Source organism: Clostridium cochlearium (assembly GCF_900187165.1).
GTDB lineage: Bacteria > Bacillota > Clostridia > Clostridiales > Clostridiaceae > Clostridium_G > Clostridium_G cochlearium.
The window spans coordinates 692,056-1,614,801 of sequence record NZ_LT906477.1 but is presented as its reverse complement, the minus strand read 5'-3'; the positions used below and the strand labels follow the sequence as shown (position 1 = coordinate 1,614,801).

The 922,746-nt window shown below is 28.3% G+C and carries 902 protein-coding genes, 1 tRNA gene, 27 pseudogenes, 4 CRISPR repeat arrays, 6 riboswitches and 3 other annotated features (2 of these 943 cut by a window edge); of the genes and pseudogenes, 519 read left to right on the top strand and 411 right to left on the bottom strand.

The features are described from left to right. From CKV72_RS07935 to CKV72_RS07930, 3 genes are all read left to right on the top strand, one after another. Positions 1–164, top strand: partial view of a carbohydrate-binding protein gene (locus tag CKV72_RS07935; RefSeq protein WP_095177965.1) — the 3' end only. It extends 301 nt beyond the left edge of the window; only the last 164 of its 465 coding nucleotides appear in the window; its start codon lies beyond the left edge, outside the window; it ends in the stop codon at positions 162–164. A 227-nt stretch (positions 165–391) separates the two neighbouring features. Further along, positions 392–559, top strand: a complete 168-nt coding sequence (locus tag CKV72_RS12150; RefSeq protein WP_157726559.1) for a hypothetical protein — start codon at positions 392–394, stop codon at positions 557–559. A gap of 189 nt (positions 560–748) precedes the next feature. Further along, positions 749–1,873, top strand: coding sequence for a radical SAM protein (locus CKV72_RS07930; RefSeq protein WP_095177964.1), 1,125 nt, complete (start codon positions 749–751; stop codon positions 1,871–1,873). Positions 1,874–2,052: 179 nt separating this feature from the next. Here CKV72_RS07930 and tnpC (CKV72_RS07925) read toward each other — a convergent pair whose 3' ends face one another. The 3 genes from tnpC (CKV72_RS07925) to tnpA (CKV72_RS07915) form a co-directional block, all read right to left on the bottom strand. Further along, positions 2,053–3,627 (bottom strand): IS66 family transposase, encoded by a 1,575-nt coding sequence (gene tnpC / locus CKV72_RS07925; protein WP_478280065.1) that lies wholly within the window; start codon positions 3,625–3,627, stop codon positions 2,053–2,055. 149 nt (positions 3,628–3,776) lie between these two features. Next, positions 3,777–4,127 carry an IS66 family insertion sequence element accessory protein TnpB gene (gene tnpB, locus CKV72_RS07920; RefSeq protein WP_095177365.1) on the bottom strand — a complete coding sequence of 117 codons (351 nt, stop codon included), beginning with the start codon at positions 4,125–4,127 and terminating at the stop codon, positions 3,777–3,779. Continuing rightward, complete coding sequence (tnpA, locus tag CKV72_RS07915) at positions 4,121–4,453, bottom strand: IS66 family insertion sequence element accessory protein TnpA (protein ID WP_095177364.1); 333 nt, start codon at positions 4,451–4,453, stop codon at positions 4,121–4,123. The genes tnpB (CKV72_RS07920) and tnpA (CKV72_RS07915) overlap by 7 nt, the downstream gene beginning before the upstream one ends. Positions 4,454–4,790: 337 nt before the next feature. Here tnpA (CKV72_RS07915) and CKV72_RS07910 point away from each other — a divergent pair, with 337 nt between their 5' ends. Further along, entirely contained in the window at positions 4,791–7,730 is a 2,940-nt protein-coding gene (locus CKV72_RS07910) for a collagenase (protein ID WP_095177963.1), read from the top strand. 65 nt (positions 7,731–7,795) lie between these two features. Here the strand turns inward: CKV72_RS07910 and CKV72_RS07905 are convergent, their stop codons facing one another. The 5 genes from CKV72_RS07905 to CKV72_RS07885 all read right to left on the bottom strand — a co-directional run bounded on the left by CKV72_RS07905 (position 7,796) and on the right by CKV72_RS07885 (position 13,218). Further along, complete coding sequence (locus CKV72_RS07905) at positions 7,796–9,529, bottom strand: CotH kinase family protein (RefSeq protein ID WP_095177962.1); 1,734 nt, start codon at positions 9,527–9,529, stop codon at positions 7,796–7,798. A 30-nt stretch (positions 9,530–9,559) separates the two neighbouring features. Beyond that, positions 9,560–10,237: a DUF4956 domain-containing protein gene (locus tag CKV72_RS07900; protein ID WP_238056731.1), complete on the bottom strand. Its 678-nt coding sequence runs from the start codon at positions 10,235–10,237 to the stop codon at positions 9,560–9,562. Between the two features lie 24 nt (positions 10,238–10,261). After that, the gene (locus CKV72_RS07895) at positions 10,262–10,948 is read right to left on the bottom strand and encodes a polyphosphate polymerase domain-containing protein (protein ID WP_095177961.1); all 687 of its coding nucleotides are present in this window, start codon (positions 10,946–10,948) and stop codon (positions 10,262–10,264) included. 150 nt (positions 10,949–11,098) lie between these two features. Then, a complete protein-coding gene (locus tag CKV72_RS07890; protein ID WP_095177960.1) occupies positions 11,099–12,520 on the bottom strand; it encodes a sensor histidine kinase in 1,422 nt (473 codons plus the stop codon). Positions 12,521–12,540: 20 nt separating this feature from the next. Then, the gene (locus CKV72_RS07885; RefSeq protein ID WP_095177959.1) at positions 12,541–13,218 is read right to left on the bottom strand and encodes a response regulator transcription factor; all 678 of its coding nucleotides are present in this window, start codon (positions 13,216–13,218) and stop codon (positions 12,541–12,543) included. 144 nt (positions 13,219–13,362) lie between these two features. Here CKV72_RS07885 and CKV72_RS07880 point away from each other — a divergent pair, with 144 nt between their 5' ends. The 8 genes from CKV72_RS07880 to hcp all read left to right on the top strand — a co-directional run bounded on the left by CKV72_RS07880 (position 13,363) and on the right by hcp (position 24,134). Continuing rightward, positions 13,363–13,932, top strand: coding sequence for a TetR/AcrR family transcriptional regulator (locus tag CKV72_RS07880; RefSeq protein ID WP_095177958.1), 570 nt, complete (start codon positions 13,363–13,365; stop codon positions 13,930–13,932). A gap of 257 nt (positions 13,933–14,189) precedes the next feature. Next, the gene (locus CKV72_RS07875; protein ID WP_095177957.1) at positions 14,190–15,983 is read left to right on the top strand and encodes an oleate hydratase; all 1,794 of its coding nucleotides are present in this window, start codon (positions 14,190–14,192) and stop codon (positions 15,981–15,983) included. 142 nt (positions 15,984–16,125) lie between these two features. After that, positions 16,126–18,183, top strand: coding sequence for a hypothetical protein (locus tag CKV72_RS07870; protein WP_416335572.1), 2,058 nt, complete (start codon positions 16,126–16,128; stop codon positions 18,181–18,183). Then, a complete protein-coding gene (locus CKV72_RS07865) occupies positions 18,180–19,418 on the top strand; it encodes a hypothetical protein (protein WP_095177955.1) in 1,239 nt (412 codons plus the stop codon). Before CKV72_RS07870 ends, CKV72_RS07865 begins: the two co-directional genes overlap by 4 nt. 11 nt (positions 19,419–19,429) lie before the next feature. Then, entirely contained in the window at positions 19,430–20,449 is a 1,020-nt protein-coding gene (locus CKV72_RS12450; RefSeq protein WP_242955719.1) for a hypothetical protein, read from the top strand. A gap of 56 nt (positions 20,450–20,505) precedes the next feature. After that, positions 20,506–21,372: a vWA domain-containing protein gene (locus CKV72_RS12445; protein WP_242955718.1), complete on the top strand. Its 867-nt coding sequence runs from the start codon at positions 20,506–20,508 to the stop codon at positions 21,370–21,372. Positions 21,373–21,416: 44 nt separating this feature from the next. Then, positions 21,417–22,193, top strand: coding sequence for an arginase family protein (locus CKV72_RS07855; RefSeq protein WP_095177954.1), 777 nt, complete (start codon positions 21,417–21,419; stop codon positions 22,191–22,193). 291 nt (positions 22,194–22,484) lie between these two features. Beyond that, positions 22,485–24,134, top strand: coding sequence for a hydroxylamine reductase (gene hcp, locus CKV72_RS07850; protein ID WP_089867795.1), 1,650 nt, complete (start codon positions 22,485–22,487; stop codon positions 24,132–24,134). A 170-nt stretch (positions 24,135–24,304) separates the two neighbouring features. Here the strand turns inward: hcp and CKV72_RS07845 are convergent, their stop codons facing one another. Both CKV72_RS07845 and CKV72_RS07840 read right to left on the bottom strand, forming a co-directional pair. Further along, positions 24,305–25,525, bottom strand: coding sequence for a Zn-dependent hydrolase (locus CKV72_RS07845; protein WP_089867797.1), 1,221 nt, complete (start codon positions 25,523–25,525; stop codon positions 24,305–24,307). Positions 25,526–25,620: 95 nt separating this feature from the next. Beyond that, positions 25,621–26,526, bottom strand: a complete 906-nt coding sequence (locus CKV72_RS07840) for a DMT family transporter (protein WP_173797299.1) — start codon at positions 26,524–26,526, stop codon at positions 25,621–25,623. Positions 26,527–26,798: 272 nt separating this feature from the next. On the opposite strand from CKV72_RS07840, the gene phnD reads away from it, so the two are divergent. The 6 genes from phnD to CKV72_RS07810 all read left to right on the top strand — a co-directional run bounded on the left by phnD (position 26,799) and on the right by CKV72_RS07810 (position 34,955). Next, positions 26,799–28,544, top strand: coding sequence for a phosphate/phosphite/phosphonate ABC transporter substrate-binding protein (gene phnD, locus CKV72_RS07835; protein WP_169712359.1), 1,746 nt, complete (start codon positions 26,799–26,801; stop codon positions 28,542–28,544). Positions 28,545–28,817: 273 nt separating this feature from the next. Beyond that, on the top strand, positions 28,818–29,516 hold the full coding sequence (locus CKV72_RS07830; RefSeq protein WP_095177953.1) for a beta/alpha barrel domain-containing protein: 699 nt from the start codon (positions 28,818–28,820) through the stop codon (positions 29,514–29,516). 104 nt (positions 29,517–29,620) lie between these two features. Beyond that, on the top strand, positions 29,621–30,886 hold the full coding sequence (locus tag CKV72_RS07825; protein WP_095177952.1) for a cell wall-binding repeat-containing protein: 1,266 nt from the start codon (positions 29,621–29,623) through the stop codon (positions 30,884–30,886). A 119-nt stretch (positions 30,887–31,005) separates the two neighbouring features. After that, positions 31,006–32,028, top strand: a complete 1,023-nt coding sequence (locus CKV72_RS07820; RefSeq protein ID WP_095177951.1) for an asparaginase — start codon at positions 31,006–31,008, stop codon at positions 32,026–32,028. A gap of 152 nt (positions 32,029–32,180) precedes the next feature. Beyond that, positions 32,181–32,445 (top strand) — a binding site (T-box leader). Positions 32,446–32,570: 125 nt separating this feature from the next. Next, the gene (brnQ, locus tag CKV72_RS07815) at positions 32,571–33,908 is read left to right on the top strand and encodes a branched-chain amino acid transport system II carrier protein (RefSeq protein WP_095177950.1); all 1,338 of its coding nucleotides are present in this window, start codon (positions 32,571–32,573) and stop codon (positions 33,906–33,908) included. Between the two features lie 102 nt (positions 33,909–34,010). Beyond that, the gene (locus CKV72_RS07810; RefSeq protein WP_095177949.1) at positions 34,011–34,955 is read left to right on the top strand and encodes a transposase; all 945 of its coding nucleotides are present in this window, start codon (positions 34,011–34,013) and stop codon (positions 34,953–34,955) included. Positions 34,956–35,178: 223 nt separating this feature from the next. Here CKV72_RS07810 and CKV72_RS07805 read toward each other — a convergent pair whose 3' ends face one another. Next, on the bottom strand, positions 35,179–36,333 hold the full coding sequence (locus CKV72_RS07805; RefSeq protein ID WP_089865953.1) for a DEAD/DEAH box helicase: 1,155 nt from the start codon (positions 36,331–36,333) through the stop codon (positions 35,179–35,181). Between the two features lie 238 nt (positions 36,334–36,571). Between CKV72_RS07805 and CKV72_RS07800 the strand changes: the two genes are divergently transcribed. Then, positions 36,572–36,985, top strand: coding sequence for a hypothetical protein (locus CKV72_RS07800; protein ID WP_089865951.1), 414 nt, complete (start codon positions 36,572–36,574; stop codon positions 36,983–36,985). A 64-nt stretch (positions 36,986–37,049) separates the two neighbouring features. Here CKV72_RS07800 and truA read toward each other — a convergent pair whose 3' ends face one another. Further along, the gene (truA, locus tag CKV72_RS07795) at positions 37,050–37,787 is read right to left on the bottom strand and encodes a tRNA pseudouridine(38-40) synthase TruA (RefSeq protein ID WP_174209101.1); all 738 of its coding nucleotides are present in this window, start codon (positions 37,785–37,787) and stop codon (positions 37,050–37,052) included. Between the two features lie 227 nt (positions 37,788–38,014). Between truA and CKV72_RS07790 the strand changes: the two genes are divergently transcribed. After that, positions 38,015–40,024 carry a methyl-accepting chemotaxis protein gene (locus CKV72_RS07790; protein WP_095177948.1) on the top strand — a complete coding sequence of 670 codons (2,010 nt, stop codon included), beginning with the start codon at positions 38,015–38,017 and terminating at the stop codon, positions 40,022–40,024. Positions 40,025–40,137: 113 nt separating this feature from the next. Here CKV72_RS07790 and CKV72_RS07785 read toward each other — a convergent pair whose 3' ends face one another. Continuing rightward, positions 40,138–40,710: a flavin reductase family protein gene (locus CKV72_RS07785; protein WP_095177947.1), complete on the bottom strand. Its 573-nt coding sequence runs from the start codon at positions 40,708–40,710 to the stop codon at positions 40,138–40,140. Positions 40,711–40,855: 145 nt separating this feature from the next. Here CKV72_RS07785 and CKV72_RS07780 point away from each other — a divergent pair, with 145 nt between their 5' ends. From CKV72_RS07780 to CKV72_RS07770, 3 genes are read left to right on the top strand one after another with little or no spacing between them, the layout of a single operon-like run. After that, a complete protein-coding gene (locus tag CKV72_RS07780; protein ID WP_095177946.1) occupies positions 40,856–41,206 on the top strand; it encodes a winged helix-turn-helix transcriptional regulator in 351 nt (116 codons plus the stop codon). Between the two features lie 59 nt (positions 41,207–41,265). After that, a complete protein-coding gene (locus tag CKV72_RS07775; RefSeq protein WP_242955717.1) occupies positions 41,266–41,892 on the top strand; it encodes a YczE/YyaS/YitT family protein in 627 nt (208 codons plus the stop codon). A gap of 25 nt (positions 41,893–41,917) precedes the next feature. After that, on the top strand, positions 41,918–45,169 hold the full coding sequence (locus CKV72_RS07770) for an SNF2 helicase associated domain-containing protein (protein ID WP_095177945.1): 3,252 nt from the start codon (positions 41,918–41,920) through the stop codon (positions 45,167–45,169). Between the two features lie 20 nt (positions 45,170–45,189). Here CKV72_RS07770 and CKV72_RS07765 read toward each other — a convergent pair whose 3' ends face one another. After that, positions 45,190–45,969: a response regulator transcription factor gene (locus CKV72_RS07765; protein WP_089865940.1), complete on the bottom strand. Its 780-nt coding sequence runs from the start codon at positions 45,967–45,969 to the stop codon at positions 45,190–45,192. Further along, positions 45,957–47,669, bottom strand: a complete 1,713-nt coding sequence (locus CKV72_RS07760) for a cache domain-containing sensor histidine kinase (RefSeq protein ID WP_095177944.1) — start codon at positions 47,667–47,669, stop codon at positions 45,957–45,959. The genes CKV72_RS07765 and CKV72_RS07760 overlap by 13 nt, the downstream gene beginning before the upstream one ends. A gap of 211 nt (positions 47,670–47,880) precedes the next feature. On the opposite strand from CKV72_RS07760, the gene CKV72_RS07755 reads away from it, so the two are divergent. Continuing rightward, positions 47,881–49,641 (top strand): flavocytochrome c, encoded by a 1,761-nt coding sequence (locus CKV72_RS07755; protein WP_197696939.1) that lies wholly within the window; start codon positions 47,881–47,883, stop codon positions 49,639–49,641. A gap of 41 nt (positions 49,642–49,682) precedes the next feature. Here the strand turns inward: CKV72_RS07755 and CKV72_RS07750 are convergent, their stop codons facing one another. Then, positions 49,683–49,946 carry a TIGR04076 family protein gene (locus CKV72_RS07750; RefSeq protein WP_095177943.1) on the bottom strand — a complete coding sequence of 88 codons (264 nt, stop codon included), beginning with the start codon at positions 49,944–49,946 and terminating at the stop codon, positions 49,683–49,685. 197 nt (positions 49,947–50,143) lie between these two features. On the opposite strand from CKV72_RS07750, the gene CKV72_RS07745 reads away from it, so the two are divergent. The 11 genes from CKV72_RS07745 to CKV72_RS12430 all read left to right on the top strand — a co-directional run bounded on the left by CKV72_RS07745 (position 50,144) and on the right by CKV72_RS12430 (position 61,653). Next, positions 50,144–50,929 carry a DUF3298 and DUF4163 domain-containing protein gene (locus CKV72_RS07745; protein WP_095177942.1) on the top strand — a complete coding sequence of 262 codons (786 nt, stop codon included), beginning with the start codon at positions 50,144–50,146 and terminating at the stop codon, positions 50,927–50,929. Positions 50,930–50,969: 40 nt separating this feature from the next. Beyond that, positions 50,970–51,530 carry a ferritin-like domain-containing protein gene (locus tag CKV72_RS07740; RefSeq protein WP_095177941.1) on the top strand — a complete coding sequence of 187 codons (561 nt, stop codon included), beginning with the start codon at positions 50,970–50,972 and terminating at the stop codon, positions 51,528–51,530. A 141-nt stretch (positions 51,531–51,671) separates the two neighbouring features. Further along, positions 51,672–53,858 carry a type IA DNA topoisomerase gene (locus tag CKV72_RS07735; RefSeq protein WP_095177940.1) on the top strand — a complete coding sequence of 729 codons (2,187 nt, stop codon included), beginning with the start codon at positions 51,672–51,674 and terminating at the stop codon, positions 53,856–53,858. Beyond that, on the top strand, positions 53,845–54,477 hold the full coding sequence (locus CKV72_RS07730) for a cyclase family protein (RefSeq protein WP_095177939.1): 633 nt from the start codon (positions 53,845–53,847) through the stop codon (positions 54,475–54,477). The genes CKV72_RS07735 and CKV72_RS07730 overlap by 14 nt, the downstream gene beginning before the upstream one ends. 323 nt (positions 54,478–54,800) lie before the next feature. Then, complete coding sequence (locus tag CKV72_RS07725) at positions 54,801–55,862, top strand: NAD(P)-dependent alcohol dehydrogenase (RefSeq protein ID WP_089865926.1); 1,062 nt, start codon at positions 54,801–54,803, stop codon at positions 55,860–55,862. Positions 55,863–56,020: 158 nt separating this feature from the next. Further along, positions 56,021–56,227 (top strand): hypothetical protein, encoded by a 207-nt coding sequence (locus CKV72_RS07720; protein WP_207652116.1) that lies wholly within the window; start codon positions 56,021–56,023, stop codon positions 56,225–56,227. A 144-nt stretch (positions 56,228–56,371) separates the two neighbouring features. Further along, positions 56,372–57,958, top strand: a complete 1,587-nt coding sequence (locus CKV72_RS12545) for an ATP-binding response regulator (protein ID WP_095177938.1) — start codon at positions 56,372–56,374, stop codon at positions 57,956–57,958. Positions 57,959–58,067: 109 nt separating this feature from the next. Beyond that, the gene (locus tag CKV72_RS07710) at positions 58,068–59,177 is read left to right on the top strand and encodes a hypothetical protein (protein ID WP_242955716.1); all 1,110 of its coding nucleotides are present in this window, start codon (positions 58,068–58,070) and stop codon (positions 59,175–59,177) included. Between the two features lie 69 nt (positions 59,178–59,246). Continuing rightward, the gene (locus CKV72_RS07705; RefSeq protein ID WP_095177936.1) at positions 59,247–60,344 is read left to right on the top strand and encodes an FAD:protein FMN transferase; all 1,098 of its coding nucleotides are present in this window, start codon (positions 59,247–59,249) and stop codon (positions 60,342–60,344) included. A gap of 120 nt (positions 60,345–60,464) precedes the next feature. Next, positions 60,465–61,286, top strand: a complete 822-nt coding sequence (locus tag CKV72_RS07700; protein ID WP_242868121.1) for a pyridoxal-dependent decarboxylase — start codon at positions 60,465–60,467, stop codon at positions 61,284–61,286. Between the two features lie 178 nt (positions 61,287–61,464). Further along, the gene (locus tag CKV72_RS12430) at positions 61,465–61,653 is read left to right on the top strand and encodes a hypothetical protein (RefSeq protein ID WP_242955715.1); all 189 of its coding nucleotides are present in this window, start codon (positions 61,465–61,467) and stop codon (positions 61,651–61,653) included. A gap of 49 nt (positions 61,654–61,702) precedes the next feature. Here the strand turns inward: CKV72_RS12430 and CKV72_RS07695 are convergent, their stop codons facing one another. The 3 genes from CKV72_RS07695 to CKV72_RS07685 form a co-directional block, all read right to left on the bottom strand. Beyond that, positions 61,703–62,392 carry an LrgB family protein gene (locus tag CKV72_RS07695; protein ID WP_095177935.1) on the bottom strand — a complete coding sequence of 230 codons (690 nt, stop codon included), beginning with the start codon at positions 62,390–62,392 and terminating at the stop codon, positions 61,703–61,705. Further along, positions 62,389–62,742, bottom strand: coding sequence for a CidA/LrgA family protein (locus tag CKV72_RS07690; RefSeq protein WP_095177934.1), 354 nt, complete (start codon positions 62,740–62,742; stop codon positions 62,389–62,391). The genes CKV72_RS07695 and CKV72_RS07690 overlap by 4 nt, the downstream gene beginning before the upstream one ends. Before the next feature lie 141 nt (positions 62,743–62,883). Continuing rightward, positions 62,884–63,585 carry a tetratricopeptide repeat protein gene (locus tag CKV72_RS07685; RefSeq protein WP_089865906.1) on the bottom strand — a complete coding sequence of 234 codons (702 nt, stop codon included), beginning with the start codon at positions 63,583–63,585 and terminating at the stop codon, positions 62,884–62,886. Positions 63,586–63,728: 143 nt separating this feature from the next. Between CKV72_RS07685 and CKV72_RS07680 the strand changes: the two genes are divergently transcribed. Together CKV72_RS07680 and CKV72_RS07675 are read left to right on the top strand one after the other, a co-directional pair. Beyond that, the gene (locus CKV72_RS07680; RefSeq protein ID WP_157726558.1) at positions 63,729–64,328 is read left to right on the top strand and encodes a GNAT family N-acetyltransferase; all 600 of its coding nucleotides are present in this window, start codon (positions 63,729–63,731) and stop codon (positions 64,326–64,328) included. 66 nt (positions 64,329–64,394) lie between these two features. Next, on the top strand, positions 64,395–65,324 hold the full coding sequence (locus CKV72_RS07675) for a DUF6414 family protein (protein ID WP_095177933.1): 930 nt from the start codon (positions 64,395–64,397) through the stop codon (positions 65,322–65,324). Positions 65,325–65,466: 142 nt separating this feature from the next. Here CKV72_RS07675 and yfcE read toward each other — a convergent pair whose 3' ends face one another. Continuing rightward, a complete protein-coding gene (gene yfcE / locus CKV72_RS07670; protein ID WP_089865898.1) occupies positions 65,467–66,012 on the bottom strand; it encodes a phosphodiesterase in 546 nt (181 codons plus the stop codon). 172 nt (positions 66,013–66,184) lie between these two features. Here yfcE and CKV72_RS07665 point away from each other — a divergent pair, with 172 nt between their 5' ends. Further along, positions 66,185–66,832, top strand: a complete 648-nt coding sequence (locus tag CKV72_RS07665; protein ID WP_089865895.1) for an SIMPL domain-containing protein — start codon at positions 66,185–66,187, stop codon at positions 66,830–66,832. Positions 66,833–66,924: 92 nt separating this feature from the next. Next, positions 66,925–67,335 carry a universal stress protein gene (locus CKV72_RS07660; RefSeq protein ID WP_095177932.1) on the top strand — a complete coding sequence of 137 codons (411 nt, stop codon included), beginning with the start codon at positions 66,925–66,927 and terminating at the stop codon, positions 67,333–67,335. A 66-nt stretch (positions 67,336–67,401) separates the two neighbouring features. Here CKV72_RS07660 and CKV72_RS07655 read toward each other — a convergent pair whose 3' ends face one another. Together CKV72_RS07655 and hutG are read right to left on the bottom strand one after the other, a co-directional pair. Further along, on the bottom strand, positions 67,402–68,403 hold the full coding sequence (locus tag CKV72_RS07655; protein WP_089865887.1) for a DMT family transporter: 1,002 nt from the start codon (positions 68,401–68,403) through the stop codon (positions 67,402–67,404). Positions 68,404–68,540: 137 nt separating this feature from the next. Next, positions 68,541–68,647: riboswitch (glycine riboswitch) on the bottom strand. A gap of 99 nt (positions 68,648–68,746) precedes the next feature. After that, entirely contained in the window at positions 68,747–69,763 is a 1,017-nt protein-coding gene (gene hutG / locus CKV72_RS07650; RefSeq protein WP_089865884.1) for a formimidoylglutamase, read from the bottom strand. A gap of 141 nt (positions 69,764–69,904) precedes the next feature. Here hutG and CKV72_RS07645 point away from each other — a divergent pair, with 141 nt between their 5' ends. Then, entirely contained in the window at positions 69,905–71,644 is a 1,740-nt protein-coding gene (locus tag CKV72_RS07645; protein ID WP_095177931.1) for an ABC transporter ATP-binding protein, read from the top strand. 54 nt (positions 71,645–71,698) lie between these two features. Here CKV72_RS07645 and CKV72_RS07640 read toward each other — a convergent pair whose 3' ends face one another. Further along, positions 71,699–72,058 (bottom strand): phage holin family protein, encoded by a 360-nt coding sequence (locus CKV72_RS07640; protein ID WP_095177930.1) that lies wholly within the window; start codon positions 72,056–72,058, stop codon positions 71,699–71,701. 16 nt (positions 72,059–72,074) lie between these two features. Next, entirely contained in the window at positions 72,075–72,305 is a 231-nt protein-coding gene (locus tag CKV72_RS07635; RefSeq protein WP_089865876.1) for a DUF1292 domain-containing protein, read from the bottom strand. A gap of 151 nt (positions 72,306–72,456) precedes the next feature. On the opposite strand from CKV72_RS07635, the gene CKV72_RS07630 reads away from it, so the two are divergent. From CKV72_RS07630 to CKV72_RS07595, 8 genes are all read left to right on the top strand, one after another. After that, positions 72,457–73,899: an NAD(P)/FAD-dependent oxidoreductase gene (locus tag CKV72_RS07630; protein ID WP_089865873.1), complete on the top strand. Its 1,443-nt coding sequence runs from the start codon at positions 72,457–72,459 to the stop codon at positions 73,897–73,899. Between the two features lie 20 nt (positions 73,900–73,919). Next, positions 73,920–74,600, top strand: coding sequence for a vitamin B12 dependent-methionine synthase activation domain-containing protein (locus tag CKV72_RS07625; protein ID WP_095177929.1), 681 nt, complete (start codon positions 73,920–73,922; stop codon positions 74,598–74,600). Next, a complete protein-coding gene (locus CKV72_RS07620; protein ID WP_095177928.1) occupies positions 74,590–76,956 on the top strand; it encodes a homocysteine S-methyltransferase family protein in 2,367 nt (788 codons plus the stop codon). The genes CKV72_RS07625 and CKV72_RS07620 overlap by 11 nt, the downstream gene beginning before the upstream one ends. A gap of 776 nt (positions 76,957–77,732) precedes the next feature. After that, entirely contained in the window at positions 77,733–78,899 is a 1,167-nt protein-coding gene (locus CKV72_RS07615) for an ABC transporter substrate-binding protein (RefSeq protein WP_095177927.1), read from the top strand. A 52-nt stretch (positions 78,900–78,951) separates the two neighbouring features. After that, on the top strand, positions 78,952–79,836 hold the full coding sequence (locus CKV72_RS07610) for a branched-chain amino acid ABC transporter permease (RefSeq protein WP_095177926.1): 885 nt from the start codon (positions 78,952–78,954) through the stop codon (positions 79,834–79,836). A gap of 10 nt (positions 79,837–79,846) precedes the next feature. Beyond that, positions 79,847–80,815, top strand: a complete 969-nt coding sequence (locus CKV72_RS07605) for a branched-chain amino acid ABC transporter permease (RefSeq protein ID WP_095177925.1) — start codon at positions 79,847–79,849, stop codon at positions 80,813–80,815. Continuing rightward, a complete protein-coding gene (locus CKV72_RS07600) occupies positions 80,793–81,563 on the top strand; it encodes an ABC transporter ATP-binding protein (RefSeq protein ID WP_095177924.1) in 771 nt (256 codons plus the stop codon). The genes CKV72_RS07605 and CKV72_RS07600 overlap by 23 nt, the downstream gene beginning before the upstream one ends. After that, positions 81,557–82,261, top strand: coding sequence for an ABC transporter ATP-binding protein (locus CKV72_RS07595; RefSeq protein ID WP_095177923.1), 705 nt, complete (start codon positions 81,557–81,559; stop codon positions 82,259–82,261). The genes CKV72_RS07600 and CKV72_RS07595 overlap by 7 nt, the downstream gene beginning before the upstream one ends. Positions 82,262–82,299: 38 nt before the next feature. On the opposite strand, the gene CKV72_RS07590 is transcribed toward CKV72_RS07595, so the two are convergent. Beyond that, complete coding sequence (locus tag CKV72_RS07590) at positions 82,300–83,667, bottom strand: MATE family efflux transporter (protein ID WP_089865853.1); 1,368 nt, start codon at positions 83,665–83,667, stop codon at positions 82,300–82,302. Between the two features lie 363 nt (positions 83,668–84,030). On the opposite strand from CKV72_RS07590, the gene CKV72_RS07585 reads away from it, so the two are divergent. From CKV72_RS07585 to CKV72_RS07565, 5 genes are all read left to right on the top strand, one after another. Continuing rightward, a complete protein-coding gene (locus CKV72_RS07585; protein WP_095177922.1) occupies positions 84,031–84,456 on the top strand; it encodes an MORN repeat-containing protein in 426 nt (141 codons plus the stop codon). A gap of 141 nt (positions 84,457–84,597) precedes the next feature. Beyond that, complete coding sequence (locus CKV72_RS12300; protein ID WP_095177921.1) at positions 84,598–85,404, top strand: DUF5643 domain-containing protein; 807 nt, start codon at positions 84,598–84,600, stop codon at positions 85,402–85,404. 146 nt (positions 85,405–85,550) lie between these two features. Continuing rightward, complete coding sequence (locus CKV72_RS07575) at positions 85,551–87,209, top strand: putative bifunctional diguanylate cyclase/phosphodiesterase (RefSeq protein WP_095177920.1); 1,659 nt, start codon at positions 85,551–85,553, stop codon at positions 87,207–87,209. Positions 87,210–87,301: 92 nt separating this feature from the next. Beyond that, positions 87,302–88,687: a dihydropyrimidinase gene (hydA, locus tag CKV72_RS07570; protein WP_089865840.1), complete on the top strand. Its 1,386-nt coding sequence runs from the start codon at positions 87,302–87,304 to the stop codon at positions 88,685–88,687. A gap of 1 nt (position 88,688) precedes the next feature. Further along, entirely contained in the window at positions 88,689–89,141 is a 453-nt protein-coding gene (locus CKV72_RS07565) for a DUF1097 domain-containing protein (protein WP_095177919.1), read from the top strand. A 43-nt stretch (positions 89,142–89,184) separates the two neighbouring features. Here the strand turns inward: CKV72_RS07565 and CKV72_RS07560 are convergent, their stop codons facing one another. From CKV72_RS07560 to CKV72_RS07545, 3 genes are all read right to left on the bottom strand, one after another. After that, positions 89,185–90,267 carry a GerAB/ArcD/ProY family transporter gene (locus CKV72_RS07560; protein WP_157726557.1) on the bottom strand — a complete coding sequence of 361 codons (1,083 nt, stop codon included), beginning with the start codon at positions 90,265–90,267 and terminating at the stop codon, positions 89,185–89,187. A 215-nt stretch (positions 90,268–90,482) separates the two neighbouring features. Continuing rightward, positions 90,483–91,658, bottom strand: a complete 1,176-nt coding sequence (locus CKV72_RS07550) for a Ger(x)C family spore germination protein (RefSeq protein WP_095177917.1) — start codon at positions 91,656–91,658, stop codon at positions 90,483–90,485. Positions 91,659–91,675: 17 nt separating this feature from the next. Next, positions 91,676–92,419 carry a spore germination protein gene (locus CKV72_RS07545; protein ID WP_242955714.1) on the bottom strand — a complete coding sequence of 248 codons (744 nt, stop codon included), beginning with the start codon at positions 92,417–92,419 and terminating at the stop codon, positions 91,676–91,678. Between the two features lie 112 nt (positions 92,420–92,531). Between CKV72_RS07545 and CKV72_RS07540 the strand changes: the two genes are divergently transcribed. Both CKV72_RS07540 and CKV72_RS07535 read left to right on the top strand, forming a co-directional pair. After that, on the top strand, positions 92,532–93,659 hold the full coding sequence (locus CKV72_RS07540) for an AI-2E family transporter (protein WP_169712358.1): 1,128 nt from the start codon (positions 92,532–92,534) through the stop codon (positions 93,657–93,659). Between the two features lie 5 nt (positions 93,660–93,664). Continuing rightward, positions 93,665–93,889 (top strand): (2Fe-2S)-binding protein, encoded by a 225-nt coding sequence (locus CKV72_RS07535; protein ID WP_095177916.1) that lies wholly within the window; start codon positions 93,665–93,667, stop codon positions 93,887–93,889. Positions 93,890–94,125: 236 nt separating this feature from the next. On the opposite strand, the gene CKV72_RS07530 is transcribed toward CKV72_RS07535, so the two are convergent. After that, complete coding sequence (locus tag CKV72_RS07530) at positions 94,126–95,472, bottom strand: VanW family protein (RefSeq protein WP_095177915.1); 1,347 nt, start codon at positions 95,470–95,472, stop codon at positions 94,126–94,128. A 114-nt stretch (positions 95,473–95,586) separates the two neighbouring features. Between CKV72_RS07530 and CKV72_RS07525 the strand changes: the two genes are divergently transcribed. The 9 genes from CKV72_RS07525 to CKV72_RS07495 all read left to right on the top strand — a co-directional run bounded on the left by CKV72_RS07525 (position 95,587) and on the right by CKV72_RS07495 (position 106,122). Beyond that, positions 95,587–96,306, top strand: coding sequence for a hypothetical protein (locus CKV72_RS07525; RefSeq protein ID WP_089865818.1), 720 nt, complete (start codon positions 95,587–95,589; stop codon positions 96,304–96,306). Between the two features lie 136 nt (positions 96,307–96,442). Beyond that, positions 96,443–98,155 carry a phosphoenolpyruvate--protein phosphotransferase gene (gene ptsP / locus CKV72_RS07520; protein WP_095177914.1) on the top strand — a complete coding sequence of 571 codons (1,713 nt, stop codon included), beginning with the start codon at positions 96,443–96,445 and terminating at the stop codon, positions 98,153–98,155. A 370-nt stretch (positions 98,156–98,525) separates the two neighbouring features. Then, the gene (locus tag CKV72_RS12425; RefSeq protein WP_238021634.1) at positions 98,526–98,873 is read left to right on the top strand and encodes a tetratricopeptide repeat protein; all 348 of its coding nucleotides are present in this window, start codon (positions 98,526–98,528) and stop codon (positions 98,871–98,873) included. 50 nt (positions 98,874–98,923) lie between these two features. Next, entirely contained in the window at positions 98,924–99,205 is a 282-nt protein-coding gene (locus tag CKV72_RS12420) for a tetratricopeptide repeat protein (RefSeq protein WP_238021633.1), read from the top strand. Between the two features lie 120 nt (positions 99,206–99,325). Beyond that, positions 99,326–99,973, top strand: a complete 648-nt coding sequence (locus CKV72_RS07510) for a TVP38/TMEM64 family protein (RefSeq protein WP_238021632.1) — start codon at positions 99,326–99,328, stop codon at positions 99,971–99,973. 150 nt (positions 99,974–100,123) lie between these two features. Beyond that, the gene (locus tag CKV72_RS07505) at positions 100,124–102,079 is read left to right on the top strand and encodes a DNA gyrase/topoisomerase IV subunit B (RefSeq protein WP_095177912.1); all 1,956 of its coding nucleotides are present in this window, start codon (positions 100,124–100,126) and stop codon (positions 102,077–102,079) included. A 12-nt stretch (positions 102,080–102,091) separates the two neighbouring features. Further along, positions 102,092–104,971 carry a DNA topoisomerase IV subunit A gene (locus CKV72_RS07500; protein ID WP_095177911.1) on the top strand — a complete coding sequence of 960 codons (2,880 nt, stop codon included), beginning with the start codon at positions 102,092–102,094 and terminating at the stop codon, positions 104,969–104,971. Positions 104,972–105,094: 123 nt separating this feature from the next. Beyond that, a complete protein-coding gene (locus CKV72_RS12140) occupies positions 105,095–105,250 on the top strand; it encodes a hypothetical protein (RefSeq protein WP_157726556.1) in 156 nt (51 codons plus the stop codon). Between the two features lie 11 nt (positions 105,251–105,261). After that, positions 105,262–106,122: a GGDEF domain-containing protein gene (locus CKV72_RS07495; protein WP_095177910.1), complete on the top strand. Its 861-nt coding sequence runs from the start codon at positions 105,262–105,264 to the stop codon at positions 106,120–106,122. A gap of 34 nt (positions 106,123–106,156) precedes the next feature. Here CKV72_RS07495 and rocF read toward each other — a convergent pair whose 3' ends face one another. Beyond that, the gene (rocF, locus tag CKV72_RS07490; RefSeq protein ID WP_089865802.1) at positions 106,157–107,053 is read right to left on the bottom strand and encodes an arginase; all 897 of its coding nucleotides are present in this window, start codon (positions 107,051–107,053) and stop codon (positions 106,157–106,159) included. A gap of 358 nt (positions 107,054–107,411) precedes the next feature. Here rocF and dhaK point away from each other — a divergent pair, with 358 nt between their 5' ends. From dhaK to glpK, 5 genes are all read left to right on the top strand, one after another. Then, a complete protein-coding gene (gene dhaK, locus CKV72_RS07485; RefSeq protein WP_089865799.1) occupies positions 107,412–108,410 on the top strand; it encodes a dihydroxyacetone kinase subunit DhaK in 999 nt (332 codons plus the stop codon). A 38-nt stretch (positions 108,411–108,448) separates the two neighbouring features. Then, complete coding sequence (gene dhaL, locus CKV72_RS07480; protein WP_089865796.1) at positions 108,449–109,084, top strand: dihydroxyacetone kinase subunit DhaL; 636 nt, start codon at positions 108,449–108,451, stop codon at positions 109,082–109,084. A 27-nt stretch (positions 109,085–109,111) separates the two neighbouring features. Further along, positions 109,112–109,501 (top strand): dihydroxyacetone kinase phosphoryl donor subunit DhaM, encoded by a 390-nt coding sequence (gene dhaM / locus CKV72_RS07475; RefSeq protein WP_089865793.1) that lies wholly within the window; start codon positions 109,112–109,114, stop codon positions 109,499–109,501. A 10-nt stretch (positions 109,502–109,511) separates the two neighbouring features. Beyond that, a complete protein-coding gene (locus tag CKV72_RS07470; protein WP_095177909.1) occupies positions 109,512–110,084 on the top strand; it encodes a glycerol-3-phosphate responsive antiterminator in 573 nt (190 codons plus the stop codon). Positions 110,085–110,301: 217 nt separating this feature from the next. Then, the gene (glpK, locus tag CKV72_RS07465; RefSeq protein ID WP_089865788.1) at positions 110,302–111,798 is read left to right on the top strand and encodes a glycerol kinase GlpK; all 1,497 of its coding nucleotides are present in this window, start codon (positions 110,302–110,304) and stop codon (positions 111,796–111,798) included. A 53-nt stretch (positions 111,799–111,851) separates the two neighbouring features. Here the strand turns inward: glpK and CKV72_RS07460 are convergent, their stop codons facing one another. Next, positions 111,852–112,286 (bottom strand): SoxR reducing system RseC family protein, encoded by a 435-nt coding sequence (locus CKV72_RS07460; RefSeq protein WP_089865786.1) that lies wholly within the window; start codon positions 112,284–112,286, stop codon positions 111,852–111,854. Positions 112,287–113,302: 1,016 nt separating this feature from the next. Between CKV72_RS07460 and CKV72_RS07455 the strand changes: the two genes are divergently transcribed. Both CKV72_RS07455 and CKV72_RS07450 read left to right on the top strand, forming a co-directional pair. Further along, positions 113,303–113,851 (top strand): DJ-1 family glyoxalase III, encoded by a 549-nt coding sequence (locus CKV72_RS07455; RefSeq protein WP_168943997.1) that lies wholly within the window; start codon positions 113,303–113,305, stop codon positions 113,849–113,851. A gap of 36 nt (positions 113,852–113,887) precedes the next feature. Continuing rightward, entirely contained in the window at positions 113,888–114,130 is a 243-nt protein-coding gene (locus tag CKV72_RS07450) for a Fic family protein (RefSeq protein WP_089868031.1), read from the top strand. A gap of 34 nt (positions 114,131–114,164) precedes the next feature. Here the strand turns inward: CKV72_RS07450 and CKV72_RS07445 are convergent, their stop codons facing one another. Next, on the bottom strand, positions 114,165–114,575 hold the full coding sequence (locus CKV72_RS07445; RefSeq protein WP_095177908.1) for a GtrA family protein: 411 nt from the start codon (positions 114,573–114,575) through the stop codon (positions 114,165–114,167). Between the two features lie 89 nt (positions 114,576–114,664). Here CKV72_RS07445 and CKV72_RS07440 point away from each other — a divergent pair, with 89 nt between their 5' ends. From CKV72_RS07440 to thiE, 5 genes are all read left to right on the top strand, one after another. Beyond that, positions 114,665–115,888 (top strand): M16 family metallopeptidase, encoded by a 1,224-nt coding sequence (locus tag CKV72_RS07440; protein ID WP_095177907.1) that lies wholly within the window; start codon positions 114,665–114,667, stop codon positions 115,886–115,888. Positions 115,889–115,938: 50 nt separating this feature from the next. Continuing rightward, a riboswitch (TPP riboswitch) is annotated at positions 115,939–116,047 on the top strand. A 94-nt stretch (positions 116,048–116,141) separates the two neighbouring features. Continuing rightward, positions 116,142–116,642: an energy coupling factor transporter S component ThiW gene (thiW, locus tag CKV72_RS07435; protein WP_095177906.1), complete on the top strand. Its 501-nt coding sequence runs from the start codon at positions 116,142–116,144 to the stop codon at positions 116,640–116,642. Positions 116,643–116,644: 2 nt separating this feature from the next. Further along, complete coding sequence (gene thiD, locus CKV72_RS07430; protein WP_095177905.1) at positions 116,645–117,505, top strand: bifunctional hydroxymethylpyrimidine kinase/phosphomethylpyrimidine kinase; 861 nt, start codon at positions 116,645–116,647, stop codon at positions 117,503–117,505. A gap of 398 nt (positions 117,506–117,903) precedes the next feature. Next, the gene (gene thiM, locus CKV72_RS07425) at positions 117,904–118,728 is read left to right on the top strand and encodes a hydroxyethylthiazole kinase (protein ID WP_095177904.1); all 825 of its coding nucleotides are present in this window, start codon (positions 117,904–117,906) and stop codon (positions 118,726–118,728) included. Beyond that, positions 118,721–119,359 carry a thiamine phosphate synthase gene (gene thiE / locus CKV72_RS07420; RefSeq protein ID WP_095177903.1) on the top strand — a complete coding sequence of 213 codons (639 nt, stop codon included), beginning with the start codon at positions 118,721–118,723 and terminating at the stop codon, positions 119,357–119,359. The genes thiM and thiE overlap by 8 nt, the downstream gene beginning before the upstream one ends. Positions 119,360–119,676: 317 nt before the next feature. Here thiE and CKV72_RS07415 read toward each other — a convergent pair whose 3' ends face one another. Beyond that, positions 119,677–120,495: a TIM barrel protein gene (locus tag CKV72_RS07415; RefSeq protein WP_089867994.1), complete on the bottom strand. Its 819-nt coding sequence runs from the start codon at positions 120,493–120,495 to the stop codon at positions 119,677–119,679. A gap of 485 nt (positions 120,496–120,980) precedes the next feature. Here CKV72_RS07415 and recJ point away from each other — a divergent pair, with 485 nt between their 5' ends. After that, entirely contained in the window at positions 120,981–122,747 is a 1,767-nt protein-coding gene (gene recJ, locus CKV72_RS07410) for a single-stranded-DNA-specific exonuclease RecJ (protein ID WP_169712357.1), read from the top strand. Between the two features lie 58 nt (positions 122,748–122,805). Here the strand turns inward: recJ and CKV72_RS07405 are convergent, their stop codons facing one another. Next, positions 122,806–123,006 (bottom strand): alpha/beta-type small acid-soluble spore protein, encoded by a 201-nt coding sequence (locus CKV72_RS07405; protein ID WP_089866865.1) that lies wholly within the window; start codon positions 123,004–123,006, stop codon positions 122,806–122,808. 147 nt (positions 123,007–123,153) lie between these two features. Between CKV72_RS07405 and CKV72_RS07400 the strand changes: the two genes are divergently transcribed. The 60 genes and pseudogenes from CKV72_RS07400 (at position 123,154) to CKV72_RS07105 (ending at position 181,437) form a co-directional block, all read left to right on the top strand. After that, on the top strand, positions 123,154–124,230 hold the full coding sequence (locus CKV72_RS07400) for an undecaprenyldiphospho-muramoylpentapeptide beta-N-acetylglucosaminyltransferase (RefSeq protein WP_089866868.1): 1,077 nt from the start codon (positions 123,154–123,156) through the stop codon (positions 124,228–124,230). 862 nt (positions 124,231–125,092) lie between these two features. After that, positions 125,093–125,518, top strand: coding sequence for a flavodoxin (locus CKV72_RS07395; RefSeq protein ID WP_089866871.1), 426 nt, complete (start codon positions 125,093–125,095; stop codon positions 125,516–125,518). 425 nt (positions 125,519–125,943) lie between these two features. Continuing rightward, on the top strand, positions 125,944–129,465 hold the full coding sequence (gene nifJ / locus CKV72_RS07390) for a pyruvate:ferredoxin (flavodoxin) oxidoreductase (RefSeq protein WP_095177901.1): 3,522 nt from the start codon (positions 125,944–125,946) through the stop codon (positions 129,463–129,465). Positions 129,466–129,608: 143 nt separating this feature from the next. Beyond that, complete coding sequence (locus CKV72_RS07385) at positions 129,609–129,935, top strand: DUF1292 domain-containing protein (protein WP_089866876.1); 327 nt, start codon at positions 129,609–129,611, stop codon at positions 129,933–129,935. Positions 129,936–130,014: 79 nt separating this feature from the next. Continuing rightward, positions 130,015–130,668, top strand: a complete 654-nt coding sequence (locus CKV72_RS07380; RefSeq protein WP_089866879.1) for an HAD-IB family hydrolase — start codon at positions 130,015–130,017, stop codon at positions 130,666–130,668. Between the two features lie 368 nt (positions 130,669–131,036). After that, positions 131,037–131,846, top strand: a complete 810-nt coding sequence (locus CKV72_RS07375) for an aminotransferase class IV (protein ID WP_207713309.1) — start codon at positions 131,037–131,039, stop codon at positions 131,844–131,846. Between the two features lie 33 nt (positions 131,847–131,879). Further along, positions 131,880–133,889: a flagellar assembly protein A gene (locus CKV72_RS07370; RefSeq protein WP_114648769.1), complete on the top strand. Its 2,010-nt coding sequence runs from the start codon at positions 131,880–131,882 to the stop codon at positions 133,887–133,889. Between the two features lie 11 nt (positions 133,890–133,900). Continuing rightward, on the top strand, positions 133,901–134,362 hold the full coding sequence (locus CKV72_RS07365; protein ID WP_095177899.1) for a chemotaxis protein CheW: 462 nt from the start codon (positions 133,901–133,903) through the stop codon (positions 134,360–134,362). Positions 134,363–134,388: 26 nt separating this feature from the next. Continuing rightward, complete coding sequence (locus CKV72_RS07360) at positions 134,389–134,877, top strand: chemotaxis protein CheD (protein WP_089866890.1); 489 nt, start codon at positions 134,389–134,391, stop codon at positions 134,875–134,877. A 15-nt stretch (positions 134,878–134,892) separates the two neighbouring features. Then, the gene (locus CKV72_RS07355) at positions 134,893–136,005 is read left to right on the top strand and encodes a protein-glutamate methylesterase/protein-glutamine glutaminase (protein ID WP_095177898.1); all 1,113 of its coding nucleotides are present in this window, start codon (positions 134,893–134,895) and stop codon (positions 136,003–136,005) included. Continuing rightward, a complete protein-coding gene (locus CKV72_RS07350) occupies positions 135,986–136,753 on the top strand; it encodes a CheR family methyltransferase (protein WP_095177897.1) in 768 nt (255 codons plus the stop codon). Before CKV72_RS07355 ends, CKV72_RS07350 begins: the two co-directional genes overlap by 20 nt. 12 nt (positions 136,754–136,765) lie before the next feature. Continuing rightward, complete coding sequence (locus CKV72_RS07345) at positions 136,766–139,168, top strand: chemotaxis protein CheA (RefSeq protein WP_095177896.1); 2,403 nt, start codon at positions 136,766–136,768, stop codon at positions 139,166–139,168. A 6-nt stretch (positions 139,169–139,174) separates the two neighbouring features. Next, positions 139,175–139,783: a chemotaxis protein CheC gene (locus CKV72_RS07340; protein WP_168944008.1), complete on the top strand. Its 609-nt coding sequence runs from the start codon at positions 139,175–139,177 to the stop codon at positions 139,781–139,783. 15 nt (positions 139,784–139,798) lie between these two features. Next, positions 139,799–140,158 carry a response regulator gene (locus CKV72_RS07335; protein WP_089866904.1) on the top strand — a complete coding sequence of 120 codons (360 nt, stop codon included), beginning with the start codon at positions 139,799–139,801 and terminating at the stop codon, positions 140,156–140,158. A gap of 68 nt (positions 140,159–140,226) precedes the next feature. After that, entirely contained in the window at positions 140,227–140,631 is a 405-nt protein-coding gene (locus tag CKV72_RS07330; protein ID WP_095177895.1) for a chemotaxis protein CheW, read from the top strand. 16 nt (positions 140,632–140,647) lie between these two features. Then, entirely contained in the window at positions 140,648–141,646 is a 999-nt protein-coding gene (gene fliM, locus CKV72_RS07325) for a flagellar motor switch protein FliM (RefSeq protein WP_089866909.1), read from the top strand. Beyond that, a complete protein-coding gene (gene fliY, locus CKV72_RS07320) occupies positions 141,639–142,871 on the top strand; it encodes a flagellar motor switch phosphatase FliY (RefSeq protein WP_095177894.1) in 1,233 nt (410 codons plus the stop codon). The genes fliM and fliY overlap by 8 nt, the downstream gene beginning before the upstream one ends. 65 nt (positions 142,872–142,936) lie before the next feature. Then, positions 142,937–143,113: a hypothetical protein gene (locus CKV72_RS12135; protein ID WP_157726555.1), complete on the top strand. Its 177-nt coding sequence runs from the start codon at positions 142,937–142,939 to the stop codon at positions 143,111–143,113. A 586-nt stretch (positions 143,114–143,699) separates the two neighbouring features. Further along, on the top strand, positions 143,700–143,978 hold the full coding sequence (flgM, locus tag CKV72_RS07310; RefSeq protein WP_157726554.1) for a flagellar biosynthesis anti-sigma factor FlgM: 279 nt from the start codon (positions 143,700–143,702) through the stop codon (positions 143,976–143,978). Positions 143,979–143,996: 18 nt separating this feature from the next. Then, positions 143,997–144,404 carry a flagellar protein FlgN gene (locus CKV72_RS07305; protein ID WP_095177892.1) on the top strand — a complete coding sequence of 136 codons (408 nt, stop codon included), beginning with the start codon at positions 143,997–143,999 and terminating at the stop codon, positions 144,402–144,404. Between the two features lie 30 nt (positions 144,405–144,434). Further along, on the top strand, positions 144,435–146,234 hold the full coding sequence (flgK, locus tag CKV72_RS07300; RefSeq protein ID WP_095177891.1) for a flagellar hook-associated protein FlgK: 1,800 nt from the start codon (positions 144,435–144,437) through the stop codon (positions 146,232–146,234). A gap of 12 nt (positions 146,235–146,246) precedes the next feature. Beyond that, entirely contained in the window at positions 146,247–147,563 is a 1,317-nt protein-coding gene (gene flgL, locus CKV72_RS07295; protein ID WP_095177890.1) for a flagellar hook-associated protein FlgL, read from the top strand. 417 nt (positions 147,564–147,980) lie between these two features. Next, positions 147,981–148,418, top strand: coding sequence for a flagellar assembly protein FliW (fliW, locus tag CKV72_RS07290; protein WP_095177889.1), 438 nt, complete (start codon positions 147,981–147,983; stop codon positions 148,416–148,418). Continuing rightward, positions 148,412–148,624 carry a carbon storage regulator CsrA gene (gene csrA, locus CKV72_RS07285; protein WP_095177888.1) on the top strand — a complete coding sequence of 71 codons (213 nt, stop codon included), beginning with the start codon at positions 148,412–148,414 and terminating at the stop codon, positions 148,622–148,624. The genes fliW and csrA overlap by 7 nt, the downstream gene beginning before the upstream one ends. Before the next feature lie 25 nt (positions 148,625–148,649). Then, positions 148,650–149,030: a flagellar protein FlaG gene (locus CKV72_RS07280; RefSeq protein ID WP_095177887.1), complete on the top strand. Its 381-nt coding sequence runs from the start codon at positions 148,650–148,652 to the stop codon at positions 149,028–149,030. Positions 149,031–149,048: 18 nt separating this feature from the next. Continuing rightward, the gene (locus CKV72_RS07275) at positions 149,049–149,333 is read left to right on the top strand and encodes a hypothetical protein (protein ID WP_095177886.1); all 285 of its coding nucleotides are present in this window, start codon (positions 149,049–149,051) and stop codon (positions 149,331–149,333) included. A gap of 12 nt (positions 149,334–149,345) precedes the next feature. Then, positions 149,346–149,732, top strand: a complete 387-nt coding sequence (gene fliS, locus CKV72_RS07270; RefSeq protein ID WP_095177885.1) for a flagellar export chaperone FliS — start codon at positions 149,346–149,348, stop codon at positions 149,730–149,732. 421 nt (positions 149,733–150,153) lie between these two features. Then, positions 150,154–151,809, top strand: a complete 1,656-nt coding sequence (fliD, locus tag CKV72_RS07265) for a flagellar filament capping protein FliD (RefSeq protein ID WP_095177884.1) — start codon at positions 150,154–150,156, stop codon at positions 151,807–151,809. Between the two features lie 19 nt (positions 151,810–151,828). After that, entirely contained in the window at positions 151,829–152,161 is a 333-nt protein-coding gene (gene fliT / locus CKV72_RS07260) for a flagellar protein FliT (RefSeq protein WP_095177883.1), read from the top strand. A gap of 77 nt (positions 152,162–152,238) precedes the next feature. Then, on the top strand, positions 152,239–152,559 hold the full coding sequence (locus CKV72_RS07255; RefSeq protein WP_095177882.1) for a hypothetical protein: 321 nt from the start codon (positions 152,239–152,241) through the stop codon (positions 152,557–152,559). A 656-nt stretch (positions 152,560–153,215) separates the two neighbouring features. After that, positions 153,216–153,584 (top strand): four helix bundle protein, encoded by a 369-nt coding sequence (locus CKV72_RS07250; protein WP_095177881.1) that lies wholly within the window; start codon positions 153,216–153,218, stop codon positions 153,582–153,584. Between the two features lie 224 nt (positions 153,585–153,808). After that, positions 153,809–154,636, top strand: a complete 828-nt coding sequence (locus CKV72_RS07245; protein ID WP_095177880.1) for a flagellin N-terminal helical domain-containing protein — start codon at positions 153,809–153,811, stop codon at positions 154,634–154,636. A gap of 701 nt (positions 154,637–155,337) precedes the next feature. Next, entirely contained in the window at positions 155,338–157,140 is a 1,803-nt protein-coding gene (locus CKV72_RS07240) for a motility associated factor glycosyltransferase family protein (protein WP_095177879.1), read from the top strand. Then, entirely contained in the window at positions 157,140–157,469 is a 330-nt protein-coding gene (locus CKV72_RS07235; protein ID WP_095177878.1) for a DUF8042 domain-containing protein, read from the top strand. Before CKV72_RS07240 ends, CKV72_RS07235 begins: the two co-directional genes overlap by 1 nt. 19 nt (positions 157,470–157,488) lie before the next feature. Next, complete coding sequence (gene pseB / locus CKV72_RS07230) at positions 157,489–158,550, top strand: UDP-N-acetylglucosamine 4,6-dehydratase (inverting) (protein ID WP_095178379.1); 1,062 nt, start codon at positions 157,489–157,491, stop codon at positions 158,548–158,550. 1 nt (position 158,551) lies between these two features. Beyond that, positions 158,552–159,736 (top strand): GNAT family N-acetyltransferase, encoded by a 1,185-nt coding sequence (locus tag CKV72_RS12630; protein ID WP_095177877.1) that lies wholly within the window; start codon positions 158,552–158,554, stop codon positions 159,734–159,736. A 5-nt stretch (positions 159,737–159,741) separates the two neighbouring features. Then, positions 159,742–160,737 (top strand): UDP-2,4-diacetamido-2,4,6-trideoxy-beta-L-altropyranose hydrolase, encoded by a 996-nt coding sequence (gene pseG / locus CKV72_RS07220; RefSeq protein WP_095177876.1) that lies wholly within the window; start codon positions 159,742–159,744, stop codon positions 160,735–160,737. Between the two features lie 13 nt (positions 160,738–160,750). Next, entirely contained in the window at positions 160,751–161,803 is a 1,053-nt protein-coding gene (gene pseI / locus CKV72_RS07215; protein ID WP_095177875.1) for a pseudaminic acid synthase, read from the top strand. A gap of 52 nt (positions 161,804–161,855) precedes the next feature. After that, positions 161,856–162,200: pseudogene (locus CKV72_RS12600) on the top strand (UDP-2,4-diacetamido-2,4,6-trideoxy-beta-L-altropyranose hydrolase); the annotation flags it as partial. 111 nt (positions 162,201–162,311) lie between these two features. Further along, positions 162,312–163,442, top strand: coding sequence for a DUF2920 family protein (locus tag CKV72_RS07205; protein WP_095178378.1), 1,131 nt, complete (start codon positions 162,312–162,314; stop codon positions 163,440–163,442). Between the two features lie 128 nt (positions 163,443–163,570). Beyond that, entirely contained in the window at positions 163,571–164,794 is a 1,224-nt protein-coding gene (locus tag CKV72_RS07200; RefSeq protein ID WP_095177874.1) for a motility associated factor glycosyltransferase family protein, read from the top strand. A gap of 57 nt (positions 164,795–164,851) precedes the next feature. Next, positions 164,852–165,334 carry a hypothetical protein gene (locus CKV72_RS07195; protein ID WP_095177873.1) on the top strand — a complete coding sequence of 161 codons (483 nt, stop codon included), beginning with the start codon at positions 164,852–164,854 and terminating at the stop codon, positions 165,332–165,334. 184 nt (positions 165,335–165,518) lie between these two features. After that, on the top strand, positions 165,519–165,920 hold the full coding sequence (locus tag CKV72_RS07190; protein WP_095177872.1) for a nucleotidyltransferase substrate binding protein: 402 nt from the start codon (positions 165,519–165,521) through the stop codon (positions 165,918–165,920). Next, positions 165,917–166,225, top strand: a complete 309-nt coding sequence (locus CKV72_RS07185) for a nucleotidyltransferase domain-containing protein (protein WP_095177871.1) — start codon at positions 165,917–165,919, stop codon at positions 166,223–166,225. The genes CKV72_RS07190 and CKV72_RS07185 overlap by 4 nt, the downstream gene beginning before the upstream one ends. Positions 166,226–166,393: 168 nt before the next feature. Continuing rightward, on the top strand, positions 166,394–166,804 hold the full coding sequence (locus tag CKV72_RS07180) for a hypothetical protein (RefSeq protein ID WP_089866973.1): 411 nt from the start codon (positions 166,394–166,396) through the stop codon (positions 166,802–166,804). Positions 166,805–167,143: 339 nt separating this feature from the next. Next, positions 167,144–167,476 carry an IS66 family insertion sequence element accessory protein TnpA gene (gene tnpA / locus CKV72_RS07175; RefSeq protein ID WP_095177870.1) on the top strand — a complete coding sequence of 111 codons (333 nt, stop codon included), beginning with the start codon at positions 167,144–167,146 and terminating at the stop codon, positions 167,474–167,476. After that, positions 167,470–167,820, top strand: coding sequence for an IS66 family insertion sequence element accessory protein TnpB (gene tnpB, locus CKV72_RS07170; RefSeq protein WP_095177365.1), 351 nt, complete (start codon positions 167,470–167,472; stop codon positions 167,818–167,820). Before tnpA (CKV72_RS07175) ends, tnpB (CKV72_RS07170) begins: the two co-directional genes overlap by 7 nt. A gap of 89 nt (positions 167,821–167,909) precedes the next feature. Next, positions 167,910–169,418 carry an IS66 family transposase gene (locus CKV72_RS07165; protein WP_095177869.1) on the top strand — a complete coding sequence of 503 codons (1,509 nt, stop codon included), beginning with the start codon at positions 167,910–167,912 and terminating at the stop codon, positions 169,416–169,418. 101 nt (positions 169,419–169,519) lie between these two features. Continuing rightward, positions 169,520–169,766 (top strand): annotated as a pseudogene (locus CKV72_RS07160) (flagellin N-terminal helical domain-containing protein); the annotation flags it as partial. Positions 169,767–170,042: 276 nt separating this feature from the next. Continuing rightward, positions 170,043–170,351, top strand: coding sequence for a hypothetical protein (locus CKV72_RS07155; RefSeq protein WP_095177868.1), 309 nt, complete (start codon positions 170,043–170,045; stop codon positions 170,349–170,351). After that, complete coding sequence (locus CKV72_RS12535; RefSeq protein WP_095177867.1) at positions 170,344–171,021, top strand: flagellin; 678 nt, start codon at positions 170,344–170,346, stop codon at positions 171,019–171,021. Before CKV72_RS07155 ends, CKV72_RS12535 begins: the two co-directional genes overlap by 8 nt. A 308-nt stretch (positions 171,022–171,329) precedes the next feature. Then, positions 171,330–172,526: a methionine gamma-lyase gene (gene megL, locus CKV72_RS07145; protein WP_089867058.1), complete on the top strand. Its 1,197-nt coding sequence runs from the start codon at positions 171,330–171,332 to the stop codon at positions 172,524–172,526. A gap of 128 nt (positions 172,527–172,654) precedes the next feature. Then, positions 172,655–173,863 carry a M20 family metallopeptidase gene (locus CKV72_RS07140; RefSeq protein WP_095177866.1) on the top strand — a complete coding sequence of 403 codons (1,209 nt, stop codon included), beginning with the start codon at positions 172,655–172,657 and terminating at the stop codon, positions 173,861–173,863. Next, positions 173,864–175,273, top strand: coding sequence for a YfcC family protein (locus CKV72_RS07135; RefSeq protein ID WP_095177865.1), 1,410 nt, complete (start codon positions 173,864–173,866; stop codon positions 175,271–175,273). It abuts the gene before it with no gap. A gap of 222 nt (positions 175,274–175,495) precedes the next feature. Continuing rightward, positions 175,496–177,265 carry a flagellin gene (locus tag CKV72_RS07130; protein WP_095177864.1) on the top strand — a complete coding sequence of 590 codons (1,770 nt, stop codon included), beginning with the start codon at positions 175,496–175,498 and terminating at the stop codon, positions 177,263–177,265. A 337-nt stretch (positions 177,266–177,602) separates the two neighbouring features. Further along, positions 177,603–177,881: an HI0074 family nucleotidyltransferase substrate-binding subunit gene (locus CKV72_RS12285; RefSeq protein WP_197696937.1), complete on the top strand. Its 279-nt coding sequence runs from the start codon at positions 177,603–177,605 to the stop codon at positions 177,879–177,881. Positions 177,882–177,893: 12 nt separating this feature from the next. Next, positions 177,894–178,100, top strand: coding sequence for a hypothetical protein (locus tag CKV72_RS12280; RefSeq protein ID WP_173798087.1), 207 nt, complete (start codon positions 177,894–177,896; stop codon positions 178,098–178,100). A 71-nt stretch (positions 178,101–178,171) separates the two neighbouring features. After that, positions 178,172–178,582, top strand: coding sequence for a type VII toxin-antitoxin system MntA family adenylyltransferase antitoxin (gene mntA / locus CKV72_RS07120; RefSeq protein ID WP_095177863.1), 411 nt, complete (start codon positions 178,172–178,174; stop codon positions 178,580–178,582). Beyond that, positions 178,572–178,979 (top strand): type VII toxin-antitoxin system HepT family RNase toxin, encoded by a 408-nt coding sequence (gene hepT / locus CKV72_RS07115; protein ID WP_095177862.1) that lies wholly within the window; start codon positions 178,572–178,574, stop codon positions 178,977–178,979. Before mntA ends, hepT begins: the two co-directional genes overlap by 11 nt. 442 nt (positions 178,980–179,421) lie before the next feature. Beyond that, on the top strand, positions 179,422–181,437 hold the full coding sequence (locus tag CKV72_RS07105; protein WP_095177861.1) for a methyl-accepting chemotaxis protein: 2,016 nt from the start codon (positions 179,422–179,424) through the stop codon (positions 181,435–181,437). 138 nt (positions 181,438–181,575) lie between these two features. Here CKV72_RS07105 and CKV72_RS07100 read toward each other — a convergent pair whose 3' ends face one another. Together CKV72_RS07100 and CKV72_RS07095 are read right to left on the bottom strand one after the other, a co-directional pair. Continuing rightward, the gene (locus tag CKV72_RS07100; protein WP_089867836.1) at positions 181,576–181,683 is read right to left on the bottom strand and encodes a MetS family NSS transporter small subunit; all 108 of its coding nucleotides are present in this window, start codon (positions 181,681–181,683) and stop codon (positions 181,576–181,578) included. Then, entirely contained in the window at positions 181,684–183,186 is a 1,503-nt protein-coding gene (locus tag CKV72_RS07095) for a sodium-dependent transporter (RefSeq protein WP_095177860.1), read from the bottom strand. It abuts the gene before it with no gap. 577 nt (positions 183,187–183,763) lie between these two features. On the opposite strand from CKV72_RS07095, the gene CKV72_RS07090 reads away from it, so the two are divergent. Then, positions 183,764–184,594: a flagellin N-terminal helical domain-containing protein gene (locus CKV72_RS07090; protein ID WP_095177859.1), complete on the top strand. Its 831-nt coding sequence runs from the start codon at positions 183,764–183,766 to the stop codon at positions 184,592–184,594. A gap of 63 nt (positions 184,595–184,657) precedes the next feature. Beyond that, positions 184,658–185,437, top strand: a complete 780-nt coding sequence (locus tag CKV72_RS07085) for a response regulator (protein ID WP_095177858.1) — start codon at positions 184,658–184,660, stop codon at positions 185,435–185,437. A gap of 70 nt (positions 185,438–185,507) precedes the next feature. Here CKV72_RS07085 and CKV72_RS07080 read toward each other — a convergent pair whose 3' ends face one another. Together CKV72_RS07080 and CKV72_RS07075 are read right to left on the bottom strand one after the other, a co-directional pair. After that, positions 185,508–185,855 carry a hypothetical protein gene (locus CKV72_RS07080; protein ID WP_089867824.1) on the bottom strand — a complete coding sequence of 116 codons (348 nt, stop codon included), beginning with the start codon at positions 185,853–185,855 and terminating at the stop codon, positions 185,508–185,510. Position 185,856: 1 nt separating this feature from the next. Then, positions 185,857–187,095 carry a DUF1576 domain-containing protein gene (locus tag CKV72_RS07075; protein ID WP_095177857.1) on the bottom strand — a complete coding sequence of 413 codons (1,239 nt, stop codon included), beginning with the start codon at positions 187,093–187,095 and terminating at the stop codon, positions 185,857–185,859. Positions 187,096–187,374: 279 nt separating this feature from the next. On the opposite strand from CKV72_RS07075, the gene CKV72_RS07070 reads away from it, so the two are divergent. Continuing rightward, positions 187,375–188,319, top strand: coding sequence for a transposase (locus tag CKV72_RS07070; RefSeq protein WP_095177856.1), 945 nt, complete (start codon positions 187,375–187,377; stop codon positions 188,317–188,319). Between the two features lie 270 nt (positions 188,320–188,589). On the opposite strand, the gene CKV72_RS07065 is transcribed toward CKV72_RS07070, so the two are convergent. Next, entirely contained in the window at positions 188,590–189,444 is an 855-nt protein-coding gene (locus tag CKV72_RS07065; RefSeq protein WP_089868145.1) for an HDOD domain-containing protein, read from the bottom strand. A 165-nt stretch (positions 189,445–189,609) separates the two neighbouring features. On the opposite strand from CKV72_RS07065, the gene CKV72_RS07060 reads away from it, so the two are divergent. The 12 genes from CKV72_RS07060 (at position 189,610) to CKV72_RS07005 (ending at position 197,537) form a co-directional block, all read left to right on the top strand. Continuing rightward, positions 189,610–189,990, top strand: a complete 381-nt coding sequence (locus CKV72_RS07060; protein ID WP_089868142.1) for a DUF8042 domain-containing protein — start codon at positions 189,610–189,612, stop codon at positions 189,988–189,990. A gap of 37 nt (positions 189,991–190,027) precedes the next feature. After that, positions 190,028–190,204 carry a YjfB family protein gene (locus CKV72_RS07055; protein ID WP_089868139.1) on the top strand — a complete coding sequence of 59 codons (177 nt, stop codon included), beginning with the start codon at positions 190,028–190,030 and terminating at the stop codon, positions 190,202–190,204. Positions 190,205–190,282: 78 nt separating this feature from the next. After that, entirely contained in the window at positions 190,283–191,089 is an 807-nt protein-coding gene (locus CKV72_RS07050; RefSeq protein WP_157726552.1) for a flagellin, read from the top strand. A 290-nt stretch (positions 191,090–191,379) separates the two neighbouring features. Next, positions 191,380–192,405 carry a GDP-mannose 4,6-dehydratase gene (locus CKV72_RS07045; protein WP_089868133.1) on the top strand — a complete coding sequence of 342 codons (1,026 nt, stop codon included), beginning with the start codon at positions 191,380–191,382 and terminating at the stop codon, positions 192,403–192,405. Positions 192,406–192,665: 260 nt separating this feature from the next. Beyond that, on the top strand, positions 192,666–192,854 hold the full coding sequence (locus CKV72_RS07040; protein WP_089868130.1) for a DUF896 domain-containing protein: 189 nt from the start codon (positions 192,666–192,668) through the stop codon (positions 192,852–192,854). Positions 192,855–192,922: 68 nt separating this feature from the next. Continuing rightward, complete coding sequence (locus CKV72_RS07035; RefSeq protein WP_095177854.1) at positions 192,923–193,258, top strand: hypothetical protein; 336 nt, start codon at positions 192,923–192,925, stop codon at positions 193,256–193,258. A 179-nt stretch (positions 193,259–193,437) separates the two neighbouring features. After that, positions 193,438–193,539, top strand: a riboswitch (THF riboswitch). A gap of 55 nt (positions 193,540–193,594) precedes the next feature. Beyond that, entirely contained in the window at positions 193,595–194,110 is a 516-nt protein-coding gene (locus CKV72_RS07030) for a folate family ECF transporter S component (RefSeq protein ID WP_089868124.1), read from the top strand. Positions 194,111–194,233: 123 nt separating this feature from the next. Beyond that, the gene (locus tag CKV72_RS07025; protein ID WP_095177853.1) at positions 194,234–194,938 is read left to right on the top strand and encodes a hypothetical protein; all 705 of its coding nucleotides are present in this window, start codon (positions 194,234–194,236) and stop codon (positions 194,936–194,938) included. 13 nt (positions 194,939–194,951) lie between these two features. After that, entirely contained in the window at positions 194,952–195,317 is a 366-nt protein-coding gene (locus CKV72_RS07020) for a GntR family transcriptional regulator (RefSeq protein ID WP_095177852.1), read from the top strand. 4 nt (positions 195,318–195,321) lie between these two features. Next, the gene (locus CKV72_RS07015) at positions 195,322–195,945 is read left to right on the top strand and encodes a hypothetical protein (protein ID WP_089864712.1); all 624 of its coding nucleotides are present in this window, start codon (positions 195,322–195,324) and stop codon (positions 195,943–195,945) included. Positions 195,946–195,958: 13 nt separating this feature from the next. Then, complete coding sequence (locus tag CKV72_RS07010) at positions 195,959–196,840, top strand: ABC transporter ATP-binding protein (RefSeq protein ID WP_089864715.1); 882 nt, start codon at positions 195,959–195,961, stop codon at positions 196,838–196,840. A gap of 4 nt (positions 196,841–196,844) precedes the next feature. Continuing rightward, the gene (locus CKV72_RS07005; RefSeq protein ID WP_089864718.1) at positions 196,845–197,537 is read left to right on the top strand and encodes a hypothetical protein; all 693 of its coding nucleotides are present in this window, start codon (positions 196,845–196,847) and stop codon (positions 197,535–197,537) included. A gap of 51 nt (positions 197,538–197,588) precedes the next feature. Here the strand turns inward: CKV72_RS07005 and CKV72_RS07000 are convergent, their stop codons facing one another. Further along, positions 197,589–198,086 carry a gamma carbonic anhydrase family protein gene (locus CKV72_RS07000; protein ID WP_095177851.1) on the bottom strand — a complete coding sequence of 166 codons (498 nt, stop codon included), beginning with the start codon at positions 198,084–198,086 and terminating at the stop codon, positions 197,589–197,591. A 459-nt stretch (positions 198,087–198,545) separates the two neighbouring features. Here CKV72_RS07000 and CKV72_RS06995 point away from each other — a divergent pair, with 459 nt between their 5' ends. Further along, positions 198,546–198,908: a single-stranded DNA-binding protein gene (locus CKV72_RS06995; RefSeq protein WP_238021762.1), complete on the top strand. Its 363-nt coding sequence runs from the start codon at positions 198,546–198,548 to the stop codon at positions 198,906–198,908. 45 nt (positions 198,909–198,953) lie between these two features. Here the strand turns inward: CKV72_RS06995 and CKV72_RS06990 are convergent, their stop codons facing one another. Beyond that, positions 198,954–199,826 (bottom strand): DegV family protein, encoded by an 873-nt coding sequence (locus CKV72_RS06990; protein WP_095177850.1) that lies wholly within the window; start codon positions 199,824–199,826, stop codon positions 198,954–198,956. A 750-nt stretch (positions 199,827–200,576) separates the two neighbouring features. Between CKV72_RS06990 and CKV72_RS06985 the strand changes: the two genes are divergently transcribed. From CKV72_RS06985 to CKV72_RS06840, 30 genes are all read left to right on the top strand, one after another. Further along, positions 200,577–201,410 carry a flagellin gene (locus CKV72_RS06985; RefSeq protein WP_095177849.1) on the top strand — a complete coding sequence of 278 codons (834 nt, stop codon included), beginning with the start codon at positions 200,577–200,579 and terminating at the stop codon, positions 201,408–201,410. A gap of 322 nt (positions 201,411–201,732) precedes the next feature. Continuing rightward, positions 201,733–202,146, top strand: a complete 414-nt coding sequence (gene flgB, locus CKV72_RS06980) for a flagellar basal body rod protein FlgB (protein WP_276327136.1) — start codon at positions 201,733–201,735, stop codon at positions 202,144–202,146. Between the two features lie 36 nt (positions 202,147–202,182). Continuing rightward, entirely contained in the window at positions 202,183–202,614 is a 432-nt protein-coding gene (gene flgC / locus CKV72_RS06975; RefSeq protein WP_095177847.1) for a flagellar basal body rod protein FlgC, read from the top strand. A gap of 10 nt (positions 202,615–202,624) precedes the next feature. Continuing rightward, entirely contained in the window at positions 202,625–202,930 is a 306-nt protein-coding gene (fliE, locus tag CKV72_RS06970) for a flagellar hook-basal body complex protein FliE (RefSeq protein WP_089864739.1), read from the top strand. Between the two features lie 16 nt (positions 202,931–202,946). Next, positions 202,947–204,506: a flagellar basal-body MS-ring/collar protein FliF gene (fliF, locus tag CKV72_RS06965; protein ID WP_089864741.1), complete on the top strand. Its 1,560-nt coding sequence runs from the start codon at positions 202,947–202,949 to the stop codon at positions 204,504–204,506. Between the two features lie 6 nt (positions 204,507–204,512). Next, the gene (gene fliG / locus CKV72_RS06960) at positions 204,513–205,535 is read left to right on the top strand and encodes a flagellar motor switch protein FliG (RefSeq protein WP_089864744.1); all 1,023 of its coding nucleotides are present in this window, start codon (positions 204,513–204,515) and stop codon (positions 205,533–205,535) included. After that, positions 205,519–206,319 carry a FliH/SctL family protein gene (locus tag CKV72_RS06955; RefSeq protein ID WP_095177846.1) on the top strand — a complete coding sequence of 267 codons (801 nt, stop codon included), beginning with the start codon at positions 205,519–205,521 and terminating at the stop codon, positions 206,317–206,319. The genes fliG and CKV72_RS06955 overlap by 17 nt, the downstream gene beginning before the upstream one ends. Positions 206,320–206,341: 22 nt before the next feature. Continuing rightward, positions 206,342–207,661 carry a flagellar protein export ATPase FliI gene (fliI, locus tag CKV72_RS06950; RefSeq protein WP_089864750.1) on the top strand — a complete coding sequence of 440 codons (1,320 nt, stop codon included), beginning with the start codon at positions 206,342–206,344 and terminating at the stop codon, positions 207,659–207,661. Between the two features lie 26 nt (positions 207,662–207,687). After that, positions 207,688–208,125, top strand: coding sequence for a flagellar export protein FliJ (gene fliJ / locus CKV72_RS06945; protein WP_089864753.1), 438 nt, complete (start codon positions 207,688–207,690; stop codon positions 208,123–208,125). 5 nt (positions 208,126–208,130) lie between these two features. Continuing rightward, a complete protein-coding gene (locus CKV72_RS06940) occupies positions 208,131–209,456 on the top strand; it encodes a flagellar hook-length control protein FliK (protein WP_095177845.1) in 1,326 nt (441 codons plus the stop codon). Positions 209,457–209,467: 11 nt separating this feature from the next. Then, complete coding sequence (locus CKV72_RS06935; RefSeq protein ID WP_095177844.1) at positions 209,468–210,025, top strand: flagellar hook assembly protein FlgD; 558 nt, start codon at positions 209,468–209,470, stop codon at positions 210,023–210,025. Positions 210,026–210,028: 3 nt separating this feature from the next. Beyond that, positions 210,029–210,424, top strand: coding sequence for a TIGR02530 family flagellar biosynthesis protein (locus CKV72_RS06930; protein ID WP_095177843.1), 396 nt, complete (start codon positions 210,029–210,031; stop codon positions 210,422–210,424). A 99-nt stretch (positions 210,425–210,523) separates the two neighbouring features. Next, positions 210,524–211,513, top strand: a complete 990-nt coding sequence (locus CKV72_RS06925; protein WP_095177842.1) for a flagellar hook-basal body complex protein — start codon at positions 210,524–210,526, stop codon at positions 211,511–211,513. Between the two features lie 332 nt (positions 211,514–211,845). Beyond that, entirely contained in the window at positions 211,846–212,043 is a 198-nt protein-coding gene (locus tag CKV72_RS06920; protein WP_089864766.1) for a flagellar FlbD family protein, read from the top strand. A gap of 19 nt (positions 212,044–212,062) precedes the next feature. Continuing rightward, positions 212,063–212,893, top strand: coding sequence for a motility protein A (locus tag CKV72_RS06915; protein ID WP_089864769.1), 831 nt, complete (start codon positions 212,063–212,065; stop codon positions 212,891–212,893). Then, complete coding sequence (locus tag CKV72_RS06910; protein WP_095177841.1) at positions 212,886–213,623, top strand: flagellar motor protein MotB; 738 nt, start codon at positions 212,886–212,888, stop codon at positions 213,621–213,623. The genes CKV72_RS06915 and CKV72_RS06910 overlap by 8 nt, the downstream gene beginning before the upstream one ends. Next, positions 213,620–214,129: a flagellar basal body-associated FliL family protein gene (locus tag CKV72_RS06905; RefSeq protein WP_095177840.1), complete on the top strand. Its 510-nt coding sequence runs from the start codon at positions 213,620–213,622 to the stop codon at positions 214,127–214,129. Before CKV72_RS06910 ends, CKV72_RS06905 begins: the two co-directional genes overlap by 4 nt. A gap of 25 nt (positions 214,130–214,154) precedes the next feature. Then, positions 214,155–214,517, top strand: a complete 363-nt coding sequence (gene fliO / locus CKV72_RS06900) for a flagellar biosynthetic protein FliO (protein ID WP_089864778.1) — start codon at positions 214,155–214,157, stop codon at positions 214,515–214,517. Positions 214,518–214,520: 3 nt separating this feature from the next. Further along, positions 214,521–215,306, top strand: a complete 786-nt coding sequence (fliP, locus tag CKV72_RS06895) for a flagellar type III secretion system pore protein FliP (RefSeq protein ID WP_095177839.1) — start codon at positions 214,521–214,523, stop codon at positions 215,304–215,306. A gap of 12 nt (positions 215,307–215,318) precedes the next feature. Then, the gene (gene fliQ, locus CKV72_RS06890) at positions 215,319–215,588 is read left to right on the top strand and encodes a flagellar biosynthesis protein FliQ (RefSeq protein WP_089864785.1); all 270 of its coding nucleotides are present in this window, start codon (positions 215,319–215,321) and stop codon (positions 215,586–215,588) included. Between the two features lie 20 nt (positions 215,589–215,608). Beyond that, on the top strand, positions 215,609–217,438 hold the full coding sequence (locus CKV72_RS06885; protein ID WP_169712356.1) for a fused FliR family export protein/FlhB family type III secretion system protein: 1,830 nt from the start codon (positions 215,609–215,611) through the stop codon (positions 217,436–217,438). Positions 217,439–217,468: 30 nt separating this feature from the next. After that, positions 217,469–219,535: a flagellar biosynthesis protein FlhA gene (gene flhA, locus CKV72_RS06880; RefSeq protein WP_089864790.1), complete on the top strand. Its 2,067-nt coding sequence runs from the start codon at positions 217,469–217,471 to the stop codon at positions 219,533–219,535. Position 219,536: 1 nt separating this feature from the next. Continuing rightward, complete coding sequence (gene flhF / locus CKV72_RS06875) at positions 219,537–220,670, top strand: flagellar biosynthesis GTPase FlhF (protein ID WP_089864794.1); 1,134 nt, start codon at positions 219,537–219,539, stop codon at positions 220,668–220,670. Further along, positions 220,664–221,554: a MinD/ParA family protein gene (locus tag CKV72_RS06870; RefSeq protein ID WP_089864797.1), complete on the top strand. Its 891-nt coding sequence runs from the start codon at positions 220,664–220,666 to the stop codon at positions 221,552–221,554. Before flhF ends, CKV72_RS06870 begins: the two co-directional genes overlap by 7 nt. Before the next feature lie 30 nt (positions 221,555–221,584). Continuing rightward, positions 221,585–222,253 carry a flagellar brake protein gene (locus tag CKV72_RS06865; protein ID WP_095177837.1) on the top strand — a complete coding sequence of 223 codons (669 nt, stop codon included), beginning with the start codon at positions 221,585–221,587 and terminating at the stop codon, positions 222,251–222,253. A gap of 3 nt (positions 222,254–222,256) precedes the next feature. Beyond that, a complete protein-coding gene (locus tag CKV72_RS06860; RefSeq protein ID WP_089864801.1) occupies positions 222,257–222,988 on the top strand; it encodes a FliA/WhiG family RNA polymerase sigma factor in 732 nt (243 codons plus the stop codon). Positions 222,989–223,000: 12 nt separating this feature from the next. Continuing rightward, positions 223,001–223,474, top strand: a complete 474-nt coding sequence (locus tag CKV72_RS06855; RefSeq protein ID WP_095177836.1) for a DUF6115 domain-containing protein — start codon at positions 223,001–223,003, stop codon at positions 223,472–223,474. Then, a complete protein-coding gene (locus CKV72_RS12130; RefSeq protein ID WP_111921698.1) occupies positions 223,411–223,677 on the top strand; it encodes a hypothetical protein in 267 nt (88 codons plus the stop codon). The genes CKV72_RS06855 and CKV72_RS12130 overlap by 64 nt, the downstream gene beginning before the upstream one ends. Further along, positions 223,674–224,456, top strand: a complete 783-nt coding sequence (locus tag CKV72_RS06845; protein ID WP_089864807.1) for a flagellar basal-body rod protein FlgG — start codon at positions 223,674–223,676, stop codon at positions 224,454–224,456. The genes CKV72_RS12130 and CKV72_RS06845 overlap by 4 nt, the downstream gene beginning before the upstream one ends. Before the next feature lie 29 nt (positions 224,457–224,485). Further along, the gene (locus CKV72_RS06840; protein WP_095177835.1) at positions 224,486–225,361 is read left to right on the top strand and encodes a flagellar basal-body rod protein FlgG; all 876 of its coding nucleotides are present in this window, start codon (positions 224,486–224,488) and stop codon (positions 225,359–225,361) included. 553 nt (positions 225,362–225,914) lie between these two features. Here CKV72_RS06840 and CKV72_RS06835 read toward each other — a convergent pair. Both CKV72_RS06835 and CKV72_RS06830 read right to left on the bottom strand, forming a co-directional pair. Next, positions 225,915–226,133: a hypothetical protein gene (locus tag CKV72_RS06835; RefSeq protein ID WP_095177834.1), complete on the bottom strand. Its 219-nt coding sequence runs from the start codon at positions 226,131–226,133 to the stop codon at positions 225,915–225,917. 92 nt (positions 226,134–226,225) lie between these two features. Continuing rightward, a complete protein-coding gene (locus CKV72_RS06830; RefSeq protein WP_095177833.1) occupies positions 226,226–227,866 on the bottom strand; it encodes a putative manganese-dependent inorganic diphosphatase in 1,641 nt (546 codons plus the stop codon). A 653-nt stretch (positions 227,867–228,519) separates the two neighbouring features. On the opposite strand from CKV72_RS06830, the gene CKV72_RS06825 reads away from it, so the two are divergent. Continuing rightward, complete coding sequence (locus tag CKV72_RS06825) at positions 228,520–231,081, top strand: calcium-translocating P-type ATPase, PMCA-type (RefSeq protein WP_095177832.1); 2,562 nt, start codon at positions 228,520–228,522, stop codon at positions 231,079–231,081. A 53-nt stretch (positions 231,082–231,134) separates the two neighbouring features. Here CKV72_RS06825 and CKV72_RS06820 read toward each other — a convergent pair whose 3' ends face one another. Then, positions 231,135–231,539: a hypothetical protein gene (locus tag CKV72_RS06820; RefSeq protein WP_095177831.1), complete on the bottom strand. Its 405-nt coding sequence runs from the start codon at positions 231,537–231,539 to the stop codon at positions 231,135–231,137. Positions 231,540–232,519: 980 nt separating this feature from the next. Between CKV72_RS06820 and CKV72_RS06815 the strand changes: the two genes are divergently transcribed. From CKV72_RS06815 to CKV72_RS06650, 34 genes are all read left to right on the top strand, one after another. Then, the gene (locus tag CKV72_RS06815) at positions 232,520–234,832 is read left to right on the top strand and encodes an AAA family ATPase (RefSeq protein WP_089864823.1); all 2,313 of its coding nucleotides are present in this window, start codon (positions 232,520–232,522) and stop codon (positions 234,830–234,832) included. A 422-nt stretch (positions 234,833–235,254) separates the two neighbouring features. After that, the gene (gene ychF, locus CKV72_RS06810) at positions 235,255–236,352 is read left to right on the top strand and encodes a redox-regulated ATPase YchF (protein WP_089865102.1); all 1,098 of its coding nucleotides are present in this window, start codon (positions 235,255–235,257) and stop codon (positions 236,350–236,352) included. A gap of 210 nt (positions 236,353–236,562) precedes the next feature. Then, positions 236,563–236,736, top strand: a complete 174-nt coding sequence (locus tag CKV72_RS06805) for a hypothetical protein (RefSeq protein ID WP_089864827.1) — start codon at positions 236,563–236,565, stop codon at positions 236,734–236,736. Continuing rightward, the gene (locus CKV72_RS06800) at positions 236,736–237,305 is read left to right on the top strand and encodes an ATPase (RefSeq protein WP_089864830.1); all 570 of its coding nucleotides are present in this window, start codon (positions 236,736–236,738) and stop codon (positions 237,303–237,305) included. Before CKV72_RS06805 ends, CKV72_RS06800 begins: the two co-directional genes overlap by 1 nt. A 211-nt stretch (positions 237,306–237,516) precedes the next feature. After that, positions 237,517–238,728 (top strand): MerR family transcriptional regulator, encoded by a 1,212-nt coding sequence (locus tag CKV72_RS06795; protein WP_169712355.1) that lies wholly within the window; start codon positions 237,517–237,519, stop codon positions 238,726–238,728. Positions 238,729–238,730: 2 nt separating this feature from the next. Beyond that, complete coding sequence (locus tag CKV72_RS06790) at positions 238,731–239,906, top strand: DegT/DnrJ/EryC1/StrS family aminotransferase (RefSeq protein WP_095177829.1); 1,176 nt, start codon at positions 238,731–238,733, stop codon at positions 239,904–239,906. A 29-nt stretch (positions 239,907–239,935) separates the two neighbouring features. After that, complete coding sequence (locus CKV72_RS06785; RefSeq protein ID WP_089864839.1) at positions 239,936–241,057, top strand: DegT/DnrJ/EryC1/StrS family aminotransferase; 1,122 nt, start codon at positions 239,936–239,938, stop codon at positions 241,055–241,057. Between the two features lie 198 nt (positions 241,058–241,255). Then, entirely contained in the window at positions 241,256–241,684 is a 429-nt protein-coding gene (mraZ, locus tag CKV72_RS06780) for a division/cell wall cluster transcriptional repressor MraZ (RefSeq protein WP_089864842.1), read from the top strand. A gap of 35 nt (positions 241,685–241,719) precedes the next feature. Further along, positions 241,720–242,652, top strand: a complete 933-nt coding sequence (gene rsmH / locus CKV72_RS06775) for a 16S rRNA (cytosine(1402)-N(4))-methyltransferase RsmH (protein WP_089864845.1) — start codon at positions 241,720–241,722, stop codon at positions 242,650–242,652. A gap of 33 nt (positions 242,653–242,685) precedes the next feature. Then, positions 242,686–243,171 carry a cell division protein FtsL gene (gene ftsL, locus CKV72_RS06770; RefSeq protein WP_089864848.1) on the top strand — a complete coding sequence of 162 codons (486 nt, stop codon included), beginning with the start codon at positions 242,686–242,688 and terminating at the stop codon, positions 243,169–243,171. Between the two features lie 14 nt (positions 243,172–243,185). Next, a complete protein-coding gene (locus CKV72_RS06765; protein WP_089864851.1) occupies positions 243,186–245,372 on the top strand; it encodes a stage V sporulation protein D in 2,187 nt (728 codons plus the stop codon). Between the two features lie 76 nt (positions 245,373–245,448). Then, a complete protein-coding gene (locus tag CKV72_RS06760; RefSeq protein ID WP_089864854.1) occupies positions 245,449–246,906 on the top strand; it encodes a UDP-N-acetylmuramoyl-L-alanyl-D-glutamate--2,6-diaminopimelate ligase in 1,458 nt (485 codons plus the stop codon). Positions 246,907–246,917: 11 nt separating this feature from the next. After that, complete coding sequence (locus CKV72_RS06755; protein ID WP_089864857.1) at positions 246,918–248,303, top strand: UDP-N-acetylmuramoyl-tripeptide--D-alanyl-D-alanine ligase; 1,386 nt, start codon at positions 246,918–246,920, stop codon at positions 248,301–248,303. A 30-nt stretch (positions 248,304–248,333) separates the two neighbouring features. Then, the gene (gene mraY, locus CKV72_RS06750) at positions 248,334–249,293 is read left to right on the top strand and encodes a phospho-N-acetylmuramoyl-pentapeptide-transferase (RefSeq protein WP_095177828.1); all 960 of its coding nucleotides are present in this window, start codon (positions 248,334–248,336) and stop codon (positions 249,291–249,293) included. 19 nt (positions 249,294–249,312) lie between these two features. Then, complete coding sequence (gene spoVE, locus CKV72_RS06745) at positions 249,313–250,419, top strand: stage V sporulation protein E (protein WP_089864862.1); 1,107 nt, start codon at positions 249,313–249,315, stop codon at positions 250,417–250,419. A gap of 68 nt (positions 250,420–250,487) precedes the next feature. Further along, a complete protein-coding gene (locus CKV72_RS06740; RefSeq protein ID WP_169712354.1) occupies positions 250,488–251,267 on the top strand; it encodes a cell division protein FtsQ/DivIB in 780 nt (259 codons plus the stop codon). 49 nt (positions 251,268–251,316) lie between these two features. After that, entirely contained in the window at positions 251,317–252,036 is a 720-nt protein-coding gene (locus CKV72_RS06735) for a DUF881 domain-containing protein (protein ID WP_089864868.1), read from the top strand. 18 nt (positions 252,037–252,054) lie between these two features. Further along, positions 252,055–252,393: a small basic family protein gene (locus CKV72_RS06730; RefSeq protein ID WP_089864871.1), complete on the top strand. Its 339-nt coding sequence runs from the start codon at positions 252,055–252,057 to the stop codon at positions 252,391–252,393. Between the two features lie 14 nt (positions 252,394–252,407). Beyond that, positions 252,408–253,139: a DUF881 domain-containing protein gene (locus tag CKV72_RS06725; RefSeq protein ID WP_095177826.1), complete on the top strand. Its 732-nt coding sequence runs from the start codon at positions 252,408–252,410 to the stop codon at positions 253,137–253,139. A 72-nt stretch (positions 253,140–253,211) separates the two neighbouring features. Next, on the top strand, positions 253,212–253,880 hold the full coding sequence (locus CKV72_RS06720; RefSeq protein ID WP_095177825.1) for a YggS family pyridoxal phosphate-dependent enzyme: 669 nt from the start codon (positions 253,212–253,214) through the stop codon (positions 253,878–253,880). Between the two features lie 14 nt (positions 253,881–253,894). Further along, complete coding sequence (locus CKV72_RS06715) at positions 253,895–254,356, top strand: cell division protein SepF (RefSeq protein ID WP_089864880.1); 462 nt, start codon at positions 253,895–253,897, stop codon at positions 254,354–254,356. 19 nt (positions 254,357–254,375) lie between these two features. Further along, positions 254,376–254,645 carry a YggT family protein gene (locus CKV72_RS06710; protein WP_089864882.1) on the top strand — a complete coding sequence of 90 codons (270 nt, stop codon included), beginning with the start codon at positions 254,376–254,378 and terminating at the stop codon, positions 254,643–254,645. Next, positions 254,639–255,415 carry a YlmH family RNA-binding protein gene (locus CKV72_RS06705; RefSeq protein ID WP_095177824.1) on the top strand — a complete coding sequence of 259 codons (777 nt, stop codon included), beginning with the start codon at positions 254,639–254,641 and terminating at the stop codon, positions 255,413–255,415. The genes CKV72_RS06710 and CKV72_RS06705 overlap by 7 nt, the downstream gene beginning before the upstream one ends. 16 nt (positions 255,416–255,431) lie before the next feature. Beyond that, positions 255,432–256,052, top strand: a complete 621-nt coding sequence (locus tag CKV72_RS06700) for a DivIVA domain-containing protein (RefSeq protein WP_089864885.1) — start codon at positions 255,432–255,434, stop codon at positions 256,050–256,052. A 64-nt stretch (positions 256,053–256,116) separates the two neighbouring features. Further along, positions 256,117–257,190, top strand: coding sequence for a 3-dehydroquinate synthase (aroB, locus tag CKV72_RS06695; RefSeq protein WP_089864888.1), 1,074 nt, complete (start codon positions 256,117–256,119; stop codon positions 257,188–257,190). A gap of 14 nt (positions 257,191–257,204) precedes the next feature. Beyond that, entirely contained in the window at positions 257,205–257,897 is a 693-nt protein-coding gene (locus tag CKV72_RS06690; RefSeq protein ID WP_089864891.1) for a 5'-methylthioadenosine/adenosylhomocysteine nucleosidase, read from the top strand. Positions 257,898–257,908: 11 nt separating this feature from the next. Then, positions 257,909–258,706 (top strand): 3-deoxy-7-phosphoheptulonate synthase, encoded by a 798-nt coding sequence (aroF, locus tag CKV72_RS06685; RefSeq protein WP_089864894.1) that lies wholly within the window; start codon positions 257,909–257,911, stop codon positions 258,704–258,706. Positions 258,707–258,891: 185 nt separating this feature from the next. Next, positions 258,892–259,524, top strand: coding sequence for a TraR/DksA C4-type zinc finger protein (locus CKV72_RS06680; protein WP_089864897.1), 633 nt, complete (start codon positions 258,892–258,894; stop codon positions 259,522–259,524). 23 nt (positions 259,525–259,547) lie between these two features. After that, the gene (lspA, locus tag CKV72_RS06675; protein ID WP_089864900.1) at positions 259,548–260,018 is read left to right on the top strand and encodes a signal peptidase II; all 471 of its coding nucleotides are present in this window, start codon (positions 259,548–259,550) and stop codon (positions 260,016–260,018) included. After that, a complete protein-coding gene (locus CKV72_RS06670; protein WP_169712353.1) occupies positions 259,993–260,910 on the top strand; it encodes an RluA family pseudouridine synthase in 918 nt (305 codons plus the stop codon). Before lspA ends, CKV72_RS06670 begins: the two co-directional genes overlap by 26 nt. A 163-nt stretch (positions 260,911–261,073) precedes the next feature. After that, entirely contained in the window at positions 261,074–261,607 is a 534-nt protein-coding gene (gene pyrR, locus CKV72_RS06665; RefSeq protein ID WP_095177822.1) for a bifunctional pyr operon transcriptional regulator/uracil phosphoribosyltransferase PyrR, read from the top strand. Positions 261,608–261,686: 79 nt separating this feature from the next. After that, positions 261,687–263,015, top strand: a complete 1,329-nt coding sequence (uraA, locus tag CKV72_RS06660; RefSeq protein ID WP_089864909.1) for a uracil permease — start codon at positions 261,687–261,689, stop codon at positions 263,013–263,015. Positions 263,016–263,523: 508 nt separating this feature from the next. After that, positions 263,524–264,171 carry a hypothetical protein gene (locus tag CKV72_RS06655; protein ID WP_095177821.1) on the top strand — a complete coding sequence of 216 codons (648 nt, stop codon included), beginning with the start codon at positions 263,524–263,526 and terminating at the stop codon, positions 264,169–264,171. Next, positions 264,172–264,717, top strand: coding sequence for a hemerythrin domain-containing protein (locus CKV72_RS06650; protein ID WP_089864918.1), 546 nt, complete (start codon positions 264,172–264,174; stop codon positions 264,715–264,717). It abuts the gene before it with no gap. A 98-nt stretch (positions 264,718–264,815) separates the two neighbouring features. On the opposite strand, the pseudogene CKV72_RS06645 reads toward CKV72_RS06650, so the two are convergent. Further along, positions 264,816–266,539 (bottom strand): annotated as a pseudogene (locus CKV72_RS06645) (Rqc2 family fibronectin-binding protein). Between the two features lie 165 nt (positions 266,540–266,704). On the opposite strand from CKV72_RS06645, the gene CKV72_RS06640 reads away from it, so the two are divergent. The 39 genes and pseudogenes from CKV72_RS06640 to CKV72_RS06445 all read left to right on the top strand — a co-directional run bounded on the left by CKV72_RS06640 (position 266,705) and on the right by CKV72_RS06445 (position 298,968). Further along, positions 266,705–267,760: a hypothetical protein gene (locus CKV72_RS06640; protein WP_095177820.1), complete on the top strand. Its 1,056-nt coding sequence runs from the start codon at positions 266,705–266,707 to the stop codon at positions 267,758–267,760. A gap of 113 nt (positions 267,761–267,873) precedes the next feature. Then, the gene (locus CKV72_RS06635; protein WP_095177819.1) at positions 267,874–269,322 is read left to right on the top strand and encodes a GspE/PulE family protein; all 1,449 of its coding nucleotides are present in this window, start codon (positions 267,874–267,876) and stop codon (positions 269,320–269,322) included. 14 nt (positions 269,323–269,336) lie between these two features. Next, positions 269,337–270,536, top strand: coding sequence for a type II secretion system F family protein (locus CKV72_RS06630; protein WP_089864931.1), 1,200 nt, complete (start codon positions 269,337–269,339; stop codon positions 270,534–270,536). A 20-nt stretch (positions 270,537–270,556) separates the two neighbouring features. Beyond that, the gene (locus tag CKV72_RS06625) at positions 270,557–270,934 is read left to right on the top strand and encodes a type II secretion system protein (protein WP_157726551.1); all 378 of its coding nucleotides are present in this window, start codon (positions 270,557–270,559) and stop codon (positions 270,932–270,934) included. Between the two features lie 6 nt (positions 270,935–270,940). Further along, positions 270,941–271,384 (top strand): type II secretion system protein, encoded by a 444-nt coding sequence (locus CKV72_RS06620; protein ID WP_089864937.1) that lies wholly within the window; start codon positions 270,941–270,943, stop codon positions 271,382–271,384. After that, on the top strand, positions 271,368–271,799 hold the full coding sequence (locus CKV72_RS06615; RefSeq protein ID WP_089864939.1) for a type II secretion system protein: 432 nt from the start codon (positions 271,368–271,370) through the stop codon (positions 271,797–271,799). The genes CKV72_RS06620 and CKV72_RS06615 overlap by 17 nt, the downstream gene beginning before the upstream one ends. Further along, positions 271,796–272,248 (top strand): hypothetical protein, encoded by a 453-nt coding sequence (locus CKV72_RS06610; protein ID WP_095177818.1) that lies wholly within the window; start codon positions 271,796–271,798, stop codon positions 272,246–272,248. Before CKV72_RS06615 ends, CKV72_RS06610 begins: the two co-directional genes overlap by 4 nt. A 131-nt stretch (positions 272,249–272,379) precedes the next feature. Continuing rightward, entirely contained in the window at positions 272,380–273,141 is a 762-nt protein-coding gene (locus tag CKV72_RS06605) for a hypothetical protein (protein WP_095177817.1), read from the top strand. A gap of 11 nt (positions 273,142–273,152) precedes the next feature. Then, complete coding sequence (locus CKV72_RS06600; protein WP_095177816.1) at positions 273,153–273,608, top strand: hypothetical protein; 456 nt, start codon at positions 273,153–273,155, stop codon at positions 273,606–273,608. Continuing rightward, on the top strand, positions 273,598–273,996 hold the full coding sequence (locus tag CKV72_RS06595) for a hypothetical protein (protein ID WP_095177815.1): 399 nt from the start codon (positions 273,598–273,600) through the stop codon (positions 273,994–273,996). The genes CKV72_RS06600 and CKV72_RS06595 overlap by 11 nt, the downstream gene beginning before the upstream one ends. A gap of 71 nt (positions 273,997–274,067) precedes the next feature. Beyond that, positions 274,068–274,550, top strand: a complete 483-nt coding sequence (locus tag CKV72_RS06590) for a shikimate kinase (protein WP_089864953.1) — start codon at positions 274,068–274,070, stop codon at positions 274,548–274,550. A 132-nt stretch (positions 274,551–274,682) separates the two neighbouring features. Next, complete coding sequence (gene aroQ / locus CKV72_RS06585; protein WP_095177814.1) at positions 274,683–275,123, top strand: type II 3-dehydroquinate dehydratase; 441 nt, start codon at positions 274,683–274,685, stop codon at positions 275,121–275,123. A gap of 12 nt (positions 275,124–275,135) precedes the next feature. After that, entirely contained in the window at positions 275,136–276,203 is a 1,068-nt protein-coding gene (locus CKV72_RS06580) for a M24 family metallopeptidase (protein WP_095177813.1), read from the top strand. A gap of 78 nt (positions 276,204–276,281) precedes the next feature. Beyond that, positions 276,282–276,839: an elongation factor P gene (efp, locus tag CKV72_RS06575; protein ID WP_089864962.1), complete on the top strand. Its 558-nt coding sequence runs from the start codon at positions 276,282–276,284 to the stop codon at positions 276,837–276,839. 92 nt (positions 276,840–276,931) lie between these two features. Continuing rightward, entirely contained in the window at positions 276,932–277,336 is a 405-nt protein-coding gene (locus tag CKV72_RS06570) for a CD1247 N-terminal domain-containing protein (RefSeq protein WP_089864965.1), read from the top strand. Between the two features lie 142 nt (positions 277,337–277,478). Further along, positions 277,479–278,396 carry a stage III sporulation protein AA gene (gene spoIIIAA, locus CKV72_RS06565; protein WP_089864968.1) on the top strand — a complete coding sequence of 306 codons (918 nt, stop codon included), beginning with the start codon at positions 277,479–277,481 and terminating at the stop codon, positions 278,394–278,396. A gap of 1 nt (position 278,397) precedes the next feature. Next, on the top strand, positions 278,398–278,877 hold the full coding sequence (gene spoIIIAB, locus CKV72_RS06560) for a stage III sporulation protein SpoIIIAB (protein WP_242955713.1): 480 nt from the start codon (positions 278,398–278,400) through the stop codon (positions 278,875–278,877). A 52-nt stretch (positions 278,878–278,929) separates the two neighbouring features. Further along, positions 278,930–279,127 carry a stage III sporulation protein AC gene (gene spoIIIAC, locus CKV72_RS06555; protein WP_023438505.1) on the top strand — a complete coding sequence of 66 codons (198 nt, stop codon included), beginning with the start codon at positions 278,930–278,932 and terminating at the stop codon, positions 279,125–279,127. Between the two features lie 9 nt (positions 279,128–279,136). Further along, positions 279,137–279,523: a stage III sporulation protein AD gene (spoIIIAD, locus tag CKV72_RS06550; RefSeq protein ID WP_089864976.1), complete on the top strand. Its 387-nt coding sequence runs from the start codon at positions 279,137–279,139 to the stop codon at positions 279,521–279,523. A gap of 10 nt (positions 279,524–279,533) precedes the next feature. Further along, on the top strand, positions 279,534–280,694 hold the full coding sequence (gene spoIIIAE / locus CKV72_RS06545; RefSeq protein WP_089864979.1) for a stage III sporulation protein AE: 1,161 nt from the start codon (positions 279,534–279,536) through the stop codon (positions 280,692–280,694). A gap of 4 nt (positions 280,695–280,698) precedes the next feature. Next, complete coding sequence (gene spoIIIAF, locus CKV72_RS06540; RefSeq protein ID WP_089864982.1) at positions 280,699–281,280, top strand: stage III sporulation protein AF; 582 nt, start codon at positions 280,699–280,701, stop codon at positions 281,278–281,280. 11 nt (positions 281,281–281,291) lie between these two features. Then, on the top strand, positions 281,292–281,909 hold the full coding sequence (gene spoIIIAG / locus CKV72_RS06535; protein WP_095177812.1) for a stage III sporulation protein AG: 618 nt from the start codon (positions 281,292–281,294) through the stop codon (positions 281,907–281,909). Positions 281,910–281,967: 58 nt separating this feature from the next. Beyond that, on the top strand, positions 281,968–282,477 hold the full coding sequence (locus CKV72_RS06530) for a SpoIIIAH-like family protein (RefSeq protein ID WP_089864989.1): 510 nt from the start codon (positions 281,968–281,970) through the stop codon (positions 282,475–282,477). A 97-nt stretch (positions 282,478–282,574) separates the two neighbouring features. Beyond that, complete coding sequence (locus CKV72_RS06525) at positions 282,575–282,970, top strand: Asp23/Gls24 family envelope stress response protein (protein WP_095177811.1); 396 nt, start codon at positions 282,575–282,577, stop codon at positions 282,968–282,970. Positions 282,971–283,072: 102 nt separating this feature from the next. Continuing rightward, positions 283,073–283,534, top strand: a complete 462-nt coding sequence (nusB, locus tag CKV72_RS06520; RefSeq protein ID WP_095177810.1) for a transcription antitermination factor NusB — start codon at positions 283,073–283,075, stop codon at positions 283,532–283,534. Positions 283,535–283,554: 20 nt separating this feature from the next. After that, the gene (locus tag CKV72_RS06515) at positions 283,555–284,391 is read left to right on the top strand and encodes a tetrahydrofolate dehydrogenase/cyclohydrolase catalytic domain-containing protein (RefSeq protein WP_095177809.1); all 837 of its coding nucleotides are present in this window, start codon (positions 283,555–283,557) and stop codon (positions 284,389–284,391) included. Further along, complete coding sequence (gene xseA / locus CKV72_RS06510) at positions 284,391–285,581, top strand: exodeoxyribonuclease VII large subunit (protein WP_089865000.1); 1,191 nt, start codon at positions 284,391–284,393, stop codon at positions 285,579–285,581. Before CKV72_RS06515 ends, xseA begins: the two co-directional genes overlap by 1 nt. Before the next feature lie 77 nt (positions 285,582–285,658). Then, on the top strand, positions 285,659–285,886 hold the full coding sequence (locus tag CKV72_RS06505; RefSeq protein ID WP_089865003.1) for an exodeoxyribonuclease VII small subunit: 228 nt from the start codon (positions 285,659–285,661) through the stop codon (positions 285,884–285,886). Between the two features lie 21 nt (positions 285,887–285,907). Further along, positions 285,908–286,780: a polyprenyl synthetase family protein gene (locus CKV72_RS06500; protein WP_089865007.1), complete on the top strand. Its 873-nt coding sequence runs from the start codon at positions 285,908–285,910 to the stop codon at positions 286,778–286,780. Between the two features lie 712 nt (positions 286,781–287,492). Then, a complete protein-coding gene (locus CKV72_RS06490) occupies positions 287,493–288,068 on the top strand; it encodes a hypothetical protein (RefSeq protein WP_089865009.1) in 576 nt (191 codons plus the stop codon). Positions 288,069–288,070: 2 nt separating this feature from the next. Continuing rightward, positions 288,071–289,927 carry a 1-deoxy-D-xylulose-5-phosphate synthase gene (gene dxs / locus CKV72_RS06485; protein WP_169712352.1) on the top strand — a complete coding sequence of 619 codons (1,857 nt, stop codon included), beginning with the start codon at positions 288,071–288,073 and terminating at the stop codon, positions 289,925–289,927. Positions 289,928–289,948: 21 nt separating this feature from the next. Continuing rightward, positions 289,949–290,767, top strand: coding sequence for a TlyA family RNA methyltransferase (locus CKV72_RS06480; protein WP_095177807.1), 819 nt, complete (start codon positions 289,949–289,951; stop codon positions 290,765–290,767). An 8-nt stretch (positions 290,768–290,775) separates the two neighbouring features. Beyond that, a complete protein-coding gene (locus tag CKV72_RS06475; protein ID WP_095177806.1) occupies positions 290,776–291,600 on the top strand; it encodes an NAD(+)/NADH kinase in 825 nt (274 codons plus the stop codon). Between the two features lie 18 nt (positions 291,601–291,618). After that, a complete protein-coding gene (locus CKV72_RS06470; protein WP_089865022.1) occupies positions 291,619–292,080 on the top strand; it encodes an arginine repressor in 462 nt (153 codons plus the stop codon). Positions 292,081–292,084: 4 nt separating this feature from the next. Further along, a pseudogene (recN, locus tag CKV72_RS06465) lies at positions 292,085–293,781 on the top strand (DNA repair protein RecN). A 197-nt stretch (positions 293,782–293,978) separates the two neighbouring features. After that, entirely contained in the window at positions 293,979–295,184 is a 1,206-nt protein-coding gene (gene spoIVB, locus CKV72_RS06460) for a SpoIVB peptidase (RefSeq protein ID WP_089865028.1), read from the top strand. A gap of 176 nt (positions 295,185–295,360) precedes the next feature. After that, the gene (gene spo0A / locus CKV72_RS06455) at positions 295,361–296,179 is read left to right on the top strand and encodes a sporulation transcription factor Spo0A (protein WP_095177805.1); all 819 of its coding nucleotides are present in this window, start codon (positions 295,361–295,363) and stop codon (positions 296,177–296,179) included. A 203-nt stretch (positions 296,180–296,382) separates the two neighbouring features. Then, positions 296,383–298,374, top strand: coding sequence for a methyl-accepting chemotaxis protein (locus CKV72_RS06450; protein ID WP_095177804.1), 1,992 nt, complete (start codon positions 296,383–296,385; stop codon positions 298,372–298,374). 117 nt (positions 298,375–298,491) lie between these two features. Then, a complete protein-coding gene (locus CKV72_RS06445; protein WP_089865036.1) occupies positions 298,492–298,968 on the top strand; it encodes a hypothetical protein in 477 nt (158 codons plus the stop codon). A gap of 89 nt (positions 298,969–299,057) precedes the next feature. On the opposite strand, the gene CKV72_RS06440 is transcribed toward CKV72_RS06445, so the two are convergent. Continuing rightward, positions 299,058–299,591, bottom strand: coding sequence for a YhcN/YlaJ family sporulation lipoprotein (locus CKV72_RS06440; protein ID WP_095177803.1), 534 nt, complete (start codon positions 299,589–299,591; stop codon positions 299,058–299,060). A gap of 136 nt (positions 299,592–299,727) precedes the next feature. Between CKV72_RS06440 and spoIIM the strand changes: the two genes are divergently transcribed. From spoIIM to scpB, 6 genes are all read left to right on the top strand, one after another. Then, the gene (gene spoIIM / locus CKV72_RS06435) at positions 299,728–300,354 is read left to right on the top strand and encodes a stage II sporulation protein M (RefSeq protein WP_095177802.1); all 627 of its coding nucleotides are present in this window, start codon (positions 299,728–299,730) and stop codon (positions 300,352–300,354) included. Between the two features lie 385 nt (positions 300,355–300,739). Then, entirely contained in the window at positions 300,740–301,582 is an 843-nt protein-coding gene (xerD, locus tag CKV72_RS06425; protein ID WP_202192219.1) for a site-specific tyrosine recombinase XerD, read from the top strand. A gap of 31 nt (positions 301,583–301,613) precedes the next feature. Beyond that, entirely contained in the window at positions 301,614–302,429 is an 816-nt protein-coding gene (locus CKV72_RS06420; RefSeq protein ID WP_095177799.1) for a purine-nucleoside phosphorylase, read from the top strand. A 254-nt stretch (positions 302,430–302,683) separates the two neighbouring features. After that, on the top strand, positions 302,684–303,871 hold the full coding sequence (locus CKV72_RS06415) for a D-alanyl-D-alanine carboxypeptidase family protein (protein WP_095177798.1): 1,188 nt from the start codon (positions 302,684–302,686) through the stop codon (positions 303,869–303,871). Between the two features lie 77 nt (positions 303,872–303,948). Beyond that, complete coding sequence (locus CKV72_RS06410; RefSeq protein WP_095177797.1) at positions 303,949–304,713, top strand: segregation/condensation protein A; 765 nt, start codon at positions 303,949–303,951, stop codon at positions 304,711–304,713. Then, positions 304,688–305,257, top strand: a complete 570-nt coding sequence (scpB, locus tag CKV72_RS06405; RefSeq protein WP_174209066.1) for an SMC-Scp complex subunit ScpB — start codon at positions 304,688–304,690, stop codon at positions 305,255–305,257. Before CKV72_RS06410 ends, scpB begins: the two co-directional genes overlap by 26 nt. A gap of 214 nt (positions 305,258–305,471) precedes the next feature. Here the strand turns inward: scpB and ytfJ are convergent, their stop codons facing one another. Beyond that, positions 305,472–305,906, bottom strand: coding sequence for a GerW family sporulation protein (ytfJ, locus tag CKV72_RS06400; protein WP_089865059.1), 435 nt, complete (start codon positions 305,904–305,906; stop codon positions 305,472–305,474). A 25-nt stretch (positions 305,907–305,931) separates the two neighbouring features. Continuing rightward, the gene (locus tag CKV72_RS06395; RefSeq protein WP_157726549.1) at positions 305,932–306,438 is read right to left on the bottom strand and encodes a DUF2953 domain-containing protein; all 507 of its coding nucleotides are present in this window, start codon (positions 306,436–306,438) and stop codon (positions 305,932–305,934) included. A gap of 129 nt (positions 306,439–306,567) precedes the next feature. Here CKV72_RS06395 and CKV72_RS06390 point away from each other — a divergent pair, with 129 nt between their 5' ends. The 5 genes from CKV72_RS06390 (at position 306,568) to CKV72_RS12400 (ending at position 312,100) form a co-directional block, all read left to right on the top strand. Beyond that, a complete protein-coding gene (locus tag CKV72_RS06390) occupies positions 306,568–307,692 on the top strand; it encodes a D-alanyl-D-alanine carboxypeptidase family protein (protein ID WP_089865065.1) in 1,125 nt (374 codons plus the stop codon). A gap of 174 nt (positions 307,693–307,866) precedes the next feature. Next, on the top strand, positions 307,867–309,483 hold the full coding sequence (locus CKV72_RS06385; protein ID WP_089865070.1) for an ATP-binding protein: 1,617 nt from the start codon (positions 307,867–307,869) through the stop codon (positions 309,481–309,483). Further along, positions 309,461–310,159: a response regulator gene (locus CKV72_RS06380; RefSeq protein ID WP_089865074.1), complete on the top strand. Its 699-nt coding sequence runs from the start codon at positions 309,461–309,463 to the stop codon at positions 310,157–310,159. The genes CKV72_RS06385 and CKV72_RS06380 overlap by 23 nt, the downstream gene beginning before the upstream one ends. Before the next feature lie 117 nt (positions 310,160–310,276). Continuing rightward, the gene (locus CKV72_RS06375) at positions 310,277–311,725 is read left to right on the top strand and encodes a flavocytochrome c (protein WP_095177796.1); all 1,449 of its coding nucleotides are present in this window, start codon (positions 310,277–310,279) and stop codon (positions 311,723–311,725) included. Between the two features lie 6 nt (positions 311,726–311,731). Further along, a complete protein-coding gene (locus tag CKV72_RS12400) occupies positions 311,732–312,100 on the top strand; it encodes an FMN-binding protein (protein WP_242955712.1) in 369 nt (122 codons plus the stop codon). A 51-nt stretch (positions 312,101–312,151) separates the two neighbouring features. On the opposite strand, the gene CKV72_RS06365 is transcribed toward CKV72_RS12400, so the two are convergent. Beyond that, positions 312,152–312,496, bottom strand: coding sequence for a spore germination protein GerW family protein (locus CKV72_RS06365; protein WP_095177795.1), 345 nt, complete (start codon positions 312,494–312,496; stop codon positions 312,152–312,154). A gap of 164 nt (positions 312,497–312,660) precedes the next feature. Here CKV72_RS06365 and rpsA point away from each other — a divergent pair, with 164 nt between their 5' ends. Then, on the top strand, positions 312,661–313,824 hold the full coding sequence (gene rpsA, locus CKV72_RS06360) for a 30S ribosomal protein S1 (RefSeq protein WP_095177794.1): 1,164 nt from the start codon (positions 312,661–312,663) through the stop codon (positions 313,822–313,824). 67 nt (positions 313,825–313,891) lie between these two features. Next, a complete protein-coding gene (locus CKV72_RS06355) occupies positions 313,892–314,314 on the top strand; it encodes a hypothetical protein (protein WP_095177793.1) in 423 nt (140 codons plus the stop codon). 48 nt (positions 314,315–314,362) lie between these two features. Here the strand turns inward: CKV72_RS06355 and CKV72_RS06350 are convergent, their stop codons facing one another. Both CKV72_RS06350 and CKV72_RS06345 read right to left on the bottom strand, forming a co-directional pair. Then, the gene (locus CKV72_RS06350; protein ID WP_095177792.1) at positions 314,363–315,760 is read right to left on the bottom strand and encodes a hypothetical protein; all 1,398 of its coding nucleotides are present in this window, start codon (positions 315,758–315,760) and stop codon (positions 314,363–314,365) included. A gap of 137 nt (positions 315,761–315,897) precedes the next feature. Further along, the gene (locus tag CKV72_RS06345) at positions 315,898–317,067 is read right to left on the bottom strand and encodes a dicarboxylate/amino acid:cation symporter (RefSeq protein WP_095177791.1); all 1,170 of its coding nucleotides are present in this window, start codon (positions 317,065–317,067) and stop codon (positions 315,898–315,900) included. A 316-nt stretch (positions 317,068–317,383) separates the two neighbouring features. Between CKV72_RS06345 and CKV72_RS12395 the strand changes: the two genes are divergently transcribed. After that, on the top strand, positions 317,384–317,617 hold the full coding sequence (locus CKV72_RS12395; RefSeq protein WP_238056357.1) for a hypothetical protein: 234 nt from the start codon (positions 317,384–317,386) through the stop codon (positions 317,615–317,617). Between the two features lie 153 nt (positions 317,618–317,770). Here the strand turns inward: CKV72_RS12395 and CKV72_RS06335 are convergent, their stop codons facing one another. Then, on the bottom strand, positions 317,771–318,754 hold the full coding sequence (locus CKV72_RS06335) for an alpha/beta hydrolase (protein WP_095177790.1): 984 nt from the start codon (positions 318,752–318,754) through the stop codon (positions 317,771–317,773). 166 nt (positions 318,755–318,920) lie between these two features. Here CKV72_RS06335 and CKV72_RS06330 point away from each other — a divergent pair, with 166 nt between their 5' ends. The 8 genes from CKV72_RS06330 to CKV72_RS06295 all read left to right on the top strand — a co-directional run bounded on the left by CKV72_RS06330 (position 318,921) and on the right by CKV72_RS06295 (position 329,500). Next, complete coding sequence (locus CKV72_RS06330; protein WP_095177789.1) at positions 318,921–320,642, top strand: UvrD-helicase domain-containing protein; 1,722 nt, start codon at positions 318,921–318,923, stop codon at positions 320,640–320,642. A 140-nt stretch (positions 320,643–320,782) separates the two neighbouring features. Next, a complete protein-coding gene (locus tag CKV72_RS06325; protein ID WP_095177788.1) occupies positions 320,783–321,361 on the top strand; it encodes a 3'-5' exonuclease in 579 nt (192 codons plus the stop codon). Continuing rightward, complete coding sequence (locus CKV72_RS06320) at positions 321,354–323,963, top strand: hypothetical protein (protein ID WP_089866646.1); 2,610 nt, start codon at positions 321,354–321,356, stop codon at positions 323,961–323,963. The genes CKV72_RS06325 and CKV72_RS06320 overlap by 8 nt, the downstream gene beginning before the upstream one ends. Next, positions 323,950–325,635, top strand: a complete 1,686-nt coding sequence (locus tag CKV72_RS06315) for a UvrD-helicase domain-containing protein (RefSeq protein WP_089866643.1) — start codon at positions 323,950–323,952, stop codon at positions 325,633–325,635. The genes CKV72_RS06320 and CKV72_RS06315 overlap by 14 nt, the downstream gene beginning before the upstream one ends. Before the next feature lie 25 nt (positions 325,636–325,660). Beyond that, positions 325,661–326,350, top strand: a complete 690-nt coding sequence (locus CKV72_RS06310; protein WP_089866641.1) for a hypothetical protein — start codon at positions 325,661–325,663, stop codon at positions 326,348–326,350. A 7-nt stretch (positions 326,351–326,357) separates the two neighbouring features. Continuing rightward, entirely contained in the window at positions 326,358–327,644 is a 1,287-nt protein-coding gene (locus CKV72_RS06305; protein WP_089866638.1) for a BREX system ATP-binding domain-containing protein, read from the top strand. Positions 327,645–327,699: 55 nt separating this feature from the next. Beyond that, complete coding sequence (locus tag CKV72_RS06300) at positions 327,700–328,410, top strand: M48 family metallopeptidase (protein WP_095177787.1); 711 nt, start codon at positions 327,700–327,702, stop codon at positions 328,408–328,410. A gap of 145 nt (positions 328,411–328,555) precedes the next feature. Continuing rightward, positions 328,556–329,500 carry an SGNH/GDSL hydrolase family protein gene (locus CKV72_RS06295; RefSeq protein ID WP_089866633.1) on the top strand — a complete coding sequence of 315 codons (945 nt, stop codon included), beginning with the start codon at positions 328,556–328,558 and terminating at the stop codon, positions 329,498–329,500. Positions 329,501–329,530: 30 nt separating this feature from the next. Here the strand turns inward: CKV72_RS06295 and CKV72_RS06290 are convergent, their stop codons facing one another. Next, positions 329,531–330,475 (bottom strand): DMT family transporter, encoded by a 945-nt coding sequence (locus tag CKV72_RS06290; protein WP_095177786.1) that lies wholly within the window; start codon positions 330,473–330,475, stop codon positions 329,531–329,533. Positions 330,476–330,637: 162 nt separating this feature from the next. Between CKV72_RS06290 and CKV72_RS06285 the strand changes: the two genes are divergently transcribed. The 4 genes from CKV72_RS06285 to CKV72_RS06275 all read left to right on the top strand — a co-directional run bounded on the left by CKV72_RS06285 (position 330,638) and on the right by CKV72_RS06275 (position 336,444). Beyond that, positions 330,638–331,513 (top strand): DUF1002 domain-containing protein, encoded by an 876-nt coding sequence (locus tag CKV72_RS06285; RefSeq protein ID WP_089866628.1) that lies wholly within the window; start codon positions 330,638–330,640, stop codon positions 331,511–331,513. 302 nt (positions 331,514–331,815) lie between these two features. Beyond that, on the top strand, positions 331,816–333,261 hold the full coding sequence (locus tag CKV72_RS06280) for a DEAD/DEAH box helicase (RefSeq protein WP_095177785.1): 1,446 nt from the start codon (positions 331,816–331,818) through the stop codon (positions 333,259–333,261). Between the two features lie 66 nt (positions 333,262–333,327). After that, positions 333,328–333,456, top strand: a complete 129-nt coding sequence (locus tag CKV72_RS12530; RefSeq protein WP_257449794.1) for a hypothetical protein — start codon at positions 333,328–333,330, stop codon at positions 333,454–333,456. A gap of 87 nt (positions 333,457–333,543) precedes the next feature. After that, positions 333,544–336,444 (top strand): DEAD/DEAH box helicase, encoded by a 2,901-nt coding sequence (locus tag CKV72_RS06275; protein ID WP_095177784.1) that lies wholly within the window; start codon positions 333,544–333,546, stop codon positions 336,442–336,444. Positions 336,445–336,455: 11 nt separating this feature from the next. Here the strand turns inward: CKV72_RS06275 and CKV72_RS06270 are convergent, their stop codons facing one another. Further along, a complete protein-coding gene (locus CKV72_RS06270; RefSeq protein ID WP_089866576.1) occupies positions 336,456–336,854 on the bottom strand; it encodes a (deoxy)nucleoside triphosphate pyrophosphohydrolase in 399 nt (132 codons plus the stop codon). 244 nt (positions 336,855–337,098) lie between these two features. On the opposite strand from CKV72_RS06270, the gene CKV72_RS06265 reads away from it, so the two are divergent. From CKV72_RS06265 to htpG, 14 genes are all read left to right on the top strand, one after another. Next, entirely contained in the window at positions 337,099–338,121 is a 1,023-nt protein-coding gene (locus CKV72_RS06265; RefSeq protein WP_095178376.1) for an alpha/beta fold hydrolase, read from the top strand. Positions 338,122–338,215: 94 nt separating this feature from the next. Then, complete coding sequence (locus tag CKV72_RS06260) at positions 338,216–338,884, top strand: SanA/YdcF family protein (protein ID WP_095177783.1); 669 nt, start codon at positions 338,216–338,218, stop codon at positions 338,882–338,884. Positions 338,885–339,021: 137 nt separating this feature from the next. Next, positions 339,022–339,237 carry a DUF3791 domain-containing protein gene (locus tag CKV72_RS06255; protein ID WP_095177782.1) on the top strand — a complete coding sequence of 72 codons (216 nt, stop codon included), beginning with the start codon at positions 339,022–339,024 and terminating at the stop codon, positions 339,235–339,237. Beyond that, positions 339,234–339,425: a DUF3990 domain-containing protein gene (locus CKV72_RS06250; RefSeq protein WP_095177781.1), complete on the top strand. Its 192-nt coding sequence runs from the start codon at positions 339,234–339,236 to the stop codon at positions 339,423–339,425. The genes CKV72_RS06255 and CKV72_RS06250 overlap by 4 nt, the downstream gene beginning before the upstream one ends. Before the next feature lie 761 nt (positions 339,426–340,186). After that, positions 340,187–340,870 carry an early set domain-containing protein gene (locus CKV72_RS06245; RefSeq protein WP_095177780.1) on the top strand — a complete coding sequence of 228 codons (684 nt, stop codon included), beginning with the start codon at positions 340,187–340,189 and terminating at the stop codon, positions 340,868–340,870. A gap of 62 nt (positions 340,871–340,932) precedes the next feature. Continuing rightward, positions 340,933–341,973 (top strand): phage tail family protein, encoded by a 1,041-nt coding sequence (locus CKV72_RS06240; RefSeq protein WP_095177779.1) that lies wholly within the window; start codon positions 340,933–340,935, stop codon positions 341,971–341,973. Between the two features lie 207 nt (positions 341,974–342,180). Further along, positions 342,181–343,422, top strand: coding sequence for a hypothetical protein (locus CKV72_RS06235; protein ID WP_095177778.1), 1,242 nt, complete (start codon positions 342,181–342,183; stop codon positions 343,420–343,422). 95 nt (positions 343,423–343,517) lie between these two features. Then, a complete protein-coding gene (locus CKV72_RS06230) occupies positions 343,518–344,243 on the top strand; it encodes an ABC transporter ATP-binding protein (protein ID WP_089866567.1) in 726 nt (241 codons plus the stop codon). Beyond that, a complete protein-coding gene (locus CKV72_RS06225) occupies positions 344,230–344,982 on the top strand; it encodes an ABC transporter permease (RefSeq protein WP_089866564.1) in 753 nt (250 codons plus the stop codon). The genes CKV72_RS06230 and CKV72_RS06225 overlap by 14 nt, the downstream gene beginning before the upstream one ends. Before the next feature lie 9 nt (positions 344,983–344,991). Continuing rightward, positions 344,992–346,437, top strand: a complete 1,446-nt coding sequence (locus tag CKV72_RS06220; protein ID WP_095177777.1) for a sensor histidine kinase — start codon at positions 344,992–344,994, stop codon at positions 346,435–346,437. Positions 346,438–346,473: 36 nt separating this feature from the next. After that, a complete protein-coding gene (locus CKV72_RS06215; RefSeq protein ID WP_089866558.1) occupies positions 346,474–347,172 on the top strand; it encodes a response regulator transcription factor in 699 nt (232 codons plus the stop codon). A gap of 324 nt (positions 347,173–347,496) precedes the next feature. Beyond that, positions 347,497–347,730 carry a phage holin family protein gene (locus tag CKV72_RS06210; RefSeq protein WP_242955711.1) on the top strand — a complete coding sequence of 78 codons (234 nt, stop codon included), beginning with the start codon at positions 347,497–347,499 and terminating at the stop codon, positions 347,728–347,730. Between the two features lie 151 nt (positions 347,731–347,881). Next, on the top strand, positions 347,882–349,210 hold the full coding sequence (locus CKV72_RS06205) for a chloride channel protein (protein ID WP_095177776.1): 1,329 nt from the start codon (positions 347,882–347,884) through the stop codon (positions 349,208–349,210). 167 nt (positions 349,211–349,377) lie between these two features. Beyond that, on the top strand, positions 349,378–351,252 hold the full coding sequence (gene htpG / locus CKV72_RS06200; protein ID WP_095177775.1) for a molecular chaperone HtpG: 1,875 nt from the start codon (positions 349,378–349,380) through the stop codon (positions 351,250–351,252). Positions 351,253–351,271: 19 nt separating this feature from the next. On the opposite strand, the gene CKV72_RS06195 is transcribed toward htpG, so the two are convergent. Beyond that, the gene (locus tag CKV72_RS06195) at positions 351,272–351,490 is read right to left on the bottom strand and encodes a hypothetical protein (RefSeq protein ID WP_095177774.1); all 219 of its coding nucleotides are present in this window, start codon (positions 351,488–351,490) and stop codon (positions 351,272–351,274) included. 142 nt (positions 351,491–351,632) lie between these two features. Here CKV72_RS06195 and CKV72_RS06190 point away from each other — a divergent pair, with 142 nt between their 5' ends. The 5 genes from CKV72_RS06190 to tnpC (CKV72_RS06170) all read left to right on the top strand — a co-directional run bounded on the left by CKV72_RS06190 (position 351,633) and on the right by tnpC (CKV72_RS06170) (position 356,750). Continuing rightward, positions 351,633–352,121 (top strand): TspO/MBR family protein, encoded by a 489-nt coding sequence (locus tag CKV72_RS06190; RefSeq protein WP_095177773.1) that lies wholly within the window; start codon positions 351,633–351,635, stop codon positions 352,119–352,121. A gap of 179 nt (positions 352,122–352,300) precedes the next feature. Next, positions 352,301–354,094: a flavocytochrome c gene (locus CKV72_RS06185; RefSeq protein ID WP_095177772.1), complete on the top strand. Its 1,794-nt coding sequence runs from the start codon at positions 352,301–352,303 to the stop codon at positions 354,092–354,094. A 255-nt stretch (positions 354,095–354,349) separates the two neighbouring features. After that, positions 354,350–354,682, top strand: a complete 333-nt coding sequence (gene tnpA / locus CKV72_RS06180) for an IS66 family insertion sequence element accessory protein TnpA (RefSeq protein WP_095177364.1) — start codon at positions 354,350–354,352, stop codon at positions 354,680–354,682. Continuing rightward, complete coding sequence (gene tnpB / locus CKV72_RS06175) at positions 354,676–355,026, top strand: IS66 family insertion sequence element accessory protein TnpB (RefSeq protein WP_095177365.1); 351 nt, start codon at positions 354,676–354,678, stop codon at positions 355,024–355,026. Before tnpA (CKV72_RS06180) ends, tnpB (CKV72_RS06175) begins: the two co-directional genes overlap by 7 nt. An 89-nt stretch (positions 355,027–355,115) precedes the next feature. Then, positions 355,116–356,750 (top strand): IS66 family transposase, encoded by a 1,635-nt coding sequence (gene tnpC / locus CKV72_RS06170; RefSeq protein WP_095177771.1) that lies wholly within the window; start codon positions 355,116–355,118, stop codon positions 356,748–356,750. 31 nt (positions 356,751–356,781) lie between these two features. On the opposite strand, the gene CKV72_RS12525 is transcribed toward tnpC (CKV72_RS06170), so the two are convergent. Beyond that, a complete protein-coding gene (locus tag CKV72_RS12525; RefSeq protein ID WP_095177770.1) occupies positions 356,782–357,615 on the bottom strand; it encodes a methyl-accepting chemotaxis protein in 834 nt (277 codons plus the stop codon). Positions 357,616–358,015: 400 nt separating this feature from the next. On the opposite strand from CKV72_RS12525, the gene CKV72_RS06160 reads away from it, so the two are divergent. From CKV72_RS06160 to CKV72_RS06145, 4 genes are all read left to right on the top strand, one after another. Continuing rightward, complete coding sequence (locus tag CKV72_RS06160) at positions 358,016–359,029, top strand: ABC transporter substrate-binding protein (protein ID WP_089866541.1); 1,014 nt, start codon at positions 358,016–358,018, stop codon at positions 359,027–359,029. Continuing rightward, positions 359,030–359,932 (top strand): ABC transporter permease, encoded by a 903-nt coding sequence (locus tag CKV72_RS06155; protein WP_095177769.1) that lies wholly within the window; start codon positions 359,030–359,032, stop codon positions 359,930–359,932. It begins immediately after the preceding gene. Then, entirely contained in the window at positions 359,898–360,692 is a 795-nt protein-coding gene (locus CKV72_RS06150; protein WP_095177768.1) for an ABC transporter ATP-binding protein, read from the top strand. The genes CKV72_RS06155 and CKV72_RS06150 overlap by 35 nt, the downstream gene beginning before the upstream one ends. 207 nt (positions 360,693–360,899) lie before the next feature. Next, on the top strand, positions 360,900–361,106 hold the full coding sequence (locus CKV72_RS06145) for a hypothetical protein (protein WP_089866533.1): 207 nt from the start codon (positions 360,900–360,902) through the stop codon (positions 361,104–361,106). 138 nt (positions 361,107–361,244) lie between these two features. Here the strand turns inward: CKV72_RS06145 and CKV72_RS12385 are convergent, their stop codons facing one another. Both CKV72_RS12385 and CKV72_RS06135 read right to left on the bottom strand, forming a co-directional pair. Then, the gene (locus CKV72_RS12385; protein ID WP_238056389.1) at positions 361,245–361,676 is read right to left on the bottom strand and encodes a DUF6143 family protein; all 432 of its coding nucleotides are present in this window, start codon (positions 361,674–361,676) and stop codon (positions 361,245–361,247) included. 624 nt (positions 361,677–362,300) lie between these two features. After that, complete coding sequence (locus CKV72_RS06135; RefSeq protein WP_095177767.1) at positions 362,301–362,864, bottom strand: HD domain-containing protein; 564 nt, start codon at positions 362,862–362,864, stop codon at positions 362,301–362,303. Between the two features lie 265 nt (positions 362,865–363,129). Here CKV72_RS06135 and CKV72_RS06130 point away from each other — a divergent pair. The 3 genes and pseudogenes from CKV72_RS06130 to CKV72_RS06120 form a co-directional block, all read left to right on the top strand. Beyond that, positions 363,130–363,704, top strand: a pseudogene (locus CKV72_RS06130) (AAA family ATPase); the annotation flags it as partial. A gap of 28 nt (positions 363,705–363,732) precedes the next feature. Next, positions 363,733–364,152 (top strand): sensor histidine kinase, encoded by a 420-nt coding sequence (locus CKV72_RS06125; RefSeq protein ID WP_169712351.1) that lies wholly within the window; start codon positions 363,733–363,735, stop codon positions 364,150–364,152. A 119-nt stretch (positions 364,153–364,271) separates the two neighbouring features. Continuing rightward, a pseudogene (locus CKV72_RS06120) lies at positions 364,272–364,565 on the top strand (ATP-binding cassette domain-containing protein); the annotation flags it as partial. Here the strand turns inward: CKV72_RS06120 and CKV72_RS06115 are convergent. The 3 genes from CKV72_RS06115 to CKV72_RS06105 all read right to left on the bottom strand — a co-directional run bounded on the left by CKV72_RS06115 (position 364,517) and on the right by CKV72_RS06105 (position 365,430). After that, positions 364,517–364,735, bottom strand: coding sequence for an HI0074 family nucleotidyltransferase substrate-binding subunit (locus CKV72_RS06115; protein WP_089866527.1), 219 nt, complete (start codon positions 364,733–364,735; stop codon positions 364,517–364,519). The pseudogene CKV72_RS06120 and the gene CKV72_RS06115 overlap by 49 nt on opposite strands. Beyond that, positions 364,716–365,021 carry a nucleotidyltransferase family protein gene (locus CKV72_RS06110; RefSeq protein ID WP_089866524.1) on the bottom strand — a complete coding sequence of 102 codons (306 nt, stop codon included), beginning with the start codon at positions 365,019–365,021 and terminating at the stop codon, positions 364,716–364,718. Before CKV72_RS06110 ends, CKV72_RS06115 begins: the two co-directional genes overlap by 20 nt. 307 nt (positions 365,022–365,328) lie before the next feature. After that, positions 365,329–365,430: a putative holin-like toxin gene (locus CKV72_RS06105; protein WP_035109768.1), complete on the bottom strand. Its 102-nt coding sequence runs from the start codon at positions 365,428–365,430 to the stop codon at positions 365,329–365,331. 251 nt (positions 365,431–365,681) lie between these two features. Between CKV72_RS06105 and tlp the strand changes: the two are divergent. Beyond that, positions 365,682–365,904 (top strand): annotated as a pseudogene (tlp, locus tag CKV72_RS06100) (small acid-soluble spore protein Tlp). A gap of 126 nt (positions 365,905–366,030) precedes the next feature. Here tlp and CKV72_RS06095 read toward each other — a convergent pair. Then, complete coding sequence (locus CKV72_RS06095) at positions 366,031–366,492, bottom strand: methylated-DNA--[protein]-cysteine S-methyltransferase (RefSeq protein WP_089866518.1); 462 nt, start codon at positions 366,490–366,492, stop codon at positions 366,031–366,033. A gap of 292 nt (positions 366,493–366,784) precedes the next feature. Between CKV72_RS06095 and CKV72_RS06090 the strand changes: the two genes are divergently transcribed. From CKV72_RS06090 to CKV72_RS06055, 8 genes are all read left to right on the top strand, one after another. Continuing rightward, positions 366,785–367,315 (top strand): ADP-ribose-binding protein, encoded by a 531-nt coding sequence (locus CKV72_RS06090; protein WP_095177766.1) that lies wholly within the window; start codon positions 366,785–366,787, stop codon positions 367,313–367,315. 129 nt (positions 367,316–367,444) lie between these two features. Beyond that, positions 367,445–367,681, top strand: coding sequence for a hypothetical protein (locus CKV72_RS06085; protein ID WP_095177765.1), 237 nt, complete (start codon positions 367,445–367,447; stop codon positions 367,679–367,681). A gap of 332 nt (positions 367,682–368,013) precedes the next feature. Next, on the top strand, positions 368,014–368,733 hold the full coding sequence (locus CKV72_RS06080) for a TRM11 family SAM-dependent methyltransferase (RefSeq protein ID WP_089867267.1): 720 nt from the start codon (positions 368,014–368,016) through the stop codon (positions 368,731–368,733). A 149-nt stretch (positions 368,734–368,882) separates the two neighbouring features. Beyond that, entirely contained in the window at positions 368,883–369,722 is an 840-nt protein-coding gene (locus tag CKV72_RS06075; RefSeq protein ID WP_089867265.1) for a DNA adenine methylase, read from the top strand. Beyond that, a complete protein-coding gene (locus CKV72_RS06070) occupies positions 369,697–370,998 on the top strand; it encodes a type II restriction enzyme (protein WP_202192293.1) in 1,302 nt (433 codons plus the stop codon). Before CKV72_RS06075 ends, CKV72_RS06070 begins: the two co-directional genes overlap by 26 nt. A 156-nt stretch (positions 370,999–371,154) precedes the next feature. Continuing rightward, complete coding sequence (locus CKV72_RS06065; RefSeq protein WP_242955710.1) at positions 371,155–371,832, top strand: CPBP family intramembrane glutamic endopeptidase; 678 nt, start codon at positions 371,155–371,157, stop codon at positions 371,830–371,832. 36 nt (positions 371,833–371,868) lie between these two features. After that, entirely contained in the window at positions 371,869–372,156 is a 288-nt protein-coding gene (locus tag CKV72_RS06060) for a ribosomal protein L7/L12 (protein WP_089867259.1), read from the top strand. Between the two features lie 128 nt (positions 372,157–372,284). Then, on the top strand, positions 372,285–373,022 hold the full coding sequence (locus CKV72_RS06055; protein WP_095177764.1) for a hypothetical protein: 738 nt from the start codon (positions 372,285–372,287) through the stop codon (positions 373,020–373,022). 271 nt (positions 373,023–373,293) lie between these two features. Here the strand turns inward: CKV72_RS06055 and CKV72_RS06050 are convergent, their stop codons facing one another. From CKV72_RS06050 to CKV72_RS06040, 3 genes are read right to left on the bottom strand one after another with little or no spacing between them, the layout of a single operon-like run. After that, positions 373,294–374,097, bottom strand: coding sequence for an ABC transporter ATP-binding protein (locus CKV72_RS06050; RefSeq protein WP_089867254.1), 804 nt, complete (start codon positions 374,095–374,097; stop codon positions 373,294–373,296). 47 nt (positions 374,098–374,144) lie between these two features. Beyond that, on the bottom strand, positions 374,145–375,185 hold the full coding sequence (locus tag CKV72_RS06045; protein ID WP_095177763.1) for a taurine ABC transporter substrate-binding protein: 1,041 nt from the start codon (positions 375,183–375,185) through the stop codon (positions 374,145–374,147). Between the two features lie 43 nt (positions 375,186–375,228). After that, positions 375,229–376,005, bottom strand: coding sequence for an ABC transporter permease (locus CKV72_RS06040; protein WP_095177762.1), 777 nt, complete (start codon positions 376,003–376,005; stop codon positions 375,229–375,231). 354 nt (positions 376,006–376,359) lie between these two features. Here CKV72_RS06040 and CKV72_RS06035 point away from each other — a divergent pair, with 354 nt between their 5' ends. Next, on the top strand, positions 376,360–376,941 hold the full coding sequence (locus CKV72_RS06035) for an HDIG domain-containing metalloprotein (protein WP_089867246.1): 582 nt from the start codon (positions 376,360–376,362) through the stop codon (positions 376,939–376,941). 124 nt (positions 376,942–377,065) lie between these two features. On the opposite strand, the gene CKV72_RS06030 is transcribed toward CKV72_RS06035, so the two are convergent. Beyond that, complete coding sequence (locus tag CKV72_RS06030) at positions 377,066–377,539, bottom strand: 4Fe-4S binding protein (RefSeq protein WP_095177761.1); 474 nt, start codon at positions 377,537–377,539, stop codon at positions 377,066–377,068. Positions 377,540–377,676: 137 nt separating this feature from the next. Continuing rightward, positions 377,677–378,411, bottom strand: a complete 735-nt coding sequence (locus CKV72_RS06025; protein WP_095177760.1) for a GntR family transcriptional regulator — start codon at positions 378,409–378,411, stop codon at positions 377,677–377,679. A 141-nt stretch (positions 378,412–378,552) separates the two neighbouring features. Here CKV72_RS06025 and CKV72_RS12275 point away from each other — a divergent pair, with 141 nt between their 5' ends. The 13 genes and pseudogenes from CKV72_RS12275 to CKV72_RS05965 all read left to right on the top strand — a co-directional run bounded on the left by CKV72_RS12275 (position 378,553) and on the right by CKV72_RS05965 (position 389,276). Further along, the gene (locus tag CKV72_RS12275) at positions 378,553–378,705 is read left to right on the top strand and encodes a hypothetical protein (RefSeq protein WP_181814545.1); all 153 of its coding nucleotides are present in this window, start codon (positions 378,553–378,555) and stop codon (positions 378,703–378,705) included. Positions 378,706–378,760: 55 nt separating this feature from the next. Next, positions 378,761–379,957 (top strand): phosphopentomutase, encoded by a 1,197-nt coding sequence (locus CKV72_RS06020; RefSeq protein ID WP_095177759.1) that lies wholly within the window; start codon positions 378,761–378,763, stop codon positions 379,955–379,957. A 33-nt stretch (positions 379,958–379,990) separates the two neighbouring features. After that, complete coding sequence (deoD, locus tag CKV72_RS06015; protein WP_089867235.1) at positions 379,991–380,698, top strand: purine-nucleoside phosphorylase; 708 nt, start codon at positions 379,991–379,993, stop codon at positions 380,696–380,698. Between the two features lie 214 nt (positions 380,699–380,912). Beyond that, positions 380,913–382,820 (top strand): acyl-CoA dehydrogenase family protein, encoded by a 1,908-nt coding sequence (locus CKV72_RS06010; RefSeq protein WP_089867232.1) that lies wholly within the window; start codon positions 380,913–380,915, stop codon positions 382,818–382,820. A 15-nt stretch (positions 382,821–382,835) separates the two neighbouring features. Next, on the top strand, positions 382,836–384,035 hold the full coding sequence (locus CKV72_RS06005) for an FprA family A-type flavoprotein (protein ID WP_095177758.1): 1,200 nt from the start codon (positions 382,836–382,838) through the stop codon (positions 384,033–384,035). A 141-nt stretch (positions 384,036–384,176) separates the two neighbouring features. Beyond that, a pseudogene (locus CKV72_RS06000) lies at positions 384,177–384,804 on the top strand (DUF1847 domain-containing protein). A gap of 55 nt (positions 384,805–384,859) precedes the next feature. Further along, on the top strand, positions 384,860–385,585 hold the full coding sequence (locus CKV72_RS05995) for a polysaccharide deacetylase family protein (RefSeq protein ID WP_095177757.1): 726 nt from the start codon (positions 384,860–384,862) through the stop codon (positions 385,583–385,585). A gap of 61 nt (positions 385,586–385,646) precedes the next feature. Beyond that, positions 385,647–386,936, top strand: coding sequence for a 3-phosphoshikimate 1-carboxyvinyltransferase (gene aroA, locus CKV72_RS05990; RefSeq protein WP_095177756.1), 1,290 nt, complete (start codon positions 385,647–385,649; stop codon positions 386,934–386,936). An 83-nt stretch (positions 386,937–387,019) separates the two neighbouring features. Next, positions 387,020–387,172 (top strand): annotated as a pseudogene (locus CKV72_RS05985) (DUF1259 domain-containing protein); the annotation flags it as partial. A gap of 129 nt (positions 387,173–387,301) precedes the next feature. Then, entirely contained in the window at positions 387,302–387,463 is a 162-nt protein-coding gene (locus CKV72_RS05980; RefSeq protein ID WP_420896632.1) for a hypothetical protein, read from the top strand. Between the two features lie 79 nt (positions 387,464–387,542). After that, positions 387,543–388,244, top strand: coding sequence for a cyclic nucleotide-binding domain-containing protein (locus CKV72_RS05975; RefSeq protein WP_169712350.1), 702 nt, complete (start codon positions 387,543–387,545; stop codon positions 388,242–388,244). Between the two features lie 23 nt (positions 388,245–388,267). Continuing rightward, positions 388,268–388,699, top strand: a complete 432-nt coding sequence (locus tag CKV72_RS05970; protein WP_095177754.1) for a DMT family transporter — start codon at positions 388,268–388,270, stop codon at positions 388,697–388,699. 250 nt (positions 388,700–388,949) lie between these two features. Continuing rightward, the gene (locus CKV72_RS05965; RefSeq protein WP_095177753.1) at positions 388,950–389,276 is read left to right on the top strand and encodes a hypothetical protein; all 327 of its coding nucleotides are present in this window, start codon (positions 388,950–388,952) and stop codon (positions 389,274–389,276) included. 296 nt (positions 389,277–389,572) lie between these two features. Here the strand turns inward: CKV72_RS05965 and CKV72_RS05960 are convergent, their stop codons facing one another. Beyond that, positions 389,573–390,016, bottom strand: a complete 444-nt coding sequence (locus CKV72_RS05960; RefSeq protein ID WP_242955709.1) for a hypothetical protein — start codon at positions 390,014–390,016, stop codon at positions 389,573–389,575. Between the two features lie 229 nt (positions 390,017–390,245). Between CKV72_RS05960 and CKV72_RS05955 the strand changes: the two genes are divergently transcribed. Next, complete coding sequence (locus CKV72_RS05955) at positions 390,246–390,710, top strand: helix-turn-helix domain-containing protein (RefSeq protein ID WP_095177752.1); 465 nt, start codon at positions 390,246–390,248, stop codon at positions 390,708–390,710. Between the two features lie 284 nt (positions 390,711–390,994). Here CKV72_RS05955 and CKV72_RS05950 read toward each other — a convergent pair whose 3' ends face one another. Beyond that, positions 390,995–391,666: an RpnC/YadD family protein gene (locus CKV72_RS05950; RefSeq protein WP_147269567.1), complete on the bottom strand. Its 672-nt coding sequence runs from the start codon at positions 391,664–391,666 to the stop codon at positions 390,995–390,997. A gap of 30 nt (positions 391,667–391,696) precedes the next feature. On the opposite strand from CKV72_RS05950, the gene CKV72_RS05945 reads away from it, so the two are divergent. From CKV72_RS05945 to CKV72_RS05930, 5 genes are all read left to right on the top strand, one after another. Further along, positions 391,697–392,152, top strand: coding sequence for a helix-hairpin-helix domain-containing protein (locus tag CKV72_RS05945; RefSeq protein ID WP_095177750.1), 456 nt, complete (start codon positions 391,697–391,699; stop codon positions 392,150–392,152). Between the two features lie 34 nt (positions 392,153–392,186). After that, the gene (locus CKV72_RS12520) at positions 392,187–392,315 is read left to right on the top strand and encodes a hypothetical protein (RefSeq protein ID WP_276327135.1); all 129 of its coding nucleotides are present in this window, start codon (positions 392,187–392,189) and stop codon (positions 392,313–392,315) included. Between the two features lie 60 nt (positions 392,316–392,375). After that, on the top strand, positions 392,376–392,579 hold the full coding sequence (locus CKV72_RS05940) for a hypothetical protein (RefSeq protein ID WP_095177749.1): 204 nt from the start codon (positions 392,376–392,378) through the stop codon (positions 392,577–392,579). Between the two features lie 62 nt (positions 392,580–392,641). Next, positions 392,642–393,046: a hypothetical protein gene (locus tag CKV72_RS05935; protein ID WP_095177748.1), complete on the top strand. Its 405-nt coding sequence runs from the start codon at positions 392,642–392,644 to the stop codon at positions 393,044–393,046. Between the two features lie 149 nt (positions 393,047–393,195). Next, positions 393,196–394,890 (top strand): ATP-binding protein, encoded by a 1,695-nt coding sequence (locus tag CKV72_RS05930; protein ID WP_095177747.1) that lies wholly within the window; start codon positions 393,196–393,198, stop codon positions 394,888–394,890. Between the two features lie 276 nt (positions 394,891–395,166). Here CKV72_RS05930 and CKV72_RS12380 read toward each other — a convergent pair whose 3' ends face one another. After that, positions 395,167–396,282 (bottom strand): hypothetical protein, encoded by a 1,116-nt coding sequence (locus tag CKV72_RS12380; protein ID WP_242955708.1) that lies wholly within the window; start codon positions 396,280–396,282, stop codon positions 395,167–395,169. 143 nt (positions 396,283–396,425) lie between these two features. Here CKV72_RS12380 and CKV72_RS05920 point away from each other — a divergent pair, with 143 nt between their 5' ends. The 4 genes from CKV72_RS05920 (at position 396,426) to CKV72_RS05905 (ending at position 398,074) form a co-directional block, all read left to right on the top strand. After that, positions 396,426–396,857 (top strand): YkvA family protein, encoded by a 432-nt coding sequence (locus CKV72_RS05920; RefSeq protein ID WP_089866149.1) that lies wholly within the window; start codon positions 396,426–396,428, stop codon positions 396,855–396,857. 323 nt (positions 396,858–397,180) lie between these two features. Continuing rightward, positions 397,181–397,399, top strand: coding sequence for a hypothetical protein (locus CKV72_RS05915; RefSeq protein WP_089866152.1), 219 nt, complete (start codon positions 397,181–397,183; stop codon positions 397,397–397,399). Next, a complete protein-coding gene (locus CKV72_RS05910; RefSeq protein WP_089866153.1) occupies positions 397,389–397,583 on the top strand; it encodes a helix-turn-helix transcriptional regulator in 195 nt (64 codons plus the stop codon). The genes CKV72_RS05915 and CKV72_RS05910 overlap by 11 nt, the downstream gene beginning before the upstream one ends. Positions 397,584–397,696: 113 nt before the next feature. Continuing rightward, on the top strand, positions 397,697–398,074 hold the full coding sequence (locus tag CKV72_RS05905; protein WP_095177746.1) for a hypothetical protein: 378 nt from the start codon (positions 397,697–397,699) through the stop codon (positions 398,072–398,074). A 633-nt stretch (positions 398,075–398,707) separates the two neighbouring features. Here CKV72_RS05905 and CKV72_RS05900 read toward each other — a convergent pair. Beyond that, positions 398,708–398,986: a DUF7010 family protein gene (locus CKV72_RS05900; protein ID WP_242955749.1), complete on the bottom strand. Its 279-nt coding sequence runs from the start codon at positions 398,984–398,986 to the stop codon at positions 398,708–398,710. A gap of 176 nt (positions 398,987–399,162) precedes the next feature. On the opposite strand from CKV72_RS05900, the pseudogene CKV72_RS05895 reads away from it, so the two are divergent. The 11 genes and pseudogenes from CKV72_RS05895 to CKV72_RS05845 all read left to right on the top strand — a co-directional run. After that, positions 399,163–399,267, top strand: a pseudogene (locus CKV72_RS05895) (AAA family ATPase); the annotation flags it as partial. 48 nt (positions 399,268–399,315) lie between these two features. Continuing rightward, positions 399,316–399,780: a hypothetical protein gene (locus CKV72_RS05890; protein ID WP_095177745.1), complete on the top strand. Its 465-nt coding sequence runs from the start codon at positions 399,316–399,318 to the stop codon at positions 399,778–399,780. A 98-nt stretch (positions 399,781–399,878) separates the two neighbouring features. Next, positions 399,879–401,096, top strand: coding sequence for an ABC transporter substrate-binding protein (locus tag CKV72_RS05885; protein WP_089866160.1), 1,218 nt, complete (start codon positions 399,879–399,881; stop codon positions 401,094–401,096). Further along, entirely contained in the window at positions 401,093–401,794 is a 702-nt protein-coding gene (locus CKV72_RS05880; RefSeq protein ID WP_089866162.1) for a GTP-binding protein, read from the top strand. Before CKV72_RS05885 ends, CKV72_RS05880 begins: the two co-directional genes overlap by 4 nt. Next, a complete protein-coding gene (locus CKV72_RS05875; RefSeq protein ID WP_095177744.1) occupies positions 401,787–402,821 on the top strand; it encodes an ATP-binding cassette domain-containing protein in 1,035 nt (344 codons plus the stop codon). Before CKV72_RS05880 ends, CKV72_RS05875 begins: the two co-directional genes overlap by 8 nt. A gap of 138 nt (positions 402,822–402,959) precedes the next feature. Beyond that, positions 402,960–403,124, top strand: a riboswitch (cobalamin riboswitch). A 108-nt stretch (positions 403,125–403,232) separates the two neighbouring features. Continuing rightward, the gene (locus tag CKV72_RS05870; protein WP_089866168.1) at positions 403,233–404,069 is read left to right on the top strand and encodes a nucleotide-binding protein; all 837 of its coding nucleotides are present in this window, start codon (positions 403,233–403,235) and stop codon (positions 404,067–404,069) included. A 21-nt stretch (positions 404,070–404,090) separates the two neighbouring features. Continuing rightward, positions 404,091–404,543, top strand: coding sequence for a hypothetical protein (locus CKV72_RS05865; protein ID WP_089866170.1), 453 nt, complete (start codon positions 404,091–404,093; stop codon positions 404,541–404,543). Between the two features lie 28 nt (positions 404,544–404,571). Then, positions 404,572–405,756 (top strand): nitrogenase component 1, encoded by a 1,185-nt coding sequence (locus CKV72_RS05860; protein ID WP_089866173.1) that lies wholly within the window; start codon positions 404,572–404,574, stop codon positions 405,754–405,756. Positions 405,757–405,792: 36 nt separating this feature from the next. After that, positions 405,793–406,863 (top strand): ABC transporter substrate-binding protein, encoded by a 1,071-nt coding sequence (locus CKV72_RS05855; RefSeq protein ID WP_157726545.1) that lies wholly within the window; start codon positions 405,793–405,795, stop codon positions 406,861–406,863. Positions 406,864–406,880: 17 nt separating this feature from the next. Then, the gene (locus tag CKV72_RS05850) at positions 406,881–407,900 is read left to right on the top strand and encodes a FecCD family ABC transporter permease (protein ID WP_089866176.1); all 1,020 of its coding nucleotides are present in this window, start codon (positions 406,881–406,883) and stop codon (positions 407,898–407,900) included. After that, the gene (locus CKV72_RS05845; protein ID WP_089866178.1) at positions 407,897–408,673 is read left to right on the top strand and encodes an ABC transporter ATP-binding protein; all 777 of its coding nucleotides are present in this window, start codon (positions 407,897–407,899) and stop codon (positions 408,671–408,673) included. Before CKV72_RS05850 ends, CKV72_RS05845 begins: the two co-directional genes overlap by 4 nt. 159 nt (positions 408,674–408,832) lie before the next feature. On the opposite strand, the gene CKV72_RS05840 is transcribed toward CKV72_RS05845, so the two are convergent. After that, positions 408,833–409,210 (bottom strand): DUF1284 domain-containing protein, encoded by a 378-nt coding sequence (locus tag CKV72_RS05840; protein WP_095177743.1) that lies wholly within the window; start codon positions 409,208–409,210, stop codon positions 408,833–408,835. Positions 409,211–409,276: 66 nt separating this feature from the next. Here CKV72_RS05840 and CKV72_RS05835 point away from each other — a divergent pair, with 66 nt between their 5' ends. The 4 genes and pseudogenes from CKV72_RS05835 (at position 409,277) to CKV72_RS05825 (ending at position 410,709) form a co-directional block, all read left to right on the top strand. Then, a complete protein-coding gene (locus CKV72_RS05835; protein ID WP_338031834.1) occupies positions 409,277–409,654 on the top strand; it encodes a CPBP family glutamic-type intramembrane protease in 378 nt (125 codons plus the stop codon). 19 nt (positions 409,655–409,673) lie between these two features. Further along, positions 409,674–409,739 (top strand): annotated as a pseudogene (locus CKV72_RS12595) (hypothetical protein); the annotation flags it as partial. 57 nt (positions 409,740–409,796) lie between these two features. Further along, entirely contained in the window at positions 409,797–410,177 is a 381-nt protein-coding gene (locus CKV72_RS05830; protein WP_095177742.1) for an RpnC/YadD family protein, read from the top strand. 64 nt (positions 410,178–410,241) lie between these two features. Further along, positions 410,242–410,709, top strand: a complete 468-nt coding sequence (locus tag CKV72_RS05825; RefSeq protein WP_095177741.1) for a hypothetical protein — start codon at positions 410,242–410,244, stop codon at positions 410,707–410,709. Positions 410,710–410,712: 3 nt separating this feature from the next. Here the strand turns inward: CKV72_RS05825 and CKV72_RS05820 are convergent, their stop codons facing one another. After that, on the bottom strand, positions 410,713–410,895 hold the full coding sequence (locus CKV72_RS05820) for a hypothetical protein (RefSeq protein ID WP_181814544.1): 183 nt from the start codon (positions 410,893–410,895) through the stop codon (positions 410,713–410,715). A 67-nt stretch (positions 410,896–410,962) separates the two neighbouring features. On the opposite strand from CKV72_RS05820, the gene CKV72_RS05815 reads away from it, so the two are divergent. Further along, a complete protein-coding gene (locus CKV72_RS05815; RefSeq protein WP_095177740.1) occupies positions 410,963–411,979 on the top strand; it encodes an Rpn family recombination-promoting nuclease/putative transposase in 1,017 nt (338 codons plus the stop codon). A 132-nt stretch (positions 411,980–412,111) separates the two neighbouring features. Here CKV72_RS05815 and CKV72_RS05810 read toward each other — a convergent pair. Continuing rightward, positions 412,112–412,396, bottom strand: a pseudogene (locus CKV72_RS05810) (FAD-dependent oxidoreductase); the annotation flags it as partial. Between the two features lie 48 nt (positions 412,397–412,444). On the opposite strand from CKV72_RS05810, the gene CKV72_RS05805 reads away from it, so the two are divergent. The 10 genes from CKV72_RS05805 (at position 412,445) to cas6 (CKV72_RS05760) (ending at position 422,118) form a co-directional block, all read left to right on the top strand. Further along, the gene (locus CKV72_RS05805; protein WP_095177739.1) at positions 412,445–412,855 is read left to right on the top strand and encodes a helix-turn-helix transcriptional regulator; all 411 of its coding nucleotides are present in this window, start codon (positions 412,445–412,447) and stop codon (positions 412,853–412,855) included. A gap of 63 nt (positions 412,856–412,918) precedes the next feature. After that, the gene (locus CKV72_RS05800; RefSeq protein ID WP_095177738.1) at positions 412,919–413,923 is read left to right on the top strand and encodes an Rpn family recombination-promoting nuclease/putative transposase; all 1,005 of its coding nucleotides are present in this window, start codon (positions 412,919–412,921) and stop codon (positions 413,921–413,923) included. Between the two features lie 169 nt (positions 413,924–414,092). Continuing rightward, positions 414,093–414,368: a DUF4351 domain-containing protein gene (locus tag CKV72_RS05795; RefSeq protein WP_095177737.1), complete on the top strand. Its 276-nt coding sequence runs from the start codon at positions 414,093–414,095 to the stop codon at positions 414,366–414,368. 340 nt (positions 414,369–414,708) lie between these two features. After that, positions 414,709–415,338: a hypothetical protein gene (locus CKV72_RS05790; RefSeq protein WP_095177736.1), complete on the top strand. Its 630-nt coding sequence runs from the start codon at positions 414,709–414,711 to the stop codon at positions 415,336–415,338. A 56-nt stretch (positions 415,339–415,394) separates the two neighbouring features. Further along, on the top strand, positions 415,395–417,950 hold the full coding sequence (gene cas10, locus CKV72_RS05785; RefSeq protein WP_157726543.1) for a type III-A CRISPR-associated protein Cas10/Csm1: 2,556 nt from the start codon (positions 415,395–415,397) through the stop codon (positions 417,948–417,950). Continuing rightward, a complete protein-coding gene (locus CKV72_RS05780; protein ID WP_095177734.1) occupies positions 417,943–418,509 on the top strand; it encodes a hypothetical protein in 567 nt (188 codons plus the stop codon). Before cas10 ends, CKV72_RS05780 begins: the two co-directional genes overlap by 8 nt. Next, positions 418,509–419,222 carry a type III-A CRISPR-associated RAMP protein Csm3 gene (gene csm3, locus CKV72_RS05775; protein ID WP_095177733.1) on the top strand — a complete coding sequence of 238 codons (714 nt, stop codon included), beginning with the start codon at positions 418,509–418,511 and terminating at the stop codon, positions 419,220–419,222. Before CKV72_RS05780 ends, csm3 begins: the two co-directional genes overlap by 1 nt. Then, entirely contained in the window at positions 419,219–420,145 is a 927-nt protein-coding gene (locus CKV72_RS05770) for a hypothetical protein (RefSeq protein ID WP_095177732.1), read from the top strand. Before csm3 ends, CKV72_RS05770 begins: the two co-directional genes overlap by 4 nt. Position 420,146: 1 nt before the next feature. After that, positions 420,147–421,370, top strand: a complete 1,224-nt coding sequence (locus CKV72_RS05765; protein ID WP_095177731.1) for a hypothetical protein — start codon at positions 420,147–420,149, stop codon at positions 421,368–421,370. Continuing rightward, positions 421,360–422,118 (top strand): CRISPR-associated endoribonuclease Cas6, encoded by a 759-nt coding sequence (gene cas6 / locus CKV72_RS05760; RefSeq protein WP_095177730.1) that lies wholly within the window; start codon positions 421,360–421,362, stop codon positions 422,116–422,118. The genes CKV72_RS05765 and cas6 (CKV72_RS05760) overlap by 11 nt, the downstream gene beginning before the upstream one ends. A 204-nt stretch (positions 422,119–422,322) precedes the next feature. Next, a CRISPR array of direct repeats spans positions 422,323–422,746; the repeat unit is 29 nt; unit sequence GTTTTATAGTTCCTATGAGGAAGTGAAAT. 440 nt (positions 422,747–423,186) lie between these two features. On the opposite strand, the gene CKV72_RS12120 is transcribed toward cas6 (CKV72_RS05760), so the two are convergent. Next, positions 423,187–423,345, bottom strand: coding sequence for a hypothetical protein (locus CKV72_RS12120; RefSeq protein ID WP_157726542.1), 159 nt, complete (start codon positions 423,343–423,345; stop codon positions 423,187–423,189). Between the two features lie 280 nt (positions 423,346–423,625). Between CKV72_RS12120 and CKV72_RS05755 the strand changes: the two genes are divergently transcribed. The 8 genes and pseudogenes from CKV72_RS05755 to CKV72_RS05720 form a co-directional block, all read left to right on the top strand. After that, positions 423,626–424,360: a CBS domain-containing protein gene (locus tag CKV72_RS05755; protein ID WP_095177729.1), complete on the top strand. Its 735-nt coding sequence runs from the start codon at positions 423,626–423,628 to the stop codon at positions 424,358–424,360. 594 nt (positions 424,361–424,954) lie between these two features. After that, positions 424,955–425,389, top strand: coding sequence for a hypothetical protein (locus tag CKV72_RS05750; protein ID WP_095177728.1), 435 nt, complete (start codon positions 424,955–424,957; stop codon positions 425,387–425,389). A gap of 117 nt (positions 425,390–425,506) precedes the next feature. Continuing rightward, positions 425,507–425,752: a hypothetical protein gene (locus CKV72_RS05745; protein ID WP_095177727.1), complete on the top strand. Its 246-nt coding sequence runs from the start codon at positions 425,507–425,509 to the stop codon at positions 425,750–425,752. A 1,099-nt stretch (positions 425,753–426,851) separates the two neighbouring features. Then, entirely contained in the window at positions 426,852–428,840 is a 1,989-nt protein-coding gene (locus tag CKV72_RS05735; RefSeq protein WP_095177726.1) for an ATP-dependent nuclease, read from the top strand. Positions 428,841–428,858: 18 nt separating this feature from the next. Beyond that, positions 428,859–430,649: a UvrD-helicase domain-containing protein gene (locus CKV72_RS05730; protein ID WP_095177725.1), complete on the top strand. Its 1,791-nt coding sequence runs from the start codon at positions 428,859–428,861 to the stop codon at positions 430,647–430,649. Positions 430,650–430,735: 86 nt separating this feature from the next. Beyond that, positions 430,736–431,698, top strand: coding sequence for a DUF7662 domain-containing protein (locus CKV72_RS05725; protein ID WP_242955748.1), 963 nt, complete (start codon positions 430,736–430,738; stop codon positions 431,696–431,698). 110 nt (positions 431,699–431,808) lie between these two features. Further along, positions 431,809–431,976, top strand: a complete 168-nt coding sequence (locus tag CKV72_RS12115) for a hypothetical protein (protein ID WP_157726541.1) — start codon at positions 431,809–431,811, stop codon at positions 431,974–431,976. Between the two features lie 215 nt (positions 431,977–432,191). Further along, a pseudogene (locus CKV72_RS05720) lies at positions 432,192–432,446 on the top strand (DUF134 domain-containing protein); the annotation flags it as partial. Positions 432,447–432,501: 55 nt separating this feature from the next. On the opposite strand, the pseudogene CKV72_RS05715 reads toward CKV72_RS05720, so the two are convergent. Beyond that, positions 432,502–432,663, bottom strand: a pseudogene (locus tag CKV72_RS05715) (SDR family oxidoreductase); the annotation flags it as partial. Between the two features lie 160 nt (positions 432,664–432,823). Here CKV72_RS05715 and CKV72_RS05710 point away from each other — a divergent pair. From CKV72_RS05710 to CKV72_RS05705, 3 genes and pseudogenes are all read left to right on the top strand, one after another. After that, positions 432,824–433,705, top strand: a pseudogene (locus CKV72_RS05710) (DEAD/DEAH box helicase); the annotation flags it as partial. Beyond that, entirely contained in the window at positions 433,701–433,817 is a 117-nt protein-coding gene (locus CKV72_RS12110) for an SUV3 domain-containing protein (protein ID WP_114648759.1), read from the top strand. The pseudogene CKV72_RS05710 and the gene CKV72_RS12110, both read left to right, overlap by 5 nt. 74 nt (positions 433,818–433,891) lie before the next feature. Further along, entirely contained in the window at positions 433,892–436,366 is a 2,475-nt protein-coding gene (locus CKV72_RS05705) for a WG repeat-containing protein (protein ID WP_169712386.1), read from the top strand. A gap of 40 nt (positions 436,367–436,406) precedes the next feature. Here the strand turns inward: CKV72_RS05705 and CKV72_RS05700 are convergent, their stop codons facing one another. Beyond that, positions 436,407–437,786 carry an MATE family efflux transporter gene (locus CKV72_RS05700; RefSeq protein WP_095177723.1) on the bottom strand — a complete coding sequence of 460 codons (1,380 nt, stop codon included), beginning with the start codon at positions 437,784–437,786 and terminating at the stop codon, positions 436,407–436,409. 161 nt (positions 437,787–437,947) lie between these two features. Further along, the gene (locus tag CKV72_RS05695) at positions 437,948–440,026 is read right to left on the bottom strand and encodes a helix-turn-helix domain-containing protein (RefSeq protein WP_169712349.1); all 2,079 of its coding nucleotides are present in this window, start codon (positions 440,024–440,026) and stop codon (positions 437,948–437,950) included. A gap of 457 nt (positions 440,027–440,483) precedes the next feature. Between CKV72_RS05695 and CKV72_RS05685 the strand changes: the two genes are divergently transcribed. The 3 genes and pseudogenes from CKV72_RS05685 to CKV72_RS05675 all read left to right on the top strand — a co-directional run bounded on the left by CKV72_RS05685 (position 440,484) and on the right by CKV72_RS05675 (position 442,867). Beyond that, positions 440,484–440,684, top strand: coding sequence for an alpha/beta-type small acid-soluble spore protein (locus CKV72_RS05685; RefSeq protein ID WP_089866218.1), 201 nt, complete (start codon positions 440,484–440,486; stop codon positions 440,682–440,684). 140 nt (positions 440,685–440,824) lie between these two features. Further along, positions 440,825–441,480 (top strand): annotated as a pseudogene (locus CKV72_RS05680) (undecaprenyl diphosphate synthase family protein). A gap of 61 nt (positions 441,481–441,541) precedes the next feature. Then, positions 441,542–442,867 (top strand): aminotransferase class V-fold PLP-dependent enzyme, encoded by a 1,326-nt coding sequence (locus tag CKV72_RS05675; RefSeq protein ID WP_095177720.1) that lies wholly within the window; start codon positions 441,542–441,544, stop codon positions 442,865–442,867. An 88-nt stretch (positions 442,868–442,955) separates the two neighbouring features. Here CKV72_RS05675 and CKV72_RS05670 read toward each other — a convergent pair whose 3' ends face one another. Together CKV72_RS05670 and CKV72_RS05665 are read right to left on the bottom strand one after the other, a co-directional pair. Continuing rightward, entirely contained in the window at positions 442,956–444,152 is a 1,197-nt protein-coding gene (locus tag CKV72_RS05670) for an ABC transporter permease subunit (RefSeq protein ID WP_095177719.1), read from the bottom strand. Continuing rightward, positions 444,153–445,064 (bottom strand): ABC transporter ATP-binding protein, encoded by a 912-nt coding sequence (locus tag CKV72_RS05665; RefSeq protein WP_089866225.1) that lies wholly within the window; start codon positions 445,062–445,064, stop codon positions 444,153–444,155. 257 nt (positions 445,065–445,321) lie between these two features. Here CKV72_RS05665 and pssA point away from each other — a divergent pair, with 257 nt between their 5' ends. The 6 genes from pssA (at position 445,322) to mgtE (ending at position 450,703) form a co-directional block, all read left to right on the top strand. Next, positions 445,322–445,840: a CDP-diacylglycerol--serine O-phosphatidyltransferase gene (gene pssA, locus CKV72_RS05660; RefSeq protein WP_095177718.1), complete on the top strand. Its 519-nt coding sequence runs from the start codon at positions 445,322–445,324 to the stop codon at positions 445,838–445,840. A gap of 65 nt (positions 445,841–445,905) precedes the next feature. Next, a riboswitch (SAM riboswitch) is annotated at positions 445,906–446,015 on the top strand. Between the two features lie 70 nt (positions 446,016–446,085). Next, positions 446,086–447,045, top strand: a complete 960-nt coding sequence (locus CKV72_RS05655; RefSeq protein ID WP_089866230.1) for a methionine ABC transporter ATP-binding protein — start codon at positions 446,086–446,088, stop codon at positions 447,043–447,045. Further along, positions 447,042–447,683: a methionine ABC transporter permease gene (locus tag CKV72_RS05650; protein WP_089866233.1), complete on the top strand. Its 642-nt coding sequence runs from the start codon at positions 447,042–447,044 to the stop codon at positions 447,681–447,683. The genes CKV72_RS05655 and CKV72_RS05650 overlap by 4 nt, the downstream gene beginning before the upstream one ends. 13 nt (positions 447,684–447,696) lie before the next feature. Continuing rightward, complete coding sequence (locus CKV72_RS05645; protein ID WP_089866235.1) at positions 447,697–448,509, top strand: MetQ/NlpA family ABC transporter substrate-binding protein; 813 nt, start codon at positions 447,697–447,699, stop codon at positions 448,507–448,509. Positions 448,510–448,600: 91 nt separating this feature from the next. After that, complete coding sequence (locus CKV72_RS05640) at positions 448,601–449,140, top strand: pyruvate kinase alpha/beta domain-containing protein (protein WP_095177717.1); 540 nt, start codon at positions 448,601–448,603, stop codon at positions 449,138–449,140. A gap of 219 nt (positions 449,141–449,359) precedes the next feature. Beyond that, positions 449,360–450,703 (top strand): magnesium transporter, encoded by a 1,344-nt coding sequence (mgtE, locus tag CKV72_RS05635; protein ID WP_095177716.1) that lies wholly within the window; start codon positions 449,360–449,362, stop codon positions 450,701–450,703. A gap of 39 nt (positions 450,704–450,742) precedes the next feature. On the opposite strand, the gene CKV72_RS05630 is transcribed toward mgtE, so the two are convergent. After that, entirely contained in the window at positions 450,743–451,039 is a 297-nt protein-coding gene (locus tag CKV72_RS05630; RefSeq protein WP_089866242.1) for a P-II family nitrogen regulator, read from the bottom strand. A gap of 13 nt (positions 451,040–451,052) precedes the next feature. Further along, positions 451,053–451,751 (bottom strand): DUF1538 domain-containing protein, encoded by a 699-nt coding sequence (locus tag CKV72_RS05625; protein WP_169712348.1) that lies wholly within the window; start codon positions 451,749–451,751, stop codon positions 451,053–451,055. A gap of 777 nt (positions 451,752–452,528) precedes the next feature. On the opposite strand from CKV72_RS05625, the gene CKV72_RS12270 reads away from it, so the two are divergent. Continuing rightward, a complete protein-coding gene (locus CKV72_RS12270) occupies positions 452,529–453,428 on the top strand; it encodes a ferritin-like domain-containing protein (RefSeq protein ID WP_181814542.1) in 900 nt (299 codons plus the stop codon). Between the two features lie 454 nt (positions 453,429–453,882). Here CKV72_RS12270 and ytaF read toward each other — a convergent pair whose 3' ends face one another. Next, positions 453,883–454,482, bottom strand: a complete 600-nt coding sequence (gene ytaF, locus CKV72_RS05615) for a sporulation membrane protein YtaF (protein ID WP_095177714.1) — start codon at positions 454,480–454,482, stop codon at positions 453,883–453,885. A 147-nt stretch (positions 454,483–454,629) separates the two neighbouring features. On the opposite strand from ytaF, the gene CKV72_RS05610 reads away from it, so the two are divergent. From CKV72_RS05610 to tkt, 17 genes are all read left to right on the top strand, one after another. Then, entirely contained in the window at positions 454,630–455,067 is a 438-nt protein-coding gene (locus CKV72_RS05610) for an RrF2 family transcriptional regulator (RefSeq protein WP_169712347.1), read from the top strand. A gap of 63 nt (positions 455,068–455,130) precedes the next feature. Then, entirely contained in the window at positions 455,131–456,051 is a 921-nt protein-coding gene (cysK, locus tag CKV72_RS05605; protein ID WP_095177713.1) for a cysteine synthase A, read from the top strand. 345 nt (positions 456,052–456,396) lie between these two features. Further along, positions 456,397–456,876 (top strand): Na+/H+ antiporter subunit E, encoded by a 480-nt coding sequence (locus tag CKV72_RS05600; protein ID WP_157726540.1) that lies wholly within the window; start codon positions 456,397–456,399, stop codon positions 456,874–456,876. Next, the gene (locus CKV72_RS05595; protein ID WP_157726539.1) at positions 456,866–457,138 is read left to right on the top strand and encodes an MrpF/PhaF family protein; all 273 of its coding nucleotides are present in this window, start codon (positions 456,866–456,868) and stop codon (positions 457,136–457,138) included. Before CKV72_RS05600 ends, CKV72_RS05595 begins: the two co-directional genes overlap by 11 nt. Next, complete coding sequence (gene mnhG, locus CKV72_RS05590) at positions 457,135–457,458, top strand: monovalent cation/H(+) antiporter subunit G (RefSeq protein ID WP_206152106.1); 324 nt, start codon at positions 457,135–457,137, stop codon at positions 457,456–457,458. The genes CKV72_RS05595 and mnhG overlap by 4 nt, the downstream gene beginning before the upstream one ends. Continuing rightward, positions 457,445–457,684: a hydrogenase subunit MbhD domain-containing protein gene (locus CKV72_RS05585; RefSeq protein ID WP_089866258.1), complete on the top strand. Its 240-nt coding sequence runs from the start codon at positions 457,445–457,447 to the stop codon at positions 457,682–457,684. The genes mnhG and CKV72_RS05585 overlap by 14 nt, the downstream gene beginning before the upstream one ends. Further along, positions 457,681–457,959 carry a hydrogen gas-evolving membrane-bound hydrogenase subunit E gene (mbhE, locus tag CKV72_RS05580; RefSeq protein WP_089866260.1) on the top strand — a complete coding sequence of 93 codons (279 nt, stop codon included), beginning with the start codon at positions 457,681–457,683 and terminating at the stop codon, positions 457,957–457,959. The genes CKV72_RS05585 and mbhE overlap by 4 nt, the downstream gene beginning before the upstream one ends. Continuing rightward, on the top strand, positions 457,960–458,388 hold the full coding sequence (locus CKV72_RS05575) for an MnhB domain-containing protein (protein WP_089866262.1): 429 nt from the start codon (positions 457,960–457,962) through the stop codon (positions 458,386–458,388). Between the two features lies 1 nt (position 458,389). Continuing rightward, the gene (locus CKV72_RS05570; RefSeq protein WP_089866265.1) at positions 458,390–458,755 is read left to right on the top strand and encodes a sodium:proton antiporter; all 366 of its coding nucleotides are present in this window, start codon (positions 458,390–458,392) and stop codon (positions 458,753–458,755) included. Continuing rightward, positions 458,752–460,224 (top strand): complex I subunit 5 family protein, encoded by a 1,473-nt coding sequence (locus CKV72_RS05565; RefSeq protein WP_089866269.1) that lies wholly within the window; start codon positions 458,752–458,754, stop codon positions 460,222–460,224. The genes CKV72_RS05570 and CKV72_RS05565 overlap by 4 nt, the downstream gene beginning before the upstream one ends. Positions 460,225–460,235: 11 nt before the next feature. Next, complete coding sequence (locus tag CKV72_RS05560; RefSeq protein WP_089866272.1) at positions 460,236–461,696, top strand: complex I subunit 5 family protein; 1,461 nt, start codon at positions 460,236–460,238, stop codon at positions 461,694–461,696. 15 nt (positions 461,697–461,711) lie between these two features. Then, the gene (locus CKV72_RS05555) at positions 461,712–463,661 is read left to right on the top strand and encodes a complex I subunit 5 family protein (RefSeq protein WP_095177712.1); all 1,950 of its coding nucleotides are present in this window, start codon (positions 461,712–461,714) and stop codon (positions 463,659–463,661) included. Between the two features lie 128 nt (positions 463,662–463,789). Beyond that, entirely contained in the window at positions 463,790–464,566 is a 777-nt protein-coding gene (locus CKV72_RS05550; RefSeq protein WP_089866278.1) for a hypothetical protein, read from the top strand. Positions 464,567–464,578: 12 nt separating this feature from the next. Next, on the top strand, positions 464,579–465,697 hold the full coding sequence (locus CKV72_RS05545; protein ID WP_089866281.1) for an ATP-binding protein: 1,119 nt from the start codon (positions 464,579–464,581) through the stop codon (positions 465,695–465,697). A gap of 37 nt (positions 465,698–465,734) precedes the next feature. Beyond that, positions 465,735–467,111 carry a vWA domain-containing protein gene (locus CKV72_RS05540; RefSeq protein ID WP_242955747.1) on the top strand — a complete coding sequence of 459 codons (1,377 nt, stop codon included), beginning with the start codon at positions 465,735–465,737 and terminating at the stop codon, positions 467,109–467,111. Between the two features lie 557 nt (positions 467,112–467,668). Beyond that, positions 467,669–468,538 carry a YitT family protein gene (locus CKV72_RS05535; RefSeq protein ID WP_095177710.1) on the top strand — a complete coding sequence of 290 codons (870 nt, stop codon included), beginning with the start codon at positions 467,669–467,671 and terminating at the stop codon, positions 468,536–468,538. Positions 468,539–468,837: 299 nt separating this feature from the next. Then, positions 468,838–470,826, top strand: coding sequence for a transketolase (gene tkt / locus CKV72_RS05530; RefSeq protein ID WP_095177709.1), 1,989 nt, complete (start codon positions 468,838–468,840; stop codon positions 470,824–470,826). A gap of 51 nt (positions 470,827–470,877) precedes the next feature. Here the strand turns inward: tkt and CKV72_RS05525 are convergent, their stop codons facing one another. After that, complete coding sequence (locus CKV72_RS05525; protein ID WP_095177708.1) at positions 470,878–472,089, bottom strand: amidase domain-containing protein; 1,212 nt, start codon at positions 472,087–472,089, stop codon at positions 470,878–470,880. Positions 472,090–472,205: 116 nt separating this feature from the next. Between CKV72_RS05525 and CKV72_RS05520 the strand changes: the two genes are divergently transcribed. The 21 genes from CKV72_RS05520 to CKV72_RS05420 all read left to right on the top strand — a co-directional run bounded on the left by CKV72_RS05520 (position 472,206) and on the right by CKV72_RS05420 (position 492,679). After that, positions 472,206–472,622, top strand: coding sequence for a HutP family protein (locus CKV72_RS05520; RefSeq protein ID WP_089866296.1), 417 nt, complete (start codon positions 472,206–472,208; stop codon positions 472,620–472,622). Positions 472,623–473,009: 387 nt separating this feature from the next. Continuing rightward, positions 473,010–473,255 carry a TM1266 family iron-only hydrogenase system putative regulator gene (locus CKV72_RS05515; RefSeq protein WP_089868093.1) on the top strand — a complete coding sequence of 82 codons (246 nt, stop codon included), beginning with the start codon at positions 473,010–473,012 and terminating at the stop codon, positions 473,253–473,255. A gap of 15 nt (positions 473,256–473,270) precedes the next feature. Then, positions 473,271–474,320, top strand: a complete 1,050-nt coding sequence (gene hydE, locus CKV72_RS05510; RefSeq protein ID WP_089868090.1) for a [FeFe] hydrogenase H-cluster radical SAM maturase HydE — start codon at positions 473,271–473,273, stop codon at positions 474,318–474,320. Between the two features lies 1 nt (position 474,321). Beyond that, positions 474,322–475,737, top strand: coding sequence for a [FeFe] hydrogenase H-cluster radical SAM maturase HydG (gene hydG, locus CKV72_RS05505; protein WP_089868087.1), 1,416 nt, complete (start codon positions 474,322–474,324; stop codon positions 475,735–475,737). 12 nt (positions 475,738–475,749) lie between these two features. Beyond that, entirely contained in the window at positions 475,750–476,943 is a 1,194-nt protein-coding gene (gene hydF / locus CKV72_RS05500; protein ID WP_095177707.1) for a [FeFe] hydrogenase H-cluster maturation GTPase HydF, read from the top strand. Between the two features lie 29 nt (positions 476,944–476,972). Continuing rightward, the gene (locus CKV72_RS05495) at positions 476,973–477,503 is read left to right on the top strand and encodes an ECF transporter S component (RefSeq protein ID WP_095177706.1); all 531 of its coding nucleotides are present in this window, start codon (positions 476,973–476,975) and stop codon (positions 477,501–477,503) included. Positions 477,504–477,744: 241 nt separating this feature from the next. Further along, a complete protein-coding gene (locus CKV72_RS05490; protein WP_095177705.1) occupies positions 477,745–479,319 on the top strand; it encodes an AbgT family transporter in 1,575 nt (524 codons plus the stop codon). A 310-nt stretch (positions 479,320–479,629) separates the two neighbouring features. Then, on the top strand, positions 479,630–480,085 hold the full coding sequence (locus CKV72_RS05485; RefSeq protein WP_089868075.1) for an S-ribosylhomocysteine lyase: 456 nt from the start codon (positions 479,630–479,632) through the stop codon (positions 480,083–480,085). A gap of 27 nt (positions 480,086–480,112) precedes the next feature. Beyond that, positions 480,113–480,679 (top strand): nitroreductase family protein, encoded by a 567-nt coding sequence (locus tag CKV72_RS05480; RefSeq protein ID WP_089868072.1) that lies wholly within the window; start codon positions 480,113–480,115, stop codon positions 480,677–480,679. A 149-nt stretch (positions 480,680–480,828) separates the two neighbouring features. Beyond that, positions 480,829–482,229, top strand: a complete 1,401-nt coding sequence (locus CKV72_RS05475; protein ID WP_089868070.1) for a glycosyltransferase family 2 protein — start codon at positions 480,829–480,831, stop codon at positions 482,227–482,229. 77 nt (positions 482,230–482,306) lie between these two features. Beyond that, a complete protein-coding gene (locus CKV72_RS05470; RefSeq protein ID WP_089868068.1) occupies positions 482,307–483,074 on the top strand; it encodes a ZIP family metal transporter in 768 nt (255 codons plus the stop codon). Between the two features lie 47 nt (positions 483,075–483,121). Beyond that, entirely contained in the window at positions 483,122–483,805 is a 684-nt protein-coding gene (locus tag CKV72_RS05465) for a pseudouridine synthase (RefSeq protein WP_238021423.1), read from the top strand. 26 nt (positions 483,806–483,831) lie between these two features. Continuing rightward, a complete protein-coding gene (locus CKV72_RS05460; protein ID WP_089868063.1) occupies positions 483,832–484,002 on the top strand; it encodes a DUF4264 family protein in 171 nt (56 codons plus the stop codon). A 691-nt stretch (positions 484,003–484,693) separates the two neighbouring features. Then, on the top strand, positions 484,694–485,572 hold the full coding sequence (locus CKV72_RS05455; protein WP_089864327.1) for a MurR/RpiR family transcriptional regulator: 879 nt from the start codon (positions 484,694–484,696) through the stop codon (positions 485,570–485,572). A gap of 52 nt (positions 485,573–485,624) precedes the next feature. Next, positions 485,625–486,851, top strand: coding sequence for a BaiN/RdsA family NAD(P)/FAD-dependent oxidoreductase (locus CKV72_RS05450; protein WP_089864342.1), 1,227 nt, complete (start codon positions 485,625–485,627; stop codon positions 486,849–486,851). Beyond that, positions 486,851–487,207, top strand: coding sequence for a chorismate mutase (aroH, locus tag CKV72_RS05445; RefSeq protein WP_089864324.1), 357 nt, complete (start codon positions 486,851–486,853; stop codon positions 487,205–487,207). The genes CKV72_RS05450 and aroH overlap by 1 nt, the downstream gene beginning before the upstream one ends. 62 nt (positions 487,208–487,269) lie before the next feature. Further along, positions 487,270–487,944, top strand: a complete 675-nt coding sequence (gene cmk, locus CKV72_RS05440) for a (d)CMP kinase (RefSeq protein ID WP_089864321.1) — start codon at positions 487,270–487,272, stop codon at positions 487,942–487,944. 1 nt (position 487,945) lies between these two features. Further along, positions 487,946–489,853 carry a bifunctional 4-hydroxy-3-methylbut-2-enyl diphosphate reductase/30S ribosomal protein S1 gene (locus CKV72_RS05435; protein ID WP_089864319.1) on the top strand — a complete coding sequence of 636 codons (1,908 nt, stop codon included), beginning with the start codon at positions 487,946–487,948 and terminating at the stop codon, positions 489,851–489,853. A 243-nt stretch (positions 489,854–490,096) separates the two neighbouring features. Then, positions 490,097–490,477: an adenosylmethionine decarboxylase gene (speD, locus tag CKV72_RS05430; protein WP_089864316.1), complete on the top strand. Its 381-nt coding sequence runs from the start codon at positions 490,097–490,099 to the stop codon at positions 490,475–490,477. 97 nt (positions 490,478–490,574) lie between these two features. After that, positions 490,575–491,624 (top strand): CotS family spore coat protein, encoded by a 1,050-nt coding sequence (locus CKV72_RS05425; RefSeq protein ID WP_169712346.1) that lies wholly within the window; start codon positions 490,575–490,577, stop codon positions 491,622–491,624. Between the two features lie 176 nt (positions 491,625–491,800). After that, entirely contained in the window at positions 491,801–492,679 is an 879-nt protein-coding gene (locus CKV72_RS05420) for a GNAT family N-acetyltransferase (RefSeq protein ID WP_157726538.1), read from the top strand. 29 nt (positions 492,680–492,708) lie between these two features. Here the strand turns inward: CKV72_RS05420 and CKV72_RS05415 are convergent, their stop codons facing one another. Next, a complete protein-coding gene (locus CKV72_RS05415; protein WP_095177702.1) occupies positions 492,709–493,899 on the bottom strand; it encodes a pyridoxal phosphate-dependent aminotransferase in 1,191 nt (396 codons plus the stop codon). Positions 493,900–494,209: 310 nt separating this feature from the next. On the opposite strand from CKV72_RS05415, the gene CKV72_RS05410 reads away from it, so the two are divergent. The 8 genes from CKV72_RS05410 (at position 494,210) to CKV72_RS05375 (ending at position 504,278) form a co-directional block, all read left to right on the top strand. Continuing rightward, positions 494,210–494,983 carry a cache domain-containing protein gene (locus CKV72_RS05410; protein WP_095177701.1) on the top strand — a complete coding sequence of 258 codons (774 nt, stop codon included), beginning with the start codon at positions 494,210–494,212 and terminating at the stop codon, positions 494,981–494,983. A 35-nt stretch (positions 494,984–495,018) separates the two neighbouring features. Then, positions 495,019–495,567 (top strand): methyl-accepting chemotaxis protein, encoded by a 549-nt coding sequence (locus CKV72_RS05405; RefSeq protein ID WP_242955746.1) that lies wholly within the window; start codon positions 495,019–495,021, stop codon positions 495,565–495,567. Between the two features lie 168 nt (positions 495,568–495,735). Beyond that, complete coding sequence (gene miaB, locus CKV72_RS05400) at positions 495,736–497,061, top strand: tRNA (N6-isopentenyl adenosine(37)-C2)-methylthiotransferase MiaB (RefSeq protein ID WP_095177699.1); 1,326 nt, start codon at positions 495,736–495,738, stop codon at positions 497,059–497,061. A gap of 65 nt (positions 497,062–497,126) precedes the next feature. Further along, positions 497,127–499,772, top strand: coding sequence for a DNA mismatch repair protein MutS (gene mutS, locus CKV72_RS05395; RefSeq protein WP_095177698.1), 2,646 nt, complete (start codon positions 497,127–497,129; stop codon positions 499,770–499,772). An 11-nt stretch (positions 499,773–499,783) separates the two neighbouring features. Next, a complete protein-coding gene (gene mutL / locus CKV72_RS05390; protein WP_095177697.1) occupies positions 499,784–501,646 on the top strand; it encodes a DNA mismatch repair endonuclease MutL in 1,863 nt (620 codons plus the stop codon). Between the two features lie 16 nt (positions 501,647–501,662). Beyond that, on the top strand, positions 501,663–502,607 hold the full coding sequence (gene miaA, locus CKV72_RS05385; protein WP_095177696.1) for a tRNA (adenosine(37)-N6)-dimethylallyltransferase MiaA: 945 nt from the start codon (positions 501,663–501,665) through the stop codon (positions 502,605–502,607). Positions 502,608–502,657: 50 nt separating this feature from the next. Beyond that, positions 502,658–502,897, top strand: coding sequence for an RNA chaperone Hfq (gene hfq / locus CKV72_RS05380; RefSeq protein ID WP_089864291.1), 240 nt, complete (start codon positions 502,658–502,660; stop codon positions 502,895–502,897). 97 nt (positions 502,898–502,994) lie between these two features. Further along, positions 502,995–504,278, top strand: coding sequence for a methionine gamma-lyase family protein (locus CKV72_RS05375; protein WP_089864288.1), 1,284 nt, complete (start codon positions 502,995–502,997; stop codon positions 504,276–504,278). A 33-nt stretch (positions 504,279–504,311) separates the two neighbouring features. Here the strand turns inward: CKV72_RS05375 and lexA are convergent, their stop codons facing one another. Then, positions 504,312–504,914 (bottom strand): transcriptional repressor LexA, encoded by a 603-nt coding sequence (gene lexA, locus CKV72_RS05370; RefSeq protein WP_089864285.1) that lies wholly within the window; start codon positions 504,912–504,914, stop codon positions 504,312–504,314. Between the two features lie 151 nt (positions 504,915–505,065). Here lexA and CKV72_RS05365 point away from each other — a divergent pair, with 151 nt between their 5' ends. Next, on the top strand, positions 505,066–505,428 hold the full coding sequence (locus tag CKV72_RS05365) for a hypothetical protein (protein ID WP_095177695.1): 363 nt from the start codon (positions 505,066–505,068) through the stop codon (positions 505,426–505,428). A 17-nt stretch (positions 505,429–505,445) separates the two neighbouring features. Here the strand turns inward: CKV72_RS05365 and CKV72_RS05360 are convergent, their stop codons facing one another. After that, positions 505,446–506,432: a tyrosine recombinase XerC gene (locus CKV72_RS05360; RefSeq protein WP_089864279.1), complete on the bottom strand. Its 987-nt coding sequence runs from the start codon at positions 506,430–506,432 to the stop codon at positions 505,446–505,448. Positions 506,433–506,742: 310 nt separating this feature from the next. Further along, on the bottom strand, positions 506,743–508,008 hold the full coding sequence (locus CKV72_RS05355; RefSeq protein ID WP_089864277.1) for a Glu/Leu/Phe/Val family dehydrogenase: 1,266 nt from the start codon (positions 508,006–508,008) through the stop codon (positions 506,743–506,745). A 184-nt stretch (positions 508,009–508,192) separates the two neighbouring features. Here CKV72_RS05355 and CKV72_RS05350 point away from each other — a divergent pair, with 184 nt between their 5' ends. Beyond that, positions 508,193–508,411 carry a DUF378 domain-containing protein gene (locus CKV72_RS05350; RefSeq protein WP_089864274.1) on the top strand — a complete coding sequence of 73 codons (219 nt, stop codon included), beginning with the start codon at positions 508,193–508,195 and terminating at the stop codon, positions 508,409–508,411. A 35-nt stretch (positions 508,412–508,446) separates the two neighbouring features. Here CKV72_RS05350 and CKV72_RS05345 read toward each other — a convergent pair whose 3' ends face one another. From CKV72_RS05345 to CKV72_RS05145, 41 genes and pseudogenes are all read right to left on the bottom strand, one after another. Next, a complete protein-coding gene (locus tag CKV72_RS05345; RefSeq protein ID WP_089864271.1) occupies positions 508,447–508,704 on the bottom strand; it encodes an HPr family phosphocarrier protein in 258 nt (85 codons plus the stop codon). An 81-nt stretch (positions 508,705–508,785) separates the two neighbouring features. Continuing rightward, the gene (locus CKV72_RS05340) at positions 508,786–509,979 is read right to left on the bottom strand and encodes a pyridoxal phosphate-dependent aminotransferase (RefSeq protein WP_095177694.1); all 1,194 of its coding nucleotides are present in this window, start codon (positions 509,977–509,979) and stop codon (positions 508,786–508,788) included. A gap of 170 nt (positions 509,980–510,149) precedes the next feature. Then, positions 510,150–510,506, bottom strand: a complete 357-nt coding sequence (locus tag CKV72_RS05335) for an SMR family transporter (RefSeq protein ID WP_089864266.1) — start codon at positions 510,504–510,506, stop codon at positions 510,150–510,152. Between the two features lie 4 nt (positions 510,507–510,510). Further along, on the bottom strand, positions 510,511–511,776 hold the full coding sequence (locus CKV72_RS05330) for a hypothetical protein (RefSeq protein WP_095177693.1): 1,266 nt from the start codon (positions 511,774–511,776) through the stop codon (positions 510,511–510,513). A gap of 21 nt (positions 511,777–511,797) precedes the next feature. After that, positions 511,798–512,655 carry a decaprenyl-phosphate phosphoribosyltransferase gene (locus tag CKV72_RS05325; protein ID WP_095177692.1) on the bottom strand — a complete coding sequence of 286 codons (858 nt, stop codon included), beginning with the start codon at positions 512,653–512,655 and terminating at the stop codon, positions 511,798–511,800. Between the two features lie 115 nt (positions 512,656–512,770). Then, positions 512,771–513,031, bottom strand: a complete 261-nt coding sequence (locus CKV72_RS05320; protein ID WP_089864259.1) for a stage V sporulation protein S — start codon at positions 513,029–513,031, stop codon at positions 512,771–512,773. 147 nt (positions 513,032–513,178) lie between these two features. After that, positions 513,179–514,702 (bottom strand): ribonuclease Y, encoded by a 1,524-nt coding sequence (rny, locus tag CKV72_RS05315; RefSeq protein ID WP_413814371.1) that lies wholly within the window; start codon positions 514,700–514,702, stop codon positions 513,179–513,181. 427 nt (positions 514,703–515,129) lie between these two features. Beyond that, the gene (gene recA, locus CKV72_RS05310) at positions 515,130–516,185 is read right to left on the bottom strand and encodes a recombinase RecA (protein WP_168943609.1); all 1,056 of its coding nucleotides are present in this window, start codon (positions 516,183–516,185) and stop codon (positions 515,130–515,132) included. Positions 516,186–516,616: 431 nt separating this feature from the next. Next, complete coding sequence (gene pgsA / locus CKV72_RS05305; protein WP_089864250.1) at positions 516,617–517,180, bottom strand: CDP-diacylglycerol--glycerol-3-phosphate 3-phosphatidyltransferase; 564 nt, start codon at positions 517,178–517,180, stop codon at positions 516,617–516,619. Beyond that, positions 517,164–518,498 carry a 30S ribosomal protein S12 methylthiotransferase RimO gene (rimO, locus tag CKV72_RS05300; protein ID WP_089864247.1) on the bottom strand — a complete coding sequence of 445 codons (1,335 nt, stop codon included), beginning with the start codon at positions 518,496–518,498 and terminating at the stop codon, positions 517,164–517,166. Before rimO ends, pgsA begins: the two co-directional genes overlap by 17 nt. 11 nt (positions 518,499–518,509) lie before the next feature. Continuing rightward, complete coding sequence (locus tag CKV72_RS05295) at positions 518,510–520,756, bottom strand: DNA translocase FtsK (RefSeq protein WP_089864244.1); 2,247 nt, start codon at positions 520,754–520,756, stop codon at positions 518,510–518,512. Positions 520,757–521,054: 298 nt separating this feature from the next. Continuing rightward, positions 521,055–521,732 carry a ClpP family protease gene (locus CKV72_RS05290; protein ID WP_089864241.1) on the bottom strand — a complete coding sequence of 226 codons (678 nt, stop codon included), beginning with the start codon at positions 521,730–521,732 and terminating at the stop codon, positions 521,055–521,057. Positions 521,733–521,794: 62 nt separating this feature from the next. After that, complete coding sequence (dapG, locus tag CKV72_RS05285; protein WP_095177690.1) at positions 521,795–523,000, bottom strand: aspartate kinase; 1,206 nt, start codon at positions 522,998–523,000, stop codon at positions 521,795–521,797. 16 nt (positions 523,001–523,016) lie between these two features. Beyond that, on the bottom strand, positions 523,017–523,292 hold the full coding sequence (locus tag CKV72_RS05280) for a YlmC/YmxH family sporulation protein (protein WP_095177689.1): 276 nt from the start codon (positions 523,290–523,292) through the stop codon (positions 523,017–523,019). A gap of 62 nt (positions 523,293–523,354) precedes the next feature. Next, positions 523,355–524,617: a M16 family metallopeptidase gene (locus CKV72_RS05275; protein WP_095177688.1), complete on the bottom strand. Its 1,263-nt coding sequence runs from the start codon at positions 524,615–524,617 to the stop codon at positions 523,355–523,357. 63 nt (positions 524,618–524,680) lie between these two features. Next, positions 524,681–526,798 (bottom strand): polyribonucleotide nucleotidyltransferase, encoded by a 2,118-nt coding sequence (locus tag CKV72_RS05270; protein ID WP_095177687.1) that lies wholly within the window; start codon positions 526,796–526,798, stop codon positions 524,681–524,683. A gap of 113 nt (positions 526,799–526,911) precedes the next feature. Then, a complete protein-coding gene (gene rpsO / locus CKV72_RS05265) occupies positions 526,912–527,175 on the bottom strand; it encodes a 30S ribosomal protein S15 (protein WP_089864225.1) in 264 nt (87 codons plus the stop codon). A 126-nt stretch (positions 527,176–527,301) separates the two neighbouring features. Continuing rightward, positions 527,302–528,228 (bottom strand): bifunctional riboflavin kinase/FAD synthetase, encoded by a 927-nt coding sequence (locus CKV72_RS05260; RefSeq protein WP_095177686.1) that lies wholly within the window; start codon positions 528,226–528,228, stop codon positions 527,302–527,304. An 11-nt stretch (positions 528,229–528,239) separates the two neighbouring features. Further along, positions 528,240–529,109, bottom strand: a complete 870-nt coding sequence (gene truB, locus CKV72_RS05255) for a tRNA pseudouridine(55) synthase TruB (protein ID WP_095177685.1) — start codon at positions 529,107–529,109, stop codon at positions 528,240–528,242. After that, positions 529,106–530,071, bottom strand: a complete 966-nt coding sequence (locus tag CKV72_RS05250; RefSeq protein WP_169712345.1) for a DHH family phosphoesterase — start codon at positions 530,069–530,071, stop codon at positions 529,106–529,108. Before CKV72_RS05250 ends, truB begins: the two co-directional genes overlap by 4 nt. After that, the gene (gene rbfA / locus CKV72_RS05245) at positions 530,058–530,423 is read right to left on the bottom strand and encodes a 30S ribosome-binding factor RbfA (RefSeq protein ID WP_089864213.1); all 366 of its coding nucleotides are present in this window, start codon (positions 530,421–530,423) and stop codon (positions 530,058–530,060) included. Before rbfA ends, CKV72_RS05250 begins: the two co-directional genes overlap by 14 nt. Before the next feature lie 15 nt (positions 530,424–530,438). Continuing rightward, a complete protein-coding gene (gene infB, locus CKV72_RS05240) occupies positions 530,439–532,514 on the bottom strand; it encodes a translation initiation factor IF-2 (protein WP_095177683.1) in 2,076 nt (691 codons plus the stop codon). 21 nt (positions 532,515–532,535) lie between these two features. Further along, positions 532,536–532,841 carry a ribosomal L7Ae/L30e/S12e/Gadd45 family protein gene (locus CKV72_RS05235; protein ID WP_089864207.1) on the bottom strand — a complete coding sequence of 102 codons (306 nt, stop codon included), beginning with the start codon at positions 532,839–532,841 and terminating at the stop codon, positions 532,536–532,538. Continuing rightward, positions 532,831–533,100: an RNase P modulator RnpM gene (gene rnpM / locus CKV72_RS05230; RefSeq protein WP_089864203.1), complete on the bottom strand. Its 270-nt coding sequence runs from the start codon at positions 533,098–533,100 to the stop codon at positions 532,831–532,833. The genes CKV72_RS05235 and rnpM overlap by 11 nt, the downstream gene beginning before the upstream one ends. Positions 533,101–533,120: 20 nt before the next feature. Further along, positions 533,121–534,248: a transcription termination factor NusA gene (gene nusA / locus CKV72_RS05225; RefSeq protein ID WP_095177682.1), complete on the bottom strand. Its 1,128-nt coding sequence runs from the start codon at positions 534,246–534,248 to the stop codon at positions 533,121–533,123. A gap of 14 nt (positions 534,249–534,262) precedes the next feature. Beyond that, complete coding sequence (gene rimP / locus CKV72_RS05220; protein ID WP_095178367.1) at positions 534,263–534,709, bottom strand: ribosome maturation factor RimP; 447 nt, start codon at positions 534,707–534,709, stop codon at positions 534,263–534,265. Positions 534,710–534,964: 255 nt separating this feature from the next. Next, positions 534,965–539,241, bottom strand: a pseudogene (locus CKV72_RS05215) (PolC-type DNA polymerase III). A gap of 22 nt (positions 539,242–539,263) precedes the next feature. Next, complete coding sequence (gene ispG / locus CKV72_RS05210; RefSeq protein ID WP_089864194.1) at positions 539,264–540,313, bottom strand: flavodoxin-dependent (E)-4-hydroxy-3-methylbut-2-enyl-diphosphate synthase; 1,050 nt, start codon at positions 540,311–540,313, stop codon at positions 539,264–539,266. Positions 540,314–540,325: 12 nt separating this feature from the next. Continuing rightward, positions 540,326–541,339: an RIP metalloprotease RseP gene (rseP, locus tag CKV72_RS05205; protein WP_169712385.1), complete on the bottom strand. Its 1,014-nt coding sequence runs from the start codon at positions 541,337–541,339 to the stop codon at positions 540,326–540,328. A gap of 44 nt (positions 541,340–541,383) precedes the next feature. Further along, on the bottom strand, positions 541,384–542,538 hold the full coding sequence (locus CKV72_RS05200) for a 1-deoxy-D-xylulose-5-phosphate reductoisomerase (RefSeq protein WP_089864188.1): 1,155 nt from the start codon (positions 542,536–542,538) through the stop codon (positions 541,384–541,386). 25 nt (positions 542,539–542,563) lie between these two features. Then, a complete protein-coding gene (locus CKV72_RS05195; RefSeq protein ID WP_096635714.1) occupies positions 542,564–543,559 on the bottom strand; it encodes an AI-2E family transporter in 996 nt (331 codons plus the stop codon). Between the two features lie 78 nt (positions 543,560–543,637). After that, complete coding sequence (locus CKV72_RS05190; RefSeq protein WP_089864183.1) at positions 543,638–544,435, bottom strand: phosphatidate cytidylyltransferase; 798 nt, start codon at positions 544,433–544,435, stop codon at positions 543,638–543,640. 49 nt (positions 544,436–544,484) lie between these two features. After that, on the bottom strand, positions 544,485–545,252 hold the full coding sequence (locus CKV72_RS05185) for an isoprenyl transferase (protein WP_089864180.1): 768 nt from the start codon (positions 545,250–545,252) through the stop codon (positions 544,485–544,487). Positions 545,253–545,313: 61 nt separating this feature from the next. Next, positions 545,314–545,865 carry a ribosome recycling factor gene (gene frr / locus CKV72_RS05180; protein ID WP_089864177.1) on the bottom strand — a complete coding sequence of 184 codons (552 nt, stop codon included), beginning with the start codon at positions 545,863–545,865 and terminating at the stop codon, positions 545,314–545,316. Between the two features lie 15 nt (positions 545,866–545,880). Next, on the bottom strand, positions 545,881–546,594 hold the full coding sequence (gene pyrH, locus CKV72_RS05175) for a UMP kinase (protein ID WP_095177679.1): 714 nt from the start codon (positions 546,592–546,594) through the stop codon (positions 545,881–545,883). A gap of 148 nt (positions 546,595–546,742) precedes the next feature. Beyond that, entirely contained in the window at positions 546,743–547,657 is a 915-nt protein-coding gene (gene tsf, locus CKV72_RS05170) for a translation elongation factor Ts (RefSeq protein WP_095177678.1), read from the bottom strand. An 81-nt stretch (positions 547,658–547,738) separates the two neighbouring features. Continuing rightward, a complete protein-coding gene (gene rpsB / locus CKV72_RS05165) occupies positions 547,739–548,440 on the bottom strand; it encodes a 30S ribosomal protein S2 (RefSeq protein WP_095177677.1) in 702 nt (233 codons plus the stop codon). Positions 548,441–548,653: 213 nt separating this feature from the next. Further along, on the bottom strand, positions 548,654–549,430 hold the full coding sequence (codY, locus tag CKV72_RS05160) for a GTP-sensing pleiotropic transcriptional regulator CodY (protein WP_095177676.1): 777 nt from the start codon (positions 549,428–549,430) through the stop codon (positions 548,654–548,656). Positions 549,431–549,707: 277 nt separating this feature from the next. Next, a complete protein-coding gene (gene topA, locus CKV72_RS05155) occupies positions 549,708–551,795 on the bottom strand; it encodes a type I DNA topoisomerase (protein WP_095177675.1) in 2,088 nt (695 codons plus the stop codon). A 55-nt stretch (positions 551,796–551,850) separates the two neighbouring features. Continuing rightward, positions 551,851–552,936, bottom strand: a complete 1,086-nt coding sequence (gene dprA, locus CKV72_RS05150) for a DNA-processing protein DprA (RefSeq protein WP_095177674.1) — start codon at positions 552,934–552,936, stop codon at positions 551,851–551,853. A 13-nt stretch (positions 552,937–552,949) separates the two neighbouring features. Further along, positions 552,950–554,455 (bottom strand): YifB family Mg chelatase-like AAA ATPase, encoded by a 1,506-nt coding sequence (locus CKV72_RS05145; protein WP_147269565.1) that lies wholly within the window; start codon positions 554,453–554,455, stop codon positions 552,950–552,952. Between the two features lie 216 nt (positions 554,456–554,671). Here CKV72_RS05145 and CKV72_RS05140 point away from each other — a divergent pair, with 216 nt between their 5' ends. Next, positions 554,672–555,040, top strand: coding sequence for a YraN family protein (locus tag CKV72_RS05140; protein ID WP_095177672.1), 369 nt, complete (start codon positions 554,672–554,674; stop codon positions 555,038–555,040). 19 nt (positions 555,041–555,059) lie between these two features. Here the strand turns inward: CKV72_RS05140 and CKV72_RS05135 are convergent, their stop codons facing one another. The 21 genes from CKV72_RS05135 to pta form a co-directional block, all read right to left on the bottom strand. Then, complete coding sequence (locus CKV72_RS05135; protein WP_169712384.1) at positions 555,060–555,839, bottom strand: ribonuclease HII; 780 nt, start codon at positions 555,837–555,839, stop codon at positions 555,060–555,062. Between the two features lie 52 nt (positions 555,840–555,891). Next, entirely contained in the window at positions 555,892–556,737 is an 846-nt protein-coding gene (gene ylqF, locus CKV72_RS05130; RefSeq protein ID WP_089864142.1) for a ribosome biogenesis GTPase YlqF, read from the bottom strand. Positions 556,738–556,757: 20 nt separating this feature from the next. Continuing rightward, positions 556,758–557,282 (bottom strand): signal peptidase I, encoded by a 525-nt coding sequence (lepB, locus tag CKV72_RS05125; protein WP_095177670.1) that lies wholly within the window; start codon positions 557,280–557,282, stop codon positions 556,758–556,760. 53 nt (positions 557,283–557,335) lie between these two features. Further along, a complete protein-coding gene (gene rplS, locus CKV72_RS05120) occupies positions 557,336–557,683 on the bottom strand; it encodes a 50S ribosomal protein L19 (RefSeq protein WP_095177669.1) in 348 nt (115 codons plus the stop codon). 124 nt (positions 557,684–557,807) lie between these two features. Continuing rightward, positions 557,808–558,524 carry a tRNA (guanosine(37)-N1)-methyltransferase TrmD gene (gene trmD / locus CKV72_RS05115; protein ID WP_089864137.1) on the bottom strand — a complete coding sequence of 239 codons (717 nt, stop codon included), beginning with the start codon at positions 558,522–558,524 and terminating at the stop codon, positions 557,808–557,810. Continuing rightward, positions 558,509–559,003 (bottom strand): ribosome maturation factor RimM, encoded by a 495-nt coding sequence (gene rimM, locus CKV72_RS05110; protein WP_089864135.1) that lies wholly within the window; start codon positions 559,001–559,003, stop codon positions 558,509–558,511. Before rimM ends, trmD begins: the two co-directional genes overlap by 16 nt. Positions 559,004–559,060: 57 nt before the next feature. Further along, the gene (locus tag CKV72_RS05105) at positions 559,061–559,288 is read right to left on the bottom strand and encodes a KH domain-containing protein (protein ID WP_023438136.1); all 228 of its coding nucleotides are present in this window, start codon (positions 559,286–559,288) and stop codon (positions 559,061–559,063) included. A gap of 16 nt (positions 559,289–559,304) precedes the next feature. After that, complete coding sequence (gene rpsP, locus CKV72_RS05100; protein WP_089864133.1) at positions 559,305–559,562, bottom strand: 30S ribosomal protein S16; 258 nt, start codon at positions 559,560–559,562, stop codon at positions 559,305–559,307. Between the two features lie 39 nt (positions 559,563–559,601). Then, positions 559,602–560,957 (bottom strand): signal recognition particle protein, encoded by a 1,356-nt coding sequence (gene ffh, locus CKV72_RS05095; protein WP_089864132.1) that lies wholly within the window; start codon positions 560,955–560,957, stop codon positions 559,602–559,604. Positions 560,958–560,959: 2 nt separating this feature from the next. Then, on the bottom strand, positions 560,960–561,313 hold the full coding sequence (locus CKV72_RS05090) for a putative DNA-binding protein (protein ID WP_095177668.1): 354 nt from the start codon (positions 561,311–561,313) through the stop codon (positions 560,960–560,962). A 292-nt stretch (positions 561,314–561,605) separates the two neighbouring features. Then, positions 561,606–562,517: a signal recognition particle-docking protein FtsY gene (gene ftsY / locus CKV72_RS05085; protein WP_095177667.1), complete on the bottom strand. Its 912-nt coding sequence runs from the start codon at positions 562,515–562,517 to the stop codon at positions 561,606–561,608. A 24-nt stretch (positions 562,518–562,541) separates the two neighbouring features. Then, positions 562,542–566,102: a chromosome segregation protein SMC gene (gene smc, locus CKV72_RS05080; protein ID WP_095177666.1), complete on the bottom strand. Its 3,561-nt coding sequence runs from the start codon at positions 566,100–566,102 to the stop codon at positions 562,542–562,544. A 281-nt stretch (positions 566,103–566,383) separates the two neighbouring features. Continuing rightward, positions 566,384–566,644 (bottom strand): stage V sporulation protein S, encoded by a 261-nt coding sequence (locus CKV72_RS05075; RefSeq protein ID WP_089864123.1) that lies wholly within the window; start codon positions 566,642–566,644, stop codon positions 566,384–566,386. A 117-nt stretch (positions 566,645–566,761) separates the two neighbouring features. Next, on the bottom strand, positions 566,762–567,817 hold the full coding sequence (locus CKV72_RS05070; protein ID WP_089864121.1) for an elongator complex protein 3: 1,056 nt from the start codon (positions 567,815–567,817) through the stop codon (positions 566,762–566,764). Continuing rightward, on the bottom strand, positions 567,810–568,517 hold the full coding sequence (rnc, locus tag CKV72_RS05065) for a ribonuclease III (protein WP_089864119.1): 708 nt from the start codon (positions 568,515–568,517) through the stop codon (positions 567,810–567,812). Before rnc ends, CKV72_RS05070 begins: the two co-directional genes overlap by 8 nt. Positions 568,518–568,639: 122 nt before the next feature. Next, positions 568,640–568,873 (bottom strand): acyl carrier protein, encoded by a 234-nt coding sequence (gene acpP, locus CKV72_RS05060; RefSeq protein ID WP_089864116.1) that lies wholly within the window; start codon positions 568,871–568,873, stop codon positions 568,640–568,642. Positions 568,874–568,956: 83 nt separating this feature from the next. Continuing rightward, a complete protein-coding gene (gene plsX, locus CKV72_RS05055; protein ID WP_095177665.1) occupies positions 568,957–569,952 on the bottom strand; it encodes a phosphate acyltransferase PlsX in 996 nt (331 codons plus the stop codon). Between the two features lie 251 nt (positions 569,953–570,203). Beyond that, entirely contained in the window at positions 570,204–570,386 is a 183-nt protein-coding gene (rpmF, locus tag CKV72_RS05050; RefSeq protein ID WP_089864111.1) for a 50S ribosomal protein L32, read from the bottom strand. 13 nt (positions 570,387–570,399) lie between these two features. Then, positions 570,400–570,903 carry a YceD family protein gene (locus tag CKV72_RS05045; protein ID WP_095177664.1) on the bottom strand — a complete coding sequence of 168 codons (504 nt, stop codon included), beginning with the start codon at positions 570,901–570,903 and terminating at the stop codon, positions 570,400–570,402. A gap of 76 nt (positions 570,904–570,979) precedes the next feature. After that, entirely contained in the window at positions 570,980–572,182 is a 1,203-nt protein-coding gene (locus CKV72_RS05040) for an acetate kinase (protein ID WP_095177663.1), read from the bottom strand. A gap of 55 nt (positions 572,183–572,237) precedes the next feature. Continuing rightward, complete coding sequence (pta, locus tag CKV72_RS05035; RefSeq protein WP_095177662.1) at positions 572,238–573,236, bottom strand: phosphate acetyltransferase; 999 nt, start codon at positions 573,234–573,236, stop codon at positions 572,238–572,240. 295 nt (positions 573,237–573,531) lie between these two features. Between pta and CKV72_RS05030 the strand changes: the two genes are divergently transcribed. The 3 genes and pseudogenes from CKV72_RS05030 (at position 573,532) to ylbJ (ending at position 576,340) form a co-directional block, all read left to right on the top strand. Continuing rightward, positions 573,532–574,746, top strand: coding sequence for a nucleotidyltransferase (locus tag CKV72_RS05030; RefSeq protein WP_089864102.1), 1,215 nt, complete (start codon positions 573,532–573,534; stop codon positions 574,744–574,746). A 124-nt stretch (positions 574,747–574,870) separates the two neighbouring features. Further along, a pseudogene (locus CKV72_RS12575) lies at positions 574,871–575,041 on the top strand (DUF2238 domain-containing protein); the annotation flags it as partial. 150 nt (positions 575,042–575,191) lie between these two features. Further along, on the top strand, positions 575,192–576,340 hold the full coding sequence (ylbJ, locus tag CKV72_RS05020) for a sporulation integral membrane protein YlbJ (RefSeq protein WP_095177661.1): 1,149 nt from the start codon (positions 575,192–575,194) through the stop codon (positions 576,338–576,340). On the opposite strand, the gene CKV72_RS05015 is transcribed toward ylbJ, so the two are convergent. The 6 genes from CKV72_RS05015 to CKV72_RS04990 form a co-directional block, all read right to left on the bottom strand. Next, complete coding sequence (locus CKV72_RS05015; RefSeq protein WP_089864098.1) at positions 576,341–576,868, bottom strand: ATPase; 528 nt, start codon at positions 576,866–576,868, stop codon at positions 576,341–576,343. Positions 576,869–576,879: 11 nt separating this feature from the next. Beyond that, positions 576,880–577,362, bottom strand: a complete 483-nt coding sequence (coaD, locus tag CKV72_RS05010) for a pantetheine-phosphate adenylyltransferase (protein ID WP_089864096.1) — start codon at positions 577,360–577,362, stop codon at positions 576,880–576,882. Position 577,363: 1 nt separating this feature from the next. Beyond that, on the bottom strand, positions 577,364–577,921 hold the full coding sequence (gene rsmD, locus CKV72_RS05005) for a 16S rRNA (guanine(966)-N(2))-methyltransferase RsmD (protein ID WP_089864094.1): 558 nt from the start codon (positions 577,919–577,921) through the stop codon (positions 577,364–577,366). Positions 577,922–578,010: 89 nt separating this feature from the next. Beyond that, entirely contained in the window at positions 578,011–580,062 is a 2,052-nt protein-coding gene (recG, locus tag CKV72_RS05000; protein WP_095177660.1) for an ATP-dependent DNA helicase RecG, read from the bottom strand. A gap of 56 nt (positions 580,063–580,118) precedes the next feature. Continuing rightward, entirely contained in the window at positions 580,119–581,759 is a 1,641-nt protein-coding gene (locus CKV72_RS04995; RefSeq protein ID WP_089864090.1) for a DAK2 domain-containing protein, read from the bottom strand. 14 nt (positions 581,760–581,773) lie between these two features. Beyond that, a complete protein-coding gene (locus tag CKV72_RS04990; RefSeq protein ID WP_089864088.1) occupies positions 581,774–582,124 on the bottom strand; it encodes an Asp23/Gls24 family envelope stress response protein in 351 nt (116 codons plus the stop codon). A gap of 233 nt (positions 582,125–582,357) precedes the next feature. On the opposite strand from CKV72_RS04990, the gene rpmB reads away from it, so the two are divergent. Then, positions 582,358–582,549: a 50S ribosomal protein L28 gene (rpmB, locus tag CKV72_RS04985; RefSeq protein ID WP_089864086.1), complete on the top strand. Its 192-nt coding sequence runs from the start codon at positions 582,358–582,360 to the stop codon at positions 582,547–582,549. A 119-nt stretch (positions 582,550–582,668) separates the two neighbouring features. On the opposite strand, the gene CKV72_RS04980 is transcribed toward rpmB, so the two are convergent. The 22 genes from CKV72_RS04980 to CKV72_RS04875 all read right to left on the bottom strand — a co-directional run bounded on the left by CKV72_RS04980 (position 582,669) and on the right by CKV72_RS04875 (position 602,574). Next, complete coding sequence (locus CKV72_RS04980; protein ID WP_157726537.1) at positions 582,669–582,830, bottom strand: hypothetical protein; 162 nt, start codon at positions 582,828–582,830, stop codon at positions 582,669–582,671. 62 nt (positions 582,831–582,892) lie between these two features. Next, positions 582,893–583,528 carry a thiamine diphosphokinase gene (locus CKV72_RS04975; protein ID WP_095177659.1) on the bottom strand — a complete coding sequence of 212 codons (636 nt, stop codon included), beginning with the start codon at positions 583,526–583,528 and terminating at the stop codon, positions 582,893–582,895. Continuing rightward, positions 583,525–584,178: a ribulose-phosphate 3-epimerase gene (gene rpe / locus CKV72_RS04970; RefSeq protein ID WP_095177658.1), complete on the bottom strand. Its 654-nt coding sequence runs from the start codon at positions 584,176–584,178 to the stop codon at positions 583,525–583,527. Before rpe ends, CKV72_RS04975 begins: the two co-directional genes overlap by 4 nt. Next, positions 584,172–585,044: a ribosome small subunit-dependent GTPase A gene (gene rsgA, locus CKV72_RS04965; RefSeq protein ID WP_095177657.1), complete on the bottom strand. Its 873-nt coding sequence runs from the start codon at positions 585,042–585,044 to the stop codon at positions 584,172–584,174. Before rsgA ends, rpe begins: the two co-directional genes overlap by 7 nt. An 18-nt stretch (positions 585,045–585,062) precedes the next feature. Then, on the bottom strand, positions 585,063–586,877 hold the full coding sequence (gene pknB / locus CKV72_RS04960) for a Stk1 family PASTA domain-containing Ser/Thr kinase (RefSeq protein ID WP_168943640.1): 1,815 nt from the start codon (positions 586,875–586,877) through the stop codon (positions 585,063–585,065). Then, positions 586,852–587,598, bottom strand: a complete 747-nt coding sequence (locus CKV72_RS04955; protein WP_168943649.1) for a Stp1/IreP family PP2C-type Ser/Thr phosphatase — start codon at positions 587,596–587,598, stop codon at positions 586,852–586,854. The genes pknB and CKV72_RS04955 overlap by 26 nt, the downstream gene beginning before the upstream one ends. A gap of 4 nt (positions 587,599–587,602) precedes the next feature. Beyond that, entirely contained in the window at positions 587,603–588,643 is a 1,041-nt protein-coding gene (gene rlmN, locus CKV72_RS04950; RefSeq protein ID WP_095177656.1) for a dual-specificity RNA methyltransferase RlmN, read from the bottom strand. Positions 588,644–588,652: 9 nt separating this feature from the next. After that, positions 588,653–589,981: a 16S rRNA (cytosine(967)-C(5))-methyltransferase RsmB gene (gene rsmB, locus CKV72_RS04945; RefSeq protein WP_095177655.1), complete on the bottom strand. Its 1,329-nt coding sequence runs from the start codon at positions 589,979–589,981 to the stop codon at positions 588,653–588,655. Positions 589,982–590,058: 77 nt separating this feature from the next. Then, complete coding sequence (locus CKV72_RS04940; RefSeq protein WP_095177654.1) at positions 590,059–590,739, bottom strand: zinc metallopeptidase; 681 nt, start codon at positions 590,737–590,739, stop codon at positions 590,059–590,061. Between the two features lie 16 nt (positions 590,740–590,755). Next, complete coding sequence (gene fmt / locus CKV72_RS04935) at positions 590,756–591,685, bottom strand: methionyl-tRNA formyltransferase (RefSeq protein ID WP_095177653.1); 930 nt, start codon at positions 591,683–591,685, stop codon at positions 590,756–590,758. Between the two features lie 4 nt (positions 591,686–591,689). Then, entirely contained in the window at positions 591,690–592,142 is a 453-nt protein-coding gene (gene def / locus CKV72_RS04930) for a peptide deformylase (RefSeq protein ID WP_095177652.1), read from the bottom strand. 21 nt (positions 592,143–592,163) lie between these two features. Then, complete coding sequence (priA, locus tag CKV72_RS04925; protein ID WP_095178365.1) at positions 592,164–594,371, bottom strand: primosomal protein N'; 2,208 nt, start codon at positions 594,369–594,371, stop codon at positions 592,164–592,166. An 84-nt stretch (positions 594,372–594,455) separates the two neighbouring features. Then, a complete protein-coding gene (gene coaBC, locus CKV72_RS04920) occupies positions 594,456–595,649 on the bottom strand; it encodes a bifunctional phosphopantothenoylcysteine decarboxylase/phosphopantothenate--cysteine ligase CoaBC (protein WP_089864069.1) in 1,194 nt (397 codons plus the stop codon). Position 595,650: 1 nt separating this feature from the next. Next, positions 595,651–595,869, bottom strand: coding sequence for a DNA-directed RNA polymerase subunit omega (gene rpoZ / locus CKV72_RS04915; RefSeq protein WP_089864068.1), 219 nt, complete (start codon positions 595,867–595,869; stop codon positions 595,651–595,653). Further along, complete coding sequence (gene gmk / locus CKV72_RS04910; protein ID WP_095177651.1) at positions 595,850–596,476, bottom strand: guanylate kinase; 627 nt, start codon at positions 596,474–596,476, stop codon at positions 595,850–595,852. The genes rpoZ and gmk overlap by 20 nt, the downstream gene beginning before the upstream one ends. Then, positions 596,476–596,745, bottom strand: a complete 270-nt coding sequence (gene remA, locus CKV72_RS04905) for an extracellular matrix/biofilm regulator RemA (RefSeq protein ID WP_023438094.1) — start codon at positions 596,743–596,745, stop codon at positions 596,476–596,478. Before remA ends, gmk begins: the two co-directional genes overlap by 1 nt. Before the next feature lie 22 nt (positions 596,746–596,767). Then, a complete protein-coding gene (locus CKV72_RS04900) occupies positions 596,768–597,646 on the bottom strand; it encodes a YicC/YloC family endoribonuclease (protein WP_089864065.1) in 879 nt (292 codons plus the stop codon). Between the two features lie 314 nt (positions 597,647–597,960). Beyond that, a complete protein-coding gene (locus CKV72_RS04895) occupies positions 597,961–598,833 on the bottom strand; it encodes a (4Fe-4S)-binding protein (RefSeq protein WP_089864063.1) in 873 nt (290 codons plus the stop codon). 121 nt (positions 598,834–598,954) lie between these two features. Further along, complete coding sequence (locus tag CKV72_RS04890; protein WP_095177650.1) at positions 598,955–599,836, bottom strand: LysR family transcriptional regulator; 882 nt, start codon at positions 599,834–599,836, stop codon at positions 598,955–598,957. A 122-nt stretch (positions 599,837–599,958) separates the two neighbouring features. After that, complete coding sequence (locus CKV72_RS04885) at positions 599,959–601,671, bottom strand: HAMP domain-containing methyl-accepting chemotaxis protein (RefSeq protein WP_095177649.1); 1,713 nt, start codon at positions 601,669–601,671, stop codon at positions 599,959–599,961. Between the two features lie 21 nt (positions 601,672–601,692). Continuing rightward, positions 601,693–602,130, bottom strand: coding sequence for a dUTP diphosphatase (dut, locus tag CKV72_RS04880; protein WP_089864058.1), 438 nt, complete (start codon positions 602,128–602,130; stop codon positions 601,693–601,695). Positions 602,131–602,154: 24 nt separating this feature from the next. Next, entirely contained in the window at positions 602,155–602,574 is a 420-nt protein-coding gene (locus CKV72_RS04875) for a PPC domain-containing DNA-binding protein (protein ID WP_095177648.1), read from the bottom strand. A gap of 391 nt (positions 602,575–602,965) precedes the next feature. On the opposite strand from CKV72_RS04875, the gene CKV72_RS04870 reads away from it, so the two are divergent. Genes CKV72_RS04870 through feoB (CKV72_RS04860) form a run of 3 tightly spaced genes read left to right on the top strand, consistent with a single transcriptional unit; the run spans position 602,966 to position 605,449 of the window. Continuing rightward, positions 602,966–603,187, top strand: coding sequence for a FeoA family protein (locus CKV72_RS04870; protein WP_095177647.1), 222 nt, complete (start codon positions 602,966–602,968; stop codon positions 603,185–603,187). 15 nt (positions 603,188–603,202) lie between these two features. Further along, on the top strand, positions 603,203–603,430 hold the full coding sequence (locus CKV72_RS04865; protein WP_089864053.1) for a FeoA family protein: 228 nt from the start codon (positions 603,203–603,205) through the stop codon (positions 603,428–603,430). A gap of 12 nt (positions 603,431–603,442) precedes the next feature. Beyond that, a complete protein-coding gene (gene feoB, locus CKV72_RS04860; protein ID WP_095177646.1) occupies positions 603,443–605,449 on the top strand; it encodes a ferrous iron transport protein B in 2,007 nt (668 codons plus the stop codon). Positions 605,450–605,529: 80 nt separating this feature from the next. Here the strand turns inward: feoB (CKV72_RS04860) and CKV72_RS04855 are convergent, their stop codons facing one another. After that, positions 605,530–606,315: an N-acetylmuramoyl-L-alanine amidase gene (locus CKV72_RS04855; RefSeq protein WP_157726536.1), complete on the bottom strand. Its 786-nt coding sequence runs from the start codon at positions 606,313–606,315 to the stop codon at positions 605,530–605,532. 371 nt (positions 606,316–606,686) lie between these two features. Beyond that, complete coding sequence (locus tag CKV72_RS04850; protein WP_095177644.1) at positions 606,687–607,631, bottom strand: transposase; 945 nt, start codon at positions 607,629–607,631, stop codon at positions 606,687–606,689. Between the two features lie 168 nt (positions 607,632–607,799). Here CKV72_RS04850 and CKV72_RS04845 point away from each other — a divergent pair, with 168 nt between their 5' ends. Beyond that, a complete protein-coding gene (locus CKV72_RS04845; protein WP_089864047.1) occupies positions 607,800–608,072 on the top strand; it encodes a GIY-YIG nuclease family protein in 273 nt (90 codons plus the stop codon). A 6-nt stretch (positions 608,073–608,078) separates the two neighbouring features. Here the strand turns inward: CKV72_RS04845 and CKV72_RS04840 are convergent, their stop codons facing one another. The 3 genes from CKV72_RS04840 to CKV72_RS04830 all read right to left on the bottom strand — a co-directional run bounded on the left by CKV72_RS04840 (position 608,079) and on the right by CKV72_RS04830 (position 611,788). Then, the gene (locus CKV72_RS04840; RefSeq protein ID WP_095177643.1) at positions 608,079–609,464 is read right to left on the bottom strand and encodes a CCA tRNA nucleotidyltransferase; all 1,386 of its coding nucleotides are present in this window, start codon (positions 609,462–609,464) and stop codon (positions 608,079–608,081) included. Between the two features lie 64 nt (positions 609,465–609,528). Then, the gene (locus CKV72_RS04835; protein ID WP_420896639.1) at positions 609,529–610,698 is read right to left on the bottom strand and encodes a nitrogenase component 1; all 1,170 of its coding nucleotides are present in this window, start codon (positions 610,696–610,698) and stop codon (positions 609,529–609,531) included. Between the two features lie 343 nt (positions 610,699–611,041). Continuing rightward, the gene (locus CKV72_RS04830) at positions 611,042–611,788 is read right to left on the bottom strand and encodes an ATP-binding protein (RefSeq protein ID WP_078024870.1); all 747 of its coding nucleotides are present in this window, start codon (positions 611,786–611,788) and stop codon (positions 611,042–611,044) included. A 104-nt stretch (positions 611,789–611,892) separates the two neighbouring features. Between CKV72_RS04830 and CKV72_RS04825 the strand changes: the two genes are divergently transcribed. The 3 genes from CKV72_RS04825 to CKV72_RS04815 all read left to right on the top strand — a co-directional run bounded on the left by CKV72_RS04825 (position 611,893) and on the right by CKV72_RS04815 (position 613,684). After that, positions 611,893–612,573 (top strand): Crp/Fnr family transcriptional regulator, encoded by a 681-nt coding sequence (locus CKV72_RS04825; RefSeq protein WP_078024871.1) that lies wholly within the window; start codon positions 611,893–611,895, stop codon positions 612,571–612,573. A 175-nt stretch (positions 612,574–612,748) separates the two neighbouring features. Next, a complete protein-coding gene (locus CKV72_RS04820; protein WP_078024872.1) occupies positions 612,749–613,192 on the top strand; it encodes a cell wall hydrolase in 444 nt (147 codons plus the stop codon). 21 nt (positions 613,193–613,213) lie between these two features. Beyond that, complete coding sequence (locus CKV72_RS04815) at positions 613,214–613,684, top strand: alginate lyase (protein ID WP_078024873.1); 471 nt, start codon at positions 613,214–613,216, stop codon at positions 613,682–613,684. Positions 613,685–613,904: 220 nt separating this feature from the next. On the opposite strand, the gene CKV72_RS04810 is transcribed toward CKV72_RS04815, so the two are convergent. From CKV72_RS04810 to CKV72_RS04795, 4 genes are all read right to left on the bottom strand, one after another. Then, complete coding sequence (locus CKV72_RS04810) at positions 613,905–614,252, bottom strand: cupin domain-containing protein (RefSeq protein WP_078024874.1); 348 nt, start codon at positions 614,250–614,252, stop codon at positions 613,905–613,907. 119 nt (positions 614,253–614,371) lie between these two features. Further along, positions 614,372–616,534 (bottom strand): YhgE/Pip domain-containing protein, encoded by a 2,163-nt coding sequence (locus tag CKV72_RS04805; protein ID WP_078024875.1) that lies wholly within the window; start codon positions 616,532–616,534, stop codon positions 614,372–614,374. A gap of 315 nt (positions 616,535–616,849) precedes the next feature. Next, positions 616,850–617,527 (bottom strand): glycerophosphodiester phosphodiesterase, encoded by a 678-nt coding sequence (locus tag CKV72_RS04800; protein ID WP_095178364.1) that lies wholly within the window; start codon positions 617,525–617,527, stop codon positions 616,850–616,852. Between the two features lie 132 nt (positions 617,528–617,659). Next, positions 617,660–617,869, bottom strand: a complete 210-nt coding sequence (locus CKV72_RS04795; protein WP_078024877.1) for a helix-turn-helix transcriptional regulator — start codon at positions 617,867–617,869, stop codon at positions 617,660–617,662. Between the two features lie 209 nt (positions 617,870–618,078). Here CKV72_RS04795 and CKV72_RS12265 point away from each other — a divergent pair, with 209 nt between their 5' ends. From CKV72_RS12265 to tnpC (CKV72_RS04760), 6 genes are all read left to right on the top strand, one after another. After that, positions 618,079–618,717 (top strand): helix-turn-helix domain-containing protein, encoded by a 639-nt coding sequence (locus tag CKV72_RS12265; RefSeq protein ID WP_197696952.1) that lies wholly within the window; start codon positions 618,079–618,081, stop codon positions 618,715–618,717. A 27-nt stretch (positions 618,718–618,744) separates the two neighbouring features. Continuing rightward, positions 618,745–618,936, top strand: coding sequence for a hypothetical protein (locus CKV72_RS04780; RefSeq protein WP_242955745.1), 192 nt, complete (start codon positions 618,745–618,747; stop codon positions 618,934–618,936). An 80-nt stretch (positions 618,937–619,016) separates the two neighbouring features. After that, positions 619,017–619,349, top strand: a complete 333-nt coding sequence (gene tnpA, locus CKV72_RS04775; protein WP_095177364.1) for an IS66 family insertion sequence element accessory protein TnpA — start codon at positions 619,017–619,019, stop codon at positions 619,347–619,349. Further along, positions 619,343–619,693 carry an IS66 family insertion sequence element accessory protein TnpB gene (tnpB, locus tag CKV72_RS04770; protein WP_095177365.1) on the top strand — a complete coding sequence of 117 codons (351 nt, stop codon included), beginning with the start codon at positions 619,343–619,345 and terminating at the stop codon, positions 619,691–619,693. The genes tnpA (CKV72_RS04775) and tnpB (CKV72_RS04770) overlap by 7 nt, the downstream gene beginning before the upstream one ends. A gap of 89 nt (positions 619,694–619,782) precedes the next feature. After that, a complete protein-coding gene (locus CKV72_RS04765) occupies positions 619,783–620,316 on the top strand; it encodes an IS66 family transposase zinc-finger binding domain-containing protein (protein WP_095177641.1) in 534 nt (177 codons plus the stop codon). 4 nt (positions 620,317–620,320) lie between these two features. Beyond that, the gene (gene tnpC, locus CKV72_RS04760; protein ID WP_157726535.1) at positions 620,321–621,202 is read left to right on the top strand and encodes an IS66 family transposase; all 882 of its coding nucleotides are present in this window, start codon (positions 620,321–620,323) and stop codon (positions 621,200–621,202) included. Between the two features lie 246 nt (positions 621,203–621,448). Continuing rightward, positions 621,449–621,942: a CRISPR direct-repeat array (repeat unit 30 nt; unit sequence GTTTCAATCCCTCATAGTTATTCTAAAAAC). A 229-nt stretch (positions 621,943–622,171) separates the two neighbouring features. Here tnpC (CKV72_RS04760) and cas2 (CKV72_RS04755) read toward each other — a convergent pair. The 19 genes from cas2 (CKV72_RS04755) to CKV72_RS12375 all read right to left on the bottom strand — a co-directional run bounded on the left by cas2 (CKV72_RS04755) (position 622,172) and on the right by CKV72_RS12375 (position 643,052). After that, a complete protein-coding gene (gene cas2 / locus CKV72_RS04755) occupies positions 622,172–622,435 on the bottom strand; it encodes a CRISPR-associated endonuclease Cas2 (RefSeq protein ID WP_095177639.1) in 264 nt (87 codons plus the stop codon). A gap of 49 nt (positions 622,436–622,484) precedes the next feature. Beyond that, positions 622,485–623,477 (bottom strand): type I-B CRISPR-associated endonuclease Cas1b, encoded by a 993-nt coding sequence (gene cas1b / locus CKV72_RS04750; RefSeq protein WP_095177638.1) that lies wholly within the window; start codon positions 623,475–623,477, stop codon positions 622,485–622,487. Positions 623,478–623,492: 15 nt separating this feature from the next. Continuing rightward, positions 623,493–623,993 (bottom strand): CRISPR-associated protein Cas4, encoded by a 501-nt coding sequence (gene cas4 / locus CKV72_RS04745; RefSeq protein ID WP_197696951.1) that lies wholly within the window; start codon positions 623,991–623,993, stop codon positions 623,493–623,495. A 74-nt stretch (positions 623,994–624,067) separates the two neighbouring features. Then, the gene (locus CKV72_RS04740; protein ID WP_095177637.1) at positions 624,068–626,401 is read right to left on the bottom strand and encodes a CRISPR-associated helicase/endonuclease Cas3; all 2,334 of its coding nucleotides are present in this window, start codon (positions 626,399–626,401) and stop codon (positions 624,068–624,070) included. Positions 626,402–626,492: 91 nt separating this feature from the next. Further along, positions 626,493–627,227 carry a type I-B CRISPR-associated protein Cas5b gene (gene cas5b, locus CKV72_RS04735; protein ID WP_095177636.1) on the bottom strand — a complete coding sequence of 245 codons (735 nt, stop codon included), beginning with the start codon at positions 627,225–627,227 and terminating at the stop codon, positions 626,493–626,495. 52 nt (positions 627,228–627,279) lie between these two features. Then, positions 627,280–628,152: a type I-B CRISPR-associated protein Cas7/Csh2 gene (gene cas7b / locus CKV72_RS04730; protein WP_095177635.1), complete on the bottom strand. Its 873-nt coding sequence runs from the start codon at positions 628,150–628,152 to the stop codon at positions 627,280–627,282. Continuing rightward, positions 628,142–630,139, bottom strand: a complete 1,998-nt coding sequence (locus tag CKV72_RS04725; RefSeq protein WP_157726534.1) for a TIGR02556 family CRISPR-associated protein — start codon at positions 630,137–630,139, stop codon at positions 628,142–628,144. Before CKV72_RS04725 ends, cas7b begins: the two co-directional genes overlap by 11 nt. Before the next feature lie 23 nt (positions 630,140–630,162). Further along, positions 630,163–630,900: a CRISPR-associated endoribonuclease Cas6 gene (gene cas6 / locus CKV72_RS04720; protein WP_095177633.1), complete on the bottom strand. Its 738-nt coding sequence runs from the start codon at positions 630,898–630,900 to the stop codon at positions 630,163–630,165. 251 nt (positions 630,901–631,151) lie between these two features. After that, a complete protein-coding gene (gene tnpC / locus CKV72_RS04715) occupies positions 631,152–632,786 on the bottom strand; it encodes an IS66 family transposase (RefSeq protein WP_095177632.1) in 1,635 nt (544 codons plus the stop codon). A gap of 89 nt (positions 632,787–632,875) precedes the next feature. After that, positions 632,876–633,226 carry an IS66 family insertion sequence element accessory protein TnpB gene (gene tnpB / locus CKV72_RS04710; protein ID WP_095177631.1) on the bottom strand — a complete coding sequence of 117 codons (351 nt, stop codon included), beginning with the start codon at positions 633,224–633,226 and terminating at the stop codon, positions 632,876–632,878. Then, a complete protein-coding gene (gene tnpA / locus CKV72_RS04705; protein ID WP_095177364.1) occupies positions 633,220–633,552 on the bottom strand; it encodes an IS66 family insertion sequence element accessory protein TnpA in 333 nt (110 codons plus the stop codon). Before tnpA (CKV72_RS04705) ends, tnpB (CKV72_RS04710) begins: the two co-directional genes overlap by 7 nt. A 137-nt stretch (positions 633,553–633,689) precedes the next feature. Next, a CRISPR array of direct repeats spans positions 633,690–635,735; the repeat unit is 30 nt; unit sequence GTTTCAATCCCTCATAGTTATTCTAAAAAC. A 222-nt stretch (positions 635,736–635,957) separates the two neighbouring features. Beyond that, a complete protein-coding gene (locus tag CKV72_RS04700; protein ID WP_095177630.1) occupies positions 635,958–637,643 on the bottom strand; it encodes a cobaltochelatase subunit CobN in 1,686 nt (561 codons plus the stop codon). A gap of 51 nt (positions 637,644–637,694) precedes the next feature. Further along, a complete protein-coding gene (locus CKV72_RS04695) occupies positions 637,695–637,934 on the bottom strand; it encodes a cobaltochelatase subunit CobN (RefSeq protein WP_095177629.1) in 240 nt (79 codons plus the stop codon). A gap of 417 nt (positions 637,935–638,351) precedes the next feature. Next, complete coding sequence (locus CKV72_RS04690; RefSeq protein WP_096635641.1) at positions 638,352–638,657, bottom strand: hypothetical protein; 306 nt, start codon at positions 638,655–638,657, stop codon at positions 638,352–638,354. Next, a complete protein-coding gene (locus CKV72_RS12515; protein WP_276327143.1) occupies positions 638,644–638,772 on the bottom strand; it encodes a hypothetical protein in 129 nt (42 codons plus the stop codon). The genes CKV72_RS04690 and CKV72_RS12515 overlap by 14 nt, the downstream gene beginning before the upstream one ends. Before the next feature lie 7 nt (positions 638,773–638,779). After that, a complete protein-coding gene (locus CKV72_RS12105) occupies positions 638,780–638,956 on the bottom strand; it encodes a hypothetical protein (protein ID WP_157726533.1) in 177 nt (58 codons plus the stop codon). 229 nt (positions 638,957–639,185) lie between these two features. Continuing rightward, positions 639,186–639,314, bottom strand: coding sequence for a hypothetical protein (locus CKV72_RS12510; protein WP_276327142.1), 129 nt, complete (start codon positions 639,312–639,314; stop codon positions 639,186–639,188). Positions 639,315–639,443: 129 nt separating this feature from the next. Further along, entirely contained in the window at positions 639,444–640,853 is a 1,410-nt protein-coding gene (gene ltrA / locus CKV72_RS04680; RefSeq protein ID WP_095177626.1) for a group II intron reverse transcriptase/maturase, read from the bottom strand. A gap of 513 nt (positions 640,854–641,366) precedes the next feature. Continuing rightward, a riboswitch (cobalamin riboswitch) is annotated at positions 641,367–641,561 on the bottom strand. Between the two features lie 237 nt (positions 641,562–641,798). Beyond that, a complete protein-coding gene (locus CKV72_RS12375; protein ID WP_095177625.1) occupies positions 641,799–643,052 on the bottom strand; it encodes a transposase in 1,254 nt (417 codons plus the stop codon). Positions 643,053–643,639: 587 nt separating this feature from the next. On the opposite strand from CKV72_RS12375, the pseudogene CKV72_RS04670 reads away from it, so the two are divergent. Further along, a pseudogene (locus CKV72_RS04670) lies at positions 643,640–645,051 on the top strand (alanine/glycine:cation symporter family protein). A gap of 23 nt (positions 645,052–645,074) precedes the next feature. On the opposite strand, the gene CKV72_RS04665 reads toward CKV72_RS04670, so the two are convergent. Together CKV72_RS04665 and CKV72_RS04660 are read right to left on the bottom strand one after the other, a co-directional pair. Continuing rightward, positions 645,075–647,417 (bottom strand): putative bifunctional diguanylate cyclase/phosphodiesterase, encoded by a 2,343-nt coding sequence (locus CKV72_RS04665; RefSeq protein ID WP_095177624.1) that lies wholly within the window; start codon positions 647,415–647,417, stop codon positions 645,075–645,077. A gap of 152 nt (positions 647,418–647,569) precedes the next feature. Next, positions 647,570–648,322 (bottom strand): polysaccharide deacetylase family protein, encoded by a 753-nt coding sequence (locus tag CKV72_RS04660; protein ID WP_089868116.1) that lies wholly within the window; start codon positions 648,320–648,322, stop codon positions 647,570–647,572. A gap of 973 nt (positions 648,323–649,295) precedes the next feature. On the opposite strand from CKV72_RS04660, the gene CKV72_RS04655 reads away from it, so the two are divergent. Beyond that, positions 649,296–650,318 (top strand): 3D domain-containing protein, encoded by a 1,023-nt coding sequence (locus CKV72_RS04655; protein ID WP_160110524.1) that lies wholly within the window; start codon positions 649,296–649,298, stop codon positions 650,316–650,318. A gap of 57 nt (positions 650,319–650,375) precedes the next feature. On the opposite strand, the gene CKV72_RS04650 is transcribed toward CKV72_RS04655, so the two are convergent. Both CKV72_RS04650 and CKV72_RS04645 read right to left on the bottom strand, forming a co-directional pair. Next, complete coding sequence (locus CKV72_RS04650; RefSeq protein WP_089867660.1) at positions 650,376–650,942, bottom strand: rubrerythrin family protein; 567 nt, start codon at positions 650,940–650,942, stop codon at positions 650,376–650,378. Between the two features lie 81 nt (positions 650,943–651,023). After that, the gene (locus CKV72_RS04645) at positions 651,024–651,380 is read right to left on the bottom strand and encodes an arsenate reductase family protein (protein WP_089867657.1); all 357 of its coding nucleotides are present in this window, start codon (positions 651,378–651,380) and stop codon (positions 651,024–651,026) included. Positions 651,381–651,544: 164 nt separating this feature from the next. Between CKV72_RS04645 and CKV72_RS04640 the strand changes: the two genes are divergently transcribed. After that, positions 651,545–652,822 carry a glycoside hydrolase family 18 protein gene (locus tag CKV72_RS04640; RefSeq protein ID WP_095177623.1) on the top strand — a complete coding sequence of 426 codons (1,278 nt, stop codon included), beginning with the start codon at positions 651,545–651,547 and terminating at the stop codon, positions 652,820–652,822. Positions 652,823–652,950: 128 nt separating this feature from the next. On the opposite strand, the gene CKV72_RS04635 is transcribed toward CKV72_RS04640, so the two are convergent. Continuing rightward, entirely contained in the window at positions 652,951–654,174 is a 1,224-nt protein-coding gene (locus CKV72_RS04635; protein WP_089867652.1) for a YeeE/YedE family protein, read from the bottom strand. Positions 654,175–654,259: 85 nt separating this feature from the next. Further along, positions 654,260–655,960, bottom strand: coding sequence for an FAD-dependent oxidoreductase (locus tag CKV72_RS04630; RefSeq protein ID WP_089867649.1), 1,701 nt, complete (start codon positions 655,958–655,960; stop codon positions 654,260–654,262). 652 nt (positions 655,961–656,612) lie between these two features. On the opposite strand from CKV72_RS04630, the gene CKV72_RS04625 reads away from it, so the two are divergent. After that, positions 656,613–657,503, top strand: coding sequence for a LysR family transcriptional regulator (locus CKV72_RS04625; protein ID WP_095177622.1), 891 nt, complete (start codon positions 656,613–656,615; stop codon positions 657,501–657,503). Between the two features lie 29 nt (positions 657,504–657,532). Here the strand turns inward: CKV72_RS04625 and CKV72_RS04620 are convergent, their stop codons facing one another. From CKV72_RS04620 to CKV72_RS04600, 5 genes and pseudogenes are all read right to left on the bottom strand, one after another. Further along, on the bottom strand, positions 657,533–658,060 hold the full coding sequence (locus CKV72_RS04620; protein ID WP_095177621.1) for a YeeE/YedE thiosulfate transporter family protein: 528 nt from the start codon (positions 658,058–658,060) through the stop codon (positions 657,533–657,535). A 14-nt stretch (positions 658,061–658,074) separates the two neighbouring features. Then, positions 658,075–658,302, bottom strand: coding sequence for a sulfurtransferase TusA family protein (locus tag CKV72_RS04615; RefSeq protein WP_095177620.1), 228 nt, complete (start codon positions 658,300–658,302; stop codon positions 658,075–658,077). 21 nt (positions 658,303–658,323) lie between these two features. Then, entirely contained in the window at positions 658,324–659,007 is a 684-nt protein-coding gene (locus CKV72_RS04610) for a YeeE/YedE thiosulfate transporter family protein (protein ID WP_095177619.1), read from the bottom strand. 174 nt (positions 659,008–659,181) lie between these two features. Next, entirely contained in the window at positions 659,182–659,865 is a 684-nt protein-coding gene (locus CKV72_RS04605; protein WP_095177618.1) for a phosphoribosylaminoimidazolesuccinocarboxamide synthase, read from the bottom strand. A 462-nt stretch (positions 659,866–660,327) separates the two neighbouring features. Next, positions 660,328–660,534: pseudogene (locus tag CKV72_RS04600) on the bottom strand (GNAT family N-acetyltransferase); the annotation flags it as partial. 192 nt (positions 660,535–660,726) lie between these two features. Between CKV72_RS04600 and CKV72_RS04595 the strand changes: the two are divergent. Continuing rightward, positions 660,727–662,238, top strand: coding sequence for a transposase (locus CKV72_RS04595; protein WP_095177509.1), 1,512 nt, complete (start codon positions 660,727–660,729; stop codon positions 662,236–662,238). A 170-nt stretch (positions 662,239–662,408) separates the two neighbouring features. Here CKV72_RS04595 and CKV72_RS04590 read toward each other — a convergent pair. Then, positions 662,409–662,651, bottom strand: a pseudogene (locus CKV72_RS04590) (GNAT family N-acetyltransferase); the annotation flags it as partial. Between the two features lie 64 nt (positions 662,652–662,715). After that, complete coding sequence (locus CKV72_RS04585; RefSeq protein WP_095177617.1) at positions 662,716–663,033, bottom strand: hypothetical protein; 318 nt, start codon at positions 663,031–663,033, stop codon at positions 662,716–662,718. A gap of 157 nt (positions 663,034–663,190) precedes the next feature. Between CKV72_RS04585 and CKV72_RS04580 the strand changes: the two genes are divergently transcribed. Beyond that, complete coding sequence (locus CKV72_RS04580) at positions 663,191–664,084, top strand: radical SAM protein (protein WP_095177616.1); 894 nt, start codon at positions 663,191–663,193, stop codon at positions 664,082–664,084. 239 nt (positions 664,085–664,323) lie between these two features. Here the strand turns inward: CKV72_RS04580 and CKV72_RS04575 are convergent, their stop codons facing one another. Both CKV72_RS04575 and CKV72_RS04570 read right to left on the bottom strand, forming a co-directional pair. After that, positions 664,324–664,854 (bottom strand): YcxB family protein, encoded by a 531-nt coding sequence (locus tag CKV72_RS04575; protein WP_095177615.1) that lies wholly within the window; start codon positions 664,852–664,854, stop codon positions 664,324–664,326. Between the two features lie 60 nt (positions 664,855–664,914). Next, positions 664,915–666,450, bottom strand: a complete 1,536-nt coding sequence (locus CKV72_RS04570; RefSeq protein ID WP_095177614.1) for a zinc metalloprotease HtpX — start codon at positions 666,448–666,450, stop codon at positions 664,915–664,917. Positions 666,451–666,678: 228 nt separating this feature from the next. Here CKV72_RS04570 and CKV72_RS04565 point away from each other — a divergent pair, with 228 nt between their 5' ends. The 3 genes from CKV72_RS04565 (at position 666,679) to CKV72_RS04555 (ending at position 670,681) form a co-directional block, all read left to right on the top strand. Beyond that, complete coding sequence (locus tag CKV72_RS04565; RefSeq protein WP_095177613.1) at positions 666,679–668,622, top strand: ABC-F family ATP-binding cassette domain-containing protein; 1,944 nt, start codon at positions 666,679–666,681, stop codon at positions 668,620–668,622. Positions 668,623–668,776: 154 nt separating this feature from the next. After that, positions 668,777–670,414, top strand: a complete 1,638-nt coding sequence (locus CKV72_RS04560) for a M20/M25/M40 family metallo-hydrolase (protein WP_095177612.1) — start codon at positions 668,777–668,779, stop codon at positions 670,412–670,414. Positions 670,415–670,513: 99 nt separating this feature from the next. Beyond that, positions 670,514–670,681, top strand: coding sequence for a CDIF630_02480 family spore surface protein (locus tag CKV72_RS04555; RefSeq protein WP_089867610.1), 168 nt, complete (start codon positions 670,514–670,516; stop codon positions 670,679–670,681). A gap of 164 nt (positions 670,682–670,845) precedes the next feature. Here the strand turns inward: CKV72_RS04555 and nifJ (CKV72_RS04550) are convergent, their stop codons facing one another. The 4 genes and pseudogenes from nifJ (CKV72_RS04550) to CKV72_RS04535 all read right to left on the bottom strand — a co-directional run. Then, a complete protein-coding gene (nifJ, locus tag CKV72_RS04550; protein ID WP_095177611.1) occupies positions 670,846–674,373 on the bottom strand; it encodes a pyruvate:ferredoxin (flavodoxin) oxidoreductase in 3,528 nt (1,175 codons plus the stop codon). A gap of 303 nt (positions 674,374–674,676) precedes the next feature. Beyond that, positions 674,677–675,621 carry a transposase gene (locus CKV72_RS04545; protein ID WP_095177610.1) on the bottom strand — a complete coding sequence of 315 codons (945 nt, stop codon included), beginning with the start codon at positions 675,619–675,621 and terminating at the stop codon, positions 674,677–674,679. Between the two features lie 50 nt (positions 675,622–675,671). Continuing rightward, the gene (locus CKV72_RS04540) at positions 675,672–675,953 is read right to left on the bottom strand and encodes a hypothetical protein (protein ID WP_095177609.1); all 282 of its coding nucleotides are present in this window, start codon (positions 675,951–675,953) and stop codon (positions 675,672–675,674) included. A gap of 304 nt (positions 675,954–676,257) precedes the next feature. Continuing rightward, positions 676,258–676,509: pseudogene (locus CKV72_RS04535) on the bottom strand (DUF1294 domain-containing protein); the annotation flags it as partial. Between the two features lie 226 nt (positions 676,510–676,735). Between CKV72_RS04535 and cooS the strand changes: the two are divergent. Together cooS and CKV72_RS04525 are read left to right on the top strand one after the other, a co-directional pair. Further along, positions 676,736–678,880: pseudogene (gene cooS / locus CKV72_RS04530) on the top strand (anaerobic carbon-monoxide dehydrogenase catalytic subunit). Between the two features lie 355 nt (positions 678,881–679,235). Continuing rightward, on the top strand, positions 679,236–679,844 hold the full coding sequence (locus CKV72_RS04525) for a YjgB family protein (protein WP_089867528.1): 609 nt from the start codon (positions 679,236–679,238) through the stop codon (positions 679,842–679,844). Positions 679,845–679,983: 139 nt separating this feature from the next. Here CKV72_RS04525 and trhA read toward each other — a convergent pair whose 3' ends face one another. Then, complete coding sequence (trhA, locus tag CKV72_RS04520; RefSeq protein ID WP_089867524.1) at positions 679,984–680,640, bottom strand: PAQR family membrane homeostasis protein TrhA; 657 nt, start codon at positions 680,638–680,640, stop codon at positions 679,984–679,986. Between the two features lie 257 nt (positions 680,641–680,897). On the opposite strand from trhA, the gene CKV72_RS04515 reads away from it, so the two are divergent. Continuing rightward, positions 680,898–681,479, top strand: a complete 582-nt coding sequence (locus CKV72_RS04515; RefSeq protein WP_095177607.1) for a DUF1836 domain-containing protein — start codon at positions 680,898–680,900, stop codon at positions 681,477–681,479. 112 nt (positions 681,480–681,591) lie between these two features. On the opposite strand, the gene CKV72_RS04510 is transcribed toward CKV72_RS04515, so the two are convergent. Beyond that, positions 681,592–683,013 (bottom strand): methyl-accepting chemotaxis protein, encoded by a 1,422-nt coding sequence (locus CKV72_RS04510; protein ID WP_242955743.1) that lies wholly within the window; start codon positions 683,011–683,013, stop codon positions 681,592–681,594. Positions 683,014–683,286: 273 nt separating this feature from the next. Here CKV72_RS04510 and CKV72_RS04505 point away from each other — a divergent pair. After that, positions 683,287–683,490 (top strand): annotated as a pseudogene (locus CKV72_RS04505) (PLP-dependent transferase); the annotation flags it as partial. A gap of 72 nt (positions 683,491–683,562) precedes the next feature. Here the strand turns inward: CKV72_RS04505 and CKV72_RS04500 are convergent. Further along, entirely contained in the window at positions 683,563–685,503 is a 1,941-nt protein-coding gene (locus CKV72_RS04500; RefSeq protein WP_089867519.1) for an NAD(P)/FAD-dependent oxidoreductase, read from the bottom strand. Between the two features lie 131 nt (positions 685,504–685,634). On the opposite strand from CKV72_RS04500, the gene CKV72_RS04495 reads away from it, so the two are divergent. Beyond that, complete coding sequence (locus CKV72_RS04495; protein ID WP_095177606.1) at positions 685,635–687,074, top strand: PucR family transcriptional regulator; 1,440 nt, start codon at positions 685,635–685,637, stop codon at positions 687,072–687,074. 103 nt (positions 687,075–687,177) lie between these two features. Here CKV72_RS04495 and CKV72_RS04490 read toward each other — a convergent pair whose 3' ends face one another. The 8 genes from CKV72_RS04490 to tnpA (CKV72_RS04455) form a co-directional block, all read right to left on the bottom strand. Next, positions 687,178–687,369 (bottom strand): hypothetical protein, encoded by a 192-nt coding sequence (locus tag CKV72_RS04490; protein ID WP_095177604.1) that lies wholly within the window; start codon positions 687,367–687,369, stop codon positions 687,178–687,180. Positions 687,370–687,452: 83 nt separating this feature from the next. Continuing rightward, positions 687,453–690,740, bottom strand: a complete 3,288-nt coding sequence (locus tag CKV72_RS04485) for a type I restriction endonuclease subunit R (protein WP_181814539.1) — start codon at positions 690,738–690,740, stop codon at positions 687,453–687,455. A 21-nt stretch (positions 690,741–690,761) separates the two neighbouring features. Beyond that, a complete protein-coding gene (gene rhuM, locus CKV72_RS04480) occupies positions 690,762–691,481 on the bottom strand; it encodes a RhuM family protein (RefSeq protein WP_095177602.1) in 720 nt (239 codons plus the stop codon). A gap of 75 nt (positions 691,482–691,556) precedes the next feature. Beyond that, positions 691,557–691,760, bottom strand: coding sequence for a hypothetical protein (locus CKV72_RS04475; protein WP_095177600.1), 204 nt, complete (start codon positions 691,758–691,760; stop codon positions 691,557–691,559). Positions 691,761–691,882: 122 nt separating this feature from the next. Further along, positions 691,883–692,305 carry a restriction endonuclease subunit S gene (locus CKV72_RS04470; protein WP_242955742.1) on the bottom strand — a complete coding sequence of 141 codons (423 nt, stop codon included), beginning with the start codon at positions 692,303–692,305 and terminating at the stop codon, positions 691,883–691,885. Positions 692,306–692,433: 128 nt separating this feature from the next. Beyond that, on the bottom strand, positions 692,434–694,068 hold the full coding sequence (gene tnpC, locus CKV72_RS04465; protein ID WP_095177366.1) for an IS66 family transposase: 1,635 nt from the start codon (positions 694,066–694,068) through the stop codon (positions 692,434–692,436). A gap of 89 nt (positions 694,069–694,157) precedes the next feature. Beyond that, complete coding sequence (gene tnpB / locus CKV72_RS04460) at positions 694,158–694,508, bottom strand: IS66 family insertion sequence element accessory protein TnpB (protein WP_095177365.1); 351 nt, start codon at positions 694,506–694,508, stop codon at positions 694,158–694,160. Continuing rightward, entirely contained in the window at positions 694,502–694,834 is a 333-nt protein-coding gene (tnpA, locus tag CKV72_RS04455; protein WP_095177364.1) for an IS66 family insertion sequence element accessory protein TnpA, read from the bottom strand. The genes tnpB (CKV72_RS04460) and tnpA (CKV72_RS04455) overlap by 7 nt, the downstream gene beginning before the upstream one ends. Positions 694,835–694,931: 97 nt before the next feature. On the opposite strand from tnpA (CKV72_RS04455), the gene istB reads away from it, so the two are divergent. Next, positions 694,932–695,627 (top strand): IS21-like element ISCbo2 family helper ATPase IstB, encoded by a 696-nt coding sequence (gene istB / locus CKV72_RS04450; RefSeq protein ID WP_095178360.1) that lies wholly within the window; start codon positions 694,932–694,934, stop codon positions 695,625–695,627. A gap of 63 nt (positions 695,628–695,690) precedes the next feature. Then, positions 695,691–698,618: a CRISPR direct-repeat array (repeat unit 29 nt; unit sequence ATTTACATATCACATAGTTAATATAAAAC). Between the two features lie 208 nt (positions 698,619–698,826). Here istB and cas2 (CKV72_RS04445) read toward each other — a convergent pair. The 22 genes and pseudogenes from cas2 (CKV72_RS04445) to CKV72_RS04340 all read right to left on the bottom strand — a co-directional run bounded on the left by cas2 (CKV72_RS04445) (position 698,827) and on the right by CKV72_RS04340 (position 721,245). Continuing rightward, positions 698,827–699,090: a CRISPR-associated endonuclease Cas2 gene (gene cas2 / locus CKV72_RS04445; protein WP_095177598.1), complete on the bottom strand. Its 264-nt coding sequence runs from the start codon at positions 699,088–699,090 to the stop codon at positions 698,827–698,829. Positions 699,091–699,094: 4 nt separating this feature from the next. Then, positions 699,095–700,081: a type I-B CRISPR-associated endonuclease Cas1b gene (gene cas1b / locus CKV72_RS04440; RefSeq protein ID WP_095177596.1), complete on the bottom strand. Its 987-nt coding sequence runs from the start codon at positions 700,079–700,081 to the stop codon at positions 699,095–699,097. After that, the gene (gene cas4 / locus CKV72_RS04435; RefSeq protein WP_095177594.1) at positions 700,081–700,602 is read right to left on the bottom strand and encodes a CRISPR-associated protein Cas4; all 522 of its coding nucleotides are present in this window, start codon (positions 700,600–700,602) and stop codon (positions 700,081–700,083) included. The genes cas1b (CKV72_RS04440) and cas4 (CKV72_RS04435) overlap by 1 nt, the downstream gene beginning before the upstream one ends. A 15-nt stretch (positions 700,603–700,617) precedes the next feature. Beyond that, positions 700,618–702,927, bottom strand: a complete 2,310-nt coding sequence (locus CKV72_RS04430) for a CRISPR-associated helicase/endonuclease Cas3 (RefSeq protein WP_095177592.1) — start codon at positions 702,925–702,927, stop codon at positions 700,618–700,620. Positions 702,928–702,988: 61 nt separating this feature from the next. Continuing rightward, positions 702,989–703,720 (bottom strand): type I-B CRISPR-associated protein Cas5b, encoded by a 732-nt coding sequence (cas5b, locus tag CKV72_RS04425; RefSeq protein ID WP_095177591.1) that lies wholly within the window; start codon positions 703,718–703,720, stop codon positions 702,989–702,991. An 8-nt stretch (positions 703,721–703,728) separates the two neighbouring features. Then, positions 703,729–704,631 (bottom strand): type I-B CRISPR-associated protein Cas7/Cst2/DevR, encoded by a 903-nt coding sequence (cas7i, locus tag CKV72_RS04420; protein WP_095177590.1) that lies wholly within the window; start codon positions 704,629–704,631, stop codon positions 703,729–703,731. Next, the gene (cas8a1, locus tag CKV72_RS04415) at positions 704,621–706,321 is read right to left on the bottom strand and encodes a type I-B CRISPR-associated protein Cas8b1/Cst1 (protein ID WP_242955741.1); all 1,701 of its coding nucleotides are present in this window, start codon (positions 706,319–706,321) and stop codon (positions 704,621–704,623) included. Before cas8a1 ends, cas7i begins: the two co-directional genes overlap by 11 nt. Before the next feature lie 4 nt (positions 706,322–706,325). After that, positions 706,326–707,063, bottom strand: coding sequence for a CRISPR-associated endoribonuclease Cas6 (cas6, locus tag CKV72_RS04410; RefSeq protein ID WP_095177588.1), 738 nt, complete (start codon positions 707,061–707,063; stop codon positions 706,326–706,328). Between the two features lie 62 nt (positions 707,064–707,125). After that, positions 707,126–708,076: a helix-turn-helix transcriptional regulator gene (locus CKV72_RS04405; protein WP_095177587.1), complete on the bottom strand. Its 951-nt coding sequence runs from the start codon at positions 708,074–708,076 to the stop codon at positions 707,126–707,128. A 214-nt stretch (positions 708,077–708,290) separates the two neighbouring features. After that, positions 708,291–708,366: transfer RNA gene (locus CKV72_RS04400), tRNA-Pro, on the bottom strand. 144 nt (positions 708,367–708,510) lie between these two features. After that, positions 708,511–709,989 carry a stage IV sporulation protein A gene (spoIVA, locus tag CKV72_RS04395; protein ID WP_089867498.1) on the bottom strand — a complete coding sequence of 493 codons (1,479 nt, stop codon included), beginning with the start codon at positions 709,987–709,989 and terminating at the stop codon, positions 708,511–708,513. 132 nt (positions 709,990–710,121) lie between these two features. Continuing rightward, positions 710,122–711,117, bottom strand: coding sequence for an NAD(P)H-dependent glycerol-3-phosphate dehydrogenase (locus CKV72_RS04390; RefSeq protein ID WP_095177585.1), 996 nt, complete (start codon positions 711,115–711,117; stop codon positions 710,122–710,124). A gap of 1 nt (position 711,118) precedes the next feature. After that, on the bottom strand, positions 711,119–712,435 hold the full coding sequence (gene der / locus CKV72_RS04385) for a ribosome biogenesis GTPase Der (protein WP_089867496.1): 1,317 nt from the start codon (positions 712,433–712,435) through the stop codon (positions 711,119–711,121). Beyond that, positions 712,436–713,751, bottom strand: a pseudogene (locus CKV72_RS04380) (DUF512 domain-containing protein). 130 nt (positions 713,752–713,881) lie between these two features. Beyond that, positions 713,882–714,631, bottom strand: a complete 750-nt coding sequence (pstB, locus tag CKV72_RS04375) for a phosphate ABC transporter ATP-binding protein PstB (protein ID WP_095177584.1) — start codon at positions 714,629–714,631, stop codon at positions 713,882–713,884. Positions 714,632–714,641: 10 nt separating this feature from the next. After that, complete coding sequence (gene pstA / locus CKV72_RS04370) at positions 714,642–715,529, bottom strand: phosphate ABC transporter permease PstA (RefSeq protein ID WP_095177583.1); 888 nt, start codon at positions 715,527–715,529, stop codon at positions 714,642–714,644. Next, a complete protein-coding gene (pstC, locus tag CKV72_RS04365; protein ID WP_095177581.1) occupies positions 715,529–716,455 on the bottom strand; it encodes a phosphate ABC transporter permease subunit PstC in 927 nt (308 codons plus the stop codon). The genes pstA and pstC overlap by 1 nt, the downstream gene beginning before the upstream one ends. Positions 716,456–716,474: 19 nt before the next feature. Next, positions 716,475–717,359: a phosphate ABC transporter substrate-binding protein gene (locus CKV72_RS04360; RefSeq protein WP_089867487.1), complete on the bottom strand. Its 885-nt coding sequence runs from the start codon at positions 717,357–717,359 to the stop codon at positions 716,475–716,477. Positions 717,360–717,567: 208 nt separating this feature from the next. Beyond that, positions 717,568–718,865 (bottom strand): annotated as a pseudogene (locus CKV72_RS04355) (DUF4368 domain-containing protein). 57 nt (positions 718,866–718,922) lie between these two features. Next, positions 718,923–719,126 (bottom strand): transposon-encoded TnpW family protein, encoded by a 204-nt coding sequence (locus tag CKV72_RS04350; protein WP_095177580.1) that lies wholly within the window; start codon positions 719,124–719,126, stop codon positions 718,923–718,925. 75 nt (positions 719,127–719,201) lie between these two features. Then, positions 719,202–719,717, bottom strand: a complete 516-nt coding sequence (locus tag CKV72_RS04345; protein ID WP_089862884.1) for a phage major capsid protein — start codon at positions 719,715–719,717, stop codon at positions 719,202–719,204. Between the two features lie 271 nt (positions 719,718–719,988). Beyond that, a complete protein-coding gene (locus CKV72_RS04340; protein WP_242955740.1) occupies positions 719,989–721,245 on the bottom strand; it encodes a phage/plasmid primase, P4 family in 1,257 nt (418 codons plus the stop codon). Between the two features lie 656 nt (positions 721,246–721,901). On the opposite strand from CKV72_RS04340, the gene CKV72_RS04335 reads away from it, so the two are divergent. Genes CKV72_RS04335 through CKV72_RS04320 form a run of 4 tightly spaced genes read left to right on the top strand, consistent with a single transcriptional unit; the run spans position 721,902 to position 728,044 of the window. Further along, complete coding sequence (locus CKV72_RS04335; RefSeq protein ID WP_024822623.1) at positions 721,902–722,123, top strand: helix-turn-helix domain-containing protein; 222 nt, start codon at positions 721,902–721,904, stop codon at positions 722,121–722,123. 4 nt (positions 722,124–722,127) lie between these two features. Then, positions 722,128–723,696 carry a type I restriction-modification system subunit M gene (locus tag CKV72_RS04330; protein ID WP_095177578.1) on the top strand — a complete coding sequence of 523 codons (1,569 nt, stop codon included), beginning with the start codon at positions 722,128–722,130 and terminating at the stop codon, positions 723,694–723,696. Further along, on the top strand, positions 723,693–724,946 hold the full coding sequence (locus CKV72_RS04325) for a restriction endonuclease subunit S (RefSeq protein ID WP_095177577.1): 1,254 nt from the start codon (positions 723,693–723,695) through the stop codon (positions 724,944–724,946). The genes CKV72_RS04330 and CKV72_RS04325 overlap by 4 nt, the downstream gene beginning before the upstream one ends. Beyond that, positions 724,943–728,044: a type I restriction endonuclease subunit R gene (locus CKV72_RS04320; protein WP_095177576.1), complete on the top strand. Its 3,102-nt coding sequence runs from the start codon at positions 724,943–724,945 to the stop codon at positions 728,042–728,044. Before CKV72_RS04325 ends, CKV72_RS04320 begins: the two co-directional genes overlap by 4 nt. A 184-nt stretch (positions 728,045–728,228) precedes the next feature. On the opposite strand, the gene pnpS is transcribed toward CKV72_RS04320, so the two are convergent. The 35 genes from pnpS to CKV72_RS04145 all read right to left on the bottom strand — a co-directional run bounded on the left by pnpS (position 728,229) and on the right by CKV72_RS04145 (position 763,408). Then, positions 728,229–729,932: a two-component system histidine kinase PnpS gene (gene pnpS, locus CKV72_RS04315; protein ID WP_089862890.1), complete on the bottom strand. Its 1,704-nt coding sequence runs from the start codon at positions 729,930–729,932 to the stop codon at positions 728,229–728,231. A gap of 10 nt (positions 729,933–729,942) precedes the next feature. Further along, positions 729,943–730,641 carry a response regulator gene (locus tag CKV72_RS04310; protein ID WP_089862891.1) on the bottom strand — a complete coding sequence of 233 codons (699 nt, stop codon included), beginning with the start codon at positions 730,639–730,641 and terminating at the stop codon, positions 729,943–729,945. 182 nt (positions 730,642–730,823) lie between these two features. After that, the gene (gene nrdR, locus CKV72_RS04305) at positions 730,824–731,276 is read right to left on the bottom strand and encodes a transcriptional regulator NrdR (RefSeq protein ID WP_089862892.1); all 453 of its coding nucleotides are present in this window, start codon (positions 731,274–731,276) and stop codon (positions 730,824–730,826) included. Positions 731,277–731,342: 66 nt separating this feature from the next. Further along, positions 731,343–731,567, bottom strand: a complete 225-nt coding sequence (locus tag CKV72_RS04300) for a YlmC/YmxH family sporulation protein (protein WP_202192279.1) — start codon at positions 731,565–731,567, stop codon at positions 731,343–731,345. A 204-nt stretch (positions 731,568–731,771) separates the two neighbouring features. Then, the gene (sigG, locus tag CKV72_RS04295) at positions 731,772–732,545 is read right to left on the bottom strand and encodes an RNA polymerase sporulation sigma factor SigG (protein WP_095177575.1); all 774 of its coding nucleotides are present in this window, start codon (positions 732,543–732,545) and stop codon (positions 731,772–731,774) included. Positions 732,546–732,619: 74 nt separating this feature from the next. Then, positions 732,620–733,327 (bottom strand): RNA polymerase sporulation sigma factor SigE, encoded by a 708-nt coding sequence (gene sigE, locus CKV72_RS04290; RefSeq protein ID WP_089862895.1) that lies wholly within the window; start codon positions 733,325–733,327, stop codon positions 732,620–732,622. 63 nt (positions 733,328–733,390) lie between these two features. After that, positions 733,391–734,194, bottom strand: coding sequence for a sigma-E processing peptidase SpoIIGA (gene spoIIGA / locus CKV72_RS04285; RefSeq protein WP_089862896.1), 804 nt, complete (start codon positions 734,192–734,194; stop codon positions 733,391–733,393). Between the two features lie 150 nt (positions 734,195–734,344). Next, positions 734,345–735,454, bottom strand: a complete 1,110-nt coding sequence (gene ftsZ / locus CKV72_RS04280; RefSeq protein WP_089862897.1) for a cell division protein FtsZ — start codon at positions 735,452–735,454, stop codon at positions 734,345–734,347. A 15-nt stretch (positions 735,455–735,469) separates the two neighbouring features. Then, entirely contained in the window at positions 735,470–736,732 is a 1,263-nt protein-coding gene (gene ftsA, locus CKV72_RS04275; protein WP_095177574.1) for a cell division protein FtsA, read from the bottom strand. Between the two features lie 119 nt (positions 736,733–736,851). Next, positions 736,852–738,132: a glycosyltransferase family 2 protein gene (locus tag CKV72_RS04270; RefSeq protein WP_095177573.1), complete on the bottom strand. Its 1,281-nt coding sequence runs from the start codon at positions 738,130–738,132 to the stop codon at positions 736,852–736,854. A 221-nt stretch (positions 738,133–738,353) separates the two neighbouring features. Beyond that, a complete protein-coding gene (locus CKV72_RS04265; protein WP_089862900.1) occupies positions 738,354–739,409 on the bottom strand; it encodes a type IV pilus twitching motility protein PilT in 1,056 nt (351 codons plus the stop codon). Beyond that, a complete protein-coding gene (gene aroE, locus CKV72_RS04260; protein ID WP_089862901.1) occupies positions 739,393–740,196 on the bottom strand; it encodes a shikimate dehydrogenase in 804 nt (267 codons plus the stop codon). Before aroE ends, CKV72_RS04265 begins: the two co-directional genes overlap by 17 nt. A 73-nt stretch (positions 740,197–740,269) precedes the next feature. Beyond that, positions 740,270–740,959: an RNA polymerase sporulation sigma factor SigK gene (gene sigK / locus CKV72_RS04255; RefSeq protein ID WP_171303677.1), complete on the bottom strand. Its 690-nt coding sequence runs from the start codon at positions 740,957–740,959 to the stop codon at positions 740,270–740,272. 101 nt (positions 740,960–741,060) lie between these two features. Continuing rightward, entirely contained in the window at positions 741,061–742,593 is a 1,533-nt protein-coding gene (locus tag CKV72_RS04250; RefSeq protein WP_143012616.1) for a penicillin-binding transpeptidase domain-containing protein, read from the bottom strand. Between the two features lie 165 nt (positions 742,594–742,758). Continuing rightward, a complete protein-coding gene (gene udk / locus CKV72_RS04245) occupies positions 742,759–743,391 on the bottom strand; it encodes a uridine kinase (RefSeq protein ID WP_089862904.1) in 633 nt (210 codons plus the stop codon). Positions 743,392–743,418: 27 nt separating this feature from the next. Then, positions 743,419–744,636, bottom strand: coding sequence for a peptidase U32 family protein (locus tag CKV72_RS04240; RefSeq protein ID WP_089862905.1), 1,218 nt, complete (start codon positions 744,634–744,636; stop codon positions 743,419–743,421). A 2-nt stretch (positions 744,637–744,638) separates the two neighbouring features. Beyond that, positions 744,639–745,286 (bottom strand): O-methyltransferase, encoded by a 648-nt coding sequence (locus tag CKV72_RS04235; protein ID WP_089862906.1) that lies wholly within the window; start codon positions 745,284–745,286, stop codon positions 744,639–744,641. A 17-nt stretch (positions 745,287–745,303) separates the two neighbouring features. After that, a complete protein-coding gene (gene mltG / locus CKV72_RS04230; protein WP_089862907.1) occupies positions 745,304–746,323 on the bottom strand; it encodes an endolytic transglycosylase MltG in 1,020 nt (339 codons plus the stop codon). An 11-nt stretch (positions 746,324–746,334) separates the two neighbouring features. Then, a complete protein-coding gene (typA, locus tag CKV72_RS04225; RefSeq protein ID WP_095177572.1) occupies positions 746,335–748,167 on the bottom strand; it encodes a translational GTPase TypA in 1,833 nt (610 codons plus the stop codon). Positions 748,168–748,330: 163 nt separating this feature from the next. Beyond that, positions 748,331–749,998 (bottom strand): ribonuclease J, encoded by a 1,668-nt coding sequence (locus tag CKV72_RS04220; RefSeq protein WP_089862909.1) that lies wholly within the window; start codon positions 749,996–749,998, stop codon positions 748,331–748,333. 45 nt (positions 749,999–750,043) lie between these two features. After that, positions 750,044–750,508, bottom strand: coding sequence for a Fur family transcriptional regulator (locus tag CKV72_RS04215; protein WP_089862910.1), 465 nt, complete (start codon positions 750,506–750,508; stop codon positions 750,044–750,046). 86 nt (positions 750,509–750,594) lie between these two features. Next, the gene (locus CKV72_RS04210; protein ID WP_089862911.1) at positions 750,595–750,864 is read right to left on the bottom strand and encodes a DUF1292 domain-containing protein; all 270 of its coding nucleotides are present in this window, start codon (positions 750,862–750,864) and stop codon (positions 750,595–750,597) included. Positions 750,865–750,883: 19 nt separating this feature from the next. Then, positions 750,884–751,300, bottom strand: a complete 417-nt coding sequence (ruvX, locus tag CKV72_RS04205; protein WP_095177571.1) for a Holliday junction resolvase RuvX — start codon at positions 751,298–751,300, stop codon at positions 750,884–750,886. A 56-nt stretch (positions 751,301–751,356) separates the two neighbouring features. Next, entirely contained in the window at positions 751,357–751,608 is a 252-nt protein-coding gene (locus CKV72_RS04200) for an IreB family regulatory phosphoprotein (protein WP_089862913.1), read from the bottom strand. A gap of 85 nt (positions 751,609–751,693) precedes the next feature. Next, entirely contained in the window at positions 751,694–754,333 is a 2,640-nt protein-coding gene (gene alaS, locus CKV72_RS04195) for an alanine--tRNA ligase (protein WP_095178358.1), read from the bottom strand. A 73-nt stretch (positions 754,334–754,406) separates the two neighbouring features. Continuing rightward, positions 754,407–754,583 (bottom strand) — a binding site (T-box leader). Between the two features lie 93 nt (positions 754,584–754,676). Beyond that, positions 754,677–755,690, bottom strand: a complete 1,014-nt coding sequence (locus CKV72_RS04190; RefSeq protein ID WP_095177570.1) for an AI-2E family transporter — start codon at positions 755,688–755,690, stop codon at positions 754,677–754,679. Beyond that, complete coding sequence (locus CKV72_RS04185; protein WP_168944134.1) at positions 755,683–756,153, bottom strand: PRC-barrel domain-containing protein; 471 nt, start codon at positions 756,151–756,153, stop codon at positions 755,683–755,685. The genes CKV72_RS04190 and CKV72_RS04185 overlap by 8 nt, the downstream gene beginning before the upstream one ends. Positions 756,154–756,397: 244 nt before the next feature. Further along, positions 756,398–757,456 carry a tRNA 2-thiouridine(34) synthase MnmA gene (mnmA, locus tag CKV72_RS04180; RefSeq protein WP_089862916.1) on the bottom strand — a complete coding sequence of 353 codons (1,059 nt, stop codon included), beginning with the start codon at positions 757,454–757,456 and terminating at the stop codon, positions 756,398–756,400. Positions 757,457–757,523: 67 nt separating this feature from the next. Next, a complete protein-coding gene (gene nifU, locus CKV72_RS04175) occupies positions 757,524–757,955 on the bottom strand; it encodes a Fe-S cluster assembly scaffold protein NifU (RefSeq protein ID WP_089863267.1) in 432 nt (143 codons plus the stop codon). 5 nt (positions 757,956–757,960) lie between these two features. Continuing rightward, positions 757,961–759,163, bottom strand: a complete 1,203-nt coding sequence (gene nifS / locus CKV72_RS04170) for a cysteine desulfurase NifS (protein WP_089862917.1) — start codon at positions 759,161–759,163, stop codon at positions 757,961–757,963. A 2-nt stretch (positions 759,164–759,165) separates the two neighbouring features. Further along, positions 759,166–759,600, bottom strand: a complete 435-nt coding sequence (locus tag CKV72_RS04165) for an RrF2 family transcriptional regulator (RefSeq protein ID WP_089862918.1) — start codon at positions 759,598–759,600, stop codon at positions 759,166–759,168. A gap of 97 nt (positions 759,601–759,697) precedes the next feature. Then, positions 759,698–760,978, bottom strand: coding sequence for a replication-associated recombination protein A (locus CKV72_RS04160; RefSeq protein WP_095177569.1), 1,281 nt, complete (start codon positions 760,976–760,978; stop codon positions 759,698–759,700). A gap of 24 nt (positions 760,979–761,002) precedes the next feature. Then, complete coding sequence (locus CKV72_RS04155; RefSeq protein WP_095177568.1) at positions 761,003–761,497, bottom strand: flavin reductase family protein; 495 nt, start codon at positions 761,495–761,497, stop codon at positions 761,003–761,005. A gap of 48 nt (positions 761,498–761,545) precedes the next feature. Next, positions 761,546–762,322, bottom strand: a complete 777-nt coding sequence (locus CKV72_RS04150) for a histidinol phosphate phosphatase (protein WP_089862921.1) — start codon at positions 762,320–762,322, stop codon at positions 761,546–761,548. Positions 762,323–762,382: 60 nt separating this feature from the next. Further along, a complete protein-coding gene (locus tag CKV72_RS04145; protein WP_095177567.1) occupies positions 762,383–763,408 on the bottom strand; it encodes a C45 family peptidase in 1,026 nt (341 codons plus the stop codon). A 393-nt stretch (positions 763,409–763,801) separates the two neighbouring features. On the opposite strand from CKV72_RS04145, the gene proB reads away from it, so the two are divergent. Next, positions 763,802–764,614: a glutamate 5-kinase gene (gene proB / locus CKV72_RS04140; RefSeq protein ID WP_095177566.1), complete on the top strand. Its 813-nt coding sequence runs from the start codon at positions 763,802–763,804 to the stop codon at positions 764,612–764,614. Between the two features lie 21 nt (positions 764,615–764,635). Then, complete coding sequence (locus CKV72_RS04135; protein WP_095177565.1) at positions 764,636–765,925, top strand: glutamate-5-semialdehyde dehydrogenase; 1,290 nt, start codon at positions 764,636–764,638, stop codon at positions 765,923–765,925. 35 nt (positions 765,926–765,960) lie between these two features. Here CKV72_RS04135 and CKV72_RS04130 read toward each other — a convergent pair whose 3' ends face one another. From CKV72_RS04130 to CKV72_RS04120, 3 genes are read right to left on the bottom strand one after another with little or no spacing between them, the layout of a single operon-like run. Next, positions 765,961–767,166 (bottom strand): SpoVR family protein, encoded by a 1,206-nt coding sequence (locus tag CKV72_RS04130; RefSeq protein ID WP_089862925.1) that lies wholly within the window; start codon positions 767,164–767,166, stop codon positions 765,961–765,963. After that, positions 767,156–768,322, bottom strand: a complete 1,167-nt coding sequence (yhbH, locus tag CKV72_RS04125) for a sporulation protein YhbH (protein WP_095177564.1) — start codon at positions 768,320–768,322, stop codon at positions 767,156–767,158. Before yhbH ends, CKV72_RS04130 begins: the two co-directional genes overlap by 11 nt. Before the next feature lie 3 nt (positions 768,323–768,325). Continuing rightward, positions 768,326–770,215, bottom strand: coding sequence for a serine protein kinase (locus CKV72_RS04120; protein WP_095177563.1), 1,890 nt, complete (start codon positions 770,213–770,215; stop codon positions 768,326–768,328). Positions 770,216–770,383: 168 nt separating this feature from the next. Between CKV72_RS04120 and ltaE the strand changes: the two genes are divergently transcribed. Next, on the top strand, positions 770,384–771,406 hold the full coding sequence (ltaE, locus tag CKV72_RS04115) for a low-specificity L-threonine aldolase (protein WP_095177562.1): 1,023 nt from the start codon (positions 770,384–770,386) through the stop codon (positions 771,404–771,406). 120 nt (positions 771,407–771,526) lie between these two features. After that, positions 771,527–772,597, top strand: coding sequence for a GerMN domain-containing protein (locus CKV72_RS04110; RefSeq protein WP_095177561.1), 1,071 nt, complete (start codon positions 771,527–771,529; stop codon positions 772,595–772,597). Positions 772,598–772,647: 50 nt separating this feature from the next. Here the strand turns inward: CKV72_RS04110 and CKV72_RS04105 are convergent, their stop codons facing one another. From CKV72_RS04105 to CKV72_RS04075, 7 genes are all read right to left on the bottom strand, one after another. Further along, a complete protein-coding gene (locus CKV72_RS04105) occupies positions 772,648–773,163 on the bottom strand; it encodes an NUDIX hydrolase (protein ID WP_095177560.1) in 516 nt (171 codons plus the stop codon). Positions 773,164–773,166: 3 nt separating this feature from the next. Then, positions 773,167–774,489, bottom strand: a complete 1,323-nt coding sequence (locus CKV72_RS04100; RefSeq protein WP_420896638.1) for a PFL family protein — start codon at positions 774,487–774,489, stop codon at positions 773,167–773,169. 52 nt (positions 774,490–774,541) lie between these two features. Beyond that, positions 774,542–774,811, bottom strand: coding sequence for an ACT domain-containing protein (locus CKV72_RS04095; RefSeq protein ID WP_089862931.1), 270 nt, complete (start codon positions 774,809–774,811; stop codon positions 774,542–774,544). Between the two features lie 21 nt (positions 774,812–774,832). Next, positions 774,833–775,516 carry a hypothetical protein gene (locus CKV72_RS04090; RefSeq protein ID WP_089862932.1) on the bottom strand — a complete coding sequence of 228 codons (684 nt, stop codon included), beginning with the start codon at positions 775,514–775,516 and terminating at the stop codon, positions 774,833–774,835. 1 nt (position 775,517) lies between these two features. Continuing rightward, on the bottom strand, positions 775,518–776,144 hold the full coding sequence (locus tag CKV72_RS04085; RefSeq protein ID WP_089862933.1) for a tetratricopeptide repeat protein: 627 nt from the start codon (positions 776,142–776,144) through the stop codon (positions 775,518–775,520). Positions 776,145–776,594: 450 nt separating this feature from the next. Continuing rightward, entirely contained in the window at positions 776,595–777,209 is a 615-nt protein-coding gene (locus tag CKV72_RS04080; protein ID WP_095177559.1) for a DNA-3-methyladenine glycosylase, read from the bottom strand. Between the two features lie 79 nt (positions 777,210–777,288). Next, positions 777,289–781,062 (bottom strand): phosphoribosylformylglycinamidine synthase, encoded by a 3,774-nt coding sequence (locus CKV72_RS04075; protein WP_089862935.1) that lies wholly within the window; start codon positions 781,060–781,062, stop codon positions 777,289–777,291. A 183-nt stretch (positions 781,063–781,245) separates the two neighbouring features. Here CKV72_RS04075 and CKV72_RS04070 point away from each other — a divergent pair, with 183 nt between their 5' ends. The 4 genes from CKV72_RS04070 (at position 781,246) to CKV72_RS04055 (ending at position 785,152) form a co-directional block, all read left to right on the top strand. Beyond that, complete coding sequence (locus tag CKV72_RS04070) at positions 781,246–783,117, top strand: LTA synthase family protein (protein WP_157726532.1); 1,872 nt, start codon at positions 781,246–781,248, stop codon at positions 783,115–783,117. A gap of 78 nt (positions 783,118–783,195) precedes the next feature. Further along, on the top strand, positions 783,196–784,221 hold the full coding sequence (locus tag CKV72_RS04065) for an FAD:protein FMN transferase (RefSeq protein ID WP_095177557.1): 1,026 nt from the start codon (positions 783,196–783,198) through the stop codon (positions 784,219–784,221). Then, positions 784,208–784,606: a NusG domain II-containing protein gene (locus CKV72_RS04060; protein WP_089862938.1), complete on the top strand. Its 399-nt coding sequence runs from the start codon at positions 784,208–784,210 to the stop codon at positions 784,604–784,606. The genes CKV72_RS04065 and CKV72_RS04060 overlap by 14 nt, the downstream gene beginning before the upstream one ends. A 15-nt stretch (positions 784,607–784,621) precedes the next feature. After that, positions 784,622–785,152, top strand: coding sequence for a Gx transporter family protein (locus CKV72_RS04055; RefSeq protein ID WP_089862939.1), 531 nt, complete (start codon positions 784,622–784,624; stop codon positions 785,150–785,152). 33 nt (positions 785,153–785,185) lie between these two features. On the opposite strand, the gene rnfB is transcribed toward CKV72_RS04055, so the two are convergent. Genes rnfB through rsxC form a run of 6 tightly spaced genes read right to left on the bottom strand, consistent with a single transcriptional unit; the run spans position 785,186 to position 790,198 of the window. After that, positions 785,186–786,115 (bottom strand): RnfABCDGE type electron transport complex subunit B, encoded by a 930-nt coding sequence (gene rnfB, locus CKV72_RS04050; RefSeq protein ID WP_089862940.1) that lies wholly within the window; start codon positions 786,113–786,115, stop codon positions 785,186–785,188. A gap of 24 nt (positions 786,116–786,139) precedes the next feature. Beyond that, positions 786,140–786,715: an electron transport complex subunit RsxA gene (gene rsxA / locus CKV72_RS04045; RefSeq protein ID WP_089862941.1), complete on the bottom strand. Its 576-nt coding sequence runs from the start codon at positions 786,713–786,715 to the stop codon at positions 786,140–786,142. 46 nt (positions 786,716–786,761) lie between these two features. Beyond that, on the bottom strand, positions 786,762–787,364 hold the full coding sequence (gene rsxE, locus CKV72_RS04040) for an electron transport complex subunit RsxE (protein ID WP_089862942.1): 603 nt from the start codon (positions 787,362–787,364) through the stop codon (positions 786,762–786,764). Positions 787,365–787,366: 2 nt separating this feature from the next. Further along, positions 787,367–787,936: an RnfABCDGE type electron transport complex subunit G gene (locus CKV72_RS04035; RefSeq protein WP_089862943.1), complete on the bottom strand. Its 570-nt coding sequence runs from the start codon at positions 787,934–787,936 to the stop codon at positions 787,367–787,369. Position 787,937: 1 nt separating this feature from the next. After that, entirely contained in the window at positions 787,938–788,870 is a 933-nt protein-coding gene (locus CKV72_RS04030) for an RnfABCDGE type electron transport complex subunit D (RefSeq protein ID WP_089862944.1), read from the bottom strand. A 20-nt stretch (positions 788,871–788,890) separates the two neighbouring features. After that, complete coding sequence (gene rsxC, locus CKV72_RS04025) at positions 788,891–790,198, bottom strand: electron transport complex subunit RsxC (RefSeq protein WP_089862945.1); 1,308 nt, start codon at positions 790,196–790,198, stop codon at positions 788,891–788,893. Positions 790,199–790,560: 362 nt separating this feature from the next. On the opposite strand from rsxC, the gene CKV72_RS04020 reads away from it, so the two are divergent. Together CKV72_RS04020 and CKV72_RS04015 are read left to right on the top strand one after the other, a co-directional pair. Further along, complete coding sequence (locus tag CKV72_RS04020; RefSeq protein WP_168944174.1) at positions 790,561–791,331, top strand: threonine/serine exporter family protein; 771 nt, start codon at positions 790,561–790,563, stop codon at positions 791,329–791,331. After that, positions 791,328–791,774, top strand: coding sequence for a threonine/serine exporter family protein (locus CKV72_RS04015; protein ID WP_089862947.1), 447 nt, complete (start codon positions 791,328–791,330; stop codon positions 791,772–791,774). Before CKV72_RS04020 ends, CKV72_RS04015 begins: the two co-directional genes overlap by 4 nt. Before the next feature lie 55 nt (positions 791,775–791,829). On the opposite strand, the gene CKV72_RS04010 is transcribed toward CKV72_RS04015, so the two are convergent. Next, entirely contained in the window at positions 791,830–792,099 is a 270-nt protein-coding gene (locus CKV72_RS04010) for a metal-sensitive transcriptional regulator (RefSeq protein WP_089862948.1), read from the bottom strand. Positions 792,100–792,581: 482 nt separating this feature from the next. Further along, positions 792,582–793,037, bottom strand: a complete 456-nt coding sequence (gene tnpA, locus CKV72_RS04005; RefSeq protein WP_095177556.1) for an IS200/IS605 family transposase — start codon at positions 793,035–793,037, stop codon at positions 792,582–792,584. Positions 793,038–793,459: 422 nt separating this feature from the next. On the opposite strand from tnpA (CKV72_RS04005), the gene CKV72_RS04000 reads away from it, so the two are divergent. Beyond that, entirely contained in the window at positions 793,460–793,936 is a 477-nt protein-coding gene (locus tag CKV72_RS04000; protein WP_089862949.1) for a DUF4883 family protein, read from the top strand. Positions 793,937–794,044: 108 nt separating this feature from the next. Here CKV72_RS04000 and CKV72_RS03995 read toward each other — a convergent pair whose 3' ends face one another. Together CKV72_RS03995 and CKV72_RS12205 are read right to left on the bottom strand one after the other, a co-directional pair. Continuing rightward, entirely contained in the window at positions 794,045–794,368 is a 324-nt protein-coding gene (locus tag CKV72_RS03995; RefSeq protein ID WP_089862950.1) for a hypothetical protein, read from the bottom strand. 93 nt (positions 794,369–794,461) lie between these two features. Next, positions 794,462–794,956, bottom strand: coding sequence for a hypothetical protein (locus tag CKV72_RS12205; protein ID WP_095177555.1), 495 nt, complete (start codon positions 794,954–794,956; stop codon positions 794,462–794,464). A gap of 170 nt (positions 794,957–795,126) precedes the next feature. Here CKV72_RS12205 and CKV72_RS03985 point away from each other — a divergent pair, with 170 nt between their 5' ends. Then, positions 795,127–795,996, top strand: a complete 870-nt coding sequence (locus CKV72_RS03985) for a cation diffusion facilitator family transporter (protein ID WP_095177554.1) — start codon at positions 795,127–795,129, stop codon at positions 795,994–795,996. A 184-nt stretch (positions 795,997–796,180) separates the two neighbouring features. Here CKV72_RS03985 and CKV72_RS03980 read toward each other — a convergent pair whose 3' ends face one another. The 23 genes from CKV72_RS03980 to CKV72_RS03870 all read right to left on the bottom strand — a co-directional run bounded on the left by CKV72_RS03980 (position 796,181) and on the right by CKV72_RS03870 (position 818,474). Continuing rightward, positions 796,181–797,578 (bottom strand): aminopeptidase, encoded by a 1,398-nt coding sequence (locus tag CKV72_RS03980; protein ID WP_089863271.1) that lies wholly within the window; start codon positions 797,576–797,578, stop codon positions 796,181–796,183. Positions 797,579–797,640: 62 nt separating this feature from the next. Next, positions 797,641–798,192, bottom strand: a complete 552-nt coding sequence (locus CKV72_RS03975; protein ID WP_089862953.1) for a 5-formyltetrahydrofolate cyclo-ligase — start codon at positions 798,190–798,192, stop codon at positions 797,641–797,643. Between the two features lie 20 nt (positions 798,193–798,212). Beyond that, a complete protein-coding gene (gene hprK / locus CKV72_RS03970) occupies positions 798,213–799,130 on the bottom strand; it encodes an HPr(Ser) kinase/phosphatase (RefSeq protein ID WP_089862954.1) in 918 nt (305 codons plus the stop codon). A gap of 38 nt (positions 799,131–799,168) precedes the next feature. Then, positions 799,169–800,953, bottom strand: coding sequence for an N-acetylmuramoyl-L-alanine amidase (locus tag CKV72_RS03965; RefSeq protein WP_238021181.1), 1,785 nt, complete (start codon positions 800,951–800,953; stop codon positions 799,169–799,171). Positions 800,954–801,183: 230 nt separating this feature from the next. Further along, a complete protein-coding gene (glpX, locus tag CKV72_RS03960) occupies positions 801,184–802,155 on the bottom strand; it encodes a class II fructose-bisphosphatase (protein ID WP_089862956.1) in 972 nt (323 codons plus the stop codon). Positions 802,156–802,346: 191 nt separating this feature from the next. Beyond that, a complete protein-coding gene (locus tag CKV72_RS03955; RefSeq protein WP_095177552.1) occupies positions 802,347–802,925 on the bottom strand; it encodes a flavodoxin family protein in 579 nt (192 codons plus the stop codon). Between the two features lie 89 nt (positions 802,926–803,014). Beyond that, positions 803,015–803,305, bottom strand: a complete 291-nt coding sequence (locus tag CKV72_RS03950) for a hypothetical protein (protein ID WP_095177551.1) — start codon at positions 803,303–803,305, stop codon at positions 803,015–803,017. Between the two features lie 55 nt (positions 803,306–803,360). After that, positions 803,361–804,545, bottom strand: coding sequence for an FprA family A-type flavoprotein (locus CKV72_RS03945; protein ID WP_095177550.1), 1,185 nt, complete (start codon positions 804,543–804,545; stop codon positions 803,361–803,363). A gap of 289 nt (positions 804,546–804,834) precedes the next feature. Next, positions 804,835–805,335, bottom strand: a complete 501-nt coding sequence (locus CKV72_RS03940; protein WP_089862960.1) for an ECF transporter S component — start codon at positions 805,333–805,335, stop codon at positions 804,835–804,837. A gap of 139 nt (positions 805,336–805,474) precedes the next feature. Continuing rightward, on the bottom strand, positions 805,475–805,879 hold the full coding sequence (locus tag CKV72_RS03935) for a hypothetical protein (RefSeq protein WP_089862961.1): 405 nt from the start codon (positions 805,877–805,879) through the stop codon (positions 805,475–805,477). Between the two features lie 159 nt (positions 805,880–806,038). Then, a complete protein-coding gene (locus tag CKV72_RS03930) occupies positions 806,039–806,683 on the bottom strand; it encodes a V-type ATP synthase subunit D (RefSeq protein WP_089862962.1) in 645 nt (214 codons plus the stop codon). A 14-nt stretch (positions 806,684–806,697) separates the two neighbouring features. Further along, positions 806,698–808,083: a V-type ATP synthase subunit B gene (locus tag CKV72_RS03925; RefSeq protein WP_089862963.1), complete on the bottom strand. Its 1,386-nt coding sequence runs from the start codon at positions 808,081–808,083 to the stop codon at positions 806,698–806,700. Further along, positions 808,076–809,848, bottom strand: a complete 1,773-nt coding sequence (locus CKV72_RS03920; protein WP_168944170.1) for an ATP synthase subunit A — start codon at positions 809,846–809,848, stop codon at positions 808,076–808,078. Before CKV72_RS03920 ends, CKV72_RS03925 begins: the two co-directional genes overlap by 8 nt. Positions 809,849–809,866: 18 nt before the next feature. After that, on the bottom strand, positions 809,867–810,175 hold the full coding sequence (locus tag CKV72_RS03915; protein WP_089863273.1) for a V-type ATP synthase subunit F: 309 nt from the start codon (positions 810,173–810,175) through the stop codon (positions 809,867–809,869). Then, a complete protein-coding gene (locus tag CKV72_RS03910; protein ID WP_089862965.1) occupies positions 810,168–811,169 on the bottom strand; it encodes a V-type ATP synthase subunit C in 1,002 nt (333 codons plus the stop codon). Before CKV72_RS03910 ends, CKV72_RS03915 begins: the two co-directional genes overlap by 8 nt. 13 nt (positions 811,170–811,182) lie before the next feature. Further along, on the bottom strand, positions 811,183–811,779 hold the full coding sequence (locus CKV72_RS03905; protein ID WP_089862966.1) for a V-type ATP synthase subunit E: 597 nt from the start codon (positions 811,777–811,779) through the stop codon (positions 811,183–811,185). Between the two features lie 36 nt (positions 811,780–811,815). Continuing rightward, a complete protein-coding gene (locus tag CKV72_RS03900) occupies positions 811,816–812,289 on the bottom strand; it encodes a V-type ATP synthase subunit K (RefSeq protein WP_089862967.1) in 474 nt (157 codons plus the stop codon). A 14-nt stretch (positions 812,290–812,303) separates the two neighbouring features. After that, complete coding sequence (locus CKV72_RS03895) at positions 812,304–814,274, bottom strand: V-type ATP synthase subunit I (protein WP_095177549.1); 1,971 nt, start codon at positions 814,272–814,274, stop codon at positions 812,304–812,306. After that, complete coding sequence (locus tag CKV72_RS03890) at positions 814,261–814,587, bottom strand: ATPase (protein WP_095177548.1); 327 nt, start codon at positions 814,585–814,587, stop codon at positions 814,261–814,263. Before CKV72_RS03890 ends, CKV72_RS03895 begins: the two co-directional genes overlap by 14 nt. Before the next feature lie 136 nt (positions 814,588–814,723). Then, complete coding sequence (locus tag CKV72_RS03885) at positions 814,724–816,454, bottom strand: B12-binding domain-containing radical SAM protein (RefSeq protein WP_095177547.1); 1,731 nt, start codon at positions 816,452–816,454, stop codon at positions 814,724–814,726. A gap of 16 nt (positions 816,455–816,470) precedes the next feature. Beyond that, positions 816,471–816,989 carry a class I SAM-dependent methyltransferase gene (locus CKV72_RS03880; protein ID WP_202192232.1) on the bottom strand — a complete coding sequence of 173 codons (519 nt, stop codon included), beginning with the start codon at positions 816,987–816,989 and terminating at the stop codon, positions 816,471–816,473. Between the two features lie 101 nt (positions 816,990–817,090). Beyond that, a complete protein-coding gene (locus CKV72_RS03875) occupies positions 817,091–817,819 on the bottom strand; it encodes a phospholipase C (protein ID WP_095177546.1) in 729 nt (242 codons plus the stop codon). Between the two features lie 94 nt (positions 817,820–817,913). Beyond that, positions 817,914–818,474, bottom strand: a complete 561-nt coding sequence (locus CKV72_RS03870; RefSeq protein WP_089862973.1) for a ferritin family protein — start codon at positions 818,472–818,474, stop codon at positions 817,914–817,916. A gap of 847 nt (positions 818,475–819,321) precedes the next feature. Here CKV72_RS03870 and spoVB point away from each other — a divergent pair. Beyond that, positions 819,322–820,839, top strand: a complete 1,518-nt coding sequence (gene spoVB / locus CKV72_RS03865; protein ID WP_095177545.1) for a stage V sporulation protein B — start codon at positions 819,322–819,324, stop codon at positions 820,837–820,839. Between the two features lie 32 nt (positions 820,840–820,871). On the opposite strand, the gene CKV72_RS03860 is transcribed toward spoVB, so the two are convergent. From CKV72_RS03860 to CKV72_RS03845, 4 genes are all read right to left on the bottom strand, one after another. Then, entirely contained in the window at positions 820,872–822,479 is a 1,608-nt protein-coding gene (locus CKV72_RS03860; protein WP_089862975.1) for a putative polysaccharide biosynthesis protein, read from the bottom strand. 17 nt (positions 822,480–822,496) lie between these two features. Then, positions 822,497–823,459, bottom strand: a complete 963-nt coding sequence (locus tag CKV72_RS03855; RefSeq protein ID WP_089862976.1) for an RluA family pseudouridine synthase — start codon at positions 823,457–823,459, stop codon at positions 822,497–822,499. A 37-nt stretch (positions 823,460–823,496) separates the two neighbouring features. Next, positions 823,497–825,527, bottom strand: a complete 2,031-nt coding sequence (locus CKV72_RS03850) for a cell division protein FtsA (protein WP_089862977.1) — start codon at positions 825,525–825,527, stop codon at positions 823,497–823,499. Positions 825,528–825,631: 104 nt separating this feature from the next. After that, positions 825,632–827,638, bottom strand: coding sequence for an ATP-dependent helicase (locus CKV72_RS03845; protein WP_089862978.1), 2,007 nt, complete (start codon positions 827,636–827,638; stop codon positions 825,632–825,634). A 136-nt stretch (positions 827,639–827,774) separates the two neighbouring features. Here CKV72_RS03845 and CKV72_RS03840 point away from each other — a divergent pair, with 136 nt between their 5' ends. Next, positions 827,775–829,256 (top strand): nicotinate phosphoribosyltransferase, encoded by a 1,482-nt coding sequence (locus tag CKV72_RS03840; RefSeq protein ID WP_095177544.1) that lies wholly within the window; start codon positions 827,775–827,777, stop codon positions 829,254–829,256. A 37-nt stretch (positions 829,257–829,293) separates the two neighbouring features. Here the strand turns inward: CKV72_RS03840 and CKV72_RS03835 are convergent, their stop codons facing one another. Both CKV72_RS03835 and CKV72_RS03830 read right to left on the bottom strand, forming a co-directional pair. Continuing rightward, the gene (locus CKV72_RS03835) at positions 829,294–829,515 is read right to left on the bottom strand and encodes a hypothetical protein (RefSeq protein ID WP_089862980.1); all 222 of its coding nucleotides are present in this window, start codon (positions 829,513–829,515) and stop codon (positions 829,294–829,296) included. 120 nt (positions 829,516–829,635) lie between these two features. Beyond that, on the bottom strand, positions 829,636–830,256 hold the full coding sequence (locus tag CKV72_RS03830) for an NUDIX hydrolase (RefSeq protein ID WP_089862981.1): 621 nt from the start codon (positions 830,254–830,256) through the stop codon (positions 829,636–829,638). Between the two features lie 138 nt (positions 830,257–830,394). Between CKV72_RS03830 and CKV72_RS03825 the strand changes: the two genes are divergently transcribed. Then, positions 830,395–831,654, top strand: coding sequence for a D-alanyl-D-alanine carboxypeptidase family protein (locus tag CKV72_RS03825; RefSeq protein WP_089862982.1), 1,260 nt, complete (start codon positions 830,395–830,397; stop codon positions 831,652–831,654). Between the two features lie 34 nt (positions 831,655–831,688). Here the strand turns inward: CKV72_RS03825 and CKV72_RS03820 are convergent, their stop codons facing one another. The 16 genes from CKV72_RS03820 to eutM all read right to left on the bottom strand — a co-directional run bounded on the left by CKV72_RS03820 (position 831,689) and on the right by eutM (position 845,738). After that, a complete protein-coding gene (locus CKV72_RS03820) occupies positions 831,689–832,591 on the bottom strand; it encodes a DMT family transporter (RefSeq protein WP_089862983.1) in 903 nt (300 codons plus the stop codon). A 151-nt stretch (positions 832,592–832,742) separates the two neighbouring features. Next, complete coding sequence (locus CKV72_RS03815; RefSeq protein ID WP_095177543.1) at positions 832,743–833,870, bottom strand: 1-propanol dehydrogenase PduQ; 1,128 nt, start codon at positions 833,868–833,870, stop codon at positions 832,743–832,745. A gap of 16 nt (positions 833,871–833,886) precedes the next feature. Then, positions 833,887–835,302 (bottom strand): aldehyde dehydrogenase family protein, encoded by a 1,416-nt coding sequence (locus CKV72_RS03810; protein WP_095177542.1) that lies wholly within the window; start codon positions 835,300–835,302, stop codon positions 833,887–833,889. Continuing rightward, complete coding sequence (locus CKV72_RS03805; protein ID WP_095177541.1) at positions 835,289–836,260, bottom strand: cob(I)yrinic acid a,c-diamide adenosyltransferase; 972 nt, start codon at positions 836,258–836,260, stop codon at positions 835,289–835,291. The genes CKV72_RS03810 and CKV72_RS03805 overlap by 14 nt, the downstream gene beginning before the upstream one ends. A 26-nt stretch (positions 836,261–836,286) precedes the next feature. Then, positions 836,287–836,559 (bottom strand): EutN/CcmL family microcompartment protein, encoded by a 273-nt coding sequence (locus CKV72_RS03800; RefSeq protein ID WP_095177540.1) that lies wholly within the window; start codon positions 836,557–836,559, stop codon positions 836,287–836,289. A gap of 13 nt (positions 836,560–836,572) precedes the next feature. Next, positions 836,573–837,364 (bottom strand): flavoprotein, encoded by a 792-nt coding sequence (locus CKV72_RS03795; protein ID WP_095177539.1) that lies wholly within the window; start codon positions 837,362–837,364, stop codon positions 836,573–836,575. A gap of 5 nt (positions 837,365–837,369) precedes the next feature. Further along, positions 837,370–838,197, bottom strand: coding sequence for an ethanolamine utilization protein EutJ (gene eutJ / locus CKV72_RS03790; RefSeq protein ID WP_095177538.1), 828 nt, complete (start codon positions 838,195–838,197; stop codon positions 837,370–837,372). A gap of 4 nt (positions 838,198–838,201) precedes the next feature. Further along, the gene (pduL, locus tag CKV72_RS03785; protein ID WP_095177537.1) at positions 838,202–838,855 is read right to left on the bottom strand and encodes a phosphate propanoyltransferase; all 654 of its coding nucleotides are present in this window, start codon (positions 838,853–838,855) and stop codon (positions 838,202–838,204) included. Then, positions 838,852–839,376 carry a BMC domain-containing protein gene (locus CKV72_RS12505; RefSeq protein ID WP_095177536.1) on the bottom strand — a complete coding sequence of 175 codons (525 nt, stop codon included), beginning with the start codon at positions 839,374–839,376 and terminating at the stop codon, positions 838,852–838,854. The genes pduL and CKV72_RS12505 overlap by 4 nt, the downstream gene beginning before the upstream one ends. Beyond that, on the bottom strand, positions 839,373–839,813 hold the full coding sequence (locus CKV72_RS03775; protein WP_095177535.1) for a glycerol dehydratase reactivase beta/small subunit family protein: 441 nt from the start codon (positions 839,811–839,813) through the stop codon (positions 839,373–839,375). The genes CKV72_RS12505 and CKV72_RS03775 overlap by 4 nt, the downstream gene beginning before the upstream one ends. Next, on the bottom strand, positions 839,806–841,635 hold the full coding sequence (locus tag CKV72_RS03770) for a diol dehydratase reactivase subunit alpha (protein ID WP_095177534.1): 1,830 nt from the start codon (positions 841,633–841,635) through the stop codon (positions 839,806–839,808). Before CKV72_RS03770 ends, CKV72_RS03775 begins: the two co-directional genes overlap by 8 nt. Before the next feature lie 22 nt (positions 841,636–841,657). Next, positions 841,658–842,188 (bottom strand): diol dehydratase small subunit, encoded by a 531-nt coding sequence (locus CKV72_RS03765; protein WP_095177533.1) that lies wholly within the window; start codon positions 842,186–842,188, stop codon positions 841,658–841,660. Positions 842,189–842,198: 10 nt separating this feature from the next. Then, positions 842,199–842,876: a propanediol/glycerol family dehydratase medium subunit gene (locus CKV72_RS03760; RefSeq protein ID WP_095177532.1), complete on the bottom strand. Its 678-nt coding sequence runs from the start codon at positions 842,874–842,876 to the stop codon at positions 842,199–842,201. A 14-nt stretch (positions 842,877–842,890) separates the two neighbouring features. Then, on the bottom strand, positions 842,891–844,555 hold the full coding sequence (locus CKV72_RS03755; RefSeq protein WP_095177531.1) for a propanediol/glycerol family dehydratase large subunit: 1,665 nt from the start codon (positions 844,553–844,555) through the stop codon (positions 842,891–842,893). A gap of 21 nt (positions 844,556–844,576) precedes the next feature. After that, positions 844,577–845,437 carry a propanediol utilization microcompartment protein PduB gene (gene pduB / locus CKV72_RS03750; protein WP_095177530.1) on the bottom strand — a complete coding sequence of 287 codons (861 nt, stop codon included), beginning with the start codon at positions 845,435–845,437 and terminating at the stop codon, positions 844,577–844,579. A 16-nt stretch (positions 845,438–845,453) separates the two neighbouring features. After that, positions 845,454–845,738, bottom strand: a complete 285-nt coding sequence (gene eutM / locus CKV72_RS03745) for an ethanolamine utilization microcompartment protein EutM (RefSeq protein WP_095177529.1) — start codon at positions 845,736–845,738, stop codon at positions 845,454–845,456. Between the two features lie 230 nt (positions 845,739–845,968). On the opposite strand from eutM, the gene CKV72_RS12365 reads away from it, so the two are divergent. The 6 genes from CKV72_RS12365 to gltX all read left to right on the top strand — a co-directional run bounded on the left by CKV72_RS12365 (position 845,969) and on the right by gltX (position 851,316). Beyond that, positions 845,969–846,313, top strand: a complete 345-nt coding sequence (locus tag CKV72_RS12365) for a PocR ligand-binding domain-containing protein (protein ID WP_242955739.1) — start codon at positions 845,969–845,971, stop codon at positions 846,311–846,313. After that, positions 846,298–846,957: a sensor histidine kinase gene (locus tag CKV72_RS12360; protein ID WP_242955738.1), complete on the top strand. Its 660-nt coding sequence runs from the start codon at positions 846,298–846,300 to the stop codon at positions 846,955–846,957. The genes CKV72_RS12365 and CKV72_RS12360 overlap by 16 nt, the downstream gene beginning before the upstream one ends. Before the next feature lie 3 nt (positions 846,958–846,960). Continuing rightward, positions 846,961–847,176, top strand: a complete 216-nt coding sequence (locus tag CKV72_RS12570) for a hypothetical protein (protein ID WP_338031833.1) — start codon at positions 846,961–846,963, stop codon at positions 847,174–847,176. A 38-nt stretch (positions 847,177–847,214) separates the two neighbouring features. After that, entirely contained in the window at positions 847,215–847,967 is a 753-nt protein-coding gene (locus tag CKV72_RS03735; RefSeq protein WP_095177528.1) for a response regulator transcription factor, read from the top strand. A gap of 34 nt (positions 847,968–848,001) precedes the next feature. Continuing rightward, positions 848,002–849,522, top strand: coding sequence for an MBL fold metallo-hydrolase RNA specificity domain-containing protein (locus tag CKV72_RS03730; RefSeq protein WP_089862984.1), 1,521 nt, complete (start codon positions 848,002–848,004; stop codon positions 849,520–849,522). 330 nt (positions 849,523–849,852) lie between these two features. Continuing rightward, positions 849,853–851,316, top strand: coding sequence for a glutamate--tRNA ligase (gene gltX / locus CKV72_RS03725; RefSeq protein WP_089862985.1), 1,464 nt, complete (start codon positions 849,853–849,855; stop codon positions 851,314–851,316). 48 nt (positions 851,317–851,364) lie between these two features. On the opposite strand, the gene CKV72_RS03720 is transcribed toward gltX, so the two are convergent. The 9 genes from CKV72_RS03720 to CKV72_RS03680 form a co-directional block, all read right to left on the bottom strand. Beyond that, complete coding sequence (locus CKV72_RS03720; protein WP_089862986.1) at positions 851,365–852,774, bottom strand: FAD-binding oxidoreductase; 1,410 nt, start codon at positions 852,772–852,774, stop codon at positions 851,365–851,367. Positions 852,775–852,792: 18 nt separating this feature from the next. Then, a complete protein-coding gene (locus tag CKV72_RS03715; protein ID WP_095177527.1) occupies positions 852,793–853,992 on the bottom strand; it encodes an electron transfer flavoprotein subunit alpha in 1,200 nt (399 codons plus the stop codon). A gap of 24 nt (positions 853,993–854,016) precedes the next feature. Then, positions 854,017–854,805: an electron transfer flavoprotein subunit beta/FixA family protein gene (locus CKV72_RS03710; protein ID WP_089862988.1), complete on the bottom strand. Its 789-nt coding sequence runs from the start codon at positions 854,803–854,805 to the stop codon at positions 854,017–854,019. Positions 854,806–854,852: 47 nt separating this feature from the next. Continuing rightward, positions 854,853–855,542, bottom strand: a complete 690-nt coding sequence (locus CKV72_RS03705; RefSeq protein WP_089862989.1) for an LrgB family protein — start codon at positions 855,540–855,542, stop codon at positions 854,853–854,855. Beyond that, positions 855,539–855,892 (bottom strand): CidA/LrgA family protein, encoded by a 354-nt coding sequence (locus CKV72_RS03700; protein WP_089862990.1) that lies wholly within the window; start codon positions 855,890–855,892, stop codon positions 855,539–855,541. The genes CKV72_RS03705 and CKV72_RS03700 overlap by 4 nt, the downstream gene beginning before the upstream one ends. A gap of 138 nt (positions 855,893–856,030) precedes the next feature. Continuing rightward, complete coding sequence (locus tag CKV72_RS03695) at positions 856,031–856,726, bottom strand: FadR/GntR family transcriptional regulator (protein WP_089862991.1); 696 nt, start codon at positions 856,724–856,726, stop codon at positions 856,031–856,033. 112 nt (positions 856,727–856,838) lie between these two features. After that, positions 856,839–857,486 carry a ribonuclease H-like domain-containing protein gene (locus CKV72_RS03690; RefSeq protein WP_238056866.1) on the bottom strand — a complete coding sequence of 216 codons (648 nt, stop codon included), beginning with the start codon at positions 857,484–857,486 and terminating at the stop codon, positions 856,839–856,841. Between the two features lie 23 nt (positions 857,487–857,509). Then, positions 857,510–858,244: an HAD-IB family hydrolase gene (locus tag CKV72_RS03685; RefSeq protein ID WP_089862993.1), complete on the bottom strand. Its 735-nt coding sequence runs from the start codon at positions 858,242–858,244 to the stop codon at positions 857,510–857,512. 332 nt (positions 858,245–858,576) lie between these two features. After that, positions 858,577–859,521: a transposase gene (locus tag CKV72_RS03680; RefSeq protein WP_089862994.1), complete on the bottom strand. Its 945-nt coding sequence runs from the start codon at positions 859,519–859,521 to the stop codon at positions 858,577–858,579. A gap of 230 nt (positions 859,522–859,751) precedes the next feature. Between CKV72_RS03680 and CKV72_RS03675 the strand changes: the two genes are divergently transcribed. From CKV72_RS03675 to CKV72_RS03665, 3 genes are read left to right on the top strand one after another with little or no spacing between them, the layout of a single operon-like run. Beyond that, entirely contained in the window at positions 859,752–860,033 is a 282-nt protein-coding gene (locus CKV72_RS03675; protein ID WP_089862995.1) for a FeoA family protein, read from the top strand. Continuing rightward, the gene (gene feoB / locus CKV72_RS03670) at positions 860,008–861,771 is read left to right on the top strand and encodes a ferrous iron transport protein B (RefSeq protein WP_089862996.1); all 1,764 of its coding nucleotides are present in this window, start codon (positions 860,008–860,010) and stop codon (positions 861,769–861,771) included. Before CKV72_RS03675 ends, feoB (CKV72_RS03670) begins: the two co-directional genes overlap by 26 nt. Positions 861,772–861,785: 14 nt before the next feature. After that, on the top strand, positions 861,786–861,938 hold the full coding sequence (locus CKV72_RS03665; protein WP_089862997.1) for a FeoB-associated Cys-rich membrane protein: 153 nt from the start codon (positions 861,786–861,788) through the stop codon (positions 861,936–861,938). Positions 861,939–861,972: 34 nt separating this feature from the next. Here the strand turns inward: CKV72_RS03665 and CKV72_RS03660 are convergent, their stop codons facing one another. From CKV72_RS03660 to CKV72_RS03635, 6 genes and pseudogenes are all read right to left on the bottom strand, one after another. Continuing rightward, on the bottom strand, positions 861,973–862,770 hold the full coding sequence (locus CKV72_RS03660) for a ribonuclease H-like domain-containing protein (protein ID WP_168943925.1): 798 nt from the start codon (positions 862,768–862,770) through the stop codon (positions 861,973–861,975). 105 nt (positions 862,771–862,875) lie between these two features. Next, positions 862,876–864,567: an arginine--tRNA ligase gene (gene argS / locus CKV72_RS03655; protein WP_095177525.1), complete on the bottom strand. Its 1,692-nt coding sequence runs from the start codon at positions 864,565–864,567 to the stop codon at positions 862,876–862,878. Positions 864,568–864,623: 56 nt separating this feature from the next. Then, positions 864,624–864,826: a binding site (T-box leader), on the bottom strand. Between the two features lie 52 nt (positions 864,827–864,878). Continuing rightward, a pseudogene (locus CKV72_RS03650) lies at positions 864,879–866,929 on the bottom strand (thioredoxin domain-containing protein). Between the two features lie 180 nt (positions 866,930–867,109). After that, the gene (locus CKV72_RS03645) at positions 867,110–867,793 is read right to left on the bottom strand and encodes a GntR family transcriptional regulator (protein ID WP_089863000.1); all 684 of its coding nucleotides are present in this window, start codon (positions 867,791–867,793) and stop codon (positions 867,110–867,112) included. A 191-nt stretch (positions 867,794–867,984) separates the two neighbouring features. Continuing rightward, entirely contained in the window at positions 867,985–869,325 is a 1,341-nt protein-coding gene (locus tag CKV72_RS03640; protein WP_089863001.1) for a sodium-dependent transporter, read from the bottom strand. Between the two features lie 147 nt (positions 869,326–869,472). Then, positions 869,473–870,864, bottom strand: a complete 1,392-nt coding sequence (locus CKV72_RS03635) for a tyrosine phenol-lyase (protein WP_338031814.1) — start codon at positions 870,862–870,864, stop codon at positions 869,473–869,475. Between the two features lie 214 nt (positions 870,865–871,078). On the opposite strand from CKV72_RS03635, the gene CKV72_RS03630 reads away from it, so the two are divergent. Continuing rightward, positions 871,079–871,816 (top strand): CPBP family glutamic-type intramembrane protease, encoded by a 738-nt coding sequence (locus CKV72_RS03630; protein WP_157726530.1) that lies wholly within the window; start codon positions 871,079–871,081, stop codon positions 871,814–871,816. A 172-nt stretch (positions 871,817–871,988) separates the two neighbouring features. Here the strand turns inward: CKV72_RS03630 and CKV72_RS03625 are convergent, their stop codons facing one another. The 7 genes from CKV72_RS03625 to CKV72_RS03595 form a co-directional block, all read right to left on the bottom strand. After that, a complete protein-coding gene (locus CKV72_RS03625; RefSeq protein WP_095177523.1) occupies positions 871,989–873,230 on the bottom strand; it encodes a metal-dependent hydrolase family protein in 1,242 nt (413 codons plus the stop codon). Between the two features lie 110 nt (positions 873,231–873,340). Continuing rightward, a complete protein-coding gene (locus tag CKV72_RS03620; RefSeq protein WP_089863004.1) occupies positions 873,341–874,225 on the bottom strand; it encodes a formate/nitrite transporter family protein in 885 nt (294 codons plus the stop codon). A 122-nt stretch (positions 874,226–874,347) separates the two neighbouring features. Next, entirely contained in the window at positions 874,348–874,488 is a 141-nt protein-coding gene (locus tag CKV72_RS03615) for an FtsW/RodA/SpoVE family cell cycle protein (RefSeq protein WP_095177522.1), read from the bottom strand. Continuing rightward, positions 874,478–874,735, bottom strand: a complete 258-nt coding sequence (locus CKV72_RS03610; RefSeq protein ID WP_095177521.1) for a hypothetical protein — start codon at positions 874,733–874,735, stop codon at positions 874,478–874,480. Before CKV72_RS03610 ends, CKV72_RS03615 begins: the two co-directional genes overlap by 11 nt. A gap of 3 nt (positions 874,736–874,738) precedes the next feature. Next, positions 874,739–875,200, bottom strand: a complete 462-nt coding sequence (locus CKV72_RS03605; protein WP_095177520.1) for a permease prefix domain 1-containing protein — start codon at positions 875,198–875,200, stop codon at positions 874,739–874,741. Beyond that, entirely contained in the window at positions 875,191–875,460 is a 270-nt protein-coding gene (locus CKV72_RS03600) for a PadR family transcriptional regulator (protein WP_089863006.1), read from the bottom strand. The genes CKV72_RS03605 and CKV72_RS03600 overlap by 10 nt, the downstream gene beginning before the upstream one ends. A 175-nt stretch (positions 875,461–875,635) precedes the next feature. Further along, the gene (locus CKV72_RS03595) at positions 875,636–876,301 is read right to left on the bottom strand and encodes an HD domain-containing protein (protein ID WP_089863007.1); all 666 of its coding nucleotides are present in this window, start codon (positions 876,299–876,301) and stop codon (positions 875,636–875,638) included. Positions 876,302–876,882: 581 nt separating this feature from the next. Between CKV72_RS03595 and CKV72_RS03590 the strand changes: the two genes are divergently transcribed. The 5 genes from CKV72_RS03590 (at position 876,883) to CKV72_RS12500 (ending at position 879,197) form a co-directional block, all read left to right on the top strand. After that, positions 876,883–877,539 carry a DUF4179 domain-containing protein gene (locus CKV72_RS03590; RefSeq protein WP_095177519.1) on the top strand — a complete coding sequence of 219 codons (657 nt, stop codon included), beginning with the start codon at positions 876,883–876,885 and terminating at the stop codon, positions 877,537–877,539. An 89-nt stretch (positions 877,540–877,628) separates the two neighbouring features. Then, positions 877,629–877,871: a hypothetical protein gene (locus CKV72_RS03585; protein WP_095177518.1), complete on the top strand. Its 243-nt coding sequence runs from the start codon at positions 877,629–877,631 to the stop codon at positions 877,869–877,871. A 136-nt stretch (positions 877,872–878,007) separates the two neighbouring features. Beyond that, positions 878,008–878,196: a hypothetical protein gene (locus CKV72_RS12250; protein WP_197696948.1), complete on the top strand. Its 189-nt coding sequence runs from the start codon at positions 878,008–878,010 to the stop codon at positions 878,194–878,196. Further along, positions 878,163–878,891 carry a pyridoxal-phosphate dependent enzyme gene (locus tag CKV72_RS03580; RefSeq protein WP_197696958.1) on the top strand — a complete coding sequence of 243 codons (729 nt, stop codon included), beginning with the start codon at positions 878,163–878,165 and terminating at the stop codon, positions 878,889–878,891. The genes CKV72_RS12250 and CKV72_RS03580 overlap by 34 nt, the downstream gene beginning before the upstream one ends. Before the next feature lie 180 nt (positions 878,892–879,071). Further along, on the top strand, positions 879,072–879,197 hold the full coding sequence (locus tag CKV72_RS12500; protein ID WP_257451480.1) for a hypothetical protein: 126 nt from the start codon (positions 879,072–879,074) through the stop codon (positions 879,195–879,197). Between the two features lie 154 nt (positions 879,198–879,351). On the opposite strand, the gene CKV72_RS03575 is transcribed toward CKV72_RS12500, so the two are convergent. The 3 genes from CKV72_RS03575 to CKV72_RS03565 form a co-directional block, all read right to left on the bottom strand. Further along, positions 879,352–880,050 (bottom strand): phosphatase PAP2 family protein, encoded by a 699-nt coding sequence (locus CKV72_RS03575; RefSeq protein ID WP_095177517.1) that lies wholly within the window; start codon positions 880,048–880,050, stop codon positions 879,352–879,354. A gap of 162 nt (positions 880,051–880,212) precedes the next feature. Further along, positions 880,213–880,845 carry a GntR family transcriptional regulator gene (locus tag CKV72_RS03570; protein ID WP_095177516.1) on the bottom strand — a complete coding sequence of 211 codons (633 nt, stop codon included), beginning with the start codon at positions 880,843–880,845 and terminating at the stop codon, positions 880,213–880,215. A gap of 78 nt (positions 880,846–880,923) precedes the next feature. Beyond that, a complete protein-coding gene (locus CKV72_RS03565; protein WP_095177515.1) occupies positions 880,924–882,045 on the bottom strand; it encodes an alanine dehydrogenase in 1,122 nt (373 codons plus the stop codon). 190 nt (positions 882,046–882,235) lie between these two features. Between CKV72_RS03565 and CKV72_RS03560 the strand changes: the two genes are divergently transcribed. Beyond that, entirely contained in the window at positions 882,236–883,015 is a 780-nt protein-coding gene (locus CKV72_RS03560) for a polysaccharide deacetylase family protein (RefSeq protein WP_095177514.1), read from the top strand. Between the two features lie 15 nt (positions 883,016–883,030). Continuing rightward, complete coding sequence (kamA, locus tag CKV72_RS03555) at positions 883,031–884,302, top strand: lysine 2,3-aminomutase (RefSeq protein WP_089863013.1); 1,272 nt, start codon at positions 883,031–883,033, stop codon at positions 884,300–884,302. A 28-nt stretch (positions 884,303–884,330) separates the two neighbouring features. On the opposite strand, the gene CKV72_RS03550 is transcribed toward kamA, so the two are convergent. The 7 genes from CKV72_RS03550 to CKV72_RS03520 form a co-directional block, all read right to left on the bottom strand. Then, positions 884,331–886,388 carry a methyl-accepting chemotaxis protein gene (locus tag CKV72_RS03550; protein ID WP_095177513.1) on the bottom strand — a complete coding sequence of 686 codons (2,058 nt, stop codon included), beginning with the start codon at positions 886,386–886,388 and terminating at the stop codon, positions 884,331–884,333. A gap of 128 nt (positions 886,389–886,516) precedes the next feature. After that, positions 886,517–887,539, bottom strand: a complete 1,023-nt coding sequence (locus CKV72_RS03545; RefSeq protein WP_095177512.1) for a homoserine dehydrogenase — start codon at positions 887,537–887,539, stop codon at positions 886,517–886,519. Between the two features lie 109 nt (positions 887,540–887,648). Then, complete coding sequence (locus CKV72_RS03540) at positions 887,649–888,083, bottom strand: PadR family transcriptional regulator (RefSeq protein WP_089863016.1); 435 nt, start codon at positions 888,081–888,083, stop codon at positions 887,649–887,651. Positions 888,084–888,088: 5 nt separating this feature from the next. Beyond that, positions 888,089–888,940, bottom strand: a complete 852-nt coding sequence (locus tag CKV72_RS03535; RefSeq protein WP_095177511.1) for a DegV family protein — start codon at positions 888,938–888,940, stop codon at positions 888,089–888,091. A gap of 137 nt (positions 888,941–889,077) precedes the next feature. Then, positions 889,078–889,404, bottom strand: coding sequence for a thioredoxin family protein (locus CKV72_RS03530; RefSeq protein ID WP_089863018.1), 327 nt, complete (start codon positions 889,402–889,404; stop codon positions 889,078–889,080). Between the two features lie 26 nt (positions 889,405–889,430). Continuing rightward, complete coding sequence (locus CKV72_RS03525; protein ID WP_089863019.1) at positions 889,431–889,658, bottom strand: hypothetical protein; 228 nt, start codon at positions 889,656–889,658, stop codon at positions 889,431–889,433. A gap of 113 nt (positions 889,659–889,771) precedes the next feature. Further along, positions 889,772–890,908, bottom strand: coding sequence for a S41 family peptidase (locus CKV72_RS03520; RefSeq protein WP_157726528.1), 1,137 nt, complete (start codon positions 890,906–890,908; stop codon positions 889,772–889,774). 228 nt (positions 890,909–891,136) lie between these two features. On the opposite strand from CKV72_RS03520, the gene CKV72_RS03515 reads away from it, so the two are divergent. Beyond that, a complete protein-coding gene (locus CKV72_RS03515; protein WP_095177509.1) occupies positions 891,137–892,648 on the top strand; it encodes a transposase in 1,512 nt (503 codons plus the stop codon). Between the two features lie 167 nt (positions 892,649–892,815). On the opposite strand, the gene CKV72_RS03510 is transcribed toward CKV72_RS03515, so the two are convergent. After that, positions 892,816–893,337, bottom strand: a complete 522-nt coding sequence (locus CKV72_RS03510) for a S41 family peptidase (RefSeq protein WP_095177508.1) — start codon at positions 893,335–893,337, stop codon at positions 892,816–892,818. Positions 893,338–893,471: 134 nt separating this feature from the next. Between CKV72_RS03510 and CKV72_RS03505 the strand changes: the two genes are divergently transcribed. From CKV72_RS03505 to CKV72_RS03495, 3 genes are all read left to right on the top strand, one after another. Continuing rightward, a complete protein-coding gene (locus tag CKV72_RS03505; RefSeq protein WP_095177507.1) occupies positions 893,472–894,038 on the top strand; it encodes a GDSL-type esterase/lipase family protein in 567 nt (188 codons plus the stop codon). 170 nt (positions 894,039–894,208) lie between these two features. Beyond that, positions 894,209–894,796, top strand: coding sequence for an ECF transporter S component (locus CKV72_RS03500; protein WP_168943916.1), 588 nt, complete (start codon positions 894,209–894,211; stop codon positions 894,794–894,796). Positions 894,797–894,877: 81 nt separating this feature from the next. Next, entirely contained in the window at positions 894,878–895,837 is a 960-nt protein-coding gene (locus CKV72_RS03495; RefSeq protein WP_089863023.1) for a P1 family peptidase, read from the top strand. 65 nt (positions 895,838–895,902) lie between these two features. Here CKV72_RS03495 and CKV72_RS03490 read toward each other — a convergent pair whose 3' ends face one another. After that, positions 895,903–896,496 (bottom strand): 50S ribosomal protein L25, encoded by a 594-nt coding sequence (locus CKV72_RS03490; protein WP_089863024.1) that lies wholly within the window; start codon positions 896,494–896,496, stop codon positions 895,903–895,905. A gap of 392 nt (positions 896,497–896,888) precedes the next feature. Here CKV72_RS03490 and CKV72_RS03485 point away from each other — a divergent pair, with 392 nt between their 5' ends. After that, entirely contained in the window at positions 896,889–897,131 is a 243-nt protein-coding gene (locus CKV72_RS03485; protein ID WP_089863025.1) for a hypothetical protein, read from the top strand. A 20-nt stretch (positions 897,132–897,151) separates the two neighbouring features. Here CKV72_RS03485 and CKV72_RS03480 read toward each other — a convergent pair whose 3' ends face one another. The 6 genes from CKV72_RS03480 to CKV72_RS03455 form a co-directional block, all read right to left on the bottom strand. Continuing rightward, the gene (locus CKV72_RS03480; protein ID WP_095177505.1) at positions 897,152–898,795 is read right to left on the bottom strand and encodes a Na/Pi cotransporter family protein; all 1,644 of its coding nucleotides are present in this window, start codon (positions 898,793–898,795) and stop codon (positions 897,152–897,154) included. A gap of 229 nt (positions 898,796–899,024) precedes the next feature. Further along, the gene (locus tag CKV72_RS03475; protein ID WP_089863027.1) at positions 899,025–899,231 is read right to left on the bottom strand and encodes a heavy-metal-associated domain-containing protein; all 207 of its coding nucleotides are present in this window, start codon (positions 899,229–899,231) and stop codon (positions 899,025–899,027) included. Between the two features lie 30 nt (positions 899,232–899,261). After that, the gene (locus tag CKV72_RS03470; protein ID WP_095177504.1) at positions 899,262–901,706 is read right to left on the bottom strand and encodes a heavy metal translocating P-type ATPase; all 2,445 of its coding nucleotides are present in this window, start codon (positions 901,704–901,706) and stop codon (positions 899,262–899,264) included. A 21-nt stretch (positions 901,707–901,727) separates the two neighbouring features. Continuing rightward, positions 901,728–901,994: a metal-sensing transcriptional repressor gene (locus CKV72_RS03465; RefSeq protein WP_089863029.1), complete on the bottom strand. Its 267-nt coding sequence runs from the start codon at positions 901,992–901,994 to the stop codon at positions 901,728–901,730. Positions 901,995–902,087: 93 nt separating this feature from the next. Continuing rightward, on the bottom strand, positions 902,088–903,458 hold the full coding sequence (locus CKV72_RS03460; RefSeq protein ID WP_095177503.1) for a sensor histidine kinase: 1,371 nt from the start codon (positions 903,456–903,458) through the stop codon (positions 902,088–902,090). Continuing rightward, complete coding sequence (locus CKV72_RS03455; protein WP_089863031.1) at positions 903,458–904,144, bottom strand: response regulator transcription factor; 687 nt, start codon at positions 904,142–904,144, stop codon at positions 903,458–903,460. The genes CKV72_RS03460 and CKV72_RS03455 overlap by 1 nt, the downstream gene beginning before the upstream one ends. A gap of 163 nt (positions 904,145–904,307) precedes the next feature. Between CKV72_RS03455 and CKV72_RS03450 the strand changes: the two genes are divergently transcribed. The 4 genes from CKV72_RS03450 to CKV72_RS03435 all read left to right on the top strand — a co-directional run bounded on the left by CKV72_RS03450 (position 904,308) and on the right by CKV72_RS03435 (position 905,786). Next, a complete protein-coding gene (locus CKV72_RS03450) occupies positions 904,308–904,586 on the top strand; it encodes an SHOCT domain-containing protein (protein WP_089863032.1) in 279 nt (92 codons plus the stop codon). Positions 904,587–904,707: 121 nt separating this feature from the next. Further along, positions 904,708–904,878, top strand: a complete 171-nt coding sequence (locus tag CKV72_RS03445) for a spore coat associated protein CotJA (RefSeq protein WP_089863277.1) — start codon at positions 904,708–904,710, stop codon at positions 904,876–904,878. A gap of 23 nt (positions 904,879–904,901) precedes the next feature. Beyond that, a complete protein-coding gene (locus tag CKV72_RS03440) occupies positions 904,902–905,171 on the top strand; it encodes a spore coat protein CotJB (protein ID WP_095177502.1) in 270 nt (89 codons plus the stop codon). Positions 905,172–905,192: 21 nt separating this feature from the next. Then, complete coding sequence (locus CKV72_RS03435; protein WP_089863034.1) at positions 905,193–905,786, top strand: manganese catalase family protein; 594 nt, start codon at positions 905,193–905,195, stop codon at positions 905,784–905,786. A gap of 68 nt (positions 905,787–905,854) precedes the next feature. Here the strand turns inward: CKV72_RS03435 and CKV72_RS03430 are convergent, their stop codons facing one another. Together CKV72_RS03430 and CKV72_RS12090 are read right to left on the bottom strand one after the other, a co-directional pair. Continuing rightward, positions 905,855–906,415 carry a GNAT family N-acetyltransferase gene (locus tag CKV72_RS03430; protein WP_089863035.1) on the bottom strand — a complete coding sequence of 187 codons (561 nt, stop codon included), beginning with the start codon at positions 906,413–906,415 and terminating at the stop codon, positions 905,855–905,857. 73 nt (positions 906,416–906,488) lie between these two features. Continuing rightward, positions 906,489–906,632 (bottom strand): hypothetical protein, encoded by a 144-nt coding sequence (locus tag CKV72_RS12090; protein ID WP_157726527.1) that lies wholly within the window; start codon positions 906,630–906,632, stop codon positions 906,489–906,491. Positions 906,633–907,056: 424 nt separating this feature from the next. Here CKV72_RS12090 and CKV72_RS03425 point away from each other — a divergent pair, with 424 nt between their 5' ends. Beyond that, on the top strand, positions 907,057–907,788 hold the full coding sequence (locus tag CKV72_RS03425) for a tRNA threonylcarbamoyladenosine dehydratase (protein WP_089863036.1): 732 nt from the start codon (positions 907,057–907,059) through the stop codon (positions 907,786–907,788). Between the two features lie 36 nt (positions 907,789–907,824). Here the strand turns inward: CKV72_RS03425 and rpoD are convergent, their stop codons facing one another. The 11 genes from rpoD to CKV72_RS03370 all read right to left on the bottom strand — a co-directional run bounded on the left by rpoD (position 907,825) and on the right by CKV72_RS03370 (position 919,902). Then, complete coding sequence (gene rpoD / locus CKV72_RS03420) at positions 907,825–908,673, bottom strand: RNA polymerase sigma factor RpoD (RefSeq protein WP_089863037.1); 849 nt, start codon at positions 908,671–908,673, stop codon at positions 907,825–907,827. Between the two features lie 210 nt (positions 908,674–908,883). Next, positions 908,884–909,867, bottom strand: coding sequence for a UDP-glucose 4-epimerase GalE (gene galE / locus CKV72_RS03415; RefSeq protein WP_089863038.1), 984 nt, complete (start codon positions 909,865–909,867; stop codon positions 908,884–908,886). Positions 909,868–909,891: 24 nt separating this feature from the next. Further along, complete coding sequence (locus CKV72_RS03410) at positions 909,892–910,851, bottom strand: DUF5107 domain-containing protein (protein WP_089863039.1); 960 nt, start codon at positions 910,849–910,851, stop codon at positions 909,892–909,894. After that, on the bottom strand, positions 910,841–911,998 hold the full coding sequence (locus CKV72_RS03405) for a galactokinase (protein WP_095177501.1): 1,158 nt from the start codon (positions 911,996–911,998) through the stop codon (positions 910,841–910,843). Before CKV72_RS03405 ends, CKV72_RS03410 begins: the two co-directional genes overlap by 11 nt. Before the next feature lie 24 nt (positions 911,999–912,022). Beyond that, on the bottom strand, positions 912,023–913,576 hold the full coding sequence (locus tag CKV72_RS03400) for a UDP-glucose--hexose-1-phosphate uridylyltransferase (RefSeq protein WP_089863041.1): 1,554 nt from the start codon (positions 913,574–913,576) through the stop codon (positions 912,023–912,025). Between the two features lie 81 nt (positions 913,577–913,657). Further along, positions 913,658–914,659, bottom strand: a complete 1,002-nt coding sequence (locus CKV72_RS03395) for a LacI family DNA-binding transcriptional regulator (protein WP_331253402.1) — start codon at positions 914,657–914,659, stop codon at positions 913,658–913,660. A gap of 98 nt (positions 914,660–914,757) precedes the next feature. Continuing rightward, positions 914,758–915,768 (bottom strand): galactose/methyl galactoside ABC transporter permease MglC, encoded by a 1,011-nt coding sequence (mglC, locus tag CKV72_RS03390; RefSeq protein ID WP_095177500.1) that lies wholly within the window; start codon positions 915,766–915,768, stop codon positions 914,758–914,760. A 20-nt stretch (positions 915,769–915,788) separates the two neighbouring features. Further along, positions 915,789–917,303, bottom strand: a complete 1,515-nt coding sequence (locus CKV72_RS03385) for a sugar ABC transporter ATP-binding protein (protein ID WP_089863044.1) — start codon at positions 917,301–917,303, stop codon at positions 915,789–915,791. 83 nt (positions 917,304–917,386) lie between these two features. Beyond that, positions 917,387–918,433: a galactose ABC transporter substrate-binding protein gene (locus tag CKV72_RS03380; RefSeq protein WP_089863045.1), complete on the bottom strand. Its 1,047-nt coding sequence runs from the start codon at positions 918,431–918,433 to the stop codon at positions 917,387–917,389. Positions 918,434–918,725: 292 nt separating this feature from the next. Beyond that, positions 918,726–919,595, bottom strand: coding sequence for a radical SAM protein (locus CKV72_RS03375; RefSeq protein ID WP_095177499.1), 870 nt, complete (start codon positions 919,593–919,595; stop codon positions 918,726–918,728). Between the two features lie 31 nt (positions 919,596–919,626). Beyond that, positions 919,627–919,902 carry a hypothetical protein gene (locus CKV72_RS03370; RefSeq protein ID WP_095177498.1) on the bottom strand — a complete coding sequence of 92 codons (276 nt, stop codon included), beginning with the start codon at positions 919,900–919,902 and terminating at the stop codon, positions 919,627–919,629. A 224-nt stretch (positions 919,903–920,126) separates the two neighbouring features. Here CKV72_RS03370 and CKV72_RS03365 point away from each other — a divergent pair, with 224 nt between their 5' ends. The 3 genes in view from CKV72_RS03365 to CKV72_RS03355 are tightly spaced (at most 14 nt apart) and all read left to right on the top strand, a layout consistent with a single transcriptional unit that may run on beyond the window. Next, entirely contained in the window at positions 920,127–921,110 is a 984-nt protein-coding gene (locus tag CKV72_RS03365) for a biotin--[acetyl-CoA-carboxylase] ligase (protein ID WP_095177497.1), read from the top strand. A gap of 14 nt (positions 921,111–921,124) precedes the next feature. Next, positions 921,125–922,309, top strand: coding sequence for an FxLYD domain-containing protein (locus CKV72_RS03360; protein WP_095177496.1), 1,185 nt, complete (start codon positions 921,125–921,127; stop codon positions 922,307–922,309). Positions 922,310–922,322: 13 nt separating this feature from the next. After that, positions 922,323–922,746: the beginning of a S1C family serine protease gene (locus CKV72_RS03355; RefSeq protein WP_089863053.1), read on the top strand. The gene runs 707 nt beyond the window's last position; only the first 424 of its 1,131 coding nucleotides appear in the window; its start codon is at positions 922,323–922,325; the stop codon falls past the right edge of the window.

Sequence of the window (922,746 nt, the reverse complement as noted above, 5' to 3'; positions counted from 1 at the left end):
ATTGGAGTGTAGATGATAAATTAACTCAAGAGAATAAAGCACCTTATGAAAAAGGTGATTTAGTTATATATGATTCTAAATTGTATAAATGCAAGAGATTTCACTATGCTCAGTCAGGCTGGAATCCTTGTGATGCGCCAATGTTTTGGAAATTAGTTAAGTAACATAACTAAAATTCAAATGTGTGATAGCTCCCTCAGACTTATAGTATGAGGGAGCTATTATAGATAGTGTGTAAGGGTCAAAAATTAAGTACATAGAAAACACATCCTCCTATTGATAAAGCACTATTTGTTTTTTAACCAAGCAGAAAAGTTTAGTGATTCAAAGGTGGAAGAACCTACTTTAGAGGAAATTACATATAAAAGATAGCGGAAGTCTAGAGAACATCATGACTTGGTCTGATAAGATCCCTGAAAATATAAAACCAAAAGTGCAAGAAAAAAGCTTGAAAGAATGGTTAAAATCATGTATTATCAAATGGTTGGAGGATAAAAGTAACGAAGAAAATCAAGAGTTTCTTTTAAATTGTACAGAAACACATATAATTAAAAGTTAGTGATATCAATGCTTTAAAGCCCTCGATATATTTATCTACACTCGAGGGCTTTTGTATGTGGGAATATATAAATAGAACAAGGTGTTGTAGGTGATATATTCCAAAAGAAACGCGTAGAGTATATTTGTTTTTTAGAAGAAGAATATGTTAAAAAGCACAGTAAGAAGATTAATTAAAGGAGGATACATTATGAAAATTTCAAAGAAAGATGCGTTGAAGTGGTTTGAGTTTTTTGCCATATTACCAGAAGATGAGGAAGTTATGATAAAGCAACAAGAAATCATTTATGCTACCTTTGCACAAATTGAAGAAGCGATTGATCATAGAAATAATACGTTAATGTCGGAAATTAAAGGCTTGAAAACTTTGGAGAATAGAACTTTTTTTGTAGGAAATGAAAACAAATTTGCAAAAGGGTGTCGTTCTTGCCTGTTGGGAACTGGTTTAAGTGCAATTAGGAAAACAAACAAATGTAATATAGAGTGTAAGTTCTGTTATAACTATGGAGAACTAGATGATATTCCTCCAATTGGAGAAGGTATGTGGGAAATTGGAGGTACAAAATTTTATGAGAAGGATATAGATCTACTTCTTTCTATCCACAAGAAACCTACTGGTATTTCCTATGTTTATTTAGAGCCTTTTATGGAAATTGAAAAATACTATTCTATTATAAAGAAATTTAGAGATGCCAAAATTCATCAACATTTATATACAAATGGTATTTTAGCTACAGAAGAGACATTGAAAGCATTAGGTGAAGCCGGTCTTGATGAAATACGTTTTAACCTAGGTGCTTCTAATTGTTCAGACAAAGTTATTGAAAATATTGGGATAGCTAAAAAATACATTAAAAATGTAGGTATTGAAACTCCAATGACTCCTGAGTTTTTTGAAGCATTTTTTAAGAAAAAGCAAGTAATCTTAGATACAAAGCTTGATTTTATAAATTGTGCAGAATTACATTTAAATGAGAATAACATAGATAATTATTATGGGGAAAACATGTATATTTCTAGACATGGCTATATTTCTCCAATTTGGAGCAGGGAATTAACTCTGAAATTCATGAAAATAGCCCATGAAGAAAACTGGGATTTAGCAGTTCATGATTGCTCAAATCATACAAAGTTTGCTAGAGACTTGAATTTGAGTAGCAAAGAGGGTAAGTGGTTTGGAGCAAGTAATTATGCCTGTGAGTTTACTAGAATACCATATGAAGCATTCTTACCAATACTACGTGATGATAATTTTAAATTTTTAACTGAAGAAGAATTGCCAAAAGGCTATAAACCAGGAGAGTTGATTTTCTAGAAAGTTTTTAATATTAAATATTCAATTTAAAAGAGTCAATTGAAGTGAGGTTAAATTATTTTGATTGGCTCTTTTTGTTGCAAATAATTGTAAGCGTCAAAGTTTTAGCACCTTTAATAATTCCAAGAATAGTATTAAAATATCCTAGTAAGGCAAGAATATGCTTTACTAGGATTAATTTATTTTTTATCTTTAATTTTCATATTTTCAGGAATCTTATCATTCCAAGGCATAAGATTCTCTAAGCTTTCGCTATCGTATATATCTATCTTTGATAGATTATCAAATAGATAGACTAAGTACCTTTCTACAACTAAATTATTAGCCTTGGCAGTTTCAACAATACTATAAATATTGCTACTTGCAGTTGCACCCTTAGCAGTGTTAGCAAATAAGAAATTTTTTCTTCCTATAACGAAAGGCTTAATTGCTCTTTCCGCAGCATTATTATCAACTTCTAGAGAACCATCTAATAATACATTTTTTAATCCTGGTAAATGCTTTTTAGCATACTCAAGTGCCTTACCTAACGGACTTCTTGGAAGAGCATCTTTTATTTCTCTTTCAACATAATCAATAAAGTTATCTATAATTGGAGCTAGTTTCTCAGTTCTTATTTTAAATCTAATATCATAATAATTTTCATCATTTGAATAAGATTCTCTAAGTTCTTTTTCAAGTTTATAAATTTGCTCACAATAATTAAACCCTATTATTGCTCTAGAATTTTTTAGGGCTTCTTCATCTAAATCTACTATTATATTATGAAAATATCTTCTTATGTGAGCCAAGCAATATACTCTTGTAGCTCCGCTAACGGAATTGTATCCATTATATCCATCCGTTTGGAGAAAACCTTTAAAATCTCCTAAGAAATTTTTAGGGCAAGAGCTTGATCTAGTGCTTTGGTAATCATATAAGATCACAGGCTTAGAGTTAGTATTACTCATATATAACCACATGTACTTTTTAGATTTAGAATCTTTGCCATTATCATTAATTACTTTAAGAGTAGTTTCATCAGCATGAATGTAATTACGGCTAAGCAATTCTTTTTTCATATGGTTATATATCGGCTCTAAAGCATCTGCTGCAGACATAGTCCAATTGCATAGAGTTTGCCTTGAAAGAGTAGCTCCCATCATATCAAAGTAAGTTTCTTGCCTATATAGTGGCATTGCATGTTGATATTTAAGTATTAGAGTATGTGCAATTAACTCATTTGAGGCCATGCTATTATAAAAAATTGTTTTAGGGGCTTCTGGTGAAATTATTTTACTTTCACCAGTGGCTCTTTCGCATGTTTTACAAGCGTAGCTATAAATAACATGATCCTCAATTATTAATTTAGCAGGAATGTATTTAACAATCTCTTTTCTAGATTTAACTCCGATAGGAGTAAGCTTTTTACCACATTCTCTGCAGTTAAGATCCTCACCTTCTAATTTATGTTCAACAACAACTCTTTCCAAATTAGCTAAATTATCTTTCTTTCCAGTATAATTGCTTTTCTTAGCTCTTTTATATGTAATTTCCTCTAAAGTAGGTTCTTCTACCTTTGAATCACTATGTTTTTCAGCCTCGTTAAAAAAAGATAATTGATTAACATCTACTTGTTCACTGGATGCTCCAAATATCTTTCTATTTCTATTAGATATAACACCTTTTAAGAATTCTAATTCATTTTTAAGTTTTCTTATTTCTTCATCTTTTGAGCTTAATTCTTTATCTTTTTCATTAATTTCATTTTCCATTTTTTCAATTAATGCTTTTGTATTTTCATCAAGCTCATTAGTTAAAAATTCGTGACTCATAGTTACCCCTTTAGCTTTATTTGATATTTCTATTATACCACAAAACCCTTGAAATTACTATACTTCAAGGGTTCAAAGTTGATATTTTTTTAATAATAGTTACTTGCTTTTACAGGTTTAAATTTAGATTTTGTTCTTACTTCATAGCCTTTTAAAAGCCAACGTAATTCATCAATATTAATCTTTAATGCATCGGCAGCTGTCGCTGGCCATTTGAAGCGATTAGCTTCTAAACGGTGATAATATAGCCAAAAACCTTCGTCAAAGTGAAGAATTTTTAATTTATCCATTTTCTTGTTGCAAAAAACAAATAGTGCTTTATCAAAAGGATCTAACTTAAATTGGTTTTGCACTATCATAACTAAACCATCAATACTTTTTCTTAAATCCGTATAACCGCAGGCAAGATAGACTTTTTCTACCTTATCTATATTTAACATTTTAGAATTAACTCCTTAATTATTGCTGTTATTAAAGTAGCTTCGCTAACAGGAATAAGGATATTAGCATTGCCTACATTAATTTTTACTTCTTTTAATGTAGATTTATTTTCTTTAGTATTATCAACTTTACTATTCAAAGAAATAGGCTGAAAAACAGGTTCTTTACTTTCAATTGCCTTTTCTACTCTTTTTTTATGGTAATAAAATTGACTCTTATTAAGGTTATTCTCAGCACAGAAATCTTTCACTGTTATTGTATCTTTAACAGAGTTAAATTTATTTAAATATTCCTCCCAAGCATCATTATCTAATTTTTTATACATAAGTAAACCTCCCATTGATAATCTTTTACTTAAGTTTATCAATGAGAGGGTATGTTTTCTAGATACTTAATTTTTGACGCTTACAAATAATTGCATATATAGCAATATTAGATTAAATATAGCTAATAATAAGTATAATTTTTTTGTTCCTTTAATATTGAAGTACTATTGGTTGTACTATGTAAGGACGATAATAATATTATTTGTTAATTGATTTTTCTATTTTTTGGGGGAGGAGGTAATACGTTTATTGGAAATCTATTATATTTTAATAGGTTCAGAAAATCAATTTTCATATAATTTAACAGAATTGAAATAATTTTTAGGAGGAACAATTATGAAAAAAAGTTTTTTGAAAGCTTTATGTTGTTTAGCTATAGTCTGTAGTACAGTTATTAATACTTCAGCGGCAGTGTTAGCCAAGGATAATGGTAATACTAATATTAAGTTAGAAAGAACAGTAAATAGCAAATATACTTTAGGACAATTAAGTAAATTGTCTTATGATGATCTTGTAGATACATTGTCAAGTATAAGATGGAATGATATAACAGATCTTATGCAATATAATGAGGGATCAAAAGAGTTTTATTCTGATAATGATAGAATTCAAACATTAATTGATGCTTTAATTGAAAGAGGAAGAGAATATACATCTAATGATGATAAAGGAATACCAACAATAATTGAGGTGTTAAGAGGAGGATATTATTTATCATTTTATAATAAAGAATTAAAGCAATTAAATGAAATAGAGTATAAGGAAAAGTGTATTCCTGCTATACTTTCAATAGAAAATAATCCAAACTTTTCATTAGGGTCCTATGCTCAAAACCAGATTATAAAAGAATTAGGGTTATTAATAGGTAATACAACTTCAAATGATGTTATAGTTAACAAGTTAATTCCTATTCTAAAAAAATATAATGATAACATTGAGGAGAGTTTAAAAAGTAATTCAGAAGGACAAGCTGTATATAATATTTTAAGTGGAGTTAATTATTCTATTGAGTCCTATTTATTTAAATCTAAAAAGGATGTTAAAAGTACATCTTGGTTTGGTAATATAGATGGATTTATAAATGAAGTTGAAAGATTAGCTTTATTAGGCAATGTTAATTCACAAAATGCTTGGATTATAAATAATGGAATTTACTATACAGGAAAATTGGCTAAGCTTCATAGTGATAAAAAAATTCCTCAAGGTGTTATTGAAAAGACATTAAAATTATATCCATACCTTGGAGAACAATATTTTAAAGCAATTGAAAGTATTAAATATGATTTTAATGGTACATATTTAAATGGAAATAAAGTTGATATAAAAGAGTTAAGAGAACAAGGTAAAAATCATTATCTTAAAAAAACATACACTTTTGATAATGGAAAAATGATAATAAGAACTGGCGATAAGGTTTCACAAGAAAAGGTAAAAAGACTTTATTGGGCATCAAAAGAAGTAAAAGCACAATTTCATAGGGTTATTGGAAATGATGAGCCCTTAGAAAAAGGAAATGCTGATGATGTGTTAAATATAGTAATTTATAATAATCCTGAAGAATATAAATTGAATTCTACATTATATGGATATAGTACAGATAATGGTGGAATATATATTGAAAAAATAGGTACATTTTTTACCTATGAGAGAACTCAAAGAGAAAGTATTTTTAGTTTAGAAGAATTATTTAGACATGAATTTACGCATTACTTACAGGGTAGATATTTAGTTCCTGGAATATGGGGAAAATCAGATTTTTATAGGGGTAATAATTGTAGATTAACATGGTTTGAAGAAGGTTCAGCAGAGTTTTTTGCAGGTTCAACACGTGAAAATAATATATTACCAAGAAAATCTGAAGTAAGAGGAATTTCAAGTGATGTTTCACGAAGATTTTCCTTAAATAAATTATTACATTCAAAATATGATTCTTTTGAGTTTTACAATTATGGTTTTGCTTTTTCAGACTATATTTATAACAACAACATAGATGTTTTGAACAATATAACTAATTATGTAAAAAATAATGATGTAAAAGGATATGAGAATTATATAGAAATTTTAAGTGGTAATAATAATATGAATGATAAATATCAGTATCATATGCAAAAGTTATTGGATAACTATGGTACGTTAACAACACCACTTGTATCTGATGATTATATAAAAGAGCATCCACGTAAAAGTGCTAAAGATATTTATTCTGATATAGAAAAAGTTACAGGATTAAAGAATATAAAAACTGTAGAAGAAAAAGGACAATTTTTCAATACATTTACACTAAAAGGAACATATATAGGTGATATAAGTAAAGGTAGATTAGAAGATTGGAAAAATATGAATTCAAAATCTAATGAATTCTTAAAAGTATTAGATCAATATAATTGGTCTGGATATAAAACATTAACATGCTATTTTGTAAATTATAGAGTAAATAAGCAAGGACAAGTAGAATATGATGTTGTATTTCATGGGATATTAAATGATGATGTACATGAAGATGTGAAAAAGGATATTGAAATAAATAACAAAGATTCAAAAGTTGAAGATAGTAAGGAAGTTATACTAGATAAGAAAAAAGATAGTGCTAATAAAGATTCTTTTGAAAATGCGTATGGACCATTAATTTCAGATAATAAAATTAATGGAGAATTTAAAGATAATGATAAGGATATATATTATTTTAATGTAAAGACACCAGGAAATATAGAAATATCAATAGAGAATAAAGATAATATGAAAATTTCGTGGCAAGTGGTTTCAGAGGAAGATAATAATAAGTGTATAGCATATCCAGTTACTAGAGGAGAATTTCTAAATGGAACACTTAATGCTACAAAGCCTGGAAAGTATTATGTTATAGTATACAGATATTCTAAAGAAAAAGGAAAATATAGTTTAAATATTAAGGGGAATTTAGAAGAAATACAAACTAGAGAAATAGAAGATAACAATTCATTTGAAAAAGCTAATAAAATTAGTTTAAACTCTGATATATTTGGTGAAACTAGTAAAAATGATTATGCAGATATGTATACTTTTAATGTTTCAGAGGAAAGGGAAGTAAATATTGAATTAACAAAACTAGATAATGGAAAATTAAATTGGATAGTTTATAATGAGGATAATTTAAAACAATATATAGCATATGCTAAAGAACATAAAGATACTATGAGTAATAAATTTATAGCTAAACCAGGAAAATATTATTTATATGTTTATAGAATTAATGAAAATGGCGGTAAATATAAAGTAAGTATAAAATTATTTAAATGACTATAACAAATAAAAATAAGATTTAAGGGGTCTAGTCCCCTTAAATCGCTAGGATTAAACTAATATTATTTATATTTTCTTCTATTGAAATTAACTACAAACATTAATCCCATAAACAAAAGTAAGCAACATATAGCTATAATAATTAAGGTTTGTTTTTTTATACTGTTTTGTTCAAATCCATTCCTTGGTTTCCTATTAGGTATAATGTTTTCAGGTTTAGATTCTTTTTCCATTGTTTCAGGGTTAAGCATATTTTTATTGTTAGTTAATTGATCTTTCATGGGGGATTTATTCTCAGAATGTATATTTTCTTTATCTTGTGGTCCTTTACCTCCTTGACCACCCATGGTTCCAAGAAGGGATAGATTCACATTTGTTTCAATAGTTCCATAGCTGGTAGAGGGCTGCTCTCCATTGAGTTGGGCAATAATACTTTTAGCCCTATCTTTTCCAAACTGTGTAAGTATTGGTAATGAGTTTTTGTATTCTTCGTAGGTATAAAAGGCAGTAGGATCATTTTTTACATACTGAGCTATTAGGTTATGGATTCTATTTATATCAGCTTCATATTTACCAGATTCTATATATTTAGTTACTATAGTATTGAGATATTTATGATATATTTCCTTGTATTCTTCAACTTCTAATAGTTTAGATATTAAAGGACTATTTTCCATAGTATCGCTTACAGGTCTATCTATTGGGAAGTTAATGGCAGATTGTCCAGACCTTATTTCATATCCTCCAAATGATAGATTAAGATCCCAAGGCAATATTTGAAATATACCATTTTGTTCATATAGATAGTAATTGTGCTTTAGATTACCAGCATAACTATCAAGATTTACAAGAAAGGTATTTACAGCAAAGTATCTTAATATCTCGTCTACATCTAGATATTCTTCAAGATTAGTACCTTCATTAAGATTTTTTATCATCTCTACAACCTTTTGATTATCTTTTTTGTTTGTAGTATTAAACGTTGCGTTATCGAAGATCCCATAGTAGTTAGATAAATCGTCCCCATTATATACTAAATTTGTACCACCTTTTCCACTATTAGGTTTTGGTTTATTATCTATATTATTTTCTTGAGGGTTTTTATTCATCTGATTTTTTATTTCATCTTTGTTTTTAGTCATAGGTTGAGGATTTCCACCAGCTTCTGTACTCTCTGGTTTGTATAGATTTCCTGAGACACTACCGAAATATCTTTCTACAAAGCTTTCTTCCATTACTTCTACAGCTAAATATAATCCCCATTCTTGACCATTTATCTTTATGTGAGCATAAGAACAAGCTGGTGTTGCTATATTCATTTCTTTAAACATTTTATAGGATAAGTATTCTTTCATATAGGTAGCATCAGATATACAGTTGTTAAGAGCCAATTTTTCAAGGCCATAATAAGTTTGATTTTTAATATATTCATGGAAGTCGATTTTAAGACTATAGCGGTCAGTGGTGTCGTCGCTTGCTACCATTTTTAAACTGGAATTGCCTTTTGCTCTAATACCAACACTAGAGAACTTTTCTCCATTTATTTTTATATCACCCATTATATAATCCTCATCCATAGCGTTTTTAAGAAGATTTTCCCAATCCTTTTCATTGACGATAATATCTATTTCGTTTACCTCATCCTTAGTAAATAACTTATCTATATATTTTGGTTGAGATATATCCAATGCATTTTTTTCATTTGATGGATTGAATAATAGACAACCTGCTATTATACATACGCATAGCACTATGGAAATAATGGATATATGAGTTATATATTTTTCTTTTATCATTTTTCAGCACCACTCTTCCTAGGAATCGTATTATCCCATATAATTGCCATTATAGCTTACCATTACCACATTGGAGACTCCCTTTACTTTATATAGATCGTTTATAAAATTAGTTTTCATTTCTTTAAGCCTTATTTCAACAGTAAGTTCAACACCATTTTCCATTGAAGCGGTTTTGGATTTAATTATATATTTTTCTACTTTGCCAGATATTATTGATAAAACACCATTTTCACATTCATCGTCATCACAATTGATTACTACAATATAAGGGGTTTCATTTGACTTTCTGTTTACAAATAGTATCATGGTTATACCAATAAATAAAGAACCTAAAATTGCTATTGGTATCAAACCAGCGCCTAAAATTACTCCTATGGAAATGGCCCAGAACAAAAATGCTGTATCTATGGGCTCTTTTATAGCCGTTCTAAAACGTATTACTGATAGTGCTCCTACCATTTTTAAAGATAATATAATTTTGGATGTTGTAGCTAAAATAATAAGTGTTGATATCAAAGTTAAGACCATAAGGGCTACTCCAAAACTTTCAGAGTACATAACACCTTTAAAATTTTTTTTATATATAGTTTTAATAAAAAGGCCTAAAACAAAAGCAAAGCTCAAAGCTATTATCATATCTAAAATAGATACTTGATTTATATTGTCAAATAGATTTAATTGAAAAATATCGTTTAAGCTGTTCACAATTTCATCTCCTTATACTTATTTTTATCCAAAAGTTCTACTAAGAGCATATTTTGATACGGATTTAGCTTGTCTTTCTCCAGTTTGGATAATATCAGCTATTATATCTGGAATAAATTCATCAAATTTCACTTCTAAAATTAATGTATTTGGATCTAGTACCTCTACAGTAGGTAGATTTTCATTAAATATATGTGTTGAAAATAAACCACTTCGTATGGAACTATCAAAAGTGATTCGTACATTACCTACAGAGTATGTATAGGCTTCGCGCATATAGTCAACTATAGTTTTAGGTCTATAAAGTCTATTTTTCATCTTAACATATAGTTCATTTAATAAGATTTCATCTCTACAATTTAACCAATCTATATTTCCTCTTAGTATTTGGATGCATTCATTTTTAGTTAAAATTGTGTTTTGTTTTGCAGTAAGTCCATTATCCTTAGTCTTCTTTTCTAAAAGTATAAAAGATGAATCTCCATTATAAAACCTGATTCTAAACTTTTCCCTATGGTTTATTCCAGATATTTTCTCAAATAATGCAGTATCATTTAGATTGTCAAAGTATACACTCCTTATGGTGTATTTACCATTTTCTTTTGCATGCTTATCTAATTTCATTATTTGTTTTACTCTATTACGGATTATGTAATAATCTCCTATATTGATATGAATTTTATATTCATGTCTATATTTAATTGTCCTCACCTCCTAGCTTTATTTTATAGTCTAATACTACTATCCTTTTGTGATAGTTTCATGATATCTATTGGAAGGATAGGTGAAAAAAAGGAGCTGTTGCAATAAGAAATTTACATACAATATATTGTAGTATTTATTCTTAATGCAATAGCTCCATTAATTATATTTTTTAGTATTAAGTTGAAACCAAAACCTACTTCCTATACCGAGAGTACTTTCTATACCATATTTCACATTGTGAGCATCTAATATGCTTTTTACTATAGAAAGGCCAAGACCAGTGCCAACTGTAGAGCGACTGTGGGTTTTTCCTAATTTATAATATCTGTCCCATACATGTTCTATTTCTTCTTTAGGTATACCGTTACCTGTATCAACTACTTCAAATTGGATATATTCTCCTAAATTTTTTATATTAATAGATACAAGCTTATCTTCACCAGTATAATATATGGCGTTGCTTATTAAATTAAATATTACCTGCTCCATCTTCTTTTCATCGCCTACTACTAATGCATCTTCATTATAGTTAAAATTAAAAATATAACCATCTGTTTCTATAAGAATTTCAAATTTTTTTAGTATATTTTCAGTGGTTTTTCTTATATCAAAGGTACTAAAATCTATAAGGGTTATACCGGATTGAAGTTTAGATAAATTTAGTATATCATTTACTAAATCTGCCAATCTATCTGATTCATCTATAATAACTTTTATGTGGGAGTTTCGTTTTTCAGGTATATTACCAGAAATATCACGTATTAATTCTGCATAGGATTTTATTAAGGTCAATGGAGTTTTTAAATCATGGGAAACATTTGCAATAAAGTCTCTTCGCAATTCTTCTGTTTTTGAAAGTTCTTTAGTAGCGTAGTTTAATGTATCTGCCAATTGATTTATTTCGGTATAATCGCCACTTTCAAATACAATATTATAATCACCTTTAGCAAGGTCTGAGGCAGCATTTGTTATTTTGCTTATAGGTTTTGATACTTTTGAGGCTATGATAAAGGATACAACAATGGCTAATAAAAAAGATAATATTGTAACTATGATAAGTTGGTTTTTTAAAACGGAGGTTGTAGAATCTATAGGATCTAGGAGTCCATTTATATACAGATATAGATTTTTATTATGTTCTCTACCTAATATAGCACCGTATACTACAGTAGGGGATCTGAGCCTTGGATTATCAACAGTATATAAAACTTTACCATTCTCACTATCTTGTATTTTTTGTATAAACATAACAACTTCCATAGGGTCTACCTTAGGGGGTTTAGGGTCTTGAAATCCCAATGATGGTAGTATTAGTTGACCCTTGTCATCTATAATTTGAATGATTATTCCTCTCTTAAAGGAAGTGCTGTATATTATATCTTCAAAATTGTCATTCCCATATTTTGAAACTAGGGTATTTCCAATTTTATTAATTTCATTGGTTTTCATAGATTTATAATAGGTTTTTAGAAATACTATTTGTAAAAGCCATAATATGCCCATTATTATTGCTGTAAATACTATAAAGTAAATCCAAAGCTTAAATTTTAGGCTTTTAGTATCCAATGATTTTTTCATTTTATTCACCACTCTTAAGGTTATTTATTATATTCAAATTTGTATCCAAATCCTCGTAAAGTTACAATAAAATTTCTATAGATTCCAATACTATTTCTAATCATTTTTATATGGGTATCTACAGTTCTATCATCACCAAAAAAGTCAAAACCCCATACCGAATTTAAAATTTTATTTCTTGAAAGGGCAATGTTTTTATTTTTTACCAGATAAAATAAAAGATCATATTCTTTAGGAGTCATCTCAATCTTTGTTCCATCTACATATACACTTCTACCTACAATATCAATTTCTAGACCATCAAATTTTAGTTTTTCATTATCTTTTTTGTTAGCCTTAGTGTTTCTGCTAACTATTACATTTAGTCTAGCCATGACTTCTTTAGGAGAAAAGGGTTTAACCACGTAATCATCGATTCCTATTTCAAATCCAAAGAGCTTATCATATTCTTCACCGCGAGCAGAAAGCATAAGTACTGGTATATCCTTGATCTTGCGTATTTCCTTATAAGCAGAAAAACCGTCCAGTTTTGGCATCATAATATCCATTATGATTACATCAAAATCTTCTTCTTTGCATATGTTTATTGCTTCTATACCATTATTTGCTTCAATTACAATATGTCCTTGAAATTCAGCATATTCTCTAATGACTTCACGAATTTTTTCTTCATCATCTACAACTAAAATTTTAAACATAAAACTTTCCTCCTTATCTAACAACTATGATTATATCATAGTTGAACTATGTGTTAGTTATGTGTTAAAGATGATGGAATGTTTTCAAACAATTTATCATGTGCTATAATTTGAATACATATTAAGCATTAGGGAGGTGGCAAATTGGCGCAGCATTATACCAGAAAAATGATTCGAGAAGTATTCATAAATCTGCTAAATGAGCGTCCACTTAATAAAATTACAGTTAAGGATATTGCTACGGTATGTGAGATCAACAGAAATACTTTTTATTATCACTATACAGATATATATGCACTTTTGTCAGAGATCTTCCAAATAGAACTTCAGACAGTTATTGATGAATATAATGATACACTTTCCTGGGAAGAGAGCTTTATTGTAGCTACTAAATTTGCTTTAGAAAATAAAACAGCCATTTATCATGTATATAATTCTATGCAGAGAGAAGAATTAGTGAACTATATATACAATGTATCAGGAAATATTATGACTCGATATATTGAAAAAATAAGCAATGGTATTTCAGCTTCTTCAGGAGATAAAAAACTCATTGCCTCTTTTTATCAGTGTGCTCTTACTGAAATGGTATTACGTTGGATTTCTTCTGGAATGAAGGAAGAGCCAGAGACTATTATCAGACGAATTGGGAAGCTCTTTAATGGAAATATTGAATTATCTCTTAAGAGAAGTGCTAATTTAGATGATGCCTAGTAAAAACTATACAAACAAACTGCGGTGTTCGAATTTTGAACACCGCAGTTTGTTTGTATAATGTAAAAAGCATAAAAAAGTTATATTATAGATTTAAACAAATCTTACAGATAAGAAATATTCACAAAGTTAAAGAAAAAATTATTGTATACTATGCTCCAAAATAGGGAATATTAATATAACGAACATAAACGAACTAAAAATATATAATAGTAGGATTTGAAAGGCTATTAAAAGTTAAGAAAGAAGGGAATAGAATGAAATTAAAAACACACGATGATAGACTTATGCTTACAAATGGAACTTATCATTCTTTAGTAAATGCAAGAAAACCTAAGGGAATTGATGACAAAAAAGCTTACCTAATCGGTACAGGAATTGGAGCATTGGCAGCTGGTTGTTTTTTGATTCGTGATGCTCACATGGATGGTAGCAAAATTACTTTTTTGGAGCAACTAGATATTCCTGGTGGGTCTTTGGATGCTGAAATTCGTCAAAATGCGGGTTATGTAGCACGTGGAGGACGTGAAATGGGGCATCATTTTGAGGTCTTATGGAATTTGTTTAGTTCATTACCATCTACAGAAGATCCTAATATGACTGTGTTAGATCACTTTTACTATACAAACTATGATGATCCGAATTTTAGTAATTGTCGTGTTACTGAAAATAGAGGTCAGCGCTATGACAATGGAAAATTTAATTTGGGCCAAGATCTGGCTAAAGAATTAGCTGCTTTTGTAAGTATACCAGATACAGAACTTCAAAATAAATCTATAGAAGATATTTTTTCTGATGAGCTTTTAAATTCTGATTTTTGGACTTATTGGAGAACTATGTTTGCATTTGAGAACTGGCATAGTGCTTTAGAGATGAAATTATATATGAATCGTTTTATTCATCACGTTGGAGGACTACCAGATCTTTCAGCTTTACAATTTTCACGACATGATCAATATACTTCATTTGTAAAACCTATGATTAAATATTTGGAGGATCATGGTGCTAAATTTCAATATGGAGTTACTGTTGATAATGTTGAGTTTTCAATTTCAGATGATAAAAAGGTTGCAAAAAGAATAGTTGCAACAGATAAAAGTGGAAATGATATTTCAATTGATTTAACAGAAAATGACTTAGTATTTATAACTAATGGCTCCATGACCGAAGGTTCAGGATATGGTGATGACAATACTCCTGCTTCATTTAATAAAGAACCAAAAGGATGCTGGAAGTTATGGAGAAATATAGCATCACAATGTGATGAATTTGGAAATCCAGATAAATTCTGTACAGATCCAGAAAAGTCTAATTGGGAATCTTGTACAGTAACTTGTCATGATGAACGAGTTCCTAAATATATTGAAAAGATTACAAAGCGTTCTCCATATGGTGGGCGTACTGTAACAGGTGGTATAGTTACAGCTATTGATTCTTCATGGTTAATGAGTTGGACAATAAATCGCCAGGAGCAATACTATGGGCAGCCTGAAAAAGATGTCGTTGTTTGGGTATATGGTTTATTTTCTGATGTTCCTGGAGACTATATTAAAAAACCTATGAGAGATTGTACTGGTAAGGAGATAACAAAAGAATGGCTATATCATATAGGTGTTCCTACAGATGAAATTGAGGAACTAGCAAAATCATGTACTGCAGTTCCTGTTATGATGCCATTTATTACATCTCAATTTATGCCACGTGAATTTGGAGACCGTCCTTATGTTGTACCAAAGAATGCAGTAAATTTTGCTTTTCTTGGACAATTTGCTGAAACATTGGATGTGCCAGGCCGTGACACTGTATTTACCATCGAATATTCAGGACGTACAGCTATGGAAGCAGTGTATGTATTAACTGGGGTTGAAAAAGGAGTTCCTGAGGTATTTGCTTCAAGATACGATATTCGATATTTATTAAATGCAGGTATAAGTTTATTAGATGGAGAGAAACCAAAGCTTGATTTACCACCATTAATTAGGCGTAAAATTTTAAAACAAATAGCAGGAACAGAAATTGAAGAGTTATTGAAAGAATATGGAATTATTTAACCATATCTAGCATTAGATAATTTAATTAAAATCCCGAATTTCAAAAAAATCGGGATTTTAATTTATGTGTATTTATCATTTAAAGGAGGAAACTTTCGTGAAAGAACAATTAAAACAAGATTATATTCCTACTATAGAAGAAATGCAAAGTTGGTATGAAGATGATTTGCGCAAGGAAGCTTTAAAATCATTAGAATACGAGAACGATAAAAACATAGAAGAAGGATTATTTTTTAAAACTTTTAGAAGATTTGAAGAAAGAGATGATACAATACTTATTGATTCAAAAGAGAATAATGCTTATTATGAAAAATATAAAGCTTATATAGAGGAAGAAACAGCAAATAAGGGTAAAAAGATAGAGGAAATTGAAAATTTAATTGAGTATGAAAAGTTTTTTCTTCGTTGGGAAAGAAGGGTGAGCAGTAAATATAATAATTATGGTCATTACGGCAGCAATTCAGCTACAAGATATCGGGTTGATTGTATAGAAAAATTACAAAAAGAGTTAGAGAAAATTTTGACAAACTCTCCAGAAGCATGGGTATTTTATTACAAACGTCAATTAATAAGTGATATAGAAGCCCAACAGCAACAGCGTTTGATAACTGTTCCTTATGTAGTTAAGGCAAAACAAAGAATAATAGATTCGTTGAATTTAGGTGTTCCTGTATATATTGTAGGGCATTTAGGAAGCGGAAAAACACAATTAGCAACTGAAGCTGCTTTAGATTTTACTATTCAGAATAAAATACAAAGTGAATTAGAAGAAAAAATGGAGGAGTGGTTTTCTACAAATCCACATGCTACAGAAAAAGATGCTATTGAAAAGTTTAAAGAATTTAATGAAGAAAGAATGTTCTATTACAAAAATATATTAACTAATGGAAGTAAAGAAGAGATAGAATGTTTACAGCCGTTATTTATATCTGGTTCTCATAATTTAACTTATGAAGATATGTTTGTAGAGAAAACCTTGTCTCTTGGACAGAGTTTCTCCAAGGGTTCTTTTGCAGAGTATTTAAATATGATTATAGGAGATTTTTATGAATGGATGGATGAGCACAAAGTAAGGTTAGAGCAGATGACTGATGAAGAGCAGTTGCAACTTAAGATTCAAATATGGAAAAGTCTTTCAGATTTATTGGTTGCAAGTAATAGTGCTTTTGGAACCGAAATAAAAAAAATAGAAAGAGAAGTTTTAATTGCAGTAAAAGAAGGTCGTCCTGTAATTGTAGACGAATTAAACACAATTGCTATGCAAAATTTAATCGCATTGAATGATATTTTACAGCGTCACGCAGGACAAACAGCCTATATTACTGGTGTTGGACCTGTTTTAATTAAGCATGGATTTGGATTTATTGGCACAGGGAACCTATCAACACAAATGGTCAACTATGAAGGAACAAATGAACTAAACCCAGCCTTTAAATCACGTTTTGTAACCATTGAATACAATTATGTACCTCAAAGGGTAACAGGTTCGTTAGAAGATCAAGATTTTCCAGAAGAAAACCAACTTTTTAGAATAATAATAACAAGATTAACTGATAAAAATGGAAACATGCATATTCCTAATCCTAGAAGGACATTAGAAGAATTATTTCGCTTTTCTCAGTTGTGTAGTGTTACTCAGAATGTTTTTATGGGGAAATGGAAAGAAAATGGTGTTCAAGAGGATTTTCAAAGGGATGAACTAGAGCTCAGAGAATCTGTATTATCAATTCGTAATATTTTACATGTTTTAGATAATTGGAATCAGGGTGAAGAAAAAGACTTAAGCAAAGCTTTATGGGACGGTTTTATTAGTTCAATCACTTATCCTGATGATCAGAGTTATATTCTTTCTCAAGCTGTGCGTTTTGGTTTTTTTTCTGTAGGAGAAGGATGGAAGATTGAGACAAAGGGCATTGGAGAAGCAACTACAACATATGACGAAATTCGTACTCGTCCATATCAATATTCACCACCATCGGTAGAAACTTTAAGCTACTTAGATGTAATTCATTTGATATTTGGAAAAGGAATTTGCAGAAAGACTTTGCCCAAAGAACTAAAAGAGATTTTTCAAACTGGTATTACTAATTTATCTCGAATTGATGTAAAAAAGTATCAAAAGCTAGATCAACAATTATCTCATCTAGAGCATTCAAAAGCTCTGCTTGAATACCTAGAGGATAATGGAGGCGAGAAATGAAACTGGATTTGTCAGTAGATGGAAAATATTTTAAAAAACAAATTAAAGACTTAAGAAAAAAGTTGAATGAATGTTTGACAAAAGGAATTTTAGATAAAGATTTCGAAGAACAATTAAACAAACTATTACAAATGGAAGAAGAGTTATTGTATGAATTAATTCCATATTATCGGGTTTATGGAAATAATATCAAAAAGACTTCAATGCAAATAAATCCAATAAGAGAATTAGGAGCTTTTAGCTTTGATAGTTTTTTACAAACTATAATGAGGATTAATGATAAGCTTTTTATTACAAGTAGTATAGATGGAAAAGTTCAATTTTTTCATATAGATATTGCAGATAATTTTTCTGACTACAATCAAATTGAAGTAGAGTGGAGTCCTCCTATTAAAGAGATAAAAGAAAGAATTTCGTATATATATAAATTAAATAATAAAGAAATTTTGCTTTTTGGAGTTAGAGGTGGATGTTATCTCATTTCAAGTGATAATTTTGATGAAATATCTAATGGTAAGGAGCAGATTGAAGTTAAAAGAATTCAAATAGATGGCAATCTTAATGGCTTTGGAAGGTGTTTATCAATTAATGATGATTTATTTGTAGTAGAAGGTGGAGATGAAAAGTTAAACTTATTTAAAATAATAAAAGAAAAAGATAAATATCGATTAGTTTTTTATAGAGATATATATTGTACTATTCCAAATTGGACTGCATTAAAAAAAATAAGCGAAGATTATTTTGCAGTTGGAACAAAGTCGGGGAATTTGTATTTTGTCAAATATGAGAAGGAACAACTTACTATTACGGATAAAATTGATTGTTTAAGTGAGGAAGTAAGGGAAATTAGATGTCTAGAAAATGGAGATGACAATAAGGATTCACTTATAGTAATAGGAAATAAAGGGCAGCTTAGGATATTTTCTTTATGTAAAGATACAAAAACTATAAAAATAGAGATAAATGATTTAGATGGAAATTTGTTTGATGTTCAATCTAAAAAAGGTACAGCTGTAGTTTTAAGTGAAGATGGGGTTATATATTTATTTGAAGAGAATTTTGGAAAGTGGTATTTAAATGAGGAGGCCACCATCAAAGATGTGTTTTTTACAAATGTAGTGAAATTAGATATTTCAAAATACTTAATTATGGATATAGAAGGTAAGTTAAATTTTTTATACATTGATCGGATTGATACACCAAAAGATTTGTGGGATTTGCCACTATATCGTTAGGAGGAACAAGTATGTTTATTTATGATGAAGAAACTCTAATTGAACAATCTAAAAAACATTGTGAAGAATTTTTGGAAAAAGAACAACGCTCGTTAGCTACATTTACAGGAGATTCCAGTTTGATTTATATTCCTGATCCAAAATTAAAAAGATTTCAACTAAATTATTCCAAGGGAGTTTTGTATTTACCCTTAGAAAGCTTTTTGGATAGGAAATTAGATGATAATCAAATTATGTGGCATATTTATTATGAGTTAGCTCTGTATCCTGACTGGAAAAAGCAAACTAAAAAATATCTATATAGAGAAAAAGATTGGAAGAAAGAAATTGAGCGTATGACAAGATATATTCTAGCTAGAATAAAAAAAGAAGGAATGGAAGAAGATCAAGCCTATCAACCAAGAAATATTTATAATTATGCAAGAAAAGAAATTTTTAATTTTCTACATCTATTGGATAAACAAACAGCATTTCTAAGAGTTTTGCAGTTGTGCCCCATATATAGAGATGAAGAAAATTTTAGTAATATTACGCTATATATGAAACAAATAGGTAAGAATATTGAGTCTATTTATCAAATGCCTAAACATAGAGCATTTGCACATAGTTTTTTAATTATTGAATTATATAAAGTAATCCCTAAAATAGAAGGATGCATTGAAGATCCATTTAATAGAAAAATTTTCAATCAGCCTTTTTTTAATTTTATCCATAATCAGTTAGTTAGACAGATAAATAATGACCAAGGAATCATAGAAAGAGATCCATTCATTCGTTCCTTTATCTTTCCAATTTTTGAAAAACTGTGGAAGGAAGAAATTGATGAAATTGTATTCTATAAATCAAAAGGACAGAAAGTACAGAAGGATGGAGAAAGTGAAAATCCTTTTGAACAATCTAATGAAGAAGAACTATCAGATTTATTAGAATCTACTCAAGAAGAAGTAGAAAAAGTTCTAGAAGAAATGGAGGAACAACAAGATTCAATAATTGAAAGTGTACAAAATACAATGCTAGGTATAAAAATCTAGAGAAATATGACATTAGCCAAGCAGAACAACAATTATTTGAATTTTATTCAAATAAAATGAAATTAGAAAGAGAACAAATGCGACAATTTTGGAAAAGGTTGATAGGAGATGCAAAAAGAGAAGTAAGTGTAAAAAGGGGTGAACAAATAAAGGGAAAATTAGATGTGGATAGTTTTATTAATTCTTATCCAGATTTTATAGAAGCTGAAAAAAAAGGAAACTATAAAAATATCAGAATCTTTAATAAATATTTACTAGAGACTCAAACAGATGTATTGCCTAAAAGAATAGAAATTTCCTTTGTCATAGACAATTCAGGATCAATGAACGCATCAAAAATTGAAGCAGCAAGAAAAGCTTTGGCAGTGACCTTGTTATCAATTGATGATTTTAATAGATATTTGAAAAGCAACCTAGAACAATTAAATCAAAAAGTTGAAGTTTTAAGTGAAACTTGGTTTTTTGGAAATAAGTATTATAATGTTAAAGAATTTAACGATAAAGATGTAAAAGAAAAAGAAAAAAGCGATATAATTCGTTCAATTGTAAAGCTAGATGCAACAGATGGAGCAACTGACGATGCAAGTTGTCTTAGGGAAATATCCAATAGAATTACGTCCATACAGGAAAGAGAACTTAAAAAAGGAGAACTAGTAAAGATAGTTTTTGAAATTACAGACGGTGCATCTAGTTTTCCAGGATCAGCAAAAGAAGCTGTACAAGAATTATTATCTAAACATGTTGAAATATATGCATTTCAAATAGGAAAAAATAGAAAAACAAATGAAAAAATTTTTAATTTCGTATGGAATGAAGGATATAAGCAACCACACGGAGTAATAATTGGTGAACAAGTAGAAAAATTGCCAAAAGAATTGCTAAAAGCAGTAGGAAAAAATATGCAGTCTATTTTTAATAATTAGTTTTTAATAATTTTTTAATAAGAACATAAGGAGATGGATGGGAAATGGGGAATAAAATAAGTATATTAGACTTTGACAACACATATAGTATCCAAACATTTTATCAGCATACTGATTATGAATGGGTTAATCTTTTAGATATTAAAAGTGCAAGCAGGTATTGTGAAAAAAAGTCATTAATTAATATTAATAGAAGATTAAAAAAAAGAAAAAATAGAGGAATAACGTTTATCGGAAATGGTAACTATCATTATGTAACATATCTACTTATGAGAGAGATAAAATCTCCATTTACATTAGTATTATTTGATAACCATACAGATATGTTAAAAACATTTTTTGATACATTAATAAGTTGTGGTTCTTGGGTATTAAAGGGTTTAGATGAATTACCTATGTTAAAAAAAGTTGTGATTTTGGGGGCACGGCAGGATTTAGTTAATGTCATTCCTACTTGTTATAATAATATTGTTTCAGCCTTTTCAAAAGAGAAAATAGGACAAGGTATTGAATTTAATAAATATATAAAATCAGAAATTTTAACTGAAAATGTTTATATAAGTATAGACAAAGATGTCCTTAGTGAATCTGAAGCAGTAACAAATTGGGATCAAGGGAATATGAAACTTTCACAATTATATAATTTCATAAAATGTATTTTTATTAATAAAAATATTTGTGGTATAGATGCTTGTGGAGAATATCATTATAGTCCAACAGAAAGTTTTTGTCGTGAAAGTGTAAAAGCAATGGAAAAAAACAATAAGGCTAATTTAGCAATTTTAAATATGATAAGCAAGTTTAATATTTCTATATTGTAAAATGCATCTCTGGTTGAAAACCTTTGGTATAAGAAATTTAAATCTTCAATCAAATTTCGAATGATTTCGCTGCTTATTATAATTTTTTGAATATATTTTTGTTCTCCCTCTTTTAATGTAGGACTTTTAAAGAATAAAAAAATATTTATTGAGAAAAATAGAATTATAGGTATAGCTGTAGTTAAAGTATATGTACTTATAAATAGTCAAATAATACAGTCATGTGCATAAAAATAATTATTTGAAAAATAAAAAGTATTATATAAAACAGAGAAGGGGAGAGAAATTTTAATGGAAAATTCTATGTTTTGTTATCAATGCGAACAAACAATAGGAGGAAAAGGTTGTACAAAGGCAGGAAATTGTGGAAAGAGTAGTGAAGTTGCAGCATTACAAGATTTACTCATATACGAATTAAAGGGAATAGGATTTTATGGAGAAAAATTATTAGAAAAAGGCATTAAAATAGATGATGAAACTGATAAATTTGTTATGGATGCTACATTTGCAACTCTTACAAATGTAAACTTTGATCCTGATAGATTTGTTGATTATTTAAAAAAGGCACAGGAAATAAAGGATTGCTTTAAAAAACAGTTAGGTGATTGTAAATGCGAGGTGCCAGAAATAGTTAAATATAAGATTCCAAGCACCAAGGATGAGATGCTTAAAGATGCAGAAAAAGCAGGTATAATGTATGATGAAACTTTAGATGCAGATATTCGTTCATTAAGAGAAATGCTTATATATGGAATGAAAGGTATGGGGGCCTATGCTCATCATGCTCATGTTTTAGGATATAAAGATGAAGTTGTAAGTAAATTTTTTTATAAAGGCTTTGCAGCAGTAGTAGATGATAATTTATCTGTAGAAGATTTATTTAATTTAAATATGGAATTTGGTCAAGTAAATTTAAAATGTATGGAACTTCTCGATAAGGCAAACACGGAATCTTATGGAAACCCAGTACCTACGGAAGTATGTATAACAAATAAAAAAGGACCATTTATAATTGTTTCAGGACATGATTTAAAGGATTTAAAAGAACTCCTTGAACAAACAGAAGGTAAAGGGATAAATATATATACTCATGGTGAAATGCTTCCTGCTCATGGTTATCCAGAATTAAAAAAGTATTCTCATTTAGTAGGTAACTTTGGTGGAGCATGGCAAGACCAGCAAAAAGAATTTGACGGCATACCAGGCTGTATACTTATGACTACAAATTGTTTACAAAAACCAAGAGATTCTTATAAAGATAGAATATTTACTACAAGTATAGTTGGATGGCCAGATATTTCTCATATTAGAGAAGTAAATGGTAAAAAAGATTTTAGTTTAATAATAAATAAGGCTTTACAACTTGGGGGATTTAAAGAAGATGAACCTGAAAAGAAAATAACAGTAGGATTTGGTCATAATGCAGTATTAAGTAATGCTGATAAAATTATAGAAGCAGTAAAGAATGGAGATATAAAGCATTTCTTTTTAATTGGAGGATGCGATGGTGCAAGGCCAGGTAGAAATTACTATACTGAAATTGCAGAAAGAACTCCAAAAGATACAATAATACTTACACTTGCATGTGGTAAGTACAGATTTAATAAACTAGAATTAGGTAATATAGGAGATTTTCCAAGGGTTCTTGATGTAGGGCAGTGTAATGACTCATATAGTGCAATAAAAATTGCTCTTGCCCTTGCAGATGCTTTTAAATGTGAAGTTAATGATTTGCCACTTTCAATGATTTTATCATGGTATGAGCAAAAGGCTGTATGTATTCTTATTACATTGTTATCACTTGGAATAAAGGATATTCGTCTTGGGCCAACACTACCAGCATTCATAACACCAAATATTTTACAAGTATTAATTGATAAGTTTGGTATTAAACCAATATCAACTCCAGATGAAGATTTAAAGATAATACTGGGAGAATAAAAAAATAAGAAACTCAACTAGAATGTGCCGGGTAGGGTGAAAATCATAACATAATAGATAAAAAATTTATGGTTTATCTTATGCACATATACATCAATTCAGGTTAAAATGTAAAAACTATAGCACCCAAGGGGAAGCCCTAAAGGGTGCTATAGTTTTATAATAGTATATTATTTTTTATCTATATCCAAGATGGTTTGTAGTAATACATTAGCGCCTTTTAAGCAGTTCTCAAGAGGTGTTTTTTCTATTTCACAATGACTATGTCCTCCAATACTTGGAACAAATATCATAGTTGTAGGTAATATATCAGCTGCAAACTGAGCATCATGTCCAGGACCGCTATATATTCTCATATTAGAGTATCCATAGCTGTTAGCATTTTTTTCAACTAAGTTAACTAATTCATCATTGAAGCTAACAGTCTTACGAGACCATAATTCTTTATAATTAACTTTACACTTTGCCAGTTCTTTAGGGATATTTTTTATAACTTCAACAACCTGTTGTACTACTGCCGGATCTTGATGTCTTGCATCTAAAGTAAATTTAACATTATCCGGTATAATTGTATGTACATTAGGTGAACAAATAATTCTACCAGTAGTGTACACCAATTTACTATCAAGTTTATCAAGTTCTCTATGAAGATATTGAATAGCTTCGGAAGCTGCTAAAAGAGCATCTTGTCTCATTTTTTGAGGAACTGTTCCGGCATGACCAGCTTGACCTATAAATTCAAATTCGTAATTAACCATTCCAACAACGCCTTCTACAACGCCTATATCCATTTTTTTAGATTCTAATACTGGACCTTGTTCAATGTGAAGTTCTACAAGAGCCATATAATCTTTAGGATTAAGTCTATTTTTTTCATCACCTTTGTATCCACTTGCATCTAGAGCTTCACCAAATGTTACTCCTTTATTATCCTTGGAAGCTAACATTTTGGATTTATTAAATTTACCAGTAATAACGCCTGATGACATCATAGCAGGGTCGAAACGAGCTCCTTCTTCATTAGTCCAAATCATAACTGTAATTGGATGACGATGTGGAATTTTTTCTGTAACAATGGTTTCAGCTGCTTCCATGGCAGTAAGTACACCTAAAATACCATCATAATTTCCACCTTGTACTACTGAATCACAATGTGATCCCATTGCAATATGAGGAAGATTTTCTGTTCCCTCAATAGTTGCATATATATTTCCCATATCATCTGTTACAATAGTTGCACCTAGTGCCTCCATTCTTTTACAGAATTCTTTTCTTGCTTGGAGAGCTGGTTCTGATAAGGATAATCTTGTTATTCCACCATTCCCAGTAGCACCAAATTTGCTGAAAGTAAGAATCTTATTTTCTAATCTTTCCTTATTACAGCTTAACATATATCTACACTTCCTTTACAAATAATAGTTTTTTATTCTCAATTTTATCTTATGCAAATATACCATATTTTAGTACTAATGTTATTAATTTAATTTTATTTTATATTATCTAAGAAATTTGTTCCTATAACACCACCAACTATAAGTATAGAGCCTATAATGTGATAGTAGAATATTTCTTCTTTAAGAAATATGACACCTGCTACAATAGATATAACAGTTCCTAAATTAGAAAATACACTCATTTTTGATGCTTCTATTTTAGATAAAATGTAGTTTGTAAGTAGTGATGTAACTAAAGATGACAATACTCCTAAATATATTATTGCTATAACAAATTTAAAATTGAATATAGGTGTTATAAAGGTGTGTAGAGTTCCATTAATTAAATGTTTAGATATAGCTATGGTGTTAAAACATATAAAACTAATTATTATCATCATAAAACTAAGTTCTGTACTAGTAAAGTCTTTAGTTAAAATTTTTGCCATAACGCTGTATCCAGAAAAAGATAATGCTGACAAAATAAGAAGAATTATTCCTTTTATATTATTAAATTCAAAAGAAGAACTCTTCATCAATGTAATATAGATTACTCCTAATACGGATATTATTATGGATATTTTTTGTAATAGATTTGTTTTTTCATTTAGAAAAAATCTAGCTAAAATTAAAGTAAATACTGGTGAAGAAGCTAATAATATACCTGCTTCTGAAGAAGAGGCATATTGTAATCCAAAAGTTTGAAAAGCAAAAAACATTAAAGGGTAAAGTAAAGCTAATGGAATAATCTTTTTAATTCTTTCCATGTTATAATTTATTTTAACTAATTTAAACAGTATTAGTATTAATACTACTATAAATGATGATGTAAAACGATGTGCTAATATATCAAAAGGATTGGAAATTGATAATGCTATTTTAGTGAATAAAAAAGAAAGACCAGTAATTAAAGCATAGGATATAGCTGCTATATAAACCAATTTATTATTTTTTTTCATAGTCACTCCTCCAGTTATTTAATAATATAGAATATAATGTATATTAATTCAAGTATATATTTTTTATAGTGTATAATCAAGTAATAAAAATTTAGAGTTTAATAATAATAATATATGCTATTTTAATTTAGTTGACTAAATATTTACAGGATTATATAATTTAATTATATATCAATATATGGAAAATGGGCAGAGACAGGAGAGCCGTGATTTTTAATCCAATATCTATTGGATTAAAAATCACGGTTATTTTAGTATGAGGGGGAATGGAGTTGTTAGGAAGAAAGATATTAAATACTAAAAAGAAAACATATAATACTCAAGAGAAAAAATACAACGAGGATATTAATGGAAGGTTATTCGAATTAACAGAAACTATGGGGTTTGATATTCAACAATTAATATGGATTTCCCAAAATAATATCAGTATGTTTAATAAATTAGTTGAAGTATTTAATGATATAGAAAAGAATAGTCAAATGAATTTAGCTAGTGTAGAGGAGATAACTGCAACTATAGATGGATTTACATCTAATTCTGAAAAATTAAATAATAATATTTATGATATTAAAAGTGATTCAGAGCAATCAATTGCAATGTTAAATCAAAATATAGATACAATGAATAATGTATCTATATATATGATTGAATTATCTAAATTGATTTTTCAAGCTTTTGGAAATAATACTAGGTTAAAAGATTCGTCAGGTGAAATTGATAAAATAATAGATTATATAAAAAATATTTCTAAACAAACTAAGTTATTATCACTTAATGCTTCAATAGAAGCTGCAAGAGCTGGAGAAGCTGGAAAAGGTTTTTCAGTTGTTGCAAAAGAAATTAGAAAATTGTCCCAAGAAACGGATAAATCAATATTAGGAATAGAACAAATTATAAATAATGTAACACAAAATATAGATAATTCAAATACATCTATAAGTACCTGTATTGAAAAAATAAAGGATATAGAAAATGTTGCAAAAGAATCTAATGATGTAGTAGAAGAAATTCAAGAGATAATAAAAGGTATAACTAATTCTATAAATAAATTACAGAGAATTTCAAATGAAGAAGTAACAGCTTCCAAGGAAATAGAAAAGGCAACACATTCTGTTTCTATGGCTGTTGAAAATACCTATGAAATGACTATTAACCTTATGAAATCAGTGGAAGTACAACAATACAAAAATGATGAAATAATAGAATCAGGTAAGAAATTAACAGAAATATCAGAAGAGTTGCAAAAAATAGCTGTAAAACTTAAAAACGAAAAAGAACTTATTTTTGGAGTGAACCCCTTTACTTCACCTGAAAAAATAAAAAATATTTATATACCAATAATTAATGAAGTATGCAAAAAAATAGGATATAAGGCAAGAAGTATAATAGTAAAAGATTATGATGCTTTAAGTAGAGCTATTAAGGATAAAATAATTGATATTGGTTGGTTTTCACCCTTTGCATATGTAAATGCAAAAAGCCAAAGTAACATAAAACCTATAGTAACACCCATAGTTAATGGAAAGGATTCCTACAATGGATATATTATAACAAGGAAAAATTCAGGAATACAAAGTATTAAAGACTTAAGATTTAAACATTTTGGTTATGTAGATATTAATAGTGCATCAGGTTATCTATATGCAAATCATATACTAAAATCCAAAGGAATAAATCCAGATAACTATTTTGAAAAAATATCCTTTATGGGAAATCATAATAATGTTATTAAATCTGTTTTATCAGGAGAAATAGATGCAGGAGCAACATATAATGAGGCATTAGATGCTGTAAAGCAGTCTGGTGTAGATATTAGTGAGTTAATAATATTAGAAAAAACTGAAGACATTCCTAAAGATGCATTGGCGGCAAATGAAAATGTATCAGATGAATTGATAATTAAACTAAAACAAGAATTTATAAACTATAAAGGAATTGAAGGAATAGAAAGCCCAGTGGAAGGTTTTGTTGAAAGTAATGATGAAAAATATAATGTGATTAGGAAAGTTTGGAATTGATGTTATTTGTGTTTAAATATTAGAATTGTAGTATTTATTCTTAATGTGGCAGCTCCATTTGTTTAATTATGTAAAAAAATTATAGCTAATATAAATTATAATAGAAATATTACATATTTTTATATAATATAGTATAATGAGGTACGATGTTATATAAAAACAAGATGGATTTAGAATAAAAATATATTTGTTTAATATTTATAATATTGATAAAATATTAGTAGAGATATAAAATTATGTTAAATATAATAGTAAAAAGAAGGAAGGATAAGTATGGAGAAAAATTTAACTAAAAAAGTGCCTCAAATAAAAGGTACTCTAAGAAGTCATATAATAGAATTACCAGATGCAATAAGAGACGCTTCTGGTATTAGAATATTTGGTAAAAGATTAAAATCTTTTGTATTTACAACTGATGTAGCAATTATAAGAAATACAAATGCGGATGCAGTCATTGCAGTATATCCATTTACACCTCAACCTATAATAACGGAAGCATTAGTATTAGCTTCAGATGTACCAGTATTTTGTGGTGTTGGAGGTGGAATAACTACTGGAAAAAGGGTAATAAATTTAGCTTTAGATGCTGAATTTAAAGGAGCTATGGGAGTAGTGGTAAATAATCCAATACCTAATGAAGTGATAAAAGATATGAGAGAAACCATAGATATTCCAATAATAGTTACAGTAGTTTCAGAGTTCGAGGATATTGAAGCTAGAATAAAGGCAGGAGCTACTATATTAAATGTATCAGGAGCTAAAAGAACAGCTTGTATAGTTAGAAAAATAAGAGAAAAATATCCTGATTTTCCTATAATAGCCACAGGAGGGCCTAATGAAGATACAATAAGAGAAACAATAAAAGCTGGTGCCAATGCTATTACTTATACACCTCCAATAATAGGAGATATATTAAATGAAATTATGCTTGGATATAGGAAAAAGTATAAAATAGAAAATGAAGAAGAATAGAAATATAACTTTCAAATTATAAAATGCAGAAGAGGAGGGAAGCTTATCAAAACTATTATAATTGAATTTTAAATATTAATAATAGTTTTGAAGGCGATGGCATTATGAGTAAATTTGATATAAAGAATAATAAAATAATTAGTGGATTTTTATTAAGTACTATAATGTTAGCTAATATCACATTGAATAGTTTTGCAGGTAGAGTAAAGGCAGCAGAAACTATTAGAATTCAGGAACTAAAAGTAACTGGCAGTAATATTTATGTAGTAGTAAATCATAGTGAAGGTAAAAAAATAGACATTTCCATAGTAGATAAGAATGAAGAGCTTATGGAAGTAAAAAGAAGAGGAAATAGATTTGACATAGCATTAGATGGAAATGCATGGGATAAATTAGAAAAAGGTGACAATAAATTAGAGATTAGACTAAATAGAGATGGTAAATATGCTAGTGAAGAATTTAATGTGCATAAAGGAGAAAAAATTCCTAGATTAGGTAGAGTAGATTCCTACAATTCATATTCAAATAAAGAAATTGAGGCTAGAGATGTTGAGTATGATATAGCCAATGCAATAAAGGGAAAAAGAGATAAATTTACTACTATAATATTGGCAAGTGATAAATATTATGCGGATTCTTTATCTGCAACCCCATTAGCAGGAAGATTATCAGCACCTTTATTATATATTAGTGATGATGAAGATAAGACAATAAAAACATTAGATTATATAAAAGATAATTTAAAAAAAGATGGGAAAATTATTATAATAGGCGGAAATGGAGTCATACCAGAAGATATAGAAGACAGATTAAGAAATATAGATGTTAATAATATAGAAAGAATATATGGGGAAGATAGATATAAAACTAATGAAGCTATATTAAATAAAATGGAAATAGATTATAATACAACACCATTTATTGTGTCAGGGGATGATTTTGCAGATGCATCAACAGCAGCACCACAAGCAATAAGGGAAGGTGGAGTTATAATATTAAGTAAAAAGGATAAAATAGAGGATTCATTATTAGATATAATAAAAGTATGTGAGAAAGATGCTAATATAATAGGTGGAAAAGGTGTAATAGATGAGGCTGTAGAGAAACAGCTAAATAAGATAGTATATACAAAAAGATTTGAAGGACAAACTAGATATGAAACAGCGATAGCAGTAGCAGAAAATAATAGAAATAATCAATTTATTATAACAACAGGAAAAACTTTTCAAGAACCTATTGTAGCAAGTATATTAGCAGGGTTGGATGGAAGTAATTTATTATATATGGATGATGAAAATGGTGAAGCAAAAGACTACATTGAAAAGGTAAATGGAAAGTATATTAAAATATGCAAAGAGAAAGAAAACTAAAATTTAAATTTTGCACTAATGATTTAAAATAGATCCCTATTGAGTAGATACAACTAAAGATATGTTGTATCTACTCAATAGGGTGGTTTTATTTTATGTAAATAAAGGAGGAAATTCATATGAAAAAAATATTGCTATTATCAACAGGGGGAACTATTGCTTGTTCTCAAGGAGATAATGGACTTGCCCCTTCACTTACTCCAGAAAGTCTTTTAAATTATGCTAAGGAAATACAAGACATATGCCATATTGATACTATGCAAATATTAAATATTGATAGTACTAATATGCATCCAGAGTATTGGATACATATTACTGAGTACATTGAATCAAACTATCATAATTATGATGGATTTGTTATAACTCATGGTACAGACACCATGGCATATACCGCCGCAGCTCTTTTTTATATGGTGCAAAATTCTTCTAAGCCAATAGTTATTACTGGTGCTCAAAGACCAATTACATTTAAGGAAACAGATGCAAAGAGAAACTTGGTAGATTCCATTATGTTTGCTTGTAATGGAATAGGTGGGGTTTTTATTGTATTTGATGGTAAAGTAATTTGTGGATCCCGTGCGGAAAAATTAAGAACAAGAAGTTATAATGCCTTTGAAAGTATTAATTTTCCTCATTTAGCTAACATTGAAGGAAATCAAATTAAATACAATAATGAAATTTCAATTTGTAAAAAGAAGAAAGAACTTGTTTTTTATAAATCTTTATGCACTAATATTTTTTTATTAAAACTTACTCCAGCAACAGATCCAGATATACTTAATTATTTAAGTGATAAATACTTAGGTATAATTATAGAAAGTTATGGTAGTGGAGGAATTCCATTTAAAGATAAAAAAGATTTTTTATCAAAATTAAAAATGTTAGATGAAAAAGGAAGAATTGTAGTTATAAAAAGCCAAGTTTTACTTGAGGGAACTGACTTAAGTAAATACGAAGTTGGACAAAAAGCTCTAAAATATCCAATAATACCTGCATATGACATGTCAACAGAAGCAATAGTTACAAAGCTAATGTGGGTACTTGGACAAACATCTGACAAAGAAAAAGCAAGAAAAATGTTTTTAACTCCTGTAAAGAATGATTTAATTATTGAAAATATTCAACAAGAAATAGCTAAATAATGGGGACGGTTAATTCATTTTTAGATGATTTACTAGATAATAGATGAAAAGAAGATGTTATGAAATAGATTACTGTGATTTTACTTTTAAAAACCAAAATTATCTTGACATTTAATTTAAAAAGATGTATCATATAAAAAACGAAATTCTTAACAAATTCTGTGAAGAGAAAAAGTAAAGTATATTATTGTTCTAAAGAGAGTTGGTGTTTTGCTGAAAGCCAATGTTCAAAATATATTTGAAAATCATCTCTGAGAAGTAAAACCGAATTTTTTAGTAAGTTTTACCGGAAGTTTTCGCCGTTAAAAGAAAAGCGTATTATTTAGTACGTAACTGAGAGCTATGAAAATATAGTTTATATTTCTTATATATTTTTATAGAATTAGGGTGGTAACGCGATTAAACCTCGTCCCTTTTATTGGGATTGAGGTTTTTTTATATATTTTTTAAAAGAAAATAAGTATTAAGGGGGTTTTTAAATGGATATTGAAGGAGACATTGACATTAAACCAAAAGATTAAAAAATAATAGGGGGCTTTAAAATGAATAATTTATCAAAAAAAGACTTATTACTTATAGGATTAATGCTATTTTCATTATTTTTTGGGGCAGGTAATTTAATATTTCCACCTTTTTTAGGTCAAGCAGCTGGAGGCAATACTTGGATAGCCATGGGGGGCTTTTTTGTTACAGCAGTTGGATTTCCTATACTTGGAGTAATATCAGTATCAAAATCAGGTGGACTTCATGAATTGTCAAAAAAAGTAAATAGAACTTTTGCAATGGTATTTACTGTTTTAATTTATCTTTCAATAGGACCATGTCTTGGAATACCAAGAGCAGGAAGTTTACCTTTTGAAATGGCAGTGGCACCATTTTTACCAAAAGGATTTGTATCAAATACCTTGGCATTATTTTTATATACACTTTTATTTTTCACGGTAGCATATTGGTTATGTTTAACACCATCAAAACTTGTAAATCGTATGGGGAAAGTTTTGACACCGACATTATTAACATTAATAGCAGGTATATTTTTAGCAAGTTTGTTAAAACCATTAGGAGGATATGGAGAAGTGACAGCAGAGTATTCATCTTCACCTCTTGTTAAAGGATTTTTAGATGGATATTTAACAATGGATACAATAGCGGCTTTAAATTTTGGAATAGTAATATCGTTAGCTATAAAGGCAAAAGGAGTTGAAGGTAAAAAGGCTATAGTTTCAAATTCTATAAAGGCAGGATTTATAGCTGGAACTTTATTAGTAGTTATTTATTCCATGCTTGCACATCTAGGGGCAACAAGTGGTGGAAGATTTGGACAAACAGAAAATGGTGCACAAACTTTAGCTAACATAATGTTATATATATTTGGAAGGCCAGGAGTAATATTATTAGCAGTAACATTTACTCTTGCATGTCTAACAACTTGTGTAGGACTTATAACTTCTTGTAGTCAATATTTTACAACTATAATGCCAAAAGTTAAATATATAACTTTTGTAAGAGGACTTACACTTTCAAGTATGCTTCTTGCAAATATGGGACTTACTAAAATACTTACAATATCTGTACCAGTATTAAATGCAATTTATCCAATAGCTATAGTTCTTATACTACTTTCCATGGTGGAAACATTTTTTCATGAAAATTCAATTGTATATATTTCTACAATAGCATTTACAGGTGTTATAAGTATATTACATGCATTAAGTGGAGCTGGAGTAAAATTAGGTTTTATAGAACAACTATTAAGTAATTTACCTCTTTATTCACAAGGGCTGGGTTGGGTTACACCTTCAGCTATAGGATTTCTCTTAGGAATAGTTTTAAAATTAGTTAAAGATAATACTCATAGCAAAGCAGTAGAAGCTAATTAAGGTAAGGGGACGGTTAAGCAGAATTAGTTAAATTAAACTAACAGAAAATTGAATAGAAACCTCATTTCATGTTAATAATTAAAATACAAAATATGAAATGAGGTGTTTTTATTGCCAAGAACAAGAAGACAAAAATCAGAGGATGCTATATATCATGTAATGATAAGAAGTATAACGGAGGTACCCCTATTTGAGAAACATGAAGATAAAATTAGATATTTAAATAAAATGAGAGAATATCAAAAACAATATGGTTTTAAAGTTTATGCATATTGCTTAATGACAAATCATGGACATTTTATAATAGATTCTAATGGTGCAGATATATCAAAAATAATGCATGGACTAAATTTTAGTTATGCAATAAATTTTAATAAAATTAATAAAAGAAGGGGACCTTTATTTCAAGACAGATTCAAAAGTAAAATAGTGGATACACAAAGATATCTTATTACATTGTCTGCCTACATTCATAACAATGTGTTAGACATAACAGGATATGAAAAATGTCCAGAAAAGTATAAATACTCAAGTTTGAAAGTATATTTAGGACTTGAAAAAGATGCTACAGGTCTTTTAGACGAAGCATTTATAATGCAGTATTTTAGTAATAATGTAAAAGAAGCCAGAGAAAACTATGCTAAATTAGTTTACATATGTGATGATGAAAAAATAAAAAATGAACTAGAATTTCAAGATGAGGAAACGGAATACAGGAGTGATAGAACGATAATAGTAAGAGATTTTGAGCCTGATGAAATACTAAAATTTATTGAAAAAGAAACAGGAATAGACAAAATAATGTGTCATGTAAAAAACAATAAAAATTCAAAAATTGTAAAAGCGCTAGCTTCGCTATTAATGAGAAGTCTTTGCAATTATAGATGTAAGGATATATGTAAAGTCTTAGGAAACATTGCTCAATCAACAGTATCAAGACTTTGTTCTATTGGAGTTGAACTTATATCGACAGAAGAGAAATATAAAAACATAATAAATAAGTTTATTTCGGAACATAGACATTCAAAAGCACTAGCTTGTATATAATATTTTCACAATTTAACTAAACTTGAGTTAAAAACTTAAAAAATAATTTATATATATTTAAGCCTTTTATTTTATCTACAATATAAGGTTTTATTAGTATGTTTATGATTAATATGGACAAGCTTGCTCGAAGTTAAAGTGCACCTTGAAAATGATAAAAAGGCTACTTTATAATCTATATCTAAATAAAATGTGATGATAAATAAAAGTTAAACGTCCCCAATTATATAGAGCTTTTTTTAGAATCTAATATTTTACCCTTATATATGGTTTTCAAATTAATTTCTATTTTAAAATCTTTTTCATATTTTTTTATTAATGATAAATCTTTATCTGTAACTATAGAAATTGCAGTGCCAGCTTCTCCTGTTCTACTAGTTCTTCCGACTCTGTGAAGATATTCTTTAGTATCAGATGGTAAATCTAAATTAAATATATGTGAAACATTTTTAATATCTAATCCTCTAGCGGCAATATCAGAAGCCACTAAAAGTTGAAGTTTACCACTTCTAAATCCTTCTAGAGCCTTTTGTCTATCCTCTTTTGAAGAACTTCCATGTATTCCTTCAGCTTTAATTTTATGATATTTAAGTTTAGATGTAATGATTTCAGTTTCATCACTTTTATTTATAAATACTATAGCTTTTTCTGGGTTTATAGATGCAACTAATTTTCTTAAAATTTCAATTTTATCTCTTTGCTCTGATATGAAGTACATATGAGTAATATTTGGATTTACTGCATTTTCAGATTTAGCTTTTATAAACTCAGCATCCTTCATTAAACTTTTGGCTATACTTAACGTTTTTTCATTTATAGTTGCAGAAAAAATCATTAATTGTCTATCTTTCATAGTGGTTTTAATGACATCTTTTACACTAGATAAATTACTGTGATCAAGCAATTTATCACCTTCATCTACTACAATGGTTTTAATGGTGTGTGCACTTATTTTTTTCTTTTTTATAAGTTCTAAAATTCTCCCACTAGATCCTACAATTATATGAGGTTTTTCTTTAAGTTTTTCAATTTGTCTTTTTATATTTGCATTCCCTATTATAGGTGTAGAAGTCACAGGAACTTTGGAGTTTTCAGATAAAAGTTTTATTTCTCTATTTATTTGCATAGCAAGCTCATGAGTTGGTGCTAATATTATTGCCTGCATCTCACGTTTTGAAGTATCTATTTTTTGAAATATAGGAAGTAAATATGCAAGTGTCTTTCCACTTCCAGTTGGTGATTGACCTATTATGTCTTTATTTTCAAGAGATAAAGGTATTGCCTTTATTTGAATATCTGTTGGTTTATTTATTCCTTCTTGTTTAAGTCCTTCTATTAGGTTTTGATTTAATCCTAACTTATCAAATGATTCTATCATTTTCTATCTCCTTATTATGAAAATTATTGAATAAAACTACATTTTTTAGCACTTTACTAAACTTATATAAGTTTATAATGTAGTATAGTATTTTGTCAAACAAATTATGTATATAAAATTAATTTACAAAGGATGTGCAATATGAAATAGAAATTGTAATATATAATAAATAAATATGATATAATAAAATTATTGTCATTAAATAATGTCTAAATAAAAAGCAAAGTGAGAGTATTAAATGAGAAATGAAAAATTAGAAAAATTAATAAAAAAAATGGATAGAGATATTGCAGCTATGAACATTGCTAAAAAATACTTATCCAATGTAAATGAAATTAATGATGTAAGAGATGATTTAAATAATAAAAGACAATTGTTGGCTGATGAATTGTACTCAGAGGATCATTTTTCTTATAGAGAATGTCGTGAAATTATGGAAGGAATGATAGACGAGAAATTAGAAAAGAAAGAACAAATAAAGTTACTTGAAACCATAAAAGATAAATTTGGAAGACAATCTCCAAACCCAAGTAAGAATAGCAGTGGTCTTAATGCTTGGTTAAAGGAGCTTAAGATCGAATATAATTGGATTAACAATGAAGAAAGTGACTGGGATACATTAGTCATAACTGGTTTTGGACTATATGAATAAATAGAATCTTTTTGAATTTAAAAAATAAACTGTAAACACCTTTGTTTACAGTTTATTTTTACTATTAATATTGAACATCCTTTAAGCATAATCCCCTTGCTGGAAGGATTAGACTAGCATTTGCTCTTTTCTTTTCATTTAACATTTTCTCAATATCTATTGGTTTGATGTTTCCCTTACCTACTTCTAAAAGAGCCCCTGCAATAATTCTTACCATATTTAACAAAAAACCATTTCCGTTAATTTCTATATCTATCATACCTTGATTTTCTGTTATATTTATGTATTTAATAGTTCTAATAGTTGATTTAGAGTTAGATTTTAATCGAGTAAAGCTTTGAAAGTCATGAGTTCCAATTAAAAATTCTGTAGCTTCTTTCATTGTACTTACATTAAGTTTTTCATTATTGTGGTAAGAATACTTTTTATTAAATACACTTCTAAATTTATTATTATTTATTCTATAAACATAGGTTTTTGATTTTACATTATATCTTGCATGGAATCTTTCACTGGTATCCTTCATAGTTTTTACTACTATATCTTCAGGTAAAAATTCATATAGATAATCTAACATATAATCCACAGTGAAATCACAATTAGTATGGAAGTTTGCTACATAATTTTCGGCATGAACACCTGAGTCAGTTCTTCCGCAACCTATTACTTGAATATCTTCTCCAGTCATTTTAGACAATACAGTTTCTATTTTATCTTGTATGGTTAAAACATCTTTCTTTTGTTTTTGCCATCCTTTATATCTAGTTCCATCGTATTCTAATATCATTTTTAAATTTCTCATTTAGACCCACCTTTAATGTTTTTTAATGATTCTTTAATTATATACTATAAAGTCTATTATTTATAGATATTTTATTTATATAAAATCCAATGTAAATTCAGAAAATCTTTTCAATTGTGCTATTTTATACTACTAATTAAAGATTAAACAATATTTAACGAAAATATGTAAGTGGAATAATATACAATAGAATATTATTTTAATATTAAAAAGGAAAGGAAGATTTTATGAAATCAATAAAAACAAGGTTGATTGCTATATTCACAGGAGTGGTATTAGTGATTACATTGGGATTAGGAGTTTTATCTACTAATATTGCTAATAAAAAGTTACTAAATAAAGCTAATAAGGATTTGGAAATAATGGCTATGGCAGAGGCTAAATACATAAAATCTATATGTGATGCTGAAACTTCTTATATTGACGCCATTGCTCAAAGCAATATACTATTTGATGAAAAAGTGACTTTGGATGAAAAAGTAAATTATTTTCAAAAAGAAGCTAAAAGAACAGGATACATAGAATTTGCTCTTGCTGACAAAAATGGTAATGTAATTAGCTTCAATAAACAAAAATCAGTTTTAAATATTAAAGATAGAGATTATTATAAAAAAGCAATATCAGGTAAGAGAGCTGTATCTGATGTAATTATAAGCAAAACTGATGGACAACCTGTAATTATGTTTGCAGCACCTGTTATGAGAAATGGTAAAATTGAAGGAGTTTTTTATGGCTTAAAAGCAGGAATATTTTTAAGCACTATTGCAAGTAACTTTAAATATGGGGAAACAGGATATGCATATATTATTAATAATAAAGGGGTATCAGTAGGTGATAAAAACAAAGATCTAGTTTTAAAACGATATAATTTTATAGAAGCTGCAAAAGAAAATCCAGATATCAAACAATTATCAGATGTTATAGAAAATAAAATGATAAAAAGAGAAGTAGGTATTGGAGAATACTCTTATGAAGGTAAGGGTATAATGGTGGGATTTTCACCAATAGAAGATAGTAATTGGATTATATCAGTAGGTATGGAAACTAAAGAAGTTTTAAAAGATGTATACCAATTAAGGAATATATTAATTATATTTTCATTAATAGCTATTGTAATAGGTATAGTTATTATTTATATGGTAAGTGCAAGTATAGCAAAACCAATAAAATTGTTAACTGGAAATATTGAAAGAATTGCTAATTATGATTTAACTTTTACAAAAGATGAAACAGAAAAATATCTAAATAGAAAAGATGAAATTGGGAAAATTGGAAATGCTATTTTAGCTATGCAAGAAAATTTTAAATCTCTTATAAAAGATGTAGAAGATGCATCAAATCAGGTATCTGCATCCTCTGAAGAATTTTTAGCAACTAGTGAGCAATCGGCTACTACTTCTGAAGAAGTAGCAAATACAATAGAAGAAATAGCAAGAGGTGCATCAAATCAAGCACAAGATGCAGAAAAAGGAGCTCATTCTATGGAAGAGCTAGGATATCTTTTAGAAGTAGAACAAAAATATTTAGAAGAATTAAATATTTTTGCAGATAAAGTTGTAGATCTTAAAAATGAAGGAATCAGTACAGTAAAATATTTAGTGCAAAATTCAAAAGAAAATAATGAAATAGCAAATGAAGTTAATGAAGTAATTATAAGTAGTAATGAAAGTGCAAAGCATATACAAGAAGCTAGTGAAATGATTCAATCTATAGCAGAGCAGACTAATTTATTAGCTTTAAATGCAGCTATAGAGTCAGCTAGAGCAGGAGAAGCAGGAAAGGGATTTGCAGTAGTGGCAGACGAAATCAGAAAGCTTGCTGAGGATTCTAATAAATTTACAGCAGAAATTAAAGAAATTGTAACTGTTCTTACATCTAAAACTGAAAATGCCGTTCTAAATATGAAAAAAGCAGAAGAAATTGTAAATAACCAGGATAAATTAGTAGAAAAAACTGAGGGACAATTTAATGGTATAGCAGATTCAATAGAAAAAGCAAAAGAAACAATAGAAAACTTAAATGTATTCAGTAAAAAAATGGAGGATAAGAAAAATCAAATGTTAGAACTAGTTCAAAACTTATCAGCTATAGCAGAAGAAAATGCAGCGGGTACTGAACAAGCATCTGCATCAGTACAAGAGCAAGCAGCATCTGTAGAAGAAATAGCTGGTTCAAGTCAAAACTTAGCAGAACTAGCTCAGAAATTAAATGAATTGATAATGAAATTTCAAATATAGAAATTAAAAAATGGAGATGTTGCATTAAGAATAAACCAATATGTTATGCTAACTTATGAATGCGACATCTCCTTTTCTAAAATAATATAAAAATAGTATAATAAAAATTTATTTTATTTATTGTATTTATTACCTTCGTTCCAACACTTACCAATTATGTTTCCAGGTTCTAGGTACGATTTTGTAGGCATTTCAAATAATAGTGGTTTAACCTTTGAATAATCTATAGTACCATTAGCATTTAATACATTATCATCTACATAAGTATTAATCACTTTTAATATAAAGTTATCTTCTTCTTCAGTTTCATAAATGTCTACAAGTTCACATTCCATAGATATAACAGCACTTTTAATTAGTGGAGCAGCCTTTAATTTTCCATAGAAGTATTCAAATACTTTTGATTTATCTACTTTATGACCAGAAACCATTCCAACATAGTCAGCTTCAATAATCATGTCTTTAGTAACTAAATTTACAGAGGCAGTTTTATTTTCCCTTATGCCTTGATTAGAATAGTGAGATTTATGCATACTTAACATTATCTTATCCATTCCAACTACGCCTAGGTGAGCTATATTAATCCAATTTACTTTACCATTTACTTCAGTTCCTATTATTCCAATAGGTGTTGGATATAAAGCAAATACGCCACCAATATTCTTTTTTTTAATGTCTTTTTCCATACTAAAACACCCTCCTGCTTATTTTATATATTTAATTTACAATTATATTGTTTTTATTTATACTTTAATTATATATTATATAATTTTTTTTATAAGTACGGACTTTAAAGTAATATACTAACTAAATAGAAAGAAAGGTGAAAATATGATAATAGAAAATGATACTAATAAAAAGTATAGATGTCCTGTAGAATACACATTAGAAATTATAGGAGGAAAATGGAAACCTCTTATATTGTGGAGTTTAGCCTGTGATAAGGTAAAAAGATATGGAGAAATAAAAAAAACTATTAATGGAATAACTCATAAAATGTTAAGCCAACAACTTAAGGATTTAGAAGAAAATGGATTGGTTCATAGGAAACAATATAATCAAGTTCCACCTAAAGTTGAGTACTCTTTAACCAAAAAAGGAATGACTATTATACCTATTTTAGATGCTATGTGTCATTGGGGAGAAAATAATATGAGAGACCAAGGAAAACATGTAAAATAATAATTGGTTGTATGATATAATTATTTTAATGTATTGAGTAATTTTATGGGGGTGTTTATGTGAAGAAAATCGCTCTTAATATTATAAAATTAATGATAGGATTTTTTCTATTTGCTGTTGGAATTGTTATGACTATAAATTCTGATCTAGGATTATCTCCTTGGGATGCTTTTCATAATGGTTTATCTAAGTCTATTAATATTACTATGGGACAAGCAAGTATAGGAGTTGGAATAATTGTTGTAACAGTTAATAGTATATTCGGAGAAAAAGTTGGTTGGGGAACACTATTAAATGTACTAACAATTGGAGCATTTATGGATGTTATAATGTTTAACAATATAATACCTTCATTTCAAGGAATATATTTAAGAATTATAATGATGATAATAGGGCTATTTATAATAGGAATTGCAACCTATCTTTATCTTAGCGTGGGATGGGGAGCGGGTCCTAGAGATGGATTAATGGTTGCACTCTCAAAGAAAATTAAAAAGCCAGTAGGATTAATAAGAAGTTCTATAGAATTAATGGCATTAATTCTAGGATATATATTAGGTGGTAGTGTGGGAATAGGCACATTTATTACAGTTTTGTGTATAGGACCAATTGTACAAATTGTTTTTAAGATTTTTAAATTTGACGTAAATAAAGTAGAACACAAGTTTATAGGTCAGCATCTTTAATTTATAAAATAAACAAGGAGAAAATATGTTAAAGGAAGAAAATTTATTACAAATGTTTAACGAAAGTACTAGTGGTAACAATCATTTAAAAGGTCAAAGGATTCTTAAAAATGATTTGATATCCTCTTTAAATATTAATGCTGAAGATGATTTTATTTATATAGAATCCAATGTGATTTCAGAAAGTCTTTTTAATGAATACAATACAAAAATAGAGATTGATACAAGGCAAAAAAGTATTTCTTCTACATTTTGTACTTGTCCGGATTACGAGAGAAATGAGTTTAACAAAAGAAATTATTGTTGTAAACATTTAGTTGCAACTTTTTATAAAGCATTAAAAGATTTAGAAAATCATCCCCTTTTAAATGAAGAAAAATTAGTGCAGAAAAGCATATTTAAAAACAAAAATAAAAATAATATTTTATCTATGCTTTTAGGTGATGAAAAAGATAAGGAAGAAATAAAAATAGAGGTTTATATAAATAAAAATGAATGGAAACAAAACATTACAGCAGAATTTAAAATAGGATTAAAGGATATTAGCACAAGTAAGCTTTATATTTTAAAGGATATTAATGAATTTTTATCAGCCTATTACAATGAATTCCCTATAAAATACAGTAAATACTTTACTTTTAATATAAAAAATCAAAGATTAAGTACTAAAGATAAAAAACTTATTGAATTTATAGAGATGATAAAAAATATAGAAGGAAATTATAAATATATTACTAAAAATGCAGAAAGAAATATACAAGGCAAGTATATAAATATTCCTAAATATTTAGTAAGAGATTTTTTTGAGGTTATAAAAGATCATAAAGTATATTTAAATGAAGGATTTTTTTACAGAACTGTAGAAACAGAAATTTTAGATAAAGCTCCAGATATAGATTTTGATTTAAAAAAAGTAAAGGAAAATTATATTCTTAAAGTGCAAGATGGAATGCCAATAACTTTAGATTCTAATAATAGTGTTTTTTTATATGGTACAACTATATATATTCCCAATTATGAGTTTTGCTATAAAATAGATCCCTATTTTAAAGTATTTAATGAAACAAGAATTGTTACTATAGGAGAAGATGAAGAAGAAACTATATTAAGGAGACTCATTCCAGATCTTAATTTTTTATCTAATAATGTTAGTTTATCTAGAAATATAAAAAATAAAATAGTAATGGATAAATGTGGATTTAGTTTTTATTTTGACCAAGAAGGTAAGAAAATTGTATTAACAGTAAACGTAAAATATGGAGCCTTTGAATTCAATATCTTTCAGGATTGTAAAGAAAAAATTGTGTATAGAGACTATAAAAAAGAAGGAGAAGTTATAGCCCAATTAAAGGTGTTAGGATTTGAAGAAATAAAAGAGAACTTTTACTTAAGTGGAGAAGATGACTATAAATTTACATTTTTCAAAAGTGAAATAAGTAAACTTCAAAAAATAGGAGAGGTATATTATTCTGAAAACTTTAAAGGGATAAAATCTATTAATTCTAAGAGTATTTCTGGAGATATTAAAGTAGGGAAATATGATTATTTTGAAATAGACTTTAAAATAGGAGATATATCACCACAGGAAACTAGTAATATATTGAGGGCATTTAGAGATAACTTGAAATATTATAAATTGAAAAATGGTGAGTATATTGACTTAGAAGAATTAGAGCTAAAAAAATTCTTAAAACTTTTAGATGCAATATCTCCTAAAAAAATATCTGATAATCATATCGAAGTAGATAAAAATAAAGGTCTTTATATTGATAGTTATTTAGAAGAAAATAAAATTAAATATATAAAAGGCAAAAAAGAATTAAAAGAAATAAAAGATAGGTTTAAAAATATAGATAAAATAAAATTTCAAGAACCTAAGGATTTAAATGGAAATTTAAGATTATATCAAAAAGTTGGATACAATTGGTTTAAAACCTTAGATTACCTAGGTTTTGGTGGTATTTTAGGAGATGAAATGGGGCTTGGTAAAACTATTCAAGCAATTTCCTTTATATTATCTAATAAAAATAGCAAATCTTTGATTGTTGCACCTACATCTTTAGTATATAACTGGATTGATGAATTTGAAAAGTTTGCTCCTAGTTTAAAGGTAATTGCGGCTAATGGAACAAAAAAAGAAAGAAAAGATATAATTAAGAACATATCAAACTATGATGTAGTTATAACAACTTATAATTTATTAAAAAGAGATTTAGAAGACTATAAGGCTATAAACTTTGATTATTGTATATTAGATGAAGCCCAATATATCAAGAATTCAAAATCACAAAATGCTAAAGCCGTAAAAAAAGTAAAAGCAAAAAGAAGGTTTGCGTTAACAGGTACCCCTATAGAAAATTCTCTTATGGAACTGTGGTCTATATTTGACTTTATAATGCCTGGGTATTTATATGAAGAAAAAAGATTTAGTGCAAAGTATAGTAAAAGGTTTCAGGAAAATCCAGAAGTTTTAGAGGAATTAAATAAACTTATAAAACCCTTTATTCTTAGAAGAAAAAAGAAGGAAGTTTTAAAAGAATTGCCTGATAAAATAGAAAAAATTATGATGGTAACATTAGAGGATGAACAAAAGAAAGTATATAAAGCCTACGCAAACTATGCAATAGAACTTATACAAAAGAAGGTAAAGGATAATGAATTTAAAAAAAGCAAAATAGCAATACTCTCATATATAACAAAATTAAGACAAATTTGCTTAGATCCAACTGTAATAATGAAAGATTATAACGGTGGCAATGGAAAAATGGAGACTTTAGTAGAACTTCTTACTCAGAGTATAGAACAAGGTCATAGAATACTTGTTTTTTCACAATTTACATCTGTACTTAAAAATATTGGTAAAAGGATTAGCAAAGAAGGTATAGATTTTAGCTATTTAGATGGTTCTATAGCTTCAGAAAAAAGAATAAATATGGTGAAGGATTTTAATGAAGGAAAAAATTCAGTATTTTTAATAAGTTTAAAAGCTGGTGGCACAGGATTAAATTTAACATCAGCGGATGTAGTAATTCATTTTGATCCTTGGTGGAATCCAGCAGTAGAAGAACAGGCTACAGATAGAGCACATAGAATAGGGCAAGAAAATGTGGTAGAAGTTATAAAAATTATAGCTAAAGGAACTATTGAAGAAAAGATTATTTTACTTCAAGAGGAGAAGAAAAAACTTATATCAGAATTAATGGGAGATGAATTATCTAATGGTGAAAGTTTTGCATCTTTAACTGAAGAAGAAATACTTCAATTGTTTCAAATGTAATTAAAAACACCATTAAGTTATTACTTATTGGTGTTTTTAATTAAAGATCTTTCTCTGTTACGATAATTTGTTGGTGAAATTTCCATATAATTTTTAAAAGCTCTACTGAAATAATGTTGACTACTATACCCTACCATATGGGAGATATCATTAATGGTATAATCATTATTACTATCAGTAAGAAGTTTTTTTGCCATATTTATTCTCAATTTATTAAGATAATCTGTAAAACTAACACCTGTTTTTTGCTTAATAACTCTAGTAAGATAGGATTGACTTACATAAAAATGTTGAGCTACAGAATTTAGAGATAGCTCATTGTTTGAAAAGTTTTCTTTAATATAAGAAATTGCAAGATTGCCTATATCTTTAGAATTTTCTATTTCTTCCTTTCCTTCTTTTATTTTAGAAATTTCCCACATCCTTTTAGAATAAGAATCCATTGCTTTAATAAGTATATCCTTAAAATTACGATAATTGATAGGTTTTAGAATATAGTTAAAAACCCCCAATTCCAAAGCTTTTTGAGCATATTCAAATTGGCTGTAGCCAGAAATTATAATTATCTTAACATCTTTATCTTTTTCACGAATATTTTTTATAACTTCTAATCCATTCATAAATGGCATATTAATATCCATTAGAATGATTTCAGGATGATATTTATTAATAGCATTTATTGCTTCAGTACCGTCTTTAGCTGTGGCAATCACTGATAAATTTAGCTTATAGGATTCTATTAATTTTTTTAAACCATTGCGAATGGTTTCCTCATCATCGGCAATTACTATTCTAAACATTCAAATCCCTCACTTATCAATGGTATTTTTAATAATACTTCAGTTCCTATTTTAAATTTACTTTTTATTTCAATACTATATTTTTCACCAAAAGCAAGTTTTAAACGTTCATTGATGTTATATAGTCCATAGTGATCTGTTTCAATAGATTCAGACAGATTTTTACGAAGAGCGATAAGTTTTTCATTATTCATGCCTAAACCATTATCTAGCACTTTAATAAAAAGAAATCCATGTTCTGAAAAAACAGATACATTTATCATACCCTTTTGCTTTTGAAGTTTAAGTCCATGATATATGGAGTTTTCTACTAAAGGTTGTACAATAAGTTTTGGAACAAGATATTGTTCAACAGAATTACATACATTAATAGAATAACTGATTTTATCTTTGTAGCGTATTTTTTGAATTTCTAGATAATTTTTTACATGTTCTAATTCATCAGATATAGTAATAAATTCTTTTCCATCACTTAGGGAAATTCTAAAAAAACCTGATAAATAATTAATCATATCTGCAACCTCAAAGGCATCATATTCTAAAGCTTTCCATTGTATTGTGTCTAATGTATTATATAAAAAATGTGGATTTATTTGAGATTGAAGAACTCTTAACTCAGCACTTCGTTTTTGCTTTTCAACTTGATAAACTCTATCTATAAGCCTTTTAATATCAGTAAGCATTTTATTAAAAACTTGACCTAATATGGAAATTTCATCATTGTTTTTTATTTCATAGTAGGATTCAAGATTACCATCAGATACTTCTAACATATTATTTTTTAATCTATGTATAGGTTTTACAATGGAGCCTGAAATAATGATGGCTAAAAGTGTAGCAGCTAAAAGTAGAATTATTCCAACCCAAATAATAAGATTTATAATCTTATTGGTTTGTTCATGAATTTGACTATTTTCTAACATAATACACAAAAGCCAATCTTCTGTATAGGGAACAGAGGAAAAAAATACTGTAGAATTTTTATTATGAATATTTTTTATTGCAACTGAACCTGAATTATTTGTTTTAGATTCTTTAACAATTTTGTTTAGCTCATTTAAAGATATATATTCACTATTTAATTTTTCTTTATTAGTGGAATATATATCAGTATTTTTATTCATAATCCACGCAAATCCATTATGTATATCAATATTATGTACAATTTCAGAGATTTTATCTAGATTTACAGATCCATTGATAAATCCTACTTTTTCTTCATTATCATTTAAAATTGGATAGCATATTAGAAAAATAGGTTTACTATCAGATTTTGAAACAACAGGTTTACTAATTACATATTCCATGTTTTCTGTCATTGCTTTTTTAAAATATTTACGTTCAGACACATCAATAGTTGCATCGGTGCTTAACCAGCCTATTCCATCAAGTCCTCCAAGGGCAAAGGTTCCATATTGATCTCCAAATACAAGATTTAATTGTGCTAAATATGGTTTTAATTGAGAAAAATCCATTTCTTTACAGGCGGGATGTTCGTGAATAATTCTAATTTCTCCAATACGATGATTAAGCCAAGCACCTATTTCATTGCTTTTAGAGTTAAGTAATTGCAAGGTCTCATGTTCTAATTGTTTCATGTTGAAATCTTTTACTTTGGTTTGCATTATATATAGTAGAGGAGAAAAAGTAAGAACTATACATAACATAAAAGATATGAGAATTTTTAAACGTAGGGACATAGTTTTCCTCCTTAATTTTAAAAGTTGAATTAATACTACTAATTATATTAATATTCACTATTTATTATATATGATTCTCACATTTTATCAAATATTGTAGTTTAAAGTACAAAAACTAGCAAATAAATGTAAATACTTTATTAACATTTTGTGCTACTATTAATATTGGAATAGTTAATAATTTAACATTTATAAATGGGAGGTAAGAATATTGAAAAAGTTTTTGACAATTTTACTGACAGTATTTATGACAATTGGTTTAATTGCTTGTGGAAATTCTAAAACAGCGATCCCTGATGGAAAATATAAGGGAGAAGGTAATGGAAAAGGTGGAAAAATTGTTGTTGAAGTAACAATTAAAGATGATGCCATTACCGATATTAAAGTTTTGGAGAAAAATGAAACTCCAGGATATGATAATGCCATGGAAACATTAACAAAGGATATCATTGCAACTAATAGTCTTGATGTTGACGTAGTTTCAGGATGTACATTAACATCCAATGGTTTTATTGAAGCTGTTAAAGCGGCATTAAAATCAGCAGGAGCAACTCCTGATATGCTAAAAAAACTTGATGAAAAGAATAAAGATAAAGAGAAAAAAGAAGTTAGCGAAACCCATGATGTAATCGTTGTTGGTGCAGGTGGAGCAGGACTTTGTGCAGCTATAGAAGCAAAAGAAGCAGGTGCAGATGTAATTGTTTTAGAAAAAATGCCTATGGCTGGTGGTAATACATTAATTTCTGGTGCTGAATATGCAGCTCCAAATAACTGGATACAAGAAAAAGAAGGGATTAAAGATAGCGTAGAACAATTTACACAAGATATGATAAAAGGTGGAGACGCTAAAAACAACCCTGAATTAGTAAAAGTTGTTGCAGAAAATGCTCTTGATGGCGCAAAATGGTTAAGAGATGAAGTTGGCGTTAGATGGGAAGACAACCTTATGTTCTTTGGCGGACACTCTGTTAAAAGAAGTTTAGTTCCAGTTGGTGCAAGTGGTAAAGAAATGATAAATAAGCAATTAGCAAAGGTTAAGAGCTTAAAAATACCTGTATTATATGAAACACCAGCAACTGAACTTATTACAGATGAAAAAGGAAAGGTTGTAGGTGTAAAAGCTGAAAGCGAAGATAAAAAATATACTTTTAAAACAAATAAAGCAGTAGTTTTAACAACAGGTGGATTTGGATCAAACCTTGAAATGAGAATGAAATACAATCCAGAAATAGATGAAAAAGTTCTTTCTACAAATACAGTAGGAAGTACAGGTGATGGTATTATAATGGCTGAAAAAGTTGGTGCAGCATTAGATGGAATGCAATATATTCAAACTTATCCAATATGTGACCCATTAACAGGTACACTACTTTATTTTGGAGATGCAAGAATGTATGGACATACTATCATGGTAAATAAAGAAGGAAAGCGTTTTGTTGAAGAACTTGACAGACGTGACGTAATATCCATGGCTATTAAAAAGCAAACAGGAAGCGTATGCTATCAATTATTAGACCAAAAGGGATTAGATGATAGTAACTTAGTAGAACCTCATGCAGCAGAAATTGAATACTTATATAAAAACAAATTACTTGTAAAAGCAGATACAATAGAAGAAGCAGCAAAATTCTTTGATATTGATGCAAAAGAATTAAAGGCAACTGTTGAAAGATATAATGGCTATGTTAAAGCAGGTAAGGACGAAGAATTTAATAAACGTAGCATGCCATTTCCTATAGAAAAAGGTCCTTTCTATATCTTAAAAGCAGCTCCGGCTGTTCACCATACAATGGGTGGAGTTAAGATTAACACTAATGCTCAAGTACTTAATAAAGAAGGTAAAGTAATAGAAGGACTATATGCAGCTGGAGAAGTTACTGGAGGAATCCATGGTACAAATAGATTAGGAAGTAATGCTCTTGCTGATATAACAGTATTTGGTAGAATAGCTGGTAAAAACGCAGCAAAATAAGTTTTAAAAAGGAACTCTTTTAAGGGTTCCTTTTTAATGTTTTATAGTTTCTCAATTTTAAATACATTTATAACTTCGGGATCAGGACAACAAAATATACATTGATTTTCATTTTTCCCTCCAGGTACACTTCCACCATATCTTAAAATATCAATGTATGGAAATGCCACATGAAGTGCCATTGGACATAATTTTCCCCTTTCTGTATCAAAATCAAAAGAATCTCCTATCTTATGAGCGTAATGACAGCCACCTTTTTCTTTTTTATTAATTACTGTTATTTTAATTTTAGGTCTTTTTGACATAAATATATCTCCTTTAAATTAAATTATTTATTTTAAATATAACATTAAATAATAATTAGATAAAGTGTATGAATACAAGGTAACAAATATTGTATTTGTTATGAAAATGTAACACTATTTTATATATTTTGTAACTTATAAATGTAGTATAAGAAGTATATTATAATCAAGAATAAAGAATATTGGAGGTAATATTTATGGGGAATTTATTATGTATGGCATTAGCAGCTTCGTTAGTTGGCAATACACCCCCAGCTTTTGCAATTAATTCAACCAATGCTGCAAATATTCATCCTACAGCTATTTACTCTTCACAAAATTTAAATAAGGAAAGTTGTAACATAAGTAGTAAAAAGATTGAATATAAAGATGATACTATAGAAATGGATATGAGGATTCCATTGATAAGTGGATTAAAGGATAAAGAAACAGAATTTAAGATAAACAAGATAATAGAAAATAGAGCTATGGATTTTAAAAAGGATATTGAAAATAGCGCCAAAGAAGCTAAAAAAGAAAATATTCTTACTAACAGTTATCAAGCTATTTTGAAGTTTAAAATATCATTTAATAAAGGGAATATATTAAGTTTAACTATGTGTTTTTATGAGTACACAGGTGGTGCTCATGGCTTAGGCTATAATGAGAGCTTGAATATTGATTTAAATACAGGAGAAGAAATTTATTTAAAGAATTTGTTTGATACTAAGGAGGATTATAAAAATATAATTGATGATTTTATAAGAGATGATATGACTAAAAATTCAAATAAATATTACGAAAATGCATCTGCGGATTTCTATGGTATAATTCAAGAACAGCCTTATTATATAGAAGATAATAATATAGTTATCTATTTTAATCCTTATGAAATTGCTCCTTATAGTGAGGGAATAAAGGAGTTTAGAATACCTTTAAAAAATTTTAAATATGGTTTGAAAAAGAATTTATCATTTCTAATTCATAACTTCAAGATAATTTGAATATAAAATAATATTAGAAATTATTTTGGAGGAATATTTAGTGTCAAAAATAGACTATGAAATGCACAAAAGAGCTGGGTATGCAGATCCTTCTCCATATCCAGAAATAAAAGTGCTTAAACCTAATCTTTATTATGCTAATCTTTTAATTGATGATTATGCGGGCGTAATAAGTGAATTTACAGCTATTAGCCAATATCTTTATCATTATTTCTTTTTTAAAGATATTGATAAAGAGCTAGGAGAATTATTAGAGAATGTATCCATTACAGAAATGCTTCATATGGAGATACTTGCAAGTACCATTAAAAAATTAGGAGGAAATCCTTTAATAAGAGGATCATATAGTACTTGTAATAATTTTTGGAATGGAAGTTTTATATACTATGGAAAACATCTCTGTGAAAGATTAAAAGCAGACATTGATTCAGAATATAAGGCTATTGATGAGTATCAAAAGCATATATGTATGATTAATGACCCATATGTTCAAAAAATTTTGCGAAGAATTATATTAGATGAAAAAGTTCATATAAAATTGTTTAACAAGGCACTTTTAAAATTTTGTGGTTGTACCTATAAACCACTTATTAATGAATAACTAACAATGAATATTAAGGAGGATTTTCTTTTGCTTTGCTACAGAAAGTTCTCCTTAATTATTCATTAGAAGTTAATTTGCAAACTCCTTAAATTAATATTAGAATAATTAAAGAAGATAAAGCTTTAAGGAGTGTTAAATTTGGCAAAGGTCATTATTGCGGAGAAACCATCTGTAGCTAAAAATATTGCAGATGCTTTAAATATAAAGACTAGAAGAGATGGTTATTTTGAAGGAAAAGAATATTTAATTACTTGGGCCTTTGGTCATTTACTTCAACTGTATGATGCTAAAGATTATGATGAAAAAATGAAAGGATGGAAGCTTGAAAAGTTTCCTTTTATTCCTTTGAATTTTAAATATAAAATAAAGAACCAAGCTAACAATAAAAATATTATAGATAAAGGTGCCCAAAAACAAATTAATATAATAAAGAATTTAATTGAAAGTGAAAATGTAGATGGTGTAATATCTGCTACAGACTTTGATAGAGAAGGTCAAATTATTGGAGATGAAATCTTTTCATATTTAGAAATTAAAAAGCCAATTTACAGATTATTATTAAATGAATGGACACCAGATGAAGTTAAAAAAGGTATGAAAAATTTAAAATCCAATGAAGATATGGAATTTTTACGTGACGCAGGCATAAGTAGGCAGTGGAGCGATTGGATTATTGGCATAAATCTAACTTCTGTAGCTACTTTAAAGTACAATATAAATGGTAGTAAAATTTTAAATATTGGAAGAGTATTATTACCTACTCTTAAAATAATTTATGACAGAGATAAAGAAATTGAAAATTTTAAAGCCACTACTTATTATAAATTATTAGCTAATTTTAAAACGGAAAAAGTTGAAGAATTTGAAGGTACTTATTATGAAAAAAACTCAGAAAAATTTGAGGATAAGAATTATCTAAAAAGAGTTGGAGATTTGTTAAAGGATAAAACCGGCAATATAGTAGATAAAAAAATAGAAAAGAAAAAGGAGTATGCTCCTTACCTATTTAATTTATCTAATTTACAGGGACATATCACTAGCAAATACAAAGGTTGGACTTCTGATAAGGTATTAAAAGTAGCCCAATCCTTATATGAAAAAAAGTTTATAACATATCCTAGAACTTCTAGTAGTGTTTTAGATGAAAGTTTAGAAGGTAGAACCAAAAAGGTTTTGGAGACTTTAAAGAGGGGTCTTTCTTATGAAAATCAAATAAAATTTAATAAATCTAAAAGAATATTTGATAGTTCTAAGGTAGAAAGTCATAGTGCTATAACACCTACATATATTAAACCTTCTAAATTAACAAGAGATGAAGAAATAGTATATACAGCTATAAAAAACAGATTTATAATGCAGTTTATGCCTATAGCTGAATTTGAAGAAACTAAAATCACAATTAAAATAAATGATGAAAATATTAAAGGAGAATTTATATCTAAAGGTAAAGTTCAGACTGTAGAAGGTTGGAGAATAGTAGAAAAAATAGATACTAAAGATACAATTCTTCCATTAGTAGAAATTAAACAAAAAGTAGATGTTGTAAGTGATAAGATAAAATCTGTTACTAAAAAACCACCAAAGCATCACACAGAAAAAACTCTATTAAGAGTTATGGAGACCTGTGGAAAGAGTTTTAAAGATGAGGAAAATTCTGAGGAAATGATGAATGCTATTTTAAGTGGATTTAGTATAGGAACTGCAGCAACTAGAGCGGATACTATTAAAAAATTAAAGGATATAGGTTACATAGAAATTAAAGGAAAGAGTCTTATATGTACTAAACTTGGAAGAACTTTAGTAGAAATATTTCCTGTAAAAGAACTTTTAGATCTTGAGTACACAGGAAAGCTTGAGAAAACCCTATCAGATATAGAAAAAGGTAAGTTTGAAAAAAATGAATTTATGGACTTAATATATGAATTTACAAATAAATCCGTTGAACTTATAAAAAATGATAATTCTATGTTAAATAAAATAAAAATAAATTTACCTAAGGGAGTAGAAAGTTTAGGTAAATGTCCCCAATGTGGAAATCCTGTAATAGAAGGAAATAAGGGATATGGCTGTAGTAACTGGAGAAGTGGATGTAGGTTCATAATTTGGAAAAACGATAAATATATACAGTCCTTTGGTAAAAAGGTAACTAAAGACATGGTTAAAATTCTTTTAGAAAAAGGAAGAGTAGGTTTTAGAAATCTTAAAAGTAAAAAAGGAAATGTATTTACAGCATGCTTTACATATGAAAAGAATAAGGAAAAAGGATACTATAGTTGGAAAATGCATTTTTTGAATAATAAGGAGTTTAAAAATGAAAATAATTGACTTAACACATACCTTTGAAGATGATATATCATTATTTCCTGGAGATGAAAAACCTACTGTAGAGGAAGTTTCAAATGTAAAAGATCATGGGTGTAAAATTACAAAAATAAATATGACAACACATTTAGGAACTCATTTAGATTGTAAATCTCATGTGTTTGAAGATGGATTTACTACCTCAGATTGGGATTTAAATAAATTTTTAGGACAGGGAATTGTGATAGATTGTTCTATGGTTAAAAAAGGTGGAAAAATAGATGCTAACATATTAAAAGAATATGATTTGTCATGTAAAGATTTTATTTTAATATATACTGGTTGGGATAAGTTTTGGAAAAAACAAGAGTATATTAAAGATTATCCAGTATTATCAGAACAAGGGGCTAAATATTTAACTTCTTTTAATATTAAAGGTATAGGTGTTGATACTATTTCTATAGATAGTATAAATAATGAAGAATTAACTAATCATAAAATATTATTAGGAAAAGATATCATAATTGTAGAAAATCTTAAAAACCTACATAAATTATTAAAGAAAAAATTTCAGTTTTCAGCTTTACCACTAAAAATTAAAAATGGAGATGGATCTCCTGTAAGAGCTATAGCTAAAATATAAAAAATGGTTTTAAGGTAAATTTATCTTAGAACCATTTTTTTATAAGAAAACATGAATGATTGATAAAGTATTGACAATTAATTATATTATATATATAATGTAATTAACTTATATTACAGAATTTAGCATAATTATATGAAGATATATGTAATTTAATTATAAGTTTACAGATAAACATATATTTTCATATTAAATTGCTATATATAATTGTTAATAAAATAACATGATTATTTGACATTAAATTAATACTATAAGGGAATTATATATTAATAGAGCTGAATAAAAATTGTTTTTATAAACTAAAATTTAGGAGGAGTTTATTTATGAAGGGATTTGCTATGTTAGGAATTGGAAAGGTAGGTTGGATTGAAAAAGAAAAACCTGTTGCAGGACTTTATGATGCAATTGTAAAACCATTAGCGTTGGCACCATGTACATCAGATATTCATACAGTTTATGAAGGTGCCTTAGGAGAAAGAGAAAACTTAATATTAGGTCATGAAGCAGTAGGTGAAATAGTAGAGGTTGGAAAAGAAGTAAAGGATTTTAAACCTGGAGATAGGGTAGTAGTACCTGCTATTACTCCAGATTGGAGAAGTAGGGAAGCTCAAGATTATAATTTAGCTCAGCACTCTGGTGGAATGCTAGCAGGTTGGAAATTTTCTAATATAAAAGACGGGGTTTTTGCAGAGCTTTTCCATGTTAATGATGCGGATATGAATTTAGCTCATTTACCAGAAACTATACCTTTAGAAGCTGCAGTAATGTTACCAGATATGGTGACTACAGGATTTCATGGTTCAGAATTAGCAGGTGTAAATTTTGGAGATACTGTGGCAGTAATAGGAATTGGACCTGTTGGGTTAATGGGAATTGCAGGTGCTAAACTTAGAGGTGCAGGTAGAATTATAGGTGCAGGTAGTAGAGATGCTTTAATAGAAGCAGCTAAATTTTATGGCGCAACGGATATAGTAAACTATAGAAAAGGTCCTATAGTAGAACAAATAATGGAACTTACAAAAAATAATGGAGTAGATAGAGTAATAGTAGCAGGTGGAAATTCAGATATATTAGTAGATGCAGTAAAAATTTTAAAACCAGGAGGAGCTATAGGAAATATTAACTATTTTGGAGAAGGTGAGTTCATAAAAATTCCAAGAGTGGACTGGGGAAATGGTATGGGACATAAAAATATAAATGGAGGTTTAACACCTGGTGGAAGAGCTAGAATGGAGAGACTAATAGAACTAGTAAAATATAATAGATTGGATCCAAGCAAATTAGTTACTCATGTTTATAAAGGTTTTGATAAAGTAGAAGAAGCATTGAATCTTATGAAAGATAAACCAAAAGATTTAATAAAACCAGTAGTAATATTAGAATAAAAATAGAACTATATAAATTGATTAAATTATACTAAACATTAAATTATTTTCAATCACATAATTTCACATAATTACATGAAATTTAAACCACACTTATTTTCTATAATAAAAACACAGTAAACAATAAATAATAAAATTAATAAGGAATGGTTTTTATGATGAAAAGAAAAATGATAATATCAGGTTTGATTGTATCAATATTATCAGTGCCAGTGCTAGTTAGTGCACAAAGTGTAAATTCAAATACTAATGGAAATAAAACCTTTGGACAGAGTCAAGGAAGAGGATTAGGTAAAGGAAGAAATGGTGGGCAAGGAAAAGGTCAAGGTAGAAGAGTTGAAAGATTAAATTCCTACAACAAATAAATACTAGAATAAGTTTATTACAGAAAAAAGTAGATATACTTAATAAATACGTTAAATAGTTATAAATAGGCGGGAATAAAATTTTATTCCTGCCTATTTTTATATATGGTAAAATTATAAATAAAATAATTTAAGGGGAATAATATGCAAAACAAATACAAAGTCTATTTAGTAGAGGATGATGAGAATTTAAACAGTGTACTTTATAGCTATTTAATAAATGAAGGATATGAGGTTAAAAGCTTTCTAAAGGGTATGGAAGCATTAAATCACATAGATGATAACCCTCATCTATGGATTTTAGATATTATGCTTCCGGATATAGATGGTTTTCAAATTATAAAAGATATAAAAAATAAAAATGAAAATACTCCAGTTATATTTATATCTGCTCGCGATGCAGACATAGATAAAATTGTAGGACTAGAAATGGGAAGTGATGATTACTTAGCTAAACCATTTTTACCAAGAGAACTTATTATTAGAATAAAAAAACTTTTAAAAAGAAGCTATAAAGAATATAACTCAAATATTATAAAAATTAATGGATACAATTTAGACCTAGAAAAAAGAGTAGTAACTTTAAATAATGAAATTATAGAATTAACATCTTCAGTAAATAATATAATATATCCCTATAAAGGTATTGGAATGCTTAGGAAATTAAATGATTTAGATAGTAGTGGTGAATTTTTAATTAATGTTGAAAATGAAATGAAAAACCAAAAGGATATATCCAAAAGATATGAATATAAACTATCAGATTCTAAATTATACTATGTTATAAAAAAAATATCCTATGATGGTGAAGAGGCCTATTTAATATCCTTTATGTTTGATACTTATAGAAATAAGCTTTCGCAATCCTTATTAAATAAATTATTTATAATGGCAGCAATTGCTGTATTAATAAGTTTAATTGTATCTTTATGGTTTTCTAAGTATTTAACAGAACCCTTAAAAATATTAGAAGATAGGGTAGGAAAAATAGCAAAGCAAGATTGTTATGAACCTTTAAATTTAGATAGACAAGATGAAGTTGGAAGCTTAGCCAAAAGTATAGAGGATATGAGAATACAACTTGTACAAAGGGATAAAGAACAACAGAATATGCTACAGCAAGTTTCCCATGAATTAAAAACTCCTATAATGGTTATAAGGTCTTATGCTCAAGCGGTTTATGATGGTATTTATCCTAAGGGAAATTTAAAGGGAAGTATACAGGTTATAGATGAAGAAGCTGAAAGGTTAGAAAATAAAGTTAAGGATTTATTATATTTAAGTAAACTTCAATACATTAGAAAAAAGAAAATAGCTGTGGAAGAATTTAACATATATAAATTAATATTAGAGATTGTGGATAAATTTAAAGTAAATAATTCTCATATTCAGTGGGAAATAAAAGGTAAGGATATTTTTATAAATGGTGATAGAGAACAGTGGAGGGTGGTATTTGAGAACATATTAGATAATGCTACAAGATATGCAAAAAGCACAATAAAATTAGAAATGAAAATAGAAGAGAATTTGAAATTGAAAATATATAATGATGGAGAAAAAATAAATAAAGAAGAAATGAATAATTTATTTAAGCCATTTAATAAAGGGAATAATGGAAAGTATGGATTAGGACTCTCCATAGTTAAAGAAATTGTAGAAATTCATAAAGGAGAGATTTTTGTCAATAATAAAGAAGAGGGAGTAGAATTTTGTATAAATAAGAGGGAGTAGAATTTTGTATAAATATTAGTAATTAAACAATAATATATTGTTTTCAATATGATAGTATGCTAATATTTAGTATAACAATTAAAATATGTATAGAAGGGTGGAGGTTGAAGTGAAAAAATCATTAGCGATTTTTTTATCAACAATTTTAACAGCAGGAATGTTGGTTGGATGTTCTTCTAAAGGTACACCATCAAAAGATGAAGGAACTAAGGAAGCTCCAACAAAGGAAACATCAATATCAAAAATAGGACTTGGACACATTACATCAATTGGAAAATCTAAAGAATTAGGAACAGATGCAAATGGAAAAGAAGTGCTTCCTATGGCACAAGTTGACGAAACTATAGTTGCAGCAGCTTTTGATAAAGATGGAAAGGTTACCAAAGTAACTATAGATGTTGCTCAAACTAAAGTGGACTTTGATAAGGAACTTAAACTTACATCCAATAAAGATGAAAAAGTTAAAACCAAGCTTGAACTTGGTGAAGAATATGGAATGAAGAAAGCTTCTAAGATAAAAAAAGAATGGAACGAACAAATTGGTGAACTAGAAAAATGGATGGTAGGAAAAACTGTAGATGAAATTAAATCAATGAAAGTTAAAAAACGTGACGAAGCTCATCCAGCAGTACCAGATGAAGAAGAACTTACATCACTTGTTACTATTAGTGTAGAAGATTATATTGCAGGCATTGAAAAGGCATACAAAAATGCTGTTGAAGTTAAAGAAGGAGCTGTAAAATTAGGATTAGGTACGGAGGTTTCAATTGGTAAGTCAAAAGGTCTAGGCGTAGATGCAAATGGAAAAGAAATACTTCCAATGGCACAAGTTGATACTACAATGGCAGTTACAGCATTTGATAAAGATGGTAAAGTTGTAGATACTATAATAGATACTGCACAAACTCAAGTTAAATTTGATAAACAAGGAAAAATAACTACTGATAAAAATGGAGAATTTAAAACTAAAATGGAACTTGGTGAAGAATATGGAATGAAGAAAGCTTCTAAGATAAAAAAAGAATGGAACGAACAAATTAGTGAGCTAGAAAAATGGATGGTAGGTAAAACACCAGATGAAATTAAATCAATGAAAGTTAAAAAACGTGACGAAGCTCATCCAGCAGTACCAGATGAAGAAGAACTTACATCACTTGTTACTATTAGTGTTGAGAACTATATTTCAGCAGTAGTAGAGTCAAGTCAAAATGCAAAATAATATTTTAAATAAAACTCCCTCACAAAAAGTGTGGGAGTTTTATAATAATTATAAATTAAGGGGTATAATATGAAAAAAACGATAAAAATATTAAGTATATGTTTTTTAACTATATTAATTTTTATAGGATGTAATAGCTTTGTATCAAACTCATATGAAAAATATAGCAATAGTTTTTTCGATACTTTTGATACTATGACAGTAGTAGTAGGATATACTAAAAGTGAAGAAGAATTTAACTATTATATGGATAAAATTCATTGTCGTTTTAAAGAACTTCATAAATTGTATGATATATATAATAATTATGAGGGTATTAATAATATAAAGACAATAAATGATAACGCTGGTATAAAACCAGTGAAAGTAAATAAGGATTTAATAGATTTAATAGTTTTTTCAAAGGATTGGTGTAAACGTACAGAAGGCAAAGCCAATATTGCTATGGGATCAGTTTTAAGTATATGGCATGACTATCGTGAACAGGGAATAGATGATCCTGAAAATGCAAAATTGCCATCTATGGAAGAGCTTTTAGAGGCTAACAAATATACAGATATAGATAAGGTTATAGTAGATACTAAAAATAGCACAGTATATCTTGAAGATAAAAAAATGAAACTTGATGTAGGATCTATAGCAAAAGGATATGCAACGGAACTGGTAGCAAAGGAAATTATGGAGGAAGGATTTAAATCAGGAATTATAAGTTCTGGTGGAAATATAAGAGTATTAGATAAACCTCTTGACGGGGTTCGCAAACGTTGGGGAATAGGTATACAAAATCCTAACAAATCTATAGTTGCGGATGAAGATAAGAACATTGATACAATTTTTATTAATAATGCATCTGTAGTTAGTAGTGGAGATTATCAAAGATACTATATAGTGAACGATAAAAGAATTCATCATATTATAGATCCTAAAACGCTAATGCCAGGAGAATATTATCGTGCTGTAACTATTGTAACTAAAAATTCAGCATTGGCTGACCTTCTATCTACTGCTATATATTTAATGCCTTATATCCAAAGTCGTGATTTTGTAGAAAGACTAGAAGGTGTTGAGGCTATATGGGTCATGCCTAATGGAAAAATAGAAGCAACAAAAGGTATGGAAAAGATAATGAAAAGTAAAGGGGCATCAGGTGTCAAATCTAGCTTGTAGGTATATTTACTTACAAGCTTTTTTTATTTTATCTTATATACTAGAGTTGAATAGAGTGAAATATGAATGAAATAATTCTAAATAAATTAGATTTTCCATATATATTATACTATAATATATATGGAAAATATTAAAAATAAAGTTAAGCCAGCATTTATGACTCCATGGCAAGATAATGATAGGGAAGAAGAATTTAAAGATATAGTTACAGAAACACTACACAATATTAATTTGTTAAAGGGCAGTAAAGAAGATAAAAAATGTTTCCTAGGAAAATCTACTTGTTGCATTGGAAATGAAAATGATATAAACAAAGTAAAAAATGCAGTAGAAGTTCCAGAAAACACAACTTCCATAAATCAAGTTATGAAAGAAGTTATTCCTTATTTTAATGGAATGTTTAATTTAGCTCATCCTAAAGCTATGTTTAACGTGGTACCACCTGCAGCTATTCCATCCATAATGGGTAATTTGCTTGGATCTATGTTTAATCCTAATTTAGTAGAACAAGAATATTCAGGAAATATAGCAGCCTTAGAAATTGAGGTTACATCTATGATTTCAAAGCTAATAGGATATGATCCTATAAATGCTACAGGACATTTTACATTTGGAGGTACAGGAGCATATCTTTTTGCTACTAAATTAGCCTTAACTAAATGTCTTGGAAAAGAAAGTAGATTTCAAGGTATTAGAAAAGATGCACAAATATTAGTTTCTAAAGTTGGTCATTATGCTGCGAAAAATTGCACTGATTGGACAGGCATAGGAATGAATAATATAAAAACTATAAATCTTAATGATGATAATTCTATGGATCTTAAACATTTAGAACAAGTTATGGAAGAATGTCATAAAGAAGGGAAACCTATAGCTATGATTGTAGCAACTGCTGGAACCACAGATGCCTTTGGAGTTGATAACATTCAATGGTTTGTGTAAATCCTAAGGATCATGGATTTGTTACTTTAGAGTTTATCCAAAGAATTTAGAGAAAAGGTTTGATATTAAAAATTTTGCAAAAGATCAGTATAAAAGAGAATTTGAAGATGTTGAATATAAGGACGATTTAAAGAAATATAATGATTATCAATTTAAGGTATCAGAGGAACTTCAAAGAATGATGTTTCAAGAAAATGGACCGGCATTAAGTTTTACCAGTGAATTTAGATTAAGTTCTTATGGTGAACCAATAGCAGCTATAAAGGCTTACCCTATGTCACCTTATATGGCGTGTTGCAAAGATGAGCTTAAGCAGGATATAATAAACTATGTTTTAAGAGCAGCAAAAAATGTAGATAATCAATAAAATATCAATGGAGCTAACCAAAATGTAATATTTTAGTTAGCTCCATTAACTATAGAAATTTAATTATAATTGGTATTAGAAATGAAGTTATAAGGCCTGAAATACCTATAGCAAGTCCACTCATTGCACCCTGAGTTTCGCCCATTTCTATAGCTTTTGTAGTGCCTATAGCATGGGAAGCTGTACCAATAGATATACCTACAGCTACGTCATCTTTAATATTAAAGATTTTACAGACTATAGGAGATATAATAGCTCCAATTATTCCTGTTATTATAATAGCGGAAACTGTAATTGAAGGAATACCACCAATTAATTTTGAAACTTCTATACCTATGGGAGTAGTTATAGATTTAGGGAGAAGAGAGTAAGTTAATTCTTTTGTAAGTCCAAATAATCTACAAAGATAGTAAACACTTAATATAGATGTAATACATCCTATTGTTACTCCCAGTAAAATTGGTATAAAGTATTTCTTAACTAAATCTATTTTATTATATAAGGGAACTGCTAATACCACTGTAGCAGGTGCTAAAAAGAAAGATATTAGTTCCCCACCTTTATTAAAATCTTCAAGACTTATATTTAGAAAAGATATTATTAATATAATTAATGGAACACATATTAAAAGTGGATTTAAAAGTGAAATTTTTGTTTTCTTATGTATATATAACCCAATTTCAAAACATGCTATTGATATAATTATACTTATCATTGGAGAATTTATAAGCGATCTCATTTTCCATCAACCTTTCTTATGTAGGTTTGTATAGTCCAACCAGTTACCCATATTACAATTATGGTAGATATAATACATATTAATAAAAAGACTATCCATTTTCCCTTAAGAAAAGGCATACAGGATAAAATTCCAACTCCCGCTGGTACAAAGAAAAAAGCAAGGTGGTCTAAAAGAAACTTACTTATTTGAGATATCATATTTACTTTAATTACTCCTATGTATAGAAGTATAAAAAGAATTATCATACCTATAACGTTTCCTGGGATGGAAAGTTTAAAAATTGAATGAATAATTTCTCCTAAAACGCATATTGATAGAACGATTCCTAGTTCTCTTAAAATCTTCAAAGCTGCACCTCTTTCGTTATAGTATAAGTATTAACAATACTTATTTTAGTATTTTTTTATCGAAAATACTATAGCTACAAGAAAGTTATAATCTTCAAAAAATATTTATTATTTTTAATATACAGCTTTAATTATTTATGGTTACCAGCGAATCATTTCTTTCATCATAACGTATTGGAATCTATATAGTTCATCATTAGGGCTTAATTCATAAGCTTTCTTAGCAAATGAGAAAGCTTCACTAAAATTTTTCATATTTTCGTAAATTAAAGATTTCTCAAAATAAGCTTCACTTTTAGATGAATCTAAGCTAATAGCTTTAGAGCAAGAATCTAAGGCTTCTTTATAATTTTCTAAAGAATTTAAAAGACTTCCTTTAAGGCAAAGGGCTTTATAAAAATAAGGATTTAATTTTAAACAGTTATTGCAATAGTATAGGGCTTCTTCTTCATTACCTAGCATATTCAATATGTCTGCTTTTTTAAAATGTAGTTTATAATTTTTACTCTCCATATTTAAAAGTTTGTCGCAGTAATAAAGAGCCTTTTCAAAATAACCTCTTTCGTCATTAATTTTTATTAAGTTTAAATATGCTCTTTTATCATCTGGGAAAAAAGTTAAATATTTATACATACATTCTTCAGCTTTATCCATTTCATACATTTCTATATGAGCTTCACCTTTTACAAGATAGGTTTTAGGATAATTACTATTCAAATTAAGGGCAGCATCAAATTTTTTAAAAGCTTTTTTAATTTTATTATTTTGTAGAAGTTCTTCTCCTTCTTCAAGTAAAAAATCTATTTGCTCTTGTAAGCTATTAATTTTAATATTACTTTCCATAAAATATCTCCTCCAGTAAGTAAATTTTAAAATTTATCTTAATTATTGACATAAATTACAAATAGTATACTAAAAATAAAAAATTAAAATTTGAAAATTTAAAACATAGTGGTATAATGATGTACTTAGGAGGCTTGATATATGTGGTTATTCGAGGTGCAAAACCTGAGGATGCAGAAAAAGCTGCAGAATTAATTTCAATGGCATGGGATGAACTTGCCTGTATATTTGCGGGATCAAAGGATAAAGAAGAGGTGAATAAAGTAATTAGTACTTTTTGCAAGGAAAAAAATAATAGGTTTAGCTATGAATACATTGATGTAGCTGAGAAAGATGGGAAAATTGCAGGATTAGTATTGGCATTTCCAGCAGAAAAGGAAATGAAGTTAAATATACCTATTATAAAAAAGTTACCATACATGTATAAAAGGAAAATTTCAAATTATAAAGAAGAAGTTGTACCTATGCTAAGTTCAGAAGAGGCAAAACCAGGAGAGTACTATATAGACTCTATTGCAGTACATCCTAATTATAGAAAAAATGGTTTAGGGAAAAAACTTTTAATGGTTGCAAGAAAAAGAGCACTTAAAAAAGGATTTAAAAAGGTTTCTCTTATAGTAAAGCCTAAAAATAAAGGTGCTATAAAACTATATAAATCTTCTGGATATAATATGGATGGAACAGTAGATATGCCTAGTACTGACTATTATAGAATGGTAAAAAAATATACTGTAGAAGTTTAATGATAAAAAATACTTCTTTTGAATAACATTTATAAATGGTAATGTTATTTGAGAGGAGTATTTTTAATGAATATATTAATGCCTATATATGCTAATAGAGAAATTATACTAGATTTATATTCTATAATTATAGATGGTTATTTAGAAAGTGTTTCCATAAAGCGTGTAGAAGACAAATCAGATAATTTCAGAGTACAAAATGGTAGAAAAAATGTAAAAAGCAATGATTTAAAAAAATCATATACAAGTAAGGATAAAATAAGTATTGCTGAAAATGAATGTATAGATAAATATAGAGATTTTAGTGGTACTATAGACGATAGAAACAGTGTTAGAGATGAAATAAGCGTAAAAAGAATATACACTAATTTTCATATTTTAAATAAATTAAAAAATGTTATGGTAGCAGAAAATATGATTAAGTATATGAAAAAAGGGAAGATTAGTTCTGAAAATATAGTTCGTGGAGAATATATAGAAGTGGAGGGATGTATTTCTCCAATATCACTAATAACTGAAATAAATACCATGATAGATATTATAGAAACTTATGATGATAAAGAGTTAAATAAATTATTAAAAAATCAGCAAGATAGAGAAGTATTTATGGATTATTCTATTATATTAAAACATTTAAAAAATTTGAATAAGCAATTAAGTAGTCATAATACCACTAATATGATAATAGACTGTGGATATTATAAGGTAGTTTTGAATATAAATACAAATAATTTTTCTGATAAAAATGTATATATGTATGATAATGTACATTGCAATTGCAAAGTTTTATGTAAAGTCATAAAAGTTGTAGATGAAAATAAACATATAGATTTACTATGTAAAACTTGTATGAGTAGTTATTATAATGAACTACTAAAAAGTATTAGTATTCATTTAGATATATTAAGAGAAAATAATATTATACTTCCAAATAATATTATAACTGAAATAAAAGGACCTGCTATTCAGGCAATACCAATTGCTATATATGTATGAATCTCAATGAAATTATAGCTTCGAAAGATATTAAATATATTTTTAGAAAGTAGTAAGGATAAAGTTATATTAAAATATAAGAAAAATTAATTACTTAAAATATAAAGTAAAAAGTATAGGGGGATAACTATACTTTTTTACTTTAAGATATATCTATTTCTTTAAATACTTCTCCATCTAAAGTCTTTATTTTAAACGTATTATCTTCCAAAATACCATAACAATTAGGTGTATTTTCTTTTGGAAAAGTAATAGAACCAGGATTTATTATAAACATATTATTTATTTTTTCAGTTAAGGGAACATGGGTATGACCATATATTAAAACATCACCAGTGCTTATATTAGGTAAGTTATTTTTATTATATATATGCCCATGGGTTAAAAATAATCTTCTATTATTATATAAAATTATAGAATAATCACTCATAATTGGGTAATTTAAAACCATTTGATCTACTTCACTATCACAATTTCCTCTTACTGCTATTATTTCATTTTTATATGTATTTAAAATTTCAGCAACCTTTTTAGGATTATATTCTTTTGGTAGAGGATTTCTTGCACCGTGATAGAGTTCATCTCCTAATATAACTAAATAATCAGCATTTTCCTTTTCATATATATTAATAACTTTTTCTAAATAGTAGGATGAACCATGTATGTCAGATATAAAAAACAATTTCATAATATTTCTCCTTTCTTATAGTAGATTAAAAACTTTGTATTTATATATTATACTAAAAAAGGCACGTCCATGCCAAACTTATGGTAATAAAGATTAAAAGAGGAGAACATATAGAGAAATTATTTCATATTATAAATGTATATTATTAATAAAATGGGGATGGTACTTTAATATGTATTCTGGATTTTATAATACTAGAGTTTCTATGTGTAATAAAGGAAGAATAAGGGTAATGGGCGTTGGAAATTTGAAGGTCCAGCCAGATATGGCAGTTATAAGTTTGGGAATAATAACGGAAGATAAAAATTTAGAAAAGGCTCAAAAGGAAAATGCTCAAATAAGTAGTAGAGTTATAAGAGGGCTTCAAAATATGGGGATTGATATAAAAGATATAAGCACTGCTAATTATAATATAGAAGCACAATATGATTATGTTGATAATAAACAGGTATTTAGAGCGTATAGAGTAACAAATATTTTAAGTGTAAATATAAGAGATGTAAGAAAAGTAGGAGAAATAATTGATGCATCAGTAAAAAATGGAGTAAACAATGTGGCAAGTGTAAGATTTACTGTATCTGATTTAAAACAATACAATAACAGAGTATTAAAACTAGCGGTACAGGATTCAGTAGAAAAAGCTATAGTTATAGGTAATACTTTAAAAGTACAGGTAAATACAACACCATGCAGTGTAAAAGAAGAAAGAAACATAGAACCCTTAAGAGAAAATGTAGTTATGCTTAAGGATGTATCAACTCCTATAATTCCAGGACAGTTAGAGCTAATGGCAGTAGTAGAAGCAGTATTTGTATATTAGTCTAAAAAATATAATAACTTTTTATTTTAAGGAGGATTTTTATACTTAAATGTAGAATTTAATAGGGTAATGGATAGAAAGGATGTGTTCTTATGGAAAAAATGAAAGTTTTAATTCCACTGGATGGTACAGACAGAAGTATGCACTCCTTAGATTTACTAAAGGACATGTTTCCTAAAGATAAAGTTGAAGTTACATTAATGAATGTTAAAGAAATAGTAATAGTAAATGGTATGGTAGCATCAGAAGAGATTGCAAGAGCTCAAGAATTAAGCCAATTTATATTAGATACAGCTGAGAGACAACTAAAGGGATATGATATTGAAAAATGTATTACCTTTGGATATGCTGCAGATGAAATATTGAGAAAATCTAAAGATGAAAATTTTGATATTATAATAATGACTAAATCTACTAAAAAGGGTCTAACTAGAATGATAGGTTCAGTAACTGCTAAGGTTGTAAAGAATACTAAAAGTATAGTAATTATTGTGCCTGAATAAAAGTAAAGTGTGTTACTGCTAAAAGAGGCTACCTCAAAATATTTTTTGAGGTAGCCTCTTTTTAAATTAATTAGCAGTAACTTTATTTTTAAATGTATTATTTGAATTATCAGATTCGTTTTTTAAAACTTCTTTTTTAGAAGATTTTTCAGTAGATGCTTCTAATTTTGATTTTTTACCATCTGTTTGAACTAATATTATGGAGCCCATAATCATAAACATTCCTATTAATTGAGGAATTTCAAATATTTCTCCAAATATTATAAAGGCTAATATGGAAGCTACAACAGGTTCTACACTTGCTATAATACTTGCTTTGCTTGATTCTATAAATTCAAGAGACTTAACAATTGCTATAGTTGGAATGAGGGTAGATACTATACCTAATGCTAAAACGTTCAAAATTGTAGAATTAGTTCCAGTATTTTTAATTAAAGACACTAAAGTCCAAGGTGGTTCAAAGAACCATAAAAATATTGCACCAAATAAGAGAGAGTAAGTTAAATGAGTTTTTTGAGGATATTTTTCTGTTCCTATTCTTCCTAAAATATTTTGAAGTGCCATTGCAAAACTAGATATTATTCCCCAAAATACTCCAATAAGATTTACTTTAAAAGCAGCAGGATCATAGGCTTTTACTACTAGACAACATCCAACTAAGGTTAACACTAAAGCTATAATCTTATTTACAGTAAATTTTTCTTTAAATAAAAAGTAGGATAAGATCATTACAATAACGGGATTTACAAATAATAATACAGAAGCTGTTGCTACCCCTGTATATTTTACAGCATAGCTAGAACCTATAAACATTCCATCTAAGGCGAAAATACCATAGATAGCAAATAAAAGAAGCCCTTTTAAATCTGTTTTAAAACATTGGGGATCTTTAATTAAATTTATAATTATATAGGGTAGTATAGCAATAGTAGGTCTAAGAGAAGATATGGCCATAGGACTAAAGCCAAGTTGTTCTAAGTTTTTAACAAAAATACCCATAGCACCCCAAGAAGCACCGGCTAATAAGGCTAAAAGAATACCTTTTTTACTTTCATTTGAATTAGTCATAAAATATCTCCTTTCAAAAATAATTTCATTAAAAATAAAAAAAAGAGAACAAATCCCAAAGTTTGCTCTCCATCTGTTAAAAAATAAAGAGAGAACAAACCCAAAGTTTGCTCTCTCTCTGTTTCTTTTCCAGAGTCTATCCAAGTATAATTCCTTTGCCTGAGAATTTCTCTATGCTTTATTGGGATAAACATAGATTGTCCCTTCGGCGTCCTATAAATAGGAGCTCTCTTATACTCTTCAACTAGAATAATTATCTAATTATACATTATTTTATAATTAAATTTTACAATAGAAATTTAGTGATGTCAATAAATTATCAGAAAAATCCATCTATCTTTCATTATAATTCTAAATCATAAACTTTTGATAATGTATTTATTACTGAAAAAATTACCACTGCAGCTAAGTTTGCAGTAATATGACCTTGATCAAATCTTGGCGAAACTTCTGCAATATCAAAACTTATTACTTTATTAGATCTTATTATATATTTGATAAGTCTTACTACTACTTCAGGATCTAGTCCAAGAGATTGTGTTGCACTAACTCCTGGAGCAAAAGCTGAAGAAAATACATCAGAGCATACAGTTATATATATATGATCTTGATTTTTCATAAAGTCATCTAAAGATTCAAATATTGTCCAATCGTCTACATGGGTTATATTTTTAGCGAAAACATAATTAGCCCCTAAATTATCAGCTGTTTTAAATAAATCTAGAGTATTACTATGTTTTTGAACTCCCATACAAAGATAAGAATATTTTAAATTCTCTCTTTTGCATATATCAGATATTTGTCTAAACATAGTTCCTGAGTTTCCCATGCCTTCAGTATATGGTCTAATATCTAGATGAGCATCAAAATTTATAATGCCTATATTAGGTTTAGATTTAATAGTTTTTAAATGATTTAATACACCTAAATAATTACCAAAGGCAACTTCATGTCCACCGCCTAGGACTATAGGAAATAGATTTAAGTTTAAAATTTTATCCACAGCTTTAGATAGCAGAGCTTGACCTTCCTCTAAACTTATATTTTCAACAAAAATATTTCCAGCATCAAAAAGTTTTACTTCTTTTGTAAAACAACAGGGAAGATTAGCCATTTCCTCTCTTATAGTTTCAGGTCCCTTAGCAGCACCAGTTCTACCCTTATTTCGTCTTATACCTTCATCACAGCAAAAACCAATAAATGCAAAACCTAATTTCCCTTCAAAAGATTTCAAATCATCTTTGTTTAAATCAATAGGTTCTACCCATTGATGCCATCTAAAGGCTAAAAAATTATCTTCACTATCAGTACGACCTTGCCAAAAGTCTTTGCTGCAAGGTTTATAGTTTATTCCAAGCACTATACCAACTCCTCATTTGTAACTTTTAAATACCTTACCATTATATAATTATAGATTTATTACTTATATTTATCAATATATGAGAAAAAATGATATAATGTTATAATGTCATCATAAATATTTTAGAAAGGAGATTTTTAAATGAACACATTAAAAAGATTTATAGATTATTATAAGCCTTATAAATCTATGTTTTTCATGGATATGTTTTGTGCCCTTACCTTATCTATGATAGATCTGATATTTCCTCTTATAGTGAGATACTTATTAAATGATATATATGTAAATAAAAGTAGTAGTGAAATAATACATTTTATTGTATTAATAGGAATCGGTTTATTAATTATGTATATAATTAGATATTTTTGTCAGTATTACATAAGTTCATGGGGACATATTATGGGAGCTAGAATGGAAGCAGATATGAGAGAAGATATATTTTTACATCTTCAAAAGCAATCTTTTTCATACTATGACAATACAAACACTGGTCAATTGATGTCTAGAATAGTAAATGATTTATTTGACATTTCGGAGCTTGCTCATCATGGGCCAGAGGATGTATTTATTTCTCTTTTAAAAATATTTGGTTCCTTCATAATACTTATGAAAATAAATGTTAAAATTACTAGCGTACTATTTTTTATAACTTTATTTATGATATATTTTTCTTATTTTTATAATAAAAAAATGAAATATATATTTAAAAAGAATAGAGTTAAAATAGCCTCAGTAAATTCTCAAATACAAGATAGTTTAGCGGGAATTAGAGTTGTTAAATCTTTTTCTAATGAAGACTTAGAGGTAGAAAAATTCAAAAATGGAAATAATGAATATTTACAAACTAAGGAAAAAGGTTATTTTATTATGGGAAAATTTTTTAGTGGAAATGGATTTTTTCAAGGAATGCTATATCTTTCAGTAATTCTAGTAGGAGGAATACTTATAGGAACTGGTGAAGCTCAAGCATCTGATTTAGTTGTATATATTCTATATATAAATATATTTTTAAATCCAATAGAAAAGCTTGTAAACTTTACTGAGCAATTCCAAAAGGGTATAACTGGATTTGAAAGATTTTTAGAGATTTTAAATACCAAACCAGAAATAGAAGATGTACCTGGTTCTATAGATTTAAAGAATCCAAAAGGGGAAATAGAATTTAAAGACGTAACTTTTAGTTATGATGCAGAATCCACTGTATTAGAAGGGATAAACATAAAAATAGAAAAGGGAAAAACTGTAGCTTTGGTTGGTTCTTCTGGAAGTGGAAAAACTACATTATGTAATCTTATACCAAGATTTTATGAGGTAGATAGTGGAGTTATCAAAATAGATGGTAAAAACATAAGAAATATCAAACTTAAATCCCTAAGAGATTCAATAGGCGTAGTTCAACAGGATGTTTATATGTTTGCAGGAACAATAAAAGAAAATATAGCTTACGGTAAACCTAATGCTACAGATGAAGAAATATATATGGCTGCAAAAATGGCTAATGCTCACGAATTTATAATGAATTTAGAAAAGGGTTATGATACTTTTGTAGGAGAAAGAGGAGCCAAGCTTTCGGGAGGACAAAAACAAAGAATATCTATAGCAAGAGTTTTTCTTAAAAATCCACCTATTTTAATATTAGATGAAGCTACTTCAGCATTAGACAATGTAAGTGAAAAATATATACAGCAATCTTTAGATGAATTATCTAAAAACAGAACAACATTAGTTATTGCTCATAGATTGAGTACAATAAAAAATGCAGATGAAATACTTGTTTTAACGGAAAGTGGAATACAAGAAAAGGGCACCCATGAAGAGCTTATAGAGAAAAAAGGAATATATGAATGCCTATATAATATGCAGTTTAAAGAAGTTTCATAATTTAATTATATTTTTAAAGGCTATGATTTTTAAAGTCATAGCCTTTTGGGTATTTTACATAACTCTTGAAGGTAAAAAAGCATCTATTATTCCAACTACTAATGCTGCTAGTATAGCACCTAACCAAGAAACATTCATATTAGGTACAAAAAATTGAGTTGCGTATATTATTATAGCTGCAATGACGAATCCTTTAAATCCTTTGCCAAAGGGTGAAGCATCTACTTTAAAAAAGCTTTCCACAAGGGCATCTATTATGGTTATTACAACAGCCGCTAAAAGCATTGACCAAAGTCCAACTATTGAAAAACCAGGGGTTAAAAAGGAAGTTACAGCTAACACTAGAGCGGTTAATAAAAGCCTTATAACATAATGGCCTATACTAGATCTATTTTCTTCTGTTCCTCTATCCATATATTAAACCTCCTTTTTAAATTACTTTTGAAGCAGACTTAATTTGATTAAGTTCTTCATTGTTTTCTACAAGTTCTAAAGCTTCATCACCATTTATAAAACTAAATTTATATACTTCTACTTGAGATGTATCTACTTCAGGTGACATTAGTATATATTCATTTTCATTGAGGGAAAGATACTCTTTTACTACGTATTTTACCAGATTTCCCTGTTCGTCTCTAAAAGAATAAGTTCTACTAGCCATAAAAACACTCCTTTATAAAAGTTCTTAATAGTATATTGTGTAAAATAAAAGTTTTAATACTATTTTTTAAAAATTAAATTTGTTATAATTAATATGTAGATAATAGATATTTAAAGATAAAAATTATTATTGAAACTTGGGAGGAAATAATATGTATGATGTAATTATAATAGGAGCAGGTGTAGTTGGAACTAATATTGCAAGAGAACTTTCTAAATATAAACTTAATATATGTTTATTAGAAAAGCAGGATGATGTAAGTTGTGGATGCTCTAAAGCAAATAGCGGTATTGTACATGGCGGATACGATGACAAACCAGGTACACAAAAAGCTAAATTTTGTGTAGCAGGAAATAGAATGTATGAACAGTTAGAAAAAGAATTAAATTTTGGGTATAGAAAAACTGGATCTTTAGTACTTGCCTTTTCAGATGAAGAAAAGAAAGCTTTAGAAGAACTTTATGAAAGAGGAATAAAAAATGGAGTAGAAGATTTAGAGATAATAGATGGTGAAAAGGTAAGACAATTAGAACCTTATGTTAGTAGTGATGTAAAATGGGCTCTTTATTGCAAACATTCCGGAGTGTGCTCTCCTTATGAATTTACTATAGCGCTTGCAGAAAATGCAATAGAAAATGGTGTAGAATTAAAACTTCTTCATGAGGTAATAGGAATAGAAAAAGAAGATGATATATTTAATGTAAAAACTAACAAAGGAGATTTTAAAGGTAAATATGTAATAAATGCAGCTGGAGTTTATAGTGACAAAATTTCAAAGATGATTGGAGTAGATGACTTTTATATAATACCTAGAAAAGGAGAGTATATACTATTAAATAAAGACCAATCCTATTTAGTAAATAGAGTTATTTTTCAAGCACCTACTGAAAAAGGAAAAGGCATTTTGGTAACTACTACTTATCATGGGAATCTTATGATTGGACCAGATGCTCAACAGGTAGATGATAAAGATGATGTATCAACTACAGAAGAGGGGTTGAAATATATAATAGAAACTGCTAGAAAATCCGTAAAAGACTTTGATATTAAAAAGACTTTAACTTCTTTTGCAGGAATAAGACCTACAAATAATACAAAGGATTTTATAATAAAAGAAACAAAAGTAAAAGGATTTATAAATGTAGCAGGTATAGATTCACCAGGCTTAACTTCTTCACCAGCTATAGCTAAAGAGGTTTTACAAATATTAAAAAATTCTGGACTTCAATTAGAATCCAAAGATAATTTTAAAGTCTACAGAAAAGCTATAATAGTGAAAAAGGACAGTAGTTTTCAGGGAGATATAAATTCACAAGATCCTGAAAAACATATAATATGTAGATGCGAAAGAGTTACAGAAGCTGAAATTATAGATGCATTAAATAGAAAAATAGAAGTAAAATCTTTAGATGGTATAAAAAGAAGAACAAGAGCAGGAATGGGAACTTGCCAAGGAAACTTCTGTGGATCTAGAGTTAGAGCTTTAATCGCTAGAGAATTAAATATAAATGAAGAAGAGGTTACCAAAAGAGGACCAGGATCTTCTGATATTCATAATAGAGTAAAAAGAATAGATATAATGAAAATGAAATAGATTTTATAACTGGTGATTATATGATAAAAGATTTAGAAATAAATAAAAAAGAAGTATTAAGATATCTATGTTGTAATGAAGAATTTGAAGATAAAAAACTAGAAGAATTGATTGATTGTACCATAGATGAAGTTAAAAAACTTATAAAACCTAAGTATGTATACAATAAATTTAAAATAGAAAATACTAAAGAAGGAGTAAATTTTTTAGGAACTAATTTAAGGTTAGAAGGAGAAGATATAAAAAAACACCTTTACTTATCTAAAAATTGTGTTCTTATGGCAGCCACTTTGGGTCATGAGTTGGATAGAAAAATTAGTTTATATGAAAAAATTAATATGACCAAGGCAATAATTATGGATGCTTGTGGTACAGTAGCCATAGAAGAATTATGTGATAACATAGAGAACTACGTAAAAAACCAAGGAAAAATAAATAATTTAAATATAACTTATAGATATAGTCCAGGGTATGGAGATTTAGATTTAAAAGTACAAAGTAAAATTTTAAGTATTATGCAATTTGAAAAAAATATAGGAATAACCCTATCGCATAGTAATATAATGGCACCAAGAAAATCAGTTACCGCTATTATAGGATTTGTTCCACAAAATAGTATAATTAAAAAGAAAAGCTGTAGTCAATGTAATAAATATAATGAATGTATTTACAGAAAGTTAGGTGGAACTTGTGGAAATTAAAGACAAATTAGGCAAAGAAATATTAATATTTGATGGAGCCATGGGTACTATGCTTCAAAAATATGGATTAGTAATTGGAGAAGCTCCTGAGATATTAAATATAAAGGAAAGAGAAAAAATAATACAAATACATAAAAAATATATAGAAGCTGGGGCAAATATAATAACTACTAATACTTTTGGAGCCAATAATAAAAAATTATTTAACAGTGGGTATATTGTAGAAGACATAATTGAAGCAGCTGTTGAGAATGCAAAGCTAGCATCTAAGGATAAAAATATAGCGATAGCACTAGATATAGGTCCCATAGGGGAATTAATAGAGCCTATGGGAACTTTAAGCTTTGAAGAAGCCTATAATATATTTCAAAAACAAGTGTTACAAGGGGTAAAAACAGGGGTAGATTTAATTTTAATAGAAACCATGTCAGATCTTTATGAAACAAAAGCAGCTATTCTTGCAGCAAAAGAAAATTGTAATTTGCCTATATTTTGCACTATGACCTTTGAAGAAGATGGAAGAACCTTTACAGGTTGCAGTATTCCATCAATGGTTTTAGTACTTCAGAACTTAGGTGTAGATGCATTGGGAGTAAATTGCTCTTTAGGACCTTTAGAATTAGAAAAAATAGTAGAAGAAATTTTAAAATATTCTCAAATACCAGTAATGGTACAGCCTAATGCAGGGCTTCCTATAATGATAGAGGGAAAAACCTTATATAAGATTACTCCAGAAGAATTTTTAAAATCTCAAAAAAGAATGGTAGATAAGGGAGTAGCTATAGTTGGAGGATGCTGTGGAACTGATGATAGATTTATAAAGTTAATGGCAGAAGAGTTTAAGAATAAGAAAGTAATAGATAAAAAGATAGAAAAGAATACTATAATATGTACACCTTCAAAGGCATTGATTATAGATGAAATAAAAATAGTAGGAGAAAGAATTAACCCCACAGGAAAAAAACTTTTAAAAGAAGCTTTAAAAAATAAAGATATGAACTATGTTTTAAAAGAAGCAATAGATCAGATGGAAGAAGGAGCAGATATACTAGATATAAATGTAGGACTTCCAGATATAGATGAAGGGGATATGATTGCAAAGGTTATTAAAGAAATACAAAGTGTATTAGATATACCTCTTCAAATAGATTCAAATGATCCAGAAGTAATAGAAAAGGCTTTAAGAGTGTACAATGGAAAAGCTATAGTAAATTCTGTAAATGGAGAAGAAAAAAGTTTAAATAAAATACTTCCTATAATAAAAAAATATGGAGCAGCAGTAATCGGACTTACCTTCGATGAAAAAGGAATTCCTCTTAAGGCGGAAGAAAGATTTAATATAGCAAAAAAAATAGTGGATAGGGCTATGGAATATGGTATAAAAAGAGAGGATATAATAATAGACTGTTTAACCCTTACAGCATCAGCACAACAAAAGGAAGTTTTAGAAACTTTAAAAGCATTAAAATTAGTAAAAGAAAATTTAGGAGTAAAGACTCTATTAGGTATTTCAAATGTGTCCTTTGGTCTTCCAAATAGAGAACTCTTAAATAGAACCTTTTTAAACATGGCTCTTTTTGCCGGCCTTGACTTGCCTATAATAAATACAAAAGATAGAGAAATGATAGATACTATAAGGGCTTTTAAGGTTTTAAGTAATGTAGATATTGGTGGACAAAATTTTATAAAAGAATATGCAAGTATAACAAAGAGTGAAAAAAAAGTAGATACAGTAAAAGATGAAGATTTAAAAGAAATAATTATAAAAGGGCTAAAAGAAAGAGCTAGTTTGGCAACAAAAGAACTTTTAAAGAAAAAAAATGAAATTCAAATAGTAGAAGAAGATTTAATTCCTGCACTTGATATAGTTGGAGATAAGTATGAAAGAGGAGAAGTGTTTTTGCCACAACTAATTCAATCAGCAGAGACAGTGCAAAAATCCTTTGAAATAGTAAAGGAAACTTTAAAAGTAAAAGATAAAAAGAATATAAGTAAAGGGAAAATAATTTTAGCTACTGTAAAGGGAGATGTTCACGATATCGGAAAGAATATAGTAAAGACTTTATTAGAAAACTATGGTTTTACTATAATAGATTTAGGAAAAGATGTACCTAAAGAAAAAATATTAAAGGAAGTAATAGAAAATGAAGTTAAACTTGTAGGCTTAAGTGCATTAATGACTACCACTGTTAAAAGTATGGAAGAAACTATTAAAATGCTTAAAGAAAGTGCAGCAGATTGTAGGATCATGGTAGGAGGAGCTGTTCTAAATCATGAGTATGCTAACATGATAAAGGCGGATTATTATGCAAAAGATGCAAAAGATGCAGTGGAAATTGCAAAAAAGGTATTGTAAAATATTAAAATAAAATTAATAGATAAATTATTAACATAGAGTACAGGTATTGTAATATCTAAACTCTATGTTTTTTTATTATAAAAATTCATTACTATAAAAACACGAATGATTTTAAATTTGAATGGTTTTTTATAATTAAGAAATAAAAATATAATGCAAAAAAATGAAACAATTATTTCATAAAGATTCTAAAATAGATGGGGGATAATATCAGTAAAATCAATGCGCTGCAAAAAACAGTTTAATTATAGAACTTTAATAAAATACGTTGACCTTTTTTATCTATTGTGCTAAAGTGTCAATAATACTTTTCAAGATCACGAAATTTAATTCACATTTAAATATATTCATACGTATTATACATAAATAGTATTAATAATTATGATGGAGATAAAGATATCTTTAATTTAGTTAAAGAGAGTGGAGTAAGGTGAAAGTCCACACTAAATGGATATGTAATGATCACTCCTGAATTGTTTGGCTGAAAAACATTTAAAAGTAAGCTATAACCGAAGGGCATGCGTTAAATGCTAGGTTTAATTTTAAACCTTCTTGAGGTTACTGTTTTATTGTTACAGTAATAAAGTAGAGTGGTACAGCGTTAAAACGCCTCTATGTGTATTTAAATACATGTAGAGGTTTTTTTATATATAAATTTTGAAAAATAAAGGGGGCGATTTAGTTGGGGCTTATGTTGAAAGCGGATGAAGAAGATATTATAGGCGTCATAACTAAACATTACAAAGAATTAAATAGGAGGAAGGAGAAATATTATGAACAAGAAATTATCATTTTTTATGGCAATGTTGATGACAGCAACTTTATTCGCTGGGTGCGGTAAAGGAGGAGAAGGAAAATCCTCAGGGGATACTATAAAAATAGGACTTAACTATGAACTTTCAAATGAAGTTGCAACTTATGGACAAGGTTTGGTAGAAGGTATTGAATTTGCTTTTAAAGAAATAAATGAAAAGGGTGGCGTTTTAGATAAAAAAATAGAAACAATTAAAGGGGATAACAAATCTGATACAGCGGAATCAGCTAATATAGCATCAAAACTTGCTACTAGAGATAAAGTTGTTGCAATATTGGGGCCTGCAACTTCTGGAAGCGTAAAAGCAGCAATACCACAAGCTACACAAAATAAAGTACCTTTAATTTCTGCTTCAGCAACGGCAGATGATGTAACAATAGACAGTAACGGAAAAGTTAGAGATTATATTTTTAAAACTTGCTTTAGCGATTCTTTTCAGGGAGTAATTCTTGCAAACTTTGCTTCTAAAGACTTAAAACTTAAAAATGCAGCTGTATTAATGGATACTACTAGTGATTATAGCAAAGGACTTACCAAAAGTTTTAAAGAAACCTATGAAAAATTAGGTGGAAAAGTTGTAACTGAACAAGCCTATCAAGCTAAGGATAAAGATTTTAAAGCGGTTTTAACTAATATAAAAGATTCAAATCCAGAACTACTTTATATACCTGGATACTATGAAGAAGTAGGACTTATTTTAAAACAAGCAAGGGAATTAGGATTAAGTATTCCAATACTAGGGGGAGACGGATATGATTCACCAAAACTTCTTGAACTTGCTGGAAAGGATAATCTAAACAAAGTTTATTATACTAATCATTATTCTTCAAAAGATACTAGTAAAGAGGTAGCAACTTTTAGAGAAGCCTTTAAAAAAGAATACAACAAAGAGCCAGATGCTTTTAATGCTCTAGGTTATGATTTAGCTTATTTTATTACAGATGCATTAAAAAGGGCGGGAGAAGCAGATCGTGAAAAATTAAAAGAAGCTATTGCATCTACAAAGAATTTCAAAGGTGTAACAGGTGAACTTTCTATAGATAAAAATCACAATCCAGTAAAATCTATAACAATTCTAGAAATAAAAGACGGAGTCCCAACATTCCTTAAAAAACAACAACCATAATAAAGGGGAGAATTTCTCCCCTAATGAATTAAAACAAAAGGGATGTGATTAAATGGATAAATTTTTACAGCAACTTATAAATGGGATTTCACTTGGAAGTATCTATGCTCTTATTGCTCTTGGTTATACTATGGTTTATGGAATTATAAATTTAATAAATTTTGCTCATGGTGAAGTTTATATGTTAGGAGCCTTTATAGGATTTTTCTTAATAACTAAATTGAAATTAGGATTTTTACCAGCACTTATTTTAGCCATGATAGCTTGTTCTATTATTGGAATTGTTATAGAAAAAGTTGCTTATAAACCTATAAGAAATTCTACTAGAATAGCAGCTCTTATTACGGCTATAAGTGTATCTTTATTTTTACAGTACGGAACTATGTATATTGTATCAGCAGAAACAAAAACTTTTCCTGATGTGTTAAAGGGACAGCAAATAAGTATTTTGGGAGGAAGAGTTTTTCTTAATATAAAAGATTTATATATTGTAATAATTACAGTATTATTAATGATACTTTTACAATATATTATCCATAAAACTAAGGTTGGTAAAGCTATGAGAGCTGTATCCCAGGATAGGGAAGCAGCAGAACTTATGGGGATAAGTGTAAACAACACTATATCCTATACATTTGCAATAGGATCAGCATTGGCTGGAGCTGCTGGTGTATTAGTTGGAGTTTATTATAACTCTATAGATCCACTTATGGGAATGTTACCAGGACTAAAAGCTTTTATTGCAGCAGTAATAGGAGGAATAGGTATAATACCTGGAGCTATGTTTGGAGGATTATTTTTAGGATTAACAGAAACTATGGTTTCATCCTATGGAAATTCACTATATAAAGATGCAGTAGCTTTTGCCATACTAATTATAATACTTATTATAAAGCCAAGTGGATTCTTTGGAAAAAATGTAAGGGAAAAAGTATAGGAGGGATACTATGAATTGGATAAGTAAAAAAAATATTATAACATTAGTTCTAATTATTCTTGTATATGCTTTATCCCAAATTCTAATAAGTATAGGCATTATAGATTCCTATGTAGTTTTAAACTTGGTTTTAATAGGTATAAATATAATACTTGCAGTTAGTTTAAATTTAATAACGGGATTTACAGGACAGTTTTCACTAGGACATGCAGCTTTTATGAGTGTAGGGGCATATACATCTGCAATAATGACAGCAAAATTGGGATATTCTTTCATTCCAAGTTTATTGGCATCAGCAATAATTGCGTCTTTAGTAGGGCTCTTAATAGGAATACCAACTCTTAGATTAAAAGGAGATTATTTAGCTATTGCAACTCTAGGATTTAGTGAGATTATAAGAATAATATTTTTAAATATAGAATATCTAGGAGGGGCTAGTGGACTTAATGATATACCCCAATACACTACTTGGACATGGGTTTATGTAATGGTAATAATAACTGTGATTGCTATAAAAAACTTTGTAAATTCTTACGCAGGAAGAGCTTGTATAGCTATAAGAGAAGATGAAATAGCAGCAGAGGCTATGGGCATAAATACAACTTTTTACAAAGTATTAGCCTTTATAATAGGAGCTTTCTTTGCAGGCATTGCAGGAGCTTTATATGCAAATTACTTTTATTTCATAAAACCAAATAATTTTGGATTTATGAAATCTGTAGATATATTAGTTATAGTAGTATTTGGTGGTATGGGAAGTATAGCAGGTTCTATTTTAGGAGCTATAGTACTTTCGATAATATCCTTATCGCTTCAAAGTATACCTGAACTTAGAATGGTTATATATGCTATAATACTTTTCTTAATAATGGTATACAGGCCAGAAGGGCTTTTAGGGAAATATGAAAATAAAAAATTTAAGAATATGAATTGGTTTAAGAAAGGAGGAAACTTAAATGGCGGTACTAACAATAGATAATCTTTGTAAAAGTTTTGGAGGTATAAAAGCCGTAACAAATATAAATATGGAAATAAATAAAGGGGAAATTGCAGGTCTTATAGGACCAAATGGAGCGGGAAAGACTACATTTTTTAATTTATTAACAGGTATGTATTCTCCTACTAGTGGAGTAATAGCTTTTCAAGATTTAAATCTAAACAAGTTAAAACCATATAAAATAACAGATTATGGTATAGCTAGAACTTTTCAAAATATAAGGTTATTTAAAAATATGACAGTTATAGAAAATGTAAGTTTAGGCTTTCATAAAAACATTAAATATGGTATTTTTTCAAGCTTTTTAAGGACACCTTCTTATTATAAAGAAGAAAAAAGAGTATATAATGAAGCCTTAGAACTTTTAAAGAAATTTGATTTAGATAAAAAGAAAGATGAGCTTGCAAAAAATTTACCCTATGGAGAGCAAAGAAGACTAGAAATAGTTAGAGCACTTGCTTCAAAACCTAGCCTACTGCTTTTAGATGAGCCAGCAGCTGGAATGAATCCTAATGAAACAAAGGAACTTAAAGAACTTATAAAATGGATAAAAGAAAACTATGATATAACAATTATTCTAATAGAGCATGATATGTCCCTAGTAATGACTATATGTAGTAAGGTTTTTGTTTTGGATTATGGAAATTTAATAGCCGAAGGAGAACCTGAGGATGTAAAAAATAACTCAAGAGTTATTGAAGCATATCTTGGGAAGGAAGCAGTATGTTAGAAGTTAATAATCTTAATGTATACTATGGGGCAATACATGCAATACAGGATTTATCAATAAAGGTTAATGAAGGAGAGATAGTTACTTTAGTAGGAGCTAATGGAGCGGGAAAAACTTCAATGTTAAAAACTATTTCAGGAGTTGTAAAAGGTAAAAGTGGAAAAATAAAATATTTAAATGTAGATATAAGTAATTTTTCTCCATCACAAATAGTAAAATTGGGTATGGCTCATGTCCCAGAGGGAAGAAGAATTTTTGCCAATATGTCTGTTATGGAAAACCTTGAAATGGGGGCTTATACTAGGAAAAACAAAAATGAAATAAAAGAAGACTATGAAAAGATATTTGAAAGATTTCCAAGACTTAAAGAAAGAAGAAATCAAATGGCAGGTACATTAAGTGGAGGAGAACAACAAATGCTTGCTATGGGTAGAGCATTAATGTTAAGACCTAAACTTATTTTACTAGACGAACCTTCCATGGGGCTTGCACCTATATTAGTAGATGAAATATTTTCTATAATAAAAGATATAAATAAAAGTGGAACTACAGTACTTTTAGTTGAACAAAATGCTAATATGGCGCTTTCCATAGCTAATAGAGCCTATGTAATTCAAACGGGAAAAATAGTATTAGAAGGTAAAGCATCTGACCTTCTTAAAGATGAAACAGTTAAAAATAAATATTTAGGTGGATAAAAAAGTAGGCTTTTGCCTACTTTTTTATTTAATGTCTATTATTCATTTACTAAATAACTATTTTGTAATTTCTTAGGATGTGAAAATCTCTTTTTAAATACTAAGTATATGGCTATACCTTGGAAAGCCCATTGAGCTGCTGTAATCCACCAATTATAGTGTACAGATGCTTTTAAGTGCCCTATAAAATAAAGCATGAATGGAACTCTAATTGCCCAAGCAGCTATAAAAGAAATATAAAAAGGGGTTTTTGTATCCCCAGCTCCCTTTAATGCTCCTCCAAAAACTAAATAAAGAGCCATAAAAGGCTGTTCTGCAGCGGCTACCATAATACATAGAATCCCCAATCTTATAACTTCAACTTCACTTTTATTAATAAATAGTGAAACTATAAATTTAGGAAATATTAAAAAAGCAGCTGAGCAAAAACTCATAAATATAAGACTTAAAAAAGCACAGGTTTTAGCATATTCATTGGCTTCCTTTAAATTTCCTTCTCCTATTTTATGTCCAACTAATGCGGTACAAGCTACTCCAAATCCAGTTCCAGGCATGTAGGATATAGATTCAACAGTTGTAGCTATTTGATTAGCTGCAAAAGAAGCTTCACCTAACCTCATCATTACAAAAATACCCCAAATTCTTGCTATGCTATAAGCGGCTTCTTGCAAAGAAGATGGAATAGAAAGTTTAATAAGATTTTTTAATTTTGATAGAGAAATATTTTTTATATGTATAAGTCTAGGTTTTAGAGGAGAATATTTAAATGTATATATGACAATAAATAAAAATCCAGTAAAATGACCAAGAGATGTAGCTATAGCAGCCCCTCTTACACCTAGTTCTGGAAAACCAACCTTTCCAAATATCAAAGCCCAATCTAAAAATATATTTACTATGTTTACAATGGCAGAAGCCAGCAAAGGAGTTTTAGTATTTTTTGTTCCCCTTAATATAGAGTTTAAAACATTCATAAGCATATTAAAAAATAATCCTATGGAAGTTATTCTTAAATATATTATACCTAACTTTAATACATCATTTTTAGCTCCTGCAAAATACAAAAATTTAGGAGCAAATATATATGCTGATGTAGAAATTAAAAAGGCTAATATAAAGCCTATGAAAAAGGAAAGAGATGTGTATTCCTCTGCTAATTTTAAATCATGTCCTCCTAAACTTCTAGAGATTAAGGATATAGAGCCTACACATATACCAAGTATTATAAAAATATTGATAATACCTGCCATAAGTTCAGAGCATAATCCTACAGTACTTACGGCAACTTGTCCACCATATTTTCCTACCATGGCAGTGTCAAAAAACCAAATCATAACGTAAAGAAACATTTCTCCAACAGCAGGTAAAGCTATGGAGAGTACTTCCTTAATAGTTTTTTTGTTCAAATAGCAATCACCCTTTACTAATAAAATAATATATAAATTCTTGCAACAAACCTATGATAACATAGAATGTATAAAAATTGCATGTTTTTAGAGGAAAATGAATAAAAAAATGCAAATTAATATACAGATGTTAGGATAGAATAAATGTATTTGTGTGTTTACTTTATTATGTAAAACGTGATAAAATTTTTACAGAGGACAGTTTTTAATGAACAACTAACAATGAATAATGAACAATTTAGGAGGATTTTCTTCCTTACGTCAGAAAATCTTCCTTCATTGTCCTATGTCAATTGTCCTCTGTCCTCTGTTAAATAAATGCGTCGCATTTATTTTAAAATATGAATATAAGGATAAAGATTAATGACGAATAATCACATTGAAGACAAAGAACATACTCATAAAAATGAACCACATATACATGGTGGGAAATATATAGGAGAAAAGAAAGATGGAAGTAAATATGTAGGACAATGGAAAGATGACAAAATGCACGGACAAGGAGTTCATACATGGGCTTGTGGTGAAAAATACATAGGACAATGGGAAAATGACGATAAACATGGATATGGTATATACACTTGGCCAGATGGTGAAAGCTATGTAGGACAATGGAAAAATGGAGTAAAATATGGAGATGGAATATATACATTTTCAAATGGAGAAAAGTATATAGGTGAGTGGAAAGATGACAAAATCCATGGAGAAGGAATATATATTTGTGAAGATGGAGAAAAGTACATTGGAACTTGGGAAGACGATGAAGCAGTATCCTATAAGAAAATATAATTATAATTAATATTAGATGTGAAAAGGTGAGGAGTTTTTTAAGTGAGATTCCTTACCTTTTTTATTTTTGAAACTTTTTGTGCTATTAGAACATCTAACTTATGTATAATGAAATGATGAATCATTGGAAAGGGGTGCAGGATGAATACAGAAATACTAGTTAAAAAAAGTAAAAAGGGAGATATTTCTGCATTTATGGAGCTTTTAAGGGAAAAACAAGAACATTTTGGTGGAGGACTTAGTATTGATTATTTAGATGATAATAGTATTATAGCAGTTTGTCTTCCAGGAGCTAATATAAAAATAGACAAAGTTATGTTTAGTCCTATAAATACATCTATATTATTAAATGGAAATTATACTAATAAAAATAAAGTTAGAGAAGATGAAATGGGGATATTTCCTTATTCGGATTGGTTTGTTTTTGATGATAAGGGTATTGAAATAGCATGGAAGGGATCAAGTGGAGGAACGAAAGGAGCACTGGCCAATAAATTTAACTATAAATATGATTTTGAAGTATTAAAAAATATTCCTAAATATTTAAAGGTAGTTCCTTATAAATTTAATGGAAATGGAAAAAAAGAAATACAATATGTAACAAAACCTTTAGATTCGAAATATCCAATAGAACTTAATCAAGGTAAAATAGGTAAACTTATAATAAAAGAAGTAAAGAATGAAGGAGATAAGACAATAATAAAATATAGAGCAGAAGGTAAAGTACCATATTTTCAAGTCCAAAGGCTTAGTGTAAAGGATGAATTAGGAGAATGGATTGAACCCTATGAAGGTTATTATACGCAAAGAGATAAAAATGATCCAAACGAATTTACTTTAGTAGTAAATAAACTTAAGGCTAATAAAAAGTATTTTTTAAGTACTAGTATATTAGATGATTATGAACTAAAAGAGGAGTATTCATTTAAAATACAATTACAAAAATAGAATAATATGGTATATATTAAAAAACTGTACACTGAAAAAGTGTACAGTTTTTTGCATAAAATTATCTAATCGTGTATTAATATAAAAAAATGTGCTAAAATTATGTTAAGTGAAAAGGAAAACTTGCATGAAATGTGGTGAGCAAAATGAAAAATAGAATTAATTATTATAAAGAAGAATACAGTGAAAATTATATAGATCCTTTAAAAGAATCCATAAAAATTTCTCTTATATATTTTATAGTAGGTATAATTTGGCTATTTCTTTCTGATATTTTTGTTCGGAAGTATAACGTGAATAATTATGAGAAAATACATATATACAAGGATATAGTATATATAATTATAACAACTATATTATTTTTTATATTAAATTATAAAAAAAATAGTGAAAACAAAAATGCTGTAGAAAAAATTAATTCTAATTATAAAGAACTTGAAATTATGCAGGAGGATTTGATATTTAAAGAAAAACAATTGAAAGATCAAATAGAAATATTTAAAGCTATGGAAAGAAATATATATGATTTAGCCTACTACGATTCACTAACTAATCTTTATAATAGAAGTAAAATAACAAAAGAAATAGAAAAATTAATAAAAGAAAAAGATAATTTAAAATTCGCGTTATTATATATAGGTGTAGATGATTTTAAATATATAAACGATAGTCTAGGACATCACAATGGAGACATATTATTGATGGATTTATCAGAATTATTAAAAGATATTTTTTCATCATCAAAAATTATAGGTAGAGTAAATGGAGATGAATTTGTAGTTGTATCAGAATATAAAAATAATGAAAATTATATAATAAGTGAAATAAATAAATTTTTACAAGAACTCAAAGTTCCTTGGAAAGTTAAAGATAAAGAAATACAAGTTACTGTTAGCATAGGAATAGCATTATATCCACATAATGGTAATGATTTCACAACACTATTTAAAAATGCATATACATCTATGATTTATAAAAAGAAGACTGGAAAGAATGGATATGAATTTTATTCTTATGAAATAGATGAAAAAAATCTAAACTATATAAATTCAATTAATGAGCTACGACAAGCAATAAAGAAAAAAGAATTTACATTAATGTATCAGCCACAGGTAGATTTAATAAATGGAGGAATTATAGGAACAGAAGCTTTAATTAGATGGAAACATCCTAAAAAGGGAATTGTTTCTCCAATGAGTTTTATACCATTAGCAGAAGAAATAGGATATATACAGGGTATAAGTGAATGGGTTATAGAAACAGCTTTTGCACAAAAAAGACAATGGGAGGAAAAAGGGCTTGGCAACTTAAAAATATCTATTAATATTTCTAATAATTGTTTAAAAGAAAAAGACTTTCTAAAACAGTTTAAAAAAATGTTAAACAAATATAACGTTGATAAAAAAGGAATAATTATAGAGATAACAGAAACTTCTATAATGCAAAATTTAAAAGAAGGTATGATAATATTAAGTAAGTTAAGGGAAAGTGGAATAAAAATAGCATTAGATGATTTTGGTACAGGGTATTCTTCTTTAAACTATCTAAGAAAATTGCCTATAGATATTTTAAAAATAGATAAAGACTTTATAAAAGATATAGAATATGAAATGAAAAATGAGGTAATACTTAAATATATAATTGAAGTAGGACATGCATTGGGCCTAAAAATAGTAGCTGAAGGCATAGAAACTATACAACAGCTATCTTTATTAAAAACATATGGCTGCGATATTGGTCAAGGATATTTATTTAGTAAGCCTTTAGAAGCTGAAATGCTAGAAGAATTTTCAAAAAGAATTTAGTTCCTATTGGAATAAATTACATATTATAGGAGTATAAATTAAGTGTAGATATTAATATCTACACTTAATTTTTGTTTTAGGAGGTAAATTTAATGCAAAATTTTGATACTATAATTAAAAATGGAACTATAGTAACAGCTTCAGACACTTATAGAGGAGATATAGGTATAAAGGATGGAAGGATAACTCAAATAGGTTTAAAATTAGACAGTTCATGTGAAAACATAATAGATGCGGATGGAAAATATATATTTCCAGGAGGAATAGATCCACATACTCATATGGATATGCCTTTTGGTGGAACTTTTTCAAGTGATGATTTCTTAACAGGCACTAAGGCTGCAGCTTGTGGGGGTACTACTACTATAGTGGATTTTGCAGTACAACCTAAAGGTAAAACATTAAAGGAAACTACAAAAATATGGAGAGAAAAAGCAGACAATAAAGCTTGTATAGACTATGGTATTCATATATCAATTACAGATATGAATGATGAAATTTTAGAAGAAATGGAATCAATAATAAAAGAGGGATATTCTAGTTTTAAATTATTTATGACTTATGAAGGTATGAAAGTTGAAGATGATACTTTAATGAAAGCTCTTATAAGAGCTAGGGACAAAGGTGGAATTATATGTGTACATGCTGAAAATCATTATGTAATAGATTATTTAGTTAAAAAACTTTTAAGTGAAGGTAAGATAGAACCTAAATATCATGCATTATCTAGACCAGAATTATGTGAAGGGGAGGCAGCAGGAAGAGCTATAAAATTAGCGGAAATTTGTGGAGCACCTTTGTATATAGTACACAATACTTGTAATGCTTCAGTATCAGAAATTGAAAGAGCTAGAAATTTAGGATATCCAATAATGGGAGAGACTTGTCCTCAATATTTATTATTATCCTATGAAAACTACGAAGAAGAAGATTTTAATGGAGCAAAATATGTAATGTCACCTCCTTTAAGAGATAAAAGCAATTGGGAACATATTTGGAAAGCATTGCAGAAAGGAACATTGCAAGTAGTAGCTACAGATCATTGTCCTTTCTTTATGGAGCAAAAGAGAATGGGTATAAATTCCTTTGATAAAATTCCTAATGGGGCTCCAGGTGTAGAATTGAGAATGGCTCTTATGTATACTTATGGTGTTTTACAAAATAAAATATCTCTTCAAAAATTTGTAGAAGTAACATCTACTAATGCAGCTAAAATATTCGGAATGTACCCACAAAAGGGTTCTATAGCAGTTGGCAGTGACGCAGATTTAGTAATATTTGATCCAGAAAAAGAAATAGAAGTAAAAGAAGAAAATTTAAATGAAAATGTGGATTATACACCATATGAAGGTTTTAAATTAAAAGGATATCCAGTAATGACTTTACTAAGGGGAGAAATTATTGCAAAGGATGGAAAATTTGTAGGCAAAAAAGGAATAGGAAAATTTATAAAGAGAGGTAGAGGAGAGATATTATAAAATGAGCTCTTTAATAGCATTATCTATTACTACGGCAATACTTTGTGCAATATGGACATATTTAAGTGGCGTAATAGGTATACTGGGCTGGATTGGGTTTGCTGGATGTACTAGTTTTTTTGCAGCAGGGGGTAAAAAAGAAGGGTTTAAAGCTTCTATAGTTGCAAATATAACTGGAGTATTTTGGGCAATGGTAACCATAAAGCTTTCAGGCGTTTTAAGCTTTAGTTTAGGACCAGCTATAGCTACAGGATTAATAACTTTTATAATGTGTGCTCAAGCTAAAAACAAATATTTAGTATTTATACCAGGGACATTTGTAGGAAGTTTCTCAACCTTTGCAGCATCAGGAGATTGGAAGTCTGTATTAATAGGATTAATATTAGGAGCAATCTTAGGATATGCTTGTGAATGGACTGGTAATAAGCTCTATGAAAAGGTAAAAAAAGAGTAATTTAACTTAGGGAATTTTTACTTAATGTAAGGTTCCCTAAGTTTTAGACTTTTCTTCTAAATTTCCCGATTATAAATATTGCAACTGGTATTATAAGACCAAATAAAATATTGCCAATAGATGTTATTTTACTAGAAATTACTTCTAACTCAAATTTACTATTACAGAATAAAAGAGTGAAAAAATATAGAAAAATAGCATATATATTAATAAAAGGTTTTGTAGTTTTAAGATTTAAAAAAGATTTAATCATTTTTAATAGTATATATATAAAAGTTGAAATAAGAATAAAATCTGAAGTTACCCATAATACAACTAGAATGGAGTGTACTCTTCCAAGGGTTTCAAAAACAGTTATTATTTTCGAAACGGATAAAAAAGGTAATGGGGCACGTTCCACAACAGAATAGCCTAAAGCTCCAACACAGGTTGCTATTAATATAGATGTAGCTATAGATAAAAAAACTGCAGTTTTTAAACCTAATTTTTTTATTTTTTCTTTATTTTTTATTTCATCACCTATAAAAAATATATAAATTAAATAGGACCATATAGGTATAATAGAAATACTTCCTTTTAGTATAGGTATAATATCCATATAACTTATAGGGGTTAAATTTGATATTTCAATTTTGGGTATTGCTAAAACTACAATAGATAAAAAAGAAACAAATATAATTATAGATATTATTTCATTCATTCTAGCAATTACAACTATTCCTGAAGGAAGTATATATACAATTAATAAAAGTAATAAAATTAGGAATAGTTCTGTACTCACATTAGGGAAAATACTTGTTAAAATTCTTTCAACGTAATATCTTAAAAATAATGCAATTGGAATTTGAAACCATATTATATAAATAAAAAGCAGTATTTTACATATAGTTTTACCTGTAATGCTATACATAATATTTATAAAAGATGTAGAATATTTTTTATATATATTATGTAACATAAGTATGAATAAAACTAGAATAATTAAAGAAGGTAATGGAGTAAGCCATGCTGCTTGTTTTGCTTTTTGTGAAGTAATACTTGGTATAAATCTTATGGAAGAGCTGAATAGTATATTTAAAAATAAAAGTAACGCTTGCCTTAAAGATATTTGATTTTTATTAGCCAACACAATTACCCTCCTAATACTCAATACCAAAAAAAGTTAAAATAATATTTGAAATACTCCTTCTATATGGATTAGATATATAATAATATCCTAAAGTTAGAGTTAATAAAGTTAAAAATATAAATACGGTTAATTCTTTTTTAAGACCATTTTTAAGCATTTTTTTAATTTCAAAAATGCTTAAAATAAAAATGAAAATTGTAAATAAGATCATTTTAAAGCTCCTTTTTGCGGTTATCATTTGTAGGTCTTTTTATTTCATAAGATCTATTAATTAATGAAGTTACTTGTATTTGAATATCTACTTCTGGAAAAATTTCATCCCAATTATTTTGCAACTTCTTCCATTTAATAGGATGCTTGCGGAATATAAATCCATTTATATCAAATATGTCTGCATTATTTTTACGAGAAAAAGCTAAGGCTTTTTCTACTTCAGATTTTATGATATTAGATTGTTGTTTTTCTAAATAGGAAAAGTAATCTTTAGTAAAAATATCTTCTTTTCCTGTAATTTCTCCCACATTACTAGAAGTCCGTATTTTTATTAAAACTGAAAGTTTTTCTTTTGAAAATTGTGGTATGATTTTTGAACTAGCTTCTGATATTTCTAAAGATATATTTTCTTCATTAAGATCTTTTACTATAATTACCCCAGATTTAATCTTTTCAATAATCCAATTTAAACCTCGAGCTTCATTACCAATAAGATAACCTATTAGTTTTGAATTTTTGAAAATAGCATATCCATCTAAATATATGGAAAACTGATTTATATTTACGCCATTTTTGCTTCCTAGTGATATGCATGGAATATAAGGACATAGAAATTTATTATCAAATTTATGTATTAGAGTGGCTAGTTCTACTTCTGATGAAATTGAATTACTATCTATATTGGATAATAAGCTTTTTAAGTAATCAGATAAAATTATATTGGAATTACTAGCTTGCTCTAATATTTCTCTAGCACTACAACCCCTAGAAACAAAAACTTTCATATTTAATCTAAACTCATGATCTCTTGAAAAATAATCTAAGTATTTAATTATATCTTTTTTTGCCACTTCTTCTCCAATAATAATATGTTCTACGTTACCTAAAAATGGTTTAGCATCTGAAGAAGTAAAAATATTTCTAATGGCTTCAAATATAGTATCTCCTTCAGAATTTATTATATAGGATTTATTTTCAATATTAGAACTATCATTAGAAGGAGTTACAACTTTAGGACATATGGTTACAATAACTTTATTCTCAGGAGATATATCAATACCTACTACGCTTATAAGCATGGTTTTATCAATGCTTTTTCTTTCTATTTTATAATTTTTACAGGAGCAAAAATTTAGAGAAAAAACTAATAAAACAAATATATAAATTCTTTTCATAAATTATCACTTCCGTTTTAACCTATTCTTTTTTTATTTGAAGGATTTAAAGTTAATGGACGGTTTTTTAAAAAATATACAGGTAATCTAAACAAAGTATCTCCAAAGTCCTCATTTTCTCCGGAAACAAGAGGAGAAAGATAAGGTACTCCGAAACATTCTATGCTGCATAGGTGATAAAGAAGAATTAATCCTCCTATACTTAATCCCATTAACCCTAATATACTACTTAAAATAGCTATAATGAATCTCCATAATCTTAGAGCATTTGAAAGATCTTGGTTTGGCACTGTATAGTTTGACATAGCTGTAACAGCAATAGTTATAACAACAGCAGGAGAAACTAGTTTTGCATCAACAGCTGCCTGCCCAACTACTATGGCACCCACTATGGAAACCGCTTGACCTATTGATTTAGGTAGTCTAAGGCCAGCTTCCATAAGAACTTCAAAGGCTATAAGTAATAAAATAACTTCAAGAAAAGGCGGAAACGGCACACCTTTATCAGAGGCACTAATAGATAGTGCAAGTTCAATTGGTATCATTTCATGATGAAAAGAAATAATAGATATATAAAATCCAGGTAGAAGTAGAGTCGTAAATATTAATATTATACGCATAAATCTCAATATTGAACTTATAATATAATTTTGAGAATAATCTTCGGTAGCTTGAATAAATTGAATAAAAGTTGCTGGTATTATAATGGATATAGGAATACCATCTATAATTAATCCAACCCTTCCTTCTACTACCTTCATTGTCCTCTGTCCTCTGTCAATTGTCCTCTATAAAAATTTTATGACGCAAAATTTTTACTTTGTGTGTTATAATTAAGAAAACTAATTTCACTATTAGAAAGGACTGATAACATTGAAAGATTACAGAAGAGAAATAAAACATTTTGATTTAATAATATCTGTAATATTAATTTATATAATTATAAAATTAATAAACAACTATAAAACTTGGTTTAATATATTTGGAAATATTATGAATATAATTTCTCCTTTTATATTTGCAATTATTATTGCGTATATATTAAATCCACTTATGAAATTTATAGAAAGAAAGTTTTCTCTAAGTAGAAAGTTAAGTATATTGTTTACCTATGTGTTTATAATATTTTTTATAAGCATATTTACTATATATTTATTACCTAAAATTACGTACAATATTATAGACATAGTAAAGAGCATTCCTGAATTTGCAAATGAAGCACAACATTTTTTAAATAAAATTATTACAGAACATAATTTAAAAGAAGTTATAAATTCTAGTGGAATGAATAATTTAAAACCAGATTTTATAATAGGAAAAACCAGTGAGTTTGTAGTGCAAATTTTAGATAAACTTTTATCAAAAACTTGGTCCTTTACTAATTCCTTTATAAAATGGGTATTTGGTTTTATAATTTCAATATATGTTCTATATGATAAAGAAAAATTTATGAATGTAGGTAAAAAAATTATGTTCATAACCTTTAATGAAAAAAATGCACTTAAAATAATAGAATTTTTAAAAAATTTACATTATATGATAGGACTTTATATAGGAACTAAAGCTTTAGATTCAACTATAATAGGAGGTATAGCATTTATTGGGCTTACAATATTAAAATCTCCTTATCCTCTTTTAATTGCACTAATTGTAGGTGTAACAAATATGATACCTTATTTTGGACCTTTTATAGGAATGATAGTGGCATTTACTATAAATATATTTTTTAGTTTATTTAAAGCTATTGGAGTTTTAGTATTTTTATTTTTCTTACAACAATTTGATGCTTGGTATTTAGACCCTAAATTAATAGGAGGCAAGGTTGGACTAACACCGTTTTTGGTTATATTTGCTGTAACCTTAGGAGGAGGATTATATGGACCTATAGGTATGATATTAGCAGTTCCAATAATGGCTGTTATAAAATTATATGTAGATAAAATAATAAGAAAATATGATAATAAAAGAATTAAACAGCAAAAGAATACAAATGAGGAGTGATAAATTTGGAACAAAACTTAGATAGTAATATGTTAGATAAATTGACCAAAATTTGTATTTGCAAAGCTATAAGTAGAAGCAAGATAAAAGATGCTATAAGAAATGGAGCAAAAACCGTTGAAGAAGTAAATCAAATTACTGGTGCTGGTTCTGGTGGATGCAACGGAACTAGATGCAGGGGGAAAATAGAAGAACTTTTAAAATCCTATAAAGAAGGCCTGTGGAAATAAGTAATAACGCACAATGAACAATGAATAATTATGGTTATCTTTTCTCCTCTATCGTTACGAAAAAATTTTAATTGTATCATTTATATAATTAAGCAGTTTTTCATTAAAACAAGCGATTTTCAGCTTGCTGAACGAGCCTACAAAATAAAATTAAAGATTTTCTGTAGTGAAACGGAAGAAAATCCACATTAATTGTTCATTATTCACTGTTAGTTGTTCACTAATTAAAGGCTGTATTACAGCTTTTTTATTTTTACAATTTTATTTCCCGGGTTATATATATCTTTATAAATAAGTTCTTTAGAAATTTTTTTACCATCTTTATAAGAGACTAAAAATACATTTGCTGTACAGCCGAAACTTCCAGATTGAAGAACTTTTTGTGAATTCAATGGTAAGCTGGGGTCTTCTTCGTATACTGTTTTAAAAGGAATTTTATTGTGAATTTCACTAACTAAATCATATTTTATTTTATTTAATGAAGAATTAGAATATATATTAAAAGTTATTTTTTCATTATTAGCTATACCTTCTATGTAAATAGGATAGGATAAGGTGTTTTTAAATTTATAATCTATACTTCCGTAACTTACAGTGGCATCTAATCCAGGTTCTACATAAGAAGGGATTATAGAGTGATTTTTTCGCTCTACAGATTTTATATTAATTCTTATTATAGAATTATATAAAGTTGTAGATACTTGACAAAGTCCCCCGCCAATACCTTCTTCCACTTTATTATTGACTATAATATTAGATTTTTTATATCCTCTTTCTATAGTAGGATTACCTACAATTTTATTAAAACTAAAAGTATCTCCAGGTAGTAGCAAAGTTCCATTTATAGAACTTGTGGCCAATCTAATATTACTTTTTCTTTCTTCAGATGAATTTTTATATGTTGTGGAAAAAGAAGAAACCAAAGAGTTTATTTTTTTTAGAGTTTCGTCATTGATTTTAGGATCATAATTATCAACCTTTACTTTAATTTCTATTATAGAATTTGGATCTTGTAAATTTTTAAATTTATTATTAATCTCCTTTAAAAGTTCTTCCTTGTTTAATTTACGTCCTTGAGTGCCAGGGGTAAAAGATAATATACCATTTGTAATTCCGTTAATTTTAGCATTTACAGGATTTTTATTTATTTCTTTTTCTATAGAATTAATAGAACTATCAAGTTTGTTTTTATCGTATAGTACCTTAGAATACATTTTTACAGGTTTTGAATTCATTAAAATAGAAAATTTTTTTAATGAAGAAAAATTTTTGCCATAAGATAATGCTTCTTCTACTGTAGAATTTAAATCATATTTTAAATTTAAATCTTTAAAAGAAATTACATAGGTTTTATTAGAATCTTTTAACTTAAAAGCTCCTTTCAAATTATTGCTTAAATCTTTTTTTATTATGTCAATAGCTTCTTTTTTTGTTTTTCCTGATAAATCTATATTATTAATAGATACACCTGGATATATTTTATCTTGTAAATTTTTAGTTGTATAAATTAGAAATATATAAAAACCTAAAGAAAAAAATATTAATATAAAAATTAATTTATTCCATATAGAAACTTTTTTCATTATATATTCACCTCCAGTGTATATATTTTTTACTAAATACACAAAATTTATTTATAAATTATTTTTATATGATATAATTAAATAAATACCAACCAAATTAGTGGAGGACTTAAAATGATAGAGGATAAAATGAGAAATTTAGTAAGTTTATTAAATGGAGATAACGTATATGAAATAAAAGAAGATCTAATTAAGTGCCTAGACATACTGACTCTTTCATTAGATGAGAAAGATCAAAAGCTTTCCAAAGAAAAAATAAATAGAATATACAGTATTATGCAAAGAAGAAAAAATTTTAGAAGTGAAAACAAAATAGGTACAAATCTGATTTTGTTCAAAGACTTTATAAAAAAATTTTATTCTCTATTAGACGATGTAAAAGACAAAGGGTATTTACAAGATTCTGTGGAAATAGCCTCAGATTGTTTAAAGGGCATAGGAGGAATTAACAGAGAATTTAAATTATTAGTTGTAAATGAAAAAAGTGAGGAATATGTGTATTCAAAAGATCATTTAAATGATTTAAAAAAAGAAGTGGAAAGTCTTTTATATGAAAAAGTATATGAGAGTATATATGAAGAAATATACACTATAGTGGGATTAACCCACTCTATAAGATTTGATCTAGAGGAAAAATGTAAAGAATATGGTAGAATAGTATTATCCCTTTTAGAATTAGAAGATGAAATATCTAAAGAAGAATTAAAAAAAGTATTACACAATGAATATGCATTAGAACTTCAAAGAAGAGTATATTATTGGGATAATGTAACAATTGGACTTAGAAATCATTATTATATAGAAAAACTATATGAAAATACAGAAAATGATTAAATAAAATGTAAATAGGCGTGTTACTGAGTAAGATCAGGCATGAGTTATATGAAAGTATTCAACAATACTCTTATAACCATGCCTTTTTTGTTACTTCAATAAAATAATTATTTGATAATAAAAGGAGGAATTAACTTTGTTAAAAGGAATTAGTGCTTCAAATGGAATAGCAATTGGAAAGGCTTTTATACTAAAAAGTGGGGATTTAAAAATAGTAAAGGAAATAGTAAAAAATGGAGAAGAAGAAAACAAAAGATTTACAAATGCTTTAGAAAAGGCAAAATCAGATCTTTCTAAAATCATGGAGGACACCAAAAAAAACTTAGGGGAAGAAAAAGCTAAAATATTCGAAGCTCATTTATTTATGTTAGATGATCCAGAGTTTACAGGACAGGTATCAGAAAAAATACTTAGTGAGAAAATAAATGCAGAGTATGCTCTAAAAAGTATTTCAGAACAATTAGTGGCTATATTTGAACAAATAGAAGATGATTATATGAGAGAAAGGGCAGCTGATATTAAAGATGTAACTAATAGAATTTTGAAAATATTAACTGGTAATGAAAGTATATCTATAAGTGAAATAGAAGAAGAATGTATATTAATAGGATATGACTTAACTCCTTCAGATACAGCTCAAATAAATAAAGAAAAAATACTAGGATTTGCTACAGAAATAGGTGGAGTAACATCTCATTCTGCTATTATTGCTCGCTCTATAGGAATACCTTCAGTTTTAGGAGTAGGAAGTGAAATAAATAAAATAAAAAATGGGGAACTTATTATATTAGATGGAAACAAGGGAATTATAATAACTAATCCTGATAAAGAAAAAATAGAATCTTATAAAAATAAAATAGAAGAAGAAAGGAAATTACAAAAGGTGCTAGAAAAATATAAAGATACTGAAGTGGTTACAGTAGATGGCAGAAAGGTAGAGGTAGCTTCCAATATAGGTTCTATAGAAGATACAGAAAATGCCCTAAAAAATGGCGCACAGGGAATAGGTTTATTTAGAACAGAGTTTTTATACATGTCAAGTGATAAGTTGCCAGAAGAGGACTTTCAGTATAATGCCTACAGAGAAGTTTTAGAAAAAATGGGTGAAAAACCAGTTATAATTAGAACTTTAGATATAGGTGGAGATAAGAAACTTCCATATTTACCAATAGATGAGGAAATGAATCCTTTCTTAGGTTATAGAGCTATAAGATTATGTTTACATAGAAAGGATATTTTTAAAACTCAATTAAGAGCACTATTAAGAGCTTCTAATCATGGTAATTTAAAAATTATGTTTCCTATGATTGCAAATTTACAAGAGTTAAGGGAAGCAAAAGCTGTTTTAGATGAATGTAGGGAAGAACTTAGAAAAGAAGGCATAGCTTTTGATGAAAATATACAAGTGGGAATAATGGTTGAAATTCCATCAGCAGCTATTATGTCAGATGTATTAGCTAAAGAAGTAGATTTTTTTAGCATAGGTACTAATGATTTGATACAATATACTGTAGCAGTAGATAGAATGAATGAAAAAGTTTCATATTTATATGACTTCTTTAATCCAGCAGTATTAAGACTTATAAATAAGGTTATTGTGAATGGACATAAAGAAGGAAAATTTGTAGGAATGTGTGGAGAAATGGCAGGAAAGGAAGAATTAATTCCACTACTGCTTGGAATGGGATTAGATGAATTTAGTATGAGTGCATCTTCTGTACTAAAAGCAAAAAAATTAATAACAGAATTAAATTATGAAAAGTGTAAAAACATGGTTCAAAAAGTTATGGAAATGGGAACAGCGTGGGAAATTAAAGTTTTTTTAGAAAACTTTAATTTCAGTGAATAACTAACAGTGAATAATGAATAACTAAGGATATTTTTCTTCGCTACACTCAGAAAAATTTTAATTTTATTTTGTAGGCTCGTTTAGCAAGCTAAACATCGCTGAATTTGTTGATCTATTTATTTAGCGATCTAAATATTGCTATTTTAGTTGATCTATGAAATAGTTCGTCAGCAAAGCTGAACATCAGAATTTTATATAATTAAAATTTTTCGTAATGCTAATGGAGAGAAATATCCTTAGTTGTTAGTTGTTAGTTGTTCACTATTAGATATTCACTAACATAAGTTTTTCGTAATGTTAATAAAGAAAAATATCTGTAATTATTCATTGCATATCTGTTGCGGTAAACTGAAAGAATGGGAGGTAGTTTATGGAAGGTGATTATAAGTTAAGTAATTATAAAAATATTGCTGAAGCTTGTAGAAATAGAGGAAATTATATAAAGGCTTTACATATGTATAATAAGGCCTATGAATTAGATGAGGGTAAAAAAGATATAGAACTAATTTTAAATATGGCATTGCTATATGATGAATTGGGAAATGGAGAGTTGGCAAAGGAGAAATATAAAGAAGTTCTAAAAATCGACAAAGAAGAAAGAGCTTATTACGGATTAGCTATAATTTATGAAGATGAAGGAAATTATGAAAAAGCTTTAGAAAATTATAAGAAAGCTATAGGGTTAAATCCTTATTATCATAAAGCATATTTTTTTTAAAAAAATTGGGGCTATATGATGAAGCCATTAAATATTATAAAAAATCCATAATGTTCAATAAAAACTATGGATATAGCTTTTTAAATTTAGGAGAACTATATAAAGAGCAGGGTAAATATAAAGAGGCCATAAATATTTTGACAGAAGGAATATTGCATAATAAATATGAAAACTATCTATATTATAATAGGGCCTGTTACTATGTACATGAAAATTATATAGATAAAGCTATTAATGATATACAAACAGCATTAAAACTTAATCCACAAATTGAAGTTTATGTAAAAAAAGATAAAGATTTAGAAAGAGTATTACCTTTTATTAAATTTTAAATTAATAAAACATTAAGGAATCATAACTTTATATTAAAAAATAATGATTTTTCTTGTTATCTAAGTAAAATATGATAAAATTCTAATTAGGCAAAGTAATGTGATTTGGAGAGGAATTTTATGAAAAAAAATATTTTAATAAAGTTAATAGCTTTGGTATCGTTAATATTAGTATGTTTTTTTATTACAAAAAAACTGGGAATAGATCTATTAAATATAAATGTTGATAATTTGAGCATTTCTATAAAAAAGTGTGGCAAATATGCTTTTATTTGTTTTTTAATTATATTTACATTAAAGCCTCTTATGATGATTTTACCTGCTGCAGTATTTTCAGTAGTAGGAGGAACTATATTTGGAGCTGTAAAAGGTTTTACTCTTAATATGATTGGATTTTTTTTATCAGGTACTATTGCTTTTTTAATAGCAAGAAATTTAGGAAAAGAAACTGTAGACAAACTTCTTAGAGGAAAGTGTGTAGAATTAAATAATAATTTAGGTAAAAATGGATTTAAGATTTTATTTTTATTAAGGCTTCCACCAGTTTTACCTTATGATCCATTAAGTTATGCCTGTGGACTTACAAAAATTAAATACAAAGACTTTATATATGCATCACTTTTAGGAGTAGTTCCAGAAACGCTATGTTATTCTGTTATGGGACAAAATATATTTAAACCCAACTCACTTAAATTTATAATACCCCTTATTATAGTTGGAATTTCAACTCTTTTATCTGGTATATTTTTTAAAAAAGCTAATTTATAATGAAAGTAAAGCTATTCTGACGAAAGGAAGAATAGCTTCTTTAATTGTTTATTAAAAAGTGTATAACACTTTTTAAAGGGGAACGTTTGTTTTTATAACTAAGTTCTGATATAATTTTAATTCATGAATAACTTTTAGAGGAGGACTAACATGGAAAATAAAGATTATAAAGATTTTAACTATGATGTAAGCACTCTTACCTCCCTTGAAAAATTAGAACCTGTAAGAGTACGACCAGGAATGTATATAGGTTCTACAGGTTCAAAAGGTCTTCATCATTGTGTATGGGAGATTTTAGACAATTCGATAGATGAAATTTCTAATGGTTATGGAGATACTGCTACCATAATATTAAATAAAGATAAAAGCATTACAATAATGGATAATGGAAGAGGAATACCTACAGGAATACATCCTATAAAGAAAAAATCAGGTATAGAAATGGTATTTACAGAACTTCATACGGGAAGCAAATTTAATAATTCTGTTTATAAAACCTCAGGAGGACTTCATGGTGTAGGAGCTTCTGTGGTTAATGCTCTGTCTAAATGGTTAGAAGTTGAAGTTAGTCAAAATGGCAATATATATAAACAAAGATTTGAATATGGATATGATAAAAAACTTAAAAAAAATATGCCTGGAATGCCAGTAGGAAAGCTTGAAATAATAGGAAAATCTAAAGAAACAGGTACTAAGATAAGTTTTTTACCAGATGAGGATGTTTTTTCAACCATAGATTTTAAATTTGAAATTATAGATGAAAGGCTTCAGGAATTGGCATTTCAAAATCAAGGTATAACTTTGAAACTAGTAGATAATAGAGGAGAAGAAACTGTAGAAAAAGTATATCATTCTAAAAGGGGACTTTTAGATTTCATAGATTATTTAAATGAGAGTAAAACCGTAATACATAATCCACCTATATTATTTGAAGGAGAAAGAGAAATAAAAGGTATAAGAATTCATGGAGAAGTGTGTATACAATTTACGGACTCTACTACAGAAAATATAGCAGGATATGTAAATAACATACCTACAACAGAGTCTGGAACCCATGAAACAGGATTTAAAATGGGAATGACTAGAGCATTTAAAGAATGGGCTAAAAAATTAAATTTAATAAAAGATAAGGATAAAGACTTTGAAGGCGATGACCTAAGAGAAGGTATGACTGCAATTGTAAAGGTTAAGATAAATAATCCTATATTTGAAGGTCAAACTAAAACAAAGTTGGGAAATAATGAAGCCTACACTTTAATGAATGAATTAACTTACACTAAACTTTGTGAATGGATTGAAGATAACAAAGATACAGCTACTTTAATTATGAACAATGCATTAGAAGTAGCTTCAAGAAGAGAAAAAATCAGAAAAATAAATGAAGCAGAAAGAAAAAAGGTAGGAAAAGGTACAGCGCCCCTAGCAGGTAAAGTAGCTGTATGTACCCTAAGAAATCCTAAAGTATGTGAATTCATAGTAGTAGAAGGGGACTCCGCTGGAGGATCTGCAAAACAAGCAAGGGATAGAAAGTTTCAAACCATAATGCCTTCTAAGGGAAAAATTATGAATACAGAAAAACAAAAAATAGAAAACGTTATAGGAAGTGAAGAATTAAAAATATTTAACACTGCTATAGGAACAGGAGTTTTAGATAACTATAAAGAAGAAGATTTAAAATATCATAAAATAATAATAATGTCCGATGCAGATGTAGATGGTTTTCACATTAGAACTTTATGGATGACATACATATATAGATATATGAAACCATTGATAACTAATGGTCATTTGTATGTAGCTATGCCACCTTTATATAGAGTATATAAAAAAGTAAAAGGTGAAGAAATATCAAAATATGCCTACAATGATAATGACTTAGAAAAAATAAAAAAACAATTAGGAAAAGGTGCAAATATACAAAGGTATAAGGGACTTGGAGAAATGAACCCAGATCAACTTTGGGAAACCACTCTTAATCCAGAAAGTAGAATCCTACATAAAATTACCATAGAAGACGGGGCAAAGGCAGAGAAAATGGTATCACTGCTAATGGGTGATGTAGTAGAACCTAGAAAGAAATATATATACAAATATTGCAAATTTTAAAGGAGTGTTTTCATGACTAAAAGAAAGCTTGAAATACCAAAAGACAATAATATAATAGAAATGCCTTTAGAAGAGGCTATGCCAGAAAATTATCTTCCTTATGCAGCAGAGGTTGCAAAAGATAGAGCATTACCTGATGTAAGAGATGGATTAAAACCAGTACATAGAAGAATATTATATGGTGCTTATAAATTAGCTGCCTTCCCAGATAAACCATACTATAAATCAGCAAGGATTGTAGGGGATATATTAGGTAAATATCATCCTCATGGAGACACATCAGTATACGATGCCATGGTAATTTTAGCACAGGACTTTACAACCAGAATGCCTCTTATAGATGGCCATGGAAACTGGGGAAGTATAGATGGAGATAGTGCTGCAGCTATGCGTTATACAGAAGCTAGACTAAATCCAATAGCTTTAGAACTTTTAAGAGATATTGATAAAGATGTAGTAAATATGGTAGATAATTATTCATCCACAGAAAAAGAACCAGAAGTATTGCCAAGTAGATATCCTAATTTGCTTGTTAATGGTGCCTTTGGTATAGCAGTAGGATTAGCTACAAATATACCACCTCATAATTTAGTAGAAGTAATAGATGGAACTTTAGCATACATAGATAATAATGAAATGGATACTAAAGAACTTATGAAATATATAAAGGGTCCAGATTTGCCTACGGGAGGAATACTTATAGGAAAAAACTCTTTACTTAAAGCCTATGAAACTGGAATAGGAAAAGTATCTCTAAGAGCAAAAACTCAAATAGAAGAAATTGAAAGAGGCAAATTTGGAATTGTAATTACGGAATTTCCTTATAGAAAAAATAAAAGTAAGCTTTTACAAAGCATATCCGAAATGACTGGAGAAAAAAGACATAGCAAAGCCTTAGAATATATAAGTGATATAAGAGATGAATCTGATAGAAATGGTATAAGAGCTGTTATTGAATTTAAAAGATCTGCAGATAGAGAAATAGTAGAAAAAACCTTAAAATATTTATATAAAAATACAGATATGCAAATAAATCTTTCTTTTAATATGGTAGCTCTTGCTAATGGAAGGCCCGAAGTTATGGGATTAAAAACCATGATATATTATTATGTACAGCATCAAAAAGAAGTTGTTAGGAGAAGAAGTGAAAGAGAACTAGAAATTGCAAAAAATAGATTTCATATAGTAGAAGGATTTATAAAAGCCATTGATATTATGGATGAAATAATAAAAACCATAAGAAGCTCTAAATCCAAAAAAGAGGCTGAAAATAATTTAATAAATAATTTTAAATTTACTAAAATACAATCAGAAGCTATACTAGAACTTATGTTATATAGATTAACAGGACTTGAAATAACTGCATTTAAAAAAGAACATAGACAGCTTGAAAAGAAAATAAAAGCACTGGAAAAAATAATTAAAGACGAAAAAGAACTTTTAAAAGTTATTAAATTTGAGCTAGAAGAAATAAAAGAAAAGTATGGAGATGAAAGAAAAACTCTAATTATAAAGGACGATGAAAAGGCTAAAATAGATATAGAGGAATTAATAATAGATGAAGAATGTATTATTACTATATCTAAAGAAGGATTTTCTAAAAGAGTGGCTACAAAATCCTATAATAGGTCTAATTCCCATGTAGAAGATATTGAATATAGAGAAGGGGATTACAATAAATTTTTATTAGAAGCTTCAACTAAAGATAATATATTAATTTTTACAAATAAAGGTAATGTGTATAGTACTAGAGTTGTAAACATTCCTGAAAAGCGATGGAAAGATAGAGGAATAAGACTAGATGAAACAATTAAAACTATGAATTTAAATGAAGAGGAAATAGTTAGTATATATGTAATTTCAAATTTTAACACACAAAATGATTTTATTTTTATAACTTCTGCTGGCGGAATTAAAAAGACTTCCTTAGATAAATTTGAAACAAATTATTCAAAACTTATGGCCTTAAAATTAAGAGAACATGAAGAAGTAGTAAATGTAAGATTAGTAAATAGAGATAGAGAAGAGAAATTTTTGAAATTATCTACTAAAATTGGACTTAATTTTACAATAGAAGAACCTACTATAGAGGAAGAAGATAGAAATATACTATCAAATATATTTTGCAACTTAGGTTATAATGATGAAATAATAGAAGTCGATTTTGAAGATAATTGTGAGCTATCAATATTTTCTTTAAATATAAATAAAAATGGTAATATTATAAAAGGCAATAGAAAAAATAAAAGTTCAATAAATGTAGAAGTGGATAGCAATAAAAAACTTCTTATGTTTTTGAAAAATGGAGAAGTAATCAAAATAAACTGTAATATGCTTCAAAATTTAGATGGTAAACCAGTAAATATATTTGATTTATTGGAGAAACAGGAAGAAAAATATGAAATAATAAATGTACTGGCTTTTGATTTCAATGATGAGAATTGGGAAGTTTATTATTTAACAAAGTTTGGATTGGTTAAAAAGACTTTGTTAAAAGAATTTCAAGGAGATTATTTCATAACTACAGCATATAAATTTAGAGATAAAGAAGATGAAATAATAGCAGTAGACTTTGCAAAAGAGGAAGAAGAATTAGATATAATATTGATTAGCGAAACAGGTATGTGTATAAGATTTCCTAAAAATTCCATTAATTCAATGGGAAAAATAGCTTCAGGAGTTATGGGAATAAGTCTTAAAAAAGATGATAAAGTAATTAATGGATTTATAAATAAGGAGAATTTTCAACACATAGTTATAAACTTTAAAGAAGGTAGAAATAAAAAAATAAAAATAAAAGATATTGTTTCTCAAAATAGAGCAGGCAAAGGAAATAGTATATTAAGTGTAAATAAAGAAGTACATGGTATAAAAAGTATTTATATGGAATAAATCAATAAAAACCTATGATATTTTCATAGGTTTTTATTGATTTTTATTATACAAGTATATAGAATTAAAAAGAGAGAAAAGTTTGTAGAAACATAAGATTTAAAATCTAAGGAGTAGTAAAATATGTGTATAAAAGTTGTGCTAATTGCAATTTTAATTGCAATTATAGTTTTTTTACTTTTCTTTTTTTATATCAGAGAACTAAAAGAGCTAAAGAAAAAAAGTGATAAATTAATAAAAAATATAGAGATATATCCTCAAATATACCAGCAATTATAATTAGATTTAAAGTGGGAGAATATGGAGAAGTAAAAATTGAATATATAAGCTCTTCTTGTAAAAAAATATTAGGTATTTCTCCAGAAGATATTAGCAAAAAACCATATTCTATATTTAAAAAAATTAATTTTAATGAATTTGCAAACTATGATATGTTTATTAGTAAATTAGTAAATAGTGAAACGGATTTTCAAACAATTAAAAAAGTTATATTGAAAAATAAAACTAAATGGTTTCAATTTGACTTAACCTTAAAAAAAATCGGTAAGGAAAAAATATGGGATGGAATTATAATAGACGTAACAAATCAAAAAAAATCTGAAGAAGAAATACGAGAATTAAATGAGGAATTAAGGGAACTTAGCATGAAACTACATAGAATGTCCTATTTAGATTCATTAACTGGTATGTATAATAGAAGAAAAATCATGCAAGTTGGAAATAGTTTGATTTTAAGATCTAGAATCTATATGACTCCATATTTTGTGGCAATGATGGATATTGATGATTTTAAAAGTATAAATGATACATATGGACATGCAATAGGGGATAAAGTGCTATCAAATATAGCTGAAACTTGTATGAAAATTTTAAAAGGTATGGGTAAATTTGGACGGCTAGGAGGAGAAGAGTTTATATTTATTATAACGGAAAAGGATAGAGAAGAAGTTATAATGACCATGAACAAATTAAGAGAAGCTATAAGTATGCAGTCAATAAAAACAAATAAGGGAGATATAAAAATAACTGTGAGCATAGGAGTATCTAATTTAAAAACACAAAAAGAAACCTTAGAAGAAATTGTGGAAAGATCAGATCAGGCTTTGTATTTAGCAAAAAAAAGTGGAAAAAATAAAGTTGTTAGCATTTAAATTAAAAGCTAACAACTTTTTTAGTTATAAAATTTTATTTTATATACTTAAAACACCAGTCCAATAGTTCAATACATAAATCAGATGTACTATCATCCTTATCTAATTTAGGATTTAACTCAACAAAGTCCATAGACTTAATTAGTTTGCTTTCACCTAAGTGTTTTAACAATGTTTTTGCTTCTCCTGTGGAAAGTCCATCTTTTACAGGAGTACCTGTACCGGGAACAAAGTCTGAATCTATACAATCTATATCAAAACTTAAATGTACAGCATCAATTCCCTGAGCATCCAGTTTAGAAAGAATATCCTCCATGATATTGAATATTCCTTTGTATTTAATATCCTCAGTAGAATACACATTTAATTTTTTCTCTTCTATTAGCTCACATTCACCCTCATCTAAATCCCTAGCACCTATTATAAATACATTCTCAGGTTTAACTTTAGTACCGTGAAAATAAAGATTTGTTAAGTCTTCATATCCAACACCCATAGCAGCTGCAAGAGGCATGCCATGCACATTGCCAGTAAGAGTAGTTAAATAGGAGTTTATATCTCCATGAGCATCTACCCATATTACCGCAAAATTTTTATAGTATTTACTAACACCAGAAATACTTCCAAGAGCTAATGAATGATCTCCACCTAATATAAGAGGGAAACTTTTAGAACTCAGAGAAGAATACACCTCTTGAGCCAAATTGGTATTTACCTGAATTATAGGTTTTAAATATTTCATCTTTGGATGATAAGAATATTTGTTCACCGAATTTTCTTCAGGAACATATAAATCACCAAAGTCATATACCTTATGGTATTTACTTAAAACCTCCACTACATTTTTTTCTCTTAATTTTTTAGGACCAAATTCTACTCCTTCTATATCAGAACCGTAGAATAGTGGAACACCAATTAAATTAATATTCATATAAGTACCCCCTCTCGCCATGTTAACAAGGTTTTTTATAAAATTATTTTTTTAGTACGATAAAAGATTATATAACATATTAAGAAAATATATAAGGTGTTTTTTAATATACGTATAATTAAAAATATTCTAACATTAATAAGTATTTGCAAATATATATAATATTTATTAAAGTATACAACAATTCTAGTTAATAGTTAATTTATAAAAAAAAAAGAAGTTGTTAATTATATAACAATTTGGAATATTGAGAAGAATAAAATTATTTTAGTAATATACTATTCTAAAACCATATAATATGTTATATAATAAACTTAAAGGAAAACAGGATACACTAAAGAAAGGGGATTGATTAAATATGAAAAAACTTATAAATAACGTGGATTACGTTGTAGAGGATATGTTAGATGGAATGGTAAAAGCTTATTCAAATAAGATCAGGAAATTAGATGTTGGAAATATAGTTGTAAGAAAAGAATCACCAATAAAAAATAAAGTAGCAATTGTAAGCGGTGGAGGAAGTGGCCATGAACCTGCTCATGGTGGATATGTAGGAAAAGGAATGTTAGATGCAGCTGTAGCAGGGGCTGTATTTACATCACCAACACCTGATCAAGTTTTTGAAGCTATAAAAGCAGTAGATGGGGGCAGTGGTGTATTATTAGTTATAAAAAACTATAGTGGAGATGTAATGAATTTTGAAATGGCAAAAGACATGGCAGAAATGGAAGGGATACAAGTAGAATCCGTTATAGTAAATGATGATGTGGCTGTAGAGGATAGTACTTATACTACTGGAAGAAGGGGAATTGCAGGAACTGTATTTATACACAAGATAGCAGGTGCTAAAGCAGAAACTGGAGCTTCTTTAGAAGAAGTAAAGGCTGTAGCAGAAAAAGTTATTTCAAATGTAAAAAGTATGGGAATGGCTCTTACACCTTGTATTGTACCTGCAGCAGGAAAGCCTAGTTTTACTTTAGCTGAAAATGAAATGGAAATAGGAATAGGTATTCATGGAGAACCAGGAACTCACAGAGAGGAATTAAAATCTGCGGATGATGTTACAGAACATTTAGTTAATAAAATCCTAGATGATATAACAATAGAGAAGGGTGAAGAAGTAGCAGTTATGGTAAATGGATTAGGATCCACACCATTAATGGAACTATTTATTGTAAATAAAAAGGTTCATGAAATATTAGAGAACAGAGGTATAAAAGTATATGAAACTTTTGTAGGAGAATATATGACTTCTCTTGAAATGGCAGGATGTTCAGTAACCTTATTAAAATTAGATGAAGAACTAAAAGAACTATTAGATGCTACAGCGGATACTCCAGCTATGAAAGTGTTATAATACAAATAAAGTTAAACTTATATATAGGAGGGCGTATAATGTCGCTAAAATTAAAAGATGTAGAAGAATTAGTTAAAAATATAGGAAAAATTATGGAAGAAAATAAGGAGTTCTTAACAGAATTAGATTTAGCCATTGGAGATGGTGACCATGGAATAAATATGAATAAAGGATTTAAGGCTGTAACTGATAAATTAGAAAATACATCTATAAATACCATACAGGACATATTTAAAAACACAGCAATGGCGCTAATATCTAATGTAGGTGGAGCTTCTGGCCCATTATATGGTACTATATTTATGAAAGCAAGTAGCGTAGTAGGAGGAAAAGAGGAACTCAATATAGAGGATTTTGAAAAAATATTAGAAGCTTCTCTTGAAGGGGTTAAAGCTAGAGGAAAAGCTCAAAAGGGAGATAAAACTATGATAGATGCAATTGAGCCTTCCTTAGAAGCTTTAAAAACTGGAATAAAAGAAGGATTGAATACAAAAAAAATATTGGAAAACATGAAAAATGAAGCCTTAAACGGTGTAAACTACACTAAAGATATAATAGCAAGAAAAGGAAGAGCTAGCTATTTAGGAGAAAGAAGCATAGGTCATCAAGATCCCGGTGCTACATCAAGTTATTTAATTTTAAATGAAATATACAAATATATATGTGAAAAATAAATTTGACAAACAATAGGAGGGATTTGCATGGTAGGAATGGTAATAGTATCCCATAGTAACAAAGTAGCAGAAGGAGTTAAAGAATTGTCCTTACAAATGGCTCCAGATGTGCCTATAGCCTCAGCAGGTGGAACAAAAGATGGAAGAATAGGAACAGATATAGATTTAATACTAAGGGCTATCGATAAGGTTTATTCAGATGAAGGGGTCATTATACTATTTGATCTAGGAAGTGCCCTTATGAATGCTGAAATGGCTTTAGAATTTTTACCAGAAGATAGAAGGGAAAAAGTAGAGATTGTAGATACTGCCTTAGTAGAGGGTGCTATAACTGCAGCAGTAGAAATTAGTATGGAAAAAAATATGAAAGATATAATAAAAGAAATTGAGGTAATGAAATTAGGAAAAAAAGCTTAAGGAGTAGTTTATGGAAAGTATAGAGAAAATGCTTATAGAGAATCCTATAATAGCAGCTATAAGAAATGATGAGGATTTAGAAGCTGCCATATTAAGTGAAGCTAAAATAGTTTTTGTATTATACGGAAATATTATGAATATAGGATATATATGTGATAAAATTAGAAAAAAAAATAAAATTGTATTTGTACATGTAGATTTAATAGAAGGATTAAAAGGAGATAATCGAGGTTTAGAATATATAAAAGAAATAGCAAAGCCAGAAGGTATAATTACTACTAAAATAAGTTGCATAAAACATGGTAAACATTTAGGACTTTATACTATACAAAGAGTTTTTGTAGTGGATTCTTTATTCTTAAAAACTGGTGTAAAAAATATACATGAAATATCACCGCATGCTATAGAAGTTATGCCAGGAATTTCAATTAAAGCTATAGGTAAAAAAGAAAATATTGAAGGGGAAATAAAAATGCCCATAATATCAGGAGGATTGATTAAAACAAAAAAAGATGTTATGGATTGTTTATCCTCAGGAGCCATTGCAGTATCTACAAGTACAATGGAACTGTGGAATTTATAGAAAATATTGATAATTTCTATAAATTATAATATAATATATTTATATAGTAAAAATAATAAAAAGGCGGAGTATAAGAGAGCCATATTTTAAGAACACTCGTAAAGGGTTTCTTATTTATGGCTTTTTTTATATAGATAATGTAAACCTTTAATTTTAAGCTTTGAAAGTTAAAGCGAAAATTAGAGTTCACTAAAATAAAAATGGGGGGAATTGTACTATGGCAAAGTATGTAATGGCTTTAGACCAAGGAACAACTAGTTCAAGGTGTATAATATTCAATGAGAGAGGACTTATTGTAAGTGTAGCTCAAAGAGAATTCAAACAAATATATCCAAAGGCTGGTTGGGTAGAACATGATCCAATGGAAATATGGGCAACTCAATTTAGTGTAGCTACAGAAGCAATGGCAAAGGCTAATATAGATGCTACTGATATAGCTGGGATAGGAATTACAAATCAAAGGGAAACTACCATAGTATGGGACAAGAGGACAGGACTACCTGTATACAATGCTATAGTTTGGCAATGTAGAAGAACAGCTCCAATATGTGATACATTAAAGGAAAAAGGTTTAACAGAAAAAATTAGAGAGAAAACAGGACTTGTATTAGATGCTTATTTCTCAGGAACAAAAATAAAATGGATACTTGACAATGTTCAAGGAGCAAGAGAAGAAGCGGAAAAAGGAAACTTATTGTTTGGTACAGTAGATACTTGGTTAATATGGAATCTTACAAAGGGAAGAGTTCATGTAACTGATTATTCAAATGCATCAAGAACTATGATATATAATATACATGAATTAAAATGGGATGATGAACTATTAGAAATATTGGATATTCCGAAATCAATGCTTCCAGAGGTTAAGCCATCAAGTTATGTTTATGGGGAAACTAATTCTACTCTATTTGGAACATCTATTCCTATAGCAGGAGTTGCAGGAGACCAACAAGCGGCCCTATTTGGACAAATTTGTCATCAAGAGGGAACAGCTAAAAATACTTATGGAACAGGATGTTTCTTGCTTATGAATACAGGAGAAAAAGCTGTTAAGTCAGAAAATGGACTATTAACAACTATAGCTTTTGGTATTGATGGCAAAGTTGAATATGCCCTAGAAGGTAGTATATTCATAGGAGGAGCTGCTATACAATGGTTAAGAGATGAACTTAGAATGCTTAAAGACTCTCCAGAATCAGAAAAATATGCTACAGCAGTAGAAGATACAAATGGAGTATATATGGTACCAGCATTTGTAGGTCTTGGAGCACCTTATTGGGACCCATATGCAAGAGGAGCCATAGTAGGACTTACTAGAGGAGCTACAAAAGAGCACTTTATAAGAGCGACACTTGAATCCTTAGCATATCAAACCTATGATGTTTTAAATGCAATGAGAGAAGATTCAGGAATAGATTTGAAAGCTCTTAGAGTAGATGGTGGAGCTAGCGCAAATGACTTCTTAATGCAATTCCAAGCAGATATATTAGGAGTGCCTGTTCAAAGACCAGAAGTAATTGAAACTACTGCATTAGGAGCTGCATACCTTGCAGGACTTGCAGTAGGATATTGGAAAGATAAAAAAGATGTAGCTCAAAACTGGGCAATTTCTAAGACTTTTGAACCAGATATGACTGAAGAAAGAAGAAAAGAACTACTAGATGGATGGCACGAAGCTGTTAAGAGATCTATGAATTGGGCAAAAAATGAATAATAAATAATAATAAAAGAAGGGTTACAATTGCTTGTACCCCTTCTTTATTTAAATTACATTCCTAATCTATTAATTTCTTCTTCTGATAATATTTTCATCATAGTTACAGATTTAGATTGATTTTTAACATGATTATTGTTTACTATTCTCAAAATACCATAAGATACTGCAAGAAAACCTAATCCTGTAAAAGCAGCAGTTGTTTCACTTTTAGTAGTTATGTAGGCTATAGCTACACCTAAAAGCATAAGCATAAGAGGAAGGGCATAAGCAAAGAAAGTAAATTTAAAGAAAGTATTATCCTCCATATTTACAGCAACAGCATCTCCGGGCTCAGCCATTAAAGTATTATCTATATCCAATACCAATGGAGGTACTTCACATCCACCAGAACAGTTAGCACATTTATCACCACAACTAGACATTCTCTTAAAAATAATATGGGCTTTTTCACCCTCAATTTTTGTAACATAACCAACTTGATTCATAAAATCACCTCTTTTTAAATTCGATTTATCTTTTTATATTATAACACAAAATAAAAATTTTGCGTCACAAAATTTTTATAGAGGACAATTGACAGAGGACAGAGGACAGTTCAATTGACAATTGACAGAGGACAGTTCATTTGACAATTGACAGAGGACAGAGGACAGTTCAATTGACAATTGACAGAGGACATAGGACAGTTCAATTGACAATTGACAGAGGACATAGGACAATGAAGGATGATTTTATAATGTAATTAAAAATTGAAAGTTGAAAATTGAAAATGATAGATATTTTTTCTTCATTGTCATTACAAAAAAATTTTAATTTTATAGAATCTGCCCAGGTTTAAAATAAATTAACTTTTATATAATAATTTATTTTAATTACTTGCTATTAATCTAGCGACTGTGTCGCAAGCCGATAGGCCGCCGTTAATCAATGAATAATGAACAGGGAACAATGAATAATTATTGAGGATTTTTTTACTTCGTTGCAAAAAATATTTCATTATATAAATTTTTGTATTTAGCTAAAACTAAAGATTTTAAGGCGATAACCTGACTTAATTTTAATGTTCTTAAAAACTAAAGCGATGTTTAGCTTCGCTAAACCAGCCATCAATAAAAATGTCAATGTAGATATAATTGAAAATGGAAAGTCGAGAATGAAGAATTAAGGATAGTTTAGATTTGTCTAATATAAAAAAGGTTTATCTTTAGCTAAACCTAAAGATCTTATAAAATTAAAAACTTTTCGTAATGTTAATGGAGAAAAGTTGTCAATCATTTTCCACTTTCCATTCTCCATTTTCAATTCTAACTAATAAGATTAAAGATTTTCTGACGTAAGGAAGAAAATCATCCTTCATTGTCCTCTGTCCTCTGTCAATTGTCAAATGAACTGTCCTCTGTTAAAAAAATTACATCGTAATTTTTTTATTTTACGTGTTGTTTCTAATTAATTATACTATATATAATACTTAAAAATACAAAATGATGTGGAGGTAATAAATGTGAAAAAAATAGTTGTAATGTTAGCAAAGGGTTTTGAGGAAATCGAAGCATTAACAGTAGTGGATGTTTTAAGAAGAGTTGGAGTTGATTGTAAAACTTGTTCTATAAGTGAGGAAAAAATGGTAAAAGGAACTCATAATGTATATGTAAAGGCTGATATACTTTTAAAAGACTTTAAGGAGTATGATTTTTCAGGCATAGTGCTACCAGGTGGTATGCCAGGAGCTGCTAATTTAAGAGATAATAAACAGGTTATAGAAATAATAAAACAATTTAACAAAGAAAATAAATTAATAGCAGCTATTTGTGCAGCACCTATAATATTAAAAGAAGCAGATATTATAGAAAATAAGAACATAACTTCCTATCCAGGGTTTGAAGAAGAATTAAAAGGAGCTAATTATAAAGAAGATAGAGTGGTTCAACATGATAATATAATAACCAGTAGGGGACCTTCTACAGCTTTAGATTTTGCTTTTAAAATATTAGAAAATATAATAGATACAAAAGAATTACAGGAATTAAAAGAATCTATGTTGTATGAATAAAGTTCAATAGAAGGAACACAGGTAACTTTAGATGATATGCTAGAGTATGGAGCTGATGAAAACAAAAAAACAGATGATATTCAGGAAGTATTAAATTATTCTGAGGCACTAAGAATTGGCGAGAATTTAATAGGAAGAATACCTATATCAACAAGATTAATTAAAGAAATGCATAAAATATTATTATCTGGAGAAGTAAGAGGAAAAAATAGAAATCCAGGAGAGTTTAAAGGAAATCAAAATATAAAAGAAATAAAAAATATTATTTCTATGACTTAATAAATATTTTAAGACAATAATAGCAATATAATAATTAGGCAACTTTTTTAAATATATATAATTTATTTATAAGAAAGCTTCCTATTCCAGTAATAATAGAAGCTGTTAAAGCACATATATTTGACCATAGTAAATCAGATATACCTAAGATATTATAAATAGACATTATAGATAAAATAATTGAATTTATTATAGCCGCTATACCTAAAACAGAGGCAAATTTTAAAAAAGAGCCCTCTGTTTTAAAGGTATATTTTTTATTCCAATAGTATCCATTTAATGAATAAAAAATAAAGGATATAAATTTAAATAGAATATTAGCCGCACCTTTATAGATACCCGTTACCATCCAAAGCATATTTAGAATACAAAAGTCTATAACAACATTAGAGCTGCCTATTAGAGCATATAAAATAAATTGTTTTATATTATCCTTTAAATTCATATTATCACCCTAAGTTAATTATATAATATAATATATTTTATGTGAGATGTTTTACAGAAATTAAAAAATATTTAATGTAGGTGATAAAAATGCAAGATATAATATTGAAAAATGGAACTAAGCTTATATATAAAAAAATAAGTGGTCATATAACTTCCTTTTGCATAGGATTTGATGCAGGAGCAATAAGGGAAGAAGGCTTTCCTTATGGAACAGCTCATGTAGTGGAACATATGGTATTTAAAGAAACAAAAAATAGAAAAGAGCAAGAAATAAATTTATTATGTGATGAAATATTTGGTTTTCAAAATGCTATGACAAATTACCCTTATGTAATATATTATGGAACCACTTTATCAGAAGAATTTCATAAGGGAATAGAAGTATTTTTAGACATAGTATTAAATGCAACTTTAAAAGAAAAAGGATTTAGGGAAGAAATGGATATAATTAAACAGGAATTAAAGGACTGGAAAGATGATAATGACCAATATTGTGAAGATGAACTTTTTTATAATGCCTTTGAAAATAGAAGAATAAAAGAGCTTATTATAGGAAATGAAAACAGTTTAAACTCCATAACTTTAAATCAGATAAAAGCTTTTTATAATAAATTTTATAAATTAAACAATATGACAATATCTGTGGTTTCTTCTTTAGAATTTGAGAAGGTAAAGAAAATTATAGAAAAATATTTAATAAAGGAAGAAGAAAAAACTAATATAGAAAAAGTTAATGAAAATTATCTATATGAGCTAAATAATCCAGGAATATTTGTAAAAATAAAACAAGGTATAGAAGGTGCAAAAATACAATATGCTTACCCTATACACATGTTAAAAAGTAAAGAAATAAAGGCAATGGATATATTTAATTTTTATTTTGGAGAAGGTACGAGTAGTATTTTATACCATACAATAAGAACAGAAAATTCCCTAGCTTATGATATTGGAAGTTTTATAAAAAATGAAAAGGGAATAAAGCTATTTTGTATACAATTATCTGTACATAAAGACAATGTAAATAAAGCAATAGCCCTTATAAATAAGGCAATAGAAGAAGTTAAAGATGATAAAAATTATTTTAAACAGGATAAAATAAAAAAAGCAATTAAAGGAATTAAACTAAAACAGGAATTAAGATGGGAAAGATCTGTACAGCTGGCAAAGGATTTAACTTGTCATGAAATAATGTATAATGATTATAAAGGAGTATTTCCAAATAAAGAGGACTACAAAGATATAGATGGATACTACATAAATAACATCATAAAAAGGATTTTAAATAATCCTAGTATACAAATAATTCAGTAGTCACACTTGACTGTTAAAAAATGCTGTAGTATCATTTAGGTAACAATAGAATAAAATTTCAGGGGAGCTGGATAATGCCAGCTGAGAGTAAGAACTGGATTCTTAGACCCTTTACCTGATCTGGATAATGCCAGCGTAGGGAGAATGGTTTACTATATATTTTATATTTATATAGTTCTACTATTTGAATGCAAAAGTGCAGACTTACGTTGTCTGTGCTTTTATTTTTTATAAAAATATGGAGGAGTATAATATGAATACTAAAAAATTAACATTTTCAGCGTTACTAGTAGCTTTAGGAGCTTTCTTAGGAAATTTAATATTTATACCTATAGGAGCAGCTAAATGTTTTCCAGTACAACATGCAATAAATGTCATATCTGCAGTAATATTAGGGCCTTTTTATAGTGTATCTATAGCATTTTGTATATCTTTTTTAAGAAATATAGTTGGAACAGGTTCTTTATTAGCTTTTCCTGGAAGCATGATAGGGGCAGCTATTGCAGGTGTTTTGTATAAAAAAACAGGAAAAGAATTTTTAGCAGTTTTAGGAGAAATCATTGGAACAGGTTTAATAGGAGGATTACTAGCTTTCCCTATGGCAAAATTCATAATGGGAAAAGAAGTTGCAGGTTTATTTTTTATAGTGCCTTTTTCCATAAGTAGTGTAGGGGGAAGTATTATAGGATATACTATAATAAAATTAATTGGAGAAAAAATACTTAATAAGAATGAAGTTTTATGGAGGGGATAATTTTGAAAAAAGCATTAACCATTGCAGGTTCAGATAGTTCAGGAGGAGCTGGTATTCAAGCAGATATAAAGACTATGTCAGCTCATAAAGTATTTGGAATGAGTGTAATAACAGCAGTAACAGCACAAAACACCCAAGGAGTTTTTGCAGTACAGGATATAGACAAAGATATCATAGCAAAACAAATAGATGCCATATTTACAGATATAGAAGTAGATGCGGTTAAAATTGGAATGGTATCCAAAATAGAAACCATAGAAATAATAGCAGAAAAATTAAAAGAGTATAAGGCTAAAAATGTAGTAGTAGACCCTGTTATGATATCCAAAAGTGGATACGATTTATTAGCACCAGAATCTAAAAAAACTCTTATAGAAAAATTATTACCTTTAGCGGATGTAATAACTCCTAATTTACCAGAAGCAGAGGAAATAATAAAAACCTATGAAGAAGAAGGTAAAATTGAAGAGGATATAAAAAAAATAATACCTATTGATAGCAAAGAAAAAATGGAAAAAGCCGCTGAAATAATAATGAAAATGGGACCTAAAAGTGTACTTATGAAAGGTGGACACCTAGAAGGAGAAGCTATAGACATTTTATACAGTAAAGAAAAAGTCAGCTATTTCTCTTCAAAGCGTATAAATACTAAAAATACCCATGGAACAGGATGTACACTATCTTCAGCCATAGCCTCAAACTTAGCACTAGGCTACAACTTAGAAGAAAGTGTAAAAAAAGCTAAAGACTATATACAAATAGCCATAGAACATTCATTAGATATAGGAAAAGGAGTAGGACCTACAAACCACTTTTATGAACTTTATTTAGAGGACAAAGGACAGAGGACAGAGGACAATTGACAGTTTTTCTTCCTGGCGTCAGAAGAGCTTTAATCTTATTAGATATAATTGAAAATGGAAAGTGGAGAATTGAGAATGAAGGACGCTTTTCTTCGTTACACTCAGAAAAGTTTTAATTTTATTTGATTTGTTAAAGATAGTTGTATTATGGAAAACTCGTTTAGCAAGCTAAACATCGAAGGCGTTTTAGATTTAGTCAATTTATAAAAGTTTAGCTTTAGCTAAACTTTTGTAAGGTTTTATACAATTTAAAATTTTTCGTAATGTTAATGAAGAAAAATTAACCTTCATTGTCCTCTGTCCTCTGTCAATTGTCAAATGTAACAAAGCGGAGAAAAAATATCCATAATTATTCATTATTAACTGTTAGTTGTTCATTAAAAAAAGGGGGGGTTATCGTGGAAATTTATGAAAAAATATATAATAGCTTATTAAAAATAAAAGAAAAAAATCCTTTGATTCATCATATAACAAATTATGTAACGGTAAATGATTGCGCAAATATAGTATTGGCTATAGGAGCGTCGCCAGTGATGGCAGATGATATAAATGAAGTTGAGGATATGGTGTCTATAGCTTCGGCTTTGGTTATAAATATAGGAACTTTGAATCAAAAGACAGTTAAGTCCATGCTTTTGGCAGGGAAAAAATCAAATGAATTAAATATACCTGTTATTTTAGATCCAGTAGGAGTTGGAGCTACCAAATATAGAACTCATATAGCTTTGGAACTTTTAAGGGAAATAAAATTTTCAGTAATAAGAGGGAACATATCAGAGGTAAAGGTTTTATCTGGTATGGATGCATCAACAAAAGGAGTAGATGCAGAAAGTTGCGATGAAGATAATTCTATTGAAGAAAGAATTAAACTAGTTAAAAATCTTTCGGAAAAATACAATGCAGTAATTGCAATAACTGGAGAAAAGGATGTAATAGGATTTAAAAAAGATATTTACATTGTAGAAAATGGAAGTAGCATCATGTCTAAAATTACAGGAACAGGTTGTATGTGCACCTCTGTAATAGCATCTTATTGTGGAGCAGAAAAAGATTATTTACAAGCTACATTATCAGGAGTTACATCCATGGGTATCGCAGGAGAAATTGCCTATGAAAAAACTAAAAATTTAGGGCCAAGTTCCTTTAGAACAGCTTTAATAGATAGCATATATAATCTTAATGAAAATTCATTTAAAGAAAGGGGAAAGATTTATAATGGGTAATAAAAATTTAGATTGTACTCTTTATTTAGTAACAGATAGAGATGTATTAAAGGGAAGAGATTTAAAAAAGGCAGTGGAAGATGCCATATTAGGTGGAGTTACTTTAGTGCAATTAAGAGAAAAAGATATTTCATCAAAAGAATTTTATGAAATAGCAAAGGAAATAAAAAATATAACAGACAAATACAATGTACCACTAATAATAAATGACAGGGTGGATATAGCTCTAGCAGTAGATGCAGAAGGAGTGCATATAGGTCAGAAGGATTTACCGGCAGATGTTGTAAGAAAGATAATAGGAGAAGATAAAATTTTAGGGTTATCTGCAAATACTATAGAAGATGCTCTAAAAGCTCAAATGGATGGAGCAGATTATTTAGGAGTAGGAGCAATGTTTCCTACAAATAGCAAAAAAGATGCAGAAAGTACATCTATAGAAACTCTTAAAGAAATAAAAAAAACTGTGAATATTCCCGTAGTGGCAATAGGAGGAGTAAACGAAACCAATGTACAAAAACTTAAGGGAACTAATATAGATGGAATTGCAGTTATATCCGGCATACTAGGAAAAGAAGACGTTAAAAAAGCATGCGAAGAGCTTATTTTAATGAATAACTTTGGTTATAATTGAAAATGGAGAGTGGAGAATTGAGAACACTTTTTCAGAGGACATAGGACAATTGACAGAGGACAGTGAAGGACACTTTTCTTCGTTACACTCAGAAAAGTTTTAATTTTATTTTATTTGTTAAAGATAGTTGTAGCATAAAAAACTCGTTTAGCAAAGCTGAACATTGAAGGTATCTTAGATTTAATTAAGTTTAGCTTTAGCTAAACTTAAAGATCTTATAAATTTAAAATTTTTCGTAATGTTAATGAAGAAAAATTAACCTTCATTGTCCTCTGTCCTCTGTCCTCTGTCCTCGTTCATTATTCGTTATTCATTAACTATAAAGCCTTGTAGTATTCTTTAAGCAAAAGAGCGTCTTTTTCTAAAATAGGACTTTCACATATAATGCAACCTTTAATATCAAAGCTTTTGAAAGCTTTCATGCAATCTTTATAATTAAAGTCGCTTTCTAGGAAGGGAAGATGATTTCTTTCACCTTTTTCTCCATAGTTTATTCCAGATATATGTATATGCATGTCTTCTAAGGCTTCATATCCTAAATGTTTGTGCATATAATCTAAAATATTTGCAAAGTCATCATAATTTTTTAATGCACCGTTACCTCTTGCGTGCAAATGAGAGAAATCTATGCAGGGCTTGCAGTGTTTAATATCCTTGCAAAGTGCTACAATTTCCTCTAAAGAACCAAATTGAGTAGGTTTTCCTGTGGTTTCTAATCTGTAGTCCACTCCAAAGTAAGGTAGCTTTTCAAGATTTTCTTTTATAGTATTAAAAGTCTTTTCTTTTGTATCTTTTAGATAAAATCCAGGATGAAAAATTAAGCTTCTACCTTTTACCTTTTGTAATCCCTCAGCTCCTTTTATAATTCTTTCCATAGACTTTTCTTGCTTTTCTAATTCCACAGCATTTAAGTTTATAAAATAAGAACCATGAGCAGAAAGATAAATATCATTTTCTATTTTAGCATTTAAAACCTCTTCTTTATTCTTATCTGTAATATTAACAGATCTAACAAAGGGAAGTTCCATGGCATCTAAACCTATGGAATTTAAATATTCTATACCAGTTTTATAATTAAATTTTGAATTTCCATCTCCTATAGGAAGACCAGAAATTCCAAAAATCAATTTATCCAAAACAATAACAACTCCTTTTAAATAATTATTATTAACATAATGATTTTACCTTTAAAGAACATATGCTGTCAACCCCTTGAAAAACAGAGTTTTTAATGAACAACCTTAGTTAATGATTTTAGAGGACAGAGCAGAGGACAGAGCAGAGGACAGAGGACAATTGACAGAGGACAGTGAAAGACACTTTTCTTCGTTGCACTCAGAAAAGTTTTAATTTTATTTGATTTGTTAAAGATAGTTGTACTATGGAAAACTCGTTTAGCAAGCTAAACTTTTATAAGGTTTTATACAATTTAAAATTTTTCGTAATGTTAATGAAGAAAAATTAACCTTCATTGTCCTCTGTCCTCTGTCAATTGTCAAATGTAACAAAGTGGAGAAAAAATGTCCACAATTGTTCACTATTCATTATTAGTTGTTCATTAATTTAAGGTTTTGATATGCAAAATTTTAATTTAGTATATAATGTTATAGAGGTGAAATCTATGAAAAAAAGATGGATGATTAAATGCAGTAACGTAAATATAAAGAGATTATCTAAAGTAACTGGCATAAATGAAGCTATAGTTAAAGTATTAGTAAATAGGGGGATAAAAACTGCCTATGATATAAATAGGTTTATAAATGCATCCCTAGAAGATTTATATGATCCTTTTTTAATGAAAGATATGGATAAAGGTATTGAGTTAATAAAAAATGCTATAGAGAAAAATAAAAAAATAGCAATATATGGAGATTATGATGCTGATGGGGTTACCAGTACCGTTATTTTATATAAAGGATTAAAAAGATGTGGAGCAAATTTTATATATCATATTCCAGATAGAGAAAATGAAGGGTATGGTATGAATAAAGATAGAATAGAAAAGCTGAAAAATGAAGGTGTAGAGGTAATACTGAGTTGTGACAATGGTATAAGTGCCATAGATGAAATAGAATTTGCAAAGGAACTTGGTATAGAGGTGGTTATAACTGATCACCATGAACTAGGTTTTGTTGAGAAAGATGAAAAAAGAGAGTATATACTGCCAAAATCAGATGCCACAATAAATCCAAAAAGACAAGACTGTACCTATCCTTTTAAATTATTGTGTGGAGCAGGTATAGCCTTTAAATTTATTCAAGCTCTTTATTCAGTTATGGGAATAAGCTCTAAAGAACTTTATGAATTACTACAATATGCAGCCATAGGTACAGTTTGTGATGTAGTGGATTTAATAGATGAAAATAGAATATTAGTTAAAAATGGTATAGAACTTTTAAGAGATACAAATAATATAGGACTAAAATATTTAATAAAGGAAACAGGAATAAATGAAAAAAATTTAAACTCTTATCATATAGGTTTTGTTATTGGTCCTTGCATAAATGCTACAGGAAGATTGGAAACAGCAAAATTATCTGTGGAACTTTTATTAGCAGAGCAGGATAGTAAAGCATTAGAATTAGCTAAAACACTTCATGAATTAAATCAAGAAAGACAAAAATTAACCAGTGAAGGTGTAGAAAGTGTAAGAGAAATAATAGAAAATAGTTCTATAAAAAATGATAAAATAATTGTAGTATATAATAAAAATATACATGAAAGTATTGCAGGAATTGTGGCGGGCAAAATAAGAGAAGAATACAATTTGCCTACTATAATTCTTACTAAAGGCAAGGAAAAAGCAAAGGGGTCAGGAAGGTCTATAGAAGAATATAATATGTTTGAAGAATTAATAAAATGTAAAGATATTTTAGAAAGCTTTGGAGGACATCCTATGGCAGCAGGGCTTTCTATAAAAGAAGAAAATATAGATAAATTTAGAGAAAAATTAAATAATCAGTGTAATTTAACAGAAGAAGATATAATTCCTAAAATAACTATTGATGAAAAATTAAGTCCTAACAATGTTTCTATAGATTTTATAAATAAGCTCAGTATATTAGAACCCTTTGGCAAGGGAAATTCATCACCGATTTTTGCAGAAAAAAAATTAGAAATAGATAAAATACTTTTGCTAGGTAAAGATAGAAATACTTTGAAATTTATTATAAAGATTGATAATATAAGAAAAATGGAAGGTATATGTTTTGGAAGAGGAAATGAATTTGAGGAAATGCTAAAGAAAAATTATGGAGAGAATTATAGATTTGTAATGAATAATCCTAAAGATATAAGAATGGATTTTATATTTTGCCCTACTATAAATGAATACAATGGATATGTAAATCCTCAAATGAGAATAATAGATTATAGATTTAGTAGTTAAAAAAAGTATAATACCACAGAAGTGGTATTATACCATTATATTTATATATATTTATATTTTATTTAGAAGATAAATCTCTTTGATATTTTTCAACCATTTTCTTAACCATATGTCCTCCTACGGAACCATTTTCCCTAGAAGTAAGGTTTCCATTGTAACCTTCTGTTAAGTTTACTCCTAATTCTCTTGCAGCTTCCATTTTAAATTGATTTAATCCTTGCCTAGCTTCAGGAACTAAAATTCTATTACTTCTTGCCATTTATATTACCTCCTTTTTCTGTTGTATTATTATATTGCCCGGAAAGTAAATTAATATATTAGTCTTTCAGAGGCAGATCAGTTAATTAAAACATAAAATAATAGAAAATGGATTTTTTAATTTTATAATAAAGGGTGGTTGGTAAACTTGAAAAAAAAGATTATATTAACAGGTGGAGGAACGGCAGGTCACGTTACTCCAAATATATCATTGATTCCAAAATTAAAAAAATTAGGATATGAAATAGGATATATAGGAACAAAAGATGGAATAGAAAAAAGTTTAATAGAAAAAGAAGGAATAAAATATTACGGAATCTCTAGCGGAAAACTAAGAAGATATTTTGATTTAAAAAATTTCACAGATCCATTTAAAGTTTTAAAGGGAATAATGGAAGCTAGAAAAATAATAAAAAAAGAAAAACCTAATGTAGTTTTTTCAAAGGGAGGATTTGTGGCAGTACCTGTGGTTATTGGAGCATATTTAAATAGAGTGCCTGTCATATCCCACGAATCTGATATGACACCAGGGCTTGCTAATAAAATATCAACACCCTATTGTAACAAAGTATGTGTTACTTTCCCAGAAACACTAAAACATATAAAAGGAGATAAAGGTGTTTTAACTGGAACACCCATAAGAGAAGAACTTTTTTTAGGTGACAAAGAAAAAGGGAAAAAAATTTGCGGCTTTAAAGATAATAAGCCCATAGTACTACTAATAGGAGGAAGCTTAGGTTCTAAAGTTTTAAATAATTTAATAAGAGAAAACATAGAAGAATTATTAAAAAAATTTAACATAATCCATATTTGCGGAAAAGGCAATATAGAAAAAACATTGAAAAATAAAGAAGGATATTCTCAATTTGAATATGTAAAAGAAGAATTGCCACATTTAATGAAGGCTTCAAGCATAGTAATATCAAGAGCAGGAGCCAATGCTATTTTTGAGCTCTTGGCACTAGCAAAACCCAATTTATTAATTCCATTATCAAAAAAGGCAAGTAGAGGGGACCAAATATTAAATGCCAGATCCTTTGAGAAAAATGGATACAGCTTAGTTTTAGAAGAAGAAGAAATAACCAATGAGATTTTTTTAAAAAAACTAAACTATCTTTATGAAAACAGAGAAAAATATATAAATAATATGAAAAAAAGCTCCTTTAAAAATGGCATAGATAATATAGTAGAGTTGATAGAAAAACATTGTATAGTGAATAACTAATAGCGAACAGTGAACAACTAAGGAGGTTCTTCCTCGTAGCGTCAGAAGAACTTTGATTTTATTTAGAGGACAGAGGACAATTGACATAGGACAATGAAGGAAGATTTTCCTCCGCTTTGCTACAGAAAATCTTTAATTTTATAAAATCTGATGAGATTTAAAATAAATTAACTTTTATATAATAATTTATTTTAATTATTTGCTATTAATCTAGCGACTGTGTCGCAAGCCGATAGGCCGCCGTTGATTAATGTGAATAATGAACAGGGAACAATGAATAATTATTGAGGATTTTTTCACTTTGTTGCAAAAAATCCTTAATTATATGAATTTTTATAAAAACTAAAACTAAACTATTCAATAGAATTTTATAGCTTAAAAGATTTTAACACTATAGCCTGACTTAATTTTAATGCTCTTAAAAACTAAAGCGATGTTTAGCTTCGCTAAACCAGCCATCAATAAAAATGTCAATGTAGATATAATTGAAAATGGAAAGTGGAGAATGGAGAATTAAGGATAGTTTAGATTTATCTAATATAAAGGTTTAGCTTTAGCTAAACCCAAAGATCTTATAAAATTAAAAACTTTTCGTAACAACAGTGGAGAAAAGATGTCAATCATTGTCCTCTGTCCTCTGTCCTCTGTCCTCTGTCCTCTGTCAATTGTCAAATGAACTGTCCTCTGTCAATTGTCAAATGTAACAAATTGGAGAAAAGCTATCCAGAATTATTCACTATTAACTGTTAGTTATTCACTAAATAAGGTTATTCACTAATATTTGTTCACTAATAAAGGTTATTGTGTTAATATAAATGTATAAGTAATTTAAATTAATAGGTTTAACAAAGGAGATGGTATTATGAAAAAGGTTTCAATTATATACTGGAGTGCTGGGGGAAATGTAGAGGTACTAGCAGATAATATATCTAAAGGAGCAAAATCTGCAGGTGCAGAAGTAGATATAAAACAGGTGCAATACGCAAAACCAGAAGATGTGTTAAAAGCAGATGCAGTGGCTTTTGGAAGTCCATCTATGGATAATAATCAAGTAGATCAAACAGAAATGGCACCATTTTTAAAGAATTTTAAAGAGCTAAACCTAGAAAATAAACCAGTTGTTTTATTCGGATCTTATGGATGGGACAATGGGGAATTTATCGAAAAATGGGAAACTCAAATGAAAGAATATGGATTTAATGTTATAGGAAAGCTAGCAGTGCAAGAAGCACCTAATGAAAAACAATTAGAAGAAGCTAAAAAATTAGGACAGTTACTTGCTAAATAAATAATATATAAAAAAATTAAACCCTGTACTTTACATGTATAGGGTTTAATATTACAATTAATTTGTAAAGTATGTAATAGATAATTTTGTATTAAAATTAAAAAAAATATACAATAATAAAATATTTGTGATATAATATCTTTGGAAATGTTTTAGCAATAATAAAGGCTTTTACAAATAAGGATATACTTTGAGAAAAATTTAATAATGCATTTTACATATTTTAAATTTTGTTGTATATTATAAAGTGTACTAGTTTTTTAAAAAAAAGTGTATTAAAATATTCAACAAGTGGACAAGTAAAATGTAAAGTTAAATCCTTTACAAAAAGCTTATATAATGCTTATATAATTTTGTAGTTTTCTGCAAAATTTTAATTAAAATTATATATTATTAAAAATATATAGAAAGAAGGGAATTTACTAATGAGCAGAAGAATGAAAACTATGGATGGTAATACTGCTGCTGGATATATATCCTATGCGTTTACAGACGTAGCAGCAATCTATCCTATAACACCATCATCCCCAATGGCTGAACACGTTGATGAATGGGCAGCACAAGGAAAGAAAAATATATTTGGTCAAACTGTAAAATTAATTGAAATGCAATCAGAAGCAGGAGCAGCAGGTGCAGTTCACGGATCATTACAAGCAGGAGCCTTAACAACTACATATACAGCTTCTCAAGGATTACTTTTAATGATTCCTAACATGTACAAAATAGCAGGAGAACTTTTACCAGGAGTATTCCATGTAAGTGCTAGATCAGTTGCAACTCATGCATTAAACATATTTGGAGATCACTCCGACGTTATGGCAGCAAGACAAACAGGATTTGCATTACTTGCAGAAAGTAGTGTTCAAGAAGTTATGGACTTAGCAGCTGTAGCACACTTATCAGCAATAAAAGCTAAAGTACCATTTTTAAGTTTCTTTGATGGATTTAGAACATCACACGAAATCCAAAAAATTGAAGTATTGGAATATGATGAATTAGCTAAATTAGTTGATATGGATGCAGTTAACGAATTTAGACAAAAAGCTTTAAATCCAAATAACCCTGTAACAAGAGGAACAGCTCAAAACCCTGATATCTTCTTCCAAGGAAGAGAAGCATGTAATAAGTTCTACAACGAAGTACCAGGCATCGTTGAAAATTACATGAACGAAATAAATAAATTAACAGGAAGAGATTATAAACTATTCAACTACTATGGAGCAGAAGATGCTGATAGAGTAATAGTTGCAATGGGATCAATCTGTGACTGTATAGAAGAAACAATAGATTACTTAATGGCAAAGGGAGAAAAAGTTGGTTTAGTTAAAGTTCATCTTTACAGACCATTCTCATTAGAGCACTTCTTCAAAGCTATGCCAAAAACTGTTAAGAAGATTTCTGTTCTTGATAGAACTAAAGAACCAGGTTCAATTGGAGAACCATTATACTTAGATGTTAAATCAGCATTCTATAACTGTGAAGATATGAAACCAGTAATAGTTGGTGGAAGATATGGATTAGGTTCAAAAGACACTCTTCCAGGACATATAATCTCAGTATTTGATAACTTAAAAGAAGAATGTCCAAAAGATAACTTTACAGTAGCAATAGTTGATGACGTAACTAATACATCATTACCAGAAGGAGAAAACATTGATACAACACCAGAAGGAACTACAGCATGTAAGTTCTGGGGTCTTGGATCAGATGGTACTGTTGGAGCAAACAAGAGTGCTATAAAGATCATAGGAGACCACACAGACATGTATGCACAAGGATACTTTGCATATGACTCTAAAAAATCCGGTGGTATCACAGTATCTCACTTAAGATTTGGTAAAGAACCAATTAAGAGCCCATATTTAATAAATAACGCAGATTTCATAGCTTGTCATAACCAAGCATATGTTCATAAATATGATGTAGTTAAAGGATTAAAGAAAGGCGGTAAGTTCTTACTTAACTGTATTTGGTCAGATGAAGAATTAGAACAACAATTACCAGCTTCCTTAAAGAATTACATTGCAGAAAATGATATAGAATTCTACACAATAAATGCTGTTAAGATCGCTCAAGAAGTTGGTCTTGGCGGAAGAATAAACATGATAATGCAATCAGCATTCTTCAAGATTGCAAACATAATACCAGTAGAAGATGCAGTTAAATATCTTAAAGATGCAGTTGTTACTTCCTATGGTAAAAAGGGAGAAAAAGTTGTTAATATGAACAACGCTGCAATAGACAAAGGTGTAGAAGCTGCACACAGAGTAGAAGTTCCAGCATCATGGAAAACTACTACTGAAGGATTTGTAGAAAAAGCTGAAGAAAAACCAGCATTCATAAAGAATATTGTAGATGTTATGAACAGACAAGAAGGAGATAGCCTTCCAGTTTCAGCATTTAACGGATATGAAGATGGTACATTCCCACAAGGAACAGCTGCATATGAAAAGAGAGGAATTGCAGTTAACGTTCCAGAATGGCAACAAGATAACTGTATCCAATGTAACCAATGTTCATTCGTATGTCCTCACGCAGTAATAAGACCATTCTTATTAACTGAAGAAGAAGCTAAGAATGCACCAGAAGGATACAAAATAGTTGAAGCTAAGGGTGGACCTGCATTTAAGGACTTCAAGTACACAATGTCAATTTCACCACTTGACTGTACTGGATGTGGAAACTGTGCAGAAGTTTGTCCAGCACCAAATAAAGCTCTTATTATGAAACCAGCTGGAACTCAATTAAAAGAACAAGACAACTTTGCTTATTCATTAAAATTATCCAAAAAAGATAATCCAATGAATAAGATGAGCATAAAAGGTAGCCAATTCGAACAACCATTATTAGAGTTCAACGGAGCTTGTGCAGGTTGTGGAGAAGCTTCCTATGCAAGATTATTAACTCAATTATATGGAGATAGAATGATGATTGCTAATGCAACAGGTTGTACATCAATCTGGGGAGGATCAGCTCCATCAACTCCATACACAACTAACGAAAAAGGACAAGGACCTGCTTGGGCTAACTCCTTATTCGAAGACAACGCTGAATTCGGATTAGGAATGGCTATAGGAGCAAAACAAATAAGAGAAAGATTAGCAGATAAAGCTCACGAAGCATTAAATGCTGATGTAAAAGAAGAAGTTAAGAAAGCTCTTCAAAATTGGTTAGATAACTACAATGAAGGAGAAGCTTCTAAGAAAGCAGCTGCTGAACTTATAGCAGTACTTGAAGCAGAAAAAGACAGTCACGAAGCATTAAAAGAAATCTATAGAGATAGAAACTATCTTGTAAAACAATCTCAATGGATATTCGGTGGAGACGGTTGGGCTTATGATATCGGATACGGCGGTGTTGACCATGTTCTAGCAAGTGGAGAAGATATAAACATCTTCGTATATGATACAGAAGTTTACTCAAATACTGGAGGACAAGCTTCAAAATCTACACCAACTGCTGCAATAGCTAAATTTGCTGCATCAGGTAAGAAGACTAGAAAGAAAGACCTTGGAATGATGGCAATGAGCTACGGATACGTATATGTTGCTCAAATAGCTATGGGTGCTGACAAGAACCAAACTATAAAAGCAATGCAAGAAGCAGAAGCATATGATGGACCATCATTAATCATAGCTTATGCTCCATGTATCAACCAAGGATTAAAGATAGGTATGTCTGCTAGCCAAGTAGAACAAAAGAGAGCTGTTGAATGTGGATACTGGCAATTATACAGATTCAATCCAGCACTTAAAGAAGAAGGAAAGAATCCATTCTCATTAGATTCTAAAGAACCAGATTGGAGCAAATTCCAAGACTTCTTAATGGGAGAAGTAAGATATGCTTCCTTAAAGAAAGCATTCCCAGAAGTAGCAGATAAACTATATGCAAAAACTGAACAAGATGCAAAAGATAGATACGAAAGCTACAGAAAATTACAAGGCTAATATATAAAATAGGAGGAGACTTAAGTCTCCTCCTATTTTTTAAAGGAATTTTCAAAAAAGCCTTTTAAAATGTGCAAATTAAGGGTAAAATTATAACATAACCGAAAGGAGGTGAAAGTCTGGGAATATTTCCAGACGATGCCGTGGATAAAGATAAAATAAATAATTGTTGTTGTGGTAATGATGAACACAATCATGATTGCGGATGTGGTTGTGAAGGTGAACATGAACATGAACATGAAGCTTTACTAGTGGACTTAGAAGATGAAGAAGGAAACGTTGTAACTTGTGAAATAGTAGATGCTTTTAATTACAAAGAAAATGACTATGTTTTAGCAGAAGACCCTGAAAGTGAATCAATATATCTATTTAAAGCAGTTAGAGATTCAGAAGAGGGCGAACTTGAAAATTTAAGTGATGAAGAATTTGAAGAAGTAAGAGCTTATTATGAAAGTCTTCAAGAAGATTAATTTACAAAAAGAACCGCTATAATATATATCGGTTCTTTTTATTTTAAAATATAAAAAGTATTTTAAAGGGGATGAAAAAATGGATAATGGAAAAGTTAAATTAGCCATATTTGATGTAGATTTTACTCTAACCAGTAGAGAAACTCTAATAGAATTTTATTATTTTTTAGTAAAAAAGAAGCCAAGTTTATTAAAAAATCTAGCTAAAAGTATAAAAGGTGGATTTTTATATCTTATTAGAGTTTATGATGCGGGGAAAGCCAAAGAGGAGTTCATATCTTTTATAAAAGGTATTACAGAAGAGGAAATGAAAGAAATTGCGAAAGAATTTTACGAAAAGAGACTTAAAAGTATATTATACAGTGATGCTATAGCTACTATAAAAAATTTTAAAAAAGAAGGGTATAAAATATATTTAATTTCTGCTTCTGCTGAATTTTATCTAAAAGAATTATATAATATAAATGAGGTAGATAAAATAATAGGAACAAGATTCGAAGTAAGAAATGGAAAGTACACTGGAAAAATTTATGGAGAAAACTGCAAAGGTGTAGAAAAGGTAATAAGACTTAAGCAGTATTTAAAAGAAGAGGGTATAGATGTGGACTTTGAAAAATCCTACATGTTCTCAGACTCTCTAGCAGATTTACCTCTATTTAGAACAGTAGGCAATCCGTATTTAATAAATTTTAAAAAAGAACACGAAAATATAAAGAGATTAAAATGGAAGTAGGAAAAAGTGTTAACGTTTCTTAGAGGACATAGGACAATTGACAGAGGACAGTGAAAGTTTTAATTTAATTTTATTTGTTAAAGATAGTTGTAGCATAAAAAACTCGTTCAGCAAAGCTGAACATCGAAGATATCTTAGATTTATCTAATATATAAAGGTTTAGTTTTAACTAAACCCAAAGATCTTATAAAATTAAAAACTTTTCGTAACAATAGTGGAGAAAAGTTATCAATCATTGTCCTCTGTCCTCTGTCAATTGTAAAATCTAGCAAAGTGGAGAAAAGCTATCCAAAATTATTCACTATTCATTGTTAGTTGTTCATTAAAAAAGGTTATTCATTAACCAAAGGGGGAGGTTTTTTATAATTATGTTTGGAAAATACTATATTCTTAATAATAATATCAAGAATTTAAGAGAATTTGACGATAATATAATAAAAGGACGCAATACCATTTATGAGGTGTTGAAAGTTGAAAGAGGGGTGCCTTTATTATTAGAAGATCATATAAAAAGACTTAAGAGCACTTCTAAACTGACTAATTTAGAAATATGGTTAGAGGAAAGTTTTATAGAAGAATCTATAAAAAAATTAATAGAAAAAAATCAAGTAGAACAGGGAAGTTTAAAATTTCTTTTAAATTTTGAAAATAAGGATTTTATATGTTATTTTGAAGGAATAACATTTCCATCTGAAGAAGATTTTAAAGAGGGAGTATCCACTGCGTTATACAATAAAGAAAGAGAAAATCCTAATGCAAAGGTTTTAAATCAGGAATTTAGAAAGGATTTAGATAAATTTATAAAAGATAAAGGTATATTTGAAGCTATATTAGTAGATAGAAATGGATTCATAACAGAAGGAAGCAAATCCAATGTATTTATGGTAAAGGGAGATAAACTTATAACAACTCCATCTAAAGCTGTATTACCTGGAATAACTAGAAAACAGGTTTTGGATATATGTAATGAGTTAAATATATCTGTAGTAGAAAAGTATGTAAACTATAAAGAATTAAAAGAAGTAGATGGAATATTTATATCCAGTACTCCTTTTGATGTTTTACCAGTAAAAAATGTAGACAAAATAAACTTCAAATCGTCACAAAATTCTTTTATTGTAGCTATTATGAATAAATATAATGAAAGAATAGATAATTATATAAATACTAAAAAATAATGATTTCTTATATTGATGTCATGGGGGGATTTTATGAAAACTAAAACTAAATTTGTAGGTTCATCTTTAGAAAAATGTATAGGAGATGCATGTAAATTATTTAATGTAAAAGAAGAGGAATTAGATTATGAAATAGTAGAAAAGAAAAATGGATTATTTATAAAAAAAGTAGCTATAGAAGCTTTTCCAGCAAAGGAAAAAGACCTAAAAGAGAAAGAAATTATAAAAGAAAAAGAAGTAGAAAATGTAGAAGAGTATGAAACAAATGAAGGTGTAAAAAATGAAAATGACGGCACAATTAAAATTCAAGATGGAAAGATAATTGTAAAAAACCCTAAAAATAATGGAAAACCTGCAACTATTATTATAGGGGATGATACAGACTATATATCTGTAAAAGTAGATGGAAATGAAATTGTAAAAAGAGCAGACGTATATGAAGAATCTGACATAGAAGTTTCTTTGTATGATCAAGTTGCTTCAAGAAAAATAGATATATCCACTAGTAAAGACAATATAGAAGCATATATATCCATTACCTATAAGCCAGAAAGAATTTATGAATTAAAGGAATCAAAAGAGGGAAATCAATTAAAACTAGAAAAAGTATTAAAGTATTCTAAAATGCCACCTAAGTATACACCTGAGGAAATAAAAGAGCAATTGTCCAAAGCTGGAATAATATGTGGTATAATAGAAGAAAATGTGCAAAAAGCCATAGAAAAAAGTTGTACTAATATGTTAATTGCAAAAGGAGCAAGGCCTATAAATGAAAAAGATGATGTAATAGAGTACAAGTTTAATGTGGATGGAAGAGAAAAAAAACCAGAGCAGGATGCTATGGGAAACATAGACTTTAAGAGCATAGGTACAGTGGAAGCAGTAAAAAAAGGAGATGTACTTGCTATAAGGCATACATCAAAAACAGGAAGAGATGGCATAGATGTAAGGGGAAAAATTTTAAAACACAAACTTGGTAAAAAAATTAGAATAAGAGCAGGAAGCGGTTGTGAACTAAAGGGAGAAAAAATTATTGCAACTATTGAAGGAAAACCTTACGAGAAAAACAATGCCTTTTATGTGTACAGAATGTACGAAGTAAGATCTGATGTGGATTTGACTACAGGTAATATTGAATTTATTGGAGATGTTTTAGTACATGGAAATGTAAAAGAAGGTATGGAAGTTAATGCAGGAAATTCCATAACCATAAATAAAAATGTAGAAAGAGCTAAAATAGATGGAAAAGGCAATATAACCATTAAAGGAAGTATATTATCTTCAGACATATTAGGTGGGGGACAAGATGTTACTAAAATAAAAGCCATTGACAATTCAAATTCCCTTATAGATATTTTAAAAGAAATTATAGAATCTGTAAAAGAAGTAAAAAGATTAGACTTATACGGAAGAGACAAAAAAGATGGTGAAATAATAAGAATATTAATGGAACGCAAATATAAAGCTTTGCCTAGAATTTGTTTGACAATTATAAGAGATATAACTGTTTGTGGAAAAGATAAAGCGGAATCAGCAATAATATCAGCAATAAAGAATAAACTAATAGGACTAGCTCCTCTTAATATAAAAAATTATAGAGAATTAAAGGATATAATAAAACTTTTAGAGGACAGAGTAGATAAGCTTGAAAAGGAATTAGCTATACCAGTAGAGGTAGTTATAGATTATTGCCAAGATTCAAACATATCTAGCTCAGGAAATGTCTATATAACGGGAAAGGGAGAATATATATCTAGAATAATAGCAAATAACTCAGTTTATTTTACTAAGGAGAGGGCATTAGCTAGGGGAGGACAAATAGAAGCCAAAAAAGAAATAAAATGTAGAGTTGTAGGAAGCATTAGTGGAGTAACCACAAATCTTATTGTAGGAGAAAAAGGAGAAATTTGGGCAGATGAGGCTTATCAAAATACAATTTTTAAAGTAGGCACTAAAGAATATTTATTAGAAACTCCAAGTAGAGATATACATGCGTATCTTGATAAACACGGAGATATAGTAGTAGATAAATTATTATTATAGGAGGAACACTGATGGCAAATAGGGAAAAAAAGATATTAATATTTGGCATAAATAATGAATTTTATGCTACAGACATAATGGAAATAGAAAGAATATTAGGTTTTGAAGAACCAACGAGAGTACCAGATTCTCCAGATTTTGTAGAAGGTGTTATAAACTATGAAGGAAATATACTTCCAATAATTTGTTTGTCAAAAAAGTTTAATATACCAAAAACTCAAATTTATAATGACAGTGATAGAAAAATAATAGTTGCAAAAGAAAAGACAGGTAAAATAGGTATATTAGTGGATATAGTATCAGAAGTAAAAGATATAAATATAGACAATATTGAAGCACCACCAGAAATAGTTGCCGGTATTTCTAAAAGGTATATAAAGGGATTAATAAAAGAAGAAGACAAAATTATAATATTTTTAAATTTAGGTACTATATTAACAGAAGAAGAAAAAGAAATTATCAATAAAGAATAAAAATATATTTGTGAAAGGTGCATACTATGGAAGTTAAAGAATATAGGGTGGGGATTGCAGACCTAAATGTGGCAAAGTCCCCAGATAAGATAATTACAGTAGGACTTGGCTCCTGTATAGGTATAGCATTATATGATAAAATTAATGGCATAGGAGGACTTTTACACATAATGCTTCCAGATAGTACTCAATTTAAAAATGTAACTAATCCATTAAAATTTGCTGATTTAGGAATACCTATATTAATAGATAAAATGAAAGAAAAAGGAGCCAATGTTAGAAATCTAAAGGCTAAAATTTCTGGTGGAGCTTCTATGTTTAACTTCTCAGACAAAAGTATGATAATGGACATTGGAAGAAGGAATATAGAATCTGTAAAAAAGAAACTAAATGAATTATCTATACCAATATTAGCAGAAGAAGTTGGTGGAAACAAAGGAAGAACCATGATACTGGATACATCAAATGGTGTTGTCCAAATAAAAACTGTAGGAGTGGGTATAAAAGAAATATAATGGAGTTGATATACGGTGAAAAAAATAAAAGTGTTAGTAGTAGATGATTCAGCTTTAATGAGAAAAATAATATCAGATATGATAAATTCACAAAGTAATATGGAAGTAATAGCAACAGCAAGAAATGGCAAGGATTTAATAGATAAAGTAGATGCACTAACACCAGATGTAATAACATTGGATGTGGAAATGCCTGTTATGGATGGTATGGAAGCATTAAAGGAGTTGCAGAATAAAAAAAATAATATACCAGTAATAGTACTTAGCAGTTTTTCTAAAAAATCCTCAGAATTAACTATGGAGTGCCTTGGAAATGGAGCTTTTGACTTTTTACCTAAGCCTTCTGGTGCAATATCATTGGATATTGATAAAGTAAAGGATGATTTAATAACTAAAATAAATTTAGCCTATAAAAAATGTGAATTTGGATGTTCACAAGAGGACATTAAAAATCATAGCAAAAAACTTATGGAAGCTAGAAAAGAGAATAAAAAAGAAGATAAACAAACAGTATTTAAAAATAATATAAGAAATAAAAAAATAGAAGCTGTAGCTATAGGTGCATCAACAGGAGGCCCAAAGGCACTTTATGAAGTAATAACAAAACTTCCCAAGGACTTGGGGGTGCCTGTATTTGTAGTACAGCATATGCCTGCAACCTTTACAAAAGCTTTTGCAGAGAGGTTAGATCGTAATAGTAATTTAAAGGTAGTAGAAGCAACTGAAGGAGAAATAATAAGAGAAAATGTAGTATATATTGCCCCAGGAGGATTTCACATGGAGGTAAATGGAAACAGAATATCTCTAAACAAAGAAGATCCTATATGGGGAGTAAGACCTGCAGTAGACAAGCTTTTCTTTTCCGTTGCAAAAGTTTATAAGGACAAATTATTAAGCATAGTACTAACAGGCATGGGACGAGATGGCGCAGAAGGTACAGTAGAAGTAAAGAAAAATGGAGGAATAACCATATCTGAAGATGAAGCTACCTGTACAATATATGGAATGCCTAAAGCAACATTTGAAACAGGCAAGGTAGATATTGTATTGCCAATACAGGAAATTTCAGATGCCATAATAAAAATAGTAAAGGGAAGTGGAGAAGGATATGGATTTAGAAAGATTTAAGGATTGGGTGTATAAAGAATTTAGAATAAATCTTCATGCGTACAAAGAAAATCAGTTACATAGAAGACTTCTAAGTCTTATGTCTAGAGTAGGTGCAAAAAGTGTAGATGAATATATAGATATATTAAAAAAAGATAAAGAACAAAGACAAAAGTTTTTAGATTTTATTACTATAAATGTAACGGAATTTTTTAGAAATCCTGAAATGTTTGAAGACTTAAAAGGAAAAATTAAAACTGAGCTACTTCCTGAAAACAAAAATTTAAAGATATGGAGTGCAGCCTGCTCTATTGGAGCAGAACCCTATTCACTAGGAATATTACTGGATGAATTAGCACCTTCAGGTAGACATACAATTCTTGCTACAGATCTAGATGAAAAAATATTGGAAAGAGCAAAGCAGGGCTTCTATACAGAAAATGATATAAAAAATGTAAAAAAAGATAGATTAGATAAATATTTTAAAAAGCATGGAGAATTTTATTTTATTGACGATAAAATAAAGGGAATGGTAAACTTTAAAAAACATGATTTAATTTTGGACAACTATGAAAAAAATTTTGATTTAATAGTATGTAGAAATGTAGTTATATACTTTAATCAAGATATAAAGGACAAAATATATGAAAAGTTTAATGAGTCCTTAAAAAAAGGTGGATTGCTTTTTGTAGGTGCTACTGAAAGTATTTACAATTATAAAAATTTCGGTTTTGATAAAGCCTCCACTTTTATATATAAGAAAGCATAAGGAGGTAAGCTTATGGATACGTCTCAATATATGTCAATGTTTTTAGAAGAGGCTATGGAAAACCTTCAAACTTTAAATGACTCCTTACTTGAATTAGAGCAGGATCCTGAGGATTCAGATAAATTAAATGAAATCTTTAGAATTGCTCACACCCTAAAGGGAATGTCAGCTACTATGGGATTTAATGAGATAGCTGAATTAACTCATAAAATGGAAGATGTATTATCAGAGTTTAGAGATGGTGAGCTAAAAGTAACAGAAAATGTTGTAACAGTTCTGTTTAAATGCTTAGATACTCTAGAACAAATGGTAAATAACATTGAAGATGATGTAGATGAGGAAATTTCCATAGAAGGTATAATATCTGAACTACAAGATATAAAAAATAGTAGTGGAAAAGAAGATATAAAAGAAAAAAATATAGAAGAAACTAAAAAACAGGAGCCAAAAGGAGAAATAGCATCAAATTCAGATTTTAAATTAAATGAATATGATAAAGATGTAATAAAACAGGCAAAAAGTAAGGGATATAATGCCTATACTATAAAAGTTATGCTAAGTGAAAATACTTTATTAAAATCTGCTAGAGCCTTTCTAATATTTAAAAATTTAGAAGATGTAGGGGAAATAGTTAAATCTGACCCTAGTACAGAGGATATAGAAAGTGAGAACTTTGAATTTGAAATCAATTTAGTGTATATTTCTAAAAAACAAGAACAAGAAGTTCTTAAGATTTTATCAGGTATTTCTGAAGTTGAACAAGTTGTAATTCATAAATTAGAAGAAAGCGAAGAAGAAAGCAGTGAGAGTTCTCAATTAGATTTAGACTTAAATGAATATGACATAAATGTAATAAAACAAGCACAGGATAGAGGCTTTGACTCCTATGCAATAAAAGTTATATTAAGTGAAAATACTTTATTAAAATCTGCTAGAGCCTTTTTAATATTTAAAAACTTAGAAGATGCAGGAGAAATAATAAAATCTACACCTAGTGTAGAGGATATAGAAAGTGAGAACTTTGAATTTGAAATCAATTTAATATATATTTCTAATAGAACTAAAGAAGAAATTTATGAAATTTTATCAAATATCTCTGAAGTTGAACACATTATGGTCGATAATGTAAATGTAAAGGAAGAAAGAGAAAAAATAATCAAAGCAGAAGAAAAGGCTATAGAAGTAAAAGAAAAGGTTAAAAAAGAGAAAAAAGAAAAAACAAAAGAAGAAGTAAAAAATGCGCCAAAAACTAAGGCTAAAGGCAAAAAAGAGCATCAATTTAAAAAACAGCATCAATCTGTAAGGGTAGACTTAGAAAGATTAGATAAATTTATGAATATGGTATCTGAACTAGTTATTCACAGAACTAGATTAGAACAAATAAGTCAAAACTACAAATCAATAGAGCTAAACGAAACATTAGAACAGGTAGCAAGAACCACTTCAGACTTACAAGATTTAGTTATGAAGATAAGAATGTTGCCACTAGATATTGTATTTAATAGATTCCCAAGACTTATAAGGGACCTTTCTGTGGAACTAAATAAAGAAATGGAACTTATAATAAAGGGACAGGATACAGAACTAGATAGAACAGTTATAGATGAAATAGGGGAACCATTAATTCACTTAATAAGAAATGCAGCAGACCACGGAATAGAACCAACAGAAGAAAGAATAAAAAAAGGAAAAGATCCCGTTGGTAAAATAAAACTTCTTGCGTACCAAGAAGGTACAAAAGCTGTTATAAAAGTTGAAGATGATGGTGGAGGTATAGATGTTGAAAAAATAAAAGCTAAAGCAGAAAGATTGAATATAAGTACAGAAGGTATGACAGATAATGACATAAGAAATCTTATATTTATGCAAGGTTTTAGCACTAATGAACAGGTAACAGATATTTCTGGTAGAGGGGTTGGAATGGATGTTGTAAAAACAAAAATAGCCTCTCTTGGTGGAAGTGTAGAAGTAATTAGCGAACATGATAAAGGATCTTCTTTTATAATTAGACTTCCATTAACACTACAAATAATACAAGCTCTTCTTGTAAAAGTAGGAGAAGAAACTATGGCTATATCCTTAGGATATATAGATAGAGTTATAGATTTTAAAGAAGACCTAGTAAAGAAAACAAATAATAAAGAAGTTATAATATATAACGAAAATGTAATACCTCTTATAAGACTTAATAAGAGACTAAACCTAGAAGAATCTAATAGCCAAAAGAAATATATTGTAATAGTTAAAATAGGTGAAAAGAATGTGGGACTACTTGTAGATTCACTATTAGGACAACAAGAAATAGTAATAAAACCACTAGGAAAAACATTACAAGGATTAAAAGAATACATAGGTGCTACCATATTGGGAGATGGCCTAGTAACTCTTATACTAGATGTTGGCTCTTTAGTTTAAGGAGGAATGTATATGACTGCATATTCAAATCTTACACCATTACAAATTGATGCATTAAAAGAAGTAGGAAATATAGGTACAGGCAATGCGGCAACAGCCCTATCTCAACTATTAAACAGAAAAATAGATATGTCTGTTCCAAATATAAATATAGTTTCTTTTGATGAAATATTTCATGGTATAGGAGAAGAAGAAATAGTTTATGGAGTACTTGTAAGAGTACTTGGAGATACTCCAGGAAATATATTGTTTGTATTTGAAAAAGATACAGCAAATAATATAATAGAAATATTAACAGGTACTAGAGAAACTGAATTATCAGAGTTGGGGAAATCTGTAATAGAGGAACTTGGAAATATAGTTTCTGCATCCTATATGAATGCAATAGCAAGATTTACAAATTTAACTATAATTCCATCAGTTCCAGCAGTAGCCTATGACATGCTAGGTGCAATTTTGTCCACAACATTTATAGAATCAGGACAATTTGATGACTATGTATTGGATATAGAAACTGTATTTTTAGAAGATGATTCAGAAATAAAAGGGCATTTTTACTATATACCAATGCCTGGTTCACTAGAAAAAATATTAAATTCATTAGGAGTAATGTAATTTGGAGGGAAAGAAATGGCTAAAGTATTAATTGTTGATGACGCTGCTTTTATGAGAATGATGATAAAAGATATATTAGAAAAAAATGGCTTCGAAGTAGTAGGTGAAGCAAATAACGGGATAAAAGCTGTAGAACTTTATAAAAAAGAAAAACCAGATGTAGTAACAATGGATATAACCATGCCTGATATGGATGGAATAGAGGCAGTAAAAGAAATAAAATCTATAGACCCAGATGCAAAAGTAATAATGTGTTCAGCTATGGGACAACAAACCATGGTAATGGATGCTATAAAAGCTGGGGCTAAAGACTTTATAGTAAAGCCTTTTCAACCAGACAGGGTATTAGAAGCAATAAAAAAAGTAGTAGGATAAAATTAAAGTAGAGATGGATTTTAAAGCTCTATCTCTACTATTAATTAAAAAAGGCTGGAGGTGAAAAAATGCAGATTGTAATTTTCAAATTAAAAGACGAACAATTTGCAGTAGAAACTGAAAAAATTGAAAGCATTAATGATACTATGGAAATAACAAAAGTGCCTAATGCACCAGCTTATATAAAAGGACTTATAAATCTTAGAGGTAATATAATATCATTATTAGACATCAATCTACTATTAGAAGCTGAAAATCATGAAAGTGAACAAGAAAATATAATAATACTAAAACTAGAAGAAGAATTAGTAGGAATTACTGTAGACAATGTAGATGAAGTAATAGATATAAAAGCTGATATGGTAGAAAAAGTAGATGAGGAAGGTAAAAAAGATTACATAAAAGGAGTTATAAACTTTAAGGATAGAATTGTAACATTAATAGATATAGATAAACTTCTTTTAAATCAGTAGGAAATGAGGGAAATATATGGGAGAAGTTCTATCTCAAAGTGAAATAGATGCCCTATTGGCAGCGGTTTCCTCAGGAGAGTTATCACCAGATGAAATGCCGAAGGAAGAAGAAAAACAAAAAGTTAAAGTATATGATTTTAGAAGTCCTCAAAAATTCTCTAAGGATCATGTAAGAACACTAGAACTAATTCATGATAATTATGCTAGAATAATGTCCAATTATTTAACAGCACATATGAGGAAAAATGTAAAAGCTAAAATAGAATCAGTACAACAAATAACTTATGAAGAATTTATACATTCGATTCCTAATCCAACAGTATTAACTGTGTTTAAAGCACCCCCTTTAAATGGATCGGTTTTATTTGAAACCAATCCTCAATTCATTTTTGAGGTTATGGATGTGCTTTTAGGAGGAAATGCAGATGGGCGTAAATATAAGCTTAGAGAATTTACTGATATAGATAAAAATATAATAAAGCAGATAAACGAAGGACTAATAGATGGAATAAAGCTTGCATGGGAGGATATAATGGAAGTATATCCTGAAATAGAAAGTATAGAAACAAACCCAGCTTTAAGCCAAACTTTAGCACCAAATGAACCCGTAGCCTTGATTACTTTTTCTGTGGATATGGGAGATAATAGTACCTTTGTAAATATCTGCATACCATATTTAAGTATAGAAAAAATATTAGATAGATTGGTTGTACAATATTGGTTCCAAGAAAACAATGAAGAAATCAGAGAAGAATCAAATAAAAAATTAAGAGATAGATTGAATATAGTAGAAACAGAACTTGTAGCAGTACTTGGAAATGCAAAAATAACAGTAGAAGAATTCTTAAAACTATCTCTAGGAGACGTTTTAATACTGGATAATGAAATAGATAAACCAATTAAAATAAATGTAGAAGATCAATTATACGCTTATGGGAAACCAGGAGTAGTTGGCAAAAATATGGGAATTGAAATACTAGATATATTAGATAAGGATGTGGAAAATTATGAATGATGGTTTTCTTTCACAAGATGAAATAGACTCTCTATTAAATGGAGCAAGTTCAGAGAGTGAAGAGTCTATTGAAGAAAATGAAGAAAGTATAGATAGTGCAGTGGAAGATGCAGATAATGGTGAACAACAAGACTTATCAGATTTAGAAAAAGACCTCTTAGGAGAAATAGGAAATATATCTATGGGATCTGCCTCTACAGCTCTTTCTAATATAATAAATCAACAGGTTAACATTACCACTCCTGTAGTTTCCGTAACTACTTTAAATAAGTTAAAAAACACCTTTGAAGTTCCCAACATTGCCCTAGAAGTAAAATATACCAGTGGAATATTAGGTGAAAACTTATTAGTTATGAAAATAACGGATGCTGCAGTAATTGCTAACCTTATGATGGGTGGAGATGGATTAGTCCAAGATGTAAGTTCCCTTTCTGAAATAGAAGTAAGTGCAGTTTCAGAAGCTATGAATCAAATGATAGGTTCTGCAGCCACTTCTATGGCTACTATGTTTGGCAGAGAAGTTAATATATCGCCTCCTGTATCAAATATATGGGACGACTTAACATCACCGCTATCACAAGGACTAGATGAAAATGAAGCCTTAGTTAAAGTATCCTTTAAACTTACCATAGGAACTTTAGTAGATAGCCAAATAATGCAGTTGTTGCCAATGGAAATGGCAAAGAAAATAGTGAAAATTATGATGGGAGAAGATGTACAAGAGGAGGTGGCACAAGAAACACCTCAAGCTGAAAAGCCACAGCAAGTACCAGACACTATTGGAGGTGATAAAGTGCCAAAGACACAAGAAAGACCACAAATAGAACAACAACCAACTTATACCGAGCCAAGCCCTAGCTATGCGGCTCCAAAAGAAACACCAGTGGTACATGAAAAGCCTATAGAAGTACAAGAGGCAGTATTTCAACCTCTACAACAAACTACAAAAAGACAAGAGTTACCAAATAATATAGACTTAATAATGGATGTACCATTAGACATATCTGTAGTACTTGGAAGAACTAAGCTTAATATAAAAGAAATATTAAATTTAGGTACAGGCTCTCTAATAGAACTTGATAAATTAGCAGAAGAACCTGTAGAAATACTAGTAAACGGCAAACCAGTAGCCTTTGGAGAAGTTGTAGTTATAGACGAAAACTTTGGTGTAAGAATAACAGATATAGTAAATAGTGTGGACAGGATTAAGTCATTAGGAAAGTAGGAAAAAAAGTAACGGAAAACCGTTACTTTTTTTAATGAACAATTATTTCAGAGGACATAGGACAATTGACAGAGGACATAGGACAATTGACAGAGGACATAGGACAATTGACAGAGGACATAGGACAATTGACAGAGGACATAGGACAATTGACAGAGGACATAGGACAATTGACAGAGGACAATGAAAGAGGATTTTCTTCCACTACGTTACAGAAAATCTTATATTGTAGATATAATTGAAAATGGAAAGTGGAGAATGGAGAATTAAGGATATTTTTCTTTGTTGCACTCAGAAAAATTTTAATTTTATTTGATTTGTTAAAGATAGTTTGTTCTATGGAAAACTCGTTCAGCAAAGCTGAACATCGAAGATATCTTAGATTTAGTTAATATAAAAATTAGTTAATATAAAAAAGGTTTAGTTTTAACTAAACCCAGAGATCTTATAAAATTAAAAACTTTTCGTAACGACAGTGGAGAAAAGATGTCAATCATCTTCCACTTTCCATTCTCAATTTTCAATTTTAAAGAAGTGGAGAAAAAATATCAATAATTATTCATTGTTCATTGTTAGTTGTTCATTATTAGTTGTTCATTATTAGCTGTCGGCTTGCGACACAATCGCTAATTTAACAATATATAATTAAAAACTTTTCGTAATGTTAATGGAGAAAAGATATCAATCATTGTCCTCTGTCCTCTGTCAATTGTCAAATGAATTTGAGGTTTTTTTATTTTAATTCTTAATTTTTTATAATACATGCCGATAATAAGGTTAAGTATGAAATAAGTATAAAATGTTTGAGAAACAAGGAGTGTAATGAGTATGAAAATAGGTGGAGTAGGTTCTAATAGTGCAATAAATAGCTATGACAGAAACAAAAACACCCTTGATAATAAAAAAGTTAGTAATAACAAGAAACAGGATTCTATAGAAATATCTTCTTTAGGTAAGAGCTTGAGTAAGTATTCTATAGAAGAGGGTAAGATAAACTCAAAGGAAAGAGTGGAAACTATAAGACAGGAGATATCTAAGGGCACTTACAATATAAATTCAAGATATATAGCTCAAGGGTTAATTGATGCAATGAAAGGTAGAATTTAATGTTGTGGAGGTGAAAGTTTGGTTTCGGAATTAAACAGTGTAATTTTAGAAGAAATAAAGGCCTTTGAAGAATTACTAGAAGCACTAGATAAACAACATGAATACATTGTGAAAAATGATGTTTTTAAAATGGAGAGCATAGTAGATGAAATAGAAGAAAAGAGTAAAAACATAGCTAAGTGGGAAATGGATAGAAGGAAAATCACAAAGGGACGTGCTATGTCAGAGATAATAAGAGAATGTAAAGATGAAGAACTAGAAAATAACTACAGAAAAGCTAGAAAATTAGTAGAAGAATTAAACTTACAAAAGGATACTAATGAAACACTATTAAAACAGGGAATAGTATATGCAAATAAAATGCTTCAAATAATAAATCCAAATAGGGAAGCTAAAACCTATAGTGCCTATGGAAAAATGAAGTAAAAATCACGCAAAGTTTGGAGGTAAAAAACAATGTCAGGTTTATTTGGAACCCTACATGTAGGAAAAAGTGGAATTTTTGCAAATCAAAGATCCATTGATGTAACTTCTCACAATATAGCTAATGCAAATACAGAAGGATATTCAAGACAGAGAGCAGAATTGCAAACAGAAAGACCATTTTGTACTCCTTCTATGAATAACGCAGCAGGAGCAGGACAATTAGGTAGAGGAGTAAATGTTGCAGATATAAACAGAATAAGGGATACTTTCCTAGACTACCAAGTAAGAATAGAGCTAGGAGTTCAAGGTAAGTACGCTGGAAGACATAAATTTTTAAATGAAATAGAAAATATATTTAACGAACCTAGTGAAACAGGTATATCGACCCTTTTAGGAAATTTCTTTGATGGATGGCAAGAATTATCAAAGCAACCTCATAGTTCTAATGCAAGAACCGTAGTAGCAGAACAATCAAAGGCTTTAACAGATGAATTAAACCATTTATATGGACAACTACATAAATTAAAAGATAATGCTAAAACATCTATAAGACAGGATCTAAATGATGTAAACTCAATTTTAGACCAAATGGAAAGATTAAACGAAGAAATAATCCAAGTAACAGCAGCAGGACAAAAGCCTAACGACTTATTAGACAGAAGAGACCTTTTACTAGATAAGTTAAGCTCTAAATTTGGTATTAACATAGAGAAAAAAGGTTTAAATGGAATAGATGTTAACACCAAAGGGGATGCAGGAGCAGAACCACCAGATGGGCTAAATCTTATACAAATGGTAAAGCCTGAGGAGGCGTTAAGGTTTGCTTATATAAGTAGCATAAGTCCTGCTAAAGCACCAGAATTAGGGAAAACAAAAACTTATACCATAACTTATTACAAAAATGCAGATATGACCAATGATGATAATAAAGTTACTTTTAAAATAGAACTTGGAAAAGATGAATATGATGCATTGGATAAGTCTAGAACTTTATGGACCAATAAGGATGGAGAAGCGATATTGGTTGATGATAATAATAAAGTGATAGGAAAAGTTGATAAGGATGGAAATCTTGTAGGTGAAAAAGGTATAGCGACTCCTACAGATCCTAAAATTCCTAGATTCCAACCTAGCACGGGTAATCTAAATGGATATATGTCTGTTCAAGATGATATAGACAATCAAATAGAGCAATTAGATAAATTAGCAAGAACTTTAGCATATGCAGTAAATGCTGTGCATAGCCAAAGTCAAGATAACTTAAAGGATGAACTTCTATTCTTTGTAAATAAAGATAAAACAGGAGAAGAAGGAGAAAAAGAAATAACAGCTAGAAACATAACTGTTAATGAAGAAATTTTAAAAGATGTTATGAAAATAAAAGTAGGTAGAGGAGATAAACCAGGAGAAACAGATGGAACTAGAGCTTTAGCTATTGCAAATATAATGGATAAACTTATAGCAATACAAAACTTGGATTTATCAAAGGGCAGACAAGAGGCTTTAAATGCTATAGGTGGAGATTGGACACAAGATGAGGCAGAGATATGGACTATAAAAGGAAATACTGATGGTATGACTTTTGGAGGTTACTTTAAGGACATGGTAGACAGACTTGGAGTTCAAACTCAAGAAGCTAAGAGAATGGTTAAGAACCAACACAGTGTGCTTGCAAGTTTCCAACAGTCAAGAGATGCAGTATCAGGTGTATCCCTAGATGAAGAAATGACAAATTTAATACAGTTTCAACATGCTTATCAGGCAAATGCTAAACTTATATCCACAGTGGATGAACTACTAGATGTAGTAGTAAACGGATTGAAAAGATAGGAGGAAAAATAGATGAGAGTAACTAATAGAATGCTTGCAAATAATTTCTTAACAGACATGACTACTAACTTAAATAATTTGCAAACATTGCAACAACAACTTACTTCTGGAAAAGAAATAAGAAGACCCTCAGATGACCCACTAAAGGTAGCAAGAGCAATGCAATTGCATTCAGAAATAGGTGCAAATAAACAATATAACGAAAACATAAAGGACACCCTTAGCTGGTTAGAACAAACAGACACAGCTCTAGGACAATTGGGAGATCAAACTCATAGAATAAGAGAGCTTTTAGTATCTGCAGGAAATGTAGCCTATGGAACAGATGAAAGAAAGAAAATAAATGATGAAGTTAAAGAAATAATAGGACAAATGTCTCAAACCCTAAATGCAAGCTTTGATGGAAGATTTATATTTGGAGGAACTAGAGGAACAGCTAAGCCGGTGAATGTAATTAATAATAAATTAGTTTATGCAGATAGATTTGGGAATGAAATGACTGATGTAGTAGAAGTAACTAAAGTAGGTGACTGGAACAATGGAAAAGTAAAATTTGAAGATATTGACAGTGGAAGTAAATTTGAAATAACATTAGGCACTATTGACACTACAAAGGGTATAGATGATTTAGTTAAAAATATAAATGATAAAATAGATGGAGATGCAGATAAACCAGGAGAATTGAAGGGCAAATTAAAAGCTGAAGTAGTAGAAGTTAACGGTAAAAGTTATATAGAGTTTACATCATTAGGAAAGGATACTAATATAAAGATAGAGAGTACTACTGTTTCAGATATGAAAAGCATAGAAGGTAAGAAGGTGCCATCTGATAGATCACTTGATGAAAAAAAACAAAATATAAGAGAAACACAGATGATGGGAGAAAAACTAGTAACAGAAATTTCTCAAGGAGTTAGAATAGAATATAATACAACTGCAGTAGATGTTATAGAATTTAAAGATAACAAAGGAAAGGATAGAGATTTAAGAGAAATATTAGAAGATATAGTAGCTCATTTAGACTCACCTGATTCTGATGCAGATGCTGTAAAGAAAATAACTAATGAAGATTTAGCAGCTCTAGATGCAGTTATGGATAATATTTTAAAATTAAGATCCCAAGTAGGGGCAAAGGGAAACAGAATGGAAAGTGCTCTAGAAAAGAATAAAGAAGAGAACTTTAACTTAACAGAAATACTATCTAAAACAGAAGACATAGACCTTACAGAAAAAACCATGGAATATGCAGTAGCCATATCAGTTTACATGGCATCACTACAAACTAGTGCAAGAGTTCTTCAACCAACTCTTATGGACTACGTGAGATAGAGCAGTGAATAACTTTAACTAATGAACTTTTTCAGAGGACAGAGGACAGAGGACAATTGACAGAGGACATAGGACAGTGAAGGGGGATTTTCTTCCACTACGTTACAGAAAATCTTAAATTTTATTTGATTTGTTAAAGATAGTTGTTCTATGGAAAACTCGTTCAGCGAAGCAGAACATTGAAGATATCTTAGATTTAGTTAATATAAAAATTAGTTAATATAAAAAAGGTTTAGTTTTAACTAAACCCAGAAATCTTATAAAATTAAAAACTTTTCGTAACGACAGTGGAGAAAAGTTATCATTCATTGTCCTCTGTCCTCTGTCAATTGTCAAATGTAACAAAGTGGAGAAAAGTTATCAATCATTGTCCTCTGTCCTCTGTCCTCTGTCAAATGAACCGAAGGTGGTGCGCTTATGAAATTAGATACAAAACATCATGGAATTATAGATTATGAAGAAAAAGACATAATAAGTTTTAAAAAAGGATTGCCGGGATTTGAGCATTTAAAAAAATTTATAGTGTATTCTGTAGAGGAAAATAATATATTTAGTATACTTCAATCTATAGAAGAATGTGGTATAGGTATACCTGTTTTATCTCCTTTTACTGTATGTAAAGATTATGAAGTTAAATTAACAGATGATCAAATAAGTAGTTTGAAGATAAAGTCAGAAAAGGATGTATGGATATTAAATACTGTTACTATAAGTTCAGACTATAAAGAAATAACTACTAATTTAAGAGCTCCTATAGTTATAAATATAAAAGAAGGAATTGGGGAACAAATAATATTAAAAAATGAAGATTATAAAATAAAACACCCAATCTTTCAGGAGGAGAATAGATGCTAGTAATTGGAAGAAAAAAAGGTCAATCTGTAATTATAGGTGATGATATAGAAGTAACGGTAGTAAAAGTGGAAGATGGAGCTGTAAAGCTTGCAATTAATGCTCCAAAGGAAGTAACCATACTGAGAAAAGAGCTTGTAGAAGAAATACAACAAGAAAATAAAAAGGCAGCTAGTGTAGACTTTACCATTTTAAATAAATTAAAATAATTTAATAAATAAGAGAGGTGTTAGCATGGAAGTTAATATAGTGAGTCAAGGAAGACACACAGCTACTCTTAATGGTAATGGAGTGGATAGTTTAGAGGTTGTAGTACCACAATCTTCTGTATCAGAGGTGAATATTCCAAAAGGAGAAAGTAGAGAAGGCTTAACAAAAGATAAAGACTATACATTAGATGAAGTAAAAAAGGCGGCAGATAAATTAAATAAATTGTTTGAAGATAAATCTACTTATGTAGAGTATGAAGTATATGGAAAATCCAAAAGTATAACTATAAAAATATTGGATCATAAAACAAAGGAAGTTGTAAAGGAAATCCCCCCAAAAAAGCTTATAGATATGGTGGACAAACTTTGTGAACTAGCAGGTGTATTTTTGGATAAAAAGGCCTAAAATCATAGAGGTGATGTTATGGAATTTAAATTGAACAAAATAGACACAGAGTTAAGACAACAGGTTCAAGATTCCACAAAAGAAGGGCTTATACACAGAAAAAAAGAAATAATTATAAATAAGGATTTACAAGAAGAAAATAAACAAAAATTTCAGCAAAGTTTAAAAAAGCATTCTAAAAAAGATGCTAAAAGGCTTTCTGTAGAGGCAGAAAAAGTAGAAGAAGTAACAGTAGAAGCTTTTATGGATAAGGATTCAAAAAAAGAAACTTCCAGGGGAAGATTTTTAGACATTAAAAGGTAGGTGTAAATAAGAATGTATGCAAATAATGCGTATAATGCATATAAAACAAATAGTGTAAACTATGCTTCTAAAGAACAGCTTTTATTAATGGTAGTAGATGGAGCAGTTAAATTTTCTAAAATAGCAAAACAGGGAATAGAAGAAAAGGATATAAAAAAAGCTCATGAAAATATAATAAAAACTCAAAATATTTTCTACGAACTAATGGCAACACTAGATGTAGAAAAAGGTGGAGAATGGGCAGAAAACTTAATGAAAATATATGATTTCATAATTCAAAGATTAGTACAAGCAAATATAAAAAAAGATGTAAAAATAATGGACGAGATTATACCAATAATAGAAGACATAAGAGACACTTGGCATGAGGCATATAAGATTTCTAAAAATGCTAAGTAACAACTTGGTACAGAGGACAATTGACATAGGACAATTGACATAGGACAATGAAGGAAGATTTTCTTCCACTACGTTACAGAAAATCTTAAATTTTATTTGATTTGTTAAAGATAGTTGTTCTATGGAAAACTCGTTCAGCGAAGCAGAACATCGAAGATATATTAGATTTATCTAATATAAAAAAGGTTTAGTTTTAACTAAACCCAAAGATCTTATAAAATTAAAAACTTTTCGTAACGACAGTGGAGAAAAGTTATCATTCATTGTCCTCTGTCCTCTGTCCTCTGTCCTCTGTCCTCTGTCCTCTGTCCTCTGTCCTCTGTCCTCTGTCAAATGTCAAATGTAACAAAGTGGAGAAAAGTTGTCAATCATTTTCAATTTTCAACTCTCCATTCTCAATTTTAAAAAAAGGAGTGATAATATGGTTAATGGAGTAGGCGGATATGGTGGACTTAAAATGGGTGGTCTTGCTACAGGCCTTGAAACAGACGATATAATTAAAAAAATGCTAGCAGGGCAACAGGCAAAAATAGATAAGGCAAAACAAGAAAGACAACAAATACAATGGAAACAAGAAATGTATAGAGATATAATAAAGGACGTAAAAGATTTACAAAATACTTATTTTGATATAATGAGTAAGGACAATTTAGCTTCAGAAAAGGCTTTTTATGATTATGAAGTTAAAAGTTCTAATGAAAGCATAATTACTGCATCAGCAGGACAAGGAGCTATAGAGGGAAACTATAAAGTAAGTGTAAAAAGGTTAGCAAGAGGAGCTAGGACTTTTAAAAATTTGGGAACAGATGCTACTAATACTAGTAAGTTATCAGATTTAGGTATACATAAATCTGACTTTGGTGTAACTGTTAACGGAAAAGAATTTCAAGTGAAAATAGGAGATTCTTCAACTGTATCAGATTTAATAAATGCTATAAAAAATGCTACTACAGCAGATGGTAAAGGAAAACTTTCGGATTATGTAGATGTATCCTTTAGTGAAATATCCAAGAATTTAGTTGTAGAAACTAAGGAAACTGGGGAAGCACAAAAAATGTCTATAAATGGCGCGAGTGTTTTTGGAACTGATTTTTCAGTAGAAGGACAAGATGCTAAAATAAGTGTAGTTACTCCTAAATTAGAAAAAAATGAAGATGGAACATATAAATCATATGAAATAACTAATGCAAAAAATAATTTCACTTTAGATGGGATTACTTTTAATTTAAAGGGAATATCTAAAGAAGGAGAGACCACTAATTTAAACGTAACAAAAGATGCAGACAAAACCTTTGATAGATTTAAAGAATTTATAGATAAGTACAATAGTCTAGTTGGAAATATAAAGGGTAAATTAACAGAGAAAAAATCATATAGCTATAAACCACTAACAGAAGAACAAAAGAAGGAAATGAAAGAAGATGACATAAAGAAGTGGGAAGAAAAAGCTAAACAAGGTATACTTAGAAATGACCCAAATCTTGAAAAGATGCTAAGAGAATTAAGAGGAACTTTCTTTGCATCAGTAGATGGGGCAGGAGAATCCTTTGGAAGACATATAGGATTAGATACTACTAATGATTATAAGACAGCAGGACAAATTAGATTTACAGAAGGTGGAGAAGAAAAGTTTAAAAAGGCACTTTTAGAAAGACCAGAGGATATAATGAATTTATTTACTAAAAAGCCAGACAAAAATTTCTTAAAAGAAATAGAAAATGATAAAAGTTTATCTCAAGCTCAAAAGGATAAGAAGATATACGATAACTCAGGTATATTTACAAGAATGGACAACATCCTTAGAAACTATGTTGGAGCTCCAGGTACCACATTAAATAACTCTATACTTACAAAGTATGTCAATAAACAAGAAGATCACAGTATAAGTGGAAATATAGGAGCTAATAATTTGCCAGATCAAATCTATAGAAAAGATATTTTAATAAAAAAATTAGATGAAAATCTAAGGGAAAGAGAAGAGAAACTATATAAACAATTTGCAACCTTAGAAAAGGCAATGACAAAATATAATGCACAAGCAGGATGGCTATCACAACAATTTGGTGGTGGAATGTAAAACTTAGGAGAGATGTTACATGGATTTAAGAACTTATTTAGAAAAATTTACAGATGTAACTATAGATGTAATAGATGCCTTTAAAAAAGAAGACTATGAATTAGGAAATGATCTTTTAGACAAAAGAAGAGAAGTTATAGGAGAAATAGAACAAATAGAATATACCATAGAAGAATTTAGAGCTTTAGATGAAGAATTTAAACTTTTAGATTTAAATAAAGAACTAGAAGAAACCATAGAAAAAGAAAGAATAAAAATAAGAAAACAATTAGACGAAATAAATATAAGAAGAAATGCTAATAATGGATATAATACACAGAATAAAAGTGTAATATTTAGTAGAAAAATCTAAGCAACGAATAACTTAGAGTTTTAATTAAAGATGGAAAACATTTTTTCAGAGGACAGAGGACATAGGACATAGGACAATTGACAGAGGACAATGAAGGAGGATTTTCTTCCACTACGTTACAGAAAATCATTAGAGCAATGAATAATGAAGAATTAAGGATATTTTTCTTTGTTGCACTCAGAAAAATTTTAATTTTATTTGATTTGTTAAAGATAATTCTTCTATGGAAAACTCGTTCAGCAAAGCTGAACATTGAAGATATTTTAGATTTAGTTAATATAAAAAAAGGTTTAGCTTTAGCTAAACCCAAAGATTTTATAAAATTAAAAACTTTTCGTAACAACAGTGGAGAAAAGTTATCATTCATTGTCCTCTGTGCTCTGTCCTCTGTCAAATGACAAAGGCTCTTCTTGTCAGGTATTATAAAAATTTTGTATAAAAAGTTAAAAAAACATTGAATTTTTTTAAAATATGTTATATAATATAAATACACAGAAATATATTATAATTAAATTAAAATTGATCCCACAAGTTCTAAAGGCAAATTGTCTTTAGAACTCCCCAAAAAAGGCCGCAAGGCCTTATTTTTTTATTCCAATTTATTTTATTGTTTTAATTTGCCAAACCAAAAGAAAATCAACCATCATTCTCCACTTTCCATTTTCAATTATCCATTTAAAAAAATTATTAAATAATTTTTGAAAAGTCCTAAAGTAATATAAAAACTAACCGAATATCATATTAACCAATAAGAAAATAAAAAATAATTTAAAAAATTCTAAAGTAAACTAAAACAATAACGATAAAGTAAGTATAGTTAAATTGAAAATTGATAGTTGAGAATTGAAAATGATGGAAGAAATTCCCTAAGGAATTTCCATTAAAACCATTAACAAATCAATAATAATTATTAATTGACAAAAACTATTGTAATACAAGAAAAATATGGTATAATAACTCTATAATTGAAAAACCATAAAACCAACTGAATAAATTCATCAAAAAAAGTCTAAAATTCTAGATAACATATAGATGAATTTAGGAGGTTGAAAAATTGAAACAAAACTTAACTTATGAAAAAGCATTTGCTTTTTCCAAGGGAATTGTTAATTTATATAAATACTTAAGTGATAAGAAAAATGAATATGTACTTTCAAAACAAATTCTTCGTTCAGGTACAAGTATAGGAGCAAATATAAAAGAAGGACTAGAGGCACAGAGTAAGAGAGATTTTTTAAATAAAATGAATATTGCTCTCAAAGAAGCCTCTGAAACAGAATATTGGTTAGAACTTTTAATTGCCACAAAGTATATTGATGCTACCGCATCGAGAACAATACTTGTTGAATGTAAAGAATTAAACAAAATATTAAATACAATTGTTAAAACAACTAAGAAAAACTTAAGAATATTGGATAATTGATAAAGGACGCAGCCTACCGGCTTGCGACACAGTCGCTAAATTAAGGGGAATAATTAAAGATTTTCTGTAGCATAGCGGAAGAAAATCAACCATCATTGTCCTCTGTCCTCTGTCCTCTGTCAATTGTCCTCTGAAAAAGCTAGATAAGACATAAAGTCTTAACTATAAATAAAAAAAGTTGAACAAGGAAGTTCACTATTCAAAAATCAAGGAGGAATGTAAAAATGATTATTAATCACAACTTAAACGCAATGAATGCGCACAGACAAATGGGAATCAACTTAGGAAACACAGGAAAGGCTACTGAAAAATTAAGCTCAGGTTTAAGAATAAACAGAGCAGGAGATGACGCAGCAGGACTTGCAATTTCCGAAAAAATGAGAGCACAAGTAAGAGGACTTAACCAAGCTTCAAGAAATGCTCAAGATGGTATTTCTTTAATACAAACAGCAGAAGGTGCTTTAACAGAATCACATTCAATTTTACAAAGAATGAGAGAACTTGCAGTTCAATCTGCTAATGACACAAATGTAATAGTAGATAGAGGAGAAATACAAAAAGAAATTGACCAATTATCACAAGAACTTACAAGAATTGCTGATACTACAGAATTTAACACACAAAACCTTTTAGGTGGAAAATTTGAAGCTAAATTTCATATAGGAGCAAATTCAGGGCAAAATATTACATTAGAAATTACAGGTATGGGCGCTAAATCACTAGGTGTTCAAGGTGCATCAGCAGGGGTAGGTATTGATGTATCAAAGCAAAGTGTAGCATCAAAAGCTATTTCAACAATTAATTCAGCAATAGAAAAAGTATCTGCTGAAAGATCTAAGCTTGGTGCATACCAAAATAGATTAGAGCATACTATAGCTAACTTAGATAACTCTTCAGAAAACTTACAAGCAGCAGAATCAAGAGTTAGAGACGTAGATATGGCAAAAGAAATGATGAACTTTAGTAAGAATAATATCTTACAACAAGCTGCTCAAGCTATGTTGGCTCAAGCAAATAATGCACCACAAGGAGTTTTACAACTACTTAGATAAGGTGATATTATTTAAGGGTCCCTTAAAGGGTAACTTTTATTGAAAATCGGGTGAATTGCTGGAACTTCCTAAGAGCCTTGTACCCTACAACATAATGTGAAAACATAGGTGTGAAAGGTTAAAAAGTATAAGGATTGGATAATCAGCAGCCTAGCTCCTGTACCGAAAGGTTGGAGAAGGTTCAACGACTAAGACGAACGGGCTAAGTAGTTAACAATTAAAAATAAATGAAGAAATTCCCTAAGGAATTTCAACCTAAATTATTCATTGTTCGTTATTAATTGTTAATTATAGGCTTATGAGGTCTGTAGGGGCAGAGGTGCCCTCGAAGTACCCGACAACCGATTTTAAAATTGGTTGAAGATATAGTCTGGCAAGTAGTGAAAACTATTTGATAGTCCGCAAGCTAACCAAGCACCTCAAGGAGTTCTACAATTATTAAGATAAGTGACACTCTAAATCTATGATTTAGGTAGTGGAACTTACTCGGCGACCAAAGGATCCGAGTTTCCTTAAAAAATAAATAAGTCTATTTAAAAGAGACAGGGGATTTTCCTCTGTTTCTTTTTTAATATTATTTAAAAATGTATTCATAATTTTCATATGTTAAGTACTCTCAAAGAAAATTCCTGTATAAATTAAAGTTATTTTGTAAAATAACGATATACAATAAGAAAAGAGTAATTAACTAGAGGTGAATTATGGATAAGTTTACAGAAAGAACTTTAGAAGTTTTAAAAGAATTTAAAGATATAAATGAAGGATATTCCTTAGAAAAAAGCAAAGATGATAAATATATAATGAGAATAAATAGAAAGGGAAAAAAAATATACCTAGGAAGTAAATACAATGTTCAAAGGGATATAGATAAATTTTTAGAAGAATTAGAGGATATAAATACTTCAAATATAATTGTGGTTTTTGGATTAGCTTCTGGAGAACATATAAAGGAACTTATGAATAAATTAGAAGAAAACAATAAAGTTTTAATTATAGAGCCAGATATAAATGTATTAAATAAATTTTTAGAACTAGAATATGCAAAAGATATAATAAATGATGATAGAATATCTTTATGTTTATGTAAAAAAGGAGAAGTAGAAAAATTTTTTAATAGTAATATAGATAACATAAATATTAAAAGTAATATAAAATTAAAAGTATTTTCTAATTATGAAAAGATTTATAAGAATGAAATTTTAGAAGCTTTATATGCTTTAAAAAATGTCGTGGAAAATTCATTAGCCGATAACATTACAATTAAATACTTTTCAGAAACTTTTGCAAAGGCATTTATAAATAACTTAAAGCACATAATAAAAGCTTCTCCTATAAATTATTTTAAAAATAAATTTGAAGGCAAATCTGCCATAGTGGTTTCAGCAGGACCCTCCTTAGAAAAAAATGTCCATGAATTAAAAGAAGTCCAAGATAACTTTATAATAATAACAGGGGCTAGAAGTTTAGGCACATTAATTAAAAATAATATAATTCCTGATTTTATATGTATGGTGGATCCAGGAGATATAAATTGTAAATTTATAGAGAAATATTTAGATTACAAAATACCACTAGTGTTTTTTGAAAATACTAGTTATAAGGCAATGAATTTGTATAAGGGTTCAAAGGTGTTATTTTCAGGCAATCCTGTAACCTCTATTATATTAGAGCAAAATATAGATAGCTTGTTAGCAGGAGGATCTGTAGCACATACTTGTACATCTTTTGCTTCATATATAGGATGTAATCCTATTACTTTTATAGGGCAAGATTTTGCTTATACAGGAGAAAAGCTTCATTCAGATTCTTCTGCTTTTAAAGAAGAGAATAAAATTAATAGTAAAATAGATTTTATAAAAGTTAAAGATATTTTTGGCAATTTAGTTAAAACGGATAGAAATTTAAATCTTTATAGAATGAATATGGAAGAAATAATAAAAAAGTATAGTGATAAAACATTTATAAACAGTACTGAAGGTGGAGCTAATATGAAAGGGACTATAGTTCAACCTTTAAGTAAAACTATAGAGGAATATGGAAAAGAAAAAATAGCAAAAGAAAAAATACAAGATATACTAAATCATCCTCCTATTGTAGGAAAAGAAAAAATAATAAAGTATTTAGAAGAAAGCGAAAGGGTATTGAAAGAAATACATAAAAAGTCACAAATTGCATTAAGTCATTCTAATGATATTTATTTATCTTATACACAAGGGAAAAACATTAATATGAATAATATAAATAAAAAGCTGGATAAAATAGATGATTATATAAAAGAAAATAGAGAAGAAATGATTCTTATAAATTCATTATTATTTGAAGTTATAGAAAATGTACTATGTAATCCAGAATACATGTTAACTTCTAAGGATAGTGAAAGAGAAAAGGGAATAAAAATAGCAGAAAAAAGTAGAACATTATATAAGGGAATAAAGGATAAAATAAAAGAATTTATGCCTATTTTAAAAGATGGAATAAAAAGTCTAAGGGAGGAAGAAATATAATGAATCAAAAATTAGAAGCTTTAGAAACAGCAACAAACTATATAAATAATTTAAAACAAGCTATTGATAAAATATATAATTATATATCAGAAGGTAAAGAAAATAATGCAATAGCATTAATACCTGCCTTTACAGAAGGAGTAGAGTGGTTATCTCAAGTTTTAGTTTTAACTAAAGATGTGCATAAAAAAGATTTAAATATAGATGGATTAAATGATATATTAGGTCAAATAGTGGAAGCTATGGGAAATGAAGATTACATATTAGTAGGAGATTTATTTAAATATGAAATATATGAGGCATTAGATGAGATACAACAGAACATTTGATAGGGTAGGTGATAAATTTATGCTTAATAATAAATCGATATTAATAACAGGTGGTACTGGCTCCTTTGGTAAGAAGTTTACCCAAATTATATTGGAAAAGTATGATGTTAAAAAAATAATAATATATTCAAGAGATGAATTTAAACAGGATTTAATGAAAAAAGAATTTTCATTAAAATGCCCAGATAAAATAGACAAACTTAGATTTTTTATTGGAGATGTAAGAGATAAAGATAGACTATATAGAGCTTTTAACGGAGTGGACTATGTTGTACATGCTGCAGCTATGAAACAAGTTCCAGCATGTGAATACAATCCTTTTGAAGCTATAAAAACAAATATTCATGGAGCTCAAAATATAATAGATGCAGCACTAGATAGAGGAGTTAAAAAGGTAGTAGCACTTTCTACAGATAAAGCAGTTAATCCTATAAACTTATACGGAGGAACAAAATTAGTTTCTGATAAACTTTTTATTGCAGCAAATGCTTATTCAGGAGAAGATGGAACTATATTTTCAGTAGTTAGATATGGCAACGTAGCGGGCAGTAGAGGTTCTGTAATTCCATTTTTTAAATCCTTAATAGAAAGTGGATGTAAGGAACTTCCTATAACAGATTTTAGAATGACTAGATTTTGGATTACTCTAGAACAAGGAGTAGAATTGGTACTTAAAGCATTAAAAGAATCCAGAGGAGGAGAAACCTATATATCTAAAATACCTTCTTTTAAAATAACTGATTTGGCAAAAGCAATGCTTCCAGATTGCAAACTAAAGGAAGTAGGTATAAGAGAAGGCGAAAAACTTCACGAGGTAATGGTTACAAAGGATGATTCAAGATATACCTATGAATATCCAAAACACTATATAGTATATCCTCATTTTGATTGGTGGAGTTCACAGAGATATTTTACACCTGGTGGTAAATTAATAGAAGAAGGATTTGAATATGATTCAGGAACTAATAGTGAGTGGTTAGGAGTAAATGAGTTACAAGAAGAATTAGTTAAACTAGGATTTTTAAATTCCAACCATTATGAAATGATAAAGGAAGCTGCGGTTAGTAAGGAAGTGAATTAAAATGAAAGTAGTTTGTATAGTACAAGCAAGAGTTGGATCTACAAGACTTCCAGGGAAAGTATTAAAAAAGATTTGTGGAAAAACTGTTTTAGAACATGATATAGATAGATTAAGAAGAATTAAAAATATAGATGAAATAATAATAGCTACAACAACTTTGGAAAGAGATAATGCTATTGTAAAAGAATGTGAAAGATTAGGAGTAAAATGCTTTAGAGGATCAGAAGAAGATGTATTGTCTAGATATTATTATGCTGCAAAAGAAAATAATGCAGATGTAGTTGTGAGAGTTACGTCAGATTGCCCTTTAATAGATCCTGAAGTAAGTGAAAAAATAATACAATATTATTTAGACAATAAAGACAAATATGACTATGTAAGTAATACTATTGAAAGAACTTATCCTAGAGGGTTGGATACAGAAGTATTTAGTTTTAGTGCATTAGAAAAGGCTTTTAATGAAGCAATAAGTAAAAGAGATAAAGAACATGTAACACCTTATATATGGGATAATGCTAATGTTTTTAGATTAGCACAATACAAAAATATTAAGGATTATTCTAATTTAAGATGGACATTAGATACAGAAGAAGATTACAGGTTAATATCTTCAATATATGAAAAATTTCGAAATAAAAAATATTTTAGCATGCATGAAATACTAAAGTTTTTAGAAGGAAATCCTAAGATAAAAGAGATTAATAAAAATGTTGAGCAGAAAAAAATTGATGATAACTTATGTTTAATACTAGCAAATGAGTCACATTGTGATTTAATATATGAATGGGTGAATGATGATGAAGTAAGAAAAAATTCATTTAATAATAATAAAATTACATATGAAGAACATGTGAAATGGTATTTCAATAAATTAAAAGATTTTAATTGTTATATGTATTTATTAACCAAGTCAGACAAAAATATAGGAATAGTTAGGATAGAGAAAAAAGAAAATGAAAATTTAATAAGCTATAGTATCGCAAAAGAGTATAGAGGAAAAGGTTATGGATATAAACTTTTATCAAGAGTTGAAAAAGAACTGATGAAAAAATATAAGGATATTGTATTAACTTCTTATGTAAAAAAGGAAAATATATCTTCTATAAATATATTTAAAAAATTAAACTATAAAATAGTTAAAAATGATTATGATAAAATAGTTTTTGAGAAAAGAATAAATAGGTGATAGCTATGAAAATTGCTATAAGAGCAGATGGTGGTTCTAAAATTGGTATGGGACATATTATGAGAACATTAGTTTTAGCTAAAGAATTAGCTAAAACCAATGATGTTTTTTATGTATGTAGAACAGATAACCCTTTGTCTAATAAGTATAAACCTGGAATGGATAAAATTAAGTTTTATGGCTTTAATGTGATAACTATAAGTGAGGATAATTTTATTGAAGAGTTGTGTAAAATTAAAGCGGATATGTTAATTACAGATAGCTATAATATAAATGAAGAATATTTTAATATTACTAAAAAGTTTTTTAAAGTTACTGGATATATAGATGACATGAATCTACATTATTTCGATGTAGATTTTATAATAAATCAAAATATTGGAGCGGAAAAGTTAAAATATAGTGTAAATACTGATGCAAAATTATTTTTGGGAACTAATTATACAATGTTAAGAGAAGAATTTAGGAATCATAAATGCAAAGATATTAATGAAAAAATTTCGGATATTATGATAACTGTAGGTGGAGCGGATTCTAATGGAATCACTAACAAAGTAGTTAATTATTTAAAAGATTTAGAATATAAATTTCATATTATTATAGGACCATCTTTTAAAGAAGAAAATATTGAAAATTTATTAAAGTTACAAAATTTAAAAGAAAATATAAATTTATATTTTAATGCTAATATGATTGAAGTAATGAATAAATGTGATATAGCCATATCAGCCTGTGGAAGCACATTATATGAGCTTGCAGTTTGTGGTATTCCAACTATTGGATTAATAGTTGCAGATAATCAAGAGGAAATAGCAAATGAAATGCAGGAAAAAGGATTAATATATAATTTAGGCTGGTATAGGGAGTTATCAAAAGATAAACTTATAAATAACATTAAAAAAATATCTAAATTAAGTAATAGACAACTAATGATTAAAAACCAGAAAATTATAAATAAAAATGGAGTAGAGAAGTTAGTAAGAGAAATACTATATATTTAAACAGGAGGACATTATGGAACAAATTATTACTATAAATAATAAAAAAATAGGAGGAGAAAATCCTACTTTTATAATAGCAGAGATGTCAGCAAATCATCTTCAAGATTATGATAGAGCAGTAGAAATTATAAAAAAGGCTAAATGGGCTGGAGCAGATGCTATAAAACTTCAAACCTATACTCCAGATACCATAACCCTAGATTGCGACAATGAATATTTTCAAATTAAACAAGGAACTATTTGGGATGGTACTACTTTACACAAGCTTTATCAAGAGGCTTATACTCCTTGGGAATGGCAACCTAAACTTAAAAAAATAGCGGAAGATATAGGTCTTATATGTTTTTCATCACCTTTTGATAATACATCAGTGGACTTTTTAGAAGAAATAAATGTACCAGCTTATAAAATAGCCTCCTTTGAAATTACAGATATTCCTTTTATAGAATATATAGCATCTAAAGAAAAGCCTGTAATAATATCTACAGGAATTGCTACACTTTCAGATATAGAGGAAGCAGTTAATGCATGTAGAAGAATGGAGAATAATCAAATAGCTCTTTTAAAATGTACAAGTTCCTATCCAGCACCAGTGGAAGATGCAAATTTAAGAACCATTCCTAATATAGCTGAGACTTTTAATGTAGTAGCAGGGCTTTCAGATCATACTTTAGGAAGTGAGGTTGCAATAGCAGCGGTGGCATTAGGTGCAAAAATTATAGAAAAGCATTTTACTTTGAAAAGGTCAGATGGAGGACCAGATGCTAAGTTTTCAATGGAACCACATGAATTTAAACAAATGGTTGAGGATATAAGAAATGTAGAAAAAGCATTAGGTTCTGTTAATTATAATCTTACAGAAAAACAAATAAAAAGTAGAGAACATTCAAGATCTTTATTTGTAGTAAAAGATATTAAAAAGGGAGAAGTATTTACACAGGAAAATGTTAAAAGTATAAGACCAGGGTTTGGATTGCCTACTAAGTATATTAATGACATAATAGGAAGAACGTGTGAAGAAAACTTAAGAAAAGGTACACCTTTAAAATGGGAACATATAAAATAAGGTGATGACTATGAAAATTCCTATATGAGAATATGGTGGTTCTAAAATTGATATGGGACATATTATGAGAACATTAATTTTAGCTAAAGAATTGGCTAAAACCAATGATGTTTTTTATGTATGCAGAGTAGATAACCCTTTGTCTAATAAATATAAACCTGGAATGTATAAGATTAAGTTTTATGGGTTTTAATGTAGTAACTATGAATTTACATTATTTTGATGTAGATTTTATAATAAATCAAAACACTGGGGAGGAAAAGTTGAAATATAATGTAAATGATGATACGAAATTATTTTTAGGAACTAACTATACCATTTTAAGAGAAGAATTTAGGAACTACCAATATAAAAAGATATTAACAAAAAAATTTCAGATCTTATGATAACTATAGGTGACAGATTCCAATGGAGTCACCAATAAAATGAATTAGAGAAGTTAGTAAGAGAAATAGGAAAAATACAATTTTAAAAAGGAATAAAGAACCATGAGGGAGTGTTAATGGGTATGACAAAAGAACATACATTAAATATATATGCTCACAACAGTATATATACTCAGGATTACTTAAAAAATAATTATGGAAAAAGGAAATTAAAAATTCATTTTTGTGAACCTGACTTTGGAACAAATGGAGATACAGGTATTTTATTATTTATATCAGGATTTGGAGCTAATAGTAATTCTAATGTATATAAAAAAATGAGACAAACATTTGCTAACAAATATAATCTAGTTACTATTCAATGTGATTATTTTGGAAATGAATTTATGCAAAAAGCAAATAATGTACTTTTAAATATAAATAGAAATGAAATAGAAAAAATATTTACAAGCAATGAAATTGAATACATATTTGAAGAAGGTAATACGAATTTAAATAGACTGCTAGAGGTTGGTAAGAATTATAACATAACTATGCATGGTAGGGAAAATTTGTCAAATGAAAACCATATGAATTTTAATGATATGGGAATAATGCAGGCATTGGATAATATAACATCGGTAATATATGTAATGTCTATATTATATAATAATAATCATAAATTCAATTCAAAGAAGATAATTTTATATGGGCATTCTCACGGCGCTTATTTATCATATTTATGTAATGCACTAGCACCTCATTTATTTTCATTATTAATAGATAATTCTGCATGGTTATTTCCAGTATATCTTAAAGATAATAGAGTTGTATTTAATAAAATAGGTAAAATGAAATTAGCTATAGAATTCGATTATTTTGCTAAAAATATAAACTTTGATGAAGAATTATTGAATCTAAGCACTTTATATGGTAAATTAGGGAATAATTGTAACATTATTTCCTATCATGGAAATAATGATAATCTAATAAACAATAAGATAAAAGAAAATTTTTGTTCTAAATTAGATTATTGTATTTATAATGAAATATCTGAAGAAAATATAGACGGAGTTATATTTAAATCTAATGCTCATGGGTTGGGGGCAGACTTTTTAAATTTATTTGATTATACTATTAAAGATTTAGAGAAACTTAACTTTAAATTTGGAAAAGATAGTAGTTTTTATTTACCTAATTTAGAGATAAGTACAAATCAAAATAATTATATGATAAATTATGATAATTTATTTCCGGAATTTAGGATAATATGATTTAGAAAAAATGATATGAAATTTAAAGGGACGGTTAAGCAATTTAAATTAAAGTTATTATATGAATTTACGATTATATTATAAAGAAAATAGAGAAACAGCTATAAAAATAAAGGAATGAATTAAAAATGAATAATAACAAAAGAAAAATAGAAATTATTCAATCTAAAGATAATAACTATGCTTTAAAAATAGATAATAAATTTGTATATAGTAAATTTTATCCTATAAAAGATGCAGAAAAATTTATAGAAAGTAATAAAGAGTTAATTTTAAATAAAAAATATATTGTTATGTATGGATTGGGTTTTGGATATCATGCAAAGGAAATATTAAAAAGAGTACCTTTAGATTCTGAGATATTCTTATTTGATTTGGATATGGAAATATATGATATTGCAAATAAATATAATCTTTTAGAGGATATAAAAAAGGATAATAGAGTAAATTTTATATTGGGAAATAACAAGGATTTTTATAAGGAATTTACAAATAAAATTTCTTTAGTAGAAGATATTATAGTATATGAGCCATTATTAAGGGCTTTAGAATATAAATATAATGATTTTAAAGAAGCTATAAAAAGTTATAAAATAGCTAAAATCAACTTAAAAAGATTTGAACCTATTATGAAAGAAAATGAAAAAATAAATATAAAAAATAACTATAATACCATAGGAGAGTTTTTTAAAACCTCTAAATTAGAAAATAAACCAATAGTAATTGCATCAGCAGGGCCTTCTTTAGAAAAAGATTTAAATACTATGAAGGAAAAAAGAGATTATATCAAAATATTTGCAGTAGGAAGAGCTTTAGATATTTTAATGAAAAATGGAATAAAACCAGATATAATTACTATATTAGATGCAGGGGAAGTTGTTTATAATCAGATAAAAGGTTATGAAAATTTAGATATTCCTCTTTGTTTTTTATCTACAGGTTCTAGATGGGCAGTTGAAGCTTATAGGGGCCCTAAATATATGTTTTTTAATAAAGAATGTAGTTATAATAAAGAAAATATTATAGTGGAAACTGGTAAAACTGTAGCTATACCAACCATAGACTTAGCAATAAAAGCTGGAGGACATAAAATAATACTTTGTGGACAAGATATGGCTTTTATAGATAATAAATTTCATGCTGGAGATAATGAGAATATAAAAGAAAGCACTTTTTGTGAAAAAGTGTTAGGGGTAGATGGAACTTATTTAAACACTACATCTGGTATGCTAGAGTTTAAAAAGGGTATAGAAAGGCTTATAGAAAAAAATAAAGATATTGAATTTATTAATTCAAGTAAAGGAGCTAGAATAAAGGGAACCATAGAAAAGGATTTAAAGAACTTGATTTAATTAAAATTAAGGGGACGGTTAAGCAAAATAACCTATTAAATTAGTAGAGGAATAATAATGAAAACCAAAATAAATAAACAAAAAATTGCATTTGGACTAAGTGTTATATTTATAACATTATCCTTTGCAGTAAAATCTAACAATTTCTTAAATAGTATAAACACTATATTTTACAAAGATAATATTTCTATAACTAAAAATGAATCCGAAAGGCTTAAAGAAGAAGATATAAAAAATCGAATAGGAGAAATTTTAAACACTTTAAAAGAAGGAAATGTCTATATAGAAAAAGATATTAAAAATAAAAATGTATCAAAGGAAAGTGAAGAAATAATAGATGCATCTATAGAAGCCACAGAAAGCATAGAAAATTCCCTTAAAGGTTTACAATATTACACCAATAAAGAAAAAGATATTAAAAACAGCATAGTATTAAGAGCTTATTATAGAGATTTAAAAACATATTTAAAAAAGGGCGACTTTGAAAGTGCAGATAATATATTAAAAAATAAAATAAAAATTTTAGTTGATAAAATTTAAGGGGACGGTTAAGCAAAAGCTAAGCAAAATAACTGTTTTAGGGGAGCTGGAATTATCCAGCTCCTTTAATGTTTTTAATTATTATATGTTACATGATATAATATAGGTACCAATTAAATGGTAATAAGATGAATATACTATGATTTTAAGTAAAAAATAATTAAAAAAGCAGGTGATATTTTATATGAATAATAAAGAAATTAGATGGAGACAAAGATTTGAAAACTTATTGAGAGCTTATACTCAGTTTAAAAGTGCAGTAGATGCTTTTGATTCTTTGAGTATGTTAGAAAAAGAAGGATTAATTCAAAGATTTGAATATACACTTGAATTATCATGGAAAACTGTTAAGGATTATTTAGAATCTCAAGAGGTTATGGCAAGCTTTCCAAAAGAAGTTATAAAAGCTGCTTTTCATTATGAAATAATTGATGATGGGGATGTCTGGATGGAGATGTTACAAAGTAGAAATCTTATGGCACATACCTATGATGAAAAGAGATTTAACATTGCTATAAATAAAATCAAAGATGAATATTTTATTGCAATAAAGCAGTTGGTAGAATTTTTGGAGGAAAGAAAATGAAATTTGGTCTTACGGAAAAAACCTATGATTTGTTAATAAAAACATTAAGTAATTATAATGAAATTGAAAAGGTCTGTGTATTTGGAAGTAGAGCTATGGGTAATTATAAAAAAGGATCTGATGTAGATATTTGTATATATGGTAAATTAGTAACGGAAAAAACTATATCAAAACTTAATGTTGAATTAAATGAAGAACTTCCCATTCCTTATTATTTTGATATTGTTTATTATGATAATATTGAAAATAATAGCTTAAAGGAACATATAGATAGAGTGGGCAAAGTAATATTTTGCAGAAAATAGTTGTTTGGGTTTAAGGGACGGTTAAGCAAAATTACTACAGGAATAATTTTCTAGTTGCTATAATAAATAACCAATGATAGAATAAATTTATAAAAAGTGTCCGGAGAACTTTACTATTTATATGTAGAGAGAATTCGCAAATACAAATAATTAATGGTGGTGAAAAGCTTGGATAAAGAAATGTTAACCGTACTTAGTAGTTTATTAGATGAAAAATTAAATCCTATAAAAGAGGATATATCAACATTAAAAGAAGATGTATCAGGACTAAAGAAAGATGTATCAGGACTAAAAGAGGATGTATCAGGATTAAAGAAAGATGTATCAGGATTAAAGAAAGATGTATCAGTGCTAAAAGAAGATGTAAAGTTTATAAAAGTTCAACAAAAAGAACAGGGTAGAATTTTAAGAATACTTGAAGATAAAGCCATAACTAATAAAGCTGAACATGATAAAATATCAAATGAAATTGTACACCTTTCAGAAAAGGTTGAAAATATGAGAAAAGATTTAGCTACTGTGGAAGTGGTTACTGCTAGGAACATGGAAAATATAGCTAGGCTTAAAGTAATAAAGTAAGTAAAAGAAGGATTTCCCTTCTTTTTTTTTGAAGAAATAAAGGGACGGTTCTTGAATTTTAAAAAAGAGCTGGAATTATCCAGCTCCTTTTTGTCAATTATTTTCAGAATAAATATGTAAAATGAAAGATAGTTTTAAGTATATTATGTTATAATATACTTAAATTTAACATAATTGTATCAGTGTGGATTTTATAATGATTAAATAAAGGGTGAATAGAAATTGATATATAGCACAATCTCTCATTTTACATATGTAAGCGTCAAAAATTAAGTATCTAGAAAACATACCCTCTCATTGATAAACTTAAGTAAAAGATTATCAATGGGAGGTTTACTTATGTATAAAAAATTAGATGATGATGCTTGGGAGGAATATTTAAATAAATTTAACTCTGTTAAAGATACAATAACAGTGAAAGATTTCTGTGCTGAGAATAACCTTAATAAGAGTCAATTTTATTACCATAAAAAAAGAGTAGAAAAGGCAATTGAAAGTAAAGAACCTGTTTTTCAGCCTATTTCTTTGAATAGTAAAGTTGATAATACTAAAGAAAATAAATCTACATTAAAAGAAGTAAAAATTAATGTAGGCAATGCTAATATCCTTATTCCTGTTAGCGAAGCTACTTTAATAACAGCAATAATTAAGGAGTTAATTCTAAAATGTTAAATATAGATAAGGTAGAAAAAGTCTATCTTGCCTGCGGTTATACGGATTTAAGAAAAAGTATTGATGGTTTAGTTATGATAGTGCAAAACCAATTTAAGTTAGATCCTTTTGATAAAGCACTATTTGTTTTTTGCAACAAGAAAATGGATAAATTAAAAATTCTTCACTTTGACGAAGGTTTTTGGCTATATTATCACCGTTTAGAAGCTAATCGCTTCAAATGGCCAGCGACAGCTGCCGATGCATTAAAGATTAATATTGATGAATTACGTTGGCTTTTAAAAGGCTATGAAGTAAGAACAAAATCTAAATTTAAACCTGTAAAAGCAAGTAACTATTATTAAAAAAATATCAACTTTGAACCCTTGAAGTATAGTAATTTCAAGGGTTTTGTGGTATAATAGAAATATCAAATAAAGCTAAAGGGGTAACTATGAGTCACGAATTTTTAACTAATGAGCTTGATGAAAATACAAAAGCATTAATTGAAAAAATGGAAAATGAAATTAATGAAAAAGATAAAGAATTAAGCTCAAAAGATGAAGAAATAAGAAAACTTAAAAATGAATTAGAATTCTTAAAAGGTGTTATATCTAATAGAAATAGAAAGATATTTGGAGCATCCAGTGAACAAGTAGATGTTAATCAATTATCTTTTTTTAACGAGGCTGAAAAACATAGTGATTCAAAGGTAGAAGAACCTACTTTAGAGGAAATTACATATAAAAGAGCTAAGAAAAGCAATTATACTGGAAAGAAAGATAATTTAGCTAATTTGGAAAGAGTTGTTGTTGAACATAAATTAGAAGGTGAGGATCTTAACTGCAGAGAATGTGGTAAAAAGCTTACTCCTATCGGAGTTAAATCTAGAAAAGAGATTGTTAAATACATTCCTGCTAAATTAATAATTGAGGATCATGTTATTTATAGCTACGCTTGTAAAACATGCGAAAGAGCCACTGGTGAAAGTAAAATAATTTCACCAGAAGCCCCTAAAACAATTTTTTATAATAGCATGGCCTCAAATGAGTTAATTGCACATACTCTAATACTTAAATATCAACATGCAATGCCACTATATAGGCAAGAAACTTACTTTGATATGATGGGAGCTACTCTTTTAAGGCAAACTCTATGCAATTGGACTATGTCTGCAGCAGATGCTTTAGAGCCAATATATAACCATATGAAAAAAGAATTGCTTAGCCGTAATTACATTCATGCTGATGAAACTACTCTTAAAGTAATTAATGGAGATTTTAAAGGTTTTCTCCAAACGGATGGATATAATGGATACAATTCCGTTAGCGGAGCTACAAGAGTATATTGCTTGGCTCACATAAGAAGATATTTTCATAATATAATAGTAGATTTAGATGAAGAAGCCCTAAAAAATTCTAGAGCAATAATAGGGTTTAATTATTGTGAGCAAATTTATAAACTTGAAAAAGAACTTAGAGAATCTTATTCAAATGATGAAAATTATTATGATATTAGATTTAAAATAAGAACTGAGAAACTAGCTCCAATTATAGATAACTTTATTGATTATGTTGAAAGAGAAATAAAAGATGCTCTTCCAAGAAGTCCGTTAGGTAAGGCACTTGAGTATGCTAAAAAGCATTTACCAGGATTAAAAAATGTATTATTAGATGGTTCTCTAGAAGTTGATAATAATGCTGCGGAAAGAGCAATTAAGCCTTTCGTTATAGGAAGAAAAAATTTCTTATTTGCTAACACTGCTAAGGGTGCAACTGCAAGTAGCAATATTTATAGTATTGTTGAAACTGCCAAGGCTAATAATTTAGTTGTAGAAAGGTACTTAGTCTATCTATTTGATAATCTATCAAAGATAGATATATACGATAGCGAAAGCTTAGAGAATCTTATGCCTTGGAATGATAAGATTCCTGAAAATATGAAAATTAAAGATAAAAAATAAATTAATCCTAGTAAAGCATATTCTTGCCTTACTAGGATATTTTAATACTATTCTTGGAATTATTAAAGGTGCTAAAACTTTGACGCTTACTTACATATAACATATTAAAAAATAATAATGTCAAAAATAAATCCTCTGTAAAAAAATTAAGTTCGGGACTTAGAATTAATAATGCGGCAGATGATGCAGCGGGTCTTGCTATTTCGGAAAAAATGAGGGCACAAATTAGAGGATGATAGAAACAATATTCAAAAGGAAATAAATCAGTTAATAGCTGAGGTGGATAGAATAGGTAATACTACTGAGTTTAATACAATAAAACTTTTAAATTCAGGTTCAGAAAACTCATAGGTAAGAGAAAAAATTTTAAATGGACTTAAAACAGGATGGCTTGAGAAAGCTGGAGAAGTTATAAACAATGCCTATGGAATAGAGGGAACAGGAACTAAAAAACTTAAAGTAGTTTTAGATGAAGGAACTCCTTATGGGGAACTTGCACATGTAGGAGGAACTTTTGATGTTTTAGAGCTTCATATAGATATTTCTGACTTTAAAAAAGGTGATGGAGAAAGTGGAAATAATATTCATGGTAAACTGTATAATGACCGTATAATAGCCCATGAAATGACTCATGCAGTTATGAATGATGCTTTAGGAATTGATAAAATGAATGATTTACATAACAATAATAAAGTTTGGTTTATAGAAGGTACTGCAGAGGGTATAGCTGGAGCTGATGAAAGATTAAAAAGAGCAATAGGAAAAGCTGACCAAACTGGCATAGACACTACTAAACTTGATGCATTAGCTTCAAGAGCGAATGCTTTACTAAATGGAGCTAGTTGGAGTGGTGACGATTTGGATTATGACGCTGGTTATGTAATGGTTAAATACATAGATAAGGTAGCAAGATTTAAAAGCTGTAATGGGTGATATAAAAGCAAATGGAAATACAGGATTAGAGACGTCTACAGATATAACAAATCTTAAAACAGATTTTGAAACTAATATAAAGAACTATGTAGGTGATAATACTAAAGTTAAATTAAATTGGGGAACTGATGAAGATGATGTTGGTTCTATTTTAGGTTCAGATCATGGCGGTGCAGCTATAAAAGATGAGGATGTAATTAGTGGCACTACTGCTGTTACAGAACAACCCTTAGCGGGTAAGTTTGAAATCATATGGCCAGAGGAAGATACTTCCAATAGTGAGTTGACAATTCAGGTAGGAGCCAATGCAGCACAAACTTTAAATATTGGATTAAGAGATATGAGAGCCTCTGCTCTTGGATTAAGTGGCTTACAAATTACAGATAATAAAAAAGCTTCTGATGCCATAGGAAAATGTGATAGTGCCATATTAAGAGTTTCAACTTTTAGATCCTCACTAGGAGCTTGCCAAAATAGATTAGAACACACCATTGCCAACTTAAATAATACAGCTGAGAATTTATCAGCTTCAGAATCATGTATTAGAGATGTAGACATGGCAAAGGAAATGATGAACTTCTCTAAAAACAATATCCTAATGCAAGCAGCACAGTCAATGCTTGCCCAAGCCAATGGACAACCTCAAGGAATACTGCAGTTATTAAGATAGAATAGAAAATAGGGGACGGTTAAGCAAAATAACTGGTTTAAGGGAGCTGGAATTATCCAGCTCCTTTTGTAGTAAAAATAAAAAATGTAAAGTGGAAAGATTAGTTTACAAGTGTAAATTTAAATAACCAGATAATTCTGAAAAAGTGGTTTAATTATTTACAAATACAATATTAGTATACTTAATAATAAACTGTATACCCTTGTAGCTCTATGATTTGTAGCTATAATTATAATTTTAAAAAAGAGTTGGAATGGTTATTGCTATATATATTAGTAAACAAATATATAATTAGGGGGATATGTTTTATGAATATGAATAATGTTGGTTTTGGTACTAAAGCAATACATGGAGGACACAAAAAAGATGAGCAATATGGATCACTTGCTACACCTATATTTCAAACTTCAACATTTATATTTGATTCAGCAGAACAAGGAGGAAAAAGATTTGCAGGACAAGAAGAGGGATATATATACTCAAGATTAGGAAATCCAACAGTTGCAGAAGCAGAAGATAAAATAGCTTTATTAGAAGGCGGAGAAGCAGCAGTAGCAGCAGCTTCAGGAATGGGAGCTATATCATCAGCTTTATGGACAGCATTAAAGGCAGGAGACCATGTAGTTGCATCAGACACACTTTATGGCTGTACATTTGCACTATTAAATCATGGACTTCCAAAGTTTGGAGTAGAAGTGACTTTTGTAGATATTGCTAATTTAGAAGAAGTTAAAAAAGCTATGAAACCTAATACAAGAGTAGTTTATTTAGAAACACCAGCAAATCCAACTTTAAAGGTTACAGATATTGAAGCTGTAGCAAAGATAGCTCATGAAGTTAAGGATTGTATGGTTTTCGTAGATAATACATTTAATACTCCATATATACAAAGACCACTAGAGCACGGAGCAGATGTAGTTGTACATTCAGCAACTAAGTACTTAAATGGACATGGTGACGTTGTAGCTGGTTTTGCAATAGGAAGTAAAGAATTTATAGGGGATATTAAAGTATCAGGATTAAAGGATATGACCGGTGCAGTTCTAAGTCCAATTAATGCTTTCCTAATTATAAGAGGAATGAAAACGCTAGAGATTAGAATGAATAAACATTGTGAAAATGCAATGAAAGTAGCAGAATTTTTAGAAAGCCATCCAGCAGTTGAGAAAGTGTACTATCCAGGATTAAAGAGCTTTGAATATCATGAATTAGCTAAAAAACAAATGGATTTACCAGGAGCTATGATATCCTTTGAAGTAAAAGGTGGAGTAGAAGAAGGAAGAACTATAATGAACAATGTTAAATTAGCAAGCTTAGCAGTAAGCTTAGGAGATACAGAAACATTAATTCAACATCCTGCATCTATGACTCACTCACCATACACTAAAGAAGAAAGAGAAGCAGCTGGAATTAGTGACGGTTTAGTTAGATTATCCGTTGGACTTGAAACAGCTGAAGATATAATTGCAGACTTAAAACAAGCTTTAGACTTAATTGTTAAATAATACGATTATAATTTATATAAAGTAATAATTGAGTTGTTTTAGTATATATCATTATATAATGTCATTGTTCTTTTGATATTTTTTTAAAAGTGTAAAAAATTTCATATTAATAAACAGGGGGTATTATTATGAATAAAAAATGGAATATTATTATGGAAAAGTACTATGATGAAATTGTATTAACAGCTTCGCAGATGATTCAAATTAAAAGCGCTTCAGGAAAAGAGGAGGAATTGGCAAATTACACTGTTGAAAAGATGAAATCACTTGGATATGATGAAGTGAATGTTGATGAATTTGGTAATGTGATAGGAGTTTTTAAAGGTACTGGTGGAGGAAAATCTATTATGCTAAATTGCCATCTTGATGTTGTTTACGAAGGTGATCCTAAGATTTGGAAGTATCCACCTTACAGTGGAAAAATTGCGGAAGGAGCTATTTGGGGTAGAGGGGCATCTGATACAAAAGGTACTTTTGCAATTCAAGTATATACCCCATATATATTAAAAAAAGAAAACCTATTGCCTAAAGGGGATATATATGTAGTAGGTGTAGTTCATGAAGAAGATTCTGGTTATGGGTCAATGATGTTAGCTAAGAAAGGGTTTAAAACAGATTATGCAATAGTAGGAGAAGCTACGGAAAATGATATTGCAGTTTCTGCAAGAGGAAGGGTTGCTGTCAAAGTTAGTATTACAGGAAAGTCTTGTCATGCATCTATTCCACATGAAGGCATAAATCCATTTGATTTCTTAGGAAAATTTTTGGTTTCTTTAAAAGATTTCGATTTAGGGACAGATTCTGAATTAGGTATTTCAACTATGTCTCCAACACAAATTTATTCATCTGAAAAGGGAACAAACATTATTCCAAATAATATTACCTTAATTCTTGATTATAGAAGTGTTCCAGTTGATACTAATGAAGTTATTTTACAGAAAATTAGAAAAAAAGTTGAAGAGTCTTTATTTGAAGGGATTAATGTTGAAGTTGAATTAGTTACTATTCCAGTACACTGTTATACAGGTCATGTAGGTAAAGGTATTCAAGGAGAGCCACCTTATCGAATATATGAAGATAAATATATAGTGCAAAAATCTAAAAGTATTCTTGAAAAAGTATATGGACATGAAGTTAAATTAAAACATTGGCCTTTTGCGACGGATAGTGGCCATTTTAGTCAAATAGGTGTAGATGTTATTGGGTTTTCTCCAGCGCAAATAAAGATGTGCCATACAACAGAGGATAGAATCAATTTAAGTATGTTAAAAGAAGGTATTGTTGGATACTTAGCTTTAACTAATGAATTAGGAAATGTAGCAAAGGAAGTGAAATAATTGATAAATAAAGATAGAAGTAAAAAAGAGAAAAAAAATATAAATCCTTATGTACTTCTTTTTTGTGTTATAGCAATTTGTGGAATCGCATCTTATTTTGTAATACCTGGAGAATTTCAAAGGGAAATAATTAATGGCAGAACAGTTGTAATTCCCGGTACTTATAGAGGAGTAGAAAAAACCCCAATAGCATTATTTGATATTTTTAGAGCTGTACCAAATGGATTAATAGGTTCTGGACCAATAGTTTTTTTAATTTTAATAGTGGGAGGGACTATCGAAATATTTAATCAAACAGGCTCTATATCAATGGGAATTTCTAAATTTATTTCTAAAATGGGAGGAAAAGGAGATTCTTTGGTTTTAATTATACTTATGAGTTTATTCGCTATTATAGGAGGATTTTTAGGGTGGATAGAAGCTGCTATACCATTTGTACCTATAACAATTCCAATTGTGCTAGCTTTAGGATATGATTCACTAACTGCAGTGGCAGTTTGTATATTAGGACTTATGGTAGGATTTGCTATAGGACCTACAAACGTTTATACAGTAGGTATTGCTCATTCAATTGCAGAACTTCCAATGTTTTCAGGAATAGGATTAAGGTTGACTGCATATATTGTATTTGTAGCAATAGCAATAGTTTATACAATAAGATATGGAAATAAAACTAAAAAGGATTCATCAAAAAGTTTAGTGTCAGATATAGATATTTCTGATTTAACTTATGATTTTTCAAAAATTGAGAATCAGAAGATGAAAATATCTCAAAAATTATCATTAGTAATTTTAGCTATTACATTTGCTATAGTTGTATATGGAATGTTGAAGTTAGGTTGGAGTATAAATGATATGACTGCAGCATTTTTATTATGTGGTATTATAGCAGGATTTGTTTGTAAAATGACACCTGGGGATATTGCAAATACATTTATATTAGGTGCAAAGGGTTCTATAAATGGTGCTATGATTGTGGGGATTGCTAGAGGAGTACAATGGATTTTAGAAAGAGGAGGAATTATAGACCCTATAATAAATTCTTTATCTCAAAATTTATCAGGATTACCACCTGTAATTTCTGCAATAGGGATTATGGTGATAGTTACATTATTAAATGCTTTAGTTCCATCAGGCAGCGGAAAAGCTATGGCACTCATGCCTCTTTTAATGCCAATAGGTGATTTAATAGGTTTATCTAGGCAGACAACAACATTAGCATATCAATTTGGAGATGGAATTTCTAATATGTTTTGGTTTACTTATGGAACATTATTAATATTTTTAGCATACGGAAAAGTCCCAATACAAAGATGGTATAAATTTTTATGGCCCTTAATGCTTATTTTCTCTGTGGTATCAATAATTTTCTTGTCAATTGCAATTAAAATAGGATATGGTCCATTTTAAGCAAAAGAGATATAAAATAGAAATGGTTGTTAAATTATTACCTCAAAATAGCAAATCGTAAAATCAAAAGAGTCAGAATGAGTTTTTCTGGCTCTTTTTTAGTGAATAATAAATATGTAAAATGAAAGATAGTTTTAAGTATATTATGTTATAATATACTTAAATTTAACAGAATTGTAGTAGTGTGGATTTTATAATGATTAAATAAAGGGTGAATAGAAATTGATATATAGCACAATCTCTCATTTTACATATAACATATTAAAAAATAATAATATAAAAAATAAATCTTCTGTAAAAAAATTGAGTTCAGGACTTAGAATTAATAATGCGGCAGATGATGCAGCGGGTCTTGCTATTTCGGAAAAAATGAGGGCACAAATTAGAGGTCTTAACCAGGCTTCAAGAAATGTTCAAGACTTTATATCCATGATGCAGGTTGTTGATGGTGGATTAAATGATGTAACAGAAGCTATGCAAAGAATGAGGGAACTTTCTATTACCGCGTTAAATGGAACCTATACTAATGAAGATAGAGAAATGATACAAAATGAATATGGAAATTTAAAGGAATATATTAATAATGTAAGCTTTTTTACAGAATTTAATACAATTAATGTTTATGAAGAGCATAGAGATACTTATGAAAAATTCAAAGGAAATAAAGTTTTAGATGATGAGGTTACAGTTATAAAAGGTGTTACGGATTATCTGGGGGTAAAGGTGGATGGAGAGTTAAAAGAAATTTATTTAGATTCAGGAATTTATACCAGGGAAGCTTTTGTTGACATGTTGGACGATAAGCTATGGGATGTAGATAGAAATTTAATTCCTTCTTTGGATAAAAATAATGTACTTTCCCTGTCAGCAGAAAATTGTAAAAAAATAGATGGATTAGTAGGTGGGGCTTTAAGCTTTTTTTATGAATATCACATAAGTATGGGAGCTGGAACTGTATTTGGTAGCAGTGACTTATCCGGTAAATTAGACATTATAACAGGAAGTAATGATAAGTTTACTTTTACCATAGAGGATAAAAGATATAATGTTGAATTCCCACCCACACCTTATCCACCATATATGGGTACAGGATATACTGCTGATGAAATTGTAAATATTATGCAAGAACAATTAGATGCTCAAGGAGCAGATGTTAAAGTATATATGAATGGCAACCAAATTGCTTTAGATGCAGGCTATAGAATTATTGATGGATTTGCAGGTAATATGATAAAAATAGATGGCATTACCTCTATTTTATATGATAATGCAAAACATGGGAAAATACATAAAACTCAAGGATACGCAACAGGGAGAGTAAGTATAAATTCTCCTATAGAAATTAAAGAAGGAGAAAACGATACCATATCATTTTATCTTGATGATGACAATTCTTCTGAAAAAAACATTGTTTTGGAAGGGAAAACTTATAATACTATAGGGGAAATTGTTGATGAAGTAAATAAAAAATTAGAGGAACAAAATATAGAAGCTTTTGCTGAAGCTAGTGGAACAAATTTAAAAATCTCTAGTAAAAAATTAGATTATGGAAGTAAAATTAAGCTTTTAGATACAGCTAATGGGTATATACCTTTGTTTTGTGAAATTACAGAGGTAAGTCCTACCTATAATAATGGGGAAACTATTGCCAATCCACCACCGGAAGGTTCTACAACTCCAACATATGAATATAAATCAACTTATGTAATGAGTGGTAATTCCTTTAATGGCATTACTATAGATGGTTCTAATGATAAACTAAATTTTAATGTTAGCGGAACAAATGTAAGTGTAAATTTAACTCATGGTAGATTTAATTCTATAAATGAATTTAAAGATTCTTTTCAAAAGGATATAGATAATGCAGGAATTGAGAATGTTCAGGTTAAAATATACAATAGTAATAAGATTGGATTAGAGACAAAAGAAAAAGGAAAGGATCAATATTTTAGTGGATTAAGTGGAAGCGGAAACTTTGTTACAAGAAATTAATAATAAACTAAGTGGAATTAATTCAGAAGTAGTGGCATCTTATTATGAGTGAAGGTTAAAATTAGGGTATAAAGGTGTGGGATTTCATACCATTGATAATATTCGAGGTAATGCTAGGGATACATTATTTATGGAATTAAAGGGAAGAGATGAAGTAAAGAAAATAGGGGACGGTTAAGCAAAATAGTTGTTTTGTGGGAGCTGGAATTATCCAGATCCTTTAATGTTTTTAATTTCTTCATGTTACATGATATAATATAAATAATAATTAAATAATAAGAAGATCAATATACTATGATTTTAAGTAAAAAATAATTAAAAAATCAGGTGATTTTATATGAATAATAAAGAAATTAGATGGAGACAAAGATTTGAAAATTTATTGAGAGCCTATACTAAGTTTAAAAGTGCAGTAGATGCTTTTGATTCTTTGAGTATGTTGGAAAAAGAAGGATTAATTCAAAGATTTGAATATACACTTGAATTATCATGGAAAACTGTTAAGGATTATTTAGAATCTCAAGAGGTTATGGCAATCTTTCCAAAAGAAGTTATAAAAGCTGCTTTTCATTATGAAATAATTGAGGACGGGGATGTCTGGATGGAGATGTTATAAAGTAAAAATCTTATGGCACATACCTATGATGAAAAGAGGTTTAACATTGCTATAAATAAAATCAAAGATGAAAATCTTCCTGTTCCTTATTATTTTGATATTATCCGTTATAATAATATTGATATTATCCGTTATAATAATATGGAAAATGGTGGTTTAAAAGAGCATATAGATAAAGAAGGTAAGGGTCTTTATTATAGGCAATTAGGATCTGAGTAAAATTATAAATTACAGGGTACAGAGAGACGGTTAAGTTATTTAAATAATATAATTAAAGGTTGGGATAATTAATGTATTTAAATAAGGATACAATTAATAAAATAATAGACTATTCCTTAAAAATAATAAAGCCATATTTAGTTTACATCTTTGGATCTGCTGTTAATGGAAATTTCAATGAAGATAGTGATATAGATATAGCTTTTTTAAGTGATGAAGAGTTTACTGATTATGAAGTTTTTATTATGGCACAGGAGTTAGCTGATATTGTAAAAAGGGATGTGGATTTAATAAATCTAAAAAAAGCTTCTACAGTTTTTAAAGCTCAAGTAGTGGGAACAGGAGAAAAAATTTATTGTACAGATGAAACTAGAAGAATGTATTTTGAAATGCGAGCCTTTAAGGAATATGCTCTTTTAAATGAAGAAAGAGAAATAATAATGGAAAATATTAAAAAGAGAGGTTCTGTATATGGAAAATGATGTGATTTATAATAAAATTGCTATAATAGAAAGATGTATTAATAGAATAAATGAAGTCTATAATAATAATCCAGATAATCTTAAGGATTATACAAAACAGGATTCCATAATATTGAATATTCAAAGAGCCTGTGAAGCTGCCATTGATTTAGCTATGCATATAGTTTCTGAGAAGAAACTTGGTATTCCTCAAAATAGTAGAGACGCATTTGAAGTTTTAAATAGTAATAATATAATTGATAATAGACTTATGAAAAATTTAAAGTCCATGGTAGGATTTAGAAATATTGTAGTTCATAATTATCAAGCAGTAAATTTGGGTATAATACAAGAAATTATTGAGAAACACTTATCAGATTTTAGCAGGTTTATAGAAGTGATATTGAAAAGATTGTAGCAAGCTCAGTCCCTTGACAGGTCCTTTTATTTTAAGGGGACGGTTAAGCAAAATTCTTAAAGTTTATAAAAGTTCAACAAAAAGAACAGGGTAGAATTTTAAGAATACTTGAAGATAAAGCCATAACTAATAAAGCTGAACATGATAAAATATCAAATGAAATTGTACACCTTTCAGAAAAGGTTGAAAATATGAGAAAAGATTTAGCTACTGTGGAAGTGGTTACTGCTAGGAATATGGAAAATATAGCCAAACTTAAAGTGATAAAATAATCAAAAGAAGGAGTTGAATTCCTTCTTTTATTTTTTGGGTAACTGTTACTTGGGAAAATATGCTATAATGTTAAATAATAATATTTATTATTTGCTGCCTTTTGTCGAAGTAAGTAAAACAATAAAAGAAAAAATAAAGAATTTATTATATAGAAGATAGGAGGATTATTATGAAAACGTTGAAAACAAAATTAGTAACTACATTTACAGTTATTACATTTATTATAACAGGAATATTAGGTATTATATCCACAAATATAGTTAGTGAAAGATTAATAGAAGATGCCCATAATGATTTGAAAAATATGATTGAGGTTAATGCAGATTATATTGAAGCAAAACTTGATACAGATATTAGATATATAGAAACACTTTCTCGAGATACAATTCTACTGGATGATAAAATTCCTTTTGAAGAAAAAATTACGTTTTTACAAGATGAAGCAAAAAAAACAGGATATTTATCTTTTGCTTTTGCAGATAAAAATGGTAATAGCACTATTTTTAATTCTAAGAGAGAAAAGACTAATATTGCTCAAAGAGAATATTTTAAAAAAGCTATGAAAGGTGAAACAACCAAATCAGATTTACTTGTTAGCAGTGCTACAGGTGAACAAGTAATTATAATTGCAACTCCTATTTATAAAAATGGAGAGCACATAGGTGTGTTTTATGGTAGACGTGATGGTGGACTTCTAAGCGAATTTGTAAGCAATATAAAGTATAAAGAAACAGGATTTGCTTATATGATAAATAATGAGGGAATTTCTGTAGGAGATAGAAATAAGGATTTAGTCACAAATAAGGTAAACTTTTTAAAGCAAGCAGAAAAGGATAACGATCTTAAAGGATTAGCAGATATTATGACAAATAGTATGTTAAAAAGACAAATTGGTAGCGGAGAATATAAATATGAGGGAAAGGATCAAATTGTAGCCTTTGCACCTGTTAAAAATAGTAATTGGATTATAGCAATGGGCATAGAGAAAAAAGAAATATTAAAAGAGGCAAATTCTATTAGAAATATTTTTATAATATTGTCATTAGTTATAACAATTATCGGCGCATTAGCTATTTATATTGTAAGTGGAAGTATTACTAAACCTATTGTTGCTATAACAGAAAGACTTAATGAATTGGCTAATTTAGATTTTACTATAAAGGGTAATGAAAAGGCTGCTAAATATTTTAATAATAAAGATGAAATTGGTACTATGATAAGAGCTTTAAGAAAAATGCGAGATAACATTGGAGAATTTGTTATGAAAACATCTGAGGTATCACAGCAAGTAGCGGCTACATCACAGCAGTTAACAGCAACATCGGAACAAACTGCAACCGCAGGAGAGGAAGTTGCAAAAACTATAGAAAACATAGCGGTAGGAGCAGGTAGTCAAGCTAGGGATACAGAAACATCAGCTGAAAATGTAGAGAAAATGGGAGCTTTATTTGAACAAAATCAACAATTTGTAATAGAACTAAATAATTCATCAAAAGATATAGAAAAAGAAAAAGAAGAAGGCTTTATCATATTAAAAGATCTTGTACTAAAGACAGAGGAAAGCAACAATGCATCCAAGGAAATATATGAAATTATATTAAGCAATAATGAAAGCGCAGAAAAAATAGAAGAATCCAGTACTATGATTCAATCTATAGCGGAACAAACAAATCTTTTAGCCTTAAATGCAGCAATTGAAGCAGCACGTGCTGGAGAGGATGGAAAGGGTTTTGCCGTAGTAGCAGAAGAAATTAGAAAGCTTGCAGAGGAAACTAATAATTTCACAGGAGAAATTAAGAAAGTTATAGAAGAATTAAAAGAAAAATCCGAAAATGCAGTGGAGAAAATGGAACAAGTAAATAAAATATCAGCTGCTCAATCAGAAAGTGTAACTAGAACAGAAGAAAAGTTTGAAGGAATAGCAAACTCTCTAGAAGTAACTAAAAATGTAGTAAAAAAACTTAATGAATCGGTAAATGCTATGAATGAAAGCAAAGATCAACTAATAGATTTAATGCAAAATTTATCAGCTATAGCAGAAGAGAATGCAGCAGGAACCCAAGAGGCTTCAGCAGCTATGGAAGAACAATCCGCAAGCATACAAGAAATAGCCAACGCCAGCGAAGGGTTATCAAATATTGTACAAGACTTACAAACTATTATTAGATTAAGTGGGGACGGTTAAGCAATTTAGCTAAGAAGAAATAAGGGGACGGTTAAGCAATTTATACTTCATATTATATAAAAGGAGCTATCTAGCTAAGAATAAATACTACAACATATTGTATGCAAATTTTTAGTGTGACAGCTCCTTGTGATTTAATTAATTTGATGTTTTTTCTTTTTTAATTGCGATTGCTAGAGTACAAAATAGTCCTCCCCAAAGTACTGTTGCCCCTATAGTAAAAAATATTATTGCACTTGATGTCATCTAAACCGCCTCCTTTTGTTCATAGGTAATATCTTCTTTCCATGGCTTTTTACTAATTACTATTCCCAATGTAATACCTAATAGGATTATGCTCCATCCATATGTTAACAAGCTTGGTAGATCATATCCTCCATAGGGTGCACTTATTTCTGTAATAATGCTATTAACTAACATATAAGTTAAAATAGTTGGTGTAATATATTTTATGATTACATCCCACCATTTTCCTATTTTATAATAAGAAATTGAATTTGTATGATTACGGATTGTTTTTGCTTGAATTATCCATCCTACAAAGATAGCTTCCAGTAATCCTACAACTACTATTCCATAATTATTTATGAAATTATCCATAATATCTAATAAATAAAGTCCTGCATTTGTAGAAAATATTGAGCTTATACAAACTCCAATTAAAGACATAGTAGATACTACTTTTTTACGTTCCCACCCTGTTTTGTCAATTATAGATGAAGATATAGCTTCTACTAGGGATACAGCAGAGGTTAAGCCTGCAAATATAAGGCAAGAGAAGAACAAGACACCTAGAATATTTCCCCAAGATCCCATAACTGAGAATACTTTTGGAAAAACTATAAAGGCAAGTCCTATACCGCTGGATACAACTTCATCCACAGCTACTCCTTGAGCATTTGCCATAAATCCAATTATTGCAAATACTCCAATGGCAGATAAAAATTCAAAGCCACAATTTGCAAAAGCGGTCATAAAAGCGCTGTTATTTATATCTGTTTTTTTAGGTAAATAGCTTGCATAAGTCATCATTATTCCTGTAGCTATACTTAGTGAGAAAAATACTTGTCCATAGGCAGCAATCCAAACTTTAGGATCTTTTACTTTTGACCAGTCTGGTGTAAATAATTTGTTTAAGCCTACAGATGCTCCCTTTAATGTTATTCCTTTTATAACTATAATTATCATAATTATTAATAGCGTTGGTAATACTATTTTGCTTAATTTTTCTATTCCATTTTTTATTCCTTTGTAACATATTATCCAATTAATAGCCCAAACTAAAATTATACCTAATAATACGGGAGTTACTATGCCTCCAAAATCAAAGGGAGATGTTGATAATTTTAAGAAGTCTTTGAAAAAGTATTTATTGGTATCGGTGCCCCAACCTTTTGTAAAGCTTAATGTTAAATACCTTATAGCCCAACTTAAAATCATGGAATAATAGCATAAAATTATACTTGAACTAATTATTGGCCACCAACCAAGCCATTCCCATTTCTTATTTGCTCTCGCAATTGTAAGAGGGGTTGAGCCCCTAAATTTGTGACCCATTCCGTATTCAAGAATTAATAGAGGTATTCCTGCTGTGAATATGGCAAAGAAGTAAGGTATTAAAAAAGCTCCTCCTCCATTGGAATAAGCTACATACGGGAATCTCCATATATTCCCCAAGCCTACGGCAGAACCGATAGCGGCAAGTATAAATCCCATTTTAGTTCCCCATTGTTCTCTAGATTTTTGCATTTATTTCAGCCCCCTTAACATATTTTTATTAAATGTATTATTTTTATTAATTTATATAAAATAAAAAAGCCCCTTAGTTATATACTAAAGGACTTTCACTTTTGCCTAGGATATAAGAAAAAGCCCCTTAGTTTTATCTACGAGGCTTAATTTATTTCACCGCAAATATATTAGCCACCATAGATACAATACGCATCTTTTCGAGCGATTGCATCTATGATAGTATTTTTATCTATCTACATATACAATCGCTAAATTAAGTTAGCTAATAATAAGAGGCTATTATTTAATTTTGAAATTGTTATATTAATTTTGTTAATTTTGAAATTCATAATATTTCCTCCTATTTAAATTTTACCTTATCATATCATGTATTTTTTTTAGTGTCAAGTTGTTAGGGGACGGTTAATTTATTTTAATTAATTATGGGTAATTATGGGGGACGGTTAAGCAATTTAGATTAAAGTTATTATATAAATTTACGATGATATTATAAAGAAAATAGAAAAAACTAAGGGGACGGTTAAGCAATTTAGTTAATCAATTTAAGCTAATTTTAGGAGGTGATATAGTAAAGATGATAATAAATCATAATATAAATGCAATGGTTGCCTATAGAAATATGGCTTGGCATAATAATATGGTTGGAAGGGCTATGGAAAGGCTTTCTTCAGGTCTTAGAATAAATAGAGCTGCAGATGATGCGGCAGGGCTTGCTATATCAGAAAAAATGAGAGCTCAGATAAGAGGGTTGCAACAGGCATCCAGAAATACACAGGATGGAATATCTCTAATTCAAACAGCAGAGGGTGCTTTAAATGAGACACATTCAATTTTACAAAGGATGAGGGAATTAGCTGTTCAAGCTGCCAACGATACAAATGCTAAAGAAGATAGGGATGCACTTCAACAGGAATTTACTGAATTGATTAAAGAAATAAATAGAATAGGGAATGATACAGAATTTAATACTAAAAAACTATTAAATGGTGATTCGGGCAATTCATCTAAAGTAACTCTCCAAATTGGTGCCAATAAAGGTCAAAATTATTTAATTGATATAAAAGACATGAGGGCTGAGGCTTTAAATATTGATGAAAATTTAGATATTTCTAATCATGAAAATGCATCTTCTGCCATTAAAATATTAGATGGTGCCATAAATTCTGTGTCTTCTCAAAGGGCTAGTTTAGGAGCTAGTCAAAATGTATTAGAGCATAGAATAAACTATCTTGAGAACACTGCGGAAAATCTCATAGCATCAGAATCTAGAATAAGAGATGCAGATATGGCCAAAGAAATGATGAACCTAGCAAGGCACAGTATTCTTCAGCAAGTTGCTCAAGCGATGCTCATTCAAGCAAATCAACAGTCAAAATCAATAATTGAACTTTTGCGTAATGCATAGAATAGATTGAATTTAAAATAGTTGAAATTTTTAAAAAGTATTTATTTAAAAGGGGAGAGGTATATGTACACGGTATTGCATATTGAACAAAGTGAGTTTTTCTATAATATGGTGAGGATGATGTTAGAGGAACAGGGATATAACTACATAAATACAGATAGTTTTAACGAAGCTCATTATATATTGGAGAATAATGATGTAGATCTTATTATAACGTCACTTTTAGCTAAAGGAGGAAGTATAGAGGGTTTTATAAAAGATGTAAATTCAAGTGATAAAAGGGAAATTCCTATATTTGTGGTAACTGGGGATAATATAGATGAGAAAAAGAAAAATCTTTTTAACCTTGGAATAAGTGATTATATATTAAAAGAAGATTTGCAAGATGAAATATCTAAACATGTAGAAGCTGTATTAGAAGATGATGAACATATGAGGAATTTAAGGGAAGCAAAAATTGCTATAGTAGAAGATAGCTCTTTAGAGTATGTTATAGCTAAAGATATCTTAAAAAAATATGGAATAGAAAAGTTGGATTTTTATAAAACAGGTAGAGAGTTAATGGATAGTGGTAAAAAATATGATATTTATTTAGTGGATCTTGTATTGCAAAATGAATATGGTAAAAACGTTATAAGACAAATTAGAAGAAACAATATAAAAGCTACTATAATTGCTATTACTTCTTTAGATAATACTAAAACCCTATCTAGTATCTTAAATGCTGGAGCAGATGATTTTATTTTAAAACCACTAGATGAGGGATTGTTTATAGCAAAGTTAAAATCAAATATAAGAATATATACTTTAAATAAGAAGATAAATAAATATTTGAAAGAATAGGACAAAAAAGGGAAAGAAGGGGACGGTTAAGCAATATTTTAAACAAATATTGCTTAACCGTCCCCTTTAATTAAAATAACCTTATCAATTTTATATATAGGATATGATTTTCTTTATCATAGTTAACTATTGATTCATCTACCATCATGCCTACTAAATCTAATTCTGTATTAATTATATCATTACCGGATAAGTTCCAGTAATATTCCTCTATTTCATGAAGTCTTGGAGAAGATAAAAGATCTTCTATTTCTTTTAATTTTTTTTCAGTAATAGTAGCATTATATACCTTAAAGTCTATAACTGTTTTATCTTCTAGAGATTCTACGGTTATGTCAAATTTATTTGAGTTTAGTTTATAAGAAAAACCCATGAGTTCACTTGCTATTCTTATAATTCTTTCGTTGTATTTTTTCACTTTATACTTCCTTTCTAAATATATCTATGATTGGTAATAACAAGATTGCTACTAATCCTCCAGAAAATCCATTATTATATAAATTTATACCTCCATGTAAATATCCAATATTCATTACCAGAGATGCATGAAAGAATCCTGCTAAGATCCCATAAAATGGGCCATAAACACCACTTATGGGGGCTAGAGTAGTACTAAATAATGTAGCTAAGAGCATTCCGGGAGAATTAATAGGCCATATATTTATTATAGATGCAATTATGGTACCTAATGCTACAGGAATTGTATTCCTTAAATGTTTACCAAAGGCACCAAAACCAACTATAGTAAATATACCTGCTAAGGTAGGACCATTTAAGGCACCTTTTATAATTATAACATAAATTGTAAAGAACAAGCCTAAAAGACCCATGTTTATTAATGAAACACCTTCGCCAAATAAAATTTGATAATCAGACACCGCTTTACCAGGTTGTTCATATAGTTTCCCTAAATTAGTTAATTTATTACCATTTAAAAAGTAACCTAATACGATCATTGAAACAAATATGAAACATAAAAAAATAAGGATGGTATGAGTATATTTAGTAGACCATAGCGTTCTTTGTGGGAAATTAATTCCAAAAGATCTAAGTATAGACATATATAGCGTACCTAGTAGTCCTCCTGCAAAGCCTGCATTATATAGATTAAATCCATCATGTAGCTTTATACAATAAGCAGCTATTGAAGGAAGAACAAATCCTAATAATATACCAGAAAGTATACCTAAGAAAATTCCTTGCCATAAAATAAAATAGCCAGAAAATGAAATATAACTTACTGCTGGGGATAATGTGGTACCAAACAACGCCATTAATATGTAATTAAAAAAAGGTTCTTTTTGATGTTTAGAGTAAAGCCAAGTACCGAAAAAAATTGGCCATACATTTAAGAGATTTTTTCCAAAAAATGAGAAACCAGCTATGGTGAATAATGCAGCTGATATAGCACCAGTAGGTTTCAGTTTTAACTTTATAAGTATTGCTATAAAGATAAGAGTTAGTAGACCTGAGTTCACAAATGGAGCACCAATACCTGCTATTTCAAAATAATCAGTTATAAGCAGATCAGGTTGCACTATTATGTGATATAATCCTAAAAAAATATTTTTAGGACTGTCCATTAAAAGACCAAACAGGACAAAGGATGAAAAGTAAAATATCAATATTCTATAATTATGGATTAATTTTCTTGACATATCAAATAAGCCCTCCAATACAACATAAAATATATTCTATAATATTGTAATTTATAAATAATTAAATGTCTATAAAATTATGAAAAAAGGGGACGGTTAATTTAAATTATTCAATTTGATATAGCAAGATGGGACGGTTAAGTAAGGTTAATTAAACTAAATTATCTAATTTAAAGCCTAAAAAGGGACGGTTAAGCAAATTAGTTAAATTAAACTAACAGAAAATTGAATAAATACCTCATTTCATGTTAATAATTAAAATACAAAATATGAAATGAGGTGTTTTTATTGCCAAGAACAAGAAGACAAAAATCAGAAGATGCTATATATCATGTAATGATAAGAAGTATAACGGAGGTACCCCTATTTGAGAAACATGAAGATAAAATTAGATATTTAAATAAAATGAGAGAATATCAAAAACAATATGGTTTTAAAGTTTATGCATATTGCTTAATGACAAATCATGGACATTTTATAATAGATTCTAATGGTGCAGATATATCAAAAATAATGCATGGACTAAATTTTAGTTATGCAATAAATTTTAATAAAATTAATAAAAGAAGGGGACCTTTATTTCAAGACAGATTCAAAAGTAAAATAGTGGATACACAAAGATATCTTATTACATTGTCTGCCTACATTCATAACAATGTGTTAGACATAACAGGATATGAAAAATGCCCAGAAAAGTATAAATACTCAAGTTTGAAAGTATACTTAGGTCTTGAAAAAGATGCTACAGGTCTTTTAGATGAAGCATTTATAATGCAGTATTTTAGTAATAATGTAAAAGAAGCCAGAGAAAACTATGCTAAATTAGTTTACATATGTGATGATGAAAAAATAAAAAATGAACTAGAATTTCAAGATGAGGAAACGGAATACAGGAGTGATAGAACGATAATAGTAAGAGACTTTGAGCCTGATGAAATACTAAAATTTATTGAAAAAGAAACAGGAATAGACAAAATAATGTGTCATGTAAAAAACAATAAAAATTCAAAAATTGTAAAAGCGCTAGCTTCGCTGCTAATGAGAAGTCTTTGCAATTATAGATGCAAGGATATATGTAAAGTCTTAGGAAACATTGCTCAATCAACAGTATCAAGACTTTGTTCTATTGGAGTTGAACTTATATCGACAGAAGACAAATATAAAAACATAATAAATAAGTTTATTTCGGAACATAGAGACTCCAAAGCGCTAGCTTGTACATAATATTTTCACAATTTAACTAAAATTAGGTTAAAAAATAATTTATACATATTTAAGCCTTTTATTTTATCTAGAATATAAGGTTTTATTAGTATGTTTATGATTAATATGGACAAGCATCGAAAATATAATAATAAATACCATAAAAAGCATAAAATTAAATTATAAGGCTAATAAATTGAATAAAATAGAAATAAACAAAAAAATAGAAACTATATAAAAGATAAATTTTATATAGTTTCTATCAATATAAGGCTTAACCGTCCCTAAATACTAAATATTAAAACTCTCCTCATCATACAAAAAGTCCATAGAGCTTGCAAAAAACTTTTCTATATCTTGTTGTGAAAGATTCAAAGTTTTAAGGGCAAATTCTGAGAAGTTATAGGCAAGTCCATCAGTACCTAATCCTACCCCCATCATCATTGTTATAGCATCTGCTATGTGAACGATTGAAACTAGTTTACTATTATTAGCTTGACTTTTTTCTGGAGTGTGATGATATTGGATACTTTCTACTAATTCTTTTGGGAAGTTCCATTTTTCAGCTACTTTTGAGCCCACATCACCATGATTAAATCCTAAAATTTCTTCTTCAGCGTCTAAAAAGGAAACGCCTTCATTTTCTACTTTATTTAAAATGTTTTCATATTCTTTAGCCACATAATAATTTAAAATGGTTTTACCAATGTCTCTTAAAAGTCCTGCTATATATGCTTCATCAGGTTTTGGATACTTAATTTCTTTTGCTATGTGCCTTGATATTATTGCACAGGTTTGAGATTGATTCCAAAGGTCATACTTTTCCATACGATAGCCTCCTGGAAGTTCTGTTATAAGAAATTGACTTACAGCGGAAGCGAGGGTTATACTTTTAATAGCTTGAAATCCTAAGAGTACAGTGGCTTCTGACACAGTTGTTATTTTTCTGGCGTAGCCATAATAAGTAGAATTTGCTAGTCTTAGAACTTTGGTTGTTAAGCTTTGGTCTTTTAAAATTTCTAATTCTACATCTTGTACAGTAGAATCGGGGTCTTCTGTAAGTTGTAATATTTTATTTATCCTTGCTGGAAGGATTGGCATATCTTCTACACTATCGATAAGGGTTTCTAAACTTAATTTTTTCATAATCAAAACTCCTATTATCATAATTATTTTGTATCTATATATAGTATATCGTCTAATATATGTTTTTTTGTAGTGATTTTTAAAAAAGTTTAAAATTAAATTATAGGACAAGTTAAGAATAGCAAAATTAATACGATAAATATATAAGCATAGGGGGTGAAATCCATGGGCCACTATGAAGAAGAACACATAGAAATTATTAAGTACCTAGTTGATACTTCTAAAACTTTAATAAAGGCTGTAGATTATATAGAAAGAAATCTATATGGATTTAAGACCAGAGAGATTTTAGAAATCTTAGAAGAAGGAATAGAATCTATGAAAGCTTGTAAAAGATCTCTAAAAGTTTTACCCAAGGGAAAAGGAATAAAAAATCAGATGAATTCAACAGAAGCTATATTAAATTTATTTATAAAGTTAAGGCATAATTTTTATGATGGGGATGTGGAAAAATGTTCTGATATAGTAGAAAAGCATTTGGAACCAAAGGTCAATGGGTGGAAATCAAATTTAGAAAACAATTTTAAAAGTTATACAATAAATTAAATATAACCAAAATAATTTTTGAAAGTAGGTGAATTAAATGGATATAGGCGGAATTTCTATGGCATTAAGCCAAACCAATGTAAAAGAAAGTGCAGCTTTGGCTCTTATGAAAATGGGAATGAAACATGGGAAAGAAAATGCAGATAATATGATAGATATGCTAAAAACTTCAGTAGATCCTAATTTAGGAAGCAATATAGATATTAAAGCATAAATTAACTTAATTTTTTTAAAAAATATACGATAAATTTAAAGGAAGACGCATTTAAACTAGAAGATGGGAGGTGAAGAAGTGCTAATAAATAATATTTATACTTTTTCTTCATCTAATAAACTAAATAAATTTAGAGGAAACAGAGAAAAAACTGTGGAAAAAGTATCTACAGGTAAGAGAATTAATAGAGCAGCAGATGATGCAGCAGGCTTAACTATTAGTGAAAGTTTTAAAGCACAGGTAAGAGGGCTTTCTCAAGCAGAAAGAAATATACAAGATGGTATATCTCTTTTGCAAGTAGTAGATGGAGCATTGGATGATATAACTACTAACCTTCATAGAATTAGAGAAATATCTGTGTATTCAGCCAATGGAACTTTATCAGAAGAAGATAGACAAGCTCTTAATGAAGAATTAAAAGCAATAAAAGAATCCATAAATACCATAGTAGAAAATACAGAATTCAATCAAATAAAAGTTTTAAAAGATGACAGAAGTATAACAATACAAACTAAAGATAGACCATATACAACTATGGAATTAAAACTATACAATGTGGATATAAATAGTTTAGGCCTTGAAAATGCAGACTTATCAACTCAAGAAAGTTCAGGCAATACGATTTCTTATGCTAAAAATGCTTTGGAAAAGATAAATGAAATAAGAGTAGAAAATGGAGTAAATTACAACAATTTGAAACATGCTCTAATGAATACTTCAAACTCTAACTTAAACATCACATCGTCATTATCTGTCATAAGTGACATAAATATGGCAACTTCTTTAATGAACATAGTTAAAACTGATGTATTAACAAATTACACAGAATTCATGTACAACAACACCAAAGGAAATATAGAATCTATAAAAAATTTAATAGTTTAATATAGTTATAATGAAAAACTCTCTTTTTAAAAGGGGGTTTTTTTAGTTTAGAGGGACGGTTAAGCAAAATAGTTAAGTCCAATAGTTAAATTAAGCTAATTAAGAGGGGATAAGAGGGGACGGTTAAGCAAAAGTTAAGACAAATCTGAAAGTAAAAGTAAAGGGACGGTTAAGCAGTTAAGCAAAACTGTTAATCCAAGTAAAAAAAATAATAAATCTGTTAATTGTTAATATATTGTGGTAGAATAATGATATAGAATTTTCTTAATTATCAGATAAGAGGTGGTAAAATGAATTTACTTGTAACTGGTGGTTCTGGATTCATAGGAAGGTGGTTAGTAGAAAGACTATTAAGGGATGAACACAATGTAACGGTAGTGGACAACTTAATTAGTGGAAGTATATCTAATATAAAGGAGTTTTTAGGCAATGATAAATTTAAATTTATAAATGGAGATGCCAGAGATAGAGACCTTTTAAAGGGGATATTTGAAGAAGAAAAATTTGATATAGTATATCATTTAGCATCTCTTACTAGTCCAATTTATAGTATGGAAAGTCCAGAAACTATTTTTTATAATGAAACAGCAGGATTATTTAATATTTTGCAAAGAGCAAAGATTCAAATGGTTGGAGAGGATGCTGAACTAGATGGAGAGACTTGGGTAATAAAATCAAATGAAAATATCTATCCTTGTAAAATAGTTTATGTAAGCACTGCATCTGCATATAAAATATCAGAAGAACAAGGTATAGACGAACAGCATCCTACTAAGCCTTTGTCACCTTTTGTGGCAAGTAAATTAGCTGCTGAAAATATAGTTACTTCTTTTTATTATACTTACAAATTACCAGTCACAATCATAAGACCATTTAATGTATATGGTCCATATCAGGGCTTTAATAGTGAGGGAGCAGTAGTTACATCATTTATATATAATACATTAAAAGGTAAGGATATTAAAATATATGGAAATGGTAATCAAACTAGGGATTTTATATATGTAAAGGATTGTGTAGACCTTATAGCAAAAGCGGGTTATTCAAATGAAAGTAATGGTGAAATTATAAATGCTGGAACTGGTGTGGATATTTCCATAAAAGATTTAGCACAACTTATAAGTAAAGATAGAGTACCTATAAAATATGTAAAACATAATAGCCCCTTAACAGAAATTATGAGATCTAAATGCAACTATATAAAGGCAAAAGAATTACTGAATTGGGAACCAAAATATAATATAGAACAAGGACTAAAAGAAACAGAAGAATGGATGATAAAAAAGAAACTGTTAAAAGATAAGAGGGACGGTTAAGCCGGACTAAGCTAATTAAGAGGGGACGGTTAAGCAAAATAGACTAAGCTAATTAAGAGGGGACGGTTAAGCAAAATAGACTAAGCTAATTAAGAGGGGACGGTTAAGCAAAATAGTTAAGCAATAGTTAAACCAATTAGGCATGTTTTGTTGAAACAAAACATGCCATAAAAAATTATCCCATAAATTTTTATATTATGATATAATTTAAAGGTGATTCAAAGGGGATTTTACATATATAGATTTAGGAGGTAGTAATTTTGAAGATAGAAGAACTCATTGAAAGAATAAATTTTTTATATAAAAAAAGTAAAGAAGAAGGATTAACAGAAGAGGAGAAAGTAGAACAATCACAACTAAGAGAGAAGTACTTACAAAATATAAGAAATAATTTTAGAGCTCAATTAGAAAGCATAGGTGGAGTTTCTAAGAAAAAACCTAAGCAATAAATTAAAGAATTTAGTATAATTTCCGAAACTATAAAAGAGGGGAAATAATATTATAGAGGTGACTTAACATGGCGGATGATAAATTAATTGTAGACAAGAGTATTTTAAAGAAAATACAATCTAGGGCTATGGGGATTAAACTTATAGCTAAAGAAAGGCCTATTGCTAAAGATGCAGGAGAAATTGTAGAGCTCATTGATGGTATTTTCAAAGAAAATTCTTCAACTCTTGTTGAAAAAATAGAGCAAAAAATGAAAGAAGTAAAACATAGTGACCCTGAAATGAATGCAAGTTTATATATTTTATATAGAAAGCTAGTGGATGGAAAGATAAGTGAAAAAGATGCAGCGACTTTATTTGACATATATATTAAAACAGAACCCTTTGATAAAAAGATATACTGATATAATCTCTAAAATAATGGAATATAGAATAGATCACCGCTTGAAATTACTAAAGTGGAGATCTTTTTTTATGCTTTAATTATCTAAAGTTTTAATATACTGACAATTTTCGCAAAACTCAAAAAAATAGTTGTTATTCTGAATGGTTTTGTATTATAATGAAAATGATGAATTTGCTAGTTAGAGTAGGTGATTGCGCGTGAAGTGCTAGTTGGATGGGACGTTGCCACTAGACGAAAAAATCTGTTGGATTTTGCGATGCATCTACCGCTTCCGCTAACAATGTGGCCCACTTCTCTATTAGCAAATTTAAAATTTTGTAGAGGGGGTGGAGCTATGAGGAACATTCAAAAATTAGTAACTTTAAGTTTTTTAATTGCCCTACAAGTGTTACTTACAAGATTCTTAGGAATAGAAACACCGGTAATTAGAATAAGTTTTGGATTTATACCTCTAGCTTTATCAGGTGCATTATTTGGTCCTATAGCAGGTGGAATTGTTGGAGCTTTAGCAGATATTATAGGTATGATGGTGTTCCCTAAGGGAGCATATTTCCCAGGATTCACCATAAGCAATGCCTTATCAGGAATGATTTATGGATATTTTCTTTACAATAAACCTAAGAAAATAATTAATATATCCTTAGCTGTAATATCTGTTATGCTATTTGTAAACATTGGACTAAACACTATTTGGTTATCCATGTTAACCAAAAAAGGAGTATATGCTATAATCGGACCAAGAATAATTAAAAACCTGATAGAAGTACCTATAAAGGTTTCCTGTATTTATTTTGTATGGAAACTTGTAGGAGTTCATTTGAACAAAGATATTAAAAAAATAGCGGTTTAATAAATGATAGAAAAATCCTTGAGTTTTAATTAAAGCTTAAGGATTTTTCTATTGCATTAATAATGTATAGGTGATATACTTAGTTATATAACTAACCAACTAACAAAGGGGTGGATACAAAATATGACTGTATTAAAAGCAATTAATATACAAAAATTCAAAAATCAAATTAAAATATTTTCTAAAAGTCAAAGTAAAATTCTAAAAATGCTTATATTGTTTTTTGGAATGCTAGCTAGTGCAATAATTATAGATGTAGCTTCAGAAAGTACAACTTCCACAGTAAGTTTATGGTGGATAGGATTTATTATATATTTTATTGATATAACAGCTTTAATTGAAGATTTCAATAGAGAACTAAAATTTTTTATGGATTTAAAATATACAAGAAAAGAATTTTATACAAATAATTATATAATAATAGCTGTAATAGCACTTATATATTCGATTCTTCTATTTTATTTAAAAAGTATAGGGTTTATAAAGGGTACACATATTATTCCAATTCCAATAATACAGGGAAAAGCACATACTTATATAATTAATTTTTTAGGAATAATAACAATGAATATTTTTTTAATAACAATAATAACTTATTTCATAGTAAAAGAAAGACGTTATATTTATTTGATTATAGCTTTCCTTAATTTGGTACAATTCTTTTTTAAAAGATTGCATCGTTTTATATCAAATAACATTGCATATGGATTTTTTTTTCTTTGGAATAGTACAAAAAGGTTTTATATACTACTTATAATTTTAGCTATACTAAATATGCTTTTATATTATTCAATTTTAACAGCATATAAACAAAAGGATGTAAACTGAGAGGTGAAATTTATTGAAAATTAAATTAGATGATTCAAAACCCATATACTTGCAAATTGCAGAGGGCATAGAAGATGATATATTAAATGGATTTTTAGAAGAAGAAAGCCAGGTAATGTCCACCACTCAATTCTCTGAAATTTATGGTATAAATCCAGCAACTTCTAGAAAAGGAATGAACATTTTAGTAGAAGAAGGAATTTTATATAAAAAAAGAGGTATAGGCATGTTTGTAAAAAGTGGAGCTTTAGAATATATAAAAAACAAAAGAAGAAAGAGATTTTTTGAAGATTATATTTTAGAAACTTTAAAAGAAGGAAAAAAACTAGAACTTTCCAAAGAAGACATTATAAACATGATAAAGGATTATAAGGAGTGAGACTATGAAGTGGAAATTATTCAAACTGCACATTAAAGATAAAATAAGTGTATATTTTTTTATACTGATTATAACAGTTATTTCTATAATAAAAGGATTTATAAATTCAAATGATTTAGATCTTTATACAATGGACGGATTCATTAAATTTATTATGATTCTTACTAGTTTCTTTGCCCTGAATATAAATACCTTTGTTACGTATATACAATTTAGCAAAACTAGAAAAAGCTTTTTTTACGATAGATTAAAATATTCTACCATAATGACCGTATTTTTAGCAATTATATCAACTATTTTCACTCTATTTTTCAAAGAAAAAATTTTAAGGGAATATTTAATGGTAGATTACAAATTAATGATGATAATTTTTATAGCGAATTTTCTATTTTATTTAATGTGTTTTAGCTTGGAAATGTTCATCATTATATTAAGGAAAAGCAGTTATATAGCTTTAGAATTTGGAATGATATTTTTTTATATTATATTAGCTATAAGATTCGGCATTGTCACAGCTTCTTATTATAATCTTAATAATTTTAAATATTTTGTACTAGCTACTATGGCTATAATAATATTTAATTTAAAAATGTGTCATATAGCGTTAGAAACTGTAGAAATAAACTAAAGGAGTGAATATTATGGAATTGGCTGTAAAAATAGAAGGGTTAAATAAAATATTTAACAAAAAAAAGGTTTTAGATAATCTATCCTTAGAAATTGAAGAAGATAAGATATATGGATTAGTAGGAAAAAATGGTGCTGGAAAATCTACTCTCTTAAAAATAATATCCTGTTATTATGTAAAAAATTCAGGAAAAGTAGAAGTTTTTGGAGAAGAACCCTTTGAAAATGAAAAAATACTTTCTCAAATATGTTTCACATCATCAGATAGAGTACTTCCTTCCTATTTAAAAATAGGCGAAATTTTAAATATACTAAAAGAGTTTTATCCTAATTGGGATGAAAAATTTAGAAAGGAATTAATAAAAAAATTTGAATTAGATGAAAACAAAGTTTTTGATTCTCTTTCAAAAGGTATGAAAGCCATGGTTAATTTAATAATAGGACTTGCTAGCAGAGCGCCTTTAACCATATATGACGAACCTTATTCTGGACTAGATCCCGTTTATAGAGAGGTGTTTTATAAAATATTATTAGAAGATTATGAAAAGAATCCTAGAACTATAATATTTTCCACGCATTATTTAGATGAAGTAAGCAGATTATTTGAAAATTTAATTATAATGGATAGGGGACGGGTATTGTTAAATGAAGAAATGGATTGCCTAAGAGAAAAGTCCTTTTATATAAAGGGAGAAAAAGATGTTATAGAAGAAATCGAGGGGGATTTAAATGTAATAAATTCTGAAGTGTATGGAAATAGTAAAATCCTCTGGGTATTTCAACAAATTGCCGATAATTTAAAAGAGGAGCTTATAAATAAAAACCTATCAATAGAACCTCTAGGAGTTCAAAAGCTATTTGTAGGATTATCCTTAAAGGATATTGAAAACAGGTGATATTATGAAGAATATATGTAAAAGTGACTATGAAAAATTAAAAAGGCAATTTAATATAAAAATGGGTAATGAAACATTTCCACTTGCCATAGCATTTTGGGCTGTAATGGGCATTATGCTTGGAGCTTTTTTAATGATAATATCAACAGAAAAAGGATACACAATCAGTAATAAGATAATACCTATTTATTTTCCCATATTAGTAAGTTCTATAAGTTATAAAGGCATAAAACACGACTTAGAACTTTTTATGGGTTTAGGATATAAAAGAAAGAGATATTTCATAAATGAGAAAGTTATTCAAAATATTATGTTTTTAATGATAGCCTTTTTTATGTCTACATGGATAATAATAATGAAAAAGAATGGAAGTTTTTGGTATTTAGGATTTTTATTTAAAAGTGGATTTATAGATTTATTAAAATCCATTATTGTAAATTATTTATTTATAACTGTAATTAGTATAAGTTATTTGCTTATAAGTTTAATTATAAACACCCTGGGTGAGATTTTATTTAAAAAAAATAGTGAAAAAATAATTCCTATATTTTTAATATTTGTATTACCTGTATTGCTTACTACTTCTGAAGTATTTATAAGTAATTATAATATGAGAATTTTAACCTATATATCTCCAATTATTATTTTAATAGAAATGTATTTTGAATATAAAATAATAAAAAATATGGATGTTTAATAACAAAATTAAAGGAGCTATCGCGCCAAATGCGACAGCCCTTTTTTAAAATTAATACATTTTGAAAAGTTCCATATATGATTCAGCTGCTTTTTTATTATTTTCTATTTCGTCAATAGATAAATTTCTTACTACTTTTGCGGGACTTCCCAATAAAAGTACACCAGATGGGAAAGTTTTTCCTTGAGGAACTAATGTACCAGCTCCAACTATAGTGTTTTCTCCTATTTTAGCACCATTTAAAATAATACTTCCCATGCCAATTAAAGAATTATTTCCTATTTCACAACCATGTAATATGGCATTGTGGCCTATTGTAACACCTTCTCCTATATTTATTTCAAAATCATCATCCACATGCAAAGTGCAATTGTCTTGAACATTACTGTGCTTACCTATATAAATGCTATTATGATCTCCTCTTAAAACAGCATTAAACCATATACTAACATCTTCCTCTATGGTTACATCTCCTATTATGCAAGCAGTATCTTCTATAAAAGAACTTTCATGTATTCTTGGAACTTTATCGTTAAAATTTTTAATCAAATAAAAAACCTCCCCCTCTATTAATGAATAACTATAATTAATGAACAGTGAACAACCTATAGGCCCCCTAATTGAAATGGAAAGTTGAGAATTGAGAACTCTTTTTTAGAGGACAGAGGACAATTGACAGAGGACAGTGAAGCTGAACATCAAAGGCATTTCAAATTTAGTTATTTTACAAAAAGTTTAGCTTTAGCTAAACCTAAAGAAAGATCTTATAAAATTAAAAACTTTTTGGAATGTAATGGAGAAAAGTTATCAATCATTGTCCTCTGTCCTCTGTCCTCTGTCAAATGTAATGAGTTATCCATATCTAATACTTATTCATTGTTACTTGTTCGTTAATTAGCTAGTTTTATTATATCAAATTTTAATAAAATGACTATGAAGTGATTATAAAAATATAAAGTGGATAGAATGATAATAATTATATAATGATTAATTTGAGGTGAAAAGATGATGAATAAAGTTATGTTAATTGGAAGATTGGCAAGGGATTCTGAATTAAGGTATGTAGGAGAAGAAAATAAACCAGTTTTAAATTTAATCTTAGCTGTCCAAAGACCTTATTTAAATTCTAATGGAGAAAGAGAAGTGGATTTTATTCCAGTATCTTATTGGAGAAGATCGGCACAAACTCTGCACCCCTATTTAACAAAAGGAAAATTAATAAGTATATTAGGTAGAATAAATATAAGAGTATTAGAAAGAGAGGATGGAACTAAAAGATATATAACGCAAATAACATCAGAGGAAATTCAATTCTTAGATTATGGTAAGAAAAAAGAAGAGAGTAAAGAAGAAAATACAAAAATTAGTTAATTCTTTATAAATAAAAAATATGGAGAAATAAAATCTCCATATTTTTTATTTTTCTCTTTTTTTGCCTAAAAAACATAAAGCTAATGTATTAGGACCTGTATGAGAACCTATTACAGGCCCTATAGGTGCAATTAATATATTTTTAATATTATATTTTTCTAAAATTAGCTCTTTTAAATACTTAGCATCTTCTAAGCAATCACTGTGACTTATACCTATTGTTTCATCTTCAAAGTTTTCTCTGTTTTTTTCATACATTTCTAAAAGAGACTTTATAGCTTTTTTTCTTCCACGAATATTAGTTACATTTACAATAGCACCTTCATTGTTCAAAGTTAACATAGGTTTTATATTCATTAGAGACCCTATAGCAGAAGAAATTGTTGAAAGGCGTCCACCTCTTTTTAAATACATTAAATCATCTACAATAAACCAATGATTCATATGATATTTATAGGTTTCTATCCAAGATATAATGTCTTCTTTAGATGAACCGTTTTTAAGCATTTCCACAGCTTTACGTATTAAGAGTCCTTGGCCAATGGCAGCACTCTTAGTATTAATAATTGTTATATCTGCATTAGGATATTCTTCTAAAAGTTCATTTTTTGCAATTTCTGCGCTATTTATGCACCCACTTAATACAGAAGAAAATCCCAAATACAATATGGATTTATTTTCTTTTATAAGTTTTTCAAAACATTTCTTAAAAGAATAGGCATTTATTTGAGACGTAGTTGATAATTCACCATTTCTTAATTCATTATAGAATTTTTCATGACTCATGGTTTTACCAAAGTCATCTGGAAAACTTCCGTAACTTAAATTATAAGTTAAGCTTAAAAATTTTACGTGGTTTTCTTCTATATATTCTAAAGGCAAATCGCAACTAGAATCTGTTAAAAGTACAGTATTCATAGTTTTTCCTCCTTTTACACATAATGTCTATATTATGTATTATAGATTATAATCAATTTTTTATACACAAATTCATATTATCATAGGATAAAATGAAAATAAAGAAAAAGCGTAAAATAAAAAAATTACGAAGTAATTTTTTTAACAGAGGACAGAGGACAATTGACATAGGACAATGAAGGAAAATTTTCCTCCGCTTTGCTACAGAAAATCTTTAATTTTATAATATAATTGAAAATTGAAAATTGAAAGTTGAAAATTGAAAATGATAGACATTTTTTCTTCATTGTCATTACGAAAAAATTTTAATTTTATAAAATCTGATGAGATTTAAAATAAATTAATCTTTATATAATAATTTATTTTATTTATTTGTTAAATAAAAACTTTTGATTTTAATTTTTGTAGAAACTGAAGTTATGTTTAGCAAAGCTTTAACAAGCCATCAATAAAAATGTAAATGTAGATATAATTGAGAATGGAGAAAAGTTGTCAATCATTTTCCACTTTCCATTCTCCATTTTCAATTCTAACTAATAAGATTAAAGATTTTCTGACGTAAGGAAGAAAATCCTCCTTCATTGTCCTATGTCCTCTGTCAATTGTCAATTGAACTGTCCTATGTCCTCTGTCAATTGTCCTCTATAAAAATTTTGTGACGCAAAATTTTTATTCTGCGTAAGTAAAGTTCTAAACAACATATACGATAATAATTTTATAACAATTAAAATCGATGGAGTGTGGAATATTATGAGATTGAATCATAACTTAGCATCTTTGAATGTTTATAGAGGATATTTAAAAAATTTAAAGAGCAACAGTGTGGCAATGAAGAAAGTTTCCTCAGGAGTAAAGATACAGTCTGCTAAGGATGACCCTAATAATTTAGCTAAAAGCGAAAGAATGAGATTGAATATAAGAGGACTTCAAATGGCTAATAGAAATGTACAGGATGGAGTTAGTATGCTACAGTCAGCAGATGGCTCACTAAGCTCTATTAATGCTATATTAGGTAGAATTAGAGAACTAACTGTACAATATGGCAATGGAAGCAATTCAGAAGAAGACAAGGAAATTATAAAAAAAGAAATAGACCAAATGATAGAGGGTTGTGAAGATATTGTAAATAATTCTGAATTCAATGGGGTAAAATTATTTAAAGATGGGGGTAAAAAGCCCATGCAGTTAGGAACAGAGGTAGGAGATTCTATGGAAGTAGAATTTTTTAACTTAGAAAAAAAACTGGAAGACTTAAAGGACTTAAAGGACTTAAAGAGTACAAAGGGCCTTGATACTGATAAGGCATTAGGAAAAATAGATGGTGCTATAAATACTATAGTAGACGTTAGAAGTAAATATGGTGCCATTATGAATAAGTTTGAAGATACTATGAATAATTTAAGTTCCTTTGAATTAGCTACTCAGGAATCTGAAAGTAGAGTAAGAGATGCAGATATAGCAGAGGAAATGGTAGAAGTTGCTAGAACTAATATACTTTTAGAAGCAGGTAGAGCTATTATGGTACAGACTAATCAACTACCACAGGATATGCTTAGAATATTAGAAAATGTTAGAGCTAAATAATAATATAATAAAAAATGACTTTGAATAATTTTATTCAGAGTCATTTTTTTATTTAGTTGTAGAATATGAAATTATTATAAAACAAAAAAATTTAATATAAAGTAAAATACATTTAAAGAAAAATGAAAAATCATAAAATTTGGTAGAAATAATATACAGAATGTTATATAATGAACTTGGTAAAAAAATATGGAAATTTATAAAAAATTATGAGATACTGTATGTAATTAAAAATTAAATTTCTATTAATATTAAAAATATTGTTTAAAAATAAAGAAAAATAACTGTTTAAGTAAAATTAAAATGCATAGGAGGGGAGAATGTGAAAGATATTTCTTTAACAGCAAATAACGCCATAGATAGACAAAATTATCAACTAATTAAAAAGTCTTTAGATGTATCAAGTGCTAGAGGAAGAGTTATAAATAACAATATTTCTAATGCCAATGTAAAAGGATACAAGAGACATTATGTAGAATTTGAAGAAAATCTAAAGAAAAATAAAGAAGATTTAGATTTAAAATTCACAAAAAATAAACATATATCTACAGAATCAGAGTATGGAAAGATGGAAATTAAAAGAGATGATATCAGTAGTATGCGAGAAGATGGCAACAATGTAGATATAGATATAGAAAAAGTAAATCAAGCAGCAAATACCTTAATGTACAATGCACTTATATCACAACTTAATAATAGAATATCAACAAAAAGATACATAATTAGTAATAAATAAACCTGAGTTATTTACTAAAAAGAGGGAGTTGAGAGTATGAAAATATTTAATAACATGCGAATAAGCGCCAGTGGACTATCGGCAGAGAGATTGAGAATAGATACTATAGCTTCCAATATTGTTAATTCCAGAAGTACAAGGGGGAAAAATGGACAGCCCTATAGAAGAAAAGTCGCAATATTTCAAGAAAATCTAACAAAAGAAATTAATAAGCAAACTGGAAAAAGAGAAGAAACACTAAATGGTGTTAAGGCTATAGGAATAGAAGAAGATCAATCAGAATTTAGAAGAGTATATGAGCCAAGCCATCCAGATGCAGATGAAAATGGATATGTTTTAATGCCAAATGTGAATATATTAAATGAAATGGCAGATATGATAGCAGCTACAAGATCTTACGAAGCTAGTGTAGATGCTATAAACTCATCAAAAAGTATGTTTATGAAAGCATTAGAAATAGGAAGGTAGGGATACATAATTGAAAGTTAATGAATTTATACCAAGTAATATGATTTTTAAGAACCAATTCAACAACAATAAAGTAGAACATAAAAAAGAAGAAAATAATGATTTTGTTCATATGTTAAAAAATAAACTAGATCAAGTCAATGAAAAGCAAATAAAGGCAGAAGAAACTACTAGTAGTTTCCTTAGAGGAGAGGAAACAGATATACATACAGTTATGTTAGATTCGGAAGAGGCTAAATTATCCGTAGAACTAGCAGTTCAAGTTAGAAATAAATTAATAGAAGCATATCAGGAGTTGAATAGAATGCAGTTATAGTAAGGAGTGCTAATAAATGAACAAGCTGTCCCAATGGTTTAATACTTTAAAAGATAAGATTAAAAATTTAAGTAAAAAAAAGAAAATTGCCTATGGAGCCATTGCAGTGGGAATTATAGGAGCCTTAATAAGTGGAATTGTTTATATTTCTAAACCTAAATACGCAATATTATTCTCAAATATGGAACAAGAAGACATGGGAGCTGTATATAACAAACTAAAAGAAAATAAAGAAAATTTTAAAGTGGATGGAAATACCATACTTGTCCCCAAAGAAAAAGTAGACAGCCTCAGAATGGAGGTAATGTCGCAGGTACCTATAAAAAATGGAAGTAATGGATTTGAATTATTAGATAAAAACAAATTTGGAGCTACAGAAGAAGAAATGAAAATAAATTATCAAAGGGCGTTACAAGGAGAAATTGAAAGAACTATTAAAGGTTTTCCAGAAGTTGAAAATGTAAGAGTACATTTAGTAATGCCAGAAGATAGTGTATTTATAAAGGACGATACCCCAGCAAAGGCATCTATAACATTAAAATTAAAACCCTATAAAAAACTTACAGACGATCAAGTAAGGGCAATAGTTGCACTAGTATCAGGCAGTGTGAAAAATCTACCAAAGGAAAATGTAGAGATAAATGATACAAATCAAATACTTACAAAGAATTTATTTGATGAAGATGAATTTGATTCTTCAGAATCTGTACAAAAGCAACAGGGTATAAAAAAACAATATGAAAAAACCCTAGAGGATAAAGTTACATCAATGTTAGAAGCTGTTTATGGCAAGGAAAGAGCTAAAGTAAAAGTAAATGCAGATTTAAACTTTGATGCAATACAAGATGAATCAACTTTATATGATCCTAAAAATGTAGTGGTTAGTGAGAAGAATATTAAAGAAACTACACCAGGTGGAAATAATTTAGCAACAGGTGGAAGTCCAGTAGATGATAATATGAGAAATAGAGCTGGAGATAATGAAGATGATGCTTTAGTAACCCATGAGGAAAATGTAAAAAACTATGAAGTATCAGAAAGGAAAAATAAAACCATAAGAGCACCAGGAAGTGTAAGAAGGCTTACAGTTTCAGTGGTATTAGATGGTAATTTAGATAATGCTACAAGAAATGCTGTACAAAATACAGTACAATCAGCGGTAGGTTACAACGAACAAAGAGGAGACACTATAAGTGTAGAAGGTCTTCCATTTGATACTGCTTATAAAGAAAGAATACAAAAAGATAAAGAAGCTATGGAAGAAGAACTTGCAAGAGAGAAGAAGATGAAGTTATATAAGATATTAGCAGCACTAGGTGTAATAGCACTTATAATTATAATTGGAATTTTAGTTAAGAGAAGAAGAGATAAAGAAGATGAAGAATTACTAAATGAAGGATTAGATGTTGTAATTGATGATGAAATTAAAGAAGAAAAACCTAAATTTAAACCTATCCAGTTAGAAGAGGAAAGCGAAGGAGCTTATATAGAAAAAGAAATAAGAAAATATGCAACAGAAAAGCCAGACCAAGTTTCTGAAATTATAAAAGCTTGGTTAGCAGAAGATGAGAGGTGATAATATATGGCTAGAACTGAAGAAGTAAAAAATTTAACTGGAGTTCAGAAGGCTGCTATATTATTTATAACATTAGGACCTGAAGCTTCTGCAGGTATTATAAAAAAGTTGCCAGAAACTGAAATACAAAAGATAACCTATGAAATAGCTAATATTTCAACAGTAAAACCTGAACAAAAACAACAGATATTAGAAGAATTTATACAGATGAATAAAGCTAAAGACTATTTAGTAGAGGGCGGAATTGACTATGCTAAAAATTTATTAGCTAAAGCATTGGGAAGTCAAAGGGCTTTAGAAATACTAGAAAAGGTAACAGAAGCTACACAACAATTTAGACCCTTTGCCATTGCAAGAAAGGCAGATGCTCATCAACTTTTAAATATTATATCCAATGAGCATCCCCAAACTATAGCCCTTATACTTTGCCATCTTCAACCAGATAAGGCTGGTCAAATTTTAGGTGAGCTAGAAGAAGAATTACAATCAGATGTAGCTTTTAGAATAGCTACTATGAACAATACTTCACCTATGGTTATAAAAGAAATAGAAAAGGTATTAGATAGTAAATTATCATCAGTAGTAAGAGCTGATATGAAGTCAATAGGAGGAGTTCAAACTATAGTTGACATACTAAATCAAGTAGATAGAACTACTGAAAAACACATTACAGAAGCTATGGAAAGAGAAGATCCAGAACTTGCAGAAAAGATCAAAGAATCCATGTTTGTATTTGAAGATATTATTACATTAGACGATGTATCAATACAAAGAGTGTTAAGAGAAGTGGAAACAAAAGAACTTGCATTAGCACTAAAGGGTTGTTCAGAAGAAGTTGCAGAAGCTATATTTAGAAATCAATCTAAGAGAGCTGCAACCTCACTGAAAGAAGATATAGAATTCTTAGGACCTGTAAGACTTATGGATGTTGAAAAATCACAACAAAGAATTGTTAATATAATAAGAAGATTAGATGAGGCTGGAGAAATAGTTATTTCAAGAGGTGGCGAAGATGCTATCATTGTATAATGTGGTAAAAAACACTAACGTTATTAAAAAAGAGAAAAAGCAAATAATAACTAAATATGAACCTCCAGTGAAAAAGACTAAAGAGATTAAAGAAAATAAAGAAGATGAAAATGTTAAAAATGTAGAAACTAATTCAGAAGAATATGATAGTATAGCTACACTTATCTTTGAAAATTACAGAAAAAAAGGTGAAGAAATAATAAATGAAGCCTATAAAAAAGTAGTTTTAATAGAAGAAGAAGCCTATAAAAAAGCCTATGACAAAGGCTTGAAAGAAGGTATGGACAAAGGCTATAAAGATGCATATGAAAAAGCATATATAGAAAACATGGAAAAGGCAAGAGTAGAAGGCAATGCCATAATTGAAGAAGCCAAAGAAATTTCTAAAACCATGATAGATTCTTCTGAAAGTCAATGTAGACAATATATAGAAGGAAAAAGTCTAGAGCTAAAAAAATTAATAGAAAATATAGTGGAATCTGTATTTAAAAGGGAAATAAAAGATGAAGCTGCATTAAATCAAATGATTACTGAAGCTTTGGACAATGCTAAAAAATCTAAAAGTATCACCATAAAATGTAGAGAGTTATATAAAGATGAAATTAAAAAAAGTATAGATTTATGGAAAAGTCAAAACGTATTTAATGGGGATATTTTTATAATAGCAGACAATTCCTTAGAAGAGGGAGTAGCTTTATTAGAAAAGGACAATGGAGTTGTGAAAATAGACGTACCTAAGTCCTTAGATAAAATAAAAGAAATACTAAAAAGCGAAGAATATTGATAGAGTGAACTGGAGTGTTTCCATGGAATTGTTGGATTTTAATTATATAAATAAAAAAATAAAAGAAACAGATTTTTATTCCTACGAAGGAGTTGTAAAAAAAGTAATAGGATTAACCATAGAAGTGGAAGGAATTAAAGCTTTTATTGGAGAGGTTTGTACTATATATAACCAGCAAAATAATCCTATAGAATGTGAAGTAGTAGGGTTTGTAGAGGACAATGTAATACTTATGCCCCTTGGAGAATTAATTGGAATAGCACCAGGATGTAGGGTGGTTCCATCAAAAAATCCATTAAACGTAAAGTGCTCAGAAAAGCTTTTTGGCAAAGTATTAGATGGACTTGGAAGGCCTTTAAATGGGGAAAAAATAGAAGGTGGAGTTCCCTATCCATTGGATAGAGAACCACCCGATCCCTTAAAAAGGAGAAGAATAAAAGATGTTATACCTACAGGAATAAGAGCTATAGATGGATATTTAACCTGTGGAGAAGGACAGAGAATTGGCATATTTGCAGGTAGTGGTGTAGGTAAGAGTACAAGCCTTGGTATGATTGCTAAATATGCAGAAGCAGATGTAAATGTAATATGTTTAATAGGAGAAAGAGGTAGAGAAGTTCTAGATTTTGTAGAAAAGGACTTAGGAGAAGAAGGCATGAAAAAGAGTATAGTAGTTTGTGCTACCTCAGACAAGCCAGCTTTAGTTAGGATAAAGGGAGCTTTTACAGCCACAGCCATAGCAGAATACTTTAGGGATAAGGGAAAAAAAGTAATACTAATGATGGACTCTGTTACTAGATTTGCCATGGCTCAAAGGGAAGTAGGACTTGCCATTGGAGAGCCACCAGCTACAAAGGGATATACTCCTTCTGTATTTGCAATGCTTCCAAGGTTGATGGAAAGATCCGGAATGTCAGATAAAGGTTCTATAACAGCGTTTTACACTGTGTTAGTAGATGGTGATGACTTTAATGAACCTATAGCGGATGCAGTTAGAGGAATATTGGATGGACACATTGTATTATCCCGTGATTTAGCAGCTAAAAATCACTATCCAGCCATTGATGTTTTAAGCAGTATAAGTAGACTTATGAGCGAAATTGCACAAAAGGAACATAAAGAATCTGCATCTATAGGAAGGGATTTAATTGCAACTTATAAGGAAGCAGAGGATTTAATTAATATAGGAGCCTATGTTAAGGGAAGCAATGAAAAAATAGATACTGCCATTAAATATATAGATAGTATAAATGAATTTTTAAAACAAAAGGTAGATGAACACAACAATTTTGAAGAAAGTATACAATGGCTAAATAGTATATTTAAGAATTTAAAAAAATAACTAAAGAAAAATTGAGGTGACCTTTAATGAAAGGGTACAAATTTAATCTACAAAAACTTTTGGACATAAGAAAAGATAGGGAAGAACAGTGTAAAATACAATTTCAAAATGCTCAAAAATTAAAAATGGATGTGGAAAACAAACTTGTAAATCTAAAAGATAGTTATAGAAAATATAGTTGTGAAACAGTAGATGAATCAGTAATTGGTAGAAAAATAAGACATCAATATTTAATAAATTTAAGTCACAATATAGAGTGTACCACTGTAGAATTAAGGAAAAAAGAAGAGGAAGTAGAAAAGGTAAGAGTAGATTTAAAACAAAAGCAAATTGATAGAAAAACTGTAGAAACCCTGAAAGAAAAGGACAAAATTGCCTTTATAAAAGAACAAAATTTACTAGAACAAAAGGCAAATGATGAATTTGCATTATATGGATTCATAAGAAATCTTGAAAGGAGGTGAAAAACATGATAAAGAGTGTTAATGAAATAGCTTTTAATAAAGAAACCAATGTAAAACCTAGAGAAACTAAATCAAATAAAGGTTTTGATAAATTTATTAAAAAGTTTTCTCAAAACAAAAAAGGGGACGGTTATTTAAAATCTGCTAAAGAAAATACATCCCATGTAGAAGATAAAAGAGGGGACGGTTATTTAAAATCTACTAAAGAAAATACATCACAAGTAGAAAATAAAACCACTTTAGATGCAAAAGATATAGATATGGAAGTAAGCAAATTAGAGGATACAGATATAGAAAATTCTATAAAAAATACTAATGAACAATTATATTTATTAATACAAAATATTTTCTTTCAAAACATTCCAGAGGACATAGAAGGTCTTTTAAAAGAAGGAAATGAACTTTCTAAAACTATTGAAGAGCTAGTATTAAATATAGTAGAGGATATATCTAAAGAAGAAAATGTGGATTTAAAAGAAGCTTTAGATGGAATTAATATAAAAGACTTAGGACTAGAGGAAAAAGTAAATAAAGAAGAATTTAAAGCACTTTTTAAAAATCCTGAGATAGAAGAAGAAACATTAAAAGAAATAAAATCTCAAATTTCTTCCTTAATCAAAGAAGAAATATTGCCTAAAGAAGACGCAAATGTAAAAAAGGATTTTAATAATACCGTAGTTCCTAAGGAAAATTTAAATGTTAAAGTAGAAACAAAAAAAGAGAATTTAACTCAAAATTCTGCTGAAGAATCTTTTAGTAAAGAAGAAAATTCTGAAGAAGCCGTACTTAAAAATATTTTAGGTGATAAAGAAGATAATAAGTTTTCAAAGGCTGTAAATTTTATGAATCAATTTAATAAAGTAGCCAATGTGGAAAATTTAGAAGTTGAGAATGTAGAAAACATAGTAGCTACTAAGGAAACTTTAAAAACTGATGTTATAAAAGCTGTAAAATACATGGAACTTAACAATATAAAAAATTTAACAGTAAAAATTAACCCAAAAGAATTAGGAGAATTAGTTATAAGAATAACCATGGAAAGTGGAAAAATGAAGGCAAATATTACAGCTAACAACAAAGAAGCCTTTAATTTATTAAATGCTAATTTACAAGACATTACAGACAAACTTCAAAGGGGTGCTGTAAAAATAGAAAATTTCTCATTAAATCTTTATGAAGATACTACTTTCTTTAGCAATGATAAGGAAAAAGGTAAAGAAGGATTTAAAGGAAATAAGAAAAATTCTACAAAGGTAAATGCAATTGAAAATGACATAATAGAAAATGAAAATTCAAAAGAGGATTTAAGTAATATAAGTATATTAGCCTAGGAGGTGTAAACATGAGTGATGCAGTAGATGCCCTACTATCTAAAAAGGCTGTAACAGGAAATTATACAGATAGGGGAACTAAAATAATAAGACCCGGTGAAGAATTAGATAAAAATGCTTTTTTACAAATACTTGCAGCAGAACTAGCTAATCAAGACCCTTTAAATGCAAAGGATGGTACAGAATATGTAACTCAAATGGCTCAATTTGCAAGTATAGAACAAATGTCTAATTTAAATAGTAATATGAAATTTACTGGAGCCACAGCCCTTATTGGGAAATATGCCATGGTAAATAGTGCAGATATATATGGCAATTTATATCATGGTGTAATTACAGGGGTTTCTAGAAATAAGGCAAATATAAAAGTAAATATGATAGTAGGGGAAGAAAAAGGCGAAGACGGAAAGCCAAGACCAAAGGTAGAACAATTTAATCTAGAAGATATAATTGAACTTATAGAGCTACCAGAGCCTTCTGAAGATGAAAAGGAACCACCAAAGGATGGAGGAGAAGGTGAAAAACCTGTAGAACCTGCAAATCCAGAGGAAGAAAATAAGGTTGTGTAATCCATGGGATACAGAGTAATAAACGGTAAAATTCATTTTATAGAGGATTTTAAAGGATATTGTAATACGCAACTTAACAAACTAAATGAAAATACTAAAAAAACTACTTTTGATGAAGTATTTAAAAAACAAGTAAATAAAGAAGATAGTTTTGTACTGTCCAATCATGCCCATGAAAGACTAAGGCAGAGAAATATAGTTTTAAATCCTCAGGATATGAAGAAGGTAAATGAAGGTATAAACATGGGAGAAAAAAAGGGTTGCAAAGAAATTGTAATTCTCTATAAAGACATAGCACTAGTTACCAATATAAAAAACAGAACAGTAATCACCGCCATGGCAAAGGATGAAAGCCAGGGAAATGTGTTTACAAACATTGACGGAATGGTAATTTTATAGGCAGGACTTTTTAAAAGATGCCTAAGCTTTGTGGAATGAAGGAAGCAAAGCAATAGATAAAAAACTAAATAATTATGAGAAAATAATGGAGGTTTTTATATGTTAAGATCAATGTACTCAGGTATTAGTGGTTTAAAAGTAAACCAAACTAAACTGGACGTAATAGGAAACAATATAGCCAACGTAGGTACCACAGCTTTTAAAAATCAAAGAATAAGATTCCAAGACGTTCTAAGCCAAAACTTAAAATTTGGTACAGGAGCTTCAGCTAACATAGGAGGAACTAACCCAAGTCAAGTAGGTCTAGGTGTAGAAGTAGCAGGAATTGACACCATGGTAAGCCAAGGTAACATGCAGCCAACAGGAAGAAACCTAGATTTCGCAGTAGATGGAGACGGATACTTTGTAGTAGCAAGAGGTAAAGCAGATGGAACCCTTAAAGTTAAAGCGGATGGAACTGTTGAAACCAAAAATGATGATTTAACAGTTAATTATACAAGAGATGGTTCCTTTACATTAGATGACCAAGGTCAACTTTTAACTTCTGATGGATATAGGGTGTTAGGATATTTACCTGAAGATGCAACAGCAGATTATAAAACAGGGAAGGATGCATCTACTTTAACAGTACCAAAAAACACCACAACAGTAAAAGCAGAATTACAACCATTACTAATTCCAGATGAAGTAACATATGGAAAAAATGGTCCTAAAATGAAGATCAAAAACTTCTCTGTAGATAAAAACGGAACAATAAATGCAGTACTTGCAAGTAATGAGGTAGTACCTATAGGACAAATTGCCATGGCAAGCTTTAAAAATCCAGCAGGGCTTACAAAGGAAGGTAAAAACATGTATTCAACTTCAGCAAGTTCAGGGGAAGCTTTATATAGAAATGGTGCTGGAGTTAAGGATAGCAACGAGAAAGCTTATGGAGACATAATCCAAGGTAGACTAGAAATGTCCAACGTAGACCTAGCAGAACAATTTACAGAAATGATAGTTGCTAGCAGAGCTTTCCAAGCTAATGGTAAGATAATAACTACTGGAGACGAGATTTTGCAAGACCTAGTTAACTTGAAGAGATAAAGTTAATGACCTCCGGGGGTCAAGAGGACAATTGACAATTGACAGAGGACAATGAAGGAGGATTTTCTTCCGTTTCACTACAGAAAATCTTTAATTTTATTAGATGAATTAGATAGTTAATTTATGAATTAATTCGCTAAGCTTTGATTAACATCAAAGGCATATTGGATTTAGTCAATCTATAACAATTTAGCTTTAGCTAAGTGTAAAGATTTTATATAATTAAAATTTTTTCGTAACGAAGAGGAGAAAAAATATCCATCATTGTCCTCTGTCCTCTGTCAAATGTAAGTTATTCACTATTCATTATTAATTAAAAGTGGGGTGTTTCCATGATATATCTAACGGGTCTTGATAATAAAGCTTTTGTTTTAAATGCTGATCATATAGAAAAATTACAGTCGGTTCCTGAGACGGTTATAACCCTGACCAATGGGAAAAAATATCTTGTAAAGGAAGATATTGATGATATAATTAATAGGGTTTTAAAGTATAAAAGATCAATTTACACTTTACATAATGAAATATGATACGGGAGGCAGCTAAAAAATGAAAAGAAGAGACGTGTTGACAGCTATAGGAATTGTAGTAGGATTTCTTATGATGATTTGGGCCATGGCTATGGTAACTATAACTGAATACAATATAGGACAGCTAAAACTTTTTTGGGATATATCATCTATTATAATAACTATAGGTGGATCCTTCTGTGCTATGCTTGTTAATTATCCTATTCATCAATTTAGGAAATTAACAAAGATAATAATACAAGCTTTTAAAGAAAACGAGAAATCAGGAATAGACATAATAAATCAATTTATTGATTTATCTAGAAAAGCAAGACGTGAAGGACTTCTTTCTTTAGAGGATGAAATAAATAATATAAGTGATGATTTCTTAAAAAAAGGACTTCAAATGGTGGTTGATGGTATAGAGCCTGAAACTATACAGGATATAATGGATCTTGAAATAGGAGAAATGGAAAGAAGACATGGAGAAGGCGTAGACATGCTAAAGGCATGGGGAGCATATGCACCAGCTTTTGGTATGGCAGGTACACTAATTGGACTTATTCAAATGCTTGGTAACTTAAATGACTCTAGCCAAATAGCCTCTGGTATGGCTAAAGCCTTAATTACTACATTATACGGTTCATTAATGGCAAATATAATTTTTAATCCTATGGCTGCAAATTTAGCTCTTAAAAGTCAACAAGAAGTTGCAGTAAGGGAAATGATGTTAGAGGGTATACTTGCTATACAATCAGGAGTAAATCCAAGAATCGTAGAAGAAAAACTAATATCCTATCTATCACCAGAAGAAAGAAAGAGATATGCACAAGGAGTATCAACTGGCGAAGGGGTGTCAGAGAATGTCTAGAAGGAAAAAGAGAAAAAGTGGAGGAGATAGTGGAGCGGATTGGCTACAAACCTATGCAGACACCGTTACTTTGCTTTTAACGTTTTTCGTACTCTTATACTCTTTTTCTAGTGTGGATGCACAAAAGTTTAAACAAATTGCTACGGCGTTTCAAAGTGTATTATCAGGTCAAAGTGGAGAGACAGTTTTTGACTTTAATATGAAAAATGGTGATATTCCTTTAGTTGGAGAAACTGTAGAAATGGGTACAGCCACTGGAGGAAGGGAAAATGAATTATATGATAAAGTAAGAGATGCAGTTCAAAAAAATAATTTGCAAGAATCAGTAAAAATAAAAAGTGATGCTAGAGGAGTTTTGTTAGAACTAAATGATAGTATTTTATTTGAAACAGCTCAGGCAGATATCAAACAAGATAGTTTACCTATACTAGAAAAGATAAATAAAATTATATCAACTTTACCTAATAATGTTATGGTAGAAGGACATACAGACAATGTTCCCATAAAAAACTATAAGTATCCATCAAACTGGGAGCTTTCTACACAAAGGGCAGTAAATGTATTAAAATATTTTGTAGAAACTAAAAAACAAAACCCACAAAGATTTACCGCAGCAGGGTATGGGGAATTTAAACCAATTTACCCTAATGATACTCTAGAAAATAAAGCTAAAAACAGAAGGGTTACAATTGTTATTGTTTCTATAGACCGGGAGGGATTAAAAAAATGAGTGAAAACAATGTAGAAAAGAAAAGTAAAATAAAAATAGTAATTATGGTAGTTACATTATTAATACTTGTAGGTGGGGGAGCCTTTGCAGGATATTATTTCTCACAAAAGGGTAAACAAGCTAATAATACACCGCAATCTAATAACCAACAAATGGCTAGTAGTGTAAGTGTTAATCAAAATAGTGGTTATGTAAGAAGTATTGTGCCTTCTAATACTTTTGAAGCAGGAGAATTTCTTGTTAATTTATCCGATGAAGAATCTAGAAGATTTGTAAAAACTAAGGTTTATTTAGGATATGAAAATAAAAGATTAACTAAAGAATTAGAACAAAAAAAACCTATAATACTAGATGCTATAAACAGTGTTTTAAGAAGTAAAAAGTCTACTGACTTTAATGAAAAAGGTGTAGAGAAAATAAAACTAGAAATATTAGAAAAAGTAAATATTGCTTTCCAAAATGGTAGATGCGAAACTGTGTACTTTACTGAGCTAATTATTCAATAGTGTATTGAGAGATGAAGGTTTTATTATGGCAGTATTAGGATTTGAATTACAGTATATATATAGCATATTAAAAATATTAATATTTTTACCAGTTATTTTATGCCTAATATATGTGTTTGCAAAATATGGAGGAAGTAGTCTACAAAATATTCAAAAGGGAAGATACATGTCTGTATTGGATAGATTGCCCTTATCGAAAGATAATGCTTTGTTAATTGTTAAAATAGGAGAAAAGCTATACCTTATATCTTCTTCTCAAGGGAATGTAGAAGTTATAGAAGAGCTTAATTCTGAGGAAGCAGAAAAAATCCAAAAAAGTAGAGAAATAAAGGAATATGCTTCTATAAAAGAATTTTATTCAAAATTAATAAACAAAAAGGAAGATTAGAGCATGGAGAATAAAAATAGTAGTAAAAGAAAAATATTCTTAGCTATAGGCATAGTTTTTTTATTAACTTTACTATGTTTTCAACAAAAGGCTTTAGCGGCACCAGGAGAAATACCTATACCTAAGATAAACATATCACCAGGAGATACAACAGATCCTAAAGGCTATGTAGATAATTTGAAATTATTTTTAATGATTACTGTTTTATCTATATTACCATCTTTCATAGTAATGATGACAAGTTTTGTAAGAATATCAGTGGTTTTTGGATTCTTGCGAAATGCCATGGGAACACAACAATCTCCACCTAATCAGGTTTTAATAGGACTTGCTTTATTTTTAACTATATTTATTATGAATCCAGTTTATCAAGTTATAAATAAAGAAGCTATACAACCCTTTATAAAGAACGAAATAAATCAGGAACAGGCCTTTGAAACAGGAACAAAACCTTTAAGAGAGTTTATGTTAAAACAGACCAGAGAAAAGGATTTAAAATTATTTGTAGAGATTTCAAATATAGACAAGAATGTTACAAAAGAAAATATACCTCTTTATGTAGTAATTCCTTCTTTTATTATAAGTGAATTAAAAACAGCTTTCCAAATAGGGTTTTTATTGTACATACCATTTTTAGTTATAGATTTAGTAGTAGCTAGTGTTTTAATGTCTATGGGCATGTTTATGTTACCACCGGTAATGGTATCCTTACCCTTTAAACTATTATTATTTGTAATGGTAGATGGATGGCATTTGCTTATAAAGTCATTAATAATGAGTTTTAAATGAGGTGGGTAATAAATGAGTGAAAATATGATTATGGGAGTAATGAAAGATGCTATAAGTACAGGACTTTTAGTTGCAGCACCAATACTTATATCTGCAATAGTTGTAGGACTTTTAATTAGTATTTTGCAAGCTACTACGCAAATTCAGGAACAAACCTTAACCTTTGTTCCAAAGCTCATTACTGTGGCTATAGTAGGACTTTTTACAGGAAACTGGATGTTACATAATCTAATGGGATTAACTAATAGAATCTTTGAACTTATTGCAAACATTGTGAAATAGATAAAAAGTAGGTGTTATATATGATGGATGTAGCTTTTTTCACAGCAATAATTATGGTTTTTTTAAGACTTATTGGATTTTTTACAGTAACACCTGTATTTTTTCCTAAGGGAACCCCTGCTATTTTAAGAGTAGCATTTACCTTAATTCTCTCTTACGTGATAATACCAGGAATTGATTATTCTCAAATTGCAACTATAAATAATACTATGGCTTTTATAACTAATTGCTCTAGTGAAATCATAACGGGACTAGCCTTAGGCTTTATGACAAATCTTTGTTTTATGGCCCTTAGGCTAGGAGGAAACTACATGGATATTCAAATAGGATTTTCTATGATATCTATGTTAGATCCAAATACTAATAGCAATTCAACTCTAATAGAAAGATTGCTTTATTGGACAGGAATCATATTATTTTTTATGGTAGATGGGCACCATATGCTCATAACACAATTAATAGATAGCTTTAATGTAGTTAGTATTGGCAGATTTATTTTAAATCAACAAACTGCCAGTATGATTATAGAAGTTTTTATAGAATTTTTTACTATGGGTTTGAAAATAGCAATACCTATTGTATTGATAATTATAATTGCAGAATTAACCCTAGGACTTGTAGGAAGAGCTGTACCACAGCTAAACGTAATGATTTTAGGACTTCCTTTAAAAATAATTATAGGGCTTGCAACACTAATATTGGCCATGCCAATAATATTTAAATTAATAGCTGAGGGATTTTCAAACATTCCTGAGGCTTTTAGGGGATTTTTTAAAGGAATACCGCCAATATTGTTTATTTTTGCCTCAGAGGATAAAACAGAAGAGGCAACTCCACATAAATTACAGGAAGCTAGAAAAAAGGGACAAGTAGCAAAAAGTAAAGAAGTAGGATTAGCACTTACTTTACTTATGAGCACTTTGATATTAAGCTTTTTAGGACAATATGCTATGGACAATTTACAAAATTTCATGACTGCTTTTTTAAAGGATTTTTTAGGCATGGAGTTAAATTACAAAAATTTATTTTACATAGCAGTAACTATTTTAATAAAATCAGCTCTAATTATATTGCCTTTAATTATACCTATAATGATTATGGGAATATTGGCAAACTTTTTACAAACAGGTTTTATTTTTACAAAGGAAACTTTAAAGCCAGATATTAAAAAATTAAATCCTATAAATGGATTTAAAAGGATATTTTCCACAAGAACTCTAGTAGAGCTTGTAAAAGATTTAGCTCTCGTAACGGTAGTGGGTTATGTAGGATATAGATTTTTAAAGAAAAATTATTTGGATATTTTAAATTTAGGTAGTTTAAGATTTCCAATTATGTTAGATGCCTTTAGGGGTATAGCAGTTAAAGTATTTTTTAATATAACTCTTGTTATGATTTTTATAGCTGTAGGGGATTTTATATTCCAAAAGAGAAAATATAAAAAGGATATGAAAATGAGTAAACAGGAGGTTAAAGAAGAATTTAAACAACAAGAGGGAGATCCTCAAATTAAAGGAAAAATAAGACAAAAACAAAGAGAAATGGCAATGAGAAGAATGATGCAAAGCATACCAGATGCTACAGTAGTAATAACAAATCCTACTCATATAGCGGTGGCACTAAAATATGAAGAGGGAAAAGGGCAAGCTCCAATGCTTGTAGCTAAAGGAGCAGATTATGTAGCATATAAAATAAAGGAAAAGGCTCGTGAAAATAAGGTACCTATTATTGAAAATAGGCCTTTAGCCAGAATGATATACGAAAAGGTTGAATTAGAGGAAGAGATACCTGTGGAAATGTATGAAGCAGTAGCAGAAATTTTAGCTTTTGTATTCAAATTCAATAAGTAAAAGTGTTTAACTTTAAGGATGGTGTTTTTATTGGAAGATACAAGGAACAAATTAAAATTAAAAAATAATTTAGATGTGATTGTTTCCCTAGGTATTATAGGAATCATAATGATGATAATAATTCCTATATCTACTCGTGCATTGGATATATTATTAGCTGTGAACATAACCATATCTGTAGTAATTATTTTAATGACCATGTTTACTACAGATGTACTACAGTTTTCATCCTTTCCTACAATACTTTTAATAACTACTTTATTTAGATTATCATTAAATGTATCTTCCACAAGACTTATACTAGGTCAAGCAGATGCAGGAGGCATAATAGAAGCCTTTGGAGATTTTGTTGTGGGAGGAAATTATGTAGTAGGTATTATAATATTTTTAATTATTGTAATAATTCAATTTATAGTTATAACTAATGGTGCTTCTAGAGTAGCAGAAGTTTCTGCAAGATTTACATTAGATGCAATGCCAGGAAAACAAATGAGTATAGATGCAGATTTAAACTCAGGACTTATAGATGAAAATGGTGCAAGGGATAGAAGAAAAAAGCTTCAAGATGAAGCTAACTTTTATGGGGCTATGGATGGTGCCTCTAAATTCGTAAAAGGTGATGCTGTAGCTGGACTTATAATAACTTTTATAAATATTATAGGTGGAATAATTATAGGTGTTATGATGCATGGCCTATCAGCCTCAGAAGCTGCTCAGCTTTTTACAAGACTTACAGTGGGAGATGGACTTGTAAGCCAAATCCCAGCACTTTTGGTATCTACAGCTTCTGGTATATTGGTTACCCGTTCAGGTAGCGATGAAAACCTAGGTTCTGTAGTAAGTACACAGCTTACAACTTTTCCAAAAGTTATAGCTATGGCTTCTGCTATATTGTTCTTTTTATTTTTAGTTCCAGGACTTCCATCTCTACCTTTTTTTATACTATCAATGGCTAGTGGAGTAGCAGCTTATTTTTTATATAAAGATGAAAAGGAAAAGATTATAGAGCAAATAGAATATGAGCAGCAAGAAATAACAGAAATAGAAAGCAGAGAACCAGAAAATGTAATGAATTTAATAAATGTAGAACCTATGGAAATAGAAATAGGATATGGACTTATTCCGCTAGCAGATGAGGGTTCTGGAGGAGACTTACTTCAAAGAATAACTTCTGTAAGAAGACAATGTGCTATAGAAATGGGAATAGTAGTACAACCTATTAGAATAAGGGATAATCTACAATTAAAAACTAATGAATATGTTATAAAGATAAGAAGTACTGTAGTGGCTAAGGGAGAACTTATGGCAAATATGCTACTTTGTATGGATCCTAGCAATGGAGAATATGGAATAGAGGGTATTAGAACTATAGAGCCTACTTTTGGACTTCCAGCAGTTTGGATAAATAACGATCAAAGAGAAGATGCAGAAATAAAAGGACTTACAGTAGTAGACCCAACTACTGTATTAATAACTCATTTAACTGAAACTATAAAGAATCATTCTCATGAATTAGTAGGAAGACAAGAAGTAAAACTTATAATAGATTCACTTAAGGAAAAATATAGTGCTGTAGTGGAAGAATTAATACCAGATTTAATGACTGTAGGAGAAATACAAAAGGTATTACAAAACTTATTAAAAGAGAGAGTTTCTATAAAAGATATGGTTACAATACTAGAATCCTTAGCAGATAATTCAAGGACTACAAAGGATTTAGAACTTCTTACAGAGTATGTTAGATTTGCTTTAAGTAGAAATATATGTGAACCTTTAATAGATGAACAAGGTGCAATAACTGTAATGACATTAGCTCCTGAAGTAGAGGAACTTATAGGAAATAATATTCAAAAATCTATGCAAGGCTCTTTCCCTGCAATAGATCCAGATACTACTGGAAAAATATTATCTTCATTAAAGGAAAATATGGATAAAATATTCTTTTATGAGGGACAACCAGCTATATTGGTTTCTCCAAATATAAGACCAGCCTTTAGAAAATTAACGGAAATGGTTTTTCCTAATTTAGCTGTTTTATCTATAAATGAAATTCCAAATGATGTGGATATTAAGGCAGAAGGAGTTGTAAGTATATAAAATGATTATAAAAAAATATGTGGTAAATAATATGAATGAAGCCATGACTAGAATAAGATATGAAATGGGACAAGATGCTGTAATAATAAGTCAGCGGAAGGTTAAAAGACCAGGAATTAGTGGCTTTTTTAGAAAGAAAGTTCTTGAAGTTACCGCAGCTGCTGAAAGCTCTAATAGTAAAAGAGAATCAGAAAACTATAATGCAGTAAAACAGTTATTAGAAAATAGTATAGATAGGAAAAAAGAAGAACCGGCAGAAAACAATTTAGATAATAGTAATGGAAATAAAGAAATATTAAAAGAAATAGAAGAAATGAAAAATGTGGTTACATCTTTTATAGATAATGCCTACAAAGGAAATGTAGAAGAGGAGAAAGAAGAAATAAAAGAGATAAAAAGTCTATTAAAAGACAATGATGTATCAGAAGATATTGTAGAAAAAATATTAAAAGTATTAAATGGATTAGAAAATAAAGAACAATTGATGGAAAAGACAAAGGAATTTATTGAAAATACAGTTAAGGTATCCTCAGAGGATTTAAAAGGTGCTGTGGTTTTAGTAGGACCTACTGGAGTAGGAAAAACCACAACCATTGCAAAACTTGCAGGAAGACTTTCCTTAGTAGAGAAAAAGAAAGTAGGATTAATTACTGTAGATACCTATAGAATAGGAGCAGTAGATCAGTTAAAGACCTATGCGGATATTATGGGAATACCCTTTAAAGTAGTATTTTCCATAAATGATATGGAAGAAGCTATAGAAAATATGAAAAATTGTGAAGTGGTTTTAGTGGATACCACAGGAAGAAGTTCTAAAAATGTAATGCAGATTTCAGAGCTTAGAGCTTTTATAGAAAAAGTAAATAGTGATAATATACATTTAGTTATAAGTTCTACTACAAAAAATAGGGATATAGACAATATAGTAGAAGGATATAAAACCTTAGGATACAACAATGTTATTATCACCAAGTTGGATGAAACTACAACCTATGGATCTATATTAAATATAGTAAATAGCACAAAAAAACCCATAAGCTTTATAACTACTGGGCAAAATGTACCAGATGATATAAGAGCTATAACTCCAAAGGAAATAAGTAGCTTAATACTAGGAGAGGATAACATATGTTAGATCAAGCTGCATCCTTAAGAAAATTAGTAGCAGAAAAGTCATATAATTCGCAGGAAATAAAGTATGGAAAAATGCCCAAAATACTTACTGTAACTTCTGGAAAAGGTGGAGTTGGTAAAAGCAATTTTGTTGTGAATTTAGCCATTACTCTTCAAAAATCAGGTAAAAAGGTGCTTATATTGGATACGGATATAGGAATGGCTAATGACGATATATTAATGGGTTTTTTCCCTAAATACGATATTGGTCATATTTTGTTTAATAATATGCCTTTAGAACAGGTAATAATAGAAGGACCTTTTGGAGTTAAACTTTTACCAGGTGGTTCTGGCATGACTAAATTAAATGAAATTACAGATGAAATAAGGGAAAATTTTATTAGAAAAATAAGTAATTTAAGGGATTTAGACTTCATAATTATAGATACAGGTGCAGGAGCCGATTATAAAGTTTTAAGATTTATATCCTGTAGTGAGGAGTTAATACTTCTTACAACTCCTGAACCTACAGCTTTAACAGATGCTTATAGCTTATTAAAATTAGTAAGTCATTTTGATATAAAAAGTAATGCTAAGGTAGTTGTAAATAAGGCTTTAAATTCTAAAGAAGCGTTAAATACTTTTAATAAATTTAATAATACTTCTAAGAAATTTTTAGGTATTGATTTGGATTATTTAGGGTTTATAATGGAAGATAGGAAGGTTATAGAAGCGGTGAGAAAACAAAGGCCTTTTGTATTGAGTTTTCCAAATTCTTATGCTACAAAGAATATAGAAAGTATAGCAAATTCTTTAATAAAGAATAGAGGTTATATAAAAGAAAAATCTAAGGATTCCAGCATACAAGGCTTTTTTAAGAGAATGTTTAATGCTTTTAAGGCTTAATTATTTATTATACAATGGGGTGGGATAATTATGAAGTCAATAAAGGAATTTGATATTAATGATTTTAATGTTAATGGAAGAATAGAAATATTAATGGATGATGGAATTTATAAAAGCAATATACAGGATATCGATAAAGATTATATAGCCATAAGTATACCAGTAAAAGATGGAGAATATCTTCCACTGAGAAGGGGAGACCGAGTAGAGGCTGTATATTACGAAAAAAATAAATTATACAAATTTTATACAGTGGTGTCAGGTAGAAAAGTAGATAGAGTTATGATGATACTTTTAAAGCATCCAGATAAAATATTTAAAGTACAGAGAAGAAATTTTGTAAGGGTACCTTTTGTTACAGAAGTATTATGTGCAGTTTTAGAGAAAAATCAAGGTATAATAGACAGATTAGATAATCAATTTGAACTTTTTCATGGACATACACTAGATATTAGTGGTGGAGGTATAAAACTGTCTACAGAAAAGGAGTTAGAAAGAGGAGAGCTTTTAATGCTTACCATACCTATAAAAGATGAAAATATATCTGTAAAGGGAAAAATAATAAGAAAAGAAAAGTTAAATGAGTTTGTATATGGAGTAAGCTTTCATGATGTGGATAATAAAACTGTAGAAAAAATAGTGTCCTTATTATTTCAGATAATGAGGGAGCAGAGAAAAACTGGGGCAAAGGAGGAATGAGATATGTCCATAGCTGAGACATGTGATGTTAAGGAAGAACTAGTAAAAAAATATATTCCCCTTGTAAAATATATAGCATCTAGAGTTATTATAGGAAAAACCAAGTATATAGATTATGATGATCTAGTAGGATATGGAATGCTTGGACTTATGGATGCTATGAAAAAATTTGATCCATCTAAGGGAATGAAATTTTCTACTTATGCATCTATAAGAATAAGAGGATCAATGATAGATGAGTTAAGAAGAATAAGTCCTATACCAAAAAGTGCCATGGACAAGCTTAATAAATACAATGAGGCAGTAGAAAAGCTGCAAATGAAAAACTTTAAAGAACCTAAGCTAGAAGAAGTGGCAAAGGAATTAGATATGTCTTTAAAAGAAGTATCTCAAATAGAAAATTATATAAATTATATATCTGTAGTATCCTTAGAGGATTTTATATTTTCTGATGACGAGGATATATCTCTAATGTCCACTGTGGTAGATAAAGATAGTCCGAGCCCCGAGAAAACTTTAGAAGAAAAAGAATTAATTGAGTATTTAGAAAAGGCTATAAATAAATTAAAAGAAAGAGATAGAATAGTATTATCATTGTATTATTATGAAAGACTTACTTTAAAGGAAATAGGTAAGGTTTTAGAGGTTTCGGAATCTAGAGTATGTCAATTACATAGTAGAGCTATTGTCCATTTAAGAAATGAGCTAAAAAAACTAAAAATTATAAATTATTAAGGAGCAATTTTAATGCATTTTATTTTATTAATCATAGGAATAGCACTTATAGTTTTAAATATAGGAATTATAAAAGAGGAAAAAACATATAAAAAAGAGAATTTTAATGAAAACCTAAATATAGCTCATGATAATATGGATAAAAATGAAGCAGAAATTATGAAAATGAGAAAAGAAATGGGAGAAACATTCTATAGTCTTCAAGAAGAAATTCAAGATTTAAAAACATATATAGAAAAATTGGAAGATAAAATTGAAAAAGAGTGTTATGAAAAACCTGTTGAAACTGTTATACAAAATATAGACACCTTAGATGAAGAAAAAGTAGATGAACCTGAAAAAGTAAAGGTTTCAAATTACAACAATGTAAAAATAGAAGAAATAAAAAAATTAATAGATGAGGGAAAAAATATAGAGGAAATATGCGAAACTTTAAATATGGGCAAGGGGGAGGTATTATTAATAAAGGACTTATACCTAGAATAAAAGAGTTTATTTCATTTTTAAGTGATAGAAAACTATTATTAGGAATTGGCATAGGTATAGTTATGGGTATAACTTCTATGATAGGAGTTAAAATAAATTATAATCTAAGTGATTATGAAATAGAAAAAAGAGCCCGTTCCATGGGAATGAAATATCCAGAAGAAGTAAAAGTTATTATAGATAAGGATGTGAAGAAAAAATGATAAGAGGATTATATACTGCTGTATCTGGTATGATTACTGAAGAGGCAAAACAAAATGTTATAACTAATAATTTAGCTAATGTAACTACACCAGGTTTTAAATCTGACAATTTATCCGTTAAACAATTTGATGAGGTGCTTTTATACAATTATGATAAAAAAAGGGGCAATAAAAATGTAAGACAGGACCTTGGCGGGCTTTCTATGGGAAGTAAAATAGATGAGGTAAATACATATTTTCAACAGGGTATGATAGAAAAAACTGAAAGAAATACAGATTTTGCAATACAAGGAAGAGGTTTTTTTGTAATAGAAAGACAAGGACAAGGTGGGAATGAAAGACTATATACAAGAAATGGGCATTTCTATGTAAATAACAGAGGATTTTTGGTAAATGATAGTGGAGATAATGTAATTGGAAGAAATAATGCTACAGGAGCCATAGAACCTATTAGATTAAATACAGAAAATTTTACTTTAACAAAAGAGGGAAATATATTAGTTAATGGAAATACTGCTTATACAGTGCAAGTAGCAGATTTTCAAAATTATGGTGATTTAAGAAAAGTAGGACAAGATGCCTATACAGGAAATAATCCTATAGATTCCACAGATTATATTGTAAAACAAGGTAATTTAGAAAAATCCAATGTAAATACAGTAAGAGAAATGATCGAAATGATGACAGTTATGAGAACTTTTGAAACCAGTCAAAAGGTTATACAATCTATAGATGAAACCTTAGGAAAAGCTGTAAATGAATTAGGAAGCGTAAGATAATTTAACACACAAGGAAAGGGGATTATATAATGCTTAGAGTGCTTTGGTCTGGAAGAAGTGCCATGTATGCCCAACAGGAAAAATTAGATGCCATATCTAATAATATAGCTAATGTAAATACAGAAGGATACAAAAGACAAGATGTTTCCTTTCAAGATTTAATGTATGAAACACTTGATAGAAGAGGATATCCTGTAGATGAACAGGGAAATAAAAATCAAATAAACGGAACAGGTGTAAAAACTGGTCCATGGATAAGAGATAACAGCCAGGGAGTTCTTAATAATACAGGTTCTAGTACAGACTTTGCCATAGATGGTAATGGATATTTTAAAGTGTTTAGAGATAATAAGGAATACTACATAAGAGCAGGAAGTTTTAACATAGATAACAGAGGAAACTTAGTAGATAAGAATGGAAATATATTAGAAATAGATACAAATATAGAGAATTTCATAGATGAAGACGAAGAATATGATTTTGATGATTATTATGATGATGACTACGATTATGAAGATGATTTTGACGAATACGATGAATTTGATGAAGGCCAAAGAAGAACTCCATTAACTAAAGATAATTTTTATGTAGAAAAAGATGGACGTGTTTATTTAAAAAATAATGATAAAAAACCTAGATTAATAGGTAAAATAAATGTTTATGATGCAGTAGGAGAAAATGCCTTTATTTCTGTAGCAGATAATTTATATACTCCAGTAGAAGGAGTAAATCCACAAGCCGTAAATTCAGACATACTACAAGGATATGTAGAAAGATCCAATGTAAAAATGGAAAAAGAAATGGCAGATATGATAGTATCTCAAAGAGCTTTTGAATTTAGCTCAAGAGCTGTTAGAACAGCAGATGAGATGTGGGGAATGATAAATAATTTAAGATCAAGATAAAACTTTAGTTAATGAACGACGAATAATTAATAATGAATAATTAAGGTAGATTTTAGAGGACAGAGGACAATTGACATAGGACATAGGACAATGAAGGAAGATTTTCCTCCGCTTTGCTACAGAAAATCTTAAGTTTTATAATATAATTGAAAATTGAAAGTGGAGAATGGAGAATGGAGGACATTTTTCTTCGTTGCGCTCAGAAAAATTTTAATTTTATTTAATTTGTTAAAGTAGTTGCACTATGGAAAACTCGTTCAGCGAAGCTGAACATTGAAGATATCTTAGATTTAGTTAATATAAAAAAGGTTTAGTTTTAACTAAACCCAAAGATCTTATAAAATTAAAAACTTTTCGTAACGATAGTAGAGAAAAGATGTCAATCATTTTCCACTTTCCATTCTCCATTTTCAATTCTAACTAATAAGATTAAAGATTTTCTGTAGTGAAACGGAAGAAAATCCACCTAAATTGTTCATTATTCATTATTAATTTTTCATTGATTAAAAAGCTCTTCACTGTTAGTTAAGGAAAACTAACAGTGAAGAGTTTTTTAATCTACCAGTTCGTCTAAACTTACTCTTTTAAATTTTATGTTAAAAGCTCCATTTCCTACGGGATTAAAGGGATTTTCATAAGTAATGTCAGAATTATAATCATTAAAGTTATTGTAGTTATAGTTTAATCCCATATCCATATTCATATTTGAATAGGGTGATCCCATCATAGGGCAAATAAATGATGGATTAAATATACAGTGATTATTGTACATATTATTCCTCCTAAAAATAAATCATTTGCAAATTAATCACTATTAGTATATGAAGTTAGAAGGAATAAGTTTACTAAATTATAATTTAATTTTTATATATCAGAAGCTGCAGTAGATAAAGGTGGAATAACTTGTTTTTTTCTAGACATAACATTAGGTAAATACACAGCATTATCCTTTAATTCTTTTCCGAAAGCTTTAGTTACTAAATGCTTTTCTTTTCCTGCAGCTATAAGTTGAGAACCATCCTTTAATAAATCTGTAACCATTAAAATAAGCAAATCAAATTTTTCGTCAGAGGCTTTATTTTCCATGTAAGATAACATATCATCTTTTAAGGAATTAAAACCTTCTGTGTCCATGGTATTTATTTGCCCAACTCCTACAGTTAGAGAGTTTATGTTAAAGGTTTTAAAATCTTGGTTAAATATCTCTTCTATGCTTTTATCTTTTAGGGAAGTTCCCTCTTTAAACATTTCTTCTGCAAAGCTTTCTACATCTAAATCTGCAATTTCTGAAAGTCTTTTTAACATATATTTATCTGTGTTTGTAGATGTAGGTGATTTAAGTAAAAGAGTATCTGATATTATAGCAGCACATAATAATCCTGCCATTTGTTTTGATGGTCTTATACCATTTTCAAAGTAAATAGATGCTATTATAGTAGCAGTACAACCTACAGGTTCATTTCTAAAGTAGATAGGAGAACCTGTTTGTATATCTGCAATTCTATGGTGATCTATTATTTCTATTAATTGAGCATCTTGAAGTCCTGGTACAGATTGACTTCTTTCATTATGATCTACTAAAATAACTTTCTTTTTATTTTTAGATATTAAATGATATCTTGATATACTTCCTAAAACCTTTTTATTATTATCTACTACAGGATAACTCCTATATCTTGTTTCAAGCATTATATCTCTAATTTCATCTACCAAATCATCGTGATGAAATACTACTAAATTATCCTTTGTCATTACATAATCTACGGGAACACTTTGAGGAAGTAGTCTAGAGGCTGTAAAGGTATCATAAGGTGTAGTTATTATGGCACAATTAACTTTCTTAGCCTTATCTATTATTTTTTTAGATACTTCATGTTTTCCTGTTATTATCATTAAAGATGCCTTTAAATCCAATATTAAATCCTGAGTATCTTCTCTATCTCCACATATTACAATGTCCCCTTCTTCTATTAAGTCACAAGCACTTTCAGGTTGCATAGCTGCTACTACTATTTTACCCGTAAAATTATTTGATGTAATATCTCCATAAATGCATTTAGCTGAAAGGGTTTCTATTATATTATTTAATGTAGTATTGCTTTTAGATAAAATATTGTTATTCCATATATCCATATATGTAGAGGTAATGTTAGAAAGAGAAGCAAGTCCTATTAATTTATCATTGTTTCCTACAACAGGTAGGGTTTTTAGATTGTTTTTCTTCATAATAGACCAGGCCATTTTAAGTGAAATATCTGGTGATATAGGTGCTACCTTGTCTATGTTTAAATCCTGTATTTGAGCCTTTATAGTTTCTATAAATTCAGGTTCCTCTACATTAAAATAATCCAATACAAATTTTGTTTCTCTATTTATCTGACCAAGTCTTATAGGAATAGCAGGAGTTCCTCCTGTTTTATTTTTAAATTCTGCATAGGCTATGGCAGAACATATAGAATCCGTATCTGGGTTTCTGTGACCAGAAATATAAATTATATCCTTCAAAATAAATCCTCCTTGAAAAATTAAAGTATTTGAAAATATTTCTTACGTTTATTAATAATAGCAAAAAAAACAGAAAAACTCCAGCCCCCCCTTTTTTAGTGAACTTTTTCATAGGACAATTGACAGAGGACAGAGGATAGAGGATAGAGGACATAGGACAATTGACAGTGGACATAGGATTTTCCTCCGCTTTGCTACAGAAAATCTTTAATTTTATAATATAATTGAAAATTGAAAGTGGAGAATGGAGGAGATTTTTCTTTGTTGCACTCAGAAAAATTTTAATTTTATTTGATTTGTTAAAGATAGTTGTACTATGGAAAATTCGTTCAGCGAAGCTGAACATTGAAGATATCTTAGATTTAGTTAATATAAAAAAAGGTTTAGCTTTAGCTAAACCCAAAGATCTTATAAAATTAAAAACTTTTCGTAACGACAGTAGAGAAAAGATGTCAATCATCTTCAACTTTCCATTCTCCATTTTCAATTCTAACTAATAAGATTAAAGATTTTCTGACGTAAGGAGGAAAATCATCCCTCATTGTCCTCTGTCAAATGTCAAATGTCAAATGAACTGTCCTCTGAAAAAGTTGTTCATTATTTAAAGGTTTCTGCATATATTTTAACAGGGAACATAGTTTGGAGGTGCTATTTTGGTTAGTAAAAAAGAAGTATTACAATTAGGATTAAGTACAAGGGAGGCTGAGATTCGTCTTAAAAAATATGGACTAAATACTTTAAAGGAGAAGGAAAAAATATCTCCTGTTAAAATTTTTTTGGAACAATTTAATGATGTTATAATTTGGGTTTTAATAGTGGCAACTGTATTATCAGGACTTATGGGGGAAAAGGCAGATGCTATAACTATTTTTGTCATAATAGTTATAAATGGAACTTTAGGATTTATACAAGAATATAAAACAGAAAAGTCTTTAGAATCCCTAAAAAATATGGCTGCACCTACAGCTAAGGTGATGAGAGATGGAAAAATAAAGGTTATAAATGCTATGGAGTTGGTTATTGGAGATGTAATTTTAATAGAAAGTGGAGATAGAGTTCCTGCAGATTCTATTATATTAGATAATTACTCCCTTATGTTAGATGAATCATTGTTAACTGGTGAATCTGTAGGAGTTAATAAAAGTGGCAATGGAAAAAATAAAGATATTTATATGGGAACCATAGTTTTAAAGGGTAAAGCTATGGCAAAAATTATAGCAACTGGTATGAACACTGAAATGGGTAAAATAGCAGGTATGCTTGATAATATAGAAAAAGATAAATCTCCTCTTAAAGAAAAATTAAATTCACTTGGTAAGGTATTGGTTGTAATATGTTTAATTATTTGTATAGTGGTAACTGTTGTTGGTATAATGAGGGGAAATAATAAATATGAGATGTTACTTTTAGGAGTAAGTTTAGCGGTGGCAGCTATTCCAGAAGGATTACCTGCTATTGTAACGGTTTCTTTAGCATTAGGAGTTTTTAGAATGTTAAAGAAAAATGCACTGGTTAGAAGGTTACCAGCTGTAGAAACTTTAGGATGCACATCTATAATATGTAGTGATAAAACTGGAACATTAACAGAAAATAAAATGAAGGTAAAAGAAGTTTTTTATAACAATGTTTTAAAAGCTTTAGGAGAAGAAAAAATCATTAAAGATGAAATTTTTAGAAAAATTATTACATATTGTAATGATTGTAATCTGGATTTTAGTCAGAAGGATATAAATAAGGGAGTATTTGGAGATCCTACAGAAGTTGCTTTAATAAGAGCTTGTTTTAAGAACACAAAAGAATTAAAGTCCATATTAGATAAAGGTAAGAAAATATATGAAGAGCCCTTTGATTCTAATAGAAAGATTATGTCTGTAGTGGTAAAGGAAGGTGGAAAAAATACATTATATATAAAAGGAGCACCAGAGAGAATAATAGAAAGATGTAAATACATTAATATTTCGGGAAAAATAGAACCTTTAAAAGAAAGCCATAAAAAAGATATATTAAAAGCAGTTGAAAGTATGTCATTAAAAGCTTTAAGATGTATAGCAGTAGGTTACAAACCTATTGAAGGGGCTAATTTTAGGGGAAATAATTTAGAAAAGGATATTATTTTTGTAGGAATTGCAGGTATGATAGATCCACCTAGAAAGGAAGTAGAGGATGCAGTTTATAAATGTAGAATGGCTGGAATAATGCCTGTTATGATAACTGGAGACCATAAGAATACAGCCTATGCTATAGGAAAAGAATTAGGTATAGCAAACTCCTATGAACAAGTAATAACAGGAGAAGAACTAGATAAACTTAGTGATAGAAAGCTTGAAAAACTAATTGAGCATATAAAAATATTTGCAAGAGTTAGTCCAAATCATAAGTTAAGAATAGTTAAAACTTTTAAAAAAGGAAATAGAGTAGTGGCAATGACTGGAGATGGAGTAAATGATGCGCCAGCAGTTAAAGAAGCGGATATTGGTATATCTATGGGTATGACTGGGACAGATGTTACAAAGGAAGCATCTTCTATGATACTTTTAGATGATAATTTTAAAACTATTGTAGATGCAGTAGAAGAGGGAAGAGTTATATATGATAATATAAGAAAATTTATAAGGTATTTGCTTTCTTGTAATTTAGGTGAGGTTTTAACTGTATTTTTAGCCTCTATAATGAATCTTCCAACACCATTACTTCCTATACAAATTTTATTTGTAAATTTGGCTACAGATGGATTACCTGCTATGGCCTTAGGAGTAGATCCAGCGGATATAGATATTATGGAACAAAAGCCTAGAGGAAGAGATGAGAGTATATTTTCTAGAGGACTAAAGGAAAAGATATTAATAAGGGGAAGTTTAATAGGTATATGTACAGTTCTTTCTTTTTATATGTCTTATGCTTATAATATGGACTTAAGAACTTGTAGAACCATTGCACTAAGCACCTTAATACTATCTCAATTAATACACGTATTTGAATGCAGATCAGAAAGGCATTCTATATTTGAAATAAAATATTCAACCAATATTTATTTAATATTAGCAGTAGCTGTATCTATAGTAATGCTATTTTGTGTTATATACATTCCATTTTTCCAAAAAACTTTTCACACATCAAGCATAACTATAAGTCAGTGGTTTATAGTACTATTTTTCTCTGGCATAATATCCTTTATAAATAGTATATATCTTTTAATTAAGAACAAAAAAAGATAGAATAAAAAGTGCGTACATTTTTTATTGATGTACGCACTTTTTTTAATGAACAACTACTTGTATCTAGTTTTAACCCTTTGAACCTTTGGTTCCTCATCAAGAGGAATTAAATCTCTTCTAGTTGTAAGATTTCTTATGTTCATTATTTCTATTTCTTCTCGATGTTCTTTTCCTTTTTTGCCTTTAAGTCCTTGAACTAAAACAAAATTTCCTTGAGATAATTGAATGAAATCGATTTTTTTGAACCATCTTCTCTTTTTGTACACGCACCTTACAATATTTCTGCTTCTTTCTGGTTTAACCAATAAAACTGCTGTTATTTTATGAAAAATCCAGAGAATAGTTTTTTCTTCAACTTTTACAGAAACTATGTTTCCCTGTACCTGAGCTAATCTATCTCCATATTTTTTAATGTAATTTTCAGCATAGTATTTATTTAACTTATCAGTAAATCCCATATAAATAACTCCTTTGCAATATATTTATTTATGATTCCACGTTTAATAAAAATTATTACATAAATTAATACATATTAATACTATGGTAATATATAGTCATATTATATCATAGTATCTTTAATTTTAAAATAACTGTATAAATAATTAATTCCTTTTCCCGACTTTGTTACATTTGACAATTGACAGAGGACAGTTCATTTGACATTTGACATTTGACAGAGGACAATGAGGGATGATTTTCCTCCTTATGTCAGAAAATCTTTAATCTTATTAGTTAGAATTGAAAATGGAGAATGATTGACAACTTTTCTCCATTAACATTACGAAAAGTTTTTAATTTTATAAGATCTTTAGGGTTAGCTAAAGCTAAACCTTTTTTATATTAGACAAATCTAAAATATCCTTAATTCTCCATTCTCCACTTTCAATTTTCAATTATATCTACATTGACATTTTTATTGATGGCTGGTTTAGCGAAGTTAAACATCGCTTTAGTTTTTAAGAACATTAAAATTAAGTCAGGCTATAGTGTTAAAATCTTTTAAGCTATAAAATTCTATTGAATAGTTTAGTTTTAGTTTTTATAAAAATTCATATAATCAAAGATTTTTTGTAACAAAGTGAAAAAATCCTCAATAATTATTCATTGTTCCTTGTTCATTATTCATTAATTAACGGCGGCCTATCGGCTTGCGACACAGTCGCTAGATTAATAGCAAATAATTAAAATAAATTATTATATAAAAGTTAATTTATTTTAAATCTCATCAGATTTTATAAAATTAAAGATTTTCTGTAGCAAAGCGGAGGAAAATCTTCCTTCATTGTCCTATGTCAATTGTCCTATGTCCTCTGTCCTCTGTCAATTGTCCTATGAAAAAGTTCATTAAAATACTTGTTCCTAAATACATATAAATAGAATATTAATATATTAATAGATGAAATAACAGTGAATAGTTATGTATAGAGGAGGGGTTAAGGTGGAGAGATTTAAATTAGATAAAATTAAATATGAAATAGATTTTAATGATATAGATTTCAAGGAAGAGGATTCCATAGCTGAATACTATGAAACATATAATCAAATTAAAAAGTCCTTATCCATAGATAAAGAAGGATATAATTTATATTTAATAGATGATTTTTCTAAGGAAAAGTTAAAAAATATTATAAAATTTATAAAGAAAGAATTTAAAAATGTAGATCTACAGGATATTTGCTATGTTATAAAAGAAGATATAAAAAATCCTGTGCCTATAGCATTATCTAGAGGAAAAGGAAATATTTTTGAAGAAATTCTAGAAGATATTAAAGATGAATATTGGAGTTTAGCTAGTGAATTTTATAATTCATCTAAAAATAATAAAAAAGAACAGCTTTTACAAGAAATAGATGATATGAAAAGTGATTTGCTAAGTAAAATTATTGAAACATCTAAGGAAAAAGGATTTAATATAAAGCTTGCAAAATCAGGAATTGTATTTGAACCTTTAAAGGAAAATGAAGAGCCAATGACAGAAAAAGAATTTGAACTTTTATCTAAAGAAAAGAGAGAGGAAATATTAGTCAATATATCTATATTAAAAAAAGAAGCAGAATTCTTATTGGAAACTTTAAATAATAAAGCAGAAGAACTTTTAGAAAGTATAAAAAATATATTTAAAGAACATTTAAAAGAAAATATGAAAGATACAAAAATTTACTATAATAAATTATTAAATGAAGAAGTACAGGCTATCCAATATTTAAACTATGTTTGTAAAAATATAGAGGAGGATTTAGTAGAAAATTATTCTGAGGATTATGATTTTGATGAAGAGAATACAGCAGAAATTATATATAAATACGGAGCAAATATAATATTAGATAATAAAGATACTGAAGATATGCCATGTATTTATGAAGAAGATCCTAATTTAGAAAATCTTTTAGGAAATATTGAATATGAAAGCAAAAATGGAAGTTATGTAACAGATATAAATATGATTAAAGCAGGATCTATGGTAAAAGCTAATGGAGGATGCCTTATATTACGAGCAAATAAACTGCTATCTAATGCAGCTTGCTATTATCATTTTAAAAAGGCTATTATGACTGGCAAGGTGGATATGAATTATAGTAAGGGGTACTTAGAAGTATTAGCTTTAAGTGGTATGAAACCAGAACCAGTAGAAATTAAAGAAAAGGTAATTTTAATAGGTGATTTTCAAACCTACGATATACTTTATAATTATGATGAGGATTTTAGAAAAATATTTAAAATAAGAGGAGAATATGATCCTATTGTAAATATTAATAAAAGAACTAAATCTTCTTTAATAAGGAATATAGATAATATTTGTAAAGTAAATAATTTAAAGCCTGTAAAAGAAGGTGGTATTTTTGAAATAGCTAAAGCTCTTTCTAGAAAGGCTGAAGATAGGAGAAGATTTTATTTTAAGTTAGAGGAATTAGAGAGAATTTTAGTAATGGCAAATAATAGAGCTTTAGGAGAAAATAAAGACTTTATAGACGGAGAAGAGGTTATCTCAGAATTTTATAGGGAGGATACATTAGAAAATAAAATAATTGAAGAATTTAGAGATGGCAAAATCTATATAAATTTAAAAGGAAATGCCATAGGAGAAATAAATGGTCTTACAGTTTTAGATTCAGGATATTTAAGTTTTGGAAAGCCTGTTAAAATAACTTGTAATTGTTATAATGGCAACGGCAATATTATAGATGTACAAAAGGATAGTCATTTAAGCGGAAAAATTCATAGCAAAGCTATTAATATACTAAAAGGATATATTAATGAAGTTTTTGGAAAGTATTCAGGATTACCTGTGGATTTTCATATAAGCTTTGAACAGGTTTACGGGGAAATAGATGGAGATAGTGCTTCTGTAGCAGAGGTAATATCTATAATATCTGCTTTAAGTAAATTTGGCATAAAAAGAAACATTGCAGTAACAGGTTCTATAAATCAAAAAGGCGAAGTTCAACCTATAGGTGGAGTAAATGAAAAAATAGAAGGCTTTTTTAATATTTGTAAGAACTTAGGAGATGTAAAAGGTAAAGGAGTAGTGATTCCATATTCTAATAGAGATAATTTAGTATTAAATAGAGAAGTAGAAAAAGAAGTGGAAAAAGGCAATTTTAATATATATCTTATGAAAACAGTAGAAGATGCAATTGAAATTTTAATGTGTAATGAGAAAACTTCTCCTAAAGATGTATTTCAAGAAGCTTTTAGGGAATTAAAAAAATACGAATTGTTAGGAAATAACAGAAAACCATATAAAGATTAGTTCTATAAGGAATAAATATTTTAATTTATTAAATATAAAAAATATTAAAATTATTGTTGAAATTAAGAAGGATTTTTCTTTTAATTGTAGAACATTATATATACTAAAGTTTCTTCCACTTAATAAATTTATTGGTGTAAAGGGGGAGATTGTTTTCAGAAAATACTTTGGTAGTTGGTTTATATTTATAGGATTAGTGAGTTTAGTAAGTATATATTTCTTAGAACTAGGTAAAAATATAAAAATAAATAGCACAAGAATAGAGGCTGCTACATTAAGTGTAACAGTCTCTTTGATTTTATTAAAGTCATAGGGTGAAATCATAATTTGTAAGTTGTTTATTGTTCATTGAAAAAAAATTAGGAGTAGAGTATAATTTTAGAAGGAATTAACTAAAGTTGATGAAAGGATTGTGTACATATATGAAACTAGGAATTGTTGGACTACCTAATGTAGGTAAAAGTACTTTATTTAATGCAATTACAAGTGCAGGGGCAGAAGCCGCAAATTATCCATTTTGCACTATAGAACCTAATGTAGGTGTGGTTACTGTACCGGATAAAAGATTAGATGTTTTAGAAAAGATGTATGATTCAAAGAAAAAAATTTATGCAACCATAGAATTTTATGATATAGCAGGCCTTGTAAAGGGAGCTAGTAAAGGTGAAGGTCTAGGAAATAAATTTCTATCTCATATAAGAGAAGTTGAAGCTATAGTTCATGTAGTAAGATGTTTTGATGATGGAAATGTAGTTCATGTTGAGGGAAATGTAGATCCTGTTAGGGATATAGAAACCATAAATCTTGAACTTATATTATCTGATCTTGAAGTTTTACAAAGGAGAATGGAAAGAACTACTAAATCCTTTAGAGCTGGAGAAAAAAATGCTAAATTAGAAATGGAATTAATGGAAAAACTAAAGGCACATTTGGAGGCAGAAAAGCCAGTTAGAACTTTTGAAGCTACAGAAGAAGAAAAAGAAATTATAAAAGGACTTTTCCTTATTACTTCTAAACCAGTTTTATATGTTTGTAACTTATCAGAAGATGATTTAGTTTCTGGTAATTTAGAAAATGAATATGTAAAAAAGGTAAAGGAATATGCAAAGGGAGAGCAAGCAGAAGTAGTATCTATAAGTGCAAAAATTGAAGAAGAATTATCTACTTTAGAAGAAGAAGAAAAACTTGAAATGCTTAAAGAATATGGAATAGAAGAACCAGGACTTCATAAATTAATACAAGCAAGTTATAGATTATTAGGATTAATAAGTTATTTAACAGCAGGAGTTCAAGAAGTAAGAGCATGGACTATAAAACAAGGTACTAAAGCACCACAAGCAGCAGGAAAAATCCACACAGACTTTGAAAGAGGATTTATAAGAGCAGAAGTAGTTTCTTATGATGAATTAATAGAATGTGGTTCAGAAGCTGCAGCAAAGGAAAAAGGATGTTATAGATTAGAAGGAAAAGATTATGTGGTAAAAGACGGAGACGTTATATTGTTTAGATTCAACGTTTAGAATAAAAGTGCTCTGCACTTTTATTCAGTGAATAACTAACAGTGAATAGTGAATAACTAAGGAGGTTCTTCCTCCTAACGTCAGAAGAACTTTAATTTTATTAGATAAGATAGATAGTTGTTCATTGTTTACTATTAGTTGTTCATTAATTAAAGTTTGTTTATTTGGTATATAATATAATAAAAAGTATTATGTATCGGAGGGAATATTATGAATAATGCAAATGGAGAGAATAACCTATATGAACAATTCTTAAAATATTCATATCATGATTTAAAAGAACTATTTAAAAAAGCAAAAACCAAAGAAGAACAGGATTTTTACATGACTTTATCTAATCTAGTATTACAAAAATCACAGAAAAAAGTCATAGGTGAGGAATAATGGCTACGTATACTATATTTGGAGGAGTTAATGGTGCTGGAAAAACTTCTATATATAAATCCATTTATTATAAAAGAAATAAAAATGAAAAAAGAATAAATACTGATGAGATGGTGGCAAGGATAGGTTCTTGGAAAGATAATAATATTCAAATTAAATGTGCAAGAGAAGCAGTAAAACTTATAAATAACTATATAAAAAATGACATATCTTTTAATCAAGAAACCACACTTTCTGGTAAAAGTATTGTTAGAAATATAAAGAAGGCAAAAGAAAAAGGTTTTTATGTAGTTATGAATTATATAGGTGTAGATAATCCTGATATAGCTAAAGAAAGAGTTAAGATTAGAGTTTTAAGAGGTGGGCATGGGATTCCAGAAGAAGCTATAGAAAGAAGATATTATGAATCATTAGATAATTTAAAAGAATTGTTAACTACATGTGATGAAATAAATATATATGATAATACAAAGAATATTGAACAAATAGCCTATTTAGTTAATGGAAATGTTAAGTGGAAAAGTGAAAACATACCCAAATGGAGTAATTGTATTTTTGAATATATATAAATAAAAGTTAATTATTTTATCTAAGTCTTGTTCAGCAAAGCTGAACATTATTTTTTTATAAAAAAGGTTTAGCTTTAGCTAAATGTAAAGATTTTCTGCCTCAAGGAAGAAAATCAACCATAATTGTTCACTATTCACTATTAGTTATTCACTAAACCCTATTGCCCCTTCCCTTACGTCATGGTATATAATTGAAATAGAGGTGGAAAATATGGAAAAGGAAAAAGACTTTTTTACCACAGGACAATTTGCAAAGAAGGCGGGAGTTACTCTTAGAACCTTAAGATATTACGACAAGATAGGTCTTTTAAAACCTACGTCTTATAATGAATTGGGACATAGACTTTATACAAAGGAGGACTTTGGAAATTTACAAAAGATACTTACTTTAAAGTTTATTGGTTTATCCTTAGAGGAAATTGGGGATATTATGAAATATGACCTAATTTCTAAAGGATTTAAAAAGTCTTTAGAAATCCAAAAAGAAATAATAGAAGAAAAAGCTAGACAAATGCAAAATATAGTAAAGGCTATAGATGAAACATTAAATATGATGGAAGATGATGACAAGGTTAATTGGGATAAATTTATAAATATTATAAGCTTGATAAATGAAGATAAAAAATGGATTAAGCAATATAAAAATGCGTCCAATTTAAGAGCTAGAATAAATTTACATCAAAAGTTTAGCACTAATAAAGAAGGATGGATGCCTTGGTTTTTTAAAAATTTACCATTAAATAAAAAATGTAAGGTTTTAGAGCTTGGTTGTGGTGACGGAAGTCTTTGGAAGATAAATTATAAGTATATACCTGAAAACTGGGATATTTATCTTACAGATTTTTCAAAGGGAATGTTAGAGGATGCTAAAAAAAATTTATCTAAGCAAAAAGAAAGATTTAAATTTGAAATTGTGGACATAGAAAAAATTCCTTATGAAGATGAAAGCTTTGATGTGGTAATTGCAAATCATATGTTGTATCACGTAGAAAATATAGATAGAGCTATGATAGAAGTAAACAGAGTCCTTAAAAAACAGGGTATATTTTACGCCTCTACAGTAGGCAAAGAACATATGAAAGAAATGAGAGAATTTATTTCTAAGGTAGATAAAAGTATACTTCATTTGGAAAGCTTTACTTTAACTAAAAAATTTCAATTAGAAAATGGAAAAAAAATATTAAGTAAGTATTTTCCCTATGTGGATACAAAAAGATATGAAGATAGTTTGGCAATAAAAGAAGAAGAGGCTCTTTTAGATTATATATTTTCCATGCCAGGAGATATAAGAGAAAAATTTGATGAAGAAAAATTAAAAAAAATTCAAAATATGTTACAAAAAGAAAAGTATGAAAAAGGATATATTTATATAACAAAAGATACAGGGTTTTTTAAAAGTAAAAAATATAAAGGAGTGTTATAAAAATGAGTAAAAAGATACCATTTTCACCACCAGATGTAACTAGAGAGGAAATAGATGAGGTAGTTAAGGTTTTAGAATCAGGGTGGATTACTTCAGGACCAAAGGTTGCAGAATTTGAAAGTGCTATGGCAAATTACTGCAATACAAACCATGCTTTAGCAGTTGCTAGTGCTACTTCAGGTATGGAGCTTATATTAAAAGTTTTTGATATAAAAAAAGGAGATGAAATAATAACAACTCCATATACTTATACATCTACATCCAATATAATTTTACACAGGGGGATTAAACCTACTTTTGTAGATGTTAAAAAAGATAGTTTTTTAATTGATATAGATAAAATAGAAAAGGCAATTACTCCTAAAACTAAGGCTATAATAACTGTAGACTTTGCAGGAGTTCCTGTAGATTATGATAAAGTTCGTGAAGTTTTGAAAAAATTAGGAAGAGAGGATATAATATTAATATCCGATTCAGCTCATTCTTATGGAGCATCTTATAAAGGAAAAAAAGTAGGAGGTCAATTTGATTTCCATGTGTTCTCTTTCCATGCTGTTAAAAACCTAACTACAGCAGAAGGGGGAGGAGTAACCTATAATGATAACAATTTTAAGGGTAAGGAAGATTTAATAAAAGAATTTAAATATACTTCTCTTAACGGTCAATCCAAGGATGCTCTTTCTAAAATGAAAGCAGGGGCTTGGAGATATGATGTGTTAACAGATGGATTTAAGTGCAACATGACAGATATGCAAGCAGCTCTTGGAGTAGTTCAAATGAAAAGATATGAAAGTCTTTTAGAAAAGAGAAGAGCTATATTTAATGTATATTCTAGCAAATTAAAAAATAAGGATTGGGCTATAATTCCTTTTGATAAAAATGAAGAAATGGAAACTTCTTATCATCTATATCCTTTAAGAATAAAGGGCTTTGAGGAAGAAGATAGAACTTCCGTTATTGAAGAGTTAGCTAACAAAGACATAGCAACTAATGTTCACTTTATACCTTTACCTATGTTTACAGTTTATAAAAACTTAGGGTATAAAATAGAGGATTATCCTAATGCTTATAATCAATATAAAAATGAAATAAGTGTACCAGTATATTCTACTTTAACCCTAGAAGATGCAGAATATGTTATAGATGAACTTATTAAAGCAGTGGAGAAAAGATTATAAAATATTATCTTTTAAAAGGAGAGATTAAAATGAAAGTTGGATTTTATACATCACAAAGAGAATATAATGAAAAGAAAGAAGAGTTTCAACAGGCTATAAAAAATGTTATAGAAAATGGTATTAGTACCCTAGGCCCAGAAGTTAAAAAGTTTGAAGAAGAAGTGGCAAATTATACAGGAGCAAAACATGCTATAGGAGTGGCTTCTGGAACAGACGCTTTAGTTATAGGTTCAGATATATTAGGGTATAAAAAAGGAAAAGAAATTATAACCTCACCATTTACTTTTCTTGCTTCAACTTCTTGCATAGCTAAACATGAAGGAATACCAGTGTTTGTAGATATTGATGAAGAAACTTTTAATATAGATACCACTAAAATAGAAGAAAAAGTAACTAAGAATACAGCAGGAATACTTCCTATACATTTATTTTGCCAAATGGTAAATATGGATGATGTAATGGATATAGCTAAAAGACACAACCTAACAGTATTTGAAGATGCTGCAGAAGCATTTGGCATGAGATGGAAAGGTAGAGGAGATACCTATAGACATGCTGGAACCATAGGGGATATGGGAATATTCTCATTCTTCCCAACCAAAACATTAGGTGGCTATGGAGATGGAGGAATGGTTATTACTAATGATGATAAACTAGCTGAGCTTATGAGAATTTATAGAGTTCATGGTGCTAGTGTAAAGTATCATTATGATTATTTAGGATATAATTCAAGATTGGATACTATACAAGCAGCTATTTTATCAGTAAAATTAAAATATATAGATGAAGCTATAGCTAAAAGAGAAACAATAAATTCTTGGTATAGAGAAAGATTAAAGGATGTTGAACAAATTAAATTTACAAAGATAAAAGGTGAGCAAAAACCTGTATACTATGTATTTAATATTCTTTGTGAAAAGAGAGATGAATTAAATAAATACTTAAGAGAAAATGGAATAGGAACTAGTATATATTATCCAATTCCACTGCATCTACAAAAATGTTTTAGTTATTTAGGATATAAAGAGGGAGACTTCCCAGTGGCAGAAAGGGTTAGTAAAAAGATATTAGCTCTTCCAATTTATCCAGAATTAACCGAAGATGAAGTAGATTATGTATGTGAAAAAATAAAAGAGTTTTACAGAAAATAATAAAAAAAGAGTGTATTTTGCAAAAAATACACTCTTTTTTTATTATTTTTAATATGGCATTTAATAAAATTTTAATAGAGTGCTAAAATTTAAATTTATCTAAACAAAAAAAAGGAAATTACATATTTATATAGAATTGTATCTGTAGTGGATTGAAGTGGATTAAAGTGGAGCAAAATAGATTTTAGAGGTGGAAAAATGTTTATTGGGGAGTATAACCACGGAGTAGATAGTAAAAATAGAATAATAATCCCTTCAAAATTTAGAGAAGAACTAGGAGAAAGTTTCATACTCACTAAAGGATTAGATAATTGTTTATATATATATCCTATGGAAGAATGGAAAATACTAGAGGAAAAATTAAGAAAACTCCCATTAACCAATAAAGATGCTAGAGCCTTTGTAAGGTTTTTTTTCTCAGGGGCCAATGAAATTTCCATAGATAAACAAGGAAGAGCTTTGATACCTCAAAATTTAATAAAATATGCAAACATAAATAAGGAAATAGTAAGCATAGGAGTGGCTACCAGAATAGAGATTTGGAGCAAGGAAAAATGGGAAGAATATAATGATGCTAATATAGATTATGAACAGATAGCAGAAAAAATGAGCGAACTAGGAATCTAAATAAATAAAATAATGAAGTAAAGGAATGATAAAATATGGATTTTAAACATATATCTGTTCTTTTAGATGAATGTATAGAAGGACTTAATATTAAAGAAAATGGAATATATGTAGATTGTACACTAGGTGGAGCAGGTCACTCAAAAGAAATACTAAAAAGATTATCTAAAGAAGGAAAACTTGTAGGAATAGATCAAGATGAAGAAGCATTAGGTGCTGCTTCTGAAAAGTTGAAGGAATACGAAAATGTACTATACAAACATAGTAATTTTTATTATATAAAAGACGTTTTAGAAGAACTTCAAGTGGGAAAAGTAGATGGAATTTTAATGGATTTAGGAGTATCCTCTTATCAATTAGACGAGAAAAGCAGAGGCTTTAGCTATATGCAAGATGCTCCACTGGATATGAGAATGAATAAAAAAAGTTCACTAGATGCTTATGAAGTAGTAAATTTTTATAATGAAAATAAATTAGCAAAGATTATAAAAGAATATGGTGAGGAAAGATTTGCTAAGAGAATAGCAAATTTTATAGTGGAAAATAGAAAAAATAAAAAAATAGAAACTACGGGAGAACTAGTGGATATAATAAAAAGAGCCATACCAGCTAAATTTAGAAGAGAAGGACCTCATCCAGCTAAGAGAACTTTTCAAGCTATTAGAATAGAAGTAAATGGAGAACTTGAAATATTAAATAAAGCCATTGAAGATTCTGTAAAGGGTTTAAAAAGTGGTGGAAGAATAGCTATAATTACCTTCCATTCATTAGAAGATAGAATAGTAAAAAACAAATTTAAAGAATTAGAAGATCCTTGTATATGTCCTAGGGATTTCCCAATTTGTACTTGTGGAAGGCAGCCTCTAGTTAAAATAATAACTAGAAAACCTATAGAACCTTCTAAGGAAGAAGTGGAGAGAAATCCAAGAAGTAGAAGTGCAAAACTTAGAATAGCTGAAAGACTTTAGGCTTGTTCTAAAAATAAAGGGGAGTGAATAAAATTGATAGTAACAGATAAAAAAAATTATTATGTTGACGGCAGTACTGTTATGGCTCCTGAAGTACATATAGAAGAAAAAAGCCAAAAGAAAAAAGAAAAAAAAGTTTTCAGAAAGAAGATACCTAATAATTCTAGAAAAAAATTAAGCATAATTGGGAAAATACTTACGGTATTTATAGTTGGAACTATTATAATAGGAAGATATAGCAAAATATATAATATGCAAAAACAACTTAATAATATAAATAATAGTATTGTTAAGTTAAACAAAGAAAACGAAAATTTAAAAGTGGAATTATTAAAATTAAATAATATAAAATCTGTTGAGGATATTGCTATTGGCAAGCTTAAAATGTCAGTACCTACCAAAGAAAATATGATTTATTGTGATATGAGTAAAGAAATATTTAAGCTTAATAAAAATGCAAATGAAGAAAAAAACAAAAATAAAGGAATAATAGCAAATTTTTTAAGTAAGTTATATTAGCGGAGGTATTTAGTTTGAGCAAAAAAAATTATAGGGATAAAGTACTATCAAAGAAAAGAATGTTTTTAGTACTTATGATATTGGCTGTGCTATTTACTGGTTTAATGGGAAGGCTTATATTTGTTATGGTTTATAAGTCACCAGATTATAAAAAAGCAGCTATAGATCAATGGACTAGTGAAGTGGAAATATCAGCCAAAAGGGGAAGAATTTTAGATAGGAATGGAAATGAACTAGCAATAAGTGCAAATGTTTATAGAATAGACTTAGATTTAAATGCTTTAAGATCTACTATGAAAACTAAGAAGCTTACTACTGAAGATGTAGCATCTAAGCTTGCAGAAGCTTTAGAAATGGAAAAAGAAGATGTAGTAAAAGTTATAGAAAAAAAATTACCTAATGGATTGCCCTATGGGTCTGCTACTTTAAAAAGAAGAATAGAAAAGTCTATGGCAGATAAAGTAAAGGAATTGGATTTATGGGGAGTTATAGTATCTGCAGATACAAAAAGATACTATCCAAATGAAAATTATTTAGCCCATGTTTTAGGACATACTAATTCAGATGGAGATGGACTTGCAGGAATAGAAATGCAATACAATAGTGTATTATCAGGAAAACCGGGCAAAAGAATAGCAGAATTAGATAATACAAGGTCAAGACAATTACCTTATGTTATATCAGAATTTACTAAACCAGAAGATGGAAAAGATGTGGTTTTGACCATAGATGAAATGATACAACATTTTTGTGAAAAAGCAGCTACTCAAGCATTAAGCGATAATAAAGCAAAGGCTGTAAGTATTATGGCTATGAATCCTAATAATGGAGAAATACTAGCTTTAGTAAATAAACCAGATTATAATCCAAATAATCCTTGGGTAGAAGGAAAAACTTCAGAAGAACTACAAAAAATGTGGAGGAATAGAGCTATTAGTGATACTTTTGAACCTGGATCTATTTTTAAAGTTATAACTTCCACTGCAGCTTTGGAAGAAAATTTAGTATCGGAAGAAGACAGATTTTATTGTAAAGGTTCTACTGTAATAGGTAAAAGAACTGTAAGGTGTTGGAAATCTGGTGGACATGGTAGTCAAACCTTTGTGGAAATATTAAAAAATTCTTGTAACGTAGGATTTACAGAGTTAGGTAAAAAAATTGGAAAAGAAAATTTATATAAATATATAAGGAAATTTGGATTTGGAGAAAAGACAGGAGTAGATGTTCCAGGAGAGGCATTGGGAATTATTAAAAATCCTGCAAATATTTCTGAATTGGATTTAGCTACTATATCTTTTGGACAAACAAATACAGTTTCTATAGTACAGTATTTAAGTGCTTTTAATGCTGTTGCTAATGGAGGGAAACTTATAAAACCTCATTTTCTAAAAGAAATTCAAAGCTACGATGAAGAAACAGGTGTTAAAAAAACAGAGAAAAAATTTGAAGACTATAATGAAAAAAAGATATTAAGTGAAGAAAAAACTGCTCAACTTAGGGGATATCTTGAAAAGGTAATTTCTGAAGGAGGAGGAAAAAAAGCTTTTATAGAAGGATATACTATTGGAGGTAAAACTGGAACAGCTCAAAAGGTTATAGATGGTAAATATGGACCTCAAAAATATATATCTTCCTTTGCAGGAATGGCTCCAGCGGAGAAACCTCAAATAACACTATTTGTGTCTATAGATGAGCCAGATCCATCTAATTATTATGCAGGACAAATTGCAGCTCCAGTAGCACAACAAGTATTTAATGATATATTTAATTACCTTTCTATAAAGGGAAATGCATCTGACTCAGAAATTGCTGAAAGTTTAAAGAAAGATATAGTAATACCTGAAATTAGGGGACTTAAAAAAGCAGAAGCGTTAAAAATATTAAAAGAACAAAAATTAGATTATAATATAGATGAAAAGGGAGACTATATAACAGATATGAATCCAAAGCCTGGATATACTGTTAAAGAAGGAAGCAAAATAGTACTTTACACTGGAAAAACATCCAATTATAATAGAGTAGTGGCAGTTCCAGATATAAGAGGATATACTATAGAGAATGCGTCTAAATTACTTAATAGTCTTGGTTTAAAAATAACCTATAGTGGAAGTGGACTAATTTATGAACAAAGTGTTAAAGAGGACGAGGAAGTTCCAAAGGGAACTACAATACATGTTAAATTAGAAGAAGTTATAGATTAATTTTTATACAGTGAACGGCTATGCCGTTCACTGTTATACTGTAAAAATAGACTTAATCTAAAGGAGTGTAGAGGTTATGAAATTGAAAGAAGTGCTAAAAAAAATAGACTATAATGTTTTAAATGGAAATATAGATGTGGATATAGAAAATATTCAATATGATTCCAGAAATGTTAAAAAAGGTGATGTTTTTTTTGCTATACAAGGGTATAGTACAGATGGACATAAGTTTATAGAATCTTCTATAGAAAAAGGTGCTAAAGTCATAGTTTTTGATAAGGAATTCAAAAATCAAAATGATTATAAAGATATTACTTTTATAAAAGTTGAAAATAGTAGAAAAGCATTAGCATTAGCTGCTTCAAATTATTATGGTAATCCTAAGAATAAATTAAAAATAATAGGAATTACAGGTACTAATGGCAAAACAACAAGTACTTTTATGATAAAGTCAATATTAGAAGAAGCAGGGTTTAAAGTTGGACTTATGGGTACCATATCTAATTACATAGGAGATAAAAAAATTCATGCTAAGAGGACTACACCAGAATCTTTAGAAATACATAAACTTTTTAAAGATATGGTGGAAGAAGGAGTAGATTACTGTGTAATGGAAGTATCTTCTCATTCACTGTATTTAGATAGAGTATATGGAATAGAATTTAATGAGGCCATATTTACAAATTTAACTCAAGACCATTTAGATTTCCATAAAACCTTTGAGAATTATTATAATTCAAAATTGATACTTTTTAAAAACAGTATTAATTCTATAATAAATATAGATGATAATTATGGAGAAAGAATTTTAAAAGATATAGGAGAAAAAACTTTTACCTATTCTATAAAAAAACATTCTGATTTAAAGGCGGAAAATGTAAGATTGCATTCTAGAGGAGTAGAATTTACTGTAGATTTTAAAGGAAATAAAAAGGAATTTAATATACACATACCAGGAGAATATAATGTATTAAATGCATTAGGAAGTATTTTGGCTTGTATAAATGAAAAAATCAGCTTAGATACCATAAAAACAGGTTTAGAAAAACTTTCAGGGGTACCAGGCAGATGTGAAATAGTTACAAGAGAATATAATTTAGGATATGATGTTATTGTAGACTATGCACATACACCAGATGGATTAGATAATGTACTGAGAACTGCTAGAGACTTTACAAAGGGCAGACTTATAAGTGTTTATGGATGTGGTGGAGATAGAGATAGAACTAAAAGACCTATAATGGGTAAAATAGGAACAGAACTTAGTGATTTAGCTATACTAACCTCTGACAATCCAAGGACAGAAAATCCTTTTAGTATAATAGATGATATAGTGAAGGGTATAGAAAAAGATAACTATATTGTGGTGGAAAATAGAAGGGAAGCTATTAAAAAAGCTATGACTGTAGCTCAAAAAGATGATGTTATAGTGGTAGCAGGAAAAGGACATGAAGATTATCAAATTTTAAAGGACAAAACCATACATTTTGACGAAAGAGAAGTAATAAAAGAGATAATTGAAGAACTTTATTAGGAGGAATTTTTATGGAGTATTTATCACTAGAAGATATTGTAAAAGCTGTATCAGGAGAGGTTTTAATAAAGGGAAATAAATTTGATTGGCAATATGTATCAACAGATACTAGAAAAATAGAAGAAAAAGCTATATTCATAGCACTTAAAGGAGAAAGATTTAATGGTAATGAATATGTGGCTACAGCTAGCCAAAAGGGAGCCTATATTTGTATAGTAGATGAAGAGCATTTTAAAAAGGAAGAAATAAAAGATTATACAACTATTATAAAAGTTGAAAATACAGGTAAAGCCTTATTGGATTTGGCTAAATATTATAAAAGTAAACTCAAGATTAAAGTAGTTGCAATAACTGGTTCCACTGGAAAGACTTCTACTAAAGATTTAACAGCAGCAGTTTTAAGTTCCAAATATAAAGTCTTTAAAACTCAAGGAAATTTTAACAATGAAATAGGGCTTCCACTTATGATATTCAAATTAGATAAAAGTTATGACATAGCAGTACTAGAAATGGGCATGAGTGATTTTGGAGAAATACATAGGATGGCAGAAACTGCCCTGCCAGATGTAGCTATAATAACTAATATAGGTATATCTCATATAGAAAATTTAAAGAGTAGAGAAAATATTTTAAAAGCTAAATTAGAGATTACAGATTTTTTTGGTGATAATAATATACTCATAGTAAATGGTGAAGATGAACTGTTGGGAAATTTACAAGAAGAAAATTATAAATTAATAAAAACAGGCCTTGAAAAAAATCATAATATATATGCATATGACATAAATTTAAATGAAAAGAAAGTATCTTTTGAAGTTTTAGAAAGTGAAAGTAATAAAAAAGTTTATATAAATGTGCCGGTACCAGGAAAACATAATGTATTAAACTCACTTTTAGCCATTGCATGTGGAAGGGTTTTGGGAATAGAATTTGAAGATATAAAAAAAGGAATTTTAAACTTAGAAACCACTTCCATGAGATTGGATATAGTAAAGGGTAAGAAATTTAATATAGTAGATGATAGCTATAATGCAAGTCCTGATTCTATGAGGGCAGCAATAGATGTTTTATGTAATATTAAAGGTAAAAAAAGATATGCGGTACTTGGCACTATGAAAGAATTAGGAGAAGAATCACATAGGGCTCATAGGGAAATAGGTAAATATGCTGGAGAAAAATCTATAAATTTAATAGTACTAGGTGATTTTTCAAAATCTTATATAGAAGGATATTTAGAAGGAAGTGAGAATAACAGTAATAGAGGATATATTTTAGAGGCAAAAGATAAAGACGAAGTAATAACCTATTTAAATGATCATTTAGATAGTGAAGATGTAGTATTATTTAAAGCATCTAGATCAGAACACTTTGAAGAAATGGTTGAAAGCTTTAAATAACTAGACTTTAGGAGGCGAAATATAAATAATATGAATAGCAAGATAATTTATTCTGTACTTGTAGCATTTTTTATATCAATAATTACAGGACCAATTTTAATACCATTGCTACATAATTTAAAGTTTGGACAAAATATTAGAGAAGAAGGTCCTAAAAGTCATCAAAAAAAGGCAGGAACACCTACTATGGGAGGTATTATATTTATAATATCAATTATAATATCTATGCTCATACTAGTTAAAAATCCAAGTGATGAGGCTATGTTTGCTATGTATGCCTTTATAGCTTTTGGAGTTATTGGATTTATAGATGATTACTTAAAGATTGCTAGAAAAAATAATTTAGGACTGACAGCAAAACAAAAGATGATTTTGTTATTAATAGTTTCATTTGCTTTTGCCTATTACGGAGCTAATAATCCGGATATAGGAACTTCCATAATATTACCATTTTATGAAAAAAGTTTAGATTTAGGAAAACTTTATATTCCTTTTATAATAATATATTTTGCGGGAACTACTAATGCAGTAAATTTAACAGATGGACTAGATGGATTAGCCACATCTATTACCATATTGGTTATGACTTTTTTCGTCATAGTAAGCTTTAATATGGGACATTATACTCTATCTGTATTTTGCGCAATAACTGCAGGATCACTTTTAGGATTTTTAAAGTATAATGCTTTCCCAGCTCAAATATTTATGGGGGATACAGGATCCCTTGCTCTAGGAGGGGCTGTAGCAGCAGTAGCTATGATATTAAAGCTTCCTCTTGTACTCATAATAGTAGGGGGAATATATGTATTAGAAACTCTTTCTGTTATAATACAGGTGATTTCTTTTAAATTAACAGGAAAAAGGGTGTTTAAAATGAGTCCATTACACCATCATTTTGAGTTAAGTGGATGGCATGAAACAAAAGTAGTTTCTGTATTTTCTATAATTACTGTAATACTATGCATGATAGCATTTTTATCCTTTAAATAAGTTGATTAAGGAGGTTTATATGAGAAAACTCCAAAATAATAAAATGGGAAAAATTGACTTTCTTATGTTTTGTGTAATTATGTTGTTGGTTGCTATTGGGGTTGTAATGGTGTATAGTGCTAGTTCCTATTTTGCTTTTTATAAATATGAAGATAGCATGTATTTTTTAAAAAGACAGGGACTATGGGCTATTTTAGGTATAATTGCCATGTTTGCTACTATAAATATTGATTATCATAAGTACAAAAGATATACAAAAATACTTATGTTAGTAACTACCATATTATTACTAGTTGTATTTGCCTTTCCTGAAGTAAATGGAGCTAGAAGATGGATACAATTAGGTCCTGCAAGCTTTCAACCTTCGGAAATAGCCAAATACATGGTGGTTATTTATCTTGCAAAAAGTATTGAAAATAAAGGATATAGAATTAGGACTTTTATCTACGGAGTTGTACCTTATTTATTAGTTGCAGGATTTTATGCGGGACTTGTATTTGCAGAAAAAAACTTGAGTATTGCCACAGTAATTATGATGGTTACTTTTATTATGTTATTTGTAGCAGGAGCAAAATTTTTGCATCTAGTAGCGGTAGTTATTCCAGTTATTTTAGCAGGAGTAGCAGCTATTTTACTAGAACCCTTTAGATTAGGAAGGCTTCTTACTTTTAGGAATCCCTGGATAGATCCTAAGGGAAAAGGATATCAATTAATACAATCTTTTTTAGCCTTAGGATCAGGAGGAATTTGGGGTGTTGGATTAGGACAGTCAAGACAAAAGTGTTATTATATTCCTGAACCACATAATGATTTCATATTTGCAGTTATAGGTGAGGAATTAGGACTTATAGGATGTACTTTTATAATATTGCTTTTTGTAATTTTTGTATGGAGAGGTATAGTTACAGCGGTAAAGGCAAAGGATACCTTTGGAACATTAGTTGCTGCAGGAATAACTTCTGTTATAGGTGTGCAGGCTTTGATTAATATTGCTGTTGTAACAGGTTCCATACCAGTAACAGGAGTGCCATTACCTTTTATAAGTTATGGAGGCTCCTCTTTGGTTTTAAATATGATGGCTATGGGAGTACTTCTCAATATATCAAGGCAAAAAAGCACTATATAGACTATAGCATTGTGTGTTACCACAATGCTATAATTTATATAATTATACATTTAAGGATGGAGTTAAAAATGATAAGCAATGTTAATAAATCTGATAAAACTAACGAATATATAATAAGAAGACATAAAAAAAAGAGAAGAAAAAAATTAATTGCTTTTGGTATTCTACTTATTTCTATACTTACAACTCTTTGCTTTAAACATCCTTTCTTTAATGTTAAAATAGTAGATGTTAATGGTAATAAAAATATAAAAAAAGAGTTGATAATTAAATCATCGGAAATAAGAAGTGATAACAATATTTTTTATTTGAATTTAAATAATGTAAAAAATAACATAATGAGCAATCCCTATATTTTAAATGCTGAGGTTAAAAGGAAATTGCCCAATAAAATTTTAATAAATATAGAGGAAAGAAAGGCATTATATTATATAGAAAAGGATAAGAAATTTTATATTATAGATAATAATGGATATGTATTAGAAGAAAGAAATAATATAAAAAATATGAAATTAGTTAAATTAGATGGTGTTAAAAAAAAGGATTATAAAATAGGAGAGCCTATACTTGAACAGGGAAATATAAGAATAAAGTTCATAAAAAATTTAGCCAGTTTAATTGATAAAAAAGACAATAATTATGAAATATCCATAGTAAATATAGAAAACATGAATAATATTAAGCTTAAATACAGAAATATACAAATAATATTAGGCGATGATGAAGAAATAGACACAAAATTAAATAAAGCTTTTAATATATTACTACAAAAAGAAGAAATAAGGGGTGCTAAAGAAGGGTATATAAATGTAAGTTTTAAAGGGAATCCTGTGGTGTTTATAAAATAGTATTGTAATGTTAAATTTGTGAATAGGAGAAGGTAGGAGGAAAATCTATATGAGGAAAATTAATTCTCAATTAAGTGTGGCAATTGTTTGTGCTATTCTAGGATTTATGTTAGCTTATCAATTCAAAATTATATTTAAACAGGAAAGCTTACCGGTTAATCCATACAATAGTTCTGATATAGTAAAAGAAATTGAACAGTACAAAAAAGAAAAAGAAAGACTAAATAATAAAATAAATGATTTACAAGGAAAAGTTACAGAATATGAGGAAGCAGCAGCAAACATAGATGATACTAATAAAAGCTTATTAAAAGAATTAGAAAAAACTCGTTTACTTACAGGAACTACGGATGTGGAAGGGCCAGGTATAACAATATATTTAGTGCCTAATTCGGGTATATTTGGGAATGTGGATATGAAGATAACAGATAGGCAATTAGTTTATTTAGTAAATGAATTAAAATTTGCAGGAGCAGAGGCCATATCTATAAATGACATAAGAATAACTGGAAGAACAGGTATTAGAATATCTGGAGATATGATATCTATAAATGGTGAAGATAGAGTATCACCTTCTAAAAGAATAACTATAAAAGCTATAGGAAATAAAACTAATTTAGAGGCTATTTTTAGTTTTCCAGAGGTTCTAGTAGATTTTAAAGGAGTATGTGATATTAAATATGAAGTTTCTGACAATATAAAAATTGAAAAATATAATAAAAGTTATAAATTTGAATATGCAAAACCAGTTAAAGAAAAACAAGAGTAGTTTTGGGAGGGATCTTAATTGATAGCATTTTTAGGACTAATAATAGGTATTATAATTGGTGCAGTTTGGAATGTGAATATTCCTGAAAAATTTTCTCCATATATGTCAGTAGCAATACTTGCTTGTTTAGATTCAGTATTTGGAGCTGTAAGGGCTACTATGTCAAAAAAATTTCAAGCAGATATATTTATATCAGGTTTTTTTGGTAATGCGGTATTAGCAGCAGCACTAGCTTATCTTGGAGATAAATTAGGAGTACCAATATACATTGCTGCGGTTATTGTTTTTGGAGGAAGAATATTTGATAACTTTGCTATTATAAGACGTTTATTAATAGAAAAAGCCAGAGAACGATAATGAGGTGAATATAAATGAGATATAATGAAGCTAATATATTTGTCTTCATAGCCTCTATAATAATAGGTGTATTGGTAGCATTAAATATTAGTTTTTCTAGGGAAGAAAAAAATATATTTTTAAATAGTAGAGATTATCAAAATGCATATATCTATCGAAATCAATTAATAAACGATATCAGTAATTTAAATGAAATTAAGGCAAATTATAATAGAAAGCTTTCAAAATATAATGCTAGTGAAGAAGATAAGAAAAAAATTATAGAAGAGGTAAAAAATGAACTACAAGAAAATAAAGTTAATGTAGGCCTTGTAGATATGGAGGGCCCTGGATTAAAAATAATTATGGAAGATGCCAGTAGAGAATTTAATGAAAATGATGATAACTACTTAGAGAGGCGTTTAAAAATAATACATAATACAGATATGATACAGGTGGTGAATGATCTCTTAAATGCGGGAGCAGAAGCTATATCTATAAATGGCCATAGAGTAATAAGCAGTAGTAGTATATTTTGTAATGGACTTTTTTTAAGAATAAATGGAGTTCAAATAGGAACACCTTTTTATATAAAAGTCATAGGCAATAAAGAAGCTATGAAAAATTATATTCTTTCAGATGAGAGCTATGTAAAATCTTTAATGCTTAGAGGAATAGAATTTGAAATAGAAGAAGAAGATAATTTAATAGTACCGGCCTTTTATGGTAAAACAGAAAATAAATATATAAAAACTATAAAAGATTAAAGTTTTGAAGGAATTTTAAGATTTATGAAGAATATTTAACTTAAGTGGAATTATAATTAAGAGGTGACCAAAATGTCGATTTCTGAAAATTTACATGATATTAGAAAAAAGTTAGGTAATAATGTAAATTTAGTAGCTGTATCAAAAACAAAACCCATAGAAGATATAGAAGAAGCTTACAATTTAGGAGTGAGGGACTTTGGAGAAAATAAAGTTCAGGAATTAGTAGAAAAAATAGAGAAATTTCCAAAAGAAGATGTGAAATGGCATCTTATAGGACATCTCCAAAGAAATAAAGTTAAATATATAGTAGGTAAAGTTTATTTAATACATTCTTTAGATAGCATTAGGCTGCTTAAGGAAATAGAGAAAAAATACAAAGAAGAAGATAAAGTAGCTAAGGTGCTTATACAAATAAACATAGGTGAAGATAAAAATAAATATGGAATAAGAGTAGAAGAAATAGAGAACATGATAAAAGCTTGTGAAGAATGTAGTAATGTAAAAGTTCAAGGTTTAATGACTATTTTGCCTATGGAAGATGATGAAAGTTGTAGAAGATATTTTAAACAAATGAAACAAATTTTTGATGATTTAAAAAGTAGAAGTTTTAAAAATATCGAAATGAAATATCTTTCTATGGGTATGTCCGGTGACTATGAAATAGCAGTAGAGGAAGGATCTAATATGGTAAGAATAGGTCAGGGCATATTTGGAAAAAGAGATTATAATAACTTATAAGGAGGAAAAATACTATGGCAGGAAAAGTTTTGAACAAAGTAATGGGATTTTTAGGGCTAGAAGATGAATATGAATACGAAGAATATTATGATGATGAAAATGAAGTTGAGGATTCTGATGAAGCTACAGAATTTGAACCAATAGTTCATTCTACAAAAAAACAGGGAAAAGTTGTAAGTATACATTCAACATCCACACCAAAGGTTTCAATTGTAAAACCTAAAACCTATGACGAGGTAGTAGACATTTGCGATGATTTAAAGGAAGGTAAAATTGTCATAGTAAATTCTATAGAATTAGATTGTAAGGTAGGTCAAAGATTAGTTGATTTCATAAGTGGAGCTACATATTCATTAAATGGAACCCTAGAAGAAATAGAAAAGGGAATATATATAGTATCACCTTCTAATGTAGAGGTGGATAGCGAATTAAAAAGTCAGTTATCAAATAAAGGAATGTTTAGTTGGAACAGATAGATAAAGGTTGGATGATGAAATGAGATTTACATTAATTAAAATATTTAGTATGCTTTTTAATATTATGGAAGCAGCAATTTTAATAGATATTGTGCTATCTTTTATTGGGAGGGGAATGCGTAATTCCTTTACAGAACTTATAAAAACTATAACAGAACCACTATTAGCTCCAGGTAGAAGAATACAGGAAATGATAATGCCTGGACTTATGATTGATTTTTCTCCAATTTTAGCCTTTTTCATAATATCAATTATGAGAAAAATAGTATATACATTATTGATATGGTAATAAATAAAAAGGAATTTATAGATAGGGTGGAATTTGAGGATAAAAATTTAATATCTAATGTATACGATAAAATAATGCTATGTAAGAAAATAAATAATGTAGTGTATACAGAGGAATTTTATCCTCCAAATGTATGGAATCCTATAGAAAATTTAGCTTCTCATCTACCAGTAAATATCTATAGTAGTGGAGTGTTTGAAGAGGCAGAGAGGCGAATGTTAGCATTTGCTCCAGATGAAGTTTGGTATTATCCTATAGATTTACTTAAGATAGAAAATGGATCAAAGTTTTTACCATTGCGTCACAAGGATTATATGGGTGGAATTATGAGTCTTGGAATTAAAAGACATAAACTAGGTGATTTTATACTAAAAGATGATGTTTGCTATGTAGCTGTATGTGATAGCTTAAGTGACTATATTATAAACAATTTAACATCTATTGGAAGAAATCCATGTACAGTAAGTAAATTAGATTTATTTACAGAAAAATTACCTGATTATGATTTTCAAGATATGAATGTAATAATTACTTCTTTAAGAATAGATTCTGTGGTGGCAGCACTTGCTAATTTGTCTAGAAGCAAGGGAGAAGAATTAATACAAAGTGGAAAGGTACTTTTGGATTATCTAATTGTAAAAGATAAAGCAAAAGTTGTAAAACCTAATAGCGTTATAACTATAAGAGGAATTGGAAAATTTAAATTTATATGTCATGTAGGTGAAACTAATAGAGGAAGAATAAAAGCAATATTTAAGAAATTTAGCTAATTGTGAGGTGATACCTATGAAAATAACAGCTATGGACATAACATCTAAAGAATTTAAAAAAGGCTTTAGAGGATATGATATAGATGAAGTAGATGAATTTCTAGATGAAATTGCAGAGGATTATGAAAATATATACAAAGAAAACTCCATATTGAAAGAAAAGATACATAATATGGAAGATAATTTGAATCACTACAGTAAAATGGAAGAAACTATTCAAAATACTCTTATATTAGCACAAAATGCAGCAGAACAATCTAAAAAGGCAGCTGAGAAAGAGGCAGAAATGATAATAAGAAATGCCAATGAAACAGCTAAGAGAATTTTAGATAAAGCACATAATGATGTTGTTAAGGTAAATGATGATTTTGAAAAAACTAAACAGGAATTTGTAATGTTTAGAAATAAGTTTAAAAATTTTATGCAATCTCAATTAGAAATGTTTGAAGACATGGAAAAGGACTTTATTAAAAATTATAATATTGGAAATACTATAAATGAAATAAAATTAGAGGAAATAAATATAGAGGCTAAAGATATTGAAAATGAAAATATAAAAGAGGGTCTTGAGGATTCTAATTTGGAAAAAGAAAAGGAAAATGAAATAGAAGAAGTAAAAAATTTCTTTGTAAAATAAAAATCTCGCTCACTTTTGAGTGAGATTTTTTTATAATATAATTAGAATAGATAGGAGGGGTATAATGAGGGAAATTGAAGTTGAAGGCCACAATGGATATAAAATATATATAGATACAAATTTAGATAAATTATATAAGGCTTTAGAAGATCATAAAATAAAATCTAATAGTGAAATGTTTTTAATTACTGATGATAAAGTTTATTCAATATATAAAGATAAAATAGAAATGCTAAAAAATATTTATAATATAAAAGAATTTTATTTTAAAAATGGTGAAAAAAATAAAACTTTTGAAACCCTTCAACAAATATATTCTTTCTTATTGAAAAATGATGCTAAAAGGAATAGTATTATAATTTCATTAGGTGGAGGAGTTGTAGGAGATTTAGTAGGTTTTGTAGCAGCTACTTATATGAGAGGAGTAAGGTATATAAATATTCCCACCACTCTTTTATCGCAAATAGACAGCTGTGTAGGTGGAAAAGTAGGGTATAATTATAATGGTATAAAAAATTTAATAGGAAGTTTTTATAATCCCGAATTTGTATTTATTGGTACCAATTTTTTAAAAACACTAGAACCTGAACAATTTAAGGATGGACTAGGAGAAGTTATTAAATATGGATTAATATTAGATGGAGAAATAATAAATTTTATGGAGGAAAATTATAAGGGGATTTTAGAAAAAGAAAGTGATAAACTACTTTATATAAGTAGAACTTGTTTAAAATTAAAAAAACAAGTTATAGAGTCAGATTACAAAGATTTAGGCTTTAGAAATGTCCTAAATTTTGGTCATACCATAGGTCATGCCATCGAAATGACTTCGAAAAATAAAATAACTCATGGTGAAGCCGTAGCTCTTGGAATACTTGTAGCATTAAAACTTTCAGAGTACAATTATAATCTAGATAAATCATTGTATTATAGGATAGAAAAATTGTATAATAAGTTAGGATTACCTACTAAGTATAAAGTTGACAATTATAATTTATTTATGTATGCTATTAATCATGATAAAAAAAATAAGAAGAATATCAGATTTGTTTTGTTAAAAGATTTAGAAAAACCTGAAGTGAAAATAGAGGTAAATAAAGAAACTATATTAAAGGCTATAGAAGAAAGCATTGATTAAAGGGAGGATATTATATGAAGATAGGAATTATTGGAGCCATGGATGAGGAAGTGGCACCTTTATTAGAGGAAATAAAGTTAAAGAAGAAATTAGTAAAGGCTCAAATGGAATTTAATGAGGGAATATTATGGGGAAAAGATGTAGTTGTAGTTAGAAGTGGAATAGGCAAGGTAAATGCAGCAGTTTGTGCTCAAATACTAGTAGATGATTTTGAAGTGGATGCCATTATTAATGTAGGAGTAGCAGGTGGTGTTGGAGAAGATGTATATCCTGGAGATGTGGTAATAGCAGATAGCTTAGTACAACATGACTGTGACTCTTCTATATTTGGAGAAAAACTAGGTCAAATTCCTAGAATGGATGTGTTTGACTTTAAATGTGATGAAACTTTAGTTAAAAAGGCAAAGAATGCTTGCAATAAAATGAATGAATGTAAATCATTTGTGGGAAGAATAGTTACAGGAGATCAATTTGTAGCAGATCCTGAAAAGATAAGATGGTTAAGCGAAGAATTTTCTGCCCTTGCATGTGAAATGGAGGGAGGAAGTATTGCTCAGGTGTGTCATTTAAACAGTATACCTTTTGTAGTTATAAGATCTGCATCTGATAATGCAAATAATGGTGCTCATATAGAATATGAAAAGTTTAAGCCTATTGCTGTTAAAAACTCTGTAAATATACTAAAGAATATGGTAGAAACTATGTAGGTGATAAAATAATGGAAAATCTATTAGTAGATTTAAAAACAGGAGATAAAATAAAAGTAAAAGTAGGAAATCTAGTTTTTGGAGAAGATGAAAAGATAATTATATCTGGTCCTTGTTCTGTAGAAGAGTTTGAAACCATGAGAAACATTGCTAAAATCTTAAAGGAAAAAGGGGTACATATGTTAAGAGGAGGGGCTTTTAAACCAAGAACCTCTCCTTATGATTTTCAAGGTTTAGGCTTTGAAGGCTTTAAAATATTAAAAGATATAAGAGAAGAATTTAATACGCCTGTAGTGTCTGAAGTATTGGATACTAGACATGTGGAAAAAGCCTTAGATTATATTGATATGATACAAATAGGTTCTAGAAATATGTACAATTATAGTTTATTAAAAGAAGTTGGAAAGACAAATAAACCAATTCTTTTAAAAAGAGGAATGAGTGCCACTTTAAAAGAATGGTTAAATGCAGCAGAATATATAATGGCAGAAGGAAATAACAATGTGGTACTTTGTGAAAGAGGCATTAGAACCTTTGAAAATTATACCCGAAATACTTTAGATTTAAACAGTGTTGCCATAATAAAGGAAAAATATAGATTACCTGTTATAGTAGATCCCAGCCATGGAACAGGTATTAGAAGTATAGTTCCTATTATGAGTATGGCAGCTATTGCAGCAGGAGCAGATGGTATTATGATAGAGAGTCATATTAATCCAGAAGAATCCATATCTGATTCAGATGAAACGGTATCCTTAGAGACTGTTGGAAATATAGTAGATAATATAAAAAAAGGAAGATTATTTTAATGCATAAGGAAGATAATTTTAACCAATGGGCCTTAATTATTTATGGACATAAATCAAAGGTTAAAAAAGGACCTATGAACTTCCAGGTGATAAATCTGTAGGTCATAGGTCCCTTTTAATTTTAGAATAAATTAAACCCTTAAAGACATAATAATTATAAAAGTCTTAAAAGAGAGGGGATAATTATGGATAAAGATAGGCTACAATATTTTAAAAATAGACTGTTAAAAGAGAAAAAAGAGATTATAGAAACAATGGATTTAATGAAAAAAGCAGATACTATAAATTCTAATGAAGAGTTTTCTCAAGAATTATCTTTCTATGATAACCATCCTTCTGATACGGCGTCAGAGCTATTTGATAAAGAGAGAGGATTAGCCTTTAAAGGAAATGAAATTAATATATTAAATAAAATAGAAACATCATTAGAAAGTATTAATGAAGGCAAATATGGAATTTGTAAAAACTGTGGTAAAAAAATAAATGAAGATAGGCTAGAATTTATTCCATATGCTGAAAATTGCATAGAATGTCAAAAGGAACTTAATTCTGCAGTAAATTTTAATAAAGATAAAAGAGGATTTCATCCTAAAAACAGATCAATAGAAGAGGAAGCATTACTTTCAAATTGGAGAAAATATGGAAATGATAGATACTCTTTTGATAGAGAGGAAGCTTATGAAAGTGTAAGCCGAGTGAACAAAAGAGATTATATGCAAGATGATCTTTTATTGGATGGAGATGAAGATGAAGAAGAGGGATTTGTAGAAAAAATAGAAAAAATAAGTAATCAACAATATAAAAATAGTATAGAGTAATTAATTAACATAGGGGGGTTTTTATGAATATTGTTATAATTGTATTAGGTATAATTTTGGATAGAGTAACCAAATTGTGGGCCATAAAAAGACTTTCTAAAGGAAGGGATATAGTAGTTATAAAAGATTTTTTTAGTTTTTCTTATTTAGAAAATAGAGGGGCAGCTTTTGGTATTTTTAAAGACAAACAGTTTTTTTTAATATCCATAACGGCAGTAGCTATTTTACTTATGATGTTTTATCTTTTTAGTAACAAGACTCATCCCAAAATATTAAAAATAAGTCTTTCTTTAATAATAAGTGGAGCCATTGGAAATTTAATAGATAGAATTAAATACAGATATGTAGTAGATTTTATATTTTTTCATTATAAAGATAAATATCATTTCCCTATTTTTAACATAGCAGATGTATTAGTAAGTTTAGGTACAATATTATTAATTATTTTCATTATAAAGGAAGATGGATATGAAGATAGCAGAATTTTTAGTTGAGGAAGAATTTGAAAATGTTAGATTAGATTTATTTATTGTAGAAAATTTAAAAGATAAATCTAGATCCTTTGTAAAAAAACTATCAGATGACAAAGGTTTATTGGTAAACGGTGAAGCAAAAAAAGTAAATTATAAGGTTAAATGTGGTGACAAGGTAAAGGTATTATTGCCAAAAGAAGAAGAATTTCATTTAGAAAAACAACATATGGATTTGGATATATTATATGAAGATAAAGATATAATAGTTGTAAATAAACCTCAGGGAATGGTTGTTCATCCTGCAGTTGGCAATACAAAAGGCACTTTGGTAAATGGGTTATTGGCCCATTGTGAGAGTTTATCAAATATAAATGGAGAAGAAAGACCAGGCATAGTACATAGAATAGATAAGGATACTTCAGGAATTTTAGTTGTAGCTAAAACAAATATAGCACATGAGCATTTAGCAAAACAGCTAAAAGATCATTCAATGCTTAGGGTATATATGGCATTAACAGAAGGTGTAATTAAAGAGGATTTAGGTACTATAAATAAAGCTTTGGGAAGAAATCCATCAGATAGAATAAAGTTTGCTGTAGTAGAGAATGGGAAAAGAGCTGTAACACATTATAATGTATTAAAAAGATATAATAATAATTCCCTAATTGAATGTAGGCTTGAAACGGGAAGAACTCATCAAATAAGGGTACATATGAGCTATATTGGACATCCTATTGTAGGAGATCCAGTATATGGATATAAGAGGCAAAAATTTAAATTACAAGGGCAAATGCTCCATGCTAAAAAATTAGGCTTTATTCATCCAATTAAGGGAGAATATATGGAATTTGACAGCGATCTACCAGAGTATTTTAAAAAAATACTAGAAATTTTAGAAAAACAGTTGAAATAATTGTAATAAAGTGATATTATAATGAAAAGTAAATCCTTTAAAGTGATCCAGAGAGGTCAGAAGGCGTTTTAAAAGAAAGCTATTATATTTATTTGCAGATAAAAGCGTCTTCCATAGGTAAGATGCTTTTTTTATGTTAATTTTATTCTTGGAGGTGAATCAATTGAAATTAAAAGCTTCTATATTAGATGATAAATCTATGAAAAGGGCTTTAGTTCGTATAGCACATGAAATAATAGAAAAAAATAAAGATGTAGAGGATTTAGTTATAGTAGGAATAAAAAGAAGAGGATACCCTCTTGCTAAAAGAATAGCTGAAAACATTCAAAAGATTGAAGGAAAATCCATACCAGTAGGCAGTGTAGATATAACCCTATATAGAGATGATTTAAGTAAAAAATATGATCAACCTAAAATTCAAGATGAAAATATAGCTGTGGATGTGGAAAATAAGAAAGTTATAATAGTTGATGATGTTATATATACAGGGAGAACAGTAAGAGCAGCTATAGATGCTATATTCCACAATGGAAGACCTAAAATGATACAATTAGCGGTAGTTGTGGATAGAGGACATAGGGAACTGCCAATAAGGGCAGATTATGTTGGCAAAAATATACCTACATCTAAAAATGAATTGGTTTCTGTAGAAGTAGAAGAACTTGACGGAGTAGATGCAGTTAAGATATTTGAGTAAACTTTTGTAACTCAATAAAGAGTTACTTTAGATATACTTTTAAATTAGTCCAGTGAGACTAAAAAAGGAGGAATTATTAATGAAAAATTATGTAGATATTGATGAAAAATTACCTATTTATAAGACCATACCTTTGAGTTTGCAACATTTATTTGCCATGGTAGGAGCTACTATTTTAGTGCCTATGTTAACAGGCATGAGTCCATCTATAGCATTGTTTTGTAGTGGTGTAGGAACTCTTTTATACATACTATGTACAAAGGCTAAATTACCAGCATATATAGGATCATCCTTTGCATTTATAGGACCTATGACTGTAGCATCTTCAGCTTATGGTACAAGTGCTATGTTATCTGGAGTAATTGCAGCGGGAGTTGTTTATGCACTAGTAGCATTAATAATAAGTTTTACAGGCACAGATTGGTTAAATAAATTGCTTCCACCAATAGTAGTAGGCTCTGTTGTAATAGTTATTGGATTAGGTCTAGCAGGTGTTGCAATAAACTGGGCAGGATTAAACACTGCATTTACAGTAGATTCTATGAGCCACGTTTCAAGGACAGCTTGGATAGCGGTATCCATGATAACTTTAGGAACTGGAGTTTTAGGAACTATGTATTTTAAAGGTTTCTTAGGAGTAATACCTATATTAATTGCCATGATTACAGGTTATGTATCTGCTTTAGTTTTAGGAGTAATACCACAAGAGGTTTTAAATAGAATAACACAGGCAACTTTCTTTCAACTACCAACTTTCACAAAACCAAGTTTTAATATAAATTCAGTAATACTTATGGCTCCAGTAGCTTTTGTAACTTTAGCTGAACATATAGGACATGTTTATGTAACTAATAATGTAGTTGGAAGAGATTTTACTAAAGATCCAGGCCTTCATAGATCAATACTTGGAGATGGTGTAGCTACAATATTTGCAGGCCTTGTAGGAGGACCTCCAAATACAACTTATGGTGAAAATGTAGGTGTTATGGCTATAACAAAGGTATATAGTGTATGGGTAATAGGAGGAGCTGCAATAATTGCTATAATGTTATCTTTCATAGGACCTGTGGCCACAATAATTGAAACTATGCCAATGCCAGTAATGGGAGGAGTAAGCATACTTCTATTTGGAATAATAGCTTCATCAGGATTTAGGGTTTTTGTAGAAGATAAAGTTGATTTTAGTAAAAAAAGAAATTTAGTTATAGCTTCAGTTATAATAGTTTTGGGAATAGGTGGAGCTTGTATAAAATTAAATCTAAATGGTTCAGAAATAGAAATTGCAGGAGTTGCACTAGCAACTTTAGCAGGAATAATACTAAACCTTATACTACCAGCTAAGAGTAGAACGGAAGAAGAGGAAATAGATCAGACAAAAGATAAAAAAAGTTTAGAAAAAGCTATTTAAAAAATCAGCCTTTAGGGGCTGATTTTTTTAGTGAATAACGAATAATGAATAATGAACAATTTAGGAGGATTTTCTTCCACTACATTACAGAAAATCTTATATTTTGTTTGTGAGCTCGTTTAGCTGAGCTAAACATCGCTTGTTTCAGAGGACATAGGACAATTGACATAGGACAGTGAAGGACACTTTTCTTCGTTACACTCAGAAAAGTTTTAATTTAATTTTATTTGTTAAAGATAGTTGTAGCATAAAAAACTCGTTCAGCAAAGCTGAACATCGAAGATATCTTAGATTTATCTAATATATAAAGGTTTAGTTTTAACTAAACCCAAAGATCTTATAAAATTAAAAACTTTTCGTAATGTTAATGGAGAAAAGATGTCCATAATTGTTCATTATTCACTGTTAGTTATTCATTAATTAAAGGTCAGGTAACTAATGTTACATAAATGTATACAGAAATAGTATATAATATGATTGTAAATAAGAAAAATAGGAGGAATAAAAAATGAGCTTGTTTTTAGGAAAAATACATTATTGGCTATTTGATAAAATTAAATGGTTTGAGAATTTAGAAGAGGTAATAATAAATTGGGCAGAGGAAAAAGATGATTTAAATTTGAAACAGTGGAGCAAGGAGATATATACAAAATATGATTATCCATTAGAAGAGAAACCTTTAGAGGAATTAATAGATACATCTAATATACATGGTTGGCTTCAAGATAGAATATCTAAAGCAGAGGGAAGACAGGCAGCTTGGGTAACAAAAATACTAGAAGTTAATCCAGAATATATAGAAGATTTAAAGGAAGTATTTAAAAAAGAAGGATGGAAAATGGCAGAGGAGTGCAGAAAGAGCATTAAGGTAGATACTCCTAATGAAATGTTTAATACTTTAAATAATTTTATACTAGAAGGTATGCCTTGTGACAGAGTAAATGAGGAAGTAGAAAACACTGAAACAAATTATGTATGGAGAAGTAGAATTTGTTTGCATACACCTTATTGGCAAGAGGAAAATGGAGATGTAGAGAATTTTTATACTTTAAGAAATCAATGGGTTAAAGCTTTTGTAGAAAAATTAAATAATGGATTTAAATATGATAGTTTCATAGTGGAGGGAAAAAGAAATTATAAAATAGAGGTGATATAAATGGAAGCTATAGAATTAATGATGGAAGAACATAAAAATATAAAAAGAATGCTAAAAGTTGTTAGGGCATATTCTTACAAAGTGTTAAAAGGCGAAGAAGTGGATTATAATGATTTTTATAAAATGATAGATTTTATTAGAAATTATGCAGATAAACATCATCATTGTAAAGAAGAAGATGTTTTATTTGAGATAATTGATAGACAATTTAATATGAAAAATGGTCCTATAATGGGAATGTTAATAGAACATGATCAAGGAAGACTTTTTATACGCAACCTAGAAAATGCACTAAAAGAATTAGAAAGTGGGAATGAAGAAAGTAAACTAGATATAATAGCTAACGCTGTAAGTTATGCAGATTTGTTAAATAGGCATATAGACAAAGAAGACAGTACTATATACATGTTTGCTAATAGATCCTTATCTAAAGAAAATAAAGAGGAATTAAATAAGATATCCTTTGAATTAGAAGAGAAATCAAAAGAAAGTGGAATCCAGAATAAATATTTAAATATATTAGAAGAATTAGAAAAAAACATATAAAAAACAGACTATTAATGATATGATACTTCCAAAGTAGACAGTCTAATTAATTAAAATTAGATTATCTACTTGGAGGTATTTTTTATGTGTTAAATTAATTATGAAAGCTTTTCTAAAGAAGGTTTTTCTGGGGTTATAAATATGGTTTTGTTTTTTTCATATATAACCATACCAGGTTTTGCTCCATTTGGTTTATGAACATTTTTAACTTCTGTATAATCTACAGGAACTTTAGAGGAGTCCCTTCCTTTACTATAGTAGGCTGCTAAATTAGCAGCTTCATTTAAGGTCTTTTCTGTAAAATCTCCTAGGGTTTTTAAGATTACATGAGAACCTGGAATATCCTTAGTATGAAACCATAAATCCCTTTTATCAGCAAATTTTAAAGTCAAATAGTCATTTTCAATGTTGTTTTTGCCTACATATATATGAATTCCTTCTGAAGATATAAAATGCATTGGTTTGCTTTTAGTTTCTTTTTTTCTCACATTTTTTTTGAATTTTAAATAGTGGGCATCCATTAATTCTTTTTTTATTTCTTCAATACTAGCATAATCTTCTGTATTCTTTATATTAGTTAAAACAGAATTTAAATATAGTATTTCATCTTCTGTAATTTTAATTTGCTCTAGGGAATATTCCTTAGATTTTTTTAATTTTGAATACCTTTTAAAGTAATTTTGAATATTAGCAGAAGGTGTTTTTGTTGGATCTAATTTTATATTTATAATTTCAGAATCCTCGCTATAATAATTTACAACGTCTATTGATTCATCCCCTTGTTTTATGTTATATATATTAGCAGTAAGGAGTTCACCATAAATTCTGTATTTATATGCTTTTTTACATTTTTCAAGATTATCTTTAAGCAGTTCCATTTTTTTATGGCAACGTTCTAAATTGTTATTTACAAGTTTTAGAAGGCTAGAACTTTTATTATTTAATCTATCACTTTTATCTTTTTCACTATAATAATATTCTAAAGTTTTAGAAGGAGAGGAAAAATATTTTTTGTTATCTTCCTCTAAACTAGGTAAATTTATAGGAAAAAAGTCTTTTAAATTATTATCTTCTAAAGTAATAAAAAAGAAAAATCTTTATTATTTACCTTATTAAAAAACAATTCTATTTCTTTGTATATGTTTTTTAAATTTTCTAAGGATAGTTCAGTATTGAGAGAATTAATTATTTCTTTAGAAAGTTGATTGCTTACACCCATAAAAACTTTAGATATAAAAGTATTATTTAATTTTATATTATTTTCTAAAATAAACTTTTCAAAATTTTCATAAGTATAATTTAAAGGGTTTAATTTATTAGATTCAGGAGGAAGAATAAATTTAAGTCCTGGAAGTAAGGTCCTTATACTATTTATTTCAGGGGTTATGTGTTTTATGCTATCTAAAATAATATAGTTATTTTTTTCTACAAGAGATATATTGCTATGTCGTCCCATTATTTCTATAATAAGAGTGTAGGTTTTTTCAAAACCTAATTCATCTTTACCTTGGAAATCTATAAAAACCACTCTATCTAATTGGAGCTGATATATTGATGTTATTTTAGAATTACTTAAATATTTTCTTAGAACCATACAAAACATAGGAGGTTTCATTGGATTTTTTTTGTTTATGTCTGTAAGATGTATTCTAGGATAAACTGAACTTGCACTTATAAGTAATTTATATGAATCTTTATCTTTTTTTAAAGAAAAAATAATTTCATCTTTTTCAGGTTGATTGATCTTGGAAATTTTACTATTTAATATTGTATTTTTTAATTCTTCTAAGGTAGTGTATAAAAAAATTCCATCTAAAGCCAAAAGTATCATCCTTTCAAAATAATATATATTATTTAGTATATCATAGAAACTTACTTAGTGAAAAACTTTAAGTTAATGAACAACTAATAATGAACAATGAATAATTTAGGTGGATTTTCTTCCTTAAGTCAGAAAATCTTTAATTTTATTTGTAGGAGGAAAAATATGATTCACATAGAAAAAGTAATATTTTATGTATTAATAATAATAATAAATTTAAATTTAATAGGTTGCAATAGAAATAATACTGAGGAAAAGGCTTTAGATAAGAACTATTCTGAGGTTATTATATTAGAGAAAAAAGAAGATAATAACATATCCATTTATAATGCAGAAAAAGATATGTTAAAAGAAGTGGACAAAATTCCATTGACTTCAGAAATTGTTTATAATAACGCAGAAAAAAAATATGTTTATCTTCATCATGATAAGGATGATATAAAGAAAAATTATATAGATATTTTAAGCAATAAAGGACATAAAAAAGTAGACAATTTTTATTTTGCTAAAGATTTAAAAATGTCTCCAAAAGGCAGTAAATTAGCATATAGAAGTTTCGAACATGCATCTATAGATACTGCAAGGGGTATGAAAATTATAAATACAGATAATGGTAAAGAAATAAAATTTAAAAGTTCTACTATAGTGTCAGGAAATTTATATAATTGGGTAGAAGATGATATTATATTATATTATGGAATACTAGAAAAAGAAGATAGTAGGGAATTAGGTATATTTAAATATGATTTTAAAGAGGAAAAAGAAGAACTTTATATAAAAGATATAGAGGGATTCTGTACTTATTTTTATCCCATAGAAGATAAATTACTTATATTGTCAACATTAGGTGATAAAACTAATTTATATTTAAAAGGAAGACAAGGGGAAGAATTTATAAGTGATAATCTTGAAAATATATATAGATCTATTTATGATAAGGAAAACAAGAAAATCTATTTAATTGCTTCAGAAAAATATATTAATATACCTTCAATATATGAAATAGATTTAGAAGATAATTCTTTAGAAAAGATAAACTATGATTTTCCAAAGGAAGTAGATGTGTATGGAGGGTTAAAATTAGATTCTAATGGGTTACTTTATTATTGTGGAATAAGTGAAGAATATGGAAAAAATGACGTGTATGTTTTTAATACTAAAGATAGGTCAAATTCTATAGTAACTATTTATTCATCAGAGTATAATATATCAGGAAAATAAAAGTGCCTTAAAAAATAATCCAAAAATTATTTTTTAAGGCACTTTTTTAGTGATTATAAAAAATATATTTGGATATAATCATTAAAAATATATTTTGAAAGGTAATAGAGTATATGAGTGAAATAAAATATAATTTTATTGTAAATCAAGAAGCTGTTGATAAAATACCACTTAATATTTCAGAAAAGTACTTTATTTTTCCATATGATATAGACAATGAATTTATTTATATCATGTGTAGTAAAAAACTTTTAACCTATGAAGAGGAAGAAATAAAATTCATATCTGGAAGGGAATTAAAAACATATATAGAGGATTCAAATTATATAAAACATTGTATAAATAAGTTTTATTATAAAAAAGAAGCAATGTATATAACCAAGATATTAAAGGAGAACAAAAATGAATATATTCAAAACGCTGATAAATCGTTGAAAGATGAAGATTCCCCAGGAGTTAAAATGTTAAATTATTTTCTAAAAGAAGCCATATCTAAGAGAGCTAGTGATATACACATAGAACCCTTTGAAGACAAAGCTGTAGTTAGATTTAGAATAGATGGGGCGTTGCATGAATTTTGGAACTTATCACAACAATTATATAGGCAAATAAAAGGAAGGGTTAAAATACTTTCTAATATGGACATAGCAGAGAAAAAATATCCTCAAGATGGGAAATTTAAATTTAATTTTTATAAAAAAGATATAGATATAAGGGTATCTACTATGCCCACATTATATGATGAAAAACTAGTGTTAAGAATACTATATAAATCTCAGGAATTAATAAAATTAAAGGATTTAGGGTTTTATGGAGAAGCTTTTTATGAAATTAAGAAAATATCTAAGTACTCTAGCGGCATGATTTTGGTTACAGGACCTACAGGAAGTGGTAAAACCACTACATTGTACTCCATAATAAATGAGATGGATAAGAAACACAGAAATATTATAACCATAGAAGAACCTGTTGAGTACAGTATGTATGGAGTAAATCAAATTAATATAAGAGAAAAAATAGGTATGACTTTTAGCAATGTACTAAAATATGTCCTAAGGCAGGATCCCGATGTAATAATGATTGGAGAAATAAGAGATAAGGATACGGCTCAAATGGCCATAAGAGCCTCTTTAACAGGCCATTTAGTATTGGCATCTTTACATACAAAAGATCCATTGTCTTCCATTATAAGGCTAATGGATATGGAAGTGCCAGATTATCTTCTAATGGAGTCGCTAAATGCAATAATATCTCAAAGACTTGTAAGAAAATTATGTCCTTTTTGTAGGGAAAAGTTTTTCTATAAGGCTATGAGTAGTGAAATTTACAAAAAGGTTGGATGTGAAAAATGCAATTATACAGGATATTTAGGAAGAGTATTAATTTATGAAAGAGTTATTTTAGATAAATACATAAAGGAAATGATTCTAAAAGGTTGTAGTATGGATAGGATTAGAAAATATACCTTAGAAAAGAATAAAACTAATTTGGAAGAAAGTGCTTTGGATTTAGTAAGAAAAGGGAAAACTTCTATAGAAGAATTAGAAAAGCTTAACTTCTAAGGGAGATGATTTAAATGTTTTTTTATAAAGCCAAAAATTTAAAGGGAAAATATATTAATGGAATATACAGAGGAAAAGAACTTAAAAAATTAAGAAAAGAATTAAGAGAAAAAAACTTTTATTTAATATATAAAAAAGATATACACGTATTAGAGCCTCTGGAAAATAACAGATTAAATCTAAAAGAAAGATGGTTATTTTGCAAGCAGTTGAAATTACTTATAGCATCAGGTATAAAAGTAACAGAAGCACTGGGAATAACTAAAGATTTCTTTAAGAGAAAAAGCATAAAAAACAGCATAGAAGAAATAAGGAAAAAAGTTTATTTAGGAGAAAGTATAAGTGAAGCTATGATGGAATTTAAAGATATATATCCAAACTTCCTTATAAATATGATAAAGATTGGAGAAGATAATGGAAATTTAACAGAAGTTTTAGACAAATTAGAGCTATATTATGAAAATCAATGGGATATAAGTAATAAAATAAAAGAAATAATTATTTATCCAATGTTTTTAGTTGTATTTTCTATAATTATGTGTATGTTTTTATCTGGATTTATATTGCCGCAATTTGAGAGTATATTAAGAGAATTTAATGAGACAGTACCAGCTTTTACTAAATTTATTTTTAACTTATTTACATTTTTAAAAGGAAATAAAATTATAATATTATTTTGTTTAACTACTAGTGCAACCATATTTTTACATAAGGTAAAGAAGAATTCTGTAAATATAAAATATGGCATACTAAGAAGAACTCCATTTTTGAAAGACATATATTACAAATTACAAATGTATAAAATTTTAATGTGCTTATGGATGAGCTTAAAGTGCGGATTAAATATAGATAAGGCTCTAGAAGAAACTTGTTTAATCGTAGAAGACAATAAAATTGTAAAAGATTTAAATAAAATTAAATTTAAAATAACACAAGGAACATCTATTTTTGAAGCTTTCCAGCAATGTTTAAGTAATTTAATGAGCCAGGACATAATTATTTTGATAAAAACCGGAGAGGAAAGTGGAAATTTAGAAAATATATTAAAAGACATATGTAATATGACAAAAAGAGAAATTATTATAAAGATAAATTCTATGGTGAAATTAATAGAGCCTGTAATTATTATCTTAATTTCTATACATATAGGTATTGTAATAATAGCATTATTTTTACCTATATTAGGAATTATGGATGGAATAACAAATATATGATTAAAAAGGAGATGAACTATATGAAGAGTTTGTTTAGAGAAAAAAATAAGGGATTTACATTAGTAGAATTATTGGTAGTTATGACTATAATTCTTATATTAATTGGATTTATGGTTCCTAAAATAGGAGGATATAGAACAAAGGCTAATAAATTAAAAGCTGAAAACTGTGCTAAACAAATTTATACTGCAGCTATGTGTAGTTATGGAGAAACTAATGGTAAGTTTAATGGGGATAATTTAAAAGAAACTATAAAGTTACTGTTAGGAGAAAATACAGAAGAGAATATAATAGTGGGAAATGTAAGTGATGATGAAGCTATAGTAACTTTTACAATAGATGATAAAGAGTACTCTATGAATATTAATAAAGATGATTATATATTAGGAGATAAATAATCATATATGTTGTTCAATAAAAGAAAATCAGGATTTACTTTGATAGAGCTTATTGTTGTTATGGGTATTATTAGTATAGTTGTTATTAATACAAACAGAAAAGAATTTTCCAGCTTAATAAACAACATAGATTATAAAATGTGCAACAATGAAATAACAAATTTTATAAATATTTCAAAACAGCATTCTAGGGAAGGTATGAGTTTGGGAAATATATATTTTAGCAAAAGCAATAATAGCTTAATTTTATATTCAAATTCTAAAATTATAAGACAGTATAATTTACCAAAGGGATTCAAAATAAGGAATATAAATGCACAAAACAATAGAATATACATAAATTCTAAGGGGCTTATTCAAGATGCATGTACATTTAGTTATGAAGATAGGAAAGGAAAAACACATGAAATTAGTATATGTGTAGGTACTGGTCATGTTCAGGTCAAGTAAAAAAGGTTTTAGTCTAATAGATGTTTTATGTGCTATTACTGTATTTTTAATACTTACTACTTTAGCATTAAGCATATTTAGTAAAAGTATAAAGGTGAAAAAATATAACAATTATTATAAAGAATCTATATATTTTATAGAAGCAATTAAAAATACATTGATTTACTATAGTACCTTAGAGGAAATAAATAAAATTAAAGAGAGAGCTCCTATAGTTATAGCTAGAAAGGATATGAATATGGATAATGTGAAGAATAAGAGTTTTTTAAAAACTAGTGGGAATTCTAATTTAAATTATCCTTATGTGGTTTTAAACATTGAAGAAAAGGAAGATAGCTTTTTAATAAGTATAAAAAATTACTTTAATAATAACAAAGAAATAAGTATGACCTTTTATAGGGGAAAAGAAAGATGAAAAAAGGCTTTACTTTAATAGAAACTATTATAGCGGTGTCTCTAAGTTTTTTAATTTTGCTATGGGGAATAAAAGCTTTAGGTATTTATACAAGAATTTATAAAAATACTGGTTATAGATATTTACAAGAATTTTATACAAATGAAGCCTTTATCTTTATAGAGGAAAAGATAAAAGAGGCAGAACAATCTGAAATTTATATAGACAATAAAGGTGAAAAAAGTATTAAATTAACATTTCACGGAGAGAACAATTATATAAGAAAAAAGGAAGATAAACTTGTAATATCCTATTATAAAATCAATTCACCATATAATAATAACATAACATTAGATTTAGAAGAATTTAAATTAGAACAAGTTGATAATTTAGTTTATGTGACTATAAAAAATAAAGGAGGAAAGGGCTATACTAGATGTTTTTATTTAAAAGAAAAAAAGGCTATATAGTTTTGTATGCTTTAATATTCGGACTTATACTTGTTACTATTTCAACATATTTATTTTCATTAGAAGCTATGAGATTATCAAACAATAATTATGAGATGAAAATTTTAATAAAAAGTGAAAGGAGTGATTAAATGTTTAAAAAGCATAATTTTGTAGAGATAAATGATGAGGAAATACTAGTAACTACTTTTTCTAAAATTGATACTTTAAAAAAAGTAATAAATTTTAAAAGTTCTATTAAAGATCAAGATATTTATAAAGCTTTTAAGGACAAAAAATTATGTGTAGATTTAAAAAATAAGAATATACACTTTTTAATAAAGGGTAAAAAAGTATTTATAAAAATGCTAACGATACCTAAGGTACATAAAAAATATTTAAATGAGATTATAAAGGGAGAATTAGATTTTTACTTTAAAAATATTGAAAATTTGGTATATTGCTATAATACTTTCAAGGAAGAAAAAGATACATTAGAAATAGTCGTTTTTTGTTCAAATTTAAAAGAAATGAATGTATTCAATAAAATAAAAGAAAAAAATAATATAGAGGGAATATGGTTTTTACAATTTTATTTTTTAGAATATTTTAATGAGAAAATAGATGAGAATGATTTTATTCTAGCATCTATATATGAAAAAGATCTTTATTTACTGGCTTGTAAAAATAAAAAGTTGGTTTATAACAATGTAGTAAATAATTATAAAAATAATTTTAAAGAAGAGCTAAATAAATTTCTATATAAATGTAAAGAGATAGAAAAAGAAGATTATAGAGTTTTATATTTAGTTAATTTTAATAATATGAAAGTTATAAGAGAAATGGAGAAGAATTTTAAAATTACAAATTTAGGATCTTTGGAAATACAGGATCTAATAAAAAAGTTTAGTTAAGGAAGATTGATATGAAAGAATTTAATTTTATTCCCCAGGAATATTTACATGAAAAGAATTCAAAAATAGATAAAGTACTAAGTAATATAATTAAAATTTTATTTGCTTTTATAATTTTAGCCATGTTTTTATTAAATAAAAATGGTGAAAAATTAAATCTTTTAAAAAGAGAAGAAATAAATTTAAAAAGCAAGATAACTTTTGAAAAATATGAATTAGAAGAAAATACATTTTATTTGTGGGATTACTATATAAATAGCTTAAAAAATCATATAGGTCTAGAAGAAGTTCAAATAAATAAAGATAATTTAATATTAAAAGGTATAGGAGATTTTAAAAGCTATGAAAATCTTTTAAAAGTATTGCAAGATAACAAAAATATAAGGTTATTAGAATTTAGATCCCCCAATGAAGAAAATAAATTTGAATATACTATAACAATAGAGGTAATAAAAAATGAAAAATAGAAAAGTTGTATTGTTAATTGTTACTTTAATAGGCATATTATTTGCAACAATATATTTAAATTTAAATATATTTAGAGAAAAAAAGGCTATGCAAAATAGCAATGCTCAATTAGAAAAAATTATAGAAAAGAAAAATGTCAATCATACATTAGACTATAATAAAATTATAGAAAAATTTAAAAGTAATGATTTTATTATAAAGAGTTTTGAAAAAAATAAAGAAGAAGAGATGATTTTTGATATAATATACAAAGGAAATAGCAAAAATTTAAGGGATACATTTGAAAATATAAGAAATAGCGGATACAAATATGAAATTATAAATATAAATATGAACTTAAAAGAAAATAAAGGAGAAAGCTTTATAAAATTTAAAATACATCCATAATTGTTCATTATTCATTATTAGCTGTTCATTAACTAAAGGGGGTGGTTAATATTCTTATATTTTTAATAGGAATGCCAGCAGCAGGAAAGTCTACCATAGGAAAAGAGCTTAGTAAAATAGTAAAATATGATTTTATAGACACAGACTGTGAAATAGAAAGAAAAGAGAAAAAATCTATTAAGAATATTTTTAAAGAAAAAGGAGAAGGTTACTTTAGAAAACTAGAGAAAGATTTATTAAAAGATATAATAAAATCTGATAAAAAAGTAGTTGCTACAGGAGGAGGACTTCCCATATATTCTAGCAATATGGATATATTAAATAAAGAGGGAATTACTATTTTTTTAGATGTACCCTTTGAAGAACTTTTAAGAAGAAATAAAAAAAATAATAAGAGACCTTTATTAGATAAAGAAAATAAATATGATAGATTAAAAGAAATATATAATTCTAGAATTCATATATATAATAAATGCAAAATTAAAGTAGAAAATTATAATATATCTGTCTATGAATTATGTATTAAGATATTAAAAGAAGTAAACAATTTTTAAACTTATTAGATGTAAAGTAAATTTGCAAATGGCCTTAGATTCTGATAAAATATCATTGTTAAGTAAATGGTTATTTGCCATATTTACTCCATGGGAAGTTAAGTTTTACTTGATTGGAGATGTATAGTAATTTTGAATAAATTAAGTATATTAGTAATAAATGGACCTAACTTAAATTTACTTGGAACTAGAGAAACAAATATATATGGGGCTATTACATTGGAAGATATGAACTCAATTATAACAGAAAATTTTGATGAGAACTTAGTTAAGATAGATTTTTATCAGAGCAATATAGAGGGAGAAATAGTTTCTAAAATAGGTAATTCTCCAAAAAAGTATAACGGAATAGTGATAAATCCTGCAGCGTATTCACATTACAGTATAGCTATATTAGATGCCATAAGGAGCATTGATATACCTGTAATAGAAGTACACATTTCTAATATCTATAAAAGAGAAGAATATAGAAAAAAAAGTGTTACAGGGGAAGGCTGTATCGGTGTCATTAGTGGATTTGGATACTATGGTTATATTATGGCTATTAACTACCTTTTAAAAAATATAAAGTAGGTGAATCTATCTATGTATTTAAATAGATTAAAAGAATTAAGAAAAAAAATGCAAGATAATTCAATGGATGGAGTTTTACTGGTAGGTGATAGTAATAGAAATTATATTACTGGATTTACAGGAGAGGAAAGTTTTGCATTAATTACAGGAGAAAAAGCTATATTTATTACGGATTCAAGATATGTATCTCAAGCTAAAGCCGAAGTTAAACATTTTGAGATTATGGAATACAGAATAGGCATACATGAATTTGTAGCAAATTTAGCTGAAAAGTTGTGCGTAAAAACACTTGGATTTGAAGAAAATATAATAACTTATGGAGATTATAAAAAATATAGTGAGAAATTCAAAGGCGAATTAAAGCCATTGAATGGAATGGTAGAGGAATTAAGAATTGTAAAAGATGAATTTGAGGTTAAATGCATTAAAAAAGCAGCAAGTATTGCTGATAAAGCCTTTGAAAAGATATTAGAAGTAGTTAAGCCTAATATTACAGAGAAGGATTTATCTTTAGAATTAGAATATCTTATGAAGAAAATGGGTGCTAGTGATTTATCTTTTGACACCATAGTAGCATCAGGAAAAAGATCTTCGTTGCCACATGGAAGAGCTAGTGCTAAGGTTATCGAAGAAGGAGATTTTATAACTTTTGATTTTGGATGTATTTACAATGGGTATTGTTCAGATATGACTAGAACAATAGCAGTTGGAAGTATTTCAGAAGAAATGAAAAAGGTATACGATGTAGTTTTAACTGCACAAAAAATGGCTATAGAAAAAATAAAGCCTGGTGTAGTAGCTTCAGATGTAGATAAATGTGCAAGAAATTATATAACTAAAATGGGATATGGAAGATATTTTGGTCATGGTCTTGGTCATGGTGTTGGAAGAGATATTCATGAAGAACCAAGATTAAGTCCAAAAGGAAATAAGATATTAAATCCTGGAATGATAGTAACAGATGAACCAGGCATATATATAGAAAATTCCTTTGGTGTAAGAATAGAGGATTTAATTCTTGTTACAGAAGATGGTTGTGAAATAATAAGTAAATCCCCTAAAGATTTAATTATTATTTAAAAAAATAAATGGTATTAACTTACCTATTTAGGTTATAATATATAATGAATTTTATAAGTTTTGGAGGGATACATAAAAATGATATCAGCAGGAGATTTAAGAAAAGGAAATACTTTTGAATTAGATGGACAAGTTTATACAGTTGTGGATTTTTTACATGTTAAACCTGGGAAAGGTGCAGCATTTGTAAGAACAAAACTAAGAAATGTTTTAAATGGTGGGGTTACAGAAACTACTTTTAACCCAACAGAAAAATTCCAAGAAGCTGTTATAGAAAGAAAAGAAATGCAATATCTATATACAGATGGTCAATTATATTACTTCATGGATCAAGAAACTTTTGAACAAATTCCATTGAACTTTGAACAAGTTGAAGGTGCAATAAAGTTTTTAAAAGAAAATATGTTTGCTATAATAAAATTCTATAAAGGAGAAGCTTTCTCTGTAGAAGCACCAAATTTTGTTGAATTACAAATTACTCATACAGAACCAGGTGCAAAAGGAAATACTGCTACAAATGTTATGAAACCAGCAACAGTAGAAACTGGAGCAGTAGTTCAAGTTCCTTTATTTATAAATGAAGGTGACTTTATAAGAATAGATACAAGAACAGGGGAATATATGGAAAGAGTTTAGGCAATAATATAAATAAACTTTAAAGTGATAAAGACATACATAAAGTAAATGTATGTCTTTATTATTAAATAAAAATAATGGAGGATGATCAAATGTGTTCTATTAAATCAAGGGTAGCTTATTTAAGCGGATTAATTGACGGACTAGAAATTGAAAAGGAAAGCAAAGAAGGAAAAATAATAAGAGAAATAGTCAATATTCTAGAAGACATAGGAGAAGAATTTGAGGATATTGAAGAGGCACATAGGGAAATTCAGGAATATGTAGATGCTTTGGATGAGGATTTATCTATGATAGAAGATGAAATATACGATGAAGATGATGATGACTTTGATGAAGATGATATAGAAAATTTTATAAATTTAAAATGCCCAAATTGTGATGAAACATTATACATAGATTCTGAAATAATTCATAATAAAGATAAAATAGTTTGCCCAAATTGTCGTAAGGATATTGATATTGATGTAGAGTGTAATTGCGATTGTTGTGAATAATTAAAATCCAAAAATAAAAAGAGAACTGATAAAAATGAGGGCACTGAAAAAGTGCCCTCGATAAAAATCAGTTCTCTTTTTATTTTTTAGTCATATTTTACCTATTTTATAAATAACTTTTATATAAGAAAGGAGGTATAGGATGATAGAGAAAAAAGAAATTTTAGAAATATTACCGAGAGAAATAAAAAACCAATTAAATGCATTTAACTTTAAGAATATTCAAGAAATAAGGATTAGAGCTGAAAAGCCAATAATAGTCAAAGAAGGTTCTAATGAGGTGATAACAAACTATATGGCCACATTAGAAGATATTTCTAGTATTGTTAAAAGGATGAGTAGCTATTCTATATATGCCTATGATGATGAAATTAAACAAGGATATATAACTATTAAAGGAGGGCATAGGGTAGGCATATGTGGTAAATGTGTGCTGGATGGTGAAAAAGTTAAAACTATTAAATATCCTGCATCATTAAATATAAGAATATGTAGAGAGGTAGAAGGATGTTCTAATAAAATACTACCATATGTTTTAAAAAGTTCTATGGTGGAAAATACTATAATAATTTCCCCTCCTAATTGTGGCAAGACTACACTTTTAAGGGATATTGCAAAAAATTTATCTAATGGAATAAAAAAACTTAATTTAAGAGGGATGAAGGTATGCGTAATAGATGAAAGAAGTGAAATAGCTTCTTGTGTTAATGGAGTACCTCAATTAAACATAGGACTTAGAACAGATGTATTAGATAGTTGTCCTAAAAGTCAAGGCATAATGATGGCTATAAGAAGTATGTCTCCAGAGGTAATTGTATGTGATGAAATAGGGAGTAGGGAAGATATAGAAAGTATAATAAAGGCTATGAATTCAGGGGTAAAGCTTATTACTACAGTACATGGATATGATGTTGAAGACATATATGAGAGAGAAGTTTTTAAAGAAGCAATAGAAAATAAAGTATTTCAAAAGGCTATAGTCTTAAGTGGTAGAAAAGGAGTTGGCACAGTTGAGTACATATATAGTTTTGAAGAGAAAAATATAATATATAAGGATTAAAATGTATTATAAATTACTAGGAGCTTTATTGACTATAGTTTCTTCTACAGCTATAGGTTTTTTGTACAGTAATAAGTTTAAAAAAAGAGTTCATCAGCTTAAAAATATAGAGAACTCTGTATATGAAATTAAAAATGAAATTCTATATACCTATACTCCATTACCAGAGATATTTTATAAGACATCACAAAAAAGTTCTTTTCCCATAAATGAATTATTTGAATCTATAAGTAATTCACTTAAAACCAATGAAGTAAATAGTGTTTATGAAGCTTTTATTAAGGGCTTTCAAGGAATTAAAGAGAAAATGGATTTAAAAAAGGAGGATATAGATATAATTTTGAACTTGGCTAAAACCTTTGGTGAGTCAGATGTACAAGGACATATAAATATAATTTCTTTAACATTAGAGGAATTAAAAAAACAAATTGATGAAGGGGAAGTAGCCATGAAAAAAATATTAAAATGTACAGGTACTTAGGGTTTACTATAGGCATGATGATAGTTATTACTCTGTTCTAAGGGGGAGAAAAATGTTAGATATAAATCTTATTTTTAAAATAGGTGCTGTAAGTATATTGATAATTATATTAGATAAAATATTAAAAACTAGTGGATACGATGATTATGCAGTTATCACAAATCTTGCAGGTATTGTAATTATACTTATGATGGTAATAAATTTGATAAATAAATTATTTAACGCTGTAAGAACAATGTTTTGGCTTTAGGAGGAAAACATGGACATTGTAAAGGTTGTGGCTTTTGCTTTTGGAGCACTATTTATTACTTTAGTAGCTAGAGAAAGTAAAAGAGAAGATTTAGCTGTACACATAAGTATATGTGCAGGAATACTTATTTTTCTATTTATGATGGACAAGATAACTGCCATAATAAATTTTTTACAAAAATTATCTCTAAAAGCCAATATAGACTTTGTATATTTAACTACGGTATTTAAAATATTAGGTATTGCATATTTAGCATCTTTTTGTAGTGAAATATGTAAAGATGCAGGGCAAGGAAGCATTGCTGCAAAAGTAGAGTTTGCAGGAAAAATACTTATATTATTACTTGCAATACCTATACTAATGGCGGTGTTACAGTCAATTTTTAAAATAATGTAAGGAGAGAAAGATGAGAAAATGGAAATTTATTATTTTAATTGTACTGCTCTTTACGATAATTTTTAATTCTAATGTAAAAGCCTCTATAGATGAAATTTCAGATATTAAAGAAAGTAAAGAAATAGAGGAACTTTATGATTATATAAGCAATATGAAAAGTGAATATGAAATATTAAATGATATGAATGTTAAAAAATATATAGAGAACTCAATGAAAACAGGTGAAGGGGACCTATCTATAAAGAAAATAGGAAAAACACTTATAGGATTTTTATTTAAAGAGCTGGCAACGTCTATAAAACTTATGTCGGTTATAGTAATAATAGCTATTATATGCAGTTTAATAACCAATTTAGAAATGGCTTTTAGCAATGAGAGTCTATCTAATATTGCATATTTTGCTTGTTATTCTCTTTTAATTGTAATAATGGCAAGAAGTTTTTATTTAGGGGTTGATTTAGCTAGGGTTACCATAGAAAGAATGTCTAATTTCATGTTAATTCTGGTGCCAGTTTTAGTTATGCTTTTATTTAGTGTAGGTGGAGTAGCAGAGGCTGCTGTAATGGATCCAGTTGTTATAATATCTATAAATTTAGCATCTAAAATATTTGCTAAAATATTAATACCTTTAATTTCAATGGTATTTGTATTGCAATTTGTAAATAATATTACAGAAGAATATAAAATAGATAAACTAACTAAATTATTAAATCAAATTGCTCTATGGGGACAAGGGATATTAATGACTGTATTTATAGGAATTATGACTATAAGGGGAATAACATCTAAAACTTTAGATCAAGTAGTTGCAAAAACTGCAAAATATGCTGTAGATAATTTTATACCTATAGTAGGTAAATGCCTATCTGATGCAGTATCTACAGTTGCAGGTTATTCTGTACTTTTAAAGGATGCTATAAGTGGATTAGGATTGGTTATGTTAATAGTAATGGTTAGTTTCCCGACTATAAAACTTTTGATAAATGCATTTGTATATAAACTAACGGCAGCTTTAATAGAACCTATTGGAGATAAAAGATTAGTGAATTCTATTAGCTCTGCAGGGGATTCTCTTGTTTTGATAAGTTCCTGTGTAATATGCGTATCCATAATGTTTTTTATAATGATATCTATTATAGCAGCAGCAGGCAAGATGGCCATAGGGGGATGATCATATGTTTCTAAAGGAGTTAAGGCATTGGATTATAAATATAGCTACAGTGGTTTTGTTCATAACAGCAGTGGAAATGCTATTGCCCAATAATAATTTAAAAAAATATTCAAAGTTTGTTATGGGACTAATTTTAATGGTAACTTTAATTAATCCTCTAATAAAATTAGTAGATAAAGATTTTAATATAAATAGATATTATAATGAATTTTCTAAAGGAATAAATAATGAAGAATCAAAGGAAAGTTTTTTTCAATATAAAAAAAAGAATATAGAAATGACTAAAGAAAATTTTAATAAAAATTTGCAGCAGCTAGTAGATGAGAAGTTGAAAAATAAGTTCCCAAAGGGAAAGTTTAAAGTGGACACGAAGATACAATTTGATGAAAAGGATAATAATTTTATTATAGAGAATATAAAAGTTGATTTTAAAGATAAAAGAGTAAGAAAGATAAAAAAAGTTCAAGTAAGTACAAAGGAAAATGAAAATGTGTCAGAAGAAGATGAACTGTCAAGGGATATAAAAAATTACTTAAGTGAAGAATTGGGACTATCAAAAGATATAATTTTAGTGAATAAAATGTGAGGAGGGGCAATATGAATTTAAAAAAACTATTAGAGAAAATAAAGAAAGATTTTGAAATGAGGGGATCTAAAAATATAAAAGCAAATCTACTTATAGTTTTTTTAATAGGGGTTTTAATACTTATTACTTCCAGTTTTTTTAAAAGTAGTAGTACTATGGTAAAAGAAAAATCAGAAGATAATGAAGAAATTCAAGAAGTTCAGGAAGGAACGTCTACAAAAGAGATTAATAGACATAAGGAAAAACAGTTAGAAGCAGAATTAAAACAAATACTAGAAAAAACTGAAGGCATAGGAAATGTGGACGTTATGCTATATTTTGCAGAAGGTGAGGAACAAGTGCCAGCCTTTAATATAAATGATTCTACTAATTTAACAGAAGAAACAGATAATGAAGGGGGCAGAAGAAAAACTACTCAAAAGAATAATGGAAACACAGTGGTTACAACTAATAAAGGGGATAGAACAGAACCTTTGATAATAAAAACTAAAAAACCTGAAATAACTGGTGTTTTAATAGTAGCAGAAGGAGCTGAAAATAAGCTAACAGAGTATAGAATAAAAAAGGCAGTTATAAATTTATTTAATATACCAGATAATAAGGTGAATGTATATCCTATGAAAAAATAGTATATATTTTAAATTAAAAGCATATAATTTTGTAGAAGAATAGATAGGGGGAATTTTTATGAATAAAAAGCAAGCTGTAATCATTACAACTTTATTGGCGCTTATAGTTTGTATGGGACTTTTGGCAACTTGGCTTAATAATCCACTTTATGTACAAGAAGGTGGAGATAAACCTGCAATAAGTTTTAAAAATGTTGGCAATAAGAAAAAAGAAGTAGAGACTGGTAATTATTTTGCAGAAGCTAAATTAGTAAGAGATAATAAGCACAATAGCACATTACAAAATTTCAAGAGTATAATGGAAGATAAGAACATATCCCAAGAACAAAGGGACAAAACCGCTGACAAATACGCTTCTTTAGCATTAGCGGTAAGTCAGGAAAATAAGGTTGAGTTAACACTGCAGGCTAAAGGCTATGAAGATGCAGTTTGTCTTATAGGAGATAATAAAGCTAATGTAGTGGTAAAGTCTAAAGATAAGTTAACAGACAAGCAATTAAAAGAAATTCAAAGTGTAGTTGTAAATGAATGTAAAATAAAAGATGTTGAAATTCATACAAAGGAATAGTTAGATTAATTGTAAAAGAAAATTGTATTTGATATAATGTAAGATATAGAAAAACCTTTTACTAGTGTAGAAGACGATGAACTAGGGGGTAGAAAATATGGATAAAAGTACAAAAAAAGATGTGGATATGGGTATAGTAAAAATATCAGATGAAGTGGTAGGTGTAATAGCAGGTCTTGCAACTACAGAAATTGAAGGAATTGCTGGTATGAGTGCAGGTCCTGTGGAAGGAATAACTCAAATTTTAACAGGAAAGAAAAACCTATCAAAGGGAGTTAAGGTAACAGTTGGAGAAAATAGTGCAACTATAGATTTATATTTAGTAGTAGAGTATGGTATAAATATTCCACAAGTTGCATTAAAAGTTCAAGAAAATGTTAAAAAAGCAGTAGAATCTATGACAGGTTTAAATGTATCAGGAATAAATATTCATGTTCAAAATGTAATTATTCCAAAATTACAACAAAATTCTATAGAAGAAGATGAAGAGTAAAAAACCACCCTCTGATTTTCAGGGGGTGTTTCCATTTTGTAAATAAATTAGTATAATGTTAAAGTGAAACTTAGTTTAGGAAGAAAAAATAGGAGGAAAGCTATGAAAAGAAAAAAATCTAGAGAAATGACAATGCAGTTATTATTTGAAATGATAATAAAAAAGGAAAATTATATGGAAATAATAAATACTCTAAAGGAAGCTTCAGAAGATGAAGAGGATATAAATGGTATTTTAGGAGAGAAAAAAGAAATAGATAAAGAAAGAATAGATTTAGATGAAGTAGACTTAGAATATTTAATACATACATTAAAAGGTGTGCAAGAAAATATTGAAGTCTTAGATGAGAATATAGAAAAATATTTAAAAAACTGGAGTTTAAATAGATTAGCTAAAGTTGATTTAGCTATATTAAGACTTTGTTCATATGAAATTCTATTTAGCAATGAAGTACCAAACAATGTAGCAATAAATGAGGCAGTAGAATTGGCTAAAAAATATGGAGATGATAAATCACCAGCATTTATAAATGCTATTTTAGATAAAATTGCTAAACAAATTTAATTTAATAGGAGGCATTAGTAATGGCAGTAGCTATAGATGGAAAAAGAGTTTCAGAACAATTGAGAAAAGAATTAAAAAAATTTGTTGAGAAAAGATTAGAAAAAGGTTTAAATTCACCTTGTGTGGCAAGTATATTAATAGGTAATGATAAGGGCTCTCTTTTTTATATAAAAAATCAAAAAAAAATATGCAAAGAAATAGGAATAGAGTTTAAAAATATAGTTTTAGATGAAAGTATAGAAGAAGATAAGATCATAGAGATAATAGAAAACTTAAATAAAGATGAGAATGTAAATGGAATTATACTTCAAATGCCACTTCCAGATACATTAGACGAAGAAAAAATAGTAAACAAGATATGTCCTTCTAAAGATATAGATGGATTAACAGACGTAAACGCAGGAAAGTTTTATAAAGGAGAGAAATGCTTTATACCTTGTACAGCCCAAGGGGTACTAGAGATAATAAAAAGTACAAAAGAGACTATAACAGGAAAAAAGGCAGTAGTTTTAGGTAGAAGCGTTATAGTAGGAAAACCTGTAGCACAACTTTTAGTAAATGAAGATGCTACAGTAACTATTTGTCATTCAAAAACAAAAGACATAAAATCTATATGTAAAGATGCTGATATAATCGTATCTGCTATGGGTATACCTAAATTTATTAAAGAGGACTTTATTAAAGAAGGAGCTATGTTAATAGATGTAGGATTTTCAGTATTAGAAGGTAAAATGGTAGGAGATATAGATTATGATAATGTGTTTGAAAAAGCTGGTTTTATAACGCCAGTTCCAGGAGGTGTAGGTTCTGTAACACCAACTATGCTTATAAAAAATTTATGTGAGGTTTTTAAATAATGTATATAAAAATTCTTTCTGTATCGGATATAAATAATTACATAAAAAACACCATGGATAATGATTTTATATTAAATAATGCGTCCATAAAAGGAGAAATATCTAACTTTAAGATTCACTCCTCTGGACATATTTATTTTTCTATGAAGGATCAGTGGAGTAAAATAAACTGTGTAATGTTTAGAAGTGCAGCAAAGGGGTTAAAATTCTTACCAGAGAATGGAATGAAGGTTATTGGTAAGGGCAGAATTTCTACATATGTAAAGGATGGAGCGTATCAACTTTATTGCGATAAATTAGAGTTAGAAGGTCTAGGGGAATTGTACATAGCTTTTGAAAAACTAAAAAGTAAATTGGAAAAAGAGGGACTTTTTAAAGAAGAGTATAAAAAGCCCTTACCTAAATATGCTAAAAAGATAGGAGTAATAACTTCTCAAACAGGAGCGGCTATAAGAGATATAATAAATGTAGCCACTAGAAGAAATAAAAATTGTGAGATACTAATTTATCCTTCATTGGTTCAAGGGACTAATGCCAGTGCTGACATAATTAAAGGAATTAAGGAATTAAATAAAATAAAGGATTTAGATGTTATAATTTTAGCTCGTGGAGGAGGCTCTATAGAAGAATTATGGGCCTTTAATGATGAAGAATTAGCAAGAGAAGTATTTAATTCTAAAATACCCATAATTACAGGGGTAGGGCATGAAACGGATTTTACTATAGTGGATTTTGTAAGTGACAAAAGAGCGCCCACTCCATCTGCTGCAGCAGAAATAGCTATAAAGGATTTACAGGAGTTAAATAGTAATTTGGAAAACTACAGAAACACATTAAATTACTATATTTTAAATAATTTAAAAGAAAAGTATAACAAATTAGATAGGCTTAAACTTTCGCTAGAGGGAAATAGCCCGGAGAGAATTATAATAAATGAATATAATAAAATTGACTTTATCATAAACAAACTAAATTCACATATAAAAACAGAGCTAGATAAAAGAAAAGAAGAATTATCCAAAATGTCAATTTTACTTTCATCTAATAATCCTTTGAATATATTAAACAAAGGCTATTCCGTTATTCAAGATGAAAAAGGAAAGGTTATAAGTAGTATTAAAGTGTTGGATAAAAAGAAAAAAGTCACCATTAACTTAAAAGACGGAAAGAAAGAATATAGAATTCAATGAATAAGTAACAATGAATAAGTAACAATAATTATTCATTGTTCATTATTAGTTATTCATTAAGAAAAGGGGGTGTCATAGTGGCTGTAAAGAAGGAGAATTATGAAAATTTAATGAAAGAATTAGAAGAAGTAGTTAGTCAAATGGAAAGTGGAGAGCTTTCTTTAGATAAATCTATGGAACTTTATGAAAAGGGAATAAAACTTAGTAATAAAGTTTACAAAATATTAAATGATGCAGAGGGAAAAATAAAGATACTTACAGAAGAAGGAGAAAAAGACTTCCTAGAAGATAAAGGAGAGCAATAGTTTATAACAGGAGGTGAGGTTTTGGATTTAAATTTATATAAAGAGGAAATAGATATATGGTTAGAGGAGTATTTTAAAGACAAGGGAACCTATAACAAAAGCTTATATGAAGCTATGGGTTATAGTGTAAATATAGGGGGAAAAAGAATAAGACCTATATTGGCCTTAATAACCTATAAAATATATAATAAAGAAGATTATAAAGATGCTCTTCCTATGGCTTGTGCAATAGAAATGATACATACTTATTCATTAATACACGATGACCTACCATGTATGGATGACGATGATTTAAGAAGGGGTAAGCCAACTAATCATAAGGTTTTTGGAGAAGGTTTAGCAGTTTTAGCAGGAGATGGACTATTAAATGAAGCTTTTAATATAGTATTAAAAGAAGGTTTAAAAAAAGGTGAAAGATGGATTAAAGCTGGATATGAAATAGGAAAAGCCTCTGGAGCCAATGGAATGATTGGAGGCCAGGTTGTAGATGTTTTAAACACAAATAAAAGTATAGACATTGAAGAACTTGATTATATCCATGAAAAAAAGACTGCGGCTTTAATAACAGCTTCTATAATGACAGGGGCAATTCTAGGTGAAGCTAGTGAAAAAGATATAACTGTTTTAAGGGAATTTGGTAATAAATTAGGCTTGGCTTTTCAAATAAAAGATGATATCTTAGATATTGAAAGTGATACAAAAAAATTAGGGAAAACTGTAGGAAAAGATAAAGAACAAAATAAAAATACCTTTGTTAAATTTTATGGATTAGAAAAATGCAAGAGTATGTGTAAAGATTTAACAAGTAGTTGCATAAAATTATTACAAAGTATTGATAAAGACACTAAAGAATTAGAAGAAATCACTTTATATTTATTAAATAGAGATTTTTAATTTAATACAAATTTTTTATTGATTGACTTTAATCTAAAAATAGGTTAAAATAATAAACCACTGACTTATTTAGTGAAAATTTATGATATTTTCTAATAGGAAAAGGTGGCACAGTATTCTAGTCAGGTAAGTATTTCTTGAAGGCGGGGCTAAAAATCCGCCAAAGGGCATATCGATGAAGCTTCTGGTGCTGGCTTATGACGCCCAGTTATGGGCTGGTGCTGGGAGTAAGAAGGCTGGGGCGGCCGCAATGGCATGCGCAACTGACCCTACCTTTGTGGAGACCATTAATTGTGTTTTAGGTTAGTCGCCTATTGTACGATAATGGATTAAACCTGCATTGTGGTTAAAAGCTATGTGCAGTGTAGCCTGCCTTGAGTGATATGGGGAGAGGTAATATCAACTTTAATCTTTGGCCAAAGATTAAAGCTCTTGGTTACTGAAACCCAGATTGCAAAAGAGGCTAGAGATTTACCTAACTGTCGAGGAAATCTCCTAGACTGTTCCATTTTATATGAAGTGAATTAAGGATTATAGTGCGGACTAAGTGGTAATCCAGTCCTACTTATTGGTAACATAGTAGATAGAGTATTAAAGGGAAACCGTCAAAATGGCGACATTTTGATTGCTCTATGGGAAATCCTACTGGACCTAAGCCGTAAGGTTTACTTAATTTACTGCCACTTTTTCCTAAAAATTATGGAGGATTTAATTGGATAAGATAGTTAAGTCGAATAATAAAAATAAGAAAAATGGTAAAGGAAATTCTAATAGTAAATGGATAATTACTATTATAGTTTGGACAATATTAATATCTGGAGGGGTAAGCCTTCTGTCTGATATGCTACTAAGAAATGTAAATATATTAGTAGCTTTTATTATATTAATTTTTATTATTTCAATAGGTGTAATTTTTGATATAATAGGAGTAGCGGTAACAGCTGCTGAAGAAAGACCTTTTCACGCAAGAGCTTCTAAAAAAGTTCCAGGGGCTAAAATAGCAGTTAAACTTATAAGAAATGCAGATAAGGTGTCAAATCTTTGCAATGATGTAGTAGGAGATGTTTGTGGAATAATAAGTGGTACTACAGGAGCTGTAATAGTTGCAAAGATTATGAAACAAACAAGCTTTTTAAATGTAACTTTGTTAACTGCCATTATTGGAGCTTTAATTGCAGCTTTAACTATAGGTGGTAAGGCCTGGGGAAAAAGTTTTGCAATAAAACAAAGTGAAATTATAATTGATAAGGTATCTAAAATAATTTATATTGTGAAAAAGGAACGATGATGATGATTAATACTCTTGATAGATACAAGGATGTTTATGATATAAAGAATATGTCTTTAGATGAATTAAATTTATTATCTAGAGAATTAAGAAATTTTATAATAGAAAGTGTTTCTGAAAATGGAGGGCATTTGGCTTCAAATTTAGGTGTAGTAGAATTAACATTAAGTTTATATAATGTATTTGATTTTTCTTATGATAAATTAATTTGGGATGTAGGACATCAATGTTACGTACATAAAATATTAACGGGGAGACGCAGTGGATTTAAAAATCTTAGAAAAATAAATGGATTAAGTGGATTTCCAAAGAAATGTGAAAGTGAATTTGACCATTTTGAAACAGGTCACAGTAGTACCTCTATTTCCAGTGCTTTAGGTATGGCAAGAGCTAGAGATTTAAAAGGAGAAGATTATAATGTAGTTGCTGTAATAGGAGATGGTGCTTTAACTGGAGGAATGGCTCTAGAAGCTTTAAATGATGTTGGGGATAATAAAACAAAATTGACAATAATTTTAAACGACAATCAAATGTCCATAGGCAAAAATGTAGGAGGACTATCTACATATTTAAGCAGTTTAAGAATAGATCCAAATTATAATAAGTTTAAAAAAGATATAGAAGGAGTTATTAAAAAAATTCCTAACATTGGAAAAGGCATGGCTAAAAATTTAGAAAAAGTTAAAGATGGAGTAAAACAAGTACTTGTACCTGGTATGCTTTTTGAAAACATGGGAATTAAATATTTTGGACCTATAGATGGTCATAATATAAAGCAATTAAGCAAAGTTATGGGAAAAGCAAAAAATATGGAAGAGCCTGTAATTATACATGTGGTGACTACTAAAGGGAAAGGATATAAATTCGCAGAACAAAATCCAGATAAATTTCATGGAATTGGGCCCTTTGATTATATGACAGGTTGCCCTAAAAAAAATAAAGGACTTACATATTCTAAAGCTTTTGGAAAAGCTATGATAGATATTGCTTCTAAAGATAAGAGAGTAGTAGCTATAACTGCTGCAATGAAAGATGGAACGGGATTAAATGAGTTTTTTAATAAGTTTAAAAATAGAACTTTTGATGTGGGAATTGCAGAACAACATGCTGTTACTATGGCAGCAGGTATGGCCACAGCTGGACTAAAACCGGTTTTTGCAGTATATTCTACATTTTTACAAAGGGCTTATGACCAAATATTACATGATGTGTGTATACAAAATTTACCCGTAGTATTTGCTATAGATAGAGCTGGGTTAGTTGGAGAAGATGGAGAAACTCATCAAGGAGTATTTGATCTTTCTTATTTATCTCATATGCCTAATATGACCATAATGGCCCCTAAATGTGTAGAAGAATTAGGTTTCATGTTAAATTGGGCATTAAAACAAGAATCCCCTATAGCTATAAGATATCCTAAGGGAGGAAGCAAGTTAAAATTAAATCCTATCAAAGACTTTGAAAAAGGCAAGTGGGAAGTTTTAAAAGGTAATGGAAATATTTTTATTATAGCTACAGGCAGAATGGTAGAGAAGGCATTTAATGTAAAAGAATCTTTAAAAGAAAAAAACATAGATATAGGTTTAATTAATGCAACATTTGTTAAACCTATTGATAAAGACATGTTAGATAAGTTGATAGATGAAGATAAAATTATAATAACTTTAGAAGATAACGTAATTTTAGGAGGATTTGGGAATCTAGTATTGAATTATGTAAAAAGTAGAGACTCAAATGTAAAAGTTGTTAATTTAGGTTTTAAAGATGAATTTGTACCTCATGGAAATGTAGAGGAATTATTTAAATTATATGGATTAGACGAAGAATCTATACTAAAAAAAGTTATGAATTTAATGTAGTTTATTTTAAAGGAGAATATTATGGCAGAAAAAAAACTTAGACTAGATTTATTGTTAGTTGAAAAAAATATTTTTACTTCTAGAGAAAGAGCTAAAGCTAGTATAATGGCAGGAGAAATATTTGTAGACGGAATTAGAAAAGATAAATGTGGAGAGAAAATTAATATAAATGCCAATATTGAATTTAAAGGAGATACTATGCCCTATGTAAGTAGAGGTGGATATAAATTAGAAAAGGCTATAAATGATTTCCATGTGAATTTAAAAGATAAAGTCTGTTTAGACATAGGAGCATCTACTGGTGGCTTTACAGATTGTATGTTACAGAATGGAGCTAAAAAAGTTTATTCCATAGATGTGGGATATGGTCAATTAGCATGGAAACTTAGAACAAATCCCAAAGTTGTATGTATGGAAAGGACAAATTTTAGACATATAAAATTTGAAGATATAGGAGAACATGCAGATTTTGCAAGTATTGATGTATCTTTTATTTCTCTAGAAAAAATAATTCCTGCTACAATTAACATATTAAATGATAAAGGAGAAATAGTGGCACTAATAAAACCACAATTTGAAGCAGGAAGAGAAAAAGTAGGAAAAAAAGGAGTAGTAAGAGAAAAATCTACTCATAAAGAAGTAATAGGGAAGATAGTAGATTTTGTTAAAATATTAGATTTAAAAATAAAGGGCATAAGTTATTCGCCTATTAAAGGACCAGAAGGAAATATTGAATATTTACTTTATATTACTAAGGACAGGGAGTACAGTGAAATATTTTCTAAGGAATTAATAGATGATATAGTAGATGTATCACATAAGGACTTAGACGAAAGGTAGATAATGCTATGAGATATATTGGGATAAATGTAAATACCAATAAAGATGTAAAAGGTGAGCTTTTAAATAAAATAGTAAATAAAATAAAAAATAGCTATAAAGATGTAGAAATTAGAGTTTATAAAGATTCTATAGGCCTTGAAAATGAGGAAACAAAGGATTTAGAAGTGGCAATTGTATTAGGTGGAGATGGAACAATTCTTAAAGCTGCTAAGCATTTAGTTAAATATAATGTACCTATCTTAGGAGTTAATATAGGGAACCTAGGATTTTTAACAGAAATTGAAAGCTCTAATTTTATTTTTGCTATTGAAAGTTATTTTGAAAATAAGTACTATATAGAGGAAAGAAACATGGTACAATGTACCATTGAATATAAAGGAGATAGAAAAGATTTTTATGGATTAAATGATGTAGTAGTTACAAAGGGGACTATAGGCAAAACTGGTAAATATGATTTGTATATAGATGGAAACTTTTATACTAAATTAAACTCCGATGGAGTTATAGTATCTACACCTACAGGATCTACAGCCTATTCTTTGTCTGCTGGTGGTCCTATAATTTATCCTACAATGGATGCATTGTGTTTGACTCCTGTATGTGGTCATTCTCTAAGAATTAGAAGTATTGTATTGAATCATAAAAGCATAATAAAAATAATTCCACAAAGTGAAAATGTAAATTTAACCGTAGATGGGGAAGAAATTAATTCTTTACAAAATACGAAAGAGTTTTTAATAACATCTTCTCCATATAAATGTAAATTAATAAAATTAAAAGGAGAACATAGAGATTATTATAGTATATTAAGAAATAAATTATACCTATAAAAATGAGAAGGTGATGCTATGAAAATAACTCGTCATGAAAAAATACTAGAATTAATTCAAAAAAAAGATATAGAAACTCAAGAAGAATTAGCAGAGGAACTTAGAAAAAGTGGTATAGAAATAACTCAAGCAACAGTTTCTAGAGATATAAAAGAACTAAAGCTAATAAAAGTGTTAGGAGAAAATGGAAGATATAAATATGCTGCTATAGCAAAAAATGAAAATGATTTATCGGATAAACTTGTAAATATATTTTCTCATTCTGTAATTAGCGTAGAAAGTGTAAATAATTTTGTTGTAGTAAAAACATTATCAGGTTCTGCTAATGCGGCGGCAGAAGCTATAGATTCTCTAAACTTTAAAGGGATTGCAGGTACATTAGCAGGAGATAATACTATATTTATCATGGCTAGAACTTCAGAACAAGCCTTTGAAATAGTTGAAAGGATGAAGAAGGTTATAAGAGAACAGGGGGTTTAAACTAGTGCTTCTACAACTAAATATAAAGAATTTTGCATTGATAGAGGAACTTAGTATTTCCTTTGAAAAGGGATTTAATGTACTTTCTGGTGAAACAGGAGCTGGAAAATCTATTATAATAGATGCTATTAACTATGTTTTAGGTGGAAAATTTAATAAGGAATTAATAAGAACAGGAGAAAATAAAACCTTTGTAGAAGCTATTTTTACTTTAGAAAATGAAATGTCTAAACAGGAACTTATAAATCAAGGTATAGATTATGAAGATTGGATAATAATAAGCCGAGAGAGTTTCCAATCAGGTAAGAGTATAACAAAAGTAAATGGAAGAAGTATATTAATTTCTCAATTAAAAAAAATAACAGAAACTTTATTGGATATACATGGACAACATGAGAATCAAAATCTATTGGATTCTTCTAATCATATAAATTATTTGGATTATTTTCAAGAAGAAGAAATAAAAAAAACATTAGAAGAGTATACTTTAATTTATGATAAAATTAAAGAAATAGAAAAAAAAATAAATGAACTCTCTGGTGAAAATAGCGATAGAGAAAAAATAGTGGACTTTTTAAAGTTTCAAATAGAAGAAATAAATAATGCAAAATTAAAAGAAGAGGAAGAAAAAGAATTAGAGGATAAATTTAAATTATTATCTAATTGTGAAAAGTTTACCAAAGTATTAAATTATAGCTATGAAATTTTAAAAAATGGAAGTGAAAGAAGTAATTCTGTAATAGATACTTTAGACTTAGTTATAAGAGAATTAGCTTCTATAGAGCAGGATATGAATGGTGTAGAAAAAATAAATAAATCTTTAGAGAATATATATTATATTTTAGAAGAAAATATAAATGAAATAAGAAATTTAAAAGATAATATATATTATGATGAAGAAGAACTTAATACAATAAATAGTAGACTTTATCAAATAGGAACATTGAAGAAAAAGTATGCACCAACTATTAGCGAAATATTACAATATAGAGATAAGTTAGAAAATCAATATGATGAACTTATACATAGTGAAAAAATAATTGAAGATTTAAATAAAAAAAGAGCAGTATTAATGAAGGATATTAAAAAGTAGCTTTAGAACTCCATAAAATTCGAGAACAAGGAGCTTTGGATTTAGAAGAAAAAGTAAAAAAGGAATTGGATTATATAGGTTTAGAAAAAAGCACTTTTAAAGTATCAGTAGAGTTAGTAGAAGAGCTTAAAGAAAAAGGTATGAATAGAGTTCTATTTTTAATATCAACAAATCCAGGTGAGCCTTTAAAACCTTTAGAAAGAATTGTTTCTGGAGGAGAACTATCTAGGATAATGTTGGCACTTAAAACCGTATTTGTTGATAAGGATAAAATTCCATCAGTTATATTTGATGAAATAGATACAGGAATAAGTGGAAGAGTAGCTCAAAGCGTAGCTGAAAAAATGTATTCCATATCTCAAAAACATCAAGTGTTTTGTGTAACCCATCTCCCACAAATATCTTGTTTTTCTGATACTCACTATTTAGTAAGTAAAAAAGTAGAAAAAAATAAAACCTATACTATTATAGAAAAGTTAGATAATATTGGGAAAAAACAAGAATTAGCTAAAATGATTGGAGGATCAGAAGTAACAGATTTAACTCTAAAACATGCTGAAGAGATGATATTTATGGCAAATAAAAAGAAACAAAGCTTAAAAATTTAAAAAAATAATGGAATAAAAATCTATAATATCTCTAAAGGTGGTATTATAGATTTTTAATTTACAAATAGTGTGATATGTATGCATAAATTTAGTTTATATAAGTAATTCTTGACGTGTTATGAAAACATTTTATAGCATAAGTAAGATAATATAAGGGCAACTTAAAATTAAATAAATAAAACAGGAGGTTAAAAAGCATGAAGAGAAATAAAGCTAAATTTGGATATTCTTTTTTATTATCCATCCTGTTAATAAGTTTAATTGCCCTTTCAATAAGGTTTTCTATGCCATCTACAGTTTTTGTAAGAGAAGGAGATATCTTTAATAATAAAATTTCAAAAATAGTAAATACTACTTATGAAGGTAGCAATAATGATTCTAAAAATAAAAATTTAAATGTAAATTTATTTGGAATATTAAAGATAAAATCTATTTCTGTAAATAAAGTACCAGCGGAATTGTCTGTATATCCTGGAGGACAGCCGATAGGAGTTAAACTTAATACTAAAGGTGTATTAGTTGTAGGATTAAGCGATTTAGAAGGGGAAAAAGGGAAAATTACAAGTCCTGCGGCTGTAGCAGGTATAGAATTAGGAGATAGTATATTAGAGATTAATGGAGAAAACATAGAAAGTGGAGAAAACATTTCATCTATAATAAGCAAAAGCAATGGAGAAGTATTAAAAGTAAAAGTAGAAAGAAAAGACAAAATAATAGAAAAAGAAGTAAAAGCTAAAAAAACTAAAGAAGGAAATTACAAAATAGGTCTTTGGGTGAGAGATTCAACTACAGGAGTGGGAACTTTAACTTTTTATGATGATAAAACTAAAACTTTTGCAGCATTAGGTCATCCTATTACTGATATAGATACAGGTGTTACATTAAAAGTAGATAAAGGAGAGATTGTACCTTCTTCTATAATATCTATTAAAAAAGGATTAAAAGGGAATCCTGGAGAATTAAAAGGTATATTTTTAGATGATAAGGATCCTATAGGAAATATAAAAAACAATACAGAATGTGGTATATTCGGTAATGTAAATAATAATATAATCTATGATTATAATAGAAAAATGAAAGTTGCTCTAAGAGATGAAATAAAAGAAGGCCCTGCGTATATTTTAACTACTATACAAGGAGAAAGACCTAAAAAGTATAGTATTAATATAGAAAAATTATTACCGCAAGGAGAAGCAGGTCCTAAAAGCATGCTCATAAAAGTAACAGATAAAGAATTATTAAATAAAACTGGTGGAATAGTTCAAGGCATGAGTGGAAGTCCTATTATACAAAATGATAAAATAGTAGGTGCAGTTACTCATGTATTAATAAACAAACCAGATACTGGATATGGTATATATATTGAGTGGATGTTAAGGGATTCTAATATAATTGACAGATAATAAAATAATTGAACAGTAAAAAGGACTTAAATAATAAAAAGTCCTTTTTACTATTTATAAATCCCTTTTATTCTATTAGTGTAAAAATTTTCTTAAATAAAAAGGATTTAACTTTGTTTTGTCGAAATAATTATTTGTTAGGATATGGAATAATTTTGCGGAGGGGAGTAGGATTTATGGAAAATTCAAAGATTAATATAGTTATTGCAGATGATAATAAGGAATTTTGCAATATATTAAAGGAATATCTCTCAAGCCAAGAAGATATTGAAGTAGTGGGTGTGGGAAAAGATGGAGTAGAAGCAATAAAATTAATAGAGGAAAAGAAACCAGATTTAGTAGTACTAGATATAATAATGCCTCATTTAGATGGACTGGGAGTTTTAGAAAAGTTAAGTTCAATGGCTTTAGATTATGTGCCAAGAGTTATAATACTTTCTGCTGTAGGACAAGATAAAATAACTCAAAGAGCAATAAATTTAGGAGCAGATTATTATGTGGTAAAACCTTTTGATATGGAAATTTTTGTGAAAAGAATAAGACAAATGTTTAATAATACTATATCAGGAGAATCTGTTAGAATAAATAATATGCCAGTATTACAAAGTACAAGCATTGAAATCAATAAAAAAGAAGAACCTTTTGATTTAGAAACAGAAATAACTAATGTAATACATGAAATTGGTGTTCCTGCACATATAAAAGGATATATGTACCTAAGAGAAGCTATCACTATGGTAGTAAAAGATATGGAATTATTATCAGCAGTTACAAAAGAATTATATCCTTCTATAGCTAAAAAATATAATACTACTGCTAGTAGAGTAGAAAGGGCAATAAGACATGCTATTGAGGTAGCTTGGTCTAGAGGACAAATAGATACCATTAATAAAATATTTGGATATACCATTCACAATGATAAAGGTAAACCAACAAATTCCGAGTTTATAGCTATGGTAGCTGATAAATTAAGACTTAAAAATAAGGTAAGCTAGGAAAATAATTCATATATGTATAGAACTTCTTTATTGATGGGGAAATAAAGAAGTTCTATTTTTATGGAATAATTTAAATAAAAGTTGAAAAATTTAAAAAGAGAGGATATAATGTTTAATTGTTAAAATAAATACTAAATATAGTCGCATTATGAACACAGAAATTATTTTAATAATTAACTTTCATATAAGGAGACGATATTATGAAAAACAGAACAATTAAAAAAACACTAATAATATTTATAATTTTATGCGTTGTGGCGCCTTTAACTGTTATTTCAGTAGTAAACTCTATGTATCAATTTCAAAACATTAGAGAAAATTTTAAAGAAACAGTAACACAGACTATGCATACATTATCAGGAGATATAACAGATTTTAAAAATACTAACAGTGAAGTTATTAACCAACTTTCTAGCGATTATAGTTCAAGAACATTAGTTAGTGATAAAAATAGTGAAAAATTACTTCAAAATAATTTAAACAACGTGGTTAAAAACCATAAGGATGTATGTGTTACATATTTAGGACAAGCCACTGGAAAACATCATACCACAGATAAAGTAGATGAAAATTACGATCCAAGAAAAAGACCTTGGTATACAAGTGCTATGAAGGATGTAGATAAGGTTATTATTACAGAACCCTATGAAGACGTAAATAAGAAGGGAAGTTTTGTTATAACTTTTGCAAAATCCGTTAAAGATTTATCAAATAAGCCTATAGGAGTAGCTGGTATAGATATAGAGCTTAAAGATTTATTTAATAAAGTAAAAAATATAAAAATAGGAGAAGGGGGATTTGCAGTACTTATAGATAATAATGGAAAAATATTAGTTGCTAAAGATAAAGAGGCAGTAGGGAAAAATATAGGAGATATTCAGTGGGCAGCTAATATTATAAAAGATGAAAAAAGTGTTTCAACTACGGATATAGATGGAGAAAAATATTATGCCTGTAAAACACAAAACAAAGATACTCTCTGGCATATAGTAACTCTTATTCCAGAAAAAGAACTAAAGGATAAATTATTCAAAGCTAAAATAACTAATATTACTTTAAGTTTAGTATTTTTAGGTATAAGTTTGTTAATTGCTTTTGCATTTTTAAAAAGGATTTCTAAACTTATAAAGGATACAACAAAGATTATGAACAATTTTGGACAAGGAGATTTTTCACAAAAAATAGAAGAAAAAGATAGAGATATTGTAGAAGTAAAAATTATAAAAAATTCTATAAATAAAATGATAGAAAATATATCATCTTTAATATATGAGATAAAAGATACTTCAGATAAATTAAAGACATCTGCAGAAGATCTAGCTGTTATAACGGATCAAGGAAGTTCTGCAGGAGAAGAGGTTGCGGAAGCTGTACAGCGTATTGCTGAAGGTGCCTTAGAACAATCTAAAACCTTAGAAGATAGTGTCAATTCCATAAACAAGTTAAAAGATGAAATAGAAATATCTCTTGAGAATGCAAATATTATGACTTCATCTTCAGAAAAAGTGTCTTTAGAAGTTGAAAAGGGTAATGAAGTAGTAAATAAATTAAAGAATAATTTTAATCATAATATAAAGTCAAATAATGCATTATATGAAGAAATTTTTAGTTTAGAAGAAGAAATTAAAAATATAATGTATATGGCAAATACCATACAAGATATTACAGAACAAACAAATCTTCTAGCTTTAAATGCATCTATTGAAGCTGCACGAGCAGGAGAAGCAGGAAAAGGTTTTGCAGTAGTAGCTAAAGAGGTAAGGAATCTGGCAGAACAATCCTCAAGTGCAACAGATACTATAAATAAAGTATTAAGTAAAATTGAAGCTAGAGTTAAATCTATAACTTCAAATATAGAACAAGAAAAGAAATTAGATGATGTAACTAAAGAAAGTGTACAGATTACAGAAGCATCTTTTAAAAATATTTCTGATTTAATAATTGGTTTAAATGAAAATATAGAAAAAACATTTAATTCATTAAATAATATAGATAATATAAAGGAAGAAGTTACTACTAAAATTGAGAGAATATCCTTTGTATCTGAAGAAACAGCAGCAAGTACACAACAAGTGAGTGCTTCAACAGAAGAACAATCTTCAGGTCTTCAGGAAATAGCATCTTCTGCTGAAATTCTCAAGAATTTATCAGACAATATAAAAGAATTAGTGGAAAATTTTAAAACTATATAAATAAAATAAAACTGTTGGTATTATTACTGACAGTTTTATTTATATAAGCTATTGATTTTTATACAATTAAATGATATAATAAATAATTGTGTAATTTTATAATTAAGAGGTGGTTTATTGAACTATATAATACTATTTATATTAAAACTATTGGATTGTACCATATCAACATTTAAAACATTCTTTATGATAAAAGAAAGATATTTAATATCATCATTGTGTAATGCTATATCTCAATTCTTTTATCTTACGCTATTGGTAAAGGTAGCGAAGAACAATTCTATTGCAGGAATAATTATAATTTGTATGGCAACCTTTTTAGGATCCTATTTTCCTATGAAAAAAACAAATAAGGATAAAATATGGATATATAATATAATTGCAAATTCACAGGAAGAAAGTAAAGAGTTAGCAGATATTTTAAGGGAATGTAATTTAGATGTATATACTAATAAAGGATATAACCTTGATATAGATAAGATATTAGATGTAAAAGTAATTTCTAATAGTAGAGATGATAGTAGAATAATAGAAAATCTGATACCGATAAATGTAACGTATCATGTATTAGAAAGTAAGAAAGTTAGTTTCTAAAAGTAGCCTTAAAGGGCTTTTTTATTTTAAATAATTACATTCTAAAAGGGGCTGTCTCAGAATAAAATTTTGAGACAGCCCTTATTTAATTATTTAGGCATTATTCTTCTAAAAATTTCTTCTATTTCAGTTCCAAATTCAGAAAGAGGTTTACCTTCTTTTATGCCAGTTACTATATTAGAGAGTCTATTAAAAATATCTGGATCAGCAGAAACTGCCACAGTTTTTATTTCTTTATCTGCTTTCTTGGCAGTGCTCTCTACTTTAGATTTAAGTTCATCTGTAATTTTACCTTCAGCAGTATTTTCTATGTCTACTCCAATTAAAGCTCTTTCATCTGAAATTACTACATTTGCACTTTTAATTCCATCTATTTTTACAACTTCATCTGCAATTTTAGTTGCCCTTTGGTATAGATCGCCATCATTAGTATCTTTGGTAATATTATTTTTAGTATTGTCATTTTCTTTCATGTCATTATTTTTTTCTACAGTATTATTAGAAGGAGGTGCAACATCTTTGTTCTTAGCAGTGTTATTATTAGGTGTACATCCTCCCACAGTAGTTAAAAAGAATACAGATAAAAGCAAACTAATTGATTTAGCTTTTATATTTCCTTTCATAATTATCACCTCAATAGTAGTATGCACAAAATAATTTAAAATATAAAATATTTCATATACCTAAGATTAAAATCATAAATATAAATGAAAGAATAAATAAAAATAAAAATAAACTACATAGCTTAGGAGGAAAAGTATGTTAAAAGATAAGATTTATAATAGCTTAGCTGATCATTTTCATGAAAATTTTTGGATATATGTTATAACGCTGCTTTTTATTTTTATAGGAGTGGTTTTGGGTATTTATAGTGTTAAATACATTAATTCCGTACATTCCAATGAGCTTTCAAGTTATTTTAATAATTTTATAAACTACATAGAAAATAATAATATAGAATATAAAACTGTGTTTTACCAGATATTAAAAAATAATATACCGACTATTTTTATTATATGGTTTTTAGGTATGACTTTAGTAGGACTTCCTGGTATTTTAATAATGGATATTTTAAAAGGATACACTTTGGGATTTACCATAAGTTTTTTAATAAATAGTAATGGCATAAAAGGCATTTGGATGGTACTTTTAGCTTTAGTACCTCAAAATATAATATATATATGTTGTATTTTAGTAGCCTCGGTGTTAGCTATGGATTTTTCTTTAAACTTTATAAAAGAGAGAGTAAATAAAGTATTTACTCAGAGTTTAGGAATAAGAATATTATATTATTCGTTATCCTTTGTATTTATAATAAGTGTTATGTTTGTGGGATTCTTTATGGAAACTTATATAACACCTAGCATAATGAAAATACTATTTTAAAATAAGGAAGGATTGGGATATTTTTAAATGAATTGTATTGAAAATAAAACGGAGTACATAAAATTTTTAGGATACTTGCTTAAATCATTTTTGATATTATTAATATTTGGAGAAGTTTTACCTAAATTATTGGATTATATATTATTTATTTACTTAAGACAAAAAAATATTCATAACGATAGTATCTTAGTACAAAATATATTATCAAAAAATGGTAATATATTAAAGAATTATATTTATATATTTCATGAATTTTTGAAAATATAGAGGTTTTTCCAAAATTTTGTTGAATTATATAATATAGATAGTAAATATATTTGAGGGGTATGATAAAGTGAATATAAGAACTAGAGATGAACTAATTAATAAATATATTAGCTACCTTATGAATAAAGGTTTAAGCAAAAATACTTTAGATGCTTATATTAGAGACATAAATAGGTTTTTAGAATTTTTAAAAGAAAGAAAAGAAAATATATTAGAGGTAGAAGAAGTTACAATAATGGCATTTGTTCAATTTTTACAAAAGAGTAGGAAGGCTAACTCCTCAATTGTGAGAAATATAGTTTCTATTAGAAATTTTTATAAGTTTTTATATAAAAAAGGTTATATAGATGAAGATCCAGTTATAAATTATGAAATACCAAAAGTTAAAAGAAATATACCTAAAGTACTAACTGTAGAAGAGGTAGATATTTTATTGAATGCACCAGATATTTCTAAAGAAAAAGGTATAAGAGATAAGGCAATGTTAGAAGTTATGTATGCTACAGGGGTTAAAGTTACTGAACTTTTAAATATGACGGTATTTGATGTGAATTTAAAACTTTCTTATATAAAATGTACAGGAAGTAAAGATAAAGAAAGAATTATTCCAATTGGTTCCTATGCAGTAAAATGTTTAGATGATTATTTAAGGATCAGACCTAATATTAATATATATAATTTGGATTATTTATTTTTAAATTTAAAAGGCACTCAAATGACAAGACAAGGTTTTTGGAAAATAGTTAAGAAATATGCTAAAATATCAGGTATAAAAAAGTCTATAGATTCATATACTTTAAGACATTCTTTTGCAGTACATCTTTTGCAAAATGGAGCAGATATAAAATCAGTACAAGAACTTTTAGGACATAGTGATTTAGCGGCTACTCAAATCTATTCAACTATATCTAAAAAAAGTAAAATTGCTGAGGTTTATAGAAAAGCTCATCCTAGGGCTTAAGTATATTGGTTACAACAAAGGAGGAAACAGTATGAATTTAGAAAAAATATTAGAAAGTGTTGAATTTGTAAAAAGCGAAATAAACATTACACCAGAAATAGGAGTAATATTAGGTTCTGGCTTAGGGGATTTAGCTGAAGAAATTGAAGACAAAGTAACTGTAAAATATGAAGATATACCTAATATGCCAAAATCAACAGTGACTGGTCATAAGGGTCAATATGTTTTTGGAAAATACAAAGGAAAAAATGTGGTAATGATGCAGGGAAGAATTCATTATTATGAAGGACATCCTATGGAAATATTATCTTTACCAATTCATATAATGAAATACTTGGGAGCAAAGACTTTATTGGTAACAAATGCAGCAGGTGGTGTAAATGAGAGCTTTAATCCAGGAGATCTTATGATTATAACAGATCATATAAATTTAGCTTTTAATAATCCATTAATAGGAGAAAATAATGAAAAGATAGGACCAAGATTTCCAGATATGAGCAATGTATATGATAAAAATTTAGTCAAATTAGCTGAAGATACTGCAAAGGATATAAATGTAGACATAAAAAAAGGAGTTTATTGCATGATGACAGGTCCTACTTATGAAACGCCAGCAGAAGTTAGAATGGTAAGAATATTAGGTGGAGATGCTGTAGGTATGTCTACAGTACCGGATGCAATAACAGCAAAGCACTGTGGTATGAAAGTTTTAGGAATATCCTGTATAACTAATATGGCAGCAGGAATTTTGGATCAGCCTTTAAATCATAAAGAAGTTATAGAAACTTCAAACAAAGTTAAAAATATATTTATAAATCTTGTAGGAAATATAATAGAAAGAGTTTGATTAATGAACAATTAACAATGAATAATGAACAATTAAGGAGATTTTTCTTCGCTTTGCTTTGAAAAATTTTAATTTTGTTTTGAGGGCTTGTTTGCTGCACTAAACATCGCTGTTAAAAAAACTGCGACACAGTTTTTTTATTCATTACCCAAATAGGTTATCTCATTTTTATGAGATAATCTATTTTTTTAGTTTAAATGGATAAATTTTAAAAGCTGGGGAAAAATATTTTTAGAAGAAAGGAGGAAAGGAACTTGAAAAAAAATAAAAAGATATTTATATTTACCATACTTTTAATTTTTATATTCCAGTGCACTGCGGTACCAGTAAGGGTAAGAGCAGAGGGAGAAGATAAAGGGGAAATACAAGTGGAGGCATCATCAGCTTTATTAATGGAACCTAATTCTGGTAAGATAATATACGAAAAAAATGCCAATGAAAAACTACCACCAGCTTCTGTAACAAAGATTATGACCATGTTACTTGCAATGGAAGCTGTAGATTCAGGTAAGATAAAATTAACAGATAAAATTACTGTAAGTGAAAATGCTAAGAAAAATGGTCAGGGTGGTAATAGCAGTATGCTATTAGATACGGGAGAAATAAGAACTGTAGAAGAAATATTAAAAGGCATAGCTATAGCATCAGGTAACGATGCTGCTACTGCCATGGCAGAGTACTTAGAGGGTAGCGAAGAGGCTTTTGTAAAAGCTATGAATGATAGAGCAAAAAAATTGGGAATGAAAAATACTAATTTTAAAAATTGTTCTGGTCTTCCAGAAGAAGGGCATGTAACAACGGCTTATGATATAGCATTAATGTCTCAAGAGCTTTTAAAGCATCCTCAAGTGTTAAAATATACGGGAACATATATGGAAACAATTTCGGAAGGAAGAAAAAGCCCTATAGGATTGGTTAACCACAATAAATTAGTTAGGTTTTTTAAAGGTTGCGATGGACTTAAAACAGGTTATACTAGTGAAGCGAAATACTGTATATCTGCTACTGCTGTAAGAGATGGAGTTAGAGTACTTGCGGTAATTATGGGTGCACCTAATTATAAAATAAGAAATAAAGAAGCTTCTAATCTTATGAACTATGGTTTTTCCAAATTTGAAAATAAAAAAATTATAAAAAAAGATAGTGAAGTAGAACAAGTAAAATTAGGTAAAAGAGAAGATAAATTTTTTATAGCTAAGGCGCTAGAAGATTTGGATATTGTAGTGGAGAGAGGTTCTAAAGAAAAAATTACTAAAAAACCTATAGTAAACCTAGATAAAAAATATTATAATAAAGGAGAAGTAGTAGGGCATTGTGAAGTGTATGTAGGGGACAAATTAGTAGGTAAAGTTAAATTATATTCTGATAGAGATATAAAAAAATCAGGTATATTAGATAATATGTTGCATAATTTCAGAAATATTTTTGATAATGCGGTTTAATAAAGATTATGATAGTCTATTAGTAGGCTATCATAATGTTTTTTAAAACTTAAAATAGAAAACTACAGGAGGATCATATGGAATTACAGATTAAAATACATAATTTTCAGGGACCTTTTGATTTATTACTTCATTTAATTAAGAAAAATCAATTAGATATATATAATATAAAGATATCAGAAATCACTGGACAATATATGGAGTATATTGAAAATTTAAAGGAAATGGATTTAGAAGTAACCTCTGAATTTATAGTTATAGCTTCAACTCTTCTTCAAATAAAGTCTAGAGAATTACTGCCTAAGATTCAAGAGGAAAAAGAAGATGATTTATCAGAAGAAAATCCAGAAAAAATATTATTGGACAAGCTAATAGAATACAAAAAGTTTAAAAATGCAGCTAGTTATTTGAAAGGCAGATTAGAAAAAGGTTTTACAGTATATTCTAAGAAACCAGAGATAATTGAAAAAAAAGAAGAAGAGGATAAAGATATTTTTATAAATATAACTATATTAGAATTATACAATTTATATAATGAACTAATAACTAACTATAAAGATAAAATAAATTTGAACAATACAATACCAGACAAAATAGAATTAGATGAATTTAAAATAGAAGATAAAATGGAATATTTGAAAAATAAAATAATAGAGAATAAAAATTTATCTTTTTCTCAAATTAGTAAAATGTGTAGCTGCAAAGGAGAAGTTATAGTTACCTTTTTAGCTTTATTAGAATTAATAAGAATAAAAATAGTTAAAGTAGTTCAAGAAGGTAATTTTAAAGAAATCTATTTAGAAAGGATAGAAGATAATGGAACAAATGAATTGTATTATTAATGAAGAGGATGAATTAAGATTTTTTTCAATAATAGAATCTCTTTTATTTGCCAGTGGAGAACCCTTAAGTTTAAAAGATGTAAGTGAAATAATAGAATTAAATGTTGTAGAAACTAAGGGGATTTTAGAAAAAATGATAAGAGAATATGATAATAAAAAAAGAGGCATAAAGCTAATAGAAATAGAAAAGAAATATCAATTAGTTACAAAAGAAGAAAATAGTTCTTTTATAGAACAACTTTTAAAAACTAATAATAGCCAATCTCTTTCTCAAGCAGCTTTAGAGACATTATCTATTGTGGCCTACAAACAACCTGTAACAAGGGTAGATATAGATGAAATTAGAGGAGTTAAAAGTGATAGAGCACTGCAAACCTTAATTCAAAAGAACTTAATTAAAGAAACAGGTAGATTAGAGGTGCCAGGAAGACCTATACTATATAGTACTACAGAAGAATTTTTAAAACATTTTGGTTTGGAAAGCATAAAAGAACTTCCAAGTTTAGAAGAGTTTTTAGAGGAGTTTGAAGAGGAAAAGCTTTGAAGAATGAACAATTAATAATGAACAATTAAGGATATTTTTCTTCGCTTTGCTCTGAAAAAATTTAACTTTATTTTCAAGGCTCGTTTGCTGCGCTAAATATCGCTTTTTATGATAAGAATCGTTAAGATAAAGTTTAATATCGTAGTTATTTACTATATAAAAAATATAGCCTTAGAAGGTGATTTCTAAAGCTATATTTTTTATATAAAGGGATTTATTCATTAATATCATCAATATTAATGGAGTCTTGGGAATCTTCCTGATTATTTGAGGAAGATTTATTTTTACACACATCTTTAAACATATCTACAAGTTGTGGTACCGTATCTATTATTTTATCGTAAGGATTTGTTTGGTTTACAGGTAATAGCCTTACAGAACCAGACTTAATAAATAAAAATGCTACAGGTTTTAGTGATACTCCTGCTCCAGAACCCCCACCAAAGGGATATTTTCCTAAATCTGAACTAACAGAAGAATTATATTCACTTCCACCGGAAGCAAATCCGAAGGAAACTTTAGAAATAGGTATAATGGAAGCCCCATCAGGAGTTAGAATTGTATTTCCCACAATGGTATTTACATCTACCATGTTTTTTATGTTTTCCATAGTGTTTTGCATTAAATTTTCTATTGGATGATTTTCCACTATGTATTACCTCCTTTTTAATTTATTACTTTATAAGTAAATAAACATATATATACATAATTTTAGCTATACTCATGAAAAATATACTCTTTATTTCAAAAGTAAATATTCTTTTGTTAAAATGAGGTTTTATGTTAAGGTTTTCTTTTTTTATAGTAAAATAAGGAGTCATTACTCCTAAAATAACGGGGTAAATGGAATAAAATATTCCATAAGAAACAGCAGTTACATATGCATCTTCGAAGCCATAGTCTAAATCTATTTCAAGTTTTAATTTTGGTTTTGAGGATGTGTTTTTTAAATATCCTAAAATACTTTTAAAAGAAAGTTTTTGTTTACTTTCTTTTTTTCTTATTTTTTCCGCAGAAAAATTTTTATTAATATCTTTTAATTTTAATCTATCTAAAGAAAATACTTTATTACCTATTTTTAAAGACAAGGTATTTTCCCAATATGTTATGTAAATTTTTATTGGAATAGGAATAAATAAAAGAATGATTAAAGATAATATTAGTATAAGAGCTATGTACATAAAATTCATCCTCCATATAATATTAGAAATTATATCCCAACGGAGAAAAAATATACAAAAATGTGGAATAATAAATTAATGATCAATAAAATTTATATAAAAACAATAATAAGAAGAGGTGTATTGTAGGTGAGGTTAAAAAAAATACTTTTATATTTTATATGCTTTATAGTTACTATAAATATAAATACTTATGGAGTTTTAGCAAATTCAGAATTAAATAAAGAAGAAAATAAATTAAATGTAAATGCTAGAGCCTATATAGCTTTGGATTCTGAATCTAAGGTAGTTTTAGCAGAAAGAAATTCAGAAATTATTATGCCCATGGCAAGTACTACTAAAATACTAACAGCCTTAGTAACTTTAAAATATGGAGAATTAGATAAAATGGTAGAAATATCTCCTAAAGCAGCATCTATAAGAGGATCTGTTGTGGGATATAAAAAAGGAGAGAAGATATCATTAAAGGAACTTTTATTTGGATTAATGCTTAGATCAGGAAATGATGCAGCAATAGCAATAGCAGAGGGAGTAGCTGGTAGCCAAGAAGAATTTGTTAAACTTATGAATGAATATGCAGCAAGTTTAGGTCTTATTGATAGCCATTTTTGTTCACCTCATGGATTAGATAGCGAGGAACACTACTCAACAGCATACGATTTAGCTATACTTACATCAGAAAGTAAAAAGCATCCTCTATTTCATGAAATAGTTAGCACAAAAGATATTAGCAAAGGAAAGTATGGTTTTTCAAGGGATTACCATAATATAAATAAAATACTTTGGCAGCTTCCAAATGCTACAGGAGTTAAAACAGGATACACTGGAGGGGCTGGTAAATGTCTTGTAAGTTCTGTAGATATTTCAGGAAGGGAAGTAATAATAGTGCTTTTTAATTGTCCAGGGAGATGGAAAGAGACTATAAAAATAAACAATTATGTTGAGAAAAATTATGAATATAAAAAATTGTATTCTAAAGGGGAAGTTTTAGCTAAAGCTCCTAAAGATAAAAAAGATATGGAAGTTATATGCAAAGAAGATATAATAATTCCGACAGAAAAAGGAGTTAAATATAATGTAAAAATTAATGTACCCAATGAAATAAACAATAATGTATACAAGGGAGATAAAATTGGAAGCATAAATGTATTTAAGGAAGATAAACTCATATTTACAGAAAATCTTGTAGCAAAGAATAATTATAAGGTACCTATCTTAAAAAAATCTTTTTTCTTAAAAGATTTTTTTAGATAACAATTGACAGTTAGTAAAGAGTTTAGAAAGTTATTTATTCTTAACTCTTTACTAACAAAGGTTTCCACCAATAATAAATATTTGATATAATAATTTTGTATGTATGTTTAAAAAGGAGTGGAAACTTATGAAAGAGTTATTAATTGACATTTGGAGAGGAGACATTTAAATTAAATGAAATCAAAATTAAGAGATAAAGTAACCTTAAAAATAAAAATTACTTTGTATGTATTTACTATATTGGTAACGGTTATTTCAATTATAGGTTATTTATCCTTTAAAGAAATGAAAAACCTTATAGAAAAAGAACGATCTAAAGAAGTTTTAAGATTAGCTCAAACTTTAGCTATGACTGATGAAATAAAAAGAAATTTAAATAAAAAAGATTCTCTAGCTCTTCAGTATTATGTTGAAAGAGTAAGATTAAAAACCAATGTAACTTTTATTGTAGTAATAGATATGGAGGGCATAAGATATTCTCATCCTATAGAAGAAAATATAGGAAAAATAATAAAGGGTGGAGATCATGTAGAAGTAATTAATTCGGGAGAATCTTATGTATCAGAGGCTGAGGGAACTTTGGGAGTATCTATTAGAGGATTTGCACCAGTTTACAAAGATGGAGAACAAATAGGGGCTGTATCTGTTGGAATATTAAAAGGAAATGTAAACTTAGAAGTTTACAATAATCTTTCAAAATTCATTCCCTTTATTTTACTAGGATTAATTACAGGAATATTAGGAGCTTATTTATTAGCTTATAGCATAAAAGATAGTATTTACGGATTGGAACCTAAAGAAATAGCACTATTATTAAGTTTAAAAGATGCTATATTAGAAAGTGTAGAAGATGGAATTATTGCTGTTGATAAAAGTGGTAATATTTTGAACTATAATAAAAGTGCAGAAAAACTCCTAGGTATAAATAATAAAGATTTAGGAAAAAGTGTGCTTAATTATATGTCAGACGAAAGTATATTAGAGGTTTTAAAAACTAAAGAGCCTTTAATGAATGTAGAAAATAAAATAAAAAATGGGACAACCCTTATGTGTAATTATAGTATATTGGAAGATAAAGAAGAAAATTTTATGGGATTAGTTATTACTTTTGAAGATTTAACAAGAATTAAAGAACTTGCAGAAGAATTAACAGGAGCAAAAAAAATACTTTGGTCCCTAAGAGCACAAAATCATGAATTTATGAATAAACTTCATACCATATCTGGTCTTATTCAAATAGAAGAATATGATATGGTGGTAGATTATATTTCTGAATTGGCATATAAAAGAGGAGAAATAAGTGAACTAATAAATGAAAATATAAAAATCGTACCATTACAGGGGCTTTTACTAGCAAAATACAATAAATGTGAAGAAGAAAAAATAAATTTTATTATAAAAGAAAGTAGTTCTTTAGAAAAACTTCCAATAAAAATGAATTCTGAAGAAATTTGTTCTATAGTAGGAAATTTAATAGACAATTCTATAGATGCAGTAAAAGTTGATGGCACTGGGAAAATAGAAATAGAAATTAGAAATGATGATAAAGAACTATTTTTAATGGTAAAAGATAATGGAGTGGGTATTTCAAAAGAAATTGATGATAAAATATATTTAAAGGATACTTCAACTAAGCCTGGTAGTAGAGGATTAGGTATGTATATAGTGAAAAATATAATAGAAGATAAGTTTGGAAATATACAATTTATTTCTAATAAATGTGGAACAACTTGGTTTATAAATATACCTATGAAAGGAAATAGTACATATGATAAATGTAATGATAATTGAAGATGATCCAATGGTTATGGAAATCAACTACAGATTTTTAAAAAAAATAGAGGGATTTAAAGTTTGTAAAAAAGCGAGTAACTTAAAGGAAGCTTATGAATATATAGTATCAGAAAATAACTTAGATTTAATTCTTTTAGATATATATCTTCCAAGAGAAAATGGACTGGAGTTTCTTAAAAAATTAAGAAAAGATGAAATAAAATTAGATGCTATAATAATAACAGCAGATAGAAGCAAGGATTCTTTAAAAGAAGCTTTAATGTATGGTGCTATTGATTATATCATAAAGCCTTTTACTTTTAATAGATTTGAAGAAACCTTTAAAAATTACAGAGATAAATATATAAAATTAGAAAATGTAGAAGAATTAGAACAAACAACAATAGATAAATTAATAAGCAATAAAAATTATGAGGAATATGAAAAAAAGGATATATTAAAAAAAGATGATCATTTAACTAAAGGGTTAAATAAATTTACCTATGAAAAGATTTGGAACTATATATGTAAAAGTCATAATTATTTTACTGCAGAAGATATTTCAAAAAAGCTTGGTATGGCTAGAATAACTATAAGAAAATACTTAGAGTATATGCAGAGAGAAGGTAAGTTAGATTTTAAGTTAGAGTACGGTAAAGTTGGAAGACCTAAGCATAAGTATAAAGTTAAATAAAGTTGAGAACAAAATGAACAAAAATAACAATATTTATTTAATATTGAAAAGTTATTAATTTAACAATAAACTGTAATTAAATGAAGAGATTTGACAAAATAAAGGGAGGATTGCCAAATGAATTTTAAAAAGCTTACAGCTATAGTAACTACAGCAATGCTTACTATGGGAATTATGGCAGGCTGTGGTGGAAATACTAAAACTACAAGTACAAGCGAAGGTAAAAATGAAAAAACTGATGTAGTAGTTATTGGTGCAGGAGGAGCAGGTCTTGCTGCTGCAGTAGAAGTAAAAAATGCAGGAGCAGATGTAATTGTCTTAGAAAAAATGCCAATGGTAGGAGGTAATACTCTAAGAGCTACTGGAGGAATAAATGCAGCCGGAACTAAGTTCCAAAAAGAAAAGAAAATCCAAGATAGCGTAGATACATTTTATAAAGATACTATGAAAGGTGGACATGATAAGGGAGAACCTGAATTAGTAAAACTTTTAACAGAAAAATCAGCAGAAGCTGTAGAGTGGTTAGCTGATTTAGGAGCAGATTTAACTGATGTAGGAAGACTTGGAGGAGCAAGTGAAAATAGAGCACACAGGCCAACAGGTGGTGGTGCAGTAGGATCAGAAATAGTTAAAACTTTAAAGAAAGCTGCAGAAGATAAGAAAATAGATGTAAGAACTATGAATAAAGCTACAGAAATACTTAAAGATGATAAGGGAAATATAACAGGAGTTAAAGCTGTAGATAAAGAAGAGAAAGAATATACAATAGAAGCTAAGGCTGTTATAATAGCTACAGGTGGATTTGGTGCCAGCGAAGAAATGTTTGTAAAATACAATGATAAGTTAAAAGGATTTGGAACTACAAACCATGCAGGTGCTACAGGTGATGGAATTTTAATGGCTGAAAAATTAGGAGCGCAATTAACTCAAATGGAAGAAATTCAAACACATCCTACAGTTGTACCAGAAAAGGGTATAATGATAACAGAAGCAGTTAGAGGTAATGGTGCTATACTTGTAAACAGAGAAGGAAAACGTTTTGTAAATGAAATGGAAACAAGAGATGTAGTATCAAAGGCTATTTTACAACAAGAAGGAAAAACTTCATATTTAGTATTTGATGAAAATGTTAGAAAAAGCTTAAAAGCTATAGAAAAATATATTGAAATGGAATTAACAACAGTTGGAAATTCACCAGAAGATTTAGCTGGAAAATTAAAAATAAATGCTGATGAACTAAAGAAAACAATTGATACATACAATGGATATGTAAAAGCTAAAAAGGATAATGATTTTAATAGAGCTGATATGCCTACTGAATTTGCAAAAGGAAATTTATATGCAATAGAAATAGAACCAGCTGTACACCATACTATGGGTGGAATAAAGATAAATACAAATGCAGAAGTTTTAAATAAGGATGGACAACCTATAAAAGGATTATATGCAGCAGGAGAAGCAACTGGTGGAATCCATGGTGGAAATAGATTAGGAGGAAATGCTTTAGCAGACCTAATAGTATTTGGAAGAATAGCAGGAGAAAATGCAGCAAAATTAGCAAAGTAAAAATTTATGTATTGGGAAGGAAGATCTAATATGAAGAAAAGATTAATAACAGGAATTTTAGCAGTGGCAACAGTTTTAACATTAACAGCTTGTGGAAGTAAAAGTGCATACAAGGATGGAGAATACAAAGCTACAACTAAAGGACACAATGGAGATCTAACAGTTTCAGTTAAAGTAGAAAAAGGTAAAATTACTGATGTAAAAGTAACAGATCATAAAGAAACTGATGGAATATTTGGCAGTGTAGAAGAAAAGGTACTTCCAGAAATAGTTAAGAATCAAGGAACAGAAAAAGTAGAAGCAGTAAGTGGAGCTACAGTATCTAGTAATGCTGTAAAAGAAGCAGTAAATAATGCTTTAAAGGAAGCAAAATAATATAAAATTAATATAATTAAAGGAGATAGACAAATAAATTGTTTATCTCCTTTAAGCATCTTTAGAATAAAAATTACTTATACTTTCACTTATATTTTCTATAGGCGTTTTTTCTTTAGTAGATATGAAGGATACTTCACCATCTTTTATAATTAAAACACCTGATACATATACATTTGAACCTAGATATAAACCTAAGTTTTTATTTTTTCTATCTTTATTTCTCATAAATTTTTTGATTTTATTACAGTTTTCAGATGTTCCATAGGTAAAGGAAATATTAATTAAAGGTATTAATATAATATTTTCTACTTTTATTTCATTCCCAATTATTATATTTTCATCAAAAGAATCTTGAAATTCTTTTATAAAAGCATCTATATTATTTAAATTCAATTAAAACAATCCTTTCTTTTAATTAATAGTGAATAAAACATTACATATTATAATTATCCCATAATTGTAATATATTATATCAATGAATTGTACTATTTATAAAATATTTGATATAATAAATTTAGCTTATTTAGAATATTAGAAAATTAACGGGGTGAGTTACTATGAATAAAATAAATGAAGATTTAACCATGGAGAATATGATGGAAGAAATAGACAAAACTATGAAAAAAATTAGAGAAAGGGACATTGTAAAAGGAAGAATAATATCTGTATCTGAAGATGAGGTACTAGTGAACATAGGATATGCGGCAGATGGAATTATAAAAAAAGAGGATTTAGAGGATATAGCTTTTAAAGAAGAATTAAAAAAAGATGAAGAGATTTATGTATATGTAGTTAAATTAAATGATGGAGAAGGAAATGTTATTTTATCTAAGAAAATAGCGGATAAAATAAGAACTTTAGATAAGATAGAAAAAGATTTCAAAGAAGGAAATGTATTTAAAATAAAAATAGAAGAAATTGTAAAGGGAGGAGCAATAACTCACATAAATGGAGTTAGAGCTTTTATACCAGCATCCCATATCTCTTCTAAGTTTGTAAAAGATTTAAATGAATTATTAGGAAAAGAAAAAGATGTAAAAATAATTGAATTTAATAAAAAAGAAAATAAATTAGTGCTATCAGCAAAAGAAGTAGAGCAGGAAAAACTATCCAAAAAGAGAGAAGAACTTTGGAAAACACTAAAAGAAGGGCAGAAAATAAGCGGTAAAGTAGTAAGACTTGTAAAATTTGGAGCATTTGTAGATATTGGAGGAATAGAAGGGTTAGTACACTTAAATGACCTTTCCTGGAAGAGAATTAATAATCCTTCAGAAGTTGTAAAAGAAGGAGATGAAGTTGAAGTCTTTGTATTAAATGTGGATAGGGACAGAGAAAGAGTAGGTTTAGCTCTTAAAGATATAAAAGAAGATCCTTGGAAAAAAGTATTAGACAATCATAAAATAGGAACTATAGAAGAAGGCAAAGTAGTAAAATTAGTTGAATTTGGAGCATTTATAGAGCTTGAAGATGGATTAGAAGGACTATTACACATATCAGAAATATGTGAAGAGAGAATACTAAAGCCTGAGGAAGTATTAAAAGTAGGAGATAGAATTAAAGTTAAAATTTTAGATATAAATAAAGAAAATAAAAAAATATCTTTAAGTAAGAAGGCAGTAGAAAATAAAAATTCTGTTGAAGTAGAAAAGTATAGTGACAAAGAAGAGGGAGTATCTTTAGGAGAAATTTTAGGTGATAAATTAAAAGATTTTAAATTCTAAAAGAAGTAACAAAGAAATTAAGCTTACATATACTATTAATGTAGTAAAAATTTAATTGAGGTGTGTAATGAAGGATTATATGTTTTGTAACTACATGAAAGATTGCTATATGGATAGTATGTGTGATGAGGATAGTATGAATAGACCGCTTTGCAATATGTGTGGTCTAACTCCACTATGTCCTCCAAATTACATTATGCCAATGGCAAAAGAAAGTAAAGAAGATATGGTATGTAAGGATATGAGCAGTGCAAGTCCTATGTACATGGGAGAAAATATTTGTGGTATGCAGGATAACATGTGGCCTGGTATGTATCAGGGAATGCATTATGGAATGTGTCCTATGATGTGTGGATGTGGTGGAATGTATCCTATGATGCCTGGAGGATGCTATGGAATGCACCCTATGATGGGACAATGTGGAGAAATGGAGCCTATGATGTACAACAGAGAAGTAGACTTTGAAGAATTTGACTTAGATGAAGAATAATTAAATTAAAGTAAATAAAAACTTGCAGTTATTAACTGCAAGTTTTTGTTATATTATAAACATAGCGAAAAAAGTTGTGACTATGAGACCTATGACTACAGGTTTGAAATTTCTCTTAGCTAATTCAAAAGGATCTACTTTACATATAGCAGCTACAGGCAACAATGCCCAAGGTATTAATGTTCCACCTCCAACCCAAATTGTAGAAATTTGTCCTAATGCCGTTAAGGTTTCTACACCCTTCCCTAAGGCTATTCCAAATATTTTTGCTACAGAACCGGCTAAAGCTAGACCTGAAAATCCGGAGCCATCTAATCCTGTGAGTACACCAACTCCTGTAACGGTAATACATGACATAAATGAATTAACTGGAACAGAATTTGCAAGAAATGATCCTATATCATTGACAATTCCCTTAGAACCATTAGGTAATATATTTCCAAACACTGTTATAAACCCAGAATCGCCTAAATAAAAAAAAGCAGCAATAGGAATAACGGGACCAAATACCTTAAATCCAAATAAAAAACCATCTACAATATAAGAGGTAACCAAGGAAGAAGCATTTTTTCCTTTAGTGTAAAGAGTTAAAATTATTAAAATAGTTATAGAAGTTCCTCCAATTAAGGCAGTGGCATCTCCACCTTGAAGATTTAATTTGTACATTAAAAATATATCTAAAGCAAACATTAATGTTATAAAAATAGAAAAACCTTTTTTAGCATTTTTAGATAATATATTTTCAAATTCACCAGTATGTGTACCATTCTCAACGGACATATTCTCATCTTTATTAAGATTTCCATTTTTTATATCCTTTTTCAACAAAATAAAAGCAACGATGGTAGTGACACTTCCCATAATTAAAACTAAAGGTAGAGAGGCAGATATTACTGAATTTACTGAGATAGAGGCTCCATCAGCTATTATCTTTGGAGCACCCTGAATAATAAAATCTCCAGATAAAGCAATACCATGTCCAAAAAGATTCATAGCCATAGCAGCACCAATGGCAGGAAGTCCAGCTTTTACAGCAGAAGGTACAAGTATTGCTCCAATAAGAGCCACTGCAGGAGAAGGCCAAAAAAATAGAGAAATAATCATCATTAAAATACCTATAGTCCAATATGCTAATGTTGGTGTTTTCATAAATTTTTTAAAGGGAGATGTTAAAGTTTGGTTAATACCAGTTTTATCTAAGATTACTCCCATGGCAGTTATAGTAGAAATAATTAAAATGGTACCTAGAAGTTCACTAATAGCTAATATGAAGCTGTTAAATACGCCAGAAATGGCAGAAGAAACTGAGTTGGTTGCTAGAAAGCCTAAAGTAAATACACCTAAAATACAAATTATGGATAAATCTTTTTTTAATATCATAAATAAAAAAATTAAAATTATAAATATTATATAAATATAATGTATTGATGTTAAAATAGAGTTCATTTTAGTCCTCCCAAAAAAATAGTAGTGATATTAAAAAATATGAAAGAATAGGAGGAAATGTTACAAAAATAAGTAAAAAAACTACTAGTGCATGAATTAAAATCCATACACTAGTAGCAGTATATAAAGAAATTATATTAAAGTTTTAATTTATCTTTGATTGTATCCACAATCATAGCTACGGCTTGGTCACCTGTAACGTTACAAGCAGTTCCAAAGCTATCTTGAGCTATGTAAAGTGCTATCATTAAAGATAACATAGGTTTATCAAAACCTAGTATTAATTCTAAAGCGCCAAGAGATGCCATAACAGCGCCACCAGGTATACCAGGTGCTGCCACTATTGAAACACCAAGCATTGCTACAAAAGCAAAGAAACTACTAAAAGTAATTGGCATTCCGTGAAGCATCATAACGGACATAGCACAGAGTGATAAAGTTATTGTACTACCAGACATATGAGTAGTTGCACAAAGTGGAATAACAAAATCTCTTATACCTTTGGATATACCCATATTTTCTGAACATTTTAGATTAACAGGTATGGTTGCAGCAGAGGATTGAGTACCTAAAGCTGTTAAGTATCCAGGAACCTGTAATTTTAAACATTCAAAGACATTTTTCTTAGAAATTATAGCACCTATTAAAAATTGGAAAAATATTATTACATAATGACATATAATTACTATTAGGAATACTTTCCAGAATACGGAAAATATTGTTGAAACTTGTCCACTAGCAGTCATATTTGCAAATATACCCATAATATGTATAGGTAATAGTGGGATGATAACACTTTCAATTGTTTTACTTATTATATTTTGGAATTCAAAAGCAATTTTTTTAAGGCCTTCACTCTTAGTAGCAGCTATACCTAAACCTAGTATAAAAGATAGCACAAGAGCTGAAGTAATGCCCATTATTGGAGGCATGTCTATAGTAAAAAAGTGTTCTAAGCTTTCACCACTAGTTGCTATATTCTTAGCTGCATCTGAAGTTATTATGCTTGGTAAAAGAGTAGAACCTACGCCATAGGCAAATACACCAGATATTAATGTAAAACCATAAGCAATTCCAACAGTTATTCCTAATAATTTACCAGCACCAGCTCCAAGTTCCGCAATTCCTGCAGTAACAAATCCTAGTATTAATAATGGAACTATGAATCCAAGGAAATTGCCAAATATAGAACTAAAAGTTACAAAGATTCTAACAAAGCCTTCTGGAAAAAACTTACCAATAAAAACTCCCAAAATGATACCAATAATTATTTTAGGAATAAGACCTAATTTCATTTTCTTACTCATAAATATACTCCCTTCAAAGTAAAGTATTAAAATTAATTGAACTTTGCGCAAAATCCAATTAAGAGTATATCATAATTATTAGAAATTTTCAATAAATTATTTGAAAAATGAAAGAATACTTTCAAATTCACATAATAAAAATAAATTTTACATAAATATAAGTCTTTTAATAGAGGGAATATAAAAAGATACTAAAAATATTATAGAAGATACAGGAAATATAGATGAAAAGCTAAAAAATTCTTCAGAGGTTATAAAAGATTCCTTATTATCCTTTGAAAATATAATTTTATCTATAGAAGAAGTAGTTCCAAAGATGGATTACTTAAGTAAGTCTGCAAATAATATAAATAATGAAAAGAATAGTATATTTGGAAATATAGAAGGAGCATCTTCTATTGCAGAAGAGGTATCAGCTTCTTCAGAAGAAATTTCAGCCTCCTCAGAAGAAATGAATTCTTCATCACAGGAAGTAGCAAAGACTGCTAATGATTTAAGTGAATTAACTAGTGAACTTCAGGAGGAAATTAGTAAATTTAAAGTTAAATAATAAAGGTAAAGGGCTATCTGAATTTTAGATAGCCCTGTTTTAATTTATATTCAAAATTGGTTCGAGATATAGGAAACTCCTACACATCTTTGGGGATGGTAGGAGTAAGCGACTCACGAAATTTTGAATTAACATTCAAAATTGGTTCGCTGCTTATAGTGGGGAGTTTTGAACTATGAATTTTAATATACCTTTGGATAGTGAGAGTATGTCTTCTTTGTTTAGATTTGAGAAATCATGTTCACTATTTTCGAGATTTACAAGCTCTACAAAAACACCATTGCTTTTACATTGATTGTATAGTTCAGTACAGTTTTTGTAAGGAACAAGGGAATCCGTTTTGCTGTAAACCATTAAGGTTTTTGGTGCATTTTTATGAACATAGTTTATTGGGCTATATTTAGAAGCTACTTCTTTTACGTCGGGGATTGAGTTTAAAATATTATTGATATCCCAACTAGCTTTTGAAAAATCTAAACTATTTAAATCCGTAGGTCCTAAAAGATCCACAATGTATTTAACTTTAGATGGATAATTAGCTAAATTAGGATCTCCCTTAAATTCATTATCATTACTATAACCAGCAAGTAAAGATAGGTGAGCTCCAGAGGAAATACCTAAAAGTCCAATTTCATCTGTATTAAAATTGTAAGCATCTTTATTTTTATAAACCCATCTTACAGCATCTTTAACATCTGAGGTAAGTTTATCAAATAAAATACCAGGTTTCATAAGCTCATAATCTACACTTATTATGGTAAATCCTTCATCGCGGAAAGTATCTAAAATAGGTGAAATTATATTTGGTATATTTTTATCCCCATAAACCCAAGCACCGCCATGAACATACAGAATTACAGGAGATCCTTTAGGAAGTTCTTTTTTAGCTTTATAGATATCTAATGTTAGGGGAACATTATTAGTATTTTTATAAACTAAGTTTTTCATATCCATACTGTCCATGCCCTTTAAATTATCCATATTAGAACTAGTAGAAAAGCTTTCCTGAAAACGCATGTATTTTTTCACAGCGCTTATATAAAATTTGATTTTGCCTCTGTTAATAAAAGCAAAAGATGATATAAAAATTATGGAAATAATCAATAATACTTTTATAAGTTTAAAAAATTTTTTCATTATAGTAACTCCTCTTAATATAAAGTTTATATATAGATTTTACACTTTTTATATGGTGAGTCAATAAGTTTAATTATATGGTATAATTTAAATAATATGAATATATTTTTGTAATTATGTAAGTAAGCTTATAAAAATGTAATATAGTGATAGTAGGTGATGAAATATGGAAAATGTCAATATGGAATATTCTGCTATATATTATTACTCTGAATTAGATATACAAAAAATAAATAATATAAAAAAGCTATTAAAAACAGGTATAATAGTAAATCTATTTTTAAATTATAGTTTTGAAGTGGAATTAGAACTTAACGAATATAATGAAATAGATTTTTTAAAATATGCTAAAAGTAATGGTTTTTTAAATATATTTGATGATTTAGGAGAATTAAATTATGATGAAGGTTTAGTTGCTTATGATGGAAATATATTAAATAAAAGCTTTTATGAAGATGTATGTTGTAGTAAAGAAAATAAATTTAATAATGAACAATATGAAATAATAAATGCTAACACAAATAAAAATATAATTGTAACTGCAAGTGCAGGCACTGGAAAAACCACAGCTATGATAAATAGATTAATGTTTTTAAGAAAAACCGTAAAAGATTTTATATTTAGCAATACTATACTTATAACTTTTACAAATGAAGCTAGTATAGAAATGAGAGAACGTTTAATAGAAATATTAGAAAAATATTATAGTTTTACTGAAGATGTAACATATTTAAACATGCTATCTGAAGTATCGGAAACTAACATAAGCACTATACACTCCTTTGCAAAATCCATTATAGATGAATTTTCTTTAAATAAGAGTATAAATGAAAAAATTAAAATTACAACCTTTGAGGATTATAAAAAATTATTTTTAGAAGAAGCTATAGATAAGTTTTCCAAGGAATATCCAGATATATATTTAAATGTAAAATATTTTCCTATGTATGATTTAGTAAATAAAATAAAGACGATATGGGGTAAATTAGATAATCATTCTATTGATTTGAATTCAGATAAAATAAAATTGGATTTTGGGCAAGATGAAAATAAAGTCTCTTTTCTTATAGAATATGTATTAAGATATGCCAATAAAAAACTCCATGACATTAAGGAAAATAAATTAGAAGTAAGTGATCTAATGAAGCGAATTACAAATATAGAATTAATACAAAGAATAAATCATAATTATAAACTCATTATGGTAGATGAATTTCAAGATATAGATAATATACAAATAAAATTTATAACAGATCTTTGTAAATATAAAAATTTGGATTTATTTTCAGTGGGAGATGAAAAACAAAGTATTTATAGATTTAGAGGAGCAGAGTATACAGCATTTAAAAAATTAAAGGAACATTTAAAATATAATCCAAAACAGTTATTAGAATTTACATTAGTCCAAAATTATAGAACAGAAGCTGAGTTGCTAAAAGATATTAACAATTTATTTATTGATATAGATAAAAGAATTTTTAAGTTTAAGTATAAAGAAAATGATTATATTTATTCAAAAATAAATACGAATAAACCTAATAATATAATATATAAATCATTAAAAGAAGATAAAAACAAAGTTGAACTTTTAGATAAACTTTTAGATAAAAAACAACCTGAAGAAACAATTGCTATACTAGTTAGAAGTAATGAAGATGCATTAGAAATAAAGAGTATGTGTGATATATATAACATACCTTGTCATGTGGAAACAAAGGGAGACTTTTATAGGCAAGGTGTAGTAAAGGATTTTTATCTAATGATTAAATCTTTAATATATCTAAAAGATAATAGAATTAACTATTCTTTAATAAATTCACCTTATATAAAAGACACTGTAAATAAAAAAGAGATAATAGAGAGATTTAATGAAGAAGATAAAAAATAGATGAATATTTAAATAATATACTATGCAAAAATAATTGGGACTATTATAGAAAAAAAATACATAATACTAATCCATTATCAGTAATAGATGAGATTATAAATACTACAAAACCTGAATTAAATTATTATAGAAAAAAATCTATGAATTTAAATAGCAAAAGCAGAAACATAAAACTTATGGCATTGGAATACAAAATAAATTTAGATTATTTAGTTTATTTATTAAAAGATAAATTTCTAACAGAATATGTATCCATAGAAAGAATAGAAAAGTTTTTAAGAGTGAAAATAGCTACAGATAAAAGTGTAGATGCGAGAAAACCATCTAAGAAAAATGAAAAAGAATATGTAAAGTGTATGACAGTTCACAGAGCAAAAGGACTTCAATTTGAGTATGTTATTTTGCCTAAAACCACCAATAAATTTTTAATAGATAGAAAAGTAGAAATTATTTTTAGAAATATTGAAAAAGAAGGTTATAAAATAGGGTACAAGCTTTCTTTTAAAGATAATAATGAAGATAAGGTCTTTAAAAATAATTATTTTAACCAATATATGAGAGACGAAAAAAGCGAGATAATAGCAGAAGAAACCAGACTTTTTTATGTTGCCACCACTCGATGTAAAAAAGAATTATATATAGATAAAAGAGAGGTTTCTGCAAATACATCTATAAATAGTTGGGAAAATTTAATATCTGGGGGAATAGAAAATGTTTAAGGTTGAAACCCATGACAATTCATTAGAATACTTTAAAAATTTATCTATAGAAAAAGATGCTATTTATGTAACAGCTAACTCTACTTTAACCTCTTTAATAAGAGAAGTTAATAGAGGAATTGTATTATCGAAGAATTTAGGTAAAAAAACAATAATAGATATAGAAAAATTTGAAGAAAAACTATATTCAAATTGGAAGGAACCGTTAAAAAGAACCAGATTAAAATCAGAATTAAGAGATGAAATTAACAAACTTAAAAATGTATATATTACTAAAAGAGAATGTGAAAAATTAAATTACTTTATAACAAATATAGATAATGTATTTGAAACATTATTGTTTTTAGCGGAATGTGAAATTAAAAATATAAATATTAATATAGAAGATAGTTTAGAAGATAAAATATTTAAAAGTATTTTTAAGAGTTACTTTAGAAACAAAGAATTTCAAATTATTTACAAAGAATTAATTAGAAAAAAGAAACTGGTTTATAAAGAAAGTGAAAATGAAAGTATTATAATTAATAAAATATATTTTTATAATATAAGTGAACTAAATCTAAAAAGAATAATGTTATTTTATAGACTTAAAAAATTTGGGTATGAAATAATATTTAGAATACCATATTTTAATGGATTAAGAGAAGTAAATAAGTATTGGGAAAATATCTATAGTAAGGATATGTTTGAATGGACTTATAATAAAAAAGACTTTAGTGAATATGTAAAAAAATCTAAATATATAGCTTTTATTGAGGGGGATAGAATTTGTGATACGAAAGAAGATGTGAGTACAAAAACATATTATGAAATAAGCAATTTTACAAAAGATATAGAAAATAAAAAGGTGATAACTTTTACAAAAGATAGTATAAAGCCATGTATAGATTATTCTAAGAAAAAATACAGACATTGTTATAGTACAAGACTTGGAAGATTTATAAAAAATATATATGAATGTAGTTTTAAAAAAGATGATATAAAGGTGGATTATAATATTTTTGTAGAATTAATAACATCGGGTTGGGTTGAATATATAGAAAAAACATATGTATACAATGGTAAAGATGCCTTAGAATTTTTTAAAGAAAATGAAGATTATTTTAAGGGAGTAGAAACCATAGATGAAATTTTAATAAGACTTAATAATTTAAGAGATTTTAAAGATATTAATGATATATTTGAAACAGGAAAAAATAAAGAAAGTATACCTAAGTTACTTATAAATCCTTTCAGGGCACTTAGCTATGTGAATTTTGAAAGGTATGATTTAACTTTAAATCAAATAATTAAATTAACACAAAAGTTAAAAAGAATAATATTAGTTTTATTAGAAAATAAAGAAGGATTAATTGAATATGAAAATCACGTAAAAATACTAAAAAAAATATACAATAGTAATTTATATATAAAAGAATTAAAAAAAGATGAAAACATATCTTGGGTTCATGAAAGGATAAAGATAGCCTTAAATTATAATTTTAATAAAAAATTAATTCACATAGATGAATTAAAGGAAGTATTTAATACGTTATTATCAATAAAAGATGGAAATATAAAAGAGGAACAAAGTGTTTCCATAGACCATTTAGAAGGATTTATTAACAGGACAGATATTTGTAAGGGCTATCTACATATAGCAGATTTATCTTATAAAGCATACAAACAATATATAGACAATAAAAGGAGATATTCTTTTATCATATCTAGAAAAACTTTAAAACAAATATTGTTTGATAATTTGGTAATTAAGAATAATGTAAAAAATTATATTGATAAAAAATTAGATTTAGAAAACAAATACAAATACAATGAAGAAAGCATAGATTATTTTTTAAAATTTCTAATTGCAAATGTGTTTATAAATTTTAAAGGTAAGATAATGTTTAGTTGGATAAAGGATTTAAGAGATAATGATAGTAAAAGTGTCATATTAAGGCATGTGGAAAATTTATATAAAAATGATAAAAGTGATGAGAATTTTATAGATATATTTGAAGGTGCAAAAGAGAATATAAATGTATTAGATTACCATGCTTTACATAGGGATGAAGTGAAAAAATATAAGTATAAACATATAAATATTCCAGAAGTAGCTTATAAAGATTTAGACTTTTGTGAGGAAAAATTTTTATATTCAAGTATACTAGATCCTTATCCAATATATAAAAGTGATTTCCATAATAGAGTCATATTATCTATTTTAGTATCCTTATTAAAAGATAATATACCAAACTATTACGATAATATAAAAAAATTTATTTTACCTTTATTTCCTCAATGGCAGGACGTGGTTAAAGAAAATATTATGCTAATAAATTACTCTAAGGGTTATCTTAAAAATTATAAAAACTTTAAAGGAATTAATTATCCTAAAAATGTAGATGGTTTATATACCTTAAGGAGTAAATACATAGTACAAGAAAGATATAAAATTAGAAATAGATACAATAAAGATAATTTAAATTCAGAAGAAATGTTTAAAGAGTTTTTAGAAAAGTATTTTTTAGAAAATTATATTCATAATCCTGGAAGACATTGTAGTATGTGTCCGCATATATATACTTGTAGAAAGGGGGTTTTTAGAATTGGCGCTAAATGAAGAAAGCATAGCTTTTTTTAATAAATTATCTAAGGTATGGCAAAATTTTAATGGATATGATTTTTTTAAGGAAATAAAGTTATCACCTGAACAAATAAGGATAATTGAACATGAAGATGAACAAATGTTTATAGGAGGATTTGCAGGCACTGGGAAAAGTATAACGCTTTTATATAAGTTTATTAATACCCTTATAAAAGAAGAGGAAGGCAAAAAAATATTGTATGTAACCTTTAATAATACATTAATTGAAGATACTAAAAAAAGATTAGATACTTGTAAAGAATACAATGAGAATAAGACAAAACATGATATCAAAATATGTACTTTCCACCAAATGGCATCAGAATTATTAAAAAAACTTAGAATTACAAATAGAAGTTTAGCTAAATTAACAGTCAATAGAATAGAATATTATAAAGGTACAGCCTATAGAAGAATAGAGGGGATTTTATACAAATATAAAGAAAAGTCTTCTCCAGAATATAAGCAGCTGTCAAAAAGTGAGAAATTATATAAAACCCATGATGGAAGTTTTATAAGAGATGAGATAATTTGGATGAAAGCCAATGGACTTATTAAAAAAGAGGATTATTTAAACACTGTAAGATCTGGAAGGAGTCAAAGTATAAGGCTTACGGTTGCTCAAAGAAATACTGTGTTTAAAATATTTCAAGAATATGAAAAACAGTTAAAAACTAAATTTCAAAATTATTTGGATTTGGAAGATTATGCTTTAGAAATAATAAAAAATTACTATATGATTGATGATAGCTGCAAATTTGATTATATATTTGTAGATGAGGTGCAGGACTTAGATCCAATGCAATTAAAGGCATTATGTCTTTTAACTAAGAAAAGTATAGTTGTTTCAGGTGATGCTAAACAAAAAATATACAAAAAAAGTCCTTTAACGTATGAAAAAATAGGGCTTAAGATACACGAAAAAGGTAGACATAAAATATTAAATAAGAATTATCGTTCTACAGCTCAAATTATAAAATTGGCAAATGAATTAAAACTTACGGATACTAGAGATAAATATAAAGAAAAATATTTTGTAAAAGAAGGGGACAGACCTAGTATTATATCTTTTGAAAATGAGACTGGGGCAGTAAATTATGTGGCAAAAGAAGTTAATAAAATTTTTAAAAAAGATGTTACCAAAACCATAGCAATTATACACAGAGATGACTTAAAGCCTAAAACAGGACATAAATCCAATAGGAGAATATTATTAGAACAAAAAATTTTAACTGGGTTTAGTGACATAGATAATTATAGTAAAAGGTTTAAGCACACAGGAGAAAAACAAATATTTTATACAAATCCATATGATGTTAAGGGACTAGAATTTGATGTAGTATTTATTCTAGACTTTAATCATAGATATTATCCTCACAGAGAGGAAATAAGAAAAATCAGAGAAGAAAATGAAGGAAAGGATCAATCTTTAATAAATAAGGATATTGAGGAATTTATAAATAGAGAAAAAAGATTATTTTATGTTGCAATGACTAGAGCTAAAAGCCAACTTTATATCATAGCTAATGGTTGTAGGCGAGAAAGTCAAATTTCAAATTTTATACTAGATTTTGACTATAAAGACTACACGAATAAAGGATTTACAAAGAAAAATATAGAAATGATAAGATGTCTTTATAGTAGTTAATTTTATATTTAAAGGTGGAATTTATATGAGTATAGAAGATAAAGTTTTAGAATTAATAAAATATGAAAAAATATCTAAATATATAAATGAAAAAGAAAGAAATAAAATATTAGAAGAAAGTCAAAAGTATAAAAAAATATATGATGAAAATAAAAATGATGAGAGGGTAGTTTGTATTATATTATACAATATAATATTACAATATGAGGACTTAAAGAATAAAAAATTGGAGAATGGAAATAAAAAAGTATTTACCATAAAAAATTTATCTTCAATGATAGGAATTTCAGATAGAACTTTTTCTACATTAAATAAAAAGATTTTTAAAAAAGATAATAAAACTAAGAAAGGTAAAAACAAAAGTGAATTTAATAGTGTAAATAAAATTATAAAAAAATACAAAAGGCATAGTAAACCATCAGATTTAACTAAGAAAAAAATAATAGGAATATTTAAATATAATTATGAATATCTAAAATTGTTGTATTCAGATAAGACTGCTATAAAAATAAAAGAATATATAGCTCATATTTATATGAGTTTATTTTTAGCGGGATATAATATTGAATATGAAAAAATAGAAGAATTATTTGGAAGGTATTGTAAATATTTAAATATTGTATTGACAGATGGTAGAGATAGTAAGGATTTTGTAAAAATAAAAGATATATATGATAACGAAGAGTTTAAAGTTTATATAGAATTTATGAGGTGATTATGTTATGGACAAAATCAATGCGGAGAAAATATTATATGCACTTAAAAATGGAGTAGTGCCAAATGTAAATTTAGATATATTATGTGTGGGAAGGGATAATGAATTAAAAGAATTTGATAGATGTATGGATTTTGTAGAAAATGGTAATGGAGTAATAAAGTTTATAACTGGAAACTATGGTTCAGGAAAATCTTTTCTATTAAATGTAATAAAACAAAATGCCTTAAATAGAAATTTTATAGTGGCGAAAATTCAAATAGATAAAAGTTTAAAATTTAATAAACTAGAACAGGTTTATTATAATATAATGAGTAATTTATCTATAACCAATAGTAAAACAGATGGTACAAGCTTTGAGGATATATTTAATATATGGACAAATAATCTTAAAAATATTTATGATAATAAAAAGGCAGGAGAAATAATAAATAATGTTATAGAAGAGGTAAGCAATTATAGTAGTTCTTTTGCTGTGGTTTTTAAAAATTTCATAAAAGCTAAAGTGAATAAAGATATGGATTTGAATTATGCCATATCAGCATGGATAAAGGGAGAAAAAAATATTCCTGCTTCTGTTAAATCAAAATTTGGGGTTAAATCTGATATAGATAAAGATAATGCACTACAAATATTAAGGGCGTTTACGAAACTTATAAAACTATTAGGATATGCTGGAATAATTATTTTAGTGGATGAAATGGAATTAATAGTAAATGAGAGAAAGGATATTAGAAGAAATTCCTATGAAAATATTAGAATGCTAATGGATATGAGTTCGGAAGGAGAACTAAGGAATATTATGTTTGTATTTGCAGGTACAAATGAATTATTTGAAAATGAAGAAAAGGGAATAAAAACCTATGCTGCTTTACACAATAGACTTAAAAATAGTCATGAAATGTTAAATAAAACCTATAGGGATTTAAGACAGCCCGTAATAAAAATAGGTGGACTATATATAGATGACATAAAAGAGTTAACAGAAAAGATAATAGGAATACATAGTTTTGTTTATAATTGGCAAATACCATCTAATAGGGAAACAATAGAGAAATATGTTAAACTATCCTGCTCAAAATTTGGAGATGATATAAGTCAAACTAATTCAAGGGAATATCTTAAAAAACTTGTAGATATTTTAGATATAATGGAACAAAATCCAGGCGTGGACTTATTATTAGAAGAAGTTAATTCTTTAATTAAGGTGAAAGAAAAAATAGATGAGGAAGAAGAGGCATATAACCTAGATATAGATGATTATGATATAGAAGATGAGATTATAGAGCTATAAGAATATTAATAACAACTTAATTCCCTAAACAGGATATAAAATAGGAGAACATAAAATGAATTTTGAAAAGCATAGTATACAATATGAAAACAAGACTATAAATTATACTCTTTACAGAAAAAAAGTAAAAAATATAAATTTAAGAATTAAAAGAGATGGTAGTGTTTTTGTTTCTGCAAATCATAAGGTTCCAATAGATTACATAAATAGTTTTTTAGAAAGTAAAGGAAATTGGATTCTAAAAAATATGGAGATTATTAAAAATAAAAATGAATTAGCTGAACAATGCAATTTTGAGGAAAATGATAAAATATTTTACCTTGGACATGAATATATTTTAAAAATTATACCTTTTCAACAAAATAAAATAATTTACGATTCAAGATATATATATTTATATACGAAATATGTAAAAGATAGTAATAAGAAAAAAGAAATATATGAAAAGTGGTTAAGAGAAAAATCAAAAGAAGTTTTTAGCAAGTCTCTAGATAAAATGTATTTACTTATAAAAGACTATGGAGTAGAAAAACCCACTTTTTCTATAAGAAAGATGAAAAGTAGATGGGGATCTTGTATGAAATATAAAAATAAGATCAATTTAAATTTGTATTTGATGAAAACAAAAGAAGATTGTATTGATTATGTTATTTTACATGAATTAGTTCATTTAGTACACTTTAACCATAGCAAGAATTTTTATAAATTATTAGATGATTTAATGCCAGATTGGAGACAGAGAAGAAAAACATTAAATTGTAAATAAAATTTATAATGTAATAATTTTGTAAACCCTTTGTAATTCCATCGTAAATCATAAAAACTAGTATATAAATATAATATAAATGTAAGTTAAAGTGATTTTTAAGATTAATTATAGCTAAAATTAGATAGAAAAAGAGGCAGATAAAATGATGAGAAGATCAAAAAGAAAATTTAAAAATGGAATAATAAATAAAAAATTAATATTATTATTGACAGTAACCTGTGTAACTTTAGGTATAGGATCAAAAATATACATAAATAAAAAGAATAATAATAAAAATTCCTTAGTTTACGCTGGTATAAAAGAAAAAGATAATAATTCAAGTTCATCAGGTACAAGCTCTGGTTTTACTCCTAAATTTAAAGATGAAAAATCCAAGGAGGATGAAGAAGAGAAAAAGTCCAATAAACATATTGATATAAATACAGATACTGATTCTAGTAAAAGTAGTGATAGAAAAAAAGTAGTTACTCCTTCTGAACCCAATAATCCTAGTGAACCAAATTCAAATAAAAGTGCTACTTCAGCAAAAGAGAATACAGAAGATCCTAAAACTAAAAATTATAAAGAATTTTTTAAAAATGATGTTTTTATGGGAGATTCTATAACTGAGGCTTTAATTTATTATGAGGTTTTAAATGAAAAAAATGTTTGTGCAAAGAAAGGTATAAACATTAACAATGCTAAAAACGAAGTAGAAAAAATTAATATACAAAATCCAAGAAATATATATGTATTGTATGGAGTTAACGATATGAATAATACTGTACCAAGTAAATGGTTTGTGGATCATTATAGGACACTAATTCATAAAGTTAAGGAGAAATTCCCTAAATCAAATATATATATTCAATCAGTAATGCCAGTTTTACCTATGGTTGAACAAAAAACACCTACTATGACTAATAGTTATATAAATGAGTGTAATTTAGGACTTATGAAAATGGCTAAAGAAGAAAATGTGAAATTTTTAAATGTAAATTCAATATTAAATGAAAGTAATAAAAATTTGTATGAAGACGATGGAATACATTTTAAGCCTAACTTTTATCCTGTATGGTTAAACTATATAAAAAATAGAGTTCAATAAAATATAAAACCAGATCTAAAAGATCTGGTTTTATTCATAAGTTTCTTTTTTTGATGAAAAATCAAATATTTTATTAATGGTTTTAAGTTGTATTTCTAAAATTATAACGGATATGATAATTAAAAACATGCCTATAATTTGTACTGCATCTAAGCTTTCATTAAATACAAAATAAGCTGTAATAGCAGCTACTGGAATCTCTAAAGTAGCTATTATGGAAGCTATGCCAACTTCTATATATTCTACAGATTTAAGATAGGCACCATTTGCTATAACCGTAGTGAAAACTCCTATAATAAATATATTTTTTATTATAATATATAAATTATTGGTATTACTTAGTATATTCCAAGTGTTTTTTACATTCATAAAAGGAAGCAAAAATAATGATGCAAATATAAAAGAATAGGCAAGTAATGTATTTTGATTATATTTTTTAGAGCTTATTTTAGCAAAAATAATTTGTAGGGCAAAGGTAATTCCAGAAATAAGTCCCAATATAACTCCTTGTAAATTTAAATTAAGATTTTTAGGATTGTAAACTTCACACATCATAAAACAACCAGTTAAAGTTAATAATATAGCTATGATTTTTCTAGCGGTAAATTTTTCTTTGAATATAAAATAAGAGAGAATTACAACCCAAATTTGGCTGGTAAACATAAACATAGTACCAATGGCTATGGAAGTATAGTTTACGGATACGTTATAACAAATAAAAGTAGTAGCAAAACCTATGGCACCATAAAGTATAAAAAACAAAAGTCCTTTTTTATCCACCTTTAAAAGCATATAATCCTTTTTAAAGCAATATAAAAAATAGAAAATACCTGCTATAGATGTTCTAAAAAAACAAACAGAGAAGGAATCAAAATTAAAATCATATAAATTTTTAGTAGGGACTCCTAAATATCCCCAAAATAATGCAGCTATAATAACTAAAATGAAACCTTTAGTTTTATTATTTTTAATCATGTAGTCTCAACTCCTTATAAAGTCAAAATGTTCATAGGAAAACTTAATAATTATTTGTAAACTTTTCTAACCATATATATATTTGCATATTCAATTATAATATAATATATAGGGCTAAGGAATATATAAGAACAATTAATTAAAAATAAAGGAGGACAAAATATGAGTTGTAAAAAAAGTATAAGTAAAGTATTAGTGTTATTTCTTACACTTTCTATAGTCTTAGGTTTTACAGAGAAAAAAGTTTATGCTGATGCTTATAAAGTTGTTACTATAGGAGCAGATTTAAATCAAAGCCAAAAGGAAGATATGCTAAAATATTTTAAGGTGAAAAAAGAAGAAGTGAATTTATTAGAAGTTACTAAAGAAGAAGAGGACAAATATTTAAGTGGTATAGCAACTCAAAAGGAAATAGGTACAAGGTCCATATCCTGTTCTTATGTAGAGCCTACAAATAAAGGTGGAATAAATGTAGAGACTCACAATATATATTGGGTTACTGAAAGTATGATAAAAAATGCACTAATAACTGCTGGTATAGAAAATGCTGAAGTTAAAGCAGCAGCTCCTTTTAATGTATCTGGTACAGCAGCTCTTACAGGAATATTAAAAGGATTTGAAAATAGCAAGGGCGGTAAAAAAATAGATGAAAATAAAAAGAAAGCTGCTAACGAAGAAATTATGCTTACAGGCAAGCTTGGAGATAAAATAGGGCAGGATGAAGCGGCAAGTTTAATAAATGAAATAAAAAAAGAAGTTGTTAAAGAAAGACCTGAAACTCAAAAGGAAATAGAAAATATAGTGGTAAACATAGTTAATAATTATAATCAAAGTTTAAGCAAGGAAGATATTGAAAAAATAACTGCATTAATGGATAAGATAAATTCATTGGACTTAGATTTTGACAAAATAAAAAGTCAATTAAATGATGTAACAAAACAATTACAAGGGGTTTTAACTAGCGAAGAAGCTAAAGGATTTTTTGCAAAACTTTTTGAAGCTATTAAAAATTTAATTACAAGTATTTTTGGTGGTTAAGAAGAAAAGCAAGAGGCTTTCAACATAATGAATACAAATTTAAAGGGTACTAAAATTAAACATATAGAATAATAAGGGTTGTCTCAAAATTTTATTTTGAGACAGTTCTTTTTTATTATATTTACAGTATAAGAAAAATAATGTAAACTAGAAAAGGTAAATAAGTTTTTACTAGACAAAGGGTTCTTGGAATCAGATATAGTTTAAAAACTATCTGATGCTAAGAACTTTATTTTTAGTGGATATTTTTTATAAAATAACTAAAAATATATATAAATCTTAAGATGAGAGGTTGAAATTAAATGGAAAACACAAGTTTTAAAAGCTTAGGAATAAGCGAAGATATACTAGAGGCTTTATTAAAATTAGGATATAAAAATCCTTCAGAGGTACAACAAAAGGTTATTCCAATAGCTATTAAGAATAAAGATATAATAGTAAAATCAAAAACTGGAAGCGGTAAGACAGCAGCTTTTGGAATACCTATATGTGAAAATATTGATTTAGAAGAGAAAAAACCACAAGCACTAATTCTTACACCTACTAGGGAACTTTGCGTTCAAGTAAAAGAAGATATAAAAAATATTGGAAGGTTTAAAAGGATAAAATGTTCTGCAATTTTTGGAAAACAACCTTTTAAAGCTCAAGCATTGGAGTTAAAACAAAGAACCCATGTGGTAGTTGGAACACCAGGAAGAACAATGGATCATATAGAAAGAGGAACAATAGATCTTGATAAAATTAAATATTTCATTGTAGATGAAGGTGATGAAATGTTTAATATGGGATTTATAGACCAAGTTGAAAGTATTATGAGAAAACTACCTAAAAAAAGAGTTAATATGCTTTTTTCTGCTACTATACCAGAGAAAATTGAAAAGTTATGTGAAAAGTATATGAAGTTTCCTGTTATGATAGAAGTTAATCCAGAGGAAATAACAGAAGAAAAAATAGAACATATATATTATGAAGTTGAAGAGAAAAATAAATTTGAACTTTTAAATAAAATATTAATTACTGAAAATCCTGATAGTGCAATTATATTTTGCAGAACTCAAGAAAATGTAAATAGTGTTGCCAAATTAATGAAAAATAAAAAATATCCTTGTAAAGCCCTTCATGGTGGAATGATGCAGGATAAAAGAATAGATATTATGAATAGATTTAAAAGGGGAGAATTTATGTTTTTGGTGGCAACGGATCTTGCGGCAAGAGGCATAGACGTAGAAAATGTAACTCATATAATAAACTATGATATCCCTATGGAAAAGGAAAATTATGTTCACAGAACTGGAAGAACAGGAAGAGCTGGAAGGCAAGGTCGTGCAATAAGTTTAGTTACACCTTATGAAGATAGGTTCTTTGAGCAAATTGAAGAGTATATAGGTTTTAAAATAAAATCAGGAGATGAGATTACAAAAGAAAGTGTGGAAAATGCAGAAGAAGCTTTTATAGAAAAAATTAAAGCTATGCCAAAGATTAAAAAGCAAAAGTCAGATGAATTAAATAAGGGCATAACAAAAATATACCTTAGTGCTGGTAAAAAGAAAAAAATAAGACCAGGAGATATAGTTGGGGGCATTACAAGCATTGCTGGTGTTAATCCAGAGGATGTAGGTATAATAGATATACAGGAAGTTTGTTCTTATGTTGATATATTAAATGGCAAAGGAAAACTTGTGTTAGAAGGATTAAAGTCTACTACTATAAAGGGTAAAAAGCTTAGAGCAGAAAGAGCGGTTAAATAAATGAATTTAGTTTTATGCTATATATAATAATGTATTAGTGGTATACTATAGGAAAGAGGTGATTATTTGGGACGTGGAACTAGAAAAAAGAATAAAGACAGGACGGATTTTAGTCATTTGATGATTAATTCCGATGAAGAAAACAATAATGATAATGAAATAAATACTGTTGATGAAAAGAAGGAAGATGAATAATCTTTCTTTTTTATTTAGATAAAGGAAATCCACTATTTAAACTGCAGTTAAGTTTTATATAGTGTATTTAATAATATGGGGGATAATATGAATTCTATGTTTGATAAAATGGATATTTTAGAAAAGCAAGAAAATAGTTTTTTTGATATAAATCATAAAGAAATAGAAAACAGCAGTTTTTTAATCAACAATAAATTAATAGTTAATTCGGAAAAAGGAAATTTATTAGATGAACTGAAAAGATGTTTAAGTGAATGTGAAAAATTTTATTTTAGTGTAGCTTTCATTAATTTTAGTGGACTTCAATTGCTGTTGGATAGCTTTAAAGAGCTTGAAGATAGAGGAGTTGAAGGAAAAATATTAACCTCAACATATCTTAATTTTACTGAACCAAAAGCATTGGAGAGAATAAAAAGGTTTAATAATATTGAGTTAAAGGTTTTTGTACCTACCAATGACATAGGTTTTCATACTAAAGCTTATATTTTTGAAAATAAACAAGAATATAAAATAATCATAGGATCTTCTAATATAACTCAAAGAGCTTTAAAAAGTAATGTAGAATGGAATATTAGAGTTATTTCTAAAAAAGATGATGAGTTTACTTGCGAAGTTTTAGAAGAATATTTAAGCTTATGGGAAACAACCTCTATTGTAGATGATAATTTCCTTGATGTATATGATAACTTTCTAAAAGAATTAAAAAAAGTTAAAGAAGAAAAAATATTAGAATTTAGCAATTACCAATTAATAAAACCCAATAATATGCAAAAAAAGGCTATAAATAATTTAAATAGACTAAGAGCTTTGGGAGAAAATAAAGCAATGGTTGTTGCAGCTACAGGTACAGGTAAAACTTATATGTCAGCTTTTGATGTTATAAATTATAATCCAAAGAGAATGCTTTTTTTAGTAAATAGAGAAGAAATTTTAAAAAGTGCTAAAAAGACCTTTGCACGACTAATTGATAATAAAAATAAAACCCTAGGCCTTTTAACAGGAACAAGTAAAATTCTAAATACAGATTATTTATTTTCAACAATACAGTCAATGAATAATCAACTTCATAAATTTAGTCCACAGGATTTTGAATATATAGTTGTAGATGAGGCTCATCATGCAGCTAGTCCAACATATAAAAAAATTATAGACTATTTTAAACCTAAATTTTTACTTGGTATGACTGCAACACCAGAAAGAAGTGATGGGGAAGATATATTTTCTATTTTTGATAACAACATAGCCTTAGAGGTAAGGCTTAGGGAAGCTTTAGAACTAGATTTAGTAATCCCATTCCATTATTTTGGTATAACAGACATTGATGGCATCGATTTAAGTGATATAAATTTACAACAAGTTGACCAAATAGCTAAAAGATTAAAAGTTAATAAAAGAGTGGATTTTATAATAGAGAAAATGAAATTTTATGGACATGACGGAGATAAACGTAAATGTATAGGATTTTGTGCTAATATAGATCATGCTGAATATATGACCAATGAATTTAACAAAAGAGGTATAAAAAGTGCATGCTTAACAGGTGAAAATTCCACTTATGAAAGAGAGATTTATATAAAGAAGTTAGAAGATAATGAAGATGATTTACAGGTTATATTCACTGTAGATATTTTTAATGAAGGTGTGGACATACCCTCTATTAATTTAGTTTTAATGCTTAGACCTACAACTTCACCTATAGTATTTATACAGCAACTTGGTAGAGGTCTTAGAAAACATAAGTCAAAGGAATTTTTAACGGTGTTAGATTTTATAGGAAATCATAAAAGGACATTTTTAATAGCCATAGCTTTAAATGGTTCAAGGTATTATGATAAAGATAGTTTAAAAGTGGCAGTGGCAACTCAATTTGCTAATATACCTGGATGTACTAATATACATATGGACAAAATTGCTCAAGAGAGAATATTAGAGCAGTTAAATAAAGAAAATTTTAATTCTATGAAGTATTTAAAAGAAGAATACTTAGAATTTAAGAAAATGAATGGGGGAAGGGTTCCGTATTTTTTTATGGATTATTTAAAATACGATGGAGCTTTAGATCCTTTAAAATTTTTAAATAAGGAAAAAACATATCTTAATTTTGTAGCTAAAGTAGAAAAAGATGATAAGTTAAAAAGGCTCTTAGAAAATGAAAACTTTTTTAAAGTACTAAAAGAACTTACAGATAAGTTGCCAATAAAAAGAGTATATGAATTTAGCATATTAAAATACCTTTTAAATCATGAACAAATAAGTTTAAAACAAGCAAAAAGTCAGATTTTAAAATATATTGAGTATGTAGATAAAGATAGTATTATGCATGCTTTTAACTGTTTAAATAGAAATTATTATGATTCAAATGAAATAAAAAACACTATTAAATGTTTTGAACTAAAAGATGAAATATTAAGTTGCACTTGGCAATATAAACAAATAATGTATGATAAAACATATAGAGCATATATAAAGGACATTATCAATTATGGTCTTATAAGATATGAAAAGGAGTTTGGAAGTGCTTATTATGGAGTACCATTTTTAAAACTTTATGAACAATATAAGATGGTAGATGCAGCACTGCTTTCAAATTATACTAAAATTCACAGTTCATTTAGAGGAAGTGGTCTTGTAACAAATGGAAAAGAATATTTCCTTTTTGTAGATTTACACAAAGAAGAGGGCATTAAAGAAAGTATTAACTATAAAGACAAATTTATAGACACTAAGTATTTTCAATGGCAAAGCCCCAATAATACATCTCAAAGTTCAGATAGAGGAAAGAATATTATATTTAATGAACAAAGAGGAGTTAATTTACATATCTTTGTAAGAAAATATAAGCAAATTGATGGAGTTAGTGAACCCTATATTTACATAGGAAAAGGAAACGTAGTAGAATATAGAGGAGAAAGACCTATAACAGTTAAAATTAAATTAGAAAATGAAATTCCCATGGGAATATATACAGAATTTATAAAAAAGGTATAGCAAAATTTTTGCTATACCTTTTCTAATAAAAGCTTATTTACAGCTGGAATATCTGCTGGAGCCCAGTTTAGAGAAAGTAAGTTTTCTCTATGTAACCATATTAATTTTGAATGTTCATTTGCTATAGGCATGCCGGATATTAATTTACATTTAATAGTAATTAGATTTACTATTAAATTATCATATTCATGAGTATTATCATTAAAAACATCTATAAACTTAACATCACAAGATAATTCTTCTTTTATTTCCCTTTCTATAGCTTGTTTTAAGGTTTCACCTTTTTCTATTTTACCTCCAGGAAACTCCCACATATTTGGAAGACACATTTGGGGAGAACGAAGTGCACATAGTATTTCATTATTTTCATTTTCAATAATAGCTCCAACAACTTTTACTAACTTTTTCATAATTAACACCCCCAAATAAGTTTAACATAAAAATTAAAGAATTTGGATAAAAACTAGGGGAAAATTAGGGGACGGTTAATGAAAACCTAGCATTTATACGATTGATTAAGTGAACAATATTTATTTAATGTATATCTGTAGAATATTGTTTCTTATGAATTTGAATAGTTAGGAACTTATAATGTAGTATTTATATTGTAATTATATTTACTGTATTTAGAAAAGAGGTATGATGTTGAAACAAATGAAAAAAATAGCGGAATGGTTTGTTATAATAACAGTTGTTGTTATTATAATAGGAGTTGTATTCCCAACTTGGACACCGCCAATTAATGGGACAAATAGTATTAGTGAATTATCACAAATCAAAATTAATGGTACTAATCACGAATTTATGATAAGAGGAAGTGATAAGAGTAATCCAATTATTATTTTTGTACATGGAGGACCAGCTTGTTCAGAAATTCCATATGTTACTAAATACCAGGATATATTAGAAAAGGACTTCACAGTTGTTCATTATGACCAGAGGGGAAGTGGAAAGTCGTATCATTTTTTTGAGGATTATTCTGAACTTTCCTCTAAAATACTAATTAACGACTTATTAGCTGTAACAGATTATATTTCTGAAAGATTTAATAAAGAAAAAGTATTATTGGTAGGACATTCATTTGGTACTTATATTGCATTGCAGGCTGCAGCAAAAGTTCCTGAAAAATTTAGTGCATATATTGGCATTGGACAGATGTCAGACCCTATAAAAAATGAATCAATTAATCTTAAATATTGTATTGAACAGGCAGATAAAGCTGGAAATAAAAATGATTTTATGGAACTTGAAAGTTTAGAAGATTCGATTCAAACAGGAAAAGCTACAACCCCACGCAAATATGTCAGAAAGTACGGTGGGGCAGGGAGACTTATTGATGATAATCGAGATTATTTAGATGGATTTCTGACTCATCCTGAATACAATCTGCTTGATGTAATTCGTTATTCCCGTGGGGTTTCTGTTACACAAGATAAGTTGCTAAAGGAATCTATGAATTATCCCTTACCTCAGCTTGTAACAAGCATAGAAATTCCGTGTTACTTTATAATGGGACAATATGATTATATGACAACTACTCAGTCAGCAAAGGAGTATTTTGATTCTATTAAGGCTAATAAAAAAGAATTTATAGTATACGAAAATTCTGCACACTATCCTCAATTCGAGGAAAAGAAAAAATTTTCAAAGTGGTTAGTAAACACTTTTTTGCAATAGAAATGTGGTTTGCTAAAACAAAGATTAAAGGAAAATATTATTGAGCAATAAAAATATGTTATAATAGGATGATATTGTATTGGGGGTATGACATTTGAAAAATAAAATTAAAACAATAGTCACATTTATTATAATAATAGCTTTAATTGGAACAGGAGCAATATTTTTTATTGATTATAAAGTAAAATCAGAAGGTAAAAAATACATTGTAAATCCTAAAGATGTACCAGAGGCGGAGGCAATTTTAGTTTTAGGAGCTTACGTTAAGCCCAACGGCAAACTTTGTGATATGCTAGAGGATAGAGTTAATGTTGGAATAGATTTATACAAAAATAACAAGGCAAAGAAACTTTTATTTAGCGGAGATCATGGACAAGTTGATTATGATGAAGTAAATGCAATGAAAAAAGTTGCTGAAAATGAAGGGGTTAAAAAGGAAGATATATTTTTAGATCATGCTGGATTTAGTACCTATGAAAGTATGTATAGAGCAAAAGAAGTTTTTAAAGCTAAGAAAATAATAATTGTAACTCAAGAATATCATCTTATGAGAGCAGTTTACATAGCAAGACAGCTTGGGCTAGATGCATATGGAGTAAATTCAGATCCAAGAAATTATTGGGGAATAACTAAATATAAAACTAGGGAAATTGCAGCAAGAGTAAAGGATTTTTTAAATATTAATATAATAAAACCAGAACCCAAATATTTAGGAGAGGCTATTCCTGTAAGCGGAAATGGAACAGTTACACATGATAAATAGAGGCCTAGCTATAGACGTGTAGAACTAGCTATAATTGTACAATATATCTTATGGGAACAATATTTGTATTTTAAAATATATGCATAAAGGTTATAATGTATATAAGCAGTAAAATAAATATGGTTGGAGGTGTTGTAATGGATGAAAAAAAATTGGAATTTACAATATTTTGTATTGAAAGCTTAGCAGAAAGCTTAAAAATGGATGCTAGAGATGTATATAAATTGATTAAAAATACAAATATTTTGAATGAATATATTATACCTTGTTATGAACCATTACACTCTCAAAGTAAACGCTATATAGTAGAAGATTTAATAGAGGTATTGGAAGAAAGGGGAGCATTTAATTGATAGTATACCATGGGTCTTATTGCATAGTAGATACTCCTCATATTTCTTTTTCAAGAGATGCTTTAGATTTTGGAAAGGGTTTTTATGTAACTAAAATTAAAGAACAAGCAATTAATTGGACAAATAAATTTAAAAGAAGAGGAAAAAATGGATATTTAAATATATATAAACAAATAAAAAACGGATGAATTGATGTTAGAATATGGGATTATCAATCATAAGGGTTATCCAAATGATTTAGTTCATTAATATGTAGATAAAATCAATCCTAGCAATGAGTATTGGGGAATAAGTAAATATAAAACTAGGGAAATTGCAGCAATTGTGGATATTTTTTCTCCATTGACATTACGAAAAAATTTTAATTATATAAAAACTTGATGTTTAGCTTTGTTAAACGAACTATTGCAGAAATCAGCCATCCGCTTTATCTAATAAAATTTAAGATTTCCATATAGAACATTATTTAGGGAGTATATATAGGTTTGGATGAATCAAATTTATGTATGCTCCTTTTGCAATAAAGCAAATAGTATATGTAACCTAATTATTAATTTATTTAACTATGAATTTTTAAACATGTATACAGCTTTTGATATATGTTATCATTAATGAAGTAATAATAAATTAGGAAGGAGATATAAAATAAATGGGACAACCATTATTAAAAAAAGATAAACTACAGAAATTAAAATATTTATTTAAGAATGATAAAAATAAATATGCCTTTATAACATCAAAAATTCTATTTTTAAAATACCCATCAAATTAAATCAATATTTCAGGAGAAACTTAAAATGAAAGTTTCTCCTTATTTATTTTGTAAAAATAATAAATATTAATTCTATATATTTATTTAAATTTATATTTTTTAAAATAAAACTAAATATTATTATAAAAATGACGAAAATAAGTATAAGAAGTAATATTTCATAGGAGGGATTTAATCATGGAAGTGATTTTTCAATATGAAGAAAATGATTATTTACCAATTAAAACTATATCTGTAATAGGAAAATTTAATAATTATAATCCTAATGAAGGGGTAATGATTAAGGAAAATAATAAATGGATATTTAAATGTGATTTGCCATCAGGAGAACACCCATATAAATTTTTTATCAATGATGAATTAAAACTTAATGATTCAACTGCCAATATATATTTTCCAGATGACAATGAAGAACTTTGGTCTATAGTTATGATTAATGAAAATAATCAAAGAATGTATAACAATACTCAATATACAACACATATAGAAAAATATAATATAAGTTCTGTAATAAGCGAGGAAGAAGATATTGTAAATAAGAAAAATTTCAATATGGCATTAGATAAGAAAATAGTAACAAGATTTCAATTTACTAATGTAACAGGATTACATGCTGTTACAACAGTATGGTATACACCTAAGGGTGAGTTATTTCAAATAACTGAAAATAATTTATTTACACCACCCAATAATGAAGAACCAATAAGTTTATGGTTTTGGATGGATTTAGAAGATAATACTCGCAATTATCCTTTAGGAACTTGGACAATGAAATTTTTTATAGATGGTGAATTTATACTAGAAGATAAATTTAGCCTAGTGCAAAATACAACTTACTCAGCAAAGGGAAAATACCGTTAATTTAAAGATATAAACACTTAAAAGTGATTATATAAATTTTTAAAAAAAGGATGTGAAAAATCATGAAAATAACTAGTAATGTTAATTTAAATGTAAATGTTATGAATAATGGAAATGACTACAAAGTTAAGGACAAAAATATTAATAGTAGCTCAAATGTACAAACTACTAATATGAAAGCTACAGAAACTGAATATAAAGCTTCAATGGTCAATTTAACAGAGGATTCTTCAAAAATTGTACCTAAAGAAAAAAATACAACTAAAAGTTCAGTAGGAGAATTTTTTAACTCAGTATCCGATAAATTTTCTGTTGCAGTGAGCAAAACTACAAAATTTGTTAAAACAGCAGTTTCTATAAGTAAAAGTGTTGTTAATACAGTAAGTACAATTTCAAAAACTGTTGTGGATACAGCAAAAGTTGTAGCTAAAACTATAAAGGATACATCAGAGTCAGTAAGTAAAAAAATAGTAGATACTGCCTCACGAATATCTAGCACCGTAAAACAAGTAACAACTACTGCCGCCAATTTAAAAAAGGCTTATGAAGATGTTAAAAGTTCAGCTACATCTTTAGTTGGAACAACAGTAAAAACAGCAGTTTCAGTAGGAGCAGATGTTACGAATATAGTCGCAAAAGTTGGAACAGCAGTAGTTGGAATTAAAGCAACATGGGATAATCCAGCTAGTGGAATTATAACTAAAGTAAGTAAAACAGCTGGAATTTTAAAGGTTGGAATAGATTCTATAAAAGAGCCTATAAAAAGAATACCAAACACAATTTCTACAGGATATAATGATATTAAAAAAGATTATAACGATATAAAAAATACTATTAAAAATTCAATGTCTGATATACAAGAAGTTAAAAATGCCATTGTATTGGTAAGTAAAGAGGTAGTAGATACAGTAAAATCAGTTGCAACTGAAGTTAAAAATGCAAGTAAAACTGTGGTTAATAGCGTAAGTAATGGTGTAACTAATATAAAAGATACGGCTATAAATGGACATAAGGAAATAAGTGACATTATTCAAAATAACTATGAAAATAACCCTATTAATAATTTAGAAGAATTTAATGAAATGACACCGAAATTAGCTTAATTATAAAATTTAAAATGTTATTTTTACAAAGAAAGAGCATTTACTTAGGTAGATGCTCTTTTAAACTTGGATTTTTGAAGATAAAAAAATAAGAGTTTAGAATTTCTTAAGAATTAGTTTAGGAAAACTATAGTTACTTGATTTAATATATTATTAGGGAAAGCTTTCCTGATAAAATTTAAAGAAATCCTAAAGGAGGAATATAAAGTGAAACTAAAAAAGAAAACCGCAATGATTACAAGTTTTGCTGTAGGTATGGTAATGCTTACAACAACTGTTTTTGCAGAAGTAGTATCAAAAAGTGGCTATGAACAAGCTAAAGATGCACTAAAATACACAGCAGAAAGTTTTTCAAGTGAACTTTCAAGCTATACTATAGACGCATCTATGGTGATAAAGGATAATGGTAAGATTATTGAATCTGAAAATGAATTAAGTAAATGTGATAGGAAGAAAAGTGCCCAAGAAAATGTTCATACATCTATTAAGGGAAACAATAAAGTTAAAAGTTATTATTACAGAGATAAAAATGTTATCATTAGTAATGACCCAATAGAAGATATATATTTTGAAACAAAACTCGAAAAATCAGATGAAGGATATAAATTCAATAATCCTTTTAAAGATGAAAATGCATCAGATGTTGAAAAAATAGCAGATGCACTAGTTGGTAATTTAAAAGATTATGTTTTAGTAAAAAATAATTCTGATGGAAGTAAAGAATTTTCTGGAACAGTTAGTGAAGCTCAAATACCTACTCTTATAAACGCAATAACTTCTTATATGTTAAAGAGTAGTACATCTTCAATGAACTCAAATCCTCATAATGAAAGTCTTATGCCTTTAATGTCTAAAGATGTATATATTAAAGAAGTTAAAGGTAAGGCTTTAGTGGATAAAAATGGATTAATACAAAACATTTTTGGAACAGGAGTATTTCATGGTAAAGATGACAAAGGTGTAGAACACAATTTAACTTTTGAATTGCTTTTTAAAATAACTAATGTTAATTCTACTGTTGTAAATAAACCAGATCTTTCAGGCAAGAAAGTAGAAAAGAGTGTACAAAATAATGAAGATGAATTTACAAATCCTGAAAAGTTTATAGGTGAATACAAAAATGATATTATAATAGAAAAGAATGGTAAGTTTGAAAAAATAGGAGAAAGAACATTAAAGATTACTAAATCAGATGATAAAGTTGTTGCTGGAAATTACGAGGAAAAATATCTAAAAGGCTATGAAAACTATGCAGGAAAATTATCAAAAGTAAATTTTGAAGCTAAATATGGTGAAGATAGGTATAGTGCAACATATAAGGTTGAAGGCTTCTCAAATACAGGCTATATTAGCCTTAACGGACATGAAGGAAGTGTATATTTTGATCTACCTCATCAAAGAGGAAATAAAGTAATGTATAATGGTTCCTTTAATAGAGTTTTTAAATAACAGAATGTAAATAAAGTTAGCTTCAGATAAAGTTTTAAAGCTTTATCTGAAGCTTATAAATGTTAATTATAATTTTTATAAGGGAGAGTTTTAGATTGGAAAAGGTTATTGAAATAACTAATTTAAACAAAGTGTATAAAAATGGTAGAGGCATAACAGATATAAATCTAGAAATAAATAGAGGAGATATATTTGGCTTTTTAGGTCCTAATGGAGCAGGAAAAACTACAACTATGAAAATTATGACAGGACTTATTAAAGCAGATAGTGGAGATGTTAAAATTTTAGGACATAGTGTTATAGAAGATTTTGAAAAAGCAATGAAAAAGGTAGGATGCATTATTGAAACAGCAGAATCCTATCAATATTTAACAGCCTATGAAAATCTTAAACAATTTTCAAGATACTATAAAAATGTTGATGATAAAAGAATAGAAGAAGTCTTAGATCTTACAGGTATATTAAAATATAAAAATGAAAAAACAGGTAAATTTTCTCTTGGAATGAAACAAAGATTGGGTATTGCAGCCGCTATATTATCTAGACCTGAAGTAGTTATATTAGACGAGCCTTTTAATGGACTAGATGTTGAGGGCATGATTGATATGAGAAATATTATAAAAAATATGGCAAAAGAAGAAGGAACTACGTTCTTTATATCAAGTCATCTTATTCATGATGTAGAACTTACTTGTACCAAAATAGGAGTTTTATATGGTGGGAAAATGCTTAATGTAGATACCACTAAAAATATATTAAATAATTATGCAACACTGGAGAATTACTTTGTAAGTGAGGTGGAACAAAATGGAAGGATTTAAGGCGGCTGTAATTAACGAAGTTGAAAAATTGTACAAAAAGAAAAAAATATTAGTGGCGGCTATAGTATCTTTAATTTTTATTGTAATAGGGCAATTTACTGTTATGGGGGTAAGGAGTGGATTTGGAATAAGAGGTACTTCTAGCATGGAGTTCCCAATATTGGTACTTTCTGTAGTATTAAAAAGTATTTTACCCTTATTTACAGCTCTTGTTACAATAGATAGTTTTTCTGGAGAGTTTTCTCAAAACACAATGAAAATTACAATTACTAGACCAATTTCAAGATTAAAGTTTTTTACTGCTAAAATAGTGGCAATAATGTTATTTGTAATAGCAAATCTTTTATTTGTTATGATTTTTTCAATTATTATAGGAATAATATTTAATTCAAATTCTTTTACCTTTATAGGTATATTGAGAATATTTTTATGCTACGTGGTTAGTATATTACCTATGATGATTTTAGCACTTATAATTATAGTTTTTTGTAATATTTTAAAAAGTGGAACAGGAGTATTCTTTTTATCTGTACTATTATTTATAGCTTTTAAAGCCATGGAGGTTATATTCTCAAGATATTCAGGAATATTCTTTACATCTATGCTTAATTGGTATAATTTATGGATAATAAGTAATTTACCATTTATAAAGATACTTCGTCAATTTATGATGATGTGTGGTTATGGAATAGTACTTTTTACATTAGGTTATTATTTATTTGATAAAAAAGAATTTTAAGGTGATAAAATGAATATAAAAAAGCGACTTATAATATCTAATAGCATAATTGTCATAGTACCAATTATAATAACAACTATAATTATGTCTAGTATATTATTTGTTTCCTTAAAAATTACTGGAAATAGAGTAGAATACGATGAATTTGAAAGACGTATGTTTATAGAATCAGAACTTATCACAATTACTGATGATATATTAGAACAAGAAAATAAAAATATTGAAGAAGATAAATTCCAAAGTGATTTATCTTCTAAACTTTCAAAAATAAATGGAAAATTTGTTATTATTAAATCTCATAAAATCATAGCAAAACCTGAAGATGTTAGTAAAATAGATGTTGAGAAATCTATGGAAATATCTAAAGGTAACAATATGGGAATGGGCAAGAAAATTAAAATAAATAATACTTCCCATATAATTAAAACTATAAAATTTAATTTAAAAGATAAATCTGAGGGAATTATAATATTATTAGTTCCTATAGAAGAAGAAAAAATAAATTTGTTAACTAAATTTATCATAGTTTCTACTGTTATTTTTATAATATCATTTGTAATAACTAATATGATCATGTCCTATTTTCTTTCAAAAAGCATAATAAAGCCTATTAAATCCTTAAAAAAAGCTACAACTGAAATTAGTAATGGAAATTTGGATTGTGCTATTTCCGAAGAAGGAGACGAAGAAATACGAGAACTTTGTAGAGGATTTGAAACCATGAGAGTACAGTTAAAAGACTCTATAATTATGAAAATGAAATATGATGATAACCGTAAAGGACTTATATCAAGTATTTCTCACGATTTAAGAACACCTATAACATCAATAAAAGGATATGTAGAAGGAATTTTAGATGGCATAGCAAACACAGCAGAAAAGAGAGAAAAATATCTAAAGACTATCTATTCTAAAGCAGAACATGTAGATCACATGATTGATGATTTACTTTTATATTCAAAGCTTGATTTAAACCAAATACCTTTTAATTTTGAAAAGGTAGATATTGTGGAATATTTTGATTACTGTATATATGAAAGTGAACCAGAGCTTCAAAAAGATAATATAAAAATATGGTTAAATAATGAATTGAAAACGTGTAAATTTGTTATGATGGATAGAGAAAGATTAAAAAGAGTTATATTAAATATTATAGGAAATTCCCAAAAATATATGGACAAAGAACAGGGAGAAATAGTTATAACTTTAAGAGAAACTACTTCAAGTATCATTATTGAAATAAGAGATAATGGTGCTGGAATTAATAATGAGGATGCAAATAAAATATTTGATAGATTTTATAGAACAGATGAGGCTAGAAGTGGGGCTAAAGGTAGCGGATTAGGACTTGCCATTGCAAAACAAATTGTAGAAGGACACAATGGACGAATATGGGCAATTAGTCATGGAAATGAAGGTACTAGCATTATGATATCTTTAAACAAGGTTTTTTAATGTTTCTAAGTTCAAAAAGGGTGGGAGGTTAAAAAGTTGAAAAAAATATTAATAGTTGAGGATGATTTAAGTATTGCAGAACTTCAAAAGGACTATCTAGAGATTTCTGGCTTCCAGGTAAAAATTTGTACAGATGGAGTATGTGGATTAAATGAAATAAAGGAAAATGAATATGACTTAATAATTTTGGATGTTATGCTTCCTAAAATGGATGGATTTGATATATTGAGAATTATTCAGGAAAATAAGGATGTGCCTGTTTTAATGGTTTCTGCTAAAAAAGAGGAAATTGATAAAATAAAAGGATTAAGTCTTGGGGCAGATGATTATATAACAAAACCCTTTAGTCCTGGAGAGTTAGTTGCTAGAGTTAAATCACATATTCAAAATTATGAAAGATTAAAAAATAAATTTAGTAATAAAGAAAAAAATAATAATGTAATTTCCATAAGAGGTCTTGAAATACATAAAGATTCTAGACAAGTATTTATAAATGGAAAAGAGGTTAGTTTAGCACAAAAGGAATTTGATTTACTATTGCATATGGCTCAGTGTCCAAACAGAGTATTTGGAAAAGATGAACTGTTTGAAAGCATTTGGGGGCTTGATTCCCTTGGAGATAGTGCTACCGTTACAGTGCATATTAGAAGAATAAGAGAAAAAATCGAATTTAATCCTTCAAAACCACAATATATTGAAACTGTGTGGGGAGTGGGGTATAGAATTAGGGTGTGAAAATTTTTAGGATTTTCACACCCTAATTCAATGAACAACTAACAATGAATAATGAATAATAAAGGAGATTTTTCTTCACTGTGTTCTGAAAAATTTTGATTTTGTTTTTGGGCTCGTTTAGCAAGCTAAACATCGCTTTGTTTTGTGAATAGCAAGCTAAATATCGCTTTGTTTGGTGAAGAGTTAAGCTTAAAACATTGCTTTGCTAAAAAAAGAAACTTTAGTAGTGAATATATTTACTATTAAAGTTTCTTTTTTATGTTATAAAACATAATATTTAAGTAGGGGGGTGTTTTTATGTCAATGAATTTAATGGATTATATTATGGAACAAGTACTTGTATTGGTACCGGCATTATATATTTTAGGGATGATGTTAAAAAATACAGAGAAAATTAAAGATTGGACAATTCCTTGGATACTTTTGACTTGTGGTATTGCATGTTGTATAGCAATTATGGGATTTAGTATACAAGCTATATTGCAGGGAATTATAATTACCGGCGTTGCAGTTTTTGGAAATCAGCTGGTGAAGCAAACTACGGAGAAGAGAGACTGAGTGTAATGAACAATGAATGATGAATAATGAACAATTAGTGAAACCAAGAAAAATATCAATAATTATTCATTATTCATTGTTAGTTGTTCATTAACTAAAAAGGTTTTTCCTACAAAAAAAATTATGTTATTATAAATAAGGGGGTGTTTTTATGAAAAAAACAATTGTAAAAGATTTCAAAGAAGAATATGTATTATTAGCAAGTTTGTTTAAATGGCTATTAATATCTGTATTTATTGGAGCCATAGTGGGGGGAGCTACCTCTTTTTTTATTAAATTAGTACATGTGAGTACTAATTTTTCCTATGGGTTCAAATATTATTATTTATTAATGCCGCTTGGATTTTTTCTAAGTAGTTTTATAGTTACTAAATTAGCACCAGATGCTAAGGGACATGGTACAGAGAAAGCGATAGAGTCAATTAATAGATATGATGGTAAAATGGATATAAAAGTTGTGCCAGTTAAATTATTAACTACAGTTATAACTTTAGCTTGTGGTGGTTCTGTAGGATTAGAGGGACCATCAACTCAAATAGGAGCGGGTATAGCTTCAAAGGTATCAGATATATTTAAATTAAAGGATTTAGACAGCAAAAGATTAGCAGTTTGCGGAGTGGCCTCAGGGTTTGTAGGAGTATTTGGATCTCCAGTGGGAGCAGCAATATTTGCTTCAGAAGTATTGTATATAGGGCAATTTTCATACATATCTTTATTCCCATCTTTAATAGCAGCTTTTACAAGCTTTTTTGTGGGGAAGTTTTTAAAAACAAAACCATTAATTACTTATTTTATTGATATGAAAAAATTTAGTGGAAGCAGAATGCTTATGAGAATGATATTATTTGGAATAATTATAGGAGTACTTTCTGTAATTTTCATAAGATTTGTTACTTTTGTAGAAAAATTATTTGAAAAAATAAAAGTATATCCACCAATTAAAGGAATAATAGGTGGTGTTCTTATAATTTTAATAATATTTATAACAGGAACTACAGATTATTTAGGTATAGGAGAGGAGATAATAAATAAAGCTGTTATGGGATACAGTGTAAGACCTACAGATTTTATATGGAAATCTATAGCTACAGCTATAACATTAGGCTCTGGTGGTAGTGGAGGAATTCTTACACCAATGCTTTTTGTAGGAGCAGTTATAGGAAATTTATGGGCTTCTGTAGTTAGTGGTAGTGTTACCTTTTATGCAGCTGTTGGCATGGTAGCTTTTATGGCAACTTGTGCTAATACTCCAATAGCAGGTATAGTTATGTGCATGGAACTATTTGGATCAGAAGTTGGCATATATGCTGCAGTAGTATGCGTTGTAGGTTATTTAATAGTAGGACATAAAAGTATTTATCCAACTCAAATACTAGCAAAAAGTAAAACTCCTTCATTGTATATTGATACGAACTCTGAAATATTTAAAGCTGAAAAAAATATTAAAGTAAAAAATAAATTTTTTAAAAAAGAAAATTAACCATAATTATTCATTATTTGCTGTTCGCTGAACAAAAGCTGACTTGACAAAATTATCTAAATTGGTAAAATAAAATTAGCACTCAATAAAGAAGAGTGCTAATAAAAAGCTTAAAAAGGCATGGGCCTTTCATATTTTAATAAATTATAATGAAAGGAAATGATAAAATGGCAGTAAAACAATTTAGAGCAGAGTCAAAAAGATTACTAGATTTAATGATTAACTCAATTTATACAAATAAAGAAATATTCTTAAGGGAACTTATATCCAATGCAAGTGATGCTATTGACAAAAGATATTATCGATCACTTACTGATGAGAATATAAGTTTTAATAAAGAAGATTTTTACATAAGAATTTTACCAAATAAAGAAGAAAGAACTCTTACAATTATAGACACAGGTATTGGTATGACTATGGAAGAGTTAGAAAATAATCTTGGAACTATTGCTAAAAGTGGATCCCTTGCATTTAAAAATGAAATGGAACAAAAAGAGGGAATAGATATTATAGGTCAATTTGGAGTTGGATTCTATTCTGCATTTATGGTAGCGGATAAAATTATTGTAAAAAGCCGTTCTATGGATTCTAATGAAGCATATAAATGGGAATCAAAAGGAGTAGAGGGCTACGAAATTGAAAAATGCGAAAAAGATGAAGTTGGTACTGAAATCATATTAAAAATAAAAGAAAATACTGATGATGAAAATTATGATAAATTTTTGGAAGAATATACTATAAAAAATCTAGTTAAAAAGTATTCAGATTTTATAAAATATCCAATTAAAATGCATATGAAGAAAAGCAAATTAAAAGAAGGAACTAAAGACGAATATGAAGATTATATTGAAGATGAAACTTTAAATAGCATGATTCCAATTTGGAAAAAGAATAAAAATGAAGTGAAAACTGAAGATTACGAAAGATTTTATATGGATAAACATTTTGGATATGATAAGCCATTAAAATCAATTAGATCAAAGGTTGAAGGGTTAGTGTCATATACATTACTACTTTTTATACCATCTACAACACCATATGATTTTTATACAAGAAATTTTGAAAAAGGACTTGAGCTTTATTCAAATGGTGTATTGATAATGGAAAAGTGTGGAGATCTATTGCCAGATTACTTTAGTTTTGTTCAAGGTTTAGTTGACTCAGAAGATCTTTCTTTAAATATTTCAAGAGAATTACTACAGCATGATAGACAACTTAAACTTATTGCAAAAAATATAAAGGAAAAAATAAAAAGTGAACTTTTATCCATGCTTAAAAATCATCGTGAAGACTATATTAAATTCTACAACAATTTTGGAAGGCAATTAAAATATGGTATATATTCAGATTTTGGAGCTAACAAAGATACATTACAAGATTTAATTATGTTTTATTCCTCTACTGAAAAGAAACTTGTAACATTAGATGAATATATTTCTCGTATGAAAGAAGATCAAAAATATATATACTATGCTCCAGGAGAAAATATAGATAAAATTGAAAAATTACCTCAAACAGAGATGGTTAGAGATAAGGGATATGAAATACTATATCTCACTGATGAAGTAGATGAATTTGCAATTAAAATGCTTATGAATTACAAAGAAAAAGAATTTAAATCAGTATATAGTAAGGATTTAGGATTTGAGGCTGAAGAAAAAGATGACCAAAAGGAAAATGATGAAAATAAAGAAATATTTGAATTTATGAAGGATGTTTTAAATGGAAAAGTAAAAGAAGTTAGAGCATCTAAAAGATTAAAGAGTCATCCAGTTTGTCTTGCTAATGCTTCAGATATATCAATTGAAATGGAAAAAGTACTTAGTATGATGCCTAATAATGAAAATATAAAGGCTGATAAAATATTAGAAATAAATACAAATCATGATATGTTTAATACAATTAAAAGTGCTTTTAAAGATGATAAAGACAAATTAAAAATGATTTCAAATTTACTATACAATCAAGCTTTACTTATTGAAGGACTTCCAATAGAAGATCCTGTACAATTTGCAAATGATGTATGTAAATTAATTAAATAATTTATTTAAGAGGTAGCTTTTAACTAGAACTACCTCTTTTTTTATTGTTATTATCTTTAGATAAACTTTCAAGGTTTTGTTTTTGAGCTGCCATAACCAACATAAGGCTACCAATTGCAACAATAAGATTTCCAAGAACATTTAATTCATCAGCACTTTTCCCAGCAGATAATTCCAGAGCTATTATATTAGCAATAAAGGATAATTCCTCAGGACTTGCACAGTTGAAACCTCCCATTATATACAACTCCTTTATAACATATACTATATTTAATGCCATGGAATGAAACTTTGTTAATAGAATATAGTTAATATTAAGAGAAGTTTGTAGTTATTATATTGGTTATATATAATATAATTAATAAAAATGGAGGAGTGAAATGGTTAAGTCAAGTAAAGAAAAGAATATAGGATTACTTTTATTAATTATTATATTTATACAGGGAGTTGGTTTTTTATCAGGACGATTAGGCATGTCTAATCAAAATACTTATAATGATTTTGTAAAACCATCTTTTTCTCCACCAGGTTGGATATTTCCTATAGTTTGGGGTATACTATATTTTTTAATGGCACTAGCTTTTTATAGAATAATAATAAAAGGAAAACAAGGGGAAAATATAAATAAATCAGTTATATATTTTATTATACAGCTAACCTTAAATTTTTTATGGGCAATTATATTTTTTAGATTTAAACTTTATGGATTTGCTTTTTTAGAATTATTAATATTACTTGTATTCATTTTATTATCTATATTTGAATTTTATAAATTGGATAAAATAGCAGCCTATTTAATGATACCTTATGCTATATGGGTAAGCTTTGCAGGAATATTAAATTGTGCTATATGGATATTAAATAGGTGATTAAATAAAAGGGATAATTCTTAAAGTGGAATTATCTCTTTTAATGTTAAATGTTACCAAAATAAATATAATATTGACAGAATATTAACAATTAGGTACAATAATCATGTAAGTCCAAATATAGGTAGTTTACTATATATTTGAAAACGACTACGTACTGTAAAGATAGGGGGAAAAACATGAAAAAATTAAAATCATTAAAAAAAATTCTTTGTTTGGTATTCTGCCTTACACTAGTGACATCATTAATTGGTTGTCAATCTAAGGATGATAAAAAGGGAATATCATTTAAACCAGGCACATATCAAGGAACCTCAAAGGGACATAATGGTGAGCTTAAATTAGAAGTTACAGTGGACAAAGAGTCCATAAAAGAAATTAAAATGCTTGAACATAAAGAAACTCCAGGTATTTCAGATCCAGCCATAGAAAGAATACCTAAGGCAATTATTAATGATCAAAGTTTAGCTGTAGATACAATATCAGGAGCAACAGTTACTAGTCATGCTATTATCTCAGCAGTTACTAATGCCTTAAAACAATCAGAAGTAGACATGGAGGCTTTAAAGGTTAAAAAAGAAAAGAAAGAAGTATCTAGAAAAGCTGTGGAACATAATACTGATGTAGTAGTAATTGGTGGAGGCGGTGCAGGACTTGCAGCAGCAGTATCTGCAAACCAAAAAGGTGCAAAGGTTATACTTGTTGAAAAAATGCCACGACTTGGTGGAAATACAATTCTTTCAGGAGGAGCATTTAATGCAGTAGACCCAAAAAGACAAAAGGCACAAGGAATTGAGGATTCTATAGATAAACACTATACTCAAACCTATGAAGGAGGAGACAAGCTAGGCAACCCTGAATTAATAAGAACTCTTGTGGAAAATGCTTATCCTGCTGTTGAATGGTTAGAAGGTTTAGGTATGAAATTTAATGATAAAGTATTTACTGTTTTAGGAGGAATGTGGCCAAGAGCTCATAAGCCATCATCTCCAGTAGGAACAGGATTTATAGATACTTATTCTAAATATATTGATAAAAATGATGGTATTAAAGTACTACTAGATACAGAAGCAACAGAAATTATAATGAAAGATGGTAAAGCTGTAGGAATTAAGGCAAAGGGATTAGAAGAAAATCTTACTATACATGCTAAAAATGGAGTAGTTATAGCAGCAGGTGGATTTGCTGGTAATAGCAAGATGGTAGATAAATATAATAAAACTTGGCCTTCACTTACTAAAGTTAAAAGTACAAATCATCCAGGAGCTACAGGAGACGGTATAGTTTTAGCAGAAGCTGTTGGGGCAAACCTTGTTGGTATGGAAAACCTTCAATTATTACCAATGGGTGATCCTAACACTGGAAGTTTAAGCGGAAATATTGAACAAGGTGTTGAAAATCGTATATTTGTAAATAAATCTGGAAAGCGTTTTGTAGACGAAGGTGCTCGTAGAGATGTTATGACAAAGGCACTTTTAGAACAAGAAGATGCTTATATGTGGGTAGTTCTTGATCATAAAAATTATCCAACACCTGAAACAACTAACAACTTTAATGAAACTATAGAAGAACTTATAGAACAAGGCAGAGCATTTAAAGCAGATACCTTAGAGGAGTTAGCTAAAAAGATTAAGGTTGATCCTGCAAATCTTGTAAAATCAGTAGAAGAATTTAATAAAGCAGTAGATAGTGGTAAAGATTCTTTTGGAAGAACTTTATTTGATAAAAAAATAGATACTGCACCATTTTATGCAGGACCTCGTATGCCTACAGTTCATCATACTATGGGAGGTATTGAAATCAATAAAAATGCTGAAGTGTTAGGTAAAGATGGAAAAGTAATTCCAGGATTATATGCTGCAGGTGAAGTAACAGGTGGCATACACGGCAGCAACCGTTTAGGAGGAAATGCCTTAGCTGATATAACAGTATTTGGTAAAATAGCTGGTGAAAATGCAGCAAAGGCTAAATAAAACAGTAGCAATTTAATATTAAAAAAGGAATCATCATTATTTTGATGGTTCCTTTTTTAATGTTAGCTTGTACACAACATTTTATGAAATTATTGATATCTTTGTACAAATACTTTTAGTTCATTAATGGTGTCGTTAATTTCTTCTGTACTAGATAATATTTCTTCTGTAGTAAGCGTCAAAAATTAAGTATCTAGAAAACATACCCTCTCATTGATAAACTTAAGTAAAAGATTATCAATGGGAGGTTTACTTATGTATAAAAAATTAGATAATGATGCTTGGGAGGAATATTTAAATAAATTTAACTCTGTTAAAGATACAATAACAGTGAAAGATTTCTGTGCTGAGAATAACCTTAATAAGAGTCAATTTTATTACCATAAAAAAAGAGTAGAAAAGGCAATTGAAAGTAAAGAACCTGTTTTTCAGCCTATTTCTTTGAATAGTAAAGTTGATAATACTAAAGAAAATAAATCTACATTAAAAGAAGTAAAAATTAATGTAGGCAATGCTAATATCCTTATTCCTGTTAGCGAAGCTACTTTAATAACAGCAATAATTAAGGAGTTAATTCTAAAATGTTAAATATAGATAAGGTAGAAAAAGTCTATCTTGCCTGCGGTTATACGGATTTAAGAAAAAGTATTGATGGTTTAGTTATGATAGTGCAAAACCAATTTAAGTTAGATCCTTTTGATAAAGCACTATTTGTTTTTTGCAACAAGAAAATGGATAAATTAAAAATTCTTCACTTTGACGAAGGTTTTTGGCTATATTATCACCGTTTAGAAGCTAATCGCTTCAAATGGCCAGCGACAGCTGCCGATGCATTAAAGATTAATATTGATGAATTACGTTGGCTTTTAAAAGGCTATGAAGTAAGAACAAAATCTAAATTTAAACCTGTAAAAGCAAGTAACTATTATTAAAAAAATATCAACTTTGAACCCTTGAAGTATAGTAATTTCAAGGGTTTTGTGGTATAATAGAAATATCAAATAAAGCTAAAGGGGTAACTATGAGTCACGAATTTTTAACTAATGAGCTTGATGAAAATACAAAAGCATTAATTGAAAAAATGGAAAATGAAATTAATGAAAAAGATAAAGAATTAAGCTCAAAAGATGAAGAAATAAGAAAACTTAAAAATGAATTAGAATTCTTAAAAGGTGTTATATCTAATAGAAATAGAAAGATATTTGGAGCATCCAGTGAACAAGTAGATGTTAATCAATTATCTTTTTTTAACGAGGCTGAAAAACATAGTGATTCAAAGGTAGAAGAACCTACTTTAGAGGAAATTACATATAAAAGAGCTAAGAAAAGCAATTATACTGGAAAGAAAGATAATTTAGCTAATTTGGAAAGAGTTGTTGTTGAACATAAATTAGAAGGTGAGGATCTTAACTGCAGAGAATGTGGTAAAAAGCTTACTCCTATCGGAGTTAAATCTAGAAAAGAGATTGTTAAATACATTCCTGCTAAATTAATAATTGAGGATCATGTTATTTATAGCTACGCTTGTAAAACATGCGAAAGAGCCACTGGTGAAAGTAAAATAATTTCACCAGAAGCCCCTAAAACAATTTTTTATAATAGCATGGCCTCAAATGAGTTAATTGCACATACTCTAATACTTAAATATCAACATGCAATGCCACTATATAGGCAAGAAACTTACTTTGATATGATGGGAGCTACTCTTTCAAGGCAAACTCTATGCAATTGGACTATGTCTGCAGCAGATGCTTTAGAGCCGATATATAACCATATGAAAAAAGAATTGCTTAGCCGTAATTACATTCATGCTGATGAAACTACTCTTAAAGTAATTAATGATAATGGCAAAGATTCTAAATCTAAAAAGTACATGTGGTTATATATGAGTAATACTAACTCTAAGCCTGTGATCTTATATGATTACCAAAGCACTAGATCAAGCTCTTGCCCTAAAAATTTCTTAGGAGATTTTAAAGGTTTTCTCCAAACGGATGGATATAATGGATACAATTCCGTTAGCGGAGCTACAAGAGTATATTGCTTGGCTCACATAAGAAGATATTTTCATAATATAATAGTAGATTTAGATGAAGAAGCCCTAAAAAATTCTAGAGGAGTAATAGGGTTTAATTATTGTGAGCAAATTTATAAACTTGAAAAAGAACTTAGAGAATCTTATTCAAATGATGAAAATTATTATGATATTAGATTTAAAATAAGAACTGAGAAACTAGCTCCAATTATAGATAACTTTATTGATTATGTTGAAAGAGAAATAAAAGATGCTCTTCCAAGAAGTCCGTTAGGTAAGGCACTTGAGTATGCTAAAAAGCATTTACCAGGATTAAAAAATGTATTATTAGATGGTTCTCTAGAAGTTGATAATAATGCTGCGGAAAGAGCAATTAAGCCTTTCGTTATAGGAAGAAAAAATTTCTTATTTGCTAACACTGCTAAGGGTGCAACTGCAAGTAGCAATATTTATAGTATTGTTGAAACTGCCAAGGCTAATAATTTAGTTGTAGAAAGGTACTTAGTCTATCTATTTGATAATCTATCAAAGATAGATATATACGATAGCGAAAGCTTAGAGAATCTTATGCCTTGGAATGATAAGATTCCTGAAAATATGAAAATTAAAGATAAAAAATAAATTAATCCTAGTAAAGCATATTCTTGCCTTACTAGGATATTTTAATACTATTCTTGGAATTATTAAAGGTGCTAAAACTTTGACGCTTACCTTCTGTAGCTGCTGCTTGTTCTTGGCTTATAGCACCTACATTTCCTATAGTATTATTAATATCATTTACACTATCAGTCATTTCTTTTAATATTGCTTCAATATTCTTTACGGATTCTTGAGACTGCTCTGATAATTTTCTAACTTCTGTTGCCACTACTGCAAATCCACGACCATTTTCCCCAGCTCTAGAAGCTTCTATAGCTGCATTTAATCCTAGTAAATTTGTTTGACTGGCAATATTTTTTATAATTTGTAAAATTTGGGCTGTATCTTTTTGCTTATTAGTTAATTCATTTACTTTTTCAATAGAGTCTTGTCCTGAATCTGCTAGGCTACCTGCCGATTGAGCAACTTGGTTAATACTTTCTGTAATTTGTTTTATAACTTCTGCTAAATTAGAAACAGATTCTACAAGTTTACTATTATTTTCAAAATCTATTCCTGAGCTAAGAGTTCCTATTACTTCATTATTCACACCATATATAGGGGTGAATAAGGTTTTTAGTGTTCTACCATAGACTTCTGGTGGAACACTATCTGATATATCTTTTTTGTTTTTTATACAATCTTCAATGGTTTTAATTCCTTTTATAGATTTACCCTCTGATAAATCTAATGTAAATTCATTTGCATTATGATACCCTATGTATTTTTCTAAATCTGTTAATACTATTGCCATATCATCAGGAGTTATACTATTGATATAGGGTAATACTATTTTAAAAGCTTCTAAAATTTCTTCATTTGTTTTAAAATTATCACTCTTTAACACATCTATTATCTCCTTTTTTATAATAAATTTAAAATATTTATTTAGTTTTATTTTTACCTATTATGATTAATATTATATCATAAAATTCATAATATTTACTGTAAAAGAAAAAAATTAAAAATAATAGTTGACAATGTTAGGAAAAGACTATATAATTAGTTTTAATAATTTAGTATTTCATAAATAAGGGTGCTAAATAGTAGTGTAGAATGGTAAAATAGTAGTATAGTAATAAAATAAAAAATAGTAGTATGGTAGAATTTGTAGGAGAAATATAGAATTACAATATAGGGTTATATTTTTAATAATATCACTCCTGTATTTGTTGTATAAAAATTTAGTTCTTCTTCAAGGAGAACTTTTTTATTTATAAAAAATTAATATTATGGAGGATGGTAGCATGGTAGCAAAGAAAAAAATTTCAATTCTTACAGCAGTTCTTTTAACATTATCAATTTTTGGAGGTTGTGGTAAACCACAGGACACCAAAGAAAAAGCTCTTGGTGATAAAGAGGTAATAAAAATAGGGATTACTCAAATAATAGAGCATCCAGCCCTTGATAAATCCAGAGAAGGCTTTATTGATGCATTAAAATCTAAAGGTTTTGAAGATGGTAAAAACATTAAAATAGATTATCAAAATGCACAAGGAGATATGCCTACAACTCAATCAATAGCCAAAGATTTTGTTTCTAAAAAGGAAGATATTATATTTGCAGTGGCAACACCTTCTGCTCAAGCGGCTTTTAACGCAACTAAAGAAATTCCAATTCTTATAACAGCGGTTACAGACCCAGTAGATGCAGGGCTTGTTAAATCAATAGAAAAACCAGGAACCAATGTTACAGGAACATCAGATATTGTTCCCATAGAAGCTCAACTAAAGTTATTAAAAAAAATAATGCCAAAGGCAAAAAAAGTTGGTATTTTATTTAATACAAGTGAAAATAATTCACAAATACAAGTTAAAAATATTAAAAATGCTGCTTCAAAATTTAATTTAGAAGTTATTGAGGCGTCAATAACAAATGTAAATGAAGTACCTCAAGCTTTAAATTCACTTTTAGAGAAAGTTGATGTTTTGTATACACCTACAGATAATACAGTGGCTTCAGCTATGACAATGATTTCTAATGAATGTTTTAAGAAAAATATACCAATAATAGGTGCAGAAAGAGCTCATGTAACGGGAGGAGCACTTGCAACTATAGGTATTGACTACTATAAATTAGGATTTCAAACAGGACTTTTAGCAGTAGACATTATTAATGGGAAAAAACCTAGTGAAATGCCTATAGAAACCTTAGAACAAATGCAACTAGTTATTAATGAAGATTCTGTTAAAAAACTTAATTTGAATATACCTAAAGAATTAATAGAAAAAGCAGAGATGGTTAAGAAAGGAGATAAATAAATGGATATTTTAATTAATGTATTAGAACAAGGACTTATATTTTCCATAGTTTCCCTTGGAGTATATATAAGTTATAAAATATTAGATTTCCCTGATTTATCAGCAGATGGAACATTTCCATTAGGAGCAGCAGTAACGGCTGCCCTAATAGTTAAAGGTGTAAATCCTTTTATAGCTTGCATAGTCTCATTTGCAGCTGGATGTATAGGAGGATTAACAACAGGAATACTCCATGTTAAATTTAAAATAACAAATCTTTTATCTGGTATTTTAGTTATGTTAGGCTTATATTCTATAAATTTAAGAATTATGAAAAAATCTAATGTGCCTTTATTCGGAGAAAAGACTATTTTTTCATCAAGTATAGCACCTTTAGTTATAATAGTTTTATTTGCAATTTTATCAAAAATATTATTGGATTTATTTTTAAAAACTAAATTAGGCTTTTTATTAAAAGCAGTGGGAGATAATGAGCAATTAGTTTCATCTCTTGGAGTAAATAAAGATGTAATTAAAGTTATAGGACTTATGATTTCCAATGGACTTGTAGCATTGGCAGGTTCAATTATGGCTCAACAAGGTGGATTTGCAGATGTTGGAATGGGCATGGGTACTGTAGTTATAGGACTTGCAGCAGTTATAATGGGAGAGTCTTTATTTGGTAAAATAAATTTTATAAAAGCAACAACTACTACTATTTTAGGTTCTATTTTGTATAAAGGAGCAATTGCCCTAGCTTTAAAATTTGGACTTCAATCAGCAGATTTAAAGCTTATAACAGCAGTTATTGTGGTTATGGCATTGTCTTTAAATGGCAAAAGTTTAAACTTTAAAAGAAAGAATAAAGCTATAGTTGGAGGTGATGGTGTTGTTAACAATAAAAAACCTATCCAAAGTATTTAATAAAGATACAATTAATGAAAATAGAGTTTTGGATAATTTTAATGTTGAAATAGAAGAAGGAGATTTTATTACAATAATAGGAAGTAATGGAGCAGGAAAGTCCACATTATTAAATTTAATATCAGGGACTTTAGAACAGGATAATGGAGTTATAAATTTAAATAATAAAGAAATTAGTAATATGCCAGAATATAAACGTACAAGATTTATAGGAAGGGTTTTTCAAGACCCTTCAAAGGGAGTTTCACCTAATATGACCATTTTAGAAAATATGTCCATGGCCTTTAATAAAGGCAAAAGATTTGGATTAACCATGGGAATTAATAAAAAGGACATAGAAAAATTTAAGGAAATGCTAACAGAATTAAATTTAGGATTAGAAGATAAATTAAATACTAAGGTAGGACTTTTATCAGGAGGACAAAGACAGGCTATGTCTTTAATTATGGCAGTAATGTGTAAACCTGAACTGTTGCTCTTAGATGAGCATACAGCAGCACTAGATCCTAAAACTTCAGAGAGAATAATAGAAATTACAGAAAAAATAATTAATGAAAATAAAATAACTACACTGATGGTTACTCACAATATGAATCATGCTATAAGTATGGGAAATAGACTTTTTATGATGCATAGCGGAGAAATAGTTTTAGATATAAAAAATGAAGAAAAGGATAAATTGAATATTGATAAGCTTTTAAAGTATTTTGAAAAAATTCAAGCAAAAGATGCACTAAGTGACAGAGTGTTGTTTTCCTAAGAAAATTCTTATGAGAGGGCGGTCTTATATAATGATTAAAAAATCATTGGATAAGACCGCTTTTTTATTGGAAATTAAATGGCAAGGATGAAGGCTTAGTAATAGAATATATTTAACAAATTATTAGATTATTTATAACTATAATATCCATAATATATTTAGGGTGCTATAATATAACTAAACATAAAAAATAAGGGGGAAGTAAAAATGAATACAATAGATTGGATAGATGGAGAGATGTGTCAACAAATGGATGTAGAAGTTTTGTCTACAATGTTTGGTGAAGATTTAGAATGGGATAAAATCGAAAATATAAAAAGCTATTCTTGTGGACAAAAGCTTGAAGTAAATTATAAAAATGGAGAAACTCATATATATACTAATTCTTTTGGCACATACAGTAGGGAAAAATAGTAATTGTAGTAGAGTATTTAAAGATGAATAGAAGCTGTGGTACCAAGGAATTTACATACAACGTAATGTTTATTCTTAATGCCACAGCTTCATTTTAATATTATATCTTATTTAAGGAACATAAACACTTTAACACAGTTAGAATTTAACTTGTTTTTTCCACCATCCAAAGGCTACATTATTATTAATTAATTCATTATTAGCGGATCTTAAGAATAATGAAAAATTTCCACCTGCAGGTATTATAAATTTCCCATCTTCTTCTGAAACTATAGTTGTGTTAGGTGGAACAATACGGTCATATATATTAACTCCACCACATGGGATTCCATGGGTAGACTGTACATATTCTAATAAAACCTTAGGCTTTGGTGGAGGACATAAAGCTGTATTAGCAGGTGATACAAAGGAAGAAATAGCTGGATTTCCAGGTGGTCTTGTATTTAACCAAATTTCAGCTTTAATTGTACTTGAAGAAAAATTAGAAATTGTAAATACATTAACAAATAAATCCTTACCAGAGTTTTTAGGATTTACTAAAGCAGCCCATGCATTACTACCATTACCAATAATGGAGTTTTTCCTATAAAGTATATGCCTTGCAGAGATTTATATAATGGATTTGGAATACTAACTACTTGTTGTAATGGTCTTACCAATGATTCATGTTGGCATAAATCATTTTTATCTAACATAGTAACACATCCTTTTAAATATAAACTATTTAAATTATTTAATAGATAAAAATTAAAATTTTATCTATTAGTATATTGTATTGATATAACTCAAAAAAGTTGTAATATTTTAACGAATATTAGTGAAGGATACAATATTATAGATAAAAGCTTTACCAGATGATTTAAAATAAAAGTATATTGTAGAACATTGATTTAAAAGGATTTGATTAGCTTTTTTAAAATATTTTTGCAAAAAATTAAATCGCCTGGTAAATTTTCAATGAAACATTGAATTATCAATGGCTTTATGCTATCCTTAATTTTAAGGAATGTGGATTTTACAGTGGTTGAACAATAACATAGGATGTATTTAAACAGCATAATATCTTTGAATTGTAAAGTAAAAAAATACCGTATATTCTATTTGGAATAATACGGTATTTTAATACTATTTTTAAATTGATTTTTCTTATGTTTTAAAGGAGCTAACCAACAAACTGATAATTATCACAGAGTTTTACTTTGCTTCATCAATCTTTTGGATGGTATCTTCACGAATAGCTTGTCTTAAAGATTTTAAATAATCGGAGAACGCAACCTTATCATCTGCGTAGGTTAGATTGAGTTCAAATTCTTTGGGAATCCAAGTAGACAAGTCTGACATATTGTGCTGAATCAATGCTTCAAGGCCATCAATGGCTTTATAAATTTGAGATTCAACTGTTTTGCGTTCTGCCATTTCTTCATAAAGTTCTCGCATTTCTACTGCATATTCCTCTGGCAAGGAATCAACCCAGTTATAAAGCAGATTTTCTTCCATCAGCTCGTGGTCTAGGTTCTTTTCAAAAGTAGGAATATCTCCAGTAAAACATTCTCCCAAGTCATGAATAATGCACATTCTGATAACCTTATCCATATCAGCTTCGGGGAATTCATCCCTTATAAAGAAAGCTATCAAGGTCATCATCCAACTATGTTCTGCAACACTCTCATGTCTGCCTTTGGAAGTATAGCAATGACGAGTTGTATCTTTAAGCTTTTCGGCCACCAATAATGCATCTAATAATTTTCTTGCTTCCATATTCACTCCCCCTACAAATTTTCAATTTATCAAGTAGTTTAATAAATAACTAACTCGCATAATAATACAATTATAACTTAACTAAAACATATTTTACAAATACCGTACTCTTAATTAGTTTGTAATAATTTTAAAAGGCAATATATTAAAATATGAGGATTTGACAGGAATTCATTAAAATAATGTAATCCTATTAAAGATATAGGAATAATATGAAATATACAAAATAATATTTTTATTATTAAAGGTAAACCTATATAAAGATATAAAAATAAGACCAGATGAGGAACACAAATATAACAGTCCATGGAATATAGCATCAGAATTTGATGTAGATATGAGCTTTTCAATAGATGAAATAAAAACTATGTTGGATGATTATGTGGAAAATAAGAAAGTTAATTTAGATAAAGAATACTTTGCAAAAAAGATTTATTTTTACACTTCAGGATATCCTTTTTTAGTAAGTAAACTTTGTAAAATAATAGATGAAAAGATAATGTTAGAAAATGAATTGGAATGGGAAAAAGAGTATTTAGAATTAGCTGTAAAAGAACTTTTAAAAGAGAGCAATACTAACTTTGATAGTTTAATTAAAAATATAGAAAATAATAAAGAATTACAAGAATTAGTTAGAAAAATAATTTTAGATGGATATGAAATTACTTATAATGAAGACAATCCACTAATAACCATGGGAGTAACATATGGAATATTTAAAAACTCCAATGGAAAAGTTAAAATCCACAATAGAATATATGAGCAAAGAATATATAATTATATGATTCCTTAATAGAAACTAAAATAAATCTAGGATTTTATAGTGAAAGAGAAAAATATTTTAGGAATAAATTGTATTCAAAAAGCTTTGATAAGTTTAAAGTTTAAAAGTGATGAGAAGCATCAAAAGATAGTGGTAAGCGGTAATTTGGATAATGTGTATTTTTATGTAGATGAACAGTGGACGATTGAAGCAATATTAAACATTATAAAAAATTGTATTGAACATACAAAAGAAGGAGGAGAAATAAAAGTACATATTTCTGAAACTCCTTTGTTTAGTAGAATTTTAATTGAGGACAATGGAGAAGGCATAGATAAAAAGGATTTACCACATATATTTGAAAGATTTTATAAAGGAAGCAATTCTGTTAATGCAGAAAGCGTAGGTATTGGACTTGCTTTAACCAAAGTGATTATAGAAAGGCAAGGAGGAACCATATTAGTAAACAGTAAAAAGGGAAAAGGAAGTAAGTTTACTATTACTTTTTTAAAAGGAATAATATAGAAAACTTACTATTTAGTAAGATAAAAATCACCTTCCTGTAAGTTTCAAATTTTATAATGATAATAGAAACACACAATAAATAAAAAATATGAAGTAATAGTACAAAATAGGGAGGAAGATTAATTAATATTTTAGGATTACAGCATAGAAGAAATCATTTTCCGTCAGAACTTTCAGGGGGACAGCAACAAAGGGTGTCTATAGGGAGAGCATTAGCTTATAAACCTTCAATAATATTAGCAGATGAACCTACAGGGAATTTAGATAGTAAAAATAGTAAGGAAATAATAGAACTACTTAGATTTTCAGTGCAAAAATATCATCAAACATTGATAATTATAACTCATGATTTAAATATTGCATCTCAGGCAGATAGAATAATAGGAGATACTGCTTCATCTAATATACCTTGATCTTCTAAATATAATTTCATAGCTTTCCAACTCTGTTCAAATGTAAATTCAAACCTTTGGATAATACCATCTATTATTATATCATCGCTAATATCTTTTTCCAAAGCTTCTTGTAATCTAGAGAGTGCATTTACAAAATCATTTATTCTTTCATCTAATCTTTTTGGCATGGTAAATAACAACTCCTTCATTTAATATATTTTTTATTAAATCTTCCTTATTTAATTCGTTAAATGCTAATATATCAAACATTAAGCAGGTATCTAAATCCTCTATATCAAAAGTGATTTTAGCCAATGTTAAATGGCTTAATTCTTCACCAAATATACATAAATCTATATCTGAATTATACTTATTATCACCTCTGGCACGTGAACCAAATAGTAATACCTTTTCAACTTGAGGATACTTTGAAAAAATTATTTCTAATTGAGTTTTTAATTTATTATCTAACAAAATTTTATCACCTACATCAATAGTTTTTATATCTTTAGTATAACAATTACTAACTTTTTATACAATGATACTTAGTGAATAACTGTTAATTGAATAAAAACATCAGAATATCATATAATAAATTAAATAGTTATAAAAATACATGTTTATTTTTACTGATTATTTGATATAATATAAGTAGGATATAAGAAATAAAAATAGGGTGTTGGTAGCACCCTATAGTATACAATTCTAGTTGCTTAGGCAACTGGCATCACTATTTAATATTAAATTAAAAATAGTAGCTATCCAATTGCGAGTGGGGCTACTATTTTTTTGACATTTTCTCTATAAGTAGCACTATAAATGTTAATAGTGCTACCAAGAATACTCCTGCCTGAAATAGTAACATTAAAACATCGTTACCCATAGGCATCACCTCCCTTCAAAAGGGATAAAGCGATACCAGTAGCCCACAATGAACTATATTGAATTGTACTAGAAAATTATAACATATAATGTCTGAAGATTCTATATTCAATGTTTAAATAGGAAAAATCATTATAAAAATCTGGTTGTATAACAAGCTATATTTTCCGCCATACTAAAAAAGAAATCAGAAAGAAAAGCGACATTATTCTAAAATGTGCATTAAAAAAGTTTAAAAAGGAGAGAGATATTATGAGAAATAAGCCAGATGATAGAAGGGATAATGTAGATAAAATACAATATTGATAAGACTATTGAAAATTGTCATCGTGCTAATGAAATGATTGCAAAAACAAACGATGAAAAAATGAAAGAAACACTAGAAGAAAAAAATGAAAGAAGAAGAGAAGCACTTAAGGGTATGAGAAGTGAAATTAGGGATGAGGCAATATATCAAAAAAATAGATATAGATAAGTTATAAATAATAACACTTTTAATAGTGCAACAAGTTGTTGCACTATTAATGTTTTATAAATTATGATTTTCGCCTCATAGCTTTAATAATTTTTTTTGTTTCTTTATCCACTTTTTATTAACTATTTATATTTTTTCAATTGTAAGTAAGTATTCTTTAATTTTTAGTCCACCACCATATCCTATTAACTTCCCATTTGCACCAATTACTCTATGACAGGGAATAAAAATCGGAAGAGGGTTTTTGTTGTTGGCCATACCAACTGCACGTGCAGCTTTAGGATTTCCAATATTTTTTGCAATTTCTCCATAACTTTTAGTTTCTCCAAAGGGAATTTCTCTTAATGCTTTCCAAACCTTTTGTTGAAAATCTGTACCTTCAGGTAAAAGGGGGAGATCAAAATCTTTTCTTTCACCTAAAAGATATTCATTTAATTGCTTATAAGCTTTTTTAATCAATTCAGTTTCTTTTTCTTCAAAATTATCTAATAGAGGACATTCATTAAAATATAGGTGGGTAATTGCAGTTCCATTTTCAACTATATAAATTTTACCTATTTCGGTTTGGTAGGAGTATATGCTATTCATAGTACTTACCTCCAATAATATATTAATTTGATGATATATATATAATACTATATTTATATATAAAAAAATTAACAACTTATTTTAATTTTATTATTTATTTTCCACTTATTTTGAATTTAAGTACACTGTAAGTGGTATCATAAATAAATATAGAAAATTGTGATATAATGAAAGACAGTTACTAAGGTTGGAGAGAAGAGATTAATACTTTTGGCTTTGATAGACAAGCAAGTATTTCTGTAAATAAGAAGAAATAAGTAAATTAATATAAAAAAGTTAGAAGGTGATATTTATGGGAAATAATAATTTAGATAAAATAAGCATAATAAAAGGAGATATAACCAAAGAGAATGTAGATGCCATTGTTAATGCAGCTAATAGCAGATTGCTTGGTGGCGGTGGGGTAGATGGAGCCATACATAGTGTAGGAGGTAGTGAAATTCTTAAAGAATGTAAGAAGATCATAAATAAAATAGGAAAATTAGAAACAGGAAAAGCAGTTATAACATCAGGAGGAAATTTAAAAGCAAAATACGTTATACACACAGTAGGTCCTATATGGAGAGGCGGAAACTATAATGAAGAAACTTTATTAGCAAATTGCTATATAAATAGTTTAAACCTAGCATTAGAAAAAGGTATTAAAACTATAGCTTTCCCCAATATAAGTACAGGTGTATATGGATTCCCACAGGATTTAGCAGTTGAAATAGTATTTAATACCATGAAAGAAAATATAGAAAAATACAAAGAGATAAAAGAAATTAAATTTGTTTGCTTTGATGATTGGAATTACAAATTGTATTTAAAAAAGTTTAGTTAATCAGGATAAAACCAGGGGACGGTTAATGAAAACTAAAGACAGAGATTGTATATACTAATATTTATAATACATGTAAATGATTATTATGGGGGGAGAATTATCAATATTTTATTTTGCAACATAGCTTGGATGAAGTATTATAATGGGGTTACAAAGGAGGACAAACCTATAAATGGTGGTTCTTATGTTGATGAAAATGGCTATGCTTATGAATGTTTTAATTTTCGGGATTACAATGGTAAATGTTATGGTTTTGTAGAAATGAAAGGAGATATGGCCTTAGAACTTCATTATAAAGATGTTAAAAAGCATCAATCTTTCATTAAAATGGAAATTGATGATATGGTAATTATGAGATTTAAATAGTGTTTTCATTTTGTTTCTAGGTGATGATTAAAGAAAAGTTGCAAAAATTAATTTTTATAATAATATTATTAAGGAAAGAGGTTTTATAAATGAGTTATGAAGATAAGAATTTATAAAAAAAGTTAAATGCCATTTATGGATAAGTATTGAAGATGTATTTTATATGAAAAATAAATAAAATATTAATATAAATTATTTTTTTAACAACCACTTTATTAGTAAAAGTGGTTGTTTTTTATGAAAGATAATCTAAATGTTATTACAATATGTTTTTTAATCATATTTTTTTTAATTTATGACAATAATCAAAAATAGAGGAGGAATATAAATTTATGGATAAAGGGTATAGATTAGAATATACAACTGTGTGGGATTTTGAAAATAGGGGAAGTTGGGCAAGTCATAAAGGAGATTATCCAGGTAATTGGAGTCCATATGTACCAAGAAATTTAATTTTAAAGTATTCAAAAGAGAAAGATTTAATATTGGATCAGTTTTGTGGTAGTGGTACAACTCTAATAGAAGCATCACTTCTAAATAGAAGAGCAATTGGATGTGATATTAATGAAAGAGCAATAAATACTTCTAATAATAGATTAAATAGCGTTAATAAGGAAAATATAATTTTATTAAATAGAGATGCTAGAAATTTATATGATATAAAAGATAACTCAATAGATTTAATATGTACTCATCCACCTTATGCAAATATAATAAAATATAGCAATAATATAAAAAATGATTTATCATTACTAAACATATTAGAATTTTATAAATCAATGGAAAAGGTTGCTAATGAATGTTATAGAGTATTAAAGGATAAAAAATATTGTGCTATACTAATGGGAGATACAAGAAAAAATGGATGTATTATTCCTTTAGGTTTTAACATAATGAATATATTTATGAATTCTGGGTTTAAAATAAAGGAAATAATAATAAAAAAACAGAACAATTGTAAATCAACAGAATATTGGAAGAAAATTTGTATTGAAAAAAATTTTTATTTAATTGCACATGAATATTTATTTGTATTTATTAAAAATTTATAGGCAGATTAAGATTCATTGTTAGTAAATTATTGTAATTAAAACTAAAAATAATATATAATATAATATGTATTAGTGTTTTTTGCTTAGATATGGAAGAAAACAAAGCTATGTTAAAGCAATAAAAGAGATAGATTTGGGAGGAAATACGTATGAAGAAAAGACGAAATAAATTCGTAGCACCAGTAGTAAAATGGGTAGGAGGCAAAAGACAGTTAATAACAGAGATAGAAAAATATTTTCCTGATAAATATTCTACTTATTATGAACCATTTTTAGGGGGGGGAGCTGTTCTTTTTCATTTTCAACCTCCAAAAGCTGTAGTTAATGATGTAAACAATGAATTAATAAATTTGTATATTGTTATTAAAGAAAATGTAGAAGAGTTAATATATGAATTAGAAAAGCATAAAAATGAAAAGGAATATTTTTATAAAATTAGAGCTTTGGATAGAAATAAGGAGTTTTATGAAAGTCTAACAAATGTTCAGAAAGCAGCAAGGATATTATATTTAAACAAAACTTGTTTTAATGGATTATTTAGAGTAAATAATTCTGGGGAGTTTAATACCCCTTTTGGAAAATATAAAAATCCAAATATAGTTGATAAAATTACCTTAACAGCTGTAAGTAATTATTTTAATCAAAATAATATAAAGTTTATGTGTGGCGATTTTGAAGAGGGAGTAAAGGGTATAAGAAAAGGGGCTTTTGTGTATTTAGACCCACCATATGATCCTGTTTCCGATAGTTCAAATTTTACTGGGTATTCTAAAGGAGGATTTGGAAGAGATGATCAGAAACGTCTTAAAAAATTATGTGATAAATTAAATAAAAGAGAGGTTAAATTTTTATTATCTAATTCAGCTACGGATTTTATAAAAGATTTATATAAAGATTATGAAATAGAAATTATTAAGGCAAAAAGAGCAATAAATTCAAAAGGAGATAAAAGGGGAGAAGTTGATGAGGTGCTTATCAGAAACTATTAGTAAAACTAAAAATGATGATGCATGGGAAAAGCTATTTGAAAAGTATCGCATTATAGAAAAAATAAATAAAGAAGGTAAGTTTGAAATAACATCTGCTCAGATTAATGAATTTAGAGAAGCAAGACTTATGACAAAATTTGATCATAAAAATAATCTACCTAAGTTATTTAGTAAAAATAAGTTTTCAATATTACCAATTACAAGAGGAAGGTATGTTATTTCTAGGTTTGAGGCATATAAGAATTTTGAAGATATTAATAGTAAAATAACAAAGATATCCTTTCCCAATTATATTGAAAGTATTGATTATAAAAATATAACTAGCGAGGCAATGGCAATAAATTGTGCTTATGTATCTGGAATAATTTCTGATTTTCTTGAAGATAAAAAAATAGTTCCAACTGTTACAGGAAGAATGAGTTCTTCATCATTTGAATTTTTAATTAATAATGTGGAATTTAATAAAAAGATACCTTTAAAAGTTATGAATTCTCAGGTGGAAATTGATGGAGGATTTGAAGGAAAGTATGCACTTGCATTATTAGAAGCTAAAAATTCCATATCAGAAGATTTTTTAATAAGACAATTATATTATCCTTTTAGACTGTGGAATAAAAAAGTATCCAAAGAAGTTAAACCTATATTTATGACTTATTCTAATGATGTATTTTCATTTTACGAATATAAATTTACTAATGAATTTGAATATAATTCTTTAAGGCTATTAAAACAGAAGAATTATATAATAAATAAAGAAGATATTTTACTTGAAGATATTTTAGAAATATTAAATTCAGTAGCTATTGTAAAAGAACCAAAAGTGCCGTTTCCACAAGCAGATAATTTTAAGAGAGTTATAAATTTATGTGAATTACTAACAAAAAATAATATGACCAAAGATCAAATTACACTCAATTATGATTTCGATCCTAGACAAGCTGACTATTATGTAAATGCAGGTATATATTTAGGACTAATTTGTAGAAAAAAAGAAAAGAATAAATCTATATATACTATATCAAACTTAGGAAAGAATATAATGAAGCAAAACTATAGGACAAGACAATTAAGTTTTGCAAAGTTAATTCTTGAGCATAAAGTATTTAATTATACATTAAAATTATATTTTAAAAAATGTGATTTTCCTAGTAAAACTGAAGTAGTAAATATAATGAAAGATTCCAATATGCTTAATATAAAATCTGAGGAAACATTTAGAAGAAGAGCATCATCTATAATAGGATGGATTAATTGGATATTAAATCTAAGTAAATAAGGAAAACTAAAAATCAGGGGAAAAATAAGGGGACGGTTAATGAAAATTTACCATATTTTTAAGGTGAATTTAATTAACCGTCCCCTGAAATTGCCCAAAAGAATGTTATAATATTAATAGATAGATTCAAAATAATTTGTGGAGATAATATAATAAATGAATAATAAAACTATTAAAGGAATATTGGTAATTACCTTTATATCCATATTGATAATGTATATTGTAGACTACATTGTTAATCCTGGTTATATTTATAAATCAGCAATAAAAATAGTAGTGTTTTTAATTTTACCAGTTGTATATACTTTGTATGATAAGAATATAAAGTTAAAATATATTTTTAAAATCAAATCTAGAAGAGATTTAATTTATTCGATAATTTTAGGTTTGGCAATATATTTTGGAATATTGACAGCTTATTTTTTGCTGAAAAATTTTATTGATTTGGATAACATTGTAGGGGTATTGGATAAAAATGTAAAAGTAAATAGAAGTAATTTTTTATGGATAGCTTTATATATTTCATTTATTAATTCACTATTAGAAGAATTTTTCTTTAGAGGTTTTATATTTTTAAATTTAAAAAAAATAAGTAAGAGAAAATTTGCTTATATAATAAGTGCCGTTGCTTTTTCTATATACCATGTAGCTATTATGGCAAATTGGTTTAATCCAGTTATTTTTCTCTTAGCAATGATAGGATTATTTATTGGAGGGGTTATATTTAATTATTTAAATGAAAAGAACGAAAATATATATAATTCTTGGGTTGTACATATGATGGCTAATTTTTCAATAAACACCATAGGATTTATAATGTTTAGGATGATTTAGTTTTGTAAAAATTTTTGGAATTAAAGGAGAGATAGTATGAACTACGTAGCTATAGGATTTATAGTTATTTTACTTATTTATTTTAATAATAATGATAATAGTAACAAAATACAGAGAGATCAAAAAAGAATAGAATCAAAGTTAGACAGGATTTTAGAACATCTTGGATTACCTGAATTATGTAATGAATATGTAAGTGATGAACTTAAAAGTGAATTAATAGAACTTATTAGAGAAAATAAAAAAATTAAGGCAATAAAAAAATTAAGAGAATCTACAGGAATGGGATTAAAGGAAGCAAAGGATTATGTTGATAGTTTATAAAATAAAAGTATCTTTCTAAAATTTAGGAAAGGTACTTTTTTTATTTTAGTTGCAAATTAACATTATTAGTGATATAGTTAATTATATAAGTAACTAACCAACTAACTAAAAGTTAAGGAGTGATATTTATGTATAAAGAAATTTGGAACAAGTATAAGAGGGGATTTAAATTTTTGTTGCCATTTATATTAGTACAGATAATTTTTCAAAGTTTTAATTTTAATTTACAATTTACTAATTATGATTTCATTGGAGAAGGGGGAAGTTTACTAGAAAATTTCTCGATTTTCAATGAAGCAATATCAAATAATATAGTAAAAATATCATTTGAATTATTTGTAGGCACATTATTTTTCTCAATTTTAATGGTAACTATAAAAACATTATTAAATAAAGGAACAGTAAATTATGGAGAAAGTTTTAAAGAAGGTATATCCTTATATCCAAGATATTTATTAATAAATGTAGTCCTTTTCCTTATATCATCAGTGTTAATATTTTTAGGATTCTGGTCTATATTCATACCATTTATGGTTATTCTGATGATTTATTTCAATATAATATTAACACCATGTAAAGCATATTTGGTATATTACAATACAAGTGCAGGGGATGCTTTGAAAAAAGGAATGGCAATGGGTAAAAAGTATTCTGGAGAAATAATATTACTAGGCTTGGGAGCAGGAATTGTATTCATTGTTATTGGAGGTATAATGTCTGCATTCAATATAAATCCAGAAACCAATTTAATTATTTATTCAGTTACAAGTTTTATAAATGTAAATATACAAATATATTTTGCCATGTTTGTTATGAATATTTGTAAGAGAGAAGAAAAAGTACAAAAGGAAATACTGGGATACTAAATTGCTAAACTAGCAGGAAATTAAATAAATTTAAAAGAACTTTAAATGAAATTTAAATGAAATTTAAAGGGGACGGTTAATGAATTTTTGCCATAGAAAGGATAACTTTTCATTAACCGTCCCCCAAATTTTATTAATTTTTATCCAAAAATTTTTAAGTTTGCATTAACAGTTTGCATTAACCGTCCCTCAAATTTTATTAATTTTTATCCAAAAATTTTTAACTTTTCATTAACCGTCCCCAAAAATTTTTAAATTTAGTCCCCTAAATTTAGTTTTGAGAATTAATAATCTTTAAGATTTCTTTTCTCATTTCTAAATATTCAGGTGAGTATCTTACATTTTCCCCATTATCCTGTGAAACTTTATAGGTGAAATTTGTATTGAATTCTTTAAGGATTTTTCCTGGTCTACTTGACATTACAATTATTCTGGTAGCAAGTGACAGAGCCTCGTCCACATCATGGGTAATAAGAAAAACTGTATTTTTAGTTTTAGTCCAAATTGTTCTTATTAGGGTTTGCATGTTTTCCCTGGTTAAAGCGTCTAATGCTCCAAAGGGTTCGTCCATTAAAATCATTCTAGGATTATTTACTAAAACCCTTGCAAGAGAAGCTCTTTGCTTCATACCACCAGAAAGTTCATAGGGTTTATGCTTTTCAAAACCATTTAAACCAACAAGTTCTAAATATTTACTTGTCAACTTTTCAGTGTGGTCTTTAGAAAACTTTCTCATTTTCAAACCAAAAGCCACATTGTCATGAATATTTAACCATGGATATAGGGTAGGACTTTGAAAAACAACACCTCTGTGCCAATCAGGTCCACCAATAGTCTCTCCATCCATTTTAGCAGTGCCTTCTGAGGGTTTTAAAAATCCTGCAATTATCTTTAATAATGTACTTTTACCACAGCCTGAAGGACCGAGTACGCATATAAATTCTCCTTCTTTAATATCTAAATTTATATGCTCAAGAGCAGTAACATCATCTTTTTCACCAGAATATTTTAAATTAACATCTTTTAATGATATAACATAATTTTTATGATTTTTATTATTTAACATTTCATCCATGTAAAATTCTCCATTTCTATTATACTGCTTTAAAAGGATCTAAGGGATTATTTTAAAGCATTTTCTATATATGATGGATTTACAGCCTTTTCAAAAGTAGATAATTCTGGTTTAGTCATAAGACTCTTTTGATCATATAAAAAATCAGCTATATCTTTTAGTGAATTTACTAAATCACCTTTTTTATCCTTTGTTCCAAAATAAGCAGCATCTAATTGTTCTTTAGCAGTTAACCAAACAGAACCTTGCATTTGTTTTAATGCCTCTTCTTCTGTAATATGTAGAGCATCAGCAACAGTTTTAACTGCTTCACCTTCATTTTCCTTATAAAGTTTAACAGCTTTATCTACAGCCTTAATATATTTAGATACAATATCTGGATATTTTTCAGCAAAATCTCTTCTAACAATTTCCACATTAGATGTAACAATACCTTTTTTAGCTAGCTCCTTACTAGAAACTAAAACTTTACCATCCTCTAAAAGACTTGAAAGTGTAGGTTCCCATGCATAAGCTGCGTCAATATCTCCTCTTTTCCATGCTGCATATATATCAGACATTTGCATATCGTATATGGTTACATCCTTTTGAGGAATATTATTTAACTCTAAAGCCTTTAATAAGCTATAATGTGCTGTGGTGGAAAAAGGAGTAGCAATTTTTTTACCTACAATATCCTTTATGGAATTAATATTAGAATTGTTTTTAGCTACTAATTTTTCCGCATCTCCAAGTACCTCATGTATCCAAATTACTTCGGCATCCATACCACTAGCAATTCCAAGGGTGGCAGAAGCAGAACCAAGTAGAGCAAAATCGATATTCTTTGAAATCATTGCATTTCTTATATCGCCTGCATTAAATTCCACAATATTAACCTTAACTCCAAGCTCCTCTTCAAAAAAACCTTTTGCTATAGCAATTTTTTCGTCATTAGGCATTTGCTGAGTACCTATATTTACAACCTCAGGTAAATTTGATGATCCTATATTTTTCCCTTTATCATCTTTAGATTTACCGCACCCAACAAATAATGTTAATGTTGCAATTATAATCATAAAACTTGATAATATTTTTTTGAACTTCATAATCATCCTCCTAATTTTATTATGTTTCACTTTATTAAATTTTTTATTCTTTACCTTTCCAAGGTACTACTTTCTTTTCAATAAATTGTATACTTCTGTCTAATAATATACCTGTTATACCCATTATGATAATACCCAAGAAGATAATATCACTTCTTAAATAACGGCTTGCATCTAATACCATCCAACCTATACCTGATTTAGCTGCAACCATTTCAGCGGATACCAAGGTAGTATAGGCAACACCTAAGGCTGTTCTTAGTCCTATAAATATATCAGGTAAACAAGCTGGAAATATTACATAAATAAATATTTGCCATTTATTAGCACCTACTGTATAAGCACTATTTATATAATCTTCTTTTATCTTTATAACTGCGGATACACAAGAAATATAAATAGGTGCAAAGCAGGCTAAAAATAAAAGTGCAATTTTAGATTCATTTTCAATTCCTAACCATATAACCAAAAGTGTATAATAAGCTAATGGCGGAAGTGGTCGATAAAACTCTATAATAGGTTCAAAAAGTGCTCTGATTTTTGAATTATAACCACTTGCAAGGCCTAAAGGAATGGCAATAATAGTAGCAGAGAAAAAAGCAATAACAAGCCTTTCCATACTTGCCCCTAAATGCTGTAGCAATGTGTAGTTTTTATATCCATTTTCCATAATATCAATTAAAGCATTCCATACAGATTTAGGAGTAGGTACTAATTTAGGGTCAACCCATCCAAAGTTTGATGCTATAAACCATATTATAAGAATAAAAAATATTGTACTGATTGTTAATATATTTTCAAGTTTAGTTTTTTTACTCAAAATCATACTTCCTTTCTAAATTTACAGATAAATAATATAATAAAGAAGTTAGATATTTTGGTTCTAACTTCTTTATTATAAAATTATATAAAAATTATAGTACTTGTCCTAATAAAAAATAAAGGATTTAAGCATTAACAAAACAAAGTTTTTAATAATTTTGTTAATTTTATGGCAATGTCCAAATTAATTATAATCTAATATTGTAGTTTTTCATATTAAGTATTTTTTATATTGCATAATAAATATTTATATACAGTTTTATATATTATTGACAACTTATACCGCAATAGCTAAAATATATACAAAGAAAAAATTTTATGAATAGTATGAATAATGAAAGAGGGTTTTTTTATGGGGCAATTTATTCCAAATAGAGAAGAAGCTTATGAATTATTAAAAGAGTACAATAAGGATGAAAGTTTAATAAAACATGCACTATCCGTAGAGGCAGTTATGTTACATTTTGCAGAGTTATTTAAAGAAGAAGATAAAGAAAAATGGAGAATTATAGGATTAGTCCATGATCTTGATTATGAATTGTATCCAGAAGAACATTGTAAAAAAACAAAGGAAATATTAGAAAATAGAAATTGGCCACAAGACTATATTAGAGCAATTCAAAGTCATGGTTGGAAACTTTGTACGGATGTTGAACCAATAGAAAAAATGGAAAAAGTTTTATATACCACAGACGAATTAACAGGATTAATTGCAGCTACAGCTCTTGTAAGACCAAGTAAAAGCATATTGGATATGAAAGTGAAATCGGTAAAAAAGAAATGGAATCAAAAAAGCTTTGCAGCAGGGGTAAACAGAGAAGTTATTGAAAATGGGGCAAATATGTTGGGCATGGAATTAACTAAAGTAATTGAAGAAACCATAAAGGCTATGCAAAAAGTAGCAGAGGACATTGGACTAAAAGGCAATTTATAAAGTAATGGAAAAAAATAAAGAAGTATCAGATAAATTACAAGAAATAGTTTCTCAAGTTAAATATTAAAATATTGTAAAAAGGCAGTGAAAAATCAATATATTTTCTACTGCCTTTTTAATTCTATTACTGTTTCTTTATTTTTTTATCAATTAATTCAGTACCATATCCCATAGGACACACTTGACACCAAGATCTAGGTTTAAAAATAACTCCTAGAATAACTCCTAAAATTAAAGAAGATGTCATAAATCTAAAAATAGCAAATCCTATTTTATTAATATCCGGTCCTGCATGTATTAATGAAATAGTGAACATAGTTATCATTAAGGTTAATAAAATACCTTTAAAAGTTTTACTTCTCATAGACTTTGGAAGAGGATTATTAAGACTTATATGCTTAAGAAAATTACCTAAGAAAGATCCTCTTGGACAATAATGAGAGCAGTGAATTTTACCCCTACCTCGTATAGCTTGATACATAGGCAATGACATACATATAAAACCAAGTAATCCAAATCTTATATCTAATATTGAAAGAGTTATAAATGATACCAGAAAAATCCATGACCATTTTTGATGGGATTTTTTTCTCTTCATAAAATTTCCTCCTAGTTATAAATTATAATATGATTATACCTATATGGGGTATAATTGTCAAGAAAATATATAAAAATAATTAGGGCAGAGTATATGAAGATTGAAATTAACCTTCGTATACTCTGCCCAGTTAAATTTCACCTTAATGGATGAAATTTAATTGAAGTAGATTTTATAGGTAGATAATGCTTATTAGATACTATAGGAAAATCATTACCTTTGTATAAAGTTTCTTGAATTAAATAGAATTGATCTTCATCTGAAATTTTATATTTCTTAGCAGCGAAGTTTCCTGAAGTAGAATATTTAATTTCTACTAGTATATTATTGCATATTTCATAAATGTTCTCTTCAAGAATTTTTAAAACCTCATCTTTATCATTTAAATCAATGTCTAAGCTAGAAACAGTATCGATGGGGATTAAAGTAAAAGTATAGGCTATGGCGTTACCTTCAAACTTATACCACCTATCAATTAAAGCTACAGCAGTAGTTTTACGTTTAAAGGTTTCATCAATGTAACTAGTAGAAGGTTCTATGCGAATTGATAGTTCTACCCTATCAATTTTTTGTTCTATACATTTATAAACAGGATGTCCTATTTTCTCTAATCCAATTATTTTATCGCTTTTAGATTTTTTTATAAAATTACCTTTTCCATGAATATTTTTTACTAATCCATCTTCTTGAAGCAAAGCTAATGCTTGTCGTAATGTGGTTCGACTAACACCTAGCGTTTTAGATAATTCAGGTTCTGATGGCAATCTACTTCCCTCTGCAAATGTCCCTTCATTTATCATTTTAAAAAGTTGATTATATACAGTAACATATTTTAATTCTTTTGGGTTGTCTATTGTATTAAACGTCTTCATAAAAAACACCTTTCTATAAACAAACATGTACATACAAGTTTGTCAATGAAATCCTTATATTCATTATAACTTGATTGCAATTTGATTTCAACAACACTATTTTAAAATTTAGAAAATTCTATTGACATCTAAATATCAGACATGATATTGTTTATATACAGACAAGAATACAAGTTATTAGACAAGTGCTACATAAAAAATACACCTGCAAGGTTAGCTTTTAAATCTATGATAGGCGGATTTGCAGTTAGTATTTTAAGTGCAATGATTGTAGGATTAACTACATTAATATAGAATATAGAAATATACATTTTAACATTAAAATTTTTATAATTAGAAAGGAGAAATTATGAAAAATTATAATAGAATTTTTACAATTGTAGTAGATTCACTTGGAATTGGAGAAACTGAGGATTCAAAAGAATATGGTGACATAGGAGTAGACACTCTTAGACATATATCAGAATCTGTAGAAAGTTTTAATATTCCTAATCTACAAAAATTAGGATTGGCTAATTTACATTCTATAAAGCATGTGAAGCCAGTAGAAAAACCTTTAGCTCATTTTATGAAAATGAAGGAAGCTAGCGTGGGAAAAGATACTATGACTGGTCATTGGGAAATGATGGGTCTTAAAATTGAAAAGCCATTTCAAACATTTACAGATACAGGCTTTCCAAAAGAATTATTAGATGAATTAACAAAAAGAACAGGTCGCAATATTGTAGGCAATAAAAGTGCTAGTGGTACTGTGATTTTAGATGAATTAGGTGAACATCAAATAAAAACAGGAGATATGATTGTATATACTTCAGCAGACTCTGTTTTACAAATTTGTGGTCATGAAGATGAAGAAATCTTTGGATTGGATGAACTCTACCGTTGTTGTGAAATTGCAAGGGAATTAACCCTTAGGGATGAATGGAAAGTTGGAAGAGTTATAGCAAGACCTTACATAGGAATGAAAAAAGGAGAATTTAAGCGTACAAGTAATAGACATGACTACGCTTTAAAACCATATGGACCTACTGTTCTTAATTCTTTAAAAGAAAATGGATTTGATGTAATATCCGTTGGAAAAATAAAAGACATATTTGATGGTGAAGGTATAACAGAGTCAAATGCATCAAAGAGCTCTGTACATGGAATGGAACAAACATTAGAAATAATGGATAAAGATTTTAAAGGATTATGCTTTGTTAACTTAGTAGACTTTGACGCCTTATGGGGACATAGAAGAAATCCAGTAGGTTATGCAGAAGAACTAGAAAAATTTGATGTTAACCTAGGAAAATTATTAAATAAATTAAAAGAAGATGATTTATTGATAATTACAGCAGATCATGGAAATGATCCAACCTATAAAGGCACTGATCATACTCGAGAATATGTTCCTTTTTTAGCATATTCACCGTCTATGACAGAAAGTGGATTAATGGAAACAAGCCATAGCTTTGCTACTATAGGAGCTACTATAGCGGACAATTTTGAAATAGATATGCCTAAAAATACAATTGGACAATCAGTATTAGAAAAACTTATTTAATACTTTATAAAATAACTATATGGAGGTTTTAAAATGAGTATTCACATTAATGCACCAGAAGGTGCCATTGCAGAAAGTATATTATTACCAGGAGATCCACTAAGAGCTAAATTTATTGCAGATACATTTTTAGAAAATGTAGTTTGCTACAATGAAGTAAGGGGTATGTATGGATTTACAGGAACCTATAAAGGTAAAAGGGTTTCAGTACAAGGGACAGGAATGGGTATACCATCAATGTCAATTTATGCTACTGAACTAATAGAAAGTTATGGAGTTAAAAATCTTATAAGAGTTGGTACCTGTGGAAGCTATGTAGAAAAAGTTAAGGTTAGAGATTTAATAATTGCCATGTCAGCTTGTACAGATTCAAACATTAATTTATTACCTTTTAAAGGAAGAACCTTTGCACCAACAGCAAGTTTTGACTTATTAAAACCAGCTTATGATATAGCAGTAGAAAAAGGTTTTGATCCTAAAGTTGGAAGCATATATAGTTCAGATATATTCTATGATGATGATAAAGAAGATTGGAAAACATGGGCTAAATATGGCTGTTTAGGAGTAGAAATGGAAACAGCCGCACTGTATACAATTGCAGCTAAACACGGAGTTAATGCACTAACATTACTAACAGTAAGTGATCACTTTATAACTCATGAAGTTACAACTGCAGAAGAAAGGCAAACTACATTCAAAGCAATGATGGAAGTTGCATTAGACACAATAGTGAATTTATAAAAAACAAGGAAATAAGGGGACGGTTAATGAATTCTTACTATTTTTATAGCAAAAATTCATTAACCGTCCCCTTAAAATTGGGAAAATTAACCTCAAATAGACTTGCATTGTATACTTTTAAGGTATATAATAAAAGTATACATTAAAGGTATAATTTAAAAAGATATTTGAAATATGGTAAACACCTATATATATATTTAAAGGAGGTAAGTACATGTTTTTTAAGACTAGGGTAGAACATGAAAATTTAAGAAGTAAAATTAGAGAGTTTGCAGAAGAGGAAGTTAAACCTATAGCATTTACATTAGATAAGGAAAATGAATTTCCAACAGAGGCTATTAAAAAACTAGCCAAAATGGGTATGATGGGAATTCCATATGCTAAAGAGTATGGTGGAGCTGGTTTAGATGTAATAAGCTATGCAATTGCTGTTGAAGAATTATCTAGAGTAGATGGTGGTACAGGAGTAATTCTTTCAGCTCATACATCTTTAGGTGCATATCCCATTGCTGCTTATGGAACAGAAGAACAAAAACAAAAATACTTAATTCCACTAGCAAAGGGAGAAAAACTTGGTGCATTTGGTCTAACAGAAGAAAATGCTGGTAGTGACGCTGGTGGTACAGAAACTACTGCTGTTTTAGAAGGAGACCATTATATATTAAACGGTAGTAAAATATTTATAACCAACGCAGGCAAAGCGGATATTTATATTATATTTGCAGTTACTACACCAAACATTGGTACTCGTGGAATTAGTGCTTTTATTGTGGAAAAAGGATGGGAAGGCTTTAGTTTTGGTCAACATTATGATAAATTAGGTATTCGTTCCTCTGCTACAGGAGAGCTAATTTTCAACAATGTTAAGGTGCCTAAAGAAAATTTATTAGGAAAAGAAGGAGAAGGCTTTAAAATTGCCATGGCTACCTTAGATGGTGGTCGTATTGGTATTGCAGCTCAAGCTTTAGGTATTGCTCAAGGAGCTTATGAACATGCATTAGAATATTCAAAGGAAAGAGTTCAATTTGGAAGACCTATATGTCAACAACAAGTTATTGCATTTAAATTAGCTGATATGGCAACAAAACTTAGAGCAGCTAGATTACTTGTTTACAGTGCTGCAGAATTAAAGGAAAATAATGAACCTTATGGTATGGAATCAGCTATGGCAAAACAATATACTTCAGATATTTGCCTTGAAGTTGTTAACGATGCCCTTCAAATATTTGGAGGAAATGGCTATCTAAAAGGTATGGAGGTTGAACGTGCCTATAGAGATGCTAAAATTTGTACAATATATGAAGGAACTAATGAAATTCAACGTATTGTCATTGCTTCTCATATTATTGGTAAAATGGCAAAACCTAATAAAGTAGCTACATCCTCCCAAGGTGGACCTGCTACAGGCTATCGTAAAAAAGTAATATTTAATGAAGGAACTGCTAAAGAACAAGTAGATGCACTTGTAGAAGCTCTTAAGGCAGATGGCTACGACTTTACAGTAGGAATACCTTTAGATACTCCTATTAATAAGGCTGAAAGAGTAGTCAGTGTAGGACTGGGTATAGGAGAAAAAGAAAATATGAAACTTATAGAAGACTTGGCAGTTCAGGCCGGCGCAGCTATAGGTTCATCTCGTCCAGTAGCTGAAACTTTAAAATATGTACCATTAAATCGTTATGTTGGTATGTCTGGTCAAAAATTCAACGGAAATCTTTACATTGCTTGTGGAATTTCAGGTGCAGGTCAACATTTAAAAGGCATAAAGAATGCTACTACAATTGTTGCTATAAATATAGATCCTAACGCTAAAATTTTCAAGAATGCTGACTACGGCATAGTAGGAGATTTAAAGGAAATTCTACCATTACTTACTGAGGCTTTAGACAATGGAGAACCTAAAAACGAAGCTCCACCAATGAAGAAAATGAAAAGAGCTGTTCCTAAAAAAGTTGTTCCAAATTGGAAACATTATGTTTGTAATGGATGCGGTTATGAATACGATCCAGGTGTAGGTGATCCAGAAGGAGAAATACTTCCTGGCACACTATTTGAAGACTTACCGGATGAGTGGACATGTCCCGCTTGTGGTGAAGAAAAAGATGAATTTATAGAAGCTTAAAGGAGGATTGAACTCATGTATTGTGTTAGAAAAATAACTGAAGATCTTTATTGGGTTGGTGGCAATGACCGTCGCCTTGCCCTTTTTGAAAATATTCATCCCATTCCAAAGGGAGTTTCCTATAATTCTTATCTACTTTTAGATGAAAAAACTGTACTCTTTGATACTGTAGACTGGTCAATTTGTCGCCAGTTCATTGAAAATGTTAAAGGAGTTTTAGGGGACAAACCTTTAGATTATATGGTAATTAACCACGTAGAGCCTGATCATGCAGCATGTGTTGAAGAAATTATTCTTCGTTACCCTGATGTAAAAATTATATGTACTGATAAAGCACTTATGTTTATGAATCAATTTGGTTTTAATATAGATGGAAAAGTAATAGAAGTTAAAGAAGGAGACACCATGTCCTTTGGAAAACACGAAGTAGTATTTGTATCTGCTCCAATGGTTCACTGGCCAGAAGCTATGGTAACATATGACACAACTGATGGCATACTATTTTCTGCTGATGCCTTTGGTTCCTTTGGTTCTTTAGATGGTAAATTATTTAATGACGAAGTAAATATAGAAAGAGACTGGATTGATGAGGCAAGAAGATATTATACAAACATTGTAGGAAAATACGGCCCACATGTTCAATCTCTATTAAAGAAAGCAGCGGATTTAGATATTAAAATTATTTGTCCTCTACATGGACCAGTATGGAGAAATAATTTAGCATATTTATTAGATAAATACAATAAGTGGAGCAGTTATAAGCCAGAAGAAAAGGGTGTAATGATTGTTTATGCATCAATGTATGGAAATACAGAAGCTGCAGCCAATGATTTAGCCACAAGACTAGTAGAAAAAGGAATGACAAATGTGGTTATGTATGATGTTTCAAAAACCCATGTATCCTATTTAATATCTGAAACATTTAAATATAGTCATGTAGTGCTTGCTTCTGTAACCTATAACTTAAATATTTATCCACCAATGCTTAATTACATTATGGATATGAAGGCATTAAATCTACAAAAGCGTACCTTTGCCCTTATTGAAAACGGATCTTGGGCTCCTCAATCAGGACAATTAATGCATAAGCTTTTGGATGATATGAAAGAAATGACTATTTTAGATGATGAAATGTCAATAACATCTACCATGAATAAAGAAGACCAAGATTCAATGGATATTCTTGCTGACAACATTATTAAGTCTATGAAATAAATTTGTAAAACCATAAAATTAGGACCAACTCATAGAAAAATTTATGAGTTGGTCCTTTTTTATTTAGCATTTGACAATAATGAAGAATAGCATTAACATAAAAATACAAAATATTTAAACAAATATTGGAGGGATAGCAACATGTATACTTGTTCTATGTGTAGTGAAAAAAATTGTAAAACAGGAAAACTTGAAAATTTGCCACTTAATTGTCCCTGTAATGAAAAAGAAGCACAGGAAAAAATAAAAAAATTATACCATGAAGAGGAAAATTATAAATTAGCATATAATTCTGCCCTAGTTGAAGCAGAAGGATATTGCCAAAAAACAAGACTAGAAGAAATAATGGATTTTGCAAACAAATGTAATTTTAAAAAGCTAGGATTGGCCTTTTGTGTAGGATTAAGCAAAGAAGCAAAAATACTTTGTTCAATATTAAAAAATAATGGCTTTCAAGTTAGTTCCATTGTATGTAAAAATGGAAGCATACCCAAAGAATTTTTAAACATTAAAGACAGTCAAAAGGTAAGACCAGGTACTTATGAAGCCATATGTAATCCAATAGGACAAGCTACCTTTTTAAATAATAGTAAAACAGATTTAAATATTATACTAGGATTGTGTAGGACATGATTCATTATTTATAAAATATTCTAATGCTCCTGTAACAGTTTTTGCAGTTAAAGATAGAGTTCTTGCTCATAATCCTATGGGAGCTCTATACCTTTCAGAAGGATATTATAAAAATAAATTATATAAGAATAAATAAATATTTTTGAAACAATATATTGTTAGAGACTTATATTAATAAATAGGAGGATAACATGAAAAAAAGATGGAGTAAAATTATCGTAGGTTTTCTTCTATTGTTTTGTCTATCCACTAGTTTTGCATATGCTTTTAATAAAGTATCAGAAACTGAAAATAATTCTGAGAAAAATAAAATAATATATCTAACTTTTGATGATGGACCTAGCTATAATACTAACAATATATTAGATACATTAAAGGAATATGATGTTAAGGCTACATTTTTTGTTATTGGCAATCAAATTAAAGGTAAAGAAGAAATACTAAAGAGAATAAAAGATGAGGGTCATAGCATAGGATTGCATACTTATACACATAACTTTAAAAAGATATACTCTGATAATAAAATATTTATAGATGAGATGTTAAAATGTCAAGAAGAAGTTTATAAAGTAACTGGCATAAAGTCTAATATAATTAGATTCCCAGGGGGAAGTGCAAAAAGATTAGATAAAGAATTTAAAGAAGAATTAAATAGTAGGGGATTTAAAATATATGATTGGAATATTGATTCAGGAGATGGAATAAATCCTAAAACCACCGTTAACAAGCTATTTAAACGAGCTACAGAAAGTAATATTAAATCTAAACCAAGAGTATTACTTATGCACTGTGACAATGTGCAAAAAAATACTTCTAAGGCTTTAGCTGATATAATTAAACTTTATAAAGACAAAGGGTATGAATTTAAAACCATTAACAATGAAACACCAGAATACCATTTTCCATTAAAAAAATAGATTGTTTTACAATGATATAATAGAAATATACAAAGTTATTTAGTATTAAAGGAGAAGTAAAATGAACTGTGTTAAAATTTTTCCTAAAAAGTTAAAAGGAAGTATAAACATTCCTCCTTCTAAAAGCTTGGCACATAGGGCAATAATAGCAGCAGGCCTTGCCGGGGGAGAAAGCATTATAGACAATATAGTATATTCTAAAGATATACTAGCTACTATTTATGGAATGAAAAACTTTGGAGTTTCTATTAATGAAATAGAAAAGAATAATAATAAATTATTAAATATAAAGGGTGTAAATAAAATTCAAATACAAAACAATATTATAGATTGTATAGAATCTGGATCCACTTTAAGATTTTTAATTCCCATAGCTCTTTTGCAAAATGAAAGAGAAGTAACATTTATAGGAAGTGGCAAATTACCACAACGTCCCTTAGATGAATATTATAATATTTTTAATAAAAAAAATATATTTTACCAAAATGAAAAGGGCAATTTGCCTTTAAGAGTAAAGGGTAAATTAAAACCAGGGGAATTTTATCTAAAAGGAGATATAAGTTCACAATTTATAACAGGATTAATGTTTGTTCTTCCTCTTCTTTGTGGAGATTCAAAAATAATTATTACATCAAAACTAGAATCAAAGGCCTATGTGGATTTAACTATGGATATATTAAATAAATTTGGGGTAAAAATTGAAAATAATAATTATAAAGAATTTTATATAAAGGGAAACCAAAGCTATGTACCTAGAAATTACAATGTAGAAGGTGACTTTTCCCAAGGAGCCTTTTGGCTTGTTGCAGGGGCAATTGGAGAAGAAATGAGTTGTAAAAATTTAAATATAAATTCATTACAGGGGGATAAAGAAATTATAAATATAATAAAATACATGGGAGGAATTATAAATATAAATAATGATTGCATAAAAGTAATTTCTAGTAAATTAAAAGGTATAACCATTGATGCATCTGAAATTCCAGATTTAGTTCCAATACTTGCAGTAGCAGGGACAGTAAGTAGCGGTGTTACAAAAATCATTAATGCCAAAAGAGTAAGAATAAAGGAATGTGACAGATTACATGCTATAGCTTGTGAATTAAATAAAATCGGTGGAGAAGTTGAAGAATTAGAGGATTCACTTATAATAAAGGGCAATAAAAAGTTAAAGGGTGGTATTGTAGATAGTTGGAATGACCACAGAATTGCTATGGCCATGGCTGTTGCGTCTACAGTCTGTGAAGAACCTTTAATAATAAATAATAGCAAAGCTGTAGAAAAGTCTTATCCAAATTTTTGGGAAGAATTTAGGAATGTAGGCGGTAATCTAATTGAGCAAAATTTTTGATATTAATAAAAATATATAAAACAACATTTATACACATTTATCGACAAATTTCATATTATGTTTATAGCGGATTAGGTTTTTAAATAAGAGAAAATGGAATATTAGTAACTGCACTGCACAACCATTGGCTATTTGAAAATCCAAGACTTATGTATATCCACTTTGAATCAATAGATAGACCATTAGATTTTGCCAGAAAAGTATCAGAAGCACTTGACACATTACGAAGGTGCTAGAATAACAATTTTAAATTATATTAAAGCATCTACTTAACTGTAGGTGCTTTTTTTATTAAAATTGAATAATCCAGTAATTAATATATAATAAAAATAAGACTATTTTATTGATTATGGAGATGAGTTTATATGTATGAATGGTTTACGGTTGAAAAAATAGATGAATGTACTTTTTCAATTAGTGAATATCAACATTGGGAGCATATAGGTGGACATAAAAGCTTTAATAATATTGCTGTACATGAAAAAGAAAAAGAATGGATTTCTAATAAATTTCCTATACCTAGGTAAAAAGGACATTTGTCCTTTTTTTATTTTTGCAGATTATTTATACTAAAAATATATTTCTTATAGAATGGTGGTGATAACTATGAAAAAAATTTCTGACAGAAATATAATTATGGAATATATACAAAAATACCAATTAGATAAAATATTTAAAGCGAATATTTTAGAGCATATGGAACTTAGCAGTTTTCAAAATGGAGAATTGATTTGTAGTAAAGATAATGAATTAAAGCATATGTTTTTTCTTGTTGAAGGAAAAATTAAAACTTATACATTGCATGAGGATGGGAAATCAATTTTATTAAGATTTTCTTATCCATTAAGTATATTGGGAGATGTTGAATTATTAACAAATTATAAGGTGCTGTGTAATGTTGAATCTATTAACGAATCAATATTTATAGCAATAGAAATGGAGAAATTAAGGAAATATGCTTGTGAGGATACAGTTTTTCTCAAATTTATTATAGATAATTTAAGTAGAAAATTATATAGTTCAACTAATGCAACATCCATAAACCTTTTATATTCTTTAGAAAGCAGACTAGCAAGCTATATATTGTCAATGAATGATTATGAAGATAATTTATCAGAACATATGGAAATAAAAATTCCTAAGTTAATAGAAATAGCACCACTACTTGGAACAAGTTATAGACATCTTAATAGAATATTGAATGAATTTATTAATAAAAATATAATACAGAAGAGAAAATCAACCATTATTATTAAAAATCTTGAAAAATTAAAGGAATTATCACAAGGAAATATTTATGAAAAGTAAAATATAAAGGATGGGATGCAATTATGTCAGGCATTATATTTTCATTTCTTGCAGGTGTTTTTATTACCCTTCAAAGCGTTTTCAATACTCGTGTCAGCGATAAAATCGGTTTAGTTGAAACAACCGTAATAGTACATGCAATAGGATTCATTGTTGCTGCCATTGCAATGATTATTTTGGGTAATGGAAATTTTAAAAGACTTCAAGAAGTTAATAAACTTTATTTATTGGGCGGAGCTTTTGGAGTAATCATAGTTTATAGTGTTATGAAAGGAATATCGCTACTAGGTGCTACTTTTTCAGTAGCAATACTACTTATTACCCAATTAATATTCGCTACAATTATTGATACCTTTGGACTATTTGGCAGTTCACAAATTAAATTTGATTTTACAAAACTACTAGGCATTTTAATAATGATAGTTGGTATTATTATATTTAAGTTAAAAGGTTAGAAGGACATTTTAGTAGGTAACTGTTACTTGGGAAAAATAGTAAACTAGGTATTGAAATAATTAATGCCTAGGTTTTTATTTTATAAAAGTAAAATAGGTACTATCAAAATAATAAATTGTGATTTAATGGTATAATATTTTTATTAATGAATAACTAACAATGAACAATGAATAATTAAGGTGGATTTTCTTCCACTTTGCTACAGAAAATATCCATAATTGTTCATTAAATAAAGGGGGATTGAATATCATGGTAGGAAAATATAAAGTAATAACTTTGTGTGGGAGTACGAAGTTTAAAGATGAGTTCTTGCAAGCACAAAAACAATTAACTTTAGAAGGCAATATAGTTATTTCAGTAGGGCTGTTTGGACATGCTGATGGTGAGTTTGGTAATGTCATCACTCCTGAAATTAAATTAATGCTTGATGATATACATAAAAGAAAAATTGATATGTCTGATGAAATTTACGTGATTAACAAAAACGGATACATAGGTGAAAGTACAAAAGATGAAATAGACTATGCCATAAAAACAGGAAAGAGGGTTAATTATTTGGAACATTATAATGCTTAGTTTGTTTCATATATTCTTATTTTAAACAAACAAGTATTTGTTCTATTAGAAGAAAAGAATAAAGCATATAGGTGTATTTATAAGCTTTATCTGTACATTCTAGCGTATTTTTTCTTTTAAATGATATAATATAAATAAATGAAATAATTGATAAAATTGAAAATACTTAAGATAATATTAATGCCCTATTATAATACAGTATATTTGTATTATAATAGGGATATTTTTTTATAAACAATATTAGAAAACCCACTGAAGCTGTAAACAAATTGAGAACAGGATTTATTTTCCTAATACTAGTTCATATCTGCTTCAATCTTTTTAATTTCTTCTTTTGATAACCCCGTTGCTTGCACTATAGCTAATAAATCCATTCCCATTTTCAATAGATTTCTAGCTACTTCTATTTTACCTTTTTCTATACCTTGCACCATACCTTTTTCCATACCCTTTTGAATTCCTCTTTCCTCTACTTTGGGATCATAAAAGCTTTTGACCATATTCCTTACCTCCTCATCTATATTCTCATACTTTCCATACATATCTAAAAAATAAGAATTTATATTTTCTATTATTGTTGTCATTTCATCATAATCTCTTATATTTATTTTACCATTTTCATAAGCTTTATCTATATATTCTAATGTATTTTTTATAATTATTTTTAATCTTTCATATATAATTTTCATTCTTTTTTTCTTATCTTCAAATGGTTTTGATAAGCTTTGTATTTCTTCCAATATTTTAAATATAGGTTTCCGTATAATGAAGATTTCGTTATAATTATTTGTAGATAAATAGTAAACTTGACGGACATCATCAACAAGGAAAAACTGAAGATTTTTTCGAGTCTTGGATGTTAGAAAATCACAAGTTATAAGGATTCCACCTATATTCGCATAATAAGGGATAGACCTTTTGATACTTTCCAAGTAGTATTTTAGTATCAAAAACAAAGGAGTGTTAAATATGAACCAATTATCTATAGGCAAATTTATTGCACAAAAGAGAAAAGAACACAATATGACACAGGAGCAACTTGCAGAAAAAATAGGCGTATCAAATAAGTCTGTTTCAAAATGGGAAACAGGAAAATGTATGCCTGATTACAGTGTGGTGCAAGAACTATGCAAAGAGCTTGAAATAACAGTTGCAGAACTAATGGACGGAGAAGAAATTGAAGAAAATAGTGTACGCATATACGATGAGAAACAGATTATGGACCTGTTAAAAAGGATGCAAGATTTAGAGCAACAAAAAAATACCATGTATGGGATTTTACTAATTGTAATGGGGATAGCTTCCTTGGCTGTTTCTCATAGTATTGGTGGTTCTGATGTAAAAGATTTTTTTGCTGGATTACTTTTGGGGTTATCTGTGGGAGAAATGCTGGTTGGTGTTTATTGTCTGGGAAGAAGTTTAAGCAAAAGATAAAATTTCAATTGGTAGAGATGTTTAGCTTTGCTAAACGAGTCCTTTTTTTAATGAATAATGAACAATTGTGGTTACCTTTTCTCCATTCTTAACTTTCCATTTTCAATTACAACTAAAATTGCGATGTTTAGCGAAGCAAACGAGCCCACAAAACAAAATCAAAGATTTTCTGTAGCAAAGCAGAAGAAAATCCACCTTCATTGTTCATTGTTCATTATTTCTTGTTCATTGGAAAAACCTCTGGAGCTGTAAACAAATTGATAACAGGATTTATTTTCCTAATATTAGTTCATGTCTGCTTCAATCTTTTTAATTTCTTCTTTTGATAACCCCGTTGCTTGCATTATAGCTAATAAATCCATTCCCATTTTCAATAGATTTCTAGCTACTTCTATCTTACCTTTTTCTATACCTTGCACCATACCTTTTTCCATACCCTTTTGAATTCCTCTTTCCTCTACTTTAGGATCATAAAAGCTTTTCACCATATTTCTTACCTCCTCATCTATATTCTCATACTTTCCATACATATCTAAAAAATAAGAATTTATATTTTCTATTATTGTTGTCATTTCATCATAATCTCTTATATTTATTTTACCATTTTTAATTCTTATGTACATATCTGCATAAAAATTTATAAACTTAATTTTTTCTTTATCTAAAGAAGTTATTTCTCTATTTCCATAAGTGATTTTAGCACTATAACTTATATTATCTTTATATACTGCATTTAAAAAATCTATAATTGGAACTTTATTTTGTAGAGAAAATAACCTTTTCATAATCTCATCCATCTGAATATAACTTTGTTTTTCTTCTTTGACGCAAAAATCTCTTGCATTTCTATTTCCGTAAACAACTTTTAGTTCTGCCATAGAATCATCTCCGATACCATATATTTCATTTATAGTATTAACATTCCACGGGAAACTATACAAACAAACGTTCACCATTTTATTTGTATTTCTTCTAATATTTTCAATATGGGTTTACGTGAGAAAGAAGATTTACTTAAGCTAAAAGGTATTAATAAAAGAGATACAGAAATGATAATTGCATATAGAGATAAAAATAAATATTTTAAAGATGTTAAAGAATTTGGAAAAATAGAAAGAATAAGAGAGGAGACTGTTGAAACATTAAAGAGCAGCAGTAGTGAAGAAAAATTTAAAAAAGTAACCCAAAAACTTGAAAATAGTTTGAGTAAAGGTAAGTTTCAAAAAAGCTTTTCTAATATATTTTATGCTAACTTTGAGCATTTAATTTTTAGGACATTGATATGGTTTATTATATTTTTCATAACTTATTATGTATTGATTGTTAAGAAACCATATAAAGAAAAAAAGTATTTATTAAAAGTTGTCATTAAGAATTTTTCAAAGTTTATATTTTATGTATTATTGGGTATTATTGCAATAATTATGTATTCACTTTATTAGGAGGTCGAAATTATGAGTAAGATGAGATTTACAAATGGATATAAAATATTGTTTTATTGTAGGTACAAGAAAAACAGCATATAAAACATCTATAATAGATGCTTTTCTTTATAAAAGTAAAATAAGGACTACTATAATAATAAACTGTGATTTAATGTTATAATATTTATATTATGTATGTTTCATAGGTGAAATATTACAAAATAAATGGGGAGAGAATATTATGGTAGGGAAATATAAGGTAATAACTTTGTGTGGGAGTACGAAGTTTAAAGATGAGTTCTTCCAAGCACAAAAACAATTAACTTTAGAAGGTAATATAGTTATTTCAGTAGAGCTGTTTGGACATGCTGATGGTGAGTTTGGTAATGTCATGACTCCTGAAATTAAAGTAATGCTTAGTTTGTTTCATATATTCTTATTTTAAACAAACAAGTATTTGTTCTATTAGAAGAAAAGAATAAAGCATATAGTAAGGGGGTATTTTTATTGAAGAAAAAAGTGATGATAGTTACAACTATATTATTGATATTTCTATTCCCAGTTGTTAGGAATACTTTTAATAAAATTATGACACCAGATAAGGTTCTGGTAGTAGGACATCAGATTAGTAATGATGCATTTGAGTTTACAAAAGAAATAAAAAATAAGGAAAAAATAGATGAGTTTGAAAATCTCTTTGACCAAATAAACTTCTCAACTGGTGAATGGCACGCAGAAACATATCCAGATATGATTGTACAAATAAATCATAAAGAAGGATATTTTACACATGCATTTCATATATGGAGCAATGGAGATGAAGGCATAGCATTAATGTGGACTTTAGAAGAAAAACAAATAGGTAAATTGTCAAATTCGCAAGTAGGTATCTTAAAAAGAATAATAAATTAAATAAAAGAGCGCTGGGGGATGATGAGATGGAAAAAGCACATAAGCATATAGGTGTATTTATAAGCTTTATCTGTACATTCTAGCGTATTTTTTCTTTAAAATGATATAATATAAATAAATGAAATAAAACTAGGAGTGTGAATAAAATTATGAAAAGAATACCCTATGGTATTTCCAATTTTCAAGTTTTAAGAAAAGAAAATTATCTTTATGTAGACAAAACATCATATATAGAAATTTTAGATAGATATGCTCCTTATCAGTTTTTTATAAGACCTAGAAGATTTGGAAAAAGTCTTTTTATATCAACCTTAGAAAATTACTATGATATAAATAAAAAGGATAAATTTGAAGAATTATTTGGAGATTTATATATAGGCAAAAATCCTACGGATAAGAGAAATAAATTTTTAGTTTGGAAAATAAGTTTTGCAGGAGTGGATGCAGTTCATGGAGAAGAAGAGTTAAGAAAGAGCTTTAATTTTAAAGTTGCATCATCAGCAAGGGAATTTTTGTATAAATATGGTGATATTTTAGGTGAAAATAAGTTGTCTATGGAAAATATGAGTGCAGAAATGATAGTAGCACATATAAGTATGCTTAGTAAAATTAATAGCAAGCAAGTATTTGTTTTAATAGATGAATATGATAATTTTGCCAATGAATTAATTACAGGAGGAAAACAAAGTACCTATGAAAGTATTCTCCATGGTGAAGGCTTTGTTAAAGTATTTTATAAAGCATTAAAAGATGCAACCATGGATAATTTTAATAGAATATTTATGACAGGAGTAAGTCCTATAATATTAGATGACTTAACTAGTGGATTTAATATAACTAGAAATTATACTCTAGATAGAGATCTTAATGCCATGATGGGTTTTACAAGAGAAGAGTTATCTTGGATTATGGATGAAGTTAATATAAAGGATACAGAACTTAGAAAAAAAATATGTGCTGATATGACTACTTATTATGATGGATATAAGTTTAATAAAAAAGCTGATAGTGTATTTAATCCAGATATGTCTATGTATTTTTTAGATAATTATCTGGCATATAATGAATATCCAGAAGAAATGATAGATAATAACGTAAAAACAGATTATGGAAAAGTTAATCAGCTAGCTTATAATTTTAATGACACAGAAGCCCTAGAGGAGATAATGACTAAGGGCGAAACTTCTACTATGTTAGTAGATAGATTTAATATTCATACCATGTACAGTGTAAAAGAAAATTTTAAATCCCTATTATTTTATCTTGGAATGCTTACAATAAAGGGGCAAGGGATTAGTGGTACAATACTTAGAGTACCAAACTATGTGATAAAAACAATTTATTGGGAACAATATTTTCAAAGAATGAATTTAGAATATAATTTACAAATAAAAGATGTTAGAGATGCAATAACGGAAATGAGAGCATATGGAAACATTGAACCTTTAGTTGAGATTATAGGTGAAATACTAGAAGGTTTATCCAATAGAGATTTAATGCAAATGGAGGAAAAACATATTAAAATGATGTTTTTAACTCTTTTAGGAATAGACAGCACCTATTTTATACAAAGTGAAGCAGAAAATAACAAAGGTTATGTGGATATAATGCTAAAAAGAAAAATTCAATATAAAGATATAACCAAATTTCAATGGATTATAGAATTAAAATATATAAAAGAAAGTGAAAGAAAAACCTTAGAAAAAGTAAAAGAAGAAGGATTAAATCAGCTTCAAGGTTATGCAGAAAGTAAAATAGTTAAAGAACAACTAGGAGAAGAAGGATTGAAAAAAGCTCTTATTATTGTAGTAGGTAAAAAGGATATCTATACTGAAGTAGAGTGATTTTTTTTAATGAATAATGAACAATGAAGAATGAATGATTATGGTTATTTTTCTCCATTGTCATTATGAAAAAAATTTAATTGTATGATTTATATATTAAGCAGTCCTTAACCAAATAAGCGATGTTTAGCGAAGCAAACGAGCCAACAAAACAAAATGTAAGGTTTTCTGTAGCAAAGCGGAAGAAAATCCACCTTCATTGTTCATTATTTCTTGTTCATTGGAAAACCCTCTGAAGCTGTAAACAAATTGATAACAGGATTTATTTTGCTAATACTAGTTCATGTCTGCTTCAATTTTTTTAATTTCTTCTTTTGATAACCCCGTTGCTTGCACTATAGCTAATAAATCCATTCCCATTTTTAATAGATTTCTGGCCACTTCTATTTTACCTTTTTCTATACCTTTCTCAATACCTCTTTCCTCTACTTTGGGATCATAAAAGCTTTTGACCATATTTCTTACCTCCTCATCTATATTCTCATATTTTCCATACATATCTAAAAAATAAGAATTTATATTTTCTATTATTGTTGTCATTTCATCATAATCTCTTATATTTATTTTACCATTTTCATAAGCTTTATCTATATATTTTAATGTATTTTTTATAATTATTTTTAATCTTTCATATATAATTTTCATTCTTTTTTTCTTATCTTCAAATGGTTTTGATAAACTACTTATATACTGCATTTCCTTTCTTAACTTAAATATTTGAAGTGGATATAAAAGATACATATTTTCTCTATAAAGCCTATCTAAATCATACTTCCAATATTTTAATACATTAGCTTTATACACAAACTCATTATCTTTTGGTATTATAATTTTTAGCTTTATTTCCTCTGGTGTTTTATTGTCTTCCTCTAGGACTATAAGATATGGTTCTGGTAAATTCATAGTTATAGTATCACCCATATTTTTAAAATCTGCCAATCTCACAGCTCTTTCAAAACCATACCTAAACATTCTTATAGCCATACTATTATCATAAACAGTTTGAAATTCTATTTCATATTCCAATACTCTTTCATCATCCTCAACTCTTATGTACATATCTGCATAAAAACTTATAAACTTAATTTTTTCTTTATCTAAAGAAGTTATTTCTCTATTTCCATAAGTGATTTTAGCACTATAACTTATATTATCTTTATATACTGCATTTAAAAAATCTATAATTGGAACTTTATTTTGTAGAGAAAATAATCTTTTCATAATCTCATCCATCTGAATATAACTCTGTTTTTCTTCTTTGACGCAAAAATCTCTTGCATTTGTATTTCCGTAAATAACTTTTAGTTCTGCCATAGAATCATCTCCAATACTATATATTTCATTTATAGTATTAACATTCCATGGGAAACTATGCAAACAAACGTTCGCCATTTTATTTGTTATTTCTTCTAATATTGCAATATGAGTTTCCATATAATGAAAATTTCGTTATAATTATTATGTAGATAAATAGTAATTCCTCGCAAAAATCACATAGCGTATTACAAGAAATAAAATAGAAGAGGAGAATTTAAATGAAAAGAAAAGATGAAGTATTTACTGAAGAAAAAATAAAAACATTACTTGAAGCTAGTAGTGAAGAAGCAAAATCAGTAATTAATGATGAGGATAAATTTGAGAGACTTGTTCAAAGAATTGAAAACAAATTAAAATTAATACCTTGTATTGGGAAATATGTAAGTGATATAGCTTGCATGGTTTCTTTAGTTAGAAGCTACATAAAAAAGGAATATACCGACATACCTATAGGCACTATAATCAGTATAATTTCAACATTGATTTATATAATATCTCCTATTGATTTAATTCCAGATTATATACCTGTGGTTGGCTACATCGATGATATAGCTATATTAAGTTGGGTATTAAAATCAATTAATTCTGATGTTGAAGAATACAAGAAGTGGAGAACTGACAATAACAAGCAAATTATTGATGAAATTTAATACATGCTTACAAATTCCAATTTATATTGTTGAGGTTAAAATTTTTAAAAAAAATTTGATATAATATGAATAAGAAATGAAGAAAATAAAAATAGGGTGCTACCAACACCCTATAGTATATAATTCTAGTTGAATAGATAACTGGCATCACTATAATTTAATATGATTAAAAAAATAGTAGCATCCAATTGTGAGTGGGGCTACTATTTTTTTGACATTTGTACAATTATACATAGCAAAATGTAAAAAGTTCTTTACATTTATACTAATATTTGATAATATACAAATGTAAAAACTATTTTACATTTTAAAGGAGGATTATTATGAGAAAGATGGATGAAATGGAAATGTATATTTCACTAAAGAGTATAAAAATAGCATGGTTCTATACTATAGTTTTCTTATTTATATGGTCAGTATATGAGTATATTACCACATCAAAATTTGGGTTATCATTTTTTTTATTTATTACCCAAAATCTCATTTTGACTGTATCCCAGTTTATTTTAAAACACAAGATGGGAGGTAAAAATGAAAAATAGAATTAAAGAATTCAGAAAGGAATTAGGATACAGACAAGAAGATTTGGCTATTAAAATGAATGTAACTAGACAAACTATTAATGCTATTGAAAATAATAAATATAATCCAACATTGGAATTAGCTATGAAACTTGCAAAATTTCTTCAAACAAGTGTAGAAGAATTATTTTTATTAGATGATTAATTATTAAATGTAACTGTTACTTATAAAAAATACAAAAGCAAGTGGAGAAACTTTATAAAATATGCAATAATAGTTTAAAAGAAGATTTGTTTCTATAAAAAGGGGGATATAATATGGATTTCTATGTAAATGGAAAATATAGTGCATTTGAGGAACTTATGCATTATTATCATTGGGATTTTTATGTATATTATTTTTTAGTTTTAATAGTATTTATAAACTGTATTAAATCAATAGTAAATTTTATTTCTATTAAGAAAGGTAAGTCATCAAATTTAACCTCAGGTTATATTGACTTAATTATAAGTGTAATTGCTGGTATGGGATTAATATGCGGAATGTTTTTTCAAGGCATACTTTCTGATATCTCATCAAAATACAGTGAAATCTGGGGAAATAAAATGTTTGTTTTATGTATAGTAGCTTTTATTTTATTTATTGTACAATTTATTTTTGTACTAAGAAATAAGAATAGAATTTTTAAATCATGATATAAAAAAATTACGTCGTAATTTTTTAAACAGAAGACAGAGGACAATTGACATAGGACAATGAAGGAAGATTTTCCTCCGCTTTGCTACAGAAAATCTTAAATTTTATAATATAATTGAAAATGGAAGGTGGAGAATGGAGAATGATAGATATTTTTTCTTCATTGTCATTACGAAAAAATTTTAATTTTATAAAACCTGATGAGATTTAAAATAAATTAATATTTATATAATAATTTATTTTAATTACTTGCTATTAATCTAGCGATTGTGTCGCAAGCCGATAGGCTGCCGTTGATTAATGAATAATGAACAGGGAACAATGAATAATTATTGAGGATTTTTTTCACTTTGTTACAAAAAATCTTTGATTATATGAATTTTTATAAAAGTTAAAACTATTCGATAGAATTTTATAGCTTAAAAGATTTTAAGACTATAGCCTGACTTAATTTTAATGTTCTTAAAAACTAAAGCGATGTTTAGCTTTGCTAAACGAGCCATCAATAAAAATGTCAATTAATTCTCCATTCTCAACTCTCCATTTTCAATTATAACTAATAAGATTAAAGATTTTCTGACGTAAGGAAGAAAATCCTCCTAAATTGTTCATTATTCATTATTCCTTGTTCATTAATAAAAATTTTGCTTCACAAAATTTTTATTCTCAACTATCAAGCTAATACTAAACAAAACTTCTATTACTACCATCATCATTGAAAGTATGTAAGGCTCGAAGTTTACCCCAACTATAAGAGATAAAATTGGTATTAAAATAGAGAACACTATATAAGACTTGGATTTATAAAGCCAACCATAGGGCAACAAGTGTGCTCCAAAAATTATTGCTATTACCATTAGCATTTTTTCAGGTATAGTTGGATATATCCACATAGCAATTAATTTTTTCAATACTCTAATGGATAATTGGAAAGACAATTCTAATATAGAAATTATAGCACATTTTACATATTGTTAATAGCTTATTATTATACTGAAAAATAGTGTGGAAAAGAAGGAATATATTCTAGTACTTAAAAATATTTATAAAGGATATTTACATTCATAAACTTTTGGAGGCTGATTAAATGAACTCAATAAAGTGTAATCAATATTTAAGATATATTGAATTATGTAGAGAAGGAATACAGTCATTTTCTACATATCCATATTGTTTACCAGTAATAAAGGAATAAATTTTACATTCAGCTTTAGTATATCTAATTGAAGGGACTAATTTAATGGACTTTTTAAATATTTTAATTCCCATATTGTTTATTTTAATCATTTTAAAACAGTTAAAATATATGAAAGAATTAATAATACCAACAAGAAAAACTTATATGGAAATTATCACTATGATATTTTCTGTAATTGTTTTTATGTATATTATGTATGCTTATGCCAATACTTGGATTCATTATGTAATAGGGGTATTGGGAACCTTTACCTTTATAAGTATCTGTATTAAAGAAGGCATTTCCCAAAAAGGCTTTATATCAATGTATAGATATAAAGAAATTATATTATGGAATGAAATTAAAAAAGTTGTGGTCATTAAATCCAAAGACATGAAAGTTCAGTTGTTTGGTGGTTTTATGGAACAAACTTTTCATTTTAAAAACAGTGATTATGATAAGGTAATTAATATTATGAAAGAAAATTTACCTATAGAGACCCAGTTAGAAATAAATAAAAAAATATAACATAATCTAAAGGTAACATAGGATACTGAATCTAGATATAGTTAATGATAAAGTAATTTTTAATAAGGCTTTATTTTATAAAGGGAGATGAACATAGTATGAATAAAAAATATTTTGATATAAAAGATACATTATATGATGTTACAGAAAAATATAGTGAGGCCATAGAATTATTAATATCCTTAGGATTTGATAATATAAAAGATGAAAATTTGAGGAAAAGTTTTGGAAAATCTATTTCATTAGAAGATGCCCTAAAGCTTAAAAAAATAAATGTAGAATCCTTTACTAATGAACTTATATATAGAATTGAAAATAATGAAAAGAAATTATCAGATAAAAAACACAATGTAAAAATTGCTGGGGTACTGCCTTGTCCAGTTAGAGTGCCTTTAACAGAAGCCTTTGAAAACTGGCTTTCTAATAAAGATTTTACTTTTAATGTGGATTATGAGTTAAAGACAGCCTCCATGGGAATTGATTGGTTGATGGAGGATTTTAAAAAACAAAATAAAGAAGTATTGCCAGATTTATTTATATCTGCAGGTTTTGATTTATTTTTTGATAAAAAATTATTTGGTAAATATAAATCAGAGAATATTTTTGAAGACATAACAGATTTTAAACAATACAATGAAGACTTTCATAATGAATATATAAAATTAGAAGATCCTAATAAACAATATTCAATGATAGGCGTTGTACCTGCTGTGTTTTTAGTAAATACAGAAGAGTTAAATGGAAGAAAAATGCCAACAAGTTGGGAAGATATATTAAAAGAAGAGTTTAAAAACAGTGTAAGTTTACCTATAGGGGATTTTGATTTATTTAATGCTATTTTATTGAATATTTACAAAAATTATGGAGAAGAAGGGCTAAAAAGCTTAGGAAAGAGTTTGAAAAAGAGTATGCATCCATCAGAAATGGTGAAGTCTCATATAAAAAAATATGATAAACCAGCTGTTACAATTATGCCATATTTCTTTACAAAAATGATAAAACAAGAAGGTCCTATGGTTGCGGTATGGCCTAAAGATGGAGCCATTATAAGTCCTATATTTATGTTAAGTAAAAAAGAGAAAAAAGAAGAATTAAAACCACTTGTAGACTTTTTTGCTTCAAAGGAAGTGGGAGAGATATTAGCTCATAATGGTAAATTTCCAAGTGTAAATCCAAATGTAGATAATATGATTGCAAAAGACAATAAATATATGTGGATTGGTTGGGATTATATAAAGGAAAATGATATAAGTAGTTTAATAAAAAAATGTGAAGATATATTTAATAGTTCTGTAAAAGGAGATGAGAGTTTATGAATTTAGTAACTGTATCAGGTCCTCCTTCTTCAGGAAAAACTTCTGTAATATTAAAAACTATAGAGGCTATTAAAAATAGAGGGTTAACTGTAGGAGTAGTTAAATTTGACTGCTTGTATACAGATGATGATATTTTATATAAAAAAGCAGATGTTCCAGTTAAAAAGGGATTATCAGCATCGTTATGTCCAGATCATTATTTTGCAAGTAATATAGAAGAAGTTGTAACCTGGGGAGTAAAGGAAAATTTAGACTTACTTATAACAGAAAGTGCAGGATTGTGTAATAGATGTTCTCCATATTTAAAAGGCATTAAGGCAATATGTGTAATAGATAATTTAAGTGGTATAAACACACCTAAAAAAATAGGGCCTATGCTAAAAACTGCAGATATTATTGTAATAACAAAAGGAGATATTGTTTCTCAAGCGGAAAGAGAAGTTTTTGCCTCAAGAGTGCAATCAGTAAATCCTCAAGCGGTAATTATTTTTGTTAATGGATTGACAGGACAAGGAGCATTTGAACTTAGCACCCTTGTGTATGATGAAAATTTAAGTATTGAAACAGTAAATGGACGAGAATTAAAGTTTCCAATGCCTTCTGCACTATGCTCATATTGTTTAGGAGAAACAAGGATAGGAGAAGAATATCAAATGGGAAATGTGCGAAAGATGAATATAGGTGATAACAATGATTAAAATAAAGGAATTGGAAACAAAAAAAATAAAAGATTTAGAGAAGAAATATCCTTTTATATTGTCTTTCTTTGAAAATAATAAATTAGATGTAAAAGAATATGAAGAATCTACATTTGAAGAGTATTTAAATCATTTTACAGAAGAGGAAATTGAGGAGTGGGCAATAGATATAGAAAAGATTAAAGTGGATTTAGAAGTTTATATAAATCAAATGATTATGTTTTTAGGATTAGAAAAGGATAAAGTGGATTCTATAACCATAATAGCGGGAAAAGATAAGCATGGGAATAAAGAGAATTTTGATAAATTAACCATTTGTAAAAGTGAAATAGTATCTATAGTAGGACCAACGGGCTCAGGTAAAAGTAGATTATTGGCTGATATAGAATGGGCTGCTAATAGAGATACACCTACTAATAGAGTAATTTTAGTTAATGATGAACTACCGAATAAAAGTCTTAGATTTTCTACAAGCAATAAATTGGTGGCTCAATTATCACAAAATATGAACTTTGTCATGGATTTAACTGTAAAGGAATTTTTACAGTTGCATGCAAAAAGTAGAATGATTGATAATGAAGAAGAAATTATACAAAAGATAATAGAAGCTGCAAATGAATTAGCAGGTGAAAAGTTTTGCCTAGATAGTCCTATAACAGGATTAAGTGGAGGACAATCAAGGGCATTAATGATAGCGGATACTGCAATATTAAGCACTTCTCCTATTGTATTAATTGATGAAATAGAAAATGCAGGCATAGATAGAAAAAGAGCTTTAAATCTTCTTGTTAATGAAGAGAAAATAGTTTTAATGGCCACCCACGATCCAACCTTAGCACTTATGGCTGATAAAAGGATTGTCATAAAAAATGGAGGAATTTATAAGGTAATTGAAACAGATCATGAAGAAAAAAGCATATTAAAAGAATTAGAAAAAATGGATAAGATTATTAATGACATGAGGGCAAAGCTTAGAAAAGGTGAAAAGGTAACTGTTAATCGGAAGAGGAGAAATAAAAACGGTTAAAGGCAGGTAAATATAAAGAATAATAGCATTCAATTTAATAAATTTATACTTTTTTATATGAATATTGAATTTTGCTGAACTTCTTCTTTATTGATAAAAATATGATACTATGTTATAATTGACTAAGTTAATTGTAAAATTGAATATTAAAAATAAGATTAAGGGAATTTCGGTGTAAATCCGAAGCGGGTCCGCCACTGTAAGGTGAAGCTTTTTACAAAGATGTCACTGGACATATGTCTGGGAAGACTGTAAAAAGTTATGAAGCTAAGCCAGGATATCTTACTTATTTTTAGCCACATGATAACTCACGGAATAATGAGTGAAGGCATTAATTTTGATGTTAAACTTTAATCATTTTTTGTGGTTAAAGTTTTTTTATTGTTTAATATTATAAAAGGTGGTGAAATAGTGACTAAAAAGTGTTTAAAGATAGCTTTGTATGGGAAAGGAGGCATTGGAAAATCTACTATAGCGTCCAATCTTTCAGCAGCTTTTGCTACATTAGGAATGAAAGTTTTACATATAGGATGTGATCCTAAAGGAGATTCCACAAGGAATCTTATGGGATATAAGATTCCAACATTAATAGAAATTATGAGGGAAAAGGAAGAAAACTTATGTGAAAATGATTTCCTATTTCAAGGGTATAAAAATGTAAATTGTATTGAAGCTGGTGGACCAGAACCAGGTATGGGATGTGCTGGAAGAGGGATAATGGCTGTAATAGAAGAATTAAATGATTTTAAAATATTTGATAAACAATGGGATGTAATAATTTATGATGTATTAGGTGATGTGGTTTGTGGTGGATTTTCAACCCCCATAAGAGAAAATCTTATTGATGCTGTTTATATAGTAACTTCTTCTGAATTTATGTCTTTATATGCAGCAAATAATATAATGAAAAGTATTAATACTTTTTCATCTATGGATGGAGCCTTACTTGGGGGTATTATACATAACTGTAGAAGTTCAAATTCTATTAATAACAATATAATAGAAAGGTTTGGTAGATATTGTGATACATTAATTTTAGATACTATTCCATATTCAAAAGACATAGTTTTGTCTGAACTTATGGCAAAAACGGTTGTGGAAAATTTACCTAATTCACCTTCAACTTATACTTTTATACAGTTAGCTAAAAAAATAAAGGAAAATACCAATTATCATATACCAATTACTTTAGATGATAATCTTTTAGAGAAATTTAGTGATTTTATACTAAATGAAATTGCAAAATAGCATTAAAAAGAAGGTTTTAATATGAATGTAATAAAAAAACATATGCTACATAAAGCTATAAAAAAATTTGACTATGGTGATCTTGTAAATTTGCCTTTATCACTTCAAGATACTTGTGTATTAGCTATTGGTCCCAAATCATGTATAAGGATATTTTATTTCCAAGCTAAAAAAAAGAATTATAATAATAAATTATATATGCTTCCAGTATCTGAGATACAATTAATTTCAGCAGAACATTTAAAATTATTTGAACAAGCTGTAGAAGAAATTTTTAACAGAAGTAATTATAAAAATTTAATAGTACTTATTATGTGTTCAGATATTATACTTGGAAACAATTTTGAAAGTGTAATTAGATATTTAGAAAAAAAACATAATAAAAATATAAAATTATTTAAAAGAGGTCCATTAGTAGACAATATGATGTGTCCTAAAGAAAGGATGATAAGCATAGTAGATAGTTTATATTAAAATATTTAGTTTGGAGTGTGAAATTTATATGAAGGAATTATTTCAATATATACCTCCTCCCTCTAGTGATTATTCAGGAATAATATCTATTTTATTTCAATTAAAAGATTGCTTAAATATATTAGTAACTCCTAAGGGGTGTATTAAAACCATATTAGAAATAGATATTCTAGATGAATTTAAAAATGATAATTTATTTTATACAAGTTTAACTCAAAATGATGTAATATCGGGGTTTGATGAAGATCTTATCTATAGTATAGAAAGTATTTTTAAAAAATATCCTAAAAAATATATAAATATTATAAATACTCCTGTACCAACTATTATAGGTAGTAATTTAAATGGAATAGGTAAGGTGTTGGAAAAAAAGTTAAAAGTACCTGTAACGGTGTTTAATAGTACAGGCTTTGAAAATTATTCACTTGGTATAAGTGAAGCATTATTGAGAATTGGTAAAAGGTTTATATCTTTTAATTATAAAAAAATATTAAATTCTGTAAATATAATAGGATATTCTCCTTTGATTGTTGGTAATATATCAACTTTAAATAGTATTAGAAAACTTATTGAAAATTGTGGTGTTGAAGTAATATCAATATGGTGTAATGAAACTAATATAGAAAAATTAAAAGAAGCTTCCTGCGCTAGTTTGAATATTGTTATTTCTGCAGAAGGAATTCAATTAGCAGAGTATATGAAAAATAAGTTTAATATTCCATACATATTAGATATGCCTATAGGTATTAGTAGAACCAACAAGTTTTTAGGAATATTAGAAAGTAAATTGAAGTTAAAGCCTAATAAACTTATATACAAAAAGAATTATTTAGATAAGAAGGTATTAATAATAGGGACACCACTAGAAAGTTTATACATAAAATATTGTTTAAACGAAGATTTTGGCATAAAAGAAATAAAAATAGTTTCTCTAATATCTTCAAGTAGAAAAGAAAAAAGATTATATGATCAAGATGTTTTTTCAGATATTAATTTTGTATACAGTGAATATGAGTTATTAGAATATATAAAAAATCTTGATATTAGTGTGTTAATAGCAGATCCTTTATATCATAGTTTTGTTGATAATAAGGTTACATTTATACCACACACTAATGTAGCATTAAGTGGTAAAGAATTTATAAATGTTGAAGATAATTATATTGCTGAAAAAGGATTTGAATATTTTTACAAATATCTTATGATTAATTAATTTATCTTATATAAATTTAAGAAAGGATGTATAAAAATGAAATCAAATAAAATAAAAATTGTTTTATTTATGTTAATTTTAACATTAGGTCTAACTGCGTGTGTATCAAAACAATCTACTAAAAAAGATGAGGTTAAAACAAAAATTGTAACTGATACCATAGGTAGAGAAGTTACTATATCTGATGAAGTAAATAAAATTGCAGTAGTTCCTATACCATGGTCATCTATGGTCTATGCTATAGATGGTACAGGTGATAAAATAGTTGGAATGAATCCATCAGCGAAGAAAGCTTATAAAAAAAGTATGTTAAAAGTATTATCACCTGAAATGGAAAAAGTAAATACTGAATTTATTGATAATAATTTTACAGTAAATATAGAAGAAGCTTTAAAAATAAAGCCGGATTTATTTATTCAATGGGATAATCAAGAAAAAAATATTAAACAATTAACAGAAGCTGGCATACCAACTATTGCTTTAAAATATGGAACTCAAAAAGATTTGGAAAATGGAATTAAGCTAATTGGACAAGTTTTAAAAAAGGAAGATAGAGCAAATAAATTAATAGAATATCATAATGAAAATTTAAAGTACTTTGAATCTAAACAAGAATTATTTAAGAATAAGAAAAAGCCTAAAGTATTATATTTAAGAGATGAACAATTAAAAGTTGCTGGAAATAAATCATATAATAATTTTATGATTGATAAAACTGGTGGTATAAATGTTGCTAAAGATGTACCAGGGCAATGGGTTAATGTAAACATGGAACAAATAATAAAGTGGAATCCAGAAATAATATATGTAAGTAATTTTTCAGATATACAACCAGATGATTTAATAAATAACAAAATAAAGGGACAAGATTGGAGCCAAATTGATGCAGTAAAAAATAAAAAGGTATATAAAACACCTATTGGTATGTATAGATGGGATGCTCCATGTGCAGAAAGTCATCTTATGTTTAAATGGATGGGAAATATTCAGCAACCTGATATATTCAATGATTATAAAATAGAGAATGAAATAAGAAAATTTTATAAGGACTTTTTAAATTATGATCTATCAAAAGAGGAAATGAAAAATATATTAAATAAAAAATAGAATTAAAGGAGATTTAAATGAGATGGAAACAGAGTAATAATAAGATAAAGTATTACTTACTTGTATTTTTTCTAATAGTTACTTTTTTTACTTCATTATTTTCAGGAAGATTTTTTATTTCGCCGTTAAATGTAGCAAAGGTATTTGTTGAAAATATATTTAAAATAAATATGAATATAAGCTCTGTAGAAAAATCTATAGTAGATATACGACTTCCTAGAACTATTTTAACTATGTTAGTTGGAGCAGGATTATCAATTTCAGGGGCTACTTTTCAAGGTATATTTAAGAATCCACTTGTAAGTCCTGATATTTTAGGAGTAAATGCTGGAGCTGCTTTTGGTGCGATATTAGCTATACTTTTTTGGGGAGTAAATATAAAAATTAATTTTTGTGCTATTTTATTTGGAATTATAAGTGTATTTATAACTTATATATTATCCAAAAATAAGGCAGTTGATCAAATATTATCCCTAGTATTATCAGGTATAATAGTTTCTTCAGTATTTTCTTCATTAATATCTTTTATAAAGTATACAGCAGATCCTTATGATAAATTACCTACAATTACATATTGGCTTATGGGAAGTTTTTCAAAATGTTCTTATGAGGATTTAAAACTTATTTTTATTCCAATGATTAGTTCCATTAGTATTTTAATATTTATGAGATGGAGAATAAATATATTATCACTTGGAGACGAAGAAGCATATTCTTTAGGGACAAATCCTAAAAAAATAAGATTAGTTATTATAGCATTAGTAACTATAATAACTGCTTCTTCAGTTACTATATCTGGTATAATTGGTTGGGTAGGCTTAGTCATACCTCATATAAGTAGAACGATTTTTGGAGTTGAACATAGTAAACTATTACCTGTATCCTGCATTGTAGGAGCTATATTTTTAACAATAGTAGATATTTTAGCAAGAACTATTACTCCAGCTGAAATTCCTATTGGCATATTAACAGCTCTTATAGGTGCACCATTTTTTGGTTGGTTACTAAAAAAGAAAAACAAGGGTGAAGAAATATGATTTTACAAGTTAAAAATGGATATTTTTCTTATGAAAACAATGTTCCTATTTTAAAAAATATAAATTTTTCATTACATAAAGGTGAAGTAATGACAATATTAGGTCCAAATGGAGTTGGAAAAACAACATTACTTAAATGTATAACAGGCATATTTAAATGGGAAAAGGGTTTTACTTTAATTGATGGGAATTTAATAGATGTATCTAAAGGAGTAAAGGAGATAGGATATGTTCCTCAAGCTCATAAAATAGATTTTGAATATACAGTAGAAGAAATGATTTTAATGGGAAGAGCACGATATGTAGGCATATTTTCTACCCCTTCAAAACAAGATAAAATTATAACTAAAAGTGTTATGAAAGATTTAGGAATTTATGATTTAAAAGATAGGAAATGTTCAAAATTAAGTGGTGGTCAACTTCAGTTGGTGTTTGTTGCTAGAGCATTAGTTTCAGAACCTAAGATTCTGGTTCTAGATGAACCAGAATCTCATTTAGACTTTAAAAATCAACTTATAATTTTAGATATTATAAAAAAATTGACTAAAACTCAAAATTTAGCATGTATTTTTAATACTCATTATCCAGAACATGCATTAAAAATATCAGACAAGACAATGATAATTTCTTCAAAAAAATATATATTTGGAGATACTGATAATATTATTACAGAAAAAAACATAAAAAATTTCTTTGACGTAAATGCAAAAATAATATCATTTAATGATAAAGAGGCCAACTTTAAGGCAATTATCCCTTTAAGCCTTATATAGAATAAATATTTTTATTGTAGTAGCTTTTATTTTATTTATTAAGAAATAAAAATTATAAATAAAACAAAATTAAATAGTAAAAAAGCTGTCGTATTGAGAATAAATATTACAATATATTATATATAAATTTCCTAATGCGATAGCAAATTTATATTTATGTTAAATTTCATTACATAATCCATATTTATGCCATTCACAGTTTCCACATATATCATTAAAAGCATCCCTAGTTATATTTTTCTTTAGCCTGTCTAATAAATATTCATAGCTATATACTTTAAAATCTAAATTAAGATAATCCATAACTTTTTTATCCATACACAATACGTTATTATTTGAAGCACATCCAACATTTTGAATTTTATGAGGACATTTTTTACAAACATCATCGGCATAAGGTGTTAGTTTAATTTTTATGGACTTATTTTCTTTTAACTTTTTGTCTATAATGTTCATATTGTCTACAAAGTCTTTACTATATCCTTTTCCTACATAGTTTTGAAAACATAAAATATGATGTGGTCTTAAATTTATCATTTTTAAAATCTCCTTTAAAAATTGTAAAGTAAAATTTGAATTTATTACTTTTAAGATATCATATAAATATTTGTTTGTAAACCAATATATATATTTACGTTAACAATTAAACAAATACAATGTATTGCAGAAGAAATAGTATTTAGATTTTTTATAATGAATGTATTTATTACTATTTCAGATAAGCATATTAATAAAAAACATACTGCAATTATAAGTATGTTTTTAGGAGTTGTACCTCATAGCTTGTGTCACTTTTCTGAATTATGGATAATAAGTCCAGTAAATGCTATTACAATGCTTATGTTAACTAGCTTATTTTTTGGATTACCTATGGCTTATTTACAATATAAAAGAGATTTGGAAACAGCTATATCATTAGAGTTATATAAAGGCCAGACTTCTGATGGATGGAATATTTTAGACTTCTTAATAGGCAACTAAATTAGAAAAAGAGAAGGATATACAAAAGTTTATTCCAGATTATGAATATTTAATTTATGACATATCAAGATACACAGATGAAGAAATAAAAGGTCAGGCACAACTTAGAATAATACTTACTATATTTAGAGCAGTAGAATATTTGCAGGAATTAGAAGATAAGCAAAAAGGGATAGAGTATTTTGAAACATTTATTAGATATATATTTAATGCAAGAGCAAATCTTACTAAAAAGGATGTTAGAGAAATAATTAATAAAATTAGTAAAACTTATTCAGAAGGGAGTGAACTGGTAATGACTTTAGCTGAAATATTTAGACAAGAAGGAAAAGAAGAAGGGATAAAACAAGGCATAGAAAAAGGTATAGAAAAGGGGATACAACAAGGTGAGCGTAGGAAAAGCCTTAATTATGCAATAAAACTATTGACTAAAAAGTTTGGAAAATTACCAGAAGAATATAAAGAAAAACTAAATAATGCAGATATTGAAATATTGGATTTAATTATTATAAAAACTACATAGTTAGATTAGTAAATTGAAAAACTTTATTAATTGCTATAAACTTATTATACGAGGAGTGATTATTATGAAAAAAACTAATGTATTAATAACTTCTTTGATTTCTATAATATTGTTTAATATCTTTTTTATTATAATATTGATTTATTATAACAATATTATAATTTTAGTAAATGGTTTTTTTAAAAGCATGACCAAAGAATATTATTTGTGGTTTTTATCTAGACCTAATATAAGTATGGAATCAACTATGCTAAACATAACTGAATTTCTAAAAATGATATTTTCATTAATTTTCTTAATAGAATTCTTATATATACTATCTAATGAGAAATATATAAAGCTAGTTAATAAAAAGAATACATTAATCTCTTTAATTATTGGTTTCATTATCTACTGTTTAAGTTTTATTTTTATAAAATACAAAGCTGAGCATTATAGATTATTTATGACTCTTATTTCAACAGAAATACTTTCTATAATATTGCTAAATTTGGTTTTAAAGATTAAAAAGAAAATAGCTTTTAGTAGATAACTGTTATTTGTTCATTGATTCAGGCTTTATATCATTTTCTTCCATGATACCTAAAAGATTTACTTTTTTAATTCTTTTCATTATATCTTGATTATCTGTAGAATATAGATCTGTATTTTTCATTTTTTCAAAGTATTCTGATCCTGCAAAGGTGTACCTTTTTATTCTGCCTTCTTTTGTGGTCATCTTAAAGTTTGCATAGGATATTAAAATAGTATATTATATGGTATACTAAAATTAGGTAGGTGATGAAATGAAAATACAAAATCCACATGATAAATTCTTTAAAGAAACCTTCGGAAATGTAGAAGTAACAAAGGACTTTTTAAATAATTATTTACCACAAAATATTATGAAGATTATAGATATGAATACATTAGAACCTCAAAAAGATAGTTTTATAAATGAAGAACTTCAAGAAGGTTTTTCAGATATGCTTTTTAAGGTAAATATAAATAAAAGAGAAGGATATATTTATTTTCTATTTGAACATAAAAGCTATACTAGTAAAGATATAGCCTTTCAATTGTTGAAATATATGATAGAAATTTGGGAAGCTAAAATAAAAAAAGAAAAAACAGATGAATTGCCAATGATAATACCACTAGTAATATATCATGGAAAAGACAGTTGGAATATAAAAACCACTTTAGGGGAAATGATAACAGGATATAAAAACCTTCCAAAAGATATACAAAAATTTATTCCAGATTATGAATATTTAATTTATGATATTTCAAGATATACAGATGAAGAAATAAAGGGTGAAGCACAACTTCGAATTTTAATTACTATATTTAGAGATATCTTTACAAAAAATCATAAAGATCTACAGGAGTCTATTTATAGAGCAGCAGAATATCTTCAAAAATTAGAAGATAAATATACAGGAATAGAGTACTTTGAAACTCTAATAAAGTATGTATTTAGTGCAAGGGCTGACTTGACTACGAGAGACATAAATGAAATAATTGATAAAATTGAAAATACTTATCCAGAAGGGAGTGAAGTTGCTATGACTTTAGCAGAAAAACTCAGACAAGAAGGTATAGAAAAAGGTATAGAAAAAGGTATAGAAAAAGGTAGAGAAGAAGGCGAAACAAAAGCTCTGATAAAAACTGCCATAAAATTGTTAACTAGAAAGTTTGGAATATTACCAGAAGAGCTTAAGATGAAAATATCAAAATTAGACACTACAACTTTAGAAGTTATAATTGAGGGTATTTTAGATTATAAAAGCTTAGAAGATGTTAAAAAATACATTCAATAGGTAATATTAATGCTCCTCTGCATATATAGAGGAGCATTAATGGGTAAGAACCCCTTGGGGTTGTAAACAAATTACAGTATCGCTAATAATTGTTCATTATTCATTGTTAGTACTTATTCATTGATTCATACTTTATACCATTTTTTCTTCCATGATACCTAAAAGATTTACTTTTTCAACTCTTTTCATTATATCTTGGTTATCTGTGGAATACAGACCTGTATTTTTCATTCTTTCAAAGTATTCTGCTCCTGCAAAGGTGTATCTTTTTCTTCTGCCTTCTTTTGTGGTCATTTTAAAGTTTGCATAGGATATTAAATCCCCTATAGCTAAGGTTCTAGGTAATATTAATAAAGGCATTCCTAAAAGATGTCTTACAGCATTGTGGCCTGCTAATGCCCCTGTACACATAGCTTCTGCACGCAACAGCCATTTGCAAGAATTGAACAAAACTTACCAATTAATTTGTATGATGAGTTATATAATATTTTAGAAGAGGATACATTAGGAAAAAGATTGAAAAAAGCTAGATTGAAATTAAGATTATCTCAAGAAAAATTAGCAAAAGAATGTGGATTAAGTTCAGGAGCTATAGCTGGATATGAATATGATACAATTCATCCTTCTAAGGTTGCTTTAATTAAATTAGGTAAAGTAATAGATTTAGATTATTTATGTTGTGATGAATATACTAAATTTATTTTAAGCGATTATGTGAGTTTTCTTAAAAAGTGGAGAAAAGATAATAACCTAAGTGTAAGAAAAGCTGCTAGAATATTAGGAATTCCATCATCTACATATAGTTCATGGGAAAGAGAAATATATGGCATAAGTAAAGAAAATTATTATAAGTTAAAGAAAAATAAAATATTTTAAATAATATCATATTATGTAATAATAGTATATTATATGGTATACTAAAATTAGGTAGGTGATGAAATGAAAATACAAAATCCACATGATAAATTCTTTAAAGAAACCTTCGGAAATGTAGAAGTAACAAAGGATTTTTTAAACAATTATTTACCACAAAATATTATGAAGATTATAGATATGAATACATTAGAACCTCAAAAAGATAGTTTTATAAATGAAGAACTTCAAGAAGGTTTTTCAGATATGCTTTTTAAGGTAAATATAAATAAAAGAGAAGGATATATTTATTTTCTATTTGAACATAAAAGCTATACTAGTAAAGATATAGCCTTTCAATTGTTGAAATATATGATAGAAATTTGGGAAGCTAAAATAAAAAAAGAAAAAACAGATGAATTGCCAATGATAATACCACTAGTAATATATCATGGAAAAGACAGTTGGAATATAAAAACCACTTTAGGGGAAATGATAACAGGATATAAAAACCTTCCACAAGATATACAAAAATTTATTCCAAATTATGAATATTTAATTTATGATATTTCAAGATATACAGATGAAGAAATAAAGGGTGAAGCACAACTTAGGATTTTACTTACTATATTTAGAGATATCTTTACAAAAAATCATAAAGATTTACAGGAGTCTATTTATAGAGCATCAGAATATCTTCAAAAATTAGAAGATAAACATACAGGAATAGAGTACTTTGAAACTTTAATAAAGTATGTATTTAGTGCAAGGGCTGATTTGACTACGAAAGACATAAATGAAATAATTGATAAAATTGAAAATACTTATCCAGAAGGGAGTGAAGTTGCTATGACTTTAGCAGAAAAACTCAGACAAGAAGGTATAGAAAAAGGTATAGAAAAAGGTATAGAAAAAGGCGAAACAAAAGCTCTGATAAAAACTGCCATAAAATTGTTAACTAGAAAGTTTGGAATATTACCAGAAGAGCTTAAGATGAAAATATCAAAATTAGACACTACAACTTTAGAAGTTATAATTGAGGGTATTTTAGATTATAAAAGCTTAGAAGATGTTAAAAAGTACATTCAGTAGATAATATCAATGCCCTATTATAACACAGTATATTTGTATTATAATAGGGCTATTTTTAATAAACCAAGTTACTACTACATTTAATGCAAGAGCAAATCTTACTAAAAAGGATGTTGGAGAAATAATTGATAAAATTAGTAAAACTTATTCAGAAGGGAGTGAGCTGGTAATGACTTTAGCTGAAATATTTAGACAAGAAGGAAAAGAAGAAGGGATAAAACAAGGCATAGAAAAGGGCATAGAAAAAGGTATAGAAAAGGGGATACAACAAGGTGAGCGTAGGAAAAGCCTTAATTATGCAATAAAACTATTGACTAAAAAGTTTGGAAAATTACCAGAAGAATATAAAGAAAAACTAAATAATGCAGATATTGAAATATTGGATTTAATAATTGAAGAAATATTTTCATTAGAATCTTTAGACGATGTTGACAAATATCTTTAATGAATAAGTTAATAAATAATATAATAAGCTAATCAAGCTGGATACTGAGCACCTAAGAAATAATAGGTGCTCTATTTTTTAGGATTAAATGAAAATAGGTATAATCTTAGCTTTTATGAAGCTGATGAATATTTTATTAATGCTACTACTGTAAATGTTATTAAAACTTGTTCATAATATTTTGTATATTTTACATTTATTATATATAATTGTAAATAGATTGATAGTAAATTTTAATTAATAATGTTTTTATGGTGGAGCTATTATATTTCAATAGGTTGAGAGAAATAGATATTTATATAACTTAATAAAATTTATTTAAATAAAAGGAGGAACAGATATGAAGAAAATTTTGTTTTGTAACATAGCATGGATGGAACATTATAAAGGAGTTAATGACGATGATATACCTATTAATGGAGGAGAATGGGTAAATAAAAATAAATATGCACATGAGGCGTACAACTTTTGTCCAATAAAATTTGAAGGAGATGATACTGAATATTGCTTAGGGTTTGTTGAAACTAAAAGCACAAATGGAAAAGATAAAAATCAATTACATATTGAAAAAATAGTTAATGTAGGAAGATTAGAGGATATAGAATCTGTAGATGATGTTCTTGTAGTTTGGTGTGCTAAATCTGATTGTGCTGACTATACTTCAGTAGTTGGATGGTATAATAATGCAACTGTATATCGCAATTATGAAGTTGCATATTTTGAAGAAGAAGAACAATATTATAATATTATTGCTAAGGCAGATAATTGTGTATTGCTTCCAAGTAACATTAGATATAGAAGAACACTTTGGTATGTGCCTAGAACTGGTAAGAAGAATGCACCTTCATATGGATTTGGACAAGCTAATATATGGTTTCCTAATAATTTTAGTGACAATCCTAATTTAAATATGTATTTAGAAAAAATAATTAATCGGATAGAGAACTATGATGGAGAAAATTGGGTATAGATATAATACACATATATATAACTCATATATATAACTCATAAGAAAGTGGTGAAATTTTGAATAACGAAGAGAAATACTATAGAAATATAACAGCAGCTGCTGCATTACTTCATGATTTGGGTAAATTTATTAGAAGAACAAAAATAGAGAAAACTAAACATTGGGAGCTTTCGTATAAATATATAAAAAAATATTTTAAAGGTTTTCAATGCGTAAGTGATGAACAGATTAATTTAATAGCTGGAATAGCAGCTCTTCATCATAAATCTGAGTTAAATAAAACAATAAGTAAAATAAAAGATAAAACAAGGCTTAAGCAGTTAAATGAAATAAAAAATATATTAGATGATTTAAAAAACAAGGAAGATAAAACAGAATATAAAATTATAGAAAAAATCATCACAGGGGATCTAGATTCTTGTAGTGAAAGAAGGATTTTTAGAGATGAAGATAGCCGAAAAATTAAAAAAGAATTAGAAATAAAAAATGCTCAAAGTGAATATAGTCCATTGATAGATTTATTCTGTACGTTAAGTAATATGTTAAGTGAACAAAGTAGTAAAATAATATATAAAAATTATGTTTATTTTGAACCAAAGTCTTTAATTGACTTTTATAACATTGTACAATTAGAAGTTTTTTCAAAAAGAATGCCAGAAAAGATAAAAGAAAATTTAAATTTTTTTGAAAAGGATATTAATTGTTTAAAAGCATTTAGGAATTGCACATTTGAGGATTGTATAAATTCATGGAACTTTTTATTTAAAAAGTATACTTCTTTAATTTGTTCAAGTAAATGGGAATATTTAAAGGATATTTCATTATATAATCATATTCAAACTACAGCAGCAGCAGCAGTTTCAGTTTACAAAGAAGAACATTTAAAAAATAATTGTGGGGAATATTTAATAATTCATGGACGAATATATAATATACAAAATTACATATATGATGGCATAAACACTAATATAGAACATCCAATGCAAAGAATTTTTACAAGATCTTTTATTATTTCATTAATCAATATATTAATTCCAAATATATTAGTAAAGAAAATAGGATTATATACATTTAATATATTGTTCTGTGGAGGAGGTACATTTACTGTACTTATACCTGATGAAGATATTATAAAAAACAAGTCAATAGAAATAATGGATGATATGAAAAAGGAATTAGGAAACATACTTAATAACAAAATTTATTTGGAATATGAGATTGAAAAAATAGCATTTAAAACTAATGGTGATAGAACAGGGTATGAAAAAGGTTTTAAAATTGCTTCAATGAATCTTTATGAGAAAAAATATAATAGGACCATTGAAAACTTAGTATATGATGACTCTAAAGAATATAGAAAATGTAAAAACTGTGGTATAAACTACATTAAATATGATAAAAAAGATAGATGTTCAACCTGTAGTTTAGAGGATAAGTGGATAAAATTTTCTGAATATAATGGCATTGAAAATTTTTATATAGATTATAATAATGTAAATTTGGATGATATTAAAGATCCCATTAAGTTTACTAAAAGTGAAATAAAAGAGGGTACACCTATAATTTGTTTTAGTTATGATGAAGCAGAAAGAATTAAAGAAGAATATCCAATAATTGATGTTTATGATATAGGAAAAACGTATATTAAAAAGACATATGATAAATGCAAAAGGTGCTATGGAAAAGATGCATGTGATGGACCACTAAAGAGTAATGAACAAGATAATACTCAATTGGTTAGTTTAGATTGTTTTTCACACATGAGTGAAAATGATACTATAATTGCAACAGCTAAAGTTGACGTAGATGATTTTCAATTTTTGCTTTATCATGTGTATCCACGAAAGATTATGAGTGAGGTGTATAACTTCTCAATATCTAGACTTGCAAATACTTCTTTGTTTTTCAATTTATTCTTTTCTATGTATTTAAGAAGAATAATAGAAGAAAAATATAAAGATTCAGTGATGGTACTTTATGCAGGTGGAGATGACATAATGATAACAGGAAACTGGGAAAAAGTTGTTGATGCTGTATTAAGTATAAAAAAGGAAATGAGAAAGATAACTGGTGCTGATAAAGATGGGAATACAGATAACATAACAATTACATCAGGAATATTATTTCATAACTCCCACAGGCCATTTAATTTAGTTGCTAAAGAAGTAGACGGTCTTCTTGAAAATGGAAAGGATTATGGCAAGAATTGTGTTAACTTAAATGGAAAGATATTAACTTTTAAAGAGTTAGAAGAAGTTTCAAATACTAGCAATGACCTAGTTAATACTAAGCTGAGAAAAAATATTATTAATAGGTCAATATTATTCAAAATGAATGAACTTATTAAGATGGTTTCAAGTGACGATGATATAGAAAGAATGAGAGCATATGCTATATATAATTATTTAATAAATAGTGAAATAAAAGAAAAAAAGTTTGCTGAAGATAAAAAGAAAGACAGTAGAATAAAAAAAGAATTAATTGAAAAATTGGAATCTATAATTATAAAAGATAAACAAGAACATAATAAAGAATACAAATATGCTAAAGAAAAGGCAATAATAGAATTTGCTATAAGAAAATCTAGAGAAAGGATTAATAGTGATGAGTAATTTAAAAACTAATAATCACAAGAGATATAAAGAATATAAAAATCAAAATTTAGATGATATTATACAAATATTAAACAATGAAAAATCGTTTTATTATGATAATAAAATAAATATGGATATTGTTAATAAGATAGAAAATGCAGCTAAGGGTTTTGGTAGAGAAGTAACAAGAACTAGTGTTAGGAATATTTATAATGCCTTTAAAGATATAGAAATGCAACTTAATCAAAGATATATAAATGAACTTAATAATATAGATAAATTTGAAGAAGATGAATCTGTTGATGAAATTGAGCTAAAAATGAATAAGCAAAAAGAAGAGGTTTTTAATGAAATTAAACCTATAATTAGGCTTATGAAAGGAAAAGTTCATTATTTAATTAGTAGAAAAATAGAAGGATTAAGTCAACATAAAAAAATAGAAAAAGTGGCATATCAACATTTAGAAAAGTTTTTTGAACAATCAATAATTGTTATAAATGAAGCCAAGGAATTTGAAGCATTTTTAAAAGTTTTTGAGTGTATGTATGGATATCTTGAAAAAGGAAGTGAAAATTAATGAGTCTGAAGAGCCTAAAGCTAATTAATATTATAACAATAAGAAAATTAATGATACTTAAAAGTGGAGTTAAAATAGGTGGAAGCAATGAGGAATTGAATATAGGAGGAGTGGACAACCCCATTGTAAGAAATCCTATAACTAAAGAACCTTATATACCAGGATCAACCTTAAAAGGAGTATTGAGAAGTATTCTTGAGATAGTTAAAGGAGTTAGTGATGAAAAAGGTGGTATTTGTACCTGTGGAAAGTGTTTAGTTTGTAAGCTATTTGGAGTACATCCTAATGATAATAATGAAAATAAAACATATAGAGAGCCTTCAAGATTAATATTTAGAGATGCGGAGTTAACAGATAAAAGCAGAGTAATATTGAGAAAATTAAATCCATCAATGGTGGAAATAAAAAAAGAAAACACTATAAATAGAATAACATCAGAAGCCAAACCAAGGACTTTTGAAAGAATACCATCTGGTGTTGAATTTAATATAGAAATACAGTTAAAGGTTTTTGAAGGAGATAATAAGGAAGATTTACAAAACTATATTAATATAGCATTTGAACTTCTTAAGCATAATTATATAGGTAGTTCTGGTAGTAGGGGATATGGTAAGGTTGAATTCAAGGATTGTGAAGAACAGGAGTGTTTAGATATTATAAAGGAATTAACAGAGGTAGAAAATAAGTATTTTAAGGAGCAGCAAAAACAATGATTTATAGGGCAGATTTTACTGTTAATAATCTTAAGGGTAGACTTATATCTCCTGTTATATTTGGAAATATAGCTAAAATTTATTTTGATATATTTAGTGAGGACAGAGCCAATGAAGAGATACAAAGATTAATAGATTCAAATACATTGATTAGTGATATGATATTAAAAGATGAGTTACCATTTAAAATATCAATGATTAAAAAAGAAAAAAGAAATTTAATTTTAGGTAAAGACTTTTGTGATAAGTCCGAAAAACAGATAACAAAAATAAAACCTAAAGATAGAAATGATTTTACACAAAATTTACTTAAAAAAAGAGATGAGTTCAGATCATATAAAAAAGCAGTAAAAAAAGTAGAACTTGAAAGTGGAATACCTTCACCAAGATTAAGAAACAGTATAAGTAGGTTTAATGGAACCACCATTGATAAAGCACTTTTTTTACATAATGAATTTAAATACCATAGTAAAAATATTTTTAGTATATATGTATTCACTAATGATAAATATGTTATAGACCTTATGGAATTAGCTTTTAAAATAATTGAAAAAGTAGGTATTGGTACAGATACTACCATTGGAAATGGAATTATGAATTTTAAAAAATATAATGATAGTATATTTGTTGAAGCTAATGATGTGGAATTATTTAAAAATCCTAACAAAGAAACACAATATTTTAATATAGCATCAACAATTATTACTGATAATATTTTAAAAGAATTTAGATTTAAAAATTATAATGTAAAAAGATATGATTCTAGAACACCTGAAAAAATAAAACCTTGTTATTATTATATAGAATGTGGAAGCATTATTAATAGTATAAAAGAATATAGAGCATATATAGTAAGTAATCTATCTGAAAAAATTAAGACATATACTTGCGTATTCCCTGTAAAATTCAAAGAAGGTGATTAAAATGAAAAAATTTGATGTTGCTTTAAAAGAATATAAAATAACTATAGAAGTACTTTCAGGTTTATGTACAGGCAGCAATGATACAAGCTACTATTCTAGTGATGAATATATAGTACAAGATGGAAAGATTTATTTTATAAATTTTAATGATATCCTTCAGTTAAGGGAAAAGGGAATATTAAAAGATTCAGAATTGGAAACTGTATATAACAATATTTGTGAAAAAAACTTTATATCAGATAAGCTAAAGAAACACTTAAAAAGCCTAAGACTATTATCGGGATATGATAATAAAATGGATATTCATAAATTTGGTAGTATAAAAGAAATATCTGAAAATGCAATATCTGAAATAAGAACAATTACAGGAAGTACAATAAAAGGAATATTTAGGCATGGGTTTGAGATTTTTAATGTAGAATCAGTTAATTATAAATATGAAAGGTATAAAAGACTTAATTTATATGGAGTAAATACGATAAATGATAAAGATTATTCAAATTATTATTATACAAAAGAGGAGAAAGAAAAAAAGAATTTAATAAGATGCTTTCCAAAAGGAAAATTAATAAATTATAGATACAATATAAAATTTAATAAAGATAAAATTACAAATTATAATGATATTAGAGATATAGAAGATAGCAATTTTAAAAAAAATATTAGAAATATTGCTAGTGATACAATTTTTAGAAATATTATTTTCTCAGACTGCAAAGAAACTAAAGTTGATTTTGTAATAGAGAAAATTTATAGATGGAATAGGAAAAGTAAAAAAGAAATAATTCCTCAGTATTATGAGATGGCACAAAAAGGTGGTTTATTTGAAGGGAAAATATCATGTAAAGATATAGAATTTAAAAAAGAAAATTTAACAACAATATCTTTAATGTATAAAGATAAAACACCTATAGAGATAGCTTTAGAGTCTTTAAGACAATTTTATTCTAAAGTAATAGATTTGGAGGAACAATACTACATAATACCTAGATATTTTGATGCTCTTAAAGAATTTTATAAATGTTTAAGAGAAGAAAATAATAAAAATAATCAATTTGTTTGTAAATTAGGATATAGTGGAGCTATAAGCAAAACTTTATTATGTTATGATAATGTAAATAATAAAGATAAACTTTTACCATATACTTCAAAATATATGGCTCAAGCAAACTTACCATTTGGCTGGGTAAAAGTAAAATTAGAGGAGATTAAACATGAGGATTAAAGTATGTATGTTCGCTGAGCGGAATATAACATTACCTATTGCATATAACCACATAATTCAAAAATCTATTTATAATATATTAGATGAAGAATATGCCACAAAATTGCATAATTCAGGCTATAAATATAAAAATAAAATATTTAAATTATTTAATTTTTCTAAACTTAAAATACAAAATAAAACTATAAAAAATAATAAAATAACTATACAAAAGGGTAAAGTAGAGCTTATAATTTCAAGTATAGATGAAGTTTTTATATTTAAAATAATAAGTGCGTTTATTGAACATAAGTGTTTAAAATTTAAAGAAGGAATATTAAAAGTAAATGAAATATATTCAAAAAAACAGTTAAATAAAGAAAGAATTGCAGTGTTAACTATATCGCCAGTTGTTGTTGTAAAACCAATAAGGAAATCAAGGATGGAGTTCTATAATCCTAAAGACAATGAATTTTTAAATAGTATAAAAAATAATATAATAGCAAAATATAATTCATTTTATAACGAAGAATATAAAGGAATTATGAATATAAGTATATTAGATGAAAACAATATAAGAAAAAAAATAGACAAATATAAAAATTGGATATATGAAGGATATTTAGGTGCTTTTATAATAGAGGGAGATACTAAAATAGTAGAACTTGCTTATAGTTGTGGATTAGGTAGTAAAAGTTCTCAAGGGTTTGGATTCGTTGAAACATTTAAAGATCTTAATAGTATTAAGAATTATAGAAGAATAATTTAAGTTTCAATGGTTTAATATTTTGCAGTGAACTGTATTTTTTATAATATATGCTTAAAGTATTGATTTAACTGAATTTGTTGGATGTTAAACAAATTTTACAAAAACACTATTGGAGGTTTACTGCAAAATGTATCACTTACGATTATTCTTAATAGTATTGAAAACAAGATATAACCTTGATTTACAGTGGTTTTGAAAATTGGGGTTTTATAGTTCCTATGAGGAAGTGAAATGTATGATTTATTTCTAACTCTTTTCTAGTTCTTTCAGTTTTATAGTTCCTATGAGGAAGTGAAATGTAGTTATGTATTGACTTATTCCATCTAATAATAACCGTTTTATAGTTCCTATGAGGAAGTGAAATTCTTTATGAGCTTTTAAGACTTTCTTAGTTTGATTTGTTTTATAGTTCCTATGAGGAAGTGAAATAAAATTTAATTTAAAAGACTTTACGCCCTCTATAGGTTTTATAGTTCCTATGAGGAAGTAAAATGATTTTATGCCTTTCACAATATTTCCTGTTGCAGTTGCGTTTTAATAGTTCCTATGAGGAAGTGAAATACTAGAAAAATTTAAAAAAGCTCCTTCTGTTGGGTTTAGTTTTATAGTTCCTATGAGGAAGTGAGATAGGTGTTTCTCTTTTGCTTTAGCTATAATGAATGTATTTCTAATGTTTTATGAAAGATAAACAGTTATGTAAAAATCATGGCATGATAGTATATATAGTAAATCAAAATTGTACATTAGTATTTACCAATAGATTTTGATTTGTATTTTAGACAAAATAAGAAAAGTACAGATATGATTTATGGCGTCTATACTTAAATGGATTAAAATTATCGGGGAATTTTTAATTCTTATAGATAATGAAATACCAAGGGAGGAAGCGGTTTCGAAAGTTCTAGCAAAATTTGGCGTTCCTAAAAGTGAAATCTGGGAACATGGAAATTTTTAACACTATTAATGTCTAATAAAATACATTCAGCAGGTAATATTAATGCCCCTCTATATATGCAGAGGGGCATTAATATTTAAACATGTCTATACATGTCCTATGTTTTACTCCATTTATCTTAGTTCGTCTATTAATTTGTTAATTATTTCTGGAGGATAATTTTTACATAGAACTTTAGCCATGGCATTTGCAACTCTTAACTCAAACTCTTCTTCATTTTCCACTGATGGATAATGAACTACAACACTTTTAATTTTATTTTTTCTGGCCAAATTTCTAGTTCCCCTTCCCAATTAATATACTTAATATTTAAAATATGAAAATAAGATTGATTTGTTAATTTATTATTATTACAATTTAAAATTAATTTTCAGTTATATAGAAAAAAATTGTGATTTTTTTATTGATTTATGATAAAAACTACATATTTATATACTAATTAATTGAAAAACTTTATTATTTGGTATATTATGTATTATAAGGAATAATCATTAATGTTTAGATAACAGTAAACTATTATGTTAAATATGAGTGTTTTGGGAGGGTATATTAATGGTTAGGGAAATGACCAATTCAGAAAAATTTTTAGCCATTTATAATGAACTTGATGATTACATGAGAAAAGAACTTAAAGAAGATACTTATGTAGGACATACTGATTTAATTTATAAAATGGCTAGGAAAGGAAAGAATGTTTTCAAATGTTATGGTGAAGATTTAAAAAAATATGCAAGATTACGAAATGCTATTGTACATAATCCAGAAAAACGAATATCAGATCCATTAGCAGAACCCCATGAAATAATTGTTTCTAAGTATCAAGACTTATTAGAAAAAGTACTTAATCCAACGTTAGCTATTAATTCAATAGCAGTATTAAAAGATGATATGTATACAACAACACTTGATGCAAATGTTTTAGAAGTAATGAAAGTAATGAATAAAAAGACATATACCCATGTACCTATAATTGAAGATGGCAAGCTAATTGGTGTATTTAGTGAGAACACGATATTTTCTTATATTACTCAAAAAGAAAATGTAATTATTGATGATGAATTAAAAATAAGTGATTTTATAGATTTTATTCCAATTCACAATCATGTAAGTGAAATATTTGTCTTTGTTCCACGAGATATAACAGTAATAGAGATTGAAGATATCTTTAGAGAGGAATTTGAAAATAATAAGAGAATTTCTGCAATATTTATAACTCAAAATGGAAAAGAAAATGAGAAATTATTAGGATTAATAACTCTTTGGGATGTCGCAGGTAATGGAAAATAAAAAGAAAAATATTAATATTATAAAAATCTAATTTATAGGTATTATAGAATGTATTTAAATGTAAAAAATCAACTCGCATTATGAGTTGATTTTTTATTTGTGTAATTTTTTATAATACAAGTAAAATCCTTATATATCAATTGCTACCCAGGTTAAATTTGTTTTTTGTAATATTTATCTTGTATTACAATGCAAACCCTTATATCTCAATGAAAATATCTATTTTTTATCGATTTTGTAATACTGAAATTGTAATGTAGCTCTTTTAATATGCTATTTCCGAAAATTATATTTTAATTGTAATACTGTACATTATCTTTAATATCAATGCTTTTCATAGTTTTTATAGATTTTTGTAATATTGTTTATGTAATATTATTTATGTAATACAAAGGTAATCCTTAAATATCAACGATTATACAGTTTATTTTTAACTTTTGTAATACTTCCTTTGTATTATAACTTAAATCCTATTATCTCAATAAATGTAGAAGATAATAATGGATTTTGTAATACAAAATAAGTATTACATTTTTTTATTGTTTTTCTATATATAAATATAGATGATTATCAAATTGAAAGGAGTATGTAAATATGCCTAAAGATAAGGATTTTTTAGATTTTTTTAAAGATGATATTAAATTTAAAAATTTAAATACCTTAATTAATAATTCAGACTTATCGTTAGAATATTTCATTAATACAGTTATAAAAAGTGATAAGCAACTACCTTCATTACACTTGAAATTAACTAATGATAATGTTGATAATACTGAAGAATTATTCAATATTTATGCTAAGGAAATGACTTTAATTAATGAATTGGAGAAATTAAATCAAAAACCATTTTTAACACCTAAAAACAAAGAAGATATCCACTTATTTCATAACTTTTGTGTTAAAACAGAGCTTCTTAAAGTTAGTTTTCTTCGCAGTTTTATGGCTATAAATGAACTTATTCCATATGATAAAAAAACTATTACCAGTGTGCTGGAACCTCTTATTCCAAACTGTTCTTACAATGAATAAACAGAAGTTTTTTCTATGGAATTAAACTTTGTCTCATATCTGAAATTTAATACTGTTAAAGAATTTTCTAAAGTTAAAAATGTGGTCCTTCGCTTAATTATAGAGGGAATAAATTGAATGAAAAATAAGCCTAAATATAACGAAAACGCAGTGCTTATTATTTTCTCGTTATATTCACCTTATTTGTTTGATGTAGATAATGTTGAGTTTAAATATATCATAGATGCTTTTAGATATTCTGGATTTTTCTATAATGATAATTGTAATTGTGTTTCTTATATGGTGGAAGGAAAACAAACTAAAAAGCATCCCCTTATAAAAGTAAAAATTATTAAAAAAAGTGATTTAAAGTTGTGTAATTAGCAGTGCAAAAAAGTGGTTTTCCATCTTTATTAATAAGCATGTGCATATTACGTTTATAATTTGCAGTGCTTTTTATCCATTTATAGATAAATATAAATATAAAAACTTCAATGACTATACCTTTGTCCAATGTTAATTTACCTATATAACCATAAAATATGCTTATCAATAAATAAAATGGGGTGGCAAACTATTTGTTATGGGTTGGGTCAATGTAAGAAATGCAATAACCAATTTAGTTTTTTACAGAATTATAAAGATATAAAAACAATAAAAATATTAAATAGAGATAGCTTAAAAACAAATAATAGATTACATTAAAATAATATCGTTAGCATAAGTAAAAATTAAGATTTGTAAAGGAAAATATTAAAGTTAGGAGAGTGCATATTTAATGAGCAATATTGACAATTCATTATTAAAATTATAGAAATAAATTTACCCCTGCTGCGGAAAATATACTATAAATAAATTATTAATTGAGGAGTTGAACACTACAACCAATAAGATAAAAATATGGACGTTTATATATTAATTTTAATAAAAAAAGTAAGTTGTAGAAATATAAGATAATATAATTGGGAGAAAGATATAAATACGTAAAATACACAGAGATTTAACACCTAAAAATTTTTAAGGTACTAAGCCCGTTGATTTATAAGATTTAATAAATAATTATTAGAAATAATAGTTTTGAACAACAGCGATAAATGTACAAAAATCAAATATGATTGGAATACAGAAGATATATTAACTTTCCTTTATATTTGTACTGTTAATTTTAGGAATTGTAGGTGGTGGAGGATATTACTTTAAGATTTATAAGCCTAAACATGAGAATTTTGATGATGAATATGATGAAGATGAGCTGGATTATGGAGATGAGTATAATGTGGAATTTGAAGAAGATGAGTTAGGGATGGAAGATGAAGATTAGAGGATTATATTGGGGTAGCTGTTATATAATTGTCCTTTTGTGCAATAAAATTAGACTTTAGAAAATATAAATTCTAAAGCTAAAACCCCTTACTTTTCATGATTATAAATATTAAATGTATTATAATGCAAGTAACTAAGAAAAGTAAGGGGGATAGCTATTATGTATATATCTAAATTACAAATTGAAAATTTCAGATGTTTTGATTACTTTGAAGTAGAATTCAATGAAGGGCTAAATGTAATTATAGGTGAAAATAATGGAGGGAAAACGACATTAATAAAAGCATTACAATATATTTTTGGGGATTCTAATTCAAAGCCAACAATTGATGATTTTAATAGGGAGGTTGAAATTAATGAAGTTCCTCCTGAAATTACTATTATCGCCACTATAAGAGGAACAAAAAATGAAAGTTTAGAGGATAAAGCAGTTGTTGCGAATTGGTTGACAAAATTGGAGGAACCTTGGGAAGCTACTTTAACATATAAGTGTTTCCTGCCAGAAACAAGTATAAATGATTACGCTAAAGATATTAATAGAGTAGACGAATTAGATAAAAACAACAATGAAAAAAAGAAACTAAAATGGTCTATCTTAGAAAAACATTTAAAAAAATACGTGTCAAGAATATATGGTGGAAATCTTGCTAGTAAGAATAAAGCGGAGACAGAGTATTTAGATAAATTTCATTGTGAGGTATTAGATGCATTAAGGGATGTAGAAAGTAAGATGTATACGGGTAAAAATGCACTGTTAAAAGAAGTATTGAGCTATTTTGTAGACTCTGATTTGCAAGGGCTTGATCAAGAAAAAAAGGACAAAGAACAAGAGAAAAGGAATGAAAAATTTAATAGTAGTGCAAATCAAATTGTATCAAATATGGTAGGAAGATTAGAGGTAAGTGATATTTTTGAACTTGCAGAGGAAACAGGTGCAACAGTTGGTGGAAAACCATTATTAGGTGGTAGATTAGAAGAAAGTGATGTTATATCAGTATTAAAATTAATGATTAAGAAGGAAACTGGAATAGAAATACCTGTTGTAAATAATGGTATGGGGTATAATAATCTAATTTATATATCTTTGGTATTATCAAAATTTAAAATGATTACATCTCCAGAGATGGGTGAAAATGCAAAGATTTTTCCAGTTTTATTAATTGAAGAACCAGAGGCTCATTTACATCCAGCATTACAATATAGCTTTCTGAGATTTTTAAAGAATGAAATAGATAACCAAAACATAAGTAGACAAATTTTCATAACAAGCCACTCAACACATATTACATCTGCTGTTGGATTAGATCCAATAATATGTATGGATCTTGGCGAAAAGGGGAAAATAGTTGCGACCTATCCTGCTAAAGTTTTTTCTGGATCAAAGGAAGATCAAGAATCAAAAAAATACGTAGAAAGATATCTTGATGCAACCAAATCAACAATGCTATTTTCAAAAGGAATTATATTTGGTGAAGGATTAGCAGAGCTAATGTTGTTCCCGATATTAGCAGAATATGAATATGAAAATTTTGAGCAAAGCCATGTATCAATTGTAAGAGTTGATGGGGTAACATTTAAACATTTTATTAAAATTTTTGGAGCAGGTATAAAAGAAGAGAATAAAAAGTTTGCATTAAAAAGAAGAGTATCTTGCATTGTGGACACAGATCCATCAAGGAAGAAGATAAAAGTTGAAGAGGGTAAAAAAAGAACATGGAGAAGCTGCTATCCCTATGAATTGTATTTAGAACCAGATAAATATAAATACAAGGAGGTATCTGGAGTAGTAACTAATTTATTAGATGCTTGTAAAGATAGTACTAATGTAAGAATCTTCTATAATAATACAGGCAAAGGAAAGACGTTGGAATATGACTTAGCATATGCAAATAGCACTTCTACCTTAATCTTTGATGATAAAGTTGAAATAATTGAAATAGAAGATATAAATAATTTAGATATAGAAGAAGTTGATAAAGAAAAAATTAAAAAAGCAGTATCATATCTAAACCATGTAGAAGATGGGAAGGGAGAAGCATCATTTGTTCTTGCTGAGAAATTAAAGGAAAATCTGAAATGCGATAAGAGAGAAATATTTAATTTACCTGAACATATTAAATATGCTATAGATTGGGTGTGTTGTAAGTAACTTGAGGGGGGAGCAAGAATGATAGCAAGGAATAATATTGAATGTATAACATCAGACTGTGCCTTGGAAGATATAGATGTAAATTTTAAAATAATAGCTGGACCAGGTGGAGGAAAAACATATTGGTTAGTAAGACATATTAGGAATGTATTAAAAAATTCAACAAAAATTTTAAGTGCATCAAAAATAGCATGCATAACCTATACAAATGTGGCTGTAGATGAGATATGGGAAAGACTTGAAATAATGGAAAACAAAGTAGAAGTATCAACTATACACAGTTTTTTATATAAGAATATAGTAAAACCTTATATTTATTTATTAAAAGATAGTACAGGAAAGTCATTGGTAAATTATAAGGAAATGGATGGTCATGATGATCATATACCCAGTAGTGGGAAAATAAACATTTGGAAAAAAGAAAATAATCTTTATGGTATAATAACAGATGACAAGAAATTAAATGATTGTTTAAAAAGTTTGGATTGGATATTTGAAGAGGAAGAAATAGTACTAACAACAAAAGATGTCTATAAAAGAAAGGTAGGAAAATACTTCATTAAAGAAGAGTATTTTCCATCATATAAACAGCTATATTGGAATGAAGGAACAATACATCATGAGGATGTTTTATATTTTTCGTATCTATTATTAGAAAATCATCCAATAATTTTAAAATTTCTTCGAGCAAGATATCCATATGTTTTTATAGATGAATTTCAGGATACAAATCCAATCCAAACGAGGATAATTAAATTATTAGCTGATTCGGGTGTAGTAGTTGGTGTAATAGGAGACCCAGCGCAATCAATTTATAAGTTTGCTGGTGCCGAAAGGCAAGATTTTTTAGATTTTGAACTACCTAAGCAAAAGAATTATTATATGAATAGCAATAGAAGGAGTACTAATAAGATTATTGATTTCCTAAACTATTTAAGAGGTGAAGATCAATTTCATCAAAATTATCATAGAAATGTTATTGGGAATGATATTTGCCTAATAATAGGGAAAACTCCTTTAGAAATCATAAATAAATTTAAATTAAAAAGGCAACTTTTAGAATTAAATGATAGATGCTGCTTTTTAACAAGAAAAAATGAACAAGTAACTAAACTTAAAGCTTGTATCAATAACTATAATTATAATTATGAAATTTGGGAAGAATTATATTTTTTAGACTATAAAAGATATGAATTTTTAAATTACATATTTGTTGCACAAGGATATGCAATTGATACAAGATATGAAATGGCTGTAAAAGAAGTTTTAAAAATATTCAAAACAAATCAAGAAGGATATCTAAAAGAACCTTTTAAAAATTCAAAGATAAATAATAAGTTGTTTAAAAGGAGTTATGCATTGGAATTATTGGAATTTCTTATAAACAATTATGAGATGCACTTGGACAAGAATCTATATCAATTTTATAATGAAGAACTATATAATTTTTTCATTAAGTTTGATTTTCATCTTAAGAGGTTAACGGGAAAAGGTAAATTCAAGGTAAAATCAGAGAAAGTAACGGTAAAAGAATTAGTAAATAGCTTAAATATAAGAGAAGTTAGAAATGATAATATCAGAACGATACATAAGGCAAAGGGAACAGAATTTGAATCAGTGTTAGTTTATTTTGATGATATTAATGAAATAGATGCAATAATAAATCCTGATATTGATAGCGAGGAAGATGATTATAGGTTATACTATGTAGCATTTAGTAGAGCTGAAGATTTTTTATGTATTGCTACTAAGTCTATAGATGACGAACAAGAGAAGAAACTAAGACAATTAAATATAAGGATATTGTGATAATATGGAACCTTGTATATTTTAAAGGGGGTATAGTTATGAGTGGAGGGAGTAAATTTGCAGATTTGAATAGATATTTTTCAAATTTGAAAGCGGATGAAATAACATTAACATTTAATGAAATTGAAAGGATAATAGGGCAAAAACTTAGCAATTCTGCATATCAGTATCCAGCATATTGGTATGAATCTAAAACACATATGTTGCCAAAATGTTGGAATGAAAACGGCTATAAAATGACAGACCTCAATTTAAAAGGTCGGAGAGCAACTTTTATAAAGATTAATAGAAAGGATATTGCTGAAAAAAACAAACCTATGTTAATAGAGCAAACAAATAATATGAGCTTTACAAAGAAAGATCCTGATATTCCAATAGAAGAAGTATTAAATAGTATTAATAAATATTATTCTGAGCTTCAATCAGATAAAAATGCAAGGTATTTATCCTGGGAGCATTGTTATAAACAGTTTATTGAGGCACATGAAAAAGAATATTTAAATGATGAGGATATTGATTACCTTTCATTACATTTAGGATTTTATCTAGCATCCTGGGGCATGTTGAGAGGATCTAGCTTCTTGCTTCAGAAGGATTATAGAGTCCATATAGATATAATCAAGGAGTTATTTAAGCCTCGCTATGATGAGCTTTGGGAAATAGATTATTTGAAATTGAAAAACGAAAGGAATATTGAAATATTAATAGAATTGATAAAAAACATTAAAAAATTATATGGGGAAAAAAGAAAGAACATAAGAGAAGTAAATACAGAAATTTCAGATACCCTTGTAACAAAAGTACTATTAGGTACAATGGGGTGTGTTCCCGCTTATGATGAGTATTTTAAAATAGGTGTAGGAAAGTATAATATTACCACTCAGTTATTGAACAAATGTTCTATCCATGGGTTAGCGGAATATTATGAAGAGAACAAAACTGAACTTGAGAATATTAGAAAAGTTATATCGGATGAAAGGGAATTAGAATATCCTCAAATGAAAGTATTAGATATGGCTTTTTGGCAAGTTGGCTTTGATTATAAATAGAAGTTGGTGAATAAATGGGTGCAACACATCAATCATCGTATAATTTTTGGTCTACCAACCAACCTCAGTGAGATGCCATCATTGTATTAGAGGTAAAAGGAGAGGAGGCATTGTTATTTGATTGTAGACAATATATAGAAGTCCATGGGATACAAAGAAATGCAGAAAAGGTATTTTGGAATCAAGGGAATTATTACGATGCAATACTTAATGAAATATTCACTGAAAATAGGAAAAACAATGAGAAAGTATTTAAAAAAGATGGAGTAGAACTATAGAATATATCCCATGGTAGGACTGATAGGTCTTATCATGGGTTTTTTTTATTTAATGGAGAGGAGTTTTTGCATTAAAGATATATCTCGAGAATATAGACTACGGTATGGCGGGAAAAATTCTTTGAAAGTAAGACAAATAATCATGTAACTGATATAATAAAGAATAAAGTGGACCATTTAAAAGGAGTGGTGGTAAATTATGTTACAATATACTTCAAAATATTATAGATGCTGCACGAAACAAAGTAGCCATTGCCTTAACAGAAGGAAAAGCTATAAGAATTACAGGAGGACATTATACTACGAAACTATGTAAGTATAGATGCTTAGATTGTGGAAATATTTATGAAATAAATTATAAACAAGATAAGTACACTTGTCCTGAATGTGGTTCAGAAAGGGTTGTCTGCGGCAAGAAAGCAGATTTTTGCAGAAGATGGTGTAAGGGCCATAATATAGAGAATAAATAAAGTAAAAAACTATCTTATTAATGATTTTTTTAAAACATTAATAAAGATAGTTTTTTTATCCACTTACAAATTTTCCGCCATTTACATGTATTATTTCTCCAGTAACATAGGATGCATCACTATATGCTAAATACACATATGCACCTGCTAATTCTACAGGTTGTGCAGCTCTTGTAAGTGGTGTGTTTTTACCAAATTGCTGTATTTTGGATTCATCTTCATTAATCATATTTTACCTCTTTTATAAGTTATTTTTGCTCATATAATATAGATTTATTCATTATAATAAAATCGGATAAAAATTTGAAATGGTGGTATTATTAGAGTAATAGGGGATATTAAAAGTTAAGAATGTGTTTTTATATCGGAGGAGTATTATGAAAAAAAGAACAATGGAAAGAAACTTTAGAAAGATAAAACATCAAATAGATCAAATGGAGAATATAGTAAAGCATACTAAAAACAATGCTCTATGGGATCATGAAGCAGCGGTTAGAAAAAAGATAAAAGTATTAAATGAATTTAAAAATGAAAACTTTAGAGATTTTAATAGGGTGTATGAAAGATATTTAGATCTTTTGGAAGATATATCCATAAGGATTATAGAGAATTATAATAGAAAAAATAATACAGAATTTACTTTTAGCGAAATAGTAAGAGATAATTATGAAGCTTATTTAAAGTCTGGAATTATGAGTGTATTAATAACAAGCCATATTCCAAAAATAATATTTAAAGAATTTGATAGGGTATTTCCAAAAAACCCCAAGGATGAATATGAAGAAGCTAGAAAGCTTAATAGAAAATTTTATATTCATTTAGGAGAAACAAATACTGGTAAAACTTATAATGCAATGCAAAGATTAAAACAGGGAAGGCGTGGAATATATCTATCTCCTCTTAGAATATTAGCACTAGAAAATTATGAAAGATTAAATAAAGAAGGAATAAAATGTAACCTCCTAACAGGTGAGGAAGAAATAAAGATAGATAATGCTACTCATATTTCTTGTACTATAGAAAAATTAGATATTAATGAAATTTATGACGTAGCTGTAATAGATGAAATTCAAATGATAAATGATGATGAAAGGGGAGCAGCTTGGACAAGAGCTCTTTTAGGATTAAATTGTGAGGAAATACATATATGTGGGGCGTTAAATGCTAAAGAACTTATAATGGACATAATAGAGGATTGTCAGGATGAATATGAATTTAAAGAATATAAAAGGAATATACCTTTAGAAGTAGAATATGAACCTTTACTATTCTTTTTCAAAGGCTCTTAAATTGCCTTTTGATGAAGAATGGGTTTATGAAGAAAGATTAAAGGTAAGTGAAGATATAAATAATATATTAGTAAGAATTTAAAAACATATTGTAGTTTGCACATATTAAAAAATTTTGCATATAATATTTCTGAAGTAATTGTAAAGGATTTTGATATGGAGTATAAAATAAATTTCTCGAATTTTATAAAAACTTGTTTGCCACCAGGGGCAGAAATTATAATGTTAGAAGCACCCTATGAAAAACCGGCAATATGCATAGGTGACTTAGATGGAGATAAAGCATTAGAAATAGTTATAGGCTACAAATGGCAAGGAGAAAATTATATCCTTATATTGAAAAAGCATGGAGATCTTTGGTATGTAGTAGCTAATATAAAGGGTACAGGATATGGTATAAATTATTTAGATATTGCAAGGATTACAGAAATAAATATAAACAGTTTAATTGTAGGATGGCAAGTTGGAGCTATTTGGTGGCAATTAAATATAATACAGTGGACGCCACAAGGATATAAAAACCTACTTAAAAATGATATTTATTATAGTAAAATCCAAGTAGAAGATATGAAAGGATTTAATGGCTATGATGGCATATGTGAAATAGCACTGTGGGTTCATGATACGGGAGAAGCTTATAAAGTTGAAGTGTATAGATTTAAAAATGGTGAGCTAATTCCTGCTAAAGATGTATATCCTTATTATTTTCCTAGAGTAGTGGCATATTATAAAGAAAGAGTAAGAGAAATGCCAGATGCAGCCTTTTATTGGTACTATCTTGCAGATGCTCAATTTAAAGCTTGTATGTATGAGGATGCTTTGGTTTCAATTAATAAAGCTATAGACTTAAATCTTGAATATCCACCTAGAGATGTGTTAATTGAATTAAAGAAAGACTTATTAAATAAACTAAATTGTAAAGATGAATCCATTAGCTTATATCCGGCATCTATAAAAACTGTAAAGGGAGTTTTATGGGGATATATAAATAGTAAAGGAGATTTAATTATTAAACCTCAGTATGGTGAAGCTTTTGATTTCCAAAATAATGGCCTTGCTATAGTTGAGTTAAACAACCTTTATGGTATTATAAATCAATCTGGAAAATATGTGGTGGAACCTAAGTATGAATCTATTTCACAATTCTCAGAAGGACGGGCTATAGCAATGGATTCTAAAGGATTTAAAGTAATAGATGAAAAAGGAAATGAACTTACCTCAAAAGCTTATAATTATATAGGAAACTATAAAGACGGAAGAGCTGTATTTGGTGTTCCTAGTGAAAATGGATCATATTTTTATGGATATTTAAATAGACAAGGAAAGGAAATAATACCTGCTAAATACCAAACTGCTAGTGATTTTAGTGATGGAAAGGCTGTAGTTAAAGTTAAAGAAAATGAATTTAGGCTTATAGATATAAATGGAAAAACCTTAAATACTTATAAATATAATGTAGTTGGAAGTTTTGGAGAGGGGCTATTAGCATTCCAAGAAAAATTAGATAGTAAATTGGGCTATATTGATGAAGCAGGTAATGTAGTTATAAAACCTAGTTTTACACAGGCTATGTCTTTTAACGAAGGAAGGGCAGTAGTGAATATTTCTGAGGACTATGGAAATGAATTTGGACTTATAGATAGAAATGGAAAATATGTTATTGAGCCTAAATACAATAATATAGATAGACTAGGAGAAGGTAGATTAGCTGTTGGAAAAGCTATTTTAGAAGATAAACCTTATATAGGTTCTAAATATGCAATTGGGGATATTAATGGGGATTTCCTTACAGACTTTATTTACTATGGAGTTTCAAATTACAAAAATGGATTGGCTTCAGCTTACAATAATAAAGATACATTTTTCATTGATAAAAAAGGAGTTAGGGTAAAAAATTTACCTACAGTAAAGGGAAGCGGTACATTAGAATTTAAAAAAGATATAATTAAAGCTTACGTAGACTTTAGAGTATCCTATTTAGACAAATCAGGAAGAGTAATTTGGGAACAAAATAAAATAATTCCACTTAATAATAAATATAAAATTTTAGAGAAAAAATATAGACCAAATAAAGACTATTTAGTATATTATCCTGAAATTTCAGGTATGGAAGATAGTCAAGAAAAAGAAGTAAATAAAAAATTACAAGAACTTTCTAATGTAAAATATATACCAGCCAATGCACAACTTGACTATAATTATTTTGGAGATTTTTTAGTAGAATTTTTTAAAAAGAATTTATTAGTCTTAGAACTTAATGGTTATATGTATTATTTTGGTGCAGCACATGGTATACCTACAAAAGTATACCCTCATATAGATCTTACTAGTGGAAGATTTTATGAATTAGAGGATTTATTTAAAAAGGATAGTGATTATGTAAAAGTTATAAGTGATATTATAAATTATCAAATAGAACACGATGAACAGTATTCTTATGTTTTCCCAGATGCTTTTAAGGGTATAAAGAAAAATCAACCATTTTATGTAGGAAAAGATGCACTGTATATTTATTTTGAACCCTATGAAATTGCCCCTTATGCAGCGGGATTTCCTACTTTTAAAATACCTTACAAAGAAATTATGTCTATTATAGATACAAAAGGAGGGTTTTGGAAATCATTTAACTAAAGTAATAATGAAAAGGAGCTATCAAATTAGCTCCTTCCTTTTAAAAATTAACAAGAGAATTATCTTTTTTATCTAAGGATTCACTGTATTCAAAGTCAAAGCTTTGGGCTTTTCTAATAAAGTAAATAGATGTAATTGCTGATATTATATCAGATAATGGATAAGCTATCCATGCACCTAATACACCTAATTTTCCTATAAGAACTATAGCTACAGGTATAAATATTACTATTTGCCTGTAAATTGAAAGTAAAAAAGATCTTCTGGATTCACCAAGAGCTTGATAATAATATATTGTGATATAGTATATTCCAACAGATGGAAGTAGTGATATGCACAATCTAAAGGCTTTTACAGCTCTAGGCAACAAGGTTTGTTCTTTTAGGAAAAATCCTATAGCAGGTGTTGCAAACACAAGGAATCCAAGCCAGAAAACAACAGATGTTCCCATAACCGCTATAATAGCTATTTTTAAAGCTTTTTTCATCTTTTTATAGTTCTCTGCACCATAGTTATAAGATATAATTGGTTGCATTGCAATACTTATACCTATTATTGTGATGTACATAAACATGGAAAGTTTTGTAACTACTCCTACTATAATTACAGCCTCATCTCCACCGGAGGCATGGAGTAAATTGTTTAAAAGTCCAGCATTTATAGCATCTGAAAATTCTACTATAAAGCTTGAAAAGCCTACAGAAACTATTATCCAAATTAGCTTTAAATCTAAAGTAAAAGAAAATTTAAGGTTTAAGTTATTCTTTACTTTTTTAAATGCATAATAAGCATAAATAAAACCTAATAATTGAGATACAGATGTAGCTATGGCTGCACCTGCTATACCTATGTTAAAATGTGCTACTAATAAAAAGTCTATAACTATATTTATTGTAGCACCTATAATATTTGCGTATAATCCTATTTTAGTATTACCTAGTGATGTTAATATATATGAAAATACTACTGTTAAGGATTGGAATAATGCTCCCAAAAGTATTAATGATATATATTCTTCTGCTAGAGAATATAATACATCACTAGCTCCAAGTTTATATATAATAGGTTTTCTAAAAATGTATATTAAAATTGACATAACTATAATAGCCACTATAGTTAAACTAATGGAATTTAATATTCCTTTTTTTACATTATCATAATTTTTCTCACCAAGACTTCTTGAAATAAATGTGGAAGTACCAACTGCTATAAGTATTCCAACAGAAATTAGAAATCTTTGTATAGGAAAGGCTATGGTTAGGGCACCTATGGCATTAGGGCCTACATAACGTCCTACAAATATGGTATCTACTAAGTTATAAAGTTCCGCTACTAGTAATGATAGCACTAAGGGAACAGCAAGTTTTAAAAGAGTTTTTACTATATTATTGCTTTCAAAAATATTGTCTTTAACTCCCATTTATATCACCTCATAATTTTTGCCGTTAAATTTAAGTATACTTACATATTTTATTATAGATTATATACATTAACCATTGCATTCCCTTAAGTGCTGAGATAAAGGTACTAATATGGGAAAATAAAAAAATTACAGAAGTTTACAAAAAACAGAAAAACACCTTATTTAAGGTGTTTTGATATTTTCTTAATCAAAATTAAAGTGGCTCCATAGCTTTGAAGTTCAGAAATTATATTTAAAATAGTACTTTTTTTAGCATATCTAAAATGTATTTTAGGAAAAGAAGCTTTATGAAGAATTTCCTTTTCTTCCTTATTAAGCCGTATAGGGCTGCCCATACCTTTCCAATAATTATAGGAAGAACCTATTTTCTCATTTACTTCATATACAGTCATTCTAACATCTGTAGGAATATTTAATATATTAAGAGAAAGTTTTTGTTTAATATTGTTTTTAAAACCTCTTAATTTAGAAAAATCCTCAAAGCTAACAAGTTTATCTAAATCCTCATTGTAGCTGTATAAAAGTATTTGATATTCATCTTCAGTTTTTGTAACAATATATCCGTCACCACTACACACAACAATATCACCTAATTTATTTAATAAATAATAGGCATAATAGGAGGGCTTTTTTATTCCCATGTCATTTACAATGCCTGGATATCCAAAGAAAACTTCATTTGTAAGATTAACTTGACTATCTAAGGTATCAAAAGCTCTTAAATTATTCCAGTTTTTATTTTTTACAATGGTTTTATTTATTATGTAGGGTATCATGTAAGCTGTATCATAAATTAAGTTTATATCAAAGGAGTCAACAAATATATCATCACAAATATCGAATTCATGAGAAGTTAGTAAATTACTAATTTTATCAATTAATTCTTTTTTTAAATTTGAGCTAAATTGAAATTTTAAATTATATATATCAATTCCTTCTATATCCATAAAATAATTTATAAAACTTTTTAAAATTCTTATAAATTCATCTTCAGAAAAGTCGTTAGAACCTATTAATATAAGAGGCTTTAAGTTTATAGATTCCATATATTCTAAAACAGATTTAGTTCTGTTCCAATTAAAAAATTTAGAGGAAGGAAATATTCCCATATCCGAGGAGAAAAGATTAAATATTCTACCATAATTAAAGGAGATTTCTTCTTGAATTTCTTCTAAAATGTCTTTATTATCTTCTAAAAGAAGGTCAAAGGCGTCCCCTATATTAATCACATCTTTAAAAGATTTATCAAATTCATCTATTTCGTCATCTACGTCAATACGAACTTTAACAATTTTATTTTCAAAATTATATCTATCGTAATTTTGAAGGTATGGATATATATAATCTAAGCTATCTTTTAATTCAAAGAATACAATTTTCTTTTGTTTTTGAAAGGTTTCTTCATCCACTTTATATTTTTTTCTAAATTGACTTGGAGAACTTTTAAAGTGAATTTTAAAATGTTTATTGTAATATCTAGTATGAGAAAATCCCACTTCTTCGGATATTTCAGAAATAGTTTTATCTGTATCCAATAAGAGTTTAACGGATTCTTCCACTCGAGTTAAGTTTAAAAGATCTGTAAAACTATAACCCATAGCATATTTTATTTCATGTGAAAGATAATGAGTACTTAAAAACTCTTTTTCGGCTATATCTTGAAGGCTGATTTTATTATTGTAATTATTGTAAATATATTTTGCTATTCTATGATATCTTCCAAGTTGATCTTTATTTTCTCTAAAATCTTCTTGTTCATACATAAGATAATGAAAATTATTTATTAAATGATAAAGTAAATCTACTAAAGTGGATTCAATTTCTTCATCGTAATCAACTTGCTTTTGAACAGCCTCACAAAGCAATATAGAAAGCATAGTTCTAAGCTCATCGTATTCTTCGCTAGCCTGAGCTCCATCATCTGAGGTATTAGTATAGAAAAAAATATTTTCCATATCATTATAATACTTTTCAAAAAAATTTATATCGAAATAAAAAATTAAAACTTTATTATTTTTATCATTACTAAAAATTCTGTGAGTTTCATCTACATTAATAATTTCCAAATCATTTTTTACAAGTTCATAGGTACCCGATTCAATAGTAACTTTAATTGTACCTTCTAATACAAAAATAATTTGAATACAATTATGCCAATGAAAAGGATATTCTTTTATACTTGCAAAGACTATATCTATAGGCATATCTTGGGGAAAAGTTATGTATTCTTTTCTCATCAAATCACCTCCGGCTTAATTAATGAACAATGAATAATGAATAGTGAACAATAAATGAAAATAATATAAAAAAGAAACAAGAAAGCAAAAATCACATATCCTATTACAAATCTAATAGCAAGTGTATTTTCTACATTTTTATAAACAATGCACATTGAAATTGCAGTTGCAATTATAAATAGTAGGTAAATAATTTTTGTACAAAACAATGATATATTTTTCTTCATTCTATCACTTCCTTGAGCAATATGAATTTTATTGCCTATTTATTATTTTACGAATTACAGTATTAATTATATATATAAAACTATTTTTTAACAAGTTGTGGCTGTTTTATACTAATTATCTACAAATTAACTCAATTTCCTACAATCTTCTGTAATAATTATGAGCTATTCTGCAGAAAATGATAGTAGACCACAAAATAAAAAATAAATTTTAAGAGGAGGTAATAACAATGGCAAGATATAGCTCAAATAAAATATTAGTGCCAGAGGCAAGACAGGGATTAAACAATTTCAAAATGGAGGTTGCAAATCAGTTAGGATTAACTAACTATGACAGCATGGATAAAGGTAATTTAACCTCCAGAGAAAATGGTTCTGTAGGTGGAGAAATGGTAAAAAGAATGGTAGAAGCATACCAAAGAAACCTATAATAAATAGGTGAATTGCTAAATATAAAAAGGTCATCCAAATTGGGTGGCCTTTTAATTTTTGTTATAAATGAGTTTAAATTTATATAATATGGATAAAATAAGAAAAGACAAATAAAATTTAAAGGAGTTAGTATATAAATATGGTGGATTTCAAAAGATTACCAGAACATATAGGAATAATACCTGATGGAAATAGAAGATGGGCTGTAAAAAATAATATGGAAAAAAGGATGGATATAAGTATGGAATAAAACCAGGATTTGAATTATATGATATATGTAAAGAATTGGGGATAAAAGAGTTGACCTTTTATGGCTTTACAAAGGATAATAACAAAAGGCCTAAAGATCAAACTACGGAATTTAGAAGGGCTTGTGTAGAAGCTGTTATGTCATTATGCAAAAAAGATGCAGAGCTTTTGGTAGTTGGGGACTATGAGTCGGATTTATTTCCTAAAGAACTTATTCCTTTTACTCATAGAACTAAATTTGGAAAAGGGGGCATTAAAATAAATTTTTTAGTGAACTATGGATGGGATTGGGACATAAAAGATTATACAGCAGGAAAAAAATTAAGAGATAAGAGTACCATAAAAAATATACATTCTTCTCAGATATCTAGAATAGATTTAATAGTAAGATGGGGCGGAAGGTGTAGATTAAGTGGTTTTTTACCATTACAAACTGTTTACTCTGATTTTTACATTATAGATGATTTTTGGCCAGACTTTAAAAGGGAACAATTTTATGGTGCCTTAGATTGGTATCAACATCAAGATATTACCTTAGGAGGTTAACAAAACATAAAAAAATTGTAAAAATATAAACCTTAACAGTAAAAATACATAATATATATAAATGGCATATTATATTATGGGAGTGATTATTGTGAGGTATAGTGATTTGATAGTTGGTGTAAATACTTTGGTACCAGTATCAAATAATAGATTTACAAAATATATAAATTTTGACAATGCTGCCACCACTCCCCCTTTTAAAAAAGTTACTGAAGATATATTAAGATTTTTGCCCTACTATTCATCAGCTCATAGAGGTATGGGGTATAAATCACAAATTTCAACAGATATATATGAAAAAGGGAGAGAAAAAGTTTTAAATTTCGTAAAGGGAGATATACAAAATTCCAATGTAATTTATGTAAAGAATGCTACAGAAGGTATAAATAAATTATCAAATATGATTTATTATAAGGATCCTGATAAAATAATACTTTCTACAGATATGGAACATCATTCCAATATACTCCCTTGGAGAAAATTTAAAATGGATTTTATAAGAGTAGACCAATTTGGAAGATTAGATATGAAAGATTTAGAATATAAATTAAGAAAGTACAGAGGGAAGGTTGCTCTTTTAGCAGTGACTGGAGCATCAAATGTTACGGGATATAAAAATCCTATTTATGAAATTGCTTTTTTATGTCATAAGTATGGGTGTAAAATTCTAGTAGATGGTGCTCAATTAATCCCTCATGGAAATATAGATATAAAACCGATAGATAGTGATTATCATATAGATTATTTAGTTTTTTCTGCTCATAAAATGTATGCTCCTTTTGGTGGAGGGGCACTTATTGGAGATAAATCAAGCTTTAAAAATATTCCACCAGATTATTCTGGTGGAGGGACTGTAGATGTAGTAGTTAGAGATTTTGTAAAGTGGAATGAAACTCCATTAAAAGATGAGGCTGGAACACCAAATATCATAGGGAGTTTAGCTCTAACTTCTTCTATAGATGTAATAAATACCATTGGCATAAGCAATATAGAAAAATATGAAAACAGTCTATTAAAATATGCCTATAATAAACTTTTAAATGTTAAAGAAATAGAATTATACATTGATAATTGTGATTACAATGTATCAATTATTCCCTTTGATGTAAAAGGAATATATCATGAAACTTTTGCAAAAATACTTTCTTATGAATATGGTATTGGTGTAAGAAGTGGATGTTTCTGCGCTCAACCCTATATACAAAAACTATTAAATGTTCCTTTAGAACAAAGCTTTAATCTTATAAAGAATGGTAATAGAAGACCTGGACTCATTAGATTAAGCTTTGGATTATACAATACTTTTGCAGAAATAGATTTCTTTGTAGAAGCTTTACAAGAAATTTTAAGAAATAAAGAAAAACTCATAAGAAAATTTTCATATTAAATGAAATTAAAGCTCTTCTGACCAAAGGGAAGAAGAGCTTCCTAAATTATTCATTGTTCATTATTAATTATTAATTATTAATTATTAATTATATTAGTATGTCTTCTTTAGTAAAAATAACATAGGATATTAAATAACAAGCTATTGTCCAAGCTATTAAACATATAATAGAATTTCCTATGGTAATATTAGGATTAGCATTTATAGTGGCAAGTTGTCCGTTAAGTAAATAACTACTAGGTCCATAAGTAAAAAACAATAAATGAGATAATTTTGCTATGGGCGCAAATAATGCAGTTAAAATAGATGTAACAATTATATATAATACTCCAAAAATTAAGGAGCCCATATTGCTTTTAAATATTACAGATACAAGTAAAGAAAAGGAAGAACAAGCTATTATAAAAAGACCTTGATGCAATAGAATATATAAAGTGTTTTTCCATATAGGAATCATTTTAGTAGAGTTTGCAACTTCCATTAAAAGTTGAGATTTTTCACTGGCTAGGGGATTTAATTTATAAACAGTTCCTATGAATACAGGGTAATTAGCATTGCCAAAGCCGAATATATGTCCAATGGCTAAAAAGAATATAAATTCTATTAAATATATAAAAGCTAAGGAACACATAGTAGATGTTAAAAACTTAGACAATAATATTTTACCCCGAGATACAGGCTGAACCATTAAAAGTTTTAAAGTAGGTGGAGTAAATTCACCAGATACAATATCCGAGGAAAATAATACTATAGCAATAGCTAATAAAAAATATCCTAAAACATCATTTATAATTAATTCTATGAATTTAAAAGAATTGAATTCCATTTCCATAGGAGGCATATTCTTTTCCAATAGAATATTTAGCTTTTCTATTTCTTTTCTTTCCCTAAGTTTTTCTACATTACTAAGACTATCTTCGTTTATTATTTTCTTTTTACTTTCAATGGATTCTTTTGCAGTAATTCTCCAATAATCTTCCTTTACATCAGAAGCAATGATTTTTTCTAACTTTGCTATATCTTTATCTATGTATATTAAAGCTTTATCTATATCCTTAATATATGGTTTTTCTTTATTAAGATTTTTTTCTTTAACTAAATTTTGTTTGTGTTCCTTTAAATATTCTAATCTAGCTTCTGGAGTATTTTGTTTTTTAAATTGTTCGCTTGATTTATGCTCGGATACAGCTATAAGGGATAACAAAAGTATAAAAGCTATCATAAAAAATATACTCTTTTTTTTATATATCAACTTTACAAATTCATTTTTTATTAAAGAAAGCATCTATAATTGTCCTCCTTCCATAAGCTCCATATATCTTTCTTCTAATACTTTATGTTCCTTATAAAATTCTTTTATATCAACATTGACTTCAACTAACTCTTTAATAACTCTATGAGAAGAATTTTTATCTATTTCTATATATATTTTATTATCAATAACCTTGTAGTGATGAATTAAATCTATATTGGGTAATAGAGTTTTAGCTAAATTTATGTCTTTAGGAATAAGTATGAAAGTTTCTTTTTCTACTATATAATCTATATTGTCAATGCTTTCAATGCATTGTAAAATACCTTTATTTATAAAAGCTACCTTTGAGCAAATTTGTTCAACTTCACTTAGTATATGAGAGGATATAAAAACAGAGGTTTTATATTTCTTTGTAACAGTTCTAATTATGTCCCTAAATTGTAAAATCCCATTTGGATCTAGTCCATTAGTAGGTTCATCTAAAATAAGCAATTTAGGATTTGAAAGCAGAGAGGCAGCAAGGCCTAGTCTTTGTTTCATACCTAAGGAATATTTTTTTACCTTTTGATTAATCTTATTTTCTAAGTTTACTAAATGAATAATTTCTTCTAATTTAGCTTTTGAAATTTTTCTTATTCTACATATTTGCATAAGATTTTCCCTACCAGAAAGGTAATTATATAATTCAGGGTTTTCTATAACAGCACCTACATAGGATAGGGCCTTTTCTCTTTCTTTTTTTAGATCATGTCCCATTATTTTAATTTTTCCTTCATTTGGATGAATAAGTCCTGTTAACATTCTTATGGTAGTAGTTTTTCCAGCACCATTAGGACCTAAAAAGCCAAAAATTTCTCCTTCTTTTATATTAAAAGAAATACTTCTTATTATAGGTCTACCTCCTATGTGTTTAGATATATTATCAACTTCTAATACATTCAATCAAATAACCTCCTAGCTGTTCATTAAGCATGCATAAGTCTTATTGTATTAAAATTCTAGCATATAAATAGAAATAAAAATCATAACAATTCCTTAATTTTATCTTAAAGGGGAAACTTTATTATATAATATACAATAATTAAAGTAAATTTAAGATTTTCATAAGAAAAAGTAATTAATAAACTGTTATTATATAATTAAAGAAATAATAAAATATAATTTATCTAAGAAGCAATAAAAATAAAGGAGAGAAGAATATGGAAAAGATAAAAAATACTATACCTAATTTATTTACCTTTGGCAATCTTATATTTGGTACCATGTCTCTAATTATGACTTTTGATGAAAGATATTCTATAGCAGGAATGTTTATTATAATAGCAGCATTATTGGATAGATATGATGGAAGAATAGCTAGAAGGCTAAATGTATCTAGTGAACTTGGAAAAGAATTAGATTCTTTGGCAGATTTAATTTCTTTTGGAGTTGCTCCTTCTGTGTTAATATACAGCATGTATAATTTTTCAGATAAAGGCCTTTTAGGATACTTTTTACTTTTAATTTTTCCGGTGGCAGGAGCTTATAGGCTTGCAAGATATAATATAGCAAGTTTTGATGGCGTTTTTTCTGGTATACCAATAACAATAGCAGGAATACTTTTAGTAATTTATTCACTAGGATCACCTTTTATAATTTATAATCAATTAATGACTTATTTAGTAATTATATTATTATCTTATCTAATGGTAAGTAAAGTAGAATTTAAAAAAGTGTAAATTTTTCTTGACAATACTTCAAACAAGCACTATAATCTAATACAAGATAAAAAACGAATAATAAAAGCTTATTAAGAGCGGTGGAGGGACTGGCCCTGTGAAGCCCGGCAACCTGTATATGTATTTTACATATTATAAGGTGCTAAATCCTGCGGTGTCAACCGAGAGATGAGGATTTGAAGGTAAAAACCTGAGGATTTCCTCAGGTTTTATTTATATTAAAATTTGCTAGGAGGGAATGACAAATGATCCAAATAAAAGATGTAGGCAAGCAATTTGGAAATATTAAAGTATTAAAAAATATAAGCCTAGATATAAAAGAAGGAGAAATATTTGGAATAATAGGAAGAAGTGGAGCTGGTAAATCTACTTTATTGAGATGTTTAAATGGGCTTGAAAATTATGATGAAGGAAGCATAACAGTAATGGGAAAGGAAGTTAAAAATCTTAATGATTTAGAACTTAGAAAACTTAGAAAAGATATGGGCATGATTTTTCAAAGTTTTAATATTATGAATTCTAAAAATGTTTATGATAATATAGCTCTACCTCTTCAAATATGGAAAAAGGATAAAAAATACATAGATGAAAAAGTAAAAGAGCTATTAAAATTGGTTGGACTAGAAAATAAAGCTAAAAGTTTTCCAAGGGAATTAAGTGGAGGGCAAAAACAAAGGGTTGCTATAGCCAGAGCTTTAACTATGGAGCCTAAAGTATTACTTTGTGATGAAGCCACTTCAGCTTTGGATCCAGAAACTACAAAATCTATATTAAAACTTATACAAAAAATAAATGAGCAATTAAAAATAACTGTAGTGGTAGTAACACATCAAATGGAGGTTATAAGAGAAATTTGTAATAGAATAGCATTAATAGATGGCGGAGAAGTAAGTGCTTATGGAGAAGTAAAAGATCTATTTTTAAGACCAGAAGGAGAACTTAAAAAGATAATAGAAGAAGAGGAACTATTACCAGATGAAGGGGTTAATATAAAATTATTTTTCCCATCTAATGTAAGTGAACAATCTGTTATAACATCTATGGCAAGAGAGCTAAATATAGATTTTTCTATAGTTTGGGGTAAATTAGAAAGTTTTAGACAAGAGGTTTTAGGAAGTTTAATTATAAATATAGAAGAAAATAAAAAAGAAGCTATTTGTGAATATCTAAGTAAAAAATCTATACCTTGGGAGGTGATTAAATGATTTCTGAAATACTAATTAAAGCTTTAAATGATACTGTGTACATGGTTTTCTTCTCAACTTTATTTGCAGTAATATTAGGATCTATTTTAGCCATAATACTTATAGTTACAGATGAAAAGGGATTAAAGCCTAATAAAATTATTTATAGCATATTGGATTTTATAATAAATATTTTAAGATCTTTTCCTTTTATAATACTTATGGTTGCAATTATACCTATTACAAAAGTTATAGTGGGTAAAAGCATTGGCAGGGAAGCAGCTATTGTTCCATTAACTATTGCAGCAGCACCTTTTGTTGCAAGGATTATTGAAACTTCCCTAAAAGAGGTGGATCCAGGTCTTATTGAAGCTGCTAAATCCTTTGGTGCTACAACATCACAAATATTATTTAAAGTTATGATAAAAGAAGCTTTTCCATCTATAGTTAGAGGAATAATATTAACTATTATAAACCTAATTGGTTACACTGCTATGGCAGGAGCTGTAGGTGGTGGAGGACTTGGAGCTGTTGCTATACAGTATGGTTATAACATGTTTAAGGTAGATATAATGGTTTATACAGTTATAATTCTTATAGTAATTGTTCAAATAATACAAGGTTTAGGAAATATTTTATATAATAAATTAATTAAATAAGGGGGCTATAAAAATGAAAAAAGTAGCAATTTTATTATCAACAATTATACTATCCATAGGACTTTTAGGATGTGGAGGAGAAAAAAAGGAGGCACAAGATACTAAAAGCGATAAGAAGAAAATAGTGGTAGGAGCATCACCAACTCCCCATGCAGAAATATTAGAAGTAGCAAAAGAGGAGCTAAAAAAGGAAGGATATGAATTAGAAATACAACCTTTTACTGATTATCAAATTCCAAATAGAGCCTTAGAAGAAAAGCAATTAGATGCAAACTATTTTCAACATATTCCATTTTTAGAAGAAACAATTAAGGCAAAAGGATATAAATTAACTTATGTTGCCAAAGTTCACATAGAACCAATGGGATTGTATTCAAAAAAGATTAAGAAGATTGAAGATTTAAAAGATGGAGCAGAAATAGCTATACCAAATGACCCATCCAATGGAGGAAGAGCATTAAAAGTTTTAGAAAATGCAGGTATAATAAAATTAAAAGATGGAGAACTTGTAACAAAATTAGATATTACAGAAAACAAGAAAAATATAAAAATTACAGAAGTTGATGCAGCACAACTTCCTAGAGTTTTAGATGACGTAGATGCATCAGTTATAAATACAAACTATGCAATTGAAGCCTCATTAAATCCTCTTAAAGATGCTATAGTAATTGAATCAAAAGATTCTCCTTATGTAAATATATTAGCAATTAGAGAAGAGGACAAGGATAAGGACTATATAAAGGCTTTATCAAAGGTTTTAACTTCAGAAAAAGTTAAAAAATTTATAGAAGAAAAATATAATGGAAACATTATTCCAGCATTTTAGCTAAAATTAGGAAACAACTCTTTTTACAAGAGTTGTTTTTTGTTGTATCATAGTAGTATAAATGAGTATAATATATAGAGGAGGAGTTTTTATGTATTTTAAAAACCCGGGCATAGAAAACACAGAAAAAACTATAGAGCTGGCAATTAAAACTGCGAAAGAAAGGTCTATAAAACATATAGTAGTAGCATCAACCAAAGGATATACTGCAAGATTATTAAAGGATTCTGGATTAGATGTAACGGTTATTACTCATGTATATGGTTTTAAAGAACCAGGAAAACAAGAAATGCCACAAAATATAATAGAGGAATTAAAAGGTTATGGTTTTAAGGTGTATGCTGGAACTCACGTATTATCTGGAGCAGAAAGAGCTATATCTGGTAAATTTAGCGGAGTAAATCCAGTGGAAATAATAGCACATTCTCTTAGAATGCTAGGGCAAGGTGTTAAAGTTTCAGTAGAAATATCCACTATGGCTCTAGATACTGGCTTAATTCCTTATGGAGAAGATATAATAGCTATAGGAGGAAGTAAGGAAGGAGCAGATACTGCTGTTATAATAAGACCTGCTCATGCCAGTAAAATATTTAATACAAAAATTAAAGAAATAATATGTAAACCTTTATAATAAGTTGATATATATGCCATAATGTGATAAAATTTTTTTGAAGCTACAGTAAAACTTAGATTCCATAATATAGGGGAAAACTAAGTTTTATTTTTTGTTATGAATTAAACTGATAGGAAGAAAGAAGGTGGTAGTTATGGAAGATGAGCCAGGGCCTATTAGATCTAAATATATAAACCATAACTATAAAGGTTTGGTGATGCTTAGGAGTTGATAAAAATGAAAACAGAATTTGAAGAAATAATATCTCTTATTCGTGAGAAAAAGTTTCATAATGCAAGAGAAAAAATTTTAGAATTAAATCCTGTGCATATATCAGATATTATTGAATGTCTTGATATATCAGAAGCTATTTTAGTTTTTAGAATGCTTCCAAAGGATATGGCAGTGGATGTTTTCAATTATTTGGAAACGGACTTTCAAACAAATATTATAACTGGTATTACTGATAAAGAAATAAAGCACATAATAGAAGAAATTTATTTTGACGATATGATTGACCTTTTAGAAGAAATGCCAGCTAATGTAGTAAAGAAAATTTTAAAATATTCAAATGTAGAAGAAAGAAAGCTTATAAATGAATTTTTAAACTATCCAGAGGACTCAGCAGGAAGTTTAATGACTATAGAATATGTAGACTTAAAAAAGGATATGACAGTAAGAGAAGCATTGCAACACATAAAGGATACAGGAGTTAACAAAGAAACTATTTATACATGCTATGTAATAGATAAACAAAGAAAATTAGAAGGAATTATATCTTTAAGAAAATTAATATTAAGTGATTATGATTTATTAGTTGAAGACATAATGAAAACAGACATAGTATTTGTAAATACTAATTCTGATCAGGAATATGTGGCTAATGTGTTTAAAAAATATGATTTGTTAGTAATGCCTGTAGTTGATAACGAAAATAGATTAACAGGAATAATTACCATAGATGATATTATGGATGTTATAGATCAAGAAACTACAGAGGACTTTCAAAAGATGGCTGCTATGGCCCCATCAGAAGAAAAATACTTGGATACTAGTGTATGGACTCTAGCTAAGAATAGACTTACTTGGTTGGTAATACTTATGGTATCTGCAACTTTTACAGGGAATATAATAAAAAGTTTTGAAGATGTACTTCAATCAGTTGTGCTATTAACAGCATTTATACCAATGCTTATGGATACTGGTGGTAATGCAGGATCTCAGTCTGCTACTTTAATAATAAGAAGTATAGCCTTAGGAGAAGTTCAAGGTAAAGATATTCTTAAGGTAATATGGAAAGAATTAAGAGTAAGTTTAATAGTAGGTTTTAGTTTATCTTTAATTAATTTTGCAAGAATATACTATTTAGAAAAAACACCTTTTGAAGTAAGTTTAACAGTATGTATAACTTTATTCTTCACTGTTATTTTATCTAAAATAGTAGGTGCTATATTGCCAATAATAGCTAAAAAAATCAAAGTGGATCCAGCTATAATGGCTAGCCCTCTTATAACAACTATAGTAGATGCTACTTCACTTATTGTGTATTTTTCAGTTGCAAAAATGTTGATGGGAATTTAACTTTTATAAAGCAAAAGTAATAGGAATAGGATGAATAATTCATCCTATTCCTATTACTTTTGAAAGTGGAAAGGTAAACAAAATTCCTTTTCCCGGTTTATTAAGGCCACCTTTTTCTACTAAAGTATTAATTATTTCTTCAGAACGACTATCTTCAGATAATATTATGATTATTTCTTTAGAAGACTCTATATGAAAGTTGAAATATTTTTTTATTTCTTCATCACCAGTACCTCTTCCATAAAAGATAGTTGCACCTTTTGCACCAACTTTTTTTGCTTGTTCAACTAAAGAATTAGCTTTTCCTCTTTCAACAATAGTAACAATACAAATCAAATAAAACCCTCCTTTACTTTGATAAGATTCCTAATATAAGAACAGATATAACAGGGCCCATAGAAGTTAATCCTATTATACCAAAAGCATTTAATAAGGGGTCTGAATTTTCTAAAGTTCTTGAAAGCCCCAAAGCTATAGTTAAATTTAAAGGTATATTTACAGGTCCAGTAGTGGAGCTTGCGCAGTCAAAAGCTATACCTATTATTTGTTCAGGTGCAAATATACACAGTATTATTGAAAGAACTAAAAGAGGTAATACAATCTTTGAAGTTTGAATACTGTACATTATTTTATATACTCCAGCAGATAAACCAGCTCCAAAACCAATAGCTACAGTATAAATTAAAACTTTTTTAGAAATAGCACCTATAGATATTTCTTCAACTTCAGCAGCTAAAGTGGCTAGTGCAGGCTCAACTAAAGTAGTTGAAAATCCTATTATAAAAATAAGTAAAATAATTAACCACTTATTATCCAAAGATACTAAATTTTCACCAACGGATTCACCAAGAGGTAAAAGAAAAATACTTGTGCCCTCTAAAAATAAAAAAAGACCTAAAGTTGTTAATATCATTCCAAAGGTAAGGCTTTTTACATTTTTCATAGGTTTTTTAAATAATAAAACCTGTATAAGCACTAAAAATAAAGTAATTGGCAATATGTTTTTAAAAGTATCAAAAAGTCCCTTTAGAATATAAGAAATTTTCACACAATCCCTCCTAAGTTTTATTTATAAAACAATATTTAGTATATGTAAATAATAAATGGAATGGACATACATTATTATTATAGCATAAAGGACTATTTAATTAAGAATGAACAATGAATAATGAACAATTAAGGAGGATTTTAGAGGACAGAGGACAGAGGACATAGGACAATGAAGGAGGTTCTTCTTCCTTTCGTCAGAAGAACTTTAATTTTATTAGTTATAATTGAAAATGGAAAGTGGAGAATTGAAAATGAAAGACACTTTCCTTCGTTGCACTCAGAAAAGTTTTAATTTTATTTTGTTGGCTCGTTTGCTTCGCTAAACATCGCTTATTTAGTTAAGAACTGCTTAATATATAAATCATACAATTAAAATTTTTTTGTAATGCTAATGGAGAAAAAATATCCGAAATTGTTCACTATTCACTGTTAGTTGTTCATTAATAAAAGGGCTCGTTCGCTTCGCTGAACATCGCTTATTTAGTTGATAGCTGCTTAATATATAAATCATACAATTAAAATTTTTTCGTAACGATAGAGGAGAAAAGATGTCAATCATTGTCCTCTGTCCTCTGTCAATTGTCAAATGTAATAACAGTGGAGAAAAAATAACCACAATTATTAATTCTTCATTGTTCATTATTCATTGCAAGTAATTTCCTGGGAAATTATAAATAATTTGCTACGAGAAAATAATAAAATAATAAAATAGGTACCAAATAGATGTGATAATCATATAATGAAAGTGTGTAAAAATTCATTTGTGGAGGAATATATGAAAAATTATAATATGCAGTATTGTAATCCTATGTGTGGTAATTGGAGTAATTGGGGCAATAATCATGTAGACTATTGCGCGGACTATGGAAAGGATTTTTCAAGGGAGGGTTTAAAAAGATCTCTTGAAATGATAAAGGATGCTGTAGAAGGGGAAAGAGCGGACGAAAAGGAATATGAATACTTAATATCTATGGCACCAAATAAGGAACAAAAGGAAATAATAAAATCCATAAGGGATGACGAAAAAAATCATGGAAGATGGTTTAGGGAAATATACATGCATTATACTGGAAAAGTTATTTGTCCTAAAAAAGATGAAGATATTAAGAAACCTAAAAGCTATTTAAGAGGTGTCAGAAAGGCTTTATTTGGAGAAATGAAAGCTATGGAAAAATATAGATTGATTAGATCAGGTCTTCCAAACAGATGCGATAGAGATATTGTTTTTCAAATTTTAACAGATGAGATTAAACATGGTATATACTATAATTACATTCTTTTAATGAATCTTTGTAGAAAGTCTAAAAGAATGAGAGGCGAAGAAGGAGATAACATTCCTGTTATAGATACTATAGACGATATGGAAGATATGGACTTTGTAGATAATATAGATGATATGGAAGATACAGATGTTATAAACAATGTAGATGATGACTATAGTGAAGAGGATGTCAATGTTGAATTCTTTAGATCTAATGATTTATTTGAAAATATATCTCCTTTAGTAGATAGAGCATTACAAGAAAAAGATATGGGACTAAATTTAGAATATTTATTCTCTAAGTTTATTCTATCCGGTGCATTAGTAGGAGAAGGAAAAGCCCCTGAAGAAGCTCTAAGAGAAGTAGAAGGATGGCAGGAAAATGAAAATTCTAATATATTTATAAGAGAATAGTTAAGATAAAAAAGCTTGCATTTTATTGTGCAAGCTTTTTTATCTAATGAACAAGTAATAATGAATAATGAACAATTAAGGAGGATTTTAGAGGGCATAGGACAGAGGACAATTGACATAGGACAATGAAGGAAGATTTTCTTCCACTACGTTACAGAAAATCTTAAATTTTATTTGATTTGTGAAAGATAGTTGTACTATGGAAAACTCGTTCAGCAAAGCTGAACATCGAAGATATCTTAGATTTATCTAATATATAAAGGTTTAGTTTTAACTAAACCCAAAGATCTTATAAAATTAAAAACTTTTCGTAACAATAGTGGAGAAAAGTTATCAATCATTGTCCTCTGCCCTCTGTCAATTGTCAAATGAACTGTCCTCTGTCAATTGTCAAATGTCATAACAGTGGAGAAAAACTATCCACAATTATTCATTGTTCATTGTTCATTATTCATTAACTAAAAAGTTCCCATATTCCAAGTAAGATTATTAATACATAAGAAGAGATTTCTGCAATTTTATTATTAAAACTATAAGCAGAAACTTTTTTCCCAATAAAGCATCCTAATTTTAAAAAAGTTAAACTAAATAAAAAGGATAGAAAGGATGTGATATAAATGTTTAATCCTATAATACTTGCCATTATACCAAGGCCTATGTTGTTTAAGCAAAGAAAAACGCCAAGGTATATGGCTTCTTTGATTTCTATATTTTTAGATGAGTCAAAGTCCATTTTTTCAGGGTTTTTTAAAAGAGTAGAATAGGAATTCTCTTCTTTTAATTTATCTTTTTTTCTCAAACTATTTATTAGTAAACATATACCTACCAAAACAAGAAGTAAGCTTCCAAATTTATTAGCCTGTGTAGGTGATATATAATTAATTAATTTAGCTCCTGGTAACATGGATAAAAAAGTGCCTAATCCACTTATTAAAGCAACCAGTAAATTACTTGAAAAATTTATTTTTATTTTATTTATACCATAACTTATACCAATTATGAAACTATCACAACTGGATGATATTGCAAAAATCAATATAGATAAAAAACTCATAGTAAATTCTCCTTAACATATAATATAGTCATAATTTTATGTTATGTATGTATGTAGAAATTTGATATAAATTATTGACAAAAAAACTTATATGGAATATAATCATACTAAACATATAGGATTAGTAGTAAATAAGAGGTGACATTAATGGAAATTTCAACCAAAGGTAGATATGGATTAAAAGCTATGGTGAATATAGGAGTGTATTCTTCTTTAGAAAATGTTACTAAAAAAAGTATTTCAGAAAGAGAAGATATATCAGAAAAATATTTAGAACAAATTTTGTCTGCTCTAAGAAAGAATGGTTTAGTGAACAGTAAAAAAGGGCCTCAGGGAGGATATACTTTAGCAAGAAATAGCAGTGAAATAACTGTAGGAGATATATTAAGAGCCTTAGAGGGAGAATTGCAAGTAGTAAATTTAGAAGAATACGATGATAGTAATATTATGGAATTATGTCTTAAAAAAAATGTTTGGAATAAATTAAATAAAGAAATTAACAATTTAGTAGATTCCATAACACTAGAAGAATTAGTACAGGAATATAAAGCATATAAAAATCCAGGTTATATGTACTATATATAATAATTTTTTAGCCCAATACCTATTTAATCTATAGGTAAACTAAATAAAAAGGAGAGATAAAATATGAGAGTATACAATAATTTAATAGAACTTATAGGAAGGACACCATTAGTTAAACTAGAAAAATTTGAAAAGGTAAATGAATTAAATTCAAATATAATTGCAAAGGTAGAATATTTTAATCCTTCAGGTAGTGTAAAGGATAGAGCAGCATTAGCTATGATAGAAGAAGCAGAAAAAGCTAATTTAATAAATAAAGATACTGTAATAATTGAACCAACCAGTGGTAATACAGGTATAGGTTTAGCTTTGATTTGTGCAATTAAAGGGTATAGATTAATATTGACTATGCCAGAGACTATGAGTGTAGAAAGAAGAAATATATTAAAAGCTTATGGAGCTGAAGTGGTTTTAACTGCTGGAAATATGGGAATGAATGGTTCAATACAAAAGGCAGAAGAACTAAAAGGTGAAATGGGAAATGCCTTTATTCCACAACAATTTAATAATCCTGCTAATTCAGCTATCCATAAAGTAACTACTGCAAAGGAAATATTAGATGATTTAGATGGTAAAGTAGATATTTTTATTGCAGGAGTTGGAACTGGTGGAACAGTAACAGGTGTAGCAAAAGGATTAAAAGAATACAATAAAGATATAAAAATTGTAGCAGTGGAACCAGAAACTTCAGCTGTTATGTCCGGTGAAAAACCAGGTCCGCACAAAATACAAGGCATAGGCGCAGGCTTTATTCCAGAAATAGTAGATATGAATGTAATAGACGAGGTATTTAAAGCACCTAATGAAGAATCTATAGAAATGATGAAACAAATAGCTAAACTAGAAGGAGTATTTGTAGGAATATCTTCAGGAGCAGCATTGTATGCAGCAAAGGAAATAGGAAAGAGAGAAGAAAATAAAGGTAAGAATATAGTGGTGTTATTGCCAGATACAGGCATGAGATATTTATCAATGAATAACTAATAATGAATAATGAACAATTAAGGAGGATTTTCTTCCGCTTTGCTATAGAAAATCTTTAATTTTATTTTGTTGGCTCGTTCAGTAAACTGAACATCGCTGCATCAGCGATTTATTATCGCTTTATTTTAATAAAATAATGGCAACAAGGACTATTGAATAAAATACCATTCAATAGTCTTTTATTTAGTTAAAGATAAATATTATAGCTTAATATAATTATTAATTTTTTAATTATACTAGAATTTTTTTATATATTTTGTTATAAAGATACAAAAAATGTAGACGAATATGCATAAAATTTGTTAAGATATTATTAAAATAAAAAAGGAGGGGAGGAAATCTAAAGTGAAAATTTTAACAATTCACTTGTATTTGATATTTTGGCTTATATTAGCACAAAGATTTACGTTGGAGACAATTATATTGGGATATGTTATATCTTATTGTGTTTTTAAATTTAATGAAGAAATGTTATGTATAAATATTAACTTTAAAAAGTGTAAATATATATTGATTTACTGTTTTTGCCTTGTTAAGGAAGTATTTAAAGCAAACTTTCATGTAGCTAAAATAATATTAAGTCCTAAAATGAATATATCACCAAGGGTTGTAAGTTTTGAGACAAAAATCAAATCAAATTTCTTAAGAACTGTTTTAGCCAATTCTATAACCTTAACACCAGGAACTTTAACTGTTAATGTACAAGACAATATATTTACCGTACATTGTTTGGAAGAAAGCAATATAGAGGATTTGGAGGATTCTAATTTTGAGAAAATCCTTTTAAAATTTGAAGAGAGTAAGGATGATGAAAGTGAATCATAATGTATTAGTTTTTGCTATACTCTTTTTATCTATTACAATTATAGGTTGCATGTATAGAGCTGTAAAGGGACCAAGTGCTGCAGATAGATTAGTGGCTGTAAATGTAATAAGTACTAAAACTATAATACTTATTTTATTGGTATCTTTTATATTAAATGAATCTTATTTTATAGATGTAGCTTTAGTTTATGCCATGATAAGTTTTGTAGCTACATTAGTTATTGCAAATTTCATACATAAATTGGGAGGAAGTAGCAAATGATAATAACCATAATAGGTGGAATTTTTATATTAGGAGGTCTTTTCTTTTTTCTAGTGGGAACTATAGGAATATTAAGGTTACCAGATGTACTTACAAGAATACACAGTGCGGCTAAATGTGATACCTTAGGTGTATTTTTAACTTTAACAGGTCTTATTATATGTAATGGTTTTAAAATAACTTCATTAAAACTACTATTAATACTTGTATTTATATGGATAACCAATCCTACAGCCACTCACTTAATAGGAAAGGCTCAATATAGTGTAAATAAATCAGAGGCAACAGAACACGGGGTGAAAGAGAATGAAAATATTTAGCATAGCAATGTTGTTATTTTTAATAGCATCTTCCATTGCAGTTTCATATGTAAAAGATCTATTAGGTGCTATTATAATATTTACAGTATATAGCTTAATTATGGCAATACTTTGGCAACAGCTTAATGCCCCAGATTTAGCAATTACTGAAGCTGCAGTAGGTGCAGGTATAACAACTATACTGTTTATTATAACTTTAAATAGAGTTAGGGGTGTAAAAAAATGAGAAAGCTAGTAGCAGGCATTATTTCTGTAGCATTGATTGGAATTTTATTATTAGGTGTAAAGGATTTACCTGAGTTTGGGAAAGGTCAGCCTCCTACTCATGGAAAGGTTTCTAAATATTACATAGAAAATAGTATAAAAGAAACTGGAGCCACTAATATAGTTACAGGAGTAATTTTAGATTATAGAGCTTTTGACACTTTTGTAGAAGCCAGTGTTTTATTTACATCCGTTGTAGCAGTTATGGCAGTTTTAAAAAAGGACGTGGAACATTAAATGGAACATAAAGAAGATATTATTTTAAAAGAGGTCTGTAAATTTATAATACCCTTTATACAAATATTTGGTATATACATCATATTCCATGGACACTTAAGTCCCGGTGGAGGATTTGCAGGAGGAGCTATTATAGGAGTAAGTTTTATTTTATACAGGATAGTTTATGGTAAAAAAGAAGCGGATAGAAAAATAAGCTATTCAACTCTTATAAAAGTGGCCTCTATAGGTCTTATTTTATATGGAAGTATGAAGGGATATAGTTTTATAAGTGGTGGAAGTTCTATGCATTGGCCATCACCTCCTTTAGGCAAAGAGGGTAATATTATTAGTGCAGGATTTATTCTTCCTCTTAATATTATAGTCGGAGCATTGGTAAGTATAACTATGTATTTTTTATTTAGTCTATTCAAAGAAGGAGAAATATAGCATGGAAAAACTATTTTTAAATTATTATGAAACAGCAGCTATTGTTTTATTTGGTGTAGGTTTTGTAACACTGCTTTTAAACAATAATTTAATAAAGAAAATTATAGGATTAAACATAATGGATACTGCAGTTTTTTTATTCTTTATTGCAAAGGGATATATAAATGGAAAAGAAGCTCCAATTGTAGTAGGTGAATTTAAGGGGGTAGAATCCTATATAAACCCAATTCCTACATCTCTTATGCTTACAGGAATAGTTGTAGCTGTAAGTACCACAGCCTTTGCATTAGCCTTAACAATTAAAATATATGAAAAATATGGAACTATAGAATTAGATGAGATATTAAAAAAGGAGGACACTCAATGATACCGATAGATAGTTTTCCACTTATATGCATTTTATTATTGTTTTTATTAGGACCAATTATAATTCTAACTAAAAAAATTTCCATAGTAAAAGCAATGAGCTTTACATCTTTTATAATTTGTTTTTTATTATATGCAATTACTTTTAAATATGTACAAATAAATGGGGATTATTTTTATAAAATAGGATATTACAATGCTCCCTTTGGAATAGAATTTCATGTAGGATTAGTAGAACTAATTATAGGAATGTTATTTTCCTTTGTAGCAACAATGATAACCTGGTATTCAATATACAGTATAGAACATGATATAAAAAGGGGGAGAGTACCTTTTTATTATTTCTTAGTTAGTCTTTTAGTAGGTTCTTTACTAGGCATGGTTTTTTCAAACGATATATTCAATGTATTTGTTTTCATTGAAATAGGCAATTTAGCTTCTTGCGGAATAGTTGTAATAAAAGATAAAAAAGAAAATATAAAAGCAGGAATGAAATACCTTATAATGAGTTGTTTAGGGTCTGGTCTTGTATTAATGGGTATAGCATTTCTTTATTCCATTACAGGTCACCTAAATATGACATATATGCACAATGAATTAGTGAAAAATTACATAAATCATAAAAATTTAGTACTTATAAGCATGGGACTTTTTACTGTGGGACTTGGAGTTAAAAGTGCAATGTTTCCACTACATACATGGCTTCCTGATGCCCATTCTAGTGCGCCAACAACTTCTAGTGCTTTTTTATCATCATTGGTTTTAAAGGGTTATGTAATATTTTTAATAAAAATGCTATACAGGGTTTTTGGAATGGATTTATTAAGAGAATTTTCCATACTTAAGGTAATACTTATATTAGGATGTGCTGGTATGATATTTGGATCTCTATTTGCTATAGGTCAAAAGAATTTCAAAAAAGTCATAGCCTATTCTACAGTAGCACAAATGGGATATATTTTCTTTTCATTAGGTCTTGGTACAGAAATGGGGTTTGTAATAGCTATATTTCACATAATTGGACATGCGATAACAAAGTCTGCTCTATTTTTATGTGCAGGAGATATTATTAAGGGAACAGGAGAAAAAGATTTGGATAAATTAAAGGGCGTAGGTATAGAAATGCCTTATACATTGATTTTATTTTTTATAGCCTCTTTGTCTATGATAGGAATTCCACTTCTTCCAGGCTTTATTAGTAAATGGTATTTATCATTGGCATCTATTGAATCCCAAAGGCCTATTTTAATAGCCATAATATTATTAAGCAGTCTTTTAAACGCAGTATACTATTTCCCTATATCTATAAATGGTTTTTTTGGAGAAGAAAATTTAAAAGATAAAGTATATAAAAGTAAAAATACGCCTATAGTTCAACTATTACCTATAATTATTTTGGTTTTTGCAATGATATATGTAGGAGTAGCATCTAGTAGTATAATAGAACTGATAAAAATAGGTTTAGTTTAGGAGGTTACATTTTGAATACAGCAATAATTTTAATACCTATACTTTTTCCAATGGTTATGGCTCTTTTTATAGGTGTTGGAAAGTTTAAAGAAAATATTAGAAATGCTATAGCGGCAATAACAGTATTTTTAAATCTATTCTTTGTAATATATATTTTTAAAAGCATGGGACAAATTTCTTGTACAGTACTAAAAATAAATGAGTTTTTAGATATTTATTTAAAGATAGATAAATTGAGCATGTTCTTTTCATTGTTAGTAGCTGTGCTTTGGGTATTTACTAGTTTTTACTCTATGGAATATATGAAACATGAGGGAAAAGAAGATAGGTTTTTTGCTTTTTTCTTAGTAACTCTAGGAGTAACTTTGGGTATATCCTTTTCAGGAAATTTAGTAACACTATATTTATTTTATGAATTGTTAACACTGGCAACTTTTCCTTTAGTTATTCATTCAGGAACTGGAGAAGCTTTAAAAAGTGGTAAAAAGTATTTAATATACTCCTTTGCAGGAGCTACCTTTGTGCTTTTAGGCATGATACTTTTATTTAATGTAACTAATGTATTAGATTTTTGTCCTAAGGGCATTATAAAGGATTTTAATCTAAATAAAACTTTAATATCCACAAGTTACATAGTTATGTTTTTGGGTTTTGGAGTAAAAGCGGCTTTAGTGCCTTTTCACTCTTGGCTTCCAAAGGCCATGGTGGCACCAACACCTGTAAGTTCCCTACTTCATGCAGTAGCCGTAGTAAAATCAGGGGTATTTGCTCTTGTAAGAATTACATATTATGTTTTTGGTGCAGAAATAGTAAAGCAAATACATGGAAGAAAATATCTATTGCTATTTGTAACTATATCCATACTTATGGGCTCTTTTTTAGCACTTCATCAAAGTAATTTAAAAAAGAGATTGGCCTATTCAACTATAAGTCAATTAGGATATATACTTTTGGGAATACTAATTTTAAATGGAAATTCCTTTGTAGGAGGGCTTTTACATTTAATAAACCATGCTGTTATAAAGATTACATTGTTTTTTTGTGTAGGTACAATAATGTACACTAGGGGAAAAACAAGTATATATGAAATAAAGGGTATAGGAAAGGAAATGCCCTATACTATGTGGTGTTTTGCCATATCCTCTATATCATTAATTGGAATACCTCCAACTAATGGCTTTGTAAGCAAGTGGTATTTAGCGCAAGGTGGACTTTTAGAAGGAAAAGTAATTTTCCCTGCTATATTATTAATTAGTGCTCTTTTAACAGCTATGTATTTAATGCCTATTATAACTGTTGCTTTCTTTAAAAAAAGTGAAGAACACACCTTAGGGGAAAAAATAGAAATTAAAGAAGCACCATTAAAAATGTTAGTACCAATAATGCTTATAACTTGTATAACCATAGTACTAGGGTTATACCCTAATCCAATATTAAATTTCTTAATGGAAATATCCAAAGAAGTTATATAAAAGGGAGGTGTTCTTTTGAATTATATATTTTACATAATACTTATAGTTCCTTTACTTGCATCTATAGTAGGCTTTGTTATAGGAAGATATAATGAAAAAATAAGAGATAGATTTAATATAGCAATAACATTTATAGTTTTTTTAGCTATTACTTATATATTTCCACAGGTATATAATGAAAGTATAGAGCTTTTTATAAAAAATATAATGGGAACTGGATTATCTTTAAAAATAGATATGTTTAGATATATTTTTATTTGGTTAACTTCACTAATTTGGTTTTTAGTTACTGTTTATTCTGTTCAGTATTTAAATAGTTATAAAAATAGAAATAGATATTATTTATTTTTTATGCTTACTTATTGGAGTACTTTGGGAATATTTATTTCAGAGAATTTATTGAATTTATTCACTTTCTTTGAAATCATGTCCCTTACATCCTATCCGCTAATAATTCACGATGAGGATGAATACTCCCATGAGGCAGGAGATACATATATAATAATGGCGGTAACTGGGGGACTTGTGCTGTTAATGGGACTGTTTTTACTATTTGATTATACCCAAACCCTAGAAATGAGTTTATTAAAAAATTCCTTAGACAGTTTAGGAGGTATTAAATATGCTATAGTTTCATTAATTGTATTTGGATTTGGCATAAAGGCAGGTATGTTTCCACTTCATATATGGCTTCCTAAAGCTCATCCAGCAGCACCTGCTCCAGCTAGTGCAGTTTTATCAGGAGTGCTTTTAAAAACAGGAATATTCGGTATTATGATAACATCACAAATAATAACTCCTAATGATAAAAATATTTCATTGGCTATTTTAATATTAGGATTTATAACCATGTTTTTAGGTGGATTTTTAGCACTATTTCAGCGTAACATAAAAAGGATACTTGCATATAGTAGTATGAGCCAGATGGGATATATTTTAGTTGCCATAGGACTTATGGGTATATTAGAAGAACATAAATACATGGCTTTTTATGGAGCCACATATCATATTATAAATCACATGATATTTAAAGTGCTTCTATTTATGGGAGCAGGAGTTATATACATGTATCTACACGAACTTAGCATAAATCATATAGGTGGATTTGGTAAAAATAAAAAACTACTTAAATTTCTATTTTTTATAGGGATTTGTGGAATTACAGCTATGCCAGGCTTTAATGGATTTATAAGTAAAAATATAATTCATCATGCACTAATTGAAAGCAAGATGCTATACAAAAGTTTATGGATAAGCTTTGCAGATATTATATTTGTACTAAGCAGCGGATTTACTGTAGCCTATTTATTAAAAATATTTATGGCTTTGTTTATAGAAGAAGGTGTGGCTAGCAACTATAAAGGAAAAATTAAAATAAGTAAAGTAACCTTTTTCCCTATGATAATACTTGCATTTATGACTATATTCCTTGGTGTTAGAGGGGATTTAGTTATGAAAATACTATATAAAAGTGCAGAAGCTTTTAATATAGAGGCTCACAGTATTGGAAACTTTTATTCTATAGGAAATATAAAATCTTCTATGATATCAGTTATAATAGGAGTTTTAATATATAAATTTTTTATAAAAAAGGTTTTAAGAAAGGGAAATGGCAACAATTGGTGGTACGAAAATATAGCTTTAAATTGGTTTAGTTTAGAAAAAAACATATATATACCAGTTCTAAAGAGTGTTATTCATTATAGCAGTTTAATATTAAGGGTTTTTGATGAGGGCCTTTTGAATTTAATATATGGTATTAATTATTTATTTAGAAAAATTGGAGAAAAACAAATAGACCTTACATATAAATATAAAAGACATTTAGACAAAGAAAATCAAAGCAAACAAAAAAGTTTAAATGAAAGTTTTTCAAAAACTATGAATATGATGAGCAGTATAACCTATTCAATCTATGTATTTGCCATAGTGCTTATTATATTGCTTATGATATTAATATTTTAGCTTTATAATTGTAAATTAAGATTAAAGGAGAATGTGTATTTTTTAATATATATTCTCTTTTATAGTGTAAAAAAATAAAAATATGGTAAAATATAATTAATCATAAAATAATAGAGGTGGCTTAAATGATGGATAATGAAAAGATAATAGAATATATTAAAAGAGATCCTTATTACATAAAATCTGTAGAAAATCCCACAGAGGAAATGGCAAGGATTGCTATATCACAAAAACCTAATTTAATAAAATTTATAAAAAATCCAGGAGAAGATTTAAAGTGGCAGGCATTAAAATCTAATCCATGGATTATTGAGTATATAGAAAATCCCACAGAAGAAATGTGTATTTATGCAGTAGAAAAGGCTTGGAATACTTTAGAGTATATAAAAGATCCTAGCGAAAATACAATTAAAGCTGCTATAAAAGGTAAGGGATGGGCTATACAATTTGTAAAAAATCCATCTTTAGAAGTTCAAAAGTTAGCGGTAGAAAAGGATGCGGATTCTATAAAGTATATAAAGGATCCTAGTGAAGAAATAAAAATTGCGGCTGTTAAAAAGGATTGGACTTCTATAAAATATATAGAAAACCCTTCCTTTAGAGTACAATTAGAAGCTGTAAAAGCAAATGAGCAGGTTATGAATTATATAAAAGATATTACAGAGGAAAAGGTAAGAGAATTTTTAAAGGTGAATTTTAAAGTTGTAAAATACTTAAGTAAGGATTATGAGGATTTATCAAAAAAAGTTGTTATAGAAGAAATAGCTAAAGAAGATGTAGAAAGGGAATTTGTTTTAGATTTTATAAAAACTGAAGCTTTAAATATAGATAAATTTAGTTTTATATATAAGTTTGGAAGCATGAAAGCAAAAGGAATTTTTGTAGATTATAATTTAGGTATGTAGGGAGTGTATTAAATGAATTTTAATGAAGTGCTAATGGCAGTAGAAATGGTTATAAAAACAGGGGAGGTTCCTTTAATAATAGGAGAGAGCGGTATAGGTAAAACCTCATTAATAAGGGAATTAGGTAATAAAAATAATTATTATGTGGTAAATATAGATGGTAATCTTTTAAAAGAAGGAGAAATAGGAGGACTACCTACTGTAGAGGAATATGTAATTAAACATACAGGGGAAAAGATAAAAAGAACAGTATATGCAGTTCATACAAAGCTTGTAGAAATAGACAAGGCTTTAGAAGAAGATAAAAATAGAAGGGTATTACTATTTATAGATGAAATAAATAGATGTGAACACAGTGTGCAACAGGAGCTTATGAACATAATATTAAATAGGGAAATAAACGGATATAAATTATCTCCAAGAGTAGATGTAATAGCGGCAATGAACCCATCAAATAAATATGATTCTTTTCAATATACAGATTATCAAGTAGTGGATATGGATCCAGCCCAGGAAGATAGATTTGTTTGGATAGAATTAGATGCAGATGTGAATACATGGATTAAATGGGGCATGAGAGAAGAAGTTAATATAAATAAGGACATACTTCAATTTATAGCATCCTTTCCAGAATATCTACATAACCCAAGTTCCCAGGAAAGTATAAAGGCCACTCCAAGGAGTTGGGAAAGAGTTTCAAAAGCCTATGATGTGTATATGAGGGAAAAATATCCAACTAAAATATTTTACAATGTAGTTAAGGGAAATATAGGGGAAAGTATAGCCCAAGATTTTATTAATTTTATAGAAGAAAACAAAAGGCCTTTAATAACCCCAGAAGAAATATTTGAAAATGAAGAAATACATAAAGAATTAGAAAGAAGAATAAAAGAGGAAAGCCATTCAAGACTTTACCTAGAAGCTAAAAATGCTTTGTCATATATAATGGATAGTGAGAATAAACATAGAGACGTGAATATATTTTCTAAACTTATACAGCTGTTTCCATCAGATTTAAAGATGGGTATTATGCAGGAGATTAAATTTAATTATAAAGACATATATAGTGAATTTTTAGAAAATGAAATTTTTATAGATGGATTTTTTAAGATGTTTCAGGATTTAAAATAATAGGGAGATGATTAAATTAAATAATAAATTTGAAAGCTTGAGAAGAGAATTATTAAAAGATGCATATAATTTAGAGGATAAAGTAACAATAAATGGACAATTTAAAAAAAGATTTTTTTATTTAATAGAACTTACTACCTTTTCTTTAATGAAGGGAGAGAATAATTTTTTTGGACTATTTTCTATGCAAATGAAAAGGGAAATAAATACTAAACTACTGTGGCCAGTGGGAACTACAGTATCCCTATCTCATTTTGTATTGCATTTTAATCCATTTTTATTTTTGAATTGTAGTCTAGAGCAAATGAAAGCTCTTATAAAACATGAAATATATCACATAATGTTTGGACACATTAAACGACAAAAGCAGCTTATAAAAAAGTATAGCAATTTTATAGTAAACACAGCTTTAGATATATCTATAAATCAATACATTGAAAATTTACCACCTTGGTCATCTACTATAGAAAAAGTTAATTTATCTTTTAAGTGTGATTTACCCTATGAAAAAAATGCAGAATACTATGCAAAAGAGATAAAAAAAGCTATGGATAAGCTGACAACTGAAGATGGTAAGAAAAAAATTACAAATGAAGAAGCTATGAAGAATTCAACAAATGTAAAAATTGAAGAGTATAAAATAGAAAATGCTCATGATATTTGGAGTTTAAATAAGGATAATTTTGATTTAGAACATTTAAAAGAGCTTACTAAAAAAACTGCTAATAATGCAAGTAAAGGAAAAGCCCCAACTTCTATACAAAAGGCTTTAAAAGATTTAAACAGAAAAGCTGAAATACCATGGAATGAATATCTAAGAAGAATTATTGGAACACAACCTATGGGATATAAAAAAACAATTACTAGAAAAGATAGAAGACAACCAAATAGATTGGATATAAGGGGAAAGTTACCAGATCACAAAATAAAACTATTGATAGCTTTAGACATAAGCGGCAGTATGAGTGATGAGGATATACAAAAGGTTATGGTAGAAGTATTTGATATTGTAAAAAATTATTCTTCAGACATAACAATAATTGAATCGGATAATACTATAAGAAGAGTTTATAAAGTGAGAAGACAAGGAGATGTTAAGAAAAAATTGGACACTAGAGGTGGAACTGCCTTTTCACCGGTATTTCAATATATATATGATAATAAACTAAGAGATCATATTCTAATATATTTTACTGACGGCATGGGAGAGGAAAAATTAAAAGTAAAGCCTATAAATTGTAAAACACTATGGGTGCTGACAGGTGCCGAAGAAACATTATCTTTAAGGGAACCCTTTGGCGAAATAAAGAAATTATCTGGTAAAAAAGTTAAAAAGAATGATGTAACCATTGCGCTCCAAGATATGAAGGAAATAATAAAAGACTGGGCTTGTGCAGCAAACCAATACATTTGATTAGTGAACAACCTTTTTTAGTGAACAACTAACAATGAATAATGAACAATTTAGGGGGATTTTCTTCCACTACGTTACAGAAAATCATTAATTTTAGAGGATAGAGGATAGAGGACAGAGGACAGAGGATAGAGGACAGAGGACAATGAAGGAGGTTCTTCTTCCTTTCGTCAGAAGAACTTTAATTTTATTAGATATAATTGAAAATGGAAAACTCGTTCAGCGAAGCTGAACATCGTTGTTTTAGTGAAGAGTTAATAGTTTAGGAAATTATAAAAAAAGGGCTCGTTTGCTTCGCTAAACATTGCTTGTTTTAGTGAAAAACTGCTTAATATAAAAATTATATAATTAAAATTTTTTCGCAACGATAGAGGAGAAAAAATATCCACCATTGTCCTCTGTCAAATGTCAATTGTCAAATGTCACGATAGAGGAGAAAAAATATCCATAATTATTCATTGTTCATTCTTCATTATTCATTGTCAAAAAGGGGGGGCTTTATTTATTTGTCAAAATGTACTATTATTAAATAGATAAACTTTTAAGGGGGATAAGAATTGAAAAGCAGTAAGTATTTAAATAACTTGAGTGTTAAAAATATATTTTTTATAATTTTGGGTTCATTAATATCTGCAATAGGTATTAATACTTTTATAGTAAATGCAAGTTTATTAAGTGGAGGAGTGTCAGGATTAGCCTTAATATTAGAATATACTCTGGATATACCTACCGGATATTCTGTGCTGTTAATAAACCTTCCACTTTTGTATTTAAGTTATAAAAAAATGGATACAAAGTTTACTATAAATACTATAATAGGAAGTGTATCCTTGTCTATTATGCTTATATTAACAAGACCACTTCAAAAAGCAGTAGTTTTAGATGATATTTTATTATTGTGTATATATGGTGGTATACTAAATGGTATAGGTGTGGGATTGAGTTTTAGTAACCAAGGATCTACAGGAGGATTAGATATAGTTTCTTCTGTAATAAAGAAAAAATATGAAAACTTCGATATAGGTAAAATTTCCTTTGCATTTAATTTCTTAATAGTAGTTGCAGGTGCTTTTATATTTAATATAAAAATTGCATTATATACTTTAGTTTCAATGTATTTAACTGCTACTATGATAGATAAGGTAGTAAAAGGATTCGATAATAAAGAAAAATTAATATTTATAATAACAGAAAAAGAAGTAGAAGTAAGTAAATGGATAATGGATGCCCTAGGAAGAGGAGTAACCTTTCTAAATGGAGAAGGTGCCTATACTAGTAAGGAGAAAAAAGTTTTATATTGTGTGGTTTCCCTATCTCAATTACCAGAATTAAAACATATGGTAAAAGAAATAGATAACCATGCTTTTATTTCTATATTAGACGTTTCAGAAGTACAAGGAAAAGGCTTTAAAAAAACTACTACGTAATTTTTTAATGAACAACTTTAATTAATGAACAACTAACAATGAATAATGAACAATTAAGGATATTTTTCTTCGTTACACTCAGAAAAATTTTAATTTTATTTAGCTTGTTGAAGATAGTTGTTCTATGGAAAACTCGTTAAGCTAAGCTTAACATCGAAGATATTTTATTTACAAAAGTTTAGCTTATCTAAAATTATTCATTGTTCATTCTTCATTATTCATTAAAAGGTGCTTTGCACTTTTTTAAGGCTTTTTTGTGATATACTATAACTTGAATAACGAAAGGAGTATGCAAAAATATGAAAAATTTAGACACTAAAACAATTAATACTATTAGAATTTTATCAGCAGAAGCAATACAAAAGGCTAATTCAGGTCATCCGGGGTTACCTTTGGGAGCTGCTCCTATGGCGTATACGCTATGGGCTAAAAATATGAAACATAATCCTAAAAATCCTAATTGGATTAATAGAGACAGATTTGTGCTATCAGCAGGACATGGATCTATGTTGATATATTCTTTACTTCATTTATTTAATTATGGTTTAACTATGGAGGATCTAAAAAACTTTAGACAATGGGGAAGTAAAACACCGGGTCACCCAGAATATGGTCATACTGTTGGAGTAGAAACTACTACAGGACCACTTGGTCAAGGTATAGCAAATGCTGTAGGTATGGCTATGGCTGAGGAATATCTTGCAGAAAAATTCAATAAACCTGGATATGAATTAATGAATCATTATACATATGCCCTTGTGGGAGATGGATGTTTAATGGAAGGAATATCCTCTGAAGCTGCATCTCTTGCAGGAACTTTAGGATTAGATAAATTAATAGTTTTATATGATTCTAATAATATTACTATAGAAGGAAATACAGATATAGCATTTACAGAAGATGTAGCTGGAAGATTTAAAGCATATAATTGGCAAGTTATAAGTGTAGAAGATGGAAATGATGTAGAAGCTATAGATGAGGCTATAAAAGAAGCAAAAGCAGATAAAGAAAGACCAAGTATTGTAATAATCAAAACTGAAATAGGATATGGATGTCCTGCAAAACAAGGTAAGTCTTCAGCTCATGGAGAACCTTTAGGAGAAGACAATTTAAAAACAACAAGAGAGTTCTTAAAGTGGACTGATGAAGAAGAATTCTTTGTTCCTAAAGAAGTTAGAGAATATATGAGCAAAAAAGTTGAAGAATTATCAAAAGAAGAAGATAAATGGAATAAATTAAAAGAAGAATACGACAATAAGTACCCAGAATTATCAAAGGAATGGGAACTTTGGTTTAGTGGAAAAATAGAAAAGGATCTTTTAAATGATGAAGATTTTTGGAAGTTTGAAAAGAAGATGGCAACAAGAGCAGCTTCCGGAGAAGTTATTAATAGATTAGCAGATGCTGTTCCAAATCTTATAGGAGGATCTGCTGACTTAGCTCCATCTAATAAGACTTATATGAAGAATAGAGGAGATTTTTCAAAGGAAAATAGAAAAGGATCTAATCTACACTTTGGAGTAAGAGAACATGCAATGGCAGCTATTGCTAATGGTATGTATTTACATGGCGGATTAAAGGTATTTGTTTCAACTTTCTTTGTTTTCTCAGATTATATGAAACCATCAATGAGATTATCAGCTTTAATGAATTTACCAATAACTTATGTGTTAACTCATGATAGTATAGGTGTTGGAGAAGATGGACCAACTCATGAACCAATTGAGCAATTAGCGTCACTTAGAAGTATTCCAAATATGACAGTATTTAGACCAGCAGACGCAAAAGAAACAGCAGCAGCATGGTATTATGCTATAACTAAAGAAGATGGTCCAGTATCTTTAGTGTTATCAAGACAGAACCTACCTCTATATGATGAAACAGGTAAAGATGCCCTAAAGGGAGCATATATATTAAAAGATGCTGAAGATAAAAAACCAGATATTATTTTAATGGCTACAGGTTCTGAAGTAGAACTTATCTATGAAGGAGCTAAAGTATTAGAAGAAAAGGGAATTAAGGTAAGAGTTGTAAGTATGCCTTCTTTAGAATTATTTGAAAAACAAAGTAAAGAATATAAAGAAGAAGTTTTACCTTCAAATGTTACAAAGAGATTAGCAGTAGAAGCTGCATCCTCTTTTGGATGGCATAAATACCTAGGATTTGATGGAGATATTTTATCCATAGATCATTTTGGAGCATCAGCACCGGGATATGTATTATTTAAGGAATTTGGATTTACTGTAGAAAATTTAGTGAAAAAAGCAGAAGAAGTTTTAAATAAATAATAATTAATGAAAGTCCATGAATATTATAAAATATAACATTCATGGACTTTTTTATTTTCGTATGTGTATAAGATAAAAAGATATGTCTTTGTCGCCCCAGCCTAAATCCCAAGGCACATTGTATCTATCAGTAGTATGGGAATTTACTAAAGGATATCCTCTAGAATCAAATCCGGTAACTATGGCAAAGTGATCTGTTTTTCCGCCTTTAACATAGCATATAAGATCCCCTAATTCTAATTTTTCACAGGCTCCATTTAAGTAATTATCTGTAGATAAAGCTAATTGTTTAAAAGTACCTTTTTTTATTAATTGTCCTTTTCCACTGTATAAAATATAATTTTTAAAGGTATCTGCATTTACCCATGCCTTGCTTCCTACATGAATACCTTCTTTTTTGCTAAAATGAGAAAACCATGTATAATCCATAGGTATTTCACCAGCTTGTTTATCTGCCAATACTTGAGATGCAAAATTAGTACAATCTCCTCCAATACCTGAATAATTTTTATATTTTTTATTGTACTTATAATCGGTATTTTCATCTTCTATAAAAGCGCCACAATATCTATTAGCATATTCCACAGCTTTTATTCTATTGTATTTTCCACTGTAATTGAAATTCATATCTTTTTCTATTTTAGGTATATCCAAAGTTTCTACCTTAGATAAGTCTATTTCTCTAATTTCTCCAGAATAGGCTTTTAGAGCGTCATGAAAGCAATCTGTATACCAATCATTTGCAATTATCCATTGATTGTTTTTATTAATTAAATTTACGGTATGATCTATACCTGTACCAAATTTATTTTTGGTAGCATTTTCATCATTTTTATAAATGTATTCAAAAGTGTATATTTCCTTTAACCCTAATCTAATATTAGATTTGTTAGAAGATACCCTTTTTAAAATAATCTTAGAATTTATATTTGTAAATTCTATATCTCTTTGGTAAGCCCAAGTTCTTAAGTATTTAACTCTTCTTACTTCTTGATCTAAAGACCATTTACCATATTTTCTAGAAGTATCATAGTATTTAGGTAAACTTTCTAAATCTCCATTAATAAATACTTTACAACGATCATTATAAATTGTTTCTATAACTTCTTTTAATTCATCTTTATCTATTTCTTCACTTAAAGCATTGGATGAAAAAAATGAATTTGTAAAAGATAAATTAGTATCATAAGTCTTAAATATTAAAAAGGAAGCAAAAAATATTATAACTAATGTATATGAAGTGCATTTAAGTGATTTCTTCATGCAAATTGACCCTCCTAAAATTTCAATACAGTATTTTAATATAGTATTTCCCTTATTAAATAAATATATGATATTATATATATATCATTTATATAATATAGTGAAGGGATGATAGAATGAAAATTGATAGCATAGACGTGGCTAAAGCTTCAGTAAGAATGGCTATATCCTCAAGAGAAGAGGAAAAAGTATTAGAGGAACAACTAAAAAAACAGAATATTTTAACAGTGGCAGTGGATGTAGGAGGAAATTTAAATAATTCCATACCTAAAATAGTAGAAAGAGCACTAGTTGCATCTAAAAGATGTGGACTTATACAGGATTGTCATTTACATGATGGCGCTGTAGCAGGAGCTACAAGAGAAGCTATAATTCAAGTTGTATCTAAAGCTAATGGATTAAATGTAGGTGGTAAAATAGGTATTGCAAGATCAGAAGAACATTTAAGTGTATGTTTATTTATGAGTATAGGATTACTTCATTTAAACGAAGTGGTTATTGGATTAGGTCATAGAACTATTGCAGACCTTTAGTTAATGAATAACTAATAGTGAATAATGAACAATTAAGGAGGATTTTCTTCCCTTTGGGCAGAAAATCTTTTGTTTTTTGTGGGCTCGTTAAGCTGTGCTTAACGTCGCTTAGTTCATTTTTCATTAACTAAAAATGTTGTTAAAAGCTTGACAAATTGATAGGGTATAATATAATGTAATTAAATCTTATTTACTGGAGTTTCTGGCAAATAGGATAGGGTAAAATGTTAAGCCTAATTGCAAGGAGTGTGTCTAAGCAAAAGGGAAGGACTATATATTTTAAGTTAATTCTATACAAAATAGTATACGATTGTTGTATAGTTTTTGATTTTGAGATATCCTTCTAGTTTTGCTAGAAGTTTTTTTAATTTAAGGAGGTTTTTTTGCATGAATAAAAGAGTTGGTGTGGTTGGAATTGTGGTAGAGGATTTAGACAGTTCAACTAGAGTAAATGAAGTACTTCATGATTATGCTCATATTATTATAGGAAGAATGGGAGTTCCTTATAAGGAAAGAGAGATAAGTGTAATATCATTAATAGTTGATGGTACTTCTGATGAAATAAGTGCTATGACAGGAAAGATTGGCAAAATATCTGGAGTTACAGTAAAGTCTGCAATTACTAAAAAATAATAGGTGATTATAAATATGAATATAAAAGAAATCATAGATAAAGCATATGAGAAAAGTAATTTGTGCCAAGAAGAAATAGTGGAAATACTTAAAAATGAAGAGGAAGATAATATAAAATATCTTTTTAAAAAAGCTGAACAGACCACTTTAGAGTATTGTGGCAATGAGGTTAATATAAGAGGTATAATTGAGTTCTCAAATTATTGTAGATGTAATTGTTCTTATTGTGGTTTAAATGTAAACAATAAGAAAATAAAAAGATACAGGATGACCAAAGAAGAGATATTAAAGGTTGCTAAAGAAGCCTATAATGCTGGTTATAAAACTCTAGTACTGCAATCAGGAGAGGATTTATTTTATACAAGAGAAGTTATATGTGACATTATAAAATCCATAAAGGAAATTGGAGATATTGCCATAACCCTTAGTATAGGAAAAAGGGATAAAGAAGATTATAGGGCTTTTAAAAAAGCAGGAGGAGATAGATTTTTAATAAAACATGAAACTGCAGATGAAAATTTATTTTCAAAAATACATAAAGGATATAAATTAGAGGATAGAATACAAGCGCTAAAAGATTTAAAAGAGGTGGGGTTCCAAGCAGGAAGCGGATTTATGATAGGACTTCCAACACAAGATTATAATACTCTAGCAAAGGATATTTTGCTTTTAAAAGAATTAGATGTGGATATGGCAGGTATGGGACCATTTATACCTCATCCTCATACAGAGTTAAAGCATGAAGTAAAAGGAGATACACTTTTAACTCTAAAGGTAGTTGCACTTTCAAGAATAATATTAAAAAATGTTCATCTACCGGCCACAACTTCCTTAGGCGTTTTAAATAAGGATCATAAATTTACTTCATTTAAGTGTGGAGCCAATGTTATTATGCAAAAATTAGAACCTTATAATTATAGAAGACTTTATGAAATATATCCTATAGATTTAAAAAAAGAAAAAAGCATAATAGAAGAAAGAGAAGACTTAGAAAAATTTATATTGTCCTCTGGTAGAGATATTGCAAAACACCGAGGGGATACTTTAAAAAAGGAGAGATTTTAAAATGAAAAATGTAAAAGCAGAAGATTTTATAATACATTCAGATATATTAGAGGCTATAGAAAATGGAAAAGAAAAGGCTAAGGACGAAAAATATGTAAGAGAATTGTTAAATAAAGCCTTACAATGTAAGGGATTAACTTATGAAGAGGGTGCTGTTTTATTAAATGTTGAAGATGAACATATTTTAGAAGATATATATAAGGCAGCAAAAATAATAAAAGAAAAGATTTATGGTAAAAGAATAGTACTTTTTGCACCATTGTATATTAGTAATTATTGTGTTAACAACTGTAAATATTGCGGCTATAAATGTGGTAATAGTGATTTTAAAAGAAATAAACTAACTATGGATGAAATAGCTGAGGAAATAAAAGTCTTAGAATCTTTAGGACATAAGAGATTAGCTCTTGAAGCAGGGGAAGATGATGTAAACTGTTCTATTGATTATGTATTAGAAAGTATAAAAAAGATATATTCTCTAAAATTCAATAATGGAAGTATAAGAAGAATAAATGTAAATATTGCAGCTACTACAGTGGAAAACTATAAAAAATTAAAAGATGCTGAAATAGGAACTTATATATTATTCCAAGAAACATATCATAAAGAAACCTATGAAAAAATGCATCCATCAGGACCTAAAAGTGATTACAATTATCATACTACAGCTATGGATAGAGCTAGAATGGCAGGAATTGATGATGTAGGTATAGGTGTATTATATGGACTATATGATTATAAATATGATACTGTTGCTATGCTTATGCATGCAGAACATTTAGAAAAAGCTACAGGAGTAGGACCTCATACCATATCTGTACCAAGAATAAGGGAAGCTGTGGGAATGACATTAAAAGAATATCCTTATTTAGTAAAGGATGAAGATTTCAAAAAGATAGTTGCTATTTTAAGATTATCAGTACCTTATACTGGAATAATACTTTCCACAAGAGAAGAAACAGATTTTAGAGAAGAAGTTATTACTCTAGGAGTATCTCAAGTAAGTGCAGGTTCTTGTACAGGTGTTGGAGGATATTCAAAGGAAAATATGAGAAGACATAAAGGAGAAAAGCCTCAATTTGAATTAGGTGATAATAGATCACCATTAGAAGTAATAAAAAGTCTTTGTAAGTCAGGATATATACCAAGTTATTGCACAGCCTGTTATAGAGAGGGTAGAACTGGGGAAAGATTTATGAGTCTTGCTAAAACTGGAGAAATACAAAATGTATGTCATCCAAATGCTCTATTAACTTTTAAAGAGTTTTTACTAGATTATGGGGATGAAGAAGCTAAAAAATTAGGAGAAGAACTTATAAAAAATTCACTAGAGGATATTCCAAATGAAAAAGTTAAAAACTTGGCAAAAGAAAAATTACAAAGAATTGAAGCGGGAGAAAGAGATTTGAGATTTTAAGGAGGGATTTTTATGCAAGATACTCCTAAGGGGAATAGAATACACATAGCTTTTTTTGGAAAAAGGAACGCAGGAAAATCTAGTATAATTAATGCATTTGCAAATCAACAAGTTTCAATAGTTTCTAATATAGCAGGGACTACAACAGATCCTGTTTATAAGGCTATGGAGTTATTCCCTATAGGTCCTATTATGTTAATAGATACAGCGGGATTAGACGATGAGGGATATATAGGAAATTTGAGAATAGAAAAAACAAAAGAAATTATGGATAAAACAGATATAGCGGTTATTGTAATGGACTGTAAAAATAAAGATTTTCAATATGAAATGTATTTAAAAGAAGAATTGGGCAAAAGAAAAATACCAATGGTTATAACTTTAAATAAAATAGATGAGTCAGATAATTTAGAAGAAGCTATAAGTAGGGCAAAAGAACAGCTTGATAATAATATAGTACCAATTAGTGCTTTACAAAAGGAAAATATAGATAAATTAAAAGAAAAAATAATAGAACAAATACCTTCTAATAATGAAACTACATTATTAGAAGGTATAGTAGAAAAAAAAGATTTAGTACTTTTAATAACACCTCAAGATCTCCAAGCGCCTAAAGGCAGATTAATACTTCCACAAGTACAGGTTTTGAGGGATATATTAGATAAAGGTGCAATGGCTATGGTTTTAAAAGACACTGAATTAAAGGAAGGTCTTAAAAATTTATATAAAAAACCAGATTTAGTTATTACAGATTCACAAATTTTTAACAAAGTAAAAGATATGATACCAATAGATATAAAATTAACTTCTTTTTCTATACTAATGGCTAGGTACAAAGGTGATATAAAATTATTAATAGAAGGTGCTAAAAGCATTAGTTCTTTAAATCCAGGAGATAATATATTAATATCAGAAGCCTGTACTCATCACCCTCTTAAAGGAGATATTGCTAAAGAAAAAATACCTAAACTATTAAAAAAGAAAATAGGAGGAGAAATTAATATAGATTTTTCATCAGGGGGAGATTTTACTAAGAACATAGAAAAATATAAACTCATAATACACTGCGGAGGGTGTATGTTAAATAAAAAACAAATGGTTAATAGGTTAAATAAGGCTAGAGAAAAAAATATTCCTATTACAAATTTTGGAGTGGTATTAGCTTATTTAAATGGAATATTGGATAGAGTATCTGAAATATTTTAAATTTTATTATTTATTAAAGGGGCGATTTTATGAAGGATGTTAAAAAATTAATAAGAGCTTCTCTATTGTTGGCTTTAGCTATAATTGCACAGGCACTGGGAAGAAGCTTTCCTCAAATTAGTCAATTATTTGTAGGATCTATTGTAAATTGTATTTTACTAATATCATCATTAACTTGTAGTACTTATTTAGGAGTTTTAGTAGGAGCACTAACACCAGTACTTGCTTGGGTTATAGGTCAATTACCTGCTCCTATGGGACCTTTTGTACCTTTTATAGCTATAGGAAATGGAATATATATAATTTTCTTTGCTTTAATATATAAAAGAGAAGAAAGTTTTAGAAAGTATTTAAGTTTTATTGTATCATCAATTTTCAAGTATTTCTTTTTATTTCTATCTTCTACCAAATTAATATATGTATTAAATATAAGTATTCCGCAAAAGGTAGCAAACAAATTGGCAATAATGATGGGATTCCCTCAACTTATAACAGCCTTAATAGGAGGAGCATTAGCACTGTTTTTATATGAAATATTGATAAAAAGAAAAGCCATTTAATTAAATAACTGACTGGAATTTGAATAAAATAATTTATTTATCTACATTTTTAGAAAACTATTAATATTTATATAAATCAATAAAAATTACAACAAATGACGTTGAACTATACAAAAATAAAGTTCTTGCATAAAAATCTTCCATATGCTAAAATGTTAATAAAAAATGAACATGAATTATTTCGTTTCGAAATAATTCATGCTTAGTTTTTGTACATTTTTCAAAAAAAGGAGGAGTAAATATGGGGGAAACACAAAAAAATCCAGCAAAAAAGACTAAAAAAGGCGTATTTCAATCTTTTTTGGACTGGGTAGAAAGAGTAGGTAATAAAATGCCTCACCCAGCTATGATTTTTGTTGTATTAAGTATTGCAATTATCATAATTTCACACATATGTGCAAAAGCAGGTGTTAATGTTACAATTGATTTAGTAGACAAAGTAAATGGTGGAATAAACCGTACAAATGTTAAGGCAGTAAGTTTACTAACTCCTGAAGGAATAAGATATATGTTTGAAAGTGCGGAGAAAAACTTTACAGGTTTTGCGCCACTTGGAACAGTGCTTGTAGCTATGCTAGGAGTTGGACTAGCTGAAGAAACTGGATTTATTCAAGCTATTTTAAGAAGAAGTGTCATGGGAGCACCTAAAAAACTTATAACTCCAATTATTGTTCTTGCAGGTGTTATGTCCAATATTGCATCTGATGCAGGATACGTAGTACTTATACCTTTAGGTGCAATGATATTTGCAAGTTTTGGAAGACATCCTCTTGCAGGTATAGCTGCAGCTTTTGCAGGTGTATCGGGAGGATTTAGTGCAAACTTACTTATAGGAACTACAGACCCACTACTTGGAGGAATTACTACAGAGGCTGCTAAATTAGTAGATCCATCTTATGTAGTAACACCTACTGCAAACTATTACTTTATGGTGGCATCTACATTTTTAATAACCATAGTTGGTACTTTTGTTACAGACAAAATTGTAGAGCCAAGGCTTGGAAAGTATGAAGGTGTACAAGTAGATTTGGGAACTGGAGATTTAAATGCTGAAGAGAAAAAAGCTCTTAAAGCTTCTAGAATTGCTTTTTTAGTATTTATATTATTTATAGCAGCATTAATAGGTCCACAAAATGGAGTTTTAAGACATCCTGAGACTCATAAAATTTTAGGAAAAACTCCATTTATGAATGCATTAGTTCCAATAATTGCAATATTCTTTGCAGTACCAGGTATTGCATATGGTATTTCAATAGGTAAAATTAAAAAATCTAAAGACGTTGCAAATGCTATGGGAAAAGCTATGTCAGGTATGGGAGGATATTTAGTATTAGTATTCTTTGCTGCTCAATTTGTAGCATATTTTAATCATACTAATTTAGGAACAATATTATCATATAACGGTGGTAAATTTCTACAATCCACAGGTTTTACAGGTATTCCTTTAATTGTATCTTTTGTTTTAGTTGCAGCATTCTTAAACTTATTTATGGGTTCTGCATCTGCAAAATGGGCTATTATGGCTCCAATATTTGTTCCAATGTTTATGGCTATAGGATTCTCACCAGAATTCACTCAAGCAGCTTATAGAATAGGTGACTCATGTACAAACATAATTACACCTCTTATGTCATACTTTGCATTAATAGTTTCTTTTGCAGAGCAATATGATGAGGATGCCGGAATAGGAACATTAATATCTACAATGTTACCATACGCAATTCTATTCTTAGTAGGATGGACAATATTACTTATATTCTGGTACAAATTTAATATTCCAATAGGAGTAAGTGCTCCAATACATTTAATACGATAAGTAAAAAACCCCTTTAAAGGGGTTTTTTTAATGAACAATTAATAGTGAACAATGAATAATTATGGATAACTTTTCTCCATTAACATTTCGAAAAGTTTTTAATTTTATAAAACCTTGATACTCAGTAAAGTTGAATAACTACAGAAAAAACAACTATCTATAATTGTTCATTATCCATTATTAGTTATTCACTGACATAATATTGTTTACATAATAATTATTATGTATTAAAATAAAAATGTAAACCATACTTATAATTATTACCAAAATAATATATAATATATATATGACTACAAAGGAGGAATTGTAAATGAAAAAAGTAGAGAGTTTTGAATTAGATCATAGAAATGTAATTGCACCATACGTTAGAAAGGCAGCTATAGAGAAAGGTGAATTAGGTGATATTGTATCTAAATTTGATTTAAGACTTGTACAGCCTAATGAAGAAGAAATACCTACAGCAGCAATGCATACATTAGAGCATTTATTAGCTACTTATTTAAGGGAAGAGTTAAAAGGGTTAATAGATATTTCACCTATGGGATGTAGAACTGGTTTTTATTTAATTATATGGGGGAATAGAGAACCAAAAGAAATAAGAGATGCTCTTAAAAATTCTTTAGAAAAAGTTATAAACACAACCAAAGTTCCAGCTACAAATGAAATTCAATGTGGTAATTATAGAGATCATTCATTATTTGCTGCTATAGAATATGCAAAAAAAATATTAAGTAAGGATATTAGAATAGATTTCTTAAAAAAATAAATTAAAAATATAGAAAGAGGGATTTTTATGCAAAGGGAATTTAATTTTGATATTATAGATGAAATTAAAAATAGATGGTCACCAAGAGCTTTTAGCAATGAAGAAGTAAAAAAAGAAGATATTTTAGCTATGTTAGAAGCAGCAAGATATGCTCCTTCTTGTTTTAATGAACAGCCATGGAAATTTATACTTTCTTACGAATTAGATGATTTAAATTTAATAAGAAGTATATTAGTTGATAGCAATAGACTCTGGGCTGATAGAGCACCAGCTTTCGTATCTATATTAGCTAAGAAAAAATTCGACTTAGATGGCAGAGATAATTTTTGGTCTAAATTTGATGCCGGAACAGCTTGGGGATATCTATCCTTAGAAGCAGAAAAAAGAGGATTAATAACTCATGCTATGGGAGGATTTAAAAAGGATTTAGCAAGAGAACGATTAAATATACCAGATGAATATGAACTAATAGCAGTAGTTGCTATTGGAAAACTAGGTAATAAAGAAGAACTTGCAACAGATGCACTAAGAGAACAAGAAAATCCTGGTACTAGAAAAAAATTAGAAGATATATATGTAGAAGGTAAATTTTAAATAATTTATACAAAATAAACAAATTATAAATTATTTCTTAATTCATTCTTAATTTATATATAAGCATTAAAAATTATTAGCACTATATTAAAAATTATGCTATTATAAAACATGGCATCAAAAATACAATAAAGTGTGGAAGTGATATTTTGAACAATTTTGTTTTTTTAGCTACATCAGTTTTTCAAATAGTAGTTTTTTTGATGACTATGTATTACTTTATACTATCTCTTTTTGGACTTCATAAAAAAGACGAAGTAGATGGCAATTTAGTAAAACCAGAAAAAACTTTTGCTTTAATCGTAGCAGCACATAATGAAGAAACTGTAATAGGTCATATAATTGACAGTTTAAAAAAACTGGACTACCCTGATAATTTATATGATATATTCGTTATTGCAGACAACTGTACAGATGATACAGCTAAAATTTCCAAGAAACTAGATGTCAATGTATTTGAAAGAAATGTTCCTAGCAAAAGAGGAAAGGGTTATGCCTTAGAATGGATGTTTGACAAGATATTTAAAATGGAAAAAAAATATGATGCTATTGCTGTATTTGATGCAGATAATTTAGTTTCAGCAAACTTCTTGAAGGAAATGAATGCTAAACTATTGGATGGATATAAAGTGGTACAAGGCTATATTGATAGCAAAAATCCTGAAGATTCTTGGATTACTCAGTCTTATTCTATATCCTTTTGGACAGCAAATAGACTTTTCCAATTAGCAAGATGGAATTTAGGACTTTCTAATCAAATAGGTGGTACGGGATTTTGTATGGAAACGGATATATTAAAACAATTGGGATGGGGAGCTACCTGCTTAACAGAGGATTTAGAGTTTACCTGTAAATTAGTTTTAAATGGTCATAAAGTAGGTTGGAGCCATAATGCTATAGTTTATGATGAAAAACCATTAACATTAAAACAATCCTGGTCTCAAAGGAAAAGATGGATGCAGGGGTTTGCTGATGTATCATCTAGATTTTTCGCAAAACTTATGAAAAAAGCAATAAAAGATAGGGACTTTAGGGCCTTTGACTGTGCTCTATATTCTATACAACCATTTTTTACTTTATTACTTGCTATATCAGCTATACTAACTATGATGCAAAATAGTTCTGCAAATGGATTAAATATATTTGTAATTAATAGTTTATTTGCTCCTTGGATATGGAAAGTTTTTAGTATATTCCAGTTTTTATTTACTCCTTTTATAATGCTTTTAGAAGAGAAACTTCATAAGAAGATGTTTTTTGTATTTTCTATCTATTCACTTAACATTTTCTTTAATGAAATAATATTTGGTAACAATCCAAAATTATTTGAAGTAGTATTAGGAAGTATTTTATATTTTTCTTTATTTGTATTAATATTATTCATTTTTAATAAAAAACATTACATAACCCTATTTATATGGTATTTACTATATGGTTTTTATACATTAACCTGGATTCCTATTACTGTACAGGGTATACTAAATAAAAATAATAAAGAATGGAGTCATACAAAACATACAAGGAAAATTACTATTCAAGATGTAGAGTAAAGAAATACTCTAAAATTGCAAATATTATAATAGAGAGGTATTTCTACCTCTCTATTATTGTTTAAGGAGGGTTTAAAATGGATAATATAATATTCATAGGATTTTTGGGAAGTTTAGCTGCTGGAATGGCTACAGCTGTTGGCTCAATACCAGTATTTTTCACTAAAAAAGTATCTCATAAATACTTAGACGGTATGCTTGGATTTGCAGCAGGCGTTATGTTAGCAGCTACTTGCTTTAGTCTTATAATACCTTCTATAGAATATGGTGGTGGAGGTATAAATGCAGTACTTATTACTGCTTTAGGAATATTTTTAGGCGCAGTACTTATAGATGTAATAGATAAATATGCTCCCCATGAACATATTTTATTTTCAAATAGAAAAGAAGGTGTATCGTCATCTCTTTCAAAAGTATGGTTATTTATATTGGCAATAACTATTCACAATTTTCCAGAAGGATTAGCTGTAGGTGTTGGCTTTGGAAGTGGTAATATAGCTGATGGAATATCCTTAGCCATTGGTATAGGACTTCAAAATATGCCAGAAGGATTAGCCGTAGCTTTAGCCCTTGTAAGAGAAAATTATCCTGCTAAAAAAGCTTTTCTAATAGCTTTATTAACAGGTTTAGTAGAGCCAATAGGTGGAATTATAGGTATAACATTAGTACAAATTGCAGAACCTGTACTGCCATTTATATTAGCCTTTGCAGGTGGGGCTATGTTATTTGTAATCAGTGATGAAATCATACCAGAAACTCATAGACATGGATTTGAAAGAATAGCTACATATGGTCTAATAATAGGATTTATAATAATGATGATAATGGACATAACATTAGGTTAAACTTTAATAAAAGGAGTGTATAAAAATTGGAAAGACTTCAAAAGTATATGGCTAGCTGTGGTGTAGATTCAAGAAGGAAATGTGAAGATATAATATTACAAGGAAGGGTAAAAATAAATGGAGATTTAGTAAAGGAACTAGGCATTAAAGTAAATCCTGAAAAAGATATTGTTACTGTTGATAATAAAATAATAAAAAAAGAAGAAAATAAAAAATATATAGCTTTAAATAAACCCACTGGATATATTTCCTCAGTAAAAGATGACAGGGGACGTAAAACCATATTAGATCTTGTAGATGTAAAAGAGAGAATATATCCAATAGGTAGATTAGACTATGATACTTCAGGATTAATATTGCTTACAAATGATGGTGATTTTTATAATAAAGTTATACATCCCAGCCAAGAAAAAGAAAAGGTCTATGTTGCAACTATTAAAGGAATTCCCACCAGCCATGAATTACATAATTTTAAAAAAGGTCTAGTAATTGATGATTATCTAACTTCACCATCAAAAATAGAAATTCTTTCAATACAAAATGGCAATGCAAAAGTTAAAATATCCATAATAGAAGGAAGAAATAGACAAGTAAGAAAGATGTGTGAAAAAATAAATCACCCAGTAATAAAATTAAAAAGAATTTCCATAGCACATATAGAATTAGGAGATTTGCCTATAGGAAATTGGAGATATCTCACTCAGGCTGAAATAGATAAATTTAATAATTAAATAAAAGTGTTTTAGGAGGTTTTTATATGAACGAAAAAAAAGGATTAACTATATTAGCTTCAAAAGAATTTGAGTACTATGAAGATATGTATAAGGTAGTTGATTATTTAAATAAAAATCTAGGAGAAACTGATTTAATTTTTGGATTAAGTGAAGAAAACAATAATCATGTAATTACAATATATAAAGAAGAATGATTCGTAAAATAGGAATAACTAATAATGAACAGTGAATAATGAAGGATATTTTTCTTCGCTTTGCTCTGAAAAATTTTAATCTTATTTTGTGGGTCCTTCACTTCGCTGAACATCGCTTGTTTCAGAGGACATAGGACAATTGACATAGGACAGTGAAGGACACTTTTCTTCGTTACACTCAGAAAAGTTTTAATTTAATTTTATTTGTTAAAGATAGTTGTAGCATAAAAAACTCGTTCAGCAAAGCTGAACATCGAAGATATCTTAGATTTATCTAATATATAAAGGTTTAGTTTTAACTAAACCCAAAGATCTTATAAAATTAAAAACTTTTCGTAATGTTAATGGAGAAAAGTTGTCAATCATTCTCCACTTTCCATTCTCCATTTTCAATTCTAACTAATAAGATTAAAGATTTTCTGACATAAGGAGGAAAATCATCCCTCATTGTCCTCTGTCAAATGTCAAATGTCAAATGAACTGTCCTCTGTCAATTGTAAAATCTAGCAAAATGGAGAAAAATAACCTTAATTGTTCATTATTCATTGTTATTTGTTCATTATTCATAAAATAAAATAGCTTGCATACAGCTATTTTATTTTATGAATGTGGTGTTGATAATATATTCAATAGATGATAAAATGAAATAAATATTGCATTATTCCGGAAACATAGGAAAGGATTGATTAAAGTGGAGGGTGAAAATCAAGATTTAATAAAAACCATTCAAATAAAATTCCCAAGATTGAGCAAAGGTCAAAAGTTAATTGCAGAATATATACTAAAGCATTACGATAAAGCAGCTTTTTTAACCGCTGCTAAATTAGGTTCTAGTGTGGGTGTAAGTGAATCTACTGTAGTAAGATTTGCTAATGAACTCGGATTTAGTGGATATCCTAAATTGCAAAAAGCTTTACAAGAACTTATAAAAAATAAACTGACAACTGTTCAGCGTATAGAACTTTCAAATGACTTTATAGATCAAGAATCTACTCTTAAAAGCGTGTTAAAATCCGATATGGAAAATATAAGATACACTTTAGAAAAAATAAATCACAAAACCTTTGATGATGTAGTAGATAGTATATTTAGTGCAAAACGCATATATATAGTAGGTCTTAGAAGTTCTATGCCTATAGCAGAATTTTTAGGATTTTATCTTAATTTAATATTAGATAACGCAAAAGTTATAAGCTATGGCGTAAGTGATATTTTTGAACAAATGATGAATGTGTCTAAAGGGGATTTAGTAATAGGCATAGGCTTTCCAAGATATGCTGCACGAACTATAGAAGCCCTAGATTATGCACAAAGCAATGAAGCTACAGTTGTAGCTATTACAGATAGCCTTTTATCTCCTCTAGCCGCTAGAGCTAACTATACATTAATAGCCCAAAGTAATATGGCTTCCTTTGTAGATTCATTAGTAGCTCCTCTAAGTGTGGTAAATGCATTAATAATTGCAGTAGGATTAAGAGAAAAAGATAAAATTTCTTCTACTTTCGCTAAATTAGAAAACATTTGGGAAGAATATGAGGTATACTCTTATAAAGAGAGAAGAAGGGATTAAATTAAACGAACCTCTAGGGTTCGTTTCTTCTATTTTAGGAGGTAATAAAAATATGAAAAAGGTAATAGTTATCGGTGGAGGTCCTGCTGGTATGATGGCAGCTATAACTGCTGCTGATAAATATAAGGTTTTTTTAATAGAAAGAAATGAAAAATTAGGTAAAAAACTTTTTATAACAGGAAAGGGAAGATGTAATGTTACTAATAAAAAGGATATAAGCGATTTTTTTGATTATATTCCTGGTAACCCAGAATTTTTGTATAGTTCTTTATACACTTTTACTAATGAAAACACTATAGAATTTTTTAATAGTAGAAATACACCTTTAAAAACAGAAAGAGGGGATAGAGTATTTCCTAAATCTGATAAATCTTCTGATATAATAAAAGCTTTAGAAAAAGAACTAGAAGATAAAGGCGTTAAAATAATGCTTAATAGCCCAGTAAGGGATATTAAAGTTAAAAATAATCTAATCCATTCTGTAATACTACAAAATGGATTAGAAATTGAAGGAGACTATTTTATTATAGCTACAGGAGGAGCATCTTATCCTCAAACTGGTTCTACAGGTGATGGATATAAATTTGCTTCAAAAGTAGGCCATAAAATATCAAATATAAAGCCTGCATTAGTTCCTTTAGAAATAGAAGATCCATGGGTTAAAAATTTACAGGGACTTTCTTTAAAAAATGTAGAGTTAAAAATAATAAACAGTAAATCTAAAGAAGTATATAAAGATTTTGGAGAAATGCTATTTACCCATTTTGGAATATCTGGTCCCATAGTATTAAGTTCCAGTAGATATGTTAAAGAAAATGAAGATCAATATGCAGTTTTAAATTTAAAACCTGCTTTAACCTTTGAAGAATTAGACAAAAGAATTCAAAAGGACTTTAATAAGTACATAAATAAGGATTTTAAAAATTCCTTAAATGACTTACTGCCTAAAAAATTAATAGATACTATAATAAAATTATCTAATATTCCAGAAGATAAAAAAGTAAATTCCATAACTAAAGAAGAAAGAAGAAATCTTTGTAGCTTAATACAAAATTTAAAAATGAAAATAAAAGGTTTTAGACCTATAAAAGAAGCTATAGTAACTTCTGGTGGTATAAATGTAGATGAAATAAATCCTTCTAATATGCAATCTAAAATTATACCTAATTTACATTTTGCAGGCGAAGTAATAGATGTAGATGGATATACTGGAGGATTTAATATACAAATAGCTTTTTCTACAGGATATCTTGCAGGAACAATGGTAGGTGATAAATAATGTATGCTATAAGAGGGGCCATATCTATAGAAAAAAATTCAGTAAAGGATATAAAGGATAAAACCCTTGAGCTATTTGAGAATATTTTTAGAGAAAATAAAATAGATAAAAATGATATAGTATCCATTATATTTTCCTGCACAAAGGATATAGATAAAGCTTATCCTGGTAAATTTATTAGAGAAAAATATAATTTAAATAAAATTGGAATAATGCATTTTAATGAAATGGAAGTAGAAAACTCTCTAAATTTGTGTATAAGAGTTCTTATATTATTAAATGGATATAATCCTAATGTAAAATATGTTTATCTAGGTGAAGCTAAAAAATTAAGAAATGATTTACTCGAAAAATAGAGGATTTTTGTATTTTATACAGAATATAAACATTATATTTAAAAAGAAAGGAAGTATCTATGTTGAAAGTACTTGTAGCAATTGATGGACCTGCTGGAGCTGGTAAAAGTACTATTGCAAAATTAGTAGCAAAAAAATTTGATTTAATGTATATAGACACAGGTGCTATGTATAGAGCTATAACTTATTTGGCTCAAATTAGAAATATACCCCCTTCTAATGTAGAAGGATTATGTAATTTAATAAACTCTATTTCTATGTATTTTGAAAATGGTAAAATAATAGTAAATGGAGAGGATTTAAGTGCTGAAATAAGAGATCCTAATGTAAGTGGTAATGTTTCTTTATATGCATCAATTCCAGAGGTAAGAACCCTTTTAGTTAAACTTCAAAAAGATTTAGCTTCTGAATACGAAGTAGTAATGGATGGGAGAGATATAGGCACTGTAGTAATGCCCAATGCTCCATTTAAATTTTTCCTAACAGCTACTCCAGAAATTAGGGCTGACAGAAGGTATAAGGAATTAAAAGAAAAAAATCAACAAATAGAATATAAAGACATTTTAGAAGAAATAATAAAAAGAGATTATATTGACTCTAATAGAAAAACTTCTCCTTTAAAAAAGGCAAAAGATGCAATAGAAATTGACACTACAAACTACACTATAGAAGAAGTGGTAGATGAAATAAGTAATTTAATACAAAACACAATAATAAAAAGAAGGAAAGATTCATAAAATGAGTATAATTCTTGCAAAAAAATCTGGGTTTTGTTATGGCGTAAAAAGAGCTGTGGATACTTGTTTAAAATTAAAAGATAAATATACTGATAAAAAAATATATACTTTAGGACCCTTAATTCACAATAATGATGTGGTAAATTTTTTGAAAAAACAAAATATATATCCTATAGACTACGAAAATATAAATACACTAAAAGAAGGGGATATAATAATTTTAAGATCCCATGGCGTAACTTTAGAAACCATAGAAAAACTTAAAGAAAAAAAATTAAATATTATAGATGCTACTTGTCCATATGTTTCTAACATTCAAAAAAAAGTACAAAAATATTATGAAAAAGGATATTCAATATTAATAGTAGGAGATAAAAATCATCCTGAGGTTATAGGTATAAATGGATGGTGCAATAATTCTGCTATAATATGTAAAAATGCAGAAGAAATAGAAAACCTTCCCGCTAAAATATGTGTTGTATCTCAAACCACTGAAAAAAAAGAACACTGGGTTAGTGTTTTAAGCAAAGTGGTAAATGAATGCAGAGAAATTATTGCTTTTAATACCATATGCAATGCAACAGAAGTAAGACAACTTTCGGCCAAAGAATTATCTAAAGAAGTAGATTTTATGGTAGTAATAGGAAGTAAAAGTAGCTCTAACACCACTAAATTATATGAAATTTGTAAAACAAACTGTGTTAACACAATCCACGTGGAAAATGCAGGTGAATTACCTGATTATATATCAAATAAATATTATAAAATTGGTGTTACTGCAGGTGCTTCAACACCAGATTGGATTATAAAGGAGGCCATTTTTAAAATGAGTAATAAGGATTTAAATGAACAATTAGAGTATATGAATAATAATGATATTCAAATATCTATAGGTCAAGAGGTTGAAGGAGAGGTAGTATCTATTGTAAGTAATAGTGAAGCCTACGTTAATATAGGTTATAAATCAGACGCAATACTTCCTCTATCAGAAATAACAAAAGAAAGTGATGAGGACATAAATAACTTTATTAAAAAAGGAGATATAATAAAGGGAAAAATTATAAAATTAGGTTCTGAAAATAAACCTCCAGTTATATCTGTAATTGAATTAAATAGAGAAAAAGCTTACATTGAGTTAAAGGAAGCTTTTGAAAACAAAGAAAAAGTTGTTGTAAAAGTAAAAGAAGATGTTAATGGTGGTTTAATTTCTATATACAAAAATATAATAAGAGTATTTATACCTGCATCTCATGTGGAATTAAGACATGTAAATGATTTAAGTGTATATAAGGGACAGGAACTAACTGTAAATATAATAGAATTTGAAGAAGGTAGAAATAATACTAGAATAGTAGGTTCTAGAAGAGACTTACTAAAAGAAGGACAGTTAAAAATTGAAGAAGAAACTTGGGCTTCTTTAGAAAAGGACACTGTTAAAGAAGGCGAAGTAAGAAGACTAACAAACTTTGGTGCCTTTGTTAACATAGATGGAGTAGATGGTCTTTTACATGTATCTGAAATATCCTGGGGAAGAGTGGAAAAACCTTCAGATATGCTAAAAGTAGGAGATAAAATTAAAGTTTATATAAAAGATATAGATAAAGAAAATAGAAAACTTGCTTTAAGTATTAAAGATTTAACTGAAGATCCATGGAAAAATGTAGATGTAAAATATCCTGTTGGAAACATTGTACTTGGAACTGTAGTAAGATTTGCTTCTTTTGGTGCTTTTGTAGAACTTGAACCTGGTGTAGATGGCCTTATCCATATTTCACAAATTAGCCATAAAAGAATTGATAAAGTTGAAGATGAATTATCTATAGGACAACAAGTTAAAGCTAAAATTGTAGAAGTAGATGGTGAAAAAAGGAAAATAGGATTAAGTATTAAGGAAGTAAATGATATTTAATATAATGAGTATAATTATTTTAAAATGCGTGTATTATAAAAATAATACACGCATTTTTTTACTTTAGTTAGTATATTAACAAATACTAAATGGAGATTAGGTCTGTATAACAAAGAATTTGCAAGTAAACGCTATGTATATATAGTTTTTATCAATTTTTCTTAAAATCTAAGTAAATATATTGACTTTTCCAGTAAATTTGATAAAATTTATTTGACAATTATTAATAGGGAGGTAAGGGAAATGAACAATTTAGGACGTCATATTTTATCAGAAATTTATGGCTGCGATGAATCTATACTTAATGATAAAGAATATATTGAAAGAATAATGGTAGAATCCGCTTTAAAAGCTGGTGCAGAAGTAAGAGAGGTTGCCTTCCATAAATTTAGTCCCCAAGGAGTAAGTGGAGTTGTAATTATTTCTGAATCCCATTTAACTATACACACTTGGCCAGAACTTGGATATGCCGCTGTAGATGTATTTACTTGTGGAGATAGAGTAAATCCTTGGGATGCTTGCAATTACATGGGTGAAAAATTAAATGCCAAAAATATAACTGCTACAGAAGTTAAAAGAGGAGTTTTTGAACAACCAGTGTCAGTAAAAGCTTCTAATGAATAGCTAATAAAAGGCCATCAATATAGGATGACCTTTTATTTTTGTAATAATTTATCCCATAAGTAATATAATCTATTAGATAGTATTGGGAGGTATTCTTATGGGAGATAGAAAACTCTTAAATGATGAAAGTAGAATTACGAAAAAAGAAAAGAATTTTATAAAAAAGATACTAAAAAATTATAAATTACAGGTTTTAGATGTAAAAAGAGTTAGGAGTGTTTATAAAGTAAAAACTGATATTGGCAACATTTGTTTAAAACAAATTCGAAAAAGCAGGAAAAAACCTATAAATGGAAGCATTTTAGTAGAAGAATTAAATAAACATGGTTTTCCTTACACTGCAAAATATCTTAAGACTTCTAAGGGACATTTATTTGTAAAGCATAATAAATCCTATTATTATGTTACTGAATGGATAAATGGTCATGAATGTGATCTAAATGACATAGAAGAGGCACGTAAATGCATGAAATTATTAGCTAATTTTCATATAACCACTCTTAAAATTGACGGCTCAAAATTAAAATTAAGAAATAATCTAAAAAATTGGCCTAAGATCTTTTCAAATAAATTAAATGAATTACAATATTTTAAGTATATAATTGAAAATAAAAGGCAAGTTACAAATTTCGATAGCCTTTACAATTCTGTTATTGATGATTTTTATAATATTGGTATTGCTTCTATGAATTTATTAAATTCATCAGATTATTATTCCTTATCTAAAAATGCTAATAGTAAAAAAAGTATATGTCATGACAGTATTTACTATCAAAATATAATAAAAAAAGGTAATGATTATTATTTAATTGATTTGGATAGTATAAAGATAGACCTTCATATAAATGATTTAGGTAAGGTTATAAGAAGACTTATGTTTAAAAAGGAATATGGATGGGATTTTAACAAAGCAAAGGAACTAATAGAGGCCTATAGTTCTGTAAATCCTTTAAGTCACAGTCACTTAGAGGCTATGCTATGTATAATAGTATTCCCTCATAAGTTTTGGAAATTAGGCAAACAAAGATATATAAAAAAGAAACATTGGAGCGAGAAAAAATATATAAAAAAATTAAATAAATTAATACAATTTGATTCTCCACAACAAAAATTTATCAAAGACTATATAGAATACTTAGCTCAATGAACAACTAACAATGAACAATGAATAATTTAGGTGGATTTTTCGGAATGATAATGGAGAAAAATATCCGTAATTGTTCATTATTCATTATTCTTTGTTCATTAACTAAGCGTTGACGGTTCTTATTAAAAGAATTATACTAATTATGGATTAATTAATTAATTACAATGAGGAATGCTATGTTGAGTATAACTAATTTAAATAAAGACAATTTATTTCATTTGAAAATTTTAAATAATACCAGGTTGTCATTTAATACTTTAAATGGTGACTTTTTATTTGCCTATGAAAATAGCAGTTTTTTTGATAAAATGCTATTAAGAAAAAGAGTATTGTTATTAAGGGATTTAAAAGAATGTTATGGGTATTTATGGTATAGTAAAAAAACTTCTTATTATTTAATAAACTCTCTAAATTTTAAAAAACAATATATGAAAGCACAATATATATCTACGCTTTTAAATCATCTTAAAAAAGATTCTGTTTTTAAATATATATGTGAAGATAATGGCTTTAATATAGATATATTAAAAAGATCAGGCTTTAATATAGATAAATGTACTATAGAAATGGATTTGGAATTAGAAGATTTCATGCCTTTGATTTCTAGAAATTTAATAAATTCTAAAGGAATTTATTTTAAAAAACTAAAACAAAATAAAGAAGAGGCTATAAGATGTCACATACAAAATGAAGTTTTTAAAACTAAAACAAGAGAACCTTTAACTATAGATGATATAATCTTAGATGAAAAACAAAATTACTATTTACCGGAAGGGGCCATATTTGTTATGGATGGTAATAAATATATAGGATATGGTCAAATAATATTAATAAGCGATATACCTGTTATAGTCAATGTGGGTGTATTAAAGGAATACAGAGGTAGAGGCATTGGAAAAGCTTTAGTATGTTATTTATTAAATATAATAAATAAACTCAATTATAAAGAGGCTTTTATAACAGTAGATTCAATGAATACAGTGGCCTTAAACTTATATAAAGAATGCGGATTTAAATTTAATAGAAAAGTTTATACCATGGAAATAAAGACATAACCAGGAATAAAATGTTCCTGGTTATGTCTTTATTTATTATATTCTTCCAATGCTTTTTTTAGTATTATCATAGCTTCTTTTAGGTCTTCTGAATTAATGCAATAGGATAATCTAACTTCATCTCTACCTAATCCCTCTGTAGTATAAAATCCTTCCGCTGGGGTAACCATAACAGTCTTATTATTGTATTGAAAATCTGTTAGCATCCACTTTGTGAACTCATCTGAATTGTCCACAGGAAGCTTTGCTATAATATAAAAGGCTCCAGAAGGCTTTTCGCAGTGAACACCTGGTATGTCGCAAAGTCCTTCGTATAGTATATTTCTTCTTTTTTCATATTCAATTCTTACTTCTTCTATATAGCTTTTAGGAACATTTATTAAATTAGCAGCTCCTATTTGATCAAGAGAAGAAACACTAAGCCTAGCTTGGCACATTTTCATAAAGTTTTCTGTAACCTTTCTATTTTTACATATTAAAGCCCCAATTCTTGCTCCACAGGCACTATATCTTTTAGATATACTATCTATTATAATTACTCTATCTAATATATCCTTCATATCCATAAAAGATGTAAATTCAAGACCGTCATATACAAATTCCCTGTAAACTTCATCAGATATTATAAATAGATCCTTTTCCTTTGCTATATCAGAAATCATCCTAATTTCCTCTTTAGTATAAACAACTCCAGTTGGATTACTAGGATTTGTAATCATTATAGCTTTTGTATTATCTTTTATAGAATTTAAAATTTCTTCTTTATTTTTTATTCTAAATCCATCTTCTCTATAAGTTCTAAAGGATATTATTTCTACTCCTGCCATTCTAGCCATTGTATTATAGTTGGTATAATAAGGCTCTGGAACTATAACACTATCACCAGCATCACATATGGTTAATAGGGCATATAAAATCCCTTCACTACCTCCATTAGTTACATATACGTCTTCTTTATCTAAATCTATATTTATACTTTTATAATATTTTACAAAGGCATTTATTAAGTCCTTATTTCCCTGGGAATTTTCATATTTTATAATTTTATCATCAAAATTTTTGATTGCATTAACAAATTCCTCTGGTGTTTTAATATCCGGTTGACCTATGTTCAAATGGTGAACATGAATTCCTTTAGCTTTTGCTTCATCAGAGTAAGGAATAAATTTCCTTATTTCTGAAAATCTAAGTTCCTCTATTCTCTTTGAAACTCCTAACATAATATTACCTCCCTCAAGTTTTAACTAAACAACCTCTATATACGAATTTTAAATATATTCATATATTATATTTCATAATCTTAAAAGATTCAAACTTTTATTCTTGCATTTAATTTTACTATTAATATATATAATTTTAAAGAACCATTGTATATTAAAATAGACTATACAGTGGTTTGAGTTTTTGTAATTTAAAAGAAATATATATAATTTTATGTATATTATGTTGCTTTTTATTGAAAATTTGATTATTATTAAATAAACATATTAATTTGAATTTTAAATAAATTGGAAATCAGGGGGATTGACTATGAAGGGGTTAAAAGCAAAAATGATTTACTTTGTAACTTTTATATCTATGTTATGTATGATAATACTGTTGACCATAAGTTACAAAATATCCTATTCTTCTCTGCATGAAGAGTTTAAAGGTAAAAGTGTAGAAACAACTAAAAAATATTCAGAAGAATTCGATAAATGGTTGGGAATTGAAAGTAGTAATCTTATAGAAATAGCTAAAAACATTAATCATTTTAAAATTTATGACTACAATAAACTACAACAGTACTTGGCATTTCAATTAAAAGATAAGGAAAGTACTTCTTCGGATATATATGTATTATTTCCTAACAATAAAATGGTATCAGGAGCTGGTTGGGTACCAGATAAAGATTTAGACTTTAGAGAAAGGGATTGGTACAAAGAAGCAATAAATAAAAAGCAAGTATTTTTTTCAAATCCATATTTTGATCCTGCCTTTGAAAAAATAGTAGGAACAATATCCTATCCAATTATAGATAATAATAAGGTTATATGTGTTCTAGCAGCAGATATAACTTTTGACTCCATTACAAATGAAGTTAAAAAAGCAAAAGTATCTGAAAAATCCTATGGATTTTTATTAGATAGTGAAAACAATATAGTAGTCCACTTCAATAAGGATTACAATCCTGATGGAAAAACTACTAAAAATCTATCTGAAATAGCTAATGGAAATTTAAAAAATTTAAGTGATAATATAAAATCTAATAATCAAGGTTTTGAAAAAAATATAGACTATTTGAAACCATATATAATGTTATAGAAAATTTTAATGAAAGTGTTGCTGCTATAAGTGGCATGACTAGTGAAATAGTAGGAATATCTGAGCAAACTAATCTTTTAGCTTTAAATGCATCTATTGAGGCTGCTAGAGCTGGGGAATACGGAAAAGGATTTGCAGTAGTAGCTAATGAAGTTAAAAGTTTAGCCTCTGAATCCGCTAAAACCGCTGATATGATAAGTTCTAGTATTGAAAAGCTACTAAAAGAAGCTGCTAAATTTGAGGAGATAAAAAAAGATTCTTTACAAATAGAGCAATTCAGGAAAAAAATTAGCGAAGAAGTGTTAAATTCATTTTCATCAATTCAACAAAATCTAAAAGAGGATATGGATAAAATAGGAGAATTACTAGTTCAAATAAATGATATAAATTCAAGCAAGGAAAATATTAAAACTATTATAGAAGATGTAAATGAAATTTCTCAACAATCCGCTTCGGCCACAGAGGAAATAACTGCATCCATACAAAACCACACAGCTATTATAGATGAAATGATACAAGATATATCCTCTTTAGATAATAAAATAGAAGAATTAAGTAACTCCGTTAAAAAATTTAAGCTATAAATATTAATTGGTTAAAATAAAAGTTTCAAAGAAATAATAATTTCAATGAAACTTTTATTTTTTTAATTTATAATATAATGTAAATGGCTAAATAAATAAAAATATAGTATAATATAGACTGTTATACTAATGTAGGACTAAATTATACTAATGAGGTGAACAAATAATATGAATAAAAAAGGTGAATTTTATATAGAAACTTGGGGTTGTCAGATGAATGAAGAGGACTCCGAAAAACTATCTGGTATGTTAAAAAATATGGGATATGAAAATACAGAGGATAGAAATAAAGCGGATATTATAATATTTAATACTTGTTGTGTAAGAGAAAATGCAGAACTTAAAGTATACGGTAATTTAGGCATATTAAAAGGATTAAAAGCAAAAAATCCTGATCTTATAATTGCTGTTTGCGGTTGTATGATGCAGCAAGAGGGTATGGCTGAAGATATAATAAAAAAATATCCTTTTGTAGATATAATATTTGGAACCCACAACTCATATAAATTCCCAGAGTACTTAAATAGAACAAAACAAGAGGGAAAATCTATAATTGAAGTATGGGATAAAGAAGAAGAAATAGTAGAAGGAATTCCTGTAGATAGAAAGAGTTCTACTAAAGCCTTTGTAACTATAATGTATGGATGCAACAATTTTTGTACATATTGTATAGTTCCATATGTAAGGGGTAGAGAAAGAAGTAGAGAAGTTTCTGATATAGTAAAAGAAATAAAAGAGCTTGTAAAAAGTGGCTATAAGGAAATAACCTTATTAGGTCAAAATGTAAATTCCTATGGAAAAGATTTAGATCCTAAGGTAAGTTTTGCAGAACTTTTAAGGATTGTTAATGACATAGAAGGTATTGAACGAGTTAGATTTATGACTTCTCATCCAAAGGATTTAACAGAGGATGTAATTTATGCCATTAAAGAATGTGATAAATTATGCAATCATATACACCTACCAGTTCAATCTGGCTCTAGTAGGATTTTAAAGAAAATGAATAGATCCTACAGCAGAGAAGACTATTTAAAACTAGTTAATAAAATAAAAGAAGAAATACCTAACGTGGCAATTACAACAGATATTATTGTAGGATTTCCTGGTGAAACAGAAGAAGATTTTAATGAAACTTTAGAACTTGTAAAAGAAGTAGAATATGATTCCGCTTTTACATTCTTATATTCAAAAAGAAAAGGAACCCCTGCATACGATATGGATGAGCAAGTTCCTGAAGATGTAAAACATGAAAGATTTGAAAAACTGGTTAAAATAGTTAATGAAAGTTGTGAAAAGAATAATAAAAAATATCAAGATAAAATAGTTAAGGTGCTAGTAGAAGGCGAAAGTAAAAACGATAAAAATAGATTAACTGGTAGAACAGATACAGGAAAACTTGTAAACTTTACTGGAAACAAAGATAATATAGGTAAGATAGTTGATGTTAAAATAACTAAAACTCTATCATTTTCCCTTGATGGAGAAGAAGTATAATTAAACTTTATAAAAAAGCTCTTTTAAAGGGCTTTTTTTGCAACATATTTTAGGAGGTGACAATTTTGAAACTTACACCAATGATGCAACAATACTTAGAGGTAAAAGAACGATGTAAAGACTGTATATTATTTTTTAGATTAGGTGACTTTTATGAAATGTTTTTTGAAGATGCTGAAACTGCATCTAAAGAATTAGAATTAGTATTAACAGGACGAGACTGTGGTCTTTCTAAAAGGGCTCCTATGTGTGGTATACCATATCATTCAGCTTCTAGCTATATAAATAGATTAGTATCTAAAGGATACAAAATAGCTATATGCGAACAGTTAGAAGACCCATCCTTAGCTAAAGGAATAGTTAAAAGAGATATTGTAAAGATAGTTACACCTGGTACTTATTCAGATAGTAATTTTTTAAATGAAACTAAAAATAACTATATAATGAGTCTGTATACAGAAAATGATTCCATGGCTATGTGCTTTTGTGATATATCCACTGGGGACTTTTTTGCCACAGATCATTGTTTAGATGAATCCGTTATATTAGATGAAATTTCAAAATTTGACCCTAGTGAATTATTAGTAAATGAGGATATATCCAATAATATTTTAAAAGAAATAGAGAACCGTTTTAGTATATCTATTACTAATTTAGAAAAGGATTGTTTTCAGGATAATAACCTATTAGAAGAACAATTTTCTAATTTTAATAAAAAAGAATATTCCTCAGTTTTAATAAAGTGTGGTAATGGACTTTTAAAATACATATTTGAAACTCAGAAAATGTCCCTTGGACATATAAACTTTTTTAAACATTACAATATAGTAGATTATTTATCTATGGATATAAACTCTAGAAGAAATTTAGAAATTACAGAAACTATTAGGGATAAATCTAGAAAAGGATCTCTTTTGTGGGTATTAGATAAATGTAGTACCGCTATGGGAGCAAGGCTTTTAAGAAATTGGATAGAACAACCCTTGATAAATAAAGAAAAAATTGATAAAAGGCTAAATGCCGTAGAAGAATTGGTATTAAATATATCATTACACCAGGACTTAAAAGATGTTTTAAGGGATATTTACGATATACAAAGAATAGTTGGTAAAATCTCTTCTAAAAATGTAAATGCAAAAGAACTCCTTTCATTAAAAAATTCTATAGAAAAATTACCTTATGTAAAAAATATACTGTCCAAATTAGAATCAGATTTATTTAAAGATATGTTTTTAAATTTAGATGAGTTAAGGGATATTTATGATCTATTAGAAAAATCTATAATGGATAATCCATCTATTACAATAAAGGATGGTAATCTTATAAAAAATGGTTTTAATAACGACATAGATGAACTTAGAATGGCAAAATCTCATGGTAAAGAGTGGATTGCAAATCTTGAAAATAGCGAAAGGGAATTTACTGGAATAAAATCTCTTAAAGTTGGATATAATAAAGTCTTCGGATATTTTATCGAAGTTACAAAATCCAATTTATCCTCTGTACCTGAGGGAAGATATATAAGAAAACAAACATTATCAAATTCTGAAAGATATATAACTCCTGAATTAAAAGAAATGGAAGATAAGATTTTAGGAGCGGAAGAAAAATTAATTAATCTTGAATATGAAGTGTTTGTAAGTATAAGAAATTCTATAGAAAAAGAAATAGACAGAATGAAGTCTTCTGCAAATATAGTGGCTATTTTAGATTGTTTAAGTTCCTTAGCTACAGTGGCCTTAGAAAATAATTATTCAAAGCCCAAAATAGTAGAAGGGGATAGCATAATCATTAAAGATGGAAGACATCCAGTAGTAGAAAAAATGATTCCTACGGGTAGCTTTGTAGCCAATGATACAACTATGGATACTGAAGATAATCAAATGCTATTAATTACAGGGCCTAACATGGCAGGAAAGTCTACATATATGAGACAAGTAGCTTTAATTACTATAATGGCTCAAATAGGTAGTTTTGTTCCTGCAAGGGAAGCTTCCATATCCCTTTGTGATAAAATATTTACAAGAATAGGGGCCTCCGATGACCTATCTGCAGGTAAAAGTACCTTTATGGTAGAAATGTGGGAAGTTTCTAATATACTTAAAAATGCTACATCTAAAAGCTTAATTATTTTAGATGAAGTGGGTAGGGGAACTAGCACTTTTGATGGATTAAGTATAGCTTGGGCTGTTATCGAGTATATTTGTAATAATAAAAAATTAAGATCAAAAACTCTTTTTGCTACCCATTATCATGAATTAATTCAATTAGAAAATAAAATCAAGGGAGTAAAAAATTACTCTGTATCAGTAAAAGAAGTAGATAAAGATATTGTATTTTTAAGAAAGATTATAAAAGGCGGAGCAGATCAATCCTATGGTATAGAAGTTGCAAAACTTGCTGGACTTCCAGAGGATGTAATAATGAGAGCCAAAGGAATTCTTGAAAGTATAGAAAAAAATAAGGATAATAAAATAGAAATTAATGATATAAAAGAGAGTAAAAAAACTGTTAAAGAAGAAACTAAAAAAGAAATAGCAATGGATCAATTATTAGAACACAATGATTTTCAAATTAGCTTTACTCAAATTGAAAAAGAAAACTTAATTAAAGAAATTTCTTCAATTGATATATTAAATTTAAATCCTATGGAAGGATTTAATAAGCTATATGATTTAATTAATAAAGCTAAGTCTATTGAAAAAAAGTAGGGTGAAATATTTTGAAGAGAATAAATATATTAGATGAATTTACATTTAATAAAATAGCCGCTGGAGAAGTGGTGGAAAGACCTTTTTCTGTAGTAAAAGAATTGGTTGAAAATAGCATAGATGCTGAAGCTAAAAATATTACAGTGGAAGTTAAAAATGGGGGACAGGATCTTATAAAAGTTTCAGATGACGGTATTGGAATTTATGCAGATGACATAGAAAAAGCTTTTTTACCTCATGCTACTAGTAAAATTTCAAATATAGAAGATATTTTTTCTTTAAACACTATGGGATTTAGAGGTGAGGCTCTGCCAAGTATAGCCTCCATCTCTAAAATTCACTTAAAATCTAAGCCTTCAAGTAAAGATATAGGTAAGGAAATATACATGGAGGGTGGTAATTTTATATCCTTTAATGATATAGGAATGAATACAGGTACTACTATAAAAGTTACTGACCTTTTTTATAACGTACCTGCTAGATTAAAGTTTTTAAAATCACCTTCTAGGGAAAGTTCTCTTATATCGGATATTATACAACGGCTTTCCCTAGCCAATCCCAATATAGCCTTTAAACTTATAAATAATGATAGAACAGTTTTAAATACCTATGGTTCTGGAAATTTAGAAGATGTTATACGGGTTATTTATGGTAAAAAAACTTTAGAAAATGTAAATTATTTCGAAAGTCATAGTGATATTATATCTGTCTATGGGTATATAGGAAATGCAGAACTTAGTAGGGGAAGCAGAAACAATCAAAGCATTTTTGTAAATAAAAGATATATAAAAAGCGGATTAATTACTGCCGCTGTTGAAAATGCTTTTAAATCTTTTTTAACTATAAATAAATTTCCTTTCTTCGTAATATTCATAGATATATTTCCAGAATATATAGATGTAAATGTACATCCAACTAAAACTGAAATAAAGTTTAAAGAAGATAAAAGAGTGTTTTCCTTTGTATTTCACACAGTACACGAAAGTATAAAGAAAAGCTTGTATAAAGAATTTAATACTCAAATAACAGAGGATGTAAAAGAGGATAATAAAGAGATAATTAAAGAAAATCCATCTTTATTTGAAAGTGTTAAAAAGGTACAGATACCTATTGACCTAAAAAGTGCTACTAAAGATATTGAAAGAACAAGTTTAGTTAATTCAGCATTAAACAACGTTAGTAATGTTACACAAAATACTATAGATAAAAGTATTACAATAGATAAAAAAGAAAACTTTCAAGAAGATAAAATTAATAATATTGCTACAGAAAATACAAAAGATGAGGTTCCTAAATTGCCTGAAATGAGGATTATAGGACAATTTGATAATACCTATATTTTAGCTGAAAGCTTTAAAAATTTATATATAATAGATCAGCATGCTGCTCATGAAAAAATACTATTTGAAAACTATAGAGATAAAATAAAAAAGGAACAGGTTAAATCACAAGTACTGTTACAACCTATTGTAATAGAATTGGATCCAGAGGACTTTTCCTATTACATGGATAACAAAGATTTATTTTGTAAAACAGGATTTAATATAGAATTATTTGGAGAAAATACAGTAACTATTAGAGAAGTTCCTTTTATTATGGGTAAACCTGATATAAATAATTTATTTATGGATATAATTGATAATATAAAAGCCATGGGTAGTGGAGAAACCACAGAAGTAAAATATGACTCTATTGCCATGCTTGCGTGTAAATCAGCAGTTAAGGCTAAAGATAAATTATCAAAAGAAGAAATGGAAGCTCTTATAAATGATTTAAGTTTTGCAAAAGATCCCTTTAACTGTCCTCACGGTAGACCTACTATAATAAAAATAACATTATCAGAATTAGAAAAAAAATTTAAAAGAGTACAATAAGGGGGATACTTAACTTATGAAAGATTTATTTATACTATCTGGTCCTACAGCTGTAGGCAAAACAGAAATTTCTATAAATTTAGCAAAGAAATTAAAAGGGGAGATTATATCCTCGGATTCAATGCAAATATATAAACATATGGATATAGGCTCTGCTAAAATATCAGAAAAAGAAAAAAGGGGGATACCTCATCACTTAATAGATGTAGTTGAACCTTGGGAAAATTTTAGTGTAGCTGAATACAAAGATAGTGTTGAGGGTAAAATAGAAGAAATCTATAATAGGGGCAATATTCCTATGTTAGTTGGTGGAACTGGTTTATACATTAACTCAATAATATATAACTACAGTTTTACTGATGCAAATAAAGATGATGACTATAGAGATTATCTTCAAGAATTAGCAAAAGAAAAAGGAAAAGAATATGTTCATAGTCTTTTAAAAGATATAGATGAATATTCCTATAACAATATCCATTACAATAATTTAAAAAGAGTAATTAGAGCATTAGAGGTATATAAAGTTACTGGAAAACCCATGAGTGAATACGCCAAAGAAGAAAAAGAAAATTTATTTAATATTCCATATTCCATATATTATTTTGTGCTGTATATGAATAGGGATAAATTATATGATAGAATAAATATGAGAGTAGATAAAATGCTACAAGAAGGATTATTAGATGAAGTTAAAAAATTAAAAGAAATGGGTTGTAATGAAACTATGCAATCTATGCAGGGTATAGGATATAAAGAGTTGCTATACTACCTTAATGGTGAAATATCTTTAGATGAAGCTGTATATTTAATCAAAAAAGGAAGTAGAAATTATGCTAAACGTCAATTGACCTGGTTTAGACGAGATCCTAGAGCTATATGGATAAATAAAGATGAATTTGAAAATGACGATGCTGTGGTAAGTGAAATACTTGATAAGTTCAATAAATTAAAAGGATTTTAATTTATTTTATAGAACTATATATAAATGTAAACATATTGGAGGGGATTATATTGGCTAAGACTATAAATAATTTACAAGATATATTTTTAAATAGTGCTAGAAAGAATAAAATTGAAGTTACAATACATTTAACTAATGGATTCCAAATAAAAGGTTTCGTAAAAGGCTTTGATAATTTTACTATAATATTGGATTCCTTAAATAAGCAAATGCTTATTTATAAACACGCAGTTTCTACTATTACTCCTAGTAAAGATATATTATTTACTCCACAATCTGCAGAATATTAAAATATAAGTGTAAAAGAATGGGCATTATTTTGCCTATTCTTTTTTTATGTGATATCATATAAAGTCGTAGCAATTTTTATTTTGGAGGTAAATTATAATGATAGACAGTACAAAATATTTACTAAAATACAAATATAAAATAAGTGATAATACATTGGATCTATATGAAAAAGCACTCAAAGATGTAGAACCACAATTTAAAGCTTATGATGAAATAAGAGAATTTAATCAACTAAAAGTTCTTAATGCATTTCAAGAAGAAAGAATTAGCGATGCTCATTTTACTAATAGTACCGGATATGGTTACGGAGACATGGGAAGAGATACTTTAGATAAGGTGTATGCTCGTATATTCAATGCAGAAAGTGCATTAGTAAGGCCTCATTTTGTAAGCGGTACTCATACTATAGGAGCTGCTTTGTTTGGGAATTTAAGGCCAGGAGATACTATGCTTGCTGTAGTGGGAACTCCTTATGATACCATACATAGTGTAATAGGTTTAAGCGGGGAGAAGAACATAGGTTCTTTTAAAGAGTATGGAATAAACTACAAACAAGTTGATTTAAAAGATGGTAAATTGGATTTCCAAGGCATAGAAAAGGCAATAAAAGAGGATCAATCCATAAAAATAGTACATATTCAAAGATCCACAGGTTATTCCTGGAGAAAGGCTTTACTAGTATCAGAAATAAAAGAAATTATAGATTTAGTAAAAAGCATAAGACAGGATATAATTTGTTTTGTAGATAATTGTTATGGTGAGTTTATAGACATAATAGAACCAACAGATGTGGGAGCAGATTTAATAGCTGGTTCCTTAATTAAAAATCCAGGAGGGGGATTGGCACCTACTGGAGGATACATTGTAGGTAAAGAAGAATATGTTACTCAAGCTTCTTACAGATTAACTGTACCTGGTATAGGAGCTGAATGTGGATCAACCTTTGGAGTAATGAGACTTATGTATCAAGGGCTATTTTTAGCACCTCATGTATCTATAGAAGCCTTAAAGGGAGCGGTTTTATGTTCAAGGCTTATGGAACTTGCAGGTTTTGAAGTTTTACCTAAATACAATGAAAAGAGAAGCGATATAATACAGGCTATAAAATTCAATGATAAAGATAAGGTTATTAATTTCTGTAAGGGAATACAATTCGGATCTCCTATAGATTCTTTTGCCCATTGTGAACCATGGGATATGCCAGGTTATGATGATCAAGTAATTATGGCGGCAGGAGCATTTATACAAGGATCTTCCATTGAATTATCTGCTGATGCACCAATAAGGGAACCTTATATAGCTTTCTTACAAGGTGGATTAACCTTTGACCATGCAAAAACCGGTATATTAATGGCTTTAGATAGAGTTTTAAATCACTAAAAAATAGGTCTTGTGATATCACAAGACCTATTTTTAATATTTTCTATATAAGCCAACAATTTTTCCTATTATTTCACATTGCTTTACAATAATAGGTTCCATAGTTTTATTTTCTGGTTGTAATCTTATGTAATCTTTTTCTTTAAAAAATCTTTTAATGGTAGCTTCATTATCAAGTAATGCTACTACTATTTCACCATTTAATGCAGAATTTGTTTTTTCAATTATAGCCATATCTCCATTCATTATTCCTGCATCTATCATGCTATCACCTTTAATTTTAAGCATAAATAATTGATTATCACTTTTTACATAATCTATTGGCAAAGGAAAATTATCTTCTATATTCTCCACTGCTAAAATTGGTTTACCAGCAGTAACCGTTCCTATAACAGGAATATCTATCATTTCTTTTTTTATTATAGAATGATCTAAAACTTCAATTGCTCTAGGCTTAGTAGGGTCTCTTCTTATGACTCCTTTTTGTTCTAATCTTTTTAAGTGGCCATGAACTGTAGAGGTAGACCTTAATCCTACCGCATTGCAAATTTCTCTAACTGATGGTGGATATCCTTTTTCTCTTAATTGTTCTTTTATAAATTCATATATTGCTTCTTGTTTGTTTTCTCTGGCCATGTAAAACACCTCTCAAAATTTAATACAATTTACTTGAAATTATAGCATACATCTGCCTAAATATCAAACTTATGTTCTTTTAAGCCCTTGAATATATAATTTTACTTTGATATAATACTTAAGCGAAAATAAATAAAAAGGGGATAGAAACATGGCAAAATATACAAAATGTATTTTAAATCCAGAAAAGAATTGTGATGATTGTAATAAATGTGATCTTTGTGATTTAGCTCCTTCTAAAATATGTGATAATTGTGGAAAGTGTTTAGAAAAGGGCGCCGAAAATGGCATGAGAAGTTTAGAAATAAGTAAAGTAATGGAAGAAGAAGAAAAAAATATAGATTGGTTAGGTGAAGATATAACTTCTAATTATTCAGAAGAAGATGATGAATGTCCTTTTGAATTTATTGAAGACGTAGAAGGCCTAAAAGAAATATTGACAGATGAAGAAATGTCAGAGAAATTTACATATGAAGAATTTCCTGGATTAATTAAAATTAAAAAGATGAAATAACAAGCATTAAATGCTTATTATTCCATACTTTCGCCACTTAGAGGATTTAAGCTAACAGCTTCTCTTAATTTTTCATTATCCACATGAGTATAAATTTGAGTTGTAGATATATTTTCATGGCCTAATATCTTTTGAAGGCTTCTAATATCTACATCTCCATGTTTATACATAAGAGTTGCAGCAGTATGCCTAAGTTTATGTGGAGTATATTTTTTCTCGTCTAAATTAGCTTTTTTTAAATATTTTTTAAGCATAAGTTCTACAGTTCTTTTATTTATTCTAGTATTATTTCTACTTATAAATAACGCATCCTTATCCTTTATTTTATCTAAATTTTTATTTCTAACTCTTAAATAATCTTCTATAGCCTTTAAACAGGCTCTATTTAAATAAATAGTCCTTTCCTTATTACCTTTACCCACCACATAAAGGGTATCTTCTTTTATTTTAGAAATATCTATACTACATAATTCAGACAGTCTAAGTCCACAATTTAGAAATAATGTAATTATACAATAATCTCTTTCCTTATTAGGTCCATCAATAGAGGAGAGAAGTCGTTTACTTTCTTCTAAAGTTAAATATGTAGGGTTTCTTTTTTTGATTTTAGGTGACTCCAATTCTAGAGCAGGGTTCTCATTTAATATTTTTACTTTTCTATGTAAAAACTTAAAAAATGATTTTAATGTAGCAACTTTTCTAGCTTTAGCATAACTTCCATTGTCTCTATAATTATCTAAAAATGCCATAAAGGAATAGAGATCTGTAAGATTTATTTTTCTTATAAATTCATCGTCTACATCGCTAATGTCTATTTCTTCAAATTCTATATCCTTTGGCAATTTAGTTTTATATAATTTTAAAAATCTAAAAAACATAACTAAATCTACTTTATATCCACTCATAGTATTAGGTGATCTTTCTTTTACTGTAGTTAAATAGTTAAGAAAATTATTTAATTGTTGTGGTAATTCAGGGTCATATATATTTCTAAGCTTGTACATATTGATAAAAACCTCCTAAATTTTGCCCAACTTCGCTAAATGTGTATTTAGCGAATATATTTTAATGAAAAATATATAATAATATATATTTGTATATTATCTATAATTATATATATTATTATATACCATGGATTTAAATTTAAAAAATAATTTATATTTTTTATAAAACACATAAAACTACTTATAATAATTTCTTAAAATATTTTTTATGAATAAATCCGTTTACTATTTTTTCTCTTTTATCATATCAATTGATACATATTATCATTAAATAAAGTAGAAGTTAAAAACTTCTACTTTATTTTTATTTTTAATACCAACCTCTAGCTTTCATGGATTTTGCTAATTTATTTATAGCATACATATAAGCTGCATTTCTCATAGTACAATTGAATTTTTCTTTCATTGACCAAACATTATTAAATCCTTCTACTAAAAATTCTTCTTCACGAGATTTAACATCTTCTTCATTCCAGTAGTAGTTATCTAAGTTTTGTACCCATTCAAAATAAGAAACTATAACTCCACCTGCATTTGTTAATATATCTGGTGTAACTTCGACTCCTTTTTTCTCTAATATTTCATCCGCTGCAGGTGTAACAGGTCCATTGGCTCCTTCACAAATTAATTTAGCATTTATTAATTTAGCATTGTTTATGTTTATAGAATTTTCTAATGCTGCAGGAACTAATACATCTACATTTAAGCTCCAAAACTCTTCTTCTTTTATTTCAGAACTTCCACCAAAACCTAGTAAAGTTCCATTCTCTTTAAAGTGTTTTATTAATTCTTCAACTTTTAATCCCTTTTCATCATGTATAGCATAGAATCCTTTTTCTCTATCCCATTCAGATACACTAACTATTTTTCCACCGAGTTTTTCTATACAAAGTGCTGCATGGCTTCCTACATTTCCAAAACCTTGAACAGCTACGGATGAATTTTCCAAACTTCTATTAAGTTTTTTCAAAGCTTCTCTAGCAACTATAGCAACCCCTAATCCTGTTGCTTCTGTTCTACCTTTTGAACCATTTAATTCTACTGGCTTACCTGTAAAAGTTCCCCAATCATTTTGTCTTGAAAGCTTATTATATTCATCTGCCATCCATGCAATTATTTCACCATTGGTATTTACATCTGGAGCTGGTATATCTATATCTTCACCTATTATTTCGTAAAGTTTATCTACATATCCTCTACTTAATCTTTCTAATTCACCTTTAGATAAAGTTTTAGGATCTACTATAATTCCACCTTTTCCACCACCAAAAGGAAGATTTGCTATAGCACATTTAAAAGTCATCCATATAGATAGCGCTTTTACTTCATCTAAGTTTACATTTTGATGGAATCTTACCCCACCCTTTGTAGCACCTATAGAATTATTATGTTGACTTCTGTATCCTTTAAATACTTTTATACTTCCATCATCCATTTTAACTGGAATATTAACTTCAAGAACTCTCGCTGGTTCCTTAATTAATTCATAAACACTTTCGCTTAAATTTAAATCTTCACAAGTTTTCTTTATTATTTTTTGCACATTTTTAAACGGATTTAATTCTTCAACATTCATTGTTTTAACCCCCTAATCTATTAGCATATATTTATTATACTACTTTTTTTACAAATTTCTTGTATTTTTTTGAAATTTGTATTAACTATTTTTTACAACCCCATTGTATAAATACGTTCTATAAATTATAGTTCATTAATATAATTTAATTAGAATAGTATTAAAACAAATGGGAGGCACTATTATGTATAAATTTAATTTAGTTGACAAAATTTCTTTCTTATTAGTATTTATAGGAGCTTTAAACTGGGGTCTTTTAGGTCTATTTAATTTGAACATAGTAAGCGCTATTTTTGGTGAACCTGCTAACCTAATATCTAGGCTAATATATATAATTATCGGAGCAGCTGGTATATATTTATTATTCCTATTTTTAAAAATTAAGAAATACTCTAAATCATAAAAATAAAAGGCTCTAGCTATTGAGCCTTTTATTTTTTAGTCCATTGATTGAATTAAATTTGCAATTTCTTCTGCTGCTAAAGCTTCATCATCCCCTGAAGCTTTTATTGTAATTGTAGCTCCATTAGTTACAGCTAAAGATAACACTCCAATAAGACTCTTGATATTCGCTTCCTTACCATTATATTCAATAGTTATATCAGATTTAAATGAAGACGCTTTTTTTACTAATAAAGTAGCTGGTCTAGCGTGAAGACCTGTTGAACTATTTACTACAACTTCCTTTTTAACCATTTATATCACCCCTGTATCAAATAATTAGTAAATCACCTTTATTATACCATTAAACTCAAATATTTTAAATGTATAAAGACTTTAACTTTTTAATCCATTAATATAATTTGATATTCTATCTAATCCCTTTTCTATATTTTCTATAGATGTAGCATAAGAAAGTCTTATATGATTTTCTAATCCAAAAGCCGCTCCTGGAACCACCGCTACTTTATATTCTTGTAATAATTTTTCACAAAAATCTACAGAATTTTTTATTTCTTCCCCACTGCTCTTCTTGCCTATTATTTTACTTATATCTACAAATACATAAAAAGCTCCTTTAGGTTCTATGCAATCTATTCCATCTATTGAATTTATTCTTTCCACCATATAGTTTCTTCTCTTCTCAAATTCATAAACCATACTATTTATAAATTCCTGATCACCTGTTAAAGCTTCTAAAGCTGCATATTGAGCAATAGAATTTGGGTTTGAAGTCATATGGCTTTGTATATTATTCATTAATTTAATTATATTTTCCGGGCCTGCTGCATATCCTATTCTCCAACCAGTCATAGCATAAGTTTTAGATACCCCATTTATTACAACAGTTCTGCTATATGAATCTTCATTTAAACTTGCTATACTTATATGTTTATTATGTCCATAAATAAGCTTTTCATATATTTCATCAGATAAAATTATTAAATTATGTTCTTTACAAAAATTAGCTATAACATTAAGCTCTTTTTCAGAGTAAATGCTTCCTGTTGGATTATTAGGACTGCTAATAATTATAGCCTTTGTTCTATCTGATACCTTTTTTTCTAATTCCTCTATAGAGTATTTATAATCATTTTCTTTTTTACAATCTACAAATACAGGTATTCCATCTGATAATTTTACTAACTCCGGATAACTTACCCAATAAGGTGTTGGAATTAAAACCTCATCTCCTGGATTTAGAATAGCCATAAATAAATTAGCTATACATTGTTTTGCTCCAGTAGATACTATTATTTGAGATGGTTTGTATTCTAAATTGTTTTCTTTTTTAAATTTATCTACTATAGCATCTTTTAATTCACTTATACCTGAAACCGGTGTATATTTTGTATAACCTTTTCCCATGGCTTCAATTGCAGCATTTTGAATATTTTCAGGTGTATTGAAGTCTGGCTCTCCTGCCCCAAAACCTATTACATCTATTCCATTCTTCTTCATTTCATTGGCCTTTGCAGTTATAGCCAATGTAACAGAAGGAGCTATTCCCTTTCCTTTTTTAGATAACATTAAAAACACCCCCTATTTATTTAAGTCATAATAATATAATACATAATAAAAATAAAAAATGCAATTTTTATTTTTATTATGTTCATATTTTAAGCTACTATAAAGTCTAGACCCGTATAAATAGCTATATTTTTCTAGAAAGTGTTTTTAAATTGCAATTATTTTATTTTTTAATTTCGCGAAATCAAAAATACTCCACCTATAATCAGTAAAATACCCAGTATTCTTTGTATAGAAATATTTTCATTTAAGAAAAAATAAGCAAATAAAGTAGTTATAACATATCCTAAACTGACCATTGGATACGCATAGCTAAGTTCTACTTTACTTAAAACTTTTATCCATATCAAAAAACTAGTTCCATAGGATACTATTCCACTCATAACAAAGAAGTTTTTTAATATACTAATAATGCTTGGCACAAATTGTCCTGGTGAAAAATTTAAAGTTAAGTTTACTGCACCTATTTTAACTAGTATTTGCCCTAAAGCTCCTAAAAATACAGAAGTCAATATAAGTCCTATCATATAACTAAATCCCTCCCCTTCTAAAGCCAAAAACTCTATTTATAAAAGTTACAAATAAATATATCATAAAGAATATTAGTGGGAAAGAATATCTACCCTGTCCTTCTGTTATAAAATACACACAGGTAAACATATAAAATATAACTAATGTATATAATAAACCTCTGTCTATATTTCTACCCTTATATTTTAAAATATCTATTATAATATAAATACTATATAAGATTACAAATACTACGGCAAACAGAAAAATTGCAATTTTTATACCGCTTACACTTATGTACATGTTTTGCTTAATATTACTATTTAAATCACTTCCATAGGTTGTATAATAAATATCTCCTGCTAATCCATAAGTTGCTTTTAACCTTAGAATACCTAACTGAGCAAACCTTTTAGGGTTGTCTTTTATCCACTGTTTTGCAGCTTTAGAAAGCATTTTGTTTTTTTGAGTCATATTAGCGTTCTTATACTCCTCTGTTTTAGCAACAGAATTTTCTACGTTATTAACATCCATCCACATACCAGTTTTGTTTTGAGAATTATTGTTAATATAAAGTACTATTCCACCATTGTTAGATATAAAGGTAAATTCCCCTACATATTTTGTATTTCTATATATCCAAGGCGATATAGAAATTAAAGATACAATAAGTACTGTTAAGCTATTAATTATAGCTTTTTTTATGTTCCATTCTGATATAGCATCAATTATTAGTATAGCAAAGAAAAATATTATAAAAAAAGGTTTTACCATAGCATTTAATGCTGTAAGTATTCCTATATAAACATATTTAAATTTAACTTCACTAAAATATATATTAGTTATTAAAAGCAGAATAGTTGTAAACAATGGTTCTGTAGCTAATATACTACTGTACATAATGTTTAAAGGGAATAATGCAAATATAGTAAATATAATCCTTTTAGATTTTTCTCCTATGTCTAGTTTATATAATATTGAGTAGACTAAATAATAATTTAAAGTAATTAATACTAAATTAAATATTTTTGCTACTAATAGACTATCTCCAAAAATCTTAAATATTCCACCCAAAACTATAGAATATCCAACTGTAGTATATGTATCTCCCCAAGGTTTTCCCTGAGATATATTACGAGCCAATTCATAATAATATTTAAAATCTGAAAAAGGTTCCGCCTTAACAAATTTACACCAAAGTATACTTAACAGTATTCCAACTAAAGATATTATTAAATAATAGACCTTTCCATACTTTTTCTTATCTTGTTCAAGTTTAATTAGCATCGAATCAACTCCTATTATATATTAGAACTTATAGATAATTATAAAAACACTTATAATCCAAAGAATAATGTTAATTAAAAAAGGCATATCTTTTGTAAATATATCCTCAGGCTTACCCCCTATATTTTTTTTCAACATTAAATACTGATATCTAAATAAACCATACAATACAAAAGGTATAGTAAACATCATATTTCTGCTTTGTACAGAATTAAATGTATATAAACAATATGCAATTAATATAGAGGGAGTTACTAAAGTTAACATAGAATCTAGAAATTCAATAGAGTACTCCTCTAATATCTTTCTGTGTTTGCCACCTTTTTCTTCTAAAGTTATTAACTCACTTTTCCTTTTATTTATAGCCAAAAATAGAGAAAGCAGCATTGTGCACAATAAAAGCCAAGGAGAAATAGTTACTCCTGTAGCAAAGCTACCCGCCTCTACTCTCATAACAAAACCCATGGTTATTATCATAACATCTATAATTACCACATTTTTTAATTTGAAGGAATATAAAATATTCATAATCATGTAAGCTAATAATATTGCAAAAACCTTTATGTTACTATAAGAAAAACTTATTACTAGTATCACTAATAATACATCTAATATTATTGCAGTTTTTTTAGATATCATCCCACTTGGAAGTGGCCTTTTTTTCTTATCTGGATGAAGTTTGTCCTTTTCTAAATCTACTATATCATTAAGTACATATACAGTAGAAGAAGTTAAACAAAATAATATAAAAGCATATATATTTTTTTGTAGTAAATTAACATTTAAAAATTTACCTGAAAATATTAATGCTGCAAAAACAAATCCGTTCTTTATCCATTGTTTAGGACGTAATATTTGAATTATACCTTTTAATTTCATTTTCATTATCCCCCCTTGTATACTCTTTAAACTTTTATCACAAACTATACTTTATCATATAATTACAATAAAAAAAAGGGCTAGTGTAATTAGCCCTTTACTTCTCATACTATCCTTATCTTGGTTGAATAATTAGCTTTATAGCTGTTCTTTCTTCCCCATCTATTTCTATATCAGTAAATGCTGGAATACAAATTAAATCGATTCCACTTGGCGCAACGAATCCTCTTGCAATAGCTACTGCTTTTATAGCTTGATTTAAAGCTCCTGCTCCAATTGCTTGAATTTCTGCTCCACCCTTCTCTCTTAAAACTCCTGCTAATGCACCTGCAACCTTATTTGGACTTGATTTTGCTGAAACTTTTAATACTTCCATAATAAACCTCCTATATAATTTTATACTTTATTTATTATACTTTATACTACTTCTACTTATTTATATTCTACACATAATGAAAAAATCCTCTTAATTTTGTAAAATTACTATGAATTTACAAGATTTAGAGGATTTTATTTTCTAATTTTATTTAGCATACTCGATGGAACGAGTTTCCCTAATTACATTTACTTTAATTTGACCAGGGTATTCTAATTCATTTTCTATGGTTTTAACTATGTTCCTAGCCATTTCATAAGACCCTGCATCATCTACTACTTCTGGTTTAACTATTATTCGTAACTCTCTACCCGCTTGAATGGCATATGACTTTTCTACGCCTTCATATGAATTTGCAATCTCTTCAAGTTTTTCTAATCTTTTAATATAAGCTTCTAAAGTTTCTCTTCTTGCTCCAGGTCGTGCAGCTGAAATAGCATCTGCAGCCTGAACTAATATTGCTTCTATAGATTCAAATTCTTCATCTCCATGATGGGCAGCTATTGCATTTACAACTATGGATGACTCATGATGCTTTTTAGCCACTTCGGCTCCTATAATAGCATGTGGTCCTTCCATTTCATGGTCAACAGCCTTTCCTATATCGTGAAGTAATCCTGCTCGCTTAGCTAAAGTAGGATCCATTCCCAATTCTGAAGCCATTAAGCCTGCTAAGTAAGATACTTCTATAGAATGTTTCAAAACATTTTGACCATAACTAGTTCTATATTTTAACCTACCTAATAGTTTTATTAGTTCTGAATGAAGTCCATGTACACTTGTTTCAAAAGTAGCCTGTTCTCCTTCTTCTCTAATATTAGTTTCAACTTCTTTTTTGGCTTTTTCCACCATTTCTTCAATTCTGGCTGGATGAATTCTTCCATCCATAATTAGTTTCTCTAGAGCTATTCTAGCAACTTCTCTCCTTACAGGATCAAACGCTGAAAGAATAACTGCTTCAGGTGTATCGTCTATTATTAAATCCACACCTGTTAAAGTTTCAAGCGTTCTTATATTTCTACCTTCTCTTCCTATAATTCTTCCTTTCATTTCATCATTAGGAAGATTTACTACATAAACTGTGGTTTCTGCAACATGATCTGCTGCACATCTTTGAATAGCATATGTAGTTATTTCTCTTGCCTTTTTATCAGCCTCTTCTTTGGCTTTTGTTTCTACCTCTTTAATTAACATTGCGGTTTCATGTTTAATTTCTTTTCTTACTTCTTCTAATAGCATTTCTTTAGCTTGTTCTGAAGTTAATCCAGAAAGCTTTTCTAGTTCTTCCCTTTGTTTTTCATATAAATTTTCTATATTATTTCGTTTATTCTCTAATTCTTGTTGTTTCTTATTTAAGCTTTCTTCCTTCTTTTCTAACATGTCACCTTTTTTATCAAGTGTTTCTTCTCTTTGTATTAATCTTCTTTCTAATCTTTGGATTTCATTTCTTCTGTCTCTAGACTCTTTTTCAAAATCATTTCTGAGTCTATGCATCTCTTCTTTTGCTTCAAGTATGGCTTCTTTCTTTTTAGATTCAGCCTCTCTTTTAGCATCTTCTATTATATTACGTCCTTTTTCTTCTGCATTTGAAATTTTAGCTGCAGATACATTTTTTCTGATATAATAATCAACATATATAGCTATAACTGCTACTATAATAGTCGCTACTATATAATACGCTAAGTTCAAATGAGCACCTCCTTTGCTTTTTTTGTGTTTTAACAATCTATTGCTGATAAATACAAAAGCTTAGAAAGTGTCATAATTTATTCAAATGGACTAACTTTTTTGCTAAACCAGATTTTGTCTTTATTTTATATTAATTTTTTTATTATGTCAAGTTATAAAAAAGCTTTAAAAGCTTTTTTAATGAACAACTAACAGTGAACAATGAATAATTATGGACATTTTTTCTCCTCTGTCGTTACGAAAAAAATTTAATTTTATAGTTTTTACATTAAGCAGTTCTTAACTAAATAAGCGATGTTTAGCGAAGCAAACGAGCCTACAAAATAAAATTAAAGATTTTCTGTAGTGAAACGGAAGAAAATCCTCCTAAATTGTTCACTATTCATTATTAGTTGTTCACTGAAAAAGGTTACTCTTTATCTTCCTTTTTATCTTCTTTTTTCTCGTCTTTTTCTGCTTTTACATTATTTTTTACAAGTGGAAGACCATATTTTTCTCTTATAGTATTTTCTATTTCATAAAGTAGTTCTGGATTATCTTTTAAAAATTGTTTTGCATTTTCTCTACCTTGACCTAATCTTACATCATTATAGGAAAACCATGAGCCACTTTTTTGAACTATTTCCTCTTTAACACCTAAATCTAAAACATCTCCTGTCCTTGATATACCCTCATTGTACATTATATCAAATTCAGCATTTTTAAAAGGCGGTGCTACTTTATTTTTAGTTATTTTTACTCTAGTTCTGTTTCCTAAGAATTCATCACCTTGTTTTATAGAATCTATTCTTCTAACATCTAGTCTTACACTAGAATAAAATTTAAGTGCTCTTCCTCCTGGAGTAGTTTCAGGATTTCCAAACATTATTCCAACCTTTTCTCTTAATTGATTTATAAAAATAGCTACACAATTGGATTTGTTTATAGATCCAGCTAATTTTCTAAGAGCTTGAGACATTAGCCTTGCTTGTAAACCTACGTGAGAATCTCCCATTTCTCCTTGAATTTCCGCCTTAGGTACTAAAGCTGCTACAGAGTCCACAACTACTACATCTATAGCATTAGACCTAACAAGAGCTTCTGCTATTTCTAGCCCCTGTTCTCCTGTATCTGGTTGAGAAACTATTAAATTATCTATATCAACTCCTAGTTTTCTTGCATAGGAAGGATCTAAGGCGTGCTCTGCATCTATAAAAGCTGCAACTCCTCCTTCTTTTTGAGCTTCTGCTATTATATGTAATGCCACAGTAGTTTTACCTGAAGATTCAGGACCATATATTTCTACTATTCTTCCCTTTGGAACTCCCCCTATACCTAAAGCTATGTCCATTCCAAGACATCCTGTTGATATAGCTTCTATATCCAATACATTTTTTTCACCAAGCTTCATTACAGAGCCTTTACCAAATTGCTTTTCTATTTGTCCCATAGCTGCTTCTATGGCTTTTAATTTTTCTTTATCCATAATAATCCCTATTTAAGGGTCACCATCCTTTCTATAATTCGAACATCTGTTCTAATTATAACTTAATTAATTACTTAGGTCAACCCGATATTAATGAACAACTAACAGTGAATAGTGAATAATTATGGACATTTTTTCTCCTCTGTCGTTACGAAAAAAATTTAATTTTATAGTTTTTACATTAAGCAGTTCCTAACTAAAACAAGCCATGTTCAGTTTGCTGAACGAGCCTACAAAATAAAATTAAAGATTTTCTGTAGTGAAACGGAAGAAAATCCTCCTTAATTGTTCACTATTCATTATTAGTTATTCACTGAAAAAGGTTATTCACTGAAAAAAGTTGTTCATTAAATAAAGGTTTTCTGACCTAAGGAAGAAAACCTTTATTTTGTATTATTGACAAATATATTTTTTTAAAACAGTTTTAATAATTATTTATCTATTTTTATAGCTTCTTTATTTTTCACAAAATAATCTATACCAGATATAATAGTTATGATAACTGCAGCTGCCATAGTTATAGTAGTAAGTGTAGAAATATAATTACTTGGAATAGATAATATATTAATATTATTTAAATCTATAAGTGCTACTACAATAGCCACAATTTGTGTAACGGTTTTTGCCTTTCCTAAAGGACTTGCAGCTATTACTATACCCTCAGCAGCAGCCACCGCTCTAAGACCTGTTACAGCAAATTCTCTTGCTATAATAACCATGGCAACCCAAGTAGAAATAACTTGTAATTCTACTAATGATATCAATGCTGCTGTTACCAATAGTTTGTCTGCTAAAGGATCCATAAATTTTCCAAAGCGTGTTATTTGATTTCTACTCCTTGCTATATAACCATCTAGTTTGTCTGTAAGTGCCGCTATTATAAATATAGCAGTAGCTATAGTTTTTCCATAAGGTATATCCTTAACCGCTATAAAAATCAAAAAGATAGGTACTAAGAATATTCTTATTATAGTTAATTTATTTGCAAGATTCATCACATACAACTCCTATTAGATCATATTCTAGGTTTTCCAATATCTTTACATTTACCATTTCACCTACATTTAATATTTTATCACATTTAAAATAAATTGCACCATCTATTTCCGGTAACATTTCATGATTTCTTCCAATATAATATTCTCCATTAAAATTATCTACTATGACTTTATATACTTTATTAACTTTACCTGCATTAACGTTTTTAACTATATCTTGTTGTATTTTCATCAATTCTTCTCTTCTTGTTTCTTTTATTTCATCTAAGATTTGATCTTCCATTTTTGACGCTGCAGTTCCTTCTTCTTGAGAGTATTTAAAAACACCTAAATTTTCAAATTTAAATTCTTCTACAAAATCCTTAAGTTCTATAAAGTCTTCCTGTCTTTCTCCTGGAAAACCCACTATTAACGAAGTTCTTATAGTCATATCTGGGATTATTCTTTTAATATCTTTTAAAACTTTTGTAATTAATTCCTTATTTCCTTTTCTACCCATTCTTTTTAACACATAATTACTTATGTGTTGTATAGGTATATCAATGTATTTACATAGCTTTTTATTTCTAATAAATTCTTCTATTAGTTCCTCTGTTATATCTTCTGGATAACAATATAAAAGTCTTATCCATTCTACACCTTGTATTTCTTCTAATTTCTTTAAAAGTTCTGGTAACATTTTTTTACCATATATGTCTAATCCATATCGTGTAGTATCCTGTGCTACTACTATTATCTCTTTTACACCCTTTTGGGATAAAGCTTTAGCTTCGTTTATTATATCTTCTATTTTTCTACTTCTGTATTTTCCTCTTATTTTTGGTATCGCGCAGTAAGTACAGAAATTGTCACAGCCTTCAGCTATTCTTAAATAAGCATAATGCTTTGGTGTAGTTAATACCCTATTTCCTTCATTTATAACTGTATCACTATAGTTACAGTAAATAGACTTCTCACCTTTTTCTATAGATTTTTTAACAGCCTCATTAAGCTTATCGTAATCATTTACTCCTAGCATTACATCCACTTCTGGAAGTAATTCCTGTAACTCTTCTCCATATCTTTGGCTTAGACAACCAGTAACCACTAATACTTTACAGTTATTATTTTTATAATTTGCCATTTCTAATATTGTATCTATGGACTCCTTTTTAGAGTCCTCTATAAATCCGCAAGTATTTACTATAATAACATCTGCTTCTTTAGGATTATTGGTTATTATGTTCTCTTTTCTTATTTCATTTATCATTATTTCAGAATCAATTCTGTTTTTGTCACACCCTAAGCTAACTATTCCATATTTTATCTTTGTCATTTTATTCCTCCTTAAACAATGTCATCCTTGCTTATTAATACCTGTCTTGGTTTGCTTCCATCTCTTTGAGATATAATGCCCCGCTCTTCCATTTGGTCCATTATTCTAGCTGCCCTATTATAACCTATTCTCAACTTTCTTTGCAATAGAGAAGTTGAAGCCTGATCTACTTCTACTACAATTTTTATAGCCTCTTCTAAAAGCTCATCTCTATCTTCATTATTTATTTCAATTGAAGTGTTTATCTCATCTATTATACTATCTTCATATTCTATTTCACCACATTGTTGTTCTTTTATAAAGGTTACTACCTTTTCAACTTCCTCCTCAGATATAAAGGCACCTTGCACTCTCATAGGTTTTGATTCTCCTGATGGATAAAAGAGCATATCTCCTTTTCCTAATAACTTTTCTGCACCTGACATATCTAATATAGTTCTTGAATCTATTTGACTTGAAACTGCAAAGGAAATTCTAGAAGGTATATTAGCCTTTATAACTCCTGTTATTACATCTACAGAAGGTCTTTGAGTGGCTATAACTAAATGCATACCAGCAGCTCTTGCCATTTGAGCTAGCCTTCCTATGTAATCCTCTATATCATTAGGACATACCATCATTAAATCCGCTAACTCATCTATAACTATAACTATTAAAGGAAGCTTTTCTCCTTCCTTACCTTTTTTAAGCAGTTCATTATAACTTTCAATATTTCTTACATTGTTTTCTGCAAATAATTTATATCTTCTAGTCATTTCATTTACTGCCCAATATAGAGCACCTGCCGCCTTTTTAGGCTCTGTAACTACAGGAATAAGTAAATGTGGTATATCATTGTATATATTAAGTTCTACTACCTTAGGATCTACCATAAGCAATTTTACATCTTCAGGAGAGTATTTATATATTAAACTTATTATTAAAGTATTTATACAAACACTTTTACCAGAACCTGTAGCCCCTGCTATTAACAAATGAGGCATTTTACTTAAATCTGATACAACACAATTACCAGCTATATCTTTTCCTATAGCAAAAGCTAAGTTTTTATTGCAATTTTTAAATTCATCAGAATCCAAAACCTCTTTTAAATAAACCGGTGTTAATTCTCTATTAGGAACCTCTATTCCCACAGCTGATTTTCCAGGTATTGGAGCCTCAATTCTTACATCTTGAGCAGCTAAATTTAAAGCTATATCATCTGCTAAATGCACAATTTTGCTTACTTTAACACCAACACTTGGTTGAAGCTCAAATCTAGTTACGGAAGGCCCTTTTGTTACCTGAGTCACTTTGGCCTCTACTCCAAAACTTGATAAAGTTTCTTCAAGTTTATTTGCATTGCTAAGCAGTTCTTTTTTATCTTCTTTTTTTAGTTTTATGGATTTATTATCCTTTAATAAATTTGAAGAAGGGAATTCATAATCTATGTTTTTTAAAACGGATTTACTCATCTCCTCTTCTAATTCTTTATTTATATCCTTTTCTTCTGGAATATTATTATTAATGTTATTTTGTTTTTCTATAGACTTATTTTCTTTTATTTCCACATTATCTTCTACATTAGTGTTTTTTATAAAATCTATTATTTTTATTCTATTGATCATTTTTTCTTCTGTTTTTTCATCTGAATCCTTAACCTCTGTAAATTTAATTTCATTTTGAGCCTCTTCTTTTATTTCTATATTTTTTTCTTTCCTCCTCTTTTCTTTCTTTACTTTTAACTTACTTATTATACTGTATAAAGATATTTGGCTTATTAATAAAAAGGATATAATATATATAGAAATAAATATTACAAAAGCTCCCCATTTTCCAAAGAGCTTATATAAAGGAATATCTACCAAATATGAAATTACTCCTCCATGTAAGAAAAACTCTGAATTATAAATATCCAAAATTCCTTCTAAAAAACTTCTATCTATACCATTTGTAATTATATCCCCCATATGTAAACAAAATAGTGTATTAAAAATAAATAAAACTATTCCATAAAATTTCCCACTATATGTTACTTTGCCTTTTTTAATTATTAAACATATGCCTATAAATATTATAAAAAATGGGAATATAAATGCACCTAATCCAAAAATAAAAATAAGAATTCTCTTTGACATTTTTCCAATAATTCCTGAATTCGAAGAGGACATAACACTTATAAGTGCAAGTACGCCTATAGTTATAAATAATATCCCTTTAATTTCAGCATCTAATTTAACAGTATTTTGATTTTTATTCTGCTTTTTTCTCTTTGCCATTCTATCCCTCCCCCTTTAGTTAGTGAATAATGAACAATGAAGAATGAATAATTATTGTATACAATCTTTATGTTCAACTTTGCTAAACAGTTTTTTCATAGTACAACTATCTTTAACAAATCTAATAAAATTAAAGCTCTTCTGACGTCAGGAAGAAGAGCTTCCTTAATTGTTCATTATTCATTATTAGTTATTCATTAAATAAGGCTGTTCGTTAAATAAGGTTGTTCACTATTATTTTACATATCCTTGCAATGCTTGTCTATACTAAAAATGGCTATAGGTTATATACCCATAGCTATTTTGTTTTATCTTCAATTAGTTCTTCTAGTTTATTAAGAGCTTCTTTAATACCACCTATTTCATCAATAAGCCCACATTCTACAGCTTCTTTTCCTATTAAAATTGTTCCCATATCATTTAACAAATTATCTGTTTTTATCATCATATCTTTGATAGTTTCTTTATCCATTTTAGAAGTTCGTACTATAAATTCTATAATTCTATCTTGCATTTTGTTAAAATACTCAAAGGTTTGAGGAACTCCTAACACCAATCCATTCATTCTAATTGGATGTACTATCATAGTAGCTGTAGGGGATATAAATGAATAATTTGAAGCAGTAGCTAATGGAACACCTATAGAATGCCCTCCACCTATAACTAAAGAAACTGTAGGTTTACTAAGGCTTCCTATCATTTCAGCTATAGCAAGACCTGCTTCTACATCTCCTCCTACTGTATTTAAAATGACTAGCACCCCTTCTATTTTATCATCCATTTCAATATTTACTAATTGTGGTATTACATGTTCATATTTAGTGCTCTTATTTTGAGGTGGTACAGCTACATGACCCTCCACTTGACCTATTATGGGCAAAACATATATTCTATCATCAGTTCTTGGAAGTTCCAATGCCCCTAATTCTTTTATATTTTGCAAATTATTTTCTTGTGGTTTTTCTTCATTTAACATAAAAAATCCCTCCCTATGTACAATTTTATTTTGTACATAAGAGAAGGCTATTATACTCTTTTTTATTTATTATTAGATAAATTAAATGCATTGTGCAATGCCTTTATGGCTTTTTCTGTATGAATATCTTCTACTAAGCACCATATTGTAGCATGAGAATCCGCTGTTTGTAATACTTCTATATTTTCATTCATTAAAACATAAAGTATTTTTGCCATTACTCCAGGAATTCCTCTCATTCTACTTCCTATAATAGCAATTTTACTGCAATTATCTGTATAAGAATATTTTAAATTAAGTTTATTCATTATACTATTAAATTTTTCAAAGTCTTTTCCATCAATAGTAAATATGTTCTCTTTTGGAAATACATTAATTAAATCTATACTTATACAGTTTTCCGCTAATATATCTAATATTCTAAAATAATTTTCATTTCCTTCATTTTCCTTAAGTTCTATTTTTATTTGAGTTCTATCATTGGTATGAGTAATTCCTGTTATTATATTATCTAAACTCAAATCTCCTATATTATTTATTAAAGTTCCATCACAATTAGTTAGGGTATTCTTTATTACTACAGGAATATTTTCATTCATTGCTATCTCTACTGCCCTTGGATGTATAACCTTTGCTCCTTCATGTGAAAATTGGAAAGTTTCATTATAGCTTATCTCTTTTATTAAAGTGGCATCGGAAACTATCCTTGGATCTGCAGTCATTATTCCATCTACATCTGTATATATTTCTACTTTTTCTGACTTCAATGCTCCTCCAAGTAAAACCGCTGTAACGTCACTTCCACCTCTACCTAAAGTAGTTATAAATCCATTTTCACTAATTCCTTGAAAGCCAGCTACTATAGGAATTTTATCTTGTTTTACTATATCCAATATTTTATCACATTCTAATTTTAATATAGAAGCATCTCCATAATTATCATCTGTTAAAATTCCTGCTTGTCCTCCTGTTAAAGGCACTGCCTCTATATTTTTAGATAAAAGTTCATCAGCCATAACAACAGTACTTATAACTTCTCCACAGCTCATTAAAAGGTCCATAGCTAAATCATTCTTCTTTATTTTATCACTAACTAAAGATAGCAATGTATCTGTTGCATAAGGTTCACCTTTTCTCCCCATAGCAGATACAACAACTACAGGACTATATCCTGCCTTTTTAGCTTTTATTATTTTTTCTACAACTCTTTGTCTTCTTTCTTTAGTAGAAACAGAAGTACCTCCAAATTTTTGTACTATTATTTTCATAATGTTCCTCCCTACTTTATATACGGCTCTTTTTTAATGTGGACTCCTCTATATCTATAATTATAGTTCTAGTTCCTATTTTTTTTACGTACTCCCAAGGGACTTCAAAAAATTCACTTTTCCCTAAGAATGAAAATTTATTCTTTGTACTAGCTATTATTAATAACTTAAAATTTCCTTCTTCATCTATTATTACGTCATTATTACCTAAAAAATTATATTTTTCACCATTGCTAATATTTATAATTTCAAATCTTTCCATTTCACTGTATCTTTTTACATTTTCAGACATATCGAAACCTCCATAATATATTTCTATTTAACTTTATGAAATATATTATGAATATATTACTATTAGAGAATGTTGTTCATTAAATCATTAACGGTTTCCATATCCATATCTTCTCCTACAAAAGCAGAGTTTACCATGCCCTTATTAAAGATATTTTCCTTTACTCTATTGATACTTTCTCTATCTATTTTATCTATCTTTTTAATTATATCTTCTGGTTTATTTATTCTATTTAAGAATAATACAGATCTTCCATTGCTAAACATTCTGCTGCTAGTACTTTCAAGGCCTAAGATATAACTTCCCTTTAAGCCTTCTTTTCCCTTAATAATTTGTTCTTTTGATATATTATCTTTAAAAAACTTGTGTAATTCCTCTATAATAAGTTTTAAAACCTCAATAGAATATTTAGAATTTAGTCCTGTATATATATTCACCACTCCTGTGTTATTATAGCTATTTACATAGGAGTATATAGAATAACACCTTCCTTTTTCCTCTCTTATTTTCTGAAATAAGAGAGACGAAGTTGAACCTCCAAATATATTATTTAACAATAATAAAGTATACATATCTTCATTGCCAATTTCAAGTCCCTGCATACCTAAATTCATATGTAGTTGTTCTATTTCTTTTTTTCTAAAAAAGTGGTTATTTAAAATATCTGGTGTAGAATATAATACAGGCTTTTCTTTTAAAGATTCCCAATGTCCAAAGTAATTTTCTATTAATTTATATATATTTTTATCAAAATTTCCCGCTATGGATATAACGCAGTTTTCAGGAGTATAGTGAGTTTTTAAATATTCTATAATATCATTTCTAGTAAAAGCTTTAACTTTTTCACTTGACCCCAATATAGGAAGCGATATCGGGTCATCTCCCCATGCTGCTTTGCTATAAAGGTCCACTAGTACATCTTCTGGTGAATCTTCATTCATACTTATTTCTTCAAGTATAACGCCCTTTTCTAATTCCATATCTTCTTCATCAAATTTACTATTAAAAATCATGTCTGATAATATATCTAATGCAATATCTAAATGGGTATATAAAAGTTTTATATAATAGCAGGTAGCTTCCTTTCCTGTAAAAGCATTTATATGACCACCTAAATCTTCTATGGTTTTTACAATCTCTTTTGCATTTCTATTAGCAGTTCCCTTAAACATCATATGTTCTATAAAATGAGAAATGCCATTATTATCTTCACTTTCATTTCTAGATCCATTTTTTATCCATAGCCCTATACTTACAGATTGAACATAATCTATTTTCTCTAAAGCTACCCTTAGTCCATTGTCTAGGCTATATAGCTTATACATAAGTACCTCCATAAATGTTATAATATTCTATTAAAAAATAAAAAGGCTCAAAGCCCTTCTATTTTAATGTTTATTTTCTTTATCTTTTTCGTTTTCTTCTTTCTTCATTGCATCTCTTCTTGAAAGATTTATTCTTCCTTGATCATCTATATCTGTTACTTTTACTAATATTTCATCTCCAACTGAAACTACATCTTCAACTTTATTAACTCTTGTAAAGTCTAATTTGGAAATGTGTACTAGTCCTTCTTTTCCTGGAAGTATTTCAACAAAAGCTCCAAAATTAGTTGTTCTAGTAACTTTACCTAAATAAATTTCTCCTGCTTCTACATCTCTAGTTAAATCATCTATCATTTTTAGTGCTCTATCTGCTCCAACACTATCAGGAGACATAACATATATTTTTCCATCTTCTTTTATGTCTATTTGAACACCAGTTTCTCCTATTATTTTGTTTATTGTTTTACCACCGGCACCTATTACATCTCTTATTTTTTCTGGGTCTATACTCATAGTATAAACTCTTGGAGCATAAGGTGAAAGTTCTTTTCTAGGCTCTGGTATGCATTCTTTAATCTTTCCTAATATATATAATCTTGCATCTCTTGCTTTTACTAAAGCTTGTTTTATACAATTATCTGATAGTCCACTTATCTTTGTGTCTACTTGTATAGCAGTTATTCCCTTTTCTGTGCCTGCTACTTTAAAGTCCATGTCTCCAAAGAAATCTTCTATACCTTGTATATCAGTTAAAATTTCTTCTTCTGTTAAATCATCGCTAGTAACAAGTCCCATAGCTATACCTGCTGCAGGTCTTTTAATAGGTACTCCTGCATCTAATAGAGCTAATGTACTTCCACAAACACTTGCTTGAGAAGTAGACCCATTTGAACTTAAAACCTCAGATACAAGTCTTATAGTATATGGGAATTCTTCCTCAGATGGTATTAAAGGTTCTAATGCTTTCTCCGCTAAAGCTCCATGACCTATTTCTCTTCTACCTGGTCCTCTTAAAGGTCTAGTTTCTCCTACACTATAAGATGGAAAATTATAATGATGCATATATCTTTTGAATTCTTCATCTTCTATACTATCTAGGATTTGTACATCTGCTAAAGGTCCAATAGTTGCAGCTGTCATTACTTGAGTTAATCCTCTAGTAAACAATCCTGTACCATGAGTTCTTGGAAGTAATCCCACTTCACAGCTAATTTTTCTTATTTCATTAAAAGCTCTTTCATCTGGACGTCTTTTTTCTCTAAGTATCATATTCCTTACTACTTCTTTTTGCATTTTGTATATAGCTTCTGAAATATCTGAAATATTATCTGGATATTTTTCTTCAAATTCTTCCATTACTTTTTCTTTTACTTCATCTATTTTTTCGTTTCTAAGATCTTTATCTGGAATATACATAGCTTCTTTAATCATAGGAAATGCAAATTCTCTTACTTCTTTTTCTATTTCTTCGTCTACTAAATATAATACTGGTTCTACCTTCTCTTTTCCAAACTTTCTCATTGCTTCTTCTTGAAATTCTATTATCTTTTGGCATTTCTCAAAACCAAATCTTATAGCCCTATACATTGTATCTTCATCTATTTCTTGGGCACCTGCTTCAATCATCATAACTCTTTCCTTTGTAGCGGAAACAGTTAAATTTAAAATGCTCTCTTCTCTTTGACTTTGAGTTGGATTTAATATGAATTCATCATTTATTAAACCTACGGAAACATTAGCTACCGGAGTGGTAAAAGGTATGCTAGATAGGCATAGAGCTAAAGATGCTCCATTCATAGCTAATATATCTGGTTGATTATCAGATTCCACAGACAATACAGTACATACTATTTGAACATCATTTCTATAACCTTTTGGAAATAAAGGTCTTAATGGTCTATCTATAGCCCTAGCATGTAATATAGCATTTTCTGTAGGTCTTCCCTCTCTTTTTATAAAGCCTCCTGGTATTTTCCCAACAGAATAAAGTCTTTCTTCATATTCTACACTTAATGGAAAAAAATCTATTCCATCTCTTGGTTCTTTAGATGCATTTGCATTTATAAGAACCACTGTATCTCCATAACTTACTAATATAGCACAATCAGAAAGCATTCCAACTTTTCCATATTCTACTTTAAGAGTTCTTCCTGCTATATCAGTTTCAAGTACGTGACTCATAGTTTACCTCCTTTTGAAACCATAATCTTAATTTAAACTAAAATTAATTTTATGTATAAAATACATTGTTTAAAACAATAGAGCGGTCAAAGCCGCCCTATTACTAAAAATTATTATTTTCTTAATCCTAGTTCTTTTATAATTGCACGATATCTTTCTATATCTTTTTTTTCTAAGTAATTTAAAAGACCTCTTCTTTTACCAACCATCATAAGAAGTCCTCTTCTAGAATGGAAATCTTTCTTATGAACTTTTAAATGTTCATTTAAATGATTTATCCTTTGAGTTAATAGTGCAATTTGAACTTCTGGAGAACCTGTATCTCCTTCGTGTCTTGCATGTTTGTTTAATATTTCTTGTTTTAATGCCTTATCCATTAATGTTACACCTCCAATTGTATTATCCCCCTAATCCATGACTACCGACGGCAATACAGTAATCGTAGAATAAGGTTCATAAGAATGATTATATCAAATGTCTTCGCATTTGTAAATTATTTTTTATTAACAATTTATATTTTGACTTTTTACATATTCTTTATCTTTTTTAATTGTCAAAGATAATTCCTCTATAGACTGAAATTTTTTTTCATCTCTTAAACGGCTTAAAAAATAAAGTCTTATTCTTTCCCCATATATTTCTTTATTAAAATCCAATATATGAGTTTCTATATTTAGTCTTTTACCTTCTACTGTAGGATTATAACCTATATTAGTTATTCCCTTATAGAATTTATTATCATATAATACTGCTGTAAAATAAACTCCATTTTTAGGAATTACAAAATCCTCATTGTAATCTAAATTTATTGTTGGGAATCCCATCTTTCGTCCTATTTGCCGTCCTCTTACAACTTTACCTTCTAAAAAATAAGGATGTGGAAGCATTTCTTTAGCTTCTTCTACATTTCCATACTGTGATATAGCTTTTCTAATTCTAGAACTAGAAACCACTTCATTATTATACTCTACAGCATTTACTACAAACAATTTAAAATTATATTTTTTACTAAATTCCTTTAATAATTCAACGTCCCCAGAATTTTTATGGCCAAATCTAAAATTAAAACCTACTACTATGCCTTTTATATTATATTGCTTTATTATGTTTAATACAAAGTCCTCCGGGGATATTTCCATAAATTTTTTATCAAAGCAAATAAATCTTAATATATCTACACCTTTATTTTTAAGCACTTCTATCTTTGTACTGTTATCCATTAAAAGCTTTGGTGCTAATTTTTTATTTATAACCCCTAAAGGATGATTTTTAAAAGTATATACCATGCTTTTTCCGTTATTTTCCTTAGCAAGCTTTATTGCTGTATCTATTAACTTCATATGTCCTAAATGTAATCCATCAAAACTTCCTAAAGCCACATAAATATCATGATTATACTTTTTTTTTATCTCTTCTTCTATTATATCCATTTTCATTACCCCTATACAAGTAATTTAATTATTTTAAATCCCTCTCTAGTTTTTTGTCCCAATCCTATAAATTTCTCTTCTTCGTAAACTCTTAAAATTTCATTTGCTTCTATTTTATTCAAAAGTCTTTTATCTTTTACTTTCACTCCATTTTTTAGGAGTTTTCCAAAGTATTCATCAACTTTTATTTTTTCATATTTATTTAAAGCTTTTTCTGTAGGAATTATAAATTCTTCTATATTTTCTTCATTTAAGTCCTCTAATTTTATAGAGTTTTCAATGGAGAACTCTCCTGTTTTAGTTCTTTCTAATTCCCACATAGTTGCACCTATTCCTAATTTATTGCCAATATCATAGCAAAGGCTTCTTATATACGTTCCTTTAGAACAATTAACTTTAAACTCTACATAGGGAAGATTTACGTTTAGCACTTCTATATGATAGATATTTATTTTTCTGCCTTCTCTTTCAATTTCAATTCCTTTTCTTGCAAGATTGTATAATCTTTCACCTTTGACTTTTATAGCAGAGTACATAGGAGGTACTTGTATAATTTCCCCTATAAAAGAATTTATACAAGTTATAACTTCCTCCTCTAAAATTTGAGATGAATCCTCTTCTTTTAATACTTTTCCTTCTCTATCATAGGTATCAGTTATTAATCCCAATTTTAGTTTTGCTATATACTCTTTATGTTCATTCATAATAAAATCAACAATTTTTGTAGAGGTGCCTAAACATATAGGCAATACCCCTGTAGCCATTGGATCTAAAGTTCCTGTATGACCTACTTTTTTTGTTTTACTTATTTTTTTAATACTTCTTACCACATCAAAAGAGGTAATATTTTTAGGTTTATATACATTTATTACGCCATTCATTTCATCAGCTCTTTTTTTATTAAATCTATTGCCATAGTCTTTACATCTTCTAAGGATTTTCCTTTAACAGAAGCTCCCGCAGCTCTTATATGTCCCCCACCACCTAGTTTTTCTGCTATGTGTCTTACATCTACCTTAGATTTAGATCTTAGGCTTATTTTTATTTCATTATCTTTTTCTTTTAAAAGAAGAGTTACTTCTACTTCTTTCATAGTTCCTCCAAAAGAAACTATATCCGAAGTATCTTCACCAGAGTCTATATTAAACTTTTTAAACATTTCCTGTGTTACTTTCATAACACAAATTTCATGGTCTATTAATTCCATTTTATTAAAAACTTCTCCATAAAGCTTAAATCTAACAAACTTTTTATTATCAAATATTTTTCTGTGTATACTGCTAAAATCTATACCTGTATTTATTAAATCCCCAGCAACACAATGGGTTACACAAGTAGTATTTGAATGTCTAAAAGAACCTGTATCTGTTAATATAGATGTATATAGACAAGTTGCTATATCTTTATTTATATCAACATCTAAGGATTTTAGCATTTGATATACTATTTCTCCCATGCAAGCTGCATTAGGATCTACAAAATTGTAGTCTCCATATAATTCATTAGATATATGATGATCTATATTAATAAATGTATATTTTTTATTTTCAATATCTATATTGGCATTTACTCTGGCAAAATTTCCACAATCTAATACTATAACTAAATCTGTTCCTTCTAAAACTTCTCCATGACCTTTGGTTATTACTTCACCACAAGGCAAAAATTTAAAGTCTTCTGGTATATCTTCTTTAGAAATAATATATACATCTTTATTTAAAGAGGAAATACCTTGATATAAAGCTAAAGTACTTCCTATGGAATCTCCATCTGGAGATACATGAAAAGTTAATGCTATTTTTCTACTTTCCTTTATTAAGTCCAGTATTTTATTTGTTATCATGGCTTTCAGTCTCCTTGATTTTATCTAAAATAGCATCTATATGCATACCATGTTCTATAGAATCATCATTTTCTATTATAATCTCCGGTGTATATCTTAATTTAATTCTATGACCTACTTCTCTTCTTATAAATCCACTAGAGCTTTTAAGTGCTTCTAAGGTTTCCTCTTTTGATTTTTCATCTCCAAATATACTTACGTATACTTTTGCATATCTTTGATCTTTGGTTACCTCTACCTTAGTTACGCTAACCATAGCACTTATTCTTGGGTCTTTTAACTCCATTTGAATTATGTTTGAAACTTCTTTTTTTACCTCTTCATTTATTCTGCCAGTCCTGTACTTAGCCATATTTTATCACTCCAATCATAATGTCTGCTTTTTAACAGCTTCCATTGTGTAAGCTTCTATAACGTCGCCTTCTTTTATATCATTAAATTTTTCAATCATTATTCCACATTCATATCCAGAAGCCACTTCCTTAACATCATCTTTAAATCTCTTTAGAGATGCTAATTCAGATTCAAAAATAACTATACCCTCTCTTATAATCCTTACATTAGAATTTCTAGTTATTTTACCACTTTGAACATAACATCCTGCAACTGTTCCTACACTGGATATTTTATATGTCATTCTAACCTCTGCTCTTCCTTGAATAACTTCTTTATATTCAGGCTCTAGCATACCTATCATAGCCTTTTTAATGTCTTCAATAGCACTATATATAACTCTATAAGTTTTTATTTCCACATTTTCTTTTTCAGCAGATACTATAGCATTTGAATCTGGTCTTACATTAAAACCTATAATAACAGCACTAGATGCATTTGCAAGAATTACATCTGTCTCAGTAATGGCTCCAACACCACCATGAATAACTCTTACTTTTACTTCATCAGTAGATAGTTTTTCAAGAGATTGTCTTATAGCTTCAATAGTTCCTTGTACGTCAGCTTTAACTATTATATTTAATTCTTTTATTTTTCCCTCTTTTATTTGGCTATATAAATCCTCTAATGAAACTTTATTAGTGGATAAATATTCATTTCTGGATTTTTCTTTTCTCTTTTCAGCCATTTCTCTTGCAGTTTTTTCATCTTTTACTACATAGAATCTGTCCCCTGCTGAAGGTACTTCTGAAAGTCCTAAAATTTCTACTGGAATTGATGGGCCTGCTGACTTTATTTTTCTTCCCTTATCATCAAACATAGCTCTAATTCTTCCATAAGTAGTTCCAACTATTATAGAATCACCTGAATGTAGAGTTCCATTTTGAACTATTAAGGATGCTACAGGTCCTCTTCCCTTATCTAATTTTGCATCTATAACTGTTCCCTTAGCTTTTCTACTAGGATTTGACTTTAATTCTTGTATTTCTGCTGTTAAAAGTACCATTTCTAGTAAAGTGTCTATACCTTCTTTTGTGTGGGCTGATACAGGTACAGTAATAGTGTCTCCACCCCAGTCTTCTGATACAAGACCCTTTTCTGCTAATTGTTGTTTTACCTTATCAGGATTAGCTCCAGCTCTATCCATTTTATTTATAGCAACTACTACAGGAACATTAGCAGCTTTACAGTGGTTAATAGCCTCTTCTGTTTGTGGCATTATACCATCATCTGCTGCAACCACTAATATAACTATATCTGTTATTTGCGCTCCTCTAGCTCTCATTGATGTAAAAGCTTCATGTCCTGGTGTATCTAAGAATGTTATTTTTTCACCATTTATGGTTATAGTGTAAGCACCTATGTGTTGAGTTATACCTCCTGCCTCGCTACCAGCTACCTGTTCTTTTCTAATAGCATCTAACAATGAAGTTTTTCCATGGTCAACATGACCCATAACTGTAACTACTGGAGGTCTTTTTACAGTTCCTTCCTCTTCATCCTCTTCAATGTACTGTTCAACAGCTTCTTCCAATACATCTACTTCTTTTTTTACGATCATAGCATTAAATTTTTCACCAAGTTTTTCTGCTATTTCAAAATCTATTTCTTGATTAACTCCAGCCATTACTCCCATCATCATTAGTTCTTTTATAACTTCAGCATAAGTTTTTTCTAATCTATCCGATAATTCTTTAACAGTTATAGTATCTTCTATTTCTAGTATTATTTCCTCTTCTTCCTCTTCTTCATCTTCTTGTTCGTTATCATTGTTTTCATCTTCATTTTTCTTAGTTTTATTCTTTTTATTCTTTTTAATTACTGGTATCTGTTTTTCCTGAAGTTCTCCATATTTTTCTTCTATATCTTCTTCAGTACTTTTCTTTTCACTTTCACCATAAAATTCTTTTATCAATAGAGCATCTTCTTCCTCTACCACACTCATATGATTTTTTACTTCAATGCTAAATTCGTCTTTTAATAAGCTAATCAAATCTTTACTTGATATACCTAATTCTTTTGCTAATTCATATACTCTTACTTTTGACAAAGCATTCACCCCCGAAACTTTTTATGAACCATTCCACAATTGTAGTAATCTATTTGCCATAGAACTATCTTTTACACCTATTACATTTAATCCTTCTTTTCCTAATGCATAAGATAACTCTTGACTACTATAGGCTACAATTATAGGAACTTTTTTATTGTTACAAATTCTTTCAAATTTTTCCCTAGTATTAGAAGAGGCCTCTTGTGATACTATAATAAGATAACAACTATTCTTTTTTAATATCTCTTCACATTTGTTATATCCTTCTACAACTTTACCTGCTTTTTTAGTTATTCCTAAAAATGAAATAAATTTATCTTTCATTTTCTATCTCTTCTCTTAATTTATTGAATAGTTCTTCACTTATAGTAGCTTCTAGGTTTTTTTCTAACCTTTTAGCTTTAAAGGATTTTTGAAGACAATCTACATCTTTGCAAATGTAAGCACCTCTTCCTGACTTTTTACCTGTCAAATCTATTGAAACCTCTCCATCTTTATTTTTTACAACTCTGATAAGATCCTTTTTGGGCTTCATTTCCATGCATCCTGTACACATTCTTTGAGGAATTTTCCTTGCCTTCAATATAATCACTCTCCTTTTATTTAATTTTCACTTTCTTCAGCTGTTGTATAATCTTCTTTAAATTTAAAATCATTTTCTTCAGCCTCTACATTTTCTTCTATTTCTGAAATTTGTGATAAACTTTTTATGTCTATTTTCCATCCTGTTAATTTTGCAGCTAATCTAACATTTTGACCTTCCTTACCTATAGCTAAAGAAAGTTGGTTATCTTCTACTAAAACCTTTGCTGATTTACTTTCTTCATCTACATCTACATTTAGTACCTTTGCTGGACTAAGTGCATTTGCTATAAATTCATCTGGAAGTTTACTCCATTTTATTATATCAATTTTTTCATTTTTAAGTTCATTTACTATATTTTGAACTCTTGTTCCCTTTGGACCTACACAAGCTCCCATAGAGTCAACATTATCGTCATTTGAATGTACTGCAATTTTTGTTCTTGATCCTGCTTCTCTTGAAATACTTTTTATCTCTACAATACCATTATATATTTCTGGCACTTCTAATTCAAATAATCTCTTAACTAGCCCTGGATGAGTTCTAGATACTACTACTTGTGCTCCTTTGGTAGTATTTTTAACTTCCACTATATACAATTTTAATTTGTCGTTAAAATTGTACACTTCTCCTGGCATTTGTTCATTAGGTCCTAAAACTGCCTCTATTTTTCCTAAGTTAATAAATACATTTGACTTATCTTTTCTAATAACATTACCTGTTATTATATCACATTCTTTTTCTATAAACTCATTGTATACAATTCTTCTCTCTTCTTCTTTTATTCTTTGCACAACTACTTGCTTAGCTGCCTGTGCTGCTACTCTTCCAAACTTTTCTGGTGTAACCTCTATATCAACTATATCTTCTAGTTCATATCTTGGATCTATTTTTTTAGCATCTTCTAAAGATATTTCGTTAAATTCATCTTCCACTTCTTCTACTACATTTTTTCTTGAATAAACATGGATTTCTCCAGTTTCTCTATTCATGGACACATTTACATGTTGACTTGTTGCACCTTGTTTTGAGTAATTCTTTTTATATGCAGCAACTAAAGCATCTTCTATAGTATTAAAAAGCAATTCTGCGCTAATACCCTTCTCTTTAACAATTTCTTTTAATGCTACTATGAATTCCTCATTCATTTAATTTTCCTCCCTTACCCTTCATAAACTAAATTTATTCTTTTTATCTTTTCACGTGGAATTTGGAAATCCTCAGTATTAATATCTAAAGTAAGATTTTCTTCATTAATGTCTTTAAGTTTTCCTTGAAACTTTCTACTACCATTAAATAAAGAATTTAATCTTACACAAGCAGTTTTCCCTATATTATCTTCTATATGTTTATCATTATACAGTTGTCTTTCTAATCCTGGTGAAGACACTTCTAAATAGTAACTAGACTCTATAGGATCTTTTTCATCTAGCATATCACTTACAGCTCTACTTACTTTTTCACAATCTTCTAATCCTATGCCATTTTCACTATCTATATATATTCTTAAATAATTGTCATTATTTTCTTTTACAAACTCTAAATAATATAATTCATAATATAATTCTTTTATTATAGGTTCTACTAATTTTTTTAAATTGTCTATCATCATAAATAAATCCCTCCTTAAACTATAGTTTGTAATATAAAGATGTTTACAATTCGAAAAAGTCAAATTAATTTAAAAACGCAACTAAAAGTTGCGTTTTTAACAATAGAAAAAGCGGGTAGAAACCCACTTTTGCGCTAAAATTATTAAGAGTTCTTTCAAATTTAATTCTAACATAATAAATAATATAATTCAAGACAAACTTAAGTTAATGAACGCTATTAATAGATAATAAGCATTAATGAGAATTATATTTTAAATAAAAGATAATTGATTGGACTCAGGAAGTCCTCTTAGACAACCATGTTTTTCTAAATTTTCTATAACAGTTTTTGTAGCTTTTCCTCTTTTATTTAAGTCCTCTTTAGATATAAATTCTCCTTCTTGTCGAGCTTCTACTATATTTTTAGCTGCATTTTCTCCCACACCTTGTATTGCACTTAAAGGTATTCTTATCCCCTCTTCTTCTATTAAAAATTTTGAAGCATCAGATTTATAAAGATCTGCCTTTAAAAAATTTATTCCCCTTAGATTCATTTCATGACATATTTCAAGTATTGTAAGAAGCCCTTTATCTTTTTGTGTGGCATTATTTCCCAGGGAATTTATTTCATCTATTTTACTTAATATAGCTTCTCTTCCCTTAAATACAGTATCTGCATCAAAATCAGATGCTCTTACTGAAAAATAAGTAGCATAATATGCTCTTGGATAATAAACTTTAAAATATGCTATTCTAACTGCCATCATAACATAAGCTACAGCATGCCCTTTAGGGAACATATATTTTATTTTTTTACAGGATTCTATATACCAATCTGGCACATCATGCTCCCTCATTATAGCTTCATGCTCTTCTGTAAGTCCTTTTCCTTTTCTTACCTTTTCCATTATAGTAAATGCAGTTTTAGGTGGTAGTCCTTTTTGTATTAAATAAATCATTATATCGTCTCTTGTAGCTATACAATCTTTAAGAGTGGTATATCCTTCTTTTATGTAATATTGAGCGTTGTTTAGCCATACATCAGTACCATGAGATAAACCAGATATTCTAACTAAATCTGAGAAACTATTAGGTTGAGTATCTACAAGCATTTGTCTTACAAATTTTGTACCAAACTCAGGCAATCCATAGGTTCCAACTTCACATCTTAGTTCCTTAGGATCTATTCCTAAAGCCTTAGGTGATGTAAATAAACTCATAACCTTTGGATCCGCTAAAGGTATTTTTTTAGGATCTACTCCTGTTAAATCTTGAAGCATTCTTAAAACAGTGGGATCGTCATGACCTAGTATATCTAATTTTAAAAGTCTACCGCTTATTGAATGATAATCGAAGTGAGTAGTTATTATATCTGTATTATTATCGTCTGCTGGATGTTGTATAGGTGTAAAATTAAATATATCATTGTCTTGAGGTACAACCATTATGCCACCAGGATGCTGTCCTGTAGTTCTTTTTACGCCACTACATCCCAATGTAAGCCTTTCAATTTCTGCCTGTCTTACATTTAAATTTTTTTCACTTATATATTTTTTTACAAATCCGTAGGCTGTTTTTTCTGCTATAGTTCCTATGGTGCCAGCTTTAAAAACCTTACCTTCTCCAAATAAAACTTCTGTATACTTGTGTACTACTGCTTGATATTCACCTGAAAAGTTTAAGTCTATATCCGGCTCTTTATCACCTTCAAAACCTAAAAAAGTTTCAAAGGGAATATCATGGCCATCTTTCTTTAATATTGTTCCACATTTAGGACAATTTTTATCTGGAAGATCCGCTCCTGAAGCTATAGATCCATCTGTTATAAATTCATTGTACTTACATTTAGGACAAACATAATGTGGGGGTAACCCATTAACCTCTGTAATATCCGTCATAGTTGCTACTAAGGACGATCCAACAGATCCTCTTGAACCTACTAAATAGCCGTCTTGTACCGATTTAGCTACTAGTTTATGAGCGATTAAATAAAGTACTGCATATCCATTATTTATTATAGAATTTAATTCTCTTTCTAATCTTTTTTCTACTATTTCTGGTAAAATGTCTCCATAAATAGAATGAGCTTTTTCTATGGTCATTTTTCTAACTTCTTCTTCTGATCCCTCTATTTTAGGCGGAAAAGTTTCATCTGGTATAGGTTTTATATTATCTATCATATCTGCTATTTTTACTGTATTAGTCACAACAGCTTTATATGCTTTTTCTTCTCCTAAATAATCAAATTCCTTTAACATCTCATCAGTAGTTCTAAGATACAGTGGTGGTTGATTATCTGCGTCATTAAAACCTTGACCAGCCATTAATATTTTTCTAAAGACTTCATCTTTTTCATCTAAAAAGTGGACATCACAAGTTGCTACTATTGGCATATTATTTTCTTCTGCTAAATTATATATTTTTCTATTTATATCCTTTAATTCTTCTTCATCTTTTACTATGCCATTTCTTATCATAAAATAATTATTTCCTAAAGGTTGTATTTCTAAATAATCATAAAAACTTATAACTTCTTTTAATTCTTCTTTTGATTTACCCATTAAAATCTCTTTATATACCTGACCTGCTTCACAAGCTGAACCTATTATAAGTCCTTCTCTATATTTATTTATAAGACTTTTAGGCATTCTAGGTTTTTTATAAAAATGCTTTAAATGGGACTCTGATATAAGTTTATAAAGATTTTTTAATCCTATTTTATTTTTAACCAATATTATTACATGATAAGTAGGTAATTTTTTATATCTTGATTTTTAAAGTATTCTTCATTTAGTCTATTTAAGGTAAATATTTCTTTATCTTTCAAATCCTCAAATGCCCTTAAAAGTATATCCCCTGTAGTTTTAGCATCTTCTACTGCTCTATGATGATTCAAAAGTGGTATTCCTAAATGTTTTGCTACTATATTTAGTTTATATCTTTTTAGTTCAGGATATAAAAATTTACAAAGAGGAATTGTATCCAATATTGGGCTGTTAAAATTTATGCCCATATCTTTACAGTTCTTTTTTATAAAAGATACATCAAAATTTGCATTATGAGCTACTAATATAGAATCTGCGACAAATTCCATAAATTCTGGTAAAACTTCTTCTATTTTAGGAGCATCCTTTACCATATAATCCTGTATCCCAGTAAGTTCCACTATTTTTTCTGGAATAATTCTTTCTGGGTTTACAAAAGTACTATATTTATCTATTATTTTGCCTTCTTTTATTTTTACAGCACCTATTTCTATTATTTTATCATTTTTGTTAGAAAAGCCCGTAGTTTCAATATCAAAAACCACATAAGTATCATCTAATGTTCTATTGCCTGCATTTATAGCTATAGGCACCCCATCATCTACTAAATATCCTTCTACTCCATATATTATTTTTATATTGTATTTTTTAGCAGCCTCCATTGCTTCTGGATAGGCCTGAACTACACCATGATCTGTAATAGCCACCGCTTTGTGTCCCCATTTAGCTGCTCTTTTTACCAAACTTTCTGCAGAATTCATACCATCCATGGCACTCATTTTAGTATGCAAATGAAGTTCCACTCTTTTTTCTTTAGCCATATCCATTTTTTCGATTTTATTTAATTTTACTATGTCCCTTGCCATTATAACTATTTCTCTAGCATAAGAATCATTTACTACCTCTCCTCTTATTTTGCAATATAGCCCCTCTTTTATTTCCTCTATAATCCTTTCCGCATCTTTAGGTCTTGGAAATAGTTTAACAGTTATAGAACTTGTATAGTCTGTTATATAAAATGTTACTATTTTTCTTCCAGTTTTAGTTTCTATTATCTTTGTTTTGAATATATCTCCACAAATAGCAATAATTCCTGAAGTTTCATCTATAGTAGATATGTCTACTGGTTCTTCATTTATATTTTTCCCTACAATTATACTACTATTTTTATTCTCTACTTTTTTATTATGGTTATTTTCTTTTTTAGAATTAGTCTTTTCAATTCTACTTTCTTTTATAATATTTTTTACAATTAAAGCTTCCTGTTCTTCTTTAATATCTAAATAATTACATTTTTCATAAGAATGATCTAGTATAAAATTAATTTTACAATTTACTCCAAAAATATCTTTTATGGTATTTGACAATACCTTTTCAAATTTTTTTTCTTTTAAAATATTATATAAAAAATCATTTCCATACTTTAATTCTAAAGTATTTTCATCTATTACTTCCTTTTTTGAATTTACTAAGCATTCTTTACAAAAAGGTATATAAGTAAGTACCCCATTTATTATATCTATCCAGTATTTTTCACATATATCTTTTAATTTAATTCCTGATATATCTCTATAGCAAATTACTTCTATTTCATTAAAGTATTTAAATTCATCAAAGAATGCCTTTTTTATTTCATTTATCTGATTCTTATTTACTTCTTCTTTTGATTTTACTATAACTTTTAATTTATTAGCCTTTTTAAAATACTGTATTCTGTGTACTCTTATACCATATAAGCTATCCTGTGAAAAAGTATTTTCTTCTAATATTTTAGCTAATTCCATATAAACTCATACCCTTCACATCCTACATATTTCTTATTTCTTCTATAAGTCCCTCTACCAAATCTTCTTCTTTAACTTTTTTAATTATTTTTCCTTTTTTAAATATTAAGCCATAGCCTTTCCCACCAGCAATGCCTATATCTGATTCTCTTGCTTCACCAGGTCCATTAACTACGCATCCCATAATAGCTACTTTAATATTCTTATCAACATCTTCAAGTCTTTTTTCAACTTCCTCAGCTATTTTTATTAAATTTATCTCTGTTCTTCCACAGGTAGGACAAGAAATAAATTCTATGCCCTTATTATATAAATTTAAAGATCTCAATATTTCTTTCCCAACTTTAACTTCCTCTATAGGATCCCCTGTTAAAGAAACCCTTATAGTATCTCCTATACCTTCAGATAACAAAGCTCCTATACCTATACTAGATTTTATTATACCTCTCCAAGGTGTTCCTGCTTCCGTTACACCTAAGTGTAAAGGATAATTAACCTTAGAAGATATCTTTTTATAGCTTTCTATCATTTGATTTACATTTGAAGATTTTATAGATATAACTATATCATGAAAATCTACTTTATTTAAAATTTCAACATGCCTTAATGCACTTTCCACTAAAGCATCAGAGCAAACTCCACCATATTTATTTAATATATCTTTTTCTAGTGAACCAGAGTTTACCCCTATTCTTATAGGTATTCCATTTTCTTTAGCTTTTTTTGCAACTAAATTTACTCTTTCTTCATTTCCTATGTTACCAGGATTTATTCTCAGAGCTGATACCCCATTATCTATAGCCTTCAAAGCTAACTTATAGTCAAAATGTATATCTGCCACTAAGGGTATATTAATCTTTTTGATTATTTCAGTTAGAGCATCACAAGCCTCTTCATCTGGCACTGCACATCTTATTATGTCACAATTAACTTCTTCTAGCTTTTTTATTTGCTTAACAGTTTCTTCTACATTCCTTGTATCTGTATTGGTCATAGATTGAACTGTTATAGGAGAATCCCCCCCTATAAATATATCTCCTATTTTTATCTTTACAGTTTCTTTTTTATTCACTAAAATTCACTCCTAAAAATTTATAGGATATAGTATATCTTTTACTGTTACCAATACCATCAATGTCATTAGTATGGCAAATCCTATATAATTTATTACACCTATTTTATTGCTATCTAATTTTTTCCTAGTTATTATTTCTATTAAAAAGAAAGTTATCCATCCTCCGTCTAGGGCTGGAAATGGAATAATATTAAATATACCCAATTGAACACTTAAATAAGCTGCAAAGGAAAGTAAACTCCAAAATCCTGCCTTAGCTGCTGCTCCAGATACTTTTATTATGGTTATAGGACCTCCAAAATCACTAAAAGAAGCTCTACCTCTAAATAAAGTACCTAAAAACATAAATGTTTGTTTTATTAAAGAAATTGCTTCTGAAAAACCATGAGATATAGATTCACTTAAACTAGGATTTTCCATCAATGTTGGAGCTACTCCAATAACATATCTGTTTTCCTCTTCATTTTTAACTGGAACTACCTTAACACTGCTTATTTTATTATCTCTTTCATAATTAATATTTAAGATATTTCCTTCATTTTTATAAATTTGTGTTATAAAATCATCCCATGTAGATATTTTTTTATTATTTACTTCTATTATTTTATCTCCCTTTTGAAGTCCTGCAACATAGGCAGGTTGATTTTCTACAACATCTCCTACTATTGGAACTACAAACCCTTTATTAAAAGAAATAATTCCAAATAAGACTATAGCTAAAACTAAATTCATAAAAGGTCCTGCTGCCACTATGCTTAATTTTCTTAGAGAAGACTTATTTGTAAATGCCCTTTCGTCATAAGTTTCTTCTCCCTCTTCTCCAAGCATTTTTATATATCCACCTATAGGAAGGGCTTTTATAACATATTCTGTTTCTCCCTTTTTAAATCCCCAAATTTTAGGCCCCATTCCTATAGAAAATTCTTCTACTGCTACTCCATTTAATTTTGCTAAAGTAAAATGTCCTAATTCGTGAACTAGTACTAATAAACTAAATGCTAATACTGCTCCAATTATATTTATAAAACTCACAATCTATTCCTCCTTAATATTTGCCTACTTAAATTTTACTTATATTTTTCTTTTATATACTTACCAATAACTTTATCCATATGTATAATTTTTTCTACATTTTGTTCTTCTTTTATATAAAACTTATCCATGCATTCTTCTATAATATTGGCTATTTGTAAAAAATCTATTTTTTTATTTAAAAATAATTCTACAGCATATTCATTAGCACTATTTAAAATAGCAGGCATCATACCTCCAATTTTTCCAGCCCTATATGCTAAGTATAAGCATCTAAAGGTATTTAAGTCCGGTTTATAAAAAGATAGATTTCCAATTTCAAATAAGTTAAGTTTTTTAATTACCCTATTTTTTCTTGTGGGATAGTTAAAAGCATATTGTATTGGAAGTTTCATATCTGGAGATGCTAATTGAGCAATTATGCTTCCATCTTTATACTCTACCATAGAATGAATTATACTCTCCGGATGTACTACAACTTCTATATCTTTATAATCTACATCAAATAAAAAATGGGCTTCTATTACTTCTAAACCTTTGTTCATTAATGTAGCCGAATCTATAGTTATTTTTCTTCCCATACTCCAATTGGGATGTTTCAAAGCCTGCTCTACGGTTACATTTTCTAATTCTTTCCTTTTTCTTCCTCTAAAAGGACCTCCTGAGGCTGTTAGATGTATTTTATCAATATCCTCTTTTCTATTTCCTAAAAGGCATTGAAATATTGCCCCATGTTCTGAATCCACTGGAAGTATGTTTACTTTATTTTCAAATGCTTCTTTTTTAATTATTTCCCCTGCTACTACAAGTGTTTCTTTATTGGCAAGAGCTATATGTTTTTTATTTCTTATAGCTTTTAGTGTAGGCTCTAATCCTATCATTCCGACTACAGAAGTAAGTACAATATCTACTTCATTTAAACTTGCTATAGAATTCATACCTTCTATACCGTATAAAACCTCTGTATTTCTATTATTTTCCTGGCAAAATTCTTTTACTTTTAAAAACGCATCTTTATCCGTCATAGAAACATATTTAGGTTGAAATTCTTTTATTATGTTTATGATTTTTTCCCAGCTTTTATTAGCAGAAACTGCATATAAATTAAGGGAGTCTTTTTCTTGTTTTATAACTTGTAAAGCTTGAGTACCTATTGACCCTGTTGCTCCTAAAATACATATATTTTTCAAGTGGTCTCTCTCCTTTATAATGTGCTCACATGTACTCTACACATTCCTCTAAATATATACTCTTACATATTATCACATACAATGGTGCTATTATTATACCTAATATTCCAAAAGTCTTAAATCCTATATAAAAAGAACTTATAATAATTATAGGATGAACTTTTAAAGTAGTACTTACAAACCTAGTCTCCATTATATTCCTACTTATTATAAGCAATATATAAAGACATAGCAAACCAAAAGCTATAATATAATTTTTTATTAAAATATTATATAGTATTAATGGCAAAAATACTATTATAGTCCCTACATAAGGAAATAAATCTAAAAAGCCACAAAAGACTCCAAGTTCTATAGCATTTTCAATATTTAATGCCATAAATCCAAATATTGTTTGCAATGTAGTTATTAATACAAGCATTAACTCTAATTTTATAATATTTTTAATATCTTTATACCTATTAAAAATAAATCTTAATAGATCTTTAGGTATAATATCTTTAATATTGTTTAATATAACATATTTATCTACTAAAATAAAGTAAGCTATAATATTGCCTATAAAATAATTTATTATACTTTCTGTTGTATATATAGCCCCTCTCTTTAATAGATTGCTTTTAATAATAGCAGAATTATAATACTCTTCTATTTTAACACCTATTAGATTAGAATTTAAATTTAAATTTATTAAAATTTCTTCAATAAATGAATAGGATCTTTGGAATCCTAAAATTATTGAATCCTTTAATTTGTATATAAAATTTCCCATATATATAAATAGAATAATTATAATAAAATTTATAATTATAATACTTAGTAACCCATTTAGTTTATTATTTATTTTACTTATTTTAAATATTAAATTATATATAGGTGTCGATATATATACAACAAAAAATACAACAAAAAATGGTTTAAAATATCTTTTTAAGAACATAGTTAAAAATATTATTGTAATTAATAAAACTATACAATAAAATAACTTTTTAAATTTACAATGTAATTCTTTATATCTCAATTTATTCCTCATATTTAATATTGCTATATCCTATTTATATTATAAAAAGCACTTAAAAATTCTAAGTGCTTTTATAAACTATATTCTTATTATAAATGTTAAGTAATAAAATACTGTTACAGATGAAAATAATATACTATCAAATCTATCTAATATGCCACCATGTCCTGGAATTAAATGGCTATAATCTTTTACATCTACATATCTTTTTATAGAAGAAGCTACTAAATCCCCTAATTGAGACAATATACCACTTATAGCTCCTATTAATATAAAATGTATTATACCTATATCTACCCCATTAGATATAGCAAATGTACCAAGTGAGGTACATCCTACAATGCTTCCTAATAGTCCTCCAATAGATCCCTCTACAGTTTTTTTAGGACTTATTTTAGGACAAAGTTTATTTTTACCAAAGTATTTTCCTGCATAATATGCAAAAGTATCACATAACCAAGATGACAAAAATATTAACCATACAAGATAGTTGCCATAAGTTTTATTACTCACAAGAACTATAAAACTAAAAAATATAGGAATATATATGAATCCTAATAAAGTTACCGCTCCACTTATAAAACTATATTTTTCATTAAATATAGGTATTAGCATTAAAATAAGCATTGATAATATTAATATGAAAAAAAATAATTCCGCATTAATTTTATTATTTAACATAAATAAATAATAAAATATACACAATGCATATCCTATAAAAGATACAGGATGTACCTTTTGTTCTACAGCCTTATAGAATTCATACATTCCTCTAAGAGATATTAAAAATATTAATGCTTTTAAATATTTTCCTCCTAAAAATAAGAATATAAGAAGAGGAGATAATATTAATGCCCCTAGATATCTACTATTCATTACATCACTCCATTATTAGTTATTTACTAAAAAATTGTTTTGCAATTTTTTAAACCCCTCCAAATCTTCTATTTCTATTCTGATAATCTTTTATGGCTTTATGTAAATGTTCCTTTTTAAAATCTGGCCATTTTATGTTGGAATACCAAAATTCTGAGTAAGCACATTGCCATAAAAGAAAATTACTTATTCTCTGTTCTCCACTAGGTCTTATAATTAAATCAGGGTCTGGCATGTCCCTAGTATATAAATAGTTTTCTAATATATTTTCATTTACATTTTCTATATTAAATTGTTTTTTTTCTATGTCTTTATACATTAATTTTATAGCCCTAATAATTTCATCTCTTCCGCCATAATTAAGAGCTAAATTTAATACAAGTCCTTTATTATCCTTAGTTTTATTATATGCTTTTACAAGTTCATCTTCACAAACTTTAGGTAATTTAGATATATCTCCTATAGTATTTATAACTACATTATTTTCATGTAATTCATCTACTTCTTTTCTTAGATAATTTACTAATAACTCCATAAGAGCATTAACTTCTTCTTTAGGTCGTTTCCAATTTTCTGTAGAAAAAGCATATAGTGTAAGATATTTAACACCTATATTGTTGCACTCCTTAACTATATCTCTTATAGTTTCTACTCCTGCTTTATGTCCGAAGCTACGAGGTAGATTTCTTTCTTTTGCCCATCTGCCGTTTCCATCCATTATAATAGCTATATGTTTTGGTATATTAGTTAAATCCAGTTTTATTTCATTGTTTTTTTTATCATTTTGTTCATTTTTATTTTTAAATACATTCCACATTTAAATCTCCGTCCCTAAAACTTATTAATAAAACCTGCTGTAAGGCAGGCTTTACTCTTTATTAAATAGACATAATTTCTTTTTCTTTTACTTCTACTATCTCATCTACTTTTTTCACATAATTATCTGTTATTTTTTGTATTTCTTCTTCTGCTTTTTTAATGTCATCCTCTGACATATCAGACTTTAATTCTTTTATGCTATCGTTACCTTCTCTTCTAACAGCTCTTATAGCTATTTTAGTATCTTCTCCATATTTCTTTACAGTTTTAACTATATTTTTTCTTGTCTCTTCTGTAAGTTCAGGTATAATTAATCTAATAACAGTTCCATCATTATTAGGATTTAATCCTAAATCTGACATTAATATAGCTTTTTCAATTGCTTTAAGTGAAGATTTGTCCCAAGGTTGTATTTGAAGTATTCTTGCTTCTGGAACAGATATATTAGCAAGTTGGTTTAGAGGGGTCATAGTCCCATAATATTCTGCTTCTATTTTGTCTAACATAGCAGGATTAGCTCTTCCAGCCTTTAATGAAGCTAAATCTTTTTGTAAAACTACTAAAGCTTTACTCATTTTGTCTTCAGCTGTTTTCATTATTTCTTTTAACATAAAAAACTCCTCCCTTTATTCCTTACATACTATAGTTCCTATTTTTTCTCCAGAAATAGCCCTTTTTATATTACCTGGAGCATCTAGGGCAAAAACTAATATAGGTATATCATTATCCATACATAGAGATGTAGCTGTAGAGTCCATAACTTGAAGTCCTTGATCTAAAACATCTATGTATGTTAAATTTTCAAATTTTTGTGCTTCTTTATATTTATGAGGATCCTTATCATATACCCCGTCTACTTTTTTAGCTAGTAATATTATATCTGCTTCTATTTCTGCTGCTCTTAGTGCTGCTGTAGTATCTGTAGAAAAGTATGGATTGCCTGTACCTGCTGCAAATATAACAACTCTTCCTTTTTCTAAATGTCTCATAGCTCTTCTTCTTATAAATGGCTCAGCAACTTCTTTCATTTCAATAGCTGTTTGAACTCTTGTATTAACTCCTAATTGTTCTAATGAATCTTGTAAAGCTAAAGCATTTATACAAGTAGCAAGCATTCCCATGTAATCTGCAGTGGTTCTATCCATATCTTCACCATTTCTACCTCTCCAGATATTACCGCCACCTACTACTGCGCCAATTTCTACTCCCATATCCACTAATTCTTTTATTTCTTTGGATATTCTTTTAACCACTTCAAAGTCTAATCCATATCCATTTTCGCCTGCTAAGGCTTCTCCAGATAATTTTAACATAATTCTTTTATATTTTATATTACTCATATTATATTATACCTCCAAATTGTTAAAAATTACAATGTAATTTTTAATTTAGAACTTTTCTTTTAAAAAAGCATTTTATTTATAGATGTAATAATTTATGTTTTTCAATTTTCTCAAAAAAAGAGAACACTCAGTGTTCTCTCTTTAATTATTGCATTTGTTTCTTAACTTCTTCTGCGAAATCTTCTTCTTTCTTTTCTATACCTTCACCTTTTTCAAATCTAACAAAATCAGCAACTTTTATATCTGCTCCAATTTCTTTAGATTTTTCTTTAACGTATTTTTCTATAGTATAATCTGAATTTCTAACCCAAACTTGTTCTACTAAGCAATTTTCTTTGTAATATTTGTTGATTCTTCCTTCTACCATTTTTTCAACAATTTTTTCAGGTTTTCCTTCATTTAAGGCTTGAACTCTGTAAATTTCTCTTTCTTTTTCTAAAGTTTCCTCATCTACAAATGTTCTATCTAAGAAAGGAGGATTAACTGCAGCTACCTGCATAGCTACATCCTTTGCAACTTCGTTTAATACTTCACTTTCTTTTTCACATTCTAATTTTACTAATACACCTATTTTTCCATCTCCATGGATATAACTTTCAATTATTCCATTTTCAACGGATAATTTTTTAAATCTTCTTACAGACATATTTTCTCCAAGTTTTGCAACTAATGCAGTAACTGCATCCTTAATTGTGCCTTCTTCGCTTCCTATGTATTTTTCATCCACAAAAGTTTCAACATCTGTAGCCTTTGTATTTACAGCTTGTTTTGCAATGTTTGTAACAAGCGCTTTAAATTCTTCATTTGCTGCTACGAAATCTGTTTCACAATTTACTTCTACTATTGAAGCACTTTTTTGATCTTCAGAAATATAAGTTTCTACAATACCTTCTGCTGCAATTCTTCCTGATTTTTTAGCAGCAGCAGCTAATCCTTTTTCTCTTAATACTTCTATGGCCTTTTCAGTATCTCCATTAGTTTCTGTTAAAGCTTTTTTACAATCCATCATACCTGCACCGGTTATTTCTCTAAGTTCTTTTACCATTTTAGCAGTTATCATAATTATGACCTCCTGTGTTATTAATCTTTTTTAAAAGGTAAATGAATTAATATCATCTACCTTTTTAAAATAGCTATCAAATTACTCAGCTAGTTGTTCTCCTTGTCTTCCTTCTATTACTGCATCTGCTATTTTTGAAGTAATTAATTTTACCGCTCTTATAGCATCATCATTACCTGGAATTACATAATCTACTTCATCAGGATCACAGTTTGTATCTACTATAGCAACTACTGGTATACCTAATATTTTTGCTTCTGATATAGCATTCTTTTCTTTTCTTGGATCTACAACAAACATAGCTCCTATATTATTAGCATCTAAGCTCTTAATTCCACCTAAATTCTTTTCTAGTTTTTCTTCTTCTAATTTTAACTTTATAACTTCTTTTTTAGGAAGCACTTCAAATGTTCCATCTTGTTCCATTTGTTCAAGTTCTTCTAAAGTTCTTATTCTTCCTTTAATAGTTGTAAAGTTTGTTAACATTCCACCTAACCATCTATTGTTAACAAAGTGCATATCACATCTTACTGCTTCTTCTTGGATAGCTTCTTGAGCTTGTTTTTTAGTACCAACAAATATAACGTCTTTTCCTTCTGCTGCAATTTCTCTTATGAAGTTGTATGCTTCTTCTATTTTCTTTACAGTTTTTTGTAGGTCTATTATGTATATACCATTTCTTTCTGTAAAGATATATGGAGCCATTTTAGGATTCCATCTTCTTGTTTGATGTCCAAAGTGAACACCTGCTTCTAATAATTGTTTCATTGATATAACTGACATGTTATTTTACCTCCTTGGTTTTGCCTCCATAACCTTCATATATATAAACTACTTTTTTTTAAAAGCACCATTTATAAAATTAGGTTATGTGTGTATTTTTACTACCTACAGTAGTATATCATATGCTTTAAATGTATTCAATAATTTTTTTGGAAAAATATTATTCATAAATCCTACATATTAAAAAGGGATACTTTTGAAAGTATCCACAAATTACTTTATTTTCTTCAATTCTTCTAAAAGTCTATCATTTAATATCTTTATATGTGTTCCCTTCATACCTAAAGATCTAGATTCTATTACACCAGCACTTTCAAACTTTCTTAATGCATTTACTATTACTGATCTAGTTATTCCCACTTTATCTGCTATTTTTGAAGCAACTAGTAAACCTTCTTCTCCATCTAACTCATTAAAAATATGTTCTACTGCTTCTAATTCGGAGTATGAAAGAGTTCCTATTGCTAATTGAACTACTGCTTTTTTTCTTGCTTCTTCTTCTATTTCATCTTGTTTAGATCTTAGTATTTCTAATCCTATTATAGTAGCACTATATTCAGAAATAACTAAATCATCATCAGTAAAAGGCACATCAAATCTCGCCAATAATAGTGTACCTAATCTTTCTCTATTTCCGTTAATAGGTACGATAGTGGTAAGTTTATTTTTCACACCACACTCTTCCCCTAATTCAAAAACACATTCTCCTTGATTTTCTAAATTGGATTTAGTTCCATGAACATTTAATAATTTGTTATTATAATGATCTGGGAATCTCTTTTCTGGTACAACTTTGTCCTTTACTATTTCACATTCGAATCCTGTAGAAAGATCATATCCTAATATTTTTCCCTTCTTACTTATTATATAAACATTACAAGATAAAACTTCACTTAAAAGCTTACATATATCGTCAAATACCACAGGCTCCGCTCCAGATTTTTGTAATATTTTGTTTAGTTTTCTTGTCTTCTCTAATAATGATGACATTTGTAATTCCTCCTCTATTTCTCTATTGTTACTAGGGCAATTTATCTTCTCAAATTTACTAATATCTACGTGTAATTACTACATGATAACCACATTTTATCAAGGATTAAACGTGTTGAACAGATATCACCATACACTTAAGACTTTTTGATTTTTCCTAATTTTTAGAATTATTCCCCTTTTACTAATATTTATAATATCACATAAATTTTGAAATTTCAACATTTCTACTGTATTTTTAAACTTTTTTTAATATTATTAATTTTTTTACTTGTTACTATTCGTCTTGTTTTTTTTCTTGCATAATTTTGTGTTTACATTCCTTATTTGAACACTCAATATAATCTCCTTTGGATTTAGTATATCTTTTTACCATATAACTACCACAAACATCACATTTATTCTCTACTGGTTCAAACCAACTTATAAAATCACATTCTGGATAATTACTACATCCATAAAATTTTCTTCCCTTTTTACTCTTTTTTAGTACTATTTCTCCATTGCATTTAGGACATTTTACATCTAATTGATGTACTATAGGTTTAGTATTTTTACATTCTGGATATCCAGGGCAAGCTAAAAAGTCACCATATCTTCCATGTTTAACCACCATGTTCTTACCACACTTTTCACACTTTACATCTGTAACTTTTTCTTCTAATACAACTTTTTCAACTTCTTTTTCCGCAGTCTCTATAAGTTCTTTTAATGGACTAAAAAATTCATCTACTACACTTTTCCATTCTGAACTTCCTTCTTCAATACTGTCCAATTTATTTTCCATTTCTGCTGTAAATTCAGCATCTACTACTGGTTTAAAATATTCCGTCATAATATTATTCACTATCACTCCTAATTCTGTGGAGCGTAAAGTCCTATTTTCTCTTTCTATATAGGTTCTTTCTAATAAAGTAGATATAATTGGGGCATAAGTACTTGGTCTTCCTATCCCATTATCTTCTAAAACCTTAACTAAAGATGCCTCCGAAAATCTTCCTGGTGGTTGTGTAAAATGCTGTTTTCCATCTATAGATTTCTCTTTAAGAACTTCTCCTTTCTCTAATTTAGGAATATTTATATTTTCCTTTTCATCTTCACTTAAATATTCATAAATTATCATAAAACCGTCAAATTTAACAATTGATCCTGTAGCTCTAAATATGTATCCGCTATTTTCTACATCTACAGAATTAACTTCCATTACACAAGCTGCCATTTGACTTGCCATAAATCTATTCCAAATTAAAGAATATAGTTTATATTGATCTGAATTTAAATTTTCCAAAGCAATTTTAGGTGTTATTCCTATATTTGTAGGCCTTATAGCTTCATGGGCATCTTGGATATTTTTTTTACCTTTATAATTTCTAGGATTTTCTGGTATATACTCTTTTCCATATGCATTTTCTAAAAATTGTCTAGCCTTATCCTGTGCCTCTTTAGATATTCTAACAGAATCTGTTCTCATATAAGTTATAAGACCTATAGTTCCATATCCCTTTATATCAATTCCTTCATAAAGTTGTTGCGCAATGGACATAGTTTTCTTTGTTGAAAAATTTAATTTCCTATAGGCATCTTGTTGTAAAGTACTTGTTATAAATGGTGGTAATGGATTTTTATTTTTGGTTGTCTTTTTGATCTTATGAACAATAAATTTACCTTTTTTAAGTTCCTTAATTATATTATCGCTTTCTTCTTTTGTATTTATTTCAATTTTTTTATTATTCTTTGATATTAATTTAACTAAAAAATCCTTTTTATCTTTATTTAGTTTACATTCAATACTCCAATATTCTTTAGGAATAAATTCTTCTATTTCTTTCTCTCTATCGCATATCATCTTTAATGCAACGGATTGAACTCTACCTGCACTTAGACCCCATCTTACTTTTTTCCATAGGATAGGACTTATTTTATATCCAACAAGTCTATCCAATACCCTTCTAGCTTGCTGAGCATTTACTAAATCTATATCAATTTCTCTAGGTTCTTTTATAGCATTTTTTACTGCAGTTTTAGTTATTTCATTAAATACTATTCTACATTTCTTATCCTCTTCTAATTTTAATGCTTTAGATAAATGCCAAGAAATAGCTTCCCCTTCTCTATCAGGGTCTGTAGCCAGATAAACCTTATCACATTTTTTAGCCTGTTTTTTTATTTTGGTTAAAAGTTCACCTTTTCCTCTAATGGTTATATATTTAGGTTCATAATTATTATCTATATCAACTCCCAATTGACTTTTGGGAAGATCTCTTATATGTCCCATGGATGCTTCAACATGATAAGTTTTATCTAAATATTTTCCAATGGTTTTTGCTTTTGCTGGCGATTCCACAATGATAAGTTTTTGTCCCATATACATCTCTGATATTTATATTACCAGAGTTTCACCCCCTAAGTTTTCTTTTATTTTAAATACTATTTGAAATTCTAACATAATAATTGCCAGAAAGGCAAGTTATATGATTTTTAAATTGCAATTCAAATAATACCTCATATAACCTCTTTATGTCAACTTTAGTTACTCTTACTATATCATCTATATGAATTGGAGTATCTTCTATTACACTGTAAATTTTATTTTCTATTTTATTCAAATTATTTTTTTGTACCTGAAATTTTTCCCTATAATTCATATTTAGTAAATTATAAATATCCTCCATAGTTGTAAAAGGATATGCTCCATCTTTAATTAATTTATTTGTTCCTATGCTTTTTTTAGAAAATATAGAACCTGGTACTGCCATAACATCTTTACCTTGTTCTAAAGCACAGGAAGCAGTTATCAAAGATCCACTTTTTTCTGATGCCTCTATTACAATTACAATATCACTTAATCCACTTATTATTCTATTTCTTAAAGGGAAATTATAGGGATAAGGTTTTGTGCCTGGAGGGAATTCTGATATAATACCGCCTTCTTCTAATAATTTATAATAGATGCTTTTATTCACATAAGGGTATATAACGTCTATTCCAGATCCTAATACAGCACAAGTATAACCTTTTGCCTCTAAACAATATCTATGGGCAAAAGCATCTATTCCTTTAGCCATTCCGCTTATTATATTTATATTATTTTCTGCCATTTCTCTAGAGATAATGCTAGTTACATTTTCGCCATAATAACTGTAATCCCTAGACCCAACTATAGCTAAATTTTTATTTAAATTTATTTTTTCTATATTTCCTCTATAGTATAATATGGAAGGAGAATCCTCAAAAGGTTTCAAATTCTCAGGATAATTTTCACTATAATAATTTATTATTCCTATATTTTTTGATAATAATATATTTTTAATTTCTTTAATTTTATTTTCATCCCAATATTTTTTTAAAGTATAGCTTAATTTCATTGTATTTTTATCATCAGTTTTTTCTAATCTATTATTACAAAATTTTTCCCAAATACTTTTAGTACTTTTAAATTTTTTTAATAAATTTAATTTGTCTTTATTAGAACATCTAACCATTGAATACCATATATCAAACTCCATATATATCCTCCCTTTATACTATATTTTCTAAAAATCTTCTATATTGAAGAGATTCAATTAAATCCTCTTGTATTATATTTTCCCGCTCATCTAAATCTGCAATAGTTCTAGATACTTTTAAAATTCTAGAATAAACTCTGGTACTAAAATTAAACTTTTTGTAAACTCTTTCCATAAATTTAACAGAATCTTTATCTAATCTACAATATTTCATAATATTATTTATATCCATTTCCCCATTAGTTAAAATATTTTCTTTTCTAAATCTCTTTCTTTGAATTTCTCTTGCATTATTTATTCTCTGTCTTATAGTTTTTGAGTTTTCTCCTCTTTGCCCTTCTTTTATTTTGTTATATTCTATTTTTGATACAGAAGTATATATGTCTATTCTATCCAAAAAAGCTCTAGATAGTTTATTTATATATCTCTCTTTTTCATGAACAGTGCATACACATATATCTTTAGAACAGGGACAAGGATTTAATGAAGCAATTAACATAAAATTGCATGGATATTCTACAGTTCCAGTACTTCTTGTTATTTTTATTCTTCTATTTTCTATAGGTTGCCTTAAAGATTCTAATGTATTTTTGTTAAACTCCAATATTTCATCTAAGAATAAAACACCATTATGAGCTAGGGATATTTCACCTGGAAGTAAATTTCTTCCACCACCTATTAATGCAATTTTCGTAGCTGTATTATGTATTTCTCTAAAAGGTCTTTCATTTATAAATCCTTGTTCTTCATCTAAACATCCAGCTACACTATATATTTTTGTACACTCTAAAGATTCTTCATAGGTTATTTCCGGTAATATGGTAGTGACTCTTTGGGCAAGCATTGTTTTACCTGTGCCTGGAGGTCCGTATAAAATCACATTATGATTTCCAGCTGCTGCAACTTCTATAGCTCTTTTAGCACTTTCCTGACCTATTACATCAATTAAATCTATTGTTTTATCTTTTTTAGCATATTTTTTAAAATTGGTCCTATAAGGAAATACATCTTTAAACTGGAGAAAATTAATAACTTCTTTTAAATTATTGAATGGATATATATTAGCTTTACCTATCATGGAACATTCATCTTTATTTTCAATTGGTATAATATAATTGTTAATTTCATTTTTTATACAAGATACAACTATAGGCAAAGCTCCTTTTACCTTTTTTAATTCTCCTACTAAAGATAATTCACCTAAAAATACATATTCTTTAATATCTTCTACCTTTATTTGTTTCGTAGCACATAATATGCCTATTGCTATGGGCAAATCAAAAAGAGCTCCTTCTTTTTTTATATCTGCTGGGGATAGATTAACAGTAATACGCCCTAAAGGAAATTCAAAGCCTGAGTTTATTATGGCACTTCTAACCCTATCCTTTGACTCTTTAATAGAAGTATCGGCCATACCTACTATATTAAAATGTGGAAGTCCTCTATTAATATCAACTTCTACATTAATAGGTATACCTTCAATTCCTGTAAACGTTGCTGTTTTTATTTTCACTACCATACTCTCTCTCACCTCCTTATAATTGTTGACAAAAAAATTTTTTTTATAATAAAAAAGAAGTCTTTTTAAACTTCTTTTTAAAATATATTTATTTAATTTTTACAATAGGTATTTTATTGAAATTATAGTATAATATAATAAAAATGTGGAACACTTTTATTAATAAATAACTAACAGTGAACTAAGGCAATTGTTTTAAAGGAAAGGGGAATATTTATGAGTTCCTATAATAAAGAAATAGGAAATATTGGGGAATCCATGGCTGAAAAATTTTTAATAAAAAATGGATATATTATTCTCGATAAAAACTTTTCATGTAAATTAGGAGAAATCGATATAATAGGGAAAGATGGTAATATTATAAGCTTTGTAGAAGTAAAATCCCGGTTCGGAAATTTATATGGTTCTCCTGGAGAATCCGTTAACTTGTCAAAACAATATAAAATATATAAAACTGCCCAGCTATACATTCTTAAAAAAAAGCTCAATAAATTCTACTTTAGATTTGATGTAATTGAAATTATTTTTAATCACTACAATGATAACTATTCTATAAAATTAATTAAAGATGCCTTTCAAGTTTAAAATTTTTAGATTTTATATATTAAATATAATTAGATAAAAAACTTATTCTATGAATAGAACAGGGTCCATATTTTTTTAATGCATTTGTATGCTCTGCTGTACCATAACCAGAATTTCTCTCAAAACCATAATAAGGATATATCTTAGAATATTCCTGCATTTTTTTGTCTCTATACACTTTTGCTATAATAGATGCAGCAGCAATGCTTGCACTTTTAGCATCTCCTTTTATTATGTACTCATTTTTTATATTTATATTTTTTATACCAAATCCATCAGATATCACAATTTCAGGAATTTTTTTTAACCCCAGTGTAGACTTTCTTAAAACTTCATTATTACACCAAGCAATCCCTCTTGTGTCTATCATATTATTATCTAATTCAAATATATTATAATATAGCGCCTTATCCTTTATTATATTTGATAGATTTTCCCTTTCTTTAGATGTAAGTTTTTTAGAGTCCTTTAAGTCGTAAAGTAAATCATTATCATCTTTATAATCTAAATCTAAAATTACAGCTGCTGCAACAATTGGTCCTGCTAAAGGTCCTCTTCCTACTTCATCTACTCCTGCAATTTGAGTATTGCTTCCAAAGCTCTTATCAAAATCATACATTTTTTTTACTCTTATTATTTCATTTTCCCTTTTACATATAAATTTATTAATACTCTGCCTTAAATTTTGTACTGTTTTTCTTTTATCTCTCATTAAAATGTCATTTATATATCCTAAATATGCTATATTTTGGACTTTCTTCATTCTGTCTACAATGTCTTTTATATCTTTAAAAGGCATCTGATTAAAGTCCATTCTGTAAATTTCTCTTTCCATATCGTTATCCCCTCATCTATTCTGGTTTTTCTAAAGATATTCTTCCTAGTTTTCCACCTCTAAATTCATCTAGGATCATTGTAGCTACTCTATTATAATCTACTTCTCCTCTTGCTAATATAGCCCCTCTTTTTCTTGCTATATTCTCCATATTATCTAAAGGAATTTCCTCTAGTTCATCTAATTTATATCTTTGTTTTAGATTTTCAGCATAATCCTCTGACAATCTTTCTATAAGCTTTAAAGCAAGGGTTTCTATATCCATAATTTCATCCTTTATAGCTCCTGTAAAAGCTAAGTTTAATCCAACTTTTTCATCTTGAAATTTAGGCCAAAGTATACCTGGAGTATCCATAAGCTCTACACCTATTTTTGTTTTTATCCATTGTCTACTTTTAGTAACCCCTGGTCTATCCCCAGTCTTTGCTATACTGCTTTTAGCCATTCTATTTATAAAAGTTGATTTTCCAACATTAGGTATACCTACTACCATAACTCTATTTACTATATTCTTTAAACCTTTAGCTCTTAACTTTTCATTTTTATCTTCTAAGAGTTCATCTATAGCATTCTTTATTTTCTTCATTCCTGAATCTTTTAAACTATTTATTGATATAACTTTTATATTTTCTCCAGATAAAGCCTTTATCCATTCATTAGTTATTTTTTCTTCTGCTAAATCACTTTTATTTAACAATACAATTCTAGGCTTATTTCCGCATATACTTTCTATATCAGGATTAGCACTGGCTCTTACTATTCTGGCATCCCTGATCTCTATAATTGCATCTATCATTTTTAAATTTTCTTTTAATTCTCTTCTAGTCTTAGCCATATGGCCAGGAAACCAGTTTATATCCATTATTGATCTTCCTTTCAAAGTTAATTTGTTATAACAGATAATATACCCCACTTTTTAAAAGGATATATTCTTAATGTAGCTTTTCCTACTACCATATTTAGCTTTACAAATCCTACCCTTTCGTCTCTACTATCCAAACTATTATTTCTATTATCGCCCATTACAAAAATAGTTCCTTCTGGTATAGTTACTTCAGGGAAGTCCTCCATTTTGTGTTCAAAAATAAAGTCTTCATTTTTTGCTTCATTATTTACATAAACTGTATCATTTTCAATTCTAATTTTGTCTCCACCAGTAGCTATAACTCTTTTTATAAACTTCTCCTTTGGATTTTTAGGATATTTTATAACCACTATATCGCCTTTTTGTGGTTTCCTAAAATAATATGTTACTTTTTCAACTATTAATCTATCCTTGTCATTTAAAGTAGGATACATAGAATGACCATCTACACTTACTGTTTCAAATATAAATGTAATTATAAAAAAAGCTGCAATAATTGCTATTAAAATAGATTTTCCTAATTCTATTAATTCTTTTACCATTATATATCACCATCCCAATATGCAAAAAAGGGACTCTTAAAAGCCCCATTTTTTTAGCGTCTACTTTCTTTTACTTTTGCAGCCTTACCAACTCTATCTCTTAAATAGAATAGCTTAGCTCTTCTTACTTTACCTTTTCTTACAATTTCAATTTTTGCTACTGTAGGAGCATTAACTGGAAATGTTCTTTCTACACCTACTCCATAAGCAAGTCTTCTAACTGTAAAGGTTTCTCTTAATCCACCATTTTGTCTCTTAATTACAGTACCTTCAAATACTTGTATTCTTTCTCTTGTACCTTCTTTAATTTTAACGTGTACTTTTACAGTATCTCCTACTTTGAAATTTGGTAAATCAGTTCTAATTTGTTCTGCTTCTATAGCTTTTATTACATCTAACATTGTGCATTCCCTCCTAATCGTTATTTGACGTTCATGCTTTATTTAATTACAATAAACAGAGGACCGCCCGTACTAGCACGAAAATAATTTTACCACATGTGTATGTATTTTTCAATACAAACTTTTATTCATTAGACAAGAGTTTTTCATCTTCTTGTGTAAGATTATACTTTTTAAATAAATCTGGTCTTCTTTCCTTTGTTAGCTTTAAGGACATAGTCCTTCTCCATTTTCTTATATTCTCATGATGACCAGATAATAATACTTTTGGAACCTTTTTTCCCCTAAAATCCTCTGGTCTAGTATAATGGGGGTATTCTAAAAGTCCTTCGTAAAAGGATTCTTCCATAAAGCTTTCACTTTTTCCTAAAACCCCTGGTATGAGTCTACAAATACTGTCTATTATAGGGATACAAGCCATTTCTCCTCCAGTAAGAATAAAGTCACCCAATGAAATCTCTAAATCTATATAATCATAACATCTTTCATCTATGCCTTCATAATGTCCACATAAAAATATTAATTCATCTTCATTAGACAATTTCTTAGCCATTTCATGATTAAAAGTTTTTCCCCTTGGTCCTAAAAATATAACCTTACCTCTATTGGTTTCTTTTACTTTTTTTAAGGAGTCCACTATAGGCTGTGGAGTCATCACCATTCCTGCTCCACCACCATAGGGATAATCATCTACTTTTTTGTGTTTATCCTCAGTAAATTCTCTTATATTTATAGTATTTATATCAATTATATTCTTTTCTATAGCTTTTCCTATTATACTGTGGTTAAATACATTGAACATTTCAGGAAAAAGAGTTAATATGTCTATTCTAAAAGCCATGTCTTTACAGGTTTTATTATTATCTCTTTATTTTCTATATCTATTTTAACCACAATAGTTTTTAAAACAGGAATTAATAGCTCTTTTTTCCCTTCTACCCAGTACACATCATTATTTTTAGTTTGTATAACCTCTTTTACTTTACCAAGATGATTTCCCTCTTCATCTAGGACATTACATCCTATAACGTCAGCTACATAATATCTACCTTCTGGAAGCTCTACTGCATCCTCTCTTGCAACTTCTATATATTTATTTCTATATTTATTGGCAACTTCAATACTATCTATGCCTTCTACTTTTAAAGCCACTTTGTCATTTAAAAACTTGCAGCCTTCTACTTTTTTTTCTTCTCCATTTATATAAACTCTTTTTAAGTCTTTAAATCTCTCTATATTATCCGTTTGTGGATTTATTTTTAGCTCTCCTTTTAATCCGTGGGTATTTATAATAAGACCTATTTTAAGAAATTGTTCCATAACTTTACCTCTTTTCAAAAAAGAGCTAGGTTTACACCCTAACTCTCTTCTAAATAATTATATTATTTCTACAACAACTCTTTTATTTTCTTTAATTGCTGCTGCTTTAACTACAGTTCTAATAGCTTTTGCTATTCTTCCCTGTTTTCCTATTACTTTTCCCATATCTTCTTGAGCAACTTTTAATTCAAGTATTATGGATTGCTCTCCAGCAATTTCATTAACTTGAACCATATCCGGGTTATCTACTAAGGCTTTTGCTATAATTTCTACTAATTCTTTCATGCACTACACCCCCGTATTACTTAACAAGCTTTTCATTGATACCAGTCTTTACAAAAAGCTTTTTAACTACATCTGTAGGTTGAGCACCATTTTTCACCCAATTAATTGCTTTTTCTTCGTCTATTTTAACTGTAACTGGTTCAGTTGTTGGATTATAGTATCCTATTTCTTCTATGAATCTTCCGTTTCTTGGAGATCTAGAATCAGCTACAATTACTCTGTAGAAAGGAGCTTTTTTAGCACCCATTCTTTTTAATCTTATTTTAACTGCCATTTTACTTTTCACCTCCTTTAAATAGAATAAATTATTATATTAAAATGGAAACTTTCCAAAAAGACCTTTCTTTTTCTTAAATCCTTTTTGTATTCCATTCATTTGCTTCATCATTTTTCTCATGCTTTCAAAATCTTTTAAAATTTTGTTTACTTGTTGTACTGTAGTACCAGAACCCTTAGCAATTCTTTTTTTTCTTGTGGAAGAACCACTTACTAAGGAAGGGTTTTTTCTTTCTTTTACTGTCATAGAATTTATAATTGATTCTATTTTTTTAAGTTCCTTTTCTCCCTTATCAAAGTCAATACCTTTGAGTTCTTTACTATTAGCACCTGGTAGCATTTCTACTAATTTATTTAATGGTCCTAATTTTTTCATTTGTTGCATTGCAGAAAGGAAATCCTCTAGGTTAAACTCTTGATTCATTATCCTACTGCCTATTTTTTCAGCCTCATCTTTGTCAATTTCTTGTTGAGCTTTCTCAATAAGACTTAATACATCCCCCATACCTAGAATCCTCGATGCCATTCTATCAGGATGGAACACTTCTAGGTCATTCATTTTTTCTCCAATACCTACAAACTTTATAGGTTTTCCTGTCATTGCTTTAATTGATAATGCTGCACCACCTCTGGTGTCTCCATCAAGCTTTGTTAGGATAACTCCACTTATATCTAGTTGTTCATTAAAGCTTTTTGCTACATTTACAGCATCTTGTCCTGTCATAGAATCTACTACCAATAAAACCTCACTAGGTTCTATAGTTTCTTTAATAGCCTTTAACTCATCCATTAGATTTTCATCTACATGAAGTCGTCCTGCTGTATCTATGATTATAGTATTTAAATTATTTTCTTTTGCATGTTTTATTGCAGCCTTAGATATATCCACAGGATTTGTTTTATCGCCTAGTGTAAATACTGGAATATCAATTTGACTTCCTACCACCTGCAATTGTTTTATTGCAGCAGGTCTATATATATCACAAGCTACTAATAAAGGTTTTTTGTTCTTTTTTCTAAGTTGTAAAGCAAGTTTACCTGCCATGGTAGTTTTACCCGCACCTTGAAGCCCTACTAACATTATTATTGTAGGTTTATTAGCTTCAAATTTTAGTTCACTTTCCTTACTCCCCATAAGTTCTACTAATTCATCTTTTACGATTTTAACTACTTGTTGTCCTGGAGTAAGACTCTCTAAAACCTCTTCACCATTACTTTTTTCACTGACATTTTTAACAAAATCTTTAACTATTTTGTAATTAACATCTGCTTCTAAAAGAGCTAATTTAACTTCCCTCATAGCTTCTTTTATATCTTTTTCAGAAAGTTTCCCCTTACCTCTAAGTTTTTTAAAGGTTTCTTGCAATTTAGAGGCTAACCCATCAAATGCCATATCTAACCTCCTAAACTATTATTTAATTCATTATTTAATTCTTCTATTAGCTTCTGTAGTTTTTCTTCCTTACAGTTTTCTTTTAAATAGTCTAGTTTATTTAACATATCTTTTTTAACTTTTATGTTATTTATATGCTTATCCATAAGTTTTAATTTTTCTTCATAGCCTTTAAGAAGTTTACCACATCTTTTTATTATATCATGAACTGCCTGCCTACTGGTTTTAGTATGTTCAGATATTTCTGCTAAAGAAAAATCCTCATTACAATATAAATTCATAATACTTCTTTGCTTATCTGTAAGTAAAATTCCATAAAAGTCTAACAACATTGACATTTCTATTTTTTCTTCCATGAAACCTACTCCTTTAACTGAACAAAATACATATTATCAGAAAAAAAAAAGGCTGTCAAGTACTTTTACTTAACAGACCACCTTTTTTTTAAATTAATAATGAATAAGGAACAATGAATAATTATTGATATTTTTTCTCCATTATCATTACGAAAAAATTTTAATTTTATAAAACCTTAATGTTTAGCGATGTTCAGCGAAGCTAAACGAGCCTTCAATCAAAATTAAAATTTTTCAGAGCACAGCGAAGAAAAATATCCATAATTGTTCATTATTCATTGTTACTTGTTCATTAAAACAGGGCTTCTACAAATTCTCTTGAATTAAAATCTTGAAGATCATCTATTCCTTCCCCAACTCCTATTAATTTAACAGGTATATCCAACTGATGTTTTATAGATATTACTATTCCACCTTTAGCAGTACCATCTAATTTAGTTAATATTAGTCCATCTACATTGCAAACTTGAGTAAACTGTTTTGCTTGTTGAAGTGCATTTTGTCCTGTTGTAGCATCTAAAACTAAATAAGTTTTTTTATTTGCTTCACCATATTCTCTTTCAATTATTCTATTAATTTTTGAAAGTTCATCCATTAAATTTTTCTTATTATGAAGTCTGCCTGCTGTATCACATATTAATACATCTGTTTTTCTTGCCTTAGCTGCTTGTATACTGTCAAATATAACTGCTGCAGGATCTGATCCTTCCTTTTGTCTTATCAAATCTACACCTGCTCTTTGACTCCATATTTCTAACTGTTCTATTGCAGCTGCTCTAAACGTATCTCCAGCAGCCATTAACACTTTATGCCCATTGTTTTTTAATTTGTAAGACATTTTTCCTATAGAAGTTGTCTTTCCTACTCCATTTACACCAATTACTAAAATTATTTCCGGTATTTTTTCTGGTTCTATGGAATTTTCTTCATCTCCTAACATCTCAATAATAACCTCTTTTAAACAAGGTATAACTTCCTTTGGATCCTTTATTTTATTTTCCTTTATTTTCTCTCTTAGATTATCTATTATATCTAGAGATGTTTCTACACCTATATCCGATGTAATAAGAATTTCTTCTAATTCTTCAAATAGGTCTTCATCTATATTTACATATAAATTAAGCATAGAACTTATTTTATCTGTAAAATTATCCTTTGTTTTTGTTAATCCTTCTTTTAATTTACCAAAAAAACCTCCAAACATTAAAAATGCCTCCCTTATTTAATATCAGTCTTTAAAATCTAAAGAAACAACTTTTGATACTCCTTTTTCTTCCATGGTTATACCATACAAAGCATCACTAACTTCCATACTACCTTTTCTATGGGTTATTATTATAAATTGTATATTATTTGAAAATGCCTTTAAAAATTCTGCATATCTTGCTACGTTAGCATCGTCTAGAGCCGCTTCTATTTCATCCAATATGCAAAATGGTGTAGGTTTCATCTTTAATATAGCAAATAACAAAGCTATAGCTGACAATACCTTTTCTCCACCAGACATAAGATTTATATTTTGAAGTTTTTTACCTGGTGGTTGAACTGTAATATCAATATCTCCATTCAATTCATCATCAGAACTTAAAATTAAGTCTGCATTGCCTCCTTTGAATAACTCCTTAAAAGTTTCATCAAAGTTTTTTCTTAACTTTTGAAAATTTTCTTTGAATATAATTTTCATTTTACTAGTCATTTCATCTATTAATTCAATTATCTCAGCTTTTGCATTAATAAGATCCTCTTTTTGAGATGTCATAAAATCATATTTTTCTTTAGTATCTTCATATTCTTGTATAGCTCCAACATTTACTGTTCCCAATTTATTTATCTCTAATTTTATATCTTTTATACAATTTCTATATTCATTTAAATTGTCTATAGGCTTTTTATATTTTAAAGCATCTTCATATGAATTTATATCGTACTCCATAATCTTATTATATAAACTTTCTTTTTGAGTTTGAAGTTTTGTTTTACTTATATCATACTTATGAAAAACTTCTTCCTTTTTACCCTTTATATCAATTATGTTTTCCTCTTCACCTTGTATCTTATTTTTTTCTTCTTTAAGATTTAATAGCTGTATTTCTTCTTCTTTAAAATTCTCCTCTATTAAGCTTAAATCTTTTTCTAGTTTTTCAGTTAAATTTTTCTTTAAATTTAAATCTTTTATGTAATTTTGTAATTTAACTTTAGAAGTTTTAAGTCTTTCATCATCTTCTTTAGATTTATTTTTTAAATTCTCTAGTTCCTTATTTACTCTTTCTACTTCTTTTAAATCATTTGATATAATTTCTTCTATTTGGGCTTTTTCTATTCTTTTTAAAGTTAGTTGTTCTTTTAATTTATTCAGATTTTCCTCTTTATCAGCTAACTGATTTTCTAATACATTTATTTTATTTTTATTATGATTTTGCTTTCCTTCAAAAACAGTTAACTCATATTTACTATTTTCTTCTTCATTTTTATACTCTTCTAATTGTTTATTTAGATTTTCTTTTTCTTTTTTTAATATAATTATTTTTTCTTTTAATTTTATATTTTCATTTTCTATGCTATGTAATTTTTCAGTTAGTTTAGTTATTTCTATATCCTCAAAATATATTTCATCCTTTAAATTTAAACAACTTTCTTCTAGAACAGTTAATTTATTTTGATCCTTTTGAATTAAATCCATTTCTAATTTTATTTTATTTTCTATTTCCTTTATTTTATTTTTTATTTCTTTTATTTCTCTTTTTCTACCTATAACATTAGAGTTTTTCCCTTGATATACACTTCCTCCTGTTAAGGCTCCCCCTGCATTTATAATTTCTCCTGCAAGGGTAACTATTTTATATTTATATCTTAACTTTTTTGCTATATTTAAAGCTTTGTCCATATCTTCACATATTATAGTTCTTCCCAAAATGTGTTTTATAATTTGAGAAAATTCTTCCCTATAATTAATGAGATCACAAGCAATTCCTATGTAACCTGGAGTACTTTTTATATCATTTGATAATTCTATAGAATTTCCCTTAATAATGTTTAAAGGTAAAAATGTAGCTCTTCCTAGTTTATTTGCTTTTAAATAATTTATAAGTTCTTTTGCTACGTTTTCATCCTTAGTTATTATATTTGAAATAGCTCCTCCTAAAGCTATTTCCATACACACTTCATATTCTTTTTTTACATCTATAACTTCTCCAACTACAAAAGAATTATTCAAAGCATTTTGAATATGCCCCTTTTGTATGGCTTTCATTAGATTTTTAACAGACTTATTATACCCTTCATATTCTTTTTCTAGATTATTTAAAAACTGATAATTGCCCATTAATTTATTAAAGTTTATATTTAAATCTTTTAATTCTCTATTTCTTCTAGTTAAACTGGAATTTATTTTAGCTATTTCTTTTTTATTTTCTTTTATTTCATTTTCATGTTTTTCTTTTTTTATATTCCTTGCATTTACATTTTCCTTTAAAGCTTCTACAGTCGTAATATTTATTTTTATGGAGTTCATATAGCTTTCATAATTTTCTTTAAGATTCATTAATTTATCCTTTATAGCTTTTATATTGTTATCAACTAAATTCATCTTATTTCTTAAATTGGATATTTCACTTAAATATTGTATATGATCCTCTTTACACTTTTTTAACTCTAAATCCTTATTTTTAAATTCCTCATTTAACTTTTTTATATGCTCTTCTTTTTTTGTAAAATCTAATAATAATTCTTCCAAAATTCTTTTATTATTAGAAAATTTATCTTCAGCTATTTTTTTTAATTTGCACATTTCTTCTAACTTTAAGTTATTGTTCTTTATTTCATTAGATATATTTTCTATAAAGTCATTTAAATTATTTATTCTTTCTTTTAGTATATGTAATTCGTTTTTCAAATTGGAATATTCTTCTTTTTTATTATAATATCCTTTTTTATTGTCCTCTATTCTTCCTTCTAATTTATCTATTTCTAAGGATAAATTCTTTATATTATCTTTATAATTATTCTTTTTTAGTTCTAAACTTTCTATTTCATTTTGTATTTCTTTTATCTTTTCATTTATTTGGTTAACTTTATTATTTAATTCTTCTATGGAATATAAAATTATATTTATTTCTTTTTCTTTTAAATCATTGCTTAGGCTTAAAAATTCTTTAGCTTTTTTACTTTCTTTTTCTAAAGGTTCTAGTCTTTCCATATAAGTTGAGGTTATATCCTGTATTCTTATAATATTTTCCTCTGTTTTTTCAAGTTTTCTTTCTGCTTCTTCTTTTCTTTTTTTAAATTTTACTATACCTGCTGCTTCTTCTAGAAGACCTCTTCTTTCTTCTGGTTTTCCACTTAATATAGCATCTATTTTACCTTGCCCTATTATAGAATACCCTTCTTTTCCTATACCTGTATCCATAAATAATTCCTGAATGTCTTTTAGCCTACACTTAGTATTATTTATCAAATATTCACTTTCTCCAGATCTATAAATAATTCTTGAAATCATTATATCTGAATAATCTAAGGGCAACTCAGATTTACTATTGTCTAAAGTTAGGGAAACCTTTGCAAGTCCTACTGGTTTTCTAAATTGAGTTCCTGCAAAAATTACATCTTCCATTTTCCCTCCCCTTAAACTTTTTATACTCTGTTCTCCTAATACCCATCTTATTGCATCAGATATATTGCTTTTACCACTACCATTTGGTCCAACTATAGCAGTAATACCCTTTTGAAAATTTATCTCTGTCTTATTAGCAAAAGATTTAAAACCTCTTATTTCAAGTGATTTTAAAAACATATATACAACTCCCTATCTAGTAAAAATCATAGGCAATATACTAACTAAAAAAGATATAAGTAAAAAATAAACCATATATTTTTTCATTTTCTCTCTTTGTCTCTTTTTCATCATGATTCACCTCTTAATAAGTATTCACAACAATATAGTTTATATTATAAATCTAATTTTAGCAATGCACAATTTTTAAACTTTGTTAGATATTTACTAAATAAAAGGTTCATTTCAAAATTTTGAAATGAACCTTTTTTAACCTTTTGTTTGATTAACAATTTTAATTATTATCTTGGTTCTACAATAAATTTAATTGCAGTTCTTTCCTCTCCTTCTATACTTACTTCTGAAAAAGCTGGTATAACCACTAAATCCACACCATTTGGTGCTACAAATCCTCTAGTTATGGCAATAGCTTTTATTGCTTGATTTACAGCTCCTGCACCTACTGCTTGAACTTCTGCAATATTCTTCTCCTTTATAGCCGCAGCTAATGCTCCCGCTACTGATTTTGGTTCTGATTTAGCTGACACTTTTAATGTTTCCATAAATAATTCCTCCCATACCACTATAAATAATTAATTTGATCTTTTATTTTATATATTCATTTACACCCTTTATTAATTATTCTATATATTAGTTAAATATCCTTCTTTATACTCTTTTTAGCATTTTTTATGTATCGGCAAAACATTATAAATTTCATCATATTTTATACCTATTGATTTTTCACCTAAAGAAGAATTTTGTATTACTTTAATATTATTTAGCTTTAATTTATTTAATGTGTCGTTAAATAATTGTTTTTTATTTGAATATAATTTTGATATATTTTTGGGACTTATTTCTATTTCAATTTTCTTATAATCTTTATCCTTTAAATAATCTAAAATTCTTTCATTTATAATCTTGCTTTCCACTAATTCTCTAAAAGCTGGATGAAAAGGTCCTGCTACTAATTCTCCACCTTCATTTATTTCTTCTGTAGGTTGTAGTCCTATTCTTATTACTTCTATATTATTTTTAGTAAATATATTATATAATTCTTTGCTGATTTCAACTGCTTCTTCTAATGTATAAGGTTTATAAATTCCTTGTTCATACATTTTTTCCATAGGAGTATTTTTAATTACAAGTGCTGGATATATTCTACATATTTTAGGCTTCATTTCTACAACCTTTAAGGCAGTTTTTATATCCTTTTCAAAAGTATCTCCAGGTAATCCTAACATCACTTGGTGACCTAAAGTAAATCCATATTCATGTATTAATTTAGAAGCTTTTCTTACATGTTCTTCACTATGTCCCCTAGCAGATCTTTTTAAAACTTCTTCATCAAGAGATTGAACTCCTAATTCTATAATATCTACTTTATATTCCTTTAGATTTGTTAATATAAAATCATCTATATAATCTGGTCTTGTTGATAATCTTATAAAATCTATAAGACCTTTTTCTTTGTATTCTCTTGCCACTTTTAGAAGTCTTCTTTGTTTATTTATATCTATTGCTGTAAAACTTCCCCCAAAAAAAGATACCTCTATTACAGTTTCTTCAGTTCTATTTATAGTTTCTAAATATGCCTTTATAGTATTCTTTGTGTATTTAGCATCTATTACTTCACTTATTCCCGTTATGGAATTCTGATTACAAAATACACAATTATGAACACATCCTTCATGGGGAACAAAAATTGGAATTATATAATGTTTTTTACTCATGATTTTTAGTCTCCTCCATATTTTCTATGGCTTTTTTAGCAGCATTTTGTTCTGATTCTTTTTTGCTATAACCCACACCATTGCCTAATACATGTTCTTTTATTTTTACTTCTGTATAAAATTTTCTTCTATGTGGCGGTCCCTCATATTTTATTAAAACATAGTCTATTTGTATATCTCCATCTTTTTGAATTATTTCCTGTAATTTAGTTTTATAATCCATTACTATTTCATCTTTCATTGCTTTTTCAATTATACTATAAAAATTTTGCAATATAAAATCACGGACTATATCAATACCTTTATCTAAGTATATAGAAGCTATTAAAGCCTCCACACTATCTGCTAAAATAGAAATTCTTTCCCTTCCTCCAGTTAACTCTTCTCCTTTACTCATCTTTATATATTCTCCTAATTCTAAAGTTTTAGCAATGCTAAATAGAGAATTTTCACACACAATTAAGGCTCTCTTTTTTGAAAGTTCCCCTTCTGTTTTATCTTTATAGTGCATAAATAAATATTCTGTTATAACTAACTGAAGTACAGAATCACCTAAAAATTCTAACCTTTCATTATATTTTATTTTCTTTTTTTCATTTGCATAGGAACTATGAGTTAAGGCTATATGTAATAATTTCGGATTCTTAAAATTTATTCCTATTTTATCTTGAAGATCTTTTAAATCTACATTTTTATTCATAATCTAAAACTCCTTTTAAATAAAGAAGTTTATTGCTCAATTTGCTAGGCTTAACAAATTCAACAATAAACTTATACTTTTAAAATAAATTTAAAGCCCCGTTTATCTACGGGACTTATATTTTAATCTTCAACATGATTTCTTAAATATTCCACAACATCTCCCACTGTAGCTACCTTTTCAGCATCTTCGTCTGCTATTTCTAGGTCGAATTCAGTTTCTAGGGCCATAATTAACTCTACTACGTCTAAAGAGTCAGCTCCTAAATCGTCTACAAATGAAGATTCCATTTTTATTTCTTCTGGATCTACACCTAATTGTTCTGAAATTATATCTCTAACCTTATCAAGTATCATATATTTCACCTCCCTACAAACTTATAATTAGATAATATTACATATTGTTATTACCGTCAAGAATCTAAAGAAAAAACCTTTAATTATTCACTATCAATAAGTTCTTCTTTTATATTATTAATAATATTGCCATTATGAAATTTTATACATTGTTTTATAGCATTTTTAAAAGCTTTTCTATCTGAGGAGCCATGTGCTTTTACGCAAATGCCTTCTACACCAATGAAAGCTGCACCGCCATATTCTTTATAATCAAATTTCTTTTTTATGTTTTTAAAAGACGGTTTTAATAAAGCTCCTCCTATTTTACCTTGAAAACTACTCATTATTTCTTCTTTTAAAATTTCAAATACATTCTGAACTACACCTTCATAGGTTTTTAAAATCGTATTACCTGTAAATCCATCACATACCAATATATTTACATCTCCTGTTGGTATATCTCTAGGTTCCACATTGCCTATGAAGTTTAAATTTGAATTCTTTAATAATTTATATGTTTCTTTTGTTAATTCTGTTCCTTTTTCTTCTTCTACACCTATGTTAACCAATCCTATGGTAGGATTTTTCACATTTAATATTTTTTCAAAATATATTTTGCCCATTAGTGCAAATTGCAATAAATTTTTAGGCTTACACTCTGCATTTGCTCCTACATCTATAACCATAAAAGGAGCATTCTTTCCTGGCATTACAGGTGCTAATGCAGGTCTATCTATGCCCTTTATTCTACCCACTATAAATAAAGAACCTGCCATAAAAGCTCCAGTACTGCCTGCAGAAATTATACCTTCTACTTTCTTTTGTTTTACCAATTGCAAGCCTTTATTAAGACTAGAATCTTTCTTTCTTCTTATTGCCATAACTGGTGAGTCATTAGGAGATATAACTTCTCTAGCATCTAAAATTTCTATTCTAGCTTTATCATAATTATGTGCTTCTAATTCCTTTTTTATTAATTCTTCTTTTCCTGTGATCACTATATGTAAATCTTTATTTTCATTAAGAGCATCTACACAACCAGCCACTACTTCCTTGGGCGCAAAATCTCCACCCATGCCATCTACAGCTATTTTCATACCTACACCTTCCCTTCATAAGGTGCATAACACCTTATAATGAATAATAAATAGTGAATAACTATAGATAACTATTCACTATTATCTATTAACTAATGTAAATTGTATCATAAATATTATTTTTATACGACCATATTAACTATAAATCATGTTTGTACATAAAAAAATAAAAGAAAGTCCAAAGACTTTCTTTTTATTCTTTAACAATTTAACATTCTACCATATTGGTAGAATGTTATTGTCTAGATTTATTACGCTTCGCTAGCTACAACTTCTTTTCCTTTATAATGTCCACAGTTTTTACAAACTCTGTGAGCAAGCTTCATTTCATGGCATTGAGGACATTCTGTTATACCAGGAGCACTCATTTTATAATTTTGAGCTCTTCTTGAATCTCTTCTAGCTTTTGAAGTTTTTCTCTTTGGATTTGCCACTACAAACACCTCCTTAGTTAGATGCAAAGAAATCTTTTAATTTTGCCATCCTTGGATCAATATTATCATCTTTTTCACAATTACATTTGTTATAATTGAGATTTGTTCCACATTTAGGACATAAACCCTTACAATCTTCTTTACAAAGTTTTTTCACCGGCAAAATTGTTATAATATTATTTTCTATGACTTCCATTATATCAATAATATTATTCTCAATAAAGATGTCAAATCCATCTTTATCGGCTTCATTTGCAGTAAAAGTTTCTCTAACTTTTACTTCCATGTCTTTTTTTATGTTATCTAAACATCTTGAACAGCTTAACTCAATTTTTGTATCAAAAAGCCCTTCAAGTACTAATGTATTTTCAACATTAGTTATACTACCCTTAAAGTGGATAGGTGCTAAAAACTTAATAATTTCGCCACTATGTTCAAACTCAGTTGATTTAATGGTTACGTCAATGTCCTCTTTAGCTATTTCTTTTTTTAATAGCCTTGATACATCTATTTTCATAAAACTCACCTCAATGCTTAGCCACAATTTATTATATAAAGACAGGAATTAAAAGTCAAGATTTATTTAAATTTTCCTATTTTAATTTGCTAGTAATTTCATTAGTATCTCTTGCTATCATAAGCTCTTCATCTGTTGGTATTACAAAAACTTTTACCTTGGAATTGTCTTCACTTATAACTTTGGCAAATCCTCTTCCTTCGTTATTCTTCTTTTGATCTATGTTTATTCCTAAGAATTCTAAGTTTTTGCATATTTCTTCTCTACTTTCTGCAGAGTTTTCTCCAAGTCCTGCTGTAAATACAACACAGTCCACTCCACCCATAGCTGCAGCATAAGAACCTATAAACCTTCTAACTTTATAGTGGAAAACATCTAATGCAAGTTTCGCTCTATGATCTCCTTTTTCAGCGGCTTCTTCTATATCTCTAAAGTCACTACTTACTCCAGATATTCCATATACACCAGATTTTTTATTTAAAATATCATTTACTTCATCTAAACTTAAATTTAGCTCTTTCATTAAAAATGGTAATATAGCTGGATCTATATTTCCTGATCTTGTTCCCATAGCTATACCTTCAAGTGGTGTAAATCCCATACTAGTTTCAACAGACTTACCATTTTCCACGGCACAAATACTTGCACCATTTCCAAGATGGCAAGTTATTATTTTTAAATCTTCTATGTTTTTACCCATTAACTCTGCTGCTTTTTTAGATACATATCTATGTGATGTTCCATGGAATCCATATTTTCTTACTCCATATTTTTTATATAGTTCATATGGTAATGGATATATATAAGCATATTCTGGTATAGTTTGATGGAAAGCTGTATCAAATACTGCAACCATTGGAGTATTTGGCATTAAAGCTTTACATGCATTTATACCTATAATATTTGGTGGATTGTGTAGTGGAGCTAGTTTTATGCATTCTTCTAAAGATTTCATTACATCTTCATCTATTAATACAGAATTTGCATATTTTTCTCCTCCATGAACAACTCTATGTCCAACTGCTGATATATCTGCCATATCATCTATAACACCGTGTTCTTTGTCTGTTAAGGCGTCTAGAACTAATTTTATAGCATCTTTATGATCTTTCATGGCTTCTTCTATTACATATTTTTCGTCATTAACCTTATGTGTTAAAATAGAACCTTCCATTCCTATTCTTTCTACAAGTCCTTTAGCTAAAACTTCCTCGTTAGTCATATTGATAAATTGATATTTAAGAGATGAACTACCACAATTTATTACTAAAATTTTCAATTTGAAATCTCCTTCCAATTTAAAACTTAATATATTTTTAATGGCGAACTGCCTTTTATTGATTTTGTGCTTGAACTACAGTAACAGCTACAACATTTACTATATCATCTGAAGTACAACCTCTTGATAAATCATTTATTGGTTTAGCAAAACCTTGAGTTATAGGTCCTATAGCTTCTGCATTAGCAAATCTTTGAACTAATTTATATCCTATATTTCCTGCTTGTAAATCAGGGAATACTAAAACATTTGCCTTTCCTGCAACTTCACTGTTTGGTGCTTTTAAATCTGCAACGGATTTTACTATAGCAGCATCTAATTGTAATTCCCCATCTATTTTTAAATCAGGTCTTTTTTCTTTTGCAAGTTTAGTTGCATTTACGACTTTATCTACTAATTCATGACTAGCACTTCCTTGAGTTGAAAAGGATAACAATGCTACTTTAGGATCTAATCCACATAAATTTTTAGCTGTTTCTGCTGTGGATATAGCAATTGATGCCAAATCTTCTGATGTTGGATTTGGGTTTACTGCACAATCTGCAAATAGTAAAAGCCCTTCATTTCCAAATTTAGAATCTGGAACCATCATTATAAATGAACTAGATACTACTGATGCTCCAGGTGCTGTTTTAACTATTTGAAGTCCTGGTCTTAAAAGATCTCCTGTAGTATGTATTGCACCAGATACCATACCATCAACATCATTTTTTTGAACCATCATTGTTCCAAAATATAGTGGATCTTTAATTATTTTTTCTGCCTTTTCAAGAGTTACTCCCTTATGCTTTCTAAGTTCATAAAGTGCTTTAGCATAATCTGCTGTCTTATCTGAATTTTCAGGGTCTACTATTTCTGCACCCTCAACACTTACTCCTAATTTATTTGCCATTTCCTTAATCTTTTCAGCATTTCCTACTAAAACTACATCAGCTATAGCATTTTTTATTATTTTGCTACAAGCCTCAATATTTCTTTCTTCTTCACCTTCTGGTAAAACAATTTTCTTTTTATTGGCCTTTGCTTTAGCCCAAATCTCTTCCATTAACTTCATGTATGTATTATCTCCCTTCACATTTCACATTAGTGATTTGTTTGTGGGTCATATTATACCCATATAATAATATAAGGCTTTTTCCACATAAATTTCAAGTGCTGTTATAAAAATAGATTGCTATTTTTATAACATATAGTATATATCATTGGATACAATATGCATTTATAGCATATACCAATGTATAAAGATGTTAAAATAATATCAATGTTTATATGTTAATTAATATATTGTATAATATTTTTGACAATTAAAAGAATTTTAAACAATTATTTATACTAAAGGAGGAATATTTTTGAATATAACTGGTGTAATAGTTGAATATAATCCCTTTCATAATGGACATTTATATCATTTAAATAAAACCAAAGAGATAACTAATTGCGATGGAATTATAGCAGTAATGAGCGGTCACTTTGTACAAAGAGGAAGTCCTGCTATATTAGATAAGTGGACTAGAGCAAAATTAGCTACATTAAATGGGGTAGATTTAGTTTTAGAACTTCCTACTATATATAGTACTTCCTCCGCCGAATTTTTTGCCTATGGAGCTGTATCTCTTTTAGAAGGTATAAATGTAGTAAATAATATATGTTTTGGTAGTGAATTAGGTGATATAGATTTTATTTTAAAAGTTTCAAAAATTCTACATGAAGAACCTGAGAGTTTTAAAGAAGATTTAAAAAATTTTGTAGACAAGGGTATGTCCTTTCCAAATGCTCGTGAAAAAGCATTAATAAACTTTATGAGTACAGAAAGTAATAATTTTAACTTTAACAATCTTTTATGTTTATCAAATAACATACTGGCTATAGAATACTGTAAAAATTTATTTAGAATTAACAGTAATATTAAACCCTTTACAATAAAACGTGAAGGTTCTTATTACAATTCATTGTATTTAAGTGAAAAACTTCCTAGTGCTACAGCTATAAGAACTCATTTAGAAAATAATAAAGATTTAGATAAATTAGTAAAATCAGTGCCTGAATACCTATTAAATGTTCTCAAAAAATTTCAAAATGAACAATATAAATTTCCTTTTGAAGAGGATATGTTTCCATATATAAAATATAAATATTTTTCAAACAATAAATCTATTGAAAACCTTCCTGATGTTTCAGAAGGCCTGCACAATAGGATATATAAAGCCTTAGATACATCAAATTCGTTAACCGAAGCAATAGATATGATAAAAACCAAAAGATACACTCATACCAGGATAAAACGAATTCTATGTCAGTATTTTTTAGGAATGGATATGATAAATAGTGATGAATTGAGAAGAAAACCATGTCCCTATGCCAGAATATTAAGTTTTAACAAAAAAGGCAGGGAGATTTTAAAGCTCATGAAGAAAAATTCTAATATACCAATTATAAATAAAATACCTAAAAAAATAGATAGTACTCTTAATTTAGATATAAATGCCACTAAATGCTATAGTCTTTTAAATAAAAAAGTAAATCCCTTAGACGACTTCTTAAAAAATCCAGTTTTAAATGAATAAATTGGAGGGATAAATTGGAGGGACGGTTAATGTAATTTTGCCACTTTTATGATAAAATTGCATTAACCGTCCCCAATTTTTCCCTAACTCTTCCCCAATTTTATCCATAACCTTATTTAACTAATTAACTGAATTTGCAGTAGCAGAATTTACAGGCACAGCTGCAGAAGCCTTTTTAGGAACTCAAGGAGATATATGGGATACCCAGTGGGACATGCTTTTTGCATTAATAGGTTCTATAGTAGCTATACTTACTCTTTCAAAATATCATAATAAGCAGTTAATTAAAAAATAGTGTACATTATCTTTCATATCATAACATGAAATACTATCAAGTACTCTGACACTATTCTTTGTTAGTTGTTTAGCAAAGTTAATCTAGAAGAATAATTTCAAAAACTCTCCATATATATTGTAATATAGCAATTTATTTAAGAGGTTAATTTTGATATTTATAGTATATTTCATTATTTTTTTATTATCAATTGCATTGATTTATTATATTAAAGATATATCTTATATACTAACTTTTATATGCACATTACTTATATTATTTTTTATTTTAAATCCACTAAAATGTATTGATAGTTGCTTACAGGGAATAAATTTATTTTTTTATAAGGTGTTCCCTTCTCTTTTTCCTTTTTTAGTTATATCAAATTTAATATTGTATTCAAATGGAGTAGGTATATATTCTAAGCTATTTGGGAAAACACTATGCCATCCACTTAAACTTCCAACCCAATGTAGTTTCCCATTAATAGTAAGTGCATTATGTGGTTATCCATTAGGAGCAAAATATTCTTGTGATCTATATGAGGAAGGACTTATAGATTTCAATACCTGTAGCCGACTTTTAAATATAGCTTCAAATGCAAGTCCACTTTTTATAGTGGGTACACTAGGAGCATCTATGCTTAAAGATAAAACTTTAGGATATATTTTTTTAGCATCCAGCTATTTATCTTGCTTTACCATGGGGATTATAATGCCTAATAAATCTAAAATTAAAGATTATTATTCTAATAAAAAAGGGTCATCTTTTGATATGGGGACTACTTTAAAAAACTCTATAGAAAATGCTATAAAAACTTCAACTTTAGTAGGGGGCTTTGTAACTTTATTTTTTATACTTAATGAAATAATAAAAAATAGCATTATATTTAATGCTATTTCAAATTTTACGTATAATTTGTTTAAAATTCCTAATGAATTAACTAAAGGTTTTATACTTGGAATTTTAGAAATTACTAATGGATGTAATTTAATTTCTTCATCTTGTATATCTTTAGATATAAAAATATTAGTATTGGGTTTTTTATTAGGTTTTAGCGGCATATGCATAATATGGCAATGTAACTCTTTTATGACCAGACTAAAATTCTCTACAAAATACTATGTTAAACACAAAATAATTCAAGGCATATTTTGTAGTATATATTCACTATTACTTTATAAATATATCTATAAAAAGAGTCCTACTTTTGTGTTTATTAATTCCACACCAATTGGGAATAAATCTATTTTTATTGTACTGCTTTTACTTTTATTACCTTTCATTGTATTTAAATATAATGAAATAAAAATAAAATAATTACTTATTCATTTGTTCTAATTCTTTTAAATTATTTTGTAAAATTTTTGTTGTGTCTTTAAAATCATTTTCAAGAGAATGGACAAAGCCCTCCATTTCCTCTTTTATATTGTGCATTAATTTTTCTCTATATATTAATACATCTTTTTCCAAAGAAGAAATTACATCATAGGCATAGTCACGTGCTCCTTGCCTAATAGATTTTGCATCTTCTTCAGCAGAGCTTATTATATCTTTAGCTATAATTTCGGCTTCTTTTGTTACATTATGTTCGCTTACCCTTTCACGAAATATTTCTAAGCTTTCCTTTTGGAGTCTTTCCCTTTCTCTTTCTCCTTCTTCTATTATTTTCTCTTTCCTATCACATATACATTGCGCTTTTTTTATTTCAGCTGGTAGTTCATTTATTATTTTATCTATTACCTCTAATACTTCTTTTTTATCTACAACCACTCTTCCTGTCATAGGAACTTTAGAAGAAGTTTCTATTATATCCTGTAGATACTCTAATAATTTTATTACATCCATTAAATCACCTTCTATTTATTATTTAGTTTTTTAAATATATCCTCTATTATTTCATCAGGCACAAGACCTTTTATACATCCTCCAAACATAGCTACCTGTTTCACTGATGAAGAGCTTAAATATGAATATTGAGCACAAGTCATCATAAATAAAGTTTCTATATCTGGATTTAATTTTTTATTCATAAGAGCCATTTGAAATTCGTATTCAAAGTCTGACATAGCTCTTAATCCTTTTATAATAACCTTTATATTTTCTTCATTCATAAAGTCCACTAAAAGTCCACTAAAGCTTCTAACTTCAACGTTAGGTATATCCTTTACTACTCTTGATATTAATTTTTCTCTTTCTTCTATTGTAAACAATCCTTTTTTATCTGGATTTACTAAAATTCCTACTACTACTTTATCAAAAACTTGGGAAGCTCTTTTTATTATATCTAAATGTCCATTAGTTATAGGGTCAAAACTTCCTGGATACACGGCAATATTCATTTTAATCCTCCTTATATTTATAAAAGCATACTGTGGTATTTCCATACTTTTTACTTCTTACTAATTTAATATGCTCACTACCTTGAAAAATTTCCTCTTTTGAATCAATTTTTATGGCTATTATACCATCTTTTTTCAAAAGATCATATTCATCTATTTTTTCTATAGCTGGCGGTACCATATTTCTCAAGTATGGAGGATCAATAAATATTATATCAAATTCCTCTCCTTTTTCCTTTAAAAAAGTTAATGCATCGTAGGAATCCATATTAATGCATTTGCATTTATCTTGAAAACCAAGATTTTTAACATTAGTTTCTAACAAACTATAAGTTTGAGGAAATCTGTCTATAAGATAACATTCACAAGCCCCTCTACTTACAGCCTCTAATCCTAAACTTCCTGTACCTGCAAATAGATCTAAGGTTTTTGCTCCATAAACATATACTTGTATTATATTAAATATGTTCTCCTTAACTCTATCAAGAGTAGGCCTTGTATTCATACCTTCTGGCGGTAGAATTTTTCTTCCCTTTGCGCTACCCGCTATTATTCTCATCTTTTTCCTCCTGTCTTTAACTATGTAGTTTTTGTTATAATTTTATCATATTTATTATTTTTACACAAAGCCTTTATAAAAAATTTGATTTAATTAAAACAAATATATTTTTTCTGTTTATCTATTTTTGTTCCTAAGTATTTAAGAATTTTTATATCCTCTTTTTTATTGCTCTTTAGTAATTCTTGAGATTCCCTATGAGCTATTTTGAGTATGTCTATATCATCTATGGGATTAGATAAAATTAAATTTTCTTCTCCATGTTGTCTGAAGCCAAATATTTCTCCACTGCCTCTTATTTTTAAATCCTGTTCTGCTATAAAAAAACCATCATTACTTTTTACCAAGGTTTCCATTCTCTTCCTTGTCTTCATATTTTTAATATTGCCCATTAAAATACAATAAGATTTTTCACTACCTCTTCCAACTCTTCCTCTTAGTTGATGAAGTTGTGCCAAGCCAAATCTTTCTGCTCCTTCTATTATCATAATAGTAGCATTAGGAACATTGATTCCAACTTCTATTACTGTGGTGGATACTAATAATTTTACTTCATTGTTTTTAAATCTTAACATAATATCATTTTTTTCCTTAGGAGTCATCTTACCATGCAATATTTCCATTTCTATTTGGTTAAAATAGTTATCTTTTAAATCTTTATAAAGCTCCTGCACTGAAGTTAAATCCAATTGATCATTTTCCTCCACTAATGGACAAACTACGTATACCTGTCTTCCCTTTTTAATTTCTTTTAAGGCAAAGGAATATATTCTATTTCGTTTTTTTTCATTTATAAAATAAGTATCTACCTTTTGTCTGCCTGGTGGCAACTCATCTATTATAGAAATATCTAAATCTCCATATAAATATAAACTTAATGTTCTTGGTATTGGTGTAGCTGTCATTACTAATATGTCTGCTCCTTCTCCTTTTGTAAATAATTTATTTCGTTGCATAACTCCAAATCTATGTTGCTCATCCGTTATTACGATTCCCAATTTTTTAAATTCCACATCATCCTCTATTAAAGCATGAGTTCCTACTATTATATCTATTTCTCCCATTTTTAATGCTTTCTTTATATTAAGTTTTGCTTTATTTGAAGTGCTTCCACATAAAAGCTGTACTCTTATATTAAATTCTGAAAGTAGTTTTTTAATTTCTATAAAATGTTGTTGTGCTAATATTTCTGTTGGTGCCATTAAAACTCCTTGATATCCATTTAAAGCTACATTAAGCAATGCAATTATAGCAAGTATAGTCTTACCTGACCCTACATCTCCTTGTACTAACCTATTCATTGGGATATTCTTATTTTGATCCTTTAGAATTTCTTCTAACACTAAGCTTTGTGCCTTAGTGAGCTGGAATTTTAATTTGTTTTGTAGCTTATTTATTTCATCTTTATATATTTTAAATGCTATGCCTTTATTATTTTGCTTTCTACTTTCTTTTAATAGAGATATTTTTAATGAGTAAGTAAAAAGTTCCTGAAATTTTAATCTTCTTCTAGCAAATTCTAACTGTGATTCACTAACTGGGTTGTGAATAGCCCTAATACTTTCATCTAAAGAACAAAAATTATACTTTTCTATAATTTGTCTAGGTAAATTTTCTTCTATTATTAATTTATCTAATACATCTTTTATTAGTTTTACAAAAGTATTATTTTTCACACCTTCTCTTAAAGGATATATAGGCATTACTATTTCATTTATAATATCATTTTCTTTAATATTTTTCTCTACTATTTTAGGATTTATAATTAATTTTTCTCCTCTGTATATATCAAGTTTACCATGAAAAGTATATTGCCTACCTATTCTAAATTTATTTTTTATGTACGGTTGATTAAACCATCTACATTTTATCACTTCTTCTTCATTTTCTAGTATTACTGTAGATATCACTTTGCCAGTTCTAGTTCTTACATCTTTTTTTACTTCTAAAACCTGTGCTGTTATAATTATTTCCTGCTTTTCTAGAGCATTTTTTAAACTATCACAAGATTTTATAATTTTATAGTCTCTTGGAAAATATAATAATAAGTCCATTATTGTAAATATGCCACATTTATTTAATTTTTCTAAAGTTTTAGGCCCTACTCCCTTTAACTCTCCTACACTACTATATATATCCATGTGTTATCACTCCACATTATTTTTCTAATTAAATAAAAAAAGCCAAATGGCTTTTTTTATTCAACAGAAACAATAAAATAATATAATGGCTGTTTTCCTTCAAAACATTGAACATCTAAATCACTGTATATTTCTTCAATCTCATCTATAAATTCCTCTACTTTATCTTTATCGCAATCTTCTCCATAAAACAAAGTAATAAGTTCACTATCTTCATCTACCATATCTTGTATTAGTTTTCGACAAACTTCTAATATATCATTACCTACTTCTTCTATATTTCCTTCCTTAAGTCCAATGATATCACCAGATTTTATTGTTTTTCCATCTACTTCTGTATCTCTTACAGCATAAGTTACAGAACCTGTTTTGACCTCTTTTATACCTTTTTCCATAGCTTTTATATTATCTTCTAAACTACCTTCAAAATTAAACATGGTAAGAGCTGTTATACCTTGAGGTATTGTTTTAGTTTCTATTACATGTATATTTTTTTCTGATAGCTCCTTAGCTTGTTTTGCAGCCATAATTATATTCTTATTATTTGGAAGTATAAATATATTTTCTGCATTAATTTTATCTATAGCTTTAATTATATCCTCAGTACTTGGATTCATAGTTTGACCGCCTTCTATTATGACGTCAACTCCTAAATCCTTAAATGCATCTCTAATTCCTTCTCCTAAAGCTACTGCTATAAATGCATATGGTTTTTTCTTACTATTTTTTACAGTTTCTTCTTTTGATATGTCTTTTAAATCCTCATCTTCTAATATGTGTCTGTGTTGTTCTCTCATATTATCAATTTTTATTTTAGATAAAGGTCCTAATTTTATTGCCTTTGACAAAACCTTTCCTGGATCATTTGTGTGTATATGAACTTTTACCAAATCATCGGAACCAACTACTATCATAGAATCTCCATGAGGCTCTAAATCCTTTTTAAATTTGTCTACATCTGCATCCTTTGATACTATAAAAAATTCTGTACAATATCCAAATTTTATATCTTCTTCTTTTATAGTTTTAGCCGCTTCATAGGTTACTTTACCTTTTCCTTCATCCACTATAGAAACATCCTGTAGATTTTTTTCTAAAACTTCATACATTCCTTGTAAAATGATTAGTAATCCAGCACCACCAGCATCTACAACTTTAGCTTCTTTTAATACTGGTAACATTTCTGGAGTTTTGCTTAATGTTTCACTGCTATAATCACAAACATCTTTCATTAATTCTAAGACATTTTTTCTTCTACTTTTATCTGCTGCTTCTCCTGCGGCTCTTATTATAGTTAATATAGTTCCCTCAGTAGGTCTCATAACAGCCTTATATGCAGATTTAGAACCCTCTATTATAGATTCTGCTAACTGTTCTCCATTAACTACTTCTTTATTTTCTAACCCCTTTGCAATACCTCTAAGTATTTGAGATAAAATTACTCCAGAATTACCTCTTGCACCCATTAGTGCACCTCTAGAAAGGCTCTTTGCAATATCTCCTATAGTACTCTCTTTTTTATCCTTTATTTCCATAACTGCTGACCTAAAAGTCATGGACATATTAGTTCCTGTATCTCCATCAGGTACTGGAAATACATTTAATGAATTAATATATTCTTTTTGACTTTCTAATTTATTACTAGCATTTATCATCATATTATAAAAACAATGACCGTCTATATTTAAGTATTCCATTTCAAGCTACCTCCTTAAACTCTAACACCTTGAACATTTACTGTTATGTTGGAAACTTTAAGGCCTGTGTAGTTTTCAACATTATATTTTACCTTTTGTATTATATTACTTGCTATTACTGAAATTTTTGTCCCATACTCAACAATTATATATAATTCTATATATATTTTATCTTCTTTATTTTTTATTTTCACACCTTTACTTAAATTTTCTCCTTTTAAAAGCTCCCATAATCCATCTTTAGCATTTCTAGAAGCCATTCCTACAACACCATAGCATTCCATGGTAGAAACTCCTACTATATTACCTAAAACCTCTTCAGAGTAATTAATATATCCATATTCATTATTAATATTTCCTATCATATTAATAAACCTCCTTAAACATAAGCCTTAAAGTTATTTTATATTAAATACTAATTTTATTCAAGAAAATATATCCTTTTTATTTAATTGTTAATTATTCATTAAATAAAAATTTTGACTATAGCATTTTTATTTCACTTATACACTTGCATATATTATATGTAATGTGATAAAATGATATAGGTTTTAATTGGGAAGTTTTTTTTCCAATTTACAAAGGAGGTGTTTTCAGAATGTCAAGAAAATGTGAAATTTGTGGTAAAGGCGTTACATCTGGAATCCAATATAGTCACTCTCATCGTAAATCAAAGAGAACTTGGGCTCCAAACCTTAAGAAAGTTAAAGCTATAGTTAAGGGAACACCTAAGACTATACACGCATGTACTAGATGCTTACGTTCCGGTAAAGTTCAACGTGCAATATAAATCAAAAAATGCAATTGGCATCAATTGCATTTTTTGTTATACTTTTTTAAATATAAACTTTATAATTTTAGAAATACACTTTGGCAATTTAATTGCAACTATTTTCATCAATTCACCTCTTATTTATTTTGCTGAATCAAATACCAACCAGCATATATAAGCCCTCCACCAACTGCTAAAATCCATCCCCAAATAGGAAGGATAAAAGTGGCTATTATACCAATTCCAATTGAACCAATTATCATACCTAGTTTTTTTCTACCACGTCTACTCTTCCACAAATCAAGCCCCTCTTTAAATTGATTTTATTATATTATATGTGGAATTTTAAAAATAGTGTTTATTAATCTCTACTCTGAATTATCAAAAGAATACCAGAAGAAAAATCTATATAAGCTTCATTTTCTTTAATTTCATTGGATATTCCTAAAACATCTCCCACTTTTAGGTGATAATTATTCAAAGGATATTTAGCCCCATGTATAGTTAAATTTACTACATCTTCTTTAAAACTTATTAATGAAAAATATTTGAATTTGTCTTTCTTTATATAGGTAGATTTATTCACCATTTTTATATAATTAAATTCATCTCTTATATAACATTGCACATTAAAATTTAAGGAGGAATATAAAAGATTTATATTCCCCAAAACATGATCTAATCTACTGCCAGTACATCCTAATAAAGCTATTTTATCCGTTCCCATATCTATAGCTTTTATAACCGCCGCTTGAGAATCAGTAAAATCCTTTTCTTCTGGAAATACATTTAAATCAACATTACTTTCCTTATAATAATTTAAAATATTTTCGTCTATAGAATCAAAATCTCCCACTATTAAAGTAGGTTTCACACCATACGTATGTAAAGTTTCTGCTCCTTTATCTGCTGCTATAACTATATTACTATCCTTTAATTCCTCCAATAATAATTCCTTTTCTGGTGCCTTTCCTCCACAAACTATTAATGCCTTCATTTTAAAGCCCCTCTTAACTCTTTTAGGTTTTCTTCTATTTTTCCATCTTTAAAAACTGCAGATCCTGCTACTACTAAATCCACTCCACAGTTTACTATATCTTTTATATTATCCTTACCTACTCCACCATCTACTTCTATTATTAAGTCTTTATTTAATTCATCTTTTAGTTTTTTAAGTTCCCTTATTTTTTCTGAGGCATAAGGTATGTATTTTTGTCCTCCAAAACCAGGATTAACTGACATTATAAGAACCATATCTAAAGAAGGTATAAGATCCTTTATAAGACTTACAGAAGTTCCAGGATTTAATGCAATTCCAGCTTTAACTCCAAAGGATTTTATGTAATTTATAGTTCTATCTATATGTGTTTCAGCTTCATAGTGAAATGTAATAATATCTGCTCCTGATTTTGCAAAGTCCTCTATATATTTTGAAGGCTCTTCTATCATAAGGTGTACATCAAAAGGTAATTTAGTTAATCCTTTTATACTCTTCATTATAGGCACTCCAAAAGATATATTAGGTACATATCTTCCATCCATTACATCAAAATGTACAACATCTGCACCATACTTTTCTATGCTTTCGATGTCTCTTCCTAAATTTGCAAAATCTGCTGATAATATTGAAGGTGCTATTTTTACCATTTGTTACTTTTCCCCCTTAATTTTTCTTCTATTATTTGTATATAAAATTCATATCTTTTCTTATGTATTTTTCCTTGTTCTAAAGCATTTTTTAATGCACAACTAGGTTCTTTATAATGTAGACATCCAGTAAATTTACATCTATTTATATAATCTATAAATTCCGGAAATAAAAATTGGACTTCCTCTTTTTCTATATCATCTATAGTTAAAGATGAAAAACCAGGTGTATCTACTAAAAATCCATTTTCAACTTCTATAAGTTCGCTATGCCTTGTAGTATGCTTACCCCTTTTTAGCTTTTCACTTATTTGACCTGTCTGCATTACATCTTTACCTACTAATTTATTTATTATAGTTGATTTTCCTGCTCCAGAAGGTCCACATAATACATTTAAATTTCCTTTTAGTTTTTCCTTTATTTTTTCAATACCTATACCTTCTTTAGCATTTAAATATATAACTTCATAACCTGCACTTTTTACTATGTCTACTACTTCTTCTTTATCTGGATTATCTACTAAATCTACTTTATTAAATGCTACTACAGCCTTTATTTCGTTGTATTCACATTGTAATAAAAATTTATTTAATAAATCCAAATTAATATTAGGATTTTTAAAAGCAAATACAATTATAGCTTGAGATATATTAGCTACTGCAGGTCTGATTAATTTATTTTTTCTTTCAAATATTTTTTCTATAGTTCCTTTAGAATTATTATCAATTTTTATCTCTACCTTATCTCCAACCATAGGGGTAAGTTCATCTAGTCTGAACTTACCCCTAGCTTTACATTCATATAATCCATCTTCAGTTTTTATATAATAAAATCCACCTATTCCCTTTGTAATGATTCCTTGCATAATTCCTCCTAAATATCTTTATTGTTTATTCTTATTTTCATTCTTATCTGATTTTCCATCTTCTTTTTTTCCAGTTTCTTCTTCAGTAACATTATTATTTTCATTTTCTTTATCATTAGGTTCTTCCGTAGGTTCTTCTGGTTTAACTTCAGGTTCTTTATATGAATAGTAACTTATACTTACTAATGTACCTTCCTTTACTTGTGTATTAGCCTCTATAGTTTGAGCAAATATTTTTCCATCTAAATTTTCATCAGAAGTTTCAACAATTCTTTGATTTCCTAATTTTAATTTAGCATTTTCCAAAAGATTTTTTGCCTCATTAAGAGTTCTACCATAAAGGTTTGGTACTGTTGAATACTTTATTTCTGGCCCTTTACTTATAACTAAATCCACCTTAGATTTTAATTCAATCTCGCTACCTTTTTCAGGGTTTTGTCTTATAACAGAATTCTTAGAAACAACATCACTATATTCATAGGATACATTTCCTAAACTCAATTCATATCTACTTAATATATCTTTAGCAACTTCCAAATCTATATCATGAAGATCCGGCACCTTAAGTTTTTCTTTTCCACCACTTACTACAACCCTAACTTCAGATTTAGCTTTTATAGGCGTTCCTTCCTCTGGAGAAGATTTTAAAACTGTCCCCTCTGGTTTATCGCTAGTTTCTATGGCCACTATTTGAAAAACTAAATTTTTTTCTTCCACAATTTTTTTGGCTTCGTCCTTATGTAATCCCACTATTTTAGGAACTGTAATGCTCTTGCCACCATTAAGCACTTTATTATATATTACATAACCTGATAAAAACCCCACGCATAAAACCAATATAATAGAAGTAATAGCTACTATCATTTTTTTATTTTTGCTGGTTATAGGTCCTTTTTTATCTTCTTCATAATAAATATCATCATCTTCTAACTCATCACTAAAATCATCTACATTTATAGGATCCATTATCCTAGTTCTATCATCTTCTATACTAGTGTTTCCTATGTTTACTTGTTCATTATTTTCTATTTTCTTTAAATCATTTATAAGTTCACTGACATTTTGATATCTTTTAATAGGTTCTCTTTCCATACATTTTAAAATTATGCTATTTAAACTTTCAGGTAAAGAAGTATTTATTGTTTTAGGAGGTATAACATCTCCTTGAATATGTTTTAATGCAATAGACACTGGTGTCTCTCCGTTATAAGGCAATTGCCCTGTTACCATTTCATATAAAACAATTCCAAGTGAATATATATCTGTTCTTAAGTCTACAAATCCTCCCTTAGCCTGTTCTGGTGAAAAATAATGAACTGAACCCATAATTTGCGAAGTATTAGTTATTGTAACTGAATTAGTTGCTTTTGCTATGCCAAAATCCGTTACTTTAACTAAATTATCCTCTGTAACTAAAATATTATGTGGTTTTATATCTCTATGTATAATGTTATTTTTATGAGCACATTCTAGTCCTTTAGCTATTTGAATTGCTAAATTAACTGCATCTTTAATAGGTATTTTCCCTTTTCTTCTAATTACATCCTTTAAAGTTTCTCCTTGAACATACTCCATAACAATATAATTTATATTTTTTTCAGATCCTACATCATATATATTAACTATATTATTATCTGAAATACTTGCTGCAGCTGTGGCTTCCCTTTTAAATTTCTCTACAAATTGAGCATCACGGGAAAACTCTTCTTTTAAAACTTTTACTGCTACATATCTATTGAGAAAATGACATTTTGCCTTATAGACTTCTGCCATCCCCCCTTCTCCAATCTTTTCTAATAATTCATATCTATTCCCTAGTAATGTGCCTATCATCACTACACTCTCCTTCAAATACAATGACTGATATGTTATCTTTACCACCTTTTTCTTTACAAGTTTCAACTAAAATTCTACATGCATTTTCATTATTATTGGTTATTATTATATCATACATTTCTTTTGGTGTAATATCATTTGTCAATCCATCAGTACAAAGTATTATCTTTTTTATTTCTTTTAATTCTAATAAGAATGTATCTACTATAACTAAATCACTTGTGCCTAAGGCTCTTGTTATAACATTTCTATTTGGATGTATGAGGGCTTCTTCTTCTGTTATGCTTCCACTATCCACTAATTGCTGAACTAAAGAGTGATCTTTAGTTACTTTAATTATTTTATCATCTTTGTCAATAATATAACAACTACTATCTCCTACATTACCAACTACCATTTTTCCTTTTTTAAGAAAAGCTACTGTTACAGTAGTTCCCATTCCCTCATATTCTTTTTTTTCACATGACAAATTAAATATATGCTCATTAGCCTTTTTTATGGCCTTTATTAGTTGGCATTCTATATCTTCTTTATCTTCTATATCTTTTAGATATTCTATTATACTATTTACTGCTAATTTACTAGCAACTTCTCCTGCATTGTGTCCACCCATGCCATCAGCAACTATGTATATTTCTTTTGTTTCATCTATATAGTACCCAACATAATCTTCATTTATCTTTCTAAAATTCCCAACATCTGTTATCATACCCACCATAGACTTACACCTCTTTAATATTATTTTTAACATATCTTCTTCTAAGTTGTCCACAGGCTGCATTTATATCTGAGCCCATTTCTCTTCTTATAGTAGTTTGTATGCCATTTTTTAGTAATATATTACTAAAGTTTTTAATCTTATTGGTGGAAGAACTTTTAAACTCTTTTTCATCTATTTTATTTATAGGAATTAGATTCACATGACAAAGTAATCCCTTTAGTAAGTTAGATAATTCTTCTGCATGTACCTCTTTATCATTTAAATTATCAACCAAAGCATATTCAAAAGTTATTCTTCTATTGGTTTTACTTATATAATATTTACACGCTTCAAGTAGTTCTTCTATAGAATAAACAGATGCAATAGGCATGGTCTTTCTTCTTATATTGTCATTAGGTGCATGTAATGATATAGCTAAGGTTATTTGCAAATTTTCTTCCGCTAGTTCTTTTATTTTAGGAACTATACCACAGGTTGAAAGAGTTATATGCCTTTGTCCTATATTAAGACCATTTTCGTTATTTACGGATTTTATAAATTTTAAACTATTATCATAATTATCTAGTGGCTCTCCACTACCCATCATAACTATATTAGATATTTTTTCTCCAATTTCTTTTTGTGCCATTAATACTTCACCTAAAATTTCACCATGAGATAAACTTCTCACAACACCTCCTATAGTAGAAGCACAAAATGTACATCCCATTTTGCATCCTACTTGAGTAGATACGCAAATGGTATTACCATGTTTATATTTCATAACAACAGATTCTATTATGTTTCCATCTCTATACTCAAAAAGAAATTTAACAGTACTTTTATCTTTAGACACATATTTTTCAACTACAGAAGGAACACTAATATAAAAATTTTCCTGAAGCTTATTTTTAATATCCTTAGGTATGTTTTTCATAGCTTCAAAATTATATGCTCCTTTATATATCCAGTCTAATACTTGTTTTGCTCTAAATTCTTTTTCACCATTTTCCTTCATCCATTTTTTTAAATCTTCTAAGCTTAAGTCTAATAAATTTATCATATTAAACACCTACCGCTGTTTTTTTAATTTGGCTATATAAAATCCATCCATGTATTCATTTGGCAATATAGTTAATGTACCATACTCATCATATATAAAATTATCTACATTACCCAAAAATATTTTTTCCACCTTAAAATTAGGAAACTCTTTTAAAAACCATTTAATGTTTTCTATATTTTCTTTTTTGTTTAATGTACAGGTTGAATATAAAAGTACTCCATTATCTTTAAGGTATTTAGCACCGTTTTCTAATATTTTTCTTTGAATATGAACTATTGATTTTAAATCTTTAGCACTTTTGCTATATTTTATTTCAGGTTTTTTTCTAATAATACCTAATCCTGAACAAGGAGCATCTATTAAAATTCTATCTGCAAAAGCATGGTATTTTTTATTATATATAGTTCCATCTCCTAATATAAGATCTATATTATTAATTCCTAGTCTTTCTTTATTTTGTTTAATTAAATCCAATTTATTTTCATGTATGTCAAAAGCTAAAACTTTCCCTGTATTATTCATTATCTCTGAAATATGTGTAGTCTTTCCACCTGGTGCACTGCAAAGATCCATTACATTTATATTTTCTTTTAAATCCATAACTCCTGCTACAAGCATTGCACTTTCATCTTGCACCGTTATAAGTCCCTGTTTAAAAAGAGGATTTTTTTCTATGCTTCGTCCTTTAATTATTCTTATAGCTTCAGGACAAACTATACCTTCTTCTATATTATAATCATTATCTTCTAATGCATTCCATACACTTTCATAGTCACTTTTAATATTGTTAACTCTAACAGTAATGGAAGGTATAGAGTTTAAACCTTTTAATATTTCTTCTATCTTTTCTTTACCATATTGTTTTAAAAATAAATCTACCATCCACTTTGGATAGGAATATTCAAAGCATAGTTTTTCTACTAAATTATTTTCATTATAATATTTATTATCTTTGTTTCTTATATAGTTTCTTAAAACTCCATTTATAAACTTACTAGATCCTTTTGATTTTATTTTGCCCAATTCCACACATTCATTTACTGCTGCAAAATTTGGAACCTTATCTAGGTATCTTAGCTGATAAATACCTATTCTTAATATATTTAGAACATATTGATCTACACTTTTTATTCCCTTTTTTATGTAATTATTTAAAATTAAGTCTATAGTGTATTTATATTTTATAGTTCCATACACCAATTCCGTTATAAAAGCTTTATCTTTTTCATTTAATTTGTATTTATTTAAAGCATTATTTAATGCTATATTAGAGTAAGCATTTTTTAAAAATACTGCATTCAATACTTCTACTGCTACTTTTCTATCTGTTACCATATACAAACTTCTCCTAATTTTTATATTTATACATAAGAAAGTTGTATGGCATAAATTTATGCCATACAGCTTTCTTATTAATCATTTCTTCTACTTAAAACAATAAGTCTTAAAAGTTGTGAGATAGCTGTTAGTGTTGCTGCTACATAGGTCATAGCTGCAGCACTTAAAACTCTTTTTGCACCAATTACTTCCTCTCCATAAAGTGTACCTGTTCCTTCTAGCATAGATATAGCTCTGGAGGAAGCATCAAATTCCACTGGTAAAGTAATTAATTGAAATAAAACTACTGCTGAAAATAGTATTATTCCAGTTTTAACAAGACCTGTTATTTTTAATATAAATCCAAGAATAAATAGTATCCAAGATAAATTAGATCCTAAATTAGCCAAAGGTACTATGGCATTTCTCATTTTTAAAGGAGCATAATTTTCTTGATGTTGAATAGCATGCCCTGTTTCATGAGCTGCAACTCCTATAGATGCTACAGAAGTTCCATAGTATACATCAGAAGATAATCTCATTACTCTATTTACAGGATCATAGTGATCTGTGAGTTTTCCCCTAACTAATTGAACAGGTATGTCAAAAAGTCCATGACTATCTAAAAGCCTTCTTGCTACTTGCTCACCAGTATACCCACCTTGACTTCTAATTTTTGAATACTTTTCAAATGTGCTATTTACTTTTATTTGAGCTATAAAAGATATTATAAGCGCAGGTATTAAGATTATCATAGTGCTATCATAAAAAAACATAACTATCCCTCCTTTTTTATTCTAATATAGTTCCCTTTTCTATTTCATTACCTCTTATATATTCTTCTACATACATAGGTTTTTTAGATGGAAATTGTATTTTTTTCAATAATAATATCCCATCTTTAGTAGCAACTTTTATTCCTTCTTTTGATACATCTACTATATAGCCTGGTAAAAAATCTTCTTTTTTATCTATTACCTCTGCTTCATATATTTTCATTCTAGTTCCCTTATAATAAGTATAGGCTAAAGGCCATGGGTTTAATCCTCTTATAAGGTTTTTTATATTTTGACTTTCTAAATTCCAATTAATTTTGGCCATTTTTTTATCTAACATAGATGCATAGCAACTTTGATCATGCTGTTGCTTTTCAGGCTTTATACTACCTTCTACTAATCCATTTATAGTTTTTACTAAAAGTTCTCCTCCACTTTCCATTAATTTATCGTGAAGTTCTCCTGCTGTAGTATCATCTTCTATAGTATATTTATTTTTTAACAGCATATCTCCTGTATCTAATCCCTCATCCATAAACATAGTAGTATTTCCACTAAATTTTTCTCCATTTATTATAGCCCAATTTATAGGAGCTGCTCCTCTATATTTAGGTAATAAGGATGCGTGTAAATTTATGCATCCATATTTAGGAATATCTAATATTTCCTTAGATAAAATTTGTCCATAAGCTACTACTATAATAAAATCTGGTGATAATTCCTTTAAAAACTCTATTGCCTCTCTGTCTTCTCTTAATTTTTGCGGCTGGAAAACCTCTATATTTTCCCTTAAGGCCACTTCTTTTACTGGAGACATTGCAAGTTTTTTTCCTCTTCCTTTAGGTCTATCAGGTTGAGTGAAAACAGCTTTAACACCAAATTCTTTAATAAGTCTTTCTAAGGATGGTACTGCAAATTCTGGTGTTCCCATAAATACTATTTTCATTAATTTACTCTACCTCACTTTCTATTACTTTATCCACAAATAAAATTCCATTTAAATGATCTATTTCGTGGCATAAAGCTCTTGCTAATAATTCCTCTCCTTCAACTATTATTTCATTTCCTTTTCTATCTTGTGCTTTAACTTTTACTCTATATGGCCTTTTAACTTCCCCTTGTCTACCTGGTACGCTTAAACATCCTTCCTGATCTACATAAAATCCTTCTTCTTCTATAATTTCTGGATTTATTAAAAACAATGGACCTTCTCCAATATCTATAACTACTACTCTTTTTAATATTCCAACTTGAGGTGCTGCTAAACCTACACCATTGTTTTCATACATTGTTTCCAACATGTCATCTAATAATACTTGAATTCTATCATCTATTTTATCCACTTTTCTACTTTTCTTTCTTAATAAATCATCACCTAAAAATCTTAAATTTCTTATTGCCATATTAAATTACCTCCAATACATTTACATTAAACTTGTAGGATTTATATCTATGCTAACTTTTATATCGCTATATACATCCTTTAAACTTTCATATACTTTATTTTTTATAATATGTTTTAATTCATAACTCATAATTCCCTTTAAGGTTATTTGCCACCTATAATTATTTTTTATTTTAGATATTTCACAAGGACATGGTCCAAGTATATTTATTTTATCATTATTTTTTAAAGTATCTTTTAATATTATACCAACATTTTGTATATTTTTTATTAATATATCCTCATTTTTACTGCTTAAATTTATAAGCATAATTTCTGTAAAAGGAGGATACTCCATTAACCTTCTGTATTCCAATTCTTCTTTGTAAAATTTATCGTATTCGTTACTTGCAGAGTATATTATGCTATAGTTGTCTGGATTATAGGTTTGAACTATAACCTCTCCTTCTTTTTTACCTCTTCCTGCTCTTCCAGATACCTGAGTTATAAGTTGAAAGGTTCTTTCCGTAGCTTTATAATCTGGTATATTGAGAGATAAATCCGCTGCAATTACTCCAACTAAAGTTACATTTTCAAAATCCAGTCCCTTAGCTATCATTTGAGTACCTATTAAAATATCTGCCTTACCACTTTTGAAAGTTTCATATATTCTTTCATGAGAGTTTTTCTTTCTTGTGGTATCAAAATCCATTCTTAAAGTTTTTGCATTTGGAAAATATTTGTGCACTTCTTTTTCTATTCTCTCTGTACCTGCACCAAAATATTTAACATAAGAGCTGCCACATTTAGGACAGGTTTTTAAAACTCTTTCCCTTTTACCACAATAATGGCATATTAAAAAAGAATTTCTATTATGATAAGTAAGAGCTATATCGCAATTGCTACACTTGAAAACATATCCACACTTTCTGCAGGAAACAAAAGTAGAAAAACCTCTTCTATTTAAAAACAATATTATTTGTTCTTTTTTATTTAATCTTTCTTCTATACCTTCAAAAAGTTTTTTGCTAAAAATGGATCTATTATTATTTATTAATTCCTCTCTCATGTCCACAATTTCCACTTTAGGCATAGCTGCACCATCAGCTCTATTTAAAAGTTCTATAAGTTCTAGTTCACCTGTTTTTGCTGCATAGTAAGTTTCTATAGAAGGTGTAGCTGTTCCTAATACTAATTTGCAATTATAAAGCTCACTTTTTATTTTTCCTATATCTTTTGCATTATACTTAGGATCACTGTCGGATTTATAACTAGTTTCATGTTCTTCATCTATTACTATTAAACCTAAATTGTTAAAAGGTAAAAAAATTGCTGACCTAGGTCCTATAGCAATTTTTACTTCCCCTTTTTTAACCCTTACCCACTCATCATATTTTTCTCCATCAGAAAGTCTACTGTGAAAAAGTGTAATGTCTTTTCCAAATCTTCCTTTAAACCTTTCTATCATTTGAGGTGTTAGTGCTATTTCTGGAACTAATATAATAGAATCTTTGCCTTGTTTTAACATCTCTTTTACTAAATTCATATATATTTCTGTTTTTCCACTGCCAGTAACACCTTTTATTAAAAACATGTTTTGAGAAGAATTCATTATCTTTTCTACAGCACATCTTTGGTCTTCATTTAAAACTTTTTCTTCATATTCTTTATAGGCTTTGTCATTATATCTATTTATAACTTTTTCTTGTTGAGTTAAAAAATCATATTTTAGCAATGTGGTTATGGAAGATAAGGATAAATTAAATTTTTTGCTTAGAGCTGTTTTATTAAATTTTCCACTGTTTTTCTTTACTATGTTGTATATGTTAATGTAAGGTTCCTTATTGTGCCTTCCTTCTAAAGGCTTTCCTATATATATTAAATTTTCTTTTTTCTTTTTAACTCCTTTAAAAAGTATAGACGGTAGTATGGTTTTTATTCCTTCCATATAAGTGGATAAGTAATTTTTTTTCATGTATTCTACAATGCGCATGTCTTTATAAGATAAAACAGGAAATTTTTCATATACTTTAATTATTGATTTTATTTTTATATTTCCTTTATTCTCTATATTTTCATATAAATCTATTACAAAAGCATCTATTTTTTTATTACCCATGCCAAAAGGCACTAGTACCCTATTTCCAATTTTAATTTTTGCTAAAAGCTCTTGGGGTATTTTATAAGTAAAAATTTTATCCAATTGAATTGAAGTACTGTTTACAACTACGCCTGCATATCTATACACTTTATCACCCTTTTTATCAGTAAATAAAAGAGGCTTTTCTTTAGCCCCTTTTAAGTTAACCATATAAAAAATGCTTAGCACTTTTTAAAAATTTTCCTTTAGTATTAAATCAAAAATTTCTCTTGCTACTTCTTTCTTACTCATTTTCTCTAATGGGATATTATTTCCATTTCTACATAATATATTTACTTTATTTTCATCAGAGGCAAAACCAATCCCTTTACCTGTTATGTCATTGGCAACTATATAATCTAAGTTTTTCTTTTCAAGTTTTTCTGTAGCGTTTTGGATTAAATCATTACTCTCTGCTGCAAAACCTACTAATACTTGATTTTTCTTTATACTGCCAAGTTTTCTTAATATATCTGTATCCTTTTCCATTTCTAAATTTAAACCTTCTCCATCTTTCTTTTTTATTTTCTTTTGTGAGAAAGTTTTAGGTTTATAATCTGCAACTGCTGCTGCTTTTATTACAATATCTTGTTTTTCAAAGTTATCTAACACTTCTTTTAACATTTCTTCATTTGTATTAATATGAATAGTCTTAATACCAAATGGATCTTGTAAATTTGAAGTTCCAGATATTAAAGTTACATCTGCTCCCCTATCTCTGGCTTCTTTAGCTATTTCATAACCCATTTTTCCAGTTGATTTATTTGTAATATATCTAACAGGATCAATTGAAGCCTTAGTAGGTCCTGCTGTTACTAAAACTTTTTTTCCTACTAAATCTTTTTTAGGATAAAGCATACTTTCTGCTACATTTGCTATAAGTTCTGTATCCGCCAGTTTTCCTTTACCACTATCTCCACAGGCTAACATACCTGAAGCTGGTTCTATAAAATTATATCCAAAGGATTTTAGTTTTTCTATATTTTGCTGTACTATCGGATTTGTATACATATTTGTATTCATAGCACTAGCAAATACTACTGGCGCTCTAGTGGCCATTATAGTAGTAGATAACATATCATCTGCTATACCATTGGCAACCTTACCTATTATATTAGCTGTAGCTGGCACTATAAGCATAAGATCTGCTTTTTTAGCCAGGGAGATGTGTTGAATTTCCCAATGCTTTGGTTCATCAAACATATCTGTTACAACCATATTTTGACTTAAGCTTTGAAAGCTTAAAGGAGTTACAAATTCACAGGCAGATTTTGTCATAATAACATGTATATTAAAATTCTTTTTCTTTAATTTGCTTATTACATCTAAAGCTTTATATACTGCTATTCCTCCTGTAACACCTATAACTATGTTCTTTTTATCCATTCTATTTTATTCCTTCCTTAATAGTCTCATAGGATATAAGTCCTTCATTAACTTCCTCAATAGCTAAAGATACAGGTTTTACTATATCTGATTCCAAAAGGGGATCATCTCCGTCTACTAATTGTCTTGCCCTTTTAGATGTTACTACTACCAATGAGTATCTATTATCTACTTTTTTAAGTAAATCTGTTATTGCAGGATTAATCATAGAGTTGTTCATGGATTATTCCCTCCTTAGATAATAATATTGAATCTTTTATTCTATCCACTCTACATTTTTCAGCTATAATGATGCTTTGTATTTTTTTTACTGCATCATTAACTTTATCATTCACAACAGCATAATTATATTTTGACACATAATTAATTTCTTTATATGCTGATTTAAATCTAGTCATAAGAGATTCTTCTGTTTCTGTACCTCTTTTTATTATTCTATTTTTTAATTCTTCCATAGAAGGTGGTAATATAAATATAAATATTCCTTCTTTATAATTTTCCTTTACTTTTAAGGCTCCCTGTATATCTATTTCTAGTATTACATCTTTGCCCTTATCTAACATTTCTACTACTTTTGATTTAGGAGTTCCATAATAATTGCCATATACTTCAGCATATTCTAGAAAATCATTTTCTTCAATTTTATCTTGAAATTCTTCTTTTGTCATAAAGTAATAGTTTTTCCCATGTACTTCACCTTCTCTTGGAGCCCTAGTAGTGGCGGAAACTGAAAACCAAAAATTATTGTTTTTCAAGAGTTCTTTGCAAACCGTTCCTTTGCCTGTACCTGAAGGTCCTGAGATTACAATTAGCAAGCCTTTTTTCATTAATCTTCATCCTCTTCTAATATGTCTTCTTTATATGATAACCTATGAGCAACTGTTTCTGGTTGAACTGCAGATAATATAACGTGATCACTATCAGTTATAATAACAGCTCTTGTTCTCCTTCCATATGTAGCATCTATTAACATTCCTCTGTCTCTTGCTTCTTGTATAATCCTTTTTATCGGTGCAGATTCTGGACTTACTATTGCAATAAGTCTATTTGCTGAAACAATATTTCCAAATCCTATGTTTATTAATTTAATAGCCATATAATTCCTCCTATTATTTTATTTATTCAATGTTTTGAATTTGTTCTCTTATTTTTTCAATTTCATTTTTCATGGTTAATACAAAATTTGAAATATCTAAATTATTAGCCTTTGAAGCAATTGTGTTTACTTCCCTATTCATTTCTTGTACTATGAAATCTAATTTTCTACCTATAGGTTCTTCTAAGTTTAGAGTATCCTTTACTTGAATTAAATGACTTTTAAGTCTAACTATTTCTTCATCTATGCAGCTTTTATCTGCAAATAGTGCCACTTCCATAGCCAGCCTCTCTTCATCAATTTCAACATCTTTTAAAAGTTCTTCTAATCTTAACTCTAATTTTTCTTTATACATTGTTACTACTTGAGGAGCTATTTTTTCAACTTCTTTGCATGTTTCTTTTATGTTGTCACATTTTTCCAAAATATTTTCTTTAAGCTTAGCACCTTCTACTTCTCTCATTTTCACAAGAGAAATTGCAGCTTCCTCCAATGGATCATTAAGTTCTACCCAAAGCTCATCAATGTCTTCTTCTTTATGTTCTATAGTTATAACTTCAGGGAACTTTGCAATTAAATCTATAGATAATTCTTCTGATATATTATATCTACTTTTTATTTCTTCTAGATTCTTTACATATCCATCTGCTAAATCCTTATTAAAAATTGTTTCCACATTACTTTTATCATATGTATTAAGATTTATAAATACATCTATTTTTCCTCTTCCTACATACTTTTGTACTATTTCTCTTATTTTTTGCTCTAACTGGATTAAGCTTCTAGGCATTTTTATGTTTATATCACAATATCTGTGATTTACACTTTTAATTTCAACTACAAAACTTCTTTTTTCATTTTCAAAGGTTGCCCTTCCAAAGCCCGTCATACTTTTTACCATAAACTTCATCCTTCCATTAACAATTGCTCAACTATACTCATTATACCTTTAGATTTATAAAAAATTCAAGCATATTTTGCAAAATTTTAAAGAATGCTCCTTTTTTCTATATAATTTGTTTTTTATTATATTTTATATTTTTCTTTGGTTTACATTTTTATTTAATTTACATAATATTTTTTATGTAAAATTATAATTTTTCTTAAAAACATTCTTTCTAATAAATATGCTTTAAATAAAATTTTGCATATATTATTACGAAACTCACTATATATAAAAAAGCCTTGGAATTTATCCAAAGCTTTTTTAGTATTTTATATTTCTTTTTTAATATTATTCAATCCAACTCTATCTATAAGACTTCCAAATCTTTCTTTAGGATTTCCATTTTCTTTATAATAGTTTATAAATTTTTCTGTTATTTCCATAGCTTCTTCAATACTTATAATATCTGAGAAAACTTCACCTACTCTAGGATTTTTTCCCCACTTTCCTCCTACAAAAATCTTTACTCCTTCTTTATCTAGTTGGACCCCTTTAAAATGACATTTGTCTATACATAATCCGCAATTAGTACATTTATTAAAATCTATTTTTATTTTTTCATCCTCAACCTTACATGCATTAAATCTACAAACATTTTCTACAGAACATACTTTACATCCCACACAATTTTCATGGATTACTTTAGGTTTTTTCTGTCCTACAATGCCTAAGTCATTTAATTCTGGTTTTATACAGTTATTAGGGCATCCACCTATACCTATTTTAAACTTATGAGGAAGTGATACATCATAAAATCCTTCGTAAAATCTTTTATGTACCTCTCTTGCTAATTTTTGTGTATCTACTAAGCCATAGGTACAAACTGTTCCTTTACAGGCAACTATTGGTCTTACTCTATTTCCAGTTCCCCCTGAATATAAACCCACCTCTTCTAATTCATTCTTAACTTTTTCTATATCCTCATATTTTATCCAAGGTATTTCAACGGTTAATCTAGTTGTAAAGCTTGAATACCCTCTTCCATATTTTTTAGATATTTTAGATACAACGCTCATTTCTTCACTGTTTAGATTCCCATCTTTTGTTATAACCCTGCAAATAAAATATTCTTTTCCTCTTTGAGGTATGAACCCTTGTCCTTTTAAAGTTTTAAATTCTTCTTCACTTAATTTTATAGCCATTTTTATTTCCTCCTATATTACAAATATAATTTTTATATTGTTATTTTATTGTCAATACTAATATTAATATTTGCTCTTGTTATTGTCCAATTATTATTTGTAATACTAGGATAAGAAATATTTATACACTATTTTCTTTACAAAAGTTTATAAAACTTTTTATAAACTTTTCATTTCCATCTTTTAAATGTATAAAATTAAATTCCCTTTTCATATTAAAATTTTTTATTTTAATTTCTTTCAAAGAACCATCTTTAATATTTTCTTTCACAGCCTCTCGAGAAATTATAGTGCACCCCAAATTAGATTTTACCAAAGAAACTATAGCAGAAATATTTCCTATTTCCATATAAATATTATAGTCGCCTCTTGTTATTCCTATTTTAAATAAATGTTCTTCAAAAATTTGTCTTGTACCAGATCCACTTTCCCTTAAAATTAATTTATCGCCTAAAACTTCTTCTATCGTAACAAAGTTTTTATTAGCAAATTTATGATTTGGAGATGTCACTAGTATTAGTTCATCCTCTTTAAACTTAGTGTATTCTATTTTTTCCTTATCAAAAATTCCTTCGATAACTCCAAGTTCTATTTCTCCTTTATATAACATTTTTATTACAGTATTAGTATTTTCAACCTTCAATATAACATCTATATCATCATTTTCTCTTTTATATTCTCCTATTATTGAAGGGATTACATATCCTCCTATGGTTAAAGTTGCTCCAACTATATACCTTTTATTTACAGAGTCTTTTAATTTCATATGAACTATATTGCTAATACTTTCTACTTGTCTCCCATATTTAAATAAAATTTTGCCCTCTTTTGTTAATTCCATGTTTTTATTTTTATTTTTAAATAATTTTACTCCATAATAATTTTCTAAATACTTTATATGTTGAGATATAGCCGGCTGAGTTAGATTTAATATATTAGCAGCTCTTGTGAAATTTCCTACTTTAACTACAGTTAAAAAAGTTACTAACTTAAAATCAATCATCTTAATTTTGCTCCCTTTTGTTTTTACCCTAAATTAAAAATAGTAAAGTTTTAACACTTTACTATTTTTAATATTATACACTTTATAATATACTTTACTTTTTCTTTATTCAATACATAAATTTATATCTTAAATTTATCAATTATATCATTAAGTTTAATTGCTAATTCATTTTGAGCATCTGTAGAAGTTGCAACTTGTTCCATTGCTACCGCTGTTTCATTAGCACCGGCCATTATTTCTTCAGAACCTGCTGCAGATTCCTCTGCTGTGGCTGAAACATTTTGTATAGCTGCATTTACTTGTTCAATGGATTCTGATATTTGATTTGAAGATATAGTTACATAATCCATTATTTCCTTTATCATTTCAGCATCTATTTCATAATTTTCTCCTGTATCTTTTAATAATTCATAATTGGGATTTACATTGGTTTCCATGAACTTAAGTATGCTTTTACCATTTTCAGATAAGCTATAGAAAGCCCCTTGTATTTTAACTACCATATTTTGAATTTCTGTTACAGCATTAGCAGACTCCTCTGCAAGCTTTCTAACTTCTTCTGCAACTACAGCAAATCCTTTTCCATGTTCTCCTGCCCTTGCTGCTTCAATGGCAGCATTTAAGGCAAGTAAATTGGTTTGTTCTGCAATACTTCCTATGGATTCAGCCATTATCTTAACATCTTCTACCACTTTACCTTCTTCAATAGATTTAATTAAATCTTTTTCATGTTTTTCATATATCATTTTACTATTTTCTATTGCTTTTGTAGCTTTATTTTTTATATCTATAGCCCTATCTTTTATATTATTTACAGTTTCATTAAAGCTATTAGATCTTTGAGCTAATTCCATTGTAGTTGCACCTATTTCCTGAGCAGATGCACTTACCTCTTCTGCAGTAGCACTTAAATCTTGAGAACCTTTCGCTATTCCACCTACTGATTCATTTACAGTTTCAACTTTTGAATAAACTTCTTCTGTAATAGATGATAACTCTTTACTACTAACACTTATATCCCTTGCACTAGTTTCTATTTTGCTTATAATGGCCCTTATATTTTCCTTGGCAATATTTAAAGCCCTAGCAATTTCTCCTATCTCATCTCCCGTTTTTATGTCTATATCCTTTGTTAAATCTCCTTTTTCAATAGCTTTTACAAAATCTACTATTTGTTTTATATTATTTGTTATTCTAGAAGATATGCTCCATCCCATAACAATAGCTAAAATAAAACCTAAGACTATAGATACTATAATTATTTTAAAAGATGCATCATAAGTAGAAGTACTTACTGCCTTCGCCTGTCTAGACATTTTAATGTTTAAATCTATTAATTCATTTAATTGGCTAAACATAATATCCCTAATCTCAGAAATTTGATTCATATGAAATTTAACTTTTTCATAGTCTCTTTTCTCTATTGCTTTCATAATTATACTATGCATATTTATATAATCATCGGAAGACTTTTTAAATCGTTTATATACTTCTTTGTTTTCTCTAGAAGTTATTGTTTTTTCATATATGGCCAAAAGTTCATTATTGCTATTAATTAATTTTTTTATATCATCTTGTAAATAAGACACTTGACCTGAATTTTCCTCAGACGCCATAATAAGTGTATTACATCTTATAGTTAAAAAATTTTCTTTTATATTTCTAATACTGTTTATTCCTAATAGACCTTCATGGTATAACTTTTCTCCATTTGTATTTACTTTTCTCATATTAAATATACCTACAAAACCTACTGCTCCTATTAATAGTGCTATCAATGTATAACTTAAAATTAATTTTTGTACTAATTTCAGATTTTTATGTCTCTTCAATACTGTCTCCCCCTTAATACTTTACTTTCCTGTAGAACCAAATCCACCTTCTCCTCTTTGGCTTTCAGATAATGTATCAACCTCTTCAATACTAACTTTAATAATTGGTTTTATAACCATTTGAGCTATTTTCATTCCTTTTTCTACTTTAAAGCTTTTCTCACCATGATTAATTAATATAATACCTATTTCTCCTCTATATCCTTCATCTATAGTTCCTGGAGTATTTAATACAGTAATTCCATTTCTTAGAGCCAATCCGCTTCTTGGTCTTATTTGTGCTTCTGTATTTTTAGGTAATTCTATACTTATTCCTGTAGATATTAAAGAACGCTCTCCTGGATTTATAACTTTATCTTCTGTTGAAAATAAATCCATTCCTGCATCATTTTCATGAGCATATTGGGGTAATTTTGCATCTTTTTTTAATAATTTTATTTTAATTGTATATTCTGTCAATTTAACTCCTCCCAGCTTATAAAATTAGAATTTTAGTATTTTAATCCCAGTATCTTCATTAATTTCTTTTTCTAAAACATCTTCAATAGGCTCTAAAAAAATTTCTCCCGTAACACTTATTATGGCAGATTGCAAGTGTCCTCCCTTTACATTAAAATCTTTATCACCTAAATTAATATGTAAATGTGGTATTAAATCGCCTTTATATGTAGATACATTACCCATTAAAGACGTAATTTCAAAATCCTCTTTAAATTCTTTTTCATGATATTTTTTATTCTCAAGTTCATATATACCTATAACTACATGATTTGTAGCACCTATGCCTGAAATCTTTGCTGCTTTTATACCTTCCTTTTTACACAATTTTTTAATACTCTTTACTATTTCATCTCCTCTATCTAGTCTTATAACATATTTGTCAACATATTTCTTGTAATCCATAATCATTCTCCTTTTCTTTATTTTTAATAAAAATTACAATTAATATCTATTTGATTATATCATTATTTAAACAATTATTTAATAGTATTTAACAATTCGTCCATTATTTATTATACTATCAATATTATATGATAATTTTTACAATTTTCTCAATATAATTCTTGCTTCAGTTTTAGTGCAAATCCATATTTAACCCTTGGAAATTTTTTCATACCAATAGATTTATTGATAAAAAATAAGCATTCTTTAAGAAAAGCTTATTTTTTATCAATAAATCCAAATTCTGCTTATATATAAAATTAAATAATATTTTATTTTATCTTTACCTATGTTATAATGAATACGTTGTTATGATAACGATTATCAATATCAAATATGTGGAGGTATATCAATGAAAAATTTAAAAGATGTCCCTATAGGACAATCCGTTAAAGTTAAATCTATATCCAATGATCTTTCAAAAAAAAGATTAATGGATATGGGTTTAATTCCTGGAATAACTATTAAAGTAACAGGAAAGGCCCCTTTAGGTGATCCTATAGAGATTTTAGTAAGAAGCTATAAACTTACTCTTAGAAAAAAAGAAGCAGAATCTATATTAGTTGATTACTAAAGAAAGGAGTTTTTTATGGGAAATATGCCATTAACCTTTTTAAATATAGGTGAAAAAGGTATTGTTGAATCCATCAATGGAAGCGATAATATATCGAAAAGACTATATGAAATGGGAATTAATAGAGGTTCTAATATAGAAATTGTTAAAAATGATTTTGGACCTTTAATTGTTTCCTTAACTGGTAGTCGTATTGCTATTAGTAAAGGTTTAGCACAAAAAATACTTATTACTAAAAAATGAGGAGGAATTTAAATGAGTACATTTGCATTAGTAGGTAACCCTAATAGCGGTAAAACTACTCTTTTTAATGCACTTACTGGTACTAACCAACACGTTGGTAACTGGCCAGGTGTAACCGTTGAAAAAAAGGAAGGTTCTTTTAAGTATAAAGATAAACGTTTTAAGGTTATAGATTTACCTGGAACTTATAGTTTTGCTGCATATTCAGAGGATGAATTAATTGCAAGAAATTATATACTTAAAGATGACCCTGATGTGGTAATTAATGTAGTAGATGCAACAAACATAGAAAGAAATCTTTATTTAACTAGTCAATTAATGGAGATGGGTGTTAAAGTTGTTGTTGCTTTAAACATGATGGATGAAGCTACATCACAAAATATTAAAATAGATACAAATAAATTATCTAAAGAACTTGGCGTACCTGTTATACCAATAGTTGCTAAAAGGAAAAAAGGTATTTCTGATTTAATAAAAGAATCTATGAAATTTATAAATGAGAGTTCTTTTAATCCAATTTTATTTAGCTATGGAAAAGAACTTGATGATAAAAAAGAAAAGTTAGTAAAAATCTTAAAAAATGAAAAGTTTAAACTTCCATTTCCTTATAATTGGATAAGCCTTAAGCTTTTAGAAGGTGACGACTATGTATTAAACATGATACAAGAAAATAATCCTTCTGAATTATTAATAAAAGAAATAGATCTTTTAAAAGAAAAAAATGACGATTATGAATTAGCAGTAGTAGATAAAAGATATGAATTTATATCTGATATTGTATCTAAATGCATTACCCGTCCCTCTACTTCTCAAGCTACTTTATCTGATAAAATCGATAAATGGGTAACAAATAAATGGCTTGGAATACCTATTTTCGCAGCAATTATGTATTTAATTTTCCAATTAACTTTTACTATTGGACAAGATATGCTTGGTGAGTTAGCAGCAGGAGCAATAGAAAGCCTTGGGGAATCCACAACAAATTTTTTAGTTGGTTTAAATTCTCCTGAATGGCTAGTTTCCTTTGTAGGAGAAGGTATATTTGGTGGTATAGGAGCCGTTGTGGAATTTCTTCCTTTAATTATGGTTTTATATTTATTAATGGGAATACTTGAAGATACAGGTTACATGGCAAGAGCTGCTTACGTTATGGATAGATTAATGAGAGCTTTGGGTCTTCATGGTAAAACCTTTGTATCCATGATAATTGGATTTGGGTGTAATGTTCCTGGAATTATGGCTGCAAGAACTTTAGAAAGTAAAAAAGATAGAATGATTGCAATTTTAATAAATCCTTTTATGTCTTGTAGTGCTAGAATACCTATATATTTAGTATTTATCGCTGCATTTTTCCCAAATAACGGAGCACTAGTAATCTTCTTACTTTATGTTTTAGGAATTATAACTGCATTAATAGTAGGAAAAGTATTAAGTAAAACTCTATTTAAAGGAGAAAGTTCTTATTTTATTATGGAACTTCCACCTTATAGACTTCCAACCTTAAAGGGAGTACTTTTAAATATGTGGGATAAAGTAGGTGCTTTCTTAAAAAGAGCAGGAACAATTATCTTTTCTGTAGTTACTATATTATGGGTTTTAGGTGTACTTCCTTATGGAGTAGAACCTAATAGTGAAGCTAGCATATTAGGACAAATTGGTTCCTTTATAGCTCCTTTATTTAAACCTGCTGGTTTTGGAAATTGGCAAGCATCAGTTGGTCTATTTACTGGAATAGTTGCAAAGGAAGCAGTAGTAGCAACTCTTGGAATGGTTTATGCTGGTGTTGAAGAAGGTTCAAAATTAATTAGTGCTGTACAAGGTGTCTTTACGCCACTAACTGCTGTATCTTTTATGGTTATGACTCTTTTATATACACCTTGTGCTGCTGCTATCGGCACAATTAAAAAAGAAACTAATTCTACAAAATGGACTCTATTTTCTATAGCATATACCTTTGTATTAGCTTGGGTAGTATCCGTTTTAATTTACCAAGTAGGGTCTTTGTTAGGTTTTAAATAGGGATAGTTAAATAGGGACGGTTCATTTTTTCACATCAAAAAGGAAGAAATTTTAATGAATTTCTTCCTTTTTTAATTAATTTAAATTATTGGTATTTTTAAAATTGCTTCATCTTCTGCAACAATTTTACCCTTGTTGTTATATCCTTTTACTTTTATTTTATAAGAGTTTCCTTTAGAAAAATACTGCCCCTCATTTCTAATTTTTATAATTTTGCTAGCATTTTTCTCAAGCTTACCATATTTAAAATTAGGTGGCACTATATCAAATGCCCAACTTGCCTTTTCATCGGTATCTACCCAACCAAACGCTCTTACAACATCTGACGAATAGTCTTTTATTATTAACTCCACAACAGCTTCTCCTTTATAACCTGTATAAGCTTTAGCTTCTATTTTTATAAAAGATTGATTCCTTAATTGCTCTCCTTTTTTTATAGCTAATTTTATTTCCTCTAAAGGATAATTAATTCCTGGACAATCTGTAGAATATACATCTTTATGTCCATATATATTTACTATATCGTATTTGTTTTTTAAATATATTCCAAGTTCTATTAATGACTTTTTTTGAACTTGTCCCATAGTTTCTTTCATAAAATTACCTTCTGCACAAATACCAATAGAATTTAAATTTGATCTTAAACTATGCGCTCCCACCGCATTTTCAGGTCTTCCTCTCCAAATAGAACCATCCTTTCTAACCAAGAAATGATATCCACATCCACTCCATCCTTGTTCTAAATGCCATCTATGAATGTCTTCAATAGTAGCTTTTGTGGCCTCTGTATGATGATATATAATTTTATTAGGATTATTTGTATATACTAATTTTTTAAATTTTAAATTACTTTCATTTATTTTCAATTGTGAACTCACCTCTTAAATATTAGTTATTGAAATTTATATAAGTTTGTCTAATATAATATTATTCAAGAAAAGATAAAAAAGATAAAAAGGGACGGTTCAGTTGAATCTTTATTTATCTTAGAACCGTCCCTTTTTACTCCCTTTTTACTAATTACCTACATAAACTAATTTTATATAGTATTTTTTAATTATTAATACATTGATAATGCTTGTCCATATTAATTATAAACATACTAATAAAACCTTCTATTAGATTTAAAATAAAAGGTCTATCTATAAATTACATTAATTTTTTAATTTCATTTATAAAATGTAATAATCAATAATTAAAAAATCTACGGATAAATAATTATAAAAAATATTAAATATTAAGTACAAGCAACTGTTTTTGAGTTACTATATTCAGAAATAAACTTATTCATTAGATCTTTATACTTATCTTCTGTTGATATTAGTTCAACTCCAATAGAACAGAGTCTTGATATCGATGATTGAGTGATATTCCCTAGAACTTTGCATATATCCTTGCATCTATAGTTACAAAAACTTCTCATGAAAAGGCACGCTAAGGCTTTTACAATTTTTGAGTTTTGTGTCTTTTGTATATGATACATTACTTGCTTTATTCCTGTTTCTTTTTCAATAAACTTTAATATTTCATCTGGCTCAAAGTTTCGTACTATTATCTTTCTTTCACTTCTATATTCTGTTTTTTCATCTTGAAATTCTAATTCTTTTTTTATTTTTTCATCATCACATATGTAAACTAATTTAGCATAGTTCTCCCTAGCTTCTTTTACATTATTACTAAAATACTGCATTATAAATGCTTCATCTAAAAGACCTGTGTCATCTTTTTCAAGACCTAAGTATACTTTCAAACTTGAGTATTTATACTTTTCTGGGCATTTTTCATATCCTTTTATATCTAACACATTGTTATGAATGTAGGCAGATAATGTAATAAGATATCTTTGTGTATCAACTATTTTACTTTTAAATCTGTCTTGAAATAAAGGTCCCCTTCTTTTATTAATTTTATTAAAATTTATTGCATAGCTAAGATTTTGTCCCTGCATTATTTTTGATATATCTGCTCCATTAGAATCTATTATAAAATGTCCATGATTTGTCATTAGGCAATATGCATACACTTTAAAACCATATTGTTTTTGATATTCCCTCATCTTATTTAAATATCTAATTTTATCTTCATGTTTCTTAAATAGGGGGACTTCTGTTATGCTTCTTACCATTACATGATATATAGCATCCTCTGATTTTTGTCTTCTAACTCTTGGCAATAAAAACACCTCGTTCCATATTTTATATCCTAATTATCCCCACGAAATGAAGTTTTTATTCAATTTATTTTAAGTCATGAACAATACCCTTTTCTCCTCTTTAAACTTTTTATGGATAATTTAAATGAACCGTCCCTTATTTTCTTTTTTATGTTACAATACTATAGGTGATTAAATATGTGTTACGTATATATACTTCAGTGTAATGATAATACTTTATACACTGGGTGGACAAACAATTTAGAAAAAAGAATAGACACTCATTCAAAAGGAAAAGCTTCTAAATATACACGAGCTAGACTTCCAATAAAGCTTGTATATTACGAAGAATATGAAGATAAAATTTCCGCTCAAAAAAGGGAATATGAAATAAAACAATTTAAAAGATCAGATAAACTTAAACTTATTAATAGTAAATTAACAGAAAAAAAGAAGAACCCTTCATTATAATAACTTTTAGGATTCTTCTTTTTTAATATATTTTATCAATTCTTCTTTTTTATTTAGCTCTGGATTTTCTAAAACTAATTCTAATAACATATTTAAAGTTTTACCTATAGATTTTCCATTTTTATATCCTAAATCTATTAAATCCTTACCATTAATGGCTAAATCCTTCAAAGTAAAACATTCATCTTCTTTTAATATTTTTTCTAAAAATTTTTTTGCATTTACTATCTTTTCATATCTTTTTTCAAAAAATATCGGATTTTGAGCTCTTATATCCCCTTCTTTAACTTTTAATAAATCTATAAAAAGCTCAGTTCCTATTTTACTTAACAACCTTTTAATATTTTTCTTATTTTCTATAGGATAATGATGATACTTTATTAAAGAAGTAACTTTATCTATAGTCTTATTATCATATTTTAATCTTTTTAAAATGTCTTTGGCCATATTACTAGATATTTTCTCATGTCCATAAAAATGATCCACACCTTTGTTATCTGTAGTTTTACATTTAGGTTTTCCTATATCATGTAAAAGCATAGTAAGTTTTACAGGTATCTTATTATTATCATTTTGAAAATTAGGAATTAACCGTCCCCCTAAATCTAAACTGCAAATTAAGTGTTCTCCTAAATTATATATATGATAGGGATTATTTTGCTCTATATTTTTGCAAACATCATATTCCGGTAAAAAGCTTTGTAAAATTCCATATTCATTTAATTCTCTAATCTTACATGGATTAGGTGATAAAAGTATTTTGTTAAATTCCTCTCTAATTCTTTCCATGGATACATTTTTAATATTGCTACTTAATTTTTTTATGGCCTCTTTTGTATTACTTTCTATTTGAAAATCTAATTGAGCAGAAAATCTAACCGCTCTAATCATTCTTAGTGCATCTTCTGAAAATCTTTTTATTGGGTCTCCTACAGATTTAATAACCTTATTTTTTAAATCTTCTATACCATTAAAATAATCTACTAGTCCTACTTTATTGTTATATGCCATGGCATTTATGGTAAAATCTCTACGGCTTAAATCCTCTTTCAAATTATTTGTAAATTCAACTTTATCAGGATGTCTACCATCTAAATAATCGCCATCAACCCTATATGTGGTTATTTCGTATCCAATATAATTTATAAAAACAGTAACTGTTCCAAACTTAATTCCCGTTTCCACCACATTATATCCTAAAGATTTAAATATTTTTATAACTTGTTCTCCTTTGGCATTTGTTGTAATATCCCAATCATGAGGAATTCTGTTTAAAAGACTGTCCCTGACACATCCTCCTACGGCATAGGCTTCATATCTATATTTTTCTAAAGTGTCTATAATAAATTCCACTTCTTTTGGAAGGTTTATCTTTATATTTTTCTCTATCATATTTAAACTCCTTTATTTTTAAGGATCTTGTAACTTAAACTAATGCTAACTTATATATTGAAATTTAAACATCCATAAAACTTAAACTATTTAATATTTGTTCCACTATCATAAGAGACCCCTTTATACCAAAAATAGATTTAGGTATAACATTAATATATCCTAAAGTTGGAAGGCTTATCTCTACCCCTGTGAATTTTTTTCCCTTTGCGCGAAGTTGTAATATAGTATTTCCATCTCCAAATACTATATGTGCTGTATTCTCATAAATAGATGTTGTTAAAGCCCTTTTATAACCTATATTATCTAAAGAATTATAAAGTTTTTCATAAAATATGCCCTTTCCCTCTGGTATTTCAATGGACAAGGGTATCATTCCTAAATAACTGTATAGCCATTTAGCTAAAGCATAAGCAGTGGAAGTCTCTCCTTTTATAGAAAAAGTGCATCCTTTTGGCAATCCTGTTAAAGAATTAAACCTAGATATATAAATATAACTTCTTGCCTTTGCCCTTTCTAATTCCTCTTTAAACAAAGTATTATCTCCATTTAACTTATAACATACATTATATACAAAATTTTCAGTAGCCTCAAATCCTATAGGCACACCTTCATCTAAAATCATGTAAGGTATATTAAAGTTTTCCTCCATCCATTTAGCTATTTTTAGACCATATTCAGGATATAAAACCACATTATATTCTGCCTTTAAAGCATCTTTAATATTTTCAATGCTCTCCCCTGCACAAATAGTTGATATAGTTTTTATATTACAAAGCTTTAAAAGTCTCTTTATTTCCTTTATATTTCCTTGGAAATATTTATCATATATTGAAATACCTATTAAATTTACACTTTTAGGTGTAACCTCATTTCTATTTTTTAAAAGTATTGACAATACATTAATAATAGCATTTTGAAATCCCTCGTTAAAAGTACCTGAAAAACCTGTACTTTCCATAGAAAAATACAAACAATCTCCCATCTCTTCCTTAATTAATCTATCCAAATCATCTCCAATTAAAGCTGCTCCAGGTGAGTTTATTACCGCTAAAAGTTTACATCCCTTACCTTTAATCTCCCTTAATAATTTTATCAATTTATTCTGAGAACCATAAACATAATCATATCCATCAAGATAAGTACAAGGAACCCTTGGCTGTCCAAAATAAAACTCTTCCGGATAATTTAGTGGATCAAAAGACAGTTGGGTTGGAAGCTGTTCATCTGAAATAGCACTATGATATAATTTACAACCTGTAGGTCCATTTAGTATAACCGTCCCCTCTTTTACTAAAAGGAAATTTTCTTTAAGGAGTTACACTAGCTTTCCTTGGTTTAAAAAATAGGGATATGTGGTGTAAAAAGCATTTGAACAAAATTAGAGATTCTAAGTTATTTTGACAAAATATATGTATGTTCCAAATTATTGTTCGAGCGTTCATTAAGTTTAATTTGGAACCATATATTTTAAACAAAAATAACTTAGAATCCCTTATTGAAGTGATTTGCCTTTGTAACCACATATCCCTTTTTTAAACCAAGGATACTATAACCCCTTTTAGGTCGTAATTTCCTTATTTTATTCTTCCATCTGTACTTATTATTACTTCATTAAAAGGTACTATAGTCTCTGACTTTAACATAGCTTGTTTGACTGCATTTACTATACCACCACAACAAGGCACTTCCATTCTTGCTACAGTTATACTTTTTATGTTATTGTTTTTCAATATTTCTGCTATTTTTTCTTTATAATATTCATTATCATCCAATTTCGGGCACCCTATTAATGTTATACGGTTCTTTATAAATTTATTATGGAAATCCCCATAAGCATATGCAGTACAATCTCCCGCTATTAATAAATCTGCATCTTGAAGATATGGTGCTCTTGTATTAATTAATTTTATTTGCACAGGCCATTGTTGTAATTCTGAACCCATAGTTATTTTTCTATGACTTTTATCATCTTCTTTTTCTATATTTAAATTAACATTTTTTATTGGTCTCTTAATAGATCTCGCCATAGTTCCTGGACACCCACAAGGCATTTTATCTTTATTATTTTTTTCTAATGAATCTTTCATATTCATTTTCTTTTGTACTAATTCTTCATTATATTCAGCAGCTTCTCTTTCTATTATTTTTATTGCTCCTGTAGGACATTCTGGAAGGCAATCTCCTAATCCATCACAGTATTCATCACTAATTAAAACTGCCTTACCCTCTATTAGTTCTATAGCTCCTTCATGACAAGCTGACACACATAATCCACATCCATTACATTTTTCTTTATCTATATCAACTATTTTTCTAATCATCTTCATATTCCCCCTCATTGATTTTCTATACTTATTATAGTACTATTATGTAAATAATTCTGTAACCAATGTTACCACTATAAAATCTAAGGAGGTTTATTTTTATGAACAATAATGTATTTTTTACTTTAAGTAAATGTATATTATTCAGAAACTTTGAAGAAAAATGCATAGAAAAAATTATTAAGAATATAAATTATAAAGTAAAAGATTATAAAAAAGATGAAGTAATAGCTATAGAAGGTGATTACTGTTCTAATATAGGTATTGTATTAGACGGTATTATAGAAATACAAAAACTATTTTCTTCAGGAAAAACTGTAACAATTACAAGCCTAGTTAAAGGAGATATTTTTGGTGAAGTTATTGTGTTTTCTTCCATGAATAAGTATCCTTCTACTATACTCTCTACTTCTAATAGTAAAATTATGTTTATATCAAAAGAAGACATTATTAAACTTTGTAGTTTAGATCCTTTAATTTTAAATAACTTAATGGGGCTGTTATCCAATAAGATATTGATGTTAAACAAAAAAGTTAGAAATTTATCTTATGAAACTATTAGGCAAAAAATTTCTAGTTTTTTATTGGAACAGTATACAAATCAAAATAGTTTGACTATAAGGCTAAATGTTTCCAGAAAAGCCTTAGCTGAAATTTTTGGTATTCCAAGGCCTTCTCTCTCTAGAGAACTTATTAACATGAAAAATGATGATTTAATAGATTTTGAAAAAAATATAATAACTATAAAAGATTTAGAAGCTTTAGAAGAGATTTTATATTAAATAAATCATACCATAATAAATTTATCTCAATACAAGTATTTTTTATATAAAGCTTTATATAAAAATAATAATAAATTCATATTATGAATTTTTAATAAAAGTTTGAATATTTAGTACTTTTTTTTATAATATGAATAAATTAATATTGTAATGACTTTTTATGAGGTGTATTCTTATGGCATATTCCGATAGGGAATTATTAGCTAGAATCATAAAATGTGAAGCTGGCGGCGAAGGTGATGATGGAATGAAGGCTGTAGCTACTGTAATTATGAATAGAGTTAGAGTACCTTATGGTGAATATCACAGGATTGGTCAAGGAAATATAAGAAACATCATTTACCAAACTGGTCAATTTGATTGTGTTAGAGATGTACTAAAAGGTGTCCCTAATCCACAAACTATTTGGGCTAATCCGCCAGAACAAATACATTATGATATAGCTGATTGGGCATTATCTGGTAATAGACTATATAATATAGGATATTCCCTTTGGTATTTTAACCCTTACCGTCCAAAATGCCCTACTACTTTCCCATCAAATGGAGTGGGTATTTTTCAAGTTAAAGTTAATCAGCATTGCTTTTACAACCCAACTGAGTTATATGCACAAACTTAATTAATAATTAGGAGGAATTTTATGTTTATTGATGATTATTCTTATTTAGAAAATAATACCGGTGGCGATAACATGAATATGAGACCTATGCCTTACATGACTTGGGGTAATTTCCCAATGTATGATCCACATATGAATAATATGAATTCTTGTACAGATAACATAGACTATGACAATATGAATAGAAGCTGCAACATACCTAATGGATGTGATAATGCTATATATACTGTTAATGCATCGCCTACAGGTACTAATCAACCTAATACTGTACCTTCTGTAGAAAATGATAATTTATACACTCAAGGTTTTTTAAGAAATCAAATAGGTAAAAAAGTAAAAATAGAATTTTTAATAGGCACTAATATGTTAATGGATAGAGAAGGTATCCTATTAGATGTTGGCATAAGCTACGTTTTAATAAGAGAAGTAGATACTAATGACTTAGTCATGGCAGATATGTACTCCATAAAGTTTGTAAGAATATTTGACTAAATCTTACACTAAACAATAAATAAAAAAATTTTTACTTATCATAAAATAAATAGCTATGAAATATTAGTATAGTAAATGCACTTAATATTTCATAGCTTTTTAATTTAATATAGTTTATAAAAACTTATAATTTACAAATTTAAAATATATATTTTATCTACATTCATTTTAATTTATACTATGCTAGTCTTTTATAAGAATTGAAATATGTGCTAAAAAGCTATTGTAAACTAAAAACTACTGTTAATAGCATTTTAAATCTTTCTGTAGCTAATAATGCATGAGGTACATTTGCAGGCATTACTATAGTTTCACCTTTTTTAACATTAAATTTTTCTTCTCCTATAGTTATTTCTGCTTCTCCGTCTAAAATATATACCATAGCATCTCCTGAAGCTGAATGAGAACTTATTTCTTCCCCTTTATCAAAAGCAAATAAAGTTACACTCAGTGGTTTTCCTTGTGCTAAAGTCCTACTTACTACTCTTCCTTCTTCATAATTTACTAAAGATTCCATTTCTATTGGTTTTGCAAAATCTATATTTTTTATTAATGTTTTTTTTATCATATAATAAAACCTCCTTTTAATGTTTTATAAAACATATTCTTTAAAAAGTAATTTTCTATATTTATATAATAATATTTTCCAACTAAAAATTCTGTAACCAATGTTACTTATTAAATTATTTATTCTCCTACTACTCCACTTTCCTTAAATTTTTTTACAAAATTTTTATTTATTTTATCTAATTTTTTCTTTAATAATAAAGCCAATAAAATCGATAAAGTAAAATAAATTAATAATACTACTATGTCTCTTAAAAGTATAGCTTCTATAGCTCCTCCTACCGCTTCTCTCATACCTGATATAGCATAAGTAAAAGGTAATAGTGGATTTATATTTTGAAAAAATGGTGATGTAACTTCTATTGGAAATGTTCCTCCTGAAGCAGATATCTGAAGTACTAAAAGTATTACTCCTAACGCCTTTCCTATATTTCCAAATACAGATACTAATGTGTATATTATCATAGAAAACACTATACTTATAAATATTGAAAATAAAATAAATATGGGTTTATTTGAAACATATACTTTTAATAAATATATATCTCCCAAACTAACTATCAAAGCTTGAAATATAGCTATAGTCATAAATGTAAAATATCTACCAAAATATTTTTCATGTACTTTTAATTTCTTTACTCCTTTTATATCTTTTACCTCTACTGAAAGTATAGAAACTAAAATTAATGCTCCTACCCAAAGTGATAAAGTTGTAAAAAAAGGTGTCATTGCTGATCCATAATTAGGAATAGGATAAATTCTATTTTCTTTTATTTTTATAGGATTAGATATAAAATCACTTTCCATTCTAGAATCATTTTTCATTAATTTTATTATTTCATTTAATCTTTCATCATTGTCTAAAGTTTTGAGTCTATTAGTTAATTCCTTTATGGACTTTTCTATAGACGGTAAATTGGATTTAAGAATTTTTATTCCTCTTATACCTTTTTCTGCTCCTGTATAACCATTTTCTAATAATTCTGTTGCTTGTGGTAAATTTTCATTGGCATTTTTTAATAATTGTATTGTATTGTCTGCTGTAACTATTAAATCATTAAGAACATTATTTATAGCCGGTACTATTTTGGGATTAAAATCATCTATAATTTTTTCTAATATAGCATCTATTTCATTAGATTTATCTTTTAATCTATTTAACGTCTCTAAAGATACTTCTTCACCTTTATCTAAGGAAGATATTATACTATTTATGTTATCTATTTTATTATTTGTTCTTTCTTTCATAGCTTTAATCTTGTTTTCAAAATCATTCATTACAATATTATTTTTATCTTTATTTATAATTTCAACTAACTCTAATATACTATTTAAAATTTCTTTCACGTTATTTAACTTATCCTTTGCTAATACTAAATTTTCTTTAGCTTTAGAAGAGTTTTTTTCAATTAATCCTAATCCTTCTTCTATTAAAATTTCTGATGTATTATTTATTTTTTTAGCTATAATTAGATCCTGTTTTATATAAGGAGCTACATTGTTTATTCCTTCTTTAGATTTTGATAAAAATACCTTAGTTTTATCTCCTGCAATTAGCGCTCTATTTATAGTATCTTTTATTAAAGGAATATCCTTATTTATTTTTTCTATAAATTCTTCTAATGTTATAGCACCTTTTTCTAACTTATCTATAGAAGAATTTATTTCAGGTATTTTATCATTAACATAAAAAATCATATTCATTAAATCTTTAAGTTTTGGTTTTCCCTTTTCTAATTCTATTCCTAAATTATTGAATATTTCAAATATAATACCATTTACTGTTCTTACAAATGTCTTTGTAATTTCACTTTGCACTGTTGTAACACCGGTACTTGTTATTTTTGGTGCTACTGCATTAATTTTTTCATTTACAGAATAAATCAATACAGGTTTTTCTTGTTTATCTCTAGTTATAGATAAAATTTTATAAGAAAAGTCTTCTGGAATCACTATACTAGCATAATACTTTCCATGTTTCACTCCTCTTTCTGCTTCTTTTTCATCAACAAATTTCCATCCAATGTTTTTATTCATTTTTAATTTATTTACAAGTTCTTTCCCCACATTAATACTTTCTTCTTTAAAAAAAGCAGGTTTATCTTTATTTACTACAGCTACAGATATAGATTTTGTATTAGAATATGGATCCCAAGAAGATTTTATGTTAAACCAAGCATATAAAGAAGGCAATATCATAAGCCCTAGCATTACAACAATAGCTACCCAATTTGTTATTATATTTTTTATATCTCTTTTATAAATTCTGAAAATATTCTTCACAAAATTACCTCTTTTCACCCTTTGTAGAAAAACATATTACAGTAAAAAATTCTCTTATAAACTTTAGTATTTCTATATTTACAACTTTAAATACCTAATTTTTAATATATTTTATTATATTATTTATTTAATTTTTCTAAACAAAACAATAAAGCTTAAGATTTTAATAACATTATTAATGATTAATGCTATTAAAATCTTAAGCTTATCTTTTTTTGATATTTTCATTTTAACTAGATATATACTTTAATTTACCATAAATATATATTAATAATTTTAATCTTTAATACTTAACTAAATTTAAATTTTACCCTATTATAAAGTTAAATTTGAAATAATCTTATAAGCTTTATCAGGATAATTGGTAATAACACTAGTTACCTTGCTTTTAATCAATGCTTCCATATCAGTTTCATCATTTACTGTATAAGGATTTACTTCTAAATTATTAATACTAGCTTTATCTATAAATTCCTTTGTAAGGGTAATATAATTAGGATGAAGTGCCTCTACTTTTATGGACCTAGCATAATCCCACGGTTCATATAAAGCAGCTTCATAAAGCATTCCTGTTTTAATATTTGAATTTATTTCTTTAACTCTCACTAAAGAATAATGATCAAAAGAAGATATTATAACCCTATCTAACATTTTATATTTTTTTACCATATCTATAACTTTTTCTTCTATATTAGGATAAAATCTGTAACCTGCCTTTATTTCTATATTTAGATATATATCTGTATTATTTATTAAGTTTAAAACTTCTTCCAAAGTAGGTATTTTTTCACCTTTATATTCATCACTAAACCAAAAGCCTGCATCTAACTTTTTCAATTCATCTAACGTAAAATTTTTTACTTCACCTTTTCCATTTATAGTTCTATCTACCTTTTCATCATGAATTATTACAATATGTCCATCTTTAGATAAATGTACATCTAATTCTATTCCATCTGCATTCATATCTATAGCTTTTTTAAAAGCAGACATAGTGTTCTCTGGAGCATAAGCACTAGCCCCTAAATTTATAGTTCTAAGCACATATAATACTTATCGCCATTTCCCTTTTCTTTTATTCATGTATAATTTTAAGTTGACCTATTAAATTCTTTATTAGTTAACCTAATCACTCTCTTTTAGATCATCATTAGGAAATACTTCATCAAGTGGTTCTTTAATAACTTCCGCAATCTTTCTAGCTACACTTAAGGTTGGTACACTATTTCCGTTCATAACATCATAAAAATAACTTTTAGATAATTTAGTTTCATTTATTAAATCAGTAATTTTTAAATTTTTATTCTGTACAATTTTTCTAATATTATTTTGCATTTTTTACTTCACCTCACTTCCACAATCAAATTGTACCATTTTTTCGGACAAACTCAAACTAGCTTGTACTTATTTATCGGACATTGTGGAAAAATAGGTCATTATATCGAACGTTTTCTTTAATTTCCTTCAATTTTCTAGTTTACTTTATCGGACATAATGTTATAATATAGGTATGGTAAATCGAACGTATAAAGGAGGAATTAAAAATGATAGGTGAAAATTTACAAAAATTAAGAAAAGAAAAAAAACTCAGCCTACGAGCTTTGGCTGAAAAAGCAAACATTTCTAAGAGCACGTTGAGTGATATTGAAAATGGCAAAACTAATCCAACTGTAACAACTTTAGAAAAAATAGCAGCTGCTTTAGAAGTACCTTTGAATTGCTTAACAAGAAAATCAGCGAAAGCACTAATTGAAGATAAGTTAAAAGAATTAAATATGACTTTTAAGGAATTATCAGATAAGACAAAAATTTCGATAACATTTTTTGATAATCTAGATGATATAATCCCAGATGAAGGAGATTATGAAAAAATACAAGTAATAGCTAATGCCTTAAACATAGAACCAATTGAATTATTAAATGCTTTGCATAGCCAAGAGCCAACTATATATGACTGGAGTAAATTTGATAAAAAATATCCAAATCTTAAAGAAGAAGTTGAACTATTTGAAACAGGAGAATTTACTACTGCACAAGCAGCTATGCAATTTATATTGAAGCAACCTGCCATTATGGGCTTTGGAGGATTTGATGTAAACAAAATGACTGATGAAGAGGTTGTGGAATTTGCTAATGAATTATTGAATTTATTAAAAATGTTGGGTCCTAAATATAATAAATAATTTTATTTGATATGGGTGGGGATAAATATGTATTTAAATTGGTTAGATAACATCTTAGAAGGTCTTATAGATACATATGATACAAATGACATTTACGAATTATATGATTATCTAGAAATAAAACTAATTAAATTAGAGCCAAATAATATTCTATTAAAAGGAAATGAATCTTTATATAATAGAAATTATTTTGGTAATGAAATAGTCCTTATTAGGTAAGCGTCAAAAATTAAGTACCTAGAAAACATACCCTCTCATTGATAAACTTAAGTAAAAGATTATCAATGGGAGGTTTACTTATGTATAAAAAATTAGATAATGATGCTTGGGAGGAATATTTAAATAAATTTAACTCTGTTAAAGATACAATAACAGTGAAAGATTTCTGTGCTGAGAATAACCTTAATAAGAGTCAATTTTATTACCATAAAAAAAGAGTAGAAAAGGCAATTGAAAGTAAAGAACCTGTTTTTCAGCCTATTTCTTTGAATAGTAAAGTTGATAATACTAAAGAAAATAAATCTACATTAAAAGAAGTAAAAATTAATGTAGGCAATGCTAATATCCTTATTCCTGTTAGCGAAGCTACTTTAATAACAGCAATAATTAAGGAGTTAATTCTAAAATGTTAAATATAGATAAGGTAGAAAAAGTGTATCTTGCCTGCGGTTATACGGATTTAAGAAAAAGTATTGATGGTTTAGTTATGATAGTGCAAAACCAATTTAAGTTAGATCCTTTTGATAAAGCACTATTTGTTTTTTGCAACAAGAAAATGGATAAATTAAAAATTCTTCACTTTGACGAAGGTTTTTGGCTATATTATCACCGTTTAGAAGCTAATCGCTTCAAATGGCCAGCGACAGCTGCCGATGCATTAAAGATTAATATTGATGAATTACGTTGGCTTTTAAAAGGCTATGAAGTAAGAACAAAATCTAAATTTAAACCTGTAAAAGCAAGTAACTATTATTAAAAAAATATCAACTTTGAACCCTTGAAGTATAGTAATTTCAAGGGTTTTGTGGTATAATAGAAATATCAAATAAAGCTAAAGGGGTAACTATGAGTCACGAATTTTTAACTAATGAGCTTGATGAAAATACAAAAGCATTAATTGAAAAAATGGAAAATGAAATTAATGAAAAAGATAAAGAATTAAGCTCAAAAGATGAAGAAATAAGAAAACTTAAAAATGAATTAGAATTCTTAAAAGGTGTTATATCTAATAGAAATAGAAAGATATTTGGAGCATCCAGTGAACAAGTAGATGTTAATCAATTATCTTTTTTTAACGAGGCTGAAAAACATAGTGATTCAAAGGTAGAAGAACCTACTTTAGAGGAAATTACATATAAAAGAGCTAAGAAAAGCAATTATACTGGAAAGAAAGATAATTTAGCTAATTTGGAAAGAGTTGTTGTTGAACATAAATTAGAAGGTGAGGATCTTAACTGCAGAGAATGTGGTAAAAAGCTTACTCCTATCGGAGTTAAATCTAGAAAAGAGATTGTTAAATACATTCCTGCTAAATTAATAATTGAGGATCATGTTATTTATAGCTACGCTTGTAAAACATGCGAAAGAGCCAATATATAACCATATGAAAAAAGAATTGCTTAGCCGTAATTACATTCATGCTGATGAAACTACTCTTAAAGTAATTAATGATAATGGCAAAGATTCTAAATCTAAAAAGTACATGTGGTTATATATGAGTAATACCAAATCTAAGCCTGTGATCTTATATGATTACCAAAGCACTAGATCAAGCTCTTGCCCTAAAAATTTCTTAGGAGATTTTAAAGGTTTTCTCCAAACGGATGGATATACTGGATACAATTCCGTCAGCGGAGCTACAAGGGTATATTGCTTAGCTCATATAAGAAGATACTTTCATAATATAATAGTAGATTTAGATAAAGAAACCCTAAAAAATTCTAGAGGAGTAATAGGGTTTAATTATTGTGAGCAAATTTATAAACTTGAAAAAGAACTTAGAGAATCTTATTCAAATGATGAAAATTATTATGATATTAGATTTAAAATAAGAACTGAGAAACTAGCTCCAATTATAGATAACTTTATTGATTATGTTGAAAGAGAAATAAAAGATGCTCTTCCAAGAAGTCCGTTAGGTAAGGCACTTGAGTATGCTAAAAAGCATTTACCAGGATTAAAAAATGTATTATTAGATGGTTCTCTAGAAGTTGATAATAATGCTGCGGAAAGAGCAATTAAGCCTTTCGTTATAGGAAGAAAAAATTTCTTATTTGCTAACACTGCTAAGGGTGCAACTGCAAGTAGCAATATTTATAGTATTGTTGAAACTGCCAAGGCTAATAATTTAGTTGTAGAAAGGTACTTAGTCTATCTATTTGATAATCTATCAAAGATAGATATATACGATAGCGAAAGCTTAGAGAATCTTATGCCTTGGAATGATAAGATTCCTGAAAATATGAAAATTAAAGATAAAAAATAAATTAATCCTAGTAAAGCATATTCTTGCCTTACTAGGATATTTTAATACTATTCTTGGAATTATTAAAGGTGCTAAAACTTTGACGCTTACTCCTATTTGGATAGGATGTACTAATAACTTAAACTCCTGGGGAGTATTTCAAGAGTAAAATCTAGGAGACGGTTCATTTATTTTTCTATTAAAAAACACCTTACTCTATATGTAATTTTTTAATCTATAGTATGGAGTAAGGTGTTTTTTATTATGGTTTCAATCCCTCATAGTTATTCTAAAAATAGAAAACTCTACGGTCGTTTATACTTCATTTTTTGTTTCAATCCCTCATAGTTATTCTAAAAATCAAAGGAACGACATACACAAAATCTGGCGGAGCTTCGTTTCAATCCCTCATAGTTATTCTAAAAACGGGGAAAACCTTTTACAGAGGCTACTAATGCATTAAAGTTTCAATCCCTCATAGTTATTCTAAAAACAAGAAACAGATTCAAAAAAATAGATTATGTATTTAAGTTTCAATCCCTCATAGTTATTCTAAAAACAGCACAGCGACAAAAAGAAAAATGTTTCTTCAAGTTTTGTTTCAATCCCTCATAGTTATTCTAAAAACATCAACAGTTAGGCGACTACCTAACAGCCGAATCTGGTTTCAATCCCTCATAGTTATTCTAAAAACATTCCACCTGCATCTTTTACACTATTCGTGAATTTTCGTTTCAATCCCTCATAGTTATTCTAAAAACCAATTACATCTGCATTATAACACACTTTGTTAAAACTATCCATTATTAACAAAGTGTAAACAAAAATATACAAATATTGCTTTACATCAATAACATCAATACTTATGAGCCAATTAAAAATTGTCGTCGACCTCCCGGGTTTTTTACAGGATTGGGGGTCGACGACTTTGTAAATAATTCTTATCCAATAATCATTATTAAAACAAGTAACGATGGTTTCCGAAATTTTCTATAAAAATATATCTTGTTCATTTTTTGAAAGACCTATAACCTCTCTTGTAGTATATCTAGTACTTCTAAACTTATATATAATTACCGAATCTTCATTACTATGCATAATTCTATCTAATTCCATTTCTAACTTTTTTAAATTAGCATCACTTATTTCACCTTCAAACACAGAATTTTGAACCCAAGTTAAATATTTTCTACAAGTTTTTAAAGCTCTGCCCACTCTTTTTTCACCAAAATCGTAAACTAATATAGCAAACATATGCGTCCTCCTTATGCTAACTATTTTCTTATATTTATCTATGTTTAATTTACCAATTCATTACAAAACCTTCATAGGGTTCATCTTCTATTATATGTTTTTGTATTTTATATAACTCCATTCTAATCAATCTTTTATAGCTCACATTTTTATTTAATTTTCTATGCTTTATAGTAGAATAAAGTTTATCGTTATACTCCTTTAAAAATTTCATTTTCCCCTTATCTGTTAGCAATATTCCATTAAAATTTTTTTCAAAATCTTTTTCTGTTATTACTTTCCTATTTAAAAGAGAAAATATTATTCTATCTACAATTATAGGTTTAAATATCTCTGCTACGTCCAAATTTAAAGTAAATCTTCTCATATTTGTAGAGTGTAAATATCCTATTCTTGGATCCAAATGTGTTTCATATATCTCCCCTAAAACTGTAGAATACATTAAAGAATTTCCAAAACTTATAAGAGCATTTATTTTATCAAGTGGTGGACGTCTACTTCTTACTGTAAATTCAAATTCTTTATTTTTTATTATCTTTGCAAAGGTTTTATAATATGTTTCTCTAATATTTCCTTCAATCGCCATAAGTTCTTCTATACTTTCTAATGTATCTATAGAATATTGTTTATACTCTATATTATTTATTTCTTCTTCTAAATCTATTCCCCTATTTTTATAATATCTTAACACTACTATAATATTATAAATTGCTGTATTTATAATTCTTTTAGCTAAATCCAATCTTTTATCATAATCTAAATAGTATTTGGCTTGATTTAATATTACATAACCAGAATTTAAATGCTCTCTTGGATAAAAAGTTCCCATATAATATCCAAAATAATTAAAAAAATGTATGCATATTTCCTTTTGAGATGCAAAATCTAAAAATCTTTTATTAAGAGTTATTTCACTAAAAACATACAAATTATTTATTTCTTCTACAGGTATATATTTCTTCTTTCCATCACTCTCAAAATAAAGAGTATTATCCTTTCTTTTTAAATCTCCATCATTAAAAATATAAATATCTTTTTTCATTATTTCCACCACCCTTTAAGAAAAACAAAATTCTCTATATCCACAGTTTTTACAAAATGAAATCTTCTTTACCTTTGGAGGTTTCCTCATTTTTGAAAGTTTTTCTATTTCATCTATAATATTATTTAATTCATCTTCTACTTCCTTAGTTAGTTCTAAATTTACTCTCTTTCTTTCACTAGGATACACTAATTGACCCTTAGCATTAATACCTGCCTTTTTTAATACCTTTAAATAATATAATAATTGCCATTTAGATGCTTCTTCATATTTTGATGATTTCTTATTTTCCCCTATTACTATTTCATTTTTAGATTGAAATAATATATCAAACTTTACATTACCAAATGCTATTTCTTTTTTGTCTCTTTTATAATAAAATTCATGCATAAACCTTCCTAAATCTATGTTTTCATCATGTTGGTCTGGTACTATATTCCTCATCATAAGCCATGTCTCTCTTTTACATATTTTATAATACCAAATATGTGTACCATTTATATCCAATAAAATCATTCCTCCTTATTTTTCATAAAAAGCAATAACCGTCCCCTAAAAAACTTCCCCTAAAAAACTCCCTTTTAAAAACCTTAAAATACCATAAAATCTTCCTCTTCTCTTTTGAATCCTGTTTTAGGATGATATAAATCATCACAACCTTCTTTGGGAAGTACTAAGAAGGGAATATTTGGCACTACAGACTTCGTAAAATTTCCATGATATTTAGATGGTAAAGACAATGTATATTCTTTTAGTTTATTTTTTATTTGCAGGTATATATATTTTCTCTTAATTATGTCCTTTTCTGAAAGCATATTTAAAAACTTTTTATAAACCTCTTCTGCTTCATCATTTATAATAAAATATACATCTATATAATCTGGATTGTTTTTAATTAAAGAAAATTTATTTATACTATATTTTTCCTCTGGTGCATAAGAAAAGTATAGCTTTTTAATGGACTCCATAAACTCATCTGATGCTTCTGTATTTATATTTTCATTTACCTTTTCAAAATACTCTTTTATGATATAAAAATATTCTTTTTCTGGTATTAAGTCTTTATTTTCTAGTAACTCTTTTGATATAGCTATTATGGATTTTCCATATATTATGTTTCCAAAATACTCTTCTTTATCATTTATCATAGAGTATAAGTAGACTTCCCCATTCTTTTTCTTACCATTTCTATTACATCTTCCCGCTGCTTGAATTATAGAATCCATAGGTCCTATATCTCTTATTACCACATCAAAATCAAAATCCACTCCAGCCTCTACTACTTGAGTTGACACTAATATTATGTTTTCACCTTTTTTTAACATATAACTTACTTCATTAATTATATTTTTTCTATGAAATGGCAGTAAATTTGTAGATAAATAATAAACTTCTCTATCTAAATTCTTTAGAGAATCATATATTTTTAGTGATTGATTTATTGTATTGCATATTATAAGATAGGATTTTTCTTCAATATTATTTGTAAATTCCTCTATAAATTCTTCTACAGTAATAGGATTAATTTTAGGCATAATACTTGTTCTATTAAACATCTTAAAATACTCTTCATTATTGTATAAAAGTTCACAACTTTCCTTTAATATCAAAGGTTTTGTGGCAGTCATCATTATTATTCTACAATCTAGGTATTTTACAGCTCCTTTTAAAATAAAATCCACAAGTCTTAGGTATTTAATATCTATAGCTTGTATTTCATCTAATAAAATTATAGCTCCCCTCATAGAATTAAATTTTTTAAGCATTCTATTTTTATTTCCAATTAAGGTTTGAAGAAGTTGAACAAAAGTTGTAACTACAATGCCACTAGTCCAATTTTCTATTAAAAGTTCTGCTTTGTTTTTATCATAATTTTCATTCTCTGAACTGTATTCCACATTAGAAAGGTTATGATGTTTTATAATATATTCATTTTCACATTTAGAAAAATTCTCTATACTCTCTAAAAGTTCATATATGCTTTCATAGTTTTGATCTATTATAGAAGTAAAGGGAAGGGAATATATTATCTTTCTATTGTCTTTTAACAAATCTTTTAATTTTAAAGCTGCAAAAAATCCTGATAGGGTTTTACCTGTTCCTGTTGGTGAAGTTATAGAAAATATTTTTTCATCTTTATAGTTCTTTTCTAATTCATTTTGTATATTATAAAATATTTCTCCTCTTATTTTATTTATTTTGCTAAGTTCACCATTTTTAAATTTATCCTCTTTAACTTTATTTAAAAATTCATATTCTGCATATTTTATTGAAGGCATATAAGTATTTGAGGCACTTATTTTATCTGCTGATATTAAGGCAGAATAAAGTAATTGATGTATAAAATAAAACTTTTCATCTTTATTTTTCATATCAAATATACTGTCCAATTTTTTTATATTTAAAAGTGTGTCATCTATGGGTTCCTTATCTAAAAAGCTGTTAAACTCATCTATAAATCCTAGCTCTTCATAATCTTTTTCTATATACTTCCTATTATTTTTTATATCCTTTAATTGTTTTTTACAATTATCTATTTTATTTAATAAAACTTCATCTTCATTTTCATCTATTTTACTAAAATCTTTTGGCAAATCTAAAGATGGATTTTCAAGGCTTCCATGATGATGAAGTACACAATTGTATATTATATATGGCATATAAGTTTTTTTACCATAAATACACAAAGCCACATAAGCTGCAAAAACTGCTGATATAAATCCATGGTTTGATAGTTCACTTTTATTTTTATCTTTACTAAATAAATATTCTTGAAAATATGTAGTATATTTTCCAAAATCATGGCAAACACTTGTTATATTATTGGCATTTTCTAAGTCTTTAGGTATATTATTTTTAGATAAATCCCTAACTTCTTTTAAGTGTTCTATAATTAATTTATCCTTATGTGAATAAAATTTCACTTAACACCACTCCTTTTACTTTGTAAATAAATAACAACTAACAGTAAATTTATTGATTTACTATTAGTTGTTAACTGTTCTCTAACTTATTTTACATAAATAATATATTCTCTTCTGTAAATTTGTACTTCAATTTAATGTAATTGCAATTTAAATTTACTTTAAGACTATTGGTATTTTCATCATATATATAATTATCTACCTTTTCTATTACTCTATTTTTTAAAATTTCTGAGGGCATTTTTTCTTTCACTAAAAAAAGTTCCTTATCCTCTAAAGTTACAAAACATTTATTTATACTTTCTTTATTTATTAAAGAATATATTAATACTTCCTCTTTCTCTTTCATTAATGTGCCCTGTACTCTATCTACAAATTCAAAGGTACAATTAAAAGGTGCTGCCCCTAAATATGGAGAATAGTAATATTTTTTTTCTAATATTCTTTTTTGTAATTCATCCATTATATTTTTATCTCTATGATTTATATAAATTCTATAAGAGACTCTTCCCTTATCTGAGGTTATTATTTCAAAGGGTATTTGTGTATGTTCTTTAGGGTTTAAAATTTTCCCTGGATTATCTGCTTTTATATAATTAAGACTTTGCATTATCTTTCTTGTAGGTGTTAATTTTCTTATGGCAATATTTAATTGTTCCTTTGAAAATATTTCGTAATAACTGTCCCTATCATATCCCAATATACCTGCTAACATCCCGGCTATAGTTGTCCTTGGTGGAACTGAATATGAAAGAGATGATGAATTGGTGTAGAACTTTCTAAAATGAGCAAACTTTCCCTTTATATCTACAATTAATATATCCACCCAAGTATTCACCTTCTTTCCTTATAAGATAAGGTACAATCTATATTTCTTTCTATATTTCTTTTATTTCTATGTTTGAAAAAGCTTGTTTAAATTCTACATTTTCTCCTTTTAAGGATAGTTTAAGTCTTTCATCGTAATGGTAATTTATGCACTTTATTCTATCTTTATTTTTATTTAAAAAATCTACAAGTTCATCTATTTCTAGTTCACATTCTCTTATATCTCTTATACTTTCCTCTGTTTGTTTAAGGGATATATAATCTCTTAAATCTCCTAGTATTGTTTCATCATCTTTATATTCAACTCTCATATAAAGTCTTGGATATTGACCTATTTTACTTCTTGTTACAAGTTCTGGTATAGCATTTTTCATAGCCTCATCTAAAAGTTCTATATCCTCGTTTTTTAATTTAGTTTTTTGTGCTCTTTTTCCACTTACTACTCCTGAAAAAGCTATTAGGGAATATTTCACTCTGTAGTCCTTTCCAATGGCTCCTTGAATTTTATTTTCTCCTGTAGAAAAATGAGATGTTATACTGGATTCTAAAAGTTCTACTTTGTTCAATGAATATCCCCAATTAAATTGAATTGGACCTATAAATGTTTTATTATCTCCTTTTACAGGCATAGTTGCTCCAAACATTCTAACGTCTATTAAGGTGTCTAATATGGTATCATCATCAAAACTTTTTAATGCTTTGGTTCTTTTTTCTGCAGTGACAGGCTTATCATTTAATTTCATTACAAATAGCTCATAACCTCTACTTAATAAATAATCTCTTATATATCTTTTTAATCTTAAATCAGAAACTAAGTTTATATCTCTTTCGTAATCCATTCTTGGTCTGTTTTCTTCATCTGGATCTCCATTGGGATTTGTAAGTTTAGCATCATATAAATATAATATTTCACTATTGTTCATTTACATTTCCTCCTTCATTTTCTTTTTCCTCATTATTTTCTTTTTTAGAATTTAATATGGCTTTAGTTGAAGAATAGGAATATCCTGAAAGTATATAATACAAATTTTCGCTTTTATCCATTTTCCAATGATTTAAGTTTTCATCTATCAATTGTTTACATTGGTTATATATTATTTCATTATATGTTAGTATCTTTTCTTGTCTTAATTTATTGAAAACCAAATTACTTAATCTTATAATTTTATTTTTATCTATACCACTATAATTTAATTTATTTAATATAGGTTTTTTACCTTCTTTAGCTCTTTTATATTCACAGTTTCCTATTTCCCCCATTAGATATCCTAAAAGAAACATAGCTGTTTCTTCTTCATTGTAGGACATATTGTCAATATAATTTTTAATATCATCCTTTACAATTAATTTGGTAACATCCATTTTTTCACTCCCCTTTATACATCCTAAATACTCTAAAAATTTTAAATACATTCCACTTTGAATTACCATATCCCTTATTTCATTATTTTCTCCTGCTTTTATGTTATAACCTTCCTTTTTAAGGTATTTAATGACAATTGCATCTAGTATACTTTTTATAATAACTTTTTTATCCAATGTTCTCTTTGTAAATATAGCATCATACATATATAAAAGATTATTATATTGCTGCATTTCTCCATCTTTGATTCTTATAGGAGTTAAATAATAAATACTTTCTAAACCCAAAAATGTTTTTAAACTCTTATCTATTGCTTTTTCATAAACTTGTCTTGCCTTACTTTGACTTTTATAAATTTCATCAAATATAGATGGATTTATATCCTTTATAAGTCTTTTTATTTTAGTTGCTTGATTTACTCTTTTGTAAAACAATATATTTAATAAGAAGTAGGAATTTTTATCTTCTATTTCATCTTCTAATTTCTTTTCTGATGTAGCATGTTCTTTAAATTTTTCTATGCTTTTTATATTTTTTACAGTATTAAAGGAATTCTTTATCCATTTAGTAGTGTTATCTAAGGAATTTTTGTCTAAGGGTTGTCCAAATATGAAATGAGGTATTAAATATACGCTAAGTCCTGCTATGTTTGTATTTAAATTATCCTTTATATAATTTTCACCAGCCATGATGTTATTTAGGCATTCCTCACAAAGCACCATATTTTTTGTATAATCCCCTGTAAGGTCACTTGAAAATATTACTTGATTAGTAGTATAAAATTTTAGTGATAATTTTTTAGTATCCCCAATATCCGATGATGTACTATTACACATACTGCACACTAATTCCTTAGTCTTTCCTTTTTTCTTGGGTTTTCCACCTAATTTTTTATCAACTACAACTTCTCTGTATTCTTTAGTTTGAGCTAAGGCTTTATCATTTATAAATATTGTATATATAGCTATTTCATTTGGTTTTAATGACGTTTTTTCTTTTATATAATTTTCGAATATTTTTACATATTTATTTGTAAAGGTTTTAGCTAATTTTTTAATTTCTTTTTTATCTTCTGTATTTTCTTCTTCTAGAATCTTATTAAATTCCTCTTTTAAATCTTCTTCTACTATATTAAATTTTTTAAAATCTAATATATACCTATATTTTTTATCAACTTCTTCTCCTAAATCTATGAAGAATTTCTGTAGTACTTGTTTTATGTTTTCATTTATTTCTTGTCCAAAGTCTAAATCTGTTAAGCTATTTATGGTTTCTGATACATGATATTGTAAAGAATTTCTTGTTACAAGCCATTGTGGAGAATTAGGACCCCCTACTTTGTCTACAAATAGATATTTTTTATGACTGTCCTTTTTTACCTCTTCATTTCCATCAATGCTTAAAGTTTCATCTTTTGTGTTAAAATTTATTTTTAATATATGTTGTACTTTTCCCTTTTTCTCTGTTGGTATTTTTTGAACTATCCTGTCTTCTTCGCTGCTATCTAAAGCTACAGCACAACCTATTTGATATATACCTTCTTGCAAAAATATTCACCTTCTTTCTTAAATTACTTTTTTAATTCAATGCAACCAAAACCTTGAGAATTTTTAGATCCAAGGCCTGCATCATAGGCTATTTGTAAAAGTTCCTTTGATCCTTTTATTAAAAATTCTCCATTCCATCCTTTTATTATGGTGCCTTTATAATTTAAAACACTCTCTTTTGGCTCTCTTGTGGATAATAGCTTTATGTCAAAAGAATCATTTTGGGGAAATTTATTATATAAAGCTTTGTATTTATTTATTAAATTATTTCTTATTAGCTCATTAAATTCTTCTTCATAGGGACTATAATAGTAGGTTTTCTTTTTGTCAGCATTTTGCAAAGTACTATAAACAGTTATAGGTGATTTTGTATATATTTTTTCACTATTTCCTAACTCATTATAAGATGTTTCTATTTTATTTACTTTAACTGAATTTTTGCCCAGCCTTAAATTATCTTCCATAATTACATTAGAAGCTAAATATTGTATAAATCTTGTATCTAGAGATGATACTATAAGATTTACCTTATCAAAAAATGTTATGATTCCATTTTTTGAATTTACAGAAAATTTCCCATATAATTTTGAGAATGTGTACATTTTATAGGATCTATTATTGTATTCATAACCTTTATCATGGATAAATTTTTGGTATTTTTCGTCTCCAAGCCAATTTAAAATCATAGCCTGAACTAAATAATTATATTGTATTGGTACTTCCAATTTATCTGAAAAACTTATTTCTAAATTTGCTCTCATGAAATCTCCTCACCTATGTCATAATTTGTATATAAATATAACATATATTACTATATTTATACTTCTACACCATTTTTGTAAATCCTTCTAAAAACATGATTTTTTATTTATTAAAATGGAATTTTTTATTAAAATTTTCAACATAAAATATATCTATATTTGTAAGCGTCAAAGTTTTAGCACCTTTAATAATTCCAAGAATAGTATTAAAATATCCTAGTAAGGCAAGAATATGCTTTACTAGGATTAATTTATTTTTTATCTTTAATTTTCATATTTTCAGGAATCTTATCATTCCAAGGCATAAGATTCTCTAAGCTTTCGCTATCGTATATATCTATCTTTGATAGATTATCAAATAGATAGACTAAGTACCTTTCTACAACTAAATTATTAGCCTTGGCAGTTTCAACAATACTATAAATATTGCTACTTGCAGTTGCACCCTTAGCAGTGTTAGCAAATAAGAAATTTTTTCTTCCTATAACGAAAGGCTTAATTGCTCTTTCCGCAGCATTATTATCAACTTCTAGAGAACCATCTAATAATACATTTTTTAATCCTGGTAAATGCTTTTTAGCATACTCAAGTGCCTTACCTAACGGACTTCTTGGAAGAGCATCTTTTATTTCTCTTTCAACATAATCAATAAAGTTATCTATAATTGGAGCTAGTTTCTCAGTTCTTATTTTAAATCTAATATCATAATAATTTTCATCATTTGAATAAGATTCTCTAAGTTCTTTTTCAAGTTTATAAATTTGCTCACAATAATTAAACCCTATTATTGCTCTAGAATTTTTTAGGGCTTCTTCATCTAAATCTACTATTATATTATGAAAATATCTTCTTATGTGAGCCAAGCAATATACTCTTGTAGCTCCGCTAACGGAATTGTATCCATTATATCCATCCGTTTGGAGAAAACCTTTAAAATCTCCTAAGAAATTTTTAGGGCAAGAGCTTGATCTAGTGCGTTGGTAATCATATAAGATCACAGGCTTAGATTTGGTATTACTCATATATAACCACATATATTTCTTGGTTTTTGAATCCTTACCGTTATCATTAATTACCTTTAAGGTTGTTTCATCAGCATTAATGTAATTACGGCTAAGCAATTCTTTTTTCATATGGTTATATATTGGCTCTAAAGCATCTGCTGCAGACATAGTCCAATTGCATAGAGTTTGCCTTGAAAGGCTAGCGCCCATCATATCGAAGTAAGTTTCTTGCCTATAAAGTGGCATTGCATGTTGATATTTAAGTATTAGAGTATGTGCAATTAACTCATTTGAGGCCATACTATTATAAAAAATAGTTTTAGGTGCTTCTGGTGAAACTATTTTACTTTCACCAGTGGCTCTTTCGCATGTTTTACAAGCGTAGCTATAAATAACATGCTCCTCAATTATTAATTTAGCAGGAATGTATTTAACAATCTCTTTTCTAGATTTAACTCCGATAGGAGTAAGCTCTTCACCACATTCCTTGCAGTTAAGATCATCACCTTCTAATTTATGTTCAACAACAACTCTTTCTAAATTAGCTAAATTGTCTTTTTTTCCAGTATAATTACTTTTCTTAGCTCTTTTATATGTAATTTCTTCTAAAGTAGGTTTTTCCACCTTTGTATCACTAAATTTTTCGGCTTCGTTAAAAAGAGATAATTGGTTAGCATCTACTTGTTCACTGGATGCTCCAAATATCTTTCTATTTCTATTAGATATAACACCTTTTAAGAATTCTAATTCATTTTTAAGTTTTTTTATTTCTTCATCTTTTGAGTTTAATTCTTTATCTTTTCTATTAATTTCATGTTCCATTTTCTCAATTAATGCTTTTGTATTTTCATCAAGCTCATTAGTTAAAATTTCGTAACTCATAATTACCTCGTTAGTTTTATTTGATATCTTTATTATACCATAAAACCCTTGAAATCACTATACTTCAAGGGTTCAAAATTGATATTTTTTTAATAATAGTTACTTGCTTTTACAGGTTTAAATTTAGATTTTGTTCTTACTTCATAGCCTTTTAAAAGCCAACGTAATTCATCAAGATTAATTTTTAATGCATCGGCAGCTGTCGCTGGCCATTTGAAGCGATTAGCTTCTAAACGGTGATAATATAGCCAAAAACCTTCGTCAAAGTGAAGAATTTTTAATTTATCCATTTTCTTGTTGCAAAAAACAAATAGTGCTTTATCAAAAGGATCTAACTTAAATTGGTTTTGCACTATCATAACTAAACCATCAATACTTTTTCTTAAATCCGTATAACCGCAGGCAAGATAGACTTTTTCTACCTTATCTATATTTAACATTTTAGAATTAACTCCTTAATTATTGCTGTTATTAAAGTAGCTTCGCTAACAGGAATAAGGATATTAGCATTGCCTACATTAATTTTTACTTCTTTTAATGTAGATTTATTTTCTTTAGTATTATCAACTTTACTATTCAAAGAAATAGGCTGAAAAACAGGTTCTTTACTTTCAATTGCCTTTTCTACTCTTTTTTTATGGTAATAAAATTGACTCTTATTAAGGTTATTCTCAGCACAGAAATCTTTCACTGTTATTGTATCTTTAACAGAGTTAAATTTATTTAAATATTCCTCCCAAGCATCATTATCTAATTTTTTATACATAAGTAAACCTCCCATTGATAATCTTTTACTTAAGTTTATCAATGGGAGGGTATGTTTTCTAGATACTTAATTTTTGACGCTTACAGTTATTCTAAAAACTATGTATGTTTATCTATTATTTACTATGTATTTTAAGAGTTTCAATCCCTCATAGTTATTCTAAAAACATTACATCCGGACAGACTTGGAGGTAACGAAGAATCTTTGTTTCAATCTCTCATAGTTATTCTAAAAACCTTTATTTTTAATTGTTTAATGTTAACCAAGCTGGGTTTCAATCCCTCATAGTTATTCTAAAAACCATTAGGAGAAGTTTTAAGATTACCATTCGTGGAAAATGGTTTCAATCCCTCATAGTTATTCTAAAAACGGTTCTAAAGGGTTCAACCTAAAAAGCCCTTTCCCAGTTTCAATCCCTCATAGTTATTCTAAAAACTTAGACACGTGACCAAAGTTGGAAACAGCACAACGAGTTTCAATCCCTCATAGTTATTCTAAAAACAGAAATTTCCTCATATTCTTTATCATTGTTATAACCAGTTTCAATCCCTCATAGTTATTCTAAAAACAATCGGTGTGGTTGCTGCCTTCTTAATACTCCAATGTTTCAATCCCTCATAGTTATTCTAAAAACGTACCCACTGCCATTGTCATTAAATACGTCTTGATTACGTTTCAATCCCTCATAGTTATTCTAAAAACACTACAACTCTATTAAATACATATTTAACTGAGTTAGTTTCAATCCCTCATAGTTATTCTAAAAACAAGAGAACATAAACAACTATATAAGAGATGAGATAGGTTTCAATCCCTCATAGTTATTCTAAAAACGCGGGACTTGGATCTGGGTTTCTGGAAATACATACAACGGTTTCAATCCCTCATAGTTATTCTAAAAACTTACCTATATAACCATTTAATTTATTAAGGTCCATAGTTTCAATCCCTCATAGTTATTCTAAAAACTATCAAACTCCTTTTATTTAATTAATTCATCTTTTGTTGTTTCAATCCCTCATAGTTATTCTAAAAACGTATGAAGATATAATTTATCCTCAAATAGAAGAACAAAGTTTCAATCCCTCATAGTTATTCTAAAAACTGTTAAAAAACATGCTAAGGTTCAAAAGGTTAGTGAAAGGTTTCAATCCCTCATAGTTATTCTAAAAACTTCTTATCTCTTGCTTTTATATTTATTCCTAGTTTAGTTTCAATCCCTCATAGTTATTCTAAAAACTCTTCCATACCAATTAGCTTTATACTCCAACATTGTTCGTTTCAATCCCTCATAGTTATTCTAAAAACTAAAACTTTTTTATTATCCTGTGCTAAAATTCCGGAGTTTCAATCCCTCATAGTTATTCTAAAAACTCCTAATTTCATTCTTGATAAAGTACGTTGTTGAAATTTGTTTCAATCCCTCATAGTTATTCTAAAAACAGGTCTATCCCCTTGAATAATATGTGTATTAAGTCATGTTTCAATCCCTCATAGTTATTCTAAAAACTAGGGATTTAGTAAAGAATAGGAGCGTAGTATCTACTGTTTCAATCCCTCATAGTTATTCTAAAAACTATTTGATTTTTTTAATTGTTTTATTTCAGTATCGAGTTTCAATCCCTCATAGTTATTCTAAAAACACTTCTTGCATTTGCTCCATTCCCTCTTTCAACTTCGTTTCAATCCCTCATAGTTATTCTAAAAACTAATTACAGACGATACAATAGAAGCAGGGAAAAGAAAAAGTTTCAATCCCTCATAGTTATTCTAAAAACAAAATTAGTTATTTCATTTGTTTTCCCATTGTAATTTTGTTTCAATCCCTCATAGTTATTCTAAAAACAGTAGGAATTGACTTAGGATTAAAAGATTTTGCAAGTTTCAATCCCTCATAGTTATTCTAAAAACCATAAGTATATCTTGCGTTCTCGATTTTCTTTCTACCCAGTTTCAATCCCTCATAGTTATTCTAAAAACTCTATTGGAATTAGAAGAAAGCTATGAACTAGAATAGTTTCAATCCCTCATAGTTATTCTAAAAACTATCGACTTCTAGCAAGGTTAATTGATGTCTTAAAGCATGTTTCAATCCCTCATAGTTATTCTAAAAACCTGCTTATATTATATCACATATTTAATACTGGTATATTGTTTCAATCCCTCATAGTTATTCTAAAAACCAATTACATCTGCATTATAACACACTTTGTTAAAACTATCCATTGTTAACAAAGTGTAAACAAAAATATATAAATATTGCTTTACATCAATGAAATCAATACTTACGAGGCAATTAAAAATTGTCGTCGACCTCCCGCATTTTTTACAGGATTGGGGGTCGACGACTTTGTAAATTGTTATTAGTTAATAATTATTTTCTTAATATTAAACATAAAATTATCTTAAAATATATCATCAACATCTTTTAACTTATCGCTCCAAGATTCAATATCTTCATAGTTTAAAATCTCAATATCTCCGCCTTGAATTTCTCCCTTAGAGTTCTCTGATAACTCTTCCATATCTCCTTCTATTTTAATATAATTTTTTCTCAATTTATCTAAAATTTCTTTATCCGGATTCCATTTTTTCCTTTCATATAGCTCTAAAAATCTTCTTCCTATTTCCTCAACAGCATATTTATTATGTTCACTAAACCATTTAACCATTTCCTCATCATTTACATATAAATCCACCAATTTATCAATATCTTTATTATCAATATTTTTGGAAAGACATTGCCAATCAAATACACTTTGAATCCTTCTCATAAATTCTGATGCCCCAGTGTATCCATTTTTCTTAACATTCTCTTTCCACAAAGGGTTAAAAAAGGTTTCTTCCATAGTTTTTTTAATCTCTTCTTTTAATGTACATATTCTAATATTATCTTTATTCTCTGTTCCTCCATGGTACTGTTTCATTTCCTTTCCACTAAGAAGTTTTTTAACTGCTCTAAAACCTCCCTGTACTGATGCTGCGAATCCTGAAGATAGAACATCATACCTATTTGAAATAGTAGTATCATAAGAAATCTCTGATGCCTTAATATTTTCAACAAACTCATGCTTTGCCATGCGTCCATTTAAATTCTCTCCATAGGCATGAGAAGAAAAATACACAAATATTTTACCTATGTCCTTTTCATCTTTCCATGCACTAGCCATTAATGCTAGATTAACTCCAGAACCATAGGTTCCAGGCTTGTCTCCAAACACTCTCATTGTTGAACGTCTTTCTATATCCTCATTCTCACCTAACTCTTTAAGAACCCTTGCTATTTCAAATGTATTCTTTCTAACAAAATTGCTTTCAAAGGGTTCTTCAAGGGATGATGCAATAACCGTCCCCTTATCCATAAGATTTATTACATTAGGATAAGCGTCCCTGAGCACCCCAGAAATTCTTACAATCACATCAATTCTTGGACGTTTGAGTTTTTCTAAGGGTATTGCCTCTAAATCTACTACTTTTCCAGATTGATCCCATACATGTGTTATACCCATTAAATATAACATTTGGGATAATTGTTCTCCCTTTGCCATAGATATATCTGTAGATATCATATTCATAGCTATTTTTTCTGGAATTGTTCCTTCTTCCTCTATATATTTTTCTATAATTCCATTAGCTAATTTACATCCTATTTTATATGCTTCCTTTGTAGGGATTTTTTCGTAGTCCATTAAATAAAAATTTCTACCTGTAGGAAGAATATTTTCTAAATCATCACAGGGCATTCCTGAAAGACCAGGTTCTACAAAACTTCCATTTAACCCCTTTATCAGGTTCTTAGTTTCAAACTTCACCAATTTTAACTTATCATAAATATTAAGTATCTCATCTCTTAAATTATCTAATATTGTTTTTTCAATATGTTTATATTTTTCATATAATTCCTCACCAATCTTGGTACTGTCTCCACTTTGAATGTATCTACCAATTTTAATGTATTCCTCTATTAATTCCATAATTGTTACATTATAAATGTAATCATTTTCACATAGTTTCTTAATTAAAGTAGCATTTTTACTATTATTTTGTATATATTCCTTAATAAATGATACAGCTTCTTCAAAGCCTGGCACCTCACCTAAAACATGAAGCGTCCCTGTTTTACTATTACTTACTGCTTGTACTCAATAATCCTTTAGCTTCTCTACTCCTTCAATAAAATTCTCTTTAGAATTTACAATTTCCTCTGCACCATTTATTTCTTTTATTTTTCCTATTAATTTTTTATTTAAAAGTTTCTTATATCCATTTTTCTTAAGCTCTTTTAATATATTTACAACACTTTCAAAAACATCTAGTCCTGCTCCTAAACCAACTGTAGCTTCAACTCCTGAACAGGGTGCATTATGTAAAAATATGGCCAATTTCTTATATATATATTCATCTTTTAATTTCCTTTGCTATTTTACTATTTATTAAATTTCCATTGGTCTGCATCTGCATTTTAATTTCTGGATTATTTATTTTTTAAATATTCATGTATATCTTTAATAAGATTAAAATTTAAAAGGGGTTCTCCTCCTGCTAATTGAAGCTTAAATTTAGACTTTGGTATTTCCAATTTTTACAGAACCAAATCCAATACAAAAAAAGCAAATACAAAAAATGTTGCAATTAAAAGAAGTACTAAAAAAATTATATTTTTTGATTTCGTCTTTTGTATATTATCCATACTTTCCATGTTGTTTCTCCACTTTAAAGGAGAGTAAGTACTTACCCTCCTTTATTGTTTATTTTGATAATTTATAATAATGTCTTACTTTATGATCTTCAAATTCTTCTTAATGATAAATTGCTGCTAAATCCTCAATAATTTCATCTAGCTTGTCTACTGATTGATACCAGCAAGGTTGTGACACCCTTAGTTCTCCATTTTTAATGGATTTCATGTTTTTCATTATAGATACTTGTTTTACAAATTCATCTATGTTTTTAGGTCTTGTTTTTCCCATAAGTTCACAAACATATATATAAGTATTACTGCTCTTTGCATAAAAATCTTCAAAGATTATTGAATTGGCTCCACTCTTATCTTTTTCAACATACTTAAATACATAATCTCCACCTGCCATGTCATACATCTTCACTTGATATAATCCCCCAAATCTTTCCTTTGTATGGCATTCCAGCTGTTACTAATGAATTTTCCTTTCCTTTAACTTTCTCGCTTACTTTCTTAAAAATATCTTCAGACTTTCTCATATGCTTATCAGCTATATCTTCTTTGTTGTAAAAAGCAGCCATAAACTTTGTCCATTCTTTCTAAAGGATAATTTTCTAAGGATGATGCTTCAACAACATATGGTATTCCTATTTTCATTCTGTCATTTATTTCGTCAATATGTCCTTTATCTACATCATAAGTTGTAACACATTTTAGTATCAAATACGTCTGGTCTTATTAAAGAAGTATGTACAGTTGATAATAATAAAACGTTATCAACTGGCGTTTTGATAACTTCAGTAGCATCATGTCCTTTTGGTTTTTCTTGTCCCTTCGGTACTAATAATAACTTTCTATCAGCGCCATCTGTTATTAATTTAACATTATTATCTAAATATTTCACTTTGAATTTAGTTGCATATTTAATTTTGTCATATTTATGTTTTGATGTTTACTCTTGCTTTGTTTGTTTAGAATCACTATCTTTTTCCTCTTTGGATTTTTCACCACATCCAAAAAATGCAAACATAAGAATCCCACAAATAAAAATACTTAAAAACTTCTTCATATGTTTTTTCATTAATTTCATCTCTCCTGTTATTTTTATTATAGTATTTTAAAATAATCGAGTAGGAGGAAAATAATTATTTTATTTTCCGTCCTCTCACACCACCGTGCGTACCGTTCGGTACACGGCGGTTCAATAGAATTACCTAAATCTTAAATAACTCTCGGTTAATGTTATAAACCCTTGTTCTTTTAGGTAGTTATTAGATAATGTTGTATCTAAAACAGGGCTGTTGGAAATCCTCCAATAGCCTTTTCTTGTATTTGCATATTCCCATGCTTTAAAGTTATTCACCCCTAATTTGACTAAATTGTCATGTTTAGTTTTGATTTTCTTCCATTGTTTCCAATAACATAGGCGTAGCCTTCTTCTTAGCCAACCATCCAATTCTCTTAGAGTACTTTTTAAATCTGCTAACTTAAAGTAGTTAATCCAACCTGTCATCATTTGTCGTAATTTTATTGCACGATATTCCATGCTCATCGCATTACTTCTACTAGTAATCTTCTTAAGCGTAGCTTTTAATTTCTCTATTGATTTATTATGTACTCTTATTCCCATTTCACCTTTCTTGTTATAAAATGAGAATCCTAAATACTTTAATTTCCATGGTCTATCGACCTTGCTTTTCTCTTTGTTTACTTTAAGTTTTAAGTCTTCTTCTATGAACCTAGTTATGTTTTCCATTACTCTTATTGCTGCTTTTCTTGATTTTACATATATATTACAATCATCAGCATATCTACAAAAATTCAATTCTCGTTTTTCTAGCTCTTTATCAAGTTCATTTAACATGATATTGCTAAGTAATGGTGATAAATTTCCACCTTGAGGCACACCTTTTTCAGTAGAGTTTATTACTCCATTTATCATCACACCTGCTTGTAGATATTTTCTTATTAAAGATATCACTCTAATATCCTTAATTTCTTTATAGACTAAGCCTATTAATTTATCATGGTTTACTGTATCAAAATATTTTTCTAAATCTATATCTACAGCCCATTTATATCCATTATCCATGTACTCTTTGCATTTTAAGATTGCTTGATGAGCACTTCTACTAGGTCTAAATCCATAACTATTCTCTGAAAATTTCTCTTCAAATATTGGGCTTAAAACTTGAGCGATTGCTTGTTGTATCACTCGGTCAACTGCCGTAGGAATTCCTAGTGGACGTTTCTTACCATCTTGTTTTGGTATTTCTACACGTCTAACTGGGTTGGGTTTATAACTCCCTTCCAATATAGATTGCCTAAGGCTATCGACATTTTCTTTTAGATATTGTAGAAGTCCATCTACTTCCATACCATCAATTCCATGACTTCCTTTATTAGCTTTAACCCTTTTAAAGGCTTGATTTAGATTGTTTCTATCTATAATCTTCTCAAGCAATCCACTTACATATTTAATTTCAGCGTTCTGTTTCTTATCTAACGTCAATGAAATGCTAGGCGCTCCTACATATTCTTCGAGTTCCACTCTATCTTTCTGTAAGTAACCTTCTATATGAAGTTGTCTGCTTTCATCACATTTCTTTGTGTTTTTCAAAGTTTCAAAACCTCCTATCGTTCAGTCCTTCCTCTCGCTTTCGCGAATAGCAAGAGTACTATGACATCTGCTGACTTCTTAGATTTCAGTTATGTATCACTACATAGGTTATTGCTTCTAAATTCATTTCCACAATGTATATCTAAGACCTCCCCAGGTAAGAGCATAATCTTTCTCTCCATCTATCTGCCACATTTACATTACCTATTCTCGAGTAGTTATCGGGCTTCAGTTTGTTTAGCAACCTTACCCATAGGTACTGCCTTGTATGTGATTTCTGTCCGTCAGACCAGAGATTTGCCGCCGACTTCCTTCAAATTCCACCTCACGATGGACACCCTTGTCTTAAGCTATACACTTACCACTACTAGGGCGTGTTAGGGACTTTCACCCTTAAGATTACGCCCATGCTGGGCGCACTAAAAAGCCTCTTGACTTTTGTCAAGAGGTTTAACTATCCATTTTAGATAAGTAAATACCCTCCTATGAACGCCCCCCCTATCCTTCGTAGAGTTATAGTTCATTAAATAGGCAGGTATTCTGACTTAGGTTCATTATTTTTCCAAACCTTCCTAGATAAATCCAGTGGCATATTTTGAAAAAATTCCCCATCACAGCGGCGGAACCGTGCAGGATTCTCACCTGTTTCCCTATTAATTAAAATAATGATTCTTATTATTACTTTAAACCTATTTACTATCTTATTATCTCAATATTTAATTCATAATAATTATACATATGGTTGCTAATTTTATCAATAATTTTAAATATATTACAGAAGTTTAGCACCAAAATTCCAGTAAAAATTTTATTTTTACTGGAATTGTATTTTTTTACACTTACTTAAAGAGCTGGTAAGGTATTAGACCGATAGGTCGTAAAAATAGCTACACTTCCCCTTACCCCAAGAAACTTTAATAAAGAATTTCCAGTTTTATTTTTAGATTAGGTTTTTACAAACAGTGGATTATCCCAATTATCTTCTATAGTAAGCCTTTCATCTCTTATATCTTCAATTATGTCTACTTGAAGCATATGCTTCTTTCTAAAATTTCGTATGCATTTAAAAAAGTATAATTGCATTAAATTGAATGCTATTATTATAAACATTAATACAGTTTCTACGCCCGTAGGGCTATGAAGAAAACAATGGTCTAAATGCCATTCTGTTTTTAATTGATGAAAAGTATTGTTTTCAATATCCCATCTCTTATGTATTATTTTCCATAAAGTTTCTGCTGACGTAAATTTATCTGTTGTTATAATCCAGGTTTCTTTAATTTCCGATTTATCTCCGTTATAAATTTCTTCTACAAATTTTATAAACCTTACTTTTATTTCTGAATCAGCCATTTCAAAATTATCTTCATCCCAAGCTTGTATCTTTATATAGCTTTTACTTCCCTTATTAACTATCCATTCTTTATTTGCCTGACGGCATTTAAATAAGGCTAATGCATCCTTTACAATATTAAGTCGTTCCTCTTTAACCCTTACTACTGCATCCATCCCTATGGAAAGTACTTCTTTAATCCAAGTAGATTTACAATATAAAGCGTCAGCTACTATAATATCTGTAAAATGATGATGCTCTTTATATAACTTTTTAATTAGACGCTTACCACCTGTGAGTTCACCTTCATCTTTATCTGAACTATCTTTTTTAGGTTCAAGCATTTCTTGTCCTAAAATAATATGTGGATCTGAACCTACGGTTGAACATACCACTGATCTGTGAAAATAATGAGTAAGTCCATCTTTACAAACTCTAGAAAGACATTTGTCACAACATTTTTTGGTACTCTCAAATAGTTCTACACCATCTATAGCGACTACTTTTAAACCATCTATAGTGCCACTTCTAAACACTTTATTTTTTACAGTAGTTTTTATTATATGTTTATGCATTTCTTTTAATCCATCTAAATCAAACTCACTTAAAGAACGCCTAACGGCATCAATGCGTAGCATTTTAGTTTTTTTAGGTAATACTTTTTTAAATTTACCTTTTTTAAGCCAATGTTCTAATCTATTGAAACTTCTTATCTGAAGCATAAATCCAAATAACACCACAAAGGTAATTGTTGAAATTTTTACTGGTGATTTTACTTTTTTATCTTTTAAGGTCTTGATTTTTTCGCCAATATCATATACTTTATTAATATAAGTGAGTAATTGTTTTAAATAACTTTTGTTCATTTTATCAGCATCCTTTTTATTGAGTTTGTCGCAAAACTATTATAAAAAGGATGCTTTTATTATGCAAATTTTTTCTCTATAATTTCCAGTAAAAATCGGAAAATACAACATTTCTAATTATTCTTTATTAAATCTTATAAATCAACGGGCTAACCGCCCTAAAAAAATTCAAATGCTAAACTTCTGGAATTTTTTACTTTTATACTTTATAAAAAATCCTAAGTCAGTGTATATACTAACTTAGGATTTCTCATCATCTTTTTACTAGTTATATTTTAGATTAAATTCATTAACCGTCCCCTCTAGCTTTATAGCTTTATAGTAACCTCCCCAATTAAGTAAATTACTAAATATTTGTTAATTAAAAATAACATAAATATGTACTTTAAATAACCTACTACCCTCCTTTCTTATATATTTTCCCTATATATCTCTTCAGAATATTAAAATTTATGAAATACGCAAAAAACATTCTATCAAAATATATCATAATAAGTTATAATATAATGGATGTGTTTTTAACTTTATAATGTATATCTTGTACATTTAAGTTTAAAATCTATATATTATATCGAGGGGGAATTTTAATGCAAAGTTTAGAACAACTTATCAGTCTTTTAAATGACTGGCTGTATTCCTACGTTCTAATAGTATTACTAATAGGACTTGGTATTTATTTTACTTTTAAAATCAAATTTGGCCAGTTTAGATTAATTGGTCATATGTTTAAACTTATGACTGAATCCGCAGATGGAGTAGGTGATAAAAAAGGTATCACCCCTTTTAAAGCTTTCTGTATTTCTGCCGCTTCTCGTATAGGTACTGGTAATATTGCCGGTGTTGCAGTTGCTATAGCAGCTGGTGGCCCTGGAGCGGTATTTTGGATGTGGGTAATTGCCTTAATAGGTGGTGCTACAAGTTTTGTAGAAAGTACACTAGGTCAAATCTACAAAGTTAAAGATGGAGATACTTTTAGAGGAGGACCCGCTTATTATATTGAACAAGCTTTAGGTAAAAGAAAATTAGGCGTATTCTTCTCAATACTTACCGCAGTTACTTTTGGTTTTATTTTCAATTCTGTACAAGCTAATACAATAGCTAGTTCTTTTACAAAAGCATTTAACATTAAACCATTATATATAGGAATTGTCTTATTTATAGTAACAGGCTATGTAATCTTTGGTGGAGTTAAAAGAATTGCCAATGTTTCTGCTACTATAGTTCCAATTATGGCTAGTCTTTATATTCTTGTTGCTTTGTTTATTATGATTAAAAATATTACTTTAGTTCCTCATATGTTTGGTATGATATTTGCCAATGCCTTTGGAGTTAAAGCAGCTTTCGGTGGTACTCTTGGTGCTGCTATAATGAACGGTGTAAGAAGAGGATTATTCTCTAACGAAGCTGGTATGGGTAGTGTTCCTAACGCTGCAGCTACTGCTGATACATCTCACCCAGCTAAACAAGGTCTTATTCAAACTTTAGGTGTATATGTAGATACTATTTTGGTATGTAGTACTACTGCCTTTATAATACTATTATCAGGAATACTTAATACTCCTGGTGCTGCTGATCTAGAAGGTGTACAACTTACTCAGGCAGCTCTTAGCTTACAAGTAGGTAACTGGGGAAATACTTTTTAGCAATTTGTATTTTGTTATTTTCCTATAGCTCTATAATAGGTAATTATTATTATGGAGAATCTAATATTGAATTTATAGAGTCAAGTTCTGGATTCTTAACAGCTTATAGAATATTTGTGTTAGTTATGGTATTTTTAGGTTCTATTGCAAAGTTTGGACTAATATGGGATGCTGCAGATGTATTTATGGGTACCATGGCAGTTATAAACTTAATTGTAATTTCCAAACTTGGACCAATTGCCTTTGCTACCTTTAATGATTATGTAAAACAATTAAAAGAAAGTAATAATCCTGTATTTAAAGCTAGTAATATTAAAGGATTAGGCAAGGTTGAATGTTGGAACGATGATAACTAAGTAAACAGGGAGGGTTATTAATTTTATAAAAAATCAATAACCCTCCCTGTTTTACTCAAATACTTTTTCTCAAACTCTTTTATTTTTAAAGGCTTGTCCCATATGTATCCCTGGATTTCATCACAACCTAGTTCAATTAATTTTTGAAGTTGAAATTCATCTTCAACCCCTTCTGCTATAGTTTTAATATTCATTGTTTTAGCTATCATAATAATTGCCTTAACCACTTTCAAGTTAACTGAATCTGAAGATATATTATCTACTAACTCTTTGGCTATTTTTAACCTGTCAATATGAAATCTTTTAATATAACTCAATGATGAATAACCTGTTCCAAAATCATCAATAGATATCTTAACACCTATACAAGCTAATTCTTCTAAAACTTCTTTTATTACACCTTCTTGAGTTAATTCTATATTTTCAGTAATTTCTATATCTATTAATTTAGGATCTATTTCATTATGCTGTATAATTGTTTTTAAATTTTTAATAAAATCTAAACTGTTAATTTGTTTGGGAGATACATTAATAGCTACTCTTAAATTCATATTATTATATTTATTCCAATAAGATACTTGCTTAATTGCATTTTTCATAACCCAGTATCCTATGTCAACAATTATTCCACATGTTTCTGCAATAGGTATAAACTCCACTGGTGAAATAATCCCCTCCAAAGGACTATTCCATCTTATTAATGCTTCTACTCCAATAATTTCTTTTGTATTGCTATTAAACTGTGGTTGATAATGTATTTCAAATTCTTCATCAAACACCGCATTTTTCAGAAGTAATTCTAGTTTATTCTTTCTTTCTACTTTTCTACTTAAATTCTTATCATAAAATACATACATCTTATTTAGATCTTCTTTTGCATAATACATGGCAACATCTGCATTTTTTATTAAAGTGTTCCTGTCTAAATTATCTTCTGCACACATAGCAATACCTACACTAAAAGATACCTTAAATTTATAAGGTTCAATAATAATAGGTTTCTCATATAAACTAGCCATTTCTTCTACAAAATCTTGTATTTCAATTAAATCCCAAACTCCTTTTCTCGCAATTATAAATTCATCTCCACCTAAACGAGCTAAAATAGCATCATCGGGTATAAAAGATTCCAATCTATTTGAAACTTCTAATAAAACCTTATCTCCCATATCATGTCCATAGGAATCATTAATAATCTTAAAACCATTTAAATCCATATAAAAAACAACTATTGTTTCATCTGTTTTTTTGGTTAAAATCATCTCGTCTATTTTTTTCATAAAATATCTTCTATTATATAAATTAGTAAGTACATCCTGCTGAGATAATACTTTAAGCCTATCATTTGCCTTTATTAATTCCTTTGTTCTTTCTTCAATCTTTTTTTCAAGTAAATCATTTATTTCTATTTCTTTATCAAGCATATATTTATTATAAGTTGAAATTTTCACATAAGAACTTAAAACTTTATGTATTAAAATTATACCTGTAAAAAAAATTATCCATTGAATATCTAACTTATGTAACATAAACAACATTATTAATGGAATTAATAATATTAGTCTACCTTTTTTATTATTATCTATATTGTCTGGTAAATTAAAACTTTCTTCTATATATTGTTTTTCATATAATAATTTATAAGCACCTGCTATAGCAAATAAAATAAATGTAAGCATAAATAGTCCATCTAAAATGGAATTAGGAATATAAACACCCATTAATTTTTGATGCACATATAGTAACTCTGATATTGTATATACAATTATTCCTAAAACTATTAAGATATTTGTTACAGATTTTTTTTTGCTTCTTATAGAAATAAACATTATATAAATAATACTCAATGAAATAAAGTCCGTAGCTATGTATAAAAAGGTTGTTAACTCATATATATTGCTCAATATAAATTCAAATTGTTCTCCTAAAATCAATATCCAAAAAAAACTTAACATTAATATTAGCGTGGTGGTTGTATCTACAATAAGTTGTACATACTCTAATTTTTTTATATTTTTTATAAAATATAATATTACAGTAGATATAATAAACAAATTAGGTATTATGTATATATACATAAATAAATCTATATTTTCTGGATTAATTTTAAATATCAAATCATAGATTCCCCATAACAAATCACATATACCCCAACTCAAACAAGATAGTGCTAATAACATCCAATTATTCTTATAGATATCAATTTTTTTAGATATTATAATAAGAAAATAAGATGTTAAAAAAGCTATTACTGGAGAAAGTATATTTCCCCAGTAATTATTTTCGTATATAATGGCTATATTATAAATTAGGAAAAATATAATTAATATTGTTAATTGATATTTTATTTTCTTTGCTTCATTCATTATACCTTCTCCCCATTCAATTCAGAAAATCTTGTTTGATTTATTTTATACTTTTTAACTAACTTTGTAAATTATTTTTATTTAAAAAAATAATTCTTAGCATTTATTAGCTATTTCCATAAATTCAATACATACTACTTAAATTTGCTCTTTTAGTTTTCTATTTTTCTTTTAAATTTTTTTATATTTGTATATCCGCTTATAAAAACCCTTTTTAATTCATACAATCCATTGTTGCTATTTGCAATACCTCTTTTAGTGGTAAATGCCATTTTATATCCTTCTTCTTTCAAATCTTCTATTACTTCTTTATTATATTTTCCAAAAGGATACGCTATATATTTAACCTCCTTATCTAGTAGTTTTTCAATGGTATTTTTAGATTCCCGTAAATTTCTTGCTCTATCTTCTTTTGATAGCTTATCTAATTTTGAATGATTAGTAGTATGACTTTCTATATCTATTCCATTTAAGGCTACCTCTTTTAACTGATCTGAGTTCATAAAATAAGAACTTCCTTCTATATAATCTGTTATAGTAAAAATAGTCGCTCTAAGTCCAAATTCTTTTAATATAGGGTAAGCATTTTTGTAATTATCACTATACCCATCATCAAAAGTTATGACTACAGATTTATCTAAAAAAGGTATATTATTTGTTAAATGATCATACAGCTCGTCCAAAGATAATGTATTATAGCCATTATCTTTAAGATATTTCATTTGTTTATAAAAATTATCCTCTGGTACTTTAAATAATCCTTTTTCATTTTCTGATATAGAATGATACATAAATATTGGAATAGAAGATTCTTTTTCACTTTTTGAATGAGATTGGTTTAAAAACCCCGGTAAGACAAAGACAATTATTAATATAGGAAATATAATTTTATATATTTTTTTCAAAATCTCACTTCCTTAAACTTAATCCGTAAAATAAAAATTTTGCGTAACAAAATTTTTATTAATGAACAAGGAATAATGAATAATGAACAATTTAGGATGATTTTCTTCCTTACGTCAGAAAATCTTTAATCTTATTAGTTATAATTGAAAATGGAGAATGGAAAGTGGAGAATGATTGACAACTTTTCTCCATTCTCAATTATATCTACATTTACATTTTTATTGATGGCTTGTTAAAGCTTTGCTAAACATAACTTCAGTTTCTACAAAAATTAAAATCAAAAGTTTTTATTTAACAAATAAATAAAATAAATTATTATATAAAGATTAATTTATTTTAAATCTCATCAGATTTTATAAAATTAAAATTTTTTCGTAATGACAATGAAGAAAAAATGTCTATCATTTTCAATTTTCAACTTTCAATTTTCAATTATATTATAAAATTAAAGATTTTCTGTAGCAAAGCGGAGGAAAATCTTCCTTCATTGTCCTATGTCAATTGTCCTCTGTCCTCTGTTAAAAAAATTACTTCGTAATTTTTTTATACTGCGCAAAAGTTTTTTATTTTATTATATCACTATTCTACATATGTGTGCATATAATCTATTATTTCAACATTTCTTATCCAATAAATCAATAAATCAATAAATCCATAAAAATATCATCCCTTATTCTTTCTTTAAAATTTAACTTTCCTATTAAATTATTTTATAAATACTTAGTTTTTCTTGAGTTTCTAGCTTTTTACCAAGCTTTCCCATATTATGCCTTGTATTTTATTTCTCTCAGTGATATAATTATCGCCATAATAGTTTTGCTTTTTACTCAAAATAATTAGCTGAAAATAAAACTTACATAAAAATGTTTTTTACTTCATATGATTAATATTAAAATTATGTAATATGGAGGTTTGCAGATTTAAGATTTGACTTTATTCTTTCCACAGCACAAATGTAGAGAGGAGATGACTATGATTTCTAATTTAAAAGATTTTTTCAAGAGAAATAATAGCAAAAAATCCACAGCTCAAATTCTTGTGTTACTATCTGTAATTGTTATAACTACTTTTGTTGCTCTATCTAGAAAAACTGTAACTTTAGCAATAGATGGAGAGGAAAAGAAATTTACAACTTATCAAAGTAATGTCCAAAGTTTCTTAGATAAAGAAAATATTAAATTAAATCCAAAGGACAAAATTGATAAAGATATGGATAGTAAACTATCTAATAAAGATGTTATAAATATTAGAAGAGCTGTAAATGTAAAAATTAATGTAGACAACAAGGAACTAGCTATAAAATCTGCAGAAAAAGATGTTGCATCGATGTTAAAGGCAGAAAAAATAGTTTTAGGCTCTGATGATAAAGTTTTACCAACAAAAAATACAGCCCTAACTGATGGTATGAAAGTAGATATAACTAGGGTTGAAAAAAAGACCATTACTCTGTCCGCTCCTGTTAATTTTAACACTGTAGTTAAAAATGATACTAGTATGTTAAAATCTCAAAAAAAGGTTTTGCAAGAAGGAGAAAAGGGAGAAAAACAAATTACTACAAATGTAGTTTATGAGAATGGCAAGGAAACTTCAAGGAAAGTAATAAAAGAAATCATTACTAAAAAACCCAAGGATAAAATTATAGCCCAAGGCACTCTATCTCCTACCCCTGTTTCTAGAGGAACTAGTAATTCCTTTGCAAACTCAGGTGTACTTAGAGTAAAAGCTACTGCTTATTGGGCAGTTAATGGAGTAAATAATACCTATACTTACTCTGGCAGAAAGGCTGTAAGAAATCCAAATGGTTACAGTACTATAGCAGTTGATCCAAGAGTTATTCCGCTAGGAACAAAGCTCTATGTTGAAGGTTATGGATACGCAATAGCTGCTGATACTGGTACTTCAGTTAAAGGAAACTTTATTGATGTTTACTTTGACACCTATAAAGAAGCCTGTAACTGGGGATTAAAATATGTAAATGTGTACATTCAAAACTAATATAAAAAATAGACATGTGGATTTAAATCTCCATGTCTATTTTTTTATATTTATATATTAAAATTCTTTAAACTTATCCTTTGGTACTCCACATACAGGACATTTATCTGGTACTTGATCTAATGATTCTACCTCTATAGTAAAACCACATACAGGACACACATAAAATTTATTATCTTCCATATCTTTGTTTTCTTTTGCTAAATCTTGAGCCTTTTTAAATAATTCAGCATGTTGTTTTTCTGCTTCTACTGCATAGTGAAAGGATCTTTGTGCATCTTTTTCCTCTTGGAATTTTGCAGTTTCTAAATATACAGGATACATTTGTTCTATTTCATGTAATTCCCCGTTAATAGCTCCTTGTAAGTTTTCTACTATGTTTGTCTTACCAAATACTGCTCCTGCTGGCACTGTAAAGTCTCCAACTTGCTCCTTAAGTACTGTAAAGTGGTTGGATGCATGAACTCTTTCTGCATAAGCTACTGCTTCAAATAGTCTTCCTATATTTGGAAAACCATCTTTTTTAGCGCTTTCTCCCCAAACTAAATATCTCATATGTGCCATACTTTCTCCACCATATGCTGATCTTAAAAAATCTGCTGTCATTGCATTTTTTACTGACATAATATCACCTCATATAATATTTAAATTTTTAATATATTAACACTATAAAGTCTTACCAAATTTGGCAAAAATAATTCATATCTACAGTAATTTCTCCTTCCACTGCTCTTCTTTAAATCCTGCTAATACAAAGTCATCGGCTACAACCAATGGTCTTTTAATTAACATTCCATTAGTTGATAATATATCAACCAATTCTTCAAATTCCGCTGTTTTAACTTTATCTTTTAAATTCATTTCTCTATAAAAAACTCCACTTGTATTAAAAAACTTTTTAATTGGAAGACCACTTCTTTCAATCCATTGTATTAGTTCTTCTTTTGTAGGATTATCTTCTACAATGTGTCTATCTTCAAAACTAATATTATTATGTTGTAACCATTTTTTAGCTTTCTTACAAGTACTACATTTAGGATATTGTATAAATAAATATTTCATAAGTTCACCTACTTTTATTTATTATTAACTAATACTTATTATCAATTATAATACATTTTCTAAAATTATGCAAGCATTCCCATTTAATTTTTTTAATTTTTTCTTCACCACCTATAAAACATTTCATAAACTAATTATGTGTGTACTTTTATAGGAGGATTTTAATGATTATTCACATAGTAAAGCCTGGTGAGAATCTTTGGCAAATATCAAACTATTATGGTGTACCTCTTGAGGAAACAATAAATGCTAATAAACTTCCTGATTCAAATGATTTAGAACTTGGTCAAGCTATTATTGTGCCTGTACAAGGAGTTTTTCATATTGTTAGTGAAGGTGAAACATTATGGGAAATTGCTCAGACATACAATACTACTGTTGAAGCTATTTTAAAAGTAAATAATATTTCAAATCCATCTAATATATCTCCAGGACTTCAATTGTTTATTCCAGGTGTTCTTAAAGATCGACCAGATATTTATGTAAATGGATATATATATGATTTAGGTGAAAATGCTGTACCAATTGTTATGGACGATGGTGATTTTCTAACTTACTTAAGTCCCTTTGCTTATATGGTAAAAGAGGATGGTTCTCTTGAACCTATAGATGATTTGCCTGCAATTAATGCAGCTTATTCAAAGAATGTAGTTCCCATGATGTCTATAATTAATTTTACATCCACAGAATTAGGACAAAATCTTTCCCATGTTGTACTCTCTAGTACCGAAATAAGTAATAACTTAATTACAAATATACTTAATATATTAAAAGAAAAAAACTACAAAGGTGTTAATATAGACTTTGAAAATGTGCTGCCAGAAGATCGTGAACTTTATAACAATTTTCTTCAAAGCCTAGTAGATAGCCTTCATCCAGAAGGATTTTTTGTATCTACAGCTGTAGCTCCTAAAACCAGTGGAGAACAAACAGGCCTTTTGTATGAAGCTCATGATTACGAAGCCCATGGCAGAATTGTAGATTTTGTAATTTTAATGACCTATGAATGGGGATATAGATTAGGACCACCTCAGGCAATTTCTCCAATTAATAAGATAAGGGAAGTTCTTGATTATGCTGTAACTGTAATACCTAGAAACAAAATTTATCTTGGTTTCCAAATATATGCGCGAGACTGGGTTCTCCCTCATGTTCAAGGACAAGAGGCTCAAACCTTTAGTGTTCAAGAAGCCATAAGAAGAGCTAACAAATATAACGCTACAATACAATACGATCCAGTATCCCAATCTCCATTTTACAGATATAAAGATGAAAATGGTATAATGCATGAGGTATGGTTTGAAGATCCCCGAAGTGCTCAAGCAAAATTTGATTTGGCAAAAGAATATAATTTAGCTGGAATAAGTTATTGGGCCTTAGGATTTCCATTCCCACAAAATTGGACTCTACTTGCAGATAATTTTACAATTAAAAAATTATAGGGGACGGTTAAGCTATTTTTAGCCATTTTCAGCTATTTGGAAATAATAAATAGTGAATAGCTATGGATATTTTTCTACATTTTATTTGAAAAATTATCCTTAACTATTCACTTATTTTATATATCTAATTAAATTGTAACGTTAAATTTTCTAACTAAATTAACTCCTATTATTCCTCCTACGGTCATAGCTGGAAGGAACACCCATCCAGATAAGGAGAAGTTACATATTGCTGAATACAATGCACCTGCATTACATCCTAGTCCAACTCTAGCTCCATATCCCATTGTCAATCCACCAATTGCATAAAATAATATATCTCTGAATTTAAAGTTTTTCTTAAATGAGAATTTACCTGCTAATAACAATGATATAGTTGCTCCTAGGATTATTCCTATATTTCTCATGGAAGATGGATCATTTAAAAAGCCACCATTTATCTTCTTCATTCTACTTGCAAACCATGGCCAATCTGAAACATCAACTATTCCTACACTTTGATATAACCAAGCTCCCCAATCTGCAAAAGTTGAAGTTACACCCCAGCTCTTTCCTGTTGTAAGAATTATTGCAACAAACATAATAGTTAAGCACACTGCTCCTGTATAAAAAGACCATCTTTGTACAAAGAATTTATGATAAGTTTCTTTGCTAAAAAATTTATAGTTTGCAGTTTCTGGTAATGGTTTTTCCCAATCACTGTACTCTTCTTTTGTATAAGTGTTTTCTCTTTTTCTTTTATCTTCATATTTCTTAGTTATAACATAAATTAATAAAAATCCTAAAAGTGATACTATGATAGCTCCTAAATATCCAAATACATCTGGAAGATAAACTTTTCCTCCTACTTTAAAAAATACACTCTTTTCCCACCATGGCATATGATATACACCAATTAAGGATCCAGTTATAAAGAAAAATAATACTATAAGTGCTCTTATTTCACCTTCACCTGCATCCGTTAATGTTCCAGAAGCACATCCTCCACCAAACATCATACCTATACCAAATAATACTCCACCAATTACTGTTCCTAAATTTGTTGGTTTAACAGAAGACATCGCTGGAATTTTTGCTCCTTCCATAAAAGCTCCATAATGTATTGCTGCCGTAGTTAATAAACTTATAGTAAACAAAAACATTAGGGCTTTTGTTAATGTACCATCTCCTGTTACATATATTTTCTTTACTCCACCTGCAAAACCAAATCTTGATCTTTGCATAACGTATCCAATTGCTAGTCCTGTAATTAAAAATAATGCCAATTTAGGATCTTTTGCATTTTGAAATGATCCAAACATTGTTAAAGCTACTATTAGCGCTAGTCCAATAAAAGTTTGCTTTTTATTCATAGGTTTTATTCACTCCTGTTCTATATATTAGTGCATTTTATTTCATATATAAAGGGGCAAATTAAAGCCCCTTTTTTTATTAATATTATAAGAAATTGTAATCTGTAACTATTTTTTCTCTTCCTGTTGTCTGATCATTAAAGTATTCATAGAAGGATATTCCCATAAATCCACCAGATACATTATAGATATTATCAAATCCTAAGTGTTTTAATGCCATTGCCGCATTATAACTTCTTTGAGCACTTCTACAATGTAAGTAAACTGGTTCATCCTTTGGAATTTCATCTATTCTATCTCTTAACTCGCTTAGTGGTATATTTTTAGCTCCGATTATGTGGCTTAATTCATATTCGTGCTTTTCTCTTACATCTATTATGCAAGCACCCTTCTCAACTAAACCTCTTACATCATATTCATGGACTTGTTTGAATTCATCATGTAATAAGTTTGATCCAACATATCCTGCAAAGTTAACAACATCTTTAGCTGTTCCAAATGGTGGTGCATAGCAGAATTCTAAGTCTCTTAAGTCATTTATAGTTGCTCCAAATTTAATAGCTGTAGCTATAACATCAATTCTCTTGTCTACATTTCCTCTACCTATTGCTTGTGCTCCTAATATTTTTCCAGTTGGTATTTCAAATAATAATTTGAAGTGAAGTGGTTCACATCCTGGCATTAATCCAACCTTATCTCCAGGGATTACTTTAACTGTTTCGTATTGTATATCTAAGTTAAGGGCTTTTATCATTCCTTCATTTAATCCAGTAGAAGCTCCATTATAATCAAAACATTTCACTACTGAAGATCCAATATATCCTGTATTTGGTACTAATCTTCCATGGATATGATCTGCAACTTCTCTTGCTTGTTTTTGTGCAGGTCCTGCTAGTGGAAGCTTAGTCATTTTACCAGTTAATGCATGATATACTTCGATAGCATCTCCTACTGCATAAATATCTTTATCGTTAGTTCTGTAGTTTTGATCTACTTTTATTCCGCCTAATTCGCCAATTTCAAGTCCTGCTTTTACTGCAAGATCTGTTTCTGGCGTTACTCCAATTGCCATAACTACAGCTTCTGATTCAACTTTTTTTCCTGACTCTAATACTACTGTATCCTTTTCAAAGGATGCTACTTTATCGTTAAGAATTAGGTTTATACCCTTATCATGTAATTCTTTATGTAGAATTTGAACCATATCGTAGTCAAATATTCTCATAACTTGTGGCATAGCTTCTACTAAAGTTACATTAAATCCTGCTTCTTTTAAATTTTCTGCAACTTCTATACCTATAAATCCACCACCTACTACTGTAGCATTTTTACTTTTCATAGTGCTTACAAATTTATTTAATTTATCTATATCTATAACATTTCTTACTGTAAATAAGTTTACATTTTCAATTCCTTTTATTGGTGGAACTACTGGCTTTGCTCCTGGTGATAATATTAATTTATCATAGTTTTCAGTGTATTCTTTACCAGTTAGTGTATCTTTAATTGTTATTTCTTTTTTAGCTCTATCTATATCAATAACTTCACTATTTACTCTAGCTTCGATATTGTATTGTTTTTTGAATTGTTCTGGTGACATAAGTACTAATTGGTTAGCTGTTTTAATTAATCCAGCTAAGTGATATGGTAGACAACAGTTTGAAAATGATACGTGAGGACCTCTTTCAAACATTATTATTTCGTCTTCTTCACTAAGTCTTCTTAATCTTGCTGCTGTGGACGCACCTCCGGCAACTCCGCCTACTATTAAATATTTTTTACTCATGGCATATCCCTCCATTATATTATTTAATGCTATATTTTTTGTGAATTATAAAATAAACAAATCTAAAACATTTACAGAAATAATTGCAATTGTAACTGCAGTTTTACAATCATTATTTTTTATTTATTTAATTTCATTTGTTAAAATTCTTTCAATGTCAATTATAGTACAAGCTAAGCCTCTTTCATAATAAACATGTGTTATGTACCATAAGCTTTTATTATAACCATTGATTTTAAAGGCTTTGCGCTGATGAATTTTTGATTATTTTTTGACAAAAGGGATTTTTGATTAAGGTAGGATACAAGCTATGATACATATATGACAATATATAAGCTTTTATTGTTAAATATATACTTTATAGAAAATTTATATGGTAGTTCTTTTATTTACAGACATATTTGTTCTTATTATAATATTTTGTGATATAATAATACAATATATTATAATATTATTAAAATTATATAATTATATACGAAAATAATGAAAAACAATGAATTTAAAACAAGTAAAAAACGTATGAATAGCTTTATAGAGTTAGTTATAAATAAATTTAAAATAAAATATAAATAGGAAAGGTAGGTGAAAACCGTTATAAATTTACTAAAATCAATAATACTAACTTTTAGTAGATTTTATATAACGGGATTATGTGAATCTTGAATATCTACAATCATTTTATGTTACAGTTAAATCTAATAGTATATCAAAAGCCGCAGAAAATCTTCACTTAACTCAGCCTGGCCTTAGTATGCAACTTAAAAATTTAGAAAAAGAATTGGGAGTAACTCTTTTAAATAGAAGTAATAAGGGCGTAGAAATGACTGAAGAAGGTAAGGTTGTATTCGATTATGCACATACAATTTTAGATATAAAAGGAAATATAGAAAGAGATCTTAAAAGCTTACATGAAACTGTTCCAACATTGATTATTGGATCTTGTAAAAGTGTAGGAGAATATGCTCTTCCTTGTAGTATTTATACTTTTAAGAAATTTAATAAAGATATAGATATACATATGCAAATAGATAATTCTGAAGAAGTTATAAAAAAATTATGTGATCATACTATTAACATTGGTATTGTACAAAAACATCCTGAAAATAATAGCATATCTACAAAAACTATAATTTCAGATGAATTGGTTTTAGTTGGAAGCGCTTATAATGATAAAAACAAGATTTCCTTAGAAGAACTAAGAGATTTACCATTAATATTAAGAGAAGAAGGTTCTGGTACAAGAGAGATAATTTTAAACTCTCTAGAAGAGAAAAATATTGATTTAAGAGATTTAAATGTTATATATAATTTAAATTCTCCAGAAGCTATTAAATCTTCCATTTCTTCAGATAAAGGATTCTCTTTTCTACCTAAACTCATAATTAACAAAGAATTGAAAAAAAACTACCTTAAGCAAATTGATATAGATGAATTAAAAATTGATTTTAAGTATTATCTTATTTATAGAAAAAACTATAGACTTACATCTTATGAAAAAAGATTTGTAGACTTTATCATATCTAGTAAAAGAGGATTTTGTTAAAATTTTTAGCATAGGGGAAATTAACCTTCCTATGCTAAAAATTTTACTATTATTTTAACACCTACCCATGCTCCCAGGGTAATAAATATACCAAAAATCCATGCATGAAGAGAAAAGGATGGAATTCCGCTAAAAAAACTACCTACAGTGCATCCAAAAGCAAGTCTTGTACCATATCCCATCATAATTCCTCCTAAAAGTGCAAATAATAATTGTCTTCTATTCTTTATTTTTTTCCATTTAAACTGTGATGCTAATAAAGTAGCAATTAATGCCCCTAAAACTGTTCCCATATTTAATATAGTATATCTGTTTATAAATAAATTATTATTCTCAATTATTGTTTGATAATTATGCTGAAGATAGGTAAAATACTCCCACTTTAATGGTTCCAATCCCATCCACTGCAAAATTCCAACAGACCACAATAAAAAACCGCTAGTTATATGCCAACTAGTTCCAGTTGTCCACAATAAAACTACATTTATAACCCCAAGTAATATACCTCCTAGCCAATAAGGCCAAGGTTTTTTTATCCACTTTTTAATATCCTCCATAGTTCTACTCCTTTTTACCTAGGTTTTTGAACATAAATATCCCAATATCCCCCTTCTAATTCTACAACTTTTATTGGATAATTATTTTTTTCTCCCCATTCCTCCATACTTATTCCAACACAACTATGATCTGAATGTAGAATTAATATATCTCCTGGTTTCATTTTCTTTAGTTCCTTCATTGCCTTTATTATAGGAATTGGACAAGCCTCATACAAACAGTCAATTTCTTTTACTGACATAAATATTCCTCCATTATTTACTTATATCTTTTTATTCCAAAACTTAGCTGATAATTTGTATATGATTATTAAAACAGTTATTTGCAGTAAAACAACCATTTTAAAATCTATATATTCCGGGAAATAAACAACTTTAGCTTTACTTATAATATTTTTATACCAAAACGAATAATCTTTAGCTCCCATAGCAGTGCCAATTAAGAATCCTAAAAGAACAATCCACTGCAAAGCGTGTCCCTCTCCAATTCTCATAAGCACACCAGAAGCGCATCCCCCTGCAAGCACCATTCCTATTCCAAATACAAATGCTCCTAATGCTACATGAGTCCCCACAGATTCTATAGTTCCAGGTATATATTTGTAATTTATATCATTACTTTTAATATAAATATTCTGAATTATAGAAAAACCTAGGGTGCTTATTATCATCCCAAGTATCATTCCCCGTAGTATTTTTGTATTTCCTGTAAGAAATGGATCTCTAAATGCAGCTGCAAAACAGAATCTAGAATATCTTAATACAATTCCAATGCATACTCCAAAAATCCAACTGTATGCATAATTTTTGTTGTTATTCCAAAGAAACAAAAAAATAATTAATGCAATTATAATTCCTATAATAGCATATAAAATCTGATTATTTTTTTTAGTTTCTGTTTTAACTTGCCTTTTTTTTATCAATTCATCTATTTCATTTATTGACATACAATCATCCTTCAAGTTCTTATTTTATTTTTAATAATTATAACATATTTAAAATAGCTTAGTAAATTTAAGATGCTAATTACATAAATTTTAAGATTTTACTATAAAATAAAACCCATGTATTACTAGTCATTACATGGGTTTTCACCTTAGATTATTTTTAATATTAAATTATTATTCTAACATTAATTTTTCTAAAACTAAAGGTTCTATATATTTTCCATCTTTATATGCTCTCATATTTCCACCAGAAATTTCATCTATTAATGCAATATGATTATCTTCTCCCACTCTTCCAAATTCAAGCTTAATATCATATAATTCTATACCTTTTTTAGCTAATTCATCTTTTACTATGCCACTTATTTTTTTAGTAAGATCTTTTAATATATCATATTCTTTTGAGGAAAGTATTCCAAGCATATCAAGAGCATCTTTAGTTATTGGAGGATCTTGACGTTGGTCATCTTTAAGAGTAACTTCAACAAAAGCATCTAAAACTTGTCCTTCTTTTGCATACATGCCATAACGACGCATGAAACTTCCAACAGCTCTATATCTACAAATTACTTCTAATCCCTTTCCAAATACTTTAGCTGGCTTTACTTTCATTGTACCCTCTTCTATATTTGCGTCTATGTAATGAGTTGGTATATTTTCTTCCTTTAATCTCTCAAAAAACATTTTAGTTAATTTAAGGGCAGCTTTACCTGATCCTTTCATAGTTAATCCAACACTATTAGCACCTGGATCAAAAACCCCATTTTCCCCTGTTACATCATCTTTAAATTTTAATAAATAATTTCCGTCTTCTAAAAGAAATACATCCTTTGTTTTACCCTTATAAACAACCTTCATGAAACCACTCCTATAAATTAAAATTTTGTATTATTATTTTCTATATTAACTATACATTTATTATATACTAACTTTTTTATAAAAATCAATACAATTATTCGATATGATACATATATTTTTTATATTTTATACTTATATCGTTTGGATAATTAGGATAATTGGGGACGGTTAATGATTTTTGATAAATTTTTTAGAAATAATAAAAAAATTGTATATGATAATAAATTAAAAGATATTGAAAATGAATTTAAAGGAACCTTATTTGAAGCTTTTAAAACTGGTGATGCCTAATAGTGACATAGCTCAAAAATCTATTAAGCTAAACAAAGAATGGCTTTCCTGTTATTAGCCTAAATATAGTAAATAAGCACATGCTGGACTTGCTGAAATGTATATAAATGATGAACGATTTACATACAGTATATTGTAGTATTTATTCTTAGTACGACATCTCCTATTTTATTAACTTTTTTTATATAACATATCTATATGTGGAATGTTATCTTCTAAATATTCATTTGATATTTCTTTAAAGCCAAGACTTTTATAAAAATCAATCAAATAGCATTGTGCCTGTATCTTGATTTCTTTTTCTCCTAAATTTTTCTCTATAAAGTTTATTGCCTCTATCATCATTTTTCTTGCTATACCCGTCCCCCTATAATTTTTAAAATATATTCGGAAACCCTTAGGCCTCCATTTATCTTAATCCCGAAGGGTGTCAATTTTAACTTCCCCCCAGAATTTTAAACAAAATATCAAAAAAACTTATATTTTTTCCAAAATCACTTGACAAAGTTTGTAAAATTTGTAGCCTCGCACTATAGAAACTATTTACAAAATATTGCGAGGTGATTTTTTATGTTAGGTTATTGGCGTAGCCATTGTGATTACCAAAGTCTTCTTTTGTCAAGCATTAGTGAACTTTATAAAACTGATCCCACTATCGTGGAATACTACTCATCAAGTATTGAAAAACTATATAATTTAAATCTTGATGATATAAAACCATTAATTAGAGAAACATATTCTCTAACTGGTAAACCTTCAAACCAGCAACCGGAACTCTTCAGATCATTTATATTAATGTCTGACTTAGGTTTTCATAGTCTACAAAAATGGATTAAGCACTTACGTGCACATGATATACTTTGCACCATCATTGGTGTTGAAAAATCTAATGTACCAGGATTAGGTACTCATTATGATTTCATATCGAGATTTTGGGGTATGAGCCCTAAGGCTGAAAAATCAGCCAAGGACTCACTTCATTCTTTTACTTCCAAGCCCCACAAAAAACTTGGCAAGAATGAAAAACTACCACCAAAACATCCTGGTGTTATTAAAAATTTAGTTGAACAGGCTCTTAAAGGACGAACTGTCGAAACTCGCCCTGAAAAGCTATTTCAACAAATTTTTGCTAAGTTAGCTATTGAGCCTTCCGCTAAACTCGGTCTCCTTGGTAATACTCAAAAACTTGATATATCAGGAGATGGTACCTGTCTTGAAACTGGCGGTAGCTCATTAGGCATTAAGACCTGTGATTGCATTAAAAAAGGTATTTTTAACTGCAAATGTAATAGAAGATTCTCTGACCCTGACGCTAGACGCGGTTGGGACAGTTACCACGAAAAATGGTATTATGGTCATTGCCTATATTTTCTTAGTGTCTATAATCCTAAACTTAAAAAGGATCTTCCTATATATTTTAGGATGGTACAAGCGCAGCGTTATGATGGTGTTACTGCAATTTTTGCACTTTCAGAAGTTAGAAAGATGTATCCTCAATTTAACTTTGATAAGTTCATCGCAGATGCTGCTCATGATAACTATCCTACGTATAAGCTTCTTAATGAATGGAATATAAAAGCTGTTATATCCCTTAATCCAAAGGGTGAAGGTAAAAATAAATATGAACCACCAATTGGATATACTAAGGACGGTATTCCCATCTGCAAATGCAACCAACCAATGGTATATGATTGGTACGATAAAGGCAGAAGTAGAATTAAATATAGATGTCCTTTAGTAAAAGGTAAAATTAAAGAATGTCCTCATAAGGAAGAATGTTCTCCTAGTGCCTACGGCCGTGTAATATACGTAAAGCCAAGTGATGACTTACGTTTATTTACTGCTATACCTAGAAACTCTGACCTTTGGAAACAAATAATGAAAAAGAGAACTTCTTCAGAGCGAGTAAATAAAAGAATACTTGAAGACTACAACATGGAACAAACCCACTGCCGTGGTAAAAAACGTTGGTCTTGGTGGACATTAATCCATAGCATCAATATTCATTTGGATGCTCAACTATCTGTTTCTAAAACTAACCTATTAGACATTATAAAATTAACTGCAAACAAAGCATGCTAGTCTAGATAATTGTTAAATTTTAAGAAAATTCACCTATCGGTGAGTTAGCTTTGCTATACTCTTTTTTAAAATAAAGTTAAATAAAAACAGTAATATAACAAATGCTCCGCACTAAAATAATATTAAAGCCATTTTGGAGCCAATTGGAAATTAGTTTCCGAATTCACTCTTTTATTTACTAATACTCTTCCAATAGATACCTCATTATACGAAACCTTTCTTGGAAGAATTCTTAAATAAGAAATAATTTCACCTTTGTCTTCTAAGTATAGGTGATAGGATTTTTTATCTTTGCCATCACAATCTTGATATGCACATTTTTGTTCTACAATAAATATCTTATTTCTTATTTGTAAAATTTTATATATTTCTTCACATTTCAATTCTTCAAACTTCTTTACATTCCAATTCAATACTTATTTCTCCTTTTCCAATTTACTATTAACAAACACCAATATTACTAAAAATATGGCGAAATTAATTTAATTTTTTACTTACATCTTCTAATAATTCTATAAATTCTTTTTGATTTTTAATTTCTAAGTATAAATCTAATAATGCTTTAGTTGACATAGAATTATATCCTTTATGTCCATTATTTAATATATTAATAAGTTGGATTTTAAAAACTTGTTCATTTTCTTTTGCATTAGTTAAGATTTTTTCTACTTTACAATTAATTAATTCTTCTTTTAGAGCTTCCCTTAAATTATTAGAAAAACTCTCCAAATAATCCCTAATTTCATCTGGATATGACGAAAAATTATTATTTAGTAAATCTTCTATTTTAAGCATAAAATTCTCCTTTTAAATATTTATTTTTTTAATTTTCAATAATTATCTCATATTATATTTCATTATTATATAATAAAATTTAGCTAATATTCATTAACCGTCCCCCATTTTATTTGATATAATTATATCAGAAACTTATAGATAAAAGGAGAAAAACATGCTAAATCAATGTAGATTATGTCCTAGAGAATGTAATGTAAATAGATTAACGGGAGAAGTTGGATATTGTGGTGCTAGTGAAAAACTTATGGTATCTAGAGCTGCCCTTCATTTTTGGGAAGAGCCCTGTGTTTCTGGTGAAAATGGGTCTGGTACCGTATTTTTTTCAAATTGCAATTTAAAATGTGTATTTTGCCAAAATCATTGTATTAGTCAAGAAAATTTAGGAATAGAAATTTCAATAGAAAGGTTAAGTGAAATATTTTTAGAACTTGAAGAAAATGGAGCTAATAATATAAATCTTGTAACCCCTACTCATTATGCACCTCAAATAATTGAGGCATTAAAGCTATCAAAAGCTAATGGATTAAACATCCCCATACTTTATAACTCCAATGGTTATGATAGTTTGGATACATTAAAAGCTTTAGATGGATATATTGATGTATATCTTCCAGATTTAAAATATTATAATTCAAAATACTCTTTGAAATATTCAATGGCTAAAGATTATTTTGAAAAAGCATCTATTGCTATAGAAGAAATGTATAGACAAGTTGGAAAACCTGTTTTTGATGAAAATGGCATAATTAAAAAAGGTATTATAATAAGACATCTTATGCTTCCAGGATTATTATTTGACTCTAAAAAAATATTAGATTATATACATAAAACCTTTGGTAATAACGTATATATAAGTCTTATGAATCAATATACTCCTATGTTTAAAGCCTCAAACTATCCGGAAATTAATAGAAAGTTAAATGAAAAACACTATAATTCAATTATAGATTATGCTTTAGATTTAGGAATTAAAAATGCATTCATACAAGAAAGTGAGTCATCTTCAGAGGAATTTGTACCAGATTTCAAGAGTTTTACAGGAATATAAAATAAAGGAAGATACTTAACTTTTAGTGTCTTCCTTGTTTATCCAAAATATCTTCAATACACTACCCATTTACAAAAAAATCATCATAGGGTACACCTCTATACATTTTCCAAAGTGCAAGTATTACAATAAGGGAAAAACTTATTACATAACTAGTTGTATCAGCTTTAGACGCATATAGCGTAAACTGTCATCTTTTTGCATTGTTTTAATACCTCCCTTCATTACACTTTTATATATTATATAGTTCTAAAAGACTTTCCCAATTTTTCTTTTAAAAATCTGATAATTTCAGTTTTATATTCATCTTCGATATCTTTTTTACGTATTAATGATGCCATGTTAGCATTATAGTAAAAAATTAAATATTCCTTAGATTCAAGTAAACTATAAAATTGATCATAACGTATTTTACTTTTACCCTCAACAATATCATTGATTACAATAACGTAATCATCACAGAATGATATTGTTTGATATGTACCAAAGGTTCCTATTTTATCTGTTTTAATTCTCTTTTTATTTTTATGTTCAACTTTAAAACATATAGTACCAAATACAAGTAATGTCATAAATATCCACGTAATTAAAAAAGCAACAATATTAAAAGTTCCATTTTCAAAAGCTATAATACCTGCTCCAATTGCTGCTATTAACAGTATCATCGGAATAATAATTGGTGATTTCTTAAAGGTAGCTAAATATAGAAACTTTCGATAGTCTTCCTTGTCCATTTTTGTTTTTACTGTAAATAATATTTTTTCTTCCATACCATAAATAACTCCTATTATTAATATATTTACTTAGAAAAATAGGGCTAAAATTTAACCCTAAATAAATAATTTTATACATAACCCTAAAATCACAAGACCATATGCAAGTATTTTAGTTAACAAATAATTATAACATCTGTATTTATCATCATATATTTTTATATATCTACATACAAAGTAAGGTCTCATACCTCTTTTATACCAACCTACTACTTCAACTTCTTTTTCTTGAAATTTATCCGCTTCAAACAATCCGAATATTCCTTCAAGTATTTTAAGTGGTTGTCTATAATCTACCAACATTATGCCTGTTCCATCATCTACCACTAAATCTTCACTATAAAATAAACCTGGTATTCCCTTTCCTATAACTTTACCTTTTAGTACTGTAGGAATTCCCTTTATAGGGGATGCATCATCTCTTGATAAAAGTTCCTCTATAGTTCTTTCTTCATAGCCTTTTCCATAGGAATAATAGTATCTTAAAAGCATACTACCCCCTAAAATCACTATATACAATGGATTTCCCTTTATAAAATCAATAAAACCTATCTCTTTAATTAAAGAAGTTCTTATAAATACACCTATTGCCAAAGCATAAGGCAACATATTTATTACTGCATCTAATAAAAAGCTTCCTAATCCCTTTGTTGAACCTTCATCTTCTTCTATTTCAACATGATCTAATGCCATTATTCTTTTTCCTGTTAATGGATGAGTACTATTTATTTCATACCATTTTGCCCATGGATTTTTTAAATCCCATTTCATTAAATTAAGTTTCATCTTATTATTATCATCTAATTTATATGTGGATAACATCCATGAGTCATTTTGCAAATTGTTTGTAAATGCCATACAGGAAGCCTTAGGATTTTTATCTTTTTCTCTACTAGCTGTTCCATAAGCTATTTTTACTAAAGCATTTCTTAAATGTTCACCATTTCCCATTACTTCTTTTGCAAAATTATCAGAATAATATTCTCTCATTCTCGAAAATCCTAAAACCAAAAATCCACTTAATAAATACGCTGCATAAGCACCTAATCCTACAATATATTTAGCATCTGCTTTTTTATCTTTAGTTCTTAGATAAATTTGATACAATAGCATAGGAATTAAAGACACTACCATCATGGTAATAAAATCATAATGTTTTATATGCCCTAGTTCATGAGCTATTACAGCTTTTTGTTCTTCTTCATTTAACACATCCAAAAGCCCTGTGGTAATAACTAATTTTGCATCCCTTGGAATATGTCCATAGGTAAAAGCATTTGGATTACCATCTTTAATTATACCTATTTTAGGATGTGGTATATTGTATTCCTTACAGGATTCTTCTATAAATTTTAATACATCTTCACTTATATATTTATCATAGTCCTCAAATAATACCCCATAAACCATTCCTATTATGGCAGGTCCAATTAGAAATTGAATTAATGCTATAGAAACAGAAAATCCTACTGCAAACCATAGACTTAAATCATATTTCCAAACTATTACCGTGCCAACTGCAAATAACAATCCAAAAGAAAGAAATAAAATTATTATAGATTTTCTTAAAATTGCATTGTAATAGTCTTTCATTTAATCAGCTCCTTTATATTTATATTACTCTAAACTGACTCTAATGGTTTTATTTAAATTAATTATTTCAACTTTTGTTAAATACTTCTTATATATAATTATACATCATAATATATTTAAAAACCTTAAATTCACATTAAATATGCAGTTAATAAAATTCTAAATTGCTCTTTTACCTTTAATGATATAAAATTATCCTATGTAATATATTATGAAGGCGGTAGTATAATGAATTTAATATCTGTAGAAAATTTAAGTAAAAGTTATGGTGAAAAAACTTTATTTAATGAAATTAGCTTTGGTATAAATGAAGGAGATAAAATAGGAATTATAGGTATAAATGGTACGGGAAAATCCACACTGCTTAAAATAATAGCTGGGATCGAAAGTTACGACAGCGGAAATATAATAACAAAAAATAATATAGTTATTGAATACCTTCCTCAGCACCCCTATTTTGATGAAAATTCTAACGTAATACAGCAGGTTTTTAAAGGAACCTCTCCTATAATGAAAACTATAAAAAATTATGAGAATGCTTTAGAGGAAGTTGAATTAAACCCTGAGGATAAAAGTTTACAAAAAAAACTTATGGATTTAACCTCAAAAATGGATAATTTAAACCTTTGGCAAATAGAAAGTGAAGCAAAAGCTATATTAACTACCTTTGGCATTACAAATTTTTATGAAAAGGTAAAAAATTTATCTGGAGGACAAAAAAAGAGAATAGCTCTATGCTCTTCCCTAGTAAATCCTTGCGATCTTTTAATATTGGACGAGCCTACTAACCATATGGATAATGAAATAATAACTTGGCTTGAAGAATACCTAAACAAAAGAAAAGGCGCACTTGTTATGATCACCCACGATAGATACTTTTTAGATAGGGTAACCAATAAAATATTGGAAATAAGTAAGGGACGGTTATTCAACTATTCGGGAAATTACAGCATTTTTCTAGAAAAAAAGGCAGAAAGAGAAGAACTAGAAAAGTCCTCTGAGTCCAAACGTCAAAATTTATTGAGGAGAGAACTTCAATGGATAAAAAGAGGTGCTAAAGCCAGATCCACTAAACAAAAGGCTAGAATTGATAGATTTAATAAATTGTCAGAGGAAAGTATAGATTTAGATGATAATAAAGTGGATATATCAACATCCTTTACAAGACTTGGCAAAAAGGTTATAGAGCTTAAAGATATAAGTAAAAGTTTTGGAGATAAAACTCTTATAAAAGATTTTAATTATATAGTTTTACCAAAAGACAGAATAGGTATTGTGGGACCTAATGGAGCAGGTAAATCAACTCTTATAAAAATTTTAAATGGAGACTTAACCCCTGATAAAGGAACTATAGAAATAGGTGAAACCGTAAAGATAGGATATTTTTCTCAGGAATGTGGATCAATAGATGATGATTTGAGAGTTATTGAGTACATTAGAGAAACTGCTGAATTTATAACTACTTCTGATGGAAGTAAAATATCTGCGTCTCAAATGTTAGAAAGGTTTTTATTTGATTCAGAAATGCAATGGTCCCTTATAAGAAAGCTTTCTGGTGGAGAAAAAAGAAGATTATATCTTTTAAAAGTACTTATGGACGCTCCAAATGTGTTACTTTTAGACGAGCCTACTAATGATTTAGATACAGAAACCCTAACCATATTAGAAGATTATCTTGAAAACTTCAATGGTTCAGTAATTTCTGTTTCCCATGATAGATATTTTTTAGACAAAATAGCAGATAAAATATTTGTCTTTGAAGGAAATGGAGTTATACAAAAGCACACTGGAAACTACTCCGAGGTTATGGAGGTTACGGGGGACGGTTATTGCAAATCTACCAAAAGTTCAAAAGAAGAAGTTAATGAAGTTAATGATAATAAAAATTTTACTGAAACAAAAAACAATAAGTCAAAGCCTAAAAACAAATCTTTAAAATTTTCATATAAAGAAAAATTGGAGTATGAACAAATTGATGAGATTATAGAAGACTTGGAAGAAAAAATAATTAAGTTAGATGAAGAAATATCTGAAAATACTTCTGATTTTCAGAAACTTCAAGAATTATTAAAGAAAAAGCAAGATTTAGAAAAACTTTTAGAAGAAAAGATGAACAGATGGACTTATCTTAATGAGTTAGCTGAAAAAATTGAAGAACAAAAAAATAACTAAAGTTAAAAATTAAAAACTAAGGGACGGTTAATGAAAATTAACTAAAACAAAAATAGTTAATTTTCATTAACCGTCCCTTTTATTCTAGACATTTTCATAATTACATCTTAAAATGGATTAGGATTAATATATTTGCTACTAAGGAGGAACTTAAATGAATATAAAAGATAAAATAATGAATACACTATTAGAACTAGTATCGGTACCTGGTATAGCTGGAACGAAGTCAGAAGGATTAACAGCAGAAAAAACTCTAAGTATACTAGAGGACATCCCTTATTTTCAACAACATCGTGAAAATCTTAACTTGATAAAAATAAAAAGCGATCCTCTAAATAGAAGTTTTGTTAGTGCTTTATTTTGTAGTTCTAAGCCTTCTAAAAAAACCATAATATTAACAGGACATTTAGATGTAGTGGATATAGAGGATTATGGTCATTTAAAAGAGCTAGCCTTTAATCCAATAGAACTAAAAAAAAGAATTAAAGAATTACCTTTAGATAAAGATGCAATAAATGATTTAGAATCCGGCGATTATATATTTGGAAGAGGTACTGCAGATATGAAATTTGGACTTGCTCTTCATATAGAACTTTTAAGAGAATTATCTTTAAGAGATGATTTTGAAGGTAATATATTATTTTTAGCAGTGCCTGGAGAGGAAAGCAATTCCGAAGGAATGTTGGCTGCAGTACCACATCTTTTAGAATTAAATAAAAAATATGGATATAAATATATTGGATTATTCGTATCTGAATGTTGCATTCCTAAAGAAATAGGCGATGAAACAAAACGAATATATCTTGGAACTGCTGGTAAAGTAATGCCTTTATTTTTATTTGTAGGCAAAGAAACCCACGTATATGAATCCTTTAGTGGGCTAAATCCAAATCTATTAGCAACTGAACTAAATAGATTATTAGAATTAAATCCTGATTTTTGCGATATTAATAAAGGAAATATAACTCCTCCTCCAACTTGTTTAAAACAAACTGACTTAAAAGAATTATATTCTGTACAAACTCCTCTTATGGCAGCTTCTTATTATAATGTGTTAACTCTTAATTTGTCTATAGATGAGCTTATAGAAAAATTGAAAAATTTATGTTTTCAAGCATTCCATAATACATTAAATATAATTGAAAAAAGTGTAAATAAATTTGCTTCAATTTCTAATAGAAACTCATTGAGAGAGGAATTTGAACCTAAGGTATTAACTTATGAAGAGGTTTATAAAAAAGTTAAGGAAACACTCGGTGACAAATTTGATACATATATTCAAGGAAAAATTGAACAATGGATAAATGAAAATATGGATCTTCAAACTATTGCTATAAACATAATGAAGGAAACTTATTTAAATTATCCAGATAAATCCCCTGCTATAATAATAGGCTTTGCGCCACCTTATTATCCAGATAAACATCTTATAGAAGATAAAGCTGATGACATGGTACTTTTAAAAGTTATCGATAATATTTTAGAATATGCAAAAGATAAATTTAATACAAATATAGAAAAAGATCATTATTACATGGCTCTTTGTGATTTGAGTTATACAGGTATTACGAATAAAAAAGGACTTAATACCATTGCTTCAAATATATTAGGAATAAATAAAAGCTATAATTTACCTGTAGATGAATTATCTCAATTAGATATACCTTCTATAGCCTTTGGTGGTTTTGGAAAAGATTTTCATAAATTTTCTGAAAGGCTTAATATATCCTATTCTTTTGAAGTTGTTCCTAACTTATATGAAAAAGCTATTTATGAGCTATTTAATAATTAGTAAATTTTTATTTTCTAAAAAAATAGTATAAGTTTTTACTTTAGTAGAATAATAATTTTAGACCTTAAATTTATATATCTATACAAGGAGGCTTTTATTATGCGTACAATAAAAGTAAAGGCACAAAATAAGAAAACTCCAATAGAAAACCATGACACAGCAGCTTGGGCAAATATAGAGTATTTAAAACCTGTATCTCAAGTTTCCGTTCCTAGCGAAATAGAAATTTTTAATGCTAAAGAATGGGTAGATTCTAACCAAAAATAATTATAAGGTCTAACTTCTCCTCAATTTAAGCACCCAAATTTTGGGTGCTTTTTCTTGTTCTATAAATATATAAATAAAGAAAGGGCTGTAGCATTAGGAATAAATACTACAATATATTAACACTATATTGTATATAAATTTCTTAATACTACAGCCCCTTTATTTTAAAAGTTCTGATCTATTTTTTTATAAACTTCATATCTTTCTTTTGCATGTTTTGCTGATTCTTCAAATAACTTTTCTGCTGCTTCTGGAAATACATTTGCAAGGGACGTGTATCTTATTTCTCCCTTTATAAAATCCATAAATGAATCTGTAGGTTCTTTTGAATCCAATGAAAAAGCTTTTTCTCCCTTTTCTTTTAATAATGGATTATATCTATACAAATGCCAATATCCCGAAGCAACCGCTTTTTTCTCTTCTGCTACACTGCTTCCCATACCAGATTTTATTCCATGGTTTATACATGGCGCATAGGCAATTATTAAAGCAGGTCCTTTATACTCTTCTGCTTCTCTTATTGCTTTTATAGTTTGATTCATATTTGCTCCTAAAGCAATTTGAGCTACATAAACATAGCCATAACTCATAGCCATAAGTCCTAAATCTTTCTTTCTTATTCTCTTTCCTGCTGCTGCAAATTTTGCCACTGCTGCCGTTGGAGTTGATTTTGACATCTGTCCTCCTGTATTTGAATAGACTTCAGTATCTAATACTAAGATATTTACATCTTCTCCCGATGCCAATACGTGATCTAATCCTCCATATCCTATGTCATAAGCCCATCCATCTCCACCTATTATCCATACCGATTTTTTAACTAAATAGTCTTTTTTATCCATTATTTCTTTCAACTTTGGATTATTTTCATATCCATGACTATTCAATATTTGTAATACTTTGTCTGAGATTTCTCTAGATTTTTCACCATCTTCTTTAGATTTTAACCATTCGGAGAAAATATCTTTCATATCCTGTGGAATATCTTCTTGTATCAACTCTGCCATAAGACCTGCAATTCTTTCTCTTATTTGTTTATCTCCTAAGTACATCCCATATCCATACTCTGCATTATCCTCAAATAAAGAGTTGCCCCAAGCAGGCCCTTGCCCCTTGCTATTTGTGGTATAAGGAATAGATGGCGCTGATCCTCCCCAAATTGAGGAACATCCTGTAGCATTAGCAATCATCATTCTATCCCCATAAAGCTGAGTTATAAGTCTTACATATGCTGTTTCACCACAACCTGGACATGCTCCATTAAACTCCAATAAAGGTCTTTTAAATTGACTACCTTTTACTGTATATTGATCCATAACTGTAGGTTTTTCCTCTTTGTATAGCGTTACTGCAAATTCCCAATTATCTGCTTGATTTTCTATTTCCTGTTCTGCAGGTTGCATTATAAGTGCCTTTCCTGGTGCAGGACATATATCAGCACAGTTACCACATCCTGTGCAATCTAGAGGACTTATTTGAATTCTATATCCATAGTTTTCAAATCCTTTTCCTATAGCTTTTTTAGTTTCAAAAGTTTTAGGAGCCCTATTTTTTTCTTCTTCTGTAAGTAAGAAAGGTCTTACTGTAGCATGAGGACATACATAAGAACATTGGTTACACTGAATACATTTATCTATTTGCCATTGAGGTACCATTACAGCAATGCCTCTTTTTTCATAGGAAGTAGTTCCTAATGGAAATGATCCATCTTCTTTTCCCAAGAAAGAACTTACTGGTAAATCATCCCCTTCTTGCCTTGCCATAGGTATTTGAATGTCTCTTACAAAATCAGGGACGGTTAATTCATTTTTAGCTTTTTCTTCTGCATTTTTCCAACTCTGTGGTACATTTATTTTAACTAATTTTTGTACTCCTTCATCTACAGCTGTATGGTTCATTTGAACTATTTTTTCACCTTTTTTACCATAGGTTTTGTTTATGGAATCCTTTAAGTATTTAGTAGCATCTTCTATAGGAATTACATTGGCAATTTTAAAGAAAGCTGCCTGCATTATCATGTTTATTCTTCCACCTAATCCTATATTTCTTGCTATATCTATTGCATCTATTGTATAAAAGTTTATATTATTCTCAGCTATATATTTTTTTATGGATGCTGGAAGTTTATCTTCTAACTCCTTTTCATTCCAAGGACAGTTTAATACAAAATTTCCTCCCTTTTTTAATCCCTTTAATAAATCATAGTTGTATAAAAAAGACTTGTTGTGACAAGCAATATAATCTGCATTATATACTAAATAAGGAGATTTTATAGGTTTTTTACCAAATCTTAAGTGTGATACCGTAGTTCCTCCAGATTTTTTACTGTCATAAGAAAAATAAGCTTGTGCATATAAATCAGTGTTATCTCCTATTATTTTTACTGCACTTTTGTTTGCTCCTACAGTTCCATCAGATCCAAGCCCCCAAAACTTACAGCTTATAGTGCCTTCAGGTGTTGTATCTACAAATTCTTCTGAGTTAAGTGATGTGTTTGTTACATCATCCTTTATGGATATTGTAAAGTTATCTTTTGGATTTTCCTTATCTAAATTTCTAAATACAGCTATTATATCTGATGGAGTTGTGTCTTTAGAACCTAATCCATATCTTCCTCCAACTATTAGTGGTTTATTTTCTTTATTATAGAATAATTTTGTTATATCAAGATATAATGGCTCTGATGGTGCACCTGGTTCTTTGGTTCTATCTAATACAGCTATTTTTTCTACAGTTTTAGGAAGTACATTCATAAAATATTTTTCTGAAAAAGGTCTGTATAAATGAACTTTTATTATTCCAACCTTTTCCCCTTTATCCATGAGATAATCGATTGTTTCTTCAACAGTATCACATACTGATCCCATTGCAACTATAATATTTTTAGCATCTAAGGATCCATAATAATCAAATGGATGATATTCTCTTCCTGTTATTTTTTTTATTTCATCCATATAATTTTCTACTATATCTGGTACTTCATTATAAAATCTATTAGATACTTCTCTTCCTTGAAAATATATATCTGGATTTTCTGCAGTTCCCCTAAGAATTGGTCTTTCAGGATTTAGGGATCTATTTCTAAATTCATCTATAGCTTTGTTATCTACAATTTTTGCTATGTCCTTATAATCTATAACTTCTATTTTTTGATATTCATGAGAAGTTCTAAAACCATCAAAGAAGTGTAAAAAAGGTATTCTAGATTTAATGGCTGATAAATGTGCTATAAAGCCTAAATCCATTGCTTCTTGAACGTTAGATGATGCTAAAAGGGCAAAGCCCGTTTGCCTACAAGCCATAACATCTTGGTGATCACCAAATATTGATAAAGCATGAGTTGCTAACGCACGAGCACTCACATGAAATACTCCTGGTAATAATTCTCCTGCCATTTTATACATATTGGGAATCATTAAAAGTAATCCTTGTGATGCGGTGTATGTAGTAGTCAATGCTCCTGCTGCTAGTGAACCATGTACTGCTCCAGCAGCTCCTGCTTCTGATTGCATTTCTACCACTTTTACCTGTTGGCCAAATATATTTTTCTTTCCGTGAGCAGACCATTCATCTACTCCTTCTGCCATTGGTGTTGAAGGTGTAATTGGAAATATAGCTGCTACTTCTGTAAGGGCATACGAGGCATACGCTGCAGCTGCATTTCCATCCATAGTTTTCATTATTTTTCCCATTTCGTACCTCCTTAAAATTAAGCTAATTTTTATTCTTCTTACAGTATTATTGGGATATTTTCATTTTTTTATTCGGGGACGGTTAATCTTTATTTAGCTCATTAAATTAAAATAATTTATTTATATAAATATTAATTTCATATCTATTTTTTACTTTCAGTATATTGATTATACTTGTCCACTTATTTTTATTAATTATAGGCATTCGAATAAAAACCCTCTATTAAGACTAAAATAAAAGGCTTAGATATGTATAAATTATTTTTAAGTTTTTAACTCAAGTTTAGTTAAATTGTGAAAATATTATGTACAAGCTAGCGCTTTGGAATCTCTATGTTCCGAAATAAACTTATTTATTATGTTTTTATATTTGTCTTCTGTGGATATAAGTTCAACTCCAATAGAACAAAGTCTTGATACTGTTGATTGAGCAATGTTTCCTAAGACTTTACATATATCCTTGCATCTATAATTGCAAAGACTTCTCATTAGCAGCGAAGCTAGCGCTTTTACAATTTTTGAATTTTTATTGTTTTTTACATGACACATTATTTTGTCTATTCCTGTTTCTTTTTCAATAAATTTTAGTATTTCATCAGGCTCAAAGTCTCTTACTATTATCGTTCTATCACTCCTGTATTCCGTTTCCTCATCTTGAAATTCTAGTTCATTTTTTATTTTTTCATCATCACATATGTAAACTAATTTAGCATAGTTTTCTCTGGCTTCTTTTACATTATTACTAAAATACTGCATTATAAACGCTTCATCTAAAAGACCTGTAGAATCTTTTTCAAGACCTAAGTATACTTTCAAACTTGAGTATTTATACTTTTCTGGGCATTTTTCATATCCTGTTATGTCTAACACATTGTTATGAATGTAGGCAGACAATGTAATAAGATATCTTTGTGTATCCACTATTTTACTTTTGAATCTGTCTTGAAATAAAGGTCCCCTTCTTTTATTAATTTTATTAAAATTTATTGCATAACTAAAATTTAGTCCATGCATTATTTTTGATATATCTGCACCATTAGAATCTATTATAAAATGTCCATGATTTGTCATTAAGCAATATGCATAAACTTTAAAACCATATTGTTTTTGATATTCTCTCATTTTATTTAAATATCTAATTTTATCTTCATGTTTCTCAAATAGGGATACCTCCGTTATACTTCTTATCATTACATGATATATAGCATCTTCTGATTTTTGTCTTCTTGTTCTTGGCAATAAAAACACCTCATTTCATATTTTGTATTTGAATTATTAACATGAAATGAGGTTTCTATTCAATTTTTATTTATTAATATATCAATATATTCTTGAGACTCTTTCACTGAAAATCCCATAGTCTCCATTAGTTTATTAGATGCATCGAATCTTTTACCTTCTTCAATAAGTGATAATATTTTATCATTATCTATTTTAAATTCATCTACTTCTTCTTTTTTAATGATTTTATCTAACTTGAAATTTATATGTCTTAAGTTATTTTCTAACTTATTAATTTTATTGCTAATGCTAATAAATATTAACATTGTAATTAACAATAATCCAATAATTATATACATAATAATAAACCTCCAAATTAAAATATCTTTCATGAAATATCCACTTTTTCTTAAACCATATATTAGTTAACCGTCCCCTCTACTAACCGTCCCCTCTACCTCTACCTCTACTTCTACTACTACCAACTCTGAATAAATATAGAATCAGGCTTTTCATCTTTAATACTTTTTATCAAATTTGTATTATTTTTAGGAAAAACCTTATTATGTAAATCTGATATTTGAACTATTTTATATCCATTAAATATGGAAGTCTACTACTTTTTATAAAATAATGGAATACTAAAACACTATTATTTCCCCAATACAGAAATATTAATAGTTGAATAAGTATTATAATAGGAATACCATACTTAAATTTAGCATGTTTAGTTTTATGTCTGAATGTTTTCATGCCTATATATGCTCCTATACTTCCTCCTAACATGGCTATTGAAAATAAAGTACTTTCCTTTATTCTCCACTTGCTTCTCTTGGCTTTCTCTTTATCTATATACATAAACAAAAGTCCTAACAAATTTATTAATATAAAATAGCATTTAAAATATTTAATCATAAGTACTCCTTTTCTTTTTTATTCATAAAAGTACGGTTAACTTTCATGTCCTTTTCTATATTATATAACAAAATCTACTCTAATTTTTATTAAATAATTTCAACTTTAATTTAAAACTAAAAGATAGTTAATAATTAACCGTCCCATTTTATATGTATATTAATATTTTATAAGTGCAAAACTAATTTTAACTATATTTAATATAATATTTAGGGAGGTTTTCATGATGTCCAACGAAAATATTAAAGACTCTTATGAAAAAAGTGCAAATAGAATGAGTGGCGATAATACAACTTTTGGTTCTAAACTTAAACCTGAAGATTTTAATGATCCTAATATTAATACTAATGCATTTAACGATAAAAAAGTTAATTATAATAATTTTCAAAAATCCCCTGCATCTATGAAAGAAGTACATAAATGGCAGAGACAACATATAAATAAAAAGGATCAATCCAAAGATGGATATCCTTTAAACGTAATAATAGATCCTGCCATGAGAGAAATGTATCAAATTGTAAATAAAGCTGGTATGACAAATGTTTTTGATCGTTTTAGTCAGCAACAACCAATTCAATGTAAATTTTGTATAGAAGGTTTATCCTGTCAACTATGTGCTAATGGACCTTGTCGTATAAGTCCTAATGTACCAAGGGGAACCTGTGGAGTAGATGCTCATACCATGGTTGCTAGAAACTTTATGTATAGACATGTAACTATAGGTACTTCTGCAAATATATTTCACGCTCATCAAGCTGCCAGAACCTTAAGAGCTGCAGGAAAGCATCCTGAAAGTGGCCTTAAAATACGAGATGCTGAAAAACTAAAAAACTTTGCTGATATGGCAGGATTAGATGCAAATAAACCTATAAATGAACTAGCTGTAGATTTTGCTAATTGGGTCATTAATGATATTCACAGTGAATAACATATTCCTTCTAAAGCTGTAGAAGCCTTTGCTCCTAGCAAACGTAAAGACTTATGGAAAAAACTTGGACTATTTCCTGGTGGAGGATATAGCGAAATTGCCTATTCTCAAACTAGTTGTATGACAAACTTCAGATCTGATCCTGTGGAATTTTTATTAAATAGTGTTCGTTTAGGTATTGCTAATGAATATCAAGGACTTTTCCTTTTAAATATTATTCAAGAAATACTTATGGGAACACAAGAAATAGAAATGAAAAAACAAAATATGGGACTTTTAAAGGAAAATAGAATAAATATTATAACAAATGGTCATATGCCTTTATTAGCTCATGTAGCCATAGATTTAGCTTCTACTGATGAATGGCAACAAAAAGCTAAAGAAGCAGGTGCTGATGGAATTCAAATTCTTGGTCACGTCTGTGAAGGACAACAATTAATAAATTATAGTGGAACTCATAATCAAACTGCATATACTGGTCAAGAAGGAGAATGGTTATCTGAGGAGTATTTATTAGCTACAGGGGTAATAGATTTATTTATGTTTGATTATAACTGTACAGTTCCAACTTTACCTTTATATGCTGAAAAATTTGGAACAAAACTTTTAAGTACCCATCCTGTAATAAAACTTCAAGGAACTGAAACTTTAGACTTTGTTCCAGAAAAAATGAAAGATCAAGCTGAAAAAGCATTAAATATGGCTTTAGAAGCTTTTAGAAAACGTAAAAAATCCAATAAAGAAATATATATTCCTCCTCATGTTTCAGAATGTATGGTTGGATTTAGTACTGAATCTGTTAAAGGCGCTTTAGGTGGAAGCTTTAAACCTTTAATAGAACAGATAGTTAATGGAAATATTAGAGGAATTGCAACTATTGTTGGATGTACTACTGCAAGATACGGCCAAGGTGGAAGTAATATATTTAAAATAACTAAAGGATTAATAGAAAATAATATATTAGTTTTATCTGGTGGCTGCACTTCTTCTGTTATGGAGTACACAGGTCTTACTCATCCTAATGCAGCAGATGAAGCTGGAGAAGGTTTAAAAACAGTTTGTAAACAATTAGGTATTCCTCCAGTACTTACTTATGGTGCCTGTGTAGATATAGGTAAAATGTCTCAAACTGCTAAAGAAATTGCAGATGAATTGAATGTAGATACTAATAAACTTCCACTAGTTATAGGTGCTCCTGAATATCTAGAACAAAAAGCAGTAGCAGATGCTTGTACTGCTGTAGCATTAGGTTGGCTAGTTCATATAGCTCCCGTTCCATCTATTACTGGTAGTGATTTGGTTGTTAAAACTCTTACCGAAACCACTGAATCTCTTGGTCTTGGAAAAGTGGTAGTTGAAATGGATGCAGAAAAAACTATAGAAATTTACAAAAATCATATAGAAAAAAAACGTAAAGAATTAGGTCTAGATTGCAACATTTAATATAAATATAGTTAATAGTATACAATGCCCTATAAAAGCCTGTAGTCTAAATTAAACTACAGGCTTTTACTAATTTTCTCTTAGTTAATATAATCTATGTCATTACTTACTTCTTCTATCTTAGGTATAATATTATTTATGAATGATATTTGATTTTTTAAATCCTTTCCTTTATATCCGTATCTTTATCATAGTCTTATATTCCATAGATATTGTACTCACTAGATTTGCTATATACCAAATTTAAAAATAAAAGTTTTTATTCATTCTAGTTCCTTGTCAAATAATGCTATAATATTAATATATACTATTACATTTAACTTCCAATTAAAATATTAAAAGGAGCAAAGATAGCATGATAAAAAAATTAACAAGCTTAATACTAACAATAGGAATATTATTTACTTTTACTTCTTGTACTATTAAAGAAAATAATAAGGATATAAATAATAATTCAACTTCAATTGAAAATAATACAAATAAAGAAGATAAATCTCACTTAATGCTTATATCTGAAATTAAAAATAAAGCTGAAACTGGCGGGATAATAAACAGTGAATTTAAAGCTGGTATTAATATTATAGATGATGTTACAAACTCTTTAGGAGAAGCTAACTCAAGTAATTATATAGCTAATGCCAAAGGTACTTATTATACTTTTGATAAACATAATGTAGTATTCGGATGTAACAAAGGTGGTGCAATATTTGAAGCGAGATCCTTTGATTCTAGAATTAACAATTTGAATCTAGAAAATATAAAAAAAGTTTATGGAAAGCCTGATTACAATATAGTGACCGAAAATAAAGAAAGAATTATTGGATATAAAATAAATGACAATTATAAAATTCTATTTGTATTCTCAAAAGGAACTGAAGTCAATCCTAAACTTCATCATTATTCAGTTTTATATCCAAAAGGTACTATAAATTCAATGGCTAGTAACCCAGGGCGCCAATGGTAATCTATCTGTTATTTTTGAACATATTAGCTTTATAAAAAATAAAATAAATCAATACAGTTTTCTAAAATTTAATGGAAGTTAGTAATTCTAACCTCCATTAAATTTTAGTATAACATACTAACTAATCTATCAATAATCCCTATAATACATATCTAAATATACAAATATAGTGACTAAAGCTTCCTAAAAGTATAAATATATGAAATATCTCATGAAAACCAAAATGTTTAAATTTTAATTTGCGTGGTTTAGCTGCATAAATAATTGCACCTATGGTATAAAAAACGCCTCCTAAAATAAGCCATAATATACCTAAACTACTTATAGAGTAAGCTATAGGTTTTATGAAAAATATTACAAACCATCCCATAAATATATAAAAAGCTGTGGAAACCCACCTTGGCAAGTTAAACCATATCATTTTAAATAACACTCCTGAAATCGCCATAGTCCATACCGATATAAGTATAATCCATCTTAAATGTCCACTAAGTGCAATTAAACATACTGGAGTATATGTTCCAGCTATTAAAATAAATATCATAGAATGATCTAATCTTCTTAAAAAAGCTATTATTTTTTCTGTGGAATTTACTAAATGATATACAGAACTTGCTGTATACAAAAATATAAGACTTACGCCAAATGTGATAGCTGCTGTAAGCTGAAGATTATTACCATAAGGTGAGCTTAAGACTTTTGCTATAAGCAGTATTAATCCAACTAATGAAACCAATGCTCCAAATAGATGAGTAAACCCATTTATAGGTTCTCTAAAAATTCTTTTTCCATTCATAATAGATTCCTCCAAAATTTAAATTCTTTAAAGTTATTTTACCATTTTACCGATTTTATATTGATATGATATAATATAGTTTTTAAAACTATATATTGATATATTAATATTATACAATATCATTTTATAAATGCAAATACTTTTTAATAAAACTAATATCTTGAAATACTTCTTTATATGATTTAATATTTAGAATAAGAATATAATTTTCCAATGTTTTTTTTAATTTTTTCAAATAATTTTAAAGGAGTTTTAATATGAAAGATTATAAAAATGAAATATTAGAAACTATAAAAGATTTAAATTTAAATGAAACAATACCATTATCAGATATCCCCAAAATATATTTATACATGGATCAAGTTATAACCTTATTCGAAAATGCTCTTAGCAAAACTAAAAGGAATAAGGATGATAAAATTTTAACTAAAACCATGATAAATAATTATACAAAAGATAAACTACTTATGCCTGCAGATAAAAAAAAGTACTCAACTGATCATATTATAATGATGATTCTAATATATAATTTAAAGCAAATTCTATCTATAAATGATATAAAACTTTTATTAAATAAATTAGTAGAAAAATTTAATACAGACAATGATAGTATCGACTTAGAAAATTTTTACAAACATTTCTTGCATATTCAAAATATAGAAACAAACAACTTTTATAAAATTATAGAAGATAAATTAAATTTTATATTAGATGATAAATTCAATATAGATGGTGACGAGGATTATTCTAGACTTGTTATAATAATACTTACACTTGTATACAATGCAAACATGTATAAGCGTTTAGCAGAAAATCTTATTGATAAATATTGTTGTTAGTTTAATAAAAAAGCTTAATGGGATAACAAATTTACCCCATTAAGCTTTTTTGTAGTTCGTTATAATTTATTAACTAATTCACTAACAATTCATTAACCGTCCCCTATAATCCTTACTGAAATAATTGTACACCTTTTTCAGTTTGCTTTTTCACCTCTGATATTATTTTATCCATACTATTAAATATTTCTTTTGATATCTTTTCAGCATAATCATAATACTCTTTAGCTTCATGTTGGTTTTCTTCCTTTACCGCTTCTAATACTTTATCACCTAAAGTATGAAATTTTTTATGGATACCGTCAATATTTTTCCATTCATCTAAAATTGAAGGGTGTGTTGCTTGTATAGAGTTGTAAAAATGACCAAATGCACATTTGTTCCCGTTAGTTTGTAGAGGATATATTCTCATTTCATTTACAATAGTTCTTAACTTTTCTAGCCAATTTTTATGAGCTTTTTTTGCCTTTTCTATATACTGTAAAAATTCTTCATTACTAATAGCATTGCTAGTACCTTTAAGTCCATCTATCATTTCTTTTAAAACCTCTGTTAATAAATTATCTATGTCAGAAATTTTCTTTGCATAATTTGCACTTTTCAATGCATCATCATGAATAGTATTGGTCATAAGGCTTAATTTTTCTGCATCCTGAGTAGATGTATCCATAGCTTTATTGATTTCTGTTGCAGCTACATTTATGCCACTCATAGCTTCATTAATTTCATATATACTTTTAACTGAGTTCTCAAGCATGTCCACATTACTTTTTGTAGTATACGTTATAGCATCAATTTTTTTACTCATCTTTTCCGTAGAAGATATTGTATTATCCATACTCTTTTTTCCTTCTCTAGAGGTATTTTGGATGTTACTTACAAAATTCCTCATATTTTGAAGACTTCCTTTGGTATCATCCGCTAATTTACGAATCTCTTGAGCCACTACCGCAAATCCTTTACCATGTTCTCCTGCACGTGCAGCTTCAATGGATGCATTTAAAGCTAATAGATTTGTTTGACTGCTCATAATATTTGCATTATTCATTACTTCTTCTTTTAAATTATTGATATCTTCAATTTCAGTAAGACTTTTATGATTTTCCTCTATTAAATCCTTAGAAGATATGGATAGATGTTCTAAAGTTTTAGAAGTATCTTCTATAGTATGATTAACTTGATTCATACTAGCTGTAATTTCCTCTACTACTGCTAGATTTGATTCGCTAAGTTGTGACATTTTTTCTGCAAAATCAATTAATTCATGGGAAATACTAGACATTTCTACATCAAAATCACTTAAAGATGCATTTATATCTAATAAATTTTTTGCTGAAGATGACATAATTTCTTCATTAGAAAAAAGTTTTTTATAATTATTTAATAATTTAACATGTATAGGATATTGAACCTTTGGCTCTGGAGTTTTATTGCCTTTCATTTTCTCTTCTACATATTCAATAATATTATTTGCCTCATAACATTGCTTGTTTTCAGAACATGCATTTTTTCTAAAAATATTAAACTTTTTCAAGTATATTCACATCCTTATATTTTACATTTTATTTTACAAATCGATGTTATTATACCATATATTTCATTATATCTGTATGTTTCATGTTGAAAATTAATTATTATTTAATTTAAGATATTATTCTATATTTAAAATATTTTTTAATTACCTTATTTTTAAAGTAGCAATACATTGTAACTTAAATAATTGAAAAACATCTTATCAAGAGCGGTTGAGGGACTGGCCCTATAAAACCCAGCAAACTATAAGCAAAGTATAAAGCAGGCTATTTTTATGAATAAAAATTGGGGCAAAGGAACAATTTGTGTACAAGGAGGTTATAATCCAAAACCTGGAGAAGCAAGGGTTCTCCCTATATTTCAAAGTATCACCTATAAATATGAAGATCCTGATCATGTAGCAAAACTATTTGATTTAACTAAAGAAGTACATATGTATTCTAGAATAAGTAATCCCACAGTATACGCTTATGAAGAAATAGTATTCTTGTTATCAGATATAATCTTAAACTTCATCTAATAACAAGAATACTATATTTTTACATAACTATTATTCTAACACGTAAGCTTTTTCAAAACCTGTATGTATAGCATTAGCTATTCTTCCAGGTTTATATGTGTCTCCAACAACTTTTACAATTGAGAAATGTTCTTCTAATTCGTCTAATAGTTCTCTTCTTGATCTAACCCCTAGTGAAAGAATTACGTTGTCTGCTTTTATAGTACTTACTTCACCATTTATTGTACTTTCCACTTTAATATTTTCATCTTCTATGCCTATTAATTTAGTAGAAGTTAGAAATTCCACTCCATATTTTTTAAGTCTTGAAGTTACATCATATAAATTCGATGCATAGGCATCTCCTCCTATTTTATCAAGCATTTCAATTACTGTAACTTTATTTCCTTTATCAGCAATATATTCTGCTGTTTCAAGTCCAGTAAGTCCTGATCCTATAACAACTACATTGCTATTGATAATTTTAATCTTTTCCTCTAATACGTCAATTACTGTATATACATTTTCTTTATTTATTCCAGGTATATTAGGAACAATTGATTCAGCACCTGTAGCTAAAAATACGGCATATGGATTTAATTCTTCTAAATCTTTTATAGTTGGTGATGTATTTAATCTTATTTCCACTCCTAATTCTTTTATTTGATATTCCATATTATCAAGAAGCCAATTTAATTTTTCCTTTAAAGGTGGCTTACTTCCTAAATAAACGCTTCCTCCAAGTACATCTTTTTTTTCAAATAAAATAACTTTAAAGCCTTTTAATGCAGAGATTCTTGCAGCCTCCATTCCTGCAGGTCCTCCTCCTATAACTACAACTAATCTTCCTTCGCCATTTTTCTCAATTTTATTATATTCTAATTCTCTGCCCATACGAGGATTTACAGCACATTTAGTACAAGATCCTTTAGATAATTGTTCTATACAATATAAGCAAGATATACACGGTCTTATTTCTTTTTCTCTTCTTTCTTTTGCTTTTTTACCCCATTCAGCATCAGCTAAAAGTCCTCTGCCTATAGCTACAAAGTCTACATTTCTCTCTTCAATTAATTTTTCTGCAAAATCTGGTTTTCTTATAACATCACAAGCAATAACAGGTATATTTATAGAATCTTTTATGGTTTGAGCAAGATGTCTTTTCCAACCTTGAGGATATGAAATAGGTTCTATAATGGTTACTCCTGATTCGTATGTACCTGAGCTTACATTTATAGCATCTACTCCTATACTTTCTAAATAAACACATGCTTTAACTGATTCTTCTAAGGTTAATCCTCCTTCTACAAATTCATCTCCATCTATTCTTACTGAAATAGGAAAATCTTTTCCACATACGCGTTTTATTCCTAATATAATTTCAGTTATAAAATTCATTCGTCTTTTGAAATCTCCGCCATATTTATCTGTTCTAATATTTGTTAAAGGACTTATAAATTGTCCAATTAAGTAACCATGGGCAGCATGTAATTCTACTCCATCAATACCTGACATTTCAGCTATTTTAGCTCCTTTAATAAATTTTTTTACTAACTCTTCTACCTCTTTTATTGTTAATTCTCTTGGCTCTTCTCCAATTGTTTTACAAGTTATTGAACTTGGCGCTACTATTTGTTTCCCACCTATTAGTTCTCCATGTGACTGTCTTCCTGGGTGATGCAATTGAAGAAATATCTTCGAATCATGTCTATGTATGGCTCTTGCTAATTTTTCTAATCTTGGGACTTGATATGCATCTGTAGCACATAGCTGATTAGGCGTTCCTATTCCTGTTTCATTATCTATTCTTGTTATTTCTGTTATTATAAGGCCACATCCACCTTTAGCCCTTTCCTCATAATATTTTATAATTTCATCTGATGCTTCTCCTGTTGAAGTAGCTAATGATGTACCCATAGCTGGCATAACTATTCTATTTTTAATTTCTAATTTTCCTATTTTGCCTTTCTTAAAAAGATTTTCATACTTCATATAAATCTCCTCCCTATATATTTGTCAATAATATAACATATATATCTTTTTATTCCTATATATGTTATTTACAAAAACCATTGTGTAATTTGTGCACAATGCACTATAATATATTAAAAAGGAGTATTATCATGAACTCAAACTTTTATGATATTTATAATTATTTTAAAGACATTAGTAGAAATATTTTTATGAATAATAAGCCCTCAAAAATAGTAGATACCAAACTTATAACTAAACATCAGAATATATTTTTAACTGATATTTTATATGTAGGTAAAACTTCTTATTTGCCAAAAGAAATATACAAATCAAATTATTGTAATCTATTGCTTATAAATGATGCACATATTCCTATAGATAAATTATTTAATACATCTTGCAATAATATAATAGAACTCAATGGTGATCAAGATATCTATGAAGTATTTAATAAATCAAAGGATTTCTTATTTAATAATTTAGAGATAATAAATAATTCTGCTATTCTTTTAGATTCTATTCTTAAAGAAAATAGCTTAAATAAAATAATAGAAATTTCTTCAAAGCTATTAGACAATCCCTTAATTTTAATAGATAATAGTTTTAAAATAATAGCTTATTCCAATTCTTATGATATAACTGATATCTATTGGAAGGAAAATATAAAGAATGGATATTGCTCCTATGATTTTATAGTTGCAGTAAACAAAATTATAAATTTAAAAAAAGCTTCTAAAAATCATGATACCTTTGAAGTTATATGTGGTGAAAATCCTGTAATAAAATTAGTTTGCAAAGTTACAATTGATGAAAAAGTAACTGGTTACTTATTAGCTTTATCTTCTAACAAACCTTTTTCTGATAATGATAACGATACATTGAAATTGATTAGTAAAATAATAGGAATGGAAATTAAAAAAAATAACTTATATAATAATATTGATAATATAGCCTACGAAAATTTACTATTGGACTTATTGGAAGATAAAATTTTAAACTCTAAAATATTATCAGATAGGCTTAAAAATATTAAACATAATTTAGGAAAATACTTTTATGTTTTTTCATTTGATATTTCAAACTATAATTTAAATGGTAAGAAAAATAACTATTTAAGCAAAAACATAACAAACTTATTTCAAGGTAAAAATTCTATATATTATAAAAATAATATAATAATGCTTTATGACTTTAATGATATAAATCTTGATATAAACAAAGCAAAATATACGTGGGAAAAATTTTTAATAAAAAATAATATAAAGCTTGCCATAAGTAAGTCATTTATAAATCTTTTAGAATTCAAAAAATATTATATTCAATCTTTAAAGGCTTTAGAGTTAGGGAAGATATTAAAACCTAATTATCACATAGTTTTTTATGAAGAATTACAGTTTTATGATTTAATTTCTTTTATAAATAAAGAAATTAATTTAAAAGAATATTGTCATAAATCGTTAAAATCTTTGAATCAATATGATGAAATTAATAATACAAATTATTACCATACCCTATTTTTATATTTAAAAAACAATCAAAATTCAACTTTAACAGCTAAAGACTTATTTATTCACAGAAATACAATATAACAAGGGACGGTTAATGAAATTTCACCAATACTATGGTGAAATTTCATTAACCGTCCCCCATACCCATAACAACAGTTTAAACCAACTTTTCTAAATAGTATATTTATGGCATATCTATTTCAATTGAAGTTACAGATGAATATACATCATCTAATTTATCACAAACATCTGAAATAGAATTATACACACCTATACCTTTTAATTCTTCAACAGATTCTTTAAGTTGCTCTATATTAAAATTCATGTCATTTATACCATTTCTAATTTCTTGTAAAACCTCTATTAATTCTTCCATTTTATATACCTCCTAATGTAAATCACTATAATCCGTTCTTAAATATATTTTAAACTTATCTTTTCTATCTTAGTTTCATAATTTTAAACCCTATACTCCCCTTCATTTTCTGCTACTTCTTCATAATATTCATAACTTTCCACATTACCACACATTAATTCTGCTTGTCTCATTACAGTTTTCAATGCATTTTTAGCTTGTTCTGGTGGATAGTCATATTTTTTTAGAAGTCTTTTTATAATTCTTCTCATACCTGCTTGGGCACTTTTTCTTACACTCCAATCAATAGTTACATTTCTTCTAATAGCTCTAGTTAATTCATGGGCTATTTTCTTTAAGACATCATCTTCCATAAATTGCTTTACAGCATCATCGGCAGTTAAAGCATAATAAAAAGCAATTTCATCCTCATTCATTCCTAAATCTTTTTCATTTTCTGCATCTTTTTTCATTTCCTTTGCCATTTTTAAAAGTTCTTCTATAACTTCTACATTAGTTATGGCTTGATTTCTATATTTATTTAGTGCTTTTTTAAGCTTTTCTGAGAACTTTTCTGACTTTACAAGGTTTTTTCTCTCCATGGTCTTTATATTTCCTTCAAGTAGTTTTTTGAGCATTTCTGCAGCTAAATTTTTATATTTAATATTTTTTATTTCTTCAAGAAACTCTTCAGATAAAATTGAAATATCAGGTCTTTCCATACCCATAACATCAAATACATCTATAACTTCTTCTGATATTATGGAACGCTGGAGCATTTGATTTACTCTTTCTTCTATTTCTTTTTTAGATTTTTTCTGAACCTTTTTTTCTTGAAGTTTTGTAAGACTTGCTTTTACTGCTTTAAAATAACTTACTTCAAGTGCACATTCTCTTCCCTCAGTTGTAGCTGCACATAAAGAATGAGCTTTTGCAAGTTCTACTGCTATTTGTTTAAACTCCTTTTGCTCCTTTTCTGGTTTTCCTAAAATAAAGTTCATTCCACCAGTAATAGCTCTAATTCTTGCTACCTGTGATGTACCCATATAATCTGAATAGTCAAATTCATGCATTATATTTTGTAATATTTCAAGCTTTTCCTGCATAACCATTACTGCGGCAGAAGTATCTATTCCAGTATTTTTTCTATCATTATCTGTATACTCATTTAATGCCTTTTTAAGACTTTCAAGAATACCTAGATAATCAACTATAACTCCACCTGCTTTATCTTTAAAAACTCTATTAACCCTTGAAATTGCTTGGATTAAATTGTGACCTTTCATAGGCTTATCAATATACATAGTATGCATAGAAGGAACATCAAAACCTGTAAGCCACATATCACGAACAATAACTATTTTTAACTCATCACCATTATCCTTCATTCTTTTAGCAAGAGTATCTCTTCTTTGCTTTCCTCCAATATGCTTTTGAAGTCTTTCCTCATCCCCAGCACTTCCTGTCATAACAATTTTAATTTTACCCTTGTCCAAATCATCACTATGCCAATCTGGTCTCAATTTTATAATTGCATCATATAAATCCACACAAATTCTTCTGCTCATACACACAATCATTGCTTTTCCATCTATGATTTTAGATTTTTCCTCATAGTGATTTACAATATCCAGTGCAAGTTTTTTAATTCTATTAGGTGATCCAACTACTGCTTCAAGCCTTGACCATTTGGATTTATTCTTTTCCTTTTCATTCTCTTCTTGACCTTCTGTTATTTCTTCAAACTCTTCATCTATCTTTTTAAGCTCCGCATCATCACTTTCAAGTTTTATTACCCTATTTTCATAATATATTTTAACAGTAGCTTCATCCTCCACAGCTCTTGTCATATCATAAACATCTATGTAATGTCCAAATACTGCTGGCGTGGATTTATCCTCACTTTCAATTGGTGTTCCTGTAAAACCTATAAAAGAAGCATTAGGCAGTGCATCTCTTAAATATTTAGCATATCCATATTTTACTTCACCTGTTTTCGTATCTGTTTTTGCTTCCAATCCATACTGGCTTCTATGCGCTTCATCTGCAATAATTATTACATTTCTTCTATCTGTTAAACTTGCCTTCATTTCATGGGCAGGTTTACCTGCCCGTGGAATGAAGGCAGGTAAATCAAAGTCTGGTTTAAACTTTTGAATAGTTGTAAATATAATGCCACCAGATTCTCTATCATTTAACAAATCATAAAGTCCATTAATTTCTTTGGTGTTTTCTTTAGCTTGCTTAGCTTTCTGTTCATCTGTTAATTTCCTTACATCAGCTTGTTTTGGGGTTTGTCTTAACAAATCTTCTGATTTTGAGAAGGTAGTATATAGCTGATCATCCAAATCATTTCTATCTGTTATAACTACTATAGTTGGGTTATTAAATTTTTTTACTAAAAGTGCCGTATAAAACACCATAGTAAAGCTCTTTCCTGAACCTGTAGTATGCCAAACAACACCTATTTTTCTATCTCCATTAGCACTTGTAGCTTCTTTAGTTTTGGCTAATGCTTTTTTAACAGCAAAATATTGATGATATGCAGCAAGTATTTTTATTATAGTTTTTTTATCTCCTATTTTATTACCATCTAAATCTTTTTCTTCTTCTTTAGACTCTTGAAACAAAATAAAATCTTCAATTATATCAAGAAGTCTGTCTTTTTCAAACATACCTTTAAATAAAACTTCATACTGAGGAACAGCTAAAGATTCGATATTTTCTCCATCTATGGTTCTCCAATTCATAAACCTTTCTTCATTAGATGTTATAGTTCCAGCCTTTGCATTAATTCCATCAGATATTACACAAAAGGCATTATAGTTAAATAAAGATGGTATGTCTCTTTTATAAGTTTGGATTTGATTATAAGCATTATGGGTTCCCACATTTTCATCTGAAGCAGATTTAAGTTCAATAACAACTAAAGGAATACCATTTATAAAAACTATTAAATCAGGCCTTCTCTCTTCTTTTTCAATAATGGTAAATTGATTTGTCACTAAAAACTCATTATTATCTTTATTTTCAAAATCTACAATATAGGCTCTCTTAGTTCTTATTTGTCCTTTTTCCATATAAGAAACTTCTATACCTTCTGTTAAAAGTTTATGAAAATGCCTATTATTTTCTATAAGAATTGGACTGTTAAAAGTTATAATTTGTCTATAGGCATCTTCAAGAGCTTCATTAGGTAAATCTCTATTAATTTTAAATAAAGCATCCTTTACTCTATCCTTTAAAATAACTTCTTTATAATCTTGTCTTTCTGGATAATCCCCATCACAGGATATATCAGGAGCAAAAATATAGCTATAACCCATGTCCTGAAATATCTCTATGGCTGCTTCTTCCAATAAATCCTCTGTAAAATTTTCCATAAAACTCAAAACACATCCCCCTTTTTATGTTTATTTATAACCTTTTAAATAACTCTTAATTTCTTTATCAAAATCTGATTCATACAACCTATCTTGTTCTATCCTAAACTTTTCATATTCACCTTCAGCTAATTTTTTTGCCACTTCTGCTGTATGTCCTGTAATTGCCCAATGTAGTTTATTTTGTACTGTAGCATAAAAAGTTTTAGTTACTTGTGAATTTTTATCATAATCAATACTACACTCTGCATATATATCTGTAATTTTTTGATAAAATCTTCTTTCAGAAGCTCTTATCTCCCTAATGCGTTCTAAAAGTTCATCAAAATAGTCTTTTCCAAAATGAACACCATTCTTTAATCTTTCATCATCTAATACAAAGCTCTTTATAATAAATTCTCTCAAAGTTTTAGTAGCCCAAATTCTAAATTGAGTACCTTGGATAGACTTAACTCTATATCCTACGGATATAATAACATCAAGATTATAATATTTTGTTTTATATTTTTTACCGTCATTAGCAGTTGTCAAGTATTCCTTGACAACTGAATCCTTATCCAATTCACCTTCAGTAAATATATTATTTATATGCAAACTTATATTTTGCTTCGTTTTTCCAAATAATTCAGCCATTTGAGCTTGAGTAAGCCAAACGGTTTCTCCTGAGAATAAAACTCCTAAATTTATATTTCCATCCTCAGCTTTATAAAAAAGTATTTTCCCTTCTTTTGGTTCTATGTTTTCATTCACTATTGTATAAACACCCCTTTTTAAAATTGAGAGTTGAAAATTAAATTAACTTCTCACCCTCCATTATATATTTTTTCATTCAAACAATTTTTTAAGTAACTTAAAAATATCAAAAGTAGTTCTATTATAAACCTTGTTATAAGCATATTTTTTAGGATCTCTAAGCCATCCCCAACCTCTTGGCATTTTAAATCCTGCCCTATGAATAATCTGTCTTTTAATGCTTGTTCTTGCTGATATTCTTTTCTTTAAACTAGGTTTACGCATTCCAAATTTCATTAAACAACACCCCTTTTTTGAGTTGAGAATTGAGAGTTGAAAATTGAAAATTAACTTTTAATAATTTTCAATTCTTCTTTAATTTATTAAACAATTCTCCATTCTCCATTTTCAATTTTCAATTATTTTAGTGGTACTCTTATTTCTCCTGACATGAGTTTTGGGAGTAAAGTATCTCTTAATTTTATTAAATTATCATTTTCTATTAAATTATTATTAACTAATATATATAGACTCCCTACTAATTTTTCAAAATCCAGCAGTTTATCACATACAGGTATTACAACTTTTTGATTTTTAATATCAGTTTGCGTAATTAACGGTTGTGTAGAACCTCTATTTAATGAACTATAATCTATAGTTTTTAATATTTGATTAGTATATTCATAGTATTTTGATTTAATAACTAATGTATTATCTGAAGCCCATACCTTACTATTGAATCTCTGAATAACTCCATGAGTTCCAACTCTACCAATAACTAAAATTGGTTCATTATAATTATATCCTTCCACATAACCCATAATTGTACTAGCACCTACCAATGGAATTATAAATTCCCCACCTATTTCTGTTGATTTTTGTAAGCGTCAAAGTTTTAGCACCTTTAATAATTCCAAGAATAGTATTAAAATATCCTAGTAAGGCAAGAATATGCTTTACTAGGATTAATTTATTTTTTATCTTTAATTTTCATATTTTCAGGAATCTTATCATTCCAAGGCATAAGATTCTCTAAGCTTTCGCTATCGTATATATCTATCTTTGATAGATTATCAAATAGATAGACTAAGTACCTTTCTACAACTAAATTATTAGCCTTGGCAGTTTCAACAATACTATAAATATTGCTACTTGCAGTTGCACCCTTAGCAGTGTTAGCAAATAAGAAATTTTTTCTTCCTATAACGAAAGGCTTAATTGCTCTTTCCGCAGCATTATTATCAACTTCTAGAGAACCATCTAATAATACATTTTTTAATCCTGGTAAATGCTTTTTAGCATACTCAAGTGCCTTACCTAACGGACTTCTTGGAAGAGCATCTTTTATTTCTCTTTCAACATAATCAATAAAGTTATCTATAATTGGAGCTAGTTTCTCAGTTCTTATTTTAAATCTAATATCATAATAATTTTCATCATTTGAATAAGATTCTCTAAGTTCTTTTTCAAGTTTATAAATTTGCTCACAATAATTAAACCCTATTATTGCTCTAGAATTTTTTAGGGCTTCTTCATCTAAATCTACTATTATATTATGAAAATATCTTCTTATGTGAGCCAAGCAATATACTCTTGTAGCTCCGCTAACGGAATTGTATCCATTATATCCATCCGTTTGGAGAAAACCTTTAAAATCTCCTAAGAAATTTTTAGGGCAAGAGCTTGATCTAGTGCTTTGGTAATCATATAAGATCACAGGCTTAGAGTTAGTATTACTCATATATAACCACATGTACTTTTTAGATTTAGAATCTTTGCCATTATCATTAATTACTTTAAGAGTAGTTTCATCAGCATGAATGTAATTACGGCTAAGCAATTCTTTTTTCATATGGTTATATATCGGCTCTAAAGCATCTGCTGCAGACATAGTCCAATTGCATAGAGTTTGCCTTGAAAGAGTAGCTCCCATCATATCAAAGTAAGTTTCTTGCCTATATAGTGGCATTGCATGTTGATATTTAAGTATTAGAGTATGTGCAATTAACTCATTTGAGGCCATGCTATTATAAAAAATTGTTTTAGGGGCTTCTGGTGAAATTATTTTACTTTCACCAGTGGCTCTTTCGCATGTTTTACAAGCGTAGCTATAAATAACATGATCCTCAATTATTAATTTAGCAGGAATGTATTTAACAATCTCTTTTCTAGATTTAACTCCGATAGGAGTAAGCTTTTTACCACATTCTCTGCAGTTAAGATCCTCACCTTCTAATTTATGTTCAACAACAACTCTTTCCAAATTAGCTAAATTATCTTTCTTTCCAGTATAATTGCTTTTCTTAGCTCTTTTATATGTAATTTCCTCTAAAGTAGGTTCTTCTACCTTTGAATCACTATGTTTTTCAGCCTCGTTAAAAAAAGATAATTGATTAACATCTACTTGTTCACTGGATGCTCCAAATATCTTTCTATTTCTATTAGATATAACACCTTTTAAGAATTCTAATTCATTTTTAAGTTTTCTTATTTCTTCATCTTTTGAGCTTAATTCTTTATCTTTTTCATTAATTTCATTTTCCATTTTTTCAATTAATGCTTTTGTATTTTCATCAAGCTCATTAGTTAAAAATTCGTGACTCATAGTTACCCCTTTAGCTTTATTTGATATTTCTATTATACCACAAAACCCTTGAAATTACTATACTTCAAGGGTTCAAAGTTGATATTTTTTTAATAATAGTTACTTGCTTTTACAGGTTTAAATTTAGATTTTGTTCTTACTTCATAGCCTTTTAAAAGCCAACGTAATTCATCAATATTAATCTTTAATGCATCGGCAGCTGTCGCTGGCCATTTGAAGCGATTAGCTTCTAAACGGTGATAATATAGCCAAAAACCTTCGTCAAAGTGAAGAATTTTTAATTTATCCATTTTCTTGTTGCAAAAAACAAATAGTGCTTTATCAAAAGGATCTAACTTAAATTGGTTTTGCACTATCATAACTAAACCATCAATACTTTTTCTTAAATCCGTATAACCGCAGGCAAGATAGACTTTTTCTACCTTATCTATATTTAACATTTTAGAATTAACTCCTTAATTATTGCTGTTATTAAAGTAGCTTCGCTAACAGGAATAAGGATATTAGCATTGCCTACATTAATTTTTACTTCTTTTAATGTAGATTTATTTTCTTTAGTATTATCAACTTTACTATTCAAAGAAATAGGCTGAAAAACAGGTTCTTTACTTTCAATTGCCTTTTCTACTCTTTTTTTATGGTAATAAAATTGACTCTTATTAAGGTTATTCTCAGCACAGAAATCTTTCACTGTTATTGTATCTTTAACAGAGTTAAATTTATTTAAATATTCCTCCCAAGCATCATTATCTAATTTTTTATACATAAGTAAACCTCCCATTGATAATCTTTTACTTAAGTTTATCAATGAGATGGTATGTTTTCTAGATACTTAATTTTTGACGCTTACAAAACTTAAACAAATGATTAATCATTTAGACGAAGTCATTGATTTTTCTACCAAAAATAATTTATCCTTTGTTGATGCTCTTATTAAGCTTACAGCTTATGAAATAGATTTTAAAGAAGCCAATATGATTAAATCTATGGTAAAAGTAGGCGCTTTTCCTCATAAAAAAGAGGTTAAAGACTTTGATTTCAGCTTTCAACCTAGTATTAATAAAGAGCAGATATTAGATTTTTTAACGTTACGGTTTCTAGATACACAAGAAAATATAGTATTCCTAGGTCCTAGCGGAGTAGGAAAAACGCATCTTGCCACATCTATAGGAATTGCGGCAGCAAAACGTAGATATAGTACATACTTTATTAAATGTCATGATTTATTGCAGCAATTAAAACGTGCAAATTTAGAGAATCGATTAGATTCTAGACTTAAACATTTTAGTAAGTATAAGCTCCTAATAATCGATGAACTAGGCTATCTACCGATAGATAAAGAAGACTCTAAATTATTTTTCCAACTCATTGATATGCGATATGAGAAAAAAAGTACAATTTTAACGACTAATATAAATTTCAATGCATGGGATGATATTTTCTATGATCCTGTTATTGCAAATGCTATCTTGGATAGAATATTGCACCATGCTCATGTTGTACCTATTAATGGAAAATCTTATCGCTTAAAAGATCATTTTAAAGATGACGATGAGTAAAAAACTACATTCTTAAATGATCAAAAAGTTACATTTTAATCTTGACATTTATACCATGTCCTTATTTACATATCACATAGTTAATATAAAACATTCTTGATTAATATTTTTTCTAAGTTCATCACTAAAATTTACATATCACATAGTTAATATAAAACGTATCTCCACTCACTCATGTTTTATAAAAAAGGATAATTTACATATCACATAGTTAATATAAAACACATCACCAAATCCAAAACTCTCATAATCATTTTCATTATTTACATATCACATAGTTAATATAAAACTAGGGATTACTTGTACTGTTCCTTTACCATTCCATAAATTTACATATCACATAGTTAATATAAAACAAAGGAAAGGATGGTCAAATGAAAATAGCAATAAGAAGATTTACATATCACATAGTTAATATAAAACTTGATGTAATAATCACTAATCCACCTTTCAATATATCAATTTACATATCACATAGTTAATATAAAACAGATGTAACAGAAAAATTCATAGAGGTATGGATCATCATTTACATATCACATAGTTAATATAAAACTTAGCAATGATTTTGAGAAGATTTGCAACAGATACAAATTTACATATCACATAGTTAATATAAAACTTTTTATTCTGACACATATTATATAATATAAATAAATTTACATATCGCATAGTTAATATAAAACATAAATCTGCTATCTTTTATGCATATTCCAGATAACGAATTTACATATCACATAGTTAATATAAAACCCCTAAAAAGTAAAACACAAACTTTAAAAAACACCAATTTACATATCACATAGTTAATATAAAACATTATCACGATGGAGGGATTATTCCTACCTACGACATATTTACATATCACATAGTTAATATAAAACATTAAATATTCCAACTAATAAAGATTCTAATGAAGTGATTTACATATCACATAGTTAATATAAAACTTTTCAAATTTGAAAAGTTATTTTACAATATAGACAATTTACATATCACATAGTTAATATAAAACTCAAGTTGATAAGTAGTTTTATACTCTGTAACATTTATTTACATATCACATAGTTAATATAAAACAATACACTTAATACAGAAATTATAACAATATATACAAATTTACATATCACATAGTTAATATAAAACGTTTTTATTTTCTTTAAAATTGGTAGTATATCTTTAATTTACATATCACATAGTTAATATAAAACAATACAAGTTTCTACAGCAGCGTGTATCTTACTAAAGAATTTACATATCACATAGTTAATATAAAACCCCATCCGTCTACTACATATACCCCGTTGTCTCCTTCATTTACATATCACATAGTTAATATAAAACAAGAGCAATAGCAATTCTTTCCATTGTATCTTTTGTATTTACATATCACATAGTTAATATAAAACGCCAACTACGCTATCATGACATTAATTGAGTTGAGAGATTTACATATCACATAGTTAATATAAAACTAGGAGGTTGCTGTATAAGTTTTTAGATGTGTGTGTAATTTACATATCACATAGTTAATATAAAACTATCTACTTTCTTGTCTACATTTTCTATATCTTCTTTAGATTTACATATCACATAGTTAATATAAAACCTAGCATACAAATTTTCGTTATCCTCTTCATTTTCTCCATTTACATATCACATAGTTAATATAAAACGCACGCCTCCAACTCGTACAACATGCGTAGAGTGATCGATTTACATATCACATAGTTAATATAAAACGTAAATTCCCAAAGCACTTGCAATACCATATACTATATTTACATATCACATAGTTAATATAAAACATAGTAAATAAAATAGTAACTAACTATAAGCGACATGATTTACATATCACATAGTTAATATAAAACGTGCTGGAGGAATAAACAATGAATAACATAAAAGAATTTACATATCACATAGTTAATATAAAACATAGTAGATATGAATAAGTTCCCACACATGCTAATTGGATTTACATATCACATAGTTAATATAAAACTATACTTTTGTATGGCTGTAGCCAACGTCAATTCCATTTACATATCACATAGTTAATATAAAACTGTTTAATTAATTTACATATTTTATATATCTATTCTTAATTTACATATCACATAGTTAATATAAAACAATTATTTAAAATTGCTACCGCGACTAATATATAAAGAATTTACATATCACATAGTTAATATAAAACTAATATTTGAAAAAGATACAAGAAATTATAAAGCGATATTTACATATCACATAGTTAATATAAAACTCATTAACCCCTATTGTTATATTTCCAATATTATCGGATTTACATATCACATAGTTAATATAAAACATTATTTCTTTAAATTCTTCTATTTCTGCTATCTTTGGATTTACATATCACATAGTTAATATAAAACTTATGTCGATGAAAATAGTGGAAGTATTACCACAGGATTTACATATCACATAGTTAATATAAAACGAGTTATAGAACACAATAAATCAGTTCGGCATATAAGATTTACATATCACATAGTTAATATAAAACTAGAACTCTTAAAAGAAGTTGAAAATAACCAATATACATTTACATATCACATAGTTAATATAAAACTATAAGTAAATTAGCAAGCGAAGAAGATGCAAGTATGTATTTACATATCACATAGTTAATATAAAACAATGTGTTCTACATTACTTAAATTCATATCACCAGTATTTACATATCACATAGTTAATATAAAACAGTTGCCATTGCTAAAAATCCACCTGCTGCAATAGAATTTACATATCACATAGTTAATATAAAACCTCTAAACCAATATCCTCCATACTCTTAGTTATAACATTTACATATCACATAGTTAATATAAAACTGTATTTGCTTTAAGTTGTCTAGTAGCTTCTAAATAATTTACATATCACATAGTTAATATAAAACCGTGCCCAATGCAGTGGTTCTGGCTTAAATATCGTAATTTACATATCACATAGTTAATATAAAGCCCCCCTAAATTTTAAATACAGCCAAAGCATTGAAATCACTAAGTTTGTTCCATATCAAGTATATCATAAATTTAAAGTTTTTGCAGTAAACCTTCGATAATGTTTTTAGGTATTTTAAAAAACATCACTCTAATTTAGTTAAATCAATAATTAGAAGTGGTTTTTTTAAATTTTACCTTTACTGCAGATTTACAAATAAAACTTTACTTTACAAGAATAAATCATTAAAACTTTTCTCAATTCCTATTACACTTTTTGTTATATTTTTAGAATTCTTTACAATGTATATATATACTGAATCCGAATTTCTATTTACTATCTTATCTATTTCACATAAACACTTATGAAGTTTACCTTCTGTTATTTCACCTTCAAAAACAGAATTTTGAGTCCATGTTAAATATTTTTTAAGTAATTTTCTAACTCTATTTATCCTTTTCTCTTCCACATCATATGTAAGTATTACAAACATTATATCACCACCAAGCCTTTAACGCTTTATACTTTTCATCACCTATTAGATGTTTTATTAATTTATAACACTCTAATCTAATAAACATCTGATAAGAAACCTTTCTATTTAAGCTTCTATGTTTAACAGTTGTGTGAAGTTTTTTCTCATAATTTAAAATGAATTTTTTTCTTCCTTCTTCATTTAAAAAACAAATTCCCTCTTCAAATAAAAAGTCTTTATTTCTTATAATGTTATTATTCACCAGATTAAATATAATTGGATCTATTATCAAAGGTTTAAATATTTCAGCTAAATCCAAACTTAAAGAAAATCTTTTAGTAGAAGGCTCATGCAAATAACTTACTGTAGGATTTAACTGAGTTTTATATATCTCACCCAAAACTGTAGTATACATAAGACTATTCCCAAATGATATTAATGCATTTATTGGGTCTGTAGGTGGCCTTTTTTCCCTTTTTTTAAATTGGAATATATCTTTTTTCAATATACTATTAAATGCCTCATAATATATTTTTCTCATTCTTCCTTCTGCACCCATAAGCACCTGAATTGTATTCGCCTTTTTTACATTTTCTCTTTCAATTTGTATCTTCTCCATAAGATTACTAGTTTTATCTTTATATCTTCTCAAATTTCTAAGTATATGATGTGCTGCACTTTCTATAAAGCATTTTGCTAAATATAATCTTTTGTCATAATAATGATAATGTATTGCTTGGTTTACTAATAAAAATCCTGAAACATTCTTCTCCCTTGGATAATAACTTCCAGAGTAATACCCATAATAATTATAAAAATTAAATATAACACCATATCTGCTAATGTAATTTAAAAGTTTAGTATTTAAATCTACTTCACCAAATAAATGTATTTTATCTACTTGTTCTATAGGTAATGCTCTTTTGCTACCATCTTTATTTAAAAAATATATAGTATTATCTTTGCGTTTTATTCTTCCATTATTAAATATATAATAATCCTTAAACATTAATCATCCTCCTCCCTTACAAAGCAAAAATTATAATATGAACATTTTCTACAATAAGGTAATCTTATTAATTTAGGAGGACAATTACTATTTTCTATATTTTTAATATCTATTAAAGTTCTTTTTATTTCTTCTTCTAAATCTTTAGTAAGCTCTATTTCTTCAATTCTCTTTTCTTTTACATACTTTATCATACCTTTTTTGTATATACCTATATTTTTTAAATAAAATAAATAATAAACTAACTGCATTTTATCTGGTATAGGCATCTTACTACTTATCTTTACTTCTTTAACATAATCATCTTCTAATATATCAAGCCTTAATATATCATCTATTAATACTTCTTTATTTTTACTCCTTTTATAAGAATTTTCATGTACTAATTTTCCACTTAACACCCTGTCACTATTCTGTTCCATAGTTATTCCCTTTGAAAATAACCATAATTTTCTTTTACACACATAATAATAATTTATTTTTACCCCTTGAGTTTTAAAATTATCTAAATTAAATTTCATATAATCACCTAAACTCTACATAAATTGATTTTGTTCATTAAATTCTTTCATATTTTCTTTAGGTCTTTCAAGACCTTTTGCATTGCTATATTTATAAGCCATCACAGGTATTTCTACCTTTTCACTTATTTCAACAAAATCATGAATATATCCATTTTCATTAGCACGTTTAAATTCATACGTAGGTATAGAAATCACAAATTTATTTATATTGTTTCTAGCTATTATCCTTGCGTTTAATTTATTAGTATTGTTAATTAAATCTGCATTCTCTTGTATAAAATCTTTATTTTCCTCATAAACCTCTTTAGGTATTATATTAGTATTTTCTATATTCCTTAAATTAATATCCTTTTTATTATACTCAAAAGCCTTTATATCACTCATTTTATCTATTACATTTTTTATCTTGCTATAATACTCAGTATTTCCTAAGTTTTCAACAGAATAGACCTTCTCTACTAAATTCATTTTATCCACTTCATTAATTTCTTTTCCATCACTACTTCCTACATAATTTATTAAAGCTTCTTTAGATAAATTAAATATATCTTTATCTATTATGGATTTATCACTATTTCCAATTCCGGAAGTGAACTTATTAGCTCCAACATAAACATAAATATTTGTAATATTATCTTTTAAAGTCCTATTTCTATATACCCTACCCATTCTTTGAAATAATCCAGATATATCGGAAAGCTCTGTATATAATAAATCAAAATCTATATCTAAGCTTGCTTCAACTACTTGAGTTGTAATCCATATACCACACTGTTTATTTTCTAATTTACCCATAGTTAATATTTCGTCTTCTTTTTTTCCTCTATCTTCTTTTGTAAATCTACTGTGTAACATGTTTATATAATTATCTTTTACTAAACTGTTTTCAACTAATTCTTTTTGCAACACATCATATATTTCCTGAGCTTTTTTTACTGTATTTACTATAACCAAAATCTTTTTATCTTTATAATTTTTCTTTAAATGCTCTACATTTATATCTTCTTTTATAACGTTTAGTTTGTGTCTTAATTGCATCTTTCCTTCTACTTCTTTATAAAAAGGTTCAGGAATTTTTAAATCTTTTACATTATCTTTTATAAAATGTGTAAACACTGGAGGTAATGTAGCAGTTACTATACTAAACTTTCCTCCCATTTCTGTTATTTGCTTTAACGCTACTATTAAATATGCTACTAACTCTGGAGAATACATTTGGATTTCATCTATTACAAGCTTAGAATAAGAAAGTGTTGCTAATTTTAATTCATATCCTTCATATTTGAATATAAAATCTATTAATTGGTCTAATGTACAAACAGTTAGCGGAAGTGATAATTGTTTAGTTTTATTTATATATTCCTTATCTAATTCATTATTATTTCTTTTTAAATACTCTAGAGAAGTTTCTGAGTGTAACAATGCAGTATTTTCTTTTCCAAATTTTATTTTATCCACAATTCTATCATAAATGGCATTTATAGATACTTTTAAAGGTAGTGTAAAAAAGCCTTTATTATTTCCTATCCAAAATAATGCTGCTTCAGTTTTTCCAATACCTGTAGATGCTCTTATTATATTATTATCCTCCTGATGAGTTATCATATATTCTTGAAGTTTATTAGGTTTAAAACCTCCAATTTTTAAATAATCATAGGTCTTTTTAAATAAATTTTTATTTTCTATTTCTACAGCAATATCCCCACTAGCTGAATAATCAATCTTATTTAATAATCCCTTAGTAACTATGTATTGTTTAGCAACTTCATTTGAATCCCTTTCGTCTGGAATTCTTCTTTTAACATATTTTATAAAAGATGGATTAAGCTTTTCTATTTTAGGTATTTTATCATAATTGAATTCATCTATATAATTACTTAATTCTTCTTTAACTATAATCATTAAATTGTCATGGTTTTCAAGCTTATCTCTAGTATGATGATAATATATACTTTGATATAAAATTCTTAATTCATCTTTACTATATTTTTCTTTTAACTCTTGTTTAGGTAAAAAAGCAGCACTTAAATATCCATGAGGTATTTCATCTATTTCATAAAAATTATCTTTAAGTTCTTCTATAATATCATCTCTACCCTCTTCTAAACTTTTAGCATTTAATTTTTTTATCAATTTATTTTGAAATTTTATGTTCATTTTCCCTAAATCATGATATAAACAAGCCAATTTTAAAATGTACCAATCTAAATTTTCTACATTAGGATAAATTCTCTTTAAATCTAAAAAATTTTTATATAATTTATCAGTATGTTCTATAATTGTTTCCCTATTTTTAGTTTTTGCAAGAAAAGGATTTCCCATTATTACTTTCCCCTTTCACTTTTAATTGTAAATAATAAAGATAGAGAAACCTCTATCTTTATTATGCAAAAAATACCAAATCCCCTGAAGAAATATCTTTATATATCTCAGTATCTTCTGTTATTGTATTTTTTCTCATAGCTCCATGAATAACCTCTACTTTATTCCACTGCCTAATTTCTGTACCTTTTTTAATAGACACTTTTTTATAACTTTTATTTAGTTTATAAACAGTTGCATTAGATACAAAATCATCTAAATCAAAATACTTTATTGGAATATACGCATCATATTTTAAACTTGTATCTTCTTCTAATTCGGATTGCTCTATATCTACTAATTTAACATCTTTTATTACTGCAATATCCTCTCTTCTTCCTAAAGATATATATTCTTTAGGTGATTTTAAATTTTCATATATTAAATTAAGTAATGTTTCATCTTTAGGTTTTATATGGATCAATAAGTTTACATCTACCAATAATTCGCAAGTAGATACCCCTCTAATAGCACCATAGTATTTTGAGTCCCCATAAAGTTTTATATTATGTCTTCCTTTTTCAAAGGTGGCCCCTGCAAACTCATATCTAGTATATAAATCATTGACCTTAGAATGATAATTTCCTTGTATACTTACATCCATATCTTTATATTCTTCAAAACCACATATAGCATGTATCATACCTATTACCGTTGAATATGGTGGCAATGGATATGTTTCTTTTAATTGAAAGCTTGTAGGTTTTTTATAGTTAACTAAGTTCTGATAAATTTCTAGTCTAATTGCCTTCATTAAATCACCTACTTATTTTCTAAATAATATTTATTAACATTAGACTGTAATTTTTCAAAAAACTCTCCTATATTTATAGAATTTAATTTTTCTTTTATTTCATTGTCATTTTCAAATATTCCATTTATTAATCCAATGTAAGTATTCTCTTTAATTCTATTATCCATATTATATAAATCTTCTATTATATCTACTACCACTTTATTCTCTTTTACCTTTAATCTATTTTCAAAGAAAGGATTTTTTATATCATAAACTCCCCCAATAGCAAATATAGGAGATAAATTTTCACGTCTACCCTTTATATCTCTATATAAAAATTTAATTGTATCCAATAATTTATTTACCCTTTTAGCTTTTTCTTCATTAGGTATTTCAAGAATATTTCCTTTTTCATCTTTTTCATTTTCATCTATTCCAACTTTATCTAAATCCATGGTTATAGTATAAGCATAATAAGACTTATGAATTTCACTTTGGGCAATATTTCCCCCATCTTTTAGTTCTTTTCCCTGAGCATTATATCTATCTAATAATCCTTTATTAGTTAAAAAATCTAAATCTGCATTAAAACTTTCTAAAGCTACTGCATTGGATAATCTTACTATAGCTGAACGATTTCTTGCTGGTTTTTTAGTTTTCATATATCCAAATAGGTCTATTTCAGCAAAGTCTTTTATAGTAGCTTCTGGAGCAAATTGAATTACTGAACCATCTACAGCTAAAGGAGTATTATCTTCCTCCATTTGATTAATTATATTGTATCTAAGAGCTTGTCTTGATATATAACTATAACTTTCTCCATCTCCCCTTGAAATCTTTTTAAGTGCTGTAACATTTCCTATACCTTCTCCATAGTTAGCACTTTCTGCTTCAAATATAAAACTTGCTGTTAATCCCTTATTTATCATTATTTACTTCCTCCCCACTTTTTTTAAATTTTTCTTCTCCCTGTAATCCCACTAAAAATGCATATCCTATAGTTTGAAATTTATTTTTATCATTTAACACATTTATAAAACTAGTTGGTATTTCCATGTTTAAATACATATATGAATTAATTATGGTATCCATAAATCTAGATACATTTTTAGTTTTAAGTGAATTTAATAATCTATAAGATACTCCTCCTAATTTATTTAAAGCTTTTCTATTTTCATATCCTTTTCTAAGCTCTGCTCCTCTACATTTAAAACTATAAATAGCTTTATCATTTATACTACCACTTACCATACCTATCTCTTCTCCCCTTTCCAACAAATTATTATTTATTTTAAGCATCATTTCTATAAACTGAAGTCCATTGAATTTTCCATCTAATTTTAAGTATGATAGTTTACTTATAAGGTCAAATAAATTCTTACCCTTATATATTCTGTCTAAAACTTCCCTATAAATATTTATATATTCATTAGTTCCTACCTTAGCATGAATTTTAATCATAGACTTTAACATATTTCTATGTTTGCATATAATGTTTAACTTTTCTTTAGATATTATATTAAACGTATAAGGTCTTCTTTCATTTTCTGAATTAAGCTTTATTATTTGAATATTTTCAGTTTCCCTTTCACTTTTATCTATAGATACTTGTCCAATACTATCTGCTATATTAAAATAACTCTCTTCTTCTAATTCATCTATAGATGTAGTAGTATCTAAAGAATGTTTATTTATTCTTATTAAATTTTTTATGCTAGAGTTTTCATTTATAAAAATTCCTCTTCCATTTAATGTAGTAAATCCTGCTGGAACACAAGAATATACTAAGTTACATATAGGACATATATAGGCATCTCCATTCATGTTCCAAAAGTGGGATGATTTTCTAGACATATCCACCCCTATTTTATTTATCCAAGCAAGTCCAAATGTTTCCTTTAAACTAGATACCTTTCTTCCGCAAGTAAAACAGTAGTATTTCGCTTTTTCTTTGTCGCTATTTAAATAGGTTTTAGTACTATCTAAAAAATATCTTTTAAATTCTTCATACATATCTTTATTATTACTCTTTTGATTAAGAAAACTTACTTTTTCCCAAAATTTTTGAATTACATCATATATTATATTTTTAGCTAATATGTATCTCTTAATCTCATCTCTTTTTAAATATTCTATAATTTCTTTTATAATCTCTATCTGCTTTTTTATATCAACCATAACGTCATTTATGTTTTGTTTTTTAGTTATTTTTATTTTTTTTATCTCTTTTTCTTTTTTAACTAAATCCAATTCCTTATCATTTATAACTAAATATGCACTTTTATAACTATTACTTTTTAATTTATTTTTTAGGTTTTCTATATATTTATTTATATATTTTAGATCCTTAGATGAAATAATATTTAAGTCTAAATTGTCCATATAATCTTCAAAACTAATTAACCTATACCAAGATGTAAACTTTTCATAAGTCCCAATAAAATAATTAAAATACTTTTCTTCAAAATTTCCTAAACATTCACTTTCAAATTCCACATAGTTAATATTACTATCATCATAATCACATTCATTGTATTTTAAAATATTACAAATTCCAACAATTCCTGCATTATAAAGCCAATCTGATTTTTCTAATTTTATCTTAGCTATTTTTTTCACCTCCCTAACTTAAAACTTCAATCATTCCAAATCCTTGAGAGCGTTTAAACCCTAAACCTAAATTATATATATCTTTTAAATCTTCTATATCTCCAATAAGTTTAAAAATTCCCATATAGCCATTTATATAATAATCTTTTTTCCCTGTATTATTTTCAAAATTTTTAATATACTCTTTAACTACTCTTTTTTTCATTTTCAGAGGAATAAATTGGAGCTTTTTATTTAATCCATATCCTCTATAGTTTTTTAATATTTTATCAGTTATATAATTTAATTCTTTTAAAAATTCTATTTCATTTATGTCCAATGGTTTATTATCAATATCTTTAATACATATAGGTGATAATGCATTAAAAATAACTTCTGTATTATTTATATTTTTTTCTTTAACTAAGGTAATACTTTTTTTAGTTAATTTGTATTCTTTTTTATAGTTAAAATTTTTCATTTTTAACAATCCATTATATAAGTTAAATGCAAATTCATAATCTGGAGAGGATATATATAATATTACTTTGTCCTCTACTTTAAAAATATTGGCTTCTTTTTTAAATCCACTTATATACACTGAAAAGCAGAAATTTTTTGATTTTTTATTTTTTTTATCACCATCATAAAAATACAACTTTTGATAATAATCTTCATTGCTAATTTTTAAAGCTTCTTTTATTAAGCTTACAAACATGAACTGATAAGCAACAGGAATTTTTTCTGTTTTAAATTCACATTTTAGTCTCATAAATTCACCTCCTAAATACAATTATATATATTATTGTGGACATATAGTGGCACTAATTATAATTAATTGTAATTTTTTAAATTTTTGTTTAAATCATCTATTATTTCTTGTCTAAAATTTAAAGGTTTTATTACTTCTATACTACTTCCCATACTTAATATCCAACTTTTTATTTCTGTTTTTCCCTTCATTTTAGCATTAAATATAATATAATCACCTTTTTCTAAAATCCTTTGATTTTCAACCCATATTTTTTCTTTTATTATCTTTGCCATAGGATATTTTATTTTTAAAACTAAATTAATTTCATCATCCTTATATATTCCAAAACAATTTTCCATATATTTTTCTATATTAAATTCTTTATCTTTTTTAAACTTTTCTTTTAAAATCTCATATTCTTGTATTCTATATATTTTAAATTGTCTTATAGATTTTCTAAGTTCACAATATCCAACACAATATAAATCACCTTTATATTGAAAAATAGCATAGGGTCTTATTATTCTATTACTTAGCTTGGAATTTAATCCTTCATATTTTATATTTATTTTATTTCTAGTTAATATTGCAGAGGTTAAATCCATCCACAACTTTTTATCTTTTGGATAATTTGATTTAGATTTTATACTCTTAATAAAGTATTGAGTATATTGTAAATTACTATTCCTCTCACTCATGTTTTTAAGTGCATTAATTTTATCAAATAATAATCTACAATCCTTACAATAAATAGCATTTATTTGTTGTAACTGATCTACAGCTGTTAAAAGTATATTAAATTCTTCTTTATTTAAATCCCCAGATAATAAATAATCTTTATTTTCATATACATATCCTCCATATTTTCCTGGAATACTTTTTATATATATTTGAGCCATTTCTAAATCCTGTTTATATCTTCTAACTTCTCTTTCTGATACTTCTAATTCGTGAGCTAATTCTTTTATCTTCATTTTTCCTCTACTTTTTAGCAAAATTAACATTGTTAGTGCATTGCTTACCCTGCTCATTCTTCATATTTCCTCCCATTAATACAAGTATATTATATTTCTTCTATATTAGTACATTATCTCCTGCTAATATAGTCCAATAATACTAGAATACTAGGGACGGTTAATGAAACTTTACTAAATATTATTAGTAAAATTTCATTAACCGTCCCCACTTTTTTTCCCCACCAAATACAAAATAAAAGGGTTGTGTTTCCACAACCCTTGATATTACTGGTCTGAGTAACAGGACTTGAACCTGCGACCTCATGCACCCCATGCATGCACGCTACCATCTGCGCTATACCCAGATAACAACCTCATTATATCATAATTTTACATAAACTCAACTTTGCTTAGCCAACAACTAACAGTGAACAATAAATATAAATAGGCTCTTCTTCCTATTGTCAGAAGAGCTTTAATTTTATTAGATAATAAAGTATCCATTTAAACTATAAAATAATGCAAATTAGTCCACCATTGCCTTCATTTATAATCTTTTGCAGAGTTTTTTGTATTTTTATTTGAACATCTTCTGGCATTCTATAAAGTTTACTTTGTAATCCTTCTTTTACTAGTACTTCTAAGGATTTACCAAACATATTGCTTTCCCAAATCTTTGATGGATCGCTTTCAAATTGTTCTAATAAGTTTTTAACTAATTCTTCACTTTCTCTTTCAGTGCCCATTATAGGTGATATTTCTGTTTCTATGTCTGCCTTTATAAAATGTAATGAAGGGGCACTGGCCTTTAATTTAACTCCATATCTATTACCTTGTTTTACTATTTCAGGTTCTTCTAGTTTCATTTCTGACAACTGAGGTGCTACTAGTCCATATCCTAATTCTTTTACATCTATTAGGGCACCTTCAATTTTATCGTACTCTAATTTTGCATTATGCATATCCTTCATTATCTCCATTAGATGATTTTCGTCTTCTATTTCTTTATCGCAAATTTCTCCTAAGATCTTATAAAACAATCCATTTTTAGGACTTAAAACCACTCTGGCAGTTCCTTCTCCCATATTCATTTCATCTAATATAGATTTTTCTAAAAACTCTGCTTCTCTTATTTCTTCCACTACCTTTGATACATCTCTTACTTTATAAATACTCTTACTCATATCCTTTACTAAATTTATGAAATTTAGTTTTAACCAATGGCTTCTGTCTAGTTTTTCTATCCATGCTGGCATATCTATATTTATTTCTTGTACTGGGAATTCTTTAAGTACCCTACTAAATACACTTATGATGTCCTCTTCCTTCATGTTTAATATGTCCATAATTTGTACTGGTACATCATATTTTTGTTCCATTTCCTTTCTCAACTCTATGGTTTCAGGATTTAATGGATTTCTAGAATTAAGTAGCATTATAAAAGGCTTATTTATACCTTTTAATTCCTCTACTACCCTTTCTTCTGTTTCTACATAATCTTCTCTAGCTATATCTGCAATAGTTCCATCAGTAGTTACCAAAATTCCTATGGTAGAATGCTCATTTATAACCTTTTTTGTGCCGATTTCTGCCGCTTCTTCAAAGGGAATTTCATAGTCATACCAAGGAGTACTTACCATCTTAGCCTTTCCTTCTTCCATATACCCTTGGGCACCTTTTACAATATATCCTACGCAATCCACCATTCTAACCTTAAATTTAGTACCTTCATCTAAATTAATTTCTACTGCCTCATTTGGTACAAATTTAGGTTCTGTAGTATGAATAGATTTACCTGAAGAACTTTGTGGAAGCTCATCCTGAGCTCTTTTTTTCTTATATTCATTATCTATGTTAGGTATAACCATAAGTTCCATAAATTTTTTAATAAAAGTGGATTTACCAGTTCTTACAGGACCAACTACTCCTACATATATGTCACCTTGAGTTCTTTCTGCTATATCTTTATATATACTAAAGTTTTCCAAGTCTGTTTTCCCTCCTACAAACTAATATTAACACTATATATATATTTTACTTAGACCATAAATATTACATATAAAAAAAGTAATCTATAGAAATTTTAAATTCTACAGATTACTTTTAAATACAAATTAAATTTATTCATCTTTTTTATCTCTAGTCATCAATTCATATACACAGTATTTAGCATCTTCACCCTCAAATAGTACCCTATACAGAGCATCTGTTATTGGCATAGAAACTTTTAACTTTTCTTTTAACTCATAGAAAGCCTTACAAGCTTTTATACCTTCTACTACCATACCTACTTCTTCTACAGCCTCTTCCATAGATAAACCTTTTCCTATTAAAAGACCAGCTCTTCTATTTCTACTGTGCATACTAGTACAGGTTACTATCATGTCTCCCATACCTGTTAGTCCCCAAAAGGTTTCCCTTTTTCCTCCTAACTTTTCTCCAATTCTTATTATTTCATTTATTCCCCTTGTCATAAGAGCAGCTTTGGTATTATCTCCATATCCTATTCCATCAGATATACCTGCCGCTAGAGCAATTATATTTTTTACTGCTCCACCTATTTCAACGCCTATTATATCATCGTTAGTATATACTCTAAACTTATTTGTAATAAATAAATTTTGTACTTCTAAAGATGCTTCCATATTTTCTGACGTAACTACTACAGTAGTTGGTATATCTTGTGCTACCTCTTCTGCATGACTTGGTCCCGAAAGTATTACTACAGGATTTTTAGGTAATTCCTCTTTTATAATTTGAGATAATCTTTTTCCACTGTGTTCCTCTATACCCTTTGCCACACTTATTATAATAGCATCTTCTTCTAAATAGTTTTTAATATTTTTACATATTTCTCTTATAGCATGGGATGGTACAGAAATAACCACATATTTAGTTTCCTTTAAAGCCTCTTGCATATTTCCATAGGCTTCTACATTTGACGGAATAACCACATTGGGAAGATATTTTATATTTTCTTTTTTTTCGTTTATATCTGCTACTACTTGGGATTTTCTATCCCACATTTTTATGTTATATCCTTTTTTAGCTAACATTATAGCTAAAGCAGTACCGAAGCTTCCTCCACCAATAAAAGTTACACCATTAACTGTCATATTACTCTTTCCTTTCTCTAAACTCCATTTTTATTCCTGTTCCTGTAAAATCAAAACTTTTTCTTATATGATTTTCCAAATATCTTTTATAGGAGAAATGTAATGTTTTAGGATCATTTACAAAGAATACAAAAGTTGGTGGTTTTGTAGCAACTTGAGTTACATAATATATTTTTAATCTATTCATAGCTACTATTGGCGGCTCTTTCATCATTACAGCATTACTTATAACATCATTTAAAACACCTGTACTTATTCTCTTATTATAGTTTGTATAACATTCTTTAGCTAAATCTAAAACTTTACCTACTCTTTGACCTGTTTTAGCTGATATAAAAATATAAGGAGCATAAGTCATAAAAGAAAGTTCAGCTTGAAGTTCTTTTTTAAACTTATTCATGGTATTTGTTTCTTTTTCTATTAAATCCCATTTATTTACAACTACCATAAGAGCTTTATTTAACTCATGAGCATATCCTATTATTTTCTTATCTTGTTCACTTATTCCCTCTTCTGCATCTATTAAAAGTATACATACATCTGCTCTATCTATAGCTGCATAAGTTCTTACTGTACTATATCTTTCTATTTGTTCTTTTACTTTACTTCTTCTTCTAAGTCCTGCCGTATCTATTAATATAAATTTATCCTCATCTCTCTCTAAATAACTATCTATAGCATCTCTTGTAGTTCCTGGTATATTGCTTACTATATTTCTTTCCTCACCTAGTATTTTATTTATAAGAGAAGATTTTCCTACATTTGGTTTTCCAACAAAGGCTATTCTAATATATTCATCATCTTCTTCATTTTCATAGCCTTCTGGGAAGTTTTCTACTACTTTATCTAACATATCTCCTAATCCTAAGGCCTGAGAAGCTGATATAGCTATAGGGTCTCCTATACCTAAATTATAAAATTCGTACATATTATCTTCTTCTTGTATTCTATCTATTTTATTTACCACTAGTACTACTGGTTTTTTACTTTTCCTAAGCATTAATGCTACTTCATTATCTGCTGGTGCTAATCCTTCCTTACCATCTACTATAAACATTATAACATCTGCCATATCTATAGCCATTTCTGCCTGTCTTCTCATTTGAGCTACTATTATATCTTGGCTTTCTGGTTCTATACCACCTGTATCTATTATTGTAAAATTGTGATTTAACCATTCTGCTTTTGCGTATATTCTATCTCTTGTAACTCCTGGTGTATCCTCTACTATAGCAATTCTTTTCCCTGCTAGTTTATTAAATAGTGTAGATTTTCCTACATTTGGTCTTCCTACTATGGCAACTATTGGTTTTCCCATTTAATTCTCCTCCTTGCTGTATGCATTTAGTATCTCTATAAAATCCTCTCCTGTATACTCACATATAATTATTTTTTATTATAAAAATCTTCTAATTCTTTAACTGTTACATCATCTAAAAAAATATCTTCATCAGCCTTTAACATGTTTCTAGGTATTAATATATAGTCTTTTACTTCTTCTTTTTTTAATTGATCTTTTATATCACTTCCTGTAATTAACCCTGCTACAGTTATAGTTTCTCCAAAGAAATTATTAATAATTTCTTTAACTTCTATATCTATTTTATCATTTACTTTTTTTATTTCATCTTTTATTGTTAAAAATTCCTTAGATGCTAATTTTCCCGTTACTAATGTAAAGCTTCCTTTTAAATTTCTATTTAAATTTGGCAGTGTTTCTTTAAACTCTTCTCTTAACATTCTAATCATTCCAACACCATCTTCAATTTGATGAAAACCTTGGTAAAAATCTTTATTAGGTATGGTTTCTTCTGCTACTACATAGAATTCATCAGAAAGTCTAACAAAAGGAGTGCCTACTTCTTTAATATATTTTTCTTGAAGTTTTCTTACTGCATTTAACTGTTCTTTTGCTCCTTCCTTATTATAGGGGTTAAATTTAGCAAGTCCTTCTCTGTATTTTGTTATCCCAATAGGAACTACTGCTACATTTTCTACAGAGGGATATAGTGTATAAAGATCTTCTATAGTCTTTTTTAAATTCTCTCCATCATTTATTCCAGGACAAAGAACTATTTGACAGTTTAAAGTTATAGATGCATCTGCAAGCTTTTTAAGCCTTTCCCATATATTATCTGCAAATCTATTGTTTAACATCCTTTTTCTTAGTTCTCCATCCGTTGTATGTACAGATACATTTATAGGACTTATTCTATATCTTATTATTCTATCTATATCCTCATCCTTCATGTTTGTTAAAGTAACAAAATTACCTTGTAAAAAGGACAACCTAGAATCATCATCTTTAAAGTATAAAGATTTTCTCATTCCCTTTGGTAACTGGTCTATAAAACAAAACATGCAATTATTATGACAGCTTCTAGCCTCATCCATTATACCTTCTTCAAATTCTATACCTAAATCTTCTCCAAATTCTTTTTCTATTTCTATATCCCATATTTCACCATAAGGCTTTTGAACTTGCAATACTATAAAATCATCACCCATATGGAATTTATAATCTAATATATCCTTAATAGTTTCACCATTTATGGAGATTACTATGTCTCCTGGTTCAATTTCTACTTCTTCTCCTATACTATAGGGTAATACTTTTTTTACTTTATTTTTCATATATTCATCTCCTGGTAAACAGTTATCTACTATATTATCTATCTTTAGTTATATTACATTAATATTTTTATTTAGTCAATTATCCCTAATAAAATTAAAGATTTTCTTACAAAAATAAGAAAATCTTGTATTATCCAAATCTTCCTGTTATATAATCTTCTGTTCTTTTGTCTTGAGGATTATGAAATATATTTGAAGTCTTTCCAAATTCTATTACTTCTCCTGATAAAAAAAATGCTGTATCATCAGATATTCTTCCTGCTTGCTGCATATTATGTGTAACTATTATAACTGAATAATCTTCTTTTAAAGTGTGCATTAATTCTTCTATTTTAGATGTAGATATAGGATCTAATGCAGAAGTTGGTTCATCCATTAGTATAAGTTCAGGTTCTATAGCTAATGTTCTTGCTATACAAAGTCTTTGTTGTTGACCTCCAGATAAACCTTGTGCATTTTTATTAAGACTATCTTTAATCTCATCCCATAGTGCTGCTTTTTTTAAGCTCTTTTCTACTATTATATCCAATTCTTTTTTATTTTTTATTCCATGTATTCTAGGTCCATAGGCTACATTGTCATATATAGACATAGGAAAGGGATTTGCTTTTTGAAAAACCATACCTACTCTTTTTCTTAAATCTATTTCATCAAATTCTTTATAAATATCTTTTCCGTCAAAAACTACCTGTCCATCTATAATTACATTTTCTATAAGATCATTCATTCTATTTATACTTCTTAAAAAAGTAGACTTTCCGCAACCTGAAGGACCTATAAGTGCCGTTACTTTATTTTTTTCTATATTCATGTTTATATTTTTTAGTGCTTGGGTTTTTCCATAAAATAAGTTTAAATCCTTTATCTTTACTATATTCATATTATCCCCCTTACTTTTCTCCTACATACTTTCTGTGTATTATATTTAATATAATTCTTGCCATTATATTAAATATTAGAACCATTATTATAAGTACTGCTGAAGATGCATTTCCAACTTTTGTAGCATCTGGTATCATTCCTTCCGAATTCACTTGCCAAATATATACTGCCAATGTTTCTGCTGGTCTCATAGGGTTAAATGGAGAATTAGCTGAAAAAATATTTTGTAAAGAAAATGATAATGGTGGTGCACTCATTCCAGATGTATATAATAATGCTGCTGCTTCTCCAAATATTCTTCCCCCTGCAAGTATTATTCCTGTAAGTATTTGTGGCATGGATACAGGAAGTATGACATTTTTTATAGTTTGCCATCTAGTTGCACCTAATGCAATACTTCCTTCTTTTAATCCCTTTGAGGAAGTTCTTATAGCATTTTCAGAAATTCTAGTCATAGATGGCAGATTTAATATGCTTATAGCTAATGCACCAGATAATAAAGTAAAGCCCCAACCTGTAGCTTTTACAAATACAAGTAATCCAAATAGACCTACTACAATGGATGGAAGAGATGCCATGGTTTCTATGCTTAATCTTATTATGTTTAAAATAAGTCCTTCCTTTGCATATTCTGCAAGATAAATTCCTGCTCCAATGCTTATAGGTGTAGTTATTAGCAAAGAAATTATAAGCATATAAAAAGAATTAAATAATTGTGGTGCAATGCCTCCCCCAGCTTCTCCTATTAAGGGATCTGAAGTTAAAAAACATAAGCTTATATGTCCTAACCCTTTAGTTAGTATATATCCTATTAAACAAATTAATAAAAAAACTATAAAAGCTGATATAAAATATAATACTGTAGTCCAAATTTTATCCTGCGTTTTAACATTCATTATTTTAATTCACTCCTTCTACCTATAATTCTTATAAATATAATAAACATAAAAGAAATAAATAGTAGTATAGATGCTAATGCCCATAATGCATTATTCCAAGGAGTTCCTGATACTGTATTTGCCATATCCATAGTTAGTATAGATGTAAGGGTTGTAGTAGGCTCTAATACACCTTTAGGCAGTTTTATAGTGTTCCCTATAACCATTTGCACCGCTAATGCTTCTCCAAAGGCTCTTGCTAATCCTAAAACTACAGAGGTAAATATTCCACTTTTAGCAGAAGGCAGTATAACCTTTGTAATAGTTTGCCATCTAGTTGCACCTAATGCTAAAGATGCTTCTACATAATCTTTAGGTATGGATTTTATAGCGTCTGAGGATATACTTGCTATAGTTGGAAGTATCATTATTGATAAAACAATCATCCCTGCAAATAAACTAAATCCTAATCCTCCAAAGTTTCTTTTTATAATAGGGATTAATAGAACTATTCCTATCCATCCATATACTACTGAGGGTATTCCTACAAATAGTTCTAATGCTGGTTTAAGAAAATTCTTACCTAATTTAGGTGATATATAATTCATGAAAATGGCTAAAGCTATACTAATTGGAGTAGATATCAAAATAGCACCCGTAGATACTAAAATGGATCCTATTATAAATATAGAAGAACCAAAGCGCGGATTTTCTCCATCTGGATTCCAATTAGAGGAGAATATAAATTCTTTTAGTGAATATCCATCCTCCAAGAATATTTTTATACCTTTTGAAAATATAAAGAATATTATTAAAAAGGTTATGGTTACCATAAATATTCCGCATAGTGTAGAAAATATTCTTCCTATATATTCATTTTTTAATTTTGTAAATAGTTTTGTTTTATTTATATTAAGTTTATTACTTATTAAGATTTTTTCCATTTAATCACTCATTTCCACCTTATTTAAAATCTCCTATTGGAATATATCCTAATTTTTCAACATTTTCTTTGTTATCATCGCTCATCATATATTCAAGAAACTCTTTTGTTAAACCTTCTGGCTCACCTTTTGTGTACATATGCTCATAGGACCAGAAAGGATATTTTTTATTTATTATGTTTTCTTTTGTAGCTTCGACTCCATCAATTTTTAATAACTTTAATCCTTGTAATTTTTCTTCTGTTAAATAAGATAATGCAAGATAGCTTATAGATCCTTTAGTAGCTTGTATAGATTTAGAAACTGCATCACTAGAATCCTGAATTATTCCGATATCTTCCTTTTCATTCTTGTCTTCCATAATAGTATCTTTAAAAGTAGCTCTTGTTCCAGAAGATTTTGGTCTATTTATTACATTTATTTTTAAATCTTCTCCCCCTACTTCTTTCCAGTTAGTATATTTTCCTGTAAATATACCCTGTATTTGTTCTTTTGTTAGATTGTCTACTTTTACGTCTTTATGAGTTACAATTGAAAATCCTATAACACATACTTTATGATCTACTAATTCTTTGGCTTTCTCCTTATCTTTTAATTTTGATTCTGCTGGTACATCAGAATTTCCTATTTCAACTGTTCCTTCAGATACTTGACTAATTCCTGCACCACTTCCTCCCCCTTGAACATTTATAGTAACTTTTGGTTTTTTTTCTTTAAATTTTTTAGCTGACTCTTCTACTAAAGGCTTCAATGCTGTTGAACCTAAAGAAGTAATAGTTTGTGTTTTTTCCCCTTTAGAAGTATCCTTTGAATTATTATCTTTCCCACTACAAGCTGCAAATACCATAGATGTTGTTGTTATTAAAAGAGCTGTAAGTAAGAGTTTTAGATTATTTTTTTTCATATAAAGAACCTCCAATTTATTATAATTTTTTCTTTCTATACAAATTATAATAAATCTAAGTTAAGCACATATTACCCCTTTGTTAAAATAAGTTAACCCCCTTTTTACAATGTAAAAAGAGGCTGCCCTTAGGAGCGGTCAGATAGGGATTTATAATTCCTAAAAAATTCGGCATAGTCGTTGATATTCGGCTATGCCGTTTTTTCGTTTATTTTGGTAAGTCGATAGCACCAATGCAGTTATAGAAAATTTGAATCCGCTGGGTTCTGCGGCCATCTACCTTTTCAGCCTTGAATACTATAATTTTGTCAATGAACTCTCGAATAATCTCTGCATCCAATTCTGTAATTTCTGTGTACTTTTTAACCAGTGCCAAAAAACGGTCGGTATTTAGAGACTGTTCATTTGCTGTATCAATAGTATGTTTTAATTTGGTTATCCTTTCTTCCAGTACCTTCTGCTCGGCTTCATATTCAGCCGACATCTTGTAAAAACGCTCTTCGGGAATTTTGCCCATCACATTGTCCTCATATAGCTTTCGAATGATTTTGTCTATGTCAGCAATACGAGCCTGAGCTTGTTCGTACTCCTTTTTACTTTGGCGGAGTTCTTTGGCAAGTTCCTTAGTCCCCTCATCAATAATTGCTTCATGGGTATTTTTGAAAACCAGCCAATCTTCTGGATTGTTCATTATCTTGACTTTGCTCTTATATGACTTTTTAGAAGTCTTGAAATTCACTGTGTGGCCTAGATATTCCATTTTAGCCAGAATATATGCTACGGTACGAGCCGACCAAGCATATGGGTTTTCAGGTGGTCTTGTTGGAGTGTTAATACCCATTTTGCGAAGATGAACCGTAGGTGTATCAATGCATCGCTTTTCAAGTTGCTTTGCTATCTGCGTGGGTCCAAAGCCAGCCATGCACAGTCGGAAAATATCTCTGACCACTTCGGCGGCTTTCTCATCTATAATCCAGTGCAACTTATCTTCAGGGTCTTTAATATAACCGTAAGGTGGATTGGTGCAGAGTGGCTTACCAGATTGTCCCTTGGATTTGAACACAGCACGGATTTTCTTGCTAGTATCCTTAGCGTACCATTCATTAATAATGTTAAGAAACGGTGTAAAGTCACTGTCTGCTTGGTTTGCACTATCAATACCGTTGTTAATAGCAATGAATCGTACATCTGCTTCAGGAAACATAATCTCGGTATAATAACCTACTTTAAGGTAATCCCTGCCAAAGCGTGACATATCCTTAATGATAATCGTTCCGATTCTACCGGACTCTACATCTGCAATCATGCGGTTAAAGTCTGGTCTATCAAAAGTTGTACCGCTGACCCCATCATCCACATAAAATTCGATGTTGCGAAAACCGTTGTCCTCAGCATACTTTCAAGCTCATCATCACGGGAAAGCCTGCAGTACAGAGCAGTAATTTTCGCTTCTTCAAATGCTAATGTTGATTTACGTATAGTGCTAAATGTTGACTGTCTATTCATTTTTATCCTCCATTTCCGACAGTCTTCAAGCGGTTTAGCACTATGTATATTACCGTACTACCTTGAAGAAGTCGAGTTGATTTCCGTGGGTTTATATGAACTATCTGATAACTTTGAAAGGTTTTTTGCGTTGACTGTAATCAGTCGTTTCAGCTTGGAATATACACTTTCCTTTGCTGAATCACTTATTCGTGATTCCACCACATAGACCGTACCTCCGATATCGGATTTGGTTGTGCGGCAGTTACTTTGGTTTTCCATATCGTGACCTCCTGTCCGATGTTTTGAAGGAACTGGCACTGAGCAGAATTGATGACTCAGTGCCTAATCCATTATTTAAGCTTTTATTTGTAATATTTTCAGAGCATCCGGTTGAATTAGCTTCCCATCCAATCTCTCGTAAGCAGAAAATCCGATTTGCCCCTGCAATGCATCAGCCTTGCCAAAACGCTTTGCAAAATCACCCATCAAATATTTTTCAAGATTAAAGTTCATATCGGTGACAAATGAGCGGTTTAGCTTGACAAGAGATGCCAGCTTGTATGATTTCACCAGAAACTGTGTAAATGTATCGGCACTTTCGGGGATTGGATCTCCGTCTTCAACCCAATCTGCTGTACTCGTTGAGGATACCGCTTGAATTTTACCTTCTGCAGAAGATAGATTGATAACAGTAACAAATCTGCGGAATATATTCTCCTTTGCCAAAGCAGTGTTAAAGCCTTCTCGGAACTCATCTGGTGCGACATAGGCTCCTGCATTATCAAAGCCCTCGCTTAGATTTTGATTATTTTCTTCTTTTCCTTTCATAACATTCCAAAACGCTCTATTATAAGTTGTTGAAGTTGCCATAATCCTTTACCTCCTAAATTTTATTAAATGTGGGGTATATACCCTGTTTGAAACCGCGTTTTTTTACGCGTTGCCCCACGCCCGTTGTCCAGATGAAAAGGTGTGGAGATTTGACCTCCCCTAGGGGCAGGTATCAACACATGGAGTTGTATCCATTGTTTTAGTGTTTTTAAGCTTTGTAGCAAGATGTAGCAGGTAAAAACTAAACTCTCTATACGAGAGCGTTTTTTCATATAACCTGTTTTACTTGCTACAAGCTGCTACAATGTGTTTAAAGGAGGAAAAACTCATCGTCATTGGCCAGCTTATAGCCCATTAAAAGTGTGGTCATCCCACCGCCAGAACGTGGTCGTTTCCGCTCCACACGGGCGATGGCGGACAAGGCCTGTTTGAAGTTTCTGGCATTTTCCGAATAACAGCCATTGGCACTACACCAGCGTTGATATCGGGCATACACTTCGGATGTCCGCACCTCACTGTTAGGACTTTCTTCCAAGGCATCTTCAAAGAACAATGCTATCTTGTCGCTGTCATGCTTGTAAGCATCCGTGGCTGTCTTGACGGAATCGGGTAAAGTCAAGCCTTCCTTCTTTAACAGCCGATAGCCTTCAATGAGCCAGTTGAGGATAGCACTTTGATTCTCCGGTTTGGCAAATTCACGTTTTAGGCTTTTATCCTGCTCGCTTTCATCGAAATGTCGTTCAAAGGGGATAATCACCACTCTGCCACTGGAAAATAGCGTCATATCTGTAATAACGGGCAGATAATTGGTGTTGATATACAACTTGAACTTCGGTGAGAAGTCAAAGGAATTCTCGTGCAGAAACCTTGCATTAATGGTGTCACCGCCCGTCATGCTTTTTACCTGCGCAGCATTTAGGACAAGGCCTCTGCTAGGTTCGGAGATATTCACAAAGCGAACTCCTGCAAGCCGGGCAATATCTTCACTGGGACTTGAACTATTATTGTTCTTTTTCAGACTGATAGTTTCCGGCCTTGCGGTACAGCCATAGCTGCCTAATACTTTTAGAATGCTCTCGCATAGCGTACCTTTACCGTTTCGAGTTGTAGCACCATCTGCATACACATTGCCCGTTACGGTAACAAAGCGGTTTGTTGCTCCAGCCACATAGACCTCAACTCCCAGCTTTCTGTTGTTGATATAGTATTTTGTTTTGTCAAAGTCATAGCCTGTGGCCTTAAAGAAAATATGCAACCCTTTCCCAGATGGACTGTGTTCCATATAACAACCACTAAAAGCCTCTACAACATTTTGGGTAACAGGCTTAAGCTTACCACCACTATCAAAGCAATCATCTAAGTCGATAACACATATGTCATTACCCACCAAAAATCCGATACCGTCATAATCACTTATAGCAGCAACCGCAGAACTAAAATCTTTAAATGTACTCCGCTGATCTGCTTTTGCCCTTTTTCCTGTTACCGGGTTATAGGGAACTTTGGTTTTTCTGCCGCTTCGCTCTTCATATTTCCAACAGCAAAACTGTGGCATATCTTTAAGCACCTGTGGCAAGTTCTCGTATTGTATATTCAGTTATTTCACCTCCTTGTCTTTTATTAATGACCCGAAACGCTACTGTTCCAGAGGGTTTGCCTTGTTTGACACAACCTCGTTATCTTTCAAGGAATACGCTCGGAATTATCGTCATGGCATATTCTGCTTGAAATATCTCTTGCATTTCGGGGTATTCAGTTGTCAAGGAGCAGTGAGAGAAAAACTATGCTTTCATTGGTGGATTATTTTTCCTCTCACCTTATAGCCACGGCAGGGCACATTAGTTGAGGATTTTAGAAAAATATTTTCCTTCCTCATCCATAAGCGAAGAATTCTATTGATTCGAACCCCCTAAAATAAAAAACAGCCTGTCTACTTTCCAGAAAAGACGGCTGTAATGCTTATGCTTTTGCTCAAATTTGAGCGAAAGTGGTATTAAATTTAAGAAGGCTTAATGTTATAACTTTGCCTTTGGTTTTACAAATAGACTTACAGACATTTTTGTCTAAAAGTATTTATTTAAATAAAAATCAAAAATAATGGCATACACAACTATCATTATCTTTGTTAACATTGTAAAATTACTTCACAAACACAGAATTATCATGTTATTTTTGAAGAAAATGTGCTATAATGGAAAAAACATATATAAAGAGGTGACCAAGATGACCGTTAGCTATAAAAAGCTTTGGAAATTGTTGATTGACCGCGATATGAAGAAGAAAGATTTACAAGCTGCTGCGGGAATAAGTCCATCTTCAATTTCAAAGCTTTCTAAAAACGAATATGTCAGTATGGACGTTCTTGTAAAGGTTTGTACGGCGCTTGGCGTTGATTTTAAAGATATCATGGAATTAGTGCCTAATATGGTTGAAGAAAGGAAGTAGAGCTATGGAAAACAACAGAAAAGAACAAGAACGGGCGGAATTACACCGCACGATATGGAATATGGCAAATGATCTAAGAGGCAGCGTAGATGGTTGGGACTTTAAACAATATGTTCTAGGTATGCTGTTTTATCGATACATATCTGAAAATATTACTGCCTACATTAATGCAGGAGAATGGGAAGCTGGCAATACGGAGTTTGATTATGCTAAGCTATCCGACGAAGAAGCAGAACAGGCACGAGAGGATTTAGTTAAGACAAAGGGCTTCTTTATTTTACCCAGCGAACTTTTTGAAAATGTCCGAACTCGTGCAAAGGACGATGAAAACTTAAATGAAACACTAGAGCAGATTTTCAGTAATATAGAAGCATCTGCGCAAGGAACAGAGAGTGAAGATAATTTCAAAGGCTTGTTTGACGATATTGATGTTAACAGCAATAAGCTAGGTAACACTGTAGCAAAGCGTAATGAAAAGTTAGTTAAGCTAATGAATTCTGTTGGAGAAATGAAGCTGGGAGATTACAAAGACAATACCATAGATGCATTCGGTGATGCTTATGAATTTTTAATGGGTATGTATGCATCCAATGCAGGAAAAAGTGGTGGTGAATACTATACGCCGCAGGAGGTTTCTGAACTCCTTACCCATCTTACAATCGTGGGAAAAACCGAAGTGAACAAGGTTTATGACCCTGCCTGTGGTTCTGGCTCTCTACTACTCAAGTTTGCCAAAATCCTTGGTAAAGAAAATGTACGACAAGGCTTCTTCGGTCAAGAAATCAACATTACAACCTACAACCTGTGCCGAATCAATATGTTCCTGCACGATATTGATTATGACAAATTTGATATTGCCCTTGGTGACACGCTAACAGATCCGCAACATTGGGATGATGAGCCTTTTGAAGCCATTGTATCAAATCCACCTTACTCTATTAAATGGAAGGGCGACAATGATCCTATTTTGATTAACGATCCCCGTTTTTCTCCAGCGGGAGTATTGGCTCCTAAATCCAAGGCAGATCTTGCTTTTATTATGCATAGCCTTTCTTGGCTTGCAACAAACGGAACAGCGGCTATTGTATGTTTCCCTGGTGTAATGTATCGCGGTGGTGCTGAAAAGAAAATCAGGCAGTACCTGATTGACAATAACTATATCGACTGTATCATTCAGTTACCGGATAACTTGTTCTATGGTACCAGCATTGCTACCTGCATTATGGTGCTGAAGAAGTCTAAATCAGAAAATAGCACCTTATTTATCGATGCTTCAAAGGAATTTGTTAAGGTTACGAATAACAACAAGCTAACACAGGAAAATATTGAGACCATTCTTAATGCATTTAAGGAAAGAAAAGATATTGAGCATTTTGCTAGGCTTGTGCCAAACAGTGAAATAGCTGAACAAGATTATAACCTGTCTGTTTCTACCTATGTTGAACAAGAGGATACCAGAGAAAAGATTGATATTGTTGCCCTCAATGCTGAGATAGAAAAAATTGTGGCGAGAGAGCAGATTTTAAGGGAAGAAATAGATAAGATTATTGCAGAAATTGAGGTGGGCAAATGAGCAGGTTAGATGAGCTGATAGCAGAGCTTTGTCCGAATGGAGTTGAACGAAAATCACTATGGGAAGTCACCATCTGGGATAAAAAATTTAATGCAGTAGATAGGAGGAAGCAACCCAAAATCATCAAATATCCTTATTTACTTGCATCGAAACTTTTTGATCTAGAAAAAGAGGGGGGAAATGTATTTCTTCTTTCAACTGGCGAGCAAACAGGATGGACAACTGAAGAACTTGCAGGTGATAATCTATGTGAGGGAGAAGTCGTAACAATTCCTTGGGGAAAATCACGTCCTGTAAAGGATGTAATAAAGTATTACAAAGGAAAATTTGTTACGGCTGATAATCGTATTGCGACATCAGCTGATACTACAATTTTATCAAATAAATATTTATATTATTGGTTACTTAGTCAAGGGGAAGTAATAGATACATTCTATCGTGGGTCAGGAATAAAGCATCCTAGTATGAAAGATGTATTAGATATGCAAATTCCTCTTCCCCCCTTACCTGTTCAGCAGGAAATTGTCCGTATTCTGGACAATTTCACAGAGCTTACAGCAGAGCTTACAGCAGAGCTTACAGCAGAGCTTACAGCAAGAAGAAAGCAGTATGAGTATTATAGGGATTTGCTGTTGACGTTTGGTGATGATGTGCCAATTGTAAAATTGGGAGAAATCGGTACGATTATACGCGGAAGTGGTCTGCAGAAAAAAGACTTTACTGATCGCGGTGTTGGGTGTATTCACTATGGGCAAATTTACACTTATTATGGTGCTTTCACCTTCGAAACAAAGTCATTTGTATCTCCCGAATTAGCATCTAAACTAAAAAAAGTAAACACGGGTGACATTATCATTGCTGTTACAAGCGAAAATGTTGAAGATGTATGCAAATGTGTAGCATGGCTAGGTGAAAATGAAATTGTTACTGGAGGTCATACAGCCATTCTTAAACATAATCAAAATCCTAAATTTATTTCATATTGTTTGCAGACATACTCCTTTTTTAAGCAAAAACGCAAAATTGCACAAGGCACAAAAGTGATAGAAGTAGCTCCTAAAAAACTTGAGCAAATATCAATTCCATTACCATCATTAGAAGAACAAGAGCGCATCGTAGCCATCCTCGATCGCTTTGACGCTCTCTGCAACGACTTAACCAGCGGTATTCCTGCTGAAATCGAAGCACGTCAAAAGCAGTATGAATATTACAGGGATATACTGTTATCTTTCAAGGAGGTGAAGGCATGAGTATATACAATATCGTTGCAAGTACTGACGAAGCAACGGTTGTTGCCGAATACGCAGCTGAATATAATGTCCGTCCTGAAAAGTATCAGAGCGAGGCAGAACTTGAGCGGGAGTTTATTAAGCAACTGACTTCCCAAGGATATGAATATATTTCAGTGCACAATGAAGCTGCATTGATAGAAAATCTCCGAAAACAACTTGAACTGCTTAATGATTTTACATTTACTGATAGCGAATGGGATAGATTTTTCACAGAATGTATTGCCAATACAAATGAGGGTATTGTTGAAAAAACCAGAAAAATTCAGGATGACCATATCCAGATTCTAAAACGTGAAGATGGAACAACAAAGAACATATACCTTTTGGATAAAAAGAATATCCATAACAATCGTTTGCAGGTTATTAATCAATACGAAGAAGCGAGTGGCAAGCATGAAACCCGATATGATGTAACAATCCTTGTAAATGGACTTCCACTAGTTCATGTAGAGTTAAAGCGTCGTGGTGTTGCTATCCGTGAAGCTTTCAACCAGATAAAAAGATACCAACGTGACAGCTTTTGGGCGGCTTCTGGTTTATTTGAGTATGTGCAAATATTCGTAATCTCAAATGGCACCCATACAAAGTATTATAGCAACACCACAAGAAATGCTCATATCAAGGAGCAAAGCAGCAGTGAACGTCGAAGAAGCAAAAAAACAAGCAACAGCTTTGAATTTACCAGCTTTTGGGCAGATGCAAACAACAAAATTATTCCTGATCTTGTGGACTTTACTAAAACATTTTTTGCCAAGCATACCCTCTTAAATATACTAACAAAATATTGTATCTTTACATCTGAGGATCTGCTCCTTGTAATGCGTCCTTATCAAATAGCTGCTGCAGAACGTATATTATCACGTATTGTAGTATCAACAAACTACAAGAAGATGGGCACAACTGCAGCTGGAGGATATATTTGGCATACAACAGGCTCTGGTAAGACATTGACCAGTTTTAAGACAGCTCAATTAGCTTCTGCCTTGCCTTACATAGACAAGGTACTGTTTGTCGTTGACCGTAAAGATCTGGATTATCAGACCATGAAGGAATATGACCGTTTTGAAAAGGGAGCTGCTAATGGTAATACGTCCACAAGAGTTCTTCAAAGACAATTGGAAGACAGGGATGAAAAAGGAAATCCTCATGAATACAAAATCATTGTAACCACTATTCAGAAGTTGGATATATTTATACGTAAAAATAAACAGCATGATATTTATAAGAAACACGTGGTACTGATTTTTGATGAGTGCCACCGTTCCCAATTTGGCGAAATGCATCAAGCTATCACGAAGAGTTTTAAGAACTACCATATCTTCGGCTTTACGGGAACTCCGATTTTTGCTGCTAATGCCAGTTCAGGAGGTAACCCATTGCTTCGTACAACCGAGCAGGCCTTTGGAGAAAAGCTACATACCTATACCATTGTAGATGCCATCAATGATGGGAATGTTCTGCCTTTTAGAATAGATTTTATCAATACCATTAAGATGCCTGATTACGTTAATGATAAAAAAGTCTATAGCATAGATAGAGAAAAAGCCTTAGCAGATCCACAGCGAATCAGTGAAATTGTTTCTTATGTTCTTGAACACTTTGATCAAAAGACGAAGCGCAATAGTTATTACACATTCTCTGCGAAATGGGAAGAAGCAGATAAGCACAACCCTAAAAAGATGATAGAAAAGCGTGAAACAAGGCGAGTTGCCGGTTTCAACTCCATATTTGCTGCTGCATCCATCCCAATGGCAATCAGATACTATAATGAGTTTAAGAAGCAGATAGCGGAAAAGAACCGTAACCTTACCATTGCAACTATTTTCAGTTTTAGTGCAAATGAAGAAGAGCCAGATGGATTGCTTCCTGAAGAGGATTTTAATATGGAAAACCTTGACCAGAGCTCCAGAGATTTTCTTGATGCGGCTATCCGAGATTACAATTCCACATTTAACACGAATTACGATACTTCCTCGGATAAGTTCCAGAATTATTATAAAGACCTCTCTCTTCGTGTAAAGAATCGGGAGATTGATATATTGATTGTTGTTAATATGTTTCTTACAGGCTTTGATGCAACAACCCTAAATACGCTATGGGTAGATAAAAACCTGAGACAGCATGGACTGATTCAGGCTTTTTCAAGAACTAACCGCATCCTAAACAGCGTTAAGACCTATGGTAATATCGTTTGCTTTAGAGATTTGAAAGAAGAAACAGACAAAGCTATTGCACTATTCGGCAATAAGGATGCAGGCGGTATTGTACTGCTAAAAACATTCGATGAATATTATAAGGGATATGATGAAAAAGGTGAACACAAGCCGGGCTATGCTGAATTGATTGCAACCCTTACAACACAGTATCCCCTTGGACAACCTATTCTCGGAGAAGAAGCTGAAAAAGAATTTATCAGGTTATATGGAGCAATACTCAGGCTCAGAAATATTCTTACTTCTTTCGATGACTTTGAAGGAAATGAGATTTTATCTGAAAGGGATTTTCAGGACTATCAGAGCATTTATATTGACCTGTATCAGGAATATAGAAAAGGTGCTGATGGTGACAAAGAAACTATCAATGATGACATAGTTTTCGAGATTGAACTGGTCAAACAGATAGAGGTAAATATTGACTACATCCTTATGCTTGTAGCCAAATATCAACAATCCAACTGTAAGGATAAAACCATTCTTACAACTATTGATAAGGCTATCAATTCAAGTATTGAACTTCGAAGTAAGAAAGAGCTTATCGAGCGTTTTATAGAGCAAGTCAATGTATCGACCAAAGTGGATGAGGATTGGCGCAAATTCCTCCATGAGCGTAAGGAAGCGGATATTTCAGCAATTATAGAAGAAGAAAAATTAAAGCCTGAAGAAACCCGCCGTTTCATCGACAATGCTTTCCGAGATGGAATGCTTAAGACGACCGGTACAGCCATTGATAAAATCATGCCACCTGTATCCCGCTTTGGCGGAGGCAGAGCCGCGAAAAAGCAAGGAATTATCGAAAAACTAATGTTATTCTTTGAGAAGTATTTAGGATTGATATAGATTAATATCAATCGCTAATTCAAAAATAATATCTTTATAAAAAACCAGTCACTTCAAGCATTCATGCCTGATTGTGACTGGTCTCTTTTTGCTCCGCTTGAAGCTGTTCATTTAAGTTTTTCTTCAATCCCTAAGTGAACGCTTCTTTTGGCAACCTCTTTTAGTAATTAATAAATATATTTCTTTATGAAATAGGTATTTTTATAATAAATTTACTTCCTTTTCCTTCCTCACTTTCTATATTGATAGTTCCATTAAAACCTAAAACTATATGTTTAACGATAGCTAACCCTAGTCCTGTACCACCTTGTCTCCTACTTCTAGCCTTATCTACTCTATAAAATCTTTCAAATAGTCTTTCTATATGTTCTTTAGATATGCCTACCCCTGTATCCTCTACCCATAGTACACAATTATTTTCTTCTTCTTTAGCTCCTATATAAACCTTGCCACCTTCTTCAGTATATTTAATGCCATTATCTACTAGATTTATCATCATTTGCTTAAATTTGTCTTTATCTCCTTTTATATTTGATACCTTATCTCCTACAATAAATAATTCTATATTCTTTTCTTCTGAAGAATTTTCCATCAAATATACTATATCCTCTAGTATTTCATTTACATGTATGCTTTCTTGCTTCATATCTTTATTATTTTCTATATCTGAAAGCGCTAGTATATCATTTATAAGTCTTGTAAGCCTGTCTGCTTCATCATTTATTATATTTAAAAATTTATCTTTAGTTTCTTTATCCTCTACATATTTTAAAGTTTCCGCAAACCCTCTTATAGATGTTAATGGTGTTTTTAACTCGTGAGTAACATTTGCTACAAACTGTGATCTCATATTTTCTAATTTTTTTATTTCTGTAACATCTTGTACTACTGCTACCGTACCTATTAATTGTTTTCCTATCTTTATGTCCGTAGTTTTTATTCTTAAGTCTTTTTCTTTAGGATAAAATATTTTCACTTCTCTATATTCTTCTATATTATCTTGTTTAAATATATCCTTTAATTCATAACTTTTTATTCTATCAAGTAGGTTTTCACCAATAATATCTTCTTCTATATCAAAAATTTCTTTAGCATAGGGATTTATCATTATAATTCTAAAATCTTTATCTACTGCAATTACTCCATTATCCATACTTTTTAATATAGCTTCTAGCTTATTTTGTTTTTCTATACTATCATTTATTGTATATTGAAGTTTATCTGCCATATTGTTAAAAGTATTACTTAACTGACCTATCTCATCCTTAGATTTTATATTTACTCTTCTGTCTAATTCTCCTGCTGCTATCCTAGAAGTTATAAATTCTAATTTTTTTATAGGTTTAACAATACTTGAAGATAGTTTAGATGCAAAGATAAAAGCCCCCATACTAGAAAGTATGATTATAATTAAATAATATATAGAGTATTTTCCCTGTACAATGCTAATATCATTGAGGTTTGTAGAAGTTCTAAGAATAATTCCACTTTTTAAAACTTTAGCAAAATATATAGTATTCTTGTTTTTACTTTCGCTATATCTAATTTTAAGTGCTTCTCCATTTTTTCTGGCTTCTATTATTTCATCTCGTTTCCCATAAAACTCTCCCTGCTGTTTTTCTAGTTGCGAATCAAATATTAATTTATCATTTTGGTCTAGACAAGTTATTCTTATATCACTATTACCAAATATATAGGGTATAATGTCATTTTTATTTTTTATGTCATTGGACTCTAACATTTTTGATACAATTTCATTATTTACCTTTAAATTAGCCTTACTATTTTCCATATATCTATAATTTGTTATAACAGCAAAAAAAGTAATAACAAAAATCATGCTGAAAGTTAGCGTAACTAGCATATGTCTCATTAATCTTTTTTTCATTTAATCACCTTTAATTTATGTTTAAATTAAACCTATATCCAACTCCTCTAATAGTTTCTATATACTTAGGGTTTTTATCATCTTTCTCTATTTTTTGCCTTAGATGTCTTATATGTACATCTACTGTCCTAGTTTCTCCTATGTATTCATATCCCCATATCTTATCTAATAAGTATTCTCTAGTTAGTACCCGTCCCTTATTTTTAATAAGTATCTCTAACAGTTGAAATTCTTTAAGAGTTAAATCAACCTTTTCTCCATCTTTTACTACTTCATGTTTTTCAAAATCCATTTTCAAATCCTCAAATTTAAAGGGTTCCTCGGTATTTTGTAATACGGTTCTTCTCAGCACAGCTTTTATTCTAGCAATTAGTTCCCTAATAGAAAAAGGTTTTGTTATATAATCATCTGCACCAAGTTCTAATCCCAGTACTTTGTCCAATTCTTCACCTTTAGCAGTTATCATTATAATTGGTGTAGTAGATATAGAAGTATCTCTCCTTATTTCTTTGCATACATCATATCCATCCATTTTAGGTAACATAACATCTAATAAAATTAATGTAGGCTTTTTGTCTTTAGCTGTTTCTAAAGCTTCTTTTCCATTTTCAGCACAAAAAATTTTATAACCTTGTTTTTCTAAATTATATCTAATAAGCTCTCTAATATGCTCTTCATCATCCACTATTAAAATACTATCTTCTAACATATTATACCCTCCATGGTTATTTATTTTAATTATTTACTATTAATCTAGCGACTGTGTCGCAAGCCAATGGGCCGTTGATTAATGAATAATTATTAAGGATTTTCTGACGCAATGAAGAAAATCCTCCTAAATTGTTCATTATTCATTGTTAGTTGTTCATTAAAAATTGTCCTCTATAAAAATTACTGGTTTCTAAGTTTTTTTATCTCTTCCATAAAGGTATCTATGTCTTTGAACTGCCTATATACAGAAGCAAATCTTACATAGGATACTTCATCTACTTCCTTTAATTTTTCCATAATGAGTTCTCCTATATATTTTGAGTTTACTTCAGTTATCATAGAATTATTAATTTTTTTCTCTACTTCATCTACTATTTCTTCAATTTGATGCCTTGATACTGGTCTTTTTTGACAAGCCTTTATTATTCCATTAACTATTTTATCTCTATCAAAATATTCTCTATTTAAATTTTTCTTAATAACCAATATAGGAACACTTTCTATTTTCTCATAGGTGGTATATCTCTTACCACATTCCAAACATTCTCTTCTTCTTCTTATGGACATATTATCTTCTGTTGATCGAGAATCTACTACTTTACTTTCGTTGTATGAACAATATGGACATTTCATACTATACTATCCCACCTTTACATGTGTATTTGTCTAATTATATTATACACATTTTTCCCCTTAATTCTACTGAATTTGCCCTTCAAATATATCTTCTGCATCTACTAGTATTACATCTACCCCTATTTTTTTTATTCTATACCAGGGTATTTCTATATCATTATTCTTTCCAAAAATAGATATCTTTTCATTAGGCATTAATATTGATGTTATTTTATAGTTTTCAGTATCAACTTTAAAATCTTTTATAAATCCAAGTCTAGTTCCTGAATTTATTTCCACAACCTCCATAGTTTTTATACTATTTAAAGAATAAAAAGTATATTCCACATAATCACCTCTAGTATTTTAAATTCATTATTATATTTATATAGATTTTATAAAAATTTATACTCAAAACTATAAAAATAAGCACTCCTTTAATAAAATTAAAGCTCTTCTACAAAAGTAAAGAAGAGCCTTTCTAATCATTTATTAATTAAAAAAATATACTTTTCAAACAAATTTTCTCATATTTTTAAGAGCAGTTTTTTCTAATCTAGAAACCTGCGCTTGAGATATACCTATTTCATCTGCAACTTCCATTTGAGTTCTTCCATTAAAAAACCTTAAATTTAATATTAGTTTTTCTCTTTTATTTAAATTTTTCATAGCTTCTTTTATAGCTATATTTTCTATCCAACTATCATCTAAATTTTTGGTATCACTTATTTGATCCATAACATATATAGAATCCCCTCCATCTTGATATACTGGTTCAAATAAAGATAGTGGATCTTGGATAGCATCTAAAGCAAAAACTACCTCCTCTCTAGGTATATCTAATTCTTTTGATATTTCACTTATAGTAGGTTCCTTATTGTTTTTAGCTATTAATTTATCTCGAACTTGCAAAGCTTTATATGCTATATCCCTCAAGGATCTACTAACTCTTATGGAATTATTATCTCTTAAATATCTCCTTATTTCTCCTATTATCATAGGTACTGCATATGTTGAAAATCTAACATTGTGACTTAAATCAAAGTTATCTATAGCTTTAATAAGACCTATACATCCTACTTGAAAAAGATCATCTGGATTTTCTCCTCTATTATTAAATCTTTGTATAACACTTAAAACAAGTCGTAAATTACATTTTATAAATCTCTCTCTTGCCTTTAAATCTCCTTGTTGAGTTTTTATTAGTAACTCTTTCATTTCTTTTCCTTTTAATACTGGCAATTTTGACGTATTTACTCCGCATATTTCTACCTTATTTATTATCATAAGTAAAATCAGCCCCTTTAATATAATTGCATTATAATTATTTCCTTAGGAGCTAACTTTTATACATAATAAAATTATATCATTTTATTTATTTCCTTTTTAAGTCTTTTAATTATTCGCTTTTCTAGCCTAGATATATAGGATTGAGATATTCCTAACATATCCGCAACTTCCTTTTGAGTTTTTTCAGTTTTTCCACCCAAACCAAATCTTAAATTAACTATCTGTTTTTCTCTGTTATTTAGTTTATCCATGGCTATTAAAAGTAATTCCTTGTCTACTTCTTCTTCTATATAATCATAAACAATATCATTATCCGTTCCTAATATATCTGAAAGCAATAATTCGTTGCCATCCCAATCTACATTTAATGGTTCATAAAAAGATATTTCAGATTTTATCTTATTATTTCTTCTAAGATACATAAGTATTTCATTTTCAATACACCTTGAAGCATAAGTAGCTAACTTTATTTTTTTACTAGGGTCAAATGTATTCACAGCTTTAATTAAACCTATAGTTCCTACTGATACCAAATCTTCAATACCTATACCAGTATTTTCAAACTTTCTTGCAATATAAACTACAAGTCTTAAATTTCTTTCTATTAATATTGATCTTATACTTTCATCACCATAGTTAAGTTTTTCTACTAAGTTTTTTTCTTCCTCTCTTGTCAAAGGTGGAGGTAATACGTCACTGCCACCTATATAGTATATATTTCTTGCAAATATTTTTAACTTAGATAATATTTTATTTAGAAATACTTTTAATTTAAACATAACATCATCCTCCAATATTTTGTAGTGAATAACTAATAGTAAACAGTGAATAGTTGCTGTTCATTAAAAAAAGCTTTTTCTTGATAGCAATGCATTATAGTCTCCACAATCACTTAATTTTTTCTCTGAAAAGGCTATTAATACTTCCTTTTTTTCTATTTCTTTTTCTTTATATATTGATACCATTTCAGGCTTTATTGCCTGAAGCATTCCCCCTTCCCCATTTACTACAGAAAAAGGAATGTACATAATGTCATAATCTTCTATTTCCTTTTCTTCGAATATGTCTTTTTCTACAACGATAACTGGCAAATTTGTTGCAGGCTCAATTAACTCATTTCCTGTATCCAAAAACGCATTTATACTTTTTCTAGAATCCTTTAAAACTATATCCATTTTATAGATAAGCTTGTCTACAACAACTCTATTTCTTATAAAGCTAACTACTCTTTCTAATACAAAATAAAGTAGCATTATTCCCATTAAAAGTTTTTTATATGGAAAATTTACAATTACCATATTGCTTTTAAATCCATTGCCATTAGCGATTTGCATAAAAATACATATTCCTGCCAATAATATTGAGTATAAAATAAAAATAAAAGTAGTTTTTATTTTAAAAACTATATTTTTTTTTCTAAAAATTATAAAAACCATACAAAAAGCAATTAGAGTTTTAATAAAAATATTATTTGCATAAGTTTTTTTACCTATTAATATAAATAAAAGATATAAACTCCCCATTACTGAAGATAAACTTAAAAAAATAGAATTTACTTTTTCTCTAACGGTCCGCGCTGTTAAAGAAAGAAGAAATCTATTTACAATAAAGTTTTCAAGAAATAAAATATCAAGGTATATATGCATTTAAATCCCCCCTGTTTACTATTATATATCTTAATATTTTAAAATTTTGTTATTTTTTGGTATAGATTTCTTCTTTTTATTCTTCTTATTTTGATAATAAACATAAAAAAATCTGATCTTTTTCTAATTAGATCAGATTTTTTATGTTTATTATCTTCTTTGTCTCCTTAAAAAAGTAGGTATTTCCAAATCATTTTCACTATAAGTGTCATATTCCTCTTTAGATGCCGCTACTTCTGAAGACATTCCTTCTTTATTTTTAGTATTTCCTGTTTCTAAAAAATTTTCTTTTGATTCTTTTGTATAATCCTTTTCAAAACCTGTGGCTATTACTGTAATTCTTATTTCATCTTTTAAATTTTCATCTATAACAGCTCCAAATATAATATTTGCATCTGGATCAGCAGCTTGCTGAACTACTTCTGCAGCCTCATTTATTTCAAGCAAACCAAGATCTGATCCACCTGTTATATTAAGCAATACTCCAGTTGCTCCTACAATGGAAGTTTCTAAAAGAGGACTAGATATAGCTTGTTTAGCAGCTTCTTGTGCCCTATTGTCTCCGCTACCTCTTCCTACACCCATATGAGCTAGACCCCTATCTGTCATAATAGTCTTTACATCTGCAAAGTCTAAGTTTACAAGACCAGGGATTGTTATTAAGTCGGATATACCTTGTACACCTTGTCTTAAAACATCATCTGCCAATTTAAAGGATTCCATTAAAGTGGTCTTTTTATCTACTATACTAAGTAATCTTTCATTTGGTATTGTTACAAGTGTGTCCACACTATCTTTTAAATTTTGTACTCCCATTTCAGCATGAAGCATTCTTTTTCTTCCTTCAAAAGGGAATGGTTTAGTTACTACTCCTACAGTTAATATTTCCATGGATTTTGCTATTTCTGCAATAACAGGGGCAGCTCCTGTACCAGTTCCTCCTCCCATACCAGCAGTTATAAATACCATATCTGCACCTTTTATAGCTTGAGCTATTTCTTCACTGCTTTCTTCAGCAGCTTTTTGTCCAATTTCAGGGTTTGCACCAGCCCCCAATCCTTTAGTTAGCTTGTCTCCTATTTGTATCTTTTGAGATGCTTGCGAGAGCATCAAAGCTTGCTTATCTGTATTTACTGCAATAAATTCAACATTTTTTAATCCTTCTTCAATCATTCTATTTACGGCATTGTTTCCGCCGCCACCACATCCTATAACCTTTATCTGAGCAAATTGCTTTTCATCTACATCAAAATCTAGCACTATAATACCTCCTTATTAGAAAAAGTCTATAAAAAACTCTTTTATCTTTGACATAAATCCATGTTTTTCTTCTTCATAGAAAACTTCTTCTTCTTCTCTTTGATATTTTTCTCTTTTCCTATTTATTTCTATATCTTTTTCGTCTATTGGATTAAATTCTAAGGTGTTTAAAACATCTTCTACTACTCCAACAGCTGAAGAATATAATGGACTAACCGTCCCTATATATTCTGGTGTTCCTATTCTAGTAGGTTTTCCTATTATTCTTTTACCAAGTTCATTAACTCCTTTTAGTAATGCTATACCTCCTCCTACAATAACTACATTTGATATACTTTCCATTTGTCTATTCTTTATTAGCTTATTTTTTACTAAATAAAGTAATTCTTCTACTCTGGAACTTATTATTTCATTTAATATATTATAACTAATTTCTATAGCGTTGTCATAACTTGCATTAATTTTTATTTTAAAATCTTCTTCTTTTTGAAGATTAATTTTTCCATATTTTAATTTAACCTTTTCAGCTTCTGATACTGGTAACTTTAAACACAATGAAATATCATTAGTTATTATATTTCCACCTATTGATATTTTATCTAAATAGGTTATTTTTCCTTCTTTAAAAACTGTTATATTAGTTGTTTCTGCTCCTACATCTAATAAAAGAACTCCTGTTTCTGTTTCTTCTTCTTTTAAAGTAGATAGTGCATTAGCCATAGGTTGAAAAACCATACCTTTAACATTTAATTCTGCTTTTTTTATACATTTTAATAAATTACTTATAATTGTGGATTCGCTTAATATTATTTGAGCATCCACTTCTAGTCTTACACCACTCATACCTATGGGATCCTTTATTTTATTGTATCCATCTACTATATATTCTTCTGGAATTACCCCAATAATTTCTTTATTTGATGGTATTGTTATAATTCTCGAAGCACTTAACACTCTGTTAACATCATTTTTCTTTATCTCTCTATCATCAGAAGATACTGCCACTACACCTTTATTTAAAATTATTTCACATATTTCCGCTGGAATTGACAAATATATTTCTGCAACTTTTGAGTCGATCATTGTCTGCAACTGATAAATTGAATTTTTTATACTCTCAGAAGTTTCATCTATATCTATTACAACTCCCTTTTTTATACCTGTACAGGGAACGTAATTAATGCCTACTATTTGAACTTTTCCATACTTATCAAGTTTTCCTGCAGCAGTACAAACTGATGAAGACCCTATATCCAATCCTACTATGTATTCATCCATAAATTTCCCCTCCTATAAAGGAATCACTAATTTATATATTCAACATAAATGTTTTTTTTCCTCTATGCTACATAATATTTTTACGCTACATAAAAAAAGAAAGATATTTATCTTTCTTTTTAATTAACTTTTTTAAGATCATTTATTTTAACATTTCTTGTATGAGTTGTATGACTCCATTCTTTATCATTTTTTCTTAAAATTCCTTGAATAGATATAGGTATCCAAGTTACAGCATATATAGGATATATTATGTAATAAAAAAATATTTTTAGATCTAATTTATTTTCTAATATCAATATAAATGGAGTATATATAAACTGAAATACAGAAATGATTATTGCTGCAAAAGTTACCATATTAAAATTCATAATATACATTGATAATACTTCATTTATATTTAAAATCATATCCAATGCTCTATTTACATAGTTTATTGTACTCATAGCCATAGAAAATCCAAACAACAATATTATTATAGGTTGAATACTATAAAGTGCACAATCTAATGCCTTAAAATCTAAATCCTTTACAGCTTTTTTTATTAACTTAAAAAAATATCTATGAGATACATCTGCAAATCCTTGCATCCATCTTCTTCTCTGTGCCCAAGACTGCTTTAGTGTCAAAGGTTTTTCATCATATATTACAGCTTCATGTGCCCATGATACTTTATATCCATTTAAAACTAACTTACAGGAGAATTCTAAATCCTCAGTAAGGCAAGTAGCTCCCCATCCTATTTCTTTTAGTACATTTATATCTATACAAAATCCAGTACCACCTAATTGATTAGATAATCCTAAATTGCTTCTAGATAATTGAAACATCCTATTTGAAGTCCAAAAAGATATGGAATAACTTCCTGTAATCCAAGTATCCTCAGGATTTTTACTATCTAAATATCCTTGTATAACTTTATCCCCTTTAATCATCCTTTTATTCATTTCATTAAGAAAGTTCTTATGAACTAAATTATCTGCATCAAATACAACTACAGCATTATATCCATTTGTCATTTTAAATATTTTATTAAACATCCACTCTAAGGCATAACCTTTGCCCCTTTTTTCTTTATTAAATCTTTCATATACAATTGCCCCTTCTTTTCTTGCTCTTTCTGCAGTTTTGTCGGTGCAATTATCTGCAATAACAAATATATCATAAAGTTCTTTTGGATAGTCTAATTCTTTTAAACTATGAACTATATTTCTAATGACAATTTCCTCATTATGAGCTGCAACTACTAATGCAAATTTATTTTTAGGTTCATATTTTTTTTCGTCTTTTTTAATCCATATTCCAAAGAAAGATATAATTAAATAATACATGGATATGGCAAAAACAGTCCATGTTATAATTTTAGTAATTTCATGTATAACATCACTAAGGATTGCCAAAACTCTCCCCCCTAATTCATGGTTATTTTATCATAATTAAAATATAATTACTATATTATTTAAAATTATTTGCATTATAATGATTTTTTATGAATTTACTCTCTATATTATTATACACTATTTTAAAAATCAATTTGTAATTTTTTAATAAATAACTACATATCAGGGGTTAGTGTTGTTTTTTAATAAATAGAAAAGAGGAATCCTTAGATGATTCCTCTTCATATATATATCATTTTTTTAATCATTTCTCTATCCATAGAATATGCTATTGCATTGTCATAAGAAATTAATTCTTTTTTATATAATTCTGCTAAAGCCATGTCCATAGTTTTCATACCATATTTAATTCCAGTTTGAATGGAAGATTCTATTTGATGAACTTTACCTTCTCTTATCATATTTTGTATTGCATTATTTGCAATCATGATTTCTAAAGCTGCAATTCTGCCATCTCCGTCTTTTCTAGGAACCAATTGTTGAGATACTATTCCCTTTAAAACAGTAGCTAACTGTATTCTTATTTGCTGTTGTTGTGATGAAGGGAAAACATCTATTATTCTATCTATAGTTTTAGCTGCTCCAATAGTATGTAAACTAGATAATACTAAATGTCCTGTTTCTGCAGCTGTTAAAGCTATTGAAATAGTTTCTAGATCTCTCATCTCCCCAACTAATATAACATCTGGATCTTCTCTTAAAACCGCCCTAAGAGCTTGAGTATAATTTTTTGTATCTTTGCCTATTTCTCTTTGATTCACAATAGAATTATTATGTTTATGAAGATATTCTATTGGATCTTCTAATGTTATTATATGAGCAGACCTCTTTAAATTGATTTCATTTATCATTGCTGCTAAAGTAGTACTCTTACCAGATCCTGCAGGCCCTGTCACTAATATAAGCCCTCTTTTCATAAGAGACAATTCTTTTATAGTCTTAGGAAAATCTAAGGTATTTAAACTTGGCACTCTTACACCTACAATTCTTATGGCAATAGCATGGCTTCCTCTTTGTTTGAATACATTGACTCTAAATCTTCCTAATCCAGGTATGGAAAAAGATGTGTCTGCCTCCCCTATTTCACAATACTCCTGAAAATCTTCCTTGAGAATTTCTTGTGCATATTTTTCCAATTCTTTAGGTTTCAATTTTTCATCAGATATTTGAGTTAATTCTCCATTTACCCTAATTGTTGGAGCTACCCCTACTGTAAGGTGTAAATCTGAACCCTTTTTTTGCAATGTTTTATCTAATAAATCACTTAAACTTTCCAACTTTTTTATCCTCCCCGTTTAGCATATATATTTTCCATATATCTATAGACTTATAAGCTTGAAATTTTAACATATCTTCTCCATTGATACACGTTATCCCCATCTTCTTCCCTTGACTTATAAAAAGAGTTTCTTGCGGCTTATAATTTAAATCATAGATTAGTACATCTTTTTTTAGTTTAACTTTTTCTAAATCTATTGGGATACTTTTTATATAATTAACTCCCCCTAAAGGTGTACAATTTATTATTATATCATATTGTTCGTATTCTATGTCATTATGAAAATTATGAAAATATCTTATTTTTCTAAATTTTTCTTTATTTTTATACTTATTTCTACACAAAACATCTATATTCTTACATCCTATATCCATTAATGCATAATAAATACAAAGAGCTGAACCACCATTTCCTATAATTAAGCTATTCTTTTCTTTTAATTCAATATTTCTTATTTTTAAGCTTTCAATAAAGCCATAATAATCAGTATTAAATCCAATTAATTTATTCTTTAACGCTACCACCGTATTAACTGCTCCTATTTTATCAGCTGGATGTTCAAGCTTTTCTATATATTCTAAAATCTTAGTCTTATAAGGTATAGTTACATTAAATCCTACTATATTTTTTTTATATAAATTCTTTATAAAATAAGGTAGTTCCTCTTCTTTTATATCAAATATTTTATATCTTAAAGGAATATTATTTTCATAATAATATTTGTTATGAATATCAGGTGATTTAGAATATGATATATTATTTCCTAATAATCCTGTGTACTTCATGTACTTTCCTCACTTTATACTGTTTTACAATTTATTTATATTTTATACCATATTTAATTTTAATTCAAAGTATTTATGGTTTTTGCATTTCTTTGCACAGTTTTTTTAAAGACCTTTTCTCTATTCTAGATACATACGACCTAGATATGCCTAATATCTCTGCAATTTCTCTTTGAGTTTTTATTCCTCCATCTACTAAACCATATCTCATTTCTATAACAGCTTTTTCTCTTTTTGTAAGACAGATATCTATTTTTTCATAGAGTTTTTTTAGCTTTATTCTGTATTCTACAATATCTACTACAGAATCTTCATCTGTACCTAGCACGTCCATTAATGAAATTTCATTTCCTTCTTTGTCTATACCTATTGGATCTTGAAGATATACTTCTCCTTTTGTTTTCTTATTATTTCTAATTAACATCAATATTTCATTTTCAATGCACTTTGCTGCATAAGTAGCAAGTTTTGTGCCTCTATCTAATTTAAATGAATCTATAGCTTTTATAAGGCCTATAGTACCTATGGATATTAAATCATCCATATCTTTTCCAGGAAATGAATATTTTTTTACTATATGTGCTACAAGCCTTAGATTTCTCTCTATAAGTACTCCTTTTGCTGATATATCTCCTTTTTCTAATTGTTTTAAATAATACTTTTCTTCTTCTGGCTTTAATGGTTGTGGAAAAGAATTATTACCTGTAACATAGGCTGTTAATAGTATATTGCTACCTAATATGTTTATTATAGAATCAAACATATTCAATTTTAGTCCCTCCAAATAGTGCTTATTATTATAATATTCAGAGAGACTAATTTTAGTTCTTATTTTATTATAAAATTTGTTTTAAATACTTTCCTCTAACTTTCTTCATTTACAAATATATTAACAATATCCTTAAATATAGGTGCTGCAGTATTCCCTCCGCTTTGAGAATCTTTATTTATATTTTTTACAAATACAACCATAGAATAATATTTATCTTCTTTATTAAAAAATCCAATAAACCATCCATCAGAATATTTAATTCTTTCCTCTTCACCTTTTTTATTTTTAATTATTTCTAGTCTTTCCGTAGAACCAGTTTTGCCGCCTATGTCTATATTTTCTAAATAAGCTTCTCTACCAGTTCCCCTCTTAACTACTTCATTCATAGCCTTTTTTACATTTAAAGCTGTTTCTTCAGATATACATCTTTCATTTTCGTATTTTATTTTCTCTACTGCCTTATTATCATTGTCTACATATGCACTTACTATATTCGGTTTTATATATATTCCTTCATTTATCACTGTGTTTACAATGGATATTGCCTCTACAGGAGTAATTCTTATATTTTGCCCTATAGCAGTAAGTCCTAAACTTCCATCCTCCATTTTAGGATCTTCTATTTCAAACCTACCAATCTGTTCTCTATCTAAGTTTAAAACCTTATCTAAAAGCCCCTGAGATTTAGATAAAGTATATATCCTTTTAAAACCTGACTCTATGCCTAATTGTGAAAATATATGGTTACAAGATACCACAAAAGCATCTTTTATACTTAAAGAACCATGTGTTATACCTTTATTTTTATCTTCATATAATCCTCTACAAGAAAATTTTTTATTTATATTATTATTATCTTTTTCTAGCATAGTTTCCATAATTAAAGTTTTATAAATAGAGCCTGGGAAAAAACCATTTAATGTTTCTGCTCCTATATTTACATTGGGTAAAGTGTCATCCTTTTGTACCATAGCCTTTATATTTCCACTATTGCTTTCCATTAAAATGACTCCTATTTGTTCATAGTCCCCATATTTATTGTTTAATAATTCTTTTATATGTTCTTGTAGATTTCCGTCCAAAGTTAATTTTACATTTAAATTATTTTTAGGTATATTTTCTTTCACATTTAATATATTATTATCTACATCTTTTTTAAATTCTATAGTATAATTTTTATTATTTTTAAGTTTATCTTTTATAATCATTTCTAATGAATCTAATGATTTTTCTTTTCCACTATTAATATTTCTTGTAGTAGTTATCATATTTTCTATGCTCCAAGCTTCGCTTCTATCTACCTTTAACCTTTTAAATGTATAAAACCCCTTAATATTTTTTATTTCATTTAAGCGTCTATATGTATTAAAATCTATATCAAAATAATGCTTAGCATTAGAAGTTATATCTAAATTATCATAGTTTTTGTTATAAACTCCTAATTCCTCTATTATATTTAAGTATTCTTTATAATTTTCTTCCCCATTTTCCCTTATAAATACTTTAGGTATTATAACAGCTTTATACTCTTCTTTATATTTTAATAAATTATTTTCATTACAATCTAATAGTTTATAATTCAAGTCCCTTGTAGACTCTATATAAGAATGCTGCATATCTGCCATAACACTATATTTTTCCCTATCTTTGTATTGTATGTTATATATTCTAAAATTTAAAAGTCCTAATAATATTAAAAAAAATAATAAAATTACGTAACATCTTCTTTTATATATAAAAAACACCTCACTTTAACTTTATTATTGTCAAAATGAGGTATTTTTATCCTTTTATTCTGATTTTTGAAGCATTTGTTTTATGTTACCTACAATTATATCTATAGCTACTTTATTATGTCCCCCTTCAGGGATTATTATGTCTGCATATCTTTTACTAGGTTCTATAAATTGCATATGCATAGGTCTTACAACATTTAAATACTGATTTATTACAGAATCTAAAGTTCTTCCTCTTTCTTTTATATCTCTAACAAGCCTTCTTATTATTCTTACATCTGCATCAGTATCCACATAAATTTTTATATCCAATAAATCTCTTATTTCTTTTTCTTCTAATACAAGTATTCCTTCTACTATTATAATTTCGGTAGGTTCTACAATTTCTGTTTCTTTTTTTCTGTTATGTAATTCAAAATCATATATAGGTTTTTCTATTTTATTCCAATTGGAAAGTTCCCTTAAATGCTCCACTAAAAGTTCCGTATCAAAGGCATTAGGATGGTCATAATTTGTTTTAACTCTTTCCTCAATGGATAAATGACTTTGATCCCTGTAATATGAATCTTGTTCTATCATAACTATGAGGTCTTTATCAAATTTTCTACATATTTCTTTACTTACAGTACTTTTTCCTGAACCTGTTCCACCAGTTATACCTATTAACATTGGTCTTCTTTTACTCATGACAATCTTCTCCCCCTCAAATAAGGATTATTTAGCTTTAATAAGCATATCATCTTTCTTTAATTCTGTATTAACTTTAGCTTTATATATCATTTGAGCTACAGGAGTTGATTCTATTTTTTCTCCCTCTTCATTATGTAAATCTTCAAGCTTTACTTCAAAACTGTTTCCAACAGGTCTTAATATTTCAACTAAATCTCCATCAAATAATTTATTTCTTTGTTCTATAGTTGCTTCCTTTGTTTCTTTATTATAATCTTTAACTATTCCAACTATATCATAATTTCTTATATAAGATGAAGTTTCATATATTTGACTATCTTTGTCACCGAAATAAAAACCAGTATAATAGTCTCTATGACTAGTTTTTAATAGATTATTCATCCAATCCTCATTGAATTTATAGTTTTCACTGTTTTCTAAATAAGCATCTAATGCCTGTCTATACGACTTTACTACTGATGCTACATAATAAGAGCTTTTCATTCTTCCTTCAATTTTAAAAGAGTTTATTCCACTTTCAACTAATTCCGGTATATGCTTTATCATACATAAGTCTTTAGAATTTAATATGTAAGTTCCCCTTTCATCCTGGAAAACTGGAAAATATTGTCCTTCTCTCTTTTCTTCCATTAAATAATATTTGTATCTGCAAGGCTGAGCACATTCTCCTCTATTGGCATCTCTTCCAGTCATATAATTAGAAAGAAGACATCTTCCTGAATAAGACATGCACATAGATCCATGCACAAAAGCTTCTAATTCACAATCTTGTGGTAATTTTTCTCTCATTTCTTTTATTTCTTCAAAGGATAATTCTCTTGCTAAAACAATTCTTTTAACTCCTTGTTTATACCAAAACAAAGCAGATTTCCAATTAACATTATTAGCTTGAGTACTTAAATGTATTTCCAATTTAGGTGCTACTTCTTTCGCTGTCATTATTATTCCAGGGTCAGATACTATAATAGCATCTACTTTCATATTTTCTAAATCCTTTAAATAAGGTTCTAACTCTTCTAAATCCTCATTATGAGGAAAAACATTAACTGTTACATATACTCTTTTTCCTCTACTATGAGCAAATTCTATTCCTTCAATTAGCTCTTTATCACTAAAATTGTCTGCAAAAGCTCTTAGGTTTAATTTACTTCCACCTAAATAAACTGCATCTGCACCAAATAATATAGCTGTTTTTAGCTTTTCTAGATTCCCTGCTGGTGCTAATATTTCAGGTTTATTCATGGCTATTTATTCCTCCTTGTAATCAATGCTAATCCATCTCCCATAGGTATAATTGATGTTAAAAACTCGTCTTGAGATACCATATTTAAAAATTCTCTCATTCTTTTTACTATAGTTATTTTCCTTCTTTTTACCAAATGGTCACTAGCTACCATTCCTCTAAATAATACATTGTCTCCAATTATTATTCCATCATCTTCTAGTAGTCTTAAACATTCAGGAAAAAAGTGATTGTAATGTCCCTTTCCTGCATCCATAAATATAAGATCAAATTTTTCATCAATTTCTGAAAGAACTTCTAAACAATCTCCTTCTACTATCTTTATTTTTTCTTTATATCCAGATTTTTCAATATTTTTAGTTGCTAAATCTACCATAGCTTTATCTCTTTCTATAGTTGTTATGCTACTTTCCCCTTGGGAGGCTTTTTCCATTAATATAGCAGAATATCCAATAGCAGTACCAAGTTCTAATATTTTTTTAGGTTTTTTTATATTTATTAAAACTTCTAAAAATCTTCCCACTTCTTTATGAATAATTGGTACAGAATTTTCTTTTGCAAATTCTTCTAATTCTATTAACAGGTCATCTTCATCTTTAATTAATCCTCTGATGTATTCTTCCATGTAGTCATAGGTAATATTACTCATTAAATATCCTCCTAAGTCTAATCTCCTTGGGTAATTTTCTTAACTTTTAAAAACTCAGCATAGTTATCTGTAAAGAAATGAGTGCCATCATTATTAGAAACAAAATACAAATAATTTGTTTTCTCTGGATTTATTGTGGCCTTAATGGATTCTATTCCCGGACTACATATAGGTCCTGGAGGTAATCCCATGTTCTTATATGTATTGTAAGGAGATTTTATTTCTAAATCTTTATAATATAATTTATCTTTATGTTTTCCCATAGCATACAATACTGTAGCACAAGATTCCATTTTTATACCTTTTTTTATTCTATTATGAAATACAGAAGCAACTTTTCCTCTTTCTTCATTAACTTCTGCTTCTTTTTCCACAATAGATGCTAGTGTAATTATTTTATCTAATTCTTCATCTTGTATTTCATACTGATCCTTTAAATCTTTTACAACTTCTTCAAATCTATTATACATTATAGAGATTATTTTTTCTCCGTCCATATCTTTTTTTAAATTATATGTATCTGGAAATAAATAGCCCTCTAATACATATTTTCTATTATTTATATCTTTTATGTATTTAGGTTTTTCATATTCTCTACATTTTTTGATAAAATCTTCTTTTTTTATTATTCCTTTTTCTTCTAATAATGATGCTATTTTATTTATGTCATATCCTTCAGGAATAGTTATTTTAACAGTATTTTCATCTATGCCTTTATTTAGCTGCTCAATAAACTCATCTACAGTTGCATCTGACTTAATTGTATAAGTTCCTGGATTTATACTTAAAAGCATATTATTATACTTTAAATACTTTTTTATTAAGGTTGCATTTTTTATTTTTCCATCATTTTTCATGGTATTGAGAACAGTGTATATACCACTGCCCTCTTCTACCATAATTTTAAAACTTTCATCCTTAACTTTAAAAGGATGTTTTATAACATTTTTATAGTAAGTAATTGCTCCTATAATAGATAAAGTAACTATACAAAAAATCAAAAATATTCTTTTCCCCGTTTTCTTTCTTTTCCCCATAACTTATCCTCTTAACTTTGTTTTTTTCTAATTTGTGCTCTTTTTCTTTTATCAGGATCTAATATTTTCTTTCTCATTCTGATACTAACAGGTGTAACTTCAACTAATTCATCCTCTGCTATAAATTCTAAACATCCTTCTAAAGACATAGGAGTTATTGGAGTTAATTTTAATGCATCATCTGCACCTGATGATCTTGTATTAGTTAAATGCTTCTTCTTACAAACATTTACTTCTATATCTCCAGCTCTTGAATATTCTCCTGCTATCATTCCTTGGTAAACTTCAGTTCCTGGTTCTATGAACAATTCTCCTCTTTCTTGAGCATTATAAAGTCCATAAGTTACTGCTGTACCTGTTTCAAATACTACTAGAGATCCTCTTGGTTTGCTTGGCATTTCTCCTTTAAATGGTTCATAGCCATCAAAAATATGATTCATTATACCATTTCCTCTAGTGTCTGTCATAAACTCACTTCTAAAACCTATTAATCCTCTTGCTGGTATTCTAAATTCTAATCTTGAATATCCATTTTGAGCAGAAGTCATGTTCACCATTTCTCCTTTTCTAGGCCCTAGTTTTTCCATTACTGTTCCCATATATTCTTCTGGTACATCTATAGTTAGATATTCTATCGGCTCTAATTTTTTACCATTTTCTTCTTTAAATATTACATTTGGTTTTGAAACTTGAAATTCATATCCTTCTCTTCTCATAGTTTCAATAAGTACTGAAAGATGTAATTCTCCTCTACCACTAACTTTAAAACAATCTGGTGAGTCAGTTTCTTCAACTCTTAAACTTACATTGGTTTCTAGTTCTCTTAAAAGTCTGTCCCTTATATGTCTTGAAGTTAAATATTCTCCCTCTTTTCCTGCAAAAGGTGAATCATTTACCATAAAATTCATTGTAAGAGTTGGCTCATCTATTTCTACAAAAGGAAGTGCTTCAGGATTTTGTGCATCTGCTAAAGTTTCTCCTATATTTATATCATCTATTCCTGCAACTGCAACAATATCTCCAATTTTAGCTTCCTCTGTTTCTTCTCTATTTAATCCATTGTAAGTATATAGCTTACTTATTTTAACATTATCTATACTACCATCTTTTCTCATAAGTGCTGCCTGTTGATTACGTCTAACAACACCTCTTTCAACTTTACCTATTCCGATTCTACCCACATATTCATTAGAATCTATTGTGGTTATAAGCATTTGGAAAGGCTTATCTATATATCCTTCTGGTGATTTTACATTTTTTATTATAGTGTCAAATAATGGTATCATATTTTCTGATTCATCTTCTATTTGTTTTTTTGCTATACCACTTCTAGCAGAACAATACACTACTGGGAAATCTAATTGTTCATCAGAAGCTCCTAATTCTACAAATAAATCAAAAACTTCATCTAAGACTTCTTCAGCTCTTTCATCTGGTCTATCTATTTTATTTATTACAACTATTGGCTTTAAATCAAGTTCTAGAGCTTTTTTTAGAACAAACTTTGTTTGTGGCATAGGTCCTTCATAAGAATCCACAACTAAAAGTACACTGTCCACCATCTTAAGAACACGTTCAACTTCTCCTCCAAAGTCAGCATGACCTGGAGTATCTATTATATTTATTTTAACTCCATCATACATTACAGATGTATTTTTTGAAAGTATTGTTATTCCTCTTTCTCTTTCTAAATCATTAGAATCCATTACTCTTTCTTCAACTTTTTCATTTTCCCTAAAAACATGACTTTCTTTAAGCATTGCATCAACTAAAGTAGTTTTTCCATGATCTACGTGAGCAATAATTGCTATATTCCTAATGTCATTTCTTGTAAATAATTCCATATATGTTCCTCCAATTTTAAATTTGTCTCAAAAAAATTGGATACTTCGTAGTATCCAACATATATTTCTACCATACTAATTCTAATATTCTACTATTAAAAAGTCAACTTTTCAATAGTATTATTTTTTAGCACTGAGTAAAATTTTACTCAATGCTAAAAATTTAAATCTCCATTATAATAGGAAGTATCATTGGTCTTCTCTTAGTTTTTTCATATAAGAATGATCTAAGAGCATCCTTTATATTTGACTTTATAGTGGACCACTCTACTATGTGGTTTTCTTCACATTTCTTTAGCACTTCTCTTACAACTTCTCTAGCTTCATTCATTAAATATTCAGATTCTCTTACATATACAAAACCTCTAGAAATTATATCTGGACCTGCTATAACCATTCCAGTTCCTCTTTCGATAGTTACTACTACCGTTAAAATACCATCCTGTGAAAGATGTCTTCTATCTCTTAATACTATATTTCCAACGTCTCCCACTCCTAGTCCATCTACAAAAACTTGCCCTGACATTACTGTTCCATTTTTCTTAATACAATCTCTGGATACCTCTATAACCTCTCCATTTTCTGCTATTATAATATTTTCATGAGGCATACCTAATTTTTCTGCTAATTCTCTATGTTGTTTTAAATGCCTATACTCTCCATGTACTGGAATAAAATATTTAGGTTTCACTAAAGTATGCATAAGCTTTAGCTCTTCTTGGCAAGCGTGTCCTGAAACGTGAATATCTGCTAAAGCTTCGTATATAACATCTGCGCCCTTTTGAAATAATTGATTTATAACTCTTGAAACTAATTTTTCATTACCTGGTATAGGTGTTGCTGATATAACTACAGTATCTCCAGGTACTATATTTACCTTTCTATGTTCTGAAGCTGCCATTCTTGAAAGAGCTGACATTGGTTCTCCTTGGCTACCTGTAGTTATTATCACTACTTTATTGTCTGGATATTTATTTATGGAATCAATATCAATAAAGGTTTCTAAAGGTGCTTTTATATATCCTAATTCCTTTGCTACCTCTACTATATTTTCCATACTTCTTCCAGAAAATGCAACCTTTCTATCAAATTTCACTGCAGTACTTATTATTTGTTGTACTCTGTGTATATTTGATGCAAAAGTAGCTACTATAATTCTACCTTTTCCATTTGTAAATATATTATCAAAAGTTTTACCTACAGTACTTTCTGACATGGTATATCCAGGTCTTTCCACATTAGTACTGTCTGCTAACATTAAGACAACTCCTTTTCTGCCTAATTCTGCAAATCTAGATAAATCTGCTACATGCCCATCTATAGGAGTATAGTCTATTTTAAAATCTCCTGTATGAAGTATTGCTCCAACTGGAGTATGTATTGCTATAGCTACTGAATCAGCAATACTGTGACTTGTTCTTATAAACTCCACCGTGCAATTTTCTAATTTTATCATATCCCTAGGTTTAATACAATTTAGTTTCACTGAGTTTAATAAATTATGCTCTTTTAATTTTGTTTCAACAATTCCAAGAGTCAATTTAGTTCCATATACGGGAACATTTAACTCTTTTAGAACATATGGAAGAGCTCCTATATGATCTTCATGTCCATGAGTTAAAAATATTCCCTTTACCCTATCTTTGTTTTTTAATAAATAGCTTATATCCGGTATTACTATATCTATACCTAGCATTTCTTCATCAGGAAATTTTAAACCGCAGTCTATTACAACTATGTCATTTTTATATTCAAAAGCTGTAATATTTTTCCCAATTTCATTTAAGCCACCTAAGGGTATGACTTTTACTTTGTCTTTTTCTTTCTTCATTTTTTCCCTCCTTTTTCAAATTTAGATTATATATTTATAAATCTATTACTTTGACTTTTTTAAACAATCTTTGCATATTCCATAAAACTTAACACTATGGTCTTCTATTTTAAATTCATATTTTTTTTCTATTTTTTCTTCTAAAGCTTCTAATAAATCTCCCTCTACTTCGAGAACTTTATTGCAATTAGTACATATTAAATGATGATGCTGATGATGCTCATCTTCACTAACTAATTCATATCTACTGCATCCATCATTTAAATCTAACTTTGTTACTATTCCCATCTCTTCTAAAAGAAGTACAGTTCTATAAGCAGTTGCTAAACCTATTTCCGGACAATTCACCTTTACTAAATTATATATTTCTTCCGTAGTTAAGTGATTTCCCTTATTATTGATTATTATTTCAGCAATAGCTCTTCTTTGGGGAGTTAATTTATATCCATTTTCTTTTAGTGTATCTTTGATTCTTTCCATTTTATCTTTATCATAAGAAACTTCTCCCATGGAAATACCTCTCTTTATAGAATTTTTTTAAATATTAAAAACATTATAATTCTAACTAAAAAGCTATGCCACGGCATAGCTTTTGTTTAATTTAATTCATATCCTTCTTCATTAAATAAAGTCTCATATGCCTCTAGTACAAGTGCGAATTCCTCGTCGTCATCTATTGTAGATAATACATCATTTCCTTCATCATCTATATCAATTTTTAAAGCCATAGCCTCATCTGTATCTTCATTTTCTGGAACTACAATTACATATTCGTTCTCTTCAATATCTAGTTTTGTTATAACTTCAAAATCTATTTCTTTTCCATCTTCATCAATTAAAGTCATATGTGTTACATCATTTTCCATAATAGTATTCACCTCTTATTTACTTATTATACACGCTATCAAGGTAGCCTTGTAATATGTATATAGCAGCTATTTTGTCTACAATTTTCTTTCTTTTTGCTCTAGACAAATCTCCTTCTATCATAGCCTTATGTGCTGCCACTGTAGTCAATCTTTCATCCCACATAATTATTTCTTTTCCCAATTCTTTTTTTAGTATATCACAAAACTCCATAACTTTTTCACTTTGTGGTCCTAGAGTACCATTCATATTTTTAGGAAGACCTGATACTATTTTCTCCACTTTATATTCATTGCATATATTTCCTATTTCTTTTATGTCATTTTTTAAATTACTTCTCTTTATAGTTTTTATTCCTTGTGCCGTCCAACCTAAAGGATCACTTACAGCAACTCCTATAGTTCTATCTCCCACATCCAATCCTAGTATTCTCATGACATACTCCTTTATTTTCACTTATTAAAAATAAAAGATGCCCTTAAGGGCATCTTTTATTTAATCCTTAAGTAGTTTTTTATTACTTCTTCTAATATCTCATCTCTTTCTAATTTTCTAACTAATGCTCTTGCGCCATTATAATTTGTTATATAAGTAGGATCCCCTGATATTAAATATCCCACCATTTGATTCACTGGATTATATCCTTTTTCTTTTAATGCGTCATACACTTGAGTGAGTATTTCTCTTGTTAGTTCACTTTTACTCTTTCCTAAATCAAATTGTATAGTATTTTCATTCCTCACCCTATTCACCTCATTTAAATTGTTCCATATATTTTCTCTTTTATATTCATATATATATTATAAATCATATTTCCTAAAATGTACACTATTTTACTAAACTACTCAATATATCCTCCACTTTAGCTATAGCGTCTTCTGCTTTTTCTGGCTTCTTTCCACCAGCTTGAGCCATATCAGGTCTTCCACCTCCGCCTCCACCAGCGATAGATGCCACTTCTTTTATTATTTTTCCACAATGTGCACCTTTTGATACAGCATCTTTAGTTGCCATAGCTACAAATTGTACTTTTCCCTCTGTAACACTAGCTAATACTACTAATCCTTCTTGTATTTTGTCACGAAGTTTATCTGCTAGGTCTCTTAGTGCTCCTCCATCTATATCTTTTAATACTCCTGATACAAGTTTTATTCCTTTGACTTCTTTTATATTTTTTAATATATCATCTTGAGAACTACTTGCTAATTCAGACTTTAATTTATTTATTTCTTTTTCTTTATTTTTTACATCTTCTATTTGGCTGGTTACTCTATTTATTATATCCTTATTTGAACATTTTAAAACTTCACATACATCATCTAATACATTTTCTTTTTCTTCAATATATTTTAATGCATTAAATCCTGTAACAGCCTCTATTCTTCTAACTCCAGCCGCTACACCTGCTTCGGAAATTATCTTAAATAAACCAATTTCACCAGAATTACTTACATGAGTACCTCCACAAAGTTCTTTACTAAAGTCTCCTAAAGATACTACTCTAACATTTTCATCATATTTTTCATCAAATAATGCTACAGCTCCACTTTCCTTTGCCTGTTCTATATCCATAACTTCTGTATTAACTGGCATTACTTCCATTATTTTTTTATTAACTAATTTTTCTACATGTTTTAATTCTTCTTTTGAAACCGGTGAAAAATGATTAAAGTCAAATCTTAATCTACACTCATCTACATAGGATCCTGCTTGTTCTATGTGTGATCCTACTACTTCTCTTAAAGCTTCATGTAGTAAATGAGTAGCAGAGTGATTTTTCTTAATAGCATCTCTTCTTAAATTATCTACAGTTAAATTAACCTTATCTTGTAGTTTTATATTTCCTTCCATAACTTCTACAAAGTGAAGTATTTTTCCAGATACATTATTTCTACAATCCTGTATTTTTGCTTTTACACCTTCTCCAGATAATGATCCTATATCTCCTATTTGTCCTCCCTTTTCAGCATAAAAAGGAGTTTTATCCACAACTATTATTCCCTTGTCTCCCTTTTCTAGTTTTTCTACTAACTCTTCTCCTTTTATAATAGCAATTACCTTAGCTTCTACAGATAAAGTATCATATCCTAAGAATTCAGTTTCAAGTTCTTTTGGGAGTTTATTTATTATAGTGTCCTCTGTTCCCATATAATTAGTTTCTTCTCTAGCAGCTCTTGCTCTTTGCTTTTGAGCTTCCATTTCTTTTGCAAAACCTTCTTCATCTATCCCTATATTTTTTTCCTCTAAAATTTCTTTTGTCAATTCTATTGGAAATCCATATGTATCATATAATTTAAAGGCCTTATCTCCTGGTAAAACTTTTTCTCCTTTGTTTTTTAGTTCTTCTATATATTCATTTAAAATTTGAATTCCACCATCTATAGTTTCTGCAAATCTCTCTTCTTCTAGTTTTATTATCTTCTTTATATAATCTTCTTTATCTTTTAATTCCCTATAAGCTTTATGAGAGTTTTCTATTACTACATCACAAACTTTATATAGGAAGTTCTCTTTTATACCTAAAAGTTTACCATGTCTTGAAGCTCTTCTTAAAAGTCTTCTTAATACATACCCTCTTCCTTCATTTGAAGGTAATATGCCATCACTTATCATAAAAGTAACACTTCTAACGTGGTCTGTTATTACTCTTAGCGATATATCTTTTTCTTTGTTTTCACCATATTTCACATTAGCTATTTCACTTATTTTATCTAAAACTGCTTTAATAGTATCTACTTCAAAAATACTATTAACATCTTGCATTATGGTAGCCATTCTTTCTAATCCCATACCAGTATCTATATTAGGATGTGAAAGTCTATTATAATTTCCATTTTCATCTTTGTCAAATTGAGTAAATACTAAATTCCAAAATTCTATTACTTCATCATTATCACTTTTTTTGATAAATTCTTCTACTGAATTTATTTTTTCTCCTTGTTTTTGATAATGAATTTCTGAACATGGTCCACAAGGTCCTTGACCTATTTCCCAAAAATTATCTTCTTTTCCTAATCTAAATATTCTTGAAGGATCTATATCTGTAGATTTAGTCCAAATATCATAAGCCTCATCATCATCTAAATATATTGTTACATACAATTTATCCTTTGGTATGTTTAAAACTTTTGTGATAAATTCCCATGCCCATGGAATAACTTCACGTTTGAAATAATCTCCAAAAGAAAAATTACCTAACATTTCAAAAAATGTACCATGTCTAGATGTTTTACCTACATTTTCTACATCACCTGTTCTTATACACTTTTGACATGTGGTTATCCTAGTTTTAGGTGGTGTTTTGATTCCTGTAAAGTATGGTTTTAAAGGTGCCATACCTGCATTTATTAAAAGCAAACTTTTATCATTTTTAGGTACAAGTGAAAAACTTTCCATTCTTAAATGTTCTTTTCCTTCAAAAAAATTTAAATAAGCTTCTCTTATTTCATTTAACCCCATTTTTTCCATATTATCTCCTCCAAACATTTTATTTAGTAAATAATTTTTCATATTTTAACGTCAAAAAAGAAGCTTTTCTTCCTTAAGGGACGAAAGCTTCTCCGCGGTACCACCCTAATTATATAGCAAACTCTGCTATACCTCTTAAAATAACAATAGCTCCAAAACAGCTTCAACAAATTTACCAGGAAGTTTTCACCACCCACTTCCTCTCTATAAATGATAAATAAAGTTTACTCCTTTTTTTCATAGCTAAAATATTTATTTAAATAAATTAAATTCAAAAATATTGCTCATCAGATAAAAATTATAGTTTAAAAAAGGATATCTGTCAATATTTAGCTACAATCTTTTAGAATATATAATAATTTAAATCCTCACATATGACTTTTACAATAACTCCTACAGGTACAGCTAATATCATACCTAAAACGCCCCATAATTCTCCACCGACTATGAGTAAAATAATGATTATTAATGGATGCATATCTATATTATCTCCAATAAACTTAGGAGAAATAATATTTCCTTCTATTTGCTGCATTAAGTATAAAAACAATGCTGTCCATAAAGCTTTTTTAGTGGATATAGAAAGAGCCACAAGTATTGCTGGAATAGAACCAAGTAACGGTCCAAAATAGGGTATAATATTAAAAAAAGCATTTACTATAGACAGTAAAATTGGAAAATCAATTTTTAGTATTATTAAAAGTATAAATGTAACCACACCTATGAGAGAGCTGAGTATAATTTGTACTACTATGTACCTAGTTAAAATTTTATCTATATCTTTCATTATTTTTTGCATTATATTTCTTATTTTTATAGGAAATATAATTATAATACTATCACTTATTTTTTCCCAATCCACTAAGAAGTAATAGGATATTATTGGTATTATAAAAATATCCATAATATTTTCTCCTAAGCTAACAGTTTTATCAAATATATTCATAAAAGTTTTATTAATTATTGTATCCACTTTATTGTATATATGATGTAAAATTTCTATGCCCATTTTATTATTTTTTAACGGTTTTACCTTCTCATAAATTCCGTCTAAAAACCTTTGTATTCTATCTAGAGCAATTATTATATTATTACTTTCTCTAAATAGAAAAGGTATTAAAAACACTACAAAAATTGTTGCCACAATCATGAGAGAAAATATGGTTATAAAGGATGCCACACTATTTTTTATACCTCTTTCCACTAGAGAATTCTTTAATGGTTTTAATATATATGAAATTATAAAAGATATAATAATTAATTTTAATATACTTTTAAAAATACTATTATTAAATATAATACCTATTATCACACCTATTAGAGTATACAATATTATTTTCTTATAAATTTTATTCATCTACATTTTCCTTTTTTATTATATTGCTAGGCAAATTTGTAAATTTAATTTTATCTTTTCTGTTTTTATAAATAATATTGTGCTCTGATATTATTAAATCCTCAGGTAATGCAATTTTTTTACCATGCAAAAAATTTGAAATATACCCTGTTGAAATTATCACACCATTAATTTTAAAGTCTTCTGAAAAAAACACATCCTCTATAAAACCTAAAATATTTCCCTCTTCATCTATAACATGTTTTGATTTAATATCATTAAAATGTACTTCTTCTCCCTTACTTTCTTTTTTTACTATGATTTTTTCTCCAAAAGATATTATATCTTCTTTTAATATATGAGAATATCCTTTAAATAAATTATAGGATATAATTACAAAACCAAGTACTTCTTCTTTTTCTAGTTTAATAATTATATCCTTTATGAAACCTATTCTTTTACCTTTTTCATTGTATACTTCCATAAGCAAAAAATCTTTTCTCCTATACATTAAATCACCTTCAATATATGCTTTTATATATTTTTTACTTATGGAACAAAAATATACTACCCTTTTTTAATGAACAGTGAATAATGAATAATGAACAATTAATGTGTATCGATGTTTAGCTTTGCTAAACGAGATCCCTTTAAATAAAATCAAATTTTTTCTGAGTGCAACGAAGAAAAATATCCTTAATTATTCATTGTTCATTATTAATTATTAATTACTCTATAACGCCACCGCCAAGCAAAAGGTTTTCTATATAAAATACTACAGATTGACCTTTTGTTATGGCTCTTTGTTTTTTATCAAAGGTAACTTTAACCCTGTTATTTTCTAGTGGTTCTATAGTAGCTACTGATCCTTTAGATGAATATCTTATTTTAGCTTCTACCCTCATTTTTTCTTCTAACTTATCAAAAGGTATAAAATTTACATCCTTTGCAATAAGTGTATCTTTAAAGATTTTTTCTTCATCTCCTAATACAACTTGATTTTTTTCAGGAACAATATCTATAACATATATAGGTTTTCCTAAAGCTATGCCTAATCCTTTTCTTTGACCTATAGTATAATTAATTATTCCTTTGTGTCTTCCTAAAACTTTTCCATTTTCATCCACAAAATTTCCTTCTACTATTTTCTTTTTACAATGTTCTCTTATATATCTTCCATGATCATCATCAGGAATAAAACAAATTTCTTCGCTATCTTTTTTATTGTGTATTTTTAATCCTATTTTTTTAGCAATTTCTCTTATTTGTTCTTTATTATAGTCTCCACAAGGCATAAGGATGTGTTTTAATTGATGTTGCTTTAAATTATATAACATATAAGTTTGATCTTTTTTATCATCCTCTGCTCTATATATTAAAAATCTATCATCTTTCTTTACTATATTTGCATAATGCCCAGTGGCAATATAGTCTGCCCCTAATTCTAGAGCTTTATTTAAAAAAGCATCAAATTTTATATGTTTATTACAATATACACATGGATTTGGAGTTTTTCCTTCAATATAATCTTGCATAAAAGGAATTGCAACCTTCTTATTAAAATCCTCTATTAAATCCACTTCTACAAAAGGTATTTCTAAAAAATCACAAACTTCTTTTGCACTTTTCATCATATCTTCTATTTTTTCTTTACTTCCATCATGGTTACTACCTGGAAAAACTTTCATAGTCATTCCTATTACATCATATCCCTGTTCTTTCAAAATATGAGCTGTAACAGAACTATCTACTCCTCCACTCATTCCTACTACTACTTTTTTTTTCATTTTTTCACCAACCTTTTATAGTATTTCTTTAAAAATCCCAATGAAATATTTCATTGGGATTTTAATATCATTCTCCATGTACTTCGTCATGTATATGATCTGAATGAACTTCCATATGCCATGGCTCTAAGCCTTGAGATTCTCTATAATTATTTATAGCTTTGTGAATAGCTTCTTCTGCTAATACTGAACAGTGCATCTTCACTGGTGGTAATCCATCTAAAGCATCTGCTACAGCTTTATTAGTTAATTTCCAGGCTTCTTCTAAAGTTTTTCCCTTTATTAGCTCTGTTGCCATGCTTGAAGATGCTATAGCAGAACCACATCCAAAAGTCTTAAATTTAATGTCCTTTATTATATTATTCTCAATTTTTAGATATATTTTCATTATATCTCCACACTTAGGATTTCCAACCTCTCCTATTCCATTTGCATCTGGAATCTCTCCTACGTTTCTTGGATTTCTAAAGTGATCCATAACTTTATCACTATATGGCATCATAATTACTTCTCCCCTTTCTTTAGGCTTTTTAAATAATCTTCCCAATAAGGTGACATTTCACGTCTTCTTTTTACTATAGCTGGAAGTGTATTCAATACATAATCTACATCTTCTTCTGTACTACCTTCTCCTAAAGTAAGTCTTAAAGATCCATGAGCAATTCCATGGCTTAAGCCAATTGATAATAATACATGAGAAGGATCTAAAGAACCTGATGCACAGGCACTTCCTGTAGAGGCACATACGCCTTCAAAGTCTAAGTCTAATAATAAGGTTTCTCCTTCTATACCTATAAAACTTAGATTTACATTGTTTGGTAATCTCTTATCTCCTATTGGTCCATTTAATTTTGTATGTGGTATTTTATCCATTAAACCTTTTATAAGTCTATCTCTCATTTTAGTTAGTCTTTGTTTTTCTTCTAAAAGATGTTCTGTAGCTAGTTCTATAGCTTTACCAAGTCCTACTATGCCTGGAACATTTTCTGTGCTACCTCTTTTACCTTTTTCTTGACCACCGCCATGAATTAAATTCTCAATTCTAACACCTTTTTTAATATATAAAGCTCCTATTCCTTTTGGTCCATAAAATTTGTGTCCTGCCATAGATAGCATATCTATGTTCATATCTTTTACATCTACAGGAATATGTCCCATGGCTTGAACTGCATCTGTATGGAATAAAACCTTTCTCTCTCTACATATTTCACCAATTTCTTTTATAGGTTGAATAGCTCCAATTTCATTATTAGCAAACATTATAGTTACTAAAATTGTATTATCTTTTATAGCATTTTTTAAATCTTCTAAACTAATTAATCCTTCTTCATTAACTGGTAAATATGTTATTTCAAAACCGTTTTTTTCTAAGAATTCACAACTATGAATTACTGCATGATGTTCTATAGCTGTGGTTATTATATGATTTCCTTTATTTTTATTAGCAAAAGCTACTCCTTTAATTGCCCAGTTATCCGCTTCTGAACCTCCACTAGTAAAATAAATTTCATCTTTTTCTGCATTAATAGCTTTAGCTACTCTTTGTCTTGCAGTATCAATAGCTTCAATTGGATCTTGAGATATTGAATAAAATTTTGAAGAGGGATTTCCAAATTTTCCTGTAAAATAAGGAATCATTTCTTCTAAAACCTCTGGCTTTGTATATGTAGTTGCTGAATAATCCATATATACAACTTTTCTATCCATTTTTATTTCCCCTTTCCTTTACACCTATTCAATTTATAATAGTCATCTACCATATCTTGGAGTGTAGTAGTTTTTGTTACATTTTCAATACTTTCTTTAATTCTCATCCATAATAGTCTTGTGGAACAAGAATCCATATTTTCACATTCTCCTTGTGATACACAATTAGATAATTCCACAGGTCCTTCTAAGGTTTCTATAATTTCTGCAACAGTTATATCCTTAGGTTCCCTATTTAATAAATATCCTCCCTGTGCTCCTCTGATGCTTTTTATTAAATCTGCCTTTCTTAAACTAGCAAATAATTGTTCTAAATAATACTCTGATATATTTTGTCTCTCTGAAATACTTTTTATAGATATAGGTATATCTCCATAATTTAGAGCTAGATCCATCATAGCTCTTACGCCATACCTTCCTTTTGTAGATAACTTCATCTAATCACCTCACTAGTTACCGATGAAAGTCTACTACTTTACTAAACTTTCAATCTTATAATATCAAATCCGAGTGTTCTTGTCAACTATAAAATTATTAATATTCCTTATTTATATATCTAATGTAATTTAGTATTTTTTCTTCCATTTTATTTTTACCTGGTTTATAATAAACAACATCTTTTATATTTTCAGGAAGGTATTGTTGTTTTACATAATTATTTGAATAGTTATGAGGATATTTATATCCTCTACCCCTGTTTAAACTTTCAGCACCACTATAGTGTGAATCTCTTATATGACTTGGTATATCTCCTACGTCCTTATTTCTTATATCCATTAATGCCTTATCTATAGCTTCTATGCAGGAATTTGATTTGGGAGAAGTTGCCAAAAGTATAGTAGCCTGAGCTAGTGGGATTCTTCCTTCTGGCAAACCTAATTGCATGGCAGAATCTACACAGCTTTTTACTATGGATATTGCACTGGGATAGGCTAAACCTATATCTTCGCTAGCTATAACCAAAAGTCTTCTACAAATAGATATTAAATCTCCTGCCTCTATAAGTCTTGCTAAATAGTGAATAGATGCATCTGGGTCACTTCCTCTAATGGATTTTTGAAAGGCACTTATTATATCATAATGACTATCTCCAAATTTATCATAATTTAACACTTTCCTTTGAGTACACTCCATAGCCACTTGTAAATCTACAATTATTTTATTTTCTTTTGTAGGTTTAGTAGAATACGCACAAAGTTCCAACGCATTTAATGCTCTTCTTAAGTCCCCATTGCTAACATTAGCAATATATTCTAATGCTTCTTTTGAAAAATCTATATATGTATTTTTAAAATCCTCTTTTTTTAAAATATCTAAAGCTCTTTTTAGACCCTTTAATATATCTTCTTTTAAAAGTGGTTTAAATTCAAAAATAGTAGCTCTACTTAATATAGCTTTATATATGTAATGATATGGATTTTCTGTGGTGCTAGCTATTAAGGTTATTTGACCTTTTTCCATAAATTCTAATAATGATTGTTGCTGTTTTTTATTAAAATTCTGAATTTCATCTAAATATAATACCACTCCCCGCATTCCCATGAAACTATCTAAATCTCCTATTATACTTTTTATATCTGATAGTGATGCATTAGTGGCATTTAATTTATATAAAGTTTTATTTGTTTTATTTGCAATAATATTTGCCACTGTGGTTTTCCCAGTTCCTGGCGGTCCATAAAATATCATATTAGTGAGTTTTTCAGAACTTATTATTCTTCTTAATATTTTTTCCTGTCCAAGAATATGCTTTTGACCAAAAACCTCATCTAAGGTTTTTGGTCTTATTTTATCTGCTAATGGTTTTTCAATCATATTAATATTTTACCCCTTTAAATGTTATTTTATATAACAATCCAATATCTCTCCATAGTAGAAAGTATGATAATTTCCGTCCTTATAAAATTTTTCTTTTATATCCTTTGATAAATTCTCTTCACTCATTGCCTCTTTATACACTATCTTACATTCAAAATGCATTTCGCAATTATCTATTATAGGTGTTTCAACATTTCTTCCTTTTTCTAATTTTAAATTACATTTTTTAATTTTATCTACATCTCTTCCAGATTTGCTTCCACAAAAGGCCAATTCTTTTTTCAATTTATCGTTCATAGGTATACTTACAGTAAACTCTGAGGCCTTTTCTATTAACTCATGACTATATCTAGATTCTCTTACCATAACTGATAAAACAGGCACTCTCCATTGATATCCTATATTTGCCCAACCTATAGTCATAGTATTTACTTTGTTTCCATCTTTTATAGTTAAAAATGCTCCTTTTTCTTTTATAAGATCAATTGCCTTACCTAGTTTTTCTTCAAAAGTCATAAAATATCCTCCTTTATAATTAAAAATTCATAAACAGATTTCTAAGTATTAGATAAATTCAGGTTTTCTATTTTTATAATAAATTAGCTTAAGTCCACTTTCTTCAGCTAATTCTCTTGCTACCTTAAAGTTGCTACCTATATCTATATCTCTATGGGAGTCAGACCCTATAGTTACATACTTTCCACCTAGTTTTCTAAAGTTTTTATATATTTGAAAAAGAGGTTTATGAGTATTTTTATCTCCTAATCTTCTTGTATTTATTTCTAACGCCTTATCTTTTAAACTTAATTCTTTAAATATCTCATTTAATATTTCTTCATATTCATCATAATAAAGCTCTGTATCTTCATACCTTGCATATCTACATATGTAATCTATATGTCCTAAAGCATCTACAAAGTCATAGTTTTTAACGCATTGTAACATATGCTCTAAATAATTATTATAAACTTCTTTTTTGTTCCTTCCTTTATAAAATTCTTCAGAATATATATCATAATATATATCTTCATGTTCTGCTAAATGCACAGAACCTAAAATAAAATCAAAATCATATTTCTTAGATATCTCTTTATTTTCTTCTATACAATCAGGTCTCATGCCCATTTCTAAACCTAATAAGAGTTTTTCATTTCTATATGGTGCATACTGTTCAAAATAATCCTCTATATCAAATATAAACTCTTCAGGAGATAGAGATTTTAAATCAAAATGTTCCGTTAATATTACACCTATATTTTCCTTTTTAGATTTTTCTAAAACCTCATCTAAAGTCATTTTACTATCTGTTGAAAAACTTGTATGAATATGACTATCAAACATTATTAGCGTTATAATTAAAAATTATAACGATTTTCACCTACCTTTACATAAATTTGTTTGCTAAATATTATAATTCAAATAAAAAATTTCATCTAAATTAAAAAATTTCAAGAATACCTTGTCTTTAATTGTACTATCAAAAACAATTCTAGAACAGGTAAAATTAGGTTCACTTTTTAAAGCTAATATTGAATCTTCATAGGATTTTCCTCTGTAATCTAGTATATCATTAAAATCCTCTGTTTCTATATTTTCTCCTTTTGTTTTAATTTTATCTTTTAAAAGCTCATAAGCCTTTTCCAATCTAAACATTGTAGTGCTTCCCTGTTGTATTTTTCTATTTTTAAATTTTTCATGTACATAATGATTTGTATGAGCATAATAATCCTTTATTTCTTTTACACTTATATCATCTTTAGTTAGCTCTACAGATACCGCTATATTTTTATTAGAATCTAAAGCTATAGCATGAAAGCCCGATGCCCTATCTTCAATATTGCATCTTTTTATAAAATCCTCTATGGATGTTGCCTCTGTTATGTGTCTTTGTATAAAATATCTTGGAATACCTTCTAAATTTGCTTCTTCACTATGGCAATAATTAATAGTTTTTATTATTCCACTACTATTATAACTAAAAGCATTTCCAAAAGGCATATTAAAATAGTCATAAGTAGTAAACCAATGACCATTATCTTTTATACAAGTAGTTATATATGATGGGTTACCCCTGTATTCATCATCTTCATTATGTCCTATTATATAAGAACCATTTTTTCTTCTATAAACGATAGATGTACATCCAACCCCTTCTCCTAAGATTTCTGCACACATTAAAAGAAGATATAATTTTTCCTCTATACCTGCACCTTTTGCCCTTCCATATACTTCTTCTAAATAAATAGGAAATCTCTCTTCAAGTTTTTTACTTATAGTATCTAATTTTTTCATAATATTTTTATCATCTAATAAATGTTTAAATTTCTCACTATATTTTTTAATGGGAATACTCATTTCCTTTCCAGTAATTATTCCATTTTCATAAGGCAATTTGTCAACTTTTAAAAATCTTGTCTTTAAATTCATAGTTTTTTCTCCTTTATACCTAATTTTTTATTTTATAAATTGCAAATATAGACTTATGTATAATCTTTAAATATAATAGAATATATAAAATATATAAAATATATATTATTATATCATCTAATACGCTTAGTTAATGAACAACTAATAATGAACAATGAATAATTCAGGAGGATTTTCTTCCGCTTTGCTACAGAAAATCTTAAATTTTATTTTGTAGGCTTGTTTGCTTCGCTAAACATCGCTATTTTAGTTAAGAATTAAGATTGAAGAGTTTAGATTTATATAAACGTAAAATTTTATATAATTAAAATTTTTTCGAAATGCCAATGGAGAAAAAATATCCATAATTATTCATTCTTCATTGTTCATTATTCATTACAAAGGGGGTTTATCATGGAAAGTGTACAGTTTAATAGAAAAGAATATTTTAAAAATGTAAAAAATATAGTTGTAAAGGTTGGTTCTTCTACTTTAACTTATGAAAATGGTCTTTTAAATCTATTTCATATTGAACATTTAGTTCGTCAACTAGCAGATTTACACAATAGAGGATATAACGTTATTTTAGTATCCTCTGGTGCTATAGGAGCAGGTGTTGGAAAGCTTGGATTACCAGCAAAACCTAAAAGTATTCCTGAAAAACAAGCTGCTGCTGCTGTAGGCCAAGGAGTGCTTTTGCATACCTATGAAAAAATCTTTGCTGAATATAGTAAAACTATTGGTCAAATACTTTTAACTAAAGAGGATATGGTAGATGAAGTTAGAAGCTGTAATGCTACAAATACTTTTAATGCACTTTTAAATAAAAGGGTTATACCTATAGTAAATGAAAATGATGCTGTAGTGGTAGATGAAATCAAAGTTGGAGATAATGACACTCTTTCAGCCTTTGTTGCTAAATTAGTTAAAGCAGATTTATTAATTTTAATGTCTGATATAGAAGGATTATATAATTGTGATCCAAGAAAAAATACTGATGCCAAATTGATAAATTTTGTTGAAGAAATAACAGAGGATATTGTTTCCTGTGCTGGTGGAGTAGGATCTAATCGCGGTGTTGGTGGTATGGCTACAAAAATAAAAGCAGCAAAAATAGCTACTTCAGCAGGTATACCAATGTTAATCGTAGATGGCTCTAAAAACGAAATTCTTCAAAATATAGTTGAAGGAAAAGAAATTGGTACATGGTTTAATGCAATCAAATAATAATTTTTAGGAGGTAATACTTTGGAAGATTTAAATAAATATTTAATTAATAAAGGTAAAAAGGCTAAAGAAGCTTCTAGATTTCTATCCTCAATAGACTCTACTTTTAAAAATAAAGCTCTTCATAAAATGGGCGAGGATTTAAAAGCAAATATGGATAAAATCATAGAAGCAAATAAAATTGATATGGAAAAAGGAAAAGAAAAAGGACTTTCTAAGGCCCTTTTGGATAGACTTTTAATAGACGAAAAAAGAGTAAACAATATGGTTAATGGACTCATAGAGGTTGCAGAACTTTCAGACCCAGTAGGTGAAGTTTTAAATATGTGGAAAAGACCAAATGGCATTAATATTGGTGTAAAGAGAGTTCCTCTAGGTGTTATAGGTATAATTTATGAAGCTAGACCTAATGTAACAGTTGATGCAACTGCTCTTTGTCTTAAATCAGGTAATGCTGTAATCCTAAGGGGTGGCTCTGAGGCTATAAATACAAATAAAGCTATTGGAGAAATTTTAGAAAAATCTGCTATAGAAAGTGGACTGCCAGAGGGTACTGTCCAACTTATTGAAACTACAGATAGAGAAATAGTAAATAAAATGCTTAAACTAAATGAATATATAGATGTTCTTATTCCTAGAGGAGGTAGGGGATTAATTGACAATGTAGTTAAAAACTCTACTGTTCCTGTAATTCAAACGGGAGTTGGACTATGTCATACTTACATAGATGACTCCGCTAATTTGCAAATGGCAAAAGATATAGTTATAAATGCAAAAACTCAAAGACCTGGTGTTTGTAATGCTATGGAAACTTTACTAGTTCATAAAAATGTAGCAAGCACTTTCCTTCCTGACATGGTAAAAGAACTTAATAAATACGGAGTAGAACTTAAACTTTGCGAAAAATCATTAGATGTAGTTAAAAATTCTATTAAAGATGAAAAAATACTATGCTCTATATCTAAAGCCACTGATGAAGATTGGGATACCGAATATTTAGATTTAATTTTATCTATTAAAATAGTAGATTCCTTAGATGAAGCTTTAAATCATATATATGAACATGGAACTAAACATTCTGAGGCAATTATTACTGAGAACTATACTAACTCCCAAAGATTTTTAAATGAAGTTGACGCTGCTGCTGTATATGTAAATGCTTCTACTAGATTCACTGATGGCAGTGAATTTGGATTTGGCGCAGAAATAGGAATAAGTACACAAAAACTTCATGCTAGAGGTCCTATGGGACTTACTCAGTTAACTACTACAAAATATATAATTTATGGTAATGGACAGATAAGGGAATAAATAAAATGGCTAAAAACTAAAAGTTTTTAGCCATTTTATTTATATACAATTTCTTTATTTAAATTACACATTATTGAAACTTTTTCTCCATTTTCTACAGTTTCTAATATTACATTTTTATTTGATATTTCTGTAATATTTTTCAAAGTTTCCTTTGCATACTCTATATTTAATTCTCTTATATCGTATTGTTGTTTTAATATTAATGTATCATCATCGTAATCTTTTATAATTATATTAGGAAGTGTATTCATTCCACAATTTAAGCATAATGTAGCTTTTATACCTTCAAGCCCTACATCTTTAATTGTTCCCTCTATAACAGTTTCTCCATCATAGCAACCATATTGATATAAATTTAAATCTAAACATAAATCTTCATCTAAATATTTTCTTATAAAAGATTCGTCTCTTTCTACTTCTCTTGACTCAAAAACTTTCTTTATTCCATACTTATTTTCTATAGATTTAAATAAATTAAAACCTATATTATAAGGATTTAATTTTCCTATTATCGGTGCTATAACCCTATTATGAATTTTTATAATATCCATAAAATAATCTTTAGGTAAATCTAAAAGCTTTATTATTTTATAATGACAAAAGGAGGCCCAACCTTCATTTATTATTTTAGTCTCTATTTGAGAAGTAAAATACATACTTTCTTTCTTTACGATTTTTAAAATATCTCTTTCCCATTTTTCTAATTTAGAGTTATTTATTATATGTGTAATTAATTCTTCTTGAAAGCCTATGGAACGTGCTATATCTAAAACTCTTTCTACCTTTTTTCTTCCTATATTAAAATCATCTGCATACTCTCTTATAAGTTTTGAGTTGTTTTTAAAAGTATCTAAAACTTTTTCTCCTTCTATATTTTCTTTAAAAATTCTATTGTTTTTAAAAAAGTCATTATGTCCATATACATGTGCCATAGTAAGTATTTGAAGAGATAATGGGTTATTTTTCATTAAATAGGCTATACAGGGATTTGAATTTATCACAATTTCATAAGGGATTCCAATTATATTGTATTGGTACAGTGTTCTTAACTTATCATAATTTTTACCAAAACTCCAATGAGGATATCTAGAAGGCATTCCTAAATATGCTTCATAGCAAAGCATTTCATTATAATTTATTATTTCAAATTCTTGCTCATAGCAATCAAGACCTAATTTTTTTGCAATATCTTCTATTTCATTACTCCAATATTTTAAGTCCCCTAATTTATGTTCCACCTTCGCTCCCCCTAATTTCTTGTTTTAATATGTGTTTTAAAACCTTCCAAAGATCTTCTTTTTTTTCAATATTTAAAGGTATAAAATTCTCCTTTTCTATTTCCTTTAAGTATTTATTTCTAATACCATTAGAATATCCATATCCCATTATTTCTATATATCCAAACAAATTGCATATATCACTTAATTCCTTAGCTACTTTTACAGCTCTATCATTGTCTTCACTCCAGTTATCTCCATCACTAGCATGAAATATATATATATTATATATTTGAGGATTATATTTTGAATTTATTATTTCTAGTGCTTTTTTATATCCGCTTGATATATAAGTTCCTCCTGATTCAACTTTATGAAAAAACTCCTCTTCTGTAACTTCTTTTGCTATAGTTGAATGAGATATAAAACATATATCCACTTCCTCATACTTCATTTTTATAAATTTATATATCATAAAGAAAAATGATCTAGCCATATATTTTTTCATTTGATCCATTGAAGCAGACGTATCCATTATGAATATTATTACAGCATTATATTCTTTATTTTTTCTAAACTTAACTTTACTATATCTTAAATCTTCTTTTTTAAATGGAAATCTTTCAATTATATCCCTTCTTAATATCTTTTTAGTAGCTTGTTTCCTTTTTATTCTTTCTATAGCAGTTCTTCTCTTAGATAACCTGGGGAATATACCATATCTTTTAAATCCTTTTTTCTTTTTTAGGTTATTATTCAATATTTTTTTAAATTTTTTTTCTTTTAGGTTGGGAAGTTCTAAATCATCAAACATGCTCTGAAATATTTCTTCCATAGTTATTTCAGTTTCAAATATATCTTCACCTTCTAGCTGTCCTGCTCCCATTCCTGTCCCTTCCTGCCATGCCCTATTTAATTCTATCCTTTGTCCCTTTTTTTCATTTCCTTCTCCTGCTGCTATAAAAGACCTTTTATGTGAATAAATAAACTCATATTCCTTAATAGCTTTTATTGGTACCTTTATTTTTCTATTTTCCTTTTGTATAGATATATCTTCTTGTAATAGCACATCTACTAAATTATTTTTTATTGATTTTTTAACTAATTCTATATGTCTTTTTCTATCCTCCCCTGCTCTATTATAAGGAATTGGTGTATATCTCCTAAATATGGCCATTAATTAATCCCTCCAGAAGTTATTAGCAGCATATCTTAATACAGTGGATGCACATATTTCACAATATCCATTACTTTTTAATTTTTCTATTATAAATTTATATTGTTCTTCTTGATCTCCACTTCTTATCTTACAAGGATCCACTATTCTTCTAATTTCTCTTGATGAAGACATTAATCTTCTTTCTATAGCCTCTTTTAATGGTTTATAACATTTATAGTTTATTTCTTCTCCCTTTCTAATAAGATATAATACATAAGCTACTACGTCTTTTCTAAAGCCCTTAGCTGAATTTTTCGTAACTCCTATCTCTTCTTCTATTTCCCTCATGAATTCTTCATCTGGCTCTAAAGTTTCTCCTGTAATATTATCTTTTAGTAAAATTTTATTTACATAAGCCTCTGCGTGATCTAGATAATTATTAAATAATGCCTCTCCTTTAGAATTAAAACTTTCTATAAATATTTTAGTAATTTCTTTATCTAAAATTTTATTATATTCTTTTCTAACTATATCTTGTAAAAAACTAATATATTTATCCTTATCTTCTTCACAAAACTCCTTTCCTTTTACCGCTATTATAAGGCTGTTTATTACATCTATAGGATTTATACAATTACAATTACTTTGGCATATAGCATTGTTTATAGCTTTTATTATAAATCTTGTAGAAACCCCAACCATACCTTCTTTTTCTTTACATTCCTCTTCTAACTCTTCTCTATCTACTTTTTTTAAAGAAGCCTTTTCTATTATTTCTTCTCCATTATATATTTTAAGTTTAGTCATCAAATCCACCTTTTCAGAAGGATTTAATCTAGTTAATATAGCAAACATAGCTGCAATATCTATAGTATGAGGTGCTATGTGTATTTTGAAATTGCTGTTTTTCAATATTTTTTCATATATTTTTTTCTCCTCATCTAATTCTAGACAATATGGAATCTCTATTTTAACAATTCTATCTAATATAGCCTCATTAGTAGGATCTGACTTAAATTTGTTCCATTCTCCCTCATTAGAATGAGCTATTATAACTCCATCATAATATATCATAGCTGCTTTCCCTGGACATGGAATTAATTTTTCTTGTGTAGCAGTGATTATAGAATGTAAATATTCTATATCGTTTTTAAATATTTCTATAAATTCTACTATGCCTCTATTTCCTACATTAAAAGCTCCATTTAAAGAAAATATTCTAGGATCGTCTTCAGGATATATATCCATCTTGGATATATCTACAGATCCTATTAATACAGAAGTATCTTGATTATTAGGATCCACTGGCGGAACAACTCCAATACCTATTTGTTCTCTTATAGAAAAATCAACCTCTTCTACTGGGAATCTTTCAATTTCTCCATTAAATTCTTCTCTTAATCTGTAATTACACACTGGACATAAATCACCTTCTATTTTTACATCTAATTCTTTTTCAAATTTTCTCCTTAAACTTTTAGGAATTAAATGTAATGGTTCTTCTCTCATAGGACAATTTTCCAAAGCATATATGGTATTATTTTCTTCTAAAGCTCTTTTTATAGCATCCACTATGGAAGATTTACCAGAACCTACTGGTCCAACCAAATAAAGTACTTGTCTGCTTTCCTCTCCTTTCATAGAAGCCGAATAAAAATAATTTACAATTTGCATAAGTGATTTATCTATACCGAAAAAATCTTCTTTAAAAAAATTATATTTTTTTATATTTTTATCCTTATCTATTACATTAAATCCTTCTTTAATTATAAGGTCATATATCCTCTTATGAGCAAATTTGCATACATCTGGATTTTCCTTTACTATATTTAAATAATCAATAAAACTGTGGGTAACCACTTTTTTCTTTCGGCAATTTCTTTCTTTCTCTATTAATTCTTTTAAGTCCATAGTTTCCTCCAAATAAATTTATAGTAATTCTTTTATTTTTATTGTATTTATATTAAAGATATCCTTTCTTTAGAACATATTGCAAAGTTAATTCAATGTTTAACTTTCAGAAGAATTAGATTATAATTAAAAGTGAAACTATTTAATCTTTAGGATGGAGGTATAAAAATGGATTTTTTAGATTTGAGAAGTGACACAGTAACAAAGCCAACAGAAAATATGAGAAAAGCTATGTTTGAGGCTGTTGTTGGTGATGATGTATATGGCGATGACCCTACAGTAAATGAACTAGAAGAATACGCAGCTAAATTAGTAGGAAAAGAAGCTGCTTTATTTGTTCCAAGTGGAGTTTTTGGCAATCAATTATCTCTTTTTACTCACTGTAAAAGAGGTGATGAAGTAATTTTAGGAGAAGATTGTCATATCATAATGCATGAAACAGGAGCACCTGCTGTTATAGCTGGTGTACAATTAAGACCTGTAAAAAGTGAAAATGGGTTTATGTCACTAGAAGACATTGAAAGCAAAATTAGAGGTGAAAATATTCATTTCCCTGATACCTCTCTTATATGTGTAGAAAATGCTCATTCCTGTGGAAGAGTTATTTCTTTAGAGCATATGGAAAAAATATATAATATTTCAAGAGAACATAATATAGCAATACATCTAGATGGTGCTAGATTATTTAACGCTGCTACTTATTTAAATGTAGATGTTAAGGATATAACTAAATACTGTGATTCTGTAATGTTTTCACTTTCTAAAGGACTTTGTGCTCCTGTTGGCTCAATACTTGCAGGTAGTAACGATTTTATTAAAAAAGCTAGAAAAAAGAGAAAACTTATGGGGGGAGGCTTAAGACAAGCTGGAGTACTAGCAGCACCTGGTCTAGTGGCTTTAAAGGAAATGATTCCTCAATTAAAAAAAGATTATGAAAATGCATTATTATTAGGAAAAGAATTAAGTAAAATACCAAATATAAAAGTTAATTTAGAAGATATAAATATTAATATGGTATTTTTCTCTATAGAAAATATAGATTATAATGAAGAAGATATAGTAAATAAATTTTATAATAAGGGCATAAAAATTAATGGTAAAGAAGATGGTAAGTTTAGATTTGTTACACACTATTGGATTAAAAAAGAAAATATTTCATATATAGTAGAAACCATGAAAACTTGTCTTTAATAAACTAATTTAATCTATCCTTCTTCTTATAAACTAGCGTTATGTAATATTTGGTAGTACAATTAACACTTTATTATTTTATAATTAGACTGTATAATAAAATAAAGAGGAGGGATTTATATGAAAAAATTCATAGCATTATTAATTGTTCCATTTTTATTCTTAGTTTCTTGTAACAAACCTAAAATATCAGAGCCTAATTCTAAAAATGAAAATACAGCCTCTAATAAAGAGGTATTAAATTATACTGTTAAAGATTTTTATCCATTTAAAGAGAATGTAAGACTTAAATATAAAGGTGAAGGTAATGAATATGCTGATAAAGATATTTATACTGACTTTATAAAGGAAAATAGAATTCAAATAAGAGAAGTAAATCCTGGAACTACTTCAGCTAAGGTAGTAGAAATTAAAGACGGAGAATTAAGACTTATAACTACTAAATCAGAGTTTTATTATAGAGATAATATAATAGATACCGATAATAAAGAATATGAAGTTTTATTAAAGGAACCTTTTAAAGAAGGGACCTCTTGGAATCTTCCAAATGGAGATAAGAGGTATATATCCAGCACAGATAAAGAAATAGAAGTACCCTATGGAAAATATAAAGCTATAGAGGTAACTACAGAAGGTAAAAATTACAAAAACTTTGATTACTATGTAAAAGATATAGGATTAGTTAAGTCTTTATATTCTTCTGACGGAATGGAAGTTAAATCCGAACTAGAATACGTAAAAGATAATGTTCCTGTAGTTCAAACTGTAAAGTTTTATCATTATAATGCCGCTACAGATAAAATTGTTTTTGTAAAAAATAAATTAAATTTTAATACTAATGATACTGTTATATCTCAAATAGAACCATACTTTAAAAAATCACCTGCTGAAGAATTAAGTCCATTAATTAATTCTGATATCAAAATTAATAAAATTTTCTTAGACAGAAGTACTAATACAGTAAATGTAGATTTCTCAGATAATTTTGTTAAAGCTATGAATGTAGGTGGAGGAGTTGAAACATCTATTCTAACATGTATAACTAATACTCTTTGCAATTATTATAATGTAGATAAGGCTTATATAACATTAGGTGGTAAACCTTATTCTTCTGGTCACATTCTTTTAAATGAAGGCGAAACCTTTAAAGTGGATTATAATAATATAAGCGAATACACTAAAACTAAATAAGATATAAAAAATACCCTGAATTATTTATTCAGGGTATTTTTCACTAAATTTTAATTACTACTTTTAAGATAAAAATATGCCATTATAGTTTTATCATCTATAATTTCTCCTAAATTTATCTTATCTTCTAATTCTTTAAAAGAAGTCCATATTCCTTCCGTTACATCTACATCTTTAATTTTACTAGAATTAAAGTCTTCTTTTTTAATTTTAATTTTAAACATAGTCATGTTACTTTCACTAAATCCAAGTATTGGTTTGTAAGAAACTATTCTCTCTAAATTGTTTTTATCTACTTTTAGAGCTGTTTCCTCTTCTAGTTCTCTTACTATACACTCTTCTTCTGATTCACCTTCAACATCTAAAAGTCCAGCTGGTATTTCTAATGTTTCTTTCATTACTGAAGGTCTAAATTGTTTTACAAGTAATATTTCATTAAACTCATTTAAAACTATAGCTGAAACTGCATCATGATTTTTTAAAATTTCATACTCTTTATTTCCAATAGCTCTTTTGTATAATTTCATCCATCCATTATATACTAACCTTTCACTCAAAAAAATCACCTCTTAGTTTTTAAAGCTATGTATAGGTGCAGGAATTCTTCCTCCTCTTTTTACAAAATCTGCACTGGAAAATTTGCTAACTGGCATAATTGGAGCTCTTCCTAAAAGTCCTCCAAATTCTACCTCGTCGCCTACACCTTTTCCTGGCACTGGTATAATTCTTACTGCTGTGGTTTTGTTATTTATAACTCCAATAGCTGCCTCATCTGCTATCATACCAGATATAGTTTCTGCAGAAGTATCTCCTGGTATGGCTATCATATCTAATCCAACAGAACATACACAAGTCATAGCTTCTAATTTTTCTATATTTAATGAACCTTTATTTACAGCATCAATCATTCCAATATCTTCGCTAACAGGTATAAAAGCTCCACTTAAACCACCAACATGGCTACAAGCCATTACTCCTCCTTTTTTAACGGCATCGTTTAAAAGTGCAAGAGCCGCTGTAGTTCCTGGTGCTCCACAACTTTCAAGTCCCATTTCCTCTAAAATATGAGCAACACTATCTCCTACAAATGGAGTTGGTGCTAAAGATAAATCTACTATACCAAAGGGTACATCCAATCTTCTAGATGCTTCTTTGGCTACTAATTGTCCCATCCTTGTAATTTTAAATGCTGTTTTCTTTATAGTTTCTGAAACTACATCAAAAGTTTCTCCCTTTACATGTTCTAAGGCCGCTTTAACAACACCAGGTCCACTAACCCCTACATTTATTACACAATCACCTTCACCAACACCGTGAAAAGCTCCTGCCATGAAAGGATTATCTTCTACGGCATTAGCAAACACTACAAGTTTTGCACTTCCTATACCTGAATCTTTCTTTGTAAGTTCTGCAGTTTGTTTTATAATTCCTCCCATTTGTTTAACAGCATCCATATTTATACCACTTTTAGTACAACCTACATTTACTGAAGAACATACGGTTTGCGTACTAGCTAAAGCCTCTGGAATAGATTCTATTAAAATTCTATCTCCCTTTGTATATCCCTTTTGTACTAAGGATGAAAATCCTCCTATAAAATTTACTCCAACAGTATTTGCTGCCTTATCTAATACTTTTGCAAATTCCACATAATTTTTATCCTGAGATGCACCCGCTATAATAGATATTGGGGTAACAGAAATTCTTTTATGTATTATTGGAATACCATATTCATCCTCTATTTCTTCTCCAGTTTTCACTAATCTCTCTGCATGTTTACATATTTTATCGTAAATCTTCTTTCTAGCTTTTTCTCCATCTAAATCTGCGCAATCCAAAAGTGATATTCCCATTGTTATAGTTCTTATATCTAATTTTTCTTTTTCAATCATTCTTATAGTTTCAAGTATGTCGTATGAATTAATCAATTATAGTCCCCCTTTTTTATATTCTGTGCATAGAATTAAATATATCTTCGTGTTGAATTTTTATAGAAACCTTTAATTCCTCTCCCTTTTTAACTAATTCTTCTTTTAACTTTGTAAAAGATACCTTTGATTTTTCCATATCTACAAGCATAATCATAGTAAAGTATCCACCAATTATAGTTTGGCTAATATCTAATATGTTTACATTATTTTTATATAATTCTGTGCTAACTCCTGCAATTATGCCCTCTTGATCTTTTCCTATAACTGTTATCATTGCTTTCATTTTTATATTCCTCCTTTTTAATTATAAATCAACATTTATATTCATATCTTTTAAAAATTTAATTTTTCTTTGGTATATTTCTTCTCTTTCCTTTATTATTTCTTCTACAGGAATGCCTTTACATATTTCATTATATTTTAATTGCCATTTTCTTAAAACTTCTAAAGACTTAATTATTGCCGTACCCTGACTTGTAAACTGTTGTCCTTGCATTATTTCTGTTAATTGTCTACAAAAATCTAGTAGAAGTTCTCTTTCTAGAGGACCTCCTCCTGCCCATACATGCTTTGGTTTAAGTCCACTCCATAGTTCGGATTCAGTATCTTTCCATATTTCTATAGCTTTATTCATATCTTCTTTTTCCTCTGATAATTCTTTTAATACTTCATCCATGCTTTCCTTTATTTCACCATAAAACATATTTAAAATTCCACCAGTCTTTTTATAAACTGATTGATATAAAAATTCAACCTTATTTAAAGGTAGCATTCTTTCATATTCATTTAGTATTGGAGAACCTTTTATTTCTGGTAGTACTTTAACCACTCCTGAAGAATCATTGTTTAATATTGTATATTCATAAAGTGTTTTGCCATCTAATTGTTCATAAGCTTCATTTATAGAACATTCTATTTGTATTAGAAATAATTTTACTGCAGATAATTGATTTGGAAGCCATACACTTTTTTCATTTGTATTATTCATTTTAAGCCTCTCCCTTCAGAATTTTTATAATTTCTTCATTAGCCATACTGTTATAATCTTTATTACATAGTTTTTTTAATTCTTCCTCATCTTTTCCTACTAGTCCATAATGAAATAATATACTATTTATGGCCTTATTTTTTAAATTCTCTGGATTAGATGTATAGTCACTATATTGTATAGCTTTAATGTAAAATTCAAAAGACTTTTTAAACATTCCTAAAAGATAGTATATAAATCCTAAATTATAATAACAATCTCCATCATTGTCTCTTAACTTTAATGCATTATTAAAGGCATCTTTAGCTTTAAATAATTCACCATAATACACAAGATTTATTTCACCTAAAACGTATTCTAAATAGTAATTATTTTTATATTTTTTTAATGCTTTCTCATACTTTTCTACAAGAGTAACGTTTTTTTCTTTACTTGCCTTTATGAATAGAATCATTAAAGCTCCCCAGTTTAAATCTAATTCCTCTTTCTCCATGTATTCTTTAAAATAATCCTGTAAAAATTTACTGTATTCAAATTCTTTAAGAATTATTTCTTTGTAATTCTCTTCATCAACTACCATATTATAGTTTTTCTTAATTTCATCTAAATATTTTTTATAATTCGCCATTTTATGCCTCCTATTTTAAATGTTCAATACTCTTATTATATATCTTTAACCATTTAAAAATCCAGCCCCCTTTTTTAACATAGGACAGAGGACGATTGACATAGGACAATGAATGAATAGTTATTTAGGATTTTAAGTCGATAGCCTAACTTAAATTTATTTTGTTTGTTTATACAATAAACACTTTTGATTTTAATTTTTGTAAAAGCTAAAGCGATGTTTAGCTTTGCTAAACCAGCCATCAATAAAAATGTCAATGTGGATATAATTGAAAATGGAAAGTGGAGAATGGTGGAGAAAAGTTGTCAATCATTTTCCACTTTCCATTCTCCATTTTCAATTCTAACTAATAAGATTAAAGATTTTCTGACGCAAGGAAAAAAATCTTCCTTAATTATTCATTGTTCATTGTTAGTTATTCATTAATAAAAATGTAGCACAATAACTGTGCTACATTTTCTTTGAAACCCAAGGATTGTCTTCTATATAAAATCTCCATAAAAAATCTTTAGCTTCTTCTGCATAGTCTATTCCTATTCTTTTGCTTTCTACTATGTTAAATCTTTCTTTATCATTATATTCTATATAAAGTGTTCCTTCATTGCAAAGATCTTGCTTATTATTATTTTTATCTATATTTAAGGCTATACATAGTTTACCCGGTCCTGTGGTTAAATTTTTAAATTGTGTCTTACTTATTTCACTTATGGATTTCTTATATCTTAAATGAGCCATTTTTTCAATTCCCTCTAAAGGTTCTATTGCCCTTATAAGTACTCCTTCTGCTTCTCCTTCTATTTTTGTAATTACATTAAAGCAATGATACATTCCATATATAAGATACACATAGGCAGTACCTGGTTTACCGTATAAAGGCATAACTCTTTCTGTTTTTTTCCCACCATAGGCATGACTTGCTTTATCAATCGCTCCAATATAGGCTTCTGTTTCTACTATTTTTCCCTTTAAAGTTACTCCATCTACTTTATGAACAATGGTTTTTCCTAAAAGGTCTTTTGCCACTTCTAGAGCACTTCTTGCGTAAAACATTCTTTTAATTTTCATAGGCTACCTCCAAAAGTATACTTCAATTATGATTATATCAATAATTTTAATTAAATTCTCCTTTAGAGGTAGCTTTAGATTATTTAAAGTAGTTTATTCCCGCTTCAAATATTTTTTGATCTTTTTCACCTGGAATATTTCTATATAGTCCTTCTCCTATTCTTTCTGAGTGAGCCATTTTACCAAGAATTCTTCCATCTGGACTTGTTAATGCTTCTACTGCATATAATGATCCATTTGGATTAAATTCTATATCATAGGTTGCATTTCCATTTAAGTCCACATATTGTGAAGCTATTTGACCATTATCTATTAATTTTCTTAATACATCTTCATCAGCCATAAATCTTCCTTCTCCGTGAGATATAGGTAATGAGAAAACATCTCCAACTTTTACATTGTTAAACCAAGGAGATAAATTAGATACAACCTTTGTTCTAACTATTTTAGATACATGTCTTCCTATTTTATTTTGAGCTAATGTAGGAGATTTTTCATCTAATTCTCTTATTTCTCCATAAGGTATTAAACCTAATTTAATAAGTGCTTGGAAGCCGTTACATATACCTAAAATTAATCCATCTCTGTTCTTAATAAGATCCATTACTGCATCTTTTATTTTTTCATTTCTAAATACTGTAGCTATAAATTTACCAGATCCATCCGGTTCATCTCCAGCACTAAATCCTCCTGGAATAGCTAATATATTAGAATTTCTTATTTCTTTTGCATAAGCATCTATGGTTTCTTCTATATCTTTTATAGAATTATTTCTAAATACTAAACTAGAGACCTGTCCTCCTGCCTTTATAAATGCTTTCGCTGTATCATATTCTGAGTTGGTACCTGGGAACGCTGGTATAAATACTTGTGGTTTTATATTTTTTATTATTGAAATATTTTTATTATCTTTTTGGAAATTTATATTATTTATATCTTCTTTAATATCCTCAATTTTTGTAGGGAATACAGTTTCTAAAGGTTTTATCCAACTTTCTAAGGCTTCATCTATTTTTATTACTTCATCTTTAACTTTAAAACATTGTTCCTCTATAGTTTTACCTAATAATTCCCAATTACTTCCCTTTAATTCTTCTTCTAAATTTATGTCTTTATTAAGTTCTACTATAATTGAACCGTAACTTGGATCTAATAATTCTTCTACAGTCCATTCTTTATTATTATCAAAACTAATTCCTATTTTATTTCCAAAAGCCATTTTACTTATAGCTTCTATTATTCCACCAGCTTTAATAGTATAAGTAGATAATGCTTTTCCTGATTTTATTAATGAATGAACTACTTCAAAATTTTTCTTTGCCATATCTAAATTAGGAATATAATTTTCATCTCTATCTACTTTTAATATTACAACATTACTATTTATTTCTTTAAATTCTTGTGAAATGCTATTATTGGTGTTTAATAATCCTAATGCAAAAGATATAAGTGTTGGAGGAACATCTAATTCTTTAAAAGTTCCTGACATACTATCTTTACCACCTATAGCAAAAGCCTTAAATTCCTTTTGTGCTTTAAGAGCCCCTAGTAATGCTGCAAAAGGTTTGCCCCATTTAGTTTTATCTTCTCCTAAGCTTTCAAAATATTCTTGGAAACTTAAATGAATATCCTTATAATCTCCACCTAATGCTACAATTTTTGCAATAGATTCTAATACTGCGTATAATGCTCCATGGAAAGGACTCCACTCGGATATATATGGATTAAACCCATGAGACATAATTGTAGCTGTTGTAGTTTCTCCATGTAAAACTGGAATTTTAGCAACCATACCTTCACTTGGAGTTAGTGCATATTTACCTCCAAAAGGCATTAAAACAGTAGATGCTCCCACAGTATTATCAAATCTTTCTACCATTCCCTTTTTGCTGCATACATTTAAGTTTGAAAGTGTTTCTAACCATGCTTCTTTAATGTTTTTATATTTGTTTGAACACTTAGTAAAATAATTTTCTTCTTTCTTAGGTGATGATACCTCTACATCTATTTCCTTTTTTACTCCATTACTATCTAAGAATTCTCTTTTTAAATCTACTATTTTATCTCCACGCCAATACATTTCAAGAGTTTTATTTGATGTTACATCTGCAATTTTTGTAGCTTCTAAGTTTTCTTCTTCAGCAAGGCTTATAAATCTTTCTAAATTTTTACCATCTATTACTATAGCCATTCTCTCTTGTGATTCAGATATAGCAATTTCAGTTCCATCTAATCCTTCATATTTTTTAGGTACTTTATCTAAGTCTATATAAAGTCCATCTGTTAATTCTCCTACTGCAACAGAAACTCCACCTGCTCCAAAGTCATTACATCTCTTTATCATCTTACATACTTCTTCATTTCTAAAAAGTCTTTGGATTTTTCTCTCTGTTGGAGCATTACCCTTTTGAACTTCTGAACTACATTCTACAATGGATTCTTCTGTATGTTCTTTAGAAGAACCAGTTGCTCCTCCACAACCATCTCTTCCTGTTTTTCCTCCAAGTAGTATAACTACATCTCCTTTTCGTGGAGACTCTCTTACCACATTAGAAGCTTTAACTCCTCCTATTACAGCTCCAACTTCCATTCTTTTAGCCATATATCCTTCATGATATAGCTCGTCTACAAATCCAGTAGAAACACCTATTTGATTACCATAGGAACTATATCCTGCAGCAGCTTCTGTAGTTATTTTCTTTTGAGGTAATTTTCCCTTTATAGTATCTTCTATTTTTCTTCTAGGATCTGCACTTCCTGTAACTCTCATAGCTTGATAAACATATGCTCTACCTGATAATGGATCTCTTATTGCCCCGCCAAGACAAGTAGCTGCTCCTCCAAAAGGTTCTATTTCTGTAGGATGGTTATGAGTTTCATTTTTAAACATAATAAGCCATTCTTCAGGTTTTCCATTTACATCTGCTTCTACTTTTATACTACAAGCATTAATTTCTTCACTTTTATCTAATCTTTGTAGCATTCCTCTTTTTAAAGCTTCTTTCATACCTATAGTAGCAATATCCATAAGTGATTGATATTTATCATCTCTATCTTTATGAATAAATTCTCTACTATTTAAATAATCTTCATATACTTCTTTTATAGGTTTTGTTAAATCAGTTTCCTCTATTTTTACATTTTTAATCTCTGTGTTAAAAGTTGTATGCCTACAATGATCTGACCAGTATGTATCTATAACTTTTATTTCTGTTATAGTCGGATTTCTATGCTCTTTTTTAAAGTAAGCTTGGCAATATTTTAAATCCTCTATATCCATAGCCAAACCTTCGTGTTTTAAAAGTTCTTCTAATTCATCTTCTTTTAAATCTATAAATCCTTCTAATGTCTTTACATTCTTTGGTTCAACAAAGTTTAAATCTAAAGTATTAGGTTTATTAATACTTCCTTCTCTTGAATCCACATCATTTATGCAATAATCCTTTATTTTTTTAAAATCTTCGTCTTTTTGAATTCCTTCTACTATAAATAGCTTTGAAGTCTTTATGTCTATGCCACTTTTTCCTGTAAGAATTTGAACACATTGAACTGATGAATCAGCTCTTTGGTCATATTGCCCTGGTAAATATTCCGACACGAAAAACTTAGCACCCTTTCCAATTGGAAATTCTTCTTCATATACATTATCTACAACTGGGTCTGAAAACACAGTATTTTTAGCCTTTTTTAGCTCTTCTATATCCAATCCTTCTATATCATAGATGTTAACTATTTTTAATTTTGAAATTTCTTCTATGCCTAAAGTAAGTTTTAAATCCTGTTTAAGATTTATTGATTCTACATCAAATTTATCCTTTTTTTCTACGTAAAGCCTAAATATATTTTTTTTCATAGAGTTTTTATCCCCCTTTTAACGAATATTATTCGTATTTATGTATTTTATGTTCGTATATATTATAGCACATATTTTTTTTATTTCATATATTATTTTAAAGTTTATAAAAATTTAATTGTTATTATATTAATAATATGTTATTTTGATTTAATGAAAGTAATTTTAATGGAGGTAATTAATATGATAAAAAATAGTATTAATAAAAAAAATTATAATTTTAAAGCTTTTAAATTATATACTATTTTATTAGGTATATTTATTGCACTTTTAACTTATAAGTCTTATATATTTGTAAAAATCATTTCCCCTACATATTTTAATAGAAGCATATTGTTCCCTAGTTTTTATTGTATAATACTTTTAATTGGTTTTTTTATGATATTTAAGGATAAAATAAGTTTAATACTTGCTTATTTATTAAATCTATTGTTAAGCATAGTCTATATATTGGATATATTTTATTTTAATTTAAAGGGAGATCTTTTATCTCTTGTATCTATAAAAAATGGAACTCTTACAAAGTTAATATCTACTAATTCTATATTTGAAATAATAGGCTTTAAGAATGTTTTATTTTTTATGGACTTGCTTGTTTTAATTCCAATTATTTTTATTTATTTAAAAAAAGTTAGGTTTACCGTTCCCTATTACTTTTACCTTATACCCTCTATTTTATTTATAGCATTAGGGGTTAATTTAAATGCTAAACATGTAAATAAATTAGCTGAAGAACAATCGGGTTTATTAAGAAATATGTCAAACAAACTTTACATATCTAGAATGATAGGAAATATTAACTATCATGCTTTAGATGGATACAACTATTTTTTTAGATATAAAGAGGACAATAATTTCCAGTATTCTGATGAAGAAATCTATAGTTTTTTTAAAGAAAATAATAAAAAAAATGCAGATAATAATCCTTATTTGAATAAAGGGCAAGGGAAAAATTTAATAGTTATTCAATTAGAATCCCTACAGGAATTTGTAATAAACCAAAAATTTAATGGGAAAGAAATAACGCCTAATTTGAATAAATTTATTAACAGAAGTGTATACTTTGAAAATTGTTTTTATCAAGTAGGAGAAGGAAACACTTCTGATGCTGAATTTTTAGTTAATAATTCCTTATATCCTTCTTCTAATGGAGCTACATATTATAAATATGCAGGAAATACTTTTAATTCTCTTCCTAAAAATTTTAAGAAGAAAGGTTATAATTCTTATGTATTTCATGGAAATAATGAAGGCTTTTGGAATAGGCACGTTATGTATAATAGTATAGGCTTTGATAAATTCTATGGAATTAGAGATTTTTCTCAAGATGATATAAGAGGTATGGGAATAGGTGATAGAACCTTCTTTAAAGAATCTTTAGAAAAAATGGACAGCTTTAAACAACCCTTTTATTCTTTTTTAATCACCCTAACAAGTCACTATCCATTTAAAGATAAAGAAGAATTATTTCCTGTAGGTGAATTAAAAGATACTTTTTTAGGTGATTATATAAACTCTATACACAATTTAGATAGGGAATTAGGAATATTTTTAAATGACCTTGAAAAAAAAGGTTATTTAGATAACTCTATAATTGTAATGTATGGAGATCACAATGGAGTTCCTATATACTTAACAAAGGAAATTTACAAGGTAAGAAAAGATATAGAAAAAAATGATTTTAATAATTTTATGCTGGGTAAAGTTCCTTTAATTGTGCATTTCCCTGGAGACAACTATAAATCTGTTAAAAAAGAAGTTGTTGGTCAAATAGATATATACAATTTAATAGCAAATTTATATGACATTAAAAATCCTTATGTCTTTGGAAGAGAAATTCTGTCCACTACGGATAACAAAGTTTTATTCAATAACGGTTCCTTTATATATGATGATATTTTATACATTTCACATTCAAATAAATATTTTAATATTAATAATGGACAAGAGTTAACCGAAAATCAAAAACTTAAAGATATAAATAATATTTGTAAAAAAGAAATTCAAATGAATCAACAAGTTTTAAGAAAAAACCTTTTATTAATGAACAACTAACTAAAAAGTAAGTCGCATTTTTTTATTTTATGTTATAATTAATGTGTTTGATAATTTTTATACTAAGGTGGTATTTATATGAAGAAAAAGTCTTTAATATCTCTTGTAATATTTTCATTAATATTTATGTTAGCTGGTTGTGGAAAAGAAACGGTTACTACTAAGGAAAATTACCTTCTAGATACTCTAATACAACTTAAAATATATGGTAAAAATTCTGAAAGGGCTGCTGATGAGGCCATGAAAGCAATATCTGATGTAGATGAAATGATGTCTCCTACAAAGCCTAGTAGTGATGTTGTAAAAATAAATAATAATGCTGGAAAAGATTTTGTAAAAATAAATGAAGATACTTTTAAAGTAATTAAAACCTCGCTTGAGTACTCTAAACTATCTAAAGGAAATTTTGATATAACTGTAGGTCCTTTAGTTAAACTTTGGGGAATCGGTACCGAAAATGCCCGTGTGCCTTCAAAGAACGAAATAGATGAATCTTTAAAATTAATTAACTATAAAAATATTTTAATTGATGAAAATAATAAATCCGTAAAACTTAAATATTCTAATGAAGTCATAGATTTAGGTGGTATTGCAAAGGGTTTTGCTGCTGATAAAGCTTGCGAAGTTTTAGAAAAACAAGGTATAAAAAGTGCCTATCTAAATTTAGGAGGTAATATTGTAACTATTGGCAATAAAACCGATGGAACTCCTTGGAATATAGGCATACAAGACCCTCTAAGTGATAGAGGTGAATACTTTGCTATAATAAAAGTTTCTAATAAATCTGTAGTAAGTTCAGGAACTTATGAAAGATTCTTTATTAAAGATAACAAAAAATATCATCATATATTAAATACTAAAACTGGTTATCCTGCGGAAAGTGGAATTCTATCTTCCACTATAATATCAGATAAATCTATAGATGGCGATGCTCTATCCACTATTACATTCATTTTAGGTTTAGAAAAATCTCTAGAACTTATAGAAAAAATTGATGGAGTAGATGCAGTATTAGTAACTACTGATAAAAAAGTACATGTAACATCTAATATAGCTAAAGATTTTAAATTATCAAATAAGGAGTATATTTATGAAGAAAGGTGATAAGATAATTTCTATAATTATAGTTTCAATTTTAATTTTGAGCTTTATTGGAATTTACATTTATAAGTATAGCATTAAATCCGATTCCAAAATTGCAATAATTAAGCAAGATGGTAAAATTATAAAAGAAATTAATTTATCTAAAGTAGATAAAACAGAAACTTTTTTAATAAAATCTGATAACGGCAAAGATAATAATAAGATAAAAATAGAAAAAGGGAAAATAAGTATATTAGAAGCTACATGCCCAGATCAAGTATGCGTAAAGGCAGGTCCAATATCTGAGCCTGGAGATACAATAGTTTGTCTTCCTAATAAACTTATAATAACTATAGAAGGAAAAACTCCTCACCATGAAGATGGACTAGATGCTGTTACCTATTAAATGAAAGGTGATGTTATGAAAAATATCAAAAAACTTGTATTCATAAGTTTACTAGTAAGTATAGCTCTAATAATTTATATAGTAGAAGCTCAACTTCCTGTATTACTACCTGGAATACCTGGTATAAAACTTGGACTATCTAACTCTATATCCTTATTTGCCCTACTTACTTTAGGTAGTAGAGAGGCTCTTTTAATAATGTTTTTAAGAACTATTTTAGGATCCTTTTTAGGTGGTAGTATGTCCTCTTTCATATACAGTATTGCAGGAGGCTTACTTAGTAATATTTTTATGATTTTTTTATATAATAAGTTTAGAGACAAGCTAAGCTTATGGTCTATTAGTATGGTTGGCGCATTATTTCACAATATAGGTCAATTATTAGTAGCCGCTATAATAATCCAAGATTCCAGAATATATATATATTTACCTGTTTTAATGTTATCCGGTGTTATAACAGGTTATTTTATAGGAATTCTAACTAATATACTATACAATCATTCATCTAAAGTATCATTACTTAAGGATTTGAAAAAGTTAAAATAAAAAATCTGTGTTCCTAATTGGAACACAGATTTTTTATTTATCTTCAGTTTTATTTTCTTCTTTAACTTGGGATACTGGTTTTGTGTCTGTAGCTTCCTTAGCTTCAGTTGCTTTCTTTTCTTCAGCTACTGGTTTAGCTTTTGGTGGTGCTACCTTCTTATCTTTTTTAAGATTTGCAATAGCTTTTGTAGGACATTTTCCTACACAAACTCCGCATTGAACACATTTGTCATAATCTATAACTGGTAAATTATCTACCATAGTTATAGCTTCTACAGGACAATTTCTTACACAAAGACCACAAGATAAACATCCAACAGCACATGCATTTTTAACTGCAATTCCCTTATCATGTGAATTACAAGAAATACGTACTTTCTTTGATACTGGTGTTAATTCAATAACACTCTTAGGACATATGTCTACACAAGCTCCACAGCCTGTACATGCTTCTTCATCTACAACAGCTATTCCATCTTTTATATGGATAGCATCGAACATACACACTTGAACACAACTTCCAAGTCCCATGCATCCATAAGTACATTCCTTAGAACCTGCTCCTGGAATATTAGCAGCATCTACACAAGTCATTGATCCATAATATTCATATTTTTCTTTAGCATTGTTACATGTTCCTTGACATTTTACATATGCTTTCTTTGGTTCAGATGTATCTACTGTAACTCCCATTATTTCTGCTATTTTACTGCTACATGCAGCTCCTCCAACAGGGCATCTATCTGGAGCAGCTCCTCCATTTACAACTGCATCTGCATAAGCATCACAACCTGCAAAACCACATCCACCACAATTTGCTCCTGGAAGAGCATCTCTTACTTGTGGTACTCTTGGGTCAACTTCTACCGCAAATTTCTTTGATGCATATCCTAGTAGAGCACCGAAAACTATACCTAATCCTCCTAAACTCAATACAGGATATATTAAATTATTTAAATCCACGTTAACACCTCCTAAACTTCTACTTTATATTAGTCCTTGGAATCCTAGAAACGCTATAGCCATTAATCCTGCTGTAATAAGTGTTATTGGTAGACCTTTTAGTGCTTCTGGTATATATTCGTTAGTATCTAATTTTTCCCTAATTCCTGCAAGTAAAACAAGGGCTAATGTAAATCCTAGTGCCGCTCCTACAGAGTTTACTAAGGATTCAATCAAATTGTATCCTTCATCACTATTAATAACTGCAACCCCTAGAACCGCACAGTTTGTTGTTATTAAAGGTAAAAATATACCTAGTGCTTTATATAAATCTGGGCTTACTTTCTTTATTACCATCTCAACAAATTGAACTAGAGATGCTATAACAAGTATAAATGCCAATGTTGATAAATACATTATATCAAAATTTGCTAATATAAATTTTTCAACTAAAAAAGTCATAATAGACGCTAATGCCATAACGAACGTAACCGCTGCTCCCATTCCTGTAGCAGTTTCTACTTTTTTAGAAACTCCAAGGAAAGGACATATTCCCAAGAATCTGGATAAAACGAAGTTATTAACTAATAGCGCACTTAAAAATATGGTAAATATCTTCATATCCTTTCAAATCCACCTTTCTTATAAAATAAGGCTTACCTTATTTTTAATTAGCTTTAGCTTTCTTTATTTTTCTAGCATTTAATATAGCCATTAATATTCCTAATGTAAAGAATGCTCCAGGTGCAAGTACCATTATTAGTGCTGGATTGTATGCTTGAGGCATTATTTGTTTGCCAAATACTGTTCCATTTCCTAATAATTCTCTTATTATTCCTAGTACAGTTAAAGATAAAGTAAATCCTAATCCCATTCCTAAACCATCAAATAATGAATCTAACACACCATTTTTTGATGCAAAAGCTTCTGCTCTACCAAGAATAATACAGTTAACAACTATAAGAGGTATAAATATACCTAATGATTTATTTAATTCTGGAAGATATGCTTTAAGTAAAAATTGTAGCACTGTAACTAATGTAGCTATTATAGTTATATATGCTGGTATACGAATTTCATCTGGAATAACCTTTCTAAGTAATGATATAGCTATATTTGAACCTATTAATACAACAGTTGCTGATAATCCCATACCTGCTCCATTAATAGCACTTGAAGTTACTGCTAGAGTTGGACACATACCAAGTACTTGAACAAAAGTTGGATTTTCCTTAATAATACCATTGTACAATCTATTACCAATTGCCATTATTAATTTCCTCCTTTCAATTTGGAGTTATAAAATTCTATTGCTTCGTTAACTCCACTTGTAACTGCCTTACTAGTTATTGTAGCACCTGTTATAGCTGCTATTTCATTCTCATTCGATGCAGTTCCTTTCACCACTTTAAGCTCTTCTGCTAATTTACCTTTATATTGTTCTGTAAAACCTGGAGTATCAGCATTGGCTCCAAGTCCTGGTGTTTCTGCATGACTTAAAACCTTTATACCGGAAAGTTTTCCTTCTGTTGACATACCTATCATTAATTCAATAGCACCACCATATCCTTTAGGTGCAACTTTTATAGTATATCCTTTAACTTCAGAACCTTCTTTACCTTCTGTTAATGATAGTATACCTTCATCTAATTCTACATCCTTCTTCTCTTCGAAAGTAGATGCCTCTGGAAGTATTTCTTTGTTTGCTTCATCTATGGTCTTCTTTTCTTGAACTGCTATAGGTGTAGCTGTCACTTGATTAACATAACCAAGTATTAGTCCACAGACACCTGCTATAACTAACAGCACAATACCTAATTTAAAAATACCATTTTTCTTCATATTATTTCACCTTCCCAAACGTTCTAGGTGTTGTCCATCTTTCTATAAGTGGAACAAATAAATTCATAATAAGTATGGAGTAAGATACTCCTTCTGGATATCCACCAAATATACGTATAATAGATGTAATAACTCCACATCCAATACCAAAGATAATTCTTCCCTTTGGTGTAATTGGACAAGTTGCATAATCAGTTGCCATAAATATAGCACCTATCATTAATCCACCTACAAATAATTCATAAATTGGGTTTCCTGCTCTTCCTGCAATAGCAGTTATTATTAAAGTAGTTCCTATAAATGTAGCTGGTATTTTCCAATCAATTACTTTCTTATATATAAGATAAGCTCCACCTAAAAGTAATGCTAAAGCTGAAGTTTCTCCTATACATCCCCCAACATGTCCTACAAATGCATCCATTAAACTTGGTAATGTTGCTCCAGTTGCTTCTGCTCCCTTTAATATTGCAAGGGGAGTAGCAGTTGTAGCTCCATCTAATGTCCAAGTTGTCATTTGAACAGGCCATGAAGCAAGTAAAAATGCTCTTCCTGCTAATGCTGGATTAACTATGTTTTGACCTAATCCACCAAAAAATTGTTTTACAATAATAATAGAGAAAAATCCTCCAATTATCGGTAACCATAATGGCGCTGATGCTGGTAAGTTAAATGCTAATAATAATCCTGTAACAACTGCACTCAAGTCACTTATTGTAACTTTTTGATTAGTTGCTTTTTGCCATATGTATTCTGCTAATACACAGGATATTACTGATGCAAGTATTATTAATAGTGCTTCCATTTTGAAAAAATATACTCCTGCAACAGTAGCTGGCAATAATGCTATAATAACATCTCTCATTATAGATTGTGTAGTGTGTTTTTCACGTATATGAGGAGATGATGACACTGTATACATTGTTGTTTCAGACATTAAAATTCACCTCTTTAAAATTATTTCTTTCTAGATGCTGCTTTTTTACCTGAACGTATTCTTTGTAATAAATGTCTTCTTGCTGGACATATGAAAGAACAACATCCACATTCAATACAATCTCTTCCATTAAATTCATTAAACATATCATAATTTCTTATAGATGATGCTACTGCAAGTTTTGTTGGAATTAAATTCATTGGGCAAACTTGTACACATTTACCACAGTTTATACAATTTGATTCCTCTTCAATTTCTGCAACCTTCTTAGTTAAACATAGTATTCCAGATGTTCCTTTTGCTGCTGGTACATCCAATGAATACATAGCTATTCCCATCATAGGTCCACCAGAAATCACCTTATAAGGTTCTTCTACAAAACCTCCTGCAAATTCTACTAATTCTCTTACAGAAGTTCCTATTCTAAATCTAATATTTTTAGGTTCTTTTATAGCGTCTCCTGTTACTGTAACTACTCTTGAAACAAGAGCTTTTCCATTTACTACTGCATTGTATATTTCATATACTGTATCCACATTTTGTACAATACATCCTGCATCAGCTGGTAGTCCACCTGATGGAACTTCTTTTCCAATTAAAGCATATATTAATTGTTTTTCTGCTCCTTGAGGATATTTAGTTTTAACAGATTTAACTTCTATTCTTTCTTCACCATTAGCTACTTCTTTCATAGCTTTTATAGCATTTGGCTTATTGTCTTCAATTCCTATAAGTCCTTTGGCATTTGGAAATAATTGAAGTATTATCTTTAATCCTTCAATTATTTCTTTACCATGTTCTAACATCATTCTGTGGTCACAAGTTAAGTAAGGTTCACATTCTGCAGCATTTACTACTATATAATCTATTTTTTTATCTGGTGGTGGAGTTAACTTTACATTTGTAGGGAAAGTAGCTCCTCCCATACCTACTATACCTGCTTCTTTTATAATATTTACTATTTCTTCATTAGATAATTTTGTGTAATCCCTTTTTTGGGTTTCCACTTCTTCATACTGCCCATCATTTTCTATGATAACAGCTTTGCATTTAGCTCCATTAAATTGAGTTATTTCAGATACATTTTTAACAGTTCCTGAAACACTTGAGTGAACGTTTGCAGATATAAATCCCTTTGCTTCACCTATTTTTTGTCCAACTAGGACTCTATCTCCTTTTTTAACAATAGGTTCTGCTGGCGCCCCAATATGCTGTGACATAGGAATAACTATATCTCCCTCTGGTAAATATTCTTCAATTGCTTTATTTTCACTATAATGTTTACCATGAGGAGGATGTACTCCATTTTTAAACGTTAATATTTCCATAAAGACCCTCCTATCTTTTAATTTACACTTAATTAACTGCAAAAATATAGTTAAATCATAAACAATGTCCAACCTCAATATTAAATTGTTATGTGAACCATGTCAAGAGTTTTTGGCTAATTTCAAGCCTAAATACCCACTTTAATTTTATAGATAATATACACAACTATATATATTATACATTATTTCATCTAGAAAACTAGTATTGTAGTAATAGTGAAACAAATGAATGAATCTCATCATTTTATTTCACTTGAATTATAAGTTGCATTATTAAAAACTTTTCTTATTTATATTTTGTAAAATATGATATAATAAATTAAGACTTATCAAAATAGAATAAAATAGGACAGGTGTATTTTATGGATATAACTAGAATACTTCATTTATCTACCTTTGCAGGTGAAATAATGCTCCAAAGTGGAGCAGAAATATATAGAGTAGAAGAAACTGTTTATAGAATATGTGTATCCTATGGATTAAAAGAAGCAGATGTATTCGCTACACCTACAGGTATAATAATTTCTGCTACAGATGAAAATGGTAACACCATATCAAAAGTTAAAAGAATCAAAACTCGCACTGTAGATTTAGATAAAATTTCTAGAGTAAATAATCTTTCTAGAGAAATATGTACTAAAAACCTTTCCATAGAATTAGTCCAAGCTTCACTTGAAAATATAAATAAATCTAAAAAGTACAGTAAAAACACCATTTTTATAGCATCCTCCATGGTTGCTGGTTTTTTTACCTTGGTTTATGGAGGAAGTGGTAGAGATTTTATAGTTTCTCTTTTTATAGGTCCTATTATACAATTTTTCTCCATAATTTTGTCTAAAATTCAAGCAAATTCTTTTTTTATAAATGCTTTAGGAGGAGCTATTGCTTCTTTTGTAGCTCTATTAGGAACTTCTATTGGAATTGGAGATAGCACAGATAATATAGTAATAGGTTCTGTAATGCTTTTAGTACCTGGATTAATAATAACAAATGCAATAAGGGATACTATAGAGGGCGATTTAATAACTGGGCTTTCTCGTGCTTCTGAAGCTTTCTTAATTGCAATAGCTATTGCTTTAGGTAGTGGTGTTGTTTTTTCATTGTGGCTTTATCTAGGAGGAACATACAAATGATACTTCTAAATTCTTTTTTCGCTTTTATAGCTACCTTTGCTTTCACCATACTTTTTAACATAAAAGGTAGGAATACTTTTTTTGCTGCTATTGGTGGTGGCTTAGGATGGTTTGTTTATACTTTTTCTTTATCACTAAATATCTCTACAATACTTTCTTTTTTCAATGCTTCTATAGTAGTTGCTACGTATTCTGAAATCATGGCTAGAATATTAAAAACCCCTGTAACAACTATTTTAATATGTGCCATAATTCCCCTAGTTCCTGGAAGTGGTATGTACTACACTATGCTAGAAACTATAAAAGGAGATATTAACAAAGCCCTCACAGAAGGTCTTAATACTCTTACCATAGCCGGAGTTATTGCCATTGGAATTATATTAGTTTCTTCTATAGTAAAATTAATAAATTATTATAAATTACATGAAAAAGGATTAAAGTAAAATTATATAATTTTACTTTAATCCTTTTTATAAACAAATCTCAATAAATTAATTTTCACTTCATAAACATTGTTAAAGTCGCTATTAATTCATCTATTTTTTCCTCAGACATATTCTCGGTGTCTTGTATAAAACAACCTTTAGCATAGTTCTGAAGTATTAATGCCCCCACTTTATTTATGGCTGCTCTAATTGCTGCTATTTGAATTAAAACTTCCTTGCATCCAGCATCTCTTTCTAACATATTTTGAATTCCCTTGACTTGACCTTCTATTCTTTTCAATCTATTTTGTAAATCTTTTTTTTCTATACTTTTGTCTTCCATAAAATCACTCCTATCAGTACCATTATGGGGTATGTAAGTATTATTATAGTATTTATTAGTTTGTTAATCAATACACAAAATAATAAAATTACGACGTAATTTTTTAACAGAGGACAGAGGACAATTGACATAGGACAATGAAGGAAGATTTTCTTCCGCTTTGCTACTGAAAATCTTAAATTTTATAATATAATTGAAAATGGAGGATTTTTTTACTTTGTTGCAAAAAATTTTTGATTATATGAGCTTTTGTAAGAGCTAAAGCGATGTTTAGCAAAACTTTAACGAGCCATCAATAAAAATGTCAATTTAGATATAATTGAAAATGGAAAGTGGAAAATGGAGAATTAAGGATATTTTAGATTTGTCTAATATAAATATCCACCAGCTTAGCTGGTGGTTTTTCTTAAGCCCTATAAGGGCATTTTCCCAGCGTTGTGCCTTAAGGCACCTGTAAGATTTCGCCAGCCGCAGTTTAATTGTTACCTGCCACCCTTAAAAGGGTCTGTATATTCTTTAATACTTATTTGATCAGCGATCATATCTTCATTTTGTTGATTTTTTATATATTCTTCTATTACTTTTTTATTTTTACCTACTGTATCTACATAATATCCTCTACACCAAAAATGCCTATTTCCGTATTTATACTTTAAATTTGCAAATTTTTCAAATATCATTAAGCTACTTTTTCCCTTTAAAAAACCTACAAATCCTGAAACACTAATTTTCGGTGGTATTGATACAAGCATATGAATATGGTCTTTACATGCATTTGCTTCTATGATTTCTACACCCTTCCATTCACATAACATCCTAAGTATTTTTCCTATTTCTTTTTTCTTATCTCCATATATTTCTTTTCTTCTATATTTAGGTGCAAATACTATATGATATTTACATCTCCACTTAGTATGTGCTAAACTATTATTGTCCATTTGGGAAATACCTCCTTTGATTTTTTAGATTGGCTGACGAAACCATTTCTATTTTATCAAAGTGAGGTATTTTTTTGCAACGCTTAAGCTTTTCTGAACACACCTGCATAGTAGGTGGTTTTCTTATACAATAAAAAAGGTTTAGCTTTAGCTAAACCTAAAGATCTTATAAAATTAAAAACTTTTCGTAATGTTAATGGAGAAAGTTGTCAATCATTTTCCACTTTCCATTCTCCATTTTCAATTCTAACTAATAAGATTAAAGATTTTCTGACGTAAGGAAGAAAATCCTCCTAAATTGTCCTCTGTCCTCTGTCAATTGTCAAATGAACTGTCCTCTATAAAAATTTTGTGAATCAAAGAATATTATATAAAAACTTCTCATATTCTTTTTAATATAAATACTTTTAAAGGTGATTTAAGTGAAAAAAAAATATTTTTTTATTATATTATTAGTTTTATCTATGGGATTTATCCTTATGAATTTTTCTATAGAGAGTTTAAAATCTAATAAAAAAGATATGGAGCTAAATTATTATACAAATAAATTGGTAGAAAATATAAATTCCGAACCCGATTATCAATGCGTGATAGTAGATACAAATTTTTATAGAGAGGAGTATTTACAAAAGGAGAATCTTTCTATAGTCAAAAACTTTTTAAATAGCATTAATAAAAATTCATATGTTTTATACAACAAAAAAACAATTCCCCAAAAACCCTTATATAAAATATTTCTAATATTCAGCAATGAAAAATTTGTAATTAATGTATATAATGAAAGCTATGTGTCAATACATTCATGGGATGGCTATCATAGAATGGATTATATAGATACATCTTCTATACCATATTCTTATAATTTATATAATCTATGCAATTTTTTAATACCGAGATAAATTCTATTCATAAAATAAAAAGCTAGTTAAATATACTAACTTCTTAATATATCAACTAGCTTTCTTTATTTAAAATTTCTTTAGCTTCCTATTTTATATTAAACAAATTTATATAGTATTGTGAGCAAAAGATGCTATCCTATCAATAGGGATATCTGCTATTGACCCAATACTAGTTCCTCCACAACTAGGACCTCCTGGTACAGTTTGTCCTGGTTCTACGTTATCTTGAATTCCTGAACAACAATTGCCAAGCGCACATGAAGGTGCTGGTCCCATTCTAGTTAAAATTCTTATATAATCCTCATTTACTTCTAAAAGTACACCTGTAAATCCTGCTCCTGAATCTCCTCCACTAGTTGTAAAAATCGTAACTACTTTCCCTATATATTCTTCCATGTGATCTATAAAATTATCTTCTCCATTAGGCATTTCACTTTACCTCCTACAGTAGTCTATTTTAAGACTTTTTAAGTCTTTACTTTATACTATGTTTTTTATCTTAATTTGTTACTTTTAATATTTTCATGTTATATCATGGATAAAAGCTACTATTTTGTCTATTGGTATATCAACTTCACAACCTAATTGATTAATTAGTATATGTTCTTTTTCAGATTTTTCTATATTTCCCTTTTCTATTACCGTTTCATTATGCTCTCCTGTATTCTCAACTTCTATTATCTTTTCATAAGGTTGTTCTATATTTTCTACCTGTATTATTTTTTCATAAAGTTTATTTTCATAAATAACCTCTTCATAAAATGAATAATCTAATTCTTGTAACTTAGATTTATTTTTATTCATATGTTCTTTCATTTTCACCTCCAAAGCTTGATTCTTCTCTACATCCTCTTTTTTATGTCCTGAATATATTTCACTGCAATAATTAATTCTACTTAGGAAACTACTAAAGCTGTACCAATAAATATAATCCACTATTATACAATAGATAAAACCACTAACTATAAATTTTATAGTTATATCCTTTTCCTCCTGACTAAAATAAAATCTCTTCATATAATACACAATATGTTTATATTGAAAAATAGCCACAACTCATAGCAAACTGACAAGGAATTTTATTATCAATTGATAATAAAATTCATTCCTTTTTACAATAAAATATTGACAATATCAAGGTATTTTAATATAATGTTATTATCATTTGAAAATTTGGAGGATATATTATGGACATCTATAAAGAAGGAAAAAAAATCTCCTTAATCACAATAACTTTAAATATATTATTATGCATATTTAAGGTTATTGCAGGTATACTCGGTAAAAGTAGTGCTATGATAGCTGATGGTATTCATACTTTGTCAGATGTTATTACTACCGTTATGGTTATATTGGGTTTGAAAATTTCAAATAAAAAAGAGGATGAAGATCATCCTTATGGCCATGAAAAATTTGAACCTGTTTTTGCAAAAATAATAAGTACACTTTTATTTTTAACAGGTATTTATATAGCCTACGAAGGAATAAAAGTATTAAAAAGTGGAAATTATGGCACTCCAGGTAAGATAGCGCTTATTGCAGCCTTTGTATCTATATTGTCAAAAGAATTTATGTATAGATATACCATTAACACTGCAAAAAAGATAGGAAGTATTTCTATGGAAGCAGATGCATGGCATCATAGATCTGATGCTCTATCATCAATAGGTACTTTTTTAGGAATTTTAGGTGCTAGAATTGGATTTAAGATTTTAGATCCCTTAACTGGAATAGTTGTTAGTTTCTTTATTATAAAAATTGCTATAGAATTCTATTTAAAATCAGTTAAAAAATTAGTAGATACATCAGCTGATATTGAAACTATTAACAAAATTAAAGATGAAACCCTAAAAATTATTGGTGTCAAAGGCATACATGATCTAAAAACTAGAATGTTTGGAAATAAAATATATGTGGATATTGAAATATGTATAAATAGCAATATGACTGTTGCAGAAAGTCATGATATAGCTACAAAAGTTCATGATAATATAGAAAATAAAATAGACAATATAAAACATTGTATGGTTCACGTGGAACCCTTTTATAATGAATAACTAACAACTAATAGTGAATAATTTAGGAGGTTTTTCTTCCTTACGTCAGAAAAACTTTAATTTTATGAAGTGCCTAGTTTAGCTCTGCTAAACTAAGGTTTTTTTATACAATTAAAATTTTTCAGAGCAAAGCGAAGAAAAATATCCATAATTATTCATTATTACTTGTTCACTAACTAAAAGGTTAGCTAATTAAAAAGGCATGGTATCCTTTTAAGGCTTCATATATGTCAGCTTTGCTTGCAACTTCCCAAGGAGCATGCATATTTTGAAGAGCTATACCGCAATCTATAACGTCCATTCCATAATGAGCTAATATATAAGCTATAGTTCCCCCTCCACCTTGATCAACTTTTCCAAGCTCTGCTGTTTGCCAATGTACATTGTTTTCATCCATAATTTGTCTTAATTCTGCAATAAACTCTGGATTAGCATCATTACAACCAGATTTTCCTCTTGCTCCTGTATATTTATTAAATACTAATCCTTTTCCAAAATAAGCTGCATTATTTTTTTCCATTACTGATGGATAATTTGGATCATAAGCTGCGCTTACATCTGCAGACAGCATTTTAGAATTAGCTAAAGCCTTTCTTAAATTTAGTTCATTATACTGATTACTACAATCCATTACCTCAGCTACAGCATTTTCAAAGAATTTAGATTGCATACCTGTGGCTCCCACACTTCCTATTTCTTCTTTATCTACTAATAAAGTAATACAAGTTTTTTCAGGATTTTCTAGCTTCACCATAGCTTCAAAAGAAGTATATGAACAGATTCTATCATCTTGACCATAACCCATTATCATGCTTTTATCTAATCCGTAATCTCTTGCCTTTCCAGCAGGCACAACTTCTAATTCTGCTGATACAAAATCTTCTTCACATATTCCATATTTTTCATTTAATATTTTTAAAATATTAGCTTTGACAGGATTCTTTACCTTTTCATCCTTTAACGGAATGCTTCCTATTAATATATTTAAGTCTTCTCCTTCTATTCCTTTTTTTAGCTTCTTCTCTAATTGTTCACCTGCTAGGTGAATTAAAAGATCTGAAACTCCTATAACTGGTTCATCATCTGCTTCTCCTATTACAATATCTTTTTTAGTTCCATCTTTTTTAATAACTACCCCATGTAATGCTAAAGGAAGTGTTACCCATTGATATTTTTTTATACCACCATAGTAATGAGTTTCAAAAAATGCTAAGTCAGTATCTTCATAAAGAGGATTTTGTTTTAAATCCAACCTTGGAGAATCCACATGGGCTCCAAGTATATTCATTCCTTCTTTCATAGGTTTTTTACCAATTACAAATAAAGCTAATGTTTTATCTCTATTGTTAACATATACCTTTTCTCCAGGATTTAATTTTTCACCTTTCTTAGACAAATCTTCTAAGTCTTTATATCCATTTTGCTCTGCTATTTTTATAAATTCTTTTATACATTCTCTTTCTGTTTTGCATTCTGATAAAAATTTTTTATATCCTTCTGATACCTCAAATACCTTCTCTATATCATTCTCATTATAACTATTCCAAGCATAATTATATTTTTTTTCTAAAGTATTTTCCATCATATTATACACTCTAATTAATTAGAGTATTCACCTCCATTTTTATTTTTAAAGTTACTAATTTACCCATTTATTATTATGTCATTAATTCTTACATCCCATTCACACATAGGTACAAAATCTATCTTTTGAAAAGAATATGCCAATCCAATTTTTTGAGTATCCTTTCTAAGTCTTTTAAAAAACTTATCATAGAATCCCCCTCCATATCCTAGTCTCCCCCCTTTATCATCAAAAGCTAATCCTGGGGTAAAAACTACATCTATTTCTTTAGGATCGATTTTTTTAGAAAAATCTACAGGTTCTAATATTCCTTTTTTACCTGGCTTTAATTCTGAAAAGCTTTTTATTTCTACAGCTTCCATTCCTTCCCTTAAAGATATTATTTTAGGCACACATACTTTTTTATTATCTTTTAAGGCTTTTTTTATTATTTCATGAGTATGTACCTCTGATTTATAACTAACAAAAATAAATATGCATTTTGCATCTTTATAATATTTACTTTCTATAACTTTTTTTAATATATCTTCATCATATTTATTTAGATCATCCTTAGATATGCTATCTCTTTTTTTTATGATTCTTTCTCTTAGTTCTTTTTTATCCTTCACATTATCCACCTCCATTTATATTATTCTCTTTTTAAATTTTTTTCTTCCATTCTAGCGCTTATAGTATCTACAGGACTAATATTAGAATTTAGATTATATCTATAGTTTGCCGCTGCTGCCTCTATTATTACCGCAATATTTCTTCCTGGTCTTATTGGTAAAATTATTTTTCGCACTGGTATATTTAAAATATTCATATTAACTTCATCTATACCCAATCTATCATATTCTTGATCTTTTTTCCATTGCTCTAAGTGAATAATCAATCCAATAGTTTTTATATCTAATACAGAACTTAATCCATATAAAGCGGGTACATCTATAATACCTAATCCTCTAACCTCTAACATTCCAGAAGTTATATAAGGAGAACTCCCCATAAGTTTGCCATCAATTTCTTTTATATCTACAGCATCATCTGCGACTAATCTGTGTCCTCTTTTTATAAGCTCTAAAGCTGTTTCACTTTTACCTATACCACTTTCTCCAGTAATTAAAATACCTATACCATAAACATCTACTAAGACTCCATGTAGTCTTGTTTCTGGTGCTAATTTTTCATCTAAATAACTCATTAATTTACTTGTAAATCTTGTAGATATATTATGGGTTCTCAATAACCATCTATTATATTTCTTTGCATTGTCTAAAATCTCTTTATGAGGCTTTAAATTTCTTGTAATTATTATACAAGGAGTTTCAAACTGAAAAAATTTACTTACTCTCTTTTTTCTAAGTTCTGGTCCCATAACATCTAAAAAACTCCATTCAGTTTTCCCTATAAGTTGTACTCTTTCATTGGCAAAATAATTATAAAATCCTGAAAACTGCAGACCAGGTCTATTTATATCACTTATATTCATTTCTACATCATCTTTACCTTTATTTAATACCTCTAAATTTAAATCTTTTACTAAATTCTTTACTAAAACTCCCATATTACTCCTCCTTGTAATTTAAATAAAAGGGTAAAATTTTAAATTTTACCCATAGTTTTAAGTATTCCGTTAGCTATAGCTCTAGCATATTTATCTAGATATGCATCGCTTTTTAATTTTGCTACATCAGAAGAATTAGTAACAAAACCTAGTTCCGTTAAAACAGTAGCTGTTGCCTTAGAATTATTAACTAGGTATAACCAATTTCCATCCTTTAATCCCCTATCATAAGTTCCAACTTCTTTTATTATATTATTTTGTATAGCTAAAGCTAATTTCTTACTTTCTGCATTTCCAACATTATATAAAGTTTCTGTTCCATTAGCATAAGCATTTCCAAAAGAATTACAATGTATACTTACAAAATACCTTGCGCCTGCTGCATTTGATACGTCAACTCTCTTTTGTAAACTTTCATTTACACTCATACCATTTGAACGTTGATCTGTTTTTCTTGTATATATAACATCTACTCCATGACTTTCTAATATAGAACCAACTTTTAGTCCAACCTTTAATGCAACTTCATCTTCTACTACTCCTCCAACTGCACCTGTATCTCTTCCCATACCATGACCAGGATCTATAGTTACTACATTGCTATTTATACTATACCCTCTTACATTCAAAGTAAGCATTACCTGTTGAGGATATCCTGCCACCTTTCCTTTATAAGTATAAGTTCCTGCAGTATTTGTATTCACATTTTTATTATTCCATATAACTCCTACTTTTCTTACACTACCATCACTCATAGTAGCTTGTACAAAAGTAGGTAATGTATATGAGCTTCCTGTACTTATAGTTTCACTTATATTCTTAATTGAGCTTATTGTAGGCTTTTGTTTGGTATTATCAGATAAATTTAAAGAATTTAAAATTCCTCTAGTTATTCCTAATGCTGCATTATATTGAAAATCGCTATCTGCTAATATATTAGTTTCTTGTGCATTACTCATAAATCCTAGGTTAACCATTATTGCATGAGCCTTAGTTCCAAGTAATATTTCCTGTTCAGAAAGTGCTGGCTTAATTCCTCTATTTCTTCCTTGTGTGTTATTTATAACTTCATCTTGTATCGCTTTTCCTAAACTTTGAGAAATAGGATCCCAATTTCTATAATAAGTTTCTATTCCATTTTCACTAGGATTATCACTATAGTTACAATGTATGCTCACAAAATAATCTGCATTATTATTATTTGCCATACCAATCCTGTAGTTAAGATCTTCATTACTATTCCAAGGTATATCATCATCTTTTCTTGTATAAATTACATTAATCCCCTTTTCTTCTAACATCTTACCAACTTTTAATGCCACAGATAGATTTATAGATTTTTCTTTAAGCCCATAAGGAGATACATATCCACTATCTTCTCCTCCATGGCCTGGGTCAATGCAAACAGTATAACTCTTATACTCATCCTCTTTGTTTCTAATAGTAAAATCTAATTTCGCAGATTTTATTAATTTCTTTCCAGCTTTAGATTTTATGCCATCTTTTAAAATTATCTTATATTTCTTTTCATAGTCATATGATTTCAAAGGTGTAACTATTACAGTCTTACCTTCTGAACCAATTTGAAGTTCAACAGGTACTTTTCCACCATTTTCATTTAAGACAAATATATTTTCTGCTGTTATAGTATTAGAATCTACTACATTATTAAATTTTACAGTCCACGACTTTTTAGAGTGTACATTTAACTCTACACCTTTATCCTCATAAACTTCTTCTGCTTTAACAAAATTAAAGCTTCCTAAAAACATAAAAACAGCTATTGCTACAATTGAAAAGCACCATTTCTTTTTACATCTCATGAGCAAACCTCCTTTTGTGAATGAATAATAAACAACGAAAAGACTTTCTTAATTTTACATTATTAGTTATTCATCACCTTAATTTGTAGACTGAATATATATATTATAATATATATTATATAAATATGTGTAATTTTATTAAGAAAATTTATGTAACGAAGTGAAAAAATGAAAAGATAAATTAAAGAAGTTTAAAATAAATGCAAGGCATTATTTTAAACTTCTTTAATTTATAAAACTAAATTGCTTCTTGATAAATGATGTTGTGCATCTACAAATCTTATTGTTCCAGTTTTAGATCTCATAACTATAGATTGAGTAGTTGCCCAATTATTTTTAGAATATACAACTCCCTTTAACAGATCAGAATCTGTAACAGCTGTAGCAGCAAAATATATATCATCACTTTTTACTAAATCATTTATATATAAAGTTGCCTCAATATCCTTTATTCCCATAGACTTACATCTTTCTATTTCTTCTTCTTTTTGAGGAACTAATTTAGCTTGCATATCTCCGCCCATACATTTGATAGCCGCTGCTGCTATTACTCCTTCTGGAGCTCCTCCTGTTCCCATCATCATATCTACTCCTGTGCTTTCAAATCCGCATGCTAAAACTGCTGCTACATCTCCTTCTGAAAAAAGCTTAACTCTTGCTCCAACTTCTCTTGCATCTTTTATTATATCATTGTGTCTTTCTCTTTCTTGTACCATTATAGTAAGTTCTGTTACATCTTTATTTAATGCCATTGCTACATTTATAATATTTTCTTTATTTGTTTTATTTATATCTATTACACCTTTTGCAGAAGCTCCTACCGCAATTTTTTTCATATACATATCTGGAGCATTAAGTAGACTGCCTTTAGGTCCCATAGCCATTACTGATATAGCATTAGGAAGTCCCTTAGCTATAAGAACAGTTCCATCTAATGGATCCACTGCTATATCCATTTCCTCCATTCCATCTGCTCCTATACCTAATTCTTGTCCTATATAAAGCATAGGTGCTTCATCCATTTCTCCTTCTCCAATAACTACGGTTCCTTTTATAGGCAGCATAGAAAAAGCTTTTTCCATACCATCTACCGCAGCTTGATCTGCTGCAACTTTATCTCCTCTTCCCATATATTTAGAAGAACATAACGCTGCAGCCTCTGTTACTCTTACAAGTCCCATGGCTATATCTTGTTTTATCATATATTTTCCCCCTTCAAAATCCAAATTATAGATTAATTTTTATATAGTATAGCTTATATCCATTTATAAATTACTTTTCCTAATATATTATATACTAATTTCTTTAATATTATATCATAATTAATTTGAAGAACAAGTATTATTGAATTTTTTCCATCAAAAAAACCAGAAGTTTTTCTTCTGGTTAATCTTTAAATACGACTTTTATTAAAATCAAATTTATTTTTTAATCCACATCCTAATTCATAAGCTTTTTTCATTACTTCTTCATTCTTTTCTATAGGAATATGATCTGTATTCACTCCATAAACCTTATATGTATCTTTTACATCTATAGCTGCAAAGGCTAATTTTAAAACTTCTTCTAAGGACATAAACATATTGTCCCAATAAGTTCCTCCTATAGCTAATAACACACCTGTTTTCTTTTTTATATTCTTTCTGTCCTTTCTTATATATTTTTTACTCCAATAAACTTGAAGCCTATCAATTAATGCTTTTAATGGAGATGGTACATTAGCAAAGTAAATTGGTGTTGCTATTACTATAATGTCACTTTCATTTATCTTTTTATATAAATCTGTCATATCATCTTTTATAGCACACTCTTCTTCTTTATAGCACATTTTACAATCTATACAAGGGGCTATTTTTTTACTATAAATATCTATAAAATCCACTTCTTCATTTAATCCTTCTAAAAACTTTTCTAATAATTTAAACGTATTTCCTTTTTTATTTGGTGAAGAAAATAATACCAAAACTTTCACTAAAAGTCCTCCTCGATACAAGTATATATTTTATAAGTTTATTTCTACAATAAATTCAATATAATTTCTATCTATTATACATTCTTTTTCTATTTTATATATAATTTTTTTATATCTACCTCTTCTTCCAGCTCATCTAATATTTGATCTACTTCGTCCATAGCAATCTCTTTTAAAAACTGAGTCTTTAACTCTTTTTTATTAATATCTTTAAGCTCTCCTATCATATCTTTTGCATAGGATTCTGCTGCTTCAATTTCATAATCATTAAATTCATATCTAAACTTTAAATTAAAAATACCTTTATCATTTGTTTTAATTTCACTAATATTTGTAAGGCCATCATCCAATAAAAATTCAAGTATAAATTCTTTTTTCATTTTATCCTCCTATATGCAACAAGGATATGGAAACACCATATCCTTTATATTTTTATTAAAGAAGATTTTTAAATTTCTCTAAAAATATATCTGCATTTTTATAATCTTCCGAAGATGGTACAAATTTAAATTTAAATCCTTCTTCTACCACTTTTAGTTTTAAGGACTTTAATCTTTCGGTCATCATAGGAACTCCTTCACCACTCCAACCAAATGAACCAAAAGCTGCTGCTACCTTTCCCCTATTTACTATTGGAGATACTAAAGATAATACATCCCATGCAGGTTTTACAGCATCTTGATTTATTGTAGGTGAACCTATTAAAAATCCTCTAGATTTTTCTATTAATTCTATGCATTTTTCTACTCCTACTTTTGTAATTTCATGTACATCAGATTTTATGCCCATATCATTTAATTGTTTGTTAAAATAGTTTGCCATAGCCTTAGTTTGACCATATGCTGAAATATAAAATATTTCTATTTTATCTTCTTTATTATTATCAGTTGCAAATTCTCTATACATATCCATGTATTTTTTTATGCTTTCTTTAGTATGAATTGGACCATGACTGTTTGCTACTATATCAAAATCTAAATCTTTTATTTTATCCAATCCCGCTAATACAAATTTCTTAAAAGGGGACATTATTACATTAAAATAATAAACCATTTCCTCATGGTTATTTTCTACTTCTCCTGATACAATATCTTTTTCTGGACAATAATGTCCTCCTAAGAAATCACAAGTAAATAAAACTTTTTTCTCTGGAACATAAGTAAACATAGTATCTGGCCAATGAAGATTTGGTGCTGTTATAAATTTTAATGTAGTACTTCCTAGGCTAAGCTCCTTTGGAGCAATTTGATGATTAAAATCTTTATTTAAAATATTTTTCAAATAAACCGAAGCCGCCATGGAACATATAACTTGGGCTTCTGGATAATCCCTTAATAAATTTATAAGACTTCCTGAGTGATCCAATTCTGTATGTTGAATTACTATATAATCTACTTTTCTATTTCCTATAACTTCTTTTATATTTGAATAGAATTCATCATAAAATCCATCTTTTACCGCATCTATTATTGCTACTTTTTCATCATCTATTAAATATGAGTTGTAAGTTGTTCCTCTATTTGTTTCCATTATTATATCAAATATTATATCAAAAACTCTAAGTCCTGGATCCTTTACCCCTACACTATAAATATTATCCCTTATTTTAAAACTATTCATGATTATACCCTCCTATGAAGCAATAAATTTTATATAATAATAATTATTATATATTTTATATAATTATATTAAACTTTGAAAACTTCATCAATTGTCTTTTGTAAATTTTCTATTATATATTATTTATTTCCTTAATTATATATAATTATAAGTCACATTTAAAATAATTTCTAGTTTTTTATGCATTTTTATCCTTTAATAGATCAAATAAAGAATCGTTAAATCATTAACGATTCTTTATTTGCTAATTATCTCTTATTTTGAAATCAAAATATAAATTCAATTTATTTTACACATTATTCTTTATTAATTGTAAATTCAATGTTCTGCTTAAAATCTTTATTACTCCATAAGCTAAGATTCCATCAACTAAATGATGAAGTACAGTTCCTAGTCCTACAGTAATTAGTATACTCTTAAAAGTTATGCCAAAAGGAATTACTACTAGAGCCTCTGCTACTCCATGCACTAAAGAAGTGCTTATTACTACTTTACTATATGAAACTTCTTTTTGTATAAGATAAGCTCCTACCATTCCAACAATGCTATGCATAAACGCTCTGGCTCCCACATATGCTCCTTTTGTAATTAAAAAGCCTAATCCTGATCCTATACCTACCATGGCAGATGCTAATGGACCTAAAAACATTGATAAAAACATTGGAACATGTGATGCTAATGTAGCTGTAAAAGGTCCTATTTGTATAGCCAAAAATCCAAAAGTCAGAGGTATTACAATGGATAAAGATATTAAAAGAGCAGTATATACTATTTTTTTAATATTATTCATATTTCTCCCCCTCTATGCTGGTGTATATACACTAGTATATACTATGAGGCAGCTTTTGTAAACAAAAAAAATAAAATTTGGAACATGTTTCTCTTTGCAGAATGTTCCAAATTTTAACTATATTTTTTATCTTTAAATATTAAGCCATACATAAAGTTTTTTCTAATCCCTGTAATCCTATATTAAAAAATTTCCAATATCCATCTATATCCTCATACCCTTTACAATATATAGCTCCCTTTTCAAAATCATAACCTATTTTCTCTAATTCTTTTCTGTTTTCAAAACTACATCTTGTATCATTTAAATCCTCTATATTAACTTCTAAAGTCCTATTTTTATTAGTTTCTACTATGGCTATAAACTTTGGGAGTTGTCCATCTTCAGTTTCCTTAAAATACATATCTTTTATTTTTAAATTTACGCATTCTTCTAATGATATTTTTCCCTTATATATTCCCCATCCTTGTGCTATTGAAGTATAATCACCTATTTTAAATATACTTTCACCTATCATGCATGATTTTATTCTATTCTTTTTCATAACTAAACTCCTCCTCTTTTTTCATATCCTCTTTCAACTTGTTTATATTTTATCATACTTGTTAAAACTTTGTCAATATGTTTTTTTAAAATTTTTCTGAATCTTTTAAGATTTTAAAATTCAAGAAAAAGAACAAAAATAAAGCTGGATAATCCAGCTTTATTTTTGTTCTTTTTCTTCCATCATACTCTTTACTTTCATAAGTCTAGTTAGATTTCCTCTTTCATTTTCATCTAACTTCATTATTATAAATTTAATGGTTTCTTCTAGTTGTGGAATAGTCATATATTCTAGTGCATTTACTCTTCTTCTTGTTTTTTCAATTTCATCTGCCATAAGTTGACATGTTTTTTCTACCTCGGCTAATTCCAGTAATTTAGGCAAAATACCATATAGCTTTTCAATAGCTGTATCCAATTCCCCAGAAGTATTTGCGTATCCATAAGGATATATACTTCCTTCATCTTCTTCCATTTTTCTTTTAAATTTCATAACTGGTACATTTACACTCATAATATTTTTCTTAGTAATTTCTAAGGAAATACTTTCTTTTGGATAAACTATTGCTTCTTCTAGAAACTCTGTAGACATTACAGCTCTTGCCATTACAAAATCTTTGAAAGATTTTTGAAGTTCCTCTTCTACACTTTTTCTTAATTCATTATTATATTTTATTAAATCAATGAATCTTCGCATTAATTCATCTTGCTTATCTTTTAAAAGTTTATGCCCCCTAGTTGCCGTTGACAATCTTGATTTAAGCTTGGTAAGTTCCATTCTAGTAGGATTAACATTTAATCTCATAGACTTTCATCCCTTTATTCCTTACTTTTATCTTCAGGTAAATATTTTTCTAAATAACCATCTCTTATTCTCTTAAGTTCTGTTCTTGGTAATATGGACAATAACTTCCATCCTAAATCAAGAGTTTCTTCTATACTTCTATTTGTTGTAAATCCTTGGGATACATACTCTTTTTCAAAGGCATCTCCAAATTTTGCATACTGTTTATCAACATCAGATAATGCAGACTCTCCTAATATTACTGCTAATTCTTTTGCTTCTTTACCTTGAGCATATCCAGCAAATAACTGATTCATAGTATCAGCATGGTCTTCTCTTGTTTTGCCTTCACCAATACCCTTATCTTTAAGTCTTGATAAAGATGGCAAAACATCTATTGGAGGCATAATACCTTTTCTATAAAGTTCCCTGCTAAGTATTATTTGTCCTTCTGTTATATATCCTGTTAAGTCTGGAATTGGATGTGTTTTATCATCTTCTGGCATTGTTAAAATAGGAATCTGTGTAATAGACCCTTCCTTACCTTTAATTCTGCCTGCTCTTTCATATAAAGTTGCTAGGTCTGTGTATAAGTATCCTGGATATCCTCTTCTTCCTGGAACTTCTTTTCTTGCAGCAGATACTTCTCTTAGTGCTTCACAATAGTTTGTTAAATCTGTAAGGATTACAAGTACATGCATACCTTTTTCAAAAGCTAAATATTCTGCTGTAGTTAAAGCCATTCTAGGAGTAGCTATTCTCTCTATAGCTGGGTCATTTGCTAAGTTCATAAATAATACTGATCTATCTATTGCTCCTGTTCTAGTAAAGTCATCTACAAAGAACTCAGCTTCTTCAAATGTTATACCTACTGCTGCAAATACAACGGCAAATTTTGAATCTGAATTTAGAACTTTAGCTTGCCTTGCAATTTGAGCAGCTAGCTGAGCATGTGGAAGTCCCGAACCTGAAAACACTGGAAGTTTTTGCCCTCTTACTAAAGTATTAAGACCATCTATAGCAGAAATACCAGTTTGTATAAATTCTGATGGATAGTTTCTTGCCACTGGGTTAATAGGTATACCATTAATATCCAATCTCTTTTCTGGTATTATCTTTGGTCCATCATCCTTTGGTCTTCCTAGTCCATCAAAAACTCTACCTAACATATCTTCAGATACACTTATTTCTAATGGCTTTCCTAAAAATTTAGCTTTACTTCCTTTTATATTTATACCAGCTGACCCTTCAAAAAGCTGAACCAGTGCTTTATCTTCGTTTATCTCTAAAACTCTTCCTCTTCGTATTTCTCCAGTTTGAATTTCTATTTCTACTAGTTCATCAAACTTTACATTCTCTACTCCATCTACAAGCATTAGAGGACCAACTACTTCCTTAACTGTTCTGTATTCTTTAAGCATCTAAAATCCCTCCTTTGCTGATTAAATCTTCGATGTCATTTGTTAATTCTTTTGATATATCATCTATAGCTGCTATATCTTTTTCATCTATATATTTTGCTCTGGCTATTTTATCTCTAACTGGTAAATTTAATATGTCTTTTAAATAAACACCAGCCTTTAATGCCTTTTTTGCTTCTTCTCCAAATTGAAGAACAACTTTTAACATTTTATATTGTTTATTTAATGGTGCATAAGTATCTACATCATGGAAAGCATTTTGTTGTAAATAATCCTCTCTTAATGACTTAGCTACTTCTAGTTTAAGTCTATCCTCTTCTGACAATGCATCAATACCAACAAGTCTAGCTATTTCCTGTAAATTAGCTTCTTCTTGTAAAAGAGCCATAGCTTCTTGTCTTAATTCTACCCAATCTTCTGCTACATTTTCATTCATCCAAGGACCAACTTTATCCATATATAATGAATAAGAATTCAACCAATTTATAGCAGGGAAGTGCCTCCTATAAGCTAGTTGTGAATCCAGTCCCCAGAAAACTTTTACTATTCTCAATGTAGCTTGAGTTACTGGTTCAGATAAGTCTCCACCTGGAGGTGAAACTGCACCTATAGCTGTTAGTGCCCCTTCTCTTTCATCTTGACCTAAGCATATAACATTACCTGCTCTTTCATAGAATTCTGCTAGTCTAGAACCTAAATAAGCTGGATATCCTTCTTCACCTGGCATTTCTTCTAATCTTCCAGACATTTCTCTTAAGGCTTCTGCCCATCTTGAAGTTGAATCTGCCATTAAAGCTATTGAATATCCCATATCTCTAAAGTATTCTCCTATTGTTATACCAGTATATATAGATGCTTCTCTAGCTGCAACAGGCATATTAGATGTATTTGCTATCAATACAGTTCTCTTCATTAATGACTCTCCTGTTTTAGGATCTCTTAATTCTGGGAACTCATTTAAAACGTCTGTCATTTCATTTCCACGTTCCCCACATCCTATGTATACAACTATTTCAGCATCAGCCCATTTTGCAAGTTGGTGTTGAACAACAGTTTTACCACTTCCAAAAGGTCCTGGTACACATGCAGTTCCACCCTTTGTAACTGGGAAAAATGTATCTATTACTCTTTGGCCTGTTACCATAGGTGCACTAGGATTTAATTTTCTTTTATAAGGTCTGCCCCTTCTTACAGGCCATTTTTGCATAAGTGTTAAATCTTCTATACCCTTTTCTGTCTTTATTTCTCCTATTTTATCAACTACTGTATAGTCTCCTTCATTTAAAGAAACTATTTCTCCCTTTATTCCTGGAGGTACCATAATTCTGTGTTCTATAACAGAAGTTTCTTGAACTAATCCTAATATATCTCCTGTTTCTACCTTATCTCCAACTTTTTTAGTTGGATTAAAATGCCAAACCTTTTCTCTATCTAATGAGGGTACATCTATACCTCTTGTAATAAAGTCTCCTGCTTTAGCTTCTATTGCATCAAGAGGTCTTTGGATTCCATCAAACATAGCTTCTATTAATCCTGGGCCTAATTCAACACTTAATGGGGCTCCAGTTGTTACAACTGGTGCTCCAGGACCAAGGCCCGAAGTTTCTTCATAAACCTGAATAGAAGCTTTATCTTCTCTCATTTCTATTATTTCTCCTATAAGACGCTCGTCACCAACTCTTACAACGTCAAATAGATTAGCTTCTTCCATTCCTTCAGCAACTACTAAAGGTCCTGATACTTTTACAACTCTACCAGTCTTCAAGTCCACCTACCTACCTTCCTATAAAATATTAACCCCAACTGCTTTTTCTACATTATCACTAATTCTTTTTAGACCTATATTGAGTGAACCTTGATTACTTGGAATAAGTATAATAGCTGGCACAAGCTCTCTATTGTATCTTTCGATAGTTTCATCTAAATCTTTGGCTATTTGTTCTGTTATAAAGATAACACCATATTTTGTTGCTGCCATTTTATCTACTGCTTTTCTTGCTTCCTCCGAATTTACCACTGGAAAAACATCTATACCTATTGATTTAAAAGCTAATATTGAATCTTTGTCTCCAACTACTCCTATTTTAAACATAGGCATCACGCAGCCTTTCTCTTATAATATTGGGTGCTATGTTATTTAATTTGCCAACCATTATTATTCTTATTATTTTTATTTCCGTTTCTTTTGCGATTATATATCCAATTAAAGGTTCAACTCCAAAGCTTACTTGCTTTGCTTTTTTTATAAAGTCCATTATATAATTTTCAGAAAGTTTTTCGAAGTAGCTTATATTATTAGTTTTACTATATTCTTCTAATCCTAGTCTTATTATTTTTTCATAGGGAGTATATGAAAGTTTATTTGCTATGCTGTCTGCTGTTTCACTTTCATAACCTATTAATATATTTTTATCAATAGTTCCACCATCTAAAATAATTTTCTCAAAGAACTTTCTAGGTTTATTTTGAGATTTTGCTCTTAATAAAGTTCTTATATTGTTTAAGTCTATAGACATTTGAATATAGTCCTCTATAAACTTTTCATTGATTTTTTCTGATTTTAATAATATTTCTTTATACATATAGCTATCTAAAATTAAATCTATCTTTTGGGGGTCTTTATATGTTTCATACTCACTTTCTGCTTTTTCTAAAGCTTCTCTCATTAAAGGAGTAAGTTCTTTATAATTTTCCATATTAAATATTTGTTTTAATGTATTGTTATTTATAGTTCCCACCGGTATTAAAAGATATGTTAAATCTTTTCCTAAATATTTTCCCTTCAACATAACCTTTAAGTTATGATAATCATATCTTAAAGCCATTATATCTATAATAGATTTTTCAGGACTAATGCTATATAAAAGACTATATAATCTTTTAAGCTCTTCACTTAAAAGCACTTCATAATCTTCAGGTTTTTTTACATTTGACATGTAATTTAAATACTCAGTTTCTCCAAGTATCTTTAAAGCTTCTTCAGCGGAGGAACTATCTATCATTCTTTCAATCTTAGATTTATCAAGAAGTCTAGTTTCAAGTACTCTAATTCTTGCAATAGCATGGGTGAATTGCAAATTATCCATTGTAACTCCCCTCCTAACTGAACAAGGTGTCTATAATAACAGGATCTAAATCATCTTTAAGAGATAATATTAGTGCTTCAAAGGTATTATTTATTTCTATACCATCTTTGTTTAATATGAATCCACCTTTAAAATCTCTCTTTTTATCACTTATTTTTATTTCACCTTTTTTTCCCTTGCTTTTTAACTGTTTATTGATTTCATCTATAATTTCTTTATTTATATATTTTTCATGTTGAGATAATATTATTTCTTCATCTCCATATATTTCTAAATTTAATATACTATCTTTTATAAAATTTAAATATTCTTCTTTACTTAGCTTTCCCAAATTATTTAATGCTTCTTCATACACTTTAGCTATTACTTCTTGTTTTGCTTCTAACTTTCTATTTCTTACAAATAGATGTGCGTTAGATATAATTCTTTCTTTCCTATTTTTACTTTCTAAATAGGCCTTTTCTATTATTTTATTTTTCTGACTTTCTCCTTCTTGCTCCTGACCTAAAATAATTTTTTCTTCTTCTCTTTTAGCTTCACCTAAAATAATCTTTGCCTTTTCTTCTGAATCTTTTATTATTTTAGAGGTTAAATTCTCTAATTTAGACATTATCTTCACTCCCTTAATTGTAATTTTTTAGGGATACTATCTTAACATTAATACTGACATAACGAAGCCTAAAAGAGCATATGTTTCAACCATAACTGTTAAAACTATACCTTTAGTATTGTGTTCAGGTCTTTTCGCAAGAATAGATACTGCAGATGCTGCTGTTTTAGCTTGAGCTAAAGCTGACTTCCATCCAACAAATGCAATAGGTAAACATGAGAGTAATATACTAAATCCAGATCCAAGTTCCATACCAACACTCATTTTTCCCATTGCCATAAAAGCTATAACGAATCCATATAATCCTTGTGTTCCTGGTAATAGTTCAAGTATAAGTGCTTTACCAAACTTTTCTGGTTCTTCTGTTAAAAGTCCTGATGCAGCTTCACCAACTAAACCAACTCCTCTGGCTGATCCTATTCCTGGTAATATTGTTGCTAAAGCTACTCCTAGTGCAGCTAATAAAACTCCTCCATTTTGTAAAAAGAAACTAAAGAAATTATTATTCATTTATTATTCCTCCCTTATTCTGTCTTAATTTTTATAAATTTATTTGTATATTTGAAAGGAGTGAATGGTTTTCCTCCTCCTTCATAGAACTTTCCAAAATACTCCACGTACTGAAGTCTTGATGTATGAACATATGCGCCTAATGCATTTATTAATAAATTAAACATATGTCCTATTATAAATATCAATGGTCCAAATATCCAAGCTTTAACTCCTGTTCCAAGATAAGATATAATTAAATTTAAGGCCCCACCAATAAATCCAGTGGCAAGTCCTAGAGCCATAAGTCTTGAATAGGATACAAAGTCTCCTATATATCCAGTTATGCCATATAATCCATACAATCCTGCACCTAACCTTGCTCCAATATTTTTATTTTCTCTTCCTTGGGTAAGTACAAGGCCTATCATTGCTGCAAACATTATATATTTGATTATATTCATACTTCCTTTTAATGCTACTATATCTACAAAACTACCTGCCAAATAAAGTACTACTGTAATTATAGTTATATACCATAATCCAACATCATAAAATGCATCTAAATATTTGCCTTCTCTTATATACATATATCCCTTTATTCCCAATCCAATGAATATTTGAACTAATCCAAATATTATAGATACTAAAAGTAGTAAATTTGCATTATCCTCTGGTTTCATCCAAACAGCTGGTATATCAATTGCACCTGTAAAGAAACTACCATACATTATTCCCCAAAACATAGTGGGAATACTTAAATAAAAAAATAACTTTACAAAATTTTTAGATTCCTCTTCTAGTGGCAGTAACTTTAAAGCCAATATGGTGCTTACAAACATTACTAATCCATATCCAAAATCTGAAAGCATCATACCAAAGAATAACAAATAAAAAGGCATTAAGAACGGTGTAGGATCTATTTCATTATACTTAGGTAAACTATACATAGAAGTTATAGATTCAAAAGGTTTTATCAAAGAATTATTCTTAAGCTCTATTGGTACATCTTCATCTTCTTCTGGTTCTATAAAATCTATATAGTAATCTTTTGTTACATTTTTTATTTCTTCTTCCAATTCTTCATTACTTTCTTCTGGAAGCCATCCATTTATAGCAACCATTTTGTCGGTTTTTAAGAAATTTTCTGATACATTTGCTTTATTTAGCTCATTTTCAAAATATTCATATATAATTTTTAAATCTTCAAATTCACTTAAATAGCTTTTTATTTCTTCAGCTATTTTTTCCTTTTCATCTTTTATATTTTCTATTCTTTCTTGTGCAGAATTTATAAACTCTGCAGGAGATTGTTTATAATTTAAAGTTGTTTTACTAAAAGCATATTTTCTTAATATATCCTCTGCTTCAATTTTAGAATCCTTATGAACAATTAATAATAAATTTAGATCTTCTTTAAGTTCACTTATTTCTTCTACATAACTTTGTTCAAAGGAATTTTCTACATCAATTCTAAAATCTTCTTTTACTCTTTTAGGTATTGAGCCTATAAAAGCAATACAATTTTTTAATAATTGCAATTCTTGAAAAGACACATCTAACCTTTTCCAAGGAATTAAAGTTTCTATATCAGAATTTAATTTTGATATTTCATTATTTAGAATATTTAATTTATCTTCTTTATCTTTTATTTCATCATATATTTTTTCCCATTGCACACTTTTTTCAAGATTTTTTAAATCTTCATAGGATAAAACTTTTTTGCCTTTAAGACTTTCTTTAATTCCACCTTTTTCTTCATGATATCTTTTTAAAATATCTAGTGCAAATTTTACTTTATACTTTTTGCTTTCTAATTCATTTACTTCTGATGATGATAAATCATTGTCTAAAAACTGTAATAATTGTTGTTCATCATCTCCATAATTTTGTTCTTTTAAATCGATAAATTGCACTTTTGAAAACTTTTGGAGTCTTTCAAGAAGTTGCCTTTTTTCTGATTGAAATACAAGCAGAGAGAATTTATTCATTTTAACTATTGCCATGGCTTTTCACTATCCTCTCAACTATAAGATTAATAGCTTTATTAATTTTATCACTAGATACATCTAGTATTTTATTAACTTCTTCCTCACCTTCAAGTTTTATTCTTTTGGCTTCTTCTTCCCCTTCTTTTATTCCATTGTTAATTATGTTTTTGCTTTCTTCATTCCCTTTATTAATTATACTTTTATACTTTTCTTTAGACTTGGCTTCTGCTTCTTTTATTATTTCTTTACTTTTTAGTTGTGCTTCTTTTATTATTTTATCCGCCTTGTCTTCAGCACTTTTTATACTTTTTATCGCATCTAATGCCAAAATACCACCTCCTTAATTAATAAAAAGTATTTATTAATATATACTATTTATTATATTATAATATCATTAGCATGGATTTTTCAACTATTTTTATTGCTATGCTAATTAATAAAATAAAAGATGAAAGTTATTAAGCTTAATTATACCCAATAATATATCTTTTTACAATTGTTGTTATATTTTTAACTCTTTTTCTATTATCATCAGAAAATAATAGAAAAACTTCATCTTTTTTTAATACAGACAACTCTTCAAATTTTAGTACATCTACTTTGAATTTTTCTATGTGGTAATTATTTAAATTGTCTGCTGCATCTATTATGCCTTCTTGCTTTAATGTGATTCTTATTTTTTTTTCTTCTTTTTTATCCATATGTCTGTTTAGAAATTCAGGTAACCATCTTTTCTTGTTAAATTTTAAATAATCATATTTTATTATTTCTTCTAAATCATAAGATTTTTCTTTCATTATTTCCTCATTAAAATCCAGGAAAACCTTATAATAACTGACAGAAGAGATACTTCTAGAAAAATAACCTTTTGCATAAAAATATTCACTAAACTTTTCATAGAAGTCAAAAGGATTTTTAAATTTCTTTAAAAAATATTTTAATATATTGTTAAATTGTCCAGAATTATAATATTTATCTAAAACTTCTTCAATTCTTTTAAGTTTTAATATTTCTTCATAACTAATATTATTTGTTTTTAAAATTTCATAAGGGGTATATGGAGAATATATCATTCCCCACTTATTGGCTTCTTCTCTCATAGGAGATCCTTTTAAAAGCTTTAAAAAACCTAATTGTATTTGATCTGGCTCTATACTATATAAATCGTTAAAAGATCGTTTAAATGATTCATAATCTTCTCCAGGAAGTCCTGCTATTAAATCTAAATGTTGATTTATATTTTTAATTTTTAAAAGTTCTTGCACTTTTTCTTTTATTTCTAAAAAATTAGCATTTCTATTTATATTTTTTAATACTTCTTTATTAGTAGTTTGTACTCCAACTTCAAATTGTATTAAGCCTTTTCTTGCCTTTGATAAAAGATTTATCTCTTTTTCAGTTAAAAGATCTGCTGATATTTCAAAATGAAAAGTCATATTAGGAGGATTTTTTTCTATTATAAAGTTCCATATATCATATGCAAATTTATGATTACAATTAAAAGTTCTATCGATGAACTTTACTAAACTAACCCCTTTATCTATAAAAAATTCTAATTCCCTCTTTACTCTAGATATATCTAAAAACCTTAATCCATGAACTGTTGATGATAAACAATACTTACAGCTAAATGGACATCCTCTAGATGCTTCATAATAAATTATTTTGTTTTCTAATTCTTCTACGTCTTCATAAGGAAATACTATTTCATTTATGTCCATTAATTCTCTCTTACCTGTGTAAATAATTTTATCACCTTTAATATAATATAAAGCTTTTATATTATTTATATATTTTTTATCTTTATCACTTTCTAATAAATATTGTATAAGTTCTCTATAAGTTTTTTCCCCTTCTCCCTCTATTAGGAAATCGCAATATCCTTCCTTTAAATAACTTCCACCATCAAAGGAAACTTCTGGTCCCCCAAGTATTATTTTTATATTAGGATTTATTAGTCTGATCAGCTTTGATACCCTTTTTATATAAGATATGTTCCATATGTAGCAAGAAAATGCCACAACATTTGGCTTATTTAAAATAATTTCTTCTACAATTCTCTCCAATCTATCATTTATAGAAAACTCTTGAATTTCACATGTATATTGTAAATCTTCTGTAAATCTTTTTAAGTACCTTACAGCTAAATTACTATGTATAAATTTTGAGTTTATTGCAACTAATGTAACTTTCATATATATTTCTTCCTCTCTATTTTGAATTTTTAGCTTTTATAAAATATATGCCAAATTCGTTTCTTATATCTTGTACATCAAAATATTTTTCAATGATTTTTATTGTAGCTTCCTGAGAATTATCTCTTAGTATATTAAAATTTTTAACATAAAAATCTTTTTGTATATTATTAGGTAAGTTTATTACTATTTTATTGTTAAAGCATTTCTTAAAACCTTTATCTATATCCCATATATATATATATCCATCCTTTTTAATGTACTCTTTTATTTCTTTAAACAATTTTTCTTTAGAACTTTTAAACTGTATATTATTTAGTACAAACATTAAAGTGCAATTGTCATAAAAATTTTTCTCTATTAAATCTTTTTCTTCCCTTCCATTAATATAACCTATATCAACCTCCTTATTAAAATATTTATATCCATTATATAAAATACCGTTATTATTAAACCCTATATCTAATAATTCTCCATTAAATATTTCTTTATCTATATTTATTTCTATACTTTCAAGTTTCTTCTTCAAACACATCCCCACCTCGTATTTAATGAATTTTTTAGGATTTTAAGATAAGTGTTACTTATATTAGTTAAGTTCTTTATAAAATAATAAAATCCTCCAATTGGAGGATTTTATTTACTTAAATTTAAAAAACTTTCCTTATTTTTTACATCTTCATAATAGTCTAGTAGAAATCCTGCAGTAGTTTTTTGTGCTTCTTTTAAAACTATTGACGCAATTTTATTATATTTTTCTTCCCTATTTTTTATATTAATGTATTTTATATAAGTGTTATTAGCCAAAAAAGAATTGTTCACTATATATTCATCTAAATTACTATATCTTACAATTTCATCTTCAGCCATAAAAGAGTAATCATTTAAAAGTTTACTAATTATCCATAATTCAAATCTTCTATGACTTTTTAAAAGTTTATTGTTAACATGCTGAGGTACTGTAACATCTTGTATTAAATGACAGGCTGCTCCTAAAAAAAACATAGCCTTATTTAAATCACCTTTTTCCAAATACTCTAAAGATTTTCTATGATATTTTTTACATTCTAATAATGCATTAGAAAATCCATATAAGCCTTTTCCTTTACTAAAATGGAAAAAATGATTAGAACTTTTAAAATCTTGATCTGCCCAAGTAGTACCTTCATTTAGTTTTGACAAATTTTCTTTAAAAAAATTATAAGCATCCTCATATTTATTATTTTTTAAAATATCTAATGATTGGAGCATTATAAATTTGTGTACTGTACAATAAGTTTTTAAAAATTTTTTCTTTAAAGGATTTACTGCATGAAATAATCCTTTAAGTGCAGTACCATAGGTTTTTTCTATCCTATTCCCCATACATTTTAGAACTCCTTTTTATAATATCTTTAGTCATTTATTAACTAATTATACTACTTATTTAATTAATTTCAATATATTATTTTTATCTTATTTACTTTGTAAGTTCTATGTGTTCTTTCTCTACTAAAGAGAGAACATCAAATATTTCTCTAATTTTATCATTACATAGGTCATTATAGTATTTTCTATAGTATTGTACTGCATGCTTTTCTCTTTTATTTGCCATCTGTACTAATATCTCATCACTATGGTATTTGCTATAATCCATTTCTCTAAGATTAGGAAGTTTTTCAATTCCAATTAAACTTTTGTGTATTCTTGCATGCATATATTCTATATTAGATAATGCTTTAAACATTTCTTTTAAATTTATATCCTTTGCCAACAAAGAAGCTTGTCTATAAAAATTCCCATTAAAAACCTCTAATTTCATTGCATGATCTAATATCTTATTTGTTTCTTTATCTATTCCTTCAATTTTTTTATTTAAAAATTCTTCAGATCTATTTATTATATATTCTTCACTAGCTCCACAAAATGGACATCTAATTATATTTTCCATAGTATTTTTGTCTATAAATGCTTCTTTATTATAATTAAAATTATTTTCGTTTATAATCATACCACATACTTTACAAAAATATTTCATTATCCTATCAACCCTCTCAAATATTAACTAATATTTATTTTAGTATATATTACATATTTTATCTAGTCTACTTTGATTCACAATATAAAAATTTTGCGTCACAAAATTTTTATAGAGGACAATTGACAGAGGACAGAGGACAATGAAGGATGATTTTCTTCCTTACGTCAGAAAATCTTTAATCTTATTAGTTAGAATTGAAAATGGAGAATGGAAAGTGGAAAATGATTGACAACTTTTTTATATTAGACAAATCTAAAATATCCTTAATTCTCCATTCTCCACTTTCAATTTTCAATTATATCTACATTGACATTTTTATTGATGGCTGGTTTAGCAAAGCTAAACATCGCTTTAGTTTTTAAGAACATTAAAATTAAGTCAGGCTATAGTCTTAAAATCTTTTAAGCTATAAAATTCTATCGAATAGTTTTAACTTTTATAAAAATTCATATAATCAAAGATTTTTTGTAACAAAGTGAAAAAAATCCTCAATAATTATTCATTGTTCCCTGTTCATTATTCATTAATCAACGGCAGCCTATCGGCTTTGCGACACAGTCGCTAGATTAATAGCAAGTAATTAAAATAAATTATTATATAAATATTAATTTATCTTAAATCTCATCAAGTTTCATAAAATTAAAATTTTTTCGTAATGACAATGAAGAAAAAATGTCTATCATTCTCCATTCTCCACCTTCCATTTTCAATTATATTATAAAATTTAAGATTTTCTGTAGCAAAGCGGAGGAAAATCTTCCTTTATTGTCCTATGTCCTCTATTAAAAAAATTACTTCGTAATTTTTTTATAAAGTAATATTAATTTTCATCTCTGAATACATATTAATGTTATCAATTTTTGAGGTATGTAATGTGAAGAAAAGTTCTTTTTTTAAAAACTCTTTTATATTAACTTTTTCTAATTTAATAATTGGTATTTTAAGATTTATATTTTCCATAATACTTTCTCATAAATTAGGTCCTGAAGGTATAGGACTTTATGGTCTTATAATGCCTATTTATGATTTGTTTATATGTCTTATATCTGGTGGAATGATAGCAGCAATATCTAAGGTATCTGCAGAATACTTTTCTAAAAAAGATTTTAAAAATTTAAATAAAACTATAGATATATCTATGTATTTTGATATTTTATGGGGATCCTTTGTAACCATTATTGTATTTATTACTTCTACTTTCATAGGTAAATATGTGTTAAAAGATGTTCGTTCTATAACTGCTATTAAAGTAATCTGTCCTGCTATGTTATTCATAGCCATATCCTCTATTTTAAAAGGATATTTTTATGGTATATCTAAAGTTAAAATACCTGCTTTTATAGATGTTTTTGAAAAAACGTTGAGGATAGTTTTTTTGACTCTCATAATTTATATATTTTCCCTGAAAAAAATAGAAAGTACAGTCACCGCAGCTTATATTACTTTAACCATAGGTGAATTTGTAAGCACGTTTTTACTATATATAGCTTACATAATACATAGAAAAAAACTAAACTATGGGTATAGATATGAGGGAAAAGCTCAACTTTTATTTAATGTATTATCTATATCCTTTCCTTTATGTTTAACAGGATTTCTTACTACACTACTTTTTTCTTTTTCAACAGTATTAATTCCTAGAAGATTATTAGCTGCTGGTTTTACTTATAACAATGCTCTATCTTTAATGGGGAAATTTTCAGGTATGAGTTTAAATATAATATTTTTTCCAATGGTTATAATAGATTCTATATCTACAATATTAATACCAGATCTGTCTCAAACTATTAGTAGTAAAAATTATTGGGCGGTGGAAAATAGAATAAATCAAGTTTTAAGAATAAGCCTTTTATTAGGTCTATCTACAACTATAATATGCTTAACTATACCTCAAAATTTAGGGTATCTATTTTATAAAAGAAATGATTTAGGAAACTATATATCTTTTGTCTGTCTTTTAGCTCCTTTTTTATATTTATCTGCAACTACTAGCGGTATATTAAATGGTCTAGGAAAACAGGGAATTATTTTAAGAAATTCTTTGATAGTAGCTCTAGAAGAAATTCTTTTAATATTTATATTAGTAAGAATACCATCTATAAATATATATGGAGTAGGAATAAGCTTTATAATTACATCTATAACAGAGCTAGTTCTAAACTTAAATATTATAAAAGATAACTATTTTATAGATATACAAAAAGATGAATTAATTATAATAATTCTTCTATCAATATTGTTTTTATTTATACTAAATATATTTAAATCTTTACTAACAAATGGCATACACAAATATATTATTATAATAATAGTTGGTTTCTCTCTATATCCTATTTATAATATTTTAAAACAAAAAAATAAATAGATTGTAGCCCTTTAAAAAGTGCTACAATCTATTTATTTCATTTTTGCCATTATAAATTTAGGGATAAACTTATTTAATCTTCTTGGAAAAACTTCAAAATCTTCCTTTGTTATTCCTCCTGTGATTACCATCGCAAATAAATATGAATACATTCCCAGTATTACAGCAATTAAAGTTACTGTAGTATTTGCAAAATATCCTTTTGAAGTTAAATTAAAGAATTTAACTAAAAACAACTTAGATGTCCCAACAACAATCCCCATAAAAACAGATGCTATAATTGGCTTTTTTGCTTGTTCTAACAATTTGAATTTTATATTTAAACTTTTTAAAAGCATTCTATGATTTAATACTATTGGTACTACATAACCTATAATACTTCCATAAATAGCTCCTAGTATATTTAATGACGGTATTGCTATTAAAAAATAGTTAGCTACTACTTTACACACTATACCTATTACTGCATAAAGTGTAGCAGTATATAATTTGCCTATACTTTGTAGTATAGTAGTTTGGATTTGCATAACAGACATCAAAACTACTACTATTGATCCATATTTCATTAGATATGATCCATCTCCAAATTTCAACATATTAAATATAGATCCACTTAATATACCTAATCCAACAGCAGAAGGAACCGATATTAAAAAACATAATCTAAAAGCATATCTAATTTTAGACTTTACAGTCTCTTTATCATTTATAGCTGCTGCGCTTGATATTGCAGGTAATATAGCTACTGCTAACGATGTAACTATAGCTATTGGTACATTTATTAACTGCTTGTACTTTACTAAAAAACCATATAGTCTTGAGGCTTGACTTTCCAATTGTCCACCCGCTATTAACCTTGCCATAGTATTGCTTAAGTCAATTAAGTCCCCTGCATAAGTCATACCAACACAAACTGTTATAGGTATTCCATAATTTATTATCTTTGAAACTATTTCTTTATTAGTATATCTTTTTATTTCAACTTCTCTAAATTTACTTGGAATTTTTATTTTTTTATTTTTTTCGTAAACAATGACTAAAAATATTGCAGAAAGAAATGCCCCTATGGATGTTCCCATAGTTGCTCCTGCACATCCTGCTTCTAAGCCATAATTAATTAAAAAAAGTGCAAACAAAAGGGTAAATATAGTGTTTCCTACCTGTTCTATAACTTGAGATATAGCTGTAGGTGTCATATTTCCCAACCCTTGAAAATATCCTCTATATGATGAAGCTATAGAAGTAAAAAGCACCGCTGGTGAAAGTGCAATTATAGATAAATATGCCCTTTTTTGATTTATAATCTTAGAAATAGGTGCTGAAAAAAACAGCATTAAACAAGTCATAACTATTCCTATTATAAGTAACATAAACCTAGCTATTTTAAATGTTTTAACTGCATCTTTATAATTTCCCATTGCAGTAAGCTCTGATATTAATTTTGAAATAGCTACTGGTATTCCCGAATTAGTAAGAACAAATATAAAAACATACACAGAATATGCAGCACCATAGACACCATAACCTTCATCTGTTATTATTACTCTTAAAAATGGTATATATAGTAAAGATAATACTTTTACCATCATTCCTGCTAAAGATAATATAGCAAACCCTTTAGTAGTTGATTGCTCTTTCATAATAATATCTCCTCATTTTAGAACTTAAACACATCATTTTTTATTTTCTTCAGAATAGGTGGCAACGATTCTGCTATAGTTTTATTTTCTAGATATCTTAATTTATCTGTACAATTCCTAAAAATTAATTTATAAGCATATAAATATTGATAATCTATGCCATACTTATTATAGAAAAAACTGTTTAGTTTTTTATTACCGTACTTTTTATCTCCAACTATAGGATTGCCTAACGAACTTAAATGTGCTCTTATTTGATGACTTCTTCCTGTTATAAGTTGAATTTCTATTAAGGAATATGTCCCACAGGTTTGTATATTTCTAACTTTCATTTCAATTTCTTTAGAATTTTTTTTAGGTTCATTATGTATATATGATCTATTAGACTTAGAGTCCTTAACTATATGTGCTTTATATACTCCATCTTTTATTTTACCACATATTAAAGCTTGGTAATATTTATCTACATTTCTTTCTCTTATCATCTTGTTTAAATCTTTCAGGCTTTCATAGTTCTTTCCAAATATAATTATACCTGCAGTATTTCTGTCTAATCTATTGCAGGATGCTGGAGTAAAAGTAACTTCTTCTTCTGGTAAATAATCACCTTTTTCATATAAATATGATAATACATAATCTGTTAATGTAGGATCTGAATTTTTCTTATCCGAATGTACTAAAACTCCAGGTTTCTTTTCTACTATTATCATGTTTTGATCTTCATATGTTACTTTTAATTCATTTGATCCTTCCACAACTTTAAATTCACTATGTTTTTCAGCATTTGTTTTTATCTCCCTTATTTCTACTATATCTCCTAGATTTAGGGAGTATTTTTCCTTTACCTTTTTTCCATTTACTTTTACATCACCTTTTCTTATACTTTTATAGATAGCACCTAAGGGAACATCCGTTAACAATTTTCTTAAAAACTTATCTATTCTCTGATCTGATTCATTTGCTCCTATTTCTATTTTCATTAGAACACTCCTTTTATTATCTTTTATAATAATTTATTTAATTTTCCCATCTTGCTTCTATAATATCTCCATTTTTTAATTTAGTATTATAGGAAGCTTCTTCTCCATTTAATTTTAGTACTAATTTACCGTGAATTTGTGTTAAATCCATTTCTATATAATTAAATATATCTACAAATACATATTTTTTCTTGCCTTTTAAAGAAAAATCTTGCCCATTAATTTTTATATTTATTTCTTCATTTAGATCTTTATTTAAATCTTTTTCCTTTGTAATTGCACACTCTTTATTTAAATCTTTATTTTTCAATGCTTCTCTATTTATTTTTTCATTTTCTACTTTATATATTCTATCTCCTTCTTTTATAATATAGTTATCTTTTAATTCTTCACCTTTTAGATAATATTTATAGTTTAAAGTTTCATCATCCATATACTTTTTAAAGTCCCCTAAGGTTTCTACATTTATTATTTCTACATTATCTCCTTCTTTTATACCCTCTTGTATGCTTGCTTTTTCTCCATTAATTAGTGCAATAGGTTCTATTGTATAAACTATATCATTTAAATAAAAATCTATTGAATATAATTTTTTAATGTAATCTTTTACTTTAGGTGAAGCATCTAAACCATCCTTAGCAAAAACTATATCTATATTTTGTCCCTCATTTATTTCTGAATCTATATTGACAATTTTTCCATCTAATTTTATCTCAGCATTGGTGGCTAATGTTCCAAAAGCAACTCTAGAAATTCCATTTAATTTAAACCTAATATTTTTTCCATTTTTCCCTATAAGTAATTTAGGATTTATTCCACCTTGTACCATAACATCCATAATAGTATGTTGCTTTGATCTAAAAAGACTAACTATATTACCATTTAATATAACATCTATAAAATCATGTCCTAAATTTTTTATAGAAATCAATGCAATACCTAAAACTGTTACTCCTATAGCATCTAAATTTTCATTTTTACATACACAAGCCTCCACAGAATTCCTTCCTTTTATAGCTATTCGTTGTTCTGGTAATTTAAGTTTTTCACCTATATACTTTTTTATTCCTGGAGTATAAGCTCCCCCTCCTACTAAAAACACAGCACTAGGATTCTTTCCTCCATTGAGTTCTAGAATTTTTTTTGAAATTTCTTCAGATATATTATTAATAACAGGCTCTATTATATTTTTAACTTCTTCTGAAGTTATTTCATTTTCTAATCCTAATACATCTATATATTTTATTACTTGGCATTTATCAATACTTTTTTTTATTTCCTCTGCAGTGTTAAAGTCTACAAGACAGTTCTGTGCTATAGTTTCTGTTATTTCATCTCCTGCCAAGGAAACCATTCCATAAGCAGAAATAGTTTCTTTACTACTTATAGCTATATCTGAAGTACCAGCTCCTATATCTACAAGTGCTAAATTAAGTAACCTTAATTTTTGTGGAATAACCGCTTCCATAGCTGCTATTGGCTCTAAAGTTAAACTTACAACTTTTAGATTAACTTTATTCATTACAGAATATATGCTGTCTACAACAGATCTTGGCAAAAATGTGGCTATAATTTCTGCGGCTATCTCTTCTCCTTTGTGCCCTAATAAATTACTAATTATGTATCCATTTAAATAATAATTAATAACACTATATCCTACGCAATAAAGTTCACCCTCATACTTTGTTACTTCATTTTCTGCTGACTTTATTGCAGTTAATTCTAAGCTTCTTATTAAATCTTTATCTATTTCACTATTGTCTTCTATTTTTAGATTTTCTTTTACTGTAAGGGTTTTTAAAAATCTACCTGCTGCTGCTATAGATACCTGTGATAATTTTATATTTAGTTTTTCTTCTAATTTAAATTTTATCTCCCTTACACTTTCAGCCACTAAATTTATGTCATGTATTTGTCCATCCACCATTGCTCTTTCTTTATGTTCTAAATACATTTCTTCTATCACATGAAATTTTTTATCTTTAACTATTCCCACTGTGCCTAATATAGACCTAGTACCTATATCTAAAGCAAAAATAACATCCTGTATATTATTATTTTCTCCCATATCAAACTCTTCCTTTTTTAAACAATTTAAAAGCTCATATTCTAGGAATACGAGCTTAATAAGATTATATAATATAATTTAAACATATTCAATAAAAGGCACTTTTAAGAGTTTTGTCTCCTCTTTTGAATTAATCCATTTATATTTATTACATCTAATTTAAGCATTCTACATATTCCATTAAAATCTATAGTTATCTTATTTTCTTTTATTTTTTCAATTTTTCCTTCTCCCAAATACTTATGTAAAACAACTTCACCTATCTGGTAACTATCCTTTAAGTCCAAATTACATTCCTTTAAAAATCTTGAATAAGGCAAATATTTGCCTCCTATATTGCTACATATACATAAATTCAAATTAGAGATACTTCTTGTTATAGCAACATAAAATAATCGTCTTTCTTCTTCTAATTTAATATTATCTTTTAAATCATTCACATTGCTATTATAAGGTATATTCCCATCATTACAGTTTATTATAAATACACTTTTAAATTCCATACCTTTAGAGCTGTGAATACTACTAAGAGTTATAGCATTTTCCTTTTTCTCTAAAAGTTTATTTTTGCTTTTTTCTATGTATTTTATAAAATCCTCCAAAGAAGTAAAATCTTCTATAGTTTTTTTCAAAATATAAATTATATATAAAAGTTCTTCTTCGTCTATTTTAAATTTTTTTGAATAACTTTTTATATATTCTTCATATCCTATATCTTTCATTATATAATCTATAACTTTATTATTATTTAGATTTTTTATTCTATTTATTTTCTTTTCTAAACTTTTCATAGTTTTTATTTGCAATATTGACATATTAAAATTGCACATTATATCAAAACAACTATCTTTTTCTTTAAATTCCCTTAGTTTTTCTATATGTATTTTACTTATATATCTAAAGGGTTTATTTATTATCCTAATTAAACTATATCTATCCCTATTATCTAATGATAGTTTCACATAACTTATTATATCATTACATATGAAATGATTATATATATTAAAATATTTCTGATTTAAATTAAACTCTACATTATTTCTTAGGAAATAATCTATAATCATAAGTGCTTCTAAATTTCTTCTATAAAGTATAGCTACGTCTTTGAAATTATACCCTTTTTTCTCTGTATTATAAAGCACTTCTTTTAAAATATTCTTTATTTGTTCTTTTTCATCTTCACTATATATTATTTTTATTTCTCCATCAAATTCATTATAAGCAAATATTTCTTTAGAATTCCTCAGTTTATTAATTTTAATTAAATTTTTTGATAATTTTACTATATTCTTTCCACTTCTGTAATTGATTTTTAAAAATATTTTTTTACCCTGATTAAAATACATAGGAAATTCCACCATAGCTTCTGGTTTTGCTCCTCTAAAATTATATATGCACTGATCTTCATCTCCTACTGCAAAGATACTATTATCTCTATTTAACATATTTAATATACTTAATTGGATATCATCGCAGTCTTGAAATTCATCTATTAATAAGTATTTAAATTTATCTCTACATTGATTTAATATCTTTTCATTATTTTCTAAAAGCTCTTTACACTTTATTTGTATATCATCAAAATCTAATTTAGTTTTATACTGTTTATATTTTTCATATTCATCATAACATTCATAGAATAGCTGTCTATCTATATGCTCATCTATTTCATGCTTGCTTTTGTATTTTGATATGTTATTTAGTATATCTTTAATCAATTCTTCTCTTATATTATTTGTATATTTTTTCAAAATTTTTTCTATTATAAACGCACTTTCCTTTTCTGAAATTATACTTATATGTCCAACATGAGCTTTTAATATATTGTAAAATAAACTATGCAATGTTCCAAAAAAGGGAGTATGCATAAAATTGCAATGATGAATTCCTTGCAAATCCAAAAACCTTCTTTCCATATCTTTAGCTGCGCTTTTAGTGAAGGTCATTGCAAATATATTCTTTCCACATACTCCTCTTTCTTTCATTAAATAAAATATTCTATTTATAATAACAAAGGTTTTGCCACTCCCTGGAGGTGCAATTACCACTAAGTTCCTTTGTTCTCCTTTAACAGCTTCCATTTGGTATTTATCTAATCTTATTTTTTTCAAATTTTTCTTCTCCTTTTTATTAATATAATAAACTTGTAATATAATACATATGGAGGTAAAATAATAATTAAATAATTATTAGTATTAAAATTATTGACAAAAATAAAAAAAATAAAACTTAATAAGGAGAATATAGATGGAGTATAAAAAAAATTTTGACATAAGAAGCAATAGAAATTTAACTATGTTAGTTGACTTCTATGAACTTACTATGGCAAATGGATATCTTAAAAATAATTTAGGAAATAAGATAGCTTATTTTGACATGTATTTTAGAAGAGTTCCTGATGGGGGAGGATACTGTGTAATGGCTGGTATCCAGCAATTAGTAGAATATCTTTCAAATTTAACATTCTCTAAGGACGATATAGATTTTCTTAGAAGTAAAGGTATATTCGATGAAGAATTTCTTGATTATTTAAGAAATTTTAAATTCAGTTGTGATGTTTGGGCAGTACCGGAAGGAACTCCAGTATTTCCAAATGAACCTTTAGTTACTGTTAGAGGACCTATTATACAAGCTCAATTTGTAGAAACTATGATACTTTTATCTATAAATCATCAAACTCTAATTGCAACTAAAGCAAACAGAATTTGTAGAGCTGCTGAAGGTCGACCTGTTATGGAATTTGGTTCTAGACGTGCACAAGGCTATGATGGTGCAATATATGGAGCTCGTGCCGCAATAATTGGTGGTTGTAATTCAACTGCTTGTACTATAGCTGAGCAAATGTTTGGAGTCCCATCAGTAGGAACCATGGCTCATAGTTGGGTTCAATTATTTCAAACAGAATATGATGCTTTTAAAGCATGGGCAGAAGTTTATCCAGATAACTGCGTTTTCTTAGTAGATACATATAACGTACTTAAATCTGGAGTTCCAAATGCTATTAAGGTTTTTAATGATGTTTTAAAACCTATGGGATATAGACCTAAAGCTATAAGAATTGATAGCGGTGATATAACTTATCTTTCAAAAAAATGTAGAGAAATGTTAGATGAAGCCGGTTATGAAGATGTTCAAATAACTGTATCTAATTCATTAGATGAATACATAATAAGATCCGTTTTAAGACAAGGTGCTCCTATAGATAGCTTTGGAGTTGGCGAAAGACTTATAACTGCTAGATCTGAACCTGTATTTGGAGGAGTCTACAAATTAGTAGCTGTAGAAGAAGGTGGAAAAATAATTCCAAAAATAAAAATAAGTGAAAACGAAGAAAAAATAACAAATCCAGGTTTTAAAAAGGTCTATAGAATTTTTGATAAGGATACTGATAACGCCATTGCAGATCTTATAACCTTACAAGATGAAAAAATAGATGAAGAAAAACCTTTAGTTATATTTAACCCTGTATTTACGTGGAAAAAGAAAAAATTAACCAATTTTTATGTTAAGAATTTAATGGTTAAAATTTTTGATAAGGGAGAACTAATTTATGAAAATCCTGAAGTTTCAGAGATTAGAGAAACTGCTAAATCAGAAAGTGATAAACTTTGGCATGAAGTACTAAGATTTGAAAATCCACATAAATATTACGTTGATCTTTCCTCAGAGTTATGGAAGTTAAAACAAAATCTTATAAATGAACACTCCAACTATTATGAAGAAATATAAATGTAAATCCCTACATATGATATGTAGGGATTTATATTTAGAAATAAGATTCATTTACTTGGTAATAATATTCTTTCAAAAAATCAAATCCTTTAAAATCTGGGTTTACTCTATCATAATTATTCTCTATTTCCGATTTAAACATTTCTAATGTTTTAAAGGGACAATTGCCATATCTATCTTTACATTCATGAATAGGGCATTCTTTGAAACATTCTATGCAATGATTTTTGGATGATAAAAAAGGACATATCTCCATAATTACCCCCACCTCTTTCTGATTATATGCTACATTCTTATTTCAATATATATTATACATTATTTTGAAAATTAAATAAAGCTATTTTCAGAAAATTACATAAACATTAACAAGGTAAAATTAATTATTATTAAATTTAGATTTTAATTCTTCTATAAAACTTTTAATAATTAAAGCTGTAAATCCCCATATTACATAACCATTATATTGATAAAAATATTGCTTTAAATTACCTTTGCTAAAATTATAATTCTTTCCTCCTACTATTAAATGATAAGGAAAATCTTCTGGAAATTCAGATACTATATTTACTTCGTAGCACTTTGGTTCATTCTCCATAAAAAACTTTAGTGGAACTTTAAATACATGATTCACCTCATCTTTATTAGGTTTTATATTTACATCTTTAATTATACCTATAAAAGGATATATAATTTTATTGTAAGGAGTAACATAATAGTCCATAGGAGCTATTATAGAAATATCTTCCAAATCCACATTTAGTTCTTCTAAACTTTCTCTAATAGCTGCTTGTTGTGGACTTTCATTTTTTTCTATTCTTCCTCCTGGTAATGATATATCTCCAGGTTGACGATCTAAATGCAATGCTCTAACTTCAAAAATTATATGTAATTCTTTTTTATTATCTTCACATAAAAATAAAACTACTGCGCTTCTCTCGTAATTTCCTAAAATTCTGACTTCTCTATCTTGAAATATTTTTTTTATATTATTAATCATAAAATCATCACCTTATAAATTATTATATCTATAATTATAGACATTATTTAATATTTGTAAAATTTATTTTTACATGATATACTCATGAAGTGTAAATTATTTTACAAATAGATTATTAGAAACTGGGGAGATGGAAAATTGAAAAAGAAAATTATTTCTTCATTATTAACGACCTTCATGATTTTTTCTTTAACTAGTGGCGTATATGCTGCTAATGAAAATACTCAACCTAATATATATGGCAAATCAGCAATAACACTTGATATGGATACTGGAGAAATCATATATGCAAAATCTCCTGATGATAAAATGTATCCAGCTAGTACAACTAAACTTATAACATCACTATTATTAGCTGAAAATAAAAGCAAAGACGATGATCTTACATATACAAAAGATGCAAAAGCTCAACCTGAATACTCTTTAAATAAAAATCTTCATCCTATTGATATAGGTGAAACCATGAAAGCCAGTGATGCAATGGATGGATTGCTTTTATATTCTGGTAATGATGTTGCTTATTTAATTGGAGATAATGTTGGTGGAAATCGTGAAGGCTTTGCTAAACTTATGAATGACAAAGCTAAAAGCTTAAACCTTAAAAATTCCCACTTTGTAAATCCAAATGGACTTCATGATAAAAACCATTATACTACCGCCTATGATTTAAGCATATTAGGAAGAGCTGCCTATAAAAATCCATGGGTTAGCGAAACCATGGCTAAAAAGACTAGTTCTATAAGCACTTCAAAAGGAACAACTTTTTTAATTGAAAATAGAAATAAATTAGTAGGAACAAAAGGTTGTGTTGGTGGTAAAACCGGATATACCTCAGCTGCAGGTAGATGCTTGGTAGCTATATTTGACAGAGATGGAAGAAAAATATTAGGAGTTGTTTTAAACTCTGTATATGATGCTAAAGATTCCTTTGTATTTAATGATATGGAAAAAATAATAGACTGGAGTTATAAAGCAGAAAAAACTATTTTACATAATAAAGACTCCGTTATTGACACAAAAACTGTATCATATAGGCCTCTACTATTTATGGGTCCCGTTAAAACTATAGATGTACCTTTAACTGTAAAAGAAGATATTACGTACTATAATAACGTTATAAATAAAAGTGAATTAAAAGAATCTATATCTTTAAATTCTGAAAACCCTTGGGAACTCACTAAATCAGATAGTATTGGAAAACTAACTGTTAAAGAAAGGGAAGCTAAAAAAGAATATAAACTATATTCTAACTTATCTAAAGGTACAATATTTAAAGAAAATATATTACTATATTTAGCTACATTTATTATAATAATAGTATTACTTGTAGCTATAATATCCATTATAAGATTCATAAACAAAAGGAAAAGAAGAAATAGAAGAAATAGATATATATAAGAAAAAACGTCTCACTTTAGAGACGTTTTTTTATTTAACTTTTTATAACTTCTGTAATTTGTTTATTTATTTTTTCACTTTTACTTGCTAAAAACAATCCGGTAATAATTATAGTACTACCTAATATCTGCATAGGAGTTATATTTTCATTTAATAAAATTTTAGCACTTATTATACTTACTATAGGTTGAAGATTTATATAGGTAGTTATAACAGTGGCTCCTAATTTATTCTGACAATAAATATATATAGCATATCCAATGCAAGTACAAAAAAATGATAAATATAATAAATTAGCTATTGCTTTTACAGAAGGAATACTATGCTTAAAAATAAATATGCTAGGACTTAAAAAGATACATCCCCAGATAGTTTGATAGGTTGTAATTACTATACTTCTATAATTTCCTTTAAGTTTGCTAATAACTACAGTGTATGTTACCCAACAAAGAGCAGCTCCCATTCCCATTAAATCACCAATAGTTCCTTTAGAAAACAAACTTACTTTTCCTTTTGAAAATATTATTATGCCTATTCCAATTATACTAAAAAAAGCTCCTACAGCTTTTATCATATTTATTTTTTCCTTAAAAATAATTCTATGAGTAATTAATGTGAATATAGGTATAGATGATATTATTATTGCTACATTAGAAGCAGTTGTAAAATAAACTGCGTAATTTTCAAATAAAAAATACATGCATATACCAAATAGTCCTCCTAATGCCATTTTAACTTTATCTTCTTTTAAAACTTTCTCTTCTGGATATCTAATTTTTAAATATATAAATAATATAATAGATGCTATTAAAAATCTATAAAAAGCAGATAAAACTGGATGTATTTCATGAACTACTACCTTTATACTTAAATAAGACATCCCCCATAAAATCATTAAAACAATTGCTAAAAAGTGAGCTTTCTTTACGTCTTTCACCCTTCTCCCCCCAAACCTTAATTATATAGTCTTAATGCTTATATATGATATCATACATGTTTAAATTATAAGATATGCAATTATATAAAAGCAAATATATTTATAAAATAATAAAGATATCCCTTTACGAGATATCTTTTTACTTTAGCTGCTAAATATATGTTTTTTTAAATAATTCTTCTACTTCATTTAAAGTAGGTATTTTAGGATTAGTAGCAGTACATTTATCTTCTAGTGCTATTTTAGCCATATTGGTTATTTCCTTATAGTATTTATCTTTATTTATAGTTAATTCCTGAAGGGAAGGGATATTAATTTCTTTTTTTAGTTTTTTTATTTCATCTATAAGACTTATAACCCCTTTTTTTATATTATCACATGGAAGATTTAAACTTTCCGCTATATCCCTATATTTTTTAGCAGCATCATTAACATTTGAATTATATTCTATAACATTGGTAATAACAATTGCATTAGCTCTGCCATGAGGAATATGAAATTTACCACCTAGCACATGAGCCATACCATGGTTTAACCCAAGAGAAGCATTGTTAAAAGCCATTCCAGCTAAACAAGAAGCATTGTGCATTTTTTCTTTTGCTTCTATATCTTTGGGATCTTTATAAGATCTTATCAAGTATTTAAAGACTAACCTTATGGCTTTTTCCGCCAATGCATCACTGTAGTCTGATGCATTTTTAGATACATAAGCCTCTATGGCATGAGTTAAAACATCCATTCCTGTATCTGCCACAATCTCTTTTGGAACTGATTTTACTAACTGTACATCTAGTATGGAAATATCCGGGGTTAAACTTATATCATACAAAGGATACTTCCTATTATTTTTCTTATCTGTAACTACAGAAAAAGCTGTGACCTCAGATCCTGTACCGCTAGTAGTGGGAATTGCTACAAATAATGGCTTTTCCTTTGTTTTATCTGTAGCTCTTATTATGCCACTAGAAAATACACATATACCCTTTGCTACATCTATGGCAGAGCCTCCACCTAAAGCTATAACTATGTCCGGTAAAAACTTTAATGTATGTTTTATTCCTAAGTTTATAATCTCTATAGGTGGATCTGGTTGTACCTCCGAAAAGACACTATATTCTATATTTGCTTTTCTTAATAAACCTTGTATCTTATCAACAAATCCTATTTTAATCATAAATGGATCTGTAACTATAAGCGCTTTCTTTCCTTTTAATTTAGAAATAACTTCAATAGAATTATTTCCAAAATAGACTTTAGGCTTTATACTAAACTCTTTCATATTATCCTTCCTTTTTCTAAATAATTCTAAAGGAATCTGCCATAGTACATCTTCTCTTTCTCGTAAAAGATATTGGATTAGTTAGTCCTTCTCCTGTTGGACCTGCTATTGTAAAGGTAGTATGTCCTTCTCCTCCAAATCCAATACCCGCATAGGAAGGTGCATTCTTAACAAATATAGTTGTATCAATGATCCTAGCCATCTTAGTCAAGTTATCCACATTTTTAGAGTGCATTATAGCTGTATGTCTATTTCCATGTTCGTCTTGAACAGCCAAATCCAGCGCCTCATTAAAATCTTTTGCTTTAACTATTGGTAGAATTGGCATCATTAATTCTTCTTGAACAAAAGGATGTTCATTTTCCACTGTACATACCAAACATTCAATATTTTTAGAAGCATTTACTCCTATACTTTGAAGTAATATAAATGCATCTTTACCTACATAATCTTTATTTGTAAAGTATTTTTTAACTCCATTTTCTATTTTCTCATTTAAAACTATTCCGCATAGTTTATCTACTTCTTCTTTGCTTAATTTATATACACAATTATTTTTATCCAATTCACTTAAAAATTCATGGTAAACTTTTTCTACTATTATTGCTTCCTTTTCAGCAATACAAGGAAGATTATTATCGAAACTACATCCTTTTATAATATCCATTGCTGCCTTCTTTATATCTGCTGTTTCATCTACAACTACAGGAGGATTTCCAGCTCCTGCACCTATAGCTTTTTTCCCAGAAGATAGAACTATTTTTACAATACCAGGTCCCCCTGTAGCTACTAACATTCGCACTTTTGGATGCTCCATCATAGCATTGGTATTTTCTATAGAAGGTTTTGTAACACTAGTTATTAAATTATCTGGTCCTCCTGCTTCTTTTATAGCCTTGTTAATTAATTTTATAGTTTCTAAGCTACATTTCACAGCACCTGGATGTGGAGAAAAAACTACAGAATTTCCAGCAGCTATCATACCAATTGAATTACAAGCTACTGTTTCTGCTGGATTAGTTGATGGAGTTATAGCTCCAATTACTCCATATGGTCCCATTTCAACTAAAGTTAATCCATTATCTCCAGTATAGGCATTTGTCTTTAAAACCTCTGTACCAGGTGTTTTCTCTGCTACTAATTTTAGTTTTATATATTTATGATCTACTCTTCCCATTTTAGTCTCTTTAGCACATAGAGCTGCAAGCTCCATTGCATTTTCTAAAATTACCTTTCTAATAGCAGCTATTAGTTTTTCTCTTTCACTTACATCCATTGTTACTAATTTCTTTTGAGCTTCTTCTGCTGCATTAACTGCTTCATCCATGGTTTCAAAAATACCATCACTAACTTTTGTATTTAAATTTTTACCATTCATTTCTTGTAATACTTTTTCTATAATAGATGAAATTTGATTATCATTTAATTCCATAACTGGCCACCTCCTCAAAAGTTCTTTTGCCAAATTGCGCCACCATCATATCTTCTTCTACGGTACCACCACTAACTCCAATGCCTCCTATTATTGTTCCATTAACTATTAAGGGCTCTCCTCCTCCAAAAGTTATGATTTTTTTCATATTATTTATGCCATATAATTCACCTTGTGGAAGAGCTAATTCCTTTAGTTTATCTGTACTCATTCTAAAAGCTACAGCGGAATAAGCTTTTCCTATAGAAATATTTATACTTGCTAACAGTGCTCCATCCATACGTTGAAACATAATAGGATTTCCACTTTCATCAACTATGCATATTACCATAGGTACTTTTATTTCCTCTGATTTTTTTAAAAGTTTTTCCATTAAATATTCTGCTATTTCTCTATTCATTTTTATATCTTTTGAAATTATAGATACTCTTTTTTTAGATTCTTTTAATACTTGTCTATAATCAATTATTCTTGCTAAAGTGTATATTAAATCTGAAAGTCTATTCATATATTTTAATAAATTTTTATTCACATAATAATTTGATTCTAACTTTACTATATACCTTTCTCCTTTTCTAGCTACAGTTCTTGCCACATCCAGTGTTGCTGATTCTTCTGTACCACCAGGAACTATAAAACTGTTTAAAGATGGCATTTCTTCATTCAACCCATCTATAATTTTTTCCAAAAACTCTACATCTTTTTCTGAAATATTTTCTTTATACTTATCTGTTCCTGTTGATGCTAACTCCGCAGCTAGCTCAAATAGTTGTTTTTGAATTTTTAATAAAACTTTTCTAAAATTTTCATCCCTTAATTTAGCTCTTGCAAGCCCTAGGGAAGAATTAAGCTCATCTATAGTTCCATAGGCCCAAACTCTATCATCATATTTATAGGTTCTTTCTCCTCCTATAAGAGAGGTTTGTCCCTTGTCTCCTCCTTTAGTATAAATCTTCATATTAATCATCCCCTATTAGGATAATATCAATATCCTGTTTCTATATAATCGACAATACCAACTATTGCTGCATCAGATCCTATTGTTCTTTTTCCTTCTTCTGCAATACGTGCTGTACTTCCAGTAACAACTAGAACTGTTTCATTTATTCCAGCTCCTACAGTATCCACAGCCACTATACAGTCTCCAATAAATTCTTCTTTAATATTTATTGGTTGAACTATTAAAAGTTTATTACCTTTAAGTTTTTCATCCTTTTGTGTAGACACCACATTGCCAACAATTTTTCCTAAAATCATATTTTCTTACCTCTCAATCTTTGTATATAACAGATATTTTTTTGTTATACATAAACTCTGATGCAAGAGGGGTTATAATAACATCTTTTTTTAAGTAAATATTTTTTCCTTGCAAGTATTTACCTAAATCCTCTAAAGTTAAAATTTTATCTTTAAATACTTTATAATTATCTTCTCTATAACTATTCTCAACTACATGTGTATTTTCTATATTTTCAGTTACAGTATCATCTTTATATTTCATTAAATATTTTTTATACAATAATTTATCCATATATTTATTAAAATTAATTGAATCTGTAAATATTATGCCCATGTCCTCTAATGTACTTTTATAACCTAAAATCAATTTATTATAGGCTTTATTTTTATTATATCCAAAGGAAATATTCATAGGATGTTGTGGATTAAATTCATCTTCTAATGCTAATATATTTTTACTCATCATAAGGGAGTGTTGAATTCCTAAAGTTATTAAATCGTCTGATATGCCTAAAGATACCTTTGCTAATATATTTCTATTTAATATTGGTATTAAAATTAAATCTGCTTCTTTTATTTTCTTTATTAAAATATTTCTTTTACATATCTCTTCACCTTTAAAATTATCCATAAATTTTTTGGGTATTACCTCTTTTCCTCCATCTGTAATAACAAAAGAATAATTTAATAAATCATAAGAATTTAAAGTATTAAATATATCTTCTAATGCTATTTCTCCTGCTGATAAAAACACTAAAACTTTTTTATTAAAGCTTTTTAGAATTTCAGAGGTTATATACTTTACTAAATCTTCAATATTCAAAATGCTCACCTCTTTATAATTTCAGCATTCATTGCAATACCTATGGGAGTAACTAAAAGAGGATTAGTAGGCTTTATACATTTTATTCCAATATAATTTTCTATAATTTTTTCCATATCCTTGATACAGCAAGTGCCTCCTACTAAATAAACTTCCTCTACATCATAATTTTTTATATGTCTTTTTATTATATCAGCCATTTTTTCTATAACTGGTATAACTAAAGGAAACACTTTGTTATAATTTTCTTTTTTTACTTTAAATTTTTCTGCCTCTTCAAAGCTTATCCCATAGGCACCTGCTAAAACTAAAGATAAATGAGTACCTCCTGTAGCTTCATCCGCAGTATACACTACTTCTCCATTTTTTAATATAGATATACCAGTAGTGCCTCCTCCCACATCTACTACTGCTCCATTTTTAATATCTAAAAGTGTTGCAGCTGCTGTAGGTTCATCTACAATATTGCTCACTTCTATGCCTGATGCTTCTACTACATTTTTTATTACTTTTATATTTCCTTTAGAAATACCTGGAGGAATTGCTGTAGCTGTCTTGGATATATCTAAAGAAAGTTTTTTTTCAATATTTTCCTTTAATTCTTGTAATATATTCACTGCATTTAAAAAATCTACTACTACTCCATCTCTTACTGCATTAGCGTAATACATTTCTGCACATATAGGATTGTTATCTTTGTCTAATACAGTAATTACTATATCTGAGGTACCTAAATCTACTCCTACTTTAATATCTGAATTTATGTTTATTTTGCTATCTTTATTTATGTTTTTTTCCATATTTTCTATAATTAAATTTGTTTTATTTAGCATATTATCACCTATCTAACCCTAAAATCCTTACCTTTTCCCCTGTTTTTATTTCACAACAATTAGCCTCATCTAGGTCTATATGAAATTCCAGTGCTGCTGTATCACTAACCCTTATAAGCACATTTTTGAATATAATTCCCTTTTCTCCTAAAGTTTCAACTTGTACATAATCGCCAGATTTTACTCCATAAGCTTTTGAATCCTCTGGTGTCATATGAATATGTCTTTTAGCACATATTAATCCACTTTTTAGAACTTTCATACCTTTAGGTCCTATAAGTGTTATATCTTCAGCACTTTCTAATTCTCCTGAATTTCTTAATGGAGCTTTTAAACCTAAATAATAGGCATCACTTCTTGAAATTTCTACTTGACTGTAATTTCTTATAGGTCCTAATATTCTTACATTATGAAAAGCTCCTTTAGGCCCTGCTATAGTTATAGTTTCATTAGCTCCAAACTGTCCTGGTTGATTAACCATAGACTTTATAGTAAGTTTATATCCTCTTCCAAATAATATTTCTAAATCTTCTTTTGTTAAATGCACATGCCTGTTAGAAACTCCTATAGGAATAGAATACTCTCTATTTTTCACCGAATATCTTTTTATAAATTCTTTTGCTATTTCTTCCACTAATTTTTCTTGTAAACCTGTCATAATTCTTCACCTTCAAACTTCTCATTGTGATGTATACACCAAGTTCTTGGTTGTCCCTTTTTTCTATTGCATTTAGGATCATGACATATATTACATAATTCTGATTCAATATTTTCTTTTAAAATCTCTTTATTATTCTCTTGTTCTACTTCTTTCCAATCTATATATTTCACTTCTTTTATTTTTACTTCCTCTTCTTTTTCTAATTCTTCTTTTAATTGTTCCTTTGTGCTTTTTAATTCTTCCTTATTTTTAATAATTTTTTCAACTGATGTTGATGGTCTTGGTATTACTAACGTTGAACAAACCTTGTTTACAGATGATGCACTTATTTTTGCTGCATTTATAGCTGATGTTACAGCTGAAACATCTCCTTCTATTTTTATTGTCACCATACCATATCCCTTAGTAAGTTCATAACCTATAAGTTTTACATTAGCAGATTTTGTAGCAGTATCCGCTGCCTCAATAGCTGCTGCCATGCCAATAGTTTCTATAAATCCGAGGGCATTTTTACTCATTTACATCCCTCCTTAAAGAATTTTTCTAAAATATCTATAACAATTTTTCTTATACTTTCCTCTATATTTTCACAACTTTGCAGTTTTTCATTTAAACTTTTAAAAGGCATTATTTTATAAAGTCTAGCTGCATTGCATCCTATAATTCTAGCACTATCCCAATGACTAGAATCTATTTCTTTAACTATTAAAGGTTCTCTTTCCTTTAATTTTACATAATGAAGTACTACTTTGGTTCCATTAATTGCTATACCTATACCCATTCTAGATTCCTGAGAAGCATCATAGGCTTGTTTTATTACATCCTCAAATTCAATATTTTTAACTTCATAGGGTATACCTTCTTCTTCCATGCCTGCTAAAATCTCTAAGAGTACATTTTCATTTCCTCTATAATTATGAAGTTTTATACATTGCCTATCAATTTGATCATTCATAATCTTTACTTCCTTTTATTTTGTTATAATAGGATATAACAAGCCCTGTAGCTACAGCATTTCTTGGACCTTCTATACCTCTTATATTTCCTCTTCCACAAACTATTCCATAATGAGAAAGTTCATCAGATATCATTTCAGGTATTTCAAAATCCATAGCAGAACCTCCAAGCAATACTACAAAACCAATATTTCTTATATCTTTATAAGGTGCCACATCTTTAAGTGCTCTTATTACATTGGTAATAAACACTTTTTTCTTAGCCTCTCTTCTTACTATTCTTATTTTTTCTAGAGACTCCTTTATTGGTATAGGTATCATTTCATCCTTTTTCACCACTATATTTCGTGCAAACAAAGATGAATCCAAAGGTTTTTGATAAAAGCATACACTTCCATCTTCATATCTTAAATTGAAAAGGCTCTCTACTTTAGCCAATGGATATCTTTTTATATCTTCAGCTAAATTATAGTCTTCTAATCCCAATTCAGACTTTATTAGCATTGTAACCATTTCTCCTGCTCCAGCATGGTGGATAGATTTCACTACCTCATCTCTACCCATATAGGCTGCATCTGTGGAACCTCCACCCATATCTAATATTACAAGGGGCTTGTCCGTACCTGGAGTTGTCAATGCCCCAAGTACAGCCATATTAGCCTCTATCCCTTCTATAATAACCTTTACGTTAGTTTCTTTTTGTAGTTTTCTTGCTATATCTTCCATAGGAAGTTTGCTGGTTTTTACCATAGCAGCAAGAGCTACTGCATTTTCTAACGCAAATTCTCCTGCTACTCCTCCATGAATCTTTTGAGGTAAAAAAGTATCTACTGCTAATATATCTTGTATTTTTATTTCTTTTACAGGTTGATGGGTAAGTTCTCCCATTACTTGTCTTACCCTTTCTACCATTCCTCCTACATTAGTTCCAGATTCTCCTGTTACATCTTTTAATGGCCAAATATCAGATAAACCTTTCATTATTTTGTTTGAGCCTTCTTCTACACTTATTTCTAATGTTCTTTTACCTATTAATATTATTTTTCCTGAAGGTATAACTCTTTCCTTTACTTCTCCTTCTGGTGTTCTTATTACTACTGCAGATCTATTTCCTATTAATGCCCTTGAAATAGGTATTACATGCTTTGTTTCTTCTGGGGATAGATTAAAAACCGTAGCTAGACCATATGGGTTTGATAATACTTTTATATTTTCTCCAGGTGGGGATACTTCCACTGCAGCTACCATTCCCATAGGAACCTTATCTATAAATGCCACTTCATCTACTATTGGTATTTTTTCTTCTAATCTATTAGAAATTATTACTCCGTCATCCCCCTGTACTATGGCTCCACTTATTTTAACTCCTCTTTTTTGAGCTATATTTAATTCTCTTGCGGCTCTTTCAAAATGTATAGTTTTTGGTATTACACATATAACTTCTTCTGATGTTATATGTGTAAGTTCTTCTAAATAAATTGTTTTACCTATACCTATTCCTATACCTCCAGGAGTATCTGGATTGTGACCTATCATAGTAGATTCTGTAATAATGGTTTCCGTTATGGTTTCCATAGCTACATCTCCTATTACAGGTGTAGCTTCATTTATACATATACAGCCTAAATCCTTTATTTCTATATTAATTTTTTTACAACTTTCTTTTAGTGCCATTAAAATACCAGCTACATTTTCTAGCGTTCCTTTAATGCCTGAAGTTTTCACTATACTACTACTTAGAAAATAAAGTCCTTTTTCTACATCTGCAATAGCTACTTCAGTAGTAGAATTTCCTATATCAACCCCTGCTACGAATTTCATTTATATCACCTCTTATCCCCAACTATTCTTTTAATCTTTCTCTTTTTTCATAAACTTCTACTGCTTGTCTAACAAGAGAAGCATTTAACTTTGCATTATATTTACCTTCTAATTCATCTGCTATATCTAAAAGTTCCTGTTTTGTAGATCTATATGGTCTTAGTGCATTATATATTTCTAATACTCTTTCATCTGGTACTGCTGTTAATTCAGCAGCTCTTCTCAAGTTACGTGCAAACTGATATCTTTCAACAGTTTCTGCTATTTGAGCTTGATAAATTAATACTTCTGGTGTTATTTTTATATCATCTGGTATGATTTCCCCATTTATTACTTTTTCCATAGTTATTTCAGTTATATTTTTGCCAGTTTTAGTATTTAAAATTTCTTTTTTATTTTTCAAAAGAGGATAATCTTCTTTTGAAAGTTTATTATTAGAAGAAGTAATTTTTTCTCTTACTTTTTCTTCTATATTGCTACTTACTTTTATATCTCCAGAATTCATTGATTTGAGAACTTCATTTACAATTTGTTCTATTAAAGTATTATCCATAATTTCACCCCTATTCAAAAGCTATTTGCATTTCCACAGGCTTTGCATGAGGAATAACATATTTTGTTTCCTTTATGTGAAGTACTGCTGCAATTGCCTGATAAGCTGGTCTTGCCATTTGATCATTTCTTACTGGAACAGGATCTGGTGATTCTCCTTTTGCATACTTTGCAGCATTTTTTCCTATAGCCCTATAAGTTTCTCTATCTATTAAAGGTGCTTGAGGAAATAATTCTAAATTGTTCAAAGGTTCTAGATCTTTTTGATGAATTACTGTAGTTCCCTTTGATTGAATTCCTATACCTATACCTGAACCACTAATTTGGGCTGCATCATGTGCCATAAAAGCTACATCTGAGGTTCTCAAAACTCTTATAATCCTTGGAAAAACTCCTTCTTCTTCTATTCCTGCCATTACTTCTTTTAATATTTCATTGTGTGGTACACCTATAATGCTTTCTTTTAAATGCTCTCCAAAGGCAGGTCCTATAGCAATTACAACCTCATCTACTCTTTTTCCCTTTTCAGCAACCCCCTTTCCAACTAATTTAAAACCACCTTTTAAATCTATATTATCCGAATCTTGTAAAACTTTAATATCTTCTACTTTATTTTCATTTTGTATTTGTTTTAAAACTTGTTTTGTTATAATTTCTATTAAATCTTCATTAGATACAGAATTAACCATATTCTCACTCTCCTTTATATAGTTTCTGGATCTAGGGCTTGATTTATATTTTTAATTTCTTCCCATCTCTTTCCTTCTGCTCTATATCCAGTTCCAGGACCCATATAATCATTCATATCATTTACAGCTGTTATAACATTAAAGTCTTTATCAATTATAGATGAAGTGTGTAAATAGTCCCCTGCCACTCTTTGCTTTAACATATTTAATACATTGTTTGCTATGTCTTCAAATCCAGATTTATAAAGTGCTTTAACTATGTCTAATCCTGTAATACCTCTTTGTAATAACTCTTGTGCTGCTTTTAAATCCTCTACTACATTTCTATTTGGCATATCTTTACTTCCATGAGCATAAGTTGCAGCTTCCACTTCTTCATCAGTTATTGTTGGAAGTGCTAATTCCCTAAATACTGCTTGCATTGCTCTTGCTGCTTTATTTCTCACCCTTATAGCTTCCTCTTCTGTAATTGGTTTTAAGCCTCCATCTACTTTTAAATCCCTTTGTAGTATTAAATAATCATCAAAATCTTCTGCATCAAAGTTTGAACCCGCAAACATATTATCATAGTTTGGGACTGAACTATAACCTGAAAATATGAAATCTGTTCCTGGTAAAAACTGCATCATTGTTCTAGCAGTTTTTCTTATTGGTGAGTGAGTAAAGGTTTGATCGTTACCAGAAGCTACTTCTAAATCAAGCATAGTAGTAACTAAATTTTCCCCTAATACTGCTCTAATTCCACCTGCTACGGCTCCTGGAACTCCAATACAGCTAATTGAACCATTTTGAAGTCCTTGAACCCCTGCCCCCTTAGCAATCATGATACATCTTACTTCCAAATATAACATGGATTTTCCTTCAGCATATCCCATTTGAACTTCTGCACCTGTACCGGAAGTAAATCTCATTTTAAGACCTCTTGATGCATAGGCTGATGCTAAAAATGCCTTAGACCATGGTGTATCGTCTCCATCAACAAAAACATTTTCTGTTCCATATACGGATATAGTTTCAGCATAGGATGTATAACCTAACATTCCAAGTTTTAATTCTGTAGCTTCTTCAAGAGCGCATTGAGTCAAAACTCCTCCTCTTCCAGTTTGAGCTCCTACTAAAATTCCTAAAGCATTAAAGGGTGCATATCTTACTATACCAACAGTAGTTTCCATTTCATCAAAACCTCTAAGAGCAGCTTCTGCCGCATCTGCCGCTATTTGAATTGGATTATCTTTTACATTTGTAACGTGACATTGATTAGATGGTGTTCTTCTAGCTCTCATTTTTTGCACTGCCATCATCATTTCAACTACATTTAGATTATCTACTACTTCTACTATTTTAGCTGGAGTTAACGCCGTAGTTATCTCAACAAGTTTTGCTCTTTCTACATTTATATCTACTAGCATTCTAGAAATTTCAAGAGAAGGTATACTCATAGCTTCTTCCGCTTTTTCTACATTTATAGCATGATCAGCTATAAATATATCTATAAAATCAAAATCCTCTCTTTTCTTTCCATCCATTTCTACAATGATGCCATTTTCTATCTTTATACTAGGCTTCGGATCATTTGGACTTCCTATAGCAACAAGTCCAACTTCTGGCCAATCCTTAACAAATCCGTCCTTATTTATTTCTCTATTTCTTAAGACCTCAAATCTTTTAGACTTCTTCATCTTATACACCACCTCATCTATTTAAATATATGGTTTAGTTGTAGACTGAGGATCTTGTCCCATTGCCTTTAATATATTTAACCCTTTCTCTCTTGCAGCTATAACAGATTGTCTTACTGCTCCTGAATCACCAGTTATAGCTAATATAACTTCATTTGAATATGATGTTCCCGAATTAGGAGTTGAATAAGCCACTGCCTCTACATTAGCAGTTTTTAATGCTGTATCTGCCATAACTACTCCAATAGCTGCTGGTGCCCCTACTATTAATCCAAAAGCTTTTCCTATGGGCGCTCCAAAAGCTTTATTTACTGCATAACTTGCTCTTGCTGTATATTGAAGCTCTAAATGCCCTGCATCACATCCATATACATCTCCAAAAGTTCTATCCAATTCTTTTAATGCTACTTCTACAGCTCTTCTAGCATCTGATACATCTTCTGATGCAAATATAATCAAAGAACCATGTCCTGCTCCACCTTTTGTATCTCTTGGTAATTCTATTGTTACAACCTCAGTATTAGTTGCTTTAACCGCTTCATCAGCAGCTAATATTTGAGGTCCTGCTCCTGTTCTTGCTCCAATTATTCCTATGGATCTATATTTAGCATCTAATCCCATTCTTTCATGAAGAGCACTATCTACATTAGCAATAACTAATCCCACTGTATCTCCTTCAGCATTTCCAATATATTCTGTTATGCCCGTAACACTTGATAGGTTTTCCATTACATCTACCTCCTTTTTTTCAGCTTGCATTTTATTTATATTTTTATCATTTAATATTTCATTGATTTTGCTTTCTAAATCTAAATTACTTGATTGTTCTCCTAGTCTTTTTTGAACTTCCTCTAGAACTTTTTCAATAATATTTTTATCCATGCCTTATCGACCCCTTTTATTCTTGGATAGTCTTTGGAAGAATTTTTTCTACATCTGTATGAGGTCTTGGTATTACATGAATTGATATAACTTCTCCTACTCTTTTAGCTGAAGCAGCTCCTGCATCTGTAGCAGCTTTTACTGCTCCAACATCTCCTCTAACCATAACTGTTACTAGTCCAGAACCTATTTTTTCATATCCTATTAAATCTACATTTGCTGCTTTTACCATAGCATCTGCTGCCTCAATTGCTCCTACTAATCCTCTGGTTTCTATCATTCCTAAAGCTTCTTGTCCCATAAAGACACCTCCATAAAAATTAAATTTTATATCTTACTAATAATGATACAACATAATTCTACATAATAATCTGAATATTTTGATTAATATAGGGATTATTTTGACATCTAGTTATTGGACTATTTTGACTTTTCATAGTATTATATTTACATAATTAAAGGATTTTAAGTATTAATCTATAATTATTACTATATATGTATTAAAAAATTCATTATTTAAGAGGTGGAATTATGCCTATTTTTAAGCATTATGATTTTGAAGAAATAATAGATATTGAATTCTTACAAAGCATTCAGGATAAATTCGCAAATATTTTAGGAATACCTACAACTACTGTAGATGAAAAAGGAAACCCTATTGTAAACTCTAGTAAATTTTCAGATTTTTGCACTCTTATCAGAAGTAGTGAAGAAGGTAGAAGACGTTGTGCTCTATGCGATGCTAAAGGTGGATTTGATGCTATGAGGAAAGGAAAACCTATAATATATTTTTGTCACTCTGGATTAACTGATTTAGCTGCTCCAATTATAGTTGATAATAACTATATTGGTTGTATGTTATGTGGGCAGTTATAGTAGAAGAATTAAATAATAAGAAACACATGAACTTGGATAAGCTTTCTAGAGATATTAATATTCCAAAAGATAAATTAGAACATGCCTTAGAAAAAACTTCCGTTTGGAAATATGAAGATATAATTGAAACTGCTGATTTCCTATTTTTATTTTCAAATTTTATAGCTAAAATAGGAGTATCTAATATAAATTCACATAAATTATTAGAACAAACTAAGGAAAAGGCCAAATTAGAAAAACTTCTTAAAAATACTAAAATAAAGGCCCTTCAATCACAAATTAATCCTCACTTTTTATTTAACACTTTAAATACAGTTGCAAGAATGGCTCTTTTAGAAAATGCCCCTAAAACTGAGCAGCTTATATATGCCCTATCAGATATTCTAAGGTATAGCATTAAAAACTCTGAAGATATGGTCCCCTTAAAAACTGAAATAAACAATATAAGAAAATATTTATATATACAACATGAAAGGTTTGGGAATAGAATTAATTATGATATACAAGTAGATACCAATATTTTAAATTGTAAAATTCCAGTAATGACCCTTCAACCCTTAGTTGAAAATTCAATTATACATGGTTTAGAAGGTAAAAAAGAAGGTGGATATGTTCTGATAAAAGGAAGATCCTTAATGGAATGATATATAGCTATTGATATAATTGATGATGGTATAGGTATTGAAGAGGATAAGCTTAAAGTAATAAATTCTACTATTAATGAAGATAACTCCTTAGAATTAGGAATTTCAAATGTTAGAGATAGACTTATATATTACTTTGGACATGCTTGTAAGTTTACTGTTAATAGCATTTTAAATCAAGGTACTAAAATCACTATTGAAATCCCCATTATAAAATAATTTTTCATAAAAACATCTTTATAGGAGGTGTATATAATATGTTAAAACTTCTAATTGCTGAAGATGAAATCTTGGAACGGAAGGCTCTTAGATTTATTATTGAAAAAAACTTAAATGATAAAATAACTATAGTTGGAGAAGCTTCTGATGGAAGTAATGCGTTAAATTTAGCAAAAAAAACAAGCCCTGAAATAATATTAATGGATATTAAAATGCCTGAAATGAATGGACTAGAATGTCAAAAGATAATATCTAAAATTCTTCCAAATTCTAAAACTATAATCTTAACTGCTTATGATAATTTTAAATTTGCCCAAAATGCCATAAAAGTTCATGCTTTCGATTATTTGTTAAAACCTGCTGAACCTAGAGAACTTGTAGATTCCATAAATAATGTTATAGATTATATAAATAACAAATCTAAAAAAGATATTATTGAAGATAAGTTTCATATAAAAAATAATGATATTATTGACAAAGCCATAAATTTTATAAATATAAACTATAATAAAGATATTAATTTAGATATGGTATCCTCCCATGTTCATCTAAATCCTCAATACTTTAGTAGATATTTTAAATCTAAAGTTGGTATTAATTTTGTTGATTATTTATCTAAGGTTAGAATTGATAATGCAAAAAAGCTTTTAATTAACTCTAATGAAAATATTAAATGGATTTCATTTAAAGTAGGTTACATAGATCCTGCTTATTTTAGTAAAGTTTTTTTAAAATTAGAAGGGGTCTCCCCTAATACATTTAGATTTTATAATAAAAATGATATAATTTAGATATGGTGTTATTTTTAGATTTGGAGGGATAATTATGAAAATAGAATTTTTTGGTGCTGCTGGCTGTGTAACTGGTTCTTGCCATCTTGTAAAAATAAGGGATAAAAATATATTGTTAGACTGCGGTCTTTATCAAGGTAAAGATGAAAAAGAACGTGGCAATGAAACATTTAATTTTAACCCTAAAGAAATAGATTACGTTATATTATCCCATGCTCATATAGACCATAGTGGAAGAATTCCACTTTTATATAAGCAAGGATTTAAAGGAAGAGTTATATGTACAGAAGGTACAAAAGATCTTTGTTCTATAATGCTTTTAGATAGTGGTCATATTCAAGAAATGGAAGCTGAATGGATTAGTAGAAAAAGAATGCGATTAGGACTACAGCCTGTTGAAGCTTTATACACTTCAAAAATTGCAGAATTATCTTTATACTTATTTGACGGCTATCCATATAATCAGTGGATTGAAATATTTGACGGATTAAAAGTTCGTTTTAAAGATGCCGGTCACTTATTAGGTTCATCAATAATTGAATTATTAATAAATGAAGATGGAAAAGATACAAAACTTGTCTATTCTGGAGATTTAGGAAATAAAGGTAAACCCATAATTAAAGATCCAACCATAATAGAAGAAGCTGATTATTTAATATTAGAAACTACTTATGGAGATAGACTACATGAAAATTTAGATACGGATTTAAGAGAATTAGTGGATATAATAAAAATGACTTTTAAAAGAGGAGGTAATGTAGTTATTCCATCTTTTGCTGTTGGAAGAACTCAGGAAGTTGTATATGCACTTAATAAATATGTAGAAAATAATTTATTAAAAAACATAAATGTATATGTAGATAGCCCTCTAGCCTATGAATCAACAGAGATCTTTAAAAAATTTACTAAATATTATGATAAGGAAGCATGTAATTTATTAATAGCTGGAGATAATCCTTTAGATTTTGAAGGTTTAAAATTTACAAAATCCCCCGAAGAATCTGTTCAAATTAATAAAATTAAAAGTGGTGCTATAATTATATCTGCTAGTGGAATGTGTGAAGCTGGTAGAATTAAACATCATCTTAAGCATAATTTATGGAGAAAAGAATCTTCTATTGTGTTTGTTGGATATCAAGCAGAAGGAACTTTAGGAAGAAGAATATTAGAAGGTGCTAAGAGAGTTAAAATCTTTGGAGAAGAAATAGCTGTAAATGCTAAAATTTATAACTTACAAGGTTTATCAGGTCATGCTGATAAAAATGGACTTTTTCAGTGGGTGGAAGCAATGGATAGAAGACCTAAAGCCATATTATTAGTTCATGGAGATCCTGAAAGTCAACTTGGATTTAAGGAACTATTGGATTCTAAAAAATATAATTCATTTATAATGAAATCTGGGCAAAGCTTTACACCTGGTGATGAAAATAAAGAAAAAAGCATCATAAAAGAAAATGTATTTAGCTTATTAGAGTCTTTAAATGATGTTGATAATATAGATAAAGATACTCTTATAGATAAAATAAAAGAAGTTATTAAAAATACTAATATTTAATGAATAATATAATTTTAATTTGGTAAAATTAATATATAAATGAAAGGTAAATTTTTCATTTCTTAATATTCAAAAATTAATTTTTCCATAATCTTGACATTAAAATGTTAGTGTTATATCATATATCTATATAATGCTCATTGCCTTTCGTCCCGTCTCAGCGGATGAGAGGTTTTTATTTTATCCGATAACCACTTTTCTAATAAATAATGTTTTAGGATCGGATTAACTAAGTTTAGGTTACAATAAAATCTATCTAAACTGAGTTTTGCTTTATATACTTATAATCCTATAAGGATTAAAATTATAATTTATAAGGAGTTGAAATTTATGGATGGAAACAAAATAAGAACAAGGTTTGCTCCAAGTCCAACTGGTTATATGCATGTTGGGAACTTGAGAACTGCTCTTTACGCTTATTTAATAGCTAAACATGAAGATGGAGATTTTTTATTGAGAATCGAGGATACAGATCAAGAAAGAGAAGTAGAAGGTGCTTTAGATATTATCTATAATACCTTAAAAATGACAGGCCTTCAGCATGATGAAGGACCTGATGTTGGTGGTCCAGTAGGTCCTTATGTACAAAGTGAAAGAAAAAATATTTATATAGAATATGCAAAAAAATTAATTGAAAAAGGTGAAGCTTATTACTGTTTTTGTAAAAAAGAAAGACTTGATATGTTAAGGGAAAACTCAGAAAGCTTAGGCAGACCGTACAAATATGACAAACACTGCTCTCATCTATCCAAAGAAGAAGTAGAAGAAAATTTAAAAGCAGGTATTCCTTATGTTATTAGACAAAACAACCCTACTACAGGAACTACTTACTTTGAAGATGAAATCTTTGGTAAAATAACTGTGGATAATTCTGAATTGGATGATATGATTTTAATAAAATCTGATGGATTTCCAACATATAATTTTGCCAATGTAGTTGACGATCATCTTATGGGAATAACTCACGTTGTAAGGGGATCTGAATATTTATCTTCTTCTCCTAAGTACAATAGATTATATGATGCTTTTGGATGGGATATACCTAAATACATTCATTGTCCTCCAATAATGAAGGATGCTCATCACAAATTAAGTAAAAGAAATGGTGATGCCTCTTTTGAAGATCTTTTAGAAAAAGGATATTTAAAAGATGCTATATTAAACTACATAGCATTACTTGGATGGAATCCTGGTACTACCGAAGAAATATTCTCTTTAGAAGATTTAGTTGAAAAATTTGATTATAAAAGTATAAATAAAGCACCTGCCATATTTGATAATAAGAAACTTAAATGGATGAATGGTGAATATATAAGAATGTTCTCTTTAGAAGAGTTCCATAAATTAGCTCTTCCATATTATAAGGGAGTTATTACTAAAGACCTTGATCTTTTAAAAATAAGTGAATTACTTCATACTAGAACAGAACTTTTATCAGAAATTCCAGAGCAAATAGACTTTTTTGATGAATTACCAGAATACTCTTGTGACCTATATATTCATAAGAAAATGAAAACTAATTTGGAAAACTCTTTAGAGAGCTTAGAGAAATCTCTTCCTGTTTTAGAAGCTATAGATAATTGGAATACTGAAACTATTCACGATGAAATAATGGCATTAATTAAAGAACTAGGAGTTAAAAACGGTATAGTTCTATGGCCTATTAGAACAGCTGTATCTGGAAAGAAATTTACTCCTGGTGGAGCCTTTGAAATAGCTGAAATATTAGGTAAAGAAGAAACTCTAAAGAGAATCAAAATAGGTATAGAAAAATTAAAAAAAGAATTAAATTAATATAAAAACAAAGTCTGCCACAATCAATTGTGACAGACTTTATTTTACCTATTGACATAATTTTCCTGGATTTAAAATATTTTTAGGATCAAATGCTAATTTAATTCTCTTCATAAGTTCCTTTTGTTCTTCTCCTATTGATTCAAATAAAAACTCTTTTTTAGCGTATCCTATACCGTGTTCTCCTGATACAGTACCCTTTAACTCATAGGCTTTATCATACATACATTGAAATACATCGTTTAACTTCTTTTTCCACTGTTCTTCATTTAAATCATCTCTTAACACATATACATGAAGATTTCCATCTCCTGCATGTCCAAAGTTTTTAATCTTTATATTAAATTTATCTTGTAACTCATAAGTATATTTTATGAACTCAGCAACCTTGTTTCTTGGTACACATACATCACATTCGTCCATTTCCGTAGTAGATGCTTTTATAGCTTCTAAAAAGGCCCCCCTTGCATTCCATATAGATTCTTTTCTTTCATCGGTATCTGCAATTAAAACATCTAATGCTCCATTTTCTATAGCTATTTGAGCCACTTTATCATAATATTTTTCTATTTCTTCTTTACTATTTCCATCAAAGGTTAATAATAAATATGCATCTGATGAATTGTCTGGAAATTTTTTACCTAAAAATTCTTCTGATGCTAATATAACATCTCTTTCCATAAATTCTATAGAGGTTGGTATAGATTTTGATTTTATAATTTTAGGTACTGTTTCTATAGCTTTATCTAAATCCTTAAAAGGTATTAAAAGACTTATAGATTGTTTAGGAAGTGGAAGTAATTTTAATATAGCTTTCGTAACTATAGCCAAAGTACCTTCTGATCCACATATGAAATCTTTCAAACTGTATCCAGAACTATTTTTTACAATTTTACCACCTAAATTCATAATAGTTCCATCTGGTAAAACTACTTCTAATCCCCTTATATAATCTCTAGTCACACCATATTTTACAGCTCTCATACCTCCTGCATTGGTATTAATATTTCCTCCTATAGTAGCAGATTTTTCACCTGGATCTGGTGGATAAAAGAAGTCCTTATCTTCAACGTAATCAGCTATTTCCATTAATAATACACCTGGTTCTACAGTTAAAGTTAAATTCTCTTCATCTAATTCTAATATTTTATTCATTTTAGTTAAATTTATCATTATTCCACCATAAATTGGGACTGATGCTCCTACTAATCCTGTGCCTGATCCTCTTGGTACTACAGGTATATTGTTTTCATAGGCATACTTCATTATTTTGGATACTTCTTCTGTTGTAATAACTTCTACCAATACATCTGGCTTTTTCTCTATTCCACCTAATTCATCATGGCTAAAATCTTCATTAATTTCTTTTCCTACAAAAACTCTATCTTTTCCTAAAATGGATTTTAAATATTCTATATCTTTATTCTCTATCTTTTTATAACTCTCATTTACCTTCATAATGTAAGCCTCCCAAACTTATACTATACTTTTATGATTTTTTATATTTTTAATTATTTGGGGAACTACTTCATAAATATCCCCTACTACACCATAATGAGCCACATTAAAAATAGAGGCATTAGGATCTTCATTTATAGCAAAAATATGCTCTGAACTATTCATTCCAGCAATAAATTGTACCGAACCAGATACTCCACAAGTTATTATTAATTTAGGTTTTACTGTTCGTCCGCTTAATCCTATTTGTTTTTTAGGTCCAACCCATCCCATTTCAATTAAAGGTCTAGTTCCTGCAATTTGTGCTCCTAAATTATCAGCTAATTCCTTTATCATGTCCATATCCTTCTCTGTTTTTACTCCTCTTCCAGCTACTACTATAACATCTGCTTCAGAAATATCTTCTTCTTTTTCTTTCTTTACTGTATTTAAAACCTCTATATTTGATTTAAGTTTTTCTTTACTTATTTCACACTTTATAATTTTCCCACTTTTCTTTTCGCTCTTCTTTGCTTCATTCATTATTTTATATCTTACAGTACAAAACTGTGGTCTTTTATTAGGAGTTACTATTTGCGCCATTATATTCCCACCAAAAGCTGGTCTTATTTGTACTAAATCCGTATTTTCTTTCATATCTAAAACTGTACAATCTGCTGTAAGCCCTGTCCTAAATCTTGCAGCTACCCTTGGAGCAAGAGATCTTCCAACAGTAGTTGCACCCACTAGTACAGCACAGGGATTAACTTTATTTATAAAATCTTCAAAAGCTACTGCATAAGGTTCTATTCTAAAATCTTTAAATTCTTTTTCATCATATACAAATACCTTATCTACTCCATAGTAAAGTATTTCTTCTGCCTTATCTTTTATGTTATAACCTATAAATACTGCATATACTGGATGATTAATTTTAGCAGCAAGTTCCTTTGCCTTACCTATAAGTTCATAAGTTACTGGATGTATTCTTCCTTCTGTGTGATCTACATAAACTGTAATCCCCTTCCATTTTGTTTTGTCTATTTTCTCTATGCTTTCTTCTATAAATTCAATAACACCTTTAGGTCCTTTTTTTACACATAATTTACACATTTTGCAACCTGCGTTTATTGATAATTTTCCTTCCATTTCTTCTATAGCATTAAAGGGACAGATCTTTATTAATTCATCTATATTTTTTTTATTTAACATATTTTGATTTATATACAGTTTTCCCATAAAACTCCCTCCAACAATTATTATTTAAACATATTTTAATTTTTTAAGCTCTTCAAAAACCCTGTTGCCCAACTCTAAACTATCACCTTCCCAAATTTCTTTGTGTTCATTTACTGGTGGTGGAAATATTTTTTCAACCTGTGTTGGCGAACCGTTTAATCCATAGTTGTATTCATTTTTATCATCAAAATCATCTAAACTATACATTTTTATTTCTTTTCTTTCTGTTATTTTTTTTCTTTTATATGAAGGAAGTCTTGGTTGAAATATATCTTTATCTACTGTTATTAAACAAGGAAATTTAATTTCGGCTAATTCTACTGATTCCGGCATATCCATTTCTACTATTAAACTGTTCTCTTTTACTTTGTTTATTTTTAAAACATTTGCTATATGAGGTATATCTAAATATTCTGCCATTTCAGGTCCCACTTGAGCAGTATCTCCATCTGTAGTCTGCTTACCACATATTATAAGATCATACTCTCCTAGTTTTTTAATACCCTGATATAAAGTATAAGATGTTGCCAATACATCTGCTCCTGCAAATCTTCTATCAGATAAAATAACACCATCATCTGCTCCCATTGCATAGGCTTCTTTTATTATCTCTTTTGCTTGTGGTGGGCCCATAGTTACAACTTTTATCTCTCCTCCAAACTCTTCTTTTAATTTAAGTGCTGTCTCAAGAGCATATAGATCATACGGATTCATTTTAGAATCTATCCCATCTCTTTTTAATACTCCTGTTTTTTCATCCACCTCTACTTTGGTTGTACCAGGTACTTGCTTTATACATACTAATATTTTCATTTCAATCCTCCTTATAAATAAAATAAATGATAATTTTTAAATTATATTTATATAAAATTAATTATAATTGGTACCAAAAATGAAGTGATAAGTCCCGCAATTCCTATAGCAAGTCCACTCATTGCACCTTGAGTTTCACCCATTTCTATAGCTTTTGTAGTACCTATAGCATGAGATGCTGTACCAATAGCTATACCCATAGCTACTTCATTTTTTATACGGAAAACTTTGCAAACTATAGGTGATATGATAGCACCTGTTATTCCAGTTAAAACAATAGCTGATACTGTAATTGCAGGAATTCCACCAATTAATTTTGAAACTTCCATACCTATAGGAGTAGTTATAGATTTAGGAATTATAGAATAGATTACTTCTTCTTTTAAGCCAAATAAAGTAGATAGATAATAAACACTAGTTATAGCTGTGAAACATCCTACTGTTACTCCTAATAAAATTGCTATAAAGTATTTTTTTACTAAATCTATTTTATTATACAAAGGAACTGCTAAAACTACCGTTGCAGGAGCTAAAAAAAACGATATCATTTCTCCACCTTTATTAAAATTTTCAAGAGGTATATTTAATAATTTCATCAATAATATAATTAATGGAATACATATTAAAAGTGGATTTAAAATTGAAATTTTAGTTTTTGTATTTATATATAGACCAATTTCAAAACAGACTATTGATATAAATACACTCATAATTGGAGAATTTATAAGTTCTTTCATTTTTTATCAACCTTCCTTATATATAACTGTATTACCCAACCAGTTACGGCAATTACAATAACAGTGGATATAACTATAATTAAGAAAACAGATAACAATTTACCTTTTAGAAAAGGTATACAAGCTAAAATCCCGACTCCTGCAGGTACAAAGAAAAAAGCAAGATGATCTAAAAGAAATTTACTTATTTGAGAAATCATAGTTATTTTAATTAAATCAAAATATAAACATATAAATAGAATAACCATGCCTAAAACATTTCCTGGAATAGGCAAATTAAAAATTAAATGAATGGCCTCTCCTAAGATAGCTATTAATATAATAATCCCCAACTCCCTTAAAATTTTCAAAACCTCACCTCTTTGATTATGTTAATATTTAACTGGTACTATGGTATGACCAGTTAAATATATATTATCACAATTTTTAGAAAATTTCTATATATTTTTTAAAAAATAAAAAAGATGCTTAAAAAACATCTTTTTACCTTATCTATTAATCATATACTTATTCGCAAAATCTAAATGTTTTGTCATCGCTTTTATAGCTTCATCCTCATTATTGTTATTTAATGCTTCAAAAATATTTTCATGCTGCTTTATAAGCTCTTGTCTATTTCCTTCCTCCTCTAGAATGCTTTTTCTAGCATCTTTTATATAAGATTCCATCAGTGAAGAAATTGCATTTAATACTCCTAATAATAAAAAATTTTGGGATGCCTCTGCTATTTTATAATGAAATTCCCTATCTATTTCTGCTAAATTTTCTTCTTTATTTAGGTTTTTTAATTTTTCTTTAAGTTCTTTTAACTCATCTAATTCACTTTTAGATATCCTTTTAGCAGCTAATTGGACTGTACCTATTTCTATTATTTTTCTTAATTCTAAAATTTCTTCTGATTTACTGTCTTTAAGCATAAACATTACTGAGAGTGGTTCTATAAGACCATTTTCAAAATTTTCTTTTATAAAATTTCCTTCTCCTTGCCTACTCTCTATTAAACCAATTATCTCCAAGCACCTTAATGCTTCCCTTACAGATGTTCTACTGACCTGTAATTTTTCTACCATATGCCTTTCAGAAGGAAGTTTATCTCCTTTTTTTAATATTCCCTTATATATCATATCCTTAATTTGTTCTATAACTTCTTCATATACTTTCTTATTTTTTACAGGACTAAACATTTTTTTCTTCCTTTCTATATTAATATATTAATTATAACACTTTTAGATAATATTTTTAGTTTTTTAATATATTAGTTAAAAAAAATAGAGGTTTTCTAACCTCTATGGAACTCTATTTTTCTTTTATTACTTTAAACCAACTAGTAATAATATAGAAAAGGCTTACTACATCTTGTTCATTATAAAGAAGAATCCTATTTTTCTTATCTTCTGGCATTCTTTCTATATACTCTCTATCTTTTATAACCTTTCCAAAAGTTTTAGCTAAATTTTGTCCACTTATAACCTCACTTTGCCTTTCAATATTAAATTCTTTTTCTAAGTCTTTTAGTCCTATACTATTTCCTTTTACTTTCTCATATTCTCTTTGTAAATCTACATGTTTAAAAAATTCCTTTATTTTAAAGTCTATGTTGTATTTTTCAAAAAGATAATTTATTACAGTAAAATCATTATTTCCCGAAAAAGTAACAATATATTTCTTACCTAAGTTTTTCATATTTTCAAAATATACTTTGGCATAATTTAATATATCTTTGGCATCTTTTTTATTTTCTATCATATACTGAGTTATTTTTAACTCTTTATGTTGTTTATCATAAAAAGCACAACCAAATACTCCTATGCATATTGGTTTTTTATAAATATAATGCTCTAAATCAAAATATATTGCATCTTCATATATATCAATTTCCCCATTTTTTAACGAATACTTTTCAAATATCTCGCCCACATTCTTACTATTTTCTCTAATAATCAAAAGTACCATCTCTTTCTATATCTTTATACATCTAAAATATCTATATTATCAGGTTTTAACTTATATATTACATCTTTTCTTTCAACTATTATATTGATCTTTTCTCTAACTTCTTCATCTTTTGAGATTTTACTTAAAAGTTCCCTTGTAGGATTTACACAAATAGGATATCTCATCATTTGAAACATTGATAAATCTCCCGTTGTATCTCCATAAGCATAACTTTTATTTATATCAATATCATATTTTTCTATAAGTTCTGCTATAGCCTTTTTCTTATTTTTACTATCCCACATAGGTCTTACTTCACCTGTATAAATTTCATTATCATCTAATTCATATACACTTCCCCTAAAATCATCAAATCCATGTTTTAAACTCATTTCCTTAACTAATTCTATAGGACTACCTGATACTGTAACTATTAAATGTCCCTGCTCTTTATGCCACTTTATTCTATTCCTTGTATAAGTATAAACCCTATCTCCCTTCTGTTCTACTACATTTCTAGCTATAAATTCCACCTGATATTTATGAAGTCCTTTTATAGCTTCAATATATATCTTTGCCATTTTTAATAAATAATCATCATAATCCCCTGTCCTATTATCCCATTTTAAATATTCTGGTCTAACCTCATTATACCATCTTTTAGGATGTATTATTTCATACTTTATCATTTTTTTAAAAACTTCTGTTATAAGACCTTCTCTATACAATGTTCCATCTATATCAAAAAAAGCAGCAACTCTCTTCAAAATAATCACACCTTTCTCTTTATTTATATATTAAATTTAATTATATCATTTTAATCACTTTATGAAAATGGGACGGTTAATTTTTATTTGTTATTCAAATATAATTAATTTATTTATATACTTATTATCATTATTTGAACTTCAGCTATTTTTTCTATCTATATTCTATCTATATTAGACTAATTTTCATATATTTTTAATGTATTTAAGATACTTGTCTACTTATCACTATTAATTATAAGCATAATAATAAAACCTTTTATTAAACTTTAAAATAAAAGGGTTACCTACAAATAATATTAAGCAATTTTTGATCTAATTTATACAAAATATTAGGTACAAACTACTGTTTTGGGGTTCCCGTGTTGACAAATAAATTTATTCATTATATCTTTATATTCATCTTCTGTTGATATTAGTTCAACTCCAATAGAACAAAGTCTTGATACTGTTGATTGAGTAATATTTCCTAATACTTTACATATGTCTTTACATTTGTAATTACAAAAACTTCTCATAAAAAGGCAAGCTAGTGCTTTTACAATTTTTGAGTTTTTGGTCTTTTGTATATGAAACATTATTTTGTTTATTCCAGTTTCTTTTTCAATAAACTTTAATATTTCATCTGGATCAAAGTTTCTTACTATTATCTTTCTTTCACTTCTATATTCTGTTTTTTCATCTTTAAATTCTAATTCTTTTTTTATTTTTTCATCATCACATATGTAAACTAATTTAGCATAGTTCTCCCTAGCTTCTTTTACATTATTACTAAAATACTGCATTATAAATGCTTCATCTAAAAGACCTGTGTCATCTTTTTCAAGACCTAAGTATACTTTCAAACTTGAGTATTTATACTTTTCTGGGCATTTTTCATATCCTTTTATATCTAACACATTGTTATGAATGTAGGCAGATAATGTAATAAGATATCTTTGTGTATCAACTATTTTACTTTTAAATCTGTCTTGAAATAAAGGTCCCCTTCTTTTATTAATTTTATTAAAATTTATTGCATAGCTAAGATTTTGTCCCTGCATTATTTTTGATATATCTGCTCCATTAGAATCTATTATAAAATGTCCATGATTTGTCATTAGGCAATATGCATACACTTTAAAACCATATTGTTTTTGATATTCCCTCATCTTATTTAAATATCTAATTTTATCTTCATGTTTCTTAAATAGGGGGACTTCTGTTATGCTTCTTACCATTACATGATATATAGCATCCTCTGATTTTTGTCTTCTAACTCTTGGCAATAAAAACACCTCATTTCATATTTTGTATTTTAATTATTAACATAAAATGAGTTTCTTATTCAAATTTATTTTATGAACCGTCCCTTCTTATCTTTTTACTTCTCCCTTTTATCTTTAATCTAATTTAAATCAAGAACCGTCCCTCTATTTTTCCCTCTATTTTTCCATTGACATATTACTTTAAAAATGATATATTATATTTGAAATTGATAATAGTTTTCAATTAAGGGGTGGTTACTATGACTTTAAACGAATTAAAAATTGGAGAGAAAGCATATGTTGATACTATATCTGGTAATAATGATAAATTAGCTAAGAGACTTTTAGCTCTTGGATGCATAAAAGGAACAGAAGTCTGTGTTAAGAAAGTTGCTCCTTTTGGTGATCCAATTATTATTAATTTAAGAGGTTTTGATTTAGCTTTAAGAAAAAAAGATGCAAAAAATATTTCAATAGAAAATTCACTTAAATCCGTAGAAAGGATGGCAAAAATATATGATAACTGCTGCGCTAGTAGGTAATCCTAACGTTGGAAAAACTTCTCTTTTTAATATACTAACCGGTTCTAACCAATATGTAGGTAATTGGGCTGGAGTAACTGTAGAAAAAAAGGAAGGATACATGGACAATATAGCAAAAATAGTAGATCTCCCTGGTATATATGCTATGGATACTTATTCTAATGAAGAAAAAGTATCTAAAAATTATTTATCCACAGAAAATATAGATGTTATTTTAAATATAGTAGATGCATCGAATTTAGAGAGAAACTTATATTTAACTTATCAATTAAAAGAATTCAGAAAACCCATTATTCTTCTATTAAATATGATGGATGTAGTAGAAGAAAAAAACATTAAAATAGATTTTGATTTACTAGAAAAAGAATTAAAAGTTAAAGTAATACCTATTTCTGCCTCTAAAAATACAGGTATTGACAAATTAAAAGAACTTTTAATGACAGATAATTTTTTTGGCATTTATGTTGATAATGAATTTCAGTTTCGTAGTGAAGAAGAAACCTATTCTCTAATAGAACAGGTCTTAAAAAAAGCTGTAGTCTGTTGTAACCCTGATGAATCTAGTATTACAGATAAAATAGATAATTTACTTTTAAATAAATTTTTAGCTTACCCTATTTTTTTAGCAATACTTTATATTATTTTTCAGTTTACTTTTTCATGGGTAGGACAACCTTTATCTGACTTACTAGACGAAGGGCTTAATAATGCTCTTATACCATACTTAAATAGTAGTTTATCTAGCCTTAGTCCTTGGTTTAAATCATTGTTGGTAGACGGTATTGTAGGTGGTATTGGTTCCGTAATTGTATTTTTACCAATTATTCTAACATTGTTTTTAGGAATATCTTTTTTAGAGGATAGCGGATATATGTCTAGAGCTGCCTTTATAATGGATAAACTTATGAGAAGAATGGGACTTTCAGGTAAAGCTTTCATACCTTTAATAATAGGTTTTGGATGTTCTGTACCAGGAATTATGGCTTCTAGAACCTTAGAAAGTGAAAAGGATAGAAAACTTACAGCACTACTGGTTCCTTTAATGTCTTGTAATGCTAGACTACCAGTTTACGCATTGTTTGCTTCAGTATTTTTCCCAGGCAATGAAACTTTAATAGTATTTTCCTTATACCTTTTAGGTATTTTAATAGCTTTTTTAATTGGAATATTATTTAAAAACACTCTATTTAAAAAAGATGAAGAACCTTTTATAATAGAACTTTCTCCATATAAAATGCCTGGATTTAAAAGTTTAACTAAACTTACTTGGGAAAAAGGAAAAGGATTCCTAAAAAAAGCTGGTACAATAATTTTTGCAGCCTCTGTAGTAATATGGTTTTTATCTAATTTTAACTTTACAGGCATGGTAGAAATGAATGATAGCTTATTAGCATCTATTGGTAAATTAATAGCTCCTATTTTCAAACCTTTAGGCTTTGGTTCTTGGGAAAATTCAGTTGCTATATTAACTGGAATAACTGCTAAAGAAATAATCCTAAGTTCTATGGGCGTTATATATGGTGGCAACTTAAGAGAAGTATTACCAAACCACTTTACAGTTTTATCTTCCTATAGTTTCTTAGTGTTTGTACTGCTATACACTCCTTGTGTATCTGTTGTAGCTGCAATGAAAAAAGAATATGGTAGTAAAATGATGTATTTTTCTATTTTTTATCAATTAATTTTAGCATGGATTGTATCATTTATAGTATACAATATAGGTTTACTGTTAATATAAAAGAAGGTGATTTTATGGAAACAATTATAGCCCTTTTAATAGGTGCCATAGCTGTTTATGTACTATATAAAAATATTAAAAAAAGTGCTTCTGGTGGCTGTAGTGGCTGCAGTGGTTGTTCTTCTGCTTCACATTGCTCAAGTTACAAAGAATCTAAAGATGAGTAACATTAAAAACCTAGTATATAATTATACTAGGTTTTTAATAGCTTTCTTTTATAATTTTTCTTAACTCTTCTTCATCTTTTATACCTTTCAACAACTCTCCTATAAGTTTTGAAGCTGTTCTTTTTGACATTTTTCTTACATTATATTTAATGCTTACATGGTTTTGTTTTAACAAATAACGTAAATATTTATTTTGTTTATCTGTAATAATATCTTCTCTTTCTAAATCATCATTTGTTTCAATCTTATATCTTAATTTAAATATTTTAGGAAGATTTAAAACATCTTCATAGTTATGCAGCATTATAATATCTCTCAAATTCGTATCTCCTGTACTTAAATACTCTTCATAAAGTTTTACACTAATCCCACCATTTATTTCATCTTTTCTATTTATTCCTATAAATCTTTCTACACTTTTTAAGTTGCATCTTTTCATTCCCAATTTTTTATAGTAAGGTTTTATATGCCTATATAAATCTACGTGTTCTTTAGGTAAATCATATTCTAAATTTTTCTTATGAAGTCTATGTTTTATGAATGGTTCATCAAAAGCTATTCCATTATAAGAACTCCAAATGTCAAAGTTTTTTATATCATTACCAAAGCTTTTTAATATATCATATTCTTCTTGTAAACTTTCAGCATAATACTGATTTATTCTAAAATTATAATAATCTTCATACCATCCCAAAGATATAAGTATTATATTATTATTTTCCCTATCAAATCCTGTAGTTTCTATATCAAAGTAAGCTATTTCATCCATATGATATTTTTTAAATATATTCAGAGGTATTTTTATATCCTCTTTTTTTGTATTTACTATCAACTTATTCACTCCTCTAATGTTGTCCATATACTATTATACAATAAAAACAGCCTATATAAATAGATTTATAAAAAATCTATTTATATAGGCCATTTATAAATTACTTTACATTTTTTCTACTACATCTATTCCCAATAAATTAAGAGCATTTTTTATAACTTGACAAGTTGACTCTACAAGTTTTATTCTAGCTTTCTTTATTTCTTCATCTTCTGCATTCAAAATACTATTATGATTATAAAATTTATTAAAGGCTTTAGCAACTTCTATTACGTATCTTGTTACAATAGATGGCTCCAATTTTTCTATAGCTTGAAGTATGGATTTATTAAATCCTTCTAAAGTTTTTACAAGTTCAAACTCTTCTTTAGAATTTAATTTACTATAGTCAATATCACCTTTTATTTCTCCTGCTTTTCTCAAAATACTCTTTCCTCTAGCATAACTATATTGAACATATGGACCTGTTTCCCCATCAAAGCTTAACATTTCATCCCAACTAAATACTATATCTCTTTCTCTATTATTTTTAAGATAAGTAAATATAACTGCACCAATTCCTATTTTTTTAGCCGTTTCTTCTTTGTTTTCTAGCTCTGAATTCTTTTCATTTATTATTTCTAATGTTTTATCTATAGATTCTTTTAAAAGATCCTCAAGGAATATAACCTCACCTTTTCTTGTGGAAAGCTTTCTATCTGTAAATCTTACTAAACCAAATCCTATGTGAGTGCAATCATCTGCCCAATTATGTCCCATTAATTTTAATGTTGTAAATACTTGTTTAAAGTGCAATGATTGTTCTAATCCAACTACATATATACTTTTATAAAAATCATATGTATTTTTTCTATATATAGCTGTAGCTAAATCTCTAGTAGCGTAAATAGTTGCGCCATCAGATTTTTTAATTATACATGGTGGCATATTGTAATCCTCTAACATTACAACCTTTGCTCCATTACTTTCTACAAGTAATCCTTTTTTATCTATTTCTTCTACAACAGCATCCATTTTATCGCCATAGAAACTCTCTCCTGCATAAGAATCAAACTCTACATTTAACATATCATATACTTTTTTAAATTCTTTTAAGCTCAATTCTCTAAATCTCTTCCAAAGCCTAACTTCCTCTTCTTCTCCATCTTCCAATCTTTTAAAGTGTAGTCTTCCCTCTTCTTCTAGAGAAGGATCTTTTTCTGCTTCATCATGAAATTTAACATATATTCTTAAAAGCTCTTTTATAGGTTCTTTTTCTAAAGCCTCTTGGTCTACCCATCTTTTATAAGCAGCTATTAGCTTTCCAAATTGTGTTCCCCAATCTCCTAAGTGATTTATCCTTTCACAATCATATCCTTCAAAAGTCAATATTTTGTATAAGGAATTTCCAATGGCAGTACTAAATAAATGCCCTACGTGGAAAGGCTTTGCAATATTAGGAGAGGAGTATTCTATTAATACCTTTTTATTTTCCCCTACTTTTGAAGCTCCATATTTATCTTTTTCTTCTAATATCTTTTCTATTACACTTTTACTCAATATGGATTTATCTACAAAGAAATTTAAATAAGGTCCTAAGTTTTCAACCTTTTCAAAACTATTTTTATCAAATTTGTCCTTTAATTCTTCTGCTATAACATTAGGTGCTTTTCTAAATTTTTTAGCTAATTGAAAGCATGGAAAAGCATAATCCCCCATTTCTGGTCTTGGTGGTATTTCAATAAGTTTTTCTAAATCTTCTATAGGCAATTCTAGAATAGAACTTAATCTTTCACTTATTAATTGTTTATAATTCATTTTATAACCCTCCTACATTTATTTTTTCATATAAAAAAACCATCTCTTTAATATTACAAAGAGACGGTTTTATCCGCGGTACCACTCTAATTGACATAAGTCCTCTTAAAAATTTAACGCTTTTAGCGGTTTATCCTACTATTAGTTCAGATAAACTTCTCTAAGGCTCTATTTCTCTTAATCCTCTTTTACAGGCTTCCACCATCCCCTGCTCGCTTAAAAAGAAAGAAAAAGTTACTTTCCCCTTCATAGAATTTAATTTTATTATAAATTAGTCTAAACTATATTATAGTGTTATATTTTCATATTTGTCAATACCTATCTATTAAATCTTCTATTGAAGTTATAGGACTATCACAGGCAAAATTCTTACATATATACACTGTGGTGTTATTTTCTATACTCGTTTTATCTTTTAACTCTGGCATTACTTCTTCTGCTTCTTTATCCTTTAAAATATTCATAGAGAAAGGATTGTATTTTTCTTTTATTATTTTAATCATACCTTTAAATATGTCCTCATCTTCTCCTTTTATTATAACAACTTCTTGACTTTCTAAAACATAATGCATGTAGGATATTAAGAAAAAAGTATGTGCCTCTAACGTTCTTTTTATTCTTCCTGAAAAATAGCTTAAGTTTTGTTGAATTATTTTATTTAATTTGCTGTCTTCTGTAATTTTACTAAGTCTTACCATATTATACATAGCTACAGAGTTCCCTGATGGTATTGCAGAATCATAACTTTCTTTAATTTTTAATATTAATTCTTCTCCATCTTTTCCAGTATGAAAAAATCCATGATTTTCTTCATCCCAAAATAGTTCAATCATATCACTATTAATTTTTAATGCCTTCTTTATATATTCTGTTTTAAATGTACTTTCATAAAGTTCTATAAGAGCCCATATTAAAAATGAATAATCTTCAAGATGTCCTTTGTGTGCTCTCTCTCCATCTCTATATCTTACATATATTCTTCCATTTTTATCCACTAATTTTTCTATTATAAATTTTAAGGCTTCTTCTGCACTTTCTATGTAGTCATCTCTTTTTAGAACCCTTCCACTATAAGCAAGAGCTACTATCATTAAACCATTCCAAGAGGTAAGTATTTTTGTATCTTTATGAGGATGTATTCTTTTTTCTCTATTAATAAATAGAACTTTTCTATATTCCTCTAATTTGTCTTTTACACCTGGTTCTAAATCTTCTAGAGATGTTTCAATTAAATTAGGTATATTTTTCCCATCAAAGTTTCCTTCTTCTGTTATTCCGTAATATTTTGAAAAAAGTTTTGCATCTTCTTTTCCTAAAATATCTTCTATTTCTTCTAAAGTCCATAAATAAAACTTACCTTCTACTCCTTCAGAATCTGCATCTTCCGCTGAATAAAAAGCCCCATCTTTATCTTTCATATCCCTTATTACATAGGACACTGTTTTCTCTACTATTTCTTTGTATAACTCCTCTTTAGTTATTTGATACATTTCAGCATAAGCTATTATAAGCATTGCATTGTCATATAACATTTTTTCAAAATGAGGAACTAACCATTTATCATCTGTGGAATATCTTGAGAAGCCATATCCTATATGATCAAATATTCCACCCTTATACATGGATTTAAGAGTTTTTTCTACTATATTTAAAGCTTCTTCATCTTTGTATAATTTATAGTATCTTAAAAGAAACATAAGTTTATGGCTTGTAGGAAATTTAGGAGCATCATAAAATCCTCCATAAATAGGGTCGTAACTTTCCTTTAATGATTCAAAACATTCTTTTATAACTTCTTTATTTAAATCTTCCCTTTGTGATACTGATATATACTGTGTGATGTCTTTTAATAGCTTTTCAGAAGAATTTAATATACCTTCTCTATTATTTTTCCATTGATTACTCATTTCTTTTAAAATATACATAAGTCCTCTTAATCCATACATATCATCTTTAGGAAAGTATGTTCCAGCAAAGAAAGGCTTTTTATCAGGAGTCATTATTATGGTTAAAGGCCACCCTCCACTTCCTGTAACTGCTTGACAGAAGGTCATGTATATATTATCAATATCCGGTCTTTCCTCTCTATCCACTTTTATAGAAATAAAATTATCATTTAATAATTTAGCAATTTCTTCATCTTCAAAGGATTCCCTCTCCATTACATGACACCAATGGCATGTGCAACGACGAACCTAATTCAGCTATACCCAATAGATAAAAAGATAGGTTTGTTTTGAGCCTTTGCTTTTTCAAAAGCTTCATTTCCCCATGGATACCAATCTACTGGATTATAAGAATGTTGAAGTAAATATGGTGATTTCTCATTTATTAATCTATTGGGTTTACTATTTAGATTCATAGCACCACCTCCTCCTTAATTTTATACTCATTATAGATTTACCCCTTAAATAGGAAATTATTCAAAAGTAATGCTCACTTTGATTTATTCTTATTAATTTATATTTTATAAAAAATGCACCAAGTAACTAATTTATACTAATTACTAAGTGCATTTCTATTTTCTAAATAATAATTTATTTTAATCACAAGAATCCTCTTCTTCCAATTCTTCTTTTCTTTGCTGAAGTATTTTCTTAAAGATTTGTTCGGCACCTTTATAATGTTCTTCAGTAAGTATCATTGCTAATTGGTAATCCTTATCTCTAAATGCATTTATTATTTGCTTATGCATTTTAATACTATCTTCTTGAATTTGAAACGTTTCAGGTTCATAATAACTTCTTACAAGCATTTCATGAAGGACATTATATTCTTTAAAAATCTTTTTTAATCTAGTATTTCTAGAGTATTCAATAAATGTTTTATGAAATTTATAATCGTAATCATAGAATTCATCAGTTCCTATACACTTTTCTTGAAGTAATAAATATTCTTCTAAATGCTTACAAACTTCTTCAGTATCAGATTTTTCGAAAGATAATTTTATACCAGTATTGACTACATATAAAAGCACTTCATTAACTTCAAGAAAAAAATCATAATCGAAATCAACTACTGTAGCTCCAGTTTTATCAATAGATGTAATAAGTCCATCTTGATTCAAACGATTTATAGCATCTCTAATAGGCGATGAACTAACTCCAAATCTCTTTTGTAATGCTCTATTTACAAGTTTTGTTCCGAAAGGAATTTTTCTTTTTAATATTTCCATTTTTAATATATCATAAATTTGATCACTTAAAGTTTTTTTGTTAATTAACACGCCACTACTCCTGTCTTTTTATTAATTAAAATAAACTAATAACTTGATATATTATACCGCTAATCTCTTATTATGTAAATAAACATCGAAATTTGGAAGGTATAATTAAAACATTAACAATATAATAATAAAAGAGGCGGAGTGCTACTCCACCACAAGTTTTTAAGTACTTAATAATAATTTTATTAAATTTAAAATGATACTTTCATAAATAATGCAACTAAACATAATATTGCTGCAAATGGTACATAAAGGTATTTGCCCATATTATACCATAAATCCCCCTGTTTCTTTTTAGCTCCTAAGTTAATTTCATTAAGTAGATCTTCCTTTTTCATAATCCAGAACCACGATATGGCACCTAAGGTTGCTCCGATTGGAATAATGTATATGGATATAAGATCCATCCATGGTCCCCACCTAAATATAGGTTCCATATTAACTCCTATACCAAAACAAATTACACAAAGTAATATTAACATAGGGATACGTTTTAATTTAGGAAATTTATACATTAATGATTCCCCAACTACTTCAAACATATTTTGTAGGGATGAAACTCCACCAAATACTACTGCTGTAAATAATATTATTGCAAATATTCTACCTCCTGGTATGTCTTGCAGTATTTTAGGTAAAGTTACAAAAAGAAGTCCTGGACCTGCACCAACATCTACATTATATGCAAAACAAGCTGGTATAATAACCAATGCTGCTACCATTGCTGCTATGGTATCAAATATAGCAGTATTTTTGGCTCCATCTATAATATCTTCACTCTCTGATAGATATGCACCATATACAATCATTCCACTACCAGTTACAGATAAAGAGAAAAAAGCTTGCCCCATAGCCCAAATCCAAACCATTGGATCTTTTAAAGCTTCCCATCTTGGAATAAACATAAATTTATATCCTTCCACTGATCCTGGTAATAAAGCTACACGAATAGCCAGAATTACAAATAATATAAAAAACAATGGCATCATAATTTTATTAGACTTTTCAATACTATCTGCACCAAGAGTCAGTGTAAGCAATGTTCCTATAACAACTATTAAATGATATGGTACAACTGAGTAATTTGTCATAGAAAATGATTCAAACCATATACCTGTATCTACAGTCATAAGAGTACCAGTAACAGATTGAGTCCAACCTTTAAGTACATATGAAATGATTACTGCATAACCTATTGCTATACACATAGAACCTGCAAGAGGAAGCCACCCTACAACTTTACCAATTCCTTCTTTACCACCAGATTTCCAAGCATTTTCATAGGCACCAAGTGTACCAGTTTTTGCTCTACGACCAATGGCATATTCTGCAGAAAGGCCTACATAACTAAAAAGAACTATGAATATAAGATAAGCTACTAAAAATGCTCCACCACCGTTGCTACCTAATTTGTATGGAAATCCCCAAACATTAGCCATACCCACAGCGGAACCTACACATGCTAGTACAAATCCCCATTTGGATTCAAACTTAGCAGCCTCTTGAGTATTTTGAGTAACTTCAGTTTTCATATATTTCCTCCCCATTTTTAACCTTATAATAGGAGTCATTATAAAGTAGTATTTTTATTTATTCTCAATGTAACCTTTTACCATATCTATATTCTATATTTTCAGGCATAAAGCCTGAAAATATAGAATAATAAATTCTTACTATAATTAATCTGCATATTCAAATTTTGCAGTAAAGAATCTTAATTGTTTAGGTTCATAAGTAAATCTAAGTGGTCTTATATCTTCTTTATGTTTATATAAATTAATAACTGATTCAGCTACAACATCCATGTGTTTGTATGTGTAAACTCTTCTTGGAATAGTAAGTCTAACTGTTTCTAATTTTGGTTTATGGTTTTCACCTGTTTTAACATCTCTACCAGCAGAAACTATACCACGTTCCATTGATCTAACACCAGAGTCAATGTAAAGTGAAGCAGCTAGTGATTGAGCTGGGAATTGTTCTTGATCTAGATGTGGACAGAATCTTCTTGCATCTAAGAATACAGCGTGTCCACCAACTGGTTCAACTATAGGAACTCCAGCTTCTTTTAATCTATCGCCAAGATATCTAACTTGTTTTATTCTATGTTCAATATATTCATACTGCATTGCTTCTCTAAATCCAATTGCTATTGCTTGCATATCACGACCAGTCATACCACCATAAGATGGCATACCTTCATAAACTACTACTATTTCTTTAGCTTTTCCAAATAATTCTTCATCATTAATTGCTAAGAATCCACCGATATTTACTATACCATCTTTTTTACCTGACATAGTCGCTCCGTCAGAATAACTAAACATTTCATGTACTATATCTTTAATTGAAACATCTGCATATCCTTCTTCTTGTTCTTTTATAAAATATGCGTTTTCAACACATCTAGTAGCATCATAAAATACCTTAATTCCATGTTTTGCTGTAAGTTCTCTAACAGCTTTCATATTAGCCATAGAAACCGGTTGTCCACCTGCTAGGTTTACAGTAACAGCAAGACATACATAAGCTATGTTTTCTGCACCTTTTTCCTTTATTAATTTTTCAAGTTTATCTAAATCAATATTTCCTTTAAATTTAACATCTTTTGAGGCATCATGAGCTTCATCTCTGATTATATCCACGAAAATACCGCCATTTTTTTCTTGGTGATATCTAGTAGTTGTAAAGTACATATTTCCAGCTACGTATTGTCCTGGTTTTATAGCTATACTTGAAAGAATATTTTCTGCACCACGTCCTTGGTGAGTAGGAACAAGATGCTTAAATCCAAATAGTTCTTTTATAGTTGATTCTAAAAATAACCAGTTTTTACTACCAGCATAAGCTTCGTCGCCTATCATCATGCCTGCCCATTGAGCATCACTCATAGCATTAGTTCCTGAGTCAGTAAGTAAATCAATATAAACATCCTCTGATTTTAAATTGAATGTATTATATCCAGCTTCCTTCATAGCAGCTTCACGTTCTTCTCTTGAAATCATTTTAACAGGTTCAACACTCTTAATCTTAAAAGGCTCCGCAGGGTACTTACTTAAATCCATATAATCCATAATAAAACTCCTCCTTGAAACTCAATATATTTTTATGTGATGCATCATACATCATCGACCATCTTTATTGTATAATGAAATATATGGAATGTCAATAGAAAAATTAAAATTATTTTTATTTTAAGTATTTTCAGAATATTTAAAATGTGGTAATATAAATATAATTGATCATTTTATACTCATCGACCAAATATAATTTATTGGAGGACAAACATTGAAAAAGAGTTCTAATCAATTCTTATTAATATCCTTTATCATAAGTTATATATGTTTTGGCATAATAATTCAGTCTAAGATTGTATTCAACGATATATTTAACAATCCTCTTTATCTATCTATTTTTATTATTGGATGCTTAGGTCCACTTATTTCAGCATTTATAATACATGTTTTAAATAAAGAAAAACTAGATGGAATAAATGGATTTGCAAACAAATTAACGATAATTAAAAATCCAAAAGCTATTATTTTAATACCAATATTTTTAATTACACATTATGGGTTCGCTATACTTCTAAAAGGTGTATATAAATATGGTAAAGTTATAGACTTTTTCCGTTATTTACCTTTAATATTAATAATATTAGGTTCTCAAGAAATTGGTTGGAGAGGAATAGTGCAACCAGCAAATGAAGAAAAAAATGGATTTTGGAAATCTTCTATTGCAACAGGACTTTTTTGGTCATTGTGGTTTTTACCCCTTATTTATATACCAAAGTTCGTTATACTTCCACAATTTTATGCACAATTTGCAGCATATTTAGTAGGCATAAGTATACTATTGACTACTCTTTATAAATTAAGCGGTAGCATTATATATTGTATAGTACTATCTAGTTTTATATTTGCACTCTTTCCAGTTATCATATTAAAGCAAAGCTTTATACTTGTAGGAATAGCCTTAGTTGATGCAATAGTTGCAACTATATTTAAAGACAAAGTTTTCAGTTAAAAAATTAAAATTTAAAAAGGTGTTTACAATAAATTGAAATTGTAAACACCTTTTTAAATTAATGGGTTCCACAAACTACTTTAAAAAAATAAACTTTAAATGGCCACCTATTTTCTCTTTACAGGATAACATACTTCACTTTATTTCTCTTATATGAAGGATTTCTTGTTTATTATTTATTCTTTTTAACAAATATACCTTCTTTCAGTATAATCTCCATATTTTCAGTACATACATTGTGAATATCATCTAATGGATTTTTAGATAATACAAGAAGGTCAGCAAATTTACCCTGCTCAAGAGTCCCAGTAATATCATCTATTTTAAGCATTTCTGCACCATTTTTAGTAGCAGCTAAGATTGTTTCCATTTCTGTCAACCCTGCTTTATTAAGGGTATACATTTCTGTAATAGAACATTTACCATAAGGAGTTAAACTACTACAAAATGAATCAGATCCAACTGTAATTCTAACACCTTTTTTATTTGCATTTTGTAAGTTATCAATTATACGATTAAGCTCTTTTTCCGCAGTAGTTTTACCTGGATACTTATCATGAATTGGTCTATATGGTGGTTCATATACAGTAAACCATTCATAGAAAAACTGTAAAGTTGGACAAAATGTAATATCCTTTTCTTTCATTATTTCAAGACATTCTTCATTTAATTCTTGTCCATGAATAATTGCAGATACTCCAGCTTTACATGAATTTAGTGCTCCTTCATAGCCTTCTGCATGTGACCATACTGGAAGTCCAACCATATTACATTCATCTACAACAGCTTGAATTTCTTCCATACAATAATGTGGATCTGCTTTTGCATCAAATCTCCATATACCCCCACCTGTGGACCAAATTTTTATAGCATCTGGATTTTCACGAATTCTTCTTCTTATTGCCTTTCTAAGATCCCAAGGTCCGTCTACACATTCTGCCCAAGGGTGTGAAATATTATTATATTCCAAAGGTAATTTATGAGAATCACCATGTCCTGAAGTTCTACAAAATCCAAGTCCTGTTGCAACTACACGTGGTCCAGGAATTATTCCTTCTTCAATCATATTGCGAATATATATACCTGAACGAGAAATTTCTCCTACAGATGTTAGTCCATGTTCAAGAGCTTCACGAGCTTGGGCAACAGCCACAATAGTCTTTTGTATAACAGGCTCTAATACCCACTCAGTATCATTATCTGTTCTATTTCCACTAAAATGAAGATGGGTATCAATTAATCCAGGCATAATAGTTTTTCCTGTTATATCAATTTTTTCGTATTCTTCATCAATCTCCATCATTGGTCCAGCATATTTAATTTTTTTATTATCAACAAGTAATAAGGAATTTTTTATAGGCTTCTTTCCTGTACCATCTATTAATAAGCCACCTATAAATGCAATTTTATTCATAGCATTCCCCCCTATTAATTTTTATTCTAATTTATGTTAACTTTATTAAAAAAATGCGTTATTTCAAGAATATTAATTCTATCTATAACACATTATATATATCTTTATATTTATAAATTAATTTTATTTTCCACTTTCTTTTGAATTGTTATTGATTTATTATCTTTTAAATAAACAAACCAATATACAACTCCTACAAATATAGTCCCACCAATTATATTTCCAATGGTTACAGGTACTAAATTATTAAATATAAAACTATTCCAATTTAAAGTACCTAATTTTTCTGATGTAACATAAGATGCAGTAACCCAATTAATATTTGATTTTGCTAATATTCCTGCAGGTATATAATACATATTGGCAATACTATGTTCAAAACCGGAGGTTACAAATAGCCATATTGGAAAAAATATTCCAAGTATCTTACCTGTCATACTTTTTGCTGCAAAAGCTAACCATACTGCTAAACAAACTATCCAATTTCCCATAATTCCTAAATATAGTGCAGACATAAAAGGTAAATTCACCTTATAAGCAGCAATTTTAATGGTTTCTCCTCCAAGACCATTAGCTCCACTATTAAATAATCCAGATTGAACCATCATAAAAACTATTAATAAAGAACCTATTAAATTTCCTATGTATACAGTACACCAATTTCTAAGCATTTCCCTTAATTTTACTTTCTTTTCTAAAACGCTAATAATAATCAATGCATTTCCTGTAAATAACTCTCCTCCTGCTAAAATGACTAACATAAGTCCTGTACCAAAAATTAACCCAGCCATGGTTTTTCCTAATCCATAGGTTTCAGGTTTCCTAAACAAGTTAAATGCTGCCATATTAGAACCTTCAGATGCAAATGCAATAAATGCTCCTGCTAAAATTCCTAAAATCAACTGATGTGTAAATGAAAGGTTTGTCTTTTTTATTCCCACTTCTACCGTTGTATTAGCAATTTCTTCAGGTGTTAAATAATCTCTTGTTTCCACTTTATATCCACCTCTTACTATAGTTACTTTTCCAAATAAATATTATCATATACTTATATTATAAAAGTTCCTTGTCTACAAAGTGTCTATAAAGTTTGTATAATTTGAATTTTCCTTTAAAATTATATTGTATATGCATAGCTTTTTCTTTTATAAATTCCCATTATTAAGCCTATAGATATCATATTTATTATCATAGATGTTCCCCCATAACTTATGAAAGGAAGTCCTATTGACATTACTGGTACTAAATTAAATGTCATAAATATGTTTTCTATAAAATGTATAAAAAATATCTGGTATAATAGCTATCAAAACAATAGGTATTATATATGAACCTATAAGTTTTAAATAATCTATAGTACCTTTTAATTTTATGTTTTGTAAAATTCCAGGTAAACATATACTCATTAAAAACAAATAAATTGGAGTAATATTTATGGAAATAGACATAATGGTTATATACTTACTACCATTTACATAGTTGGAAAATAATATTGATAAAATCATAAGCTAATTTGTTCCTATTAATATATGTATTGAATACTTTTTTAACTCTCTATAATCAAACTTGTATAAAGCCATAGCTAAAGTTATTCCTATTAAGGTAGAAATTATCATATTCCTACCACTATTTTGGTTATAATGTGTTATCTCACCACTTATTCCTATAAATATAGCTGTAAATATTCCAATAAAACTCATTAAAACTGTAGCTACAACTATTCCCCATTCTAGGTTCCCTCTATGCACTTTATCTAACTTTTCACCTATAATATCTGCATTTCCCATTTGAGTAATACTATTTCTTATAGCTTCATCCTTTCCCATACCAGATTTCACATAGCTATCATAAAGTTCTTCTATATGAGATATAAGTTCTAGCTTTATTTCCTCATGCGATTCTTTATTTCTAACTTTTGAAATAATTTCATTTAAATATTTACAAACTCTTTCATCTTTTTCTATTCCCATAATACTGCCTCCCACAATATATTGTCTACAGCTACGCGAAATGTGGACCATTCTTCCTTCTTTTCTTTTAAATATCCATTACCTTTTTTAGTAATCCTATAGTATTTTCTGTTTCTACCATTATCCCCCTTATTCCAAAAAGATTCTATTATTCCCATAGCTTCTAATCCATGTAAAATTGGATATAGAGTTCCCTCTTTAAACTTAAAAATCCCCGATGACTTTTCCTCTAATTTTTTTATAATTTCATATCCATACACTACACCTAGTTAAAAATACAGGTATGATATATTATGTAGTAATTGCTGTAAAAAATCCTTGTAAAGTTATTAAAGGTAGTTCAAAATTTGAACTACCTTCATACTTTAAATATTAAAGATTTTCTATCGCAAAGCGGAAGAAAATCCACTTTAATTATTCATTAAAATTTAATTCCTATAGTAACTTAGTACCATTTATAACTAAATCAAATTTACAATTTAAAAAGTCTGCTGCTTTTCTACACATCATCATACGATTTAAAAATATCTCAAAATACTCCATTAAAGAGGAAATGGTGATGTCTATTTTCATTTCTAATAAAATAATTCTTTTTTCACTATTAACTTTAACCTTTGCATCTTCAACCGCATAGTTTACTCGATCATGAATATCAAAAGTAGCAAAATCTCTATTTCTTACTCGGCTTCTTCTAACATCACTTTTATCTGCTAATATCAATGCCGCTGATACTGTATTTACCGGTTGACCTGTACCTTCATCATGGTTTCCAATAGAAGAAACTATGGTAGCAATTTCTTCAGGAGGCATTTCCATTCTAGTTAAAATATCAAAAGCTAATATAGCCCCTGTTTGAGCATGATCAATTCTATTTATCATATTGCCAATATCATGAATATATCCAGCTATTTGAGCAAGCTCTCTTTCCCTTTCGCTATATCCTAAATTATCCAATATGATATCTGCAGTATAGGAAACTTTGCCTGCATGAATAAAGGAATGTTCAGTATATCCCATGACTCCAAGTAGTTCATCGCATTTTTGAATATAGGTTTGAAATTCTTTATTCTTTTTTATATCTTCAAAAGTTATATGTTTCATATACATCTCCTCATTAAAAATTCATTATATTAAACAAATTATATATTAAAATTATTATTATTCCAACTATAGACGTTAGTTTATTATGTTTTTCATATACCATAGTTATTTTATACATAGTTTTACCTTACATCTCTTTTATTAAATATCAATATGCTAAATACGCAGCCTACAACTAAACTAATTATTAATCCAATGCAGGCTGAATATATCATTTCCATAGGTATTTTTTCTTCTCCCATTATCCTTAAACTTAAATGTATAATATATATTTTTACCTATCTCATAATCTAAAGAGCCCTTTTCAAAAATTATTCTTTTAGGAATAAACATACTCTACTCTCCTCTATTAATTTATATGTTTTTATTCTTTACATTCCATTATAAATTTATCCTAAATTTATTACTTCACGTGAGTGCAACTCTTATTAATAAAATAACATAAAAATATGCTATAAAGTACCTTACATAATATAAGACAATCTTAACTTAAAAATGTATACAAGGAACAGTAAAATCAATATTATTTAGAGCTAAGTCTAAGCTTCAAGAAATGCTTTATAAAAAGGAGGACTTTAGCTGTGAAAGATTATAATTTAGATGAAATGCTTAAACAAGTAAAAAAAGATACAGTGGATGAAGAATTTCATAAATTTTATACTAAAACTTTAAATTCTCTTCCTAATAAAAAAAGAAAATTAAATAAATCCATAATAGCAGCAGCTTCTGTTTTTTTAATTGCTATGCTTTCATTTTCACCAATAGTATCGGGAGGAGATATACCTATACTTAAAACCATTAAAAATATATTCTTTGCTCCAGAAGAGTATGTAAAATATGCTGAAGGTATAGACACTAAAGTAGAGCTTGGAAATTTCAGAGTATCTCTTCATGATATTATATATGATAATAATTTTTTAATATATTCCTATACTTTATCTAAACTAGATGGTAAACCATTTACTCAAGATGAAGAAATGGCAGGAGTTAGTTTACATCCAGTATTTAAAACTACTGAAAATTTTTCCGGAAGTGAATTTAATAGGGTTAAAAATAGTCCTAGTGAAATAACAATTATTCGATATGATAATATAAGCAAATTAAATCTCCCTAATAAATTAAAATTTTCTATGTTAGTTTATAATTCCATCGAAGATATAGACACTAATATAGATATAGAAATTGAAAAATCTGAAATAAATAAGTATTGCAAGAAAGTAATTATTGATAAAATATAAAAATAGACAATGGTAAACTATGTATAGACTCTATATCCTTTAGCCCTTTTGGTGCAGTATTTACAGGTAAAAATATAGGACAGTGGTATTTGCACAATGATAGTCCTTACCGTGTCGCAATTTTAGATGATAATGGAAAAGAGATTTTCATTAATAGTAGTAGTGCTTCTTATAACTATAATGATAACATAGTAGAATTCTGTAAAGAACTAGAACTTAATCAATATAAAGATTCCAAAACCATTACTATAAAGGTTTACGATACTAGAGACGGAAAAGAATTAGATGATTCTTCTGTAACTATTAGTGTTCCTAAATATAACAAATTTTAACCCTTTATAGAGACTAAGAAATAAAATCTTTCTTAGTCTTTATATTTTATTCAAAAATTTTTAATATTCGCTAAATACTATATTGCCTTTAAATAATTTCTTATGTAAAATTAAATATAGTAGGAGATGATTTCATATGACTATAAAATATGTGTGTAGTAAATGTAAAAAATTCTATGATACAAAAGAGCCTATATTTAAATGCAAATGCGGTGGTATGCTAGATTTAGAGTACTTTTCAATAAAATTATCAAATGAAAATATTATAAAAGATAATTGGAGTTTATTTAGATATATAAAGGCACTTCCATTAGAGCAGGCATAGAATGTGATATATATGTACCTTACAATACTTCTCAAAAGAAAATAGCTCAAATAGAAGCTCATGGAGCAAAGGTTCATATTATACCTGGAAGTAGAGAAGACACTGCTAAAGCTGCTTTAAATGCTGTAGAAAGAGGAGAAGGTTTTTATGCAAGTCATGTCTACAATCCATTTTTCTATCAAGGAACTAAAACCTATGCCTATGAAATATATGAACAGTTAAAGGGAGAAATTCCAGAAGCATTAGTAATTCCACTTGGAAATGGTACTTTGGTACTAGGGGCTTATTATGGATTTAAAGATCTCTTAAATACTGGACTTATTTCAAGAATACCTAAAATAATAGCTGTGCAAGCTACTAATTGTGCTCCTATATATAAAGCATTTACTAAAGGCAAAGATTACATAGAACCTGTAGAAAATAAGGGAACCCTTGCCGAAGGAATTGCCATTGCAGATCCTAAAAGAGGATGGCAAATTATAAAAGCTCTTAGAGAAGTAAATGGAGAAATAATTACAGCTTCAGAAGAAGATATTCCAAAAACAAAACAACTTCTTGCTAAAAAAGGATTTTATGTAGAACCAACTACTGCTGCAACTTTTGTAGCCTTATTTGACTATATAAAGAAAAATGATATTACTAAAAATGGCAAAGTAATTATTCCCTTATGCGGATCAGGTCTTAAATCAAAATAAGATTTTAAAAGATGGTCTTTTAGAATACAATGTAGGACCATAACAATTAAAGATATGAGTATTATAAAGTAGTTTAACTCGTCATTACATTTAATGTATGTTTTCCCTTTTATCCTCTATATATTTTTATTAAACTCAATAGTATAATTAGCTTGTACAACATTTTAGGAGGTATTATATATGGATAATAAAGAAGAACTGTTAGAAAAAATTTTAAGAGAAGTACAAGATATTAAAGTAATACTACAAGAAAATTGTGATGATTCTAGTACTAGTTGCTTAGAAGAAGAAACAGTAAAAAAATAAAACCTTGATGTTTAGCTTCGCTAAACGAACTAATTCATATATTAATTATTTGTATTATCTAATAAAATTAAAGATTTTCTGACCAAAGGAAGAAAATCTACCTAAATTATTCATTATTCATTATTAGTTGTTCATTATTCTTACTATAAAAAAATTACATAGTAATTTTTTTATAGTAAGAATACCTATGTATAGAAATATTTATTCCTGCCCAAAACATTGCTGCAGACCAACCTGCCAATACATCACTTAAATAATGAACTCTTAAATAAACTCTACTAAATCCTATAGCTATAGCTAAAATTATAAGACCTATGGATATAGAATAGGATTTAAATTTATTTTTAGAATATATTAATATTAAGTATGAAAGAATAATAGCAAAAGCTAAAAATGTCATTGAATGACCACTTGGAAAGCTGTATCCAGTAGCTTCAATTATCTTAACAGTAGGTCTATCTCTCCTAAAAGATCTCTTTAATAGTTCATTAAAAATAGCAACTCCTAGTATATTAAAAGCAAAGAATACACTTTCACTCTTCATTTTTTTTAAATATAACATAACAGTGATAATTAATGTAATGATTATTACTGTATATGGATCCCCTATATATGTAATACACTTAAATATTCTGCTCAAACTATCACTTTCTATGTATCTAAAATAATTTATAGCTGAAACATCCATTTTAAAACTGCCTTTTCCTTTAAAATATAGTTGTACTATATTTATAAAAATTATTAAGGATATAAATGCTAAAATTATACCTATGAAAAAAAACTTCCATCTTTCATCATTTTCTTTATATAATTTTATAAAGTTTCTATAAGATTTATCTTTAAATTTTTTCAAAATACCACCTCAAAATATCAACATTGCATTAAAACTCACTATAAATTACAAGTATATATTACTTTTAACTACATTGTCAATTTTAATTTTTTTATAATACCCACAAAAATAAAAGAATGTGATTAAATTCAAATATCACATCCTTTTATTTTTTAATTTTATTTATCCTATGTTACCATTATATAAAAATCTATTTACTTTCTCATATACATTGCCATTTCCAATTACCACTATTATATCTCCATCTTGAAATATATAATTAGGTCCCGGTGAAATTACAATATCTCCTTTTCTTCTATAAGCTACTATTGTAGCTCCTGTAGCTTGCCAAAATCTTAATTCATTGACTTTTTTACCTAGCACAGCACATTCTTTTTTTACTTCAACTTCTATTAACGTAAACGGTGTTATATTTTTAAACCTATCTGTAAAATCTAATATTTTGTCAAAGTTTACTTGGATTTCATTATCTATTTTTTTCTTTCTATTCATAAGTTCTACTATGTTTTCTCTGACTGTAGCTAAGTATTCATTATCTTTATGCTTTTCTATAAATCTTTCTGCTGCAGAAACGGATATAATTTCTATACCGCTACCTTTAGTAGAAAGTACAACATCCATATCTTCTAACAGAGCAATAGATCTTCTTATAGTTTCCGGTGATACATTGTACATACTTGCTAAAGTAGATCTTCCACTTATTTTTTCTTCAGTTTTAAGTTCTCCTAGTACAATTCGATTGGCAATATCAAGTGCTATATTTTTATATAACGCCCCTCCTTGATGACACTTCATAATACTTCCTCCATTTATTATATATTTTATTATTATAAATAATAGTTATCAATTACTATATATAATTATATTTTTTATTTATCTTTTTTCGTTTTCCTCAAAATATTTTATAGTTCCCCTATAAATAGCTCTTTCAAAATAATCATCACTTTTATCTGTAAACATGCTTTTATCTATCCTTATTAATTTTTGAACTATAGGAAATAGTTGAATTCCATATAAGTGCATACATTCTTTAGGCTTTATACCTGGCCATGCATTACATCCTACTACAATTCTTCTATTTTTGCTTACAACTTCTTTTGGTATTGCTTCATATATTTCATCATCTTCATATATTACAGGTTTATCTAATGTACCTGTAGGTATACCTTCTATAGCCTTTACTTGAATAGGATTCACATCTGTTAAATAAGGATCCGCTGTTAAATCTAAAATTACAGCATGTGACTTTAAATAACCTATTAAATCATTTGATATTATATATTTTGTTGCATCTTCTCTGGTGGTTGCATCCACTAATATATCTGTTTCTTTTATGATTTTTATAAGTTCTTCTTCATCAGAAGTAATACTTCTTGGTAATAAATTAACTTTTACACCTTTTGTACCTAATTCCTTCATCTTAGAATTAAGTCCCAAATTCCCATATTTACCTGCTGATTTTGCTGCATATAAACCAACCATCCCCATACCTAATATTGTAACATTAATAATTCCTCTTTCTTTAGAATAAAAATCTTCCATACTCTTAGAAAGTTCTTGAAAAGCCATCTCCATTCCATTGCCAGAGGTGCCATTATAATTAACTACTATTCTTTCTAAAAAATCATTTCTTAACGAGTCCATGGAAACTCCAAATATATTTTTAGATTTTAATTTATTAACTCTTGTAGCCCTAGTTGGATAATGCAACATACTAACTAAAGTACTTCCATCCTTCATACAATCTATTTCATTAAATTCTGGTGACCTTAAAACTACTACTATATCTTTTTCATAACATTCTCTATTTGAAACAAATTTTATGCGTTCATTTGCTTTTAAATATTCATCTTCTGATATTCCCATAGCTGATCCATATCCTTGTTCTAAATAAAAATCTGCTTTTTCACTTTTCATCATTCTAAAAAAATCAGGTAGAAAATCTCTTTTTTCATTTTGCTCTTTATGCATTCTTGGGAACCCTAAACTAATCATATAAACACCCCTTTTATTTTAATATATTTTAAGTTTTTAAACAAACTTTTAATTTTTTATTTTTTCAATAAAAGTTTTTGACAAGGAAATATTAACTATAGTATAATATTGTTATTATTTAGTTACAACTTCATTATAAGATATAAGTTGTAATTTTTCAATACATTTATTAACTAGGAGGAATGCAATTTTGAATAACATAAGTAATATATTCAAAACAGATGGTTTCGACTTTGCAATATCAATGGATTGCGAAGGAACTAATTTTGATAAGAACCTAGAAAACAACGTGAAAAATCTAGAAACATTTCTTAAACTAGCTTCTGATAATAATATTTGCACTATATTATTTATATCCCCATACTTTGCTAACATGTTAAATGAATTAAGTTTAGTAGAAAAAATTAAACAATATAATGTGATTTTTGGTCTTCATATCCATCCTGATAATTTACCTAATGAAATAAAAGTTAAATGTCCCTTTATAAAAGAAAATGAAGAACTTTTATCTTTTTATCCTTATGAAGAACAAAAATTAATAATTAGTAATTGTATGGACTATCTTCATAAAAAGGGAATAAAGCCTATTGAAATATATAGAGGTGGATATTTTTCAATGAATGATGATACTTCAAAAGCATTACTTGAATTAACGGATATAAAGTATGAATCCCACAACATCTATAGAGAACAATACAGTGTTACAAATAATCTTTTAACTCCAATTCCTGTATATGCTTTTGATAAAGATACCGAATTTAGATTAGATTCCACTCCTTCTAAACAACTATCCCAAATGTTATTAGACGCTATCAAAACTAATAAAAAAGTATTAGGCATAACCCACAGCTATCTATTAGATCCCAATGATTTTCATTATAAAAGAGATAATATCAAAGAAGATATACATTTTAAATTAAGTCAAATTATAAAAACAATAAAAAATTCTATTTCATTAGAGAATATATAGTTTAGGAGGTTTCATATGAAAGATTACAGAACAATAGAATTATGGAAAGATGTAAGTGAAGAACAATGGAATGATTGGAAATGGCAGGTAAAAAATAGAGTTACTACCATAGACCAATTAAAAAAGATCATAAACTTATTACCAGAAGAAGAAAAAGCAATAGATAAATGTCTAAAAACACTAAGAATGGGTATATCACCATATTATGCAACTCTAATAAACCCAACTGATCCAAATGACCCCATTAGAAAACAAGCTGTCCCTACTCTTAATGAGTTAAATTTCTCCGATGCAGATATGTTTGATCCATTACAAGAAGATGCATCTTCTCCAGTTCCGGGATTAACTCATGCATATCCTGACAGAGTATTATTGCTTGTTACCGATATGTGTTCTATGTACTGTAGACATTGTACTAGAAGAAGATTTGCAGGTCATACAGATAATTCTATGCCACAAAATAGAATTGATATGGCCATTGACTATATAAAAAATACTCCAACCGTTAGGGATGTACTTTTATCCGGTGGTGACGGTTTTATGATATCTGATGAAAGAATTGAATATATATTAAAAAAATTACGTGACATACCCCACGTTGAAATAATTAGATTTGGAACAAGAACTCCTGTTGTTAATCCAATGAGAATAACAGATAATTTAGTTAATATATTAAAAAAATATCATCCTATTTGGGTTAATACTCATTTCAATCACCCAAATGAAATTACAGAGTATTCAGTAAAAGCTTGTGAGAAATTAGCTAATGCAGGTATACCTGTTGGAAATCAAACTGTTCTTTTAAGAGGTATAAATGACTGTGTATATATTCAAAAAGATCTTGTTCATAAATTAGTAAAAATGAGAGTTAGACCATATTATTTATATCAATGTGACTTATCCCAAGGTATTGAACATTTTAGAACAAAAGTTTCTAAAGGTATAGAAATAATTGAAGGTCTTAGGGGACACACTTCTGGTTTTGCTGTGCCGACTTTTGTTGTAGATGCCCCAGGTGGTGGCGGTAAAATACCAGTTATGCCTCAATATCTAATAAGTCAATCTCCTACTAAAGTAGTCCTTAGAAATTATGAAGGAGTTATAACAACTTATACTGAACCCAATCATGCCGAAGACGAAAAATGTAGCTGTCCTATCTGTACTAGTAATACTACAAAAAAAACAACGGGAATAATGTCCCTTCTAGAAAATAAGCAAATCAATTTAGAACCCAAAAGCCTTTACAGAAAAGAAAGAATTAGTAATTTTAAAGAAATTCATAAATAAAAAGTAAGGGATTAACCCTTACTTTTTATTATTCTATCTTAAAGTTCTTAACTTCTCCTATTAATTTTTGAGTCATATTATTTAAGTCTTCTACTAATGCACTTATTTGTTCCATTTCAGCATTTTGTTCCTCTGTTGCACCACATACATTTTGTGTTGCCTCAGATACACTCTCTGCCATGAAAGATACATGTTCTACTACTGATATTAAATTAGTTTTACAACTATCTACACTAACTAAACTCTTAGATATAGTATCAATTTTTTCCACAATTCCTTCTATAGAAGTATTTATTTCTTTAAATGTATCCTTTGTAATATTGACTGCTTCATTTTGTTCTATTGCAACTTCCTCTATTTGTTTAATTGTAGTTTGAGCGAGTTTAATGTCTTTTTGTATATTAGTAATAATAGATTTCACATTATTAGTTGACTCTGCTGTATTCTCTGATAATTTTCTTACTTCTTCCGCTACTACTGAAAATCCTTTTCCAGCTTCTCCAGCTCTTGCAGCTTCAATAGCTGCATTTAAAGCTAATAAATTTGTTTCTTCTGAAATAGATGTTATTGTTTCTACTATCATCCCTATACTATTAGCTTTTTCACTTAATGAATTTATAACCTCTGTAACTTCTTTTGAAACTATACTATTTCTTTCATTTTTTTCTTCTAATTTTCTAATAACTTCAAAGCCCTTATTAGATATATTATATACATTTCTAGAAGATTCTTCACTTTCCATTATCTTTTTAGAAACTGAATCCAATTCATTTGATAAATCTGATGCAGAATGAACTCCATCTCTAGCATTTTCTGATTCCTTTTCTATATCTACTGCTACATTAGTCATACTTTCAGCAACTTCATTTATAGAACTTGAAGTTTGTTGAGTAGATGCTAATAGGCTTTCAGTAGCACTTGTTACTACTTCAGTAACTTCTTTTATATTAAATATAAGTGCTTTCATATTATCAATCATATTATTAAAAGACGTACTTAATATACCTATTTCGTCTTCTGAATGATAGTCAGATTTAACTGTTAAATCTCCTTTTGACGCTTTTTCTGTTAGTTCTACTAAACTAGTTAAAGGTTTAGTTAAATTATTAGCTGCTATGTAAGATAATATTATAGCTAATATTAATAAAATAAGACCTACTATCATAATTCTATTTCTAATATCATATATCATTGTAAATGCATCTTTTTCTTTTTGAGTTGTTATTACAGCCCAATTATCTGAATCCCCAGGGAGCTTTATAGTTCCATAAGAACTTATTACCTTTTCTCCATCTTTATTTTTATACTCTACTATACCTGATTTACCATTCAGTGCTAATTCTACTATTTCTTTTAATTTATCTGGCACTTCTATAGGTTCTTTTTTTGTTACTGGAACACCATTTTTATCTTTTATTACTTTCCCTGAGGAATCTTTTTGTTTAACAACTTTTTGTAATGTTTTATAATTATATATCTCTTGAACTTCTGTTTTATTAGGATGAGCTATAACTGCTCCCTCACCATCTATTACATATGCATAAGTTTTGTCTGTACTATACTTCTCTACCATTTTTTGAAGCTCGTCCAGTTTTAAATCCGCATCCATTACCCCTCGCATTTGTCCTTTACTATCAATGATAGGAAATATAATAGAATTTATAGCCTCACTGTCATCATTTACTGTCAAATAAGATTTACTTACAAAAGGTTTTTTAGTTTCTACGCTTTGCTTAAACCACCATCTGTCTGCTCTATTCGCTAATTTTCCTTTACTTCTAGCTGTTTGATCTCCTTTCATATCTTGTATACAAAATAAATCAAAATATGGATTTCTTTTTATAGTATCCTTTACAGCTATATTTTGTTTTTCTGCATTAAACTCTCTAACATAATCATTACTTATTAGCTCTTCTGTTAAAACATAAGCCTTAGTCATATAATCTGCTACTCCATTAGCTATAGTGTTAGATAAAACACCATGGTCTTCATGTATATGAGGTCTAAGGTTTTTGTTCATATAATAATTGGAAATAAAAATAGATAAACAGACAGGAATTGCAACTAAAAATATAGATATTGTCATAAGTTTATTTTTTAAAGATTTAATTTTAATCCCCTCCTCATTAGTGCTAGCCTAAAAATATATACCTCAGTAAAACAACTCACCTCCTTTCAGCATATTATAGCACCAATTTACATATTCACCATTACCTAATTTCCTCTTGAAATATTTATAACATCTTTTATTGCTGCAGTAGCTGCTCCTCTAGGATTTGAAGCTCCTCCAAATACAAATAACTTTCCCATTTCTTCTGTACAAAAAACTATTCCCTTATTAGTCCCCTTTACAAGGTTTAATTCACTATTTTTCTCTATTAGTTTTGGTGATACTTCTATATTATAATTGCCATTTTCATAACACACTTCACTTATAAGTTTTATTTCTTTCTTATCTTTCTTAGCTCTTTCTATATCACTTTTATTTATATTTTGTATTCCTTGAATTTTCACATCTTTTAGATTAAAATTTGTACCTAATACACTATTAGATATTATAAGAATTTTACTGGCACTGTCTATGCCCTTTATATCTAAAGAAGCATCACTTTCTGCAATACCTTGATTTTTAGCTTCCTGTAAAGCTTCTTCAAAAGAACAATCTTCTTTTGACATTTTTGTAAGAATATAATTAGTGGTTCCATTTAATATTCCATATATAGATGTAATATTAGTTCCTGCTAAGCTATAATACGCAGTATCTATAGTTGGTAAAGCTGCACAAGTAGCACCACTGTATTTAAGTCTTATATTCTTATTTTGTGCAAGTTCTTTTATATAACTAAAATTTTTAGTCAATGCTTCTTTAGATATTAATACAATATCCATTCCTCTATCCATAGCACTTTTTATATATTCAAAAGACGGTCCTTCTGCTACTATATTACTTTTACTACAATCTATAAATATATCTCCCTCAAATACAGGATAATTGTAAAAAGTATCTCTGTAAATCTTTGAATACTTAATAATTGCATCAGAACCTTTTCCGAATTCTAAAAGAGCATTTAAATTTAATCCAAAATCTTGAAAAATGCATCCTTTACTACCTAATATACCGCATACTAAAAGTTCTAAATCATACATTTTCTTATAATATTCGTTATTTTTTTGTATTAATCTTACTATTTCTTTACCTACATTTCCATATCCCGATATTAATATCCTTTTTTTCATAAGATCCCCCAATCTTAAGTATTTTAATAAAACGTTTTCTTTAATATTTTTATCTTTCTTTTAATTATATCATATTTTTACTATTTTTTTATATAAAAAAAGATTTATATTATTTATATAAATCTTCATAAACTATATTAAATACTTTTAAAGCTTCTTCTATATTTTGTTTTAATAGATATTTTTTTTCTTCTAAAGCTTCCTTGCCTTTTTCAGTTATAGTATATATCTTTTGCATTTTATTATTTTTGTCATCCCATTTTCCTACTACTAAATTTTCCTTTTCAAATTTTTTTAATAGGGGATAAATTCCTCCTGTACTAGGTATCCAAAGTCCATTTGTTTTTTTACCTATTTGGGTTGCAATATCATTTCCATTTGTTGGTGATAAACTTAGTATATGTAGAACATATAAAGGTAACAGTCCTTTAGTAAAAACCTGTCCTACTGCCTTATTTTCCTTTTCAATTTTTTTAAGATTTTTTAACTCTTTTTTGTATTTATCATAATTATACTCTATATTATTAGATAAACCTTTTGTCATTTAAATCAAGGCTCCTCTACTACAACTATGCCTACAAGTCCAGGTCCGCTGTGAACTCCAGATACAGGACTTATCTCCCCTATAAATTGTACTTTTAATATATTATTTAATTTTTTTATATTTTCATAGACATTTTTACAGTTTTCTAAACCATTTCCATGTCCCATATATATACATGCTCTATTATTTTTTAATATCTTTTTTATTTCATCTATCAACTTATTTATAGACTGTTTTTTACCTCTAGCTTTATTTACTGTATAATATTTACCATCATTTTTATCTATAGATATTATTGGCTTTATATTTAGCAATTCTCCTATAGCTCCAGAAATCTTTCCTATCCTTCCACCACGTTTTAAATATTCCAAAGTATCTACCATAAAAAACAAATGACACCTTTCTCTTAATTTATCCATTTCTTTTATTATATTACTAAACTTTTCATTTTTATTTATCATATCAATACATTTTTCCACAAATACAGCTTCTCCTGCAGATATACTTTTAGAATCATATACATAAGTATTTATCTCTGGATGATTTTCGCTTACTAATTTTACAGCATTATATATACCTGATAATCCAGAAGATAGTACTACAGCTATTGCATGAGTATACCCTTCTTTTTTTAATTTTATAAATAGATTATCTATATCTTCCATTGATGGCAAAGAAGATGTTGGTATTTCTTTATATAGGTTTTCATATACTTCTTTTGGTGTAATATCTATTCTGTCTTTATATTCTCTATCTTTATATATGATTCTAAATGGTAGTACATTTACATTATATTTATTTATAATATCCTCAGATAAATCTGCAGTAGTATCTGTTATTAATGCAATCTTTTCCATATAATTCCCTCCTAAATACAGTTATCATATTTATCATATTATCAATAGTGATATATGTCAATAGTGATATATATCACTATTGATAATGCTTTTTATATAAAAAGCACTAGTAAAATACTAGTGCTTAAATAACTTATTTAAAAATAATATAATTTATAATATCTATCTATATTATTTTTAAATTCTTTAATATTTACGTATCTTGATTCCCTTAGAGTTTCTCTTTCTTTTATATAAAATAAAATAATCGGAACAGTAAATACTGAAAATCTTGACTGAATTTCCTTTACTTTATCTAATTCTACATCATAACATTGTATATTAGGATATTCCTTTATAACTTCTTCTATTTTAGCTTTTAAAGCATGGCATACATTGCAACTATTCCCCCATATATATATAAGAGCCATTTCATTTTTATTAATGACACTTTCCATTTCTTCTATATTTTTTAAATTCTTCATCTCTATCTCCTATCGTTTTACAATAATTAAGTTCTTGATTTGAACTTAAAAAGACATCTCGGGCAAGTTACCAATATATTACCTTTTTTTCTAGGAAGTCTTAATTTTTGTGAACAATTAGGACATCTGAGTATTAGAAATTCCATTCTTTCTTTTATTTTCTCTTTTATGCTTTTACCTAAAGCTTCTAAAGAAATATCTTCTCTTGATCTGGTAAAACTACTTCGGGATTCAGTTTTCCAAAAATCATTCAAATAAAACCCCTCCTATGAATCAGCTATTTCATCATATTAATTATAATTACTTATTTGAATATATATTATCACAAATTCTTGTATTTCTTTATTAAAGTTTTATAAATTTTTATTTAATACACATATACCCTAGCTATTGATCCATTTTTTAGAGGCATTCCATCTATAGACTCTATGCCTTCTACTAACAAATAATATTCTTTGTCAGTATTTAAAACTTCTTTACACTTTATTTTAATTTCATTGCTTTTGTCTACAAAATATTCTAATGGAACTTCTTCAAAAAAAGTACCTTCTACTAATTTCACATTAAATTCATTAACAGTTCTTGGACGAATATCCTTATTAAATTTCACTGTAAATTCAGTATCTTTACTACTTTTAGTTAAACTTTCCATAGTCTTTAAATTATCAAAATAAAAATCATTACTTATCTTATTTTTATCAAATTTTACCCAATTATCCTTACTTCCAATTTCTATACTATCTCCATCAGAATTTTCTATAATATATTTAAAAGCACTTCTGTAATTTCTGTCTTTTCCTTTTTTAATATCTATAATAAATTCTTTTCCATCAATACTTAACTTTATTAATTGGCTATTATATTCTCTGTATTGATTTCCTGAAAATAAAAGTTCTGCAACTTTTAAAGGATCAATTTTTTCTGTATTAAAATGTGGTTCTACTCCAATTTTATTTATCTTATTACCCAATGGTGAAAAAAACTCATGAGTTGTGACCTTTAAAAAACTTCCATCTAAAAGTATAAATGAAGTCTGCTGTACCCCTTTTCCATAGGTTTTATTCCCTATAACAAAAGCTCTATCATAATCTTTTACTGCTGATGTTAATATTTCTGAAGCAGATGCTGTATTTTTATCTGTTATAAATATTATAGGTAAATCTCTAAGTAAATCTTGAGATGTACCCCTATAAAAACTTTCGTTTCCTTTATTATCTTTCATCATAGTAACAGTCTTACTTCCTATTAAACATCCTGCTATTTCATAAGCTGAACTTGTATATCCTCCTGGATTTCCACGTAAATCTACAATTAAACTTTTTATATCATTACTTAATAAATATTCTATTTTCTTTTTGAAAAGTTCTGGAGTTTTATTTCCAAAAGATTTTATATGTACATATCCTGCATTTTTATCTAATAATTTAGAATCCACTGTTGGTATTTCTACAGTTCTCCTCTCTAATATAAAAGTTATTAATTGAGAATTTCTTTTTATGTCCAATATAACCTTAGTTCCTTCTTCTCCCCTTATATATTTAAAATATATTCGGAAACCCTTAGGCCTCCATTTATCTTAATCCCGAAGGGTGTCAATTTTAACTTCCCCCCAGAATTTTAAACAAAATATCAAAAAAACTTATATTTTTTCCAAAATCACTTGACAAAGTTTGTAAAATTTGTAGCCTCGCACTATAGAAACTATTTACAAAATATTGCGAGGTGATTTTTTATGTTAGGTTATTGGCGTAGCCATTGTGATTACCAAAGTCTTCTTTTGTCAAGCATTAGTGAACTTTATAAAACTGATCCCACTATCGTGGAATACTACTCATCAAGTATTGAAAAACTATATAATTTAAATCTTGATGATATAAAACCATTAATTAGAGAAACATATTCTCTAACTGGTAAACCTTCAAACCAGCAACCGGAACTCTTCAGATCATTTATATTAATGTCTGACTTAGGTTTTCATAGTCTACAAAAATGGATTAAGCACTTACGTGCACATGATATACTTTGCACCATCATTGGTGTTGAAAAATCTAATGTACCAGGATTAGGTACTCATTATGATTTCATATCGAGATTTTGGGGTATGAGCCCTAAGGCTGAAAAATCAGCCAAGGACTCACTTCATTCTTTTACTTCCAAGCCCCACAAAAAACTTGGCAAGAATGAAAAACTACCACCAAAACATCCTGGTGTTATTAAAAATTTAGTTGAACAGGCTCTTAAAGGACGAACTGTCGAAACTCGCCCTGAAAAGCTATTTCAACAAATTTTTGCTAAGTTAGCTATTGAGCCTTCCGCTAAACTCGGTCTCCTTGGTAATACTCAAAAACTTGATATATCAGGAGATGGTACCTGTCTTGAAACTGGCGGTAGCTCATTAGGCATTAAGACCTGTGATTGCATTAAAAAAGGTATTTTTAACTGCAAATGTAATAGAAGATTCTCTGACCCTGACGCTAGACGCGGTTGGGACAGTTACCACGAAAAATGGTATTATGGTCATTGCCTATATTTTCTTAGTGTCTATAATCCTAAACTTAAAAAGGATCTTCCTATATATTTTAGGATGGTACAAGCGCAGCGTTATGATGGTGTTACTGCAATTTTTGCACTTTCAGAAGTTAGAAAGATGTATCCTCAATTTAACTTTGATAAGTTCATCGCAGATGCTGCTCATGATAACTATCCTACGTATAAGCTTCTTAATGAATGGAATATAAAAGCTGTTATATCCCTTAATCCAAAGGGTGAAGGTAAAAATAAATATGAACCACCAATTGGATATACTAAGGACGGTATTCCCATCTGCAAATGCAACCAACCAATGGTATATGATTGGTACGATAAAGGCAGAAGTAGAATTAAATATAGATGTCCTTTAGTAAAAGGTAAAATTAAAGAATGTCCTCATAAGGAAGAATGTTCTCCTAGTGCCTACGGCCGTGTAATATACGTAAAGCCAAGTGATGACTTACGTTTATTTACTGCTATACCTAGAAACTCTGACCTTTGGAAACAAATAATGAAAAAGAGAACTTCTTCAGAGCGAGTAAATAAAAGAATACTTGAAGACTACAACATGGAACAAACCCACTGCCGTGGTAAAAAACGTTGGTCTTGGTGGACATTAATCCATAGCATCAATATTCATTTGGATGCTCAACTATCTGTTTCTAAAACTAACCTATTAGACATTATAAAATTAACTGCAAACAAAGCATGCTAGTCTAGATAATTGTTAAATTTTAAGAAAATTCACCTATCGGTGAGTTAGCTTTGCTATACTCTTTTTTAAAATAAAGTTAAATAAAAACAGTAATATAACAAATGCTCCGCACTAAAATAATATTAAAGCCATTTTGGAGCCAATTGGAAATTAGTTTCCGAATTCACTCATTTATCTATCCTTTCAACACTTAATTCCTTTATTTCTTTTCTATCTACACTTACTACAATATCTCCTACTTTTAATCCTGAATATTCTGCTGATGAACCAGGAAGTATACCTATTATCTCAATTCCTTCTTCATGTTTTTTATAATATATACCTACTCCTGGAACTACATTATTTATATTTTCCTGTAATTTTTTAAATTCTTCAGAAGTATAATATTGGGTATATGGGTCATCTATTTTATTCATAATTTCTTTTACAGTTTTAGCATTAGCTAAACTCTCAGGAATATCATAATAATAAACATTATTCATCAAATATTTTATTTGATCTAATATTTCATTATTGTATTCTTCGTATGTTTCATCTTTTAATAAAGTTGAAAAGCTTTTATTCAGTTTATCGTGATCATTATAAATATTATTATTTGCAAAAACTACATTGTCAAAATTTATTAGAATAACAAATAGAAAGTATAAAATAAATTTCATAATATGATTTTTATTATTTATTTTCTTCATTTTATCCCACCTTCCTAGTTGGAATAATTATAACATATAAAGATATTAATCCAAAGAATATAATTCTTTCTATATGCTTAATTTCATCTATTATGCTATATTAATCTATATAAATTTAAGAGAGGAGAACTTTTATGAAAATTGTGTGTATTGGTGATAGTATAACTTTTGGATACGGTGTGCAAAGCAATGAAAATTGGATAAATATTTTAAATGATAAACTTAATATAACTTTTATTAACAGGGGATTAAATGGCGATACATCTTCTGGAATGCTTTTTAGATCCTATGAAGATATAATAAAACTTAAGCCCAATGGAGTAATTATAATGGGTGGAACAAATGATTTTTTAATGAATTATGCATATAATAAAACTTTAGAAAATATAACTTACATAAGTAAAGAAGTTATGAATTATAACATAAAAGTATACATAGGTATACAACCCCCCACTTATCCTGAAGTAGCTAAAACTTTTTGGGATCCCTACGTAAATTATGAAGAAGTAAATATAAAAATTCATAATTATAGAAAAAGCATAATACAGTTTTGCAAAAACAAAGGAATTAAATTTTTTGACTTTTTTACCCTTTTTAATGAACATAAAAATGAGTGGGATTCTCTTTATGTAGATGGAATACATCTAAGTGCTAAAGGACATAAATTAATTAGTGAAGAAATTATTTTTTCCCGCCTATAATTATTAATATATTATTTTTGATAAACTTTTAACAAAAACCCTTTTACTTTTTTTTAAAAACATGTTAAAATATTTTCGTCGGTATTCTTATGAAACCGAACACATGTGGTTTAATAAGAAAATTCCGAATTATATCCTTGTATAAAGGAATAAGAACGGAGGTAAATTTTATGGAAAAAAAATTAAAAACAACTCTTCAGCTTAACACAAAACAAATAGCTATAATCGGTATGCTTTCAGCTATTTCTATACTGTTAGGCGTTACTAAATTGGGATTTATCCCAATACCGCCAGTTAGTGCTACTATAATGCACGTCCCTGTAATAATAGGAGCTATACTCGAAGGACCAGTAGTTGGTGCATGTATAGGATTTATATTTGGGATATTTAGCATAATAAATGCTATGACTAATCCTACACCTTTATCTTTTGTTTTTATGAATCCTATTGTATCTGTATTACCAAGAATTTTAATTGGTATTGTATCTTACTACTTTTATAAATTAGCTTTTATTAAGTTTTCTAGTTTTAAAATAGCTCTAGGTGCTATAATAGGCTCTTTAACAAATACTTTTGGAGTCTTAGGTTTAATGTACTTAATTTATGTAGAGAGGTATGCAAAAATATTTAACATGAGTGTGCCAGCCGCTAGAAAAGCTATTTTAGGAATCGGTATAGCTAATGGAATTCCAGAAGCAATTTTATCTGCTGCCATAGCCATTCCGGTAGTTACTGCTATAAAAAAATTAAGGAAATAATATATTTAAAAATAAAGGCTAATTTAAAGGATAATTAATTACTTTAAATTGGTCTTTTTTATCTTAAAGGAGATTTTATATATGAAAGAAATTAATATTAGTTCCATAGAGGGCATAAAAATAGGACACATTGAAAATCTAGATGCTGCTACAGGATGTACCGTTATATTATGTAAGGATGGAGGTTCCTGTGGTGTAGATGTGCGTGGTGGTTCACCAGGAACTAGAGAAACCGATCTTTTAAATCCTATAAATTTAGTAGATAAAGTCCACGGCATTGTTTTATCTGGAGGTAGTGCCTTTGGACTAGATGCTTCTACAGGAGTTATGGAATATCTTGAAGAAAAAAATATTGGCTTTGAAACTGCCTTTGGAAAAGTTCCTATTGTCTGTTCTGCAGTCTTATATGATTTAGATATAGGTAAAAGTAATATACGTCCAGATAAAGCTATGGGATATAGAGCCTGTTTAAATTCTGAGAAACCCTACAAAAATTTACAAGGAAACATAGGTGCTGGTACTGGAGCTACTGTAGGTAAAATTTTAGGTCCTAAAAATGCAATGAAGGGTGGACTAGGGACCTATTCAATTCAGATTGGTAATTTAAAAATAGGTGCCATTGTGGCAGTAAACTGCTTAGGTGATGTTATAGATCCTAATAATGGTAAAATATTAGCAGGAGTCATTAAAGATAGAAAATTTTTAAATACGGAAAATATACTAATTTCTAGTTATAATGAAGATAGAAACGCATTTATAGGAAACACTACCATAGGTGCAATTATAACAAATGCAACATTAACTAAATCTCAATGTACAAAGGTTTCTTCTATGGCTCATAATGCCTATGGAAAAACTATGAATCCTGCCCATTCTATGTTTGATGGTGATACTATATTTACTCTATCAACAAATAAAGTTAAATGTGATGTAAATACTGTTGGAATGTTAGCTGTAAAGACTATGGAAAAAGCTATTTTAAACGGTATAAAATATGCTAAATCACATTTTGGATATATAAGTTATAGTGATTTATTTTAATAATTTACTAAATAAAAAAGCCCCCTACGGGGCTTTTTTATAATATTTTCTAGTTTTATTATATTCTACTCTACTATTTCAACTTCTCCAGCATCTGTTTCTTCTTCACTTCCTATATTTGTATCTTGTGAACTAGATATTCTAGCTATAGTATCCTCTAATTCATTAAATATTTTTATATTACTATCAATGTTTAAGTCTTTAACCTTTATTTCTTCACCAAGTTCTAGCTTTTCAACATCTATTGTAATATTATTTGGTATTTCAGATGCTTTTCCTTCTACATCTACTTCTTGTAAATAAACTTGTATATATAGATCTTTTGATTTTAATTTTTCTCTTCCTTCAAATATTATTGGAATAGTCCATTTTACCTCTTCAGATGCTGTAACCTCTTGAATATCTATATGTATTATATTTGATGTAACAGCATCTCTTCCAACTTCTTTTATTATTCCTTGCTTGTTTTCACCATTTAATTTGAAATTTATTTTTGATTTTTCTCCTTTTTCTTTAAGAAAAGCTATAAGTTTTCCTTTTTCAAAATTTACACTTTTACCTTCTATATCTTTTCCATAAATTATTCCTGGTATAAATCCTTTTTTTCTTGCTGCCTTTCCTTTTTCATTTCTTTCTGTTGCAATTAAAATCTCTGCCATAATAAACCCTCCTTGAATATTAACTACAATTAAATATTAAATATTATGATTTTTAATTGAGTTATATTATAATCTTGTAAATATAACCTTGTAAATATTATACACTTAAACCACATTATTTACAATGGATTTATATTTTAAGATTATTTTATTAAATTTAAACTATATTTTTTTTATTTTTTAAATATATCATTATATTTAAAATATTCTCTATATTGGGTAAAGTTTTAGATATAATTTTCAATTTTATATTGCCATTATAAATAATTTAACAAAATATGAGCAAACTATATTTTAAGTTATTTTTTATTGTATTAATTCAATTTTAATAGTAGAATAATAAGTAATACTTATTTTCACTACTTTTCTATTAAATTTTAGGAGGTATTTTTATGAAAAAGAAAAATGACTTAATTTCAAAACTTGCCATTGTAACAGCTGTAGTAGGAATTGGATCTTATATATATAAAAAAATAAAAAAATGTAATAACTCTTGCAATACTAATGATTTAGAACAGTATGAAGATGATTCCAGCTTTGAAATAATTTTAGACGACGACTTAGAAGATGAAGATAATTTAGAAGTTTCATCCAATGATGAAGATGATTTAGAAGATGAAAATAAGGATGCATAGTATGCATCCTTATTTTATGTTTACATTGAAACCTCTTCAATCTTTTTTAAATTATTATTTAAATTTAATACAACTTCAGCAATATTTAAAGAATGATCTCCTACTCTTTCAAAGTTGCTTATTATATCTAAATATATAGCGCTAACTCTCGCTTCACAAGCTTGAGAATTTAATCTCTTTATATCACTATCTCTTAACCTATCTTGAAGTTCATCTATTTTATCTTCTAATTTATAAACTTCTCTTGCCAATTCTATATCACTGTTTTGAAAACTTAATATAGTTTTCTCTAATGCTAATATAACACATTTATATATTTCGTTTAACTCTTTCATAGCTTCTTCTGAAAAAATAAGTCTCTTAGATATCTTTTCTGAAGACAAATCTGCAATATTTTTACCATGGTCTCCTATACGTTCTATATCTTTAACAACTCTAAACATGGATGTTACAACATCTATTTGCTTCTTAGATATTTCAGTATTTGAAAGTTTTACTAAGTACTTAGTTATTTCTTCTTCTAATAAATCTACAAAATCCTCGCCTTCCATAGCCTTTTTTATTAATTCCTCATCTTCTGTATATAAAGATTCTACTGCCTGTTCTAATATTTCTTTAGATTTCTCAGCCATTCTTACTATTTCTTTACTACATTGTCCTACAGCTATTACAGGTGTTTCTAATAACCTATCATCTATATATTTTATTCCTAATGTTTCTTCCTCTTCTTCTTGAGGTATTACCTTATTCACAAATAATACAAGATATTTTATAAACGGTATTTGTATTATAACATTTGCTATATTAAAAAAAGTATGTGCATTAGCTATTTGTTTTCCAACATCATTAGGTGTTATGTACATTATAATACTGCTTATAGGTTTTAATAACAATACAAATATTATAGTTCCAGTTATATTAAAAGTAAGATGTATTGTAGCTGCTCTTCTTGCATTTTTATTAGTTCCAACACTAGATAAAAGAGCTGTTACACATGTACCTATATTATCACCAAATAATACAGGTAAAGCAACTTGTATTGGCAATACACCATTATTAGCTAAAACTATTAATATCCCAATGGTTGCAGAAGAACTCTGAACTATAGCAGTTAAAGCTATTCCTACTAATATACCTAAAATTGGATTAAAAGCTAACGTAGCTATTATAGATTTAAATTCTTCTGAATCTGCTAAAGGAGCCATCGAGGAAGACATAGTTTTCATTCCTAAAAATAATATACCAAATCCTAGAACTATACTACCTACATCTTTAATTTTATTCCCTTTAGAAAATAAAATCATTATAGCACCAATGCCTATAAAGATAGGAGCTATATCACTTAAATTAAGAGCTACTAATTGTCCTGTCACAGTAGTTCCTATATTTGCTCCCATTATTACTCCTGCTGCCTGATACAGGTTCATAAGTCCTGCATTAACAAAACCTATTACCATTACTGTTGTAGCACTACTACTTTGAATAACTGCAGTAACTACTACACCAGTTAAAACTGCTTTTATTGGGTTAGAGGCTATCTTTTCAAAAAAAACTTTTAACTTATCACCTGCTACATTTTCTAGTCCATCCCCCATTATCTTCATTCCATATAAGAAAAGTCCTAAACCTCCAAAGAGCCCTGTAAGCATCTTCCAAATATCCATATAGTTATTCCCTCCAATAATTTAAACTGTCCAAATGTTATGGATTGTTTTCACGCTTTGTTTTAGTTTTTCTAACTTTAATATACATTAAATCAATACAAAATAAATATTTTTTTAATTTAATTAACATAGATTTAACATCAATATTCATCAAAAATTTACAAATAGGTAACGACAAAATTATAAAATAAATCCGTAAGAAAATCAAATTTCTTACGGATTTATTAATTTATTTTATACTTACAACTTCATATCCAAAATCTTTTATTATATTTTTTATATCCTCATTTGATATGTTTTCTTTGAAATAAGCTTGAGCTTCCTTATCTTGTAAATTAACCTCTATGTTTTCACATCCTAATTCTTCTAAAGCTTCTTCAATATGTTTTACACAATGCATACAACTCATACCTTCTATTTTTATTGTTTTCTTCATTTTAAATTTCTCCCTTCTTTGTTTTAAATTTTATCTTATAGGTTTAAAAGATTTTAATCTTAACGCATTTAACAGAACTGACACTGAACTAAAACTCATAGCTGCTGCTGCAATCATTGGATTTAATAAAGGTCCATTAAAGAATAAGTATAATAATCCCATGGCTATAGGTATTCCTATTGTATTATAACCAAATGCCCAAAATAGATTTTCTTTTATATTTTTTATAGTTTTCTTACTTAATAATATCGCTGTTGGTACATCCATTAAATCACTTCTCATTAAAACTATATCGGCAGACTCTATAGCTACATCTGTACCTGAACCAATAGCTATTCCTACATCTGCTTGGGCCAATGCTGGAGCGTCATTTATTCCATCTCCTACCATAATAACTTTTTTTTCTTCTTCTTGAAGTCTTTTTACCCAAAGTGCTTTATCCTCTGGTAAAACTTCTGCTAGTATTCTATCAATGCCTACTTTTTTACCTATGGCTTCGGCAGTTCTTTTGTTATCTCCTGTAATCATAACAACCTCTATATCCATTTTATGAAGTTCTTCTATAGCTTTTTTACTATTTTCTTTTAATACATCAGCTACAGCTATTAATCCTTGTATACTTTCATTTATAGCAATATACATAGGTGTTTTTCCTTCTTGTGCTAATTTTATAGCTATTTGTTCTGCTTTATTAAATTCTATATTATTTTCCATCATTAGCTTTTTATTTCCTAATAATAGATTTTTATTTTCTATAATAGCCTTAATTCCACGACCTGGTATAGCCTGAAATTCTTTAACATCCTTAAAGGATATCTTTCTATTTTCTAACTCTTTTACAATAGCTTCGCCTAAAGGATGTTCAGAACCTTTTTCTGCACTGGCAGCTATTGATAAAATTTCTTCTTCTGTAACTTCACCTAGTGCAATTATATCTGTGACTTTTGGATCTCCTTCAGTTATAGTACCAGTTTTATCTAAAATTACAGTGTTTATTTTATGAGCAGTTTCTAAAGCTTCACCACTTTTTATTAAAACCCCATAATCCGCTCCCTTACCTGTTCCCACCATAATAGCCGTAGGAGTAGCTAAACCCAAAGCACATGGGCAAGCAATTACTAGTACAGAAATAAAAATAGTCAGAGAAAAACTAAAACTCTTACCAGATATAGCCCATGCTAAACTTGATATTATAGCCAAAGTAATTACTATAGGCACAAAATATCCAGATATTATATCAGCCATTCTAGCAATAGGTGCCTTACTTCCTTGTGCATCTTCTACTAATTTTATTATTTGAGCAAGCGTTGTATCTTTTCCTACTTTTGTAGCTCTATATTTTATATATCCATTTTTATTTATACTTCCACCAATTACTTTATCACCTGTATTTTTTTCAACAGGTATACTTTCTCCGGTAAGCATAGATTCATCTATTGATGTAATTCCATCTACAATAACTCCATCCACTGGTAATCTTTCCCCTGGTTTTACCACAACTATGTCTTCAACTTCTACTTCATCTACAGATATAGTTACTTCTCTATTTTTTCTTATAACCACTGCAGTTTTTGGTGCTAAATTCATAAGCTTTTTTATAGCCTCTGATGTTTTACCTTTAGTAACTGCTTCTAAATATTTTCCTAAAGTAATTAAAGTTAATATAACCGCTGCAGATTCAAAATACAATCTATGCACATATTCTATATTTCCAATAAATATTTTATACACTGCAAATATGCCATATAAATATGCAGATAAGGTTCCTATGGCAATTAAGGAATCCATATTGGGTTCTCTTTTTAATAAGGTTTTAAAACCAACACTATAAAATTTATTCCCCATAAATACTACAGGAGTTGTTAATATTAATTGAGTTAAAGCAAAATTTTGAGGATTTTTTATTGGATTTAAAAATCCTGGTAATGGCATTCCAACCATATGTCCCATAGAAACAAATAAAAGTGGTATTGCGAATATTGCAGAATACAAGAATCTATTCCACAAAGCTTTTATTTCCTTTTCCTTTTTTATTTTCCTTGTATCAATACTTCCTTCTTCTGTTATCTTATATCCCGCTTTTTCTACTGCTTCTTTAATTTGTGATATCTTAACTACATCATCTACATAACTTACTTTAAGTTTTTCAGATGCAAAGTTCACACTAGCTTCTTTTACTCCTTCCAGTTTTTTAACACTTCTTTCTACAGCTTTTGCGCATGCAGTGCAGGTCATTCCTTCTATATTAAAAAGTCTAGTTTTTGTATCTTCTAAAAGTTTATATCCTGCTTTCTCTACAGCCTTTTTTATATCCTCTTTATTCAACTTATTTTCATCAAAGGTAATATTCAATTTTTCAGATGCAAAGTTTACGTTAGCTTCCTGAACTCCATCAAGCTTTTTACTACTTCTCTCTACAGCTTTTGCACATGCAGCACAGGTCATTCCTTCTACATTAAAAATTTCTTTTTTCATGTATATTACCTCCTTTCTTTATTATTTCTGTATTAATTTAAATAATACTTCCATTATTTCATCTACTTTTTCTTCTCCTGAATCATGTAAAAAAGCATTTTTTACACAATGATTTAAATGTTGCTTTAGTATATGCATATTTGCTTTTTTTAAAAGTCCCTGAGCTGCAATTATTTGATTTGAAATATCTATACAATACCTTTCATCTTCTATCATCTTTATAATTCCTTCTATTTGACCCTTAGAAGTTTTTAAACATTGAATAGCTTTCTTTTTTTCTTCATTCATATTTTTCACCTCCTCCCATCCCATACGGGGGGTGGGTTAATAACATTATATATCTATTAATTACAAATTTCAAGTTTTTTTAGTTACTAATTATTAGTACTTTTTAAACTTTATTTGAACTATTGTTCCCTTACCTAACTCACTTTCTATATCTATATAAGCAGAATGGATATTTAATATTCTTTTTACTATTGTTAATCCTATACCGCTACCATCTATTTCATGCCTACTTTTATCTCCTCTATATAGTCTTTCAAATATAAATGGCAAATCCTCTCTTTTTATTCCTTCTCCATTATCCTCAATTATAATTTCTATATTGTTTTTATTCTCTTTTAAAATCACCTTAATAATTCCATTACTTTTAATAAATTTCACAGAATTTGATATTATATTTATTAAAACTTGTTTTAATGCATTCTCATCTCCATTTATATAATAGTTCTTATCTTTATCTATATGTTTTTCTAATTGTATATGCTTTTCCTTAAGTATAATTGAAAAGTCTTTTATAACTCCTTCTAAGATGTTTTTTAAAGATACTTTATGCATACTTAAGTTAATATCCTCTCCTTCTATTTCTTTTAATATATTTAAATTGTCTAATAATTTCCCAAATCTTATTACTTCTTCATTTAGTCCCACTAAATTTTCTTCATCTAAAGGAAATATTCCATCAATCATAGCCTCTAAATTATTTTGTAGTATGTTCAAAGGGGTTCTTATTTCATGAGATATATCTGATACCAATCTTTTTCTTAAAGAATCCTGCTTTTGTAATTTCTCTTTTAATTCACTTATACTATCTTCTAATTTTTTTATTTCCAATATGTTACTTTTACTTTCTATGCCTATATCATAATTCCCCTTAGAAAGGGCTACAGAAATATCTGATACTTTTTTTATAGGATTAGATATTTGTTTTGATATATACAAACTTATGATAACTGTGATAATAATGGTAAATAATATAGAGATTAATACGCTATTATTTAAACTATTTATGAATTTCTCATCTTCTTTTGATAATAATATAGAACTATACTGTCCAATGGCTACATAACCTACAATTTTTTCTTCTACCTTTATTTCATAAGTCTTACTGGTATAGATACCCTTGTTTTTGTTTTGCATCATATCCATCATATGGCCCTTTTGTCTTATTGTATCTGGATTCATCATCCATATAATCTTTTTATCAATATTCATAAGCGATAAACAATAACTATTCATATAAGCTTCATGAATTAATTCTTCACCTGATTCTTCTGTCCAACTCCCATCCCTTTTATACACTTGAGAAAAATATTCTATTATTCTTTTATCTCTTTTGTTTTGCATTTCCTCCATATAATCATTAAAACTATTATTTACATTTAAATTTATAAGTATAAAGGATACTCCAAGTCCAAATATAGAACATATTAAAATGGATATAAGTATTTTTTTTCTTATACTATTCATTAATTTCCACCACCAAATTTATATCCAACTCTAGTAACTGTTAATATATACTTCGGATTTCTACTATCCTTCTCTATCTTTTTTCTTATATTTTTTATATGCACATCCACAGTTCTATCAAATCCTTCAAAATCTAGACCTAAAGCTGAATTTATTAACATTTCCCTAGTAAATACTTTTCCTTTATTAGAAGCTAATGTATATAAAATTTCAAATTCATTAGGAGTTAACTTTACATCTTTTTCTTGTATTTTAACTAATCTTTTTATTTTATCTATTTTTAATTCGCCATTATTAAAACTTAAAATCTCCTTCTCTTCTCCACCTATTCTCCTAAAAAGTGCATTTACTCTAGCTGTTAACTCTCTAGGACTAAAAGGTTTAACTAAATATTCATCAGCTCCAATATTTAGCCCTTCTATTCTATTTGATAAATCCCCCTTTGCTGTTAGCATAAATATATATACATCAGATATTTCTCTTATTATTTTACATACTTCTTCTCCTTCTATATCTGGAAGCATTAAGTCTAATATTATAAGTTTAAAATTCCCTTGTTTAAATATTTCTATTCCATTTATTCCACTGGTTGTAGAAAAGACCTCATATCCCTCTTTTTCTAAATAAGCTTTTAAAACAGAAGATACTTTTTTTTCATCTTCAATTATTAAAATATTCTCATTCATCAATACATCCTCCTGTTCATTATATTATTTAAATAATACCATAGTTAAATAAAGATATTGTGAAGATAATAACCTTTCTTCATAATATCTTCATATCAAACTTATAAAATTAAATTAATGAATTTAAACTTTAAAGATTTTGTTAAAAGGATGTGTATATATTATGTTTAATTGTATGAACATGTTTTCAAACTTTGGAGGATCTATTAGGAATTATCCTATAAATGGTTCATTCTTAGGAGGATTTTTCCCTATATTGGGAATGCTAAAATTTATAATGTGGGTGGCTTTAATTTATTTTGCTACTACTTTTATTGTATCTAAATTAAGTGGTTCAAATAAAAATTCTGAAAATGTATTGGACATATTAAATAAAAAATTTGCATCAGGAGAAATAAGTGAAGAAGAATTTCTTCATAAAAAAAGCATATTAAATAAATAAACAAAGGAGTAGGCTAATTTTTAGCCTACTTTTTTAATTAACATTTTTTATTTATTTGAATAGTATATTATTGTACTAATTTTAAGGAGTGAATACCTTGTACCAAAATTGTAATCCTTATATGAATAATTATACTGGAATCTCTTGTAACTTTAAAAATTGTAAACTAACAAGAGTTTATATTCCACGCCAACCTTATGGAAGGCTTTTTCATCTTAATGAAGCATTAAAAAGGGGAACTTTATTTGCTAATTTGTATACCCCCTATCCTAAAAAAACTTACTGTAAATAAAATCAATTTCTAGGAGGATATTAATGGATTATTCATGTCAGCATAATAATTCTAATCGTTCAGAATTATTAAAAAGAATTCAAGAATATGAGTTTGCAGCAGTAGAGTTAAACTTATATTTAGACAACAACCCAAATAATCAAAAAGCTATTTATGACTATAATTGCATCTGTGAAAATTTGTTAAGATTAAAAAAAATATATGAACAGAAATTTGGCCCTTTAACTAATTTTGGATACGGGAAAAGTAACTATCCTTGGCAATGGGTAGAAGAACCTTGGCCTTGGGAATAAACTAATAGGAGGAATTAGAATATGTGGATTTATGAAAAAAAATTACAACATCCTGTAAAAATAAAAAATAAAGATTTAAAAATGGCTAAATTTCTACTTACTCAATATGGTGGTCCAGATGGAGAACTTAGTGCAGCAATAAGATACTTAAACCAAAGATATACTATGCCTACTGGAAAATCTAAAGGTCTTTTAACCGATATAGGTACTGAAGAGTTAGCTCACGTTGAAATAATCTGTTCCATGATATATCAATTAACTGAAAATGCAACAGTGGATGAACTTGTAGAAGCTGGTTTAGGTTCTAATTATGCTATACGAAATAAAGCATTATTTCCAGCAGATGCAAATGGAGTTCCTTGGACTGCAGCTTATATCCAAGCTCATGGAGATCCTGTTACAGATTTGCACGAAGACATGGCTGCAGAGCAAAAAGCTCGTTCAACTTACGAACACTTAATAAAACTAACAGATGATCAAGATGTTAAAGATATATTGAAATTTCTATGGGCAAGAGAAATAGTGCATTTTCAAAGATTTGGTGAAGCATTAATGGACGTATATGACTATATTGATAGCGAAAAATGTTTTATTATAGAAAAACCTAAAAAATAAAAATTCTTTAAATTTATTATAGACTTCTATAATGAATTTAAATTTATATATTAAAAATAGGCTGCTAATCAGCCTATTTTATTTAGTTCTTCCCATTCTCTTTTTAATATTCCATAAAGATATATATCATATCTCTTTCCATCTCTATTCACTGCTTCTCTGTAGATACCTTCTTTTTTAAAGCCTAATTTTTCGTAGGATTTTATAGCTCTTTCATTATAACTTATAGTTATTAATTGTAATCTATGGAGATTTAACTCTCTAAAAGCAAAATCCATAACTAAGAATAATGCTTCGCTACCATAGCCTTTACCCCATTCGCTACTATCACCTATACCTATTGCTATGCCACCTACTCCATTACTCCAGCTTATTTTTTCTATCTCCACATATCCTAATATTTTGTTTTCATCTTTCTTTCTTATAGCAAAAAAATAATTATTAGAATTAGATACTTCTTCCATAAGCCATTCTCTGATTTTCCAAACAGTTTTTGGAGCACTTGGATTAAAATCAAACACCCTTAAAAAATTTGTATCCTCATACCACTTAGTAATAGTTTCTATATCCTCTTCTTTAAGTGCTGTAATCCTGATCCTGTCACTTTTAAGCAAATCTTCTCTAAACATGAAATCACTACCTTTACCTATACTATATTTATTATTCTACCTATTAATCTAGAAATAGTAAAGGAAGTAATATTTAATTTAATGGTTCATTCTCTTTTTGTGCTTTTTCCAACCTCTCTTTATATATCTTTCTGTAGTCTAATTTTTCATAGTTACCAAAAGTATTTATATTAACTTTTCTTATTCTATTTATAAATTTCTTTACTCTATCTTCCAAACAACTCACTCCTAGTATAATATATTTGCAACATAAAGTTACATAATTTCTTTTATTATTATTTTCCCCAAATTCTTTTTTAATATTGACTTTATTTAAATATCAATCTATTATATGTTCATACTACAAATCGTAAAATAAAAAACTGCGACACAGTTTTTTAATGAACAACTAACAATGAACAATGAATAATTTAGGTGGATTTTCTTCCGCTTTGCTACAGAAAATCTTAAATCTTATTAGATAAAGCAGATAACTAATCTCTGCAATAGTTCGTTTAGCGAAGCTAAACATCAAATCTTTATAAAATTAAAATTTTTTCTTAATGGCAATGGAGAAAAAATATCCACAATTGTTCATTATTCATTATTCCTTGTTCATTAATAAAAATTTTGCTTCACAAAATTTTTAGGAGGTGTATTTTTTGGAAGAAAACGCTTTTTCCAGAACAGAATTATTAATTGGTAAAGATAATCTTTTAAAACTAAAAAATAGCACTGTAGCAGTATTTGGTATTGGTGGAGTTGGCAGTTTTGCAACTGAAGCATTAGCAAGAGCTGGTATTGGTAATTTAATACTTATTGATAATGATGTAGTTTCAATAAGTAACTTAAATAGACAAATTATTGCCACTTTAGACACTGTAGGTAAATCTAAAGTAGAAATTATGAAAAATAGAATAAAATCTATAAATCCTAATTGTAATATAACAATGCATGAAATTTTTGCTAAAGAAGATAACCTGGGACATATATTAAATACTAACATAGATTATGTAATAGATGCTATAGATACCGTGTCTTCTAAACTTTCACTTATAAGCATGTGCAAAGATAAAAATATTCCAATAATAAGTTCTATGGGAACTGGTAACAAATTAGACCCTACAAAATTTAAAATTGTTGATATATATGAAACAAAGGTTTGTCCGCTAGCTAAAGTTATGAGGTATGAATTAAGAAAAAGGAATATTTCAAATTTAAAAGTTCTTTATTCTGAAGAAATACCTATAAAAATAAAATCTAATAATGAATCTTCAAACAACTCTGTACCAGGTCCTAGAAAAAAAGTATCACCTGGAAGTATATCCTTTGTTCCTCCTGTTGCAGGAATGATTATAGCCTCTGAAGTTATAAAAGATATTTTAAATATATAAAATAAGCTAGGAAATTTTACTCTCCTAGCTTATAATCTATTCAAAATAACCTTGTAATTTTTTAATTCTAGTTGGATGTCTAAGTTTTCTTATTGCTCTTGCTTCTATTTGTCTTATTCTTTCTCTTGTCAAATTAAATTCTCTTCCAATTTCCTCTAAAGTCCTACTTTCTCCATCTCCAACTAAACCATATCTTAATCTAACTATTCTTTCTTCTCTGGGTGATAGTGTAGATAACACATTGGACAATGTATCTCCTAACATTTGTTCTGTTACTTTATCTTCAGGTAAATATCTATCATCTGATATGAAATTTTGCAATATAGTGTCTTCATTTTCTCCTACAGGTGTTTCTAAAGACACTGGATCTTGAGAAACATTATATATTCTCTTTATTTTTTCTATAGGAATATTTGCCGTTTCTGCTATCTCTTCCTCTGTTGGCTCTCTATCTAACTCTTGTTCTAATTTCTTTTTAGTCCTTATCATTTTACTAATCACTTCATTCATATGCACTGGTATTCTTATAGTTCTTGATTGATCTGCTATAGCCCTTGTTACCGCTTGTTTTATCCACCAAGTAGCATAGGTACTAAATCTATATCCTTTTTTATAATCATATTTATCTACAGCCTTCATTAACCCAAGGTTTCCTTCTTGAACTAAATCTAAAAAACTTAATCCTCTTCCTATATACTTTTTAGCTATACTAACAACCAATCTTAAATTACTTTTTATCAACTCACTTTTTGCTCTATCATCGCCTTTTTCAATTCTCTTTGCTAAATTCACTTCCTCTTCAGCTGTAAGTAAATCTGATTGACCAATTTCTTTTAAATACATATTTATATAATCGTCTATTGCTTTTGCGTTACTAGCCTCCAATTATTTTCACCCCTTTTACATATCCTGTTATGCTTATAGGTAATTCATATTTGAAATATGGCACCAGATTATATACTTCAATAAACTTCTACTTATTCCTTCTTTATTTTTAATATTTTATAGAAAGGTTACAATTTATTAAATCTTTATACAAATTTATATACAAAATAACTATAGTGTCTACTTAATTAAACACTATAGTCCATAAAACTACATATAACCATTCGGATTATTCTTATGCCATTTCCATGCTGTATCTATAATCTTTTCTAAAGAATTATATTTTGGGTGCCAATTTAATTCTGCTTTTGCCTTTTCAGAAGATGCTATTAAAACAGCTGGATCTCCTTTTCTTCTATCTGCCATTTCCCATTTTATTTTTCTACCTGTAACTTTTTGTACCATGTCTATTACTTCTTTTACTGAAAACCCTGCTCCATTTCCTAAATTATAAATTCCACTTTTTCCTCCATTCTTTAATTTATTTATAGATAATAGATGAGCCTCAGCAAGATCCATAACGTGGACATAGTCTCTTATACAGGTTCCATCCTTCGTATTATAATCATTCCCAAATACTAGTATTTTATCCCTTTTTCCTAAAGCTACATCTATTATTATAGGAATTAAATGAGTTTCCGGTCTATGATCCTCTCCTATCTCACCTGTATGATATGCACCTGCCGCATTGAAATATCTTAAAACAGTATATTTTAACCCATAGGCTTTATCGCACCATTTTAGAATTTTTTCTACAGCTAATTTAGATTCACCATAGGGGTTAGTTGGGCTAGTTTTATCTTCTTCTATTATAGGTATACGTTCTGGTTCCCCATAAGTTGCTGCTGTAGATGAAAACACAATTTTTTTTACATCATGCTCAATCATACTCTTAAGTAATGTTATAGTTCCCCATATATTATTGTCAAAATACTCCAAAGGTTTTTCTACACTTTCTCCTACTAGAGAATTAGCTGCAAAATCTATAACTCCTTCTATAGAATTTTCATTAAATATTTTATCTAATAAAACTTTATCCCTAATATCTCCTTTGTATACTTTTCCACCTAATATAGCATTTTTATGCCCTTTTTGAAAATTATCTAATATAATTATGTCTTCCTTTTCTTCTAAAAGTCTAGCCACCATATGACTTCCAATATATCCTGCTCCACCACATATTAAAATACTCACACTTATCCCTCCAAAGTTTTAGTATTATATACTCTTTAATTGTAATCTTATATAAAAATTCAACTCTTCTTTTGGTTCTAAAATTTTTAACTTATTGTTATTTTTTGCTATATCTATATCATCATAATATCCGTTAGTTGGTTCCAATGCACAATTATAATCTCCTCTAAATCCTCCTTCTGTTACCCAAAACCCCAAATATGGAAGTTTTTCTTTTGGGAAATCTATGCTATACAATATTTTTTTAGAAGGATAATATATACCACATTTTCCTTCTTGCAATTCTCCCTTTACATAATATTTTTCTGTTTTATTATAGCTTTTAGGAAACACTCTATTTAAATAATATATATCTCCTTTACAGGATATGGTTTTAGGATAGGAATGTACCTTTCCAATTGTACCGAGGTACTCACTATCATGCACATTTAGAATTTTACTACACCCCTTAGGAAAAATTATTTCCATATCTTCTTCACATTTTACAAGACAATGCATAGCCCATATACATGGCAAATTATATTTTCCTTTATTTATAATTTTATAATTTATAATTAATTTATCATCTTCTATATAAATCTTTTTTTCATAGCTATAGTCTAATATTTTGCTAGTATATGTTAATATTATTTTATCTTCTACAATTTGATAATTAAAATTTCCAGTCCATATTTCTCCATGATCAGGATAAATAATTTCCTCTTCTCCATATTTCACCTTACAAGTATCTATAGTAGGAAAAGCATCATCAAATCCTGAGGCATCATATTTTTCAAAGAAATCATACAAATTTGGTTTTATATATTTTTCATATTTATTTTCATATAATAATTCAAAATCTTTATCTTTTCTATAAAAAGATGCTATTTTTCCTCCTAAAGATGGAATAACTATAATTTTTATAATATGATTTTCCAATTGTAAGGCTTCTATATTTTTATGCTTTATCTCTTTTATGATAAATTTATCACAATTATATTTCATAGGTACCTTCTCCTATTTCACTTGTGTAGAAATCCGGCTTGTATCCTATTATATTATTATAATTATTTGAAACTTCTTCTTTAAATAAATCTAATTTATTTTTTTCTACTAAGGCTATAGCACATCCTCCAAATCCAGCTCCAGTCATTCTAGCCCCGATACATCCTGGAACTTTTAATGCCTCGTCTACTATAACATCTAATTCTTTTCCTGTTACCTCATACAAATTCCTTAATGAAAAATGAGATTCTATTAACAACTTTCCAAATTCATCTATGTTTCCTTTTAATAACAAATCATAAGCCCTTTTAACTCTCTCATTCTCATAAACTACGTGAGTTGCCCTATTTAATATAATTTTATCTTCTATGAGGTTTTTTAAGCCTTCAAATTCTTCTAAAGAAAGTTCACATAAATAATTTATTTTCTTTTTATTATTAATTATTTTAAGCGCCTTTTCACATTCCAATCTTCTTTCATTATATTTAGAATCACTTAATTCCCTTCTCTTATTAGTATTCATTATAGTAATAACATAGTTTTTTAAATTCACAGGAGCATATTTATATTCCAAAGTATTACAATCTAATAATATAGCTCTATCTTTTTTCCCCATAGCTACTGCAAATTGATCCATTATACCACAATTTAAGCCAACAAAATCATTTTCTGCCTTTTGGCTCAATTTAATTAATTCTATTTTATCTAGTTTTCCATTATTAAATATATTATTTATCATAATTGCGATTAAAAGTTCTAAAGAAGCTGAAGAAGATAATCCTGCACCATTGGGTATATTACCACTTACCAGTATATCCATTCCCCCAACTTTATACCCTTTATCAATAATTTCTTTTATAACACCTTTAGGATAATTTCCCCATCCATCTTCTTTTTTATATTTTATATTATCTAAATCTATTGAAATTTTTAATGGTATATTAGTAGAAGCTAAATTCACCTTTTTATCTTTTCTCTTCCTTACGCATCCTAAGGTTCCAAAATTTAGAGCACACGGAAAAACATTTCCTCCATTATAGTCTATATGCTCTCCTATAAGATTTACTCTCCCTGGTGAAAAAAAAATTCTCATGTAACCTTCTCCATATAGCTTTATAAATTTTTCTTTAAGTTTTTTTATATCCATATTATTTCCTCCATTTTAATAATGCTAATCTGTTATGAACCCCATAGATTTTATAAATTTTATAAATCCTTGTTTTCCTTTTTTATCTCTCTTAAACACGCCTGCATTTTTTAATATGTTTGTAAATATTTCTCCTACTTGTTCCTTTAGCACATTTTCTGCTTCTTCCTTTGATAATTCATCTCCATATCTATCTAAAAGTTCTTCTATCCATTTTAAATGTTTTTCCATGGCAGTGTTTTCGCTAGATTTTATTTTTGATAAAAGTTCCTTATCTCCCATTAAAATTTTTTCTATACAATTTAATTCTTCTTTTAATCTTCCTGGAAGAACAGCTAGACCCATTACTTCTATTAGTCCTATATTTTCTTTCTTTATGTGATGGTATTTTTCATGTGGATGGAATATACCATTTGGATATAATTTATTTGCTCTATTATTTCTCAAAACTAAATCTATTTCAAACTCACCACTAGAATTTATTCTGCTTATTGGAGTTATAGTGTTATGAGGAATTTTGTTATTTTCTTCTAATGTATAACTTATTATACCTAAATCCTCGTCATTATAAATTCTCCAACTATCTAAAATATACTTAGATAATTTTACTAAAGCTTCTTTATTTGTTGATTTTAATCTTATAACTGACATTGGCCATTTTACAATCCCTAATTTAATATCTTTAAATGATTCGTGTTGGAATTCTTCTTCTATTAATGCCTTTTCCATAGGGAAAACATAATTTCCTCCCTGAAAATGTTCATGATTTAAAATGGATCCTCCTACTATGGGTAAATCAGCATTAGAACCTATAAAATAATGTGGGAATTTTTCTAAAAAACACAAAAATCTACGAAAAGTCTTATCACAAATTTTCATAGGTACATGTTTTTCATAAAATAATATAGAATGCTCTCTATAATAAACATAAGGTGAATATTGTAAAAACCATTTTTCATCTTCTAGTTCTACTGGTATTACTCTATGGTTTTGTCTCGCTGGATGATTTAGTCTTCCTTTATAGCCTACATTTTCTAAACAAAGTGGACATTTAGGATAAGAAACTTGAGGTGCATTTTTTAACTTGGCTATTTCTTTAGGATCTTTTTCAGGTTTTGATAAATTTATTGTAATTTCCATATCTCCATATTCTGTGTGTTTTTCCCATCTCATATTTTTTTTTACTCTATCCCATCTTATATAGTTTAAAGCTTTTGACATATTATAAAAATATTTAGTTGCTTTACTAGCTCCTTTTTTATAATACATATCATAAAAACTTCTCACTACTTCTGATGCCCTTGGAGTCAAAGCTCCCATTATTTTAGTATCAAATAAATCTCTACTTATTGTGCTATTTTCTATAATATTATTATCTACTGCATACTCTAACATATTGTTTAATATATCTGTAGGCACATTTATATCTTCAAATTCTTCTTCTCTTTCATAAGGTTCATCTACTTGAAATAATTCTAGCAAATAATTTCTAACAGGTATTTTATCTATTTCTTCCATTAAATTATTATTTACACCAAACGCTAGTAGCCTTTCTATCTCTCTTTTTATATTAATCATATTTTATTCCTCCTATAGAAAACCTTTTCTAAAAGTTTAATTAAAAAGTGCCTATATACACACTTTTTAATTAAACTCATTTTAATAACAACTTTCTCTAACTATAAGCTTAGTCTCCATAGTATACTTTATAGACTTATTTTTATCTTCTATAATCTCTAACAATTTTAAAGCAGCTATGTTTCCTATCTCTTCCATATTAAGATCTACTGTAGTTAATTTAGGATGAGTTATATTTGATATCAAAGTATTGTCGAATCCAATTATTGAAATATCATAAGGTACATTTAAATTTAATTTATTACAAGCATTTACACTTCCTAATGCCATTAGGTCATTACATGCAAATATAGCTGTAGGTTTATTTTTCTTCAAAAGAAGTTCTTCAACTTTTTTTTGAGTATTTTCCACAACCTCTATACTATTGCCTTTTCCTACATCTAATATCTCTTTATAATTTAAATTATTTTTTTCTATAATGTCTATATAAATTTTTTCTTTAATATCATAAGAATAACTTTTAGACCCTCTTATAAATGCTATCTCTTTATGACCTAATTTCAATAAATATTGAAAAGCCTCTAATGTTCCAACTTTTTCATCATAACATATAAAATTACCTTTAATCCCCTCTGGCGATCCATTTATTATTATAATTGGCAATTTCATTGATACGTCTTCTAAATATTTATTTTTTAAATTATCTATGGTTGGATCTATAATAATTATTCCATCCACACCTTTAGACATTAAATTTTCTATAATTTCTTTTTCTTTTAAAGCTTCACCTCTAGTATTACATAATACAATACTATATCCTTGATCTTTACTATAATCTTCTATACTTTCTACAATGGTTGGGAAAAATAAGTTAGTAATTCCTGGGACAATTACCCCTATTGTAGAAGTTTTTTTAGTTATAAGACTTCTTGCTAACATATTAGGCTTATAATTTAGTTTTTCTATAGCTTTTTCTATTTTTATTCTAGTCTCTTCCTTTACAGGGTAATTATTATTTAAAACTCTTGATACTGTACTTATAGAAACCCCTGCTTCTTTTGCTACATCATTAATAGTTGGCATCATTTAATCACCCTTTTAATATCTTACTTAATTACAATTATTCTTTTAATTTATTCTATCATTTTGTAATGATAAATTCTATTGAATTATTAAGTCCATTATTTTTTAGCAATATATTTTCTAATATCAAAAGCTACAGCTCCTATAATTATAATTCCTTTTATAACCTGTTGCCAATATGCAGATACACCTAATATAACTAATCCATTGTTCAAAACTTCAAATATTAAAACACCTGTTATTATGCCTTGAACTGTTCCAATTCCACCAGAAGTTGAAACTCCTCCTATAGTTGCAGCCGCTATAGCGTCTAACTCATACATTAAACCATAGTTATTTGTAGCTCCACCTGTTCTAGCAGCTAGTAGTGCACCTGCTAAACCATATAATCCTCCTGCTAATGCATAAACTTTTACAAGAGTTCTCTCTACGTTTACTCCAGAAACTTCAGCTGCATTTGGATTTCCACCTATTGCATATATATGTTTCCCAAATTTAGTCTTATTTAATATAAACCACATTACAAGTATTACTAATCCAGCAAGTATTATTAAATTAGGTATTCCTAATGTAGATCCTGTTCCTAGTTCTGAAAAATCTTTTCTTAATCCCCCTATAGGTTGAGCATTAGTATATATACATGCTGCTCCATATACTATAACCATCATTCCTAATGTAGCTATAAAAGGAGGTACTTTTAAATAAGATACAACTAGTCCATTTATTACACCTATAATAAGTCCTATACCTATTACTAATAATATAGGTACTATTAAAGGCAATTCTGGTGCATTTTTAAATAGTTTATATGCATAATCTGGTCTTTGCAATAAACTAGATGATATACATGCTGTAAAACCAACTACACGTCCCGCTGATAAATCTGTTCCTCTTGTAATTAATGCTCCACCAACACCTAGTGCTATTATTACACGTACAGATGCTATAATTAATACGTTTACAATATTTCTCTTAGATAAAAAACTACTATCTAAAAAGCCTATAGATAATAATAAAACCAAAAGCACTAAATATATTGCATACTTTCCTGCAAATTCCTTTATAGTTTTTGTATTTATTTTTTTCCTTTTATTTACAAGTTCTGACATATAAAAAACCTCCTTACATACTAAATAAATTGAGTAGCATATTTCATTATTTTTTCCTGAGTAGCATCTTTACTATCTATTATTCCACTTAATCTTCCATCGCACATTACCATTATTCTATCCGACATTCCTATCAATTCAGGCATTTCAGAAGATATCATTATAATACTTTTTCCCATTTTAGCTAGGTCAGATATTATACTGTATATTTCATATTTAGCACCTACATCTATTCCTCTTGTAGGCTCGTCCATTATTAGTATATCTGGTTCTGTAAGTAACCATCTTGAAAAAATAACTTTTTGTTGATTTCCTCCAGAAAGATTTTTTATTTGAGTAAGATGAGAAGGTGTTTTTATATTAAGTTTTTCTATACTATCTTTGATATCTTTTAATCCCTTTTTTTTATTTACAACAAATTTTAAATCAACATATTTATCTAAACCCGCTATTATGGTATTATCACCTACTGTTAATACTGGAAAAATTCCAGTAGATCGTCTCTCCTCCGTTAATAAAGCAATACCATATTTTTTACTATTTACAGGACTTTTTATTCTAGCTTCTTGTCCATTTATATATATTTTTCCCGATTCTATTTTTCTTAATCCAAATATAGATTCGACAAGTTCCGTTCTTTGTGCTCCAACTAATCCTCCAATTCCTAATATTTCTCCCTTTCTCAAATCAAAACTTATATTCTTAAAAGATTTCTCATTAGCTGAAGTTAAATTTTCTACTTTCATTATGACTTCACCTGGAGTATTTTCTTTAGGTGGGAACCTATTTGTTAAATCTCTTCCTACCATTTTAGATATGATTAAATCTGTTGTAAGACTTTCTGATTCCCAAGTTCCTATATACTTACCATCTCTCATTATGGTTACTTCATCAGCAATTTGTAAAATTTCCTCCATCTTATGAGAGATATATATAATTGCAACTCCTTGGCTTTTTAAATCATTAATTATAGAAAAAAGATTTTTAACCTCATTTTCTGTTAATGAAGATGTTGGTTCATCCATAACTATTATTTTGGAATTATGTGAAACAGCCTTTGCAATTTCTAAACCTTGAACTTGTGATACTGATAATTTAGAAACTAAAGTACTTGGATCTATATTCATTTTTAATTTATCTAATAAAGCTTTTGTGTCATCATACATCTTTTTATGATCAACAATTTCTAATCCAAATAATTTTTTCACTGGAAATCTACCTAACCATACATTTTCCATAACACTTCTATGTGGTACTGGATGAAGTTCTTGATGAATCATAGATATTCCATTTTCTAGTGCATCTTTTGCATTTTTAAATTCAACTTTTTTTCCATCTAAAATTATTTCTCCAGTATCTGACCTATACATACCAAAAAGACACTTCATAAGTGTAGATTTTCCTGCTCCATTTTCTCCCATCAAAGCATGTACTGTCCCTTTTTTTACTTTTAAATTTACTTCATCTAAAGCTTTTACACCAGGGAAGGTTTTTGAAATGGCTTTCATTTCTAAGATAATATTATCTTCCACCATATAGATACACCTCTTTAAGAATTATTCTACATATGTAATATGTAAATAATGTTCAGGGAGACTTCTCCCTGAACTAATATATTTTATTTTTCTATATCTTTTAAATTTTCCTTAGTTATAGGTTTATATGGAACCCATTTATATTTTCCATCAGTTATTCCTTCTACAGATTTAGTAGGATCTTCTCCTTTAGCTAATGCATATGCTATATCAAATATAGCTTTTCCTTGGTTTTTAGCATCATTCAATACTGTTCCTAACATTTCACCTGCTTTTAGTGAATCTAATGCTGGTGCGGTAGCATCTACTCCAACAACTGGTATAAATTTATCTCCTTTATAATAGCCTGCCGCTTTAAGAGCTTCTATTGCTCCTAATGCCATATCATCATTGTTTGCAAATACTGCTTCTACTTTATCTCCATAAGCAGATAACCAAGCTGACATTTTTTCTTGTCCTTGTGCTCTTTGCCAATTAGCAGTATCTGTGGCTAATTTTTCTGTTTTTACTCCTTGCTTTTCTAATTCTTTAATTGAATGTTCTGTACGAAGTATTGCATCTTGATGTCCTGGTTCTCCTTCTAACATTACATATTGTAATTTTCCATCTTTATTCTTATCTGCTGTAGGGTTTTTCTTCCAGTAATCTGCAATTATTTGTCCTTGCATAGCTCCTGATTCTTCAGCTTTTGCTCCTACATAATACATCTTGTCCCATTTGTCCATATCTTCCTTTACAGGTTCACGATTAAAAAATACAACAGGAATATCAGCTTTTTGAGCTTTTTCTATAAGAACAGAAGCTGCAGTTCTATCTACCATATTAACTGCTATAACATCATAACCTTGAGTAATAAATGTATCTACTTGGTCATTTTGAGTAGCTTGTTGGCCTTGTCCATCAACAGCATTTATAACAATTTTTTCTCCTGTTTCTTTAGCTTTTGCATCTGAATTTTCTTGAATTGCATCTCTAACCGTGGAAATAAAAGTATCATCAAATTTATATAGGGCTACCCCTACTTTAAGATCTTTTCCTTCCTTTCCTCCTTTCTCTCCTCCAGAACCACAACCTGCAAATAAAGTAGTTGCTAATATTGTTGCAGTAACAAGTGATATAATCTTTTTCATTAAGACACCCCCAAATACATGATTTAATTTACATAATCATGTAGTATTTATATTATAAAAATAATAGTCTTATTACTATTATTTTTATTTCTAAATCGCTAAAAAAGAAAACCTTTTCTATTGACCCATTTAAACTATGTACAATCTTATCCACTTAGTTTCATTTTTGTGAAAACCTTTTCTAAACTTATTATATACTCTTCTTCTATTTTTGTCTATATTAAATTCTTGTAATATTTCAACTATTTATACAATAAAAATGGCTTTTGTCAAAGCAAAAGCCATTTTCCCATTATAATAATCTATATTCATCTTTTTTATAATAAAAATCGCCACTTAATATATTATCTATTGTTTTTATTAATTTTTCTTTATCCTTCGGTAGGGTACCTTTTAAGGGAACATAATTGGAGGCATGGTTACTTCTAAATATACAGTTAGTTACATCCATATTTTCTAACATTAATTTTGTTTCCATCATAACTTCTTCTGGCTTTAATAAAGTAATTTCTCCTTTTTTCACCTGTTCAGCCATTTTGGTATCTTCATTTAAAAGAAGAGTTAATACTCCTAGGTAATCTGGATCTATTAAACTTACTACTTTTCCCGTTTCTATGGCATGTTCTTTCCACTTTTCTTTTCCTCCAAGGCTTGATATTATAGTTAAAGATAATTTTATTCCACTCTCCTTTACCTTTTTCCCGGCTTCTATAAATTCTTCTGAACAAATACCTTTATTTATATCTTTTAAAATTTCATCACTACCGCTTTCTAATCCCATATAAATTATTCCTAATCCTAGTTCTTTAAGTTCTTTTAATTCTTCTATGGATTTTCTTAATATATCTTTAGCTGTACCATATATACCAATTCTTTTACAATAAGGATAAATGTCCTTTACTTTTAATAGTATTCTTTTTAAACTTTCCGTTTTTAAACAAAGTGCATCTCCATCTGCTAAAAATATTCTATTTATTTTTCCATAATATAATCTACCCTGCTCTAAGTCTTCAAATATCTCTTTTAGTTCTCTTACTCTAAACTTCTTATCTTTATACATAGAACAAAAGCTACATTTATTATGAGAACATCCTATAGTAGTTTGTACGATTAGACTATCTGCTTCACTAGGTGGTCTATACACAATACCTTCATACCTCATAAATTTTCAAAATCCCTCCGTTAAAATCACCTTATTCTACTTCTCTATATTCTACGTCTATAACTTCACCATTAAATACTTTTTCTTCATTTTTAACTTCTTCTATATCTATTTTATTATTATTATATTTTACGTTATTCCTAATTTTATTAAATTTCTTAATTAAAAAATTAACTCCAAAAATAGCTGCTATCAATAATAATATGAAAGGTAACACTGTGGTAATTAAAGAAAAAGCTAACATTATTATTCCTATTGAAATTATCATTTTTATTAATGTATTTATATTTCTATTTATAAAATCCATAATATCACCTCTTTATGTATAATAAACTTTACTAAATTATATCATATACCCATAGTAAATAATGATAATTAATGATTAACAGTTTATTAATTTTTTTATTGTATATATATGTTGTATTATATTTATATAATAGCATTTGTTATTGGCATAAAATATATAAATCTATTAATCAAAACTAATGTTATAATAGTATTTGAATCTTAATTTGGAGGTGTGGCTATTATATGAAGGAAGCTATTTTAAAACTTTTAAAATTAAATAAAGATACTTTTTTGTCTGGTCAATGTATAAGTGATAAGTTCAAAGTTTCTAGGACTGCTATATGGAAATGTATAAATTCTCTAAAAGAAGCGGGATATGTAATAGATTCTGTACCTAATAAAGGTTATAAGCTTATTTCTACACCAGATATATTAACATATGAAGAAATTGAACCTTATTTAAATACCATTAACATAGGAAGAAAAGTTTTATATTTTAAAGAACTTGATTCTACAAATAATAAAGCTAAAGAATTAGCTTTTAATTCTCCCGAAGGTACAGTGATTATAAGTGAATTGCAAACCTCTGGCAGAGGCCGACTTGGAAGGGATTGGTACTCTCCTTCTGGAAATGGCATATATATGTCAACAATATTAAAACCTGACGTTGATCCTGTTAATGCATCTAAAATAACTCAAATTGCTGCAGCAGCTCTTTGTAAAAGTTTTAATGAATTTGGAATTAAATCATACATAAAATGGCCTAATGACATAATAGTTAATAATAAAAAAGTATGTGGAATTTTAACTGAGATGGATGCTGAATTAAATCAAATAAACTACATAATATTAGGAGTTGGCATAAATGTAAATATGGAAAAAGGTAGTTTTCCTAAAGAAATAAATAACATAGCTTCATCTTTAAAAATAGAAAGTGGTTTACATGTAAATAGACAAAAACTAATTTCTTCCATATTAAATAATTTTGAAATACTTTATAATGAATATCTATATAAAAAAAATATTTCATCTTCCATTAAAATTTGCAAAGAAAATTCTATAATTTTAGGAAGAGAAATTAAAATTATAAAAGGAAATGAAACTTTACAGGGTACTGCCATAGATATTGATGATGAAGGTGTTTTAATAGTTAAAGATAAAAATGGCAATTTAAATAAAATAATATCTGGCGAAGTTTCCGTTAGAGGACTTAACAGTTACATTTAAAGGGGGTAACCACTTTGATATCTTCTAATTCTAATAACAATAAAAGTGAAGATACCATTATATACAAAAAAGAAGATTTACAAGTATCTATAGAAAACAATCAAATTTCTCCTAAAGAAATAATTGATATAAACAAAGATGAAAATAGTTTTTTTTCAAAGAATAAACTATACTTCATAGTTCCAATAATTTCTGCTTTTATTGGATTCTTTATAATAGGATGTACTTATATTTATGAAGATAAATTAAATAAAAACATTCTTTCTTCACAATCTAAAGCAGAATCTCTAGCATTATCTGGGGATTTAGATAGTTCTCTAAAAATAATTAAAGACCTTTTAGCTAAACGACCTAATTATACCTCTTTACAAATGAATCTAGAGTTTTTAATAAAAGGTAAAGATTTTCAAAAAGTATTAGCTAGAGTAGAAAATCTTAAGAAAAAAGATAGATATGATGAAGCTTTAAATGAATTATCTTCTTTAGAGAAAGAATTAGAAAATTCTACTGGTCCCTTTTGGTCTACTTTTAAGAAACAACAAATTACTCTAAAAAATAGCATATTAATTGCTGAAATAAAAAATGATATGGCCAACAAAAATACTATTGATGAGTTAATACCATATTATATAAAAATATCTCAAATTGAATCTGAAGAAAGCCAAGCTTTATTAGAAAAAATCAAAACTGAAATATCTAATATAGCTTATACTAATGCTGATAATTTTCTAAAAAAGAAGCATTTTGATGAGGCAATAAAAGAAATAGACAAGGCTTTACAATATGATAAAGATAACGAGAAATTATTATCTTTCAAAAATATAATTCAAAGGAAAAAAGGACAATTTGAAATAGATGAACAAAAAAGAATTAAACAAGCTATTGATTCAGCTAAAAAAGAAGAAAATAAGAATAAAAATAATTCAGTAAAATCTTTATCGGTAAATGGTTCTTTTAGTGATAAAGGTGAATTTATTGTTAAAGGTGAAATTGAAAACATAGGAACCCAATCTATTCATTCTGTAGAAGTTTTTTATTCAATATTAGATTCAAAAGGAAATCTAGTAAAGTCCAACTCAATATATGTACATCCAAATTATCTTAAACCTAAAGATAAGGGGACTTTTGAATTTGTTCATAATAATTTAAGCAATGCCTCTACTGTTAAAATCGATAAATTTACTTGGATTCTAGAATAGGAGTGTTTTAAATATGAAAAAATATAATTTTAAGTTCATATTATCATCTATTTTATCAATTATTTTTATAAGTTTTGGTATAGCTGGCTCATATGTTATACATAATACTATGAAACACTCCACTATATCTACTAATTCTAAACTAGGTTCAATAGAAGATCTAAAATCTATCCAAATTAAGGATAAGGGATTAAGTAAAATAATAAATGAAAGTCAGAAGTTAGTAATGCTTGTATATGCTGATACGGAAAAAGGACTTAGTCAAGGCTCTGGATTTTTATACAATGATAAAGGTGATGTCATAACAAATGCACATGTAGTAGGAGATGCATTAGATGTAAATGTAAGACTAATAGATTCTACTTTGTATAAAGGTACGGTTATTGGAAAGTCTCCTTCTTTAGATATTGCACTAATTAGAGTACCTGCTTTAGAAA

Coding starts and splice junctions, on each gene's coding strand:
- CKV72_RS05950 (WP_147269567.1), bottom strand. CDS start 391,666: ATGGTGAACGTTTGTTTGTATAGTTTCCCGTGGAATGTTAATACTATA.
- rsxC (WP_089862945.1), bottom strand. CDS start 790,198: ATGGAAATATTAACGTTTAAAAATGGAGTACATCCTCCTCATGGTAAA.
- CKV72_RS04875 (WP_095177648.1), bottom strand. CDS start 602,574: ATGGATTACAAGAAATATGTTGACAAATATGTTATAAGACTAGATAGA.
- CKV72_RS04080 (WP_095177559.1), bottom strand. CDS start 777,209: ATGAAAATTAAAAGAATGTTTTACGCAAGAAGTGCTCTAGAAGTGGCA.
- CKV72_RS03995 (WP_089862950.1), bottom strand. CDS start 794,368: ATGCCTAATGGAGAAGATAATTTTATAGATCACATGGAAGAATATATA.
- nifU (WP_089863267.1), bottom strand. CDS start 757,955: ATGCCATATAGTGATAAAGTTATGGATCACTTTAGAAATCCAAGAAAC.
- CKV72_RS05520 (WP_089866296.1), top strand. CDS start 472,206: ATGAAAATTGATAGCATAGACGTGGCTAAAGCTTCAGTAAGAATGGCT.
- CKV72_RS05495 (WP_095177706.1), top strand. CDS start 476,973: ATGAAGGATGTTAAAAAATTAATAAGAGCTTCTCTATTGTTGGCTTTA.
- CKV72_RS06840 (WP_095177835.1), top strand. CDS start 224,486: ATGCTTAGAGTGCTTTGGTCTGGAAGAAGTGCCATGTATGCCCAACAG.
- tnpA (WP_095177364.1), top strand. CDS start 354,350: ATGTATAAAAAATTAGATAATGATGCTTGGGAGGAATATTTAAATAAA.
- CKV72_RS06270 (WP_089866576.1), bottom strand. CDS start 336,854: ATGAAAAAGTTAGTAAAAGTTGTTGGAGCTATTATTGAAAATGAAAAT.
- CKV72_RS04335 (WP_024822623.1), top strand. CDS start 721,902: ATGACCGTTAGCTATAAAAAGCTTTGGAAATTGTTGATTGACCGCGAT.
- CKV72_RS06600 (WP_095177816.1), top strand. CDS start 273,153: ATGAAAGAATTTAATTTTATTCCCCAGGAATATTTACATGAAAAGAAT.
- CKV72_RS07545 (WP_242955714.1), bottom strand. CDS start 92,419: ATGAAGGTAGTAGAAGGAAGGGTTGGATTAATTATAGATGGTATTCCT.
- CKV72_RS07910 (WP_095177963.1), top strand. CDS start 4,791: ATGAAAAAAAGTTTTTTGAAAGCTTTATGTTGTTTAGCTATAGTCTGT.
- CKV72_RS04155 (WP_095177568.1), bottom strand. CDS start 761,497: ATGACTTTTGAAGAAAAACTAGGTAAGGCAATTGATCTTATAAAAGAA.
- dxs (WP_169712352.1), top strand. CDS start 288,071: ATGATTAATACTCTTGATAGATACAAGGATGTTTATGATATAAAGAAT.
- tnpB (WP_095177365.1), top strand. CDS start 354,676: ATGTTAAATATAGATAAGGTAGAAAAAGTCTATCTTGCCTGCGGTTAT.
- flhF (WP_089864794.1), top strand. CDS start 219,537: ATGATTATAAAAAAATATGTGGTAAATAATATGAATGAAGCCATGACT.
- CKV72_RS07100 (WP_089867836.1), bottom strand. CDS start 181,683: ATGACATCAAGTGCAATAATATTTTTTACTATAGGGGCAACAGTACTT.
- CKV72_RS07200 (WP_095177874.1), top strand. CDS start 163,571: ATGAATAATAACAAAAGAAAAATAGAAATTATTCAATCTAAAGATAAT.
- CKV72_RS07280 (WP_095177887.1), top strand. CDS start 148,650: ATGGAAGTTAATATAGTGAGTCAAGGAAGACACACAGCTACTCTTAAT.
- CKV72_RS06985 (WP_095177849.1), top strand. CDS start 200,577: ATGAGATTGAATCATAACTTAGCATCTTTGAATGTTTATAGAGGATAT.
- CKV72_RS03835 (WP_089862980.1), bottom strand. CDS start 829,515: ATGGAGATATGTCCTTTTTTATCATCCAAAAATCATTGCATAGAATGT.
- pyrH (WP_095177679.1), bottom strand. CDS start 546,594: ATGAGTAATATAAAATATAAAAGAATTATGTTAAAATTATCTGGAGAA.
- mraZ (WP_089864842.1), top strand. CDS start 241,256: ATGTTTATTGGGGAGTATAACCACGGAGTAGATAGTAAAAATAGAATA.
- cas4 (WP_095177594.1), bottom strand. CDS start 700,602: ATGAAATTTAATTTAGATAATTTTAAAACTCAAGGGGTAAAAATAAAT.
- CKV72_RS04165 (WP_089862918.1), bottom strand. CDS start 759,600: ATGAAGTTATCTACAAAAGGAAGGTATGGCGTAAGAGCTATGATGGAT.
- CKV72_RS06240 (WP_095177779.1), top strand. CDS start 340,933: ATGAAAATAACTAGTAATGTTAATTTAAATGTAAATGTTATGAATAAT.
- mgtE (WP_095177716.1), top strand. CDS start 449,360: ATGAAAACAGAATTTGAAGAAATAATATCTCTTATTCGTGAGAAAAAG.
- CKV72_RS05135 (WP_169712384.1), bottom strand. CDS start 555,839: ATGCCTTTTAAAGATATAAAAGACATTGTAGACAGAATGAAGAAAGTC.
- CKV72_RS03850 (WP_089862977.1), bottom strand. CDS start 825,527: ATGGGAGAAAATAATAATATACAGGATGTTATTTTTGCTTTAGATATA.
- dapG (WP_095177690.1), bottom strand. CDS start 523,000: ATGAAAATAATAGTACAAAAATTTGGAGGTACTTCTGTTTCTACTAAA.
- CKV72_RS04030 (WP_089862944.1), bottom strand. CDS start 788,870: ATGTCTGAAACAACAATGTATACAGTGTCATCATCTCCTCATATACGT.
- CKV72_RS06995 (WP_238021762.1), top strand. CDS start 198,546: ATGAATAAAGTTATGTTAATTGGAAGATTGGCAAGGGATTCTGAATTA.
- CKV72_RS03505 (WP_095177507.1), top strand. CDS start 893,472: ATGAAAATTGTGTGTATTGGTGATAGTATAACTTTTGGATACGGTGTG.
- CKV72_RS04075 (WP_089862935.1), bottom strand. CDS start 781,062: ATGAAAAAAAATATATTTAGGCTTTACGTAGAAAAAAAGGATAAATTT.
- CKV72_RS07330 (WP_095177895.1), top strand. CDS start 140,227: ATGCAGATTGTAATTTTCAAATTAAAAGACGAACAATTTGCAGTAGAA.
- CKV72_RS05735 (WP_095177726.1), top strand. CDS start 426,852: ATGTATATATCTAAATTACAAATTGAAAATTTCAGATGTTTTGATTAC.
- udk (WP_089862904.1), bottom strand. CDS start 743,391: ATGAGTAAAAGAAGACCAATGTTAATAGGTATAACTGGTGGAACAGGT.
- tnpA (WP_095177364.1), bottom strand. CDS start 633,552: ATGTATAAAAAATTAGATAATGATGCTTGGGAGGAATATTTAAATAAA.
- CKV72_RS06330 (WP_095177789.1), top strand. CDS start 318,921: ATGGAAAATGTCAATATGGAATATTCTGCTATATATTATTACTCTGAA.
- CKV72_RS03675 (WP_089862995.1), top strand. CDS start 859,752: ATGACTTTAAACGAATTAAAAATTGGAGAGAAAGCATATGTTGATACT.
- CKV72_RS07725 (WP_089865926.1), top strand. CDS start 54,801: ATGAAGGGATTTGCTATGTTAGGAATTGGAAAGGTAGGTTGGATTGAA.
- CKV72_RS12430 (WP_242955715.1), top strand. CDS start 61,465: ATGATGTTTCAAGAAAATGGACCGGCATTAAGTTTTACCAGTGAATTT.
- CKV72_RS06085 (WP_095177765.1), top strand. CDS start 367,445: ATGAAGTATTATAATGGGGTTACAAAGGAGGACAAACCTATAAATGGT.
- mbhE (WP_089866260.1), top strand. CDS start 457,681: ATGAGAAAGCTAGTAGCAGGCATTATTTCTGTAGCATTGATTGGAATT.
- pstC (WP_095177581.1), bottom strand. CDS start 716,455: ATGGAAAAAATCTTAATAAGTAATAAACTTAATATAAATAAAACAAAA.
- fliP (WP_095177839.1), top strand. CDS start 214,521: ATGGAGAATAAAAATAGTAGTAAAAGAAAAATATTCTTAGCTATAGGC.
- CKV72_RS12510 (WP_276327142.1), bottom strand. CDS start 639,314: ATGAAAAAACATATGAAGAAGTTTTTAAGTATTTTTATTTGTGGGATT.
- CKV72_RS06225 (WP_089866564.1), top strand. CDS start 344,230: ATGGAAGGATTTAAGGCGGCTGTAATTAACGAAGTTGAAAAATTGTAC.
- CKV72_RS04525 (WP_089867528.1), top strand. CDS start 679,236: ATGATAAAAAAATTAACAAGCTTAATACTAACAATAGGAATATTATTT.
- CKV72_RS06605 (WP_095177817.1), top strand. CDS start 272,380: ATGTTTAAAAAGCATAATTTTGTAGAGATAAATGATGAGGAAATACTA.
- feoB (WP_095177646.1), top strand. CDS start 603,443: ATGAGTACATTTGCATTAGTAGGTAACCCTAATAGCGGTAAAACTACT.
- CKV72_RS06075 (WP_089867265.1), top strand. CDS start 368,883: ATGAAGAAAAGACGAAATAAATTCGTAGCACCAGTAGTAAAATGGGTA.
- spoIIIAD (WP_089864976.1), top strand. CDS start 279,137: ATGGACATTGTAAAGGTTGTGGCTTTTGCTTTTGGAGCACTATTTATT.
- CKV72_RS03735 (WP_095177528.1), top strand. CDS start 847,215: ATGTTAAAACTTCTAATTGCTGAAGATGAAATCTTGGAACGGAAGGCT.
- CKV72_RS06345 (WP_095177791.1), bottom strand. CDS start 317,067: ATGAGTAAGAAAATGAAATTAGGTCTTATTCCTAAAATAATTATTGGT.
- CKV72_RS07615 (WP_095177927.1), top strand. CDS start 77,733: ATGAACAAGAAATTATCATTTTTTATGGCAATGTTGATGACAGCAACT.
- CKV72_RS04325 (WP_095177577.1), top strand. CDS start 723,693: ATGAGCAGGTTAGATGAGCTGATAGCAGAGCTTTGTCCGAATGGAGTT.
- fliD (WP_095177884.1), top strand. CDS start 150,154: ATGGTTAATGGAGTAGGCGGATATGGTGGACTTAAAATGGGTGGTCTT.
- flgM (WP_157726554.1), top strand. CDS start 143,700: ATGAAAATAGGTGGAGTAGGTTCTAATAGTGCAATAAATAGCTATGAC.
- CKV72_RS03485 (WP_089863025.1), top strand. CDS start 896,889: ATGAAAAAGAAAAATGACTTAATTTCAAAACTTGCCATTGTAACAGCT.
- CKV72_RS05465 (WP_238021423.1), top strand. CDS start 483,122: ATGGCTAGCTGTGGTGTAGATTCAAGAAGGAAATGTGAAGATATAATA.
- rpoZ (WP_089864068.1), bottom strand. CDS start 595,869: ATGAACAACTCTATGATTAATCCTGCAATAACAGATTTACTTAAAAAA.
- tnpA (WP_095177870.1), top strand. CDS start 167,144: ATGTATAAAAAATTAGATGATGATGCTTGGGAGGAATATTTAAATAAA.
- CKV72_RS04570 (WP_095177614.1), bottom strand. CDS start 666,450: ATGAAAGACTATTACAATGCAATTTTAAGAAAATCTATAATAATTTTA.
- CKV72_RS06865 (WP_095177837.1), top strand. CDS start 221,585: ATGAAGTCAATAAAGGAATTTGATATTAATGATTTTAATGTTAATGGA.
- CKV72_RS04235 (WP_089862906.1), bottom strand. CDS start 745,286: ATGAGTAATATTACCTATGACTACATGGAAGAATACATCAGAGGATTA.
- CKV72_RS03775 (WP_095177535.1), bottom strand. CDS start 839,813: ATGAATGATCAAATTGATAGGCAATGTATAAAACTTCATAATTATAGA.
- CKV72_RS05800 (WP_095177738.1), top strand. CDS start 412,919: ATGAAAATACAAAATCCACATGATAAATTCTTTAAAGAAACCTTCGGA.
- spoIIIAG (WP_095177812.1), top strand. CDS start 281,292: ATGAATTTAAAAAAACTATTAGAGAAAATAAAGAAAGATTTTGAAATG.
- CKV72_RS03815 (WP_095177543.1), bottom strand. CDS start 833,870: ATGAAAGAGTTTAGTATAAAGCCTAAAGTCTATTTTGGAAATAATTCT.
- eutM (WP_095177529.1), bottom strand. CDS start 845,738: ATGGGACAAGAAGCTTTAGGAATGATAGAAACCAGAGGATTAGTAGGA.
- trhA (WP_089867524.1), bottom strand. CDS start 680,640: ATGAATGGAAAAAGAATTTTTAGAGAACCTATAAATGGGTTTACTCAT.
- tnpB (WP_095177365.1), top strand. CDS start 619,343: ATGTTAAATATAGATAAGGTAGAAAAAGTGTATCTTGCCTGCGGTTAT.
- CKV72_RS05190 (WP_089864183.1), bottom strand. CDS start 544,435: ATGAATAGTAGATATCTAGGGGCATTAATATTATCTCCTCTTCTTATA.
- CKV72_RS06915 (WP_089864769.1), top strand. CDS start 212,063: ATGAAAAGAAGAGACGTGTTGACAGCTATAGGAATTGTAGTAGGATTT.
- CKV72_RS06680 (WP_089864897.1), top strand. CDS start 258,892: ATGGATAAAGATAGGCTACAATATTTTAAAAATAGACTGTTAAAAGAG.
- CKV72_RS04345 (WP_089862884.1), bottom strand. CDS start 719,717: ATGGCAACTTCAACAACTTATAATAGAGCGTTTTGGAATGTTATGAAA.
- CKV72_RS05335 (WP_089864266.1), bottom strand. CDS start 510,506: ATGATAGGACTTATATTGACTTCTGTATTTTTAGGAGCTTTAGGGCAA.
- tnpA (WP_095177364.1), top strand. CDS start 619,017: ATGTATAAAAAATTAGATAATGATGCTTGGGAGGAATATTTAAATAAA.
- CKV72_RS05525 (WP_095177708.1), bottom strand. CDS start 472,089: ATGAAGAAATCACTTAAATGCACTTCATATACATTAGTTATAATATTT.
- thiW (WP_095177906.1), top strand. CDS start 116,142: ATGAATACTAAAAAATTAACATTTTCAGCGTTACTAGTAGCTTTAGGA.
- cas4 (WP_197696951.1), bottom strand. CDS start 623,993: ATGATTTTATTGGATATAAATGGTACACATATTTGGTATTATAAAATA.
- mnhG (WP_206152106.1), top strand. CDS start 457,135: ATGATAATAACCATAATAGGTGGAATTTTTATATTAGGAGGTCTTTTC.
- dhaK (WP_089865799.1), top strand. CDS start 107,412: ATGAAAAAACTTATAAATAACGTGGATTACGTTGTAGAGGATATGTTA.
- CKV72_RS05330 (WP_095177693.1), bottom strand. CDS start 511,776: ATGCTAATTAAACTTGAACAAGATAAGAAAAAGTATGGAAAGGTCTAT.
- fliI (WP_089864750.1), top strand. CDS start 206,342: ATGGAATTGTTGGATTTTAATTATATAAATAAAAAAATAAAAGAAACA.
- spoVB (WP_095177545.1), top strand. CDS start 819,322: ATGTTATCAATTTTTGAGGTATGTAATGTGAAGAAAAGTTCTTTTTTT.
- CKV72_RS07675 (WP_095177933.1), top strand. CDS start 64,395: ATGAATATATTAATGCCTATATATGCTAATAGAGAAATTATACTAGAT.
- miaA (WP_095177696.1), top strand. CDS start 501,663: ATGAAAGATTTATTTATACTATCTGGTCCTACAGCTGTAGGCAAAACA.
- ruvX (WP_095177571.1), bottom strand. CDS start 751,300: ATGAGAATACTAGGATTGGATGTGGGAGATAGAACTATAGGAGTTGCT.
- CKV72_RS06530 (WP_089864989.1), top strand. CDS start 281,968: ATGAATAAAAAGCAAGCTGTAATCATTACAACTTTATTGGCGCTTATA.
- CKV72_RS03625 (WP_095177523.1), bottom strand. CDS start 873,230: ATGAATAAAATTGCATTTATAGGTGGCTTATTAATAGATGGTACAGGA.
- CKV72_RS07365 (WP_095177899.1), top strand. CDS start 133,901: ATGGCAAATAGGGAAAAAAAGATATTAATATTTGGCATAAATAATGAA.
- CKV72_RS03730 (WP_089862984.1), top strand. CDS start 848,002: ATGAAAATAGAATTTTTTGGTGCTGCTGGCTGTGTAACTGGTTCTTGC.
- CKV72_RS03545 (WP_095177512.1), bottom strand. CDS start 887,539: ATGAAAAAAAGGATATTAATATCGGGATATGGAAATGTAGGTAAAGAA.
- CKV72_RS05090 (WP_095177668.1), bottom strand. CDS start 561,313: ATGGAAGAAAAAATAGAAATGTCAATGTTGTTAGACTTTTATGGAATT.
- CKV72_RS07830 (WP_095177953.1), top strand. CDS start 28,818: ATGGAGAAAAATTTAACTAAAAAAGTGCCTCAAATAAAAGGTACTCTA.
- CKV72_RS05930 (WP_095177747.1), top strand. CDS start 393,196: ATGAAAAGAATACCCTATGGTATTTCCAATTTTCAAGTTTTAAGAAAA.
- dhaM (WP_089865793.1), top strand. CDS start 109,112: ATGGTAGGAATGGTAATAGTATCCCATAGTAACAAAGTAGCAGAAGGA.
- CKV72_RS06910 (WP_095177841.1), top strand. CDS start 212,886: ATGTCTAGAAGGAAAAAGAGAAAAAGTGGAGGAGATAGTGGAGCGGAT.
- CKV72_RS04320 (WP_095177576.1), top strand. CDS start 724,943: ATGAGTATATACAATATCGTTGCAAGTACTGACGAAGCAACGGTTGTT.
- CKV72_RS03905 (WP_089862966.1), bottom strand. CDS start 811,779: ATGTCTAAATTAGAGAATTTAACCTCTAAAATAATAAAAGATTCAGAA.
- CKV72_RS07730 (WP_095177939.1), top strand. CDS start 53,845: ATGAAAATAATTGACTTAACACATACCTTTGAAGATGATATATCATTA.
- def (WP_095177652.1), bottom strand. CDS start 592,142: ATGGCAATAAGAAATTTAAGATTTTTAGGTGATGATTTATTAAGAAAG.
- CKV72_RS03640 (WP_089863001.1), bottom strand. CDS start 869,325: ATGAAAACTGAAGTTACTCAAAATACTCAAGAGGCTGCTAAGTTTGAA.
- CKV72_RS07525 (WP_089865818.1), top strand. CDS start 95,587: ATGATAGAGGATAAAATGAGAAATTTAGTAAGTTTATTAAATGGAGAT.
- feoB (WP_089862996.1), top strand. CDS start 860,008: ATGATAACTGCTGCGCTAGTAGGTAATCCTAACGTTGGAAAAACTTCT.
- CKV72_RS04845 (WP_089864047.1), top strand. CDS start 607,800: ATGTGTTACGTATATATACTTCAGTGTAATGATAATACTTTATACACT.
- CKV72_RS03530 (WP_089863018.1), bottom strand. CDS start 889,404: ATGAAGAATTTAAAAAATATAGAAGAAATGGAAAGTGTCATTAATAAA.
- cysK (WP_095177713.1), top strand. CDS start 455,131: ATGAGAGTATACAATAATTTAATAGAACTTATAGGAAGGACACCATTA.
- eutJ (WP_095177538.1), bottom strand. CDS start 838,197: ATGCTAAATAAAACAAATTTAATTATAGAAAATATGGAAAAAAACATA.
- CKV72_RS12265 (WP_197696952.1), top strand. CDS start 618,079: ATGATAGGTGAAAATTTACAAAAATTAAGAAAAGAAAAAAAACTCAGC.
- fliJ (WP_089864753.1), top strand. CDS start 207,688: ATGAAAGGGTACAAATTTAATCTACAAAAACTTTTGGACATAAGAAAA.
- recA (WP_168943609.1), bottom strand. CDS start 516,185: ATGGATAAAGAAAAATTAAAAGCCATAGAAGCAGCTATGGGACAAATA.
- CKV72_RS07340 (WP_168944008.1), top strand. CDS start 139,175: ATGTATATGACTGCATATTCAAATCTTACACCATTACAAATTGATGCA.
- yfcE (WP_089865898.1), bottom strand. CDS start 66,012: ATGAAATTGTTTTTTATATCTGACATACATGGTTCATCCTACTATTTA.
- CKV72_RS12445 (WP_242955718.1), top strand. CDS start 20,506: ATGAAATTAGAAAGAGAACAAATGCGACAATTTTGGAAAAGGTTGATA.
- CKV72_RS04645 (WP_089867657.1), bottom strand. CDS start 651,380: ATGAAATATTTATTTATACAATATCCTAAATGTAGTACTTGTAAGAAA.
- ychF (WP_089865102.1), top strand. CDS start 235,255: ATGAAACTAGGAATTGTTGGACTACCTAATGTAGGTAAAAGTACTTTA.
- cas5b (WP_095177591.1), bottom strand. CDS start 703,720: ATGAAGGCAATTAGACTAGAAATTTATCAGAACTTAGTTAACTATAAA.
- CKV72_RS03695 (WP_089862991.1), bottom strand. CDS start 856,726: ATGTTTAGTCCTGTAAAAAATAAGAAAGTATATGAAGAAGTTATAGAA.
- CKV72_RS06275 (WP_095177784.1), top strand. CDS start 333,544: ATGAATTCTATGTTTGATAAAATGGATATTTTAGAAAAGCAAGAAAAT.
- CKV72_RS05770 (WP_095177732.1), top strand. CDS start 419,219: ATGATTTATAGGGCAGATTTTACTGTTAATAATCTTAAGGGTAGACTT.
- gmk (WP_095177651.1), bottom strand. CDS start 596,476: ATGAAAAAAGGCTTGCTAATTGTAATCTCAGGACCTTCAGGTACAGGC.
- CKV72_RS05700 (WP_095177723.1), bottom strand. CDS start 437,786: ATGGGAGTTAAAGACAATATTTTTGAAAGCAATAATATAGTAAAAACT.
- cas6 (WP_095177730.1), top strand. CDS start 421,360: ATGAGGATTAAAGTATGTATGTTCGCTGAGCGGAATATAACATTACCT.
- CKV72_RS07105 (WP_095177861.1), top strand. CDS start 179,422: ATGAAAACGTTGAAAACAAAATTAGTAACTACATTTACAGTTATTACA.
- CKV72_RS06690 (WP_089864891.1), top strand. CDS start 257,205: ATGAAGATAGGAATTATTGGAGCCATGGATGAGGAAGTGGCACCTTTA.
- CKV72_RS07600 (WP_095177924.1), top strand. CDS start 80,793: ATGGCGGTACTAACAATAGATAATCTTTGTAAAAGTTTTGGAGGTATA.
- CKV72_RS07275 (WP_095177886.1), top strand. CDS start 149,049: ATGGAATTTAAATTGAACAAAATAGACACAGAGTTAAGACAACAGGTT.
- CKV72_RS03550 (WP_095177513.1), bottom strand. CDS start 886,388: ATGACAATATCTATATTTTTAGTTGCAATTCCTGTCTGTTTATCTATT.
- ltaE (WP_095177562.1), top strand. CDS start 770,384: ATGGATTTTTTAGATTTGAGAAGTGACACAGTAACAAAGCCAACAGAA.
- CKV72_RS03595 (WP_089863007.1), bottom strand. CDS start 876,301: ATGAAACATATAACTTTTGAAGATATAAAAAAGAATAAAGAATTTCAA.
- CKV72_RS03800 (WP_095177540.1), bottom strand. CDS start 836,559: ATGATTTTAGGAAAAATTGTTGGCAATGTGGTGTCTACACAAAAGGAT.
- CKV72_RS07460 (WP_089865786.1), bottom strand. CDS start 112,286: ATGAATCAAGTTGGTTATGTTACAAAAATTGAGGGTGAAAAAGCCCAT.
- pnpS (WP_089862890.1), bottom strand. CDS start 729,932: ATGAAAAAAAGATTAATGAGACATATGCTAGTTACGCTAACTTTCAGC.
- CKV72_RS07630 (WP_089865873.1), top strand. CDS start 72,457: ATGTATGATGTAATTATAATAGGAGCAGGTGTAGTTGGAACTAATATT.
- CKV72_RS06420 (WP_095177799.1), top strand. CDS start 301,614: ATGAATTTAGAAAAAATATTAGAAAGTGTTGAATTTGTAAAAAGCGAA.
- CKV72_RS12400 (WP_242955712.1), top strand. CDS start 311,732: ATGTATTGGGAAGGAAGATCTAATATGAAGAAAAGATTAATAACAGGA.
- CKV72_RS06670 (WP_169712353.1), top strand. CDS start 259,993: ATGAAGATAGCAGAATTTTTAGTTGAGGAAGAATTTGAAAATGTTAGA.
- CKV72_RS06700 (WP_089864885.1), top strand. CDS start 255,432: ATGAAAATAACAGCTATGGACATAACATCTAAAGAATTTAAAAAAGGC.
- CKV72_RS06650 (WP_089864918.1), top strand. CDS start 264,172: ATGGAAGCTATAGAATTAATGATGGAAGAACATAAAAATATAAAAAGA.
- CKV72_RS03515 (WP_095177509.1), top strand. CDS start 891,137: ATGTTAGGTTATTGGCGTAGCCATTGTGATTACCAAAGTCTTCTTTTG.
- CKV72_RS07370 (WP_114648769.1), top strand. CDS start 131,880: ATGAAAACTAAAACTAAATTTGTAGGTTCATCTTTAGAAAAATGTATA.
- CKV72_RS07800 (WP_089865951.1), top strand. CDS start 36,572: ATGAGAAATGAAAAATTAGAAAAATTAATAAAAAAAATGGATAGAGAT.
- nrdR (WP_089862892.1), bottom strand. CDS start 731,276: ATGAAATGTCCATATTGTTCATACAACGAAAGTAAAGTAGTAGATTCT.
- CKV72_RS07195 (WP_095177873.1), top strand. CDS start 164,852: ATGAAAACCAAAATAAATAAACAAAAAATTGCATTTGGACTAAGTGTT.
- CKV72_RS04555 (WP_089867610.1), top strand. CDS start 670,514: ATGCGTACAATAAAAGTAAAGGCACAAAATAAGAAAACTCCAATAGAA.
- CKV72_RS03375 (WP_095177499.1), bottom strand. CDS start 919,595: ATGAGGTATGAAGGTATTGTGTATAGACCACCTAGTGAAGCAGATAGT.
- pduB (WP_095177530.1), bottom strand. CDS start 845,437: ATGGATAAAAATATTATTGAAAAAGTTCTAGAGGAAGTTCAAAAAAGA.
- CKV72_RS07625 (WP_095177929.1), top strand. CDS start 73,920: ATGATAAAAGATTTAGAAATAAATAAAAAAGAAGTATTAAGATATCTA.
- CKV72_RS07155 (WP_095177868.1), top strand. CDS start 170,043: ATGACTCATGCAGTTATGAATGATGCTTTAGGAATTGATAAAATGAAT.
- CKV72_RS04800 (WP_095178364.1), bottom strand. CDS start 617,527: ATGTCTGCTTTTAAAAAAGCTATAGATATGAATGCAGATGGAATAGAA.
- CKV72_RS03985 (WP_095177554.1), top strand. CDS start 795,127: ATGGACATCTATAAAGAAGGAAAAAAAATCTCCTTAATCACAATAACT.
- tnpC (WP_157726535.1), top strand. CDS start 620,321: ATGAAAAAAGAATTGCTTAGCCGTAATTACATTCATGCTGATGAAACT.
- nifJ (WP_095177611.1), bottom strand. CDS start 674,373: ATGGGAAAAATAATGAAAACTATGGATGGAAATGCAGCTGCAGCGTAT.
- CKV72_RS06570 (WP_089864965.1), top strand. CDS start 276,932: ATGTGTTCTATTAAATCAAGGGTAGCTTATTTAAGCGGATTAATTGAC.
- CKV72_RS04065 (WP_095177557.1), top strand. CDS start 783,196: ATGAAGAAAAAGTCTTTAATATCTCTTGTAATATTTTCATTAATATTT.
- CKV72_RS06525 (WP_095177811.1), top strand. CDS start 282,575: ATGGATAAAAGTACAAAAAAAGATGTGGATATGGGTATAGTAAAAATA.
- CKV72_RS04890 (WP_095177650.1), bottom strand. CDS start 599,836: ATGATTGATTTTAAGTTAGTAACTTTTTTAACTGTAGTTAAAGTAGGA.
- spoIIIAE (WP_089864979.1), top strand. CDS start 279,534: ATGAGAAAATGGAAATTTATTATTTTAATTGTACTGCTCTTTACGATA.
- CKV72_RS06145 (WP_089866533.1), top strand. CDS start 360,900: ATGAATACAATAGATTGGATAGATGGAGAGATGTGTCAACAAATGGAT.
- CKV72_RS04955 (WP_168943649.1), bottom strand. CDS start 587,598: ATGGTGGGTATGATAACAGATGTTGGGAATTTTAGAAAGATAAATGAA.
- CKV72_RS03370 (WP_095177498.1), bottom strand. CDS start 919,902: ATGGATTTTATAAATAGAAATATAAATACATTAATAAAAATGATAATT.
- CKV72_RS12250 (WP_197696948.1), top strand. CDS start 878,008: ATGACTATAAAATATGTGTGTAGTAAATGTAAAAAATTCTATGATACA.
- CKV72_RS05765 (WP_095177731.1), top strand. CDS start 420,147: ATGAAAAAATTTGATGTTGCTTTAAAAGAATATAAAATAACTATAGAA.
- mltG (WP_089862907.1), bottom strand. CDS start 746,323: ATGGGGAAAAGAAAGAAAACGGGGAAAAGAATATTTTTGATTTTTTGT.
- CKV72_RS04580 (WP_095177616.1), top strand. CDS start 663,191: ATGCTAAATCAATGTAGATTATGTCCTAGAGAATGTAATGTAAATAGA.
- rsmB (WP_095177655.1), bottom strand. CDS start 589,981: ATGGTAACAGATAGAAAAGTAGCAGTAGAAGTATTGAATGCAGTATTT.
- CKV72_RS06325 (WP_095177788.1), top strand. CDS start 320,783: ATGAATTTAAATAGCAAAAGCAGAAACATAAAACTTATGGCATTGGAA.
- CKV72_RS03765 (WP_095177533.1), bottom strand. CDS start 842,188: ATGGATAATACTTTAATAGAACAAATTGTAAATGAAGTTCTCAAATCA.
- CKV72_RS03500 (WP_168943916.1), top strand. CDS start 894,209: ATGGAAAAAAAATTAAAAACAACTCTTCAGCTTAACACAAAACAAATA.
- fliM (WP_089866909.1), top strand. CDS start 140,648: ATGGGAGAAGTTCTATCTCAAAGTGAAATAGATGCCCTATTGGCAGCG.
- CKV72_RS12520 (WP_276327135.1), top strand. CDS start 392,187: ATGGATATAAAATATTGTTTTATTGTAGGTACAAGAAAAACAGCATAT.
- CKV72_RS06595 (WP_095177815.1), top strand. CDS start 273,598: ATGAAAAATAGAAAAGTTGTATTGTTAATTGTTACTTTAATAGGCATA.
- ytaF (WP_095177714.1), bottom strand. CDS start 454,482: ATGAGTTTTTTATCTATATTGATTTTTGCAATATCATCCAGTTGTGAT.
- CKV72_RS04330 (WP_095177578.1), top strand. CDS start 722,128: ATGGAAAACAACAGAAAAGAACAAGAACGGGCGGAATTACACCGCACG.
- CKV72_RS05865 (WP_089866170.1), top strand. CDS start 404,091: ATGAATGTAATAAAAAAACATATGCTACATAAAGCTATAAAAAAATTT.
- CKV72_RS05745 (WP_095177727.1), top strand. CDS start 425,507: ATGAAAAATAAGCCTAAATATAACGAAAACGCAGTGCTTATTATTTTC.
- CKV72_RS05415 (WP_095177702.1), bottom strand. CDS start 493,899: ATGTTAGGAGTTTCAAAGAGAATAGAGGAACTTAGATTTTCAGAAATA.
- CKV72_RS05105 (WP_023438136.1), bottom strand. CDS start 559,288: ATGAAAGAATTAGTAGAAATTATAGCAAAAGCCTTAGTAGATAACCCG.
- CKV72_RS07335 (WP_089866904.1), top strand. CDS start 139,799: ATGGCTAAAGTATTAATTGTTGATGACGCTGCTTTTATGAGAATGATG.
- recJ (WP_169712357.1), top strand. CDS start 120,981: ATGAAAAAAAGATGGATGATTAAATGCAGTAACGTAAATATAAAGAGA.
- tnpC (WP_478280065.1), bottom strand. CDS start 3,627: ATGGAAAATGAAATTAATGAAAAAGATAAAGAATTAAGCTCAAAAGAT.
- CKV72_RS03930 (WP_089862962.1), bottom strand. CDS start 806,683: ATGAGATTAAATGTTAATCCTACTAGAATGGAACTTACCAAGCTTAAA.
- CKV72_RS06220 (WP_095177777.1), top strand. CDS start 344,992: ATGAATATAAAAAAGCGACTTATAATATCTAATAGCATAATTGTCATA.
- CKV72_RS04895 (WP_089864063.1), bottom strand. CDS start 598,833: ATGGCTATAAAATTAAGTGAAGAAGAATTTAAAACTTTAAAAGGACAA.
- CKV72_RS04635 (WP_089867652.1), bottom strand. CDS start 654,174: ATGAATAAAAAGCAAACTTTTATTGGACTAGCGCTAATAGTAGCTTTA.
- CKV72_RS06885 (WP_169712356.1), top strand. CDS start 215,609: ATGATGGATGTAGCTTTTTTCACAGCAATAATTATGGTTTTTTTAAGA.
- CKV72_RS12515 (WP_276327143.1), bottom strand. CDS start 638,772: ATGAGAAAGTCTGAAGATATTTTTAAGAAAGTAAGCGAGAAAGTTAAA.
- dprA (WP_095177674.1), bottom strand. CDS start 552,936: ATGGAGTTTGATATATGGTATTCAATGGTTAGATGTTCTAATAAAGAC.
- mnmA (WP_089862916.1), bottom strand. CDS start 757,456: ATGAAAAAAAAAGTAGTAGTAGGAATGAGTGGAGGAGTAGATAGTTCT.
- CKV72_RS07510 (WP_238021632.1), top strand. CDS start 99,326: ATGAAAAAAAATATTTTAATAAAGTTAATAGCTTTGGTATCGTTAATA.
- CKV72_RS05880 (WP_089866162.1), top strand. CDS start 401,093: ATGAATTTAGTAACTGTATCAGGTCCTCCTTCTTCAGGAAAAACTTCT.
- CKV72_RS04825 (WP_078024871.1), top strand. CDS start 611,893: ATGAACAATAATGTATTTTTTACTTTAAGTAAATGTATATTATTCAGA.
- CKV72_RS06195 (WP_095177774.1), bottom strand. CDS start 351,490: ATGGGAGGTTTCAACTGTGCAAGTCCTGAGGAATTATCCTTTATTGCT.
- CKV72_RS05855 (WP_157726545.1), top strand. CDS start 405,793: ATGAAATCAAATAAAATAAAAATTGTTTTATTTATGTTAATTTTAACA.
- codY (WP_095177676.1), bottom strand. CDS start 549,430: ATGTCATCATTATTAGAGAAGACAAGAAAACTAAACAAAATATTACAA.
- CKV72_RS06480 (WP_095177807.1), top strand. CDS start 289,949: ATGGCAGAAAAAAAACTTAGACTAGATTTATTGTTAGTTGAAAAAAAT.
- rlmN (WP_095177656.1), bottom strand. CDS start 588,643: ATGATAAATTTATTAGACTTAAGCTTAGAAGATTTAAAAAAATGGATG.
- CKV72_RS06335 (WP_095177790.1), bottom strand. CDS start 318,754: ATGAAAAAATTTTTTAAACTTATAAAAGTATTATTGATTATTTCCATA.
- CKV72_RS12140 (WP_157726556.1), top strand. CDS start 105,095: ATGTGTATAAAAGTTGTGCTAATTGCAATTTTAATTGCAATTATAGTT.
- der (WP_089867496.1), bottom strand. CDS start 712,435: ATGGGAAAACCAATAGTTGCCATAGTAGGAAGACCAAATGTAGGAAAA.
- CKV72_RS06620 (WP_089864937.1), top strand. CDS start 270,941: ATGTTGTTCAATAAAAGAAAATCAGGATTTACTTTGATAGAGCTTATT.
- CKV72_RS05325 (WP_095177692.1), bottom strand. CDS start 512,655: ATGAAATTAAAAGGTATAATTCAAATATTACGTCCTAAACAATGGATA.
- spo0A (WP_095177805.1), top strand. CDS start 295,361: ATGGAAAATTCAAAGATTAATATAGTTATTGCAGATGATAATAAGGAA.
- coaD (WP_089864096.1), bottom strand. CDS start 577,362: ATGAATATTGCCGTGTATCCAGGAAGTTTTGACCCTATAACTAATGGA.
- aroA (WP_095177756.1), top strand. CDS start 385,647: ATGAACTGTGTTAAAATTTTTCCTAAAAAGTTAAAAGGAAGTATAAAC.
- CKV72_RS04215 (WP_089862910.1), bottom strand. CDS start 750,508: ATGGGAGAAGTTTCTTATGATAAAGATAAAATGGAAAGAATCAAAGAT.
- smc (WP_095177666.1), bottom strand. CDS start 566,102: ATGTTTTTAAAATCACTTGAAATAAGAGGTTTTAAATCTTTTGCTAAT.
- CKV72_RS12535 (WP_095177867.1), top strand. CDS start 170,344: ATGGGTGATATAAAAGCAAATGGAAATACAGGATTAGAGACGTCTACA.
- CKV72_RS06210 (WP_242955711.1), top strand. CDS start 347,497: ATGGAACAAGTACTTGTATTGGTACCGGCATTATATATTTTAGGGATG.
- alaS (WP_095178358.1), bottom strand. CDS start 754,333: ATGGAAAAAATGGGGTTAAATGAAATAAGAGAAGCTTATTTAAATTTT.
- pgsA (WP_089864250.1), bottom strand. CDS start 517,180: ATGAATCTTGCAAATAAATTAACTATAATAAGAATATTCTTAGTACCT.
- CKV72_RS03935 (WP_089862961.1), bottom strand. CDS start 805,879: ATGAAAAAGAATAGAATAAAATCATGCATGATAGGTGAAAGTATATTT.
- CKV72_RS04430 (WP_095177592.1), bottom strand. CDS start 702,927: ATGGGAAATCCTTTTCTTGCAAAAACTAAAAATAGGGAAACAATTATA.
- pstB (WP_095177584.1), bottom strand. CDS start 714,631: ATGAATATAGTAAAGATAAAGGATTTAAACTTATTTTATGGAAAAACC.
- speD (WP_089864316.1), top strand. CDS start 490,097: ATGAACAATTTAGGACGTCATATTTTATCAGAAATTTATGGCTGCGAT.
- CKV72_RS07405 (WP_089866865.1), bottom strand. CDS start 123,006: ATGGCAAGAAGTAATAGAATTTTAGTTCCTGAAGCTAGGCAAGGATTA.
- CKV72_RS05410 (WP_095177701.1), top strand. CDS start 494,210: ATGAAGGGGTTAAAAGCAAAAATGATTTACTTTGTAACTTTTATATCT.
- CKV72_RS03615 (WP_095177522.1), bottom strand. CDS start 874,488: ATGACATTTAATTTAGTACCAGTAATGTCAATAGGACTTCCTTTCATA.
- CKV72_RS06855 (WP_095177836.1), top strand. CDS start 223,001: ATGCATTTTATTTTATTAATCATAGGAATAGCACTTATAGTTTTAAAT.
- csm3 (WP_095177733.1), top strand. CDS start 418,509: ATGAGTCTGAAGAGCCTAAAGCTAATTAATATTATAACAATAAGAAAA.
- CKV72_RS03810 (WP_095177542.1), bottom strand. CDS start 835,302: ATGGAATTAAATGATAATCAAATTTCATCTATTATAGAAAAAGTATTA.
- CKV72_RS06625 (WP_157726551.1), top strand. CDS start 270,557: ATGAAGAGTTTGTTTAGAGAAAAAAATAAGGGATTTACATTAGTAGAA.
- CKV72_RS05920 (WP_089866149.1), top strand. CDS start 396,426: ATGAAAAGAAAAGATGAAGTATTTACTGAAGAAAAAATAAAAACATTA.
- CKV72_RS04360 (WP_089867487.1), bottom strand. CDS start 717,359: ATGAAAAAAAATAATCTAAAACTCTTACTTACAGCTCTTTTAATAACA.
- tnpA (WP_095177364.1), bottom strand. CDS start 4,453: ATGTATAAAAAATTAGATAATGATGCTTGGGAGGAATATTTAAATAAA.
- uraA (WP_089864909.1), top strand. CDS start 261,687: ATGAAAAATTATGTAGATATTGATGAAAAATTACCTATTTATAAGACC.
- CKV72_RS06805 (WP_089864827.1), top strand. CDS start 236,563: ATGAATAATGCAAATGGAGAGAATAACCTATATGAACAATTCTTAAAA.
- CKV72_RS07780 (WP_095177946.1), top strand. CDS start 40,856: ATGATAATAGAAAATGATACTAATAAAAAGTATAGATGTCCTGTAGAA.
- CKV72_RS04990 (WP_089864088.1), bottom strand. CDS start 582,124: ATGATAGGAAATATTAATAATGAATATGGATATATTAATTACTCTGAA.
- CKV72_RS03805 (WP_095177541.1), bottom strand. CDS start 836,260: ATGAAGATTTATACTAAAGGAGGAGACAAGGGACAAACCTCTCTTATA.
- CKV72_RS06010 (WP_089867232.1), top strand. CDS start 380,913: ATGTTTTTTAAGACTAGGGTAGAACATGAAAATTTAAGAAGTAAAATT.
- CKV72_RS04560 (WP_095177612.1), top strand. CDS start 668,777: ATGAATATAAAAGATAAAATAATGAATACACTATTAGAACTAGTATCG.
- hydE (WP_089868090.1), top strand. CDS start 473,271: ATGAATATAAAAGAAATCATAGATAAAGCATATGAGAAAAGTAATTTG.
- CKV72_RS03455 (WP_089863031.1), bottom strand. CDS start 904,144: ATGAATGAGAATATTTTAATAATTGAAGATGAAAAAAAAGTATCTTCT.
- CKV72_RS05705 (WP_169712386.1), top strand. CDS start 433,892: ATGGAGTATAAAATAAATTTCTCGAATTTTATAAAAACTTGTTTGCCA.
- CKV72_RS07095 (WP_095177860.1), bottom strand. CDS start 183,186: ATGCAAAAATCTAGAGAACAATGGGGAACTAAAATGGGATTTATACTT.
- CKV72_RS05375 (WP_089864288.1), top strand. CDS start 502,995: ATGATAGACAGTACAAAATATTTACTAAAATACAAATATAAAATAAGT.
- CKV72_RS05795 (WP_095177737.1), top strand. CDS start 414,093: ATGACTTTAGCTGAAATATTTAGACAAGAAGGAAAAGAAGAAGGGATA.
- rpmB (WP_089864086.1), top strand. CDS start 582,358: ATGTCAAGAAAATGTGAAATTTGTGGTAAAGGCGTTACATCTGGAATC.
- CKV72_RS06080 (WP_089867267.1), top strand. CDS start 368,014: ATGGATAAAGGGTATAGATTAGAATATACAACTGTGTGGGATTTTGAA.
- CKV72_RS07640 (WP_095177930.1), bottom strand. CDS start 72,058: ATGGATAGAGGAACAGAAGAAAATAGATCTAGTATAGGCCATTATGTT.
- CKV72_RS12360 (WP_242955738.1), top strand. CDS start 846,298: ATGTGGGCAGTTATAGTAGAAGAATTAAATAATAAGAAACACATGAAC.
- aroB (WP_089864888.1), top strand. CDS start 256,117: ATGAGGGAAATTGAAGTTGAAGGCCACAATGGATATAAAATATATATA.
- CKV72_RS06790 (WP_095177829.1), top strand. CDS start 238,731: ATGAGTAAAAAGATACCATTTTCACCACCAGATGTAACTAGAGAGGAA.
- CKV72_RS03540 (WP_089863016.1), bottom strand. CDS start 888,083: ATGACAAAAGGTTTATCTAATAATATAGAGTATAATTATGATAAATAC.
- CKV72_RS07750 (WP_095177943.1), bottom strand. CDS start 49,946: ATGTCAAAAAGACCTAAAATTAAAATAACAGTAATTAATAAAAAAGAA.
- CKV72_RS03885 (WP_095177547.1), bottom strand. CDS start 816,454: ATGAAAGTTACATTAGTTGCAATAAACTCAAAATTTATACATAGTAAT.
- CKV72_RS04900 (WP_089864065.1), bottom strand. CDS start 597,646: ATGGTAAAAAGTATGACGGGCTTTGGAAGGGCAACCTTTGAAAATGAA.
- CKV72_RS05275 (WP_095177688.1), bottom strand. CDS start 524,617: ATGTATAAGCTATATAGCCTAGACAATGGACTAAGGGTAGCTTTAGAG.
- CKV72_RS07700 (WP_242868121.1), top strand. CDS start 60,465: ATGGAAAATATTAAAAATAAAGTTAAGCCAGCATTTATGACTCCATGG.
- kamA (WP_089863013.1), top strand. CDS start 883,031: ATGAAAGATTACAGAACAATAGAATTATGGAAAGATGTAAGTGAAGAA.
- CKV72_RS03895 (WP_095177549.1), bottom strand. CDS start 814,274: ATGGCAATAGTTAAAATGAATAAATTCTCTCTGCTTGTATTTCAATCA.
- CKV72_RS04090 (WP_089862932.1), bottom strand. CDS start 775,516: ATGAATAATACAAATGAAAAAAGTGTATGGCTTCCAAATCAATTATCT.
- CKV72_RS07865 (WP_095177955.1), top strand. CDS start 18,180: ATGAAACTGGATTTGTCAGTAGATGGAAAATATTTTAAAAAACAAATT.
- CKV72_RS07770 (WP_095177945.1), top strand. CDS start 41,918: ATGTTAAAGGAAGAAAATTTATTACAAATGTTTAACGAAAGTACTAGT.
- spoIVB (WP_089865028.1), top strand. CDS start 293,979: ATGAAGAGAAATAAAGCTAAATTTGGATATTCTTTTTTATTATCCATC.
- tkt (WP_095177709.1), top strand. CDS start 468,838: ATGAAAAATTTAGACACTAAAACAATTAATACTATTAGAATTTTATCA.
- CKV72_RS04540 (WP_095177609.1), bottom strand. CDS start 675,953: ATGTATATAATTATTGGATTATTGTTAATTACAATGTTAATATTTATT.
- CKV72_RS04110 (WP_095177561.1), top strand. CDS start 771,527: ATGAAAAAATTCATAGCATTATTAATTGTTCCATTTTTATTCTTAGTT.
- CKV72_RS05360 (WP_089864279.1), bottom strand. CDS start 506,432: ATGTACAAGCTTAGAAATATATATGACCCTGAATTACCACAACAATTA.
- CKV72_RS06720 (WP_095177825.1), top strand. CDS start 253,212: ATGTCGATTTCTGAAAATTTACATGATATTAGAAAAAAGTTAGGTAAT.
- CKV72_RS06935 (WP_095177844.1), top strand. CDS start 209,468: ATGAGTGATGCAGTAGATGCCCTACTATCTAAAAAGGCTGTAACAGGA.
- CKV72_RS05450 (WP_089864342.1), top strand. CDS start 485,625: ATGAAAAAGGTAATAGTTATCGGTGGAGGTCCTGCTGGTATGATGGCA.
- CKV72_RS05485 (WP_089868075.1), top strand. CDS start 479,630: ATGAAAAAAGTAGAGAGTTTTGAATTAGATCATAGAAATGTAATTGCA.
- CKV72_RS07685 (WP_089865906.1), bottom strand. CDS start 63,585: ATGGAAAGTAATATTAAAATTAATAGCTTACAAGAGCAAATAGATTTT.
- CKV72_RS07205 (WP_095178378.1), top strand. CDS start 162,312: ATGACAAAAGAACATACATTAAATATATATGCTCACAACAGTATATAT.
- CKV72_RS06795 (WP_169712355.1), top strand. CDS start 237,517: ATGGAAAAGGAAAAAGACTTTTTTACCACAGGACAATTTGCAAAGAAG.
- CKV72_RS03395 (WP_331253402.1), bottom strand. CDS start 914,659: ATGCCAACTATTAATGATGTAGCAAAAGAAGCAGGGGTTTCTATAAGT.
- CKV72_RS04350 (WP_095177580.1), bottom strand. CDS start 719,126: ATGGAAAACCAAAGTAACTGCCGCACAACCAAATCCGATATCGGAGGT.
- CKV72_RS07855 (WP_095177954.1), top strand. CDS start 21,417: ATGGGGAATAAAATAAGTATATTAGACTTTGACAACACATATAGTATC.
- tnpB (WP_095177365.1), bottom strand. CDS start 694,508: ATGTTAAATATAGATAAGGTAGAAAAAGTCTATCTTGCCTGCGGTTAT.
- CKV72_RS07090 (WP_095177859.1), top strand. CDS start 183,764: ATGATAATAAATCATAATATAAATGCAATGGTTGCCTATAGAAATATG.
- CKV72_RS12270 (WP_181814542.1), top strand. CDS start 452,529: ATGAAAAATTATAATATGCAGTATTGTAATCCTATGTGTGGTAATTGG.
- CKV72_RS05955 (WP_095177752.1), top strand. CDS start 390,246: ATGAACCAATTATCTATAGGCAAATTTATTGCACAAAAGAGAAAAGAA.
- rpsA (WP_095177794.1), top strand. CDS start 312,661: ATGAATAAAATAAATGAAGATTTAACCATGGAGAATATGATGGAAGAA.
- frr (WP_089864177.1), bottom strand. CDS start 545,865: ATGTTAAAAGAAATAATGAAAACAGCTGAAGACAAAATGAGTAAAGCT.
- pseB (WP_095178379.1), top strand. CDS start 157,489: ATGCTTAATAATAAATCGATATTAATAACAGGTGGTACTGGCTCCTTT.
- fliF (WP_089864741.1), top strand. CDS start 202,947: ATGAACAAGCTGTCCCAATGGTTTAATACTTTAAAAGATAAGATTAAA.
- CKV72_RS03380 (WP_089863045.1), bottom strand. CDS start 918,433: ATGAAAAAGATTATATCACTTGTTACTGCAACAATATTAGCAACTACT.
- CKV72_RS06160 (WP_089866541.1), top strand. CDS start 358,016: ATGGTAGCAAAGAAAAAAATTTCAATTCTTACAGCAGTTCTTTTAACA.
- CKV72_RS05435 (WP_089864319.1), top strand. CDS start 487,946: ATGAGTATAATTCTTGCAAAAAAATCTGGGTTTTGTTATGGCGTAAAA.
- cas6 (WP_095177588.1), bottom strand. CDS start 707,063: ATGAGACTAAAATGTGAATTTAAAACAGAAAAAATTCCTGTTGCTTAT.
- CKV72_RS06255 (WP_095177782.1), top strand. CDS start 339,022: ATGGATGAAAAAAAATTGGAATTTACAATATTTTGTATTGAAAGCTTA.
- CKV72_RS06905 (WP_095177840.1), top strand. CDS start 213,620: ATGAGTGAAAACAATGTAGAAAAGAAAAGTAAAATAAAAATAGTAATT.
- CKV72_RS03405 (WP_095177501.1), bottom strand. CDS start 911,998: ATGGATATAAAAAAACTTAAAGAAAAATTTATAAAGCTATATGGAGAA.
- CKV72_RS05965 (WP_095177753.1), top strand. CDS start 388,950: ATGGTAGGAAAATATAAAGTAATAACTTTGTGTGGGAGTACGAAGTTT.
- CKV72_RS04995 (WP_089864090.1), bottom strand. CDS start 581,759: ATGGAATACTTAAATATAGACGGTCATTGTTTTTATAATATGATGATA.
- CKV72_RS05550 (WP_089866278.1), top strand. CDS start 463,790: ATGGATAATGAAAAGATAATAGAATATATTAAAAGAGATCCTTATTAC.
- CKV72_RS05250 (WP_169712345.1), bottom strand. CDS start 530,071: ATGATAACAAATAAAATACTGGACTTAATAAAGGAAAGTAGAAAAATA.
- hydA (WP_089865840.1), top strand. CDS start 87,302: ATGCAAAATTTTGATACTATAATTAAAAATGGAACTATAGTAACAGCT.
- CKV72_RS04035 (WP_089862943.1), bottom strand. CDS start 787,936: ATGAAGAAAAATGGTATTTTTAAATTAGGTATTGTGCTGTTAGTTATA.
- CKV72_RS07645 (WP_095177931.1), top strand. CDS start 69,905: ATGAACACATTAAAAAGATTTATAGATTATTATAAGCCTTATAAATCT.
- CKV72_RS05905 (WP_095177746.1), top strand. CDS start 397,697: ATGGATTTCTATGTAAATGGAAAATATAGTGCATTTGAGGAACTTATG.
- CKV72_RS06450 (WP_095177804.1), top strand. CDS start 296,383: ATGAAAAACAGAACAATTAAAAAAACACTAATAATATTTATAATTTTA.
- CKV72_RS07745 (WP_095177942.1), top strand. CDS start 50,144: ATGGGGAATTTATTATGTATGGCATTAGCAGCTTCGTTAGTTGGCAAT.
- rplS (WP_095177669.1), bottom strand. CDS start 557,683: ATGTTAGATGTAATAAAAGCTATAGAAGCAGAACAAATTAGAACTGAT.
- CKV72_RS12285 (WP_197696937.1), top strand. CDS start 177,603: ATGAATAATAAAGAAATTAGATGGAGACAAAGATTTGAAAATTTATTG.
- CKV72_RS07930 (WP_095177964.1), top strand. CDS start 749: ATGAAAATTTCAAAGAAAGATGCGTTGAAGTGGTTTGAGTTTTTTGCC.
- CKV72_RS06920 (WP_089864766.1), top strand. CDS start 211,846: ATGATATATCTAACGGGTCTTGATAATAAAGCTTTTGTTTTAAATGCT.
- CKV72_RS07505 (WP_095177912.1), top strand. CDS start 100,124: ATGGAAAATAAAGATTATAAAGATTTTAACTATGATGTAAGCACTCTT.
- cas2 (WP_095177639.1), bottom strand. CDS start 622,435: ATGTTTGCTATATTAGTTTACGATTTTGGTGAAAAAAGAGTGGGCAGA.
- CKV72_RS06440 (WP_095177803.1), bottom strand. CDS start 299,591: ATGAAAGGAAATATAAAAGCTAAATCAATTAGTTTGCTTTTATCTGTA.
- CKV72_RS06835 (WP_095177834.1), bottom strand. CDS start 226,133: ATGTACAATAATCACTGTATATTTAATCCATCATTTATTTGCCCTATG.
- CKV72_RS07805 (WP_089865953.1), bottom strand. CDS start 36,333: ATGATAGAATCATTTGATAAGTTAGGATTAAATCAAAACCTAATAGAA.
- CKV72_RS03840 (WP_095177544.1), top strand. CDS start 827,775: ATGGAGTATAAAAAAAATTTTGACATAAGAAGCAATAGAAATTTAACT.
- CKV72_RS04780 (WP_242955745.1), top strand. CDS start 618,745: ATGTATTTAAATTGGTTAGATAACATCTTAGAAGGTCTTATAGATACA.
- rpsO (WP_089864225.1), bottom strand. CDS start 527,175: ATGGATAAGGCATTAAAACAAGAAATATTAAACAAACATGCAAGACAC.
- CKV72_RS06740 (WP_169712354.1), top strand. CDS start 250,488: ATGATAAGCAATGTTAATAAATCTGATAAAACTAACGAATATATAATA.
- CKV72_RS05675 (WP_095177720.1), top strand. CDS start 441,542: ATGGCATATTATATTATGGGAGTGATTATTGTGAGGTATAGTGATTTG.
- CKV72_RS06290 (WP_095177786.1), bottom strand. CDS start 330,475: ATGATTAAAAATAATAAAACTAAAGGTTTCATTTTAGTTATTATAGCT.
- CKV72_RS05650 (WP_089866233.1), top strand. CDS start 447,042: ATGATTTCTGAAATACTAATTAAAGCTTTAAATGATACTGTGTACATG.
- dhaL (WP_089865796.1), top strand. CDS start 108,449: ATGTCGCTAAAATTAAAAGATGTAGAAGAATTAGTTAAAAATATAGGA.
- CKV72_RS07055 (WP_089868139.1), top strand. CDS start 190,028: ATGGATATAGGCGGAATTTCTATGGCATTAAGCCAAACCAATGTAAAA.
- CKV72_RS05260 (WP_095177686.1), bottom strand. CDS start 528,228: ATGGATATAATAGAAGAAGAGATAAAAAAAAAGTATAATCATGATATT.
- rnc (WP_089864119.1), bottom strand. CDS start 568,517: ATGAATAAAAATGTAGATTTAAAAGATCTTCAAGATAAAATAGGAATA.
- CKV72_RS12205 (WP_095177555.1), bottom strand. CDS start 794,956: ATGAAGAGATTTTATTTTAGTCAGGAGGAAAAGGATATAACTATAAAA.
- nifS (WP_089862917.1), bottom strand. CDS start 759,163: ATGGATAGAAAAGTTGTATATATGGATTATTCAGCAACTACATATACA.
- coaBC (WP_089864069.1), bottom strand. CDS start 595,649: ATGGATAAAAAGAACATAGTTATAGGTGTTACAGGAGGAATAGCAGTA.
- CKV72_RS06350 (WP_095177792.1), bottom strand. CDS start 315,760: ATGAACTCTATTTTAACATCAATACATTATATTTATATAATATTTATA.
- CKV72_RS06050 (WP_089867254.1), bottom strand. CDS start 374,097: ATGGATGAAATGTTAAATAATAAAAATCATAAAAATTATGTTATATCA.
- CKV72_RS06955 (WP_095177846.1), top strand. CDS start 205,519: ATGCTATCATTGTATAATGTGGTAAAAAACACTAACGTTATTAAAAAA.
- CKV72_RS04240 (WP_089862905.1), bottom strand. CDS start 744,636: ATGAATAAACCTGAAATATTAGCACCAGCAGGGAATCTAGAAAAGCTA.
- CKV72_RS12280 (WP_173798087.1), top strand. CDS start 177,894: ATGGCACATACCTATGATGAAAAGAGGTTTAACATTGCTATAAATAAA.
- nusB (WP_095177810.1), top strand. CDS start 283,073: ATGAAAAGAAAAAAATCTAGAGAAATGACAATGCAGTTATTATTTGAA.
- CKV72_RS05365 (WP_095177695.1), top strand. CDS start 505,066: ATGGCAAAATATACAAAATGTATTTTAAATCCAGAAAAGAATTGTGAT.
- brnQ (WP_095177950.1), top strand. CDS start 32,571: ATGAATAATTTATCAAAAAAAGACTTATTACTTATAGGATTAATGCTA.
- CKV72_RS05750 (WP_095177728.1), top strand. CDS start 424,955: ATGCCTAAAGATAAGGATTTTTTAGATTTTTTTAAAGATGATATTAAA.
- CKV72_RS06205 (WP_095177776.1), top strand. CDS start 347,882: ATGAAAAAAACAATTGTAAAAGATTTCAAAGAAGAATATGTATTATTA.
- flgC (WP_095177847.1), top strand. CDS start 202,183: ATGAAAATATTTAATAACATGCGAATAAGCGCCAGTGGACTATCGGCA.
- CKV72_RS03855 (WP_089862976.1), bottom strand. CDS start 823,459: ATGAAAATAGAAATAGGAGCAAATGAATCAGATCAGAGAATAGATAAG.
- CKV72_RS04975 (WP_095177659.1), bottom strand. CDS start 583,528: ATGAAGGCATTAATAGTTTGTGGAGGAAAGGCACCAGAAAAGGAATTA.
- CKV72_RS06115 (WP_089866527.1), bottom strand. CDS start 364,735: ATGCCAAAAAGATTAGATGAAAGAATAAATGATTTTGTAAATGCACTC.
- CKV72_RS07870 (WP_416335572.1), top strand. CDS start 16,126: ATGCAAAGTTGGTATGAAGATGATTTGCGCAAGGAAGCTTTAAAATCA.
- rimP (WP_095178367.1), bottom strand. CDS start 534,709: ATGATAGACAATTTAAAAAAATTAGTAGAACCTATAATAAAAGAATTA.
- spoIIIAC (WP_023438505.1), top strand. CDS start 278,930: ATGTTAGATATAAATCTTATTTTTAAAATAGGTGCTGTAAGTATATTG.
- CKV72_RS06475 (WP_095177806.1), top strand. CDS start 290,776: ATGAGATATATTGGGATAAATGTAAATACCAATAAAGATGTAAAAGGT.
- CKV72_RS04765 (WP_095177641.1), top strand. CDS start 619,783: ATGAGTCACGAATTTTTAACTAATGAGCTTGATGAAAATACAAAAGCA.
- mglC (WP_095177500.1), bottom strand. CDS start 915,768: ATGTCAGAACTTGTAAATAAAAGGAAAAAAATAAATACAAAAACTATA.
- CKV72_RS07885 (WP_095177959.1), bottom strand. CDS start 13,218: ATGTTTAAAATTTTAGTTGTAGATGATGAAGAAAAAATTCGTGAAGTC.
- CKV72_RS03365 (WP_095177497.1), top strand. CDS start 920,127: ATGAAGGAAGCTATTTTAAAACTTTTAAAATTAAATAAAGATACTTTT.
- fliQ (WP_089864785.1), top strand. CDS start 215,319: ATGAGTGAAAATATGATTATGGGAGTAATGAAAGATGCTATAAGTACA.
- CKV72_RS07720 (WP_207652116.1), top strand. CDS start 56,021: ATGAAAAGAAAAATGATAATATCAGGTTTGATTGTATCAATATTATCA.
- scpB (WP_174209066.1), top strand. CDS start 304,688: ATGGAACAAATGAATTGTATTATTAATGAAGAGGATGAATTAAGATTT.
- csrA (WP_095177888.1), top strand. CDS start 148,412: ATGCTAGTAATTGGAAGAAAAAAAGGTCAATCTGTAATTATAGGTGAT.
- CKV72_RS03635 (WP_338031814.1), bottom strand. CDS start 870,864: ATGGATTATATGGATTTAAGTAAGTACCCTGCGGAGCCTTTTAAGATT.
- CKV72_RS06640 (WP_095177820.1), top strand. CDS start 266,705: ATGATTCACATAGAAAAAGTAATATTTTATGTATTAATAATAATAATA.
- tsf (WP_095177678.1), bottom strand. CDS start 547,657: ATGATAACTGCTAAAATGGTAAAAGAACTTAGAGAAATAACCGGTGCA.
- CKV72_RS05730 (WP_095177725.1), top strand. CDS start 428,859: ATGATAGCAAGGAATAATATTGAATGTATAACATCAGACTGTGCCTTG.
- CKV72_RS12365 (WP_242955739.1), top strand. CDS start 845,969: ATGCCTATTTTTAAGCATTATGATTTTGAAGAAATAATAGATATTGAA.
- trmD (WP_089864137.1), bottom strand. CDS start 558,524: ATGGCTTTTAGAATAGACATATTAACTCTTTTTCCTGAAATGTTCAAT.
- CKV72_RS05975 (WP_169712350.1), top strand. CDS start 387,543: ATGAAAAAAATTTCTGACAGAAATATAATTATGGAATATATACAAAAA.
- flgK (WP_095177891.1), top strand. CDS start 144,435: ATGTCAGGTTTATTTGGAACCCTACATGTAGGAAAAAGTGGAATTTTT.
- CKV72_RS03720 (WP_089862986.1), bottom strand. CDS start 852,774: ATGAAGGTAAATGAGAGTTATAAAAAGATAGAGAATAAAGATATAGAA.
- CKV72_RS06095 (WP_089866518.1), bottom strand. CDS start 366,492: ATGAATAGCATATACTCCTACCAAACCGAAATAGGTAAAATTTATATA.
- CKV72_RS04500 (WP_089867519.1), bottom strand. CDS start 685,503: ATGAAGTATGAAAATCTTTTTAAGAAAGGCAAAATAGGAAAATTAGAA.
- flgL (WP_095177890.1), top strand. CDS start 146,247: ATGAGAGTAACTAATAGAATGCTTGCAAATAATTTCTTAACAGACATG.
- xerD (WP_202192219.1), top strand. CDS start 300,740: ATGAATAAAGGTTTAAGCAAAAATACTTTAGATGCTTATATTAGAGAC.
- CKV72_RS06280 (WP_095177785.1), top strand. CDS start 331,816: ATGGAAAACACAAGTTTTAAAAGCTTAGGAATAAGCGAAGATATACTA.
- rsmH (WP_089864845.1), top strand. CDS start 241,720: ATGGATTTTAAACATATATCTGTTCTTTTAGATGAATGTATAGAAGGA.
- CKV72_RS06135 (WP_095177767.1), bottom strand. CDS start 362,864: ATGGAAGCAAGAAAATTATTAGATGCATTATTGGTGGCCGAAAAGCTT.
- CKV72_RS06930 (WP_095177843.1), top strand. CDS start 210,029: ATGGGATACAGAGTAATAAACGGTAAAATTCATTTTATAGAGGATTTT.
- CKV72_RS06590 (WP_089864953.1), top strand. CDS start 274,068: ATGCCAGCAGCAGGAAAGTCTACCATAGGAAAAGAGCTTAGTAAAATA.
- CKV72_RS05270 (WP_095177687.1), bottom strand. CDS start 526,798: ATGAGTCACGTACTTGAAACTGATATAGCAGGAAGAACTCTTAAAGTA.
- CKV72_RS03435 (WP_089863034.1), top strand. CDS start 905,193: ATGTGGATTTATGAAAAAAAATTACAACATCCTGTAAAAATAAAAAAT.
- CKV72_RS05670 (WP_095177719.1), bottom strand. CDS start 444,152: ATGCTTTCTTTAATAAAAAATGAATTTGTAAAGTTGATATATAAAAAA.
- CKV72_RS07655 (WP_089865887.1), bottom strand. CDS start 68,403: ATGACTAATTCAAATGAAAGTAAAAAAGGTATTCTTTTAGCCTTATTA.
- spoIIIAF (WP_089864982.1), top strand. CDS start 280,699: ATGTTTCTAAAGGAGTTAAGGCATTGGATTATAAATATAGCTACAGTG.
- CKV72_RS04665 (WP_095177624.1), bottom strand. CDS start 647,417: ATGAATGAAGCAAAGAAAATAAAATATCAATTAACAATATTAATTATA.
- CKV72_RS04010 (WP_089862948.1), bottom strand. CDS start 792,099: ATGGAAGACAAAAGTATAGAAAAAAAAGATTTACAAAATAGATTGAAA.
- recG (WP_095177660.1), bottom strand. CDS start 580,062: ATGGATATATATAGTAGTGTAGGAGAGTTAAAGGGAGTAGGGCCTAAA.
- pknB (WP_168943640.1), bottom strand. CDS start 586,877: ATGATAGGCACATTACTAGGGAATAGATATGAATTATTAGAAAAGATT.
- CKV72_RS04585 (WP_095177617.1), bottom strand. CDS start 663,033: ATGCTTAAAATAGAAGATTTACTAAATAATAATTTTTCGTCATATCCA.
- CKV72_RS07030 (WP_089868124.1), top strand. CDS start 193,595: ATGAGGAACATTCAAAAATTAGTAACTTTAAGTTTTTTAATTGCCCTA.
- CKV72_RS07235 (WP_095177878.1), top strand. CDS start 157,140: ATGAATCAAAAATTAGAAGCTTTAGAAACAGCAACAAACTATATAAAT.
- CKV72_RS04815 (WP_078024873.1), top strand. CDS start 613,214: ATGTTTATTGATGATTATTCTTATTTAGAAAATAATACCGGTGGCGAT.
- CKV72_RS03440 (WP_095177502.1), top strand. CDS start 904,902: ATGGATTATTCATGTCAGCATAATAATTCTAATCGTTCAGAATTATTA.
- CKV72_RS07840 (WP_173797299.1), bottom strand. CDS start 26,526: ATGAAAAAAAATAATAAATTGGTTTATATAGCAGCTATATCCTATGCT.
- CKV72_RS07905 (WP_095177962.1), bottom strand. CDS start 9,529: ATGATAAAAGAAAAATATATAACTCATATATCCATTATTTCCATAGTG.
- htpG (WP_095177775.1), top strand. CDS start 349,378: ATGGCAGTAAAACAATTTAGAGCAGAGTCAAAAAGATTACTAGATTTA.
- CKV72_RS04650 (WP_089867660.1), bottom strand. CDS start 650,942: ATGTCAGTAAAAAATGCAATGACAGCAGATTTTTTAAGATCAGCATAT.
- CKV72_RS04495 (WP_095177606.1), top strand. CDS start 685,635: ATGAACTCAAACTTTTATGATATTTATAATTATTTTAAAGACATTAGT.
- CKV72_RS07085 (WP_095177858.1), top strand. CDS start 184,658: ATGTACACGGTATTGCATATTGAACAAAGTGAGTTTTTCTATAATATG.
- CKV72_RS05995 (WP_095177757.1), top strand. CDS start 384,860: ATGAAAAAAAGATGGAGTAAAATTATCGTAGGTTTTCTTCTATTGTTT.
- CKV72_RS12150 (WP_157726559.1), top strand. CDS start 392: ATGACTTGGTCTGATAAGATCCCTGAAAATATAAAACCAAAAGTGCAA.
- efp (WP_089864962.1), top strand. CDS start 276,282: ATGATATCAGCAGGAGATTTAAGAAAAGGAAATACTTTTGAATTAGAT.
- CKV72_RS04475 (WP_095177600.1), bottom strand. CDS start 691,760: ATGAAATTTGGAATGCGTAAACCTAGTTTAAAGAAAAGAATATCAGCA.
- lepB (WP_095177670.1), bottom strand. CDS start 557,282: ATGGTAAAAGAATTAATAGAATTAGGAAAATCTATTTTAATAGCAATT.
- remA (WP_023438094.1), bottom strand. CDS start 596,745: ATGGCTATTAAATTAATAAACATAGGATTTGGAAATATTGTTTCAGCA.
- CKV72_RS12630 (WP_095177877.1), top strand. CDS start 158,552: ATGAAAGTAGTTTGTATAGTACAAGCAAGAGTTGGATCTACAAGACTT.
- CKV72_RS05825 (WP_095177741.1), top strand. CDS start 410,242: ATGAAAAAAACTAATGTATTAATAACTTCTTTGATTTCTATAATATTG.
- CKV72_RS05515 (WP_089868093.1), top strand. CDS start 473,010: ATGAATAAAAGAGTTGGTGTGGTTGGAATTGTGGTAGAGGATTTAGAC.
- CKV72_RS06615 (WP_089864939.1), top strand. CDS start 271,368: ATGTTCAGGTCAAGTAAAAAAGGTTTTAGTCTAATAGATGTTTTATGT.
- CKV72_RS06870 (WP_089864797.1), top strand. CDS start 220,664: ATGTTAGATCAAGCTGCATCCTTAAGAAAATTAGTAGCAGAAAAGTCA.
- CKV72_RS07185 (WP_095177871.1), top strand. CDS start 165,917: ATGAAATTTGGTCTTACGGAAAAAACCTATGATTTGTTAATAAAAACA.
- CKV72_RS05320 (WP_089864259.1), bottom strand. CDS start 513,031: ATGGAAGTATTAAAAGTTTCAGCAAAATCAAGTCCAAATAAGGTTGCA.
- CKV72_RS03860 (WP_089862975.1), bottom strand. CDS start 822,479: ATGAAAGAGCAATCAACTACTAAAGGGTTTGCTATATTATCTTTAGCA.
- CKV72_RS03980 (WP_089863271.1), bottom strand. CDS start 797,578: ATGGAAAATACTTTAGAAAAAAAATATAATTATGCTTGGAATAGTTAT.
- CKV72_RS06710 (WP_089864882.1), top strand. CDS start 254,376: ATGAGATTTACATTAATTAAAATATTTAGTATGCTTTTTAATATTATG.
- CKV72_RS04830 (WP_078024870.1), bottom strand. CDS start 611,788: ATGATTAGAAAAATAGTTGATATAGATAAAGAAAAATGTAATGGATGT.
- CKV72_RS05015 (WP_089864098.1), bottom strand. CDS start 576,868: ATGGATGTAATAAAATTATTAGAGTATCTACAGGATATAATAGAAACT.
- CKV72_RS04100 (WP_420896638.1), bottom strand. CDS start 774,489: ATGATTGAAAAAGAAAAATTAGATATAAGAACTATAACAATGGGAATA.
- rbfA (WP_089864213.1), bottom strand. CDS start 530,423: ATGGCTAAGTACAGGACTGGCAGAATAAATGAAGAGGTAAAAAAAGAA.
- pduL (WP_095177537.1), bottom strand. CDS start 838,855: ATGACAGGTTTACAAGAAAAATTAGTGGAAGAAATAGCAAAAGAATTT.
- CKV72_RS06735 (WP_089864868.1), top strand. CDS start 251,317: ATGAGGAAAATTAATTCTCAATTAAGTGTGGCAATTGTTTGTGCTATT.
- rpe (WP_095177658.1), bottom strand. CDS start 584,178: ATGGTAAAAATAGCACCTTCAATATTATCAGCAGATTTTGCAAATTTA.
- topA (WP_095177675.1), bottom strand. CDS start 551,795: ATGGGACAAAAACTTATCATTGTGGAATCGCCAGCAAAAGCAAAAACC.
- pseI (WP_095177875.1), top strand. CDS start 160,751: ATGGAACAAATTATTACTATAAATAATAAAAAAATAGGAGGAGAAAAT.
- CKV72_RS06820 (WP_095177831.1), bottom strand. CDS start 231,539: ATGGGATTTACTGATAAGTTAAATAAATACTATGCTGAAAATTACATT.
- CKV72_RS06300 (WP_095177787.1), top strand. CDS start 327,700: ATGAATTTTGAAAAGCATAGTATACAATATGAAAACAAGACTATAAAT.
- CKV72_RS03900 (WP_089862967.1), bottom strand. CDS start 812,289: ATGAATAATAATTTCTTTAGTTTCTTTTTACAAAATGGAGGAGTTTTA.
- CKV72_RS07005 (WP_089864718.1), top strand. CDS start 196,845: ATGAAGAATATATGTAAAAGTGACTATGAAAAATTAAAAAGGCAATTT.
- CKV72_RS04490 (WP_095177604.1), bottom strand. CDS start 687,369: ATGGAAGAATTAATAGAGGTTTTACAAGAAATTAGAAATGGTATAAAT.
- CKV72_RS07605 (WP_095177925.1), top strand. CDS start 79,847: ATGAATTGGATAAGTAAAAAAAATATTATAACATTAGTTCTAATTATT.
- ftsY (WP_095177667.1), bottom strand. CDS start 562,517: ATGTTTGGAGGTTTTTTTGGTAAATTAAAAGAAGGATTAACAAAAACA.
- glpX (WP_089862956.1), bottom strand. CDS start 802,155: ATGATAAAACAAGATATAGCCATGGGACTTGTAAGAGTAACAGAGGCT.
- CKV72_RS07075 (WP_095177857.1), bottom strand. CDS start 187,095: ATGTCAAGAAAATTAATCCATAATTATAGAATATTGATATTTTACTTT.
- CKV72_RS07190 (WP_095177872.1), top strand. CDS start 165,519: ATGAATAATAAAGAAATTAGATGGAGACAAAGATTTGAAAACTTATTG.
- fliW (WP_095177889.1), top strand. CDS start 147,981: ATGAAATTAGATACAAAACATCATGGAATTATAGATTATGAAGAAAAA.
- CKV72_RS07375 (WP_207713309.1), top strand. CDS start 131,037: ATGTTTGGAAAATACTATATTCTTAATAATAATATCAAGAATTTAAGA.
- CKV72_RS05425 (WP_169712346.1), top strand. CDS start 490,575: ATGGGAGATAGAAAACTCTTAAATGATGAAAGTAGAATTACGAAAAAA.
- CKV72_RS04160 (WP_095177569.1), bottom strand. CDS start 760,978: ATGATTGAAAAACCATTAGCAGATAAAATAAGACCAAAAACCTTAGAT.
- CKV72_RS07240 (WP_095177879.1), top strand. CDS start 155,338: ATGGATAAGTTTACAGAAAGAACTTTAGAAGTTTTAAAAGAATTTAAA.
- CKV72_RS05845 (WP_089866178.1), top strand. CDS start 407,897: ATGATTTTACAAGTTAAAAATGGATATTTTTCTTATGAAAACAATGTT.
- CKV72_RS05570 (WP_089866265.1), top strand. CDS start 458,390: ATGGAAAAACTATTTTTAAATTATTATGAAACAGCAGCTATTGTTTTA.
- CKV72_RS06070 (WP_202192293.1), top strand. CDS start 369,697: ATGAGGTGCTTATCAGAAACTATTAGTAAAACTAAAAATGATGATGCA.
- CKV72_RS07245 (WP_095177880.1), top strand. CDS start 153,809: ATGATTATTAATCACAACTTAAACGCAATGAATGCGCACAGACAAATG.
- CKV72_RS04515 (WP_095177607.1), top strand. CDS start 680,898: ATGAAAGATTATAAAAATGAAATATTAGAAACTATAAAAGATTTAAAT.
- CKV72_RS06705 (WP_095177824.1), top strand. CDS start 254,639: ATGGTAATAAATAAAAAGGAATTTATAGATAGGGTGGAATTTGAGGAT.
- pstA (WP_095177583.1), bottom strand. CDS start 715,529: ATGAATGTTAAAACGCAGGATAAAATTTGGACTACAGTATTATATTTT.
- CKV72_RS03430 (WP_089863035.1), bottom strand. CDS start 906,415: ATGTTTAGAGAAGATTTGCTTAAAAGTGACAGGATCAGGATTACAGCA.
- hydF (WP_095177707.1), top strand. CDS start 475,750: ATGCAAGATACTCCTAAGGGGAATAGAATACACATAGCTTTTTTTGGA.
- CKV72_RS05070 (WP_089864121.1), bottom strand. CDS start 567,817: ATGAGTAAAAAACATTATATAATTCCAATTTTTGTTCCCCATGAAGGA.
- proB (WP_095177566.1), top strand. CDS start 763,802: ATGGAAAGTGTACAGTTTAATAGAAAAGAATATTTTAAAAATGTAAAA.
- CKV72_RS05695 (WP_169712349.1), bottom strand. CDS start 440,026: ATGAGAAAAGAATACATAACTTTTCCCCAAGATATGCCTATAGATATA.
- fliG (WP_089864744.1), top strand. CDS start 204,513: ATGGCTAGAACTGAAGAAGTAAAAAATTTAACTGGAGTTCAGAAGGCT.
- CKV72_RS06515 (WP_095177809.1), top strand. CDS start 283,555: ATGGCAGTAGCTATAGATGGAAAAAGAGTTTCAGAACAATTGAGAAAA.
- CKV72_RS03760 (WP_095177532.1), bottom strand. CDS start 842,876: ATGGTTAATTCTGTATCTAATGAAGATTTAATAGAAATTATAACAAAA.
- CKV72_RS03400 (WP_089863041.1), bottom strand. CDS start 913,576: ATGATTAATATAAAAAGAGAGATAGAAAGGCTACTAGCGTTTGGTGTA.
- fliO (WP_089864778.1), top strand. CDS start 214,155: ATGGCAGTATTAGGATTTGAATTACAGTATATATATAGCATATTAAAA.
- CKV72_RS07760 (WP_095177944.1), bottom strand. CDS start 47,669: ATGTCCCTACGTTTAAAAATTCTCATATCTTTTATGTTATGTATAGTT.
- tnpA (WP_095177364.1), bottom strand. CDS start 694,834: ATGTATAAAAAATTAGATAATGATGCTTGGGAGGAATATTTAAATAAA.
- CKV72_RS03410 (WP_089863039.1), bottom strand. CDS start 910,851: ATGAAATATAATTGTGATAAATTTATCATAAAAGAGATAAAGCATAAA.
- CKV72_RS12275 (WP_181814545.1), top strand. CDS start 378,553: ATGATATTGTTTATATACAGACAAGAATACAAGTTATTAGACAAGTGC.
- CKV72_RS12300 (WP_095177921.1), top strand. CDS start 84,598: ATGAATACAGAAATACTAGTTAAAAAAAGTAAAAAGGGAGATATTTCT.
- CKV72_RS12395 (WP_238056357.1), top strand. CDS start 317,384: ATGGATTACTTAAGTAAGTCTGCAAATAATATAAATAATGAAAAGAAT.
- nifJ (WP_095177901.1), top strand. CDS start 125,944: ATGAGCAGAAGAATGAAAACTATGGATGGTAATACTGCTGCTGGATAT.
- CKV72_RS04120 (WP_095177563.1), bottom strand. CDS start 770,215: ATGGACTTAAAAGAATTAATAGAGAAAGAAAGAAATTGCCGAAAGAAA.
- CKV72_RS03535 (WP_095177511.1), bottom strand. CDS start 888,940: ATGGAAAAGATTGCATTAATAACAGATACTACTGCAGATTTATCTGAG.
- CKV72_RS06635 (WP_095177819.1), top strand. CDS start 267,874: ATGAGTGAAATAAAATATAATTTTATTGTAAATCAAGAAGCTGTTGAT.
- CKV72_RS05420 (WP_157726538.1), top strand. CDS start 491,801: ATGTTGAGTATAACTAATTTAAATAAAGACAATTTATTTCATTTGAAA.
- CKV72_RS04310 (WP_089862891.1), bottom strand. CDS start 730,641: ATGTTAGAAGATAGTATTTTAATAGTGGATGATGAAGAGCATATTAGA.
- CKV72_RS03950 (WP_095177551.1), bottom strand. CDS start 803,305: ATGAAAAAAGAATTTATACTTGAATTTTTATTGGATGATGGCCTTACA.
- CKV72_RS05755 (WP_095177729.1), top strand. CDS start 423,626: ATGGTTAGGGAAATGACCAATTCAGAAAAATTTTTAGCCATTTATAAT.
- xseA (WP_089865000.1), top strand. CDS start 284,391: ATGTATATAAAAATTCTTTCTGTATCGGATATAAATAATTACATAAAA.
- spoIIM (WP_095177802.1), top strand. CDS start 299,728: ATGTTAAAAGATAAGATTTATAATAGCTTAGCTGATCATTTTCATGAA.
- sigK (WP_171303677.1), bottom strand. CDS start 740,959: ATGTTTGATTCTATAATAAACATATTAGGTAGCAATATACTATTAACA.
- CKV72_RS05405 (WP_242955746.1), top strand. CDS start 495,019: ATGACTAGTGAAATAGTAGGAATATCTGAGCAAACTAATCTTTTAGCT.
- CKV72_RS03715 (WP_095177527.1), bottom strand. CDS start 853,992: ATGGGAAAACTGTATATAAATCAAAATATGTTAAATAAAAAAAATATA.
- sigG (WP_095177575.1), bottom strand. CDS start 732,545: ATGATAATAAATAAGGTAGAAATATGCGGAGTAAATACGTCAAAATTG.
- CKV72_RS04810 (WP_078024874.1), bottom strand. CDS start 614,252: ATGATAAAAAAAACATTAATAAAAAATATAGATTTTGCAAAACCAATA.
- CKV72_RS03450 (WP_089863032.1), top strand. CDS start 904,308: ATGTTTAATTGTATGAACATGTTTTCAAACTTTGGAGGATCTATTAGG.
- megL (WP_089867058.1), top strand. CDS start 171,330: ATGAATATGAATAATGTTGGTTTTGGTACTAAAGCAATACATGGAGGA.
- CKV72_RS05345 (WP_089864271.1), bottom strand. CDS start 508,704: ATGGTTAAAAAGGAAGTTGTAGTAAATAGTTCAACAGGTCTTCACGCT.
- hprK (WP_089862954.1), bottom strand. CDS start 799,130: ATGGGAGTTTTAGTAAAGAATTTAGTAAAAGATTTAAATTTAGAGGTA.
- CKV72_RS04220 (WP_089862909.1), bottom strand. CDS start 749,998: ATGAAGAAAGAAAAAGACAAAGTAAAAGTCATACCCTTAGGTGGCTTA.
- CKV72_RS05075 (WP_089864123.1), bottom strand. CDS start 566,644: ATGGAAACATTAAAAGTGTCAGCTAAATCAGAACCAAAATCAGTAGCG.
- CKV72_RS12545 (WP_095177938.1), top strand. CDS start 56,372: ATGCAAAACAAATACAAAGTCTATTTAGTAGAGGATGATGAGAATTTA.
- spoIIGA (WP_089862896.1), bottom strand. CDS start 734,194: ATGCATATATACCTTGATATTTTATTTCTTGAAAACTTTATTGTAAAT.
- CKV72_RS12425 (WP_238021634.1), top strand. CDS start 98,526: ATGGAAGGTGATTATAAGTTAAGTAATTATAAAAATATTGCTGAAGCT.
- CKV72_RS07065 (WP_089868145.1), bottom strand. CDS start 189,444: ATGAAAAAATTAAGTTTAGAAACCCTTATCGATAGTGTAGAAGATATG.
- CKV72_RS12130 (WP_111921698.1), top strand. CDS start 223,411: ATGCGAAACTTTAAATATGGGCAAGGGGGAGGTATTATTAATAAAGGA.
- CKV72_RS05780 (WP_095177734.1), top strand. CDS start 417,943: ATGAGTAATTTAAAAACTAATAATCACAAGAGATATAAAGAATATAAA.
- CKV72_RS05945 (WP_095177750.1), top strand. CDS start 391,697: ATGGGTTTACGTGAGAAAGAAGATTTACTTAAGCTAAAAGGTATTAAT.
- CKV72_RS07845 (WP_089867797.1), bottom strand. CDS start 25,525: ATGTTAAGCTGTAATAAGGAAAGATTAGAAAATAAGATTCTTACTTTC.
- CKV72_RS06105 (WP_035109768.1), bottom strand. CDS start 365,430: ATGGGTAACGATGTTTTAATGTTACTATTTCAGGCAGGAGTATTCTTG.
- tnpB (WP_095177365.1), bottom strand. CDS start 4,127: ATGTTAAATATAGATAAGGTAGAAAAAGTCTATCTTGCCTGCGGTTAT.
- tnpB (WP_095177631.1), bottom strand. CDS start 633,226: ATGTTAAATATAGATAAGGTAGAAAAAGTCTATCTTGCCTGCGGTTAT.
- CKV72_RS04020 (WP_168944174.1), top strand. CDS start 790,561: ATGGATATAACTAGAATACTTCATTTATCTACCTTTGCAGGTGAAATA.
- CKV72_RS03925 (WP_089862963.1), bottom strand. CDS start 808,083: ATGCTTAAAGAATACAGAACAGTTAAGGAAGTAGTTGGTCCTCTAATG.
- CKV72_RS06655 (WP_095177821.1), top strand. CDS start 263,524: ATGAGCTTGTTTTTAGGAAAAATACATTATTGGCTATTTGATAAAATT.
- tnpC (WP_095177771.1), top strand. CDS start 355,116: ATGAGTCACGAATTTTTAACTAATGAGCTTGATGAAAATACAAAAGCA.
- CKV72_RS03945 (WP_095177550.1), bottom strand. CDS start 804,545: ATGAATAGTTTTAAAATAAGGGATAATATTTATAGTGTAGGGGTAAAG.
- CKV72_RS05685 (WP_089866218.1), top strand. CDS start 440,484: ATGGCAAGATATAGCTCAAATAAAATATTAGTGCCAGAGGCAAGACAG.
- CKV72_RS07820 (WP_095177951.1), top strand. CDS start 31,006: ATGAAAAAAATATTGCTATTATCAACAGGGGGAACTATTGCTTGTTCT.
- CKV72_RS05235 (WP_089864207.1), bottom strand. CDS start 532,841: ATGAAAGATAAATTTATTTCATTTTTAGGAATAACTAAAAAAGCAGGT.
- CKV72_RS07530 (WP_095177915.1), bottom strand. CDS start 95,472: ATGAAAAAAGTTTCTATATGGAATAAATTAATTTTTATATTAATATTT.
- fmt (WP_095177653.1), bottom strand. CDS start 591,685: ATGAAAATAGTATTTATGGGAACACCAGAATTTGCAGTACCATCCTTA.
- CKV72_RS03830 (WP_089862981.1), bottom strand. CDS start 830,256: ATGATTAATAATATAAAAAAAATATTTCAAGATAGAGAAGTCAGAATT.
- CKV72_RS06285 (WP_089866628.1), top strand. CDS start 330,638: ATGAGTTGTAAAAAAAGTATAAGTAAAGTATTAGTGTTATTTCTTACA.
- CKV72_RS06760 (WP_089864854.1), top strand. CDS start 245,449: ATGAAATTGAAAGAAGTGCTAAAAAAAATAGACTATAATGTTTTAAAT.
- CKV72_RS05655 (WP_089866230.1), top strand. CDS start 446,086: ATGATCCAAATAAAAGATGTAGGCAAGCAATTTGGAAATATTAAAGTA.
- CKV72_RS07380 (WP_089866879.1), top strand. CDS start 130,015: ATGGATAATGGAAAAGTTAAATTAGCCATATTTGATGTAGATTTTACT.
- rpsP (WP_089864133.1), bottom strand. CDS start 559,562: ATGGCAGTTAAAATAAGATTAAAAAGAATGGGTGCTAAAAAAGCTCCT.
- rsgA (WP_095177657.1), bottom strand. CDS start 585,044: ATGCAAGGAATCATTACAAAGGGAATAGGTGGATTTTATTATATAAAA.
- CKV72_RS03570 (WP_095177516.1), bottom strand. CDS start 880,845: ATGAAGTGTCATCAAGGAGGGGCGTTATATAAAAATATAGCACTTGAT.
- CKV72_RS03510 (WP_095177508.1), bottom strand. CDS start 893,337: ATGAAGAAAATAAATAATAAAAATCATATTATGAAATTTATTTTATAC.
- CKV72_RS03460 (WP_095177503.1), bottom strand. CDS start 903,458: ATGAATAGTATAAGAAAAAAAATACTTATATCCATTTTAATATGTTCT.
- CKV72_RS05910 (WP_089866153.1), top strand. CDS start 397,389: ATGAAAAATAGAATTAAAGAATTCAGAAAGGAATTAGGATACAGACAA.
- CKV72_RS04210 (WP_089862911.1), bottom strand. CDS start 750,864: ATGGAAAATGATGTAACACATATGACTTTAATTGATGAAGATGGAAAA.
- CKV72_RS06410 (WP_095177797.1), top strand. CDS start 303,949: ATGGAATTACAGATTAAAATACATAATTTTCAGGGACCTTTTGATTTA.
- lspA (WP_089864900.1), top strand. CDS start 259,548: ATGAATATTGTTATAATTGTATTAGGTATAATTTTGGATAGAGTAACC.
- CKV72_RS06925 (WP_095177842.1), top strand. CDS start 210,524: ATGTTAAGATCAATGTACTCAGGTATTAGTGGTTTAAAAGTAAACCAA.
- CKV72_RS04630 (WP_089867649.1), bottom strand. CDS start 655,960: ATGAGTAAAAAATATTTAATAGTAGGCGGAGTTGCCGGAGGTGCGTCC.
- CKV72_RS06305 (WP_089866638.1), top strand. CDS start 326,358: ATGGACAAAATCAATGCGGAGAAAATATTATATGCACTTAAAAATGGA.
- CKV72_RS07790 (WP_095177948.1), top strand. CDS start 38,015: ATGAAATCAATAAAAACAAGGTTGATTGCTATATTCACAGGAGTGGTA.
- CKV72_RS06785 (WP_089864839.1), top strand. CDS start 239,936: ATGAAAGTTGGATTTTATACATCACAAAGAGAATATAATGAAAAGAAA.
- CKV72_RS04070 (WP_157726532.1), top strand. CDS start 781,246: ATGATAAAAAATAGTATTAATAAAAAAAATTATAATTTTAAAGCTTTT.
- CKV72_RS06090 (WP_095177766.1), top strand. CDS start 366,785: ATGGGAAATAATAATTTAGATAAAATAAGCATAATAAAAGGAGATATA.
- CKV72_RS06155 (WP_095177769.1), top strand. CDS start 359,030: ATGGATATTTTAATTAATGTATTAGAACAAGGACTTATATTTTCCATA.
- CKV72_RS06310 (WP_089866641.1), top strand. CDS start 325,661: ATGAGTATAGAAGATAAAGTTTTAGAATTAATAAAATATGAAAAAATA.
- CKV72_RS06630 (WP_089864931.1), top strand. CDS start 269,337: ATGTTTTTTTATAAAGCCAAAAATTTAAAGGGAAAATATATTAATGGA.
- CKV72_RS06990 (WP_095177850.1), bottom strand. CDS start 199,826: ATGAATACTGTACTTTTAACAGATTCTAGTTGCGATTTGCCTTTAGAA.
- CKV72_RS03755 (WP_095177531.1), bottom strand. CDS start 844,555: ATGAAGAAGTCTAAAAGATTTGAGGTCTTAAGAAATAGAGAAATAAAT.
- CKV72_RS03385 (WP_089863044.1), bottom strand. CDS start 917,303: ATGGTGGAAGATAATATTATCTTAGAAATGAAAGCCATTTCAAAAACC.
- CKV72_RS04605 (WP_095177618.1), bottom strand. CDS start 659,865: ATGAAGGTTGTTTATAAGGGTAAAACAAAGGATGTATTTCTTTTAGAA.
- yhbH (WP_095177564.1), bottom strand. CDS start 768,322: ATGGCCATATTTAGGAGATATACACCAATTCCTTATAATAGAGCAGGG.
- CKV72_RS04085 (WP_089862933.1), bottom strand. CDS start 776,144: ATGGCGAATTATAAAAAATATTTAGATGAAATTAAGAAAAACTATAAT.
- CKV72_RS05940 (WP_095177749.1), top strand. CDS start 392,376: ATGGTAGGGAAATATAAGGTAATAACTTTGTGTGGGAGTACGAAGTTT.
- CKV72_RS05585 (WP_089866258.1), top strand. CDS start 457,445: ATGAAAATATTTAGCATAGCAATGTTGTTATTTTTAATAGCATCTTCC.
- CKV72_RS04595 (WP_095177509.1), top strand. CDS start 660,727: ATGTTAGGTTATTGGCGTAGCCATTGTGATTACCAAAGTCTTCTTTTG.
- cas7i (WP_095177590.1), bottom strand. CDS start 704,631: ATGATAAATAAGGGATTAACAGCAAGTTTTATATTTGAAGCAGAAAGT.
- CKV72_RS07610 (WP_095177926.1), top strand. CDS start 78,952: ATGGATAAATTTTTACAGCAACTTATAAATGGGATTTCACTTGGAAGT.
- CKV72_RS05980 (WP_420896632.1), top strand. CDS start 387,302: ATGTATGAATGGTTTACGGTTGAAAAAATAGATGAATGTACTTTTTCA.
- tnpC (WP_095177366.1), bottom strand. CDS start 694,068: ATGAGTCACGAATTTTTAACTAATGAGCTTGATGAAAATACAAAAGCA.
- CKV72_RS07025 (WP_095177853.1), top strand. CDS start 194,234: ATGACTGTATTAAAAGCAATTAATATACAAAAATTCAAAAATCAAATT.
- CKV72_RS04870 (WP_095177647.1), top strand. CDS start 602,966: ATGAAAAATTTAAAAGATGTCCCTATAGGACAATCCGTTAAAGTTAAA.
- mntA (WP_095177863.1), top strand. CDS start 178,172: ATGTATTTAAATAAGGATACAATTAATAAAATAATAGACTATTCCTTA.
- thiE (WP_095177903.1), top strand. CDS start 118,721: ATGGGTAATAAAAATTTAGATTGTACTCTTTATTTAGTAACAGATAGA.
- CKV72_RS05340 (WP_095177694.1), bottom strand. CDS start 509,979: ATGTTATCTAAAAAAGGAAAGGGAATAGCTCCTTCTGTTACATTGGCT.
- aroH (WP_089864324.1), top strand. CDS start 486,851: ATGTATGCTATAAGAGGGGCCATATCTATAGAAAAAAATTCAGTAAAG.
- CKV72_RS06355 (WP_095177793.1), top strand. CDS start 313,892: ATGAAGGATTATATGTTTTGTAACTACATGAAAGATTGCTATATGGAT.
- cas2 (WP_095177598.1), bottom strand. CDS start 699,090: ATGTTTGTAATACTTACATATGATGTGGAAGAGAAAAGGATAAATAGA.
- CKV72_RS07015 (WP_089864712.1), top strand. CDS start 195,322: ATGAAGTGGAAATTATTCAAACTGCACATTAAAGATAAAATAAGTGTA.
- pseG (WP_095177876.1), top strand. CDS start 159,742: ATGAAAATTGCTATAAGAGCAGATGGTGGTTCTAAAATTGGTATGGGA.
- istB (WP_095178360.1), top strand. CDS start 694,932: ATGATTAATCATTTAGACGAAGTCATTGATTTTTCTACCAAAAATAAT.
- spoVE (WP_089864862.1), top strand. CDS start 249,313: ATGAGAAAACTCCAAAATAATAAAATGGGAAAAATTGACTTTCTTATG.
- CKV72_RS05145 (WP_147269565.1), bottom strand. CDS start 554,455: ATGGTAGTGAAAATAAAAACAGCAACGTTTACAGGAATTGAAGGTATA.
- CKV72_RS07785 (WP_095177947.1), bottom strand. CDS start 40,710: ATGGAAAAAGACATTAAAAAAAAGAATATTGGTGGCGTATTTGCTTTA.
- cas1b (WP_095177596.1), bottom strand. CDS start 700,081: ATGTTTAAGGATTATTATATATTTAATAATGGAAGAATAAAACGCAAA.
- CKV72_RS04940 (WP_095177654.1), bottom strand. CDS start 590,739: ATGTTTTTTTATGATAGCACTATGATAATCTTAATACCTGCGCTTATA.
- CKV72_RS03565 (WP_095177515.1), bottom strand. CDS start 882,045: ATGATTAGTTTAGGGTTCCCAAGAATGCATAAAGAGCAAAATGAAAAA.
- CKV72_RS05350 (WP_089864274.1), top strand. CDS start 508,193: ATGTATAAATTTAATTTAGTTGACAAAATTTCTTTCTTATTAGTATTT.
- rimO (WP_089864247.1), bottom strand. CDS start 518,498: ATGACAAAGATAAAATATGGAATAGTTAGCTTAGGGTGTGACAAAAAC.
- CKV72_RS06185 (WP_095177772.1), top strand. CDS start 352,301: ATGAAAAAATTAAAATCATTAAAAAAAATTCTTTGTTTGGTATTCTGC.
- CKV72_RS03445 (WP_089863277.1), top strand. CDS start 904,708: ATGAATAATTATACTGGAATCTCTTGTAACTTTAAAAATTGTAAACTA.
- CKV72_RS06580 (WP_095177813.1), top strand. CDS start 275,136: ATGTATTTAAATAGATTAAAAGAATTAAGAAAAAAAATGCAAGATAAT.
- CKV72_RS05815 (WP_095177740.1), top strand. CDS start 410,963: ATGAAAATACAAAATCCACATGATAAATTCTTTAAAGAAACCTTCGGA.
- CKV72_RS05280 (WP_095177689.1), bottom strand. CDS start 523,292: ATGTCTGAAAATGTAAAAAGATACAGTGAAATGGAAAGATTTGAAATT.
- CKV72_RS06610 (WP_095177818.1), top strand. CDS start 271,796: ATGAAAAAAGGCTTTACTTTAATAGAAACTATTATAGCGGTGTCTCTA.
- nusA (WP_095177682.1), bottom strand. CDS start 534,248: ATGAATGAGGAATTCATAGTAGCATTAAAAGAAATTGTTAAAGAGAAG.
- CKV72_RS07360 (WP_089866890.1), top strand. CDS start 134,389: ATGGAAGTTAAAGAATATAGGGTGGGGATTGCAGACCTAAATGTGGCA.
- CKV72_RS06320 (WP_089866646.1), top strand. CDS start 321,354: ATGTTTAAGGTTGAAACCCATGACAATTCATTAGAATACTTTAAAAAT.
- CKV72_RS05460 (WP_089868063.1), top strand. CDS start 483,832: ATGAACGAAAAAAAAGGATTAACTATATTAGCTTCAAAAGAATTTGAG.
- CKV72_RS04865 (WP_089864053.1), top strand. CDS start 603,203: ATGGGAAATATGCCATTAACCTTTTTAAATATAGGTGAAAAAGGTATT.
- CKV72_RS03665 (WP_089862997.1), top strand. CDS start 861,786: ATGGAAACAATTATAGCCCTTTTAATAGGTGCCATAGCTGTTTATGTA.
- CKV72_RS06065 (WP_242955710.1), top strand. CDS start 371,155: ATGAATAATAAAACTATTAAAGGAATATTGGTAATTACCTTTATATCC.
- sigE (WP_089862895.1), bottom strand. CDS start 733,327: ATGTTTAAATTAAAAGTATTTCTAAATAAAATATTATCTAAGTTAAAA.
- CKV72_RS05575 (WP_089866262.1), top strand. CDS start 457,960: ATGGAACATAAAGAAGATATTATTTTAAAAGAGGTCTGTAAATTTATA.
- CKV72_RS06005 (WP_095177758.1), top strand. CDS start 382,836: ATGTATTGTGTTAGAAAAATAACTGAAGATCTTTATTGGGTTGGTGGC.
- CKV72_RS03705 (WP_089862989.1), bottom strand. CDS start 855,542: ATGAAAGAACTTATAAATTCTCCAATTATGAGTGTATTTATATCAATA.
- hydG (WP_089868087.1), top strand. CDS start 474,322: ATGAAAAATGTAAAAGCAGAAGATTTTATAATACATTCAGATATATTA.
- CKV72_RS06060 (WP_089867259.1), top strand. CDS start 371,869: ATGAACTACGTAGCTATAGGATTTATAGTTATTTTACTTATTTATTTT.
- CKV72_RS06030 (WP_095177761.1), bottom strand. CDS start 377,539: ATGAAGAGAAAAAAATCCCATCAAAAATGGTCATGGATTTTTCTGGTA.
- CKV72_RS07350 (WP_095177897.1), top strand. CDS start 135,986: ATGGATTTAGAAAGATTTAAGGATTGGGTGTATAAAGAATTTAGAATA.
- CKV72_RS05480 (WP_089868072.1), top strand. CDS start 480,113: ATGCAAAGGGAATTTAATTTTGATATTATAGATGAAATTAAAAATAGA.
- CKV72_RS04390 (WP_095177585.1), bottom strand. CDS start 711,117: ATGACAGTTAATGGTGTAACTTTTATTGGTGGAGGAAGCTTCGGTACT.
- CKV72_RS12420 (WP_238021633.1), top strand. CDS start 98,924: ATGTTCAATAAAAACTATGGATATAGCTTTTTAAATTTAGGAGAACTA.
- CKV72_RS06755 (WP_089864857.1), top strand. CDS start 246,918: ATGGAGTATTTATCACTAGAAGATATTGTAAAAGCTGTATCAGGAGAG.
- CKV72_RS05890 (WP_095177745.1), top strand. CDS start 399,316: ATGGACTTTTTAAATATTTTAATTCCCATATTGTTTATTTTAATCATT.
- CKV72_RS06055 (WP_095177764.1), top strand. CDS start 372,285: ATGTATAAAGAAATTTGGAACAAGTATAAGAGGGGATTTAAATTTTTG.
- CKV72_RS04620 (WP_095177621.1), bottom strand. CDS start 658,060: ATGGAGGATATTAAAAAGTGGATAAAAAAACCTTGGCCTTATTGGCTA.
- CKV72_RS05860 (WP_089866173.1), top strand. CDS start 404,572: ATGAAGGAATTATTTCAATATATACCTCCTCCCTCTAGTGATTATTCA.
- cas7b (WP_095177635.1), bottom strand. CDS start 628,152: ATGAACAATAGTGAAATATTATATTTATATGATGCTAAACTTACAAAT.
- CKV72_RS07705 (WP_095177936.1), top strand. CDS start 59,247: ATGAAAAAAACGATAAAAATATTAAGTATATGTTTTTTAACTATATTA.
- CKV72_RS04840 (WP_095177643.1), bottom strand. CDS start 609,464: ATGATAGAGAAAAATATAAAGATAAACCTTCCAAAAGAAGTGGAATTT.
- aroF (WP_089864894.1), top strand. CDS start 257,909: ATGGAAAATCTATTAGTAGATTTAAAAACAGGAGATAAAATAAAAGTA.
- CKV72_RS12505 (WP_095177536.1), bottom strand. CDS start 839,376: ATGAGTAAAAATGCCCTCGGATTTATAGAAACTATTGGCATGGCAGCA.
- CKV72_RS03910 (WP_089862965.1), bottom strand. CDS start 811,169: ATGGATAATTTGCAATTCACCCATGCTATTGCAAGAATTAGAGTACTT.
- CKV72_RS04145 (WP_095177567.1), bottom strand. CDS start 763,408: ATGAATTTAAAGACAAGATTTTTAAAAGTTGACAAATTGCCTTATGAA.
- CKV72_RS07665 (WP_089865895.1), top strand. CDS start 66,185: ATGTATTCTGGATTTTATAATACTAGAGTTTCTATGTGTAATAAAGGA.
- CKV72_RS06395 (WP_157726549.1), bottom strand. CDS start 306,438: ATGTACATAGCTCTTATACTAATATTATCTTTAATCATTCTTTTATTT.
- CKV72_RS06470 (WP_089865022.1), top strand. CDS start 291,619: ATGAAAATAACTCGTCATGAAAAAATACTAGAATTAATTCAAAAAAAA.
- CKV72_RS07450 (WP_089868031.1), top strand. CDS start 113,888: ATGCTAGAGTATGGAGCTGATGAAAACAAAAAAACAGATGATATTCAG.
- CKV72_RS06035 (WP_089867246.1), top strand. CDS start 376,360: ATGGGGCAATTTATTCCAAATAGAGAAGAAGCTTATGAATTATTAAAA.
- CKV72_RS12110 (WP_114648759.1), top strand. CDS start 433,701: ATGAACCTTTACTATTCTTTTTCAAAGGCTCTTAAATTGCCTTTTGAT.
- pta (WP_095177662.1), bottom strand. CDS start 573,236: ATGAAGTTAATGGAAGAGATTTGGGCTAAAGCAAAGGCCAATAAAAAG.
- CKV72_RS12380 (WP_242955708.1), bottom strand. CDS start 396,282: ATGGCGAACGTTTGTTTGCATAGTTTCCCATGGAATGTTAATACTATA.
- CKV72_RS06725 (WP_095177826.1), top strand. CDS start 252,408: ATGAGATATAATGAAGCTAATATATTTGTCTTCATAGCCTCTATAATA.
- aroE (WP_089862901.1), bottom strand. CDS start 740,196: ATGAAGTACACAGGATTATTAGGAAATAATATATCATATTCTAAATCA.
- rsxA (WP_089862941.1), bottom strand. CDS start 786,715: ATGAAGATATTTACCATATTTTTAAGTGCGCTATTAGTTAATAACTTC.
- CKV72_RS07635 (WP_089865876.1), bottom strand. CDS start 72,305: ATGGCTAGTAGAACTTATTCTTTTAGAGACGAACAGGGAAATCTGGTA.
- CKV72_RS12500 (WP_257451480.1), top strand. CDS start 879,072: ATGGATAATAAAGAAGAACTGTTAGAAAAAATTTTAAGAGAAGTACAA.
- CKV72_RS04405 (WP_095177587.1), bottom strand. CDS start 708,076: ATGAGCAGGGTAAGCAATGCACTAACAATGTTAATTTTGCTAAAAAGT.
- CKV72_RS04300 (WP_202192279.1), bottom strand. CDS start 731,567: ATGGAGGTTGTGGAAATAAATTCAGGAACTAGACTTGGATTTATAAAA.
- CKV72_RS04150 (WP_089862921.1), bottom strand. CDS start 762,322: ATGTTTGATAGTCATATTCATACAAGTTTTTCAACAGATAGTAAAATG.
- CKV72_RS05790 (WP_095177736.1), top strand. CDS start 414,709: ATGAAGAAAATTTTGTTTTGTAACATAGCATGGATGGAACATTATAAA.
- CKV72_RS05295 (WP_089864244.1), bottom strand. CDS start 520,756: ATGGCAAAGAGAAAAAAGCAGAATAAAAATCAAAATACTGTTAAATTA.
- CKV72_RS05355 (WP_089864277.1), bottom strand. CDS start 508,008: ATGAATGTTGAAGAATTAAATCCGTTTAAAAATGTGCAAAAAATAATA.
- CKV72_RS07440 (WP_095177907.1), top strand. CDS start 114,665: ATGCAAGATATAATATTGAAAAATGGAACTAAGCTTATATATAAAAAA.
- CKV72_RS06380 (WP_089865074.1), top strand. CDS start 309,461: ATGATAAATGTAATGATAATTGAAGATGATCCAATGGTTATGGAAATC.
- CKV72_RS04575 (WP_095177615.1), bottom strand. CDS start 664,854: ATGGAAGAAAAAATATTATTTACAGTAAAAACAAAAATGGACAAGGAA.
- lexA (WP_089864285.1), bottom strand. CDS start 504,914: ATGGCCAGAGAAAACAAACAAGAAGCAATATATGAATTTATAAAAGAA.
- CKV72_RS12450 (WP_242955719.1), top strand. CDS start 19,430: ATGTTTATTTATGATGAAGAAACTCTAATTGAACAATCTAAAAAACAT.
- CKV72_RS04610 (WP_095177619.1), bottom strand. CDS start 659,007: ATGTCAATAAATGAAATAGATGAATTGATAAAAAAAAGGCAAGTTAAA.
- acpP (WP_089864116.1), bottom strand. CDS start 568,873: ATGATACTTGATAAGGTTAGAGATATAATTTCAGAACAATTAGGTGTA.
- CKV72_RS03490 (WP_089863024.1), bottom strand. CDS start 896,496: ATGGCAGAGATTTTAATTGCAACAGAAAGAAATGAAAAAGGAAAGGCA.
- CKV72_RS07825 (WP_095177952.1), top strand. CDS start 29,621: ATGAGTAAATTTGATATAAAGAATAATAAAATAATTAGTGGATTTTTA.
- ftsA (WP_095177574.1), bottom strand. CDS start 736,732: ATGGATGAATACATAGTAGGATTGGATATAGGGTCTTCATCAGTTTGT.
- CKV72_RS07140 (WP_095177866.1), top strand. CDS start 172,655: ATGAATAAAAAATGGAATATTATTATGGAAAAGTACTATGATGAAATT.
- cas6 (WP_095177633.1), bottom strand. CDS start 630,900: ATGAGAGCAAATTTAGAAATAAGTTTTTCAGATAAATTGGAAGTACCA.
- miaB (WP_095177699.1), top strand. CDS start 495,736: ATGAATAAAAAAGGTGAATTTTATATAGAAACTTGGGGTTGTCAGATG.
- CKV72_RS07875 (WP_095177957.1), top strand. CDS start 14,190: ATGAAATTAAAAACACACGATGATAGACTTATGCTTACAAATGGAACT.
- CKV72_RS05915 (WP_089866152.1), top strand. CDS start 397,181: ATGAGAAAGATGGATGAAATGGAAATGTATATTTCACTAAAGAGTATA.
- CKV72_RS06860 (WP_089864801.1), top strand. CDS start 222,257: ATGTCCATAGCTGAGACATGTGATGTTAAGGAAGAACTAGTAAAAAAA.
- truB (WP_095177685.1), bottom strand. CDS start 529,109: ATGAATGGCGTAATAAATGTATATAAACCTAAAAATATTACCTCTTTT.
- CKV72_RS05885 (WP_089866160.1), top strand. CDS start 399,879: ATGAATAAAAAATATTTTGATATAAAAGATACATTATATGATGTTACA.
- CKV72_RS03470 (WP_095177504.1), bottom strand. CDS start 901,706: ATGAAAAAAGAAATTTTTAATGTAGAAGGAATGACCTGTGCTGCATGT.
- CKV72_RS03495 (WP_089863023.1), top strand. CDS start 894,878: ATGAAAGAAATTAATATTAGTTCCATAGAGGGCATAAAAATAGGACAC.
- deoD (WP_089867235.1), top strand. CDS start 379,991: ATGAGTATTCACATTAATGCACCAGAAGGTGCCATTGCAGAAAGTATA.
- hepT (WP_095177862.1), top strand. CDS start 178,572: ATGGAAAATGATGTGATTTATAATAAAATTGCTATAATAGAAAGATGT.
- rpsB (WP_095177677.1), bottom strand. CDS start 548,440: ATGTCAGTTATATCAATGAAACAATTATTAGAAGCAGGTGTTCACTTT.
- CKV72_RS07500 (WP_095177911.1), top strand. CDS start 102,092: ATGACTAAAAGAAAGCTTGAAATACCAAAAGACAATAATATAATAGAA.
- CKV72_RS03875 (WP_095177546.1), bottom strand. CDS start 817,819: ATGGGGAATAGGATAGAAAAAACCTATGGTACTGCACTTAAAGGATTA.
- CKV72_RS03465 (WP_089863029.1), bottom strand. CDS start 901,994: ATGAATGAAGAAAAAAAGAAAGCTATTCAATGTTTAAAAACTTCTAAG.
- CKV72_RS05640 (WP_095177717.1), top strand. CDS start 448,601: ATGTATTTTAAAAACCCGGGCATAGAAAACACAGAAAAAACTATAGAG.
- CKV72_RS03475 (WP_089863027.1), bottom strand. CDS start 899,231: ATGAAGAAAACAATAAAAATAGAAGGTATGAGTTGTATGCATTGTGTA.
- CKV72_RS04565 (WP_095177613.1), top strand. CDS start 666,679: ATGAATTTAATATCTGTAGAAAATTTAAGTAAAAGTTATGGTGAAAAA.
- ylqF (WP_089864142.1), bottom strand. CDS start 556,737: ATGGATATAAACTGGTTTCCTGGCCATATGGCTAAGACTAGAAGAGAA.
- CKV72_RS07470 (WP_095177909.1), top strand. CDS start 109,512: ATGGAAAGTATAGAGAAAATGCTTATAGAGAATCCTATAATAGCAGCT.
- rimM (WP_089864135.1), bottom strand. CDS start 559,003: ATGGAACAATTTCTTAAAATAGGTCTTATTATAAATACCCACGGATTA.
- gltX (WP_089862985.1), top strand. CDS start 849,853: ATGGATGGAAACAAAATAAGAACAAGGTTTGCTCCAAGTCCAACTGGT.
- fliS (WP_095177885.1), top strand. CDS start 149,346: ATGTATGCAAATAATGCGTATAATGCATATAAAACAAATAGTGTAAAC.
- pssA (WP_095177718.1), top strand. CDS start 445,322: ATGGAAAAGATAAAAAATACTATACCTAATTTATTTACCTTTGGCAAT.
- CKV72_RS03880 (WP_202192232.1), bottom strand. CDS start 816,989: ATGTGTTTGAAGAAGAAACTTGAAAGTATAGAAATAAATATAGATAAA.
- CKV72_RS07890 (WP_095177960.1), bottom strand. CDS start 12,520: ATGAAAAAATCATTGGATACTAAAAGCCTAAAATTTAAGCTTTGGATT.
- CKV72_RS07575 (WP_095177920.1), top strand. CDS start 85,551: ATGAAAAATAGAATTAATTATTATAAAGAAGAATACAGTGAAAATTAT.
- CKV72_RS04185 (WP_168944134.1), bottom strand. CDS start 756,153: ATGGAAGTATACAATGAAAAAGGTAAAAGAATAGGTTTCATAAAGGAT.
- CKV72_RS07565 (WP_095177919.1), top strand. CDS start 88,689: ATGAGCTCTTTAATAGCATTATCTATTACTACGGCAATACTTTGTGCA.
- CKV72_RS06265 (WP_095178376.1), top strand. CDS start 337,099: ATGAAAAAAATAGCGGAATGGTTTGTTATAATAACAGTTGTTGTTATT.
- ffh (WP_089864132.1), bottom strand. CDS start 560,957: ATGGCATTTGATGGGTTAGCCTCTAAATTGCAAGAAACCTTTAAAAAA.
- CKV72_RS06385 (WP_089865070.1), top strand. CDS start 307,867: ATGAAATCAAAATTAAGAGATAAAGTAACCTTAAAAATAAAAATTACT.
- CKV72_RS07695 (WP_095177935.1), bottom strand. CDS start 62,392: ATGAGATCGCTTATAAATTCTCCAATGATAAGTATAATTATATCAATA.
- CKV72_RS07660 (WP_095177932.1), top strand. CDS start 66,925: ATGGAAAAAATGAAAGTTTTAATTCCACTGGATGGTACAGACAGAAGT.
- CKV72_RS03605 (WP_095177520.1), bottom strand. CDS start 875,200: ATGGGAATAGAAAAAGATGAAAGAGTTTGTAAATATTTAAATGAAATT.
- CKV72_RS05185 (WP_089864180.1), bottom strand. CDS start 545,252: ATGTGGAATGTATTTAAAAATAAAAATGAACAAAATGATAAAAAAAAC.
- CKV72_RS05970 (WP_095177754.1), top strand. CDS start 388,268: ATGTCAGGCATTATATTTTCATTTCTTGCAGGTGTTTTTATTACCCTT.
- CKV72_RS04250 (WP_143012616.1), bottom strand. CDS start 742,593: ATGGCAGATATGCAGCATTCTTATATAGAGTCTACAAGGGACTTGAAT.
- CKV72_RS06025 (WP_095177760.1), bottom strand. CDS start 378,411: ATGAAGACGTTTAATACAATAGACAACCCAAAAGAATTAAAATATGTT.
- CKV72_RS06715 (WP_089864880.1), top strand. CDS start 253,895: ATGGCAGGAAAAGTTTTGAACAAAGTAATGGGATTTTTAGGGCTAGAA.
- CKV72_RS07345 (WP_095177896.1), top strand. CDS start 136,766: ATGGATACGTCTCAATATATGTCAATGTTTTTAGAAGAGGCTATGGAA.
- CKV72_RS07010 (WP_089864715.1), top strand. CDS start 195,959: ATGGAATTGGCTGTAAAAATAGAAGGGTTAAATAAAATATTTAACAAA.
- CKV72_RS04095 (WP_089862931.1), bottom strand. CDS start 774,811: ATGAAAGCAATGATAACAGTTATAGGAAAAGATCAAGAGGGCATAATT.
- CKV72_RS03940 (WP_089862960.1), bottom strand. CDS start 805,335: ATGAATAATATTAAAAAAATAGTATATACTGCTCTTTTAATATCTTTA.
- typA (WP_095177572.1), bottom strand. CDS start 748,167: ATGGAATTATTTACAAGAAATGACATTAGGAATATAGCAATTATTGCT.
- CKV72_RS03915 (WP_089863273.1), bottom strand. CDS start 810,175: ATGTTTAAAATAGGAGTAGTTGGAGACAAAGATTCAATATTAGCTTTT.
- plsX (WP_095177665.1), bottom strand. CDS start 569,952: ATGAAAATAGCTGTAGATGGCATGGGTGGAGATTTTGCGCCCAAGGAA.
- CKV72_RS05850 (WP_089866176.1), top strand. CDS start 406,881: ATGAGATGGAAACAGAGTAATAATAAGATAAAGTATTACTTACTTGTA.
- argS (WP_095177525.1), bottom strand. CDS start 864,567: ATGAATTATAAACAATTAATAAGTGAAAGATTAAGTTCTATTCTAGAA.
- CKV72_RS06020 (WP_095177759.1), top strand. CDS start 378,761: ATGAAAAATTATAATAGAATTTTTACAATTGTAGTAGATTCACTTGGA.
- CKV72_RS05610 (WP_169712347.1), top strand. CDS start 454,630: ATGGAAATTTCAACCAAAGGTAGATATGGATTAAAAGCTATGGTGAAT.
- CKV72_RS04060 (WP_089862938.1), top strand. CDS start 784,208: ATGAAGAAAGGTGATAAGATAATTTCTATAATTATAGTTTCAATTTTA.
- CKV72_RS06045 (WP_095177763.1), bottom strand. CDS start 375,185: ATGAAGTTCAAAAAAATATTATCAAGTTTTATGATTATAATTGCAACA.
- CKV72_RS06940 (WP_095177845.1), top strand. CDS start 208,131: ATGATAAAGAGTGTTAATGAAATAGCTTTTAATAAAGAAACCAATGTA.
- rocF (WP_089865802.1), bottom strand. CDS start 107,053: ATGAATATTAATTTAATTGGTGTTCCACTATTCTACGGTTCTGATATA.
- CKV72_RS03610 (WP_095177521.1), bottom strand. CDS start 874,735: ATGATTTTATCAATATTATTTTCCAACTATGTAAATGGTAGTAAGTAT.
- spoIIIAB (WP_242955713.1), top strand. CDS start 278,398: ATGTATTATAAATTACTAGGAGCTTTATTGACTATAGTTTCTTCTACA.
- glpK (WP_089865788.1), top strand. CDS start 110,302: ATGGCAAAGTATGTAATGGCTTTAGACCAAGGAACAACTAGTTCAAGG.
- CKV72_RS06295 (WP_089866633.1), top strand. CDS start 328,556: ATGATGAGAAGATCAAAAAGAAAATTTAAAAATGGAATAATAAATAAA.
- CKV72_RS05645 (WP_089866235.1), top strand. CDS start 447,697: ATGAAAAAAGTAGCAATTTTATTATCAACAATTATACTATCCATAGGA.
- CKV72_RS07035 (WP_095177854.1), top strand. CDS start 192,923: ATGGCGGATGATAAATTAATTGTAGACAAGAGTATTTTAAAGAAAATA.
- tnpA (WP_095177556.1), bottom strand. CDS start 793,037: ATGGACAATAATAGTTTAGCACATACTAAGTGGAGATGTAAATATCAT.
- CKV72_RS04190 (WP_095177570.1), bottom strand. CDS start 755,690: ATGAATAAAATTTATAAGAAAATAATATTGTATACTCTAATAGGTGTG.
- tnpC (WP_095177632.1), bottom strand. CDS start 632,786: ATGAGTTACGAAATTTTAACTAATGAGCTTGATGAAAATACAAAAGCA.
- CKV72_RS07595 (WP_095177923.1), top strand. CDS start 81,557: ATGTTAGAAGTTAATAATCTTAATGTATACTATGGGGCAATACATGCA.
- CKV72_RS05140 (WP_095177672.1), top strand. CDS start 554,672: ATGAGTTCCTATAATAAAGAAATAGGAAATATTGGGGAATCCATGGCT.
- CKV72_RS06845 (WP_089864807.1), top strand. CDS start 223,674: ATGATAAGAGGATTATATACTGCTGTATCTGGTATGATTACTGAAGAG.
- CKV72_RS05470 (WP_089868068.1), top strand. CDS start 482,307: ATGGATAATATAATATTCATAGGATTTTTGGGAAGTTTAGCTGCTGGA.
- CKV72_RS04655 (WP_160110524.1), top strand. CDS start 649,296: ATGATTTCTAATTTAAAAGATTTTTTCAAGAGAAATAATAGCAAAAAA.
- CKV72_RS07765 (WP_089865940.1), bottom strand. CDS start 45,969: ATGTTTAGAATAGTAATTGCCGATGATGAGGAAACCATTCGCAATGGT.
- CKV72_RS07585 (WP_095177922.1), top strand. CDS start 84,031: ATGACGAATAATCACATTGAAGACAAAGAACATACTCATAAAAATGAA.
- CKV72_RS06800 (WP_089864830.1), top strand. CDS start 236,736: ATGGCTACGTATACTATATTTGGAGGAGTTAATGGTGCTGGAAAAACT.
- CKV72_RS12375 (WP_095177625.1), bottom strand. CDS start 643,052: ATGAACAAAAGTTATTTAAAACAATTACTCACTTATATTAATAAAGTA.
- CKV72_RS06190 (WP_095177773.1), top strand. CDS start 351,633: ATGGTTAAGTCAAGTAAAGAAAAGAATATAGGATTACTTTTATTAATT.
- tnpB (WP_095177365.1), top strand. CDS start 167,470: ATGTTAAATATAGATAAGGTAGAAAAAGTCTATCTTGCCTGCGGTTAT.
- CKV72_RS05565 (WP_089866269.1), top strand. CDS start 458,752: ATGATACCGATAGATAGTTTTCCACTTATATGCATTTTATTATTGTTT.
- CKV72_RS07045 (WP_089868133.1), top strand. CDS start 191,380: ATGAATTTACTTGTAACTGGTGGTTCTGGATTCATAGGAAGGTGGTTA.
- rsxE (WP_089862942.1), bottom strand. CDS start 787,364: ATGGCAATTGGTAATAGATTGTACAATGGTATTATTAAGGAAAATCCA.
- CKV72_RS05840 (WP_095177743.1), bottom strand. CDS start 409,210: ATGATAAATTTAAGACCACATCATATTTTATGTTTTCAAAACTATGTA.
- CKV72_RS05490 (WP_095177705.1), top strand. CDS start 477,745: ATGGGGGAAACACAAAAAAATCCAGCAAAAAAGACTAAAAAAGGCGTA.
- CKV72_RS07395 (WP_089866871.1), top strand. CDS start 125,093: ATGAAAAAGGTTTCAATTATATACTGGAGTGCTGGGGGAAATGTAGAG.
- fliY (WP_095177894.1), top strand. CDS start 141,639: ATGAATGATGGTTTTCTTTCACAAGATGAAATAGACTCTCTATTAAAT.
- CKV72_RS07060 (WP_089868142.1), top strand. CDS start 189,610: ATGGGCCACTATGAAGAAGAACACATAGAAATTATTAAGTACCTAGTT.
- rsmD (WP_089864094.1), bottom strand. CDS start 577,921: ATGAGAATAATAGCGGGTAGCGCAAAGGGAAGAAAAATTCTACCGCCA.
- CKV72_RS04055 (WP_089862939.1), top strand. CDS start 784,622: ATGAAAAATATCAAAAAACTTGTATTCATAAGTTTACTAGTAAGTATA.
- CKV72_RS04615 (WP_095177620.1), bottom strand. CDS start 658,302: ATGTCAGTAAAAGAAATTGACTGTTTGTATGAGGCTTGTCCAATTCCT.
- truA (WP_174209101.1), bottom strand. CDS start 37,787: ATGAGAAATTTAAAAATGATATTAGAATACGATGGAACTAGATATAAA.
- CKV72_RS03710 (WP_089862988.1), bottom strand. CDS start 854,805: ATGAAAATATTAGTATGTATAAAGCAAGTACCTGGTACAACCAAAGTA.
- CKV72_RS03965 (WP_238021181.1), bottom strand. CDS start 800,953: ATGAGATGTAAAAAGAAATGGTGCTTTTCAATTGTAGCAATAGCTGTT.
- CKV72_RS04820 (WP_078024872.1), top strand. CDS start 612,749: ATGGCATATTCCGATAGGGAATTATTAGCTAGAATCATAAAATGTGAA.
- CKV72_RS05820 (WP_181814544.1), bottom strand. CDS start 410,895: ATGACCACAAAAGAAGGCAGAATAAAAAGGTACACCTTTGCAGGATCA.
- CKV72_RS03480 (WP_095177505.1), bottom strand. CDS start 898,795: ATGGATATTTGGAAGATGCTTACAGGGCTCTTTGGAGGTTTAGGACTT.
- CKV72_RS04640 (WP_095177623.1), top strand. CDS start 651,545: ATGATTATTCACATAGTAAAGCCTGGTGAGAATCTTTGGCAAATATCA.
- fliT (WP_095177883.1), top strand. CDS start 151,829: ATGGATTTAAGAACTTATTTAGAAAAATTTACAGATGTAACTATAGAT.
- CKV72_RS06375 (WP_095177796.1), top strand. CDS start 310,277: ATGAATTTTAAAAAGCTTACAGCTATAGTAACTACAGCAATGCTTACT.
- hcp (WP_089867795.1), top strand. CDS start 22,485: ATGGAAAATTCTATGTTTTGTTATCAATGCGAACAAACAATAGGAGGA.
- CKV72_RS03770 (WP_095177534.1), bottom strand. CDS start 841,635: ATGAAATTCGTAGCAGGGGTTGATATAGGAAATTCTACTACTGAAGTA.
- CKV72_RS05045 (WP_095177664.1), bottom strand. CDS start 570,903: ATGAAAATAGATGTATCAAGGCTATTAAAAAAAGAAATAGCTAAAGAG.
- mraY (WP_095177828.1), top strand. CDS start 248,334: ATGAATAGCAAGATAATTTATTCTGTACTTGTAGCATTTTTTATATCA.
- cas1b (WP_095177638.1), bottom strand. CDS start 623,477: ATGAAAAAAGATATTTATATTTTTAATGATGGAGATTTAAAAAGAAAG.
- CKV72_RS05875 (WP_095177744.1), top strand. CDS start 401,787: ATGATTAAAATAAAGGAATTGGAAACAAAAAAAATAAAAGATTTAGAG.
- CKV72_RS07550 (WP_095177917.1), bottom strand. CDS start 91,658: ATGAAAAGAATTTATATATTTGTTTTATTAGTTTTTTCTCTAAATTTT.
- CKV72_RS05290 (WP_089864241.1), bottom strand. CDS start 521,732: ATGTTAAATGAAGAAAAACCACAAGAAAATAATTTGCAAAATATAAAA.
- CKV72_RS04795 (WP_078024877.1), bottom strand. CDS start 617,869: ATGCAAAATAATATTAGAAAAATTGTACAGAATAAAAATTTAAAAATT.
- spoIIIAA (WP_089864968.1), top strand. CDS start 277,479: ATGATAGAGAAAAAAGAAATTTTAGAAATATTACCGAGAGAAATAAAA.
- CKV72_RS07445 (WP_095177908.1), bottom strand. CDS start 114,575: ATGAATTTAAAGGATAATATAAAACAATTTATTTTATATGCTCTAATA.
- CKV72_RS07165 (WP_095177869.1), top strand. CDS start 167,910: ATGAGTCACGAATTTTTAACTAATGAGCTTGATGAAAATACAAAAGCA.
- CKV72_RS04015 (WP_089862947.1), top strand. CDS start 791,328: ATGATACTTCTAAATTCTTTTTTCGCTTTTATAGCTACCTTTGCTTTC.
- CKV72_RS06245 (WP_095177780.1), top strand. CDS start 340,187: ATGGAAGTGATTTTTCAATATGAAGAAAATGATTATTTACCAATTAAA.
- CKV72_RS05545 (WP_089866281.1), top strand. CDS start 464,579: ATGAATTTTAATGAAGTGCTAATGGCAGTAGAAATGGTTATAAAAACA.